This window comes from Paeniglutamicibacter kerguelensis (assembly GCF_017876535.1).
Classification (GTDB): domain Bacteria; phylum Actinomycetota; class Actinomycetes; order Actinomycetales; family Micrococcaceae; genus Paeniglutamicibacter; species Paeniglutamicibacter kerguelensis.
In genome coordinates this window covers 1-916,389 of record NZ_JAGIOF010000001.1, presented here as the reverse complement: position 1 = coordinate 916,389, position 916,389 = coordinate 1, and the positions used below count along the sequence as shown (strand labels likewise).

The window sequence follows — 916,389 nt, the reverse complement described above, 5'->3', positions numbered from 1 at the left end:
AAGCGCGCGACGAGCCCCTCCCGTTCCGAAAGGAAAGGGAGGGGCTCGTCGCGCGCTTGGGCCGCGGCTTCAGGAAGCAGTGCGACAAGGGTCACAAAACCATTTCGCCGGGCCCCAAAGCCTGTTGGCAGTCCATTGGCAATGAGTGCGGGCGGGGAATCGAGAAAGTACTTAAATCACAAAAGCCCGGGCAGAGAAAAACCCCGGCAGTTCAACGCTGATTCGTTGAACTGCCGGGGTTTCAACCGGTCGGGCTAGCGGGATTCGAACCCACGGCCTCCTGACCCCCAGTCAGGCGCGCTACCAAGCTGCGCCATAGCCCGGTTGCTTTCGCAGCCGTTCTCCCGATCACTTGCGTGCGGGTGCCGTCTGCGAAAAGCTCCGAGATAACCCTACCCTATTTTTCGGACTACTTTGTACGCTGACGCTTTTCGCGCACTCGCATGGCCACTTCAAGGGGGGTTCCTTCGAATCCGAAGGTCTCGCGCAGGCGGCGAGTAATGAATCGGCGGTAGCCCGGATCCAAGAAACCTGTGGTGAAGAGCACAAAGCGAGGTGGCCGCGAAGACACCTGGGTACCGAAGAGGATGCGTGGCTGCTTGCCGCCGCGCAGCGGGTGCGGGTGGGCCGCTACAAGCTCGCCCAGGAAGGCGTTGAGCTTGCCGGTGGAGATGCGCTTGTCCCAGGACTCCAGGGCCGTGTGCAGGGCAGGAACGAGCTTGTCCTTGTGCCAGCCGGTCTTCGCCGAGATGTTCACGCGCGGTGCCCACTCGACGTGCGCCAGGTCCATTTCGATCTCGCGCTCGAGGTAGCGGCGGCGATCGTCGTCCATCAGGTCCCACTTGTTGAAGGCGAGCACCAGGGAGCGGCCGGAGTCGATGGCCATCTGCAGGATGCGGACGTCCTGCTCCGAGAGCACCTCGTCGACGGCCAGCAGCACGACGGCGACCTCGGCCTTTTCCAGGGCGGCCTGGGTACGCAGCGAGGCGTAGTAGTCCGAGCCCTGCGCCATGTGCTGGCGGCGGCGGATGCCTGCGGTGTCAACGAAGCGCCAGACCTCGCCGCCGAGCTCCACGAGCTCATCGACCGGGTCGCGGGTGGTGCCGGCGGTGTTGTCGACGACAACGCGCTCGGAACCGGCCATCTTGTTCAGCAACGAGGACTTGCCGACGTTCGGGCGGCCGATCAGCGCGATGCGGCGGGGGCCGCCGCGCGGGATGATGCCGCCGAAGGCGGAGTACTCGGGAAGCTTTGCAACAACCGCATCCAGGAGGTCGGCTGCGCCGCGGCCGTGCAGGGCCGAGACGGGCCAGGGCTGGCCGAAGCCAAGGCCCCAGAGGAATGATGCGTCGGCTTCCTGGTTCGCATCGTCGACCTTGTTGGCGACCAGCAGGACCGGCTTCTTCTTCCGGCGCAGCATCTTTACGACGGCCTCGTCGGTGGCGGTGGCGCCAACGCGCGAGTCCACGACAAAGAGGATGACGTCGGCGATGTCTGCGGCGATTTCCGCCTGCTCGGCCACGCGGGCGTGGATGCCCTTGGCGTCGTGCTCCCAGCCGCCGGTGTCGACGACGGTGAAGTTGCGGCCGTTCCAGTCGGCCTGGTAGGACACGCGGTCGCGGGTCACGCCCGGCACGTCCTCCACGACGGCCTCGCGGCGGCCCAGGATGCGGTTGACCAGCGTGGACTTGCCCACGTTGGGTCGGCCGATGATGGCCAGCACCGGCGGAATGACCTCGTCGGCGTCGTCGTCGTAGTCCTCGCCCAGTCGCGCGAGAAGTTCCGCGTCCTCCGGGTCAAGCTCGTAGTCTTCGAGGCCGGAGAGCAGCACGCTGGCGCGCTGCTCCGCTTCTTCCTCGCTGATTTCAGCCAGGCGGTCGGCGATGTGGTCGTCGTTGACGGGGACGTATTCTTCGCCGTCGCCGGTAATCAGGCTCTCACTCATGGTGGTGTTCCTTTGCGTTGCGTGCCTCCACCAAACGCGGAAGCCAGTATCCATTTAAGCATGTGCCCCCGCATCGGCGTTTTGGCCGGTGCGGGGAAGCTGTCCGGGAAACCCCCGGACGGGGTGTGGTTCTACGAGCGGGCCTGCGCCGTGATGGCCGCAAGCACCGCGGTGACGGTTTCCTCGAAATCCAGGTCCGAGGAATCCACGGTTGCCACGCCGTCGGCCGCGACATGGAAGTTCACTACCGTCGAGTCCTTGGCGTCGCGCGCCAGGACCTGCGTCTCCAGCTCGGCAGCGGACTGCGTGCCACCCAGCTGGATGCCGCGGCGGCGCAGGCGCGCCTCTTCCGAGGCGGTGAGCAGGATGCGCGCGTCGGCGTCCGGGGCCACCACGGTGGTGATGTCCCGGCCCTCGGCGACGATGCGGTCGTGAGCGGCGATGATGGCGCGCTGGCGCGCCACAAGCTCCTTGCGGGCCTCCAGGTTGGTGGCCACGGCGGAGACCGCCTCCGAGACGAACGGTTCGCGGATCGCCACGGTCACGTCGGTGCCGTGGATCTTGACCAGCTCGAGGTCCGGGTCGGTGGAGATGAACAGGTCCGCGGCCTTGACTGCGGCGGCAACGGCCCGGGCGTCGGTCAGGTCGGTGCCCGCGTCGAGGGCGTGCCAGGTCACGGCGCGGTACATGGCACCGGTGTCCAGGTACGCCGCGTCCAGCCGGCGCGCGGCCTCCTTGGAGACCGAGGACTTGCCGCTGCCCGAGGGGCCGTCGACGGCCACCACGATTTTCTGCATTACTGCACAACCTTCCAGCCAAGTGCGCTGAGCACTGTGATCAATTCTTCGCGCCGGCCCGGGATCACCGAGACGTCGACAAGGCCCACCTGGTGCCCGGCCGAGTGCTCGACCCGGACGTCCTCCACGTTGATTCCCGCATCGCCGATGTCCACCAGCAGCTTGGCGACCTGGCCCGGCCTGTCCTGCACCACGATGGTGACCAGGGCAAAGGCCTGCGGGGGGGCGCCGTGCTTGCCCGGGATCCGGGCCTGTCCGGCGTTGCCCTCCCCCATCAGCTGGGCGAGGTCAAGCAGTGCGCCGGGGGCGCTCGGGTCCTCGAGCGTGCCGATCAGGCGTTCGAGGTCCTCGTGCATGCCGCGCAGGATGGGCACCAGCGCATTGGCGTTGTGGCTGAGGATCTGGATCCACAGCTTCGGGTCGCTGGCCGCGATCCGGGTGGTGTCGCGCAGGCCGTTGCCGGCCAGCGCGAGCGAATGCCCCGGCGCGTTCATCAGCCGAGAGGCGATCAACGAGGAGGCGACCTGCGGGAAGTGCGAGATCAACGCGACGGAGGAATCGTGGTCCTGCGCGTTCATCCGCGACACCGTCGCACCCAGGTCGATGGCCAGGGCCTCGGCGGTCTTCACGGATTCGCCGCGGGATCCGGTGTGCGCACACACCACCCACGGCATCGAGGTGAACAGCTCGCCGCGCGCCGCCGCCGGGCCCGACTTCTCGCGCCCGGACATCGGGTGGGTGCCCACGTAGCGGGCCAGGTGCGCATCGGTGATGCGCGTGTCCGCACGCACGGCCTCGAGGATCGACTCCTTGACGCTGGCGATGTCCACCACGGTGGCCATCGGGTAGTCAAGGAGTGCCTGGGCGACGACCTGCGCAGTGACGTCCGGCGGGGCGCCAACAACCACCAGCTCCGGGGCCAGGGGGCGCCCGGGGGTGTGGATGGTGCCCGCGCCGATGTCCTGCGCCACGGTTTGTGCGCTGGGCGAGGGGTCGGAAAGCCATACGTTCAGGCCGCGCTGACTAAGCCCCAGCCCAACGCTGGTGCCCAGCAGCCCGGTCCCGATGACCAATACAGGTCCGGCCAGGTGCGTGGTGGGCATCGTCTTGTTACATCCCCACCAGTGCGAGCAGGTGTCCGACTTCCTGGTTGCCCAGGGGGCGGATGGTGCCCTGCTTCTGGTCGCCCAGGCGGATCGGGCCCACCTGCACGCGCACCAGGCGGGTCACCGGGTGGCCGACCGCGTCAAAGAGGCGGCGCACGATGCGGTTGCGTCCCGAGTGCAGGACGACCTCGATGAGCAGGTAGCCGGGGGTCGAGTCGATCAGGCGGAAGGAGTCCACGGAGGCCCAGCCGTCTTCGAGCTTGATGCCCTTTTTCATCTGGGCGCCGACGCCGTTGGCCATCGGGCCGCGGACCTGCACCAGGTAGGTCTTGGGAACCTCGTAGGACGGGTGCGAAAGGCGGTTGGCCATCTCGCCGTCGTTGGTGAGGATCAGCAGGCCCTCGGTCTGGTAGTCAAGGCGACCGACGTGGAAGAGTCGTTCCTGGCCCTTCTTGCGGATGAAGTCGGAAATGCACTTGCGGCCTTCCGGGTCCTCCATGGTGGAGACGACGTTGCGCGGCTTGTTGAAGACGAAGTACTTCATCTCCTCGTTGAGCTGCAGGCGCATGCCGTCCACGTGCACGGTGTCGCGCTCCGGGTCGATGCGGACGCCCGGCTCGACGACCAGGGCACCGTTGACCTCAACGCGGCCACCGGCAATCATTTCCTCGCAGACGCGGCGGGATGCCACGCCGGCGTTGGCCATGACCTTCTGCAGGCGCACGCCCTCGAGATCCGAGTGTGCGGCCTGGGCGCGCTCGCGCTGGGTCGGCTTGTTGGGGCGGTCGGCCTTGACCGGACCGAGATTCTGGCCGAAGCGTTCCTTGCCGAAGGCCTTGGGGCCCGTGTACTTCTTGGCACCGGAGCCGGTTCCCGGCTTCTTGCCCTGCTTGGGGCCGCCGTGGGTCTTGGACCATGAACCCGAGGTGGATTCGCCGCCGCGTTCGGAGGCCGAGCGCGGGTTGGAGTTCGAGCGGCCTGCGCCGGCTGCTCCTCGGCCGCGGCCGTTGCCGTTACCGGAGCCGGAGCCTTGTGGGCGCTGGTTGCCGCGGCTTGAGCGCGATCCCTGGGTCATGTCTGTCCTTATGTTGTTTCGTGGTTCGCCGAGTTGCTAAGGCAAATCAACGTCAAATTCGTCAATGTCGCCCACTCCTGGGAGATGCGGGGAAAGCATGGGTAGCTCCGAAACGCTGCCCAGCCCCAATCTTTCCAGAAAATACGAGGTGGTCTGATACAACGTGGCACCACTTTCACCCTCATCGGGTGCCTCGTGGATCAGCCCGCGCGTGAGTAACGTGCGCACCACTGAATCGACATTAACCCCACGAATCGCCGCGACCCTCCCGCGTGAAACGGGTTGCCGGTAGGCGATTACTGCCAAAGTCTCCAGGGCAGCCTGGGTTAGTCTTGCCGTTTGGCCGTCGATGACGAAGCGTGAAACAAAGGGAGCAAAATCACGTCGGGAGAAGATGCGCCATCCTCCGGCCAATTCGCGCAGCTCAAAACCGCGCGGTGTATCCCCTCCATCATACTGTGCCCGAAGCCCGTGAAGGGCCGCTGTGACGCGTTCCTCACTGACCTCCAGCACCTCAGCCAGGCGCCCGGCACCGACCGGCTCGTCGATGACCATGAGAATGGATTCGATGCCCGCGTCAAGCCCGCCGGGCAAATCGTCGACGGCCGCGCCCGCCGTTTCGGCGGCCTGCGCCACCCCGGCCGGTGATGCGGGGGCCGGAACCCCGGTGTTTGTCTCGCTCATGCCTCGGATTCCCCCTGGCTGGTTGTTGGATCGGCATCTGCGGCACTCTCGGTCGCCGCGGCCTCGTATTCTTCGCGCAGGTTCACCGCGTTCCAGTCTTCCGCCGATTCCGACCAGGTCACCTGCAATGTGTCCAAGGGCGCATTTTGTGAGAACGAAACGACCCGTTCCCTGTACATTTCCAGCAGTGCCAGGAACCTTGCCACGAGCACCAGGTGGCTGTCGGCGTCCGCGGTGAGCTGGGTGAAGCTGAGCGTGTGGCTTTCCTGCAGCATGAGGGCCAGGATGCCCGCCTGTTCGCGCACGCTCACCGCTCCCCCGTGCAGGTGTGCCACGCCGACCTCTGCCGGCGGCGCTTCTTCCTTGGGGGCCAGGGCGGTCAGCGCCAAACGCGCAAGCATTTCCGGGGTCGTCTTGAAGACGAGCTCCGGCAGCAGCGCGGCGAAGTGCGCCTCGAGCCCGGCCTGACGGGGGAAGCTTTTGGCTTCGTCCTCGAGCCGTTCGGAGATCCACCCGGCCGCGTGCTTGAAGGCCTTGTACTGCAGCAGGCGGGCGAAGAGCAGGTCGCGGGCCTCGAGCAGCGCCATGTCTTCGTCGGTGTCGTTTTCGTTGCGGGGCAGCAGGCGCGCGGCCTTCAGGTCCAGCAGGGTCGAGGCGACGACGAGGAACTCGGTGGTCTCATCCAGCGCCTTGGATCCGGGCTTGTCCCGCAGGACCTTCAGGTAGCCGATGAACTCGTCGGTGACCTCGGCCATCGCGATCTGGGTGATGTCCAGTTCGCGTTTGGCGATCAGCGAGAGCAGCAGGTCGAAGGGGCCGGAAAAGTTTTCCAGCTGAACCCGAAAGCCACCGGCCGAGTCGTCGTTGACGGTCGGCACGGTGGCTGGAAGGACGGCGGTTGCCGTCATTACGGGGCGCCGCCACGGGATATGAGCTCCTTGGCCAGCTGGCGGTAGGCCTCGGCACCCGGGTGGTTTGTTGCATAGGTGGTGATGGGTTCGGCAGCGACGTTGGCGTCGGCGAACTTGATGGTGCGCCGGATGACCGTCTCGAAGACGGTGTCCCCGAAGGCTTCCACCAGGCGGCCGACGACTTCGCGTCCGTGCAAGGTGCGCGGGTCGTACATGGTTGCCAGCACGCCGTCGATCTGCAGGGCCGGGTTCAGCCGGTCCTGCACCTTCTCGATGGTCTCGACCAGCAGCGCCACGGCACGCAGGGCAAAGAACTCCGCGGTGAGCGGGATGATCACGCCGTGTGCGGCGGTCAGCGCGTTGACCGTGAGCAGGCCCAGCGAGGGCTGGCAGTCGATCAGCACGATGTCGTAGTCGTCGGTCACCGAACGCAGTGCGCGTTCAAGCACCTGCTCGCGGGCAACCTCGTTGACCAGCTGGACCTCGGCGGCCGACAGGTCGATGTTGGCCGGCAGCAGGTCGACGTTCGGGACGTCGGTGGTGATGATCGCGTCGCGGATGTCGGTCTTGCGGTCCATCAGCACGTTGTAGACGGTGACGTCGAGTTCGTGCGGGTTGGTGCCAAAACCTGCGGAGAGCGCGCCCTGCGGGTCGAAGTCGACCAGCAGCACCTTGCGACCGTACTCGGCCAGGGCCGCGGCAAGGTTGATGGTGGAGGTGGTCTTGCCAACCCCGCCCTTCTGGTTCACCATGGCGATGACGCGGGCCGGACCATGGGAATCCAAGGATCCCGGCTCGGGGAAATCAGTCTGCGGGCGGCCCGTGGGACCCAGGGGGGTCGGTTCCTTGAGCAGTCCTACGCCCCGGGGCTTGCTGCCCTGTTCCTCGCTCACGGTATTAACCACGCTTCCGTTCGTTGTGGGAATTGATGACTATCGTCTTAAGGGTATCGGTTGCGCCGGTATGCTCCGGACACCTTGGCCCGCGCACGGCGAGCCTTTACCTTAAAGCTGAAGTCCAAGGTTTAGGATGCCGGTCGGTTTCAAACCGGCTCCGGCGTTAAACCGTACAGTCATCGCGCCCACCGAGGTGAACGCGATGACTGACTATTGCGGCCCGGCGGTGTTCCGCCTTGAACGAGTCCTAGTGGCCGTTCTCGGTCAGCGAGAGCTCGTCGAAGGGACGGTCCCCCGCCAGCACGGCACGGGCCTGCTCCATGTCGATTTCCTTGGTCCATTTGCCGATCAGCAGGGTGGCCACGGCATTGCCGGTGAAGTTGGTCAGCGCGCGGGCCTCGGACATAAACTTGTCGATGCCCACGATCACGCCCATGCCGTCGAGCAGTTCCGGGCGGTGCGACTGCAGGCCCGCCGCCAGCGTTGCAAGGCCGGCGCCGGTGACGCCGGCGGCGCCCTTGGAGGCGACGATCATGAAGGCCAGCAGGGAGATCTGCTCGCCGAGGTTCATCGGCATGCCCATCGCGGTGGAGACGAACAGCGCACTCATGGTCAGGTAGATGGCGGTGCCGTCGAGGTTGAATGAGTAGCCGGTCGGCACGGTGATGCCGACAACCGGCTTGGAAACACCCGCGTGTTCCATCTTGGCGATCAGTCGCGGCAGCGCCGATTCGGACGACGACGTCGAGAAGATCAGCAGGTATTCGCGGCCCAGGTACTTCAGTAGCGAGAAGATGCTCAGGCCGGTGACGGCGCGCAGCAGCGAACCGAGGACCACCACGATGAACAGCGCGCAGGTGGCGTAGAAGGCGCCCATGAGGATCGCCATGGAGCCGATGGCGGCCCAGCCGGTGGCGCCGACCACGGCCGCGATGGCACCGAAGGCGCCGATCGGGGCTGACCACATAATCATCATCATGATGCGGAAGACGACGGCCTGGATGTGCCTGATGGCGCCCAGCACCGGCTCGCCGCTCTTGCCCATGGACTGCAGCGCAAAGCCCACAAAGAGGGCCAGCACGAGCGTCGGGAGAACCGGGATGTCGCCGGGGATCAGTTCCAGCAGGAACTTCACGGTGGAGTTTTCGGCGCCGCCGGCGGCACCCTCGTAGGGCTGGAGCTTCAGTCCGGAGCCCGGGTGGATCAGGTTGCCCACGAACAGGCCGATGGCCAGCGCGAAGGTGGACATGGTGACGAAGTACAGCAGAGCCAGGCCGCCGACCTTGCCCACCGTGGCGGCCTTGGCGATCGAGCCGATGCCCAAAACGATCGTGCAGAAAATAACAGGCGCAATGACCATTTTTATCAGCGCGACGAACCCGGTTCCCAGCGGTTTCAGGGCCTTGCCTACCTCCGGGGCAACCAGGCCGATCGTGGCGCCCGCAACCACGGCGACGATCACCATGATGTAGAGCCAGTGCGTGCGGTCCTTCTTGACCGGCGGCTGTTCCGGGGCGATTGGTTCCGGATCAAGAACGCCTGTCGATGCTGGCGACGTTGCCATGCGCTGACTCCTTTGGAAGTGTTTTGGGGCTGCGGGAATCCGGAGGGTCCCCGGACTACTTCCATGGTGCTGCCGCACGTGACGAGGATCTCGCTTGTGTTCATATTGTTCACGCTCGGGCAGCCGCCGATACCGCAGCCGTGCGTTAATGGAGCAGATCAAGGAGGTGGCCATGCCACGTGTTCAACGGGCGCCGCCGCACGCTGCCGGCAAGGCTCCCGGCTCGCTCTCCCTTGCCACCTGGATCCTCATGGCGCAAATCGGCCTGGTGACCCTCGTCGTGCTGTTGGTCAGCGCCGCCGGCTACCTCAACGCCCGCTCCCAGACCCACGACTTTTCCGCCAAACGCGTGCTCTCGGTGGCCGAGACCCTGGCCCACGACCCGTTTGTCGTCTCCGCGGTCCAACAGCCGGACCCCTCGGAACAGCTGCAGCCCTTCGCGGATTCGATCGTGGGCACGGCCGCCGTCGACTTCGTCACCGTCATGGGCACCGACCGGACGCGCTACACGCACCCGAATCCCGGCGAGCTGGGCAAGCCCTATGTGGGCAGCGTGGCCCAGGCATTGGCCGGGCAAAGCCACGTGGAGGACTACCGAGGCACCCTGGGTGAATCGGTGCGCGCCATCGTCCCGGTCCGCAATGAGGCAGGCGAGATCACGGCGTTGGTTGCCGTGGGCGTGACGCTGCAGAACCTCAGCATCACGCAGGCGGCGATGGTTCCGGCGATCATCGGTGCGGCCACCCTCGCGCTGGGGCTCGGGGCATTCTTTGCCTACATGCTCAGCCGCTACCTGCGCCGCGCCACGCTGGGCTACGGGCCCGAGGAGCTGCGCAGGCTGTACGCCTACTACTTCTCTGCCCTGCACTCGGTGCGAGAGGGACTGGTGCTTGTCGACGCCAGGGGCCGGCTGGTGCTGCACAACGACCAGGCGGCCAGGCTGTTGGGGCTGCCGCCGTCCGGCACGCTGCGCCCGGTGCCCGTCGAGAAGCTCGGGTTGCCGGAAACCGTTGCCGAGCTCTTTGCCTCGGGCCGCCGGGCCACGGACGAGATCCACCTGACCAACAACCGGGTGCTTGTCATCTCCCAGCAGCGGGCCAAACAGCCCGACGAGTCGGCCTCGGCCATGGGACGCTCGCCGTTGCGGCGCAAGGTCGTTGCGAGTTCGCTGGGAACCGTTGCCACGCTGCGGGACCGCACCGAGGTCCAGGCGCTGACCGGCGAGCTCGAGTCAATGACAACGCTCGCCGAGGCGCTGCGGGCCCAGACCCACGAGCACGCCAACCGCCTGCACACCATCGCCAGCCTCATCGAGCTGGGCAGGGAACGCGAGGCCCTGGATTTCGCAGTGGCGGACCGCCAGGAATCCCAGCGTTTGACCGACGAGTTTGTGCAGACCATCGACGAGCCCTATCTCACCTCGTTGTTGGTGGGAAAGGCGGCCCAGGCGCACGAACGCGGCATCACACTGACCCTGAGCGCCTCGGGGTCCCTCCCGTCCGGTGCGCTTGACGCCAGGGACCTGGTGACAATCACCGGCAACTTGCTCGACAATGCCTTCGACGCGGCGGCCGGCTCCGAGCTTCGGCGGGTGTGGGCGGATTTCGCGGCTGACGAGGAATCGGTGGTGATTTCGATTGCGGATTCCGGGCCCGGCCTGGACCCCGACCTGATCGAGGAATTCTTCCGGATGGGGGTTTCCTCCAAGGCGGTGACCTCGGGAAACGGTCCGCGCGGGCTCGGCCTGGCGCTGGTCCGCCAGGCCGTGGCGAGGCTCGGCGGCACCCTGGACGTGGACAATGACGCCGGCGCCATCTTCACCGTCACCATCCCCCTGTCGGTCCCGGGCGGCCATGGAAATCGGCACTAGAATGGTGCGCTGGGCGCCAACGCCCTTCGGCCCGGCAACCGGCCCCCCGAGCCAACTGGACGGAAAGGACCCGCACGCGGCAATGGATACCCCGAACAGACCGCTCCGCGTCCTGGTGGTGGACGACGAGCGCACCACCGCCTCGGCGCATGCCAGCTTTGTGTCCCGCGTTCCGGGCTTCGTCGTGCACGCGATCGCGCACACGGGCGCGGAGGCCTTCGCGGAGTTGAGCCGGGCCACCGCCGAGGGAACGCCCATCGACCTGGTGCTGCTGGACATGAACCTGCCGGACCTGCACGGGCTGGATGTCGCGCGGCGCGTGCGCGGCAAGGGGGACACCGTCGACATCATTGCCATCACCGCGATCCGCGACCTGAACGTCGTGCGCACGGCCATCGCCACCGGGGTGACACAGTACCTGATCAAGCCGTTCAGCTTTGCCGCCTTCCGCGAGAAGCTCACCAACTACCGCGAGTTCCGGCTGAACCTGGGCACCGGCGGAACCTCCGCGTCCCAGGCCTCCATCGACAACGCGTTTGCCGCGCTGCGTTCCGTGGGCCCCGCTCCGCTGCCCAAGGGCCTGATCGCCGAAACCCTGGCCTCCATCGAGGAAACGCTTCGGTCCGTGGGCACGGCACTGTCCGCCACGGAGGTCTCCGAGGCGCTGGATCTTTCCCGGGTCACGGCACGGCGCTACCTCGAGCACCTGGCCGAGGCCAACAAGGCAAGCAAGGCGCCGCGCCACGGAACCCGCGGGCGCCCGGAGTACGAGTACAAATGGCGGAGGGGTTCCTGAGCGCCGCGCCCGGCGAGCGCCGAACCTGAAGGAAGGACGACGGATCCCGGCCACGGCATGCGGGTTCGAATCCCGCTAGCCCCGCCCTTGCATTGGTGCCCCTGCTACGCTGTCGGGCGCAGCAGGGGGATCAGCGCGTCGATGACGCTCGGGTCCTCGATGGTCGACGGAACCGAGTATGCCTTGCCGTCGGCGATCTGCCGCATGGTCTTGCGCAGGATTTTCCCGGAGCGGGTCTTGGGCAGGGCCTCGACGATGCGCACCTCCCGGAAATCCGCCACGGGGCCGATGTGCTCGCGGACCATTGACGCCAGCTCGCGGCACAGGGCCTCCTCGGTGATCTCGGCACCGCTTTTGAGCACCACGTAGCCGCACGGTCGCTGGCCCTTGAGTTCGTCCGCCACGCCGATGACCGCGCATTCGGCCACGGCCTGGTGCGCGCCAAGCACCTGCTCCATGGCGCCGGTAGACAACCGGTGGCCGGCGACGTTGATGACGTCGTCGGTGCGTCCCATGACAAAGAGGTAGCCGTCGGCATCCAGATAGCCGGAGTCGCCGGTGGTGTAGTACCCGGGGAATTGGGACAGGTAGGTGTCGATGAAGCGTTCGTCGTTGCCCCACAGCGTCGCCAACGTGCCCGGCGGCAGCGGCAGCTTGATCACGATGTTGCCCTCCTCCCCCGCCGGAACGCCGGAACCGAAGCCGTCGACGATTTCCACCCGGTAGCCGGGGACCGGAACCGTCGGCGAACCGGCCTTGCGTTCCAGGAGCTCCAGGCCCACCGGGTTGGAGGCGATGGGCCACCCGGTCTCGGTTTGCCACCAGTTGTCCACCACCGGCACGCCGAGCTTCTCGCACGCCCACCCGTAGGTGTCGGGGTCCAGTCGCTCCCCGGCGACAAAGAGGGCCTTGAGGCTGCCGGTGTCATGGCCTCCCAGCAGCTTGGCGTCGGGGTCTGCCTTGCGGATGGCGCGCAGCGCCGTGGGGGCCGTGAAGAAGACGTCGACCTTGTGGTCATCGATGAGCCGCCAGAAAGCCCCGGCGTCGGGCGTGCCGACGGGCTTGCCCTCATAGAGCACCGTGGCGGCGCCGGCGATCAGCGGCCCGTACACGATGTAGGAATGGCCGACGACCCAGCCGACGTCCGACGCGGTGAGCATGGTGTCCCCCTGCCTGACGCCGTAGATGTTGCGCATCGACCAGTCCATGGCCACCGCGTAGCCGCCGCTGTCGCGGACCACGCCCTTGGGCGAGCCGGTGGTGCCAGATGTATAGAGGATGTACAGCGGGTGCGTCGAGGCGACGGGCACCGCGTCGACGGGTTGGGCCGCGGAGGCCAGTTCGTCCCAGTCGTGCCAGTCGGTGTCGCCGCCGGCATACTGGGAGCGCTCGTGGGCAAAGCCGTCGCGGTGGGCCACGATCACGGTGGGCACGTGGTGGGCGGACTGTTCCATGGCATCGGCGATGGCGGGCAGGTATTCCACGCGCCGGGTCGGCTCGATGCCTCCCGTCGCTGTCACGATCACCTTGGGGGTGGCGTCGTCGATACGCGCGGCCAGTTCCTTGGGGGCAAACCCGCCGAAGACCACCGAGTGCACGGCGCCGATGCGGGCACAGGCCAGCATCGCGATATGCGCCTGAGGGATCATCGGCAGGTAGATGAGCACGCGGTCCCCCTGCCCCACCCCCTGCGAACGCAAGACGCCGGCAAACGTTGCCACCCGATCGAGAAGTTCCGAGTAGCTGAAGCGGCGCTGGATGCCCAGGACCGCGGAATCGTAGACCAAGGCGGTGGTCTCCCCACGCCCGGCGAGCACGTGGCGGTCCAGCGCGTTGAAGGAAACGTTGAGCATGCCGTCGGGATACCACGCGTAAATCGGCGCCCGGGAGTCGTCGATGGCGCGCGTGGGCTCCTTGTCCCAAGCCAGGGATGCGGCCGCGTCGAGCCAAAAACGCTCCGGATCGAGACTGGATGCGGCATAGGTTTCGGCGTACGTCGATGACATGGGAACCCCTTCGTTCTTCATACGTGCGGTGGAGCCTTGCTGCGTTGAGCATATGACCCGTACCACGGGATTTCAACAGATATGTATACATTTCACATGAACGCTGGCAGCAAATTCCCAAAACAACGTGACAAAGATGCTTTTCTGTATACAATCAATCCATGAGGGCAAGCGATATGGCCTACGAGGCACTGCGAACGGACATCGTCGAATGGCGGTTGCGTCCGGGAGCCGTTCTCGGTGAGGTCGAACAGGCCGAACGGCTGGGAGTCTCCCGCACTCCGCTGCGTGAGGCCCTGGCGCGGCTGACCGCAGACGGGCTGGCCGTGCAACAACGCGGCCGCGGCGTGGTGGTCTCCGACGTCTCGGTCGAACACGTCGATGACCTGTTCGCGCTGCGCCGGGCCCTGGAGGTCGAATCCGCTCGCATTGCCGCGCGCAGGGCGGACCCCCAGGCCTTCCGGTCCCTGCGTGAGCGGTTCATCGAGGCCGGACGCTCAAAAGATTCAGGCTCCCGCGAGGCCTACTACCAGCTGGCCGGCGAGTTGGATCAAAGCATCGACGAAGCCGTCAACAACCCCTACATTGAGCAATCATTGCGCTCACTGCGCGTGCATCTTGCCCGAGTCCGCCGGCTTGCCCAGGACGACCCCGAACGCCTGGCGATGTCAGCCTTGGAACACGCGGCCATCGCCGAGGCCATCGCTGCCAGGAACCCGGACATAGCCGCGGCCGCAACCCAGCTGCACCTGCACCACAGTCTTGAACACATCAAATCCCATGCCGGACCCCGAGAGGACACCCCATGATCAACCACCCCGTACGCGTGTACCGCAGTGATGAAAACCTCGCCCGCGAGGACCAGCTCGCCCACAAGATCGCGACAGTCGCCGCCGACCCGGTGGAGGTCACCGCAGAGGTCACCGAGATGATCATCAACCGCATCATCGACAACGCATCGGTTGCCGTTGCCTCGCTGAACCGCGGCCCGATCGTCGCGGCCCGCGCGCAGGCGCTGACCCACGCGCCGTCCACCGGCGGCGCGGGCGCCTCGGTCTTCGGCATCACCGACAAGGTCTCCCCCGAGTGGGCGGCCTGGGCCAACGGGGTAGCCGTGCGCGAACTCGACTACCACGACACCTTCCTGTCCGCCGAGTACTCCCACCCGGCAGACAACATCCCGCCGATCCTGGCGGTTGCACAGCACACCGGCGCCAGCGGCAAGGACCTGATACGCGGCATCGCCACCGGCTACGAGATCCAGGTCGACCTGGTCAAGTCCATCTGCCTGCACGAGCACAAGATCGACCACGTGGCACACTTGGGCCCCTCGGCCGCGGCCGGCATCGGCACCCTGCTGGGCCTCGACGTCGAAACCATCTTCCAGGCCGTCGGCCAGGGCCTGCACACCACCACCGCCACCCGCCAGTCCCGCAAGGGCGAGATCTCCACTTGGAAGGCCCACGCACCGGCCTTCGCCGGCAAGATGGCCGTCGAGGCCGCCGACCGCGCCATGCGCGGCCAGACCTCACCGGTGCCGATCTACGAGGGCGAAGACGGCGTCATCGCCTGGATGCTCGACGGCAAGGACGCCGCATACACCGTGCCGCTCCCGGAGGCCGGCGAGGCCAAGCGCGCCATCCTGGACACCTACACCAAGGAGCACTCTGCCGAGTACCAGGCGCAGGCCTGGATCGACCTGGCCCGCAAGCTCAACCGCGAACACCCCGAAGCCACGGACCCCAAGAACGTCTCCTCCGTGCTGATCAAGACCAGCCACCACACCCACTACGTGATCGGCTCCGGCGCCAACGACCCGCAGAAGTACGATCCGACCGCCTCGCGCGAGACCCTGGACCACTCGATCCCGTACATCTTCACCGTGGCGCTGCAGGACGGCTCCTGGCACCACGTGGACTCCTACTCCCCCGAGCGCGCCGGCCGCCCCGACACCGTGGAGCTGTGGAACAAGGTCACCACCGAGGAAGACGCCGAGTGGACCCGCCGCTACCACTCGCTGGACATCAGCGAGAAGGCCTTCGGCGGCACCGTGGTCATCACCCTGAACGACGGCACCGTGATCACCGACGAGATCGCCGTGGCCGACGCACACCCGCTGGGCGCCCGGCCGTTCGCCCGCGAGCAGTACGTCAACAAGTTCCGCACCCTGGCCGCCGGCTTGGTCGAGGAGGATGAAATCGACCGCTTCATCGCCGCCGCGGAAAACCTGGAAAAGCTGGGCGCGGGCGAGCTGGATGCGCTGAACATCGTGGCGGCCCCGGGCGTCATCGACCTTGCGGCAGCCCCGAAGGGACTGTTCTAACCATGTTGTACTCGACCGTCACCCCCGAGCAGAAGCGCGTTGCCCTGCGCGAAATGCTCACACCGGGTGCCGCCCGCCAGTTCCCTGGGGCCTTCAACCCGCTCTCGGCGCGACTGATCGGCGAAAAGGGCTTCGACGGTGTCTACATTTCCGGCGCAGTGCTGGCCAACGACCTGGGCCTGCCGGACATCGGGCTGACCACTCTCACCGAGGTGGCAACCCGCGCCGGGCAGATCGCCCGGATGACCGACCTGCCGTCCCTCGTCGACGCGGACACCGGATTCGGCGAGCCGATGAACGTGGCGCGCACCATCCAGGAACTCGAGCACGCGGGCCTGGCAGGCTGCCACATCGAGGACCAGTTCAACCCGAAACGCTGCGGCCACCTGGACGGCAAGAACGTCGTGGACCTGGACACCATGGTCAAGCGCATCGCCGCGGCCGCCGATGCGCGCCGCGACCCGAACTTCCTGATCATGGCCCGCACCGACGTGCGCGCCGTGGAGGGACTGGATGCGGCGATCAACCGGGCCAAGGCACTTGTCGACGCCGGTGCGGATGCGATCTTCCCGGAGGCCATGAAGGACATCGGCGAGTTCGAGGCCGTCTGCAAGGCGGTCGACGTCCCGATTCTGGCCAACATGACCGAATTCGGAAAGTCGGAACTCTTCACCCGCCGGCAGTTGGCGGACGCGGGTGTTGCCATGGTGATTTACCCGGTGACACTATTACGTAGTGCCATGGGTGAAGCCGAGCGCACCCTCGACGCCATCGCGGCCGACGGCACACAGGAGTCCCGGGTCGATTCGATGCTGACCCGCGCACGACTGTACGAGCTGGTCGACTACGAGGCATACAACCGCTTCGACAACGGTATCTTCAACTTCCAGGTCCCTGACTTGGACATTGATTCAAACAACGCGAATCTGTAGGAATCAGGAGCGAAGTGATTACTGAAACTGAGATCAAAAAGGGCCTGGCCGGAGTCGTAGTCGACTACACGGCGGTGTCCAAGGTCAACCCCGACACCAACTCGTTGCTCTACCGCGGATACCCGGTCCAGGACCTGGCCGCCGGCAAGAGCTTCGAAGAGGTGGCGCTGCTTTTGTGGAACGGCGAACTGCCAAGCCAGATCGAGCTCACCGAATTCATCGCCACCGAGCGCGCAGGTCGCGCCCTGGACGCCGGCGTCAAGGCAGCCATCGACTTGCTGCCGCTGGATTGCCACCCGATGGACGTGGGACGCACCGCCGTCTCGGTCATCGGGGCAAGGCACGCACTGGCCAACGACTCCTCCCGGGAGGCGGAGTTGATCAAGGCCAAGGAACTGTTTGCGGCATTCCCTGCGGTGGTCGCCTACGACCAGCGCCGCCGCCGCGGCCTTGACATCGTTGAACCGCGCGAGGACCTGGACTATTCGCAGAACTTCCTGTGGATGACCTTCGGCGAGGAAGCGGTACCCGACGTCGTCGACGCGTTCCGCGTTTCGATGGTCTTGTACGCCGAGCACTCCTTCAACGCATCGACCTTCACCGCACGGGTGATCACCTCGACGCTCTCGGACCTGCATTCGGCAGTCACGGGTGCCATCGGCGCCCTCAAGGGCCCGCTGCACGGAGGCGCCAACGAGGCCGTCATGCACACCTTCCACGAGATCGGGATCGACAAGGACGAATCCCGCGAGGATGCCGCAGCCCGCGCCAAGGCATGGATGGAAGACGCGCTCGCGGCCAAGAAGAAGGTCATGGGCTTCGGGCACCGCGTCTACAAGCATGGTGATTCCCGCGTGCCGACCATGAAGGCCGCACTCGACCGGATGATCGAGCACTACGGCCGCCACGAAATGCTCGGCCTGTACGACGGCCTTGAGGCCGCCATGGACGAGGCCAAGGGCATCAAGCCGAACCTCGACTACCCGGCGGGTCCGACATACCACCTGATGGGCTTCGACACCGAGATGTTCACCCCGCTCTTCATTGCCTCGCGCATTGTTGGTTGGACGGCGCACATCATGGAACAGCGCGCCAGCAACGCGCTGATCCGCCCACTCTCGGCCTACAACGGCCCGGAGCAACGCTCCTTCTAGCCCGGGGCGAAACAACGACAGGAGGTGTGCCGCCAGTTGGAGGCACACCTCCTGTCCGTTTTCAAGGCGTCCGGCATTCGACTGGCCCTTGGCTTCAGCCTTCCAACAGCTTGGCCTTGATGGAGGCGAACTCCTCATCGGTGAGTTGCCCGCGCGAATGAAGAGCCGCCAGCAGGGCCAGGTCTTGGACCAATGAGCGTGAACCGGTGTTCCCCGCCACCGCCACAGCTTGCCCACGGTGTTTCCTGTCCGGGCGTTCTTGACGTTGCCGCGGCTTGCCCTTGCGCATGATCGCACGGGTTGCCCAGAGCATCAGGGCCAGAAGCGCCGTGACCAAACCGGCCGCATTCAAAAGCGGGGCATCGGCGACGCCCATCAGTGACAACGCGCCAAGTACCACCGCTGGAGGCACCACGGCTCGTGTCACCCGCAGCGCGCTCCTGCCAAGGTTTACCGGCAAGCGGAATGCCACCTCGCCGTCCGAAAGCACATGTTGGTTCATACCCCCGAGGATACGAGCCCGGCATGCCGAAGGCCAGTGTGGATTCACTGGGCCCGGAGCGGCGTGCCGACCGGCCTGTCCCGTTTCGGGTCGGCCGATCGGTCGGGCGATCGGGTGTTTCCGCCGAACCGTGCTATCCGACGTGGTCGAAAGTCAAGAGTGAGGCAACCTTCTTTGCGTCGGTGTACTCGGGCGATTTCAGGTAGGCGTCGCGTTCGGCCTGGTTCTTGAAGCCCATGGGGCCGATCCATTCGGTGGCGATCAGGGTGCGATCCTTCCGGTCAACGCCAAGTCGCACGTCGCAGGCCCTGCCGGTGGCGGGCATGTCGCCCGGGAACAATCCCACCCATGAATGTTCGTCGCCGTCGACTGTCTTCTTGGTAATCAGCGCCAATTTGAGTGCCTCCGAATCGGCCACGGCCCCACTCGGCGATTCACCGTCAAGCCTGTAGGTCGTTTCGGGATCGGAACAATCCGTTGGCTCGAAAAGCGAACCCTTCTTCACGCTCACGAGTTTGAGGACCTGCTTCCCGCGGATATCAAAGGCCAGCAGGTCGTACCTTTCCGCATCGGTCAGGTCGATCTTCATGTCGTCGGTAACGGGGTTTCCAACCTCATCGAACGTCGATTCCTTCAGCTCCCAGTACGGGTAGGTGATCGAAAGCAATGTGTTTGCGTATTCGTGGAATTCGCTGGAGGTAGTTTCGCCCATCCATGACGCGGTATCGGGACCCAGCAGTCGTTCGATGCCCTTGTCATCGAGACCCATTTTCCGGAGCTTTTCCAGCTGCTCGGGTTTGCTGGCCGAATCACGAGGATTTCCCATCGCCCGCATGGCCGGCCATCCCATGACAGGGAATCCAATTGAGTTGTTGATTCCGCGAATCTGTTGTTCGTAGATAGTCCACGCGCCGTCAACCCAGCGCGCAATGTAGATTCCCGAGCCGCCGTCCGCGTTGTAGCCGCTCTCAAAAGCCAGGTCCGTGCTTTGGAGTGCAGCATAGTCATCCACGCAGCCAACGACGGGGTAGGCATTTACGTTGTAGGGAAGCCCTGTATGGCTGCCATCCAACTTCGAGTTTGATGGTTTGCAAATCCAGGGCATTGCAGGCTTCGTTGTCCTGGAAATAGACGTCTTGGTGTGCCGGGACCAGGAAGTTGGGAAGCCCGTAGTCGATTTTCGACGCCTAGTAATCGTCGGTGGAAGCGCTTTGCGACGGATCTTCCGTCGGATCTTCCGTCGGATCTTCCGGAACCAAGGTCGTGTGTCCGGCAGGGTCCGTTGCGTTCGGCGCCTCCCACGGCGCCCATACAACAATTCCGGCCGTAGCGGCGACGACCGTCGTTGCGGCTGCGAAGATCCGCCATCCCCGTGAACGTTTGTTGGTGCCGATGGACCGCGACGTCTGGCTAAAAACCGGCCCCGGCTCCTGAAGCGGTCCAGCGCTGCCGATGTTGTGCCGCTTGGCTGGATCGGCGTCGGAGATAAGGTACTCGATGTTGTCCATTACTTGTTGCCGTCCTTCAACATGCTCGTTTGTGCCTTGAGTTCGAATGCCTTGCGGGCCCGGAAGAGCCTGGACTTGGCGGATTCGACTGAGCATTCCAGCACCGCCGCAATATCGCTGGTCGAGAGCCCGTCCCAGTAGGCGAGCATGAGGACTTCGCGGTCCTTCGCGCGAAGCGTTTCCAGCACTGTCTGGACCTGCTCGCCCAGCTGGGACTCGTTGCTTCTCAGCCCCGTGACATGCTGGGCCGCAACCTTCAGAGCCAGCTTTTGTTCCCTGCCCATGGATCGGATTTCGTTGCTGACGAGGTTCCTGGCCGTGACCAGAAGCCACGGCAGCGCATCGGGTCCCACGGGAATTGCGCGTTGCCAGGCAAGACGGAAGGTGTCATTGGTGATTTGTCGGGCCGACTCGATATCCAGGATCCGGCGATACGCATACCTGTAGACGTTTTGCGCATGCAGTCTGTGCAGTTCCTCCACATCCAAAGCGGTTTGCGCTTCCACTGACCCTCCCCCCGGGTCAAGGCCCGCGGTTTACCGGCCTTCTACTGTGTAATGTCCGGAAAGTCCGCATTGGTTGCAGGCTGACTTGGCATTTTACTATCGGGCCAATCTACCTTGGAAAAGCGGGCGACCGATTCATTGTCTTCTGCCAAGACGACTACCGCGTCGAAGCGTTCCCCGGAAAGCAACAGACCCAGCCAGAGTGCCGAATCGTCCCACATTCTTTCCAGCGGCAGATGCCCCAGCGGATACCAGGCAGGCTCGAGCTCGTCTGTTGCCTTGGCCGGACCAGTGAAGTCCCGCGCCAGGAAGACTGTGCAATCCATGTCGGTGGCGGGAGCATAGGGGAAACGGAAGTAGACCCGGGCGGCGGGTTCCAACGAATCCGAGTCGGTCATCACGGCGGTTTCTTCGCGGAGTTCGCGGGCGGCTGCCTCGGCAGGGGCCTCCCCCGGTTCGATCTTCCCGCCGGGTGCCACAACCCGCCCGGCACCAAATCCATGTCTCTTCAAGCCCAAAAGGACTTGTGCACCGTTGAGCCCTCGCAAGACGGGAAGGCAGAGCACGACCTGGGTCGGCATCGAAGGATCAGCGGCGGCCATGAGGAGGGGTCCTAGCTATGCGCTCGCGGGTGTGCCGCGGCGTAGACTTCACGCAGCGTGTCCGCTGTGACCAAGGTGTAGACCTGCGTGGTTGTCACCGAGGCGTGGCCGAGGAGTTCCTGCACAACGCGGACGTCCGCACCGCCCTCAAGCAGGTGGGTAGCGAAGGAATGCCGCATAGTGTGCGGGGAAACGTCTTGTTCGATACCTGCCCGTTCGGCTGCCTTGGTCAGCACCGTCCAGGCCGACTGGCGTGAAAGCCTGCCGCCGCGCTGGTTGAGGAACAACGCCGCCGTTCCTTTGCCCTTGCCGACCAACTCGGGGCGACCGCGCACCAGGTAGGCGTTGAGTGCATCAAGGGCGTAGGAGCCCAACGGAACGATCCGTTCCTTGGAACCCTTGCCGAAGAGCCGCACCACGGCGGGACCGTGGGCCGGACGCTCCAGATGCAGGTCATCCACGTCGAGCCCGACTGCCTCGGAAATACGTGCACCAGTGGAATAGAGGAATTCGAGGATCGCGCGGTCGCGAAGGCCCGCGGATGTATCAATCGAAACTGATTCGATGATTGCCGCGACCTGATCGACGCTGATGGCCTTGGGTAGCCGGCGCCCGGTCGTCGGCGGGTGCAGGTCCACCGCCGGGTTGGTGAGGGTCAGTCCCTCGAGTTCCCAGAATTTGTGGACGCCACGCACGGCAACGATGGTGCGTGCGGCGGAACGCGCGCTCAAGGGCGCGGCGCCGTCGGCGCCGTCACGCACGGCCTGTGCGAAGGATGTCAGGTGTTGCAACGTCACCTGGCCAGGGCCGGACACGCCCTGTGCATGTAAATAGAGCGCATATCGGAACAGGTCCCTGCGGTAGGCACTCACGGTGTTCTTGGCCATGCCGCGCTCGATGGCCAGATGCTGGAGGTAGGTCGCGAGGTGTTTGCCGATGGGCAGCGAGGCAGGGTCCGGGCCCGGTGTCGGAACCGGGTCGCGGACCACTTCCAGGCGTTGGGTGGCCTCGACGGCTTTTAGCCTGAGCGTTTCGTCCGGGGACGCACCGGGGACCCGAACCGGCTTGGAGATCGGTTCCAATCGCACGGTCGCGTCTTCGGTTCCAGTGGTCATTGGATTACGGCCTCAGAGCTTGGGATCGGCGGAACGCAGGCGCGGGTGGGCTTCAAACGGGGTGTCCACCGGACGCAACGAGGCAAAGCCGTCATTGCGGGCAGCCGCGGCCGCAAGAAGTCCGGCCACGGCCGAGGGATTGTGGATCTTGCCGGCGAGTACAGCAGCAATCGCCTCGTCCAGCGGAACCCAACGGATCTCCATGTCCGATTCCTCATCGGTACGTTCGTGGCGTTCGTCTTCCGGAACGGGAACCGGATGGCGCGCCAAGAAGATCCGGATGGCCTCGGAGGAGGAACCCGGGGAAAGGAAAAGATCAACCAGGACCGACCAGTCGGTGGCCACGAGGTCCGCTTCTTCGGCCAGTTCACGGGCCGCTGCAAGGTGCGGCGCCTCGCCCTCGATGTCCATAAGTCCCGCGGGGATTTCCCAGAGCTTCATGCGCACGGGGTGCCGGTACTGATTGATCATCAGCACCTCGTTGGCCTCGTTGAGAACCAGCACGGCCACGGCACCCGGGTGGTCGATGAAGTCACGGACCAGCGGAGTCATGTCGGGGGAATACTCGAATGTTTCCTGCACAACATCCCAGATTCGTCCGTCATAGACCATCTCGGAGTTAAGCAGGCGGCGAGGGCTGAACGAATCGCTCAGCACCTCGCCGTCTGTTGTTGCCATGGTGTTACTTGCCAGCGTTCTGGTGATCCAGAGCAGCCTTTACCAGCCCGGCGAAGAGCGGGTGCGGGCGGGTCGGGCGGCTGGAGAGTTCCGGGTGCGCCTGGGTGGAAACGTAGTACGGGTGTACTTCGCGTGGGAGTTCCACGAATTCCACGAGCTTGCCGTCCGGGGACGTACCGGAGAAGACCAAGCCGGCTTCGGCGATCTGCTCGCGGTAGGCGTTGTTGACCTCGTAGCGGTGGCGGTGACGCTCGGCCACTGCGGTTGCTCCGTAGGTTTCCGCCACAACGGAGCCCTCGGTGAGCTTGGCGTCGTAGAGGCCCAAGCGCATGGTGCCGCCGAGGTCGCCCTTGCCGTCAACGATGGCCAGCTGCTCTTCCATGGTCGCAATGACCGGGTGCTTGGTGTCCGGTTCGAATTCGGTCGATGACGCGTCAACCAGGCCGACAACGTTGCGGGCGTATTCGATGACCATCGACTGCAGGCCCAGGCACAGGCCCAGGGTAGGCATGCCGTGTTCGCGGGCGAACTTCAGTGCACCGAGCTTGCCTTCGAGACCGCGGATGCCGAAGCCACCGGGAACGCAGATGGCGTCAACGCCGGCAAGTGCCTTCTTGGCGCCCGCTTCGGTTGAGCAATCGTCGGAAGGTACCCAACGGATCTGGACCTTGGTCTTGTTGGCGAAGCCGCCTGCACGCAGGGCTTCGGTCACCGAGAGGTATGCGTCCGGCAGGTCGATGTACTTGCCGACCAGCGCAATTTCCACGTGGTGCTTCGGGTTGTGAACGGCGTCGAGAAGCTTGTTCCACTTCGACCAGTTCACATCCTTGAACTTCATGCCCAGGTGCTGAACGATGTACGCGTCCAGACCCTGCGAGTGGATGACAACCGGGATGTCGTAGATGCTCGGGGCATCGGCGCAGTTGATGACCGCTTCGGGATCAACGTCGCAGGTCTTGCCGAGCTTGACGCGCATTTCGGCCGGAATCTCGCGGTCCGAACGGATCACGAGGGCATCTGGCTGAATGCCGATGGAGCGCAACGCGGCAACGGAGTGCTGGGTTGGCTTGGTCTTCAGTTCCTGGCTTGGGCCGATGTACGGAACCAGCGAGACGTGCACGAAGAAGACGTTTCCGCGGCCGATGTCCTGACGGATCTGGCGTGCGGATTCGAGGAATGGCTGGGATTCGATATCGCCGACGGTTCCACCGATTTCGGTGATGATCACGTCGGGGGCCTTCTTGCCCTTGCCCGGCTCGATGGCGGGCAGGCGCATACGGCGCTTGATCTCATCGGTGATATGCGGGATGACCTGCACGGTATCGCCAAGGTAGTCGCCGCGGCGTTCCTTTTCGATGACCTCGGAGTAGACCTGACCGGTGGTCACGTTGGCCATTCCGGTGAGGTTTTCATCCAGGAAGCGCTCGTAGTGACCGATGTCGAGGTCGGTTTCGGCGCCATCATCGGTGACAAAGACTTCACCGTGCTGGAAGGGGTTCATTGTGCCCGGATCAACATTGAGATACGGGTCTAGTTTCTGCATCGTGACAGAAAGGCCACGTGCCCGAAGAAGGTGACCGAGGCTGGAAGCCGTCAGTCCCTTACCAAGGGACGAGGCCACACCGCCGGTGACGAAGATATGCTTTGTCGTTTCAGACGACCGGGAATCAGGGGAAAGATTACGCTGCACCACGGGGTTCTACCCTATCACCTTTTCGTTGTTGGCCTATTGGGAATGACTCTACATGCTCGCCGGTTGAGGCGGGCGGAAAATCGAATTTAGGAGAGCGAGCTAACCAATTCCTGCGCGTCGCTCAGCAACTCCTCGGCATGGGCTTGGGCGGTGCTGGAATCTTCCTGCCCCGCCAACATCCGCGCCAACTCGCGTACCCGCTCATTGTCACCGAGCAGAACGACATCGCTGGCGGTGAATCCCGCACCGTCGGCGGCGGCCGCGTTCGAGGACTTGATGACCCTGATATGCCGATCCGCGTACGCCGCAACCTGCGGCAGGTGGGTGACAACTATCACCTGCACATGCTTGGCAAGCATGGCAAGCCGCTTGCCAATCTCAACCGCGGCCTTTCCGCCGACGCCGGCGTCGACTTCATCGAAGACGAAGGTCGGCACGGGGTCGACCGCGGCCAGTACGACCTCGATGGCCAGCATGACGCGGGAGAGCTCGCCGCCCGAAGCGCCCTTGCCCAGCGGGCGGGGCGTGGAGCCCGCGTGGGGCTGCAACAGCATGGAAATGGCGTCCCGGCCAAAGCGGTTCGGCTCGTCGAGGGTTTCCATCTCCACGACGAACTTGGCGTCAGGCATGGCGAGGGCGGCAAGTTCGGCCGTCACGCGAGCGGACAGGTCCTTGGCGGCCTTGGCGCGCAGTTTGCTGAGCTTGGCAGCCAGCTGCCCGACCTCTGCCTTGAGCGCTTCGGTCTCCGCCTGCAGGGCCTCGATGCGGCCGTCGTCGCCCTGGATCTCGGCCAGTCGGATGCGTGCCGCGTCGGCCCAGGCAATGACCTCGTCAACGCTGGGGGCGTACTTCCGAATGAGCCTGTTGAGGTCCGCGCGGCGTTCCTCCAGGGCGGCCAAGCGCTCCGGTCCCTCGGAATCCAGGTCCGAAAGGTATGCTGCAAGATCGGTCGACGCCTCAGCGGCAAGGATGCCGATTTCGTTGAGGCGCTCGGCCAGCGACTTCATCTCCGGGTCGTCGGCCGCCACTTGGTCAAGCGCGTGTTTGGCCGCTTCCACGAGTGTAATGACGCTGACGGCGTCGTAGGCTTCGCTGTTCAGCGACTCGTGCGCCAGGTTTGCGGAGGTGCGCAGCGCCTCGACGTTGGAGAGCTTGAGCGATTCGTTCTTCAGGTTGGAGTCCTCGGCCGGCTGCGGATCAACAGCATCGATTTCCTCGAGGGCCACCTGCAGGGACTCTGCTTCCCGGATGCGTTCACGCGAGGCCGCGGTGAGCGTCTCCAGCTCGCTGTTGGCCTGGCCCCAGCGGTCAAAGACGTCTTGGTAGGAGGCAAGGAGCTTGCCCAGGGGCGCGCCGGCAAACTTGTCCAGCGAGGCCCGCTGGGTGGCGGCACCCTTGAGCCGCATCTGGTCGGTTTGCCCGTGGATCGCGATGAGGTCTTCGCCGAGTTCCACCAAGACACCCACCGGTGCGGCACGCCCGCCGATCGAGGCGCGGCTGCGCCCCTCCGCCGACAACGTCCGGGTGATGATGAGTTCGGCTTCGTTGTCGAAGCGTTCAACAATGGCGCCGGCCTCTTCGGCCCGGTCCAGCACCTTGCTCGTTGCGGGAAGCACCAACGTGGCATCCGCAACGGCCTGCTTGGACCCGTGGCGGACGGCGCCGGCGTCGGCACGGCGGCCCAGCAGCAGTCCCAGGGCCGTGATGACCATGGTCTTGCCCGCGCCGGTTTCACCCGTGACGACGCTGAAGCCGGGCCCCAGGGGCAATGTTGCCTGGGAAATTACGCCCAGATCGCTAATTCGGATTTCCTGGATCACAGCTGCCTCCGATGTTCCTTGCCTGTGAGTGGGTCCGGTTCCGGTTTCGGTTCATGATGGCGTGGTTCCACCACCAAGAGCGGCGGGGTGAGGATCGGCAGGGCCGTGGTTGCGGTTTCCCGGTCCTTCGGCTCCACCGGTCCGCGCCAGCCCTGGATGGGTAGCTCGAACTTGTTCACCAGCCGTTCCGAGAACGGCGTCTGGTTCAACCGTGCCAGCTTGACCGGCATCCCGGACCTGGTGACCTCCACGCGTGCCCCCGGCGGGAGCTCGATGGTGCGCCGCCCGTCGCACCAGAGTACCGCCTGGGCGTCGGTGCGGGTCAGTATCTCAATAGCCAGGCGAGAGGTGGGGGCGACAACCAGGGGCTTGGCGAAGAGTGCGTGCGCGCTGATCGGGACCATCACCAAGGCTTCGACCTCCGGCCACACGACGGGGCCGCCGGCCGAGAAGGCGTATGCGGTGGAGCCCGTGGGTGTGGCCATGACGACTCCGTCGCAGCCAAAGGTGCTCAGCGGGCGTCCGTCGACCTCCATGACCACCTCGATCATGCGTTCGCGGTTGGCCTTTTCGATGGCTGCCTCGTTCAGGGCCCAGGTATGGGCGATGCGGCGGTTGTCCAGCCACACCTGGACGTCGATAGCCATGCGTTCCTCGACGGTGTAGCTGCGGTCGGCAACGGCCTGCACGGTCTCCTGCAGGGCGGTGCGTTCGCTTTCGGCAAGGAACCCGACGTGGCCGAGGTTGACGCCCAGCAAGGGGACGCCAGCGTTGCGGACCAGTTCGGCCGCACGCAGCACGCTGCCGTCGCCGCCAAGGACCACTCCGAGGTCGATCGAGTCAAGGCTTGTGTCTTCGTCGAGGACCTCCACCTCGAGAAGCTCCCCCTCGACGGTGTTGCGTACTGCCTGCATTTCGAGTCGACGCATCACCGGAATCAAGCCGGATTCGCGCAGCCGTGAACAGGTATCCACGGCTGCCAAAAGTGCATCATTTCGGCCGGTATGTGTCAGGACTAAGATCCTACGCATGCGTTCCTTTCCTCGGATGACCGAAGGCCAGGGACATCAGGTCAGATGCCAACAGGTCTAAGAATAGTCAACGTCCGGCCAGGCGCCGGTGTCGACGCGGGATAGTGCGGAAGCTGTTACGTTGGGCTCGGCGTCCTTTTGCAGCCACAGGAAGAACTCGACATTCCCGTCTTGGCCGGGCAGTGGGCTTCTAGCGAGACCGTGGACCGTAAGTCCGGCCTCGTATCCGGAGGCCAGCACCGAGTCAACGGCCTTGCGCCGCTGGAGCGGGCTGTTCACCACGCCCGTGCGGGAAAGTTGTTCGCGGCCGATCTCGAATTGCGGCTTGACCATGAGCACCAGGTCGCCGCCGGGAACCGTGGCGCCGGCAAGCGCCTTCATGACCAGGGTGAGTGAAATGAACGAGAGGTCGGCGACGACCAGCTGCACAGTTCCCCCGATGTCTTCGGGATCGAGGTAGCGGACGTTCATGCCTTCATGGACGTGGACGCTGGGGTTTGCACGCAATTCGAGTACGAGTTGGTCGTGTCCGACATCCACGGCCTCGACGTGGTCGGCGCCTCGGCGCAGGAGCACGTCCGTGAATCCGCCGGTCGATGCACCGGCGTCAAGGCAGCGTTTTCCGGCGACGGATACCCGATCGAACACGGCAAGTGCGCCGGCGAGCTTGTGGCCGGCGCGGCTGACGAATTCCTCGCCCTCGGTTGCCTTGACCTTGATCGGCGTTGTCGCATCAACGGTCTTGGCGGCCTTCGACTCTGCCACTCCCCCGATCAATACACGTCCGTCGGCAATCAGGCGCGCGCCTTCGGTCCGGGACCTGGCTAGACCGCGGATGACTAGTTCTTGGTCGAGCCTGCTCACCATTGCTCCTGTGAGGTTGATCCGAGGTCGGCTGAAAGCTGGCCGTGGAGGTCTTCGTAGATGGCCAGGTGCTGCGCAACCGGCAGCCCCGCAAGGGATTCCAAGACGTCAAGACTGGTCGTAGTGCCAGCGTCGTCGCCCTTATACGACCCTTGTGGCGGGGCCGGGACCGGGCGCGCGAAATCGCCTGGGTTTGGAGAGTTGTTGGTGCTCATCATCGGTTTCGAGCTTACGCCCTGTTGCCGACGGTTTGCGTAAAGACGGTCAACGGGGAGGTCGCTTCGTCGACATGGGGATGGGCCAGCCACCAGGCGGCGCAGGCGGCACGCCAGGCGTTGAGATCGTTCTCGTCCCCGTCGATGGTGATGGTTTCGGCGTCGACGGATGCGAAGGCCTCGCCGCAGCGGATGCCGAATCCGGTGGCCCGGACGGTCGGATAGGGAACATAAAGTTCGCCCAGGTCCCGGATCAGGAAGTCCGGGCGTTCGGCCGTTCGCGCAGCCAACGCCGTGGCCGCGGTGTCAACGCCCGTAAGGACAAGAACTGTGCTGTAGCCGGCGTTGTTTCCGCCCAGGATGTCGGTGTCGAGCCTGTCGCCCACCACCAGGGGGCGTGTCGCCTCAAAGTTTTCCGCCGCGCGCTGGAAGAGCAGCGGTTCGGGCTTGCCTGCCACGAATGGCTTGACAGTGGTTGCGGCCTGCACGGCGGCAACGAGCATTCCGTTCCCGGGGGCGATGCCCTCGGCCCGTGGAATGGTTTGATCGGTGTTCGTGGCCACCCAGACGGCTCCGCGGTTGATCGCGAAGGCGGCCTCGGCCAGGTCCTTCCAACCGATCGAAGGGTCGAATCCTTGGATGACGCCATGCGGGCCGTCAAGGTGGCTGGTGACCAGTTCCATGCCGAACGCGGTGACGCAGTCACGGAGGTAGGAACTGCCGACCACGAGGATCTTGGATCCCCGCGGGAGCTTTTGTGCGAGGAGTTCGGCTCCCGCATCCGCCGAACCAAATACTTGTCCGGCGGATGCGGGGGCGCCCAGTTCACTCAGGTGCGCGGCAACGGCCTTTGGAGAGCGCGAGGCATTGTTGGTGACGTAAGCCAACGCAATCGAATGCTCGCTCAATCTGTTCAGGGCCTCGATGGCATTGGGTATTGCACCGTTGCCGGCATAGACGACGCCGTCAAGATCGGAGAGCAGCGCGTCAAAACCTGAGATCAACATGGGTGGATCGAATTCCTACTTTTCGTCGTTTTCGTCCTGGTCGATGACCGGGTCCGCGCCGTTGACGTTGATGATGGTTTCGTCTTCGTCATCGAGCTCCGGGTTGGACTCGTCGGTCGACGACTCCAGCGACTCGGCGTCGATTTCGGTGACTGCATCTTCGTCGGAAAGGGCCGTGGCCTCTTCCGATTCGTCGTCCTCGCGGGCTTCGGAGCCAACGATGTCGCGGGCACGCGGGCGGCGTACATCGGTTTCGTCGTCTTCACCGAAGTCGATGATTTCCGGCTCTTCGAACTGTCCGGTGCCCAGGGCTTCCTCGGCAACGGCAATCTGGTTTCGCCAGGTTGCCGCTTCCTCGGTGCGGCCCACGTTTTCCAGTGCGTCGGCGTATGCCGAGAACAGGCGCGGGCTGTAGCTGAAGGCGCGGTTGAGTTCCAGCTGCGGGATCTCAAGCTCTGTGACTGCTGCTTCGAGGTTGCCGAGATCGTTCTGGGCGCCCGAGGCAACCATGGCCATCTCGACCTTGCCGTTGGCGTCAAGGGTCTCGATGACGTCGCTGTGGGCGATTTCAAGGGCCTTCTCCGGACGGCCGATGCCGCGCTCCGAATCGGCGATCAACGGAAGGTGCAGGTTGTTGCCGCTGATGCGGCGGTGCGTGCGGAATTCACGCAGCGCCTCTGCGAATTCGCCGGCTGCGTACGCGGCCAAGCCAACTGCTTCACGAACGACTGCCACGCGGCCGCCACGACGGCTGGCTGCAATGGTGTGCTCGTAGGCAAGCTGCGGGTTGATGTCAATCAAGCGGCCGGCCATGACCAGGTGCTTGGAGACCCACTCGTTGTTGGTGTCGTCAAGGTAGCGCAGTTCCGCACGGGTGATGCGGTCAAGTTCCTTGCCCGTTACATCGGCGTCGATTTCCGGCGAACGGCCACGGTCCGGGTTGTTGGAGCTGCGCAGGTCGGCCGGATTGTGGTTACGGCGTGCGGCCTCTTCGTCGCGCAGCGATTCGAGATCAGCTGTGCTGGCATCGGTGCGCGGTTTGAAGCCACCGCGGTCTTCGCGGGGCTTGAAGCCACCTTCGCGGCGGTCGTTGCCGCCACGGAAGCCACCGCGGTCTTCGCGGGGCTTGAAGCCACCGCGGTCTTCGCGGGGCTTGAAGCCACCTTCGCGGCGGTCGCCACCCTGGTATCCACCACGGTCTTCGCGCGGCTTGAAGCCACCTTCACGGCGGTCGCCACCCTGGTATCCACCACGGTCTTCGCGCGGCTTGAAGCCACCTTCACGGCGGTCATCGCCGCCACGGAATCCACCACGGTCTTCACGGGGCTTGAAGCCGCCACGGTCTTCACGGGGCTTGAAGCCGCCACGGTCTTCACGGGGCTTGAAGCCGCCACGGTCTTCGCGCGGCTTGAAGCCACCCTCGCGGCGGTCGCCACCCTGGTATCCACCACGGTCGTTGCCGCCACGGAAGCCACCGCGGTCTTCGCGGGGCTTGAAGCCACCTTCACGGCGGTCGTTGCCGCCACGGAAGCCACCGCGGTCTTCGCGGGGCTTGAAGCCACTTTCACGGCGGTCATCGCCGCCACGGAATCCGCCACGGTCTTCGCGGGGCTTGAAGCCACCTTCACGGCGGTCATCGCCGCCACGGAATCCGCCACGGTCTTCGCGGGGCTTGAAGCCACCTTCACGGCGGTCATCGCCGCCACGGAATCCGCCACGGTCTTCGCGGGGCTTGAAGCCACCTTCACGGCGGTCGCCACCCTGGTATCCACCACGGTCGTTGCCGCCACGGAAGCCACCGCGGTCTTCGCGGGGCTTGAAGCCACCTTCGCGGCGGTCGCCACCCTGGTATCCACCGCGGTCTTCGCGGGGCTTGAAGCCACCTTCGCGGCGGTCATCGCCGCCACGGAAGCCACCGCGGTCTTCGCGGGGCTTGAAGCCACCTTCGCGGCGGTCGCCACCGGAGAATCCACCGCGGTCTTCGCGGGGCTTGAAGCCACCTTCGCGGCGGTCATCGCCGCCACGGAATCCGCCACGGTCTTCACGGGGCTTGAAGCCACCTTCGCGGCGGTCGCCACCGGAGAATCCACCGCGGTCTTCGCGGGGCTTGAAGCCACCTTCGCGGCGGTCATCGCCGCCACGGAATCCGCCACGGTCTTCACGGGGCTTGAAGCCACCTTCGCGGCGGTCGCCACCGGAGAATCCACCGCGGTCTTCGCGGGGCTTGAAGCCACCTTCGCGGCGGTCATCGCCGCCACGGAATCCGCCACGGTCTTCACGGGGCTTGAAGCCACCTTCGCGGCGGTCGCCACCGGAGAATCCACCGCGGTCTTCGCGGGGCTTGAAGCCACCTTCGCGGCGGTCATCGCCGCCACGGAATCCGCCACGGTCTTCGCGGGGCTTGAAGCCACCTTCGCGGCGGTCGCCACCCTGGTATCCACCACGGTCGTTGCCGCCACGGAAGCCACCGCGATCGTTGTTGTTGCGATTAAAACCGCCGCGGTCGCGGTTGTCCGAAGACCCGAAGCCCTTGTTATCGTTTGACACTAGATGTGTTCCTCTCAAAAGGGTCTTCAGTTTTGGACCCCACGCATGAATTAGTGGACCACCGCTTTCGATACGGAAGCCCACCTATAAAAACTTATTGCCCTCTGCAGGGCATTTAACGCCTTCATCTATCTTAGACGAGGCTACCGAATCGCTTCGGTGAATTGTGATAATAGTGCGCAACGCAACGACGCCGCTTCTGGAACTGCATGAGATTCAACACATCAAATCCCTGCATATGTTGTCCACCTGCTCATGCCGGCGCCTTATTTGCGATAGACCGAACCTACGCTTGCTGCGGCCTGGTGTGCCGGTTTAGTGGTTAAACATCGGAACCCCCCAGCCACAGGCTGGGGGGTTCCGGGACGAATGGTCCGGCGGTGTCCTACTCTCCCACACCCTCCCGAGTGCAGTACCATCGGCGCTGTGGGTCTTAGCTTCCGGGTTCGGTATGGGACCGGGCGTTTCCCCCACGCTATGACCGCCGTAACTCCTGTACCGCCGCCGCGGAGCATGCTCCGGCGGCGTGGTGAACCTGGGGTTACAGTGGTATCACTAGTGGTGATACATGTTTGGTTGTTCCGCGAAAAAACAATGGGTTGTTGTTTCGGGACCGTATAGTGGACGCAGCGTTTCTCGCCACACATCAATGTGTGTGGTGTTTGTGGTTTAAGTTGTCGGCCTATTAGTACGGGTCAGCTTCACGAGTCTTTGGTCCTCGCTTCCACATCCCGCCTATCAACCCAGTGGTCTGCTGGGGGCCTCTCGCACGACAAGCGTGCATGGAAATCTCATCTTGAAGTGGGCTTCCCGCTTAGATGCTTTCAGCGGTTATCCCTTCCGAACGTAGCCAATCAGCGGTGCACTTGGCAGTACAACTGACACACCAGAGGTTCGTCCGTCCCGGTCCTCTCGTACTAAGGACAGCTCTTCTCAAATTTCCTGCGCGCGCAGCGGATAGGGACCGAACTGTCTCACGACGTTCTAAACCCAGCTCGCGTACCGCTTTAATGGGCGAACAGCCCAACCCTTGGGACCTACTCCAGCCCCAGGATGCGACGAGCCGACATCGAGGTGCCAAACCATGCCGTCGATATGGACTCTTGGGCAAGATCAGCCTGTTATCCCCGAGGTACCTTTTATCCGTTGAGCGACGGCCGTTCCACAACGTGCCGCCGGATCACTAGTCCCGACTTTCGTCCCTGCTCGAGCTGTCGCTCTCACAGTCAAGCTCCCTTGTGCACTTACACTCGACACCTGATTGCCAACCAGGCTGAGGGAACCTTTGGGCGCCTCCGTTACTTTTTAGGAGGCAACCGCCCCAGTTAAACTACCCATCAGGCACTGTCCCTGACCCAGATTATGGGCCGAAGTTAGGTGACCGGTACAGCCAGAGTGGTATTTCAACGATGACTCCACCCGAACTAGCGTCCGGGCTTCACAGTCTCCCACCTATCCTACACAAGCTGCACCGAACACCAATACCAAACTATAGTAAAGGTCTCGGGGTCTTTCCGTCCTGCTGCGCGTAACGAGCATCTTTACTCGTAGTGCAATTTCGCCGAGTTCATGGTTGAGACAGCGGGGAAGTCGTTACTCCATTCGTGCAGGTCGGAACTTACCCGACAAGGAATTTCGCTACCTTAGGATGGTTATAGTTACCACCGCCGTTTACTGGGGCTTAAATTCTCAGCTTCGCCCACAAGGGGCTAACCGGTCCTCTTAACCTTCCAGCACCGGGCAGGAGTCAGTCCGTATACATCGTCTTGCGACTTCGCACGGACCTGTGTTTTTAGTAAACAGTCGCTTCCCCCTGGTCTCTGCGGCCCACACCCGCTCACGCCAGCAAGTGGCGGTCACGGGGCAGGCCCCCCTTCTCCCGAAGTTACGGGGGCATTTTGCCGAGTTCCTTAACCATGATTCTCTCGATCGCCTTAGTATTCTCTACCTGATCACCTGTGTCGGTTTGGGGTACGGGCGGCTAAAACCTCGCGTCGATGCTTTTCTTGGCAGCATAGGATCACCGAATCACCCCCCGAGGGGGGCGCCTATCGGGTCTCAGGCTTATGTGAGTCGCGGATTTGCCTACGACTCGCCCTACATCCTTGGACCAGGTCAATTCCATTGCCTGGCTCGGCTACCTTCCTGCGTCACACCTGTTAATACGCTTAACTCCCCGGTTCGGGTCCCGCGCCGCACACCCGGTGCAAAGCCCGAAGGCTCCACGGTGGGTGGTTGGGGCGGTTAGCATCACCGGTTCGCTATGGGCGGTTTTTTGCCGGTACGGGAATATCAACCCGTTGTCCATCGACTACGCCTGTCGGCCTCGCCTTAGGTCCCGACTTACCCAGGGCAGATTAGCTTGACCCTGGAACCCTTGATCATTCGGCGGACGGGTTTCTCACCCGTCATTCGCTACTCATGCCTGCATTCTCACTCGTGTGGGCTCCACCGCTGGTTTACACCGCGACTTCACTGCCCACACGACGCTCCCCTACCCATCCAAACGGCTGGACCACGAAGGCCTACCAATATTTGAATGACGCAACTTCGGCGGTGTGCTTGAGCCCCGCTACATTGTCGGCGCGGAATCACTTGACCAGTGAGCTATTACGCACTCTTTCAAGGATGGCTGCTTCTAAGCCAACCTCCTGGTTGTCTTCGCAACTCCACATCCTTTTCCACTTAGCACACGCTTAGGGGCCTTAGTTGGCGTTCTGGGCTGTTTCCCTCTCGACTATGAAGCTTATCCCCCACAGTCTCACTGCTGCGCTCTCACTTACCGGCATTCGGAGTTTGGCTGACGTCAGTAACCTTGTAGGGCCCATTAGCCATCCAGTAGCTCTACCTCCGGTAAGAAACACGCAACGCTGCACCTAAATGCATTTCGGGGAGAACCAGCTATCACGAAGTTTGATTGGCCTTTCACCCCTACCCACAGCTCATCCCCTCCATTTTCAACTGAAGTGGGTTCGGTCCTCCACGCGCTCTTACACGCGCTTCAACCTGGCCATGGGTAGATCACTTCGCTTCGGGTCTAGATCACGCCACTAACTCGCCCTATTCAGACTCGCTTTCGCTACGGCTTCCCCACACGGGTTAACCTCGCGACGTAACACTAACTCGCAGGCTCATTCTTCAAAAGGCACGCTGTCACCCCAACAAGGAGGCTCCAACGGATTGTAAGCGCACGGTTTCAGGTACTATTTCACTCCCCTCCCGGGGTACTTTTCACCATTCCCTCACGGTACTTATCCGCTATCGGTCATTGGGTAGTATTTAGGCTTACCAGGTGGTCCTGGCGGATTCAAACGGGATTTCTCGGGCCCCGTCCTACTTGGGATGCTCTCACAAAGCGGCAGACACGCATTGGCACTACGGGACTCTCACCCTCTATGGTCCGGCATTCAAACCGGTTCGCCTATACGCCCGCACCTCACTTCACTGGTCCGGCAGAACCAGAACGTAAAAGTCCCACAACCCCGGCCATGCAACGCCCGCCGGCTATCACACATGGACCGGTTTAGCCCCTTCCGCGTTCGCTCGCCACTACTAACGGAATCACTTTTGTTTTCTCTTCCTGCGGGTACTGAGATGTTTCACTTCCCCGCGTTCCCTCCACGCAGCCTATGTGTTCAGCTGCGGGTCGCACCACATGACATGGTGCGGGGTTTCCCCATTCGGAAATCCTGGTATCAACGTCCGGTTATCGACTCCTCCAGGCTTATCGCAGATTCCCACGTCCTTCTTCGGCTCCCAATGCCAAGGCATCCACCGTGCGCTCTTAAAAACTTGACCACAAACATGATCAAAAATTTACATGAGCTTAATTAATTACAATCGAAAGAACCAAGAAAGACACACACAAGGCATGTCCACCAGGTTCAATAATTCTTAAGAAATTGCTTATGCAAAACAAGACAAAAACACCGCCGACCTAAAAGGCCACCGGCTCTTGATCTTGCTTCACAAGATGCTCGCGTCCACTATACAGTTCCCAAACAACAACCCCGTCACACCCACCACCGACACACACACCCTTCCGGGTGCGGACTGTGCGGCTTAGGCCATGCGCGGGAAACCAGAAAAAACCGAACCGGAACACCCCCGAAGGGAATGCGCCGGGCCTGTTGATCCAGGACCCAACAGTGTGCCAAAAGACCGTTCCACCCCCGGACACCACCCACGTTCCAACCACACACAAGGTGCGGCGTACTGATCGATCGTGCCCGAAACCGGACGGCCGTTGCTTGTTGATATTCCACCCTTGAGCACTCGCCCACCAACACAAGTGGTGGATGCGAGCAGCACTGAACACCCACGGTTCCCCGCACTTTGGCGTGGTCGCTTGGTGTTAGTTGCTCCTTAGAAAGGAGGTGATCCAGCCGCACCTTCCGGTACGGCTACCTTGTTACGACTTAGTCCCAATCGCCGGTCCCACCTTCGACGGCTCCCTCCCACAAGGGGTTAGGCCACCGGCTTCGGGTGTTACCAACTTTCGTGACTTGACGGGCGGTGTGTACAAGGCCCGGGAACGTATTCACCGCAGCGTTGCTGATCTGCGATTACTAGCGACTCCGACTTCATGGGGTCGAGTTGCAGACCCCAATCCGAACTGAGACCGGCTTTTTGGGATTAGCTCCACCTCACAGTATCGCAACCCATTGTACCGGCCATTGTAGCATGCGTGAAGCCCAAGACATAAGGGGCATGATGATTTGACGTCGTCCCCACCTTCCTCCGAGTTGACCCCGGCAGTCTCCTATGAGTCCCCGCCTTGACGCGCTGGCAACATAGAACGAGGGTTGCGCTCGTTGCGGGACTTAACCCAACATCTCACGACACGAGCTGACGACAACCATGCACCACCTGTGAACCAGCCCCAAAGGGGAAACCGTGTTTCCACGGCGGTCTGGCACATGTCAAGCCTTGGTAAGGTTCTTCGCGTTGCATCGAATTAATCCGCATGCTCCGCCGCTTGTGCGGGCCCCCGTCAATTCCTTTGAGTTTTAGCCTTGCGGCCGTACTCCCCAGGCGGGGCACTTAATGCGTTAGCTACGGCGCGGAAAACGTGGAATGTCCCCCACACCTAGTGCCCAACGTTTACGGCATGGACTACCAGGGTATCTAATCCTGTTCGCTCCCCATGCTTTCGCTCCTCAGCGTCAGTTAATGCCCAGAGACCTGCCTTCGCCATCGGTGTTCCTCCTGATATCTGCGCATTTCACCGCTACACCAGGAATTCCAGTCTCCCCTACATCACTCTAGTCTGCCCGTACCCACCGCAGATCCGAGGTTGAGCCTCGGACTTTCACGGCAGACGCGACAAACCGCCTACGAGCTCTTTACGCCCAATAATTCCGGATAACGCTTGCGCCCTACGTATTACCGCGGCTGCTGGCACGTAGTTAGCCGGCGCTTCTTCTGCAGGTACCGTCACTTTCGCTTCTTCCCTACTGAAAGAGGTTTACAACCCGAAGGCCGTCATCCCTCACGCGGCGTCGCTGCATCAGGCTTTCGCCCATTGTGCAATATTCCCCACTGCTGCCTCCCGTAGGAGTCTGGGCCGTGTCTCAGTCCCAGTGTGGCCGGTCACCCTCTCAGGCCGGCTACCCGTCGTCGCCTTGGTGAGCCATTACCTCACCAACAAGCTGATAGGCCGCGAGTCCATCCCTGACCAAAAAATCTTTCCACCAAGGACCATGCGGTCCACGGTGCATATCCAGTATTAGACCCAGTTTCCCGGGCTTATCCCAGAGTCAGGGGCAGGTTACTCACGTGTTACTCACCCGTTCGCCACTAATCACCCCAGCAAGCTGGGGGTCATCGTTCGACTTGCATGTGTTAAGCACGCCGCCAGCGTTCATCCTGAGCCAGGATCAAACTCTCCGTAAAAAAATACAGACACAACCATCACGCCGACTGGAAAAAGTCGGCCGGGTTGCACCAAGTAAAAAAATCCCGGCAAATTGCCCCAGGTCCCCGCACGGGGGTGCGGACCCTGAAACCATTCACCAATAAAATAAATAAATTGGTATCAACAAACTTGGCACACTATTGAGTTCTCAAACAACAGACAGCTCCCGGTTCGGCGTCCGCTTGATTCAAAGGAATCGGTCGGCGTTTCTTCCGGGGTGATGTTTATAATTTATTGTTTCATTGTTGAAATGTCAAATCGAATTCTAGATCGATTTACTTGCAGCAATGAAACACTATTATTCCAACGATTCAACGTTGTAAAAAATCTGATTTGTCTTTGCGGCTGGTAGCTTTTCGCTTGCCTTGGCCGCGGCGACTTAGAAAACAATACACACGTTTCTTCCTCCCGGCAAATCCCCTGTAACCAACCAAGTCACCGGCGCGATTCCCGGATTCACGCGGAAAACAGGGCCGAGCCGGTACTGAAACAAGAAGGACCGGAGCGGGGAAGTGCCGTGAATCACAGCACTTCCCCGCTCCGGTCAGTCAGTCACATTCTATAAACGATGTGGTGAAGCATTAGTTAGGCAACTTCAACAACAGCCAGGTTCTTCTTGCCTCGGCGAACCAAAAGGTACCGGCCGTGGAGCAGTTCTTCACGGCTGACTACTGCATCCAGATCCGAGTACTTCACGTTGTTGATGTAGGCGCCGCCTTCGCCAACCGTGCGGCGTGCGGCCGACTTGGATTCGGACAGCCCCGAAGCCACCAATACCGAAATGATGTCCAGCTCTTCACCGTCGACGGTGGTACTTTTCAGTTCCCCGGTGGCCGCGCGCAGAGTCGCTTCGTCCATATCGCGCAATTCACCCTGGCCGAAGAGTGCGGCGGAAGCGGCAATGACCTTTTCGGTTGCTTCGACACCGTGAACCAGCGAGGTCACGAGGTAGGCAAGTTCCTTCTGGGCCTTGCGGGCAAACGGGCGCTCTGCGGTTTCCTCTTCCAGGGCTTCGATCTCTGCGCGGCTCAGGAAGGTGAAGACCTTCAAGCGCGAGGCGATGTCGGCATCAGAGGTGTTGAGCCAGAACTGGTAGAACGTGTACGGGCTGCACATCTCGGCGTCCAGCCAAATGGCGTTGCCTTCGGACTTGCCGAACTTGGTTCCGTCCGAGTTGGTGATCAGCGGAGTTCCGTATGCGTAGGCGCTCTTTCCCTCGACCTTGCGGATCAGGTCCGTGCCGCTGGTGAGGTTGCCCCACTGGTCCGAGCCACCGGTCTGCAGGGTGCAGCCGTAGAGCTTGTGCAGCTGCAGGTAGTCGTAACCCTGCAGTACCTGGTAGCTGAACTCGGTGTAGCTGATGCCCTCGTCCGAATTCAGGCGGGCGGCAACGGTTTCCTTCTTGATCATGGTGCCGACGCGGAAGTACTTGCCGACTTCGCGCAGGAAGTCGATCGCGCTCAGCGGCGCCGTCCAGTCAAGGTTGTTGACCATGCGCGCGGCATTGTCGCCCTCAAAGGAGAGAAAGCGTGCAACCTGGGCCTGCAACTTGCCTACCCACTCGGCCACGGTCTCCTTGGTATTAAGGACACGCTCCGCGGTCTGGCGCGGGTCACCGATCAGGCCGGTGGACCCGCCAACCAGGCCGAGGGGCTTGTGGCCGGCCAGCTGCAGGCGGCGCATGTTCAGCAGCTGGACCAGGTTGCCCAGATGCAGGGATGGAGCGGTGGGGTCGAAACCGCAGTAATAGGTAATGCTCTCCTCGGAGAGGACCTTCTCCAGCTCGGTTTCATCGGTGGAAACGTGGACCAGGCCACGCCACTTCAGCTCCTGCCAGACGTTTTCAAAGGACGGATCATTACTTTGTCCCGACAGTGCGGGATTCTGCTCAATTTCAGACACACTACTAAATTAGCAGTCTCCAGCGATCTTTTCCCTTAGGAGTCGATCCCGGCCGGGATCGTCCCCTCGGCAAGGATGCGCAGGCGCTGGGTCGTACGCGTCATGGCAACGTACAGGTCGCCAACGCTTCCTTCGACCTCGTCGATGAGTTCCTGGGGCTCCAGGACCACGACAACGTCGAATTCCAGGCCCTTGGATTCGCGCGCGCCAAGCACCACGATGTCCTGGCTCAACCCGCCCGAGCCTGTGCCCACGCGGCGTCCGAACAGCTCGACGACAGCCGCACGCACCGTGCGGAGCCTGGATTCCGGAACGATCACGGCCAGCAGGCCGCCGTCGGCGATTTCCACCTCGCCGGGCAGGATCTCGCGGAGCTTCTCCAGCAGGGTGCCCTGCGGCAGGCGGTCCACGATCGGCGGCCATTCGCCCTCGCGCACGGCCTTGGGCGTGGATATGGTCAGTCCGGCCGCGTGTGCCACGCGGGTCGCGGCTTCGGCGATCTGCATCGGCGTGCGGTAGTTGACGGTCAGTTCCTCGAGCGTGAAGCGCTCGGCCACGAACGGGCGCATGGCCTGCTCCCAGCTGGTCGCGCCGGAGGCCGATGACGTCTGGGCGATGTCGCCGACGACGGTGAAGGACTTCAGCGGGCAGCGGCGCATCAGCAGGCGCCACTGCATCGGGGAAAGTTCCTGCGCCTCGTCGACCACCACGTGCCCGTAGGCCCAGTTGCGGTCCGCGACCGCACGTTCGGCCGCGGTCTGGCGGACCTCGGTTTCCTGGTTCATGGCTGCCAGGTCCTCGGCTTCGACCAGCCCGTCGATGCCGGCGTTGAAAAGCATCTCGTTGACGTTGCGCAGCGTCGCCTCGGCGTTTTCGAGGTCGCGCTTCAGCTGCGCCTCGGCGCCGGCTTCCTTGTTGCCCACCGCGTGGAATTCGCCCAGCAGTTCGGCGGCCTCATCCAGCAGCGGCACGTCGGCCTCGGTCCACGGCGAACCCGGGGCGCGGTACAGGGCCTTGAGCTCCGCCTCGCGCAGCTGCGGTGCCGCGGCGGCCAGCAGGTGCGGCTTGGCGAAGAGTTCCTCGAGCAGCGACTGCGGGGTCAGCGGCATCCAGCACAGGTTCAGCGCGATGCGCACGTCGCGGGACTCGCGCACCTCTTGCACCAGGTAGCTGCGGTCCACGGCGTTGCCGTTGCCGGCCGACTCTTCAAGCTTTTGCTGCAGCTGTTCGGCGAGCTCGCGCACCAGCGTCTTCACGAAGATGTCGCGGGCCTCGTTGTGCGGCTTGTGGGCCGAGCGGGCCCTTTCGCGGGCGTGGCGCACCTGGCCGCGGGTCAGCGTTAGCCGGGTTCCCTCGACCACGACGCGGCGGTCCTCGGCGAGCAGGCGCTGGCGGTTGGACACGGCCTTGGCCACGACCTTGGCCATGAGCTGCTTGCCCTTGACGCGGGCCGTCTCGCGGTTGTGTTCCGGGATGGCGCGCAGGCCGGGATACAGCTCCCCCACCGAGGACATGACAACGCCGGTCTCACCCAGCGACGGCAACACGCGTTCGATGTAGCGCATGAAGGAGGTCGACGGGCCAACCAGCAGCACGCCGGCGCTCTTGAGGCGTTCGCGGTGTTCGTAGAGCAGGAAGGCGGCACGGTGCAGGGCCACGGCGGTCTTGCCGGTGCCGGGTCCGCCCTGGACCACCAGCACGCCGGCCAGCGGCGCGCGGATGATGCGGTCCTGCTCGGCCTGGATGGTGCCGACGATGTCGCCCATGCGGCCGGTGCGCTTCTGCGTGAGGGCGGCCATGAGCGCGCCCTCGCCCTGGTGGTCGTCGGCCTCGCCGAAGAGCTCGGTGTCCAGCACCTCGTCGTCGATGCCCAGCACGGTGCGGCCGCGCAGCATCAGGTGGCGGCGGCGGCGCACGCCCTGGCGGTGCAACGCGGTGGCCTGGTAGAAGGCCGCGGCCTCCGGGGCGCGCCAGTCGACCATCAGGCGGGTGAGCTCGTCGTCGGTCATGCCGATGCGGCCGATGTAGCGCGGCGCGCCCGGCTCTTCGCCGGCGCGGTTCACGTTGTCGTCAAGGTCCAGGCGTCCGAAGACCAGGCGGTCCTCCACGGCGTTCAGCTGGGCCAGGCGGTCCTCGTAAAGGGCCGCGAAGGAGTCGCGCTCGGATACGTTTTGCAAGGTGCCCTGCGCCCCGGCCGCCCGGGTGCGGGTCAGCTGTTCCTTCTTTTCGGCGCGCAACTCATCGAGGCGGCTGTAAAGCTTCGCAACGTAGTCGCGCTCCGCTTCAAGCTCCCGGTGAACGGTCGTGGACTCTGACATTCAGCACTCCTGATGGAACGAATTCGTGGACAGACAAGTTTACTCTCTTGCGCGCCCGCCAAATGACGGTCGCGCCGCGGCGCCTAGACCAGCTGGAGGGAATGCACCGTGTGGCCGTCGAGCTTCTCGCGACCGCCCAGGCCGTCAAGCTCCAGCACGACGCCCACGCCGATGACCTCGGCGCCTGCCAGCTCGAGCAGGCGCACGGCGGATCCGACGGTTCCGCCGGTGGCCAGCACGTCGTCGAGGATCAGCACCCGGGTGCCGGGGGCCACGTCGTCGCGGTGGATCTCAAGGGTGCCGGTGCCGTATTCGAGGGTGTATTCGTCGCGGAACACCTCGCGCGGCAGCTTGCCGGCCTTGCGGACGGTGATCATCCCGGTTCCGGTGGCGTAGGCCCCTGCGGCGGCCAGGACGAAGCCGCGGGCCTCGAGCCCGGCAATGACGTCGAACTGGCCCCGGAAGGGTTCGATGACCTCGTCGACGATGCGGCGCAGGCCCTGGCCGTCGGCGAAGACCGGGGTGAGGTCCTTGAAGGAGATGCCGGCGCTGGGGTAATCGGGGACGATCTCGCTCAGTCGGTCGAGCATTTCGGCTATGGTTTCAGGCTCTGGATTCACCCGTACAGTCTAGTGCCCATTATTTGCCCCGCCGACGCGGCGCGGCGCGGCGGTACGGCGAGACGCTCGGCTCCCCCGGCAGCCAATACCTGTATGGGTAGGCATCGCCGCCGCCCTCCCCGGAGATCCCGGTGCGCGGGCCGCGGCAGTGGGCCAACGGCATTGTGGCCAGGTTCTCCAACCCGAGCGAGGGGCCGGGCCCGCCGGCGGTGCCCTGCCGGTAGGCGGCGCCGTTCTCCCGCAGGCTGAGCCCCAGGCCCTGGGCCAGCCGTGCCGGGCCGCTGAGCAGCAGGTGGGCCGGTCCGGTGTTGTTGCCGCGCCGGGCGCGGACGACGTCCTCCCCCGCGATGACCTCACCGGCCCGCATCAGCACGGCCGAGGCGGTGCCCTCGGGTCCGCAGACCACGTTGGCGCAGTGGTGCATGCCGTAGGTGAAGTAGACGTAGGCGGTGCCGGGCGGCCCGAAGAGCGCGGCGTTGCGCTTGGTCTTCCCGCGGTAGGCGTGCGATCCGGGGTCGGAGGCCCCGTCGTAGGCCTCGACCTCGGTCAACCTGACTACGACAAGCCACCCGTCGATGAAGCTGGAGACCAGGGCGCCGAGCAGGTGCGGGGCCAGCCGGACCGAGTCCAGCCCCAGCAGCTGCTCCGGCGTCCCGCTCCCCACGCTCCCGCCTCTTCCCGGCTCGCCCGATGCGCTAGTTCTTGGCCTTCAGCTTCACGAACCAGGGCAGGAGCTCGGGCAGGGCGGCGCCGTCCGCACCGGCGGTGGCCTGGATGGGCCCCAGCGGCTCGCGGCCGGCCAGCCAGGCTGCCAGGTCGAAGGCGGTGCCGCTGAGTACCGTGGCGTCGTCCCCGGTGCCCAGCACGATGCGCTGGGCGCCGTGCGGCTGCAGGATGTAGCGGCGGGAATCGGGAACCCGGCCCTCGAGCGCATCGAAGAGGTGGGCGCAGAAATCCGGGTCCCAGTCGGCGACCGAATTGGCCAGGGCCAGGTCGGAGGTGTGGATGACCAGCTCGCGCCAGATCGCGTAGAAGAGGTCCTCCACGCTGCCGCCGTCGCGGAACCCGGTGGGCAGGGACCACTCCGCGGGGCTGATGCCGCGGATGCTGGCCTCCAGCGCATCGAGGGCATCGGCGGTCCGGGCCAGCAGCGCGTCGGGGCGCATCAGGGCGGTCAGCTCGATGGCTTCGTGACGCCTGTCCATTCCGCCGTCGTACATCTCGAACGGCCTCTCGGCGCCGGCGGTGTCCAGCTGGCGCGTGGCTGCACGGCTGAAGCCGTCGATGTGGGCCAGCAACTGTGTTCTTTTCCAGCCCGGCAGGGCGCTTGGCTCTGCGGCCGCGGCGGGATCCATGGTGCGGACCATCTGGCGAAGGGTCGATAGGGCGGAGAGGACCTTGTGGGTCAATTCCGTTTGCGTCAGCTCACTCATGGGAAACACCTTATATTGACTCGCCCCGGGAAAACGCAAAGGCAAGCACCCCGGGTCCGGTGGGTCGGGCGTGAAACGCCGTGGCCACCGTCCCCGGGACGCCTGCCTTCGATGGTGCGAAGCCGTTCGGGCCTAGTCGGCGAAGACGCGCACCGGCACGAGTGCCGCCTTGAGCGCCTCGAGCTGGGAGGCAACCGCCGACGGGGCGGTGCCGCCCTGCGCCGAGCGGGAGTTCAGCGAACCCTCGGTGGAGAGCACCGTGCGGACCTCGGGGGTGAGGTGTTCGGAGATGCCGGCGTAGTCCTCGTCGCTCAGGTCCCAGAGCTCGACGTCCCTGGATTCGGCGAGCTTGACCGCGGCGCCGGAGAGCTCGTGGGCCTCGCGGAACGGAACGCCCTGGCGGACCAGCCATTCGGCGATGTCCGTGGCCAGCGCGAAGCCCAGCGGAGCAAGTTCGGCCATGCGCGGGGTGTTGAACTTCAGGGTGGCGATCATGCCGGAGACGGCGGGCAGCAGCAGTTCCAGGGTGTCCGTTGCGTCGAAGACCGGTTCCTTGTCTTCCTGCAGGTCGCGGTTGTAGGCAAGCGGCAGCGCCTTGAGCGTGGCCAGCAGGCCGGTCAGGTTGCCGATCAGGCGCCCTGCCTTGCCGCGGGCCAGCTCGGCGACATCCGGGTTCTTCTTCTGCGGCATGATCGAGGAGCCTGTGGAGAAGGCGTCGTCGAGGGTCACGAAGGAGAATTCCTTGGTTGCCCACATGATGATTTCTTCCGACACGCGGGAGAGGTCGACGCCGATCATGGCGGCGATCCACGCGTACTCGGCGAACACGTCGCGCGCGGCGGTGCCGTCGATGGAGTTCCAGGCCGCGGAGTTGAAACCCAGGTCCGCGGCAACGGCGTTCGGGTCGAGGCCCAGCGAAGAACCGGCGAGCGCTCCGGAACCGTATGGGGAGACCGCGGCGCGGGCGTCCCAGTCGGCGAGGCGCTGGACATCGCGCAGCAGCGGCCAGGCGTGGGCCAGCAGGTGGTGGGAAAGCAGGATCGGCTGTGCGTGCTGCAGGTGGGTGCGTCCCGGCATCGCGGCGTTCGGGTGCGCCTCGGCCTGTTCGACCAGGGCATCGATGGTGGCAAGCACGCCGCGGGCGATGATGCGGGCGTGGTCGCGCAGGAACATGCGTCCAAGGGTGGCGATCTGGTCGTTGCGTGAGCGTCCCGCGCGAAGCTTGCCGCCAAGCGCCGTTCCGGCGCGTTCGATGAGGCCTCGTTCGAGGGAGCCGTGGACGTCCTCGTCGGAGTCGGAGGCCACGTATGCGCCCGAGACGACATCCGCCTCAAGGGCGTCGAGGGCCGAGATCATTCCGGCGAGCTCTTCGGCGTTGAGCAGTCCCGCAGTGTGGAGCACGCGTGCGTGGGCACGGGATCCGGCGATGTCGTAGCGGGCCAGGCGCCAGTCGAAGTGGGTGGACTTGCTCAGCGCGGCGAGGGCGTCAGCCGGCCCGCCGGCAAATCGTCCGCCCCAGAGTGCGCCTTCATTCGTTGACGATCCCATATCTTGTCCTTCCGAGCACCGCCAGGGGCGCCGGTTCGCTAGCTGTCCAAAACCACTGTCCATCCTAGTCCAGCGCATGTGAGCCAGATCTAGTTCTGCACAGTTTCCTAATACTTATGCACAAGTCTACATAACTATTCACAATGGTGTGTGCACGAGGGATTCCGGCAGCGCAAACCGGTACGATTTCCCCATGACTGAAACGAACGCCGACGGCGCATTGACCGATGAAGAACTTGCGTTCCTGCATTCCATCTTCGACTTGGCGCGCGAAGGCGCAGCCGAAAAGCTCATGGCCATCATCGACCAGGGCATCCCCGTGGACCTGACCGACTCCAAGGGCGACACCCTGATGATCCTGGCCGCCTACAACGGACACGATGCAACGGTTGCCGGCCTACTGGAGCGCGGCGCGGACATCAACCGCCTGAACGACAAGGGCCAAGGCGCCCTGACCTGTGCGGTGTTCCGCAAGAACGAACCGCTGACCCGCTTCCTCCTGCAAAACGGCGCGGACCCCAAGCTGGGCGCGCAAAACGCGCTGGCCGTCACCCAGATGTTCGGGTTGCCCGAGCTCAAGGCAGTGATCGAAGAGTACCTCCGGGCATGAGACGCCGGCTGCGCACCCTGGCGCGACTTGCCCTAGGCTGCGCGGCCGCGCTCTGCCTTGCCTCTTGCACGTACTTCGGGGCCGATGACGCACCACGCCTCCCATCCCCCGGCGCCAAGCCGCCCACGGCACCACCCGTGGTCACCTCCGCCGATGCAGAGCTGGATGCAAAGGGTCGAAGGATTCTCCGGGATTCGCTGGATGCCCTCCAGATGTCCGCCGAAGTCAAGGTGTCCGCCGAGGGAACCATGGACGGAGTGCCCTTCAGCTACGAAGTCGACGGCGACTACGACTTCATGCATTCGCAATCCTTCGAAATGCGAGAAGGCAAGGGCCGCGTTCAATGGCTCGCGGAGGGATCGACCTCTACCTATTTCGTCAAAGCCAACAAATGGCATGGTGACCTGATTGAACCCACTGATCATGTCGATTACCTCAACGCACTGCGAGAAGACCGCTGGCTGAGGCTGCCCGAATCCGAGGTCGCATCCATGATCCTGGTATCCGGTAAAATCGATGAACTCATCGATTTCATCGAAGGTTCCGTGGACTACAAGCACATGAAATACCAGGGCGTCCACGATCTGGACGGCGTCCCCGCCCACCACTTCAGCGCCCCCGAGTCAACCCTGTGGCTCAGCACCAACAATTCCCCGCTGCCCCTGCGACTGGAAACCGTTACATACGGCCCTTACACCCGCATGACGAGCGTCTACAGGGACTGGAACGAGGAGATCCACCACGAGCTTCCTGCCGAGGGCCAATTCGCGACCGTCTCGGAACACACCAACCGCAGTACCTAACCATCCTGGTCCGGGTGCCGTGGTACCGATCCATGGGGGTCGAACCAATCCCCGTGGCACTACCCGAGCCTCCGGCCGGAAGCCCCGCGCCCACGGGGAACAGCCGCATTGCCGGCAACCGGCGCCGTGGCGTTCCCTGGACACGGCCGTCCCGGGCGGCCCCGTCGTCATGAACTGTGAAAAGACTGAGGATCTATCCCCGGGCGCTGATCGCGGGCGTATGGTGTTGCTTATCAGGACATCTAGACCACTGACAGGAGCACTGAAATGCAAATCGACATCGTGCAGGGGGACATCACCAAGCTGAAGGTTGATGCGATCGTCAATGCTGCAAACACGTCCCTTTTCGGCGGCGGCGGCGTTGACGGTGCAATTCATGCGGCAGCGGGTCCCGAGCTCTTGGCCGAATGCCGCAAGCTCCGGGCAACAACCTATCCTGACGGGCTTGCCTCCGGATTGGCGGTGGCCACCGGCGCCGGCAATCTCCCCGCGCGTTGGGTGATCCACACCCCTGGCCCCAATCGCCATGTAGGACAGACGAGCACCCGCGTACTTTCCAATTGCTTCACCAACAGCCTGTACGTCGCATCCCGTCGGGGTGCCACCAGTATCGCGTTCCCGGCCATCGGGGCGGGGGCCTACGGTTGGGATCCGGAAGAGGTCGCACTGATCGCCGCCGAAGCAATCAGGAACTGGTTCGATACCTACCGGCACGTGACATCGCTCCACCGCGTTGTCCTGGTCGCCTACAACACCGATGTCGAGGCAGCCTTCCACAAGGCATTCGATACCCCGCGCACGGACAGTGAATTGATCCACGGCCACTGACCTGTCCCGGGCCCGATCGACGCAAGGCGTTGTTCCCCGCAGCTGGCGGGGAACAACGCCTTGCACTCTTTCACCGGCGGTCAGGGGCGGCGCGGACGAACACGGCAAGGATCCGTTGCGGCGGAAGCCCCGCGGACCGACAGGCTACTTTCCGCTCAGGTGGCGCTTGGCGGCTTGCATCTCTACCTTCCAGCCAAGGGTCCTGGAGGAAAGCACGCGGGCATGTTCCTCCGCATCGAACCCGGCGAAACCGCTTTCCATGACCCGCAGGCGCACACCTCCGGAGTTGATCCGCTCCACCCAGAACTCAATGAGCGTATTCGGCACGGGGTCGTCCCACTCGTCTCCCCCCAGAGAGCGAAATGCCGCGTACCGGGGCGGATCCAGGGTGAGCGCCTCGAAATCGAACCGCCCGTAGATTGCATCATGCACGACGGAGAACGCACCCTTGGTTTCTATCTGGTGTTTCCCGATTTCACCGCCGTTGATGAACCATCCCGGCTCCCTGATCAGTTCCCACACGGCTCCGGCGCTGGCATCGATATCAACTGAAGCCTCTATGCCATCCTGAAGTCCTACATCCACGAAATCTCCCTCAAAGAGCCATCCCCCCGTGCAACAAGATGTTTTCACAGGGGGATGGCTCTTCTCAAGGTTTGTTCGCGATCAACCGGCGGAGGAACCGCCCGGTTCCGGAAAACACCGGCGGCGGGCCGGCCGGCCGGAGCCGACTACTGCGGATCCGCGAGTGCCAGGAAACGCGCGGCGACCTCGGCTCCGCCGTCCACCTCGCGGGTCACCAGCATGACGGTGTCATCCCCCGCGATGCATCCCAGGATCTGCGGCATTGTCGAGTGGTCTATCGACAACGCCAGGAAATTCGCGGCTCCCGGCGGGGTCCGCAGGACCACGATGTTTCCCGAGGCCTCGGCCGTGATCAGGAGTTCCGCGCATTGCTTGGCCAGCTTGGCGTCATGGACCTCTTGGCTGACTCCCGCGCGCGGGCTGCGGTCCCCGCCTTCCTGGCGCATGGCATAGACCAGCCCGCCGTCCACGCCGCGGACGCGCACGGCACCCAGCTCGACCAGGTCGCGGGACAGGGTTGCCTGGGTGACAGCCATGCCCTCCTCGGCGAGCAGGGCCACCAGCTCGGCCTGGGAACGGACGGTGCGCGTCGAGAGGATGGAGCTCACCCGTGCCTGGCGGGCGATCTTGGTGGTGGGCTGGAAGGATGCGCTCGAGTTCATCGGTTCCCGGCCACCCCTGCAACGTCGGCCAGGTCGGACTTGGCCATCAGCCAGGCCATGATCGCCTTCTGTGCGTGGACGCGGTTTTCCGCCTCGTCAAAGACGACCGACTGCGGCCCGTCGATGACGTCGGCCGAAATCTCGTAGCCACGGTAGGCCGGCAGGCAGTGCAGGACGATTGCGTCGCCTGCGGCGTGCACCATGGCGGCAGCGTCCACCGCGTAGTCGCGGAAGAGCTCCATGCGCTGCGCCTTCTCGTCTTCCTGGCCCATGGAGACCCAGGTGTCGGTGGCCACGACGTCGGCGCCGGCAAGGGCCGCAGCGGCGTCGGTGGTCACGAGCACCGAACCGCCGGTTTCCGCGGCACGGGCCTCGGCGGCGGCGATGATCCCCGCGGCCGGCAGGTAGCCCTCCGGGCCCGCGATGCGCACGTGCATGCCCGCGGTGACGCCGGCCAGCAGGTAGGAGTTGGCCATGTTGTTGGCCGAATCCCCCAGGTAGGCCATGGACAGCCCGGCCAGCGTGCCCTTGTGCTCGCGCACGGTCAGCAGGTCGGCCAGCAGCTGGCACGGGTGGTAGTCGTCGGAGAGCGCGTTGATGACCGGGACGTTGGAGTTCTCGGCCATTTCCTCCAGCCCGGCCTGGGCGTAGGTGCGCCACACGATGGTGGAGACCATGCGCTCGAGCACCTTGGCGGAATCGGAGATCGACTCCTTGTGGCCCAGCTGGGATTCGGTGGAGTTGATGATCAGCGGGGACCCACCGAGCTCGGCGATGCCGGCGGCGAAGGACACGCGGGTGCGGGTGGAAGTCTTGTCGAAGAACACGGCCACGGTCTGCGGTCCGGCGTAGGGCTTGTAGCCGTACTTGTCCTTTTTCATGGCCACGGCCAGGTCAAGGACCTCGGTCTGCTCGGCCTGGGTCAGGTCGAGGTCGGTCAGGAAGTGGCGAACGTTGTTGGTCATGGGTATTACTCCTTGGTACTGGCAACGGCCGCGGCGTAGAGCGCCGGCAGGGCCGCAACGAAGGTGTCGAGCTGTTCGGTGGTGACGATCAGGGGCGGGGCAAGGCGCAGGGTGCGCGGACCCGGGGCGTTGATGATGAATCCGGCATCTAGCGCGGCCTTCACCACGCCCGGGGCGACTTCCTCCGCGAGGTCAAGGCCGATGAGCAGCCCGCGGCCGCGGACCTCGGTGACGAAATCCAGGGCAGCGAGCTTGCCACGTACAGCCTCGCCGACCGTGTTGACGTGTGCCAAGAGGTTCTGGGCCTCGATGACGTGCAGGGTGGCCAGGGCCGCGGCCGTGGCCACGGGGTTGCCGCCGAACGTCGTCCCGTGCTGCCCCGGGGTGAGCAGTGCGGTGTTTTCCTCGCCGAAGACGATCATGGCGCCGATCGGGAATCCGCCGCCCAGGCCCTTGGCCAGGGTCATCGCATCGGGGAGCACGCCGGCCGAGGCGAACCAGGAGCCGGTGCGCCCGATTCCCGTCTGCACCTCGTCGAAGACCAGCAGCGCTCCGGCCTCGGCGGTGATCTCACGTGCCGCCTTCAGGTATCCGGCGCCGAGTTCGATGACGCCGGCCTCGCCCTGGATGGGTTCGATGAAGACGGCCGCGGTGTTCTCGTCGACGGCCGCGCGCAGCGCCTCGATGTCGCCGGCCGGGACCCACTCGACGCCGCCGGGAAGCGGTTCGAAGGGCTCGCGGTAGGCGGCCTTCCAGGTCAGCGCGAGGGCGCCCATGGTCCGGCCGTGGAATCCCTGCTCCAGGGCAACGATCTTGGTCCGCGGAGCCTCGGCGCTGCCCGCATTGCGGCGCGCCAGCTTGAAGGCTGCCTCGTTGGCCTCGGTGCCCGAGTTGCTGAAGAAGACCTTGGACCCGGCCGGGGCTTTGCCCAGTTCCAGCAGCTTTTCGGCCAGCGCGATCTGCGTGGGGCTGGTGAAGAAGTTGGAGATGTGCCCCAGGGTGGCCAGCTGCGAGGAAATCACGGAGGTCACCAGCGGGTGGGCGTGGCCCAGCGCGTTCACCGCGATCCCGGCGAGCAGGTCCAGGTACTCCTTGCCGTCGGCGTCCCAGACGAGGCAGCCCGCGCCGCGGACCAGCACCTGCTGCGGGGTGCCGAAGACACCCAGAAGCGACTTGTTGTAGCGGGCCAGCAGCTCGCTGCCGGCCAGGGTGTTCAGTTCACCGATTTCTTCTGCCATGATCTCGTTCATGCTGCGTCCTTGGGGATGACTTGGGTTCCCACGCCGGCGGAGGTGAAGACCTCCAGCAGCATGGAATGCGGTTGGCGGCCGTCGACGATGTGGGCGCGTTCCACGCCCTCGTCCACGGCCTTGAGGCAGGCTGCCATCTTCGGGATCATTCCCGATTCCAGGCTCGGGAGCAGCGCACGCAGCTCCTCGGTGTCCAGCGAGGTGATCAGCGAGGACTTGTCCGGCCAGGCGGCGTAGAGGCCCTCGACGTCGGTGAGGATGACCAGCTTGGAGGCGCTGAGCGCACTGGCCAGGGCCGCAGCGGCGGTGTCGGCGTTGACGTTGAGCACCTGTCCGGTGGGCTCGTCGTGGTCGTCGACCTCCGGGGCCACCGTGGAGACCACGGGGATCTTGCCGGCGGCCAGCAGGTCGAGGATCTGGTCGGGCTTCACGCCCGTCACCTCGCCGACCAGGCCCAGGTCCACGTGCTGCCCGTCGATGTAGGTCCCGGTGCGTATGGCGCGCAACAGGGCGCCGTCCTCACCGGAGAGGCCCACGGCGTAGGGGCCGTGCGAGTTGATCAGGCCGATGAGCTCGCGCTGCACCTGCCCGGTGAGCACCATGCGGACCACGTCCATGGTTTCCGGGGTGGTCACCCGCAGCCCGCCCTTGAACTCGGATTCGATCCCGAGCCGGTTGAGCATCGAGCTGATCTGCGGTCCGCCGCCGTGCACCACCACGGGATTGATGCCCACGTGGCGCAGGAAGACGATGTCCTCGGCGAAGGCGCGGCGCAGGTCCTCGTTGATCATGGCGTTGCCGCCGTACTTGATGACCATGGTGGTTCCCGCGAAACGCTGGATCCACGGCAGGGCCTCGATCAGGGCCTCCGCCTTGCGCTGTGCGGCATCCATCTGGGTGCGCTGGGTGTCGGGCATAAAGGTGTTCCTCACTGAAACAAAGGGGCCGGGGGACGCGGACGCCCGTGGCGGGCTGCCGCATCGACCGGGTGCTGGCTAGCTGCTGTAGGCCGAGTTCTCGTGGACGTAGTCGTGGGTCAGGTCGTTGGTCCACAGGCTGGCCTCCGCGGTCCCCGCGTTCAGGTCGATCTCGACAAGCACCTGGCGGCCGGTGAGGTCGACGAGGTTGCGGTCATCGCCCACGCCGCCGTTGCGGCAGACCTGCACGCCGTTGATCGACACGTTCAATTCGTCGGCCTCGAAGGCGGCCTTGGTGGTGCCGACGGCGGAGAGCACGCGTCCCCAGTTGGGGTCCTGGCCGAAGATGGCGGTCTTGAAGAGGTTCGAACGCGAGACGGTGCGCGATACCTCGACGGCGTCGTCCTCGGTGGCCGCATTGAAGGTGCGGATGGTGATGTCGTGGGCTGCGCCCTCGGCGTCGCCGATGAGCTGCTTGGCGAGGTCCACGCAGATCCCGGTCAGCCCCGCGGAGAACTCGGCGATATCCGGGGTGGTGCCGCTGGCGCCGGAGGCCATGATGATGACGGTGTCGTTGGTGGACATGCAGCCGTCGGAGTCGGCGCGGTCGAAGCTGACCCGCGTTGCCTCGCGCAATGCGGCATCCAGCTGTGCGGATTCCAGCGCGGCGTCGGTGGTGATGACCACCAGCATCGTCGCGAGTCCCGGAGCGAGCATGCCCGCGCCCTTGGCCATGCCGCCGATGGTGTACCCGTTGCCGGCGAAGCCTACCTGCTTGCTGACGGTGTCGGTGGTCATGATGGCGGTGGCGGCGGCCGCTCCCCCGTCGAACTCGTTGCCCGTGCCCAGGGCCGCGACGGCGGCGTCGACGCCGGGAAGGATCTTGTCCATCGGGAGCTGTTCGCCGATCAGGCCGGTGGAGCACACCAGCACGTCGCCGCTGGAAACGCCCAGCACCTTGGCGGCGTGTTCGGCCGTGGCGTGGGTATTGGCGAAGCCCTCGGGGCCGGTGCAGGCGTTGGCGCCGCCGGAGTTCAGCACCACCGCGTCGGCGCGGCCGTCGCTGATCGCCTGGCGGGACCAGTGAACGGGTGCCGCCGCCACGCGGTTTGAGGTAAAGACTGCCGCAGCGTTGAACTTCGGGCCGAGGTTCCGCACCACGGCCAGGTCCGGGTTGCCAGAGGCCTTCAGGCCGGCGGTGATACCGGAGGCGTTGAAGCCCGCCGGTGCGGTGATTCCCAGGGGTGCGTTGCTCACGGTGCTACTCCTTCAAGACCCAGTCCTGCGGTTTCGTTCAGGCCAAGTGCGATGTTCATGGATTGGACGGCACCGCCGGCGGTGCCCTTGGTGAGGTTGTCGATGACCGCCGAGACGATCACGCGGTTGGCGTGGGCGTCGAAGGCAAGCTGGATTTGGGCGTGGTTCGATCCCAGGACCGACGAGGTCGCGGGCCACTGGCCCTCGGGAAGGACGTGTACAAACGGCTCGTCCCGGTAGGCGTTTTCCCAGGCGGCGCGCAGCGTGGCCTCGTCGACCCCCGGCTTCACCTTGGCGGTGGCCGTGGTGAGGATGCCGCGCGGCATCGGTGCGAGCATCGGGGTGAAAGAGACCGTAACCGGAACACCCGCGGCCTTCGAGAGTCCCTGTTCCATTTCTGGGGTGTGGCGGTGCCCGCCGCCGACACCGTAGGGGTTCATCGATCCCATGATCTCGGAACCAATGAGATTGACCTTGGCCGTCTTTCCGGCACCGGAGGTGCCGGTCGCCGAAACGATCACCACGTCGTCGGGTTCGAGCAGGTTGGCCGTGAAGCCCGGGACCAATGCCAGCTGGACGGAGGTCGGGTAGCAACCCGGAACCGCGATCCGTTTGGCGCCGACGAGCTTTTCGCGGGCCCCCGGAAGTTCGGGAAGGCCGTAGGGCCAGGTCCCGGCGTGCGTCGAGCCGTAGAATTTCTCCCAGGCCTCGGACGATTCCAGCCGGTGGTCGGCCCCGGCATCGATGACCAGGGTGTCGGCCGGCAGCTGCGCGGCAATTTCCGCGCTTGCTCCGTGCGGCAGCGCCAGGAAAACCACGTCGTGCCCGCTGAGCTGCTCAACGGTGGTTTCAACCAGCACCCGGTTCGCAAGGGTATGGAGGTGCGGCGCGAGCTCCCCCAGTCGCTGTCCGGCGTTGGAGTGCGCGGTGATCGCACCGATTGTCACGTCGGGGTGGTTGGAAAGCAGGCGCAGGACTTCGCCACCCGCATACCCGCTGGCTCCTGATACAGCTACTGAAATCGTCATGATGAAACCCTACTACGCATTTATACATGATGGCTAATAAATATTCATTGAGCTTCCGCCGAGCGTCATCCCGCTTCAAGTCTTGATGGCCGTTTGCGCAAAACCTATAGGGTGGCCATGAGTCACCTCGTCATCTAAGGAGTCCCCCATGAGTCCCCACGCAATTATCGCCCCCAAGGCCGGCGGACCCGAAGTTTTTGAGTATGTTTCGACCGAGCGGCCCGTCCCGGGCACCGGCCAACTGCTCGTGAAGGTCGCGGCCGCCGGAGTTAACTTCATCGAGACCTACCAGCGTTCGGGCGTCTACAGGGTCCGGTACCCGTTCACCCCGGGATCGGAATGCGCCGGAACCGTCGAGGCAGTCGGCCCCGGCGTCAGCGGCTTCGCCCCCGGAGACAAGGTGGCCACGGCCGAGGGATCGGCAACCTATGCCGACTACACACTCCTCGATGCGGACAAGGCGCTTCCGATTGCGGACGGCGTTTCCCTCGAGGAAGCGGGCGCACTGCCGCTGCAGGGCATGACCGCACACTACCTGATCAACGACAGCTACAGCGTCAAGCCCGGCGACACCGTGCTGACGTACGCCGGGGCCGGCGGGGTGGGTCTTCTGCTGATCCAGCTGCTCAAGCTTCGCGGCGCCACCGTCATCACCACCACCTCGACGGAGGAAAAGGCGGCGCTGGCGCGGGCCGCCGGGGCCGACCACGTACTGGCCTACGAGGAGGTTCCCGACCGCGTTCGCGAAATCACGCAGGGCCGCGGGGTCGAGGTCGTTTACGACGGCATCGGCAAGGACACCTTCGAAAACTCCCTCAAGTCATTGAAGACCCGCGGCACGCTCGTCCTCTTCGGCGGAGCATCGGGCCAGGTGCCACCCTTCGACCTGCAACGGCTGAACGCACACGGGTCACTGACCGTCACCCGGCCGAAGCTTGCCGATTTCCTGCTAGATCCGGAGGAACGGCGCTGGCGTTCGGCAGAGCTTTTCGACCTGGTTGCGCAGGGCAAGCTTCACGTCCGGATCGGCGCCAGCTTCCCGCTCTCCGAGGCCGGAGCGGCGCACACCGCCCTCGAATCCCGGGCAACCACCGGAAAGGTGATCCTGGTTCCCTGACGCCTCCCAACCACGGGCCACCCCGCGCGGCGGACGGCCCCAGCGATCCGAGGGTCGAGGAGGCCGGTCGCCGAGCAGGTGCTGGGGGCCTGGCCACGGCCTGCTGGTACTACAAACAAATTCCCACCTTCGAGTGTCCACTTTGCGTTCAAGAACATCATTCAAATAACAAATTTGCGTTAAGTTCTTGACGGCAAGAACGTTGATCGCACACGCTTCTATGCATGAGCGCAGATCAACAGGCCAGAGCCGGAATCCAGAACCCAGGGTCGCAGGCGGCCCTTCGCGGGCTCAACGAACAGCGCATTCTCGCAACGCTGCGGACCCACGGAACACTCACGCAGGCGGCCTTGGCGCGCTCCACCGGCCTCTCGACCGCAACGATCTCCAACATCGTCAAGTCCATGGTGTCCACCGGGCGCGTAACAACAACGCCGACCACCAGTTCGGGCCGCCGCGCGCTGGGCGTCACGGTCCTCGACGAGGCCGATGTGGCGGTGGGCATCGATTTTGGCCGCAGCCACGTCAGGGTCGTCCTGGCCAAGTCGGGGTTCCGGCTGCTCGACGAGGAATTCACGGCACTGGAAGTCGGCCACCACGTGGAGGCCAGCATCGACGTCGCCGCCCGGATGCTTGAAGCCCTCTGCGAGCGCACCAACACCAGTCGGAGCCAACTCATCGGGGCGGGCATCGGCATCCCTGGGCCAATCGACCACCGCACCAACATGGTGATCCGCGGCGCGATCCTGCCCGAATGGGTGGACCTCGACATCGACGCACTCCTGCGCCGGGCACTTGACCTGCCGGTATTCATCGACAACGACTCAAACCTGGGCGCCCTTGCCCAGATTACCTGGGGCGAACACCAGGAATGCGCCAACCTCTGCTTCCTTAAGATCGGAGGCGGTATCGGCTCGGGCCTGATCCTCAACAGCTCCCTGCACTATGGAAACCTCGGAGTCACCGGCGAAATTGGGCACTCGACCATCTTCGACCAGGGCCTTATCTGCCGCTGCGGCAATCGCGGCTGCCTGGAAACCGTGGCATCTACCGGCATCATGGTCGAATTGCTCAGCCGCACCGAAAACGCTCCCGTTAGCATCGAAAACATCATCGAACGGGCCGAGGCCGGGGACTCGGCGACCCTGAGGGTCATCGACGACGTGGGAGTGGCGGTGGGCCACGCCCTGGCGAACGTCGCAAACCTGATCAACCCGGAGGTCATCGTCCTTGGCGGGCCGCTGGCCCCGTTGGGCGAAGCACTGCTCGCCCCGATCCGCCGGGGCCTCCAACGGCACGCCATTCCCGTCATCGGGGAAAACACCACGCTGTGCATGTCCATGCTGGGTGACCGCGCCGAGGCCCTCGGCGCCGCGGCCCTGGTGCTTCGGCAGAGCGCGGCACTTCCGTAGCCTGACTAGGCGCCACGAGCATTGATAACAATTTGCGTTAAGTAGTTGACGGCAATGTGTGACGCAGGTAACCATTGACAAGGTTGCAAACACACAACTCGACAGAATCACACATTTTCAAACACTCGTGGAGGTAGATATGCGTCGTCGTCTTACGCTGGTTGCAGCGGCCGCAGCATTGGGGTTGGCCCTAGCCGGCTGTGGCGGTGCCGCGGACACGCCCGCCGAATCGGCCGCTCCGCCAAGCGAAGCCACCGGCAACGTCGGCGTGTTCACGTGGTGGGCCGACGGCTCCGAGAAGGTCGGCCTTGATGCGCTTGTCGGCGTCTTCAACACGGACTTCCCGAAACTTACCTTCGACAACCTCGCCGTGGCCGGCGGCGCCGGCTCCCAGGCCAAGAGCGTGCTTGCCGCCCAGCTCAAGGCCGGCAACCCGCCGGATTCGTTCCAGGCACACGCCGGAGCCGAGTTGCAGGACTACATCGACGCCGAGCAGCTCGAGGACCTGAGCAGCTTCTACGCCGACAACAAGCTGACCGAACAGTTCCCCAAGGACCTAGTGGATCGCCTCACCGTCGACGGCAAGATCTACTCGGTTCCCTCAAACATCCACCGTTCCAACGTCGTGTGGGCGAACGTCGACGTCCTGAAGAAGGCTGGCCTGGATCCGGCGAAGCCGGCCGAGAACCTCGATGCCTGGTTCGCCGACATGGACAAGATCAAGGCGGCGGGCAAGACCCCGTTGGCCGTTGCAGGTTCATGGACCCAGGTCCAGCTCTTTGAAAACGTGCTGCTTTCCAGCCTGGGCGTCGATGGCTACAACGGACTCTGGGACGGCAAGACGGACTGGAAGGGCGCCGACGTCACCAAGGCCATCGAGGCCTACAAGAAGGCCCTGAGCTACACCAACTCGGACCGAGACTCTCTCAGCGACTGGGCTCCGGCCACGCAGCTGGTCGAGGACGGTGCCGCGGCCTACAACCTCATGGGCGACTGGGCCGAGGCCAAGTTCGCGCAGGACGGCAAGAAGGCAGGAGTCGACTACTCCTACTTCCCGATGCCGGGAACCCAGGGTGTCTTCAACTTCCTTGCCGACTCCTTCACCCTGCCGGTCGGTGCCCCGAACCCGGATGGCGCCAAGGCCTGGCTGACGACCGTTGGTTCTGCCGAGGGCCAAAGCGCCTTCAACAAGGCCAAGGGTTCCATCCCGGCCAACATCACGGCCAAGACCGACGACTTCTCCGAGTACCAGAAGAGTGCCATCAAGGACTTCTCCCAGGACAAGATCGTTTCCTCGCTCGCCCACGGTGCCGCGGTTCCTGTGGCCTGGCTCAATGAATTGAGCACCGCGGTCAGCAAGTTCGGTGGCGACGGCAACGTGGCAACCCTGCAGGAATCGGCTGCGGCAACCGCGGCCAAGTTCGCCCAGTAATTCACCCACCTTGCGTTTGGGGGCGGTCGTAGCCAGGACGGTACGCATCCGCCCCCACATATTTGTGGCGCCAACTTCTTCCGGGAGGAAACCATGTTCAGGCGTGTAAAACACTGGGGTCCGGGGCTGTTGCTCCTGGCCCCCACCATCATCCTGGTCGGCGTATTCGTCTACTGGCTCATGTTCGAGAACTTCCGAGTCAGCCTGACCAACCAGCACACGGCCAAGCCCAGCAACAAGTACGTTGGCTTCGAGAACTACACCAACCTGATGGCCGACCCGAATTTCCAGCACTCGCTGTGGAACCTGCTGATCCTCACCGTCGTGTTCCTCGCCGGCACCCTGTTCTTCGGCTTCCTCTGGGCGTGGATCCTGGACAAGCCGGCCAAGGGCGAGGGCTTCTTCCGCGCCGTGTATCTCTTCCCGATGGCGGTCTCGTTCATCGCTTCCGGCGTCGTCTGGCGTTGGCTGCTCTCCAGCCTGCAGACTGACCAGTCCGGCGGCGAGCGCACCACCGGGCTGAACCGCCTGCTGGACTCGGTGGGCCTGGGCTTCGCGCAAAACGACTGGTGGTCCAACCCCACCTGGGGCATTGCCGCGATCGGGGTTCCCGCCGTCTGGCAGCTTTCCGGCTACGTCATGGCCCTGTTCCTGGCCGGCTTCCGCGGCATCCCCGAGGAACTGCGTGAGGCGGCACGCATCGACGGCTGCAGCGAATGGAAGCTGTACCGCCACGTGATCTTCCCGCAGCTGAACCCCGTCATGCTGTCGGCCGTCATCATCATCGGCCACATGTCGCTGAAGCTCTTCGACCTGATCCGCGCGATCGTCCCGGATGCCAACACGTACGACGTGCAGGTCCCGGCAACCATGATGTGGGTCAAATACATCGGCAGCGACTACGCGGACGCCGCGGCGATCGGCATGATCCTGTTGGTGCTCGTCGCCCTCGTGGTGATCCCCTACCTCATGTACACCTCGCGAGCGGAGAAGCGCTAAATGGCCACCTCGATCCTTGACCGCGCCATCCCGGACGGCACCGCCGAATCACCTGCCGGCGCCCCGAACAAGGGCAGGCGCCGGATCAACCGGACCCTGAAGTACGCCCTGCTGCTGTTCTTCGTGATCGTCATCCTGATCCCCGCCTACGTCCTGTTCATCACCAGCTTCAAGGGCCCCTCCGACGCCGACCCGTCGCGCGCCTGGCTCCTGCCGCAAAGCTGGGAAACCGCCGGCTGGGCCAAGGCCTGGACCACGCTGGCCCCGGCGCTGGGGCGCACCTTCTTGCTGGTGATCCCCGCGGCGCTCATTTCCGCCATGCTGGGTTCCATCAACGGCTACGTGCTTTCCAAATGGCGCTTCCCCGGCGCCAACGTCGTGTTCACGCTGATCCTCTTTGGCATGTTCATCCCCTACCAGGCGGTCATGATCCCGCTGACCCAGTTGATGAGCGACCTGGGGGTGCCGCAGGGCATCCCGTCGCTGTTGGTGCTGCACATCGTCTACGGCCTGCCGATCTGCACGCTGATCTTCAGGAACTACTACGAATCGGTCCCCAGCGAGTTGATCGAGGCGGCCCGCATGGACGGGGCGGGCATCCTGCGCACCTATGCCTCGGTGATCTTCCCGCTCTCCGCCCCGGGCTTCGTGGTCGTGCTGATCTGGCAATTCACCTCCGCCTGGAACGACTACCTGTTTGCCTCGTTCTTCTCCTCGGGCCGCAACGGGCCGGTGACCATCGCGCTGAGCTTCCTGGCCGGCGGCCAGCTCACCGACTACGCCGCGTCGATGGCCGGCGCGCTGATCGCCTCGGTCCCGACGCTGATCGTCTACATCCTGCTCGGCAAGTACTTTGTCGGCGGCCTGATGAGCGGCTCGGTCAAGGGCTGATCCGCCGTTGAACCGAAGGAGCGTGGTGGCGCCGGCCTGATCTGGCCGGCTCCACCACGCATTTAATCAGGTCGTTCGGTCAAGGTGACCAGACGATGCTGCCCACCAAGTTGTCCGGCAGCACGTTGCCCAGTGTGTCCGGGGTTCCCGGTTCCAGATCCATGGCACGGGTCCCGGGGCTGCGCAACAACAGGTGGCGGTTCGGTCCAACGACCACGGGGATTCCCCCCTCGCCGGCGATCCCCTCGCCGGCGGCCTTCGCAACGGCTTCCTTCAAGGCCCACCACTGGGCCCGGCGGAATTGCCGCTGGGCCTCGGGCAGCAAGTCCAGTTCCTTGCGTTCCCCCGGCGCGTAGGCATAGTCCTCAAACAGGCTGTCGCCATCCGTCGACGCAAACACCGGATCGTCCAGGTCGGCCAGGTCCACGCCGATCCGCCGGTTTGCGGGGGCCAGTCCCAGCAGCAGCCAGCCTGCGGTTCGCGCATACGACAGGGAGAAGAACAGGTCGTTCTTCGGCGCCCGGAGCCTCGGGGTCCCGTGGGCCACCGACGCGCACCGGGCACAAAACTGGGTCAGCTCGAGTTCGTCTGGACGTAAGTCGCGAGTCAGGGGCGTGGCACGATTCAACAGTTCCGCCGCCAATACCCTGGCCAGGACCCGTCCTGCCACAAAGTCGTCGCGCGGGTGCCCGGGAAGGTACCCGGCGGCGCGGGTGAGCTCGGTTGGCCTTAGCACAACCTCCGCGTGCGCCGCGGCATCCGCCAACGGGGCGGCAGCCCACCAGAGTGCGGGGAGTCCCGGTTCGAACCCGGGACCAGTTCCTTTTTCCATTCGAATGCTTCCTCCCCTGCAGTTTTCACTTTAGGCTGCATCGCCGGTATCGGCTGCAATGAGTATCTCGTATTTACGTTGGAAACCGGAACGGAGGCAGATGCAAATAGGGGCTGCTGCACCACGTACATTTCCCTTCCGTCCCGGCAAGCCTTCGTTTGTCCACATTCCGGCAAGGGACGCCGCCACGGGAGTTCCGTTGGCGCGACTCTGGGATTCTCGTATCGATTCCAGGAGGTCGCCGTGCCCACGAAAAACAAGTCCACGAAAAACAAGCAGCATCGCCGCAGGCACGCCAACCATTCCACCTCGGGCCGTCCCGGCAGGCCCGCCATCCACAGTGTCGGCGCGGCCCAAATCCGGGCGATTGAACCCCAGTACATCCTTTGGCGGGCGCGGACCATCCCGGCTGAACAAGCCGTGGACGAATGGCACCGGCTGGCCGCCCTGCTGGACCTTTACGCCGTGGAAAACCGCTTTGGCTCCCTCGATGCGCTGGAGACCGTCCCGCTGGCCTCGTTGATGGATTCGGTGGTCAACGAGTTCCCCGATTCCGCAAGATTTCTGCTCGGGTTGGTGGATCGGTACCTGCATTTCCTGGCAGAAACCGGCACTGGAAACGCAGCCAAAGGTCTCTTTCCGCATTGCACATCCTGTTCGCGTGTGGCGAGAGTCCCCTGTGCCATAGATCCCCGCTTCGCCAATCTGGCGTGGTGATCACCGACCCGCAGCAGCTCCCGCTCGTTCGCTGGGCCGCGGCCGTGATCCAAGGGCTTGGAGAACCCAAACCGGGATACCCGAGCATTTCGACGGATACAGGGGATCTCGTATCCGAGGTCGCTGCCCTCGAGTCGCTGGCTTCGGTCGCGAGGCCAAGAATACCCGAACTCGTCCGGGCCATGGTGCTGGCGAACCTCATCTCATTCGACGGGAGACGGGCACTTCCCACGCCCACCGGGAACCACTTGGTGAAAACCGGCGACAAGGACTTTGTCGATGCAGTTCGCCGACTGATGGAGGCCTATGTGGCGCTCCTGTTGCTGGAAGCGTCCGGTTTGATGCAGGACGACCGGCCCCCGGAACACGCGTTGATGCTGATGGCAGTCTTGGCCCATGTTTCCGAGACTGGCTCCATCCCGGTTTCGATCCTTGAAATCAACTGGTGGACCAACAGCGTCGACGGTGCCCGTGAAATAGCCGAATGGCTTGATCCTTTGGCACCGGGGATCCTGGCCTGCCTGGAAAGTGGTTTGCTCGGCAGCGCCGATGGCAATCTCGTCGCCCCGCCGCTTGCCCGCGAAGTCTTCGACACAATTCAGGCTAGATGCTTCGCCCAAGTGCCGCGGTCTATAGACAACACCGCCGCGTACTACTCCGTCGAGGCGCGCATCCGGACCCGGTGCTCCGTATTTCGGCACGGGGCCATGTCCAACACCCGTTGCCGCGGAGGAAAACTGCGGATTCCGTGCGGTTGTTCGGGCGGCCTCACATAGTCGGGCGCAGGACATGGACATGGACATGGCCGCGATTATGACGCATGATGTTCGAAAAACATGTGGTCCGAACCCCTTGGACACCTTCCGTTAACCTTCCATGGCTACGGTGATCCCGTATGTGCCGGCCGAGCGGTGGCGGACACCTGATCGGTGTGCCATCTGTTCAGGGTCGGGCTCCATCGTCCCGGGCCGCCCCGCAAGGGGAAGTCCGAGCACCACTTCAAGAAAGCCACAGTGGAATCGACCCCAAGCATTTCCCACCAGGAAACCACCGCCCCCGGGTTCCTGCCGCAATATCCGGGTAGCGACGTCGCTCCACCACCTCGCACCCTCATGGACATCCTTGGAGCAAGTGCGGCGGACCACCCGGACGCCCCTGCCTTGGATGACGGCGAGCGCTCGCTGACCTACGCGGAACTGCTTCTGGCGATCGGCGAGATGGCCGGGCGCTTGCGGGCCGCCGGGCTTGGCGCCGGTGACCGCATCGGCATCCGCATCCCCTCGGGCAGCCGCGAGCTTTACATCGGCATCCTGGCGACCATGAAGATCGGTGCCGCGTACGTGCCGGTCGATGCCGACGATCCCGAGGAACGTGCCCGGCTTGTCTTTTCCGAGGCTAAGGTCGCCGCCGTGCTGGGCGGCAAGGGAAAGATCACGTCCCTGCGCGGCGAGCCGAACCCGGCCCCGGCCCGGGAGGCCGCGCTTGGCGACGACGCCTGGATCATTTTCACCTCCGGATCCACAGGAACGCCCAAGGGCGTTGCCATCACCCAGCGCTCGGCCGCGGCCTTCGTCGACGCCGAGGCCAGGATCTTCCTGGCAAGCGAACCGCTGGGTCCCGAGGACCGCGTGCTGGCCGGCCTTTCGGTCGCCTTCGACGCCTCATGCGAGGAAATGTGGCTGGCCTGGCGCCATGCCGCCTGCCTGGTGCCGGCACCCAGGGCGCTGGTGCGTTCGGGCATGGACCTTGGTCCCTGGCTGGTGACCCGCGGCGTCACCGTGGTCTCCACCGTCCCCACTCTCGCCGCTCTCTGGCCCGCCGAGGCCCTGGAAAACGTGCGCCTGCTGATCTTCGGCGGCGAGGCCTGCCCGCAGGAACTTGCCGGCCGCCTGGCCGTGCCCGGGCGCGAGGTCTGGAATACCTACGGTCCCACCGAAGCCACCGTCGTGGCCTGCGCCGCCCGGATGAACGGCACCGACCCCGTGCGCATCGGGCTGCCGCTCGACGGGTGGGACCTGGCCGTCGTCGATGCCGCGGGGCTGCCCGTGGCCCCCGGGCACAGCGGGGAACTGATCATTGGCGGCGTCGGGCTCGGACGCTACCTGGACCCGGCCAAGGACGCCGAAAAATACGCCTCCTTCGAGACCCTGGGCTGGGAGCGCGCCTACCGCTCCGGAGACCTGGTGCTGGCGGATCCCGAAGGGCTGGTCTTCCTGGGCCGGATGGACGAGCAGGTCAAGCTCGGCGGCCGGCGCATCGAACTGGGCGAAATCGACGCAGCGTTGCAATCCCTGCCCGGGGTCTCGGGAGCCGCCGCGGCCGTGAAGACCACCGCCGCCGGAAACCAGATCCTCGTCGGCTACCTGGCCGCCGCCACCGCCTTCGACACGTCCGCGGCCCGCGAGCGGCTGGCCGACATGCTTCCGGCACCGCTGATCCCGCTGCTGGCCGTGGTGGACACGCTGCCCACCAAGACCAGCGGCAAGGTCGACCGCCACGCGCTGCCTTGGCCGCTTCCCGGCACCAAGGTCTCGTCCGCTGCCGGCGTCCTGCCCGAGCTGGATGAGAACGCGCAATGGGTCATCGAGCAATGGACCCGCGTGCTGGGAACAGAGGTCGATAGCCTGGACGCAGACTTCTTTGCCTCCGGCGGCGGCTCGCTCTCGGCCGCCCAGCTGGTCTCCGCCCTGCGGGTGCGCTACCGCACCGTCACGGTTGCCGAAATCTACTCCCACCCGCGCATCGGATCCCTGCTCGAGGCACTCGGCGCGGGATCCGACGCCCCGACCGAGGCACGCACCGTGGCGCGCACGACCCGCCGCGCCCAGGTCTTCCAGACCTTGATGGGCATCCCCACCTTCATCCTGGTGGGCATGCGCTGGCTCGTCTACCTGGGCGCCGGCAACAACGTGCTCCAGGCCCTCGGCGTGTTCACCGCCGCACCCGTGGTCCCCTGGTGGGCCGTGGTTGCCGGCTGGCTGGTCTTTGTCTCCCCGCCCGGGCGGATGGCCATTTCCGTTGTCTCGGCCCGGCTGCTGCTGCGCAACCTGGAGCCCGGGGACTACCCGCGTTCGGGCAAGGTGCACCTGCGGCTCTGGCTGGCCCAGCAGATCGCCGACCTTGCAGACCCCGTCTCCCTGGCGAGCGCCCACCTGACGCCGCTCTACGCCCGCGCCCTCGGGGCCAAGGTCGGACGCGACGTGCAGCTGCACTCCGTGCCGCCGGTCACCGGACTGCTCAGCCTGGGCCGCGGGGCCAGCATCGAACCCGAGGTCGACCTCACCGGCTATTGGATCGACGGGGACAGGGTGCACGTGGGCCGGATCCAGGTCGGCGCCGACGCCACGGTGGGCGCACGCAGCACCCTGCTGCCCGGGGCTGTGGTCTCAGACGGGGTCGAGGTTGCCGCCGGATCCGCGATCGCGGGGACCACCCGGGCGTTCTCCTCCTACTCGGGCTCCCCCGCCGGACGCACCGGCAAGGCCAAGCCCGCCTGGCCGCAGACCCCGGTCCGCCGCAGCCGCCTGCGCACCGTGTTGTTCGCCGCGGCCTCCGCCCTGCTGGGGTCCATCCCCCTGCTTTCCATCCTGGGGGCGCTGGCCGTTTCGGCCCTGCTGCTGCGCGGGCAGGCCTCCCTGCACGAGTCCGCCGGGTCCCTGGCCCTGGCCGTCCCCGCTGCCGCACTGACGTGGTTCGGACTAAATTTCCTGTTGGTCCTGGGCTCGGTCCGGCTGCTGGGGCTGGGGCTCACCGAGGGCTGGCACCGCGTGGACAGCCGGATCGGCTGGCAGGTCTGGGCCACCGAACGGCTCCTGGACATGGCACGCGACCTGCTCTTCCCCATCTACGCAAGCCTCTTCACGCCCGTCTGGCTGCGCCTGCTCGGGGCCAAGGTCGGACGCAACGTCGAGGCCTCCACTGTGCTGCTGATCCCCAAGATGACCACCATCGGCGAGGGCGCCTTCCTGGCCGACGACACCATGGTCGCCACCTACGAGCTCGGCGGCGGGTGGATGTACGTGGGCCGCGCCAAGATCGGCAAGCGCGCGTTCCTGGGCAACTCCGGCATCGCCGGGGCCGGACGCCGCGTCCCCAAGAACGGGCTGGTCGCGGTGCTCTCGGCGACCCCCGCCAAGGCCAAGGCCGGCTCCTCCTGGCTGGGCAGCCCGCCGGTGCGCCTGCGCCGCACCGAGGTGGCGGCCGACGAGTCACTCACCTTCGCCCCGCCGACGCACCTGAAGATTGCCCGGGCGCTCTGGGAACTGTGCAGGATCGTCCCGGTCATCACCACGGTGGCCATCGCCGCCCTGGTGCTGTCCATCCTCGATTACCTGGCCGCCGGATTCGGGTACCTGCCCGCGGCGCTGCTCAGCGGCGCCGTCATGCTTGCCGCAGGCGCCGTTGCGGCGGCCAGCGCGGTGATCGCCAAATGGGTGCTGGTCGGCCCCATCCGTCCCGGCCAGCACGCGCTGTGGAGCTCCTTCATCTGGCGCAACGAGGTGGTCGACGCCTTCATCGAGATGGTCTGTGCACCGTGGTTCGCGCACTCCGCGGCGGGCTCCCCCGCCCTGGTGTGGTGGCTGCGTGCGCTGGGCGCAAAGATCGGCCACGGCGTCTGGTGCGAAAGCTACTGGCTGCCGGAGGCCGACCTGGTGACCCTCGGCGATTCCTCCACCGTGAACCGCGGCTGCGTCATCCAGACCCACCTCTTCCACGACCGCGTCATGGCTATTGATACGGTGGAACTCTCCGCCGGATCGACCATGGGTCCGCACGGGGTCATCCTGCCGGCCGCCTCGCTTGCGGCCGGCGCCACGGTGGGCCCGGCGTCCCTGGTGATGCGCGGGGAAACCGTCCCGCCCTCCAGCTACTGGATGGGCAACCCCGTCCAGCCCTGGAGCGGTCCGAACACATGATACCCACGACGAACGCCACCCACGGCCGGCACGCGGCCTTCATCCCGGACCCCTACGTGCCCGAATCCGGAAACCCCGGATACCGGGTCCTGCACTACGACCTGGACTTGGACTGCAAGTTGGGCGGCAACCGGCTCGACGGGCGCGCGCTCATCACCGGGATCGCCGAAACCGACCTCAGCAGGCTGGGCTTGGACCTGGCCGGGCTGCGCGTCTCGAAGGCCAGCGTCAACGGGGCCAAGGTCGCCCGCCAGGCGCAAAGGGCCGGAAAGCTGGAGCTCCTGCTGCCCGCTCCCCTGCGGGCCGGGGAGGAATTCATACTCGAGATCCGCTACGGCGGGACCCCTAACGTGCGCCGCGGGGCGTGGGGGGAAGTTGGCTGGGAGGAACTGGCCGACGGCGTGCTGGTGGCCGGGCAGCCCAACGGGGCTGCCACCTGGTTCCCCTGCAACGACCACCCCAGCCAGAAGGCGACGTTCCGCATCGCCGTGGCCACCGATGCCGGATACCGCCCCGTGTGCAACGGGGAACTCGTCGGGCGCCAGCGGCGCTCAAGCCGGGAACAGTGGACCTACGAGGTCAACGAGCCCATGGCCACCTACCTGGCCACCCTCCAGATCGGCCGCTACGCGCTGGCGCCGTTGGCCGAGGCCGCTCCCCCGCCGGGCGGGGGCCGGCACGCCGGTGGCCGGGGAACCGTCCCGCAGTGGATAGCCTCGAATCCGGCCCGATTGGCACAAGCCCGTTCGGCCTTGGCGGAACAGCCGCGGATGATGGAGACCTTCATCGAGGCCTTCGGCCCGTACCCCTTCGACGCCTACACCGTGGTGGTCACCGACGACGAACTTGAAATCCCGCTGGAGGCGCACGGGATCTGCATCCTGGGCAGCAACCACCTGCGGCCCGGCTGGGAACAACAGCGGCTGATCGCCCACGAACTGTCCCACCAGTGGTTCGGCAACTCGCTGACCGTCGGCAGGTGGGAGGACATCTGGCTGCACGAGGGCTTCGCCTGCTATGCCGAGTGGATCTGGTCCGAGGCCTCCGGAAACGCCGACGCCGACGAGCGCGCACGGCTGGCCTGGGCGCAATTGCGGAACCTCCCGCAGGACATCGCCGTCGGGGACCCGGGGCCCGCAGATATGTTCGATGACCGTGTCTACAAGCGCGGGGCACTGGCACTGCATGCACTGCGGCTGCACCTCGGCGACTCCGCCTTCTTCGCGTTGTTGCGCGACTGGACGGCCGGACAGCGGCACGGCACCGTCACCTACGAGCTCTTCCGCGACCGGGTCGACACACACGCACCCGCGGGCTTCTCGGCCGGGGAAATGCTCAAGCCATGGCTCTTTGACAAGGAACTGCCGGCGTTGCCGCCCAGCCCCGCAAACCCCGTGACCACGGACGTTTCGGCGCACGCGGGCAGGCACTGAAGGCCGCCATCGAGCCGCCCGCTACCCGGCGGGCGGCGGCACCCATACGATGCTGCCGACCAAACGCGCTGGCAGTGCCGTGCCAAGGCTGTCCCGCTCCCCCGGCCCGATGCCGAGCATGCGGGTCTTCGGCATTGCCAGCAACGCGTGGCGTTTTCGGCCGATGACCACGGGGATTCCCCCGGCCCCCGCCAGCCCCTCTCCGTCGGCCTTGGCGACCGCTTCCTTGAGGGTCCACCATTCGGCCTGCCGCCGCAGCCGGGAGTCGGGGTCCAGCCGCGCCAGCACCTTGCGTTCGGCCGGCCCGTAAGCATAGTCCTCCAGCAGCCTTCCACCGCCGGTGGACGCGAAGGCTGGATCACTCAGATCTGCCAGGTCCGCGCCGATCCGGGTGTTTCCGGGGGCAAGGGCCAGCAGCAGCCAACCCGAGGCTCGCGCATAGGACAGCCGGAATGTCTGCCCGCGGCCCGGCACCCGCAGCAACGGAGTCCCGTGACCGTCGGCCCCGCAATGCGGACAGTGCTGCGCCAGGTCGAGCGCCCCGGGGCCGGTCGGTTCTCCGGGCCATGCCCGGTTCAACAGTTCGGCGGCCAGCACCCTGGCCAGCATCCGCCCGGCCACAAAATCGTCGCGCGGGCGTCCGTGGGCATAGGCCACGGCCCGTTCGGATTCGGCGGGATCCAACCGGATTCCGGGGTACCGCGCGGCGGACTCGAGCGCGGCCACGGCCCACCACGGCTGCGCAACCGCGGTATTCCCGGCACCGTCGCCGTTTCCGTGGTTGTCGCCAGAACCTCGATTGTCCATCGCTCGCCTTCAGCGCTCCTTCAACATCTTGCCGGGCACCGCCGATCACGACGATACACCAGCGGGAACCGGGCGAGGGCAGACGGTACAGGCCCTGCCTTCCAGTGGTCACCGGGTTCCCTGGCTGTCCGAAGACCATGGGCCACCACCGGCCAAGGGCCGGTGTACCGCTCGCCTCGGTCCCGACGCTGATCGCCTGCATCCTGCCGGGCAAGCGCTTCGCGGGCGGTTTGGCATGCGGTTCGGCCAGGGGCCACGGGGAAGGCCCGGGAGCCTTGCGCAACCGACTCTAAAGGCCGTTCATATGCATTGTTATTACTTTGTGAGCAATCATGTCCAGTCCCATGTCTGCTACGCAAACCCTTGTCAGGACGGAATCCAGGCGCAAAGAAAGCGGGGTTGTCCCCCGTGGCGCATCGTCGCGGGCCGCGCAGCGGTTTATTGGGTTCAAGCGAGCCCTTGCGATTGATTGGGCCGGTCATATACTGATTCCACTTGGGCCCAGAGAACTAGTGAATTTACTAATTCAACACCGTTGGGGGGACAGTGTCCGATGAGAAAAATGATGCTCAGGTTCGCCGCCGGAGCTTTGGCCATGCTGCTCATGACCTCGGACGCACCTGGGCTGGCTGCCAATTCCGTTGTAACGCGCAAGCTGAATTCCGACCGTATTTTTCGGTTTGATCCGCCCGTACAGGACCAGGCCATTCAGGCGTTCGACAATGGCGCAGGCAAGGACGTCTACATCGCGCAACAAGTCGGCCAGGACACCCGGTTGTCGAGGTGCACACGCACGGCAACGGGAACATGCACCCAGCGGGACAGCGTCATGCTGAAAGGATACGGGCACGGCGAATCACTCGAGGTGTACACGAAAAAGGGCCGGACCTACGTATGGATAGGGAGTACCTCGAACGGAATTCCGCCGTACTACTTCTCGCGGACGATCTCGCTGATCGAGTACAAAAAAGCCCCCGCGGGTTCGAAAAAAGCGGGCTACCACCGGGTGGGCATGCTGAAAAACCTCGCCGCGATCGTCCCGGGAAAGTCCGGCAACGCGACCCGCAGCAACGTCGCACTTGCCGACGGGGACGACAGGCTGGCCATCAGCATCACGGTCGGTTCATCCCACTACTACGCCGTCTACAAGACCGCGGCACTGACGGGACGCATGTTGAAGGCGCCAGGACAGAAACTGGCGATCTCCAAGGCCAAGGACCTGATGGTGTCCCGGTTCAAGGAACCGAAGCGCCCGCACGGTTCCTTCCAGGGGTTCGACATCAAGGGCGTGGGGACCAACAAGAAATTCCTCTATATTTTTGGCGGGCCGGCAGGATCCTCACCCACGATCTACCGCTATGCCTACACGAACGGCGGAAAGATCCGGCATGACCGGACCTACGTCGTCAAGGGAAACTACCTCGGATCCCTCGAATCGGAGGGCATCAAGGTGGAAGCCGATCCGACCAGTGGCGGAAAGGTGCGCGTGATACACAGCCTGAATCCGACCAACCGCGACAGCGCCGGGCGCAAGATCTTCCGCCTGTATCGATTCGCGGAATGACTGATCCAGCCGCTGGTCTCCCCGAGGTGCGTTGAATTCGTTCATTTCGTTTGCAGGTTCACTTCACGACGGAAGTCATGTGAAGGAACGTTTGGCCACGTTGAGACTCTGCTGCCCAGACAGTACCTTGGTTGGAATTCCGGACACGGCCCGGGGCCTCTGCAAGGTCGTTGATCCGAAACTGCGTTAGATAGAAGTCATGTTGGACGGAACGCCAGGAATCCCGCGTTCTCGGGGTTCCTGGCGTTTACGTGTTACGGCCGCCTGGCGACTTTCCGTGGTTGTTGGCATCGCTTCGTCCCGGGGACTTAAGGCCGAAGGGGGCCGGCACTCCCCCGCCACCAAATGGCGAAGTCGTGCCGACCCCCTGCGAGGATCAAGTCCTGTGGAGCCTAGCGCTGCACGGCCGCGAATCGCTCGGCAGCCAGGGCCACGGCGGCGGCACGCGCCTCCGAGGCCTCGTCAGCGGTCAACGTGCGGTCTGTGGCACGGAAACGCAGGCCGAAGGCCAGCGACTTCTTTCCGTCCTCGATGCCGGTGCCCGAGTACACGTCGAAGAGCGCGATGTCTTCCAGGAGTTCACCGGCGCCCTCGCGCAGGGTCTCCAACACGTCCGCGGCGACCACGGAGGAGTTGACCACCAGGGCGACGTCCTGGGTGGAGATCGGGAAGGCGGAGATTTCCTTGGCGACGATCACGTCGGCGGATGCCTCGAAGAGCGTATCCGCGTCGATTTCCATGGCGACGGTGCGCTCCGGCAGGTCCAGCTCGGCCAGCAGCTTCGGGTGCAACTCGCCGGCGTAGCCGACCGGGGTGCCGTTGCGCAGCGAGAGCGCCGCGGTGCGACCCGGGTGGAACGCCTGGTGGGCTCCCTGCGAGACGACAACCTCCACGCCCAGCACGTCGGAAACGAGCTTGGCGACATCCAGCGCGTCAGCCCAGTCGTAGGCGCGCGGGGTGTGCGCGGCCGCAACCGGCGAATCGTGCCCGGTCAGCACCGCGGCGATGTGCATCGGCTGGTGCGGCAGGCCGCCGTAGAGGGCATCCAGTTCCGCGTCGGAGGGCTTGACGCCCAGCGGCGGGATCGAGGAGGTGCCCAAGGTCTCTCCCGGCAGGAACACCAGCCCAGCCTCGTAGAGGGCCAGGTCGCGGAAGCCGCGTCCGTGGTTGCGGCGGGCGATGCCCAGCAGGCCCGGCAGGATCGAGGTCCGCATGAATCCGAACTCGCTGGAGAGCGGGTTGGACAGCTTCACGGCCGGAACCTCGCCGGCTTCCGGGGCGCCGAAAGTGTTGTTCTGCGCCGCGGAAAGGAACGGGTAGGACAGCACCTCGGTGAGGCCCGAATCGGCCAGTGCAGCCATGACGCGGCGGCGCTGGGATTGGACGCGGGTCAGGCCGCGGCCCGGAGGAGCCGTCGGAAGCGTCGCCGGGATCAGGTGGTAGCCCACCAGACGCGCGATTTCCTCGGTCAGGTCCTGCTTGGTGGCAAGGTCCGGGCGCCACGACGGGGCCGTCACCTTGTAGCCGCCGTCGACGGCCTCGACCTGCGCACCGATTTCGGTCAGCGCCCAGGTGATCTGCTCCGGGGTGTAGTCCACGCCGATCAGCTGCGAGGCGAAGTGCTCCGGCAGCTCGATGACAACGCCTTCCGGCGCGGTTCCCACGTCGGTGACAAGCGTGGTGGCGGTGCCGTCGGCCAGCTCGACCAGCAGGTCCACGGCGCGCTGGGCCGCCACGTCGGCGATCTCCCAGTCCACGCCGCGCTCGAAGCGCTTGGACGCCTCGGAGGGCAACTTGTGGCGGCGGCGCGAGCGGGCGATCGAGATCGGCTCGAAGTGCGCGGCCTCGATCAGCACGTTGGTCGTGGTGTCCGAGACCTCGGTGGCCCCGCCGCCCATGACTCCGGCGATGCCGATGGCGCCGGAGCCGTCGGTGATCAGCAGGTCCTCGAGGTGCAGCTTGCGCTCCTTGCCGTCCAGGGTCTTCAGGGTCTCCCCCGGGTTGGCGCGGCGCACCGTGATCTCGCCGGTGAGCTTGTCCGCGTCGTAGAAGTGCAGCGGCTGGCCGAGCTCAAGCATGACGTAGTTGGAGATGTCGACGACCAGCGAGATCGAACGCATGCCCGCAAGGCTCAGTCGGCTGGCCATCCACGGCGGGGTCGGCAGCGAGGGGTCCACGCCGGTGACGCTGCGGGTGACAAAGCGGTCGCAGCCGTCCTTGCCGTAGATGCCCGCGGTGTCCGCCAGGTTGACCGGGTATCCGGCGCCGGTTGCCGTGTCCACCGTGACCAGCGAGGCCGGGTCGGTGTATGCGGTGCCGGTGGCGTGTGCGAATTCGCGGGCCACGCCGCGGATCGAGAACGCGTAGGAGCGGTCCGGGGTGACGTTGATTTCCGCGGCCTGGTCGTAGAGACCCAGCAGCTCCATCGCGTCGGTGCCGATCTCCGGGTCAAGGCCCAGGCGGGAGAGCACGATGATGCCGTCGTGGTCGTCGCCGATGCCCAGCTCGCGGGAGGAGGCGATCATGCCGGCCGAGAGGTGGCCGTAGGTCTTGCGGGCGCTGATCTTGAAGTCGCCCGGCAGCACGGCGCCGGGAAGCGTGACGACGACCTTGTCACCCTCCACGAAGTTGTGCGCACCGCAGATGATGCCCTGCACGCCGGAGGGGTCGATGCCCTCGTTGGTCAGGGTCTGCTCGGTGCCCTCGGGCACCACGCGGACCTGGCACCAGTTGATGGTCTTGCCGTTGGTCTGCTCCTCCTTGACGACGGAGAGCACCTGGCCCACGACGATCGGGCCGGAGAGCTCGTCGGCGGGACGGTGCACGTCCTCTTCCTCGAGGCCCACCTTGACCAGTTCTGCCATGACGTCTTCGGCCGTTGCATCGGCCGGTACCTGCGCGAACTCGCGCAGCCATGAAAGTGGAATACGCATGTCTTAGATCTCCATCCCGAAGTGCTCGCTGAAGCGGATATCGCCCTCGATCATGTCGCGCATGTCGGGGACCTCGTTGCGGAACATCAGCGTGCGCTCGATGCCCATGCCGAAGGCAAAGCCGGAGTACTCCTCCGGGTCGATGCCCGCGGCACGCAGGACGTTGGGGTTGACCATGCCGCAGCCGCCCCATTCGATCCAGCGCGGGCCGCCCTTGGCTCCGGGGTGCCAGATATCCAGTTCGGCCGAAGGCTCGGTGAACGGGAAGTAGTTGGGGCGCAGGCGGATGGAGGCGTCCTCGCCGAACATCTGGCGGGCGAAGTGCTCAAGCGTGCCGCGCAGGTCGGCCATGGTCAGGCCCTTGTCGATGGCCAGGCCCTCGAACTGGTGGAAGACCGGGGTGTGCGTGGCGTCGAGCTCGTCGGTGCGGTATACGCGGCCCGGGCACAGCACGTAGATCGGCACCTCGCGCTCGAGCATGGAACGGACCTGCACCGGGGAGGTGTGGGTGCGCAGCACCAGGTGGGAATCCACCGGGTCGATGAAGAAGGTGTCCTGCATTTCGCGGGCCGGGTGGTCCGGCGCGAAGTTCAGTGCGTCGAAGTTGAACCACTCGGACTCGACCTCGGGGCCCTCGGCGATTTCCCAGCCCATGCCCACGAAGATGTCGGACACGCGGTCCTGCAGGGTGGAGAGCGGGTGGCGGGCACCGGCGCGGCGGCGGCGCGGGGCCGCGGTGACGTCGACAGTCTCCTCGACGAGGATGCGTGCGGCATCCTCTTCCTCGAGGACCGCGGTGCGTTCGGCAAGCGCCTTGTTGACGCGTCCGCGGGAGGCGCCCATGAGCTTGCCGGCGATGGCCTTCTCGCTCTTGTCCAGGCGGCCGATCTCGCGGTTGGCGAGCGAGAGCGGGGACTTTTCCCCGGTGTGGGCCAGGCGTGCGGTCTTCAGCTCGTCCAGGTTGGTCGCTGCGGCAAAGGCGGCCAGTGCCGCTTGCACCGCAATGTTGATGCCAGCCTCGTCGGTGGGGTGCGGGACGACCGGTGATTGGTCGTCGATGACGGCCGCTTCCGGACTCGTGGGTTCAGACATGGGGTTCTTTGGCCCTTTTCACTGTTGTTTGCGTCTCTGGTTTTCTCTGTCCATTCTAGGTGCTGATGCGTCCCCGGCCTTAATCAGTCTGACGTGGTGGCGAGCGGCTAGGCATGTGGACAGCGCGGACGGCCGTAGGCAATAGTGGAACCCATGTCTCGTGTTGCAAGAACCTACGCCCTGCCCGCCGCCGCCCTGCTGCTTCTGGGCTCCCTGAGCGCCTGTTCGGCCCCGCCCTCCCCCGACTCCACTGCCGCTCTCCTGGCCACCGGACTGGGCAACCTCGACTTCTCCCAGGTCCCGCTCACCGGCCCGGGGGCCGACACCGCCACCGCCGATCTCGGCCAGGCACTGGAACCCATGGGAAAGATTCCCCGCACGGTGTCCCTGGACTCCGTTGCGGTGGACGAGAACTCTGGCAACCCGAAGACCGCCACGGCGACCCTGAGCACCGTGTGGGACATCGACGCCACCGACACCGACTGGACGTACAAGACCGCCGCCAAGCTGGAACTCGACGAGAAGACCAAGACCTGGCTGGTTCGCTACGATCCGGCGATCGCGGTGCCGGGCCTGGCCATGGGCCAGTACGTGGCACGACAGACCGTGGCCGGCAAGCGCGGCGACATCCTGGGCGAGAAGGGGCAGGCCCTGGTCACCGAACGTGACGTCATCAACGTGGGCATCAACAAGGAAGGCCTCGAGGAGTCGCGGTGGCCCTCCTCCGCCACCGCCTTGGCCAAACTCGTGGACATCGATGCGGCGGCCTACGAGAAGCGGGTCGCGGCCGCGGGACCCCGGGCCTTCGTTCAGGCCATCACCCTGCGAAACGACAAGGACCAGACCATCACCGACGCGCAATTCGAGGCGATCCCCGGTGTCCTGGTCCAGCCGGGTTCGCTTCCGTTGGCCCCCACGCGTTCCTTTGCCCGCCCGATCCTCGGAAGCGTCGGCGAGGCAACCGCCGAAATGGTCCAGGAGTCCAACGGCCTGGTCAAGGCCGGTGACCTGGTCGGGCTCTCGGGCCTGCAGAAGGAATACCAGGAAACGCTGGCCGGAACCCCCGGCTACTCCGTTGGCATCTTCGACCAGCAGAGGAAGCAGGTCTCCACCCTGCTTGAGGCCGAGCCCGTTGACGGGGCCGACGTGGAGACCACGCTCGACAGGGACACCCAGACCCTTGCCGAGTCGCTGCTTGTGGATTCGGCCAGCGACAGCGCGCTGGTCGCGGTGCGTCCCTCCGACGGCGCCATCCTCGCCGCGGCCAGCGGCCCGGCAACAAACGCGCAGAACACCGCGCTGCTGGGCAAGTACGCCCCGGGGTCCACGTTCAAGGTGGCCACCGCGCTGGCCATGCTCCGTTCCGGTGACACCCCCAAGACCATCGTGGATTGCCCTGCGACCACGATTGTCGACGGCAAGAGCTTCAAGAACTACGACGGCTACCCCGCCGCGGCGCTGGGCAAGATCCCTCTGTCGGAGGCCGTGGCCCAGTCCTGCAACACCGTCTTCACCGCCGGGGCCCTGGACGTGAAGGCTCCGGCCCTCGCCGACGCGGCTGCGTCCCTCGGGCTCAACCTGGATGCCGCAACGGGCGCCGCGTCATTCCTCGGTTCGGTTCCCGACACCTCCACCGGCACCGAACAGGCCGCCAACGGCATCGGGCAGGGCGTGGACCAGGCATCGCCGCTGGGCATGGCGACCGTCGCTGCTTCGGTGGCCAACGGGGCCACGGTGAGCCCGCACCTGGTGAACCTACCCAAGCCGGCCGCGGCGGAGGGCCCGAAGACCCCGTTGAGTGTGGCGGAGGCCAAGGCCCTGTCCTCCATGATGGCCGAGGTAGTCGACCACGGGACGCTGAAGGACCTGAATAAGATCCCGGGCAAGCCGATCATCGGCAAGAGCGGCACCGCCGAATACGACGCCGAGCGCAATGCCCACGCGTGGACCATCGTGGCCCAGGGCGACCTGGCCGTCGCGGTCTTCGTGGCCGACGGCAGCGGCGGGGCGCAAACGGCGGGCCCGATCGTCGCCAAGTTCCTGGCCGGGCTCCGGTAGAACCCGGCCCGGTAGCTCCCGGTTCCGGCACCAACGCAAAGGGGACAAACGTTTGAAAACGTTTGTCCCCTTTGCGTTGCACGCATCCTGTCCGGCGTGGCCCCGTGGGGCCCTGCCGGACGGGCTGCCGCTTAGGCGTGGTCGGCGTGCGCCACTGTCTTTTCGGGCTTGCGCATCATGCCAACGGCAATGAATGCGCCCAGCATTGCCAGGCCAAGGAACAGGATCGACAGGTAGATCGCGCTGTTGTCGGCTTCCTTGGCGATGGCGGTCAGGGGGCCGGCTGCCGTGCGCATGTCGAAGGTCACGGTGTTGCCCTCAATCGTGCCGCCCGCGCTTGCCTCGGTGACTTCACCCGGGAAGGTGACCGTCATCTTGGCTTCGGTCACCGTGGCGGTGTCGTTGCCGCCCAGACCCTGGCCCGCGAAGTAGTACAAGCCGTCGCGGTACTCAATGACGATCTTCGGGCCGAACTGGCCGGACATGTCGCTGATTTCGGTCAGGGACTTGTCCGCTGCGGTGATGGTGAAGCCCTGGAAACCGTCCTTGTCATAGGGTGCATGTGCGACTCCCTCCGGGAAACCCTGGAAGAGCGTCTCCTCGGACGCGCCGATCTGTGCCAGGGCCTCGTCAAAGGTGCGCTCGCCCAAGGCATTCTTGTCCACTGCGACGACCATGTTCAGTGTTGCCTTTTCCGGGCTGGAAACGGTGAGATCCACATCCATCTTCACGCAACCGGTCAGGCTCAGCACCAACGCCACCATGACACCAATGACGGATACGATCTTCTTCATAAGTTCTCCTCGATGTGGGGGTCCGATCTGGAAAGTGTTTCCCCCGATTGAGTTTCAACTCTATCGGTTGGAGCTGTGGGCAAAATAATTCCGACCAGCCGCCCACCTGTGCTCTTGCTGTGCAGCGGCCTCTGGCTACACTGGTGCCCATGGGCAAGTGGGAGAGCCTCCGGGCGGGTCTGAACTGGTTGAATCTCAGTACGCTGAGCGGACTGGCACTGGCCCGTTGCACCGGGTGCCGGGTCAAACCCGGGCAACAAGGTCTCATCTATGCATTGAACTACCGGCCCAGGTTGCCCGTTGCCGGTGCATTCACCGTAGGCAACGTGGTCTTCTTTCGCAAGCACTTTTCCGAACCCGGCAATTACCCGCAGCTGCTGGAGCACGAGGCGACGCACTCCACCCAGTACGCCCTGTGTATGGGGCTGCCGTTCATACCGCTGTATTTCCTGGCCGCCGGCTATTCGTGGCTTCGCATTGGGGACCCGGCTTCCCGCAATGTGTTCGAGCGGCGGGCCAACCTGCAGGGCGGCGGCTATACGGAGCGTCCCGTCCGCAGGATCATGCCGCAGCTCGCGCACGGCCTGCGCCGCGCGGCTCACCGCGGCGTCACCCAAAGCCCGAATGAACAACCAATCCCCTCGAGGAGAACCCCCGTATGAGCAAGAAGAACAGCATCACCATGTTTGGTTCGGCATCGGTCGGCGCGGTGCCGGACTCCATGAGCGTTTCCCTCGGCGTCGAGGCCCGCCACGGCCAGGCCGAGGGCGCATACGCCCTGGCCTCTTCCCGGGCACGGGACCTGGTCGCGGCGTTGGGCCGGGCCGTGCCCGGGGCGAAGCTGTCGACCACCGGAATCGGACTGCGCGCCCGCATGGTGTGGCGCAACGACGAGAATGTCTTGGCCGGCTACGAAGCCGATTCGACGCTGCGGCTCACGCATGTCGGAATCGAGCAGGTTTCCGAGGTGCTCGGTGCCGCCGTGGCCGCCGGCGGCGATGCCCTGCGCATCCATTCGGTGCAGGCGGAAGTCTCCAACCCGGCGTTTGCCTACGCCACGGCACGCGAGCTGGCCTTTGCCGATGCAAGGACCAAGGCCGAGCAGCTTGCGGCCCTCGCCGGCTGCACCCTGGGCAAGGCCCTACGGGTGAAGGAAACGACGCAGGGTACCCCCTTGCCGATACTCCGGGTCAAGGCCGCGGACATGGCCTCCTCATCGATGCCGGTGGTCGCCGGGGAACAGGAACTTTCCGCCAACGTGGAGGTGTGCTGGGAGCTCCTCGACCAGATGGAGCTCAGGCCCTAGGACTCTCTGCCAGCGCTGAAGGCGGGTTCGGGTCCCGTGCCCAGCGCCAACACGGCGATGTCCGCCACGGCCCGCGCATGGATCTCGATCCGGGGGTCGTTGGCTTCCAGCCACGGCACGTGGATGAACCCGCCGCGCGTGCCGGGGTTCCCGTCGAGCCTGTGCATCAGGGTGTAGAACACCTGGTTGCAGACAAAGGTGCCTGCAGAATAGGAAATCTCCGCCCTCACTTGGCTGCCGGCCTGCTTGCCGGGGTCCGTTGCCGGCGTCAGGGCCAGCAACGCGCCCTTCAGCGGCAGGGTGGAGAAATAGGCGTTGGCGCCCCCGGGCAGCACCTGCCGATCGATGGGCTGGTCTCCCGCGTTGTCCGGGATCCGCGCATCCACATGGTTGATTGCCACTTTTTCCAGGCTCAGGGCGTCCCTGCCAGCGGCCAGCCCCAGGCTGATCACCACGTCCGGCTCGTGTTCGTCGACCAGCTCGTTGAGCCGCGCCGGCGCCAAGGCAAAGACGCACGGCAGCTCCGCTGCCCGCGCCCGGATTGCGCGTTCCGCGAGCATCTCTGCCGCACGGAAGGCTATGGCCCGGGACGGATTGAAGCCATCCCCGCCGAAGGGTTCGAATCCGGTCAGCAGGATCACCGGGTCGCGCCGGCCTCGACGTCGGCCAGCACCGCGTGCACGATCGGCAGGTCCGCCGGGATCCAGGCCAGGGACTCCAGCGCGGGGGCGTCCAGATCGACCCATTCAAGGAGGTCGTGGTCTTCGAGGGCTTGCGGGGTGCCGTCGGTGATCTCGGCGAACCACACCCGCATCGCCGCGTGTTCGTTCAGCGCCCAGCCCTGTTCGAGCGGCCCGAAGACCTCGCTGCCCAGACGCACCTTGACCCCGAGCTCCTCGAGGATCTCCCGGTGGACCGCCTCCCGGCAGCCTTCGCCGGGCTCCAGCTTTCCGCCGGGAAATTCCCACAGGCCGGCCATCGCCTCGGGGGCGGTGCGTCGTGCGGACAGCAACTTCGTCGGCTGCTCCAGCGAGTCAAGGATTGCGGCCGCAACGATTTGCTTCAATGCCATGGTTACTTTTCGACGCTCTCGTTCGGGCTCTGGGCTTCGGACGCGGACCGGGAGAAAATGTCCGGTTCAATGTAGATCACGCACTTGAGGCCGACCGCGGCGCGGATCCGCACCTCGATTTCGTCGATGGCCGCCGCGATCTGCTCACCGGTGGAGTTTTCCGCCACGGATACCTTCGCTGCGACCAGGACTTCCTCAGGCCCCAGATGCAGGGTCTTAAGGTGGATCAGCTTGGCCCCGTCGAGCGTGATGGCGTTGACGATGGCCTCCACGTGTTCGGCCGTGGCCGATTCACCGAGCAGCAGGGACTTGGTCTCCAGGGCCAGCACGATGGCGATGAGCACCAGCAGCACGCCGATGCATGCGGTGCCCATGGCATCGAAGACGCCGTTGCCGGTGATGAGCGTCAGGCCGACGCCGAAGAGCGCCAGGACCAGGCCAACGAGTGCACCGAAGTCCTCTAGCAGGATCACGGGAAGTTCGGGGGCCTTGGCAGTGCGGATGAACTTTGACCAGGACTGCTTGCCGCGTACACGGTTCGATTCGACGATCGCCGTGCGGAAGGACAGCGATTCGGCGATGAGTGCACCGAACAGCACCGCCAGCGGCACCCACCACCACTGGCCCTCGATGCCGTGCGGGTGCTGGAATTTCTGCCAAGCCTCGTAGAGGGCAAAGAGCCCGCCGACGCTGAAGAGCACGATGGAGACGATGAACGAGTAAACGTAGCGTTCGCGCCCGTAGCCGAAGGGGTGCTGTTCGTCGGCCGCGCGGCGAGCCTTCTTTCCGCCCACCAGGAGCAGGACCTGGTTTCCCGAGTCCGCAACCGAGTGGATGGCTTCGGCGAGCATCGATGACGACGCGGTGACCGCCCAGGCAATGAACTTGAACACCGCAATGGTGAGGTTTGCCGCCAATGCGGCAACGACTGCTTTTGTTCCTCCGGAGGCCGCCATGGACCCGCCCCTTTCCTCGTGCGCATGGCCCGGCAATGGCCGGGCCGTGGATTCGGTTCCAACGTTAGCGCGTGCAGAGGCACCGCGGTGCATCAAAAGGTGTTGTCGCGGTCTCTTTTTGGGGCGGACAAGGTCCGCCGGGGCCATGGCGCGGGCTGTTGCCGAGTCTCCCGGCGGGCGTGGGCTGCCGCCGCCCGCCGGGGAACTCCGGCTCCTAGCCGCGTCGCTGGGCGCGCGCGGAGGCGTACATGCAAACGGTTGCGGCGGTGCTGACGTTCAGCGATTCGGCGATTCCGTAGAGCGGCACTGCCACTCGGTGGTCGGCCCGGGACAGCTCGTCCTCGTTCAGGCCCTGGCCCTCATTGCCGAACAACCAGGCAGTCGGTTCCTCAAGGACCGGATCACCTTCGGCCGACTCGAACTTTCCGCCGGTGCGGCGCGCCGCGCTGGCGTCCTGCAGTGCGTCAAGATCAGCAGTGCCGTAACCGTCAGCGGCCAGGATGGTGCTGCCCTGGCCCTTGAGCGCCGCGATGGCTTCCGAGAGCGCGACGTTCGAGACGATCGGCAGGTGGAAGAGCGAACCGACGGTGGAACGAACGGCCTTGGGGTTGTAGATGTCCACGCTGCCGTTGGTGATGACCACGGCATCGGCACCCGCTGCGTCTGCGGCGCGCAGGATGGTTCCGGCATTGCCCGGATCCTGCACGCGGCACAGCACGGCCACCAGGCGCGGCTTGGCTGCCAGGACTTCCTCGAGCTTCACCTCGGGGATCACGCATACCGCGACGATGCCCTGGGGGGTGACGGTGTCGGCCATTGCCGCCAACACCTCGGGGCTCACCAACCGGGCCCGGACGCCTGGGGCCTTGGCCACCATCTCCTCGAATTCCGGGTATCGGTCCAGGCAGTCGTCGGTGGCGAAGATCGAACGCACCACGGCGTCCTTGCCTTCGGCTTCGCGCGCGATGTGCGCTTTCATTGCTTCTCGGACCGCTTGCGGGCCCTCGGCCAGGAACTCTCCGCTGCGGGCACGACCGGTGCGGGTCGCCAACCGGGCGACCTCACGAACCTTCTCGGCACGGACGTTTGTCATGGTTTCTTCGTTGTCTGCGGGAAGATTCATGCCTATGACTTTACCGGGGATACGACAATGGGACGGAATCGCGAGGATTCCGTCCCATTGGCCTAGAGCATTAGCGGCTCAAAGACTAGGCGTCCTTGATCTGCTGGCGTGCTTCGCCACCTGCAGGCTCGAAGCCTGCAGCCTTGGCATCTTCGATGCCCTTGAACCAGAACTCAGCAACAGTCTGCTCGTACCAGGTCGAACCCGGTACGTGGTACTTGTTGGACTGAGCGTTGCCCTTGACGATGAAGTCGGCCGGAGCTGCTTCGCCATCGACAACCTTGTAAGCACCGGCTGCCACTGCCTTTTCGGCGGGGGTGGAGCCTTCAACGACAGTAGCCTTGGCAGCGGCCTTAGGGGCCTTTGCCTTAGGTGCGGCTGCTACTGTCTCAGATGCTTTTGGGGCGTTGACGTCAGCCGGAAGGGCGCCCTTTGCAATCTGAACCAGTGCGGCGAAAGCCTTGGAGTCGGACACTGCCAACTCGGCCAGCATGCGGCGGTCGACCTCGACCGAGGCAGCCTTCAGGCCCTGGATCATGCGGTTGTAGGTCATGCCGTTTGCGCGGGATGCAGCGTTGATACGCTGGATCCAGAGGCGACGGAAGTCACCCTTACGCTTGCGACGGTCGTTGAAGCTGTAGACGTACGAGTGGAGCAGCTGCTCCTTCGCCTTGCGGTACAGGCGCGAACGCTGACCGCGGTAGCCCTTGGCGCGTTCAAGAATAACGCGACGCTTCTTATGGGCGTTTACTGCCCGCTTCACACGTGCCACGTGTGTACTCCTTTGGTTCTGTTCCACCTGGCCTCAAATATTGGGCCAGGCAAAATACTTTAAGTGGTCGGGAATCGCAGAATGGATTCCCAAGACGGACTGGTGTTAGAGACCGAGCATCCGCTTGATGGTCTTGACGTCCGCCTTGGCGACCAGCTGGTCCGAGGCCAGGCGACGGGTGATGCGGGAGGACTTGTGCTCCAGGTAGTGGCGGCGGTTAGCCTGCTGGCGCTTGAGCTTGCCGCTACCGGTGAGCTTGAAGCGCTTCTTGGCGCCACTATGGGTCTTGAACTTCGGCATATCCGCCGTTCTCCTTACTTGCTCCCGGGGTCCTTTCGGGCCGGGGATCTTGCGCACTCCCGCGTTTGAGGGAATCCGTTGTTCTCGTGTTGCTCTTGCGAGCGTGCCCTGCTCGGAGCGACCTTACTTGGTCGTCCCGGGCTTGGCTGCGCGGGTTGCGGGCTTTGGACCCGGCTTGCCCGCAGGCTTGGGTGCGGCTACCGGCTTCGGCATGGCCACTGGCTTAGGTGCTGCAACAGGCTTTGCAACGACAGGCTTCGGGGCCGGAGCTGCTACTGCCGGCTTGGATGCGGCGGCCGGACGAACCGGGGCCTTTGCCGTTGCCGGACGAGCGGTGTCACGTGCCGGGGCTGCCTTGGCCGGAGCCTTGGCGGCGACCGGAGCGGTCTTTACCGGTGCGACCTTGGGGGCGAGCAAAGCTGCTGCCTCTTCGGCTGCGGCTTCGGCACGAACCTTGGCAAGCTTCTCCATGATGTCGGATTCGATGACATCTGCAACGGAGCCGCCCAGGTCGCCCTGTGGTTCCGAGGTGTCAATCCGGTTCTTGGAGTCGGCTGCCTTGGCCTTGTCGTTTTCACGCTGTTCCAAGCGGCGGGCTTCGGCCTTGGCTTCTGCCTTGTTCTTGAGCGGTCCAACAACCATGACCATGTTTCGGCCATCGATGCGGGGGCTTGACTCAATAACGCCGACCTCTGCAACTGCTGCTGCAAACTTCTCCAGCAGGCGGATGCCCATCTCTGGGCGCTGCTGCTCACGACCACGGAACTGGATCATGGCCTTGACCTTGTCGCCCGCTCCGAGGAAGCGCAGCGCGTGGCCGACCTTGGTTTCGTAGTCGTGGGTGTCGATCTTCAGGCGGAAACGAATTTCCTTGAGGACCGTGTTGGTCTGGTTCTTACGCGCTTCGCGCGCCTTGACCGCGGCCTCGTACTTGTACTTTCCGAAGTCCATCAGTTTGCACACGGGAGGCTTTGCGGTAGGCGCAACCTCAACGAGATCAAGATCGGACTCCACGGCAAGACGAAGAGCATCCTCAATACGGACAATGCCAACCTGTTCACCGGCTGGGCCGACGAGCCGCACCTCTGGGACGCGGATTCGATCATTAATGCGTGGATCGCTGATGTGTAGCTCCTGAGTAGTTCGTAGTTTCAGGCCACCACTGCAAAGGGAAAGGCCCTCGGCTGCGGGTGCAGGCGAAGGCCTCGAGATTCGATAGATGATTGCTCATCTTGACCCGCCACACGAAGTGGCAGGTACCGAATGTACCCGGCCGCCTGATTCGGCTGCTGCGGGTGGGAGTGGCCTCCACTTGCTTACTGGATCCAGGCTGTTTGGTCACATTCACCGCTTGGGTGACGCTACCAAATACACAGATTCAGTCGGTCTATGGAAAGCTTAGCATCATGAGTACTCCTGAAACCAATCCGGACGCCACCAACGAGATTCGCGACATCGCCGAAGTGGCAGCCGTTGAAATCATTACCACCGCAGCCGTCCACCTGATGAGCGCCGCCGCCGTCAAGTGCGGCCTTGCCGCAGGCGACGACGCCGAAGAACTGAAAGACCTCGACGAGGCCCGCAAGCTGATCACCGCACTGGCCGGCCTGGTCGTCTCCGCAGCGCCGGAGATCGGTTCCCAGCACGCAGGACCGTTGCGCGACGGACTGCGCTCGCTGCAGCTCGCATTCCGCGAAGCATCCTTCATCCAGGACGAACCGGGCAAGGGGCCGGGCGAAAAGCTCACCGGCCCGGTGAACTAACAGTTCAGCTCCGTCTTCAAGAAAAGGTGCGGGTCCCGTTTCAGGCGAAACGGGACCCGCACCTTTTCATTGGCCTTGTGCGCCTACGATTTCGCTGACGCGCGTGCGCACCCGGGCGCGGCGACGCCGGCGCACCTGCTGCGTGACCAACGCGGCAACGCTCACCGCCGCGCCGATGCAGCCCACCGCGATGAATGCGGCAGCGAACCCCAGTGAATCGACTGTTGCGCCGGTGATCGGGGAACCCAGGGCGGTGCCGCTGGTCAGCGCCGAACCGTACCAACCCATGGCCTCGCCGCGTCGCTTTTCGGCCACCAGGTCGGTGAGCCATTCCGAGGCCGCCGAGAGCACCGGTGCACAGAGCATTCCGGGCGGGATCGAGAGCAGCGCCAGCGACCAGGTGTCCGAGGCAAACGCCATCGGCAGGGTCAATACGGCCATGGCCAGGAGCAACACGATCGGCGAGATCCGCCGGCTGAGGCTTCCGTAGATCAACCCGCCCACCAGCGAGGCGCCGCACCAGAAGAAGAACACGATGCCCAACTGACTCGAGCTGTCCTTCTCGTCAAGCAGCGCGAGCATGCCCACCTCGGTTCCCGAGAGAACCAGCCCGGCGCCGGACGCGGCGATGAACACGGCGATGACCGAGGCGCTGACCCAGCCGAACTTGTTGCGGAAGGCCTTGCCGCGTGCCGCAACACGGGCCTTGGCCGACTTACTTCCGGCCAGGATCAGTTCGCCTTCGACGTTCGCCAGCCCGCCGGGGCCGGAGGCGATCAGCGACGCCTCGGCTGCCAGGCGCTCCTCGTGCGGATTCGCATTCTTGGCGACGGCACCCGGCTGGCCGCTGCGGGTGGGCGGGTTCAAGATCATCAGCGCCAGGCCGCTGAGCGAGGCCGCAACGGCGATGCCGATCATTCCGATGGTGGTGCTCAGGCTGGTGGCAACGATTCCAGCCGTGGCCGGCCCGACGATGAAGACCAGCTCGGTCGCCATGGCATCGAGCGCAAAGGCCGAACGGCGGGTCTCCCCCGTGGTCATCACGCCCAGGGCGGTGCGCACCACGGAGAAGACGGGCAACGAGAACAGCCCGCCAAGGAACACCAGCGGCAGCACCCACGCGAACGAAACCTGCGGAACGATGCTCCACACCACCGCCTCGACGAGGATCGAGGGCAGCAATGCGCGGCGCAGCCCGTACATGTCGACCACGCGGCCGCGCCAGGGTGCGCCCAGCGCGATACCGATGGTCATCAGCGCCACGACCAGGCCGGCCGACCCCCAGTCCCGGTCCAGCTCGTTGACCAGGTGCAGCAGCAACAGCATGCCAACGGCCGCATGCGGCAGCCTGGCGACCATGCCGACCAGGAGCAGCGGCGCTACCCCGGGTTGCCGGAGCAGTTCGCCGTAGCGCCCGAATTTCATGCGCTGGGCCCCTGCTGCGTCGGTGCGCCGGCCTTCAAGGAGACCTCCAGCGAATCAACGTTTTCGGCGAAGTCCGCGTTTGCGGCAAGGGCCGAGTGGATGCGCGAAACGCAGGCACGGGCGGTTGCCTCGTCCACTCCCGGCTGGAAGGTGAACTCCAGGCGCAATTCCGGCCCCGATCCCCCGCCGGGCACACTTGTCCCCTGCGCGGTGCGGCTTCCCACGCCCTGGCCCGGGGCGATGCGGACCGACGCCAGGGCCTCTTCGGCTCCCGCCTGTTGGGCGACGATGACCGCAAGATCCTCGTCGAGGTAGCTGGGCGTCCACTCCTTTTGCTGGGCCAGGGCCCACATGCCGGGGCGGCGCAACACGAAGGTGAAGTCGGCCCCGGGGTCGAGGACCAGCATCTGGGCTTCCTCGGCGACTGCGGAGAGGGCCGCGCGCGGCGCGTACACGGCAACCGGGCGGGCCTCGCCGTGCCAGGCCTGCAGGCGTTCGACGCTGCTGAACACCGGCAGCGCCTTGCGGCCGTCCGGCGCGTTGAGCGTCACCAGGGCCATGTCGGCTTCCTTCTCCTCGGTGAAGCCGTGTTCGCCGAGTCCGCCCTCGGCCAGCTGGGCCACCACGGCGATGTAGATCCGTGATTGTGCAAGCGCCGCGTGGACGCCTTGCTCGCTGCCGGTTCCGGCAATCAGTGCATCCATGGCGACCGCAAGCTTTACGTCGATGAGCCCGTTGTCGTTGTCGAAATTGTGCAGGGGGTTTCCCTCCCCGCTGAGGTCGCGGCCTTCCCAACTTTGCCCGGCGGAGTCGCTCGGTGATCCGGCCCGGGCCAGAGCCGCGGCAATGTGGCCGGGCAGGTGTCGGGGGCTTTCGGGTGCCCCGTGGGAAGAAGGTGAATTCGCGCTCATACGCAAATGCTATCGTGCGGCATGCACAAGGGCCGGTCGCCATTTGCATGGTGACCGGCCCTGATTCCCTACTGCCACGCAGAACTCGGCGCGGGCGGCGGGGTGCTTGGTGTGGTGCAACTCGCCCGCAGATGAGGGGCGTGCGGGTGGATGTCAGCGGCGGCCCGCGACATCCAGTGCCTCGGGCATGGTGAACTTGCCCGCGTAGAGCGCCTTGCCCACGATGGCCCCCTCAACGCCCAACGGGACCAGTTCGCGCAGCACGCGAAGGTCCTCGAGGCTGGAGATGCCGCCGGAGGCGATAACGGGCTTGGAGGTGCGTGCGCACATCTCGCGCAGCAGTTCCACGTTCGGGCCGCGCAGGGTTCCGTCCTTCGTCACGTCGGTGACGACGTAGCGGGCACATCCGGCGTCCTCAAGGCGGGCCAGGACCTCCCAGATGTCGCCGCCTTCCTTGGTCCAGCCTCGGCCGGCCAGGGTGGTTCCTCGCACGTCCAGGCCGACAGCGATCTTGTCGCCGTGGCGGGCGATGGCGCGGGCGGTCCACTCCGGGTTCTCGAGGGCAGCGGTGCCCAGGTTCACGCGGGTGGCGCCGAATTCCAGCGCCCGCTCCAGCGACTCGTCGTCGCGGATGCCGCCGGAAAGCTCGACCTTGATGCTCAGTTCCTCGGCAACGCGGCGCAGGATCTCGGTGTTGTGGCCGCGGCCGAAGGCTGCGTCAAGGTCCACCAGGTGGACCCATTCGGCGCCGGCGTTCTGCCAGGCAAGTGCGGCCTCCAAGGGGTCGCCGTAACCGGTTTCGGATCCGGCTTCACCCTGGACCAGGCGGACCGCCTGGCCGTCGGCCACGTCGACGGCGGGGAGCAGTTCGAGGATGGGGTTTTGCGTGTTGGTCATGATCAATCCTTAGGTTTTTCCGGGCCGTCGGCCCTGCCGAAACCGCTTGGGTGCCGGCTCAAGGTTCTCAGAAGGTCAGTAGGTATCCGGCGATCAGGGCCATGCCGGCGAGGATCCAGCAGGCAATGATCCAGGAGATGTGTGCCCGTTGCTGGCGCAGCGAAATTGCGCCGCCGGCCAGCAGCCCGGCCAACAGCATGAGCAAGATCGTCCACATGTTAGAGGGTCTCCAACCAGTTGCGCAGCAATTGCGCACCGGCTTCGCCGGACTTCTCGGGGTGGAACTGCAGGGCGCACAGCGGGCCGTTTTCCACGCCGGCCACGAAGGGGACCCCGTGTTCCGACCAGGTCACCTGCGGCGGGAGCATCTTAGGCTGGGCCACGTCGAAGTTCCATTCCTGCACCGCGTAGGAGTGCACAAAGTAGAAGCGTTCGTTTTCGATGCCCTTGAAGAGCTTGCTGCCTTCCGGGGGCGTGACGGTGTTCCATCCCATGTGCGGGACGACGGGTGCCTTGAGCAGCTCCACGGTGCCCGGCCATTCGCCCATGCCCGGGGTGCGCACCCCGTGTTCAACGCCTTCTTCAAAGAAGATCTGGTGTCCAACGCAGATGCCAAGGACCGGTCGGCCGCCGGCGATGCGGCGTCCGATCCAGCGGATGGCCCCGACATCGTTGAGCGCCTGCATGACCGCGGCGTAGGCGCCGACGCCCGGGACAAAGAGTCCGTCGCAGTTGAGGATGTCGTCGGGCTTTGCCGAGAGCGTTACCTCGGCCCCGGCCGCCTCAAGTGCACGCACCGCGGAGCGGACGTTGCCCGACCCGTAGTCAAGAACAGTGACTTTCTTGCGCTCGGCCATTTACAGCGCACCCTTGGTGGAAGGGATGGCGTTGCCGATGCGGGCATCGGGCTCCACGGCTTCGCGCAGTGCGCGGGCGAAGGCCTTGAACTGGGCCTCGACGATGTGGTGCGGGTCCCGGCCGCCGATCACGGTCATGTGCAGGCAGATCTGGGCGTGCAGGGTGAGCGCCTCGAAGACGTGGCGGGTCAGCGAACCGGTGAAGTGTCCGCCGATGAGGTGGTATTCCTGTCCCGCGGGCTCGCCGGTGTGCACCAGGTAGGGTCGACCGGAGATGTCGACGACGGCGTTTGCCAGTGCCTCGTCCAGCGGAACCGTGGCTTCACCGAAGCGGCGGATGCCCGCCTTGTTGCCTAGCGCGGTGCGCAGGACCTCACCGATGGTGATGGCAACGTCCTCGACGGTGTGGTGCACGTCGATGTGGGTGTCGCCGGTGGCGCGCACCGTGAGGTCGATCAGCGAATGCTTGGAAAGTGCGGTCAGCATGTGGTCGTAGAACGGAACACTGGTGCTGATTTCGGAACGGCCGGTGCCGTCCAAATCGAGTTCGACAAAGACGGAGGACTCGCTGGTGGTGCGTTCGAGGCGAGCGCGACGACCCGTGAGTTTTTCGGCAGACATGCACATTCCTTTTGATCAGGCGTTTAGACGAGGATGTGAGGCACGGGGATGGGGACACGGATATGTCCGGCGCAACCCCGCACCTATGAGTTTAGCGTTAGTGCCCGTGCGGACCCTGATTGAGCAGTTCTTCCAAGCGGACCAGGAACGCCGTGGTTTCGGCTTCGGTGCCGGCCGTGACGCGCAGGTGGCCGGGGATGCCGACATCGCGGATGATGACTCCGGCTTCCAGCAGGCCCTCCCAGATGTACCGGGGGTTCTCGAGGCCGCCGAAGAACACGAAGTTCGAGTCCGACGACGCAGGGTTCAAGCCCATGCGGGTCAGCTCGTTGACGATCCGGTCGCGCTGGGACTTGATGTCCTCGACGTTGGCCAGCAGCGCCTCGACGTGCTTGAGCGCGGCATTGGCCGTCGCCTGGGTCACCGCCGAAAGGTGGTACGGCAGACGGACCAAGCGGATGGCATCGGTGACCTCGGGAGCGGCGGCGAGGTAACCAACCCTGGCCCCGGCCAGGGCGAAGGCCTTGGACATGGTGCGTGAGACGATCAAGCGCTCGCGGCCCGGCAACAGGGACAGCGCCGACAGGGTTCCGTTGTGGGCAAATTCCGCGTAGGCCTCATCCACGATGATGATGGCATTGCTTGCGGCACCGGCCTCGTAGACGGCCTCGACGACATCCAGGCCCAGGGCCGTACCCGTCGGGTTGTTGGGTGAGCAAAGGAAAACGATGTTGGGTGCCGCGGCGCGCACCTGTTCCGCGGCATCGGCTGCGGACAGGGCATAGCCCTCGGAGCGAACACCGGCAATGTATGCGGTGTCGGTTCCGCTGGCCAGCAGCGGGTACATCGAATAGGTGGGAGGGAATCCCATGACCGTGCGGCCCGGTCCGCCGAATGCCTGCAGGATTTGTTGCAGCACTTCATTGGATCCGTTTGCCGCCCAGATATTCTCGGCATTCAGGTCGTGGCCGAGGTAGGCTGCCAGGCGCTCACGCAACTCGGTGAATTCACGGTCGGGGTAGCGATTAAGTCCCAGCGCCGCAGCGGACACTTCCTCGACGATCGCGCGATGAACGGCTTCGGGCAACGGATGGGTGTTTTCATTGACGTTCAGCTGGATCGGTACGTCAATTTGGGGTGCGCCGTAGGGTTCAAGACCTTGAAGATTCTCTCGCAGGGGCAATTTTGCCAGGCGATTTAGCCGTTCATTCACCCCATAAGTCTAGGGCGCGCGGTCCAAGGCATCAGAATCAGCAATGTGGAACGGGGTAACAATCGGTTCGCAATGACGCGGGGGTCACATCCGCCGTCTGCGGGGCGGCAGCTAGCGTGCCGTTGGAATGTAGAGTTCCGTTCCCGCGTACAGGACGTCTCCCTCAAGGTTGTTGATTTCGGCGATCTGGCGCACCGCTTCGCGGGGGTCAAGCTGGGGCGCGAACTGGCGAGCCAGCCCCCAGAGCGTGTCGCCTTCGATCACGGTGACACTGAGGGCGGCGACACCCACGGGCACGTCGGCAGAGGCCTTGGCCGGTGACAGGAACAAGCCGAGAAGCATGAGTACACCCATGCTGGCCATGAAGATCGGCATGGCGATCAAAACGAATTTCCCGCGGCGCGTCAACCGCAGCGGAGCCTCCTGCGGTGCGTGGTACGCGATGGGATCCGGAACGAGGTGGAGCGGGGCCGAGAGAGCAGAGTTTGCCATGTCTTTGCCTTTCCTTAGAGATACGACGGGCCGATGCGAGTGGGCCACAAATCGAACAAGCTTCTATCGTTCGAACACATTTTTCGAATATGTGTTCGTAGTTCGCAAGTTATTTCTAGCACTTTTCAACGACACGTGTCCAGATCGGTTCGAACAAATCTTTGAAAGGGTCGCCGCCGTCCACTAAGATAAGTGTTGTGGAACGGTGAATTCACTTCATCACTCCGCACCGACAAATTGCGGAACGCGCGGGCCAACCGCCGACGATCGGGATGAGGCACACAGAATGACGACCGAACAACGAACCCCTCGGCGAGACGCGAAGAGCCTGACCATTCGCCAGAAAAAGGTTCTCGAAACGATCCAGCGCTCGGTCAGTGCCAACGGCTACCCGCCTTCCATGCGAGAGATCGGTGACGCGGTGGGCCTGGCCAGCCTCTCGAGCGTGACGCATCAGCTGAGCCAGCTCGAAAAGCTTGGCTATATCCGTCGCGATCCCCGACGTCCGCGCGCCATGGAAATCCTGCTGCCTTTGCAACTCAAATCCGACACGAAACTTGAAGTGGTTTCCGGTCAGGCCGAGCTCAAGGCCGCGAACGGAATGAATGTCTCGGAACTGACCACTTCGGCGGATACCGCCATGGTTCCATTGGTGGGCCGAATTGCTGCGGGCAACCCGATCCTCGCTGACCAGGCAGTGGAAGACGTGTTTGCGTTGCCGCGCCAGCTCGTAGGTCATGGCGAACTTTTCATGCTCAAGGTCAGCGGCGATTCCATGATCGATGCCGCCATTTGCGATGGCGACTGGGTTGTCGTGCGACGTCAGCAAACAGCAGTCAACGGCGACATCGTTGCGGCGCTGCTCGACGACGAAGCCACGGTGAAAACCTTCCGCCAGCGAGATGGCCACACCTGGCTGCTGCCCCAGAACTCCCGCTACGAACCGATCCTCGGTGACGCGGCAACGGTCATGGGCAAAGTGGTTTCGGTCATGCGCTCCATCTAGGGACGTCACAGGCATATCAATGAGGAAGGGGCCGGTCGAATCGACCGGCCCCTTCCTCATTGGTTTATTGACGCCTGCGCTCCCAATGGACCGCAATGTCTCCTAGGTTTCGTTGAGCCGTTCCAGCGCGGCCAACACCGTCGGCTTGTCCGGGGTGGCCCACAATGGCGGCAAAGAGGCCCGCAGGAAGCTTCCATAGCGTTCCGTTGCCAGACGCGAGTCCAGGACGGCCACGACTCCGCGGTCGTTGACCGAACGAATCAAGCGTCCCGCACCCTGTGCCAACCTGACAGCGGCGTGGCTCGCCGCCACGGCCATGAACCCGTTGCCGCCGTGTTTGGCGACATCCCGGCTGCGAGCCGAGGAAAGCGGGTCGTCGGGCCGGGGGAACGGGATCTTGTCGATGATCACCAGGCGGCACGCGTTGCCCGGCACGTCGACGCCCTGCCACAGGGTCATGGTTCCGAAGAGGCAGGTGTCCGGTTCGGCGGAGAACTGGTCGACCAAGGCCTTCATGCTTGATTCGCCCTGGCACAAAATCGGAATGTCCAACCGAGAACGCAGGATCTCGGCTGCTTCCTCCGCTGCGCGGCGCGAGGTGAACAGCGCCAGGGCCCCTCCCCCGGAAGCCTTGATGAGGTCTTCGATCTCGCTGAGCATTTCCTGCGACATCTGGCGCCCCGGCTTGGGCAGGTGCTTTGCCACATACAGGATGCCCTGCTTGGGGTAGTCGAAGGGGCTTCCCACATCGACGCCGTTCCATGTTGGTGCGCCGTCGCCGACCAATCCCAAGGCGCCGGCGACGGGCTCGAAGGCCGCCCCGATGGCCAGGGTGGCGCTGGTCAGGATGACGGTGCGACCATCAAAGAGGCCCTCACGAAGCTTGCCGGCGACCGACAGGGGTGCGACATTGAGCGTCGGCTGGCTCGACTCGTCCGGCTGGACGTAGCCCTCCCCCGGGCTGAAATGCCCCGGGCGCGAAGCCCAGATGACTTCCCGCTCCTCGGTCATTTCAAGCATCTTGGTGCACTGCTCCACCAGGTACATGACCTGCGAACGAGCCATCTGCCGTCCGCCGTCCGCCGGCGCATTGGCCTCGGGCTTCGAATCCGAAAGGACCACGCGTGCGGCCTCGGCGATCTGGTTGATCGCTGCTTCTTGTTCCTCGTTGAGGCCGCGGGCCATCAAGCCCGTAGGGACGCCTTCGAGGCTGCGCTGCAGCGCCTTGGCCCCCTGGTTCAGCGCGTCGACGCTTACCGCGCAATGCTTGCGGGCCGCCGAGGCGGCGGTCTGGACCATGTTGACCGACAGCGGGCGGGTCACCGAACTTGTCACCCGGTCCTGCAGTTCGTGGGCCTCATCGATGATGACCGTGTCGAAGTCCGGCAGCACGGCCAGGCCCTCGAACGCCGACACCGCGAGCATTGCGTGGTTGGTGATCACCACGTCGGCATCGGCCGCGCGGGCGCGGGCCATCTCGCTGAAGCAATCGGAAGCCATCGGGCATTTCTGGGATCCCAGGCAGTCCATGGCACTGACCGAGACCTGGCGCCAAGCCTTGTCGCTGACGCCCGGTGTCAGGTCGTCGCGGTCACCGGTTTCGGTGCGCTCGGCCCATTGGCGCAGGCGCACGACTTCCTGCCCGAGTGCGGAGGACGGGCCGTCCGCGTAGCCGCCGGCCACCGGGGCGTCGGATTCGATCGAGAACAGCGTTCCCTCGTCGTCGTCCGGGTAGCCGCCGCCGAGCTTGTACTGGCACACGTAATTGGAGCGGCCCTTGACCAAGGCCACCTCCATCTCGCGGGGCAGCTCATCCTTCAGCGACTTCAAGAGCCGCGGAACGTCGCGTCCTACAATCTGGGCTTGGAGGGCCAGCGTTGCGGTCGAAATCACCACGGGCTTTTCCGAGTCCAGGGCGTGCGCAAGGGCCGGAACCAGGTAAGCCATCGACTTTCCGGTTCCGGTCCCGGCCTGCACCAAAAGGTGCTCGCCGGTTTCCATGGCGCGCACGACCTGTTTTGCCATCTCGTGCTGGCCCGGCCTGCTCTGCCCGCCCATCGAGGACACCGCAGCGTCCAACAGGGCTATGACTTGTGATTCCTCAGCCATGAATACTAAATTGCTCCACTTCCGCGGCCATGCCCTCGCGCACCTTGACCATCATGCGCGTCCCGTTTTCGGTGTGTTCGATGGCCAAGATTTCAGCCTCGGCGCCGTGGAGCTTATTGACCACGTCGCCTCGATCGTAGGGGATCATCAATTCTAGTTGGACATTGGGCCGCGGAATTGCCGCACTGATCTTCTGCAGCAGTTCTTCGATGCCGTCACCGGTGCGGGCCGAGACAATCACGTGGTTCGGCTCGCGTTGGCGCAGGCGCTCCACCACGAAGGGGTCGGCCACATCCGCCTTGTTCAACACAATGATTTCGGGGATGTTCCGGGCATCGATGTCGTTGAGCACCGTGCGCACCGCCTGGATTTGCCCTTCCGGGTCCGGGTGCGCCGCGTCGACCACGTGCAGGATCAGGTCCGCGTCCGCGATCTCCTCGAGCGTGGAACGGAACGCCTCCACGAGCTGGGTGGGAAGCGACTTGACGAAGCCCACCGTGTCGGTGAGCGTGTAGTTCAGTCCGTCGCCGGTTTCGGCCTGTCGCACCGTGGGATCCAGGGTCGCGAAGAGCGCGTTTTCCACCAGGACGCCGGCATGCGTGAGCCTGTTGAGCAGCGAGGACTTGCCCGCGTTGGTGTAACCGACGATTGCGACCGAGGGCACTTCGTTGCGCTTCCGGTTTGCCCGCTTGGCTTCCCGGGCCGGGAGCATACCCTTGATTTCCTTGCGAAGTTTGGCCATGCGGTCGCGGATGCGCCGGCGGTCCAGTTCGATCTTGGTTTCGCCAGGACCGCGGGAGCCGATGCCGCCACCTGCGGCACCCACGCGGCCACCGGCCTGGCGCGACATGGAATCGCCCCAGCCGCGCAGTCGCGGGAGAAGGTATTCAAGCTGAGCCAGTTCGACCTGGGCGCGCCCCTCATGGCTCTTGGCGTGCTGGGCGAAGATGTCCAGGATCAGCGCGGTCCGGTCGATGACCTTGACCTTCACGACGTCTTCGAGTGCACGGCGCTGCGACGGGGAGAGCTCGGAGTCGATGATGACGGTGTCGGCGCCCGTGGCGGACACGATCTCACGCAATTCCATTGCCTTGCCCGAGCCCAGGAAGGTTCCCGGGTCCGGTTTGGCACGGCGTTGCACAATGCCGTCAAGCACCTCGGAGCCGGCCGTCTCAGCCAGGGCGGCGAGTTCGCGCAGGGAGTTTTCGGCATCCTGTGCGGTGCCTTCATTCCAGATCCCGGCCAGCACCACGCGCTCGAGCCTCAGCTGGCGGTATTCGACCTCGGTGACGTCTTCGAGTTCGGTGGACAGCCCCGCGACACGGCGAAGTGCCCGGCGTTCGGCAAGATCTTCCTGTTCACCGTCGAATGACGAATGTTCACGGGTCAGGTTGCTAAGCGCCTGGGCTCGGCCCGAGAAGATTCCCTCGTGCTCGGGTGCCCCGAAATGCTTGCTCTTGTCGGCAACCGAATGGTCGCTGGCAAGGATCCTTTCAATGGCAGCCTGGATCTGTGCCTCGTCCATGTCGTTGTCGTGTGGACCGGAATGCTGTGAGTTGGTCATGTTCCCCTTTGCGTGCTGTATTCCAGAATAGTGCCCTGCGCCGACAGAAGCGCCGTATTCGTGTGCTTGATCATCATGAGATTGCATGTGTTGTCCTTGGATGGATCGTTTCGAAGGGGTCCACCGCATGCTGGGTCAATGAAGTTCGCGGGAGCCATGAAGCCGGAAACTACGGTCCGGGGTGTTTTCATTTGGTGAGACATGGCTTGGGAAGACTTTGAACTATGACTTTTCGGCGCGTGGCAGAGACCCAGATTCTTCGGCGTTGGAAGCCGTCTGGTGCGTTGAAAATGCGCAATGTGCGTCTTACAGAAAAGTCATAGGGAAAACTCTATCACTGCATGGCACGGCTCGCCTTAACGTAAATCACACCCCGAATGAGCCAATATGGGCCCACATCGCCGTGCGCGGTTTGGGATTGCGGCCTCCGGGCGGTTAACCTGCCAACATGAGCTCGGATCATTATTTCAGTGCGCAACCGGCAACTCCGGAAAAACGCCGCACCATCAGCGTCGAACTTGGCGGTGCATCCCGCAAGGTCGAAACCTCCGGCGGCATCTTCAGCCCGGACCGAATCGACAAGGGTACGGCTGTGCTCTTGGAGTCGGTTCCGGATCCTTCAACGACCGGAAACCTGCTTGACATCGGCTGTGGTTGGGGACCGATCGCCCTGAGCATGGCGCTGGCTTCCCCGGAGGCCACGGTTTACGCGGTGGACGTCAACGAGCGCAGCATCGGTTTGACGCGCGACAATGCCCGCTCGTTGGGTCTTGGGAATGTGAAGGCCTCGCTGCCCGAGGAGGTCGACCCGGCCACCACCTTCGACACCATCTGGTCGAATCCGCCCATCCGCATTGGAAAGGAAGCGCTCCACGAGCTGCTCCTGCTGTGGCTGCCGCGTCTGGCACCGGGCGGAACGGCCTGGCTCGTCGTCCAGAAGAACCTGGGCGCCGACTCGCTGCAAAAGTGGATTGGAACCGTGTTGCCCGCGTCTTGGACGGTTGAACGCACCGCGACGGACAAGGCTTTCCGCACGATCCGGATCCACCGCCCGCAGGAGTCCTAGCTTCAGACGCGCATACCCGTGCGCAAAACGTGAGGGCGTTGAACACCATGGTGTTCAACGCCCTCACGTTTTAAGTGTTTAAGCCTCGGAAATGCTGCCGCGGGCGACAAGCACCGCGGGTCCGCTGAGGAACACGTGCTCGGTACCCCCCGCACCGTGGGCAAACCGGACCCCCAACACGCCTCCGGGAACCGTGACTTCCCAGTTGGCAACGGCTTGGGCCTGGGCCCAGTGCCGCGTGGCAACGGCCGCCGCGCAGGCCCCGGTTCCGCAGGAGAGCGTTTCGCCCACGCCCCGTTCGTGCACCCGCATCCGGAGACTGCCGCGCCCGCCCTCGACGAGGGGTTCGCCGGGCAGCACGTACTCGACGTTGGTTCCGTGGGGCGGCAACGGGTCGACAACGGGGGTGGTGAAGAGATTGAGTTCCCCGAGCTCCGTCTGGCTGGCCACGGCCACAATGGTGTGCGGGTTTCCCATGCTCACGGAGACCGCTGCGCGGGGAACCGGCAGCCCCTCGGTCTGCACGACGGAGTCGAGCCCGCCCTTGCCGGCCGCGTCCGGGTAAATGAATTCCCAGGCTCCCATGTCCACCGAGTATCCATCGACAAGCCGGGTCACGGTCTTGAGACCGGCCCTGGTGCCGATGAACAGCTCGGCTCCCACCGGCAAGTCGACAAGCTTCTCGCTCACGAGGAAGTGGACAAAAACACGGACTCCGTTTCCGCACATTTCTGAGATCGAGCCGTCGGCATTGCGGTAATCCATGAACCAGCGGGCCTCCGGCTGGGTCGCGAGGATCTCACGGCCCTCCGCCAGGTTTTCGGAGGGCACTGCACGGATGAGTCCGTCGCCGCCGATCCCGCGGTGCCGGTCGCAGATCGCCGCGACCTGTACCGGGCTCAGGTCGTGTTCATTGGCGGGGTCGGAGATGAGCACGAAATCGTTTCCGGTGCCGTGCCCCTTCGCGTAGCTCAGTGGCCCCGCGACGGCCAGAAGTGACTCGCCTTGGGCGGACAGGGGTTCGGTGATGCTCATGGCTTTAAGGATACGGGCAGCGCAACTTGCTTGCGCATTTTGCTACGCCGCCCGGCGGCTTTCAGGCCGCACGGATTCGTTCGAGCACGTCACCGACCAATGAGGCGCTGAGCGGATCGAACCATTGCACGCGTTCATCGGCGTTGAACCAAGTGACCTGCCGGCGGGCGAACTGCCGGGTGGCGATCACGGTCCTCTCTGCGGCCTCGGCTTCCTCCATGGTCCCGTCGAGCACGGCAAGGAACTGTGCGTAGCCGATGGCCCGCGAGGCCGTTTTGCCCTCGCGCAGGCCTGCTGCGTCCAGGCGGCGGACTTCGTCCAGCAAGCCCAGCTCCTGCATTTTCGCCACACGCAGCTCCAGTCGCTGGTGCAACAGCGCACGATCCAAGTTCAGCCCGATCTGTACGGCCGGGGCGTGGTACTCGCGTTCCGGCATGAAGGAGCTGAACGGCTTTCCGCTGATTTCGTAAACCTCGAGAGCACGGATCATGCGCCTTTCATCGAGGTTGCGTGCGGCGGAGGCGGGATCGACCGCGGCCAGGCGCCGTGCCAGCGGTCCCGGGCCGTGCTCATGGGCCTCCAGCTCGAGGCGTTGGCGCACTTCCGGGTCGGTGGGTGGGAAATCGATTTCATCCAGTGCGGCACGCACGTAGAGGCCCGAACCGCCCACCAGGATGGGCACCGCTCCCCTGGAGCGGATTTCATCGAATGTCCGGCGCGCATCGGCCTGGAAACGGGCCACGCTGGCATCCTCCCGGACATCCATGATGTCCAGCAGGTGGTGTGGGATCCCGGCGCGTTCGGCAACGGACAGCTTGGCCGTGCCGATGTCCATGCCGCGGTAGAACTGCAGGGCGTCGGCATTGACGATTTCCCCGCCAAGTTCCCGGGCAAGCGCAATCGAGAGGTCCGATTTACCCGTCCCGGTTGGTCCAATCACGGCGATTACCGGGAGAGTCATGTGCAACGACTACTTTCTGGTGGGCAGCAGTGGCATGCCTAGGGATACGCCCTTGGTGCCGGAGGGACCCGTGGCGGGTGCGCCACAGGAGTCAGCTTGTGCGCGGTCCCATGCGTCGCCGGCTCGCGAGCGGCGAACCGAGTACTCAGCCAGGCTCGCCGGGTCGGAGACCAGGTGGAAGGCCGCCGCCTCGGTGATCGGGATGGTCACCAGGTCGCCCGGGCGAGGGGTTTCCCCGCTCGCCGGAATCGAGAAGTGCACAAGCCGCTGGTCGGTGGAGCGTCCGCTGAGCCGCTGGGTTTCCGCGGCTTTCTTGCCCGACTGGGCGGTGACCATGACCTCGACGGTCCGGCCGACCTGCTTGGCGTTTTCCTCGGCACAGATCCGGTCCTGGAGCGCGGTCAGGCGTTCGTAGCGTTCCTGCACCACGGCCTTGGGCAGCTGGTGTTCCAGCTCGGCGGCGGGGGTACCGGGGCGCTTGGAATACTGGAAAGTGAAGGCGCTGGCAAAGCGCGATGCGGCAACAACGTCAAGGGTCGCCTGGAAATCCTCCTCGGTTTCCCCGGGGAAGCCGACGATGATGTCGGTCGTGATCGCGGCATGCGGGATATTCTCGCGCACCTTCTCGAGGATGCCCAGGAACTTCTTGGACCGGTACGAGCGGCGCATTTCCTTGAGCACCTTGTCGGAGCCGGACTGCAGGGGCATGTGAAGTTGCGGCATGACGTTCGGCGTCTCGGCCATCGCTTCGATGACATCGTCGGTGAACGCGGCGGGATGCGGGCTGGTGAAACGGACGCGTTCCAGCCCCTCGATCCCGCCGCAGGCACGCAACAGCTTGCCGAAAGCCAGCCGGTCCCCGAACTCGACGCCGTAGGAGTTCACGTTCTGTCCCAGCAGGGTCACTTCGATGACGCCGTCGGCGACAAGGGCCTCGATTTCGGCCAGGATTTCCCCCGGGCGGCGGTCGCGTTCCTTGCCGCGCAGCGACGGCACGATGCAGAACGTGCAGGTGTTGTTGCAGCCCACGGAAATCGAGACCCAGCCCGAATGCACCGAGTCCCGCTTGGTCGGCAGCGTGGAGGGGAATACCTCCAGGGACTCAAGGATTTCCAGTTGGGCCTTGTTGTTGTGGCGGGCCCGGTCCAGCAGCGCCGGCAGCGAGCCGACGTTGTGGGTGCCGAAGACGACATCCACCCAGGGTGCCTTGCGAAGAATCGTTTCGCGGTCTTTCTGCGCCAAACAGCCGCCGACGGCAATCTGCATGTCCGGGTGCTTTTCCTTGACCTGTGCCAGCAGGCCAAGGTTTCCGTACAGCTTGTTGTCGGCGTTTTCACGCACCGCACAGGTATTGAAGACCACGACGTCTGCGGTGCCGTCACCGGGCTGTTGCGGGACAAGCCCCGTGGATTCCAGCAGGCCCGAGAGCCGCTCCGAATCGTGTACGTTCATCTGGCAGCCGTATGTTCGCACCTCGTATGTGCGCAATGGACCAGCTGGTTTTCTTTCGGTGGAAGTAGAAATGCTCACAGTCACCTTCCTAGGGTACCCAATCTTCATCAGCCCAAGCCGGAGCGGCTTGCCCTAGTAAGGTTCTTGGCCGTAGTGCTCTTCCCACGCCTCGTTGGCGATGCGGAATGCCATCGACGGGGAATACCCTTTGCGGGCCAGCATGCCCACGAGCCTGCGGACGCTCTTGTCCTTGTCCACGCCCATGGACGGGGCCCGCAGCTTTCGATCCACCAGGTCTTTGGCCGTGGCTTCCTCGGACTCTTCGTCTAGTTGCTCCAGGGCGTTCTCCGCCATGTCACCCTCGATGCCTTTGCCGCGCAGTTCGCGCCTGATGGCGGAACGGGCGAGTCCGCGGCTGCGGGCGCGCGCCCGCACCCAGCTTTCGGCAAACGAATTGTCGTCCACCAGCTGGATCTCTTCGAAGCGGTCGAGCAGCTCTTCGGCGATACGAACCGGGATTTCCTTTTCCAGCAGCTTTTTCAGCAGCTGCGCCCGGCTCTTTGATGACGCGGTGAGCTGGCGCAGGAGGATCGCACGTCCCTTGGTTGCGTACTGCTCGTCGCTCAGCTCGACGGGTTCGGCCGCGGGCCTTTCCCTTTTGGTGCCGGTCGAACGCGCGGTGCCGTTGCGGGAGCCACGGGTGCCACGGGATGCCGAATCGCCTCGCGGGCCGGTGCGCTTGCTGCGTCCGGCATAGGCTTGGCGTTCACCGAATTTCTTCTCCGGTTCCGGCGGCCCTGGGGCGAGGTCGGCCGGCGGGGCCTCAAACGCAACGGGCGTTTGCGCCCATTGCGGCATTTCGTCAGGCGTTCCCCATTCGGAATTGCCGTCGGCTGGAAACGACCAAAGCGGTCGTTCGGAACCCTGTGGGGTACCGGACGAACCGCCCTGGTGCTGTTTGGAACTCACGAAACTAGGAATCCTTGACGATGCGCAACGTATCTTCCCCGTCGTCGCTGGCGACCTGGCCAATCCCCAGCTTTTCGAGGATCTGACGTTCAAGTTCGTTGGCTAGGTCGGGATTGTCACGCAGGAACTTCCGCGCGTTTTCCTTGCCCTGGCCGAGCTGGTCGCCGTCGTAGGTGAACCATGCGCCCGACTTCTTGACGAAGCCCTGCTCCACACCGATATCGATGAGGCTTCCCTCTCGGGAAATACCCAGACCGTAGATGATGTCGAATTCGGCTTGCTTGAAGGGCGGAGCCATCTTGTTCTTGACGATCTTGGCACGTGTGCGGTTACCAACCGGGTTGGTGCCTTCCTTCAAGGTTTCGATGCGGCGAACGTCGATTCGGACCGAGGCGTAGAACTTCAGTGCCTTACCGCCGGTCGTGGTTTCCGGGCTACCGAACATCACACCGATTTTTTCGCGCAGCTGGTTGATGAAGATCGCAGTGGTGCGCGTTTGGCTCAGCCGACCCGTGATCTTTCGCAGTGCCTGGCTCATCAAACGGGCCTGCAAGCCGACATGGCTGTCGCCCATCTCGCCTTCGATTTCGGCGCGTGGAACCAATGCAGCCACGGAGTCGATCACGATGATGTCGATGGAGCCGGAGCCCACGAGCATGTCCATGATTTCCAGGGCCTGCTCACCGGTGTCCGGCTGGGACACCAGAAGGGCATCGGTGTCCACACCAAGCTTCTTGGCGTACTCGGGGTCCAAGGCGTGTTCGGCGTCGATGAATGCGGCAATGCCGCCGAGCTTCTGGGCACTGGCAACGGCGTGCAGCGCAACAGTGGTCTTACCCGAGGATTCAGGGCCGTAGATCTCCACGACTCGTCCACGGGGAAGCCCGCCGATACCCAGCGCAATATCCAATGCGACCGATCCGGTGGGAATGGTGGCAATAGGCGCACGAGTGTCGTCGCCCAAGCGCATGACGGATCCCTTGCCGAATTGCTTATCAATCTGTGCAAGTGCAGCTTCGAGGGCCTTCTCGCGATTGTTACCTGCGGCCATCATTCACCTCGGTTGTTAGGGCCATATTGGCCAATACTCTTTGTCTGTCCACGAGCGTACGACTACTGGCCGACACTTTGGTATTCGGGTGTTCAAGCTGTGGAAAACCGGCGACGGCAGCCCAACTAACTTTCACCATGAACAATACACTCTTCCGAACAGATATTCGAACATTGAGAGCGGGTGTCCCCGAACATCTACTGCTCCTTGGGCGGAAGGTCCTTGCCGAGGCGCCGCTCAGGCGGCACATCCTGTATGTTGCAGATGGCCAGCCACACCGCCCTGGGCGGGGTGCCGCGGTTCAGCGCGTCCACGGCCGTTACCCCGCCAACCTCGGCCAGCACTAGGCTGGAAGCCAGCGTGCGGGAATAGCCCGCACCAAATTCGTCATCCATCAGACGCCAGAAATCACTCAATCGCACTGGGCAATTGTGCCATGTGCTGCCCCGCGCCCGCTGTGCGCCGGATTGCGGCCGGGATTAAAAGACTTGGCCTCCGGGTCCCCGCTCGAAAGCCGGGACCCGGAGGCCAAATGTCATCCCCTGGGGCACACATCCACCCGAGGTCTAAAAACGTTGGTTAGTGGCTCGGTGCAAGGCGCTTGCCGAGGTCCCCTGCGAATTCGCTGGTGAGATCCACGGGAACGGTGTCCGGGATGGTGATGCCTTCGGCGATGGCCACGCGGTCGCTGACTTCGCGAAGCATCAGCGAAAGCGGAACCTCCAAGGCGCTGCAGATCGAGGAGAGCAGTTCGGACGAAGCTTCCTTCTGTCCGCGTTCGACCTCGGAAAGGTATCCAAGGGAAACACGAGCGCTGTGGGAAACTTCACGCAGGGTACGGCCCTGACGTTGACGAACGTCGCGGAGGACGTCACCGATTTCGTGTCGTAGGACTACCATCTTGCGCTCCTCTTTTTCGCGGCGGACCTCGCTCTGTAGGCCCACATCACGCCAACGGACCACACCGTTTACCGATACTGGTTGCTTGACCATGTGCATTGCCTTTGTTCTCCGGTCCTATTGCCTTTGTGGGGCGATCGGTGCGGACACTTGATGTGCCCGTCATGGGGTACAACTACGAATAATCGTAGTTTGTTCCCACGACCCCCACCCTATCCAGAGCCGGGGTCGATTTTCCACAACATTCTTGATTGGGTCAACAACTATGTCACAAACCGCATCGATAGCTACATTGCCCCATCAACCTGAGTGGCAACTGAGCGAATCGTGGAAATGAGCAGTGTTAAGGCTGCGCTGGTGGCTTCACCTCTGATCCGTGCCCGATCTCCCTGAAAATGATACTCGGCATATCCGCTTCCGTCGGGATGGGCAAAGCCCAGGAAAACCGTACCCACCGTCTTTCCGTCGTGGGAATCCGGGCCGGCAACCCCGGTGGCCGAAACCGCGACGTCGCTGAGGCAGCATGCCCTGACGCCCACCGCCATCTGGCGGGCCACCTCGCCGTCGACCGATCCCACGGACTTCAGCAGGTCCCGGTCGACCGACAGCACGCTCGCCTTGACCTCGCTGCTGTAGCTCACGACCCCGCCCTGCAGCACCGCCGAGGCGCCGGGCACCTCTGCCAGCGTCGCGGCAATCAGGCCGGCGGTCAGGGACTCGGCCGTGGCCAGGGTCAAACCCGCCTCAAGCGCACCCGCGATGACTTCGCGGGCCAACTCGTTGCCCGTTGCCTGTTGGGGTTGTGTATCCATGGACGTTGCTCCGGCTTCCGCTTAGGCCTTGGACCCGGGGTTTGCCAGGTGCTGCGCGCGCAACTGCCATGCCTTGACGAGGTAGTCGACGCCGGTGACCAGGGTGACGATCAGGGCCAGCCACATCACGGCTACCGCCACGACGCCCAGCCAGGCCACGGTGTGGGTCCACGGCAACAGGTAGAGCAGGATTGCCACGGCCTGCAGCACCGTCTTGAGCTTGCCGCCCTTCGAGGCCGCCATCACGCCGTAGCGGATGACAACAAAGCGCATGAGCGTGATGCCCCATTCGCGCACCAGGATGACCACCGTGATCCACCACGGCAGCTCCCCTAGTATGGAGAGCAGCACCAGGGCCGAGCCCGTGAGCAGCTTGTCCGCGATGGGGTCGGCGATCTTGCCGAAGTTGGTGACCAACCCGCGGCTGCGCGCCAGGTCCCCGTCGAGCTTGTCGGTGTAGATGGCCAGCGCGAAGAGCCCGAAGGCCACCCAGCGCTGCCAGCCGTACTGCTGATCGTCGGCCAGCAACGCCCAGATGAAAAACGGGACCATGACAATGCGCAACGTGGTGAGCACGTTGGCGATGTTCAGGTTCGGAACGGGCTTCTGGGCTGGGATTTCCGGGGAATCACTCACGTCTCTAGGTTACCTTCCGGTGAGGTTCCAGGCGTCTTCAGAGCCATCGTCGTCCGCGCCGTCGTGGTAGTCGACTGCCTGGACGTACCCGTCGAGGTCCTCCGCCACCAGGTCCGTTCCGTAGTGGTTGGCGTTGGCATTCTCCGCCAGCGCAGCTTCCTGGGCGGTCGGGACGACGTCGTCAACCGGGCTGTCGTCCCCGCGCATCGCGGCAAGCACCGCGGGCAGGTCGTCGGGCTTGACCAGCACGTCGCGGGCCTTGGAGCCCTCGGACGGGCCGACGACGCCGCGGGATTCGAGCAGGTCCATGAGGCGGCCGGCCTTCGCGAAGCCGACGCGCAGCTTGCGCTGCAGCATCGAGGTGGATCCGAACTGTGTGGTGACAACCAGTTCGGTGGCCTGCAGCAGCAGCTCCAGGTCGTCTCCGATGTCGTCGTCGATCTGCTTCTTGGGCGCCTCGGCGGCGACGTCGCTGCGGTACTCGGCCTTCAGCTGGCCCTTGACGTGCTCGACGACCGAGTGGATCTCCGACTCGGTGACCCAGGCACCCTGCACGCGCATGGGCTTGGAGGTGCCCATGGGCAGGAAGAGCGCGTCGCCCTGGCCCAGCAGCTTTTCCGCGCCGGGCTGGTCGAGCACCACGCGGGAGTCGGTGACCGAGGAGGTCGCGAACGCCATGCGGGAAGGCACGTTGGCCTTGATCAGGCCGGTGACCACGTCGACGGACGGGCGCTGGGTGGCGAGCACCAGGTGGATGCCGGCGGCACGCGCCAGCTGGGTGATGCGCACGATCGAGTCCTCGACGTCGCGCGGGGCGACCATCATCAGGTCGGCGAGCTCGTCGACGATGACCAGCAGGTACGGGTAGGGCTTCAGGATGCGCTTGGAACCCTCGGGCACCACGACCTTGCCGTTTTTCACCGCCTTGTTGAAGTCGTCCACGTGCTTGAAGCCGAAGTTGGCGAGGTCGTCGTAGCGGGTGTCCATCTCCTTGACCACCCACTGCAGCGCCTCGGCGGCCTTCTTGGGGTTGGTGATGATCGGGGTGATCAGGTGCGGCACGCCCTCGTAGGCGGTGAGTTCCACGCGCTTGGGGTCGACCATGACCATGCGGACCTCGTCGGGGGTGGCGCGCATCAGGATCGAGGTGATCATCGAGTTCACGAACGAGGACTTGCCCGCGCCGGTGGCACCGGCCACCAGCAGGTGCGGCATCTTGGCAAGGTTGGCGACCACGAAGCCGCCCTCCACGTCCTTGCCCACGCCCATGACCATCGGGTGGTCGGTCTTGCGGGCGTTGTGGCTGCGCAGCACGTCTCCCAGCACCACGATTTCCTTGTCCGCGTTGGGGATCTCGATGCCGATCGCGGACTTGCCCGGGATCGGGGACAGGATGCGCACGTCGGAGGAGGCCACTGCGTAGGAGATGTTCTTGGACAGCGCGGTGACGCGCTCAACCTTGGTGCCCGGGGCGAGTTCGATCTCGTAGCGGGTGACCGTAGGGCCGCGGGAGAACCCGGTGACCTTGGCGTCGACCTTGAACTGGGTGAGGGTGTCGGTGAGCGCGGCGACCACCGCGTCGTTGGCCTCCGAGCGTTCCTTGGACGGCGGGCCCGCCGGCAGGAAGTCGGAGGAGGGCAGCGTGTAGGTGACGTCCCCGGAGAGCTGGAGCTGTTCGGTGCGCGCCGGGATCGGCGGCAGCGGGGCCGCGGGCGGGCGCGAGGGCACCAGCGGCACGGCGGTGGTTGCCACGTCGTCGGCATCGAAATTCGTCAGGTCGATCGCGCTCATCGCCTGGGTGTCTGCCTCGGGCTCCTGGCCCAGGCCGACCTGTTCCATGATGGCGGCCATGTCGCGTTCGGCCTTGGTGGGCCGGCGCACGCCGGGGCGGATGGACGGTTCCGGGTACTCGGGCTCGACCGATTCGTCGTAGAGGTCCACCGACGGGTCCTGGGCCAGCGGCAGGCCGTGGTCGTCGGTGATGACGGCCTTGTCGTAGGCGACGTCCCCGGTGTACCCGGCGAGGTCCTCCGTTGAATCCAGCGCGTCCGCGTCGCGGTCCTTGCCGAAGAGCCGCGTCTTCTTCCGCGGTTTCTTGGGCGCCGGCAGTTCGTCGTAGAGGTAGGACTGGTCGTGTTCCTCGGCGTCGAGCTTCACGCCGCGGCGGGTGGGGGCCGGGGCCTCGTCCGGGGCCTGGCCCATGAGCTTGTCGTAGCCCTCGCGGATGCGGGCGGGGACCTGCTTGAGCGGGGTGGCGGTGAGGATCATCAGGCTCAACAGCGCGAGCGCTATCATGGCCACCATGGTGCCGGGGGCCTTGATGAGCCCGGCCAGCGGGACCGTGGCCAGGGCCCCGAGCACGCCGCCGGCGGCCCAGAGTTCGTCGAAGGGGGCGTTCAGCGCCGGGATGCCGCCGACCACGTGGGCGATGCCGGCCCCGGCCACGGTGAGCAGCGCCAGGCCGATGCCCACCCGGTTGTTGGCGCGGTGTTCCTCCGGCCAGCGGAAGAGCCTGACGGCGCCGACCAGCAGGATCGGCGGCATGAAGGCCGCCATGAAGCCGAAGGTACCCCCGGCCACCGAGTGCACGAACGTGCCGTACCAGCCCACCCCGCGCAGCCCCCACCATTCGACCGAGGCAATGACCATGGCCAGGATGACAAGGAACAGCCCGGTGCCGTCGCGGCGCACCTCGTAGGGAGGGTGCACGTCGCGGCCGATCTTGCGGAACGCGCCTGCCACCACCCGGGCGATGCCCATCCAGGCCGAACGGATCATGCGCACGGGCAGCGGGAAATCGTGCACGGGCGAAGCGGGTGCGCTCTTTGCTGTCTTGGTGCTCTTGGATCGTGACCCGGTGCCGCTCGAGGAGCGGGCAGGGGCCTTCGAGTTGCCGGAGGGAGTGCGGGTGGCCATGATTGCAAGGCTACCGTGGATCGGGCGGGGCGGCCCGGATTTACACGCACAAAAGCCCCCGGAACCCGCGCGTTCGGCGCGGGTTCCGGGGGCTTTTGAGAGCCAATGTGAGGTATTGAACTACCCCGCGTTCGTCTCCTAGGCCTCCAGGACCACGGGCACGATCATCGGCTTGCGGCGCAGCTTGCGCGAAACCCATGAACCGATGACGCGGCGGACGATCTGCTGCAGCTGGTGGGTGGTGTGCGTCGGGTTGTTGCGCACTGCATCCTCGATGGCTTCGGCGATCTTCGGCTTGATCTCGTCAAAGACGTTGTCGTCCTCGGCCACGCCGCGGGCGTGGATCTCGGGGCCGGAAATCAGCTTGCCGGACTGGCGGTTGATCACGGAGATCACCGAGATGAAGCCCTCCTCGGCCAGCGTGACGCGGTCCTTGAGGTCCTCGTCGGTGATGGTGCCGACCTTGGAGCCGTCCACATACACGAAGCCGCAATCGACCTGGCCGACGAGCTTCGCCACGCCGTCCTTGAGGTCGACGACGGAGCCGTCCTCGGTGAGCAGCACGTTCTGGGCCGGGACACCGGACTGCGCCGCAAGGCGCGCGTTGGCGATCAGGTGGCGGGTCTCACCGTGCACCGGCATGACGTTCAGCGGCTGCAGGATGTTGTAGCAGTACAGCAGCTCGCCGGCAGATGCGTGGCCGGAGACGTGCACCTTGGCCATGCCCTTGTGGATGACGTCGGCGCCCAGGCGCATCAGGCCGTTGATCACGCGGAACACCGAGTTCTCGTTGCCCGGGATCAGCGAGGAGGCCAAGATGACGGTGTCGCCCGGGCCCACCTGGATGCGGTGGTCGCCGGTGGCCATGCGGGAGAGCGCGGCCATCGGCTCGCCCTGCGAACCGGTGGACATCAACACGACCTTGTTGTCAGGCAGTTTGTCCACGTTCTTCATGTCCACCAGGATTCCCGGCGGTATGTGCAGGTAGCCGAGCTTCTCGGCGATGGTCATGTTGCGGACCATCGAGCGGCCGATGAAGGCCACCTTGCGCCCGTGGACCTGTGCGGCGTCGATGACCTGCTGCACGCGGTGCATGTGTGAGGAGAACGATGCGACGATGATGCGCTTGCGCGCGCGGCCGAACAGGCCCTCGAGCACCGGACCGATTTCCTTTTCCGCGGTGGTGAAGCCGGGGACGTCCGCGTTGGTCGAGTCGGGCATGAACAAGTCGACGCCCTCGTCAGCCAGGCGCGCGAAGTGGCGCAGGTCGGTGATGCGGCCATCAAGCGGCAGCTGGTCCATCTTGAAGTCGCCGGTGTGCAGCACGTTGCCGGCATCCGTGCGGATGAACACGGCAAGTGCGTCCGGGATCGAGTGGTTGACGGCAACGAATTCGGTCTCGAACGGGCCGAAGGTCTCCACGTCGCCCTCGACAACCTGGCGCAGCACCGGCTTGATGCGGTGCTCCTCCAGCTTGGCCGAGATCAGCGCGAGGGTCAGCCGCGAGCCGATCAGCGGGATGTCCCCGCGCAGGCGCAACAGGTACGGAACGGCACCGATGTGGTCCTCGTGGCCGTGCGTGAGCACGAGCCCGACGACGTCATCGAGGCGGTCCTTGATGTAGCTGAAATCGGGCAGGATGACATCGACGCCCGGCTGGTGCTCCTCGGGGAAGAGCAGTCCACAGTCGACGATCAGCAGCTTGCCGTCGATTTCGAAGACGGCCATGTTCCGCCCGATCTCACCCAGGCCACCGAGCGGCACGATGCGCAAGGTGCCCTGTTGGAGCTTGGGCGGCAAGGAGTGGAGCACCGGTTCGGTGACCCCAACGGAAGATTCGGTCATGAATTGCTTACCTTTCTAGAGCTCCCATCCGCCCTCGCGCAAATCGGTGCGGATGGAATCGAGTTCCGCTTCCGACGGAGCCACAAGTGGCAGCCGGACAACGGTGTTCGGCAGGACACCCTGCCAGTGAAGAATGTGTTTTGCCGAGACGGCGCCCTGGATGTGGCTCATCACGGCGCGCTGGATCGGGTCCAGGGCAAAGTGGGTGGCGCGGGCCGTGGCCAGGTCGCCCGCGAGCATGGCGTCGACCAGGATGCGGTACTGGGCCGCGGCGATGTGCGCGGTCACCGAGACGACGCCCACGGCGCCGGCTGCCATCAGTGGCAGGGTCAGTCCGTCGTCGCCCGAGTAGACGTCGAGGTCGGTGGCGCCCAGCACCGTGGTGGTCGACTGGTAGTCGGCCTTCGCGTCCTTCAGCGCCACGATGTTCTGGTGCTTGGACAGCTCGATGATGGTTTCGGGTTCGATCGGGATGCCCGCGCGGCCGGGGATGTCATAGAGCATGACGGGCAGGTCGGTGGCGGAGGCGACGGCCTCGAAGTGGGCCTTGACGCCGGCCTGCGACGGCTTGTTGTAGTACGGGGTGACGAGCAGCAGTCCGTCGATGCCTCCCAGTGCGGCGGCGCGCTGGGAGAGGCTGATGGAGTGGCGGGTGTCGTTGGTGCCGGTTCCGGCGATGATCTTGGCGCGGTCGCCCACGGCGTCGCGCACGGCCGCGAACATGGCGAGGTTTTCCTCGTCGGTCAGCGTCGAGGTTTCGCCGGTGGTGCCGGTGACCACCAGGCCGTCGCAGCCGTCGTCGACAAGCTTGTTCGCCAGCTTGGCGGTTGCTTCGTAGTCGACCTCCCCGTTGTCCTTGAAGGGGGTCACCATGGCGGTGAGCACCGTTCCCAGGGTGTAATTCGGACGTGGGGTATTCAACGCAGATTCAGCCATGACATCAACGTTACACTTTGCGCGCCCCAAGGGTTCATTCGGCGCCAGGCAATAGGCTGTAACAATGACCGAAACTTCGTCCCGGGGAGCCAAGGCCGGAAGCCGCGGTTCACGCCCCGCAGGTGGATCACCACGCATCCTCGGCGTGGACCTGGCCAGGGCCCTCGCGCTCATTGGCATGATGGCCGTGCATATCCTGCCGCTGCGGGTGGCCCTCGCCGGCGACGGGTTTGCCCCGTCCTGGGCCGCCACCCTCTTTTCTGGACGGGCCTCCGCCCTGTTCGTGCTGCTTGCCGGCGTTGGCCTGGCGCTGCTCACCGGCGGCGCCGCGGGCCCGGCCGCGAGCAGGCTCGGCGCCCTGCGGCGCAGCGTGCTCATCCGGGCCTGGCTGATCGCCCTGATCGGCTTTGGCCTCGCTGCCCTGGACACGAACGTCGCGGTCATCCTGGTGCACTACGCGCTGCTTTTCATTGCCGCTGTCCCGTTCCTGAACATGCGCCGGCGGACGCTGGCCTGGTGGGCCGCCGGCTGGCTGCTGCTCTCCCCCTTGCTTTATTACGTGCTGCGCCCGTGGGTCGAGGGGGTCATGGATCCGTTCAGGTTGGGCAACTCCCCCGGTTTCACGGACCTTGCGACCCCGCTGGTGTTCGCGGCGGACGTTTTTCTCACCGGCTACTACCCGTTGCTGGTGTGGTTCGGTTTCCTGCTCACCGGCCTGTTTGTCGGCCGTCTGGCCCTCTCCCGGCCACCGGTGGCGCTGGGCCTGCTGGTTGCGGGCTCGGCGATGGCCGTGGGATCAAAGCTTGCCTCCGAGCGGCTGCTGGAGCTCCCCGGGGCCCTCAAGTCGCTTCGGTCGGCAACGGAGCTCAATGCCAATGGCCTAGAGGTTGCCCTGGCGACCGGCCAACGGCTGGACGGTGCCATGGACACACCCTGGTTCCTGGCCATCTCCACACCGCACAGCGGCGCACCGCTGGACGTCCTGCATGTGACGGGCTGCGCGTTGGTGGTCCTCGGTGCGGCCCAACTCCTGTGCATGGCGTTCACCGCGCTGCTGGGCGGCGTGGGCGAGATGCTGCTGTGGCCGTTGACCGGAGCCGGTGCCGCAACCCTCACCATTTACGCAGGGCATTTGGTGGCGCTGGATCTTTTCAGCGATGTTTCGGCTCCCCTGCCGAGGAACGTGTTGTTCGTCATCTACGTCGTGGCCGCCCTGTTGCTGGGGCTGCTGCTGAAGTTCATGGGGCGCCGCGGCCCGCTAGAGGCGTTGGTTCACGGCGTTTCAACGACGCTTTCCCGCAGCAAATAAGCCCTGCTACGGTCCGCCGACCAGTGTGACGATGAAGATGAGCGCTGGAATCAATGCGATGCCCCAGACACCGGAGGCCACCATCCACCCCGGGCTGTCTTGCCGCGCGGCAAGGAACGCCCCGGCCAGCCCCAGTACGGCGGGCGAGGCAAGGAGCCACGGGGAGCGCGGGCTTCCGGAACCTGCCCAATCCGGCAGGAGCAGCGTGATGGCAAGTGCCGCGGCCATGAGTGTCCACGTGGCGACGGGTTGTTTGGACTTGCCTGCCGTCTGTTCCATCGATCCCATGTGTCGATTCTTCCACGGCTTCCCGCCGTGCCCGGCTAACCGTCGATGAGCATCGACCGCAATGATTCGCTCACCGCCGCCGGCACCTTGAGCATGTCAAGGACGTCCCGCGCATTCACCGCCACGTCGCGAACGATGGCGGTCTTGCCGCCGAGCCAGACCTCGACCTCTTCCGGCGACCACTCTGCCTGGCGATCCACTGTCGGCGAGTGGTGCGCAGCCCCTGCCATGGCGCGGACCGATGCGGCATAGTCGCCGGCAACTGCGTCGGGATCGACCCCGGCATTGCCCAGCAGCAACGCGCAGATCATTCCGGTGCGGTCGCGTCCGGCGCTGCAGTGGACCAGCACGCCCGGCTCGGCGGACGCAATGGCCTCGAACGTTGCCCGCACCAGGTGGGGTTGCAGGCGCCAGTTGTGGCTCCAGTATTCCGGTGAATCGAGGATCGGGAAGCAGGCCTCCCGGAATGCCGGATCCGTCTGGTCCTCCGTCGGCGCATTCACGATCGCAAGGTCCCCGAACGCCTGCGCGGCAACCACGGGATCCGAGTCCCGCACGCCGACCTCATAGGGGCAGCGCAGGTCCACGACCGAGGAAATCCCCCACGCACGCGCCTCGGCCCAGCCCGCACTCGTCAGGCGCTCACGACGGGGCCCGCGCGCAATCCGGCCGTACACTGTGACCCCGTCCCGGGCGAGCGGAGCCGGCATCCCGCCCAGGTCCCGGGCGTTGACGTAACCGTCCCAGGCAAGCCCTGTCATCCAACCACCAACGCACCATTGACCATCCGCGCCGGATGGGCCGCCTTCACCCACTCGCGTTTCAGTGGGCCGTAGACGTGCGGGTACAGCTCGCCGTCGCCGCCGTCCTCGTGCCTGATCTCGATTCCGGCGGCCTCGATGGCGGGACCGTCGAGTTCCAGCACCACCAGCTGCCCGGGATAGTCCGCGTAGATGAACCCGGCAACCACGGGAAGCTGCTCCTGCGAGGAACAGTGGATGAACCCGACGTCCTCGAGGCTCGCGCCGCGGGTCGATCGGCTGTACACGCCGGATTTCTTCGCTTGGAGCCAGTGTTCGGTCTCGGCCAGGTGCAGGATCCTTGTCATGCCCCCAGCATATGAGGGAGCGGCAACGGGAAAGCACCTTGCCACGCCGCGGTTGTTGATCCTTCGCCAACGGTCCGGCGGCCAATCCCGCCGCAGGTTGTCCCGCACTCCTTGGCAACCGTCCTCAGGCGCGGCCGGTGTCAGCGCAGCGGGAAGCTGGAGGGGAAGAGTTCGTTCGTCGGGCGCTTCCTGAAGTCGCTGAGGCTGAAGGAGGCCATGTACTTTTCCAGGAAGCGCTGGGCGCGCCCGGCGTAGGAGCCGGTCTCGACGGTCACGATCCGTTTGTCTTCCACGACGGTCCGCCCGGCGACCACCACCCGGGTCACGTCACGGCCGTCGCAGTTCATGACCAGCGTGCGGACCGGGTCCCCGTGCGGCCCGATGTGGGTCCCGCCCAGGTCCAGCACGAAGTAGTCGGCCTGGGCGCCGGCGGCCAGCCGTCCCAGGTCGTCGCGGCCCAGCGCGGCCGCGGGGTCCAGGGTCGCGGCCCGGTAGAGGTCCTCGGACTGGGCACTGGTCCGGTCCCCGGTGCTCGCCTTGGTCATTCCCATGGCCAGGTCCATGGCGCGGATCATGTTCGGCGGGGCCGAATCGGTGCCCAGCACCACGCGGACGCCCTTGGCCCGGTACGCATCGAAGTCCTCCAGGCAGACCCCGTAGTGGGCGGTGGGGATCGGGCAGAAGATCACGGTGGTCCCGTGCTCGGCCAGGATCTTGACGTCGTCGCCCTGCCCGAAGTGCCCGGGCATGTGGCGGTGCCCGGGCACCGTCCAGGCGTGCGGGACGAAGGTCTTCTCCTTCAGGAACCCGATCGACTCGAGGTACGGGATGGGGCGCAGCCCGGTGCGGGCGAGAATTTCCCCGACCTCGAACAGGCCCTGGGCCGCGTGCAGGCGGACCGGGACCCCGAGCTCGTCGGCGGCGGCACGCGTCATTTTCAGCGTCCGCTCGGTCTGCGTCTCGATGCGCGCCGGCAGCAGCGCGGTGCGGATCAGCCCGCCGGCGGTGTCCTCGTGGTCCCGGCAGAATTGGATCGCCTGCGCCAGGCCGTCCAGCCCCTTCGCCTCGTCCTCGTGGAGCAGCGTGGCGGTGCCGTCGGTGTAGGGGACGTGGGTGCGGTAGCTGGGGCCCAGGTAGGCGCGCAGCCCGATCCCGGTCACGGCCGCGGCCAACTGCGCCGCGTCGGCATAGTCCTCGCACCAGGGCTTGTAGGTCTCCGCGGCGATCGGCATGATCGTGGTGATGCCGTTGCGCACCAGCTGGCTGAGCGCAAACTGCCGCCGGAAGAGTTCTTCCTCTTCGGTGAACACCGGTCCGTGGCCGGCCAGGTACTCCTGGGACCAGGCCAGGCCCAGCCGGCTATCGCCCGTGGGCCACGAGTCGAAGATCGCGTGGTCGATGTCCGCCAGGGCGTTCAGGTCGATGAACCCGGGCGAGACGATGGCGTGGCCCGCGTCGATTTCCACATCAACGCGCCCCTCGTAGCCGCGGCCCACAAAGACGACGACGTCGTCCTCGTGCACCAACTCCCCCCTGGGCCAGATGCAGTGGTCCCCGTCCGCGTAGCCGATGACGAATGCCGCCCTGACCCGGGTGATACGACCCAATTTCTGCTCCCTCATGTTGGTACGTGTTGGTACGTGCGGCAATGCCGCGATCGCCCGTTTGCCCTGCTTCTTGTTCTTGTTCTTGTTCTTGTTCTTGCAGTTGCAGTTGCAGTTGCTACATGGAAGGCCCAACGGCCGGCGGGCCCCGCCGGCCAATGGATCGTGCGGCGGCCGGTGCTTAGCGGCTGCGTTCCACGGAAAGGACCTTCAGCCCGTCGGCAACAACGCGCCCGTCGTGGATGACGGTGCGGTCGGTGCCCCGGTCCATCACCGTGGAGGCGATGGTCTCGCCGTCGACCAGCACCAGGTCGGCGCGGTCGCCCACGGCAACGCCCGGGCGGTCGGCCACGGAGGCCAGGCGCGGCACGTCGTGGTCCATGATCGAGGCGCCGCCGATGGTCGCCACGGCCAGGGAGTGTTCGATCAGCTCGTCCTTGCGGAAACCGTTGACGAAGGCCAGTTGCCAGGTCCGGTCCAGCAGGTCGCAGTTGCCGTACGGGCTCCAGTAGTCCCGCTGCCCGTCCTCGCCCAGCCCGAAGCGCACCCCGGCCTCGGCCAGGTCCACCATCGGCAAGTGGTTGGAGGTGCTCGGCGCCACCGACGTCAGCGAGATGTCCAGTTCGGCGAACGTGTCGATCAGCCGGCGGCTGGTTGCGGCATTGACGCTGCCCAGCTCGTAGGCGTGCGAGAGGTTGACCTTGCCCTGCATGCCCAGGGCCCGGGTGCGCTCGGCGATCAGGTCGGCCGAAAAGACCCCCTGGGTGCCGGCTTCGTGCAGGTGGATGTCCACCTCGACCTGGTACTTCTCGGCCAGCCCGAACACCACGTCCAGGTGGCGCACCGGGTCCCGTTCCAACTCGCAGGGGTCGATGCCGCCCATGACGTCGGCGCCCGCCCGCAGCGCGTCCTCCAGGTACCTCTCGGTGCCCGGTTCCAGCAGGATCCCTGCCTGTGGGAACACCATGATCTGCACGTCGGCCTGGTCGGCGAATTTTTCCTTCGCCGCCACGACGGCCTCGTACTTCTCGAGCTTGCAGTCGACATCCACCTGGGCGAACGAGCGCACCCGGGTGGTGCCGCGGGCGATCATGCGCTCCAGCGTTTCGGCCACGCGTTCTTCCAACCCGGTTTCGGCGTCCCGCCAGTGCTCGCGGTCATTGCTCATCATGCCCCACACCCCGGGGCGGCCCGTGTGCTTGCGGAACGGCAGGCCGATGCGGGTCGAGTCCAGGTGCACGTGCACGTCGGAGAACGAGGGAATCAGGATCCGGCTACGTCCCTCGACGTCCTCCGCGCCAAGCTCGCGGGTCGGGTCGTGCTCGGTGATCGCGGCGATCTTGCCGTCCTCGATCAGGATGTCGCTGGCTTTTCCGGCCCAGGGACGGGCGTTGCTGATCAGCATGTGGGTGTTCCTTCCAGGTGGTTCATCGGGGGTCGTGCTATCTCTGGGCGATGGCTGCCATGGCCATCGGTGCCTGCGGGAAGTGGCAGGCCAATTCGCCGGCGGGCACCTGGCTGGTGCAGCGGGCCTGGCCTGCCTCGTCCAGCAGCTGGTAGGCGGGGCAGCGCGTACGGAACACGCAGCCCGAGGGCGGGTCGCTGGGCGAAGGCAGGTCCCCGCCCAGCCGGATGCGCTCGGTCAGCGCGGCGTCCAGGTCGACGCTGGGCACGGCCGAGAGCAGCGCGCGGGTGTAGGGGTGGCGCGGGTCGGCGAACATCTGGTGCTTGGGCGCCTTTTCCATCATCTTGCCCAGGTACATCACCGCCACCTCGTCGGCCATGTGCTTGACCACCGCCAGGTCGTGGGCGATGAAGATGTAGGCGACCCCGGTGTCACGCTGGATGTCCTTGAGCAGGTTCACCACCTGGGCCTGCACCGAGACATCCAGCGCGGAGACCGGCTCGTCGCAAATCACCACGTCGGGTTCCAGGGCCAGCGCCCGGGCTATGCCGATGCGCTGGCGCTGGCCGCCGGAGAACTCGTGCGGGAAACGGTTGACGTGCTCGGGGCGCAGGCCCACCCTGTCCATCAGGTCCATCACCGTGGCCTTGATGCCGCCCGGGGGCTTGATGCGCTGTTCGACCAGGGGCGCCGCAATGGTTGCGCCGATCGACTGGCGCGGGTTCAGCGACGAGGCGGGGTTCTGGAAGACCATCTGCACGCGCCGGCGGAATCCGTCCAGCTGCCCGCCGCGCAGGCCGGTGACCTCCTCGCCGTCCAGCTTGATGCTGCCGCTGGTGGGATCCAGCAGCCGCATGAGCACCTTGCCGGTGGTGGATTTTCCGCAGCCGGACTCGCCAACCAGGCCGAGCGTCGTTCCGCGTTGGAGCGTGAAGCTCACGCCGTCCACTGCCTTGACCACCCCGGTGGTCCGGCCCATGGTCCCCTTGGTCGGGAAGTGCTTTGTCAGGTCGGTGACCTCGAGTAGTGGCGTGTTCACGATCCCGCTCCGATCAGGTGGTGTTCGCCCAGCAGGTCCAGCTCGTGGGCGTGGCAACGCACTGCATGCCCGCCCTCGACCAGCAGGCCGGGTCGCATCGTGGTGCACAGGCTGTCGGGAACCAGCTGGGCGAACTGGCAGCGGTCGGCGAAGATGCAGCCCTGCGGCAGGGACAGGAGCGCCGGCGGGGAGCCGGGGATCGGTGTCAGCCGGTCGCCCTCGCCCGACAGGTGCGGCATCGAGGCCATCAGTCCTCGGGTGTAGGGATGGGACGGGTGCTTGAATATCTGGCGCACGGTGGCCTGCTCGACGCATTGGCCGCCATACATGACGACCACGCGCTGGCACAGCTGGGCCACCACGCCCAGATCGTGGGTCACGAAAATGACAGCGGAGTTCGTCTCGGCCTGCAGCTCGGAGATGAGGTCCAGGATCTGGGCCTGGACGGTGACGTCCAGTGCAGTGGTCGGTTCGTCGGCGATCAGCAGCTCCGGTTCGCAGACCAGGGCCATGGCGATCATGGCGCGCTGGCGCATGCCGCCGGAGAACTCATGGGGGTAGCTGTCCACCCGCCTTTTGGGGTCGGGAATGCCCACCCTGCCCAGCATCTCGATGGCCACCGCGCGGGCCGCCTTTTTCGACACCTTGTTGTGGACCCGGTAGGCCTCGGCGATCTGTGACCCGACCGTGTAGAAGGGGTGCATGGCCGAGAGCGGGTCCTGGAAGATCATGCCGATCTTTTTCCCCCGGTAGGCGCGCATGGCGTCCTCCCCCAGGGCCAGCAGGTCCGTGCCCTCGAAGGTGATCTCCCCTTCGACCTGCGCACGGGTCTCCTTGAACAGGCCCATGATGGCCTGGCTGGTCACGGATTTCCCGGAACCTGACTCGCCCACCAGGCCCACGGTCTCCCCGCGATGCAAGGTCAGGTCCATGCCGTTCAGGGCCGCCACGTGTCCGTCGTCGGTCGGGAATCTTACGCTCAGGTTCTTGACCGTCAGCATCGGTTCCATGGTTAGCCCACCTTGACTCTCGGATCGATGAACGCGTAGGACACGTCCACGATCACGTTGAAAAGAATTATGAAGAAGGCGGCAAGCATGGTGATGGCCATGGTCACCGGCAAATCCCCGCTGGTGGCCGCGCGCACCGCGGTGAAGCCCAGTCCCGGCACGGAGAAGATCTGCTCGGTGAGCACCGCACCGCCCAGCAGCGCGCCGAGGTCCAGGCCCAGCATCGTGATGATCGGAGTGATGCCGGCCCGCACGCCGTGCTTGAACACGATGGTTTGGCGCGCCAGCCCCTTGGCCCGTGCCGTTCGCATGAAGTCCTCTGAGAAGGTCTCGATCATGTTGCTTCGGGTGATGCGCACGTACTGTGCCGAGAAAAGCACCGCCAGGGCGACCCAGGCCAGGAAGTAGTTGGCGGTCCAGCCGCCGAACCCCGCCTCGCCGAACGGGGACCGGATCTGGTTGGTGGTGAACGGAAACCATCCCAGCGTTCCGACGAAGACCAGCAACAGCACCAGTCCGGTGACGGGGATCGGCAGCGAAACACCGATCGACGAGGCACCGACAATGATGCGATCGGCTAGTTTCCCCTTCCGCAGTGCGGCGTACAACCCGAGGCCCACGCCCGAGATCGTCCACAACAGCACGGCGCCCACGGCCAGCGACAACGTGTACGGCAGGGCATTGGCAACCATGTCCGTGACGTTCTCGTTGGTCTGGAAGCTCTTCCCGAGGCAAGGCCAGGCACAGTACTGCTCGGCGCCCGGGGCCCCGAGCATGCGCGGACCGACCAGCCCCGAAAGGAAGGCCAGGTACTGGACAAAGAAGGGCTTGTCCAGGCCCAGCGCCACCCTGGCCTGCTCGACGCGATCGGGAGTGCACTCCTGGCCGCACGCGGCGGAAGCGGGGTCCGCGGGACCGAATTGGAACAGCGTGAAGGTAATGAAGCTGACGACGAGAAGCAGCAGGAGCATCGCGCCGATTCTGCGGAAGAGGAAACTAGCCATGATCCGTTGCCTTACTCTGCGACGCCGACCGAATTCAGGTCAATGGCGCCAAAGAAGTAGCCGACCTGGGCATTTCGGATGTTGGAACCGACGACGGAGTTGGTGTAGCTGTGCATGGTAGGAACCAGCGGGTAGGTGGCCATGACCTCGTTGTAGACCTCGGACCACTTGGCGCCCAGTTCCTCGGCCGTACCGGTGGCGGAACGCAGCTCGTACATCTTCTTGGAGAGCGCTTCGCCGTGGAAGCGCGGAATGTTGCTGAACCCGTAGGTCTTGCCATCCAGCGACGGGCCGAGGTTCGGGTCCACGGTCATGCGCACCGATGAAGAGTCGGCACCGCCGCACCAGCCGGAGCGTGCGATGTCCGGCATGCCTTCGCCGGCGAGGGTCGAGTAGTAGTTCGCGGCAGGGATCGGACGCAACTCCAGACTGATCCCGATTTCCTTCATATTCTGTTGCAGGACGGTACCGACGTTCTTGAAGCGCTCGGTGGCGTTGGAGTAGCCGTAAACCAACTTCTTCGGGTAGTCCTTGCCCTCGAGCAGCTTCTTGGCTTCTTCGATCTTGGGCTTGCCTGCCGGATCCAGGTCGCTGATCTGTTCGGTGACACCGGCCATGTTTTCGGTCAGCTGGGTGTTCACCAGTTCGCCGAAGCGTGCTCCGCCGTATTGCACCTGGATGGACTCCCGGTCCATGGCCAGGGCGATGGCCTTGCGCACCGTCGGGTCCGTGATGGTCTCGGTGTTCAGGTCGAGCACGTCGATGCAGCCCAGGAAGCCGCCGGCGGTTCGTTCCTTGATCTTTGGGTCGTTCAGGCTTGCCGCGTCCGAGACCTGCAGGGCGCCGTTGCTGTCTAGAGTGATGGCGTTCGCGTCGGCGTCCGAGATCAGTTTCTGGGCGATGGTCGACTGCGAGGTCGACAGGCTGAAGGTGTAGGTGTCCGGCAATGCCGGGCGGTTCGGGTCGGTGGCCGGGTCCCAGTTTTCGTTGCGTTCCAGAACCATTTCGCGCCCCCGGTCATAGCTCTTGACCTTGTACGGGCCGGAGGAGACCGGGTGGTTGGTATAGTCCTGCTTCGTGTCTTTCGCCTTCGGCACCGGTGCGGTGTTCGAACGGGAGACAAGTGCCGGGAATTCGGCAAAGGCCTGCTTGAGATGGAAGACGATGGTCTTGTCGTCGGGCGTTTCGATGGCCTCGAGATCGTCGTCGGAGTACGGGCCCTTGTAGGCGTCATCGGTCAGCGCCGAATTCAGTTCCTGGGGCGCCTGGGTGTAGACGTCGCGGGCGTAGGTGCGCTCCACCCCGTACTTGATGTCCTGGGAAGTGATCGGAGAACCGTCTTCGAACTTCAGCCCGTCACGCAGCGTGTAGGTCCAGGTCTTTCCGTCATCGGAAACCTTGCCCAAATCCGTGGCCAAGTCCGGGACGATTTCCGGCGGCTGGCCCGCGGTTTCCTTGGCCATGGTCAATGTCCGGTAGTACAGCTGTCCGACGTTGGCCGTCTGCACGTAGTTGGAATTTCCCGGATCCAGGGTCGCGAAGTCTGCGGACATCAAGACGTTGATGTTGCCGCCTTTTTCAGCGAAACCGGACTGCACGACCACGGGTGCATACCGGTCGGCCGACTGGTCCACCCCTCCTTGGGGTTCCTTGGTAACACCCGGGCCTCCGGCACAGGCGGTCAGCCCGAGGGCCATCGCCGCCGTGAACGACAGCATCATGACTGCTTGCTTTTTCATGGATCCTCCTATGGAAATGAAGCGAATTGAAACTGGAAAGGTGGAAATCTATCTAGCGTGAGGACTTGGGATCCAGCGCATCGCGCAGCGCATCGCCCAGCAGGTTGAAGGCCAGCACCGTGATGATCAGCGCGATGCTCGGAACGGCCAGGAACCACGGATCACTGAGGTACCAGTTGCCCGCTTGGGCGGCGTTGAGCATCTGGCCCCACGAAGGGGTCGGGTCCTTGACGCCCACGCCCAAGAAGGACAGTGCTGCCTCCGCCGTGATGTTGGCGGGGATCATCATCGTGGCGTAGACCAAAACGACCCCGGAAACATTGGGGATGACCTGCTTGAGGATCATCGAACGATGCGAAGTGCCGTAGGACTTCGCCGCGTCCATGAATTCTTGTTCGCGAATCATCAGTACCTGTCCGCGAACCACACGGGCGAGGTATGCCCAGCCGAAGAAACCCAGCACGATGACCAGAGAAGCGATGGGAACGAAAGACCCACTGGCGAGGTTCGTGCCGGCCAACCTGGATTGGAGGATGGGCGCGATCGAAAGCACCAGCAGAAGGTGCGGGAAGGCCAGGAACAGGTCCATGATGCGGCTGATGACCATGTCGATCTTGCCGCCGAAGTATCCGGCAGCGGCTCCCAAAACAGTGCCCAGCACCACCGAAACCAAGGTGGAGAGAAGGGCAATGCTCAGCGAGACCTGGGCCCCGTAGGCCAGACGTGCAAACAGGTCCCGGCCCAGACCCGGTTCCACCCCGAGCCAGTGCTCTGCGCTGGGGTACATGTAGTACGGCAGCGGCAAACCCGGTGTGTAGAAGTTGTCCAGCACGTCCGGAGAAGTGTTGGTTGTGTTCGGGTCTTGGCCCGAGATCGCCACAAGCACCGGAGCAAAGATGGCGAACAGGATCGTCAGGATCACCACCACCAGGCTGATCATGGCGACGCGGTTCTTACGGATGCGCAACCACGCGGTGGCCAGCAGTGAACGACCGGTAGCCACCGGCTTGGTGGTCACCGGCTTTTGAGCCTTCGAAGCTGTGTTGGTCATGACGACGAGCCCTTCGCGAGAGTGATTCATGCAACACAAAAAACTGTATACCAAACTCACCAGCGATGGAATACCAAAATATCCATGAAGCGCAAATTGCTGACAGACTCGCCAAAGAACCTTGCAATAATGGGAAAAATTGATCAAATTTTGGATACCAGATGCGCATCTGTATAAAAATTTGGTTACTGAAACGGTCAACCAATTTCTTCGATGGCGCTCAAGGGCTCGGAACCTACAGGCCCTGTCAGAACTCCCTTCAGGGCTGCGGTCTACCGCATTGGAGCGTCCCGCGCCCCACGCAGGGCGATCGAATGGCAAGACCCAGCGGCAGTCGAAGACCAAGGCGTCTGCAAAGTCGTTTCATACGGTAGCTGTACCGGCGACTTATAGTGCGCGGTGCGGGCGGCACAAATCTGGAGACTCTGCCATGCTCGGGGTCGCCCCGCCGAGGGCCCCAACGGGAACTCCGTTTCCGAAGGGAGGAACTGGATGCCTGGCCGTCCCGGCTAGAGGCCGTCGTCGTGATTCCAGTGCTCCTGCCAGCGCCAGTCGATCGGCTCGCCGGCCCGCTGGTAGCGGATATCGGTGGACAGGCGCATGGTGCCGCCGGCGTCGGCGTTGTCCAAGGCGGCATGCACGATGTGCGCCGAGTGGACCACCACGTCGCCTGCCTCGTAATCCGCCAGCAGCCACCGTGCGTCGTGCTGGTTGGCCAGTCCCGGCAGGTCCGCGGTGATGGAGGCGGCCGGCAGCTTGAGGGTCCCGGCGCGTTCCCCTGCTATGACCCAGTGGTGGCTGCCCTCCAGGTAGGCGAGGCCGCCGCGTTCCCGGGGGCAATCGCCCACCGGAATCCACATGGACAGGACCCTGTCGCTGCCCTCGCGCAGGTACACGAGGTCGTAGTGGGCCTGGGTGGCAGTTCCGATCCCCGTCTCCCCCGGTTTGGTGTGCCGGATGATCTTGCGCCGGTGCAGGTGGACACGGTCGGCCAGGAGCCAGGCGAACCAGTCCGCGATGGCCGGCATGGTGCACAGTGCCGCGTACTCCGGGCCCGGGACGATGACGTCGAAGAGGCTGCGGCGCATGGCGGCGCGGTCCACGTTCCCGGCCGCGGCAAGGCCGAGGAGCGGGTCGGTTCCCGCTGCGTACACATTGGCCCCGTCGAGCGATTCGAAGTAGTAGCGCCGGAACTCCAGCAGCTGGGTTGGGTCCAGCTGGCCCTTCAGATAAAGGTAGCCGTCGCGGCGGAGCCGGGTCCAGAGGGCGTCACGGTCAAAGCGTTCCGACGCCGGGACGGGTTCGAGCGTGCCCATGCGGGTCTCCGATTCGTCCAGGACGTAGCCATTCGAGGTCAACATTCCCCCAGCCTGTCAGCCCCGACTGCCGGAGTGAATGGACTTCCGCGGTGCCCACTTGGACTTTTCTTCGGCTTGATTCCCCTGCCGGACAGGAGCAGGATGGGGTCAATGGACGAGTGGTCGCACTACAGGCAGCCCGCCCCACCGCTGCGGGACCTTGGTTTGGCGTGCCTCGGAGCGGGGGAGCAAAGCGGGCGGCTTCCCTCCTTCTCCGGCCGGACGCTGAGCAGCTACGCCCTCGTGATCGTTTCCGAAGGGACCGGCCAGTTCAATTGCGGGGGCAAGGCGGCGCAGCTCAGGGCGCCGGCCCTCCTGTGGCTATTCCCCGGCATCAGGCACGGCTACGGCCCGGGCCCCGGCGGCTGGAGCGAGCACTGGGTCCTCTTCACAGGCCCAATGGCACGGGCGTTCGAAGAACTCGGGCATCTCCCCCACGAGCGTCCCTTGATGCAGCTTGTCGAGGGCCAAGACCCGGACATTGACGCGACACTTGGACTTTTCGCAGGACTGCGGACAGCCCTGCGCCTCGAAGGGCCCCGTGGCGATCTGGAGGCCTCCGTCCTCACCCAGCGCGTCCTGCTGGACGCCGGAAGGCATACTCCCGCCGTACCGGCCGGGCCCCATGAACGCATGCTGTCCGGGCTGCGCGAAACCGCCCACCTTCAGCTGGGCCTGACAGAGCAGGCGGCACTCCAGGGAGTGTCACCGTCGGAACTGCGGAGAGCCGTGCAGGACGCAATGGGGGTCGGACCCAAAGAGTTCGTGCTGCAGTTGCGCATGTCGCGGGCACAGTCCCTCCTGGCGGGCACGGCCCTTCCTGCCCAGCGGATCTCCCGGCTGGTGGGCTACGAGGATCCGGCCTACTTCAGCCGCTTGTTCTCGGAGCGGACCGGCCAGTCCCCTTCGCATTTCCGGATGGAACACCGTAGGGAGTCGTGAACCGCGTCGCAGTCCATGGCGGCGGCGTCTTCGACGTCGGTTCATGTGACCATGGGAACCCCCAACGAGGCCGGTATGGCGCAGCCAGGATTCGATGTCCGGTCCGCTGCCCTGAACTACCTCGCCCCTCACCGCCAGTCCCTCGTCGATGGCCGCACCGGGGCAGGAGCGGGCGTAGTCCCGTTCGGTGGTGACGGGATGGATGGGCTTGCCGGTGAAGTCGTAGCCCTCAGCGAATGTTGCCATGGTCATGAGCGCTCGGACGTTCCAGATGCCGCCCGCCTGCGGAGAGCAGCACAGATCCACAAGTCGCGATGGGCCGGAGCACCGAAGGCTCAGTGGCGGGCATCGTTCATGAGCGGGCGATCATCAATGAACCGATGCCAAGCCCGTTCGGGATACGCAGACGTGCACAGGCCTTGGGAAGTACGGTGAGGTCTTTCGCCGCCGCCATGAGGCCCGGAATTGGCTGTTTGGGCAGGAAGAGATATTCCCCCTCCTGCCCATTCAGGGCGGGAGCCGCCAGACCGCCACTACGCTTGCCGGTGAGGTCCACGGCAATGCTGCAGGAACTCAATCCAGTGGTCCGTTCCTGAGGTGGCGCTTCGTTCTTCTGCTACGTCTGCGCACGTTCGGGTTTCGCGTCCGTTCATTTCCAACCCGCATTCAAGGCCCGGGCTGAGCTCACCTCGGAACGGAGAAATCCTCCAAGTTACAAGCCTTGGCGGCTCAAAAAATGCTCCGTTCGTGTGAAAAAATGCCTCGACACCGATCATCGACCGGACTATGCCCGAGCAATCACAGGGCGAAGAAGCCACTTCACCCTGCCCCGTGCGCCAGGAATCTCCGGAATCCCTGAGGCAGCGGGGCACGTTGCCACTAGGCAGATTCTGCGGCAACTCCCCCGGTACGGGTCATAACGCTTGAATGACTCGTCTCAAGATGGGCACTCACCAGAGCATCCATCTTGGAAACATCGCGCGCGGCGATGGCTTGGTAGAGCTCCTCGTGTTCTTCAGCCATGGCGGTCAAGTCGTCGTGCTGTGAAAGCAGCCAGCGCATTCGCGAAGACAAGATCCCGTTCAATTCAATCAGCAGATCGTTTCCGGCCAGCCTGGTCACGACTTCATGGAATTGGGCACCCTTCCGACGCGAGGTGACAGCATCGCCGTTTCGAGCGCTCAACAGCTCCTGGTCAAGCACTTCCCGCAGTTCGGCAAGCCCCTGACGGGTATGGCGCTGGGCCGCCAGCTTGAACGACATGAGCTCGAGCCCACCGCGAACCTCATTGAAATCTGCAATGTCCGACGGCGTAAACTCTCTCACCACGGCCCAGGTACGCGGCCGGGGTGTCACGATCCCTTCGGCAACCAACGTCTTGAGGGCCTCTCGAACCGGTAGGCGACTGACTCCCAGTTCATTGGCCAGATCGCGTTCGACAAGCTTGCTCCCCGGGGCACGGACACCGTCAATGATCTCGTTGCGGATATGGTCGGTCACACGGACCGACTCCGGTTCAAACCCTGGCGTTACAGGCAATGTTCCTGCCTTTCCGTTGCATTGTCCGATTCAGCTACTTTCCTCAAGTCTATGTGTCCAACAGGAATCGTGGCGTGACTATACCGTTCGCCTAAAGTGACAGGTTCACGTGCTGCCCAAGCCCGCGGCCAAGGGCACGGTCGTAGGCCAATCGCCCAATTGCAAGGTCAAGTAGTCCCACCCCCACGGAATTGAACAATGTGATGTCCTCGGCATTGCGCCGGCCCACGATTTGGCCGGTGATCAATTGGCCCAGCTCCCCCACAATGTCTTCGGCCGCGATCGCCCCCTCCGACAACGCCACGAGGTACTCACCCGATTTAGTTTTCGCTGTGCCCCAGTGGTCAAACACGACGCGGGCACGAGCCATCCCCACGGTGTCGATTTCTCGCTCACCCGGTCGCGGGCGAGCCCCAACCGCGTTGATATGAACCCCCGGGCGAAACCACTCCCCCTTAACAATGGGTTCGACCGCGGGCGTCAGTGTGCAAATGACGTCGCTGGCGGCGAAAACCGCCTCAACACTGTCAACTGATTCGACGTGTAAGTCGTGATGGGCAATTGCGGCACGGAACTCCTGCATTCGTTCGGCCGAGCGCGTCCAAACAACAATCCGCTTGATAGGCCGTACGCACAGCAGAGCCTCGACATGTGCCACCGCCAGGGCCCCCGCACCAACCAAGCCCAGGGTCGAGGCCTCGGGCCGAGCTAAATGGCGGGTAGCCACCGCCGTGGCGGCCGCAGTCCGAATACGGGTGGGAACGCGCCCGTCCAGGATTGCCAACGATTCACCAGTCACGTGGTCGGCCAGCATGATCATGGACCGCTGCGTCGGCAATCCGCGACCCGAATTGGAGGGAATGTCTGCAAGCAGTTTGACCGATGCCAGCCCGGGGCCTGCGGCTACGCCGGGCATCACGATGAAGCTGGAATCGGCCGGAGATACGTTCATGGCGACGGGCGAAGGCTGCATGGCGGTGCCGTTGGCAATATCGGCAAAGACTTGCTCCACAGCTTCTACGGTTGAAGGCATGTCGAGGACCGTCTGCAGTGCAGAGGCATTGAGTAAAAGTGTCATGAGCAGTCGTTTCTATCCGAAGTGAAGTATCTTGCTTCGAAGTGTAGCCAATTTGGTATTCCAAAGAAAGACCCGGAGATCAAGCTACGAGAGTCTGCGCATACGGCACTTTCATTCGCACCGCCTTTCCGCGCCAAGAAAGTTTTCCGGAACATCAATGCAGACTCTGCCACTTCAGCCAAGCGAAAGGCCCCGAGCCTCAGTCACCCGGGCGTCCCCAGAGATCCAGCATTCATAGACTTCGAACAATTCGGTATACCAACCGTCCTCGGGCTGAAACGTAAAGCAAGTAGCGGCACTGGATTCACAGCCTCGGAATACCGACCGGATATCACCTTGGAGAGATTTTGTGCCGCAACGGTGTTCGGCAACCCTCAAAGTCGTTGCGAGTATCCCGCAAATTCGATTCCCATGCGGTGGCGTATCCCTACGCAGATGGTTCGGTGTGCCAACGGCCCTATTCGCACGGACGCAAGCTACATGTCATCGCCTCGCCACGAGTGTTGCGCCTTAAACAATATTCCGAGACCAACCAAAGCAGCTCGATCGCGATCTCTTGGGCGGCGGCAAATACCCGGGGGCTTCCTCTATCCATAGGGTCCACAGCAACAAGCAACCGCGGCGGTTCCCGCCCGTCAACGATCCGCAAAAAGACACGGTTCCATCCGGACCAGGTCAACATACGGCAGCATAGCTTCGCAGTTGCTCGACCTTAAACGGCACTGATCCCTCGACACGGACATTGTCAACGGATTTCGGTGCCGTTCGTGTATCTTCCGAAGGCAACCGTCGTTGAGTGCGCTCTTGGTCGCGGCCGGTGTCAGCGCAGCGGGAAGCTGGAGGGGAAGAGTTCGTTCGTCGGGCGCTTCCTGAAGTCGCTGAGGCTGAAGGAGGCCATGTACTTTTCCAGGAAGCGCTGGGCGCGCCCGGCGTAGGAGCCGGTCTCGACGGTCACGATCCGTTTGTCTTCCACGACGGTCCGCCCGGCGACCACCACCCGGGTCACGTCACGGCCGTCGCAGTTCATGACCAGCGTGCGGACCGGGTCCCCGTGCGGCCCGATGTGGGTCCCGCCCAGGTCCAGCACGAAGTAGTCGGCCTGGGCGCCGGCGGCCAGCCGTCCCAGGTCGTCGCGGCCCAGCGCGGCCGCGGGGTCCAGGGTCGCGGCCCGGTAGAGGTCCTCGGACTGGGCACTGGTCCGGTCCCCGGTGCTCGCCTTGGTCATTCCCATGGCCAGGTCCATGGCGCGGATCATGTTCGGCGGGGCCGAATCGGTGCCCAGCACCACGCGGACGCCCTTGGCCCGGTACGCATCGAAGTCCTCCAGGCAGACCCCGTAGTGGGCGGTGGGGATCGGGCAGAAGATCACGGTGGTCCCGTGCTCGGCCAGGATCTTGACGTCGTCGCCCTGCCCGAAGTGCCCGGGCATGTGGCGGTGCCCGGGCACCGTCCAGGCGTGCGGGACGAAGGTCTTCTCCTTCAGGAACCCGATCGACTCGAGGTACGGGATGGGGCGCAGCCCGGTGCGGGCGAGAATTTCCCCGACCTCGAACAGGCCCTGGGCCGCGTGCAGGCGGACCGGGACCCCGAGCTCGTCGGCGGCGGCACGCGTCATTTTCAGCGTCCGCTCGGTCTGCGTCTCGATGCGCGCCGGCAGCAGCGCGGTGCGGATCAGCCCGCCGGCGGTGTCCTCGTGGTCCCGGCAGAATTGGATCGCCTGCGCCAGGCCGTCCAGCCCCTTCGCCTCGTCCTCGTGGAGCAGCGTGGCGGTGCCGTCGGTGTAGGGGACGTGGGTGCGGTAGCTGGGGCCCAGGTAGGCGCGCAGCCCGATCCCGGTCACGGCCGCGGCCAACTGCGCCGCGTCGGCATAGTCCTCGCACCAGGGCTTGTAGGTCTCCGCGGCGATCGGCATGATCGTGGTGATGCCGTTGCGCACCAGCTGGCTGAGCGCAAACTGCCGCCGGAAGAGTTCTTCCTCTTCGGTGAACACCGGTCCGTGGCCGGCCAGGTACTCCTGGGACCAGGCCAGGCCCAGCCGGCTATCGCCCGTGGGCCACGAGTCGAAGATCGCGTGGTCGATGTCCGCCAGGGCGTTCAGGTCGATGAACCCGGGCGAGACGATGGCGTGGCCCGCGTCGATTTCCACATCAACGCGCCCCTCGTAGCCGCGGCCCACAAAGACGACGACGTCGTCCTCGTGCACCAACTCCCCCCTGGGCCAGATGCAGTGGTCCCCGTCCGCGTAGCCGATGACGAATGCCGCCCTGACCCGGGTGATACGACCCATTAGTTCTGCTTCTCGCGGGATTGCGGCGGTACGACCGCTGGGGAGCCAACCGCGGCCTGAAGGTCCGTCACATGTCGGTCGAGAATGGAGGCCACCGCGGCGACGGCCTCCTGGTGGTCGCCGCGACGGATCGCCTCGTAAATCTCGTCATGGTTGTCATGTTCTGCCAACGCGGCCCGCTCAACGCCAACCCCGGTGATCCAATCGACTTCGATGACCTCGGTGAGGGTGGCATAGATGTCCTTCAGCAGCTCGTTGTGCGTCGCGGCGAACACCGCGCGGTGGAAGTCCACGTCGGCGGTGCGAAAAGCCACGATGTCGTTGGCCACGGCCGCGATGCGGCGGCGTTCGAGCGCATCGGCCAGCTGTTGCAGGTCCTCCTGGGTCCGCCGCTGAGCGGCCAGCCCCGCGGCGGTGATGTCCAGCGCCTGCCTGGTCTCGATGATGTCCTGCTCGCGCGCGGCCGAAAGGCCGCGGTGCAGAGCCAGAGCCCGCTCGTTGGTCGCCGAGACGAATGTGCCATCCCCTTGGCGGGTGATTAACAACCCTGCATGGACCAAGGCCCGAACCGCCTCGCGCAACGGCGCACGGGAAAGCCCGAGCTCGGCCACAAGCAACGATTCCGGGGGGATGCGGGAACCCAGGGGCCACTCTCCGCTGGTGATGCGTTGGCGCATGTCGTCGATGGCTTCATCAACCACGCTGCGCCGTGCAATGGGGGGCATGATCGCTCCTTACGGCTGTCGTCAAGTCTCTTTCCAAGCGATAGTGCCACAAAACTTTTTCGAAAACTACTCTTTCGTAAGACGTCTTACCTCTGATAAGACTAGCCCCATGACCCAGATCACACATCATGGAGTCGACGCCTCCAGCATCCAGCCCCACCGCGCACCCACAACCAGCTACCGCATTGGAGCGCAGTTTACCCGTTTCCCGGGCACCGAAACCACACCGCTGCGCCAGGGCATCGCCACCGCCCTTGAGCAGGGCTACACGTCCATCACGCTGAACAACTTCGCCCTCGAGTCCCGCGACACCGACGTCGTGGAGTTGCGCGGCGCAGCCCGGGACATCGCCTCCTCCGGTTCCGAGCTGCTGCTCGGGCTCGGCTCGGCCGGTCCAGTCCAGGAAGCCCGAACGGCCCGTGCCGAACTGGCCGCCACCCTGGCCGCCGGCCTGGACTTGGGCTGCACCGAGTACTTCCTGCACACCCGCACTGAGCGCACGACAGTGCGCCACGGCGAGCGCACCCTTGACCACCCGGCTCAGCTCTCCCAGATCCTGCACACGCTCGGTTCGCTGCATCCTGTGGCCGCGGCCGCCGGGGCCCGGCTGAACCTGAAGACCCACGAGGATCTCTCCTCGGCCGAGGTCAAACAGGTCATCGACCGCTTGGACCCCGAGGTCTTCGGCATCGGGTTGGACGTGGCGAACCTGGTTGTGCGCGGCGAAGACCCGGTCAAGGTGACCCGGGCGCTGGCACCGCAGGTGCGCAGTACCCATTTGGAAGACCTGGTCTTGTTCCCCATCGATACCGGATACCGCCGTCGCCTATGCCCCATCGGCCAGGGCGTGCTGCCCTGGGATGAGATCCTCGGCTCGCTGTGGGCCCAGGGGGTGCGCACCTTCACGATCGAGCAGCATCGCGGGCGCTTCGATACCCCGGTGCACAACCGCGCCTGGTTCGAGAACGAACCGCACCTGCACCCGGACGACCTGGGCCAACTGGCACGCATGGCGCGGGCGACCACAGCCCTGGTCGAGGGCGGGCAGATCCCGGAGCTGGAACGGTGGAACGACGATCCCTCTGCCACCGAGCGCGCAGAGCAGTTCGCGGCCAGCGCCGCATACCTGCGTCGGGCGCTTCAGAACTTGTCCAGCACCACGGTGGATGACTCCACCCAGTCAGGAAGGTAGCAGTGCCATGACCCTCAGCGTAGCCTCGGCCCGGGCGGCCGAGCAGCGAAGCAATCCGCTTCTCGTCTTTCTAAAGCGCGACGTGGCACTGGCCACTTTCCTCGGGCTGTTTGCAGCTCTGGTGTTCGCGCTGGCCATCGGCCCGTGGCTGTGGCCGCTGCACCCCGACGCGATCGACTTGTCCAATTCCCTCCAGGGCCCGAGCGCCGCACACCCGATGGGCACCGACGACACCGGACGCGACATGCTCGCCCGTTTCCTTTCCGGCGGGCGCACCTCGGTCTTCGCGGGCCTGCTGATCGCGGTGATCGGCGCCGTCGTCGGCTGCGTGTTGGCGCTGCTGGCCGGGTCGATGCGTGGATGGCTGGACACCGTGCTCACCTGGTTGACCAACTCGATCCTCTGCTTCCCGGCGATCCTGTTGGCCATGGCGATTGCCATGGCCATCGGACCCGGCGTAACAGCGGTGGTCATCGGCCTGTCCATCCATTCATTCCCCTGGTACATGCGCACACTGCGCAGCGAGGTGATGCGGCTGTACGGCCAGGACTTCATCCGCTCCACCGACGCCATCGGCGCCCACCCTGCAAGAATCCTGTTCCGCCACGTCTTCCCGCACCTGGTGCCAACAATAATCCTGCAAATGGCCGCCGTGTTCGGCGCTTCGATCCTGTCGCTGGCCGCGCTGGGGTTCCTGGGCTTGGGTGCCCAGCCGCCCACGGCCGAGTGGGGCGCATTGATCACCGAAGGGCAGCAGTTCTTCTTGACCGGGCAGTGGTGGATCGCAGGATTCCCGGGCATGGGGCTTCTCATTGCGGTCACCCTCACCACGCTCATCGCCGACCGCGCCCGTGAGGTACTCGACCCCCGCTCCGATGCGGTCTAGGAAAGGATTTATCGATGCTCTCCACCGCTTTCCGTCGCATCTGCGTCGCCGCCACAACGATTTTCGGCGCTTCCATCTTCGCCTTCATCCTGCTGCGCGTGGTCCCCGGAGATCCCGCCCGCGCGATCGCCGGGGACATGGCCACCGACGAGTCCGTCGCAGCACTGCGCTCGGAGATGGGTCTCGACCAAAACCTGCTGGTGCAGTACTGGCGCTACGTGCGCAACATTTTCACCGGCGATCTTGGCTTCTCATACTCCACCGGCGACACCGTCACCAACCTGCTGGCCGACCGGCTGCCGGCGACGATCGAACTCGGATTGCTCGCCGTGCTCTTCGCGATCGGCGCTTCGGTGCTCTTCGCATCGCTGGCCGTGTACTCGAACCGGCCATGGGCCGACCGGCTGCTGCGCGGGGCCTCCTCGCTGGCCATGGGCTCCCCGCCCTTCTGGATCGCGCTGCTGGCGCTGATGGTCTTTTCGGTGCAGTTTGGACTGTTCCCCGGCCCAGAGGGGCGATTGAGCCCGGGGCTGGTGCCACCGGAGCCGGTCACCGGGCTGTACTCCGTGGACGCACTGCTCTCCGGCGACGCATCGCTGGCGCTAAACGCGCTGTGGCACCTGGTGCTGCCGGCGGCGATCATCGCCATCGGACCGTTCGCTTTCCTATCCCGGCTGTACCGTTCGCAGCTGCGCACGACCCGCCGCGAGACCTTTGTCATGGTCGCCCGCAGCCACGGGCTGACCAAGTTTCCGGTCTTCCACCGGCACATCGCACCGCATGGCCTGCTTTCCATTCTTCCGGCCGGATCGCTGCTGCTCGCCGACCTGCTCACGGGCAGCCTTCTGGTCGAGAAGGTCTTTGGCTGGCCTGGCATCGGATCAATGACCGCCGACGCGATCATCCAAAAAGACTTTGCGGTTGTCCAGGCCGTGCTTCTGTTGGCCGCCATCTTGTACGTGGTTGTCAGCCTGCTGGCCGACCTCACCCTGACTACTGTCGACCCACGAACCCGAGTAGGAGCACGCTAATGTCAGTGAATACCGAAGCGCAGGTGCATCCGGTGCGAGCGCAGCAGCTTGAATCGATACTCGAAATCGGCAACCTGTGCACGAACTTCGACCTTCCCGGCTCCACGGTCCGCGCCGTGCGCGACGTCAGCTTTCAGCTTCGCCCGGGTCAGCGCCTGGCGGTCGTGGGAGAATCCGGCTCCGGAAAGTCGGCCTTGGCCATGTCCCTTGTTGGATTGGTTCCACCCCCGGGCCGCGTGGCTTCCGGCAGCGTCAAATTGCGCGGCCGCGAGTTGGTCGGGCTGGGCGACAGGGAGATCTCCAAGATCCGCGGCAACGACATCGGCTTGGTCTTCCAGGACCCGATGGCCGGACTGGATCCGTTGAAGACCATCGGCAGCCAGTTCGTGGATGCCATCCGGGTGCACCAGGATGTTTCGGTGCGCGAGGCGAAGGAACTGGCCTGCCAATTGCTGTCCGAGGTGGGAGTGGAGGACCCACGCCGACGCATCAACGACTACCCGCACCAGTACTCAGGCGGCATGCGCCAGCGCGTGCTGATTGCCATGGCCATCGCCAACGACCCTGTCGTCTTGGTAGCCGACGAGCCAACCACGGCCCTGGACGTCACCACTCAGCGTCAGGTGCTTGAGCTTCTGGAAAAGATCTGCGACGAGCGCGGCAACGCCCTGGTGATGATCACCCACAACCTTGGCATCGTGCGGCAGCTGTGCGACAGCGTCAACGTCATGTACGCCGGGCGCATTGTGGAGCAGACCAGCACCGACGCCCTGTTCGCGGAGCCGGCCCACCCTTACACGCGGGCACTGCTGAACTGCATGATCGACCCGCGCACCACCCTCCGCGGGCGGCTGCCGGCCATCCCCGGTTCCCCGCCGGACTTGTCGCTGGACGAGGTGGGCTGCGCCTTTGCCGAGCGTTGCCTGCTGGGTTCCAGCCAGTCGCTGTGCCACGAGCAGCGCCCCGAACCGGTGCTGCTGGCCAGCGGCGCGATCTCCCGCTGCCACTTCGCACAGACCCCCGAAGGAGCGACGCCATGAACAACGCCGAAACCGGTGACCTGCTGGTCATCGAGAACTTGAACAAGTCCTACTCCAGCGGCGTCGGAGGGCGCAAGCGCGTGCAAATCCTGCATGACGTCACCCTCGGCGTCAAGCGCGGCCAAACCTTGGGCCTGGTCGGCGAATCAGGCTCGGGCAAGTCCACCACGGCGTCCTGCGTCATGGGGCTGACGGACGTGGATTCCGGGTCCATCCGCTTCGACGGACGGGAACTCACCAACCTTTCGCGTCCCGAGCGCCGGTCGCTGCGCAAGAGCATGCAGATGGTCTTCCAGGATCCCAACGGTTCGCTGGATCCGCGTTACACCGTGCGCGACTTGGTCGAAGAACCACTGATAGTCCACGGATGCAAGGACCCGGCCGAGCGGCGCCGCCGCGTAGCACAGACGCTGGCCCGAGTGGGACTGACCGAGAAGCAAGCCGAACGCTACCCGCACGCATTTTCCGGTGGCCAACGCCAACGAATCGCGATTGCCCGCGCCCTTGTGCTCAACCCGGAGCTGGTGGTGCTGGACGAGCCGGTCAGCGCACTTGACGTATCGATCCAGGCCCAGGTTCTCAATCTGCTCGCCGAGCTGCAGGACGAACTGCAGCTTACTTATCTGTTTATCGTGCATGACCTGGCCGTGGCGCGGCTGATGAGCCACCGGATTGCGGTCATGCACCACGGCCGGGTGGTCGAATACGGCAGCGCCGCCGAGGTTTTCGAGCACACGTCCCATCCCTATACCCGTTCGTTGCTGGACGCAGTGCCCGGAGCATCGCAACCCGCTGGCGAAGAACTGCAAGGAGCGAATCATGCGTAGTACCTTGACCCGCGCCGTGGCTGCACTGGGTGCAGCGCTGTTGGCGCTGACTGGCTGCGGCACCGTGCCGAACGCGGCCTCCGGGGAGGACCGTCCGTTCACGATCAACTGGTCCACCCAGCTGACCAACATCGACCCTGCCTTCGTCTGCGCGGGCGACGACAATTCCTTTGCAAGCAACTTCTACGCCCGGCTGGTGGCCTTGGATACGGACACCCAGGAAGACGGCACGGTCGTGGCCAGCACCAGCCCGGATCGGATCCAGCCTGACCTGGCCGAGTCCTGGACCGTCTCCGAGGACGGCACGAACTACACCTTCAAGCTGCGGGAAGGCGCCAAGTTCGCCAACGGCAACCCACTGGATGCCGAGGCGGTGCGCTATTCCATCATGCGCAACCTGACCATCGGCGCATGCGGCGCGCTGGCCCTGCAGATCGGCCTGACCGACCCGCCGCTGATCAAGGACGTGGTTGTTGTGGACCCGGCCACCGTGCGTTTGGAGCTCTCCCGCGCGTATCCCTCGATCCTGGTCACACTGGCCCAGTCCCGCGGCTCGATCTACGACCCGGTGGAAATCAAGGCCCACGGCGAGGACAGGAAGGGCGTCCCGAACCAGTGGCTCGCCTCGCACACCGCCAGCAGCTCCGGGCCCTACGAGCTGGACACCTACGTGCCGAACAACCACGCCATCCTCAAGCGCAACCCGAATTACCACGGGAAGCCGGCGCTGGAGGAAACCGTGCGCATCAACTTCATCACCTCGGTGCCGACCCTGATGTTGCAGGCCCGTCGCGGCCAGGCGGACGTCACCCTGGGCCTGCCGCCCTACGTGGTGGACCAGCTGCGCAGCGAAGACTGCTGCAAGGTGGCCAGCGCCCCGTCGCTGTCGCCGGTGACGGTGTCAATGAACAACCAGGAGGGCAACAGCGCGAACGCCAAGCTGCGCGAGGCGCTGACCCATTCGGTGCCCTACGACCAGATCATCGAGGAGGTGGCCCACGGGTTCGCCGACAGCTACTACGGGCCCTTCCCGCCGGATGTCCCGGGCTTCAACAAGGAACTCAGCGTCCCGCGCACGATGGACAAGGAACTGGCCCGCCGGCTCGTGGCCGAGTCGGGAATCGAGAACCCCACCATCGATTTGATGATCAACCCCGCGGCCCCCAGCGTCTCCACACTGGCAACCATCCTGAAGGCCGGATGGGAGGAGATCGGCGTCAAGGTCAACATCGACTCGCAAACCCCCACTTCCTTCGCCACCCGGTTCAACACCGGCAAGTACGGGTCCGCGCTGCTCTTCGAGGGCGCCGGTTCGGTGGCCGCCTACGAGCTGCGCAAGAAGATGACCTGCGGCAGCAACTTCAACAACCAGCACATCTGCATCGACGGAACCACCGAGCTGCTCGACGAACTGGGTCGGATCCCCGACCTGAAGGACCAGCAGCCGGTCATCGACGCCCTGACCGAGAAGTGGCTCGAGAATTCCTCGACCATCGTCCTCTACCGGGCCCGCTTCACCGCGGTGCTTGCCCGGGACGTCAACCACTTCAAGTACTCCTCCTCACTCCGCTTTTCGGAGTGGGGACGCTAAGACCACTGAACACGAATCCAAGGAGAGAATCACATGCGCATCGGAGTTGACGGCAGCAAGATCCCACACGAGGCCACCGACACCCCCTTCCAGATCCTGGACAAGGCCAAGAACTACGGGCTAGAGGGCGTGTACTTCCGCACCATACTGGACGTCTCGCCAACCCTTGACCACGGGCTGCTTGCCGAGGTTCGGGCCCATGCCGACGACCTGGGACTCTACCTGCAAATGGGACTGGCCAAGGTGAACCCCTACGCGGCGGCAGAGGCCCCCGCGGTGCGCCGGCTCGGCGACGGGGACTACACCCGCGGCATGGTCAAAATGATCGAGGCCGCCAGCCAGGGCGCCGGGGTCACCGACCTGTGGGTGGCCTGCGCGAACTACCAAAAGGGCCTGCCCGGCTACCATGTCTTCGACCGCTTCCGCACGGACGCCCCGTGGGCCGACCAGCTGGTGGCGATCGAGAAATTCCTCAAGCTGCTGGCCCCGACGGCCCGCGAACACGGAATCCACATGAATATCGAGACCCACGAGGAGATCACCAGCTACGAGGTGGTGCGTCTGGTGGAGGCCGTCGGCCCGGACACCGTGGGCGTGACCTTCGACTGCGCCAACGTGGTGGTGCGCGGCGAAGACCCGGTGGCCGCGGCCCGCCGCGTCGCCCCATACACCCGCGCAACCCACCTGCGCGACTTCGTCCTGGGTGAGCAGGATGGCACCTTCGGGCGTGTCTTCGCCACCATCGGCCAGGGCGTGATCGACTGGGATGCGGTCATCTCGATCCTTCACGCGGCCAACCCGGAGCTGCCGCTGTCCATCGAGAACGCCGGGCCGACGCTGCACCTGCCGATCGGGTTGGACGATCCGGTATGGACCGCACTGCACCCGGACCTGGACCCGGCCGAGGTCACCGAGATCCGCCGACTTGCCACGGCCTACGCCCGGCAGACGGCGGCCGGCGAACGCCCCTCGATCGACACCGTGCGTGCCACCGAGTACAACGGGGAGAAGATGGTCCTCGAATCCGCCGACTTCCTGCGCAGCACACTCAACCGGCTGGGGCTGCGCAGCTTCGAGACCGCGCACTAGCTCCACCTGCTTCCACCGCCCAGGGCGCGGACCGCAGCGGTTCGCGTCCCGGGCACACCCCCGCCTGTTCCCGATTGGGGTCCCGGACGGACGCCGTTGCTACTTCTTGGTGTCGGCCAGGTAGAAGCCGATAGCGGTACGCATCGATTCGCGGGCGCGCTTGCGGTCCCCCGCCGCGTCGTAGGCCAGCGCCAGCCGGTGCCAGGACTTCCACGACTCGGGGTTGGCCTCGACCTCTTCCTTGTACTGCACGAAGTCCTCGTCCGCGGCGGCCTTGACGATGCGCCCGGACGGGGTGCGAGGCAGGTTGTCCTCCGGCAGCAGGCCCTCGGATTCAAGGATGCCGGCCATGGTTTGGGTGCGGGAGCCGAAGAGCACCTCGCGGATCAGGATCCACACGCCCACCAGCGGGATCACCAGCGCGGCGACGCCGATGACCTTGGCCAGCGGTTCGGCGGCGGTGATGAAGCGCGCGGCGGAGCCGAAGGCGGCAACCAGGTAGAACACGAAAAGCAGCAGGATGGCGCCGACCCAGATCTTGGTTTTCATGCGCGCCTAGCGTCCCAACTCGAGGTAGCCGTCAAGGCCGTAGGTCAGCCCCGGGCGGGAGGCAACGGTGCGCAGGCCCAGCAGGACACCGGGCATGAAGGAGGCGCGGTCGTAGGAGTCGTGGCGCAGCGTGAGTTGTTCGCCCTCGCCGCCGAGCAGCACTTCCTGGTGGGCGACGAGTCCGCGCAGGCGCACCGAGTGCACGTGGATGCCGTCGACGACGGCGCCGCGGGCACCTTCAAGCTGGGTTTCGGTGGCATCCGGGCTCGGCGCCACGCCGGCCGCGGCGCGTTCGGCGGCGATCAGTTCGGCGGTGCGCACCGCGGTGCCCGACGGTGCATCGACCTTGTTGGGGTGGTGCAACTCGATGATTTCCACCGATTCGAAGTAGCGTGCGGCGGTGGCGGCGAAGGCGCTGGCCAGCACGGAGCCCAGGGCGAAGTTCGGGGCGATGAGCACGCCGGTTCCCGGGTTCTTGGCCAGCAGTTCCTGCAGGGAGGCCCTCTTGGCATCGTCCCAGCCGGTGGTGCCGACCACGGCGTGCAGGCCGTGCTCGACAGCGAAGCGGACGTTTTCCTCGGTGCTCGCTGGCACGCTCAGGTCCACCACGTGGGTGGCACCGGCATCCACGATGGCCTGGAGTTCGTCTCCGCGGCCCAGCGCCGCAACAAGTTTCATGTCGGTGGCGGAGTCGACGGCCTTGACGGCCTCGGCTCCCATTCGTCCTGATGCGCCGATGACGGCGACTTTTAGTGGTGCACTCATGGGTTCTAGCGTATCGGGAATTCCACCGAGGGAAGGAGTCGATGACCCCGGGTGCCCCGCAGCCGTGGTGGCCTGCGGTACCGCCCGCCGTAGGCAGCACCAACACAGGCAATGCCAAGGCATCAGCGGCCATGGGCAGTCAAAGAGCGGTGGTCGGTCACACGGACGCACGGATACGGATCGCCGCTTCCAGGGCATTTCGGTTCTCACGCGCGGATACTTCTCCGCACAATTCCAGGGCCTTTGTCACGTCGAGGTCGGTCAACTCGGCTTGGGCTTCTCCCGTCCGCTTGAATTGCGCAGCTGCTCGAGCGAACACCCGCTGAAGCCCACAAAGTCACGGTGGAAGCTTCCCCAACTGTGCCAAGTCTCAGAGGTGGGCACCCATCACCTGAAAGGCCCTCCGCTCATGTGAAGCTGTCACTTTGCGAGCGCTTTGAGCTTGATGCTGGCAAACTCGGCCTGGCTAATCGTGCCGCAGTCCAGAAGAATCTTCGCCTTCGCGATCTCATCGCTGCTGCTGTAACCTGCGACGTCGCGATTGTATGGCTCATAGCTTTCCAGCCTCGTGCGACTTGCTTTCTGGCTGCGCTCTGCCATCCCGTCTCCACGAGCGATCAGGTACACGACCGCCGTGAGAAAAGGCACGAAAATCAGGAAGACGAACCACAAGGCCTTCCACCAGCCGCTGAGTTTGTGATCGTGGAACAGGTCAATGATGATCGCGAGCACGGCCCACAAATACGCCATAAACGCAAAGACGACGAAGAACCACCAGATGATGTCCCAGAAGGACGCCCAGAAATCCATGACAATGCCCGCTTTTCTCTTGTTGTCTGCTATCGCGGAAGTGCGGTGGCACTTCATTCACGCTAACAAGGGACCCTTGATCATCTGCTCCCCCTAATCGGGTGAAAACAGGCACGTCAGTCATGTCAGACAGAAGATGGATATGGTTCAGGAACGCACGGTTCTGTCCGGAACCGTGCTGCAAAGTAGATATGGATGGTTGTCGCGGACAGGGCCCAACATCTCACCCGAGCTGCAGGGTTCCCCGCCGGCACGACCTTCATCAACGTCTAAGGCGCAATGGTGCGAAAAACAGGTTCTTTGTCTATAAATCATCGAAGCAGGAAGATTCCGTCTTTTACTCTGCCTGCCACATAGACGTAGGCGAAGCTGTCCTGCTAGCGACAATTTCGTCTCGTTCGTCTGCTTGCCCTGGTCCGAAGACCGGGATCCCGCCGGCCCGAAAACCCGAGGCCCGCCGAGCCAACGAGCAACGGATCGACTCAGCGGACCACACATCACCCACGGATATGGCTGTTTTCGGGTCCATCATGAAAAACCGTGTCCGTTCCATGTTGCGGATGGGAAGCAGCACGTGCACAGCCAACGGGAACGGGAACGGGAACGGGAACGGGAACGCGTCGGGCCCGCCAAACGGCGTGCCCGACGCGTCGGCAGTTTCGTGCCTATTTAGCAGGACAGATCCAGCAGGCGCGCTATCCCGCTGCGGGTCGGGTCAGGCACTGCTTTCAGCAACACTCCGTCGACTTTGAGTTCGATGGCATGTGTCTTTGCCGGATCGTGTTCAAGGATTCCGTCGGGCGGTCTGCGATCTTTCCGTCATCGCTGTTCGGCATCGCTCAACTGCTGATCCCGGGGAACTGCCATCGTCCTTCAAGCACCTCGGCGCGCGGGCGGTACAAGCGGATCAGGTAATTCCACCCTTCCATGACAGGCAAGGAATTTGGCTCATCCGGGGAACCGCCGAAATTTATGGTGATCGTTCCGTCGGCGTTTGGCACGCCGGTGATGTTGTTGACGCTGTAGGAGCCCTGCCCGTTCTCCTGGAAATAGCCCTCGGCGTTGTAGAGCGAAAGCGACCAGAACCCGTCGACAGGCACCTCGCCCACCGTCAGCGAGTACTTCCCCGCCGGAAGTCCCGGGGAAACGTTGATGTAGGAGGCCTCGTGTTCCGGCAGTCCGCCCCATCCTGCCGCCGACCCGATCAGGTGGCGCACCGGGTCCACGTCTTGCTGGCTGCCGAAGCAATATTCCAGGCCGGAGAGCCCCTTGGCCAGGTCAAGCAGTGCCGTACGGGTGGAAGCGGCCGACGCATCGTTGTAGTCGGGCAACTCGAAGGCCCTGCTGCTGGTCGATGAGATCACCAACCGGTCCTGCAAGGCGTTGACTTCCGCCACGTCTGCTGCATCTTCCGGATCCACCAGGATGCGGGCTGCGACCAACACGAAGTCGGTACCGAAATCGGCAAGGGAAAGCTCATGGTTTCCCGGTTCGTGCAACACCGTGTTGATGTAGTGGTCCTGGTTCAAAATCATCACCGACACGTAGCGATCCCCCACATCCGGGATGCCTAGGGTCGCACCCTTGCTGACATCAACGACCGCCGCGCTATACAGGGTGTCGCGGTTCATGCGGATGACGGGTTGGGAATCGATTGCCGTTGGCACCTTGCCATGGCTCCACTGACCGGTGCCACCTGCACGGTGCGAGATGGCCGCGAACATTCGGTCGGATTCGGCGCGGGCAAAGTTGTCGACGTTTACGGGTAGTGGACTCATTCGGAGACCTGCCTTCCTTGGGAAATGCTTACCCGATCGATCGTCGTCCGGTTCCCCGGGTGTCGCATCACCCACCTTTGATGACCCGAATGGTTCATGCCTGCCGGATCCATGGCCGCATGCGAACCGCCACGAAGTGCGTAGACGAGCATCGGAATGATACAGATACAGGCCCGACCTGCACCCGCGGGTTCTCGATGGCGGCAAGGCCATCGACTGTGCGATGACGACGGCGCCCGCCGGCAGACAGGCGTCGGTGTCGGTGTCGGTGCGCAACCATGCGCCCCGATAGCCACGAAATGACGGAGAGGGCCAGGCCGACCGTGCGGGGACAGCGTCCGGCCTGGCCCGCTCCTTGGGGGCGGTCCTTTGATTTAGTGTTCCGACGTGCCTACTTGACCTCGCTGAGATCGTGGACCAGTGTCTTCTCGTCGGCCTCCGAGAGCGAGGTCTGGATGACGGTGCCCTTGTAGGGAGCCAGCGCTGCGGCAAACTTGTCCTCGGTGATCTTGGTTGCATAGAGGACTACGGCCGACTTGCCCTCCGTGACCGCGCTCTTGACCCGCTCACGGAACTCCGCGTTCAGGCCGGTCTTGTCGATGCCTGCGAACAACGCCCCGAACAGGCCTCCGAAGATCAACCCGGCGAAGGGTATGAAGAACAGTATGCCAATCAGCATCCCGAACAGCGCTCCCCCGGCAGCGCCCATGCCGACGCTGCCAAAACCTCCCGGGTGCTCGACATGCGTCTTTCCTTTGTCGTCGACTTTCACGAGCGCCAGGCCGGCGAGCTCGACCACAAGGTTGTCCTGCAGGACTTGAATCTCTTTGTAGGCGCCTTCAGCCTGGAGTTCGGAATCGAAGGAGATCACAATCAGTTCTGACATGGAGCTGTTTCCTTTCGAACGTCTCGACGTTGTTCGTCGAGTTGGGCCATGCCGCCGAATGGTAGGCATGGACAATTGGGGGGGCTTTGTCGGAAATCGGGTTTCGGTCGGCGCAGACGTTCCTCGTCGGCGGGGCCATGCATCCCAGCATTGTTTGAAGGCCATCACCCCCGCACCACCTCATGCGGGTGATGTTGCCCGATGCGGTGCGGGGGAATCTGGAGTCACCATGTTGTGTCGGGCAGCGAACGGAAAGATCAGCCACATGTCGGATGGATGCGGCCAGGGAACCCCGGACGAACCATGCCTTGCCGTGTCCGGGACATTGGAGACACACACCCGTGCCACCATGGAATGCCGCGGGATCGACGGAACCGCTTCGGCAGTGACGGGCATGGGGACCCCCGGTACCCGGCGACGGACCGCGCCGACACGAGCCGCTGGTCCGCAATGACCATCGAACGAGGTCCCGGCACAGGCTTCTCTCCCGCGGGCCGCACGGTCATCATGTTGGCGGCCACTGCAGTTGCCGTTATTGGCCTTCATCTGGGGCGCGACCTCGTGACGCCGGCCCTCTTCGCGATGGTTGTTGTGGTCACGGTGCACCCGGTTCGCGGGAAATTGTTGAAGCGGGGCTTTCCGGACTGGGCGGCAGCCACAGCGGTGGTGGTCGTTTCCTGGCTCGTGCTGCTGGCCATCCTCACACTGGTGCTCCTCGGAATCGCGCAATTTAATCAAATGATCCGCGACTACGGCAGCGAGCTTTCGGACGCGACGGCGGCGGCGGCCGGGCTGCTGCACGGCATGGGCATCTCCGTGGCCGAACCCTCCGGGATCGACCCCAAGGTGCTCCTCGCTGCCGTTGCGTGGCTGACCGGCGCAGTTGCCACTCTTGTCATCGCGTTGGCATTCGTCTTCACGTACATCCTGTTCATGGCCTTCGATGCCAGGCTCATCGAGGGCATGACCGCGCGGTTCGCCAAGAGCCACAAGCGCACCATCACCGCCTTCGCGCGGTACGGGTCATCCGTGCGCCGCTACTACGTGATCAACACCATCTTCGGAACAGTCGTGGCGATCCTTGACGGGCTCATCCTGTGGGCGCTGGGAGTGCCCGGGGCCGCGGCGTGGATGGTGCTTGCGTTCGTGACCAACTACATCCCCAGCATCGGATTCGTCATCGGACTGATCCCGCCGTTGGTGCTTGCCCTGGTCACCGGCGGATGGGGAACGGCCCTTGTGGTGCTGGCGGCCTATTGCGCCATCAACCTCGTGCTCCAGGCACTCGTCCAACCCAAGTTCGTCAGCGATGCCGTGCAGCTGAACCTGACCCTCACGTTCTTTTCGGTGGTGTTCTGGAGCACCGTGCTGGGCCCGGCGGGTGCGATCCTGTCGATTCCGATGACGCTACTGGTGAGGGTGGTGGTGCTGGAGACCGACGCCCGCACGACGTTCGCACGCTGGCTGACGGGCGACAAGAGTCCGGGATGAACCAGCTCGGATGTCTCCGTGGACGGCGGCCATGCTGAGCGCGATCGGCGCCGTGGTCCCCCTTGCCGTCGCCGCGGCGCTGAGCAGCGTACCCATCCTGGCGATGATCGCGTTGCTCCTGTCGGAAAAGGGGCGGAGCTCTGCCCCTTTCTACCTGGTCGGCTGGATCGTCGGCCTCTTCGGGGTTGCCGGCCTCTTCGCCCTGGGGCTCTCCACGGTGTCCCGCCCGTCGTCGCCGACGGACTTCCCCGTGTTCGGTGCGCTGGAGATCATCATTGGCATCGCCTTGTTGGTGTTCGGAGTCGTGTTGATCGTCCGCCAGGCGGATACCCGATCCGGGAGCTCCTGGGCTGCGCGGCTCGCCGGCATCAGCCCGGTCTCGGCAGCCGGTTTGGGTGTGGCGCTGAACCTGCGACCCAAGGCCGTGCTGCTTGCAGCGGCCGCAGGTCTTGCCATCGGGACCAAGAGCCTCAGCGTCTCCGAAGGCATGATGGCTTTGGCGGTGTACACGGCGATCGGCGGCTCAAGCGTCGCCATACCCGTCCTGGCATCCCTGGTGCGTCCCGATGCCATGGAGCCGCGGTTGCGCCAGGTCCTTGGTTGGTTGGAACGGAACCAACACATCGTTGCCGGTGTCGTCGTCCTCTTGGTGGGTGCGCTGATCACAGGCAACGGCTTCACCCACCTCGCCGGCTGAACGGGGCATGCGATTCCACGGGTGCTCGGCAAGCCGGTTTCGGCTAGGCGCTGCCTACCCATTCGACGTGCCCGTCGGCGAAGAACTGTTCCTTCCACACCGGCACGTGCGTCTTGACGGTCTCGACCAGATCGCGGCATGCCTCGAAGGCCTCGCCGCGGTGCGCCGCGGCCGCCGCCGCAACCAGTGCGGCATCCCCGATCTGCAGCTCCCCCACCCGGTGGGCGGCCCAGAGCCGTGTCCCGGGGTGGCGGGAGGCCACCTCGGCAACCAGCTCAAGCATGCGGGCGTTGGCGCTCGGGTGTGCGCTGTAGGCCAGCTTCACGACTTCCTTGCCGCCGTCGTGGTTGCGCACGATGCCGCCGAAGGTGACGACGGCTCCGGTGCGCTCCGACTCCACCGCGTCCCATGCGGTGTTCACGTCAAGGGGCGTGTCGCTGACCGCTGCGTAAACTACCTCGCCCGGTGCGGCGGGATCCTTAGTGGCCATGCCGGCCCTCGATCTGGTCGCAGATGTGCTCGATCAGCGGAGCCAGCACGGTCAGCCCGTCCATCACGCCGGAGGGAGAACCGGGCAGGTTCACGATGAAGGTTTCGCCTGCAATGCCGGCGTGCCCGCGGCTGAGCGCGGCCAGCGGTGTGTTGGCCCGGCCCGTGGCACGCAGCGCCTCCATGATGCCGGGGATCGTGCGGTTCAGCAGCGGCTCGGTTTCCTCCGGGGTGGTGTCGTCCGGGTTCAGCCCGGTGCCGCCGCTGGTGATGATGACCCTCGGGCCCGCCAGCAGCAGGCCCTGCAGGGCGGCGCCGACGCTCGGCCCGTCCGGCACGATGACCGCCGGTATGACGTCGAAGTTGTGTTCCTGGAGCCAGTCGCCGATCACCGGGGCACTGGCGTCCTCGTAGATGCCGAGTGCCGCACGGGTGGAACTGATCAGGATGGCCGCCTTACGCGGGCAGGGCAGTGGTTCGCAGGCGCTCATGCGCGGAGTTCTCCTTGGGGGTTTTCTTGTTGTTGCGGCGCAATGTTCCAGGAACCGGACTTTCCGCCGGACTTGGCCAGCACGCGCATGCCGTCGATGATTGCATGCTTGTCGACGGCCTTGATCATGTCATACAGTGCCAAGGCCGCGGTGCTTACCGCGGTCAGCGCCTCCATTTCCACGCCCGTGACGCCGCGGGTCTTGACGGTGGCCAGGATGCGCACGGACCCGGCCGCCTCGAGCTCGAAGTCGATGACCACCTTGGAAATCGGCAGCGGATGGCACAGCGGAATCAGTTCGGAGGTTTTCTTGGCTCCCATGATGCCGGCGATACGGGCCACGGCCAGGGCGTCTCCCTTGGGCATCCCGGCGGCGGAAACCAAGGCAAGCACCTCGGCTGTAGTGTGCAGCGTTGCCTCTGCCGTTGCCTCACGGCTGGTTTCGACCTTGGCGCTGACATCGACCATGTGGGCGCTACCGTCGGCGCGCACATGCGAAAGCGCGGAAGGGAGTGGTTCCTGGCTCATGAGCCGTCTCCAATGACTAGGGTTTGCACGGTCTGGCCCGCGGCGAGTTCGGTGGTGTCCTCGTCGATGAGGATGAATGCGTTACTGGCTGCAAGCGCCGCCAGAAGGTGGGAGGAAGCACCGCCCAAGGGGGTGAATATCCCGTCCCGGTAGGTGCCGCGGCGCACCTGTAGTTTACCGGGCATCGATCCCATGTCCTCGGTGAGCCGGGCCTCGAGCAGCGGCCTGGCGGGAAGTCTCAGGTGTTCGGCGAGCGCGGGGCGCAGGAAGATTTCGAAGCTGACAAAGGCACTGACCGGGTTGCCGGGGAAGGCGATGAATGCGACGGGATCGCAGCCCGGCAGGGCCAGCGTTCCGCAACCCTGGGGCCCTCCCGGCTGCATGGCCACGGAGCCGAACTCGATGCCGTTTGTTGCCAGCACCTCCTTGACCACGTCGAAGGCCCCCTTGGAGATGCCGCCGCTGCTGATCACCAGGTGGTAGCCGCGCTCGCCGGACGCCAGTGCCGTCCGCAGGGAGTCGGTGAAGAGACTTGGCGAGTCATCGAGCACGCCGACCGTGGTGACGGTGCAGCCTGCCGAGTCGAGGGCCGCGGCCAGCAGGGTGGTGTTGGCGTCGTGGATCTGTCCGGGCCCCAGCTCGCCCCCCGGGGCGACGAGCTCATCGCCGGTGGAAAGGAGCAGCACCGACGGGCGCCGGGTGACTGCGACTTCGCCGATGCCCAGGCCCGCGAGGATTCCCAGCGTGGTGGGCCCCAACCGCGTACCCGCTTCGAGGACCGTGTCCCCCGCGGCGATGTCGCTGCCCTCCACGCGAATGTACGCGCCGTCCTCGGCCGTGGCGGGGAGACTCACGTGGAACCCGGCGGCAAGCTGCGCGGCGTCGGGGAAACGGTCCGGAACCGCCGCTTCGATGGGGATCACCGTGTTGGCGCCGGCCGGGATGGGTGCCCCGGTCATGATGGGAGCGGCATTCCCCCGCTCCAGCGCCGGTGCAGCCTCTCCCGCCGCAATGGGTGCCACAACGCGCAGCCGGCCATTGCCCAGGTCGCCGGTGTGCACCGCGTACCCGTCCATCTGGGAGTTGTCCCACGGCGGCAGCGAGCGCGGGGCACCCAGGGTGGCTGCAAGCCTGCGTCCCCGGGCCTCGCGCAGCCGGACCGTTTCGCTGCCCAGGCCCAGAAGCGCCGCATCGACAAGTTCCCTGATGCTGTCCCGGTGCCCTGCGACGCTGCGGCGGAATGGTGAGTTCATGGCAACCATCCTAGGGTCAACGAAGTGGTTGGTGCGCGGGCGCTCCAATTTTCCCATGGGCGATGAACCGGCCGGACACCATGTCGAGGTGCCATGAAACCGTTGCGGGACCGTCGGCCAGCGAAGGGCAGTCACCGACTGGAACCCTCGCCGTCTTCATCCCGCTTGTCTGGTGTGCGCTCACGCTGTAATGCTCAGCCGAATCCAGAAATGCTGCATCGCCACAGCCACCCGGCATTGCGAACCAGTACAACCCGGATCTTTCGGGCCTTCCACGGGGGACGTAGTGTAGCGATATGCACAGCAGGGGACGCGACCGTTCGATGGGCTGCGCGCCGAACTGGTAACCGCGCGCATGGGCAGCCCCCTATCGCCGCAGCCAAACGTCGTGCACCACGGTTACCGGCGGCCGGCAACGGCAGCGTGGAAATTTCGGAAAGCACCGCGGCAGAGCCGCCGATCACCGAAGGAGCACCATCCATGTCACTCGTCCGCGTACACAACTTCTCCATCTCGCTCGATGGCTTCGGCACAGGTGAGGGACAGAGCAAGGACGCACATTTCGGCCATGCCGGCGACAGGCTGCACGAATGGATGTTCGCCACCCGGTTTTGGCAGCCCGACGGCAGCGGGGGCGTCGACTATGTCTTCGCACGGGAGCACGAGCCGGGGATCGGCGCCGAGATCATGGGTGCCGGCAAGTTCGGACATCCCGGATGGCACGAGGACCCCGAGTGGAAGGGTGCGTGGGGTCCCAACCCGCCGTTCCACACACCGGTCTTCGTCCTCACCCACCACACGCGCCCGTCGATCGAGATGGAGGGCGGCACGACGTTCCACTTCATCGACGCGTCGCCCGCCGAGGCGCTCGAGACGGCCCGGGCGGCCGCGAACGGCAAGGACGTACGCATCGGCGGCGGCCCCACGGTGATCCGCGACTTTCTTGCCGCCGGGCTCATCGACCACATGCACACAGTGGTGGTCCCCATCCTGCTGGGCCGGGGTGTGCGTCTCTGGGACGGGTTGGAGGGCCTCGAGAAGAACTACGTAATCGAGGCCACCTCCTCGCCCAGCGGGGTCACGCACGTGACGTTCACCCGTACGGGTGCCGGAACCGCCTCGACCTGAACCCCGGGGCGCTACCGCATGGCCGGATTCTCCCGGCTGCCTTCAACGCGGCGCCCTCAATGCCCTGCCCCGGCAGCAATCAGCCCGCGGCGTTGGTGGCTTCGTCAATGCTCCCCGTCTCCGGGGGTCCTTCGAGGCGCCGGTAGCGCATCAACAACACACCGGACCGGTACAGCCTTGGCTGCTCGACCAACTCGAACCGGGTGGCGGCCGTGCCATCCGGGAACAACTTCTTTCCCTTGCCGAGCACGACCGGACACACCCAGAGGTTCAACCTGTCGACCAGGCCTTCACGGAACAGGGTCTGCAGCAGGTTCCCGCTGCCCCAGACGTGGATCTGCCGATGCCGCTCGCGCAGCTCGGGCACCTGCCCGGCAGCGTCGGATACCTGCGTGCTGATCTCCCAAGACAGCTCCGGTCTGCCGCGTGAAGCGACGTACTTGGGCACCCGGTTGAAGGTCTGCCCAATCGTGTCCGACTGGCCCTGCCAGTAGGAACGGAAGATGTCGTACGTCGTTCGGCCCAGCAGCAGCGCGTCGGCACCCTGGACATCCGATTCCATCTGTTCGCCGGATTCCGCATCCCAATAGGGACGCTCCCATCCGGCGTATTCGAAGTCCCCGTCCTGCACGTTGGGACCGCCGTTTGCCTGGATCACGCCGTCCATCGTGATGTTCATGTTGACGTGCAGCTCACCCATCGCACCCTTCTCCTCAGCAGGCAGAACAATCCGGTCGTCGCATTACCGGGATTGTTGGTGCAGCAATCTTAAGCGTTCGTCGCGCGTATTGACGCGGGCCAAGCGCACGCATCGGAGTCCCCGCATTCCTCTTGGCAGCGGATGGCCGCCTTCGATCCGGTCGAGGCCTGCACCTGCGCATCAGACCGCCATGACAGCGCCCCAACCCAGGCGCGGCCGGCCGCTGCTACAGCGGAGCGCTCGCAGGTATTTTTCGTGGTTCCCCGCTTCAATGACCACGGCCAGGAAGACGCCTAAACATACGCAAAATCTCCTGTCAGCGCATGGAATACCCTGCATATGCGATGTTTCGCCAAATTCAACTCCGCAAATCAGAAAGGCCATCCGGGGCCTTCCACTGCTGCCCGGCCCACCGCACGGAACAAAGCCGCAGCCAGTGGTCTACCCTCGATATATGGCGACGCAAATAGATACACCCCGCTCCACGACCGTCAGCCTCCCCATGCCCACGATCCTGACCCCGGCCCCTGCCGGCGCCCCCGGGCTAAGCGACAAATTCGGCCGGCAGGCCACCGACCTGCGCATCTCGCTGATCGACAAGTGCAACCTGCGCTGCACCTACTGCATGCCCGCCGACGGTCTGGCTTGGCTCCCCAAGTCCAAGCTGCTCACCCTCGAGGAAATAACCAGGATCGTGCGCATCGGCGTGCGCGACCTCGGCATCCGCGAGCTGCGCCTCACCGGCGGCGAACCGTTGGTCCGCGTGGACCTGGCCCAAATCATTGCAGCAGTCCGTGCCGAGTTCCCGGAGCTGCCCATCTCGCTGACCACCAACGGGGTGGGACTTGCCAAGAAAGCCGCGGCGCTCGCCGAAGCCGGGCTCAGTCGCATCAATGTCTCGCTCGATACCCTGCATGCCGAAACCTTCGCCATGCTCACCCGCCGCGACCACATCGACTCGGTGTTCGAGGGCATCGATGCGGCCCTTGCCGTGGGCCTGGCCCCGGTGAAAATCAACGCGGTGCTGATGCGCGGCATCAACGACGAGCAGGCGCCGGAGCTGCTGGCCTGGGCGCTGGAGCGCGGGCTTGAGCTGCGCTTCATCGAACAGATGCCGCTGGATGCCGACCACACATGGCGCAAGGACAACATGGTCACCGCAGCCCAGTTGCGTGCATACCTGGAACCGCACTTCATCTTGAACCCCGACACCCGGCCGCGCGACGGTGCGCCTGCCGAACGCTTCCTGGTTTCCACGCATGAAGATCCGCAAACGATTCTTGGCGCAGTGGGAATCATTGCCTCGGTGTCCGAACCGTTCTGTTCCGATTGCCGCCGCACCCGCATCACGGCCGAGGGCAAGGTCATGAGCTGCCTGTTCTCGCGCGAGGAAACGGATTTGAGCGCACTGTTGCGCGACGGATCCGGTGACATCGACATTGCCGAACGCTGGCGTGCCGCGATGTGGGGAAAGCCCCGGGCACACGGCATGGACCACGTAGGGCTGGGCTCCAAGGATTTTGTACAATCGGACCGCTCCATGAGCGCCATCGGAGGATAATGCGCATTCGCTATTTTGCGGCAGCCGCCCAGGCTGCCGGCACCCACGAGGAACACCTCGACCTTGATGAATTGCCGGCTGGAACCCCGGACAACGACGGGGAGGCAACCCTGGGGCAAGTACTGGACTTACTCTCGGCACGCGAACCGTTGTCCGCCCCGGTGAGCGGCGACCTGCTGGTACGCCGCACCACGGCGCTGGGCACGGTGTTGCTCCGCTGCAGTTTCCTCATCAACGGAGTCAACGAACAAGATCGTTCCCGGACCCTCAAGCCAACCGACGAACTCGATGTCCTGCCGCCCTTTGCCGGGGGCTAAGAATCACCGCAGATTGAACACCTGAAGAACCACACAGGAAGGCGCCCATGGACCGGAAAGTCCGTGGGCGCCTTCCTGCGTGGCCATACGTGTTTGGCGGTCGGAACCCCGTTTCTTCGGGGCGAAACCGGTGCGGCATGCCCTCGTCAAAACGAGCCGGCGCCGGCACCGTCCGGCCAAAGATTTCGAGATTCCGTGATGTCCTGCGGATTCGTTGCGAAATCCTTGCGAAAACGCGTGATCCCGGCGATCCATCTCGGAATTGCAGGCTCCATTTCCCCTGAACAAAGCCCGAAATCGGGCGTATGGTTTTGAAAGACAGGTAGTTTCCATCACCTTTCATTCTTCTAGACCAAGGATCAGAATAATGAGTGAAAATTCCACCGAAACCGAGTGGGAGGATATCGTTCCTCAAGCCAGTCCACCACTCCAGCGGGCTCTGTCAAACCGCCATATTCAACTCATGGCCATTGGTGGCGCCATTGGCACGGGCTTGTTCATGGGATCCGGAAAGACCATCTCGGTCGCCGGCCCTTCCGTCATTTTCGTGTACATGATCATTGGCTTCATGCTCTTTTTCGTCATGCGCGCCATGGGCGAATTGCTGCTGAGCAACCTCCAGTACAAGAACTTCGGCGACTTCGCCGGCGACATCCTCGGACCGTGGGCCTCGTTCTTCACGGGATGGACCTACTGGTTCTGCTGGATCGTCACGGGCATTGCCGACGTGGTCGCGATCGCGCACTACGTGGCTTTCTGGTGGCCGGACCTCGCCCTTTGGATTCCTGCGCTGACCTGTATCTTGCTCTTGCTCGCCTTGAACCTGCCAACGGTCCGGGCCTTCGGTGAGACCGAGTTCTGGTTTGCGCTGATCAAGATCATTGCCATTATGGGCCTAATCGTCACCGGTCTGGTCATGATCATCACCGGGTTCGAGACCGAGGGCGCCACGGCCTCCTTCGCCAACCTTTGGGAGCACGGCGGGATGTTCCCGACCGGCTTCATGGGCTTCGTGGCCGGATTCCAGATTGCGGTGTTCGCCTTCGTCGGCATCGAGCTGGTAGGTACAGCCGCAGCCGAGACAAAGGATCCGGAAAAGAATCTGCCGCGCGCGGTGAACTCCATCCCCATTCGTGTCCTGCTGTTCTACGTGGGTTCGCTGATCATCTTGATGTCCGTGCGGCCCTGGACCAGCTACAGCGCCGACGAATCGCCGTTCGTGGCCATGTTCGCCCTGGCCGGATTGGTCGGCGCCGCCGGAGTCGTCAACTTCGTTGTTCTGACCTCGGCTACCTCGAGCGCAAACTCGGGCATCTACTCCACGTCCCGCATGGTCTACGGACTGGCCCGCGAGGGGGACGCACCCAAGGGGTTCGGCAAGCTGTCCAGCCGCAAAGTTCCGAAAAACGCGCTGCTCTTCTCCTGCTTCTTCCTGCTGGCCGGCGTTGTGTTGCTGTACGCAGAGGGGTCGGTTGCAGAGGCGTTCACCCTGGTCACCACGATTTCCGCCCTGTGCTTCATGTTCGTATGGACGATGATCATGATTAGCTACATCGTCTACCGCCGTCGCCGCCCGCACCTGCACGAGACCAGCAAATTCAAGATGCCCGGCGGATCGTTCATGCCGTACGTCGTGCTCGCGTTCTTCGGTTTCATCATCTGGGCCTTGACCACTCAGCCAGACACCCTGATGGCGCTGTTCTTCACGCCGATCTGGTTTGTGCTTCTGACCTGTGGTTACCTGATGTTGCGCCGCAACCCGGAGCACGCGAAGATCCGTGCCTTGCACGACGTGAAGGTCGCCCGGGAGCACGAGGAGCGCAAGGCGCGCCTCCAGCCATAAACGCTGCCCGGATGTTCCCGGCAGCAGCCAGGACTGCTGGCTCCTTTCCTTCAAGGAGTCGATTCTTCCGGCCGAAGCGGAATCCCCCGGCGCAAACAAGCGATCCCTGCCCCTCGATTTCTCGAGGTGCAGGGATCGCTTGTTATACGCGCCTTACGCCCGTGTAGGGCTAGACGGTGTTTGGCTAGACAGAGTCGAGTTCACGATCCTGGGTGGTCTTGTGGGAGTGGCTCGAACCGATGACGTCGCCGGCCTTCCATTCGTCCCAGCCCTTCTGGTTCTTCATGAACTCCTCGATCTCGTCCTTGCTGGCTTCGAGCTTCGGGTCGTTCTTGAGGTACCAACGGGTTTCGCGGACGATCAAGCCGGACATGATCAGCAGGCCGATGAGGTTCGGCAACGCCATGAGGCCGTTCATCATGTCGGAGAAGTTCCAGACCGCGGTCAGTTCGGTGGTGCAGCCTACGTAAACAATCAACGAGAAGACCACGCGGAACGGCATGACCGCACGGCGGCCGACGAGGCGCTCGATGTTGCGCTCACCGTAGTAGCACCAGCCCAGGATCGTGGAGAAGGCGAACATGACCAGGCCAATGGTCACGATCCAGTGTCCCCATTCGCCCGGCAGGCCGAAGGTGAAGGCGTAGCCGGTCATCAGCGAGGCCTTGATCTGCTCGCCGGTTTCCGGGTCGACGTAGTTCCAGGCGCCGGTGGTGATGATGACCAGGCCGGTGCAGGTGACAACGATGATGGTGTCGATGAAGGTCTGAGTCATGGAGACCAAGCCCTGGCGCACCGGGTGGGTGGTCTGTGCCGCGGCCGCCGCGATGGCCGCCGAGCCCATGCCCGATTCATTGGAGAAGATGCCGCGTGCCACACCGAACTGCACGGCGATGATGATGGCCGAACCGGCGAAGCCGCCGATTGCCGAGGTGCCGGTGAAGGCGTCAGCAAAGATCTGGCCGATAGCGGCCGGAACCTGGCCAATGTTGGCGATCAGGATGTACAGGGCCGCACCGACGTAGAAGATGATCATGACCGGCACGAAGCCTGCGGTGACCTTGCCGATGGACTTGATGCCGCCGACCAGGACAACCAACGAGAGAACGGTCAGCACGATGCCTGTGGTCCAGGTCGGAACGCTGAAGGAGTTCTCCAGGTTCGCCGCGATCGAGTTGCCCTGGGTCATGTTGCCGATGCCGAAGCAGGCGAGCGTTGCGAAGACGGCGAAGGAAAGCGCCAGCACCTTGCCCAGAGGTCCCCTGATGCCGCGTTCCAGGTAGTACTGCGGTCCGCCGGACTTTTCGCCGGCGGAGTCGGTGGCGCGGTAGCGCACACCCAGGAATGCCTCGGAATACTTTGCAGCCATGCCGACCAGGCCGGTGACCCACATCCAGAACAGCGCGCCGGGGCCGCCGATGCCGATGGCGGTTGCCACGCCGACGATGTTGCCGGTGCCGACGGTTGCGGCCAGCGCCGTGGTCAGTGCCTGGAACTGCGAGATGTCACCTTCGGCGCCGTCGTCCTTGCGCTTGAGCAGGCCCAAGCGAAGGGCCACTCCCAGCTTGAAGAACTGCAGGCCACCCAGGCGGATGGTCAGGTAAAGCCCGGTGCCCAAGAGCAGCGGAATCAACATGAATGGGCCCCAGATGACACTGCTGATGTCACCTAACACCGTTGCGAGATTGTCCATAGTAATGGTTCCAACACTTTCTCGTGCGAGCGAATGAAATATGACGGTGATCGACGTCACAAGTCATTCAGCCTAGTCGAGAACGCAAAAACCTGTGAACAGGGGCACTTTTCCATCCGTCGGTCACGCTGAGCCGGTCACAATTAGCGATAAGCGGTAGAAAGAATCCGCTATGTTACGCAAATGGGCCGTTCGCTCCGGACAAATCCGGTGCGAACGGCCCACGTGGGAACCACAATTGACTTACATTCCGAAGTCGGAGGCCTTGTCGAAGGGACCCACCACGGTGATGGTGCGCGGGCGTGCCGCCAAAAGGGCTGCCAGCTCCTGCACCTGTGCCGGGGTGACGGCCTTGACGCGATCGAGCGACTCGTCGATGTCATGGAAGACGCCGGTGACAAGCTCGGCGCGGCCCAGGCGTGACATGCGCGATCCCGGATCCTCGAGTGCCAGCACCATACCGCCGGACAGCTGTCCTACGGCCTTGCGCAGTTCTTCTTCGGTGATGCCGTCGGCCGCAAGCTTCTCGAGCTCGGCGGCCAGCAGTTTGATCACGCGTTCGGTCTTGGCCGGGGCGCATCCGGCATACATGCCGAAGTAGCCCGCATCGGAGTACGCTGCGGAGAACGAGTAGGTGGAGTACACCAGCCCGCGCTTCTCGCGGATCTCCTGGAACAGGCGCGAGGACATGCCGCCGCCGAGCACGGCGTTGAGCACGCTCATCACGTGGCGTCGCTCATCGGTTGCCACGATGCCGGGGCAACCCATGATGATGTTGACCTGTTCGACAGGTCGGCGAATGACCTCGATGCGCTCCGAACCGGTGATTTCCACGGGCTCGGTGGAACGGCGCGGAACCGGGGTTGCGTCCTCGGGCAGTTCCCAGCCGGCCTCGCGAAGGGCGCTGAGCACCAGGTCGCAGACCACGTCGTGGTCGAGCGAACCGGCGGCGGTGATCACGAGCTCGTCGGGGGTGTAGAAACGGCGGTAGTGTTCCCAGACCGACTCGCGGCTGATGCCGGTGATGGCCTCGGGGGTGCCGCCGATCGGGCGACCCAGGGAGTGCTCCCCCAGTACGGCTTCAACGAAGCGTTCGTGGGCGACGTCCCCCGGATCGTCGGCGTCCATCGCGATTTCCTCGAGGATCACGTCGCGTTCCTGTTCCAATTCATTTGGATCAATAACGGCGGAGGTGATCATGTCGGCGATGACGTCGATTGCCATGGGCAGGTCGGTGTCGAGCACGCGGGCGAAGTAGCAGGTGCTTTCCTTCGCGGTTGCTGCGTTGGATTCGCCGCCTACCTCGTCAAAGGCGGAAGCAATTTCCATCGCGGTGCGTCGCTTGGTGCCCTTGAACAAGAGGTGTTCAAGGAAGTGCGTGGAGCCGTGTTGGCCGTCCTGCTCATCGCGAGAACCCACGCCCACCCAGAAACCGATGGTTGCCGAACGCTGGCCGGGCATAGCCTCGGTCAGCACACGAACACCACCAGGCAAAACGGAGCGGCGCACCAGTGCGCCCCCGGCCTGCCCGTGGATGATTGTGGGGTCTCCCGCCTCGATGGGGGCCGCGGTGTCAGAGACGCCGCGCTCCCCTGCTTTCGCAGGGGATACGCCAACTCCGTCGAGCGGCAGGGGAATCATGACCACTGAGAATGTCCTTTACTGTCCACAAAAAATTGGGTGAGTCGCACTTGGTAGAGCGCGAAACGCATTTATCCATTCTTCCACAGTGCCACCGCTTCGCAGTCTGGCTATGAGGGGCCTCTCATTTCCGGACGGGCTGCCGCCAAAAATTCATGCATGCCCTGACGCTTAAAGAATAATCCCGGCCCACCAAAAGGCGGACCGGGATTTTTCTAGCCTAGGAAACTAAGTTTTCCTACTCGGCTGATTCGGCGGAGGCTTCGTCCTCTGCCACAACCGGGGCCAACGAAAGCTTTCCGCGATCATCGACCTTGGTGATTTCGACCTGGAGCTTCTGGCCCACGGAGACAACGTCTTCGACGTCATCCACGCGCTTGCCACCGGCGAGCTTGCGCAGCTCGGAGATGTGCAGCAGGCCGTCCTTGCCCGGGGTCAGGGAAACGAACGCACCGAAGGTGGTCAGCTTCACGACGGTGCCAAGGTAGCGTTCGCCGATTTCCGGAACCTGTGGGTTTGCAATGGCGTTCACTGCGGAACGAGCGGCTTCTGCCGACTCGCCGTTGGTGGCGCCAATGAGGACGGTTCCGTCGTCCTCGATGGAGATATCCGCTCCGGTATCTTCCTGGATCTGGTTGATCATCTTGCCCTTCGGGCCGATGACCTCGCCAATCTTGTCAACCGGGATCTTCACGGAGATGATGCGCGGTGCGTAGGTCGACAGCTCATCCGGGGTGTCAATGGCCTGGTTCAGGACGTTGAGGATGTGCAGACGTGCCTCGCGTGCCTGGGTCAGCGCAGCTGCCAGGACCGATGCCGGGATGCCGTCAAGCTTGGTGTCAAGCTGGATGGCGGTGATGAACTCGGCGGTACCTGCAACCTTGAAGTCCATGTCACCCATGGCGTCTTCGGCGCCGAGGATGTCGGTCAGGGCCGCGTAGCGGGTCTGACCGTCAACTTCGTCGGAAACCAAGCCCATGGCGATGCCGGCAACGGCAGCGCGCAGCGGGACGCCGGCGTTGAGCAGCGACAGGGTCGATGCGCAAACCGAGCCCATCGAGGTCGAGCCGTTGGAGCTCAATGCCTCGGAGACCTGGCGGATGGCGTACGGGAATTCCTCGCGGGACGGCAGCACCGGCATGATGGCGCGTTCTGCCAGGGCACCGTGGCCGATTTCGCGGCGCTTCGGGGAACCCACGCGGCCGGTTTCACCGGTCGAGTACGGCGGGAAGTTGTAGTTGTGCATGTAGCGCTTGCGCGTTACAGGCGACAGCGAGTCGATCTGCTGTTCCATCTTGAGCATGTTCAAGGTGGTGACGCCCATGATCTGGGTTTCGCCACGCTCGAAGATCGCCGAACCGTGGACGCGGGGAAGAACCTCGACCTCGGCGGTGAGCTTGCGGATGTCGGACAGGCCGCGGCCGTCCATGCGGACCTGGTCGGTCAGGATGCGCTGGCGCACAACGTGCTTGGTCAGCGAACCGAAGGCCTTGGAGATCTCGCCTGCGCGGGTCTCGAAGGCGGTGCCCTCGGCTGCGAGCTCGGCAACTACCTCGTCCTTGTAAGCGGAAGCGGCGTTGTCGCGCTCCTGCTTGCCGGCGATCTGGTAGATCTCGGTCAGCTTGGCGGTGGCCTTGGCCTCGACAGCTGCGTAGGCGTCTTCTTCGTAATCGCGGAAGACAGGGAACTCAACGGTTGGCTTGGCGGCGCGTGCTGCCAGGTCTGCCTGTGCGTCGCACAGTGCCTTGATGAACGGCTTTGCAGCCTCAAGGCCCTGGGCAACAACCTCTTCGGTCGGGGCGGTGGCGCCCTGTTCCTTGATGAGGTTCCAAGAGTTGTCGGTTGCTTCGGCTTCAACCATCATGATGGCAACGTCGTCGCCAGCGATGCGGCCGGCTACGACCATGTTGAAGACGGCGTTTTCCAGCTGGCTGTGCTTCGGGAAGGCAACCCACTGGGCACCGTTTCCGTCGTCAACCAAGGCAACGCGAACGCCACCGATCGGGCCGGAGAACGGCAGACCGGAAAGCTGGGTCGACATCGAGGATGCGTTGATGGCAACCACGTCGTAGAGCTCGTCCGGGTTGATTGCCAGGACGGTGACAACGATCTGTACTTCGTTGCGCAGGCCCTTGACGAATGCCGGGCGCAGCGGGCGGTCCATCAGACGGCAAGCCAAGATGGCTTCGGTCGACGGACGGCCTTCGCGGCGGAAGAAGCTGCCCGGGATGCGGCCGGCAGCGTACATGCGCTCCTCGACGTCCACGGTCAGCGGGAAGAAGTCGAAGCCTTCGCGCGGGTGCTTGCCGGCGGTGGTTGCCGAGAGCAGTGCGGTGTCTTCGTCGATGTAAACCATGGCTGCACCTGCAGCCTGCTGGGCCAAACGACCGGTTTCGAAGCGGATAACTCGCTTGCCGTATCGACCGTTGTCGATCACGGCCTCTGCGAATTGAATTTCTGGACCCTCCATGTGGGGGCATTCCTTTCGATCGCTCCCCGGGGAATGCAGCGAACCGATGTGCCCTGCCCGGATCTGGTCTTCGATCGAGACTCGCGCTACATGATGAATCAGAGCGAAAGCCACTACCGAGGACCGCGATCTGTGCGGCGGGGACCTGCGGTGGCATGGTCCGGGGAGTAATTGTTTGTATTGGTTTTCCGCAATACACGGACAACCACGTATAAGACTACCGGGAATCGAGGCAAGTTGCAGTTCTCCACACCACACCGTGTTGGCGTTGCTCGGTACAGAAACGAATCTGGCGTCTCAGTACCTCAGGCGCCGCAATACACGCCCATTGGCGATCGCACGGCCTACTGGTAGGAGACGAACCACGGCTTCGGGTCGATGTCGAAGGTCTGCTCCGGGGTGAACGTTGGGGAGTCCTCGTCAATGAAGTTCTTCCACGCCATCCTGATGCCGTCGGGCAGGTCGCGGCGCAGGTTCTCCCACGTCCCCATTTTCATCCCCGGTGAGCCGTGGCCGTCGGCGTGCACGACCATCGCCAGTTCGGGGTGCGAAGTGTCCAGCGTGGAGCGATTGCGGATCATGCTCTGCGTGAACTGGTGCAGGATGACGACCTTCTGCGGCAGTTGGTGCTCGCGCGTCAGCTCAGCCAACCAATCGTTGGCTCGGTTGAGCTCGGCGGCATCAACGGAGCCGATCTGGACCATGTGCCGCTGGTTGGGCTTGAGCCTCCACTCGGGGTCGTAGGCGATGCCGACGTTGGGGTAGGACAGCAGCTTTTCGTAGCGCTTAGCCTGGGTCAGGAAGTCGTTGCGACCCGGTTGCAGGTCAAGCACCACGTACACCCCTGCCGCCTCGGCTGCCTTCACCCAGGGTTCGAGTCGCTCCACGGGAACGTAGCTGGAGTACTTCCCGTCATCGCCGGCGGACGCCGAAGCGACGGTCGCAATGATCTCGAAGGCCGGCTGGACCTTTTCCTTGCTATGGGGCTGGTATTCCGCGGCGTACTTCTTGGCGAGTTTGATGGCCGCATCGACGTCCTGTTCACCGAGCAAACCCAGTGAAGAGGTCCCGGGCGTCCCGTACAGCGCGACCATGCGCCGGTCCGGGAACACGAGCTGCCCGCCGCCGGGAAGTTGCTTTCCTCCGGCAGCCGTTGCCGCCAGGGCCGAGAAATCCTCGGCATTACCGAACCCGTTGCCGATCGCGTACAGTTCCGATTCCGCGTGCTTCTGGAAGAATTCCTGGTTCTTCGCTGCCCTCGGGTCAGGCGATTCCATGGTGAAATGGTCGGCCCCTGCGGCTTGGGCCGTGGCCAGGGCGGGACCTGCCGCTTCCGCGTCCTTGTCCCCCGAGCGCACGACGACGGCGAAGCCGGACTCCGTGGTGCCTCCGGCCGGATCGATATCAGGCAAGTCGGCGTCTGGCACTGACCCGTCAACGACTTCCCGGCCCCCTACCAGTGAATCGGAAAGGGCTCCGTGGGCAATGAGGGTGCGCGCGCCCAAACGCTCCAGCTCGGTGGCGAAAGCCTTCTGATCCGAAGTGTCCTCCAGCGCGTCCTCGGGTGCTACGAGCAGCGGAACGCCGAGTTCACGGGCCTGCCCGGCGGCGGCGTCCTCCGCGCCGTCGTTGCCCAACACAACAACGGCGGGTGTCTTTTCGAAGAACGCTTGGCTTGCTTTCAGTGCCATTTCCTCGGAATTGCCCTCGATCCGGCTGACTTCGGAGACAGGATCGGCCAACACCACGCTGTCTTGGTTTCCCTGAGACCGGGCGCCGGCGTCGTCGCCCGGATCCGCTGCGGTGCACCCGGCCGCGACCAGAACCAGGGCTAGCCCGGAAGCGGCCGCAGCGAGACGGCCCTTTGCCCGAATCGTCATGTCTTTTCTCCCTTGTCGACCATCAGCCAAAGATTTTCACCGGCATCGTCTTGTGGTTTCTTCATAAACGGATATCGCCTCGGAACCGTTGGAGCGGACCCAAGCACGGCAACCACTAAAAGAGAGCGATCCCAATTACCGACCCTAGCAACAACTTCCCATTGGTAGCCGGATTTCCCACACCCGCGCCGTCAGCGCGACGGCCACCGATGATCCGTTCTGCCGGGCGGCTGACTCTCCTGGCGCTCGGATCCGGGACCGTGGGCCTGCCCTGGGCCTATCCTGAACCATGGGCGTTTATGTTCTCGTTGCCTTTGTCGTACCCGTGCAAGCCGGCTTGGTCTTCCCCCGGTCCAACTGGCCGCTGCACATCACTTTGGTGCGCTTCGATACCCGGGAAACCGCCGACGACATACGCGCCCGGCTCGATGGCGTGTTGCCGGCACAACTGGGCTTTGACGTGCTCATCGGCTCGGACGCGCAGTTCGGCCGCAACGCGTCCGTGCCGGTCTCGCTGGTGGAACCGGAGCCGGCCCTGCAGCGGCTCCATACCGCCGCGCTGGAGTCGCTGGGACCGCAGGTCCACCTGCCCGGCGCGCAGCACAACCGCTCGAACTATCGCCCGCACGTCACCCATGCCGGCACACGCCTGCTGCCCGGGGACCAGGTCCGGATCCGGCAGGCAGCGCTGGTGGATTTGCGTCCGGATAACGACCCGCTGCTGCGCCGGGTCGTGGCCATCTGGGAACCCGATTCTGACACCGAGTAGGACACATTCCCCCGCCGATTATTGCCCGCCCGGTGCAGCGAAGATCGCACGTGCCAACGGCTTCGTCGTGACGTACCAGTGGCGGGCCAGCACCAATTCGGACGCTTCGAAAGCAGCCCGTTCCAAGAAGGCAACGAGTACCATGCAAACCTCAGGTTGGCGGCGGTCTTCAATGATGAATTCGGACGGGTCACAGCAGTATTTGCGGCTCGTCGGAGAACAGGTTCCAGGCCGGTCCAAGCAACATCGACGTCGAAGATTCCGCGAAATCACGGCATTGCCGGCGAAACTCCCACCCGACATGCGGCGCTAACACATCCACAAAATGTCGAAATAGGGTGGAATGCATGGCTACAGAATTCGCAGTGAAAAACATCGAAGACCAAACCAGAAAACTCCTCGACGGACGAGTCCAGTCCATCCGCCACCTGGTGACCGCACGACTCAAGATCACCGAGATCCAAACACAACTTGAAAATGCCCAACGCGAAGACGCACGCCTCTATGCGGCGGCCCAGCGCACCGGATGGTCCCCCGACGAATTGCGCAAGCTAGGCATCGCCGAACCCGTCCAAAGCACCCGTCCCGGGATGCACGCCGCAGCAAAAAACGAGTACATTGTCCCCGGCAACCCGGTGCCGACATCCCCTGAGGAAAACTAGGAACCCATCCGCGGGGAAGGGCATAACACAGATGTTCTGCGCTTCCCTGCGGCCCTGCACACGCACTGCCCACCACAGCCCTCAACATCCTCACAGGGCGCCGGGTGATGCCCGCAGCTGTCAGAGTTCGATAGTTCGGGCATGAATTTTCCCCCGGGAGGCAACCGCGTCTGCGGCGCACCACGTTGATCACGCTCCGCAGCAACGAACGCATCAGGTCCGGGGACGATCCGGAGAGAGCCTCCGTGGGCAGTCCGGAAGGGCCGACAATAAGGGGCGCGGTCACCGCGATGATTCCATTCGAGTGGGTTGCAAGAGCTTCCTCGACGGATCACACGGTGGCCGCGTCTTTGTCATCAGCGACGACCGCGGCAACCACGCGCCATGCCGGACCCAGCCGGACGCAGCGAAACCGGGCGGCCGGATCGCCGCGCAAATGGACTGTCCCTTCTGCGCCCGAACCTCTTCCCCACTTGGGCGCGGGGCGGCTAGGCTGGGCGCAAGCTGCCCCCAGCCGGCCCCGAACCCGGTACGCGCACCCTAGGAGAGTTCAATGAAGAAGCTCATCAACGACCCCAAGAACGTCGTCACCGAGGCGGTCGAGGGATTCGCGGCCGCGCACGCCGACATCGTGCGTGCCTCAACCGACCCGATCTACCTCGTGAGGTCCGACGCCCCCTCAAACAAGGTCGGCATCGTCTCGGGCGGCGGAAGCGGCCATGAGCCGATGCACGGCGGATTCGTCGGATACGGGATGCTCGACGCGGCCGTCCCCGGCGCCGTCTTCACCTCGCCCACCCCGGATCCCATCGTGGCCGCGACGGCGGCGGTGAACGGCGGCCGCGGGGTGCTGCACATCGTCAAGAACTACACCGGTGACGTGCTCAACTTCGAGACAGCGGCCGACCTCGCCGGCGCGGACGGCATCGAGGTGCGCAGCGTGATCGTCAATGACGACGTCGCGGTCAAGGACTCGCTGTACACCGCCGGCCGCCGCGGCGTGGCGGGCACGGTGCTCGTCGAGAAGATCGCCGGGGCGGCTGCCCAGCGCGGAGACTCCCTCGAGGAGGTGACCGCTGTCGCCGAGAAGGTGATCGGCCAGGTGCGTTCGATGGGCGTGGCGCTGACCCCCTGCGTCGTTCCGCACGCGGGGGAACCGAGCTTCACGCTGGCAGACGACGAGATCGAGATCGGCATCGGCATCCACGGCGAACCGGGGCGGGAGCGGGTCAAGCTGCAGCCGGCCGACGCGATCGTCGACCGGCTGCTCGGCCCGATCCTCGACGACATCCCGTTCGCGTCCGGTGACAAGGTGCTCCTGATGGTGAACGGGATGGGCGGGACCCCGCAGGTCGAGCTGTACATCGTCTACCGCCACGCGGCGAAGGTGCTTGCCGAGCGCGGGATCGAGGTCGCCCGGTCACTCGTGGGCAACTTCACGACGTCGCTCGAGATGCAGGGGATGTCGATCTCGGTCCTCAAACTCGACGATGCCCTGACCGAGCTGTGGGACGCCCCCGTCCAGACGGCCGCCCTACGCTGGGGCCGCTGACCTGTGGCCACTACCCGTGACGACAACCAGGGACCATGACCAGTGACCGCGACCCGACCCGACCCGACGAAAGGAAACCCGATGAGCTTGGGTGTCGACTGGATGATCGACTGGGTGAGGACGAGCGCCGTCGTCATCGCCGCCCACCGGGTGGAGCTGATCACCCTGGACCGGGACATCGGCGACGGCGACCACGGAGAGAACATGGACCGCGGCTTCTCCGCCGTCATCGCCAAGCTCGATACCCTGCCGGCGGATGCCATCCCCGCCGACGTGCTCAAGCTCGTGGCGACGACACTCATCTCCACGGTCGGCGGGGCGGCGGGACCGCTGTACGGAACCGCGTACCTGAAGGCGGCCGGCGCCGTGGCCGGGTTGGTCGAACTCGATGGCGGCGCGCTCGCCGCGCTGCTCCGGGCGGCGAGGGACGGCATCGTGCTCCGCGGGAAGGCCGAGAGCGGCGACAAGACCATGGTTGACGTCTGGACCCCCGCGGTCGACGCCGCCGATGCCGCCGTCGGGCGGGGCGTCGATGTCGCCGCGGTGCTCGCGGCCGCCGCGGACGCGGCGGAGCAGGGTGCGGTGGCGACCGAGCCGCTCGTCGCGCGCAAGGGGCGCGCCAGCTATCTGGGCGAACGTGCGATCGGGCATCGCGACCCCGGTGCCCAGTCGACGGCTCTGCTGCTGCGGGCGGCGGCCGACACCGCCAGCGGAACGGCGTCGCCATGACCGTCGGTCTCGTCTTCGTCTCCCACAGCGCCAAGATCGCCGACGGATTGGTCGACCTGGCCCGGCAGATGGCACCGGATGTTTCCCTGGTGGCCGCAGGTGGAATGGACGACGGCGGCATCGGCACGAGTTTCGATCTCGTGACCGCCGCCATCGCGCGGGCCCAGTCCGGGGACGGCGTGGTCATCCTCTGCGACCTCGGCTCCGCCATCCTCACCGCCGAGACAGCGCTCGACTTCCTCGATGACGACGAACGGTCCCGAGTGGGCATCGTCGACGCCCCACTCGTCGAAGGCGGGGTCGTCGCCGCCGTCGCGGCTCAGACCGGCGCTGACCTCGACGGCGTCGCGGCTGCCGCCCGGACCGCTGTTCCGACGGCCGTGGCCCCTTCGCCGGCCGCTGGGGCCACGGAATCCCCCGCGTACTCACGAGTGGTGACCCTCGTCAACCGCGACGGCCTCCATGCGCGTCCGGCAGCCGACTTCGTGACTCTCGCCGGCACCTTCCCATCGGAGGTCACGGTGAACGGCCAGGATGCGACGAGCCTGCTCGCGATCATGGCTCTTGGTCTCGTCCGCGGTAGCGACGTGGAGATCGCCACCGCGGACCCCGAGGGCAGGAACGCCGTCGATGCCCTCGCCGCTCTCTTGGCATCCGGTTTCGGAGAAGGCTGAGCGGACCGGCGTTGTCGAGTCTCTTTCGTGTATTGATACCTATACAACTTGTGTCGTTCATGGCGCGGACGTGGCTGTCCCGTGACAGTTAAGTACAAGCGGAATTTCGGGTTTCCCGCGTCAAATTGCCCCGAATGGTCGCATCGCCAATCCGACACAGCATAAGGCGACCTATTTGCCGATCCCCGACCGCGACACCTGATCGATAAATTTCCGACAGTTAAATATGTGAATCGCAACGGTAAATGGCGTGGTTTTCACAGTGCTTAATGGCCGATCATCGGGGCCTGCCGTGCGGTATCGACAGTCTCGAGCGCGAGAACGGTGAGGTCGGTGACCGTTTGGAAACGTTCGATCTGGGCGAGCAACCGGTCGACGAAACGGAAGTTCCCACCGGTGATCCGAACGAAGCTCGCGACGACCCATTGAAGATGCTCGAGAGGGGGGGTACCCTGCCCGCATGGTTCCGCCTAACATGAAAGAAGACTGCAGGGGCACGGCGGAACGCATCCAGTGAGGAATGCGGGGCCGCTGAAGCGGAGCTTGGGAAAGCAAGAAGATGGTTCGGCGGCGGAAGGGCAGACGGGACGATCAGAGCCAGAGCGTCCGGATTCGGCAAAAGCATCCCCCCGTTTACGTACGCAGCGAATTTCCCACAGCATGGACGCCGTCATTTTGGGCATGGCACCTCCCGCCCGAACCGGCAACCGTCTGCCGCCAGCACGCTGACGCCTCCGTTGCGAGGCGACAACGATTCAGTGAGGGATTGATGGCAGTGGCGCTGCTATCGGGGGGCACCAGATAGCAACTGAGATGAATCCCGAGGTCCCTGATGAGTGCCAGAAGGCAGAAAGCGGAATCGGCTACGGAACCCACGGCGCCCCACACGGCGGAGACACCCGCGGCTCCGGCCGGGAACGGCTCTCCAGCAACGCCGGCCACGGGTGCGACGGCTCAGGTGCAGGTGCAGGGCCGGTTGGCGGAGGTGCTGGCCGGCGTGCTGGGCATTGACCATGTCCCGGTGGACAGCGACTTTTTCCAGGACCTGGGTGCGGACTCGCTGGTGATGGCGCAGTTCTGCGCCCGGGTGCGCAAGCAGCCGGACCTGCCGGCGGTGTCCATCAAGGACATCTACCAGCACCCGTCGATCGCGGCCCTGGCCGCGGCCCTGGCGCCGGCGGAACCGGCGATGTCGCCCGTGCAGGGCCGGTTGGCCGAGGTGCTGGCCGGCGTGCTGGGCATTGACCATGTCCCGGTGGACAGCGACTTTTTCCAGGACCTGGGTGCGGACTCGCTGGTGATGGCGCAGTTCTGCGCCCGGGTGCGCAAGCAGCCGGACCTGCCGGCGGTGTCCATCAAGGACATCTACCAGCACCCGACGATCGCGGCCCTGGCGCCGGCGGAACCGGCGATGTCGCCCGTGCAGGGCCGGTTGGCGGAGGTGCTGGCCGGCGTGCTGGGCATTGACCATGTCCCGGTGGACAGCGACTTTTTCCAGGACCTGGGCGCGGACTCGCTGGTGATGGCGCAGTTCTGCGCCCGGGTGCGCAAGCAGCCGGACCTGCCCAAGGTGTCCATGAAGGACATCTACGGAAGCCCGACGATCGCGGCCCTGGCCGCGGCCCTGCAAGACCCCTTGCAGCAAGACCAGCCGCAGGTGCTCCCACCAGTCCTGGCGTCAATGCCGGAGACGCCGCGGCCCATGGACGCACGGACGTGGGAGTACGTCACCTGTGGCGCCCTGCAGGTGCTCGTCTACCTCGGCTACTGCATCCTCGCCGGCGCGCTCGCGGTCGTGGGGTATTACTGGCTGTTCCCCGAGGCGAAACCGGGGAACCACTACTGGCTGGCCCACGGGACGAGCTTCTGGGCGATCTACCTGCGGTCGATCGTCTACGCCGTGGTGGTGTTCGTGCTCATGTGCATCCTGCCGGTGGCCGCGAAGTGGATCTTTGTCGGGCGCTTCCGGCCCCGGGAGATCCGCATCTGGAGCCTGGCCTACTTCCGGTTCTGGCTGGTCAAGGCCCTGATGCGAACCTCGCCCCTCTCGATGATGCCCGGTTCCCCGCTGACGACCTTCTACCTTCGCGCCATGGGCGCCAAGGTGGGCCGCAACGTGACGATCCTGACCAACCGGCTGCCGATCTGCACCGACCTGCTCACGATCGGGGAGGGGACGGTGATCCGCAAGGACGTGGTCGCCAACGGCTACCGCGCCCACGGCGGCGTCATCCAGTTGGGTGGGGTCACGCTGGGCCGGGACGTGACCGTCGGCGAGGGCAGCGTCCTGGACATCGACACGGCGATGGGAGACGGCTCGCAACTGGGCCACCGGTCCACTCTGTACACCGGCCAAGCCGTGCCCGCTGGTGAGCGGTGGCACGGTTCGCCGGGCAGGCGCACGGATGTGGACTTCAGCACGGTCGAGGCCACGCCCTACCGGCCGTGGCGGCGGGGATGGTTCGCCGTGTCCCAGCTCCTGGGCACGGTGGGGCTGGGCCGCACCATGGTGGGACTGGTGGTCACGCTTTTCGTCCTGGCGTATCCACCCGTGGCGGCGCTTCTGGAGGCGCACCCGTACGCGTTCGCGGACTGGACGTTCTACGCCGACGCTGTCGCACTCGCTGGCCTGGGTGTCTTCGGTGCAACGGTCCTGGCGATGGTCGTCGCAACGACCGTGCCGCGGCTGCTCCAGCTCGCGGTGAAGCCCGACACGGTGTATCCGCTGTTCGGGCTGCGGGACGCTGCGGCGCGGGCGGTGGCGAGGTTGACCAACAGTCCCATGCTTGGGCAGGTGTTCGGTGACAGCTCGTACGTCGTGAACTACGTGCGGGCCATCGGGTACCACCAGCCGCAGGTCCAGCAGACCGGCTCGAATCTCGGCTTGGCGTTCAAGCACGACACCCCGTTCCTGTCGACGATAGGCACCGGCACGATGATCGCCGACGGGCTGTCGTTCATGAATGCCGACTACTCGGCGACGTCGTTCAAGGTCAGCCGGGCGGCGATCGGCGCGCACAACTTCCTTGGCAACCGCGTTTCCTTCCCGGCCGGGGCCAGGACCGGGGACAACTGCCTGCTCGCGACCATGGTGGAGGTCCCCATCGACGGACCGGTGCGCCACGACGTGGGCCTGCTCGGCTCGCCGGCGTTCGAGATCCCCCGTTCGGTCCTGCGGGACGCGCTTCCCGAGGAGCATGCGGGCCGTGCCCGCTTTCGCCGGGACCTCTCGGCCAAGAACCGGCACAACCTGCGCACCATCGCGCTCTTGATGCTGGCGCGGTGGTTCAACGCCTCGCTGGCCCTGCTGGCGATGTTCGCCGCCCTCGAGCTGTCCGACCAATTCGGTTTCCTCATCCTCAGCGCGTCGTTTGCCGTGGCGCTCTTGGTCGGCTTGCTGGTCGGCATCGGCATCGAGCACGTCGTGACGGGGTTCCGGAGGCTTCAGCCCCAGCTCTGCTCCATCTACAACCCATATTTCTGGTGGCACGAGCGGTACTGGAAGCTGCATATCCAGGGCCGATACATCGCCATCCTCGACGGGACGCCGTTCAAGCCGCTGGTTTGGCGTCTGATGGGCGTGCAGATGGGCTCCCGGGTCTTTGACGACGGCTGTTCGTTCCCCGAGCGGAGCCTGGTGACGATCGGCTCCCGCTGCACCCTGAACGCCGGCAGCACGGTTCAATCCCACTCCCAGGAGGACGGGATGTTCAAGTCCGACCACAACGTCATGGGGGACGACGTCACGCTCGGCGTCGGCGCCCTTGTCCACTACGGCGTGACCATAGAAGACGGTGCCGTCGTCGCCGCCGACTCCTTCGTGATGAAGGGGACGACCCTCTCCCGGGGATCCGTGTGGGGTGGCAACCCGGCCGACGAGGCCCGTGCCGCCGCCACGTCCCCCGTCGCCTTGGAAAGGACCGTATCAGGTGTGGGATCCAAGTACGCCTGAAATCTGCCACGCTCGATGGTGGGGAATGCATGGTTCTAGATTCGGGGGTCTGAGAGGTCTGAGAGGTCTGAGGAGGATCGGTACGGGTTTTCACGATTATGGGTTGTTCGTGAATGCGCGAAGGGTCCGACGCCAGTGCCCAGGCCACGCACGCCGATCGAACGCGTGAGAACGAGAAGGCCGAATGTAGCAGGCCGGTGCGGCCAGGCAGCAGGGATTCTGGTCGAAGCTGCTGTTACGCCGGGTCAGGGGCGCCGCCAGTGGCTCGCCGTCCGATGCTTGTTTTGTCGAGATGGCCGTAGATCGTGGAGCGCGGGACCTGAAACAGATCGGCGATGCGCTGGACGGTGTGGTTCCCTGCGTCGTAGAGCTGTTGGGCATGGCGGGCCCGGGCGAAGGTGAGTTTCGGGCGTCGTCCTCCGGTTCGTCCCCGGGCGCGGGCGGCCGCAAGTCCATCGCGGGTGTTGGCGATGATTAGTTCGCGTTGAAATTCGGATCCCACACCACGTTCCCGGAGGTCTGCGTCGAGAGTGACGAGGTGCAGTACCGACCGGCCGAGCCTGTCGAGGCGGGTGTTGACGAGCTGGTCGCCGTCCCGGTTGGCGGAGGCGAGGGCCTTGTCGGCCCGGCGATGCTTTGGTTGATGTGTTCCCAGCCCAAGGGTGAGAGGTTGTGGGTCACAACGGTAAATGGCGTGTTTTCACGGTGCTTAATGGCCGATCAGCAGGGCCTGCCGCGCGGTGTCGACAATCTCGGGCGTGAGCCCGGTGAGGCCGTTGACCGTTTGCACGCGGTCGATCTGGGTCAGTAACCGGTCCACGAGACGGAAGTTGCCACCGATGATCCTGACGATGGTCGCGATGGCTGTCGCATGGTCCACGCCGTCATCCAATGCCTCGCGTTCCGGGTCGAAGCGCCTGGTCAGGACGGCGGTGAGTTCCTCGGGGGTGAGCTGGCGGTATTCGTGGGCGAAGCCGATGCGGCTGTAGAGCTGCGGGTAGCGGGCCAGGCGTTTCTCGATCCTTGGCATCCCGATGAGGATGACGCCCATGTTGTGCCGGTCGAAATAGTCGCGAACCTGTTCAAGGCCCACGGTCTTCAGGCGGTCGGCCTCGTCGATGATGAGCAGTTCGGTGCGCCCGCTGGAGCGTGACACGCGGTGCACGTAGGGGTCCACGACTCCGTGTTCGGCGTAGTCGAGGGCGTAGGAAATCTGTTGGCAGGCGCGCGGCAGCCCGCGGTCGATTTCCCTGACGGTCGCCGAGACGGTGGGGGTGAAGAATGCGGTGCGGGCCTCGATCACGCGTTCGGGTACGGGGCCGAGGTCCTCGGGGAAATGGGATTGCCATTGTTCCCAGTCGTCGGAGCCGGCGTAGTGCCGGGCAGAGAGCGTTTTGCCGACACCGGGCGGTCCCCAGCAGAGGCCGATGTAGCGGTGGGTGCGGACGGCGTCCGCGAACTCGGTGAATCGGCGGTGCTCGCGCGTGGTTTGGAAGGGCGGCCGCTTGGGTGGCGGTGGCGCACCGCTATTGACCTCGCCGAACTCGCCGGGGATGCACGGCTGGCCGCCCCTGCCAAGGGACCCAAGCAAAGGTCCATCTGGCACTGTCCGCCATGGACCAGCCGGCACCAAGGCCAACGACCTGTGTGCGGAGCTCGGCATCTCCCGGCAAACCCTCCAGCGACATCTCTCTCCTCGGGACGAGCTGCGACCGGACGGGAAGAACCTCCTTGACGGGAAGTCGTTGTTCCTCGCGATCGGCGGGCAAGTCCACCCCTGTTATCATCGAGGTGCAACTTGGGCCCCGAGAATCGCCGGTCTTCTTACGGGCATAGAGAAGGCCTGTGCAGAATGGCACTGAAATCTACGCAGGCGAATACGCGGCTCAAGCTCCGCCAAGGGACGGCGGCCGGTACTCAAGGTTGCCGGGTTCCGTGTCCTGCGCTGATGTTGCGTTCGATCCGCCGGTCGGGGACCAGCCAGAGGATTGCACCGGCGACGAAGAACGCGACGCCGATGTAGGCCCAGGTCTTGTTCTGCTCGCCTCCCAGAAGTGCACTGCCTACACCGGCCAGATAGAGCAGCATGGAGATCTTGCCCTTGCGGTCCTTGCCGACTGCTTGCTTGAGCGACGAGTCGGGGCCTTGGTCGCGAATGATCGTGGCCTGCACGATGATGTATGCGATCGCCGCGGCTAGGAGGTTGATGCCGTAGGTTACGACGGGGATCCGCGCGAGTCCGCTCTCGTCCATCCAGGCGGTGGTGAACGGCAGGAGGGAAAGCCAGAACAACAGGTGGAGGTTGGCCCAGAGGACTCCACCGGTGACGTGCTCGGTGGCCTGGAACATGTGGTGGTGGTTGTTCCAGTAGATGCCGATATATACGAAGCTCAGCAGGTAGGTCAGCAGGCCGGAGCCGGCAGTCGAGATGAGTGCGCCGAGGTCGTGTCCCTCGGGGATCTGCAGTTCGAGGACCATGATCGTGATGATGATGGCCAAGACGCCGTCGCTGAACGCTTCCAAGCGGCTGGTAGGCATGCGTGCTCCCTTTCCGTCCCGTATTGCTTGTTTTGATTGGTGGTGCTGCACACGTTACTTCCGTGCCGGTTGGTGTATAGCATGATTGCACTTGCACCGAACTTCAACGGCCGGGCTGCGCCTGGACACTGGAGGAACGCTAAGGAGCACCCGATGGAAAAGAAGACCCAACCGGAACCCGTCCGCGACCAGAAGCAGGATCGCCTGCTGACACCGCAGAACTGCGTGCTGGCGCTGATCGACTTCCAGCCCGAGCAATACGGGACGGTCACCTCCACGACCAGGGAGCGCATCGACCTCAACGTGGGCGCCCTCTGCCGGATCGCGATGAAATACGACATCCCGGTGGTCCTCTCAACCGTCGGCGTGGACCTTGGGGTCAACCAGGGCACGGCCCAGGAGATCAGGGATCAGCTGCCCGGCGTCCAGGAAATCGACCGCACCGGCGTGAACGCCTGGGAGGATGCCGACTTCAGGTCGGCAATCGAAACGACCGGACGACGCAAGGTGGTCATCGCGGGGCTGTGGACCGAGGTCTGCCTGGCATTCCCCACACTGGACATGCTGGCTGAGGGATACGAGGTGTTTCCCGTCGCCGATGCCGTCGGCGGAATCTCCCAGACATCCCACGACCGTGCCTTCGACCGGATGATCGCAGCCGGCGCCCAGCCGGTGACGGCGATTTCCTTCGGCGGGGAGATCATGCGCAACTGGGCGCGCGGTGACTCCGATAACCTGCGGGAAGTCATGAACTGGTATTTTCCGCGCAAACACGAACTCGACCAAGCGGGCAAGTGATATCCCGCTGCCGGCAGTGACCTCCACCGTTGCCACTACCCCCACTCCCGGGATGCCGGTAGTGGGGGCGTCTTAGCCGTCATGGCATGAACGCCAACAATGGCACATACGACAACCTGGCGGGAAGTTGCATGGGTCCGCTTGGAAGCGAGCGTTGTCGCGTCTCAACCTGGCCGTCGATTTCTCGATGAATCAGTCAGCAGACAGATTTCGATGTCGGATCTCAGCCAACTCGACGGCTTGATTGCTGGCCAAGCGGAGCGCCAGATGCCGACGAAGAGCCGGTTTCCCACATTCCACTACAACCGCGGATCCAGCGGCTCGGATTCCAAAGCAAGGACTCCGAATACCATCTGGTGGACCTTCCACAGCGGCGCTCCCGCAGACGTCAGCCGCAGGGCCTGAAGTCCCAGGATGTACTCGTGCAGGGCACGGTTGCGCTTCCTGTCCGTGGCACGCTGGCGCAGGCGTTCGAGGTTCGATTCCTCCAGGTAGTCTGGCCCATAGATCAACCGCAGGTACTCCCTGCCGCGGACCTTGATGCCCGGCTGCACCCAGCCGCGCTTCGACCGGGTGAGGTTCTCCCAGGGCTTGACCACCATGCCTTCCGACCCGGCTGCTGTCAGCTCCTCCCACCAGCGCACCGCGGTCTCCACGTCCGCGTCCAGACTCAGGTCCACTCGCAGGTTCCGGGTGCTGGCGAACAGCTCGGGCCCCGCCGCGGCGAGCCGGTCGCTGATCCCCAGGTGCCACCCGTGGTCCCGGGTCTCAAAGCTTTGTCCCTCGGCGGCGAGCACCTGGAAGGCCGCAAATCGCATGTCGTCGGCCGAGCCGACATATCGCCGGTAGGATTCCCGGAAGGCCCGCGCGTTCGTCTGGCGGGTCCGGGTGCGCGAAAGCACCTCCTCGACGTCGATGCCGTTGCCCGCCGCCCTTTCGAGCACCGCCACGGAAGCATCCGTCGCGGCAATGGCGGAAGCGGCCACCGAGGCATAGGTGTCCTTGATCAGCGACTCGGCCTTCAGCGACCACGGCATCAGCTCGCCATCGAGCATCAACCAGTCGCTGCCCAACTCGTCCCACAGTCCGGCACGTTCCACGGCCTCGTGGGCCTGTTTCAGCACCAGTCCCTCGTGCTCGGCTTCGAGGAACTGGCGACTGGTACGGGTGTGCAGCGCACCCAGCCAACCGTCGGGCGCATCGAATTGAATGGGATCGCGGGACAGCAGCATGACCGCGCGCGAACCCATGTGCTTCTCCTCGCAGACCAGCTGCGTGACACCCTGGCGCCTGAAGTACTCGAACGCCTCCTGCGGGTGTTCCAGGTAGCCGGGTCGCGACGAGGATTCGGCCGGGGACATGGTTGGCGGAAGGTAGCGCAACCACCGCGGGTCGATGGCAAACCGGCTCATCGTTTCCAGCGCGCCCGCGGCCTGGGCCTCGTTGATCTTCACGGTGCCCAGACCCTCGGCCTTCAAGAACTGCACACCGGAGACGTCCCCCATGGACAGCACCCTTGGTTCGCGTTCCGGGCCGCGCGGCGACTCCAGCGGCCTTCCCGGCTCGCAGTACTGCGCCAACGCCTGGACCTGGACGACCTCGCGTTCGGGATAGCGCATGGCACTGAGCGCTCCCCCGAACACGCAGCCGGTATCAAGGCAGGCGGTGTTGTTGATCCACGCCACCTCGGTGACCGGCGTGTGGCCGTAGAGCACCGCCGCATACCCGCGGTACTCGTTGGCCCACGGGTAGCGCACCGGCATGCCGTACTCGTCGACCTCGCCGGTCACCTGCCCATAGAGGGCAAAGGCCCGCACCCGTCTGGAGGCACGGCCGTGGTACTTCTCGATCAGCCCGGCATGGGCGATCACCAGCTTGCCCTCGTCCAGGACCAGGTGGGAAACCAGCGAGTCGCAGAAGTCCGCGACCTTGCGGCCAAAGCCCTCCTCTTGGCCGGTCAGCTGTTCCAGCGTCTTGTCCAGCCCGTGGGCCAGCGTGATCTTGCGCCCGCGCAGCGCTCGCACCAGCTTTTCCTCGTGGTTGCCGGGCACGGCCAGGGCGTGGCCGTTGCCGACCATTCCCATGGCTAGCCGCAGCACACCCGGCGAGTCGGGTCCGCGGTCGACCAGGTCGCCCACGAAGACGACCCGTCTCCCCTCGGGGTGTTCGGCGTCCACGGCACGGCCGGAAGCGTCACGCGTCACTTCATATCCCAGGGACCCGAGCAGCATCAGCAACTCATCCAGGCAGCCGTGGATGTCCCCGATCACGTCGAACGGCCCGTGCTGGTCGCGGAAGTCGTTGAGCAGCTTGTGGCGGTGAATCACCGCATGCTCAATCTCATCCTGCGTGGAAAGCACGTGCACCCGGGCAAAGCCCTCCCGGCGCATTGAGCGCAGCGACTTCTTCAGCTGCCGGTGTTGGCGGTCGATCACCGCCGGCGCTACGGCTCCCCCGCCACGCACCGCGTTGCGGTCCAGGCAGACCCTGACAGGGAGATCCAGGACGATGGCCGAAACCAGCGAGTCCTGTGCCCTGGCCACCTCCACCAGTTTCTCCCGGGCGGATTGCTGGACGTTCGTGGCATCCACGACGGTTAGCAGGCCTGCCTCAAGGCGCTTGGCGGCAACGAAGTTCAGCGCCTCGAAGGCCGCAGGGGTCACCGACTGATCGCTCGGGTCGTTGCCGACCAGCCCGCGGAACATGTCGCTGGAGAGCACCTCGAACCCACCGAAGTGCTTCGCCGCGAAGCTTGACTTGCCCGACCCGGAAACGCCGACCAGCAACACCAGGCCGGCCTCGGGAATCCTTATTTCGTTCATGCTCCGACCTTTCGGAAGATCGCCATCTGGGTGGCCGGACCGGCGCTCGCTGATTCTTCGCCCACCGGGCGGTACTCCACACCGTAGCCATGTCGCGCGGCCACCGCATCCGCCCACCCAGCGAACTCGGCCCGGGTCCATTCGAAGCGGTGGTCTTCATGCCGCATGGTTCCGGCGGCCAGCGCGGGGTACAGCCGGTTGAACTCGGAATTCGGGGTCGTCACGATCACGCTGCGTGGTGCCGCCCCGGCGAAGATGGAGTCTTCCAACGCCGGCAGCCGGCTCGGCTCGATGTGTTCGACGACCTCCATCAGCACCACGGCGTCGAAGCCCGCGATCCGCTCGTCGCGGTAGACTGCCGAGCTGTGCAGCAGCTTGATCCGGTCCTTGTCCGCGTCGGCGAGCTCGTCCAGGTTCAGCATTTTGGCGGCCTGTTCCAGCGAGTGGGCGGACACATCTGTGCCGAGGATCCTGGTGAAGAAGCTGTCCTTCTGCAGCCGGCGCAGCAGGGCGCCGGGTCCCGAACCCACGTCGACGACATGGTGCGCGCCGCAGTCCTTAAGTGCGGCGATGACCGCCTCCGCGCGTTGCACCCGCAGCGGTGGCGCCGTACTCCCCCGGGCTTCGGCAGGCTCAGCAGGATCCACTGTGGGGACTGGCGCTGCCGCGGCGATCCTGGCCTCGGCAGCTTCCACCAGGTCCTTTTGGTGTGCAAGGTACCGGTGTGAGATCAGGGCGCGCTCCGGGTGATCCGGCAGCCAGCCCTCACCGTGACGCACCAGCTTCTCGGCCTCGTCGTCGTTGACCCAGTAATGCTTGCTGTCATCGAGCACCGGCAGCAAAACATAGAGCTGGCGCAGGGCCAGATTCAAGGGCACCGTGCCGGTGAGCACCAGGCTGCTGTAGCGGGAATCCTCCCACAACGGATAGGCATCATCCAGTGCGATGGGCGTCTGCTCGATTGCCCATCCCAGCGGGGCGAACAGTCGCCGCACCAGGTCCTTGCCGTCGTTGCCGCGGGTGGAAATCACCGGCACCTCGAGGCGGAGCGGCAACGGTGTTCCGACGAGTTCCGGGTGGGCTTCGCTGGTTTCGGTCATGGCGCTTCGTAGCACCTTGCCCATGGCCACGGCCAGCAGGCTGGACGCCGTGAACGGCCGGTCATTGATGTAGTAGTCCAATGCCCCGTTGTCGCCTCGGAATCGCTTGTTGCGGACCAGGCCAACGGCGTCCACCTCCAGCAAGAGCGCCGCAGTGGTGCGTTCCGGCGAGTACTCCGGATAGAACACATGGGCATTGCCGACCGAAAGCTCGAAGGTTTGCAGGCGTCCGGGATGTTTTCGCAGAAGGTGGGAGAGCGCGGTGGCGTCGAGTTGGGAGTCATTCTCCGGCTCGAGAGTGATGGTGATCAGCAACGTCTCCCCTTCCACAGCTTGCGACAATCGTTCGCTTACTAGGCCATTTAGACAAACCCTACTCTAGAGATCGCGCTACTACGTGAGATGAATCGATTTGCCGCCGCAAGGTTCAAGTTCCATTACTTGCTTTGATCAGACCGCGCCGAGCGACTTCTTTTTCGATTGCACACCGGGCAGAGTCTGAGCGAAAATCTCGTCGAACAGGACACGTTGCAACGTTTGCCTGCAACGTTGCACACTCCGTCTGGGCTTATAGGCTTAGGGATATCCGCCTTTCGGCTGGCTCTAGATGGGAATGAAGATGACCACGTTTCTTGAACTTCACCACGCTGATGCACCGTTGGTGCTGCCCAACGCGTGGGATGTCGGTTCGGCCCTGGCATTTGCGGCGGCCGGATTCCCTGCCATCGGCAGCACCAGCTTTGGCATAGCTGCCAGCGCCGGCCTGCCTGACGGTGACAGATCCAGCAAGGCGGCAACCACCGCCCTCGTGGCGCAGCTGGTCCGCTTGCCTGTGCACATTACGGCGGACATCGAGGACGGCTACTCGGACGACCCGGCGGAGGTTGCTGAATTTGTGGCCGAATTGGCCGCTCTCGGCGTGGCCGGAGTCAACATCGAAGACAGCAGATCCGGGCGTCTGGTGGATCCAGCAGCTGTTGCTTCAAAGGTCGCCTCGATCAAGCTGCGGACTCCGGGCATGTTCGTTAATGCCCGGGTAGACAATTTTTGGTTTGCCGAACAGCCCACGGTGGACGCCGTCCTGCGTCGCGCCCAGGCCTATGCCTATGCCGGGGCCGACGGGATCTTTGTTCCCGGGGTTACGTCCGAGGAGGACATCCGGGACATCACCGCAGGAATCGGGCTGCCGGTCAACATGTTGGCTCATCCTTCATTGACCGTTGTCGAGCTAGGGAATCTGGGGGCCGGCGTGTAAGCTCCGGCTCCCTGCCGTACCGCGCGTCGGTGGATGCGGCCGTAGACATTGCAAACAACCTACGGGACGGCAAACCGATCCTTCCCGCGACGCCTTACTGGGAGATGCAAGCTCGACTCGTGGCGTTCCACCAAGGCCCAGGGCAACGTGCCTGACAAGTACCGCTACGCGAAGTGCAACGCAGCCAATGCCACGTTCGAGGTGAGATCCGGCAGCAGATGGAAGATCGCGAATTCGGTGAAATTGAAGAGCGACAAGGCAAGCATCATGGGCGACTTCGAGCACCTCCTAGGCCGTCGCCAAGTAGCACGTACCCACCGCAGCCTGGTGGCGGATTCGTCTTGCCGCCTCCGCCTGCGATTCTGCTGTGCTTAGTTTTGAGTCACGTCCAAGGAAAACTCGATAAAACCGGAGTCCTCCACGGAGACGAACCCAAGATCCGGCGCCGCGACTCCAAATTCGGCCCAAGTCACGGGAATCTGGCCAACCAGCTGCGCCGCACCATCGCTGAACGCGCTCTGCACATTGGCGGTAATGGTCCGAGTCTGGCCATTGATGGTTAGGTCTCCGGTGATCGAAAAGGTCTGCGTGGTGCCGTCGGCTGACCCGATCAGCTCCACCGGATCGGTCAGCGTGAAGGTCGCTTCGGGGTGCTGCGAGGTATCAATCGCAGAGGTGCGGAAATACGAATCGCGTCTATCTGAGTCCGTGGTGATGGTGTCCACCTTCAATGCCAGCTTGGCGTCCGTAAGCGTATTGTCCTGGACGGTCAACGATCCGCTGACGTCCTCGGTGCGACCCGTCACTGTCACGTCGGAACCATTGAGGACCTCATCAAGGCGGTAGCCGGCATAAGAGCCAGTGCCAATGGTCCAGGTTCCTGCGAAGTCCGCTGGAGTTGACGCCGAACCCGTGGATCCTGCATTGCTCGACGCTCCACCGCTCGGTGTAGCGGTAAGTTTCGGCACATCTTCGGCCTGAGCGGAGATGGTATCCGCATAGATGCGGCTGCCGATGAATACGCCGGCGATGATCAAGGCGACTACCACGGGGATGATCCAGATCAGGCGCGTCTTCTTGCGGCGGGCGGGTGCTGGCTGGTCCGTCATGCAGTCTCCTGATTGCTTGCGCCATCTTCCGACGGCCCTTTACTTGACCATTGGAGTATTTCATCATCCCCGCTGCCAAGTCGCGAATCTTGGCCACATCCGGAGATCTTGGCCGGTACTGCACAGGCTCTATAGAGGGAAGCTCTTGACGCCACGGTCCTGACACAAAAAAATTCCCCGGTTCCCATCAATGGGAACCGGGGAATCTCAATCAAACCTTGTGCTAAAGACTAGCGACGCAGGCCGAGGCGCTCGATCAGTGCACGGTAGCGTGCAATGTCGGTGCCCTTGAGGTATGCAAGCATACGGCGACGACGACCAACCAAGGCCATCAGGCCGCGGCGGGTGTGGTGATCGTGCTTGTGCATCTTCAGGTGCTCGGTCAGGTCGGAAATACGACGTGACATAACAGCAACCTGGACCTCCGGTGAACCGGTGTCGCCTTCGCTGGTGGCGTAGGCCTTCATGATTTCCTGCTTGATAGCGGCGTCTAATGCCACAATAACTCCTAGAGTTGTACCGCGTTTCAAAAAACACCGTTTCCGGCAGGTCCCTCGCAACCGCGGACTGCAGCGGGCACCGTAGATCATTCTAGCAAAGACCGCGCGCAGTGTGGCACCGCAGGAGATCAACGGCACAACGGAGTCTTCCTTGGCCGCGCCTCAGCGCAGGCGGGCCCGCCAGGCATGCGTCAGGTACGGCACCGTGATCGGTGTGTCTTCCTCGTGGCCCAGGTGGTCGTAGAGGTACCAGGACAGGTTCGATTCGACCCGCGACCGGGTGGCAGCACTTGCGCGCAGATAGTAACTGCGGGACTTGGCCAGCTCGATGATCTGCTCGCCCGTCAGTTCCTGGTTCCAGGTCCACTGCCCCGGTTCGGGGGCAAAGAACTCCTGGCCAAGCGGTGGCTGGAAGTCTGGCCTGTGCACGTCGCCCGCATGCATGATGCGTGCCAGACGGTGGACCCAGGACACCGAGACATCCAACTGGTTCCAGACCAGCGACAACAGCCCTCCGCTGCGCAGGATCCGTGCAGCCTCGATGCTTGCCTGCTTCGGGTCGACCCAGTGCCAGGCCTGGGCGTAGGTGATGACGTCGGCGCTGTCGGCCTCCAGCCCGGTGTGTTCGCCCGTGCCCTCGGCTGCAATGACCTCCGGAAGCCGGGTGCGCAGCACGGTTAGCATGTCGGTGGAGGGCTCGACGGCGCGCACGCGCAGGCCGCGGCCCAGCAGCATCGCGGTGAAGATGCCGGTGCCGGCACCGACGTCCACGGCGTCGCGGGCGCGCGGCGGCACCATGAAGTCAAGTGCCGCGGCCGGGTAGGAGGGGCGCACCGCGTCGTAGTGCTTTCCACCGGCGCGGAATGCAGTTGCCAGTTCGTTGCGCCGAGCCGCGCTCATCGTAAAGGCCCGTGCGGGAAGCGACGGGATGGGGCGCGGGGTCTCGGTGGGGTGCGGTTTGAAAATCTCAGGCATGAATCAGGACCGTACGGGTGCGCTGGACATCCTCACGCATCTGTTCGATCAGTGCTTCAATCCCGCGGTAGGCAACCATGGGACGCAGGTGTTCAACGAATTCAACGACGACCTGCTGGCCGTACAGGTCAAAGTCCTCCACGCCCTCTTCGGGGCGGTCGATCACGTGCGCCTCCACCTGGCGGCTCACGCCCTCGAAGGTCGGGTTGGAGCCGACGGAGATAGCGGCGGGCCAGCGGACCTGTGCCTCGTCGACAAGCCATCCGGCGTACACGCCATCGGCGGGAATGATACCGGTCGCTGCGGAGTCCAGGTTTGCGGTCGGGAAGCCCAAGTCGCGGCCGCGGGCGGCGCCGTGCACCACTTCTCCGCGCATGCGGTGCGGGCGTCCCAGGATCTGGGCGGCGACGGCAACCTCGCCGCGGTTCAGTGCCTCGCGCACCCAGGTCGACGACCAGCGGCGGTGTTCGCCGATGTCGTCGATGCCGATGACCTCAAAGCCGTACTGATCGCCGAGCTCGCACATCTTGGCGAAGTCGCCCCCGTTGTCGCGGCCGAAGCGCACATCGTGGCCGACGACCACCGTGCAGGCACCGAGCGCGCCGACAATCACCTTGGCAACGAATTCCTCGGCCGTGGCCTGCGCGAACTCGAGGGTGTAGCGGATCATCAGCAGGCCGTCGATGCCCTCGTCGGCAAGGGTCTCGATGCGGTCGGCGATGCCCATGATCAGTTCGGGCGCCTCGTCCGGGCGGTGCACCTGTGCCGGGTGCGGGTCAAAGCTGATGGCCATGGCCTTGGCGTTGCGTTTGCGGGCTTCGGCAACCACGGCCGCAAGCACCTCGCGGTGTCCGCGGTGCACGCCGTCGAAGTTGCCGATTGTCACTACCGACGGGCCGATGCCGGGTGGTACGGCTTCAAGGCCTTTCCAATAGTGCACGCTCGCTCCTCCGTTGGGATGTTTGGCCGTAGGTTTCACGGCCCTATCCATTATGGACGACGATTGCCCGAACTGCCGATTCTTGCCCCACGGGGTCAAAAACCGATCGTTGAACCCTAGGATGAAAACGAATCACTAGAATCACCGATCCCAAGGAGCTGAAATGGTTAACCTCAACGACCTGCTGGACCTTTTGCCAATGGATCAGATCGCCGGAAAGCTAGGCGTCGATACCGACACCGCCCGCGCCACCGTCGCCACCGCTCTTCCCTCGCTGGTGGCCGGCATGCAGAACAATGCGGCCTCGCCGGAGGGTGCCGAAGCCCTGCAGTCCGCCATTGCCCAGCACGACGCCGCGCTGGTCGAGGGCGGCGTCGACCTCGAGGCGGTGGACACCGACGATGGCCAGAAGATCGTGGACCACGTGCTCGGGGACAACCAGGCGGTCCTTGCAGCGCAGCTCAACGGCGCCACCCCGGAAGGATTCGATCTTGGCGGCCTGGTACAGAAGGCGCTGCCGATGCTCGCACCGGTGGTCATGAGCTTCCTGGCGAAGAACGCTTCTTCGTCCGGCAACGGCGGCGAATTCGATATCGGCGGCGTGCTCGGCGGGCTGTTGGGCGGCAACCAACAGCAGGCACAGGGTGATGGCGGGATCGACATCGGCGGCATGCTCGGAGGCCTCCTCGGTGGTGGTGACCAGCAGCAGGGCCAACAGGGCGGCGGAACCGACATCGGCGGCATGCTCGGCGGGCTCTTCGGCAAGAAGTAGCCCCGTCCCGAGTAAATACGGGGCCGCACTTGAGACGCAAATAACAGGGCCGCGCTCCTGCCGATCTTCATCGGCAGGAGCGCGGCCCTGTTTGCATCACTTCGGATCCCGACACCCTTGGTGGCCGGTGATCCCTGTTGCCGTTAGTGTCCGGCGGCCGAGGCTTCCGGGCGGTGCTTGCGCAGCCACCACAGGCCGATCAGCGGCAGCGCCAGGGGAACGTAGCCGTAGCCCGATCCGAAGTGCGACCAGACCGCCGGGTGGGCAAAGAGCGCCGGCAGCACGTAGCTGAGCGTGCCGACAACCAGCACACCAACCAGCTCGAAGATCACCGCGTACCAGGACAATCGCCAGCTGCCCGGACGCTTGGACGCCAGCGCGAAGGTGGCCACGATGTAGACAATTCCGGCGAGCAGGCTCAGCAGGTAGGCCAGCGGCGCTCCCCCGAAGTCCATGAGGATCTGGTAAACGGCACGCACCGTGGCCGACAGCGCCAGCACGCCGTAGACGGCGATGATGATGCGTCCCAAGCCGGAGCTGCGGCCGCCGTTGGACCTCTTGGGCTTTGACGCCGTGCCGCGGGATTGCGCGGCATCGACAATGCGCGAACGCTTGGTGCCAGACCGGCCTGTTTCACTCATGCTGCTATTGCCCCGTCCCAAATCTGTTCCATCCTGAAGAGCATCACAAAGACGATGACGCCCGATACCGCCAGCACCGTGTTCGACCAACGGGACTTGTCGGTGACCGCCCAAATGAAGGCCAGCACCGGGATCAGCAGTGCGGTCAGCAGGTAACCCCAGAACTCCCAGGGTTCCCCCGCGATCGGATGGCCTCCTGACTGCCTGATGGCCGCCGATACACCGTAGAACACCAGGAAAACCTCCAGCAGCGCCACGGAGATGAGCGCAAAGTCATCGGGGTAGTCCCGGATGATCGTGGCGACAACGCCCAGTATCAACGCCACGGCGCACAATATCGCGCCGGCGATGAAGAAACCGTCAACTATCACGGCAAAAACCTACCCCTTAGAAGGAAAGCGAAATCAAGGTCGAACCTGCACCGCGCGGCATCGGGCCGCAAGGTGAAGGCTTATGAAGCCGTGGCGAAGACCAATTCGGGCTTGGCTTCCTTGCCCTTGTTTTTCAGCAGCGCAACCAGCGTCCCGTCGGGGGCGAACGCTGCGGTCACCTCGTCGGTTTCGTTGCTGCTGATGCGGCGTCCGTAGGACAGCTCGGCGCGTTCGTGCTCGGTCAGGTCGCGGCGCGTGAACAACGCATCGGCGGCGTCCTCCAGCGGCAGGTACTCGAAGTTCTCAGCCAGCTGCTCCAGCGTGCGGGCACGGCCCAGCGTGTACGGGCCGACTTCGGTGCGGCGCAGCGCGGTCAGGTGGCCGCCCACGGCCAGGTCCTCGCCCAGATCGCGGGCCAGCGCACGGATGTAGGTTCCCGAGGAGCATTCGACGGTCACGTCGATGTCCAGGACCTTGCCCGCGCGTTCGCGGCGGATGTCGTGGATCTCGAAGCGGTGGATGGTCACCGGACGTGCGGCAAGCTTCACGTCCTCGCCGGCGCGCACGCGGGCGTAGGCACGTTCGCCGTTGACCTTGATGGCGCTGACGGAGGAAGGGACCTGCTCGATCGGACCGGTGAGCTTGGCAACGGCCGCGTGGATCTGTTCCTCGGTGAGCGCCGCGGCGATGCGGCTCTGCACGATCTCGCCCTCGGCGTCGTCGGTGATCGTAGATTCACCCAGGCGGATGGTGGCGGTGTAGGTCTTGTTCGCGCCCACGATGTAGGTCAACAGGCGGGTAGCCTTGTTGATGCCCAGCACCAGCACGCCGGTGGCCATCGGGTCCAAGGTACCGGCGTGGCCCACCTTGCGGGTTCCGGCCAGGCGGCGGGTGCGGCCAACCACGTCATGGCTCGTCCAACCCTGCGGTTTGTCGATGATGACCAGGCCTGAGCCGATGGGTTCCGTGGGGTTCTGCGGGGCTGTTTTCACGCCCTCAAGTATAGGCAGGTTCGCCGCTTCTTTTCGCCCACCGTCCGTGGGCGGGCTCCCCCGGGGGCCGAACGGGACGGGGATCAAAGTGTGCTTCCGTCGCCTCGCCGTTAGGTGACGCTGGGCGCTTCCGTGGCATCTTGAGCAGTCTTCGCGCCCGCACCAGGCGCCCTTCTCCGGTCCCCGGGCGGCAGGCGGGGAGATTGCGAACTCGCCGCGTCCGGGAACCGGCGAGTTCGGGTTTCGTGTCGAATGCCTCATCCCGCATACCGGTTGCGGGCCGTCGCAGGAGGCCACGGCCAGTGTTTCCGCAGTGGACACGGGACCACGGAAAACGGCTGCGAGACAACCTGCCGGCGCCGGATCCGGCCCTTCAAGCATGTGCTTCCCGTCGAATCATCGCCTAGTCGAAACTTTTTGCTGGGCGTTTACTGAACGCTTCGTCCCAAATGGAGCCATGATTTCGGGGCGGCCAACCCACGTAGCCGTGGAGAACTGGTGGATAATGCCATTGACTCGCTCCGAAAGTGGCAATAATCTTCAGAATATCTGGCCAAGTCCGGATCGGCCTTCGCGGTTCAGCACCGTTGTGAGGCCGGTCCTCACGCCGTTCAAACGGTATCCACTCGCACTCGTCATAGGCACCAATACACTTCAAGGATCCACCACCGGCTGCACTGGTCATCGACTGGTACAGCGCATATGCAGGGTGATTTTGCGAGTACTCGCAAACATCCATGCATGGCAAGGTCCGGGTTCAAGATTTTTCGGGGGAGGTTTCATCATGCAGTTTTGTTCGATCCCTGCGCCCGGCGCGGCATCAGCCCGCCCGGCTACTCCCCCGTTGGCACATGCCGGTGACACACGGCAGAGCTCCGACCGCTGTCCGGCCACAGCGCCCGCCGAAGATTCAGGCCTCAACGGACGTTTGCCGGCAACAAGTCAATTCCAGGCTTCCGGACGGGGCGAAATCGCCCCTAGCCGGCAACAGGTTCCCCTTAGATCCGCACCCTCGCCGAACGCGCGTCGCCGCACGGCGGCGCGCGTTCAGTTTGGGGGGCGAGGGTTCGGGTAGGTCCGGGGATCGACGCGACGTAGTTCGCGTATGTGGCGCTTCGGCTTGACCGGGCACGCAAAAGAGGCCTGCGACGGGCCGGCCATCCAATGGATGGGCGGCCCGGAGCAGGCCTCTTCATGTGCGTTCGGCACGGCTTCCCTTGCGGGGGCCGCCGGCTTCACGAAGAAGGAATCAGCGCTTAGGCTTCTTCGTCTTCTTCTTCGTCACGTTTGTACGGGTCGGCTTCGCCGGCGAAGGTCTTGCCTTCGGCCAGGGCGGCAACTTCTGCGTCCTTAGCCTTGGCGACGCGCAGCAACGCTTCGAGGTTCGAGGCGTTGACCGGGATTTCGTCGGCGACGAATTCCAGGGTCGGGGTCAGGCGAACCGTGACGTTCTTGCCAACCTCCTTGCGCAGGACGCCCTTGGACTTCGCCAAGGCCGCCGCTGCATCGGCCTTGGCTTCATCGTCGCCAAAGACCGTGTAGTAGATGGTGGCGTGTTGCAGGTCGTTGGTCACGCGTGCATCGGTGACCGTGATGGCCTCCACGCGGGGATCCTTCACTGCCTTGCCCAGGGCCTGGGCGACAACCACCTTGATGCGTTGGGCCAGTTTTGCGGCACGAGCCGAGTCAGCCATGGTCGCTCCTTCTTTTCAAGACTATGGAAGTGCTGGTCAATGCGCTTGGACGGCGCGGCGGCCGCAACCGGATGGTTGCAGCCGCCGCACCGTGCGTCAAACGCGTTTGGTCAAGACTAAGCGCGCGGCTTTTCGCGCATCTCGTAGGTCTCGATCGTATCGCCGTCCTTGACATCGTTGAACGAGCCCAGGCCGATACCACATTCGAAGCCCTCGCGGACCTCGGTGGCGTCGTCCTTGAAACGCTTGAGCGAGTCCACGGTGAGGCCTTCGCCGATGATCTTGCCATCGCGGAGGACGCGTGCCTTGGAGTTGCGTCGGATGGTGCCCGAGCGGACGATCGAGCCGGCGATGTTGCCGAACTTCGAGGAACGGAAGACCTCGCGGACCTCCGCGGTGCCCAGCTGGGCCTCCTCGTATTCCGGCTTGAGCATGCCCTTGAGAGCCAGCTCGATGTCATCGATGGCGCCGTAGATGACCGAGTAGAAGCGCATGTCAACGCCTTCCTTGTCGGCCAGTTCGGCAACGCGCTCGGCAGGCTTGACGTTGAAGCCAATGATGATCGCGTTGTCCACGGTCGCCAGGTTGACGTCGTTCTGGGTGATCGCACCCACGCCGCGGTGGATGACGCGCAGCTGCACGCCTTCTCCCACGTCGATCTTGAGCAGCGAGTCTTCCAGGGCTTCCACGGCACCGGAAACGTCACCCTTGAGGATGAGGTTGAGGGTGTCGATCTTGCCGTCGGCAACAGCCTGGTCGAAGTCTTCCAGGGTGATGCGCTTGCGACGCTTGGCCAGGGCCGCGTTGCGGTCCGCAGCTTCACGCTTCTCGGCGATCTGGCGGGCGGTGCGCTCGTCGTCGGTCACCAGGAAGGTGTCACCTGCACGCGGAACCGAGGACAGGCCGAGGACCTGGACCGGGCGCGACGGCAGTGCAACGTCGAGGTTCTCGCCGTTCTCGTCGAACATGGCACGCACACGACCGTGTGCGGTACCGGCAACGATGGTGTCGCCGACGGCCAGGGTACCGGACTGGACCAGCACGGTTGCCACGGCGCCGCGACCCTTGTCGAGGTTCGCTTCGATGGCGATACCGCGGGCGTCCTTGTCCGGGTTGGCACGCATGTCCAACGCGGCATCGGCCGTCAGCAGCACTGCATCGAGCAGTTCATCGATACCCATCTTCTGCAGGGCGGAAACGTGGATGAACATGGTGTCGCCACCGTATTCTTCCGGAACCAGGCCGTACTCGGCCAGCTGGCCCTTGACCTTGTCAGGGTTTGCCGATTCCTTGTCAACCTTGTTCACTGCGACGACGATCGGGACGCCGGCCGCCTTGGCGTGGTTCAAGGCTTCAACGGTCTGCGGCATGACGCCGTCGTCCGCTGCAACCACGAGAACCGCGATGTCGGTGACCTTGGCACCACGTGCACGCATGGCGGTGAACGCCTCGTGGCCCGGGGTGTCAATGAAGGTGATCGCGCGATCGATGTCTTCGTGGACGTGGTGGATCTGGTACGCACCGATGTGCTGGGTGATGCCGCCGGCTTCGCCCTCGATGACGTTGGACTTGCGGATCGCATCCAGCAAACGGGTCTTACCGTGGTCAACGTGACCCATGATGGTGACAACCGGCGGACGTGCTTCAAGCATGTCGTCGGTCTCGGCTTCGATTTCGGCGTCAAAGTCGATCGAGAACGAGGCGAGCAATTCGCGCTCTTCGTCCTCGGGGGATACGACGGTGACGACGTAGCCGAGCTCGGCACCCAAGACGTCAAAGGTTGCCTCATCCAGGGACTGCGTGGCGGTAGCCATTTCGCCCAAGTGGAAGAGCACGGTGACCAGTGCTGCCGGGTTGGCGTTGATCTTGTCGGCGAAGTCGGTGATCGAGGCGCCACGGCGCAAACGGACCTCGGTGGATCCGTTGCCGCGGGGCACGCTCACGCCGCCCAGCGACGGAGCACTCATCTGCTCCAATTCCTGGCGCTTCGCGCGCTTCGACTTGCGCTGCTTGCCGCGACCTGCGCCGCCCTTGCCGAAGGCACCCTGGGTTCCACCGCGACCGCGGTTTGGACCGCCGCCGCCCTTGTAACCTCCGCCGCCGCCTGCTGCACCCGGTGCTCCACCCGGAGCTCCGCCTGGTGCGCCGCCCGGACGGGCTGCGCCGCCACGGCCGCCTGCACCCGGACGCGCGCCGGCCGGAGCCGGACGTTCGGTGCGGTTAGGCATCATGCCGGGAGTAGCGCGTGCGCCTCCCGGGGTACGCGGGCCTGCACCCGGGGCGCCGGCTGGACGTGGTCCACCTGCACCTGTCGGACGGCCTCCGCCTGCACCGGCCGGACGCGGTCCACCTGCACCCGCACCTGCGGGACGTGGTCCACCTGCACCTGCCGGAGGACGCGGGCCACCCGGACGTGGGCCGCCCGGACGTGGGCCGCCGGAACCGGCGGGACGCTCGGTGCGCATGCCCTGCTGGGATGCGAACGGGTTGTTGCCCGGACGTGGTCCGCCCGGCTTTGCACCCGGACGTGCACCGGCGGGACGCTCGGTGCGCTCGGTGCGCTCACCTTCACCGGCAGCGCGCATGCCCTGCTGGGAAGAGAACGGGTTGTTGCCCGGACGAGGACCGCCCGGCTTGGCACCGGCGCGCGGGGCTTCGGTGCGTGCCACTGCTGGCTTCGGCGCTGCCGGAGCGGCAGGGGCTGGAGCCGCGGGAGCTGCAGGTTCAGCTGCGGCCGGAGCCGGCGCTGCCTCTACTGGTGCTGCGGGGGCAGCTGGTGCTGCCGGACCCGGCTTGAAGCCGGCAGGCTTCGGGGCGCCGGCTGTGGCAGGGGCTGCCGGGGCTGCTGCAGCTGCAGGGGCCTTGGCGGCCGGCGCTGCATCTGCCTTGGGTGCTGCCGGGGCAGCGTCGGGGAACGCGGCGCGCAACTTGCGCACTACCGGTGCCTCGATGGTTGAGGATGCGGAACGGACGAATTCGCCCATTTCCTGCAGTTTTGCAACTGCATCCTTTGAAGTGATTCCGAGCTCTTTGGCGAGCTCGTGTACGCGGACCTTGGCCACATTTCTCCTGTCTGAAGGCCCGCGCTCACTTTTAGAAAGTCAAAGCACGAACCGTCTTTTGCTGTCTTGCCCAGCATCCAAGTGGATGCCACAGGCGCTGCGACGCATAACTGATGTATTCATCGTTAGGCGCTCATCGCTTGGAACTCATCGGGTTTCCATCAGATTTCTGACCCGCTTTCAGGTTGGACGATCGTGAAGGTGTTTTCCCGGGTTTGGGTCCGCACCTTGGCTTCCGGCGCCACCGCCAGCGAGGAAACATCCACCTTGGTCCTGAAGGACCGTGCGAATGCCCCGCGTTTGATAGCGCGTTCGGCACACTCCGGAACCGGGTGCAACCAAGCACCGCGTCCGGAGAGACGCCGGGTGGAATCAAGAACGGGGACGGCATGGCCATCCGCGTGTTCAAGCACCCAGCGCTGCAACTCTATTTGGTCCACCACCTTGCGGCATCCGATGCACGTGCGCTGCGGCTGTTGCTGCACTGACACGTAAATCTTCTCCCGCAATAGAATTACCACTTGCAAAGTGGACCACAGATAAGTCTAGCGCGTTTCCGCATCCCGTGTAGCGTGCTCTGGAACACGTACGGATCGATGCGGCCCGGCTGCCGACCGCCCAACAAAAACCGCCGTTGCCTTGGTGCGCGGGCCGCGAACGGCCGGCGCCCCAAGGCAACGACGGAATCTGGAACTGCTATGAAGCGACGGCGTCCGAGACGATGTCGATGCGCCAGCCGGTGAGCTTGGCCGCCAGGCGGGCGTTCTGCCCCTCCTTGCCGATGGCCAGCGAGAGCTGGTAATCGGGCACCACAACGCGGGCCGAACGGGTGGCCGGATCCGTGATGGTCACCGAAACGACCTTCGACGGGGACAGCGCCGAGGCGATGAACTTCGCCGGGTCCTCATTGAAATCGACGATGTCGATCTTCTCGTCGTTCAGCTCGGTCATCACGGCGCGCACGCGCGAACCCATTTCACCGATGCAGGCACCCTTGGCGTTGACGCCCGGGATGTTGGCCTGCACGGCGATCTTGGAACGGTGGCCGGCTTCGCGGGCCAGTGCCACGATCTCCACGGCGCCGTCGGCGATTTCCGGGACTTCGAGCTCGAAGAGCCGGCGAACCAGGTTCGGGTGCGAACGCGACAGGGTGACCGAGGGGCCCTTGGGGCCGCGGTTCACGTCCACCACGTAGCAGCGGATGCGGCTGCCGTGCGGGTACTTCTCCCCCGGCACCTGCTCCGGCGGCGGCAGCAAGGCCTCGACGGTGCCCAGGTTGACCTGGACCATGATCGGGTTGTTGCCCTGCTGGATCTGTCCGGAGACGATCTCACCGATCTTGTTCTTGAACTCGCCGACCACGTTGTCGTCCTCGGCGTCACGCAGGCGCTGCAGGATGATCTGGCGTGCGGTGGAGGCTGCAATGCGGCCAAAACCGGTCGGGGTGTCGTCGAACTCGCCGACGACGGTGCCGTCTTCCTCGGTTTCGGTGGCGAAGATCGTCACGTGGCCGTTGCGGCGGTCCACCTGGGCGCGTGCCTGCGGCATGGCCCCCGGGGACTTCTGGTAGGCAATGAGCAGGGCCTGCTCAATGGTGGGGATCAGAACGTCGATCGGGATTTCGCGTTCTTTTTCGAGCATGCGCAGCGCGCTCATATCAATGTCCAACTCAGGCCTCCACGTTTTCGTCGTCTTCGTCGTCAAGTTCTAGTTCCTGCAGGTCCGCTGCCTCGGCGCGGGCAAATTCGACCTCGACGTTGCCGCGGCGGATCGAGGAAAATTCAATGGTGCGGGGTTCACCGACCTTGGGCTTCATGCCCTTCTTGACCGCGATCTCGGGAACCACGGTGATGCCTGCGTCGTCCGCTTCCGTGAGGCGGCCGAAGATGTTTTCCTCGCCGATCAGGTTGACCTTCACCATGCGGCCGACGTTCCGGTGCCAGTGGCGGGGCAGGGTCAGCGGGCGGGAAACGCCAGGCGAGGAAACCTCGAGGTCGTAGGGCTCGGCCGTGTCGTACGGGTCGGAGTCCATGGCCTCGGAAATGGAGCGTGCAACCTCTGCGACCGCGTCGAGTTCAACGCCGCCGGTGCCTTCAAGAAGGTCGACGATGACGTGAACGATGCGCTGGTCACCGGCCATGCGAACCTGAACTTCTTCAAGGATCAGCTGGTGGGAGGCGACGGTGGGCTCCAGTAGTTCGGTGAGGCGGGCTGCCTCTTGCTGGATGTCTGCCGGCTTGCCGGTCATGAAAGTCCTCCCACTATTCGATGTTGTGCATACTAGAGTATCGACATTTGGGCCGCCGCGTCTGCCGTTGGCGACCCGAAATGGCCAATCGACCGGCGCGTGGCATGATCAAGGGGATGGATCAGCACCCTTTACCCCCTGCCGAACAGCCCCCCGAACCCGCCCCGCCGCGCTCCCGCGGGACCCTGGCCCTATGCGTGGTTTCGGCCTTGGCCATCGCCGCCGGAACCCTCGGTGCAGGCGTGTACATGAACAAGGATTCCCTAGTGTGGCAACGAATCCTCGGCACCGAACCGGTCCAGGAAACGGTCCGTACGCCGGCCGACGAACTGCTCCCGCTGCTTGGTTCCGCGCGGTTGGCCGCCTCCGGCAAGGCCGCGGGCGTGAGCCCGAAATTGCGCGCTGAGTGGGCAGCCACGCGAGAGATGCTAAACGGGCATGTCGGTTTACTCACACCAGAGGCTTTGCTCCCCGCCGGGGATAACGAAGCACAGCCCAGCGGTGCCTCCGCGTCCCCGTCCGGCACGCAACCCGCCGCAGAGGCCAAGTCCTTTGCCACGCGCCTGGCAAGCGCCGGGGTCGGGCTGGTCGATGCCGCGCTGGACGCCCCGGACCAACGCTCGCGTTCGCTGGCCGGCGCCGGATTCGAATTGACCATGCAGGCGCGCAACCTCCTGCGCGCCGCAGGCGGCACGCAGGAACAGCTTGACCGGCTTCCCGCACCCAAACCGGTATCGGCAGCCACGGGTGTTTCAGGGTCCTCCGTTGGGCCCGCAGCGCTGCCCCGGTTCATGCTTTCCGGTTGCCCGGGGAACACGGATTCGCCGGCACCCGGATCCGCCGCACCGGAGTCGTGGATCGACGGGACCGGCGCGCAGGGACTGGGCCCGGAATCCGGGCATGCCCTGGGTCAGCTGGCCGACGCCGCCTATCGCCTGGGATACGCCTACAACGTCGCCGGGGCACGCACCGCCGGCGCCACCCGCGAGGGAGCCTGGGCCCGCTCGCGCTCCCTGGTCGAATTCGCCGCCGCCCTGGAGCGGCAGTTCGCCGGCGTCGGCGCATGCGATCCCCTGCGGCAACCGGCCTACCAGCTGCCGGCCGATGCAGCGGTCAACCCCCTTGACGCCGCACGCGGCGGCGAGGAACAGCTCGCGTTACTGCTGCGCGATGCGGCGGCAACCCAGGAAGGCGACGCCCGCGCCTACTTGCTGCAACGTGCCTGGGAGCAGGGACTGTACACGCGACAGGTCACCGGGAAGATCCCTGACTTCACCCAGATCGTGGGAGCGACTACGGCCTCCAGCGGAAAATCCGCCAGCGAGACCGCGGGCAAACCCGCGCCGTAGGGCGGCATTCCTTCCGCCCCTATTTACATGAGCGAGCCCCTGTTGCCAACGAAAAGTTTCTTTGGCAACAGGGGCTCGCTGGGTGGTTAACCATCCGCCCCCGCACCCATGGGACAGAAGCCGGCCCGGCGACCGGACGTGGGGATCAGTTGGTGGGGTTGGTTTGATTGATGTTCAGCTGGCCTATGTGCGGGGAAACGATGCACTTGGCCACGTAGACGGGTGTGCCGTTGAAGTGCGCCATTTGGGTCAGGATCAAGACCGGGTCCTGGGCCCTGAGTTGCAGCTGGCGGGCCCGGGGTGCTCCAGCCACTCCGGCACTGATGCTGCAGTCTTCCGCGGTGAAGACAGGTCCACACAGGCGAATGAATGCCGCAAGCAGCGTCTCCTCGGAAGCCACCGCCTTCTCGAGGTTCTCGGCCAGCGCTGGGCTGATGGCCTTGAGATCCTTGCCCGACGGGATTCCTTCCTGGACGATGGCAAGCGGATCACCGTCGCGATACAGCGTGCTTTCCAGGAACCAGATCTTCGCTTCCGCTTCCAGGGACAAGAGGTTGATGACGTAGTCGAGCGCCGGTTGTAGCTCCGTTTTCCCCGGAACGACCTTCAGCGGATGTTCCCCGTCCGACAAGGCATATTCGAAGGGCCTGAATTCCTCCAGGCCAACACTTGGCACCGCTTCGGCGACAAAGCGGCCCACCCCGCGACGAGTTACGATCATCCCGTCTTCCTCAAGCAGCATGAGCGCTTCGCGGACCACGGTTCGACTCAATCCGATGGCCGCGCAGAGTTCGGTTTCCCGCGGCAGCATTGAACCAAGGGGGAAGACATTCGACCGGATTCCGTCCCTCAGGCGCGAATACACGGCCACTCGCAGTGGCAAGCCCAGCGACGGAACCAGCGTCTGGGACAGAAACGCCTGGGCGTCCGGATTCACGGCTCACTCCTTTGGATTATGTAAACGATTGTCTAATTCAATCATGGAAATATCCGGCGATTCGATGTCATACTTTAGAGGTATAACCTCATACCGCTCCCCGCCGTCCGGTGTTTACCGGCGGTTTAGACGAGATTTTGCCCGCTTCATTCGAGCCATCACGACCCGGCACCCGTGTGCCAAGCAACCCTCCGGCACATAGAAAGCTCAACAACATGACTACGGAAACCGCTGCGTCCTCCCACGAGCTGGCCTCAGCCGCCGCCGCCAAAATCGCCGAAATTACCGGCGTACCCGCCCACGACATCGCCCTGGTGCTTGGCTCCGGATGGGGCGAGGCCGCGAACCTGATCGGCGAAACCACCCACCGCATCCCCGCCACCGAGCTGCCCGGCTTCCACGCCGCCGCCGTGCCCGGCCACGTCGGCACCATCTCCTCGGTGCTGACCGGCGACAACAAGCGCGTGCTGGTGCTCGGCGCACGCACCCACTTCTACGAGGGCAAGGGCGTGCGCGCCGTCGTCCACGGCGTGCGCACCGCCGCCGCCGCCGGCGCCAAGACCCTGGTGCTCACCAACGGCTGCGGCGGGTTGAACCCGGCCTGGGCCCCCGGCACCCCGGTGCTGATCTCCGACCACCTCAACCTCACCGCGGCCTCCCCGCTGGAGGGCGCCACGTTCGTGGACCTGACCGACCTGTACTCCCCGCGCATCCGCGGCCTCGCCCGACTGGTCGACCCGACCCTGGACGAGGGCGTGTACGCGCAGTTCACCGGCCCGCACTACGAGACCCCCGCCGAGGTCCGGTACGCCAGGGTGGTCGGCGCCGACCTGGTCGGCATGTCCACCGCACTGGAGGCCATCGCCGCACGCCACGCCGGCATGGAGGTCTTCGGCATCTCGCTGGTCACCAACCTGGCCGCGGGCATCTCCGACACCGCCCTGAACCACGAGGAAGTCATCGAGGCCGGCGCCGCCGCCGGCCCGCGCATCTCCGCACTGCTGGCCGACATCGTCGCCAAGCTCTAAACCCGTGCGGCAGCAAGAAGCGGATCAATCCCGCAGCGCCGCCCCTCTGAGCCGGAAACTCCCCATACGGCAGTCCAACCGTGCCACACCAGCAAACCCACTCGCCCATAGAACAGCAGTATCGACAAAGGAGTCTTTCAGAATGGCAAGCAACGAAGTCCGGGAGGCGGAGGCCGCAGGGCCGACCCTTCCCCAGCTCAAGGGCAAGAAGGCAACGGCGCTGGTAACGGCAATGACCCTCCTTGTTCTGGTCCCCCAGCTCAGCTCCACCATGTTCGCCCCGGCAATCCCGAGCATCGCCGAGTCCCTCGACATCACGACGGCGCTCGCGTCGCAGGTCTTGTCCCTGTTCCTGCTCACCGGCGCCATTGCCGGCGTTGTCCTCACACGCTGGAGCGACTACCTGGGGCAGCGTCGCACCATCTTCATCCTGCTTGCCGCCTTCGGGGTCGGCAGCCTCCTGTGCATCTGGTCGCCCAACCTCACGCTGCTCCTGATCGGCCGCGCCCTGCAGGGCGCTGCCAGTGCCGCCTTCCCGTTGTCCTTCATTGTTCTCAAGAAGCTGCTCGCCCCGAAGACGTTCGGGCTCGCAGTTGGCACCCTGACCGCCATCAACGGCGGAGTCGCGGGTGTTGACGCGTACTTCAGCGGTCTGCTTGTGGAGTCCTTCGGCTTCCGCTCGATTTTCGTCGTCATCTTCCTGGTTGCCATCGCCGCCACCATCGCCGTACGCGTATGCGTTCCGGAGGACAACCACGCCACGGCCACGGGAAAGATGGACTGGTGGGGTGCCTCGACGTTGTCCCTGGGACTCCTCCTGCTCATCGCATACCTGGGCCAGGCGCCCACCGCCGGCTGGGTGTCGGCGGTCTCGCTCGGATGCCTGTTTGCCGCCGTTGCTGCGTTCGTTGCCTTCTGGAACATCGAAAAGCGACGCAGCTTCCCGCTGATCGAAACGGCGCACCTTCGCTCACGCCATGTGTGGCCGGTCATTGCCACCACGATCTTCTCCCTCGCCGGATTCGTGGGCGCCGGGGGCTACACGATCGTGTTGCTCAGCCAAGACGCCAACATCGGCTACGGCATGGACGCCGCACAATCCGCACTGATGTACATCGTGCCCGGCGCGCTTGCCGGTGTGCTCGTCTCACCCCTTGTTGGCTCCGTTGCCCACAAGTTCGGCTGGCTGCGCCTGTTGCGTTCGGGGCTGGCTCTGACCATCCTGTTGCTGGTTTCCGTCACGCTGCTGCGCCACAACCCCACCGCCATCTTCTTCCTGATGCTGCTGCTGGGAGCCGTCTTCACCGGCATCGTGCTGACCAACCTCAACGGCCTGGGCGTCCTGCTCTCGCCGGATGATGCACCCTCCGCCCTGCCCGGGCTCAACAGCGCTTCCTTCGGAATCGGTGCAGGCCTCGGCATCGGGGTTGTCGCATCCTTCGTCAACGGCACGGAATCCGGCTATGTGACCGCGATGTGGCTTTCGGCGGGCTTCGCCGTATTGGGCCTCGTCGCCAGCCTCTGCATCACTCCGAAGGCCGGCCAGAAACTCTAGTCATCCGGCAACGGCCCACGCTGTTCAGCGTGGGCCGTTGTGGACAAGCATCTTCCCGGCCTTCACGCCGCGCCCTGGGGTGGGGCGTGAAGGCCGCATCCCCCCATTAATCCAGAAATGAGCAGACATGGCACTGCCTGAACAAGCCTTTTGGTCCGATTCAACGACCATCATGCACCAGACATCAGTAGGACAAATGCGCGGGCTGGAGTCCAACGGCGTCGCGGTGTTCCGTGGCATCCCGTACGCGAAGGCACCGCTCGGCGACCTGCGGTTCGCCGCACCCGAACGCAGAACCCCGTTCACCGAGACCTTCGATGCGACCCAATGGGGAGCCACTCCCCAGCGCCACTCGCCCGGATTCGACATACCCGAGCCCGTGGTTCCGGGCGAAGACATCCTGAACCTCAATGTGTTTGCCCCCTCCGATGCCTTGGATGGCGGAGCATCGCTGCCCGTGCTGGTGTGGATCCACGGCGGCGGATACGTGGCCGGATGCGCTGTCGGCGCCTGGTACGACGGCCGGGAGTTTGCCGCCGACGGCGTCGTGGTCGTCTCCATCTCCTACCGGCTCGGTTTCGACGGCTTCGGCCACCTTGACGGCGCCCCGGACAACCGCGGGATCCTTGACTGGATCTGCGCACTTGGCTGGGTCCGGGACACGATTTCGTCCTTCGGCGGCGATCCTGGCAACGTGACCATCGCCGGCCAATCGGCGGGCGGCGGAGCCATCCTGTCGCTCCTGGCCACCGAGGCCGCCCGCGGCCTGTTCAAGCGTGCATGGGTCATGTCCGGCGTGCTCGAAAGCACGACCACCGCCCAGGCCGCGCTGGCCACCGCGGAGTTTGCACAAACCGTGGGCGTCACCCCGGACATCGACGGGTTCGCTTCCATCGCGGACACGGACCTGCAGAAGGCCGTCATGGGGATGCCGTCCATGCTGGCGTTCCCGCCCATTACGGGCGGGAAGCTGTTTCCGCACGGCATCGCCGAAGGCATCGCGGCAGTTAGCCACGACATCGACGTCGTCATCGGCGCCACGGCAGACGAAACCCTGTGGAACCCTGCGGAAACCGCTTTGGCCCACGATGATGCGCTCGCAATGCTCCAGTCCCAGGGCGTCTCCGCGGAGGCAGCGGCATTGGCCCTGCAACACATCTCTGAACGCTACGAGCTCCTCCCCGGACGCATCCTCACCGAGAAGCTTTTCCGTTCCGTCATTCCCGCCGTGTTGGAACTCCGATCCGACGCGACCGCCCGCACCTGGACCTACGACTACCGTTGGTCCCCGGTCAAGAGCGGCATGGCGCTGCACTGCAACGAGATCCCCGCATTCTTCGGCTTGGCCGAAGACCCGACGGTGACTCCCGTCCTGGGAAGCGTCCCCGCAGAGGTATCCGACATGTTCCACGGTTCGGCGCTGAGGTTTGCCAAGGGTGAAGCACTCGATTGGCAGCCGGCCACCGGCGGGGTGCTGGAACCGGCGACCGGAACCTGCACCATCGACGCAGAGGGCTCGGCCCCCGGCGACGGCTTCGCCGCGGCCGCGCACCTCTCGGCCTTGCGGCGCGAACCGGCTTCGCCGAGCTCCTGAGCCCCGGGCCACGCCCGAACACACAACTGAATCGAACTCCCGCGTTGCGGGCCCGAACACAAAGCCGGGCGGTCCACCAGGACTTGCCCGGCTTTGTGTTGTCTTCCGCCCCGCTGCCGGCACCGGGCGTTTCAGGAGACCTCGGGACACTGGAGCGGGGGCCTCAGCGAAGCAGCGCTGTGGCGCTGGCTTCCAGGCACAACCAAGATTTTGGCCCCGGCGAATCACTCCGGACCTCATGGACCAGACCTCGCTGGCCGGCCGTCAAGAACCGTCTTCTCCACCCCACTGAACGCTCGAATTACGCGTGATGCCGATGTTGCGGGGGCAACATCGGCATCACGTGTACTTTCGGCGGGTGCGGGTTACTCGGCCAGGTGGTGCGACTCGGCCTCGCTGCCCGCTGCGACCTCCAGCGCCTCGTCCGCGGGATCCTGGATCTGCGTGCCGAGGTGGCCGCGGGTGAGCTTGTTCATGATCATGGCGATGGCGCCGTCGCCGGTCACGTTTGTTGCCGTGCCGAAGCTGTCCAGTGCGATGTACGCGGCGAACATGAGGCCCACCTCAACCGCGCCAAAGCCGAGCATCTGTGCGAGCAGGCCCGCGGCCGCGGCGATCGCGCCGCCGGGAACGCCCGGGGCGGCGATCATCATGACGCCAAGCATCAGGATGAACGGCAGGTATGCCGCGAAGGAGACATCCCCGCCGGTGAGCAGCAGCACCGCGATCGAGAAGCAGGTGATCTTGACCATGGAACCTGAGAGGTGGATCGTTGCGCACAGCGGCACCACGAAGCCTGCAACCGAGTCGGAAACACCGTTCTTCTTGGTCGAGGCAAGCGTGACCGGAATCGTCGCGGCCGACGATGACGTGCCCAGTGCCGTGAAGTAGGCATCGCGCATGTTCCACAGCGCCTTGAGCGGGTTCCGCCCCGCCATCGAGCCCGCAACGGTGTACTGCAGCAGCAACACGACGAGCGTCAGGGCGAAGGACACGAGGGCCACGAGCGCGAACTTCGAGACGATCGTCACGGCCGCACCGCTCGCCGAGAGGTCCATGAAGATTCCGTAGATGAACAGCGGCAGCGCGGGCACGAGGATGTGCCGGATCACGGACTCGATGACCGTGCGGAACTCGACGGCTCCGCGGAAAAGCACCTTGCTGTGGAACCCGGTGATACCGACGCCGATCACGAATGCGAGCACGAGCGCACTCATGACGTCGATGACCGGCGGAAGCACGATCTCGGTTGCCGAGTCGCCCGCGCTGGCCACCACCGTCAGGTACGGGGTGAAGCCCGAGCCGCCTTCTTCGCCGAGCGACTCAAGTCCGCCGCCCGCAAGTGTCGGGGTGAACAGCCACCGGCTCACGAAGTATGCGAGCAGCCCCGCGAGGATCGTGGAGCCGTACGCGATCGCGGCAGTGATCCCGAGCCACTTTCCGGCACCCTTGCCGAGCTCGGCGATTGCGGGCGTGACAAGGCCCAGGATGATCAATGGCACGATAAAGCCGAGGAACCCCGAGAAGATCGAGTTGTACGTCAGGAACACCCCGCCGAGCCACGCGGGCATCACCGGGCCGGTCAGGATGCCCAAAACGATGGCTATGAGAATCCAGCCAAGCAGGGGAATCGATTTCAGCAGCTTCATGGGGGGTCCTCAAGTCGACGGGATCGGTGCGAACGGGAATGGGCACGCTGGTTGTGGCGCAGCCCACGCCCCAGCCATATTATGTGGTGCGGACCATTACCCGAAATCCGGAGGTTGGGCCCGTCCCGTCTCGCATGACCGGGCCCAGGCGACCCGGGGGCTCCTCCGCCGCCTCTTACTGCTGTTCCTGCGCAGGCAAGCTGCCCGCGGAACGGCTCGAAGTCCTTGCCTTCGCCGTGCAGGCAGCCAGCACGGATCCGGCGGGGCCACCGGACGCTATGGCGCCGGGAAGAGCACGTCGTAGCCGAGCTTGAGGATCAGCGCCCCGACCACGCTGAGGAACACGATGCGGATGAATCTGCTGCCCTTGGACACGGCCATGCGCGCGCCCAGGTAGCCGCCGCACATGTTCGCCACGCCCAGCACCAGCCCGATCCCCCACAGCAGGTGGCCGGAGGGCAGGAAGAACGCCAGCGCTCCGAGGTTGGTGGCCATGTTCACGATCTTTGCCTTGGCGCTGGCCGCCAGGAAGTTGTAGCCCAGCAGCGCAACCATGGCGATGATCAGGAACGACCCGGTGCCCGGGCCGATCAGCCCGTCGTAGCCGCCGATGACAAACCCGATGGCCAGCGCCACCGCATAGTGTTGCCGCCCGGTGTAGCGCAGCTTCGTCAGCTCCCCGGCGGTCGGCCTGAAGACGGTGAACAGCCCCACCGCGATCAGCGCGGCGATGATGACAGGCTTGATGACCTCCGCGGGCAGCATCGTGGCAAGGATCGCCCCGCAGAAGGAGCCGACCAGCGCCACCAGCGCCATGGGGATCGCCGTCTTCAAATCCGGGTGGGCGCGCCTGTAGTAGGTGACCGCGCTGGTGGTCGTGCCGAAGATGGATCCCATCTTGTTGGTGGCAAGCGCCTGCACAGGGCTCATGCCTGGAACCAGTAGCAGCGCGGGAAGCTGCAGCAGTCCCCCTCCTCCCACCACCGCATCGACCCAGCCGGCGGCGAAGCCTGCCAGCACGATCAGCACCAGGGTTCCAGCCTGCATTCCCTGCAGACCGGAACCCTCAAGCAGGCCGGCGGCCTCCAGCATGGTTAGCCCTTGACGGTGCTGATCAGCTGTGCGACCACGTCGTCGACCGCGACGTCGGCTCGTTCGCCGGTGGCGCGGTCCTTGACCTCGACCAGGCCGTCGGCCAGGCCGCGGCCGATGACCACGATCGTCGGCACGCCGATGAGCTCCGCGTCGGAGAACTTCACGCCGGCGGAGACCTTCGGGCGGTCGTCGTAGATGACCTCGACGCCGGCTGCGTGCAGCTCGTCGGCGATCTTCTGGGCGGCTTCGAAGAGCTCCGCCTGCTTGCCGGTGACCACCAGGTGGACGTCGGCCGGGGCGACGTTGCGCGGCCAGACCAGGCCGTTGTCGTCGTGGTTGGATTCGGCCAGGGCGGCAACCGCGCGGGTCACGCCCACGCCGTAGGAGCCCATGGTGACGACCTTGAGCTTGCCGTTCTGGTCAAGCACCTTCAGGTCCAGGGCCTCGGCGTACTTGCGGCCGAGCTGGAAGATGTGGCCCATTTCGATGCCGCGGGCGGTTTCCAGCGGGCCGGATCCGTCCGGTGCCGGGTCCCCGGCGCGCACCTCGACGCACTCGATAGTGCCGTCCCAGGTGAAGTCGCGGCCGGCGACGAGGCCGAAGACGTGCTTGCCTGCTTCGTTGGCGCCGGTGACCCAGGAAGTGCCCGGAACGACGCGCGGGTCGACCAGGAACAGGATCTTGGATGCGGACTCGAGGCCCAGCACGGCGTTGTCCAGGCCCAGGGCCGGGCCGATGTAGCCCTTGATGAGCGTCGGGTGCTTCTTCAGGTCGTCCTCGGTCGCGGCCTCGATCTCGACCTCGCCACCGATCTCCAGGTGGGCCGCGATGTTGGCCTCGACGCGCTTGAGGTCGACGTTGCGGTCCCCGGGCAGGCCAATGGCCACGATCTGGCGTTCGCCGGTGGGCAGCTTCGCGGCGATCACGACGTTCTTCAGCGTGTCTGCGGCGGTCCATTCGCCCTGCTCACGCGGGGCAATCTCGTTCGCGCAGGTGACCAGCGTTTCGATCGTCGGGGTGTCCGGGGTGTCCTTGACGTCGAACGCCGGGGCGTCCGTGAAGTCGATGTCTTCCGGAACGACGGTGGTCACTGCCTCCACGTTGGCGGCGTAGCCGCCGGCCGAACGCACGAAGGTGTCCTCGCCGATCGCGGTCGGGTGCAGGAATTCCTCGGACTTGGAGCCGCCCATGGCGCCCGCGGTCGCGAACACCGGCAGGATCTCCAGGCCCAGGCGGGAGAAGATCTTCAGGTAGGCGCCGCGGTGCGCCTGGTAGGCCTCTTCCAGGCCCTCGTCATCGATGTTGAAGGAGTAGGAGTCCTTCATGATGAATTCGCGGCCACGCAGCAGGCCCGCGCGCGGACGCGCCTCGTCGCGGTACTTGTTCTGGATCTGGTACAGGTAGGCCGGCAGGTCCTTGTAGGAGCTGTACAGGTCCTTGACCAGGAGGGTGAACATTTCCTCGTGGGTGGGGGCCAGCAGGTAGTCGGCACCCTTGCGGTCCTTGAGGCGGAAAAGGCCCTCGCCGTATTCGGTCCAGCGGTTGGTGGCCTCGTAGGGTTCGCGCGGCAGCAGTGCCGGGAACTGGACTTCCTGGGCGCCGATGGCGTTCATTTCCTCGCGGACAATGTTTTCCACCTTCTTCAGCACGCGCAGGCCCAGCGGCAGCCAGGTGTAGATGCCGGGGGCCGCACGGCGAATGTATCCGGCGCGAACGAGTAGCCTGTGGCTGGCAACCTCGGCGTCGACCGGATCTTCGCGCAGCGTGCGCAGGAACAGTGTGGAGAGTTTCAGGACCACGCTAACTTTCCATTTCCGCGGCCTGTTTCCAGACCACAACATAGTTGGGGGTGCGCGATTCGTAGAAAGGCACAAGACTTTTGCCCTCCGGATTCCACCGACAGGCCGCCCGCACCTCGAACCGGTTCCCGGCAGTCGGGAACAAGTTCTGGTGATGCGGGCGGGGCTGAACACGGTGGCGCCTTGGGCACTGCTTCCATCTTACGTTGGCGGAAGCAGCCGGGGCGGCACCGTGAAGCAGTGCGCGGCAGGGCGGGACCGCACCCGCGGATCCGGCGGCTCGGAGGCTGGATCGTTTAGGGCGGACTTCCGTTGTCGCTGGCCTACTGGTCGGCGATGTGTTTCAGTGCGGCGTTGATGGTTTCCTCGGCCTTCTTCGCCGCCGCGTCCACGTCCTTGGGCGCGGTGAGCGTGACGGCAACCGTGTTGTTCCCGTCGAACCCGTAGACGCTCAGTGTTTGCATGGTTTGCCCGTCGACCTTGACAGTGCCGAGGCTGGCCAGGGTTGTGGCGGCATCGGTGGCGGCCTTGGTGTCCTTCAGCGTTGCGGAGGCTTCGCGTCCCTGGATTTCAAGGCTGAAGGTGGCGCACTCTTCGAAGGACTTTTTCTGCTTGTCTGCCATGGCTTGGACGTCCGCTGGGGATCCGTAGGAGGCTATGCTCACGCTTGTTGACGCGGCGCTTGCATTTGCGGGCATCACCAACGAAGCCATGTTCACTGCATCGAGCGTCTCCGCCATGCCGCTGGCGGCAAAGGCACCGCAGGCTTCCGGCTTCACATTCATCTCGGCAACGAATTGCTCAATCTGTGCAGCCCCCGATTTCAGTTCCGCATCCTTCAGTATTTGGGCGCCCGGAGCTGCTTCAGCGTCTTTGAGTGCACTGACAACCGCATAGACCTGGTCGGCTGTCAGCTGGTTGCCCTCTGCCGCCGGCGTGGCAGCTGCATCGGTTGCCGCGGAGGTTTGCGTGGCCGGCGGGGATTGTTCCACGGCGGGCGAGGTCGTCGCGGCCGGGTCTTGCGGGGAAGCGCATCCGGTCAGCGCGAGTGCCGCGGCCAGTGGTACAGCCCAAAGTGCAGTTTTCTTCATGGTTGCCGCCCTGCGGATAGGGGGTCCGCCGTGGCGAACCCAAAGTTCAAGTTCTTGGATCACCCTACACAAACCGGCGCCCGGACAAACGGACCCGGTTCCAAGGTTTCCCGCTGCGCCACAGCCTGGTTCGATTCCTCATGGGCCGGAATGCAAAAGTGCAGCGGATCGGTTCCCTGTGGCATTGCCACGTGGAACCAATCCGCTGCACTCCGAGGGCGAAGCGTTGGCGCTTGCAGGTGGCTAGGAAGCCTTTTCCTCGATCATCGTCAGAACCGAGTTGACGAGGTCCTGGGCCTGGTTAATGTCATCGGCCTCGTTGCTGCCGCCCATGACCGATACCGAAATCAGGTTGCGGCCGTCCTGTGCGCTCACCGCAATTGTCGGGATTTCCCCGCCCGGAACCGAAACGACGCTGCGGTTCGCCTCGGTCACTGCGGCCTTTGTCTTGGCCGTGATCTCGGAAACCTTCATCTCGACCTTCTGGCCCTGCATGGTCATGGAGAAGGTTGAGCAGTCCTCGAGCATTTTCTGGCTCTGTTCAATGTTCGCCGTTGCATCCGCAGGGTCGGTGTAGGAGGCGATGGCGACCTGTACGCCCTCGACCGCAGTGTCGCCCGGCAGCGCCAGGGTGATCATGTTCATCTTGTCGAATTCGGCCTTGAGGTCCGCCGACACGATCGATGCGCACTTGGCCGGTTCGATCTTCATGGATTTCATGTTCTGCTCGGCCATCGGAAGCTGTGCCCGCATGGCGTCTTCGTCAATGATCTGTGCGTCGCTGTTTTCCCCGGCGATTTCCTGGGCGATGTCTGCCAGCGTCTGGGCATCAAGCTGTGCGCCGTTTGCCGGCTTGGCGCTGTTGCCGGCGGTGGCGCTCGCGGTTGCCTCTGGCTTGGCTTCGGCCGGGGCCGAAGGGTCCCCTGTTTCGGCTCCGCCCGAGGCGCAACCGGCCAGGGCGAACATCGCGGCAATCGTCAGTGGCAGCAAAACGTTCTTGCTCATGGTGGAGTTCCTCCAGGTGGTGGGTACGGGTCTTGGATTCTGGGCAATGTCTTGGACTGCGTCAGGGCGTGGCACCGGCTGTGGCTTCGCGATCGCGCAGGACCTTCAGGATGCCTTCCACGTCGGCCGTCGCCGACTTGGCGGCGTCGGCGGGGTTGGCCGAGACCTTACGGGTCGCTGTGACCATCACGTGGCCGTCGATGGCACGCACCGAAACCTGCTTGCTTTCGGTTCCCCCGTTGACCGTCACGATGAGGGTTCCTGCACTGTAGGGCGCGCTGGTCTCAACCTTGAGCTCCGACTGCTTGGCCGTGATTTCCTGCTGCAGGCTACTGATCTTGTATTTCGCGCACGACTGGTCCAGGTGCTGTTGGGCCGCCACATCGGCTACGAGCGCATTGAGGTCGGCATAGGATGCGACGGTGATGTCCGCGCCAAGGTTTTCAGGGAGCGTCACGGCTGCCATGACCGCCTCGTTGAGCTGGTCCTTCAGGCTTCCAATGCCGTAAAGCCCGCATTCGCTTGGCACGACATTGATGTCCTCGAGCCATTTTTCGGCCGCGGGGATTTGGGCGCGCAGTGCGGCGTCCGCGGTGAAGACCGCCCCTTCCTGCGTTTTGGCCCATCCGCTCGTGGCGGCCTCGAGTTCCGGGCCCGGCACAAAGCCCAGTTCGCCCGTGACCGTCGGGCTCGGTGACTGCGAGCCGGCCTCGGTTCCGGAAGTCGATCCGGGTGCGCTGCCCGGAGTAGGGTTCCCCGGCTTGCCGGCAGCGGTGGTGCATCCGCACAAGGCCAGCGCCAGGCCCATGCTCGACGCCACCAGGAGAAGTGACCTGGCTGGTTTCTTGGCTCGGGGCGGCTTCGGCTTCACGTGTATCTTGTTCATTCGGCGGCTCCTGCGGCGTGTCGGGCCGGGTTGGTTCTCCGTGGTTCTCCGGCAGGAGCTGGTCGGCTGCCACGGACATGGTTCCTGGCGCTTGTGACGCCATGCCTTAGAACAGGATAGTGGCGAACTCCCCGACTTCCTCGAACCCCGCCCGGCGGTATGTCGCAATGGCCGCGGTGTTGTAGTCGTTGACGTAGAGGCTGGTCACGGGGGCAAGTCGCAGAGCGTACTGTGCCACGGCCGCCATGTACCCGGCAGCCAGCCCGCCACCGCGGTAGGCCGGGTTCATCCAGACGCCCTGGATCTGCGTGGCCCGATCGGTGACGGTCCCGAGTTCGGCCTTGAAGCGGATCTCGCCCGACGAATCGGTGTCGATCATCGAATGCTCGGAAAGGATCAGCGCCCTGATCCGCGAACGGTAGAACGCTCCCCCGTGCACCAGCGGCGAGTATCCCAGTTCCTCTTCAAACATGGTGGCGCACGCCGGGAGCACCTTGTCGTACTCGTCGTCCCGGCTGGCCCGCAGCCCCGGGGTGGGGGCGATTGCAGGTTCCCCTGAGAGGGTCATCAGCGGCTGGTGCGGGCGGACGTTGAAGGCCTCGTGGGATCCGGTCGAAAGGACCTTCCAGATGCCCATGACGGCCTCGGACGGGCCGAAGCAGGATGCGAAATTGCGGTTCAGCCGCAGCAGCACCCGGCCATACTCCTCAGCCTCGTCCGCACCGATGTTGATGGGTACGACGTTGGCGCCCACCCAGCACGCCGATCGCAGGGTTCCGTTTTCAAAGCGGCCCAAGATCAGCGACCCGCCCAGACCGGGTCGTGCGGACCCAGTCAGGGTGAGCTGCGCGTCGATGAAGATGTTGCTGACGGGATCCGTCGAACAGAGGGCGCGAAGAGCCGCGGTATCCGTATCGTCGAGCACGCGGATACCCTCGGAGAGCTGGTCTCCGCCCCCGGGGTTTCGTCTAGCTGACGGTAACCACGGGGCCACCTTGGACAGGATTTTCGCCATCAAGGTCCCCCATTTCCTCTGCCAAGCGCATGGCTTCTTCGATCAGTGTCTCAACGATCTGGTCTTCAGGCACCGTCTTGATGACTTCGCCCTTCACAAAGATCTGGCCCTTGCCGTTTCCGGAGGCCACGCCGAGGTCGGCTTCGCGTGCCTCGCCCGGTCCGTTGACGACGCAGCCCATGACGGCGACGCGCAGCGGAACTTCCATTCCTTCGAGTCCGGCGGTGACCTGGTCGGCCAGCGTGTAGACGTCGACCTGGGCGCGGCCGCAGGACGGGCAGGACACAATTTCCAGCTTACGCGGGCGCAGGTTCAGCGACTGCAGAATCTGTGCACCGACCTTGACCTCTTCGACCGGTGGGGCCGAGAGGGACACGCGGATGGTGTCGCCGATGCCTTTGGAGAGCAATGCGCCGAAGGCGGTTGCCGACTTGATGGTGCCCTGGAAGGCCGGTCCGGCCTCCGTGACGCCCAGGTGCAACGGCCAGTCGCCGCGTTCGGCCAACAGCTCGTAAGCGCGAACCATGACGACCGGGTCGTTGTGCTTGACCGAGATCTTGAAGTCGTGGAAGTCGTGCTCTTCGAAGAGCGACGCTTCCCAGACCGCGGATTCCACGAGGGCCTCCGGGGTGGCCTTGCCGTACTTCTCCATCAGGCGCGGATCCAGCGAACCGGCGTTGACGCCGATGCGGATGGAGGTGCCGGCGGCCTTGGCGGCCTCGGCGATCTGCTTGACCTGGTCGTCGAACTTGCGGATGTTTCCGGGGTTCACGCGAACCGCTGCGCAACCGGCATCGATGGCGGCGAAGACGTACTTCGGCTGGAAGTGGATATCGGCGATGACCGGGATCTGCGACTTCTTGGCGATGATCGGCAGGGCCAGGGCATCGTCGGCCGAAGGGCAGGCAACGCGCACGATGTCGCAGCCGGTGGCCGTGAGCTCGGCGATCTGCTGCAGGGTGGCGTTGATGTCCGTGGTCGGGGTCGTCGTCATCGACTGGATGCTGACGGGGCTGTCCGAACCTACGCCAACCGAACCGACCTTGATCTGTCGGGTCTTGCGGCGCGGGGTGAGGACCGGTGGGGGTGCCGATGGCATTCCGAGGCTGACCGGGGTCAAGATTTCCTCCGTGAAGTTGAGTGTGGAAGTTCTTCCATTATCCCCCGCAAACTCGGGGGCGTGCCGCACCGGCTACGCGGTCGAAGGGCTCGACGCGGGCTTTGCAGCCAAGTGCCAACGGTGTGGGCGCGGTCCGGGCCTAGGCGTGGTGACTGAGCTCACCGGTGACGGGAACCCATCCAGTGATGCGCAGGGCTGCGATGGTGTTGTGGATGTTGAACGGGTCGTTCTTCAACGCCTCGCCAAGGGTTGCTTCATCGGGGGCCGAGATCAGCAGCAGTGCGCCGCTTCCGTCGGTGTAGGGGCCGGAGGCAACCAAGGTGATGGGGCCGTTTTCCGGCTTGAGGCTGGCCAGGAACTCGCGGTGCGCCGGACGGTGCTCGTCGCGGGTTGCATCGGTATTGGCGGCGTATACATACTCAACAGCAAAAACACTCATGGGCTACAGCCTAATGCTTTTAGCTGGGAATTCGGTGCCCAGCCTCCCGGTCCGCAGGCTGACGGCCCTTCTGCCGGCAGTCGGGGAATGGTTCCCGGCTCCCGAACATTCGCGGATTCACCTGAAACGGGACTGCACCAGCCAAGCAGTCCCGTGTCCTCACCGTCTGGCATGCCGTGGAGGGAAACCCGGCGCGGCATGTGAAATGCGGGGAATGTCAGGCCATTGCGGCATCGACCGGCGTCATGCTCTCTTCGATTCCGGCCCGCAGCTCAGGTCCGTCTTCGTGCCCATGACTGGTCACGGCGTGCAAGACCGCCAGCTCCAAGACTTCGTCGTGCGTACCAGCGATAGTCATTTGGCAGTTGGACACACTGGGCGTCTTGCGGCAGTCAACCATCATCCTGTCCATCATTCACCTCCTTGTTTCACCTGGGAGATTCACCTTTGCGCGGAAACCGTTCCTCGCTGTTCCATCGTCACTCCGACGTCTTGGCATAGTTCGATGCCCCGTACCAGTCCACGGTGACAACAGGCTCGTCGCCGACGACCCATGCGTCATGGCCCTGCGGCAGGCTGGTCACATCCCCTGGTCCCGCCAGGATCTCCTGCCCGTCATCCATCCGGATCGCAAGCTTCCCGCTGACGTGGTACTGGAAATGCGGGGCTTCGCAACTGTCCGTCCCGGCGATCGGCTTGACGTCGTTGGACCAACGCCAGCCGGGTTCGAGTGTCAGACGGCCAATGGTGCCGCCCGCCATCTCCAGGATCTCGGCCTTGCCGTTCGGGAAAACCCTGGTCTCGGTCGGAGTCCCGAAATGCTCGTGCTCTACCTTGCTCATATTCTCTATTCACCTCTTTTCATCACGTTCCGCTTACAGTTTGTTCCTGCCTATGGGCAGGGGCAATGGAAACTCCCGCCCATCTGAAGATCTGGCCAAGAGAGACGGGGCGAGGCCGGAATCCGCACTTGTGAAGGGCCTTCCGAGCACACGAAAAAGCGGTGCCGCGCCCCGGGAATCCGGGACGCGGCACCGCCTTCTGCCTGTGGAGTTCTTGCCTAGCCGAAGATGTTGACCGGCTTGACGATGTCCGCATAGATCAGCACGGCGCCCATGACCAGCATGCCCGTCGCGACAACGTAGGTCAGCGGCAGCATCCTGGCTATGTCCACCGGTCCCGGATCTGGGCGGCGGAAGAGCTTGGCGAAGGCGCGTCGCACGGCCTCGAAGAGCGCGCCGAGGATGTGCCCGCCGTCCAGAGGCAGCAGCGGGATCAGGTTGAAGACGAACAGGGCGATGTTCAGCCCGCCGATCAGCGAGATCAGCGAGGCGGCCTTGTCCGAGACGCCGATCTGGTCCATGGCGCTGATTTCGCCGGCGATGCGTCCCACGCCGACCACGGAGATCGGGCCGTTCGGGTCGCGCGGCGCATCGGAGAAGGCCGCCTGGCCGACGGCAACCACGCGTGCCGGGAGGTCCAGCACCACGCCGGCGACGCCCTGGATCTGTTTGCCGACGGCCGGAAGGACGTCGGAGACGGGCTGCGGGATGTTGCTGATCTGCGAACCCATGCCAATGAATCCGACGGCCACCGTGGCGGGGGTGCCGTCGGCGTTCATCACTGCGCGTCCTTCCGCGTCAAGCACCGGGCGTTCGGTCTTGAAGGGGGTGATGGTCGTGGAATGCGCGACCCCGTCGCGTTCGTAGGTCAGCGGGACAGATTCACCGGCACGTTCGCGGATGGCCTGGGTCAACCCCAGCCATTCGGTGGTGCCCACCGGCTTACCGTCGAAGGACGTGATGGTGTCGCCCGGGCGCAGTCCGGCGGCGTAGGCCGGGCCGGGTGCGTCGCTTGTCTTGCAGCCGTTGTTCACCGCCGGGTCGCGCTGGGCCTCCTGGCCCAGCGGAACCACGCACTGGTAGACCTCCGCCACGGTGCTGGTCTGCGCGGGGGCGCCGAACCCGACGGTGACGAGGCCGATCATGAACACGCCGATCAGCAGGTTCATGAATGGGCCGCCGAACATGATGATGATGCGCTTGTACACCGGCAGCTTGTAGAACAGGCGGTTCTCGTCGCCCGGCTGCAGCTGCTCGGCCGCGGCACTGCGGGCCTCGTCGGCCAGCTGCTGGAACATGCCTGTGGAGGACCTGCGTAGCGCCGGTGCGTCGGTGGCCCCGACGTTGCCCTTGTTCCTGGCCGGCGGGTACATGCCGATCATGGAGATGTAGCCGCCCAGCGGGATGGCCTTGAATCCGTATTCGGTGTCCCCGCGTTTGAAGGACCACAGCGTCTTGCCGAAGCCGATCATGTACTGAGGGACGCGCACGCCGAATAGCTTGGCCGGAACCAAGTGCCCGACCTCGTGCAACCCGATGGACACACCGACGGCGACCACCATGATGGCCACGCCGAGGATGAAAAGAAGAATACTCACAGTGCTTCCAAACGTTTGGCGGCGGCATTTCGTGCCCACGCTTCGGCGGCAAGTACCGAGTCGAGGTCCAGCGTGCCGGGTTCGGGGGTGTAGGTCTGCAGGATCGCGTCAACGGTCTCGACGATGTCGGTGAAGCGGATGGCCCCGGCGTGGAACGCCTCGACGGCTTCCTCGTTGACGGCGTTGTAAACGGCCATGTGCGTGGGCGAGGCGGAGGCGGCGGCCTTGGCCAGCTCGATCGCGGGGAACGCGGTGGCATCCAGCGGCTCGAAGGTCCAGGACGCGGCGGTGGACCAGTCGCACGGGGTTGCTGAGCCCGGGACGCGGTGCGGCCAGCCGATGCCCAGGGCGATGGGCAGGGCCATGTCCGGCGGGGACGCCTGGGCGATGGTGGACCCGTCGATGAACTCCACCATGGAGTGCACGATCGACTGCGGGTGCACCACGGCCTCGATGCGCTCCAGCGGCACGTCGAAGAGCAGGTGTGCCTCGATGACCTCCAGGGCCTTGTTGACCATGGTCGCGGAGTTGGTGGTGATGACCTTGCCCATGTCCCAGGTGGGGTGCGCCAGGGCCTGGGCCGGGGTGACATCACGCAGGGCCTCGCGGCTCCAGCCGCGGAAGGGCCCGCCGGAGGCGGTGACGATGAGCTTGTGGACCTCGTCGGGGGTGCCCGAGCGCAGCGCCTGGGCCAGTGCGGAGTGCTCGGAATCCACGGGGACCAGCTGCCCGGGGGCCGCGGCCTGCTTGACCAGCTGGCCGCCGACGATCAGGGACTCCTTGTTGGCAAGGGCCAGCAGGTGGCCGGCGTTTAGCGCCGCGAGCGTGGGGGCCAGACCGATGGAGCCGGTGATGCCGTTGAGGACCACGTCCGCGTCCGGGAACCCGGCGATCCTGGCCGCGGCGTCCGGCCCGGCGAAAAGTTCGGGTGAATAGACGTCGGCGCCGGCCTCGCGGGCGGCCTTCTGGATGGCCGCGGCCAGCGCGTCGAGGTCCGGGTTGGCCGAACCGACGGCCGGGGCACGGGTGGCGACGGCCTGTTGCGCCAGCAGTTCCAGGTTGTAGCCTCCGGAAAGCGCAGCAACGGCAAAACGGTCTGGCGCCGCGGCAATGACCTCGAGGCCCTGGGTGCCGATGGATCCTGTGGAACCGATCAGCGTGATGCGCCGGATGGTTCCGGGCACCGGTTGGGCAAAGACGGCGGAAGGCTGCAGGTTGTTCACTTGTCCATTATGGTCGTTGTTCCTGTGCCAACCCAATGAGCCACGGCTTGGGGGTGGGCGGGATGCAAGTGATGCCCGCCGTTTGCCCGGTCTTCGAAAAGGGGGCAGACTGCGGGCATCCTCGTGGTCCCGGGTGTCAAACGCCAAGGGTTCCCATGCCTTGACCGCCAGCACATTGCATTCGGCCTGCAGCAGGATCCGTTGGGCGTCGGATCCCATGAGCATCTTGCCCACCGGCGAGCGCCCCTTGGGATTCCATTGGGGAACGCGGTAATGCTGAGACAGCTCAGGATCCCAGGGGCTTTCCAGAACATCATTTGACGGGGAGGCGGAACTTCTGCGCGTTCCCGGGACTGACCGTTTGGCGGCGGAGCTGGGTTTGGCACCGGTCAGCGCACAGCGCTACCTGGAATCCCCTCCAGTCACCGGGAGCCCGTCGGGTCGAACCGGTCCTAGGTCCAGTCGGAGTCTTCCCAGGTGCCGCTTTGCTGTTTCTGGTGTGCCTCGCGGGTGAACATCAGGCACACGCGCGTCGCTTCGCCGACGATGATGCCGTCCTGGTTGCGGCCCACATGGCTGAAGGTGGCTACGCCGAGCCCCGGACGGGATTTGGAGGGCCGCAGGTCAACCACGGACGTTTGGGTGTAGAGCGTGTCCCCGGGGTAGAGCGGGTGCGGGAACCTGATGTCGGTGAGTCCGAGCTGGCCCACCAGGGTGCCCTGGGTCAGTTGGGACACGGACTGGCCCACCATGGTCGCAAGCGTGAACATGGAATTCATGAGGCGGCGGCCAAAGGGCTGGGTCGCGGCGAACGCCGCATCGAGATGCAGCGCCTGGGTGTTCATGCTCAGCGTGGTGAACAGGACGTTGTCGGCCTCGGTCATGGTTCGGCCCGGGGAATGCACGTACAGGGCGTCGGCATCGAGTTCGTCGAAGTAAAGTCCGCGTTGCTCGACCCTCTTGCCGAGATCATCGTTCGTCATGTTTCTACCCCTCCAGTTCTTCCATCCCCTGAGAGCCAGGCACCCCGGCCGCCTACGGCGAACGAGGGCCTTGTTCCGTCGAAGCATCCACGGAACAGCCCGTATGCGTATCCTACAAACCCGGGCACCCGATAGCGCAAGGGGTGATTCTCAAAGCCCCAGTGAGCGGGCAATCAGCATCAATTGCACCTGGGTGGTGCCCTCGCCGATTTCCAGGATCTTCGAGTCCCGGTAGTGCCTGGCAACCAGGGACTCGTTGATGAACCCGTAGCCGCCGAAGATCTGGGTGGCGTCCCGGGCGTTGTCCATGGCGGCCTCGCCCGCGACCATCTTGGCGATTGCCGCCTCGGTCTTGAAATCCTTGCCTGCCAGCATCCGTGCCGCGGCCGCATAGTAGGCAAGCCGCGAGGTGTGCACGCGCGCCGCCATCCTGGCGATCATGAAGGAAATGCCCTGGTTCGACCCGATGGTGTCCCCGAAGGCTGTGCGGGTCTTGGCATAGGCGACCGCCTCGTCGAGGCAACCCTGTGCGGCCCCGGTGCCAAGGGCAGCGATGGCGATGCGCCCCTCATCAAGGATCGACAGGAAGTTTGCGTAGCCGCGGCCGCGTTCACCGAGCAGGTTTTCCTCAGGCACCCGTACATCCTTCAGGCTCAGCGGGTGCGTGTCCGAGGCATTCCAACCGACCTTGTTGTAGGCCGGTTCGACGGTGAAGCCCGGGGTCGGCCGGGGCACCAGGATCGTGGAAATTTCCTTGGCCGGCGTTCCGTCGGGCCGCGTCTTGGTGCCGGTGACCGCCGTGACGGTCACCAGCGTGGTGATGTCGGTGCCGGAGTTGGTGATGAATTCCTTGCTTCCGTTGATCACCCAATGCCCCTGGTCGAGGGCGGCCTTGGTCTGGGTGCCGCCGGCATCGGAGCCCGCCCCGGGTTCGGTGAGCCCGAAGCCCGCCAACTCCTCCCCTGCGCACAGTGCCGGCAACCAGCGTTCCTTTTGCGCCGCGGTGCCGAAACGGTACACGGGCATGGCACCCAGGCTGACTCCGGCTTCGAGGGTGATGGCCACGGACTGGTCGACCCGGCCCAGTTCTTCGATGGCCAAGGCCAGGGCGAAGTAGTCGCCTCCCATGCCCCCGTACTCCTCGCTGAAGGGAAGCCCGAACAGCCCAAGCTGTCCCATCTGCGCTATGACGTCGTAGGGGAAGGAATGCGCTGCGTCGTGTTTTGCCGAAACCGGTGCAACGACTTCGTTGGCGAATTCGCGCACGGTGTCCACGAGCTGCTGGTATTCCTCGTCGAGCTCCAGATCGATCACGTTCCCGCCCCTTCCAGTGGCGCGCCGGCCTCAGAAACGACTGGGTTCATCGATTCTTCGACGCTGGCTTGTAAAGCTCTTGGGCTTTGCCAAGTGACCACGTATTGTTAGTGATCATTAACTGAATTCGAGGCTAGTGTTGCAGGGCACACTTGTCCAGCATTCACAGCGAATTGATTCGGCGACCCCGGCCCGGCCAGCATTCGGCCCACAGGGGCACAAAGGAGCATCGAACACCCCATGAATGCCACGTCAATCACCCCGGCTTCGACCGACAGGGACAGGGCCAAGGCGCAACGACGCCGGGACCTCCTGGTCGAAGCCACCCGGCTGTTCGCCATCCGCGGCTATGCGGGCGTTTCGCTCGAGGACCTGGGGGCGGCCTGCGGCATCAGCGGACCGGCCGTGTACCGGCACTTTTCCGGAAAATCCGCTGTGCTGATCGCATTGCTCGTGGGGGTCAGCCAGGACCTTCTCAAGGGAGGCAAGGAGGTCAGGGCCGAGGGCGGAACACCTTCGGAAATCCTGGGACGGCTCATTTCCTTCCACACCGATTTTGCCCTCGCGCGCCCGGACATGATCCAGGTCCAGGACCGCAACCTGGAGGCCCTCCCCGAAGCCGAGCTGCACCTGGTGCGCAAATTGCAGCGCGACTACATCTCCCTGTGGACCGAGCAATTGCACCTGATCCACCCGGAAGAATCGGCAACAGTCATCCGCTTCCGGGCACACGCGGCATTCGGCCTGCTCAATTCGACGGCGCACTCCGCGCACTCGCCCCGCACGTCCAAGAAGGGCCTGCGTAAACTACTGAACCAGATGGCGACCGCTGCCCTGTCCACCCCGGTAGGCTAGGGGCAAGTCGATCAACACATATAGAGAGGCAGTGACCGTGCAGCTACGGCCCATACAGCCAGAAGACCTTGACCAGTTCTTCGAACACCAGCAGGATCCCGAGGCCAACCTCATGGCGGCGTTCACGGCGCGCAACCCGGCCGACCGTGGCGTTTTCGACCACCACTGGAACCTGATCCTGAAGGACCCCTCGGTCATCGTGCGCACCATTGAGCATGAAGGCGAGGTGGCGGGTTCGATTCTGCTCTTTGAAAACGAAGAAGTTCCGGAGATCAGTTTCTGGACCGCCCGCCGCTTCTGGGGCAAGGGAATCACCACGTCGGCAGTCGACACCTTCCTGGCCGAATACACCGCACGCCCGCTGCGTGCCCGGGTCCCGCAAGACAACATCGGGTCCATCAAGGTCCTGGAACGACGTGGTTTCAAGGTCATCGATGAGGACTCCGATTTCTCCAACGCCCGCGCAGCGGTCGTCAAGGAATTCATCATGGAGCTGGTCTAGCCGCTCCCCCGCATTCTTGCCTTCGGGCACGAGGAATGGCCGGCTATCCAATGGGATATCCGGCCATTCCTTTGTTCTGTTACGTAAGGGCCGATCCGGAAGGGATCAGTTCCCGTTTTCCAAATCCATGAGCAAGCGGCGGGCCTCGCGGCGAACTGCCTGCTCACCGGGCTCCGGAACCGGGGCCGCCGCAAGCAGCTTGCGCGTGTACTCTTCCTTGGGCGCGTGCAGGACGTCGCTGACGCGACCCTGCTCGATCGCCTTGCCGGACTTCATGACAACCACCGAGTGTGCCAACAGGTCCACGACGGCCAGGTCGTGGCTGACAAACAGGCAGGCGAACTCGTAGCGTTCCTGCAGTTCCTGGATCATCTCCAGCACCGCGGCCTGAACCGAAACGTCCAACGCGCTGGTCGGCTCGTCGGCGATCAGCAACTCGGGATCCAGGGTCAGGGCGCGTGCGATGCACACGCGCTGGCGCTGGCCGCCGGAGAGCTCGTGCGGGTAGCGGTTGATGACCGAGGCCGGCAGGTGCACCGCCTCAAGCAACTCCTTGGCGCGCTTGACGCGTTCTGCGCGGCTTCCGACCTTGTGCACCACCATGGGTTCGGTGATGCAGTCGCCGATCGGGAACCGCGGGTTCAGCGAGGCCGCCGGGTCCTGGAAGATCACGCCCATCTTGGCGCGCACCGCGCGTGCGGCCTTGGGCCGCAACTTGGTCAGGTCGCTGCCCTGCACCGCCAGGCGTCCCGAGGCCACGGGAAGCAGGCCCAGCACGGCCTTGGCCACGGTGGACTTGCCGGAACCCGATTCACCGACGATGCCCAGGATCTCCCCTCGGGCAATCTCGAACGAAACATCGTCAACGGCGCGGAACTTGCTTCCGCGCATGTCGTATTCCAGCACCAGGTTCTTGGCTTCAAGCACGAGCTTGCGCTCCGGCTCGACGGCCACAACGGGCTCGGCGACCCAGCTGCCGTCAACGGCCACCGCCTCGAGGCGCGGAACCGAGGCGAGCAGCTTCTGCGTGTACGGGTGCTGCGGCGCATTGAGCACCTGTTCCACCGTGCCGGTTTCGACCAGGGAACCGCGGAACATCACTGCCACGCGGTCGGCCAGGTCGGCCACCACGCCCATGTTGTGGGTGATCAGCAGGATGCCGGTGTTCAGCTTGTCCTTGAGCTCGCGCAGCAGGTCCAGGATCTCGGCCTGCACCGTCACGTCGAGCGCGGTGGTCGGCTCATCAGCGATGATGACCTTCGGGTCGCAGGAGATCGCCATGGCGATCACGATGCGCTGGCGCTGGCCGCCGGAGAACTGGTGCGGGTACTGCTTGATGCGCTTGGCCGGTTCCGGGATGCCGACCATCTCAAGCAATTCGATGGCGCGAGCGGTTGCTTCCCTGCCGTAGGCAAGGCCGTGCAGCTCGAGGGACTCGGTGAGTTGGCGCTCGACCGTCAGCACCGGGTTCAACGCGGTCATGGGCTCCTGGAAGACCATGGCGATTTCGGTGGCGCGCATCTTGCGCATCTTGGCCTCGGGCATACCGACGACGTTGACGCCGCCGACAAGCGCCTTGCCGGTGATGTTCGCGTTCGAGGGCAGCAGGCCCATGGCGGCGGTGGAGGTCACGGACTTGCCGGAACCCGATTCGCCGACCAGTGCCACGACTTCGCCGGGGAACACCTCAAGGGTGAGTCCCTTGACCGCGTGGACCTCGGAAAATTCCGTATCGAATACGACATTGAGATTCTCGAAGCTCAGTGCCGTGCCGGTTGTGCCTTTCACCGGTACTTGGATGCTCATGAGAGTTCCTTCTTCTTGCGGCGCTTTGCCTTGCGGGTCTGGCGGGGGTCGAACGCATCGCGCAATCCGTCGCCCAGGAAGTTCACGCTCAGGGCGATGGCGACGATGATCATGCCCGGCCACCAGAACAGCCACGGGCGGGAGGTGAATGCGTTCTGGTACTGGCTGATGAGCAGGCCCAGGGATGATTCCGGCGCTTTCACGCCGAAGCCGAGGTAACTCAGCGAGGTTTCAAGCAGAATGGCGCCGGCGATGGCGAAGGTCGCGTTCACGACGATCACGCCAACGGTGTTCGGCAGCAGGTGCTTGAAGATCACCCGGCTGGTTGTCGAGCCCATGGCCTGTGCCGCTGCGACGTATTCGCGTTCGCGCAGGGTCAGGACTTCGCCGCGCACCAGGCGGGCCAATCCCGTCCAGGTCACCAGTCCCAGCACAAATGCGAGCGCCAAGATGGAGTTGGTGGACTTTCCGGCCATCTGGCCCAGGACCGCGGCCAAGACCAACAGCGGGATCACGATGAACAGGTCGGTGATGCGCATCAGCACCTCGTCGACCCAGCCGCGGAAGTAGCCGGCCAGGGCGCCGATGATAGCACCGATGAAGGTGGAGATGGCGCCTACAACCACGGCGATGATGATGGACTTTTGGGTGCCGCGCATGACCAAGGCAAAGTAGTCCTTGCCCGTGTCGTCCTGCCCGAACGGGTGTTCACCTAAGGTGATGCCGCTGCCGCCCAGCCAGGTCGGCAGCAGGCTCAGGGTCGGGGCGCCGCCGTTGACGAGGGGGCCGGATTTCAGGTAGCTATGGTGCCACCAGCCCGGGATGCCCGCAAACCCGATGGAGCTGAAGGCAACCACCGTGATGAAGACCAGGATGATCGATGAGATGATCGCCGGCTTGTGATTCAGGAAGCGGCGGCGGATCAGTTGGCCTTGGCTCTTGGACTCGGTGGCCTTTTGGGCCAGCTCCGCGTCTTCTACCTCGACCAGGGAAACGAGCTGCTGCTCGTTTGGCTCCATTTCGGAAATCATGCTCGATGAACCTCGTAGCTCTTCGTTGTTCTGGTGCGCGCTCATATCCGGATCCTCGGGTCTAGGAGCGCATAGAAGATGTCCGCAAGCATGTTGAAGAGAACAGCTGCGGTTCCGGTGACCAAGAAGAAGGCCATGACCGGCGCCGGGTCCACGGCGGTCAGGCCGGTGCGGAACATTTCGCCCATGCCCTTCCAGCCGAAGACTGCCTCGGTGATGACAGCTCCGCCGATCAGGCCCGCGAAGTCGAAGGCCGCGATGGTGGCGATCGGGATCAAAGCGTTGCGGAAGGCATGGCGGAAGATCACGGTGCGTTCACCCAGGCCCTTGGAGCGGGCCGTGCGAATGTAGTCCTGCTGCCCGACTTCAAGCATCGAGGTTCGGGTGTAGCGGGAGTAGCTGGCCAGCGAGATCACTGCGAGCAGGATCGTCGGGAGCAGCAGCTGGGCCCCCCTGTCCAGGAAGACTTCCCAGAAGCTGCCCATGAAGTCCGGGGTCTGCGAACCGATGGTGCCCACCGGGCGCGGCTTGAGCTGCAGGAAACCGGGCCAGGCGCGGAAGATGTGGTCGATGACCGTCAGGCCGGCAAAGGCAAGGCCGGTGAAGGCGCTAACCCACATGGCGACCTTTCGGACCCGGCCGCCCATGTAGTAGCCGATGGCGCCGGGGATGGCCATCGATAGCACGCCGCCAATGATCAGCACCGGGGTGCTGGGCGCCTCGAGGATGGAGAAGGTTGCGTAGTAGAAGATGATGCCCAGGCCCACGGTGATCAATGCCGGGTAGAGCACCGCCTTGTTTCGCACGCCCACGGTCATGGCGGTGCCGCTGAGGGCAACGGCCAGGGAGAGGACGACGATGCCGACCAATCCCAGTTGCGGGTAGCGGAAGAAGTTCAGCCACAGCAAGTACGGGATTGCCACTCCGACGAAGGCCGCCGACACTGCGAAGGTGGCGATACGGCGCTTGACGCTGCCGCCCAGGAACACCTGCATGAGGAGACCGAAGAGCACCGCCACGACAATCGTTTGAAGCGGCGTGATCGAGGGTTCCTTGATCCAGTTGTTGTAGCCGATGGCCATGTATTCCTTGAGCATGACCGCGGCCCAGAAGACCGGCAGGGAGAAGAACAAGAAGGTCAGGAAGGTGACGCCGTAGTCCAGGCCCGAGTACTGTCGAACGGCGGTGAGCACGCCGATGGCAATGCCGAAGATGGCTGCCAGCACCGTGGCCAGGATGACCAGGCGCAACGTGGAGGATGCTGCGGCGCCGAGCAATCCGGAAACCTCAACTCCCTGGACATTGGTCCCGAGGTCGCATTGCAGTGCAAAGCACTTGCCAACGCCCATGAGCCAATCCCAGTACCTCAGGTACCAGGGCTGGTCCAGATTCATGTACGCACTGCGTTGCGCCATGAGGTAGTCCCGGTTTTCGGCGGAACTCTCACGCAGGTTACCGAGTGGATCCCCGGAGTTGATCACCAATACGTAGAGAAGGAATGAGGCGGCGAGCAAAATGCCCAACGAGGCCCCGAGCCTTTTGATGATAAATTTCAGCACTGCAACTACTTACCTTTCCGTCTTGATCCGCCCTCGTAAGTGGTATTAACGAGGGCGTGTGGGGCCCGGCGAAAACGCCAAGCCCCACACTAAGACGCTGATATTGCCGGTTGGCAATTACTCAGCGCGGACCCACTGATCCGCGTTCCAGACGATCTGCGACTGGGTGGCGGTGTGGCGCACGTTCTTGACGTCAGCCGAGGAGGCGGACAGTCCGGGGTGGGCGAATACCGGGATGCCGAAGAGGTTGTCCCACAGCAGCTTCTCGATGTTCTTGGTTTCGGTCAGGTGAACGGCCGGATCCATGGAGGTTGCAAGACGGGTCCATGCCTCGTCAACTTCCTTGTTGGAGAACTTGCCGTAGTTCTGTGGCTTGCCGGTGGCATAGATGTTCTGGCCGGAAGTGATCTGGCCGGAGCCGGCCCAAGCGAACAGGGCAACGTCGTAGTCGCCGCGCTCCTGGGTGCCGCCCGGTGCGAAGAACTTCGGATCGCCTGCATCAACGACGTCGAAGCCTGCGGCGTCACAGGATGACTTGATCATTGCGACCTGGTTGGCACGGCGCGGGTTCGGAGCGGAGTAGCCGATACGAACCTTTGTGCCGACGGCGTTCTGCTCCTCGAGGATCTTCTTGGCACCCTCGACGTCAACCGTGTCGTAGCGGCCGTCGTAAGCGGCTCCGACAACGTCCTTGTAGCTTTCCTGGAACGGGAAGACTTCGCGGGCGTTGAGGACCTGAGCTTCCGGGTTCAGCGGCTTGATCAGGTTGTCAACGATTTCCTGGCGCGGAACGCACTTGGCGAATGCCTCACGCAGTTCCAGGCTGTCCTTGAAGGCCGCCTTTTCACCGAAGTTGAAGTCCAAGTGTTCCCAGGTCATGGTGTCACCCTGCTGAATGTTTACCTTTTCGCCGAGCTTCTTCAGCTGCGCCAGGGTATCAATGGTCGGCTGCGGGGCAATGGCGTTCAGTTCGCCGTTGTCCAACGCCTGGACCATTGCATCATCCGCGAGGAAGCGGAAGGTCAGGGTCTTGGTGGCGGCCGGGGTGCCGTAGTAGGCATCGTTGGCTTCCAGCGTGACCGATTCGCCGGCATTCCAGCTCTTGAGCTTGTATGGGCCGGAGGACGGGATCAGCTCGGCTGCGGGAAGCGCGCCAGGCTTGGTGGTCCAACCGGTGTTCCAGAATTCAGCGGCCTTGGTGATCTTGGCCGCGTCGCCCGAACGGATGCCTTCAACCAGATCGGCCGTGGACAGGCCGCCCTGCTTGGCAACGACGTGCGCCGGAGTGGTCATCCAGGTCTGGATCTGCCAGTCCGGATCCGGGTTCTTGAAGGTGACGGTGAATTCCTTGGAATCAGGCGCGCCCTCAGGACCCTTGGGAACGGTGTCACCCAGGTCTGCTGAGACAGAGTCGAAGAGCGGGGTCTTCTTTGCATTCTTCAGGTTTGCATTCTGGGTGCCCCAGGCCAGAACGGCGTCGGCCGTGGTGATCGGGGTGCCGTCGGACCACTTCGCGTTTTCGGCAATGGTGTACTTGATTGTCAGCGGATCGTCGCTGACCTTTTCGTAGGAACCAAGGTCCTTGTTCTGGTAGATCTTGCCATCGGTGCCGAAGTACGAGAAGGATGACAGTACACGGTCAGTAATGGCCGAGTTGTAAGTGCTGTAGGTCTGTGGTGTCAGCGAGTTGTAGCCGATGAAATCGGGGGCACCCACAGTGACCTTGATGGTGTCATCCTTGGTCGTAACGTCGCCAAGATCGGCGAGGCCACTGTTTGCCGGCTCTACGGTATTTGTGCCAACGGCATTTGCCGATGGTGCTGCCGAACCGGTTGGCTCAGCCGGGCCGCCAGGTGCACAAGCGGTGAGTGCCAGTGCGAGCGCAGCACCTACTGCGACAGCCTTCGAAATACGCTGAACACGCATTTCTCCTCCTTATAAGCTTGATCTTCGTGTTGCCGAGCTTTCGCTCGGGCGCGGTCCACGCGGCGTGCGCTACCCCACATAAAAAAACGATAGCGCTGATCAGCCCGGATGGATATAAAAATGTCGCTTCACATTTATCGAGACCCCGGTCACCCAAGACGCCCGACCGACACGCGCAACCACCACGTCAGTACGTGACGAGCGCTACAGCCGCCAAAAATCAAGGGTTTACTTCACATTGAGCTTTGCCAATAACTACTGTCCGGTAGGAAAACCGGAGGCGTCGCAAAACATAACAGTTTGGCAACAACGGGAAAAGTTACGTTGATAAGGTGCCCACAAGGGACTGGGCACCCAGAGGTCAGCTGAAACGGGCCGCCAAATGACAGTGGATGGGCGGACCATTTCGGTCCGCCCATCCACTGTCATTGGCCTTGCCAGCCACGTCGGTCCGGCGAAACCGAACCAGGCGAGGCTAAAGCAGCAGCGTGGCCCCGGGGATGGCACCAAGCAGGTTGCGCGTGTAGTCGCTTTGCGGGTTGTTGAAGACCTCGTCGGTCGTTGCCCGTTCCACGATGCGCCCGTTCTTCATCACGCACACGTTATCGGCGATCTCGCGCACGACCGCCAGGTCGTGGGTGATGAACAGGTACGTCAGGCCGAGCTCTTCTTGCAGCGTGTTGAGCAGGTTCAGGATTTGCGCCTGCACCAGCACGTCCAACGCCGAGACGGCCTCGTCGCAGATGATCATCTCCGGTTGCAACGCCAAGGCCCTGGCAATGGCGATGCGCTGGCGCTGTCCGCCGGAGAGCTCATTGGGGAACCGGTGCATGGTTGAAGCGGGCATCGACACCTGCCCGAGCAGTTCCTTGACCCGGCTCTGCCGCGACTTGCTGTCGCCGATCCCGTGGATGCGGAGCGGCTCCTCAATGGTGCGGTAGATGCTGTACATCGGATCCAGGGAACCATAGGGGTCCTGGAAGATCGGCTGCACGCGGCGCCTGAACTTGAAGAGCTGCGATTCGGGCTGGTCGGTCATCAGCTGCCCGTCGAAGGTGATGGAACCCGACGTGGGCGTCAGCAGGTTCAACACCATCTGCGCCACCGTCGACTTGCCGGAACCCGACTCCCCCACGATTGCCGTGGTGGTGCCGCGCTTGACCTCAAGGGAAACGTTGTCCACCGCGGTGAACTCTTCGTGGCGGCCCATGCCCTTGCGGATCTTGAAGACCTTCGTCAGGTCCTTGATCTCAAGCACGTCATCGGTCTTCAGCGAGTGCTCGGGCTTGGCGACCGCATTCACTTGCTCGGCGACTTCAACCGGCTGCGATTGCAGGCGCTTGGACGCCAGCGACGGCGCCGAGGCAACAAGGCGTTGCGTGTAGGGGTGCTTCGGGTTGCGCAGGAGTTCCAGTGCGGGCCCCGATTCGACCACCTGCCCCTTGTACATGACCACGACTTTTTCCGCGCGTTCCGCGGCCAGGCCGAGGTCGTGGGTGATCAGCAGGACCGCCGTGCCCAGCTCGCTGGTCATGGTGTCCAGGTGGTCCAGGATCTGCTGCTGGACGGTCACGTCCAAGGCGCTGGTGGGTTCGTCGGCGATCAGCAGGCGCGGGCGGCAGGCCAGGCCGATGGCGATCAACGCGCGCTGGCGCATGCCGCCGGAGAACTCGTGCGGGTACTGGTTTGCGCGGGATGCGGCATTTGGCAGGCCTGCCTCCGACAGCACCTGCGCGACGCGTTCCTTCGCGTTGCCCCCGGCCAGCCCGTTGGCCCTCAACGTTTCCTCCACCTGGAAACCGATTTTCCACACGGGATTCAAGTTGGACATCGGATCCTGCGGAACCATGCCGATGGAGCTGCCACGCAGCTCGACGATGCGCTTTTCGCTGGCGTGGGTGATGTCCTCGCCGTCAAAGATGATCTGGCCGCCGGACACCCGGCCGTTGCTCGGCAGCAATCCGATGGCGGAGAGCGCCGTGGTGGATTTGCCCGAGCCGGACTCGCCCACGATGGCAACCGTTTCCCCGGGCATGATCGTCAGGTTCGCGTTGCGCACCGCCTCGATCGGCCCCTCCGGAGTTGAGAAGGTGATGGCCAGGTTTTTGATTTCGAGAAGCGGCCGGTCCTCGGCTATTGCATTCACGGATGAATCCTTTAATAGTTCAGTCATGGCGCTATCCCTTACGTGCCCTTGGATCCAGCGCATCGCGCACCGCGTCGCCGAGCATGATGAAGCTCAAGACGGTCATGCACAATGCAAGGGCCGGCCACATGAGGATCTGAGGATTGTTGCGAAGGGAAATCTGGGCATCGGAAATGTCACTTCCCCAGCTCATGATGCTATCTGGCAGTCCAACGCCCAGGAAGGACAACGTGGCCTCGGCCACGATATAGGTACCCAGGGAAATCGTGGCCACCACGATGATCGGCGCAAGGGAATTTGGCACCACGTGCTTCAGCAGCGTTTTGAACTTTGAGAGCCCAAGCGACCGAGAGGCCATGACATAGTCCGCATTCTTTGCCTCGATGACGGCACCTCGGGTGATGCGGGCCAACTGCGGCCATCCGAATATCGTCAATGTGATGATGACCGTCCAAATGCTCTTGCTGTCTCGGAATGCCGGAAGCTGCATGATGACGATGGCACCAAGGATCAACGGCAGTGCGAAGAAGATGTCTCCGAGGCGGGCCAGGACGGAGTCCAGCCAACCACCGTAGTAACCGGCCAACGCGCCGAACGTGCCGCCGATGATGACCACCGCGATCGTCGTGAACAGGCCGACAAGCACCGAGGCACGCGTACCGATGATGATGCGCGCGTAAATGTCGCAGCCTTGGAACGTGAAACCCAGGGGATGTCCGGGCTCCGGGCCCTTTCGCGCATTCGACAGCGAGCAAGCCGTCGGATCGGTTTGGGTGAACAGGCCGGGGAACGCCGCGACAGTGATAACGAGGATGATCATCAGGGCGGAGATGATGAACAGTGGCCGGGTCCGCAGCGACCGCCAGGCCTGCGCCCACATGCTCAGGGGTGCGACCGTCTCGTCGATCTTGTCGACGGACTGCAATGGGGTTTCCTCAAGCGGGGCAACAAAATGATCGATCTTGCGCGTGGACACTTTTCCGACACGCACACGCTTGACGGTGTCGGTCGGTTCAATCAATTCGGGAAGTGGATTCTCAGACATACCGGATCCTTGGGTCGAGCCACGCGTACAGTAAATCGACGACGAGGTTTGCTAAAACGAAGACGAGCACCAAAACGCTGACTACGGCCACGATCGTGGGAGTTTCGCCCTTGTTGATGGCCGAGTAGAGCAGGTTTCCGATGCCCGGGACATTGAAAATGCCCTCGGTGACGATTGCGCCGCCCATGAGCGTGCCGAGGTCGGCGCCAAGGAAGGTCACCACAGGAATGAGCGAGTTTCGAAGCACATGTACAACGATTACCCGGCGACGGCTGAGGCCCTTGGCCGTTGCCGTGCGCACATAGTCGGCATTCTTGTTTTCGATGACAGAGGTGCGCGTCAGGCGCAAGACGTAGGCCAGGGACACCAGGCCCAAGACGATTGCGGGGAGGATCAAATCGCTCCATGGGGCACCAACCCCCACTGTGGGTTTCGCCCACCCAAGTTTGACGCCAACAACGAATTGCAGGACGAAACCCAGGACGAACGTCGGCACTGCAATGACGATCAAGGATGCAACAAGCACTGTCGAGTCAAAGAGCTTGCCCTTCTTGAGTCCGGCAATGACGCCGAAGAGGATTCCGAAAACCGCTTCGAAGGCGAGTGCCATGATGGCCAGCTTTGCGGTTACCGGGAACGCGCGGGCGATCACGTCGGACACCGCCTGTCCGGAGAATGTTTGGCCCAGGTCGAATGTCACGAGGTTTTTCAAGTACAGCAGGTACTGAACCCAAAATGGCTGGTCCAGGTTGTATTGAGCCCTGAGAGTTTCCTCAACGGCCGGGTTCATCGGCTTGCCGCCCGACAGGGCTGCGATGGGATCGCCAGGTGCGGCGAAAACCAGGAAATAGACAAGCAGGGTTGCACCGATGAAAACCGGTAACAGTTGTAAGAATCTCTTGAGCGTAAAGGTAATCACTGGGCGACCACCGCGGGGTTAGTAGATGGGAACGAATCTTGCACGGAACTGCTCCTTGTAAGGAAACATGAGTTGGGGCCGCGAACTTGATGGATTAATCATTGACGTGCGTAAGGGGGACCTTTTGGGCCCCCCTTACGCACGATCCATGTCAGCGGTGGGGCTGTTATTTGCCGGTGATTGCGTAGTACATCGGCACGCCATTCCAGCCGAACTTGACGTCGGCTACCTTGGTGCTCCAGCCACCCTGCACGGCCTGGTACCACAGCGGCACCACCGGAAGGTCCTTGAGCAGGATTTCCTGTGACTTGTTGAAGATCTTGTTGCCTTCTTCAACGCTGGTGGCCGACAGGCCCTCAGTGAGCATCTTGTCGAATTCCGGGTTCGAGTAGTCGCCGTCGTTGGAGCCCGCGCCGGTGGCGTACAGCGGGCCGAGGAAGTTGTAGAGAGACGGGTAGTCGGCCTGCCAGCCGGCACGCGATGCGCCGGTGAGCTTCTTCTCGCCAACCAGCGTGCGCATTTCCTTGAACGTCGGAATCGGGTTCAGCTCGGCCTTGATCGGCAGGGTGTTGCTGATCTGGTTGGCCATGGCCTCGATGTATTCCTTGTTGCCCGCACCGTCGATGTTCGACGTGATGGTGAAGACCTTGCCGGCCGGCCACGGGGAGATCTTCTCGGCGTCGGCCCAGAGCTGCTGGGCCTTTTCCGCATTGAAGGCCAGGACTTCGTTGCCCGGAAGCGAATCCGAGTATCCGTCGATAACCGGCGACGTGAAGTCCTTGGCGATCTGCTTGCCGCCGAAGAAGATGTTGTCGATGATCTCCTGGCGGTTGATGGCCATCGAGATGGCTGCGCGGCGCATCTGGCCGGCTTCACCCTGGAATTCCGGCAGGTAGCTCGGAATCGTCATGGTGGCGTTGCCGGCGTAGGCCTGGTTGACCCAGCGGTCACCCAGGTCGTCCTTGAAGTTCTGCAGCTGGCTCGGCGGGATCTGGTCCAGGACGTCGAGGTTGTCGCCGAGCAGGTCCTGGTAGGCGGCATCGAAGGTGCTGTAAATCTTGAACGTCACGCCTCCGTTGACGGGCTTGCGCGGTCCGCTGTAGTCGGCGTTGGGAACCAACTGGATCTGGACGTTGTGCTGCCATCCATCGTCGGCCAGCTTGTAGGGGCCGTTGCCTGCCGGGTTTTCGCCGAAGGCCTTCGGGTCTTCGAATGCCGCAGCCGGAAGCGGGTAGAAGGCCGTGTAGCCCAGGCGCAGCGGGAAGTCGGATTCGGCGCGAGAGAGCTCGACGGTGAAGGTGTTCTCATCGACGACCTTCAGGCCTTCCATGGTGTCCACGGTGGCGTCCTTGGCGCTGACCTTGTCGTAGCCCTTGATGGACTCAAAGAAGTAGGAGTTCAGCTGTGCGTTCTTGGCAGCGGCACCGAAATTCCAGGCGTCAACGAAGGACTTCGCGGTCACGGGCTCGCCATTGCTGAACTTCTGGCCGGACTTGATCTTAATCGTGTAGTTCGTGGCGTCCTTTGTTTCAATGGACTCAGCCAATTCGTTCACCGGCGCACCGGCGGCGTCGTAGCTCACCAGACCGGTGAAGAGCAGGTCCATGACGCGGCCGCCACCAACTTCGTTGGTGTTGGCCGGAAGCAGGCCGTTCTGCGGTTCGGTCGAGTTCGCAGTAATCACCGCCGTTGAGCTTCCCTCGGCACCACCCGTGGCACCCGCGCTGCCGTTGCTGGCACCGGTGCTGCCAGCACCACCACCGCATGCCGAAAGTGTTAGTGCAAGAGCTGCCGAAAGCACGAGTGCCTTCGAAGTGCGGGTGTATCGCATACTGTCTCCTCAAGGTTTCTGTTGGATGGATTCTGGCACCGCCTTCATGGCAGCACGCGAACCCCGGTGATCTTCACCACTCCCATGTGAGCGTACTCACTCATGTGTGAAACATTCAATGAATTCATCTTTTTGGAGACAATCTTTATGAACCTGCAACATATGCTTCGCGTGACGTCCGGAATTAGTTTCCGAAACGTACGCAGGGGTCCAAACACGGGCACTGTCAAAAACGTGTAGCGCTTAACGCGGATACGTTGCCAGACGGTGTCCAGCCCGTTCTACACTTTCTTGCCATGCCTGCATTCGAGCCCTGTCCGGCCAGTCCCGACGCCATGGTTGGGAAATGCGCGGCGCATTCGGTCGGCCTGCTTCCGGCAAAGATGCTTTCGGATGCAGGCCGACCGATGCCCACTGGAACCTCTTGTTACATATCAAGCCACCCCAAAGAGCATGCCCGGGTCATTGAGGAGCATGCCCAGCTCGACCAGGAACTTGGCTCCTTGCTCGCCATCCACGACCCGATGGTCGAACGACAGCGACAACGTCATGACCTGGCGCAGCGCCACCTCGTCGCGGAACTCCCACGGCATCTTCCGCACCTGTCCCAGGGCGAGGATGCCGGTCTGCCCCGGGGGAAGGATCGGTGTCCCCGCGTCGATCCCGAAAACCCCGATATTGCTGATGCTGAAGGTCCCCCCCGAAAGCTGTGCCGGGCTGATGGTGCCCTCGCGTGCCGCACGGGTGAGCTCCGAGATCTCCCGCGCCATGGCCTCCAGGTTCAGGTTTTGGGCCTCGTGCACCACCGGAACCATCAGCCCCCGATCGGTGGCGGCGGCGATGCCGAGATTGACGTAGTGGAACTCGATGATCTCGCCGCTTTGCGCGTCCCAGCGGGAATTCATCCCCTGATGCCGGGCCAGGATCATGCTGACCGCCTTTGCCACAAGCGTGGTGATGGTGAGCTTGACCCCCTTCAGGTGCGGCGTCTGGCGCAACCGTTCCAGCAATTCCATGCTTTCGGTGACATCCACGCTGAGGAACTCGGAAACGTGCGGGGCGCTGAATGCGCTTGCCACTATGGCTTTCGCAGTCGTCTTGCGCACCCCGTGCACCTGGACCCTGCGCTCGCGAGACTCCCTGGGCGTCTGGGCAGCGATTGCTTCAACGACCGGCGCGCCGTACGGATGGCCGATTGCCGACGCAGGCACCTGTGTTTCCGCAGAGATCTCCGTGGCGGGCGGCTTGGCCTGCAGCACATCTTCCCGGGTGATCAGTCCGCCGGCGCCGCTGGGGTGCACCCCTCGCAGGTCCACGTGCAGGTCGCGGGCCAGCTTACGCACCGGGGGCCGGGCACGCAGGTACCCGATCCCCTGCTGCTGTGGCTGCACAACCTGTTCGTCGATTTCGGCGAGCGCCTGCGTTGCGGCCACGGGAACAGCTTCTTGCTGCCTTGCCGCGGGCTGTTTTGCCGCGGGTTCCGCGAGGATCGCGCGTCCGCGGCGTGCCGGACGGCCGGTGGATTCCACCGCGGCACCGTAGCCGACCAGGGTCGGCTGCCTGTCGGTTGGTGCGCCGGCGGGGGCCGGCACCTCGAAGGAGATGATCGGGTTGCCGACGTTGACCACCGCACCGACGGGTTCAAAGACCTTGGTGACAACGCCGCTGAAGGGCGAGGGCAGTTCCACCACGGCCTTGGCGGTCTCCACTTCGGCGATGATCTGGTTCAATTGCACGGTGTCGCCCACGGCGACCCGCCAAGACAGGATCTCCGACTCCGTGAGCCCTTCGCCAAGGTCCGGCAGGTTGAAAAGTTTCTCCATGGTGGCGCTCATCCGTCCTCTCCCAGCTGTGTTCCGGTTCGGCGCATGGCCCTGTCGACCCCGTCGAGGATGCGGTCCAGGTCCGGCAAATGGTGGTTCTCAAGCTTTGCCGGCGGGTAGGGGATGTCGAATCCGGTCACCCGCACCGGGGCGTGGTCAAGGTGGTCGAAGCAGCGTTCGGTCAGGCTCGCCGCAAGCTCGGCGCCGATCCCCGCGAACTTGCCGGCCTCGTGCGTGATGACAACCCTGCCGGTCTTGCGCACCGAGGCGCCGAGTGTTTCGAAGTCCACCGGCTCGATGCTGCGCAGGTCGATGACCTCGATGTCGATCCCCTCGTCCTCGGCGGCGGTTGCCGCATCCAGTGCAGTCTTCACCAGCGGGCCGTAGGCGATGAGCGTCAGGTCGCTGCCCGGGCGCACGATCTTGGCCTTGTAGAGCGATCCTTCCTCCGGGACCTGGTCCAGGTCGACGTCCCCGCGCTGGTGGTAGCGGCGCTTGGGCTCGAGGAAGATCACCGGGTCGTCGTCGGCGATTGCCTGTTGCAGCATCCAATAGGCGTCCTCCGGGTTGGACGGGGACACCACGCGCAGGCCGGCGGTGTGCGCAAAGTAGGCCTCGGGCGATTCGGAGTGGTGCTCCGGGGAACCGATGCCCCCGCCGAAGGGGATCCTGATGGTCACCGGCAGCTTCACGTTGCCGCGGGAGCGGAAATGCATCTTGGCCAGCTGCGAGACGATCTGGTCGAAGGCCGGGTAGACGAATCCGTCGAACTGGATTTCCACCACGGGACGGTAGCCGCGGAAGGCCAAACCGATCGCGGTGCCCACGATGCCGGACTCCGCCAGCGGGGTGTCGATGACCCGGTGGGCCCCGAAGTCCTTCTGCAGCCCGTCGGTGATGCGGAAGACGCCGCCGAGCTTGCCGATGTCCTCCCCCATCAACACGACTTTGTCGTCGTGTTCCATGGCCGCGCGCAGCCCGGAGTTCAGGGCCTGGGAAAAGGTGAGCGTTTTCATCGGGAGACCTCCGCGTCCGCCGCAAAGCTGTCCAGGTAGAGCCTGTACTCCTCGCGCTGCCCCTCAAGCCAGGAATGCCCGTGGCTGTAGACATGGGCGAAGAGGTCGTCGACCGAGGGATCGGGCATGGTGGTGATGGCCTCGCGCAGGCCCGCGGCCAATGCATCGGCCGCCGCCGAGGCGCGCAGTTTCAGGGCTTCGAGGTCGGCGCCGAGCGAATCAAGGTGCGCGGCGATGCGGTCCAGCGGGTCCTTGGCCGCCCATTCCTCGAGCTCGAGCGCATCGCGGTAGCGGGTGGGGTCGTCCGCGGTGGTGTGGGCGCCCATGCGGTAGGTGACTGCCTCGATGAAGGCCGGGCCGGTGCCGCTGCGCACGTGCGCGAGCGCGGCGCGGGTGGCAGCCAGGACCGCCACGACGTCGTTGCCGTCGACCCGCCAGGTGGCCAGGCCGAAACCCTTGGCGCGGTCGGCGATGTATCCGGTGGTTTGCCGGGTGACGGGTTCGGAAATGGCCCAGTGGTTGTTTTGGCAGAAGAAGAGCACCGGCGCCTGGTAGCTGGCGGCGAAGACCATTGCCTCGTTGACGTCGCCCTGGCTGGTGGCGCCGTCGCCGAAGTAGGTGATCACGGCCGAGGTCGAGCCGTCGAGCTTCAGGCCCATGCCGTACCCGGCTGCGTGCAGGGTTTGGGCGCCGATGACGATTTGCTGGTTGGCCATGTTGACCTCGTAGGGGTTCCACCCGCTCGGGGCCGCACCGCGCCACATGCGCAGCAGGTCGTGCGGGTTCACGCCGCGGCAGTAGGCAACCCCGTGCTCGCGGTAGGAGGGGAAGATGAAGTCGTTGCGATCAAGCGCCCGGCCGGAACCGATCTGGGCAGCTTCCTGCCCCAGTAGCGGCGCCCAGAGTCCCAGCTCGCCCTGGCGTTGCAGCGCCGTGCCTTCCTGGTCGAGGCGCCGGATGCAGGCCATGTCTACATAGAGGTCCCCCAGGACCCGGGTGTCGACATCCTGGACCCAGTCGTCGAGTTCGGGGCACGGGGTCCGGGAGCCGTCGGGGCCGATGACTTGGAGGTAGCGTTCGGGCCCGTCAGGGGCCTGCGCGTCAAACGTATTGGACACGGTCGGCATCCTTCTGCGTTGCGAGGGCCCGGAAACCCGACTCCTGTGGGATGCGTGTTTCCGGGGTGGCGGCCTCGTCGCCGCCACATACCTGTGATGCTACTCACAGAAGGCAGTGCGCACAATCCATCAATGCCGAATTGAACATCCTGCACTATCCGGACCGGTGCGACGGTGCTAGTCTTTCGCACTATGCAGCAACTAGACGCCACGGACATGCGCATCCTCTCCGCGCTGTGCCGCCAGCCCAAGGCCAGCGCGGTCGCCCTGGCCGCCGAGCTGGGACTCGGCCGCAACACCGTGCAGACGCGCATGGTGCGCCTCGAGACCTCCGGCGCCCTGCTGCCATTCGAACAGCGCATCAACCCCGCGGCCTTGGGCTTCCCGCTGGTGAGCTTCGTACACATCCACATCCAGCAGCGCCGCCTGCAGTCCATCGTGGAGCAGCTGACCCGGATCCCGGAGATCGTCGAGGCCCACGGGGTGACCGGATCCGCGGACATCCTGGCCCGCGTGGTGGCCAGCGGCGCCGAGGAGCTTTTCCGGGTCAACGGCCAGATCCTCGCCATCGACGGGGTCGAGCGCGCCGACACCTCGCTGTCCATGGCCGAGCTCATCCCCCACCGCACCACCTCGCTGATGGACCAGTACCTGGCCGACCGCGCCGCCCGGCACGACCACGAATCGGCCGGCTGACCGGCGCCGCCCACCGAGCAACGCGGCCAGACACCCGGCGCACAAAGGCGATGGCGTCCCACCCCCGGCCGGGGTGGGACGCCACTGTTTTTGATGCGGGAAGTACCGGGGTTAGTGGTCGACCGCCTTTTCGGCGCCGACGCCTGTCAGTGAACGCACCTCCATTTCAGCGGACTTGATCGGGTCCTCGACGTTCTTGTCCAGCACCGAACCGAGCCAGCCCAGGAAGAACGCCAGCGGGATCGAGACGATGCCCGGGTTCGCCAGCGGGAAGATGGAGAAGTCGGCGCCGGGGATCATGGAGGTCGGCAGCCCGGACACGACCGGGGAGAAGACGATCAGCAGGATCGCCGAGCCGAGCCCGCCGACCATGGACCAGACGGCACCCTGGGTGGTGAACTTCTTCCAGAACAGCGAGTACAGGATGGTCGGCAGGTTTGCCGAGGCAGCCACGGCGAAGGCCAGCGCCACCAGGAAGGCGACGTTCTGGCCCTGGGCGCCGATGCCGCCGAGGATCGCGAACACTCCGATGACGATGACGGTGCGGCGGGCGACCTTCATCTCTTTCTCCGGGGTGCTTTTGCCCTTGGCGATGACCGAGGCGTAGACGTCGTGGGCGAACGATGCCGCAGCGGTGATGGTCAGTCCCGCGACCACGGCCAGGATGGTGGCGAAGGCGACCGCGGAGATCAGGCCCAGCAGCAGCGGGCCGCCGAGCTCGAAGGCCAGCAGCGGGGCCGCGGAATTCACGCCGCCCGGGGCCGCCTTGATCTTGTCCGCACCGATCAGGGCGCCGGCGCCGTAGCCGAGGACCAGGGTGAAGAGGTAGAAGGCTCCGATGAGCCAGATGGCCCAGACGACCGACTTGCGTGCCTCCTTGGCGGTGGGGACCGTGTAGAAGCGCATCAGCACGTGCGGCAGGCCGGCGGTGCCCAGCACCAGGGCCAGGCCCAGGGAGATGAAGTCAAGCTTTGAGGTTTCAGTCTTGCCGTACTGCATACCCGGGTTCAGGATGTCGGCGGTTCCGGCACTGTCGACTGCGGCGCCGAGCAGGGCGGAGAAGTTGAAGCCGAACTGGGCCAGGACCATGATGGTCATGACAAACGCGCCGGCGATCAGCAGGCAGGCCTTGATGATCTGCACCCAGGTGGTGCCCTTCATGCCGCCGATCAGCACGTAGGTGATCATCAGCGCGCCGACCACGACGATCACCAGGGACTGGCCCAGCCGGTCGTCGATGCCCAGCAGCAGGGAAACCAGCGCGCCGGCGCCGGCCATCTGGGCCAGCAGGTAGAAGACGCAGACGGCGAGGGTGGAGACCGCCGCGGCGATGCGCACCGGGCGCTGCTTCAGCCGGAAGGAAAGCACGTCCGCCATGGTGAACTTGCCGGTGTTGCGCAGCAGTTCGGCGACCAGCAGCAGGGCCACCAGCCAGGCGACCAGGAAGCCGATGGAATACAGGAAGCCGTCGTAGCCGTTGATCGCGATGGCGCCGACGATGCCCAGGAACGAGGCCGCCGAGAGGTAGTCGCCGGCGATGGCGGTGCCGTTTTGCGTTCCGGTGAAGGACCGGCCGCCGGCGTAGTAGTCGGCCGCGGTCTTGTTGTTGCTCGAGGCCTTGAGGACCACGATCAGGGTGACGGCGACAAAGAGGCCGAAGATGCCGATGTTGACCCACGGGTTGCCCACCTTGGTGGTCTCCGGCGCCGCGGCGGCCCCCGCGTCAAGAATCGATAGGACGTTCATGGTTACTCCCCTGCCTGCTGTGCTTCGAGGCGCTTGCGGATGGCGGTGGCCTTGGGGTCAAGCTTCCGGTTGGAGAAGGAGACGTAGGCCGCGGTGATGGCAAAGGTGGAGACGAACTGCAGCAGGCCCAGCAGCAGGCCGACGTTGAAGTTCCCCCACACCTTGATGGACATGAACTCGTGCGCGTAGTCGGCCAACAGCACGTAGGCGAAGTACCACAAGAGGAAAATGACGGCCATCGGGAACACGAAGCTGCGGTGCGTCTTGCGCAGCTCGGTGAACTCCTCCGAGTTCTGCTCCTTCACAAAATCAATGTCGGCGGCGACGCCCGACTCCGGGGTAGTGCTCATGATTCCTCCTTCGAAGGTTCCAGGTGCCGTGCCGCTGCCCACCGGATTTCCCATGACATCCGAAACGTGGAGTGCGCCACCCACCTAAGTGACTGGGATCACTCTGCGCTACGCGGACCCGGGGCAGTAGTGGCCCGCGGCCGGCAACCGGCAAACGGTCACCCGCATGCGCCAAGCGGCGGCCGACGGCGACGAACGGCACGCCCATTTCCATGCCCAGTAGGCTTGTCCCATGCTCTCCACCGCGCTGCAAATGACCCTGATCGTTGCCACAGTCATTGTCGGGGCCGCCCTGGTGGGATACCTCGGATTCAAGATCGCCAGGTCCAACCGCGACCTGGGCACCGACGCCGACAAGGCGACGTTCGAGACACTGCACCAGGTCTCCGTTGCGGCGCCCCACCTGGCCCAGGGCCTGACCCCGGAGGGCGCGGCCAAGGCGGGAAAGCACCTGCGCGCACTGCTGGCCTGCCAGGCCTTGGTCATCACCGACAACGCCGCGGTGCTGGCTGTCGACGGCACAATCCCGGACATCGAGGGCCGCGGCACGGCCCCGGCCCTCGGTCTTGCCGCCGCCGCAATGGCCGCCCGGCGCACCCAGGTCAAGCGCTCGGAGGGGGCGGACCTGGTCTGCTCCCCCATCATGGTCGGCGACACCCCGGTGGGCACCGTGTGCGCGTACATCCCCCGGGCCGGCGCGGGATTCGTCCGGGCGGTGACGGAGGTCGCCGCGTGGGTCGCGGCCCAGGTGGGCCTGGCCGAGCTCGACGCCTCCCGCGCGCTGCTCATGGAGGCGGAGGTCCGCGCACTGCGCGCCCAGATCAGCCCGCACTTCATCTACAACTCGCTGAACGCCATCGCATCGTTTATCAACACCGACCCGGCCCGCGCACGCGAATTGGTCGTCGAATTCGCCGACTTCACCCGCTACTCCTTCAGGAGGCACGGGGACTTCACCACGCTGGCCGAGGAACTGCAGGCCATCGACCGCTACCTGCTGCTGGAAAAGGCCCGCTTCGGGGAAAGGATCCGGGTCTCCCTGGCCATCGCCCCGGAGGTGCTCTCCACCGCCATCCCGTTCCTGAGCCTGCAACCGCTGGTGGAGAATGCCGTGCGCCACGGGCTTGAATCCAAGCCCGGCGGCGGCAAGATCACCCTCACCGCCTCGGACAGCGGCGAATTCGCGCTGATCACCGTCGAGGACGACGGTGTCGGCATAGATCCCGGGTCGCTCGCCGCGGTGCTGGCCGGCACCACCGAATCCGTCCACGTGGGGCTGCGCAACGTGGACGTCCGCCTGCGCCAGGTGTACGGCGACGCGCACGGACTGGTCATCGACACCGCCCCGGGGGCCGGCACGCTGATCACCATGCGCATCCCCAAGTTCCGTCCCGGGGTGGTGCCCGATGCGCCGAACAATGCGCCGGACGGGGCATGGAACACGCCCAATGGGCCCCGCGGACCGTTGGCCGGGTAAAATTACCCGCATGATTAATGTAGTCGTCGCGGACGATGAATTGCCGGCCGTCGAAGAGCTGGCGTATCTCCTGTCGCTCGATTCACGCGTGGGACAGATCCACCGGGCCAACTCGGGCGCCGAGGCGTTGAAGGCACTCGAGGAATTCAGCATCGACGCCCTGTTCCTCGACATCCACATGCCCGCGCTGTCCGGGCTGGACATCGCCCGGGTCATTTCCCGCTTCGCCCGTCCCCCCGCGGTCGTTTTTGTCACGGCCGACGAGGACCAGGCCCTTGAGGCCTTCGAGCTTGCCGCCCTCGACTACGTGCTCAAGCCGGTGCGCCCCGAGCGGCTGGCCGAATCCATCCGCCGGGTGTGCGAGCTGGCCGAAGAGGAAACCTCGAAGCCCGAGGTCGTCACCGTCGACCAAGGCGGCATCACCAAGATGATCCGCCGCGATGAGATCCGATACGTGCAGGCGCAGGGCGACTACGCCCGGCTGCACACCAAGGACGCCAGTTACCTGATCCGGGTGCCGCTGAACGACCTCGAGCAGCAGTGGGCATCCGCCGGATACGTCCGCATCCACCGCTCCTACCTGGTGTCCATGGACAGGATCGACACCGTCAAGCTGCAGACGGGCAAGGCCGCCGTGGTGATCGGCGGAATCGAGCTGCCCGTCTCCCGCCGGGCCCTGCCCTACCTGCGTGAGCGCCTGGCGGCCAACCGCGTCCGGCCCCTGTGAGCTCCCCTGGTACCGGTTCCCCGGGACCGGCCAAGGTCGCCGGCATCCCGCGGCCGGCCGGCGCCGGACTCGACGGCCTGCCGCCGCCGACCGGCAACCGGGTGCGGGTCAGTGCGCCGGCCGGTTCGATGCCCGGCATTCCGCACCGTCCGGAGCCCGATGCGGCCGACGCCTTCTACGTCCGTTCGCTCATCCGCTCCCAGCTGCGCCTGGCCGTCTCCGTGGCGCTGGGATTCCTGCTGCTTTTGGTCGGCCTGGCGGTCATGGTCACGGCCTGGCCGCAAATCCACGACATCCGCCTGGCCACCATCCCGCTGCCCTGGTGGCTGCTGGGGGTTGCCGTGTACCCGTTGATCCTGCTCTCGGCCTTCCTGTTCAACAAGGCCGCGGCCCGCAACGAGGCCCGGTACCGGAGCATCGTCGAAAAATGAATTCCACGGTTTCACTCATTGCCGTGGCGCTGGTATCCGTCGTCACCGTGACCATCGCAATCAACGGGCTGCGCCTCTCGCGCACCACCGGGGACTTCTACGTTGCCTCGCGCACCGTGCGGCCCTGGTGGAACGCCAGCGCGATCGGCGGGGAATACCTTTCCGCCGCATCCTTCTTGGGCATTGCCGGGCTCATCGTGGTCTCCGGGCAGGACGCGCTGTGGTTCCCGATCGGCTACACGGCCGGGTACCTGATGCTGCTGCTTTTCGTCGCGGCTCCGCTGCGCCGCTCCAGGGCCTACACCATCCCGGATTTCGCCCAGATCCGCTTCGGGTCCAGGGGCCTGCGCCGGCTCACCAGTTTCCTGGTGGTGGTGATCTGTTGGCTCTACATCGTCCCGCAACTCCACGGGGCGGCACTGACCCTGGGCATCAGCACCGGGTTGCCGGGCTGGCTTGGCTCACTGCTGGTCATGGGCATCGTGTGCGTGACGGTGCTGGCCGGCGGCATGCGATCGATCACCTTCGTGCAGGCCTTCCAGTACTGGCTCAAGCTCGCCGCACTGGCGATTCCCGTGGTGTTCATGCTCCTGCACCTGGACTTGGCCGGGGAATCCGCGACCCTCAACGGAGCGATCTTCGACCAAGCCGCCCAGAACGGCGCGGCCAAGGGGCTCTACTACAACATCTCCCTGCTGGTGGCCCTGCTCTTTGGCACCCTGGGCCTGCCGCACGTGCTTGTCCGCTTCTACACCAACCCAGACGGCCCCTCGGCGCGCAAGACCACCGCGATCGTCCTTGGCCTGCTCTCGCTGTTCTACCTGTTCCCCACGGTCCTGGGCATCCTGGGCCGCGCCTACACCCCGGAGCTGGCGAACTCGGGCAACGCCGATGCCACGGTGCTTCTGCTGCCCGGGCGGATCATCGGCGGCGCGGCCGGGGACGCCCTGACGGCCATCATCATCGGCGGCGCCTTCGCGGCATTCCTCTCCACGTCCTCGGGGCTCGTGGTTTCGTTGGCCGGCACCATCTCACAGGACCTGTTCCGCGGGACCGTGCGCGGTTTCAGGATCTCCACCGTGATTGCAACGGCGGTTCCGCTGCTTCTGGCGCTGGGCACCAGCAGCTTTGCGCTGGCCGGGGCGGTCGGCTCGGTGTTCGCCTTCACCGCATCCACCGTCTGCCCGCTTTTGCTGCTGGGAATCTGGTGGCGGGGGCTGACGGTCGTGGGCGCGGTTTCCGGGCTTTTCGCCGGGGCGTTCAGCTGCGGGTTGGCCCTGTTGCTGGCGACCCTCATGCCCAATGAACCGGGTTCCCTGCATGACCTGGTTTCCCAGCCCGCCGCCTGGACGGTCCCGCTGGCGTTCATCGTCATGGTCGGGGTTTCCATCGGCACCAAGGACCGCATCCCGGCCAGGGTCGACGCGGTGTTGGCGCGTCTGCACGTCCCCGAGCAGCTGCACAACCCAGCACCCTGAAACCGGGTTTCAGGGCCGGTCAAGCCGCGCAAGACCTCTTGGCATCTGCACGTCAAACCCGTCGAAGACCAATACGTCTGCCTGCTGAATGACACGCTCGCCGGGGCCAGGAAGGGTGTATGGCGAACCGACCTGCACCTTTTCATTTCCGACGACTGCAACACCTGGAAGCGCAGCGCGAAGACCCTCATCCCGCGCAGGGGCCCGCACCACAACAATCCTTATGCTTCAACGCTCATCCGGACCGCCCAAAGGGTTCGATTTTTGGTACTCAGCGGCTCCCCGGCCTGTTCGGCAATCGTCCGACCGTCACAGCAACGTCGGACAATGACCGAGTCAATCCGGGCACCTCAGGCGTTTCCAGGGCATGCTGCACCCTTCTCGGTTGCGCTCGACGGACATTAGCCCGGTCGTTTGCATCACCGAAATCTGCCCAGGGAGATTATGTTGTTCGCAATACGTATTCCGGCTGCCCACCGATCCCGATACTGTGATGGAACAATGACGGGCGATCGTTTTTGGGAATTGATCAGGACCAAAGTCCGGGGAGCTTTCCCGGGCAAAAGCTAGGGGGGCCAATGAACAGGAATCGACGCAACGAATCGTGTTCAGGCATTCAGGATGCGCAGGTCCCTGCGCCGCCCAAGACAGCGCGTCGCGCCGTTCTGGCCATTCCGCTCCTCGCGGCCTTTGGCGCCGCTGTTGCATCCCCGGTGACCGGAAGCACCGTGGAACAAACCATGGATGCCAGAACCGTCGCTTCCCTTGGGGCCGAGAGCATCCCTGACCCAACGACGCCCACCGAGACGTTCACCGAACAGGTGGAGCCGACGAAGAACCCTGCTCTGGGTGTCCTGCTTGCCGCGTACACCAGGGCCCCCACCGAATCGGTCGTGGTCGTGTCGCTGGGGTCATCGACAACCGCGGGCGTGGACCAGGTTCCCGCGGACAGGTGGGTCAACAAGCTCTGCGCGGCAATGCAGTCACGGTACGCATCGGGGCCGGGGCGAGACTCCACACCCGGGAATCTGGCCAGCCCACGCAACACGTTGCCGGGGATCCACTTCTACAACGGCGGTTTGCCGGGTACAAGGTCCAACACGTACCTGGACTCCGCAATGGTCGGCCAGATCAAGGCATTGGCACCGAGCGTCATCACATACATGATCGGGTCCAACGATGCGAGAGACGGTGCCCCGGCTACCAGATACCGGGTGGACATGCTCCGGTCGCTCGACGCGATCGACGCGGTCCTGCCGCAGCCACACACGCACGTCCTGATCCATGCACATGAGCGCAGCGACCACAACGTCACTGCGCTCTGGGACGAGTACCGCGCAGTGTTGCAAGGCATCGCACAGGATCGCCCCCGCAGCGTGGCGTTTCTTGATGTCTCGCGCGACTTTGAGGCAATCGGATTCCCGAAAAGCGACCCGCTGGATTTCCTCAAAGAGGACCGTATCCACCTGACACCGGCGGGGCACGACTTTGTCGCCCGGATTCTCGCCCAAGAGCTCATGGCGACACCGCGCAATGTCCGAACTGCCATCTCGGATTCATTCGCTCGCGCCAACGGCCCGTTGGGAGCAGCCGATTCCGGGCAACGATGGATCGGTTCGCCCGGGTCGCAGTTCACGATTTCCGGCGGAAAGGCCAGCATCACCACGGATGGCAGTGCCATCGCCGATTCGTCACTGTCCAATGTCGATGCGTCCATGAGCATCACGCATACCGGGGCGGACAACCATCCCGCCGGCATCCTGGTGAGGGCCGACCCGTCGACAGGTGCGGGCATCGGCCTATTCATCACGGCCGGGACCGGGCAGCAGGTTTCCCTCAACGTCAGTGACGGGGCGACCAATCCGGAGATCTGGCATGAAGCCAGAGCCATCGCGCCGGGCGACCACGAGGTCCGCTTGGTTGTCGTCGGAAATACCTGCGTCGCGTATCTGGACGGGGCCCTGGTGAAAGCGATTTCCCTGCCGGCCAGGGCGGCCTCGTTGGCCGGCAATACCGGCGCAGGCTTCGGCTGCGGCGCGCCCACGCGCTCGGTGGCCTTCGGGCGGATCATCGTGCGCGAGTCCTAGCGGCCACGTCCGGTGGCACGGGTTGCTGCCCGACCCAAGCAAGAACGTGCGAACCACGCCGGGCCGGCGCAGGACAATTCGCCGATGTCTTGGGCAGACCCTCCGGAATGCCCGTGTCCGTCGAAGGCTGTCGAACACCCGAAACCAGAAAACACCAGGACACTGAAGGGTGTCCTGGTGTTTTCAGTCAAGCAAGTGCTGGCTAGTCGATCGAGGCCATGAGTTCCACGACCCGGTCCAGGAACGCATCCACCTGCGATTCCTCGTAACCCTGATCGCCCTCGGCACGGCGGAATTCCGCACGGCGCACCGCATCTACGCTCATGGGGACGTCCTTCTCAAAGTAATCAATGAGCTGGGAGCATAGCTTGTCCACATCCTGGACGTTGTAGCTGGAGGCATTCGCCCGCGAGGGGTGGCGGAACCGCTCCCCCGGGCTGCGGTGCAGGCGTCCCCGGAGGATGGCAGAAAGGCGGCCGACCTGCTGCAGCCAGGCGTCCTCTCCATTGGTCTGGATGAGGGCGTCGCGCTCACGCTGGGCGAACACGTCCTCCAGGCGATCGAGTGCCGCATCGACCTCGCGGGCGCTGTAGCCACCGCGCTGAGCCGGGAAAACCGTCCGCCGCACCATGTGGCTGGTGACGATCGAATCATCGTCCCCGTCCCCGTTGAAGGTGGCGCGGGCGCGGGCGAGGAACACATCCACCTGTTTGGTGTTGTAACCGAATTCCTTCTCCGCCACATGCTCAAATGGGGTGGAGGCCGGCTGTGCCTTGTCCTGACTCACAATGCTTTCCTTGATCTTGGTAATGCGTGCCGGAATCGACCGGCACTTCGTTGCTGGGGGGGGGCGAGTGTGCCGGCAATAAGGTTCGAAGGCCTCTTGCCGGCACCGCTCATTACATTCTAGGGACTCTTTGGCGCCGGCACTTACAGCACGCCGGGCATGAGGAAGATGGTCAGGACGTATGCGACCGGGATGGCGAAGACCACGGAATCGAGCCTATCCATCACACCGCCGTGCCCCGGCAGGATGTTGCTCATGTCCTTGATGCCGAGTTCGCGTTTGACCATGGATTCCGAAAGGTCGCCTGCCGTTGATGCGGCCACCGTGGCAACCGCCAGCGGAATGCCTACCCACCACGGCAGGTCAAGCAGGAAGACCGATGCGAGTATCCCGACGATGGTCGCTCCACCCACTGACCCGGCAAATCCCTCCCAGGATTTCTTGGGGCTGATCTTCGGGGCCATCGGGTGCTTTCCGAAGATCACTCCAACCAGGTACCCAAAGGTGTCATTGGAGACCACCAGCAACAGGACGGTGGTGACTTTCAGGTAGCCCTTGTCTTCGTTGAAGACCAGGACCGCGAAGCTCAACAACAACGGCACCCAGACCAGCACCAGGATTCCGGCCATGATCGAGGCCACCGATTTCGCGGGGCCCTCGATGATCCGCCAAAGGAAGACCAGGAGCGCGCTGGCGGCGAAGGCCAGGCTCAGCGCCTCGAGGCCGCCATAGTAGGCAGCGAACGGCAGCGAAAGGCTGGCCACCGCCAAAGGCACCAATGGCGTGTGGACCCCGGCGTGGTCCAGGGCACGGGATACTTCCCAGCATCCGATGCCCGCGAAGGCGGCGACGGTGGCAACAAAGGCCACCGGCAACCAGAACAGGCCGGTGAGGACCAAAGCCAGAAGAATCAGGCCCACGGCAATTGCCGCGGGTAGATCGCGTCCGGCTTTGGACCCCTTGGCTCTTTTGGCGCTCACGGAGCGTCGAGTCACAGGTTCAAGCCCGCCGGTTTCCGGCGATGGCTCCGGAAGGGCCCCGGAGGTTCCTTCGCTCGGCTCGGTGGGATTGGACATTAGACTTCCAGCAGCTCGGTTTCCTTGCGCTTAAGCAAATCGTCGATGCTGTCGGTGTGCGACTTGGTCAGCGCGTCGAGTTCCTTTTCGGCACGGGCACCGTCGTCCTCGCCGACTTCGCCGTCCTTGACCAGCTTGTCGATGCCGTCCTTGGCCTTGCGGCGCAGGTTGCGCAGTGCAACCTTGGCGTCCTCGCCCTTGCCGCGAACGACCTTGACGTATTCCTTGCGGCGTTCCTCGGTCAGCACCGGCATGATCACGCGGATGGTCTTGCCGTCGTTGGACGGGTTGGCTCCAACCTCGGAATCGCCCAGGGCCTTTTCGATTTCACGCAGGGCGGTCACATCGTAGGGGGTGATCAGGATGGTGCGGGCGTCAGGGGTGGCGAAGGAAGCCAGCTGCTGCAGCGGGGTCGGGGAACCGTAGTAGTCGACCATGACCTTGGCGTACATGCCTGGGTGCGCGCGGCCGGTACGGATCGCGGAGAAGTCTTCCTTCGCGTTTTCGATGGTGCTGTCCATCTTGTCGGCTGCCTCGACGAGGATATCCTCAATCACGTTCTACTCCTTTGAGTTCGGCCAGCTCGTGTACGGTGGCCGGTAGTTTCTGGGCTTGTGAACAATCCTATGCCACACCGGGTGTTCCCGGCTGGCACTAGATGGTGACGCGGGTGCCGATCTTTTCGCCGAGGATGGCACGAGTCACGTTTCCGTCGCCCTCCATGCCGAAGACCATCATTTCCAGCTTGTTGTCCTTGCACATGGTCATCGCGGTCTGGTCCATCACGCGAATGTCCTTGATGAGGGCCTCTTCGTAGGTGAGGTGCTCAAGCTTGGTCGCCGTCGGATCCTTCTTCGGGTCGGCGGTGTAAACGCCGTCGACACCGCTCTTGGCCATCAGCACCACGTCGGCGTCGACCTCAAGCGCACGCTGGGCCGCGACGGTGTCGGTCGAGAAGTATGGAAGTCCTGCACCGGCGCCGAAGATGACCACGCGGTTCTTCTCCATGTGGCGAATGGCACGGCGCGGGATGTAGGTCTCGGCGACCTGGGCCATGGAAATGGCCGACTGCACGCGGGTGTCGACCCCTGCCTGTTCCAGGAAGTCCTGCAAGGCAAGGCAGTTCATGACGGTGCCGAGCATGCCCATGTAGTCTGCGCGGGAGCGGTCCATGCCGGATGCCGAAAGTTCGGCGCCGCGGAAGAAGTTGCCGCCGCCGACGACGATCGCGACCTCAACCTTGCCAACGGTTGCAGCGATCTGCTCGGCGATGCCGCGTACGGTGACAGGGTCAACACCGAGCTTGCCTCCGCCGAAAACTTCGCCGGAAAGCTTCAGCAATACGCGCCGGCGCCGGGCCGGAATGCTGTTTTCGTTCTGCTCGAGTGTTGCGTCCATGGGGGTTCCTCCTGCTTGCGGGTCAGCGTCGCCCGCATTGATGCGTTTACTTGGGACACACCTGCGGGCGTGTCCCTTGGCTGGCAGGGAAAAGGGGCGGCCACCAGATGGTGGCCACCCCCTTTACCTTGGTTGGCAAGGTCTAACGTACGTCGACCCTGCCGGTGTACTTAGTTAGGAGCCTACGCGGAAACGTGCGAAGGCGGTAGCGGCTACGCCGGCTTCCTCGAGTACCTTGCCTACGGACTTCTTGGCATCCTTGGCGAATGCCTGGTCAACCAGAACCAGTTCCTTGAAGAAGCCGGTCAGGCGGCCTTCAACGATCTTGGCCATGGCGGCTTCCGGCTTGCCTTCGGCGACAGCGGTCTCCTGGGCGATGCGGCGCTCGTTCTCGACGGTCTCTGCAGCGATCTCGTCGCGGGAGAGGAAGCTCGGAGCCATTGCAGCGGTGTGCACTGCAACGTCGTGTGCAACGGCGGCTGCGGCTTCGCCGGAGCCGTCCACTGCAACGAGAACGCCGACCTGTGCCGGAAGGTCCTTGGAGGTCTTGTGCAGGTACGCATCAACCGATGCACCCTCAACACGGGACAGACGACGGACGATAACCTTCTCGCCCAATACTGCGCCCTCTTCGGTGACGACGTCGGCAAGGGTCTTGCCATCCACGTCGACGGCCAGCAGGGTCTCCAGGTCGGTTGCTGCCGAGGAAACGGCAACCTCCAGGACCTTGTTTGCCAGGGCGATGAACTTCTCGTTCTTGGCAACGAAGTCGGTCTCGCAGCTCAGCTCGATCATGACACCAACGGTGCCATCGATGACCTTGGCGGCAATGAGGCCTTCCGAGGTCGAGCGGCCTTCGCGCTTGGTAGCGCCCTTCAGGCCCTTGATGCGGATGAGCTCCATGGCCTTGTCGGCGTCGCCGTTGGCCTCGTCGAGAGCCTTCTTGACGTCCATCATGCCAGCGCCGGTGCGCTCGCGCAGAGCCTTAATGTCAGCAGCGGTGTAGTTTGCCACGTGCAACCCCATTCATAAGTGGTTTTGAGCTTTTTCGCCGAAGGACGGGCCGCTTCAGGCCCGTCCTACGGTTTTTCCGGGTGTGGATCACCGATCAGGAGATCCACACCCGGATTTTGTTTTTGGTGACTACTCGGCGGAAGCGGCAGGAGCTTCTTCGGCTGCCGGAGCAGCTTCAGCAGCCGGAGCTTCTTCAGCAGCCGGAGCTTCTTCAGCAGCCGGAGCCTCGGCCTTGCCGGCCTCGAGCAGTTCGCGCTCCCACTCGGCCAGCGGTTCGGCCGGAGCTTCGGTGTTGCCGGCGGCCTTGTTGTTGCGGGCGATCAGGCCAGCAGCAACGGCGTCAGCAACAACGCGGGTGAGCAGGTTGACGGAGCGGATGGCGTCGTCGTTGCCCGGGATCGGGAACTGAATTTCATCCGGGTCGCAGTTGGTGTCGAGGATGGCGACAACCGGGATACCCAGCTTGCGTGCCTCATCGATGGCCAGGTGCTCCTTCTTGGTGTCAACAACCCAGAGGACCGAAGGGGTCTTCGTCAGGTTGCGGATACCGCCAAGGTTGGTCTGAAGCTTGGTCAGCTCGCGCTTGAGAAGCAGCAGTTCCTTCTTGGTGTGGCCCGAACCGGCAACATCCTCGAAGTTGATCTCTTCCAGTTCCTTCATGCGCGAGATGCGCTTGGAAACGGTCTGGAAGTTGGTGAGCATGCCACCGAGCCAGCGCTGGTTGACGAAAGGCTGGCCAACGCGGGTAGCCTGCTCCGAAATTGCTTCCTGAGCCTGCTTCTTGGTGCCAACGAACAGAACGGTGCCGCCGTGGGCAACGGTCTGCTTGACGAACTCGTAGGCGCGGTCGATGTACGACAGCGACTGCTGCAAGTCGATGATGTAGATGCCGTTGCGCTCGGTGAAGATGAATCGCTTCATCTTCGGGTTCCAGCGACGGGTCTGGTGTCCAAAGTGAACGCCGCTGTCGAGCAGCTGGCGCATGGTTACGACTGGCATGTCGCAACTCCTTCCGGCAGTAGCTGGCCGATCCATCACTGGACCGCGGTAACTGCCTTAGATATCGGTTGATGGTGCGCATCCGGATTTGGATGTGACCCCTGGCACGGACAGGCCGAAGATTCAGCCCGCACTGGCTCCTACCGACGAAAGTCGGACCGTGGAGCCGAGCGCCCAGCACGATGCGCCACCTACAAGGCGGTTCATCTGTGGATGTCTCATGCGCGAAGTCGGCTTCGTGAACCCCGTGGGACCAAATGGTCTTGAGGGCACACAGAACCGCGTGTTCCAGTGTACTACAGCCATGGGCGCCCGTCGGGACTGCTCCGCACAGCTTGCAGGTAAATGCATCACACCTGCAAAACTCCCCCGCCCGGGCATTTTCCCGCGCATTTATTCGTTTCCGGCTCATGCTCGATGCCATGAAAGTTACTTCGGCAGTGGCAGGCACCCTGCTCGGGGCCTCGCTTCTTCTCGGCATCTCCGGCACTCCGCCGCGGCAGGTCCCGGCGGCCCCTCAACCAGGAAACGGAACAGGCGGATGGTCATGGCCGCTGGCCCCGGTCCCTCCCGTGGTGCGGACCTTCGACCCTCCGGCCCAGCGGTGGCTCAGCGGTCATCGCGGCGCTGATTTGGGCGCGGAGCCGGGAACCGCGGTGCGGGCGCCGGCGGGCGGCATCGTTTCATTCGTGGGGGTCATCGTTGACAGGCCGGTGCTCGTGATCGACCACGGGGCCGGACTTCGCTCCAGCTTTGAGCCGGTGCGCAGCAGCCTCGGCGTCGGGGCGATCGTTGCAACGGGAGACGAAATCGGGATGGTCGGCACGGGGGCCCACTGCGACAGGCTATGCCTGCATTGGGGGTTGCGTTTGTTCGAGGAATACGTTGATCCGCTGCTGACCATTCGCGACATGCGTCCATCCATCCTGCTGCCCAAGCAGGGACCCTGATAGCGCTGCGCCTCGGTCGGGACTCCCGTCGGGAACCAAAGAAGCCCCGGACAATCCCGCCTGATGCACGGACTGTCCGGGGCTTTCCCTGTAGGGCGGGTGGGGCTTGAACCCACGACAAAAGGATTATGAGTCCTCTGCTCTAACCAACTGAGCTACCGCCCCATGACTGGGATGAATCCGATCGTTTTCTCCCGGAAGGGCCAAACGAATACATCCAAAATCATACTAATGGATTTTCGCCAATGTTTTCACATCGCAAACACCCGTGCCGGGAACCAGGCATCAGGGCAAATAGTCTTCTGCCGTGGCACCGCGGTAAAGCGCCTCAAAGGTGTCCATGGTCTTGACGTGGCTGTGCTTCGCCGCCTTGGCGTGTCCCGCCTCGCCCATGGCTGCCCGGTCATCTTGGCCCATGGCCAGGATTACATCCAACTTGTTTGCCAGGTCTTCGCGGTTGCCGGGTTCGAAAAGGTATCCGTTGACACCGTTGTCCACCAGGTGTGGCAGCGCCATGGCGTTGGCCAGCACCACCGGCCTGGATGCGGACAGGGCCTCAAGCGTTACCAGCGACTGCAATTCAGCGGTTCCGGGCTGGCAGAACACGTCCGCACGCAGGTAGGCATTGCGCAGTTCCGCATCATCCACATGCCCCAGCAAACGGACCCTGGACTCCACGCCCTTTTCCTTGGCAAGCTTCGCCAGGAAGGTTCGTTGCTCGCCGTCGCCCACGACCTCAAGGTGCGCATCGGGCACCGTCTTCATGAGGGTCAGGGCCTCGATGATTTCATTCACGTTCTTTTCCACCGCAAGGCGTCCGGCGAACAGGATGGTCGGGTAGGTATTGCGCTCGATAATCTCGCCATCGGCCAGCTCATAGTTGCTCGAATCGATGCCGTTGGAGAGCGGCAGCACCTTCTCAAGCCGGGCGTAGTCACGCATGGCCCGTGCAGCAAGCGGAGTCGGGGTGGTGACAACGTTGGCCTTGCCCATGATTTTGCCCATGTCACGCCATGAATTTGTGGCGATGATCCGCTTGAACCACTGCGGGAAGGGCAGGAAAGGGTCAAGGTTTTCAGGCATGAAGTGGTTTGTGGCAACCGTGCGGATTCCGCGCTTGCCGGCGACCGCCAAAACGCCCTGGCCAATCATGTAGTGGCACTGGGCATGCACGACATCGGGCTGGATCTGGTCGATCAGCTTCTTGATTTCCGGGTTGATTTCCCAAGGGAAGCAGATGCGGAAGTACTCGTGCGTTGGAACCGAGTGTGACCGCAGCCTATGCACTGTCGCTTCGGGCCGCTTCTCCGTGATCGTGGGGCCCTTTTCGGGCCGAGTAGCCAAGATGTGGACTTCGTGTCCGCGTTCCGTCATGGCCGTGGCCAGACGGTAACAAAAGACCGCTGCGCCGTTTACATCCGGTGGATAGGTGTCCGCCGCAATCACAATTTTCAAAGGTTTCTCGCCCGTCACAGGGGTGTTTCACTCCTCGACGCGGCCGGTTCGCGGCCACGGTTGTCGTTGCAATGTCTGATCTCGCGTGTTGCAGGATCGTTTAAAGGACTAGTTTCCTTCCGAAATCTTCATTCGGCGTTTGGACTCTGCCTTGCGTTCGAGCACGTCAGGGTGGTGCCGCGACAAGAGAATCACCCCTACGATAGCAACGCATCCAGCCCCGACCATGCCTAGCGCCACCGCTGGCTGGACATTAGGATCTAACTCACCAAAAATGCCGATGCCGATGCCGATGCCGACCATCGGATCGATTACCGTCAAACCGGCAACCACTAGGTCCGGGGGCCCCTTTGAATACGCATTTTGCACAAAGTAGGAGCCCAGCAAGCCGGCCACGAGCACGCCAGCCACGGCATACCAGGAAACGTTTGCCAGGAAGAGTCCGTTGGGGTTCAGCAGCGACACGGAAATGGTGCGCACCAGCACCGCCACGAAGCCAAAGAGCACGCCGGCCCCTACGATGTAGAAGAACGCGTTCACGCGGTGCGGCATGAAGAGGACAACGCCGCCGAAGAACGCCACGACCACGGCCAGCAGCAGGAGCGTAATCATTTCCTGCTGCTTGGAGATTTCATGGCCTTCAGCGGTGACCTGGATGGCCAGTAGGACAAAGCCGATGCTGCCGGCCACGCATGCAATGATGGCCAGGATGGTCGGCCTGTTCATCTTGATGTCGTGCTCGCGGGCGTTCACCACTGTGGTGATCACCAACGCAATCGCCCCGATGGGCTGGACCACGGTGAGCGGTGCACTTGCCAGTGCGAAGACGTTCAGGCCCAGGCCGATGCCTAGCAGCACCAAGCCGAAGACCCATCGCGGGGTCTTGAACAAGCGCACCAGGCCAAGGCCGTTGACACTAAGCCCCCCGGCGCTTGCGCGAACCGCGCTGGACTGGTGTTGGGTGCCAAATGCCAGGAAGAACGCCCCGGCAATGGCGGCCAGGACCGCTAGCCAGACCATTCGGTTCCCATCTTGAGAGCCTTGGCCTTCTGCCGGGCTTGGATGAAGTAGCCCACCGCCGCGATCACGTGAAGTACACAAGCCAAGGCCAGGATCCACGTCGAGATGTGCCCGATGATGGTGCTGCTTCCCCAGTTGGTGTTGCCCAGCAACAGCAACGGTGCACCTGCCAGCAAGAGTGCCGTGCGGATTTTCCCCAGATTGCTCACCGGCAAGTTGGGGCTGCCCTTGAAGAGCACCAGCGCGTTGATGATCAGTACTATGTCCGGAATCACGATGGAGAAAACAAGCCATGCCGGGGCGATCTTCGTCGCCACAAAGGTGCTGGCAATGACGATGAGCGCAACCCTGTCGGCTACCGGATCAAGCCATTTGCCCACCGTCGAAATCTGGTCCAGCTTCCGGGCAGCGTACCCGTCGATCCAGTCGCTGCTTCCCAAGATCACCAGGGTCAGCGTGGCCCACCCGTAGTGAAGCGTTACGGTTTGCCAGACAAAAAGCGGGACAAGCAGGAAGCGCAGCACGGTAATGATGTTGGGCACCGTCCAGAAGGTGGCGAGTTCCCGATACTCGAAGTTGTCTCGTGTACCTGCACCGATGATGCGCATGTCCTCCCCCTTTTCCGTATCCGGTAGCGCCTCCGTTGTCCTCACAACGGACGCTGAAATCCTGGTGGCCTCATTGAATCCCAGTCCGTCGCTAACCGGTGGACTGGGCCGGCGTGGGAGGCCGTGCCGTCTGCCTATTTGCGCATGAGCTTACGCAGGAAAACGAAGAACATGGCGATCGAGCCGGCCATGAGCGCCAAGGGCTGCCAACGTTCGCGCAAGGCTTCCTTGGCGTTTTCCCCTTCAAGGCCGCTGAACTCGACAAGTTTTTCGGTCGCGGCCTCAACGCCGTCGTTCAGTTTTTCCGTGGCGGTGTTGGCAAGGTGACGTGCCTGGGCCGCGGCCTTGGTGATGCCCTCGCCCGCCGCGTGGGTGGCATCCGAAATCTTTTCGCCGACCTGGATCGGTACCTCGAGCTTTTGCCCCAGCCCATCGCGGTGTATGGCTATCTGTTCGCGGCGCTCACGGGTGCGGATGATCAATTCATCGTGCGTGAGCTTTTCGACCTTCGGCTTCTTCTCGCCGGTCTTCGGCTCGGCCTCGGCGGTTTCCGGCTCGGTCTTCTTTTCGAAGAACGGTTCGTCCAGGGTCGAAACGTCAAAGCTGCTGCCGTCCTTGATGACCCCGAGGTCATGGCGGAAACCGCGGATCGCTTCTTCAGGAACCAGCGGCATGGTGCTCTTGACTCGCCACGTGGCAAAGCCTGCGAGGATCAGTGCCAGGACCAGGAAGCCGGCCGCAACCACCAGCGCTGCAAGCCATGGGGCCATTACCGTGCTAAGGCCCAGGATGAGGGCCACCACCAGGGCTATGACCATGAAGGCCAGAAGCGCCACCGCAGCGATGCCGACACCTGCCCCAACGCCGACATTGATGCCCTTTGACTTGAGGATATTCGCGGCAATGCGCGCCTCGTCAGCCAACTGGCTTGGAATCAGGTGGCGCAGGCCGCCGACCTGCCCCTTTATGGTTCGTGGCGCAGACAAGTACGGCTGTTGCGTACCAGTCGATTCCGTTCCAGACATGGTGTCTCCATTTCGTGTGGCCATCGCCTGGCCAACTCAAATCAAACTATCACTCGGACGTGCTCAAACCACTCACCCGGAAGAGGTACACCTAGGGTATTAGATCGGCCAGAGACAAGAAATCCCCGTCCTCGTGAATGAGGACGGGGATTCTTATTTGCGCTCCTCCGACTGGACTTGAACCAGTAACCCTTCGATTAACAGTCGAATGCTCTGCCAATTGAGCTACGGAGGAAGGAAGCAGATAAAACAATATCAGAGTTCCCGCGGGATGCATAAACGAGGGCTTGTGGCACTCCCCACACCTGCCGACCCGGCCAAAAAGGCTCTTGGCCAGCAACGATTCAGACATTGCCGACACGACCAAGCTCGCCTCGTCCGCCGGCACGGAGTCGCGTTTTCGGCTACGTCCGCTTTTCCATGACCGATTCGGCCAGGTCCAGCAACTGCCGAGCCGAGGATTGCCATGAATAGCTTTCGGCACGCTTCAGCGCGGCAGCGGACGCGGCATGCCAGGCCCCTGGTGCAGCCAGGTCCTTGACGGCATCCGCGAAAGCCCTAGGACTCTGTGGATCCACATATGAGATCGCCCCGGCGCCGACCTCGCGGAAAATCGGCATGTCGGTGGCAACCACGGGCGTTCCGACGCTCATCGCCTCAACGAGCGGCAATCCGTACCCCTCGGCCCGCGACAACGAGACCAGTGCCGTCGTGCGCTTGAGCAGATCCTGGTATTCCTCGTCCGTGACACCGTGGTGGAACACCACGGTGCTCCCCGTGGGGACCTGCGCCAGGAGTTCAGCCTCGCGTTGCGGGGCGATGTTGCTCAACAGGTGCAGGGAGAAGTCGGGCAGGTACTCCATGGCCAGGATCAGGGTTTCAACGTTCTTGTACGGCATGAAGGAACCCATGTACAGGAGCGTTGGCTCCGGGGCCACCGACGCATCGCGAGGCACCGCGCCGGGCGCCGGGGCGTTGGAAACGATTTCCACCGGCTTGCGGGAAAGCCTGTGCTTCTTGATCAGGTCCTTGGTCGTCTGGCTGACCGTTGCCACGGCGTCGGTACGGTTGAGCAGCATACGCTGGGGCCAGTACATCTGGTGGAACAGGTACCAGCCGATCCGCACCGGCAAGGGCAGGAACCCCGGGGCCTTGGGGTGCTCGTAGTAGATCAGGTCGTGCAGGGTGAGGATGAGCCCATACTTCCGGCCCGCGCTGCCCATCGTCTGCATCGGGGAGAACACCACGTCGGGCCCCAGCTTGTTGACCTTGCGGGCAACAAAGGGTTCCAGCGGGGAAAGCGGGGAATTGATCAACACGTGCGGCACATCCGGCAGCAGCCTCAGCTGCGCCGGGTCGTTGATGAGCATCGTGACGTCCGCGATCTTTGCGGTTTCTTCGATCAGGCACGAGGTGAAACGGCTGATGCCGTCGTGGTGCGTGGTTCGGGTGAACCGCGCGTCGATAATCAGTTTCACTGTGGTCTTGCTTTCGGTCGTGGAGCCGTCGGGGCGGGGTGCTGTGCGGGTGCGGGTGTTACCGCGCCCGCTCCACACGCTTTTCGTCCCACACGGGTTCCGCAGACTCGTAGACCTTGCCGTCGGAGCCGAAAACCAGGAAGCGGTCGAAGGACCTGGCGAACCAGCGGTCGTGCGTCACGGCAAGCACCGTTCCCTCGAAGGCGTCGATGGCGCGTTCCAAGGCCTCCCCCGAGTGCAGGTCGAGGTTGTCGGTTGGTTCGTCGAGCAACAGCAGCGTGGCGCCGGAAAGCTGCAGCAGCAGGATCTGGAAACGCGCCTGCTGGCCTCCGGAGAGCGAGTCGTACTTTTGCTCGGCCTGGCCGGCCAGCCCGTAGTTGTCCAGCGCGCCGGAGGCGGCTTCGCGGGCCAAACCCGAGCGGTGCTCGTCGCCGCGGTGCAGGATGTCCAGAAGCGTGCGCCCGAAAAGGTCGGGGCGGCTGTGTGTCTGGGCGAAGAACCCCGGGCGGATGCGCGCGCCGAGCTTCACGGTGCCCGTGTGCGGCACCGGGGCGATCTCGAAATCGGAAACGGGCAGGTGCTCGCGCTCCGGATCGGTTCCGCCCGCAGCCAGGAGCCGCAGGAAGTGCGACTTTCCCGAGCCGTTCGACCCGAGGATCGCCACACGGTCGCCGAACCAGATTTCGTTGCTGAACGGCTTCATCAGGCCGGTCAGCTCAAGCTTCTCGGCAACGACCGCACGCTTTGCCGTGCGGCCGCCCTTCAGGCGCATGTTCACGTTTTGTTCCAGCGGAATGGCCTGGGGCGGCCCGACCTCCAGGAACTTGGCCAGGCGCGTTTGCGCGGCCTGGTAGCGGTTAGCCATGTCCGAGCGGAAGGCGGCCTTGTTCTTGTACATGTTCACAAGCTCCTTGAGCTTGGCATGTTCTTCATCCCAGCGCTTGCGCAGTTCCTCGAAGCGTTCGTTGCGTTCGCGGCGCGCATCGACGTAGGACCCGAATGCACCGCCGTGGATCCATGCGGTGGCGCCGGAGAGGCCCGGCTCCAGGGTGACGATGCGCGTGGCCGCGTTGTTCAGTAGTTCACGGTCGTGGCTGATGAAGAACACCGTCTTGGAGGACTCGTTCAGCGTGGCCTCGAGCCAGCGCTTGCCCGGGACGTCAAGGTAGTTGTCCGGCTCATCGAGCAGCAGGAGTTCATCCGGGCCCTCAAAGAGCGCCTCGAGCACCAGGCGTTTCTGTTCGCCGCCCGAAAGCGTTGAGGCCAGCCGGTATTGGGCACGGTCGAAGGGAATGCCGAGGGCCGCCATGCAGACCTTGTCCCAGGCGGTCTCCAGTTCGTAACCGCCCGCGTCTCCCCAGTCGATGATGGCCTGGGCGTATCGCATCTGGACTTTTTCATCGTCCGACTCGAGCATGAGCGCTTCGGTCTCGTCCACGGCTTTGGCTGCGGCGGCGAGGTCGGCCGATGCGGTGGAAACCAGGAGGTCGCGGACCGTTGACTCGTCGCGGACCTGCCCGACGAACTGGCGCATGATGCCCATGCCCCCGGAACGGCTGACCGCACCTTCGTCGGCTTTCAGGTCACCGGCGATGATCTTGAAGAGCGTCGTCTTGCCGGCGCCGTTGGGTCCGATGAGCGCGGTCTTGGATCCCGCGGTGACCTTGAAGGTGACACCGCCAAGCAGCTGCGTGCCGTCGGAGAGGAAGTAATGGATGTCGGATACGTCAATATGAGCCACCGCCCAATCATACGATTTTTAGGACCCTCATTGGCCCTCGCTGGCCTTGGGGCGATGCTTCTGTAGAACTTTCCAGTGTCCCTCGGTGAGCAAACTTGCCGGGGTCACGCTCAGCTGAGGGATGTCTTTACATTTTTGAAGTGTTTCATCGAGTTCCTGGTTACTCAGTGTGCCGTTCTCGGCCCAGAGCCCGACGCTCAGGACCAGTTGGTGTGTCTTGAACTTTTTCAGTGAGCCACGATACTCTTCAGAAAATCCCCGCGAATGCTCGTCGATACCCACGTAGTGCCAAACGGCCAATCGATCCGCGACATCAAGCAACATCGCGTAATCATGCCCGCTATCAGGACGTCCTCGCATCTGGCTCGGATCCGGCGAGCGCACGTCCACTTCCAGTTCAACTCCATGTTGGCGGACAGCCGACTTCAACCGTGAAATGAGTTTTGCCATTTCGAGGGACCGCCACATCCCCAAGGAAGGGTGCGCCTGATCGAGATCCCCTTCCTTGGTCACGGGCCATCGCGCGCTCCCCGTGGCTTGCGTGTAGAGCGCCAAATCCCGGTTGCCATAGCTATGTTCGGCAATCATGAGTTCGGTCAGCCCGATCATCGTGGGCTTGTATCGCTGGGCCACTTCGGAAACAAAGTCCAGCAAGCCATCACCTACCGGGCCTCTGGTGAGGGCCCAGGCGCTGGCGAAAACGGCTGAAGGGTACCCCTTGGCATCCATTCCTGCCAGCTCGGGTTGCGCCTTGAGTATCAAGGGTGTGAGCGCATCGACACTAAGTACGATTTCACCAGTGAATCCGGAGTTTTTCAGCGTTTCAATGGCACTCTTCACAAGGTCGGAACCCTCTTGGACTATGGAGTCCGGATAGGCTCCGGGGATGCTTCGCTGAACAAAGGCACTCCACTCAACCCTCCCCACGGAAAGCGCCACACCGGTGATTCCCGCGGAAGCAAGCAGCGATGATTGCAGTGCCCAGTCCGTGGCGGGGTTACTGACATCTTCAAACCCATAATTGATCATTCGGTTGACGCACATTGTTAGTGCGCGCCCATCGAATGTTTATCGGGCAATTGAAACTACTCCGGTCCGTTTGAGCTTGTTCCACTTTGCCGGGTGTCCACCAATTTCCTGTATGAGTGCCACCAGCATGGTGAGTCCGACAAACACCGAATATAGGGGCCACAGCGGTATGGTCCACAAATGTCGGGTGTCCTTCATCGAACTGTTGAGCGCCATGGAGAACAAACACAGTGCAACCGCCAACGCCAACCCCAGCCATGCGATCAAGGCAATAGCATCTTGTGGCAGTGTATTTACGTTGTGCAGGAGCAGGAACGGAATTGCAAGCAACACAAACATTTGCAGCAAGGGGATCAATACCATGTTGATCGCATTGAACGCCAGGTAAATCCCGAAAATGCCGTAAGTCGGATTGCCGACCATGCGTCGATGAATCTTCAGGGTTTGCAGCAAACCTCGGGCCCAGCGAACCCGTTGCTTCCATAGTCCCTTCAGCGTTGATGGCGACTCGGCATAGACCAGCGCCCGTGGTGCGAAGTTCACACGGAATCCAGCTTTGTGGATGCGCCAAGTTAGCTCCAGGTCCTCACCAATGGTTACTTCATTCAACGGACCTGCAAGTTCCAATACCTCGCGCCGAAACGCGCCGGCGTTGCCAGAAACAATGGGTAGGCAATGAAGCATCGTCAATGCGCGACGGACAAGTCCGGTTCCCACATGCGAAATAACTGTGAGTAGCCGGGTCTGAACGGTATTGAGGTTCACGGGGCGGTCATCTCCACAGACGGCACCGACTTTTGGACCATTGAAACCTCGGAGCATTTGTTCAATGGTGTCCAAACCAAAAATGCCGTCCGCATCGACAAAGAGCAGTACTTCCCCGGAGCTTTCCCGCAACCCGTGGTTCAAGGCAGCCCCCTTGCCAGCGTTCTTTTGGAGAATGCATCGTACGCGGGAATCCGAGGCTGCAAGTTCGGCCATGAGCCTCGGCGTGGCGTCTGTGGATCCATCATCGACCAGAATCACCTCGACATGAGGATATTTGCTGGCCAGAATCGAGCTGACACAGTTTTCGATGACGGCTTCCTCGTTATACCCGGGCACAATCACACTCACCGTCGGCAATTCATCCAAATACGTGGCCATACGAGCACGTTTACGCCTATATCCCAGCGTTGAGAAGGATAGTGCCAGCGGCACGTAAGCGAGCTTGGCCAGACCGAAGATCAAAATAGTCATGCCAATGAAAACCATCGAGCCTGTCACGACGTCCACTGCAAGGTTCGATGGAATCATTTGGCGACCTGCAGACAACGTGCGGCGGCATCTTGCAGTACTTCCACGAGGATTTCTGGAGCCTGGCACGAGTTCGCGCCAAAGCGTGCATTGATTTCAAGTACTACCGGGTCCCCATTGGCCAGACGGCGAATATCGAGATCGACGGCACCAACCAGGCCCAAGGCTTGGACCGCACCTGCGGCAACTGAAACGACTTCCGGAACACCCCTGTTTTCTACGCGTTTGGTACTAACCGCGTTTCCGACACGCCCCTGTTTCAGCTCGGTCTTCTCAACGACAACCACCAAAGGTGCATGGGTATCGCCCGCCCGGAAGACCATGGGTGCATATTCAATCCCCGAAGCGTATTGCTGCAAAATTAGTTTGTCGGTGAGGTCCTCCCAGGCGATGCTCTCATTGCGTTCAAGTACACGCACTCCGCGGCCGCCGCGGCCTACCCGCGGCTTGATGATCAATGGAGCTCCCATGGCTTCAAATGCGGCCTCAACACTTTCATAGTCGCTGGGCAGCCCAAAGAGCGGGGTATTGATCCCAGCCGTGGCAAGCGCCCGCATGGTGACGTACTTGTCGTGGGCCTTGGTTACGCCATCTGCTGGAGCGATCGCTGCCAGGGCGTGCCCAAAAAGTCCGCCCTCTGCAGCCATCGCGACGGCCGGGAGTTCGTCGCTGACGGTGGGAATCAATACGTCAATGTTGTGTTTGGCCACCAATGCCGCCAATTGATCAAGCATCCGCGGATCGGCTGCGGCACAGATTGGTTCGATGACCCCGAAAAACGAGCTCGGTGTGGTGTCCATGTCCACACCAACAACGGTGTGTTCGAGATTTTGGAGTTGCTCGCCCAGGGCTTGGCCTGCGGGGCCGTTGGCCCCGGTGATTAGGATTCTCATTACAGACCCGCAATCGACGAGCCGAGCATACGTACCGGTTCAAAACCTTCCGCGAAACGCTGCTTTGCCTGCGCCCCTCGGAATGCAGCGACACCGCGGACGCTGTCCGCTCCCATATAGGGCTTGCCTGCTTGGTTCTTGTGCTGGGCAACCGCATGGACCTTGACATCCAAATAATCCTCGATGTCCACGAACACTGCGGGGTTGAAGCGACGTGTGGCCGATGGACTTTCAAAGCACAGGATCGAGGAGTGTCGGCGGGCGGCCCGCAACGTTGCCAAATGAACCGCGTGATGGTCCTGGTGGTGATCATTCTCCGAGTGCGTAAAGACCATGTCAGGCTTTACCTCGTTGATCCTGGCTTCAATGACAGCAACCAGTTCATTCGTGTGTGCCGCTAGGTTCGTATCGGGAAGGTTGCAGACCTGCACCCCGGTGACCCCCATGAATGATGCACCGTTTCGTGCTTCGCCGGGACGCAGTTGAACGTCTCCCCCCACTGCACCATGGCTCATCACCAAGGTGTGTACTTCATGTCCTGCATCAACGAGCTTGGCCAGCGTTCCGCCACATGCAATTTCCAAGTCGTCCGGGTGAGCGCCTATGGCCAGAATGACCCGGCGGTCTTTTACCGCCATCGGACGAATCCGGAAGCGTTCCACCGTGGCGGCAGCGATGACCACGAACAGCAGCGTCGTGGCGATGCAGAGATCGGACGCCCATGGCGGGTGCGGCAAGAAGGCGCAAAGCGCGTTCCAGGCCACCAAACCAGTGCCGGCGATCATGACGGCCTTGGTCATTTTTATCCCGTGGCGATAGTTGCGTTCAAACCAACGTCGGCCCTTTGCAGTTCCGGCCGCCAGTACGACAGCAAGAACCAAAATGGTCGCAAAAATTGACAGTCCCATGCTCAGAATTCCCCCATGCGAATAATTCCACCAGCAGCTTGTTTTACCCTAACAAGCGCCTGTTCCCCAAGAACTGACGTTTGCCTCTAACCGACGATGCCTCGGTGTTTCGTGGTGGATCTCGAAGCTCAACACCGCCACAAGCAACAATGCAGGATGATTCCAAGAAAAGGGGTATTTTCAACGATTCATGTGGGAAATAGGGGCGGCGCCACAGTGACGCGCATCGCCGTGTGGTTAACCTCGTCCCGTCTATGTGGTTGCCCGACGCATTTTTGCCACGCCTCCCAAGGCCGGAACATCTGGGGACGATTTTGCTCTGAACTGGACTTGCACGTGTTGTCAGCAAATACATTCTCACTACGTCTTGTGGTTAACCATGGGATTAGTGTGAACTGTGGGCAAGTCACGGTCGCGCGAGACCACAGAGCCAGTAGGCACTTGGGACTGCGGGTTGCAATGCAACCTTCAGAATTTTCCTTCTGGATGTGAAGCACCTTGGGAGGTTCTCCACGCAACTCTGTACACGGTCTTGTAACGCAATCGGTCTATTGGGGATCTACTTGAAATCGGCATCATGCCTGGTCTCGGGTAGAACTGCGTCAGGAGACACATTGGGGTTTATTGGCAGGTCTTACGAGCTTGGGGTTGTGGCCGAAATGTTCGATGGCCATGAACAAGCACTTGTGGTGACCGGAGAACTTGGGATGGGCAAAAGCGCGCTGCTTTCTGCCATTCAGTCGCTATACGAACGAGCATTTCTGGTCAAAGCCAACGCACACGAATCGCAATGGCCGTATTCCGGATTACACATGGTTCTTGATGCCTTGGACTTGCCGGAGTTGTGCGAAAAAGTCCAGAAACGAACCGAGTCCTTGGACGCCCCCAGCGCTTTTGAAGTCGCCATTGAGGTTCTAGGCCATGTGCGCGAAGCCAGGTACGAGCCCACCTTCATCCTCATCGACAACGCGGACCAATTTGATGATGAAAGCAAACAAGTAATTGGGATCCTAGTTAGACGCCTCCGGGGTTCCAACGTACGAGTTGTTCTCACCAAAGAATCAAAAGACGATTTCGGCCCATTCGATGGACTTCCAGAGCTTGCGTTGGAGCCCTTGAACCTCAAGGATTCGATGGCGCTAGCCATGCAATCCGCTGTATCCACCCCAAATTTGGGGGTCTCCATGTCTGTTGCCCAGTATTCCCATGGTGTGCCCCTGGCCATTGTTGAAATCATGCGGAGCCTGGGAAAAGGTCCATCGGCGGGGTCAGACCCGCTAATGCTGCCATTGCGGTCGGGTCCGCTCGCCGACAACCTCGTGCAGCAGCAGTTGCAGCTACTCAGCAAGACTGCAATTTCTCAGCTGCAACTACTGTCTTGTGCCTACGTGACACCGCTGGAGACGTTTCAATGGCTCATTCCCGATGAGACGACAACCTTGGATGAACTCATTGCCTCAGGCATTGTGCGCTCACGCGGCGGGTTGTTAAGCATTCAGTCACAGTTGATTCGAACCAGCCTTTATTGGTCCATGGAAGCCCACGAGCGCGCAGATGCCCATCGGCAGTTGGCAGAGGTTCTCCGCATGGCCAATGCCCCAGTGCAGCTGTGGCATGAAAGTTTTGTGAACCCTTCGGTTGAGTTGGCACCACCGTTGGTTCAAGCTGCGCTGCAGTATCTTGACCGTGGAGCCCTTGAATGCGCCATTGAAATGCTTGAACGCGGACGAACGCTGGCCGGGGACGACAGCACTCTCGCCAATGCACTTGAAATTGCCGCCCAAACGCTGCTGGAGCTCGGCCAAGTCTCCCATGCCCTGCGCTACGAGCAAGGGCTTCGAAAGACGCAACCGACTCCGCCCACACCTGAGCAAGCGCTCCTAGCTCTCCGGTTGAACTTCCTCCGGTTCCACAGCGTCGACATTCAGCAGTGCCACGATCTAGTCCAGAACCACGGATCGACACAGCCAGGCAACGTTGGGCATGTCCTCGCCGTGGCATCGTTTTACCTCGTGGAACGCGGCGATTTGGACACCGCTAAATTCCTTCGTGAACACGCATTGTTGGCAAAACCGGTTCACCATGACAAAGCCCGGGCCATGTGCTTAGTGCTTGATCTTCTGCTTACTCCGCCACCCAGCAACAAACGCTGGAGCACAGCTGAAGTAGCCGAACTACTCAACGAGATTGAGCCTCTGGGAATACACCACTCACGCATTCTCTTGGCGCGTGTGCTTTCGTTGTCTGACGACTACGCGGCTGCCCGCGCGTTGTTGAATTCGGTGCTCAGTGCCGGGCAGGACAGGCTCTCCCTGGCCATCGAAGTTGCCAGGCTTTACCAGGCCGAAAACGAGTATCGTGCGGGCCATCTACAAGCAGCCATGGAAACAGTCGCGGTATCTCTTCGAGCCGGCACCGATCCGAATTTGCTCCCATACGCTTCCTCCGTGATTAGAATCTGGTACTGGGGTTTCACAGGCAATCAAGCGCAACAGCGTCAAGCCATTGAAGAACTCAATTCGCCCATTGAGCCGACCCAGCGCAAGTACTTCAGCGCCCGTATGCATGCGATCTTGGGCCGCACCTACCTGGACCAGGGAAATTATGGCCAAGCCCTTCAGCACCTGACGTGGTGCCGAAATCTGGGCAGTTCATTGAGCAAACCCAATCTTTTGCGTCTCGAACCCGACCTGGTGGAAGTCCATGTCCACCTCAAGAATCAAGAAGAAGCCCGAAAAATTTATGAACTTTTCAAGGAACACACCGCTACCTCGCCAAACCGCTGGGCTCAGATTGTTTTGCCCCGTTGCGAAGCTCTCCTGCTCGACGGCGACGCATCCCTCGCGGCATTTCAGGCAGCCGAGAATGTTTGGGATTCCAGCGATTCCGATTATGAGCGCATGCGAACATTTCGGGCCCATGCCCAGCGACTCAGCATGCTCGGAGCGTCCAGTGCCGCAACGCAGAAGCACGACTCGTATTCATCGATCTTTGGCAACAATGCGTTCTTGGGCTCCGCCCCGCGAACGCAACCGCTGCCGCTCCCGGTAATTGATCAACGGCCGGCATTCCTTGCCAGGCTCTCGGGGCCCGAGCAAGAAGTGGTGGAACTGGCCATTGAAGGCCTTACCAACAAGGAAATTGCCAAAAAGGTACAGCTCAGCGTGCGCGGGGTCGAGGCACGTCTTCGGACCTCGTACGAAAAGCTGGGCGTCAAGCGCAAATCCCAGCTCTTCATGTTGTTCGGTGCGGCTTCTCCCACAAATTAGTACTCAACCGGGAGCCGTCGTCCGATACCAGCTGTGGCGCTCACCAGGGTAAGGAGATCGGGGGGCGAATTCTAGGGGACGTTGCAACGTCCTTGGTCAGCTAGCTATCAGTAAGTCACGAAACCACTCGGCAAGCGTATCCCCGACCAGGGTCATGCGGGGGCATTGAGTTCCCGGGCGACACGTTCAAGTTTCTCGGGGCCGTGGATCGATGCGTCGGCGTCTTTGGAGAAATGTTGGCGCAGCAGGCCGTTGGTGTTCGTTGGAGCCGCGCTGCCCGGGGGCTGTGCCGGTCGCAGAAAGTGACGTCCATGTCGGTGGCGAGGTTGAAGGCCTTGTGCTTGGCCATTTCCATGTCTCGGTCCCACGTGAGGTAATCGCGCGGGTGCGCCGGCAGGGACCCTATGGTGTCGATCGACCCGTCGCGCACGATTTCGGCGATGTGGTCCTTTTCCAGATGCCAGGCATTACGCACCGATCGGATGTGGTCCATGAAGCTTGGTTGCCCGGTGAACGAGCGAATCGGTGGTGGACGCTCATCGCAGGGCGAGCGGGCCGAACACCAGCACTCGTTCGTCACGCACCCAATAGGCTCCGGTCTCCCGGCGCTGGGCCGCCGTTGCGAAACGGTAGCGGTAGGCCAACACCCTAATGAAACGCGGACGCCTCCCGGCGAACGGGTCGTGGCCCAACAGTGCCAGGGTCCCGGCATCGGCATCCAGCAGCCTGGCCAGCAGCGCATGGAACCAAAGCTGGTGCAACCCATTCAGAGGCAGGAACCACATCATCCAATCCAAGCGCAGGTGGTAGGGGGCGAATTGCCGCGGCCGCTTGGACACATCCCCCGGTTTTCCCTTGAACCCGTACTCCAGCCAGGTCGCATCGTCCTGCGACTCATCTTCGGTTCCCTCGATGACGACCTCAATCCGCTCCCGGGTGACCGAGCCAAAAGCGCCGTAGGCGTTGCCCAATTGCCAGCGGTTGAAGGACGCATTCATCATCTGGCGGGAGGAGAACAGGTTGCGCAACGCCGGGATGGAGAGCACTGCCAGCAGCAGCGTTCCAGCCAACGTGACCACGATCCACCAGATCGGCGCGTCGGCGCGCGTGCCCGTTTCGGCTGGCAGCCATGGGATGAGCTGTCGCAACACAGGGTCGCTGATCCGGCAGAAAGCCAGCACGATGGTGATCCAATTCAGCCACGCGAAGTTTCCGGTGGCCACCAACCACAGCTGCGTGGCAATGATCACGCCGGCCGCGATCGAGGCGAACGGCTGGGGTGCAAAGAGCAGGAACGGGATCGCCAGCTGGGCGGTGTGGTTGCCCACCGCCTCACAGCGGTGCCACCATTTCGGAGCCAGGTGGGCCCGGCGGCTGAACGGGCCAGGCATCGGCTGGGTCTGGTGGTGGTAGTACATGGCCGTGAGGTTTCTCCAGGCCGGGTCCCCGCGCCACTTGATCATGCCGGCACCGAATTCCAGCCGGAACACCAGCCAGGCAACCAGCAGCAGGATGGTTTGCGGTGGCGGGACCTGCCGGGAACCAAGCAGGCCCACGGTGAATCCTGCCTCCAGCAACAGCATTTCCCAGCCGAACCCGTAGAAGACCTGCCCCACGTTCACGATCGACATGTAAAGGCCCCACAGGGCCAGGAACGCGGCCAGCGGAAGCCACGGAGGCCCGGCCTGGGGAAGCCCTGCCACCAACACCGCGGAGATGACGATCCCGGATGTACACACGGCCGCCAGTTTCCTGTCCGAGTACCCGATCCGGCTGAACAACGAAGGACCACGGGCCCCCGGGCCCCTCAGCAGCCGCGGCGCGGGAAGCAACCCGTGCTCGCCGAGCAGGGCCTGGAACTGGTTCAGGGTCGAGATGAAGGCAACGAGGTAGATCACCGCGACCCCGCGTTGCAGGATTTCGCGGGCCATGTCGTAGTCGTACGCAGCCAGCCACTCCATGAAACCAGCGTAGATTCACCGGGGCGCGGCGGCCATGCCTGGCTTCCGCAGGATTTGCCACCCAGAATTGTGGCCTGAATCACAGACATCTGACAACGTCGAGCTAATGCAAAAGAATCCGCATTCTCATTGCTGAGAATGCGGATTCTTTATTTGAGCTCCTCCGACTGGACTTGAACCAGTAACCCTTCGATTAACAGTCGAATGCTCTGCCAATTGAGCTACGGAGGAATGCAACGAGAAATAGTCTACACATGATTTCGTGAAAACAAAAATCGGGGCCTTCCCCCGCCCGGATCACTCCTGGCGCAGGGCGCGGCGGCGAAGTTCGAGCTCCAGCAGCTCGCGATTGATCTGCTGGAATCCCTCGGGATCGCCAGCCGGGTCCATGCGCTGGAGCTGGCCCATCTTCTCGGCCTTCAGGTGCGTGATCTGGAGTTCGAAGAGCCTGTTGATGATGTCGTTGCAGTAGCGAAGCAGTGCCTCGTTGCTGCTGGCGGGCAACGGCGTGACCGCAAGTTCCGAGACGAAGGAACGCAGCGGCTCCGGCACTTCCTGGCGGATCGCCTCGACCCACTGGGCCGGGGTCGCCCCGGCAAGGCCCGCCGCACGCACGCCGTCATGAACCGCGGCGTGGGCAGGTGCCAGGAACCGTGCATCGTAGAAGGCCTGCCACTGCTCGGGGGTCAGCTGCGCCGGCTGCTGTAGCACGACCTCCAGCGCCTCGCGTTCCATGCGGGACACCGGGTCGCGCGGATCCGGCCGGCTGAATACCGGGGCGGACGGCTGGTCCGGTGCCGCCTCGACGTGTCGTTCTTGTGCCGTTTCCGCCTTCGGCATCCGGTTCCGGCGCGTCGCGGCGCCCACTGAGCGGTTGACGTCCTCGACGTCCATTCCGAGCCAGCCGGCGAGTTCGCGGGCATACGCGGGGCGGATGGCAGCGTCCCTGATGCCGGCGACGATCGGCGCGCTGACGCGCAGCGCCTGGACACGTCCCTCGACGGTGTTGAGGTTGAATTTCTTCAGCCCCGCCTTGATCGCGAACTCGAAGAGCGGCCGCTTGGAATCGATCAGTTCGCGCACGGCCTCCGGGCCGCGGGTCTGGCGCAGGTCGCACGGGTCGGCACCCGTGGGTTCCACGGCGACGTAGGTCTGGGCAATGAACTTCTGGTCTTCCTCGAAGGCGCGCAGGGCCGCCTTCTGGCCGGCAGCGTCGCCGTCGAAGGTGAAGACCACTTCGCCGCCGGATCCGTCGTCGCGCAGCAGTCGCCGGGCGATCTTGATGTGGTCGGCACCGAAGGCGGTGCCGCAGGTAGCCACGGCCGTGCCGATGCCCGAGAGGTGGCAGGCCATCACGTCGGTGTAACCCTCGACCACCACGATCTGGCGTTCCTTGGTGATCTCGCGCTTGGCAAGGTCCACCCCGTAGAGCACCTGGGACTTCTTGTAGAGCTGGGTTTCGGGAGTGTTCAGGTACTTCGGGCCTTGGTCGTCCTCGTAGAGCTTGCGCGCGCCGAAGCCGATGGTGGCCCCCGACAGGTCACGGATGGGCCAGATCAGCCGGCCGCGGAAGCGGTCGTAGATGCCGCGGTTGCCCTCGGAGAACATGCCGGTGAGCTTGAGCTCCTCGTCCTGGAAGCCGCGTCCGCGCAGGTGCTTGAGCAGCGCGTCCCAGCCCTGCGGCGCGTAGCCGACTCCGAACTGGGCGGCGGCGTCCTGGTCGAAGCCGCGTCCGGTGAGGAACTCCTGGCCGGCCGCGGCGCCCGGGGTGGCGAGCTGTTCGCGGAAGAATTCCTCGCCGACCTTGTGCGCATCGAGCAGGCGCTGGCGACGACCGACTTCCTCGCGGCGCGGGCCGGTGCCGCCGTCCTCGTAGTGCAATTCGATGCCGGCGCGTGCGGCAAGGGTTTCAACGGTTTCGGAAAAGGTGCTGTGGTCCATTTTCTGGACGAAGGCAATCACGTCGCCGGATTCGCCACAGCCAAAGCAATGGAATGTGCCGACCTGCGGGCGCACGTGGAATGACGGCGAGCGCTCGTCGTGGAACGGGCACAGGCCCTTCCACGAGCCGACGCCGGCAGACTTCAGCGTCACATACCCGTCAATGACATCCTTGATGTCAGTACGGTTGCGAACTTCTTCGATGTCTTCACGTTTAATCAGGCCGGCCATACCCCTAGTCTAGTGACCGCGGCAAGATCCGGTCGCCAGCCGGCGCCCTGGTGTGGATGGGCACGGGGACGGCGGGCCGCCCGCGCCGTTGCCCGCGTGGATCCACCGGGAAACCGCCGAAGCCCGCGGGGACCTGAGTGGTTAGAAGAGCCGTTCGTTGAAGCTCTTGCCCTCCACCAGGGTGGCGTGCCATTCGATGGCCGAGGCGTCGGTGAGCGATGCCACCTGGTCGATGACGGTGCGCAGTCGGTCTGCGTCGTCCCGCGCGTCACGCCAGTCCGCGGCGAAGAGCGGATCCAGGTACCTGTCCCCTGTTTCCTGCAGCAGCGTGACAAGTTCGGTGAGGATCTCGCTCTGCCGCGCGTAGATGGGCTGTCGCTCGTCGCTGGTCATCACGTACGCGGTGGCCAGGCCCTTCATGGCCGCGATCTCGTGCTCGGTGGATTCGGGCACGATCAGCCGGGCGTTGAAGCGGGTCAGCACGCCGTCGCCGTATTGTTCGCGGGTGGCGTCGATCGCCGACTGGCAGAAGCGCCCGATGAACTGGCTTGTCATGTCCTTGAGCGCGGCCATGGAACGGCGCGAGCCGTCGGTGTGCGGTACCCATTCGCTGGTTGCCTCCAGCCGCCTGATGGCGGCGTCGATGACGTCGTCCTCCACCTGCGGCAGGTACCACTGGCGGGTGAACTTGATGACGCGGGCACGCTGTTCGGCGTCCTTGATCCAACGCAGCTGGAAACGGCCGGCGTTGATCGCGTCCTCAACGTCGTGCACCGAGTAGGAAATGTCGTCGGCCAGATCCATGACCTGCGCCTCGATGCACGTCTGCCGTGGCTCGGCGTCGGAACCCGCCCGCAGCCAGTCGAAGACCGGCGCGTCGTCCGTGTACACCCCGAACTTCGACGTCGTCTTGCCGTCCTTTTCCGGGGCGTCGGAGCGCAGCCACGGGTACTTGCAGGCGGCGTCGAGCGCTGCCCGGGTCAGGTTCAGACCCGCGGAGGCGCCGTTGTGCCTGAAGGTCTTCGTCTCGATCCGGGTGAGCAGGCGCAGCGTCTGGGCGTTGCCCTCGAACCCGCCGATGTCCTTGGCCATTTCGTTGAGCGCGGTTTCGCCGTTGTGGCCGAAGGGCGGGTGGCCCAGGTCGTGGGACAGGCAGGCCGTGTCAACGACGTCCGGGTCGCAGCCCAGGGTCGCACCGAGCTCGCGGCCCACCTGGGCCACCTCCAGGGAGTGGGTGAGCCGGGTGCGCACGAAGTCGTCGGAGGACGGGGCCACCACCTGGGTCTTGGCGCCCAGCCGGCGCAGCGCCGAGGAATGCAGGACCCGCGCGCGGTCGCGCTCAAAAGCGGTGCGGTAGGCCTTCTTTGGCGGTTCGGGAACCCAACGTTCCTCGTCCGCCGCCGTGTATCCGGGGATCTGCGACATGGACTGGTTTAGCCTCCGGAGACGTCGAGTTCGGCGGCCGAGATCATGGCCTTGTGGCTTTCGTTCAGGTCGCGCGTGGAGAGCCAGCCGTCGGGCAGATGGGTCTTCTTGGGCGAGCCGGCACGGCCGCGCTGGCCCTCGGCGTCCTTGCCCGGGTAGGGCATGTCCAGGTCCAGCTGGTCCAGCAGCCCGCGCAGCACCTCGAGGGTGGGCACCTGGGCCAGGGCCGAGCGGATGTCCCCGCCAACCGGGTAGCCCTTGAAGTACCAGGCCATGTGCTTGCGGATGTCGCGCAGGCCCTTGAACTCGTCCTCGAAGTACTCGGTGAGCAGCTCGGCGTGGCGGTACACGGTCTCGGCGACCTTCGCCAGGCCGGGGGTGTAGCGCTTGTCGGTGCCGTCGAAGGCGGCCTGCAGGTCCCCGAAGAGCCACGGGCGGCCCATGCAGCCGCGGCCCACGACGATGCCGTCGACGCCGGTCTGCTGGACCATGGCCACGGCATCCTCGGCGCTCCAGATGTCGCCGTTGCCCAGCACCGGGATGTCCGGCAGGGATTCGCGTAGCTTGGCGATCGAGTCCCAGTCGGCCTTGCCCGAGTAGTACTGGCTTGCCGTGCGGCCATGCAGGGCGACGGCCGCGACGCCGTGGTCGCGGGCGATCTTGCCCGATTCGATGTAGGTGAGGTGGTCCTCGTTGATGCCCTTGCGCATCTTGATGGTCAGCGGCACGTCGCCGCGGGCCGCCTCCGTGGTGGCCGCCTTGATGATGGCAGTGAACAGGTCGGTCTTCCACGGCAGGGCCGCTCCGCCGCCCTTGCGGGTGACCTTGGGCACCGGGCAACCGAAGTTCAGGTCGATGTGGTCCGCGCGGTCTTCCTCCACGATCAGGCGCACCGCGGCACCGACCGTCTTGGGGTCGACGCCGTAGAGCTGGACCGAGCGCAGTTCCTCGTCCGGGTCGTGGGAGATGATGCGCATCGATTCGGGGTTACGTTCCACCAGTGCGCGCGAGGTGACCATTTCGGTCACGTAGACGCCGCCGCCGTATTCACGGCACAGGCGGCGGAAAGCCTTGTTGGTGATGCCCGCCATGGGCGCAAGGATCACCGGGGTTTGCACGGTGTGCTTGCCCAGCTGCAGCGGGGGCAGCTCGAGCTTGGCGCCCGACGGCGCAGGGCTTACTGGGGAATCGGCAGTTACAGTCACTAACCCATTCTCTCAAACATGTGCAAATCGGGTACCGGTGCGGGCTAAGTTGTGCATCACAGCCGCGCCCGGCACCCTCGGCACCCAACTGACCGGCCGGGGCGCGTCCGGCTTGCACCCGCGAACTTGCCGGACGCGCGCCGCGGCAGGCCAACACCCGTGGATCCCGCCGGCACGATGGCCGCAGGGATCCACGGGAATCCGTGTTTAGGCCGTCCCGGCCGTGGCATCCTTGACGGCTGAAATCTCGAACTCGAGCAGCACGCGCTCGGAGACCAGTACGCCCCCGGAATCAAGCAGCTGGTTCCAATTCACGCCGTACTCGCGCCGGTCGATGCGGCGGCTTCCCTCGAAACCTGCACGCAGGTTCCCGTAGGGATCGGTTTCGACGCCGGTGAACTCGATCGGGACGGCAACCTCTTTTGTTGTGTCCTTGATTGTCAGGTCCCCGTTGACGATGAAGCTGTTCTCCTCCACCTGGTCAATGCGGGTCGAGCGGAAAACTATGTCTGGATAATTCGGCACATCAAAGAAGTCGTTGGTCCGCAGGTGCTTGTCGCGGTCGGCGTTGCGTGTGTCGACGCTGGCCACCTTGATCGTGATCTCGACGCTGGACTTGGAGATGTCCTCCACGTCGACGTTGATCACGCCCTCCACTTCGTTGAAGGCGCCCCTTACTTTTGTCACCATGGCATGGCGCGCGCTGAATCCAATACGCGTGTGCGTCGGATCAAGTCGCCACGTTCCGGCGTATGACGGTTCGAGCTTGGTCATTGTTCCCCCTCTGGTTGTCATGCGGGTAGACGGATCCCCTATTAATGATCAGACTACCAACGCAATCGGCGCCCGTCCCCAAGCTTCCGCATTCTTTTAAGCAAGCTTTGAGGTACCCCGTGCCGGGGCGGCGCCCGACCGTTGACGGCCGGTCCGATCGGGGTCCGCGGTCGCCAGGGCGAAAACCCTGCCGCCGGTGCGGCATGCCAATTGCAGCACCGCAAGCGGCGTGCTTCACGTGCGGGAATAGTATTGCCACGGAATGAGCTGTACCCAATGTACATACTTTTGCATGCATAGAAGGTGGAACGTGAAGAAAATTGGGTTTCTGACCTTTGGCCATTCGGGGGGCTCCAGCAACTCCCCGGTGCCAACGGGTGCCGATGCCGTGCGCCAGATGGTTGACCTGGCCGTTGCCGCAGAAGAATCGGGATTCGACGGGGCCTGGATGCGGGTGCACCACTTCGGCAACTCGATCTCCACGCCGTTCCCGCTGATGGCCGCCATGGCGGCGAAGACCACGACGCTCGAGGTCGGTACCGGGGTGATCGACATGCGCTACGAAAACCCGCTCTACATGGCCGAGCAGGCCGGCGCCGTCGACGCGATCAGCAGCGGGCGGTTGCAGCTGGGCGTCAGCCGTGGTTCACCCGAGCCGGCCCGCGACGGCCAGCAACAATTCGGCTACGACCTGGAAGCGGGCAACAGCTGGGCCAACGAGACGCGTGAGCGCACTGCGCTCTTCCGCAAGGCCATCTCCGGTGCGGGCATCGCCCACCCGGTGCCCGGCGGACACCACCACCATGGCCAGGACGAGCTGCTGCCGATCAACCCGATCTCCCCGGGCCTGGAAAACCGGATCTGGTGGGGCGCGGCAACGATCGGCTCGGGCTTGTGGACGGCCTCGGTGGGCATGAATCTGCTCTCGTCCACGCTGTTGCTGGAAGACGACGGCCGGCCGTTCCACGTCCTGCAGGCCGACCAGCTGCGCCAGTACAGGGAGGCGTACGCCGCAAGCGGCCACACCACCGGCGGCATGACTGCCGTGACCCGCAGCGCGTTCCCGATCACCACCGACAAGGACGAGCTGTACTTCGGGCGCCGTGAACGCGGCGACTCGGTGGGCTATCTCGACGGCTCGGTGGCCCGCTCCGGCCCCACCTATTCCGGTTCCCCGGAGGAAGTGGCGCAGCAGTTCATGGACGACGAGGCCATCACCGAGGCGGACTACGTGCTCTTCGCCCTGCCGAACCAGCTCGGCGTGGACTACAACGCCCATGTCATGACTGAGATCGCGAACATCGCGCGCGAGCTCGGCTGGAAGTCCCACCAAGGCAGTCGCACCGCGGATTCCGCTGCATAATTGATGCATGAAAAGCCTGCCCAAGGCCGGGAATCGCACGCCGCTGATCCTGCTTGGCATCACGGTGCTCCTGGTTGTCCTGGCGCTCGTGGTGGTGCTCACCCGCGGGGCCGGCGCCCCGGTGGATCCGCACTCCCCCGAGGGCGTCGTGCAAAGCTACGTCGCTTCGCTGCTGGCGGGCGACCAGGAACAAGCCGCGGCGCTGCTGACGGCCCAAGCGCTCAAGGACTGCCCGACCGGGGCAAACCCCGACCGGGCGGACCTGCGCGTTGCGCTGCTGTCCACTAAGCGGAACGGCGCCGGTGCCACGGTCCTGGTCTCGATCACCGAAACCTCGGTCCGCGGCCCCCTCGGACTGGGCGAGTCGGGGTACGAGGATTCCTTTACCCTGGTTCCGCGGCAGGACAGCTGGGCCATCAGTTCCGCCCCTTGGCCGTTGCTGGCCTGCAGCGACACGGCGGTGAAGTGAGATGGCCGCCTCCGCACAAACCACGGGCGAACGGACCACCGGCGCACTGCCCACGGTGCGACGCCTGGTGCTCTACATCCTCTTCTTCATCCTGGTGTCCGTTGCGGCCTCGGGCGCCTCTGGGCTGCTGGCCATTGCCCTGGAGCCCGGGGCGCTGACCGGGACCGACCGCACCTCGGCCCTAGCCAGGTCTATCGCCTTCCTGGTCATTGCGGGCCCGTTGGCGCTGCTGCTCTGGCGTTCGCTGGCCAAGCGGCTGCTGCAACCGGCCGAATCCGGGGCGCCTGCCTGGGGCCTCTACCTTGCGGCAATGTATGCCACGGCCCTGGTCGCGGGAAGCACCGCGTTGTTCTCTCTGCTGGGCAACCTGGCCTCGGGACGCACCGAGGGCTGGGGGCGTGACCTCGCCGGGGCCCTGGTCTGGGGCGGGGTCTGGTGGTGGCACCAGTGGATCTGGCGCGATGCCCGGCGTGCGCCACGGGTCCTGCCGAATCTTCCGGGGATCCTGGGCAGCTGGTACGGCTTGCTCATTGGCGCCGCCGCCACGGCCACGGCACTGTCCGTCGTCTTTTCCGCCGTGCTTGACGTCTACTTCCCCGCACCCTTGATCGGCAACCCCTGGTGGCAGGGCGTGCTGGCGCAGCTGCCGTGGATCGCCGGCGGCCTGGCCCTGTGGTGGTGGCATTGGACGCACCTGGGCATGGGGACAGTCCGCGGCGGGTTCGCCGATGTCGCGCTGGTGCTCGTGGGGGTCTTGGCCGCGGGCGCGGCGACCATGGGCGGCACCGGACTCCTGCTCTACACGCTGGGGAATGCGGCATTGCGCGGACCGTCGCTGCAGCTGCTGGCACCCGCTCCACTGGCACTGGGCATGGCCCTTGCCGGCGCCATGGTCTGCAGCCTCGCGCCGCCATGGTTCGCCGGGCGCTCGCCCGGCACCGTGGAGGCCGCGCGCCAGGTGGTCTCCGGGCTTGGCCTGGCCGCGGGCGCCTCGGGGCTCGGAGTCTGCGTCAATGCATTGCTGGCCTCACTGACTCCCCCGCTGGCCGGGAACAACACCCGGAGCTTGCTGCTGGCCGGGGTCATCTGGCTGGTGCTGGGCGCACTGACATGGTGGCGGGCGTGGCGCCCGGGGCAGCAGGCGGATCCACGCGGGCGCAGGGTCTACCTGGTGGCGGTCTTCGGCGTCAGCGCCGTGGTCGCCCTGGTTGCGTTGCTGGTGGCCGGGTTCCGGCTCATCGAGTTCCTGCTGGAACCGGACCGCCTGGCCTCCGGCCTGCTCGAGTCGGTCCGCGCACCGGTCGGGCTGCTCACCGCCACCGCGCTGGTCTCGGTTTACCACTTTGCCATCTGGCGCGCCGACCGCGCGGTGCTGGAATCCGCTGATGCCCAAGGGACCGGAAGCCTGGATTCGATTGTCCTGGTGGCCGGCGGCGGCACAGGGTCTCTCCGTGCCGCGTTGGCGAAGTCCACGGGTGCCCGGGTCCAGCTGCTGGCCAGGGCCGGGGACGGCTATCTGGCCACCGAGGAAGAGCTGGCCGCGGCGATCGGCACGGTGGAAGGAACGGCCACGCGGATCATGTTGCTCGTCGAGGGTCCGGGCGAGGTGCGGGCCATCGAGCTGGAATAGCACCCGCCCTCGGCGGAACCACGGAAAACGCCAACGGCGACGCCCGGATCCCCTTGCGGGGAAGTCCGGGCAGCGCCGTTTTGCGTGATCGGCGGCTTTTCCCGCCCCCCGTTGCTACGCCGTGGCCACGATCGTGGTTGTCGAAATGGCCGTGATTTGATTCGCGCCCGATTCGTCACCGAACCGCGGACCGAGTTGGCCCCCGATACAACTCAACGCAGAGCATCGCACATGCTCCCTCCCCGCAGCGGTCGTTGTCGTGGAGATTGCCTTCGCCTTCGTCGCTTGTTGCTGCCGGCATGGGCTGCAGGTCAAGAACTGCCCAGGGAAGTTGCAACCCGCAGCACCGCCGAGCCACGACTGCGATCAACTCGTTGATATGGATCACAATATTGTCAATGTGTACAAAAGTACTGAAACTAAGCATTCTTTGCGATTTGCTTTACCCGCAAGCATGACCCGTGCCACACTTTGGTTGTTATCCATAACATGGCCGTACGGTTTGGCACCGCGTTGGTTGGGGACGTCGTGTGGGCCTGGACCGCTCGCAATCAACAAGGAGCACGATGCGAAGTTCACCAAGAAAGACTCGAAGGGCCGTCGCCCTGACAGCAATCGGAGCCATCGCGGCATCCGCGCTTGTCCCCCTCGGCATGACCGGCGCAATGGCCCTGCCGCAGACCCCCGAGGGATCAACGGGCACCATTTCGTCGAAGGAACTCAAGGTCACGGTCTCGCGCGACTTCCCGCAGGTTCTCAAGTACACCGAGGCGGCCACATTGGCATCCGTCGACGGAAGCACCACACCGATCAAGGCCATCAAGGTCAACGGCGAGACGCACAAGGTCGACGTGACCTCGACGCCCGCGGGCCACTCGACGATGGACTATCGGATCACCATTCCAGGCATTCCCGGCGCGGTCATCGACGCGCGAATCAGCGTCGAGGACTCCGTCATGACGTTCCGCGTCACGGGCATCACCGACGGCACCGCCACCAAGATCCGTACCTTGGGCATCCCCGGGAACAACCTGGTGAGCGTGTCCTCGACCAGCTCCGGTGCACAGGTCGCCACGGCCAATCTCTCCGTGGACCGTGCGAAAACCGGGGACACCTTCACGAACGTCACGGATTCCACCCCCGTCGACGCCGCTCCGAAGGAGTCGGCATTCGCGCTGGCCACCACCGGAGAGCTTGCGGCCGCGCTGGAATCAAACTCCTTGTATGACACGTCCGCCGGCTCCGGATACCGCAGCCAGGGCCGATTCCAGCGCCAGGCCGTGAAAGACGGCGAGCACGTGCGCGTCGGCATCTCCAGCGGCGACTGGCTCTACCGCGCCAACGAGTCGAACGAGACCGAGGAGCTGCCGTGGTCCAAGGTGAAGATCACCGCGGACGCCAACGGCGACGACTCGGTCAACTGGCAGGACGCGGCCATCGCCCTGCGCGACATCGCGGTGCTCCCGAACAGGAGCGGCGACGTCAAGGACAAGGTAGTCCAGCGCATCCCGTTCAACTTTGCGTCCCAGGCCACGCACCCGTTCCTGCGCACCCTGGATGACACCAAGCGCATCGCGCTGGCCACCGACGGACTCGGCCAGTCGGCCATCCTGAAGGGGTTCGGCAACGAGGGACATGATTCGGCCAACACTGATTTCGCAGACAACTACAACACCCGCGCCGGCGGCCTGAAGGACCTGAACCAGCTCCTGGAGGCCAGCAAGAAGTGGAACGCCTCCTATGGCGTCCACATCAACCAGACCGAGGCCTACCCGGAATCAAAGTTCTTCTCCGATGACCTCGTGGACCCGAAGGCCAAGGGCTGGAGCTGGCTGGACCAGTCCTACTACATCAACCAGCGCAAGGACATCCTCACCGGAAACCTCGCCGACCGCATCAAGAAGTTCCGCGAGCAGACCGACGAGAACCTGGACATGGTCTACGTCGATGTCTATTACCAGTACGGCTGGCTGGCCGAGCGCCTGCAGAAGGAACTCGTCAAGAACGGCTTCAGGGTCAGCTCAGAGTGGGCCCACTCGCTGGACCGGAACAACACGTGGTCCCACTGGGCCACCGACGAAAAGTACGGCGGATCCAACAACAAGGGCGTCAACTCGGAGATCATCCGCTTTGCGCTCAACTCGCAGAAGGACACCTGGAACCCGCACCCGCTGCTCGGCAACGCCAACATCGTCGAGTGGGAAGGCTGGACCGGGCAGACCGACTACAACGCCTTCTACCAAAACATCTGGAGAAAGAACCTCCCGGCCAAGTACCTGCAGCAGCAGGAAATCATGAAGTGGGAGAAGGACCGGATCGACCTCACCGGCGGCATTTCCGTCACCGGGACCTCGGCGGCGGACCGGGTCATCACCGACGGAGGTGCCGAGGTGCTGCGCGGGGACACCTACCTACTGCCATGGGCCGCGGATGGCACCTTCGACGCCAGCGGCAAGGAACCGGGCAAGCTCTACCACTACAGCGCCAAGGGCGGCACCTCCACCTGGACGCTGCCTGAGCGCTTCCGCCAGAACGGCGGCTACAAGCTGTACAAGCTCAACGACACCGGCCGTGAACTGGTCGGCCAGCCGCGGGCCAGCAAGGGCAAGGTCACGCTGAGCGCCGAAGCCGGCCAGCCCTACGTGCTGGTGGGCGACGCCCGCAAGGTCCTGCCGCAGAAGGCCGAATTCGGCGAGGGAACCCCTGTCGCGGATCCCGGCTTCAATGCCGGCTCCCTCAAGGCCTGGGATCCCTCCGGCTCGGCAACCACCGAGCGCAACGCCAAGGGCCACACCTATGCGGTGCTGGGCAAGGGCCGCTCGGCCATCACCCAGCGGCTGGGAAAGCTGGAACCGGGGACCTACTCGGTCAGCGCGTGGGTCGAGGTGGAACCGGGAGCGACCCGGGAGACGACCCTGTCCGTCGAGGGCAAGGGCGTCGAATCCGCAGCCAACACCGTCCGCAGCTCACGGGCCACCAACTACGTCGCCGCCGACGAGAAGCACGGCACCAATTTCCAGCGCCTGCGCGTGCTCGTCGACGTGGAAAAATCGGCCACCCCCACGCTGCGCATCGCTGCCGGCGAGGGTGCGGCCAAGGTCCGCATCGACGACGTGCGGGTCGCGTCCACCTCAAAGGTGGCCACCACCGGCGTCATCTCCGAGGATTTCGAGGACATCGACCAGGGCTGGGGCCCCTTTGAAAAGGGCGATGCCGGCGGGTCCACCGACCCCCGCACCCACCTGGCGGAACTCAATGCGCCCTACACGCAGTCCGGCTGGAACTCGAAGGCAACCGACGACGTCATCGACGGCACATGGTCACTGAAGTCCCACGCCGAGAACAAGGGCCCCAACGGCGGCCCGGGTCTGGTGTACCGGACCTCCAACTACACGGTCCCCATGACGCCGGGCCACGAGTACCGGGTCAGCTTCGACTACCAGAACGCCCTCGCGGGCGAATACAACTGGGTCGGTGGCTACGCTTCTGCCAACGGCACGGTCAAGACCCAAGGCAAGGCGTTGCCGCGCCAGTTGGACACCGCCCGGTTCAAGGACACCATCGTGGCCGGCGGTTGCGGCGACACCTGGGTGGGACTCGAACGCGTCGGCGGCAACTCTGAGGCCGACTTCTCCCTGGACAACCTGCTGATCGAGGACCTTGGCAAGGCGGAAAGCATTCCCGCCTGCGGCCAGGTCGCCGTTGAGCTGGAAGGCGACGTGATCAAGCAGGACCAGGACAACACGTTCACCACGACGTTCACCAGCGACGAGCCGGCGGACATCAAGGACCTCAAGGTCGCCCTCAAGCTTCCCGAGGGCTGGAGCGCCACGGCAAAGACCGCGAACACCGCCTCCACGCTGGCGCCGGGCCAGAAGCTGGAAACCACCTGGACCGTGGTGCCCCCGGCGTCCGCGGACGGCGACTACACCGTCGGCACCACCGCGAGCTACACCACCACGGCCGATCCGGTGGGGACGCGCACGGTGTCCGACGACGTGGCCGTCTACACGCTTCCGGCACCGCCCGCGGGCACCGTCTATGCCAGCGACCACCAGTGGGTCAGCGCGGACAACGGCTGGGGCCCGGTGGAGAAAGACAAGGCCAACGGCGAAAACGGGCAGGGCGACGGTCCGCCCATCACCCTGAACGGGGTCGTCTACCCCAAGGGCCTGGGCGCGCACGCACCCAGCACCGTGCGCTACTACACGGGCGGCAAGTGCAGCTCCTTCACGGCGCAGGTCGGGATCGACGATGCGCAGAAGACCCTGGGCTCGGTCGGCTTCACCGTGCGGGCCGACGGCAAGTCCGTCGCCGGCTCCCCGGTGATGCGGGCAACCAGTGAGACCTTCGGGCTGAGCGCCGACATCACCGGCGCCGAGTACGTGGATCTGGTGGCCGACGTCGCCGGGGATGGCAACGGCAACGACCACGCGGACTGGGCCGACGCCAAGTTCACCTGCAAGTAGGCGATTGCGACCACGCGGTTGGGGCCCTTGCACCCGGGATGAGTTCCCGGGTGCAAGGGCCCCTTCCCCATGTTGGGGACCGGCTCCCGCAAACAACAACGGCGTCGTTGCACTCTGGCTACGCGGTGGCCACGATCGTCGTGGTCGAAATGACAGTGGCGTGGTCCGCCCCGATCAGCACGTCGACCAGCGAGGAAAGCACGACCATCGATTCGTCGACCTCCAGCTTCACCGGGTACTGGTGCACCAGCATGGCCAGCATGCCGCGGATCGGCTCGGCCGATTCCTCCTCGCTGAGCTCCGGGTTCCAGCCCAGCAACACGTCGGCGGGCGCATCCACGCGCGCCGGGGTGTAGCTGATGGCGAAGGACAGGATCTTCCCGCCCTGCGCCTTGGGCTTGTCGCGCAGCACGATGGCGCCCTGCGCGCCGGTGGCATCGTCGAGCAGCATCTTCTGGGCGCCGCCAAGCGTCATCTCCGCCTCGTCCCACTGGTGGGTCGCGTTGTAGAACTCGACGACCAGCTTGGTCAGCTCCACCGAACCGGTGGCGATGTCCTCCAGGGTCAGCCCGTCGTCGTCGAAGACCGGGAGCGCCAGGCCCCCGGGTTCGATGATGACATCGCGCGCCACCTGGATCTGACTCATGCCCAGGGACTCGCAGAACCCCGCCGCCGCGGCGGCGTCGGTCCCGGCGGTCCGCGTGTAGCGGGACTTCAGCTCCGTGGTCTGCCCGGCCGGGATCAGCGCGCGCAGGCGCTGAACCAGCTCGGTGCCGACCCCGGTGCGGCGGTGTTCGCGGGCGACTTCCACATACAGCCACAGGCGCTGCGGGTGCAGCGTCGAGGCAAAGACGACGCCCGCGGCAACAGCGATGCCCTGGTCCATGGCCACCAGGCAACGCCCGAACGGCGCGTCCGAGTCGGCACGGAACATGGTGCGGTCCTGGTGCGCGTGCGGGGACGCCGGGTCGCCGAAGATTTCCAGCAACGCCAAATCGTCCCCGTCCCGCCAGGGCCGGAATTCAAGCTCGGCCATGTGACTAGGCTCCGTTGAGGCGCTCGGCCAGGTAGCTGCGCACCTGGTCCAGTGCCACGCGTTCCTGCGTCATGGTGTCGCGCTCGCGGATGGTCACGGCCTGGTCCTCGAGGGTGTCGAAGTCGACGGTGATGCAGAACGGGGTGCCGATCTCATCCTGTCGGCGGTAGCGGCGGCCGATGGCTCCGGCGTCGTCGAAGTCGATGTTCCAGCTCTTGCGCAGCTCGGCGGCAAGGGCCTTGGCCTTCGGGGACAGGTCCTCGTTGCGCGAGAGCGGCAGCACCGCGGCCTTGACCGGGGCCAGGCGCGGATCGAGCTTCAGCACGGTGCGCTTGTCTACCCCGCCCTTGGCGTTCGGGGCCTCGTCCTCGACGTAGGCGTCAACCAGGAAGGCCATCATCGAACGGGTCAGGCCGAAGGACGGCTCGATCACGTACGGGGTGAAGCGTTCGCCCGTGGCCTGGTTGAAGTAGGACAGTTCCGTGCCCGAGCCCTTGGAGTGGCTGGTCAGGTCGTAGTCGGTGCGGTTGGCGACGCCCATGAGCTCGCCCCACTCGGAGCCCTGGAAGCCGAAGCGGTACTCGAAGTCGATGGTGCCGGCCGAGTAGTGCGCACGCTCGTCCTCCGGAACGTCGAAGCGGCGCAGGTTCTCTTCGCTGATGCCCAGGTCCAGGAACCATGCCCAGCAGTCCTCGACCCACTTGTCGAAGAACGCCGGGGCGTCCTCGGGTGCGGTGAAGAACTCAATTTCCATCTGCTCGAACTCGCGGGTGCGGAAGATGAAGTTGCCCGGGGTGATCTCGTTGCGGAAGGCCTTGCCGATCTGGCCGATGCCGAACGGCGGCTTCTTGCGCGAGGCGGTGAGCACGTTGTTGAAGTTCACGAAGATGCCCTGCGCGGTTTCCGGGCGCATGAAGTGCATGCCAGCGGCGGAATCGACCGGGCCGAGGAACGTCTTGACCAGACCGGAGAAGAGCTGCGGTTCGGTGAACTGGCCCTTGGTGCCGCAGTCGGGGCAAGCGATTTCGCTCATGCCGTCGACGGGCTGGCGCTTCTTCTTGGCGACGAAGGCCTCAATGAGGTGGTCCTCGCGGTGGCGCTTGTGGCAGGAGGTGCACTCGACCAGCGGGTCGGTGAACGTCGCGACGTGGCCCGAGGCTTCCCAGACGGCCTTGGGCAGGATGATGGAGGAATCGAGGCCCACCATGTCCTCGCGCCCGCGCACGAAGGTCTGCCACCATTCGCGCTTGATGTTTTCCTTCAGCTCGGTACCCAGGGGTCCGTAGTCCCATGCCGAACGGGAGCCACCGTAGATCTCACCGGCCTGGAAAACGAAGCCGCGCCGCTTGGCGAGGGAGATGACTTGATCGAGCTTGGACTGAGGCGCCATAACAACTCCAATGATTCACGAGGCCGCTGGTTGCGGTCCGTAGGGCGAAAAACATACTCACTAAGCCTAACGTGAATACGTCCCCGCGCCAGAGTGTTTCCGCCGGGGCCAAATCATGACGTTGGGCACTGGCCGGGCGCCTTGCATGCCTTCGGGATTTCGCCTTGCGGGGCGAGAAATTGATGTCAGCGCGTGGCCCGGGGTTTCGGACTCTTGCTTCCGGCCAGCGAAGCCAATCCGACGGCGGCCAGGGTCAGCAGCGTGCCGCCAATGGTCGCGGCATTGACCAAGGCGCCGGGAGCGGGAAGAACCAGGTCAATGAGCAACGAACCGACGAGTTGCCCGCCGATCATGCCCAACCCGGTGAGCAAGACGCCCAGGTGCTTGACCAGGTAGGCCGAAAGACCAATGAACACGCAGCCCAGCGGGCCGCCCAGGTAGTACCACCACTGCGTGGGCAGCGAGTCGGGAGCCCCGGCGAACGGCAACCGGATGAGCAGGGCGATTCCCAGCAGGAACGCACCCACGGTGAAATTCACCAGCGTTGCTGCCACGGGTGTCCCGTAGACCTGCGATTGCACGCCATTCATTGCGGCCTGGAATCCCATGAGGAACCCGACCACCAGCGGAATCAGAAGCGGCAGCAGCAGGGCCGTCACCGAGCCGGAGGTTTCCAACCGGGGGCTCACTGCCCACACCACGCCCACGATCGTGAAAGCCGCAGCAATGGCCCGCAGCGCGTTGATTTTCCTGCGCCCGCCGGGGCCGAATCCGATGAGGTCAACAAACATGGAACCCATGGTCTGCCCGGTCACGATCGATACCGTGAACAGCGCGACGCCAACCAGCGGCACCGTCAAGGTCTGCGAAAAAACCACGAGGGCACCAACTCCGCCGGCTGCCAGGTACCAGCGCGGGAACCGGCGTTCGCGCAGCGCCACGGGGATCATTTTGGCACCCGCGCGCGCGCCGGGCACCACGAGCGAAATCACGATCAACAAAAGCAACCCGGTGGTGAAGCTGACCAAAGACGCAGCAACGGGGTCACCCAGGTGTATGCCCAAGGCTCCGTTGACTCGGCTTTGAATGGGCATGACCAAGCCGGCCAGAACTGCTGCCAAGAGGTAGACAAGCCCGAAGCGACCCGGGTTCTTGGGGCCGGAATGGGGTTGGGATTTACTCACGATAACTTGCTTGCTTTCCATTGCGGTCGCCCGTTGGGGCGCCATGAAGTGATGAATACGGCCACGAGGGTCAGCAGGGTTCCAACGATTTCACTGGTGCCGACCCGTTCCGGTTCAAGCAGCAGGTCCATCAACAGCGAACCCACGAGTTGCCCGGTCACCAACCCAATGCCCAGCACCAGTGATCCAAGCTTGGGAACCAGGCTGACGCCCGTGACGACAAAAAGGATGCCGAGTGGACCGGCGAAATACATCCACCATTGCGGCGCTTCGGCAAAGCCGAAGGATTCGACGCCCAGCAGGGCAACGACGGCCATCGCCAGGAGCAGCCCGCCGACGGAGGCCACATAGTTGATGGTTGTTGCCGTCGCCGTCGACCCGTAGGCCTGCCCGGCCCTCCCGTTCATCGACTGCTGGAAACTGACCAGCAACCCGGCGACGATCGCCACCACCAGCGCTACCGGCGCCATCGGGTCTTCGGCTGCCCGCGCACCTGTCCCCCACGCGGCCACCGAGGCCCCGACAACCAAGAGGCAGGCGCCGGCCAGCCGCTGTCTGGTGATGGGTTGGCGACCCGCGGGGCTGAACCCGATCACGTCGATGAGGATGCTCGACAGCGTCCTTGCCCCGACAACAGCCACGGCAAAGAGGGCCAGCCCGATGCTGCCCACGCTCATCGCCTGCGCGACGATGTAGTAGGCGCCGATCAAGCCCGCCAGAACGAAGTAGCGGGGAACGCTGCGTTCGCGCCACACCGTGCCGACTTGCCTCCAGCCCCGGCGGGCGGCCGGGATCGAGACACTCGCGACTAGCATGCAGGCCAGCGCGGTCGATGCGCTGAGGATCGCTGCCGGCAGGAATCCTCCGAGGGGCGCCGCAGCGCTGGAGGTGATCAGCGCCTGAAGCGGCATCAGCATGCCCGCCGAGCCGGCGAGCACCAATGCACCTGCGACTGCGCTGGGTTCTGGACGTGCCACACTTCTCCTTGGAACGGGATGCCTACCTAGAGAAACGTACTCCCACCCTTCGCGGGGCTCGACATTCTGTCGGCTACGCCACAAACTTCAGCGTCATCATCACTTCATGCACATCGCGTCCGGATGATGCGCGATGATTGATGCATGGCAAATTCCGAGGTATTCCACATTCAGATCCGCGACGAATCAATCCGGCTGGGACAGCTGCTCAAGCTGGCGTCCCTGGCCGAGGACGGCTTGCACGCCAAGCAGATGATCGAAGACGGACTGGTGAAGGTCAACGGCGAGATCGAGACCCGCCGCGGTGCCCAGATCCGCAACGGTGACACCGTCACGGTGAACGGCGAATCGGTCCAGATCGAAACCGCTTAGTTTCCCCATTCTGAACACGCCTTGTGGCGGCCGCTAGGATTTCCAGGCGGCCGCCACAAGTCTTTGAAGCTCGTCAAGGTTCAAACCGGCGGATCTCGCCTCCCCCTTCAGCGCCGATGCTTCCGCCAGCAGGGCACCTCCAGCACCTGCCACCGGGTTTTCGCGAGTGCCGTTGGCGCTGCCGGGGAGGCGCAAAAAACCTCCCGCTTGTATCAAGCGGGAGGTTCGTTCTTGCTTCAAGCAAACGGCACAAGAGGGTTAGACGGTGGCACCCTTCAACACCACGTGAGTCAGGAATTCGTGCACGTGCGCCATTTCCTGAGCATTGACCGAGTGCAACATGTTTGCGTACAGCACCTTGGTGACATGCACGTTTTCGGTGGCCCAGGCGTGGGTGTACTCGACCTTGTCCGTCGTGATGACGGGATCAGCCTGGTCGCGACCCCAGAACATCGGGGTCTTGACGGCCGCAAGTTCATCGTCCTTGAAGAATCCGGACTCGTCCCCCGGTACAGCGAAGCCCGAGAGTCCAATGACGGTGGAGATCGCCTGCGGCTGGTGGCGCAGCAGCGACGTGGCCACCGCCATGCCCATGGAGAACCCCAGCAGGCTTACGGAAGAGTGCTGTTTGGCGATCGGCTCGAGCCAGGCCCACAAATCCGCGACCGACTCCTTGACCGCATCAAACGAATAGTCAAGGTCCTGCATGAGCGGGAACCAGGTGAAGCCCGGGCCAAGGGCCTTCGGGGCCCGCACCGAAACAACGGTGAATTCGTCGGGAAGCATAGGGGCCAATCCCATGAGGTCTTCTTCGTTGGACAGGTATCCGTGCAAGAGCACCAGCAATGGCGTGCCGGCCCGCTCGGCTTCGGGGCGCGACCAGAGGACAGTGGGGTTCCAGGTATTTTCACTCACCCATCCAGTCAACCAGAATCCGCGCTCCGTTGGTGTCGCCATTTAACCTACGCTTAGGTAACTTACGTATTCTTTGGTAAGAATGCCTCTGTGAACAACATGGCCAATCCCCTCAAAGAAGATTCCGCGACCGACAGCACGCTGATCCACCCATGGCGGCGCTACGTGGCCCTGGGCGATTCCTTCACCGAAGGAATCGGCGATGTTGATCCAAGCAGCCCCGGTGGCTACCGCGGGTGGGCAGATCGAGTGGCCGAACAACTCAGCCGCGGGGTCGAGGACTTCGCCTACGCGAACCTCGCAATCCGCGGCCGTCTCATTGCCCAGGTTTTCGACGAGCAGGCGGGCCCGGCACTTGAGCTCAAGCCGGACTTAATCAGCCTGTGCGCCGGCGGCAACGACGTCATTCGCCCCGGCGGGGATCCGGACGCCATCGCCGACAAACTCGATGCACTCATGCGGATTCTTGCGACCTCCGGCTCAACCATCCTGCTTTTCACCGGCCCGGACATCCGCGACACCCCGGTATTGGCCGGCATCCGAGGCAAGGTAGCGATCTACAACGAAAACGTTCGCACGATCGCCGCCCGATACGACGCAGTCGTGGCAGACATGTGGTCCCTGCGCGAATTACACCAGCCGCACATGTGGTCCGAGGACCGCCTGCATTTCTCGCCCCTCGGACACCACACGATCGCGGCCATGGCCCTTGACGCGCTGAACGTTTCGCATGACCTCCAGCAAGCCCGACCCGGTGAGGCCGAAACCAAGAACTGGCGCGAGGCCCGCCGAGAAGACCTGATTTGGGCCCGCACCCACTTGGCCCCCTGGGTGCTGCGTCGGATCCGCCATCAATCTTCGGGCGACGGCATCACGCCCAAGCGCCCCTTGGCCGTTCCGTTCAGCGACCACACGCCCGGTTCATCGCTTGGAACCGGTTTGATGGACTAAACATCTCGCCGAGAAACCGATCCATTCGTCACAAATGAAAAACGGTTGGCGAAAATCGTCAGTTTCACGACCGATCGATGCTTGACTAGCACCTACGGGCCAGCGCGATGGCCGAGGATACTGCGGTGGACACCGCGACAGGACGGCAACGATGATTTTTGCAGGCACGACAACCACCGACGACATTCCGCCGGAAGTCCTGGAACAAATGGGGATCGAGGACGCTGTCGACTTTGGATACGTGGACCCAGAACTGGCCGGCTATCCCGGCGGGTTGGGTTTCATTTTTGAATCATTCGACGTCATCTTCGGAATCGTCGCGTTGCTCGTCCTCGTGGGCTTCATATTCACGGCTTTCATTTGGGTCCGAAATTACAAGGCCGGCAAGAACGCTGGGCTGGATCCGTTCACACTGCAAACCGAATTGGCGGTCCGTGCTGCCAACTCGGAGATGCTGGCACCTAAGAAGACTGTTGAACAGAAATTGATTGAACTGGACGGTCTTTTGGCTCGCGGTCTCATCACGCGTGATGAGCACACGCAGGCCCGGCTCAAGGCTCTGGGCGACTAGTTTTGGACCAACAAAGACGCATGGCCCGGGTTGAAGAATGGATCTTCAACCCGGGCCATATGTCTTTAGGCCCTCAAAGGCCTTCTGCGAGTCAGATCCCTAGGAGAAAATCTGTTCCGCAAGTGCATCGCCGAGCTGCTCGATATCGGTCAGGAACCCGTCGTGCCCGATCGGCGAGGTGATGTAGCGGACCTCCACCGGGTTCGGCAGGGCCTTCGCCAGGCGTTCCGATTGTTCGGGCCAGTACAGGCGATCGGAATCAACCGCTGAAACGAAGAAATTCACCGAACTGAGTCGTGCCAGTGCCGTCTGGACGGAACCATGCCCCCGACCCACGTCGTGGCTCATCAAGGCCTCGGTCAGCACCAGGTAGCTGTTGGCGTCGAAGCGGCCCACCAGCTTGCCGGCTTGGTGGTCCAGGTAGCTTTCCACCTGGTAGCGCCCGCGGTTCAGGTTCGCGGAGCCAACCGGCGCCTCACCTTCCTGTGCGGCGCGGCCGAAGCGCACCTCGAGCTCGGGTTCGGCACGGTAGGTGATGTGAGCGATCCTGCGGGCCAGGCCGAGCCCCGCCGAGGGGAGATTGTCGTTGGCGTAGTAGTCGCCGCCGGCAAAGTCCGGGTCAAGGCGGATGGCCGCACTCTGTGCCTGGGCAAACGCAATCTGTTCCGCCGAGGATTCCGCGGTAGCCGCAACCACGACGCAGTTCTTCACGCGCTCCGGGAACTCCACGGCCCATTCCAGCACCCGGGCCCCGCCCATGGAACCGCCGAGCACCGTGTGCCAGACCTTGATGCCCAGGGCATCGGCCAGGCGCGCCTCGAGGCGCACGGAGTCCTTGATGGTGGTGAAGGGGAAACGCGAGCCCCACGGCTTGCCGTCCGGGTCCAGGCTGGCCGGTCCGGTGGATCCCGAGCAGCCGCCGACCATGTTTGCCGAGACCACAAAGTAGCGGTCGGTGTCCACGGTCTTTCCCGGGCCCACAAAGCCGTCCCACCAGCCGGGCTCCGTTGAGAGGCCGCGTGCAACGTGCGAGTCCCCGGTCAGCGCGTGGGCGATATAAACCGCGTTGGACGCGTCTTCGTTGAGCGTCCCCCAGGTTTCAAAGCCCAGCACCACGTCCGGAAGCACGCCGCCGGTTTCAAAGGTGTATTCACCCGTGCGGAGGTGCCGAAGGATCCCGTCCGGGGCATAGTCCAACGTCTGGGCGGTTTCGGCGTCGTAAAGCACCACGTCAGTCTCCACGCTCAACGAGTTACACCCTGCAGTTCAACCTCGGCCAGCGAGGCGACTGCCTCAAAGCCGGCCCGGAGGTCGGCAATGATGTCGGCAACGTTTTCAATGCCCACGCTCAGGCGCACCAGCCCCGGGGAAACACCGGCCGCGACCCGCTCGGCCTCGGTGAGCTGCGCGTGGGTGGTGGAGGCCGGGTGGACCACCAGCGAGCGGACGTCGCCAAGGTTTGCCACGTGGGAGTGCAGCTTCAGCGCGTCAACGAAACCTTGGCCGGCCTCGAGGCCGCCGGAGATTTCGAAAGCAACAATCGCCCCGATGCCCTTCGGGCCGTACTTGCGGCCGCGCTCGAACCACGGGCTCGACTCGATGCCGGCGTAGTTGACCGACTCGACCTGCGGCTGCGCCTCAAGCCAGTTGGCGACCTCCACGGCGTTGGAGACGTGGCGTTCGATGCGCAGCGACAGCGTTTCCAGGCCCTGGGCGATCAGGAACGCATTGAACGGGGAAACGGCCGAGCCCAGGTCGCGCAGCAGCTGGACGCGGGCCTTGAGGATGTAGGCAAGGTTGGCGCCGAGGATGCCGTCGACACCCAGGTCGCGGCCGAAGACCAGGCCGTTGTAGGACTCGTCCGGGGTGTTGAAGCCCGGGAACTTTTCCGGGTCGGCGGCGAAGTCGAAGTTGCCCGAGTCCACGATGACGCCGGCGATGGCCGTGCCGTGGCCGCCGAGGTACTTGGTGGCCGAGTGGATCACGATGTCCGCACCCCATTCGATGGGACGCACCAGGTACGGGGTGGCAAGTGTGTTGTCGACGATCAGCGGGACGCCGGCCTCGTGGGCGATGGCCGAGATCGATTCGATGTCCAGGACGTCCTGGCGGGGGTTGGATACGACCTCGCCGAAGAGTGCCTTGGTGTTCGGCTTGATCGCGGCGCGCCAACCCTCGAGGTCGTCGGGATCGGCAACAAAAGTGACCTCGATGCCCAGCTTGCGCAGCGTGTGCTTGAACAGGTTCTGCGTTCCGCCATACAGGCTGGGGCTTGCCACGATGTGGTCCCCGGCCTCGGCGAGGTTGAGGACCGCGAAGGTCGTGGCGGCCTGGCCCGAGGCCAGCAGCAGTGCACCGACGCCTCCCTCGAGGCTGGCGATGCGCTGCTCCACTGCGTCTTGGGTGGGGTTACCGATGCGCGTGTAGATCGGTTCCAGTTCCTGGAGCGCGAAGCGTGCGGCCGCGCTTTCCGCGGTCGGGAACACAAAGGCAGTGGTTTGGTAGATCGGCAGGGCCCGCGCGCCGGTGGTGGCGTCGGGCTCCTGGCCCACGTGGATCTGACGAGTTTCGAATGACCAGTCGTTTGACATCGTTCTCCCCTTCAAAGGAATCAAGGGGTATGCCCGTAACAGACACCTGTGGCGTCGTATGTTACGTAGGGGGCATGCCCGCGCTTGTCCTGCATCCTTGTGACGCAGGGCCTGGTCTTCACCCGGGGCACCCCACCGCGGTGGAGGGTTGCCGTCCAGCAAGCCGGGGCTTGTTGCTGGAACTCATGACCTTGTAAATCAGTCTGGCGCACGGAATTGCGGGCGCGCAAGATCATCTCAAAATATGACAATGCCGAAAAAGCGGAGCGGCGCCCCGATCTCGACCATGAAACCACCAGCCAAACTCAAGTTAGGCAATCCTAAGTCGAGAGCTAGATCACATCGTGCCATGATGGGGGCATGATGAGGTTGGACCATGTAACTTACGCTTGTGGACCCGACGGCCTCGCGGCAACTGCCGCTCGGATCGGCGCGGCCCTTGGACTCGAATCTGTAAAGGGCGGTATACACCCACGATTTGGCACCCGCAATGTCATCTTCCCGTTGCTGAATGACCAGTACCTCGAAGTTGTCGAGGTACTGAACCACCCGTCATCGGACAAGGCACCGTTCGGCCAGGCCGTTCGCGCCCGTTCCGAACTTGGTGGCGGCTGGATGGGCTGGTGCGTTGCGGTTGATGACCTGGCACCGGTCGAGGCACGCCTGGGCCGTGGCTCGGTGCCGGGAAACCGGAAGTTCCCCGATGGACAGGAACTGACCTGGCGCCAGATCGGCATCAACGGTTTGATCGCCGATCCGCAGGTCCCCTACATGCTGCGTTGGGATGACGGGACAGAAAACCTGCACCCGTCGAAGGCCCTGACGCCCGTCGGCAAGATTTCGTCGATCAGCATCGCCGGATCGAGCGAACGCGTCGCAGACTGGCTCGGACAGCCCGAGCAGTTGCCCGTCGGCGAAGTCAAGGTCGACTGGCAGGCACCCAACGGGACGCCGGGAATCCTTTCGGTGACCTTCGAAACCCCCAAGGGTTCCATCACGCTCTAGATGATTGATTCCAAGGGGTGACAGCGCAGGCAAGGGTGTCCAGACTCGAATTACTACCCGTATCGACCTTGGACGGTTCCGATGGACAACGACCTGGACACCCTTGCAACAGCACTGTACGCCTCGACGGACGACTTTTTGAAGGCCAATCCGCAGTTGCTTCCGTGGCGTCCGGCGGTCGGTTTGCAGCCGAGGATCACCGACGCGGAACTGGTCACCGTGTCCGTGCTCCAGGCCTTGCTGGGCTTCACCTCGGAACGCCGCTGGCTTCGCCATGCGAGGGCTGACCTCTGCGAATGGTTCCCACACCTGCCCGAGCAATCCGGCTACAACAAGCGCCTGCGGCACTTGGGAGAAACCCTCCAAGCCGTGATTGCCTACCTGGGCCGGGACACCGGCCTGTGGGCCGATGGCATCTGGGTGGCCGACTCCACCCCCGTCGAATGCGGGCGCTCCCGCGAGACGGCGCACCGCTCCGAGCTGGCGGGGTTCGCCGAATACGGGTACTGCGCCTCGCATTCACGCTGGTTCTGGGGCCTGCGCCTGCACCTGTTGTGCACGCTGTCCGGGCTGCCGGTGGGTTTCGCGTTGACCGGCGCGAAGGCCGACGAACGCGAAACCCTGCTGGGGATCCTGGACTCCATGCCCGCCGGGATCGGGGCCGGGCAAGTGATCCTGGCGGACAAGAACTACTACGGCAGGATCTTTGAACAGGACCTGGCCGAGGCCGGCATCGTCCTGGTGCGGCCCACCCGGCAGGGCGAGCGGCGACGACCGGGCAAGGAATTCCTGAAGCCATTGAGACAGGTCATCGAGTCAATCAACGACACACTCAAGGGCCAGCTGGACCTCGAATCACAAGGCGGGAGAACCATTGCCGGGGTCACCGTGCGGGTCCTGCAGCGGATCCTTGCCCTGACCGTGGTGATCTGGAACAACCAAAACACCGGCAGGCATCCGCTGCGCTCGTTGACCGCGTACGACCACTGATCCCTTGGAATCAATCATCTAGGCAATCACCCATTCAAACCAACAACCGCGGGGTTGTGGCGAACCGGACCTTCCGGATTCACCACAACCCCGCGGTTTTTGGTATCTCGTTGCTATCTCAAGCGGAGGCCTCAGGTTCAACGGATTGCCGCACTTCGTCTTTCAATACTTCAAGGTGCCGCACCATCATCGATGCGATGACCATGAACAGCCCTCCGATATACAGGACCTCTTGAAGGGCTTCGGCGACGTACCTGAACACTCCGGGGTAAGCGGGCCCGATGTCCTGGAGGTGAAGAACCCCCCGAGGTTCCGGTTAGAGCAAAGACCGCACCGACCAGGACCATGCTCAAGCCCAGCCGGAACAGGACCCTTGAGTTCATGTTGATTGGCATCGCACTTTCCCTATTTCCCCCGTCGTCGCGACAGGAGGCCTGAACTCCACTGAAGTTTTCGGTATACGAATCGGCCGACCGCATCGTCATTCCTGTTCCGAGACCGGATGCGGTCGCTGTTCCCTGCGGATTCCCGCCACGGCTTCCTCGGCCGATTTCACCACGAAGGATCCCGCCAGCAGGAACAAGCCCCCGTAGAACGAGCCTTGTTGAAGTACGTACACGGCATCTCCGATCATCCCGAGCGGCAGTGGGTAGCCAATGACATTGAAGGCCCAGTTCATCAGCGGGGACACCACGATGTTGAATACCAGCCCGATGATTCCCAGGATCAGCCCCACCCCGAACATTCTTTGAGAACTCATTGCGGTGGGCACGTTTGGCTCCTGCCGGTCGGCTTCCTTCCGCCACCGTCCGGCATATGTGGACAAGGGCAGGAAGGAGGTGGCTTTGCGCTCAGCCTAACAAAGACCTCATTTTCCGCAAGCCACTCAAACAGTCTGATCAAACAGTTATTTACGATCCAACACCAATGGCCGAACCCAAGAGTGCATAACCGACGAAACCGGCGATATCCAGGAATGCATGCGCGATGACCAGCGGCATGACCCGGCCCCGCCGGGAATACACGTAGCCGAAGACGACGCCCATGGCGACGTTGCCGATAAACGGCCCGAACCCCTGGTAGAGGTGGTAGCTGCCGCGCAGCACCGCGCTGGTGAAAATGATCTGCCACTTGCCCCAGCCAAGGCGCCCCAACCGCTCGAAGAGGTACCCCACGACGATGACCTCTTCCAGGATCCCGTGGCGGATCGCCGAAAGGACCAGGACGGGAAGAGTCCACCAATAGTCGTCCAATGCGGCAGGGACGATGATCGTGGTCAGCCCCAGCGCGCGGCCGACCGCATACACGCCGAGCGTTCCGAGGCCCATGGCCAGGAACAGGCCGGCACCCCAGCCAAGGTCCTTGAACGGCTTCGTGAGGTCAAAACCCAACCTTGCAAAGGGGTTGCCTCCGGGCAAGCGCCACAGCAGGTAGAACACCAGCATGACCGGCACCAGGGCAAAGAAGATGTCCAGGAGTTGGTAGGTGAGGTCGAAGTACTCGCGCTTGTTCAGGGAATTGTTCAGCGTCGTCGTCTGCGAACCCAGGGGTGCGCGGGTCATCTTGTCGATGAGGTTCACGATCGAGTACACGCCCGATTGCCCCAGGGAAAGACCTAGCACTATCAGCAGCTCGATCTTCAGCGCCTTGCGCGTGGTGCCGTCCGGGTTGCCGGCCGGTGGCATCGCGGGTTCGATGGGTTGGTTTTGCTCCACTGACCTTTGATTCATGTTCCCGATCCTACTGTGCCGCGCCGCATCAACACCCCTACGTTGACCTGCAAGGATAGTACCGTGATCCGAGTACCGCTGCCCCGTGAAATCGCCCTCGCCCAATCTCTCCATCCGGGTCCCGCGTGGGAATCCGGCCACGTCAACGTGGGCGGCCAATTCCATGTGGTGCTCGTCGCCGAAAACGAGGCGGTGCTGCGGATAAGCCGCACGCGTGCCGCCGCGCTGGAGATGCAGCGGAGGGTGGACCTCGTCGAGGCATTGGCACCCAGGCTCGGATTCGAGCTGCCGACGGCGCTCACCCCCGTGTGGCACGGAAACGACTGCTCCGCGGTGGTCCAGCGCTATGTCCCCGGCAGCGCACACGCCCCGCACCGGGGCGATGCCGCGGCGCTGCGGAGGCTGGTGGAGGAACTTGCGGGCATCGACGTGGCTCCGCTGGCCGGCCTGTTGGCACGGCCCTTTGCGTTCAACGGCCCATGGACGGCCGTGAAAACCGCCGCAACGCTGCGGGCGCTGCCCACGGAACTGGTCGCGGATGCAGAACTGGTGCTGGCAACCATCGCCGGCTTCGCCTCGATCCCGCCGGCGCTTGTCCACGGCGACCTGGCCGGACACAATGTGCACTGGCTCGACGGCAGGCTCGTTGGCGTGCTGGATTGGGACCTGGCTGCGGCCTGGGACCCGGCGCTCAACAGCGCCTACCTGGGTCTCTGGCATGGCGAGTCGATGCTGGACCTGATGGCGCCCACCGCGCAGGAAGCCTGGCGGGCACGCGTATGGCTCGGCGCCATGAGCCTGGAAAGCATCTACAACGTCGGCCTGGCCAACGACCCTGCACAGCTCGAGGCGATGGTTGCCAGGGTTGCCGGCCGCATCCGGCGCGCCGCGGCCGCGGCGCGGTCCTAGCGCCCGGGCAACGCCGCGGGGGCGATGATCACCGGGATGCCCGCCGATTCGAGCTCGTGCTTTTGTTCGGCGGTGATGCCCTCGTCGGTGATCAGCGCGTTGAACGTGGCACGGGTCAGCGCCGCGAAGGCGCTGTGGCCGATCTTGGAGGAATCGCACACCAGGTAGCTGCGCCGGGCCCGGCGGATCATGAGGTCGTTGATCGAGGCCTCGAACTCGTCGGACACGGTGGGGCCGATGTGGGCCTCGAGGCCGTTGATGCCCACGAAGGCGATGTCCAGGGTGACCTTTTCCAGCGCCTGTTCGGCAAAGGGGCCGACCAGTTCGTAGGACCGGGGGTTCAGCACTCCCCCGGTCACCATGACCTTGACGTGTGTCCGCACCGCCAGCGACGAGGCGATGTTCACGGCGTTGGTGACAACCGTGAACGTGGTCCGGCCGGAGTCGTTGACCAGGTCGCGCCGCATTCCCAGCTGGGTGGCGATGGCGCTGGAGGTGGTTCCGCCGGAGAGGCCGACGACCATGTCCTGCTTCACCAGGCCCGCGGCGAGGACCGCGATCGCGTGCTTCTGGACCGCCGCACCTTCCTTTTGGTAGCGCACCGGAAGGTCGTAGGCCACGGAGTTGCTGACGGCCCCGCCGTGGGTGCGCGAGAGCAGGGAGGCCGCGGCCAGCGAGTCGAGGTCCCGCCGCGCGGTGGCGGGCGAGACCTCCAGGCGCCGCACGATTTCGTCGACCTCGATCTGTCCGAATTCGGAGAGGAGCTCCAGAATCGTGCCCTGTCGTTCTTCGCGTTTCATCGTGGATACCTTCCCGTCGTCCGGCGCTTAGCCGTGGTTGGAGTCAATGCGGGCATCCGGCGTGGAGCGCAACGGCCTTGCGGTGCCCGGACCGGCGACCCCTGCGGTGGCGGTTGCCGCGGCACCCTCCGGGGAGGTCACCGTGAATTCTGGCAAGGCAGAGGTGGACATGGGATTTTACTTTACCGCTCCGGCGGTCAAACCGCCGATTAGTCGCTTCTCAATGAGCATGAACAGCGCAATCACCGGGATGATCGCGACGATGGAGACGCCGAAGACGTACTGCCAGGCCGTGGAGTACTGGCCAACGAACTTGGTCAGCGCCACGGACAGCGGCTGGTTCTCCGCGGTGGAGAGAATGACAAGCGAGGCGGCGAACTCATTCCAGCAGGCCACGAACGTGAAGATCACGGCCGTCACGATGCCTGGCCACACCAGCGGCAGGTTGATCTTGAACAGCACCCGCAGCTTGCCGGCGCCGTCGATCTGGGCTGCCTCGTCGATTTCCTTGGGCACCGAGGCGAAGAACGAATGCATGATCCAGACAGCGAAGGCCAGGTTGAAGGCGGCGTTGATCAGGATCATCGCCAGCCACGTGTCGTACAGGTCCATGGCCAGCATCTGCTTGAACAAACCGGCGGTCAGCACCGCGGGCTGCAGCATCTGGGTGACGATCACCAGGAACATGAACGCCAACTTGCCGGGGAACTTGAAGCGGGCGGTGTAGTAAGCGGCGGGGGTGGCCACAAGCAGCACCAGCACGGTGGCGCACAGCGAAATCACGATCGTGGAAATGAGGTTGTAGGCCACCGGCGTCTCGGGGGTGTCCCACATGGTCATGTAGTTTGACCATTGGGCGCCCTCGCGCGGGAAGTAGCTGGGCGGGACGGCGAGGATCTCGGCGCGGGTCTTCAGCGAACCGACGAACATGACCGCATACGGAATCATGAAAATCGCGGCAACGGCCAGCCCGGCGATCATGCGCCAGATGACGGTCTTGCGGGAGGCGCGGTCTTCGGTAGTCAGGATCGACATGGCTTTCCTAGACCTCCTTCATGGGCTTGACGGTCTTGACGTAGATCGCGACGATCACCAGGACGATCGCGAAGTTCACCACGGACAGGGCCGAGGAGATGTCCAGGCGCCTGTCGAATTGCAGGACCTTGAAGATGTAGGTCATCAAGGTGTCGGCGCTGTAGCCGGGGATCGACCCGGTGATGATCTTCAGGATCGGCAGGTTGTTGAACACGTTGATGATGTTGATCAGCACGGCGACGGCAACGGCGCCGCGCAGCTGGGGCAGGATCACCGAGATGTAGGTGCGCCAGCGTCCGGCGCCGTCCATGCGGGCGGCTTCCAGCGTTTCGTTCGGAACGGCTTGGAGCCCGGCCAGGATCGTGTAGGTGGTGAACGGGACCGAAACGAAGATGGCGATCACGATGGCAACGGCCATCGCGGGGACGGCGTTCTTGGTGAAGCCGAAGCCCTCGTCAAGCACCCCGATGTCCACGAGGAACTTGTTGAAGATGCCGTAGTTCGGGTCCATCGAGTAGTAGAAAACCGTGGTGGTCATGACGACCGAGGCAGCCCAGGGGACGATGACGGCCATCCGCACCAGGGTGCGTCCGGGGAACGGCTTGTTCAGGAACTGGGCCAGTGCCAGCGAGATGACAACGGTGAGCGTTACCACGACGACCACCCAGACCACGGTGTTCAGCAGGATGCGTGGCAGGTTGGGGTCGGCGAAGACCTTGGCGAAGTTGTCGAACCCGACGCCCTTCAGGTCGGTGCCGACCTGGGAGATTTTCCGTGTGGAGTTGTAGATCATGTACCCGGCAGGGAACACCACGATGGCAAAGATCAGCAGTAGCGCCGGCCCGATCCAGGGCAGCGCAGCAAGGAATGAACCGCCTTCCTGGGCAGATATGCGCTTTGCCACGCGCTTCTGTGCTGTTGTGACGCTCATGGGGGTGTGCTCCTGCGTTACTGGGATTTGCGGGTCTGTGGTCCAAGCGAAACGGGGCTCACCCTCGAGGTGGCGGTGAGCCCCGTTTTGCTTGTGTGGTTGATCGCTGCCGCAAGGGACCCGTAGTTGAACCCGGGCGACATGGATCGGTGGTGCTACTTGGCTGCGTCGGCCTTGGCCTGGATTTCCTTCAGGACATCCGCTGCCGACTTGCCCGTGGCAATCTGGCCCATCAGTGACTTGAACGCACCGTCGGTGGCGTTCCAGGCAGGGTTGGTGGTCGGGTAGAACACCGCGTCGGGCAGCATGGCCAGGAACGGCTTGAGGGTTTCATCGCCGGCCATCTTCTCCGAGCCCGACGTGGTGGTCGGCAGGAAGCCTTCGGTAGAGACCCAGTTGGAGTAAACGTCGGCGGAGAAGAAGTAGTCCATGAACTTCTTGACCGCAGCGGCCTTGGATCCGTCGTTCTTGAAGGACATCAGGCGATCGGCAACACCGAGGGTTGCCGGGGCGCCGGTCTTGGTGGCAACAGGTGCGATGCCGTACTCAAGGGAAGGGTTTTCCTTCTTGATCTGGCCAATGGTCTGCGGCAACCCGTATGCGAAGCCGATCTTGCCCTGGATGAAGGTGTTCAGCATCGGGGTGCGCTGGGTGGCGCCCGGATCCTTCTGGGTGACCCCGTCCTTGATCATCTTCTGCATGAAGTCGGTGGCCTCGAGATTCACCGGGGTGTTGACCTCGATTGCCGTGGCGTTGCCGAAGTTGCCGCCGTTGCCGGCGAACCAGATCATCGATTCGCCCTGGGCTTCCTCGTTGCCCAAAGGCATTCCGTAGCCTGCGGACTTGGTCTTTTCGCCCACGGCCTTGGCGGCGTTGTAGAGCTCGTCCCAGGTCTTGGGAACGTCCGCGACGCCGGCTTCCTTCATGAGCGCCTTGTTGTAGAACAGCGCGCGGGCCGAGGCGATCAGTGGCAGGCCGTACTGGGTGCCGTCGACCTTCTCGTTCTCGGCGAAGGAAGGATGGAAGTCGGCGATGGTTGCCTCGGAGGCAATGTCGGTGGCCGGCGCCAGCAGGCCTTCGGCCGCAAACTCGGCGAATGCGCCGCCGTTGTAGATGTCCGGAGCCTTGTTGCCCTGGATCTTGGTCTTCAGCACGCCTTCAATGTTTTCCCAGGACTGCATTTCAAGGTTGACCTTGACGTCCTGGTTGGCTGCCTCGAAGTCCTTGATGACTTTTTCCCACAGCGCCTTGGTGTTGTCGCCGTAGCTCGGAACCATCATGTCCAGGGTGGTGACGGCGCCGGCTGCTGCGCCGGAGGAGCCGCTGGCCGCGCTGCCAGTGGTTGATCCCCCGCCAAAACCGCAAGAGGTCAGCAACAGTGCTGCGGCGGCCGCGCCTGCGACTACCGCTCCTCGGAGATTGTGCTTCTTCATTGATCCTCGTTCCGTGAGGTCGACATCCGCGCATTGCACTTACTGTCAACTCGGCCTGATGTTATGTGCTTTATTTGCATCCAGAACGAGCAATAAAGAACATGTAACCTGATTATGCTGTGACGATCGCCACTCGGTCAAGCAGTGTTGGTCACAAATCGGCCACTTTCTCCGCTGCGCCAAAAAATGCCCCGCCTCCAGGCCTCGAATGCACGGTTCGTCGATTACGCCCCATATCAGAGTCGCATTTACCCGTGATTTGCGCGTTGCCCGGCAAATGCGTGTCCCCGCCTTGATCGCCAAGCGGGACATATGCCGGGTGCAATCAGGCCTTAACGCGCGTTCCCGCGAAAAGCGTCAAAAGCCTGTCGGTTTCCTGCGCCATTGCGTCACGGCCGCGTGCAAGGTATTTGCGCGAATCCACCACCGTCGGGTTCTCCTCGAGGTATTGGCGAATGGCGCGGGTGAAGAAGCCGTTCAGGTGTGTGGATACGTTGATCTTGGTCATGCCCGCGTCAATGGCGGCAACGATGTTTTCATCGCTCACGCCCGAGGAACCGTGAAGCACCAACGGCACGTCAAGGGCCGCGCGAATGCTGGCGATCAATTCGATGTCCAGCGCCGCCGAGCGATCAAGCATGGCGTGGGACGAACCCACTGCCACGGCCAAGGCATCGACGCCCGTGGCACCCACGAAGGAAAGTGCTTCCTGCGGATCCGTCCGCACGCCCGGTGCGTGGGCACCGTCCTTGCCGCCGATCTTGCCGAGTTCGGCCTCGACGTAGACGCCCGCGGCGTGGGCGTATTCAGCCACGCGCCTGGTGGCCGCAACGTTTTGGCCGTAGTCCAGGTGGGCGCCGTCGAACATGATCGAGCCGAAGCCCAGGTCAACCGCCGCGCGGGCCAGGTCTTCGGATTCGGCGTGGTCGAGGTGGACGGCAACCGGAACGCCGGCATTGCGTGCCGCGGCAAGCGTGGCCAACGCGATGGGTTCAAGCCCCCCGTGGTAGCTCACGCAATTTTCGGAAATCTGCAGGATCACCGGGGTTTGTGCCAGCTCGGCGCCGCGGATCAACGCCTCGGCGCTTTCCAAGTGGATGACGTTGAAGGCGCCTTGGCCGATGTTCGAGGCGCGGGCTGCATTCATGATTTCTGCGGTGTTGACCAGAGGCACTGTGGGTGTGTCCTTTCAAGGAGAGAAGGCGCGCTGCCTGTACGGCTAGCGCGCGGTTGAGGAGGTAAGAATGAGCGCCTGGGCCAATTCCGCGTGCGAGTCATGCAGCTCCCCGGCCGTCGGCATGAGCACGGCGGAGGCGGACCAGGCAGCCGCGCGGGAGAGAATCACCGAATCGTGGTCCTCGCGCCGGTGCAGCCCCACGGCGATGGCGGCAACCACCGAATCCCCGGCGCCGGTGGGGTTGCCCACCAGGGGTTCGGGCAGTCGGGCGGAAGCCCATTGCCCCGGGGTTTGGGCGGCAAAATGGAGCAGCCCTTCCTCGCCGGCACTTGCATAGACGTGCCTGGCACCCGCTTCCAGCAGGATCGCGGCGCCGGCATCCAACGAATCGGTGCCGGTGATCTCCCGCAGCTCGTGGTGGTTGGGTTTGAGCACGGTGGCGCCGGCGCGGGCCGCGGCCAGCAGCGCCGGTCCGGAGGTATCGATGATGCTGGGGATGCCGCGGCGTTCGGCTTCGCGCACGCACCACGGGTAGAAATCGCCGTCGGCACCCTCGGGCAGCGACCCGGAAGCGGCAAGAACGGTGACGCCATGGTCCAGCAGCTCGATAATCCGCGCGCGAACGGCTTCCCACTCTGCCGCGTCCAGCGCGCCGCCGCGTTCGTTGACCACGGTGGTGCGTCCGGTGGCGTGTTCGACCAGGGTGAAGCTGCGCCTGGTTTCCACGGCCACGGGAACCAGCGAATGCCGGACACCGGAGGCTTCAAGTTCCCTGGTGAACACCCGCCCGTTGGGCCCGCCCACGGGCGCCAATGCAATAACGGGGACGCCCTGGGCATGGGCGACACGGGCAACGTTCAGGCCCTTGCCGCCGGCCCTGCGCAACGGGGCATCGACCCTGTTGGTTCCGCCGACATCCAGGACTTCGAGGCCGTAGGTTTCATCGACCGCGGGGTTCGGGGTAATCGTCAGGATCACGCCCCGGCCCCCCGGGCTTCCTTGGCCTTGAGGAACGCGCCGCGCAGGCCAGCATCCTCGCCCAATTGCGCCGGAACGATGAGCGGTTCGCGGTGGTAGGAGAGCTTGCCGCGAACCGAGCGGCGCAGCGGTTCCAGCAATGCCTCGCCGGCCTGGGCCAGTCCGCCGCCGATAATGACGACCTCAGGCGCGATCGAGGCACACAGCTGCGCAATTGAGAAGGAAACCGCCTCGATCGCTTCGTTCCAGATCCTTGCCGCAATCGGATCTCCGGCGTTCATGGCCTCCAGCACCTCGCGGGCCCCGCGCACCGGCGTGCCGCTGGCCAGCGAATACCTTTTGGCGATGGCGCCGGCCGAACCAATGGTTTCTAGGCAACCATGTGCTCCGCAGGGGCACTCGAACCCGCCGGGCACGGCCGAGTGGCCCAGCTCCCCCGCATACCCTCCGGCCGAGAGCGGACGCCCGTCGACAAAGAGCGCAGCGGCAATGCCCGTGCCGATGACCAGCATGACCGCGTTGCGGACCTTGGTTCCCAACGCGGCCCCGGCACCGAACTGGAGTTCGGCTGCACCGGCGGTGGACACGTCGTGGCCGAAGCCCACGGGCAGGGCAAAGGCGTTTGACGTCATCTCCCGCAGCGGGGCGTCGCGCCAGCCGAGGTTCGCGGAGAACACGCCGAGCCCCTGTGCCTCGTCGACGATGCCGCAGACCAACAAGCCCACGGCTTCGGGCCGAACCGATGGCGTTTCCGCAAGGAGTTCGGCACCCAGTCCGTGGAGCTGGTCGACCAGCGATTCGGCCGGGTTGGCGGTGCCCCGGCGGGTGGGGACCCGGCGGATGCCCATCAGGTTTCCCGCATCATCGGACAACGCCGACTTGATGTCGGTGCCACCCACGTCAAAGAGCAGGTACGGAGGAGTCATGGTGTGTGGCACCCCGGTCTTTTCTTAGGCGTCTTCGGTGAGGATGACGGAGCGCGTCAGGTTGCGCGGGGCGTCGGGGTTCATGCCGCGGGCGCGGGCACGGTCCAGGGTGACGCGGTGGATGCGGGCCAGCTCCGCCAGCGGGTGCACCTCGTTGTTGAGGTACAGGGCGCCGGTGCGAACCATGTCCCCGGCCAATCCTTCCGGCTCCTCACCCAGCATCCAGGTCACGCGGTTGGGCGCGGCGATGGAAATGGGTCCGTGGCGGTAGTCCATGGCCGGGTAGGACTCGGTCCAGCCCTGGACCGCCTCGCGCATCTTCAGTGCTGCCTCGTGGGCCAGCCCGACGGTCCAGCCGCGTCCCAGGAAGGTGAACTGCTCCGCGTCGATCAGCTCCGCCGGGGTCTCGGCGGCGACCGCGGCGCGGGCATCTGCCACGGCGTCGGTCAGGTCGACGCCGACGCTGGTGAGCAGGTAGGCCAGCGCGGTGGTGGCAAAGCGGGTCTGCACCACCGATTCCTCGTCGGCGTAGGGCAGCTCAACAACGGCATCGACCTTGGAAACGATCGGGGAGCTCGTATCGCCGATGATGGCGACGGTCGGGATGGAGCCATCCAACTCGGCCAGCAGGGCCAGCACCTCGGAGGTGGTGCCCGAGCGGGTGATTGCAACCAGAACGTCGTAGTCTCGGGTGGCAATGAAGGCCTCCGAGGCGGCGAAGGCATCCGTGACGCCCTTGCCTGCTGCCTCGCGGGCGGTGGCGTAGGACTGCGCCATGAACCAGGAGGTGCCGCAACCGACGACTGCCACGCGGGCGCCATCGGAGGGCAGCAGGTTCTCCGCCTTGGCCTGGGCGATCGCTCGCTCCCACATTTCCGGCTGCGAGGTGAGTTCGATATCCATGTGGTAACCGAGCTGGTTGTTGTCGCTCAAGACAGTCTCCTTCTGTGGCCCCGGTCGCCCACGGCGGCCGGGAATGGCAAGATCTTCACATCTATGATTGCTTATGATCGTTTAACTTGTCTAGCGATCATAAAAACTCTCATTGCTTCGTGTCTTGGATCCGCCGGAGTTCGTCCCCTTTGCTGCCGCGGACATGCGCCACCCGCGCAGACTTCCCCGAATCGTTAAATGAGAAAGCGCCAGTCGGCAACAGCCGCACCGGTTACGGTGGTGGCTGCGCCGGCTGGCGCTTTCCGCGGTTACTACCGGGAATTAGACGAGTGCGGCAAGTGCTGCATCGTAGTTCGGCTCGATGGTGATTTCCTCAACGACCTCGTTGTGGATCACCTCGCCGTCTTCGTTCAGGACGATGACGGCGCGGGCCAGCAGGCCGCGCAGCGGGCCCTCGATCTGGGTCAGGCCGAAGTCAGCGCCGAAGTCGGAGCGGAAGACGGAGGTCGGAACGACGTTCTCGATGCCTTCGGCACCGCAGAAACGGCCCAGGGCGAACGGGAGGTCAGCGGAAACACACACGACGGTGGTGTTGTCCAGGCCGGCTGCAAGTTCGTTGAAGCGGCGAACCGAGGCGGCGCAGGTGCCGGTGTCCACGGACGGGAAGATGTTCAGCACTACGCGCTTGCCACGCAGGTTTTCGCTGGTCACATCGCTGAGGTCGGTGCCGGTGAGGGCGAATTCGGGAGCCAGGGCGCCAACGGCCGGCAGCTCGCCGATGGTCTGGACGGGGGTTCCTTTGAATGCAGTAATAGCCATGCTCCCTGTTTATCACGAAGGCGCTTGCCGACACGAAGCAGGGCCTAAAGTTTCCCTGCCGCCAGAACCCCTGCCCGGAAGACGGGCCCCGTGAGATTCATGCCCGGTCGGTAAGCAAGGTGCGCGACGCTTGGCGCATTGAGCAACTGGATGTCCGCACGCTTTCCCACCTCCAGCGACCCCACCCGGTCCTGCACGCCCAGGGCCAGCGCTCCCCCGTAGGTGGCCGCGGTGATGGCTTCCTCGATGCTCAGTCGCATCTGCAATACGGCTGTGGCCACACAAAATGCCATCGACGAGGTGTACGACGTGCCCGGGTTGCAGTTGGAGGCGAGCGCGATCTGGACGCCGGCGTCGATCAGTTCGCGGCCCGGAGCCAGGGGCTGGCGGGTGGACAGGTCGCAGGCCGGAAGGCAGGTGGCAACCGTCCCCGCGGTGCCGGTGCGGGTTGCCGCGTCCCAGCCCTTCCAGGAACCTGCGAGCGCCGTCACATCCGCGTCATCGAGGTAGTTCACGTGGTCGACACTCTTGGCGCCGAATTCGACGGCAAGCAGGGTTCCCGGGCCCGGGCCCAGCTGGTTGCCGTGGACGCGAAGCCCCAGCCCGGCCTTGGCGCAGGCCTCGAGCACCTGGCGGGATTGGGCCTCGTTGAAGGCGCCGCGCTCACAGAAGACGTCGGCGAACTGCACGTAGGGGGCCACGCGCTCCAGCATTTCCCCGCAGACCATGTCCGTGTACTCCTGTGCGTCCATCCCGGCGGGAACCAGGTGCGCCCCCAGGAACGTCACCTGGTCCGCCACTGTCGAGGCGATGCGGGCGTGCCGAGCTTCCTCCTCCACGCTGAGCCCGTAGCCGGTCTTGGTTTCCAGGTAGGTGGTGCCGCCGGCAAGGGCCTCTGCGGCCCGGCCCATGACCAATCGGGTGAGGTCATAGTCGCTGGCGGCAGTGGTGGCGGCCGTGGTGACGGCAATGCCGCCGGCCGCGTAGTCCTGTCCCGCCATGCGGGCCACGAACTCCTGGCTGCGGTCCCCGGCAAAGACCAGATGCGTGTGCGAGTCCACCCAGCCCGGCAGCGCCGCCCGGTGGCCCGCGTCGATCACGATGTCCGCTTCCGGGGCGTCGGCGAGCGGGCCGATCCAGGCGATGTTTTCACCCTCGACGAGGATTGCCGCGTCGCGGATTACCGATTGCGTGGCGTCGGCGGTGAAGACCTCCGCAATGTTTGTAATCAGTGTGCTGTTCGGTGCGGTGCTCATGAAAACTCCGGATGGGTGTCGAAGAAGGCTGCGTACAGTGCGGCGGGATCGCCCAGCCGGGTGTGGATGCCGTTGACGGCAACCAGTTCCCCGTTGATGTGGACCTCCGCAATGTCCGCGGCGGTGGCGGTGAGCGGGAGCTGTGCGGGACGGGATCCGGCGGTGCGGACCGAGTCGGTGGCCACGACGATGTGGTCACCGTTGTCCGGCAGGCCCAGCGAGCGCAGACCGGCCTCGCGGGCAGCCGCCGAAATTTCCGTGGGCGAGAAGCGTCCGCGCTGTCCGCTGCGCAGCCGCTCCCCGTGTTCCAGCGCGCGCTGCTCCAGGTAGGGGTCGAGCACCGCGTGCTGGTCGCTTCCCAGGCAGATGCTTGCACCGGCGTCGGCAAGCTCGCGGGCCGGGCCGATCCCGTCGCCCAGGTCCGCCTCCGTGGTGGGGCACATGACGATGCCGGCGTTGCCGCGACCCAGCGCCGCGATGTCGGCATCGCTCAGGTGCGTGGCGTGCACCGCCGAGAGCCGCGCGCCCACCAATCCGGCATGTTCCAGCAACCCGGTGGGTGTCATCCCGTACGCGTTTTGGCAGGCGTGGTTTTCCGCGGGCTGCTCGGAGAGGTGCACGTGCAGCGGCAGCGCGAGGTCCAGCATGGAGGCGATCGTTTCCAGGTCGGCGGGGGCCAGCGCGCGCACCGAATGGATGGCGGCGCCCAAGGTGAGCAAGCCGGCCCCGGCATCGAGTTCCTTCAACGCGATTGCCAGGCGGCCGTGGCGTTCGAGCCACGCGGCGGCGGTTCCGTCGCTGAAGCGTTGCTGGGTCTGATCGAGCGGCAGCACCGATCCATCGGCAGCCAACCCGCCCTGCAGGTAGCAGGTGTCAAGCAGCACCAGGCGGATGCCGGCGGCCAGGGCTGCCCGGCCCAGTGCCAGTTCCATGGCGTGCGGCTCGGTGTCCGAGCCCTCCGCCCCGTAGGGCGTCCCGTCGTATTGGTGGTGCAGGTAGTGGAATTCCCCCACGGCGCTGTACCCGGTGGCCACCATCTCCGCGAAGACGGCGGTGGCAAGCTGCTGGTACCCGGCGGGGGTCAGCGCATGGGCGTAGCGGTACATGTGCTCGCGCCAGGTCCAGAAGGTCCCGGCTCCCCCGTCGGCGCCCTCGTGGGTTCGGCCGCGAAGGATCCGGTGGAATGCGTGGGAGTGCGCGTTGACCGGCGCGGGAACCCGCACGGTTTTGGCGCCGGAGTTGGCTGAGTGGCTCACAGCAGGTCCTCCAGGACGTCGGCGAGCGCCGCAACGCCGGCATCGGCATCGTCGTGCTCCACGTATTCCTCCGGCGAGTGGCTGATGCCCGAGGGGTTGCGCACGTAGATCATGCCGGAGGGAACCTCAGCGGCCAGCACCCCGGCGTCGTGCCCGGCACCGGTGGGCAGCAACGGGGCCCCGGGGACGAGCCGGTGCACGGACTTCTCCAGCGCACGGGTCAGCGCCGGGTCGAAGTTCACGGTCCCGGACAGGGACTCCTCGGTGAGCGCCACCGAGCAGCCCTCGAACGCGGCGATCTTCTGCGCCTGCCCGTGGATCTTTTCCACCAGCATGGCCGTCACCGCGTCGTCCGGGTGGCGCACGTCCAGCCAGAGATCGACGCGAGAGGCGATCACGTTGGTGCCGCCGGGGACCGGTTCCAGCCTTCCGACGGTGGCCCGGGCGTCGGCCTGCAAACGTGCGACCTCGCGGACTTTGACCACCAGCTGGGCTGCGGCAACCATGGGGTCCGCCCGGTCGATCATCAGCGTGGTGCCCGCGTGGTTGCCCTGGCCGGAAAAGCTCAGCCGCCAGCGCCCGTGCCCCAGGATGGAGCTGCCGATTGCCACGGCCGGCCCGCGGCCCGCGGCGTCGGTGAATTCCTCGGTGTTCAGCCCGCGTCCCTGCTCCACGTGCAGTTCGATGAAGTCGCCGATCAGGGCGAGCGTCGCCTCGTCCCTGCCCATGAGCGCCGGGTCCAGTCCATTGGCCGCGGCAACGTCGGCGAAGGTGTTGCCCTGTGCATCGCGCAGGCTCAGCGCCTTGGCCGGGTCGATCGCGCCGGTGAGCAGCCGCGAGCCCAGGCAGGCGACCCCGAAGCGCGACCCCTCCTCCTCCGGGAAGACCGTGAGGGCCAGCGCCCTGTTGCGCTGCAGGTCGCCGCTGGCCTCGCGTGCTGCAAGCACGTCGAAGGCCGCCAGCGCGCTTGCCACACCCAACGGCCCGTCGAAGGCGCCGCCTCCGGGCACGGAGTCCAGGTGCGAGCCGGTGACCAGGGCGCCGCGGCGGGAGTCGGAGTCCCTGGCGGAGCCGGGAAGGTCCCACCAGGCCCAGATGATGCCGTTGGCATCGGTGGAGACCTCAAGGCCGCGGGCCGCGGCTTCGGCGACAAACCATTCGCGCAGCGTGATCTCGGCGGACGAGTACACCGGGCGCGAGTATCCGCCGCGTTTGGCGTCCCGCCCCTCGTCGCTGATTGCTGCCAACAGGGAATTTACTGTGCTCACTGGGTTTGTCGTCTCTTTCATCTCGCACGCGTTCGTCTTCAACGGGTTCGGGGGGTCTTCTTCGGCGGGCCGGAGGTTGCAACGACATGCGGGCGCGGCCGTTGCTGCGCCCGCATGTCGTTGCCGCCGGTTGGTTGTGCCCTGTTTATTCTGCCGGGTCCGGTGTTACTCGGACATCGGGATGCGCACGCCGCGCTCGTGCGCGACCTCGATGGCGCGCTCGTAGCCGGCATCCACGTGGCGGATCACGCCCATGCCCGGGTCGTTGGTCAGCAGCGCCTCGAGCTTGGCCGCGGCCAGCTCGGTGCCGTCCGCCAGCGATACCTGTCCTGCGTGGATGGACCGGCCGATGCCGACCCCTCCCCCGTGGTGGATCGAGACCCAGGTGGCGCCGGAGCTGGTGGCGGTCAGGGCATTGAGCAGCGGCCAGTCTGCGATGGCGTCCGAGCCGTCCTTCATGGATTCGGTCTCGCGGTACGGGGAGGCCACCGAACCCGAGTCGAGGTGGTCGCGGCCGATCACGATCGGCGCGGAGACCTTGCCCTCGGCAACCAGCTTGTTGAATAGCACACCGGCCTTGGCGCGGTCACCGTAGCCCAGCCAGCAGATGCGGGCCGGCAGGCCCTCGAACTCGACGTGCTTCTGGGCGGCGTCGAGCCAGCGGTGCAGGTGCTCGTTCTCCGGGAAGAGTTCCTTCAGCGCCTCGTCGGTGACGCGGATATCCTCCGGGTCCCCGGAGAGTGCAACCCAGCGGAACGGGCCCAGGCCCTCGCAGAAGAGCGGACGGATGTAGGCCGGGACGAAGCCCGGGAATTCGAACGCGCGGTCGTAGCCGCCCTGGCGGGCCTCGTCGCGGATGGAGTTGCCGTAGTCGAAGACCTCGGCGCCGATGTCCTGGAAGCCGACCATCGCCTCCACGTGGCGGGCCATGGAAACCTGTGCTTTCTTGGTGAAGCCCACCGGATCGGCCTGTGCTTCGGCGTCCCACTGCTCCAGCGTGTACTCGACCGGCAGGTAGCTCAGCGGGTCGTGCGCGCTGGTCTGGTCGGTGACGATGTCGATGGCGATTTCGCCGGCCTCCTGGCGGCGCAGCAGTTCCGGGAAGACCTCGGCGGCGTTGCCCACGTAGCCGACGGAGAGCGCACGGCCCTCGGTCTTCGCGGCGGTGACCTTGGCCAGGGCGGTGTCCAGGTCCAGCTCGACCTCGTCCAGGTAGCGCTTGCCGGCGCGGCGGCGCAGGCGCTCCTCGGAAACGTCGACGATCAGGCAGGCGCCGCCGTTCAGGGTGACGGCCAGCGGCTGGGCACCGCCCATGCCGCCGCAGCCGCCGGTCAGCGTCAGGGTGCCGGCCAGCGTGCCGTTGAAGCGCTTCACGCCGATCGCGGCGAAGGTCTCATAGGTGCCCTGCAGGATGCCCTGGGTGCCGATGTAGATCCACGATCCGGCGGTCATCTGGCCGTACATCATCAGGCCCTCGGCCTCGAGCTTGCGGAACTCGGGCCAGGTGGCCCAGTCCCCCACCAGGTTGGAGTTGGCGATCAGCACGCGCGGGGCCCACTTGTTGGTGCGGAAGACACCGACCGGCTTGCCCGACTGGATCAGTAGCGTCTCGTCCTCTTCCAGGTCCGTCAGCGTCTTGATGATCGCATCGTAGGCCTCCCAGGATCGTGCCGCACGGCCGGTGCCGCCGTAAACGACCAGGTCTTCGGGGCGCTCGGCGACCTCCGGGTCGAGGTTGTTCATCAGCATGCGCAGCGGGGCCTCGGTGGCCCATGACTTTGCTGTAAGTGTGGTGCCACGCGGGGCTCGGATGACGCGTGTGGGATCGTGCTGGGTGAAGCTCATGGATCTGTTCTCCTGGTCCTGGTGTTGCTGGATGGGTACTTTTCTTGCTGCTTACTGATGGTTGGTGAGTGCAGGTTGCTGCTCGATGGTTGTTGCGGGTTGGTCCACTGAAGGGTTTGCCGCGCCGGCCCCAAAGAGTGCGCGAGCCTCGGCGGCAACCAATCCTCCGATGCGCGCGATCCCCTCGGGGGTCATGCGGTAGCTCGGAGCCACCACCGAGATGGCTGCCACCGGGCCGGTATGGTCGATGGCCCCGGGCGCGCCCAACTGCCGGAGCGGGGCAGCGATCGCCGTGACATCTTCTTCGACGCCGCGATCGGAAACCGCGTAACCGCATTCGGGGGTCTGCCCGGCAAAAACCACACCAAGGCTTGACCCCGCCAACGGCACGCTGCGACCCACCCACGAGGCGTGGCGCACCGAGTGGGTGCCCTCCGCGATGGCCAGGTAGACCGCATGGTCGTTGCCCGTGCCGTGGTGTCCGCGCACCGAAAGATAGGCCGACTCCCCCGTGGCATCCACGAGCCGCTGCAAGGCGGGCGCCGCCAAGTGGATCAAGGACTCGTGGCTCAACGCCTGCGCACCGAGCTGGACCAGCCTCAGGCCGGGACGGTATTCGCCGTCCTCGTCCTTGCGGACAAACCCGCTGTTTTCCAATGTGCGCAGAAGGCGCAATGCCGTTGAAGCGGAAAGTTCCGTCTCGCGGGCCACCCCTGCCAGAGACACGGCCCCGGCGTCGCATACTGCCCCCAAAAGTTGCAGGGCACGTTCCACGGTCCTGGTCGCTGCTTCAGCCACGGGGATATCCTCCAATAAAGATGGTTCTGGGTGTACTGGGTCGCGAGTATTTTTTACACTTTTGAACCAATCCGCACCGGCCGGGGGCTTGCCCCGAACCTGCTTATGCGTTTCACTTATTGAAACGCTAATTTCACCCATTGGCAAGAGCGAGAAAATTTTTGGCTCGCACAAGACCACTGACAGCTGATCTTCAGAAGGAAAAGCACATGAACGCCAGCATCACCCTCTCAACCGGTGCAGTCACCGTCTCGACCGGCGCATTGCTTCCGCGCGAAGTCGTCAACGTCGCCCGCCACCTCGCCCCGGTCGAGCTCTCCGCACAGTCGCTGGCAGCCATGGAGGAATCCCGCGCAGTCATCGACGCCTTGGTCACCGACACCGTCCCGCATTACGGCGTCTCCACCGGGTTCGGCGCGCTGGCCACCAAGCAGATCCCGATCGAGCTGCGCGCCCAGCTGCAGCGTTCGCTGATCCGCTCGCATGCAGCATCCTCCGGCGCCGAGGTGTCTCGCGAAGTCATCCGCGGCCTGATGCTCAACCGCCTCTCCACCATGGCCACCGGTCGCACGGGCGTCCGCCCGGTCGTCGCCCGGACCTACGCCGCGCTGTTGAACGCACAGATCACCCCGGTTGTCGGCGAATACGGCTCGCTGGGCTGCTCCGGCGACCTGGCCCCGCTCTCGCACTGCGCCCTGGCCGTCATGGGCGAAGGCAAGGTCCGCAACGCCGCCGGCGAACTCGTGGATGCCTCCGCGGCCCTTGCCGCGGCCGGCATCGAGCCCGTGGTGCTGGCCGAAAAGGAAGGCCTGGCGCTGATCAACGGCACCGACGGCATGCTTGGCATGCTGCTGATGGCAGCCTCCGACCTGCACGACCTGGTCAGCGTCGCCGACCTCTCCGCCGCCATGAGCGTCGAGGGCCTGCTGGGCACCGATGATGTCTTCGCCCCCGACCTGCACACGCTGCGCCCGCACCCGGGCCAGATCGACTCGGCAGCCAACATGCGCACCGTACTCGCCGGCTCCGCACTGCTGGCCGAACAGAAGGCCGGGGCACACAAGTTCACCCGCGTGCAGGACGCATACTCGCTGCGTTGTGCCCCGCAGGTCCACGGCGCTGTGCGCGCCACGCTGGCCCACGCCGAAAACGTCGCGTCCATCGAACTGGCCTCGGCCATCGACAACCCCGTCGTCACCCCCGACGGCCGCGTCGAATCCAACGGCAACTTCCACGGCGCCCCGATGGGCTATGTGTTGGACTTCCTGGCCATCGCCGTCGCCGACCTGGCCTCCATCTCCGAGCGCCGCACCGACCGCTTCCTGGACACCGCCCGCAGCCACGGCCTGAACGCCTTCCTGGCCGATGACCCGGGAGTCGACTCCGGCCACATGATCGCCCAGTACACGGCTGCAGGCATCGTCTCCGAACTCAAGCGCCTTGCCGTTCCGGCCTCCGTGGATTCCATCCCGTCCTCCGCCATGCAGGAGGACCATGTCTCCATGGGCTGGCATGCAGGCCTCAAGCTGCGCAAGGCCATCGACGGTCTGGCCCGCGTGCTGGCCATCGAGCTGCTCACCAGCGCCCGGGCGCTGGACATGCGTGACGGCGGCCTGGCAACCAGCAAGTCCTCTCCGGTCATCACCGCGGTGCGCGAGGCAATCCGCACCAAGGTCGAGGGGCCTGGCACCGACCGCTTCATCTCCCCCGAAATCGAGTCGGTGTTCCAGCTGGTCACCGATGGTACGCTGCTCGCGGCCGCCAACGCCGCGGCCCCGAGCCCGCTGGCCTAGCCGCCTCCGCCAATCGACGAAGGACCATTCCCATGGATGCCCCACAACCCCTGTCTCTGTCCCCCGGCACCGTCATCGCCTACTCCGGGATCAGTCCCGCACCCTGGCGCAACGGCGGCGGGGTGACCCGGCAGATCGTCTCGGGGAAGTTGGGCGTCTTGGGAACCTTGGAAGCCGTTCCCGGCGACGGTTGGGACTGGCGGCTGAGCATTGCCGACGTGGAAAGCGAGGGGCCGTTCTCGGCATTTGCCGGGATGACCCGGATCCTGACTGTCATTGAAGGCGAAGGTCTGGCGATCAACATCGACGGGGTCGAGCAGCGGCTGGGCAGGTACGAGCCGCTGCAGTTCGACGGCGGTGCCGCCACCAGTTCGACGCTGCCTGCCGGGCCGATCAGGGACTTCAACCTGATTACCCGCAGCGGAACAGTAAACGGACAGATAGACATCGAGGAGCTGTCCCCGGAGCACCCGCGGAAGCTTTTCGCGGGCCAGCTCGGCGTGCTGCTTCAGGGCCGGGCACGGTTGTTGGCCGGCGAGTCCAAGCATCGGCCTCTGGAGCGCTACGACACCGTCGTCGGCGGCGGTGAAGATGCTCCCGCCATCACCGGCAGCGGCCTCCTGGCCGTGGTTTCGTTGCAAGAGGGCAGGCCGTAGAGGCACCGGGTCTTACACGTGGGTCCCGTCGCCAGACCGGGACCCGCCTTTTTCCCCGAAGTGCCACGGACGCCAATAATGGGTAGCATGCCGCTTTCCGCACTTCTTGGTTTCGCCGGGCTCTCGCTGGTGATTGTTCTTGCACCCGGTCCCGACACGTTTCTGTTGCTTCGCTACGCCCTGAACCGTCCCCGCAACGGCGTTGCAGCCGCACTGGGCATGATGGTTTCGATCATGGCCTGGGCAGCTCTGGCCGGTCTTGGCGTCGCCGCGTTGCTGCAGACCTACCCGGCCATCCACCAGGGAATCGCCGTAGTCGGCGGCCTGTACCTGCTCTATCTGGGGCTCGGTTCCTTCGTCAAGGCGCGGTTCTTGGCCGGAGCCACCGCTGCGACGGCCCGAACCACCACCAGATCCATCACCGCCGCGGGCACCACGGAATTCACGTTCATGCAGTCGGTCCGCGCGGGGGCGCTCTCCTCGGCGTTGAACCCGAAGCTCGGCCTGTTGTTCCTGGCCCTGATGCCGCCATTCATCCCTGCCGGTTCCAACATGTTGGTCTCCGCGTTGACGCTCGGCGCCGTGTTCGCGGTGATCGGCTTCGCTTATCTCATGCTGCTGACCTTCATCGCGGCCCGGGCCATGGCCTGGTTCAAGAGTCCGGCCGTCAGCATTTGGTTGGAACGTGTTTCCTCCGCGGCACTTGCCATCATGGGTGCCGTGGTGCTTGTCGGGGCATTCTCCTCGCACTAAGAACCGGTGGACTCCCCCTGCGGAAGTCAGCCGGCCGCCCGGTGGCATTTCGCGAATGGCTGCCGGACAGTGCCTACCCTGATAGTGGTTGGCATGCCGTTCTCCGCTCTTTTGGGATTTGCAGGGGTTGCTCTGGTGGTGGCGCTTTCCCCGGGGCCAGATACCTTCCTGCTGCTTCGATACGCCCTGAACCGCCCGCGCAACGGAGTGGCCTCCGCCATGGGCATGATGGTTTCGATCATGGGCTGGGCTGCCCTGGCCGGACTTGGCGTCGCGGCACTGTTGAAGACCTACCCGGCAATCCACCAGGGCATCGCCGTAGCCGGCGGCCTGTACCTGCTCTATCTCGGGCTGGGTCCCCTCATCACGGCCCGGTTCCTGGCCGGTGATACCTCAGCCACCGCCCGGATCGCCACCCGGTCGCTCGCCTCGAACGCCGGGGAATTCACTTTCCTGCAGTCGTTCCGGGCCGGCATGTTGTCCTCGGCGTTGAACCCCAAGCTCGGGCTGCTTTTTCTGGCCCTGATGCCGCCCTTTATCCCGGCCGGTTCCAACCTGTTGGGTTCTGCGTTGTTACTCGGCCTGGTGTACACCGTGATTGGATTCGCGTATCTCATGGCGCTCACCTTCGTCGCAGCCCGGGCCGTGGCCTGGTTCAAGACCCCCGCGGTCGGCGTCAGGTTGTAGCGCATTTCCTCTGCAGCGCTCGCCATCATGGGTGTTGTGGTGCTCGTCGGGGCCTTCCCTTCCCACTAAGCTCGATGCATGAGCCCGACAAATACTTCGCTGGTAACCGGCGCGATCATTTCCCTGGCAACCGCACCCAAGAAGCCGTGGGGCCAAGGACAAGGCCAAGTCCGCGATATCGCCACGGGCAGACTCGATGCCGACGGCACCTTGGTTCCCTATACCTCCAACGACTGGGACTGGCGCCTGAGCGTGGCTTCCATCGAAAAAGCCGGCGACTTCACGCCCTATGACGGTTTTGACCGCACTTTGACGGTGATCGCCGGAGAATTGCTCGAGCTCAGCATCGACGGGACCAAGCAGGCCGTCGAACTCTACCGGCCGCTGAAGTTCCACGGAGGCAGCGCCACCAGTGCCGCACTGCCCACCGGCGAGGTACTGGCCTTGAACCTCATCACCCGAACCGGCGCCGTGCGCGGCAATGTCAGAATCGTCGAGCTTTCCAAGAAGCGCGAGCAGCACCTCTTCGGCTCGCAGTTCGGCGTCTTGCTCCAGGGCAAGGCCGCTGCCCTCCAGGCCGGCAGCGAACGCGCGCTTGAACTGCGCGACACTGTCATCGGCGGCGAGGAAGACTCGCCGCGCATCAGCGGCCGCGGGTTCATGGCCGTGGTTTCCCTCGACCTACCCTGAGAATTACGGCAGGAAACCGGCCGCAGACTTGGCCGGGAAACCCGCCGAACCGGCCGGGAAATAGTCGATCATCCACAGAGATGCGACGAAGGCCAGCGTCTATGTCGGAGGGGTGCTCGGCACACAGTCCCTGCTTCTGCCGGCATCCCGGTGCCAGCTCAGCGACTGCCCCGGCGATTGACGGAGCAGCCTCACTGGCGTTCCTTGGACGCCATATAACGCCCGGGTAACGCCCTGAATGGATACTGCAAACACCTGGTTGTCATGGATCCTTCACCCCGGGCGGCATTCTTCGGAGACATGAATTGTAGGAGGAAGCAATGCCCATCGACGCCGCACTGTTTTCCGGCACGAAATGCTTCCGGCAACCGCTACGTCCGCGTCACCCGTGGCGACACCGGACCCGGCACCGTGGACCCCGGCTACCCGGCGCACATCTCCAACTGGGGCTGGCCCGGCAGCTTCGGTCAATAGGACCTGCCCATAGGCGGCCGGCGGGCAGACAGTCAACCAGCCAGGCGACACCGGCCACGACGTTGCGGTGGGTCCGGTTCCTCACCGTGGCGTTCGCCGTCCACCCCGTGGACACACCCGTGATCAAATACAGGAAATCGCCCTCGGCCATGGCCGCAGTGCGCGGCGGTGTCGACTTCGATGAGCCCGGGCCTCGCTCCATGGGCGTCCCGGACCAGCGGAACTCGATAGGGGCGCGCACCATCCACCCGGGCCGGGTCGATGGCAACGACGCCGACGGGTACCTTGCGGCCCGCAGCGCCTCGAGGTGCTGGTCGACCGTGGCCGCGGACGTGGCCACCAGCTCATCCCAGACCGGACCGGTGAGCAGCCCGGCCACGGGGCCGAGCTCGCTCAAGTGGACGAACCGCTCCAGCAGGTCCCCATCACCGCCACGAGGTATTTCCCGCACGGCTCGCCACACAGCCCGCAGGCGAGTTCGAACGTTTCTGCCGTCGTGTTTTCGGGGTTGTAAAAAGTGCAACCCTTTGAACAACACCTCTGAAGCAATGGAACGTCGCCACGCTGCCCACTACCCCGGGCTCTTGACCACGCGCCTCAACCGATACCTTCCGTTGGAGGAAAGGTCGACGCGCAGTGCTCGGACAACACTTTGGACGGTCGCTCTCGGAGACATGGGGCAATGCCTGGAAGAACCGGCGCCGCGGCCCGAGGTCCCCGTTCTGGATAACGTCGCCGAGCCGCCATCCCAGCCCTGAATGCCCAAATGAGACACTGGTTTGACGAACTCGCATTCGGGCGCCGCTGCCGACCATTTGATCGGGCAGGCATTCCCTACCCTCACCCTGTCGGCAACCACCGGGGAAACAATCTCACCGGCCGAATTCTCGATCGGTTCATTCGTGCTGTTCATCTACCCGCGGACAGGGCGGCCCGATCGCGTCGAACCACCCGAGTGGTCACTTGTCCCATGGGCAAAAGGATGCGCGCCGGAATCCTGCGAATTCCGCGATCTTTCGGCGGACTACGCGGCCATCGGGTTCCGCATCTACGAACTCTCAAACCAGGACACCGGATACCAGTGCGAGGCCGTGAGCCGTTGGCACCTGTCCTACCCGTTGCTCTCGGACCCAGGGTTCTCATTGTCTGCGGCGTTGGGCCTGCCGACGTTCGAGTTCGAAGGCGACCGGATCCATGTGCGCAGCACCCTTGTCGTCCAGAACGGCACGATTACTCACGCGCACATCGGCGTCACCGAGGCAGCATCACACCCACGGTCGCTCCTTGCCCAACTCCAAGTCGGCCGATGACGCCTCGAAGCCGCCGCGGCATCGAAGGAAGCGTCGCGTCAACCCGTTGCCATGGCGACGCCTTTGCAGGAGGCGGTTCCCCGGCAGGGATTACCCTGGCACGGATCCCGTGATTCATTCAACAGTTGCCGCCCCGTTGCCCAGAAATGGCGCCGGTGGATTATCTCTCTGCTGCGGGCGCTTCGCCTCCCGGGCTTAGGTCCGCTTTTTGGCGCGATCCGGCTACTATGCGTTTTTCAAAACGTCTGTCATACTCCGCAATTCGCGGTCAACTACCGACATGTCGAATGTAACAAACAAAAATTTTCTCGAATACCTGCAACCGGTCAGGGATCTGCGGGCGCGACTCGTGAGCGAGCGGCCAAAAAATGGGCACAGACCCCTTGTTGAACCGCATCGTTACTAGTCGGAATGGAGTTAATAAAAACAGTGCACTTTATGGCTTCGTTCGGTTCAGCTCTTCAGTATCACACTCAGATGGGAACGAAAATCCGGCTGGCGTGAAAGTCAACCGCTTTACGTCAGAATGAGACGCACGACACGGTCATCTGGGGTACACGCGTTGTTCACTGAATCACACTATGTTGGCTGGACTTGAAGATGGAAACGTCGAACCCGAACCGGTCGATCTGCGGCACCCGCCACAGATGACATTCGGGGGAGGTTGGATTTCACCTGATTGCCGGGATTCCGGTGCAATCCGCTTAGACGCGGAAAGCGCCACTCCCCGGCAGTCCGGAGTTGCCCGCCTCCGCAAGATTCGGTGTTCTCCCAATGGAAGGAGTATGACATTGACCGCACGTGCGAACAAGGCCACTAAGAAGATCGGCCAGCCGAGTCAGATCACCAAGATTGTGGCTAAATCCACGGCTTCCAAGAACACAGTTGCGGGAGGCTCTACCTCGGCAAAAACCGCAGCGGCCTCCCAGCCGGTGTCCGCGACCTCCCGTGATGTTTCCGAAGTAGCGGCCAAAGAAGTAGCGGCCAAACCAACCATGGCTGCGCCTACGGCAACAAAGCCTGTAGCTGCGGCAGCCGCACCTACAGCCGCTCCATCGACCCAAGCCACCGCCACGAAGCCCGTGACGAAGGCAACCTCTACAGCGACCAAGACGGGCCCCGTAGCGACTACGGCTGCGACGACCGCAACAGAGAAGCCGGCCGCGGCATCCGCGGCCACAACCGCTCCCTCGGCCCAAGCCACCGCCACGAAGCCTGCAGCGAAGGCAACCGACACCGCGACCAAGACGAGCCCCGTAACGCCTACGGCTTCGACGACCGCAACAGAGAAGCCGGCCGCGGCATCCGCGGCCACAACCGCTCCCTCGGCCCAAGCCACCGCCACGAAGCCTGCAGCGAAGGCAACCGACACCGCGACCAAGACGAGCCCCGTAACGCCTACGGCTGCGACGACCGCAACGGGAAAGCCGGCCGCAACAACCACGGCCACAACCACTCCCACGGCCCAAGCCACCGCCGCAAAGCCCGCAGCGAAGGCAACCGACACCGCGACCAAAACGGGCACGACAACGACGGGAAAGCCGGCCGCAGCAACCACTCCCTCCGTCCAAGCCACCGCCGCGAAGCCCGCAGCGAAGGCAACCGACACCGCGACCAAGACGGGCACGGCAACGACTGCGGCCGCGACGACGGCCGCGACCGTGAAAACGGCCAACGCTGCGACCAAGCCGGCCGCTGCAGCCACCACGTCTTCCCTGTCCACCCCGGCTGCGGCCGAGAAGCCGGCCGAGAAAACCCCCGGTACCGCCACCAAGCCGGCTACCGGACAGAAGCCGGCCGCGATTGCGGAAAAGCCAGTGGCAGTTTCCGCCCAGACACCCGGCACGAAGCCGGCAGCCAAGACCGCGGCCAAGACCGGCGTCGCGGACGTTGCCGCACCGGCCGAAAAGCGTGTGGCCTCGGAGCCCATGCCGCGCGCGACCCCGACCGGTCCCGAGGCACCCGAGGCAACCATCGGCACCGATGCAGCCTTCGCCTCCACGGCACCGGCGGTCACCCACCCGCAGAAGCTGCGCAACATCTCCGAGGTCCGCCACTTCTTCCGCACCAACGACGTGCCCGTCTTCTTCATCGGCGCAACCCCGTTCAACCTGCTGGGCCTGGATCGCTGGGTGCGGAACTTCACCTACGTCAGCTACTACAACGCCTGGGACGGGGCCCACCCGCGGGTCTTCACCCCCGCGCACAAGCCGTACCGTGAATTCGAATCGGGCGAGGAGATCAACAACTGGTTGCTGCTCAACGCCGAGGTCCGGGCCCGCATGGCCAGGGACCTGCGTCCGGGCGTGCGCCCGAAGGTCGCCATGGTCTTCTTCAACGAGGAAACCGAGCAGATCTGCAACGAGCTTGGGTACGACCTGATCCTGCCGTCGGCAGAGCTCCGCCGACGGCTGGATTCCAAGATCATCACCACCCAGCTCGGCAACGAGGCCGGTGTGCCGTCCGTGCCCAACGTCCTGACCAAGGGAAGCGACTGGACGACCCTGCGCCAGGAGGCCGACAAGGCCGGGCTCGGGAACGAACTGGTCGTCCAGACCCCCTACGGGGATTCGGGCAAGACCACGTTCTTCATTGCCAACGAGGCCGAATGGGACAAGCACGCCGAGGAGATCGTCGGCGAGGAAATCAAGGTCATGCGCCGGATCAACAACCTGGCGGTTGCTGTCGAGGCAGTGCTCACGCGTTCGGGCACCGTGGTGGGCCCGTTCCTCGCCGAGCTGGCGGGTCACAGCGACCTCACCCCGTACCCGGGCGGCTGGTGCGGCAATGAAATGCACCCCGATGTCCTCACCGCCTCGCAGCGCGCCCGTGCCATGGAGCTTGTCCAGCGCATGGGCGACCGGCTGGTCGTGGAGGGCTACCGCGGCTTCTTCGAGGTCGACGTGCTGGTGGACCTCGACACCGACGAGGTCTACCTGGGCGAGCTGAACCCGCGCATTTCCGGGGCCAGCGCCATCACCAACGTGACCGCCGGAGCCTACGCCGACGTCCCGCTGTTCCTCTTCCACCTGCTCGAATACATGGACGTGGACTTCGACCTGGACGTCAACGAGATCAACGAGCGCTGGGAGGCCCTCTCGGGGGCCGACGTGTGGAGCCACATGATCATCAAGGAAACCTCGGACAGGGTCGAACTGCTCACCGCGACCCCGGCCACCGGCCTGTACTACCTGGATGCCACGGGCGCCCTGGTCTTCAACGGGGCGGCCCTTGACTGGCACCTGCTGCAAAACGAGTCCGAGGCGTTCTTCCTGCGCGTCTACGGGCCCGGCGACTACCGCTGGAAGGGCGCCGACCTGGGAATCCTGGTCACCAAGGGCCGGCTGCAGATCGACAGGAACGGGACCTCGCAGCTGAGCATCAGGGCCAAGCACTTCATCGACTGCATCAGGTCCGGATTTGTCGGGCTGCCTTTGGATGGGGCGGTGACGGCCGACTATGCCGTGGGTGCCGGGGTTAAAACCCCGGGGTAGGGCCCGGATCAGGCAACGCCGCAACACTGCGGCAATGGAAAGGCTGCGAAGTAGCAGCATCGAAAGCGCCATGGCGGTGCAGCAGCGCAATGCTGCACCGCTGTGGCCACGGAACGGAGCATTAGTGGACGGCACGAACCTGGATCACCTCCCACCGGGGGTGGACATGAAAAACTGGCAGATGCCCGAGAACCTGCGTTGGTCCTTTCAGCACATCGCCGATTTCCTGCCCACCTCGGTGATCTCGCGGGGGCAGGGGCTGGCCGTGGCGCTGCCCGCCGCATACCGCGATCTGGATTCGATCACGGTGCCGGGCACCGAGCCGGACGGGGAGGACTCGAGCGTGGGGTCGGTCATGGGCGCCACGGACACCGACGGGTGGATGGTGCTGCACCGCGGAAGGGTGCTCAACGAGGCGTACTTCGGCGAGATGGGGGCCAATACGTCGCACCTGCTGATGTCGGTGAGCAAGTCGCTCATCGGCGCGGTCGCCGGTGCGCTGGCCGATTCCGGGGTGTTGGACCCCGCAAAGCCGCTGACCGCGTACGTACCGGAGCTGGCCGACACCGGTTATGCCGAGGCCACGGTGCGCGACCTGCTGGACATGCGCTCGGGCATCGGGTTTTCCGAGAACTACCTGGATCCGTTCGCCGAGGTGCGGATGCTGGAGGAGGCGATCGGCTGGGCACCGCCGGCCGCCCCCGGGCCCGTCGGCCTCTACCCGTACCTGATGACGCTGCGGCAAAAGACCGCCCATGGCGGGGCCTTCGAGTACCGTTCCTGCGAGGCGGACATGCTCGGGTGGATCTGCGAGGCTGCTTCCGGGGAGTCCATGCCCGAGCTGATGTCCCGCGTGTTGTGGGGCAGGATCGGCGCCGAATCCGATGCCACGATCGGCATCGACCAGTTCGGCACCGGGATGTTCGACGGCGGGATCAACGCCACGCTGCGCGACCTGGCCCGTTTCGGGTCGCTGTTCCTGGACGGCGGGCGAGCGCTTAACGGCGAGCGGGTGCTCTCCGAGGCATGGGTCGGGCAGACGCTCGAGGGGGCGCCGGATTCCCGCGAGGCCTTCTCCAACAGCCCGGGCGACAACCGGATGCCCGGCGGGATGTACCGCAACCAGATGTGGTTCCCGTACGCGGGCAACGACGTGGTGCTCTGCCTGGGTATCCACGGGCAGATGATCTACATCAACCGGCCCGCAAAGATGGTGGGGGTGAAGCTGTCCAGCTGGCCGCTGCCGCAGGACGCCGCCAAGCTCTTTGCCACCCTGCGGGCCTTCGACTCGATCGCCGCAACCCTGGAATGAGCGGTTCCGTTTTTACCCCACGGGCGGTTGGCCGTCTCCTCCCGACCCGCCCGTGGGTGGTCGCTGTCTGTTCCCGGCGATCCCGAATCTCTTACTGGCCAACTGACGTCCGGCTCGGACGCACCCTAGAATCGGAGCAGCCGTGAAGGCCCCCGCAGTGAAACTTGATGACGAATACCCAACCCCCAGCAACGTCTGGAGGCTGCGCACCGACGCTTGGGAATACCTCGGCTATGCGGCCAAGCAGCTGCACGGCATCACCGACCCCACCCAGGCCGAAAACGGCTTGATCTCCGAGGTCCGGCGCCAGCTGCGCGTCCTGGAGGCCGTCGAAACCTATTGGGCGGTTCCGGGCAGCGCGTACGTGGCGGCGCTTCGTGCGCGGATCGAGGAAAACGACCACGCCGCGGCCCTGGCCCTGGTCGAGGCCGTGACCCGCGGTTTTGCGCGCTTCGACCCCGAGCCCGAGGACCACGCGGCGGATCAGGATTCCCCCGCCCGTGTCCTGGAACCGGCCAGGCCGGGGGCGCCGGACCCGCGGCCGCGCTTCGAGGTACTGGTCATCGACGACATGTCCGAGACGCTGCGCGAGGATGTCGTCGCCGAGATGCTCCGCCAGCGCCGGAACACCGACGCCTTCGCCTACGACGTGAACGTGGTGCCGAGCCTCGAGGACGCACTCATCGCGGTGCTCTTGAACCCCACCATCCAGGCCTGCATCCTGCGCCCCGGCTTTTCCGTGCCGACCCGGCACCGGCCGAGTGACGACCTGCGCAAATACCTCGATGCCCTGATCGACCCCGGCGTTGCGGTTTTCCCGCCCAGGGAACGGATCCTGAGGCTGGCCGACCTGCTCAAGGAGCTGCGCCCGGAGCTGGACCTGTACCTGGTGGCCGACGTGTCCATCGAAGAGCTTGCCGGGTCCTCGAGCCGGAGATTCAACAGGCTCTTCCGCCGCGCGGAGTCCATGGAGCTTCACCTCTCGCTGCTGCGGGGCGTGGCCGAACGCTTCAAGACCCCGTTCTTCGACGCCGTGCAGCACCACAGCCGCAAGCCCGCTGCGGTCTTCCACGCGCTGCCGATCTCCCGCGGCGGCTCCGTGGTCAATTCCAGGTGGATCAAGGACATGGGCGAATTCTACGGCCTGAACCTGCTCCACGCGGAAACCTCCGCCACCTCCGGCGGGCTCGACTCGCTGCTGGACCCGCGCAGCTCCATCAAGGGCGCCCAAGAGCTGGCGGCGCGCGCCTTCGGGGCCCGGCGGACGTACTTTGTCACCAACGGCACCTCCACCGCCAACAAGATCGTGCACCAGTCCATCGTTGCCCCGGGCGACGTGGTCATCGCGGACCGCAATTGCCACAAGTCCCACCACTACGCGCTCATGCTCGCCGGCGCGCAGGTCGCCTACGTGGACGCCTACCCGCTGGACGAGTACTCCTTCTACGGCGCCGTGCCGCTGAAGACCCTCAAGGGCATGCTGCTTGACTACCGCCGTGCGGGCCGCCTCGACGAGGTCAAGATGGTCACGCTGACCAACTGCACCTTCGACGGCATCGTCTACGACGTCCAGCGCGTGATGGAAGAATGCCTGGCCATCAAGCCGGACCTGGTCTTCCTCTGGGACGAGGCCTGGTTCGCGTTCGCCGGGTTCCACCCCATCTACCGGCGGCGCACCGCCATGGCCGCGGCCGGGGCCCTCGAGGCCAACTTCAAGGATCCCGAATACATTGCACGCGCCAAGGCCCAGCGGGAGGCACTCTTCGACCCCGAGACCGGCCAACCGGTCGACGACCAGGCGTGGCTCTCCACCAGGCTGCTGCCCGACCCGGAGACGGCCAGGTTGCGCGTCTACGCCACGCAGTCGACGCACAAGACGCTGACCTCGCTGCGCCAGGGGTCGATGATCCACGTCTTCGACCAGGACTTCAGCCACCTCAACGAGGTGACCTTCCGCGAGGCCTACATGACCCACACCTCCACCTCGCCGAACTACCAGATCCTGGCCTCGCTGGACATCGGCCGGCGCCAGGCCGAGCTGGAGGGCTACGAGCTGGTCCAGCGCCAGGCCTACCTGGCCCAGTCCGTGGCCCGGATGGTGGCGCGCCATCCGCTGCTGAAGAAGTACTTCCGGGTGCTCAACACCCACGACCTGATCCCGGAGGAGTTCCGCACCACCCGCAGGCCCATGCCGCTGCAGGACGGGATCGCCGCCATGGACGAGGCCTGGCGCACCGACGAGTTCGTGGTGGACCCCAGCCGGCTCACCCTGCACATTGGGCGGACCGGGGTGGACGGCGACACCTTCAAGCACAAGTACCTGATGGACCTGCACGGGATCCAGGTCAACAAGACCTCGCGGAACACCGTGCTGTTCATGACCAACATCGGCACTTCGCGCAGTTCGGTGGCCTACCTCATTGACGTGCTGGTCAAGCTCGCCGAGCGCTTTGAGCGCGAACGGGCCGACTTGAGCCCGCTGGCCCTGGAAGCGCGCACGGAGAAGATCGCGGCATTGATCGGCACTCCGCCGCCGCTGCCGGACTTCAGCCGCTTTGCCGATCGGTTCCGCAGCGACGGCCAAACGATCGACGGGGACATCCGCGCGGCGTATTTCACCACCTACAAGACCGGCAGTTGCGGCTACCTGATGCCGCACCAGTTGGCCGATCGTGTCCTCGCCGGGGACGAGGTGGTTTCCGCCGGGTTCGTGACACCCTACCCGCCGGGGTTCCCGATCCTCGTGCCGGGGCAGGTCGTCACCAAGGAGATCCTCTCCTACATGGAGGCCCTCGATACCCGCGAGATCCACGGGTTTGACCCGAACCTGGGGTACCGGATCATCAACGAGCTCCCGGTCCGCACGGCCGGGGCCTGAGGCTTCCGGCCTGAGGCGATCCGCATGGGGCATCGATTTGGGGGCGGATGCCCCATGCGGACGTGTTCTCAAGCCCGAGGCCGGACCACCAGGACGGGGCAGGCTGCGTGGCGCACACATTGCTCGCTCACGGAGCCCAGCAACATTCCCGTGAAACCGCCGTGCCCGCGGGTTCCAACCACCAGCATTCGGGCATTCCGCGAGTGCTCGATGAGGCTCTTGGCGGGAGGTGCGTGGACGGGCTCGTAGGCCACCTGGACCTTGTCGAACTTTTCGACGGTGCCCTTGAGGGTGAGAATCATTTCCTCGCGCACCGCGGTGGTGTACTCGTCAAACGAGGACACGTAGCCGTATTCCCATTTGGCCGGCTTTGGTGCAGTCAGGATCGACCAGGATCGGACCACGACGACGGGTGCGGAGAGTTCCGCTGCGAGCTCCATGGCCATGGTGAATGCATGGCTTGCGCCCTTGGATCCGTCATGGCCGACAACGATGCTGTTGCTCGATGCCGGTTCCGGCAGCGGATTTGTACTATTAAACGTGTTTTCGTTGTTCATTGCGTTTCTCCTTGGTGGTTGTGCTGGCGGGCGTTCGGGTTGGTCGGAGGCTCCACGCACCTGGGGCGACGCTATCGATCCAAGAACTCCTTGTGTTGCCGGTGGGCCTCTGTGATCTGTCCGCGGATCCGGTCGATGTCCTTGGCCTTGTTGCGGTATTTCAGGTCCATTTCCAGGATCTGCGCCTCTTCCCGGGTCAGTAGCCGGTAGATCCGCTCTCGCTCGGCGGGATCGGCCGTGTAGTCAAGGTCCAGGTAGTCAATCGCATGCCGGCGGGCGTTGTTGATGGCATTCTGGGCCTTGCCCGCCTTGCTCAGCAACGAGGCCACGACGGTAACGCTGAGCACCCCGATGATCACGCCCAGGGACAGGTCGGTGCTGATTTCGACGACCGGGACAGGCTCGCCGCCGTTGATGAACGGCAAGTTGTTCTCGTGAAGGGCATGCAGCACGAGCTTGACACCGATGAACGCCAAGATCGCCGCCAGGCCGTATGAGAGGTAGATGAGCCGGTCCAGCAGCCCGTCGATCAGGAAATACAGCTGGCGCAGCCCCATCAAGGAGAAAGCCGTTGCGGTGAAGACAATGTAGACATTCTGGGTCAGCCCGAAGATCGCGGGAATGGAATCCAGGGCGAACAGGATGTCGGTGCCACCGATCGCCAGCATCACCAGCAGCATGGGCGTGAGCGCCTTCTTGCCGTTATGCATGGTGAACAGCTTGTCACCGTCGAAGTGGCTCGTGGTGTGGAAGTACCGCATGGCCAAGCCGACCATGACGTTGTCCGTTTGTTCCTGGTTGTGGGCACCGGGCCTGATCAGATTGCCTGCGGTCACCAGCAGGATCAGCCCAAAGATGTAGAACACCCAGGCGAAGGAGTTGATCAGTGCCGCGCCCAGGAAGATGAACCCTGTCCGCGCAATCAACGAAAACACTATGCCGAACAACAGCACCTTCTGCTGGTCCTCGCGGGGAACCCTGAAGCTCGCAATGATAATCAGGAAGACAAAGAGGTTGTCCACGGAGAGCGCTTTCTCCGTGATGTACCCGGCAAAGTACTCCGACCCCATGGTGCCGCCGCCGATGAGCATGACCAGGACCCCGAAGAGCACAGCGATGCCCACGTAGATGGAGGACCACACCGCAGCTTCCTTCAGCGTGGGAACGTGCGCCTTGCGGATGTGGAAGAGGTAGTCGAATGCGAGCAGCGCCAGAATGACGACGATGGTGATGCCCCAGATGAGGGGCGATACGGTCATGTGACCCTGCTTTCATCAGGCCGCGGCAACTAACCCAAGGCGTTTTGTCGCGTGACCACGGCCCGGAGCGGCAGTTTTGGCTTCAGAAGCTCCATTTCCTGTTTGGGCGGCTTCCGGGGCCTTGCGGTTCTCGGCCTCACCAATGACAAGCAGCGAAATGTAGCCGATGTGCTCAAGCTATCGTCACTATGTAGGTACATGGTAGCCCCTTGGTCCGTGGTACGTCTTCGGCTTTGTTGCGCCAGCCGCGGTCCGAGATCGCCGGGCAGCGAATCCTGCCGAACCCCGCCGGTCCAGAGTTTGGGGTAGCCCAAGAGCGATTCCCGGGATTAATGCCCCGGTGCTGTCCGCCTGGCCTCAGGCTTGGACGCCCGATCCCAGACAGGCCGACACAGAACCGGGACCCCTGATCGTCGAGTCGGTGCCGCCGTCCCATCCCTGTAGGGAATCGGGGCCAAGGCCCCGCCGAACGGCAAACCACCAGGATCGATTTCGGGAGTCCCGGCCCACATGAATGTTTCTAGCCTGGCGTTTTCATGAGCTGCGGATGTCATTAAGCGTCTTCAACGACGAAAAGGTGAGCTGAACTGGGAAAATAGAGGTAACCACACCTTTTATCCACCCAAATCAGGACTCACCTTTTCGATGATCAATACTACCCGCGTTTTCCCGTCCGTTCCGGCGGCTTTGACCGGCCAGTCACTGGTTTCCCACGCCGGGTTGAACGTGCTGACGTCCTTCCTGGATGCGACCGGTTTCGGCGCCTTGTGTGAGGACCGCTTCTCCCAGTTCGTCCCCGAACGAGCCATCCACCGCCCGGGCCGGATCCTTGGTTCCCTGGCGGTGATGCTCGCCGGCGGCGGGGAACACGTCTCGGACCTGGACGTGCTGCGCAACAGCCCCGGACTCTTCGGCCAAGTGCCGTCGAACGCGACCGTGTCCCGCTTCGTGGAGCGTGCCGCCGACCAACCCGAGGCGTTCGCCCACGGCTTTTCCACCCTCGGCCGGCGGTTGCGTTCCCGGATCTGGGCGGCGGCCGGATAACGGAACCCCGCCGCGTTGGCCACCCGGCTGGACCCACTGGTGATCAACATCGATATGCCCCTGGTGACCGCACATACCGAGAAGGAAAATAGCGCAGGCACCTACAAGGGCGGGTACGGGTTCGCGCCCATGATTGCCTCGGTGGATTACGGCAAGGAGAACGGGACCGGGGAGATCCTGGCCGCGATGCTGCGCCCGGGCAACAAGGGTGCGAATTCGGCGAAGGACCACATCACCGTCCTGGCCGAGGCCTTGGCGCAGCTGCCCGATCAGATGCACGACGGGCAGGGCAACCTGGCCGCCGAGAGGATCCTGGTGCGCACCGACAGCGCCCGGGGCCTCCCGCGAATTCCCGCACCACCTGCACTTCTTGGGACTGCAGTTCTCCACCTCGTTCGCGCTGCCGGTGCCCAACGAGCGTTTCATCGGCTGGATCAATGACAAGGAACACGGGGAGCAGGCACTGGACCAGCACGGGAACCAGCGACACAACGCGTGGGTCATCGACGCGACCAAGGTCATCGAGCTCAAGGACTACCCCGAAGGAACGTGCCTGTATTTGCGGGCCGAACCCTTGCATCCCGGGGCGAAGGTCTCGCTCTTCGACGTCGACGGGCACCGCGTCACGGCGTTTCTCACCAATGCCCCGCGCTACAACGTCGCATTCCTCGATGCCCGCCACCGCGCCCGGGCCAGGTGCGAAAACCGCATCAAGACCCTCAAGAACGCAGGCCTGGGAAAGCTGCCATTCAAGGCGTTCGCGGCCAACCAGCTCTGGGCCAACCTGGCCGTGCTTGCGGTGAACCTCGTGTCATGATGCAACTCGCCGTCCTTCCGGCAGGCCACGTTGCCGGGGTCTGGGACATGAAGCGGTGGCGGTACAAGCTGTTTTCGATCGCCGGGAAACTCATCAGCAGTGCCCGGCGGCAAAGGCTACTGGTCCCCGAATCCGTGCCCGAATCACACCTCTACAGCACACTCATCGAAGGAACCACAAGGTTGCGAAACCGCTGGCGCAACGGCCACCTCGCGACATGAACACCTGCCCCGCCGCACGCCCCTCGAAAAGAAAGAAACCCCTTTTCGGGAGATGGAACCCGGCGCCCATGCCAGCGACATGGCCATCTTTGCGTGCTCGGAAAGCAGGCAGGCCGCGGATCCCGGGAAAATCACGGAATCGGCGGCCTGCAGGCATTCGATGAAAAATTGAGGCTAGAGCGCTCCTCCGGCGGCCTCCGGAGTCCCCCCATCCCCTGCGGGTGCGCCATGGCCGCCTCCGTGATGGTGATGATGGTGTCCCCCTTGTTGGCCGGCGTCGCCCACCCGCTCGCGGGCAAGGAACGTCTCGACATCGAAGAGGTTGTCCGCCCGGCGGGCGACGTTGAGCAGCGTGGACATCGAGGCGACCTCCTCGATCTGCTCCTTGAGGAACCACAGCATGAATTGTTCACCCAAGGGGTCGTTTTCCGCCCGCGCCGCAGCAAAGAGTTCCTTGATGCGGTCCGTGACCTCAAGCTCCTGTGCAAGGGCAAGGACCAGTGGTTCCTCAGCGGATTCGAAGTCGTTCCGGACGGGTTCGATTCCGGGAATGGTGATCTTGATGCCGCGGTCCAAGATGTAGCGGACCATCATCATCGCGTGGTTGCGTTCCTCGAGCGACTGGCGGTAAAAGTGCTTGGCAAGCCGGGGAAGGTCTTGCCCGTCATACCAGGCTGCGATGGCAATGTACTGCTGGGAGGCCGCGAACTCGTTGCCAACCTGGCGGGTCAGCAGCTCGTTGAACTGCGTGCTCATGGTGCTCTCCTCTGGTGGATGTTCATGGGAGTGGACCTGGGGCGCCAAGGTCTTGCTGGGTCCGGGGCAGCCGGAGGACCTATTATGAGCGTCCTCTCCTTCGACTCTCCGCGTCAAGATCCCCGCCTCGGCCGGCTCCGGACAAAGCGCCGAGCGGCCCTCCGTGCGGGCTCGGGAACCCTTAAAAGAGGGACGCTCGACGGGGAGCTGCACGATGCGCGGGCTCGACTTGGTCCGGATACCTTGCGCGGTCGGGAGGGTTGACTATAGACATTCATCGCTTAAGCCTTGGGTTTGCTCCGCGACGGTCATGCGCAACGGCGACGTCGAAGCCAGCGCAACCGGGCAAACGCAGGCAGTAAGTGCATTTGGCCCTGTTTCTTCGGCGAGCAGTTCGGCGTGTCCAGGGGGCTTCCCGTGGCGAACCCGATGGCCGCCGGCTGCGGTCCGCAGCAAGCCTCGGATTTCAGCTCCGGTTCCCCACAGCCGGAGGCGGATGGACGGCAAATTCTCTCCACGCTCGATACATCGACGAAGATCGATGTATCGAGTATTGTTGCGCATATCGACGATTTCCAATCGCCCGTATGGGGCCGAATGAAGGCTAGGGAAGGCGCATGCCCACACCGAGTGCCACAGAAACCAGCGAGGAAACTCCCATGGCTTCCAGCAGTGAAACGGAATCCCTGTGCTGCGTTCCGTCGATTGGTCAGGAATCCCTGCTTGGAACGGAAGCTGAAGCCTTGGCCGCACGATTCAAGGCGTTGGCCGATCCGAACCGCCTGCGCATCCTCTCCATCGTCTCGACCAGTCCCGAAGCGGAGACCTGCGTCTGCGACCTGTCCGAACCGTTGGACTTGGGCCAACCCACGGTTTCCCACCACCTGAAAATCCTGGTTGAGGCGGGGTTGCTCAACCGTGAAAAGCGTGGGGTCTGGGCCTACTATTCGTTGGTGCCCGGCGCACTGGAATCCCTGGCCGCAATCCTGACCCCGAAGCCACAACCATGAGCGCCAGTTCGCCGGCGGCACCTCAGCCTGCCGTCTTGTTTGTCTGCGTCAAGAATGGCGGCAAATCCCAAATGGCCGCCGGCCTCATGAAGTTCGAAGCCGGCAATGACATCACCGTCACGTCGGCCGGCACCAAGCCCGGAACTGCCATCAACCCACTGTCGGCCGAGGTCCTGAAAGATTTGGGCATCGATATCAGCGCGGAAAAGCCGAAGGCGCTGACGGAAGAGAACATGCGGAGCGCCGGGCTCGTGATTGTCCTCGGAACCGAGGCCGAAGTTCCCGCCGTCGAAGGCGTCGAGATTGAAATCTGGGATACCGACGAACCAAGCCTGCGCGGCATCGAGGGACGCGCCCGCATGGAGTTGGTCCGCGATGACATCCACGCGCGCGTCAAAGACCTCAAGCACCGCATGCTCGCTTAGCACCAACTCCGCATGCGGCGTTTCCCACCTGTTTTGAATTGCTCCCCCATGCGCCCAGGCACGTCCGGCGCCATGGCGGAGTTCGTCGGTTTTCTCGCCATCCGGATATTGGCACCAACGATCACCATCCCCTGCTTACGGGGGCGGGTGCCGGATTGCGTTCCACAGCCAACGGAACAGTGCCACCGGCGCACTTGGGACAAGAGCAGTGTGCCCGGACCATGGGCCACCTTGCCCCGCCTTCCTTTCTCGCCCAGGCAGTAGCGCCCATGATCAGTTCGGGGCTCTTCCGCAACGCGGGGCTCGGAAACACCTTGGCGGCTCTGGGACTTTTTATGTTTCCGGCCTTCGCATTGGCCATCTGGCTGATGCTTCTTCATCACGGCATACGAAGGGCCGCGGACACAGCGGCGGAACCCGCGGAATCCAGCCTCAGTGCTTCCCCTTCTTAGGGGCGGCCGGAACCACCAAAACCGGCAGGTGCTGGTGCACGGTGAGGTGAGATGCCGTGGCCCCGTTGAGCATCTGGGAAACGTGCGCCCCGAACGTGGGCTCCCTGGTCCCGACGATAATCATTGAAGCCTGCGTCTCAGACGCCAGGCGCGCCAGCGCCTTCCAGATCTCGCCCGCGAGGATTCGCAAGCTCCACGTGGCGGCGCTGTCCGACATCTGGGTTTCTATATTGGAGAGGATCTCCATTGCATCTGCGGTCATGTCCTCGTCGACATCGCGTGGATGCAACGATTGGTCCCTGATGTCTTCCTTGAGGTTCCATTCCGTCAGATAGCTGTTGGGTTCCACATAGGCGTAGATGATGGCACGATCAAGCTGCCGGGCAAGCACCGACGCCTGGGCGATGACCTCTGGATGTTGTTTGGGAATGACCCCCACAATCAGTGGCCCCCACGCGTCCGCACCATTCGAGGACATGTCTACCCCTAACTCCTCCGGAAGGCCCTATGCCGTTCCGGTTTCAGGATGACCGAGAAAGGCCGCGGGCGGAAGTACCCGAGGTTCCCTTGGCTGTAGGCCGGAGACCACATGGTGCCGGCTCCCGGAACTGCGAGTGTGCGCACTTTCCAACGCCTCCAACTCCCGAAGCGGACACCGGCGAACGTCAGGCCTGAAGCCGACGCACGAAGTCCCCGGCCCCGGGTCCGTCCAGCTCCCGCGGATCCACAGCCCTTCCGGACACGGCCAGAAGCAACGCGATAGCCCGGCCCGTGACCTCGGGCCCCGAACCATGCACGAAGTCCGCATCGGCGGCAACCAACCGCCAGCCAGCTGCCATTTCCTTGCCGCCGCCCATCTTCACGGTGGTGTTCACTTGGTAGGCCAGGGCCTTGGCGACTTCGCCTGCCGGATATTCCCGGTCAATGCCCAAGGGGCGCCTGATATCTTCGCCGTGTACGAACGACTCGACGAGGCGGGTGGCCAGCGCAGCGGGCGGCGTGGACGTCAGCGGCAGGACGGCACCGAATTCGGCCAACGTCCGGCTGGGATCTCCCCTCTTCTCCCGTGCCACCCCGACGGCATTGTCACGATCGAAATCGAACCCGGCGGCGACCATGCGGCGCACAAAACCAAGGCGAGTGGTCCGCGCCGAATCGATGAGGTGCGCCAAGACATCGTGGACGTCCCAGCCGGGACACAGTGACGGCGTCTGCCACTGCTGCGGCTCCAGCACCTGCAGGTCCTCGAACAGTGCGCGACGTTCGCCGTGCACCACTGGCCAAACGGAAGTTGGAGGCAATCGAGTCATGCTGCCACTCAACCAGCTGGAGGCGACGGTTTACAAGAACCGATGGCGCGGTCCTGCAGCCGACCCGTCAAGCATGATGGGCGCCGTGCCCGCCCGCCGGCGCGTGGAGAACGCCTGAAAACGCTGAGAATCTTCCCTCTTGCGCGATCGCTATTCAGTGTTACTATTTAGTGGTAGTTAGCAATACTGAGTAGCAATAGGGAGAGTTCCATGGGCAAGCAGTCGACAGAGATGCTCAAGGGCACGCTCGAGGGCATTGTCCTCGCGATCCTGGCCGTGCGGCCGGCATACGGCTATGAAATCACGGCCCGGCTCCGCGACCAAGGGTTCTCCGACATCGTCGAGGGCACCGTCTACGCCCTGCTGGTCAGGGTCGAGCAGCGCGGCCTCGTCGACGTCGAGAAGGTCCCCTCGGAGAAGGGGCCGCCACGCAAGGTCTACTCGCTGAACGCACTGGGCGGCGAGTACCTCGAAGAGTTCTGGAGGAATTGGAGCTTCCTCGCGGAACGGATCGAACAGCTCCGCCACCACATTGAAAACCCGCAGGAAGAAGGAAAATAGCCATGGCAGCAAAATGGATCGAGCTGGTCACCGGGTCGTTCGAGGACAAGAAGCGCTGGCGCCAATACAAGGCCCGCAAGGAAGCGCTCCCCACGAGCTACCGGACCGCGATCGACGGGATCGAGCGCTACTTCATGTACGCCGGATCGATCGTCAAGGGCGATGTCATGATGCAGATGCTCGAGGACCTCGGCGACCTGATCGAGGGCGCCGCGGCCGACGGCACCCCGATCCGCGACATCGTCGGGGACGACCCGGTGGAGTTCGCGGACACCTTCATCCAGAACTACTCGGACGGCCAGTGGATCAACAAGGAGCGCAAGCGCCTGAACGACGCCATCGACCAGTCCGCCAACGAGTCCGCCGACCAACCCGCCGACGAGGCGTGAACGCGCCCGGAACGGAGAACCTGACATGAGAACCGACCAGGCCCTGGAACCCGCGATCCGGGTGAGGGGCATCGAGAAGTCGTTCAAGGACCTGCAGGTGCTGCGGGGCGTCGACTTCGATGTGAAGGCGGGCAGCATCTTCGCGCTGCTCGGCTCGAACGGCGCCGGCAAGACCACGTTGGTGAGGATCCTCTCGACGCTGCTGAAGGCCGACGCGGGCACCGCAACGGTCAACGGCTTCGAGGTCGCCGCGAATCCGGGCGACGTGCGCGAGTCGATCAGCCTGACCGGCCAGTTCGCCGCGGTCGACGAGGTGCTCAGCGGCCGGGAGAACCTGGTGCTGATCGCCAGGCTGCGCCACCTGAAGAACCCGGGCGGGATCGCCGACGACCTGCTGGCCCGCTTCTCGCTCACCGATGCGGGCAAGCGCAAGGCAGCGACGTACTCGGGCGGCATGCGCCGCCGGCTGGACATCGCCATGAGCCTGATCGGCAACCCTCCGGTCATTGTCCTGGACGAGCCGACGACCGGGCTCGACCCCCAGGCGCGCCTGGAGGTGTGGCAGACCGTCAGGCAGCTCGCCGAGCGCGGCACGACCGTGCTGCTCACGACCCAGTACCTCGACGAGGCCGAACAGCTCGCCGACCGGATCGCGATCCTGCACCAGGGAACCATCATCCAGAACGGCACGCTCTCCGAACTCAAGGCCCTCCTGCCGCCGGCCACGGTCGAGTACGTCGAGAAACAACCCTCGCTGGAAGACGTGTTCCTCAGCCTCGTCGGAGACACCGGCGCGGCCGACACCGACATCGCCCGCACCGACGAGACGGTGCCTGCTGGAAAGGAACCACGATGAGCACCCACGTCCTGGCCGACACCGGCGTCCTGACCGGCCGCTCGCTGCGCCACATCCTGCGCAGCCCCGACACCATCGTCACCACCGCGGTCACCCCGATCGCACTGATGCTGCTGTTCGTGTACGTGTTCGGCGGCGCCATCAACACCGGGTCCGACGAGTCGTACGTCAACTACATGCTCCCGGGCATCCTGCTGATCACGATCGCCTCCGGCGTCGCGTACACCGCATACCGGCTGTTCCTGGACCTGCAGGGCGGCATCTTCGAGCGCTTTGCGTCCATGCCGATCGCGCGCCCCAGCCTGCTCTGGGCGCACGTGCTCACCTCGCTGGCGGCGAACCTGGTCTCCGTCGCTGTGGTCATCGGCGTCGCACTGGTCATGGGGTTCCGCACCGGGGCGTCCGTGGCCGCCTGGCTGGCGGTCGCCGGCATCCTGGTCCTGTTCACCCTCGCGCTGACCTGGATCGCCGTGATCGCCGGGCTTTCGGCGAAGACCGTCGACGGGGCGAGCGCATTCAGCTACCCGCTGATCTTCCTGCCGTTCATCAGCTCGGCGTTCGTGCCCACCAGCACGATGCCCGGCCCGGTCGCCTGGTTCGCCGAGAACCAGCCCGTGACGGCGGTCGTTGACACCATCCGGTCCCTGTTCGCCCAGGAACCGGTCGGCGGGGACATCTGGATAGCCCTCGCCTGGCTCGTCGGCATCCTCGTCGTCGCCTACGCCTTCGCGGTCTCCATCTACCGCCGCAAGATCAGCTGAGGCCACACAACTCCACAAAACATCGCCCGCATTCCCCCTCCTTGGAACCCCGGGATGGGAGTGCGGGCGATGCCGGTTATTGCCTGGCGCTGTCTCGGGTGCGGCGACCACGGCCGCCTCGACCGCGTCGCCGGACCCGACCGAAATGATCGCGTGCCCCGGGGGTGCCACCGCCGTGTGGCAAACTGTTGCGATGGATACCCCAACCGACACCTCCGCCGAGTACCTTGTCGGGCAACAGTTCCCGCTGCTCTCCTTGCCGTCCACCACAGGGGAAACGATGGGCCCGATGAACTTCGCCGCGGGTTCCTTCGTCCTGTTCGTTTATCCGCGGACCGGCCGCCCGGACGAGGTTGAGCCTGGCGGGTGGGCGCAGGTTCCCGGCGCCAAGGGTTGCACCCCGGAGGCCTGCGAATTCCGCGACCTCGCCGCCGACTTCGCCGCCATAGGCTACCGCGTCCTGGGACTCTCCAGCCAGGGCACCGAGTACCAGCTCGAGGCCGTCGAGCGCCTGCACCTGCCGTATCCGCTGCTTTCGGACCCCGGGTTCGCCCGGGCCACCGCCTGCGGCCTGCCGACCTTCGGTTTCGAGGGCGAACTGCTTCATGTCCGCAGCACCCTGGTGGTCAGCGACCGCACGATCACGCACGCGTATTTCGGCGTCACCGACGCTGCCGCCCATCCGCGTCGTCTGCTCGCGCAGCTCCAACAAGACCGGTAACCGGAGCCGCAACGGTCGCATTGCCGTCCTCGCGCCGGGACGGCCGTCGACACCTGCTTAAACGGGCATCGCCCGCACTCCCCCCGTTCCTTGGACCCAAGGATGCGGGCGTGCGGGCGATGCCCGTTGCTGTCCGGTGCTGCCTAGCGGCTGGCGACGAAGGCCTGCACGCAGGCCTCGATGTCCTCGGCCGAGTGCGCCGCGGAGAGCTGCACTCGGATGCGCGCGGCGCCCTTGGGGACCACCGGGAAGCTGAAGGCCGTCACGAAGACGCCGTGCTCCAGCATCTTGCCGGCGACCTCTGCGGCCTTGACGGCGTCGCCGAACATGACCGGGACGATCGCGTGTTCGCCGTCGAGCAGGTCGAAGCCTTCTTCGGCCATGCGGGTGCGGAAGTGCGTGGCGTTGGCGAAGAGCTTCTCGCGCAGCTCGCCCGAGCCCTCCACCAGTTCCAGCGCCTTGAGCGTCGCGGCGACGATGGCCGGGGCCATCGAGTTGGAGAACAGGTACGGACGGGCCTTTTGGCGAAGCATCGCGACGATCTCGCCGCGGCCGGAGACGTAGCCGCCCGACGCGCCGCCGAGGGCCTTGCCGAAGGTGCCGGTGTAGATGTCGATGCGTTCGGAGACGCCCGCGTGCTCGGGGGTGCCGGCGCCGGTGGCGCCCATGAAGCCCACGGCGTGGGAGTCATCGACCATGACCAGCGCGCCGTACTTGTCCGCCAAGTCGCAGATGGCTTCCAGCGGGGCCAGGTAGCCGTCCATGGAGAAGATGCCGTCGGTGACGATGATGGTGCGGCGGGCACCCTTGCCGTCGTTCAGTGCGGCGGCGGCCTGCAGCTGGGTCTCCAGGTCCGCCATGTCCTGGTTGGCATAGCGGAAGCGCGCGGCCTTGGACAGGCGGATGCCGTCGATGATCGAGGCGTGGTTCAGCGCATCGGAAATGATGGCGTCCTGCGCGCCGAAGAGCGACTCGAAGACGCCGCCGTTGGCGTCGAAGCAGCTGGAGAACAGGATGGTGTCCTCGGTGCCCAGGAACTTGGAGACGGCGGTCTCCAGCTCCAGGTGCAGGTCCTGGGTGCCGCAGATGAAGCGGACCGAGGCCATGCCGAAGCCGCGCTCGTCCATGGCGTTCTTGGCGGCCTCGATGATGCGGACGTCGTCGGCCAAGCCCAGGTAGTTGTTGGCGCAGAAGTTCAGGACCTTCTTGGCCTCGGAGCCGAGCTCGCCGGCGGAAATGCGGGCGGACTGCGGCGAATCGATGTGGCGCTCGGACTTGAACAGGCCGTCGGTGCGAAGCTGCGCCAGCTCGGCGGCGAGTTCGTCTTTCATGGTGGTGTACATGTGCTTCTCCTGGAAGTCGCGGAAATGTGGAAGAGGCTGGGGGGAAGTTTAGAAGACGGTCCAGTCGAGCACGACCTTGCCGCCGTGGCCCGAGCGTGCTGCCTCGAAGCCGGCTTCCCACTCGGTGGCCGGCAGGTAGTCGGTGACCACGGAGGCAACGCGTTCGCGCAGCTGCGGGTTGGAGGTCAGCATGGCGCTCATGGCGTACCAGGTCTCGAACATTTCGCGCCCGTAGATGCCCTTGAGGGTCAGCATGTGGGTGACGACCTTGCCCCAGTCGATGTCGATCGAGCTGGAGGGCAGGCCCAACATGGAGATGTGGCCGCCGTGGTTCATGTTCTCGATCATTTCCGGCAGCGCGGTGGGGTGGCCGGACATTTCCATGCCGAAGTCGAAGCCTTCGAGCATGCCGAGCTCGTGCTGGGCTTCCTTGATGCGCATCTTGGACACGTCGATCGCCAGGTCTGCACCCATGCCGCGGGCCAGCTCCAGGCGGTTCGGCGACACGTCTGTGATGGCGATCTTGCGCGCACCGGCGTGGCGGGCGACGGCCACTGCCATCAGGCCGATCGGCCCGGCGCCGGTGATCAGCACGTCCTCGCCGACCAGCGGGAAGGACAGCGCGGTGTGCACGGCGTTGCCGAACGGGTCGAAGATCGCGCCGAGTTCCGGGGTGATCGAGGCGTCGCGGTGGACCCAGACGTTGGTCTCCGGGATGACGACGTATTCGGCAAAGGCACCGTCGCGCTGCACGCCCACGGAAACGGTGTTGATGCACATCTGGCGGCGGCCGGCACGGCAGTTGCGGCACATGCCGCAGACCACGTGGCCCTCGCCGGAAACGCGGTCGCCGACCTTTACGTCGGACACCTCATTGCCGACCTCGATGACCTCGCCGTAGAACTCGTGGCCCGGGATCATCGGGGCCTTGATCATGGCTTTCGCCGCGTCGTCGTAGGCCTGAATGTGCAGGTCGGTGCCGCAGATGCCTGCGGTCATCACGCGGATCTTGACGTCGCGGTCGCCGGTGACGGGCTCGGGGCGGTCAACGAGTTCGAATCCGGCGTGCGGTCCGGACTTGTACAGTGCCTTCATCGTGTTTTCCTTACTTGCGCCCGAGCGGGCGCCCTGACGAACGGGAATCGGTTCCAAGTCTGTCACCTGCATCACCCCGATGACACCTTAGAAGATGCACATGTTTCTCAATCAACGATTTAGAATTTGCTACATGGAAGTTCACCAGCTGCAGATCCTGCGCGAGCTCGGAGACCTCGGATCCGTAAAGGCCGTGGCCAGCGCGCTCTATGTCACGCCCTCCGCGGTCTCCCAACAACTGGCGCTGCTGCAGCGCAACATCGACGTGCCGCTCACCCGCAAGGAGGGTCGAAACCTGGTCCTCACCGAGGCGGGCCAGGTCCTAGCCGCCGCCGGGGCCGCGGTGGTCTCTTCGCTGGCCGCCGCACGGTCCGCCATAGGCGCATTCCAAGAGAGCTCCACGGCGCCGGTCAGCGTTGCGGGGTTCCACTCGGTGGGCCAGTCGCTCTTTGCTCCGCTGCTGAGCAAGCTGTCCTTCGAGGGCGCACCCCTGCCGCAGTTCTTTGACGAGGACGTCGCCCAACAGGACTTTCCCGCACTGAGCGCGCGCTACGACCTGGTGCTGGCGCACCGCATGGACCACACCCCGCATTGGCCGACGGACAGGGTTGTTGTCACGCCGCTGGCGCACGAACCGCTGGACATTGCACTGCCGGCGGGACACCCGCTGGCCTCCCGGCAAACCCTGCGCCCGGCGGACCTGGTCAACGAACGCTGGGTAGTCAGCCGCGAGGGATTCTCCCCCGCCGACGTGCTCGGTGCGATCAGTGCCGTCTCGGGCGCCGCCCCGAACATCATCCACCGCATCAACGACTACGCCACGGTTGCGGCACTTGTCGCGTCCGGCGATGTCATCGGCATCATTCCGCGGTACACCGCCGGTGCAACGGTGGGCGAAAAGGTGGTGCTGCGCGGGCTGGAAGGCATCGCCAACCGGCGCCGGATCGACCTGCTGGCACGGCCCGAATCCATGCACCGGCGCAGCGTGCAATTGGTTGTCCAGGCCATGCGCGAGGCCATGGCCGAACTCACGATCCACTGACGCATCGCGTCCGCCTGTTCCGTTCCACACACGAAAAATCGGGGGCTGTCCCACCACAAACAACTGGTGGGACAGCCCCCGATTCAGTACGTCAGGACCAAGTCCTGCGACGCGGACCTAGGCGTTGATGCGCTCCTGGTTGGCCGCGAAGTAGGCCAACAGTTCCCCGCCGAGCGCGGGAACGACCTTGGCCGATCCGTCGGTGCGCAGCGACTCGGTGGCCAGCACGCCCGCGGCAACCGCGGCGCGGGCCGCGACCGGTGAGGTCTCGGTCGGTCCGCCCTCGGCCGCGAAGCGCAGGAACTCGGCGATCAGGCGCGGGTCCGCCCCGCCGTGGCCGCCGCCGGCGGCCTCGATTTCCACCTCGAGGTCGGCCTCCACGTAGCCGTCCTGGCTGCGGGTGTTCCACACCTTGATCAGGTTGCCCGCGTCGTCGCCGAAGTTCTCCAGGCGGCCCGCGGTGCCGATGACCGTGTAGTTCCTCCAGTAGTCGGGGGTGAAGTGGCACTGCTGGTAGGAGGCCAGCACGCCGTTGTCCAGCGTCATCTGCATCATGGAAATGTCTTCCACGTCGATGACCGGGTTCAGGTCCGTCTGCTCGGCCGGCGGCCAGTTCTCCAGCGAGAACCAGTCCCCCATGCGGCGGTCGGTGTTGTCGCGGCGCGATTCGACGTCCCCGTACACTGCCAGGTCGCCGACGGCGGAGACGCGCTGCGTGTATCCGCCGGCAAGCCAGTGGATCACGTCGATGTCGTGCGCGCCCTTTTGCAGCAGCAGGCTGGTGGTGTTCTTGCGCTCGGCGTGCCAGTCCTTGAAGTAGTAGTCGCCGCCGTTGCCCACGAAGTGGCGGCACCAGACGGCCTTGACCGCACCGATGGCACCGGATTCGATGATCTCGCGCATCTGGCGGACCACCGGCATGTGGCGCATGTTGTGCCCGACGTACAGCTTGGTGCCGGTGCGGAAGGCCGTTTCCAGCACCTCGTCCACGGCGTCCAGGGTGACGTCCAGCGGCTTTTCGCAGAACGTCGGGATGCCGGCTTCCAGGGTGCGCTTGGCAACCACGGCGTGCTGGTTGTCCGGGGTCAGCACCAGCACGGCGTCCAGGCCCGCATCGAGCAGCTCGCCCAGGTCGGCGGTGATTCTTGCCTCGGGCAGCTTCTTCGCCGCGTCGGCGCGGCCGCGTTCGGAGGTGTCGCACACCATGGTCACGACCGACCCCGCACCGGGGCGGTGGGCGTGCTCGTACAGCCCGGAACGCAGTCCGAACCCGACGACGCCTACTTTGAGATCCACGAAAATTGCTCCTTTAATGAAAAACTTGAATTCGGTAGGGGTGCCCGGCCTCGGGCGCACCCATGGCTTTAGTTGGTTGGGGTGTTGGTGGCGAAGTGGCAGCGGGCCACGTGCGTGTCGCTGATCTGGACCAGCTCGGGTTCCTTGGTTGCGCAGATGGCCTGGGCCATCGGGCAGCGGGTGTGGAAGCGGCAGCCGGCGGGCGGGTCGATCGGCGAGGGCGGGTCGCCCTGCAGCACGATGCGTTCCCGGTCGGTCCCGTCGTTGCGGCGCAGTTCCGGGGCCGCGGACATCAACGCCCGCGTGTACGGCTGCCCGGTCCGGTCGTACACGTCGGCGTACGTTCCCAGTTCCACGACGCGGCCCAGGTACATGGTCGCGACCCGGTCGGAGATGTGCCTGACGATCTGCAGGTCGTGGGCGATGAACAGGTAGCTCAGGCCCAGTTCCTTTTGCAGGTCGTCGAGCAGGTTCACCACCTGGGCGCGCACCGAGACATCCAGCGCGGAGACGGGTTCGTCGCAGATGAGCATCTGCGGGTTCAGCGCGATGCCGCGGGCGATGCCGATGCGTTGCTGCTGGCCGCCGGAGAAGTTGTGCGGGTAGCGGTCGGCGTGGTTGGGGTTCAGCCCGACCAGTTCCAGCAATTCCTTGATCTTGGCCTTGCGCCCGGCCTTCGGGGCGACCTCCGGGTGGATCGCGAACGGCTCGCCGACAAGTTCCTCCACGCTCATGCGCGGGTTCAGCGAGGAGTACGGGTCCTGGAAGATCAGCTGGATGTTCCGGCGCATCTCGCGGCGTTCATCGCCCTTGAGCCCGTTGATGTCCTGGCCGCGGAAGAGCACCTGGCCGGCCGTGGGCTTCTCCAGCCCGGCCATGACGCGGGCCAGCGTGGACTTGCCGCAACCTGATTCGCCGATGACGCCCAGGGTCTCCCCCTCGGCGAGGGACAGGTCGACACCGTCCAGGGCCTTGACGAACTTGCGCGGGCCGACCGGCAGGTGGCGGGCCACCGGGTAGTGCTGCTTGACCGAGCGCAACTCCATCAGCGGCGTTGCGGTGGCTTCGTCCGCGCGGACGGGGAGGGTGAGTGTTTCAGACGTTGACATGGGCCAAGACCTTCGGGGTGTGGAAGCAGGCACTGTGCCGTGCTGTATCGATGTGCCGTGATGCTTCGATCGTTTCGAGCGCCGGGATGCTCTCCAGGCAGTTGTCCGTGACAAAGGAGCAGCGGTTGGCGAAGGAGCAGCCCGCCGGCAGGTTCAACAGGTCCGGGGGCGTGCCGGGGATCGCCGGCAGGCGCTGGCCCTTGAGCTCCTCCCCCGCGATCGAGGCAGCCAGACCTCGCGAGTAGGGGTGTCCGGGGCGGTTCAGCACCTCGGCGGTCGGCCCGTGTTCCACGACCCGGCCGGCATACATGACGGCAACCTGGTCGGTGACCTCCTTGACCACGGAAATGTCGTGGGTGATCAGGATCAGCCCCATGTTCCGCTCTTCCTGCTGCTCCTTGAGCAGTTCCAGGATCTGCGCCTGCACGGTGACATCCAGCGCGGTGGTCGGCTCGTCGGCGATCAGCAGCACCGGGTCCAGGGCCAGCGCCATGGCGATCACGATGCGCTGGCGCATGCCGCCGGAGAACTGGTGCGGGTAGTCGTTCACCCGTTTTACGGCGGCGGGGATCTTGACCCTGTCCATCATCTTGATGGCCGCTGCCTTGGCGTCCCTGCGGGAGTACCCGCGGTGCACGCGGTAGAGCTCGCCGATCTGGCGTCCCACCGGGTGGACGGGGTTCAGTGCGGTCAGCGCGTCCTGGAAGACCATCGACACCCGGGAGCCGACCAGCTGGCGGTGGCGCTTGGGGGTCACGGTGAGCAGGTCCTCGCCCTCCAGGAGGATTTCCCCGCGCGGGATGTGCGCCGGGGGCATGTCCAGGATGCCCATGATGGCCCGTGCCGTCACTGACTTGCCGGAGCCGGATTCGCCCAGGATGCCCAGCGCCTGCCCGCGCTTGACCTCGAAGTTCATGCCGTTCACGGCCGTGGCGATGCCGCGGGTGGTGTTGAATTCGACCTCGAGGTCCTTCACGCGCAGCAGCACGTCGTCGGCGGGGTCCGTTGCGGCATTGGCTGCGGGGGTCGCAAGTTGGTGGGTGCCCACGTTATTTGCCTTTCGGGTCGAACTCATCGCGCAGCGCCTCGCCAAAGAGCACGAAGCCAAGCACGGTGATGGTCAGGAAAATCGCGGGGAAGACCAGCAGGTGCGGGGCCGCGGAAATGTATTCGCGGGCCGCGGCCAGCTGCAGGCCCCAGGACACCGACGGCGGGGTCAGCCCGATGCCGATGAACGTGAGTCCCGCCTCGGCGGAGATCACCCCGCCGATGCCCAGGGTCTGGAGCACCAGCAGCGGGGTCAGCGAGTTGGGGATGATGTGGGTCTTGATGATCCGCCCGTGGCCCGCACCCAGGAGCTTGGAGGCCTGGACGTATTCGCGGTTGCGGACCTCCAGGACCGAGGAGCGCATGAAGCGGACGCCGCCGGCCCAGCTGAAGAGGGCCAGGGCGAAGATGACGGTCCACACGGTCCGCTCGCTGAACAGCTGCAGGACCACGATCGCGGCCAGGATGAACGGCAGGCCGAACGCCATGTCGCAAGCGCGGGAAATGATGGTGTCGACCCAGCCGCCGAAGTATCCGGCCAGCGAGCCGAGCAGTGCGGAGATCACGAAGGAGATCGCGGTGACCACGATGCCGACCAGGATCGAGGCGCGGGCGCCGAAGATGACGTTGGTGTAGTAGTCGCAGCCCTGGATGTCGACGCCGAAGATGTGCTCGGCGCTCGGGGCCTGGTTGGTGTTCATGATGTCGCAGTTCGCGTTCGGGTCCGCGCCGAAGCCGGCGAACAACTGCGGGAACGCGGCCATGAGCAGCATGAGCGCCACGATGGACCCGGAGATCAGGAAGCGGGGCTTGAGCCAGATCGGTCCGCGGTTGATTTTCTTGGCAACCCGGCGCGGGCCGACCGGCACCGGGGCAACCGGGGCCTTCAGGCCGGCCGGGGCCGTGATCGGGTTGGTCGGTGCCAGCGGGTCCGCAGCGGTGTCCGCGCCGGGATTGGTCTGTGTACTTTGGCTCATATCCGTACCCTCGGGTCAATGATGCCGTAGAGCAGGTCCACGAGCAGGTTGAAGACTAGGTACACCAGCACGAGCATCGTGGCGATGCCCACCACAACGGTGCCCTCCTTGTTGTTGATGGCCGTGACCATCAGTCCCCCGATGCCGGGGATGTTGAAGATCGCCTCGATCAGCACGGCGCCGCCGAGCATGCCGGCCAGGCTCAGGCCCAGGTAGGTGACCACCGGGATCATCGCGTTGCGCAACGCGTGTCCCCAGATGACCCGGTTCGGGGAGAGGCCCTTGGCGCGGGCGGTGCGCAGGTATTCGGCACGCAGCACGTCCACCAGGGAGGTGCGGGTCAGCCGGGCCAGCCCGGCCGAGGCCTCGACGGCCATGACCAGTGCCGGGAGGATGAACGCCATCGGCCATCCCGCACGGATGCCGGCGGGGTCGACCCAGCCCAGCTGCACACCGAAGACGGTCTGTGCACCCAGGGCGATCACGAAGCCGGGGATGCCCAGGAAGATCACGGTGAAGACCAGGGCGAAGTGGTCCCCGGCGCGGCCGTGGCGCAGGCCGCCGTAGACGCCGATGGCCAGGCCGATGGCCAGCTTCAGCACCCAGGCGGTCATCGCCAGCGCGAAGGTGGTGGGGAGGCGTTCGAGGATGAGCCCCAGGATGGGGCGCCCGAAGAAGTCGATGCCGAAGTTCCCCTGGATCAGGCCGAGCATGTAGTTGCCGTACTGGACCAGGAAGGGGTCATCGAGGTGGTAGGCCAGGCGGATCTGGGCGACCGTGGATTCGGGCAGCGGCCGGGCCCCGGTCAGTGCCGCGACGGGGTCCCCGGGCATCAAGAATGTGAGTGCAAAGATGATGAACGTGGCGCCGATGACGACCGGTATCATCTGCAGGATTCGGCGTACTGTGTAGCCAAGCATGCGACTGCTTCCTTTCGCGGCCATCCGGCCGCATCTGTTCTGAATCGGGGGTGCACCGTCGAGTCATCGTCGGCGCACCCCAGTCAGCGCAAGTGTTGTGCTTGTTTAGCAGCCGTATCCGGCGCGGTAGAACTGCAGGTCGCCCTGCGAATCGTTCATCGCGGCGCACTTGGAGCGAAGTCCGAAGTCGGTCGGAATGAACAGCGGGATCGAAGGCATGTCCTTCATGATCAGGGCCTCGGCGTCGGCGTACAGTCCAGCCGACTTGGCCTCGTCCTGCTCGCCACGGGCTGCGACCATCAGCTTGTCAACGGCCGGGTTCGAGTAGCCGGTGGTGACGTTGCCGTCGCCGCCGGTTTCGTACTGGCTCAGGTACTGGTCCGGGCTCTTGTAGGACCAACCCCACAGGCCGAAGACCGCGCCTTCAAGCTTCTTGCCGTTGCGTCGCGCTTCCAGCTCGGTGCCCATCATCGGCTTGAGCTGGACCTTGATGCCCAGGTTGTCCTGGATCTGCTTGGAGATGACCTGGACCAACTGCTGATCGGAGGTCGAGTTGTGCTCGATGATCAGCGTGCCGTCGAAGCCGCCGGCCTTCTCCAGGAGCGCCTTGGCACCGGCAGCGTCAAAGGTGCAGGAGTCACAGGAACCCTTCTTGTAGGAATCCAGCGACGGCGGAACCAGCGAGTCGGAGGACGTTGCGTAGCCCTGCAGCAGCGAGGTCGCGATGGCCTCGCGGTCGATCGACATCGAGATCGCCTTGCGCAGGTCCGGGTTCTCAAGTCCCTTGACGTAGCCCGGGATCTGCAGCGTGTACTGCTTGGAGCCGGTCTTGACCTCGTAGAGGGATTCCTCGCCCAGCTGGCTCTTCGCCTTGGAGACCATGGTGGCCGGGACGTTGCGGATCATGTCCAGGTTGCCGGCGGTCATGTCGGTGTATGCGGCGTCGACAGCGGTGTAGATCTGGCCGACGAGCTTGTCGGCGCCACCGGAGAACCCTGCCGCACCCTTGAAGCCGTCCCACTTTTCCAGGACAACTTCAACGTTGTGGTTCCAGGAAGCGAACTGGTACGGGCCGTTGGAGATCGGGTTGGCTTCGTACCCCTTGGGATCGCTGAAGGCCTGTTCGGGAAGCGGGCAGAGGGCCGAGGTGCTCAAAAGTTTCGGGAAGTCGGCGTTTGCCGCGGTGAGGGTGACCTCAAGGTTGTTCTCGTCGATGACCTTCACGCCGGACAGCTTGTCGGCCTTCGGCGTGGAACCGTCGGTGGGGTTCAGGTCCTTGTAGCCGACGAAGGTTGCGAAGTAGCCGTTGCCCTGCCAGGCGTTGGAGCCGGTGGCGGTCTTGTTCCACGCATCGGCGAAGGAGTTTGCGGTGACCGGGGCGCCGTCCTGGAACGTCCAGTCGTCCTGCAACTGGATCTTCCAGGTCTTGGCGTCCGTGCTGGTGACGGACTTGGCGGCCAGCGGTTCCAGCGTCTGGGTCTCCGTGTTGACTTCCATCAGGTTTGCGCAGGTGGCCATGGCGACCTGGCTTCCCGGATCCTCGTGCGGGACCAGCGACTTCGGCTCGGTGAGCTGGAATGAAAGCTTCTTTTCACCCTCGGCACCGGCGTTGTTTCCAGTTCCTGCAGCGCAACCACTGGCTGCCAACATGAACGCCGCCGAAGCTGCTGCTACTGCCAACATCTTCTTCTTTGACATGATGCTCCTCCCGTACAAATGATCCGTGTATCCCGCCGAACGGTCGGCGGTGTAAGCGAGGTAACCACAGCCTGTGATTGCCCTCACTACTTTTTTTACGCTCTAAAATAAACCAGATGCGGCTGGGCCTGTCAAAATTTTTCGAAAGATTCACGCGTTGCTCATTCGCATTGCAGTGGCTTCAGGTGGCCGACTAGGCCCTTTCCTGCAGCGGCAGATCGGCTCCTCCCCCTAGGAGAGGGAGCCTTCACCCTCGCCAAAACCGAGCACGCCCAGCGGATCGGCTAGCAGGGCATCGACCAATGTTGCCCCGGCAAAGAGCGACAGGGAAAATACGTGATCCGAGGACAGCACCACGCGTCCCGCGGCGCCATGTCCGGCATGCGCATACTTGCCGACCTCGGCGATCAGCGAACCGAAGAATGCAGGTGTTTCTGCGGGAGTGCCTGCCACCACGAGCAGCTCCGGATCGTGGATGTCCAACAGCGAACTCGCGGCGCGACCTACGTACCGGTTTCGCTGTTCAAGGATCTCGATGGCCGCGGCGCCACCCGCCGAGGCCAACGCCAGGACCTCATCGATGTTCCTGGCGGGCAGTCCGTGTTCGATGGCAGTTCGAGTCACCGCGTCATCCGAGGCCATGACCGCCAGGCAACCCGTGCGGCCGCACGGGCATTCCCGCGGCTCATCACTGACGCGCAGGTGGGCAATTTGACCTGCAGTCTGGCTAAACCCGGAACGAATACGTCCACTGTCGACCATTACCGATCCGATGTCGGCGGTGATGACCATCAAAACGAAGTCATCGGTGCGTCGCCCGTTCCCGTAAAGCAGCTCGGATTGCGCGGCCGCACGCGCATTGTTGTCGAGGATCACCGGCGAGGGCAGCCTGCCGCGCAATAAGTCCATAACCCGCACATTTTGCCATCCGGCACTCGGGTTGTCCACGATAATGCCGGCTTCGCGGTCCACGATGCCACCCGTGGCAATGCCCGTACCCAGGATGGTGCAGGTGCCGGCATAGGTGTCGACCAAATTCTCGGCGGCAGCCACCACCAAGTCGATGGACTCCCCCGGTCCCATCCCGGCATGGGGCACCAGGACCGCCGCGCGCTCCTTGCCGTCCAGGCCCATGAGAACCACGCCCGTGGTGCGCGGACCCAGGTGGATTCCCAGGACCGCACTCGAGCGGTGATCCACTTGCAGTGGCACCCGCGGACGGCCTTGCCCTCCCACGGGCGAGGGCAGCGCCTCCAGGAGGTTGTCATTGATCAACACGGAGGTGATGTTCGTGACCGACGCAGCACTCAGGCCGAGTTGGGCGGCGATCTCGGATCTGAAGGTCCCCGGATGATGGAAGACGTGCTTCATGACGGCGGCGGTGTTCAGCCGCCGCAGGTCGTCTCCCCGATGGCCGCGTCCATTGCGCAGGCCGACCGCTTGATCGCGTTCAAGCATGTCCACCCCTCGTTCATTCCCTGTCCTCCGAGCCGGGGCTCGGTGCCGTACTCGACGTAATTTTCATGTCCGGCAATCGGCCGCAGCCGGTAATGCGCAAAGGATACCCGCGCCCGGCCAACAGATTTTTTCTGCCCGAAGTTTCGATGGCGAAACTTCGCCGCCGTGCACCACCAGAGACGGCGATTCCCGGAAACAACGTGTCCACGGTACAACGCTTGACGCCACCTGGCGCAAAGGCCACGAATCCCGCGGGCCGGTCGGCCTACGGTCCGCCCCGGAAGACCGCGGGAACCGTCTACGTCAAGCCATGATTTGCCGATCGAAAGCTAGACACTACCCAGTCGAGGCGCATTAGGTGAAATCACCGCGGTTTGTGACCCCGCACCAACCATCCCGTCATTCACCATGAGCCGCACCGGACCCGGCTTCCCCGGCGGCTTCTCATTCGTCTCGAAGCAGTTGCCCGATTCCGTGCACCCCGACGGCATGCAGCGGATCAGCCTCGGGCAACGCCGCCATCAACGACGCGTAGTTCACCGCCCAGGCCCTGGCCCGCACCCAGGTTCCCGGCGAGTACAGGGCATGGTCGGCCAGCGCGCCCCGGAAGGCCTCCCGGCCGGCATCGGTGAAGTGCAACCAGCAAACAGCAAGGTCGCTGGCGGGATCCCCGGCCGTCAGGTCGCCGAAGTCGATCACGGCCCGCAGCCCGATCGGGGCATGCCCGGCGCCGTCCTGGTCCCCGGGGCCGACGACCACGTTGTGCGGGTGCGGGTCCCCGTGGACCCACAGGCGCGGGCCGCGATGCTCGGCCGCGGCGATCCCTTCATCCCACAGCGCAAGCAACCCGTCGCGAGCCTCAAGGACCGAGGCCTCCAGCCTCCCGCGCACTGTTGCATCCCGGCCCTTGAGCGGCACGCCGCGCACCGGGTTCTTCGGGGCGTCGGCCGGGGCCGGGACGTGCAGCGCCCGGAAAAACGCGGCAAGCCGGACCGCGTAGCCATCGCGCTCCTGCGGGGAAACCGTTGCCGCGCTCCTGCCCTCGAACCACGGCATGATTGCCCAGTGGTACGGGTAGCCCTCCCCCGGCTTGCCGCCGCGGACAGGCACCGGGATCGGGACGGGCAGCCGCGGCGCCAGGAACGGCAGCCAGCGCAACTCGTTGAGCAACAGCGAGTTCGCGCCGGCACGCCTCGGCAACCGCACGGCCAAATCCGGGCCCAGCCGGTAGACGGCGTTGTCCCATCCATCGTCGACGAACCCCAACCCGCGCCCGGCGAGATCCGGGTGCCGGGCGGACAGCAGGGCGCGGACCAGCTCCTCATCGATACCCACATCCGCATCGGGCTTGGGTCCGGCAGGGTGCGTCGCGTTCATTCGCCCGGGGTCTGCGCCATCGCGGCGATCTGGATCAGGTTCCCGCAGGTGTCATCGAACACCGCGGTTGTCACGGGCCCCATGGCCGTCGGCGGCTGGGTGAAGACCACGCCAAGGCCCGTCAGCCGCTCGTATTCCGCGTTCACGTCGGATACGGCGAAGGAGGTATAGGGGATGCCGTCCGCCACCAGTGCGTCACGGAACGGCCCCACCGCGGGGTGGTTTGCCGGTTCCAGCACCAGCTCCACCCCGTCCGGGGCCTCCGGGGAGACGACCGTCAGCCAAGAGAACTCGCCCATCGGAATGTCGGTCTTCTTCTCGAAGCCCAGCTTGTTGGTGTAGAACTCAAGCCCCTTGGCCTGGTCATCAACGAAAATGCTGGCGAGGTGGATTTTCATGGTTTCGTCCTTTCCGACGAGGATGCAATCTGTTTGTCCGGCCCTCCGGCACGGCCCGAACCGCCGTCGGGTGAAGCCGGCTGGCCCGCCGGCGACCGCTGCGGCCACCTGCGGGAAATTTCCTGTAGTGGGGATGTGTCAAGGTAGTGCAGCTTGTAGCGGCCCGAGCGTTCGCTGTGCAGCAGCCCCGCGCCCTCAAGCACCGCAAGATGTTGGGAAATCGCCTGGCGGGTCGGCGTGATTCCGTGCTTCGCGGCCAACCTGGCGCAAATCTCGAACAGCGTTTGCCCGTCCCTGTCCACCAGCTCGTCAAGGATGCGGGCCCGTGTCGGGTCGGCGAGCGCCTTCAGCAGCAATTCCACACCCCCATTAAGGCAAGTCTCCACTTGCCTGTCAATACCAAAGCCCATGGGCCTTCCGGTTGTCCACATTCCCGCACCCGTCGAATTCACTGCGCATCAATCCGTCGCACCCTTGTTCCATGCAAACGAACGCATTCATCTCGGCGGTTGCCGGCAACGACAACACCCCGGGGCACAAGGTAACCCCGGAGGATGAACTGCGCGCCTACGCGGCGGCACTGCGGATCGCCGCTTCCTTGGGCCCGCGGATCGCCAAGGGCACGTCGTCGCCCACCCGTGCAGGCTACTTCGCGCTGCTGGCGGAGCAGGCCCAGCGGACAGCGGCCTACGCGCAGATCCTTGCTGCCGATCTTGCCCAACGCACGCTCGTCCATGAGCTGCCCGCGGCGCAGCTGAACGAATTGCGCACCCTGGCCACGGACCCGGACGACTACATCAGCGGCGCCAGGCAATTGCCCGACGATCCCCGCACCGTTCCCTCCGGACGCCCGACGTTCAAGAACACCGTCGACTTCATGCAAAACGCGTTCCACCTTCCGTTCTTCGAGGCGCGCGACCGAATGCAATCGGCCGCCAACCTGCTGCCGCACACGGACGTCAACGGCGTCGCGCAGCAGCCAAGATTCCCCAAGCTTGCCGGCGAACTCGCCTCGGGCAACATCTCCCCCAAGGAAATCAGCTCCGCAGCGAAGAAACTTGATGCGCTTGGCCCTCACATCAACCAGCAGCCGGATCCGGTCACCCTGTCCACCGAATTGGAGGAACAGGTTCTCGAATCTGTCCGCACCCACGATCCCCGAACGACCCAGCGACTCCTCAGCACCATCCAGAGCACTCTGGAACAGGACATCACCGAGCCCTCCGAGGAAGTCCTCCGCTCAAGGCTCGGGTTGTTCTATCGCGGGATGAACTCCGGCACCGTGGAATTCCTCCTGCGGACCCTGCCCGGCGATGCCGAATTCATTCTCTCGCTCTGCGCCCAAACCGATAACCCCCGCACAAAGGCCGGAGACCGCGACGCCCTGCTCCGACAATCCCCGTTTGGCGGTTCACCTCGGAGCTCGTCGGTTCCCGACATTGATTCAGGTGCATCCTCCGCCCATGGCACCAACTGCGGTTCCGAATCCACACCGGCAACCGCAACCCGCACCACTTTTCCGGATTTCCTGCTGGCCACGTCGGCTTCCCACGACAAACCCCTGGCCACTCCCGAGGAACTTGCCGCGATCACGCTCGGAAACGAGTCAGGGCAGCCCACGCCGCAACCGGCAACGTCGACGCCCATGTCGGACCCGTTCGAGGTCCTCAACCAAAGTGCACCGGGGGCCGACGGACTCACTCCCCCACAGCGCCACCTGCAGGGTCTGCTCAACCTCCTGAAATCCAACGGCCGGGCCAGCAACCCGAAGAAGCCGACGGGCCTTCCGTCACCGGACATGGTCATCATCGCCACCTTGGCCGAGCTCGAGGCACGTGCCAGCACCAGCGGCATCACCAGGCACGGCCAGCAGCTGAGCCCCGCGGAATTGAGGCAAAACCTCTGCAATTGCCGTGCCATTCCCATCGTCATGAACGGCAAGAGCCAGATCCTGGACCTGGGGCGCTCGGAAAGGTACTTCCCCGACTACATGCGCCAGGCGATCCTCGCCCGGGACGGCGGGTGCGTTGTTCCGGGGTGCACGGTGCCGCCCGAACACTGCGAAATCCACCATCTCAAACCCTGGGAGCTCGGCGGACTGACCCGCGTTGAGGACGGAACACCCACGTGCAGCGGGCACCACCATGGGGTCCACACAGGCCTGATCGAAATTGTCCACAACGACGACGGCCTGCCGGCGGCCATCCTGCCCACGTTCATGGACCCGGAACACAAGCCGCGGCGCAACACCTACTGGAACCCCCCAGCCTGCCTTCACCGCGCCAACGCTCTTCTGAGTCACGGCCGCACCCTGCAAATACGATGTGCACCGGCACCGCAACGCCACAAAACCGCAAAGCAAGAGGCCCCGGTTCCTCCCACTGGGAAAGGAACCGGGGCCTCACGGCGTCGGAAGGTGTTAGCCCTCGATGCCGAGTTTCTCAAGCACGAGCTCGCGCACGCGGCCGGCGTCGGCCTGCCCGCGGGTGGCCTTCATGACCGGGCCCATCAGCGCGCCAATGGCCTGCAGCTTGCCGGCTTGCACCTTGGCAACCACGTCCGGCATGGCTTCCATGGCGGCGTCGATCGCGGCACCCAGTGCCGAATCGTCGTTGACGACGGCCAGCGAACGCGCCGCGACAACCTCGGAGGGCGTGCCCTCGCCGGCAACCACGAACTCGAGCACCTGGCGGGCGATCTTGTCGTTGATCTTCTTGCCCTCGATCAGCGAGTTCAGCTCGACGATCGTGGCAGGGGTGACGCCCAGGTCCAGGATCTCGACGTCGGCGTTCTTGGCCAGGCGTGCGATCTCGCCCATCCACCACTTGCGGGCCACGGCCGCGGTGGTGCCCGCGGCGATGGTCTCCTCGATGGCTTCGGTGACGCCGGCGTTGACGACGTCGCGGAACTCGGCATCCGAGTAGCCCCAGTCGGCCTTCAGGCGCTTGCGGCGCTCGGCCGGCGGCTCCGGCAGGCGGGCTCGCAGCTCTTCGACCCATTCGACCGTGGTGATGATCGGCACTAGGTCCGGCTCCGGGAAGTAGCGGTAGTCGTCGGCGTCGGACTTCGGGCGGCCCGAGGTCGTCGTGCGGGTGTCCTCGTGCCAGTGACGGGTCTCCTGCACGATCGCGGCACCCGAATTCAGCACCGCCGCGTGGCGCTCGATCTCGAAACGCACCGCGTGCTCGACGGCACGCAGCGAGTTCACGTTCTTGGTCTCGGTACGGGTGCCGAACTTATCCGCGCCCTTGAGCATCAGCGAGACGTTGGCGTCGCAACGCACGTTGCCGCGCTCCATCTTCGCGTCGGACACGTCGAGGGACTTCACGATTTCGCGGATCGCCGCGACGTAGGCCTTGGCCAACTCGGGAGCGCGCTTGCCGGCACCCTCGATGGTCTTGGTGACGATCTCGACCAGCGGCACGCCGGAGCGGTTGTAGTCGACCAGCGAGAAGTCTGCACCCTGGATGCGGCCGGTGGCCCCGCCCATGTGGGTGAGCTTGCCGGCGTCCTCCTCCATGTGCGCGCGCTCGATCTCGACGCGGAAGACCTCGCCGTCCTCCAGCTCGATGTCCAGCCAGCCGTCGTAGGCGATCGGGTCGTCGTACTGGGAGGTCTGGAAGTTCTTCGGGGTGTCCGGGTAGAAGTAGTTCTTCCGGGCGAAGCCGCAGCGCTCGGCGATCTTGCAGTTCAGCGCCAGGCCGATCAGGATCGCGTATTCCACGGCGGTCTTGTTGACCACCGGCAGTACGCCGGGCAGGCCCAGGCAGACCGGTGTCACGTTGGTGTTCGGCGTATCGCCGAACACGTTCGGTGCCGCGGAGAACATCTTGGTCTTGGTGTTCAGCTCGACGTGGACCTCGAAGCCCAGCACCGGATCGTACTTTTCCAGCGCGACGTCGAAGTCGACGAGTTCATCGGTGTGCATGGCCATCTTAGGCAATCCCTCCAGTGGTGGCGGCGGACAGTTCGGGGGCCTGGTCGATCAACCGGCCGCCCCACTTGTCTTCCAGCAGCTTCTCAAGTGCCGCACCGGCACGGTACAGGCGGGCATCCTCGCGGGCCGGGGCCAGGAACTGGATGCCTACCGGAAGGCCCTCGGACAGGCCGCCCGGGACGGTGATGCCCGGGACGCCGGCCATGTTCGCCGGGATGGTGGCAACGTCGTTGAGGTACATCGCCAGCGGATCGCCGGTCTTCGAGCCCAGCTCGAAGGCGACGGTCGGGCTGGTCGGGGAGATCAGCACGTCGGCGAGCTCGAACGCGGCGTCGAAGTCGCGCTGGATCAGCGTGCGGACCTTCTGGGCCGAGCCGTAGTAGGCGTCGTAGTAGCCGGCGCTCAGCGCGTAGGTGCCCAGGATGATGCGGCGCTTGACCTCTTCGCCGAAGCCCGCGGCACGGGTTGCACCCATGACGCGTTCGATCGTGAGCGGGCCCTCCGTGGGAAGCACGCGGGTGCCGAAGCGCACGCCGTCGAACTTGGCCAGATTGGAGGAGACCTCCGAGGGCATGATCAGGTAGTAGGCGCCCAGCGCGTACTTGAAGTTCGGGCAGGAAACCTCGACGATTTCCGCTCCGGCGGCGCGCAGCGCCTCCAGCGACTCGTCGAAGCGTGCCTGCACGCCCGGCTCGTAGCCTTCGCCCTGCAGTTCCTTGATGACGCCGACGCGCACGCCGGTCATGTCGCCGGAGGCGCCCAGCTCGGCGGAGGCAACCAGCGCCGGAACCGGTTCGTTCAGCGACGTCGAGTCGGCCGGGTCGTGCCCGCCGATCAGCTCGTGCAGGTACGCGGAGTCCAGCACGGTCCGGGTGACCGGGCCGATCTGGTCCAGCGAAGAGGCCATGGCGATCGCGCCGTAGCGCGAGACCCCGCCGTAGGTCGGCTTCACGCCGACGGTGCCGGTGACGGCTCCCGGCTGGCGGATCGAGCCGCCGGTGTCGGTGCCAAGGGCCAGCGGTGCCTCGAACGCGGCGACGGCCGCTGCGGAGCCGCCGCCGGAGCCGCCGGGGATCCGGTTCAGGTCCCACGGGTTGCGGGTCGGGCCGTAGGCGGAGTGCTCGGTGGAGGAACCCATCGCGAACTCGTCAAGGTTGGTCTTGCCCAGCATCGGCAGCTTGGCTTCGCGGATCTTGGTGATCACGGTGGCGTCGTACGGGCTCATCCAGCCTTCGAGCATCTTCGATGCCGCGGTGGTGGGCTGGCCCTTGGTGACGATCAGGTCCTTGACGGCGATCGGCACGCCGGCGAACGGGTGCAGCGCTTCCGCCGCGGCACCGCCTGCGGCACGGATTGCGTCGACCTCTGCGGCAACCGCCAGTGCTTCTTCGCCGTTGACGTGCAGGAAGGCGTGAACGCCCTGTTCTCCCCCGTCAACCTCGGCGATGCGGTCCAGGTGGGCCTGCACGGCCTGCACGCTGGTGATTTCCCCGGCGCGCAGCTTGGCGGCAAGCTCGGTTGCGGAGTAACGAATAATCTCGTTCATGAATTACTCTCCATCCAAAATGGCCGGCACCTTGAAGCGCGTGTCGGTGGAATCCGGCGCGTTCAGCAGCGCTTCCTCGGCGGTGAGCGTCGGACCGACGACGTCCTCGCGGAAGACGTTGAACAGCGCAATCGGGTGGGTGGTGGCCGGAACATCGGCGGACGCGGCTTCGGACACCGACGCGATTGCTTCGACAATGACACCGAGCTCGCCGGTCATCTTGTCCAGCTCGGCATCGCTCATCTCAATGTGGGCCAGGTGCGCCAAGTGCGCAACGTCCTCACGGCTGATGGCAGACATGTATCTCCCTAAGTGGGCGGATGGGGTTTCCCCACTAGTCTAGTACGCCCCGAGGCTCCGAACAGCGCCGGATTTCCGGGTCGATGCGTGATCCCGCCTGCGCATTCACCCGCCGCGCCGCCGGCACGCCCACGGCCGCCCCAACCCGGAAAGCAAACCCCGCCTGCCGCCGCGTCTAGGAAAGTTCGACGACGGCACCTGCAACGATGTTGCCCTCGGCATCGGCCCACGACGCGTTGACCCATGCACACGCTCCCCCGGAGCCCGATCCGCCCGCTTCCGGGCGGCGGATGACCGCAAGCGCCGGTTGCGGCACCTCGCCCCGCACGTCGGTTTGCACGTCGCCCGGTCCGTCGGCCTGCGGCGCAAGCACCACGGCGACCGTGGCATCGAGCGCATTCGAATCGTTTTGGTGCTGCGCCGGCACCTCGCCGGAAATCAAGGCACGCATCTGCCGCTGCCACACAGGGTCGCCTGCGGCGTCGTAGATCCAGCGGGTGCCCAGCACCCCGTGCTCACTGGTGCCCAGCAGGTACTCCTCCGCGCCGGCAAGTTCGGCCCCGCGGTAGCTCAGCGAGACGTGGTAAAGCACCGGATTCCCCTGCCCGGAATCGCGCACCAGGATCATTTCCAGGCCGACCTCGCCGGCCGGATCGTCAAGCCGGAACCCGCCGGCCACGCTGAGCACGGGAGTCCCTCCGCCCTCGAACCAGTCCTGCTTCGGCAGCCAACCGGCCATCAGCTCGCGCTTTGTCGGAACCATTGTCGTTTCGTGGATGACGCTCATGGGGGGCTTCCTTCACTCGGTGGCTGGAACGCAGGGTGCGCACGCCTTCGAGCCTATCCAAATCCAACGTCCGATCCCCCTGGAGCGCACGCGTGTTGCGCAACCGCGGCCCCATTTCCGGTGGTTAAACGACGAGGCTTCCGTGTTCCACCCGCCGAATGGGATGGAACGCGGAAGCCTCGGTTTCAAGTGCAGTGCCGGGCCGGCTCCGGCCTAGAGCGCCAGCGTGTAAACGACCAGGACGATCTCGGTGTTCGGCACGTACCAGTCGCGCTCGGAGGCATGGTGGAATCCGTCGGCCTCGTAGAGGGCGCGGGCCGCAACCCAGTGGCCGCCGGTGGTCAGCGAGACGGTGTGGACGTCCTCGATCTCGCGGGCACGGTCGATCACCGCGTTCAGCAGTGCGCGGCCGGCCCCGGTGCGCTGCACCGCCGGGTCGATGACCAGCATGCGGAACTCGAGTTCGCCTTCCAGCGCGATGTCGGCGTACTCGCTGCCCGGGCGCACCAGGGTGACCGAGCCGATGACAACGCCGTCGCGCTCGGCGACGAGGATCTCGGAGGCCGCGTGACGCGCGGCAACCTGCTGCACGAACTGCAGGTACTCGTGGTCCGGGTCATCGAAGTGGCCCGCGTCCAGGTAGGAGTCGACGGTGATCCGCGCAATGTGCGGGTAGTCGGCCTCCACGGCGGGACGGATCGTCAGGGTGCTGGCATCGGTGAGGGTTGCTGTAGTCATCACCTTCAAGTGTGACAGCCGGACACTCGCCGGGCCGAAAATTCGCGGCGCTTGTAGCCAAGCTCACGCGCAACGATCCACCCGCCGGCTCCCCCGAAGCTGCGTCGACCCGAAGACGTCCACGTCGAATTTCGCGCAACTTGTCCCACGTCACAATGCGATCGCGGCGGGAAATGGTGGTCCGAACCCTTGCGCATTGTTTGTTAGTACAGTTTACTAACAACCATGAACACCTCACGGGACCCTCTGCGCAGCATGGCATCAGGCGCAGCAGCGCTGCCTTCACACGGCCGCGCACACAACTTGTCCCTTGCATTGCAGACGCTTCATTCAACGGGCCCGATGAGCCGCGCGGACCTTTCGCGCACCCTCGGCCTGACCCGCGTCACGGTATCGGACCTGATCTCCGAACTGCTCGAACGCGGACATGTCATCGAACTCGGCCAGTCCGAGGAAATCCGACCCGGGAAACCCGCTATCATGGTCGATCTAAACCGCCGGGGGCTGCAGATCATCGGTCTGGACCTCGCAGAAAACTCGGTGCTCCGCGCCGCCGTCCTGGACCTGGATGGAAACATCCTGCACCGCGTGGAAACCACCACCGGGGACGAAAAGGGACAGGAAGTCACGCAGCTTGTGCTCGACCTGGCAACCCGGGCCATCGGCCTCGCCACGGCGCCGCTGCTTGGCATCGGCGTCGGCACCCCGGGCATCGTCGACCACGACGGCGTGGTGCTCACCGCGCCCAACCTGGACTGGAAAGACCTTCCGCTGCGTGAACTGCTCGAACAGAGGACCGGGTTGCCCACGCTCGTGGCCAACGACGCGGATGCAGCGGTTCTCGCCGAATTCACCTTCGGGGGCGGCGCAAACGACATGATCCTGGTCAAGGTCGGCCGCGGCGTGGGCTCCGGGCTCATGGTCAACGGCCAGCGCGCCCGCGGGGTTCACTCGGCAGCCGGGGAAATCGGCCACGTCGTGGTCGGCACCGACGGCGGCCTCGAGTGCAAGTGCGGCAAGCGCGGCTGCCTGGAAACCTGGCTGTCGGTCCCCTTCCTCGAACGCGGACTCGCCGCAGCCGCGGCCTTGGAAGACCCCGGCTCCGCCGCCGAAAACGTCCTGCAGATCGCCGGCGAGCGCCTCGCCGTGGCACTGGCGCCCATCGTCGGGGCCCTTGACTTGGCCGAAGTCGTCCTCAGCGGACCGGCACACCTCTTGGAAGGGACCTTGCGCCAAAGCGTTGAAAAAACGCTGGTGGAACGGATGCTTCCGCACAGACCACCCTTGGTGGAAGTCCGCCTCGCCAAGGAACCGCAGGACGTGGTCCTGCGCGGCACCGCGGTCATGGTTCTTTGGAATCAGTTGGGAGTGGCCTGATCCGTTGTAACAAGCACGACCCTTCGCATGGGATTACTCGCAGTAAACCCGTTTCCCCCTTCCGAAAGGATCTCCAATGAAGAAGTACCTTGGGCTTGCGGCCCTCACGACCGCCGCGGCACTCTCCCTGACCGCTTGCGGCGGCAGCGGGGCACCCGCTGCATCCTCCGCGCCGGTTTCCGCCGGTTCCGCGGCGGCCAGTGATCCGGCAGGCAACGCGGACAAGACCATCACCCTGTGGCTGGCGGGCGCCGACACCCCGGAAGAGCTTCGCACATACCTGAAGGACACCTTCAAGACCAAGACAGGCGCCACCCTCAAGATCGAGGAGCAGGGCTGGGGCGATCTGGTCACCAAGATGACCACCGCGCTGCCCGATGCCAACAACACCCCGGACGTCGTGGAAATGGGCAACACCCAGTCCCCGACCTTCACCAACATCGGCGCCTTCCTGGACGTCTCCGACATGTTCGAAGAGCTCGGCGGCGCCAAGCTGATCCCGTCCTTCGTCGAGGCCGGCGCCGTGGACGGCAAGAACTTCACACTCCCCTACTACGCGGGCTCGCGCTACATGTTCCAGCGCGGCGACGTGTGGAAGGAAGCAGGCGTCGAGACCCCCACGACCCTGGACGAGTACAACACCGCGGTGAAGACCATCACCGAGAAGAACCCGCGCGACATCAAGAACTTCTCCGGCTTCTTCCTCGGCGGCCAGGACTGGCGCAACGGCATCTCCTGGATCTTCGCCAACGGCGGCGAACTGGCCAAGAAGGAAGGTGATGCGTGGGCCTCGACCCTCTCGGACCCGAACACCCTCAAGGGCCTGGCGCAGCTGCAGGACCTGTACAAGAGCGCTTCCAAGGCCCCGGCCGACGCCAAGGACGCCACCCCGTGGCTCTACATCAACGATGCCGACCAGATCCTAGACGAAGCGGGCAAGCCGACCGGCAAGACCTCGCTAGCGGCGGCCACCATCATGGCCCCGGGATGGGCCCACTGGTCGATCGGCGACATGGAGAAGGACGCCAAGACCGGCAAGGACGTCCGCACCTGGAACGACAAGAAGTTCTCCGCCTTCGTACTCCCGGGCAACGACGGCAATCCGGCACCGGTTCTGGCCGGCGGATCCAACATCGGCATTTCCGCCAAGTCCCAGAACCCGGAGCTGGCCAAGGAACTGATGCGCATCATCTTCTCCTCGGACTACCAGGACATGCTCGGCAAGAACGGACTGGGCCCGGCAAACTCGGACAACAACGACTCGATGGGTGAGGACCAGTTCGCCAAGGCGGCCATCGCCTCGGCATCGAACTCCAAGCTGACCCCGGCCGCACCGGGTTGGGCAGCGGTCGAATCCTCGCTGAAGCTGGAGGAGTTCTTCGGCAAGATCCGCGACACCGCGGATCTGGAGGCCCTGGCGAAGGAATACGACGCCCAGATCACCCCGATGCTGAACCTGAAGTAGCACTTGTTGATGGCCGGGGCGTGGACTCGCCCCGGCCATCCCTTTTGTGCAGCACCCCCGTACGTCGGCTTCCGCCGAGACGAAAGGCCGTAAGAAGCTCATGCCCACCCACGCCCCGGCGCCGCCGGCGCAGCAACAGCAACCGCAACCGGTTGAACCCGCCAGCGCCAAGATCCCCGTTCCCCTCGTCAAAAAGCGCAGATCCAAGACGCCGCTCTTGTTGATCGCCCCGACGCTGATCATCCTGGTCGCGGCCCTGGGATACCCCGTGGGTTGGCAGGTCTACACCAGCTTTCAGAAATTCGGGCTGAAGCAGCAATTCGGCGCACCTCCCGAATTCGTCGGACTCGAAAACTACACGGCACTGCTGTCCGACCCGAATTTCTGGGTCATCCTGGGCCGTTCCCTGCTCTTCTGCCTGCTCGCCGCCGGCACGACGGTGGTCATCGGCTTCCTCCTGGCGATCCTCATGAAGCGCGTGGGCACCGTGGCCAGGCTGGCCCTGCAGATCTCCATGCTGCTGGCCTGGGCCATGCCCGTGGTCGCGGCCATGACCGTCTGGGTCTGGTTGGTCGACTGGCGCCGCGGCGTGCTGAACTGGCTGCTGACCCGCTTCGGGTTCGACGCCGAGGGCCACAACTGGCTCGCCGAACCGCTCACCTTCTTTGCCATCGCGCTGGTCATCGTCGTGTGGATGTCCGTGCCGTTCGTGGCGCTGAGCATCTACGCGGGCCTGACCCAGATCTCCGAGGAGGTGCTGGAGGCCGCGGCCATGGACGGTGCCACCGGCATGCAGCGCATCCGGTACATCATCATGCCGCTGATCACCCCGGTGCTCTCGATCGTGTTGCTGCTGCAGCTGATCTGGGACCTGCGCGTGTTCACCCAGATCAAGCTGCTGCAGGACGCCGGAGGCGTGGCCAACGAGACCCACCTGCTGGGCACCTACATCTACCAAATGGGCGTCGGCTCCGGCGACTTCGGCGCGGCAAGCGCCGTGTCCATCCTGATGCTCATCATCACCATTGCCATCAGCTGGTACTACGTGCGCTCGCTGATGAAGGAGGAAGACTAGAATGCGGATTAAATCGATCTCGTCCGGCATCTGGACGGCCGTTGCGCTCGCCGTCGCCGTGGCCTGGGCCTTCCCCGTCTACTGGATGTTCAACTCGTCCTTCCTGCCCAACGCGGTGCTGCAGTCGGCCACCCCGACGTTCCTGCCCTTCGGCGGATCGTTCGACAACTTCAAGGCGGTCTTCGCCGACGGCAAGTTCGTCGCCGCGCTGGGCATCTCGCTGAGCGTCACGCTGACCACCGTGGCCGTGGCGCTGTTCGTCGCATTCCTGGGCGCACTGGCGATCAGCCGGTTCAAGTTCAAGGGCCGCAAGTCCTTCATCCTGGCGATGCTGCTGATTCAGATGCTGCCGGCCGAGGGCATGTTCATCGCCCAGTACAAGATGATGAGCTCCGTGGGCCTGCTGAACAACGTGCTGGGCCTGACCCTGCTCTACACCGCCGCGGTCATCCCGTTCACCATCTGGATGCTGCGCGGCTTTGTCGCCGGCGTCCCGGCCGAGCTCGAGGAGGCGGGCATGGTCGACGGCCTCTCCCGCACCCAGGCGTTCATGCGCATCACCTTCCCGCTGCTGGCCCCGGGGCTGGTGGCCTCCGGCGTCTACGCGTTCTTGCAGGCGTGGAACGAATTCACCGTCGCCCTGGTGGTGATGACCGAGGACCAGATGAAGACGCTGCCGCTGTGGCTGCGCGGATTCGTGCAGGCCTCCGCGACCCGCGAAACCGACTGGGGCCTGGTCATGGCCGCCTCCATGATGGTTGCCGTGCCGGTGATCATCTTCTTCATGATCGTGCAGTCCAAGATGTCCTCGGGCCTGGTCGGCGGGGCGGTGAAGGGCTGATGAACCGTTCGATCCCCGCCATCGGATCCGCGGCCGACGCGCTGTCGTCGTCCGTGTCCGTGTCCGTGTCCGCGCCGATGTCCGACGCCGGGCTTCGCGCCCTCGCCGCCGGCACCCTGATGCCCGGCTTCACCGGCACGACGATGCCTGCCTGGATCGGGTCCGCGCTTGGTGCCGGGCTGGGTTCGGTGTGCATCTACGGCACCAACCTCAGCTCCCCGGGACAGCTGGCCGCGCTCATGGGCCGGCTGCGCGCCGCGTCGCCCACCGTCCTGTTGACCCTGGACGAGGAGGGCGGGGACGTCACCCGCCTGCACTACCTCACCGGTTCCAACCAGCCGGGCAACGCGGTGCTCGGGCGCATCAACGACCCCGCGACCACGGCGGCCTCGGCCGCGGCGATCGCCGACGAGCTGGCGGCGCTGGGCTTCAACCTGAACCTCGCCCCCGATGCCGACGTGAACTCCACCCCGGAGAACCCCGTGATCGGGGTGCGCAGCTTCGGCGCCGACGCCGCACTGGTCGCCGAACACACCGCGGCCTGGGTGAGGGGCCTGCAGGAAGCCGGCGTCGCAGCCTGCGCCAAGCACTTCCCCGGCCACGGGGACACCGCCACCGATTCGCACCTTGCGTTGCCGACGATCGACGTGGACCTTGAAACGCTGCGCGACCGCGAGCTCGTGCCCTTCGCCGCGGCCATCGCCGCCGGCGTCGCCAGCATCATGACCAGCCACATCATGGTCCCGGCGCTGGATGCGGAAAACCCCGCGACTTTCTCGCGTATTATCCTGGGCGACCTGCTGCGCGTCCGCCTGGGCTTCGAGGGCGCGATCATCACCGACGCGCTGGACATGGCCGGCGCCTGCGCGATCACCGGGATCGAGGTCGCCGCCGTGCGGGCACTTGCCGCCGGCGCCGACCTGCTCTGCCTGGGCTCGGAAACCTCCGCCGAGCGCTACGAGGGCATACTCGACACGATTGTCGCTGCGGTCCGCGCGGGCGACCTGCCGCTGGAGAGGCTGCGCGATGCCGCACGCCGCACCGCGGAACTGGCCGCCGCCTACCCGCCGGCGACCCCTGCCGGCACCGGGAAGGCACCGGACTCCGCGACCATCACCGCGGCCTTCGGGGTCTCCGATGCCGCCCGCACCTGGCTGGCCGACCCGGCCCTCCCGGCGCTGGTGCAGGTCGACTCCGAGGCGAACATGGCGGTGGGCCACGTTCCGTGGGGCGCCGCCGCGGTCGGCGCCAACACGGACCTCGACGCCGTGGACCGGCATGCGAAGATCTCCCTGGTCGGCCGCGCGCTGGATGCCGGGCACCCGATCTGGCAGCTCGCCGATTCCCTGCGGGCCGGCGGCCGACGGGTCATCGTCGTCGAATGCGGCTGGCCGCGCGGAGGGGCGGACGTTGTCACCTTCGGCGCCTCGCTGACCGTCTCCGCCGCGCTGGCAGGGCTGCTCGCCCCGCAGCGCGCAACCCGCGAATCAACCGCCGGCATGAGTGCATGAGGCTCGGACTGGACATCGGCGGCACCAAGACGGCCGCCGCAATCCTGCACGACGACGGATCGGTGGCCGCCCTGCACACGGCCCCCTCCGGGCACGGCCCGGGCGAGGTCGTCGCGGTGGCTTCGATGCTGGCCAAGGCCGCGATCGCCGAGGTCTCGGCCGCAAGGTTTGCGGTTGCGGGGTTCGCGGCCGCCGGCACCGCCCGCAGCATCGGCCCCGACACCGCCACCGCCACCGCAAGGCCCACACTCACTCGCGGCGACCTGCCGGTCCGTGCCGGGGCGTGCATGCCGGGGCTCGTGGATCCGGCCAGCGGCATGGTCCGCCACGCGGTGAACCTGGGTGTCGACTCCATGGACCTGCGCCGCGGACTTTCCGAGGCGCTGGAGATGGACGTGAGCGTCGAGAACGATGTGAAGGCGGCCGCGCTCGGCGCAGATGCGCTGCTGCGCGCCAGGTCCGGCGCAGCGGATGCGCCCGCCGCCGCGTCTTCGTCTTTCGCGGAGGGCCGCACCCTGGCGTACCTGAACCTCGGCACCGGCCTGGCCGCGGCGGTGGTTCGCGACGGCCAAGTGTTACGCGGCCGTGACGGAATCGTCGGGGAAATCGGCCACCTTCCGGTGGCCGGCGGGACGCGGTGCAAGTGCGGCCAATTCGGCTGTCTGGAGACGCTGGCCTCCGGCTCGGCGCTGGACAGGCTGTGGCGGGTGCCGGGGGGCCGCGGCCTCGATCCCTTTGCCGCCGCGGCGTCCGGGGACCCCGTGGCCGCGCACGCCGCGCAGGTGCTCTGCCACGGGATCGCGATTTCCCTCCAGTTGCTGGTTCTCACCACGGGCGCCGAGCGGATCGTGATCGGAGGCGGACTGTGTGCGTTGGGAAACGCACTGGAGAACGGGATACGCTCGGAGTTGACCCGTGATGCGGCGGCCTCCGACTTCGTCGCATCGTTGGAGCTGGCCGACCGCTTTGAACTGCTGCCCTCCGATGTACCGGTCGCCGCCCTTGGTGCGGCGCTGCTGCCGGCACGAGATCAGCTTTAGCACTAAGGAACACGTTTACATGGAAGTTTTGATCGTCGATACCCCCGAGGAAGCTGCGGCGTTTGCCGCATCGGCAGTGCTCGATGGTTTGCGGGCCTACGGCACGGGGAACCCGGTGCTGGGCCTGGCCACCGGGTCGTCGCCGCTGGGGCTCTATGCCGAACTGGCCGCCGCTGCGCAGCGCGGGGAGGTCGATTTCTCCGCCGCCCGGGGCTTCGCGCTCGATGAGTACGTGGGCCTGGATGACACGCACGAGCAGTCCTACCGCCAGACGCTGATCCGCGAGGTCTGCAACGTGATCGGCCTGCCCGAGTCCGGGCTGAACGTGCCCAACGGCAACGGGGAAACCGTTGCGCAGATCGCCGAGCAGGCAGCCGCCTACGACGAGGCGATCAAGGCCGCCGGCGGGGTCGACGTGCAGATCCTGGGCATCGGCGCCAACGGGCACCTGGGCTTCAACGAGCCGGCCTCCTCGCTGCGCAGCCGCACCCGCATCAAGCGCCTGGCCTCGCAGACCCGCGAGGACAACGCGCGCTTCTTCGACGGCCTGGACCAGGTCCCGACCCACTGCGTGACCCAGGGCCTGGGCACCGTGCAGGAAGCCGGCCGTCTGGTACTCATCGCCACCGGCAGCCACAAGGCCGAGGCGATTGCCGCGGCCGTCGAGGGTCCGCTGTCCGCCTCGTGCCCGGGCTCGGTGCTCCAGCTCCACCCGGATGCCGTGGTGGTGCTCGACGAGGCTGCCGCCTCGCGCCTGAAGAACCGTGCCTACTATGACGATGCCGCCGCGGGACTCCAGTTCGGCATCTAGCACCGCCGGCTCCGGCCCTGGCCGGGACCGGGTGACGGCAAGGAGCCTCTTGCCCACGCTGGATTTCCACCGTGGGCAAGAGGCTCCTTGCATGTCAACGGTTATTCGGCCGCGGGCAGCGCCGTGAAGTCAAAATGCCCGGCGGCCTGCCAACCCGGTTCTCTGGCAGGCCGCAGCACCGGAATTCCGGCCTCCTCGGCGATCAGTGCGCCCGCCGCCCAGTCGAATTCCTGCGTGCCGTACTCCGCATAGGCGTCCAGCGTGCCATCGGCCACCAAACACAGGTCCAGCGCCGCCGATCCCAACCGCCGTACATTCGCGAATCCCGGCATGAGCCCCAACAGCGCGCCCACCTGGAACTGCCGGCGGTCCTCGTCGTAGCCGAAACCTGTGGCCAGCAACCGGCCGGCTTCCTCCTTGTCGCCGCCGTGCAACCGCATCACCGGCCGCGGTTCAGCAGTCGGCTGCCCACCGGCACGGACGCCATGGTTCGATTCGGCCAGCCAGGCCCCGGAGCCTGCCGCGGCATAGTATTCGGTGCCCAGGGCCGGGGCGTTGATGGCCGCAGCCAGCCAGCGCCCGGTCCCCGGAGCTCCATGGTCCGGGCCGTAGACAGCCACCGAGGTGCAGTAATACACAATGCCGCGGACAAAGTTCGCGGTTCCGTCCAGGGGGTCGATTGACCAGCGGTAGCCCGATGGCAACTGCGGGACGGTACGGCCATATTCTTCCCCGGTGATCGAGTCGTTGGGTCGGGCAGCGGCGATGACATCGCGTACAGCAGTTTCCGCCCGCCGGTCAAAGTCGGTCACCCAGTCCCCCGCGGCACTCTTGGTGTCGGCGGCGACCCTGGACCGACCGCGCTCGGCCAGCACCGCAGCACCCGCAGCGGCTGCCTCACGGGCGATTCCGAGCAAGTGGGTCGGCAGGTCCGCGTCTTCGAGCGGCGCCGCCGCCTCCCCGGCATTTGCCGGGTGCAGGTGCTTTGGGTGCTGGTTCATGTGATGCTCCTGGGATCGAAATATTACTTATGCGGATCTGTTTCCTGTTGTGCGGGGGCTGGCCGGCAAGAACAGTGTGTGGAACCCATCGCGCACAGACATGTCGAGCGTACCCATACCGCACTCGATATCGGTGATTCGCGGTAATGGTTCCGGCGCCATGAGTCGCCGGAACCATTCCCCGCGGTCTCTCGCGGTTGGTATCGAGGCCACTTGGAACGACATTTGTTGGCGGCATTGCCGGCCGAAACGCCTATAAATAGGCTCCGGCCTACTGAATTCTTCTGCAAATGAATCCTCGCGCCAGGATGCAGCACCCTGCATACCCGTTTGACCGGGAATGGATAACTTCATCGTTACATTTCGTGCGGCTAAGGCTGATTTCAGTGCCAAGATTCTTAATAGGATTGATGTTCCCGTGAGCCTTTGCCGTTGAGGAGTAACGGTCCGATGGTCGGAGAATCGGGTCTCTCCAACTCGAAGTGCGGCCGCTTACCCGGATTTCAAATTGGCCAAACAGCGGAAACCTTCTTGCTGCGTCCACTTCAAGGTCGGGTTTCAATGCAGAAACATTTCCAATGGCTGATTCCGACCACCCATCGCAGTGCATCGGATCCTAGCACACCCAAGGAACCCGGCGTCGTCGGGTCTGGCCGGCTAAGGTCAAGATTTCGCATACATTTTTGCTGTGGCACGCGGAAGTCTTGAATCCCCGCATGTCCGGTGTCAGACTGGTGGGCGAAATGGTTGCCGTGCCACTTGAGGGGCTGGACAACCATCGGCGACTTTATCTAAATAATCGAACCGAAAATGTCGATTAGTCGAGCCCACTCAGTCGAAGTGGAGATGCCGAGACCTCGATCTGCCGGTTACTTTGCAAATCGGGGATCTCGGGGATGAAACATATCTTATTGCTGTGACGGATCGTTCCAAATGCAATTAAATACTCGCGTAAGTTGGAGAGTCGGGAATCAGGGGTTCCCACCATCTCTCGTCGGCGATAGCCTGATCGTTCAAAAATACGGCGGCTCATCGATCGAGAACATTGAAGGAATTCAGCGGGTTGCCCGAAGAATCGTGGACACCCATCTAGCAGGACATCCTGTGGCCGTGGTTCTTTCGGCCATGGGCGATACCACCGACGAATTATTGGATCTCGCCGCTGGGCTCGCACCATTGCGGGCATCCCGCGAACTCGACCTGTTGCTGAGCACGGGCGAACGGATCTCGGTTGCATTGCTTGCCATCGCCATTTCAAGCCTGGGGGCTTCCCCCCATGTCTTTACTGGCAACGAGGCCGGTCTGATCACGGACGAAACCCATGGCAAGGCACGCATCGTCGGTGTATATCCGCAGCGGGTGCGCGACGCCCTTGACCGTGGCGAGATTCCCATCGTGACTGGGTTCCAGGGAACAAGCCGCAGAACCAACGAGGTCACAACGTTGGGACGGGGTGGCTCGGATCTATCCGCGGTTGCCCTGACCGCCGCGCTGAACGCCGGCGTCTGCGAGATCTATTCAGACGTTGACGGCGTCTATACCGCGGATCCGCGCATCGTTCCCCTGGCACGAAAGATCGACATGATCTCGAATGACCAGATGTTGGAACTGGCCGCGGGCGGAGCGAAGGTGCTGCAATTACGGTGTGTCGAATACGCTCGCCGCTTCGGCGTCTCGATCCATGTGCGTTCATCGTTCGACCAGGGTGAAGGGACGCTGGTGGTCGCCAAGCCCACCGACGAACTCATGTACCCCGATTCCGAATCCTTGGAACAGCCGTTTATCCGCAATGTCACTGATGATCGATCGGCGGTTCAGGTCACCGTCACCGGAGTTCCTGACCTTCCTGGCAAGGCAGCGCAGATATTCCGCGTGACGAAGGCGGTGAAGGCCTGCCCCGACATGATTACGCAAAATCATGCCGCTGAAGGTCACCGCCCCGACATCGCCTTTACCGTACCCCGTTCCCTGGGAGCGCCGATCATCAAGGCCCTCTCCCAGGCGCAGAACGCCATCGGCTTCCATTCCTTGCAATGCGATGAGGTTGGCAGGCTGTCGTTGATCGGTTCCGGGATGCTCAACGACCCTGGCGTTTTCTGCCGGTTCATGAGTGCGCTTTCAGAAGCCGGGATCGGCCTCCGGCTAATTTCGAATTCAGATACCCGCATTTCCGCAGTAACGGAAATCAGAATGCTGGATCAGGCAGTTCGTGCAGTTCACAAAGAGTTCCGTTTATCCGGTGACTTGCTCATCGGGTAAACGGACGCCACCTGGAACTTGGCCTTGAGACACCCAATCGTTTCAAGGCCAAGACCGCATCCAAGTATTGCTCTAGCGAAGGTTCATTCCATGGTTCAACTCATCGGCTACTCAATTGGTTGCCCGATGGTGGGGCTCACGGTCACAAAACGGACCGCCACCTCAGTCCACCTGGCATCGGATCGCCTGAACCCACAGTTCGTCGTACCAGCCCCACTCATGAGGAATCCATGTAGGTACCGGGAAACATACTTTCGCAGCATGGTGAACCTGTCTGGCTCAATACAAGCGCAGCCCAAGCAACATGATCCGCTAGTGACTCCGAATTCACGTGAAAAGACCACAAGGTTCGCTCCTTGGACGTCACCCGAGATTTGCCGGCCGATCCCTTCGGTCACCCGGGAAATTGGAGATGTAGTGGGAATTCGCAAGCAACATGCGGAACACCCCGCACCGACTGCAACCGCATTTTGCGCGGCTAAAGGCGCCCGAAAACCACCTCGTCCTTTTACCCAAGCAACAGCCGTTGTGATCGGAGATTTCCATGAGCTTCCAAACTGAGCTAGCCGATTTGACCGGTCCGATCGTGTCGGGACCCGTGCCCGGACCTCGATCCACCGAGCTGCTTGAACGCCAAGCAACCAGGGAATCCAATGCCCGTACTTACCCTCGTCATCTGCCAATCGCCATCGCTGAAGCTGCAGGTAGCTTTGTCCGAGATGTCGATGGCAATGTTTTCATCGATTTTCTTGCTGGGGCCGGAGTACTCTCGCTCGGACACAACCATCCGGAGCTAGTCGGTGCAGCCACGGAGCAACTTTCCGTGCTGACCCATGGGTTGGACTTCCCAACGCCGGCAAAGGACGCCTTCATCGAAGCCCAGCTTTCAATGCTTCCTGCCACCATGCGTGACCGGATGAAGATCCATTTTTGCGGCCCCACTGGGACCAACGCCGTCGATGCAGCAATCAAGCTGTGCAAGACGGCAACCGGTCGTGGCGACATCATCAGCTTCCAAGGCGGCTTCCATGGCAGTGGCGCCGTAGGCATGGCACTCACCGGATTGGTTGTCCAAAAGGAGCCCGTGCGCAACGGCCTTCCGGGGGTTCATTTCTTCCCCTATTCGTACTGTTCCAGGTGCCCCCTGGGGCTGACCCGCGAGACCTGCAGCACAAATTGCGCAACCTACCTTGAGCATTCGCTCAAGGACGATCTCGGTGGAATTCCATTGCCGGCCGCAGTGATTATCGAACTTGTCCAAGGCGAAGGCGGAGCAATTCCTGCCACGATTGAATTCGCCCAGCGAGTGCGTGAAGTGACCCGTGAACTAGGGATCCCCCTGATTGTCGACGAAGTACAAACCGGTTGCGGGCGCAGCGGAACCTGGTTCTCCTTCGAGCAGTACGGCATCGAGCCCGATGTTATCGTCGCTTCGAAGGCACTCAGCGGGATGGGCTTACCGATTGCGCTGATCTTCTACGACAAGGAGTTGGACGTCTGGGCTCCAGGCGCACATACCGGAACCTTCCGCGGCAACCAGTTGGCCTTCGTCACCGGCGTTGAGGCTGTAAAGATCTTCAAGCGCGACGATGTCCTGGGCAACGTCGTCCGGCGAAGCGAACAATGTCTGGGTCTCCTTGCACCGTTACAGCGGCATCCGTGGGTTCGGGAAATCCGCGGCAAGGGGTTGCTACTGGGCATTGAGCTGGTGCATCCTTCCAGCGGGCTCCCGGCGGGAGAATTGGCCGCCGAGGTGCAGACCCAAGCGCTCAGCCGCGGGTTGATCCTGGAATTGGGAGGCCGTGGCGGTTGCGTCGTCAGGTTGCTTCCCCCGCTGAACGTTACGGAGGAGATCATGGAGGCCGCCTGCCGCATCCTGGTCGACTGCATTGACCAGCTTGAGTCGAAGGTCGGATAAGCCCAAACGACGGCCGCCTGGACTTGTTCGGCGGTTGCACATGCGGAAAGGAGATCCTTGTGCGAAAAAACAAGCATGTTCGTATGACGACGGAGAGCGCCCCCGCTGCCGAATCCAAGGCCCACAGTTTGATGCGGGGGCAGGTTTTGGTTGCCGACGGTGAAAACCAGGGAGCCCGGTGGTTGCCAGGTGAGCGGTTGGACCAGCTCTTTGAGGAACGCTGCGACCGGTTGCGGGAAGCGGGCTTGGGCTCGCATCTGGCCGTTGATTCCACTGCGCTGTCACTCACCTACGATGAGTTGGACGGGCGGGCCAACCAGCTAGCCCGACACCTGATCGCACGCGGGTGCCGTGCCGGCGACAAGATCGCGCTGCTGTTCGATGAGTCGGTGCGGTCCTTTGTGGGGATGCTCGCGGTGCTGAAGATCCACGCCGCATATGTGCCGCTGGATGCCGGATATCCGGCGGACCGGCTTTCCTACATCATTGCCGATGCCGATGTCTCGATGGTGCTGACGCTTTCTCACTTGAGGGACAAGCTCGTGGACGTCATTGCACCCATTTGTTCGGTGGATGAGGAAGACGCGTCAACTGATTCGATGGACACTTCTCGCTTGAACGCGGAGGAAAAAGGGTCTACAACCGAGCAGCTTGCCTACATCATCTACACCTCGGGAACCACGGGGCGCCCCAAGGGTGTGGCGATCGAGCATGCCAGCATCTGCAATTTCGTGCGCGTTGCCTCCGAGTCCTACGGGTTCCAGATCCAAGACCGGGTCTACCAGGGCATGACCATCGCCTTCGACTTTTCCGTCGAGGAAATCTGGGTCCCCTGGATGTCCGGGTCCACACTGGTTCCCAAGCCCAGCGGCACCACGCTGCTGGGCGCCGAACTTGCCGAGTTCATGGTGGACCGCAGGGTCTCGGCCATTTGCTGCGTGCCGACCCTGCTGGCAACCATTGACGAGGACATCCCCTCGCTCCGATTCCTCTTGGTGTCGGGTGAAGCCTGCCCGCGTGACTTGATCGTGCGTTGGTACCGGCCCGGGCGACGTTTCCTGAACGTCTATGGTCCGACCGAGGCCACCGTTACGGCCACCTACGCGGTGGTCGATCCGGACCGTCCGGTCACATTGGGAATTCCGCTGCCCAGTTACGCGGTCGTCATCCTCGACCCCAGCGAGCCTGTGGCAGTCCCCCCCGGCACGCTGGGTGAAATAGGATTGGCCGGCATCGGGCTGGCGAGGGGATACGTCAAGCGGGACGACCTGACCGACAAGGCCTTCATCTCCGACTTCCTGGACATCGACAACAACCCCTCGAGCCGGATCTACCGCACCGGGGACCTCGGCCGGATCAATGATTCCGGAGAGATCGAATACTTCGGACGGATCGACACCCAAGTGAAAATCCGCGGCTACCGGATCGAGCTCACCGAGATCGAGTCGGTCTTGCTCCAGGTTCCGGGGGTGGCCCAAGCGGTCGTTGACACACACGAGTCGGCACCCGGCGTGGTCGAATTGGTGGCATACTACAGCCTGCGAAAAGACACCTCAGAGATTGACAAGGCTGATCTGAGGGATCGGCTACAGAACCGGTTGCCCGGCTACATGGTTCCCGCATATTTGGAGGAACTGGACATCATTCCGATGCTGCCCAGCGACAAGGCGGACAGGAAGAACTTGCCTGCGCCGACATCGCAACGCTCCAGCGCCGGCACCCAGGAATACACGGCCCCTTCCAATGAGACCGAGGAGCTTTTGGCCTCCGCCATGGCCGAGGTGCTGGGTGTGGAGCGGGTGTCGGCCATAGCCAATTTCTTCACCGACCTTGGGGCGAATTCCCTGCTACTTGCACATTTTTGCTCACGCACGAGGAAGAACGAAGCCCTTCCCTCGCTTGCCATGAGGGATGTCTACCAAAACCCGACAATTCAACAACTAGCCGGGGCACTGGCAACCACCAGTTCCTCCGAGGCCCTGCCGGTCAAGTATCACGAACCAGCGGAGGCCACCTTGGCCAGCACCCGCCAGTTCGTAACCACGGGGGTCCTGCAAGCGTTGATCTTCCTCGCCTATACTTACGCCTCCATGTCCCTTGCTGTCATCGGGTATCACTGGTCAGCGGCGGCACCGAACGCTCTACAGGTCTGGGAACGGTCGGTTATTTTCACCGTGGCGATGTTTGTCGCACTATCTGTGGTGCCCATCGCCCTGAAGTGGGCCATCGTCGGTCGGTGGAAGGAAACGGAGATTCCGGTCTGGTCCTTGACCTATGTCCGCTTCTGGTTCGTGAAAGCTCTCATCAACACCAATCCTCTTCGAATGTTCGCGGGCACCCCGTTGTTCAATGTCTACTTGCGGGCCCTGGGCGCCAAGATCGGACACGACGTTGCGCTCTTCTCCACTTCCGTGCCGGTGTGCACCGATCTGCTGACCATTGGCGATGGCACGGTGATCCGGAAGGACTGCCTTTTCAAGGGCTACCGTGCCGAGCGTGGAGTCATTCAGGTGGGTCCCGTGACACTGGGCAAGAACGTCTTGGTTGGTGAGCAAACAGTACTGGACATATACACAGTGATGGGGAACGACTCCCAGCTCGGACACTCGTCGGCCCTGCATCGTGGTCAGACGGTGCCAAACAATGAGGTTTGGTACGGTTCTCCCGGGCGGCGCTCCGATTCCAATTACGGGTCGGTTGCACCCGCACGTGTCACGATGAGAAGGAAGATTACCTATAGTTTCTGGGTCGTGTTCACCAGGATAGTCGGGTTCGCCTCCATCGGGTTCTCGGCGATCTCGTTGTTCCTGCCGAACTACCTGAAGTCAGGTTTGCTTTGGGACGAAACCACGGGGTTCGTCTCCGATTTGGTGGTCGTTTCCTTTGCTCTACTCTTCGGCGGCATTGCCACCGGTCTGGTCGCGGTGGCGGTACTACCGAGGCTGCTGAACCTTTTCCTGCCCCCTGGCAAGGTCTACCCCCTGTATGGCTTCCACTACGCCACCCAGCGGACCATTTCACGGCTCACGAACCTCCACTTCTTCAAGAATCTAACGGGCGACAGCTCACTGATCCTCTACTACCTGAGCTTCATCGGGTACCACCAGCCAAACCCGGTGCAGACAGGATCCAACTTCGGACCCGCTGTAAAGCACGACACGCCCTACTTGGTCACCGTTGGTTCCGGGACCATGGTTTCGGATGGTCTGTCGATCATTACCTCAGAAGTGTCGAACACCTCGTTCCGGATCGTCCCCACCACCATCGGCGAAAAGAACTTTTTCGGCAATGCCGTTGTTTACCCATCGGCAGGGAAGACCGGCGAGAACTGTTTGTTCGGGACGATGACCATGGTCCCGATCGACGGTCCCATCCGCGAAGGAGTCGGGCTTCTGGGTTCGCCTCCCTTTGAGATCCCCCGATCGGTCCAGCGGGACAGTGCCTTTGATGAAATGAAAACAGCTGAAGAACTGAAGACTCGTCTTCCTGCCAAGAACCGGCACAACGGCCTCACGCTGGCAATGTTCCTCCTCTTGCGATGGTTCGAGCTCTTCCTCTCCTTGTGGATCGGTTCGATAGCCCTGACACATTTTGAAAATGTCGGTGCACCGGTGGTCGTGGCCGGCTTGATGGCCATCGGCGTGGCTTTGGAGGCCATGACCATCGCCATCGAACGACTCGTTCAGATCCGCCACAGGCTCGTTCCGCGCTTCTGCTCCATCTACGACGTCTACTTCTGGGAGCACGAGCGTTTTTGGAAGTTCATCGCCGGAGGAGCCCTCGGCCTGTTCAATGGCACGCCGTTCAAGCCGATCATCTGGCGCATGTTGGGCGTGCGGATGGGCAAGAGGGTTTTCGATGATGGTTGCGGAATCCCGGAAAAGACAATTATCACCGTTGGGGATGACGTGACCCTGAACTCCGGAAGCGTTCTCCAATGCCATTCGATGGAAGACGGCGCCTTTAAACTCGATTCCATTTCCATCGGCTCCAGGACCACGATCGGCGTTGGCGGGTTTGTGCACTACGGCGTAACGATGCAGGACGGTTCAACGCTGGAAGCGGATTCATTCCTGATGAAGGGTTCGGAGGTGCCGAAGGACGGGTTCTTCGGCGGCAACCCCGCGCAGGACCTGTCCGCCTACGTGGTGCGCGATGCGCAGCCGGTCAGGGGCCGGCACCTGGCAGGGCGCGCATGACCCGCACGACCCGCACGACAGCGGCCCCCGCCTCCGTTTTCTGGAGACGGGGGCCGCTGTTTGGCGTCAGTCGCCTGTTGCCAACCATATGACGGACCGGGTGACGGGATTCCGGATCGGCCGATCGAACAAGCCGATCCAACAATCCGATCGATCAGGCCTCGGGGTTCGGGCGCCCCTCGACGGCCTCGGGCCCGCCATTGAGCAACAGCACGAAGCCCTCCTCATCGAGCACCTGCACGCCCAGGGAAACCGCCTTGTCCAGCTTGGATCCGGCGGCCTCCCCGGCCACCAGGTAGGCGGTGTTCTTGGAGACGGAGCCCGCGGCCTTGCCGCCACGGATGATGATCGCTTCCTTCGCGGCGTCGCGGCTGTAGGTCGGCAGCGTGCCGGTGACCACGATGCTCAGGCCCTCGAGGTGCTTGGTGATCGACTCGTCCTGCGCGTCCTTCATGAGCACGCCGGCAATGGCCCATTCATCGACGATCCGGTTGTGCCAGTCCACGGAGAACCACTCGATCAGCGCGTCGGCGATGATCGCACCGACGCCGGCGACCTCGGCCAGCGCCTCGCGGGCGTCCGGGGCGGCGAGCTGCTCGCGGATGGCCTCCATCGACCCGTACTTGGTGGCCATCGCGCGCGAGGCGGTGGGGCCCACGTGCCTGATGGACAGCGCGACCAGCACCCGCCACAGCGGCTGTGACTTGGCTTTGTCCAGCTCCGTGAACAGCTTCTCAGTGGTCTTGGACGGGACGGATTCCTTCTTGGCGGTGGCCTTCGTGTAGAAGTACGGGGCCAGCTGGAACTTGCCGGTGCCCGCGCCCTTGGACCGGATTTCGCGCCACACGTTCACGCCGGCCAACGCCTCGCGCAGGGCCGGGTCCGGGTAGCTTTGGGCCAGCGCGAAGACCTGCGACTCGCTGGTGATCGGGCCGGGACCCGCAGGGGCGATCACGCCACCGTTCTCGGCTGGGTCCGGGCCGGGGCCGACGGTCAACGCCTGGGCGGCCTCGTAGCCCAGCGCCTCGATGTCGAAGGCGCCGCGCCCTCCCAGGTGGGCGACGCGTTCGGTCAGCTGCACCGGGCAGGACTCGGCGTTCATGCAGCGGATGTCAACGTCGCCTTCCTTGGCCGGGGCCAGCGGCTCGCCGCAGGAGGGGCAGGCGGTGGGCATGACGAACTCGCGTTCGCTTCCGTCGCGCAGCGCCAGGACGGGGCCGACGATCTCCGGGATCACATCGCCGGCCTTGCGCAGGATCACGGTGTCCCCGATCAGCACGCCCTTGGCCTTGACGACGTCCTGGTTGTGCAGCGTGGCGCGCTCCACGGTGGATCCGGCGACCTTGACGGGCGCCATGATGCCGAACGGAGTGACCCGCCCGGTGCGGCCCACCTGCACCTGGATGTCCAGCAGCTTGGTGTTGACCTCCTCCGGCGGGTACTTGTAGGCCACGGCCCAGCGCGGCACGCGGGAGGTGAAGCCGAGGTTGCGCTGGATCTCGAACGCGTCGGTCTTCACCACGATGCCGTCGATCTCATGCAGCAGGTCATGGCGGTGTTCGCCGTTGGCGGCGATGAACCCCAGCACCTCATCGAGCGTGTCGACGACCTTGGAGTACGGGGAGACCGGCAGCCCCCAGGAGGCCATCAGCGCGTAGGTTTCGGATTGGGTGGCGGCGGAAAGCCCGGAGCGCACGCCCAGTCCGTGCACGAACATCTTCAGCGGGCGCTTGGCGGTCTCCGCCGGGTCCTTCTGGCGGATGGATCCGGCCGCCGCGTTGCGCGGGTTGGCCAGAGGGGCCTTGCCGGCCTCGATCAGCGCCTCGTTGTAGGCGGCGAATTCGGCCGAGGGGATGAAGATCTCCCCGCGCACCTCGACCTCCTCAGGCCAGTTCTCCCCCGCCAGCTGCGTCGGGATCTCCTTGATGGTCAGCACGTTGTGCGTGACGTCCTCGCCGGTGGTGCCGTCCCCGCGGGTGGCCGCGCGCACCAGTTTGCCGTTGCGGTAGAGCAGGTTCACGGCCAGGCCGTCGATCTTGACCTCGCAGAGCCACTTCAGGTGGTGCCCGGCGGCACGCAGCGCCGCGTTGGCCATGGTCTTTTCGCCCCAGGCCACTACCTCCTCCAGCGAGAACACGTCCTCCAGCGAGTACATGCGCGAGAGGTGCTCGACCGGGGTGAACGCGGCGGAGACCTCGCCGCCGACCTCCTGGGTCGGCGAGTCGTTGGCGACGATCGCGGGGTGCTGCGCCTCGATGAGTTCCAGCCGCGAGTACAGCTGGTCGAACTCGGCGTCGGAAATCAGCGGCGCGTCATCGTTGTAGTACGCGGCGCGGTGCTTGCGGACCTGGTCGACCAGGTCCTGGTACTCGGCGCGCAGCGCCTCGCTGGGCAGGCCGTCGTCGGTCGGGGCAGCACCCGGGAACGGCTCTGGCTGCTGGTTCATGGTTGCGGGCTGGGTCGCTTCTTGGTGGCTCACCCTCCCATTTTGCCCCACGATGGCGTCTCGCGGGATGAGGGGGGCGTGCTGCCGTGGCGTGGCGTGGTGGCATCCGGCTGACGTCGTGTGTGCGCCCGGTCGGCGGGTCAGGCGGGCCGGAGCGGTCCCGAAACGTCGACGATGACCACCGAAATGTTGTCCCGGCCGCCGCTGGCTAGGGCCGCGTCGACAAGCCTGGCCATCGCCTCGGAGCGGTCCGGCGTCTGGTTGAGGATGCGTTCGATGCCAGCGGGATCGACCTCGCCGGTGAGCCCGTCGCTGCAGAGGAGGTAGCGGTCCCCGGCCACCAGCTCGTGGAACTGGGAGTCGGGAACCGAATTGCCCCCGGCGCCCAGCGCGCGCGTGATCAGGTTGCGTTGCGGGTGGATGCGGGCCTCCGCCTCGGTGATGCTTCCCGCATCGATGAGCTCCTGCACCGCCGAATGGTCGAGCGTCAACTGGGTCAGCCGCCCCTCGCGCAGGCGGTAGCCCCTGGAATCGCCAACATTCAGCAGCATCAGCCGCACCTCGGGCTCGTGGCCCGGGGCGGGGTCCTGGGCTGTGTTGTCATGGGTTGCGTGGTCCTGCTCCCCGCCGTCCAGCCGCGTCACGGCGGGAGCGCCGGCGCCCGGGACTGGCACGTAGGGCAGCACGTCGGTGGTCGGTGCGGGCTCCTCCGCATCCGGGGCTCCACGGTGGAACACCGCTTCCCCGGGGTGCACATGCGCCTCATGGATCGTCTCCAGGTAGCGCGCCGGGGTGATCTTCCCGTCCGGAGCCGCAACGGCATGCGCCTGGACGGGCAGCTCAATCGTGGTGGCGGCCGCGGGCTTCTCCTGCGGCCAGGTGCCGCCGCCGGGTTCGGCGCTGACCAAGGCCAGCGCACAGAGCGTGGTCCCGCCGCGGGAACCGATGGCGTTGCGGATCATCGAATCGGCCCGCTCGACCTGGGCCAGCACCGCCTGTGCGTGCGGAAGCCCGGACGGCCCGACGCCCGCCGGGTCCACGGCGATCTTCTCCAGGGTTTCGATGCACAGCCGCGAGGCGAGGTCCCCCGCCTCGTGCCCGCCCATGCCGTCGGCCACGGCAAAGATGCTCCGGGCACTGAGGACCGCGTCCTCGTTCACGGCGCGCCGCAACCCGATGTCGGTCAATGCTGCGCCGTGGATTCCGCCCATGTGCGTGTGCATGTCAGTCCAGCACCAGTCCCGTTCCGGTTCCCGGTGCCAGGCGCACCGGATTGATGTCGCCAAAGCCGCGCACGGCCGTTGTCTCCTGCGGGTGCAGGACAAACCTGTCGTCGCCGGCCAGCGTCGAGGCGGTGAGCTCGTCGGTGAGCACGGTGCCCGGCTCGGCCAGCGAGGTGAGCCGCGCCGCGAGGTTCACGGTGGGCCCGTAGATGTCGCCCAGCCGGGAAAGGATGCGGCCCCAGACCAGCGAGACCCGGGTGTTGGGCAGCAATTCGTCGGCCGCGAACTCCCTGGACATGGCCAGCGAAATCAGCGCGCCGGCCTGCGGCGTTTCGGCAACGAAGAGCACCTCGTCGCCGATGGTCTTGACCAGCCGGCCGCCGCCGACGGAGATGATTTCCGCACACTTGGATTCAAAGCGCTGCACCAGCTGGGCGAGCGTGCGCTCGTTCATACGGCGGGACAGCGAGGTGTAGGAGACCAGGTCGGCGAAGCCCACGGCGCGGGCCAGCGGCAGCGACACGTCGTCCTCGGACCCGTCGCGGCCCTCCTCCGAGGCGGCCAAACCGGTTTCGGCGCGCAGCACCAGCCGGTGCACCGCCGCATTGAGCTGCCGGCGCCACGAATACACCAGCATCTTCTCGATGGGGTCGATCAATTCCGGAAGCAGGCTCACCAGGTTGCGCCGGGCCTCCGGGTCGCTCATCTTCTGGTTCTGCACCATGTCCTCGACCAGTGCCTCGACCTGCCAGACCACCATGCGGTCGGTCATCTGGCCGATCGACCGGGTCAGCGAGATCGCGGTTTCCTCGGTCAGCGTGCCGTTTCGGACCATGCCGAGCATGAGCTCCAGGGCGCCTTCGTCCACCGTGGTGAAGAAGACCTCTTCGTCGCCCAGGTTCGGGAAACCCAGGGCACGCCAGATCTTGCGGGCCGAGAGCAGCGAAACGCCCGCGGCGCTTGCGACCTCGCGGCGTTTCATGGTGCGCTCGGCACCGAGCAGGCGCTTCTCAAGTTCACGCACGGCCTCGCGCGAGGAGGCCGGGGTTGTCTGGTCTACCTGTTCCGGGCGCCGCATGGCGGCGGCAAGATCGGCAATGGGGTCGGCGAGCGCAGGAACGTCCCCCGCGGCCTCCGGCTCCCGGGCCTCGGCGCCGCCGATGTCCTCGCCCTCGCTCGGCTGGCGCATGGCCTGGGCACGTGCCGCATCACGGGCAGCGGTGGGTGCGACGGGTTGTGAACCCGTCGCCTGCGACCGCTCACTCATGCTCAGTCCAATCTCTTTGCTGTGGGTGCGTTGGTTGATCCTGCTCAACGCGCTCTTCCATGTTTACACCATCCACCCGGGGGAAGCGTGGCAGTGCGGTTATCGCGCCGATGCCAAGCTCCCGCATTTTCTGCACGGCGGGCATGTGCGGGATGTTGATTCGCTGTCCGGCCAGCACGATCTGCAGCGTGCCCGGCGCCTCGTACGGGGCACGCCGGCCGGTCAGCGCCACGATGTCCTGGATCGCGTAGAGTCCGATAGATCGCTGCCCGGCGGCGGATCGCCCGCGCTTTGTCACGATGCGTTCGGTGGTCAGGTAGGTGTAGGTTCCGGCCCAGCGGGCCAGCGGGCGCAGGCACCAGACCACCAGCAGCACGCAGAAAACCACCCCCAGCAGGGCCAACAGCAGCGGGCTGGCCTCGGCGGCCCAGTCCGGCAGGTCGGTGCGGATCAGCAGTCCGGCCAGGAAGCTGGTTGCCGCCAGCAGGAGGAAAAAACGCAACAACGGACCGCGCAGGGCGCGGGGGTGCGCCCGCGTCTTCACGATCACGCGTTCGCGCATTTCCAGTATCAGCTTCACGTCCGGCTCCCTCGGCCCCACACCGGTTGTGCGTGCCGGTCTATTCCCTACCCATCCATCGTAGGGCCAGTGCACCGACACTTGGTCCAGAAACCCCCGGATCTCCTAGTGTTTTGCCGCTCCCTAGGCGTAGTTCCCGTCGCTGCGGCGCAGGTGGAACACGTCGGCGGCCAGCACGTGGTGCAGCTTTCCGGCCGAGTCGCGCAGGATCAGTGCGCCCTCGGCACCCAGGTCCTCGGCCGTGCCGCGCAGCACCGTGCCGTCGGGAAGGTGCGCGTCCACCTGGTGCCCGATGCTCACCATGTGCCGGGCGATGGCCTGCCGCAGCGAAAGGGCGTCCCCGGGCCCGGGTTCACCCGCCCGGCCGTGCACCGCGGCGAATGCGCCGTAGAGGTCGGCAACCTTGTCCAGGTAGCCGGCCATCAGTTCGCTCCTGTCGGTGGTGCGCCCCCCGAGCAGGGCGATGCTGCCGGCGGTGGGAACGGGCAGTTCCGCCCGTTCCTGGCTGACGTTGAGCCCCGCGCCGACCACCACGGCCGGGCCCTCGGGCGTGAGCACCAGTTGCGCCAACACGCCGCAGAGCTTGAAGCCCCCGGCGACAACGTCGTTTGGCCATTTGAGTCCGGCGGCCAGCCCGGTGCGTTCGTTCAGCGCCTGCACCATCGCCGTGGCGCAGAGCATCGAGAGCCAGGGCAGCCCCGCGGGGTCGAAACCCGCGTCCGGGCGGAAGTAGATGCTGATGGCCAGGGAGCTGCGGTCGGGGGTTTCCCAGCCGCGCCCGAGCCGGCCGTGCCCCGCCACCTGGTGCTCTGTGGTCTCAACGCTCAGGTGGGCCAGCGGCCCGGCCTTGGACCGTGCCACCAGGTCGTCGTTTGTCGACCCGGTGGCCTGGCTGACCCACAGGTCCCCCATGCCGCGGTTTTTCATGACCTCCCGCACGCGGGTTGCATCAAGGGGCGGTCGCGGAACGGGTGCTGGTTCGGGGCTCATGGGCACAAGCCTAGCCACCTTCGCACCTTCCGGCGCCCTGCCTGGCCGCTGTCAGAGGAAGATGTCCGGGACCAGCCGGCCCTCGGGGGCGCCCATGGAGTAGCCTCCCAGATCGGCCACTCCCGCCGCCGCCAGCACCGCCTCGTCGGTGAAGAAGTTTCCGCTGCAGGTCCCGGCCGGGCTGGTGAGGATGGCGTGGGCGGCATCGGCAACGATGTCCGCGGACCGCGCGGCCTTCACCAGCTGCTCGCCGCCCGGCATGTTGCGGATGGCCGCGGTGTCGATCAGCGTGGCGGGCCACAGCGAGTTCACCCCGATGCCCGATTCGCGCAGCTCCTCGGCCAGGCCCAGCGTGGTCAGGGACATGCCGTACTTGGCCATGGTGTACGCCAGGTGTGCACCGGCCCATTTGGGGTCCAGGTTCAGCGGAGGAGACAGGGTGAGGATGTGCCCGTTCCCGCTCTTGCGCAGGTGCGGCAGCGCGGACTTGGAGAGCAGGAAGGTTCCGCGCACGTTGATGTCCATCATCAGGTCGTATTTCTTCATCGACACGTCGTCGGTATTGGAAAGGTCGATGGCGGAGGCGTTGTTGACCACCACGTCGATCCCGCCGAAGCGCTCGACGGTCTGCGCCACGGCACCGAGCACGTCTTCGTCGTTGCGCACGTCCCCCACGATGGCCAGCGCCCGGCCCCCGGCCGCTTCGATCTGCGCGGCGGCGGTGTGGACCGTTCCCTCCAGGGAGGCGTGGGCGGTGCCGGTCTTGGCCATGATCGCCACGTTGGCGCCATCGGCCGCGGCGCGCAGCGCGATGGCCAGGCCGATGCCGCGGCTGCCCCCGCTCATCAGGATGGTTTGGCCCCTCAGGGATTGCGCATTGGCGGCGATGATGTCGCGTCGTGGTTCACTCATGTGACACAGGTTACGGCAACCGGAGCCACTAAGCTACCCGTCAGTAACTTGTTTTATGGACAACTTGGCCCCCAACACGAAGCGATTTTGTAGGGTTCCTACACACAAATCGACCCAAACCCTCACTAGACTGGCCGAGGTGGCATAGTTATTGTGCCTTTCCTACTACGCAACTACCCCAAGGGAGCCCCGGGATGACCCAGAGCCGCATCGACGACCTCACGGAATCGATCGACCTGTCGACCACGGCCGGCAAGATCGCCGAGTTCCGCCGCCGCGAGGCCCTCGCGCAGGCCCCCTCCGGGCAGGACGCCATCGAGAAGCAGCACGCACGGGGCAAGCACACCGCCCGCGAGCGCATCGACATGCTGCTCGACAAGGGCTCCTTCATCGAGTTCGACGCCCTGGCCGTGCACCGCAGCAACGCCTTCGGCATGGAGAAGAAGCGCCCGCTGGGCGACGGCGTGGTCTCCGGCTACGGCACCGTCGACGGCCGCCAGGTCGCCGTTTACTCGCAGGACTTCACCGTCTACGGCGGCTCGCTGAGCCAGGTCAACGGCGAGAAGATCGTCAAGGTCCAGGAATTCGCGCTGCGCAACGGCTGCCCGGTGGTTGGCATCAACGACGGCGGCGGCGCCCGCATCCAGGAGGGCGTTGCCTCGCTGGCCATGTTCGCCGACATCTTCCGCAACAACGTCCACGCCTCGGGCGTGGTCCCGCAGATCTCGCTGATCATGGGCCCGTGCGCCGGCGGAGCCGCGTACTCCCCCGCGCTGACCGACTACGTGATCATGGTCGACAAGACCAGCCACATGTTCATCACCGGCCCCGACGTCATCAAGACCGTCACCGGCGAGGAAGTGGACATGGAGACCCTGGGCGGCGCGCGCCAGCACAACGCCACCACCGGCACCGCCACCTACCTGGCCACCGACGAGCAGGACGCGATCGAGTTCTGCAAGGAACTGCTTGAGTTCCTGCCCTCGAACAACATCTCCGAGGCCCCGTCCGTGGAGTTCGACGAGGAACTCGAGCTCACCGCCGAGGACCTGGAGCTGGACGCGCTGATCCCGGATTCGGCCAACCAGCCGTACGACATGCGCAAGGTCATCGAGCACATCGTCGACGACGGAATCTTCCTGGAGATGCAGTCGCTCTACGCGCCGAACGTGATGATCGGCTACGCCCGCGTCGAGGGCTCGACCATCGGCATCGTCGCCAACCAGCCGATGCAGTTCGCCGGCACGCTGGACATCGCGGCATCCGAGAAGGCAGCCCGCTTCGTGCGCAACTGCGACGCCTTCAACATCCCGATCCTCACCCTGGTGGATGTCCCGGGCTTCCTGCCTGGCAAGGACCAGGAGTTCCAGGGCATCATCCGCCGCGGCGCCAAGCTGCTCTATGCCTACGCCGAGGCCACCGTGCCCAAGCTGACCGTGATCACCCGCAAGGCCTACGGCGGAGCGTACATCGTGATGGGCTCCAAGAAGCTCGGCGCGGACATCAACCTCGCTTGGCCGACGGCGCAGATCGGCGTCATGGGCGCCCAGGGCGCGGTCAACATCCTCTACCGCCGCGACCTGGCCGCCGTGGCCGCCGAGGGCGGCGACGTGGAGGCACGCCGCACCGCCATCATCGAGGGCTACGAGGCCGAGCTGCTCAACCCGTACCAGGCCGCCGAGCTCGGCTACGTCGATGCGGTCATCGCCCCGAGCGACACCCGCCTGCAGATCGTGCGCGGCCTGCGCGCCACCCGCGACAAGCACGCGGCACTGCCGGCCAAGAAGCACGGGAACATCCCGCTGTGATCGGCAACCAGCACCAGGCGCCGGAAGGCGATTCGGCGGGGACCGCCCTGCGCTTCACGAGTGGTGCCCCGACGGCCGAAGAAATCGCCGCGGTCACAGCGGTTGTCGCGGCCATGCAAAGCGCGGCTTCGTCGGCAGACTCCGACAGCCGTTCCGACGCCGTGCGCCGCAGCCGCATGCAGCGCCGGCGGTTGCTCGCAGCCGCCCCGCAGCCGTGGCGCTCGGGCCGTCGCTGACGGAGACACACATCGCAGGCAAGGACACTTGGCGGCGGGACGAATGGAATCGCATTTCACGATTTCCTTCGGCCCGCCGCCGCTGTTTTCCCCGGCAGATCACTGCCACCGGAAAATTCTCCGGAAATAATCTTCAATAACAGCTTCAGAAGCACTTAGGCTGGTGGCATGACGAACACCACAGCCACGCGCACATCCAGCGCCATCGACACCGTAGCCACCGACTACTTCAAGAAGCTCCTCGAGCTCTCCCCGGAATTCGCCACGTCGCTGGGTCTGCCGGGCAGCGAAGCCGCATACTCCGACTACTCCCCCGCCGGAACCGCCGCCCAGGTCCAGGCCGCACGCGCGGCCCTGGACGCGCTCGAATCGCTGAACCCGGCGGACACCGTCGATGAGATCACCCTCGATGCCATGCACGAGCGTCTTGGCCTGGAAATCGAGATCGCCAACACCCGCCGCACCGAGCTGAACAACATCGCTTCCCCCGCCCAAGACATCCGCTCCATCTTCGACTTGATGCCGCAGGAAAGCGCCAAGGACTTCGCGTTCATCGCCGAACGCATGCACAACCTGCCGGCGGCCATGGAGGGCTACATCGCCTCGCTGCGCGATTCGGCCGCCCGCGGGCTTGTTTCCGCGGTACGCCAGGTCAAGATCGTCACCACCCAGGCCCTCGACTACGCGAAGCCCGGCGGCTTCTTCGACACGCTGGCCGCGGCCGGCAGCAAAATCGCCCCGGAGCTCGGCGAGCGTCTGGCTTCGGGAGCGCAGCGGGCCAACGCCGCCTACCTCAACCTGGCAGACGTGCTGGAAAACGAGCTGCTGCCGCTGGCACCCGAAAAGGACGCGGTCGGCCGGGAGTACTACTCGCTGATGTCCCGCCGCTTCCTGGGCGCCGCGGTGGACCTGGAGGAAACCTACGCATGGGGCGTGCAGGAACTGGCCAACATCATCGCCGAGCAGGAACGCGTGGCCAAGTTGGTCTCCCCCGGGGCATCCGTCGAGGAGGCAAAGGCGATCCTCAACGGGGATCCGGCGCGCCAGCTCAACGGAACCGATGCGTTGCAGGCCTGGATGCAGGAGAAGTCGGATGCCGCCATCCAGGCCCTTGCCGGCACGCACTTTGACATCCCCGCACCGATGGACCAGATCCAGTGCATGATCGCCCCCACCCAGGAAGGCGGCATCTACTACACCGGCCCGTCCGAGGACTTCTCGCGCCCCGGCCGCATGTGGTGGTCGGTCCCCGTCGGCGAGGACAAGTTCACGACGTGGGCCGAGCTGACCACCGTCTACCACGAGGGCGTGCCGGGCCACCACCTGCAGGTCGCCACCGCGGTGCTGGCCCGCGAGACGCTCAACGACTGGCGCCGCCACGCCTGCTGGGTCTCCGGACACGGCGAAGGCTGGGCCCTGTACGCCGAACGCCTCATGTTCGATCTCGGCTTCCTCTCAGACCCGGGAGACTACATGGGCATGCTCGACGCCCAGCGCATGCGTGCGGCCCGCGTCGTCTTCGACATCGGCGTGCACCTGGAGCTGGAGATCCCCGAGGCCTGGGGCAACGGCACCTGGGATTCGGAAAACGGCTTTGCATTCCTGGAAAAGAACCTGGACATCTCGGCGGGCCAGCTTCAGTTCGAGTTCACCCGCTACCTTGGCTGGCCGGGACAGGCGCCCGCCTACAAGGTTGGCCAGCGCCTGTGGGAGCAGATCCGCGACGAGCGTTCCGCACGCGCGAGTGGCGACTTCGACCTGAAGGAGTTCCACTCCCAGGCGCTGAACGTCGGCTCGGTGGGCCTGGACACATTGCGCCGCGCGCTGTTGGGCTAAGCTGCCTCCCCCACGGATTGGGCTCGTTTTCTCCCTTCGATCGAGAAGGAGGAAAGCGGGCCTTTCCCGTGTCCGGCCCGGCCCGGTGAGACCTCGACGGCTGACCCACACGGGAGTCGCACACAGTAGAGACCACCGCGCGGCGCTGCCGAAATGTGCATATGACACAACAAAAAACGCCACCGAGAAACTGGAACTCGAGTCTCGCGGCGGATTCACTCCCCAACAGCCACCGGCGTGACTCGCACCACCTTTTCTCAATTTGTAGGACATTTGGGGTGGCAAATGTGGAGAATTCTCAGTGAAAACCTGTCAGTGATTCGAAATGAGTGCATTTGAGGGTGAACGGCAGGGTGAATAGTCCCCCAAGCGCTTATGGGGCAACGGATCTCTTGAGATAGTTGTTTCTATCACTGCGAAATATCCTGAAGTGACCACGGCTCGGAAATCCGAGAAACTCCACTTCAGGTAGTAAAGCGAAAGCCGTTTGGGGAAACGATCGCGGAGATGCGCTAGTGCAAGCTTGGGGGCTGCACCGGTATTTGGGGAAAGATTCCGGGTTGGAACATGGTGGAATCGACTCCCCGCATAGGACTCAGTGTCCAGGACAAGCCACAATTAGTTGGCACTAGTCCCCGTCATGTGGAACCTGAGAAACGAGAAGTCCTTGAACCCGCGCTGCATCAATGGCGGCCGCGCGTTCCGAGACACCGAGTTTGCGATACACGCTCCGCAACTGGCTCTTGACGGTATTGACCGAAACAAACTGGCGCTCCGCGATTTCGGCGACGCTTGCCGTGGAGACCAGCTCGCCCAGCACCGCCCGTTCCCGCTCACTCAGGACCACACGGCCCAGCCCGCCGGGGATGTTCGAGATTGCGTTGTCATCGACGACAAGGCGCACTTTCATGCTTCGTGCATGGCTGAGCACCCGTTCAAGATCCGGTGCCGGCAACAGATTCAACGCGATCCCCAGCCCAAACTCGTCACTCAATGCAGCGACAAGACGCATGGCTCCGCCGATGGCTGGACGGTTGTTTTGCTGCAGCGTTGCCGCCAAGACCAAGACCGCCTGCTCAAAGCGCGGACGCGGCGAGACCGGAACGCCAACGGTCGCACACAGTCGCAACACCTCGGCCGCATCCCCTTCAGCCAAACGGACGCGCGCCTGCAGCAACCGCTTCGCCACCGGATTGGTGGATTTCAATGTCACCCGATGCGCCCCACTGGCGTCGCCGGTCGCCAGGTTCAAGAGGCTGGAAGCATCAATGAGCATCTGCCGTCCAACTTTCTGGGCGACAGGCTGTTCACGTTCTCGAACCAAGTAGTTCTGCATCCGAACGAGGGAGGCAGTCGTTTCACCGTTGACGATCGCGAGCACTGATTCCGCCAATCGGATTGCCGGCCAGAATTCGTTGCCCTCCTGATCGATTTGTAGAAGTTCCAGCCATCGTTCGGCCTCGTCAAAACGCTGCTCTTCCAGGGCACAGAGGAACGAGGTGAGCCTAAAGGGCGCTGCAAAGTAGGCGCTGGTCGCCGGGTTGGACCAGTGCTCCGGGCGCGATTCCAGCAGCTGTGCCTTGGCCATGTGGATGTCACCCCTCAGCGCATGCAGATAGGCGCGCAACGTGCCGGCGTACATGTCGCTTTCGCTGCGATCGTGCCGGTGGTCCGCGGCTACCCCGAGTTCCACGACTTCCAAAGCCTCCTGGTGCAGCAGACTGCTGTGGAATGCCAGCACAAATTGAACCAAAATCGCTCCCTCGAAGGGCCCGATGTCGTCCCGCTCGCTCGGTGCCATTTCCCGATACAGCGCGACTCCCGCCCGGGCCGCGCGAGCTGCCCGTTCACCGAATCCGCTCAGCCGCATGGCCACCGATTCGATCATGACCATGACCAGCCTGTCCGCAGCGGGTCCCTTCCTGGCGACGGTGTGGGCACCGGTCGCGGCCAAGGCCAACAGCTCAAGTGTCTTGAACTTGAACTTTCCCGTCGCGCTGTAGGCAACGGCCAAGCAAACCGAGAGCATCGGGTACTTGGCCAATACCGTCATGGGCAGCTTGTCGAGCAGCAAGGATCCGCGACGGCCCAGATCCCCTTCAAAGAATTCATCGGCGTGCAGGCGGAGGATATCCGAAGCCAGCTTGTAGTCGGCGGCTTCCAGTGCATGGCGCAGAGCCCGGAAGGACGATCCGTTGGCCATTTCGAGTCGTGCACAGCGTTCGTGCAGTTCCCGGAACCGCTCGGGTGCCGGAGCAAGGTACTTGTCTTGCAGAACCCGGCGGAAAACGGGATTGATTCGATGTTCCCGCTCGGGGTCTCGCGATGAACGATAGACAATTCCCCGCGATTCCAGGTCCTTCAGCCAATGTGGTTGCGCGGCAGGGAAAATCTGGGGTGCGATGGTTTCGTCCACGAATGACGGCACCGATAATGCAGCAAAGAACTCCAGCTGCTCCGGTTCCAGGTTCTCGTTTTCGATCAACAACAACACGTCGCGGCGGACCGCGGCCTGGACGGCGTCCACAATGGCACGTGCCTCCGGATCGAACCTGCCGCGATCGGAACCCAACGACGGTTCAAGACTGCTGCGCCGGGCCGGCGGGAATGTGCCACCGAACGACCGGGGCATGTCGATGGTCTCTGCCCGAAGTTTTGCCAGCCGAAGCAGCGCGGCGGAGCCGCAGGATTCCTCCGTCAATTCCACAGCGAAGTCGGCCAACAACGTCCCTGCGAGGTATAGCTTGGTTTCCTCGGCGGTGAATGCGAATTCGTGCGGGGGAATCACCGAGACGTCTATGGGCGCCAAGGTCCTGCGGCGTTCGATCACCAGGAACTCGTGCGTGATGATGATCAGGCGCCGACCCGGATGCTGCTCGGCGTTTTCCTCCAGCATTGCCGACAGCTCTGCATCGTGCTGCGCGGCAAACGCATCAAGCACCAACAAATGGGAGCCTGGATTGGCGGCCTGTTCGAATTGCCGGCGGATATGCGCGAGACGTAGTCCGGCCACGCTGTCATCTTCGAGAGGTTTCGATGCGGCAAGGCCTGTTTCCCCGCCAAAGGCATCGAGGGCAAGCTGTTCATCTAGCTTGGGAAGGTTGATCCAGCTCCAGCTCTCCGCATTCGGGTCCTGGCGCATCAACCAGTCGCGAACCGCAGTGCTCTTGCCCGCGCCCCGAGGCCCCCGGGCGATCACGATCGATGACCCCACCGCTCGTTCGAGCAGGATATCGAGTCGACTGCGCGTGACCGTGCTGTCTATGCGGCCCCAACCCATATACATCCCACCCCGCCCTTGAATACGTCGGACGAGCCGCGCTTCCCCCAAACCACTTGATCACAAGGCAAAATAAGTGGTTCACCAACCAAGCGGTTGGAAAATACAGCTTAACACTGCGACTTGCGCCTGTGTAACAAATCACAGAAACAACGCAACGTTCGGGAATAGTTTCCCGATTCGTAACATTTCTCAATGCTGGCTTTCTTTGGTAACTTGCTCCACCTACCTTCTAAAGGTGACTACATCAACTTCCACGCCGAAGCGCCGTTTGCCCTCCTGGGCCACCGCGTTCGGCCCGCAAATCATCATCGCCCTGGTGTTGGGCCTTGGCCTCGGACTGCTGGCCAAGTACACCGGCCACACCGAGGAGACCCCGACCGGCTTGGGCGTGACGCTCGCAACCATCGGCTCCAGCTACGTATCGCTGCTGAAGACTGCGGTTATCCCGCTGGTCTTCTTCGCCGTCGTCGCCTCGATCGCCAACCTCTCCAAGGTCACGAATGCCGCCCGCCTGGCGTGGCAGACCATCCTGTGGTTCGGCATCACCTCACTGGTGTCGGTCATCATCGGCATCGTGCTGGGCCTGGTCATGCGACCGGGTGCCGGCACCGGCCAAGGCGCACCGCCCGAATACACCGGACGCACCGGTGACTGGTGGTCGTTCCTGATCGGCCTGATACCTTCCAACTTCCTGGGCCTGGGTGCCACCTCGAAGATTTCCGAAGCGGGCGCGGTCAGCACCGCACTGAACTTCAACGTTCTCCAGGTGCTGGTCATCGCGATCGCCGTGGGCGTCGCAGCCCTCAAGGTCGGCGATGCGGCCCGCCCGTTCCTCGAATTCTCCACCGCAACCCTCGCGGTCATCCAGAAGATCCTCTGGTGGATCATCCGGCTCGCGCCGCTGGGCACCATCGGCCTGATCGGCAACGCCGTTGCCACCTACGGCTGGGACACCATCGGCGCCCTGGGCAAGTTCTCCGTGGCCATCTACATCGGTCTGGCCATGGTGCTCTTCGCGTTCTACCCGGCATTGGTCCGCGCACACGGCCTGAGCGTCAAGCAGTACTTCTCCGGCGTCTGGCCGGCCGTGCAGCTGGCCTTCGTCTCGCGCTCCTCGATCGGCACCCTGCCGCTGACCCAGCGCGTGACCGAACGCAACCTCGGCGTGCCCTCCGGCTACGCATCCTTCGCCGTCCCGCTGGGCGCGACCACCAAGATGGACGGTTGCGCGGCGATCTACCCGGCGATCTCCGCAATCTTCGTCGCCCAGTTCTTCGGCATCGATCTGGGCCTGACCGACTACCTGCTGATCGCACTGGTTTCGGTGCTGGGCTCGGCCGCAACCGCCGGCACCACCGGCGCCGTGGTCATGCTGACCCTGACGCTGTCCACCATCGGTCTGCCGCTGGCAGGCGTCGGCCTGATCCTCGCCGTCGACCCGATCCTGGACATGGGCCGCACCGCGGTGAACGTCGCCGGCCAGGCACTGGTTCCGACCATCGTCGCCAAGCGCGAGGGAATCCTGGACGAGGAGATGTACAACGCGCCGCGCCACGGCGATCCGTTCAACGACGAGTTCGCCGCCGATTCCAAGGTCGAGTCGGAATCCGGGCATGACATCTCGCCCGAAAAGGTTCCCGTCGGCTAACAAACCCCTGGATGTAGTCGCTTCACCGCGGGCCGCATTCGAACGCTTCGCTCCCCCTCGGGGAACGTACGGCGTTCGGGTGCGGCCTTTCCTTTTGTCCCCTCCACCGGCTCCCCGTCGGCCGCGTGCCGGCTCCCGGAAAAGTGGCCCTGCCAATCGGCCCCCACAAATTGCACAGCATGCAAGTTTGCACGTAGTGTAGAAAGGTGAGCTCCCCAGAGACTTCCACGCCCTCGAGGCGTGAGCAAAACAAGACAGCCACCCGAGATGCGATCGTCCACGCAGCATTCGAACGGTTGAACGCCGGCGGGTTTGCTTCGCTGACCGCCGAATCGGTCGCGGAGGCCGCGGGGGTTTCCCGCCGCACCCTCTTCAACTACTTCCCCTCCATCGAGGCCGCGCTCAACGAGCCGACCAAACAGCTGCTGGACCGGGCCGTCGCGGCGCTCGACGGCATGGACGAGGACGTGGAACTGCTCGACGCCGCGGTGGAGTCCATCGAATCCCTGGTGGAACCGGCGTATCTGGAACCCGTTGCAACGCTCTACCTGCATGCCGCGGCGCACCCGCAGATGGCTCGCATGCAGCTCGAGGCATGGAACACCTGCGCCGAGCAGCTCACCCAGATCATCACCGCCCGTGCCCCGCAGGGCACGGAGCTGGCCGCCATGGTCCTTGCGCACTCGATTGTCGGGGCCGGCAAGGCCGCCTTCGCCCAGTGGTCGCAAAACCTCACGGGACCGCTCGACGCGCAAAGCACGCAGTTGCTGCGCACCACCCTGGCCGAAGCCATCGCCCAATTGCGTGACGGCTTCCCCTCCCTGCAGCAACGCGCCGCCCAACCCCGAAAGGCCTAAGCACATGGCTTCCTTCCTCTACCGACTCGGCGCCCTGGCCTACCGCCGGCGCTGGGCCGTGCTCGGCATCTGGGCGGTCATCCTGCTGCTCATCGGCGTAGGCGCCGGGGCCTTCATGGGCAAGCTCTCCAACACGTTCTCCATTCCCGGGACCGAAACCCAGCGCACGCTGGACCGCCTCAAGGTCGAGATGCCGGAGCTAGCCGGCGGCACCGGGTCGATCGTCTTCCGTTCGAAGGACGGCAGCGAGTTGGACCAGGCGCAGCACCGCGCCATCACCGATTCCCTCGACGATTTGGCTTCCCAGTCCGAGGTCACCGAGGTCCGCCAGCCCTTCGAACTGCAAAAACAGCTCGACGACGCCCAGCCCCAGCTCGACGAGGGCCGGGCCAAGCTCGATGACGCGGCCCGGCAGCTGGCCGACGGAAAAAAGCAGCTGGCCGACGGCAAGGTGGCCCTGGAGGAGGGCCAGGACGAGCTGGACTCCGGGCGCATCAAACTCGGCGAGGCCAAGACCCAGCTGGCGGAGGGCCGCCGGCAGCTGGCCGCCGGGCAGGCCGAGATCGATGCCGCGCGCCCCGATCTGGCCAAGGGTGCCGCCGCACTGAAGGACGGGCAGGCCAAGTTCAACGCCGGGCAGAAGCAATGGGATTCCGGCAACCGCAAGTACAAGGCCGGAGCCGCAAAGATCGCCGAGGGACGCAAGTCCATCGCCGCGGGCCAGAAAACGCTCGATGCCAGTGCAAAGAAGCTCGCCGCGGGTCGTGCGGAGCACGATGCCGGGTTGGAGCACATCCTGGAGGGCAAGTCCCGTGCGGCCTTCGAGAAGGAGCTGGCCCAGGGCAAGGCGCAGGCGGAGGCCGGACTGGCCAGCGCCGAGGCCGGCATCGCCCAGCTCGCCACGCTCATCGAACAGGCCAAGGCCGGCATCACCCAGGCCCAGCAGGTGCTCGACGACGACGCCGCCACGCCCGAGGAAAAGGCGGCAGCCCAGCAGCAGCAGGACCTGCTCACCGGCCAGCTGACGGCCCTCGAAGCCGAAAAGGCAAAGGCCGAGAACGGCAAAACGGAGGCCAACGGCGCCCTGGACGGCGTGGCCGCCGCCACTACCGGCCTCAAGCAGCTCGACGCCGCCAAGAAGCAGCTGGATGCCGGTGACAAGGAACTTGCCGCGGGGCAGAAGACGCTCAATTCCAAGAAGAAGGAACTCGAAGCGGGTGCCGCCAAGCTGCCCGCCGCCAAGGCCAAGCTGGATGCCGGCGCCAAGGACCTTGCCGCCAACCGGACCAAGCTGAACGCGGCCGCGGAAAAGGTCTCCGCCGGGCAGGCGCAGCTGCGCTCCGGCCAGGCCGAGATCGACGCCAACGCCGCCAAGCTGGCGGCCGGGCAGAAGACCATCGATGAGAACCAGGCGAAACTCGTCGCCGGGCAGAAGACCCTCGACGAGGAGGCCGCGGCCATCCCGGAGGCCGAGGCCAAGCTAGAGCAGGGCGCCAAGGACCTCGCCACCGGCGAGGCCGAACTCGCCTTTGCCGCACGCCAGGCCGGCGCCTCCGAGGGCATGCGCTTCATCTCCCTCGACGGGTCCACCGCGGTGGCGCACGTGGGCTTCAAGGGGCAGACCGACTCGCTGACCACCGCCCAGCGTGCCGACATCAAGTCGATCGCCGCGGGCCCGGAGGCCGCCGGTGTCGAGGTGCTCTTCTCCAAGGAGATCCTGCAGGACCTCTCCTCGCTCTTCGGCGCCGCTGAGGTCATCGGCCTGGCCGTTGCCGCAACCGTGCTGCTGATCATGCTGGGCACCCTGGTTGCCGCCGGGCTTCCGCTGCTGATGGCCGTGCTCGGCGTCGGGGCGGGCGTCGGCGGAACCCTGGCGCTCTCCTCCGTGATCGAGATGGCATCGATCACCCCGGCCCTGGCGTTGATGCTGGGCCTGGCCGTGGGCATCGACTACTCGCTGTTCATCGTGCACCGGCACCGCCGGCAGCTGCTCGAGGGCGTGCCGGTGGGTGAATCGATCGCACGGGCCACGGGCACCAGCGGCAACGCCGTGGTGTTCGCCGGCCTCACCGTGGTCATCGCGCTCTCCGCACTCGCCGTGCCGGGCCTGCCGTTCCTGGGCATCCTGGGCTTCTCCGCCGCGTTCACCGTGGCCATGGCGGTGCTGATCGCCATCACGTTGACCCCGGCTCTGCTCGGCTTCATTGGCACCAGGCTGGTCTCCAAGCGCGCCTGGGCGCGCAGCGAGGCCGCGGGCCGGGTAGACGCCACACCGGGGAACGACGCCGGCAACCGTGGCTGGGGGGCGCTTGTCACCCGTCGCCCGTGGATCGCGACGATCGCCAGCATCGCCGTCCTGGCTGCGGTGGCGCTGCCGGCGCTGCAGCTGCGCACGGCCCTGCCGGACGGCAGCGCCGAACCCGTGGATTCGGCCGCCTACAAGGCGTACGAGCAGATGAGCGACGCCTTCGGCGCGGGCTACAACGGTCCGCTGCTGGTCCTCGCGGACCTGCCGGCCGGGCTGGACGAGCGCGGGGCCGCAACCGCCAACCTCGACGTCGCTGACCAGCTGCGCAGTATCCCCGGCGTCGTCGCCGCGATCCCCGTGCAGACCAACGAGGCCCAGACCCTCGGCGCCATCCAGATCATCCCGGTCGCCGGCCCCTCCAGCGCCGAAACCGAGGCGCTGGTGCACACGCTGCGCGACTCCGCCGGTGCCGTCAAGGAGGCCACTGGCGCCTCGATCGCGGTGACCGGGCAGGTCGCCGCGCAGGTCGATGTCTCGGAGAAGCTCGCCGAGGCGCTGCCGCTGTACATCGGCATCGTCGTGGGGCTCTCGCTGATCCTGCTGCTGCTGGTCTTCCGCTCGATCGTGGTGCCGCTGCTGGCCACCGCAGGCTTCCTGCTCTCGCTGGTCGCGGCGTTCGGCGCGACGGTCGCCGTCTACCAGTTCGGCTGGCTGGGCAACGTGTTCGACGTGAACGTGCCGGGCCCGATCATGAGCTTCCTGCCGATCCTGCTCACCGGCATCCTCTTCGGGCTGGCGATGGACTACCAGGTGTTCCTGGTGGCGGGCATGCGCGAGTCCTTCGCGCACGGGCAGCCGGCCCGCGCGGCCGTGCGCTCCGGCTTCGCCCACTCGGCACCGGTGGTCACCGCCGCGGCGCTGATCATGACCTCGGTCTTCGCCGGGTTCGTGTTCTCGCACCTGACGATGATCCGGGCGATCGGCTTCTCGCTGGCCATCGGCGTGCTCTTCGACGCGTTCATCGTCCGCATGACGCTGACCCCGGCAATCATGCACCTGCTGGGCCGGCACGCCTGGTACATCCCTCGCTGGCTTGACCGCATCCTGCCCGACGTCGACGTGGAGGGTTCGAAGATCGCCGCGCTGGTGGAGGCCGAGGGCGCGCAGTTGCCGGATGAGGCCGGCGGCGACGGCTACCCCCAGGATCCCCAGGATCCCCAGGGACCCGCGACCCGGGATACGGTGGATGCATGAGCGAGATGACGAGCAACACCACGGACCTGCCGGAAGAAGCGCCGGTGCAAGAAGTACCGATGGAAGACGTAACGATGGAAGAGGACCCGCGCGGGGAAATCGAGAACCCCGAGGAGCTCCCCCTGCTGGTGCTGGCCTCGGCCTCCCCCGGGCGCGCGAAGATCCTGAAGGATGCGGGAATCGACTTCGACGTACAGGTTTCCACCGTTGACGAGGACGCCGCGCTGGCCGCGGCCGCCGAGCGCTTCGGTACCCTGGGTCCGGCCGACACCGCCCTGCTGCTGGCCAAGGCCAAGGCCGAGGACGTGGCCGCGTTGGAGGAAACCGACGGGGCCGTGGTGCTCGGCTGCGACTCGGTCTTCGAGTTCGACGGCGTCGCCTACGGCAAGCCGTACACCGCGCAGGTCGCCACCGAACGCTGGGAGGCGATGAGCGGGAAGTCGGGCATCCTGCACACCGGCCACTGGCTCATCGACAACCGTTCGGAGGACGAAGAGGACGGCGGCAGCGGCGCGACCATCGGCGCCGTCTCCTCGACGGTCGTGAACTTCGAGAAAGTCACCGCGGAGGAAATCGCCGCCTACGTCGCCACCGGCGAGCCGTTGCCGTGCGCCGGCGCGTTCACCATCGACGGCCGCGGGGCCGCGTTCATCCGCGGCATCGAGGGCAACCCGCACACCGTCATCGGCCTGAACGTCTCCACGCTGCGCGAACTGCTGCACGAGGCGGGCCTGTCCATCACGGACGTCTGGGCCTAGCCGAAACGGGCCGAAACGGGCCGAAACCGAAGGCGGCGTGTGCCGCGACTTTCGTCGCGGCACACGCCGCCTTCGTAGTTAAGCAACCGGCAGGGCTCCGACCAGGTCTCATGGGCGCCGGGCTACCGGGAGCTGAACGCCGGCTGCTGGTCGTCCTCGTCGAGGACCTCGACCTCCGCATAGGGATCGAGTTCCGGCGGGCGGCGCTTGAACCCGCCGGTGACGTAGGCCAGCTGGATGGCGCCAAGCGCCAGCCAGGACATGCCGATCGCGAAGGTCAACCCGGAGAGCGAGGTCCACAGCCACAGCGTCAGGCAGAACCCGATCGCCGGAACCAGCCCGAAGCGCAGCAGGTCCGGTCCGCTGCGGCGCCGGCCGTCGACCACGTAGTGCTTGATCGTCGAGAGGTTGACCATCGAGAACGCGAAGAGCGCGCCGAAGCTGATCATCGAGGACAGCGTTTCCAGTTCCAGCCAGATGCCCAGCAGGCCGATCGCGCCGACCAGGACGATGCCGATCAGCGGGGTCCTGAACCGTTCGCTGAGCACCCCGAAGAGGGACCGCGGAAGCACGCCGTCGCGGCCCATGGAATAGAGGATGCGCGACACGCTGGCCTGCGAGGTCATCGCGGAGGCGAACGATCCCGCCACGTAGGCCGCCACAAAGAAGGCGCCCAGCATGATCCCGCCCACGTGCTGCATGACTTCAAGCGCCGCCGCGTCGACATCCGTGAAGTCCTGCCAGTTCGGAAAGGAAATGGAGGCGACGTAGGCGGTGGCCGTGAAGATCACGCCTCCACACAGGGTGACCAGCATGATGGCCCTGGGCACCTGGCGCTGCGGGTCCTTGGCCTCCTCGGAAAGGGTGGAGACTGCGTCGAAGCCCAGGAACGCGAGGCACAGGATCGCGGCCCCGCCGAAGATCTCGCTGCCCTTCATCCCGGGTTCCAGCAGCGGCGCCAGCAAGTTTGGCGCCTCGCCGGTCGAAACCGACCTCAGGGCTAGCACGAAGAAGACCAGCAGGAAGACCACCTGGATGGCGATGAGGATGAAGTTGGCCCGCAGCAGCAGGCGGATGCCGATCACGTTCAGCGTCGTGGAGAGCAGCAGGACCGCCACGATGAACACCCCGGCAGGGACCTGCGGGAAGCTTGCGTGCAGGTAGATGGAGATGACCATCGCATCGAGCATGGGCAGCAGCACGTAGTCCAGCATCAGCCCCCAGCCGGCCAGGAAGCCGACTTCGCCGCCGAAGGCGCTGCGCGAGTAGGCGTAGGCCGAACCCGCCTTGGGAATCGCGCGCGACATCTGGCCGTAGCTGTATGCGGTGAAGAGCATCGCGACCGTTGTCAGGACGTAGGCCGCCGGCAGGTGTCCGGAGGTCGCGCTCGTGACGATGCCGAAGGTGTCGAACACCGCCAACGGGACCATGTAGGCCAGGCCGAAAAGCACCAGGCCCGTCATTCCGAGTACGCGGCGAAGCTGTGGCGCGTCTTTTGCCAAGGCTGCACTCCTTTGGTGGGGGTCAAGGAGACCGGAAAATGTAACCCGCGTCACTCTTCCAGAGATGCCCGGGCTCGGCAAGGCTTTTCGTTGAGCTGATCGAAATTCACAGACGATATGGCTTGCCACTCCGAATATCTGCAACTTATTTCGCAAGCAACGGACGGTTTCACGGAAGCGCTCCGGATATCGCCCGACGCCGCGCCGCCACCCATGATGCGATTCGGAAAGTACTTGCCAAATGGAAAGTACTTTCTAGGCTGGTGATCATCACCCACTCCGGAGGCAAATATGAACAACAGCAAGCAGACCCAAACCGGTGCCCGCTACGCATGGATCGGCTTTGCGATGGGCATCGCCTGCATGGCCGGAATGTTCAACCGTGGCTTGGCCATCGGCCAGCCCGGCTTGGTGGTCATGAGCTCTTCCCTCGCGGCCGTCCTGGGCGCCACGTGGAGCACAACCCATGTCGCGCTGAAGATGCGGACAGCCAAATGAGCTCGGATCCCACGGGGCCTTCGGCGCAGGCCGCCCGCGAGATGCTGCAGGAGGCGGGCAGGCTCGGCGCGGCATCCCGGGCGGGCGCCAGCTGGCCGCACATCAACATGCTGCTGGGCCTCGGCGCCATCAGCTCCCTGAGCCTGCTGCCCTTCTGGCTGGTGGGGCAGTTCAACGAGTCCCTCATCGCGCTCCCGATGATCGCAATGCTGGTTTGGCTGGCAATCTTCATGGGCTTCATGCTTGCGAACGGGCGCTCAACCAAACTCGGCTTCACCCGCCGTTGGATGACCTTCATGGGAATCTGGGCCGGGCTCTGGATCCTGGGAACCATCGTCGGCCTGGTCTTCTTTCCGGGTTCACTGTGGTTCTTCATTGCCGTCTCGAGCGCCATCACCGCAAACTCGGTCATCGGCGCCTGGCGCGAGGTGCGCGCATGAACCAGTCGGAGCACCCCCGGCACCAGCTCTGCGACGAGCTGGCCCATCCGGTCCGCTTCTCGCTGGTTGCAGCCATCGCGGGAACCGAGGAGAGCGAATTCGCCGCGGTGCGAGAGCACCTTCAGGTTTCCGATTCGGTGCTCAGCCGCCAGGCATCTGCCCTGGAGGCGGCCGGAATCGTTGGGATCCGTAAGGGTTTTGTCGGAAAGCGTCCACGCACCTGGCTTTCCCTCACGGCCGAGGGCCGGGAAAAATGGGCCAAGCACTTGGCAGCGCTGAATGCCATCGCAGGCAACGGCATGTAGCCCGACCCCGAAGCGCGCCCCACCGGACCCCTGCAAACAGCAGTGCGCAGACTCGGCGCCATCTTGTAGGGTTCCTACAACAAAATCGCGACTTACGTCCGACACTGGGCGATTTGTGGGTGCATATCCCACAACGGCGGGTAGGCTCCACAAGAGCACATTTAAGGAGAAAACCCTGCCATGAGTCAGTTGACCAAGGTTCTCATCGCTAACCGCGGAGAAATCGCAGTACGCATCATTCGTGCAGCCCGCGACGAGGGCATCGGTTCGGTTGCCGTATACGCCGAACCCGATCGCGACGCACTGCATTCACGCCTGGCCGATGAAGCCTACTCGCTGGGTGGCTCCACCGCGGCAGAGTCCTACCTGAGCATCGAGAAGATCATCGAGGTGGCCAAGCGCTCCGGTGCCGACGCCGTGCATCCCGGCTACGGCTTCCTGGCCGAAAACGCCGTCTTCGCCCAGGCCGTCATCGACGCCGGGCTGACCTGGATCGGCCCGCCGCCCGCGGCCATCGACCAGCTGGGCGACAAGGTCCAGGCCCGCCACCTGGCCGAAAAGGTCGGCGCACCGCTGGTGCCCGGCACCAAGGACCCCGTGGAATCCACGGACGAGGTCCTGGCCTTTGCCGACGAGCACGGCCTGCCGCTGGCCATCAAGGCCGCCTACGGCGGCGGCGGACGCGGCATCAAGGTGGTGCGCAACCGCGAGGAGATCCCGGAGCTTTACGAATCCGCCGTGCGCGAGGCCATTGCCGCCTTCGGCCGCGGCGAGTGCTTCGTCGAACGATTCCTCGATGCCCCGCGCCACGTCGAAACCCAGTGCCTGGCCGACGCGCACGGCAACGTCGTGGTGGTTTCCACCCGCGACTGCTCGCTGCAGCGCCGCAACCAGAAGCTCGTTGAAGAGGCACCGGCCCCGTTCCTGACCGACGAGCAGAACGCACGCCTCTACGAGGCGTCCAAGGCGATCATGCTCGAGGCCGGCTACGTCGGCGCGGGCACCTGCGAATTCTTGGTGGGCCAGGACGGCGTGATTTCCTTCCTTGAGGTCAACACCCGCCTGCAGGTGGAGCACACGATCTCCGAGGAGGTCACCGGCATCGACCTGGTGCGCGAGCAGTTCCGTTTGGCCCGCGGCGAGGAACTCGGCTACACCGACCCGGAAATCCGCGGCCACTCCTTCGAGTTCCGCATCAACGGCGAGGACGCGGGACGCGGCTTCATGCCGGCCCCCGGCACCATCACCACCATGAAGCTGCCCTCCGGTCCCGGTGTCCGCCTGGACTCCGGAGTCGAGTCGGGGGAAACCGTCTCCGGCAACTTCGACTCGATGATCGCCAAGCTCATCGTCACCGGTTCCACCCGCCAGCAGGCGGCCCAGCGCGCCCGCCGCGCGCTGGAAGAATTCCAGATCGAGGGCATGCCGACCGTCCTTCCGTTCCACCGCGCGGTCATGGCCGACCCGGCTTTCACCCCGGCAGAAGGCCCGTTCACGGTCCACACCCGCTGGATCGAAACCGAGTTCGCCAACGAGATCCCCGCGTGGGATCCGGCCACCGCGGGAACCGCCGAGGAAGATTCGGCCCGCAACGCCATCACCGTCGAGGTGGGTGGCAAGCGCCTCGAGGTGGTGCTTCCGGCATCGCTGGGTTCGATCTCCGCCAGCAACGGCTCGAAGTCCAAGAAGAAGAAGCGCGAGGCCCGCGGCGGCGCCACCGCCGGCGCCTCGGGCGCTGACCTGGTCTCCCCCATGCAGGGCACCATCGTCAAGGTTGCCGTCATCGACGGGGACACCGTGGCCGAGGGCGACCTGATCATGGTCCTCGAGGCCATGAAGATGGAGCAGCCGTTGACCGCACACTGCGCCGGCGTCGTTTCCGGACTCAGCGCCGTGGCCGGGGACACCGTCTCCGCCGGCACCGTGTTGGCCTCGATCGGCGAATAGCAACAGCCTCCGCTCTTCCGTCTTCCGGAGGCAAAGGAATGGCAGGGTTTCCCGTGTTTGAACTGCTCCCCGGAAGTTGGACTGAATAATTCAGTTCCATACTTCCGGGGAGTTTTTCATGTATCCACATAGTTCATTGACCGCCGAGCAACGGCTGGCCGCCGTCGATCTCTTCGAGGAAGGATTCGGGCATGTCGCGGTATCCTCAAGACTTGGAGTCAGCGCCGGTGCCGTTGAGAAGCTCGGGGAACGTTTCAGGATTTGGGGTAGGGCAGCGTTGGAAGGCAAACCGACCAAGCAGGTGTATTCCTTCGAGTTCAAGCTCGAGCTCGTCCGCCGGTACCTCTCCGGCGAGGCGACCGCGATGGACCTTGCCCTCAAGCACCAGCTGAATTCCCCGGCCCAGGTCCGCAACTGGGCGAAAATATACCGGGAACAGGGCGAGGACGGACTGCGCCCCAAGCCCAAGGGCCGACCGAGGGCGGCATCCAGTCCCGAGCCGACCGAACTCACAGAGCTCGAGAAGCTGCGCCGCGAGAACCAGCGCCTGCAGGCCGAGAACGCCTACCTAAAAAAAGTGCGGGCCTTGAGGAACCACCCACCGCGCTGAATATCAGCGCGGTGATCGCCCTCAAGGCATCCCACCCCCTGCCCCTGCTCCTGGCCGCGGCAGGGCTGCCCCGTTCCACGTTCTTCCACCGCCAGGCAGCACTCAAGACCCATGACCGGCACGCGGAACTCCGCACCCGGATCCACGGGATCTTCACCGAGGCCAAGGGCCGCTACGGGCACCGGCGCATCCACGCCACCCTGGCCCGCGACGGACGGCAGGTGGCCCGCAAGACCGTGCTGAAACTGATGCGCCAGGAAAACCTGGCCTGCACGGTCCGCAGCCGCCGCCGCTACTCCTCCGACAAGGGCCAGGTCGGCAAGATCGCCGAGAACAAGCTCAAGCGCGAGTTCGACACCGCGGCGCCGAACCTGAAGTGGGTGACCGACGTGACCGAGTTCAAGGTCGCGGACCGCAAGGTCTACCTCTCGCCCGTCATGGACCTCTTTGACCGTTCGATCGTTTCCTACTCGGTTTCGGAGTCGCCGACCGTCGCCTTCACCAACCAATCACTCATCGGGGCCATCGAGACCCTGGCCGCCGGCGAGGCCCCGATGGTGCACTCGGACCAGGGATTCCAGTACCAGCACTCCAGCTGGCAGAAGCTCCTCAGCGACGCCGGGATGGCCCAGTCCATGTCGCGCAAGGGCAACTGCCTGGACAACGCGGTGATGGAGAACTTCTTCGGGCACCTGAAGGAAGAAATGTTCCACCACCACGAGCACGCCGGCATCGAGGCGTTCACCACCGACCTGAAGGACTACATCCGCTGGTACAACACCGAGCGCATCTCGTTAACGCTCGAGTGCCTGAGCCCGATGGAATATCGGGCCCAGGCACTCGCTGCGTAGACTCTTGCTTACCGAGTCCAACTTTCGGGGGCCAGTTCAGTTCGGGAAACCCTGCCATTCCTTTTTGCGTTGCTCCACAACAGCCGGTCAAACCCGTTGCACCGCCAGCGGGTCGTGTGCCTAAGCTGTAGCCCATGAGCACACCGATGTTTGCCTCGATCGAGCAGGACCCGCGCGTGAATCCTCCGGCCTGCGGCAGCGAGCGCGATACGCTCCTGGGGTTCCTGGCCTACCAGCGGCAAACACTCGAGGCCAAGTGTGCGGGCCTTGACCACATCGCGCTGTCTTCGCGCCCGGTGTCCCCCTCGACCATGTCGCTCCTGGGGCTGGTGCGGCACCTGACGGACCTCGAGCGGTTCTGGGTCAGGTCGCACCTGCTGGGGCAACCCGATCCGCCGCTGTATTGGCATGAGGATGGCCACGACACCGACTTCAAGCACCCGGCGGCCACCGAAGCCCTGGTGCAACGCTCATGGAAGTCCTGGCGCAGGGAAACTGCGTTCAGCGACGCCGCGCTGATCCAGCAGCCGCTCGAGAAGTGCGTGAGGGTTGCGCGCCACGGGGAGGTTTCGGTGCGCTGGATCATCACCCACCTCATCGAGGAATACTCCCGCCACAACGGGCACGCCGACTTGCTGCGCGAAAGCATAGACGGGGTTGTCGGCGAATAGCCCCCTGCTGGGCCTCGGTTAAAGCACCGCGGCGCCCGCAACCCCTTGTGGGGGTTGCGGGCGCCGCGACCTTGCCTCGGAAGCCGCTTGTCGGCGGCCTGGGCGTGTTCGAGCTACGAGACGTTGTTCTCGAAGTCGACGTTTGTGGTGTCCTTGGTCAGGAACAGCGCGACGAGCGTCAGCACCGCGCCCAGGGCCAGGTAGGCGCCGACCCAGACGGTGTTTCCGCCGCCGACCTGCCACAGGGCGATGGCAATGAACGACGCGGGAGCCGCACCGATGACCGAGGACATGTTGTAGGCGATCGCCGATCCCGTGTAGCGCACGTTCGAAGGGAACAGCTCGGGCAGGTAGGCGGCCATCGGGCCGAAGGTCAGGCCCATCAGGGTGAAGCCGATGATCAGGCCGGCCATGGCCGCGCCCTTGCCCGGGCCGAACATCAGGGTCCATGCAAGGGCGAACACCAGGATGCCCGCGGTCACCCAGATGAGGAACTTGCGGCGGCCGAACTTCTCGGCCAGCGGGCCCGAGACCACGGTGAAGATGCCGAAGAAGACGACGCCGATGATGAGCATGGTGAGGAACTCGGGACGGGCGATGCCCAGTCCCGGGGCGAATGCGGCCTCGGCGGCCGCGTCGAAGACCTTGCCCTTGGCCTCGGCTGCGGCGCGTGCGGCCTCGAGGGTGGCCGGGGCGGTGCCGTAGGTCAGCGTGAACGAGGTCATCAGGTAGAAGAGCACGTAGGTGGCAAGCATGATGAACGTGCCGGCAACCACCGGGCGCCAGTGGTACTTCATGGTGACCTTGAACGGCGACTTGGCGACCTTCTTCTGGTCGACGACCTTCTGGAAGGAGACGGATTCGACAAGCTTCAGGCGGACCCAGAGGCCCACGGCGACCATGACGGCCGAGAGCACGAACGGCACGCGCCAGCCCCAGGCCATGAACTGCTCGTCGGTCAGCGTGGTCTGCAGGACAACGAAAATGACGTTGGCGATGATGAAGCCGATCGGCGCGCCCAGCTGCGGGAAGGTGCCGTAGATGGCGCGCTTGTTGGCCGGCGCGTTTTCGGTGGCCAGCAACGCTGCCCCCGACCATTCGCCGCCCAGGGCCAGGCCCTGCGCGAAGCGCAAAAGCACCAGCATCAACGGTGCAAGCACCACGAAGTTGCCCTGCGCCGGAGGCAGGAAGCCGATCAGGAACGTGGCGATGCCCATCAGCAGCAGCGAGGCGACAAGGGTGCCCTTGCGGCCGATCCGGTCACCGAAGTGGCCAAAGAGAACCGATCCAACTGGTCGTGCCACGAAGGCGACACCGAAGATGGCAAACGACGAAAGGATCGCGTTCACGTTGGACGCGTTCGGGAAGAACAGCGTCGGGAAGACCAGCACCGACGCGGTGGCGTAGGCGTAGAAATCGAAGAACTCGATGGTGGTGCCGATGAGGCTGGCGAACAGCACGCGCCCGCGCGTGTTCTCCTTCGGTGCGTTGACCGCTGACTTGGTAGGCATGGCTTGTGACTCTCTTGGTGGAATAAAGCAGATTACAACTTTATGCCTTTTGTTCACCAGATGGACGACTGTGTCCAATATGTGGACACTTCGGATCGCCCGGACGATGCTTCTTGCCCAACATTGAGGGGCAGGTCACAGCCTCAATGCGAGGACGTCCCCGAACTCCCGGGAATGACAAAGGCGGGCCCGCGGCAAACGCGATGGTTTGCTGCGGGCCCGCCTTCGGGGTCCGACATTTGCCCGTCGCCGGCCTCACGGCCGCAGACGGGTTTCTCCGGCTACAGGTGGACGTGAAGTCGGCGCGAGGCCTCGGAAATCGATCCGGAAAGCGACGGGTACACGGTGAACGTCTCGGCCACGTCGTCGACGTGCAGCTTGTTGTGAACGGCCAGCGCGATCGAGAAGATCAGCTCGGAGGCGCGCGGGGCGACCACGACGCCGCCGATGACGGTTCCCGAGCCGCGGCGCGAAATGATCTTCACGAAGCCCTGGTTGATGTTCATCATCTTGGCCCGCGCATTGGTGGCAAGGTCGAGCTTGATGATGTCGGCCTGGTACTTGCCCTCGGCGACCATCCGCTCGCTCACGCCGACGGTGGCGATCTCCGGGGAGGTGAAGATGTTGGAAGAGACCTCGTTGAGCTTCAACGGCTTGACGGAGTCGCCCAACAGGTGGGCCATGGCAATGCGGCCCTGCATCGCGGCAACCGAGGCCAGCGCGAACACGCCGGTGCAGTCGCCCGCGGCGTAGACGTTGGTGGCGGTGGTGCGCGAGACGCCATCGACCTTGATGTGGCCGGATTCGGTGAGCTTCACTCCCGCCTCCTCCAGGCCGATGCCCTCGGTGTTCGGGATCGAGCCGACCGCCACCAGGCAGTGGCTTCCCTCGATGACCCGGCCGTCGGCCAGGGTCACGCGGACCACGTCGCCGTCGCGGACCACGGCCTCGGCGCGGGCCTGGGCCACCACGTTGACGCCGTTGCGCTTGAAGGCTTCCTCCAGCACCTCGGCGGCGTCGGCATCCTCGCCGGGGAGCACGCGGTCGCGCGAGGAGACCAGGGTGACCTTGGTGCCCAGCAGGTTGTAGGCGGAGGCGAACTCGGCACCCGTGACACCGGAACCGATGACGATCAGGTGCTCGGGAACTTCCTTCAGGTTGTAGACCTGGGTCCAGTTGAAGATGCGCTCGCCATCCGGCTTGGCGGTGGGCAGCTCGCGCGGGTGGGCGCCCACGGAGATCAGCAGCGCGTCGGCCTCGATGGTCTCGACGCTACCGTCCACGCGGGTGACCGCGACGCTCTTGGCGTCAAGCAGCCTGCCCTCGCCGATGACGACGCGCACGCCGACCCGCTCGAGGCCCACGTGGATGTCCGCGGACTGGTCCCGCGCCAGCTCCAGAAGCCGGGCGTTGACCACCGACAGGTCGGCCACGGCCGCGGTGGAAGCATCTCCGATCTTGATGCCGAACTCGCGTCCGCCGATCACGCGGCGCATGGCGTCGGCCGTGGCGATCAGCGTCTTGGACGGGACGACGTCGGTCAGGACGGCCGAGCCGCCCATGCCGGCGCGTTCGATGATGGTGACTTGCGCGCCAAGCTGAGCGCCAACCATGGCCGCCTCATAGCCGCCGGGGCCGCCACCTAGAATTACAAGCCTATGGGAACTGAAATCGTGTTGTGCACTCACGATCACTTATTCTCCCCTACCGCGGCACCAAGTGCACAACCGCCGGCGCATTGGCCGTCGGGGGAACCGGAGATCCCAGTGAAGCCGCCGTTAGGCGCTTGCCGCAGCTCACACCCGCAGCGCGGCTTTGGCGGCTGACAAGTACGGTATCCGCCGGTAAGTTTAACCTCGTGATCGATAACGCCACTGACCCCTTTGCCCTGGCCTCAGCCGCCGCCGCCAAAATCGCCGAAATTACCGGCGTACCCGCCCACGACATCGCCCTGGTGCTTGGCTCCGGATGGGGCGAGGCCGCGAACCTGATCGGCGAAACCACCCACCGCATCCCCGCCACCGAGCTGCCCGGCTTCCACGCCGCCGCCGTGCCCGGCCACGTCGGCACCATCTCCTCCGTGTTGACCGGCGACAACAAGCGCGTGCTGGTGCTCGGCGCACGCACCCACTTCTACGAGGGCAAGGGCGTGCGCGCCGTCGTCCACGGCGTGCGCACCGCCGCCGCCGCCGGCGCCAAGACCCTGGTGCTCACCAACGGCTGCGGCGGGTTGAACCCGGCCTGGGCCCCCGGCACCCCGGTGCTGATCTCCGACCACCTCAACCTCACCGCGGCCTCCCCGCTGGAGGGCGCCACGTTCGTGGACCTGACCGACCTGTACTCCCCGCGCATCCGCGGCCTCGCCCGCCTGGTCGACCCGACCCTGGACGAGGGCGTGTACGCGCAGTTCACCGGCCCGCACTACGAGACCCCCGCCGAGGTCCGGTACGCCAGGGTGATCGGCGCCGACCTGGTCGGCATGTCCACCGCACTGGAGGCCATCGCCGCACGCCACGCCGGCATGGAGGTCTTCGGCATCTCGCTGGTCACCAACCTGGCCGCGGGCATCTCCGACACCGCCCTGAGCCACGAGGAAGTCATCGAGGCCGGCGCCGCCGCCGGCCCGCGCATCTCCGCACTGCTGGCCGACATCGTCGCCAAGCTCTAGCAAAATCCGGCCCCGGGTGGTCGCGGCGCCCAACGGCGCGCCCCGACCACCCGGACCGCATTGCCTTCGTTCCTTTCTCCCCCAACCGACCTAAGGACCCGCCCCATGAGCCAAAACCTCCACCACACCGAGTTGCTGGATCGCGCAGCGGCCTGGGCGGACCAGGATCCCGACGCGCAGACGCAGGCACAACTGCGCGGCCTGTGCTGGCGCGTGCGCGCCGGGGAAGCCGAGGCGCTGGAGGAACTGGAAGACAGGTTCGCGGGGAACCTCGCCTTCGGCACGGCGGGCCTGCGCGCCGAGCTGGGCGCCGGCCCCAACCGGATGAACTCCATGGTGGTGCGCCGCACCGCCGCGGGCATCGGGCGCTTCCTGGTCGAACGCGCAGCGGGAAGCTACGTCCCCAGCGCGGTGGTCGGGTTCGACGCCAGGCACAACTCGGACAAGTTCGCCCGCGAATCCGCCGCGATCCTCACCGCGGCCGGCGTGCGGGTGTCGCTGATGCCGCTGCCGCTGCCCACCCCGGTGCTGGCCTGGGCCGTGCGCGCACTGGACGCCGAGGCCGGCATCATGGTCACCGCCAGCCACAACCCGCCCGCCGACAACGGATACAAAGTGTACCTGGGCGGGCGCGTCGAGTCCGGCTGGGGCCGCGGCGCGCAGATCGTCACGCCCACCGACGCGCAGATCGCCGCGCTGATCGACCACGACGAGCCGATCGACGCCATCACCCTGGCCGAATCCGGCTGGGACGTGTTGCCCGGCGGCGGCGAGGCCGGAGACATCGAGGCCGCCTACCTGTCCAAGGTCACCGCGCTGCTCACCGCCCCCGGCGGCGAGGCGACCGCTGACCTGGACGCCGCGCGCGCCGGCCTGAAGATCGTGCTGACCCCGATGCACGGGGTCGGTGGGCACACCATGTCCCAGGGCTTCGCGGCCTCGGGTTTCACCCGGGTTGCCATCGTGCCCGAGCAGGAACACCCCGACCCGGAATTCCCCACCGTCGCGTTCCCCAACCCGGAGGAACCCGGCGCCATCGACCTTGCCGTGGAGCTCGCCAAGGAAACCGGTGCCGACCTGGTCATCGCCAACGACCCGGATGCCGACCGCTGCGCCGGTGCCGTGGAATTCCCCGGCACCGGCTGGCGCATGCTGCGCGGGGACGAGGTCGGCTGGCTGCTCGGCGCCCGACTGGCACCGGCTGCCGACCCTACTTCCGTCTTCGCCAACTCGATCGTCTCCTCGCGCATGCTGGCCTCCATCGCGGCGGCCAGCGGGCTGAAGCACGAACAGACGCTGACCGGCTTCAAGTGGATTTCCCGCGCCCCGCACCTGGCCTTCGGCTACGAGGAGGCCCTCGGCTACTGCGTCGCCCCGGATCTGGTGCGCGACAAGGACGGCATTTCCGCGGCCCTGCTGCTGGCCGAATACGCGGCCGAACTCAAGGCCGCGGGCTCCGGCTTCCCGCAGGTGCTCGACCAGCTGGCGCTGGCCCACGGCTTGCACCAGACCGACCAGCTCTCGGTCCGGGTCAAGGACCTTGGCCTGCTGGGCACCATGATGGATGCGCTGCGCGGCACCCCGCCGCAGTCGCTTGCCGGGGAAGCCATCGTCGAATTCGAGGACCTGGGCCTCGGTGCGCACCTGCCGCCGACCGACGGGCTGCTGTTCCTCACCGACGCCGGGACCCGGGTCATCGTGCGCCCCTCGGGCACCGAGCCCAAGCTCAAGTGCTACCTGGAGGTCATCGCGCCGGTCGCCGACGCCGCCGACCTCCCGGTCCTGCGCACGGCCGGCCGGGTCCGGCTTGAGTCCATCAAGCACGAACTTTTGCTAATGTTGCGCGCCTAGCGCATCCCGCGGATGCCTCCGGCGCCCGCACCCCCGCCCTTCCCATCCGTTCCCCCACACCAGAACCACAGGAGTAGTCCCAAGCATGAGCACCGAGCCGAACATCGAAAACATCGCCTCCTACATCGACCACACCATCCTGAATGCCGACGCCTCCCGCGCCGACATCGAGCGCATCTGCGCCGAGGCCGCCAAGTACAACTTCAAGTCGGTCTGCGTGAACCCGCTCTGGGTTTCCACGGTGACCGCCGCGCTGGCCGGCTCCGGCGTGCTGACCTGCTCGGTGATCGGCTTCCCGTTCGGTGCCACCACCACCGCATCGAAGGTCTTTGAGGCCCGCGGCGCCATCGCCGACGGCGCCAACGAGATCGACATGGTCATCAACATCGCCGCGGCGAAGGCCGGTGACGAGGCGGCACTGGTCGCCGACATTTCGGCGATCGCCGACGCCGTGCACGAGGACGGGGCCATCCTGAAGGTCATCATCGAGACGGCGCTGCTCACCGACGACGAAAAGGTGCTGGCCTGCCGAGCCTCGGTGGCTGCCGGAGCCGATTTCGTGAAGACCTCCACCGGGTTTGCCGGCGGCGGGGCAACTCTCGAGGACGTGGCCCTGATGCGCGCCACCGTGGGACCCGATCTCGGCGTCAAGGCCTCCGGCGGGGTCCGCTCGCTGGAAACCGCCCGCGCCATGATCGCCGCCGGCGCCACGAGGCTCGGATCCAGCTCCGGAGTTGCTATTGTAGAGGGTGAACAAGGCACCGAGGGGTACTAAGACGTACGCTCCCGGGCACTGAAAACAGACTCAAGGAGAATCGCTGTGTACTCGAACGGCAAGAATGTGGCTCACTCGGGCCAGGGACGCTTCGTCGGCAACTTCATTGCAACCCTGGTGTTCCTGGCAATCTTCTGCGCCGCGATCTACGCGCTGTCCTTCTGGACGCTGGAAAACGCCTGGATCCCGGGCCTCTCATGCCTCGCGCTGACCGTTCTGGCCTGGGCCGTCCCGCAGCACATCCTGGGCATGTCCGACCGCTCCCCGGCCAAGACCGCCTCGGAGCGCTAAAGCCCGGTCTTCAACCAGGGCGCGCAGTCCCCGAACCCCGCCGTCGCGGCGGATTCGGGAACCGTGCGCCCTGGTTTTTTGTGCCCTCCCGCACCCGGGGACGCCACAAACTCCACCGCCGCGGGACACGGCACAACTTTTCTACGGCTTGTAGAAAAGACCATGTGGGAACGGGTACGATGGTGCACAAGACGGATCGCCGGAGATCCGAAGAAGAGCCCCGCTTGCAGAAATGAGAGCCGTACATGGAAAACGCCCCACGCACTAAGGTCATCGTCGGAGTCGACGGATCCCCGCAGTCGATCGCAGCGCTTCGCTACGCGGCGCCGCTGTCCAAGGCACTAGGCCATGAGCTGCAGGCATTCGCATCCTGGCTGCCCCGCATTGCGCTCGAGGACTACACCCCCGAGTGGAACCCCGAGGCCGACGCGCGGGCCGCCCTCGACGAGGCCATCACCGAGGCCTTCGGCGACGACGTTCCGGAGCACCTGGAGCGCTTGGTGACCATGGGCCCCGCGGCCCCCACGCTCATCGAGGCATCCAAGGACGCGGCGATGCTGGTCATAGGAACCCGCGGCCGCGGCGGCTTCAAGGGCCTGCTGCTCGGCTCGGTCTCCAGCTCGCTGGCGGCCCACGCGCACTGCCCGGTGCTGATCCACCACGGCGACAAGTAACCATCCATCACGCAATACGCCCTTCCCGGCCACGGCCGGGAAGGGCGTATTTACGTTTCGGGCACCTACTCGGGAACCCTGCGGACGCTAGCTCTTCGCTTTCAGCGGCTCGGATTCGAAGATGTTGGACAGCACCCCGGAGACCCAGTCCAGGATCTCCTCGTCCACCAGGTCGCGCCCGCCGACCGCGGAGGTCTTGGGCTTCGGGACGAAGATCGCATCCAGCGCCGGCTTGTCGGCGGCACCCTTGTACATGCGCGCCAGGCGCAGCTGCCGAGAATCGGGCAGGTTCTCGATGGCCGCGGGGGCGAACTTGATGAAGTTGCCGACCATGCCCACGTCGGTCAGCCCCAGGGCGCGGGCGCGAATCCTGATGCGCGCGACCTCAAGCAGGTTCACCACCGGAGCCGGCGGCTGGCCGTAGCGGTCCACCAACTCGGCGTGCACCTCCGCCAGCCCCTCGAAGTCGGTCGCCGCGGCGATCTTGCGGTAGGCCTCCAGTCGCAACCGCTCCCCCGGCACGTAGTCGTGCGGCAGGTGGGCGTTGACCGGAAGCTCGATCTTCATCTCCGCCGTCTTCTCGTCGGCGTCGCCCTTGTATTCGGCCACGGCCTCGCCGACCAGGCGCAGGTACAAATCGAACCCGACCCCGGCGATGTGGCCGGACTGCTCCCCGCCCAGCAGGTTGCCGGCGCCGCGGATCTCCAGGTCCTTCATGGCCAGCTGGTAGCCGGAGCCCAGCTCGTTGTGCGCGGCCACGGCCTTGAGCCGTTCCAGCGCCACCTCGCCCAGCGGCTTCTCCGCGTTCCACAGGAAGTAGGCGTACGCGCGCTCGCGCCCGCGGCCCACGCGCCCGCGCAGCTGGTGCAGCTGCGACAGGCCGTAGTTGTCCGCCCGGTCCACGATCAGCGTGTTCGCATTCGAGATGTCCAGGCCGGTCTCGATGATCGTGGTGGAGACCAGCACGTCGAACTTCTTCTCCCAGAAGTCCTGGATGATCTTCTCCAGCCGGGACTCGCTCATCTTGCCGTGCGCCACCTCCACGCGCGCCTCGGGCACCAGTTCGCGCAACTCGGCGGCGATCGCATCGATCGAGGAAACCCGGTTGTGCACAAAGAACACCTGGCCGTCGCGCATCAGCTCGCGGCGGATCGCCGCCGAGATCTGCTTGTCGGTGCGTGGGCCCACGTAGGTGAGCACCGGGTGGCGCTCCTCCGGCGGGGTCGCCAGCGTGGAGGTCTCGCGGATGCCGGTCAGGCTCATCTCCAGGGTGCGCGGGATCGGCGTCGCGGACATGGAAAGCACGTCCACGTTGGTGCGCATCTTCTTGAGCTGCTCCTTGTGCTCGACGCCGAAGCGCTGCTCCTCGTCGACGATCACCAGCCCCAGGTCCTTGAACTGGACGGTGTCCGAGAGCAGCCGGTGGGTGCCGATGACCACGTCGACGCTCCCGTTCTTCAACCCCTCGACGATGTCCTTGGATTCCTTCGCGCTCTGGAAGCGCGAGAGCGTGCGCACGCGCACCGGGAAGCCCGAGTAGCGGTCGGTGAAGGTCTGGTGGTGCTGGGAGGCCAGCAGCGTGGTGGGCACCAGCACGGCGACCTGCTTGGAATCCTGCACGGCCTTGAACGCGGCGCGCACCGCGATCTCGGTCTTGCCGAAGCCCACGTCGCCGGAGATGAGCCGGTCCATCGGAATCTCCCGCTCCATGTCCGCCTTGACCTCGTTGATGGTGGTCAGCTGGTCCGGGGTCTCCACATAGGCGAAGGCCTCCTCCAGCTCCGACTGCCACGGGGTGTCCTTGGCGAACGAGTGCCCGCGGGAAGCCATGCGGGCGGAGTAGAGCCGGATCAGGTCCCCGGCGATCTCCTTGACGGCCTTGCGCGCCTTGGACTTGGTGCTGGCCCAGTCCGAGCCGCCCATCTTGGACAGGCTCGGCGCCTCGCCGCCGACGTAGCGGGTGACCTGGTCCAGCTGGTCGGTGGGGACAAAGAGCTTGTCCCCCGGCGCCCCGCGCTTGGACGGCGCGTATTCGAGCACCAGGTACTCGCGCTTGGCGTCGGTGCCGCCGGCAACCTTGCGGGCGATGAGTTCGACGAACTTGGCGATGCCGTGCTGTTCGTGGACCACGTAGTCGCCCTCGACCAGGGACAACGGGTCAACCGCGTTGCGCCGCTTGACCGCCATGCGCTTGGCGCCGCGCGGCGCGTACGCGCTGGAGCGGCCCAGCAGGTCGGCCTCGGTGAGCAGGCCGAGCTTCAGCGAATCGAGCACAAAGCCGCGGCCCGCCTGCGCCGTCGTGATCTCGATGAGCCCCTCGGTCGGCTCGCCCTCAAGCGAATCGATCCGGTGCGTGGGGATGTCCGCGTCGTGGAAGAGCTCGGCAAGTCGCTGCGCCGGGCCCGGCCCGTCGGTGGCGACGACCAGGCGCCAATTGTCCTTGATGCGCGAGGAAATGAACTGCATCATCTCCGCCACGTCGCCCTGGTAGCCGCGCGGCTCGCGAGCGTCGAGACGGATGGCGTCGACCTCCGGCAGAAGCTCCGTGTCACTGCCCAGGGAGGTCAGCGTCCACCAGGACACCTTCGCCTCCTGCGCGTCGAGCAGGGTCTTGGCCAGCGAGGTGAAGTTGCCGGCCTCCAGTTCATCGGCGGCGGCCTGCGCCTGCGCCTGGCTGAGGTCCAGCGGCGCGGCCCCGCCGTCGGAGGCCGTGGCCCAGGCCGCGGCGAGGAATTCGGCGTTTGTCGCTTCCAGGTCGTGGGCGCGGGCACGCACACGTTCGGGCTCCATGACCAGGGCGATGGATTCGGCGGGCAGCTGGCTCAGCAGCGGCACCATGGAATCGACCAGCAGCGGGGCCAGAGACTCCATGCCCTCCACCGCAATGCCGCCGGCGATCTTGGCCAGCATGTCGCGGGCCGCGGGCATGTGCTCCTGCAGCCTGGCGGCCTTGGACATGACGGCTGGCGTAATCAGCAGCTCGCGGCAGGGCGGGGCCTGGATCTGCACCGGCGCCTCGGAATCGAGCGAGCGCTGGTCGGCGATCGAGAAGAAGCGCATGGCCTCAATCTCGTCGCCAAAGAAGTCGATGCGCACCGGGTGCGCGTAGGTCGGCGGGAAGACGTCGAGGATGCCGCCGCGCACGGCGAACTCGCCGCGGTGGGTGACCATGTCGACCCGCGCATACGCGGCATCCGCCAGGGCCCTGACCACCGCGGAGAAAGGGTATTCGTCCCCCACCTTCAGGTCGACGGTCTCGAGTTTGCCAAGCCCCGCCACCAGGGGTTGGATGACGGCCCGGACCGGGGCAACGATGACCTTCAGGCCAGGGTCCTTCAGCTCCAGGCGGCGCAGCACGGCCAGGCGGCGTCCGACGGTGTCCGAACGCGGCGAGAGCCGTTCGTGCGGGAGCGTCTCCCAGGACGGGAACTCGGCGATTGCTTCATCGGGCAGGTAGCTGCGCAGCCCGGCGCTGAGGTCCTCGGCCTCGCGCCCGGTGGCCGTCACCGCGAGCACCACGGCTCCCGGCACCTTTGACTGCAGGGCCTCAAGCGTTTCCGCGGTGATGACCGGCCGCATGCCGGTCGGGGCGGCGATCTCCAGCTGGTTGGCCCGCGTCGCGTAGCCGGTCGCCGCGTTGGAATGCACCCTTGAAAAAGACGTGTCGGCTCGCAGTGCACTGCGCAGACCATGAAGCGCCATCGACTAGCTACCTTTCGAAAAACCGGTTCCCGCGCACAACACAACTACCCGGAATTCCATTCGAATCCCGGGGTGCGCATATCCAAGCGTACAGCTCCGACCTGTCGGCACGGGTACTCTTGGAGGCGCAAGAACGTTTGCTTTGGCCGATCTATCTATACGGAGTTTGCCTTATGGCACTTAATGCCACCACTGATCTGATGCACGCCCCCGCGGCCGTCATCGCCACATTGACCGATCGCGCATTCGCTGAACACCTGACCACCATGGTCGGTGGCGAACTGAAGAGTTTTGAGGTGGCCGGCGACGTCGCAGCAGCCTTCACCCTGACCACCGTCAGGTCCCTGCCGACCGATCGCGCGCCGGAGATTGCCCGGAAGTTCGTCGGGCAGACCGTTGAGGTCACCCAGGTCGAGTCTTGGACAGCCCCGGCCGCCGATGGTTCCCGCGATGCCACCTTGAAGGTCACCGTCGGCTCCCTGCCGGTTTCGGTCGCCGGTTCCGAATCGCTGCGCGCTAGCGCCGAGGGCTCCGCCCTGGGCATCGAAGCAACGGTTTCCTCCTCGATCCCGTTCGTTGGCGGAAAAATCGCTTCTGCGGCCGAGCCGTTCATCTCCAAGGCGCTTGCCTTGCAGGGCAACACCGTCTCCTCATGGATTGAACGCGGCTAGCCAGCGCCCACTCGGCCCGGTTTGACCACCGGAGACCGATTCCCCGGACCGGCATCTTCCAACCTCTCACTCGCGGCTGGACGGTGTCGGTCCGCCGTTTTGGGCACCCGGTTTCTTGGACCAACGGGGCCGAAAACCGGCGGCCGAAGCCGGCCCCCATGCCAAAAAATGTGCACACATCTGATTTTTTCCGATACTGTGGTCTCTGGTGTGCCGGGAAGTCTGGTCGGCGATAATTCAACGTACCCGAGAAGAATCGATGAACATCCATGAGCCAGCCTCAACCGCCCACCCCAAAACCCCGAACGGTCCTTGGCCTCGGCAGCTACTCCGAAAGCCTTCGCATTGGTGAAATCCTTCGCAAGGAAACCGTCGGCGGCATGGTGCTCATCTTCGGCGCAGTCGTCGCCCTCATCTGGGCCAATTCCCCCGCAGCGGACAGCTACTTCGCGCTTCGGGACTTCCACATCGGCTTCGAGATCGCCGGCATCGACTTGAACCTTTCGCTCGGCCACTGGGCCGCGGACGGCCTGCTGGCCGTGTTCTTCTTCCTGGTCGGGCTCGAACTGAAGAAGGAATTCGTTGCCGGCGACCTGCGCGATTTCAAACGCGCCGTCGTTCCCGTCGCCGCGGCCTTCGGCGGCGTGCTGGTCCCGGCGCTGATCTTCGTTGCCATGAATGCCTCCACCGGCGGGGAAACCCTGCGCGGCTGGGCGATTCCCACCGCCACCGACATCGCGTTTGCCGTGGCCGTCCTGGCCGTCATCGGCTCGAACTTGCCTTCACCGTTGCGCATCTTCCTGCTGACCCTGGCCGTGGTCGACGACCTCATCGCCATCGTGATCATCGCCTTCGTCTTCACCGACGACCTGCGTCCCCCATACCTGTTGATGGCCATCGTGCCGATCGCCCTCTACGCGTTCCTGACCCACCGGTGGCCCAAGTTCTTCGCTTCCAAGCGGTGGGCACCGTGGCTCATCCTGTTGCCGCTGGGTGCCGTCAGCTGGGCCTTGGTCTTCGGGTCCGGCGTGCACGCGACGATCGCCGGCGTTGTCCTTGGATTCTGCGTTCCGGTCCTGCGCAAGGACGAGCCGGAGAAGCCGGGCCTGGCCGAGAAGTTCGAGCACCGTTTCCGCCCGCTTTCTAGCGGCTTCTGCGTTCCGGTCTTCGCCTTCTTCGCGGCCGGCGTTGCCATCGGGGGCGCCAGCGGCATCGCCTCCGCGTTCGGCGACACGGTGCTCTGGGGCATCGTTTTCGGCCTGCTCTTCGGCAAGCCAATAGGCATCATGAGCGCCACCTGGCTTGTGACCCGCAGCGTCCATGCGAACCTCGACCCCGACGTCAGGTGGGGCGACCTGCTCGGCGTCACCTTCCTGGCCGGCATCGGCTTCACCGTCTCGCTGCTGGTCTCGGAATTATCGTTCGGACTCGAGTCCCCGCACTACGACCACGCCAAGGTCGCGGTCCTTCTTGCCTCACTGCTGGCCGCAATACTCGGATCCCTGTGGCTGCGTCCACGCGACCGCCGCTACCGCCTGATTGCCGAGCGCAACGCCGTGGACAAGAACCACGACGGCATCCCGGACGTCTTCCAGTAACAGCCGGGAGACAAGCCCGCTGCACTGGAAAGGGCCTTGGTCCTGCAACCGATTCTTCATCGGGGGCAGGACCAAGGCCCTTTTTCTGCAACCGGAGTACGGCCTCGCCTGGGCGTTGTCCGCCCAACAGGCTACAACGGGCGGGGTCAGGCTTGGGAATTCGCCGCCAGCAACGCTGCCTCTGCTGCAACCCAGGAAAGCATCGCGCATTTGACGCGTGCAGGGAACTTTGAGACCCCGGCGAACGCCGCGGCGTCGCCCAGGATTTCCTCGTTCGCCTCGCGTGCACCGCGGGAGCGCATCAGTTCGCGGAACTCCTCGAGGATGCCAATGAATTCGTCCCGTTCAAGGCCACTGGCCATTTCCGAGAGCACGGATGCCGAGGCCATCGAGATGGAGCAGCCGTCGCCCTCCCAGGAGATGTCCTTCAGCGTGGTGCCCTCAAGCTGGACACGCAAACGGATTTGATCCCCGCACACGGGGTTGTGCTGCATCGATTCTCCGTGCGAACAACCCTCCGGGGCCTCGTTGAGCCCGTCGCCATGCCGGGCCTTGGCATGTTCCAGAATGATCTGCTGGTACAGCTGGTCTAGTTCGCTCACTTGCTGACTCCGAAGTATCCGCACACATCGGCCACCGCATTGAGCAGCGCGTCGATGTCGCTAGTGGTGTTGTAGAGGTAGGTGCTGGCCCTTGTGCTGGCGTTGACGCCAAGCGCACGGTGCAGCGGCTGCGCGCAATGGTGCCCCACGCGCACGGCGATGCCGCGGGCATCGAGGAATTGGCCTACGTCATGCGGGTGCACGCCGTCAACGGTAAACGGCGCAGTGCCGATGCGGGCAGCCCCGGCTTCTGGCCCGAGTACCCGAATTCCGGGGATTTGCCGCAAGCCGGTGAGCATTCGCTCGCCCAGGTGTTCCTCCCAGGCTGCAACCCTGTCCATGCCCACCTCTTCCAGGTAGGACACTGCGGTGGCCAGCCCGTGGGCCTGCGAAATACGCTGCGTGCCCGCCTCGAAACGCATGGGTGCCGGGAGGAATTCGGCCTTCTCCATGGTGACGGAGGTGATCATCGACCCGCCGGTCAGGAACGGTGGCATGGCATCGAGCAACTCACTCCGCCCGTACAGTCCGCCGATGCCGGTGGGACCAAGCATCTTGTGGCCGGAGAATGCCATGAAGTCGACGTCGAGCTTCTTGACGTCGACTGGCAGGTGCGGAACCGACTGGCAGCCGTCGAGGACGGTGAGCGCCCCGACGTTGCGAGCCAACGCCACCAGTGCCGACACGTCGGTGATCGAGCCCAGGACATTGGAAACATGGGTGAAGGCGAGCACGCGCGTACGCGCAGAAATGATCTGTTCGGCCAGATCCATGCGCAGCGCGCCGTGTTCGTCAACGGGAATGTACTTCAACGTGGCGCCGGTGCGGGCGGCAAGTTCCTGCCAAGGAATCAGGTTGGCGTGGTGTTCGAGTTCCGTCACTACGATTTCGTCGCCTTCCCCCAACGCAAAGCGTTTGGCGGCTTCCCCGCCAAGGCCGGCACTGGCGTTGGCGAAGGAATAGGTGATGAGGTTCAGTGCCTCGGTGGCGTTTGAGGTCCAAACAAGTTCGTTTTCGTTGGCACCGATGAAGTTGGAGACCGTTGAACGTGCTTGCTCGAAAATGTCGGTGGCTTCAACTGCCAGCGAGTGCGCCCCACGGTGGACCGCGGCGTTGAAGCTCTCGTAGTAGTGCTGTTCCGCTTCGTACACGCAACTGGGTTTTTGCGACGTGGCACCGGAGTCCAGGTAAATCAGGGCCGAGCCGTTGATGCTGCGCTCAAGGATCGGAAAATCTGCTCGAAGACGCGATATCTCAAGGTCATCGAGTCGTTCGATGTGGGCATCTTGCGGCTGGGGCGATGCACTGGACACTGTGGAATCCTCCGAAGTCTGATTTCATGCCGAAGCGTCCCCGCGGGCGCCGCCATTATGATGGTTGCCTCGCCAGAAATCGCATCTTGATTACGGCATCAATTTCTTCGCTAATTGTCCCACGCCGTGGCGGCGTGGGCACCTAAGCCAAACCTTACCCACGCTCCGCGGGCACAAAAAAGAGGCCGGTAGCAGGATGGGGGTGGCCCAGTCTCGGAGGCCGCCCACTACCGGCCCCTAGTCTTTGGGGCCAAAAAGGCACTAGATCATTCTAGGAGCTACACGATGGTTGAACAAATTGATGAATCAGCATTCGGAGTACTACTATTTCCGTCTACCGCTGTCAGAGCGGGGTGGAGGCCTGTCCGGCCCGCCCTTGTTACGAAGTGTGAACCTTCAGTTGAGCAGCTTCAAGCCCCAGGCGCACCAGATACTCCACTGCATCCGCTGAGTTATCGACTAGGAAAGGAAGATCTTTCTTCTCATCCTTGGAAAAGTCCTTCAGCACGTAGTCGGCGGTTTCCATGCGTCCGGGAGGACGCCCCACACCGACTCTCACCCTCAGATAGTCCTTGGTTCCCAGAGCCTTGGAAATATCCCGCAGCCCGTTGTGCCCGCCTTCGCCGCCACCAAGCTTGAGCTTGACGGTGTCAAAGGGGATGTCAATCTCGTCGTGCACGGCGATGACGTGGGTTGCATCGATGCCGAAGAACTTGGCCAGGTTGCCCACCGGTCCCCCGGAAAGATTCATGTACGTCATGGGCTTGGCCAAGATCAATCTCGGCCCGCCGATCCCCAGCCGTCCCTCAAGGATTTGGGAGCGCGAACTGTGGGTCTTGAATTTGCCGCCCATTCGGGAAGCCAATTCATCAACAACCATCTGCCCGACATTGTGCCTATTATGCGCGTAGCCGGGCCCGGGGTTCCCGAGCCCGGCTACAAGCCAGGTATCGCTAGTCATGCGATGAAAAATACCCGAAGATTACTCGGCAGATGCTGCTGAGTCGGCTTCAGAAGCTACTGCGTCGACGGTTGCAATAACAACGTCGCCCGGGATGGCCAGTGCGGTGCCTTCCGGAAGAACCAGGTCCGAGGCCAGGATGTGCGAGCCCGCGGCAATGCCAGCGACGTTGGCAACAACGAACTCCGGAAGTGCAACAGCTTCGGCTTCAACGGCGATGACGGCGTGGTCCAGCGACAGGGAAGCGCCAGCAACGAGGTCGCCCTGGACGTGAACGGAAACCTCAACGGTAACCTTTTCGCCCTTCTTGACGATCAGGAGGTCAAGGTGGTCAACGGTCTGGCGCAGGGCGTGGCGCTGGATGTCCTTCACCAGGGTGACGGTGTCTTCGCCGTCAACGGAGATGTTCAGCAGGGCGTTGGCGCCACGAACAGCAAGGGTGGTTGCAGCGGCCGGAAGCAGAACGCGTACTGCTTCGGTGCCGTGACCGTAGATGACTGCAGGGATCTTCCCGGCGCGGCGGGCCTGGCGTGCGGCACCCTTACCGAAGTCGGTGCGCAGTTCGCCGTCAAGCGTGATGATCTTGCTCATGATTTCTCCTAATGGAAGATGATGAATTGGTTCTTGCCCCGCTCGGGCCTAGAAGCAACATCATCCATTTCCTCTTCAGGAGAAGGACGCTACATGCGTTTCTAGCCTCGTCGATAACGGACCCGCATTTGCATGCAGTTCCCTCGCCTGGGCACAAGCATTGATTTTAGCAGGAGTTGCGTTGGACAAGGTAATCGTGGCATTCCCCGGCAGCGAAGCACCAACGAAAACGAGGACCTCCCGACGCCGGGCGGGCGTCGGGAGGTCCTCGTAAAACCTATGAGGCGTTGGCCTTAGGCGTTGCCGTCGAACAAGCTGGTGACCGAGCCGTCTTCGAAAACTTCCTTGATGGCGCGGGCCAGCAACGGAGCAATCGAAAGCACCTTGAGGGTGTCGAAGCGCTTGGATTCCGGAATCGGAAGCGTATTGGTGACAACAACTTCGCGCGCACCACATTCGGCAAGGCGCTGGGCTGCCGGGTCGGAGAAGACCGCGTGGGTGGCGGCGATGATGACATCCTTGGCGCCTGCATCCTTCAGCACCTTCACAGCGCCGGCGATGGTTCCGCCGGTGTCGATCATGTCATCGATCAGCACGCAGGTGCGACCCTCGATCTGGCCGACAACGGTCTTGGACACTGCCTGGTTCGGGACGGTGAGGTCGCGGGACTTGTGCACGAAGGCCAGCGGGGCGCCGCCCAAGCGTTCGGCCCACTGCTCGGCAACGCGGACTCGCCCGGTGTCCGGGGAAACAACGGTCACCTGGTCGTCGCCGACCAGGTCGCGAATGTAATCCGCCAGCAGCGGGATGGCAAAGAGGTGGTCGACCGGGCCGTCGAAGAAGCCCTGGATCTGCGCAGTGTGCAGGTCGACGCTCATGATGCGGTCCGCGCCGGCGGCCTTGAACAGGTCGGCGACCAAACGGGCCGAGATCGGCTCGCGGCCGCGTCCCTTCTTGTCCTGGCGGGCGTACGGGTAGAACGGTGCCACAACGGTGATGCGACGGGCGGAGGCGCGCTTCATGGAGTCAACCATGATCAGCTGCTCCATAAGCCAGTTGTTCAGCGGTGCAGGGTGGGCCTGGATGACAAAGACATCCTTGCCGCGTACAGACTCGCCCGAACGAACGTAGATCTCGCCGTTGGCGAAGTCATATGCGCTGATCGGAAGCAATTCGGTGCCAAGCGCCGCTGCCACCTCCTCGGCTAGTTCCGGGTGGGCACGCCCTGAAGCTAGAACCAGCTTCTTATCGACGTTATGGCTCAATTCGCTCATGGGATCGCTTTCTCGCTCGAACGGGGATCGAAGGTGATTGGTTTTACTTTGCCGAATCCGCTGATTCGGTGGCTACACCGGAATCAAGGGCCGACTTGAAAGCAGCTTCTGCAGCGGGGGAACCCGGGCGCTTGGCAAGCGTCCAGCCCTCGGCATTATGTTGCGGTGCCACGGAGAGGGCAAGCGCCCCCGCCGGAACGTTCTTGCGTACGATGGCACCGGCTCCGGTGTATGCGCCGTCGCCAATGGTCACGGGGGCGACAAAGACGGTGTTGGAGGCGGTGCGCACGTGCGAGCCAATGACGGTGCGGTGTTTGTTGACCCCGTCGTAGTTGGCGGTGATGTTGCCACAGCCGATGTTGGTGAATTCACCGATTTCGGCATCCCCGGCGTAGCCAAGGTGCGAGAGCTTCGATCCACGGCCAACAACGACGTTCTTGGTTTCGTAGAAGGCGCCGATCTTGGCGTCGGGGCCAAGATTGGTCTTGGGGCGCACATAGGCAAACGGACCCACCGTTGCGCCCTCGGAAATAATTGAGCCCGTGACATCCGAACGAACGATCGTGGCGCCGCGGCCCACGGAGGTGTCGGTCAAGGTGGTGTCCGGGCCGATGACCGCATCGGTGCCGATCGCGGTGGTGCCATGGAGCTGGGTGCCCGGCTTGATGGTGACATCGTTGGAAAGTGCGACCTCGACATCGATCCAGGTGGTGGCCGGGTCAATGATGCTGACCCCGGCGCGCATCCAGGCTTCGAGGGTGCGTCGGTTCATTTCCTTGCCCAAAGCCGCAAGCTGGACACGATCGTTCGCGCCTTCGACCTGCCAGCGGTCCTCGGTGACAACCGCTGCCACGCGGCCGCCGTTTGCCCGGGCGATGCCCAAAACGTCGGTGAGGTACATCTCGCCCTGGGCGTTTTCCGTGGTGACTTCGTTCAGTGCCGTGCGCAGGATTTCGGCGTCGAATGCATAGATACCGGAATTGACTTCGCGAATGGCGCGTTCTTCGTCGCTGGCGTCCTTGTGTTCGCGGATGCCGGTGACGGTGCCGTCCGCGGCGCGAAGGATGCGGCCGTATCCGGTGGCGTCGTCAAGCAGCGCGGTAAGAACCGTCACGGCGTTGCCTTCGCTGTCGTGTACTTCCACGAGTTCCGACAACAGTTCGGTCGTCAGCAATGGGACGTCGCCGTAGGTCACCACGACGGTGCCTTCAAGGCTCTCATCCAGCTTTTCCAGGCCCAGCTGTACCGCACGTCCGGTGCCAGGGATCTCGTCCTGATCGGCGATGATCGCATCCGGGAGGATCTGCAGGAGGTGCTCGACAACGCGTTCACGTTCGTGGCGTACCACTGCAACGAGCTTTGAGGGTTCCAGGCCACGCGCGGCAGCAATCGCATGCCCGAGCATGGAGCGACCACTGATTTCGTGAAGGATCTTGGGCTTAGCCGATTTCATTCTGGTTCCCGCGCCTGCGGCTAGGACAATGACGGCAGCTGGTGCGTTGGCTTGAACGCTCAAGATTTGTACTCCCTGTACTTTGGCTAGCCGGACCGGCCCAGCCTGGCTTCACCATTCTATCTTGTGAATTTCACCAAGAATTTCATTGGGTGATGCGTTCCGCCCATAGGACTCGAACCTATACTCCACAGCTCCAAAGGCTGGGGTGCTGCCAATTACACCAGGGCGGATTGTGCTTCGAGGCCTGCTCTAGGACACAGTCAACTATTCTGCCACGACTGGGACCTTTGATGCGACTTGGTGCCCATGCGTGTCCCGACCGTCTGTAGCCCGACAATCGGCTTTTCCTGCGTACGATGAAGTACATGAGTGCCATTCAACGCCCCCGCACCCGAATGACCGGGGTCCAGCGACGACTACAACTGCTCGATATCGCTCGTCAGTTGTTCTCCCTGCGCGGGGTTGACGGAACCACCATCGAGGAAATCGCCACCGCCGCCGGGGTATCGAAGCCCGTTGTCTATGAACACTTCAGCTCCAAGGAAGCCCTCTATATGGAGGTGGTGACCAACGAGTACAGGGAGTTGCTGACGCGCATCACTGATTCTCTTTCCGGCGATGATTCTTCGCGCGTGTTGCTCGAGAAGGCTGCGCTCGCTCTCTTGACCTACATAGAGGACTGCACCGAAGGCTTTCGCATTCTCGTGCGAGATGCTCCCCCGTCGCAGCCCGAAGGCACATACTCAACACTGTTGACCAAGGTCACTGAACAGGTTGAGCACATTCTGGCCGACGAGTTCTCACGCCGCGGCTTCAGCGCCGAAGACGGCTCGATTTATGCGCAGATGCTGGTGGGCATGGTCGCCATGACCGCCCAGTGGTGGCTTGATGCACGGCATCCCGACAAGCGCACGGTAGCGGCCCATGTGGTCAACCTCGCTTGGTATGGACTCACGGGTCTTCGCAAGGAACCCGGACTACGCGACCAGATGGCGGCACCCGCCACCGAGCAGTAGCCCCAAAGGATTCCCTGGGCTGGGCCCTTGTGCAGAGGCGGCTTCTTCCTCCAAGGTTAGGGAGAATAGGAATCTCGCTGACTGATGATTTGGGGAATCAGTAATGACGCATGTTGAGGAATCTGCAGATGTCGCCTTCAGTGCCTTTTTGGGAGCTGAAACCAATATCTGGCATTTGGCGCAGGTACGCGAAGACGCCGTTCTCGGCGAGCAGCGCAATGTGGGCTGGGGTGCCTATATCGGGCCCGGCGTTCGACTCGGCAATCGATGCAAAATACAAAACTATGCGCTGGTCTACGAACCTGCAGTACTGGGCGACGGCGTATTCATTGGCCCGCAGTGGTGCTGACCAACGACCTCTTTCCGCGTGCGATCAACCCCGATGGCACACGGAAGTCAGGCGATGACTGGGAAATGGTCGGCGTGACCGTTGGCCAGGGAGATGCCGTTGGCGTCAGGGCAGTTTGCATTGCCCCGGCTTTGTGAAAGTAATCCGATGGTTTTTTCGCGGGAAACCTCGCGACCGCTGGAACGCGTACACCAGGGGTGCCCGGATCGGCGGCGAGTCGTAGGACTGTGCCGTTTGCGAGAACCCGGAAGGAGCCGACGGCTGCTGGGGGGGTCGATCACTCGTTGGAGAGGATCGCCAACCGCCGGCTCCAGTCCTTTGTTTACAAGTGGACCCATCTATTGGATCCGCTTGCCACCAGATGATCCCGGTCTGGGAATCATGAATCATGTGAACCGGATTCACGCCATCGACCAAACGGGACCTTCTGGGGTATCTCAAACACTAGACAATGCAAGGCCCCTGCTCACGCGTAGCAGCTACCTAATTCTTCGCAATCCACTACGTGAAATCGGAGCCACGCCACTCGAAGAAAAAGGTTCATGATTGAAGCTCCCGCCTACAGCCGACCGTCGAGGTCCTCACGTCCGGTGATCCCACGTTTGGCGAAGACCCGTATTAGGGGGCCTTCGCCAGGTTGCCCCAGGCTTTTCCGCCCAGCTCCTTGATCCAGGAATCCAGCTTGCGCAGCACGACACCGCGCAGGCGTTCGCTCTTCGTCCCTTCGAGGTTCTGCAGGGAAACGGCAAGGAGCTCGGTGCCCAGTCCGGTTTCACCGCTGGAGAAGAGCTCTTCTGCGGCATTCACCAATGTCGTTATGTCCGTAGAGGCCGTCGTCGAGACCGCAGCGGCCAAGGCGCCGTTTCGGCGACCAACACCGGGAGCGCAAAGTTCCTGGAGCCTGGCCGTTCCCTCGTTGTTTTTCGATGGCCCGGACGCCGATTTCCAACACAGGATCAGTAGCTGCTGTTCCGTATGGAAACGCTTAGGCAGTGCAAATCCACCCTTGCTCACGCGTAGCAGCTACCTAATTCTTTGCAATCCACTACGTGAAATCGGAGCCACGCCATTCGAAGAAAAAGCTGCATGGTTGAAGCCCCCGCCTACAGCTGGCCGTCGAGTTCCTCACGTCCGCTGATCCCAAGCTTGGCGAAGACCCTGTATAGGTGGCCTTCAACAGTTCGTTGAGAAACCACCAGCTCCCGTGCGATTTCCTTGTTGCTTAGGCCTTGGCCAACCAGGGAAATTATCTCTTTCTCCCGGTTCGTCAAAACCCTTTCATTCAGGACCTCGGCCAGGTTGCCCCAGGCTTTTCCGCCCAGCTCCTTGATCCAGGAATCCAGCTTGCGCAGCACGACACCGCGCAGGCGTTCGCTCTTCGTCCCTTCGAGGTTCTGCAGGGAAACGGCAAGGAGCTCGGTGCCCAGTCCGGTTTCACCGCTGGAGAAGAGCTCTTCTGCGGCATTCACCAATGTCGTTGTGTCCGTAGAGGCCGTCGTCGAGACCGCAGCGGCCAAGGCGCCGTTTCGGCGACCAACACCGGGAGCGCAAAGTTCCTGGAGCCTGGCCGTTCCCTCGTTGTTTTTCGATGGCCCGGACGCCGATTTCCAAAGCAGGATCAGTAGCTGCTGTTCCGTATGGAAACGATTTTCGACGTGGGCTTTTTCGATGAGGTTCTGCAGATAGCCGGTATTCTCCAGGCCTCGCGAAAGGCTCCGATACGCTGCAGCAAGCAACGTCGCGTCGGAGTTCTCCAACCCCATGTACCCGCGATTCGTCGGGTTGTCGCGGAAACCTCGATCATCGCATGCAGGGTCACGGCTGGACTCGGATAATTCGTAGTCGTGCAGGGCCTCTGCCAGTACGAAGAACCGATCAGGGTCGTGTACCGCGAGCTCCGCCCGGGCCTCTTCCAAGAGTTTGCCGGCGAGTTTCCAGCGGCCTTCCTGGACCGCGGAAAACGCGGCCCAAAAGTGCAGGGTGCCACTCCAAATCAGATGTAGTTCAGGTGACTCCGGTTCATGTGAAACAGCCAAAGCCCGTATCTTCGCATAGTCTCCTACGGCGAAAAGTGCGCGCAATGCGGTGGAAATGACCTGATATCCGGCAATGTACTCATTTACGGAACCTGACGGTATGGACTTGAGCGATTCCAGCGCCGTATCGGCGGCTTCCACGAAACGCCCGAGGGTCATCATTATTCCGCTGCTGATATCTCGACAAATGAGATACTCAAGGCTTCCGTATTCGCTACTCGCCGCAAACCGTTGAGCCTTGGCCAAAATGGCCCGCGGGTCTTGCCGGGCTGCCAGATCGACCCAAAGTTCCAATACCTCGATCGCCCGCCTGTTGAGCGCGACTTCAGCGATGTCGGCCGATGCATCCTTGGATTGAATGAGCTCGGTGCGGACCTTCCAGTCTTGTAGCAACGCCCCAATCTCATCATCGGTGTCTCCGCCATGCCATAGGGCGGTTGCCCTCAGCGATTTGAATTCTCGCAGGAGCCTGAGATCGTCGCACTGGTGCAGGGCCCGATCCACGATTCCAGCGACTGATTGAAAGCGCTTCAGCCCCAACATTGCCTTGGCACCGTGCATGGCGATGTCCGAATTGGTTTCAAGCGCCCCGGTGAGCTGGCACAGCCTCCAGGCATTGAGAAAGTCCAGGCCGTCATTTGCCTTGGAAATGGCATCAATGAAACGTTCGGTTGAGACGCTGTCTCCGCTTTCACAGGCCCATAGCAAGGAATGGGGCAGACTTCCGTAGGCCGGTGTCAGCTTCGATACGTGTCCCCACAACTGTGCGCTTCGCCCAGGAGGTACGAGGTCACGAAGAATCTGCGCGTACAACGGCGCCGCGATTTCTACCCTGGATTCGGCCACGTATTTCACTAGTCCTGTGCCCAGCAGCCGTCCAATGTCCGCACCAGAGACTTCTTCCAGGACTGAAACTTCTTCGGCCCCTCCCAGCGCCAGGACCTCAAGTGCCTTTGCATCTGCAACATTCAAACGTTTTTGGATTTCCGATACCGCAGTGGACAAATGCAAGTCATTGTCCACGTGCGATTGAGTAAGGATGTACCAGCCCTTTGATTCAATGAGGATTTCTTGCTCGCATGCAGAGCGCAGGAAGGCGCTAACAAGCAAGGGGTTGCCGGCACAGGCCGCAGCGATCGAATGTGTGGTTGCGCTTGTGGGAGGTCCACCAAGGAGCTGCCGCGCAAAGTCCGCCACCTCGTGCAATGACAATGCAGCGAGCGATATTCGCCCCAGGCGCGCACCGAGTTCCGTGCTGGCAACCACGGGTTCGGTATGCCCCTGCCCGACGGCCAGCAGGACCAACCTTATGCTTCCGGCCAACGCCAGTTGCGACAGGACAAAGGCGCTTGCTACGTCCAAGAAATGTGCTTCTTCGACCACGACAAGTGGCTTGGATCCGCCGCTCGTGGGCGCGAAACGATGCGTGAGATAACGTAGAACACTAATTTCGGACAGCTGTGCCTCAAAGTCGATTAGCAATGGCGAAAGGGCTCCGAACACGTTTTCGCCCAAAATCGGCGAACAGAGCAGATGCACCGCTCCCTCGAATTCCCCACCGAGCACGTCGGCCAGCAACGCAGTCTTCGCGCTGCCGATCGGTCCGGATATCACCGCCCCGTTCGATGTTTGTTCACGCATCAATTTGATGAGCTCGGAACGTGCATCGTGAGCGGCTCGGTCGGCTACTACGTGGCCAAGGGTTCTCATACTTTGACGCCACTGCCGATTTCCAGCGAAGCAACCATTGTGCTCAATTCCCTTCGTCCACCAATCGCCAATTTGGAGTAGATCTGGTAGAGATGCCCCTCCACCGTACGAATCGAAACGCCGGCATCCTTGGCGATTTGTTGGTTGTTCAGTCCTTGCGCAGCTGCCGTGGCAACAAATTTCTCGCGTCTGGTCAGTACTTCGAGAAGCGGGCTTTCGCCTTCCAGGAATTCTTCGCGCGCGGCCTTCGAATGCGAGGTGTTGCTCTTGCGTCGACGATTGACCCAACTTGCAACCAACGATTGGCCGGATGGCGAGAGCTTTTCCAGCGCGCCATTGGCACGTGGAAGGGCAAAAACCACCAGCCCAGCGTCAATCATTGCTTCCAGCCCTGCCAGCAGCTTGGATTCAAGGTCGCGTTCTGAAACGGAAGCCATGAGTGTCAACGCGGTTCCTGACCTAGATGATGCACAATCGACCTTATGATCCGAAAGCCGATTGTGGAATTGATATCCATGCCGCAGCCCGACAATCAACTCGAGAAGTTCTCGCTGGCTGACATTCTCGTGGAGCTCATCGGTGATTTGCAGGTCACGCCCCGCAGTAGTCTCCGGCGAGGCCAGCAATTCGGTAAACCACCATCGAGCCGAATCCCAGTGTTCGGTGAAAGGCAACGAGGTATGCCGCGACGGATCGCCGATATCTTGAATAAAGTTCCGCATGGATCGTATGAGCCACAAATCGTATGTTGCCTCGGAGTCTTCCAACTGGGCATACATCGAGTCGAGAACTGGCTCTGCCTGGTGAAATCGGTCGGCGATGACATGCAAGATAGCCTGCGCCACGGCGATGACCTCGAAAAGTTCCGCTGGAAGTTCTTCAAGATACTCGGGGAGTATCCGATGGATGGCCTGCTCGGCGTCCTCCAGCTCTCCGTCCAGTAGACTGCTCCGCAAACCATCGAGCAACCGGCACAAGTCGAACGCCCGGGTGTTCTCACTGCCAGCCAATTCCCGATACCCATTGGGGTGACCGGAGATGAAATCGAAGAAGTTTCCTTCATCGGATCCGGTACTCGAGTTTTGGTTCGACGGTTCTACATGCATTTCGCTCCTGAGCACGTCTTCGAGAAGTCTTGAACTGAGCCTGATGGCCTCCCGATTATTGCCGATGCGCTCCACGAAGCCCCACCCAATCAGGTGGTCGACGTCGGCAAGCTCGCTTTCCTTCAGCGGCGATATAGTCATCGATCCTGCAGCGGCAAGACGTTGAACCAGCCGGCGCTCGGCGTCACTCAAGATGGATAATTGGGAGAGTGCCATGGACTCGACCCTGGCTCCGTGCGGCCACGGCCCATGTTCCAGGATCAGATGTCCATCACGAACCGCAAGTTTTCCGCTGGCAACGGCGTCGTGTGCAAGAGCTTCCAACCACCCGGGGCAGCCTTGGCTGCGGCGCCACATTTCTGCGGTGGCCACCGGTGTGGGCACAACTCCAAATTCATCGATGAGCGCTTGGTGCGCCTCACCAACGGTAAACGGATCAACGTTTACTTCGTGGTACCCCGGGCCGCCGCAGAGTGGAACGAACTCGGCGGGCAGGAATTCTGCATGGGCGGCCAAGATGACCAGCAGAATGCTGCGGCTGTAGGCCATTTGCGACAGTACGGCGCGTGATTGCGCATCCAGTAGCTGCGGAAACTGCACCACGACCACGGGCCGGCAGCCGGCAGGACGTGCCATCTTCGAAATGGAACGAATGACGTCGGCGGGCCCAATTGAATCATTTGGTCCGATATCGGTCAGCAGGAATGCAAGTGCCCCGTAGTTCAGCCTTTGGGCATAAGCCGTTCCGACGACGTAGATGAGCTCGTTGTCCTCGGCCACCTGTCCCTGTGCGAGAGCCAGGAGCGCAACCCGATCGTCGCCATGGCCACCGAGCATGACCAGCGCCGTTGCAGAGTCCTCTCGGAGCAGGGTTTTCAGTTCATCAAGGTATATTTCACGTGGATTTCCCCCCAAGGATTTTTCAACGTACTTTTCCCCATTCGCATTGGCTTTACCCCCAAAATTAGGACGCCAAGCATAGTCTTCAGTCATCGTCACCCGTTCCCCAAAGCCGGATAGATCAGCGAAAGACCGCCCCCAAGGAGGTCTTTTGCCACTTCGTCCTCATCCTACGGCGGTTCCGTAGCCTAATCATCAGTAGTGGAAATACTTGATTCACTCGTTTGTCCTTTTGCGGTACTTAAGTATGTTCGGATCGGTTGTCAGTGCGACCGGCGGAATCAGCCATTGCGTCTAGATACAGTTTCCCCAGGTCGAGGCGCGAACCGACGTCAAGGCGCTGATAGATCTGATACAGGTGCCCTTCAACGGTCCGTACCTTGACTTGCAACCGTTCTGAGATTTCCTTGTTGCTGGCACCGGTGGCAACTTCGGCAACAATCATTCTTTGCCGGTTTGTCAGTGACGAAACACGTACAGACGCAGATCCGTTTGCGGCTCCGATTTCGCCGGTATCCGACTCAGGCAGGACATAAAGTGGTCCCGCCGTCCGCAGGTCGGCGATTTGGCGTGGATTCGCCGCTTCTTGGGATTCGACGGCCGTTGCGAAGGACTTGTGGCCCATCGCCCATGCCTCCGTCACTGCCTGTGCGCGCTCGGAGCTTTCCGTTTCGCCGAAATGCCTAACCAGCGATTCCACTGTGGCCGCCAGCGAGCCATCAATTCTTGCCGAGCAGGAAAGCAGCTTCTCGAGCCCCTCACGATGTCCAAAGCGCAGCAACATCATGCGGTTGGTCAACTCCAAGGTAAACGCCCCCCTCGCGAGATTCTCTTCCGCCTGATCGTGCAGCATCCGAAGGGCTTTTTCACGAGCACCCAGATGGAAATGGACTATCGCGGTGAGGACTGCCACGGCTTGGGCGGTCTCCCACTGGGCCGGGGTCGGCATAAGGTCCAATTCCGCAAGGTGTCCCGCGGCTTGAACCTCATCGACACTCGATGCCGCCAAAGCAGCGGCAGCTATGGCCAGCGGCAACTGGCCGTCTGGATCCAAGGTTCGCAGTTGTTCGATTTCCACCTGAAGCTGCTGCAATGCATCTTCTGTATGACCCATGAAAACGTATACGAGCGAGGCGTACAAACCCTTGATTTCGACGATCCTGGGAGATTCTTCTCCCCCGGTCCAGGCAGCCTCAATCGAGGTGAGGGCCTTGCTCCATTCTCCTGAAATCAGGTACAAATCGGCCAGGTGCTGGCGAATCCTCTGGTTCGTCGAAACTGGCAATAGATCTTGCTGAAGCAGGAGAACCAATTCTTCCCCCCTTCTAAGGGCGGACCTGACGTGCCCGGCGCGCACGGAATGCAAGTTGTGGAAGAACTGCCAACGTAGCAGGTCATCGGCCCTCAAATTCGGATGCGTATACGGTGGATTGCTGATCCAGAGCCGTTCACCAACACGATAGAGAACCTCGGATTCTATGAGGTCGAGTTTTCCGGCTAGCTCCTGCAGTCGTTGTGAGTCTGTACGCCCAGCATTGATCCACGCGGCGATGGCGTCTCGTGTCGCGGCAAAGATCTCGCGCAGACGACCTCCGTGAGAATGCGACCGTATGGCTGCGATTTGCGTCGCCGCGATTTCCAGACGAATCATGTGCGCCAGGTTTTCCGGCATCGGGTTGAAATCCGGCGCCGGTATTCCCGAACCGAACAGTGCGCGCAAGCGCTCCAGGATCTCACCGGCATGTTCTAGGTATCCCCCGCCTATGAGGGCTTCCAACCGAACCAGGTCGGTTTCCGGGGACGCATCGTGCCCCTCATTGAGGATTTCCAGACAGAGATCGGCATGCCCTTCGGAAAGTGCCTCCAGTGCAGCGTCGTGAACCAGCCCAGGGCTGGTTGGCAGGCCGGCTATTTGTTGCCATTTGAGCCTTACCGAAGGCTTCAGCAATGCTTCGTTGCCCGGAACACCCAGAAAAATCTCGAGTAGCTCACGGGCCTTCCCCGGCGCTGTGGCATCTGCAACAACTTGATGACTGAGTGTTCCCTGTAGGCTCACTTTTCGCGAGTATCTTCCACGAATTTCCAGCAGCCCTTGGGCATGCACGGAATCGACGACATCGGCATCACCGACACTCATCAAGGCGCTCAATGGAATTTCCTCGGATAACGCCAACAGCTGGAGCGTCTCAAGCTCCTTGCCCTTGGCCCGCTGTGCCGTTGTCGTATGGATTGCTCGGCTCCGCGGCCCAATCGGACCCTTGGCGCCGTTGACAACCCAAACGTTTCCCGAGCGGACCAGATAGCACTGTTCGTACCAATCCTGCACAAGCGCGGCTATGAGGTGCAGTTGCCCTGAAGAGGACCTCCACAGTTGATATGACGTGGCCCGGCTGACCTCACCCCCCAACGCCATTCCCATTCGACGATGCGTTTCGCTCAGGGTCAAGGGCATTAGCCGTATTCGCTGCAAGCGCACAGAGCCGATGAGGTCATCACGTTCCTGGTGGTTGGCCGAGGGCAGAGTTGTCGTCAAGCACAACAGGGCAACGGCATTGGCAAGCGCCAAGGCAGACAGGAATGAAATGGCATGGGAGCCAAGCCGCAAGGCTTCGGGAACAAAGACAACGACTGGTCGTCCCCCGGATTCCCTTTCCAGCATTTCGTGCGCGCCGCTCAGCTCCTGGAACTTTGTTTCCTCGTCCTGGTGTTCCACGCGATCCAAGACCCGGCTGAAGGCCAATGTTGCACGTTGCTGCTCCGGAAACCCCAAATCCAAGATGAGGGCCTTGCCATGCAATCTGCGCATGACAGCGGCAGCCATGGTTCGCTTGCCCGAGCCCGCAGGCCCCTCAAGCAAAGTGCCCGGTCCGTTGAGCAATGCGTCGACGGCTTGATTGACCAGACCGTCCCTTTCAAAGACGTCCCAGTTGAAATCGATACTGCGTTGCGAAGCGAAAAACCGATCCGCTGAAGGTGCCTGTGAGTCGGCGACCGCCCCAAACCAATCCACTTATACCTACCCTTCCCCGTGGGGCAATCTTGCCACTGAAAAAGAAGATTGGATAGACCACCTGTGGATATGCAGTTTGGAGGTGGGTTGGCCGGGCGGCCGGGGAAGCCGCCCGGCGCTTACTCGCCGAGAATTTCCGCGGCCTCCAGCCACGCCATTTCCAGCTCTTCCTTTTCCGCTTCGACGCTCTGCAAGGTGGCGTTGAACTTGTTCACCTCGTCGAACTTCATGGCTTCCGAGGCGGCCGCCATTTGGGCATGAAGCTTGTCGATCTGAGAGTCCAGCTTGCCCATCTGTCGTTCGACCCGGTTCAGTTCCTTTCGGGCCTCGCGCTTCTCGGCCTCGCTTGGACCGGCGGCCTCGACGGGCACGGCGGATCCGGATTTGTCGGTCGGGGCCCCCGTGCTTCCGCCGCCCTGAACGCCCGATCGAAGTTCCAGGTACTGGTCCACGCCTCCTGGCAAGCCGCGGATCTTGCCGTCGCCAAGCAGGGCCACCTGGTGGTCGGTGACGCGTTCAAGCAGGTAGCGGTCGTGGCTGACGACCACGAGGGTGCCCGGCCAGCCGTCGAGCATGTCCTCGATCGCCGCGAGGGTGTCCGTGTCCAGGTCGTTGGTGGGCTCATCGAGCATCAACACGTTGGGCTCGCCGATGAGCAGGCGAAGCAACTGCAGTCGACGACGCTCGCCGCCGGAGAGTTCCTTGACCGGGGTCCACTGCTTGTCCGTTCCGAAGCCCAGTTGTTCGGCGAGCTGGCCGGCGGAAACTTCCTTGCCGCCGACCTCGAAGGACATGCGTTCGGACTTGATGACCTCGATCAGGCGCATGTCCGCGACCTCGTCGAGTTCCTTGACCTCCTGGGTGAGGATGGCGGTCTTCACGGTCTTGCCTCGCTTGATCTTGCCCGCAGTGGGCTCGATCTCGCCGTTGAGCAATCGCATCAACGTCGATTTTCCGGCGCCGTTGACACCGACAATGCCGATACGTTCACCCGGGGCCAGACGCAGGGTGATGTTGTTGAACAGTGGCTTGCCGGTGCCGAAGTCGAGGGTGACGTGCTCGAGGTCAAGCACGTCCTTGCCCAAGCGGGCGGTGGCCATCTTGTTCAGGGCGACGGTGTCGCGAGCCACCGGGACATCAGCGATGAGGGTGTTTGCGGCCTCGATGCGGAACTTCGGCTTGGCGGTGCGGGCCGGGGCGCCGCGGCGGAGCCATGCCAGTTCCTTCTTGACCAGTTGCTGGCGCTTGCTTTCGACAACCGACGCGGTGCGGTCGCGTTCGGCCCGGGCCAGCACGTAGGCCGCGTAGCCGCCGTCGAACGGGTCAACGATGCCGTCGTGGACTTCCCAGGTGCTGGTGCAGATTTCGTCGAGGAACCAGCGGTCGTGGGTGACCACGAGCAGGCTGTTGGCGTTGGCGCGCCAGCGGTTTTTCAGGTGCTTGGCCAGCCAGGCCACGCCCTCCACGTCGAGGTGGTTGGTCGGCTCGTCGAGCATGATCACCTCGTGCTCGCCGATGAGCAGCTTGGCCAGGGCCACGCGGCGCTTCTGGCCGCCGGAGAGCGATGAAACCTCCGCGTGCCAGTCAACCTCGCCGACCAGACCGCCCATGACCTCGCGCACCAGCGGGTTCGAGGCCCACTCGTGGTCCGCGGCCTCGCCGACGATGGCCTCGCCCACCGAAAGGTGCCCTTCGAGCACGTCGGACTGGTCAAGGTAGGCAACGCGCACGTCGCCGCGCTTGGTGACACGCCCCGAGTCCGGGGTGATGCGCCCGGCCAGCAGTCGCATGAGCGTGGACTTGCCGTCGCCGTTGCGACCGACCATGCCGATGCGGTCGCCGTCCTCGAGGCCCAGCGACAGGGAATCGAGAACGGTACGGGTGCCGAAGGCCATGGAAATGTTTTCGGCGCCGAGCAAATGTGCCACGGGTGGGGTGCTCCTAGCTAGAGGGTTGGTTCGGTGGTGGGCAGGATGCTGGCTCCGGGAACCGGGCCGTGCACGGCGGTCGTCGCCACGCCCGCCTCGTCCGAGAGCTGGTTCATGATTTCTTCCCCGTGCGCCGGATCCCGCGCCAGCAGGGCCAAGGTGGGGCCGGATCCGGAGACCAGCGCGTGCAGGGCGCCCGCGGCCTCGCCGAGGTCACGCACCACGCCGAGTTCCGGGGCCAGCGCCAGGGCGGCACGTGTCATGTCGTTGACGAGCAGGCCCGAAAGGGCATCGAGGTCCGCATCCATCAGGGCACCGATCATGTCCGGGTCCACCTCGGTGGGGGTCGATACGTCCTCGGTGGCGCGCAGCCGGTCCAGCATGCCGTAGACGCGCGGCGTGGACAGGCCGTAGGAGGCGGGAACCAGCACCCAGTCGGTGCGTTCGCGCAAGAGCAGCGGGGCCAGCATGTCCCCGACGCCCAGGCCGACGGCGGCTCCGCCGTGCAGGGCGAAGGGCACGTCGGCTCCCAGACGGCCACCGAGCAGGGAGAGTTCCTCACGGTTCAGCCCGGTTCCCCAGAGCGCGTTGCAGGCCACCAGGGTCGCTGCGGCGTCGGCCGACCCCCCGCCCATGCCGCCGGCGATAGGCACGCGCTTGGTGATGCAGAGGTCCACCCCGGCGTAGTGACCGGTGTGCTCGCGCAGCATCATCGCGGCCTTGACCACTAGGTTGTCCGGTCCCAGCGGGAACGAATCGGGGTCCGAGACCGCGGTTGAATCCGGGTGCAGCGAGACGTGGATTTCCTCGTCGTCGCGGCCGGTTGCCGAGACGTCCTCGTAGAGCGACACCGCCAGATAAAGGCTGGCCACCGAGTGGTAGCCGTCTTCACGGGGTGGACCAACCTTGAAGTAGCAGTTGATTTTTCCCGGCGCCCGGGCGGTGATGGTGCGGCTCATTCGGTACCGGATTCCAACTTTTGCTTGGCCTCGGCGATGGCCGTGAACTCGAGGATGCCGAGCTTCTCGCCGCGGGCCTGCGGGTCGATGCCGGCTGCCACCAAGGCCGCCTCGGCCTGGGCCGGGGATCCGGCCCACCCGGCCAGTGCCGCGCGCAGCGTCTTGCGGCGCTGGGCGAAGGCGGCGTCGATGACGGCAAAAACCTCTTGGCGGCTGGCGGTTGTGACCGGCGGCTCGCTGCGTTCGAACCCGACAAGGCCCGAGTTGATCTTCGGTGCGGGCCAGAAAACGTTCATGCCGATGACGCCGGCCTTTCGCATGGTGCCGTACCAGGCACCCTTGACGCTGGGGACCCCGTAGGTCTTGTTGCCGGGTCCGGCCGCCATGCGGTCGGCAACCTCGTCCTGCACCATGACCAGGCCATGCTGCAACGAGGGGAAGTGCTCGAGCAGGTGCAGCACCACCGGCACCGCAACGTTGTACGGCAGGTTGGCCACAAGCGCCGTGGGCGGATGCGGAAGCTCCGTGATCTTCATGGCGTCGGAGAGGATGACCGTCAGGTTGTCCGCTTTCTCCGGGCGGAATTCGGCAACGGTCTGCGGCAGGCGCGCGGCCAGCTTCGGGTCGATCTCGACGGCAACCACGCGGGCCGCGGCGTCGAGCAGGCCAAGGGTCAGCGAACCCAAGCCGGGTCCGACCTCAAGCACGGTTTCGCTTGGATCCAGGCGCGCCGTCGAAACGATGCGGCGGATGGTGTTTCCGTCAATGACGAAGTTTTGCCCCAACGTCTTGGTCGGGCGTACGTCGAGCTCACCGGCAAGGCGGCGAATGTCGGTGGCGCCGAGCAGCGGCGGCGGGGTCGATTCTACGGAAGTCACGTTTCAATCTTAGTTCAGGCACCGGCCCGGGCGGACCGGCGGTCCGGGGGAAGCACGGGGCGATGCGCTCGGGGAAGCCCGATGGGCCCCGCAATAGCGCGGGGCCCATCGGTCAATATGGTTTGTGCTGTTGCCGGCGTTCGCCAGGAGGCGTGCCGTGCGTTGGTTCCTAGCGCAGGCCCAGCTTGCTCGAGCAGGCCGGCCAGTGGCCCCAGCCGCCGCTCTTGCGCAGCTTCTCGGCAGTTGCCACCTGTTCGGCGGCGGTTGCCTGGTGCGGAAGCGCGGCGTACTTGGTGCCGCCCGCGCCGGCCCAGCTGCTGGCGGAGAACTGCAGGCCGCCGTAGTAGCCGTTGCCGGAGTTGATCGACCAGTTGCCGCCGGATTCGCACTTGGCCAGGGCCTTCCAGGTGGCCGAAACGCTTCCGGGGGCCTTGGTGGCCGCCTTGGGCTTGGGCTTGGCCTTGGTTCCGATGGAGATTTCTTCTTCCACCGGCTTGGTGGTGACCTTCTCGCTGACCAGTTCCTTGTCGGCTTCCTTGCCGTTGCGCAGGGTGACCGCGTAGGTGAGGGTTCGCTCGCCGTCGACGCCCTTGGTCACGGTCTTTTTGGTGCCTTCAAGTGCCTTGGCGTCCTTGACGGTCTTGGTGCCATGGGCTATCGGCTCGGTTTCCTTGACCTTCTTGTTCTCCACGCGAGTGACCTTGATCTTCTGGTTCTCGGTGACCTCGGCAGCAGGCTTGACGCTGAGCTCGTCGTCCTTCCCGAGCTTCACCTTGGCCTCGGCCAATACATCGGCAACCGTGGCGGCCGTGGTGTCAAGATTCTTGGTGTCGCCGTCGACCTTGATCGTCACTACCTTGGGAGTGGAAATGTCGATCGCGGTGCTCAGGTCCGCAAGCTCAAGTGCCGGACGCTGTGCGATCGCCGCGTCGGATTCCACATCAAGCTGCTCGAGGACGTCGGCAACGGTCAGGCCGGTGGTGTGAACCACGCGGTCGACACCATCGATGCTGACCTGCACCGTCTTGTTTCGCTTGATGTCGATGGATGCCCCATCGGCAACGGCCGTCTCAAGGGCCGGCGAAACCGCATCGAGGCTGGAGACCTCGATCTGCGAGTCCTTCAGGACATCGGCCACTGTCGCGGCTCGGGTGGATACGCTTTGGCTCTGACCGTCAATTGCCACGGCGACGGTCTTGTTGCCACCGACAAACGTGACAAGACCGAGGATCAACGCGGTTAGGACGGCTGCTTGCGCGCCGATTTTCACCCAACGATTCTTGAAGGCATTCTGCACAGGATTCCAAACTTAGTTCTGATCCAGGCACGGGGATCCCAGCCTTGCGCGGCTTCAACCACGGGTTCGATCATGAACCGCGCGTGGAACCGTTGTTGCGCAAGGTTTGGCGTTTTGAGGCACCGTCCGATGCCGCAGAAGTGCCGGCACCAAACGGATTCCGACCGACACTCTGCAGCAACAAACGCACCCGGGAACCTTCCCCGATCCCGGCTACTTTTGATCAACCGTAATCGAATCGTAATAAGGCTGCAAGTGAAGCGTGCTTGAGTTGTGGGAAAAATGCACTAAAAGGCGCCGTAGGCGCGCTGCGTGTTTTCGGCGAGCGTCCGGCAGTATTCCTCCAGCTCGACATCCACATGGTCGGCCATGAAACGCACGGTTTGCGGGATCAGGTAGCTGGCGTTTGGCCGCCCCCGGTACGGGTGCGGGGTGAGGTACGGGGCGTCGGTTTCCACCAGCACCAATTCCGGCCTGGCCACCGACAATGCTTCACGAAGGTCAAGGGAGTTCTTGAACGTCACGGTTCCGGAGAACGAGAGGAACCAACCATTGGCGTTGCAAATTTCTGCCAACGCAGCGTCCCCCGAGAAGCAGTGGAAGACCACGTGTTCCGGCAGCTCTTCACTTTCAAGGACACGCACCACATCGAGATGTGCGTCACGATCGTGGATTTGGAGTGCCTTTCCATTTTCCCTGGCAATGCGGATGTGCTCGCGGAAGGAGGCCTCCTGCGCCGGACGCCCCTCGGGGCCCGTGCGGAAATAGTCCAGTCCCGTTTCCCCGACGGCACGGACTCGCTCATGGCCGGCGAGCGCCTCAATCCTGGCGATCGCGGCATCAAGCCCTCCGCTTGCGGCAAGATCCGCCGCGTCATTGGGGTGGATTGCCACGGCGGCCAGGACCCTGCGGTCCTCGCTGGCGGCGCGCACCGCGAATTCAGACGACTCGACATCGCAACCGACCTGGATCACCCCGGGGACCCCGACGGCATTTGCCGCGTCCAGCGCCTGCGCAACGCTGACGTTGACCAGGCCGTCACGGAAATCCAAGTGGGTGTGATTGTCGGGAACGCCGAATGGCAGGGGTTCCGGTGCGGGCGGGTAGTGGAGGTTTCGCTTCTTGCCCTGCTCGTTTTCGCTGCTGCGGGCAAGTTCCCCGTCCGCGCCTTCCTGATTCGCCGCGGGCAGGTATGCCTCGGGAACCCCGTGGGCGCCCCCGCCCTTAGCGCCGCCACTGCCCTTGGCCATCAATCCAGCTCCCTCAATCCACGGTTTTTCGTCCCGGAGCGTTTGCCCACAACGTATCTAGGGTACGCGGCTCACCCAATCGGGTCCCGCCGAACGTGACATCCAGCACAGCAATGCCGGTATCGTTGAAGTAAGGACTTCACATTTACTTACTGCCGCACTTCAGGAGGACATTGCATGTCGCTATCCACCGAGCCCCAGATCTTGTCGGCCGATGAATTTGGCCGCGTCTGTGAACAGGTCTTGTCCAGCATCGCCACGGTGATCGACGGCAAGGCCGAGGTGGCACGCACTGCCCTGATTGTCCTGCTCGCCCAGGGTCACCTGCTTCTGGAGGATGTTCCCGGCGTTGGGAAAACCATGCTTGCCAAGACCCTGGCCAAGACCGTCGACTGCACGGTCCACCGCATCCAGTTCACCCCGGACCTGTTGCCCTCGGATGTCACGGGTGTTTCGATTTTCAACCAGGACACCCACGAGTTCCAGTTCCGCCCCGGGCCGGTTTTCGCGCACATTGTCATCGGCGACGAGATCAACCGCGCCAATGCCAAGACGCAGTCCGCGCTGCTCGAGTGCATGGAAGAAGGGCAGGTGACCGTCGACGGCATCACCCATCCCCTGGGCAACCCCTTCATGGTGATCGCGACGCAAAACCCCATCGAGCTGGAGGGCACGTTCCCGCTGCCCGAAGCGCAGCGGGACCGTTTCATGGCCAAGATCTCCATGGGATACCCCGACGCCGCGGCGGAAATGTCGATGCTCGAGTCCCACCAATCCACCTCTCCCTTGGACAAGGTCCGCCCCGTGCTGGACCTGGCGACCTTGCACACGCTGATCAACACCGTGGCGGCGGTGTTCGTTTCGGAGCCGGTCAAGGAGTACATCGTTGCCCTGGGCCGGGCCACCCGCGAACACGGCGAGATCCGGTTGGGAGCCTCCCCGCGTTCCCTGTTGCAGCTGCTGCGCGCCGCAAAGGCCGAGGCCGCATTGAATGCCAGGGATTACGTCCTGCCCGAAGACGTACGGACCATCGCCACCGACGTCTTGGGGCACCGCCTGATATTGCACCGCCGAGCCGAAGCCGCCGGCACCAACGCCGAATCGTTGCTTGCCGCCATCCTCAACTCCATCCCGGTTCGTGCCGGTGCCCGCGGATAACCCTCGGAAGCCGCCAGGGAACATGAGCCTGCCGGATCCAGGACCCACCGAATTCCGCGAGTCCCCGCACAATGGCCGGTGGACTCGTGACGAGCCGCCGGCAACACTGCGGGAGCGCGTCCACCTGGGATTCCTCACGGCACGCGGCTGGGGTTTGTTTGCCACCGGCGTCGTAGCCCTGGCGGGTGCTTGGCTGCTGGGTCGCCGCGAGCTGATGACCATCGCCCTGTTCCTGATCCTCACACCCCTGCTGGCAGCTTTCCTGCTGCGCTACGGGCGGTCGCCGATCACGGTGACCCGAACGTTCAATCCGAGCGTGGCCGTCACGGACTCCGGCCTCCGGGTCAGGCTCCGCATCACCCACCGCGGCCGCTCCCCCGGCATCCTGCCCTTGAGCGACACCCTGCCGCAGGACTTCGGACACGGGCCGGAGTTCACCTACCCGTCGCGGACCGCCGTGGTCCAGGGCGGGGTATCCAGCAGCCACTACGAATACCGCCTCCGTCTGGCCTCCCGCGGCATCTACCCCATCGGTCCCATCAAGGCACAGGTCACCGATCCATTTGGCTTGGCCACGCGCCCGGCTGCCCTGGACAAGCCCAGCGCCCTGGTGGCGATGCCGCAGATCGAGTCCCTGGAGCCAGGCGGGCTGCCCGGAGAGCGCGGGGCCCACGGCCAGGCGAGCTCCAACCGCCAGCTGACCCCCGATTCCTTCGACGTCATGACCCGGGACTACCGGGACGGGGATTCGGTGCGCCGCATCCACTGGCCGGCCACAGCCAGGCGCGGTTCCGTCATGGTGCGCCAGGAGGACTACCGGGCAACCCCGCGTGCGGTCATCGTGCTTGACCGTTCGCGTGCGGCATTCCTCCCCCACGGCGTCGGTTCCGAAACGGGCCTGGAGATCCCGCAATACACCTCGGCGCCCAAGCATTCCACCCAAAGGTTCGAGTGGGCGCTGCAGGGGGCACTGGGCATTGGCGCATATCTGTCGCACTCCGGATTTGGCATCGAAATGATCGACCACCAGGCCCGGCCCGTCAACCAGGTCTCGGCTTCCGGATCCGACGACGGCGCCGAGGTCTTCGGCGGTTCCCATGCCGTCGAGGACATGCAGGGCGCGCTTGCGGCGCTGGGACTTGAGGATCCGCCCTCCCGGCACGTCTCCGAGTCGGCGCTGACCACCGCGTTGAAAACCCGTTTGCGGACGCACGGCGACAGGCTCGTGCTGTTGCTCGGCGATGTGTCCCCGGCGACCGCCGACGCCTGGATCGATTCGGTGGGTGGGCGCCGCAAGGTCGCGGTCATGTGCGTTGTGCACCGGCCGGAGCAGGCCCAGCCAGTCATCACACGATTCAGGCAGGCAGGCTGGTCCGCCGTGGCAGTCTCCCCCCGGACCTCGCTGGCCGAGGCCTGGAACGACCTAAGCAGGCAGTCATGAGCACCCCCACCCTCGACCAACCGCGAGCCACGGACAACCTCCACGTCCCTCCCCCGGCCCGCCGGGATCTCCGGGCGGCGGCTCCGCTGTTTTTTGCGGCGTTTGCCACGGTGCTGGCCACGCTCGGTGCGGCGGCCGGACTCCACGGGGTCATCAGCGACTGGGGATGGCTGACCCAGGTGACGGCGGTGGTGCTGGCGATTGTGCTGGCCACGAACCTGGCCCGCTATCTGGCAGCCCCCCGGATGCTCGTTCCCGGGGTCGGACTGCTTGCAGGTGCCTTCACCCTGACCTTCCTGTTCTTTTCGAACACCGCTTGGCTTGGTTTCATCCCCACGTCCTCAACCTATCGGGCGCTGCTGCATGTCTGGTCCATGGCCAACGAGCAAATGGGGTCCCAGGTGCCCCCGGTGCAAACCACGGGCGTCATCGTTTTTTCCGTGACGCTGTGGGCGGCCGTTGTTGCCCTGGCCGTGGACACGCTCGCCTTTACGCTTCGGGCCGCGGCCACGGCCGGCATCCCCCTGTCGCTGTTGTTGCTCGTTGCCTCGCTGTTCGAACCGCGTGGTGCCGGCATCGGTTCCGTCACCGTGACCGCGATCGGGTACCTGCTGCTCTTGGCCGCAGCCCGGTGGCTTGAGTCCGGACCGTCCACACGCAAAGGCCGGCGCCTGGCCGTCGAGCTGGTCGGCGAAGGCGGGAACGGCCATGCAATGGCCGCCCGCAAGCCGGGGAGTTCGTGGATCCAGGGTTCGGTGATCATCGCCGGCGCGGTGGCGAGCCTGCTGGTGTTGCCCCTGGCCGTCCCCGGGTTCACCAAGGGCATGATGGTGGAGGGCACCAGGCCTTCCTGGGGCGGAGTCGCAACCAACATCGATCCGATGATCGCCCTGGGGAACGACCTGCGCAACAACACCCCCGGAACGGTTCTGCGGTACTACACCAACGACACGGAGCCCCTGTACCTGCGCACCTCGGTGATCGGGAACCTTCAAGGCAGCAAATGGGAGCCGGATGACGCCCTGCTCCGCGTGCCCGTCACGGAGCCGCTGACAATGCCCACGATTCCCACGATGTATGGCGTCGTGAGGGACTCCGTGACCCGCGTCGTGACCGACAAGTACCGCGGCGTGTGGCTGCCGATGCCCGGCAATCCTGTGCTCGTCAGCGGGCTGCCCGGCAATTGGCGTTGGAGCCCGGATACCGGAACCATTCTTGCGGGCACGAACGAGCCGATGGCGGCCCAGGACTACACGACGTTGAGCCAGATGCCGGAGATCACGGCCGAAGAGCTCACCGACTGGACCGACGCGAACCAAGAGGGATTCTTCGGCTCGGTCGACCAGGTGTACTCGCGAATGCCGGACGACTCGCCGGAATCCCTGTTTACGGCAACGGCGAAGGCCATTGCCGGATCCGAAGACGCGTCCCCCTTTGAACAGGCCGCCGCCATCCAGAAGCACCTGCGTTCGGGTGCCTTCACGTACTCGGAGAAGACCCCTGTCGAGGACGGCTACGACGGCAGCGGCATGCAGGTGATCGAGGCCTTCCTTGAGGAAAAGGCCGGCTATTGTGTGCATTTTGCGTCGACCATGGCCATGATGGCCCGCACGCTGGGCATTCCCAGCCGCATTGTCACCGGGTACGCCCCCGGAAGCGCCACAGGCAACAGCGTTCCTGGCAGCAACGGGACCACGCTGAACGAATTCACCGTCAGTTCCCGCAACGCCCACGCATGGCCGGAACTGTACTTCCCCGGCGCGGGTTGGGTTCCCTTCGAGCCCACCCCGGGACGCGGCGTACCGCCGGCCTACGCACCGGCGGCTACCGCCCAGAATCCATCCCTGGGAGCCGATCCGCGACAGACGAACCCGACCTCGAAAAAACCGGCAGCAACCTCGTCCAGCGCCGTTTCCAGCGCACCGGCAGTCGCTGTCGGCAGCGAAACCGTGAAGGGAACCCCTTCTCCGTGGCCGTTGCTCACGGTGTTGGTGGTTCTTCTGGTTGCCGCGATTCCGTTGGCTGTCAGGAGCGCCCACCGCAGAAAGCGATTGCGCGGAATCGACGTTTCCGGCACCGACGCGGCGGCCGCTTGGGACGAACTTGTGGCGTTGGGGCTGGACTATTCCAAGCCCATGCGGCAGGACGATTCCGCCGGGGACTACGCCCGGCGGCTGGCCACGTTGCTTCCGGAGGCCAAGACGCAGTTGTTGTTGCTCGCCCGAACCTATGAGAGGCAGCGCTACGCTTCCTCCCAGGGGTCCGCCGTTCAGGGGCCGGCCCTGCGCGAGGCCCTGGACTCGGTGGAAAAGGCTTTCGCCGCCCGGCTGTCCCCCGGCGCCCGGTTCGCCGTTCGGCTGTGGCCGCGTTCGATCTTTGCTCCGCGACCGCTGGATTCCGGCAGCTACACGGTATCCAGATAGGCCGCCGCGCACGGGATTCCGCGGGCCTGGCAGCATAAACGCAAAAGCGGTGTTCGGTGTTGCGCCCGGGAATTGGACGCAACACCGAACACCGCTCAAGTCACCGCGGCGCTACGGCCGCTGGCACTCCTGCTTAGACGGCGTACGGATCGGCGATGCCGATGTACTGGGTGGTGGTGTACTCGGCCAGGCCCTCGGCTCCGCCTTCACGGCCCAGGCCGGACTGCTTCACGCCGCCGAAGGGTGCCGCCGCGTTGGAGATGACGCCGGCGTTGAAGCCGACCAGGCCGAATTCGATCTTCTCGGCCACGCGGAACAGGCGGTTGTGGTCCTTGGTGAAGACGTAGGAAGCCAAACCGTACTCGCTGGCGTTGGCCAGTTCGATGGCGTGTGCCTCGTCGCGGAAGGTGGTGATCGGGGCAACCGGGCCGAAGATTTCCTGGCGCAGGATCTCGGCGTCGTTGGCGACGTTGGTCAGCACCGTCGGCTGGTAGAAGTAGCCCGGGCCGTCCACCGGTGCGCCGCCGGTGACTGCCACTGCGCCTGCCTCGATGGCCTTGACGACCAGTGCGTGCACGTCGTCGCGGGCGTTGCCGTCGATCAGCGGGCCGACGTTGGTGGTCGGCTCGGTGCCGCGGCCGGTCTTCAGCGCGCCCATGGCTGCCGCGAACTTGGCGGTGAATTCCTCGGCCACGGATTCGTGGACCAGGAAGCGGTTGGCTGCGGTGCAGGCCTCGCCCATGTTGCGCATCTTGGCCGCCATGGCGCCTTCGACCGCTGCGTCAAGGTCGGCGTCCTCGAAGACGAGGAACGGTGCGTTGCCGCCCAGTTCCATGGAGGTGCGCAGCACGTTTTCGGTGGCGTCCTTCATAAGCATCTTGCCCACGGCGGTGGAACCGGTGAAGGAAACCTTGCGCAGGCGGGAGTCGGCCATCAGCGGGCCGGAGATCTTCGAGGCGCTGGCCGAGGAAACGACGTTCAGCACGCCTGCCGGCAGGCCGGCTTCCATCATGACCTGGGCGAAGAGCTGGGAGGTCAGCGGGGTGAGCTTGGCGGGCTTGAGCACCATGGTGCAACCGGCGGCGATCGCCGGGGCAACCTTGCGGGTGGCCATGGCCAGCGGGAAGTTCCACGGGGTGATCAAGAGGCACGGGCCGACCGGCTTGGTCTGCACGATCATCTTGTTCTTGCCCTCGGGGGTGGTGAGGTAGCGGCCGTAGTCGCGCACCGTCTCCTCGGAGAACCAACGCAGGAATTCGGCGCCGTAGGTGACCTCGCCGCGGGCTTCCGCCACCGGCTTGCCCATTTCCAGGCTCATCAGCAGCGCGAAGTCGTCGGCGCGCGCGGTGACCATGTCGAAGGCGCGGCGCAGGATCTCGGCGCGTTCGCGCGGTGCGGTCAGGGCCCAGGAAGCCTGGACGGCGTCCGCGGCGTCGAGTGCGGCCATGGCGTCTTCGCTGGTGGCGCTCGCCAGGGTGGCAAGCTTTTCACCGGTGGCCGGATCGAACACGTCGAAGGTGCCGCCGTCGGAGGCATCGCGCCATTCGCCGTTGATCAGCAGGCCGGTGGGAACGGAGGCGATCAGCGCGGCTTCACGCTCTGGGGTAATGGTCATCGGGGCGTTCTCCCTTGAACGAAAGGTATCGGGCGGTGGAACATTTCCCTGCCCACGCTAGTGCTGCGGAGTGTGGCTGTAAATTTCTATCTGCACTATGACGCACCCCGCGCGTTGTGCAGGTATCCCAAAGGACCGGGTGCCGGCGCCGGGCCAGGCTCCGGCACCAAGCCCAGGACTAGGCGCGGGCTTCGAGGACCGCGGTATACAACTCGCGCTTGGAGACGCGCTCCTTTTCGGCGACGGCCGCCACCGCTTCCTTCAGGCGCAGGCCCTCCGTGACGAGTTGTTGCACCTGCGCCACGTGGTCGACGGCGCGGGCGGGTTCCCCGGCCGGGGCACCGCCGATGACCACGGCGATCTCGCCGCGGACCTCGCCCTCGGCCCAGAGCAGCAGCTCGCCGAGGTTTCCGCGGATGACTTCCTCATACATCTTGGTCAGTTCGCGGGCGATCGCACCGGGGCGCTCGGCCCCGAAGGCGTCGCGCAGCGCGCGGATCATTGCATCCAGGCGGTGCGGTGCCTCGAAGAACACCATGGTGCGCTGCTCGGTGGCCAGGTCCTCCAGGCGCTTGGCACGCTCCCCGGCCTTGCGCGGCAGGAAACCCTCGAAGGTGAACCGGTCGGTGGGCAGGCCCGAAAGTGCCAGCGCCGTCAGCACGGCCGAGGGGCCGGGAACGGCGGTGACGGTGACGCCCGCGGCCACGGCGGCCTCCACCAGCTTGAAACCCGGGTCGGAGACGGCGGGCATTCCCGCATCCGAGACCACCAGGATCGTCGCGCCGCCGGCAACCAGCTCAAGCAGTTCGGCCAGGCGATGGGTCTCGTTGTGTTCGTGGTAGCTGATCAAGCGTCCCGGAACACGCACGCCCAGGCCCTGGGCCAGATGCAGGAAGCGCCGGGTGTCCTCGGCCGCGACGACGTCGGCGCTCTTCATGAGTTCGATCAGCCGCGGGGAGGCGTCGGACAGGTTTCCAATGGGGGTTGCCGCCAGCACAATCTGGCCCGACTTTTCTTGAGTTTCCACACGCCAAGCCTACTCGCAGCGCCGCCCTCCCCGCGCACGCATGGGCCCGCCGGTAGAGTAAGGACGGTGAACACAGCATCCCCGCAGACCACGCGCCGCTGGTCCATCGACCCCGATCGGGCCTTTGGCGTCCAAGCGCTGCGTGATCGGCTCATCGGGCCGGTCTTCAGCCCCGGGATGTGGGGCTGGATTGTTCCGCTGGCCGTGACGGTGCTTGCGGGCCTGTTGCGCTTCACCAACCTCAACCACCCGCATCTGCTGATCTTCGACGAAACCTATTACGTCAAGGACGCGTACACCATGATGCACGCGGGCTATGAACTGGATTGGGGCGAGAATCCCAACGACGCGTTCATCAACGGGCATCCCGAGCCGAAGGACACAGCTTCCTTTGTGGTGCACCCGCCGCTGGGCAAATGGCTGATCGCGGGCGGCATGTGGATCTTCGGCACGGACAACGGCCTGGGCTGGCGCTTCAGCGCCGCGCTCTTCGGCACCATGTCGGTGCTGCTTGTCGCGTTGGTCGCCCAGAAACTCTTTTCCTCGGTGCTCCTGGGCGGGCTGGCCGGCGGGCTGGCCGCCATCGACGGGCACCAGATCGTCATGTCCCGCACCGGGCTGCTGGACATCTTCCTGATGTTTTTCATCCTCGCCGGATTCTGGGCGCTGCTCAACGACCGCTTCGACGGCCGCGAGAAACTCGCCAGGGCCCTGGCCGCCGTCGACGGGAAAATGCCCGATCCGCGGCTGCTGGCCTACGGCCCCTGGATCCTGTGGCGGCCCTGGCGCCTGCTGGCCGGCGTGATGCTCGGCTGCGCCGCCGGGGTGAAATGGTCGGCACTGTCCTTCATCGCGGTCTTCGGCCTGATGACGGTGCTGTGGGACCTGTCGGCCCGTCGCCGCGCGGGCATCAGGCACTGGATCGTCGGCGGGTTGGTGCGCGAGGGAATCCCCGCGTTCTTCACCATCATCCCCACGGCATGCGCCGTGTACCTGGCGACCTGGAGCGGGTGGCTTGCCACGGAGGGCGGCCGCTACAGGCAGTGGGCGGTGGAGAACCCGTCGGACACCTTGGCCTGGATCCCGGCACCGCTGCGTTCCCTGGCCGAGTACCACCGCGCCGCATACGCCTTCCACGAGGGCCTGAGTTCCCCGCACGGCTGGGAGTCCTCCCCGTGGAGCTGGCTCTTCGCCGGCCGCCCCGTCCTCTTCTTCTATGAGTCGCGCGGCAACGGCGAGTACGGATGCCTGGATGCCAGTTGCGTCCAGGGCATCACCGACCTGCCCAACCCGATCATGTGGTGGGCCGCAACGCTGAGCCTGCTGCTGCTGCTCTTCTACTGGATCGGCGCCCGGGATTGGCGCGCCGGGGCGATCCTTGCGGCCATCGCCGCCGGGTTCCTGCCGTGGTTCGCCTACCCCGAACGAACCATGTTCTTCTTCTACACGCTGCCCTTTGCACCGTTCATGGTGCTGGCGCTGACCTATGTGGTGGGCAAGTTGCTGCCCCCGGACTCGCAATCCCCGTGGCACAAGCGCCGCCTGCTCCTGCTGGGTCTGTTCCTGGCCTTGGTCGTTGCCGTGTCCGCTTTCTTCTGGCCGATCTGGTCCGGACAGATGGTCACCTACGAGAACTGGCGCATCCACATCTGGATGCCAAGCTGGTCCTAGACCCGCCGGATCCAACCCACCGGATCCAACCCGCAGGGCGCGGACCGCCACATCCCTTCACTTAGAACACCCCGACAAGCAGGAACATTCATGCGCGAAGCAAGCACCGAAAAACTCATTGACCTTCCCCCGGGGTTCAACACCACGCAGCTGCTGGTGGACAGGCTCGAATCCGGCGGCGGGGCCCCGCTGTTCAGCGTCAAGCGTGGCACCGGCTGGCACGACGTGTCGACGGCCGACTTCGTCGCCGATGTGCGCTCGCTGGCCAAGCTGCTCGTTTCCGACGGGGTGAGGCCCGGGGACCGCGTGGCCATCATGTCCCGCACCCGCTACGAGTGGGCCCTGGCCGAGCAGGCGATCTGGTTTGCCGGCGCCATCTCCGTGCCGATCTATGAGACAAGCTCGCCCTTCCAGGTCGAATGGATCCTGCGCGATTCGGGTGCCCGGCACGTGTTTGCCGAGGATTCCCAGCGTGTGGGGGTGGTCCGGGCTGCGGTGGCTTCGTTGGGCGAACCGGTCACGATCTGGCCCTTCGAATCCGGGCCGGACGACACGGCCGATTCCCCCATTCCGGCCCGTGGCTTGCAGGTCCTGCTGGAACGGGGCGCCGCGTCGGTGGTTTCGGAAGTCGAGGTGGAGGCCGCCCGGAGAATCGCCGGGCTCGCGGACACCGCAACGCTCGTGTACACCTCGGGCACCACGGGTCGCCCGAAGGGCTGCGTGATGACGCATGCGAACTTTTCCGAGGTCGCCGTGAACCTGGCCCCGCACATGGCCAAGGTCCTGGGCGACGGGGAACGCACCCTGATGTTCCTGCCGCTTGCCCACGTCTTCGCCCGCGCCGTGCAACAGGTTTGCCTTCACGCGGGGTCGACGATCGCCCACAGCCCGTCCGCGGCAACGCTGGTCGAGGACATGAAGGCCGTGAAGCCGGGCTTCCTGCTGGCCGTCCCGCGCATCTTCGAAAAGATCCGCGCCACGGCGTTCGCAACGGCGGAGGCCGCGGGCAAGGGCGCGCTCTTTGCCCAGGCCGAGGCCGTTGCCATCCAATACTCGAAGGCCGCCGATGCGCGCGGACGCGGCGAGCGCGTTTTCCGCTCCCCCGTCCTGCTGGCCAAGCACGCGCTGTTCAACAAGGTGCTCTACCCCAAGCTGCGCGCGGTGCTCGGCGGGAACGCCCGCTACACGATTTCCGGGGCCAGCGAACTGAATCCGGACCTGGCGCACTTCTTCCGCGGCGCCGGGCTGGGCCTGCTGGAGGGCTACGGGCTGACCGAAACCACGGCTCCGGCCACGGTGAACCTCGCCGACGACGTGCGGGTCGGCACGGTGGGCATCCCCATCCCGGGCACCACGATCCGCATCGCCCCGGACGGCGAGGTGCTGGTCAAGGGCATCGGCGTCTTCGCCGGGTACCACAACAACCCCGAGGCGTCGGCCGGGGCCTTCGACGCCGACGGCTTCTTCAAGACCGGCGACACCGGGGCCCTGGACGAATCCGGGTTCCTGAGCATCACCGGGCGCAAGAAGGACATCATTGTCACCGCCGGCGGCAAGAACGTTGCGCCGGGGCCGCTGGAGGAGTACGTCCGTTCCGCCCGGCTGGTCTCCCAAGTGGTCGTCGTGGGCGAGAACCGCCCGTTCGTCGCGGCCCTTGTCACCCTCGACGCGGACGAGCTGGGCCCGTGGTGCAAGGCCAACGGGTTGCCCCCGCTGTCGCCGGCCCGGGCCGCGGCGCACCCGTTGGTGCTCGCCACGGTGCAGCACGCCGTGGACGCGGCAAACACCACGGTGTCACAGGCGGAAACCATCAGGAGGTTCGTGGTGCTCGAGAACGATTTCACCGAGGAATCGGGGCACCTGACCCCGTCGATGAAGCTCAAGCGCCGCAGCGTGATCGATTCGTTCGCCGCGGAAATCGACAAGCTTTACCAGCGCTAGCTCCGGCACAGGCGCGCGAAAAGAGGCACACAAAAAGAGGGGCCGTGCCTGGTCCGGGGATCAAAACCCCGGACCCGGCACGGCCCCTCGCTGTTTGGCCAAATCGTTGTTTGGCCTGCTTGCTACTTCAGCCCGAAGACCCGGGCTTCCTGGCGCAGCCGAGAGGCCTCCCGGCGCTTGGCCGTCGGCCAGGTGGCAAGGAGCGTGGCGGCCGAGGTGAGCACCACCAGGACCGCGATGGCGATCGCGGCGTCAACCCAGAACTGCGGCGGGTAGAGGCGGATCAGCGTGTCCGAGTAGTTGAACGTCCAGGTGCCGTTGGCGAAGAAGACCTGGTGGAAGCCGGTGAAGAAGGCTTCCCAGCCCAGCGCCGCCAGCGTGCACAGCACGGCGAACAGCGCCAGGGTGGCGACGGCTCCGGCGAAGAGCCCGCGGCGGATGCCGCCGGCGTAGCGCTTGCCCAGGTAGACGAGGGCCACCACCACGAGTACCGCAAGCAGCAGGCCCGCCAGGTAGGTGGTGGAGATGACGTTCTTGACGTCCAGCATGTGCTGGACCTCGGTGTTCAGGAACAGCGGGTTGCCCAGCGGGTCACGCAGCTCGCCGAGGTAGCGGGGGCCCGCAAAGTTGTTCAGGTAGTCGACGCCGTAGGAACCGTAGGTCATCCTGTCCGCGGTGCTGAAGCCGAAGCCGTCAGCCGGGAAACCGGGGCGCTGGTAGGCGATCCAGAGGAAGACGGGGCTGGCGATCAACCGGATGGCCAGGATCAGCAACACAAACGGGTAGGCGACGGCCAGCAGGACCTGCAGGGTCCGGGCCAACGGCGGCTTTGCCCCGAGGGCCGCCTCGCGTGCGGCACGGCGCTCACGGGCGGCACGGGTCGGTTCCGGAACCGGCGTGTACGCGCCAAAGACCCGGTTGCGGGCCTCGGCGACCGCGGAGGCCGTCAGCGCAGCACTTGCCGCGGCCGAGCCGTCGGCTGCGGATCCTGCAGCGACAGGTCCGGCAGCGCCAGCACTCGGCATCGCACGGGTTTCCGGGGCCTTCAGGGTCGGCTCGGCAGGTGTCGGGGCAGTCGGGGCCGGGGTTTGCTGCCGGGCCGGCACGGGCAGTGGTTCGACGGGGATCTGGGCGATGACGTCCTCGATCTCCAGCGGGTCGTGGGCCGGGGCCGCTGAGGCCGCCTTGGGTGCGGGGCCGGCGGTGGCCGCGATGTTGGACGCCGCGGCGGCCGCGGCGCTGATGGCGGGGTTCGGCGCCGCCGGGAGGGTTGCGGGCAGCTGGTGCTCGACCGGCTCGTCCACGGGTTCCACCGGGGACTCGACCTCCGGAAGCAGCATCGGGGTGGCCGCGGATCCCTTGGCCGTCGCTGCTGCACGGGAGGCGGCGATTGTCGCTTCGATCTTCGCCGCTGCGGCCGCGGCCGCAGCACTCAGTGGCATGGGCTCGGCCTTGGCCGGAACCCTGGCGGTCTCGGCGGCCAGAACCGCTGCTCCTGCGCCCGATTCCGCCGGTTGCGCCGTCCGGGGCTCCGGATTACCTGCCTGGGGTTCGTCCTGCTCGGCCATGTTCTCCCTCACAACTTATGACAATTGGCGACGTGCCTGTGCGAGGGGCTGAAGCATACTTGCCGGGCCCGGAACACACCACAGTGCAAGCCTATCGAGACAAGTGCCCAACCCCCGGTTCACGGCGGCGTTCGCGACCCAGCGTGTCGGATGGACGGCACCGGTTCGCCCTCCCTTGCGGCGGGCCGGGACGGGCTGGCCGTTGCTCAGTAGCGGTACGTTTCCGGCTTGTACGGGCCCGCGGCATCGAGCCCCAGGTACGCGGCCTGGGCCGGGCTCAACACCGTCAGTTCCACGCCCAGGGCGGCGAGGTGCAGCCGGGCGACCTTCTCGTCCAGGATCTTCGGCAGCACATGGACCCCGTTGGCGTAGGCGCCCGTTCCGGCCTTGGTGAACAGCTCGATCTGGGCGATGACCTGGTTGGTGAAGGAGTTGGACATCACAAACGACGGGTGGCCGGTGGCGTTGCCCAGATTCAGCAGGCGCCCCTCGGAAAGCACGATGATGGAGCGTTCCGCCCCGGTGCCGGCGTCGAGGACCCATTCGTGGACCTGCGGCTTGATCTCCACCTTGCGGACGCCGGGAACCCTGGCGAGCCCCGCCATGTCGATCTCGTCGTCGAAGTGGCCCACGTTTCCCACGATCGCTTTGTTCTTCATGCCCTGCATGTGGGCCGCGGTGATGATGTCCTTGCCGCCGGTGGTGGTCACGAAGATGTCGCCCCGGGCGAGCACCGACTCCAGCCGCGCCACCTGGTGGCCGTCCATCGCGGCCTGCAGCGCGCAGATCGGGTCGATCTCGGTGACGATGACACGGGCCCCCTGCCCGCGCATGGCCTCCGCGGCGCCCTTGCCCACGTCCCCGTAGCCGCAGATGACAACGACCTTGCCGCCGATCAGCACGTCGGTGGCGCGCATGATGCCGTCGGGCAGCGAGTGGCGGATGCCGTACTTGTTGTCGAACTTGGACTTGGTGACCGAGTCGTTCACGTTGATCGCCGGGAAGCGCAGCGTGCCGGCGGCGGCCATCTGGTTCAGGCGCAGGACCCCGGTGGTGGTTTCCTCGCTGACACCCAGGATGCGCCCGGCGATGCGCGTGAACTTGGCCGGGTCCTTGGCCAGGGTGGCCCGCAGGGTCCCAAGCACGATGCCGTGCTCGTGGCTTTCGGCGGCCCCGGGGCCGGGCACCGCGCCGGCGGCCTCGTATTGTGCGCCCAGGTGCACCAGCATGGTGGCGTCCCCGCCGTCGTCCAAGATCAGGTTGGGGCCCAGCTCCGGGTCCTCGGCGGCCCCGGGCCAGGTGAGGATCTGTTCGGCGGTCCACCAGTAGTCTTCGATGGATTCGTTCTTCCAGGCGAACACCGGGACGCCGGCTGGGTTTTCCGGGGTTCCGGAGCCCACCACCACGGCGGCTGCGGCCTCGTCCTGAGTGGAGAAGATGTTGCAGGAGGCCCAGCGCACCTGCGCGCCGAGGGCCACCAGGGTTTCGATGAGCACCGCTGTCTGCACCGTCATGTGCAGGGACCCGGCAATGCGGGCACCGGCCAACGGTTGGGATTCGGCGAATTCGGTGCGCAGGGACATCAGTCCCGGCATTTCATGCTCGGCCAGGCGGATCTGGTGGCGTCCGGCAGAGTGCAGCGAAAGGTCGGCGACCCGGAAATCGATGCCCATCGCCGGTTCACTCCCCCGTGGACGCGGGGCCGGCCCCGGTATCGGCGGGGATCTCCGTGGCTTCCTGGGCCAACAGCATCGGGATGCCCTCGACGATCGGGTAGCTGTAGCGTTCGCTGTTTTCGCCGGTCCCGGTGGAAACCAGCGCGGCGCCGGACTGCTCCAGCGGCGAGCCCGTCAGGGGGCAGCGGAGCAGGGAGGAAAGTTCAGTGGAAAGATTCGACATGCAACCCAGTTTAGGGCTCCATGTTCCCCTCACGCAGTACGCGCAGGTGCCTGCGCGTCAAATGCGCGCCGGAGCCCGGTTCGATCGCCGGGGGCGAGGTGCGCGGGGCGGGGATTTCCCCGGCCGGTTCGACGGGGGCATGGGCTTCCTTTTCCCGCACGGCACGTGCCAGCGCGTACAGGTCGTCGCTGCTCAACGGCGCCTCGCTCGGCAATGCCAAACGCAGCACTTCCCAACCCAGGGGCACGGTCAAGCGTGCGGCATGGGTGGCGCACAAGTCATAGCAATGCGGCTCCGCATAGGTGGCCAGCGGGCCCAACACTGCGGTTGAGTCGGCATACACATACGTCAAAGTCGCAATGGCCGGTTGACGGCACGCCGAACGTGAACAAAGTCTGGAAGATCCCACGGTTAGACAGACTACCCGGTTCCGCGGCGTTTGCCTCGACGCACCGCCGGGCCGGGTCAATGCAGTGTCAATGCGGTGTCGAGGCGCTGCCAAGGAGCGCGGGCTGGCCTAGTCTTGGGGCATGGACAAAAACCTGTCGATCGACCTAGATTCCCTCGATCCGGAGGAACCCGGGCAGGGCTCCGAGCAGGGTGCGTGGCGCGGTTTCAGCGCACGCAAACGCAACCGCCACGGGCGCGGGCGGCGCGGGCCGATGCTCGATGCGCGGCTGCCCGGTTCGCGCACCCGCGAGGAGCACTTCGAGGACCTGCTGGTCGAATCCGCCGAACGCCTGGCCGACCGGTGGAGCGAGCGGGTGACAGCCATCGACTTCCGCCTGATGCTGGTGCCCAACGCCAAGGTCCTGGCCAAGGCGCAGGCCACCGGCACGCGCGTGCCGTGGGCCACCAGCCGTCCGGGGCGCCCGGACCGGCCCGAGCGCATCACCGTGTACCGGCGCCCCATCGAGCAGGCCTGCCCGGCCCCCGCCGAGTTGGCCGAGTTTGTGCACACGGCGGTCGTCGAACAACTGGCCGAGCTGTGGGCCATGGACCCGCAGGACATCGACCCCGGCTACCGGGGATGGGGCAACGGGTTCGGCGACTAGGTTCGCCCGCCTAGTGGCGCAGCTGCACCTGGACGCCCTCGCGTCCCACCGGGGCGTCGCCCAGCGGAACCACGGCAATGCCGACGGGGCCTTCCTCGATGACCGTTGCCGCGTAGCTCGGGGCGCCGCCGGCCGAGAGCACCAGGGCCGCCACGTTCGAGCCCAGGTCGCCGGGCGACAACGTCACCGTCTTGGAACCCGAGAGTTCGATCTTCTTTTCCGCGCCCAGTGAGCCGTCCTTGCCCAGCGGCCGGACGGTGACCGTGGCGCTGTCCGCCGGCGCGTTGAGCACCAGCTTCGCATTGCCGAACTCCGGCAGGACCACCAGGTGTTCGCTGCCGATCCGTGCCGCGCCGGGGACCCAGGCCTGGTCCATCGGTTCCCCGGCCTTGGTTCCGCGCACCATTTTCACCGCCGCGCTCACCGCCGAATCCCCCTCGACCACGACCGTGTAGGCCCCGGACGGGAGACCTGTCAGCGGCAGCCGTGCCGTCGCGTTGGAGGCGACGACCAGTTCCCCGCCGCCGGGGACTGCCACCTCGCCCGAAGCGCCCAAGACCCGGACCTTGACGGTGGCCCCCTCCGCAGAGGTTGCCGCCACGTGGAGCTCGGCAACGGCATCCTCGGCGGACCCCGCCAGCTCGCCGGCCTGCTTCGGGTCAAGCAGGAATACACCGGGGATGACCTGGCTGTTGGCGGCCGGGGTGCCGGCGACCAGGTAGTCGACGCCGCCCGGGACCAGCCCGCGCAGGGTGCTTTGCTGGATGGTTGCGTTCACCCGGCCGCCGGATGACACGACCTTGAGCGAGAGCGATTTCTCGTTCGGCGCGTAGGCGGCAAGGACCAGCGACTTCGATTCGCCCGGAGCGATCGCCACCGACTCCAGGTTCGGTGCCGGGATCATTCCCTCGGCACCGCGCAGGTCGATGTGCACCTGGCTCACCGACGCCGAGGAATTCACCAGATGCAGGATCGAGGTGGTTCCGCCGGTGGTCGAGGCCCCGGCGATCCACGATTCGGAGCCGGGGGCCGCGCACGGCGCGGCTGCAAGGCCCGCCAGGTCCCCATCCGTGGCCGTGTAGTAGCGGGCGGCCGCGCCCAGGGACTGCACCCCGCCCAACGGCTGGGTGTGCAGGCTCAGCGGCTCGTCGTGGGAAACGCCGCCCAGGACCACGCCCTTGCGCCCCGAGGATCCGTCCTGGGCCGCGCCGGTGAGTGTGGCGGCCTCGGCCTCGTCGAGCCGGGGGGCCAATTGCTGCCCGTCCGATCCGTCGGTTTCCAGCAGCTGCGCGCCCGGGATGCGGCCCGCGGAGTCGGAGAGCGCCGCGGCGCCAACCATCGACTTGGCCTCGTGCGATGCCGGGGCGAACTCGGGATCCGTCCCGTTTCCTGCGCCCTTGAGCAGGCGCACCGAGGCGGGGCAGGTCGCCAGCGAGTCGCCGGCCGGCAGTGTGGTCAGTTCCGTTGTTGCGCCCTGGGCCGGAACCTCGGGTGGAAACAGGGACCCGGCGGCGATGGCCGCGGCCCCCAGGCAGAGCACCGCAACGGATCCGGCAACGCCCATGGCCTTGCGGCCGGCGGTGTGTTCCTTCTTGGGGCGGCCCCCGGCGGCGGCTTTTGCCGCGCGCCCGGCGTTCCGCGCCTTCGGCTTCGAGGGAAGCGCCTTGGCGGGTTCGTCCTTCTCGGATCCGCCATTGCCTGATTCAACCTTGCCGGGTTCGCGCTTGGCGGCATCGTCGTTGCCGGCCGGCGCCTGGTCGACAGCGTTCCCCGCGCCCGGCGCGCCAACGGCCTTTTCCTCGGCCACCGGGGCGGCAGGATCCGAAGCCCGGACCGCGGGAACCGGGGTCTCCGGGCCCTGCCCGGCCACGGTCTGTCCCGCGGGTTCCTGGCGGGCAGGTTCCTGTTCGGCGGCCTCGGGCCTGCCCAGTGAGATGCGGCGGCGTTTGGATCCGCGTTCGGCCTCACGTCGTTCGCGACGGGATTCGCTCATGACTTGTTCTCCTTGGCTCGCGCTTCGTGGAGTCCGCGATCGAGCTCGTTGATGCTTTCGGCGTTTCCGCGGGTGCGGTATTCATCCAGTCGGCGTGTGGCGAACCGGCGGCTGCGCGGAATCGGGATGGCCAGCAGCAGCGCCAGCAACAGCACCGTCCATTGGGCGATGGCCACCGGAACCTTGAACGGGCTGTGGTAGCCGACGTTCAGGGAGCCGCCCTGGGTGCCCAGTTCAAATCCCTGGGCCCATGCCATCGACTGCGGAGCCCCGGTGCCGGCCAGCCCGGCACTGTCGGGCCCGACGGTCGTCCGCTTCAGCGGAACCCCGTCAAGGGTGGCCCACCAACCCGCATCGGCGCGTTCGGAAAGCACGACCATCCGGCTCCCCTCCCCCGGTGCCACGGTGGCGTTGCGCACCTCGGCCCGGTGCGATGGCAGCAGCGCAGCGGTTTGCCCGTTGACTGTCACCCGGACCCGGGAGGTGAAGTCCGTTGCGTTGTCGGCGCCGGCCACCTCGTTCTGCTGTTCGACCCGCCAGAGCCAGCCGGCATCGGTCTTGCCCACGGGCACCAGGCCCGGCACCGAATCCAGCTGCGCCACCAGCGCGGAGGCCGTGGCGTCGTTTTCCTGGAGCACCACGAATCCGGTGCCCAGCGAGGCCAGGGACGGGCGCGGGTCAAGGGCCGAGTCGGAGACCAGCATGGCCACGGTCGACTCGATGAGCTTTTCCGCCGCGTCGTCCGCGCGTACCTGCGGGTTCAGCAGGCCGCCCTGGAGCCGTTCGGCCGTGGCAACCTGGGACAGCGCGTCGGCGGTGGTTCCCGCGCCGTTCATCAGCGCCGCCGAGACCGCGCCGTCCGTGCCCTGGGCGAGCACCAGCGTGCGGTCCTCGTAGCGGCCAAGTCCCCTGTCGGCGGCCGTGGCCGGCAGGGTGCGCGGGGCAACAGCGCGCAGCGCGCTGGTGGTTCCCCACGAGGTCTGGTCGGCATCGCGCCGGGTGTCCTGGGACAACACCCAGTTGGCGCCGCCGGCAACAATAGCCAGCGCCATCAAGGATGAAGCCACCACCAGTGCACCGGCCGGGGCCTTGCGTGCCGGGTCCTCGGTCGGTCCTTCGCGGTCCGCCGTTGCGGCGGGTGCCGGCTCTTCCCGTTCCCGGCGCAGTGCCGCGAGGCCCAGCGCCGCGGCGAAGAGCATCGCCAGGAGGAAACCAGAGACAAACGGGGCGTTGAACGGGCTCACCAAGGAGTTGCCGGAAACCGCGGTCGGGACCAGGCTCGCGGCGTATCCGCCGGCCAGCAGCAGCAGGCCGAGCAGCCACAGCACCCGGGGCAGTGCCGACTTACGGCCGCCCTTGAAGAGTGAAAGCACAGCAAAAACGATCAGGGGGGCACCGATGGCCAGCGCCAGGACCAGCGCCCACGGCCCGGAGGACAGGAAACCAAAACCGGCAGGGACCGCCCACGGGTCGAAGTCAACGGGGAAGCCGAGGGCCTGGGCCCACAGGGGGGCCGGGGCAAAGGCCAGCGGCAGGCCGGGGTCCGCCAACACCGCCCGCGGGTTGCCCAGCGCGGAGATGACCAGCGGGAGCTGGAAGACAAACGCCGGAAGCGGCACCCACCACAGGGTCTTGGCCCGCGAACCCAACGGGATCGCGCACAGGACAATAAGCAGCACCATGGCCAGGCCGAGCGCCGGGGAGGCCGCCGCGACGGCGGCCAGCAGCAGCGAAGCCGAGGCCGCGGCCGTCCACGAGGGGACGCCGCCGAATCCCGGGCGGGAAATGTTCTGGGCTTCGTCCCACGGGGCACGCGACTTGGTGTCCGCAGCGGCGCCGACGGTGCGCAGGAGCGCCATCAGCAGCAGCGGCGCCGCAACGTGCACCAGCACCGCGCCGGCGCGGCCGGAGGCCAGCGACACCTGCAACACCGGGGACAGGCCCCAGAGCAGTCCGCCGACCATGCGTGCCGCCCGTGAACGGGTCACGGCCCCCAACCCAAGCCAGGCGCTGAGCGCCGCAAGGGGCATGGCCAGCAGGGTCAGCACCACCGCCGATCCGTTCGCGTTGCCGCCGCCGAGCAGGGCGCCCAGCCAGAGCAGGAAGTCGAACGGGTCGGCGCCGCCGGGGATCCCGGCGCCGAGGTTTTGCCACCAGGCGGTGGCGTTGGTGAAGATCTCGCCCGCGGTGGTCGACAGCGGGAGCAGCGCCCCGCCGGCGACGGCGGGGGCGCCGATCAATGCGCGCAGCCCCACCAGGGAAACGGCCAGGGTGCCAAGGACCGCCAGGATCGCACTGACGAATGCGGAAGTGCGGGCGGGAGCGGCGAGGGCCGCGAAGTCGTTGCGTGAGTCGCCGCTCGGGGCCTGCGAGGTCAGCGCGCCGGTGCCGTCGCCGTAGACCTGCGCGTGGTCGATGCTCTCGAGCATGTGCTTGCGGTGTTCGCGCACCTTGGACTGGTCGGTGAGCAGTCGCGCGATCGAGTTTCTTGGCACGCGGCGGGTCGCCGCGGCCGCGGCCCGCGAGCGGGAAAGTTTCAGGGGCGAGCCGACCGCGCGCAGCGTCGCGCCCAGCTGCCCGAAGGCGTAGGCGGGATCCTTGGCCAAGACCGAATCAAGGAACCTGTAAAGCCCCCCGAACACGGCGCCGAGCATCAGGAACGGAATCTTCCAGGCGGCTGCGTGCTTCAGGCGCATAAAGACCTCGGCACGGCGGGTCTCGTGCGGTCCGGCCAGCGCCCTGACCACTTCGGCCCTGTGGTACATGCGGGCCTGCGGCACCACCACCACGCGGTGTCCCATCAGGCGGTTGCGCCAGCAGAGGTCCATGTCGTCGCCCAGGCCGGGCAATGCGGGGTCGAAGCCGCCGAGCTCCTCGAAGACGTCGCGGCGGACCAGCATGCCGGCGCTTGTCACGGCGAAGGAGTCGGTGCGCGCGTCGTATTGCCCCTGGTCAACCTCGTCGATTTCGATGAGGGTGACCCGTTCGGCGTATTCGTTCACGCCGAGTCCCACGTCCAGCAGGCGGCGAGGGGAATCAAGGTCGAGTTGCTTGCAGCCGGCGATGGTCACCGATTCGGTGGCCTCGACGACGGTGAGCAGCTTCTCCAGCGCATCGAGTTCGGGAACCGAATCGTCGTGGATCAGCCACAGCCATTCGGTGCGCCCGGCCTTCGGCTGGCCCAGCGAGTCGACGGCGGCCTTCACGGAACGGCCGAAGCTGTGCGGCGCGACGGAGAGGATGCTCGCATCCGAGGGAAGGTGCTTGCGCAGCAGTGCCTCGGAATCGTCGCTGGATGAAGCGTCGACTCCCACGAACCTGTCGATCAGGCGTGTTTGATCCCGCAGTGCGGTGAGGGTTCGTGGGAGAAAAGCTGAGCCGTTGTGGGATACCACAACGGCGGTAACGTGGATCGTAGGGAGAATTAGACTGCTCGTTTCCGTAAACGTCGACGTTCACGCTCTGACAATCCGCCCCAAATACCGAATCGTTCATCATTGGTCAATGCGTACTCTAGGCATTCGGAGCGCACGCTGCATGAGCCACACACGCGCTTCGCGTCCCTTGTCGATCCGCCCTTTTCGGGGAAGAACGCTTCCGGGTCGGTTTGTGCGCAAAGCGCCTGGGACTGCCAGCCCAGTTCGCCATCTTCGGATTCGGCCCCCAAGCCGATCCAGATGGCCTTCGAAGGATTTCCGCCGTCCAACTCCGCGTCGAGGCTTGGCGCCCACGACGGGGTCGGTGCTCCCGAAAGTTCGTTGACCGCATCGTGGGCCAACAAGAATGCAGCGACCTGCTCCTGGCTGCTCAGAACCTGGGAGTCACCATCATCCAGGTTGGACTCTGCCGGATCGACAAACCAGTCCGATGGCACATTTCGCGACCCGAACTGGGTCGGCGCGACGCCCCGTACTGCCGCTTCTTCGAAGCCGCGATCCACGTTCCCCATGGTTCATTAACCTTCCGCTGTAACGAATTCGACACAAAAATAGACCTTAGGAAAAACAGCAGCGGCTCCAACAAAAAGCCGCCGCGAGACAATTTCGCTCTCCCGGACGGTTCACTATCTAATTACACTGGTGTAACTCCGGAGCGTCAAGTGGGGAGGACGATTTTAGCGAAAGTTATCGTAGATTTAGAGTCACGCCACGCCCGCGTCTTCAGCGGGACACGCCAGCAAAACCGCAACCCCGTGAATTCCCCGTGAATTTCCGGCACGACAAGGAGCTTCCCCATGACATTTGATACCGATTCGTTATCTCCGGTCGAGGCCCTGTTGTCCCCGGTCCGGCACTCCACCCATCCGTGGCTCACCTGGTACTCGCAAAACGGCGAGCGCGTCGAGCTCAGCGGCCGGGTCTTTGACAACTGGGTGGCCAAGAGCGCGAACCTTTTGAGCGAAGCGTTTGATTTAGCCCCCGGGGACACCGTTGCCACGGACATGCCGGGGCATTGGAAGTCCGCAGCACTGGCCCTGGCATGCTGGCACCTGGGCGCCGAATTGCGCTGCGTTGCGCCGGGAACCGACCCCGGAACCGTGGACCTCTTTGTCACGGCTTACCCCCAAACGCTCAACGTGGGCGGTTCGGTCGAGGTGTTGGTTGTCCCGCTTCCCTCGCTGGCCATGTCCTACGACGGAGAGCTTCCCGTGGGCTCCACCGACTACGCCGCCGAGGTCCGCGCCTACGCAGACTCCTACTTTGCCTCGCCCATCGACACCAGCGCGGTCGCGCTTGTCCCCGGAGGCGGCAGCGACGGCGGGCAAAGCTTCAGCGAGCTATTCACACCCGCCGGCGCGGAGGGAACCACGCTTGCCACCACCGCCTGGCCGCTTGAACGTCTCTTGCCGGCGCTCGTCGGCCTGTGGGCCAACGGAACCCCGGTGGTGCTCGTCGAGGAGGGCGTCACGATCACCGACCGCCTGCTTTCCGGGGAACGCGTGGTGAACCGGCTGGACCAGGGCGCCTAGGGGCTGCCTGCCGGCGCACGCTTATCCCGGGCATGCACAAAGGTTCCCGTCGTTTCCGCCCGAAGGGTGGAAACGACGGGAACCTTTTGCCCTGCGGCCGGGCGTTGCCGACCCCGGGAAATGCTATTTGGCTGCTTCGCTCTCGGTTTGCGCTTCCTGCGGTGCCGCGGGAGCGGAAAGCTTCGCGTTGCTGCCGGTCTCGACACCGACGCCGATCAGTTCGCGATCGTGCGCGAATGCCTCTTCCTCGTCCAATTCGGCGCCGAAGACCCAGAAGCGGTAGGCGAAGAAGCGGAAGATGGTTCCCAGCACCAGGCCCACGACCGACCCTGCAATGAACAGGCTGGTGGTGTCGGTCAACCCGATCCAGTACTTGGTGATCCACACGCAGGCCGCGGCGATTCCCAGGCCGATGGCGTTCATGATGAGGAACATCACCAGTTCTCGCACGACGTTGGCCTGTCGGCGGTGGCGGAACGTCCAGAATCGGTTTGCCACCCAGGAGAACATGGTGGCAACGATGCCCGCGACAATCTTCGCCTTGACTTCCGAGTCGTGCATCGGGCCTTCGAGCATCCACAGGTAGATGCCGGAGTCGATGATGAAGGCGACGCCGCCCACAACACCGAATTTTGCGACTTCTCGCCACATCATCGACACGAGGCCGGTGAGCCTGCCCCAGATCTTCGCCTGCATGGTCCTCCACGGTTTGGTTTGAAAGCACCGCCCCGCAATACTCTCGAATCGGGGTGCATGGGTGCGGTCGAACCGCGACTTCATGACCCGGTTCAACCTAAGCATTCTAATGCGGTTCACTGAAAGTTACCCAAGAATGGTGTCCAAAGTCGCTTCGGCTCCGCACCGCGCGACCGGCGTTGGGTAGGCTATGTAGGTGACGTTTCCAGTAATTGGCGTTGTTGGCGGAGGCCAACTCGCACGAATGATGGCCCCCGAGGCATTGAACCTCGGATTCGAACTACGCATCTTGGCCGAAGGCCCGGATGTCTCAGCTGCGCGCTCCGTTGCCGACGCACCGGTGGGTGACTACAAAGATTTGGCAACCCTGCGGGAATTCGCACGCGGTGTCGACGTGCTCACGTTCGACCACGAACACGTGCCGAACGAGCACCTGCAGGCGCTGATTGCCGAAGGCGTCAACGTTCAGCCGCGCCCCGCCGCGCTGATCCACGCCCAGGACAAGCTCGTCATGCGTGCCGCCATCGAGGAGCTCGGCCTGCCCAACCCGGCGTGGGCAGCTGTCGAAACCGTCGAGGAGCTTGTCGCCTTCGGCGAGAAGACCGGCTGGCCCATCGTGCTCAAGACCCCGCGCGGCGGATACGACGGCAAGGGCGTGCGCATGATCGACGACGAGTCGGAGGCCCGCGAAGCTGCCGACTGGTTCGGCAACGGCGCCCTGCTGGCCGAGGACAAGGTGGCGTTCACCCGCGAGCTTTCCGCGCTGGTGGCCCGCACCCCGTCCGGCGATTCCAAGGCCTGGGACGTGGTGCACACCATCCAGGTCGACGGCGTCTGCGACGAGGTCATCGCCCCGGCCCAGGACATCTCCCCCGAGGTCGCCCACGCGGCCGAGGCAGCGGCCCTGAAGATCGCCAACGCCTTCGGCGTCACCGGCGTCATGGCCGCCGAGCTCTTCGAGACCCCCGGCGTCGGTGCCGGCTTTGTCATCAACGAGCTCGCCATGCGCCCGCACAACACCGGGCACTGGACCATGAACGGTTCGATCACCAGCCAGTTCGAGCAGCACCTGCGCGCGGTCCTGGACCTGCCGCTGGGCGCCACCGACGCGCTGGCCGAGATCACCGTCATGAAGAACTACCTCGGCGGCGACAACCAGGACCTGTTCTCCGCGTTCCGCGCCGCCCTCGCGGCCGAACCGCGCGTGAAGGTCCACGCCTACGGCAAGTCGGTGCGTCCCGGACGCAAGATCGGGCACGTCAACGTCATTTCCGAACCGGGTGAAAGCGCCGAGTCGCTGCGCGCCCGCGCCAACGCCGTCGCCACAATGATCCGCGACGGCGTCCCGGCGACGACCGCCGCCAGCACCGAAGGACAAAAGTAATGTCGAATGAAACCCCGCTCGTCGGACTGGTCATGGGCTCGGATTCGGACTGGCCGGTCATGCGTCTGGCCGCCGAGGCCCTGGCCGAATTTGGCATCCCCTTCGAGGCGGACGTCGTCTCCGCGCACCGCATGCCCGAGGACATGATCGTCTACGGCAAGGAAGCCCACACCCGCGGCATCCGCGTCATCATCGCCGGAGCCGGCGGCGCCGCGCACCTGCCGGGCATGATTGCCTCGGTCACCCCGCTGCCGGTCATCGGCGTCCCGGTGCCGCTGAAGACGCTCGACGGCATGGATTCGCTGCTGTCCATCGTGCAGATGCCCGCCGGCGTCCCCGTTGCCACAGTGTCGATCGGCGGCGCGCGCAACGCGGGCCTGCTGGCGGCACGCATGCTGGCCACCGGGACCGACGAGCTCGCCGCCTCGCTGCGCACCCAGCTCATCGAATTCGCTGCGGGACTGCGCCAGGTCGCCTCCGACAAGGGTGCGGCATTGCGCGCCGCATCGGCCGCCGAGTTCGGCGAGTAAGGACCCATATGACGTCGACCCGCCCCTCCTCACGCTCAACCGACCTGCTGCCGGATCCGGAGTCGGCCACGGCACCGGTGCGCACCAAGCGCGCCGTGGTGCTGTTGCTGCTGACCATCGTCTTCCCCGGCAGCGCCCAATGGGTGTCGGGCAAGCGTGAGCTGGGCGGGATCGCCATGCGCGTCACCATGGCCTGCTGGGCCGTGGTCGTGGTGCTGGTCCTGCTGGCACTGCTCAAGCGGGATTGGCTGCTTGCCGTCTTCGCGCAGTCCTGGGTGCAACTGCTGGCCAGCATCGTGATGTTCGCGCTGGCGGCCGGGTGGCTGCTCATGTTCCTGAACACGCTGGCCATCATCCGCCCCAAGTTGCTGGCCCCCGGAGCCCGGATGATCGTGACCGGCGGCCTGGTGGTCGCGATCCTGGCCACCAGCGGCTCCCTGGGATACGGCGCGTTTGTGCTCAACAAGGGCCGCCAAACCATCTCCAACGTCTTCAGCGCGGGACCCGCGTTCAAGCCGGTCGAAGGCCGCTACAACATTGCCGTCTTCGGCTCGGACTCCGCGGGAAACCGCGAGGGCGTGCGCACCGACAGCATGTCGCTGCTCAGCGTCGACGCCAAGACCGGCAAGACCCTGCTGATTTCCATCCCGCGAAACTTCCAGAACGCAAAGTTCTCCGCGGATTCGCCGATGCGCAAGGTGTACCCGGACGGATACAACTGCGGCGACGAATGCCTGTTCAACGCCATCTACCGCAACGCCACCGACCGCCACGCGGACCTCTACCCCGGAGTGGCGAACCCCGGGGCCCAGGCCACCATGGAGGCCATCGAGGGCACCACCGGGCTGAAGGTCCAGGGCTACGTCATGATCAACATGGCCGGGTTCGCCGGGTTCATCGACGCGATGGGCGGTGTCACCGTCGATTCCGGCGGCTGGGTTCCCTACAACGCCAAGAAGTGGCCGAATTCCACGGTGAACACGCACTGGTTCGCCCCCGGCGAGCACAAGTTCACCGGCAAGCAGGCGCTCTGGTTTGCCCGCTCCCGCGAGTTCACCACCGACTACCACCGCATCGCCCGCCAGCAATGCCTGCAGCAGGCGATGATTTCCCAGTTCAGCCCGCAGACCATGCTCACCCGTTTCACCTCGATCATGGATGCCGGCGAGCACCTGGTGGAAACCGACATCCCTCAGCAGCAGCTGGGCTCGTTCCTGAACCTTGCGGACAAGGCCCGCTCCACCCCGTTCAAGCACCTCACGCTCGGCGCACCGGACTTCGGGTCGGCCTCCGACAAGTTCTCCACCTACCCTGACTTCGACAAGATCCACGCGCGCATCACCTCGATGGTCGCCGCGACCGGTGAATCCGCCAAGCCAAAGAAGGCTGCGACGGATGAGAAGCCCGCAACCGCGGGCAGCGCCTCGAAGAGCTCCTCCCCGAGCCCGACCAGCGGCAAGACCAGCTCCGGCGGACGCAACAGCGAGCCGGGCAAGGTCAACGAGGGCGCGGCCGAGGTACCCACCACCAAGGCGGACGGCTCCCCGATCACCGAAGAGTACCTGGTCACCCTGGAACAGATCGGCCGCACCGACATCCTGTCGAAAATCGCAGCCAACAACAACGAATGCTCCGTTCCGTAGAGAGACGTGCCGCCTTGTATCGATTGGAAAATCCCCTACGCAACTACCCCTGGGGCTCCCGCACGCTGATCGCCGGGCTGCTGGGCCGTGAGCCCGGCGCCGAACCGGAAGCCGAGATGTGGATCGGCGCCCACCCCAGCGCCCCGTCCAGGGTCGTCTCCGGCGTCCCCGGCGAGACGCCGGGACTCGACGAACTCATTTCCGCCAACGCCGAGGCCCTGCTCGGCAGCGAGGTGGCCGGCGACGGCCGGTCGTTGCCGTTCCTGCTCAAGCTCCTGGCCGCGGAGAAGCCGCTGTCCATCCAGGTCCACCCCGACGCTGCCCAGGCCGCCGAGGGGTTTGCCGCGGAGAACGCGGCCGGCATCGCGTTGGACGCCCCGCACCGCAACTACCGGGATGCCGCGCACAAGCCCGAGATGATCTATGCGCTCACCGATTTCGCGGCGCTCAGCGGCTTCCGCGAACCGGAGCAGATCGCCAGGCATTTCTCCCTGCTGCTCCCGCTGCTCTCCGGCGTTGCCGCCGATGCGTGCGCCGGCATCATCGAGCTGCTGGGCGGCGAGGATGCGCTGCGCAACACCTTTGGGCGGCTGCTCTGCGGCGCACCGGAACTCACCAAGTTGACGGCCCGGGTCCTGCACGCGGTGCGCACCGAGGAATCGCTGCGCACCCACCCCGCGCTGGCGGAATTGCCGTCGTTGAACGCGCACTACCCGAACGACCCGGGCATCCTGGTTTCGCTTATGCTCAATCTGGTCCAGCTGGCGCCGGGCCAGGCCATCTACCTGGCCGCGGGCAACGTCCACGCCTACCTGCGCGGGCTCGGCGTGGAAGTCATGGCAAACTCGGACAACGTGCTGCGCGGCGGTTTGACCGCCAAGCACATCGACCTGCCGGAGCTGCTGCGGATCACCGTCTTCGAGCCGCAGGACGTCCCCCTGCTGCACCCCCGGACCACGGACTTTGGCCAGCAGGTCTTTGCGCCTCCGTTCGACGAGTTCCAGTTGCAGCACATCGAACTCCCCGCCGCGGAGGACGCCGCTGACATGGCCGATGCCGATGTGCCGATCGCCGCCAACGGCCCCGTGCTGATGATTTGCGTCGACGGGCAGCTTGTCGTTGACACCCCGCGCGGGGACCAGGTACTGCACCGCGGCGAATCCCTGTTCATCGGTGCCGCCGAGGCCCCGGCCATGGCCCGGCGCTCCGTGGGCTCGGGCGCACGCGCCTTCGCGGTCACGGTCCAGGCAGTGCGCTAGCCTGCGGCGCCGACCGCATTCCCGGCATTAACGACGTGAGTGTCCCGTCTGGTTCATTGAACCGAACGGGACCCTCACGTGTTTACAGCGGAGCGGATCAGCGGGTGTAGGCGTCCCACTTGTCGGCCTGGTGCTCGCCGTCGACAAAGCGGATGGTGCCCGACTTGGAGCGCATCACGATCGACTGGGTGTGGATGCGGTTGTTCTTGTAACGCACCCCGCGCAGCAGGTCGCCGTCGGTGATGCCGGTGGCGGCGAAGTAGCAGTTGTCGCTGGTGACCAGGTCATTGGTGGTCAACACGCGGTCCAGGTCGTGGCCCGCGTCGATGGCGCGCTGCTTCTCGTCGTCGTCCGTCGGCCACAGGCGGCCCTGGATGATGCCGCCCAGGGACTTGATGGCGCAGGCGGTGACGATGCCCTCGGGGGTGCCGCCGATACCCATCAGCGCGTCGACGCCGGTGCCCTCGCGGGTCGCTGCGATCGCTCCGGCAACGTCGCCGTCCATGATGAACTTGGTGCGCGCACCTGCGGCACGGATCTCATCGACCAGTCCGGCGTGGCGCGGGCGGTCAAGGATGCAGACGGTGATCTGGGAGATCTTCTTGCCCTTGGCCTTGGCGATCAGGTGCAGGTTCTGCTTGACCGGCAGGCGCAGGTCAACAAGCTCGGCGGCCTCGGGTCCCGTGACAAGCTTTTCCATGTAGAAGACCGCGGACGGGTCGAACATGGATCCGCGGTCTGCAACGGCCAGCACGGACAGGGCGTTGCCGATGCCCAGCGCGGTCAGGCGGGTGCCGTCGATCGGGTCGACAGCGACGTCGCACTCGGCGCCGGTTCCGTCGCCGACGTGCTCACCGTTGAACAGCATCGGGGCTTCGTCTTTTTCGCCCTCGCCGATGACGACGACGCCGTTGAAGGACACGGTGGCAAGCAGCGAGCGCATGGCGTCGACGGCCGCGCCGTCGGCCGCGTTCTTGTCGCCGAAGCCAACCCAGGGGCTGGAGGCGATTGCCGCGGCTTCGGTGGCGCGCACCAGCTCAAGGGCCAGGTTGCGGTCCGGTTCGGCGTCGCCGACCGAAAGTCGTGGGGACAGGTGGGCAAAATTCGTGGCTTCAGTCACGGTCTTCCTCGTCGTTGAGATCTGTTCGTTTGCCGGGGGCCAACAACTTCCATCATATCGCTCGTGGTCAACTCATTCCCATGCAGGGGTGCCGGTCCTTCGGATTCCGCGTTTAGATTCTGCGGCGCGGATGCGCGAGAATGGTGTGGTGACCCAGCACCCCAAAGACCGTTCCGCGCCCGCATCCGCCCCCGCCGCAGCAACCGAGCCGCCGGCGACACCGGAAAGCCCCGCGGCCGGCGAGTCCCAGTTGCCGTTCAAGCCGGTATTGACCGCATCGCAGGCCAAGCGCGCCAACCAGACGCTCAAGGGCATGATCATTTCCGTGGTGCTCACCGTCGCCGTGGCCATCCCGGTGGTCCTGATGAACCCGGGCAACAAGGCCGACACCTACCGCCAGCCGGTTGACGTTACGGCCGTTGCCTCACAGGCCGCCGCCGACGCCGTATTCACCCCCTGGGCACCGGCGATTCCGGAGGGCGACTACGTAAACTTCGCGCGCTGGATCACCGGAAACATCGACGGCATCAAGTACTGGGAGCTCGGCGTCGTCACCCACGACGAGAAGTTCGTTTGGGTCCGCCAGAGCGCCGACGCAAACCCGTCGTGGCTGGCAACCGTCACGGACAACGCGGCTCCGGCCGGCGAGCACCTGGTCGACGGAACCGCCTGGGAACTGCGCAAGAAGGACAAGGCGCAGGTCCTGATCTCCAAGCGCGGGGACTCGACGGTGGTGCTCACCAGCGACAGCGGCATCGAAACCCTCGACGCGCTGGCCCGCCTGGCGCAGCAGCAAATCCCGGCCTCCTGACTCCCGCGGCCCCTCCACGGCGGGGCGGACGCACACAGGGTTTTCCGGTGAGACTTTTCCCACATCGCCGGTGCACTTCATGCTTCGACCAATGTGCGCACGGGCGGCACTCGTGGGCTTAAGCTAAAAAACATGAACGAACCCGGCACATCAGTCGACCCCAACGACCTCACCCCTGCCCAGGCCTGGCGGAAATTGCGTGAGGGAAACTCCCGGTTTGTCGCAGGCAGCACCGACCACCCCAACCAGGATGCAATGCGCCGGCATTCCCTGGTGGACAAGCAACACCCCTTCGCCGTGATCTTCGGCTGCTCCGACTCGCGGCTGGCCGCCGAGATCATCTTCGACCTGGGCCTGGGCGACGTGTTCGTGGTGCGCACCGCCGGGCACGTCATCGACGCCGCGGCCCTGGGCTCCCTCGAGTACTCCGTCGCCATGCTCAACGTCCCGCTGATCGTGGTCCTGGGCCACGACTCCTGCGGTGCGGTGACGGCGACCATCGATTCAGTCAAGACCGGTCAGATGCCCCCCGGCTTCATCCGCGACCTCGTCGAACACATCGCCCCCTCGGTCATCGCCGCCCGCCGCAACGGCATCCACGACGTGAACACCACGGTGGTGGAGCACGTGCAGCAGACAACCCACCGGCTGGTCGAGCAGTCCCGCATCATTTCCGATGCCGTGGAGAATGGCAACACGGCCGTCATCGGCGTGACCTACCGTTTGGCCGAGGGCAAGGCGGAGATGGTCTCGGGCTTCGGCGTCCTCTAGCCAGGACGGCGCGTGCGGGCACCGCCCGCACGCACGGCACTCGATGCGTGTGCGGGATTCGTCTCCCGCACACGCATTTTGCGTTGGGGGCGGTATCGGATTGCCGGAAACGCCGGTTCTATTCCCGTTTTCGCCGATTGCATGATGACCTGCCGTTGGGCCACCTGCGGGCGTACCGTGGGAGCCATGGACAATTCTGCTGACTTCCGCATCGAACACGACACCATGGGAGAGGTCCGGGTTCCGGCCGCCGCCCTCTACCGCGCCCAGACCCAGCGTGCCGTGGAGAACTTCCCGATCTCCGGCAAGAAACTTGAACCCGCGCACATCCGCGCGCTGGCCCAGGTGAAGAAGGCTGCCGCGCTGGCCAACCAGGAGCTCGGGGTGCTGGACGCCGAACGCGCGCACGCGATCGTCGCGGCCGCCAACGAGGTGGCGGAGAACAAGTACGACGAACATTTCCCGATCGACGTGTTCCAGACAGGGTCCGGCACCTCCTCGAACATGAACATGAACGAGGTGCTCGCCGAACTGGCCACCCGCGCACTCGCGGCGGCCGGTTCCGAGACGATCGTGCACCCGAACGACCACGTCAACGCGTCGCAGTCCTCCAACGACGTGTTCCCCACCTCGGTGCACGTCGCGGCGACCGCGGGCCTGCTGGGCGACTTGGTCCCCGGGCTCGAGACCCTGGCCGGGGCGCTGGAAGCCAAGGCCGCCGAGTTCGCGGACGTGGTGAAGTCCGGGCGCACCCACCTGATGGACGCCACCCCGGTGACCCTGGGCCAGGAATTCGGGGGTTATGCGGCGCAGATGCGCTACGGCGTCGAACGCATCATGGCCACGCTGCCGCGCGTGGCCGAGGTCCCGCTGGGCGGCACCGCGGTGGGCACCGGCATCAACACCCCGGCCGGCTTCCCGGAGCGCGTCATCGAGTTGTTGGCCCGGGACACCGGGTTGCCGATCACCGAGGCCCGCAACCACTTCGAGGCCCAGGCCAACCGCGACGGGCTGATCGAGGCCTCCTCGCAGCTGCGCAACATCGCGATCTCGCTGATGAAGATCAACAACGACCTGCGCTGGATGGGGTCCGGTCCCAACACCGGGCTTGGCGAAATCGCGATCCCGGACCTGCAGCCGGGATCCTCGATCATGCCGGGCAAGGTCAACCCGGTGATTTCCGAGGCCGCGATCATGGTTGCGGCCCAGGTGATCGGCAACGACACCGCGATCGCGTGGTCCGGCACCAACGGGGCCTTCGAGCTGAACGTCGGCATCCCGGTGATGGCCTCCAACTTGCTCGAATCGATCCGCCTGCTGGGCAACACCACCCGCGTCATGGCCGAGAAGATGGTCGGCGGCATCACCGCGAACGTCGAGCGCGCGCGCTTCCTCGCCGAGGCCTCCCCCTCGATCGTCACCCCGCTGAACAAGCTGATCGGCTACGAAAACGCCGCGAAGATCGCCAAGAAGGCCGTGGCCGAGCAGTTGACGGTGCGCCAGGCGACGATTGCGCTTGGCTTCGTGGAACGCGGGGAACTCACCGAGGCCCAGCTCGATGAGCTGCTCGATGTCACCACCATGACCGGAAACCACCAGGTGGCTGGTCCCAGGGACTGACATCGCGGGCGAGGGCGTTGGCCATTGGGTCCCCACGTGGCGGATCCGGTGGCCGGCGCCCTCGCTATTGCGGCAGCCGCTGCTGCGGGCGCCTTGCGAAGTCGGGGGCGCGTTCGGCCCGTGGGCCGAAGCCGATCAGCCGGGGCATGATGGTCCGCGCCACCGGAATGTGCCGGGCCCAAAACAACATCGCCGGTGGGCCTCCGGACCTTTTCCCGGTGAAAAGCGGGGCAAAAACCTCGTGGTGCATGATCCGTTGGACTCGCTGGATGACATGGGTGGGGAATCGCCGTCGCCGTTGGACCGCCGCCAGGTCCTTCACCGTGACGCCGCCGCGACGCAGGGCCGGCGCCAGCTTCGCCGCCGCGGCGACGGCGTCCTGGATGGCAAGGTTGATGCCCACCCCGCCCACGGGCGACATCGCATGGGCCGCGTCCCCGATGCACAGCAGCCCGTCCACGTACCAGCGCCGCAGCCGGTCCAACCGCACGTCAAGCAGGTGCAGGTCATCCATGGAACGAATGGAGTCCAGGCGGTCCGCGAGGTCCGGCCGGGCGGAGGCGATCCGCTGCCGGAAGCGCTCCACTCCCTCGCTGCGCAGGCGCGCGTCCGAGCCCTTGGAAGCGAAGTAGCCCATCTGGTAGTAGTCGTCCCGGAACAGCGCAATCACGCCCTCGCCGTTCCCGAAGGAGGGAACGATCCCGGCCACCTCCCCCGGCTCGGACGGATGGCGGGGCAGCCGGAACCACCAGGTGTCGAACGGCACCGGATAGTCCCTCTGCAGCAATCCCGCGGCACGGCGCAACACGGAATGCCTCCCGTCCGTGGCGACGACGAGGTCCGCGCGAAGCGTGTCCTCGCTCCCGTCGGATCTCCGGTAGCGGACGCCGGAGATGCGGCGGCCGTCGGACACCAGCGAGGTCGCCGTGTGCTCCATCAGCAGGGTGAACGTGGGCTCCAGTGCGGCGGCGCGGGCCAGGAAATCCAGGAAGTCCCACTGGGGCATCATGGCTACGTAGTTGTGCGGCGGCCGCAGCATCGAGAAATCGCCCAGCGTCACAAAACGGCCCCCGCGAACCGGGAAGGCGACGTTTTGCAGGCGGCTTTGCGGAAGCCTGCGGAACTCGTCGCCCAGGCCGAGCTCGTCCAGCAGCCGGATGGTCGACGGATGCACCGTGTCGCCACGGAAGTCCCGCAGGAAGTCGCCGTGTTTCTCCAGCACCGTCACCTGCACCCCGGCCCTGGCCAGCAGCAGACCCAGCATCATGCCGGCCGGACCGCCGCCGACCACCGCGCATCCGGTCGTCTCCATGCCCCCATGCTACGCCTGCACAGGTCAGGGAGGCAGTGGATCGAGCTGCTCGCGCCGCCCCCGTTGCAGCCGGATTGCCGCCACCGGGGCGGCGGTGCGTTCGGCCCCGTGAGCCGAACCACTAAAGTTGCACTTTGCAACCAATAGTGCAAAACTGCACTATGTGAATGAAAGTGCAATAACACCGATCGGCGAGGCAGCGACTCCGCCCACCCGCAGTGCGCGCATGCAGAGAACGCGCCTTGCCATCACCGTGTGCTCCCGCGAGCTGACCGCGGAGCATGGGTTTTCCGGGTTCACCATCGAAGAGCTGTGCTCCCGGGTTGGCATTTCACGTCGCACCTTCTTCAACTACTTCGCCACAAAACTCGATGCCGTCTTCGGGCACGTCGAGGACGGCCTTTCCGCAGAGACCCTTGCACGCTTCATGGACGCCCGGCCCGCCGGGACCGTCGGGATATCCCCGACGCTGTTCGCCGACCTCGTGGAACTTGTCCTGACGCAGTTGCGCCGCGACGAAGCCGAGATCCTCAGCGCACATGGTTTTTTCGAAGCCGTCCACCGCGAACCGGAGCTTCTGGCCAAGATGGTCGAGGTCGGCCCCGAACGGATGAAGGAGTTCATGGCGCTGGTGGCCCGGCGGGAGGGCGTTGCGCTCGACCACCCGGGGCTGGTCATGCTCGTGCACAACATCCAATTCGCGACCCACCAGGCAGTCCAACGCTATGTGGTCTCCTCTCGGGAAACCTCGCTCGAGGAAGAGTTCCTGAGCCTGATGCGCCATGCCCAGGAGCTCTTCGCCCAGCCGATGCGGCGCTAGCAACCCGGCCCCGGCCACCGCACGAGCCAGACACTCCCCGATTGGCTACTTCCACACCGATTCCCCCGTCACGATCCCAAGGAAACCCTTATGTCCACAGCCACCGCTTCCCGGCCCGCGCCGGGCGCCGCGCCCTTGCTGCTGACCCAGCGGCGCATCTGGATCATCTTCTCGGCGCTGATCGCCGGCATGATGCTCTCCTCACTGGACCAGACCATCGTCTCCACCGCGATGCCCACCATCGTGGGCCAGCTCGGCGGCGTCGAGCACCAGGCCTGGATCACCACCGCCTACCTGCTGGCCACCACCATCGTGATGCCGATCTACGGCAAGTTCGGTGACGTTTTGGGCCGCCGCAACCTGTTCCTGATCGCCATTGCGCTGTTCACCCTGGCCTCCATCGGCGCGGCCTTCGCCGGCACCTTCTGGATGTTCGTTGTCTTCCGCGCCATGCAGGGCCTGGGCGGCGGCGGCTTGATGATCCTCTCGCAGGCCATCATCGCCGACATCGTCCCGGCTTCCGAGCGCGGCAAGTACATGGGCCCGCTGGGCGCCATCTTCGGCCTGTCGGCGGTTGCCGGACCGTTGCTCGGCGGGTTCTTCGTCGACCACATGACCTGGCAGTGGGCGTTCTACATCAACATCCCGATCGGCATCGCGGCGTTCACCATCGCCTGGTTCGCACTGACCATCCCGAACAAGAAGTCGACCAAGAAGATCGACATGCTGGGCGTGCTGCTGCTCTCAATCGCCACCACCTGCCTGATCTTCTTCACCGACTTCGGCGGATCCAAGAACCACGGCTGGGGCGCCATCGAGACCTGGGGCTGGGGCCTTGGCCTGCTGACGGCCGTCGTGCTGTTCGTGATCGCCGAGGCACGCGCCGAGGACCCGATCATCCCGCTGACGCTGTTCAAGAACCGCGTCTTCGTCAACGCCACGGCCATCGGCTTCACGCTGGGCCTTGGCATGTTCGCCGCCATCGCGTTCGTCCCCACGTTCCTGCAGATGTCCTCCGGCACCTCCGCGGCCGTTTCCGGCCTGCTGATGCTGCCGATGATGGTCGGCCTGATGGGCACGAGCATCTATTCGGGCATCGCGATCACCAAGTCCGGCAAGTACAAGGGCTACCCGATCGCCGGCGCGCTGGTCACGGCCGTCGCCATGCTGGCCTTCACCACGCTCAGTGCCACCACTCCCCTGTGGCTGATCTGCGTATACCTGTTCATCTTCGGCGCCGGTTTGGGCCTGATCATGCAGGTGGTGGTGCTGGTCGTGCAGAATGCAGTCGATCCGTCCATGGTGGGCACCGCGACTTCCACGAACAACTACTTCCGCGAGGTCGGCGCATCCCTCGGCGTGGCAATCTTCGGTGCGATGTTCACCAACCGCCTTTCCGAGCAGCTCACCGAGGTCTTCACCGGCGCCGGGGCCACCGCGGCGGACGCGGGGAATGCCACGGCAACCCTGGATCCGCAGACCATGGCTCAGCTGCCCGACGCCGTGCGTGAGGGAATCGTGAACGCCTACGCCGATTCGTTGGCACCGGTGTTCTGGTACCTGATCCCGTTCATCCTCATCGCCTTCGTGCTGGCGCTGTTCCTGAAGCAGGTCAAGCTTTCGGACACCGCCGGCATGGTCGCCCGCGGCGAGGCCATCGGCGGCGCCGAGGCCGAGGCGTTGGAGGCAGAGGCCCGCACCGGCGGTTCCGCCGACTCGGGCACTGCCGGGCCTGACGCTGCCGGGTCAAATGCTCTCCGGTCGAACGCCGACGCGACGCCGGGAAACGACGCCCGCTAGCCAAGCAACCAAAAACACCCCCTTGTTTTGCAGCCATCCCCGTTTCCGGGACCGCAAGGCAAGGGTGCGCCTTGGTTAATCCGCGATGAAGTGGCCCTCGGCCCTCGGCTCGCGGGCCCATTCGATCGCCCGTGCGTGCTTCGGCGGAACGTCCGGCAGCCCGTCGACCCCGAACCAGCCGACCTCGAGGTTTTCGTCGTCGTTCACGTGGGCTTCGCCGCCCAGGTAGCCCGCGGCCATGATGACATCAAGGTACTGGGCACGGTCGCCGTTGGGGTAGACGGCCGGGTCGGTGGTGGCAACGCCGACCAGCCGGGTGACCTTGCAGCGCACGCCCGTTTCCTCGAACACCTCGCGCACCGCGGCGATCGCGGGTTCCTCCCCCGGCTCGAGGATTCCCGCCGGGAGCGTCCACCGCCCGTTGTCGGCGCGCCGGACCAGCAGGACGCTGCCCTCGTGGAGCAACACGACCTTGACCCCTGGGAGCCAGAGCGGGCCGGTGCCGATCTTGGTGCGGAGGTCGAGAATGAAGTCAGGTGTGGCCATGGTTTTCATCCTGCCATGCACGGCACGGCACAACGAATGCTGGCCGGCCACGAACCCTACCCGGCCACGGCCAGCGAAATCGCCGCACCCAACAACATGAACGGGCCGAATGCCACCGAGGAACGCATTGTCACCTTGCGGGTCAGCAGCAGAGCACCGGACCACATCGCCCCCAGGATGAAGGCCAGCGCGGTGGCCATGAGCAGGTGTGTGTAGGACACGAACCCCAGATAGAGGCCCAGCACCGCCGCGAGCTTCACGTCGCCCAGGCCCATTCCGGCCGGGGCAATCAGGTGCAGCACCAGATAGCCGATGAAAAGGATGACTCCTCCCAAAAGCGTCCGCAACAGCATTGCCGCATCGCCCGCCAGCAGGGAGGCCGCCCCGAGCAAGACCGCCGCGGCCAGGAACCACGGCCAGAGAATCCGGTTGGGCAGCAGGTGTGAACGAAAATCGATGGCGGTGAGCCTGACTGCGTTGACGACGAACAGCAGGACCGCGCACCCGGCCAGGATTCCTGCCGCCACCATCACCGGGCTCTGCATGGTGAGCCAACCCCAAATTTGTACTGGCATAGGCCACACCCTATGCGGAAAGCCGTCCCCGGGGCCGTTAGGCGCGCCCCGGTTGTTGATAAAACCGCCACCCCACCTGCATCGGAATGCCCCGGCACCGACCGGCTGCAGGCAGCCCGATCCTCGCTAGACTGATCACATGGACCAGCTCAATGGCGCGGCAATGTTCCCGGACCCGGACCAGGCTCCCAGCAAGGAGTTGATGGGGCATTTCCGGCGGCTCGCCCGCTCCTCCCCGTGGCTTTGGAACACCATACAGATCGAGATCAGCGCCCACGACCCCGAGCACCGGGCCGTGGGATTCGCCGCGGAGAACCAGCCGGAAAGCCTCACGGTGCTGATCCGGCGCCCCAATGCGGTGCGCGTGGAGGACCCCGCGGGCAAGGTGCTTTTCCGCACCGACACCATCAACGATTCCAAGTCCGCGTCGTTTGTCGCCGCGACCCGGAAGTCATGGTTGTTGCCGCCGCAATTGCTTGCCCCCGTCTACGGGGACGACGGGCTCGTCTCGCGCCGCCCGGAGGCCGCATACGTTAACGAACTCATGCCCGTGACCATGTGGAATGCGTTCCTGGACCCGGTGGAAATCGCCGGCTTTGCCCCCGCGCCCGCGGACCTGCCGTTCCCGCATCCCAGCATCATCCATGCACTGCGTGAAGTGCGCGACGCTGCGGGCCGCCCCTGCCTCGAGGCCGACCTGTCGCGCGGCCATTCATACTCCCCCGTGGTTCCCGATGCCCCGCTGCTTGGCACGGGCGTCACCCGGCTGCGCATCGACAGGGCCACCGGCCTGTGCGTCGAGCGCACCATCCTCAGCGGCGAGGACGCCGGTGCCGAGCACCACGTGAAGATCCTGGCCGTTGACCAGTACATGATCGACGGTCTGTTCACCCAGCCGAAGGCCTCGCTGTCCGATGTGCGCGAGGCGCCGCTGTGGCCGATCCCGTTGCCGGGTTCCCCGGAACCGGGACGCCACCAACGCTAGCCGTGCGGCCGGCACGCAGCCCGCGTGCCGGCCGCAGGCCCTAGCTGAACTTCTCTTCCAGCAGCTCCGTCACCAGTGCGGCGATCTCCGAACGCTCGGAGCGCGTGAGCGTGATGTGCCCGAAGAGGTGGTGCCCCTTGAGCAGTTCAACCACCGCCGCGACACCGTCGTGGCGGCCGACCCGCAGGTTGTCACGCTGGGCCACGTCGTGGGTGAGCACGACCTTGGAGTTCTGTCCGATGCGTGAGAGCACGGTCAGCAACACGTTGCGTTCCAGGGATTGGGCCTCATCGACGATCACGTAGGCGTCGTGCAACGAGCGCCCGCGGATGTGCGTCAACGGCAGGATCTCCAGCATTCCACGGCTGAGCACCTCGTCGACCACGTTCTTGGAGACCACCGAGCCCAGCGTGTCGAAGACGGCCTGCGCCCAGGGATTCATCTTCTCGTTCTCGGCGCCCGGCAGGTACCCGAGTTCCTGGCCGCCAACGGCGTACAGCGGACGGAACACCATGATCTTGCGGTGCTCGCGGCGTTCCATGACCGACTCCAGCCCGGCGCACAACGCCAGCGCCGACTTTCCGGTTCCTGCGCGCCCGCCGAGCGAAACGATACCGACCTCCTTGTCCAGCAGCAGGTCAAGGGCCAGACGTTGTTCGGCCGAGCGTCCGCGCAGCCCGAATGCCTCGCGGTCCCCGCGCACCAGGCGAACCAGGTGGTTCCGGTCGACCCTGCCCAACGCGGAACCGCGAGGGGAATGGATGACCAGCCCGGTGTTGGAGGGCTGCTCGGCAACCTCCGGAATTTCAAGGGATTCGGAGGCATAGAGGGCGCTCATGTCCTCTTCGCTGATGTTCAGCTCGGCGACACCGGTCCATCCGGAGGATGCGACGAGTTCGTTGCGGTATTCCTCGGCGTTCAGCCCCATCGCCGAGGCCTTGATGCGCATGGGCAGGTCCTTGGACACGAGCGTGACGTCGACCCCCTCGTCGAGCAGGGACTTGGCAACTGCAAGGATCTTGGAGTCGTTTTCCGAGTTGCGGAACCCTACGGGCAGCACCTCGGGGGAAATGTGGTTCACCTCGACGCGCAGTGTTCCCCCGGCTTTTCCCACCGACATGGAGTTGGCCATGCCACCGGCTTTCCGGCCCATCTCATCGAGGGTTCGCAGGGCCTCGCGGGCGAAATAGCCCAACGTGGGGTCGTTTCGCTTGTGTTCCAGTTCCATGATCACGGTCAGCGGAAGCACCACGTGGTGCTCGGCAAAATGCAACATGGCATGGGGGTCTGCGATCAACACCGAGGTGTCGAGTACAAAGGTGCGCTCAGCTTCCGAAGCGCTGTCTGCCAGTTGTTCCAGTTTTTCTGCCACTTTGACTCCCAACGGGGCGCGATCCCCCGCAACTGTTGTGGATGGGGGTTAGGGGCACCACCGGTGGCAGGCAGGATCCGGCATGCGGGTGTTTGAGCGTGATAAGCATCCATGCCGTCCCCCGTCCTGCCTGCGGAGTTGCCCCAACGGCGATGAACTCTACAAAGCCGTTGCCCCAAACCTACGCCCAATTAGTTCGCTAGTCACTCGGCATTTTTCGAACTTTTGCCGTCCGGCGCGTAAACGTTTGGAGCGCACGGGAACAGGATATAATCCGCTCTTCAAATCGGGGCTTGGCAAAGCCGGCGGTGGCGGAGGAAGAGGGTGAAGCAGAGGAACCCGGTGCCGAAGCCGGGGTCAGGACCCGAAGCGGCGCTGGCGGTCGGAAAAATCGCGCAGGGCCCGCAGGAAGTCCACGCGCCTGAAATCGGGCCAGAGCGCCTCACAGAAGTAGAACTCCGAGTAGGCGCTCTGCCAGGTGAGGAAGCCGGAGAGCCGCTGTTCACCGGAGGTCCGGATGACCAGCTCGGGGTCGGGCTGGCCGCTGGTGTACAGGTATTTCGCCAGCTGGTCCGGATCCAGGTCCGCGGCGATTTGCGCTGCATCAAGCCCTTTGGACTGCCCCTCGAGCAGCAACGCCTTGACGGCGTCGACAATTTCCCGGCGCCCGCCATAGCCAACCGCCACGTTCACGTGAATGCCGGTAATGGCAACCGTGGAGGCCTCCAGCTCGCGGAGCTTGTCGGCTAGGTAGTCCGGAAGCAGCTCCAGGGCGCCAACCGGGTGCACCCGCACGGTCTTGGTTTCCCCGAGCCGGTCAAGGGTGTTGGCGATGATGCCCATGAGGTCGTCAAGCTCTTGGCTGGAACGGTTCATGTTGTCGGTGGAGAGCATGTAAAGGGTGACCATGTTGATGCCGAGCTCTTGGCACCAACCAAGGAACTCGAGGATCTTGTCGGCGCCGGCCTGGTGTCCGGTGGCGGTGGGGGCGCCGGCGAGCTTGGCCCAGCGACGGTTGCCGTCCACCAGTACGCCGATGTGCGTCGGCAGCTTTTCCGGGCTCAGCGAACGGCGGATCTTCCGCTCATAGAGTCGATAGACGAAACCCGGTAATTCCACCGCAATACTCCCGCATTGGATCTGTCCGGTGCGACGATTGACGCACCCTATATCCAACGCTACCTTTTGCAAGCACCGCGTGGTGACAGGACGCGGTGCGGGCAGGTGTGAAATTGCTGCGAAGATATCACTACCTTCCAGTAACCTACCAATCCGTAGATATAGGATAAGGCCATGACCAAGGCACCACGCCCCCAGTCCACAAGAACGCCAGCAACCGTTGACCATTTGGCGGCACCGGCCACGGCCGTCCCCGAACCCAAACCGCTTCTTCGCGGCTGGATCCACGCAGTGATGGCACCCATTGCGTTGACCGCGGGAGTGGTGCTGGTGGTGCTGGCCCCGCCCGGGGGCGCGAAAATCACAAGCGCCATATACGCCTTCACCGGAGTCCTGCTGTTCACCATCAGCGCCACCTATCATTTGGGCAACTGGTCCCCCACGGTCAAACGCGTGCTCAAGCGCCTGGACCACACCAACATCATGCTGGTCATCGCTGGCTCCTACACCCCACTCGCATGGGCGCTGCTCCCGCCCCAAAAGGCGACGGTCTTGTTGATTGCCATATGGGCCGGCGCACTTGCCGGGGTCGGGTTCAGGGTTTTTTACACCGATGCCCCGCGTTGGCTCTACACCCCGGTCTACGTCCTTCTGGGTCTTGCCGCGTTGCTGTTCATCGGTGATTTCTACGCCGCGAATCCGGCCGCGGCAATACTGATCTGTGTCGGCGGAGCCTTCTACATTGCGGGAGCCGTGTTTTACGCGTTGAAGCGGCCAAACATCAGCGAACGCTGGTTCGGATTCCATGAACTTTTTCACGCATTCACGATCGCCGGGTTCACCTGCCACTTCATCGCCATCACCATGGCGGTGTTGGGCACCGCCTAGCCGTCTAGGCCCGCCCGGCCCAGACCCGGCACGAGCAACTCGGCAAGGGACTGCAGGTCGCTGACCGGGGTGTGGCATACACCGGCGCGGCACACGTAGAGCCGGAGCGCGCCGCCGGGCCCGGGCGGATATGCGGTTGAAGCGATGCCGGGCCGGGGCATTTCACCCCATTGGGAGACGCCGGCCAGGATGCCCACTCGCATCGCGGCACGGCGTTCCTCCGGGGTGCCGCCGATGACCGCCAGCTCGGCGCTTGAGGAGTGCACGAAGCGCACTGCGAGCCCCAGTGCACTGCCCGCGGCATGCGGGGCCCTGTCGGCAATGGACGGCACAAAGCCTATGAGCCTGCGCACCAGGAACAGATCCGCTTCTGCCCTGCTGCCGTCTCCGTCGCCTGGCGCATCACTGCCGCCCGCTCCGGGGTCCTCTCCGGCCAATTGGACCAGTCCCGCCCTGTTCAGCAGCGCCGAAGCCAGCAGGGAGGTCGCGGCGGGCACCGCATCGTCAAGCGCCTCGGCGGTGCGTGCCCCTGCCCGGCTGGCCAATACCCGCGGATCGTCATCGGGCGCGTCGAAGGGTTGCCCTCCGGGCATGAACTTCTCGAGGGCGGCCTGCAGGACCGCATTCGCCCGCTCGATCCATGCCGGTTCCCCGCCGCAAACGGCCACGGCCTGGAATCCCAGCGCCACCCCCGCATAGTCTTCAAGCACACCTGCGATTGCCGTGTTTGCCTCGCCCCGGTAACTCACCCGGCGCAGCGACGCTCCGGCGGCATCCCAGTGCGTGTTCCACAGGTAGTCGGCCGCGCCTCCGGCCAGCCGCAGCAGGGCCGGGTCATCCAGCAGCACCGATGCCTCGGCAAGCGCCTGCACCATGAGACCGTTCCACCCGGCGACGACCTTTTCATCCCGCGCGGGTTGGATCCGCCGCGCGCGGGCCTCCCCCAATACGGCGAAGGCCGCATCCAGGGCCGTCCACTCCCCCGGCTCCGGCGTGCGTGAGAGGGCAATGGTGAGTTGTGGTTCCCCGTGCCCGGGCTCCTCCGCCGCATGCCCGTCCCACAGGGTCCAGAAGATGTTCCCGCGATCGGGAAGCAGGGCCTCGGCCTCGGTACGGCTGAAGGTATAGGTGGCCCCCTCGCGGTGGGTGCCGTCCGGCATCACGGTATCCGCGTCAAGGGAGGAAGCGAACGCGCCCCCGGGAAGCAGCATTTCGCGCTCCAGCCAGGCCACGATGCCCGCCGCGGCCCGGCGCGAGAGTTCTCGGTCTTGCGCCTCCGGCAGCTGCACCGAGGCGCGCGCATACAGCCCCAGCAGCTGGGCGTTGTCGTAGAGCATCTTCTCGAAGTGCGGGATTTTCCAGCCTGGGTCAACGCAGTAGCGGGCGAATCCGCCACCGACGTGGTCGGCCAGTGCACCGCGCGCCATCGTGCCAAGGGTCCGCGCGGCAAGCGCCGTAGCTTGGCCGGCCGTCGGTCCCGAACCGAGCCCGGCACGCAACAGGAAATCAAGCACCGCCGAGGGAGGGAATTTCGGCGCCGGGGCAAAGCCCCCGGTGGGGTCTTCCAGCGCGGCGAGCCTGCCGACGGCCGCCACAACCACCGAGGCCAGCAGCGGTTCGTCGGAGGACCCGGGAAGCGGCAGCAAACGGGAAAACATCTTGGCCTGCCTGGCGGCCACCGAGCCCAGGTGGTCGGCCAGGGCGGTGGCCTGCTGGACAAGCTGGGGCCGCCGGTTAACCCAGGCGTCGTTCACCGCCTCCAGCACCTGGGCGAAGGACGGTGTGCCGGGCCGTGGAACCGGCGGGAAATAAGTGCCCGCGTGCATTGCCCTCCCGTCGGGCAGCGTGAAAACGCTCATGGGCCAGCCGCCGGCACCGCTGAGTGTCTGCGTTGCGGCCATGTAGGCCTGGTCGACGGAGGGGTGTTCTTCCCGGTCGATCTTGACCGGCACAAAGTGCTCGTTCAGGTATGCGGCGATCTCCGGGTCGTCGAACGACTCGCGGGCCATCACGTGGCACCAGTGGCAGGCCGCATAGCCGATCGACAGGAAAACCGGGACATCCCGCGCAGCAGCCTCGGCGAATGCCGCATCCGAGTACGGCCACCAGTCGACAGGTTGGTGCGCGTGCTGGCGCAAGTAGGCCGAGGCGCTGCCGGCGATTCGTTGACCCATGTTGGTGAGCCTACTCCAGGAGTGTGTGCGTTGGCACCGGAAGATCCAGCACCAACACGCGGTTTTTAGCGGGCGGGCTTGTCCCCCGGCTCGTCCGGCTGGATCTTCTTGCCGCGCTCAACGAGGTCCTGCTGGCGGGCCTCGGCCTCGCCCTGGTAGCGGACGCGGCGGATGCGGCGTGTCATGTCGCGGATGATGAAGATGGTGACGATGACAAGGGCGGCCGTTGCCACAAAGCCGGCAAAGCCCGGACCGATGGACTGGGCCGCGTCACCTGGGGGAGCAACAGGGACCGGGGAAGGCGATACGGAGGCTGCATACAGCAGGAACGAATACACGAGCGGGGCTCTTTCTAAAAGTTGGCAGCCGGGAGAACCGGCACACTATCTATCTTAGACCGGCGAACAGATCGTTCTCCGGCAGCTCCGTGGGAACCGAGGACTTGATCAGTGTGAAGTCTTCCCACGGCCATGAATTTGCGTAGATCTCTTCGGGCACGGCAAAGAAGAACCCCGTGGGGTCGATCTGAGTCCGGTGCGCCAACAATGCCGCGTCGCGGTGCTTGAAGAAATCCGCGCTGTGGATTTGCGTGGTGGTCTCGTGCGGAGAAACCCACCCGAACATCTGCTGGTCGGGGTGCTTTTCCCACTCGGCGATGCGCTCTGCATACGGGGATTCCATACCGGCTTCGAGCATTGCATAGTGCAGCGTCTTGAAGCGCTCGGGGGCAAAGGCGCGATCGTAGTAGAGCTTGGAGGTCTCCCAGGCCTCGCCGAGCTCCGGGGAGCTATCGGCCTTGGCAGCCTCCTCGAACGCGTACACGGCGACCTTGTGCGCCTGGATGTGGTCAGGGTGCGGGTATCCGCCGTTTTCGTCGTAGGCAATGATCACGTGCGGCTTGAACTCGCGGATCAGCTTGATGAGCGGTGCCGCGGCAGTCTCCAACGGCTGCAGCGCAAAGGCACCGAACGGGAGCTCGGGCAGCGGGTCGCCCTCGGGCAGCCCCGAGTCGACAAATCCGATCCAGCGTTGCTCGATGCCCAGCACCTCCGCGGCCTCGGCCATTTCCCTGCGGCGCACACCCGCCAGGTCGCGGTGCGCGTGCGCCAGCTCACCGAATGCGGCATTGAGGATGTCACCTCGCTCGCCTCCGGTGCAGGTGGCCACCATGACGCTCGCGCCGGCGGCGATATAGGCCGCCATCGTTGCCGAGCCCTTTGAGGATTCGTCGTCCGGGTGGGCATGGATTGCCAACAAACGTAGGCCTTGGGAGGGAGCAATCCGCCCCGCGTTGTGATCTTCCACCTGTGTAACTCCAACTCCATATGCTCGGTAAGGGGATCCCCCTGGCCAAGGCTTAGACTGGTAGGGATGACTTCTCCCCGGCCGCGACGCCCATGAATCTGAAAGAGGCGCCATTGTCCAGCTTAACTAATAGGTACGGTTCGCCCAAGCGGCGCCTTGCCAAAAAGACACGCCGGAACCTGATCATCGGCGGCCTGTCCGTCGGAGTCATTGGTGCGCTCTACCTGGCTTGGGCCACCAACAGCCAAGTGGAGTTCAAGGACAATTCCTTCATGGTCAACTCCCCGACCCAGGCGAGAGCCTTGGTGGACATCACCAAGGATGCCAAGGACACCGCCCAATGCGAGGTCAGGGCCATGAACGAGTCCTATGCGATCGTCGGCTGGAAGACGCTGACCATAGGTCCGAGCGAAGGCACGGGCAGGCAAACCATGCGTTTCGACGTCAATCTCCGCACCGAGTCCCTGGCCACCACGGTTGGCGTCGAGGAATGCAAGATCGTCAAGCCTTCCTGATCCCGGGGAAACGGATCCCGCGGCGACTCGCCCAGTACGCCAAAAGCTCAACCTCTTGGGTAAAAGCCCATCGACGGCTAATATCTTTCTAATACGTTATGCCCCGCTACAGAACGTGACGGACGAAGTTCATCACCCATCTGTGCGGGGTCTTTGCTTGCAAGATGTTCGTCGCATCATCGGCAGGGACCGTCTCGGCATGCTGCTCCCTTGCGGGGGCAGCCGCCCTGATTACACAAGGAGTACCACCGTGACTACCACCAACCACGAACCAGTCGTCTGGCTGACCAAAGAGGCCTTCGATCGCCTGAGCGTCGAACTGGACCACCTTTCCGGTCCGGGCCGCGCGGAGATCGTCGACCGCATCGAGCAGGCTCGTTCCGAGGGTGACCTCAAGGAAAACGGTGGCTACCACGCAGCCAAGGAAGAACAGGGCAAGGCAGAAGCACGCATCTCCTACCTGAAGGACCTGCTGCGCCGCGCCCACGTTGGCGAAGCCCCGGCCGACGACGGAATCGTCGAACCAGGCATGCTCGTCGAGGCGATCATCGCCGGCGACAAGACCACCTTCCTCTTTGGCAGCCGCGAAGTTGCAGGCGACACGGATCTCGAGGTCTACTCGGAGAAGTCCCCGATCGGTGCGGCAGTTCACGGTGCCAAGTCCGGCGACAAGCTCAGCTACTCGGCCCCGAACGGCAAGGAAATCGCCGTCGAGATCGTTTCCTGCAAGCCTTACAGCTCCTAGTTAGACGCCGGGTCGCCCGCAAGGGCGACCGCACGCAGCCGATGGCCGCCTGCAGCTCCCCCGCCGATGCGGGGCATGCGCAGGCGGCCATCGCTCGTTAAGCGGCATACCGGTCCGCGATTCCCCAGACGCATGGCGCATGCAAGAGGGCTCGGGTTCCATCGCCTTGGCGACGAGACCCGAGCCCTCGTGCATGCCCCTCCCGGCACCGTCGGCGCCGAAAGGGAACATGTTTGTTGCCTGGCTAGCCCATGACCATGGGCTGGAAGCCCTCTGCCCGCAGGTTGTTGAGCACCAATTCCGAGTGCGCATGGCCCTTGGTTTCCATGTCGATGGTGATTGCCACGTCCCCCATCGACAGCGAGCCGCCCACGCGCGTGTGGTCGAGCCGGGTGACGTTTGCGTCGGATTCGGCGATGACCCGTGAGATGGTGGCCAGCTCGCCCGGGCGGTCATCGAGCATCATGCGAACCGTCAGGTAGCGGCCTGCGGCCGAGAGGCCGCGCTGGATGACCTTGAGCATGAGCAGCGGGTCGATGTTTCCGCCGGAGAGGATCACCGCGGTCTTGCTGGGGTTGAGGCCAAGTTCCTCGAGCTTGCCCTCCAGCAGCGCTGCGACGCCCACGGCGCCGGCGGGTTCGACTACCAGCTTGGAGCGTTCCAGCAGGAACACCAGGGCACGTGCCAGCCCGTCCTCGGAGACCGTCACGACGTCGTCGACGAGTTCGCGGATGATCTGGAACGGAAGCTGCCCAGGGCGGCCCACTGCGATGCCGTCGGCGATGGTGCGCACGGTGTCCAGCGGAACCAGCGCATCGGCGGCAAGCGATGGAGGGTAGGCCGCGGCGTTCTCGGCCTGCACGCCGATGACCTTGATGTCACGGCCCAGTTCCGCGGCCTTGGCCTTGATGGCCACCGCGACACCGGCCAGCAGGCCGCCGCCGCCAACGCCCATGAGCACGGTGTCGACGTCGGGGAGCTGTTCGAGGATCTCCAGCCCGATGGTGCCCTGCCCGGCGATGATGTCGGGGTTGTCGAAGGGGTGGACAAAGACTGCGCCGGAGGCCGTGGCGTAGCGCTCGGCCTCGGCAAGTGCCTCATCGACGTTGTGCCCGTGCAGGATGACTTCCGCGCCGTGGTCGCGGGTTGCCGAGAGCTTGGGCAGCGCCACGCCCAACGGCATGTAGATCCTGGCCTTGATGCCCAGCCGGCGCGCGGCCTGGGCCACGCCCTGCGCGTGGTTGCCTGCCGAGGCCGCCACCACGCCGCGGGCGCGTTCCTCCTCCGATAGCTTGGACATGCGCACGTAGGCGCCGCGCACCTTGAAGGAACCGGCTCGCTGAAGGTTTTCGCACTTGAGGAACACCTCCGACCCGATGGCCAGGGACAGTGCACGGGAATGCTCCACCGGGGTCCGTGCAATTACGCCGTCAAGGATTGTCCTGGCATGTTCGATGTCGGCGAGGCTTACCGGGAGCTTGGTCTGCTGGATCATTGAACGACTTTCTGCTGGGCGTCACGACGCGGGGTCAGGCTGTATGGAGGGGGTTTTGGCCGATCGGCGGGGACTCAGGACCCGCGGGCGGGTTCTTCGCCGTCAAGATCGGCGGGCGCCGGTTCCGGGTTGCGGACCGGCTCGATAATTCGTGCATGGGTGTCCAGCGCCGGATCGTTTTCCCAGCCGCGATGGGAAATGTACTTCACCACGGTGTTGGCAACGGCCAGCGTTGGAACGGCGAAGAGCGCCCCGGGGATTCCCGCGACCATCGAGCCGCCGGCCACGGCCATGACCACGGCCAGCGGGTGCAGGCTTACGGCCTTGCCCATGATCAACGGCTGGAGGATGTGGGATTCGGCCTGCTGGACAAAGAGTACGACCAGCAACATGATCAGCGCATTGACGGGTCCGTTGGCCACCAATGCCAGCAACACCGCCACGGCACCGGTCACCATGGCACCGATCACCGGGATGAACGACCCGATAAAGACCAACACGGCCAGCGGCAGGGCCAGCGGCACACCGAGGATCAGCGCACCGACGCCGATGCCAACCGCGTCGATGAAGGCCACAAAGAGTTGCACGCGGACGTAGATCACCATGGAGGCCCAGCCGCGCTTGCCCGCACCCTCGGCGGCCAGTCGCGCACGCCGGGGCAGCACGTTGATGAAGAACTTGCCGATGCGCGGGCCGTCGAGCAGCAGGAAGATCAGCGAGAAAAGCACCAGCAGCATGCCAGTGATCAGATGCCCCAGCGTGCTGCCCCAGGACAGTGCGCCGGAGAGGATGCTCGAGGAATTGCTCTTGAGCTGGTTCAGCGCATCCGTGAGCAGCGCATCCAGATCTTCATTGCTCACGGCCAGCGGCCCCACCGAGAGCCAGTGCTGGATTTGGGTCACGCCGGTCAGCGCCTGGGCCCAGAGGCTGGAGAAGCCCGTGGCCAACCGCTGGCCGACCACGGAGAGGCCTCCGATGACCAGCACCAGAAAGCCGATCATGGTGATTCCGACGGCCAACCCCTTGGGCATGCGGGACTTGTCGTGCAGGAAATGGACAACGGGGCTCAGCAGCCCGGCGAGCAGTGCCGCGATCATCAGCGGGATGACCAGAAGGGAAACCTGCGAGAGCAGCCAAACGGCAATGCCGACGGCCACCACAATGACAATCAGGCGCCAGCTCCAGGACGCCGCGATGCGCACGCCATACGGCATGTCTTCGGCATGCCGGTGGTCCACGGACGACCCCTCGGACGGGAGGACCTGCTCGGCGTCGGCGCCCCGCATGTTGTGCTGGAACAACCCGGCGCCAGCCCCGCCCGTCGCCAACCCCGGGCCGTTCTGCGGGTCGCGGTTGAAGAGGTGCGAGAATTTCATGCCGCCGCCCTGGTTCCGGTGGGCTGCGCGCAATACCGTGCGGCGGCTTTTTCGGTTGGCAGGCAGCCTGCCGCCGACGGCAGCACCTGGGGAGCTGAGCACATGCCAGAAGGCATGATGCGGCTCCCTGCGGTGGCACTGCCATTGAATCTCATGAACATACGGTATCCCTTGAAAGTTCAGTGCGCGTCATAGATGACGCCCATATTGCAGAAAAACCGCGGGGCAGCACCCAAATAGTGGGTGCTGCCCCGCGGTTACACGGCAGATTGACTAGTCGTTGCCACGCAAGATAGCCAGAATGCGCAGAATCTCGACGTAAAGCCAGATAAGCGTCACGGTCAAACCGAAGGCCGCAGTCCAGGCCATTTTCGCCGGGGCTCCCTGGCGGACACCCTCGGAGACCGAGGTGAAGTCCAGAACCAGGGCGTAGGTTGCAAGCAAGACAGCAAAAGCGCCAATGGCCAGGCCGAGCCCGCCCGAACGCATGCCGAACTCGCCGCCGACAACACCGGTGAGCATCAGGACGAAGTTCAGCAGCGAGAACAGGCCGTAGCCAATCAACGCAATCATGAACATCTTGGTCATCTTCGGGGTTGCACGGTACTTGCCCGAGCGGTACAGCACCAGGGTCACCGCGAACACGGAGAAGGTTGCCAGCACCGCCTGGAACACGATGCCCGAGTACCGGGCCTCAAAGAAGGCGGAGATGCCGCCCAGGAAGAGTCCCTCGAAGCCCGCGTAGAGCATGATCAGGATCGGCGACGGCTCGCGCTTGAACGAGTTCACCAGACCCAGGACCAGGCCGACCAATGCGCCGACCAGCATCAGGGCCGGCAGCTGCCAGCCAATGGCGGCACCGATGACAACCAGACCCAGGCACAGCGCGGTCTTGTTGATGACATCGTTGTATGTCAGCCGTCCCATCTGCAGTCCCGATGCGGACGGCTTCGAGTACAGGTCCTGCAGGGCCTGCGGACTCATGTTCTGCTCGGCATACGTCGTGGACGCGGCACCCGTGGGGCCGGCCGCACGGGTCTGCTCGCGGTAATTCTTGGAATTGAAGACCGGGTTTCCGCCCAGGGCCATGATGATTCTCCTTGGTAGGTTGTGAGTTAATAGCCTACGTTGATACAACGACCGAGCACGACCGATAAATCCCGATCCGACCACCTTTCTTCAAGAAATCTGAACGGGTCATGGTTTCCGGTTGCCGGACGTCCTTCGACCACTGGGCATCGCTTGCGGCCACGCCTGCTTTTCCACCTCCAGGACCGCACTGAAACGTGTTTAGAGCCACCAAAACCCAGCCGGGACGATTCCGGCGCGCAAAACGCGCAGCCCGCCGATGCCCGGTCCCCGAGCCGCTGTCGCCGGCGGACACCCTCGGGCACCGAGAACCGCACGACGGATCGAGAAACCCCGCATTTACCAGACCGTTGTGGGATTAGGGCATTTCCCGATCCGAAGCTTGCGGTTTTTGTCCTTGTTGGCACTACGATAATCAAACATATAGTGACCCATGCCACATCAGTCACCGAATTACTTGGAATTCGGGCTGAAAGCGACGAGAGGGCTCGCACCGTGCTTCGTCAAGCCAAATCAGCAACTGGCCATTTATTCGTGATCTTGGGGTTGTTCATGGGCGTGCTGTTCGCCTCGCTACTCCCCCCTTCGGCCGCCGTCGCAATGGGCCCGCCGACCACGGCACAGGTCCAGGTCCAGACACCAACGAAATCGCAGGAATTCACCATCCGTGGAACCTTGCGCGACGGAAAGGAGCCGGTTGCAGGGGTACGCATCACTGCAACCTCCAGCAACGGGTTCAGCGCCGAGGCCGTTACCGACAAGGACGGTCGTTGGGTCATCGTCGTTCCCGAAAAGGGAACCTATGAGGTCTTGCTGGATGTTTCGACCCTGCCGCCGGACAAGCCACTGGCCAGCGGGGAACCCAATCCCCGGATTGTCGAATTTGGCACATCCTCGAACATGGGCGTCATTTTCAAGGTGGGTGAAAACGTTGCCCCGCCCGTCGCTTCATTTGGAACCATCTTGGCCGAACGCATCGTTGCGGGACTCAGCTTCGGTTTGTTGCTGGCATTGACCGCCGTCGGGCTCTCGTTGGTTTTCGGAACCACCGGCCTGACCAACTTCGCCCACGGCGAGATGGTGACGTTCGGCGCGGTGGCCGCGTTTGGGCTTTCCGCATGGGGGTTCCCGTTGTGGGCCGCACTCACCGTTGCGGTGCTGCTGGGCGGCGCAGCGGGGTGGATCCAGGACTGGGGACTTTGGAAGCCCTTGCGCCGCCGCGGGTCGGCACTTGTGCCCATGATGATTGTTTCCATCGGTCTGGCGCTGGCCATGCGCTACACCATCCTGTTCTTCTTTGGTGGAACCACCGAACAATTGCCGGGGGCCCAAAGTCCGCTGTTGAAGTTCGCGGGGATAGCGATCTCGCGCAACACCCTTATCTCTTTGGTGGTTTCACTGGTGGTGATCGTCGCTGTGGCGCTGCTGCTGCTCAAGACCCGGTTCGGCAAGGCAACCCGTGCCGTGGCCGACAATCCGGCGCTGGCCGCGGCCTCGGGCATCGATGTGGACCGGGTCATCCGGATGGTTTGGGTTGTCGGGAGCATGCTCGCAGCCTTGGGCGGAATCCTGTGGGCGTACTACCGCCCCGGCGTCACCTTCAACATGGGCCAACAAATCCTGCTCCTGATCTTCGCCGGCGTCACCCTTGGCGGGCTGGGAACCGTGTTCGGAGCCCTCATCGGTTCCGTACTCGTCGGCCTGATGGTCGAGATTTCCACGATCTGGCTCGAGGCTGACCTGAAGTACGTGGGAGCCCTGGCCATCATGATCTTGGTACTGCTAATCAGACCCCAGGGCATCCTGGGCCGTCGCGAGCGTGTGGGTTAAGGGAGAGCAGGACATGGACTTTGCAACGATCTTTACCAATGCGCTGACCCAGGCTGTCAGCCCGATCACGGCTTCCTACGCACTGGCCGCCCTCGGGCTGGCGGTGCATTTCGGATATACCGGGCTGCTGAACTTCGGCCAGGCAGGCTTCATGGCGGTCGGCGCCTATGGGTTTGCCATTTCAACGCTGACATTCGGTGCCTCGCTGCCCATGGCCATCTTGACGGCAATCGCCGCCTCGGTGCTCTTTGCGATCTTGCTGGGCGTCCCGACGCTGCGTTTGCGCGCCGATTACCTGGCGATCGTGACCATCGCGGCGGCCGAGATCATTAGGTATGTCGTGACAACCAATTCGCTCACCAAGATCACGGGTTCGGCCAACGGCCTGGCGACCTTTGAACGCGGCTTCTACGGCTTGAACCCGTTCCAGCCCGGAGACTACCAGGTCGGCCCGCTGGAGTTCAACGACAGGACCCTCTGGATAACCATTGTGGCTTGGGCCTTGGTGCTGCTGTGCGCGAGCATTGTCTGGGGTTTGATGCGCAGCCCCTGGGGCCGGGTCATCAAGGGCATCCGCGAGGATGAACACGCCGTGCGTTCACTAGGCAAGAACGTCTTTGTCTACAAGATGGAAGCGCTGATCATCGGCGGAATCTTCGGCTCGCTTGCCGGCATCATCTTCACGCTGCCCACCGGAGCCGTCCAACCGGCAAACTACGGAACCGAACTCACGTTCTTCCTGTGGACTGCGTTGTTGCTCGGCGGCATGGCCACGGTGTTCGGTCCCATTCTCGGCTCAATGATCTTCTGGGTTGTGCTCTCGCTGACCCAGGGCATCCTTCTGGGACTCATCGAATCGGGGACAATCACATTCCTGACCGCCATCCAGGCAGGCCAGATCCGCTACATACTTGTCGGAGTCGCCCTGATGCTGCTCATGATTTTCCGTCCCCAAGGAATTTTGGGCAATAAGAAAGAACTGGCATTCTCATGACCGATGCACAACAGTTCGCGGATTCACCTTCCACAGGCATATCCCCCGAACCAGAAAACCCCTACGTCCACGACGCCCGGCCGATTGCGCTTGGCCCGGCCGAGCCCGGCTGCGCAAAACGGGATCCGATTATCATCGCCGACGGGGTGCGGCGTACCTTTGGTGCGCTGCACGCCGTCGACGTGGACCACGTGGAGATCCCCAGGCACAAGATTACTGCCCTGATCGGACCCAACGGAGCCGGGAAGACCACGCTCTTCAACCTGCTCACGGGCTTCGACACGCCCAATGCCGGTTCATGGACCTTCGACGGGCACGGCCTCTCCGGGGTCCCTCCCCACCGAGTTGCCCGCATGGGAATGGTGCGCACCTTCCAACTGACCAAGGTCATGGGCAAGCTCACCGTCATCGAGAACATGCGCTTGGGCGGCAAGGACCAGCCCGGGGAATCCTTATGGAAAGCAATGTTCCCCTGGCTTTGGAAGGCTCGCGAAGCCGAACTGACCACCACGGCGGATGAACTGCTGAAGAAATTCAAGCTCCACGAAAAACGTGAAGACTATGCAGCGTCCCTTTCCGGTGGACAACGCAAGCTCCTGGAAATGGCCCGCGCTCTCATGGCCGCACCTCGTCTGGTGATGCTGGATGAACCGATGGCCGGCGTGAACCCCGCACTAACACAATCGCTTCTGGACCACATCAAGAACCTGAAAGCCACCGGAACCACCGTGCTTTTCGTAGAGCACGACATGCACATGGTCCGGCATATCGCCGACTGGGTCATAGTCATGGCCGAGGGCCGGGTGGTGGCCGAAGGCCCTCCGCAGGCGGTCATGCAGGACCCGGCCGTGATCGATGCCTACCTTGGCGCACACCACGACGTCGACCTCGGCACCGCAGAAGGGGCAGCGAAGCTCGAAGATGCCCTCAGCGAAGATGAGGAATCCGTGGTGGGTACGGAGGACGCCGGCGAATTGCTGACGCCCAACGAACCAATCGATCCAATCGATCCAACCGACCCAACCAGCTCAACCGACGAGACCCAGGGGAAGCCATGAATGAAACAGCCGGCCAGGCCGTCGTGACCGTCACCGATCTGGTGGCCGGATACATCCCCGGGGTCAACATCCTCAACGGCTGCAACATTGAGGCGCGCAAAGGCGAACTTATCGGCATTATCGGACCCAACGGCGCCGGCAAATCCACCCTGCTCAAGGCAATGTTCGGGCTGGTCAAGGTCCATTCGGGAACTGTGGTGGTGCATGGCGAAGACCTCACCGGGCTGAAGGCCAACAAATTGGTGGCCCGCGGCCTGGGCTTCGTGCCGCAAACCAACAACGTCTTCCAGACGCTGACCATCGAGGAAAACATGCAAATGGGGCTCTTCCAACGCCCCAAGGACTTTTCCGAACGCTTTGACTTCGTCGCGTCCCTGTTCCCGGAGCTCGGCAAGCGCAGAAGCCAGCGCGCGGGCTCCCTTTCGGGCGGCGAAAGACAGATGGTGGCCATGGGCCGGGCGCTGATGATGGACCCGGCGGTGTTGCTGCTCGACGAGCCCTCGGCCGGGCTTTCCCCGGTCAAGCAGGACGAGACGTTCCTGCGGGTCCATGAGATCAACCGCGCCGGGGTCTGCGTGATCATGGTCGAGCAAAACGCACGGCGATGCCTCCAGATCTGCGACCGTGCCTACGTCCTGGACCAGGGTCGCGACGCGCACACAGGCAGCGGCAGGGAATTGCTCAACGATCCCAAGGTCATCCAGCTCTACCTCGGCAATCTTGCCGAGACCGTGGAGCGGGAGGAAGCCGACCAGCGCAGGAACCCGGAAGCCGAAGCCTAGGCACAAACGCCCACGGGAGACCCGAACGCATGCAAAGAAGGGGTTGGGTTCATTGAACCCAACCCCTTCTTCCGGTCGGCACTAGCGGACGATGCCGGCGCTAGACTGCGCCGGCCTCTTCGCGCAGCGGCTGTGGAACGTTGTTGTCGTCGTACTTGTAGATGCCCATGATGCCCTCGGAGATATCGCCGTTCTTGTCGAAGCTGATCGGGCCCGAGATGCCGTCGTAGTCGATGTCCTTGCCCTCATCGAGCAGCTTTTTGCATGAGGCGAAATCGGTGCACTTTTCTCCGTCACGCGAAACCGCCTCGAGCTGCGCGGCAATCGATTTCCCGTCGGCAGCCTTGGCTGCGGTGGCGGCCAAGGCAATCACGGTGGCGGCGTCGTAGGACTCAGCGGCGTAGTTCCAGTCCTTGAGCTTGTCGTTGACCGTCGCCAGGCGCGCCTTGAAGTCGTCCTTGGCGAAGGAACCCGGCTGGGTACCCTGCGCGCCCTCCAAGGTGCCCTTGTCGAAGTCCTTTGAGTAATCAGTGAGGTTGCCGTCAACAAAGTACATCTTGCTTGCCGGGACGCCCTTTTGGACCAACAACGGAATGATGGAGCGTGCCTGGTCGAAGCTCAAGATGGCAATGGCATCGGGATTAGCCGCCACGATCTCGTCAACCTGGGACGAGAATTGCGAGTCGCCCTCATTGAACATTGATTCGGCCACGATCTCGCCACCCGCGCCTTCGACGGCGGACCGGATGTTCTTGGCCAGGCCGGTGCCGTAGGCGTCGTTGAGCACGATCATGCCGACACTCGAAGCACCATCTGCAACCATGACGTTGCCCAGGATGCGGCCCTGCATGACGTCGGAGGGCGCGGTCCGCCAGTACAGCCCCTTGTCGTCCCAGGTGCTGAAGTCCGGCGAGGTGTTGGCCGGCGACATCATCAGCGTGCTCTCGCCGGTGATCTGGTTGATCACGGTCTTGGTCACGCCGGAGGAGGCTGCGCCGATGATTGCTGAAACTCCTTGGCCCAACATTTCGGTGGTCGATTGGGTGGCAATGTTCGTCGTCGTGTCGCCCGAATCGCGGCTAATGGTGGTCACGTCTTTCCCGTTCACCCCGCCGGCCGCGTTGATCTCCTTGACTGCCAGATCCACGCCCGCCGTCATCGGCGGCCCGAAGAAGCTCAGTGCGCCGGTGTTGGGCAGCAGTGTGCCGAGCTTCAGCTGACCGTCCCCCGATGCCGCCGGTGCTCCGGACCCGCCGGGAGATTCACTGGTTGTGCTTCCGCCTCCACCTCCGCATGCGGTGGCGGTCAAGGCCACTGCGGCTCCAACCGCGAGTAGACGGCCTCCTCGAGTAAAACGCGATCGTGCACGTGCGACCATGTTGGCTCTCCTCAAAAGTATGCCCCCGAAGCAATCGCCCAGAAGGCAGCCGAGGCTCCCCGGCTAATAAGGAACGTAACGTAAATCACACAACAATATAAGGCGTAGTTGATCACAGCAACGTAACGGGCGATTGGTGGCCCCGGTCTCACTTGCATCTCTATGGAACCCGTCGGAGTGGGTCCCGTGGCTAACGACAGGAGCCGAACTACTTGGACGAAGCGAAACGCACCCATGGACGGAATGAATGGAAATATCCAAAGCCGTCCGAAAAATGCAAAATGCGGTTGCCGAAGTTCTCTTTCAAGAACTTCAACAACCGCATTTTGCTATCATGTACCCCCAGTGGGACTCGAACCCACAAGCCTTTCGGCAACTGATTTTAAGTCAGTCGTGTATGCCAATTCCACCATGGGGGCCTACCAGATCAAGCGTACGCGATCGGGAGCTTTGGTGTGAAACGTGGCCGCCGGCGAATCAATTGTTCGCACGGCGGCCACGGTTCGGCCCTTCCTGCTCCGAGCCCTGCCCTATCACTTGGGCCGTTGCCGGAAGAGCGGCGACCCCTTAGACGCGCGGCTTCGGGGTTGCTGCCTCCACGAAAGCGGCGCGCGGGTTTTCCAGGTTGTTCAGCTGCAGCGTGTCGCGCTGGAAGAGCAGCGAGGTGAACCAGCCGCCCACCACGCGGAACTTGCGCTCGAACGTCGGCATGGCCATGCCGTGGTAGCCGCGGTGCGCAAGCCAGGCCGGGAAGCCCTTGAGCTTGATGCCCATGACCTTGGCGACACCCTTGTGCGCACCGAAGCCGGCAACGGCGCCGAGGTTCTTGTGCTTGTAGTTCTTGACCTGGCCGACGCCGTAGCGGGCGGCGTACAGGTTCTTTGCAAGCAACTTGGCCTGGCGCACGGCGTGCTGTGCGTTGGGCACGCAGGTGCCGTCCGGCAGGCCTCCGGTCACATCGGGCACCGCCGAAACGTCGCCGGCTGCCCAGGCGCCCTCGATGGCAACGCCGTCTTCGCCGGTGATGCGCAGGTCGGTGCCGGTCATGACACGTCCGCGGGCTTCGATCGGGAAATCGGTGGAGCGGACCATCGGGTTGGCCATGACGCCTGCGGTCCAGATCAGGGTGTCGGTTTCGAAGGTCTCGGCCGGGGACTTGTCGGCCATGTTGATCAGCTGCATGACACCGCCCTCGGCGTTGGCCAGCGAGGTGTTGAGCATGACCTCGATGCCGCGGCTGCGCAGGTGGTCGACGACCCACACTGCCTGCTCTTCGGTGACCTCGGGCATGATGCGGCCCATGGCCTCGACGACGACAAAGCGCAGTTCGCCCTTTTCGATGCGGCCGTTGAGCTTGGCCGCGTGGCGGGCCATGTCCTCGATCTCGGCGATGGTTTCGATACCGGCAAAGCCGCCACCGATGACAACGAAGGTCAGCGCGCGCTTGCGCTCGGCGGCGTCGGTCATCAGCGAGGCGGATTCGATGCGCTCAAGGATCTTGTTGCGCAGGGCAACGGCTTCTTCGATCGTCTTCAGGCCGATGCCGGTGTCGGCCAGGCCCGGGATCGGGAAGGTGCGGGTGATGGCACCGGCGGCCATGACGACGTCGCGGTATTCGATCTCGAACGGCTCGCCAGCAACCGGCACGATGACGGCCTTGTTGTTCTTGTGGTCGATGGCCGAGACGCGGCCATTGATCAGTTCGGCGTGCTTGAGGTGTTGGCGGTGCGAAACCACGGCGTGGCGCGGTTCGATCTGGCCGCCGGCAACCTCGGGAAGGAAGGGCTGGTAGGTCATGTACGGAAGCGGGTCGACGACGGTGACGATGCCGCCGTGGTCCTTGACCTTCTTCTGCAGTTTCATCGCGACGTAGAGTCCGACATAGCCGCCGCCGACTACAAGAATGCGCGGGCGATCGGAAAGTTGTTCAGTGATAGGCATGTGCCCATAGTATCGCGAAAAAGACCGTTTGTGAAAATGTTCACTAATGCTCGGCGGGCGCCAAATCAGTGCCTGGGACCGGACTCCGGCAGGTCGTCGAAGATGTCCCGTTCCCCTCCGGGCTCTTCCAGTTTCAGCGAGGCGACGGAGCCGACGGTTGCCGCTTCCGCACGCCGCTTGGTCCGCGCGGAACGCACGTAGTGGGTGGAGCCGCCAACGATGGTGAAGAGCAACAGCGCGCCGAACCCGAGCACCAACACCGGCTGCAGGACCTTGCCCTCCTCCAGGGGGGCCTGCGGCTGGGGGGCCGCGATCGGGGCGATGTCTGAGGTTTCCGTGGACACCCCGGGGTCGAGGCTTGGCGAGGTGCTCGGCTTCGCGCTGCGGCGGTGCACCCTGATCCATTCGGTGATGGTGTTCATGGGGTTCTGCGCCACCATCGGCACATCGGCCGTCAGCGCCGAGTAGGCATCGAGGATGCCGTGCCCGTAGAGGTTGTCCACCCCCGGCTTTCCCGCGTCCCGCGCCGTGTACAGGATGCGGTTGATGACTTGGGGGGCCTTCATCTCCGGGTACTTCGCACGGATCATCGCCGCAACGCCGGAGACCAGCGGGGCTGCGCCCGAGGTGCCCGACCAGTCGGCGTAGCCGCCGTCGGGCAGTCCGCCGACCAGCGGCTCGGCCGGGGCCGCAACGCCGATGCTGATGCCCTCGGTGGAGGAATCCACGCTGGCCTTGCCCTCGCGGTCGATGCCCGCAACCGTCAGGACCCCGGGAATCGTCGCCGGCGCGCCGACCTGGTTCATGCCGCCGGCTCGGTTGCCAGCCGCCGCCACGACGACCACGTCGTGGTCCTCGGCGTACTTGAATGCCCTGTCCCAGCTCACCGGCCACTCGGGCCGGGTGGAGCCCAGGGACATGTTGATGACCCGGGCGCCGTTGTCGACGGCCCAGATGACGGCGGCCGGGACCTGGTCCTCGACGCTGGTGCCGGCGGGGTTTTCGGTTCCCATCCAGAGGGAGACCGAGAGCAGCTCGGCTTCCGGGGCCACGCCAACGACTCCGTCGGGTCCGGGCCCGGGGGCGGGGACCTCGATGGGCTCGGGCTTCTCCGGCGGCGTCTCCCCCGCCGCTTCGGCGCTCTGGACGGCCCGGTCGTAGGCGATCTGCTGCGCCTCGGCCTCGGCCCGCGCACCGTCGATCTCCACCGAGTTGTTTCCCCGTCCGGCCAACAGCGTCGCCACCAGAGTGCCGTGCTCGGGCAGGTTTCCCAGCGGCTTGGAGCCGTCGGCGGCGCCTGCGCCGGAGACGTCCTTGCCGCCGGCCACGACGTCGACAAGGTCCGGGTGCGAGGTGTCGATTCCCGTGTCGATGACGGCGACCTTCACGCCCTGGCCCTTGGAAACCTCCCAGGCCTTGGTGATGCCCGATGACTCAAGCCACCACTCGCTGTCACGTACGCCATCCGCGTTGGCGCTCGAGGCCCCAAACAGCGCCATGGCCGCGCAGAGGCCTAGGCTGAGAATCATGGCACCGGTGCGGTGCAGTCGTCGCTTCAAGGGCTCACCTACCAATTTCTGTTACGGGTACAGCTACATTCTTTATCCGCTGAGGCCCAAGGCAATTCCATCAAGAATATCGTGCTCGGACGCGGTGGCCGTCTCGATGGCCCCGTTCGTGGCCACGCGCACCCGCTCAAGGATGCATCCATAGACCAGTGCCCCCGCCGCAATGACATCGACCCGTCCCGGGTGCATGTAGCCAAGCGAGGCACGGGTTCCACGGTCTGCGGACAGCATGGACTCGACGCTTTCGAGCAGCTTTTCGATGCCGAGTTCGGTGCCGTGGATGGCTGCCGAATCATAGGCCCGCAGTCCCAGGGCCGAGGCGGTGAGCGTGGTGATGGTCCCCGCCACGCCGATGATCCGGTCCACCGCGGAGAAGTCGATGCTGCGGGACGCCTCGTCGAGCACCCCGTTGACCTCGGCCCTGGCCGCGGCGATCTGCGCGGCAGTGGGCTGTTCCTGGCCCCAGAAGCGTTCGGTGAGCCGCACGCACCCCATGTCCATGCTCAGTGCGGACTGCGGGCCGTCCGCTCCCCCGAGCACGAATTCGGTGGATCCCCCGCCGAGGTCCACCACCAGGACGTTGGTTCCCGGGGCCGGGGGCGCCACCGAGATGGCGCCGGTGAAGGACAGCGCGGCTTCCTCGTCCCCGGCCACGACCTCGGGTTCCACGCCGAGGCGCTCCTTCACCGCGTCGATGAATTCGCCGCGGTTCTTGGCATCGCGCGTGGCGGAGGTCGCGACAAAGCGGACCTTGGAGGCGCCGTGCTCCTTGATCATTGCCGCATACTCGTCGATCGCCAGGAAGGTGCGTTCCAGGGCCTCGGGCGCAAACACACCTGTGGCGTCAACGCCCTGGCCCAGGCGCACCACACGCATCTGGCGCAGCACATCGGCCAGCACCGGACCCGTGGGGCCCTGCTCGATGTCTGCGATGAGCAGTCGGATGGAATTGGTTCCGCAGTCGATTGCTGCAACGCGTGCCATGGAGGGGTGTTGCCTACTTCCCGGTTTCGGATTCGGTGGCAGCCGCGGCCTCGCGGGCCGCGCGGGCCGCTGCGCGCTCGGCCTGCTTGATGGCCGGGTCCACGGACTGGGTCTTCACGTGGCGCGAACGGTCCTGGCTGGGGGCCGGGCCCTCGGTGTCCCAGGCGCCGGTGCAGTAGCACTTGTCCTTTGTCCACCACTCGCCGATGCCTTCCAGCGCTCGGTCGCCGAGCGGGTTGATGCCGGGGCCGGCCGCCAGCGAGTGGCCGACCAACACGTGAAGGCACTTCACGCGGGTGGGCATGCCGCCGGCGGAGATGCCTGCGATTTCCGGAACCGGGCCGGTGCCGGAGCGTTCGCCGATGGCGTCGCGCACGGCCAGGTAGTGCTGGTGGGCCAGCTCGTAGGCCCGTGCCAGGTCCGCGTCTTCGCCGAGCTCGGCGTTCATCTCGATCATCAGGCCGGCCGCCTCGAGGCGGGACACTGCCGAGGTGATCACCGGGTGCGTGAGGTAGTAGGTGGTGGGGAACGGGATGCCCGAGGACAGCCGCGGCGCGGTGGTTGCCACCAGCGGGTTGCCGCACACGCAGCGGGCGCCGATTTCCACCACGTCGCGCACCGGGCGGTTCAGCTGGCGCGAGAGCGTGTCCAGGTCTTGCTCGCTGGGAACGCGTGCAGCGGCATCAAGTGCTTCGTGATTTGGGTTTTCGGCGTCCACGGTTGGGGACTTCTCCTCGTGTCGGGGGGGGGATCAATCCGTGGCGGCGCGCTGGACCGAGTCGAATAGCGCGTCGACCCACGGCAGATCCGTACGAATCTCGTTGGGGCTGTGGTTTTCTTCCACCGGCGGGGCATCTGTTGGTTTGCGGCCAACAACCATGTAGTTTCTCTCGCCGGGCATGACCAAGTTTATCCGGTCTCTTGCCTGCTGTTTGATATACAGCGGATCATCCCACCGGGCGATCTGGTCCTTGAGGCCCTCCTGCTCGACCTGCTTGGCCGCAATCACGGACTCCAGGGCCGTGATTTCATCGCGCTGACGAGCATAGGTGCCGATGCTGGGGACCAAAAGCATGGCGAAGACGGAGAGCGAAATGCTCAACGCCAGGATGCGTCCGGAGAAGCTGCGCGCCGGGATCGGCTTGACCGGGCCCTCGGGAGCCTTCTTGGGCTGTTTTTTTGCGGCCTTTTCGTCCTTGCGCACCGCACCGGAGAGCAGGTTGCGGTCTTCGATCCTCCGCTGGGAGTCGATCGATTTGCGTCGCTCGCTCTTGTTCGTCTTGTCCGCGGGAGGCTTCTCGCCCCTGGCGGCCCTGGCCGGCCTTGCCGCTGCGTGGTCGCCCTTGGGCTTGGCCTTGGTTTTCGGGGCCGGCGGGGCAACGGGTGCCGCGTCGTTGATGCGGCCCAGCGGGATCACCTTGGCGGTTGGAGGTTGCGGGGCAGCGCGCCGTTGCACCGGCGGCCTGTCGGGCTCACGCGTGGTTCGCGGGCGCACGGGCGCGGCCTTGGATGAAGGGGTTCCCGTCGCAGCCCGGCGGCCCGGGGTCCCGGCCGCCTGCGATGCCGGGCTTGGGGCAGCCCCCGGGTCGGGTGTCGCACGGCGAGGGTCCTCGGACGAGGATCCGGCCCGTGGCATGGGAGGACGTCGCGTGGCCATCTGACTCCTTGCCCTGTTGGCTTGGGGCCGTGCCTCACGACCCCAAGTGATGGTTCTTGGGTCCACGGATCCCTGGTTAAACGCAAGAAACCCGTGGGGGAACCAAAAAATTGTTCCCCCACGAGCCTACGTGCTTTTGGCGCTAGTTACGCACCGAAACGCGGGAATGCGCCGACGCCGGCGTAAACGGCCGCATCGCCGAGTTCTTCTTCGATGCGCAGCAGCTGGTTGTACTTGGCAACGCGCTCGGAGCGGGCCGGGGCACCGGTCTTGATCTGACCTGCGTTGGTGGCAACGCAGATGTCGGCGATCGTGGTGTCTTCGGTCTCGCCCGAGCGGTGCGAGGTGATGGTGGTGTAACCGGCACGCTGGGCCATCGAGATGGCGTCCAGGGTTTCGGTCAGCGAACCGATCTGGTTCACCTTGACCAGCAGCGAGTTGGCGGTGCGGGTTTCGATGCCGCGGGCCAGGCGCTCCGGGTTGGTGACGAACAGGTCGTCACCCACGAGCTGGACTTTGTCGCCGATGGCGTCGGTCAGGGTCTTCCAGCCTTCCCAGTCGTCCTCGTCCAGCGGGTCCTCGATGGAAACCATCGGGAAGTCTGCAACCAGCTGAGCGTAGTAATCGCTCATTTCCTGGGCGGTGACCGACTTGCCCTCGAACTGGTAGGTGCCGTTCTCGAAGAATTCCGAGGAAGCAACATCCAGGGCCAAGGCAATGTCCTCGCCCGGGGTGTAGCCGGCGCGGGTGATGGCCTCGATGATCAGCTCAAGGGCCGCACGGTTGGACGGCAGGTTCGGGGCGAAGCCGCCCTCGTCGCCCAGGCCGGTGGACAGGCCCTTTTCCTTCAGCACGGACTTGAGGTTGTGGTAGACCTCGACACCCCAGCGAAGGCCCTCGGAGAAGGTCGACGCGCCGAGCGGTGCGATCATGAATTCCTGGATGTCGACATCCGAGTCGGCGTGCGAACCGCCGTTGAGGATGTTCATCAGCGGAACCGGCAGCACGTGGGCGTTCGGGCCGCCCAGGTACTTGTACAGCGGCAGGTTCGAGGACTCTGCCGCGGCGTTTGCCACTGCCAGCGATACGCCAAGGATGGCGTTGGCGCCAAGCTTGGACTTGTTGGACGTGCCGTCCAGGTCCATCATGACGGTGTCGATGGCGCGCTGGTCGGCGGCATCCATGCCCTCGACGACCTCTGCGATGTCCTCGATGACTGCTGCAACGGCGCCCAGGACGCCCTTGCCCTGGTAGCGATTCGGGTCTTCGTCGCGGCGCTCGGCGGCTTCGAAGGCACCGGTGGAGGCGCCGGACGGAACCGCGGCGCGACCCATCGAACCATCGGAGAGGAGAACCTCAACCTCGACGGTGGGGTTTCCTCGTGAGTCGAGGATTTCGCGGGCGTGAATGGCATCGATCAAGGCCATGGGAAGGTGCTCCTTCAAGGTGTGGATGTTAGTCAAACGTGTACTGCATGACGCAGGCGCCGTTGCCTGTCTCTAGCCTAGCTTGGCTGAGGCCCAGTTCACGAAGTTGTGTCGCGCGTTCCGGGTTCCGTGCGGGCAACGCGTTGTTGCACCACGGTGCGCAGGGCTCGTTCGGCATCGAGCCCGCGCGCTTGGGCCAGTTCGCAGAGGGAAAGCAGGTGCTCCCCCAATTTCTGTTCATCATCCAGGTCCCCGTTTTCCAACGGGTTCCCGGGGTGGACAGAAGGCTGTGGTTGCTCCCCCGCGACGGTGTCCAACGCGGCATGGCGTTGGGTGCGGGAGGTGAATTTCTGGGCGTAGAGCAGGGCCGGGAGATTCGTGGGAAGGCCCGCGACCGCCGACTCGTTCTGCGGCTTCTCCGCGCGCTTGGCCCGGTCCCAGGATTCGATGATCTCCTCGATGGACTCCGGGAACGCGTCTTTCAGGCTGCCGTCGGCGTTGAAGATGTGGGTGTTGCGGCGGACCATCTTGGCGCTGAGCCCCGCAGCGATCGAGTCGAGGTCGAAAGATCCGCGTTCGGCGCCGATGGCCGCATGCAGGGCGACCTGGAGCAGGATGTCGCCGAGTTCCTCGGCCAGGGCTGCATCGTCGGCACCCGATTCTATGGCGTGGGTGAGCTCGTAGGATTCCTCGAGCAGGAAGTGCACCAGGGATTCGTGGGTGAGTTCCGCTGTCCAGGCGCAGTGGGCGCGCAGCAGCGACATGATTTCGACGAGCCGGTCGACCTGCTCACTCACGCGCGTTCCCTTCCGGGTTGCCGGGATCCTCTGGGGCATCGTTGCCCTGGTACAAGTATATGAGAGTGACAAGTGCGTTCCCGACGGAGCGCGGCTTTGGTGTTGCTCACAGTACAGGTGCTGTAAACACCGATGCCGGTGTGCTGCTCCATCCCGCAGGAAGGAGCAGCACACCGGCATCATCCGCACCGGGTGCGGAACCGAAGGGAGAGACGGGTGCTAGTCCTCGTCGTCTTCGTCGTATTCCTCGTCGTCTTCGTCGTCGTACTCTTCGTCATCGTCCTCGTCGGCCATGGCCTCGTAGGTTTCGTTGATGAATTCGACGAGGACCTCGCGCTCTTCGAGCGGCAGGAAGGAGGCCTCGGCCGCGTTGAGCGTGAGGTCCAGCAGGTCCTCGAGGTCGTAGTCGAAGGCCTCGACCAGCAGTTCGAACTCGTCCGAAAGCGTGGTTCCGCTCATCAGCCGGTTGTCCGGGGAGATGGTGACGTTGAAGCCCGTCTGCACCAGCAGGTCCACCGGGTGGGATTCGATGCCCTCGCCGAATTCGGCGGTAGCACCGGTCTGCAGGTTGGAGGACGGGCAGATTTCCAGAGCGATGCCGCGGTCGCGGACCCAGTTGGCCACGGGGCCCAGGGCCACCAGGCCGGTGTCCTCGCCGACCTCTTCGCCGTCGTCATCGACGCCGCCGAACTGGATCTCGATGTCCTCGGCGATGCGCACGCCGTGTCCCAGTCGCTGCGCACGGCCGGTGATCAACGCGTCCTTGATGGAATCCAGGCCCGCGGCTTCGCCGGCGTGCACGGTGGTCGGGAAGAAGTTCTCGGCCAGCAGGTCGAAGGCCTCCTTCATGCGCGAGGGCGGGAAACCGTCCTCTGCGCCGGCGATGTCGAAGCCGACGACGCCGCGCGAACGGTGGCGCAGGGCAAGCTCGGCGATTTCCACGCCGCGGTCAGCGTGGCGCATGGCGGTGATGATCTGGCCGACCTGGATCGGGGTCCCGGCTTCGGTCAGTTCCTCGCTGGCGTCCTGAAGCCCGCGCTGGACCGCCTCGACGACATCGTCAAGGCTGAGGCCCTCGCGCTGGTGCTGCTCAGGCGCCCAGCGCACCTCGCCGTAGACCACGCCGTCCTCGACGAGGTCCTCGACGAATTCGCGGGCCACGCGGGTGAGCGCGGCCTTGGTCTGCATCACGGCGATGGTGTGGTCGAACGTTTCGAGGTAGCGCTCAAGCGAACCGGAGTCCGCGGAGGCGCGGAACCAGGCGCCAAGTTCCTCGGCATTGGTGGAAGGAAGTTCGTGTCCCACCTCCGCGGCCAACTCGATGATGGTCTGCGGGCGCAATCCCCCATCGAGGTGGTCGTGGAGCGAAACCTTGGGCAGTGCCCGGAAGTCGAAGGATGGGTCGTATGCAATGTGGATCATCTCGTCAGTCACCTGCCCAGCCTATCGGGGCTGCCCGGGTTCCGACAGTGGGCCGTGCTGAAGTCGGGGCAATTGTTCACCGCCCCGTCGCCACGGGTTCAGGCGGGGGTCTCCCCTGGCCCGGAATCCCCCGGGACGCGCAGCGGGGCTTGGTCCTGCGTTGGTGCATCCACGGCGGCAAGGGTCTCGTCGGGGAAATCGTGTTCGTTGCCCAACCGTCCCAGGCGCTTGAGCACCGCGTGGATCACCTTGTCGATGAGATAGCCCAGGACGATGGCCAGTGCCACCGACAGCACGATGCCCAGGATCTTGTTGTCGTGGAACCAGCCGCCCGCAACGACCCCGATCGCCACGGAGTAGCTTGCCCACGTCAGGCAACCCATGACATCAAGCAGTGTGAAGCGCTTGAGGGAATAGCCGGTGGCCCCGGCACTCAGGTTCACCACCACGCGCCCGATCGGGATGTAGCGGGCCGTGAAGATCAGCATGGCACCGCGCACCGAGAGTTCCTTGCGGGCAAAGGCGAAGAGCTTGGTGGTCCGCTTGCGGCGCATCCACGCGAAGCGGTCGGTGCCGATGCGGCGCCCGATCCGGTAGGCGATCTGGTCCCCGCTGATGGCTCCGGCGGCCCCAACCAGGATCAGCAGGAACACGTTGGGTTCGCCGGTGCTTGCAGCGACGGCACCGAGGGCGACCAGCAAGGTCTCGCTGGGCAGGATTGGCAGGAATCCGTCAATGAGGCAGAAGACGTAGACGGTCGGCAGGATCCACCAGGCGTTTGCCGCGTGGACTATGGCCTCGTTGATGAGATCCACTTTTCTACCGACTTTCCTTGGAAATTACCGAGCTGGCTCCTGGTGGAGGCGCGGCGGGGAGAAACCTCCTGCAACCATTCAATACCAATTTTCGCTGATCGGTGACTCCACGTGAATCCAACCAAGGGATGAATCGGGGCAGGACCCGGGGATGAGTCAGGGACAACCCCCGGGTCCCGCCCGCCGCGGGCATCAGGAAGCGGCGATCCGCTCCAGGATCAGTTCCATGTTCGGGCGGCTTCCGGCGGGGGCAATGACCGCCGCGCCCTCCAACAGCGGGCGGGCCCGCTCGAAGCGCTCGGGGGTGTCGGTGAGCATGGTCGCCAGCGGCTGGCCTCGGCGCACCACGTCCCCCGGCTTGGCGTGCAGCCGCACGCCGGCGCCGGCCTGCACCGGGTCCTCCCGGCGGGCGCGCCCGGCACCCAGGCGCCAGGCCGCGACGCCGACGTCCATCGCGTCGAGGGAGGCGAGCACGCCGTCGGCCTGCGCGTAGACGACCTCCGATTCCTTGGCCACCGGCAGCGGGGCGTCGTTGTCCCCGCCCTGCGCCGCGATCATGGCGCGCCACTTGTCCATGGCACGGCCGTCCTTCAGTGCGGCGGCCACGTCGGCGTCGCGGATTCCGGCGCCCGCCAGCATCTCGGTGGCCAGTGCGAGCGTCAGTTCCACGACGTCGGCCGGTCCGCCGCCGGCGAGCACCTCGATCGATTCCTCGACCTCGATGGCGTTGCCTGCGGTCAGACCCAGCGGGGTGTCCATGTTGGTCAGCAGCGCCACGGTGTGGACCCCGGCGTCGGTGCCCAGGTTCACCATGGTGCGGGCCAGTTCGCGGGCGTCTTCCAATGACTTCATGAACGCGCCGGAGCCGACCTTCACGTCCAGCACCAGGGCCCCGGTGCCCTCGGCGATCTTCTTGCTCATGATGGAGGATGCGATCAGCGGGATGGCCTCCACGGTTCCGGTGACATCGCGCAGCGCGTAGAGCTTCTTGTCCGCCGGGGCCAGTCCGGCCCCGGCGGCGCAGATGACCGCGCCGACTTCGGAGAGCTGGCGCATCATGGCCTCGTTGGTCAGCTCGGCCCGCCAGCCGGCGATGGATTCGAGCTTGTCCAGCGTGCCGCCGGTGTGCCCGAGCCCGCGGCCCGAGAGCTGCGGGACGGCCACACCGAAGACGGCGACCAGCGGGGCCAGCGGCAGGGTGATCTTGTCCCCCACCCCGCCGGTCGAGTGCTTGTCGGTCGTCCGCTTCACGGTGCCGTCCGCGTTGCGCAGCGAGGAGAAGTCCATGCGCTCCCCCGAATTGATCATGGCGGTGGTCCAGCGGGAGATCTCCGCCCGGTCCATGCCGTTGAGCAGGATCGCCATGTTCAGCGCGGCCATCTGCTCCTCGGCAATGGCGCCGCGGGTGTAGGCGTCGATGGTCCAGTCGATCTGCTCGGCACTGAGCGTGCCGCGGTCGCGCTTGATGCGGATGATGTCGACCGCGTCAAAGTTTTCAGTGCTCATCGTTCACTCCTGGGGGTCCGGCCGGTGGGCCATCGGGGCTAGAGATCGGTGCTAGAGGTTGTGCGGCCCGAACGCGTCGGGCAGCACCTGGTCCATGGTCTGGATTCCGCGCGGGGTCATCAATTCCAGGTTTTCCCCGCGGTGCTCGGAGAGCAATTGCCGGCAGCGGCCGCACGGCATCAGCGGCCCGCCGGACGCGTCGACGCAGTAGAAGGCCCGCAACTTGCCGCCGCCGGTGGCAAAGAGCTCGCCGACCATCGAGCATTCGGCGCACAGGGTGACCCCGTAGGCGGCGTTCTCCACGTTGCAGCCGGAGACGATCCGGCCGCCCTCTGTCAGTGCCGCGGCACCGACCTTGAACTTCGAGTACGGCGCGTAGGCCCGTTCCATGGCCGCGACCGCGGCCACCCGGAGTCTTTCCCAGGTGGCCGGGTCGATGGTTTCCGGTTCCATGGGCCCGTTATTCCTTCACGTACGGTTCGCCGACGGCGGCGGGCGCCTTGGACTTTCCGACCAGGCCTGCCACCGCGAAGATCGTCACCGCGTACGGCAGCATCTGCATGAACTGGCTCGGGACCGGGGTGCCGAGGATCGTCAGCACGTAGGAGAGGTTCAGCGTGAAACCGAAGAGCAGCGCCGCGAAGAACGCCCCGATCGGGTTCCAGCGGCCGAAGATCAGCGCGGCCAGGGCGATGAAGCCCTGCCCCGCCGTCATTTCCTTGTTGAAGCTCGAGGAGGTCACCAGCGTGAAGAACGCGCCGCCGATGCCGGCAACCACGCCGGCGAGCACCACGTTCCAGAAGCGCAGCGAGTTGACCTTGATGCCCACGGTGTCCGCGGCCTTCGGGTGTTCGCCGACGGCACGCACGCGCAGGCCCCAGCGGGTCTTGAACAGCGCGTACCAGACAACAAACACGGCAAGGTACATGGCATAGCCCAGGATCGTCTGGTTGAAGAAGATCGGGCCGAAGATCGGGATGTCCGCCAGGAACGGGATGTGGATCACCGAGAACGCGGGGGGCGAGTTGTACTTCTCCGGGTCCTCAACCATCACGGTGGAGAAGAAGAAGCTGGTCAGGCCGGCCACCAGAACGTTGAGCACCACGCCGACGATAACCTGGTTGACCAGGTACTTGATGGCGAAGACCGCCAGCACCATGGACACCAGCACCGAGCCGACGACCGCCGCGAGCACGCCGGCAAACAGCGACCCGGTCATGGAACCGACGAGGGCGGCGCAGAAGGCGCCGGCCAGCAGCTGGCCCTCGATGGCGATGTTCACGACGCCCGCCCGCTCGCACAGCACGCCGGAGAGCGAGCCGAAGATCAGCGGGGTGGCCAGCGTGAAGGAACCGGCGATCAGGCCGGAGAGGTACACGTTGGGGGTGTCGGCGCTGCCGATCGCCCAGACCAGGAAGGAGATGACAAAGGCGGCCGCGAAGACCGGCATCATCCAGCGGGCCGGCTTGCGTCCGGCGCGCGCCAGAACAAAAGCGTAGGCGGCGATGCCGAGCATCACCACGGTGCCGGCCCATCCCACGAACGTGGTGCCGAGCACCAGGTCGGGCACGGAGATCCTCTGCGAACCGTCGGTGATGCGGAAGCGCGCGTCGGCGTGCGGGCTGCCGAGGGCAAACCCGACCAGGGCCACCAGCCCGAGCACCAGGTAGGTGATCGGGGCGGCCCAGGAACGGATCACCGCGGTGTTCGCCGGGGCGGCCTCGGGTGTCCTGGCGATGGTTGCGTGGCTCATGCTGCACCTCCGGTGGCTGCCGGGGCGGCTGCCTTCTTGTTCTTGGGTTTGGACGTGCCGATCCGGAAGATCGAACGCACCAGCGGCGGTGCTGCGATGAACAGCACGATGAAGGACTGGACCACCAGCACGATGTCGATCGGGATGCCGGTGTTGGCCTGCATGCCCACGCCGCCCGCGCGCAGGGCGCCGAAGAGCAGTCCGGCGAAGAGCGTGCCGATCGGGTTGGAGCGACCCAGCAGGGCCACGGTGATCGCGTCGAAGCCGAAGCTTGCCGCGATGCCGCCGGAGAGCGAACGCTCGGTGCCCAGGATCTGAGCAGTGCCGGCCAGGCCCGCAAGGCCACCGGCGATCAGCATGGCCAGCAGGTAGGCGCGGCCCACGTTGATGCCGGCGGTCTTTGCCGCGACCGGGTTGGCGCCCACTGCGCGCATCTCAAAGCCGGTGGTGGAGCGGTTCAGCAGCCACCAAGTGAAGGCCACCGCGGCCAGCGCCACCAGGAAGCCGTAGTGCAGGCGGAAGGCCGGACCGAAAATCAGCGGGTAGGCGGCGAATTCGGCCACGGGATCGCTGAGCGGGTTGTTTGACCCCTCGCGCTGGAAGGTCGGGGTGGAAAGCAGGTAGAGCAACAGGTACACGGCGATGTAGTTGAGCATGATCGTCACGATGACCTCGTGCGCGCCGCGGCGTGCCTTGAGGAACCCGGCAATGCCGCCCCAGAGCGCACCGCCGACGATGCCGGCCACCACCGCGACCACCAGGTGGATGCCCACCGGCAGGTCAAGGTTGAAGCCGACCCAGCCGGCAAAGGTCGCACCGAGAATGATCTGCCCCTGGGCGCCGATGTTGAACAGGCCAACACGGAACGCCAGGGCCACGCCGAGGCCGGCAAGGACCAGCGGGGTGGCGATGGTGAGGGTTTCGGTCAGCGGGTAGATCGCGTCGGAAATGCTCTCGGCCGAGGTGTTGATGATGCTGGACTGGAACAGCGCGATGTAGGCCTCGGAGACCGAGATCCACACGGCGTTGAGCATGTCGCTCGGACGGCTGAAGAAGTAGCTGGCCGTGGAGGTGACTCGCTCGTCGGTGAAGGCAATCAGGATCGCGCCGACCAGCAGCGAGAGCAGGATGGCCAGCACCGAGACCATGCCGTTGCTGTTGATGATGCGCTTGAGCAGCGGTTCCCCGGGTTCCGGGTGGCGGTGCAACTCGGGCACCAGGGGCGGTGTCACCAGGATGTCGGTGTGTTCTGCCGGAGGCAGGTCTGGAGTGGTACTCATGCTCGTTCCTTGCCTTCGGTGCCGCTCTGCGATTCGGCTTCTTCATTGCTTGCCCCGGCCATCATCAGGCCGAGGATGTCCCGGGGCGTGTCCCCGGGGACGATTCCCACCAGTTTGCCCTTGTAGAGCACGGCGATCCGGTCTGCGAGTTCGACGACCTCGTCAAGTTCGGTGGAAACGATCAGCACCGGGGTGCCCGAATCCCGTTCGGCGACGATGCGCCGGTGCAGGAATTCGATGGATCCCACGTCCACGCCGCGGGTCGGCTGGGAGGCGATGAACAGCTTCAGCGGGCGGGAAAGTTCCCGGGCCATGACGACCTTTTGCTGGTTGCCGCCCGAAAGCGTCCCGGCCTCGGCGTCGGGGCCCTGCGTGCGCACGTCGAACTCGGTGATTTTCTTCAGCGCGTTCTTCAACATCACCGCGGGCTTCATGTTCATGCCGCGGGCGTAGGGTGCCTTGTCGTACTGGTTCAGGACCAGGTTCTCGGCAACGGTGAAGGTGCCGATGACGCCGTCGGTGCTGCGGTCCTCGGGAACGAAGCCGACGCCGGAGTTGATGATCTGCTTGACGGTGCGCCCGATGAGTTCCTTGCCACCAAGCTTGATGGACCCGCTCACGTGGTCCATCAGGCCCATGATCGACTCGGTCAGCTCGGTCTGCCCGTTGCCCTGGACGCCTGCCACGGCAAGGATTTCACCCTCGGAAATACCGAAGCTCACCGAGTCCAGCAGCAGCTGGCCGGAGGACGCGAGCACCGAAAGGTCGGTGATCTTGAAGGTTTCCTCGCCAAGCTTCGGCTTGTCCTTGTTCAGGCTCAGCGAGACCGAACGACCGACCATGAGGGCGGCGAGTTCGGAGGCCGAGGCGGCCGGATCGGCCTTGCCGACGACCTTGCCGCGGCGGATCACCGTGATGGTGTCGGAGATGGCCTTGACCTCGCGCAGCTTGTGCGAGATGAAGACGACCGCGGTGCCGGAGTCGCGCAGCTGCCTCATGATGTTCAGCAGTTCGTCGGTTTCCTGCGGGGTCAGCACGGCGGTCGGCTCGTCAAGGATCAACACCTTGGCGTTGCGGACCAGGGCCTTGATGATTTCCACGCGCTGCTGTACGCCAACTGGGAGGTCTTCGATGATCGCATCGGGATCAACGCCGAACCCGTAGCGATCGGAGATCTCGCGGATGCGGGCTCGGGTCTTCTCGAGGTCCAGGATCCCTGCCGCGCCGGCGTCCTCGTTGCCCAGGGCGACGTTCTCGGCGACCGTGAAGACGGGGACGAGCATGAAGTGCTGGTGCACCATTCCGATCCCGGCGGCCATGGCATCGCCGGGGCCGTTGAACTTCACTGGCTTGTCGTCAATGAGGATTTGGCCCTCGGTGGCCTCGTAGAGGCCAAAAAGAACGTTCATGAGGGTCGATTTACCGGCCCCGTTTTCACCGAGCAGGGAATGGACCTGGCCGGACTCGACGATGACGTCGATGTGGTCGTTGGCAGTGAAGTTGCCGAATCTTTTGGTGATGCCCCGAAGCTCGAGTTTCACGTCTGCTACCCGTTTTTCTTCTCATCCGACCCAATAAGGGCCGGGGGGGTGTCGTGTTGAAGTGGGTCCCGCGGACTCTACCCTAGTCAAAAGGGGCCTGAGGCGGAATGCCGTAGAAGGGCACAACCAAACGCGCCGTCCTGACTTCTCCCACGGGCGGGAAAAGGGCCGGAACGACGCGTTTGGCTGGCTACCTTATTGCTGTGTTAGTTGCTCTTCGGGCTGGAAGGCGATTCGACCTTCACGGCGCCCGAAACGATGTCGGCCTTCAGCTGGTCCAGCTCGCCCTTGAGCTCTGCGGAGACCTTGGAGTCGAAATCGTGGAACGGTGCGAGGGAGACTCCGCCGTTTTCCAAGGTGCCGACGTACGGGGTGGAGTCGAACTTGCCCTCAACGTCCGAGGTGACAACGTCCTCAACGGACTTGCCCATTTCCTTGATGACCGAGGACAGGATGAACTCGTTGCCCGAGGCCAGGGACTCGAAGCCGTCGGCGTCAACCCAGATGACCTTGACGTCCTTGCCGCCGGCGTTGAGTTCCTTGACGGCATCCATGGTTCCCAGGCCAACCGGGCCCGCAACCGGCATGATCACGTCGGCGCCTTCGTTGGCGAAGGTCAGCGTGGTGTTCTTGCCGGCGCCCTGGTTCTCGAAGTCACCGGTGAAGGTGCCGTTCTGCTCGGCGACGTCCCAGCCCAGAACCTCTACGTTCTTGGACTTCTTCTCGTTGTAGTAGGCAACGCCATCGGCGTAGCCGTCCATGAAGATGGAGACGGTCGGGATGTTCATGCCGCCGTAGGTGGCAACCTTGCCGGTCTCGGACATGCCTGCGGCGAGGTAGCCGGCGAGGAAAGCGGCCTGGGCCGTGTCGTAGATGATCGGCTTGACGTTCTTGGCGTCAATGGCATTGTCGTCAACGATCGCGAAGTGCTTCTCCGGGTTGGCGGCAGCGACCTTCTTGGTCTCGTCCGAGAGCAGGAAGCCGACCGTGATGGTGAGGTCGCAGCCGCCCTTGACCATGGAGTTCAGGTTGGGGGCGAAGTCGGTTGCAGCCTTCGACTCGGCCTTCTTCACCTCGATGCCCAGGTCCTTCTGTGCCTGGAGCAGGCCCTCGTAGGAGGACTGGTTGAAGGAACGGTCGTCGAATCCGCCGGAGTCGGAGACGATGCAGCCGGTGAAGTCCGCGGCACCTGCCGCGGTCGAGCCGCCGGCGCTCGGTGCTGCCGAACCTGACGGGGACGCTTCCGGCGCCGCGCCGCAGGCAGTCAAAACGAGTGCAGAAATGCCGAGGATGGCCGCGGCCATTCCGGACTTGCGCTTGATGTTGCGCATGTAGGTTCCCTCCATTGGGTTACGAGCTACGTGTCACGATCCAGGGAAGCAAAAATTCTTGTTTTCCGCACCAGATCGTGTCTGTTGCATTGCCGCTAGGCACCGGGTGGTGAATCGGATCCGTCCCGCAACCCGGAAGCGGGGTTTCGGAAACGACGATTTCACATCCACCTAGCCTAACGCCCAATGTGCCCCGTTCGAGGCCCCAAATGTTACAAGCGCATAACACTCTAAGCGCTTGACGTTGCTCCTTCGACCGCCCCGTTCAGCTGGGCGATGGCCCTCACCGCGGCTGCAGCCATGACCGTCACGCCGACCTCAATTGCGGATTCATCAGGGATGTAGTCACCCCGGTGGAGGTCGTAGGTTTCCCCTCCGGGTGTGCGTGTGCCCAGCCGCATCATGGATCCTGGGACCTTGTTTGTCATCCACGCAAAATCTTCCCCGCCCATCGACTGCGGCGTCAGCACGATGGCGGCGGACCCGATCTCGGCGCGGGCCGAATCCTCGATGAGATCCGTCTCTTCCTCGGCGTTGATCACCGGAGGCACGCCACGGGTGTGCTCCAGCTTCAACTCGACGCCGTACGGGGTCGCCACCTGGCGGACGACCTCGTCCAGCAGGTCGCCGGCCCCCTTCCACGCCTCGCCGTCAAGGCAGCGCATGGTTCCGGCAAGGTAGCCGGTCGCGGGGATGGCGTTGGGGGCGCTTCCGGCATGGATCTGTCCCCAGACCACCGAAACGGCGGAACGGACGTCGATGCGTCGGCTCAGCACGGCCGGGACGTTGATGGCGATCTGGCTCATTGCAAAGACCAGGTCCTCGGTCAGGTGCGGGCGCGAGGTGTGTCCACCGCGGCCGGTGAGCTCGATCTTGATGGTGTCGCTCGCGCTGGTGATCGCGCCGATGCGCGTGCCGATCTTGCCCGCGTCGATGCGCGGTTCGCAGTGCAGCGCCAGGATGCGCGGCACGTCGTCGAGCACGCCCGCCTCGATGACGGTGAGTGCGCCGCCGGGCATTTTTTCCTCGGCGGGCTGGAAGATCACGCGGATGCGTCCGCTGAGCTTGCCCTCGGTGTCAATGGCCTTGAGCACCTTGGCGACGCCCAGCATCACCGTGGTGTGGATGTCGTGGCCGCAGGAGTGCGCCACGCCGTCGATGACCGAGGCGTATTCGAGCCCCGTCTCCTCGAGGATCGGCAGGGCGTCGATGTCGGCGCGCAGGGCCAGCGCGATCGGGCCGGTTCCGATGTCGACGAAGGCACCGGTTTCCTCCAACGCGACGGGGTCCAGGCCTGCGGCCCGCAACTGGGCGAGGATGCGCTCGGTGGTCTTGTATTCCACGAACGAAAGTTCGGGGTTGGCGTGAAGTTCGCGGCGGAAGTCCACCAGCTCGCCAAGAAGCGGGGTCACCCAGGGTTTCACCGAGGGGATCTGCTGGTTTTGATCGATACTCATACGCACAAGAACGACAATACTGGGTGGGGTCTGCGGCGGCGTGCTTTTGAGTGCAAATGTTGCATTGTTGCGTGTTGATCTGTTGCGTTGCCGTGCTTGGGGCAAGAAGGTTCAGCCCCGGAAAACGGATTGGACCCCGGCATGGCCGGGATCCAAGTTCCATTGCGTTTGCGCCCGGTGTTTGCCCGGTGTTTAAAGGACGTCCATGACGCCGTTCTTCTTCAGGGTGTCAACGGTGTTCTTGACGGACTGCGCATGCTCCTTGGTTGTCACCAACAGCGCGTCGGGGGTGTCCACGACAACCACGTCATGGATGCCGATAAGCGCGATCACGCGCTTGGAATCGGTGACCACCACGCCCGTGGCGTTGTCCGAGTAGACGCGCTTGACGTCCCCGATGACCGTCACGCCGGTTTCTTCGCTTGCCGGGTTCAGGCGGCCGATGGCCGCGAAGTCCCCCACGTCGTCCCAGTTGAAGACACCGGGGATCACCGCGACGTCGCCGGCCGCGGCGGCGGGCTCGGCCACCGCGTAGTCGATGGCGGTCTTGGGCAGCGTGGGCCAGATGCGGTCCATCGTCTCGTCGCGGGCAGGGGTTTCCCAGGCTGCGGCGATTTCCATCAGGCCCGCGTACAGTTCCGGTTCGCTACGCTCGAGGTGTTCAAGCATCAATGCCACCGGCGCCACGAACATGCCCGCGTTCCAGAGGTATCCCCCGTCGGCAAGGTAGCGGCGAGCGGTGTCCTCGTCAGGCTTTTCCACAAACTCGACAACGTCGCGGGCGGTGGGCGCACCGGAAATCTCCAGGCGGTCGCCGGCACGGATATAGCCGAAGGCCGTCGAGGGAAGCGTCGGACGGATGCCGATGGTGACGATCTTGCCCGTGGCGGCCGTGTGGATGGCCTCGCGCACCGCGTCCTGGAAGACCTCGACCGGGCCGATGACCTGGTCCGCGGCAAAGGAACCCATGATGGTTTCAGGGTTCCGCCGGTACAGGATCGCCGCAGCCAGGCCGATAGCGGCGGCCGAGTCCTTGGGCTCCGGTTCAAGGACAAGGTCGAGATCACTCACCTCGGGGAGCTGGGCGAGCACCGCGGTGCGGTGGGCGCGGCCGGTGACGACCATGATGTTCCCGCCGGCAAGCGGGATCAGGCGTTCATAGGTGGCACGAATCAGCGTGGATCCGGACCCGGTGAGGTCGTGGAGAAATTTGGGGGCTGCGGCACGCGAGAGCGGCCACAGTCGGGTTCCGACTCCACCTGCCGGAATCACACCGTGGAATCGAGCCAAGAGTTCAGCGTTCATCCGACTAACGGTAGTTGATTAAGGCTGGGAATGCGCTGATAGGCCCGCCGGGAATACGGCACTAAAATCTATTCTAATTCGCGCAATTTCTTGGGTTTTTGTCAATGTATCACCGTGATCGGTGAGCCTACTCACACAACACTGGGAAACAATGGGCACCCCAGCCCTAGTTGGTCTAAGATCGGGCAAGGAACGCTCGCACTCCGGCGTCAATTTATTGTGTGGAAGATACACATGCGCCCTTGTGAGTCATGGAGGTTAATTCAGTGTCGAAGACTTCGTCAGGCACCCTCTACCGCGGCCGCGAAGGCATGTGGTCTTGGGTGGGGCATCGCATTACGGGTGTCGTTATTTTCTTATTCCTGTTGGTACACGTGCTCGACACGTCGCTGGTCCGGGTTTCCCCGGGCGCATACGACGCCGTCATGGCGACCTACAAGAACCCGCTGATGGCACTTGGCGAAACCGCTCTGGTCGCCGCCATCGTCTTCCACGCGTTCAACGGCTTGCGCCTGATCCTGGTGGACTTCTGGAAGCAGGGAACCAAGTACCAGCGCCAGATGCTCTGGGGCGTTTTGGCCCTCTGGGTCATCACCATGCTGGCATTCTCCATTCGCCACCTGTCACTCGCCTTTGGAGGTCACTAACCCATGTCGGCTCAAATCGCTGCACCCCGCAGCCAACGCCTTGACCCGAAGTACTCCCGCGCCAACAAGTCGCGCGGCAGCTTCGAAATGGTTGCCTGGCTCTTCATGCGCCTTTCCGGCGTGGCCCTCGTCGTTCTGATCTTCGGCCACCTCTTTACCAACCTGATGGTCGGCGACGGCATCAACGCCATCGACTTCGGCTTCGTCGCCGGCAAGTGGGCCGACCCGGTATGGCAGTTCTGGGATCTTGCCATGCTCTGGCTCGCCATGCTGCACGGCACCAACGGCGTGCGCACCATCATCAACGACTACGCCGAGAAGCCGGCCACCCGCGTGTGGCTCAAAGGCATTCTCTACGTTGCCACCATCATCATCGTCATCCTTGGCACCCTGGTGATCTTCACCTTCGATCCTTGCATCGCTGGTAGCGACCTTCCAGTTTGCAAGTAATCTTCGGCACTCGTTCGCCGAAGTAAAGAATTCAAGAAAAGAGAGCATCAGGTATGCAGGTACATAAGTACGACGTCGTGATCGTCGGAGCTGGCGGCGCAGGCATGCGCGCGGCCATCGAATCCGGCCAGCGCGCACGTACGGCCGTTCTCACCAAGCTTTACCCAACTCGTTCGCACACAGGTGCGGCACAGGGTGGCATGTGTGCAGCACTGGCCAACGTAGAAGAAGACAACTGGGAATGGCACACCTTTGACACCATCAAGGGTGGCGACTACCTGGTGGACCAGGACGCTGCGGAGATCATGGCGAAGGAAGCCATTGACGCAGTGCTCGACCTGGAAAAGATGGGCCTGCCCTTCAACCGCACCCCAGAGGGCAAGATCGACCAGCGTCGCTTCGGTGGCCACACCCGCGACCACGGCAAGGCCGCCGTTCGCCGCGCCTGCTATGCAGCAGACCGCACCGGTCACATGATCCTGCAGACCCTCTACCAAAACTGCGTCAAGCACAACGTTGAGTTCTACAACGAGTACTACGTGCTGGACCTGCTGCTGGTTGAAGAAGATGCGTTCCGCGAAGACGGAACCGCCTACAAGCAGAAGCGCGTTGCCGGCGTCGTGTCCTACGACCTGGCCACCGGCGAACTTCACGTTTTCCAGGCCAAGTCCGTGATCTTCGCCTCCGGTGGAGCCGGCAAGGTCTTCAAGACCACCTCCAACGCCCACACCCTCACCGGTGACGGCATGGGTATTGCCTTCCGCAATGGCATCCCGCTGGAAGACATGGAGTTCTTCCAGTTCCACCCGACCGGCCTGGCCGGCCTGGGCATCCTGCTCACCGAGGGCGCACGTGGCGAAGGCGCCATCCTGCGCAACTCGGAGGGCGAACGCTTCATGGAGCGCTACGCACCGACCATCAAGGACTTGGCACCGCGTGACATCGTCGCCCGGGCCATGGCCAACGAGGTTCGCGAAGGCCGCGGTTGCGGTCCAAACAAGGACTACGTCCTCCTGGACCTCACCCACCTGGAGCCGGCGCACATCGAAGCCAAGCTTCCGGACATCACCGAGTTCGCCCGCACCTACCTGGGTGTCGAGCCGTTCACCGATCCGGTTCCGGTTTACCCGACGGCCCACTACGCCATGGGTGGCATCCCGACGAACATCGACACCGAGGTTCTCCAGGACAACGACACCGTCATCCCGGGTCTCTTCGCCGCCGGCGAAGTTGCCTGTGTTTCGGTTCACGGTTCCAACCGCCTGGGCACCAACTCGCTGCTGGACATCAACGTCTTCGGCAAGCGCGCAGGCGTCTCGGCCGCCAAGTACGCACTGGGCGCCGAATTCGTGGACCTTCCGGAAGACCCGGAAAAGTTCACCACCACGCAGATCGAATCCATGCTCTCCTCCACCGGAACCGAGCGCGTGGCCCCGATCCGCAAGCAGCTGCAGGACATCATGGACGCCAACGTCCAGGTGTTCCGTGACAAGAAGTCGCTCACCGAGGCGCTTGTGGTCATCGAAGAGCTGCGCGAACGCTACAAGAGCGTTTCGGTCCAGGACAAGGGCAAGCGCTTCAACCTCGACCTGCTCGAGGCCATTGAGCTTGGCTTCCTGCTGGACATGGCAGAGGTCATGACCGCTGCGGCCCTGTACCGCAAGGAATCCCGCGGCGGACACTACCGCGAGGACTACCCGGATCGCGACGACGAGAACTTCATGAAGCACTCCATGTGCTACAAGGATGAGGCTGCCGCCACCGAGGGCATTGAAGGTATCCGCATGGAAACCAAGCCCGTTGTCTTTACCCGTTACCAGCCGATGGAGCGTAAGTACTAATGAGCACGGAACTTCCGGAACCAGCATCGAAGATTGAGCTGAAGCCCGGTGTTGGCGGCGGCGGAGAAATTCCGCAGTTCAACATCACCTTGCGCGTTCGCCGGTACCTGCCGGAGACCACCGCAGACGCCTACTGGGAAGACTTCGAGCTGACCATGTACGGCACCGACCGCGTGCTGGATGCCCTGCACAAGGTCAAGTGGGACATCGACGGATCGCTCTCGTTCCGCCGCTCCTGCGCCCACGGCATTTGCGGCTCCGATGCCATGCGCATCAACGGCCGCAACCGTCTGGCCTGCAAGACCCTGCTCAAGGACCTGGACCACTCCAAGCCGATCACCGTTGAAGCCATCAAGGGCCTGCCCCTTGAAAAGGACCTCATCGTCGACATGGAGCCGTTCTTCCAGTCCTACCGCGAAATCATGCCGTTCCTGGTCAACAAGGGCCACGAGCCTTCGGCCGAGCGCTACCAGTCCGCCGAGGAGCACGCGAAGTTCGAGGACACCACCAAGTGCATCCTCTGCGCCGCCTGCACCTCCTCCTGCCCGGTCTTCTGGACCGACGGCCAGTACTTCGGCCCGGCAGCAATCGTGAACGCACACCGCTTCATCTTCGACTCGCGCGATGATGCTGGCGACATGCGTTTGGAGATCCTCAACGACAAGGAAGGCGTGTGGCGCTGCCGCACCACCTTCAACTGCTCCGAAGCATGCCCGCGTGGCATCCAGGTGACCAAGGCCATCGCCGAGGTCAAGCAGGCAATCCTGTCGCGCTCCATCTAGTTTCAGCTAGGTTTGGCCGCAGTGGTCCGGTTCCCTTCGGGGAACCGGACCATTGTTCGTTAACCCCCGAAGCGTTGCGCCGACCTCCGGGGCCCGGTGCCGTGGCTACAGTTGCGGAACGCATGCGCCGGTGCCCAGCACCGCCAACCCGGCAAGGTCGCCCGCGGCCAAGCTCGTCCGGTAGCTGGGCCCCTCGTACATGAGCTGGTTCGGATCCCCTACGTGGTCAAGCCCCAGCACGTGCCCGAATTCGTGCATGACAACGGCCCGCACATGATCCGCTCCCTGCGGTTGGCGCATCATCGCGGCCACGTCGGGTCCGTCGAGATTGACCTGGCCGGCGACGAAGACGAGGGGCGTGCCCCGTGCCGAGTTATAGGAACTGCCGCCCAGCCCGGCGACGTCACCCGCCAAGGCCGGGATCTCGGCCTGCGACGACCAGGTAACCAGCACGGGCACCCAACGTTTGCCGTAGCGGTCGGGCTGGTACTTCGTGCGCTGCTCGGAAGGGGCCTCGTTGGTGGTGCCGTCGTAGATGAAGCGGAGGCCGCTGGCCTCGGACACGGCCTCGACCGCCTCATGGACGAGCCTTTCGGCGTCGGGTGGAGCGCCGTCCGGCCGGATGACGTAGTGGATCGGCCGGCAGGGGTCGTAGGCAACGAATTTTTGCATCTTGTCCGGCGAGGGATGCAACTTGTACGCCGTGGAGTCGTGCGTCGCCGACGGGGTGCCCAATGGGTTTGCGGCCGCCTCCACACCGCGGGGCGGAACATCGGACCACGGCAGGTAGGACTGGACCACCGGCATGACGTGGTTGTCCAGGACAACCGTGGATGCGTAGAGCGCCACCACGATCCCCACGCCCACCACGACGTTGCGCCGCGCGCCCGGACGGCGCCATGCCCCGGCCGGCCGCCGGCGCCGAGGTTTCTTGCCCGGCGTGGCGGGCCCGGTGATCACGGGGTCCTGCCGCCGCAGGGTTTCTTCGCGGGCCCATTGCGGAATCCGGCCCGATGCCGATCGCGGGGCCGGCCCGTGCCCGTAGTGGCCCTCGGCTCCCGGTCCTCGTGCGCTCGCATGGTTCGATTGATTGCTGGTCTTGTCTGGCATGCAACCCCCAAGGTGCAGACAGCCGGTCCCCCAGGACCGGTTTTTTGCAGTCTAGCCGAGTTCCGGGTGCTTGGGCAGTGGGATCCCGGCAGCTTGCCGACCCCGGCACGGGGCACCGGCAAGCTGCCGTGTCCTCCCCCGGAGCCGGCGGCTAGACGACGGTTTTTGCGCGCTCGCGCCTGAGGTCCGCAGCACGCACCCCAACCAGGGCCGCCGATATCAAATACGCCTGGCTGAGCAGGTTGAACCAGACAAAGAGCCCCAGGATCACCGCAAAGGGCGCCAACAGGACGTTGTTGGTCAGTGAGGACAGGAGCATGGCGGAGAAGAACCGCAGCGTGGTGGCACCGGCGCCCGCCAGGATCACTGCTGGCCAGAGCGCGCCCTTGATCATGACAACCCGCGAGGCGACACGCAGCAGGACCCAGGCCGTGGCACAGTCCAGCGCAAACATTGCCACCACAAATCCGGCCCTGGTCAGCGCGCTGGTCCACAGGCTGCCGAGGTGAAGCAGGTCGGCCAGCGTATCAATCATGGACGAGCTGGCGATGGCCATCACGCTGGAAGCCACCAGGGCCACGGCCAGCAGCATCAGCAACGCCGCATCACGCACCTTAGAGACCACGGGGTTTGACCTGTCCCGGTTCAGCCCCAAGATGATGCGGATGCCCTCGCGGAGCCCCGCCAGCCACCCCAGGGAGGTGAAGACCAAGGCAATGAGCGAAATGGCAAGGGCCAGCCCGAAGTCGCCCACCCCCAGAAGGTCCTCCGGCTTGGCCAACCCGCCGTTGCCGGTGTCGATCAGGCCCGGCGTGCTGGCCGCCACCATTTCGATGATGCCGTCGCGCAAGATCGGGTTGTCGCTTGCCACCATGCCGAGCACGGCGAATCCGGCAACCAGCATTGCGGCGATCGAGAAGAACATGAGGTAGGCCCCGCCCGCAGCGAGCAACGGGCCGCGGCGGCGTGCATACAGGTTCCAGACGCGCATGGGGTACAGCGAGTTGAACCAGGCCATGGCCAGCTTGAAGTATGCCGCAATGCGCTGGAACAAGGATCCGCCGGCACGCGCAGCATAGAGCTCTTGGGTCTTGAGCCGGACAAAGGACGCCAGCGCATGCGGGTCCAGCGGACTCGGGGGCGGAACCGGCGGTGCGCCGACATACGGCCGGGCCGCGATGCCGGGGGCCTTGGTCCCCTTTTCGGGAATGTCGGGGTCGGCCTCCAGCGGATCGGGCACGGAATCCTGCATGCGGGGATCATCGGCGTCGGGCGCCGTGACCAGCTTCAGTAGCTTGTCCCTGCTATTTTTCCGCGCCGCCAAGTTCCAGCTCCTCCCGCAACGACCACTGCCCTGCTTCGTCGATGCCGAAGAGGCCGATGGAGGAAACGGTGAATCCCATCGACTCATCGCGCAGGTCTTCCTGCGCCGAATCCATGAGTGCGTCGGCGACCTCGTGGGCGATCGTCAAATGAGGGTGGTAGGCATGGGAAAGGTCGTGTCCCAGAGGGCCCCTGAGCAGGGAATCGTGCAGGGCGGTGCAGGCTTCCGTCCCCTCGCGCACGTTCAGGAAGACGACGGGGGCCACGGGCCGGAAGGTTCCGGTGCCCTGCAGGCAAACACGGAATGGCCCGGCCAGTGCGGCCACGGCGCGCACATGAGCGGCTGCGGCGTCCCAGTCCGTCGTGGAACCCGAGACCAGGGTGATGTGCGGTTCAACGCGGGCGGCGGCCTCGCCACCGTAGGTGCACCGCCAGGCACGCAGGGATTCGCGAAGCGGGGAAGGAACTTCGATCACGACACCAAGCGCCGTGGATTCCACGCCGCCGGTGCCCGTCTCCTCCCCCGCTCCGCTGGCCATGGCTAGGAGATCCCGCCCACGGGCGCCATGAAGCCAACGCGGTCGTACACGTCGGCCAGTGTCTTGGAGGCGACCTCGCGCGCCTTGAGCGCGCCGGCGGCCAGGATCGCGTCAAGTTCCGCCGGGTCCTCGAGCAGCTCGAGGGTCCGTGCCCGGACCGGAGCCAGGGCCTCGACCACGGCATCGGCGACCGCGACCTTCAGGTGGCCGTACATCTTGCCGTCGAACTCGTTGACCAGCGCCGGGATCGCGGTCCCGGTGACGGTGGAAAGGATTTCCAGCAGGTTGCTGACGCCGGGCTTGTTGGCCCTGTCGTGCGCGATGACGGTGTCCGCGTCCGTGACCGCCGACTTGATGCGCTTGGCGACGGTCTTGGCATCGTCCAGCACGTTGATCAGGCCGTTGGGGCTGGAAGCCGACTTGGACATCTTGGAGGTCGGGTTCTGCAGGTCGTAAATGCGTGCGCCCTCCTTCTTGATGATGGCCTGCGGCACCACGAACGTCTCGCCGAAGCGGTGGTTGAAGCGGGTGGCCAGGTCGCGGGCCAGCTCCACGTGCTGGCGCTGGTCGTCGCCCACCGGGACGCCCTGCGGCTGGTACAGCAGGATGTCCGCGGCCATCAGCACGGGGTAGGTGAACAGGCCAACCGAGGAGGCGTCCGCGCCGCCCTTGGAGCTCTTGTCCTTGAACTGGGTCATCCGGCTGGCCTCGCCGAACCCCGTGATGCAGTTCAGCACCCAGGCGAGCTGCGCGTGTTCGGGAACCTGCGACTGGACAAAGAGCGTGGACTTGTCCAGGTCGATGCCGCCGGCGATGAACTGGGCCGCGGTCTTGCGGGTGCGGTCGCGCAGGCCGGCCGCATCCTGCGGGACGGTGATCGCGTGCATGTCCGGGATGAAGAAGAACGCGTCGTATTCATCCTGCGTCTGGACCCAGTTGACCAGTGCGCCCAGGTAGTTGCCCAGGTGCAGGGAGTCGCCCGAGGGCTGCATGCCCGAAAGCACGCGCGGACGGGCGGGGGTGGCGAAGGTTTCGCTCATGAGTTGCAGAGTCCTTTAGAACTGGTAGTCGACGACCAACGGTGCGTGGTCGGAGAAGCGCACGTCGTAGCTGGATGCGCGGTCAACGACTGATTTGGTCGCGAGGGAGGCAAGTTCCGGGGTGGCCATGTGGTAATCGATGCGCCATCCGGTGTCGTTGACGAAGGCCTGCCCCCGCCACGACCACCAGGTGAAGGGGCCGTCGACCTCGCCGGCCAGCTCGCGTGCGACGTCCTTGTAGCCGATCTCCTCGCCGAAGAAGCGGTCGAAGTAGGCACGTTCCTCGGGCAGGAAGCCCGAACGCTTTACGTTGCCCTTCCAGTTCTTGATGTCCAGCGTGGTGTGGCCGACGTTGAGGTCGCCGACGACCAGCACGTGGTCCTTCTCGGCCTTCAGCGCCGGAAGGTGGTCGATCATCCGGTCCAGGAAGCGGAACTTGTCCACCTGCTTGGGGGTGTCGACCTCGCCCGAGTGCACGTAGGCGCTGACGATCGTCAGCACCTTGCCGTCCGCGAGCTCGAAGTCCGCCTCGACCCAGCGGCCGGTGGTCTCGAAGTACTCGTCGCCGATGTGGTTGCGCGTGGCGATCGGCGCGGTGCGCGAAAGCACGGCTACACCCGCGCGTCCCTTGTCCTGGGCCTCGGCATGCAGGATGTGCCAGCCGTCGCCGATGAGTTCGCGCAGGATCGCGTCGGGTGCGCGGACCTCCTGGAGGCACAACACATCAAGGTCACGGGCTGCGATCCAGTCGGCCATGTTGCGCTTGTATGCTGCGCGGATGCCGTTGACGTTCACCGAGGCAACACGCAAGGCGCCGTCGGACTTGGTCAGGATCTCTTCTGCGGTAGGTATCACGCAATCCACCTTACAGATAATTGGTCTGGGGTTGTCGGGGGCAGGGCCGGGGTGTCGCCCCGGAACGGGTGTTAGTCGATGACCTCGCCGGTCATCGGCTCGCCGTTGTTGGCCGGCTTCATCATGTCGCGGGCGTTGGCCGCGGTGATCTCGATGGTTTCAAGGGCGCGGTCCACCATGCCCGCGGCTTCCTCGCCGGTCTGGCCACGGTAGTCGTTCACGACCTTGGTCTGGACCTGGATGATCTTGAACGAGTGGTCCAGCTTCAGGTCGCGGTTGCGGGTGCCCTCGTCAATGACCACGGGTGCCTGCTGGGAACCGTTCCCGCGCGCGGCCGCCGCGGCAGTTGCCGCCTTGAGCTGGTCGGTCATCTTCGCCGCGCCACGCTTGAGGCCGAAGACCAGGAACGCGGAAAGCAGAAGCCAGCCGAGGGAGATCACCACGACAAACCAGCCGATGACATCGTTCTGGTTCGCGGCAAAGACGACCGCCACCAGGAAGACGGTGACCATGACGGCCAGGGAGAGGGTGGAGGCGTTGATGGTGATTTTCTTGCCCTGCGCTGGGGCCGAGCTGCTACCGAGGGGTTCCATGCATCCATTCTCTCAAACCCGCAGCGGCCGGATCTAATCCGAGTATGAATTACGCTTGTTAGCTTAATTGCTTCGACCCTAGATTGAACCCGATTACGTGTTGTTGGGGCCGTATGTGCGGGTGACCGCACCATCATGATTTTGGGGAAACGCATGAAATACTCGTCGGGTTTATCACGCAACTTAAGTAGCGGTTTTTCGCGGCAGGGGCAAAGGCTTGGAGATGGTCCAGCCGCCCACTCTTATTCCCGACGATGGTGGGCGCTGGCGTCTGCCCTTGCGATGGTGGCGGTGACGCTTACCGCCCCAAGTTCGGTTGCGGCCGATCCCAGCGCGCCCGGGGGCAAACAAGATCGTCTGCGAAAACAGCAAGCCCGGAACCGATGCCTCCGAATGGGACATCCAGGGTGCAGGCGACGACAGCATCCAGGGGTTTGCCACGGACATCAGCGTCAACGTGGGCCAGAAGGTCGATTTCAAGATCGATACCAGCGCCCGCGCCTACACCATCGACATCTACCGCACAGGCTGGTACCAGGGACTGGGTGCCCGCAAGATTGCATCGGTGTCGCCAAGCGCAACGCTCCCCCAAACCCAACCGGCCTGCCGCAATGACGTGGCCACCGAACTGGTCGACTGCGGAAACTGGGGTGTTTCGGCAAGTTGGAACGTACCTGCGGACGCCGTCTCCGGCATCTACGTGGCCAAGCTCCACCGGGCCGACAGGGACGATACAAGCCACATCACGTTCATCGTCCGCGACGATTCCAGCCATTCGGACATCTTGTTCCAGACTTCGGATCCCACGTGGCATGCGTACAACACGTATGGAGGATCGGATTTTTACCAGGGTGCAGCCAACGGACGCGCGTACAAACTCAGCTACAACCGCCCCTTCAACACCCGCGGCGGCATCGAGGCCCGTGATTTCTACTTCGGCAACGAATACCCTCTGGTGCGATTCATGGAGCGCAACGGCTACGACGTGAGCTACTTCAGCGGAGTCGATTCCGATCGCCGCGGCAACCTGATGACCAACCACAAGGTGGTCTTGTCGGTTGGGCATGACGAGTATTGGTCGGGAAACCAATGGAAGAACTTTGAAAAGGCCCGCGATGCAGGCGTGAACCTGCAGTTCCTTTCAGGCAACGAGGCCTACTGGCGGACCCGGTATGAGGCTTCGACCACGGACGGAACTGCCTACCGCACCATGGTCAGCTACAAGGAAACCTGGGCCAACGCCAAGATCGATCCCAGCAGCGAATGGACAGGAACGACCCGTGATCCGCGGTTTGCTTCCGTCAGCGCAGGTGCAGGGCGCCCCGAAAACTCGCTCACCGGAACGCATTACATGGTCAACAACGGCGACCTGCCCGTGACCGTTAGCTCCCAAGAGGGGAAAAACCGGCTGTGGCGCAGCACCCCGTTGACCAGCTTGGCTGCCGGCACCACCAAGGCACTGGCCCCACACACCGTGGGTTACGAATCCGATGAGCCGCTGGACAACGGCTTCCGTCCTGCTGGCCAGATCTTCCTCTCCACGACAACGGGAGCGTTCCCCGAGTACCTGCAGGACTTCGGCAACACCGTTGGCCCCGGCAACACCAAACACCACTTGAGTTTGTACAAGGCATCCAGTGGGGCATTGGTGTTTTCCGCGGGAACGATCCAGTGAACCTGGGGCCTTGACCAAACCCACGACGGTGACGGTGCAGCGGCCGACCCCATCATGCAGCAAGCCCAAGTGAACCTGTTCGCGGACATGGGTGCCCAACCGACAACGCTCATGAACGGGCTCGTCCCGGCCGCCAAGTCTGCCGACGCCACCGCACCAAGCGTCAACATTTCGTCTCCGCCACCGGCTGCACCGAAGAACGGCAAGAAATATACCGTTTCCGGAACCGCGGTCGATGCAGGTGGCGGAGTCGTCGCGGGCGTGGAATACTCCACCGATGCCGGCGCCCACTGGCGTCCCGCCCAAGGCACCACGAGTTGGACCTTCAGCTACGTGCAGCAGGGCATGGGTACCGAATCGCTCCTGGTGCGGGCCATCGATGACAGCGCCAACTACCCATCCACTGCGACAGTTGTCCCGCTGACCGTCGCCGGGTCATACAGCGTATTCGGCGAAAACGCACCGGCCACCGCGGATTCGGGCGACGGGTCCGCCGTGGAATTGGGGCTCAGGTTCACCCCTCGACCAACGGCTTCATTACCGGTGTTCGTTTCTACAAGAGCACTGCAAACACTGGAACCCATACCGGGTCGCTATGGTCAAAGACCGGCCAGAAACTGGCAACCGTGACGTTTGCCGGTGAGACGGCAAACGGTTGGCAGGAGGCAAAATTCAGCGCTCCAGTGGAGGTGGATTCCGGCACCGAATACGTGGTTTCCTATTCCACCGCCAAGGGACACTACGCCGCGCAAAGCTACGCTTGGGCCTACTCGGGCATTGCCGCTGACCCGCTGCATGTCGCCGGCGGATTCGGGTCCGACCCGGCCGGCGTTTACGACACCAACGGGAACATGCCAACCAGCAGTTTTGAACAGGGCAACTACTATGTGGATGCGCTCTTTGAGAGCCAAGACGCTTCGGCACTCAACGCTTACGGACAGGCACCCCTCAACACGGCAACCAGCGTTCCCTTGAACACGGCGATTTCTGCCACGCTGTCCAAGCCGGTGACGGACACCAGCGTTCAGATCACGCTCAAGACCCAGGCCGGAACTTCGGTCCAGGGTACAACCAACTATGTGGCAAGCACCCGCCGAGCCACGTTCACCCCGTCAGCGTCGCTCGTGAGCGGAACAAGCTACACCGCAAAGATCGACGCGACCGATGCACTCGGCAACCCCGTCGCATCGGGTTCCGCTTGGTCATTCACCACCGTGAAACCCGACGTTGTGCCGGATGCCTGTCCATGCAGCCTGTATCAGGATTCGACATTGCCGACCATCGATCTGATTGACGATGCCACGGATCTGATCTTGGGAATGCGTTTTTCCGTCAAAACAGCAGGCGCGGTCGATGGCGTGAAGTTCTACAAGGCCGCCGGCAACAACGGGCCACACACCGGGAAGCTCTTCTCCTCCACCGGCGCGCTGCTGGCATCAGTCACGTTTGCCAATGAAAGCGCCTCGGGATGGCAATACGCAAAGTTCAGTTCGCCAGTGAACATCTCCGCAAACACCGAGTACACGGTTGCCTACACGACCCCCGGAACCTACTCGAACACACCCGGCGGACTTGGCGATGGGCTGAGCATGGGACCCATCAGCACCTACTTCAGCTCGGGTTCCTTTACGTATTCCCTGGGGTTCCCGAACAACAACACAAGCAGCAGCTACCTGGTGGATATTTCATTCACGCCAAGTGCGGCCCAAGCCATCATCCTCACCTCCCGCACGCCCGTATCCGGCGCAGCGGATGTGAGCACGTCAACGACTGTCAGCGCATCGTTCAACCAGCCGCTGGCGTCCGGAACCACCTTCACGCTGAAGGACGGATCGACACCCGTTGCCGGCACGGTCAGCACTTCATCTGACGCGAAGATGTTGACGTTTACGCCGACAGATGCGTTGCCGGCGGGAAAGACGCTCACGGCAGAGGTGAAGGGCATTCGTTCGGCGCAGGGAGCGGCGCTGGCCGACCAGTCTTGGACGTTCGGCACTGCGCGACTCGACGGGGCCCCTTCAACATTCCTCGGGTTCGGCGTTCCCGGTTCCCTGGACCCATCCGACAATGCCTCGGTTGAGCTTGGGTTGCGTTTGAAAACCACCAAGGACATTGATGTTTCGGTCATCCGCTTCTACAAGGGAAGCCTCAACACCGGTACGCACACGGGATCGCTCTGGAGTGATACCGGAACGTTGCTGGGCACCGTCACCTTCACCAGCGAAACCGACACCGGTTGGCAGACGGCTACCCTGGCTACCCCGGTTCGAATCAGTGCAGATACGACCTTCATCGTTTCGTACCTGGCGCCAAAGGGTGGCTACGGCTTCACCTCCGGTGATTTCGCCAGTCCACGCACTGTCGGTCCTCTCCGTACCGTCGGCAGCAACTGCTTGTATGTCTACGGATCGGGAAACGTGGTTCCATCCAATTCCTGGGGAAACACCAACTACTTCGTGGACCTGGTCTTCAGCGAAGCAGGCACGGATCCTGTGACTCCAACGCCGACGCCCACTCCGACCCCGACCCCGACACCCACGCCAACCCCTACACCCACGCCAACCCCGACTCCGACACCTCCAGCGACTCAAGTGAACCTCTTCGGTTCAACGCTTCCGCAGCGCTCGGATTCATTGGACACCAGATCGGTTGAAGTGGGACTCCGGTTCAGCACCACTGTGCCGATCAAGGCTGTGGGCGTGAGGTTCTTCAAGGAAAGCACCAACACCGGAACCCACACGGGAACCATCTGGAATTCCTCCGGGACGTCTTTGGGGACGGTGACATTCACCGGCGAAACGACCCGCGGGTGGCAAAGCGCGAACTTCACAACCTCCTTGGACCTGGCACCCGGGACGTACACGGTTTCCTACCTGGCACCCAAGGGGCACACGTCCTCCACAGCTTTGTACTTCCTCAAGTCATTTTCGGACGGGGTGGTCACCGCCTCCACGAGCAATGGTCGCTACAGATACGGTTCGGGGGGCACCATGCCCACCTCGACGTTGCTGAACACCAACTACTTTGTGGACCTGATCTACACGAAATAGCCGGCAGCCAACAACGTAAGTCGCCGCACGCGGTTCAACGGCACTTGACGTTGAACCGCCCATGAAGATTCATGAGTTCCAGCGGTCGTTGCAACACCCAGGTTTACGGTGGTTGCAACGACCGCTGGATTTCTTTTGCCCCAGTGCAGTGCTCCGCAACCGGCCCCGATGCCCGATTCGAACGATCCAGTGGCGACATTGACGCATTGCCCGTCCTCGTGGTCCGGCGCCGCAGTCCCACTGCCGGTCGGCTTGAAGCACCGCCATGGCCCCATGACGGTGCTTCAAGACGGGGGTCTGGGCGTCGATGAACGCAAACCATTCGCGGCCACAAGTATCCGTGCCATCAGTCGCTGGCGCCGGTATCCCCCGGGGGCCGTTGGACCTTCATGGCACCGGCCTAAGCCATCCGATACTTCAAGGCCTGCATGCATTCGGGCGCGACCGGACTGGTCGAAATCGCATAGGCAATGGACAGGCAGCGCCACCGGCAATTCGATGCCGTTAGGGTGCGCCTCCAGACCTGAAAGGGTCAGCGTTGAATCGAGGGCGACCACGCGTGTTCGATGAACAGCTGCGGGGATGCACCCGTTTCGAGCTTCAGGGAGACGATGTTGGCATCGCCCGGGTTGTCGGTGCGAGGCTGGCCAAAGAGCAAGGTCGATGAATCCAACCATTCCAGCTGGTCATCGAAGCCCGATTCCAACGGGTAGATCTGCTCGGTTCCCTTGGCAATGTCGAGAACGGCAATATCCCAGTGCGCAGGCTGCGAATCGGCCCGACGCTTCTTGTAGGCGATCAGCTTGCCGTTGGGCGAAACGGACGGGCATTCGGCGTTTTCAACTACGGCAACCATCGTCCGCTCCGTCAGTGATCCACGCATGAGCCAGGTTTGTTTTCCGGAAGCAGCGGTCGCATAGAACGTGTTGCCGTCCTTGGCGAAGGTGACCCCCAGACGTTTCTGTCTTCGGCGGTGAGCACCTGGTCGCCGATCTTGATCGTAAAGTCCTGCAGGTTTCCGTAGTCCTTGCCGCCGGGCGTCGCAATGGTCGTTCGGGTGGAGAAGCCGACTTGTTCGTATGATTCCCCGGTGATGAATGATGTCACGCCGACCATCCCGGTGGCCGAGACCCGGGTTCTGCTCGGTTCTCCCGGGAGGGCATCGACGGCAAGACGGTGGCCGCCGATGCCATAGGCGGTGGAACCGTAGCTGGTGTTCATGCCGCGGTTCACGCTCAGGCACGAAAGCATGCCGCCTGTTCGGTAGACACGATCGCAGGACAGGCCCGTGGTCGTTCGTTGGCCCCGAGGGCCATCCAACGGCACCCATGCCACCTTGCCGTAATCCCCGGTGTCCCGGGTATCCCTGAACACCACCGCATCGACCAGGGGAACTTGCGCGATCCCGGCGGGGTTCTCCTGCGCGGCGACGGCGGGTTCCTGGCTGCGTTGCGCGAACCCCACCAGGGAGGTCAGTGCCAAGCCCACAGCCGCGAGAACCGCGGTCAGCACCAAGACGGAGAGGACGAGGGACTGTTTGCGCTTCACCATGTCATTTTCCAACGACGAAGCGGCCGAAGGCCGCCACGAACGTCGCACCCGTTGCCGCAGTGCGCACCGTGGCAACGACGGTGTCCTTGCCGTAGCCGATGGTGATGTTCTTTGCCCCGTCCGCCGCGGTGCCGCAGGTGGCAAGCCATCCCTGTTTGGCGGCAGCGGACTCGTAGAACGCCAAGACCTTTTCGGTGCTCATCCCCGTCCGGAAATTCGAGGCGGCCTGGACGTTGCGTTTCTGGGTGACCACGGAGGAACCAACAATGTACGCGCCATCGGGGATCGGCAATGCGTGGGTGGGGAATCCCGGCGTGAGTTTGCCCTTGGCAGTGCCTTCCTTGGGTCCCTTCCCCGAGATGGCCGGAGCACGCTCGACGGATTTGGGCAGGGTGGTGACGCTTGCCTTCGGGCTGGCGGGCACCTCGAGTCGTGGCTTGTCAATGGCCGTGGCCGTAGCCGAGGGGCCGCCTGCCGATGGTTTGCCCGCCTTGGTTGGCGATGCGGCAGACGCGCCGGTGGAGGTCGAAGACTCGGGCAACGCGCCCGGGTCGGGCGAAACGCCATCGGCGGCATTCGGCTCGCCGACCGCGGGGCCTTGGCTGGCCGCGGCTGCACCGTTTGCCGCCGATGCCGGTGCCGGCGAGCGCGCGGCGAGGTTGAAGGCGACGGTCGCGCCCACCATGAAAACGATGACGCCAAGCGCCCACAGCAACAACTTCTTGTTCAGCCCTTTTCCCCCAGATCAGCCGCAGATGTTCTGCCACGGCCCCCATGCCTGACGATCCCAGGGCTTCAGCGTACAACGTGGCTTTGGTGCAGGCCATGCTTTCGGGAAAATCGGGGCGCACCGGTGGGATTGTCCGCAGGCAGCCGTTTCAAACCGGCGTCGTGCGATTGGTTGTGCGATTACTTGAAGGGATTCCAGCCGGCATCGGGGAAGAGAAAGACCAACGAAGAGCGCACCATGAGGAATCCGACGATCCCGATGGCCCAGGCCAACGACTCCGCGGAGACTCTTGCCAGCCAGCGGGACGTGGCATCGAAGACGTGCTGCATTCGTCCCCCGGCGATTGCGCGCAGCCCGATGATCGCCAGTCCGGGGACGATCATGACCAGGCAGTAGGCAACCAGCAGGCCGACCTGGGCGGGAACCGGGTGGCCTCCTTGGGCCAGCAGCCCGATGGCACCCAGGTACGGCAGCATGGTCGGAAGTTCCATCAGCCCGGCACTGAGCCCGAGCACGATGACGCCCCACCGGTTTGATAGCGCTCGATCGATGCGACGGCTCCAGCGGCCCTCGGATGGTTCCTGGCGCCCCGGGGGCAATGGAGCCGTCGCGACACCGGCGCTTCGCTCCCCCTCCGTGCGGGTGCCTCGGGCCGGGGCCGGAGCATGGACCGCGCCCTTGGTCTTGGTCTTGTCCGGATGGGAGATGATGGCCCAGGCAAGCATGCCCAGCCCCGCAATGAGTGCCAGCCATCGAATGGCCGGTGCATTGAACAGGTCGCCGGAGAGCACCTCGTTGAACCGGGAGACGCCACAGATGATCAACAAGCCCACCAGCAAGTAGAACGTCGCCACAACGCCGAGGTAGAGCATCGCGGCGGAAAGGTTTTTGCGCCCCGTGGTGCGCAGCACCAACCACAGCGGGATCACCAACGTGCCAATGCTTGTCGCATCGATGAGGGCAAGCAGGCCGAGCGTGAGGAGCAGTCCAGTGGTTCCAAGCATCATGAAGCCAGAATCCCGCACAATCCGTGACAACGCGTCGGGCATCGGTCGCATGCGGTGTCATACCTTTGGAGGACACCGGTGCCCGCTCTTGGCTTATGCGTTGCGAGGCAGCACGATAAAGGGGTGCTAGCCACTACTTTCTTGCGTTCGGCCGACAAATCGACGCCTTGGGGAAGAATCCGACTGGAGGACCTGACCCCGGCACTGAGCTATGCGGGGCTCACCTGGCTGCTGCATGCACTGGCCTTGGCCGGGTCCAACACCTGGGGGTTTCGCGACTACGCCCAGTGGTGGCCCGTGCCGTTGGCCATCGGGTGCCTGGCGATTTTCCTTCGGCGGCTGAACGTTCCGGTCTTTGCGGCGCTCATTGCGGTGTCGGGCATTGCGCTGTTGCTGTTGGGGAGCACCGGCGGGTTCTTCCTGCTCTTCGAGGCGGTTTTCACCCTGGTGTTGCTGGGCGGTCCCCGGCTCTCGCGCATTGCCGAACATGGCGCGCTGGTGCTGACCGGCCTGCTGGTGGTGCTGATGTACTTTGTCACGGGGTCCGCAGCCATCAGCGTGACGATCGGCCTGGTGGTGGCCGTGACGCTGCTGATGCCTGCGGAATGGGCGGGCAATGTCCGCAAAGCACGCGACCTGGCGGCAAGCGAGGCACAAACCGCCGCGGCGGTTGCCGAGGCCGCGGCCGCGCGCGCCAAGGTCCAGGCCGCCGAACACGACATGGCGCTGGCCTCAGAGCGCACCCTGATGGCGAGGGAGGTTCACGATGTGCTCTCGGCGAGGCTTGCGGCCATCGCCCTTCAAAGCGGCGCGTCACTGAATGCGCCACACGACGCGGTGCTCAATGCCCGGGCCATGGCCGAAATCAGGGTGCAAAGCGTGAAGGGAATCGAGGAGCTGAACACGATGATCCGGATGCTGCATCGCGGGACGCCGCTAGCCCCGGCGGGAACGCTGGCCGATGTGCCGGCACTCATCGAGACCTTTACCGGAACCGGGCTGCGCGTGAGGTACAGCAACGAACTCGCGGATGCCGGTGCGGGGCTGGCGTCCGCGCTGCAGACCGCGCTTTACCGGGCGGTCAACGAGTCGCTGATCAACTTCTCCAAGCATGCGCCGCACGGGGAACTGGAACTGGACTTGGCGGTTTCCGACAGATCGGTGCGGTTCACCGCCGCAAACCCACTGGGCGGCGGCACCGGGAATGATCCCCTTGCACAACCATCCACCGGCACCGGCACCGGGTTGCGCAGCATGCACGCACGCAGCAGCGAGCTGGGCGGCATCTTCACTGCGGAAGCCAGCGATGATCGCTTTACCCTGAACATGCTTCTGCCGCTCGCCGAGCGATAAACGCGCTTCACCAAACCTCGCGCCAACTTCGCGCAGCCGATCCCCCGCAAGCGGGCGCCAGACAACCACGGCATCGTGGCAACAAGATCCATTCCCACAGCAACAAGGAGCAACGGCCCATGACCGAGGGACCACCGAAGACCGATAAACCGGCAAGCGTCAGCGTATTGCTGGTGGACGACCACGCGGCAATCAGGTTGGGCATGCGCATGGTCGTCGAATCCGCACCCGGTTTCGACGTCGTGGGCGAGGCGGAGAACGGGGCTGTTGCCGTCGCCATGGCCTTCGCGTTGCGTCCCGACATCGTGCTGATGGATCTGCGCATGCCCGTGCTGGACGGGGTGGTCGCGACCAGGCAAATCACCGAGAGCCGGTTGTCCAAGGTGCTGGTGCTGACCACGTTCGACCACGATGAGTACCTTTTCGGCGCCCTCAAGGCAGGTGCCCAGGGGTTCCTGCTCAAGACGGCCGCCCCGCAAAGAATTATTGCCGCACTGGAGTCGGTGATGAACGGGGACCAAGTGATTTCCCCGGAGGTCACGGCAAAGCTGGTGAGCGCGGCCCTGGAATCGCGCACCGCCTATCCAGCCCCTCCCCCGCGCGTTGACCCCCGGGAGGTGTTGACCGAGCGCGAACTGCAGGTGCTGCGCGAGTTGGGCACGGGGCTGAGCAACCACGGCATCGGCAGGAGTCTGGGGATCAGCGAAACTACGGTGAAGACCCATGTCTCCCGGGTGATCGGAAAACTGGAAGTCACTTCCAGGCTGCAGGCGGCGCTGGTGGCCCACGCAACGTTCACGGCCGGCGACGGCTAGGGCACAGCACGGCCTCCAAGCTTGCCGAGTGACTCAACCAACCCTGACAGCCATCCAATAACGCCTTGCCTGTAGGTGAGAGGCCGCGTGCTGGTGCACCTATACCGGAACGCCTACCAGCTGACCAAGCAGAACGGGTGGCGCTGCGGATCCAGATAAACCCGGTAGGTCTTGGAGCCGGCCGCCATCGACGTCGCTCCCAGCGCCAGAACCTCTGTTTCGGCCAAGTCCAGGTCCTTGACCTTCACATCGATGTGGGCCTGTTGCGGGTGCAGGTGACCGGGCCATTCGGGCGCCACGTATGGATCGACACGCTGGAAAGCAATCGCCGGGCGATCCGGCGCGTCACCGATGCTCACCCAGTCGTCGTCGTTTGTCACCCGAACCATGCCCAGCAGCTGCTCGTAAAAGCTGGCCAGCGCATCGGGATTTTCGCAGTCTATGACCAGTGCCTGCCAAGAGCCAATCATTTTCATGCGCCCCTTCGGATCGGCGCGGGCACCCGGTTGAGCCCGTCCCCCACCCAGTATGCGCCGGCACTGATGCCACTTCTAGAGCAGTACCGTTTCCAAATTCGGAGCTCAGCCCGATCGATCCTCGGACGCTGCCGAATCCAATAGCTTTTGTGCCGAGACACGATGTTCCGGTTCTCCCGTAGTCAACGCATAGCACGCATAGGTCACAGGCCCTGCGGCAATCAATGCCTCACATTGGCCAATGAGATTGGGGCGATGCGGTCCCCCTGCCGCTTCGTAGGCGCGCACTGTCATGGCAAAGGCCTCTGGGCTCGCCAACATGTAGTGATACATGAATTCCACGGCGGGATCAGTGACACGTGCCGTAGTCCAGTCGAGCACAGAGCAGATCTTGACCCCGGATTGGAGCAAGAGGTGTGCGGGATACAGTTCGCCGTGAGTAAACACGGTGAATGTAGGCCAGTAGCTGTCTTCCCGAATCCATGCGGTCCAACGCTCCAGCAACACGTTGGGGATACTGAAGGCCCCGCGTACTTTCGCGAGGTCATTGAGCCAGGAGCTGCGAACATCCGATGCGTGATGTACCGGGATCCCGGCGGCACGCGCAGTTTCCGGGTCAATGGCATGCAGCTGGGCAATCAGCTGCCCCAGTTCGACGCAGTAGGCCGGGTTTTCCCGGTCAAAATTCCAGATTGGTTCGCCAGTTTCCGTGTCCAGCGTCAGACCTGGTTCACCAGGCAGCAACGGATATGCAATCAATGCATCACTGTGGATCCGCCAATCGGGCACGTTGAACATCACCCGCGGTTTCACAAAATCGAGGATAGTGGCTTCTTCCTTGATCTTCACTGAAACATCGGGGCGCCGCGGGATACGAAGTACCCATCGTTGGTCAGCAGTGCTTGTTGCGAAGACAACCTGATAATCCAAACCGGCTTCGTTGATCCTCAGAGAAGCTGGTTCCAACGCCAGGCCGTGGTCCGAAGCGAGGGCAAGTATCTGAGTCGTGTCCATTCCAATGACTTTACTGGGATTCAGAAGGGCTTTCGAGAGCAAAACGAAATTCCACGCTGAGGATCCGGAGGAGCTCCGACAATCACGATTGTTCAGCTCAGACGTCCCCGTGGCATGCGCTCGTGCACGATGCGAATCTACTGATCTCATTTCGGGGCCGGGCCTGATTAGCGCGGTCAATCGCGAGGGGAGACAAGTCGTAGGCGCCGCCAGAAACGTATAAAAGACGCTCAATCCGAAAACGCTTCAGAGCAACAAATAATCAGTGGCAGCCAAGAAGAGCCTGAAGAATTCATCGGCATCATAGGAGTCCGCATACTTCAGGGTCCTGCGATCGCTTGCAAGTATCTGGAAAATGGTTGAACACGAGTCGAAAACGATCCATCCGCTATAACACCCGACCGCAATAGGTTCCATAAGATTCATTGCGAGGCCGGGCATCCCAGGCAACGCATGAATACTTGCCATCGTCCGGTATGTCAAAGCCTGATTTGAGAAATGAAATATCCACAAAGAGAAAGATTCGAGAAGTCCCTTTACAGGCCCACAATTCTCTCCTAGACTCCAAGTCAGATGCCAGTGGCTGGGGAACCGCTTGGGGGGCTGCTAAATGCAGCAGGCATCGAATGGGGTCAAGATTCTGGGGGCCACTTCATTCCTTCATAACTTCTCGTCAAGATTGATTCGCTGGGGGGCGACAATTGTTGCGCCTTCTTGATTCGCAGAAAATGGAGTTAAAAATGAACACTTTGTTCGCAAACATCTACCTTGCACTTCAGACCGTCGGCAACAAGCTGCGCGGCGAAGAACAAGGGGCAACGGCCGTGGAATACGGCATCATGGTAGCTGGTATTGCCGTCGTCGTTGTTGGTGCCGTGTTCCTGCTTGGCGGCTCGATCGAAGGCCTGTTCACCGATGTAAAGGGTTGTGTTGACGGGGCAACAACGGGCGTTACCACTGCATGCTAGTAAAGATGGGGGCTGAATCGAGCAACTAGTCGGGTGGGCGGACCAGCATTCCAGCTGTAGGCCCACCCCACCCCACCCACTATCCATTCGCTTCCAACCCCAGCCGGGAAGGTCGGAGCATGCGCGATAAAAATCAGCAAGGAGCGTCTGCAGTTGAATTTGCTCTAATTTTGCCACTTTTGCTGACATTAATGCTTGGTGTAATCGAATTTGGTTTTTTCTTCAATCAGCAATTATCGATTACACAGGCTGCGCGTGAAGGTGCCCGCGACTACGCTATTCACCATTCGGACCCTGGATATTCCCAGGCAGAACTAGAAGCCATAGTTGCGAAAGCAGCGCCAGCGCTTGGAGAAGTAACAACTAAAGTCAGCTCAACGAATAATTGCTCTGGATCAAGCAAGACGGCGATCGTGACAGTAAGTCGTTCATACACGACACTTACTGGATGGTTTGAATTTCTGACTGACACGGAGTTGAACGGCGAAGGAGCAATGAGATGCGGGGGGTAAGCCAAGGGTTTCAACTCACTCTCAAATCGAACGAGAGAGGATCTTCAAGCATCGTCGTGGCTCTCCTGATGGTTGCGTTGCTGGGCTTTGCCGCCATCTCCATTGACGTCGGGAAACTATATTGGGAAAAAGCTCAACTCCAAAACGGCGCCGATGCCGGCGCATTAGCTCTGGCCTCGATCTGCGGCAGGGACTCCAATGACCCGCTGTGTAGTCCCAGTTCGGAGATCGTACGGGACCTTGCAAATGACAATTCCAATGACAATGAATCCAACGTTTACTCCGTTGACATCAAAAGCAATGAAGTAACGGTTAACACCACGGCTTCTGAAGTTGGAGCACCAGCAAATTCAGTTTCGGTCTGGTTCGCGCAAATCCTTGACCCCTCTTTTGCCAGTGCTGAGGTAGGGGCCAGTGCAACTGCCGGATGGGGTGCTCCCACGGCCCTCAGTGCCAAGTTCCCAGTCACTTTTTCAAAGTGTGAGATTGCCACAGCACCAGTGGGGCCCACTGGGCTGCAGTTCTTCCTGGCACACAAGAAGAATGACAAATGTGATGGACCACAATCAGGGCTCAACATTCCAGGTGGATTCGGCTGGTTAGAGCAAAATGGTAAGACATGTTCTGCGGCGACCCGGGTCGGCCAATGGATTGGCTCAAGCACAGGCAATTCCTACAACAAGACCGGATGCAATGATCAATTGCTTAAATGGAAAGAAAAGCTTGTAAAGGGTGAAAAGGTAATCATTCTTTTGCCGGTGTTTGACGGGCATGGCACGTCCGGCGGCGGAAGCGGTGGATCGTATTTCATATCAGGCTACGCTGCCGTTGAAATCCAAGGCTGGATGTTCAAGAACAACGACTCGCTCCTTGACTTCCAGGCGAATTCTGACGCGAAATCGATTCGAGGTAAGGGCGGCAGCGAAGTGGGTTTTATCGGTCAGTTTCTCCGTTTCGTTTTCGATGACGAAGACGTTGAGTTCGGAAGTGGAGGTCCTAATTACGGGGCTGACGTCATCAGACTGACCAAATAAGCAAACAAGAATTCAAGGCGATGAATTTTTCGCCGCACATAGCAAGATCATGACTGGGGGCATTTCATGAAAACACGGCTGCTGGCGGGCACTGCCGCACTCGTGCTGGCAATTGTCGGTGCCATACTCCTCTATACATATGTCAGTGCCGCAGACGCGCGAGCGCAAGCTTCATTAAATCCGGTCCAGGTACTTGTGGCAACGAAGAACATAGCGGCCGGGACTCCCATCAATGAATTGGGGCAGTCCTTGACCACCAAACAGCTGCCAGCTGCAGCCGTAACTGGCGATGCCGTTGCCTCGCTCAAGGACCTGGACGGAAAGGTGTTGGCACAAGACATGGTCCTTGGCGAACAGTTGCTGTCCGCCAAACTAGTCACGGAAGACTCAATGCTTATTCCCGGAACGATTGCCGTACCGAAGGGCAAGCAAGAAGTGACGGTATTGCTCGAGCCGGCACGCGTCGTGGGATCCATGCTGAGGGCCGGCGACACCGTGGGCGTTTTCGGCAATTACACGGTCAAGGACAAGAACAATAAGGACGCCGAAGAGGAAAAGGTCACGAAGCTTCTTTACGACAAGGTACTAGTCACGGCCATCCAGGTGGCCCCTCAGGAACAGACCTCATCCAGCAAGGACGTGGCGGCGTTGCCGTCGGGTTCGGCATATGTGACGTTTGGCGTTGATTCACTGCAGGCAGCAAAAATCATTCACAGCCAAGAATTCGGAAGCCTGTGGCTGACCAAGCAGAACAAAAAAACACCCGCCGGCAACAAGACTCCAATCACCATTAATGAGGTACTCAAATGAGCCGCTTTCTGTTACTCACCGATCTTCCTGACTTTGAAAAGGTTGCCCAGCTGGCGATCGACGGTTCACTGCCCGGAAATCTGCAGCGAGTGCCGGCGGCCGCAGCGCAACTCACTCCCGAGGAACTACTCTTGCGAAGCCTGGGCGAGCCAACTGACGTGTTGTTGCTTGGACCTGACGTCAACAGAAACACGGCAATGGATCTGGCCACGGCCATGGACCTATTGCACCCGGATATCTCGGTGGTGCTGACCGCCCCTGCAGACTCCGACCTGGTCATGACAGCCATGAGGGCTGGCATCCGCGATATTGCCGACCCGGGTTCCGAGCCCGGGCAACTTCGTATTCTCTTGGAACGAAACTGCCTGACTGCTGACAGCCGGCGCCGCCAATCCGGTGACGGCAAGTCGGACCGCCAACGTGGACGCGTCATAGCCGTCTTGTCACCCAAGGGCGGTGTGGGAAAAACCACCGTCGCCACCAACTTGGCAGTCGGGCTGACCAAGTTTGCGCCCATGGGGGTCGTGATCCTGGATCTTGACCTGCAGTTCGGAGACGTGGCAACAGCCCTTAACCTGGAGCCCGAGCACACGATCACCGATGCGGTCTTTGGTGCGGCAGCTCAGGATTCCATGGTTCTCAAGGCATATCTCAGCGTAGGAGGATCCGGCGTCTATGCGCTGTGCGGACCAAAGAACCCTGCGGACGCCGACCTCATCACCCCCGATCAGGTGGCCATCCTCGTGAGCCAGCTGGCTGCCGAGTTCCAGTACGTCGTGCTGGATACGGCCCCCGGGCTCGGGGAACACCTGCTGGCTGCGCTTGAAATGGCTACGGACGCAGTATGGGTCTGTGGAATGGACGTACCAAGCGTCAGGGGCATGAACAACGGGCTTGCCGTCTTGCGTGAGTTGCAGCTGGTTCCCGAAGGACGTCACGTGGTATTGAACTTTGCCGACAAGCGCAATGGCTTGACCGTTCAAGACATTGAACTCTCCATAGGTTTGCCAATTGATGCCGTCGTTCCGGTATCCCGCGCCGTATCGCTGAGCACCAACAAGGGTGTTCCTCTGCTCGCCGAAAAAACCAAAGGGCCTGCATGGCGCAATCTGGACAAATTTGCCCAACGCTTCGACCCGGGTTCGAAGGACGCGCTGCGTAAGAGCGCGCACCGAAGAGAGGTGCTGCAATGAACCTCGCGGAGAGGCTCAATGCCGTACGAAACGAAGCCCGGCAGCCGGCACCCCCCGTGGTTCCGGCAATGTACGAAGAATCCCTCCCAGCCAATGATTTTCTACCTGCTGAAGCCACGTGGAGCGAAGCAGACTCCTTCACTGGTCCGGTAACCGAACCCGAACAATCCGATTCGATCAAACCGAACAGCATGTTGGCTCGGATGGGTGGCACCACGACTGCCCAGACCCAGCAACGGAACAACGTAGACGGCTTGGCTGCTTTGAAGTCGCGTGCGGGCGAAGAACTGTTCAAACGGCTAGGTTCACGCATCACGGATTCGTCCATGACCGAAGAGTCGCTTCGCAAGATGGCGCGCGAGGAACTCAGCCAGGTAATCGATGCGGAAAACGTTCCGCTCTCCCCCGAAGAACGGCGCCGCCTGATTCGGGACATCGGCGACGAAGTCCTGGGCATGGGTCCCCTGCAGCGGCTGTTGGACGATCCCGAAGTCACCGAGATCATGGTGAACCACTTCCAACAGATCTACGTTGAGCGCAAGGGCCAGCTGGAACTGGTGGATGCCAGATTCAGTTCCGAAGACCAACTACGCCGGGTCATTGAGCGCATAGTTTCCCGGGTGGGACGTCGCATCGACGAGTCTTCACCGCTCGTTGATGCGCGGCTGGAGGACGGTAGCCGCGTCAATGCCATCATTCCGCCACTTGCAGTCAACGGCCCCAGCCTGACCATTCGAAAATTCGGACAGGTCCCGCTGACGGTCCGCAACCTCATTGATCTGGGAACCCTCAGCACAGATATGGCGCACCTGCTCGATGCGTGCGTCAAGGCTCGGCTGAATATCATCGTTTCCGGCGGCACCGGCACTGGCAAGACAACGCTGCTCAATGTGCTTTCCGGGTTCATTCCTGACAACGAACGCATTGTCACCATCGAGGATGCAGTGGAGCTCCAACTCCAGCAGGAACACGTGGTTCGTCTGGAGAGCCGTCCACCGAACATCGAGGGGAAGGGCGCCGTGACGATTCGTGATCTTGTGCGAAACTCCCTCCGCATGCGTCCGGACAGGATTGTGGTTGGCGAGGTCCGTGGTGGCGAGGCGTTGGACATGCTTCAGGCGATGAATACGGGCCACGATGGTTCGGTCTCCACAGTCCACGCAAACACACCCCGGGATGCCGTGGCGCGTCTGGAAACATTGGTGCTCATGGCGGGGCTGAATTTGCCGCTTCGCGCCATTCGCGAGCAGGTGAGCTCGGCCGTTGACCTGATTGTGCAGCTAACTCGTTTACGGGACGGAACGCGCCGTGTCACGCACCTTACCGAGGTCCAGGGCATGGAGGGCGATGTAGTCACACTCCAGGATGCATTTGTCTTCGACTACAGTGCCGGCGTCGATGCCCACGGCAGGTTCCTCGGCAAGCCCATCCCCACCGGGGTCCGGCCGCGGTTCATTGAACATTTCCAAAACGTTGGAATATCGCTCCCTCCAGGTATTTTCGGGAGCATGTCTACCGGTGGCATCGATGCCGGCAAAGGGAGGCGGTAGCGTTGCACCCACTTTTGGCCGTTGCAGGTCTAGTCTGTTCGCTGGGCGCAATTTTGCTGGTGGTGTTGGTCGTGTTTCGACCCGCAAGCGCCGATGTACCGTTGAAGCGTCGTCGGCAAGGCAACGTGAGCGACACCGAATATTCACTGATCACGCGGTTTAGCGGTGCAGCTGTGGGCGCAGTGGAGCGTGGGATCGGCCACAAGGGGGGGCGTCTCTTCAACAGGACGGCACTTCAAGGGGCCGGTCTTAATATGACACCCGCCGAATTCCTGGTTCTATTGTTTTCCGGTGCCGTCGTGGCCGGTTTGCTTGGCTTCGTGGCCATGGGCCCGTTGGGAGCCATCCTGCTCGCAATGTTGGTGCCAGTCGTAGGGTGGATGGTGTTGAGTTTGCGCACATCCAAACGACGCAGCTCCTTTGAAGCACAATTGCCCGACCTTTTGATGACCCTTTCGGGGAGCCTGCGTGCCGGGCACTCCGTCATGCGGGCCTTCGATTCAGCGGCGCAGGAATTCGAAGCGCCGATGTCCGAGGAACTCAGCCGGATCGTGAACGAGGCCCGTGTGGGACGGAACCCGGAATCGACCATGATGGAAATCGCCCAGCGCATGGGCTCGGAGGACTTTTCCTGGATTGCTGAAGCCATCCTGATCAATCGCGAGGTTGGGGGTGATCTGGCCCAGGTCCTGGACCAAGTCGGAGAGACAATTCGCGAGCGGGCTGAGATCAAGGGTCAAGTCAGTGCGTTGGCCGCCGAAGGCAAGATCTCCGCTTACATTTTGGTTGCTTTGCCCATCGGAGTGACGCTGATGCTCGGCCTGATCAATCCCACCTACATCGGAACACTTTTTACGCACCCTCTCGGTATTTTCATGCTCGTCCTCGCCGTGATCATGCTGTGCATCGGGTCTTTTTGGATGAGCCGCACTGTTCAAATCAAGTTCTAGGAGGAGGCCGACGTGGATATCGAAACAATAGGTTGGGCTGCCATAGCTCTGGTGGTGTTGCCGCTGGCGTTCCTTACGTGGAGCTTTGTGTCTGTCGACCGGAACCAGCTGGTACTCATCCGGCAAAACCTGAACCGAGCGCAGGTTAACCTTGGCGAAGAAGCACCACGGCAATCGGAATTCACGACTTTGGCCCGCCATTTGGTTTCCGGAACCTACGCGGCAAAGCTGGATCGTCTGCTGGCCATGGCAGGGCGCCCAGCTACATGGCCACTGGATCGAGTGATTGTTTCCAAGCCAATCGCGGCGTTGCTCTTGGGCGGCTTCGGATTCCTCGTGTTCCTGACGAGCCCGTCTTCACAGCTCTTTATCATGGCAACTGCGTTGTTGGTTCTCGGTTTCTTCCTACCGGACCTACTGGTCTACAACTCGGGGCTCAAGCGCCAGGAAGCCATCCAGCTTGAACTGCCAAACGTCCTGGACCAGTTGCTGATTTCCGTCGAGGCAGGGCTGGGCTTCGAGGGGGCAATGGCTCGGGTAGCTTCAACCAGTCCGGGTCCCATGGCCCAGGAAATGAACCGTGCGCTCCAAGAAATGCAGCTGGGCCGTTCCAGGGCAGACGCCTATGCAGCCTTGGCCGAACGCTCCTCCGTGACGGAGCTGAAATCCTTTGTACGCGCGGTGGTTCAAGCGGATCGCTATGGAATAGGAATCGTCAAGGTACTGAAGACACAGGCCGCGCAAATGCGTGTGAAGCGCCGTCAGCGGGCCGAGGAAAAAGCCATGAAACTGCCGGTAAAAGTCCTCTTCCCACTCTTGACGTTCATCTTCCCGGTGTTGTTCATTGTCATTCTGGGTCCGGCCGTCATCAACATTCTGCAAAGTGGCCTCTTCAAGTAGTTGACCGCCAACGCACCCGGTCGTCCGGCTACCCGCGATTGCGGGTAGCCGGACGGTGTAATTCAAGGGCCAGCTCCAGCATGGCCTCGGCACTGCGTGAAAAGCGGACGCGGCCGTTCCACACCATGGAAATGGGCACGTTGCGCGTGGCCGGATGGATCGGGCGTACCGCCAGATGCTTCCCCTCATAGGAGACGTCCGCGACCGGACGCTGCACCAATATCGCGTAGCCCATCCCCCGGGCCACCATCGAACGAGTCACCTCGAAGTCGGTGGTGCGGAAGCGGATCCAGGGACTCAACCCCGCCGCCGAGAACATCATCTCGGTGTTTTCACGGCTCGGATTGACGTCCAGCAAGATCATGGGCTCGTTGACGAGTTCGGCGAGCGCCACCTTGGGTTTTTCCGCCAAGGGGTGATCCGCCGGCAACACCACCGCTGGCACCGCGTCCAGCAGCCGCTTGCGCGTGAGTCCGGGCGGAACCGTCAACTCATAGGCGATGGCCAGATCCAGCTCGCCCGAAAGCAGCATCTCGTGGATTTCCTGCTGCGTCCCAGCATAGAAGTCCAGCTCCACTGCGGGGTATCGGAGCGCATACTCAGCCATGAGTCTGGTCAGGAGCGTTGGGGCCAAGGATGAATAGCAGCCGATGGCCACCTTGCCACGCAGGGTCGTTCCCGCTTCGGCGGCCATCTCCTGCAGGTCCGTGGCTTCGTGCAGCAGTCCGCGGGCCTTGGCCATCACGTAGTCCCCCGACGGAGTCAGGCTCACACCGTGCGCCTTGCGCCGGATCGTCAATTGCGAGTTGAAGATCCGTTCAAGCTCGTTCAGGGCCCCGGTGATGGCCGAGGGCGAGAGCCGTAATGCCTCTGCCGCCGCGGCGATCGACCCGTGTTCCGCGACGGCCACAAAGCACTCGAGCTGCCGCAACGTGTACTTGGGCATCAATAACCTCTCAAAAACCGTGGATACAGCACTGGAATTCGTACTTTACCCATGGTTATGCCGCGGGTCACACTTGGTGTCAAGCAGTCGTCACTTTCCAGGAGATCCAGCCAGATGAGCCACTCAGCCGTTCCCGCCGCCACCTGTCCGTTCACCGGGGCAAGCACGCCCACCGAAACCGCCGCGGCCGCGGGCGAAGCCGCCGCGGCGGCAGCAACGACGTTCGATGCGGGAATCGAAGCCCCGGTCGCCGACTGGGTCACCATCCCGGATCTGCACGAGAACCCGTTCCCGATCTACCAGCGGATGCGCGAGGAATCCCCCGTGCATTGGGTCCCGGCCGTCAATCGCTATATGGTCACATCCTATGCCGCATGCCACGAGATCGAGCAGGACGAGGCGCGCTTCTCCGCCAACGAACACAACTCGCTGATGAAGCGCTCGATGGGACATTCCATGCTCCGCAAGGACAACCCCGAGCACCAGGTCGACCGCGATGCCTACGGATCCACCCTGCGCCCGGGCACCATCAAGAAGCACTGGAACGCCATTTTCGAGGCCAACAACGAGAAGTACCTCTCCGAACTTTTGGCCAAGGGCCCAGGCGCCGACTTCGTCTGGGACTATGCGGCCCCCTACACCGGTGAAAACCTCCGGCTGATCATGGGCTTCCACAACGCCACCCAGCAGGACATGCAGCGCTGGAGCCAAACGCTGATCGATGGGACCGGCAACTACGCCGACGACCCCGAGGTCTGGGCCAAGGCGAAGGCATCCTCCGACGAGGTCGACGCCGCCATCGACGAGATGCTGCCCCACCTGGCCAAGAACCCCGATCAGTCGCTGCTTTCGGGCTTGGCTTCCATGCCGATCCCGCTGGAGGCCATCCGTGCCAACCTCAAGATGACCATCGGCGGCGGGTTGAACGAGCCGCGCGACGTGCTTGCCACCACCGTGTGGGCGCTGCTGAACAACCCGGAACAGCTGGCCGCGGTGAAGGCGGACCCGAAGCTGCACGCCGTCGCCTTCGAGGAGTCGGTGCGCTGGGTCGCCCCGATCGGCATGTACCCGCGCGAAACCACCACCGACCTGGTCCTGGGCGGGGTCAGGCTGCCCAAGGGCGCTCGCTTGGGTGTGGTGCTCGGCGCCGCAAACCGCGACCCGGAGGTCTTCGAGGACCCGGAAACCTTCAACATCTTCCGCCCCAAGAAGCCGCACCTGGGCTTCGGCGGCGGCGTGCACTTCTGCGCCGGCACCTGGATCGCCAGGGCACAGGTCGCCCAGATTGCCATGCCGTCGGTGTTCGAGAAGCTGCCGAACCTGCGCCTCGATCCAAGCGCCGAGACCGTCGACGCGGGCTGGGTCTTCCGCGGCATGACCAAGATGCCGGTGCTCTGGGGCTAAACAGCCACCGTTTTCGTTCCCCCGATTTCACGTATTTTCCCAAAGGATTCCCCCAGCATGCCTACCATCACCTTTACCCAGCCCACTGGCGAAGCCACCGAAGTCACCGTCGAGGAGGGCACCTCGCTGATGCGCGCCGCCGTCACCAACGGCATCGAGGGCATCGTCGGCGAATGCGGCGGCCAGGCCATGTGCGCCACCTGCCACGTGTTCGTCCGCCCCGAATTCGCCGGTCAACTGCCGGAGGTCAGCGACGACGAGGACGAAATGCTCGACTGCACCACCGCCGAGCGCACCGACTCCTCGCGCCTGGGCTGCCAGATCAAGATGTCCGGCGAGCTCGGCAACATCGTGGTCGATGTCCCCTCGGACCAGGTCTAGGCCCATGGAGAACTTTTCCAGCGAGTCGGTCCTCATCATCGGGGCCGGGCAGGCGGGCATCCAGGTGGCGGATTCCCTGCGCGCCGAGGGCTTCACCGGGGCCATCACCATACTCAACGACGAGGCCCACTCCCCCTACCAGCGCCCGCCGCTGTCCAAGGACTACCTCGGGCCCGAATCCACGGCCGAACCGTTGCCGTTGCGCGGCCCCGGCTTCTTCGCGGCCAAGGACATCACGCTGTTGGCGGCAACAGCGGTTTCCGTCGACACCGAGGCACGCTCCGTGAGGCTTTCCGGTGGCACGTCATTGGACTACACCCACCTGGTGTTTGCCACGGGTGCCGCCAACCGGGCACTGCCCTGCCCGGGCTCCGACCTGGACGGCGTGCACGAGCTTCGCACGCTCACCAACGCCCGGCGGCTGCATGATTCACTATCCACCGCCCGGAAGGTTGTTGTGGTCGGGGCCGGGTTCATCGGCCTGGAGTTCGCCGCCGGGGCCAGGGCCCGCGGGCTGGAGGTCACGGTGCTGGAATTCGCCCCGCGCCCCATGGGACGCGCGCTCTCGGCCACGGCCTCGGACTGGTTCACCCAGCGTCACACCGGGGACGGGATCGACCTGCGCCTGAACGAGGGCGTGGCGGCAATCCACCGCGACGGGGATGGCCTGTCCGTGGAATCCACCACCGGCACACGCTACCCGGCCGACCTGGTGCTCTACGGTGTGGGAGTGAACCCTCGCACCGAACTGGCGCAGGCCGCGGGACTGGAGGTGGAGAACGGGATCGTGGTTGATTCCGCGCTGCGGGCCTCGGTTCCCGGGGTGTGGGCCGTCGGCGACTGCGCGTCCTTCCCCCATCGGGACTCCGGGGCGCGCATGCGCCTGGAATCGGTGCAGAACGCCACGGACCAGGGCCGCCATGCGGCCCGCAGCATCATGGGCGACGAATCGTCCTACGCCCAGACCCCGTGGTTCTGGAGCACCCAGGGTGCCATCAGGCTGCAGATCGCCGGCGTGTCGGAACCCGGCGACGAACCGGTGCTGCTTGGGGATCCCGCCGCCGGGAAGTTCTCCATCGCGCTGCTGCGCAACGGGGCGCTTGCCGCCGTGGAGTCGGTGAACTCGCCGGCCGACCACATCGCCGCACGCAAGCTCGTGGACCTCGGCCTGGCCCTGACCACGGACGAAATCTCCGCACCGGGATTCAGCTTCAAGGCCCTTGCCAAGTCGTTGACAGGGATTCCGCAGCCGGCGCCCGCATAGGCGGATGGCGCTCAGTCCCGGTTCCAGGCCCCGCGCATGACATCGATGGAGTGGCCCAGGAAAGCCTCGGCCCGGGGGCTGAGCGTGGAGGCCTGCGGCCAGATCGCCACGACGGCGCTGGGGCTGTTCGGAGGCTCGAGGTCCCTGATGGCCACGGGCAATCCTTCCAGCGTCATCGACGGGTTGTTGGGCCTGGCCATAAGCAGTCCGTAGCCCAGCCCACGGCCCACCATGGCGTTGACCAGCACCACCTGGGGAAGGGAATAGGCGAGTTTGGGGTGCAATCCGGCATCAGCAAAGAGCCGACGGGTGTTTTCGGTGCTGGGGCTGGAGTCGTAGTTGATCAGCGGTTCGTCTTCCAGGTCGCGTATCGACAGGGATTTCCGCGCGGCCAGAGGGTGGTCCGGGTGCAAGACGACTTCCAGTCGGGTTTCATAGATGTGCCGTTTCGCAAGCCCCGTGGGCAACAAGAGGTCATAGACGATCGCCAGGTCGAGTTCCCCGTTTTCCAGGGCCGGAAGCAGGTCGTCATGGGTACCAACACGCACCGAAACATCGATTTCCGGGTGAAGCGCCGGGAATCCTTCAAGAACGGAGGGCACAACATGGCTGGCGAATGATGCAAAGCACCCGATCGCCACGGGTCCGCGCAGGCGTCCCTCCGTACGGGGGAACGTGCTTCCCAGCTCCAGGGCGTCCGCGACGATGCGGCGCGCCTTGTCGGCGAAGTACTGGCCTGCCGGCGTCATGTGTATGCCGTGGGACTTTCGGCGTACGCACAGTTGCTCGCCCGCGATCCTCTCCACGGCGGTAATGGCCTGAGACAGTGCGGATTCGGAAATCCTGAGTTCGGCCGAGGCCGAGCCAAGGGTTGGATGGCGGGGCAGTTCCGCCATCAGCTCGAGCTGGCGCAGCGAGAAACGAAGCATTCTTAAGTCCAATCAAAAAAGTTGTACATCAAATTGAAGTTTACTCAAACTATGTGGGCTGAAACACTGGTGGGTGACGCATCGCATTGTCGCGGATCACATCCCCGGAATCCGACACTGCACAGAGCCGCATTCTCCCGCCATGAACAGCCCGCTCACCGAGGAGCACCCGCACCATGAGTTCCACACGCACCCAAACGCCGGCCCAGCGCGCCAATTCGCGCCGCGTCGCCTTTGCCACCATCATCGGCACCACCATCGAGTGGTACGACTTCTTCATCTACGCCACGGCCGCAGGCCTGATCTTCGCCGAGCTCTTCTTCAAGCCGGCCGGCGCCCAGATCGGCCTCTTGCTCTCCTTCGCCTCCGTTGGCATCTCGTTCCTCTTCCGCCCGCTCGGCGCCTTCCTGGCCGGGCACTACGGCGACAAGATCGGCCGCCGCGCCATGCTGGTGATCACCCTGATCATGATGGGCGCCGCAACCACCCTCATCGGCGTGCTGCCGACGTATGAAACCGCGGGCGTCGCGGCCCCGATCATGCTGCTGAGCCTGCGCATCCTGCAGGGCATTTCCGCGGGTGGCGAATGGGGCGGCGCGGTGTTGATGGCCGTCGAGCACGCACCCAAGGACGGCCGCGGCCGCGCCGGCGCGTTCCCGCAGCTGGGTGTCCCGTTGGGCATGCTGCTGGCTTCGGGCGTCACGGCACTGATGACCGGCGTCATCTCCCCCGGCGAACAGTTCCTCCAGTGGGGCTGGCGCATTCCGTTCCTGCTGAGCATCGTGCTGATCATCGTCGGCTTCCTGGTCCGCCGCGCCGTGGACGAATCCCCGATCTTCGAGGAAATCGCTGCCAAGAAGCAGCAGACCAAGGTTCCGGTCATCGAGCTCTTCCGCAAGCACTGGCTGCTTGTGATCCTGGCCGCGCTGGTCTTCGCCGGCAACAACGCGGCGGGTTACATGACCACCGGCGGCTTCCTGCAGGCCTACACCACCAACCCGAACGGCCCGATCGGGTTCGAGCGGACGGATGTTCTGGTGGCTGTCGCCTTCGCCGCGGCCATGTGGTTCCTCTTCACGCTGCTCTCGGGCTACCTCTCGGACAAGATCGGCCGCAAGCGCACCTACCAGATCGGCTTCACCTGCCAGGCGTTGGCCATCTTCCCGGTCTTCATGCTGGTGAACACGGCCTCGCTGCCGATGCTGTACCTGGCCTTCGCGATCTTCGCCATCGGACTGGGCCTCGGCTACGGCCCGCAGGCCGCGCTGTACTCGGAGCTGTTCCCGGCCTCGGTCCGCTTCTCCGGCGTCTCGATCTCCTACGCCCTCGGTGCGATCCTGGGTGGCGCCTTCGCCCCGATGATCGCCACCGCGCTGGTCCAGGCAACCGGCGGCACCAACGCCGTGGGCCTCTACCTGCTGATCATGACGCTGGTGTCGCTGACCGCCGTTTCGCTGCTGCGCGACCGCAGCGGCATCGACCTGTCGATCAACAACCAGGCCGAGCAGGAAGTAGGTGCGACCATCTTTGACAAGCGCACCGCTCCGGCGGAACCCGTTGCAACCGCCTCGCGCTAAGGGCGATTCGGCCGATCCGGCCATGCACTGAACGCCAGGGGCGTGGTTGGTGTAGTTCCCTCCCAAGGAACACACCAACCACGCCCTTCGTCTTGCCCAAGGCTTCCCGAACCCCGGCGTGGCAGGCCGGCCCAGGCCTGCGTCAGTCGGCTCCGGCCGGGAAGGCAACGCCTTCGCCAATGACGCTCAGGTTCAATTCCATGCCGGGGCGCGCCATCGCCGCGTTCCAGTGCCGGATCGTGATGACCTCGCCGCCGCCGGTGGGCCCGCCCATCGGGGAAAGCTTGATGCGGACCGTGGTTTCCGGACCGAAGAACACGGTGTCCACCACGGTGCCCCTGATGGGTCCGTCTGCGGTGATGCGGATCTGCTCGGGGCGCAGCATCAGCCGCACCTTCCCCTGGGTGGTGGCGTGGCGCACCGGGATCCAGCCCAGCGAACACGTGGCCAGCGACCCCTGCAACAGGGCGTCCAGGATCACCGCATCGCCAAGGAACTCCGCGGTGTCGCGGTCCGCGGGCCTGGTGTACACGGAGAACGGGCTGCCCGTCTGTGCCAGCGTCCCGCCGCGCATGACGGCCACCTGGTCGGCGAAGGAGAGCGCCTCGCCCTGGTCGTGGGTCACCAGGATGGTGGTGACAGCGGCCTCATGCAACACGTCGGCCACGGCCTTGCGGGTGGCAACCCGCAATCCCGCGTCCAGCGCGGAGAACGGTTCATCGAGCAGCATCAATTTCGGCTTGCGGGCCAAGGCACGGGCCAAGGCCACGCGTTGCTGCTGGCCCCCGGAGATCTCGTGCGGGCGGCGGGCGCCCATGGACGCCTCGAGCGAGACCATGTCCAGCAGCTCGGCAACTCGCTTGGCCGTGGCGACCCGGCCCCTGGTGCCCCACTCGCGGTCCAGGCCGAAGGCGATGTTCTGTGCCACGCTCAGGTGCGGGAAGAGCGCCCCGTCCTGGGCCACATATCCGATCTCGCGCTTGTGCGCCGGAACCCAGGCGGCCCCGGCCACCGCCTGTCCGTTGAGTTCAACGGATCCGCTGTCCGGGTTTTCGAATCCGGCAATCAGCCGCAGCAGCGTGGTCTTCCCGGACCCCGACGGGCCCACGATCGCGGTGGTGCCGCATTCGGCGATCGCAAGATTGACTCCGTTGAGCACTTTCTTGCTGCCAAAGCTCTTGACGAGGTTGGTGGTGCGCAGAAAAGTAACGGCAGGCACCAGCCCGGAGAGCTTGTGCGGTCTTGGCAATGCTTCGGTCATTGTCCGGCAGCTTTCTTCGATTGCTGGAATAGCAGGTAGGTCATGGGTGCGGAGATCAGGATCATCAGCAGCGCGTAGGGAGCCGCGCCCGAGTAGTCGATCTCGCTGCTCTTGGCCCAGAACGCCGTGGCCAGGGTGCGGGTTCCGTTCGGCGCCAGCAACAGGGTGGCCGTCAGTTCGTTCACGATCGCCAGGAACACCAGCGCGGCCCCGCCCGCGGCCGCCGGCGCCGTCAGCCGAAGCGTGACCCGGAAGAACGCCACCGAGGGTGAGCGTCCCAGGGAGCGGGCCGCCTCCTCAAGCTCGCGCGGCGCCTGCGCCAATCCGGAGCGCAGGTTGACCAGGGCCCGGGGCAGGAACAGCAAGACGTAGGCGGCCAGCAGGACATAGGCGCTTTGGTAAATGCCCGGCACCAGCCTGATGCTCACCGTGACGAAGGCCAGCCCGACCACGATGCCGGGCATCGAGCTAGTCACGTAGTTCGAGAGTTCCAGGAGCTTGCTGAACCAGCTGGGATGACGCACGGCGAGGAAGGCCATGGGGAAGGCCACCACGCAGGTCAGCAGCGCGCCGGCCAGGCCGTAGCCCATGGTCTGGGCCAGGGCGGGGAGCAACCTTTCAGGCTCCCAGACCCCCGCACCCCCGGCGACGAGCCAGCGAACCACTGAGTAGAGCGGCACCCCCACCGAGAGCACAAAGAGCGCCAGCAGTGCCAGTTGGGCGGGCAGTTCGTAGCGTCCCAGCTTAAACCGGATGGCCAGCCCCTGGGCCCCGAAGCCAACCCGCGCGTAGCGGGCGTTGCCACGCACTTTGGCCTCGCCCAGCAGCAACAGCATGCACAACAGGACCAGCACGCTTGCGAGCATGTTTCCGGCCGCGCCATTGAACGTGGACTGGAACTGAACCATGATCGCCGTGGTGAAGGTATCGAAACGGATCATGGCAAAGGCCCCGTATTCGGAGAGCAAATGCAGTGCCACCAGCAAGGAACCGCCGGCCATGGCGATGCGCAACTGCGGCAGCACCACACGGAAGAACACCGCCCAAGGCCCCAGACCCAGGGACGCGGCCGATTGTTCGATGGCAGGATCGAGCCTTCCAAGTGTTGCCGCCACCGGGATGTACACCAGCGGGAAGTATGAAAGCGTTGCAATGAGCACGCCCGCACCCAGCCCGGCCAGCGAAGGGATCGTCGAGGCCCAGGCATAGCTGTTCACGAACGCGGGGATGGCCAACGGGGCGGCCAGGGCCAGCGCCCACCACCGGTAACCGCGCAGGTTGGTGCGTTCCACCAGCCAGGCTCCTCCCACGCCCAGGACCAGGCACAGCGGCACCGTGACCACCACCAGCATGATGGTGTTGAGCAGGAGTTCGCCCACCCTCGGCCGGATGACGAGTTCAACCACGGTGGACCATTCGGTGGTTGCCGTCATGTAAATGACATAGCCCAGCGGGATGAGCGAAAACAGGGAGATGAGTATCGCCAAAAGGGAAAGGCCCGAAACGCCCAATGGCGGGCGGGGGCTTTTGCCCCCTCCCGCCACGTTCGGTTCCCGTTGGATGTCGGGAACCGTTTGAGTCTTGCTCATATGAGTTACAGCAATCCTGCGTTGGTCATCAGCTCGGTGACCTTAGCCGAGTTCAGCTTCGCCGGGTCAACGGTCGGAGCCTGCAGGTCCTTCAGCGGAACGAGCTTGTCGTTGGAAGCGACGCCCGAACCGACGGCGTATTCAAACGAGGTGCCGTTCTTCAAGATTTCCTGGCCGGCCTTGCCGGTGATGAAGGTCAGGAACTTCTGTGCGGCTTCCGCGTTCTTTGAGGAGGCGAGCACGCCGCCGCCGGATACGGAAACGAATGCTCCCGGGTCCTGGTTCTTGAAGTAGTACGGCTGGACGTTCTTGGAGTTCTCGCCGGTCGCGGCCTGGTCACCGTAGTAGTAGTAGTGGTAGATCAATGCCGCGTCGACTTCGCCGGCATTGACGGCCTTCATCGCGGTGGAGTTGCCCTTGTAGGCGGTGAAGTTTTCCTTCATGCCTGCCAGCCATTCGGTGGTGACTTCCTCGCCCTTAAGCTCGAGCAGGGCGGCGACGATGGCCTGGAAGTCGGCGCCGGTCGGCGAGGCAGCCCACTTACCCTTCCATTCCGGCTCGGCCAGATCCAGCATGGACTTGGGAAGCTGGTCCGCCGTGATCTTGGCCGGGTCGTAGACGAACACGGTCGAGCGTGCGGCAATGCCGGTCCACTTGTTGGTCGACGGGCGGAACTCGGCGGGCACTTGGTCGATGGTGGCCTCGTCGACATCGGCAAACAGTCCGGCATTCTCAACCTGCGCCATTGCGGGAGAATTTTCGGTCAGGAATACGTCGGCCGGTGAGGCCTTGCCTTCCTGGATGATCTGGTTGGACATCTCAGTGTCGGAGCCGTTGCGCACCGTGACCTTGATTCCGGTTTCCTTGGTGAACGCATCGACCCATTCCTGGGCGAGGCTCTCATGCTGGGCGTTGTAAACGGTAATCTCGCCCGCTCCGGATGCCGCTGGGGTCGAGGCTGGGGCTGGAGCACCGCTGGAGCATGCAGTCAGGCCCATCGCTGCGGTGGCCGCCAGTGCGATGCCGGCCAGCATGTTTTTGCGAATCTTCATGGAGGAAAACCTTCCGAGGTGAGGAAAATCGAGGCGCCAGTCACAAGCCAATCGACCTGAACCCGCTCGATTAGCTTAGGTACGTCTAACCTAAATATCCATCCGAGTGGCCCAAAAACGTAAATCTTTCGCTCATTAGGTCATGTTCCAGTAACCAAAATGCGAAAACAGGACATTGAACCGCATCCGCGCAATGATTTCGCCTTTAAATCGCGTCTAGTCAGAACCACCTTCTTGCACATCCCGCGGGCCCGAAACCCCTTACCTTTTAGTAAGTTCAGCCTTGCGTGTCTCTCATCACAATCGTCTCGAGTTGTCCCGATTCCCGGCCCCGCCGTGAAACCCGGTTAAGCACATTGCCTCCGGAGCCACGGAAGTGGCGCCGGAGGCAACTGAAAGGATTCGAAAGGCCGCAGCTGTTCAATGCACGGCCCCGAGGGACTGCAAACCTTAGTGGGGGCGGTACTCGCTGACCATCGGGCAGTCGAACGGATCCCGTGCGGAGAGCCCGACCTTGTTCAGGTAGGTGATGACCTGGGCATAGGACTGGGTGACCGAGGTGACCGTGTATGGCACCTTGAGCTCGTGGCAGTAGTCGCGCACGATCTTGGAGACACCGGCAAGGTTGGCTCGCGGCATCGACGGGAAGAGGTGGTGCTCGACCTGGTAGTTCAGGCCGCCGAAGACATGCGACAGGATCCGGTTTCCGAAGGCGCTGCGGGCCATGACATTGCGGCTGGTGAGCACCTGGCGGGAGAAGAAGTCGATGCGGGATTCCTTGGGAATCATCGGCATGCCCTTGTGGTTCGGGGCAAAAGAGGCACCCATGTAAACACCAAAGACCGCCAGCTGGACACCGAGGAAAGCGGCGGCAATGCCGGCCGGCAGGAAGATGAAGAGGACCGCCACGTAAACACTGAGGCGGATCGCGATCGAGGTGATTTCCTTGCCGCGACCCTTCACCTTGTCACCCGTGAACAGGTACGCCATCGAGCGGAAATGCAGGTTGATGCCTTCAAGCGTGAGCAGCGGGAAGAACAGGTAGCCCTGTCGCTCGGTGATCCACTTAAGGAATCCCTTTTGCCTCTGGGCGTCCTCGGTCTGGAACGAGATCGTGTCCCACTCGATGTCCGGGTCCTTGCCGATGGTGTTCGGCATGGCATGGTGCTTGCTGTGCTTGTTCATCCACCACTGGTAGCTGATGCCGACCACGATGTTGGCCAGGAAACGGCCAATCCTGTCGTTCGCGGGACCCGAGGTCAGGATCTGGCGGTGCGAGGCTTCGTGGGTCAGGAACGCAAACTGCGTCAGCAAGATGCCGACCGCCGCGGCGATAAGCAACTGGAACCAGCTATCCCCCAAAAGGACGAAGCCCGTAACCGCGCCACCGAACAGGAGCGCCAAAACAATGGTCGTTCCCAGGTAATGTCCCTTGCGACGACCCAACAGTCCCGCATCGCGCACACGAATTTTCAGGTGACGGTAGTTGTTGGATCCAGCGTTTCCACGCGTGCTGCGTTGCTCTGGAACCGAAGGGGAAAGTGTGGAACTCATACTGCTCAAGGGTCACTCCCGGGAGCGAGGAGGGCGACAATTCAGTCGAAAGAACTGAAAGTCTCGGTTCCTATAACTCTGAGCATACGGGCATCGCATGTGTAGCACCTGATCGTTGCACAATGACACTAGTTTCCCGAATTCTGCTTTCGGCATGGGTCCCGCACGGTTCCGCAATAAAACGAACTTCCACCACGGGTTTTCGGGATTTTTTCCGGCCGGTCATCGGCTCGACATATACCTCTAGCTGCATACGTGTGCCGGAATCTTGTTTTTCGGAGCGTGTGGTTTCCGGGTTGCAGCAAGCCAGAAAACAACCCGGAACCCACCCCCAATCAGGCCTGCTACTTGTTGCCCGAACGCAGCACCTCCAGCCGCTGCCGGTATTCGGTTTCATCGATTTCACCGCGGGCATAGCGCTCGCGAAGCACCCCTTCGGCGCTCATGGGGTCGCCCTGGAGCCGGTGGCGCCAGTACATGCGGCGGCTGAAGAAGATGAAGAATCCGATGAGCAGGATCCAGAAGATCGGGATCAGGATGAACCACCCGGGGCCGTAGCCCGGTCCCCACATATGGGATGGAACGGTTGCAGCCAGGGTAGGCAACATGGCTGTTGTCATGGCGTCTCACTCCTCAGAGAGATTGGTCGGAACAGAGGCTTGAACCTCCTAAACCAACTCTGCGTGTTGCCGTCCGATGGGCCATCTGCCGCAGGGAGACACTTCAGTGGGCGGACATACTTCCCGTGGCGCAGGAGCCCCTGCGCCCGTCAGCTGCGCTCGGGTTTCCGCGTCGCCGCGAGGGCGGATCCCGGGGTGATCAGCCCGCTTTCGTAGGCAACCACCACCAGCGCCGCTCGGTCGCGGACACCCATTTTTCCGATCACGCGGGAGACATGCGTCTTGGCCGTCAGCGGGGTGATGACGAGCCGCTCGGCGATTTCCGCGTTGCTCATCCCGCTGCCCACCAGGACCAGGACCTCGCGCTCGCGTTCGGTCAGCACATCGAGTGCCCCGTGGCTTCCTGGAACCACCGGCGCGCGCGTGGCAGCCACCTGGGCCAGGAGTTTCCTGGTGACCGAGGGCGACAGCAAGGAATCGCCCGACGCCACGGTGCGCACGGCGTGGATCAACTCCTCCGGCTCGGTGTCCTTGACCAGGAACCCCGAGGCCCCTGCCCGGATGGAAGCCAGGATGTAGTCATCGAGCTCAAAGGTCGTGAGCATGATGATGCGCGTGTGCTTGAGGTTTTCATCGTCCGAGATGGCCTCGGACGCGGTGATTCCGTCCCCTTGCGGCATGCGGATGTCCATGAGCACGATGTCGGGTTTCAAGGCCCGCGCCTGGGCAACGGCCTGGATGCCGTTCGAGGCCTGCCCCAGCACGCGCATGTCGTCCTCGGCGTCCAGGAGCGCGGAGAATCCGGCCCTGATGAGGGATTGGTCATCGACGATGAGAATGCCGATCATTGGTTTCCCCGTTCCTTGGTTTCAAGTTCGTGCGGTGGTGCAGGAATCCACACATTGATTTTGGTTCCGGGCGTCCCCGACGGCCCGGTCGGGGCATGCGGAGTCGTGATCTCCAGGGTGCCGCCCCGGGAAGCGACCCTCTCGCGCATGCCGCCGAGGCCGTTGCCCTCGTCGCTTGCGCCGAAACCTATCCCGTCGTCCTGGACGGTGACGCGCGCTTCGTGCTCGGTGAGGTCGACAAGCACAGTCACCCGGCGGGCCTTGGCATGGCGCACCGCATTCGTCAGGGACTCCTGGACCACCCGGTAGATGGTGTTCTCGACGCGCTCGTCGACCCAGCCGGGCGGCGGAAGTCGGGGTGGATGGAAGCTGATGTCCAGATTCGCGCCACGCACCCGCTGAACCAGCTCGGCGAGCTGTTCAAGGCGCTGGCTGGGCACGCGCGGGGCATCCTGCCGCAGCACCGCCAGCACCTCGCGCACCTCGTCGAGCGCTTCCTTGGATCCTGCCTTGATGTTTTCCATGGCATCCTGGAGCGCCCGGGTGTCGTCGTCCTTGCGGGACAGGTGCAGGGCAACCGAGGCCTGGACGTTGATCATCGACAGTGAATGGGCCACCACATCGTGGATGTCGCGGGCCAGGACCAACCGTTCCTCGTCGCGAAGGTGCTTGGCGCGTTCGGCGGCGGCCCTGCGGAATTCAATGCGGCGGTCCTTGGCCGTGCGTGCAAGCTCGCCGATCAACAGGATGACAAACAACCAGACGAGCACGAATGAGGCCCGGGTCAAAAGTTCCTGCCGGGTCGCCAGCACGAAGAAAAGCAACCCGACCGCGGCACCAGTTCCCCACGCCCACCAGCGTTTTCCCGCGGCGACCGCCAGGACCAAACCCACCGCCAAGGAAAACGGGAACGGCCCCCAGGGGAAACCGGCAAACGCATACAGCGCAGTGACGCCCCCGATGCCCGCCACCATGGGGCCGGGGGCCCTGCGGCGCAACAGCAGCAGGGCGGGGCCGGCCAGCAACAGGGCGACGGCTTGCCATGTCAGAGCGGTCCCGAAGCGGTGTGAAGCAAAGAACGTGCCAACCACCTGCACCGTTGCCACGAATACACTCAGGACAGCGAGTGGCGGGTGGCGGCGGTTGGTCATGCTTCGAGAATACGCCCGAGTGCCCCTGCCCATCATCGGGCACTGGTTGTAGTCCCGCCTACTCCACCCGGAGTACTCGGCGGCACACCCCGCGACCCGTTAGCGCCAGGTGCGGCAGGTTGGCGGAGACAAAAGCTCCGGAAAACGCAACGGGCGGCCACGGCTTCCGGGAGCCCTTGGGCAAGGATTCCCGGAGCGTGGCCGCCCGCGGGCGTGAAACGGGGGCTACAGGCCTGCTGCCCGTTCGGCGGACTCGACAACGTTGGCCAGCAGCATGGCGCGGGTCATCGGGCCGACGCCGCCGGGGTTCGGGGATATCCACGAGGCGACCTCGTAGGCCGCGGGCTCCACGTCGCCGGTGACAACGGCCTTGCCGTTTTCGTCGTTGACGCGCGAGACCCCGACGTCGAGCACGATGGCTCCGGGCTTCAGGTCCTTGGCCTTGATCATGTGCGCGGAACCGGCGGCGGCGATGACCACGTCGGCGGTCGCCAGCTCGGCAGCCAGGTCCTTGGTGCCGGTGTGGGCCAGGACGACGGTGGCGTTGATGTCGCGGCGGGTGAGCAGCAGGCCGATCGGGCGGCCGATGGTCACGCCGCGGCCCACGACGAGCACGCGCTTGCCGTTCAGGTCGATGCCGTGGCGTTCCAGGAGCACCACGCAGCCCTTGGGGGTGCAGGGCAACGGGGAGGTCATCGGGCGGTTCACGTTGGCGACCAGGCGGCCCAGGTTCATCGGGTGCAGGCCGTCGGCGTCCTTGGCCGGGTCCATGGCCTCGAGGATGACGTCCTGGTCGATGTGCTTGGGCAGCGGCAGCTGGACGATGTAGCCGGTGCATTCCGGGTTCTCGTTCAGTTCGCGGACCTTGGCCAGCAGGTCTTCCTGCGTGGTGTCCTCCGGCAGGTCGACGCGGATCGACTGGATGCCGACCTCGGCGCAGTCCTTGTGCTTGCCCCCGACGTACCAGGTGGATCCGGGGTCGGATCCGACAAGGATGGTGCCAAGGCCGGGGGTGATGCCCTTGGTCTTCAGCACCGCGACGCGTTCGGTGAGTTCGGCTTTGATGGCCGCGGCGGTGGCCTTGCCGTCGAGAATCTGTGCGGTCATAAGGAGATGCTCCGTTTCAAAAAATGTTGCGTGTACATGGGACGCGGCGGCGGCCCGGATCGCGGGCCGATCACCGCATCCCATGCACCTTGATGCGGTCAATGCCCCGTGGGGGGCATCTGTCTTGGGGTTAGGCGTGCCACTCTTCGAGGCCCGGGTACAGCGGGAAGGCAGCGGCCAACGCGTCGACGCGTGCCGCGAGGGCAGCCTTGTCTGCGTTCTGGCCGTCGCGCAGGGCGATGCCGATGATGTCGGCGACCTCGGTGAAGGCCGCGGCGTCGAAGCCGCGGGTTGCCAGCGCCGGGGTGCCGATGCGCAAGCCGGAGGTGACCATCGGCGGGCGCGGATCGAACGGCACGGAGTTTCGGTTCACGGTGATGCCGATTTCATGCAGCAGGTCTTCGGCCTGCTTGCCGTCGAGTTCCGAGTTGCGCAGGTCGACCAGGACCAGGTGCACGTCGGTGCCGCCGGTCAGCACGGAGACACCCGCCGCCGTGACGTCCTCGGCGGTGAGGCGCTCGGCCAGCAGCTTGGCGCCTTCCAGGGTGCGGGTCTGGCGCTGCGCAAATTCCTCGCCGGCGGCGATCTTGAAGGCGACGGCCTTGCCGGCGATGGCGTGCATCAGCGGTCCGCCCTGGTGGCCGGGGAAGACGTTGGAGTTGATCTTCTTGGCCAGGTCGGCGTCGTTGGTCAGGATCAGTCCCGAGCGCGGGCCGGCTAGGGTCTTGTGCACGGTGGAGGTGACGACGTCGGCGTACGGCACCGGGTTCGGGTGCAGGCCTGCTGCGACCAGCCCGGCGAAGTGGGCCATGTCGACCCAGAGCAGCGCGCCGACCTCGTCGGCGATGGCGCGGAACGCCGCGAAGTCCAGCTGGCGCGGGTAGGCGGACCAGCCGGCGATGATGACCTGCGGCTTCTCGGCGATGGCCTGGGCGCGCAGCTTGTCCATGTCCACGCGGAAGGTGTCCGGCTCGACCTCGTAGGCGGCAACGGCGTAGAGCTTGCCGGAGAAGTTCAGCTTCATGCCGTGGGTGAGGTGTCCGCCGTGGGCCAGGGACAGGCCCAGGATCTTGTCGCCCGGGTTGATCATTGCCGAAAGTGCGGCGGCGTTTGCCGAGGCGCCGGAGTGCGGCTGCACGTTGGCGAACTTGGCGCCGAAGAGGGACTTGACGCGCTCGATGGCCAGGTTCTCCGCCACGTCGACGTGCTCGCAGCCGCCGTAGTAGCGGCGGCCCGGGTAGCCCTCGGCGTACTTGTTGGTGAGCACGGAGCCCTGGGCCTCGAGCACCGCGCGGGGCGCGAAGTTCTCGGAGGCGATCATTTCCAGGGTGTCGCGCTGGCGACCCAGTTCGAGCCTCAGGACCTCGGCGATTTCCGGGTCGAGCTCGGCCAGCGATTGGTTGGTCACGGTGGTGTTGCTCATGATGAACTCCATCGGGGTGAGGGTTGGTTTCGGGCAGACTTCTACTTGCGAATTGTTCAACCCCCGGGCCCAGGCGCGCGGTCCGTGGTCAGCTCATGTGCCGCTCCCCGGTGGTTCATCCCACCTAACGCCAGTTGCGACGGTTCCAATCCTAGTCGGAATAGCGCGATGGCGGAGACTGTTACACCTCATGACAGTTGAAACTTCAACAGACATGGGCGGGAGCGCGGCAAACGTGGAGGATTCGAACTCGGGGTTCGGCACCATCATCATCGGGGCCGGGCAGGCCGGACTCTCGGCAGCCCACCATCTGCTCCGCAAGGGGTTGAAGCCCTTCGAGGACTTCGTGGTGCTCGATGCCAATGACGGCCCCGGCGGTGCCTGGCGCCACCGCTGGGACACGCTGACCTTCGACCGGGCCCACGGCCTGCACCCCCTGCCCGGCATGGCGCTGGGCACACCAGACCCGAAGGAGCCCGCCTCCGCGGTGGTCGCCCGCTACTACGGAAGCTACGAGGACCACTTCGGTATCCCCGTCGTCCGGCCCTTCAAGATCAGGCGCGTGGAGGGCTCCCTGGTGGACGGGTTCACCGTCACCGCGGTCGACGGGAGGAGCCTCTCGGCGAAAACCGTGATCAATGCCACGGGCACCTGGGACAAGCCCTACTGGCCCGCATACCCCGGGCAGCGAGAATTCACCGGCCGCCAATTGCACACCCATGACTTCGTCTCCCCCGAGGAATTCCTCGGCAAGCGCGTCTTGGTGGTCGGCGGCGGCACCAGCGCCGCCCAGTTCCTGCTGCAATTCTCCGCCCTGGGTATCGACACCCTGTGGTCCACCCGGCGGCCACCGGAATGGCGCACCGCCCCGCTGGACAAGGCCTGGGGAATCGGGGTCGAGGCCGAGGTCAACGAACGAACGCACTCGGGGCTTCCGCCGCGCAGCGTGGTCTCGGTGACCGGGCTGCCACTGACCGATTTCTACACCGCGGGCATCGAATCCGGTGTCCTGGTTTCCCGCGGCGGCATCGATTCGATCGGCGAGCGCTCGGTGCACTTCGCCGACGGCAGCGAAGAGGAGATCGATGTGATCCTGTGGGCCACGGGTTTCCGGGCCTCGCTGGACCATCTGGCGCCGCTGGGATTGCGCGAGCACGGCGGCGGAATCGTGATGGATACCGATTCGGTTTCCGTGCTCAAGGTGCCGGGCCTCTTCCTGGTCGGCTACGGCGCCTCGGCCTCCACCGTCGGGGCCACGCGCGCCGGCCGAGCCGCCGCCGCGGGTGCCGCCGGGCTGCTGAATGAACGGGAAGCCGTGGCGGTGCCCGCCTAACCCGCGCGGGGGCGCGCAACACAGGCTTCACAAGCTGCGTCAGGCCCGGACGCGCGGGTAATCTCGTCGAGGTGAGCACCAACGAATTCATTGTGTCCCTGTCCTGCCCCGACCGCCCGGGCATCGTCCATGCCGTGTCCGGTGCCCTGCTGCAGGCCGGTTGCAACATCACCGAGTCACAGCAATTCGAAAGCCCCGAAACACACAACTTCTTCATGCGCATCGCGGTGGCCACCGAGCAGCCCATTGCAAGCCTGCGCGCGGCACTGGAACCCATCGAGGCCGCGTTCTCCATGACCCTGGACATCAGTGCCGAGGGCGCGCCGCTGCGCACCCTGATCATGTGCTCCACCGAGGGCCACGCGCTGAACGACCTGCTCTTCGCCCAGCGCGCCGGAACGCTGCCGATCGAGGTCCCGGTGATCGTCTCCAACCACCTGGACCTCAAGCCCATGGCCGACTTCTACGGCATCGAGTTCGTGCACATCCCGGTCACCGCGGCCACCAAGGCCGACGCCGAAGCGCAGTTGCTGGAACTCGTGGCCAAGCACGACATCGACCTGGTGGTGCTGGCCCGCTACATGCAGATCCTCTCCGACGACCTGTGCCGCGCGCTGAACGGCAAGGCCATCAACATCCACCACTCGTTCCTGCCCTCCTTCAAGGGCGCCAAGCCGTACCACCAGGCCCACGCCCGCGGCGTGAAGCTCATCGGCGCCACCGCCCACTACGTGACGGCGGACCTGGACGAGGGTCCGATCATCGAGCAGGAGGTCATCCGCGTGGACCACGCGCGCACCGCCAACCAGTTCGTGGCCATGGGACGGAACGTCGAGGGCCGCACGCTCACCCGCGCCGTGGGCTGGCATGCCGAGCGCCGCGTGATGCTCGACGGCCACCGCACCGTGGTGTTCTCCTAGTACTACCGTCGCGCTTGCAGGGTGCGGCCCCGGGCCACCAAGGGTGCGCCGGGATTTCGACCGGCGGCCACGTCAGCCCTCGGTGTTGCCGAGCGCTACGTGGACCTCGTTCGAGACGGGTGTGCCGCGCTCCACTGTCCGTGACACCGTGCAGTACTTCTCATGCGAGAGGTCTACCAGGCGTTCCACCATGCCGGCGGCCTTGCGCCCGTCAACCGTGTCGGGAAAGGCCACGTTGAAGGACATGTGCAGCCCGTCCACGCGGCTGGCACCGTCCTCAACCACCTTGTGGCCGGTTGCCGCTACCCGGAAGGACGTGGGCTCGGCGCTGCGTGCCGTCACCGTGTCGACGTCGATCGCCGAACAGCCGGCGATCGCCGCCAACAGCAGCTCCACCGGGCTCAGCAACCCTTCGCCGTGGCCAAATTCAATTTCTGCACCCGCGTCATTGCGCACCGTGTAACGGGCCGTTGCCGTGCGGGTCAGCTCGACGGAACGCAGCGTGGGGTCTTCGTTTTCGCTCATGGGACCATCATGCCACCAGCTAACCGGAGCACTGCCAGGTGCGGCCATACCCCCGGCACCGGGCGCAACGCCACCACTGCAAAGCCCGGGGCCAAGCCCTGCAAACGCGACTGCAGTAGGCCAATTCTCCCGATATTCCGGCTAGCGTTCGGTGGCCCACTGCTCGTGCTCGTCCAGATGGTGGCGCTCGCTGGCCCCGGGCTGGGTTCCCGAATCGGCAAGCTGCTCCATGCGCCCCATGAGTTCCGCCGCAACCGTCCAAGTCTCCAGCGTGGACGGCGGGTTGACGCCGGCCGCCCGGGCAATCTTGTTGCGCCACTTGTTGGTGAACCCCAGGACCTGCTCGCCGCCGATGTTCCGGTCCCAGAGCCAGCGGGCCAGCTCCTTTGCCTTTTGCTGCCTGTTCGCCTCGGCCTTGGTGCCGTGGCGGAACGGATCGATGGCGGGTTTCACGGGCGCCGGCTCGGCGACGGGTTCGGCGACCACGGGAACGGGTTCGACGACTGCAGAGCCGCCCACCGCTTCCGCGGCCACATTGGGCCCAGACTCGGGTTCGAGCTCCGGAAGCCCGATCGCCACGATCTCGGCGCCGTTTTCGATGGTGTGCACGGCCGCCTGGATGATGCCCTCCAACTCGGCCAGGACCCGGGGCGGAATGTTCGGGGCCTGCTCCCCCAGCGTGGACCGCAGTTCCGCGACCATTTGCTCGTAAACCTCAACCTTGTGCTGCGGCCACATCGTCCCAGCTGCTCCCGTTCTTCGGCGTCAGAACGCCGACTCAATTCCTGCCCGCTCCAAGGCGCGGAGTCGATCCCCAACACTATCCGGTGGCCTAAGACCCTGGCCACCCGGCGCCCGGAAGACGTGCGGCCGGGCCACCGCCCGGGGAGCGTGCCGGGCCCTTCGGCCAGGCGTGCGCGGAGGGCGGAAAACACGTCGGGCCACGTCGTGTCGCGCTGCCGAAGCGGGCGCGGGGCACAGGCTAGAGTGGTGCCATGGCTCACATCATCACCATTGACTCCAAGACCCCCTCCGTCGACCAGACCTGCTTCGTGGCACCGACCGCGACCCTGTCCGGCGACGTCACCCTGGGGGCGCAGGCCAGTGCCTTCTACGGCGTTTCGGTACGCGGCGATTCGGCCGCGATCAAGGTCGGGACTGGAACCAACCTGCAGGACAACGTGGTGCTGCACGCCGACACGGGTGTTCCCTGCACCATCGGGGACCGCGTTTCGGTGGGCCATTCGGCCGTCGTCCACGGGGCCACCGTGGGAAACGACTGCCTGATCGGCATGAGCGCAACCATCATGAACGGGTCGGTCATCGGGGGAAACTCCTTGGTGGCGGCGGGCGCCCTGGTGCTCGAGGGAACCATTGTTCCCCCGCGTTCACTGGTTGCAGGGGTACCGGCAAAGGTCAGGCGCGAACTGACCGATGAAGAAGTCGAGGGCCTCAAGGAAAACGCTGCCCACTATTTGGTGCTGGCAGCCAAGCACCGTGACGCCAACGCGGCACGGTAGACACCCACAGGGGAGTTCAAAGCGATGGCCAGTTACATTCAGGCACCACCCACTGCACACCCCGGAGCACCCTCACCGGTGCAAGCCACGGGCCGCACCATCAACTGGGGTGTGGTTTCCACCGGCAAGATCGTCGCCCACGTGATTGCAGACCTGCAGTCCCTCGGTGATGCCAACGTCATCGCCGTGTCCTCGCGCAGCGAGGAACGCGCCCGCATCTTCGCCGAGGAACACGACATCGACTGGGCATTCGGGTCCTACCAGGCGATGTTCGACGAGCCGGAGATCGAGGCCGTCTACATCGCGACCCCGCACGGCCAGCACTTCGAGATCGCCATGGCCGCACTGAAGGCCGGCAAGCACGTGGTCTGCGAAAAGTCGCTGACCATCAACGCGCACGAGGCCCGCGCACTGGTCGCCGAGGCCCGCGAACGCGACCTCTTCCTGATGGAAGCGGTCTGGTCGCGCTTCACCCCGGTGTTCGCGCGCGCCCTGGAAATTCTCGAAACCGGCGAGCTCGGCGAGGTCTCCTGGGTCCAGGCGGACCTCGGCTTCAAGGCCGAGTACGACCCGGAATGGCGCCTCTTCAACCCTGCGGACGGCGGCGGGGCACTGCTGGACATGTCCATCTACCCGCTCACCTGGGCCATCGGCGCCATGGGGTTCCCCACGTCGGTGCAGGCAAGTGCCGACCTCAACGAGGACGGCGTGGACATCCAGAACGCCATCACGCTGGGTTACACGGGTGTGCGCCACGCGCAGCTGATGACAACCCTGACCGCCACTCCCCCGCGCGAGGCACGGGTGGCCTGCAGCAACGGCTGGCTCAGCACCAACGCACCGCTGCACAACCCCACCAAGTTGTTCATCCGCCCGGCCAAGGGGCTCAGCCGGACCGAGGTCTTTGAACCGGTGGGCAACAACTACACCTACCAGTTCCGCGAAGCCACGCGGTGCATCCAGCAGGGGCTGAACGAGTCCCCCACCATGCCGTGGGACCACTCGGTCAACACCATGGCCATCTTCGATGGCATCCGCCATCAGCTGGGGATCCGCTACCCCAACGACATGGCGCGCACCAGCTAGGGGCAAAACAACCCCTGCTGCACAAACGAAGGTGGCGCTTGCCGACGACGGTTCGTCGGCAAGCGCCACCTTCGTTGATTTTCGGACGGGGCTACGTGGCCACCAGTTCGGCTTCTCCGGCGTTGCGCAGCGCCGCACGCAAGTCCTCAAGTGGCGGCAGCCCCGCCACCCCCTCCGGCGTGGGGTAGACCCTGCAGCTGAGGGCCGGCTCGGCCCCGGAGGCGAACAGGTCCCTGCCGGAGGCGACGAACGTCGGGGAACCGTGGAATGCCAGCTCCCGGGCAACGTCCTCGCTGGCGATTTCCCGGATGCGCAGCTCCCCTGCAGCCATCCCCTCGGCCTCCAGGGCGCGAAGATACAGCTCGCTGGCCGGGTCGCTGTTCGGGCAGCCGGCAATGATGCGCAATTCGAAGTCCATGTCCCAATCGTCCACACCGGGCCACCGGAATGCAAAGTGCCGCCGGGCTGCTGCCCGGCGGCACTTTGACGTTGAATGCGTTGGCCGGCTTTCGGCCCCCTCAGACCCCATGCACGGCCAACGCAAACTTGATGGCCCGGCCGTCAGGCCGGGGATCCCTGTCAGGCCGTGGCCGCAACCAGGGAGGCGCGGCGCGCGGCGGCCAGGCCGAGTTCAAGGTCGGCAATAAGGTCCTCGACCTGCTCGACGCCGACGCTGAGCCGCACCAGGTTCTTGGGCACAGCCAGCGGGGTGCCGATGACCGAGGCGTGGGTCATTTCCGAGGAGTAGCAAACCAGCGACTCGACGCCGCCGAGGGACACCGAGAGCGCAAACAGCTTCGTCGATTCCGCGAAGGCGCGCGCGGTGGCCTCGCCGCCGGCGAATTGCAGCGAGACGATGCCGCCGAAACCGCGGGACTGGGTCTTGGCCAGCTCGTGCCCCGGGTGGGATTCGAGCCCCGGGTACAGCACCGTGGAAACCTCCTCGCGGGTGGTCAGCCATTCGGCGATGCGGGCGGCATTCGAGCAGTGGCGCTCCATGCGCAGCCCCAGGGTCTTGAGCCCGCGGGCGGCAAGGAAACAGTCCTGCGGGCCGGCCACGGCTCCCCCGGCGAACTGCTGGAACCCCACGGCCTCGGCCAGCGACTGGCCGCGGAAGATCCGCTCCGCCACGATCACGGCGCCGCCGAGCACGTCGGAGTGCCCGCCGATGTACTTGGTGGTCGAATGCACCACGACGTCCGCGCCGAGGGTGATCGGCTGCTGCAGGAACGGTGTGGCAAAGGTGTTGTCCACGACCAGCAGCGCCCCGGCATCGCGGGCGATCCGCGCCCAGCCAGCAAGGTCGGCGATGCCCAGCAGCGGGTTGGACGGGGTTTCCACCCAGAGCAGGGCGGTGACGCCGGGTTGCACCGCGCCGGCCACGGCCGCGAGGTCGGTGATGTCGACGGGCGTGTTGGTGATGCCCCACTTGCCGTGCAGCCGGTTGATGAGCCGGTTGGTGCCGCCGTAGCCGTCGGCGCCGAGCACGATGTGGTCCCCCGGCTCCAGCACCGCACGCAGCAGCGCGTCCTCGGCGGCGATGCCCGAGGCGAAGGCGAAGCCCGCGTGGCCCGCTTCCAGGGCGGTGAGCTGGGTCTCGAAGCCGCCGCGGGTCGGGTTGGAGCCGCGGGAGTATTCGTGGCCGTTGCGCAGGACGTTGATGCCGTCCTGCACAAAGGTGCTGGTCTGGTAGATCGGCGGGATGACCGCGCCGGTCAACGGATCCGGCGCCTGGCCGGCGTGGATGGCCAGGGTGTTGAAGGAGTGCGTGTTGGAGGAATGGCTGGTGCCTACTGGGTTGCTCATGGTCGTTCCTTCCTAGACGCCGACGGATTCGCGGGTCGGTGATGTGGTTTCTTGGGTCAGCGCATCAAGCGCACCGGTCAGGTCCGCGATCAGGTCCGCCGAGTCCTCCAGGCCAACCGAAACGCGCAGAGTCCCGGCGGAGATCCCGGCGGCGGCAAGCTGCGCGTCGGAAAGCCGGCAGTGGGTCATGGCGGCGGGGTGCACGATCAGCGACCGTGCGTCGCCGATGTTGGCGGCCAGGGCGAAGAGTTCGACCGAGTCGACGACCTGCGGGACGGCGGAGGCGTCGTGGAGGTCGAAGGAGAACACGCAGCCGGTGCCGGCCGGGAAGTCCCGGTGCGCCAGCTCGTGGTCCTGGTGGCCGGGCAGCGACGGGTGGTGGACCCTGGCCACGGCCGGGTGCGCATCCAGGGCCGCCACCAGGTCCAGCACGTTGGCCTGCGCCTTGGCCACACGCAGCGAGAGCGTCTCGATGCCCGTGAGGATCGCCGAGGCCGAGGCCGCGGTGAGCGTGGGGCCCAGATCGTGCAGGAACTTGGAGCGGGCCAGCATCAAGTAGGCGTTGGGGCCGTAGCGTTCCAGCAGCGAATCCCCGTAGTACCGGGCCTTGGGGGCCGCGATCTGCGGCCAGCGGGCCGGATCGGAAAAATCGAAGGTGCCCGCATCGACGATCAGTCCCCCGAGCACCGAGCCGTGGCCGGCCAGCGCCTTGGTGGCCGAATGGACAACGATGTCGGCACCGAAATCGATGGGGCGGTAGGCGGCCGGGGTGGCCAGGGTGTTGTCGACGACCACCGGGATGCCGGCCGCGCGGGCGACGTCCGTGATGGCGCGCAGGTCCACCAGGGTGACCAGCGGGTTGGACACCGATTCGAGCAGGAAGCCGCGGGTCTTCGCCGTGATGGCCGCAGCCCAGTTGGCGGGGTCCTCCGGGTCGACAAACGTGACGGTCACGCCGAAGTCGGCGAAGGTGTCGGTGAGCAGGTCGACGGTGCCGCCGTAGAGCTTGTTGGAGGCCACCAGGTGGTTCGGCCCCTGCAGCAGGGCCAGCAGGGAAACGGCGACGGCAGCCTGGCCCGTGGCGGTGGCCAGCGCCCCGATGCCGCCCTCCAGAGCCGCGGCGCGTGCCTCCAGCACGGAGACCGTGGGGTTGCCGGTGCGCGAGTAGGTGAAGCCCGCCTTTTTCAGCGAGAAGAGCTCGGCCGCGGTGGCGTAGTCGGGGAACTCGAACGCTGCGGAGTTGTAGATCGGCACGGTCATGGGTCGGTGCGGGCCCGCGGGGCTGTACCCGGAGTGGATTTCGGTGGTGGCGTTCTGCCAGGTGCTGGTGGCCATGATCGTGCCTTTCGGGGCCTGGTGCTAAGGAAAAGTTCGGGGAAGGACGTGCGGGGCTGCATCGAGTTGCGGGTCGATGCGGCCCCGCCCGTCCGTCCCCTGTGCCGCCGCGGGGCCCGGTCGAGATAGGGACTCGGGTGCGGGCCCGGCGGCGGGCTTGCGGGGACTAAAACGTGGTTAGACGTTTGCGCCGGTGTTTGCGCCAATGGTGGCGCGGGCAGCGATGGCCGCCTCCACCAGGTTGGCCAGCGAGGCCTCGGTCTCCGCGTAGCCGCGGGTCTTCAGGCCGCAGTCCGGGTTGATCCACAGCTGCTTGGCCGGCAGCGAGGCCAGGGCGATCTCGATGAGCTCGGCGACCTCTTCGGTGGACGGCACGCGCGGGGAGTGGATGTCGTAGACGCCCGGGCCGATGCCGCGGCTGTAGCCGAACTCGGTCAGGTCCGCGGTGACCTCCATGCGGGAGCGGGCGGCCTCGATCGAGGTGACGTCGGCATCCAGCGCGTCGATGGCGTCGATGATCTCCCCGAACTCCGAGTAGCACAGGTGGGTGTGGATCTGGGTGGCGTCCACGGCGCCGGCGGTTGACAGGCGGAAGGAGTCGACCGACCACTTCAGGTAGGCGGCCTGGTCGGCCTTGCGCAGCGGGAGCAGTTCGCGCAGTGCCGGCTCGTCGACCTGGATGATGCCGATGCCGGCGTCCTGCAGGTCCGCGATCTCGTCGCGCAGCGCCAGGGCCACCTGGTTTGCGGAGACGGACAGCGGCTCGTCGTCGCGGATGAAGCTCCAAGCCAGGATGGTGACCGGGCCGGTGAGCATGCCCTTGAACGGCTTGTTGGTCAGCGACGCGGCGTAGGAGATCCACGGCACGGTGAAGGCCACCGGGCGGGAGACATCCCCCCAGAGGATCGACGGGCGGGTGGCGCGCGATCCGTAGGACTGCACCCAGCCGTTGGCGGTCTCGGAGAAACCGTCGAAGTTCTCGGCGAAGTACTGGACCATGTCGTTGCGCTCGGCCTCGCCGTGCACCAGCACGTCCAGGCCCAGGCGTTCCTGCAGCTCCACCACGCGGGCGATCTCCGCCTTGAGGAAGCCCTCGTAGGCGGCGTCGTCGATGCTGCCGTTGCGGTGCGCTGCGCGGGCGGTGCGGACCTCGCCGGTCTGCGGGAAGGAGCCGATGGTGGTGGTCGGCAGCACCGGCAGGTTCAGCGCGGCTTCCTGGGCCGCCTCGCGGGTGGCGGCATCGGAGCGGGAGAAGTCGGCGTCGGTGAGTGCCGCCAGGCGTTCGCGGACCGCGGCAACGGTGGTGCCGGCGAATGCCGCCCGGTGGTTGATCGCCGATTCGGCGGCGGACAGCTCGGCGGCGATCGCGGATTCGCCCTGCGCCAGGCCCTTGGCCAGGGTGATGACCTCGGCGACCTTCTGGTTGGCGAAGGCCAGCCATGCCGGCAGGTGCGCCGGCAGGTTGTTTTCCAGGGCGACGTCGTGCGGGACGTGCTGCAGCGAGGTGGCGGTGCCCACGGCGAGGATGCCGTTGGACGTCTGGACCTCGGTGCGCAGGGACTTCAGGACGTTTAGCGAGGCGGCGAGGTTGTTGCGCCAGATGTTGCGGGAGTCGACGATGCCGGCCACCAGGGTGGAGCCGGCGAGGTCGTCGAGGAATTCGGCCTTCGGGGCCAGTCCGCGGACCAGGTCCGCGTGCACGGCCTCGACGCCGGCGCGGGCCAGCAGGCCCTGGGCGGCACCCGGGCGGGTCACGTCCCCGGCGGTTCCGTAGCCGAAGGTGACAAAGAGGGCCGGGCGTTCGGTGGCGGCGGCGAGCCTGGTATAGACGGACTCTGCCAGCGCGCCGGGAACTGCGAGCTCGGCGCCGCGGTCGGTGACAAGTGCCGGCTCATCGATCTGCACCCACGGGGCACCGGCGGCGGCAAGCTCGGTAAGGATCCGTGCGTAGGCGGCGACGACCTCGTCGATGCGGGTCAGCGGGTCGAAGCCCGCTGCGGCGCCGTCCTCGGCCTTGGCCAGCAGCAGGTAGGTGATGGGACCGACCAGCGTGGGGCGGATGGTGTTTCCGTTGGCCGCGTGGGCCTTGAAGCTTTCAACCAGCGGCTTGGCGTTGGCCGCGATCGGGGTGTTCTCACCGATCTCCGGGACCAGGTAGTGGTAGTTGGTGTCGAACCACTTGGTCATTTCCAGCGGGGCGCGGGACTCGTCGCCGCGGGCCAGCACAAACGAGGCGGCCGTGTTGATGGTGCCGTCGGCATCTGCAAGGTCCGCGAAGCGGGTGGGCAGGGAGGAAAGCGCCACGGTGGCGTCCAGGACCTGGTCGTAGTAGGCGAAGTCGCCGGGCAGCGAGGCGTCGGTGGCGCCCAGGCCCAGGGTGGTCAGCTTGGCCAGGTTGGCCTGCTGCAGCTCGCGGGCCGCGGCGTGCAGGGTGGCCTCGTCGGTGCGGTTGGCCCAGTGCGCTTCGAGGGCCTTCTTGAGCTCGCGGTTCGGTCCGATGCGCGGGTAGCCGAGGATGGATGCTGCCGGGAAGGTTGGCTTCGTCATGGTGTTTCTCCTTGGGTGTTGAAAGTGTTGTAAGTGTTGGAAAAGTGTTGAAGGTCCGGGGCGCCTAGACGGCTGCGCGGGCGGCCCAGGAGTTGCTGACTTGGGCCCGGGTGCGGGGCAGCTCGAGCCGTTCGATGACGTCGAGGGAACCGCGGTGGTCGTTGAAGGTGTAGAGGTGGACGCCCGGGGCTCCGTCGTCGAAGGCGCGCCGGGCCAGCGTGACGGCGGCGTTGACCCCGATGTAGTGGCGTTCGGCATCGCTGCTTGCCGTTTCCAGCGCATGCGCAAGGATTGGGTCCGGTTCAACCCCCGTCATCGAGGCCAGCCTGTTGAGCCGTTTGAGCGAATTCAGCGGGATGACCCCCGGAATAATCGGGATGCCAACCCCTGCGCGGCGTGCTGCGTCAACCAGGTTGGTGTATTCCTCGGGCCGGAAGTACACCTGGGTGATCGCATAATTTGCCCCCGAGCGTTCCTTGGCGAGCAAGACCTCCACGTCGTGCTCGAACGACGGGGATTCGGGGTGCTGGATCGGGTAGGCCGCCACGCCGACCCCCAGCCGCCCGCCGGCCAGCGCCGCCGAGTGCTCGGTTTCGACCTCGCGGATCAGTTCGATCAGGTAGCGGGCGAAGGGGAACTCCCCGCGCCAGCCGTCCGGATCGGTGGGCAGGTCGCCGCGAAGCGCCAGGACCCCGCGGACCCCGAGCGAGATGAAGTGGCGGATCAGGTTCTCGAGGGACTGGCGGCTCTCCCCCACACAGGTCAGGTGTGCCAGCGGGCGCAGCCTGGTGTTCTGGATGAGGTGTTCGATCAGTTCCAGCGAGGCCCGGCGGCGTGCGTGGGTCCCCGAGTAGGTGACCGACACGTAGTCGGGGTTCGTGGCCTGAAGCGCCTCGATGCTGTTGAAAACGCCCTCGGTCGCGTCGCGGTTCACCGGCGGGTACAGCTCATAGGACAGTGACGGCGGGGCCGCGGACGGTGTAATGCTCATGTGTGACTCCTCGTCTAAACGAGGGAGGCCCCAAGGTACGCCACAAAAGCCCCAGTCATCCGGAACGGAAAACTGCGGCGATGGTGAGCAGGTTTTGAAGCGGCTCCATCGCTTCTGGCCTTAGCACCCTCACCGACATGAACTCCCAGAAGGGATTTCCATCGGATGATGGTTGCTGCGGCGTCAACGAGCCAGATCTCTCAGCCGCTCTTGATGGTTGATGCATTCATCATGTTCCACGTTTCAAGGACGGTGCAAGGCGCCGGCCGGGACCCGCGTCACGCGGGGCAAAAACACTTCACATGACGAATTTTTGTCATCCTGCACTTGGCCACCGGTCAGATTGTTACGCGGGCCGGAAATCCAAAATCACCGTCAGTTCAGGGATTTTCGCTGGTTTTCAAGTCTTTCCGGCGGTTTCATGAAGTGATTGTGAAGCCTAGGCCCGGCAGCTTGCGGGCTCCCGACCTGCAGCACCGGAAACCCTCCGGTCGGCGGCCCGTTGCGGCACGCAAACAGGGACAACGCGCCCTGCCCGATCGCCGCGAACCAATCCTCTAGGCTGGATCCACCATGGATACCAGGCAGAAAACCCACCAGTCCGGCGGACGCGACCGCTCGATCCTCGAGGAGACCCGGGCCGGCGAAGACGAATTCCGCGTCGACATCGAGCGCATCAGGTTCTCTCCCTACTTCTCGCGGCTCTCCGCGGTGACCCAAGTGATCCCGCAGGCGGGCGCCGGGACCGTGGTGCACAACCGGCTGACGCACTCGCTCAAGGTCTCCGCCGTGGCCCGCTCCATCGCCATCGGGCTGATCAACGCGGACGAGCCCACCCGGAAGCTCGTGGCCGGGCTGGGCGGTTGCGACCCCGTGGTGGTTCAGGCCGCCGCGGCGGCACACGACATGGGGCACCCTCCCTTCGGACACTTGGGCGAGCAGGAACTCGATCGCGTGGCCCGCCAGACGCTCGGGCTGCCGGACGGCTTCGAGGGCAACGCCCAGAGCTTCCGCATCCTCACCGCGCTGGACAGCTGCGACGCGACGCCGCGGGGGCTGAACCTCACCAAGGCCGTGCGCGCGGCGGTGCTCAAGTACCCGTGGACCCGCAACGAATGGCGGTCGCGGCCCGCAGGCGCCCCGGAGATGCTGCCCCGCGGCGTGGGCTCCGTCGGCAGCATCGGGGCCCACAAATTCTCGGCCTATGACATCGAAGCCGAAGAGATGCACGATGTGCTCTCCGTGTTCCCCGGCATTTCGAAGTACCAACAGACCCTGGAGTGTTCGGTGATGGACATCGCCGACGACATCGCCTACGCAGTGCACGACCTGGACGACTTCTACCGGGCCGGGGTGCTGCAATACACCACGGTGTCCGCCGAGCTGCGGGCATGGCTCGATTCGGGCACGCAGCTGGCCCGAATCGAAGACACCGACTTGGATACACGCAGGCCCGGTCATGCACTGGAGCGCACCTGGCGTCACGTCGCGGCAAAGGATCCTTGGATCGCCAACGCCGAGGCCTTCCGCGCCTCGGTGAGGCGCGTCGGCCACGACCTGGTCGAGGGGCTGCTTGCGGTTCCCTACAACGGCGGGATCGAGGCGGACCGCGCCGTCACGGGATTCACGCGGCGGTGGATCAACCGGCTCCAGGCCTCCATTGCGGTGGAGAAGGACCCCACGGTCCGCAGCGGGCACGTCCGCCTGGCCGACGAAGCCTGGCACGACGTGGTCGTGCTCAAGTTCGTGCACTCGCGCTTTGTGCTGGAGCGTTCCGACCTGGCCGTGTACCAGCGCGGGCAAACCCGCATCATCGCTTCCCTGGCCGAGGGCCTGCACGCGTGGCTCGAGGATCGCGACGACGCGGCCCGGGCGCCGCGCAGGCTGCTGGATTCGGTCGAGGCCGCAACCGGCGAGTACCGCCTGCTCCGGGCCCAGTCGCCCGGGCAGTTTGCGCAAGCCGGTAACGGCGAGATCGAAAGGCTCGGGCGGGCCCGGGCGATCGTCGACTACATCGCCTCGTTCACCGACGCGCAGGCCGTCTCGGTGAACGCCTTGCTGACCGGGACCTCCGAGGGGCTGTGGGAGGTCGGACGGGGGCTCTAGCCCCCCGTCCCGGCTCAGGCCCCGCCATGCTGCGGACGCCGCTGCGCATACGCCAACGGCGGGCCGCCAGTCCCCCTCAGGGGAAGGCGACCCGCCGTGGTGCGGTGCGACCGGAAGGCTACTTCTTGAGCAGTTCCAGCGCGGTGTTCAGCGTGACGCTCGGGCGCATGATGGCTGCGACCTTTTCCTCGACCGGGCGGTAGTAGCCGCCCATGTCGACGGGGGCACCCTGCACGGCTGCGAGCTCGGCCACGATGGCTTCCTCGTTGCCGCCCAGCGCCTCGGAAACGGCATTGAAGGCCGCTGCCAGCTCGGCGTCCTTGGTCTGTGCGGCCAGTTCCTCTGCCCAGTACTTGGCCAGGTAGAAGTGGCTGCCGCGGTTGTCCAGCTCGCCGGCCTTGCGCTTGGGAGACTTGTTCTCCAGCAGGAAGGTGCCGGTTGCGGCGTCCAGGGTGTCCGCCAGGATCTGCGCACGCGCGTTGTCCGAGGTGTTGGCCAGGTGCTCGAAGGAAACGGCCAGGGCCAAGAACTCGCCGAGGGAATCCCAGCGCAGGTGGTTTTCGGCCACCAGCTGCTGGACGTGCTTCGGGGCCGAGCCACCGGCGCCGGTTTCGAACAGTCCGCCACCGGCGATCAGCGGCACGATGGAAAGCATCTTGGCGCTGGTGCCCAATTCGAGGATCGGGAACAGGTCGGTGAGGTAGTCGCGCAGCACGTTGCCGGACACCGAGATGGTGTCCTCGCCGCGGCGGATGCGATCGATGGTGTACTGGGTGGCCTCGACCGGCGACAGGATCTCGATGACCAGGCCCTCGGTGTCGTGGTCCTTGAGGTACTCGTTGACCTTGCCGATCAGCACGGAGTCGTGCGCGCGGGTCGCATCCAGCCAGAAGACGGCCGGGGTCTGCGAGGCCCGGGCACGGTTGACGGCCAGCTTGACCCAGTCGCGCACCGGCACGTCCTTGGTCTGGCAGGCGCGCCAGATGTCGCCCGGGAAGACCTGGTGTTCGATCAGCACGGCATCGCTGGCGTCCAGGATCTGGACGTGGCCGGCGGCCTTGATCTCGAAGGTCTTGTCGTGGGATCCGTATTCCTCGGCCGCCTGGGCCATCAGGCCCACGTTCGGGACGGTGCCCATGGTGGTCGGATCGTAAGCGCCGTTGGCACGGCAGTCATCGATGACGACCTGGTAGATGCCCGAGTAGGAGGAATCCGGCAGGACGGCCAGGGTGTCGGCTTCCTTGCCGTCGGCGCCCCACATGTGGCCCGAGGAGCGGATCATTGCCGGCATCGACGCATCGACGATGACGTCCGACGGGACGTGCAGGTTGGTGATGCCCTTGTCCGAGTCGACCATGGCCAGGGCCGGGCCTTCTTCGAAGCCCTTGGCGATCAGTGCCTCGACGCCGGTGCGGACATCGTCGGCCAGCTCGTCGAGCCCGCCGAGGATTGCTGCCAGGCCGTTGTTCGGATTCAGCCCTGCTGCTGCAAGCTGCTCGCCGTAGACCTCGAAGAGCTCGGAGAAGTACGCCTTGACGACGTGGCCGAAGATGATCGGGTCGGAGACCTTCATCATGGTGGCCTTCAGGTGTGCCGAGAAGAGCACGTCATCGGCCTTGGCGCGGGCAACGGCGTCCTTCAGGAACTTGCCCAGCGAGGCGGCGTGCATGACGGTGCCGTCGATGATTTCGTCTTTGAGGACCGGGAAGCCCTTCTTCAGGACCTTGACTTCGCCGTCTTCGCCGACAAAGCGGATGGAGATGTTCTGGTCCTTGTTGATGACAACGGACTTCTCGTTGGAACGGAAGTCGTCTTCGCTCATGGTGACGACGTTGGTCTTCGAGTCCGCGGTCCAGGCACCCATGGAGTGCGGGTTCTTGCGGGCGTAGTTCTTCACGCTCAACGGTGCGCGGCGATCGGAGTTGCCTTCGCGCAGCACCGGGTTCACTGCGGAACCCTTGATCTTGTCGTAGCGGGCGCGGATGTCGGTTTCCTCGTCCGAAGACGGGTTGTCCGGGTAATCCGGCAGTGCATAGCCGGCGGCCTGCAGTTCGGCAATGGCTGCCTTGAGCTGCGGGATGGAGGCCGAAATGTTCGGCAGCTTGATGATGTTTGCATCCGGGCTCTTGGCCAGGGCACCGAGCTCGGCCAGAGCGTCGGGAATCTGCTGCTCCGCGGTGAGATAGTCACCGAAGGTGGAAATAATGCGGCCTGCCAACGAGATGTCGCGCGTCTCAATCTCTACACCCGCGGTCGAAGCGTACGCTTCGACAATCGGCAGGAATGAGTGGGTTGCCAACATCGGAGCTTCGTCGGTGTGGGTATAGATAATCTTGGCCATAGGTGAGGCGTCTCCCTGAACGGTCTTACGGATACGGGTGGTCCGAACTGATCTCAACATCCCCAACCTACCCGAATTCGACCCCAAAACCACCTTTTAGGACCAGATGAAATGGTTGAACGACACCGAATATGCGCCCAATGTGAGCAAGCATACATTTCGCCGCACCGCCGAACTTCAGTTACTTCCAAGTAACTGAAATCCGGCTTGGGTACTGGTTTTTCGCAGCAAACGAGGCGGGGCGCCTGCCACGGATCAGATGATCCGCGGCAGGCGCCCCGCGCCGGTTTCCGGTCGAGCACTCCCCTAGTGGAAGAAGTGACGCGCCCCGGTGAAGTACATGGTGATGCCGGCTGCGTTGGCCGCGGCAATGACCTCTTCATCGCGAACCGAGCCACCCGGCTGCACGACGGCGCGCACGCCGGCGTCGATGAGAATCTGCAGGCCGTCGGCGAACGGGAAGAACGCATCCGATGCCGCAACGGCACCGTGGGAGCGCTGCGCGGAGACTGCATCGCCGGTTCCGGCGGCACCGCCTGCGGCGTCGACCTTGGATTCGATCTTCACGCCAAGGGTGTTGGCACGCTCGACGGCGAGCTTACAGGAGTCCACGCGGTTGACCTGGCCCATGCCGATGCCAACTGCAGCACCGTTGTTGGCCAGCAGGATGGCATTGGACTTCGCGGCACGCACGGCGGTCCAGGCGAAGACCAAGTCGGCAAGGGTCGCCTCGTCGGCGGCCTCGCCGGCGGCAAGGGTCCAGTTCGCCGGGTTGTCACCCTCGGCATCGACCTTGTCGCTGAGCTGTACCAGCACGCCGCCGGAAACCTGGCGGATTTCCGCCGGGTAGCGGCCATAGCCCTCCGGCAGGGCCAGCAGGCGGATGTTCTTCTTCTTGGAGAGGATCTCAACCGCTTCGGCGTCGAAGGCCGGTGCGATGACAACCTCGGTGAAGATGTCCTTGACCGTGTTGGCCATGGCCGCCGTCACCGGGCGGTTTGCCGCGATGACGCCGCCGAAGGCGGAGAGCGGATCGGTGGCGTGGGCCTTGGCGTGCGCGTCGGCGATCGGGTCGACGGCGTCTGCCGAGGCCACTGCCACGCCGCACGGGTTGGCGTGCTTGATGACGGCAACGGCAGGCTGCTCGAAGTCGAAGGCCGCGCGCAGTGCGGCGTCGGCGTCGACGTAGTTGTTGTAGCTCATGGCCTTGCCGTGCAGCTGGTCGGCCTGCGCGATGCCGGCCGGGGCGGCCTTGTCAACGTACAGGGCTGCCTGCTGGTGCGGGTTTTCGCCGTAGCGCAGGACCTCGGAACGCTCCAGGGCCAGGCCGGTGTATGCGGGCCAGTCGATGAAGCCGTCGCCGTCTTCGTCGAGGAACTGTGCCGCGGTCCAGGAGGCGACGGCCGTGTCGTAGGCGGCGGTGTGTGCGAAGGCCTTGGCGGCCAGGCGCTGGCGGGTCTTCAGGTCGAAGCCGCCCTCGGCCGCTGCCTTGACAACCGCACCGTAGGCTGCCGGGTCGACCACGATGGAAACCGCTGCGTGGTTCTTGGCCGCCGAGCGCACCATGGCCGGCCCACCGATGTCGATCTGTTCCACAACGGCGTCGCCTTCGGCGCCGGAGCGGACGGTCTCCACGAACGGGTAGAGGTTCACAACGACCAGGTCGAAGGTCTCGATCTCCATGTCGGCCAGGGTCTGCATGTGCGCCGGGACGCGGCGGTCTGCAAGGATGCCGCCATGCACGCGCGGGTGCAGGGTCTTGACGCGGCCGTCAAGCATTTCCGGGGAGCCGGTGACTTCTTCGACCTCGGACACAGGGATTCCGGCTGCTGCAATGCGCTTGGCGGTGGAGCCAGTGGACACCAGCTTTACGCCGGCAGCGTGCAGGCCCGCAGCCAGTTCCTCCAGCCCGGTCTTGTCGTAAACAGAAATCAGGGCGCGACGAATCGGGACGCGATCAAGGACGGTCTGGCTCACAGAAGTCTCCCAGGGTGCGGTTTGAGGGGTGTCCCCCCATTCTAGCGGGTGGGGGTGTGCGCCAGACCTCTCACTTGATCTACCTCACACGCTCTACTCGATCATCGATCCGTCAGGAGCAGCCAGGTACCAAACTTCCTTGACGTCCTGTCCCAGGATGTCACCGGGCTTGGTGTCCTGCGCGAAGTAGTACAGCGGCATGCCGTTAAGGGTGAGCTGCAGCTTTCCATCGGGGCTGGTGATGGTGCCGACCTTGCCGGTGACTCCCTCGATCACAGGGGTTTCGCTGCTTGCCACGGCGATGGGCCACGCGGCCAGGCATTCGCCGGTGCAGGCGCTGACCTTGGTGTCCTTGGTGTCCTTTGTGAAGAAGTACAGGCTCATACCCTTGCCGTCCACGACAATGGTTCCCTTTGCGGACTCCGCCGTCTTCAAATCCGGGGTTCCGGCGACGGGCGAGGAAGGTGCCATGCTGGACGGTGCCATGCTGGACGGCGCGGTGGTGGCCGAAGGGCTGGTAGTGGTCGGGGTACTGGAGGAACATCCCGACAAAAGTACGGCCGCTCCGATCAACAGCGCGGCGGATCCGGCAAAGGTCTTGCTGTGGTGCAGTTTCATGGTGGCACTTCCTATACAGGGGTCACGAAAGCCCGTTTCTTCCCACGGCGGGTGCCACGGGAGCGCTTGGGGGCGGGCTTCCTGAACAGTAAGACGCACCGGTGGACCATTCGGTTCAGAGGAAATCACAATTTTTTCGCACATACTCGATAAGTGGGTTGAACCATTCGTCATTAACATGCGTCTAAGTGGGTGAAGAATGTCCTCGAATCAAAATGATGGAGCCGATGTGCCGTTCGATGCACAAGTGGTATCTGAGATATACCGTGAGCATGGCCCGGCACTGCGGCGCTATGTGATGCGGGTGTCCAATGACCGGGACACCGCCGAGGATATCTTGCAGGAAACAGTGCTCAAGGTCTGGCAGGCCGCGCCGCGCATCACCGGGTCGCTCCGCAGTTACTTGTTTGCCACGGCACGCAATGTGCTCATCGACCGGAACCGGCGGGCCGCCGTCCGCATTTCCACCACGTCGCTGACCGATGCGACGCCGCTTCCGCCCAGCGGTTCCGGGCGCATCGATGACCTTTTGGACCGCGTCCTGATGGAGGAGGCCCTTTTGCATTTGTCAGATGAACACCGGCAGGTGGTCCTGCAATTGCACTACGCCGGATCGACAGTCACCCAGGCCGCCGCTCATTTGGGCATCCCCGAGGGAACGGTGAAATCACGTGCATACTATGCAGTGCGTGCCCTACGAAGCATTCTTGAAGAGATGGGAGTGGAGCGTTGAACGCATCCAATGAACCGGTGGACGAACACATCCTGCTTGGCGCCTACATCCTCGGTGGCTTGACTCCCAGCGAACGCGGGGATTTTGAATTGCACCTTCGCGGATGTGCCTCCTGCCAAGAGGAAATGCAAGGGGCTTCCAGGCTTTCGGCACTGCTCGGTACCCTGCAGCTCTCCGATGCCAGCGCGCTCTTGGGGACGGAACCGCCCCAAGCCGATATGGCCCGGGGATCGGAGGCTCCCTCCACGCCGACGTCGGAACCTCAGGAGGCGTGCATCGACTTGCTGGCGCGTCTGGCCACCAAGCGCCGCAACAAACGCTTGAAGATCGGCGCTTTCGGGCTTGCCGCGGTGGCGGCCTCGGTGGCCACCGGCGTGTTCCTTGCCCCGGTGATTCATCCCGGCCCGGGACCCGACGCCAGTTTTGCGGTCGCTTCCGCGCTCGGCCCGCGTGTGGAACTGGGAATGAATGCCAAGGCATGGGGAACCGAGCTGGAATTCAGCGGCGCCGAACTTCCCACCAGCGGCGTCCTGTCGCTGTGGGTGGTCGACCATGGAGGCATTGCAGACCGGGCGGGGTCGTGGCAGGCCACTACGACGGGCAAGACCAAGCTCACCGGAGCCGTCCCCACGCAATTGGGAAACATCGCGACAGTGCAATTGCGCGACTACGATTCCAAGGTCTTGGCGGTGGTGACTCTGCCGCAAGGCACCGGTCAGCAAAGCTAGTGCGCCAGCTCCGGGAAATGCTTGGCCAGCTGGTCCTGCGTGAGGCAACGGCGCAGGATCCTGTCGGCATGCTCCTCATCGGAAAGATAGACGACCATGTCCGCGTTGCGCCCCACGGCAAGTGCCTGCCGCAATGAATCGGTGACGCGGATGAGCATCTCGTAGTACAAGCGGTTGGTCTCATCCCAGCCGTGGTGCTTGGCGACGCTGGTGAGTGCCTGGCTCCACAGCTCGGTGGCCGATTCATCGAAGAGCTCGATCGAGCACCAGAACCAATCCGGCGGATTCCACTTGGAGGAGTAGAACCCTTGCTCGTCCACGGAATTCATGGATTCGAGTTCCTTCAGGACATCGTCGAGGTCTTCTTCATCCTCTTCGTCGTCCTCATCTTCGTCGTCTTCGTCCTCATCTTCGTCGCCGCCGCCGTACTCGCGGCCTGAACCGTCGGCTTCGGCGTCCGGGCGTTCCTCGAACCCTTCGTCCTCGTCGTCGTCAAAGTCGTCCTCCACGACGACCTCTTCGTCCTCTTCTTCCTTCTGTTTCCGGGCCAAGGCCTGGAGGGAATTGAGGGCAAGCACCGGTAGATCCAGATGGTCTGTTTCATCCGCACTGACCCCATCAAGGGCCACGGCATAGAAAACCTCGTTCGGGTGACGGTCAATAATTTCTTCCGCCTGGCGAAGAGCCGACACCCGTATCGCCTCTTCGAGAGCGGTCCAATCTACTCCCATATCCAGACTCTACCCCGGAGGGGCCAACTCGGGAACAGTCTGTAGGCCCACGGGCCCTTCCACGGAGAAAGCGCTCAATTTCGCGAAAACAGGGCCCAGTTTCCTACAAAAAGTCAATAGCTATTCTGTGCTTTCTGCCCCGTCAGCGTAGCCTTGTGTGCAGTGCGGCTCGATCAAAACCGGCCGCACATTTTTGCGTCGCTGGATTCAAGATGCGCGATGTCCCACCGAAGCACCCGACCACACCTGTCTAAAGGCCCCGCATGAACAATTTCCGGAAGCTACCCAGCGGCGAATCAGTCGTCCAAAACCTGCCGTGGAGGTGGGGCGTACAGGGGAAGATCTTCATCATTGGCGGGCTCGGCTTCATGTTCGACGCCTGGGACGTCACGCTCAACGGGGCCCTGATCCCCTTGGTCTCCGCCGAATGGGGCCTTGACCGGCCCACCGCCGCATGGCTGGGCACGGCAAACCTGATCGGCATGGCGCTCGGCGCATTCATGTGGGGAACCATTGCGGACAAGATCGGGCGCAAAAAGGCCTTCACCTGGACGCTGCTGATCTTCTCGCTCTTCACCGTCGCCGGGGCGCTTGCCCCGAACTTCGCCTGGTTCGTCGCCTGCAGGTTCCTCGCCGGCGTGGGCCTGGGCGGCTGCATCCCCGTGGACTACGCGCTGGTCGGCGAGTTCACCCCGGCCAAGCAGCGCGGCCGGGTGCTCACCGCCATGGACGGCTGGTGGCCGGTGGGCGCCGCACTGTCCTTCTTCATCTCCGGATGGGTGCAGGCAACCACCGGCAACTGGCGCCTCATCCTGGCCGTCATGGTGCTGCCCGCGCTGCTGGTCTTCTGGATCCGCCGCGGCGTGCCCGAGTCCCCGCTGTACCTGGTGCGCCAGGGGCAGCGCGACGAGGCCGCGAAGGTGATCGACGACTTGGTGAAACGCACCGGAGCCCCGGAGCAGCAATACACCCTGCCGGACCCCGAGGAAGCGCCCCGGCTTTCGGCCGGATCGTGGCTGGAACAACTGGTGAAAATCTGGAAGTTCAGCCCCCGGATCACCATGACGGCTTGGGCGCTGTTCCTGACCATTCTGCTGGTTTACTATCTCGCCCTCACCTGGATGCCCTCGATCCTCGCAGATACCGGCATGGCGCAATCCACCGCGTTCTTCATGACCGCCGTGATGGCATTGATGGGCCTGGTCGGCGTGGTGATTGCGGCTCTGCTGGTCGAACGCGTGGGACGCAAATGGCTGCTGGGCATTACCGGGCCGCTCTCCGCAATCATTCTGGTCCTGGTTGCCATGTCGTTGAACGCGCCGAGCATGGCCCTGGCCTGGTTGCTGGTCTTCGGAGTGGTGGTGCAGATCGCCATCCCGGTGCTCTATGCCTATGTGTCCGAGCTTTACCCCACGGAGCTGCGCGGTTCCGGGTTTGGCTGGGCATCTTCATTCAGCCGGTTGGGTGCCGGATTTGGGCCGTTGCTCTTCGCTTCACTCTGGCCGATCGTCGGGCTGGCCAACCTCTTCTTGGCGGCCGGTGCCCTGGTGCTGGTGGCCGTCATCATGATGGCGTTCTTTGCCCCCGAAACCAAGGGTCGTGCGCTGCAGTAGTGAACCACCGGCCATGACAAGGGCGCCGCGGCCTCACATGCACACATTTGAGGCCGCGGCGCCCTTCGCATCGATGCTCTAGAACAATGGTGTCCGGGGTCCGCGCCAGTAGGTGTTCCGGACGGGTTTTTGTTCGGGATCGAGATACTTGGGCAGGATCACGTGGGGCAGCCCGTCGTGGATGACGAGCTTGGCTTCGCCGGCATCGAACATGTGGTGGTGCTTGGTGCAGCCAGGGGTCAGGCCTTCGACGCTCGTTGTCCCGCCGGCGGCCCAGGCATCTATATGACAGAATTCGCAGTGTTCGGGCGGGACGGTGCAGCCGGGGTAGATGCAGCCGCCGTCTCGGGCGAGAACTGCGCGTTTCATGTAGTCCGGGGCGAATCTCATGTTGCGTCCGACGTCGAGGATTTCGCTTCGTCCGCCCAGCACGATGGGGATGACTCCGTCGGTGCTGAGCCGGCGTCGGATCTCCCCGATGGGAATTTCCAGCCCGTGGGCGCTCCAGCTTGTTCCTTGGGCCAGGCCGAGCAGTGTTTCAGGATGTACGTAGACCACCAGTTGGGCGGTGGGCAGACCGGCGGCGCCCTTCGCGGCTCCGGTCTTTGGGGTGCTCATGAGATTCAACAGGGTTTGCAGGTGGCGTTGCGGGGGCGTGAGGCCGTCGGTGCCGGGGGGCCGTGGTGTTGAACATGCCCATGGAATCATCGCCGAAGTCGTATCCTTCGGCGGGGGTCGGCGTTCCGAAGGTGGCCGCGTCGGCTGGTTTGGTGAACCAGTCCGGGCCATCCTGCGCTTCTGTCGTGCCGTTGGCCTCGTTGGTTTCAGTGGCGGCGGCCGGGCCGGGTCGGGTTGCCGCCGCGGCCATGGCCTCACGGTTCCCGGCCAAGGTCCGGGGGTTGTCGGTTTGGGCGAAGTGGGAGAGGAACACCTCGGCGTCCAGATTCAACATGCACAAGTTCATGTAGGTGAAGTTCCTGGTGCGCTTCGTGATGAATACGCCAGTTTTGGCACGGATTTCCTCCGCCGTGGGGGTCGTGGCGGCACCGTCGAGTTCCTCTCCCAGGGCCTCAAGGAGCCGCTTGGTGTTCCGGGAAGTGTCTTCCTTCACCGACCGGGCTACCTGGTCCTCGATGCGGAAGCCCAGGTTGCCGGGGGCCGATTGCCTCTGGATGCCGGGGCGCAGCTTGTCGAGCTTGCGGGCCGCGGCGGCAGTGGGTTTCACCCGGGCCGCACCGGAGCGCAGTTGTTCGGCCAAGATCGGGTATCGCGGTGGTTGAGGGTTCCCGAAGACGTCGGTCCCGGGCAGCAAGGCGAACGCGGCGTGGATGCGCGCTTTGGCATCGAAGTGTGTGATGGCCAGGGTGCGTTGCAGGAATTCGGTGGTGTCCCTGAACGCCAGCAGTCCGCTGGGCACTGTCCGGGGATCTGCAGGCAGGGCGGTTTCTCCCTGGAGGTAGGGCCCGGGTGCATCACTGATCGCACGCAACTCGGTGAGGGTATCGGCAGGCATCTCGTGGACCAGGTTCCCCTGGGCCGTCTTCGCCGCCTGCAGTTGCGCGTAATCCAGGATCTTGTGGACGTTTTCCACCGTGTAGGCGAACAGGGCGGCACGGGTGGGCGAGTTGGTGGTGTGTGCGGCCAGTGCAGTGCAGAGGTCCCCAAGGAATTTTCCGGCGGCGATCAGCAGGCGCAGTTCATCGTCCGGTAACACGGGGTGTTCCGGATCGTCACGGGGGTCCGTGAGCGCTTGGATGAGGGTGCCGGTTTCCATGAACCCAGTCTGGGTCCCGGGGAAATCCGCACGGGACCAGCCTGCGGGATTGTGGGAACCCGGCCAAGCCGAACCAGGCTGTGCGGGAAAGCTCCACGAGACCACTGATTGCCGCGGCAGGGAGCGGCAGGTTCGTGGTTTTCGCCGATCCGGCGCCGGGTTCATGCGGAACCCGACGTGGGCAGCGGGGCCGGGAGACCTGCGCGGATGGACAAGACGCGTCATGGCAAGGTTCGCCCGTGCCGCGCAGCCTGCCGCGATACTTGGCGGCCAGGCTACTTGGCTGCCACGTTACTTGGCTGCCAAGTCCGCCAGGGTCTGGATCAGCAGGCGGCGCTCGACGACCTTGATGCGTTCGTGCAGGGTTTCCTCGGTGTCGTCGTCGAGAATGGCAACCGCTTCCTGGCGCAGGATGGGCCCGGTGTCCACCCCCGCGTCGGCGATGTGCACGGTGCAGCCGGTGACCTTGACCCCGTAGGCCATGGCGTCGCGGACGCCGTGGGCACCCGGGAAGGACGGCAGCAGAGCCGGGTGCGTGTTGATGTAGGTGCCGTCGAAGGCGTTGATGAATTCCTCGCCGACGATGCGCATGAAGCCCGAGGACACCACGTAGTCGGGCTCGTAGGAGAGGCATTTCTCGGTCAACGCGTGGTTCCAGTCGGCGCGATCGTCATAGTCTTTGAAATTCACCACGAACGTCTCGATGCCGGCGGCCGCGGAGCGTTCCACCCCGAATGTGCCGTGCTTGTCGGCGCCGACGGCCGCAATCTCCACGTTTTGCAGCGACCCCTCGGCGACGGCGTCGATGACGGATTGGAGGTTGGACCCGGTGCCGGAGACAAGAACTACGATGCGCATGGGTTCAAGTTTAGTGTCCGGCGGCACCGGTCCACGAAACCAGATCCGCGAACCCGGGCCACGGGGCCCTGCGCCAGCCGCAGGCTCAGCCCTCTTGCCGCTTGACCAGGCCGATCACTTCGGCCCCCGGCAGCGATGCTAGGAACGCACCGGAGGTCAGGATCTTGGAGTCCCGCACGCCGCTGCCGATGATCAGCATCGGTGCCGCGGCTACCGATTCGTCGATGAGCAGCGTCCACGATTCGGGCAGGCCGATGGGCGTGATTCCGCCGTATTCCATGCCGGTGAGCTGGACCGCGGCCTCCATGGGCGCGAAGGAAACTTTCTTGGCGCCGAGGTGCTTGCGCACCAGGGAGTTGACGTCGATCCTCTCGTGACCCAGCACCAGGCAGGCGGCGTACCAGGACGAGTCGCCCCGCTTCGCCTCGACGATGACGCAATTTGCTCCGTCCGCGAGTCCGATGCCGTAGTGCTCGCAGAACGCTGCGGTGTCGGCGAGCGCCGGGTCGATCGCCGCGGCGTAGACGTCCGTTGCTGCCGAGCCATCGAGCGCGGCGCGCACCGGGGCGGCAACGAGTTCGGGAGCGTCCAGGGCCGGGGCAAAGCTGAGTGTTCCAAAATCCAGTGTTCCAAAGTCCATGGGACCAAACCTAGGTTCCGGCAGGCGCCCAGCCCAATTTCCTTCCCGCCGTGTGACGCGGGCCCTGCCGGCAGGCACCGACCGGTGACGGTTACTTGCGGGGGCCCTTCACGAGTCCGTAGATGCCCGCCGCTCCAAAGAACGCGGTTCCGATGAATCCGAAGACGATGCCCAGTCCGCGCGGGTACCGTGCGCTGAAATCCGCGTCGGCTCCGTTGATCGCGCCCCAGGCAACCAGCAGGCACGCCATGCTGAACAGCAACGCCATCCCGGCCAGTGCCTTGTGGTGGGGTTTGGTTCCCCGCCGCGCCGCACGCATCTGCATGATGCCAGTGCCCGCGAGAACAGCACCGGTTGTTGCACCGCCCGCCAAAAAGAACGGGTTGGCCGCGGACGGCCCTAGGAGCATTGCGCTGCAAGCAACAAGGAACACCGACCCGATGATCGTGACCCCCAGCCATTTTCCCGGTCCGGCCTTCGCCCGCCGATCGCCCCGCCTCATGACTCGGCGACCTGCTCGCGCAGGTTCAGCGAGCTGGCAATGAGTTCACGCGTGTAGGGGTGCCGGGGGTTGTTGTAGACGTCCTCGGTCTGCCCCGCCTCCACGATTTCCCCGTCCTTCATCACGATCACCCGGTCGCACAGGTGCCGCACGACGGCCAGGTCGTGGGAGACGAAGAGCAGCGTGAGCGCGTACTCGTCCACGAGGTCGGCCAGCAGGTTCAGCACCTGCGCCCGGACCGAGACATCCAGCGCCGAGACCGGTTCGTCGGCCACCAGCACGCGCGGGCGGCAGATCAGTGCCCGGGCAATGGAGATGCGTTGGCGCTGGCCTCCGGAGAACTGGTGCGGGAAGCGTTCGGCCGACTCCGGGTCCAACCCGACGGCCAGCAGCATTTCGGCGACCTTGGCGGCCCGCTGGGCGGCGTTGAGCGGCTGACCCGGAACCAGCAGGGGTTCGCCGACGATGTCCTTGACCCGCATCCGCGGGTCAAGCGACCCCATGGGGTCCTGGAAGACGATCTGCAGCTGCCGGCGCAATCCCGCCAGCCGGTTTTCCTTGGCTCCGGCGACTTCCGTGCCGGCAACCACGGCCGAGCCGCTGGTCGGCTGGTCGAGGCCCGCCAGGATGCGCAGCAACGTGGACTTGCCGGAACCCGACTCTCCCACGATGCCCAGCCGCTCCCCCGCGCCCAGGGTGAAGTCCACGTCCCGCAGGGCACGGACCTCCGGGCGCGGGCCGCGCAGCGTGGTGCGGGCCCGGTGGTAGGTGCGGTTCAGCCCGGAGACGCTGATCAGCGGTGCCGTCGCCGACACTCTCTCCGGCGTCGGCTGCGCGCTGACGGCCAGCTGCTCCGGCGCCGCTGCCTGGTCCAGGGTCGGAGTCCGAGCCGGTTCCTCCCCGGGAACCGGCGGGACGTACGTGCCGGCGGTAGAGACGGTGAACAGCCGCCCCCGGTCGTCGGTGGCTGCCAGATCGCTGGCCGCAAGCAGGGCACGGGTGTAGGGATGGGCCGGGGCGGAGAAGACCCGCTCCATCTGGCCGGACTCCACGATCCGTCCCCGGTTCAGGACCAGCACGCGGGTGCACATGCTGGCCACGACGGCCAGGTCGTGGGTGATGAACAGCAGCCCGGTGCCGCGCTCGCGCACCTGGGCGGAGACAAGGTCCAGCACCTGGCGCTGCACCGTCACGTCAAGTGCCGTGGTCGGCTCGTCGCAGAGCAGCAGTTGCGGGTCGTTGGCCAGGGCCATCGCCACCATCACGCGCTGGCGCTGCCCGCCGGAGAGCTGGTGCGGGTAGGCGCGCGCCGCCACCGCCGGATCGGGGATCCTCACCGATGCCAGCAGCTCCACGGCGCGCCTGGCCGCGGCCGAACGGTTGGGCACCGTGCGGTGCTGCGTCATCACCTCGGCCACCTGAGCACCCACCTGCATCAACGGGTTCAGTGCGGTCAGCGGCTCCTGGAACACCATGGAGATCTCGTCCCCGCGCAGGGACCGCATGACCTTGTCCGGTGCGGTGAGCAGGTTGTGACCGACGCCGCGCAGCCGTGCATCCCCGCCGACCCGCAGTTCGTCGGGCAGCAGGCCCAGCAGGGCGGTGGCCGTGAGCGACTTGCCGGAACCGGACTCGCCGATCAGCCCGATGCGCTCGCCGGCCTGCATCGCGAAATCCAGGTCCTGCACCAGGGCCGTGGCACCGGCGTGGATGCTGAGCCCCTTGACCTCAAGCAGCGTCTCATTCGTGGGCAGCGTCTCGCTCATGCCTTGCCCCTGCCCAGCTTCGGGTCGAACCGATCGCGCAACCCGTCGCCCAGCAGGTTGAATCCCATCACCGCAACCGCGATCGCGACGCCCGGCCAGATGGCCATGGCGGGGAAGGTGCCCCAGTATTGCTGGGACTCCTGGAGCATGCGTCCCCACGAGGGGACCGGCGGCGGGGTGCCGAGTCCCAGGAAGGACAGCGCGGCCTCGGCCAGCACGGCCAGCGCGAAGGTCACCGAGCACTGGATGATCAGCATTCCGGCGATGTTGGGCAGCACGTGGCGTCGGGCGATGCGCAACGGCCGCTGCGAGGCGGCGCGGGCCGCCAGCACGTATTCGGCGTTCATCACCTGCAGCGTTCCTGCCCTGGCCACGCGGGCGAACCCGGGGACGGAGGCCAGCCCGATGGCGGCCATGGCGCTGACCGTGGAGGCCCCGTAGATCGCGGCGAACATGATGGCCAGCAGCAGGGCGGGGAACGCCAGCAGGATGTCGGCCCCCCGCATAGTGACTTCCTCCACGGCCCCGCGTTTCATGCCGGCCCAGATTCCCAGCGGCGTTCCGATCAGCACGGCGATCCCTACGGAGACGACTCCCACCAGCAGCGTGATGCGCGCCCCCACCAGGATGCGGGAGAACAGGTCGCGGCCCAGGTTGTCAGTTCCCAGCCAGTGCGCGGCGCTGGGCAGCTGCAGCCTGGCCGGCGGATCGATCCGCACCGGGTCGTAGGGCGTCCAGAAGAAGGAAAGCAGCGCAATGCACACCACCAGCCCCACCAGGAGGCTTCCGGCCAGCAGGTTGATGTTCAGCCTGCGGCCCGGACGGCTTCCGGCCGCGGGTGCGGCCGCGGGTGCGGGTGCCGCTTGTTGCGGCACGGGGATTTCGCCCATCGTCTTCTTCCCCTTCTACTGGTTGGCGGCGCGGATGCGCGGGTCAAGGACGGTGTAGAGCACGTCCACGACCAGGTTGATGATCAGAGTTATGGCAACGAGCACCATGACCACGGACTGGACGGTCAGCAGGTCGCGGTTGCCCACCGCGGTGAGCAGCATGGAGCCCAACCCGGGGACCACAAAGACGCGTTCGATGACCACGGCGCCGATGATCAGTGCCGCAAACTGGACGGACGTCACGGTCAGCACCGGGATTGCAGCGTTGCGCAGGCCGTGCCTGAGCAGCGCCCGCGTGGGCGAGAGCCCCTTGGCTCGGGCCGTGCGCAGGTAGTCCTCGTGCATGACCTCCAGGACCGCCGAGCGCACGTAGCGCGTGAGGATCGCGGACTGCACCCCGGCAAGGGCCGTCACCGGCAGGATGATGCGCCGGATGAAATCGCCGAAGTCCTCACCGGGCGGTGTCCAGCCGTTGGCGGGCAGCCAGCCCAGGCGCAGCGAAAGGAATGACACCAGCAGGATGCCCAGCAGGAAACCCGGGATCGCGATGCCCAGCTGGCTGAGACCGGATATCAGGGCCCCGCTGGGTTTGTTGTGGCGGATCGCGGCGAGGATGCCCAACGGGATGGCGATCACCAGCGCTAGCAGCATGGCCAGGGTGACAAGGATCAGCGACACCTGCACCTTGTCCAGCACCAGGGGCGAGATGTCGGTTCGCGTCACGTAGGAAACGCCGAAGTCCCCGCGCAGCAGCCCGGAAAACCAGTCCCAGTACTGTTCGGGAAGCGGCCGGTCGGTGCCGAACTCCTGGGCCAGCCGCGCAATGAGCTCGGGGGTCGCGTTTTCCCCCGCCGCGATCGCCGCAGGATCGCCGGGCAGCACGCGCATGATGCCGAACACGGCCAGGGTGGCGACCAGGAACGTCACGACGAATCGCGCCAGGTTCTTGGCGATGCGGATCAGCACAAACTCGGCCTATTCAGGTTCATGGGACGACACGTCCCCTTAGGACCAGGCAATGGTTGCCAGCGAAAGCGCCTCGGTGACCGAGTTGGCCCCGATGCCGCTCAGCCCGGCCTTGGCCACGGAGATGTTGGGGAAGATGAACAGGGTGTCGGAGGCTGCGTCCTCGACGATGGTGCGAACCACGTTTTTCATGCCGGCGACGTAGTTGGCAGTGTCGGACTCGTCGGCGAGGGCCGCCTCGTCCTTGATCTTCGAGTTGTCGTACCCGATGTAGTAGTCCGGGTTGTCGAACATGGTCAGCACGTCGCGGGCTTCCACGGCCAGCACCACCGACATTTGGTAGTCGTGGCGGTTGAAGACCTGGTCCAGCCAGACCGCCGGGAATTCGGCGCTTTGGATCTTCACGTTGATTCCCACGTCCTTGAGCTGCGAGAACACGACCTCGGCCACCGCGTTGGCATAGGGCCGGGTCGGGACGGTGAAGGTGACGTCGAGGTTTTCCGCCCCGGCTTCCTTGAGCAGTTCCCTGGCCTTGGCCGGGTCGTGCGGGTAGAGGTCGTTGAGGTCCTCGTAGTACGGGTCGGTGGGCGGCACGGGTCCGCCCACGAGGGTCCCCAGGCCGTTCCACGCGGTGTCGCGCACTTCCTGGCGGTCGATCGCGTACATGACGGCCTGGCGCACCCGCTTGTCGTTGAACGGGGCGACATTGTTGTTCATGGAGAGCATGATCTCGCCGTTGCTGGTGCCCTCGATGACCTGGTATTCGGGTTTGGACTGGAACCCGGCGAGCAGCTCCGGGGCCTGCATGTTGTACACCAGGTCGACGTCCCCGCTGGTCAGGGCGTTGGTGGTCGCAATGGCATCGGCGAAGTAGCGCAGCGTCACGTTCTTGATGCCGGGCATGATGCCCCAGTAGTCGTCGCGGCCGGCGAGCTTGATGGATTCGCCGCGCGCCCAGGATTCCAGTGCGTAGGGGCCGGTGCCGACGGGCTGGTTTGCCAGGTCGTCCACGCCGGAGGGGTCGAACATGGCGCCGACCAGGGTGGTCATGGAGTACAGCCATGCCTGGGAGGGGCGCTTGAGGTTGACGGTGACGGTTTCCGGGGAAACCACCTGCACGTTGTCCACCACGTCCATCTTGGTCTTGAGCCCGTTGAGCCAGGCATCGGACTTGACGCGTTCGATGGAGAACTTGACGTCCTCGGCGTCGAAATCGGCGCCGTTGGAGAACTTCACGCCCTCCTGGAGGGTGAAGGTGTAGGACTTGTTGTCGGCGCTGGTTTCCCAGCCGGTGGCCAGCAACGGCTTGATGGCGCCGGTCTGGTCGAGCGTCACCAGGCCTTCATAGACGTTTGACATCATGGCCTGAGGGATCGCGGCACCTGCCGTGGTGGTGAAGTCGAGGTTCACGGGTTCACCGGTGAGTGCCACGGTGAGTGTGTTCTTGTCCGTGGCGGAGCCCGGTGTCCCTGTGGATCCCGCCGTGCAACCGGTCAGGGCAAGTATCGTGCTCACCATGAGTGCTCCGAGCACCCCGGCGCGACGGCTTGTGGTCGAACGTTGCATGGAAGAGTTTCCTTCACTTTTATTTCTTTATCCCGCACGGGGATGCTTCCCCACTGGCGGAATCGTGAAACCAGGGTGCGAATCCGCTGCCCCGACTGGCGTTTCGATCCAACACCACAACAAACCATTATCGTATGGCCGGGAGGCAAGTGCTGCCACATCCAACCTAGGAGTTCGGATTCGGGACTAGTCTGTATCCATGGCCGTCAAACCGCTTTCACCGGGTGCCGATCCCGCGCGCCCGTTGTTCGCATGGGTGCGGGCGACAATCCTGATCATGGCCGTGGCCTATGCGGCGTCCTTCGCCCCCCTGCCGTGGCGGCTTGTCGGTTTGCCGTTCGCCGCCGCCGGGCTTGTCATCGGCTTCATCACCTGCCTCAAGGCCTTACGGAACCCGGGTGCCGGTTTCCTCCGGCTGGCGGCCCCCATAGCGACCCTGGCCTGCGGGTTGGTCGCCGTGACGCTGGGTGCCCAGGCCCTGTTCTACAAGCCAAGCATCGAGTACCAGCAGTGCATGGCGGATGCGTTGACCTTGAGCTCGCAGCAGCAATGCACCACCAACCTGCAAAACGAACTGGTACCCGATTAGCCAAGGAAGTCGACATGAGCGATCAACCGAATCCCGATTCCAAGGACTGGACCTGGGTCCTGGATTCCGTCTGCGACGAATGCGGGCAGGACGTGCGCGACCTGGACCCCGGAACCATTGCCGGGCTGGTGCGCGATTCCGTTCCACGCTTTGCCGCGGCCCTGCGACAGCCGGATGCCGGAACCCGGCCGGCCCCGCAGGTGTGGAGCCCGCTGGAATATTGCGCCCACGTCGGTGACATGTACGAGGTGATGAACCGGCGCCTGGAACTTATCCTCGGGCAGGATGAACCCACGTTCCCCAACTGGGACCAGGACGAGGCCGCGGTCCGCAACAACTATGCAGCGTTTTCACCCAGACTCGTTGCCGAGCGGCTGCTGGCCACGGCGGAGGCGTTCGCCGTCACGCTGGATTCTATGGGCGGTGCACAGCTTGAACGCACGGGTTTCCGCTCCAACGGGTCGGTTTTCACCGCCGCCACGCTGGCCAGCTATGCCTGGCATGACGCCGCGCACCACCTGCACGATATCGGGGCATAACTGCAGGGCCCCGGGCGGCGGTTGCTAGCCGTCGAGGACCGGGTCGTGCTCCAGCAACGGCGAGACCAGATATCCGATGGCTGTGCCGATCGCCACCTCGGCCGCCAGGAACGAGGCGGTCAGCAGGACGTTCGGGCCGATCTCCGTGTACCGGCCGATGCCCGCCGACCCGCTGGACAGCCAGCTTCCGGCCAGCGAAAGGATCCCCGCGGTCACCCCGACGACGATGCCCAGGACCACCGTGGACAGTCCGAGCGACACCCACCGCGAGCGGATTCTAAGCGAGATCCAATCGTCGAAGTGGTTCTCCCCCACGCGCAGGAAGTACCATCCGGCCATGAAGCCCGCGAAAACCGGGAGCAGCATGAAGGCCCAGGCGTAGGTCAGGTCCCCGGAAGGCAGTGCCGCCAGGATGGGGACCGCGGGCAGCGGTCCCACGGTGGTTTCCAACGGCGAAATCGTGCTGCCGACGCCAATGGTGAACCCGCCGCCGGTGATCCAGGCCAGGGTCCACAGCACCAGGTTGGGCATGACCCCGAGCTGGCCCATTGTCAGCACCGCGGAGCCGATGGGCCCGGGCCGCAGCTGCTGGTACACATTCGAGATGTCGACCCAGTGCAGGCCCAGGTTGATTGTCAGCAGCAGCGCGGAGAGCCCGAAGGTCATCATGTAGGCGAGGGTTCCGCCGCAGATGACGGCCCACAGGTAGGAGCCGGCCCAGCGCGAGTGCTGGGAGGTCTTGGAGATCCACGCCGCGGCGTCGAACCCGATGAGCCTGCCCCATGATCCCGCCTCGCGGCGGGCGCCGATGATGACGCCGGCGCCGGCGGAGATCAGCGGGATGGTGGCGGCCATCAACAACGTGGTCTCGGCCTCGTCGTTGTTGACCAGGAAGCCGGTGAAGAGCCCGCAGAGCAGGTAGACGCTCAGGGCGCCAAGGATGCCCTGCCACAGCTGGTCGGTGTAGGAGGCCCGCGCGATGCGACGCCCCGCACGCCAGCACAGGAAAAACGGGATCAGCGTCAGCCCCAGCGGGACGAAATTCAGCACACCGGCGAGGTCGGAGGGGTCGGTTCCGGTTCCCACCTGCAGCAAATACAGGGGAACACCGTGGATGAGCAGCCACGTCTGGCCGCTCATCTTCAGCACCGATTCGATGCTTCGATCCGCGAAACCGCCACTGAACCAGACTGCCATCCACGGGATGACCACAAGGAACGCGGAGAAGAGAGCCGCCTGCAGGAGCTCGAAGGCGCCCTGGAGGAACAACGGCATGGGCCAGCCGGTATGCAGCCGTTCACGCGCCGCGTTCAACGCCGCTGCGGCCGGCGGTTTTTTCTTCTTCTCACTCATTGATTCAATCGTGCCACCGATGCGCCCATGCACCGTTGATCGACGCGCACCAAGCCGGGCCCGGAGCCGGGCCCCGCGCCCGCGTCAGAGCGCACGCAGCCCGCTCACCAGGGCGGTCACCGCTCCGACGAATGCGCAGCACAGGACGAAGAACCGGGCGTGCTTGTCGCTGACCACCCGTTGGACCCGTTCGCCGATGAGCACCCCGCCCCAGATGAAGACCGCGACGGCAATCCAGGCCCAGGCGGGAAGCGCCGGCAATTGGTCCGGTACGGTCAGGAACTTCATCGCGATGCTGGCCAGGCCCGTCACCACGAAGAAGGGTTGCAGGGTCGCCGCGAAGGGACGCTGCGGCCACCGGGCCAGCACCGCATAGGCGCTGACGGCCGGTCCGCCGACGCCGGCCAGGGAGTTGGTTGCACCCGAAAGGAACCCCGCGGCGGCCTTGGGGACCTGGCCCGAGACCGTCACGTCGGCGCGAACCAGGATCAGGGAAAGCAGCAGCGCCAGGAGCACGACCGAGCCAACGATGATCGACAGCGGCGCCTGCGGCAGGCTGCCGGCCAGCAGCGCCCCGACCACGGAGCCGACAATGCTGAAGGGGGTGAGCCAGCGGAACATCGACCAGTCGATGTCTTTCCAGACCCGCGGAACGATGATGGCCGAGGAAACCACGCCGCAAATGTTGACGAGGAAAACGCCTTGGTGGGCACCGAGCGCAAGCACCAGGAACGGCGAAACCAGCATCGCGAACCCCAGTCCCGCAACGCGCTGGGCAATGGCACCGATGACAACCATGCCAAGCACCAGAAAAATAAGGGAGAGTTCCATTCAAGCGAGCCTAATCTGTTTTGTCCGGCCGCCTCGGGTCGGGTGAGGCACAACACACCGTGCGATCCGCGGGCCTGCCGGCCCCTCGGCGCATGGCAACAACGCAACGCGGACAATGCACGGGAACAAATGGCTGGCGGGCACCGCACCGGTCTCCCGGTGCGGTGCCCGCCCCCTTTCCTCCGGACAATCAGTAGCTGGCCGGGGTTCCGTTCTTGGTGGCTTCCGCGGAGACGAACTTCGCGGCAAGCGCCTCGGAACCGCGGGCCAGCAGGGCCACGTCGGCGCCGACTCCCACGAAGTCCGCACCGAGTTCGATGTACCGCTTGGCCGTGCCCTCGGCGAAGGCGTTGACGCCCACGAACTTTCCGGCGGCCTTGCCTGCGACAATGCTCTTCTCCACGGCCGCAACGACCTCGGGGTGGTCCTGCTGCCCGATCACACCCATGGAAGCAGCCAGGTCCGAGGGGCCGATGAAGATGCCGTCTACACCCTCGGTCGCCACGATCTCCTCCACGTTGGCCACGGCCTGTGCAGCTTCAATCTGCACGATCAACGTCAGGGATTCAGAGGCGCGGTCCAGGTAGTTCGGGATGCGGTTCCAGCGGGCAGAGCGGGCCAGCGCCGAGCCGACCCCGCGCACGCCCATCGGCGGGTAGTGGCAGGCCGCCACTGCGGCGAGCGCTTCCTCGGCGGTGTTCACCATGGGAACGATGAGCGACTGCACGCCCAGGTCCAGGTACTGCTTGATGAGAACCGTGTCGTTCACCGGGGGGCGGACCACCGGCACCACCGGGTAGCCGCGCACCGCCTGCAGCTGCGCCAGGATGGATTCAAGCCCGTTGGGCGAGTGCTCGGCGTCGATGAAAACCCAGTCGAAGCCGGCCCCGGCGCAGATTTCCGCGACCAGCGGCGAACCGGAGCACACCCAGATGCCGGCCAGCGAACGGTCGGCGGCGGACAGCGCGTCCTTGAAGGACGGGTCGGGGTCTATGCGAAATGACATGTCACGGTTCCCATGCGTCCGTAGTCGGCGAAGACGGTGTCGCCCTTGTCAACCCACATGGGGCGGGTGAAGGAACCGGCGAGGATGAGCTCCCCGGCGTTGAGCTTGTCCCCGTGCGCGGCGATCTTGTTTGCCAGCCAGTACACGCCGGCGGCCGGGTGGTTCAGGACGCCGGCGGCGACGCCGGTTTCCTCCACGACCTGGTTCTTGAAGAGGATGCCGGAGACCCAGCGCAGGTCGATGTCCGACGGCTTCATCGGGTTGCCGCCGATGACCATGGCGCCCATGGCGGCGTTGTCGGAGATGGTGTCGACGATGGTGCGGCCCTCCATCTCGATGCGGGAGTCGAGGATTTCCAGGGCCGGGATGACGTATTCGGTGGCGTTGAGCACGTCGAAGATGTTGGCGGTGGGGCCTTCGATGTCCTTGTTGAGCTTGAAGGCCAGTTCCATTTCCACGCGGGGGTGGGTGTACTTGTCCCATTCGAAGGTGCAGCCGGAGTCCAGGACCATGTCGTCGAAGATGATGCCGTAGTCGGGCTCGGTGATGCCGGTGGCCATCTGCATGGCGCGTGAGGTCAGCCCGATCTTGCGGCCTGCAAGCTTGCGGCCGTTGGCCTCGGAGCGCTGGCGCCACAGGTTCTGCACCTTGTAGGAGTCTTCCACGGTCATTTCCGGGAAGCGTGCGGTCAGTCGTTTGACGGGAACGCGGTCCTGTCCCGCCTGAACGAGTTCATCGGCAATCTGGGTGATGGTCTCATCATTGAGCATGCTGGCCTGGGCCCTTCCGGAGATGGAGATTTGTTGCTGGGCCCTCATCGGTAGTCCGGGCCACACTTGAACATGTTAGCCAATGGGTAGCGCAACTCACATTCCGCACAGCTACATGTCAATGAGTGGTTCACGCCCGGTTCATCTTCGGCTTCTAGCGTGGATCCCATGATCTGGAAACGACACAGCACGCCCGGCACGCAACACATGAGACCATTCCACGTTCCGGACACCACCGCGCAAGACTTGGCCGCCGCGCAAGAGCTGTACGGGTTGCTAATCGACAATCGCATCGAAGCAGCCGCCGACCTGTTTATTGCGGCGTTTTCCACCGGAGGCCCGGAGCAGGTCCGCATCGAGGAACTTGCCATGTTGCTGCTGCGACACGTCGGCGCCGAACCGAAGGCGGCGCACCGCACCTTCACGCTGTGCCTGGAGCCCAACGGAACAGCGGCCCGGGTGGCCCTGGAAATCCTGTGGCTCTGGGAACGGGCGGGGATCGCCAAGCTGTACCCCACCGATGCGAACATCATTTTCCCGCTGTTGCGGGGCAACCGGGCGCTTTCCAGCCGCTATCCCCTGACGGCGCTCTGCGAGGCCCTGGCCGCCCACGACCTGCCTGTCCCGGAGGTCCTGACCAGCCACTAAGAGCGGGCCAGATCGGCGCGTGACGGCCCCGGACGCAGACTGCACTGGATACAGACGGCGCTGCGGGCGCCCCGTCATGACGGGAACGCCCGCAGTTGAAAATGGTTCGTTGCTACTTGGCCTTTGCCAGCGCGCTTGCCGCGGCCGCGACCAGCTCAGGGCTTGTCACGTCGAAGGCCGCGTCCCCGCCGCCGGGACCCGAGGCTCCCCAGGTCGCTTGGGTGCGCGCGGAAAGGTGGACGCCGTCCAATCCGGCAAGGGCGGGGATGTCCTCGATCTTCACGCCGCCGCCGGCCTGGACCTGCGGGTTTCCCTGCGCCTCGGCACGCAATCGGTGCAACACGTCCGCACCGGCACCGGACGCCGGGGCGCCGCCCGAGGTCAGGATCCGGTGCGCCCCCAGGGTCCGAAGCTGGCCGATCAAATCGGCCATGGGCATCCCGTTTTCCAGCAGCACGTCCACGCAGCGGTGGACGGTGATCTCGATGGACGGATCCACGGAGTGCGCCGCGTCGATCAGTGCGGAGAGCACCGGCAGGTCCAGCGCGGCATCGCCCTCGGTCAACGCGCCGATCACGATGCCGGCCACTCCCGCGCGTGCCGCGTGGTTAATGTCCGCAACCATCAGTCCGACCTCGGCCGGGGTGTAGGCGTAGCCGCCGCCGCGCGGGCGGATCAGCACGTGGACGCCGATTCCCACGGCAACCACCTGCTCGATGGTGGCCAATGAGGGGGTCAGTCCGCCGGTGACCAGCGCGGTGCACAGCTCGATGCGGTCGGCACCGTTTTCCAGGGCGATCTGTGCGCCGGCCGCATCCTGGACGGCAATCTCGAGTTTCGCCATGGCCTAGGTTCCTGCGGGAATTGCCGGGAAGAGGGTCGCGCTGAGGTCCGGCGCGACCATGTCGGTGTCGAACGGGTACATCGGGCGTTCGATGTTCTTGTGTCCCAGGCGGATCAGGTCCTGGTCCACGCCGCCGGGGGTGAGCATCAGCATCCAGTCGGCCGCCAGCTCGAAAAGCTCGGGCTCCAGGTAGCCGATCTTGACGACGACGATGTCCGCGTCGGTGACGGTGAGTCCCGCCGCGGCGAAGTCGGAGATCTGGTGGTACGGCTTGCGGCGTTCGGTGATGATCGCCTCGATCGAGCCGACCTTGACCACCGCGACGCGGCCGGAGGTGGCATCGCCCTCGGTCAGCTGCAGCACGGTGCCCATGAGCATGGCCGGGCCCGAATGCACGTGGTCGACCAGCGCGCCGGCAGGCACGTCGATGGCCGAACCCGGGCCCGCGGCGAAGCATGCAGCGACGGCGTCCTTGTCGAAGACCGAGGCAACCACGGTGCGCGGGCCGCCCTCGGCGAAGCGCGGGTCGTTGATGAGCTGGGTCAGCGTCCAGGTGACGTCCCCGGAGCCGCCGGCGGTCGGGTTGTCGCCCGAGTCCGAGAGCACGTAGGGGCGCTTGGCCTCGGGCGCCAGGGCGGCGGCCAGGCAGGTGTCCAGGTCTGCGGCGGGGGCGACGAATTCGAAGTCGTCGCGGGCGTCCCAGTAGCTGGTGGCCAGCTCGGTGGCCTTGGCGGAGGCGAGTTCGGCGTCGTCGCCGGTGACGACCACGGTGGCGTAGCAGCGCGGCTCGTCGGCCCAGGCGTAGCCGACCCAGATCGAGGCGTCGACGATGCCCTCGGAGGCCTCGATCGGCAGGATCGCCTCGTAGATTCCCTTGGCCGGTTCCAGCCGGGTGGAGGTCTTTTCGCCCGGAAGCAGGACCGGGATGCGCACGAACGCCTTCGCCGGTGCGCCGGTGCCGTCGACCAGCCTGGTGATCAGGTTGGCCATCGCACGGGTCTTGGTTTCCTGCTCGTCCTCGTGCGGGGCCATGCGGTAGCAGGTGATCAGGTCGCAGTTTTCGACCAGGTCGGCGGAGACGTTGCCGTGCAGGTCCATGGTGGCGGAGATCAGCGTGCGCGGGGCACCGGCCTTGGCGCTTGTCTCATCCAGCGCCGCGCGCACGGCGCGGGTCAGGTCCGCCTCGGCGTCCTGGCGTCCCACCACGGTCATGGCTCCGTGGATGTCCAAGAAGAAGCCGTCGAACGGGCCCTGGGCGTGGATCATCTCGATCAGCTCGGCCTTCAGCGTCTCGTACACCACCGGTTCGACCATGCCGCCGGGCAGCGAGCGGGCGTGCACCAGCGGAACCCAGGTGGCGCCGTCGGCGACGGAGGCATCGTGGTTTTCGTGTTCCGGAGCCAGCACCGTGTAGCGCGAGAGCAGCACGCCGTCCTTGGTGAAGTTGAACGCCTCGAAGCCCGAGCGGTGCGGGGAGAAGTTGGACGCTTCAATGGACATGCCGCCGGTGCCGATGCGTGGACGGGTTGCTGCTGCGCTCATGAGAGTGGGGCTCCTTGTGCAAACGAGGGGTACATATTTTGGGGTGTTGAAACTACGGGGCGGGCAAAAGCCTTGGCCGCCGGGACGTTCAGGCGCCGGTGGATTCGGAGAACCTGGCCGGAAGGGTCGGCTGGTTCAGCAGGTGGATGATGGCCAGTTCCGCGGCGCCGACGAGTCCGGCCTCGCTTCCCGCGTGCGCCGCCTCGACGCGCAATCCGGCCGTGGCCAGCGGAAGGCAGCGTTCGTAGAGCTGGGAGCGGACGGCCGCCACGTAGACGCTGGCGCCGGACAGTGCTCCGGCGAGGTAGACGTCTCCGGGGTTGAAGAAGTTCACGACGGTGCTCAGCGCCAGGCCGAGCTGGCGGCCGGCCTCTCGCACCACGCCGTTTGCGGTCGGGTCACCGTCGCGGACCATGTCAAGGACCTCGAAGATGTCGCTGGTCTCGATGCCGACCTTGGCCAGGTCGCGCACTATTGCGGCACCGGAGGCGATGGTTTCCAGGCAGCCGCGGTTTCCGCAGGAACACATGCGGTCTGCCGCGGCCTCGACCTTGGTGTGGGTGATGTCACCGGAGGCGTAGGTGGAGCCCCGGTACAGCTGGCCACCGACCATGATGCCGGTGCCCACTCCGGTGCCGGCCAGCACGGTGATGGAGTTCGCGGCCGCGTCCGGACGCGAGAGGTACTCCCCCAGCGCCGCGAGGTTTGCATCGTTGTCTGTGATGGCCGGGACGCCGAGCGCCGCCTCGAGCAGCGCGCCGACATCCTGGTTGTGCCAGCCCGGCATGCGCGAGGGTGCCACCACGACGCGGCGCACGGCATCGACGGGGCCGGGCAGGCAGATGCCGACCGAAAGCAGGTCGCCGCCGTCGGCCTCCAGCATGGAACGGATTCCCGCGGCCAGCAGCTCGACCGTCGCCTCGGGACCCTGGGTCACGTCGATGGCTATCGACGTGGTGGACAGGATGGCACGGGAAAGATCGGAGAGCCCCAGGTGCGCGTGCTTGGCGCCCATGGAGATCACGGCCACCCGGCCGGTTTGGTAGGAAATCGAGAGCAGTCGCCCGGGCCGTCCGCCGCGGGAGGGGGCGGAGCCGCCCTCCTGGACAAGGCCGGCCTCCATCAGGTCGTTGATCTTTGCCGAGATGGTGGAGGGGGCCAGGCCCATTTCCTTGGCCAGGGACGAGCGGGTGACCGGTTCCACGGCAATTCTGCGCAGTACGTCAACTGCAAGGTCTCCGGTGCTCATGGGCAACTTCTTTCGATTCGCATAACTTCTGACTTTGGCGTCTCAGCAGGGGTTTTTCGCCTATTCGATTCGAATCGTTATCTTTCCGAGATGCGCAGGACCCTACTTGTGCTCTATATTACACATAGTTCATCCATTTCAGATCATACTTTGTTCGATGGCGAATTAATCGAGTTATGGCAGCACCCCCACATCTACTTCAGGAGAGATCGCTCAATGTCTAACGATCGCAAACGTTTGAAAGTTGGTCTTGCCGCGGGCATCACCGCTTTCGCATTGCTGCTCACCGGCTGCGCCGGTGGCGGTGCTGGTGAAACATCCGGCGCTTCGGGCAGCGCAGCCAAGGTAGCGGCAGGCGTCGATACCGACACGATCAACTACGCACTTCCCCCGAATGCAACCCCCAACTGGATCCTTCCGATCGGCACCGCCGGCAAGATGGCGACCCACAACTACTCCATCTCCCAGTCCATCTGGTCCCCGCTGATGACCTTCGACGGCTCCAAGGGCGAGATGAAGCTGGACCTGGAAACGGGCATCGCCGACAATATGGATTACGCAGCCAACGGCAAGTCGGTCACCTTCCACCTGCGCGACATGCACTGGTCCGATGGCACCGCCATCACCACGCGCGACGTCGAGTTCTGGTTCAACCTCATCAAGGCGAACAAGGAAACCTGGGGCGGCTACAAGGAAGGCCGTCTTCCGGACAACATCACCAAGATCGACTACACCGATGACAAGACCTTCACCCTGAACTTTGACAAGGTCTACAACCAGGACTGGATGTCTTCCACGCAGCTGATCTCGATCCGCCCGCTGCCGCACCACGCCTGGGCCAAGACCAGCGACGAGGGCAAGGTCGGCGATGCCGACCGCACCGAGGCCGGTGCCAAGGAGATCTTCTCCTACCTGGTCAAGAACTCCGAAGACATGGCCTCCTACGCCACCAACCCGCTGTGGAAGACGGTCTCCGGTCCGTTCGCCCTTGGCGCCTTTGACAACGCCGGCAAGACCACGCTGAGCAAGAACGAGAAGTACGACGGCAAGGACGCCGCCCAGGTCACCACCGTGAACCTGCTTCCGTTCACCTCGGCCGACGCCGAAGTCAACCTGTTGCGCTCCAAGGGCGTCGACTACGGTTACATCCCCACCTCGCTGATGGACCAGAAGACCCAGTTCGAGTCCAACGGTTACCAGATCGATCCGTGGGAAGGCTGGGCAGTCACCTACATGCCCTACAACTTCAACAACCCGAAGATGGGCACCACCTACAAGCAGCTCTATGTGCGCCAGGCGCTGCAGTCCGCCATCGACCAGCCCACCATCTCCAAGGTGGTCTGGAAGGACGGGGCAAACCCGGTCTACGGCCCGGTTCCGCAGGACATCCCGTCGCCGTACCTCTCGGACGCCCAGAAGAACAACCCGTACCCGTTCGACATCGAGAAGTCCAAGAAGCTCTTCGCCGACCACGGTTGGAAGCCGGGAGCCGACGGCGTCCTGGTGTGCGAGGAAGCCGGCACCGCCGAGAACCAGTGCGGCGAAGGCGTCGAAAAGGGCACCAAGATGGAAATGACCATGATGGTCCAATCCGGCTCGGACGAGGCAGACAAGCAGTTCGCCGCCATGCAGTCCTCCTTCCGCGACATCGGCGTTGCAGTCACCTTCGACCGCGCCCCGCTGAACACCGTGCTGAACCGCACCGCCCCGTGCGAGGCCGACTCGGCCGACTGCGACTGGGAATTCTCCTACTTCGGTGCCGCCGGCTCCTGGTACTTCCCGGCCTACCCGACCGGCGAGCGCATCTTTGCCACCGACGCCTCGGTGAACTTCGGCAACTACTCGAACACCGGGGCCGACAAGCTCATGGACGATGCCCTGGTCACCAACGACCCGGCCACCATGCAGAAGTACTCGGCCCTGTTGGCCGAACAGCTGCCGGTGATGTGGCTGCCGAACCCGGTCTACCAGGTTTCGGTCATCCGCGACGGCATGGTCGGCACCACGCAGGACCCGACCGCCAACTTCTTCCCGCAGCGTTGGGGTTGGAACAAGTAATTCGGGCTAACTAGTCCAACAACCGGGCTTCGGCCCACCAAGAAGGGAGAATCGTCGATGTCGACCACAACCACCGCCATTCGCGATAGCTCAGGGATTCGGCTGTTCAGTTGGTTTTTAGCCAAAAGACTTGTGCAGGCGGCGGTCGTCATCGCGATCGTCTCGGTTATTGTGTTCCTGCTGCTCCAGGCCCTGCCCGGCGGTCCCGCCCGCGGCATCCTGGGCCAGCAGGCCACCGAAGCCCAAATCGCGGCTTTCAACCACGAGCAGGGTTTCGACCTGCCGCTCATCCAGCAGTACTTCAACTACGTGGGCCAGTGGCTGCAGGGTGACCTGGGCCGTTCGTTCGTCATGAACACCGATGTCTCCGCGCTCATCGCCCAGCGCCTGCCCAAGACCATGGTCCTGGCCGTCGCCGCGATCATCGGCGCCCTGCTGGTCGCCATCCCGCTGGGCATGGCCCAGGCGTTGCGCCGCAACAAGGCCTTCGACTACGTGATGACCGGGCTGAACTTCGTGGTCTACTCCACCCCGAGCTTCTTCCTGGGCCTGCTGCTGATCATGTTCTTCTCGCAGTACCTCGGCTGGCTTCCGGCCAGCGCGCCGCAGGGAGACACCGTGGCCGAGGTCCTGTCCCAGCCCAGGGAAATGATCCTTCCGATCCTCACCAGCGGCCTGGCCGGCGTGGCGACGTTCTCGCGCTACATGCGTTCGGCGACGATCGACAACCTGCATGAGGACTACGTCCGCACCGCCCGCGCCAAGGGCACCCCGATGGCCAAGGTCGTCTCCCGCCACGTGCTGCGCAACTCGCTGACCCCCGTGGTCACGATGCTCGGCTACTACCTGCCCGTCATGTTCGGCGGCGCACTGGTCGTCGAACAGCTCTTCAACTACCCGGGCATGGGCCTGCTCTTCTGGAACGCGGCGCAGACCACCGACTTCCCGGTCCTGCTGGGTTGCGTGCTGGTCATCTCCGTGGCCACGGTCATCGGCTCGCTGCTCGCAGACATCACCCAGTTCATTCTCGATCCCCGCGCCCGTGGAGGTGTCAAGTGAGTACAGCAACCCTGAGCCGTTCGGCTTCCCCGAAGTCCCCCGCCGCCCGCGCGGTGCGCCAGTTCTTCTCCAACAAGCTCGCGGTCATCGGCGTTGTCATCGTCGTCGCCCTGATGATCTTCAGCTTCATCGGGCCGCTGGTCTACCAAACGGAGCAGGTCTCCACCAACCTCATGCAGGCGGACCTCAAGCCGGGCGAAAACGGCCACCCGCTGGGCACCGACGGCCTGGGCTACGACGTGCTGGGCCGCCTGATGATCGCCGGCCGCACCTCCATCCTGGTCGGCCTGGCCGCGGGCGTGCTCGCCACCATCCTGGGAACCCTCTGGGGTTCGGTCGCCGGCTACATGGGCGGCCGGGTCGATGCCACCATGATGCGCATCGTCGACGCCGGCATCGCCATCCCGGGCATCTTCCTGCTGCTTGTCATCTCCGCGATCGTCCGCCCGAGCGAATGGATGATGGTGCTGATCATCGGCGCCGTGTCCTGGCTGGTCCCGGCCCGCCTGACCCGGGCCGAGGCGCTGTCGCTGAAAAGCCGCGACTACGTGCTGGCCATCAAGGCCACCGGCGGCAGTAACGCCCGCGCGATCCTGCGCCACATCATCCCCAACACCATCGGTACCGTGGTGGTCAACGCGACCTTCCAGGTTGCCGACGCGATCCTGCTGATCGCCTACGTGAGCTTCCTGGGCATGGGCCTGCAGCCGCCGGCGACCGACTGGGGAGCCATGCTCACCGACGGCATCTCCTCGGTGTACTCCGGCGCCTGGTGGCTGATCTTCCCCGCAGGTATTGCCATTGTTTTGATCGTCAGCGCCTTCAACTTCATTGGTGACGGCCTGCGCGACATGTTTGATGTACGAGGCCAGTCATGACCAGCATTCTCCTAGATACTCCCAACGTCCCGGCGCTGAAGGTCGAAAACCTCGTCGTGGACTTCAAGACCAAGAACGGCGTCGTCAACGCGGTGCGCGGGGTTTCCTTCTCCGTGGACCGCGGCGAGGTGCTGGCCGTCGTCGGCGAATCCGGCAGCGGCAAGACCATCACCTCGCTCACCACCATGGCGCTGCTGCCCTCCACCGCCCGCACCGCCGGTGTGGTCGAGGTCGACGGCCACGACGTCCTGAACGCCTCCGAGGCGGACATGGACTCCAAGCGCGGCAACGTGGTTTCCATGGTGTTCCAGGAGCCGATGACCGCGCTGAACCCCTCCATGAAGGTCGGCAAGCAGGTCGCCGAGGCCATCCTGAACCACCGCGGCCTCTCCAAGGCCGAGGCCATGGCCCGCGCCGTGGAACTGCTGGACCGGGTGGGCATCCCGGACCCGGCCGTCAAGGCGCGGAACTTCCCGCACCAGCTCTCCGGCGGCCAGCGCCAGCGCGTGGTCATCGCCATCGCGCTGGCCTGCGACCCGACGCTGATCATCGCCGACGAGCCCACCACGGCGCTCGACGTGACGGTCCAGGCGGAGATCCTCGAGCTGCTGCGCAACCTGGTGAAGGAAACCAACACCGCGTTGCTGCTGATCACCCACAACATGGGCGTCGTCGCCGACTTGTCGGACCGCGTGGTTGTCATGAACGCCGGCAAGGTCATCGAAACCGGCACCACCGTCCAGGTGCTCACCGAACCGGCGGAGCCCTACACCCAGGCGTTGCTGGCGGCGGTTCCGACGCTTCCCGAGGCCCAGTGGGATGCCATCTTCGCCGAGGAACGCACCGGCGAACCGCGCCACGCGGAGCCTGCAGGGAACTCCCCGCTGGTCGATCCGGTGCTGGACATGCGCGAGGTCTGCGTCGACTACACCAGCGGCGGACGCAAGCTGCGCGCCGTCAACCAGGCCGGCCTGGTCATCAACCGCGGCGAAATCGTCGGCCTGGTGGGCGAGTCCGGCTCCGGCAAGTCCACGCTGGGCCGCGCCCCGCTGGGCCTGGTCCCGGTGACCGGCGGCGAAATCACCCTCTTCGGTGGGAACGTGCTGAAGGCCTCGACCCGCGAGATCCGCAAGCTGCGCTCGCGCATCGGCATCATCTTCCAGGATCCGGGCGGATCCCTTGACCCGCGCATGACGGTGGGCGACTCGATCGCCGAGCCACTGGTCATGCACGGGGTCAACGGCAAGCGCCCGGGCCGTGCCGAACGCGACGCCCGCGTGCGCGAACTGCTCGAGGCGGTCCGCCTCCCGGCAGCCAACGCCAACCGCTACCCGCACGAGCTCTCCGGGGGCCAGCGCCAGCGCATCGGCCTGGCCCGCGCCCTGGCCCTGGCCCCGGAACTGCTCATCGCCGACGAGCCGACCAGCGCCTTGGACGTCTCGGTGCAGGACGAGGTGCTAACCCTGTTGCTCGACCTGCAGAAGGAACACGGCTTCGGCTGCCTGTTCATCAGCCACGACCTCGCGGTGGTGCACTCGGTGTCCCAGCGCGTCACCGTCATGCAGCACGGAAACGTGATCGAGTCAGGCCTTTCCTCCAAGGTGCTCCAGCGCCCGGAGGCGCCGTACACCCGCCACCTGCTGGCATCGGTTCCATCGCCCAACCCCATCGTGCAAAGGCAGCGCCGCGAGGCGCGCACCGCATTGTTGTTGTCCTCCGGCACCCGGGGTTCCTAGCGGTGTATCCAAGACTGGGAATTGATATCGGCGGCACCGGCATTTCCGCCGTCGTGCTGGATGTCGATGGAAGCGTCAAGGGCCGGGCCTGCACCGACACGCCCGCCGAGCACGGCGGGGATGCCATGGTGGCGGCCTGCCGCCGGGTGGCAACCCTGGCCACGGAGCGTTCAGGCCTGGTCCCGCGCGTTGCCGGGGTGGGCGCCGCCGGTGTCATCGACGCCGACGGGGTGGTGCTGGCCGCCAGTGATTCGTTCACGGGCTGGGAGGGCTACCCACTGGGCGAGAGGCTCAATGCGAGCCTGTCCATGCCGGTCAGCGTCGGCAACGACGTGGCCGCCTTCGTGCTCGGCGAGCAGCGCTTCGGCGCCGGCCGGGGGCTGGAGAACTTCTTCGGCATCGCCCTGGGAACGGGCGTGGGCGGCGGGCTGGTCCTGAACTCCGACCTGCATACCGGGGAAAACGGGGCCGCGGCGGAAATCGGCCACATCCCCGGCTTCGGCGACCGGTTGTGCACCTGCGGCCGCAAGGGCCACCTGGAGACGATCGCCGCTGGCCGCTCCATCGCCTCGCTTTATGCCCTGGCGACGGGTGACTCCATCAGCACCAAGGACGTGGCCCGGCTGGCCCGGGAGGGCGACGACATCGCCGCGGGGCTGTTTGCCGACGCGGGTGCGGGGCTGGCGAAGGCAGCGCTGATGATATCGGGGATCCTGGATGTCTCGGCGCTCATCATCGGCGGCGGCGTGGCCCATGCGTGGGATCTTTTGCAGCCGGCCATGGACGCCTCCCTGCGCAGGACCCCTCCCATTTCCGGAAACCCCGTCCAGGTTCTCCGGAGCGAACTGGGAACCGACGCTGTGGCCATCGGCGCCTCGCAGTTCGCCGACTCGTTGCTCTAAAACTCAACCAGGCCAGGCATGCCCGGCGGGCGGTGCGACCCTCGAAAAACGAGGATCGCACCGCCCGCCGGTGTTTAACCGGTGCCCGGCACGTCGGTGCCCGGCACGTCGGCGCCCGGCTCGTCGGCGCCCGGTTCGTCGGCGGGATCCGACAGCGAAAGACTGGGTTTGATGATGCGCGGAAGCGCAAACAAAAGGATGAAGACCGCCAGCATGGTGGCACCTCCCACAATCACCCCGCTGACCCACCCGTCAAGCACCTGCACCACAAACCAGACGCAGCCCGCAACCAGAATGCCGACCGAGGGAATGACGATCTTGGAAATTGCATGGCCCATTCGCACGGTGGTGACCTTGACCCGGTGGCCGAACAAGTGCCGGTGGACCGCCACCGGGGTGACGATCAGGACAATCAACAGGGCCGAGAAAACCAGCAAGACCATGTAAAAGACTCGATCGGCGGCATTGAGAATCGTGAATCTTGACTGGAAGGGCAGCACCACCAGAAACGCCGCAAGTATCTGGACTCCGGTCTGCATGACCCGGAGTTCCTGCAGCAGTTCGTTCCAATTCCTGTCCAGCCGCTCTTCAACTGTCTCATTGCGGCCTTGCGTCATGGGATCATCCTCCCGGCGTCCACGAGTTGCACGGTCCAAAATTTCCCGTGTTTGGGTGCTGAGTATCAACCTATCGAAAGCAGCGGACTTATGGGGTCAGAAAAGGGGAAGGATTTGTACCGCTCGGGGTCGAACGAGTCTAAGCTGGCTAAATGACCGCCCACCCATTTGACCTCCTCACCGTTGATCAGCTCCGCCACAACGGGTCATTGAAGTGGACCGAGTACCCGGGAACTTTGGGGGCCTGGGTAGCGGAAATGGATTTTGGAACGGCCCCGGGCATCATCGAGGCAGCGCAGCAAACACTGGCCAGCGGGCTGACCGGATACGCGCCGACTTCCCTGATCCGCGACATGCAGCAGTCCACCTCGCAATGGCTCGATGCCCGCTTCGGCTGGAAGGTCGAAAGCGAACACATTCGACCCATCAACAGCGTTGCGGCAGCCCTTGACGCGGCAATCATGCATTTTTCACCCAAGCGCCGCCCGGACGCCCCGCTGGTGCTGCTCACTCCCGCCTACATGCCGTTCATTTCAGCGGCTTCGCGATTTGGCAGAATTTCCAAGCAGGTCGCCATGCTCCAAACCGAGACCGGGTGGGAGCTGGATTGGACGGCCCTTGAACAAGCCCTGGGCGGCGGGGCGTTGCTTGTCCTGGTGAATCCCCACAATCCCATCGGGAAGGTCTATTCCCGGGAGGAACTGCAACGAATCTCGTTGCTGGTTGAGGCCACCGGATCGCGGGTTTTCTCTGACGAAATCCATGCCCCCTTGGTCTATTCGGGATCCACGCATGTCCCGTACGCATCCATAAGCGCGATCGCCGCCGGCCACTCGATTACTGCTGTCGCCGCGTCAAAGGCCTTCAACCTGCCGGGGCTCAAATGTGCGCAATTGGTCTTGACCAATGATGTTGACCGGACGGTTTGGTCCCGCGTAGGCGACGTCCCCGAACATGCAGCGGCGAATGTGGGGCTGGCTGCCACGACTGCAGCCTATCGAACGGGTTCGGGGTGGCTTGACGGAGTCATCGATTACCTTGATGCCTCGCGAATCTTGCTCGGACGCCTGATCGCCGAACACCTGCCGCAAGTCAAGTACCAGGCGCCGCAAGGAACTTACCTCGCCTGGCTGGATTTTTCGCGCTTGGCGCTGGAACCCAATCCTGCACAATTCTTCCTCACCGAAGCGCAGGTCGCCCTGACCAGCGGGAACGCTTGCGGCAAGGGAGGCAGTGGGTTTGTCAGGCTCAATTTCGCCACACCCGGGCCCGTTTTGGCCGGCATGATCCACCGAATGGGTGCGGCCGTGGATGGGTGCGACAAGTTTGATGCCACCGACCCGGAGTTCGCCAGCTAAAGGCACGTTAGTCAGTAACCCACGGTGTCAGGCTTGGGGCTTTGCCGTTGTGGGCGAAGTTCGGGGCATAGTTGCCAGAGTTTGGGCGCGGTCGCTGGGCCGTGGCGGGATCGAGGCCGTGGCCCTGAGTCCGGCATTGCCACCCCCACGGCGTGCACAACATCGCGACCCAACAAGGGCTTGGCCGTGGTCGTCACTGATTACGAAACCGCCGCGTTCCCGCGGAGACCATCGTCCGCTGGCTTCCCCGGTTCGGCAAAACCGCTTACCAAGGGCGCAGAGGCTGCTGATCTGTGCGGACGGGGGCCATCGGTACCGGATATGCGCCTGGAAATTCGAACTCGACGCAACGTCTTCCCCACCGATACAAGGATCGCCGGCCCCAAAATGGCAGCTCTGCCCATCCCCGCCACGATTTTCATGGCGAATCGAACTAAGTCCGCAAACCCACCAAACCGTCATGACGGCTGTTGTAAATCTGCAGGCCTATACGGAAGCGGTTCTTGAACCGAGGATATGCCTGCCTTCGCAATGATGGCTGAGGTTTCAGTCATCGCATCCGAGTCATCGTTGATGTGCAATCAACTAATTGTGAGGCGTCCAGTATCGGCGCCGCGCGCCGGACGGGACGCCGATATGGAAAGCTAAAGCCATGATGCCGCAGACCCCGGACAATGCCCGACGACGGTTTGCCACCGCAGCCATGGCCGGTGTCGCCATCTACGTCCTTGTCGACGTCGTGCTCCAATTCCTGCCACCACATTACAGCGTGGTCAGCGACGCTGAAAGCAACCTGGCAGTAGGCCCGTTCGGGTGGATCATGAACCTGAACTTTCTCGGCCGGGCCGTCACCACCCTGTGTGCCATCGCCGCCATCAACCGGGTCGGTCCGGTCACCGGGCTCCGGCGGACCGGAGCGGTCCTGATGGCCGCCGGGGGCCTGTGCTCGGCGATCCTGGCATTTTTCCCGACCGATGTTGCTGAAGGTCCCGGCATACCGGCAGCGACGATGGTGGGCATCGTGCATCTCTACGTGGCCGGCTTGGGATTCCTGGCCGCGCTGGCCGGCATTCTCACGCTGACCCGATGGATGCGTTCCAGCACGGAGCTGGCAACGGCCTACCCGGCGGCATTCACTCTCGCGGCCATTACTGCCGTCGGGCTCGCGTCGCTGGGATTAACCGCCGCGATTGGGCCGGATCTGCTGGGGCTCGCCGAGCGGGTCTGCCTCGCCGGGGTGCTCGGCTGGGTGCTGTTGGTGTGCGCGGCCATCAGGAAGTTGCCACTGCAGCCCGGGCCATGGCCTCGATACCGCCGTGGTCCAACGGCCGAGCCTCCCCGTCCAGCGTAAGCCGGCTCTGGTGCTCGTCCAGATGCGACGCGGTGATCGGTTAGGTGGCTTGGATGTTTGCCAGCAGCTGTTCAAACGGCAACGAGCTCATGGCGTCTCGGGGGTTCGCCGTGTCGCTGACGTTTGGGGCAATCGAGCGGGTGTCGCCCAAATCCTGAACCACGGGCAACCCACCTCCATGGGTCATTGCCAACGCCAGTTCGCGCCCGGCAAGCCGTTCACGATCGGCCAAGGCACCAGGCCCCTGGTCCGCGCCCCAGTCTTCCGGCGAGGCAAAAACGCTGGTGGGCATGATTTTGGCGCGCAGGTAGCTGAAGATGGGCCGCATGGCATAGTCGATGACCAAATTGTGGCGGGGGCTTCCGCCTGTGGCAGCCAGGATGACAGGCTTTTCCTCCAGCGACTTCGGGTCGAGCACGTCAATGAAGGACTTGAACAGTCCCGAGACCGAGGCCGTGAAAACGGGAGAAACCATGACAAGTGCACCGGCCGTAACGACAGAATCAATCGCTTCTTGGAGTCGCGGCGGGGCGTAGCCCGTGAGTAGGTTGTTGGTGATGTCGGTGGCGTAGTCGCGGAGCTCGAGGACGGTGACTTCGGCCTGGAAACCCATGGATGCCAGCTCACTGGCAGCCGATTCGGCAAGTTGCCGCCCGAGCAAGCCCGAGGTTGACGGGGTACCGAGGCCGCCGGAAACGACAACAATTGACTGGTTCATGATCTGGGAAATTCCTCTCGAGGATTGAATGCGTTTGCATATAAAACGCAAGGGGGGCGCCATTCATTCCCGCCCATCGCATACAGCTCCAAGCCCTAATCCTCCGCCGGACAATCGCCACCCTCCGCGAACCCCGCGGGCATCGCACAGACGCCTCCGAGGCAGCGCCCGCGGATCGCAGCAACCAGCGCATAGAGCGAGAGAATCCCGGCGCCAAGCGCGGCGACCATCGCCTGCTCCCAAAGGGAAGCTGCCATCGACGCCAGCACCAAGGCAACCGATACCCAGATCACACGCTCACGAACCAAAGCTTCGCCATCCCATCCCCCAGGCCCATTGCCTGAATACCCCTAAGGGTATCCGAATATGGACGGTAGCACGCAACTAGGCCCGGCGCTTCACCCGGGTCAGGCGCAAGATGCCCGCCCCCACCACGCCAATGAGCACACCGATAAGAACTACGTAGAAGGCAACCGACCAGTACCCGTTTGGGCTCGTATGAGGGTTCAAGAAGGGGTAGGGGTACCAAGGATCCCCGGTCCGGGGGTCAAGCACCAACGCCCCCCGGACCAAGGTGTAGCCTGCCCAGAGAATCGGAAAGGTCACAATGCCCCACAGCGTCTTGGAATTCAGCGGACGCTTGCCCGGGGCAATGAGCCAATCAAGCACCATGATGACCGGCGCAACGACATGCAGAATTTCATTGGACCAACCCACCGTGGTGCCCTGCGGCAGTTCGACTCCGCGCAAGAGCAAGTTGTACACGATGCCGGTGGTGGCCATATAGGTGGTGGCCGCGGCACGGAACATCGTCAGTCCGCGGGCTTCCGCGCCGCGGGAAGAAAGCGTAAAGATACCCACAAAAAGGGCCGCGGCGGCTAAGACATTGGCTTCAATCGTGAAGAACGAAAAGAAGTTCTGTACGACGAAACTCACCTCGCCCTTGCCGGACATTTCGTTTCGGATTGTATGCTGCAGCTGCGCCACTATGGCGGCAACGATCGCAATGCTTCCACCAACGCGCAGAAGGTAGGCCAAAGTGCGTCTCATGTGGGGGTTTCCTTTTCTCGATACTCCCCACAGCCTATTCTGCGCACTTCCTGCACCATCGCTGTGACACTTTGGAACAAGCACTTTTCACAGCTTGAACGACCTCGGGGCCGCCTCCTCGTTTTGAGGAAGCGACCCCGATCTTTTCCTGCCGCCAGCTATGGCTCTGGGTGCTTGTGCTCGACATCCCCGAGCCCGAAGGCCGAGGGTCCGCGTATGATGCGGAAAACACCGAGTCCGGCAACCAGGATTCCGACAATGAAGCCGATCCACAGCGGATTGATCGCCCCGTCCATTGTGGAGTTGCTGGTGATGATAAAGATCAGGAAGAGGGCAGCCACGAAGGATCCTCCAATGAGCAATCCATTGGAGCGATGCTTGGGCGGCACCCGCAGCTCAGGCGTTGGTTCTTCCCGGGGTTCCGGGATTTGAGGATTTTGTGTCATGACAGATCATTCCTTTCTGTCCACTAGTCTGAATTCTCCGGCCTGCCGCGCACACGATGCGCAACAGAATTGGCCCGCGGCCGACTGGGTCCCATGGCCAATGATGGCGCATCCGCAACGTGCGCACCGTGGCGCCATGAGGTGAATTGCGCATTCGAATGAATCGAACACATGCTGTTGTGTTCCACGGGTGATGATGAACGTCTTGTCGTATTCATTTCCGCAAACGTCGCAAATTCCCATGAGTTGCCTCCGATAACCACAATAATCCGCGCCACGACGCTGAGTCGGAGTCGATTGCGATTCCCCGATGCGTAGCGGAAATGTCACGAGAATTCGTGGGTTCAATCAGCCGCTGCTCGGTGAAGCCGCCGCTCGGTTGCTTCCGCACCAGCGCTCACCCGGAAGTTGTTCGTTGACACCAGATTTCATATTTGAGGTTCGCTGGCCCGGCATTTTGCTGGCCAACCATCTCCGACGCTACGCCTATCCCCCGGGGCTTGCTAGGGGTATTTTATTGCAGCGGCGCACGCTACGAGCTGGCCAGGTTTCGCAGCAGTTACAACTCGCGAAGTCCATCCGGTTGGCACATGGTGCGTCGACAGAACCACGGAACTGCGGCCCGTCCCTCAGAGTCACATGACAGTCCGTTGATCACCCGGCATCGTACCGGTCCTCTTCCGAGTCCCCGTGGCGATGTTTGATTGAATCGTTGCCCGATCCATCCGGCAAGTCATCCACGTTGCGCGCTGCGGACTTGGGTTTTCCTGCCGATTCACTTGCGACGTCCGCTTCGGCTTCATTGGACCGAGGACCCTTGGTCTCGTTCATGGTGTGCTCCTTGGTTTCACCCGTTGGTGCAACAGGTGCCCCGAAATTTTGGGCTCAAGATTTTTGGGATGCGATGTCGTGCCCCGTACTTTTTGGCTGGAAAAATACTTGGGGCCGATTTCGTCGGAGTTGTACTGCCGAATCCGAGGTTGCGCTCATGGATTCGGCGCGGACAACGGGATCGGGGGCTCCCGCCCTGCGTTCATGGGGATGGGAGCCTACTCGAGATGCTGTCACTTCAATATGACCAACGAGAAGATTCGTTGCCGTTTCGTGCCATGTTGACTTCAATTTCTTGGGTATCCGCCGGATTCTCCGGAGGCGTATTTTAAGCTTAGACCTGTTGCGCCCAAAGCAGTATGAACTACTCGGGCACCGCAACGGCTATCGTCAGTTCGCCACCACGGCCCACATGTACCTTGGCGAATCCGAGGTCGACACGGGTCACGGGCACGGCGGATCCTGCAGCATCTTTCCAACGCCGAATCGCCAACGGCACGTAGCCAGGTGCGGGTGCCAATCTACCGTTGTTCCGCTCTTGTGGCACGGCGTTCACCCCAAAGGATTGCTGGCGCTGGCAGTGATAGCGGCATGCACCGCATGGGGGCCGCATCAAGTACCGCCGCGAACCCGGTTGCCGCCCACGCTTTCATCGAATCCACAGGCCGAATGCGTTCTTGGTAAGACGACGAAACCTCCCGTTCGCAAAGAATTGTTGCCCAATTTGGGCGTATGGGCACAATCCGGGTTTAGCCTTTGGAGATGGAAAAAATCTATGAGTACTACATCAAGACCACGCCCGAGAAGCTCTGGGCGGCCATGACCGATCCGGAGCAAACCTCCATCTACTACTTCGGAAATTCCTACATCACCGACTGGGTGCCGGGTTCCGCATTCACCACGACCAACCCCAACGCGGCGGGACCGCTGGGCGAGGGCACCGTTGTTGAAGCCGAGCCAAACCAAAAGTTGGTCGTGACGATGACTGCGCTGTGGAGCGAGGCCGTGCAGGCCGAGGGCGAAAGCCGCATCTCCTACGAAATCACCCAGTTCGAGGACACGTGCCTGCTGACTGTGACCCACGATCGGTTGAAGGCAGGCGCACACGGTGAGCTATACGGCGGCTGGCCGATGATCCTCTCCGGCATGAAAACCTGGCTGGAAACGGGTGAACGGCTGACCACGCCCGGCTCGTTGATGTACACCTGAGCGACCCCGCCCCGGGCTGGTTGCTACTGCACGGAGAATTGGATCCGTTGCCACCCGCTGGCGCCGTTGGGTGCCGGATTGGCCTTCTCACTGCTTTGCACCACGCCATGGCCGTCGATCGCCCGAACGCTGACAGTGTGGTTTCCCGAGGTCCCGCCGTCCCAGACGTAGCGCCACTGCCGCCAGGTATCAAGGGATGCCTCGGCACCCAGCTCGGCGTCAACCCACGCGCCGTCGTCGATCTGGACCTGCACCCCGGAAATCCCGCGGGTCTGGGCCCAGGCTGTTCCGCCCATGACCACATTGCCCGCCGGGACCTTGGCAAAGGAACGCGGAACGTCCACCCGCGAAGACAACTTGATGGGGCCATGATCCGACCATCCGCGAGTGGTCCAGTAGGCGACCTTGTCTTGGAACCGTGTCACTTCGAGATCGACGACCCATTTGGTGGCCGAAACGTATCCGTAGAGGCCCGGGACGACCATGCGGACAGGGAACCCGTGCTCCAGGGGTAGTGGCTCGTCATTCATGCCGATCGCCAGCAGGGCCATCCGGGCGTCGGTGAGCACCTCCAGCGGCGTGGACGCGCTGAACCCGTCGATTGAGGTTGAAAGCACCATGTCGGCACCGGCCTTGGGGACGGCCCGCTCCAAAATCAACCGAAGCGGATACCCCAACCACTTGGCGTTGCCGATCAGCGGTCCGCCCACCGGGTTCGATACGCAGGTCAGTGTGAGGTAGCTTTCGACCAGGTCTTCCTTGAGCAGTTCCTCAAAGCTGAGCGTGAATTCGTGCTCGACCATCCCGTGGACACGCAGGGACCAGTCGGCCGGGTTGAGGCGGGGAACCGACAGCGCCGTATCGATGCGGTAGAAATCCTTGTTCGGCGTCACGAATGGCGGCATGCCGGCCAGATCGATCTGCACACCTCCCGGCAGGGGCTTCGCCAGCACCTTGGCAGGGGGCAAGCCCAGCGCCGCGCGCGCGGCATCGGCCACGTTTCTGGCCGTGGCCAAGGACTTTCCGATCCCCGCGGCAACCGCCGAACCGACCAAGGCAAGTGCGGTTCCGAGCAGGAAGTTCCTGCGCGAGGCGCCGGACACGGCTCCCGAGTCGCCGTCCGGGCGGTGGGCCCAGGCCGCGGCTGCCAATCGCGTCAACCAGCGCAGCACGATCAGCGAAGCCACGGTTCCCAGGATGATCGGAGTCAGGTCGGCCAGACCGGTGTCCGGGCGGGAAAGCACTGCGCCGCCGATGGCCATCGCCAGAACCACGATGCATCCCGATGCGATGGCGAAACTGCGCTTGGCAATCAACCCAACGATCACGGACGCGACAGCGGCGATCACGCCCATCGAAACGAAAAGCGCCAATTTGTCGTTGGTGCCAAAGGTGGCGATGGCGAAGTCCTTGAGCCACGGCGGAGTCAGGTCAATGAAGACCGCCCCCATCGCCACCAGCGGTGCCGAAGAGGTGGCGAAGAAGGCCGAAGCCAACTGAGCCACCGAAAAAAGCACCGCCGCCGACGCGAAACCCGCGAGCCCGAAGGCTCCCAGGTCACGCAGTCTGCTTGCCGTTCTCTCATTCATGAGTGCACCTGCCCCGTACGTTGTGTTTTGTCTCCACCGGCATATCCAGGGAGCACCAATCACTTCGTATTCGGAACGCTACCACCACCGGATTGGTAGGCGGCCACAAATTCTGTGCCGGAACTCAGAGAGCTTGGACCATGATCGGTTCGGTCGTTGGAGCCGGTGAGCCGGTGGCAGGTTCCACGGTGATGCCGAAGTGCGTGACACCCTCCATCGGGCCGGAAACCATGACCATTCCGTCGGTATTCGTTCCATCGACCATGCCCGCGGATACCGCTCCGGTATCCGAGATCAGCCACAGTTCATATCCCTTGTCGCTGGGCAACGTCGGCAGGCCCTCCGTGGTCACCGCCATCATCCCTTCGGCGGCCGAGTACGCCAGGGTAACCCGGGCTCCGTCATCCATCCGCTGGGTCTTGGACTTCACGTCAGTGGCCGTCAGGATCTTGGTCAATTCGGCCTGCTTGTCGTTCAAGGCGGAAAGCTGCTGCTCGAGCCGTTCCTGCTGCGCATTTTGGTTCACCACCACCCCTGTCAGGACACCGGAGGCGATCAACAGGACACCGGCCGCCAACGCGAACATTCGCTGGCTCGTTTTGCCCGCTGCGGGTGCCGTTGCCGTTGGCTCGTGGCTTTGGGATGGGGGGTTCCCCGGTGCACCTTCGGCAGCCGGTTCGGCGGGCGGCGTTTCCGCGACAGGCTCGGCCGGCTCTCCCGCTTCCGTTTGAACGGGCGGAAGCTGAGGGGTGTTGCGGATGGCGGCCATGATGTTTGCCTTGACCCTGGCCGGAGGTTCCACGGGTTCAGCAGAGAGCCCAAGGAGTGCAGCGGTTTCCTGCAGGGCATCGATTTCGTCGCGGACGGCTTCGGATGCCTCTGCCTGCTGAAGTACTTCGTCGCGCTCCGAATCGCCAAGTGCGTTTAGGGCAAAGCTGCCGGTCAGCTCGTTCTTGTGCTCTTCCATCACGCCACCCCCATCAGGTCTCGAAGTCTGTTCATGCCATCGCGTATTCGCGTTTTTGCGGTCCCCACCGGGATCTTGAGTAATTCGGCCACTTCTATATGTGTGTAGCCGCCGAAATACGCCAGCTGGATGGCGTCGCGCTGTGTTTCACTGAGCCGTTCAAGGGCTTGGAGGACGCGACGACTTTCGTCGTGTTGGATGGCCGTTTCTTCAACGTCATCATAGCTTTCCTGGAATTCCTTGATGCCTTCGCGAAGGTCACGATCCTTGCTGGCCTGGCTTGCCCTAACCCTGTCAACGGCTCTGCGGTGCGCCAAGGTCAACAGCCATGTAATCGCTTTCCCTCTGGCCGCGTCGAAACGGGTTGCTTGCTGCCAGGCCTCCACGAATACCTCTTGCGTCACTTCTTCGCTTTGCGCCTCATCCTTCAAAATGCGTCGAATGAGACCAAAGACCTGGGAAGACAAGCGGTCATAGAGCTCTTCGAAAGCGTTCTCATTGCCCGTGGCGATCTGGAGCATCAAGTCTTCGGGTGTGGGAACTGAAACCTGTTCCGCTTCACCAAGTCGATGTGAGCTCATGTGTTCAAGCGTCTCACGCATTCCGAACCCCACCCACTTTCGGCAGTGGTGCTGCGACTAGAAAAGTCATATCTGTACATCCCCAAGAGATTGGCGGAGATCCGATTCAGGGGGCCGGCGTTTGGCGAGCCTGGCTCGTCGAACGCCAACCCCCTGGATGGCCAATGCGTCGCGATGGCGACCGAGGCAGTTACTTCTTTGCCGGCGGCATCAGCACCGTGTCGATGAGGTAGACGGTTGCATTGGCGGTCTGAACGCCACCGCAAATCACCTTGGCTTCATTGACCATGATGTCGTCACCGCTGCCGGTGACCTTCACGTCCTGGCCTTCGACGGTCTTGTGAGTCCCGTCGATGTCGCTCGGTGCGATCTGGCCGGCGACCACGTGGTAGGTCAGGATGCTGCTGAGGGTTGCGGCATCGGCAACCACCGCGCTGAGGTCCTTTTCCGGGATGGCGGCAAAGGCTTCATCAACCGGGGCAAAAACGGTGAACTCTCCACCATTGAGCGTGTCGACAAGGTCGACCTTGGGATTCAGCTTGCCCGAGACTGCGGCCGTCAGGGTCTTGAGCAGCGGGTTGTTGGAGGCCGCCACGGCCACCGGATCCTTGGCCATTCCAGCCACCGATCCATCGCCGCTGGGAACTGCCTTGGCATATGCTGCGCAGGCGGAACCAACCAAGTTGGCTGCCGGATCCATTGCCGATTCAGTGGCCATCGCGGAGCCGCTAGGCATTGCCGGTGCGCTGGAGGTGGCCATCGGGGCCGAAGGTGCCATGGACTCGGTGGTGGTGCTCCCCGTGCCCGACGAGCAAGCGGTCAGCCCTACCGTGGCAACTGCGATCAATCCGAGTGCTGCAGCAAACTTGCTGTTCATGCGCTTCATGTCATTCTCCTTGCCATGCGGCAGTTCTAGGCCGCCGCGCCTTCCCGACCATGCGGTGCGGGCTGTCATGAAGCATTCGGCGCGGTGCGCAACACGGATTGGAAGAATTCAAAAAATCTTTTCGTAGCGCCAGGTTTTACCGAAAGCATCCAGCGGCACCGGGATCGCACTGCCAGTACACACAGAAAAGTGGAGAAGAGTATTCTCTTCTCCACTTTCTTTTTGCAGTTTCTCCCCTCAACGGGTTCAATGCTTCTTGTTGATGTGGGTTACCTGTTCGGTGTCGGCCTCGGGAGCGTTCTTCGAGCGCTTTTCGGCCCGCCGCTCCTTGATGGTTTTGCCGTGTGGTTTCTTGTGTTCGTGTTTATGTGGTGACTTGTCCGGCATGACATGCCTGCTCTCCATCTGGCTGGGATAGCTGTTGACCGCTGTTGGTCTCCCAAAACGAACGATACGCTTGCCCCTTTGACGGCGCTAGACCTTCCCGGACAGCAAGCTTGCCATGCGTGTTCTTCGTCCGGTGTTCAGGCAATGGCTCTTTACCTCCGACCTGAGCAGACATAGGCTCTGGGACATGTCGGTGATGATGAGAACCATCCAAACAGCAGTACCCCCCACGATCCTGTATCAGGACAAGGCACGCGACGTCTTTGCCTCCCAGCCCGGCTTGACCCGGCTGGGACAGCGGTTGATCGCCACGTCCTTCGATTCGGCCCAGATTTCCACAAGGCACACGGCGGTCAAGGAATTCACCACCGAATCCGTGGCCAAAAACCCGGACTTCTTCGACGCCGATTCGGGGCTTTTGCTCAGTCCCAGCACCAAGGTTCGCAACGAGCTTTTTGCCTCGATCGCGCCGGGGCTCTACATCGAAGCGGCACAGAAGGCGCTTGGTGCATGCCCGGATCTCACTTCCGCCGACGTATCGCATGTCATCACCGTTTCCTGCACTGGTTTCTACAATCCGGGGCCCGACTACCAACTGGTCAGGGCCCTGGGCCTGAGCCCTTCCACCCAGCGATACCACCTTGGTTTCATGGGCTGCTATGCGGCGTTCCCCGCATTGCGTGCTGCCAAGAGCTTCTGCGACGCAGACCCGAACGCCGTGGTGCTGGTGGTGTGCGCCGAGCTCTGTTCCCTGCATGTACGTAGTTCGAATGATCCTGACACCATCATGGGTTCCGCGCTCTTTGCCGACGGGGCCGCAGCCGCCATCGTCACGGCACGCGACCACCATGGGCCGGGAATGCAACTGGACCACTTTGAAACCGTCCTCACCCCCGTCGGCGAAGAGGCAATGGCCTGGAACATCGGGGATGAGGGATTCGAAATGGTCCTGGGCACCTACGTTCCCCACATCATCGACGATCATATTGTCGGAGCGCTGGCCCCGTTGCTTGCCCGGGATGGATCCTTGGATACGACCTATGCCAACATTCCGCACTGGGGAATCCATCCCGGCGGCCGGGCGATCCTGGACCGGGTGCAAAAACGCCTGGAGCTCAGCGAGGAGCAGCTGATGCCGGCGCGCAGGGTGCTCAACGACTATGGCAACATGTCCAGTTCCACCGTGATGTTCGTGCTCAAGGACATCATGGAGGAAAACCTGCCACGTGTGGCCCCGGCCGGCGAGCGCGTGTGTTCCATGGCTTTCGGGCCGGGGCTGACGGTGGAGACTTCGTTGATGACCCTGCTGCCGGGAAGAGCGGGCTGAGCCGCTGCCGTGCAAAGGGCCATCAATGCGGTTGAGGAGATGGACAGGCCGGATTGCGACCCGCTGCTGTTGGAACGGACCTATGCCCAATTCCCCCTGGTGAACAGGTTCGTCTCCGGGTGGCGGCAGGTGTATGTGGCGCTGATCCGGCCGGCGCTTCCGCGCAACCGCACCGGCACCATCCTGGACATCGGCTGCGGCGGCGGGGACATTACCCGGAACTTGTTTCGCTGGGCCACGGCCGACGGGTTTGACGTGAGGGTCGTGGGCATCGACCCGGATGCACGCGCCCACGACTATGCCGTTCGCTCCGCAGCCAAGGCGGGAATCGACCCGACCCTCCTGGAATTCCGTAGGGCCGCCAGCTCCGAGTTGGTGAGCAGGGGGGAACGATTCGACGTAGTGGTCTCCAACCACGTGCTCCATCATCTGGGCCCGGTGGAGTTGGCGGGGGTGTTCGCCGACACCGAACGACTCGCGCGCACCCTGGCCATACACAGCGATATCCGCCGCAGGCGCTCCGCCCTGGTTTTCTTCGGCCTGGCCACCTTGCCGTTGGACCGGTCCTCGTACATTCGCCGCGACGGCCTCACCTCGATCCGCCGCAGCTTCACCGCGGACGAGCTTTCGCGCGTGGTGCGCCCGGAATGGCACGTGTATTCACCCGGCTTGTACCGGAATCTGGCCGTCTGGCATGCACCGGCGGCGCTGCCTTGATCGACGTGCTCATTGTCGGGGGCGGGCCGAGCGGGCTCGCACTTGCGTTGATGCTGCTGAGGTCGGGCTTCGCTGTCCGGGTGCTTGAGGCCCGCAACCAGGTCGGCGGGCATTCGCGTGCCATCGGCATCCATCCACCGGGCCTCGCGGTACTTGACCGGCTCGGCGTCGGCCAGGACCTGGTGGAGCAGGGCATCCGGATATCCCGTGGCGTGGGGATGTCCCGGCGGCGGGTGATTGCGGAACTTGATTTTTCGTCTCTGCCGGTTCTCCATCCATTTGTGCTGTCCCTGCCCCAGGACCGGACGGTTCAGAGGCTAAGGGACCGGTTGTGCGAAGTTGACGGCGAGGCCCTCATGGGCGGCGTGGAGTTTCAGCGCTTCACTTCCCGTCCCGATCACCATCGAGTTTGGGCTTGCAGCGCGGACGGAGAATCGCGGGAACTTGAATGCCGAATTCTCATCGGCGCCGACGGAAGCCACTCACCGCTCAGGGAAGCCGCGGGGATCCGGCGTACCGGACAAACCCATCCCGACCACTACGTCATGGGCGACTATTTCGACTCCACGGGATTTGGTCCGGTCGCCGCGCTTTTCCTGCACCCCGAGGGAATCGTTGAGTCGTTTCCGCTGCCCGGCGGTGTACGCAGATGGGTGGCCCGGGTGGGGAAAGAGGATCGCGGCGATCTCGCCGTCCTCGTGGCTCGGCGCACCGGCCATCGACTGGATCCCGCGAGCAACTCAATGCATAGCCGCTTCCGCACGTCCAGTTACCTGGTGGACCGGATGAACCATGGTCGGATCGTACTCATCGGCGATGCCGCCCATGAGATCAGCCCCATCGGAGGTCAAGGCATGACGCTTGGATTGCTTGATGCCGAAGAACTGGCGCCCTTGCTTGCGTTGGCCGTCAACGGCCGGCTGCCCGGCGAACAATTCAACGGGATCCTTGACCGGTTCTCGTCGCGCCGCATGGCTGCCGCACGAACGGCCGCCCGTCAGGCCCGGATCAACATGGTCCTGGGACGGCCGCTCGGCCCGTCCTTCATTCCCTTGCGCGATGCCCTGGCATCGCGGGCGTTTGCCTCCGAGCGGTTCTCCGCCTCCGTTGCACGGACCTTCACCATGAGCAACACCGCTCGATAGCAATCCCTCCGATTGAACCGGGCTTGTCGGGTACGCGCGCTTTCGGAAACATCTTGTGGCCGGCCGGCGACTTGGCCTTGCGGCGACGCTCGTCTTCAAGCACGACCCAAACCATATGCAGTGAAATTTACGATCGCAATTCCTATTGCAGGCCCGGCGGGTCTTCTGGCAGGCTGGGGCCATCAATGGAACCCACAGCAAGGAGACATGATGGAAATCCAGCAGGGACAGGAAATTATCCTCGGTGATTTGCCCAAGGGCATCACCCTGGCCAGCGAAGCCATGGGAAACAAGACGTGGAACGTGCTCGGGCACACCTACCTCTCCAAGGTGGAAAGCTCTTCAAGCTTTGCGTGGCTGTCCCTGGATCCAGCGGGCACCGGCGTTCCACCGCACGTGCACCCCGCCCAGGACGAACACATCTACATCATGGAAGGCATCTACACGCTCTACCTCGATGGCGAGTGGACAACCGCGGGGCCGGGCGACACCGTGCGCCTGCCCATGGGGCTTCCCCACGCGTACTACAACAAGCATGAAACACCGGCAAAGTCGCTCTTCTGGGTCAGCCCCGCAGGACAGCTCTCCACCCTCTTTGACGAGTTGCATGACCTGACCGATCCCGAGGAAGTTGTCCGCCTCTCGGCACTCCGGGATGTCAATTTCCTGCCGCCGGGTTCCGTCCCCGGAGCCTAGCAGCCCCTACGCCCGGTGGGGAGTTCCGGCCGCAGCTGCGGTTGGCACTCCCCACCGAACATTTCAGCCCAGGAGTCGAAGTTGAACGGCCACACCCTGAACCCGGAGTCCCTGTTCTACGGAACCGATGAAGCGCAGCATCTGTCGCTGTCGTGGCCCGCAAATGTCGCATCCCCGCGCGGCGTCGTGGCGCTGATCCATGGCGGCTACTGGCGCTCGAGCCTGTACGCGTCGCTCATGGAGCCGCTGGCGGCCTCGCTGCTGGAGAACGGATGGGCAGTTGCCAACATCGAGTACCGCCGCGGCGCCTCCGGCCCATGGCCCGCACCCCTGGAAGACTGCCGCCAGGCGCTCAGCCTGGTTGAGGCAGTTGTGCGGGAACGCCGACTTCAGGGCCCGGCCATCAGCATCGGCCATTCGGTCGGCGGCCAGTTGGCCCTTCTCACCGCCGGCCTGGCCGATGCCGTGGTGGCGCTGGCACCCGTCACTGATGCAGAGCGGACCTACAACGAGGCCTTGGGAGAGAACGCCGCCCGGGAGTATTTCGGGACCTCCCCCGCCGAGACACCCGGGATCTACCGGCAGGCATCGGCCGTGCGGCAACTGCCGATCCACACCCCGACACTTCTCATCCACGGGGCCAACGACTCACGCGTACCCATTGGGCATTCGCGGGACTACGTGCATGCGGCGCAGGCGGCCGGCTCGCCGGTATTCCTGCGCGAATACAAGGAACTCAGCCACCTGGAAGACATCGATCCGCTGGCCGCCCACTGGCCGGATGTGCTCGCCTGGATTGCCGGGGTTTCCGCATCCGACGGGGCCAAGAGCGAACAGGCATAGGGTTTGGCGGCGGCCCGTAAAGAATGCTTGGCCGCCGGGGCCTTCCAGCCCTCCGGAAGGAATGCAAGGGGCAGCTTCGGGTGCGTGCCTGCGAATGCGCACCTGCCGGACATATGAACGATCGTCCGGCGGGAAGCTTCCCGACGGACGATCGTTTGGTCTTGCCATGCCCCCGTGAGCAAATTGGGGGTTACCAATTTAGCGCCAGCGCAGGCGTGCTTCCGTGCTGCTTGCCTTGCACGTGTAGGTTTTGCCGTTCTTCTTGCCAATGCCCTTTGCGCCGACATCCGCCTTGGCACAGTACGCGCCGGGAGACACCTGCTTGGCCTGTGACGCATTCGCCGATGGCGCCTTGGCCGGAGCGTTCTTGGTAGTCGATGGCGTCACTGCGGGGGTCTTGCCCGACGGCTTGATCGGCGTGACGGCAGCGGTTTTTTGCGTTGGGCAAGCCTGCAGGACGCGCTTCATGGCGTCCTTCTCCGCCGCGGTGACGGACAGCGCGTACTTCTTCTTTACACCGACCTGCGTGGCTACGTACTGGCAGCGGAAGGCCTTGTTCGTGGGCAGCCATTCGGCAGCATTGTCGTCGCCCTTTGAGCGGTTGGCCGAGGCCTGTGAAGCCATGAGGTTCAAGGGGTCGTTCGCCACAGCAACACGCTGCGCCTGAGTCAATTTTTGCCCGCCGGAGATCCAAACGTTCTTCAGGGCAACCACATGGTCGATATCGACGGAACCGCTGTTGACCTTCCAGTTGATGGTGGTCCCGGTGTAGGAATCCTTCAGGACGCCCGACGCAAGCTGGCAATTCTTGCTGTCCTTGTACTTCACCTTGTACATGTCGCGCGTGAGCGTGTCTTGGCGTTCATCGCACTTGTTGCCGTCGGAGTCTTTCCACCCGTTGCCGAATTTTGCGTTGCGGTCATATCCGGTGGATGCGGCCTTGCCCTTGACGGGTAGCGAGTTCAGGGTGGAGAGTGCGCTCGGCCCGTTGAGCTTCGCGCCGGGCACGACCGTCTTGCTTGCAGCGGAAGCCACGGATCCGGAAACCGCTGGCGTTTTTATGGTGTTTAGGGTGCCTGGATCCGCAACCAGCGAACCGGTCGTGATGAGAACGGACAGCATGAGGTAAGTCAGGAATTTCAAAATGCTCTTTCAGGATGAATCAACAAGGCGCGGTGCCGAAGATCCATCAAAACACGGATGACCCACCACTTGGTCATCGGCCACCCGGATGCCCTGACTTTGAACCCTGTTATTCCATTGAGGCCCGGTAGCCGGCCTTGATGGCATCGGCAGCCGACTTGAAGCACTCTTCCGGGTTCGTGATGTTGTAGTACCGGCCTCCGGGAACATGGTATTTCCACACCAAGTTGCTGCCGGTCCGGTTTCCCTTGATCGGGTATGCGGTCGGGCAACTGTTGCCGTTCGACATGGGCCAGGCACCCTTGCTGGAGGCCCTCTTGACGACCAACGTCTGGGTCTTGGCAGCGGTGAAGGACTTGCTGCCCGCCTTGAATCTCACAGTAGTTGTCACCGCGTAGGTGCCGGCCCTCAACGTGGCAGACGTCCTCTTGTTGACGAGCGTTTTCCTGCCCTGCTTCACGGTCAAGACCTTCGATGTGACCTTGACCCCCTTGGCTGCGCCCACCAATGGCTTGATGGTTGCCAGAGCTGGGCCCTTGACGACTTTGGTCGGAATTCTCTTGATGGAAACGGGAGGAGCCTTCGTGGCCGCAACAACATTGACCGCCGATGGCGGGGCCACTGGTGCGGCCGAAGCCACCGCGACTCCCGACAACGCAATCGACAGCGAAGCAGTGACTGCCATGACCGAACGAGCAAAAGTCTTCATTTTCCCCAATTTCCTGTGCAGTTTCCTAGCACCCAATAAATAGGCTCACAAGGCCTTATCAAACCATATCCACCCGGTCGACGAACAGATGGCCTTGGTGCTCGGTCTGGCCACCGCCAAGGCGAAATCGGCATTCGAAGACTCGACGCAAAGTCCGAACGTTGTCTTTCTATTGCGCCGGCCGGGTTCAGTCACGCGTCTGGCCCGTCATCGCTATGGGCGCCATGCGGCTCATCCCCACTGGGTGTCGGCTGGTCCGTCGGCATGCCGACGCAGGGGTTCGACCCGATCTGCTTCACCAAAAGCGCCCGACACATCGACGTCACACTCATCGCGTAGGCGATTTTCACAGTTGCCGCACACCTGGCAAATGCCTGCGAGCGTTTCGGCGCGGGCAAGCCCGCCAACCTCAGCGAGCACTTCCACGAGCTCCGGCACCAGGAACACGGCTTCAACACCTCGGGTCATCTAAAAGGGAACCGACTAGTCGCCCTTCGACAAAGCGCGGCATCGCCGTGGGAGCACTTGCGCACCGCTGATCGGGCGCTATAGGCCAGGCCGCTGAACTCCGAGCCGCCATGCGAACCGCGGAACCGTCGGCACCGGGCCCACAGCCTCCACGGCATGGAATCCTCAGCTGCAAAGGATGAATGAAAAGATCCAGGGGTAGGTAGGGAATCCCCTGCCCACAAGGGGTTCTTGGACCCGTTCGGTTTGGCTGAATTCCATTCACGAAGGCGAACGACCGGAAAACCAGGACGCTGTCAGCATTCAGCCATCGTGACCGGCCTTCCCCAAGGGCGGGAATGAGACCTCTTATTTCTCCATCCGTCTGGTTCCCCATCAGTCAAGACGTGGACAATGGTTACGTCACGCAGGTGCAAACCGAGCTTTGTTGATGAACCAATGAACGGATCCACGGCAGAAACCGCACGTCCCCTTCGCCGCCGATTCCTTCAGTGATTCAGGGACAAACACCTGCCGGCCACGATGAGAACCGGGTCTGGGAAGGTCCTTTCCAGACCCTCGGGCACCCGCCCGAGGGGCCTATAACCAGCCCCCGGAGACAGGTGGGTAAGCGATCCAGTTGTCCATTCGATTTCAATGATCAGTCCGATAGCCACTTCGCCGTTGATCGGGAAAAGGACCCCGGTTCTACTTGTAGGGAGGAAAACGGTGTGCCGCAAGTCACACCCCCTTCATATTCATCCGATCTCAACCGCGAGGAGACCGTCGTGGCAACTACCACGGCCATCGGCTGCAGCCTCACCAAGGCCAGCACGCCAAGCAGCCGACGCAACTGGGGCATTGTTGTCATGCTCTTGATTTTCTCCATGCTCAACTTTGCCGACAAGGCAGCGATCGGGTTGGCCAGCAAGCCGATCCGAGAGACCATGGATCTCAGCGCCAGCCAGTACGGGTTGCTCTCCAGCGCATTCTTCTGGCTCTTTGCCATTGGAGCTGTGGCGTTGACCGCGGTTTTCCGGAAAATCTCCTACAACTGGGCCGTTGGCATCCTCATGATCACCTGGATCCTGACGATGCTGCCGCTGACCACGCAAACCACGTTTGGCGTCCTGCTGGCCAGTCGCATCGCCCTCGGATTCTTCGAAGGCCCCGCACATGCCTTGTGCCAATCAATCGTCCATAGCCTTTTCCCCGCCGAGAAGCGGGCCGCCGCCGGCGCCGTGGTCACGGCCGGAACATCGCTTGGCCCGCTGATCGCTGCCCCGATACTGACATGGATCATCCTGACGTGGGACTGGCACGCTTCGTTCATCTTCCTGATCGGCGTCAGCCTGGCATGGACCGCCGCGTGGTTCCTCTTCTCCGACCGCCTTCCTTTCCGAAAGCGCATTGAAACGGCCGAAGAGAAGCAAGCCACGGTCGATCCCAACGGCGACATCGTTGTTCCCTTCTACCGATTGTTGCTGCTCCCAAGCTTCTGGGGACTGGCACTGCTTTCCTTTGCCGGGTACCTGATCACCTCGCTCAAGGTCACGTGGCTGCCCGCCTTCATGAACGAAGGCCTGGGCTACTCGATGGAAACCGTCGGCATGCTGGTCGCCGTGCCGTACGTTGCCGCCATGGCGATCCTGCTCGGTGCGGGAGCACTCTCCGGCTGGCTGCTCAAGCGCGGATTCTCCTCCCGGGTGGCGCGCTCCTTCCTCACCGCAGCATGCCTTCTGTTCGCCGGCGTCTGCATGATCGCTTTCACCCAGGTCCCGGCGGGTCCGCTGCAATTGGCGCTGGTGGTCGCAGCCTTCTCCATCAATTCGGTCGCCTTCGCGATTGGTTTTGCTGGCGCCTCGGACTTCCTGCCCGCCCACCAGCGCGCTGCATTCTTTGGCTGCATCATCGCCGCATACTCGGTGGCAGGAATGATCGCACCCTACGCACTGGGGCTCATTGTTGAGAATGCAGCAACCCCCGCCGAGGGATACTCCAACGGGTTCTTCATCGTCGGCATCATCATCTGTGTCTTCGCCGTTATCGGCGGCCTCATGTTGAACCCCGCCCGCGCCCGGGTCCGCCTCCTGGAGCTCACTTCTATCTATGCGGTGCGCAAGCAGGCAGCCGAGGATGCCAACACGGCTCGCTGAACCGCTTCAAGTACATGAGGCCCAAATCAATACATTGACCGCCACTGTGCCCAGGTCCGAGAGGATCTGGGCACAGTGGCGGTCCCTGCCGAAACCTCCGAAGCTTCGGCAGGGACCGGCAGCCACCTTCACCACGACGAATCCACTTGGAGACTTTCCCCCGGAACCTCAAGGGCTCTCCACTGCATTGCCAGCGCCTCTTTTGACCTTTCGTTTTGCCGCTCCAAAACCATACATTTCACTCTCTTGACGCTAGTCGAGATAGTGATACGCTATCTTCATGGCTTGCCCGCACGCACAGACGCCCGAAGGCGCCCGCGAAATTGAAGACTCCGTCCGCACCGACTTCCGCAACACCATGTCGTATGGAAGCTACCTGGACCTGGAGCGCATCCTTTCGGCGCAGCATCCGGTCAGCGTCCCGGAACACCACGATGAAATGCTCTTTATCATCCAGCACCAAACCAGCGAACTGTGGCTCAAGTTGATGCTGCATGAATTGGTGGAGTCCCGCCGACTGATGGACAACGACGAAATGGGCAAGGCATTGAAGTGTCTGGCGCGCGTCAAGCACATCCAAAAGACACTCACCGAGCAGTGGTCGGTCCTGGCTACGCTGACCCCCCGCGAGTACGCGCAGTTCCGCGATTCCCTCGGCTCTTCCTCCGGCTTCCAGTCCTTCCAGTACCGCGCCGTTGAATTCATCCTGGGCAACAAGCACGAAGGCATGCTCAAGGTCTTCGAATCCGATCCGGCCGCCCACGAATTGCTGTCCAAGTTGCTGCGCGAACCCACCGTCTACGATGCGTTCCTTCATGCGCTTTCCCGTGCCGGCTACGCCATTCCCGAAGCGATCCTCAACCGCGACGTCACCAAGCCGTGGGTGTTCCACGAGGCGCTGGTTCCCGTTTTCAAGGACATCTATGAATCCGACGACACCGCCTGGAGCCTTTACCAGGCGTGTGAAGACCTGGTGGACCTCGAGGACAATTTCCAGGCCTGGCGCTTCCGCCACATGCGCGTGGTGCAGCGGACCATCGGCTTCAAGAAGGGCACCGGAGGCTCCTCGGGAGTCGACTTCCTCAAACGCGCACTGGACCTCACGTTCTTCCCGGAACTCTTTGCTGTCCGCACGGAAATCGGCAAGTAGTCCCCGCACCTCATGAACCCGGCACTCGATGACCTGGACGCCCGCCCCGGCAGCACCACCTCGCTGGTTCGCACCATCGTGGGTTTGTACATCCGCGAGCTCGGTGGCTGGATTTCCTCCACGCACCTCATTGCACTCATGGATGCGCTGGGCACCAGCGCCCAGGTCACCCGGACTGCCATTACGCGGCTCAAGAAGAAGGGAATCCTTGAGCCGCGTACCATGGACGGTGCGGTCGGGTTCGCACTCACCGACGCCGGCGAACGCATCCTTGCCCGAGGCGACCGCCGGATCTTCGAGCCGCGCTCCATGGAACCCGGGGATCCCTGGTGCCTGCTCTCATATTCGGTCCCCGAGGCGGAACGCGAAAGACGCCACCAGCTCCGCCGGCACCTCCATGGAATCGGCGGAGGCCTGGTCGCCCCCGGACTGTGGATCTTCCCCGAATACTTGCGGACCGAACTCTGGGAGATCCTGCAAGCACTGGAACTGGAGGACCACGCCACGGTCTTTGTTTCACAGAGCCCGGAGATGACCGGAAACATGCGAGGCGCAGCCTCGACCTGGTGGGATCTCGAGTCATTGGCGGCCTTGCACCACGCATTTATCGCGCTGAACCATGCAGTCCCCGAAGCCGAGGACTCCGAGGCATCGGAAAGTTTCGCAACGTATGTGCGTGCCATCGATTCCTGGCGGACCATCCCCTACCTTGACCCCGGCCTGCCTCCGCGTTGCCTGCCGGAGCAATGGCCCGGCCGCGACAGCGCCGGACTATTCCTGCGCATTCAGGCCAGCCATGCAGGCCCGGCACGCGGCTTTGTCCAGGCACTCCGGTAGGAGCTGGAAGGCCGCGGGAAATATCCCTGCACCTCTTGACTGTGGCACGCGGTCGGCGCATTCTGTTATCAACCGATTGGTTGATAAAGAAAGAAGTTGAATACGTGTCGTTCGATGAGCACGCTCTTGACCGGGCCTTCATGGCCCTTGCCGATCCCACCAGACGGCAAATCATAGCCCGGCTTTCCCGTGGCCCGGCCACCCTCAACGAGCTTGCCGAACCGTTCGAAATGACCAAACAGGCTATTTCGAAGCACATTCAGGTGTTGGAAAGGGCGCAGCTGGTCACTCGCACCCGCGAGGCACAGCGCCGCCCGGTCCACCTGAATCCAGCCCTCCTGGCCGAGCTAACCGGATGGATAGACCAATATCGACTGGTTACGGAACGCAAGTTCAGCCGTCTCGACGCCATTTTGAAGAATCGATCCGCATCCGACGGATAACCAAACGAAAGCCGCATCATGAGCAACGCATTGAAACTCAGCGTCCCGGACGGGCAACCGTTCATCGACTTCACCCGTGAATTCGATTTTCCCGTTGCCGCAGTGTTCGAAGCACACCGCGACCCCGCGCTGGTCGCCCAGTGGCTGGGACCGAACGGCATGAAAATGGAAATCGACCACTACGATTTCCGCACCGGCGGTTCCTACAAGTACACCCACTCCGACGGCTCGGGAAAATACGGATTCACCGGCGTGTTCCACACTGTGCGAGAGAATGAATTCGCCCTGCAGACCTTCGAGTTTGACGGTTACCCGGATATTGTCGCCATGGACTACATGCGCTTCGAGCCACTGGAGGGCAACAGGTGCAGGCTTGTTGGCCATTCGGTGTATCCGACCCAAGAGGCACGCGACGGAATGGCCGCCTCAGGCATGGAACAGGGAATGTCGGAGGGTTATGTCCGGCTGGAAACCCTGCTCGGCGACCGCTAGGAACCCAAACGGTCGGGGCGCAACGGATTGCGCCCCGACCGTTTGGCAGCGGGTGCCCACCGAACCCCGAAGAGCGCACCCGGCCCGGCACGACCCCGTCAGGACATGCCTTCGATCGACAACCCGGCAGTTCCGAAAAGCCGGTTCAAATCCACCCACGGGGACCGGTTGCCGTCCCTCCCTCAAGTAGTTGCCATCCAAAGCGAACCGGCCAGCCCTTGCCGGCGGGGTTTCTCGGCCCACAGCGTCTTGCGCCAATTCGGATCCCTAGTGGTGCCCATCCTGACCGGGTAGTTGGCATCGGCTCCCAAACGATTCCAAGCCGGTTAGGCCATGCTCACCCAAGCTCGCAATTGAGCGCCCGGCCACGCATCCTGCGGTTCCCGTCTCCGCCTGGACGAGGGAACCAAAAACGAAATTTGCGGATAAATATTCGGGTATCAGCAAATTTCCGCAAGTCAATTTCACTGTTGCGTCCCCTGCCGGCGGTGTACGTATTCACTGATTTCAGGGCACATTCACTCCCTTGATTTCGCGATATTTGATGAAATATAACAATTTGAATCGAGCGCATTTCCTCCGGTAACATGCATTGAATTGATCCAGCCAATTTGACTTGGCCATCCACTCCTGTTGCCATGGAAGGGAGCCAGTTGCCATTGTCGAACCGATGCCTGGCTCACTCGGAACCGCACAGACCGCTACATTCCGGTCATTTCTATCATTGCGGCGCCTCTCCCCTTGCCGGGATTGAGGCCATGGAGCATATTGCCATTGCGGCGCGAAGTACGCCGCACCTGATGCAGGGGAACTCGAAAGGGTTCCTCCACTAGGTCGCATCTCCAACCGCGATTTCCCTATGGCGCGGTTCCGATATACCCGAATCCATGGGTAACTAATCGGTTTGAGAAATGAGGAGAAAGCATGAGCATTCGAGTCGGAATCATTGGTGCCGGACCGAGCGGAATGGCGCAGTTGCGAGCATTTGAGGCAGCACGCAAGCAAGGCGCCGCCATGCCCGAAATCACTTGCTTCGAAAAGCAGTCGGACTGGGGCGGACAGTGGAACTACTCATGGCACACGGGCATCGACGGGGCCGGCGAATCAGCTCATTCCTCGATGTACCGCCACCTATGGTCGAACGGCCCCAAGGAGTGCCTCGAGTTTGCCGACTACACCTTTGACGAACACTTCGGTCGCCCCATTTCCTCATTCCCGCCACGCGCCGTCCTGTTCGACTACATCAGCGGTCGCGTCGAAAAATCAGACGTGCGCAAGTACGTCCGCTTCAACACCGCGGTGCGCTGGGTCAACTACGACGAAGCGACCGAGGTGTTCACGGTTGAGAGCCAGAATGTGAAAACCGGGGCAAGTGAAACCCACGTCTTCGACAAGCTGGTGGTTTCGACCGGACACTTCTCCGTACCCAACATCCCGGAATTCGAGGGGATCAACACCTTTCCCGGCGAGATCATGCACGCACATGACTTCCGTGGCGCCGAGCGGTTCGCTGGCAAGGACCTGTTGATGATTGGCTCGTCGTATTCGGCGGAAGACATCGGCATGCAGGCCCACAAGATGGGTGCCGCCTCGGTGACCCTGAGCTACAGGTCCTCCCCCATGGGCTACGACTGGCCGTCGAGCACCGTGGAACGCCCTTTGGTCACCCTCTTCGAAGGGCGTACCGCCCAATTCTCCGACGGCACCAGCGGCGAGTTCGATGCAGTGATCCTGTGCACCGGCTACCTTCACAAGTACCCGTTCCTGCCGTCCACCATGACCATCAGCTCTTCCAACGTGCTGTACCCGGGCAACCTGTACAAGGGTGTTGTGTGGCAGCAAAACACCAACCTGTTCTATCTGGGCGCCCAAGACCAGTACTACACCTTCAACATGTTTGATGCCCAAGCCTGGTTTGCCAGGGATGTCATGGTTGGCAAGATCGAGATTCCGACCGCGGAAGATCGGTCTGCCGACATCAGTCGCTGGCTCGAACGCCAAAACGCCCTGAAGGGCCACGACGAGGAGTCCGATTTCCAGACAGACTACGTGCGGGAGCTCATTAACGCCACCGACTACCCGGAATTCGATCTTGACTCCGTCAACGCGCTTTTCAAGGACTGGATGCGCCACAAGAGCGAAGACATCTTGGGGTACCGCGACCAGACACATCGCTCGGCGATCACCGGCACGATGTCGGAACCGCACCATACGCGTTGGATCAACGCCATGGACGATTCCCTGGAACGGTATCTAAACGGCCCCTCGGAGAACGTGAACACCAATGCCATGGCAACGCTTGATGTCGAGGGTCGACTCGCCGGCCACAAGTAACACAGACATTCGCCCAGGCACTCGCATCGGGCCCGCCCCATTCAGCATGGAGGCGGGCCCTGCCCCTTTTGCCGTTGCCGATTGCTTCCCCAAACGCAAAAGGGCCGCCCGCCGGCCCGCGATGCGGGAGCCGTTGGACAGCCCTTCTTGATCCGTTCCCCGAAAGGTTGGCGGATTACTTGGTCGGCAGGTCCAAGGACTGGCCGACGAAGATAAGGTTTGCGCTCGGAAGAACATCCTGGTTCAGCGAGAATAGGTCCTGCCAGTTGTTCAGACCCTGCGATTTGGCAATCTTGAACAGGGTGTCACCGGACTTGACGGTGTAGTTCTTGCCCGAATCCTTGACGTTCACGTTCACCGCGGGGGCCTTGGCGACAGGCGCGGCCACACGCTTGCCACTGGATGCGAAGCTCTTGGCCGGAACCGACTTGGTCTTGTATGCGGTCCGCTCATACGAAGCCCCGGCCGATTTGCTTGAAGTCGAGGCGTAGTAGCTCTTGGAGGACTTCTTCTGCGTGGTGGCCTTCTTGGCGGGGCTCGCGTAGCTCTTCGAGACGGAACCCTTCCCGCCGGAAAGACCCAATTTGGCAGAGCATGCGGGCCATGCGCCCCAGCCCTGGCCGGCCTTGACCTTTTCGGCCACGCGGATCTGCTCTGACTTCGAGGCGTTGTGCGCGCTTCCGGTGCCGCCGTAGGCCTTCCACGTCGAGTTGGTGAACTGCAGGCCGCCCTTGAAGCCGTTGCCGGTGTTGATGCCCCAGTTTCCGCCGGATTCACACTGTGCCAGTGAGTCCCAGGTGCTGGTCCCGGCCGCGGAGGCCGGCGCAACGGACATTGCCATCGCACCACCGGCCAGAGCCACTGCGGCGAGCGTTGCGGCGCCGCGGCGAATGTTTTTCTTCTTGGTGTTTTGCTGGATCATGGTTCTCCAGTGCCATCCCCGCATAGGTCGTCCCCGACCATTGTGGCGTCGTTGTCCGGCGTCGCATTCGACGTCTGGGTGGCTACTGCCGCGTTGGACAACGGAGGATATCCGGCAGTAGTTGTATCGTGTTCCGCAACCTGCTGTTATAGAAACGTTACTAAACGACCGTACGATACACCCCCCGCCCCGAGTCAAGCCCGCCCATCGCAAATGCTGCGTTTGCACTAGTCAGCGTCCATAAAAAAGTTTTTTCACAGAAAACGGTGCTCCGGTGGCCCTATTGGCCACCGGAGCACCGTTACCGAGTCGAGATTTTTTACTTGCTGACTAGTGCTGTTGCAACGACATTCGGAAGGTGCCGGACGCCCTCAAGCACCCATTCGTGGGGGTGCGCTTCAAGCTGCTCACGATTCAATGCACCGGTAAGCACACCCAGCGGCCGGACGCCGGCGTTGTGGGCCGCATAGAGGTCAACAACAGTGTCGCCACCGGCAATCACATTTCGAACGTTGTGCACTCCGGTGGCTTCCATGACATGGTGGATCAAGTATGGTGCAGGTCGTCCCGCAGCCACCTCGTCGCTGGTCACCACGGCATCCAGCAATTCACCCTCACCGATGCCCCATCCAAGCGTTTCCAGAATTGGCGCGGCCACATCGCGGGAGAAACCAGTGGTCAGCCCCACCTTAATGCCACGTGCTTTCAACTCGCGCAGGGCATCTTCGACACCAGGCAATGCCACCGGCGGGTTCGCAGCATAGAACTGCGCCAGCAATGCACGGAACTCACCAAATTGGCGGGCAACGACGGCAGGGTCTGCGGCAACCCCGCCCAGCTCCATCAGGGCCGCGATGGCCTCGGTCTTGTCGGCGCCCATCCACGTCTGCAGGTCATCCGCGCTTACCGTGGCACCAGTTGCCGTGACAGATTCCTCCAACGCGCGGTAAACATCCCCGTGCTCATCCACGGTGGTGCCGGCCATGTCCAAAACTACAAGTTCAATCATTTTTCTTTCCTTATTTTTATCGTTTTAGGCAACCAAGGGAATGCGCACCAACGCAGCCCTTGTTTGCCTCGTATTTTCAATGACGAAGTTCGCCAAATGAGGCAAATACCTGTCGTCGGAACATTCCAAAACACTTCCGTCCTGTCCGAAGGTCAGCCGGCGCTCACGCAACAATGCGGCACCCGGCGGTACGTTCAACAGGGAAGCATCCACCTCGTCGGCACTCACCGCATCTATCAAGTGCTTGCCCCGGGAAAGATCAATCCCCTGCGAGGTCAGGTATCCAAAAATCGATCCGCTATCGGTATCGAAATCGAAAAGCGCGTTGCCGGCTTCCGGAACAAAGTTGCCGCGCTCCACCATGGTCGGAACCCCGTCAAGCAATCTCAAGCGCAGTATCTGCACCACCGGATCTCCGGGCTCAAGGTTCATTTGACCCGCCAGGTACTCATCGGCCCCGCGGCGGGCGATCTCCAAGGTTTTTTGCCCTGGCACCCTGCCCATGGAATGCGCCCACTCGGTAAAGGACATAAACGTGGCAAATGGCTGAGAAGGCACGGCATGTGCCACCACCGGCGGTTTGCCTCGCCCCCCGGTGATCAGGCCCTCGCTGCGCAAGGTGGCCAAGGCCTGTCTGATGGTTCCGCGAGAGACCTCGTGGGCACCGCAGAGCTCGGCCTCGCTGGGAAGTCCCTGGCCCTCTTTCCAGGCCCCGGATGAAATCCGTTGGCGGAAAAGTTCGCTGAGACGCTGGTGCATGGGTTCATCTGCTATCGGCAACACAATCTTGAGCATACAAGTGAAAATGGCGCGATTTCGGGGTATTTGGCAAACGACAAGTGAACAGATCGTGGCCGCTTGACGACCAAAATGAACCGTTGGTGAACTTGTCTGAACAAGTGCCATTTCAGCTTGAAACGGGCCAGTTCGATCAGCAAATATCAATGCCGTGAACATCTCCAATATGAATTCCACGGCCATCCAAGAACCGGTGGCGAGCAGCGACGTACTGATCATCGGGGCAGGCATTATCGGTCTCGCCCATGCTGGCCTGGCCCACCAAGCGGGCCTGAGCGTCACCGTCATCGACCGCGACCACCGCGCCGTCGGCGCCTCGATCCGCAACTTTGGCCATGCCTGCATCACCGCGCAGCACGGCGAACTCTACGACCTCGCCCAAGCAGGACGACGACACTGGCTTGGCTTTGCCGACAAGGCCGGATTCTGGGCTGCCGAAGCCGGCGCCCTGGTAGTTGCCGCGACCGAAACCGAGCTGCAGCTGCTGCGCGAATTCTCGGATTCCCGGCCGCCCGGCCAGGTCACCGTGTTGAATGCGGAAGAGGTCCGGGCCAAGCTCGGCCGGGAGAACACCAACGGCATCCGCGGCGGCGCATTCCTGGCGGACGACCTGCGCGTGGACCCCCGGACCACCGTTGGCACCTTGGCATCGTGGCTGAACAAGCAAGAGAACGCCGCAGTACATTTCAACACCGCGGCGTTGGGCTTTGGCGAGGGAACCGAACGCCGGGCCCGCGTTGCCACCAGCAGGGGTGCCTACGAGGCCGATCAGGTCTTCATCTGCGTCGGCCACGATGTCGACTACCTGTTCCCGGAGATCGCGGCCGAACACCAAATCAAGCGTTGCGCACTTCAGATGACTGCGGCTCCCGCCCCGGAGAGCACCTCCATCATTCCGGCGGTGCTGACGGCAACCTCGATGCTGCGCTACGACGCCTTCACGCAGATGCCCTCGGCGAGCGCACTGCGCGAACAGGTCAAGGCGGCCCGCCCCGACTTGTTGGACATCGGCGCCAACGTGATGTTCACCCAGCGACCCGACGGCACGCTGCTCCTCGGGGACTCCCATTCATACGCACTGACCCAGCCACCGTTCCTCACCGAGTCCACCTCCGACCTCTTGCTGCAGGCCGCCGCCCAGGTGCTGGACGTGGAAGCGATCCACCCCACCGAACGCTGGCAGGGCGTCTACGCCTCATCCGACGTGGCACCGGTGTTGGTACGCAACATCTCCGACTCCATCACCCTGGTCTCCGTCACCAGCGGGATCGGCATGACCCTCTCCTTCGGCCTGGCCGAGGCAAACCTCAACGCATTTCTTTCCTCCCCACTCGCACGCACCACTGCACGCTAAGGACCCAGACCACCATGAGACTCTCCCGCACACTCGCACTGTCCCTGGCCACCCTCGCGGCCTTCACCATGGTTGGTTGCTCCTCCGCCGAGACCCCGGCCAAGGCAGACGCCCAGGCCAGCAGCTTCTGCCCTAACGGCGAGCTGAAGTTCGGCATCGAGCCCTTCGAGGATCCCTCCAAGCTCGAACCCGCCTACAACGTCCTTGCCGCGGCGCTGGGCAAGGAATTGAACTGCAAGGTCGAGGTCCAGGTCGTTGAGGACTACGCCGCCGAGGTGCTTTCGATGCGCAACGGCAAGCTGGACATCGGCCAATTCGGTCCCATGGGCTACGTCTTCGCCTCCACCAAGGCAAACGCCGAACCGCTGGTTTCCTTCGGCACCGCCGACGGCAAGCTTTCCTCCTACACCGCAGGCATCTGGGTCCCCAAGGACTCCCCGATCAAGAGCATCGACGACCTGCGCGGCAAGGACCTGGCCCTTGGCTCGGTCGGTTCAACCAGCGGCGACGTGCTTCCCCGCTTCGGCTTGAAGAAGGCCGGCATTGCCGAGGACGAGCTGAACATGAACTACGCCGGCGGCCACCCGGAGGCCCTGATCGCCCTGACCAAGGGCACCGTGGATGCCGCACAAATCAACTCGCAGACCTTGGCCAGCGCCCAGGAAGCCGGAAACTTCGATCCGGCGAACTTCCGCCAGGTCTGGGAGAGCGAAGCGATCCCGAACGACCCGATCACCGTTTCCGCAGACGCCAATCCGGCCTTCAAGTCAGCGGTGAAGGACGCCCTGCTCAACCTGGCACCGGCCGACATCGAGGCAGTGGGCAAGTTCCTGGACGTCTCCCCCGCCGGCGGCATGGTCGAGGTCTCCAAGGAAACGTACTCCCCGCTCTTCGACCTTGCATCCACCATGGGCCTGACCGAGGACGACATCTAATGACAACGCTGAACCTGCCCACGCCGCTGGCATTGCCCGCTCCCCCCGCCGACGAGCCGATCTTGCGGGTATCGAACCTGACCAAGTCATTCGGCGGCCGCACGGTCCTGGACGGCGTGGACTTCACGCTGCACCGCGGATCCGTCGTCGCATTCCTGGGCGCCAACGGGTCGGGGAAATCCACCACCCTCAAGTGCGTCATGGGCTTGGAAACCCCCGAAGCCGGTTCCATCCAATTGGACGGCACCGAGCTGTCCAACCTGCGCGGCGGCGAACTGACCCGCGCCCGGGCATCGGTTGCCATGGTCTTCCAGAAGATCCATCTGGTGCCCCGGCGCACCGCCCTGGAAAACGTATGTGCCGGGGCCCTTGGACGGATCAGCGGCCCGGCGTCGGTCAGCCCCATGTTCTTCCCCCGTGAACTCAAGGAAGAAGCGATGGCCGCCCTGGCCCGGGTGGGTCTTGCGGACCGCGCCCACGAAAAGGCAGGCCGGCTCTCCGGCGGCCAGGCACAGCGCGTGGCCGTGGCCCGGGCCCTGTGCCAGCGTGCCAGCGTCCTGCTCGCCGACGAACCCGTATCCGCATTGGACCCCCGTGCGGCCGAGGAAGTCATGGCCCTGCTTGCCGAACTGGCGCACGAGGAAAACCTCGCCGTCGCGGCCGTGCTGCACCAACCGGACCTGGCCATGCGCCATGCCGACCACGTCATTGGACTGATCAACGGCCGCATCGAGTACTCCGGCGAGATTTCCGGCCTTGATGCCTCCATGCTGTCCCGCCTTTACACCCCGAATCGAGTCGCGGCATGAGCACGCCGGTAGCAACCCTCTCAGTACCAAAGGTCCCCAATGCCGGTTGGCGGATGACCTCCATACTCACTGCCATTGCGGTGTTCATCGTGTTTCACGTCTTTGCGTTGCGCGGCACAGACTTCCAGCTCTCGGCACTAGTCAGCGGGGCCGAAGGAATGGCTTCCTTCCTGGCCGACGCATTCCCGCCCGACCTTGACTGGGACAAGGTGGTGGCACCCGCGTTGAAGGCAACGACCGTAACGCTGTGGATCGGGTTGCTCGGCACCACCCTCTCCATCCCCAGCGCATTGCTGCTGGCGGTTTTCGCTTCCCGCACCACCACGCCCCACCCGTGGGTGTACCAGCTCTCCCGGGCGATCCTGTCCTTCTTCCGCGCGGTGCCAGACATCGTCTTCGCCCTCATCTTCGTGACGGCGGTCGGCCTCGGCCCCTTCGCCGGCGTGCTCGCCTTGATCTGCCACAACACCGGCGTGATGGGCAAGCTCTGGGCCGAGTCCATGGAGGAAACCGATTCCGGTCCGCAGCAGGCGCTCTCCACCGCCGGAGCCTCCCGGTTCCAGCAGGTCACCCACGCCGCGCTGCCCATGGTGCTCGGCCAGTTCGTCGGCCTGCTGCTCTACCGCTTCGACGTGAATGTCCGCTCCTCCCTGGTGCTTGGGCTCGTCGGCGCGGGCGGCATCGGCCTGCTGATCAACCAGTCCATCAAGTCCTTCCGCTTCGATGCGATGCTCACCCAGATCCTCGTGGTCCTGGTCCTGATCATCCTCGTCGACCAGCTTTCCTCCTTCATCAGGCGCAAATTGGAGGTCTGATCAAGGCCTTCGGCAAACGGTCAATTAGACTGAAGGTCCCAGTACAAACCCATAGAGACGGAGCGTCTTCGGTGAATCGCGGCGTTCTTGCCTCCATCATTGCCTCGGCACTATTCGCAACCATTTTCCTCATATCAGGTTCCCTGAGCGGCATCGGGCCGAATGAGGTCTACGGCTGGCGGATAGTGCTGACATTGTTAATCCTGGTTCCGGTGTACGGACTGGTCCCGGGGAGACGGGCAGAGATGCTGGCCCTGCTCGGGCGCATCAAGGCGCGCCCCGGACTGCTTTTCTACGGTGCGATCGCCAGTTCCCTGGTGGGAGTCCAGCTGTGGCTGTTCATGTACGCACCAATGAACGGGTTCGCGCTGGCCACCTCGCTCGGCTACTTCCTGCTGCCCCTGGTCATGGTCGTCGTCGGACGCGTGTTTTTTGCCGAAAAGCTCTCCCGGTGGCAAAAGATCGCCGTAGTGCTGGCTGCCGTGGGCGTCGGCCACCAGTTGGTCTTTGCGGGCGGGCTGGCCTGGCCAACCCTCCTGATCTGCCTGGGATACCCTGTCTACTTTGCGGCCAGGCGCAGGGCACGCTTTGAATCCAACGCCGCGTTCACCCTGGAGATACTTTTCCTGACCCCGCTGGCCGTGTACTTCATCTTCGCCGGTGTCCGCGAACCGGGTTCATCCCTGGTTCCGGTGTTTGCCATCGGCATTTTGGGGGCGGTGGCCATGTTCCTGTACCTGGGTGCCGCGTCGTTGCTGTCCCTCTCGATCTTCGGCCTTTTGAGCTATGTGGAGCCGGTACTGCTCCTGCTTGCGGCGGTGGCCATGGGTGAGCAGCTCTTCCTCCGGGATGCGTTCACCTACGCACCCATCATTTTGGCCCTGTCCGTCCTGGCCCTTGACGGGTTCCGCTCGACCCGGTCATTGCGCTAGGCGGCCGGCTCGCGGTTTCCTTCCGGTCAGCGGCAGCGGAAACTACGAGTGGCCGAGGTTGTGCCGAAGTACAGATTCAAGGTCCGCGTGCCTGAATTCATAGCCGCTGGCGACGAGCTTTTCGCTCGAAACCCGCTGGTCGGCAAACGCCAGTTCGGATGCACCTTCCTCACCCAGCAGGAGCCTGGGGCCGAACTTCGGAACCGGAAGCCTTGCCGGCCGGCGCAGGACCTTGCCCAGTATCTGCGCATACTGTTTGGCTTGGACCGGGTTCGGCGCCACGGCATTGACCGGGCCCGTGATCTCCGGCGTGAAAAGGGCGTGGGCGTAGATTCCGGCCATGTCGTCGATGCCCACCCAGGACTGCCAAGCCTCCGCTCCCAGCGGGCCGCCGATCCCCAGCGCATAGAGCGGCAGCAGTTGCTGCAACGCCCCCCCGGACGGCGACTGCACCAGGCCGGTCCGAATGTTCACCACACGGACGCCGGCTTCCAGCGCCGGGGCGCACGCTTCCTCCCATGCAAGGCAGACCCTGGCAAGAAAGTCGTTTCCCGGGTGGGATTCCTCGGTTAACGGCAGTGCCGCGGACCCTCCATGCGGCGAGGCACCATAGATGCCGATCGCGGAGGCACAAACAAGACTGCGCTGTTTCCCGTCTGCGGCAAGCGTCGCGAGGGTCTTTGCCAGGAGCTTGGTTCCGTCCACCCGGGACGACATGATCTTGTCCTTGGTCCCTTCCGTAAAGCGTCCGCCAATGGTGTGGCCGGCCAGGTTGACCACTGCGTCGACGTCGGCAAGCTCTTCCGGGTCCAGAATGCCCAGTTCTGGATTCCAAAAGATGCGATCAACCCCGTTGGCGGCATCCCGGTTCCGGACCAGCCGCTTGACACGGTGTCCCCCGCCGCCGAGCAGGCCGCAAAGCTGGGTGCCGATCGTTCCCGAAGCGCCGCTCACCGCGATCGTCAGAGGCTTTGAGGCGTAGTGGGCATGGAACTTGAGGTCGGCGCGCAACGTACGTTCGCGATAGCGGAAGACCTGGGTGAGTTCGCGTGCAAATGCCTTCTCGCTGAGCACCCGGGGCTGGTGCCACGGCAGCTTTCCCACGACCGGCAGCTCGAATTCGACGACGTCGCGCATGAGCGTGCCGGGTTTCCCGTCCACCATGAAGTCCGAAAAGAAATGTTGGTGTTCCCACCGGGACAGCGGGCCGGATTCCATGATGTCCGTGAAGCGGTGTCCCCGGTCCAAGGAAATGTGCTTGGCCTTCCAGGGGATTTCGGCACGCACCCGGCCGGGCAATCCCAGTGTCCGTGCACCTGTCGCAACGGCTGCAGTCAATCCCATGCCCATCGTTCCGGGTGCGGCCACGTCCAAGATTGCGCGCGAACCGACGTTGAGGCCACGGTCGGGTTCCTGCCGGATCGTGCCCATGAAGGGCGCAGAGAGCCGGGGCAATGCGCCCGGGCGTTCGAACCAGGCGAAGACCTCGTCACGGTCAAACGGCAGACTTGTGTTGTACTCAAAGATCGCCATTGTTCGCACCCTTCAATCCACGTATCACCAAGCCTAGGCGAATCGCCTTCATGTGCACCGGGACGGGTCGCAAATACTTTTCCGGTTCCCGAGTCCAAAACGTCGGAGCGTCGGGGTGTAATTGTCATATCGGCGCAAGCTGAAGGGAGCCGAAGATGACAACCGGGATGCCCGCGTACGCCACCTTGATGGAGCTGCGCACCGCGGGGTGGACACTGCAACAAATTTCGGAAACCTATGGGGTCAGTGAAGCCAGCATTCGCAGTGCCCTTGCACTCCATTTCATGTGGCGAAAGTCCGCCGCCTAGCATCATTGCGGGAGCCCTGGAATCCCAGGATTCGCGGGATCTTTCGTTCCATCTCAACCCGGAATCCGGGACGGTGGGAATGGCCGGCCATGAAGCCTGGGCTGGCACGCATGCGGAATTCCTCATGCCCGTTCCCGCGTCGAGGCGTCGTCCAGTGGCTGACGCGCGGGAGATCTTCTAGAGCACGAAGGTGTCGTGAGCCACCAGTTCGTGGAGTTCGATACGTCCGTCCGGCAACTTCCAGTAATGAACTCGGCGTGCCGCGGCGACACCGCTTTCAACGCTCATCCTCCAACAGGTTGCCCCGTCTTCATCGCGGACCATCTGCGGATCGTCCCCGCCCATGCCGATGCGCTTCGGGTGCACTTCACGCGCCTTCATCCGATCCGCGCGGCCCGTCAGCAGTTGGGTCAATGCCTTCAGCGTCTTGGCCCGCAAGGCAGCGTCGTGGGTGTAGAAGGAAGCCGCGAACTTGGGTCCGACCTTGTAGTTTTCGTTCCAGGGGTATTCCGACTTTTCATTCGCCGGCACCCGTTCCACCCATTCCATGTACAGCTCGTGCCGCAAGGCCAATTCATCATCGAGGAACTTCTCACGCGCATTGGAGACAACGACGACGTCATGGGAGCGGGCCTTCTTCCGTGCCGCTTTATGCGCCTCGTTCAACGCCTCCGATTTGCTCTTCAAAAGAGTGCGGAGCTTGTTTGCCTCGTCCCGATAGTGCGCGACCTGTTCCAAGGCCAATGCAAGTTCATCGATTGAACCGCTGGCCTCCTGGCGACGCAAAACAGCCAATTGGGATTTGAGGGCATCGATTTTCAGCAACGCCTGCCGCAAGGCATCGCCCTGTTTCTCCGCCGTCGGAATTGCCGGAATGCCCAGCGTCACGGCGGCTTGCTCGGACTCGGAAAGTTCCGGAACATAATCCCGGTCCAGGGCCAACCATGGAATCCCGCCGCGAATCAACGAGGGGGCAGTGGCCACCGGTTCGTCATCATCCACGTCAACCAGAACCAGTTTCCGAACCCCGGCGGCGTTCACCAGGCGGGCCACGACGACTTGCCCCGGGGCCAACAAGGAATCGACATCGTCAAGTTCGTTGGAGGAGACATCTTCGCGCCAGACCGTGATCTTTTCCCCGGGCATCGGAGTCAGCACGGCAAACTCCGCGCTTGCCTCCAAAACCAGGCAGAGGACCACTTGGTTCCAGGAATAGTGTTGCAACAGGCGCGGATGGGTCAACGAGTCGCGAAGGGACAACTGTTTTTTCTTCGGATCGTAGATACCGCTAAGCCTGCTCCCTTCGCTGAAAACCCAAGTAAGCGGCGCATCGGCATAGACGTCTTCGCTCTTGAGCTCAGCAGTCTTCCCGGTGTCCAATGCGACGTCGGCAGTGAACCCGTTGTCCCGAAAACCTGTGACGATTCCCGACACCAGGGCCGTGTGGCTACCTGTCGCAGTCGAGATCGAACCGGGGGAAGCGATGGTGCGGACGGGCTCGGCAGCACGGCGGCCAGGCCCAGGCGTTGGCGCAGTGGGCACCACCAACGTTCTTGGGTTGGGCAGGAACAGAACTTCGTCAATGACTTCATTCGTGATCTGTTCAACGGAATCCCCTGGACGGACGATATGTGGCTTGCCAGGCGGAATGCCGTCCTCGCTGATGCCGATCGGGTACACGCGTGCTGCCGTCCCGAACACGTCCCAGCCCCGTGGGAGATTGTCGCGTAGTTCATAGGTGATCCTGCCCGAAGGCACTTCAATGACTTCTGCCCAATCCTTGACCTCGTCATAGATTGTTTCGGTGTCGAAGTCGGCGCAGTCACGCCGCAGGCTGCGTGTAACGATGATGGAGTGCAACCGACGGGGCTGCATGAGATGGAGCGCCAGTTCTTGTCCGGAGAACTTCCAACTTTGTACGCCCATGGTCTGCTCCCTCCGTCGCTGCACTGGAACCGGAATCGTGTGACTGTGGCTCTAACTTACCCGAGCCAGTCTCCAATTCATCGGCTAATTGGCCAACGCTTGACGGGAAACCGCATTCTTGCTGACTACTGTGTAATCCATTGCCCTTTTGACCTAGCCCTTTTCGTTGGGGCTTCTAATCGAACCCGTCAAACATGACCAGGAGTGTCACAACTTGATCCTGCGACGAGTCGGTTCAGGCTTGGGCGCCTCACGGTCGGCTAACCCCGGAGCATCAGGGCCAGCATCATTGTTGAAACCACGACGCACGCACTCACAGCCACGATGAACCCCAGCAGCCAAACCCATGCCGGCAGCCAGCTTCGGGTTGCCAGCAAATAGGCATCGGAGGACGCGAGGAGTTCCCTTCGACTGACGTGGACACCCAGGATTTTGAACAAATCACGGACCCCTCCGATCAGGAGCATGAGTCCCAGCGACAGGACTACCCATGCGATCGCGTACTTTGGAGTGAACACCACCAGCAATTGCGCGATCGCCGCCGAGGCCAGTGCCACCAATATCCCCACCCAGTTGCGCAAGAAAATCAGGGATACAAGTAAGATCAGGGCCCCAACCGACAATGCCGCGGATCCGTAGCCGTAATACGTTGAACCAATCAAGACCGTTCCCACGAGCGCCGGCACCGGGTATCCCCAGAACCCGCTCCACGCCGCGGAGAAGCCCGGCTTTCCGCTACTGACCAGCTCGCCGGAGTGGTCGAGCCCGATCTTGAGCCCATGGACAAAGCGCCCGGTCATGAGAGCCGCAAAAGCGTGCCCGAGTTCGTGGACAAAGGTCACGTAGAGGCCGAAATATCTCCAGGTGGCCCTGGGAACCGTAAGCAGAATGCAGATGGCAATGATTGCCAAGATGGGGAACAACGTGAAGCTCAGCGGTTCGGTTCGAACGAATCCTTGAAGGACCGCCTGCCACCACGTGTCTAGTATCTGCATTTGCCAACCCTACTGGTGCACTCTGTGGACAAGTTGAGACTCGGATCGACATGAGTGCGGACTGATTTTCGCGCTTCCGAAGACGTTCCTTGTTTCCGGAGAACTAAAGATCTAATGAATGTATGTTCGAAGATTTTACAGGTAAGAATTTGGGGTTCGAAAATCGAGGGATTTGCGGAAAAGCCAAGGCCGGCCAACTCCGGCACTCGGATATCCAGTCCGCGACCGGACGCAATATCGACGGGAAATGCGCCCCCCATGCCGGACATTTTCACAGCATCCACACAACTTTCATTCGTAAAGTTGACTGCTCAACTAACTTTTGTCGAAGGAGGCCCTTGTATTGAAGCGACTATCCGGCTTGCTACTTGCCCTGGCCCTCCTGTTGCCACTGTGTCTGTCCCACGGAGCGATGTCGGGCGCAAACAGCCAAGACGTAGTGGTTGCCGGCGAAACGCATTGCCCGGTGGACATGCCAGATCATCATTCCTGCGCGCCTGCTGCGGACCCGGTCCCAAACATCTCGCAGATTGCACCAAGGCCGGACTCGAACGAACTGTTCGGGGCTTCTCCCGCTGTCGCTGCCGACATCGCGAGGCTTCCCCGGGCGCAGGATTCCCCCGCCCCTGATCTGTATCAGCTTTCAATCACACGCAGATAGACAGCCCGCTCCTGCTGTTTCCGCGCACGGTTATTCCTGCGCACATTCACTACGTGTACCCAAGGACCAACTTAATGTCCGATTCAAAAACGTCGCGTTCCCTGATCATTGCCTTGGCGGCACTTGTCATTGCCGTGGGTTTCGGCGGCTGGATGCTGGGAACAACAAACCCACACAGCACCTTCCCCTCAGACGCATCACCGGAGGCCGGATTCGCCCGGGACATGCAGACGCATCATCAACAGGCCGTCCAGCTCTCCATGATTATCAGGGACAACTCAACCAACGCCGCGGTACGCTCGTTCGCCTATGACATTGCCCTGACCCAACAGCAGCAATCAGGCCAAATGTACGCATGGATTGAACTTTGGGGACTGCCTCAAACTGGTGAATCCATGACCTGGATGAACGACCTGCTCTCCGAGGACCCCTCCCATGCCAGCCACGGGACCCCGACTTCGGACAAGGCCCACACCATGGCATCAATGGGCATGGCCACCCAGGAGCAAATTAAGGCACTCACCGATGTCCGTGGCGCCGAAGCCGACCGGCAATTCCTCACCCTGATGATCGCGCACCACATGGGCGGTGTGGAAATGGCCCAGGCATACCTGGACCGTGGACACAACGCCATGGTGCGCACGTTCGCCCAAAAAATCGTTATGACCCAAGAAGCCGAAATTACGGCCCTGACCCAGCTGTTGAATCAACTGGACTAAAGGATTCCAATCATGAACAAACGTGAAGAAGCCCAAGCCGTCATCGCCAAGACAAAGGCCAAGGAAAAACGGACAAAGATCCTCACCATCTCCATTGCAGCCGCCGCAGTGCTGGCCATTGCCGTGCCCACAGCCGTAGTGCTTAGTGGCGCAGCACAAGACAAGGCCGCAATCGCTTCCGCCGCAGCTGCCCCCATCGAGGGCGTGCAAACCTTCAAGATCGGAACGGCAAACCACACCCAGGCGCCGGTGAAATACGAGCAGAAACCCGGCGTGGGCGGGGACCATTTCCCGGTCTGGGCCAATTGCGGCATTTACACGAAGCCCGTCCAAGAAACCGCCGGCGTCCATTCGATGGAGCACGGCGCAGTCTGGATCACCTATGACGGCATCAGTGACGCCGACGTCAAGGCTCTCGACGCTGTTGTCGGCGACCGCACCTACCTTCTGCTCAGCCCGTTCCCGGGCCAGGAAGCCAAGATCAAGCTCAGCGCCTGGGGTGAGCAGCTGAGCGTGGATTCCCCGACGGATCCGCGCATAGAGGCCTTCATCAAGAAGTACCGCCAGGGCCCGCAGACCCCCGAACCGGGTGCGGCATGCACCGGCGGCATCTAGGCTAAAAGAAAAAGGAGAAGGAACATGTCACTATTGCCCTCCGCTTTGGCGGGAACAGGATTGATCGGCGGCTTCGCCACGGCCCGATCCACCAAGAACCGCCCGCTGGGCGGCGCGGTCCTGGCCGCCGCCGGGACTGGTGCCTTCCTGCTGTGGAAGTCCAATGCGGGAACGCCCCGGGCCGCCGCGCTGAGCGCGCTTTACCTGGCCGCGTTTGGTGCCTCGCACCCGCTGGCCAAGAAGATCGGGGCATGGCCTGCCGTCAACACGGTGACCGCGGTCGTGGTCCTGGCCTCGCTGGTTGTCGGCCGACGCCGATAGCTTAACCCTCTCCGGCAAACGGCTGCCGGGCTGGTAGCTTGACTCCAGAAAAGCAATTTCAAGCGATCTCCCAAGGTGGTCATCCGGGTCATGCAAGCGTTTAACATCCAAGTTGCATCAAGGATGCCTGCCGCAGTCAAACCAGCAGTGTTGCTGTGCGACAGGCATCCGGCGCAGGACATCGCGTTCACGGTGATCGATTCGAACCTTGACTCGGTGGACCTGAGCTATGCGCAGCTGAGGGACCGGTCGGAGCGGGCGGCCGCGCTCTTCGCTTCCATGGGCATTAAGCCCGGGGACCGCGTGGCAACACTGATGTCCAAGAGCGCCGAACTGGTTTATGCCCTCTTGGGCCTGTGGCGTCTGGGCGCCGTCCACGTGCCGCTCTTCACGGCCTTCGCCACCCCGGCCATCGAGGTCCGCGTGGCGGGAGCCAACGCGAAGCTGATCGTGGCCGACGAATCCCAGCTGCACAAACTCGACGTCCTGGACTACCCTGTGCTTCCCACCGCGGAACTCGAGGCCATGCTCGAGGAGCAGCCGACCGGCTTCGTGGCGTGCACCCGTTCACTGAACGACCCGCTGGTCGAGATCTTCACCTCCGGAACCACCGGCACACCCAAGGGTGTGCCGGTGCCGGTGCGTGCGCTTGAGGCGTTCCACGTCTACTTCAGCTACGGCCTTGACGTGCGCCAGGACGATGTTTTCTGGAATATGGCGGATCCCGGGTGGGCCTACGGCCTGTACTACGGCATTCTGGCGCCCCTGTATGCCGGACGCCGCAACCTCTTGTTGACCACGGGGTTCAACGCCGATACCTGCTGGGAGGTGCTGGCCAAGTTCTCGGTCACGAACATTGCCGCGGCCCCGACGATCGTGCGCTCGATGCGGGCGGCCAAACCCGAGGGCGTACCGGGCCTGAAGATCCTCAGGGCTTCCTCGGCGGGCGAACCGCTCGATGCCACGACGATCGCCTGGTCCGAATCCGTTCTGGGCGTGCCCGTCCGCGACCACTACGGGCAGACCGAGATGGGCATGTGCATCGTCAACGGTTGGGCGCCCGAAATCATCGATGACATCAAGCCCGGATCCATGGGCCGCCCCATGCCTGGCTACTCGGCCTGCGTGTTGCAAGAGGACAACGACGACTACGCGCCGACGGGAACCCGCGGACGCGTGGCAATCAACATCCCCACGTCGCCGATGATGTGGTTCAACGGCTATTCCGGGGATCCGCAACGCACGGCGGCGCGCTACTCGGCCGACGGCCGGTGGTACTACACCGGGGACGCGGGCAGCATGGACGAGGACGGCTATATCTTCTTCTCCTCGCGCGACGACGACGTGATCATCATGGCCGGATACCGGATCGGCCCGTTCGAGGTCGAATCGGTGCTGGCCGCACACCCGGACGTCCTTGAATCGGCGGTCATCGGTGTGCCGGACGAGCTTCGCGGCGAGGTCCTCATCGCCTATGTGGTGCTGCGCAAGGGGCTCGAGGGCAGCGACGAAATGACCGCCGAACTGCAAAACCTGGTCAAGACGCAGTACGCGGCCCACGCCTACCCGCGCCGCATCACCTATGTCGCCGAACTGCCCAAGACCCCCTCGGGCAAGCTGCAGCGCTACGTGTTGCGGGAAGCCGAATCGTTGCGGGATTGAGTCCCAATCCCCCGCCCCGGAGTCCTATGCTGGGGCAAAGGGGGGATGGCCATGAAATCCCATCGGCCGTTGCATTCGCTGGCACTTGTTGCAGTCCTTGGGGCACTGCTCGGCCTGGAAGGTTCACCAGGCACGTTTTTGCCCTCACCCACGGCCTTCGATGCCCAGCTCAACCCGAACGCCACGACATTCGTCGTCGCCGGCGATTCAATCACCGCGGCCGGAAGCGAGGCTGTGTGGGCAGGCAAGCTCGGGGAAGCCTCGTGGATCAACTTCGTCGATCCCACGGGATCCGGCGGCACCCGGGTCGGCTGGCGTGGTGGCTGGGCCCTCGGCGGGGCGCAAACCGGCGACATGGCCCGGGCCCTGCGCTACCGAAACGCCAATGCGCTGGTTGTCCTGGCCGGCACCAACGACGTGGCCCACCGGATCCCCCATGAAATCACCGGGCGGAACATCGAGCGGATCGTGCTGATCGTCTCATCCGACACAGTCATCATTTCCAGTGTTCCCCCGCGCGACAACGCAACCGATGCCACCCGGGAGTACAACGGCTTCCTGCAGGCCCTGGCCGCCAGGCACGGCTGGGTCTTTGTGGATGCCGCGGCAGGTCTGCGCACCGCCGAGGGCAAGTTCAGGCCGGGCCTCAGCGACGACGGGGTGCACCCCAACGTCGCGGGCGCGGCGGTCCTGGGCCACGCCATCGGCCAAGCCCTGGCCGGCATTCGGTTGCTCGCCGGCGGTCCGATCCAGCCTGCGACCCCCTAGGCTGGGAGCATGCGTTCCCCGATTGCCGACTACCTCAGCCAATTGCATGGCGACCTGCTCAAACTCACCGCGGGCAGGCCATACCAAGGCATCCCGGCGATGGCGGGGGCGGACACCTCCAAGTTTGCCATCGCGCTGGCCACGGTCGACGGCCACGTCTACAAGGTGGGCGACGCCGGCCTTGAGTTCTCGATCCAGTCCATCTCCAAGCCGTTTTCCTACGGGCTGGCGCTGGATGACCAGGGGCTGGCAGCCGTCGATGCAAAGATCGACGTCGAGCCCAGCGGCGATGCGTTCAACGAGATCTCGCTGGCCCGCGAAACCGGGCGTCCGGCCAATGCCATGATCAATGCCGGGGCCATCGCCACGGTGTCGCTGGTCAAGGACGCCGAAACACCGCGCTTCGCGCGGATCCTGGAGCAGTTTTCGCTCTGCGCGGGCCGCGAGCTGCACCTGAGCGAAACCATTTACGCCTCCGAGGCACTCACCGGCCACCGCAACCGGGCGCTCGCCTACCTGTTGCGTTCGTTCGGCATCATCGAAACCGACCCGACACCGGTGCTCGAGGACTACTTCAAGGCGTGTTCGGTCATGGTCAACACCGAGGACCTGGCGATGATGGCGGCGACGCTTGCCAACGGCGGCACGCAACCGTCCACGGGTGTCCAGGTCATGAGTCCCGAGGCCGTCCAGCGGGTGCTCTCGGTCATGACAACCTGCGGCATGTACGACGATGCAGGTGCCTGGATCAGCGCCGTCGGGCTTCCCGCGAAGTCGGGGGTGGGCGGCGGACTGATAGCTGTGCTCCCCGGGCAGCTGGGCCTGGCCGTGTATTCCCCGGCGTTGGACGCCCACGGTTCCTCGGTCCGCGGCCTTGCCGCCAGCGAGCGCATCAGCCGGGACATGGGCCTGCACTTTGTCCGCGCCGCACGCATCGGCCGCTCGGTGATCCGCGACCACTACGACATCACCCAGGTACCCTCGGCCACCCGGCACACCGAGGACGCGGAAAAGCTGCTGGCCGACTACGGACACCGCGCGCACATCCTGGAGCTCGCCGGCGACCTGCTCTTCGCCGGAACCGAATCGGTTGTGCGCGAGGTCAGCGAACTGCCGTCGACCGTGGAACTGGTGATCCTTGACCTGCGCCGCGTTGACGAGATCGACAAGATTGCCATACGGATGATCGGGGACCTGAACCGGGGCCTGGCCACGGAGGGCCGCACCCTCGCTCTGGTCCAGAACCAGCTGTTCGCGCCGCTGGAGGAGGTCAAGTTCTTCTCCAACCGCAATGACGCCGTCGAATGGGCGGAGACCACCATACTGCTGCGCCACGGCAGCCCGGAACTGATGCCGCAAAGGGTTGCCATTGCCGATTTCGCGGCACTCGCGCCGTTGTCCCCGGAAGACGTCGCGCTGCTGGAATCCCGCATGGTGGAGAGCGAGATCGCCGACGCCCAGGTCATCCGCCGCGTCGGACAGGAATTCGGGGGCGTGTATTTCATCCTCGACGGCAAGGTCGTCACCTCCACGCACCGGGGCGGAAGCCCCACCCGGCACGCCACGCTGTCCGCCGGCATGACCTTCGGCGAGATCGCGCTCGGCGGCGAGGGAGACCAGACCACCCGGGTGACGGCGCTCGGCCGGGTCCACCTGAAGGTGCTGAGCGCCGAGGCCATCACGGCGCTGGAGGCCGAGCACCCGGAGTTGGCCTTGCGTTTTTGGAAGGCCATCGCGCGCGACGCCTACACCCGGGTGGAGGCCTACCTCAAGGATTCCGGTCATCCCCTGCGCTGACCGGTTCGGCCTCGGCTTCGACCTCGAACCCGGCCACGGGCTCAGGACGGTGTTCGTTGGCGTGTGCCAGCAGGCGCGAGCAGGATGCCAGGAGCACCGCGGCAACGGCGACGGACGCGGCCCCCATCAGGTACGGCGTGGCCATGGTGAACGCCGAGGCAAGGGCTGCCGCAAGGGGCGGGGAGATCGCGCCGCCCAGGAAACGGATGCCGGAGTAGCTGCTTGAGGCCACCGATCGCGGCAGGTCCGTGGCGTCCATGACCACCTCGGTGAGCACCGTGTTCATGATGCCCAGCTCGAGCCCGGCAAGAACCATCATGGCCACCAATGCGCCCGGCGAATTGATGAGCAGGGCAAACCCGACAAGCGTGAGGCTCAGCAGTGTCAGGGCGCCGACGAGCACGTGCGTGCGCTTGAAACGGCGGGTGAGCATCGGCGCACCAAAAACCGAGGTGATCGCCAGGCCCAGTCCCCAACCGGTGAAGACCAGGCCGATTCCCATGGCCGTGAAGTGCAGCGGGTAGGCGGTGAAGGACATGATCACAAAGAAGCCGATGTTGTAGAACAGCGCGACCATGGCCACGGCCAGCAGCGTCGGATTGGCCAGGGCCTTGAAGGGTGCAGGCAGCGAGGTGGCCGCGTTCCGCGCTTCGGGCCCGCGCATCATCACCGCCAACAGGATGAAGGCAAGAGCCATGAGCGTCGAGGCGCCATAGAACGGCGCTTGCCAGGCGATCGAACCGAGCAGCCCGCCGACCAGCGGCCCGACCGCAATCCCGAGGCCCAGGGCCGCCTCATAGAGAATGACCGCCGCACCGGTGCTCCCCCGGGATTCGGAAATGATGGTCGACAGGGCCGTGGAAATGAACATTGCATTGCCCAGACCCCACACGGCGCGGAATGCGATGATGCCTTCAATGGTCCCCGATGCCCCGGCCCCGAAGGATGCGACGACGATGATGGCCAGTCCGGTCATCAGGGTCCTGCGTGCGCCGATGCGCGATGAAATGAAGGACGTGAAAAACATCGCCACGCCCGTGATCACCAGGTAGGAGGTGAACAGGAGTGAGGTTTGCGTGGCGGTTGCACCGAGCTGCTCGGTGATGGCGGGCAGGATCGGCGAGACAAGCCCGATGCCCATGAAGGCAATCATCGAGGAAAAGGCCACTGCCCAGACGGCCTTTGGTTGCTTGGTCATGGGTTCCCCCCGGGGGCCGGCGTGCTGCGGGATTCGAGGATCTCCGCGGCTTCGGCGAGCACGGCGATTTCCCGGGCAGAGAGGGAGACGAAGTCTTGCTCCAAGACCATCGCCAGCTCGAGGCGCCGCTGGACGAGCGCCTCGCGCCCGGTTGCGGTGATGTCGATCAGCCATGCCCGTGAATCGGTGGGGTCCTGGATTCGCTGCACAAGGTCCCGGCTTTCTAGGGACGCCAGCATCTTGGTCATGCCGGGCTGTGAGATCTTGTTGTATTCCGCCAGCTGGCCAATGCGCAGGGGCGTTCCGTCGGCCAGGATTCCAAGGGTTCGATAGTACGAGGCCGAGTATCCGTGCTCAAGTCGAATCGTGGCGCTGCGCGAGAGCCGATGCGTCGCTGCCAAAAGCCTGGTGAGAGTGGTTCCTAGATCGGTGGTCATACGCGGAGCATAACTTAGTTATATAACCAAGTTAAGTGCTTTGTGCACCCGGGCCCGACAGCCGCCCCGACGCCACCAGCTAGAGTTACAGCCATGACACAGCATGCACCCCCTGGCAGAGGGCCGCGCAGCGCCGTGTTCGCACCCCTGGGCGGAGCGGCACGCTCCATGCAGGTGGCGCAGCGGCTCACCGACGCCATACTCCTGGGTGTCATAAAGCCCGGCGAGCGCCTGCCCACCGAGGCCGAGCTCGCCAAGCGGTTCGGGGTTGCGCTTGTTACCGCCCGTGAGGCACTGAGCGAAATCCGCGAGGCCGGGCTTGTCGAAACCAGGCGCGGCCGCGACGGAGGGTCCTTTGTGCTGGCTTCGGAGGACACCCCGGAGCAGGTCCTCATGGCGCGCCTGCGCTCAATATCCCGCATCGAACTGGCCGACGTCGGCACCTACGAGGCGACGCTGTGCGCCGGCGCGGCAGAACGCGCGGCCGAGTTGGCTTCGCCCGAGGAGGCCGCAAGGCTGGCGACCTGGTGGGAGGGGGCCGACTTCTCTTCGGCGCAAAGCGCGGCCCGAAACCAGGGCGGCCTGCTGCTGGAAATTTCCGTTGCCTCGCAATCACCGCGCCTGGTGCGTGAACAAATCCGCTTCCAGGCGGAATTCGGCCAGCTACTCTGGCTGGGCCTGGGTGAGTGCGGGGTCCGGGAAAAGGTTTCGGCGCTGAACTCGGAAATCGTCCAGGCCATTGGTGCCGGCGACGCCGGGCGTGCCCGGGCGGTCGTCCGAGCCGAACTGAAGATCCTGACCACATGGCTGTTGATGACCAAGGAACGGCTGGAGGCCGCGGCATGAGCCGATTGCAAGAGGTGGCTGACCAGCTCGGCGAGGTTTTTGACGGGTACTTTTCCACGCTGAACGAGCTCCGCATGGTTGTCGAAGCGGGGCTGGCGCGCGGGGCTGGGATCGACCAGCTGATTTTCGACTTTGTGGGGCCCCGCCTGTTGGATCCCGCCGCCACGGTCGTTGGCGCGGGGTTCATCGGCGGCCCCGGCAGCACCGCCGGGGAATCGCTCCATTTCGCTTGGTGGCTTGGCCCACTGGAAGACAACCCGCTCCTTGGCACCACCACGGAGGTGACCCGGCTGGATCTTGCCGCGCGCGAGTACGCCGATTACCTCAGGGACTTTACGACCATGGAATGGTACTCGGTGCCCGAATCCACCGGGGATCGGCACATCACGGGCCCCTATGTCGACCACCTGTGCACCTGCGATTACATGCTCACGCTCACCTCGCCCGTCGGCTCCCCCGCGGTCGGCGTGGTGGGCCTGGACGTCCTGGTCCGGCAAATCGAGCCGGGCATCCTGCGCCTGCTGCGTTCACTCCAAGGCGCCGCCGCGTTGCTGAGTTCCACCGGGCGGATCATCGCCTCGACCTCGGCGAACTGGGAATTGGGGGCCGGCCTCCAGGACCACGAAGGAGTCCCCGTTCCAGGCACCAGCCTGCTGGTGGCCACGATTCCGAACTAATCATTCTATTTAGAATGATAAAGGTGTAGCCTGTCCATGTGACGACGGTCACGAGCGGGTCAAGGTGTTGCGCACACGATGGCCCGGACCCAATTTTCGCTCGCACCGAAAAGGCCCACACATCATGAGCAACCAAAGCATCGAAGACGGCAACCACCTCGCCGTCCTGGGATACGAGCAGTCCTTCGACCGCTCGATGTCACTCTGGGCAAACTTTGCCCTCGGCTTCACCTACCTTTCGCCCCTGGTGGGCGTGTACTCGCTCTTTGCCATCGCCATGGCAACCGGCGGACCGCCATCCATCTTCTGGATCTTCATCGTTGCCGGCGGCCAGTTCCTGGTCTCACTGGTCTTCGGCGAGGTCGTCTCCCAGTACCCCATCCACGGCGGCATCTACCCGTGGACCCGGCGGCTCTGGGGCAAGCGCTACGCCTGGATGGCGGCCTGGATCTACATCTGGGCGATGATCGTCACGATCACCGCCGTGGCCCAGTTCGGTTCGGGCTTCGTGGCCAGCACCTTCGGCGTCGAACTCACCCGGGGCAGTACGCTGCTGTTCTCCGTGGCACTGCTGCTGGTTGCCTTGGTCCTGAACTTCACGGGAACCAAGACTCTGGCGCGCGTGGCCCGCATCGGCCTGGCCGCGGAACTCATCGGCGTGATCGCCGTCGGCCTGTACTTGTTGATCTTCGACCGCAAGCAGCCCTTCAGCATCTTCCTTGATTCCATGGGCGTTGAGGGCGAGGGAAGCTACTCGGCCGCCTTCATGGGCGCAGCGCTGGCCGGCCTGTTCCTCTTCTACGGCTTCGAGGCCTGCGGGGACGTCGCCGAAGAGGTCAGCAATCCGGCTCGCCGCATCCCCACCGCCATGATGATGACCATCCTGGTCGGCGGGGTCTCGGCGCTACTCTCCTTCGGCGGTTACGTCCTGGCCGCCCCGGACCTGCAGTCGATCGTCAACGGCGAGGACACCGACCCGATCCCCGCGATCCTCGAGTCCGCGCTAGGGCCGGTCGGCGCAAAGATCTTCCTGGTCATCGCACTGACAGCGTTCCTGTCCTGCGTGCTTTCGCTGCAGGCCGCGGCCTCGCGGTTGATGTACTCGTTCGCCCGCGACGGCATGATCCCGGGCCACCGCTGGCTGTCTAAGGTTTCGCCGACCACCAAGGTGCCGACCAACGCACTGATCGTTGCCTGCTCGATCCCGCTGCTGATCTGCATCTTGATCTACTTCGGCTCCGAACAGCTGCTGACCCAGGTGACAAGCTTCGCCATCCTGGGCATCTATGTTTCGTTCCAGGCCGTGGTGCTCGCGTCCTTGCGCCAGCGCCTGAAGGGCTGGAAGCCGGCGGGTCCGTTCTCCCTGGGCTCGGCAGGCTTCATCATCAACGTGCTGGCCTTGGCCTACGGCTTGTTTGCCATGTACCTGCTGGCGAAGCCCGGCACCTCGGGCGACTTCTTCGCCGACTGGGTGGTGCTCATCGGCCTGGCGATCGTCGCCGGTTCCGGCGCCCTCTATCTCTTCATCGCCCAGCCCGACAAGAAGTCGGACGCCCCCACCGGGGATGCCATCGAGGTGGCCGAACGGCTGCGCGGGGTGCACGCCAAGTCCTCGTAGTAGGGACATGAAAGCGAAATTCTCCGGGCGGCGCAGCGACCACCAGCCGCCGCCGGCGAATCCGGACAGTTGCTGCGGCAACAACATATGGCATTGCCGAACGCCAAAGGGTCGGGGCGACATTCCAAATGTCGCTCCGACCCTTTGGCCGTTGGCATGCGTACGTCCATCACACGCATTGACCGCAACCGTTGCCTGAAAAATTCCAGTCCGCTGCCCGGCACGGCCGCAACCAGGGACCGGGAATTGGTTGCCACCCCGAACCTGGCACCGAGACTTCGGCCGGCATCCGACCGGCCCTACCCGTGGGAGCGCAGGCGTTCGGCCACTTCGCTCAAAGCCGCCAGGGAAGCAAAGAGGGACTCCCGATGCTCGGGCGACAGCCCCTCCAAGACCTCTTCAAGAGAACCGGTCACCGCCCGATCGATGCTTTTTCGGTTTCTCCGGGTCAACTCCGTAATGAAGAGCAGCGCTTTTCGCTTGTCATGCTGATCGGCAACCTTTTCCAGCAGACCCCGCTCGACCAGCGCCCGCACGGCCGCGGAAACATTTGGCGCCTTCATGTTCAACGCGATCCCGACTTCCGTCACGCCGACCCCCTCGTGGTCTTCGACGTACCCAAGGATCGCAACCTCGGTGGCGGGGAGCGGCTCCAGGCCTGCACGTAGCGGACCCTTCCTCTGAAGCCACCAAGTCAATTGAAAGAGGGCCTTGGCTGCTTCATGAACTTTTTCCATACCTTCATTTTGCGATGCCAACATTATCATGTCAACATACTTATGTTTCCATAAGAATGTTGTCCAGGATGAAAGCGAAGCGGTCCACCCCATGACTCAGTCTTCAAAAACCTCAGCGTCTCTGATTGCCATGTTGGCGTTGTTGAGCGCCATTGGCCCCTTTGCCATCGACATGTACCTGCCGGCTTTTCCGCAGATGATGTCGAACCTAGGTACAAGCGCCGCAACCGTTCAGCTGACGCTCACCGCCTTCATGCTTGGCATGGCACTTGGCCAACTCGTTATCGGTCCGCTTTCGGACCAGTTCGGCCGTCGCAAGCCGCTGCTCATGGGTGCGATTGCCTGCATGGCCGCCAGCGTTCTTTGTGCCGTTGCGCCCAACGTTGAAATCCTGATCGGCATGCGTTTCCTGCAGGGCTTCGCGGGCGCGGCAGGGGTCGTATTGGCCCGTGCCATCGTCTCGGATTCGGCCCGTGGCCCACAGTCAGCCAAGATGTTCTCCATCATGATGACCGTCGGCGGCATTGCACCGATTCTTTCGCCACTGGCCGGAAGCTCGGTAATTGCCTTCACTGGTTGGCGCGGCGTGTTCTGGGCCCTGGCGATCCTGAACGTCATCATGGTCATTGGTTCCGTATACCTGGTGAAGGAAACGCTGCCCAAGGAAGGCCGCAGCAAGGGCGGCATCAAGGCACTCGCCTCGAACGCAGGCGGCGTACTGCGCAACAAGGCCTTCCTCGGGTTCACCTTCGCGTTCGCCTTCTCGATGGCCGCGATGTTCGGCTACATCGCAGCCTCGCCCTTCGTCTTCCAGAACATTCTGGGGCTTGGGACCACCGCATTCTCGTTGGTCTTTGCACTCAATGCCTTGGGATTGACCATCACCAGCATCATTGCCATGAAGCTGGTCGACCGCGTGGGCCCCCTGCGCATGACGTACATCGGCGTCACTGGCCTCACTGTCTTCAGCGCCGGACTGTTGGCCGTCATAGCGCTTGGTGAGACCCCACTCATTCCGACCTTGGCGCTGGTCTTCCTTGCACTGGCTTCCTTGGGCTTCGTCTTTGGAAACGCCACAGCCCTGGCCACCGACCAGGTCAAGGAGCATGCCGGCAGCGGATCGGCAATCATTGGCGCATTGCAGTTCACCTTGGCAGCCGTCGCTTCTCCGTTGGTTGGCCTGGCCGGCGAAGACAATGCAGTACCCATGGCTCTTGTCATGCTTGCAGGCGGAATCATCGCCCTGCTGAGCATGATTGCCCTGACTCGAGGCGCGGCAACAACCACTGGTACCGAACTTCAGGAAGTGCACCCCGAGGCCGTACCAACCCCCTAGCAATGACCCCTCCGGGGCCGCATTGGCAGGGGCGGATCCCAGACGCGGAAAAACCTGGAACCGGACGATCCCTTGGGCTTTCAGGTCACGGCACGTTTGATAGGACCGCAATCTTCCGATGTCTTCTTGCCTGTCCGTCGTTGGGTCTGTCAGCCTGCCTTGCCGATTTCCGGACGGGTGACCACGGCGCCGGACGCCGGGCTTGGGCTTGGGCTCCGTTGCTTCGCATGGTTCCGGCCATGAATCAAGCCTTATTTGGTCTTCGATCGCATTGGCCCGGGGTTCGGTCGGCATTGGCCCGATGGCCAAAACGAGGCGGGCGGATGCTAGTTTCGAAGCTAAGCCAAGCCTTGAAGGAGCGCCCGCCTCGTGTTTTTCCTCGAACAAGACCTGATCTATTCCGCCAGCGACCTTGTAACCGCAGCAAGCTGCGAATTCACCTCGCTGAGCAAACTCGATGAAAAGCTGGGCCGCAGCAAGGCAGCGAAATCCGAAGCCGACGAAATGCTCGAACGCACGGCGAAGCTCGGGGACACCCACGAACACAAGGTGCTGGGCGACCTGCTGGAAAAATTCGGCGAATACGATTCTTCGTCTGGCCGCGGCGTCAAGATGCTGCAGGCGGGTGTCCGCGGGGACCGCACCTCGTTGGAACAGGCACACCAAGAAACACTGGATGCCTTGCGCATGGGCGCGGACGTTGTCTTCCAGGCAACGTTCTTTGACGGGGAATTCGTTGGCTTCGCCGATTTCCTGATTCGCGAGGACAACGGCGCCTACGCGGTGTGGGACACCAAATTGGCGCGCCACCCGCGCGTCACGGCACTGTTGCAGCTTGCCGCCTACGGCGACCAGCTTCTGGCCGCGGGCGTCGAGGTTGCGCCACACACCACCCTGGTGCTGGGCGACAACTCGCATTCGGTGCACCGGATGCATGAGCTACTGCCGGTCTTCAGGGACCGTCGGAACCGCTTCAAGTCGCTGGTTGAAGCCCACCAAGACCAAGAGCAGACCGTGGCCTGGGGCCAGCCCGGCATCAGCGCGTGCGGGCGCTGCGACTACTGCTCCGAGCAGGTCGCCAACCACCGCGACCTCCTTCTGGTCGCGGGAATGAGCACCTCCAAGCGCAAGAAGCTCATGGAATCGGGCATCGCCACCATCGACGAGCTGGCGCAAAGCAACACCGGGTCCCGGGACACCCACTTCAAGCTGGCGGAACAGGCCCGCATGCAAGTCGGTCTGGGCGGCAGCGACGGCATCGTCGGAGGCGTCGCCTACAAGGTCTCAGGCAACCAGACGATTTCCCGGCTGCCCGAGCCCAACCCCGGGGACATCTTCTTCGATTTCGAGGGCGACCCGCTCTGGCAGGACCCCTTCGACGAATCATGGGGTCTGGAATACCTCTTCGGCGTCATCGAAATCGACACCGAAGCACCCGTCTTCAAGCCGTTCTGGGCCCATTCGAGGGCACAGGAACGCAAGGCCTTCACCGACTTCGTCGCCTATCTCGAGAACCGCCGGGAAACCTACCCGGACATGAAGGTCTACCACTATGCCCCGTATGAGAAGAGCGCCCTGCGGAACCTGTCGCTGCGCCACGTGGTTGCAGAGGACGCCATCGATCAGTGGCTGCGCGACGGCCTGCTGGTCGACCTCTACGACACCGTCCGGCACTCGCTGTTGATCTCCGAACGCTCCTACTCCATCAAGAAACTCGAACCCCTCTACATGGGCGAGAACCTGCGCGGCGGGGACGTGAAGGACGCGGGGGCCTCGGTGGTCGCCTACGCCAAGTACTGCGACGCGCTGGAGAACGACACCGCTGCCGCCGCAAGGATCCTGGAATCCATCAGCGACTACAACGAGTACGACTGCCTCTCCACGCTGCGGCTTCGCGACTGGCTGCTGGGCCTGGTCCCGCACGAACCGCGCACGGAATGGGTCGAGGAAACCCCGCTGCCCGACATCGACGAGGTCGAACCCAGCGCCGAGGAACTGGCGCTGCGCGCCTACCTCGAATCGCTGCCACAAAACCGGGCGTTGACCGACGACGAGCGCGCCATCGCCATGGTTGCCGCGGCCACCGGCTATCACCGCCGCGAGGCCAAGCAGTTCTGGTGGGAGCACTTCGACAGGCTCGACCAGCCCTTCGATTCATGGGCCGAAACCCGCAACGTGTTCATCGTCGACGATGCCGAGGTCGTTGAGGACTGGCACAAGGCAAGCGCGCGGGCCAGGGTCGAATCCAGGGTCACCGAGCTGCGCGGCACCATGGCCGAGGGCTCGGACTTCAAGGTCGGCAGCGGCTGGTTCGCCATGTATGGGCAGCCGTTGCCTCCGGAACTGGAACCCAGCAACGCCGACCGGGCCGGGCTGTTCAATGCCACGGTGAGCGAAAACGACGAGCGTTTTGTCATCACCGAAAAATCCAACACCAAGGTCCCGCCCTTCGGGGCCCTGCCCGTCGCGCTGACCCCCGACCAGCCGATCAACACCACGTCCCTGCGTGATTCGCTGGCCGAGCTCGCCCGCACCGTGGGCGGTTCCCTGCCGTCGCTGCCCAAGCACCCCGGCATCGACATCCTGCGCAAGGCCGCCCCGCGTTTCTCCACGCTCTCCGGGCCGCCGGTGCCGCAGGAGGTCAACGGGCTGAAGAACTTCGTGCCCGCGATTGTCGAGGCCCTGAACGACCTCGACAATTCCTACCTTGCGGTGCAGGGGCCTCCGGGCACGGGCAAGACCTTCGTGGCTTCCCACGTCATTGCGGCCCTGGTGAAGCAGGGCTGGAAGGTCGGGGTCGTCGCGCAGTCCCACGCCGTGGTCGACAACGTCCTGGCCAAGGCCATCACCGGGGCCGGAGTGCACCCCGAACAGGTGGCCAAGAAGCAGAAGGCCGGCGACAAGACCCAGGTTCCATGGGACGGGACCACCGATGATGCGATCGAAAGGCTGCTCAACGGCGACGAGGGTGCGCTGATCGGCGGTACGGCCTGGACCATGACCGGCAAGCGGGTGCCCGAGGGATCGCTGGACCTGCTGGTCATCGACGAGGCTGGGCAGTATTCGCTGGCCAACACGCTGGCGGTGTCCCGCGCCGCCAAGCGCCTGTTGCTGCTCGGCGACCCCCAGCAATTGCCGCAGGTCACTCAGGGGTCCCACCCGCAACCCGTCGACGAGTCGGCGCTGGGGTGGCTCAGCGCCGGGCACCCGACGTTGCCGGACGAACTTGGTTACTTCCTTGCCGACTCCTGGCGCATGCACCCGGAACTCTGCGAAAAGGTCTCGGCGCTGAGCTACGAATCCAAGCTGCATTCGGCGGCCGCGGCCGCCACCCGCTCACTCTCCGGCGTGCCCGCCGGCGTTGCCACGGTCCTGGTCGAGCACCACGGCAACACCACGCAATCCGTCGAAGAAGCGCACGAGATCATCAACCAGGTGCGGGCCCACACGGGCCTGAGCTGGGTCGGCGGCACCGATTCGGCCCCGCGGGAATTGCTGGCCGGGGACATCCTGGTGGTTGCCGCCTACAACGCGCAGGTGAACCTGTTGCGCGCGGAGCTGGACGATGCGGGCCTTGAGGACGTCAAGGTCGGGACCGTCGACAAGTTCCAGGGCCAGGAGGCGCCGGTGGTCATCGTGTCCATGGCGTGTTCCTCTGCCGAGGACGCGGCGCGCGGCATCGAGTTCCTGCTCAACCGGAACCGGATCAACGTCGCAGTCTCGCGCGGGCAGTGGCGCGCGGTGATCGTGCGCTCCCCCAGGCTCACCCATTTCTTGCCGCCCAACCCCGCCTCGTTTGCGGAGCTCGGGGCCTTCCTGGCGCTCGGGGCATGTTATGAATAAAGCTATGACTTCACGTGTGCTAGCCGGCCAAAAAGTAAACGCCCTCGGATACGGGGCCATGAACATCGTTCACGGCTACTCCAACTTCCCGACTCCGGAGGCAACCGGGCGCCTGCTTAACGAGGTCCTCGACGCGGGCGTCAACCACATCGACACGGCAACCCTCTACGGCGGCCGGCGCAGCGAAGAACTCATCGGTGAACACCTGAAGCACCGCCGCGACGAATACTTCCTGGCCTCCAAGGGCGGGTTGTCCCTGATCGACGGGCGCAGCGCCATTGACGGCCGCCCCGAGCTGCTGCTCGCCCAGGTCGATGCGTCGTTGCAGCAACTACAGACCGACCGCATCGACCTGTACTACCTGCACCGGCTCGATCCGAAGGTCCCGGTGGAGGAATCGGTTGGCGCCTTGGCGCAGGCGGTGGCCGCCGGAAAGATCGGCGGCATCGGCCTGTCGGAAATCTCGGCCGCAACGCTGCGCAAGGCCCACGCGGTGTACCCGATCGACGCCGTGCAGAACGAATACTCGCTGGCGACCCGCAACCCGGAAATCGCCATGCTGGATGCCTGCGCCGAACTGGGAACCGCATTCGTGGCCTTCAGCCCGCTGTATCGCGGCTACCTGTCGGGCAATCTGCGGGACATCGAGTCCCTGCCGGAGAAGGACATCCGCCACTTCATGCCGCGATTCCGCGCCGAAAACTACCCGCAGAACCTGGTGCTGGTCGACCGACTGAAGCAGCTGGCCGCGCAGTGGGGAACCACCGCGGCGGCCCTGTCGCTGGCCTGGGTGCTGGCGCAGGGAGAGCATGTCCACGCCATTCCCGGGACAACCAAGTCCGAGCATCTTGCCGAAAACATGGGCGCACTGGACGTCGAGCTGGACCGGGACAAGCTGGCCCAACTCAACGCCCTCATCAACAACGAGACGATCCACGGCAGCAGGTACAACTCCCACCAGCAGACGACCGTGGAGAGCGAAGAGTTCTAGCCGGCCGCCTTGGCAGGGGCGGAGCACCAGAACAAACTTTGTGTGCTTTGTCCCTGCATGGCCGGAATCGCACCGGGCCCACATGCTTCGGTGAATCAATCACATCATTGGGTGCCGGGCATCAAGTGCGGAGCAACTATTTACGAGTTGGCATTACACCCCTGTAAACGGGACTCCCTGCTAATTCCAATTTGAAATCAATTCAGTGAAGGCCTGGCTGGCTGCGTTCCGATAGGCTCCCTTCCTCCGGAGCAAGGAAGCCGTGCGCGAGGGAATCTCTGGCACTATTGCAATCGACTCAAGCCCCTCGTATTCACGGGCAATTGCCTCGGGCAAAATGGTTGCGAGCCGCCCGCGGCGAACGGTTTCAACGATTGCACTGATCGAGTTGGCCTCGATAGCAATGCGTGGCCCAATGCCGTGATCCTGGCAGTAGTTATCGATATGGATCCTCGTCGCAAAATCACGGCTCAGAAGCACCAAGTCCTCTTGCCCCAGCTCCTTCGATGTCACCGCTCCTTTCCGGCCCGCCCGTGGATGGGCCTCGCCGCGGACCATGCTGAGCGTTTCCACAAACAGCGATTGGGATTCAATCTCCAACGACCGAACCCCGGAAAATGCGATGCCGAGATCAAGTCGATCCTCCGCCAAGGCCGCCTCAATCCGGTCCTGCGTCATTTCCTGCACACTGATTGCTATGCCCGGATGCAATGAGTTGAATCGCTCAAGCAGCGGACCGATCAAATACGCGGTGAATGTGGGCGTCATTGCCAACCGAAGCGAGCCACGGCTCAGATCCTTGACGTCGTGAATGGCACGTTCACCGGCATCCAAATCCCGCACGGCGAGCTTCGCATAGTGCAGGTAGGCCTCGCCCGCGTCGGTCAGCCGCACCGTCCGTCCCGTTCTGTCCAGCAGCTGGACCTGCAGCGACTTCTCCAGCTGTTTGATCTGCTGCGAAAGGGTCGGCTGCGAAATGAACAACGCTTCCGCAGCGCGGGTGAAATTCCCGTGTTCGGCGACGGCGGACAGGTAACGGACATGGCGCAGCATCATGCCATTCAGACTATAGGAAAGTTCTATTGATTTGATCGAAAACAGGTCTTGGACACTATAGCTAAAGGCGGTCATCCTTGAAATACAACCCACGGCAAGGAGACCCGCCCATGCAAGACATCATCGATGGCTTTCTGAAGTTCCAACGAGAAGCCTTCCCTGAACGCTCAGGACTATTCAGTCGCCTTGCCACCAGCCAAAACCCGGGAGCATTGTTTATCACTTGCTCGGACAGCCGGGTGGTGCCAGAGCTCCTTACTCAAAGGGAGCCAGGCGATCTATTCGTCTTGCGCAATGCCGGCAATATCGTTCCGGCCTACGGCCCTGAACCTGGCGGAGTCACCGCCACCGTCGAGTACGCCGTTGCGGTCCTGGGCGTTAAGGACATCGTCATCTGCGGCCATTCCGACTGCGGTGCAATGACTGCCATTTCGACAGGAATGGACCTTGGGCACTTGCCGGCCGTCGCTAGCTGGCTTGCCCATGCCAATGCGGCCAAGGCCGTGAACGCCGCTCATGCCCACGCGTCAGACCCGGAACGACTGGCATCGATGGTTCGCGGGAATGTCGTCGCACAGCTGAACAACATCAAGACTCATCCGTCGGTGGCGCTCGCACTGGATCAGAAGGCCTTGAACCTTCATGGCTGGGTATATGACATCGAATCCGGCTCGATTGACACGCTGGACGATTCCTCCGGTCTTTTCGTCAGCCTGGCCGACCACCCGCACGCAGGAAACACGCCTGCCGGATGCGCTCCGGCCGCCTGACCTCTCCCACTTCCCAAAAACCCAAGCCCCGAAAGGAAACACCATGATTCATTCCCAGTTCTCACAGACACCCCGCGAGGAACTCACCGCTGTCATCATCGATACAAAGACCCGCAAGGACCTCTCATGGCAGGAACTTGCGGACGGCACCGGACTCAGCCTCGCCTATGTGACGGCAGCCCTGCTCGGCCAGCATCCACTCCCGGCCGACGCCGCGGAAGCGGTCGGCAACCGGCTTGAGCTGGACCAAGAAGCAGTTCGACTCCTGCAGACCATTCCCCTGCGCGGGAGCATCCCCGGCGGTATTCCAACGGACCCCACCATCTACCGCTTCTACGAAATGCTGCAGGTTTATGGCTCCACGTTGAAGGCGTTGGTGCACGAGCAATTCGGCGACGGAATCATCAGCGCCATCAATTTCAAACTGGATATCAAGAAGGTTGACGACCCGGAGGGAGGCTCCCGGGCAGTCATCACCCTGGACGGAAAGTACCTTCCGACCAAACCGTTCTAAGCAGTCCTCCTGCGGGGACAGTCCCACTGGACGTCACTGACGGCGATCCGGGTAGCGGTCCCAGCGAATGAGGATCCCTACCCGGATCAAACTCACCGGTGATGATCGGGCCCCTGCGCGCCGGCGCTGAAAGGACCCGGACCGCTCACCCCTCCAGCGTCCACCGCGTCGGGACCCTACTCGGGCCTGGCCGGGTCCACGACCTTCTTCACGTCGAAGAAGGTCTTCAGCACCGGCCGGTCCCCGCGCCTTTCCTTGGCGAATTGCAGTCCGTCGAGGTTGATGCGGGCCTGGCGCAGGTAGGAATCGCCCTTCTGCTCCCAGGCGGCCGTGGTTCCGTCGACCCCGTAGAAGAAGTCGAATCCGTCCTTCCTGAGCGCGTCGTACCTGGCGCTCCGTACCTCTCCACACGGGCAATGTCGGCGCCGAAGGGGTAGATGAGCTGGTCGGTGTCCCCGATGATCGGACGGACCTCCGCATCCCACAGCTTCATGTCCCTCGCGAACCTCGGCATGGGGGTCTTGCCCATGTCGATGTGCCCCCAGGAGTGCGAGGCAAAGACCCAGCCGTTGGCCTTCATGGCATCGGCCACCTGCGTGGCGGTCTCGGTGTCCTTGGCCATGGTCTTGCTCTTGGGGTATTCGCTCTTGGAGGTCCTGTACCCCCGCACCCCGTTGTAGCCGGTCATTGCGACGGGGCCCTTGGACCCGCGGGAGGAGAAGTCCGGGTGCTTCCGGACGTACTCGTCGATGAGCGGGACCACGTCGTAGGCGCCGATGCTCGTCTTGCCGTGGGCATCGGGGTATTCGCTCTTGACCTGTCCGTGGTCATCGATCAGGACCTTGGAAGGGAAGCCGTCGCCGTCCATGTATTCGTAGTAGCTCACGTCGTCCTCGGACAGGACGATCGGCGTCTTGCCCTTGGGCAGGAGGACCTCCGGTAGGCCATCTTGCCGTTCTTGTCCAAGCCCGCAATGTCGGAGGGGTTCACCAACACAAAACCGCGATTGTGGAGCTCGTCATTGATCTTGCCGAATTCCTTCATGGTCACCATGTAGTCCGGGTATCCCCGCTGGCGGCTATCCCCGTCGAAGGCACGCTTCGGATCGACGATGAGCGGGTGGAAGAACAGGTGCGAGATCTTCGAATTGTCTTTCCACTCCATGGCGCCGGCCTTGGCGATCCCGGTTCGCGCAGCCTCGGCTTCCTCGCCTGTGAGCCCCGCCAGCGCCTTGGCCGCGGCATCGTAGTCGTAGCCGGCGGCCAAGGTCCGGGCCCTGCCGAGGAGCTCGGCTTCAGTGGGTGCGGCCGGTTCCCCTGTTGCGTGTGTCACGGGGGTTTGGGTTGCGGGGGTTTGGGTTGTGGGGGGGGTCGGTTGCCGGAGCCGGTGCCGGTGCCGGGATGGATACTGTTGCAGCCTGCTTGCTTGGTGCGGCCGCGCCCGGGGACCCAGGCGTACAGCTTGCAAGTACCAGTGCCGCGGCAGCCACCACGGCTGCGGCCAGGCGAGTGCGTTGAAGCACCTTCTCCCTTTTCCTCTCCGCGGCCAATGCCGTGTATTGGTCGTTGGATCGGCGCAACCGACCTTACCCTCCTGCACGCGAACCTTAAATCGGCGCGCCGATGGACTAGGATTGTTGGGTTCAATCCCCCGCAAAAGGACCGTGATGCGACCTACCCACCCAGCGAGCCCGCTGTGGAGTCAGACGCAACAATTCAGGTCCTCGGCGGCCTGGAAGTTGCTCTCCACCGCCCCGTGGGCAGTTGCCTTCCTGCGTGCAGAATTCACCAGCGCTAAGCCCCGGATCGGGCTGGAGGTCTTCCAGGCCTCCCTCGAGGCGTTCCTCAAGGTGGTGCGCGCCGAGGACCCCGGTTTCAACGACTCCATGACGGCCGCGCAGTATGCTGATGCCTGGGTGAAAAACCAGTTTCTGGCCAGGCCCCTGGTCGACGGGCACTTTGTCTACGAACCCACCGCGCAGACGGCCCGCGTGCTCAAGTTCCTTGCGGACTTCTCAGGTGACCGCACCAACCTGAACTCCTCGCGGCTGAACACCCTGCTGGTTTCCCTCGAGTCCCTGGCCCATGAAACCGACCCCGACCCGGCCGCCCGTATCCGCGCTCTGGAAGCGGAAATCGCCCAACGTCAGGAAAAGATCACCGCGCTGCGCGACGGCACCTCCCCCGCAGTGCTGCCCAAGGAGGGCGCGCTTGCGGCAACCCGATCCGTGCTGGACATGGCTTCGGGCCTGCCCGCGGACTTCAAGCGCATGCGCGACGGCGTGCAGGAAATGCTCCACGCGCTGCGCGGGGAAATCATGGAATCCTCGACCGTCAAGGGCGTCGCCATCGGCGCGGTGCTCGAGGGCGACAAGCAGCTGCGCAGCACCCCGCAGGGCGAGACCTTCCGCGGCTTCACCGAGTTCCTGAACTCACCGGAGGCGCAGGTGCGCTTCCGCGAGGCTGTCAACGAGGTGCTCGAACGCGACTTCGTCGATTCCCTTGACGCGCAGGAACGCCACACGCTGGCGAACCTGCTGCGCGAGCTGCGCCGCCAAGCCTCCGAGGTCCACCAGTCCTACGGCAGGCTTTCGGAATCCCTGCACGCCTACGTGCAATCCGAGGAATTCAAGGAAGCCGCCGTGCTGCGCGAGGCCGTGCGTGCAGCCGAACTCGCCGTCGCGTCCTCGCGTGCCCTGCATTCGCGCACGCTGGTCGCCCCGATCAAGCTCTACAGCCCGCGCTTCACCTCGATCGCCGGGCTGGGCATCTACGACCCGGACGAACACGTGGCCCCGCCGAAGCTTGCCGCGCCTCCGGAACTCTCGGTCGCGGACATACGCCGCACCCCGAGCACCCCGAGCCCCGATGTCCCGGCCCTGAACAGGGCGCTGTCGGCCGCGCGATCGGCATCCGGCGGCGCGGTGTCGCTGACCGAGGCCTACAAGACGCTCGAGGACCGGCACAAGCACCTGAACACCATCCGCTACCTCATCGAGGCCGCCCGCCTCGGCGGCGAGGACCCGGATGAAACAAGCTTCGAAGAAATCACTTTCACCCAGGTCGACGGCACCACCCGCACCGCCCTGGTGCCAGCCATCAGCTTCACGAAGGATCCAGCATGAGTACGCAACTGCCCTCCGGCGCCGCAGCCGAACGCCGCCTCTTCGAGGGCGACACGGGTTCCTTCGAACTGCCGCTGCGCCAGCTCCTGGTCCGCCTGCTGCGCGGCCCCTACCTTGACGGGGTCGCCGAACCCCGGCTCTGGCAGCTGGTGCTGGACCGCCGGGCGGAGATCTCCGCGTACGTCGCCGAGATCTTCCTGGTCCTCGAGGTCGATGCCTCGCGCAAGATCGCGCTGCTGAGCCCCGTCGCCCTTGAGGCCGCGCACACCACCGCCATCGCCCCGCGTCGCGCGCTCAAGCGCGAGGAAACGCTGCTGGCGCTGCGCCTGCGCCTGCTGCTCGAACGCCACGCCGGCTCCGGCACCGACGCGGTCGTCACCCGCGAGGCCGCCCGCGAAATCCTGCTCGAACACCGTGCCCCCGGGGACACTGATGACAAGAAGCTCGAGGAAACCACCGACGCGGCGCTGGCCCGCCTGCTGAGCCTGAAGCTGATCCTGCCCACCGAGCTGGCCGACGAATACAAGGTCTCCGGCGCCCTGGCACTGGCCCTGCCCTTCGCGACCATCGAGGAAATCCCCGACTACATCGCCGCGATCGAGCGCGTGGGCGCGGACGACACCGAAGAACTTGAACTGGAGACCGAAGACGCATGAGCATCGAAATGACCCTGCCGCTCTCCGACGCAGTGAACCCCGGCCAGCACCGGCTGACCCAGATCCAGGTGATCAACTGGGGCACCTTCCACGGCCGCCACACCCTGTACGTCGACCGCGCCGGAACCCTGCTCACCGGCCACCCCGGCGTGGGCAAGTCGACGCTTTTCGACGGCATCGGGCACATCTTCTACGCGGCCCCGCGGCTGAACGAATCCGCGCACGAGGCCTCCACCCGCAAGGACCGGCGCACCACCTACTCCTACATGCGCGGCCGCCGCTTCAAGACCGAGGCCGGCACGCTCTACCAGCGCCCCGGCGCCAGCTGGAGCGCCATCGCCCTGGTCTATGAGGACGGGCTGGGATCAAACGTCTGCATCGGCGCGATCTTCGACCTGCCCGCCAACGGGCTCGAGGGCCAGGTCGGCAAGCACTACGTCATGGGCGACCGGGTGCTGGACACCGCGGCACTGGAGAACCACGGCGCCCGCCGCTTCACCCCGTCCTCGCTGCAGAAGTCACTTCCCGGCTTCGAGGCCTTCGACGTGCACCGCGCGTTCGCGGAGAAGTTCCGCCGCCGCCTGGGCATCGACAACGACAAGGCGTTCTCGCTGCTGCGCACGCTGCAGAACGGCAAGGGCCTGGACAAGGGCGTCAACCAGTTCTTCCGCTACGAGGTGCTGGAAATCCCGACGACCATGAAGGCCGCGACCGGGGCCATCGAGGACTTCTCCCACCTGCGCGGCATCCACCGCCAGCTGGAGGAGGCCCGCGCCCAGCGCGACGCCCTGGCCAACGTGCCCGAGCAGAAGCTGCGCCACGAGGAACTCAGCAAGGAACTGACAAAGCTCAACAGCCTTGTCACCACCCAGTTGCCGGCATTCGGTGCGCAGCTGGCAACCCGGGCGCTGCAGAGCGAAACCGAGCACCTGAGCTCGGCGGTGGAAAAGAACGCGGCGCTCATCGAGGAAACCACGGCCCGCAAGGCCGTGCTCGACACCAAGGTGACCTCGCTGAACGAACAGCTCGAGGCCGGAGGCGGCGCCGGGCTCGCCGCCCTTGAACGCGAGGCCGAGGCCGCCCGCAAGTCGCTGGCCGAGCGCGAGGCCGTGCTGCGCACGCTGCGCTCCGACTTCGAGGCCGCGGGCCTGAACTTCACCTTCACGGCCTCCGGCCTGCAGGCCATGCGCCGGCAGGCGGCCGTGAGCGCGGAGAACCTTTCCTCCATCGCCAAGGACGCGCGCACCATGGAGTACGAGGCCATGGCGAACGTGATGAACCTGAAGGACCGGATCTCCAAGCTCAAGCTGCAGATCGATTCCTACGCCAAGCGCGGCTCCAACATCGACGACCGTTCGATCGCCGCCCGCCGCGCCATCGCCGCCGCCACCAAGCTGGGCATCGAGGACCTGCCGTTTGCCGGCGAGCTGATCGACTTGTCCCCAGCCCACGGGCAGTGGCGCCCCGCCGCGGAAAAGGCGCTGCGGTCCCTGGCCACCACCATCCTGGTGCGCGGCGAGGACCTGAAGTCGGTCACCCACGCCATCGACTCGCTCAGCGGGCTGGGACGCATCCGCTGGAACGACATCTCCAGGACCCCGCGCGAGGTCACCCCCGGGCCCGGCGACCTGGTCGGCAAGCTCGACTTCAAGCACTCGGACGCGGGCACCTGGCTGCGCGCGAAGATCTCCGCCGACTACCCGCTGGTCTGCGTCGAATCGGACGCCGGGCTGCACATCCACGACAAGGCCATCTCCATGGCCGGCACCATCAAGACCGGCGCCGGCAGCTTCGAGCGCGACACCCGCTCGGTCGCCGCCTCGGACTACCTGCTGGGCTTCACTAACGCGGAGAAGATCTCCGAACTGGAGGCCAAGCTTGCCTCGCTGGTGCAGGAGCTGGCCCGCATCGAGGACGTCGCCAACGACCGCTCGGCCGCCAAGGAACAGCTTGCCGCCAAGCTTGCCCTGCTGGGCACGCTGGCCTCGGATGAACGCAGCTTTGCGTCGCTTGACGCCTCCGGCGCGCTGGCCACGCTGCAGGACCTCGAGGCCCGCATGGCCGAGGCCCTGTCCACCTCCGGGGACCTGTCCCCGGTGCGCCGTGCCCTCGACGCCGCACGCGCGGAACTCGAGGAATGCGTGGGCACGCTGGCCGTGGCACGCGCCGAGGCCGCCACATTGGCCCGCAACCTGGAGAAAGCCTCGGCGGCGCTGCGCGCGGCCAAGGTCCGGGATTCGGCCACCGAGGAATGGGCCAGCGACATGCTTGCCGCCAGCGAACAACTGGCCCCGCTGATCACCCGCCTGGAACAGCGCCAGCCGGTCGGCACCGCCGAACTGGAGGCGGCGCTGAACGGGCTCGCGCTCGCGCTGTCGGAATCCGGGGCCGAGCTCAAGCGCGAAACCTACACGCTTGAGGCTGCCCTGAAGGACACCTTCAAGGCCTTCGCCCGCGAGTTCGGCAATTCGGCGGCCGTCAGCTTCGGCACCGGCGTCGAGGCCGCGGACCACTACGTGGCGCTGCACCAGGGCATCATCGAGGAAGGGCTGCCGCAGCACGAGGAAGAGTTCCGCGAGTACTTCTCCAACCGCTCCTACGAACGCTTCTCCGACCTTCTGCAGCTGCTGGAGGAGGAACGCCGGCAGATCGCCGAGCGCATCTCCCCGCTGAACCAGATCCTTGCGGACGTGCCGTTCGAGCACGGCTCCAAGCTGGCGCTCGAGGTCAAGACCACGGTCCCCGACGAGGCCCGGGCCTTCCGCCAGGCGCTCAAGGACGCGCTGGCGGGGGCGTATTCCTCGCGCGGCTCGGCGACCCTGAGCGAAAGCTACAAGGCGCTCGAGTACCTGGTTGATTCGCTGGACGACCCGTCGCGGGCCGCCTGGCGCGACACCGTGTTGGACGTGCGCCAGCACGTGACCATCAGCTGCAACGAGCACAAGCCCAACGGCGAGCTGGAGACGGGCTTGGAACCGGGCACGCTCTCCGGCGGCGAGGGCCAGCGTTTCACCTCCTTCATCATGGGCGCGGCCCTGGCCTACCAGCTGGGCTTCGCGACCGCGGGCTTCACCGCCTACGGCACGGTGATGATCGACGAGGCGTTCATCCAGGCGAACTCCGAGTACGCCGCGGCGGGCATCAACGCGCTGCAGGAATTCGGTTTCCAGCTGCTGCTTGCTGCGCCGGAGGACAAGATCGACCTGTCCAAGCACCTGGGGTCGGTCACCGACATCATCAAGCACCCGGGCTCCAACGTCTCGGGCTTCGTGGAGTCGGGCCGCTCCCCCGCCGTGGCCACGTCGATCATCCTGCGCTAATAAATATTGGGCCAGCACCTCACATAACGGGGACCGGGTGCGTTTACATGGTGTGGAGATGAAAACGAACCCGCCCTTCGAGCTGGTGGTGCGCGAGCACGGGCCGGCGGTGCTGCGCATGTGCACGGCGCTGCTGCGCCCGGGACCGGACGCGCAGGACGCGTGGAGCGAAACGTTCCTCGCGGCCCTGCGTGCCTACCCCGGGCTCGAGCCGGGCGCCAACGTGCAGGCCTGGCTGATCACCATTGCCAGGCGCAAGGCGATCGACGCCCTGCGCTCGCGGCACCCGGTCCCGGTGGATTCCGTGCCGGAGCAGGCCGTGCCGTCCGGGGGCTTCGGGCAGGACGGGTTGTTCGACCATGCCGGGCTGTGGGATGCGATGGGTTCGCTCACCGAGCTGCAGCGCCGGGTGATCGGCTACCACTACCTGCTCGGCTTCCCGTACGCGGAGATCCCGGAGTTCCTGGGCGGCAGTGCCGCCTCGTTGCGCCGGGCCGCGGCCGACGGCATCAAATCTCTGCGCAAACTACTGGATGTTTCGGAGGAACCGTGATGAGTGAACTTGCCATGCATGAAATCGACATGTTGAAGGAAAACCTGGCCGAGCGCGCCGCCGCCGAGGGCCTGATCGACGTCTCCTACCGGCTGGTGGATTCGCCGCTGGGGCAGCTGATGCTGGCGGCAACCGAGCGCGGAATCGTGCGGGTCGCCTTCGGCTCGGAGGACTTCGACGCGGTGCTTGGATCCCTGGCGGAGAAGGTCGGGGTGCGCGTGTTGCACCGCCGGGCCCCGCTGGATGCGGCGGCAACCCAGCTCGACGAGTACTTCACGCACGCCCGCACCGGGTTCGAGCTTTCCCTGGACCACCGGCTCAGCAGCGGATACCGGCTGGAAGTCCAGCTGGCGCTGCCGCGCATCGGCTACGGCCACACCGCCAGCTACAAGGAGATGGCCGCGCTGACCGGCCGCCCGGCCGCGGTGCGTGCCGTCGGCACCGCGTGCGCCACCAACCCGTTGCCGATCCTGGTGCCCTGCCACAGGGTGCTGCGCAGCGATGGTTCGCTGGGCGGATACCTCGGCGGGCTGGACGCCAAAAGGGTCCTGCTCGCACTCGAGCAGGATCCCGCGGCCTAGGCCTTTATTCGCCGCATGCCGAATCCTTGGTTTGCCACGACATGCCATTCTTCTCTACGAATTTCTTTCCGTTTGCCTTGTACTCAATTGCCATCTGGGAGACCGATGTATGCGATTCCGGATCGTCGATCGATGCTCTCACCGACAAGAGAACCGTCGCATTTGCCGGTATGGAGAATCCCTCTGCCAGCTGCATCTGGCCAATCAGTGCCATAGCTCCTGAATTTCCCTCATCCGCCGGGTCCTCGAAATGAATGTAGAACACCGGTTCTTCCGTTTCCGGGAGCACTACTGCCAAATCCGACTTTTGTGTCACGTTATGAGTCTTCAAAAGGGAAAGACCAACAATCTCAAGTTCTTTATCGGTGGGGTTGGTTGCGGTCTGCGCATAGAAGATCTCATGTGATTTGCGCGCGTTCGGACCACACAAGCGGGAATCGACGGTTCCTTCGTCGTTGCCAAACTGGAGTGGCCCGCTCTGGCCGCCCGACGTGCAACCAGTCAAGCCCAAGATTGCTGCTGCTGAAGCCAAGATGAAACCAGCCTGGTGATGAATCTTCATTTGACGAGAACCTTAATGCTTCGCGGTGGGCAAGCCTCTGTGTTGCCGAAATGACCAAAACTGGCATTAATGTCATTTTAGAAATTAGCATTGATGCCGGTCTTTTTCATGAAACAGTTTTGGATAGTGCTGTCGACATCGATTATTCCACCATCCTGAAAACTGTTGATATTCCTGAACCATCGCGGAATGACATAGAGCATCAATACTACGCTGCCGGCCCGACGAGAAGGAAGCAGTCCCCCCTGACACCGAATTCATGAATGCACGTGACTATCAATTCTTTTCTGAACTATATAAAGGGTCGGCGTTGACGGTTCCAGCCAGGGCCGACCAAGATACCGCGGAAATTCGATTGGACGCCTGAAGGGTCCTGCTCGCACTCGAGCAGGACCCTTCAGGGAACTAGTTGTCCTTGGCAGTTACTCGCTGGCGAGCCCCTGTACCGGGGCCAGCCTGGCGGCACGGCGTGCCGGGACAATCGAGGCGGCCAGGGCCGCCACGACGCTGATCGCAATGACGCCGGCCAGCTGGAACCACGGGATGGAAACCACCATGGATCCGAAGGACGCCATCACCGACTGTGCACCGAGCAGGCCGTAGGCGGTGCCGATCAGCACGCCGAGCAGCGCCGCGACGCCGCCGATCAGCACGGCCTCGGTGGCCAGCATGCCGCGCAACTGCCCGCGGGTCAGGCCAAGGGCCCGCAGCAGGGAGTTCTCGCGGGTTCGTTCGAGCACCGAGAGGCTCAGCGTGTTGGCCACACCGATCAGCGCGATGAACACCGCCACGGCCAGCAGGCCGGAGACGATCAGCAGCAGCATGTCGATGACCTGGTTGAACATCTGCTTTTCCATGACGCCGCCACCCACCGCGTATTCGTCGACGTTCAGCGTGGAAGCCAGGTCCGTGGCCAGCGTGCGCAGGTCCGCGCCGCTGAGCGATTCGTCGACCTTGAGCCAGAGCTTGGCCTGGGTGTCGGCGGCGGTCTTGCCCTGCGAAACGCCAAGCACGCTGGAGGCGGTTTCCCAGGTCATGACCGAGTCGATCATGTTGGCGTCGCTGATGAGCAGCTTCAGTTCGCCCTTTTTGCCGTCGTCGCCGACGGCCTTCGTGGTCTTGCCGTCCCAGTAGCTGGCCACCAGTACCTCGCCGGCCTTGGGCAGCTGCCGGTCGGTGTTCAGCACAGCCGCCATCTCCGTGGCGTCCATGGCATAGAGCGGCTGTTCGTCGTCGGTCTCGCCCACCTGGGTCAGCAGCGCGGCGGACTTCACTCCGTCCATTTCCCGGACCTTGCCCAGGTTCCCCGGGGTCAGGGTGGACAGGTCGCCGTTCTGGACCTCCATGTCCACAAGGAATTCTCCACCCAGTGCATCGCCCAGGGAGGACTTTGCCGTCTGGGCGCCGACCATCATCATGGACACCAGCGTCACGCCGATGAGCAATGCCGTGGCGGTGGCGGTGGTGCGTCCCGGGTTGCGGACCGCGTTGACGCTGGCCAGCTTGCCCGGGACGGATCCTCCGGCGGTCAGCTTGCCGATGAGTGAGACGCTCTTGGGCAGGAAGAGCGAACCGAGCATGAGGATGCCCGGGAAGGAAAGCAGTCCGCCGCCGAAGGCGATCAGCAGGTCGCCCTTGGCCGCGCCGTAGACAAGCGCCGCGGTGCCCGCGGCCAGCAGCAGCAGGCCGAGGATGATCCGGATCTTGCCGGAGGTGTTGGCCAGCGACACGTCGTCGGCCGGGCGCAACGCGGCAAGCGGTGCAACGGCCATGGCCTTGCGGGCCGGAACCCACGCGGCGACAAGGGTGATGAGCGTTCCCGCGGCAATGGTCCCCAGGACGGCCAGCGGCGGAACCGCGAGGGTCGCGAAGGACATCTCGGACACGTTCGCGGCCAGGATCTTGATCAGCAGCGACATGATGCCGGTGGCCAGCAGGACGCCGGCGGCCGAGGCCAGTAGCCCCACGATCAGTGCCTCGACGAGCACCGAGGCCCGGATCTGGGAGCGCACGGCACCGAGGGTGCGCATGAGCGCCAGTTCCCGGGTGCGCTGGGCAACCAGCACCGAGAAGGTGTTCATGACAACCAGCCCGGTGACCACCAGGGCGATCAGTGCGAAGACCAACAGCACGATGGTGAGCTGGTCGTTTCCGTCGGAGAACATGGCGATGTCGGCGACGATGCGCTCGTCGGGGGTCATCACCGTGAAGTACTTGACGCCCGTGCCCTCAATGGAAGTGCCAAGCGCGGTCTTCAGCGAAGCGAGGGCCGCAGGGTCCTCGGCGCGGACAATGATCTGCTCGTAGTCGGAGGTTGCGTCGGCCATGAGCGTTTTCAGCAGGTCGGGGGTCACCGACAGGCTCATGACAGAGCCGCTCATGGGGTCGTTGGAGGTTGCCGTGATGCCGGTGACCATGACGTGCCGGCCCTTGGCGCTGTCGGATCCGTCGGAGACCTCGAGGGTGTCGCCGACCGAGATGTTGTATTCCTTGGCGTACACGGCATCCACCGCGATCTGGTCGCTGCGGACTGGCATGGCGCCGCTTTCCAGGGCGGTGGTGTTCAGTTGCGTGTCGGCAGCGGGGGTGCTGACCTTGGCGAAGTAGCGCTTGCTGCCTGCCTGGACGCTGGCCCCGGTGTTGCTGATCCCATGGACGGCTGCCACCCCGGGGGTCTTGCCGATTGCTTCCAGGGCCTTGGCGCCGAGCGAGAACGACTCGCTCTTGGGTTCTTCTTCCTTGTCATAGGCGGCGGTCATGTCGCCGTTGATGACCAGGTCGGCGCTGGCGTAGGCCGAGCCGATGCTGTTTTTCAGGGATTCGGTGGCCGAGGCGTTGACCATGAGGGTCGCGGCGAGGAAGGCCGTGCCGATCATGACCGCGAGGATCACCGCGATGAACCGGCGAGAATACGCCTTGAGGTTTGCGAGGGCTAGCTGGATCAATTTAGGCTCCCAAACCGGAGAGTGCCTGGGTCACCGATTCAACGGTGGGATCCTCGAGCTGCCCGACGAGCTGGCCGTCCTTCATCAGCAGCACGGTGTCCGCGTAGGAGGCCGCGACCGCATCGTGGGTGACCATGATGATGGTCTGGCCCATTTCGCGGGTAGAGGAACGCAGCAGCGAGAGCACCTCGGCGCCGGTGCGGGAGTCCAGGTTGCCGGTCGGTTCGTCGCCGAAGACGACCTCGGGGCGGGTGAGCAGGGCGCGGGCCACCGCCACGCGCTGCTGCTGGCCGCCGGAGAGTTCGTGCGGCTTGTGGTTCAGGCGGTCCTTGAGGCCCAGCGTCGTCACGATGGTTTCCAGCCAGGCCGCCTCGTGCTTCTTGCCGGCCAGGGCCAGCGGGAGCAGGATGTTCGCCTCGGCGGTCAGCGTCGGGACGAGGTTGAAGGACTGGAAGACGAAGCCGACCTTTTCGCGGCGCATCTTGGTCAGTGCATCGTCATTCAGCTTGGAGATATCGGTGCCGCCGATGAAGATCTGGCCGCCGTTGGCCTCATCGAGGCCGGCGAGGCAGTGCATCAGGGTGGACTTGCCGGAGCCCGACGGGCCCATGATGGCCGTGAAGCGTCCGCGGGTGAAGGAAACATCGACGCCGCGCAGGGCCTCGACGCGGGTCGAGCCCTCGCCGTAGATCTTGCTTAGGCCCGTGGCGTAGACAGCGATATCGGTGCTGGTATGAGGTGCAGTAATGGTCATGCCTCCACGATATGTCGCGGCTGTATGGTTTTGGATCATCCGCAGGGCCCTACTTGGGGGCCTCCCGGCTCATACCCGGGTATGAGACAGCACGTTCCCAGGGTGGTGGGCTAGGCTCGTGGCTCTATGCTTTATTTCCCCGCTTCCACCGTTTCCGTGCTGGTCACGCTCGGTTTGTTGGCGTGCGCCCTGTTGCTGGCCCGTCTGTTGCTGTTGCGCCGGAGCGGCGACCGGACGCGCATTCGCAGGATCGTCGGGGTGGCTCTTCCGTTGTGGTCGATCGGGTTGGTGGTCGCGGTCTTTCCCGCAGCGCCGCAGCCGGATCCGTCGATTCCGGGCGGCACGTTCAACTGGGTTCCGTTCCTGGCCCACGGGGAACGCGACCTCGGCTTCGAGCTTGCGGCCAACCTCGGGCTTTTTGCCCCGATGGCATTGCTGCTTGCTTTTTGCTGGCGCAGCCACTCGGTCGCCAAGACGACGTTGCTGGTGCTGGGACTCTCGGTCTGCATCGAGGTGAACCAGCTGCTGTTGGACAACAACCGGGCCGCGGACATCACCGACGTCATCACCAACACCGCGGGCGGCTTTGTCGCAGCCCTCGGAGGTTGGACGCTGTCCCGATGTTTTGCGCCTCCGGATTTTGGCGGCGATCCGGTCCAGGAAATTTCCGACCCGCACAGGCTTTGAGTCGCCTTGTCATACAGGGGTCCTTTCAAGCGCATCCGGGACACGGCGAGCTGTTCTTTCCCTGATTGAGCTTGGTTGATCGGTGATCACATGAGATGTGGCGCCTCGGGGATTTCCGGCGTTGTTGCCGATAGACTGGGCGGAATTCCCGATTGTTTGGCTTGGAGTACCCGGTTTGGCTTTGAACATGTCTTTCCAGTCGCAGATCTATCGATCGTTGCCCGATCTGGAGCGTTCGGATGCCATCGTCAACCGAATTTCCAAGGCGATCACCTTGGGCATGCTGCGTGTCGGGGAACGCCTGCCCAATGAGATCGATATGTCCGAAATGTTCGGTGTGGCCGCGGCGACGCTCCGGGACGCCTTGGCAGTCTTGCGTGACCAAGGAATCGTGGAAACCAGGCGCGGACGCAATGGCGGAACGTTCATCCTTAAGCAACCACAATTCCAGCTGGATGCCATGCGCACTTGGCTCAGGGACATGTCAATTGCCGAGATCAGGGACCTGGGCGACGAGCAGTCAGCCATTGCCGCGGCCACCGTCCGATTGGCGTGCGACCGGGCCGAGCCGCATGAACTGGAGCGACTGCAGGATTTGGCCCGCTCATTGGTTCTGGCCGACAACGCCCAGGCCAGGGCGCGAGCCGACAGCCGTTTTCATATTGAATTGGCCGTGACGGCCCAATCCACCCGCCTGGCAAATGCAGAGATCCGGCTGCAGGCGGAAACGGTGGAGGTCCTGTGGTCGCCGCTGGCCGGAGAGGTCGATCCCGAACGGGCCACCGCCGAGCATCTGGCGCTGGTGCGGGCCGTGGCCGATAACCGAAGCCAGCAAGGCCAGCAATTGGTACTGGAACACATTCGGCGCAATATCCACCATCTCATCGACACCAAGCTGGCACTGAGCTATTCAACCGACCCCGAGGATGGCGAATGAGTACGTTCCAACCCGCAGAAGCCGCCTTGAGGACCATCGCAGATTGGTTCAACGACGCGTCATCGGCCGCCTATGGATTGGCCGCATCGGTCACTGATTTGTTCGCCGGCCACGTTTCCCGGGGCGCACACGTCTCCAAGGACGACTTGGCCGGGCTCAAGGACCTTGCTGCCGACTTCTTGGAAGGCCATCCATTCGCCATTGGCTCGGGTGCAACGTTTTCCTCGACCCGGGTCAGCGAGGGCCAAGGCATCCTTGAATGGTGGACGCCCGGACCGCATGGAGTCGAAAAGCTCGTCGTGGACCTCGACCCGGCCGGCGAGCGGTTCTACGACTACGAGCGGCTGCCCTTTTTCACGGCGGCCGAACGAACCGGCGAAGAAACCATGTGGGGGCCCTACGTAGATTACCTGGGCTCGGACGAGTACATCCTCACGCACACCGCGCCGTTCTATATCAATGGGGAATTTGCGGGCGTCGCCGGCTACGACGTCACGGTGCGGGCCCTGGAGGACATCTTGTTGCCGACGCTACGTTCCATCCCCGGCGACGCAGCGCTGCTGAATGCAAGCGATCGCGTCATTATTGGCAATTCCGGTGCCTATCTCGTGGGGGAACGGATCAAGGCGGCTCCCTCCGGAAGCCGAATCGTTGCCTTGGATGTCCCGCACCTGGGCCTTTCCGTGCTTGTTCCCGCATAGTGGCTTGTGGCGGGCCGCAAATGTTTCGACCCGCCACAAGCACCGGTACGTTTACGCGTGTTGCGCCATGCGCACCCGCCGCAACGCGGCCTGTTCCACCAAGGCGCCAAAGATCGCCCGGCGGTCTTCAGCGGATCCGTCACGGTCTTCCGGATGCCATTGCACGGCCACGGCCCAGGTGCGGCCGGGGTGCTCCGTGCCCTCGACAATGCCGTCGTCGGCCACGGCGCTGACCACCAGGCCCGGTGCCACGCGGTCCACCGCTTGGTGGTGTCCGGAGCGCACAATGACGCGTTCACGGCCCAGGATCCGGCGAATCTTGCTGCCTTCCCCCAGGGTGATCCCTTCATCAAGAAACATCGGCTGTCCACTTTGCCCCTGGTGAAGGGTGGAGGGAACGATGTCCGGGATCAGGGTCCCGCCGAGCGCCACGTTGAACAGTTGTGAACCCCGGCAGATCGCCAGCAGCGGCTGGTCCAGTTCGAGGGTCCGGTGGATCATGTCGATGCAGAATTCGTCGGCTGTTCGATCCACTCCATATGCATGCGGAATGGCGCCCTCGAGCCCATAGAGTCCTCCATCCACGTCCCCGCCGCCCAGGAAGAGCACCCCATCCGCGGCCTCGGCCGCCAGCGCGCTTTGCGGGTCAGCCGCGGCGCTGTCGATCAAGACTGCTCGGGCACCACTCTCGAGCAGCTGGTCAAAGACGCTCCGGGTGAAATCGCGCATGATGCCATAGCTTTCACCGACCATCCCCGGGAAGGTCAGCGAGACGACCACGGCCACCACGGGCGCATCCGGAGGCAACCGGTCGAATCCCTCGGGAATGACGTCCTCCAGCGCAAGCACCAGGTCTTCGCATGGTTTGGCACTCATACGGCCATTGCCTCCAATGTGCCTGTCTCCTTGGGCGCTGGCACCCCTGTCCGTCGGTTCCGCGCAGCCTCGACGACCCACTCAAAGATTGCGTGGTCGCTCGCCGATTCCCCTGCCAGGTCCTCTGGGTGCCACTGGACGGCGAGCAGCCGTGCCCCCTGAACCTCCAGGGCCTCGATGACCCCGTCCGTGGCCCGGGCGGCAACCCGCAGTCCCTCGCCCACGCGGTCTACCGCTTGGTGGTGGTACGACGAGGTGCGCACCGGGGCATCCCCCAGCACCGTGGCCAGCAGCGTTCCCGGTTCGCAGGTCACCGGGTGTTCGGCACCGCGGTGTTCAACGGCTCCGGGCGCCAAATGCCCCAAGAGTGTTCCGCCGTGGATGACATTGAGCAATTGCATGCCCCGGCAGATGGCCAGCATGGGGATCTCCGAATCCAGGCAGGCCCGCAAGAGCGCCGCTTCGTAGTCGTCCTGCCCAGGATGGTCGGCCGGCCAATAGTGTTCGTCCGGTTCACTCCCGTAGCGCCGCGGGTCGATGTCGGCCCCGCCGGGGATGACCACGCCGTCCAGCCTGGAAAGCTGTTCGGCCGCCGACTCGCTGCTGCCGGGGAACAGGACCACGGGCTCCCCGCCGGCCCTGTCAATGGAGCGCAGCACCGCCGCGGCCACGGCTGCCCCGGCGAAGCGCATGCCCTGAACCTTGGCCGACCACATGCCGGGAACACCTATCAGTGGACGGTGGCCAGTGGTTCCCACACCGCCTTTTAACGGGCCCGTCATGCCATGCTGCCCGTCGTCGTGCCAACGGGTTGTTCCAGCGGGAAGTCCAGCGTGGGCATCCACGTGTTCCACACCTCGCGCAGGCTGCCATCGGCTATGACGGACGTGAGCGCGGAGTTGAGCTGCCCACGCAGGTCAGGGTTGTCCTTGGCGACCCCGATCCCCCACGGGTTGCGGGTGGGCACGGTGAAGGCCACGTCATAGCGAGGGTCGTCGCCGAGGGGCACCAGCACCACGTCGTCGTCGACCATGGCGTCGACACTGAAGTCGGCCACCGCCGCCAGCATGTCCGCATAAACGTTCTCCCCGCTGAAGGGAACCACGATCGCCCCGTCGAAGGTCCGGGCCAGGGCCATGTTGGCGCTGCCTTCGATCGCGGCAACCCGGTAGCCGGCCAGGTCCTTGGGCGTGCGGGCGGGGTCGCCCTTGCGCACCAGGACCGTCTCGTCAAAGACGGCATACGGACGGGTGAAGTCCACGACAGCCTGGCGCTCCGGAATGATGCCCTGTCCGCACCACACGGCGTCCACCCGGTGGTCGCGCACGGCCGGCAGCATCTCGTCCCATCCCATGACGACCCATTCGATTTCCAGGCCCATGCGTGCGGCAATCAGCTCGGCGGCTGCCGGCTCGTATCCGGTCCGCCGGCCGTTCCCGTCGACGGGGTCGAAGAGCGGCGGCGCATCTGCATCGATGCAGGCAAGTCTCAGCGTTGTCATTACGGCATCGTCTCCCAGTACATTTCGCGGTCCCATTCGGTGATGGAGCCGCAGTAGCGGGCCCATTCCTCTTCCTTGAGCTTGGTGTAGATGGACACCAGATCCGCCGGCAGCTGCGAGGTCAGGTAGGTGTCGGAGACGAACGCGTCCACGGCGTCTCCCAGGGTCAACGGAAGCTGGGTGCCGACGGCGGGCACGTTGTCGCTGGCCTCGTCGGGGGCCCCGGGCTCCAGCTTGCGGTTGATCCCGTCCTCCATCGAAGCGATGAGCAGGGTGTGGGAGAGATACGGGTTCACCGCGGCGTCCGGCACCCGGTATTCCATCCGGCCGTTGGCAGAAATACGGATGAGGCAGCCTCGCGAGTCAAGGCCCCAGTTGGCGGTGGACGGCGCGAATTGCCCGGCATCCCAGAATCGCTTGTAGGAGTTCACCGTGGAGGCCATCACCGCCATGGATCCCTGGGCGTGGGCCAGCATGCCGCCAATGGCGTGGCGGGCAGTTTCCGAGACATGCAGTTCGAGCCGGCCCGCGTCCTCGATGACGTTGGTGTCCCCGGACCAGAGGCTGAGGTTGTGGTGGCAGCCGTTGCCCATCTGGCCGTTGTACGGCTTGGGCATGAAGGAGGCTGTGACCCCGAATTCGCGGGCGACCTGCTTGCAGATCTGCCGGTACGTCACCAGGCGGTCGGCGGTGTTTTCGACGCGGTCGTACATCCAGTTCAGTTCGAGCTGCCCGTCGTCCTCGTAGTCGCCCTCGATCATGTCCAGGCCCATGGCCTTGGCGTAGCTGACGAGCTTCTTGTAGATCGGGCGCATGCGCTCAAGGTTCTCGACCTGGTAGGCGGGGCTGGAACCGGGACGCTTGACGACCTCGAGTCCAGGGCCTTCCCAGGTCATTTCGGGTTCGGTGCCCGATCGAACCTCGAACCCGGTGCGTTCGGTGAAGGCCGCGTGGGTGCGTGCCAGCAGCGCACGGGTGTCGATGGCCAGCGGACGGCCGCCGACCTCCGGCAGGTGCGGGGGCTCGTAGGCGGTGCAGAAGATCCGGGCGACCGAGGTGTCCCAGGGCAGCACCACGAAGGATTCCGGCTCCGGCAGCGCCCAGAATTCGCGGGCCTCGATGCCGCCGCCGATCAGCTTTCCGTGGCGGTCGTTTTGCAGGTCGGAGAGCGCGGTGCGGTGGAAGGCGATGCCCTTTTCCAGGTTGCGGCGGAAGTGGTTGGCCGGGACCATCTTGGCGACCACGCGAGAGCCGATGGTGGGCAGTGCGTAGTAGATGTACTCGACCCCGGCGGCCTCGATCTTCGCCGCCAGGTCCTTGACGATCCGGGGTTCAAGGTTGCGGGCTTGGTGCCGGGCAAAGGCGTCCCGGTCCTTCATGGTGTCTGTTTCGGTTCGGAAGGCTTGCAAGGTCATGGAACTCAACTCATTTCTGCTGGAAGTCTTAGGTGGTGACAAGCACGCCGGCGTCGAGCACCAGCTGGCGGTAATGCAGGTTCCTGGAGGCCGGCAGACCGGCGTTGACGACACCGATGAGGGTGTTGTCGCGGTAGTAGCCCATGGCAACGCCTGCCTGCGGATGGGCCGGGTTTCCCTCCAGGACCCGGGTTTCCCGGGCATGGGCCGGGGAGCCGATGCCGTTGATCCGGGTGCCGAAGATATCGGTCCAGAACGTCGGAAGCGGGGCGGCAGCCTCCGCGGGCGGCAAACCATTGATGGCCGCCACCAGTGCGGGGGCCGCGATCTTGGCGGTGTCGCTCGGTGTCGCCCAATGCTCCACCCGTCTGGCCGGCAGGGCATTGCGCACGTCGGGGTAGCGGGCGATGTCCCCGACAGCGACGACGCCGGGCACCGGTTGCCCGGCTGCGGTCAGGACCCGCAGGTGCCTGTCGCATTCCACGCCGTCGCCCAGGTCCAGGTCATTGCCCTCGAGCCACTCGGTGTTGGCCATGGAACCGACGGCCTCTACGACGACGTCGGCGTGGAGCAGCGTTCCGTCGGAAAGCTCCAAGCCGGTGCAGGATTCGGTCCCCCGGTACCGGATGACCGAAACACCGCGGCGGCAGTCGATGCCGCGCCCTGTCAGAAGGGCCCGCACACCACGGGACAGTGCGGATCCCAGCGGGCGCTCCATGGGGCCCGTGCGTCCCTCCACGAGGGTCACCTCGCAGCCAAGCGATGCGGCCGTGGCTGCGGTTTCGCAACCAATGAAACCCGACCCGATGACGCTCACCCGGGCGCCGGGCACCAGTGCCGCGTGTAGCGCCAAGGCGTCGTCGAGGGTCCGCAGGATAAAGCGCCCGGCCAACGGCCCCGGTGCCTGGACCCTGCGGGGCCTCAGCCCCGTGGCAACCACCAGGCCGTTGAACCCGAGCTCTTCCCCGTCCTCGAGCGTGAGGGTTCCGGCGGCGAGGTTGGAGCCTGTGATGCGGGTTCCCAGCCGCCATTGGATGCCGGTGGCGTTGCGTTTGGGCCGGAAGGTCAGACTTGCCAGCGCTTCTTCCGGGGTGCCTGGCGCGGCCAGGACTTCCTTGGACAGCGGCGGACGGTTGTAGGGCGGATGCGCTTCCTCCCCGACCACTGTGATCTCCCCGTCCCACCCGGCCGAGCGCAATTGTTCGGCCGCCCGCAGCCCGCCTAGGGAGGCGCCTGCAACGATGATCCGTTCGCCCATGGCTAGTCCTTCACGAAGATCGCTTGGACCGGACACACATCGATGGCTTCCTCGACTTCGTCGAGGAGTGCGTCGTCGAAGGTTTCCTCGTATTTAAGGATTCCTTCGTCGTTCATCGAGAAGACTTTCGGTGAGGCAATGGCGCATTGGCCATGGTTGTCGCAGAGTTTACGGTCGACGGTGATCTGTGCCATGGTGAAGCTCGTTTCCTTGATGCTGGTGGTGATGGGTAGCGGTGTGCTGGGCAGGGCCTAGCCGCGTTTGGCGAAGCCGATGGGCAGCCGGATGGGTCCGGTGTTGCCCGAATCGGGCAGCCATTCGTCCCCGCCGGTCAGATGAGGGTTGCCCAGCCGGCTGGCCAGCAGCGGCAGCGCCTCGCTCATGTCGGCGCGGGCCACGAAGTGCCCGAGACAGTGGTGCACGCCGCCGCCGAATCCGTAGTGGGCCGGGTGCTCGCCCAGCAGGTCCAGTTCCGGATTGGGGAACGCGAGTGGATCCGTGCCGGAGACCTGCGTGAACAGGTGCACGGTGGTGCCGGCTGCAATGTCCAGGCCCTGGTAGGTGAAGTCCTCGACGGCCTCCCGGGTCACCCAGGTGACCGTCGGGTTGGTCCGCATGACTTCTTCCACAGCTTTGGTCCCGAGCTCCGGCCGTTCGGCGAGCAGATCCCACTGCCCCGGGTTGCGCATGAAGGATTGCATGGCCAGACCCAGCTGGTTTCGGGTGGTGTCCATGCCGCCGAAGATCAGCAGCACCAGAGCGTTGCGGAGTTCTTCGTCGCTGAGCTTGTCGCCGTCCCTGCTGGCCAGCACCAACCGGGAGACAAAGTCTTCCCCGGGATTGGCTTGCCGATCCTTGATGAGGTCCTCTGCATATGCGTAGAGCTCGGCGACGGCCGCGTCCACCTTTTCCAGGTCCTGTTTAAAGGTCACGCCCAGGGCGAGTCCGATGGTGGAGGCCAGCCGTGCGATGGTCGGCCATTCGCTTTCGTCGATGCCGAGCAGGATGGTCAACACGCGGGTGGCATAGGGTTCGGCGAAGTCGGAAATGAACTCGCATTCGCCCTTGTCTATAAAGTCGTCGATCAGTTCGTTCGCCAGTGCCTGAAAGCGCGGAACCAGGTCCTTGATCAGCCGTGGGGAGAAGGCCGGGTTGAGCAGGCGCCGGATACGGTGGTGGTCCTCCCCCTCGAGCACGAGCAGGTTCTTTGTCCACCAGTCGAAGAACAGCCCTCCATGAACGCCGTTGTGTGCCGGCCATTTGGCACTGCCCTGGATCAGCTTGGGGCTCTTGAGCAGTTTGCTGACTTCGTCGTAGCGCAATACGGCAATGCCGTAGTTGGTTTTCGCGTACCAGCTGGCTTCACGGGCGTTTCGAAGCTCTTCGGACTGCATGGCGAAGCTCGGATCCGAGATGTCGAGGTAGGGAATGTTGAGCTGGTTCGGGACGGTTTCGACACTCATGGTGCGATCCTCTCGTTGTGGTGTTGGATTTGGCTGACCGGCCGCACGGCCAAGTCGGCCGGCGGCAATGGACTAACGGCTTTGGACAGCAACCCGGGGGTTGATGGCGTCGGCCGCGGGCGCATCGCCCTTGAGGTGTGGTTTGCGAATAGCCAGGTACAGACCACCGATTCCCAGTACGGCAATCGAGGAAATCAAGACGATGTAGTTAGCGAACCACCCGGCTTCCGGGGTGCGTGGCCAAGCCATGTTGACCATCCCCAGGACACCCCAGAGCAAGGCCAGCACGTTGACCGGCACGCCCCATCGACCAAGCTGGTACTTGCCGGCCGGCTTCCAGCCCTTGAGTCGGGCGCGCAAGGAAGCCAAGACGACCATTTGGAAGCCCAGGTACATGCCCATCGCCGCGAAGGAGATGATGGCGACCAGCGCATCTTCGGAGATCTTGGAGCCGATCACGACCAATGCGGGGAACACACCGGCGATCAGCAGGGCGTATGGCGGCACGTGGCGGCGATCGCTGAAGCGGCTGAGCAAACCGCTGAACGGCAGGATGCCGTCACGGGCCATGGAGTAGGTCAGCCGACTCGCGGCAGCCTGCAGGCTCAGGACGCAGGAAACGAAGGAAATCAGGACCACGCCGAGCACGACCTTGTATCCAACCGGGCCGAATGCTGCCATCAGCACGCCAACAAGCGGATCTGAGTCGGCACCGGAAATCACTGCACCGAAATCGGGGACGGCCAGGATCAGCGAGAGGCAGACAAACATCGCGGCGGCCCCCCCGATGTAAATGGTCATGCGCATGGCCTTGGGAATGGTGCGGCCGGGGTTCGGGACTTCCTCGGCGACGTCGCCGCAGGCCTCGAAGCCGTAGTACTGGAAGATTCCGATCAGTCCGGCGGCCGCGAAGGCCACGAAGTAGTCGGAGCCTTCACCCGCCCCGAAGGAGTCGAAGAGGACGGACAGGTCGTGGTTGCGGTGGCCGATAACCAGCCAGAGTCCAACCACTACGGCACCGCCGAGTTCGGCGATCAGGCCGAGCATTGCAACCTTGTTCAACACGCCGGTCCCAAGGAGGTTGAGACAGGTCGCCAGCGCGATAACGACCAGCGCGGCCAAGATGGTTGCATCAACGCTGCTTTCCATTCCGAGGAATGCCGCGAGATATGGGCCCGCACCGTATGCCACCGAGGCAATCGTTGTCAGGAGCGCCGCCAGGTAGACCCAGCCGTTCATCCAACCCCATTTGCGGCCCCATAGCCGTCGCGACCACGGGTAGACGCCGCCGGCCACGGGGTAGTTCGACACGATTTCACCAAAGATCATGGCCACCAGAAGCTGTCCGGCTCCCACAATGAGCAATGACCAGAACATCGGCGGCCCTGCTGTGCCCAACGCAATGGCGAAGAGTGAGTAGATTCCCACCACGGGTGAGAGATAGGTGAATCCGAGCGAGACGTTGCCCCAGAACGTCATTTCCCGTTTGAACTGTGCTTCGTAGGTATAGCCGAGCGACGCCAGATGCGCGGCATCCTCGTCATGGTCGTGGGGTGAGGACCTTGGTGCTTTACGTGACTCTATGGACACGACGACTCCTTGCTGGAATGCGATGAGGGGATCAAGCATTCGGAGTTTCACGTCCTAGTGATTCTCGTCACGTGGCCTCCGATTGAGAAAAACTGTAACGATGAATGATTTAGAACACAAGGCTTTGAAGAGATTCCCCTCTGAAGCGAGCCGCCCCTTCCGCACTCTTGATCGCTGGCAGGAAAGCGGCTATTTAACGCGCGCACGCGGTGGAGAAAGTGAAATCCGCGACCCAGGGATGCCTGGATGCAACATTTCGTTAAGCCAAAACTGGGATTATTACATTTAGTTTTGAAGGTTAAAACGGCTGTTTGGTGGCCATGCCTTGCAAAGCGATGGTCAGGTTCCGATGCAGGGGGGTCAGGAGCGGGCACGGCAAGGCGGCCGACGTTGACGAACGGGCAACAAGAAACGCCCGCGGCTTAGCTTTGGAAAGCTAAGCCGCGGGCGTCTCAATCAGCGGTCGATGCGCAGCGTGCGGCGGAAATCTCCAACCCAAGGGCATTCGGCACCGTTCGGGCGGGGTCCGTCGCTAGTCGTGGCGTTCGTGTTCCGGGGTCTGGTGGCTGGAAGCCTCGATCTGGAACGTGGAATGCTCGATGCTGACCTCGAAGTGCTGGGCCACGCAGGATTGCAGTTCGCCCAGCAGGGTCGCCGCGGCCCCGTTGCGGAAGGCCTCATCCGCCACCACCACGTGGGCCGAAAGGATCGGCAGGTTCGAGGCGATCTGGCTGGCGTGCAGGTCGTGGACGGCCAGCACCAGCGGGTGGGCCGTCAGGTGCGCCCGCACGTCTTCTAGGTCAAGGCCCTTGGGTGTCGATTCGAGCAGGATGTGGGTGGTCTCTCCCAGCAGCTTCAGCGCCCGGGGAATGATCATCGCCGAGATGAGCATCGCGGCGATGGAGTCGGCCTGCATCCACCCGGTCGTCGAAATGATGATTGCCGAGATGATGACGGCCACGGAACCGAGCGCGTCGTTGAGCACCTCGAGGAAGGCGGCGCGCATGTTCAGGTTGTCATCCTTGCCCGAGGCCAGGATGAGCATCGAGGCGACGTTGCCCACCAGGCCGATGATGCCGAAGATGAGCAAACCCCCGGCAGCGACCTCCGCGGGTTCAAAGAGCCGGCGGGTGCCGTCGATGAAGGCGTAGATGCCGACGCCGAGCAACAGTGCCGACTGCAGGGTTGCCGAAAGGACCTCGGCCCGGCGGAACCCCCAGGTGCGCTTGGCCGTTGGCTTGCGCATGACCAGCGTGGCCGCGGTGAGTGCCAGCAGCAGGCCCGTGGAATCGGTAAGCATGTGGGCGGCGTCGACGAGCAGTGCCAACGAGTTGGTCACGATCGCGCCGACGACCTCGGAAATCAGGATGACAAAGGTGATCCCGAAGGCCCAGGCCAGCTTGGTGCGGTTGGCGGTTGCGGCACCGTGGTCATGGTCGTGACTCATTGCGGTCCTGCCCCCTCGGCCCGCTGCAGCCCGTGGACCTCGCTGAAGTCGTGGGCGTCCAGCCCTTGCGCGGCGTTGTGGCCGATGTACTTCTCAGCCTCCCCCAGCAGGGAAAACAGCAACCCGGGATTGGCCAGCGAGAACATGCTGGAACGTCCCACCGCACGGGAGGTGACAAGCCCGCAGTCACGCAGGCAAGAGAGGTGCGCACTGACGGTGCTCTGGGCAAGGCCCAAATGCTCGGTGAGGTCCTTGACCTTATGTTCCCCGGTGCGCAGGTGGGCCAGGATCATCAGGCGCGTGGGATCTGCCAGGCCGTGGAAAAGGGCGGCCGCAGAGGCGTGGGTTTCCACAGCTTCGTGACCCGCATGGCTTTCCCGAATTATCATCGTCATATTACGATGATAGCGGCACCTGACGATAAGTACAGTCACGCAGAACCCGTGGCAGGATTGGAACATGGATACGGGGATTGTCATCGGAGAAGACCAACTTGCTCGTCCGGCCTGGGCCGCGACCGACCCGATGATGCGCGAATACTATGACCTCGAGTGGGGCATGCCGGTGCGCGACGAGCACGGGGTCTTTGAGCGCCTCAGCCTCGAGGCGTTCCAGTCGGGGTTGTCGTGGGCCACGATCCTGCGCAAGCGCGAGAACTTCCGCGAGGCTTTCGCCAACTTCGACCCGGACACCGTCCAGGGCTTTGGCGAGGACAAGGTCGAGGAACTGCTCGGCAACGCCGGAATCATCCGGAACCGGGCAAAGATCCTTGCAACCATCAAGAACGCGAGGGCAACCATCGAATTGCGAAAAGACGGCGGTCTGGCCGATTTCGTATGGTCCTTCAAGCCCGTTCAGACACCGACTCCGCTCACCATGGCCGACATCCCGACCACCAGCCCGGAATCGCTTGCCCTGTCCAATGCACTGAAGAAGCGCGGATTCTCCTTCGTGGGACCCACGACGATGTATGCACTCATGGAAGCGCTGGGGATCGTCGACACCCACCTGGTGCAGAGCCACCGCCGGGGCACCTCGGGGGTTTGGCCCGTATGATCCGGCGGTTCCTTGAAGCCAACGGGAAGCTGGACCCGGGGCACATGATGCACGTGCTGGGCATCCACTCCATCCCCGGCTTGGACATCCACGATCCGGCAAACAACCGGCACACGCGCATTGTTTCGCTTGTCTCCGGGCCTCGCGCCGCCACCCTGGAATTCTCAGAAGACGGCGTTCACCTCGGGTGCACGGAATCGCCCACCGAAGACGCGGCGGAACTCATCCGAGTCATCCGCACGTGGCTTGATCTGGATACGGACCTCGCGCCAATCCAGGCGGCCTTTGCCGACGACACGCTGCTGGCCCCGCTGGTGGGCGCCAGGCCCTGGCTCCGTTCGGTCGGCTACCTCAACGGCTTCGAGGCCGCAGCAACCACCATCCTGGGGCAGCAGGTCTCGCTGGCTGCCGGCCGCACGTTCGGCGGGCGTTTTGTCGCAGCCTACGGTCGCGAGGACGCGGAAGGGCTTCGGATTTTTCCGCGTCCGGAGGACGTCCTCGACAATGGCGTCGATGCCCTGCGCGAGGCGATCGGGCTGACCCGGGCACGCGCAACCACCCTATTTGCCATGGCGGAGAGCTTTGCAGCCAAGGGCTTTGCCGCCCCGAGCGAATTCCCCCTGAATCGCGAAGAGCTGCTTGCCCTGCGCGGCGTGGGGCCGTGGACCGCCGATTACCTGCAGATGCGCGGCAGGAGCGATCCCGATGCCTTTGTGCCCGGGGACTTGGTGGTCCGCCGGGCATTGAATCGCGTGACCGAGCGCGAAGCGGCGCGCCTGTCTGCGGCGTGGACCCCGTACAGGTCCTATGCCATGGTGCACCTGTGGGCTTCCGACGCCGCTAGCTAGACATGCAAAAGGGCGGTCCCCCGAAGTGTTACCAAGCTTCGCGGATCCGCCCTTTTCACCGGCTGAACTGGAATTCGCCGATTTTTGCTAAGCCGACATCGAAGTCGACTGCTGTGATTGGGTGAGCAATTCCCTAAACAGCGCCTTGTTAAGCGTGAATCCCTTCGCCGCCTCTTCGAGCAGGGATGAAACCCGCTCGGGTGTAACCGCGTAAACGTTTAGCTTCGCGCGGTATTCGTCCTTGTATGGCTTGTGCTTGTCGATCCCCTCGAAGCGCCACATGCTGAGGTCGTCTGGGGCGATCCCATAGTGGCGCTCCACGAGTCGGCCAATGATCTGGCCGCCGGACAAATCGCCCAGGTAGCGCAGGTAGTGGTGGGCAACAATCCTGGCAGGATCGTCGGCCGCTGCACGAATATGCCGCACATAATCCTGGGTCGCCGGGAGCGGCTCGGGGAGATCGGTGAGCCCGTGCGCAGGCAGGAGGCTGTCGAGATCCGCCTGGATCTTGGACATGCGTTCCAGGCGGAGATCAAAAATGGGTGCCAAGTCGGGGTCCTTGACCAGGGCCCGAACCTCAACCTCCAGTGCCGAATAGATGTAGGTGTACTGCGAGAGCAAAAGGACGTAGTCACGCGAGTTGCGCGTCCCGTTCATCAGCGTGGTGATGAATTCGCTGCCTTCCGCCTCATCATGGTCGGCCTTAGTTACTTCCTTGAGCCTGGTAGAAAACAGCACCTCGTCGCCCTGCGACATCAGCATCCCCCTGAGATTGTTCATTGAGTTAAAGCTATCCTAACCACAATGGCACCAATAACGATAGCTTGAGCTGACGTAATAGGCCATCAAACACCACGCAATGACACATTTTCAGCACGCCTTGCCAGCCAATGCCGATTCGGTAATCATTCAACACCCTAGTCATCATCAAATTTCACCGACACGTCGCCGGGGACTCAAACAAAGCCTTTCAATTTACGGCATCTAGGAAAAGATACTTCCTCGCAGGGGCCCGCACAATGCCATAAGATGAGCGGCTTTCAGTTTGAACCGACATTTGTCCAGTTTGCTCACATCAACCTACGTTAAATTGGGCTCCTGAAATTGGGCCTTCTTTACTTGGGTGCCACTTGGGGATTCATCACGAAAGTCATTTGAGCGGACCCCAAAAAACGCATGCATCATGTTTCGATGACACATTCCGAACGAAAAAAATTGCGCACCACGCCGTTCAGTCGCCGGCCGCCCAAAGCTGTTGCGTTCATGGCCGTTCTGGCAATTTTATTTGCCGGAGGCCCTGCAACGCCGATTTCACAAGCCGACGCCTGAGGAACAGCACTCAGCAGTGCAAAAGTGCTCGGTGACCACAAGAACCATGAGATGCCGTCCACCGCCAGGCTGTCCCGGCCCGCCTTGGATCTTGTCACCAAGGGCCACCGGCGACTCAACCAGCATCTGGTTGGCCCGGGCCCAAAAAGACCCCCGGTGGGCGTGGAGCGTCGGGGCTCCACGCCCACCGGGGGTCCTCATCCTTGCGGTCAAGCGCTAACGATCCCGCGGGGAATCCTTGTGCCGTTGCCGGCCATGACTCAGGCGTTCAGTGGCTCCGGGAAGATCTGCCCAATCGGGCTTTTCTTTTCCGCCTGGAATTCGTCTTCGGCCCGGCCAAAGGCCCAGTATGCCGAAAGGGACATGGCCCTGCGGTCAACCTCGCGTTCACCGTGCAGGTAGGCCCGCAGGGATTTCATGGTTTCCCGCTCGCCGTGGGCGAAGACCTGGACGGTTCCCTCGGGCCAGTGCGCGGCGCGCACCACGGATTCGATCCGCGTGTTTTCAGGGGTGAAAGGTCCGCCGCGGTGCAGCCAGTGGACCTCGACACCCTTTGGCACGGCGAGTTCGACGTGGTCCTCGGGGCCGCCGACCTCAAGATAAATGTCGCCGACCATTTCCGGAGTCATGTCCAGAATCGCGGCCGAGATGGCCGGCAGTGCCGTCTCGTCACCGATCAGCAGGTGTCGGTCGAATGCCGGATCCGGCGTGTAGAGACCTCCGGGGCTGCTGAAGCAGATCAGGTCACCGAGTTTGGCGTTCTGGGCCCAAGGACCAGCCAGTCCCTCGTCACCATGAACTACAAAGTCGATCTGCACGGTCTCGGCTTCCAGGTCCACATGGTGCAGCGTGTAGGTGCGGCGCACCGGGAAATCCTCCGGTGCAAGTTCATCACGCAGGGCGTCCAGGTCATAGGGCGGCACGAGCCCCAGCTCTGGCTTGGTGAAGAGGATCTTCACGTAACGATCGGAAACCAGCTTGTCTTGGTAGTTTGCAAATCCCTGCCCACCAAAGGTCAACCGAACCATGTGCTCGGAAAGCATCTCGGTAGCCACCACTTCGAGGACCACCTGTGGACGAACCTGACGTGCCAAACTCTGTGTACTCACCAAAGACCACTTTCTTGGATTAGGGAAGGTATTCCTATCCTAATCCATGGATCCGTGGGCCAGCGAATACAGGCTTCATCCACCGGGCCTGCTTCTTGCTGCCTGCCCGACGGCCGAATTTACAAGCCGAACTCGAATGCGGCTATTACCCGCGGGCCGCACGGCGATTTGCTCCACCCGAACCGCTCGATAGAGGTTGGCCCTGCCAGCTGTGCACCGTCCAGCGATCCACCGGTCCTGATTCGAGAACCGCAACGCCCGTATTCTGCAACGGGGCATGCCGCAAGAGGGAAAGGTCAAAGTTTGATTTTCGGCTGGCAAGCCAGGTCATCAGCATGGCCCCGTGGCTGACCACGGCCAGCGATTCGGTGCCGTCGGCGCTCGCCCGTTCGATGACGGCACTGAACCGCTCAAGTGCGGTGCGTCCGTCCTCACCGCCGGGGATCTTCGCCAAGAGGTCTCCCTGAAGCCACCTAAAGAAAACGTCACGGTATGCCAGCTGCGCATCCATATCGGTGCGCATTTCCAATTCGCCCGCGGAGATTTCGCGCAGGCCCGCGTATTCGGCCAAGAGCAGCCCACGAGTCGTTGCCAGCGGCGTTGCCGTCATCTTGGCGCGGATCAAGGGGGATGAATAGACCGCGTCCAGTTCTTCCATGGCGAGTTGCTCGGCAAGCTTTTCGGCCTGGGCCACGCCCACCTCGTTCAGCGGCGCGCCGGGCGCCGCCGTGTCCAGAGCCTGCACCACGTTGGAGGCGGTTTCGCCGTGGCGAATCAGTAGTAGTCTCACACTTTTACTCTAAAGTGTCGGAGCCCGATTGGCAGGCACATTCACGACTTCACGAGATGCGCGCCAGTTTTTGGGCTCCGACCCGGCGCACACACCAAACCCATGCTTTGCGGGTGGTTCGGATGACGAAGCGGCCATGCCGGGCAGCTGCCGGAACAGGACAGGAGCACACGAAATCGCCCTGGTTCGGATGCCTACGCGGGTGAACGCAGCCCTGCTGCAGTGACTAGCGGAACAGCGGTTCTGCCTCGTAGGCGCCCAACGCGGCCTTGTGTTCGGCGCTCAGGCGCAACAGCCGCTGGGTTTCCACGGCGAAAAATGCCAGGGTGGTAGTGGCACGCACGCAAATTCCGCCATCCACTGGGTCGTGGAATTCGTAGCAAATGTCAAAGCTTGCGGCCTTGATGTTGCTGATCCACAGGTCCACGTGCGCCGGCACGTTGCGGTAGTCAAGCGGCTTCACGTAGCGCACGCGGTGCTCAACCACCAGGATCTGGGTGTTCTCCGGGACGTTGGAGAACAGGTCGACCTGTGGCAGGATGCCGGGTTTTCCGGTGCCCCCGGGCACCCCGAACCCGGCAATGCGGGCCTCCTCCATCATGCGAACAAGGTTGACGTTGTTGATGTGCCCGTAGGCGTCCATGTCGCCCCAGCGCATGGGCACCTCGACACGGATCTTGTGGCCGCTCACTTGTCGTTCCCGGGGAAGGGATCAGCCTCGAGGTAGCCGAGTTCGGTCAGCTGCGCGGCGATGCGGGCGCCGTCCGGTTCATACACCCAGGGCACACCGGGGGTGGAATTCAGGATCCCCTGGCTGCGCCCGCCGGCAAGCACCGCCTCGGAGGGCGTGAGCTGGCGGATGACGATGGCCGCGACGTGCCCGGGGTAGCGGCGGGCGAACTCGGCGTAGAGGTAAGGGTCGTGCTGGCCGTCGTCGCCGATCAGCAACCACTTGATGTTCGGGAACTCGGAGGCGACGCGGCGAAGCTGGTCGGCCTTGTGCTGCATGCCGGAGCGGAACCAGCGGCGCTCGGTGGGCCCCCAGTCCGTCAGCAGCAACGGGCCCTGCGGGTACATGTTGCGCGACAGGAAGCGAGTGAGGGTTTGGGCGACGTTCCAGGCACCGGTGGACAGGTAGAAGGTGGGGGCTCCCGGCTTGTTGCGCAGCAGCCGCTCCATCATCACGGCCATGCCGGGGGTGGCAAGCCTGGCGTGTTCGGAAAGGACAAAGGAATTCCACGCGGCCAGCAGCGGGCGCGGCAGCGCGGTGACCACCACCGTGTCGTCGACGTCGGAAAGCACCCCGAATTCCTGGGCGGCATCGACCATTAGCACCGGGGCGATGACGGGCGCACTTTCTTCGATGGTCATCGAGATTTCGTGCCAGCCGGGTTCGAGCACGGCAGCCACCCTCACGTCGAGGACTCCCCCGCGGTCGGCCTGCACGTCAAAGTCCTGGCCGTTGATGCTGATGCGGATCTGCCCGTGGGGAACGATGGGCGACATGAAGTTGCGCCAGCCGCGCACCCCGTCGGCGATCACCTTGGCAACGTGGCGTCCGTCTTCGAAGGCACCGGGCTTGGCCAGGACGGCCCGGGCGAAGATGCGCACCCAACCCTTTTCAGGGTCGGCCAGCCCGTATCCGGTGTACGAAAGGACGGTGGGCGCCAGTCCGCGCTCGCGGGCGCGCTCCGCGCGCAGCTCGTACACGCGATCTTCGAAACGTGCGGCGATGTGCCTGGCATGTTCCACACTCAAATCCTTGACCATGGCACAAGTCTTTCATGTGTGGTGGGACGCCGATGGATCGGAAGGATGATTCCCAACGCATGAGGGGAACGAATCGCCGCAAATCTGGAATTTTTCTACAATACGTAGAATACTTATGCCATGATGTTTGAACACGACGATGACCAGCCGATACTCATTCTCGACGACGACCAGTCATGGCGTTTGCTCGAACACACAAACCACGGACGCCTCGCCACGGCAGTGGGCGGAATCGTTGACATCTTCCCGCTGAATTACGCGGCGAAGGACCGTGTCATATACATTCGCACGGCGCCGGGCGAAAAGCTTGCGGCGTTGACCGTCAACGGACAGGTGGCATTCGAGGCAGACGGCATCCTGTCCGATCAGGCCTGGTCGGTGGTTGTCCACGGCACGGCCCATCGACTCGAGACCCAGGCCGAGATCGCCGCCGCCCGCGAATCGGGCGTCAGCCCATGGATCCCCACCCAGAAGGAATCCTGGGTGAAGATCCAGGTCGAAAAGATCTCGGGACGCCACTTCCACCTCGGGGCGCAGCCCGAGGCGGGAGACGCCGTCTAGTTACCGGTAGTCGTAGAATCCTGCTCCGGACTTGCGGCCCAGCTTGCCCTCGGAGACCATCGAGGCAATCCGCGGGTTCGGGGCGTCCTCCGCCGCGCCGGTTTCGGCGTGGGTGGCCTGGGCGATGAAATCGATGACGTCCAGGCCCACCAGGTCCATGAGCGCAAACGGGCCCATGGGGTGGCCCAGCGCGGTGCGCGCGGTGGTGTCGATGTCCTCGATGCTCGCGATGCCCGAATCCGCCAGGAACAATGCCTCCCGCTGGACCGCGCCCATCAGCCGGTTCGCGATGAAGCCGGGGATCTCGCGGTTGATCAGCACCGGTTCCTTGCCCAGCCGGCGCGCCAGCTCCATGGTCGTTTCAACGGTTGCGTCGCTGGTTGATTCGTGGCGCACCACCTCGACGCACTTCATGACCAGCGCGGGGTTGAAGAAGTGCATGTTGCAGACCTGGGCCGCGCGCCCCGTGGCCTCGGCGACCTTGGAGGAACCCAGGGTCGAGGAGTTGGTGGCCAGGATGGCGTGGGCCGGGGCCAGCTTGCCGAGGCGCTCGAAGATCTGCGTCTTGATGTCCAGGCGCTCGGTGGCGGCTTCGATAACGAAGTCCGCGTTTGCCGCGGAGGAGTCGAGGTCGGTGCTGTAGGCCAGTGCGCCCAACGCAGCGGCCGCGGTTTCCCCGTTCAGCTTTCCCTTGGCCACGCGGCCCGCCGCCCATGCTTCGAGCTCGGCACGCGCGGCGGCCAGCCCGTCTTCGGAAATGTCCTGGATGGTCGTTGCATAGCCGGCAAGTGCCGCTGTCATCGCTATCTGGCGCCCCATGGTCCCGGCGCCGATGACCAGGATGGTGGAAATGTTCTCGATACTGGTTGGTGTGCTCATCGTTGAATCCACTGCTTTCTAAGAGTCTTGTTCGCCGGCTCGTGCTCGGCCCGGGTTTGCTGTTCATCCTAGGCACGCCTCGGGGCGCCGGCCGCATCCTGGAACATGGATGGCACCCGGCGCCCCGGGGCGCTGCCGGTCGGGCGTTGTTATGCGCCGCGCAGGTACACGGTGGTGGTGTGCGTGAAGAACTCCCGCGCAGCCCCACCCTGTTCCTTGGGTCCGTAACCGCTTTTCTTCGCCCCGCCGAACGGCACGTGCGGATCCGCGCCCGCCGATTCGGAGTTCACGTGGAGGATGCCCACGTCGATGGATTCCATGGCATCCAGGGCCTTGGTCAGGTCCTGGGTGAAAACCGCGCAGCTGAGCCCGAACTCGGAATCGTTGGCCAGCGCGAAGGCCTCCGCGGTGGTTGCCGCGCGGCGGACCGCGAGGACCGGCCCGAAGAATTCGTCCCGCCAGGCAATGTTCTGCCCGCCTTCGGGGATTTCCAGCACCGTCGGAGCCACGAAGGCGGGACCGAGTCCGGACACGTCGCCCGCAAAGCGCGGGATGGCACCCTGGGCAACGGCGGCCGCGATTCCGGCGCGGATATCCGCCGCGGCCGAATCGGAGACGACCGGGCCCATGTGGACCGAGGAATCGGTCGGGTCGCCGGTCTGCCATTCGGCAAGGCGCTCGGCCAGGCGCTCGAGGAACGCGTCGGCGATGGAATCCTGCAGCACCAGGCGCGAGGTTGCCGTGCACTTCTGGCCGGTGGAGCGGAATGCCCCGAAAAGCACCTGCTCGGTGGCGAGTTCCAGGTCCGCGTCATCGAGCACGACCGAGGCGTTCTTGCCGCCCATTTCCGCCTGGATCGGCACGCCGGCACCCGCGGCCGCAGCCGCGAGCATGCGGCCCACCCCGGTGGATCCGGTGAACGTGAGTCCGTCCAGGTCCGGGTGGTTGACGATCTCGTTGCCGAGCGAGCCCGGGCCGATGACCAGGTTCAGCACGCCCGCCGGCAGTCCGGCCTCGACCAGGGCCTGGGCCAGGCGCAGTGCCAGCAACGGCACGCTGCTGGCCGGCTTCCACACCACGGTGTTGCCGAACACCAGCGCCGGGGCGATCTTCCACGCCGGAATGGCGATCGGGAAGTTGAACGGGGTGATGACGGCAACGACGCCCAACGGCTTGCGGGTGACAAGGATCTTTTCGCCGCGGCGCGGGGAGGAGAAGACCTCCCCGGCCATGCGGTCGGACTCGGCCGAGTAGTAGGTGAGGATCTGCGCGGCGCGCAACACCTCGCCGCGGCCCTCGGCGAAGGTCTTGCCCTCCTCGCGGGCCAGCTCGGTGCCCCAGACATCGGCGTTGGCGGTGATGATGGCCGCGGCACGGGAGAGGTATCCCCCGCGTTCGGCCATCGGGGTTGCGGCCCACTCGGCGGCCGCGGTCCGCGCGGCGGCCATGGCCGCCTGCACGTCCCGCCCCGTGGCGGTGCCGCCGGCGGCGATCACATTCTCCGGGTTGGCCGGCGAGGTGGATTCCAGCCGGCGTCCGGTTCCCTCGACCCACCGGCCGTCGATCAGCAGGCGCAGCGGCACGATCTCGGTGCGCGTGATGGTTTCAGTCACGAAGGTTCCCTCTTTCGGGTTGTTGGGGGGGGAAGCGGATCTTTAGCGGAAGGCCGGGACGCCGGTGAGCTTGTTGCCCAGAATCAGCGTGTGGACCTCGTCGGTGCCCTCGTAGGTGCGCACCGATTCGAGGTTGTTGGCGTGGCGCAGCGGCGAGTAGTCAAGGGTGATGCCGTTGCCGCCCAGGATGGTGCGGGCCTCGCGGGCGATCTTGATGGCCTCGCGGCAGTTGTTCAGCTTGCCGACGGAGATCTGGTGCAGGTCAAGGGTGCCGGCGTCCTTCTGGCGGCCGATGTGCAGGGCCAGCAGGTAGCCCTTGTTGATTTCCAGGGCCATGTCCACCAGCTTCTGCTGGGTCATCTGGTACCCGGCCAGCGGCTTGTCGAACTGCAGGCGCTGCTGCGAGTAGGCAAGCGCGTCCTCGAAGGCGTCGCGGGCGGCGCCCATGGCGCCCCAGATGATGCCGTAGCGTGCCTCGTTCAGGCAGGAGAACGGGCCCTTGAGACCGACGACGTTCGGCAGCACCGCGTCGTGCGGCAGGCGCACGTCGGTCAGTTCGATCTCGCACTGGATGGAGGCGCGCATCGAGAGCTTGGGTTCGATCGGGGTGGCCTTGTAGCCGGCGGTTTCGGTGGGGACCACAAAGCCGCGGATGCCCTCGTCGGTCTGCGCCCAGATGACGGCGACCTGTGCCACGTTGGCCAGGCCGATCCAGCGCTTGGTGCCGTTGATGACCCAGTCGTCGCCGTCGCGGCGGGCGAAGGTCTTCATGGCGGAGGGGTCCGAGCCGGCGGTCGGTTCGGTCAGGCCGAAGCAGCCGATGGCCTCGCCCTTGGCCATCCTCGGCAGCCATTCGGACTTCTGCTCCTCGGAGCCGTGCTTGTAGATCGCGCTCATGGCCAGCGATCCCTGCACCGAGACGAAGGTGCGCAGGCCGGAGTCGCCGGCCTCCAGCTCGGAACCGGCGAGGCCGTACTCGACGGCGGTGGCGCCGGCGCAGCCGTAGCCCTTCAGGTGCATGCCCAGCAGGCCGAGCCTGCCCATTTCCGGGACGATTTCCAGCGGGAAGACGGCGTCCGCGTACCAGGAGGCGATGTTCGGCTTGATGGCCTCGTCGACGAAGGTGCGGACCTTGGCCCGCAGCGCGAGTTCCTCGGCGCTGAGCAGCGAATCGAAGTTGATCAGGTCTGCCGGGTCCAAAAGGTGCGTTTCGTGGGTGGTGATGGTCATGGTGTGCTCCTCGTGATGGTGGGTCTAAGAGGTCTGGGGGGGCTTAGTTTGCGGCGTCGGCGATGGCGCCGGCCAGCACCGTCAGGCCGTCGCGCAGTAGTTCTTCGCCGATGACCAGGGGTGGCAGCAGGCGCACGACGTTGCCGTGGGTTCCGCAGGTGAGGGTCAGCACGCCGGCCGCGTGGCAGGCGGAGGAGATCTCCTTGGCCAGGTCCGCACGCGGTTCCAGGGTGGCTGCGTCGGCAAGCTCGATGGCCAGCATGGCGCCGCGGCCGCGGATTTCGGCGACGACGTTGGTGGAGGTGAGCAGCGGCTCGAGGATCTCGCGGGCCACGGCCTCGATGCGGCGGGCGTTTTCCAGCAGCTTGCCGTCCTCGAACTGCTCGAAGACCGCGAGGGCCGCCTCGCAGGCCAGCGGGTTGCCGGCGTAGGTGCCGCCCAGGCCGCCGGCGTGCGGTGCGTTCATGACCTCGGCGCGGCCGGTGACGGCGGAGAGCGGGACGCCGTTGGCCAAGGCCTTGGCGGTGAGGATCAGGTCCCCGGCGACGCCCTCGTGCTCGGAGGCGAAGAGGGTTCCGGTGCGGCCCATGCCCGCCTGGATCTCGTCGATGACCAGCAGGATGCCGTACTTGTCGGCAAGCTTGCGCAGGCCCGGGATGAAGCCGGCGGCCGGGACGATGAAGCCGCCCTCGCCCTGGATCGGCTCGATGACCATGGCGGCGAAGGTGCCCGCACCGTGCTCGAGGATGGTGGCTTCGACCGATTCCAGTGCCGCTTCGGCGCCGGCGGCCAGTCCCTCGGCCGGGCGCAGCGGGTTGGCGGAGGCGGCGCGGATGATCTCGGTCGGCAATGGGCCGAAGTTCAGCTTGTACGGGTTGACCTTGGCGGTCATGGCCATGGTGAGCAGCGAGCGGCCGTGGTAGGCCTCGTCGAAGACCAGGACGTTGGGTCGGCCGGTGGCGGCGCGGGCGATCTTGATGGCGTTTTCGACGGCCTCGGCGCCGGTGGAGAACAGGCCGGTGCGCTTTTCGAAGTCGCCCGGGGTGTTCCGGTTCAGCCAGGCGCAGACCTTGGTGAAGGATTCGTATTCGGTGACCATGAAGCAGGTGTGGGTGAAGGCAGCGAGCTGGGCGGCGACGCGTTCGGCGACGAGCTTGTTGCTGGCACCCAGGGAGGTCACCGCGATGCCGGAGGCGAAGTCGATCAGGCGGTTGCCGTCGACGTCCTCGATGATGCCGCCCTCGGCGCGGGTCACGAAGACCGGCAGCGTGATGCCGAAGCCGTTGGTCACCTGTGCGGTGCGCTCGGCGTGCAGTTCGGTGGAACGCGGACCGGGAACGGCGGTGGCAAGGTGGCGGGTCTGCGGCAGGGTGGCGGCCTCGGCGGCCAGGAGAGTTTCGGTCATGGGCTCCACGCTATGTGAATGAGTGACACGCGTCATTGGACGTTCTGCCCAATGCGGGCGTTGTTGTTGGATAATTTAGCCCATGATCTCCCTTTTGCAATTGGGTGCGGAGCTGGGCAGCGAACTCGCACCCTGCGATGGTGCCGACTTCAGCGCCAAGCCGGTCACCGGCGTCCACGTTTCCGAGTTGGAGGATCCGACCCCCTATCTGGAGGGCGGGGAGCTGCTCCTGACCACCGGAATGCCGTTTGCCGCCTCGGCGGCGCTCTCCCGCGCCTACATGGCCCGGCTCGGGGCCAAGAACGTGCACGCGGTCGGGCTGGGCCTGGGCCCGTGGCTGAGATCCGTCCCCGGGTATGTGGTGGCGGCAAGCGTCGCCGCGGGCATCGAGCTGGCGATCGTGCCCGACGGCGTTCCGTTCCAGAACGTCACCCGCGCCTACTGGCGGCTTTCCACCCGGGACGACACGAGCAACCTGATGGATTCCCTCGGCACCCAGACGGCACTGGCCCGCGCCGCGATGCGCCCCGATGCCACCAGCGCGGTGGTGCGCGGGTTGGCCCAGGCACTGGGCGGGTGGGCGGCCTACCTGCCGGCCGATGCCGGGCATGAGACCGTGTGGCCCGCCTCGGCCGGATCGTTGGTCCCCGACCTGCGCGCCGAGTCCATCCGCTTCAACAAGGCCGGGGTCCCCTCCGCCGCGACCTTCGAGATCCACGGGCAACCGGTGGTGCTCTACCCGATCCTGCTGGGCACGCGCATCCACGGGTTCCTGTGCATCGGGTCGGGGCGCACGCTGACCAAGGCCGACCGGCAGGTCATCATGACGGTTTCCACGCTGCTGGCCCTGCGCGCACGCCAGCGCGAGGTCATCGTCGGGACCACCAACGCACTGGGAGCCGCTACCACCAAACTGCTGCTGCACGGCCAGAGCGAGGCCGCGCACATGGTGGCCGCGGACGTGGGGCTGGGCGAACTGCCCAGCCGGGTGCGGCTGCTGGGCATCAGGCTTTCGCCGGGCGACGACCCGGGGCTTGCGGCCCGCGCGGCGGTGCGGCTGGCGGCCGACCCCGGGCTGCCGGACCTGGCCGCGGCCGTGGACAAATGCTTGCTGCGCCACGTCCAGGATTCGATCCTGTATCTGGTGCTTCCCGCCGCCGGCCTGGGAACTTCGCCCACGGACGGCGAGCGCGACTCGCTGGAAGAGAATGCGCTGCTGGGCGTTTCGGCGCTCGTCGAACCCGAGCTGTCCGGCTCGCTGGCCGCTGCGCTGGGCGATCCGGTGAGCCTCGGCGAGATCCCCGGCAACCTTGCGGTGCTTCGCCAGGCCGTGTTGCAGGCCCCGCCGGGGCGCCTGGTTGCCGTGAGCGCGAGCGAGGATGCGCGGGCCACCGGATGGGTGCGGATCCTGGCCGGCTACCCGCGCGCCGACCTGCTGGAAACCGTCAGGGCATACCTCAGGGCACGCGGCACTTGGGAGGATGCGGCACGTGCACTGGGCATCCACAGGAATTCGCTGCGCCACCGGATCTCGGTGGCCAGCGGCCTGCTGGGCGTGGACCTTGACGACCCGGACGTCGCGGCGCACCTGTGGTTGGCGTTGCGCCGCGACGAAAGCGGCCTAGGACCGCGCTAGCACCGGATCCTGTTCGGCGGGCGTGCCGAGCCAGGCGCGGACCGCGTCGGTGTGTTCACCGAGCTGCGGCGGGGCCATTGACGGTGCGTCGAGCCGTGGCGTCCAGCTGATCGGATGGCGGATCTGTTTGCCGACCACCACACCGTCGGCGTTCTGCACCTCGATCACCGGGTCCAGCCCGAGCGATTGCGCATAGCCGATTCCCTCGTCGATCCCCGCGACCTTGCCGGCGGGAACCTGGACGCCCGTGAAGCGCGCCTGCCAGTTCGCGCCGGAGTCGGCCCGCAGGGCTTCTTCCAGCAGCGGGATGAGCAGCTCGCGGTTGGCCACGCGGGCCGAGTTGGTGGCAAAGCGGGCATCGGAGGAAAGCTGCGGTTCGCCGACCTCGGCGCAGAGTCTGGCGAACTGTCCGTCGTTGCCGCAGGCCACGGCGACGGATCCGTCGGAGCAGGCCAGCAACTGGTAGGGCACGATCGAGGGGTGCGCGTTGCCCATGCGGGTGGCGACCTTGCCCGCGCCCAGGTAGGCCTGGGCCTGGTTGGCCAGCGCCCCCTGCAGGCTGGAGAGCAGGTTGACCTCGATGTGGGCGCCGGCCCCGGAGGTGTTGCGGGCGGCCAGCGCGGCCAGCACACCGATGGTTGCGTCCTTGGCGGTGAGCACGTCCACCAGCGCGACGCCGGCCTTCATCGGGTCGGCCCCGGCCTCCCCGGTGATCGACATCAGCCCGCCGAGGGCTTGGACGATGAAGTCGTAGCCGGGCAGGTGGGCCCCGCCGGTGGATCCGAACCCGGAGATGGAGGCGTAGACGAGGCCCGGGTTTTCCGCGGTCAGCTCCGCATAGCCGAGCCCGAGCTTGGCCATGCCGCCTGGCTTGAAGTTCTCGACCAGCACGTCGGCGCGCAGCGCCAGCTCCCGGGCAAGCACCAGGTCCTCCGGGTTTCCAAGGTCCAGCGCCACCGACTGCTTGTTGCGGTTCACCGATTCGAAGTAGGTGGAGCCGGTGGCGGAAAACGGAGGCCCCCAGCTGCGGGTGTCGTCCCCGGCGCCGGGGCGTTCGACCTTGATGACCGTGGCACCGAGGTCGGCCAGGGTCATGGTGCACAGCGGCCCGGCCAGCACCCGGGAAAAGTCTGCAACGATGATGCCATCCAGCGGGCGGATCGAATTCATGCGGGGATTCCTTCCATGGCCGTCATGCTCCGCACCGTCTGCGAACAGCGTCCCGTCGGGTTTTCGATCCCCGCATGGGTGCAGTCTGGTGGAAAGCCGGCCGGCGGTGTTCCTTCCACATGAGCTACATGGAACACCCTACGAACAAACGTGACAGGAGTCTCGGATAATTCATCCAACGCCTTGGCCACTTCATCCATTCGCTCGGGGCCGGGGCAACACCGCAGCGCGCCTTAAGCAGGTGTGTCCCGCACCCGATGGCTCGGGTACGGGACACACCTGCCTGCGCCGAAACTAGACGGTCCTGCGCAGCGGCGCTTCCTTGATGAGCAGGACGCAAACCAGCGAAACCACGGCAACGGCGGCCGAGGCCATGAAGATCACGCCCGTGGCGTCGCCGAAGGCCGTCTCGTACATGACCCGCACGGCCGCGGGCATGGTCGACAGGTCCAGCGACGTACTTCCGGAGGCAACGCCGCCGGAACCGTCCGGGGAGATCAGGTGTGCGGCCGTGAGCGCATCGATGACCAGCGCACTGACCTTGTCGGACAGCATCGCGCCGAGCACCGCGACGCCGGCGGCCCCGCCCACCGAGCGGAAGAACGCCACGGACGAGCTGGCGGTGCCGATGTCGGTGACCTTGACGGTGTTCTGCACGGCGAGCACCAGGTTCTGCACCATGAAGCCCATGCCGACGCCGTTGAAGAACATGCCGGCGGCCAGGATCCAGTAGTTGGTGTCGTGGGACATGGTGCCCAGCAGCGCCAGCGCAGCGATGTTGACGCTGGCTCCGACGACCAGGAAGATCTTCCACCGGCCATGCCGGGAAATCATCTGCCCGGAGAACACCGAGCCGAAGAGGTTGCCCAGGATCATGGGCAGGGTCATGACCCCGGCCATGGTGGGGCTGGCCTCCCGGGCCACCTGGAAGTACTGGCCCAGGAAGGCGCCGGAGCCGAACATCGCCACGCCGATGGAGACCGAGGCGATGATGGAGAGCGCGGTGGTGCGCATGGCGATGATGCGCAGCGGGATGACCGGCTCCGGGACGCGTCCCTCAACCCAGATCAGCAGCGCGATCAGCGCCAGCGAGCCGCCCACCATGGCGTAGGTCTGCCAGGAGTTGAACTCGAAGTAGCCGGCCTTGCCGACGTAGGAAACCCAGATCAGCAGCACCGACACGGAGACCGTCACCAGCACGGCGCCGGCCCAGTCGATGTAGACCTTGCGGGCAACGTGCTTGATGTGCAGCGTCTTGTGGATCATCCACATGGAAATCAGTGCGATCGGGACGCCGATGAAGAACGTCCAGCGCCAACCCAGCGGCGAGTCGACGATCAGCCCGCCCAGCAGCGGGCCGCCGGCCGTGGCCAGCGCCATGACGCCGCCGAAGTAGCCCGAGTAGCGTCCGCGCTCGCGCGGCGGGATGACGGTGCCGATCACAGCCATGCCCATGGCGGTGAGCCCGCCCATGCCGATGCCCTGGATGACGCGGGCGCTCATGAGCATGGGGATGTTGATCGCGAACCCCGCCAGCAGGGAACCCGCAACGAAGGTGAGGATACCAAGCTGCAGCAGCTTCTTCTTGTCGAAAAGGTCTGCCAGCTTGCCCCAGATCGGGGTGGTGGCCGCGTTGGCCAGCAGCGCCGCGGTGAGGACCCAGTTGAAGTCTGTCTGCGTGCCGTTGAGGGCGTCCATGATGGTCGGCAGGGCAATTGAAACGATGGTGGTGGCCAGCATCGCCGCGAAAAATGCTGCCAAAACGCCGACGATGGAGCGCATTACCTCCTTCGGCTCCATCTGCGGTTGGTCGCCTTGGCGCTCGCGCGTCAGGGCAACGGACTGCTGTTCGCTCATGCGTTTCCTTCCTGTGCAGCCTCTGCCGCTGGTAAGTTCCTGCCTTGCATCTGGTCGATGCCGGCACGAAGCGCTTGCTGGATCCGGTTCACGGTGGCCGCGGCTTCGGCGATCTCCGTCGCGTCCCAGTCCTTGAGCAGGTCTGACAGGAGGTCGGTCCTGCGCTTGTAGGCCCGGTCCACCTCGTCCTTGCCCTCCTGGGTCAGCGAAATGAGTTGCGCCCTGGCATCGTTGCGGCACGGGGTGCGCTCCAGGAGCCCCATGGACTCCAGGTCCGCAACCTGCCGGCTCAGCGCGGCGGGACCGATTCCGATCCACTGCGCGACATCGGTGGCCCTCGTGGGCTGGTTTCGATAGACGTACAGAAGGACCCCCATGGCGGCGAAGCCGACCTTCTGGTCGCCCTCGCCCAAGTGAGCGAGTTGCCGCAGGGTGCGGTTCAGCGAGCTGACGCTCTCCACGAGTTCCAGTGTTTGCGAATCATCCTGAGGCAAGGGGCTGCGCTCCTCAAATCGAAATTAGTTGACCAAGGCAAATGTTGCCTCGGTCAACTATATGAGCAATTTAGTTGCCCCGTCAAACTAATTTGGTGAGATGTTTGGGACTACGCTTGATCCCGTGAGCACCGAAAACTTCAGCCCGGCCGACATTGCACTTGCTTCCCGACTGCGTTTGATAGCACTGGAAGCGGCAAGACTCGCCGCACCGGTATTGCGTGAAGCCTTCCGCAACGACGTACAGCGCGAGAACAAGACCAACGCCCACGACCTGGTCACGGCCTTTGACCGGCACAGCGAAGAAATCATCCGCACCCACCTCACCGGGGCGGAACCCGACTCGCGGGTCCTGGGCGAGGAGGGCGGGAGCACAGGCGATGGAAACATCCAATGGATCGTGGATCCCATTGACGGAACCAGCAATTTCACGCATGGAATTGCATTTTTCTGCATTTCGATAGCCGCGGCGCACGACGGGCAGCTGCTCGCCGGCGTCGTGCTCGATCCGATTGCAGGCTTGGAATTCACGGCGGATGCGGAGCACGCATATCTCAACGGGGAGATCCTGGCTCCCGCTTTCCGGCCCGACCAGGCCCATGCCAACCTCATGACCGACTACCCCTCGGCGGAGGCCCTGGCAGTCGACGGTTCCCTGGGCCTGGCCGAATTCGGATCGTGGATCACGGCCTTCGCCACGGTGCGCCGAAAGGTCTCGGCGGCCCTGGCACTGGCACACGTTGCCGCCGGATGGTGCGACGTCACCCTGGGCCTGGATACCAAGCCCTGGGACATCGCCGCGGGCGCACTATTGGTGCGGCGAGCGGGTGGACGCTACCTGGCATACCGCTATGACGACGAACAGCTGCCCGACTATGCAGCACCCTGCTTCATCGCGCTGGGGCCAGGTGCGCAGTATCCGGCTGCCACGGCGTCGGTCGAACGAATCATTTCCGCGCGGCGGGCGCAAGGCTTCGGCGGCTAGTTGCCCGCCATGGCCTTGAGCTCGTCGCTGACCGAGTAGTCCTCGGTGTTTTCGAGCCAGGAAGCACCGATCATGCATTGGGCCTGGGCGCCGAGGCCTTCGTCTTCATCTTCAATGACAAGGTAGCCTTCGGAATCAAAAACCTCGCAGCTGACCTTTCCGGCGTTGTCACCGACGTTCGTGGCGATCACGCCGCCAAAGAGCGTCGAGGCGGTGTGGCTTTCGGTGAAGGTGCCACGCTGGTTGCTGGTCACCGCAGCCGTGGCTTCAGTGGTGGTGAGGGAAATCTGGTACTCGCCGGCGGAAGACGCAACGAATTCGTAGGTGGCGCTGCGATCCATGAAGGACATGAACGTCGTGAACAGGAGCGCATAAAGAATCGAAACCAGCAGCCCGAACGCGCCCGTCACCAACGCTGTCACCGAAAAACCTCGGCGGTTCAGCCGCTTGGCGATGCCGACAATGCCGAGCACCATGGCAAGCGGGCCCAGCAGGAAGGCCACGAATCCAAAGACCGGGACGATCGAAATCGCCGCCGCTGCTATGCCCGTCACCATCGCAAACGTGGTCATGCCGTGGGTGCGCGGGGGGGCGTTCCAACCGCCGGGGCCATAGCCGTAGGCTCCATACGCCGGGTAATCCCCCGGATATTGCCCGGGGTACTGTCCCGGATACTGCCCCTGGTATTGGCCCGGGTGCTGGGTCTGCACCGGGGCTCCGCCCTGGTACTGGCCGGGGTATTGCCCGCCGCCGAATCCTTGCTGGTTCCACGACTCGTGGTTAGAGCCACCACCTGGCGAGGCATTCGGGTCGGACATTTGGCTCCTTGAACGAAAGGGAATGGCGCGCTGGATGCTTTGCGGCTCTAGAACGAAATTACCCGTTTCTTGGAGCTTGGCACAATCCGGCTAGTCGGAGCCATCACCCAAGCGGTACTCGGAACCATCCGGGCGACGAAGGAGCACGCCGTAATCAACCAGGTACCGGCGCAGCAACACCGCATCATCGGCGATGTCTTCGAGCCGCAAGGTCAAATCGAGCTCGTCAAGTTCCTCGCCGTGTTTCAGCACCCGCGCCCCGATTGATCGCAGCAGGGAAAGGCGTTCCGAGGGGTTCTTGGGGTACCGCTGGATGCGGCCGTCGGCATCCAGGAATCGATCGACCCCCTCCTTGGGCATGCGGGAGGCGCCCACCGCCAAGGTCCGTGCATAAACGCCATCGTCGACGAGCCCCTCGGCGGTCAGCAGGCCGGCGGCCTGCAGGTTTTTCTCGGCCTTGGCCTGCCGCACCGGAGGCAAGTCTCCGGGGATTCCCAGTACCGCTTGGGCGTATGCCTTGCGTGTTTCTTCATTGGCCAAGGCGCCGAACACCTGCCGCCAGTCGGCCGTCGATTCGCTCATTGCTTCCTTCACTATTTTTCCCTCGTAATTCCAACTTCTCGGGCATACCCTGAGGGCATGGCTACTCTATTCCATCGAAATGCACAGGCTGCCGTGCACCACCACGGTGGCGGATCCCTCATCCTCGGCGGCATACTCGCAGCAATGCTGTTCGGGGTGTTCGCCATTTTCCTGGCCAGCACCAACGGAACCTGGGCACCCATGCTGATTGGTATGTCCTTCGGCATCTCGGCCGCTCTCTTTGGGACGGTTTACCACTTCACGCACTGACCCCGTTCCAAAACCGCCACGCCGACCAGGAAAACTCCCGATCGGCGTGGTTTTCCTATGTCCAGCCGGCGGGGGCCCGATCTTGCGACGCGGCCGACTGTCCGGCCGACCGGCCGCTGAACAGGCAGCCGCCCAGGAACGTTCCCTCGAGCGCGCGATAGCCGTGGCAACCGCCTCCGCCGAACCCGGCGGCCTCCCCCGCCGCATACAGGCCCGGCACCGGCTCGCCCTCCGCATTCAATACGCGGGAATCCAAGTCCGTATTGAGGCCGCCCAGGGACTTGCGGGTCAGGATGTTCAACCGGACGGCGACCAGCGGCCCTGCCTTGGGATCGGTCAACGGATGGGGCTTGACGCTGCGAACGAGCCTGTCCCCCACGTAGTTCCGGGCACTGGTGACAGCGGAAATCTGCCCGTCCTTGCCGAAGGCGTTTTGGACGGCCGAATCCCGCGCGCCTACCACTGCCGCAACCTCGGCGGGGTCGAGCAAGTCCTCGCCGCTGAGCTCGTTCATCTTCTTCACCAGTTCGTCGAGGTTCGGCGCCTGCACGAAGTCCTCGCCGTTATCGAGGAAGGCCTGCACGGGGTCAGGCACGTCCGTCTTGGCCCTCGCCACCACCGCGCGCACGTCCTTTCCCGTCAGGTCCGGGTTCTGTTCGCTTCCCGAGAGCGCGAATTCCTTGCCGATGATGCGCCGGTTGAGGATGAACCAGCTGTAATCATGCCCCGTGCCACGCAGGTATTCCAGGGTGCCGAGGGTATCGAACCCCGGCCACAGCGGATCGGGCAGGCGTTTGCCCGTGGCATCGAGCCACAGGGAACTCGGCCCGGGCAGGATGCGGATCCCGTGGTTCCGCCACACGGGGTTCCAGTTCGCGATGCCCTCGGTGTAGTGCCACATCCTGTCGCCGTTGATCAGCCGACCGCCGGCGCGCTCGGCGATGTCAAGCCCGCGCCCGTCGACGTGCGCGGGGACGCCGGCGACCATGTTTTTTGGCGCCTCGCCCAGGCGTGCGGGCCAGGCGTCCCTGACCTTGGCGATGTTGCCGCCGATGCCGCCGGTGGCGACAATGACGGCCGGGGCAAAGTACTCGAACGTGCCGATCGCGTTCCGGTTGGTGGCCACTCCCCGTTCGGCGTCATCGGGTTCGAGCAGGCTGCCACGCACACCGCCCACGGCGCCTTCGGCCATGACCAGCTCGTCGAGTTGGTGGCGCCACAGCATTGTCAGCTGCCCCTTGGCGACGGCCGTCCTCGCGGCCACGGCGAACGGCTCGACAATCCCGGGCCCGGTACCCCAGGTGATGTGGAAACGCGGGACCGAGTTTCCGGGACCTTGCGCCCCGGCGCCGCCGCGCTCCGCCCATCCCACGACGGGGAAGAACCTTACGCCGCGCTCGCGCAGCCACGCGCGTTTTCCGCCCGCCGCCCAATGCACATAGGCCTTGGCCCATTCCCGGGGCCAATAATCTTCCTCGCGGTCGAAGCCCGCCGTCCCGAACCAGTCCCTCAGTGCCAGCTCTTCGGAGTCCTTGACGCCCAGCCTGCGCTGCTCGGGCGAGTCGACGAGGAAGATCCCGCCAAAGCTCCAATGGGCCTGGGCCCCGAGGTTCGCCTCGGATTCCTGGTCGATCAGCAGCACCCGGCTGCCGGCGTTGACCGCTTCGGTGGCAGCGACCAGCCCGGAGAGGCCCGCGCCAACGACAATGACATCAAAGTTCTTCGAATGTGGTGTGTGCGCCATGACCCCACCCTACCGAAAGGTAACCCGAATCACACAAGGTTTCGGCCCGGGCTTCGGGTCCGCCGCCACTTTCCCCAACAGACATTGGCCGGCGCGGGAAGCCTCACCAGTGCTCAGCTATCCGTTGTGTAGTTGCGGTCGAGCCCCGGCGGCATCCTCCCTGAAAAGTCGCGGGCGCTGAACAAGCACCCCAACGCTCGCAGAAGACGTCGCGCCAACGAGCACCGATGGCGGACTTGCCGAGGCACGCCGTGATGACAACGATCGGCGGGTCCACCATGGGTACACTGCTGGAAATCAGCCAGCGACCGGGCTCCCGAGGCCGGGATCTTCCGTGAGGCCAAGTTGCTTCACCAGGCTGTTGATGTCGTAATACATCGCGCCTCCCGTCCCCTGCCACGGCGGGGCAAGGCTGTCGGAGGCCGGTGGGTTCTGGCGCCAGCAGATGTATTCGGTGAGCTCCAAGGCGAACGACTTGTTGGTGGGGGGCTGCCCGTTCGGAAGTTCACCGGTCTGGACACCCGTCAGGGTGAGCCGGGCGATGGTCCACAGGTCGGATTTCAGCGACGGGTCCAGGGATGCGGGGTACTCCCCCAATTGGTCGGCGATGATGCCGGCGTAGTAATAGACGCCCGAGAGCTTGGCATCGGGGGCGGCCTTGAACCACTTGGAGGCAAATTCCACCATCGCGGTGGCGTTGGTGACCTCATGGCCGGTTGGCACGTCCGCGTAGTGGATGGTGGGCGCGAACGTCGGGATGAACGATTCCAGGTCCCGATCGTTCCAGAGCTCGTGGGCCTTTTTGTGAACCCCGATCAGAGTCGCCTTGTCCTTTTCTTCGTCGGCGCCGGGGGTGGTGCTTGCGGCGCCGGTGGTGCTGGCAGCGCCGGGTGTGGTGCTGCAGGCGGCAAGCGCCGCAATTGCCCATACGCTGACCCCTGCCGTGCCTGCCCGCAGCGCACTGCGCCGGCTTACTCCTTGGCTCGCCGAACCAGCCTCGGTCCCCGGTGGGAATCCAGTGTGGCCTTCAACGGTATTGCGTTTGTATTCCATATCCTTGCCTCCTACTGCTACAACGCTGCCCCACGTGCAGAGACCCCAGTTTCCAGTTCAAAGGTTTCACGGGGGCCCGGTGGTGTCGCCATCCTCCTCGGATGATTTCCCCGGCGGGGGTGTGTCGGTCCGGCCTGAAACCGGGCCCGGGTGCCGTGCCCCATCGGAACCGGGGGCGTGTTTCCCGATTGCCCGGGCCTCGCGGCGGTGGCGGGCAGGCCCATGAGCGCGGTCCGGCCGCGCCGCTGCGTAGCGTTGCCCATTGGCGCTTTGCGATCCCCCTGCCTTTGACGGAGGGACTATGCGGGTTGGGCGCCCATTCGCAGGCTGATCTGCTGTGCCGCACGAATGCATGCCATGCCCAGATCGTGGAGCTGTTCCTTGGAGACTCGGTAGAAGGGCGCCGCGATCATTGCACAGGCAACGACCCTGCCCCTGTGGTCATAGATCGGGGCCGCAACGCCGACTTCATCGCTGGAGGTTTCCCCGTGGTTCGCCGCATAGCCTTGGGCACGAACCCCCGCGAGGCGCTGCATGTACGAGGCCCGTGCATCGGAGCTGTTTTCGGGCAGGACCACGCCGCCGGATTCCAACAGGTCAAGTGTCGCTTGCGCACCTTCATGGGCCAGGAACACCTGCACCGATGCGCTCAACGCCGTGTTGTAGCGGCTGCCCATGACGGAGGTGTGCTTGACCTGGTGCACGCTGGGAATTTGCTCGACCGACACGGATTCGGCCCCGTCCCAGATGTTGAGCACCGCCGTTTCGCCGGTGGCCTGGGCCAGTTCCTCGAGGATCGGGAAGGAAATGCGTCGCACGTCGAGGTTGGCCAGCAAGGGACCGGCCACGGCGATGAGCCCCAGGCCGAGGCTGTATTTGCGCGTGTTCTCGTCGCGGGCCACGATGCGTTCCTGCTCAAGCGTCGCGAGGATGCGCGAAATGCTGGACTTGTGGAGTCCGACCTTGGCCGCGATTTCGGTGACGCCCAGCACGGGATGCTCAACGGTGAAACAACGCAGGACATCGATCACGTTGACGATGACCGAGGCGCCACGGGACTCCGTGGCATTGGTTTCGGTCGGCTGGGCAACCATCTGTTCTCCTAGCTGGATTCCTGCGGATATTGGCAACGCTGCCGAACGGGGTTCGGTTCGTTCACGATGACGTTACCGTGATTTGCGGGTGGACATGGACAACCTGATTGCGATGCCGGCATCTTGTCGCATTTACGCCAAGGTTCAGTCGCCTTCGTCCACTCCGATGTCTTCGTTCCAGAGGCTCGGGTTCTCGGCGATGAATTGCCCCATGATGGCTGTGGCCTCGGCGTCGTCGATCAGCACCACCTCGACCCCGCGGTCCCGGAGAAGGTCGAGCTCGCCGTCGAAGTTCCGGTTTTCGCCCACGACCACCCTTGGAATGCCGAAGAGGATGATGGCTCCGGAGCACAGCGCGCAGGGTGCCAATGTTGAATACAGGGTGGTTCCCGCATACGAGGCGCGGCGCCCGACGTTGCGCAGGCAGTCGATTTCGCCGTGCGACGTGGGATCCCCGTTTTGGACCCGGCGGTTGTGCCCGCTTCCGAGTCGAGTTCCGCCCTCGAAGAGACTGGAGCCGATGGGCACTCCACCCTCCGCGGCACCAAGCAGGGCTTCCTCAAGGGCCAGTGCATAGCCCGCGCGGTCGTGCTCGTCTAGTTCCGGCTGATTCATGCTCTGCACTCCCTGTTTCGTATGGTCATGGTCCACGGTACGCGGTGTGGCCAACCGTTGGTGGGCCACACCGCGCATTCCGCTTAAAACCCAAGGTGGGTGGCATCCCTTGGAACGCCACCCACCGGGTGCTGCCTAGCGGTCGATGATGTTGTTTTCCGGACCGAAGCCGAACTTGGTGATGTTCTCGACGCTGTTGTCCTCGCCAATGACCAGGATGTCGTGCTCGCGGTAGCCGCCGGCACCCGGCTCTCCGTCAAGCACCGTGATCATCGGTTCCATGGAGACGACCATGCCCGGCTCAAGGACCGTGTCGATGTCCTCGCGCAGCTCCAGGCCCGCCTCACGGCCGTAGTAGTGCGACAGGACGCCGAAGGAGTGGCCGTAGCCGAAGGTGCGGTTCGGCAGCAGGCCGTGGCCGATGTAGATCTCGTTGAGCTCCGCGGCGATGTCCTTGCAGACAGCGCCGGGCTTGATCAATTCCAGGCCGCGCTTGTGCACCTCGACGTTGACGTTCCAGAGTTCCAGGCTGCGCTCGTCCGGCTCGCCGAGGAACAGGGTGCGCTCCAGGGCGGTGTAGTAGCCCGAGGTCATCGGGAAGCAGTTCAGCGAGAGGATGTCCCCGCGCTGCAGCTTGCGGGTGGTGGCCCAGTTGTGGGCGCCGTCGGTGTTGATGCCGGACTGGAACCAGACCCAGGTGTCGCGCACTTCGCGGTCCGGGAAGGTCTTGGCGATCTCGTGGACCATGGCCTCGGTGCCGATGAGTGCGACCTCGTACTCGGTGATGCCCTCTCGGATGGCGGCCTTGATGGCCTCGCCACCCATGTCGCCGATGCGTGCACCGTGCTTGATGACCTCGATCTCCTCGGCGGACTTGATCATGCGCTGGCGCATGGCGGCCTGCGAGACGTCCACCAAGGTGGCGCCGCCGAAGGCATCCTGGATGCGCTGGCGGGTCATCACCGGCAGGGCGTCGTCCTCGACGCCGAGTCGGGAAGCCTTGACACCGGCGCGGCGCAGGGCCTCCTGCAGGCCGAAGTAGAAGTTGTCTCGCTGCCAGTCGGTGTAGACAATGTTGTCGCCGTAGCTGGTGCGCCATGGCATGCCGGCGTCGATGTTGGCGGTGATGGTGACCGACTCGTTGGCGGTGACGACCAGGGCGTAGTTGCGGCCGAAGGTTGTGTACAGGAAGTCGGAATAGTACTTGATGCCGTGGTAGCTGGTGAGGATGACGGCGTCGAGGTCCTTGGCCGCCATGATCTGGCGCAGTCCGGACAGGCGTCGCTCGAACTCGGCGTCGGAGAAGGTCAGCTTCTGCTTGGTGCCGTTGTGCAGGGTCTTCAGTCGCTCAAGCTCGGAAACGTTGGTTGCGGTTGCCGGTGTAATGGTCATGATGTTCTCCTGTGGTGTTGATGTTTGGTGTTGGTGTGCGGGAAGAAAGGCTGTGGCGGCCCTAGGCCAGCGGTTTCTTGCTGGTTTCCACCGAGCAGGCGACGGCGACCAGGGAAATGACAGCGGCGCCCATGAGGTACCAGGCGGGGGCCAGCACGCTGCCGGAGGTTGCGATCAGCAGGGTTGCCACGAAGGGCGCGGTTCCGCCGAACAGTGCGTTGGAGAGGTTGAAGCTGACGGCGAACCCGGTGTAGCGGACCCGGGTGGGGAACATTTCGGCCAGGTAGCTGGGCAGGGTTCCGTCGTTCAGGGTGAGCATTCCGCCGAGCAGGATCTGCACGAGGATGATCACCAGGAAGTTGCCGGTGTCCAGCAGCATGAACGCGGGAACCGTCAGGAAGATGAAGAGGATCGAGGCGCTGATGAGAACCCTCTTGCGTCCCAACCGGTCCGAAAGCATGCCGGTGAGGAAGATGAAGCCGATGTAGGTCACCAGGGCAACGGTGGTTGCCACGTAGGACGCGGTTTCATCGAGGCCCAGTTCCTGGGACAGGTACGTGGGCATGTAGCTGAGGATGACGTAGAAGCCAACCGCGTTGAGCAGGACCGCGCCCACGGCCTGGATCAGCTGACGCCAATGCTCCTTGAACAGCATGCTGACCGGCGCCTTTATGACATTGTCTTCGTTGGCAAGCTCCTTGAAGACCGGGGAGTCCTCGAGCTTGGTGCGGATATAGCGGCCGATCAAGCCCATCGGTGCGGCCAGGAGGAATGGCAAGCGCCAGCCCCAATCCTGCATCTGTCCTGGTTCAAGCAAGCCCGTCAGCAGTGCCGCCAAGAGCGACCCGAGCAGCAGGCCGGTGGCGGTACTCGCCGGCACGACGGCCGCATAGAGCCCGCGGCGGTTGGCCGGCGCGTACTCGACGAGGAATGCCGAGGCCCCGGCGTATTCGCCCGAGGCGGAGAAGCCCTGGACCACGCGGATGATGAGCAGGAGGATCGGCGCCCAGATTCCGATGGTTGCGTAGGAAGGGATCAGGGCGATGCAGAAGGTCGCGGCGGACATGATCAGGATCGACCAGGACAGCGCCGTGCGCCGGCCGATCTTGTCGCCCAGGTGGCCCCAGACGAATCCGCCCAGCGGCCGGACGAGGAATGAAATGGCGAAGAGTGCGAAGGTGAGCATGAGCCCGGTCTGCGGATCTGATTCCGGGAAGAACACCGCGGTGATGGTGACGGCCAGGTATCCGTAGACGGCATAGTCGAACCATTCAACAAAGTTGCCGATAAAGCTTGCCGCAACGACCTTGTTGCGGGTCTTGCGTCCGACGCCGGATGGATCGGGTCGCTCCTGGCCGCTGAGCGTAGGGCCGAGATCGCGGGCTGGATCTGTGGTGAGAGAGGTCGTTGCAGAACGCTCGGTGGCGTGCTTGCCAGCCGGGGTGTTGTTGCTCTGAGTCATTGGGGTTACCACCAGAAGGAATTGGAGTTGCATTCATTGCAACGCTGTTGCACTCACTGTATTTGTGTCGCGCATCACTGTCAAGGGTCGAATTTGACCCGCGTCACACTCGACGTTCCGGGTGCCAAAAAGATTTGGGCACCCGGTTGTCCGGGCGCCCAATCTTGTGTGTCATTGATGGCCCGCAGGCCTTTCTTCAACCCCGTTTTCGCCGGCCGAGGCCACCGTGGAGCTACAACGCGAGCATGACGTGCCGCGATGGCCGCTATCTGGCCCCAAGGGCTTCCACGGGCAATGAGTACTCGGCTTCGATCGCCCGGGCCACACCGTTTGTCACGGCATCCAGGAGCAGCTGTCCTCGTTCGGCGCTGGCACCGATCGGCGAGGACAGGCATCCGCTGGCCGGGGTGCGCGCGGGGTCCTCGGGGAAGACGTCGTAGGGCTTAAGCTGCGCCGGCGGGTGGTCGACGGCACGGGACATGTCGACCTTTTCCGGATGCAGCAGCAGCATGAGGGAGGTTTCCAGCACCCCGCCATGCTCGATGTCCCAACCCAGGAAGCCGTCGGGGAAGACTTTGTCCAGGGTTTCCTCGTCCACGAAGTCCCAGTAGGAAAGCAGCATGGCACGTGCATCCAGCCCGGCTTCCCGGGCGTGGCCCACGGCGATCTCAAGGCCCTCATAGATGAATTGGTAGTTTTCAAAGTGGCCGTTGAGGATGACCACCTTGGTGAACGCCTGCCCGATGAAGGATCGGGCAATATCCTCGACCTGACCGCTGAGCGTTGCCCCGCTCAGGCTTGTGGTTCCGATGCGGTGGTTTCCGCCCCCGGATCGCGGCTGCGACTTGTATCCATAGGAAAGCGTCGGAGCCACCAGGGCTCCGAGCTTTCGGGCCACCCCTGCGGCAATGGCGCGCGACAGCATCGCGTCGACTCCCAGCGGCATATGCGGGCCGTGTTGTTCGGTGGCACCGGCGGGGATGATCACCGTTGCATGGGCCTGGGCCACGTATGCGGCATAGGTATCAGCATCGATATCTTCCAAAAAGACCGACTGCATCGGGGGCTCCTTTGTGGTTTTGGCGCGAGGCGACTCACCATTGGTTAGCCTCGCGCCATGCGTTATGTGTGGAAATGGATTTGGGAGAAAATGGCTGCAATGGCAGTGGGCCCGGCGGCAGCTCTTCCCTCCGTCGAGCCCACTACGCTTTGCCTGTTGCTACGAGCCGATCTTGTGCTTTCCGGAATCCGTCTCGCCGGCCGGCTCCGTTCCCGAAACCACGTCATCGATCCGCTGCTCGGCGAGCAGGAACTCGGCGCTGCCGTGTTCCGTGATGAATTCCGCGTCGGAGCAGTCGATCTTCAGGCCCAGCGGCACGCCCTGGTCGATGCGGGACTTGAAGCGGCGGAGGCCCAGCAGATAGTACAGCCCCGCGCTGGTGCCGGTTCCCGCCAGCCAGGAGAAGTCGATGCCGCCCACGGCGGTGGCGATCGGGCCCTGGAGCGCCGGGATCGAACCGTACATGCACATCCAGGTCATGAGGATGCCGCCGGCGAAGGCAATGAATGCCGCGGGGTTGAAGGACTTGAGCTTGGACGACTTGGGATCCACGAACAGGTAGGAGAAGTCCTTGTGTCGGCGTTCGAAGACGAAGTAGTGGACGGCCATGATGCCGCCCCAGGTCGCAACCCAGGCCGCGATGGCGATGATCCAGTTGTGCAGGACCTCGGCGAAGTCGTGGGCGAAGAGGAACGCAATGACCGCAGCCATGGACAGGAAGCCAACCAAGATGGAGAGTTTCTTGCGGGAAACGTTGATGTCCAGCGCCTGGGTGGCCACACCGAAGGTGTACATGTTGATGATGTTTGTGGCGATCGGCCCGTGGATGACCAGGAGGATCACCGGGATCGACAGCGTGCCGAAGCTTTCGACGATCAGCTGGCCGGGGTCCGCGGTTCCGTTCTTGGTCGCGAGGCTTGCCCCCAAGATCCCAAGCCACACGACGGGAAGGAACTGGCCCAGGACACTGACAATGTAGAGCTTGTGCGGCTTGATGCGCTTGGACACAAACCGGGAATAGTCCGGTGCGTAGGTGAACCAGCCGATGCCCCAGCCGATGCCGATGGCGGTCATGATCGAGGACATGGCTGCGATTCGAGGCATGCCGGTGAGCACTTCGCCGACGGGGCCCTGGTAGCTCCAGTCGATGTCCAGCTGCGTCCAGGCGAGGATCGACATGGCAATAAGCACCAGGATCGTCGGCGGCATGGTGATGCGCTCGAAGCGCGCGATGGCCTTGTAGCCGCGGTAGCAGATGGCCACCTGGATGGACATGATGACCGCTGCGGTCGCAATGCGCCAGCCCAAGTTGCTCGCACTCGGGTCCACCCAGCCGATCATGCCGAACAGCGCCATGATCAGGTCCAGGATGACCCAGGTGTTGACGGCGGACCAGCCGATGGCAATGACCGCCTGGATGGCTGCCGGCAGGTATGCACCGCGGCGCCCGAAGGCTCCGCGGGCCAGCAGCATTCCCGTGGCACCCGTTTTTTGCCCGAGGATCACGAAGAACCCGAAACCGAGCATGCCGATGACGTTTCCGGCGATCAGGACCGTCAGGGTATCGGCCAAGCCGAGGCCAAGGTGGATGCCGAGGGCCCCCAGGATCCAGTTGATGGGGGCAACGTTGGCACCCGCCCAGATCCAGAACTGCCCGGATAGTTTGGTGGTTCGGGCCGATTCTGGGATCGGCTGCAGGGTGTCTTCGACGTGATGGGTCACGCTTTCGGACGAACTGGGAACTTCAGCTTTCATGGGATGACTCTTTTCCGGCAACGGTGGCTATCTAAGAACTCATCCACAATCCTAGGAGTGATCTACGCCACTCGGTACACTCGAAATGTATATAACTTCGCCCTGCGGGGTGACAGACTGTCACCACCGTGAATCGCGAAAAACCGGACATTAAATAGTTTCCCCGAGGAGTGACGCATGCTTTTGCCGCTGCAGGACGTTCTGGACAGCCCACTTTTCCTCAAGTCACGACCGCAAATCCTGGCGGGTGCCACACGCATCGAACAGACGGGTGTCCGGTGGGTGCACTCGAGCGAAGTCTTGCAGATTGCACCCCTCCTGCGGGGCGAGGAGCTGCTGCTCAGCGGGGGCCAGGCACTGCTTAAGTTACGCCATGAGGCGCAGGTCCAGTACGTCCAGAGCCTGGCGGACAGGAACGTTTCGGCACTTGCCATCGAGACGGCCGGGTTGGCCAAGGGCATCGGGCAGCGACTCATCGAGGCCGCCGAGGACGCCGGCCTTCCGTTGATCGAGCTTCGGGTAACCGTCCCATTCGTGGAAATGGCCGAGGCCATCAACCGCATCATCGTCTCGCAGCAGGCACTGGCGTTGCAGCGCGCGGATGCAATCTCCCAACGTCTGGCACAGCACATTGCCACCGCCGGGCCGAACCTCACGCCATTGGTCACACTGATCGCGGATGCGTTGTCGGTCAACGCCGACCTGGTGGACCTGGCCGGCGTCCCGCTGGCCACGAGCCGAAGCATTCCGGAAGAAGACGAAGCCCTGGAAATCGTCTCGGACATTTTCGTCAGCGACGTGGTCGCCGCCAGGCTTCACCTGCAAAGCCCGCGCGAGTCGGACCGCGAACTTCTCACTACCATCGCCGAGCGGCTGGGCAGCATCCTTGCCCTGGCACTGGCCCAGCACCACAGGCCAACCCGTTCGCAAATTGCCGACTCGGCGCTCATCCAGGCGATCATCCGCAATTCGAGCGCACCGGAGATTCGCGAGCTGAGCGCACAGGTCGGCCTGCCGGTGACGGCACCCGTGGCGATCGTCATTTTCCGCAGCGTCGAACTGGGGCGTATCCGCGGCGCGCTTGAAAGGATCCTGCGGAGGCACAGCCCGGAAATCAAGACATACATGGATTCGGAGTACCTTTACGGCATCATTCCGCTGAACCCCAGCTCCCCGCGCTTTGATCGCAGGCGCCTTCTCGAGCTGATGCGTGCCGACATCCACCCGCTGGCCGTCCAAGGTGTCATGGGGCCGGGCGTTCACGACGCCACGCACGGTTCTTGGTCGCTGCGCGAGGCACTGCTCGCCGAACACCTGGTGGGCGCAATGCCGCATGCCGGCGGGCTAAGGGACTGCGACGACGTTGTCCTGGAACGGTTCTGCGCCCGGGAACTCGACGGCGACGGCGTTTACCGATTTACCCAGGAATTGCTCTCCGAGCTTCTGGAACACGATGCCCAGCGCGGGAGCAACCTGGTCAAGACCCTTGAAACATGGCTGACCTCGGGCTGCAATTCAACGGCGACCGCATCCGAGCTTTTTCTCGAGCGCCAGACCCTGCACAAGAGGCTTAACAAGATCTTCGACATCTTGGGTGGAGACCCCCGGGGCACCTCACGCATGGCGGCGTTGCATCTGGCCACCCGACTGGCCGCCATGAACCCGGCAGTCGACAGGTAGCCGCAACGCCACCATCGCGACGCTCTCCATGTCGCCGGGCAACCGGTCGATCATGTCGACAACTAACATTGGCCGACTCGTCGGCCTCGACGACAAGCCACGGGTTGCGGCCGGCGACCGGAGGGAGCAGCACGCGTGCCTTCATACAGTAGGTCGGCTCCCATGATGTTTCCCGACTCGTGACAGTATGTCTAGGATCTTCATTTTCCCTAGACAGAAGGAAAATTCTTCGGTGAAAAAATCGCTGTTCATCGCCGGCGCGGTTCTCCTCGCCATCCTGGCGATCCCGCTCCTCGACCCCCTGACGAGGGCGCGGGTGTTCACGGGAGTCATTTTCGGTGGCGGCTTGGCCCTCACATTGCTCGTTACAGGAATTCTCACGGCCTTGTTTGGCTTGTTCTCCAAGAAGCGGGGAGTTGCGGTTCTCGGGGTTGTGGCGGCCGTTGTTGCCGTGCCTCTGGCATTTGCCGCCAGCTGGAATGCCAACGTGCACCTGCGCGACACCGTCGCGGTGGTGTCCGCCGAGGATGAGCTCCTGCCGGAGACCGGCCTGCGCGCGCCTTATCTGGTTGCCGAGCGGCAGGCATCATCCAACAGCTCAGGCACCGTCGGCGACATCACCGGGACAACGTACCTGGCCGGCAAGAACGTGTACTCGACCCTGGTGGAACGCCGAGGCTGGCTGGGACCGGGTTACGAGACCATGATCGTCCAGCAGCTCGCCCTGACAGGCCAGGCAACAGGCGAGCGTTGCGATTTTGCCACGCAGGCCAACCGGCGCATGAATGGGATTTTCGGCAATAGCCTGACGCGGGCCATTGCCGGCATCGACACCGGCTTGATCGCCAAGGACGTGGATACTTGGGGATACTGCGACAACGGCACGCCGAAAATCGTCGTCCCGGTGACGAAGCTCGAGAACTGGCTGGCGCCACGGGATGTTCCGGCCGGCGTTGTCGTCTATAACGGCAGCACCGACGAGCTGGAGTACAGGCCCGAGATTGCCTCGGGAGAGCTTCCCGGCCCGGCGGTGTCGATTTCCCAGTCGCGCCGCGTGAACGCATCACTGGCCACGCTGAACGGCGACTGGTGGAGCACCAACATCCTGAAGTCCACCGGCATCACCGATGAACCCAAGGACGAAGACGACACCAACCTTGGGAGCCATTCCAATTTCAGCATGAACTACGGCGAGGACCGGTTCGGGTTCTTCTCTCCGTTCACTTCGCGGGCTTCCTCGCGCACCATCGACCATGTTGCGGTACTCGACAGTTCGCAGGCGCGGGCGGGAGAACACGCCTCCGCGAAGCTGTACACCCTGCGCACTCCCCGCCAGTCGAATGCCGCCACCGCGGACAAGATCAAGGCAGACTACTCGAGCCTGAGCGACTGGGCCACCGGCATGGCCGTTATGGAGATCGTGCCGGGCGGCGAAGGCATCTGGCACGCCAGCATCGGCCAGAAGCAGAACGTGAACTACCGCGTCCAATTGAACGCCGACGGCTCATCCTGCTTGCTGACCGCCACGGGCAATAAGCTGCGCTGCTCCACCGACGCCGAACCCGCGCCCGGGTCCTCGCCGGAAGGAAACGCCGGAACCGGAATGGTCGATCCGTCCGGGCTCAGCAACGAGGAGCTCAAGTCACTGCACGAGGCCATCGTCAAGGAGCTTCACGAGCGTCTCGGCAACCAGTAGCCGTCCGCCGAAGAGGTGGCCCTTCGACGGGGAGAGCCCCGCACCCCCAAGCGCGGGTGTTGTGTTGACGAGCATGGAATGCCCCGGGACACCTTGGTGCCCGGGGCATGGCCGTAAAAGACCGAGCTAGAGGACCGCCCGAATGGTCTGCTCAAAACTGGAGATGTGCCCCAGCGCCAGGTCCGCGGCTTCATCGGCCCGGCCTTCGACAATGGCATCAAGCAGGGCCACGTGCTCATCGACGTGCCCCGCCACCGACGGAACCTTGTCCAGCACCAGGCACCAAATGCGGGTGGCCAGGTTGTCGAGGCGGATCAGCGTGTCCTCGAGGTGCGGGTTGCCGGCCGCCTTGTAGATCAACCGGTGCACGTTGAGGTCGAAGGCCATGAGCCCGCGTTTGTCCACGTTGCGCTCCCCCAGCCCCTCAATGTCCCGCGCCAGCTCGGCCAGCTCCCGGCGGTTCTGGTCCGACGCGCTTTGCGCCGCCTTGCGCGCGGCCAGCGGTTCGAGGATCCGACGGATTTCCGAGACGTCGGCCAGTTCGGTGATATCCACGATGGTGGCAAACGTGCCCCTTCGCGGATAGGAAACCACGAGGTGGTCCGTCTCCAGGCGCTTGAGCGCCTCGCGCACCGGGGTGCGCCCGATGCCCAGCTCGAGGGCCAGCTGGCCGTCGTTGATCGGCTCGCCGGGTCGGATATCGAGCATGATGAGGCGGTCGCGGATATCGCGATAGGCCTGTTCCGCCAGGGAAATCGGCGCATCCGCAAGCTCCACTGGCACTGCGATGTTGCTCATCTGACGACTCCTTAGCTGGGAAATTACGGGAAATATCTTAGTCGGCTCAATGTTCGGCCTTATTCAGACCTGACCATTGACAGTATGTGATCCCCATCATAGCATTGCAACCAGTTCTGATATATCAATCATCAACAACTTGTACTTCAAGGAGTGAAGACTGGATGGCACCCACGAAAACCGCGCTCGTCGAGTCGGCGTTGACCGAGAGCATTGCGACCCTTGATCCGGAGATCGCCCAGCGCATCGACGCGGAGCTGGCCCGCCAGCAGCGCGGCCTGGAGATGATCGCCTCGGAGAACCACACGGCCCTGGCCGTGATGCAGGCGCAGGGCTCGGTGCTGACCAACAAGTACGCCGAGGGCTACCCGGGCCGCCGCTACTACGGCGGCTGCGAGGAGGTCGACGTCATCGAGACGCTCGCCCTGGAGCGCGTGAAGGCGCTCTTCGGCGCCGCGTACGCGAACGTGCAGCCGCACTCCGGCGCGCAGGCCAACGCCTCGGTGATGCACGCGCTGATCCGCCCGGGCGACACCGTCATGGGCCTGAACCTGGCCCACGGCGGGCACCTGACCCACGGCATGAAGATCAACTTCTCCGGCCGCCTCTACAACATCGTCCCCTACGGGGTCGAGGAGGACACCCTGGTCATCGACATGGACAAGGTCGAGGCCCTGGCCCTGGAGCACTCCCCGAAGATGATCGTCGCCGGCTGGTCCGCCTACCCGCGCGAACTGGACTTCAAGCGGTTCCGCGAGATCGCCGACAAGGTCGGCGCGTACCTGTTCGTGGACATGGCGCACATCGCCGGGCTGGTCGCCGCCGGGCTGCACCCCTCCCCGGTGCCGCACGCCCACGTGGTCTCCTCCACCACGCACAAGACCCTGGCCGGCCCGCGCGGCGGCATCATCCTCACCAACGACGCGGACATCGCCAAGAAAATCAACTCCGCGGTGTTCCCGGGCCAACAGGGCGGCCCGCTGGAGCACGTGATCGCCGGCAAGGCCGTGGCGTTCAAGATCGCGGCCACCGACGAGTTCAAGGCCCGCCAGGCCCGCACCATCGCCGGGGCAAGGATCCTGGCCGAGCGGCTGAACGCCCCGGACGTCGCCGCCAAGGGCATCAGCGTGCTCACCGGCGGCACCGACGTGCACCTGGTGCTGGTGGACCTGCGCCACTCGGAGCTGGACGGCCAGCAGGGCGAGGACCTGCTGGCGAAGGTCGAGATCACGGTGAACCGCAACGCGGTCCCGTTCGACCCGCGCCCGCCGATGGTCACCTCCGGGCTGCGCATCGGCACCCCGGCGCTGGCCACCCGCGGCTTCTCCGAGGCCGCCTTCGTGGAGGTCGCGGACGTCATCGCCGAGACCCTCATCGCCGGCACCGAGGAAAACAACGGGGCAACCCTCGCGGCCCTGAGGGACCGCGTGCACGCCCTGGCCGACGCCCACCCGCTCTACCCGAACCTCGCCCCGATTGGAGCCTAAGACCATGGTTGATATTCTCCCCGAGCACCCCGACTTCCTCTGGCACAACCCTGATCCCAAGCCCTCCTACGACGCCATCATCGTCGGCGGCGGCGGGCACGGCCTGGCCACCGCCTACTACCTGGCCAAGAACCACGGCATGACCAACATCGCGGTCCTGGAACGCGGTTGGCTGGCCGGCGGCAACATGGCCCGCAACACCACGATCATCCGTTCCAACTACCTCTGGGACGAGTCGGCCGGCATCTACGAGCACTCCCTGAAGCTCTGGGAGCAGCTGCCCGAGGAACTCGAATACGACTTCCTCTTTTCCCAGCGCGGCGTCATGAACCTTGCCCACACCCTGGGCGACGTGCGCGAATCCATGCGCAGGGTCGGGGCCAACCAGCTCAACGGCGTCGACGCCGAATGGATCACCCCCGAGCAGGTCAAGGAACTGTGCCCGATCATCAACATCGGGGACGACATCCGCTACCCGGTCATGGGCGCGACCTACCAGCCGCGTGCCGGCATCGCCAAGCACGACCACGTCGCCTGGGCCTTCGCCCGAAAGTGCGACGAGATGGGCGTGGACATCATCCAGAACTGCGAAGTCACCGGCTTCATCAAGGACGGCAACCGCGTGGTCGGCGTCGAAACCAACCGCGGGCGCATCAATGCCGGAAAGGTCGCCCTCTGCGGCGCCGGGCACTCCTCGGTGCTCGCCGAACAGGCCGGCTTCGACCTGCCGATCCAGTCCCACCCGCTGCAGGCGCTGGTCTCCGAACTGCACGAACCGGTCCACCCGACGGTCGTCATGTCCAACCACGTGCACGTCTACGTCTCCCAGGCCCACAAGGGAGAACTGGTCATGGGAGCGGGCATCGACACCTACAACGGCTACGGCCAGCGCGGCGCCTTCCACGTGATCGAGGAGCAGATGGCGGCGGCCGTCGAGCTCTTCCCGATCTTCGGCCGGGCGCATGTTTTGCGCACCTGGGGCGGCATCGTGGACACCACCATGGACGCCTCCCCCATCATCTCCAAGACCCCGATCGACCAGCTGTACGTGAACTGCGGCTGGGGAACCGGCGGATTCAAGGGCACCCCGGGCGCCGGCTACACCTTCGCCCACACCATCGCCACCGACGAGCCGCACCCGCTCAACGCCGGCTTCGCGCTCGAACGCTTCGAGACCGGCCACCTCATCGACGAACACGGCGCCGCAGCCGTGGCCCACTAGAAAGGGATCCACACAACCATGATGCTCATCGAATGCCCCTGGTGTGGGCCCCGCAACGAGACCGAATACCACTACGGCGGACAGGCCCACGTGGCCTACCCGGAGGACCCCTCGGCACTGACCGATGCTGAGTGGGCCAGGTACCTGTTCTACCGGCAGAACCCCAAGGGGCTCTTCGCCGAACGCTGGTCCCACGCCGCCGGCTGCCGCCGCTGGTTCAACGCCATCCGCGACACCGTGACCTATGAATTCAAGGCCGTCTACAAGCCAGGCGAACCGCAGCCCACCGCCAACGCCAACGCCCCGGCCGCCACCACAGCCACACAGGGAGGAACCAAATGAGCACCACCTCTTCGCACCGACTCGGCGCGCAAGCATCGGCTTCCGCCCGCATCGACCGGAACCGTCCGCTGAGCTTCACGGTCGACGGCAAGGCCTTCACCGGGTTCGCCGGCGACACCGTGGCCTCGGCCATGCTGGGCGCAGGGGTCAAGACCTGCGGCCCGTCCCTCTACCTGAACCGCCCGCGCGGCATCATGTCCTCCGGCGTCGAGGAAGCCAACGCCCTGATCAAGGTCGGCGCCCGCTACGCCGGCCACGTGAACGAATCGATGCTCCCGGCCACCGCCGTGGAACTGACCGACGGCATGGACGTGACCCTGCTTTCGGGCCTGGGCCAGCTGGACCCGCGCGCCGACGAGGCCGTGTACGACCGCAAGTACGTGCACACCGACGTGCTGATCGTCGGCGCCGGACCCGCCGGCCTGGTGGCAGCCCGCGAGGCGGCCAAGTCCGGCGCCCGCGTGATCCTCGTCGACGAACAGCCGGAGGCCGGCGGATCGCTGCTTTCGGCCTCCACCGAAACCATCGACGGCAAGCCCGCCGCAACGTGGATCGCCGAGACCCGGGAGGCATTGAAGGGCGCGGAGGAATTCACCTACCTGGCCCGCACCACCGCCTTCGGCAGCTACGACGCGAACTTCTTCGTCGCCGTCCAGCGCCGCACCGACCACCTGGCCGGAGAGCTGGGCGCGGGGGTTTCCCGCGAACGCATCTGGCACATCCGCGCGGCCCAGGTGGTTCTGTCCACCGGCGCCCACGAACGCCCCCTCGTGTTCGAGAACAACGACCGCCCGGGCATCATGCTCGCCGGTGCCGCCCGGTCCTACCTGAACCGCTACGGCGTCCAGGTGGGCAGCGACATCGTCGTGGCAACCACCAACGACTCCGCCTACGCGCTGGTCGAGGACCTGCTCGCCGCCGGCACCACCGTTGCCGCGGTCATCGACGCCCGCGAGGAACCGTCGATCCGCGCCACCGAGGTCTCCGCCCTGGGCATCCGGGTCCTCACCCGTTCGGTGGTCGCGGACACCGCGGCGCACGCCGACGGTTCCCTGGCCTCCGTCACCGTTAGCGGCATCGACGCCGACGGCGCGCTGACCGGCACCGTCGAAACCATCAACGCGGATACGCTGGCGGTCTCCGGCGGCTGGAACCCTGTGGTGCACCTGCACTCGCAGCGCGAACGCCGGCTGGGCTGGAGCGAATCGCTCTCGGCCTTCGTCCCCGCCAACCCGGTGCCCAACCAGCAGACTGCCGGCGCCATGAACGGCCGGCTCGAGCTGGCCTCGGTCCTGGCGGAGGGCGCCCGCGCCGGCGCCTCGGCCGCAACGGCGGCGGGTTTCGCCGCCACCGCATCCGTGCCCAGCGCGGCGGTCGAGCAGCCGGGCGAGACCCGCGCGCTCTGGCTGGTTCCCTCGCTGGACGGGGAGACAGGCACCTACAAGCACCACTTCGTGGACTTCCAGCGCGACCAGACCGTTGCGGACGTGCTGCGCTCCACCGGTGCGGGCATGCGCTCGGTCGAGCACGTGAAGCGCTACACCTCCATCTCCACCGCAAACGACCAGGGCAAGACCAGCGGCGTGAATGCCATCGGCGTGATCGCCGCGGCGCTGGACACCACGGACGTGGCGGGAATCGGCACCACCGCGTTCCGCGCCCCGTACACCCCGGTGGCCTTCGCCGCCCTGGCCGGACGCCAGCGCGGGGAACTCTTCGACCCGGCCCGGCTGACCTCCATCCACCCCTGGCACGTGGCCAACGGCGCCCTCTTCGAAGACGTCGGCCAGTGGAAGCGCCCCTGGTACTACCCGCAGGACGGCGAGGACATGGACAGCGCGGTACTGCGCGAATGCAAGGCCGTGCGCGACTCGGTCGGCTTCATGGACGCCACCACGCTGGGCAAGATCGAGATCCGCGGCAAGGACGCCGGCGAGTTCCTGAACCGCATGTACACCAACGCGTTCAAGAAGCTCGCCCCGGGCCTGGCCCGCTACGGCCTGATGTGCGGCGCCGACGGCATGGTCTTCGACGACGGGGTGACCCTTCGCCTGGACGAGGACCGCTTCTTCATGACCACCACCACCGGCGGCGCCGCCAAGGTGCTGGACTGGCTGGAGGAATGGCTGCAGACCGAATGGCCGGAGCTTGACGTCAAGTGCACCTCGGTGACGGAGCAGTACTCGACCGTCGCCGTCGTCGGGCCCAAGTCCCGCGCCGTGATCGCCAAGCTGGCCCCGGAGTTGGACCTGGACAACGAATCCTTCCCGTTCATGGCCTTCCGCGAGACTGTGCTGGCCTCCGGCATCCAGGCGCGCATCTGCCGCATCTCCTTCTCCGGCGAACTCGCCTTCGAGATCAACGTGCCGTCCTGGTACGGGCTCAAGGTCTGGGAAGACGTCGCCGCGGCCGGCGAGGAATTCAACATCACCCCGTACGGCACCGAAACCATGCACGTGCTGCGCGCCGAAAAGGGCTTCATCATCGTCGGCCAGGACACCGACGGCACCGTGACCCCGCACGACGCATCCATGGGCTGGGTGGTCTCCAAGGTCAAGGACTTCGTGGGCAAGCGTTCCTTCGACCGAGTCGACAACCAGCGCGCGGACCGCAAGCAGCTGGTCACCGTGCTGCCGGCGGACAAGTCGTTCCGCCTGCCGGAGGGCACCCAGCTGGTGAACGCCGGCACCCCCATCACCCCGGCCGATGCGCCGGTGCCGATGGAGGGCTACGTGACCTCCAGCTACCACTCGGCCGCGCTGGGCCGCAGCTTTGCGATGGCGCTGATCAAGAACGGCCGCGCCCGCATCGGCGAAGAACTCCAGGCCTACGTCGACGGCCGGCTGGTCGACGTCGTCGTTTCCGAAACCGTACTTTTTGATCCCGAAGGGAGCCGTCGAGATGGCTGAGCAGGTATTGACCGACATTTCCACACTGCGCCGCAGCCCGCTGTCCCACCTTGGGGAGGCCTTGGTCCGGGGATCCGTCCAGGGCGCACGGGGGGTCCAATTGCGCGAAATCGCCTTCACCACCCAGGTGGGGCTGCGCGCCGAACCGGGCTCCGCGGCCCACTCCGCCCTGGCCAAGGCCACCGGCGTCGGCCTGCCGGAATCCGTGGGCAAGGTGGCCGGCGACGCGGCCGGAACCGCTGTGCTCTGGCAGGGACCTGACGAGTTCCTGGTGGTGTCACCCGAGGCCGGCAACCTTGCCGCCGAGCTGGTGGAGGCACTGGGGAACGAGGCCGGGCAGGTCGTTGACCTCTCCGCGAACCGCACCATCCTAGAACTCTCCGGGCCCAGCGCCCGCGCGGTGCTGGAGAAGGGGTGCCCGGCGGACCTGCACCCGCGCAGCTTTGCCGCCGGCACCGCGATCTCCGCGGCGCTGGGACTGGTGCCGGTGCTGCTGTGGAAGACCGACGAGAGCACCTACCGGCTGCTGCCGAGGGCTTCCTTCGCCGACTACACGGCACGTTGGTTGCTCGACGCCATGACGGAGTTCGCTTCCCCGCAGATCGACTAGCTGCACTGGGCCGGCCGAACGAGCTTTTCCGGCAATTCGCCGCCCGGCGGGCGACCCCACCCGGGTCGCCCGCCGCAATGCTTTTGCCGCAGCGGGAGCGGCCAGCGCGGCGAGCCTTTGTTCGCAGGGCAACGGCGGACATAAGGTGTCACTGCATGAGCCCATGGAAACCATGCGGCCAACAAGGCCTGCATGAGAACCAAGTACAAGGAAACTTGCGCGGCGCAACCCGCCGTGAACGTAAGAAAGTGTTGAGATGGATACGAATTCCGAAGTTGAACATGTCCTGACCATTGCCTGCCCCGAACGCCCGGGCATCGTGCACGCGGTCACCGGATTCCTGCTGGAGCAGGGCCGCGACATCGTGGAACTCAAGCAATTCGGCGATCGCCGGGCCGGCCAGTTCTTCATGCGCATCGACGTGGCGGGTGCCGATACCCCGGGACTCACGGAGACCATGCGCACGGAATTCGAGCCGATCGCCAAGCAACTGAACGCGGAGTGGACGCTGGATCCGAAGGGCACCAAGCGCCGGGTGCTGATCATGGTTTCCAAGTTCGACCACTGCCTCAACGACCTTCTGCACCGGGCCCGGCTGGGCGAACTGCCCATCGACATCGTCGCCGTGGTCTCCAACCACCGGGACCACGAGGCGCTGGTGGAGTGGCACAACATCCCGTTTTACCACGTGCCGGTCACCCCGGACACCAAGCCGGCCGCCGAGGCCAGGCTGCTGGAACTGATCGACGAGTACGACGTGGAACTCGTGGTCCTGGCCCGCTACATGCAGGTGCTCAGCGACGAGCTCAGTCGCAAGCTCTCGGGGATGACCATCAACATCCACCACTCGTTCCTGCCCAGCTTCAAGGGTGCCAAGCCCTACCACCAGGCCTGGGACCGCGGGGTCAAGACCGTGGGCGCCACGGCGCACTACGTCAACGCCGAGCTCGACGAGGGGCCGATCATCTCCCAGCAGGTCCAGGACGTCGACCACACCTACTCCCCCGAGGACCTGGTGGCCGCCGGCCGCGACACCGAATGCAAGGCGTTGTCCAACGCGGTCAAGTGGCACTGCGAGGGTCGCGTCTTCCTCTACGGCAACCGCACCGTGGTGCTCCGCTAGAAGCGTCATTCTTTAAGAGAGATCGGTCCCGTACTCCCCTAAAGGGAAATGCGGGACCGATCCCGTTTAGCCGTGCCAGCCACGCGGAAAACGACGCTGGCGAGCAACCGGAGAACACCGAGCCCGGCAAACACCTGGATCGCCACCAGTCCATGGCCAGTGCCGTCGTGGGCACGATTTCGCCGGACCCAACCGTGGAGAACCTGATCCACGCGGCAATGCCATCGACTCGCTTGAGCCTGGCGGTGCCGTGTCAGCACCGGTGGGGTCTTGATCTACGAAGGCCTTATCCAACGTCCTTCCAAGGGCAACCACCATTTTTTTGGGCGGTGAAGTCGAGGACGTTGGCGGATTCACGTGTGTATCCGTAGAGCATTCCGATGAGGGTTTTATGTGTACCGTATAGGGCTCGCGAGATTCTGCCGATCGAAGCAACACCTATTCCAAGGTGATTCGATCATGTACCTGAGTTCTTCCTCCTCAACAGGGATCCGGTTTCTGGCCTCGATCAAGCAGGGAAACGGTCTCAAACCCTCCGCCCGCGCGGCCGGAATCAACAAGGAAGTCGGCTACCGCTGGTTGCGCGAGAGCTACCTCCGCTTCCGCGGCGAGGGCCTGAGCCCGGCCGAGGCCACCGAAGCGCTCGGGTTCACGACCTCCCGGCTCCCGGCCTGGGAGGCCGCTGCCGTCGTGGCCACGGGCCGCCACCACCGGCAGGCGAGCGTCGAGGACGAAGCCAAATTCTGGGCAGCCTTTGGCCGCGGAACCAGGGTGGACCAGGCCGCCGAAGCCGCCGGGATGAGCCGTTCAACGGCGTATCGCTGGCTCCACGCCCGGTTCGATAAGCTCCGGGAATCTAAGGTGACCCTGAAGCGGTGCCAAGAACTGCTGCGGCTGACCGACCGGCGATGCCAAGGTCTTGAACGCGAACGGCTCGCCCGGCTGGCCAAGGAAAGGAATGCTGCCGCCGCGGCCCAACACGCCGCCGTCCAGTCCTCGAACCGCCATGCGGATGCGGTGCTGGACTCGACGGCTTCCGACGCGCAAGCCCGACGAGCCGAACGGGACACGGCCTACTGGCAGCTGATGCGCGAGGGCAAAAGCAACGCCGAGGCATGCAGACTTCTGGGTATGCATAGACGAACAGGCACGTCACTCCGGCGCGCCAACAACTATCAGATCCCCTCCCTGAAGCCCCGACCCGCACCAACGGGCCGCTACCTCGATATCCGGGAGCGGGTGCAGATCGCCGACCTGCTGGATCTGGGGTGCTCAATGCGCGAGGTCGCCTATGAGCTGGGACGGCAGCCATCCACCATCAAACGCGAGCTGGACCGCCACCGGGACGCAGATGGACGCTACCTGCCCCACACCGCCGACCACGACGCCCGCCTGCAACGATCCCGTCCGAAGGTCCACAAGCTCGTTGCCGACCCCCGGCTGCGCGGGCTCGTGCAACGCAAACTCAACCGTTGCTGGTCCCCCGACGAGATCAGCGGCTGGATGAAAAAGGCCTACCCCGATGACCACGACCTGCGGATCTGCCCCGAAACGATCTACCGGTCGCTGCTGCTTCCTCAAGGCCAGGGCCTGCACAAGCGCTACGCCGCCAAGCTGCGCACCGGCCGGAGGATCCGCAAGACCCGTTGGCGCACCCGCACGGGACGAGGCTCGCGGATCCGCAACATGAAAATGATCGACCAGCGGCCGGCCGAGGTTGAAACCCGCCTGGAGGCAGGCCACTGGGAAGGGGATCTCATCGTCGGGGTCGGGTCCGTTTCGGCCATGGTGACCCTGCGAGAACGCAAGACCCAGTACGGGATCATCGTCAACCTGCCCAGGGACCATACCGCCGCCAGCGTCAACGCCGCGATCACCAGCGCGTTCGCTGTGCTGCCATCAACCCTGAAGCGCACCCTGACCTGGGACCAGGGGGTGGAAATGGCCAGCCACGAGGCACTCACCGAGGCCACCGGCGTCCCAGTGTTCTTTGCCGACCGATCCAGCCCCTGGCAACGCGGCGCCAACGAGAACTTCAACGGACTGGTCCGCCAGTATTTTCCCAAGGGCACCAACCTGGCCGTCCACAGCACCCGACACGTCAACCACGTGATGCGGGAGCTCAACACCCGGCCCAGAAAGAACCTCGACTACGACACCCCGGCCGCACGCTTCAGGGCCGAACACAATGCCCCGGCAAGGCCCGTGGGGTAGTCTCCATAACACAGGGAAAAACGCCCCTGTTTAGTCATTTTGTTGCGTCGACCGATAAAATCCGCCGCTCCTTCACCAGGCATTTTTGCGGGCTGGGTATACGGGAATCCGGCCGTCGCGAAAACGGGCCGATTCCTGAATCGTAGGTTTTTAGTGGCGCACACACCGCCGGAGGACCGTCTTGCGGGACACTTTCCCAACATCAAAATGGCACACCCCTTTCGGGGCGATCAGTCAGGTTTGTCGCCGGAAGCACGGCGTGTCGATTTGCCGCTCGTTCCTTGACTTTCCGTTATGGAAAAGGCAAACTTTCCATAATGGAAAGTGAGAATGGCGTGACTGAAGAAAAACCGCGGTCCGAGGATTTCGACCCCCGGGCAATGCTCGCAGAGGTCGACGGCGTTTCCAGCGCCATGGTGGACTCCACGGAGGCGCCCCGCGGGTTCATGCTCGTACTGGTGGCACTCGTTGCGACCGCCATGGCACTGAGCACCGTGGTTCCCTGGCCAGCGATCCTCGGCCTGTTCACCTTGGGCATCCCCCTGGGCATCTGGTATTACCTCGTGATGCGGAAGCGGCCCAAGCCGCGCCCCGTCACGAGGCACTCGGGGCCGTACTTCCTGTATTTCCTCTTGCTGCTGCTGGTCACGCAATGCAGCCGTTTTTGGGAGCCGGGGACCTGGTGGGAAGTCGTGGCCAAATGGCTCGTCGTGTTTGGGATCCTCTGGTTCTCCATGTCCCGCATGCGCACCGCCACCGTGAACCACCGCGTGAAGGACGCCAATGAGCGCCCCGTCTAACCCGGCGAAGTTCGACGAGCTGATCCACGCCCCGGTTCGCCTGCGCATCTGCGCCAGCCTGGCCCCGCTGCAATGGGCGGAGTTTGCCCAGTTGCGCGATTCGCTTGGAGTCGCGGATTCGGTGCTGAGCAAGCACCTCAAGCAGTTGACCGACGCCGGGTACGCCTACGTCGAACGGTTCACCAGGGCAGGCCGAAGCCACGTCAGGGTCGCGCTGACCGTCGAAGGCCGGAAGGCGTATGTCGGCCATGTCGCAGCCCTGCGCGCCATGACCGAGACGGCGAACTAGCCGGCCCCACAGAATTTGATACGTATGCCGTTGGCATACGCACTGGTAGAAAAGGGAGTTTGAAGACGACGGAATCTGAGAAGAAATTCTTGTTCGAACGGCTCGAATCGGTTCAATCAATGATGTTTCCCCCGACCCTATTCGACGGAAAAATTGAACGCGAGCTGAATCTATCTGATGAATTTGTCGATGCGTGTGTCAGCGCTTATTCGCTTATCGACGAATTACTCGCCATGCTTGCCGGTCATGGGTCCAATAGCGCCGACGTGATTTTCTGGTGGAAGGCAAATGCGCCTGGAACAGTTGTGAGTGAATACAGTGAACTGACAAATTCGGAATTCGGTCGAGTAGTGATCTATTTGATCGAATCAGCCATGCACCTGAAGTAGCAATCGAAAGGAGCCACGCCTACGGCGGATGACCGAGACTTCGTTCTGTCGCCACGTGCGTGCCTTGCTGCTTCAGCAGTGCGGTCATGGGCTATGCGGTTAACGTCATCGAGGTTGATGGGTGCTCGACGAAGCTAGCCCAGTTCTTTCATGGCGGTCCAAATGCCCACCAAGCCCCGGGGCCAGACGGGTGCCTGGTGGGTTTGCCAGGATCGCAAACCCTGTCCCGTACAAGGTTCCTCTTGCGGGTGGGAATGCGGGAGGCCAAGTTGAACCGGTATACGGTGTGAACGTGCCGTAGGCTCAGGCCACGCGGGATTTAGTTCGAGAGCAAGGATGGGGTTCAGGATGACCGACAAGTACTATTACGAGCTTATTGAGTCGGAGGACCTGCCCACGCTCGAAGCAGGTCGCTACGCGATTCTGCACCGCCTCTGGGACGCAGTGGAGAACCCGGCTGGCGTCGCCGGACCCGGAATGATTGACCAGGCGGAGAGACGCACTAGTGAGTTGAAGATGGAATCCGTGGACGTGGGCGTTCCTGGGTGGGAAGGCGAACTCGCATTGCCGGCCGTAGATCTCGTGTGGTTTGCCGAGAAAGGCTTCTACATCTTCGACGTGCTCGACGGCAAAGGCGACCCCGGCCCCTCTTGGTGGCTGTCGGTTAAGGACCGCTTCTCTAACGGACATAAGTAAATCGGCCGCTTTGAACCAGATCTGCCACCCCCCATTCCGAACTCAAAATTGAGGTTGCGCCGAAGAGCGGAGCAATTTGTACCCGCGGGGCGCTGTCCCCGTGAGGGTTCCCCATCTGGAACGGTGGGCATCGTGAGTGCTGGTGTTTCGGGCTTACAACTCCTCGCAATACAACGCCGCGGCTAGAGCCTCCACCGGGGCCTTGAGCAGGAAAATGCCCCTTGTACCCTCGACGTAGTCAACGATCTTCCTTCTGATTTCTCCATCATTGAAGTTATCGTTTTCCACCCGCCACTTACCCTTGAACCGGTCATCGGAATCCACAAAACCAGGGGAACAAACCCGGACATAGAAGATGTTCCCCATCTCCTCAGAGAATCCTCCGAGGTTTGTCTCCCTGACGGTGAGATCGTAAACAGTGGCCCATTCGGTTCCCGAAGTACCAAACGTACCCCCCGAATAAATCCTCTCGCGGAGGTAATCCTCGTCCTCAGGATCCTCGCTCCATGATTCGTACAGAATCACTGGAGAAAGTCTTTTGCACATTGAAATCATTCCCTCTGCTGTCCATGCCAGGCATAAGTCTTGCCAGCTCCGAGCGTAGCGTGTCCGGTTCCTTCTGGAGGGGCAAGCCTGGCGAACGCAGTTCAGGAGTGGACGGGACTCCCAATCGAGCTCCACTGGAAATGCGGCCGCGATCGTTGCCAGCGAATCCCGATGCCGATGTCCCACTGACCATTCCTCCTGCGGACGCGCAATCGCTGTGCCGAGGACTTCGGACTGTGCAGTCGACTTAGGGGAAAACGACAACAGGCCAATGGGGTTAGGGGTTATCCTTCCGTTCCAACATAAGCAGCACCGGAAGGAATTCACGCCCCTCGAACGTAAAATTACCCAATGGCACATACACATCGAGCGAAAAATGTTTGTTGAGCGCAATCATGGCCTTGGCAACGGAGAACGCCATGTTGTCTGGAAGTCACGTGGAGCCGGATCATAATGAAAAACAATGAAAAAGCTTCACGGTATCTTGCGCGTCTGAAGGACAGTGTCGAGAGGATCATCCCGGAATTACCTGTAGGGGTAGAGGGGCACGTGTATATGCACGGCCATAGCGTGTGCGTTGACCTTGAAGGCGCGAATCTGGGTGTCTTTACGTTGGTATTGGGAAGCGAGGCGCCTGAGCTTCTATACGACAACCGGTATTACGACATTCGGACTGTCCCTGAAGGCTTGGATGCGACCATCGAATTTGCGCAGGAAACCTTCCGCGAGATTTCGAGGTTCATTATCCAGAGGGGTCCTGTAACGGAACAAAAAAGCCGCATTCTTCGGCGACCGTATATCCCGATACCACGGTTATATGGCCCGGACTGGAGGCTCACCAAGATCAGGAGGTAGGCCATTCATCATCCGGTCTCCTTTGTAGCGAGCCGGGGCAAGTTCTCTCGAGCATGTGGCTTGCCGAAGGATCCTGGTGTGGAGCGCAAAGACATCTGGAAAGATTGCAGGTCAAAGCCCCGTGAGAGGACTTAACCAGCGGCTAGTTATGCTCATCGTGTGGCAGACCCCTTGATATGCGTCCCGCAGAGCGTTCCCGATCCGGGCGTAACTCTGAATCCATATCCGAGCCAAAACTCTAGGTTTAGCATTGCTGATACAAACACCGTAGAAGCACCACTTCGCCGCCGACGTCTATAGCTGGCCCCGATTTCCCAGTTCCTGTTCTGCAGCAACTCTCATCATCCTGAAATGCCTTCTGGCTTTTGGATTTCGACCTGCTCCCGGCAAGTCGGCTTCGTCTTCTTTGTCGCTGGCCCACTGGCGCATGTTTTCGACACGCGAATCATTTGCAGACTTAAGGTCCCGTTCAAAACTTTCCAAGGTCTTCCACCACATCGTTGCCATGGCACCCAGCGTAGCAATCAGGTTCTGGGCAACATTCTCGCTAAGTTCACAAATGGGATGGATTCTGACAATCAGACGAGTAAATGACGACCGCAGTAGACCCAATCTGGCGCTACCAAACGGCAGTGTCCCACTCAAGGTTCCGCTTATGGACACTTCCAGGCAGTGCAGAGGACTTCGGACACCAGTGACGTCGTCTTCGGAAAACGACAGTATGGTGAATAGAAAAGGAAATGATGTTGTCTTCCAGGGAAGAGAACGCTCCCTTCCGCGACGGACCAGAAGGAAACAAGGGTGCCGGGGCAAACCAAAGAAAAAATGGACAGCGCTTCGATACGGGACATGATGGTAACCATCATTTGGGGCCCCAACGTGCTGATCCAGGTTGCGGGTTGGGTAACGGCACCAGTTGTATCCGCCGTAATCAGCTTCATATTTTTGTTGTTGGCTGCTGGAGTTGCAAAGTTCAGCATCGAGTTCCCACGCAACAAGCCAAACGAGATCAAAGGATTAGCCACACTTGGCTTATCGTGGTTTGCCCTTGCTTGCTGTGTTGCCTTGGTCCTGGGGTCCCTAGATCAGTTTTTTGCCAACCCCACACTCTTGGGAATCATTACCCCCATATCGGGAATCGTCCTCGGTTCCGCCCCGGTGGCAGTTTTGTGGTTCAGTGCAAGAAGCCGGGTCCTCAAAAAGGCCAAGACCGGCAACGCCGAGCGCGGGGAACGCCGAGCGCGGGGAACGCGAGGACCCCCACCAGTAGGCGGATCACTGCCCGCTTGAGGTTCCCCATGCGGCGCCGGCCTTCTTAGGGAGAAGTGCCCGTCGAAGCTGACGGTGATGCCGCATCCTCGGGAACCTCCGGATACACCTCTTGCGGCAGGAAAATCGTGTACCCGTCGCCACGGACAGAAATGCCATCCACCCTGATCGCATGGGCTTTGTTGTTGCTGCCGTCTGTCAGGTCGACGAAAACGCCGCTTCCCATCTGTTCGCCCACCACCACCGTGACGTTCTGCGGGGTAATGCCCCGAGCGGCCAGCAGCTCCCGCGCCTTGGCCACCATGGCCTCATCCAGAACCACATCGTGGAATGCATGCGTGACCCGGCATACCCCGTCCCGGCCGGCGGCGTAGGCCGCGGCCACCAGACCCTTGCCGGCTTGCTCCAAGGACTCGACAGGTTTGCGCCCGTCACAGGTGTCGCCCGAGTAATCCCGGAATACCGAGTACCCCGTCAAGAGCCCCGCGGACAGCACCAAACCCAGGGTGCCCAGTCCGGCTGCCTGGCGCTTGTGCGGGAACCGCACGCGCCACCCTTGAATTCCGCTCATGCACACCACTATCGCCGAGCCACTTCCAGGTGCCGCCCAAGGTCCCTCCGCGTCGCCAAGCGTCGCGGGTGCCATGGCAAAGCATCCAGGGCAATGCCGGGGAACAACGCACTCATCGGTGCCCGGAGCGCCGTTCCCACTAGGGGGGCACGGCGCTGCCGTGCCAACGGCTTCTGACTGTGCAGTCACCTTCAGAAAACGTCAATGCCGAACCGCTCTGTCGATGCCCGCGGCGCTATTCAAGTAATATTCCAAAGATCACTTTCATTGAGGAACAAGCACCATGTCACACCCAACGAACCCAGACGAATCCCCTTCGGCTTCACCCGCAGTGGATAGCCTGGACCTGCCGCGTTACGGTGCCACATTTGGCGAAGCCTTCAAGCTGTTTTTCCTGAAATACGGAACCTTCGACGGCCGTGCCAGCCGCAGCGAGTACTGGTGGGTCATGTTGCTCAACGTCCTGGTCACGAGCGCCTGCGCTGCCCTCATGGTCGTGGGCGGCGCGAACCTCCTTGATCCGGGTGGCACCGAGTTGCCGGATGCCGCCGCACCCGGGCTGTTGATATGGCTCACCTATTGGCTCGTCACGTTCCTCCCAAATTTGGCCCTGGGCATGCGCCGCTTCCACGACGCCAACTTCGAAGGTGAGACCTACTTTGTCTGTTGGTTGCCTTACGTCGGGCTGCCGATCGCCTTGGTCCTTGCCATGATGCCGTCCAAACCGGAAGGCGCACGCTTTGACCCAGACAGGTCATGGCCACCGGCCAAGCGGACACCCTAGCAGCGATACAGGTTTATTGGTTGCCGAGCAGCTTCCTCGTCAATATGTAGGTTATCGTCGCGCAAAGCGATGCTGAGCATTAGTAGCCCCTTGGGAGACTGTCCCACAGGGCGTTCCTGCTACGAGATGATGATCGCCTGATGTTGAGTTCGCCCGACCAACGAAAAGGACATAAATAATGGACGTGATCATGACGTGGGTCGTTTTTATTGGACTTGCGGCGGTTATTTTCTACTCCAGCAGGGAGGAACAGTCAGCCCACGCTGAAGCTGCCCACCGTGACGGGAAGGCGCTGCCTAGCAACCGTGTCGCGAGAATGTTTGCGACCTACACAGCTCTGGACTGGGGCCTGTTTATAGCCGCCATGGGGTTCCTCATCTCGGCCATCCTAGGAACCGCCCGCGTATTGCTCTGAACAGTATCCGCGAGCAAGCAAACTGAAGCAAAGGTGCCAAGGGAGAACAAGTGCCCGTTGATTCGGGATGACAAGGTGCCAAAGACTAAAAGCATCAAGCCGTTCAAGCGCCTGAATTACACGCTTTTGCGTGATCGTCGGCACTCGGCAGCCTTCTGGCGGTGGTGCCATGTCCGGGCGTCCGCGTTCGGTAGTCGAGCACACTTCAGGCAGTGCCCGGTAGACGTTCCCCTTGCGGACGCACAGCACAGTGCCGACGACTTCGAAAAATGACAGGGCCCACGGAACGCGCTGCCCAGACTGCGCCACTCGCCCGGATGCCGCTCGACATTGGCGGTTTGGAATCATACCCCAGAGAGCGGCTAGGCCAGTGCCCCAATTTCGGCGATGACGGTGTTTTCGGATGGGCAAGCCCACACCGCGCTTCCACCGAGCGCTACCGCGTCAAGAGGGTGGTTTTTCGGATGCAAAGGACATGGGGGCCAGTTGGTGAGCCCGCTCCCCTGCAGCTCATCGAACCCCCATTCCTGGGCACCTTCGGCTGCGGCCGCGACGACGTATGCGCGTGGCAAAGAGAGATCAATGAAGATGCCGTGGCTCGATCCGTCAGAAGCGGTCAAGGTTGCAAGCCATGAGTTGGTCGTACCTTGGCTGTTGAACTGGACCCTTGGGATGGGGGGCTCCGGTCGTTCTCATGTCTCTTATGACGGGGTCGAGAGCATCCTCCACGTTCATATGCACAGAATCCTTCTCCGGATTGACCGGCGTAGCAGCAACTGCCCCGGGCTGGCTCCCATTTTTCATTAGTGGCAGGTCGTTTTCAGCCTACTGGAGACCATATCTAGCAGACTGCCTTTCCATCATTCAGAAGTCCCGGTCAAAACCAGAAGGACAACCGCAAGCGGAAGGGAAAGTCCGGCGGCCGGCCGGTGACCTACGACCGGGAAGCGTACATGCGCCGCAACGTCGTGGAATGCAGCTTCAACACCCTCAAGCAGTGGAGGGCCCTGGCCACCCGCTACGACAAGTTCGCCCTGACCTACCGATCCGCAATCCTCCTCCACGCCGAGCTCGGTCGGAGCGCGGCAATTGCCGCGTTGGGAGACACGGCATAGCCCCCGGCCACGAGTACGCAGCTCACGCGGCTTCTCAACGATTTATGGATCAGTACTGGTGACATCTGGAAGCGAAAGGAGCAGTATAACTATACGAGTAGATGGACGTCATTGATGCCGGACGTTAAAATCGTTGAGCAGCAAGGAGGATCAACGCAGGCTGCCCGTAGAGCCTACTCGCGAACGTATTCGTCTCATCACCCCGAATACGGCCAAGAGCAGTGCTGGATCTGAGGAGATTCATGGACGAGCTTTCTTTGGTTCATCTTCCCGCCCTCATGTCCTTGAGCACGGGAGGAGCAGATGTGATTGTTGGAATAGTAGACGGGCCCGTAGCTCTCGATCATCCAGACCTGGCCCAGGCCACCATCAAATCTTTTCCGGGCTGGGGAGTAGGGTGCCGAGACCCACGAAGTGTTTCCTGCCAGCACGGAACCTCGGTAGTGGGTATCTTGGCCGCTAGCCGTCAATCGCAACCGCCCGGTATCGCTCCAGAATGTACGTATGTTCTGCGACCTGTCTTCACGGAGAACACCCCTGCGGGCGAAATGCCGACTGCGGCTGTTCGCGAAGTAGCAGAGGCAATTGTCGATTGTGTGCACGCTGGGGCCCGCATCATCAATCTCAGCCTCGCTGTGTCAGGTGGCGGCTTCACCTCTGACCAAATGTTGCGAGCAGCAATGGACTTCGCGAGCCAGAGAAGCGTGCTCGTTATCGCTGCGGTTGGGAATCACCGTGTGATTGGAGGGAATATGGACGTTCTTCGCCACGCATGTACGATCCCCGTAATTGCATACTCCCTTTTGGGGCAGCCCCTACCTCAGGCCCACATCGCTGCATCGATCGGGCGCTCCGGTTTGGGCGCTCCTGGGAAAGATGTCTTTGGCTTAGCAAGTTCGGGCGGTACCGCCGTGTTCACAGGAACCAGTATTGCTGCACCGTTCGTGACAGGGGCAGCTGTGCTATTGCGTTCGATATACCCCGCCGTTGCTGCCTCCGAGGTTAAGCATGCGCTTATCTCAACTAGGGCCGGTCAGCAGCGTTCGATAGTGCCGGGGTTGCTGAACGCTTGGGCCGCCTATCAGCTGCTTTCGACCCATACTTACAGAAAGGTGTTGGCATGATCCACGAGGAAGAACATTCAGACGAGCCTTTGCCGGACACAACACCCCGTCATAAAGTACGACTGCCCGGATTCACAGCGGATACGACAGAGGTGGGGCTGGGAGACGCCATAAAACGCGCTACAGCGCTAGTGGGCATTCAGCCCTGTGCATCATGCCTTGACCGAGCAGCAAGATTGAACCAGTGGATGGTATTTTCTGGCCGTCGATGATGGCCAGAAAATACGGAGCCGTAGTGAGGAGCTCAGCATGGATCCTATGATGGGTGCGAGACAGGCCGATGAAGAGGGAGGGAGCGCCGACCTGCAGCCCGGAGAGTACACGGCGCACACTCAAGTCACGCAACAGGCATTCGTTTACGCCATCGGGCAAGTTCAGCCGCGATTTCCCAGCCTTGGCGTAGAGAAAGAGTTCGCTCAAGTCGCCGGTCAGCGCGCTACTGCAACCTCGGCGACTGACCGCCAGATTTTTAGGGAGACGCTGTCAGATCCAGGGAACCGTTACTTGGCTCGTCAACTGTGCTGGGTATTCATGATTGGAGGCTTGGAGTCCTACCTCTTAATGCCGCGCGATCGTGCAGATTTCGACCTGTTAGTTGAAGCCGTTCGTTCGAGCCCGGAGCCAACGGACCTCGACGTGGTCGTTGGGAAAGCGGGTCCACTGAGCCAGCCGGAGGCCTGCGGACTTATCGTGCCAATTGTCGCCTTCGATCAATTGTATTCGTTCGACCGATCATCACTTCTGGGAGCAATACCGAAACCCGAGAATGCCACCGGGAAGAAGCTATCGCTATTTCGGGCAACAAGCGCTGAGCTTTTCGACCGCATCATGCAGCTAGCTGATAACGCTGGCAATACTGATGAACACAGAGCCCTCAACTATCTGGCCGTACGGTACCCAGACATCTATACACAGACTGCCATTGCACACGAGGAGAACGCTTCCTTGGACGCTGTGGACGTGCGACTCTCGCGACTTAGCGGCGTCCGGAAAGTATTGGACGTCATCTTCTCCTACCGAAACCGACGCACCGACGTGGTGCACAAATACTTCGTGCGCGTCGACGTGACCGAGGAATTTCCGTTTCTTGTTACCAAACTCTCACCGTTTTATGACAGATGAGTACCTAATGAGGCAGATGTCGTTTACAAAAACATCGATCCAATTAAATCAAGTCCAGAATTAGCCTAGGAAGGTGCCATCGTGGCTCTACCAAAATTCGTTGGAGCGGCCTCCATCTACATCTCGGGCGCGAGCTATCGGACGGCTGATGTTCGCAGCGAAACTGTGAACGGTTCGGTGGCTATTGCCCAGCATGATCCATGTGCGAGGAGCGGTGGGGGCGGAGTCATACTTCCGCCAACCCCATGCCCCCGTGGCCGCAAATGCTGTGGAAATGTTGTTAACAACAAGTGCATCGGACAATGCGTACCGAATGACGCAGCCTGCCCCTAGAAACCAGCCGCAATCACAACCACCGAAAGAGGTGTATGACTATGCCAATTCCAGGATATACAGCCACGTCGTCTCTGCGAGAACGGTCGAAAACGACAGGAAGCCTCAACCGACGTCGGGAGCTTCCGCCTGAAGGACTTGCCGTGCCACAAATAGATTTACGGCTTTACGGCAATTGGTGCGGGCCGGGGCACTCTGGACCGGGCGAACCCATCGATGCAGTAGACGAAGCCTGCTGCCGACATGACACCTGCTTCCGCGAGCAAGGATACGACGACTGCGACTGCAACAGGACAGCCATCCTGGATCTCACAAAGGCCGCGGTGAGCCCTGATACGGATCCGGGCGGCCGCACGATGGGACTCATAATTGCTGGTTTGCTGTCAGCGGCGCCGTGCACCTGCTCCGAAATTTGCGGCCCAAGCTCGAAGTGGCCCTTCTGGGATTGCTGGGATAGTCCTGTGACCGGATTCGGCATAGGGGGTATATGCCCTTTTCCCTTTAGCTAAACGGGGAACTGCCCCTGTTTTGTTGACTCCTTGACTGGGCTACATTTAGCTCTGCAAGAAATGCGGCAAACGAAGGGTTAACAGTCACACGACCATGTGGTCCCATTTTTAGTTGGGTGAAATGGCCCTATTCTCGGTTGGCGCTAGCACAAGCCAATCACCGTGTTCCGACTCGTGCCTGCCCCCGGGCAAGCGCTTCCTGAGTCGGCCCGCGCGGCAGCCGGTCCGGTTCGGGGGCGTTCGGTGGCGAGGGCGTCCGCACAGGAGGAACTCGTGCCGGTCACTTGGATTTCCCGGTCGGTGCGGCGGCTCGGCCATAGCGGCTGGCTAGGGGGGCCGCGCTGAGGCCGTGGACCACGATGCTCAGGAGCACGGTAAATGCGATCACCGCCACGACTTCGTCTGCCCCGTCGCCCAGCTCTTCGAGCGCGATGAGGGCGAAGACCAGTGATGCCAGGCCGCGGGGGCCGAACCAGCCCACGAACAGCACGGTGTTGCGGTCGAATCCTGTGCCGACCAGCGCCAGGGCCACCGGCACCATGCGCACGGCAGTGAGGCTGAGGACCGCGTAGGCAACCATGGCCAGATCGATGCGGTCGACCATGATCGGGACGGCGATGGCGCCGAACGCGAGCCACACCAGCAGGGACACCAGACCGCTGGTCTGTTCGAGAAACTCGAGTTCGGCGGGTCCGTGCCGTCCGGCCGCGGCCCCGAAGGCCAGGCCACCGCAGAAGGCCGCGACGAAGCCATTGCCGTGAGCCATCACGGCAGCGGCATAGGCGAGGAGGGCCAGGGCGAGAACCGCACTGCCGGCGAAGTCCTCGGCGGCCCACCCACCCCGCCTGGCACGGCGCAGCAGCGCCCCGCCGGTGACCCCGATGATGCCGCCGACGACCGCGCCGATGGAGAGTTCGAGCAGGGCGCCTCCGACTCCTATAGTGCCTTCATGGCCGGCTGCCACGGCGGCGCCGGCGATGGCGAGCATGACCACGGGAGTGACGATGCCGTCATTGAGGCCGCTCTCGACCGTGATGAGGCGACGGATCCGTTCCGGCACCGCCGGGTTCGTGACGACGGGGAGGCCCAGCGCGGCGTCCGTGGGCGCCAGCGCGGCCCCCACCAGCAAGGCAAGCCACACCCCGAGAGCGGGAAAGAGCCAGCCGGCCAGGCCCCAGCCGGCGAGCACGGTCAGCGGCAGCCCCACAGCGAGCAGCCGCACGTAGAGTCCCAGCCCCCTGCGGAAGTCCTGGATGCGGATGTGGGCGGCGTCGGAGAACAGCACCCACACAAGGGTGGTCTCCACCAAGGGCTTGAGCAGGTCCGGGGCGGTGGGGCCGTCAACCAGGCCGGAGAAGGCCACCAATGCCCCGATCAGGGTGAAGACGATGGGCGCGGTCAGGCCCGCCCGTTCCAGCCGGACCGACACCAGCCCCCAGAGGAAGATGGCGCTGGTGACGACTGTCAGCACAATGAGCCCGGCGTGCTCTTCCATACCTTCGGCTCCTTCCCGTCAGACGCCCGAGGCGTTCTGGTCCGGCGTCGGTTGGATGGTCCCGAGCCCGGAGGTTCGATCGCCGCTGGCAACAGCGACCCTGAGCACTGCTCGCTCATCGGTGGTCAGGGGCGCCACCACGAGATCGGCTCCGAGCCGGTGAAGCCGCTTCAGCTCCTCGGACCCGGCCGAGGCCACGGTGGTGGCGGCGACGTGCCACAGGCCTTCGCTCCAGGCCGCGTGGCTGCCCCGCCAGGCGAACACGTCCGAGATCCACACGGCGTGCCCCCGTACCCAACGGGTCTTGCCGGGCTTGAGCACCCGCACCGGGATGCTGCCGCGACGCTTGCGCAACGCACGGTTGCGGTAGATGAGGGTGAAGAGGCCGAGGGCACAGAACCACAGCGGCACCCCCACGAACACCAAGATCGCCCAGATCATATCGCTACCTCCATGTTCCGCATGCTGGTGTGGCCGATTTCTCCGGGTGGTACCGGGGAAGCAGCTAGATGCAGGGAGGCGCCGCCGCGAAGTGCGCGCACAACCAGGTCTTTCTCGAGCGTGGGAGCCCGGTACTCCCACCCCTCGGGCTGGTTCAACCGTTCACCAAGCGTGGCGATCCTGTCCGGGGTGTTGTCCGGGTCGACCTTCAGGGAAGCACTGTACATGCAGCAGACGTCCCCGGAGGGGGAGACCAATTGGTACACCTGCTGGCCGGCGCTGAAGAACTCCTCAGTGCTTCGCCCCACCGTCATTTCGGTGTAGGGAGGCTTCTCGCTGGCGAGGAACCCGTTCAGGTCGGGCAAGCGCATGGTGCCGATCGTCTGCATGGGGATGGGGCCCACCATGGTGGTCTTCCCGTTGTCCGGAACCGTTATCTTGAGGCGGTCCAGCACGCAGCGGCGAGGGCCGTTCATCCAGACCACATCGGCGTCGAACTCTTCGTCCGGGACCTCGTCGGTCAAGCTAATGGTGTTGTACAGCATGCCAGAACCGCCGGGCCCTTCCTCGTCCTTGGTGAACACGACGATCTCGGCGTGGTGCTTTCTGCGAAGATCCTTCGCGTCAACGGCGAGTGTGCGTTCCTCCTGCGCGGGAGCCATGGTGGGCCTCTCTTACTTGGGGTTCCTTCAGCGTTCTCCGTGGACCAGGGACGGCACGAGCCGTCCGGAGGATCCGCGGACTCATGGCCTTGTGTGGTCGGCCTTGTATGGTGAGTCCAGTCTCCGTCCTTGAGGCCCGCGGCCGCATCATCCGCTGGGAGTGATGTCGTGGCGCCTGGTCCGTGGTTGCGGTTGACTACAGGCGAGCGGAGCGGGTCAGGGCCGAGGCATGAGGCCCCTTGGGCGAGGCGGGGCTGCGCCGCCGGGGTCGCCAACTCCGACCCCGGAAGCTGGACGCTGGACCACATTCGAGATCAGCAGAGCAGACCGCCCATCGCGGTCCTGGGCTTCGCCCACCTCGCCGCCACCACCCCGCCGGAACGGATCGGGCGCACCATGGGATCGGCGGAACTCGGCCGGGAGGCCGGCGACGCGGGCGGACCGCTGATCGTCGGCGCCGTCGCCACGACCGTTGGCCTCGCCGCTGGGCTGGGGACGCTCGCCTTCCTCATCGCTGTCATCGCCGTGGTGTGCACGGTCTTCCTGCGCCAGAATGCCCGCCCGCGAACCTAGCGCCGCTGCAACGATAGGGATCCCGGTGGAACGGTGTCCGGCGGACATCCACCAAGGGGCAGGGTCCGGGGCGGACGGCCGACTGGCCATACCGGACACACGAACAACTGCAGACGACGGTGTCCAGCCTTGCGGCACCTGGCGCTGGAAACCAGGCTCCTGGAGCTTCAAAGCTTTTTGCAGGGTTTGGCCGGGACAATCGTTCCACGGCTGAACCTGGGATTCCATGTCGGCGTGGGGTTTGCGAAGGCGGTACCCCGGGCCCACGGGGAAAGCCGAATGACCTGATTTTCGGGTTCCCCCGCCCGCGGATTTCGGGTTCAGCGCCGCACCACCATGGCGGCGCCGGCGAGGGTCCCGGGTCCCCCAAGCCCGGGCCCTCGCTGGCGTTCCCGGACCGTTCCATAGGTGGCGACGAGGCATGCGCGATTGAACGGACTCGGCTCGGACCGAGGGCCGAATCTTCCCTGGGTGCCACCCCGTGCCGGACCGCGGGGCGCTGATCCGTGCACCTGGTGCCGCGAACTCCGGCCGCACGGCTTCCTGCACCCCGATAGGCAATGCATGGTGGCCGACAGGAGGCACTGTGGGCCGGCCCGATCACCCCGTGCCCTCGTAGTGGCGCATGGTGCTGGCCGGCACTCCGGTGCGTTGACCGACTTCGAAGACCAGCAGGATTTCCATGCCTTCAACGGTGAACCTTCGACCCGGCTTGAAGGCCACACCAGGTGGCCGCACCCGTGGTCTGGCGAATTCGTAGGAACAGGCCGGTTGGCGTCTGTGTTCGTTGCGGATGATCACTAGGAGGAACCGGACGTAGAGGATCATGCCGATGAGTTCGACCAGGGTCTGGGTGACCACGACCAGGGCGGCGCAAAGGGCTTTGGACAACAGTCAGTGCAGTCGCCTTCGGAAAACGACAGCCAGCGCTACACTCGTGCCATGGGTGAAAAAGCGACAAGCGTCGAAGAGTATCTCAATGCGCTCGACCCCGCATGCCGGGCAGAACTCGAACGGATCCGCGCGCTCGTCACACGACTCGTGCCGGGCACCGAAGAGACCATCAGTTACGGGATGCCGACGCTCAAGTACAGGAACCGGGCACTGGTGTACTTCACCGCCTCCAAGAAGCACATGAGCTTCTACCCCTCCTCATGGGCGATCGAGGAGCTGAGGGACAAGCTCACGGACTACAAGACCACCGAACACGCGATCCAATTCACGCTGGAGAAGACCCTGCCCAGCGCCCTGGTCGAGGACCTTGTTCGCGTACATGTGCGCGAAATCGACGCCGACAGGCAATAGGCCGCCGGCGTCCCGCGACCCGGCATCGTGGTCGCGGCAACGACCCATCCAATCTGCGCAGCCACACGGACCGCGTATTTCAGGCCCACCCCTTGAGTGCAGGCTGACCACCTCGGCCGCCGGCGCCGCGGGCAGGCATGCGACGAGCGGTTCATGCATGCGACACGTTTGCCCAAGGTACCGCAACGGTGGCACGGCTCCTCCCGTGCGCCCGCAGGCATACAACTATTGGCAAAATAGCTGCATCTCGCGCAGTGCTGTTACCGTCACCGGCCGGGGTCCAACAATCTGCTCGAGCGGCATCCAAAACGGGATCTAGGTCGGGTAGTTGTCCCGCAAGAGGTTCCTCTCCAGGGCGGTTTCAGGCGCTCCCTCTTTATCCCTGTCGCTCGGCATCACTGCGCAGAATGCAGAATTCGTTGCCCTCGGGATCGGCAAGGACCACCCATCCCGACCCGTCCGCCCGGCGTCGGTCGGCGACTTCGCGGGCTCCCAACCCCAGCAGTCGATCGAGTTCCTGGTCACGGGTGCCTTCGGCCGGTTTCAGGTCCAAGTGCACGCGGTTCTTGACCTGTTTGGCGTCCGGAACCTCGATGAACAACAGTCGCCGGGTACCGTCTTCCGAGAAGATCATGCACTCTCCGTCACCGGCTTCGTTGGGGTCCTCAGGGTCTTCGAGGAAACCGAGGACAGCGCCCCAAAACACCGACTGGGCGAAGGCATCAAGGCTGTCGAAGGACGTGTGAGAGATTAAGGCCGTCATGGTGACCAGCGTAGTTCGATCCCCAGAAGTCGGTCTAGCATCTCAGAGCCGTTTCGCTCCCCTCGTAATTGGCCGTAGGCCGTTCCTCCTGCGAACGCATAATCGCAATGCATAGGAGTTTGGACAGTCAGCGCAGTCGCCTTCGGAAAACGACACTTCCCATGAACTAGCAATCTGGACTATATGCGGCAATCGGCGTCGGAGGCGAGGTCCATGAAACCCCGTGCTTCGCGATCTTCAAGATCCTTGCGGGTTACCGTCTCTTTCCACTTTCCGTCGTCGGTGGCGGCCACGACCTTGGAAAGTTCCGGCTTGTCGCGGTACAGCTCACAGATGAAGTCGAATGCGACCCTATTAAGATTGCCGGACTCTCCGCTGAATTCAATCTTGTTGATGGCGCTGTCAACGATGAGGGTCAACTCTCCCGGCGCTCCGGGCTCCCACGAATCAACATAGTAATCCGGAAACGTGATTGCATCCGGGCAACCGGCATCGAGTGAGTCGAGCCATGCCACACCCATTTCGTTCGCCCACGCTTGCCCCTTCGTGTCAGCTTCCGGCATTTCCCATGCGACACAGTTTTTGTCCCACGCGGCTTCGGGGCGACCTGATTCGATGGCCGCGGCTTTTGCGGCTGGGATATCAACAACCGGGGCGCCGGTCTCCGCTGGCACATTCTTTACCTCGACGGCATTCGGGGATGCTTCTCCCGTTTCCGGGGCCGCCACCGGGACACCGGTGCACCCGGCCAGTCCAAGCACACCAAACAGCAAGGCTGCGGAAACGGCGATCTTCTTCATGGGTTCCTATCGCTGATGGGTTTAATCCCGAGCCTATGCCGACAGGCGGACAAATGGCCAGGTGCGACATCGGCGGCGACTACCCGGAATATCCGGCATCGCCTGCACGTCGCACCAACTCAGGCGGTCAGGTCCGGTGAGCGTTCCCCATGTGGACAGGCAGCGGTCAGCGCAGTCTTGCTGCTTCTGATCCGTCGTTGGGTCCACCGCATGCCGCTAAACATGCGCGTATAAGAAATACGCTAGCCAGCACCTGCGACAACCTATTCATGGCTTCCCGCCGCTTCGGAGACATGGCGCAGAATGGCGAAGTCCAATCCTTCCATGCCCATGCCTGGTTAGCGGCTCATGGTTGTTGGTTTCCGATGCGACCCATTCTCTTAGGCAGAGGCCCCTGGTCATGCGATCCTACTTCCGCCAGTAGGGGGTATTGGTGGAAATTCTGAGTAGACCGGATTGCTCCAGAATCGGGCGAGAAAACTCGGTTGATTCACTGTGGGCAAGGGTCTTTCCGTGGGCGATAGCCGAGCGGGCACGGGCAGCAGTCAGCGCCCGGTAGATTCCGTGCCCGCGATAGGCACTCAGGGTGGCGCCACCCCAGATGCCGGCAAATTCGCTCTCAGGCACGGGTTCAAGCCGCCCACTGCTGACAATCCTGCCATCAGCTTCGGCCACCCAGAGCTCCATGCCGTCCTTCCGCGCCAAGCGATCCAGCATGGCGTCGGCGGTGCGCGAGTCAGTGGGCTCACCAAAGGCTTCGTCAGTCATGGCGCACGCGGCTCTGACATCGGCCTCAGAAGTGACCCGCCTCAGAGACACCCCCTCGGGCTCCGGGACACTGGCGCACAGCCCTTCTAGCGGCCCCACCATGATGGACTCTTCATCCCCGGGGGAGAAGCCCTGCTGCATGAGAGCTTTGGCCAGCCCTGGGTTCCTGTCGTGGTGGCGCACCTTCCACAAAATCTTGTCAATCTCGGGATCGGTAAGGAAATGCTCGATTGCGCCAGTCACCAAGCCGGGCAAACCGTGTGCCGCCGTGTCACCCAAATCTCTGTAGGTGACAAAACCGAGACCACCGGCAAATGTGGCCAAACGCAATGGGCCCAAGCGTGCCACACTCAGTGCCCCTGGTGTTTCCGCATCGGTTCGTAGTTGTTCATCATAGGCCTGGAGGTATCTCTCCCGGGTCGTCATTTCCGAAGCATGTCAGGGCTGCGTGCCAGGTGCAACTGCGTGACTGCCTGGCGCTGCTTCAAGCCAGTGTCTGGCCAAGCCCAAAGCACTCGTCCTGGACCTCAAATGCGGCCCGCAAGTAACCCGTCATCAAAGAGATCTACCGTAAAGCGTTCATCGCCACAGGTCTACTCAAGGCCCAGGAACTACCAGAAGGGGCGCGCCGTCCCGCTCAGGCTTCCCCAAACGGACAGATAGGCTTCGGGATTCCCGATATTTGAGGCAGGAGTCCACAGACCACTCAGGTCGTCCCCAAGTTTCTTTCGTACGTGGGTCGTCCTACCCAGCTCCGCACTTGGGCAAGCGGGAAAGTAATCTGCCGGATGTCAGCTGGTAACGAACTTCGTCTCGTTGTCGCGGCCGAGTCGGGCCACGACGATCCCGGGTCCGCGGGCCTGACGTTGTGATGTCGCAGCCCATCAAGCCAGCGGCGCTCGTCACAGAATCAGGAGCAGTCCCCGGATCCCCACGGCCAGCGAGCCCAGTGCGGCAACCCAGACGGTGAATCGCAAGGCGATTGCCTGCGGAATCCGCCGGTGCAGGAGAAACCCGGTACCCACGCCAACTGCAAGGCTGGCGAGGACCGTGACCACTGTGGCCCAGTGCAACGCCGGCATGCCCTTCGTGGCGAGCGCCATGGCGTTGAGCACGATGAAGTAGGCCTGCAAGGAGGCCACGAAGGACATCTGAGGCCACCTCACGGCTTTCCCGAACACCACGACAGGCGGGCCTCCGATCCCGGCTGCTGCGTTCATGAAGCCCGATATCGTGCCGGCGAGCACGCGGGACTTCCACTGCCATCCGGTCGCCGACGCCTCCAAGGCCTGAGTGACCCGGGTCGAAGCACCACTCACCAGTGACAACGAAACGAGCACCATGGCGGAGGTCGCGATCATCAGGTACGGAGCAGGAATGGCCAGCGACGTCCATGCGCCGAGCTGTATGCCGACTGCCGCACCAAGTATCAGTGTGAGGGTTCTGCGCCAGCAGATGTTCTGCCACGTCGTCACGGCGACAACAATGCAGGTGCACAGTCCCAGGAGGTTGGCGAGCAATACGCCCTCCCGTGGTCCGAGCGAGAGCATCAGGAACGGGACGCTGACGAGCGCAAACCCCAAGCCGGTCACGCGTTGCATGGCGGCGCCGAAAAAGGTTCCCAGCGCCGCGAGTCCCAGGCTGAGTTCGGGCGTCACGCTTGCGCCCCTGAGCGCAGCGCACCCCGGCAGGGGCCAACGAGCTTCGACAAGCGGCATAGCGGAAAGGCCTGTGTCGACGATGTCCCCGGGGCCTTCATCAACTGGCGGGCAATGCACGGAGCGCCGTTGCCCGCCAGTTGATGACGGTCAGGCATGGGACATCGATGATTCGTCGAGCCGATGCTGTGGAAGGGAACTGAGCAGCTCATCCAGTGAGACGCCCTGGTTCATCTGCCGGCGTACCGACAATGCCAGCCGCTGCCACCCGAGGACAGCTGCACCGCATACGGCACCGTCGGGCGTCGCGGCGAGCACCGCGAGTTGTTTGTCGTCAGCGATATTCCGGACCAGCACGAGCCGGTCTGCCGCCAACGTCCCCAGAACCTGGATCCGCGTCCCGAGGACGTCCGTCCAGACGTAGGAGAGAGCCGAGAATTCAGGCCCGTCCTCGCCCAGGAGAATCGACCGCGCGATGTAGGCCCCGTGTTCACCTGCTCGGGTCCAGTGCTCGGAGCGCTCGGAACCTGCGCCCCCGTCCCGAACCCGCGCGAGGTCCCCGGCGGCCCACACCCCGGGCGCGCCGGTCCTCAGCCAACCGTCGCAAACCACCCCGTCCTCGATCGTCAGGCCGGAGCCTGCGAGCCATCCCGTCGCGGGCCGGTTGCCCAAGGCAACGACCACCACATCGGCTGTCACGAGGCGGCCGTCGCTGAGCGTCAGCCGACTTGCACCGGCTGTGAGGTCCATGGACTCAACAGAAACTCCGCAGGTCAGAGTCACGCCATGGCTTGCCGCGCGATCGCGCAGCAACCGTCCCAATTCGGCCGGAAGCACCCGGCCGAGGGGAAGACCCGCAGCTTCAATCACCTCGACCCGGCTGCAGAGTTCGACGAGACTTGTTGCGATCTCCATGCCCAGGACACCACCGCCGACGACAGCCACGCGGGAATCCGGGCCGACCGCTTCCCTCAGTGCTTGCGCGTCGTCGAGGCTGCGCACGGTGAACATGCCCTCCATGTCCCGCCAGGCGTCCGGCAGGAATGCCACGCCGCCCGTCGCGAGGACGAGCTCGGTGTAGGACAGGTCGCCGGCGTTCGTGCGGACGGTTCGGTTCGCCGTGTCCAATTGGTGCGCCCGGATACCACGCAACAGCTCGACACCGTCGGGTACGTCGAGAACGGCATCCTCTACTTTTTTGGCACCGGTCAAGACACCGGTCGAGAGCACGGTCCGGTCGTACGGCGCGAGCGGATCCGCGTCAACCACCGTCACGCTGCCGTCGTAGCCGCCGGCAACCAGGTCAGCCGCTGCGCGCATCCCGGCCGCCGACCCTCCAACGATCAGGCACCTTCTCATGAGCCGAGGCCAATCGCGCGGGCCGGGCAGTTGCCGATGACGAGTTCCAGCAGGCGCTTTCGATCTTCCTTGGGCTGGCCCACCACCTTGGTCGGGCCTACGTCCTGGACCTCGAAGACGTCGTGCATGTCCGCTTCACAGTTGCCGGCGCCGACGCATTTGGAACCATCGATCGTTACTTTCATCGTGCATCCCTCTCCACGAAAGCGCCGGCGCCGGCAACGAGGGGTTCCGGTCCCAGCTCGACCGGCAATGAATTCGGGCCGCGGTGGAACGCGTTGACGCGGTAGTCGGGAACGTAGCCCTCTCGCAGCTCGAGTTGCGGATACCGGGCGACCAGCCGCCGGAAGAACGTGTTGAGCTCAAGCTTGGCCAGCGATTGCCCCAAGCAGTAGTGGGCGCCCGCGCTGAATGTCAGGTACTGGCGACCGTCGGTGCGTTCGATGTCGAACAGCTCTCCGTCGGACACCACCGATTCGTCCCGGTTGCCCGACCCAAGCAGCAGGAACATCTTTGATCCCGCGGGAATATGGTGGCCTTCGATCTCAAGGTCAACAAGCGCCCTGCGCCGCCACGCAGGAACACTGGTTTCCCATCGCAGCATCTCCTCAATGGCCTCGGGGACAAGATCCGGGTCAGCGCACAACTTGTCCCACTGTTCACGGTGGGTCAGCAACGCCCACAGACCGTTGCCGAACAGGTCCGACGTTGTTGCGTGGCCGGCGTTCATCAATGACATCAGGATGTTGAGGACGTCATCCCAGACAACGTTGTCCGGCTGTTCTTCCTTCCACAGCTGGATGACCTCGCTCATGTAGTCATCGCCCGGATTGGCTTCAAGCTCTTCGATACGCTGACGTGCGTATGCGTAATAGTCCTTCAACGGCTGTACGCCGGCGCGCAGCTCTTCCTCGGTGAGGTTGCCCTGCAACATGTCCTCGCGGTTGTGCGACCACGCCCGAATCTGCTCACCCATGTCATCGGGAATACCCAAGAACTTCATCAGCACACGAATGGGTGCGATGTCTGTGAATCTCCGGACAATGTCACCGGAACCGTCACCGTCGGCGAACAATGAATCCAGGCAATCGTCGGCGATGCGTTCGACGTCTTCGCGGATCCATTCGAGCCGTCTGGGTGTAAAGGCGAAACGAAGGAAACGCCTGGCCTTCTCGTGCGGCTCGCCATCAAGATCTTTGAGCATTGGACGATCTGGGATCACGGCGGCCAATTCCCGCGCAACGTCCTCGGGCCACTTCGTCATGGTGCTGAGCATGAGGTTCGCGGAGAATCGCTCCTCGTCCATCAGGATTTCCTTGATCGCGTCGCGGCTATTGACCACCCAATAGTCCATCGCTTCGGAATAGGCGACAGGGCCAAGCGAGCGAAGCCATTTGAAGGTGGGATACGGGTTCTGGACGAACTCAGGTGCCCAAGGGATGAAGTCCTTGGGCTTGGAGAACGGGCACCCTGACGGCTGGCCGTTGTCTAACTGTGTAGTATTCATGCTGCCTCCATCCGCCGAGAAAATGAAAATCATCTCGACTGCTTGTCATACCATCATATTGTCGTAAACTATCACGGCCCTCCGAGCATGGGAAGCTCTTCGGTCAGGAGAAGAACCGCCGCGGACGGCCGATCCTTTCCGTCAATTCACCGTCCGAGCGGGAGTTATCTCAGCATGGCTTCCCAGATGTCCTCGTGGCCCATCACCGTTTCGCCGCCGCCATCGATGAAGATGAGTTGTCCCGCGATCTTCGAGTTTCTGGCGTCCGCCAGGAAGGCAATCAGCTCCGCCACTTCCTCGGCGGTTGCCATGCCGCCCAACGGCATGGGACGTTCGACCGCCAGCCGCGCCTGCTCGGCCGGATCCCGCTCGGCGATCATCGGCGTCAGGACAGCTCCGGGACCGACGCCGTTCAGCGCGATGCCGGCTCCTGCCCAGACAGGCAGCCCGGCGTTGCGCCGGATCCACCGGGCGATCGCTCGCTTGCTGGTCGCATAGAGCAGGTGCCGGGATTCGGACTGCCGCGCCAACGAGACGGCCAGCGCCTCATCGCCTTCCAGGCATGCCTCAACGATGGCGTCATCGACCGGCTTCAAGACGGAGCGGGACGCGACCACGACCACGCGCGGTGCGTCGGCACGCAACATCGGGCGCAGGCGCTCGAGCGTCTCGACGGCACCGAAGTAGTTGACCTGGATACTCAGCTCGTCATCGGTGAGCACTCCAGCGTTCGCCACGATGACGTCGATGCCGGACGGACATAGCTCGAGAACGCCGGCTTCGAGAGCCGCGCGCCCTTCCGGCGTCGAAAGGTCGGCGTTGATGTCGGCACCGGCGAGGTCGACTCCGACCACGCGCACGCCTTGCGCCTCGAGAACCTCGACGGTCGCCTTCCCGATCCCCCGGCCTGCGCCAGTGACGACCGCGGTACGCTGGGCGCCGATCACTTGAACTTCCTAAAGACGTCCTTGCGGAAGCTGAACAGGATCTCCGGGTCGATGCGAACGTCGATCACCGTCGGCCGCTGGTCGGCAAACGCCTCCTTGATGGCCAGCTCGAGGCTCTGCGCGCTGTCCGCGCGCAGACCCCGGATCCCGAAGGATTCCGCAATCGACGCAAAGTCGTGGGACGGCAGGTCCGTCCCGATGTAGCGCTTTTCGTAGAAGTCGTGCTGGTACGCCTTCTCCGCACCCCAAGCCGAGTTGTTCATGACAATCATCGTGACGGGGATGTCGTGCTCGATCACCGTGCTGAGTTCGGCGATCGCATAGAGCGCTCCGCCGTCTCCAAGCAGTGCCACCGACGGACGCTCCGGGCAAGCCAACTGTGCACCGATGGCGGCCGGGAACGCGAACCCGAGAGAGGCAAAGTCCAGGGGCGTAAACAGGGACGGCGTCAGCGCGTGGTCAAGGGCTTCCGAAGCCTTCAGGCACCAGGTGCCGGCATCGAGGCTAATGATCGATTCCCGCGGCAGCGACTGGCGTAAGGTGTGGAAGAGGGTGGCATCGTCCAACGGGCTCTTGTGGCTGGTATCAGGAAGGCTCGCGCGTTCTTCCCGGTACTGTGCGGCTCGCTCCTTGACGGATTCGAACCACACCGCGTCGGTGCCGGACACGGCGCCCTCGTCAACGCGCGACAGCAACTCCGCCAAGAAGGATCCTGCCTCGGCCATGACGGCGAGTTCGACGGGCCAGTACCGGTTCAGGCTTGCGGAGTCGACGTCGACCTGAACGAGTCGAGCGTCCTTGCGGAACGTCTCCGGCTCGAAGAACGTGGAGTTGAATCCGAAGCGTGTACCGACCCCGATGACCAGGTCGGCCTCGGCCACGACGGCTGCGGCCAGCGCTCCGCCTCGTGGTCCCATTTGGCCCAGCATCAACGGGTGTTCGTTGTTCACCGCGTCCCGGTGACCCGCCGAGGTGACGACCGGTATCCGAAGGATGTCACTCAGCCGTTCAACCAACTCCCCCGAACGGCTGCTCTTGACCCCGCCGCCGGCCACGATCACGGGTCGTTCGGCGGAACCGATCAGGCGCAGGACATGTTCGATGGCCTCTGGGTGGCTCGGGTTGGACGGCTTCAGGGAGCCACCCAGTTGGACCTCCGGGGCCTGTCCCATGAGGACGTCACGAGGAAGGTTGACATGCACCGGTCCCATCGGATGGCTCATCGCCAGCCGTGCAGCGTACTCGATCATGGGGATCACCCGCTCGGGCTTCAGAACGGTGAGCACCGCCTTGGCCACGGGCCGGATGAGAGCTTCCTGGTCCACCTCTTGGAATGCATCGTTGTGCCACTGGTCGGTCGAGACCGATCCGCCAAGCGAGAGAATGGGAGTGTGCGCCGCTTTGGCCGCAGCCAGTCCGGAGACAAGGTTCGTGACTCCCGGGCCGCTCTGGCCGGCCAACACCACCCCGAGCGATCCGCTGGCGCGGGCGTATCCGTCTGCCATGCCGGTTGCCGCACGCTCGTCGCGAGCGCCGATGTACCTGACGCGTGGGTGCGTATGGAGACCGTCGTAGATCTCCATGGCAGAAGAGCCCACCACGCCGAAGACGTAATCCACGCCCAACTCTGCCAACAAATCGCTGACGCGTTCACCTGCTGTAGCCACTTTGAACATCCTTTCCAACCCTGCACGAATGACACGTTTTCAACCTACCGTCCGATCGTACTACGGTATGGCGATACGTCAATACCCGGAGGGGATACCAAAAGGCTCCTACCCTCACAGTGAACTGCTCCACGGGAGTCTGGGGCGAGAAATTCATTCCAGACTCCCGGGGCGCAGCTTAATGCGAGCAATCAGTTCGCCGCCAGGAGAACAGCGTGAGCAGCTCTAGCGTGGCCGCGAAAGGCCTTACAGGCAAGGTGCCGCCTTGCAGCGCGCGACCCGCTGGCCAGTCAACCTCCCCCCATCGTCGGCGGAGGATCCGTGGCCTATGAGCCCCTGTGGTCAATGCGGCCAAGCGGGTCAACTCGTTTAAATTCGCGCTCGCCTTGGTCGAAGGGTTTCTCACTGGCAAGGCTGCCCGCGGATTTCGCGGTGCAGGGAGGGCGGTCGGTTTTCACCGGCACTTACCGAAAAGCGGGCAAGGGTCTTGTCGTGGCGAGGGCGCGGACGTCCGAGACCCCATACCCGGCGGAAGCGTTGAACCGGAGCGGTTGCGTGCCGTGAAGGCATAAGTCGGCCGCGAGGAATCGGGCCTTCGACGCCCTCAGGGCCAGCTTCCCGCTCCCGGCGCCGCGGCAGGTCGCCGGTCATGCCCGATCGACATTCTTCTATCGCGAACCCGTTTTCAAGCCCTCGAACTGCAGGAGACACCCGCGACGGCGGTCACGAAGCCCGCAGGGAAGTGCCAGCGCAGGAAACGCTGCAACTCATCCCTGGATGAACGGCGCACGGTGGCCCCGAATCGGAAGCGGGTGGTCACCGCAGCCGACGCCGACCCGTCTGCAGCCCGGCAGGCAGCCGCAAGCGCATTCGAACCTGGGCCTCCGGTACCGGAATGTTTCCCGGTGATGGATCTTCGAGGGAGCCGGCATATCCAATCGATGTCCGGCACATCAGCGCCGATGCGCTGTCCGCACTTGGACGAACACATCCGCCGGTACAACACCGAACGGATCCCGCCAAAACAGCGAGGGCCCGGATCCGGTGGAATACCGGATCCAGGCCCTCGCTTCATAGGCAATCTAAACGTCAGTTGAACCGCTTGACAGCCTCGACAGCTGCTTCGCGCGCGTTCCGCATGTGTACAGCGTAAGCATCCTGGGCTTCCCGTGCAGAGCCGGCCGCCATGAACTCATGAACGATCCGCAGCTCTCCGATTCCTGCTTGGATCCGTTCGGCCGACAAGGACGCCAGCCGCACCCGAGCAACCTGGTAGTAGATCCTCTGGGACAATGCTGAGATGGAGTTGTTGTGGGCACCCTCGAAAAGAACGTCATAGAAGGCCTGCTTGGCTTCGAGAACCCGAGTGGCCTCGCCGCTCGCGTGAGCCTTCTCGAGGTCGCCGAAAGCAGACGCGAGTCGTGCCTTCTCGTCCGCGGTGGCACGCTCCGTGAAGAGCATGATCGCGAACGATTCCAAGACCTCGCGGATCTCATACAGATCGCGGACATCGCTTTCGCTCACCCTGGCAACCGTGGGACCCTTGCCAGGAACGATCTCAATAAGCCCCTCGGTCTCAAGCTGCCTCAAGGCCTCTCGAACGGTGGTCCGACTGGTGCCTAGGAGTTCGCACACGGTCGCCTCGGTAACCCGCTCCCCCGGCTGGAATCTTCCAGCCAGAAGGCTACGCAGCTGGATCACCGCCTGCTCACGAACGGGCGCCGCGCTACGGGCAACTCGATAGGCACCTGCGAGTTCTGTCATGGTGATCCCCTTTCCTTGACCTTCATCATACCGTAGTACACCAATTCGGAGCTTAATTCTATCCCGTCGGATCCCTATATCACTGGTTCAGCGGCTCGAAGACATGGCGTGCCGAAGCACGATGCCAGGCGTTCTGGGACAGCCTCTCTCGCCAAGCGGTCGCGCGGGCACGCTCTCGAGCAGGGCTCTGCATGGCGTCCTCGCTGCGCAGCGAGTGGAAGGCAACGTGCGTCCAGGAATCTGGCGCTTCCTTTCCGGGCGCACCGCCGCTCCGGTCGTTGTCGAGACAGCGGTAGATCTGGCAGCCGGCCCAGAGCGGTTCGGCAAGCATGATCGGCAAGTGCTCGGTCGCGTACCACGCCTCGAATTCGTTCCAGTAGTCCTCGGGAACGCTGAACGTCACGACATACATCAAGGTGGGGTCGATCGCATGCCAGTTGTTGCCCTGCGAGATGATCTCCTCGCCCACGAAGCGATCGAAATCGACGGTGTTCTCGATGACCTTGCGGGTCTCCGCAGACGGATCCGTGCGCAGCTGCTTGAATTCAGGGGAGTCGAACACCTCGACGTTCGACACGTCGTATCGAACGGCAAACTGCGCAGTCGATCCGGGCTTGACGTTGACGTACCGCTTGGCAGCCTCGATGCCGGGCAGGTTCACCCGCGAAGGGATGTGCTCGTCGTCGTACCAGGTGTGGAACGCCTCCTCATGACCCTCGACCGGGGTTGACCACGCAAAAATGACTCCATTTGTCACGACACGACCTGCCTTTCTGAGCTAACGCTCTCTACGAAATTCACAATAACTTCAAGTACACCTTCGGGACGATCGATATTCGGGCAGTGCGCACCGGGAACGGTTATCGCCCTCCCGTTCGGCACCATCGCGGCCAGATCTTCCGTCCACCCGCGGACGAGGAGCTGGTCATCTTCACCTTCGACGAAGAGGACCGGCGCCTGGCAGCTGGCCAGTCGTTCGGAAAGCGGTGGCGGTCCGGCAGCCCCGTTACGCTGCGGCGCCTTGACCCTAGCCGCCGACAAGGCCTCCCAGTGACCGGGCAGCAAGCCGTTGGCATGGCGCTCCTTCACGTGGGTCTCCCACCGGTCGACGTCCTCGACCAGCAAGCCAGTGATCCGACGGGCGTCCTCCAGGGACTGGTCGTAGCGCTGCAGCTCGTCGAAGGCATCACCGTTCCGGCCATAACCCAGGGATCCGCCGATCGAGACGGCTGAGGTCCACGGTCGCCCGAACTGCATCCGGGCGGCGGTGACAGCCACGCTCCCCCCAAACGACGAGCCGACGGCATGAACCCGCGGCGCTTCAATCCCCACTTTGGCGAGGAACGCCGCGATCACGTCTCCGTGGGCAGCCTGCGGGGGGCGGTCAAAGAACGTGACCTTGCTGGAGGACCCGTAGCCAACCAGGTCCGGCGCAATCACGCGGAAGCTCCCGGCCAGCTCGGGCATCATCCGCTCCCACGCGAGCTTGGCAGAGCTGCCGTACGCGCCGTCGTGCAGGAGGACGATGACATCCTCCGCGTCGCGCGGTCCAACGTCGTAGTAGGCGATCTCGATGGCACCCAACGATATGTTCAACATGTTCATGTTCACGGCTCCTATCACCACTCAACAACGAAATTGGTCCAGCCGGCATCGCCCCCGGCCAGGGCGACGGGCACGGCAACTGCCCGCACCCGGCGTTCCTCGATGTGCGGGAAGATCAGGTTCTCCGCAATCAGCACATCGGCACCCAACAGACCTCGGTGCAGTTGGAAGGCGAACGATGCGTCACGGTCCTGCGCCGGCAGCTCGGGCGTCAACAGATCCATGCCGATCAGGCCAAGCCCGAGCTCGGCGGCCCAGACAGCCACCGACTCGTCCAGACTCGGATGATTGAAGTAGCTTGGGTCCCCGAACTTCTCGCCCCACCCGGTGTGGATCAAGAGCATGTCACCGCGCTTCGGCTCCGGCCCGCCCGCGAGGATGTCGTCGACCGTAATGGCGGTGCCGTACGAGCATGTCGGAGACGAAATCACCGCAGAGCCGATGAACCGCTCCAGCGGGTACTCGTCGATGGTGCGCCCGTCGGCGAAGGTGTGGCTCGGCGCGTCGATGTGGGTCCCCATGTGCGACGGTGCCGAAACATTCTGGACCCGGATCGCGTCACCACGATCGATGTTCAGCACATGCTCGGCTTCAACCGTGGGAAGAATGGGGACGCCCTGCATGCCCGGGATCCAGTAGTGGGACAGGGACATCGCGCTCATCGTGCGACCTCCAAATCACGGACGGCCGGTCGAAGGACCTGGAACTTCTCCAGCGGGAACTCACGGGTCCCGCTCCAGTAGTCGAGCACGCGCAGCGGCCAGTTCTGCGACACCCGACCCGAGGCGCCCTTGTACCAGGTCGATTCGTTCGAGGCTCCCCACGAAGTGAGCTCGCTGGCCTCGTCGATCTCGGCGACGAACTGGTCCAGGGCTTCCCTGGTGCATTCGACGGCGCCCGCGCCGGTCTTGTCGAGGTGTTCGAGGGCCGACACCACGAGGTTGGCCGCGCTCTCTGCGAAGAAGAAGAGGCTGCTACTCACCACCACGTTGGTGTTGGGCCCGTACAGGCAGAACATGTTGGGGAACCCCGGTACCGCGACACCCATGTAGGCCTTCGGGTCACCGGCCCACTCGTCGCGCAATTTCCGGCCGTTGGTGCCGGTGACGTCGACCGGACCCAGGATCTCGGAGGCCCTGAACCCGGTTGCGAAAATGATGACGTCGACGTCGACGTGCTCCGCGGAAGTCCGGATGCCCTGTTCGTCGATGGCCTCGATGTGGTCCGAGACGAGTCGGACGTTCGGCTGATGCAGCGTCTTCGCCCACTGCCCATTGTCGCGAAGCAGTCGCTTTGAGTACGGAGCATATGAGGGAATTACCTGCTCGAGCAGGTCCGGGCGGTCCTGGTACTGCCGTTCCAGCCCGCTGACCAGGTGCTGCCGCAGTTCCTCGTTCTCCGCGGAGACCGATCCCGGCTGGTCCCAGTTGGGATCGACGGTGTAGTACGGGCGGCGGGCGTCGGCCGTGATCCAGAACTGGTAGGCGCGGTACCACTGGGAGTAGGTGGGAACGTTCTCGAAGAGCCAGCGCAAGCCCGGCTTGACCTCGTCGGTGTAGGCCGGGGTCCACTCCATCCAGGGCGCGCTGCGCTGGAAGATCGTCAGGCTCTCCACCCGATCGGCGATCGCGGGGATCACCTGGTAGGCACTGGCTCCGGTGCCGATGACGGCAACACGCTTGCCGGCGAGATCCACGTCCTGCTCCCAGCGCGCCGTGTGGAAGGCGGGGCCGGCGAAGGAGCCAAGCCCCGGGACATCGGGGATCTTCGGCTGGTTCAGCTGGCCGACGGCGGAGACCATTGCGGAAAACTCGGCGTCGTACGGCCCGTCCGGGCCGTTTAGCTTCAGTTGCCAGGTGCAGGAGGCTTCGTTGTACGTCGCGGCCAGCAGTTCCGTCCCGAAGCGGACGTTCCTATCGACACCGTATTCGGTGGCCACCTCATGCAGGTAGCCGCGGACCGCCTGTTGCAGCGAGAAGTCGTGCGTCCAGTTCTCACGAGTGGCGAAGCTGTAGCTGTAAATGTAGTTGGTGGTGTCGACGCGGCAGCCCGGATAGGTGTTCTCGTACCAGACACCGCCGAAGTCCGCATTGCGCTCGAACACCGTATAGGGGATGCCGGCCTGGTCCAGGCGCCGGGCCATCAAGATTCCAGACATGCCGGCGCCGATGATGGCGACGGAGAGTCCGGCGTCCGATGACGTCGAGGCCTGCCAGCGCGGCGCGCCTTGATCATGGGGCATGCCCAACTGGTAGCGCAGCATGTCCTCGGTGCCGTCATCGATCGGTTCACCAACGAGGTATTCGATAAGTTCGCGATCCACGGTCGAGCCCACGAAGTCCGGATCCGATCCAGAGATCGCCTTCAGCCCGCTGATCGCCAGTTCCAGTGCCGCGTCATCGCTCGCCCCTGCGATGGGCCTGCCCAGGACCGTCACGGACCGGGGCCGACATTCCAAGTCGAGGTAGCGACGGTCGCCCGTGAGGTGGGCCAGTGCCGCCAGCAGCGGGACGAGCTCGCCGTGACCGATGAATTCGGCCAGTTCGGACTCCATCAGTGGTTCGTTATCAAGAACGCTCACATCAACTCCTTATAACAACGTTGTCAACGACGGATCGACCGCCATGGGCAGGGGTGGATAGCCCGCAACTTCAAAATTACCGTATTACGATACTACGGTTGTGTCAATGGTCACCCGCAGGTGCTAGGCGGGGGCCTCCAGGTCGAGAACCTCGCCGCATTGGACGCGTGCGCCAACCGGGCCGGCCGCGCACCGAGGCCACGAACCATCACCGACCGACACTTCGGCAATCGCGGAGCAAGGGCCGCAGGATGGCGCGCGTTCCGAATTCAACGAAACCGCCCACGACCGAGCCCGCTCCGCTTTGGCCCACCGACCCAACCCAATGATCCGAGTCGACTCGTGGAACTTCTTTCGGCAAACACTTGCATTCGAACTTATTGTCATACGATACTACAAGCAGTCGAGATGTAGATCACATTTTTATGGAAGAGTGACCCTGACAACAATATTGGTTCGCTCCTTCGAGCTCGATCTTGACGTGAGGGCGGTGGGCACTGGCGCCTGCCGGAGCCATCGCGGATTAGCAGATTTTTCCTGCCCCGGTCGCGGCGACTAACGCCGAGACTTGCCGGCAGAGCCTCCCCGGAGCCGGTGAGATCGTGGCTGCAACGACGATCCGCTCGCCTCAGAGGCTACTAGCGGTGCTGCCTTACCGGACCCGCAATCCATCCGAACGTTCAACCGCACTTAGGGAGCAGCCCAAGACATGGACAACAACATGAAATTCAGTAGTACGCCGCCAAAAACAATCCGCAAAGCCGTGCTGGGATTGGCGTTTTTCGCGGTTTTCATCGACGGTTTCGACACCGCCATCCTCGCGCTTCTTGTTCCACACCTTGCAGAAGAATGGGGCTTGAAGGCCGCTGCGTTCACCTATCCCCTAGTTCTGACCAGCGTCGGCGTCGTCATCGGATACCTCACGTGCGGGGCACTGTCGCAACGCCTGGGACTGAAACGGACTTTGGTGCTTGGTACCGCGCTATTTGGGATCGCCACTTTGATGAGTGCCGCGACTCTCCCCCTTGAGTCCATGGCCCTCCTCAGCGTGACCCGCGCAATCACTGGTATCGGATTGGGGATTGTGGCGCCTACCGCCATCGTCATCGGCACACAGAACGGCCCCGCGGAAAAGCGGCAGCCAATCGCGGTGTTCATCACCACTGGCCTCATCACCGGCACAACGATCGCAGGCTTCTCCGGCGGGCTTCTCATCAATGCTCTCGGCACTGCCGGGGTGCTCTGGCTTGCCGGTGCGCTTCCGATCGGTCTTGCGGTCCTGCTGTCCTACTTCATCCCGAATTCTTCAGAGCACACCGGGCAAAAGAACACGAGCGACAATTCCACTGCCGCCGCCATCCTTGGGCCGGAACTACGTGCGTCGACGCTGCTGCTGTGGACAGCCACTTTCCTCGTCTTCGTAGTCAGCTACACCCTGAAGTCCTGGCTGCCGACGCTGTTCGAAGACTTCGGCATATCTCGATCCACCGCGGGCCTGGGGCTGGCGTTCTTCGGCCTCGGAGGAATGGGTGGCGGCTTCATCCTCATGGCGGTCTCGGCGAAGTTCGGTGCTGCACGATCGCTGGTTGTGATGTCCGTGATCGGGGCACTCGCGACGGCCGCCGTCGCACTGCTTCCGGTGAACACTGTCGTTCTGATGATCCTGATCTGCATCGCTGGCGTGGGAATCACTGCGTGCACGGTCGGACAGTCCGGAATCGCGGTGTCGATCTACGAGATGTCCGTCCGCGCCAAGGGCGTCGGGTGGTCGGCCGCAGCCGGGCGAATCGGATCAATCGTGGGACCCGCGATTGCCGGTATCCTTCTCGGGTTCGCCTGGCCGGCACAGAACATCGTGTTGCTGCTCGCCGGCCCGATCCTCCTCACCACCGTGTGTTGGTTCATCCTTTCCAAGCGCTTGGCACGCACCAAAACCGTTGAGCAGGCGGACGCGAGCGAGTACAGCAAATCCTGATCAACACCTTGAACATGCGGGTCGCTCCGCATTTCGAAACGGCGTACCCGATGAGTTACGGACACGTACCCGAGATCGCAAACGAGATGATCGCCCTGGTTATGGAGTGCCTGGCCGCAGTCCGCAAAGGAGTCATCATCGATGAGCAATTTCTGCTCCGAAATCAAAAAACCAGCAACATCGCTCGAGGTTCCAAGCAACCTGAAGCAGATTGTTAAAGCAGCGAAAGAGATGAGCCCATGATCACCACCCTCGAACGTCTGACCCTGCGTGTCACCCATGTGGCAGCTGCCGCCGACGACGTCGTCGAAGTATCGTTCGAACATCCGGAAGGACATCCTCTACCGGATTGGGAGCCCGGAGCCCACATCGAGGTGACGCTTCCTTCGGGGCTGTCACGCCAGTACTCGCTCTGCGGGGACCGAGACGATCGATCGAAGTACACGATCGCCGTTCTGCGCGACGAGAACGGCCGCGGCGGATCCAAGGAACTTCACGAGGCAGTGAAGGCCGGCATCGAGCTGAGCATCGGCCTTCCTCGAAACAACTTCCATCTTGTGGAAGCGGACTCGTACCTGTTCATCGGTGGCGGGATCGGAATCACGCCGATGATCCCGATGATCATGCAAGCCCGGAACACCGGCGCGCAGTGGTCGCTTGTGTACGGCGGCCGACGCGCCAGCTCGATGGCCTATCGGGAAATGCTGAGTTCACTCGGCGACCAGGTGGACCTGTGGATCGAAGCAGAGCGCGGGTACCCCAATCTCCCTGCCATCCTGGCGGATGCACCGGCGGGCACAATGATCTACGCCTGTGGCCCCGGCGTAATGCTCGACGCCGTCGCTAAGGCGTTCTCCGCGCACAGCCACCTCGGCGGCCTGCACTTCGAACGGTTCTCGGCAAGTGGACCGGTGGACACCAGCGGCGATTCGTTCGAGGTGGAGTTGCGGCGAACGGGTGTCACCTTGACCGTCGCCGAGGGCGTGAATGTTCTGGATGAAGTTCTCAAGGTTGTTCCGAAACAACCCTTCTCGTGCAAAGAAGGCTACTGCGGCGACTGTGAGACAAAGGTGCTCGAAGGCGAGCCCGATCACCGAGACGAATACCTGACTCCCGCCGATCAAGACGCCGGCAAAGTGATGATGCTTTGCGTGAGTCGCTGCAAGGGAAAAAGGCTCGTACTCGACTTGTGAGCACGCAGTGGCGTACCGCCCCCGACAGGTACCCCATCGGGGCATGAGCGGTTCTGCCGCGGGTGAGCGATGCCCCGGATCCATTCGGATCCGGGGCATCGCTCTATCAACAAAGAACGGTGGTCTCAGCTGTTTTCCGCCAGCACGGTCTCGGTGACCCCGCTGATTCTCGAGGGGCAGCAGTTACGGGCGCCAGCACTGCCGCCCGTGGACTCCCCCGCGACGGCGATGTTGCCCACCGCGGCTCTCGTGGCGTGCCTCGCCACCGTCGTCGGACTCTTGAGGTCCGTGCTTTTCAGCCGCTCCACGGTCTTTTCGGACGCCTGAAAAGCCCTGATCTGCACCACGCTCGGTGGGCGGATGCTGGAATCGCTGGGTACGTTCGGCGTTCCACTGCCCCTCTTCAAGGGCAGTACCCAGATGGTGGAGTTCGTGGGTCGGGCCGGGGAATTCACGGCCTGGCGATCACCTTCGGCGCCCTGGGAGCCGTCCCGGCGGTGTCCCGCGACAAGTGGATTGCCATGTTCATCGCAGTGGTGGTTGCCGGCGACATCAAGCTCCTGCCGCTGCTTTGCTTCGTGGTGCTGCCAGTGTATTGATTCTGGTCGCGCGAGCCCGGCAATGATTGCACATGTGCCGGAAAAGCATCATTCCGGCGGACGCCACGCCCGCCAGCTGGTTGGTACCGCCTGTTGGACCAGCGGGCAAGTATGGCCGGATCCGCGATGTAATGCCATCCTTTGAACACGACCGTCCAGTGCTCCAAGGCATGACCAAAACTTCGACAGCTTGACCCCGCGGGAGGTTGGAAGCGATGACAGGTGATGAACGTCGGCGACAGCTGGGTGACAACGACGCCCCGGTGGAGGAGGAAATCGAGGAGCACTTCGACCGAATCGTCGAGGAGGGGGCCCAACGCCTGGCCCGCTCGTGGACCACCGTCCTGGTCACCGGAACCTTCGGCGGGCTGGAGGTCGGCGTCGGCGTGATGGCGTACCTGGCGGTCATGCACCAAACGCACAACCACCTGCTGGCGGGGCTGGCGTTCGGCATCGGCATGGTTGCCCTGCTGCTGGCCAAAAGCGAGTTGTTCACCGAGGGGTTTCTGGTGCCGATCGCCGCGGTGGCCGCCAAGGAGGCCAGCCTGAGACAGCTGTTCAAGCTGTGGGGCGGAACCCTGGTGATGAACCTCGTCGGCGGGTGGATATACATGTGGATTGTGGTGCAGGCATTTCCGGAATGGAAGCCCGAGCTGGAAGAGGCGGCCCTGCACTTCGTGGATGCGGGGTTCCACTGGCAGTCGGTTTGCTTGGCCATACTGGCCGGCAGCACCATCACGCTGATGACACGCATGCAGCAAGGCACCGACTCCGACGTGGCGAAGATGGCAGTGGCAGTGGCCGACGGGTTCATGCTCGTCGGGCTGCAGCTGTTCCATTCCGTGCTCGACTCGCTGTTCATCTTCGGGGCCATCCATGCCGGGGTCCCCATCGATTACATGGATTGGCTGGGTTGGTTCGGCTACACGCTGCTATTCAACATGGTCGGCGGCCTGCTTCTCGTCACGGCGCTGCGCTTGGTGCGCAACAAGGAACTGATTCGTGAGCGCCGGGAGAATGCACCGGAAGATCCGGAGGCCGCGCGGTGAACGTGACACGGGGCGGCCAAAATGCTGGATCGGCGCAATGGGCCTCCCGTGTGGACAGCTGACCGAACGCCCGCAGACGGTGATGGGGGCCCGGTTTCATGAACCGGGCCCCCATCGCTGCACAACCGACCGAAAATTGGCCGTCTACAGGTGCGTGGGCGCGAACATCTTGAGCAGCGTCTGCACCACCACCACGTTGGGTCCGTCGGCGGCGAAGGATTCCTCCAGCGCCTCGCGGATGTTGGTGTGATCCACCAGTCGGGCCGGGACGCCGAATGACTCGGCCAGCGCCACGAAGTCGGGGCGGGCCAGTTCGGTGGCGGTTGCCTTGCCGAAGGCGCCGACCATGTATTCGCGCAGGATGCCGTATCCTCCGTCGTCGACGATCAGCCAGGTGACCGGCGCGTTGTGCTGCTTGGCCGTGGCAAGCTCCGCGATCGAGTACATCGAGGAACCGTCGCCGGAAACGGCAAGGACGCGTGCCTCGGCGGCCGAGGCGCCCGCGACCTGCAGGCCGAGCGCGCCGCCGATGGCCGAGGGGTACCCGTAGCCGAGTCCGCCGGCGCCCTGCGCCGAATGGAATTGCCCGTCCTTGGAATCCCAGCAGCTCCAGCCCCAGTAAGCCGAGATGGTCATGTCCCAGAACGTCTGCATCCCGGCCGGAACCGCGGCACGGATGTCGGCCATGAACTTGCGTTCCTTGGCCAGGTCCTGCGAGTCGAGGCGTTCGGCGACTTTTGCCAGCGTTTCGGAGACCACCTGTTGCGGGGTGTTTCCGTGCCAGTCGGCGTTCACGCCGCCCTCGACCTTGACCAGTGCATCGCGCAGGTACTCCAACGCGGCCTTGGCGTCGGCCCGGATGCCCAAGGCGGGGCGGTTGGATTCGAGCACGCGGGGTTCCGCGTCAATCTGGATCAGGTGCCCGCGCGGTTCGAGGGTGAAGTAGTTGCTTGTCACTTCGCCCAAGGCGGAGCCGACGACGATGAGCACGTCGGCGTCCTCAAGGACCTCCGTGGCGTGCCGGTCCTCGACCCACGACTGCAGCGAGAGCTCGTGGTTCCAAGGGAAGGCGCCGTTGCCGCCCGGAGAACAAATGACCGGGGCGCCCAAGAGCTCGGCGACCGCCAGCAACTCGGCCTCGGCGCGGGCGCGGCGGACGCCGCCGCCGGCAACGATGACCGGACGCCGGGCCTCGGAGAGCCAGCGCACTGCCTCGTTGACGAGTTCCACGCGCGGCGGGTGCTCGTAGGCCTCGGCCAGCGCGTCGACGACGGGCGGGACCAGCACCGGAGCGAGCAGCACGTCCTGGGGCACCTCGACCCAGACCGGGCCCTGCGGCACGGTGATGGCATCCGCCCAGGCATCCTGGATGGCCGAGGGGATCCCCGAGGCGTGGTGCACGGTGCGCTGGGACTTGGTGACGTTCGCGGCCGAGGCCTTCTGGTCATCGAGCTGGTGCAGCATGCCCTTGCGCCGGGCGCCCAGTCCGTCCAGCGGAATCTGGCTTGCCACGACCACGATCGGCACGCCCGTTGCATAGGCTTCCTGCAGGCCGGCCAGGGAAGTCAGCGCGCCGGGTCCCGTGGACAGGAAGAGCACGCCCACTTCGCCGGTCGCCCGCGAGTAGCCGTCGGCGGCGAAGGCCGAGTTGTTTTCCACGCGGGAGGAAACGAAGTGCAGGTCCGATCGGGACAAGGCGTCAAAGAGCCCCAGTGCGTGCTGCCCCGGGATGCCGAAGACGGTCTTGGCACCGAGTGCCTCGAGCGTCTCGATGACAAGGTCCCCGCCGTTGCGCTGGGCCAGGTTGCCGGACATCTCCGAGGTCATTCGCTTTCCTTCTTGTCGTTTGCGCGCTTGTCGGAGATCAGCGAGATCAGGTCGTAGGCAACGTGGGAGGCCGCGACGCCCGTCATTTCGGCGTGGTCGTAGGCCGGTGCGACCTCGACGATGTCGGCGCCGACGATGTTCATGCCGCGCAGGCCGCGGATGATTTCGAGCAGCTCGCGGCTGGTGATGCCGCCGGCCTCGGGGGTGCCGGTGCCCGGTGCGTGCGCCGGGTCAAGCACGTCGATGTCCACCGAAATGTAGAGGGGACGGTTGCCGATGCGGTCGCGGAGCTTGTCCACGATTTCGCGCACGCCCTGGTAGTAGACATCGGAGCTGGTGACGATGCCGAAGCCGAAGCGCTTGTCGTCCTCGAGGTCCTTCTTGCCGTAAAGCGGGCCGCGGGTTCCCACGTGGGAGATGGCTTCGGTGTCGAGAATGCCCTCTTCCACGGCTCGGCGGAAGGGTGTGCCGTGGGTGTATTCGGCACCGAAGTAGGTGTCCCAGGTATCCAGGTGGGCGTCGAAGTGGAGCATGGCCACCGGCGCCCCGGCGCGTTCGGATGCGGCCCGCAACAGGGGCAACGCAATGGTGTGGTCCCCGCCCAAGGTCACCAACGAGGAGCCGTCGGCGGTCAGGTCCAGGGCGTTTTGCTGGATCGTTTCGATGGCCTCGTTGATGTTGAACGGGTTCACCGCCATGTCCCCGGCGTCGACAACCTGACTCAGGGCGAAGGGGGAAACATTCAGGGCCGGGTTGTAGGGGCGGAGAAGGCGCGAAGATTCGCGGATGTGCGTCGATCCGAAGCGGGCGCCCGGTCGGTAGGACACGCCTGCGTCAAAAGGAACGCCGATGACCTTGATGTCGGCGTTGGGGACCTGGTCGATGCGAGGCAGGCGCGCATACGTGCCGAGTCCGGCGAATCGCGGGATCCTTGAGGCGTCGATGGGCCCCACGTTTCCGTTTTCTTCAATGCGGATTTCTTCCATGACTTTCCTCCACGACATTGCGTCCTCGACGGGTACGCCAACAACCATAAGTTGTCCAATATGAAACAACAGTTGCCTTACATGCTATTTGTGGCGCGGCTTACAGTCAAGGGTGCAGTGTCGCAAAATGGCAGTTTTCCTAGCCGAGCATCTCCCGCAAGGCGGAAACATGCCCAACATAGGCAACGCGACCTTCGCGGGTCAACGAAACACGGGTATGGCCGCGGCCAAGCTTGGCAAACTTGTCGATTGAGACGTAGCCGGCGTCGGCGAGCTGCTTGAGATGCTTACTGAGCAGCGAGTCCGCAACATCCAGCGCGTCGCGCCGGTGCGAAAATTCCACCCATCGCACCGGCGCGAGGCTCGCGCAGATGCGCAGCCTGAGTGGCGCATGGATCAGCTCGTTGAATTGACCGGGGCTAGAAGGGTCGCTCATTGGCATCCTTGATCCGGTTGGTCATTTCGGCGCGCCGAATTCGATTCCACAGGAAGGCGAACGCACAGAACAACACGATCCACTTGAGCGCAATCTGCCACCACTCGCGGAGGGGCCAGAGGCGGGCCGTTTGCAAAACAAGGGAAACCAGGAACACCCCGGCCATGTAGGTTCCGGAACGCGACAGGGGCACACGAAGCCTTGGGCGGCGGCTCACAACGAGGAAATAGCCTCCCGGCAAAAGAACCAGCGGGGCATGCAGCCACAAAGTCACCCGTATGGCACGACACTGACAGTGGATTAGATTGCCGCCATGATCGCCATCAGGATCAACACAATCCAGGCGGGCATTTCCGCAGACCTCGGCAGGCGGACCGAGGTCTCCTCGACTTCTGCCAGCGCCGCCCCAGGGCCATGCCCCTCGGGATTGTTACCAGTCACCCGGCACCCCACTTTCCGTTACGGAAAGCTTTGCCTTTCCATAACGGAAAGGCAACCATCAACGCGCCAGGGGCCTGGCAAACTTCGCAAAGAGTGAGCGGTCGGCTCCGTAGACGGCGACCGAAAGACCCACCGATAAGACAACGGCCTTGAGGATGACCTCTTGCGGATTCGATGGCAGGAAGAAGACCTGCACCGGTCCGGCCAAGAAAATGAGAACCGCCATCCATGCCACATAGCCGGCGGATACCGGCGGGTCCAGCGCTTCGACGTGCTTTTGCCGACGGGCAATGGTGGCGATCCCGACAATCAGGATCAGCCCGGCGAGCGCAATGGCACCGGGTATAACAAAGGACTTGTGGGCCCGCAGGAATGTCAGTGCGGTGCCGCAAACGACACCCAACACCAAGGCCAACCACCACGGCGCCCAAAGTCGTTTGGTTTCGGAAATGGCCGGCGCGGCATCTTCGGGCAGGGAACTCACAAGCATTGTCCTTCACGGGTGGCGGTCAAGAGAGCGAATTCTCCGGTACTCCGCTACAAAAATGGTTGCTTTTCCGGCAGGGAATGTCAAAGTGGACAGTGTCACGCAAATCACCAAAATTGTTCCGGCATCGCTAGATCAATTTGATTCGATCAGGAGTAGCGTTCTCACTCGTGAATAAAAACGTGAGTTCGTCCGAGTTGGTGCGGACTACCCCCATAAGGGATCGAACCGCCGGGATTGCCCGGTGGCTCAGCGACACCGAAGTCGGACACGAGGAAGGCCAGGCAGCAGAGGCGAAGCCAACCGGCCACCGCTGGTGGCAGGTTATGTGCCTTTCGGGGTTGGACTACTTCTCGACTCTTGGCTACCAACCGGCCATCGCCGCACTTGCCGCGGGAGCGCTGGCACCACTTGCAACATTGATGCTGGTGGCAGTGACCCTTGGCGCCGCACTTCCCGTCTACCGCAGGGTGGCCCATGAGTCCCCTCACGGACAGGGCTCCATCTCCATGCTCGAGCGCTTGCTCCCCCATTGGAAGGGCAAGCTGTTCGTCCTGATATTGCTGGGGTTCGCCGCAACGGACTTCATGATCACCATCACGCTGTCCTCGGCGGATGCCACGGCACACATCATCGAAAACCCCCTCACCCCGGAATGGTTCCACGGGCAGCAGGTGGCCATCACCCTGGTGTTGATCCTGCTGCTCGGAGGCCTTTTCCTCCGCGGGTTCCATGAGGTCATCTGGCTGGCCGTGGCTCTTGTTGCAATCTACCTGGCGCTGAACGTCGTGGTGATTGCCACGGCATTCGTCTCCCTGATCCAAAACCCCGCACCGGTTGACCACTGGTGGCTTAACCTCACCGCGGAACACAGTAATCCGTGGATGATGATCGCCATTGCGCTCCTGGTCTTCCCCAAATTGGCCTTGGGCCTTTCGGGATTCGAAACAGGCGTTGCCGTCATGCCGCAGATCCGGTCCAACCCGGGCGACACCGAGAAGCGACCCACAGGGCGCATTGCCGGAGCCAAGAAATTGCTGCTCACAGCCGCCCTCACCATGAGCGTCTTCCTGGTCTGTTCATCGATCGTGACCACCCTGCTGATTCCGGCGCCGGAATTCCAGCCAGGCGGCGCAGCCAACGGCCGCGCCTTGTCGTTCCTGGCCCACGGCATGTTGGGTGAAGGCTTCGGCAGCATCTATGACATCTCGACGATCCTGATCCTGTGGTTCGCCGGCGCCTCGGCATTGGCAGGCATGCTGAACCTGATCCCGCGCTACCTGCCGCGTTTCGGCATGGCCCCGGAATGGGCACGTGCCATCCGGCCCCTGGTCCTGGTGCTTATTGGCGTTGCAGTGCTCATCACCCTGGTGTTCGAAGCCAGCGTCGATGCGCAGGGCGCCGCCTACGCCACCGGAGTGTTGGTCCTCATGGCGTCGGCGGCCGTCGCCGTCACCATTTCCGCCAAGCGCAAGGGTCAACGCTGGCGCTCCATCGGCTTCGGCATCATTTCCGTCATCTTCCTCTACACCACGGGCGCCAACGTTGTTGAACGCCCCGACGGCATCCGCATCGCCGCGCTCTTCATTCTTGGCATCATCGCGGTGTCCCTCTTCTCGCGCTTCCGGCGCTCCACGGAGTTGCGCACCACCTCGGTCACCCTGGATGAGGACGCCCTGGCAATCGTGAAGGCGGCCGCCGAAGACAACATGGTGCGCATCATCGCCCATGAGCCGGTGCGGCTGTCCGCGGCGCGCTACCGCCACAAGCTGGCCCACGCGCAAATGGCAAGCCACCTGCCCGAAGGTGCACCCGTGATCTTCATCGAGATCAAGATCGCCGATTTTTCCGACTTCTCCCAGGACCTCATGGTGGAGGGCGTCACCCGGCATGGTTACAAGATCCTTCAGGCCTCGGCGCCGTCTGTCCCGACGGCCATTGCCGCGACCTGCATCGCCATCAGGGACCAGACCGGAATCATGCCGCACATCTACTTCCGATGGACGGAAGGGGATCCCGTGCGCAACCTGCTGCGCTTCATCTTCCTCGGCCAGGGCGAGATCGCGCCGCTGACCCGCGAAGTCCTGCGCGAAGCGGAGCCTTACGTCAGTAAACGTCCCTGGGTGCACGTGGGCTAGCCGTGCCGCGGGTAAATGCGAGAAGGGGGTGGTAAGTCCAACGGATCAACGCGAGGCCGCGGGCACCAGTGTCCAGGTCACCACGGTTTGCTCGTCGGAGGGATTGATCCAGCTGTGGGGTTCGCGGCCGGGGAAGGTCACGGTGTCCCCCGCATCCAGCTCGAACCGTTCGTTGGCGAAGATCAGGATGAACTTTCCGGAAATGACATTCAGCACCTCGACCTCGCAGTCGACCGCGTAGAGCTCCTTTTCGCCCTCGCCCCGCGGCTCGATGACCGCCCGGATCATTTGCAGGCGCCGCTCCGAGCGTGCGGTGACAAGCTGTTCAACGATTCCCTCGCCGCCCAACGAAATGCGAGGAGCCTCGGACAGCCTCACCACGTGGGTGTCGGGCTGGGAAAACAGCTCCCCCACATCGAGGGACAGGACCTGACACAGGGTCACCAACGACGCAACCGATGGACTGGTCAAGTCGCGCTCCACACGGGAGAGGAAACCCTTGGTCAGCCCCGTGGATTCGGCAACCTGGTCGATGGTCAGCCGCTGCGCCTGGCGAACGCTTCGAATGCGCGAACCAATGGCCAACGCCGCATTGCTGGGCTCAACGGGCAAGGCTTTCATGGGCTCGATACTCCAAGGTGCTCAGAAATGGGTCGGGTTTATATAGCTTAGGGCAATTGACGTGTAAGTCAGCTCACATTAGCCTAGGAGACAACAAATGTTTACCAACAGGCATCGATCGCCTTGCCTGTCCCGAAGCCTCACCTAAGGTCAAACCCTCATGGAATTCATCAATGGCACTATCGTGGCCGTGTACCTGGCGGCCATGCTCGCCTTCGGCTGGTGGGGCAAGTCCCGCACCAAGAACAGCAGCGACTACCTGGTCGCAGGCCGACGCCTCGGCCCCTTCCTCTACACCGGAACCATGGCGGCGGTCGTCCTGGGCGGGGCGTCCACCGTCGGCGGCGTGGGCCTCGGCTACAAGTTCGGCATCTCCGGCATGTGGCTCGTGGTCGCCATCGGCGTCGGCGTCATCCTGCTCTCGCTGGTGTTCGCACCGACCCTGCAGCGACTCAAGGTCTTCACTGTCTCCCAGATGCTGACCCTTCGCTACGGCAGCAAGTCGGCGACCAACACCTCGGGCATCGTGATGCTCGCCTACACGCTGATGCTCTGTGCAACCTCCACCAGCGCCTACGCGACCATCTTCGTGGTGCTCTTCGGCTGGGAAAAGTGGATGGCAATCGCCATCGGCGGCATCATCGTTGTCATCTACTCCACCATCGGCGGCATGTGGTCCATCACCCTGGCCGACCAGGTGCAGTTTGTCATCAAGACCGTCGGCATCTTCTTCCTGATGCTCCCGTTCGCCCTGAACGCCGCGGGCGGCATGGGCGGCATCCGTGAACGCGTCGGCGCCGAGTTCTTCACCTGGGACGGCATCGGCGTCCAGACCATCATCACCTACTTCGTGGTCTACACCCTGGGCCTGCTGATCGGCCAGGACATCTGGCAGCGCGTGTTCACCGCGAAGACCCCGAAGGTTGCCCGCTGGGGCGGCACCACCGCTGGCATCTACTGCGTGCTCTACGGCGCTGCAGGCGCCATCATCGGCCTGGCCGCACGCGTTGCGCTGCCGGAAATCGACGTCGCCAACCTCGGCAAGGACGTCGTCTACGCCGAGGTTGCAACCCAGCTTCTCCCGGTGGCCGTCGGCGGCCTGGTGCTGGCAGCGGCAGTAGCCGCCATGATGTCCACCGCATCGGGCGCACTGATCGCCGCGGCAACCGTCGCACGCACCGACGTCACCCCGTTTGTCGCCGGCTGGTTCGGCAAGGAAATCCGGGTCAACTCGAACGAGAACCCCGAGCACGACGTGCGCGCCAACCGCATCTGGGTACTGATCCTGGGCATCGTGGCCATCGCCCTGGCCATCATGGTCTCCGACGTGGTCGCCGCCCTCACCATCGCCTACGACATCCTCGTCGGCGGCCTGCTGGTGGCAATCATCGGCGGGCTGATGTGGAAGCGCGGCAACGGCATCGGCGCGGCAGCGTCGATGGCGGCCGGAACCGTCGTCACTCTGGGCACCATGATCGTCCTGGAAATCCAGGCGACCGAGCGCTTTGCCGGAATCTACGCCAACGAACCGATCTACTACGGCCTGATCGCCTCGGTCATCGTTTACGTTGCGGTTTCGCTCTCCACTCGGCCCACCGAGCCCGCCATCATCACAAACTGGAACTCCCGCGTCGCCGGCGAGGTCGACGTCGAGGGCATCGAAGCAGAGCCGATCACCAAGTAGCCCAACCGGGCACACGAAAGGGTCCCGTCGGACATGCATCCAAGGATGCTTGTCCGACGGGACCCTTTCGTGTGCAGAGGGCTTGCATCCCTAGCCAGCAGGGCATTCCCACTCCTAGGCTGTAGCCCATGGACGATCAGAAAAATCATTTGCTCACATACCTCAACGCTTCCCGCGAGGCGGTGCTGTGGAAGGCCGAGGGGCTGGACGACTACGACCTGACACGCCCCCTGGTGCCCAGCGGAACCAACATCCTGGGCCTCATCCAGCACCTGGCCAGCGTGGAACTCGGGTACTTTGTGGAATGCCTTGGACAAACCGTCGAGCAGCCGCGCTTCATTGCATTGAACCAGAGCGACGATCCCGAGTACGACATGTGGGTCCCCGCGGACATCCCCAGCGCCGACATCCTCGACTATTACCGCAGCGCCATCGCCTCGGCCAACCGGAACATCGAGGCGTTGCCGCTCGATGCCCCGGCAACGGTCGCATGGTGGGCGCCGGAGAAACGGGACACCACCATCGGACGGCTGCTCATCCACATGAACGTGGAGACCGCCCGCCACGCCGGGCACATCGACATCGTGCGCGAGCTCATTGACGGAAGCGCCGGGGACCGTCGCATTTCCCCCAACTTGCCCGATTATGACGCGAGGGCATGGTCTGATTTGCACCAAAAGATCCAGCTGGCGGCCGACTCGCGATAGTGTGGTGACCAGCTTCACGAGATGCGGCGCCAAGCTCCGACTGGCCGCGCACCAACCCCAGGTTCATGGGTGGTTCGGATGAAGAAGCGGCCGGCGCCACAAGGCGGCGGCAAGAGCTAGTGAAAGGCCGGCCGCTGCCGCCATGGAACAATCCGTCCCCGTTCTGCCCCTCTTTGACCTGCACCGCGCCGTCATCGAATTGAACCTGCACGGTTCCTGGCGCAGTTTCCAAGTCAACGACGCACCCTCCGTCGCCCGGGCCCTGGCCGACTCGGTTGAGGTCCCGCGTTGGGACCCGGCGTCGTCGAGTTTGCTGGTCCGCACCCCGGTCACGGGAAACACCGCAGGCCGGACGCGCATTTTTAGCCTCGTCGAATTCTCCGAAGCGCGTCCGACGGCTAAAGTGGTTCGCTGAAGGGGAGTAGTTCCGAGTTCACCATTCGTGGTGGCGGCGGTGCGTCGACATACTGGCCGCAAAGTTGCGGCCCGGCAAACCACCTTGCGGAAATCCGATGGATTTGCGCCAAGGCGAACGAGACCTTCGGCCCACCTACGGTGGCCCGAGGTTCAACGCACCCAAAAACATTGCTTGTTCCTCCCCATCGCATGGCCCCACCGCCATGGAAACCAACCGAGGACGAGACATGACGCCACAAGCGCCAACCCCCACTCCCGCCCAAATCAAACGCTGGCGCCACTACCTGGCCGATGAAATCGCCGAGGGCGCCGTCTACCGCGAACTGGCCAACAAGCGCACGGGCGAGGAACGCGCCATCCTGCTGGGCCTGGCCGACGCAGAAACCCGCCACGAGGAACACTGGCGCAACCTGCTGGGCGACCATGCGGCGAAGGCCGCCCGCCCCTCGCTGCGCCGCACGGTGTTGCGTTTCCTGGCCCGCCACTTCGGTTCCGTGTTTGTGCTGGCGCTGGCCCAGCGCGCCGAGGGCGACTCCCCCTACGCGGCCGACACCGATGCCACCCGCCAAATGGCCGCCGACGAGCTTGTCCACGAGGAGGTCGTGCGCGGCCTGGCAACCCGCGGGCGCAACAGGCTCTCGGGCAACTTCCGCGCCGCGGTGTTCGGGGCCAACGACGGCCTGGTCTCAAACCTCGCCCTGGTCATGGGCATCGGCGCCACCGGCGTGGCCAGCTCCTTTGTGCTCTTCTCCGGCATTGCCGGCCTGCTGGCGGGCGCCCTGTCCATGGCCGCCGGCGAGTTCGTCTCCGTGCGTTCCCAGCGCGAGCTGCTCTCCGCTTCCAAGCCCACGCAGATCACCCTTTCCGCAGCCCCGGACCTCGATCTCGACGCCAACGAGCTGGTGCTGGTCTACAAGGCCCGCGGCATGAGCGACGAGGACGCCGCGCACCGCGCTGCCGAACGCATGGGCCTGTATTCCTGCGATTGCAACCCCACGCTGTCCCTGTGGCCCGAACGCGACGAAGAAGCCCAGGAGATCGAACACGAGGAAATCGGTTCGGCCGTGGGAGCCGCGTCGTCGTCCTTCTGCTTCTTCGCCTCCGGCGCCGTCATCCCGATCCTGCCGTTCATCTTCGGCATGAGCGGCACCCCCGCCATCCTGCTCTCCGCCCTGCTGGTCGGCATCGCGCTGCTCGCCACCGGCGGGGTCGTCGGGTTGCTCTCCGGCGCCTCCCCGACCAAGCGCGGCCTGCGCCAGCTGGCCATCGGCCTGAGCGCGGCGGGCATCACCTACGCGCTCGGCCTGCTCTTCGGCGGCACGGTCGCCTGACCCCCGTCGCTCCGGGCGTCGGCCCAACCATGGAGTGGCCGGCGGCTCCCGTTCACACGAGGCTGCCGGCCACCTTCTTGTTTGGCCGTTCGATCGTTCGCTTGTTGCATCGTTCGGCTATCCCAGCGCGTTCCGGGCCAGGTCCGCCGCGCCGATCAAGCCGGCGTCCGGGCCCAGCTCCGCGCCGACCACCCGGGCAAAGGGCCTGTAGCCGCGGCCGCTGAGCGAGCTGCGGTAGGTCTGTTCGGCCGTTTCAAGCAGCAACGGAGAGGCCGCTCCCAGACCCCCGCCGATGACCATGAGGCCCGGGTCCAGCACCGCGGCCAGGTTGGCCAGGCCCAGTCCCAGCCACTGCCCCGCCTCAACCACAAGCTCGATGCATGCCTCGTCCCCGGCCACGGCCAGGGAATTCACCAGCTCACCGGTGACGGCATGCGGGTTGTTTCCCGCGGCCTCGCGCATTCCCTTGGCCACCGGCCCGTGCACGGCCAGCAAGCTGCGACCCTCGCGGGCCAGGGCGTTGCCGGAGGCATATTGTTCCCAGCAGCCCCGGTTGCCGCACGCGCAGCGGTGGCCGCCGGGCACCATGACCTGGTGCCCGAACTCTCCGGCCATGCCAAAGCGGCCGCGCCGAAGCTCCCCGTCCAGCACGATCGAGCCGCCGATCCCGGTGCCCAGGGTCAGGCACACCACGTTGTCCTCGCCGCGCGCCGCGCCAAAGCGGTACTCGGCCCAGCCCGCCGCATCTGCGTCGTTGCTCAACAGCACGTCCCGGCCCAACGCCCGTTCAAGGTCCCTGCGCAGGGGCTCGTCGCGCCAGGACAGGTGCGGGGAAAAGACCACGGTGCTGCCTTCGGGGTCCATCCACCCGGCGGCACCCACCCCCACCACGGCGCCCGCGCCGCCGGGGCCGAGCTCCCGGACCAGCTCGCACACCGTGGCCAGGACTGCCGCCGGGTCGAATCCCGGGGTGGGGCGCCGGCCCCTGACCAGGACCGTTCCGTTCCCGTCCACCAGCCCCGCGGCGATCTTCGTGCCGCCGATGTCTATGCCGATCGCGTAGGCGCTCATGCCAGTCCGCGCACCCCGGAAATGCCGCCGTCGTTCAGGCCCACTAGGATGCTGGCGGCCTCGGCGGGGTGGTCGACCAGGTGGATCAGACCGCCCATGTGCCGGCCGCGCGCCAGTTCCAGCAGCAGCGGGTAGGCGGGCAACGTCCGTGTCCAGTGATCGACCCCTACCAACACCATGGGGCTGATGCTGCCGGCGGCACCGTAGTAGTTCTCGCAGGCGTCCTGGAAGATTTCCTGCACCGTCCCGGCGGCGCCGGGAAGGAAAACGATGCCGCCCGAGCACTTCTCCAGCAGCACCGCCTCGCGGGTGGCATTGGCAAAGTACTTGGCAATGTGGGTGGCAAACATGTTCGGCGGTTCATGCCCGTAGAACCAGGTGGGGATCCCCAGGTTCGCCGTTCCCGACGGCCACCTGTTGCGCACCCTTTCTGCGGCGCGGGCCCACCCCGTGATGGAGATGCCGAAGCTCGGTTCGGCGGCCAGCATCCCCAGCGCCTCGTCCAGCGTGGACAGCGGCAGGGATGAAAGATAGGCACCCAGGTTTGCAGCTTCCATGGCCCCGGGTCCCCCGCCCGTGGCCACGATGAACCCGGCCTCGGCGAGCGCGTGCCCCAGCCGGGCCGCGGTCCTGAACTCGTCCCCGCCGCGCTGTTGCGCGTGCCCGCCCATCACGCCCACCAGCGGCGCGAAGGAGAGCTCGCCGTCCCGGATTTGGGAATCAAGCCTTTTCCCGATGGCGTGGTCGTGCAGGGTGCTGGCCAGTGCCGCGTTCAGCGCGTCGTGGGCGCCGGCGCCCAACCGGTGGGAACTCCAGGCGTAGACCCTGGCGTCCGGCACCGATTCGTAGGATCCCTCGCCGATTCCCGCATACAGCTCATCCCAGCTGTAGAGCTCGCCTCGATATGCGTCGAAGGGCAGGCCGGGGATTTCCGGGAAGACCAGTGCCCCGCCGCCACGCAGCCGCCGCTCGATTTTTCCCTCGATGTCGCACCCCATGAAGACGGATCCGGACGGGCGCAGTTTCTCCAGCACGGTGCTGCGTCCTCGCAGGTCGACTGACTGGACGTGCCACCCGTGCATCGACGCGGCCAGGCGCCCGCCTTCGATGGCGAGTGCCGCCGTGGCATGCCTGTCAAAGTCACGCAGCGAGGCAATCTCGATCACTCTCGGCAGCGGGGTCAAGGCGGGTGTGCTGTTCATGGAACCAACCTCGTTTCATTCTTTGTCCCGGATGGCGATTCTAGGCGGAATTGACGTGCGAAGTCCCCGACGCGCCCTGAGCCAATTCCCGGCGGGAATGGCCAATCAAGGAGCACGAGCACTTGGGGGCGAATTCCAAGGCAATTGAATGTCGTTGTCCCGCGAGCGCTAAATCAATCATTTCAATTGGTCTTATCGCGAGTCGTTTTGATGCCATGGACGGAAACGTGCTCGGCCCAAATGTTCAACTGTCGCTGGTTGCACATGGGATTGCTGCAGGATAGTGCCATTTCGCAGCGTTATCCGGCATCCTCACGATGGTCTTTGACGACTTTGGCATCATCGGCGAATTTGTCCCGTTTGCTGTTGTCATGCTCATCATCACCGTTGGCCTGGCTGCTTCCGGTTCCGGAACTCCCGGCTTTCAGCCCGCTTGTCCTGGAATCTAGCCGTGGCGGCCTCATGGGGATTGAGTGCGCCGGTGGACACCTGGCTCTGGAATGCCGCGGAAAGAACCGACACCAGCATTTCCCGCACCGGCCCGCAGGAATTCATTCCCCAGCTATGGCTATGGGCGCTGATTCCCGCAGGCATATACCTGACGGTCGGGCTGTTCCGTTTCAGGAAAACGTCTGTCCAGTCGGCATAGGCCGGGAGTCGCATTCGAGAGGCCGCCCGACGTGCCGTTAAGGAGCCTGCGCCGACGGCCATCGGGGACGAAGAAACACACACCGGGCCAGGGGCGGGCGGCACCGTGATTAACACGCACCACGAATAATGCGCACAACACTGCCATCGGTTCGTCCTCTGGCCCCGGAACGTGAAACGATAGGAGGATGACCGATTCTGCTTTCCCCATGGTCGATGCGCGTGAAATCCTGCGCGTCGTTGGTGGTGCCGCCTTTACCCGTGGCAAGGTACTTGCCACCGATGCCTCACTGGGCGATATCACCTGGGACCCCGACTCAGCGGTGCTCGCCGGACGGGTCAGCGAGGATGAGAACCCGACCTATTCGGTGGAGATCACCCTGGTCTTCAAAAAGGAAGCCTGGCTCATCGACGAGGGCGAGTGCCCCTGCGGGGATGCGCCCAAGTGCAAGCACGTTGCGGCACTGCTGATCTATTCCAACACCCTGCACTTGCGCGCCAAGGACGTGGTGTTCCGCAGCGCCACCGTCAGCGTTCCGGCTTGGCAGCAGTCGCTTCAGCAATTGCTCACGCCCGTCGCCGCACCCAAGAGCCTCTCCTCGGCGAGCGCCAAGAATCCCGTGGCCCACATGGGACTGCAATTCGAATTGCAGGACACCACGCTCAGCGCCCACCAGCAGTGGGCCCCGGGTTCCGGCGTCGGGCAGCAGAAGGTCGCAAGCCGCAGGTGGCGCCTGGGCGTGCGACCCATGGTCCGCACCGGCGCGGAACGCTGGGTTCGCGGAAACCTGCGCTGGAACACCATCAGTTTCAAGACCTACGGGTTGAACCTGGATGCCGAACAGCACCGGTGGTTCTGCCAGTTTGTGCCGCTCTACCGCGCCAACGGGCAGCTCTACTTCGGCGAGGACAACGACTGGCTATACCTCGACGAGTTCTCTTCCTCGCTGCTCTGGCCGCTGCTGGCCGAGGCGAAGAAGCTCGGTGTGGCACTGATCGGAACCAAGACCAACACCCGGATCACGCTCCTGGAACCGGCCCATGCGTCCCTGGGTGCCACCACCGTCGCGGAGGGCATCGAGCTGGCCCCCAGCCTGCTGATCGGGGACGTGCGCATCGACCTTGATGCCGACTCCGCCGCCGGCGCCATCGGCAACCACGGCGTGTACGCCGCCAGCGACGACCACAACCAGATCTTCCTGGGACAGGTCCCCGGAGGGCTCTCGGCCAGCGAACTTATTATGTTGCACCACCCGGAACCCGTCACGGTGCCGGAAAAGGAATCGGAAGAGTTCTTCTCCCGGGTATACCCGAGGCTGGCCCGCAAGCTGCGCGTCACCAGCCCCGATGCCAGCGTCGAGCTGCCTGCGGTGCTGCCCCCGAAGCTTGTCACCAAGATCCGCTACGGCTCGCGCGACAACGTGGAACTGGACTGGGTCTTCGACTACAACGGTCTGGTCGTCGAGGCCGAGGACCGCGACACCGTGGTGGAAAGCGCCCTGGAGTCCGCGGCCCTGGAAATCCTCAACGACTTCCCCGCCCTGGAATCGGCGGTCCTTGGCCCCAAGCACCTGCAGGGCCTCGACGTCATCGACTTCGTACGCCGCACGCTGCCGGAACTGGAAAACCTCGACGGTCTGGTGATCGAGGAAAAGGGCGTCCGCCCCGTCTTCCACGAGCTCACCGAGGCGCCCGAGCTGACCATCACCACCGTCGAATCGGACCGGCGCGACTGGTTCGACCTGGGTCTGCTGATCTCCATCGGCGACCGCCAGATCCCCTTCGCCGACGTGTTGCGCGCCCTCTCCAACGGCCAGACCAAGCTGCTGATGCCGGACCGGAGCTACTTCTCGCTGGACAACCCGCTCTTTGAGAAGCTGCGCAACCTCGTCGCGGAGGCCGGGGCGCTGCGCGACATGAAGGACAAGGACGCGGACCTTTCCATCACCCAGTACCAGCTCTCCCTCTGGGAAGAACTCGATGCCCTGGCTGTCCACATCGAGGGGCCCGACGCGTGGGCGAGTTCGCTCGGCGCGCTGCTGAACCTCAAGGACTCCGCCCCGGCGCAACTGCCGGACACGCTCAACGCCACGCTGCGCCCCTACCAGGTGGAGGGCTTCGGCTGGCTGAGCACCCTGTGGAGCAACGGCCTGGGCGGCGTGCTGGCCGATGACATGGGCCTGGGCAAGACGCTGCAGACCCTGGCGCTGATCCTGCACGCCCACCAGATCTGGGCGAACCCGCAGGACCACCCGGACCTGCCCCAGGACGCCACCCGGCGCGCGCCGTTCCTGGTGGTCGCACCGACCTCCGTGGTGTCCAACTGGAAGGACGAGGCGGCACGCTTTGCGCCGAGCCTGAAGGTCGCGGCGATCACCGACACCGAGACCCGCGCCACTGCGACGCTGGCCCAGCTCGCCAAGGACTACGACATCGTGGTGACGTCCTATACGTTGCTGCGCCTCGATGCGGATGCATATGCGGACGTCGCCTGGGCGGGGTTGATCCTCGACGAAGCCCAGTTCGTGAAGAACAAGGCAACCAAGGCCCACCACGTGGCCAGGGACATGCCCGCCCGCTTCAAGCTGGCCATCACCGGCACCCCGATGGAAAACAACCTGATGGAACTGTGGTCGATCTTCGCCATCGTTTCCCCGGGGCTGTTCCCCTCCGCCGTGCGTTTCGCGGAAAACTACCAGCGCCCGATCGAGCGCCAGGGGCTCGACGAACCGCTGTCGCGGCTGCGCCGGCGGATCCGCCCGTTCATGCTGCGCCGCACTAAGGATGCCGTTGTCACGGACCTGCCGCCGAAGCAGGAGCAGGTGCTGCACGTGGAGCTTTCCCCGCAGCACCGCAAGATCTACGACACGCACCTGCAGCGCGAACGCCAGAAGGTGCTGCGCCTGGTCGACGACATGGACAAGAACCGCTTTACGATCTTCCAGTCGCTGACGCTGTTGCGCATGCTCTCGCTGGATGCCTCGCTGGTGGACGAGGAGTATGCGGACATTTCCAGCGCGAAACTGGACATGCTCTTCGAACAGCTCGAGGATGTCATCGCGGAGGGCCACCGCGCACTGATCTTCTCCCAGTTCACGTCCTTCCTGAAGAAGGCCGCGGACCGGTTGGAGGCGGCGGGCACGCCCTACGCGTACCTTGACGGTTCCACGCGCAAGCGCGCCGAGGTCATCGACTCGTTCAAGTCCGGTGCGGCTCCGGTGTTCCTGATTTCGCTGAAGGCCGGCGGATTCGGGCTGAACCTGACAGAGGCCGACTACTGCTTCCTGCTGGACCCGTGGTGGAACCCCGCCGCGGAGTCGCAGGCGGTTGACCGCGCCCACCGCATCGGTCAGACGCGCAACGTGATGGTCTACCGGATGGTTGCCAAGAACACCATCGAGGAAAAGGTTGTGGCGCTGCAGGATTCCAAGCGCCAGCTGATTTCCTCGGTCATGGACGAGGGCGCCGGTTTCGGCAAGGTGCTCAACGCGGACGACATCCGCGAATTGCTGCGCTAACCGACGCTGACAACCGAGGCGGCCTGGAGGGAGAATCCCGCCAACAGGATCTCCAGGCCGTACTCGAATGTCGTTTGTGCCCTGTCGCTGACCGCCAGTCCCGCCTCGAGCGCTGTGCGCCAGGCCTCCGAGGAGTCCTCGTTTGATTCCCACACCTGGGACGGCGCGGCGGCGTCCAACGCCGAACCGAGCACAAACGAATCCAGCACCGTGATCGCGGCCAGGGAGTCGCTTGCGCTGAACCTGCCACGGGCAAAGGCCTCGGCGAGCAGGTCGTAGACCCTCAGCGTCAGCTCGTCACGGACGGTGTGTGCCGTCAGCAGCGGGATGAGCCGCGGGTGCTTGGAGTAGGAACGCATGTATCCCTTGGCGATCTGCCGCAGGGCCTGCACCCAATCCGTATCCGGGTCGGGCAGCTCGATTTCCCCCATGGCCTGCCCGCGCATCATCTCAATGATGTCGTCCTTCGACGAAACGTGGTTGTAGAGCGACGACGGACTCACCCCCATGACCTTGGCCAGGTGCGGAATCGTGAATTCTCCGTGGGCGTCCACGAGCTCGAGGGCCGCCGCGGCAATTGCCGGTGCCGATAGTTTCGGGCTGCTGGGTCGTGCCATCGAAGAAGACTCCCTGGGTTGTTGTGTTCTGACCTTGAGTCTAACGAATGAAATTCGTTTTACCCCTTGCGCAACGTGATCCAAGGCACCATACTAAAACGAACGACATTCATTTACTGTGACAGGAGTCTCCCGCCCCGGTGCATCCAGGCGGGAAGCGGCACGGCCAAACACTCCCGTTCAGGCAGCAAACCCCCGCAGGAGCAACACCATGAACTGGACCATGCCCGCAGAAACCTCGGCGCAGAAACGCGTCTGGATGGCATTCCCCCACGAAGGCTACACCCTCGGAGAGACCGACGCCGAGGCCCACGCGGCCCGCTCCACCTGGGCCAATGTTGCCCATGCCGTGGCCGAGTTCGCGCCAGTGGTCATGGTCGTGGATCCCTCCGACACCGCGATTGCTTCGGACTACCTCGACGGGCGCATCGAAATCCGCACTGCGGAACTCAACGACGCCTGGATGCGCGACATCGGCCCCACCTTCGTCACCAACGACGCCGGGGAACTTGCCGCCGTCGACTGGGTCTTCAACGGCTGGGGCGCCCAGGACTGGGCATCGTGGGACAAGGACTCGAAGATCGGCGCGGCGGTCGCCGAATGGGCGGGCGTTCAGCGGATCGCCTCGACGCTGGTCAACGAGGGCGGCGGCATCCACGTCGACGGCGAAGGTACGGTGCTGGCCACCGAAACCGTCCAGCTGGACGCCGGACGCAACCCCGGGATCACCAAGGAAGAGGTCGAGGCCGAGTTCGCCCGCACCCTCGGGGCCACCAAGGTCCATTGGCTGCCCCGCGGCCTGAGCCGCGACTCCGAGGAATTCGGCACCCGCGGCCACGTGGACATCGTTGCCACCATCCCCTCCCCCGGAAACGTCCTGGTCCACACCCAGCACAACCCGGAACACCCCGACCACGCAATCAGCCGCGAAATCATCACTTCCTTCCACGGGGCCACCGACGCAGCCGGCCGCCCGTTCAACGTCATCGAGGTCCCTGCCCCTGCCACGCTGCGCGACGAGGAAGGGTTCGTGGACTACAGCTACATCAACCACCTGGTCATCAACGGCGGCGTCGTAGCCTGCACGTTCAACGACCCCAACGACGAAAAGGCCCTTGCCGTGCTGGCCGACGCCTACCCGGGACGCAAGGTCGTCGGTGTCGACGCCCGCGAGTTATTTGCCCGCGGCGGCGGAATCCACTGCATCACCCAGCAGGAACCAGCGACAAAGGACGACGAGTCATGAGCCAGTCCACGCTGAAGAATTCGGCCGCAACAACCCCGGCGCCCTCCGCGGCCTCGGGCCTGGTGCGCGGCAAGGGCCTGGCATCCGGCCAGCTGGGACTCTTCGCCGCGGTGATGATCGGCATCTCCACCATCGCCCCGGCCTACGTGCTGACCTCCTCGCTGGGCCCCACGGTACAAGCCATCGGCACCCAGTTGCCGGCCATCTTCATCATCGGCTTCATCCCGATGTTCCTGGTCGCACTGGCCTACCGGGAACTGAACGCAGACACCCCCGATTCGGGCACCACCTTCACTTGGGTGAGCCAGGCCTTCGGCCCTGCCCTGGGCTGGCTGGGCGGATGGGGCCTGCTGGCGGCCAACATCATCGTGCTGTCCAACCTTGCCGGCGTCGCGGTGGACTTCTTCTACCTCTTCCTGGCCCAAGCCACGGGAAACCCGGCACTGGCCGACTTGTCCGGCAACAACGCAATCAACATCCTCACCTGCCTGGCCTTCGTCGGAGCGGCAGTCTTCATCGCCTGCCGCGGGCTGACCACCACGCGTTTGGTCCAATACGTCCTGGTGGGATTCCAGCTGGCGGTGCTCGCCTGGTTTGCCATCAGCGCGTTCTCCAAAGCCGCCGACCAGCCGGGGCATCTGGCCTTTGACGCCTCCTGGTTCAACCCGATGCACATTGATTCCTTCTCGGCCTTCGCAGTGGGCCTGAGCCTGTCGATCTTTGCCTTCTGGGGCTGGGACGTATGTCTGACCATGACCGAGGAAACCAAGAACGGCGAGAAGACTTCCGGCATGGCCGCGGCGCTGACCGCCGTCGGCGTGCTGGCCATCTACCTGCTCGGTTCCATCGCCACGGTGATGTTTGCCGGCGTCGGCGACACCGGGCTGGGCTTGCGCAACCCGGAGAACTCCGCAAACGTCTTCACCGCCATCGCCACCCCGGTCATGGGCCCGTTCGCGATCCTGCTTTCGCTGGCGGTACTCTCCTCCTGCGCGGCCTCGCTGCAGTCCACCATGATCTCTCCGGCTCGCTCGCTGCTCGCGATCTCGCACCACGGCGCGCTGCCCAAGCGATTCAGCTCGCTCAACAAGTTCAAGTCCCCCGCCTTTGCCACCATCGTCGCCGGCGGCGTCTCGGCCGGCTTCTACGCGTTGATGCGGGTGTTGAGCAACAACGTCCTGAACGACACCATCCTGGCGCTGGGCATGATGATCTGCTTCTACTACGGCATCACGGCACTGGCCTGCGTCTGGTATTTCAGGCACACCGCGCTGGACTCGCTGCGCAATTTCCTGCTGCGCCTGCTTGCCCCGCTGCTGGGCGGCATCGCACTGGTTGCAGTCTTCATCCAGACGGCCGTCGACTCCTGGGACCCGGCCTACGGGTCGGGCTCGGAGGTCTTCGGGATCGGGTTGGTGTTTGTCATCGGCGTGGGCATCATCGCCCTGGGCGCCCTGTTCCTGGTGGGCGCGGCAGTGCGGCGGCCCGAGTTCTTCGGCGGACGCAGCCTTCCCAAGCGCGCCCCCGATTCGGAACGCGAACGCGTCTAAGGACCTAGTCGTATTTCCACCAAAAGGCGTGCAATTTGCTCCGGCAAATTGCACGCCTTTTTCACGATGCAAAAACAAATTTCCAAACAAGCCTTGCCGAGATGCGCATCACATTGCTAGTCTCCTAAGCACGCCATGGCGTCCTGGATCAGCAGACAGGCATAACTGAGCTGACATTTATCTTTTCTCAACGAAAGGAATGTCGGCCATGCCGAACATGACTGCCCTGTGGATCAAGAACCCGCAAGGAATCCTAAGTACCACCGACGCTGCCAGCGGCATCGTTGTCCGGGACAACCTGATTGTCGAGCTGGTCCCGGCCGGCAAGGTCCCGACGACCCCTTACGCCGAGGTCTTCGACGCAAGCAACCACGTCATCACGCCGGGACTAATCAACACGCACCACCACTTTTACCAGACACTGACCCGCGCCTGGGGCCCGGCCGCAAATGCCCCGCTCTTCCCGTGGCTGCAGAATCTCTACAAGGTTTGGGCGCGATTGACCCCCGATGCCCTCGACGCCGCCGTGCGCGTCGCCCTGGCTGAATTGCTTCTCTCGGGATGCACCACGGCGGCCGACCACCACTACCTCTTCCCCGACGGCATGGATGAATCGATCGACATCGAGGTCGCAGCGGTCAGGGACTTTGGCATGCGGGCAACGCTGACCCGAGGGTCGATGACGCTGGGCGAAGACGACGGCGGGCTTCCGCCGCAGTCGACGGTGCAGGATTTGGACGTTGTCCTGGCCGACAGCCAGCGGTTGATCGAGACCTATCATGAGCGCGGGGCAGGAGCCTCGATTCAGATCGCGTTGGCCCCCTGCTCCCCGTTCTCGGTCACGACCCAGGCCATGAGCGAAAGCGCAAAACTCGCCGGGCAATTCGATGTCCGCCTGCACACCCACCTGGCCGAGACCCTGGACGAGGAAGAATTCTGCCTCTCCAAGTTTGGCCTGCGGCTCCTCGATTACCTGGAAAGCGTGGGCTGGCTCGGACCACAAACGTGGCTCGGTCACGGCATTCATTTCAATGACGCGGAGATCCGCCAGCTTGGGGCAGCGGGGACGGCCGTGGCCCACTGCGCAACCTCGAACATGAGGCTTTCGTCGGGCATAGCACGCGTGTTGGAACTCGAAGCGGCGGGGGTCCCCGTCGGACTGGGTGTCGACGGTTCGGCCTCCAACGACGGTTCCAACATGATCCTCGAAGCGCGCCAGGCCCTCTACCTTCAGCGGCTGCGCTACGGCGCCGATGTTCCCGTGGAAAGGGCCCTTGGATGGGCCACCGAGGGTTCGGCCAAGGTGCTCGGGCGGACCGACATCGGCACCATCGCTGTCGGCAAGCAAGCGGATCTTGCGTTCTTCAAGACCGATGAATTGCGTTTCTCGGGCAGCCACGATCCCTTGGCATCATTGCTGCTCTGCGGTGCCGACAAGGCGGACCGCGTCATGGTCGGAGGGAAATGGCGAGTCATCGACGGAGCGATCCCCGGACTGGATCTGCCGGAACTCATCCAGCGGCACCGCAAACACGCACGGGCGCTGGTGGACCTCTCAGCACCCATCCACCAGTTCAGCTAGCGGATCCTGGAGATACCCTCATGTCTATTTTTCGAAAATCAGCCTCAGCGGCGCGCGTGGGCAATACATCACGACCCGAGGACGAACGACTGCCCTTCGCACAGAACGTGGGATACGGATTTCAGCACGTTCTCACCATGTACGGGGGAATCATTGCCCCGCCGCTGATCATCGGAACCGCCGCGGGGCTCTCCGAAGCCGAGATCGGGGTGCTGATCGCATCATGTCTCTTTGTCGGCGGGCTCGCCACCGTGCTCCAAACGGTTGGCATTCCGTTCTTTGGTTCCCAGCTTCCCTTGGTTCAGGGAGTTTCCTTCGCCGGGGTGGCGACCATGATCTCGATCCTCGAGGGCGGCGGCTCGATCGCGACCGTCTTCGGTGCCGTGATAGCGGCCTCGGTGATCGGCCTGCTGATCACCCCGATCTTTTCGAGGATCATCAGGTTCTTCCCTCCGGTGGTGGCCGGAACGGTGATCACCACCATCGGCCTGACGCTGATGCCCGTTGCGGCGGGATGGACCATGGGCGGAAACCCCACGGCCGACGACTTCGGTTCCATGCAGAACCTCGGATTGGCCGGAGTCACGCTGCTCTTCGTCGTGATCTTCAGCAAGATCGGTGTCGCCGCAATTTCCAGGCTCTCCATCCTCCTGGCAATGATTGCGGGAACCATCGTCGCTACGGCGACGGGAATGGCCGATTTCAGCAAGGTCATGGAAGGTCCCGCATTCGCTTTCCCCATGCCCTTCGCCTTCGGTCCCCCGGAGTTCCAACTCGCCGCGATTCTCTCCATGGTCATCGTCATCTTGGTGACACTGACCGAAACCTCGGCTGACATCATTGCGGTCGGCGAAATCGTTGGAACCAAGACGGACTCGCGGCGCATCGGTGATGGCTTGCGTGCAGACATGATCTCGAGCGCGATCTCGCCAATTTTCAATTCCTTCACCCAGAGCGCCTTCGCCCAGAACGTCGGGCTTGTCGCCATCACGGGGGTCAAGAGCAGGTTTGTTGTCACCGCGGGCGACGGCATTCTAGCGATCCTGGGGCTTTTGCCGATCCTCGGCCGCTTCGTGGCCGCCATCCCCACGCCGGTACTTGGCGGAGCCGGGATCGTGCTGTTCGGAACCGTCGCGGCCTCGGGCATTCGGACCCTGTCCACGGTGAAGTACGAAGGCAACATGAACCTGATCGTTGTGGCCACCGCCCTGGGCTTCGGCATGTTCCCGATCGTCGCACCAAACATCTACGCGTCGTTCCCGGATTGGTTTGTCACGATCTTCCACTCGGGAATCAGTTCCTCGGCCATCATGGCGATCCTGCTGAACCTGCTGTTCAACCACTTCAAGATCCGGGGCAACAAGCCGACATCCGTCATGGCCGAAGCCAGCAACCGGAGGATCTCCTCGGCCTTGCTCACCGACCTGCACGATGGAGACTACGTTTCCGACGGAAAGCTTTACGACGCCAAGGCCCGGGAAATACCCTGCACCGGCTAGTCTCGCTTTTCATCGCATGACGGCAGGCCGCCGATCCCTTGGTTCCATGGGATCGGCGGCCTTCGGGGATTCCCGTTGGATCCCGGCCCGCCGGTGCATCAGGGCGCCGAGGTCCGGGCCGGGGAATCCATCGGGGCGCGCAGGGAACCGTAGCGCTCCATCCGGTGCCAGCGCAGGCGCACCCCGGCCAGTGCGGTGACCACCGACTGGATCACCACCAGGTACATCAGCTGCCGGTACACGAATTGCTGCAGCGGCAACGTCCACAGGGCGCGCAGCGGTTCGCGGTCGAGCCGGAACGCGTAAGCGGCCATGATGAACTGGATCAGCAGGAAGATTCCCCAGACCACGGCAATCCGGACGGGATCCAGGAACACCAGTCCGTAGATGGCGAAGACGTCGACAACGGGCGCGAAGAGCGGAAGCAGCACCTGGAAGACCAGCAGGTAGCCAAGCCCCCGGCGCCCCAGCTTCCCGGCCGCACCCGACTGCACGACGGCCCCGCGGTGCTTCCACATGGCCTGCAGCGTGCCGTAGCACCAGCGGTAGCGCTGCTTCCAGAGGGCCCCGAGGGTCGCCGGGGCCTCGGTCCAGGCCCGGGCGTCGTCCTCGTAGACGACCCGCCAGCCGCCGCGGCACAGCGCCATGGTCAGGTCGGTGTCCTCGGCGAGGGTGTCGTTGCTGACACCGCCCACCCGGGCCAGGGCCTCGCGGCGGAACGCGCCGATCGCCCCGGGGACGGTGGGCATGCATTCGGCGACGTCGAACAGGCGCCTGTCCAGGTTGAATCCGACGACGTACTCAATGTGCTGCCACGCGCCGAGGATGCCGCCGCGGTTGGCGATCTTGGTGTTGCCCGAGATGGCGCCCACCCGCGGCTCGGCGAAGCGCTGGATGAGCACGTGGACGGTGTCGGGCTCGAAGACCGTGTCTCCGTCGACCATCACCACCAGGTCGTGGCGGGCCGCGGCGATCCCGGCGTTCAGCGCCGAGGGCTTTCCGCCGTTCTCCTTGCGGATGATTTCGACGTTGGGCAATCCGAGCGCCTCGACGATGTCAGCGGTGCCGTCGCTCGACCCGTCGTCGACGACGATGATCTGGACCGGATGGGTCGAGGCGGCGATGGACCGCACAGCCGCCTCGATGCCCGCCGATTCGTTGTAGGCGGGGACGATCACGCTGACCGGTTCGGCGATCTCGGTGCGCAGCGGCAGTTCGAACCAACCGCGGTTCCGATCCGCCTCGCGGCCCCTCCGAACGGCCCGGTTGTGCCGGGCGGCGACCACCATCACGAGCACCGCCCTGGCCAGCGTCACGGCCCCGGCCGCGACGAGCGCCCAGGATATGGCCGTGACGAACACATCGGTGAACCGGACACCCCAGACAAACACGGTTCCGATGACGAAGTCCGCGAAGGATGCCTGCCGGGTGCTGTCCACGCCTATCGAGTCGCCGACCGTGGTGAAGCGGTGCCCGGACTCCGCCTGCTGTCCAAGCACCGCGGACAGCGCCTCGACGGTCTGGGACCGAGTTCCCCCGCCGTCGTGCATCACGACCACCTGCCCCCGGGCCTCCGGCCGCAGCAGGCGATCGGCAATCACCTCGGACCCCGGAGCCTGCTCGTCTCCGCTGTCGAGCGTGCCCAGCACGGCGAGGAAACCTTCGTCCGCCGCCGCGTCCATGGCAGACCACTGTCCGTCGGTGACGGCCGTATTGTCCGTGCTGTGCGGAGGGCGCAACAGCGACGGCGATTGGCCGGTGATCCCCGCAACCACCTTCTGGGCACCCCGGATCTCGAGCTGGCGCCGCCAGGAGGGTGCCGCGGAAAGGTCGGCGTTCGTGAGTGTCTGGGTGCCGATCTCGTGCCCCTCGGCTGCCATGCGCCGGAGCAACTCGGGGTGCTTGATCGCCGAGCTGCCGGTCACGAAGAAGGTGGCGTGGACCCCGTGCTCCCGCAGGACATCGAGGATCCGGGGCGTCCAGGCCGGGTCGGGTCCGTCGTCGAAGGTCAGGGCCACGGTGTGGCCGGAGGGGCCGGCCGTGCGGACGCCCTCCCCGCGGGCATCAATGACCGGGCGACCTTCGGTGACCGCCGCGGGGACGTTCCCGGTGGCGTTGCTTGCCGGGGCGGGGCGATCGCCGATGCCGGCCAGGTGGTTCATGTATCCCTGGACGGCCAGCGACAGCCCGAGGGTCAGCACGACGACGACCATGAGAAACCAGTGTGCTCCGATGCCGCCGCTGCGGGCGGCCCGGCGTCCGGTGCTCACGGGCGGAGCCCCCCGGTGGGCTTGGCCTGGCCGGTGTCGCCGTGTCCGGGGGCGGTTGCGCTGCGGCCAGGTGCGCTCTGGCTCTTTCCGCGGGTTGCCTGCTCGCTGCCGGGGCTCGGGGTGGCGCTCACGGGATCCGGGCTCGGCTCGGCCGGCGCGTCCGTGGTTTCACCGGGATCGGCTGCGCCGGAGGGTGCGGTGGAGGGTGCGGTGGAGGGTGCGGTGGCTTCGGCTGTGGAGGAGGGCGCAGCGGGGCCAGTGGCCTTCTCCGCGGTGTTCTCGGCCGCCGCGGTATTGTCGGCGGTGCCGGGTGCCGCCGCCGGCGATTCCTCGGCACGCGCCGGCGCGGATCCGGGCGTCGGACCCGGTTTCGTGGCGGTTTCCGGCCCTGCCTCCGCCGGCTTTGCGGGCATAGGCAGGTTCGGGGCCGCAATCGTAGAGCCGCCGAGGAAGGCGACCAGGAACAGCAACACATACACCGACATCAGCCCCAGTGCCACCACTCCGGTTTTCTTGAGCCGCAGCAGGCGTCTGCCGGATGGGTCGACGAAGACGGGTTCGCTTGTTGCGGCGGACGGTACTCGGTCAGGGGTTTCGCTAAGAGCTGGCATCGGTGACCAACGATAATGCATGCCGACAAAGGTCACAAAATGGTCACGGCAGCGGGGACGGCCGTGCGAAGCCAGCTATTCCGGTCCCGACATGGCCCGCTACGGCACGAGCATGACCTTGATGGATTTTCGCTCGTCCATGGCTTTGTAGGCCTCAGGGGCCTGCTCCAGGCCCATCACCGTGTCAAAGACCAGCCCGGGATTGATGGCCCCGGACAGCACGTCCTCCAGCAATTCGGGCAGGTAGGCCCGGGTGCTGGCGGCCCCGCCAGCCACCGAGATGTTCTTGGAGAACAGCACCGAGATCGGCAGCGGGTCATGCCCATGCGGCACACCGACGAAGCCCAGCGCACCACCGGGCCGGGTGCAGGCCAGCGCCTGTTCCATCGATTCGGCGGTGCCCACGCATTCGAGCACCGAGTCGGCCAGCACTCCCCCGAGCAGCTCGCGCACCTTGGCTGCGGCTTCCTCCCCGCGTTCGGCGACCACCTCGGTGGCCCCGAATTCGCGGGCCAGCGCCGCCCGGTCGGCAGGCCTGGACATGGCAATGATCCGGGTGGCGCCCAGCCGCTTGGCCGCCAGCACCCCGCTCAGGCCCACCGCGCCGTCGCCGACCACCACGACGCTGCGGCCCGGTGCCACCTTGGCCCCGAGCGCCGCATGGTGTCCAGTGCCCATCACGTCCGAGAGAGCAAGCAGCGACTTGGCCAGTGCCTCGTCCGGGTTGCCCACGCCCGGGACCGGCACCAGGGTGCCATCGGCGTTGGGAACGCGCACCGCCTCGCCCTGGCCGCCGTCCACCGGCAGCCCGTGCTCGTCGGTCCCGCCCCAGACGGCCCGGTGCTCGCAGGCCACTTGGACGCCGTTGCGGCATGGCGGGCAGTTCCCGCAGCTATTGGCCCAGGGGGCAACCACGAAGTCCCCAACCTTCAGCGTCTCCACCTTGTCCCCGATTTCGGTGACGACGCCGATGAATTCGTGGCCGATGCGCCGTGGCTTCGGGATCTGGTTGACCCCGCGGTACGGCCACAGGTCCGATCCGCAGACGCAGGCGGCAGTGACCTTGACCAGCGCGTCTGTGTCGGCGAGCAGTTCCGGGTCCGGGCAGTCTTCGACGCGGATGTCCCGCGGTCCATGGATCAGGGTGGCTCGCATGGTGTACCTCCGGAAGCTGGGGTTGGGTGTCTGTTCTTCTCAGCCTATGCCTCCGGCCGGGTACACGTCCTCCTGCCAAGCGATGACGGATTGTTGCGGTTCCTGACTCAGCGGTGGCGAAGTGTCCGTTCACCAACGTATGGTTGGAACAGCTTCACGAATTCTGGTTGCTTATGGCAAAGCTCCGACTGACCAGGTACCAACCCCATTGTTGTACGGCGGGTGGTTCGGATGACGAAGCGGCCTTCGCACGCATTCCTGCGGCGGGGGCAAGGACAACCAGCTTCAAGGATCGTGCCCCATCATGACTAGCCACCTTCACACAGCACCCGCAACCTCCGCCAATCCCCTGCCGCGCTTTGCCGGCGATTGGATCACCGCCTGGCTCGACCACGACCCCGGCACCGGGCTCCTGCAGCTCGGCGCCGGACCGTCCGAATGGCTGTTGCAGGCCGTCGCGCCGGAGAAACTCGCAGCCGCATTGGAGGGGCGCGGCCCCGTCGAGGTGCAGTTCAACCCGGAGCTTCTGGTGCTGCTGTTGCCCGGAGCCTTCTCCTCGGCCGGAACCTCGTTCTTCAGGTTGCGCGGCTGACGTTCCAGTACCCCCATCCGTACTGGACCGCCGGCCGCCGTTCTGGACCTCCGCTCCCTTAAATGTCCAGCACCAGGCGCCGGCCCTTGCACCGTGAAACACATATCATCATGGTCTCCCCGGCCTTGCGCTCCTCGTCGCTGAGCAGCGAGTCGCGGTGGTCTACCTCCCCGGAAACCACCGGGGTTTCGCAGGTGCCGCAGATGCCCTCGCGGCAGGAATTCAGGACCATGATGCCCGCTTCCTCCAGCGCGCCGAGGATGCTGGTGCCCACCGGCACGTTCACCTCCAGGCCGCCGGTGGTCTCCACCGTGAACTCGTGGTCCCCGGCCGCCGGCGCGCTCGCGGCAGGGTCAGCAACAAATCGCTCGAACCGGTAGCGACCGGAATCCTGCCAGCCGGCGGCGAAGCCGGATATGAAATCCAGCAGCGGGCCGGGACCGCACACATAGGTGTGGAAGCCGGCCGTGGGGTCCCCGAGCAGCTCCGGGAGCGGGTAGAACCCGGATTCGTCGTCGGCGTGCAGGTGCACCTTGCTCCCGTAGGCGGCCAACTCGTTGGTGAACGCCATGGAGCTGCGGCTGCGCCCCAGGTAGACCAACCGCCACGGCACGCCGGAGTCCTCGGCGGCGCGCAGCATGGGCAGGATGGGCGTGATGCCGATGCCGCCGGCGATGAACAGGTACTCGGGCGCCGGTGCCAGCTCGAAGTTGTTGCGCGGGTGCCGCACCTTGATCCGTGCCCCGGGGCGCAGGTCCTCGTGGATGTAGGCCGATCCGCCGCGCCCCGCCGGTTCTCGCAGCACGCCCAGGCGCCAACGCTTGTCGCCCGGCGCCGAACACAGCGAATACTGGCGCAACAGCCCGTTGGGGAGCAGGACGTCAATGTGCGAGCCCGGGCTCCAGTCCGGCAGGGCCAGGCCCGCCGGGTGGGCCAGCTCCAGGGAGACCACCGAACCGGATTCGCGGTTGATCCCCGCCACCTCCACGTCGAAGAAACCGTCCTCGGAAACGAGGATTCCCCCTTGCGGGTCTTCAACGACGGGCTGTTCGCTTGTGCTGATCACGATGCACCTCCAGTGCTGTGTATTTCAAGGCTGTGGTTATGCGGGGTGGTTGTGGTGGTTTCCGAGGGGACGGGCGGCGGGCCGAATACGTCCAGGGCCGCCAGCACCGCCAGCGAGGCCTCGCGCGGGGCGATGCTCACGCGCACCCCGGACCCGGCGAAGGCGCGCACCGACAACCCGTGTGCCGCGCACATCCGTTCGATGCCCGAGGCCGGCACGTCGGTCTCCGGGATCCAGAGGAAGTTTCCTCCGCTGGGCGGGATGCGGTAGCCGCGGGCGGTGAGTTCCCGGTGCAGGAACCCGCGTTCGGCCAGGACCGCTTCCACGGTGTCGCGCAGGTGGCCGGCATCCTCCAGGGCCGCCACGGCCCCGGCCTCCGCCACGGCGCTGAGCCCGAAGGGAGGCGCCACGGCACGGATAGCCTGGATGACCCCTTCCTGTGCCAGCAGGTAGCCCGCCCGCACCCCCGCTAGCCCGTAGGCCTTGGAAAAGGTCCGCAGGATGGCCAGGTTCGGGTGCTCCTGCAGCAATTGCAGCGTGTCCCCTGGGTTGCCGGAAAACTCGAGGTAGGCCTCGTCGAGCACCACCAGCACGTGCCCGGGCACCGTGTCGAGGAAGGAGCGGATCTCCCCGAGGTCCAGCTCCGTCCCGGTGGGGTTGTTCGGGCTACACAGCAGCACCACCGTCGTGCGTTCGGTGACGGCGGCGGCCATGGCCCCGAGGTCATGGCGGTGCGCCGCATCAAGCGGCACCTCGACGCGTTCGGCTCCGGCCAGGGTGACAAGGATCGGATAGGCCTCGTAGCTGCGCCATGCGTAGAGCACCTCGTCCCCCGGGCCGGCGAATGCGTTGAAGATTTGCCCCAGCAGCGCCAGCGACCCGGCGCCCACCGCCACCCGGGTGTCGGACACCCCGAGTCGTTCGGCCAGGGCCGCCACCAGCCGGTCCCCGGCCAGGCTCGGATACCTGTTGGCGCCTTGCACGCTGGCGACCATGGCCTCGACGGCCGCCGGCGAGGGCGGCATCCACGATTCGTTGGAGGATGCCACCCACCGGACCGTTCCGGCGGACGCCGACCGCGAGTAGCCGGGCAGCCGGCCCACCAGGGGCCGCGGTTCGGGAGTCGATATTGCGGTCAGTGATACTGCGGTGTTCAGTCTGTGGCCGTTCATCTGATCTTTCCCTGCGCTGGTGGGTCTGGATGCGTGGTGCGGGGGCTAGGCCAGCACCTTGGAGAGGAACGCCTGGGTGCGGGGTTCCCTCGGGTTTTCCAGGACCTGCCGGGGGTCCCCGGATTCCACGAGCTGCCCGTCGGCCATGAAGTGGACGACGTCGGCAACCTCCTTGGCGAAGCCCATCTCGTGGGTCACCACGATCATGGTCATGCCGGAGGCAGCCAGCGAGGTCATCACGTCCAGCACCTCGCCGACCAGTTCCGGGTCCAGGGCCGAGGTCGGCTCGTCGAAGAGCATGAGCTTCGGCTTCAGGGCCAGTGCCCGGGCGATGGCCACGCGTTGCTGCTGGCCGCCGGAGAGCTGCGCGGGATAGTGCTGGTACTTGTCGGCCAGCCCCACCCGGTCCAGCATCTCCATGCCCTCGGCGAGGGCCTGGGCGCGCGGCATCTTCTGCACGATCAGCGGGCCCTCGATCACGTTTTCCAGCGCCGTGCGGTGCGGGAAGAGGTTGAACTGCTGGAACACCATGCCCACGGAGGCGCGCTGCCTGGCGGTCTCGTTTTCCTTCAGCTCGTGCAGCTTGTTGCCGGCGCGGCGGTAGCCGATCCGTTCGCCGTGGACCCAGAGCTCGCCGTCGCTGATCTTTTCCAGGTGGTTGATGCAGCGCAGGAAGGTGGACTTGCCGGAGCCCGAGGGGCCCAGCAGGCAGGCCACCTGCCCGGCCTGCACCTCCAGGGAAATGCCCTTCAGGATTTCCAGGTGCCCGAATGACTTGCGCACGCCGTGGGCGCGCAGGACTGGTTCGCTCATTTGCTCGGCTCCAATTCAGGTTCGATGCTTGGCGAGGCCCCGGCGACGGCCCCCGGGACAGATGCCGCGCCGGCGGGCGCCGCGGGCTTCCTGCCCTTGACGGGGGTGAAGCCGCGTTCAAAGTGGCGCTCGATGAAGAACTGGCACACCGAAAGCACCGCGGTGACGGCCAGGTACCAGATGGCCGCCACGATCAGCAGCGGGATGGTCTGGAAGTTGCGCGAGTAGATGATCGAGACGCTGGTCAGCAGCTCCGAGTAGCCGATGACGATGACCAGCGAGGTGTACTTGAGCATGCCGATGGTCTCGTTGCCGGTCGGCGGGATGATCACCCGCATGGCCTGCGGCAGGATCACCCGGCGCATGGTCTGCAGGCGGGACATGCCGATCGCCTTCGCGGCCTCGGTCTGCCCGGGCGGGATCGCCCGGATCCCGGATCGCACGATCTCGCCCATGTAGGCGCCCTCGTTCAGGCTCAGCCCCAGCAGGGCCGCGGTGAACGGGGAGATCACCGAGTTGGTGTCGATGCTCAGCAGCTCCGGGCCGAACGGGATCCCGATCCCGATGTTGGGGATCAGCGCCGCCAGGAAGAACCAGAACAGCAGCTGCACCATCAGCGGGGTGCCGCGGAAGAACCACGAGTACGCCCAGGCCGCCGTGGAGAGGATCGGGTTTGCCGAGAGCCGGCAGACCGCCACCACGATGCCCAGCCCGATGCCGATGAGCATGGAGATCGCCGTCAGCATCAGCGTGCGGCCCAGGCCCGCCAGCACCGGCTTGGCGAAGAGGTACTCCCCGACCACGTCCCAGTGGAAGCGTTCGTTGGCGAACATGCCGTAGACAAGCATCAGCAGGATGCCGATGACCACCACCGCTGCGATCCAGCGACCCACGTAGCGGGCCGGCACGACGACCAATTCGGTCTCTTCCACCCGGCGTGCGTGCGACGTCGTTGAACGCGATGTCATTGCTTCACGCCGTTGACCGGGAACGATTCCATGGTGTGGTCGGCCATGTTGTACTTGGCCAGGATCGCGTCGTAGCTGCCGTCGGCCTTGATGGCCTCGAGCCCCTTCTGGATGGCAGTCATGAGCTGTTCCTGGTCCTTGGGGAAGACGATGCCGAAGGCGAGGTCCTGGTAGCGCGGGCCCATGGCCAGGGCGCCCTTTGACTCGGCGGCAACGACCGAACCGGAGGTCGAGTCGACCAGGAAGGCGTCCACGCGGTTGGACTGCAGCGCCAGCACCGCCTGGTTCTGACCCGCGAAGATCGTCACCTCGACCTTCGGCTTGCCCGCCGCCTCGCACTTCTTGGAGGCCTCCGCCGCATCGGCGTCCTCGGTGGTGCCCTTCACGATGCCCACGTGGCTGCCGCACAGGTCATCAAGCGTCTTGAGCTTCTCGGCGTTTGCGGCCGAGGTCATGACGCCTCCGCCGGCGGAGAAGTAGTCGAGGAAGTTGACCTGCTTCTGGCGTTCCACGGTGTCCGACATGGCAGACATGGCCATGTCGTAGCGGGCCGAGGCGAGGCCCGGGATGATCGCGTCGAAGGCGATGTTGTCGAAGTCCATGGTGACGCCCAGCTGCTTCTCCAGCGCGTCGGCAATTTCCCGGTCGATGCCGATGATGGTGGTGCCGTCGGTGTCAAAGGACTCGAACGGCGGGTATTCGACGTTGCTGGCCACGTTGATGGTTCCGGCGCTCTGGATCTTTTCCGGCAGCTGCGCAAAGAGCGGCGCGCTGGCCGCCGCTGCCGGGGCCTTCTTTTCCGCTTCTGCGTTCCCCCCGCAGGCGGTCAGGGCAAGCAATGCGGCCAGGGCGAGTGCGCCCAACGCTGCGGGACGAGCGGTGCGAGTCGAGTTTTTCATGGTTTTTTCTCCCTGTGAGTGATCTCGGAACTGCTGGAGTGGGTGGGTTGCATCGGTGCCGATGCGGGTGCTGCGACCCTGGAAACGGGCAGGGTTGACAGGGCCACGGGGGCCGTGGCCGGTGGACTGGATGGGTGGTGGATGGCTGGCGGGTTGGGGGCGGCCGGGCGGCCCGGGGGCCGGTGCCGTGCGGCTAGCCGGCGAGCACCTTGTTGACCGTCTCGACGACGGCGCCGCTGTGCACCAGGTCCAGGGCCTTGCGGACCCGGGGATAGAGCACGACATCTTTGCGGATGTGGTCCACGGGCCGGCCGTCGGCGGACTTGGAGGACCGCACCAGGGCCAGGGCCGCGGCGCTGGCGGGCCCCGGGCGCGCGTCGCCGGTTTCCTCGCGCATGGCCCGCAGTTCAAGGGCCTGGGCGGCCATGAGCAATTCGATGCCGACCACCGATTCGATGTTGGCCACGATCTGCCGCGCATGGCGGCCGGCATTGTTGGCCATCGACACGTGGTCTTCCTGGTTGGCGCAGGTCGGGATCGAATCGACCGAGTCCGGGTGGGCCAGGGTCTTGCAGTCGGAGACCAGGGCCGCGGCCAGGTACTGCGGCAGCATGTAGCCGCAGTCCATGCCGGTCTGCTCGCTGTCGATGAGCATGTCCGGCAGCCCCCGGTTCAGGGTGCCGTCGTCGAGTCGGAAGAGCCGGCGTTCGGTGATGTTGCCGATCTCGGTGACCACGATCGAGATGAAGTCGGCGGCGAAGGCAACGTATTCGGCGTGGAAGTTTCCGCCGGACACCGCCTTGAGCTTGCGGGTGTCGGGCAGCGCCGGGAAGATCAGCGGGTTGTCGGTGGCCGCGTTGATCTCGTTGTCGATGATTCCCGCGGCGAAGCCCAGGGTGTCCTTGATGGCGCCGAAGACCTGCGGGACGCAGCGCAGCGAGTAGGCGTCCTGCGGCGGCTGGCGCACGGGGTCGGTCGAGGCGTTTCCGTCGATCAGGGTCGATCCGGCCAGCAGTTCGCGGATGCGTGCGGCGACCTCGATCTGCCCACGTTGGCCGCGGGCCTGGTGCAGTTCGTCGATGAACGCATCCCCGAAGCCCATCAAGGCTTCGATGCTCATCGCGGCGGTGATCTGGGCGGTTTCCAGGAGGTTCTGGGCGTCGAAGAGCGCCAGCGCCGCCTGGGCGCAGGAGAACGAGGTGCCGTTAAGCAGGGCCAGCCCGTCCTTGGCGCCCAGCGGCAGTCGCTCGATGCCGGCATGCCGCATCGCGGCGATGCCGCTGACCACGTTGCCGTCCACCAGGGCCTCCCCCGAGTCCAGCTCCAGGTCCTCGCCCGTGTGCGAACGGGACATGACGATGGCGACGTGGGCCAGCGGGATGAGGTCGCCGGAGGCCCCGAGCGAACCGTATTCCGGGATCGCCGGGCAGACGCCCGCGTTGAGCATCTTGGCCAGGGTGGTGATGATTTCCGGGCGGACCCCGGAGTAGCCCTGGGTCAGGCTGACGATGCGGATGAACATCGTGGCCCTGACCACTTCCTCGTCCACGTGGCGCCCCACGCCCGCGGCGTTGGAGAGCACCAGCCGGCGTGAGAGCTCGGCGGCGTCCGAGGGTTCAGCGAAGGCTTGGCGCCCGGCCAACGAGCCGAATCCGGTGTTGATGGAGTAGATCGGCGGCGTCTGCTTGCCGGGACCCATCTGGTCGACCACTCCCTGCAGCCATTCCTGGCTCGGGCGCATGGTCTCGAAGACGGCCTCGTCGATGACCACCGGGCGTCGGTGCCTGGCAACCTGGATGAGGTCGTCGAGGGTGGCCCGGTGAACGCCGATGGTCACCGGTGCCGCCTCAGCCAATACTGTTGTAGTCATCAAGGGTCTCCCTGGTTGATTTGTTCGGAGTGCATTCTTGCAATGCGTGGGTAAGTTTGTTGGCGGACTCGCGAATGACCCGCAGCGTGGAGGAAATCCAGAGCTTCGAACCGCATTGGCCCTCGGGGCCTGCCACGTTGATGGAGCAGACGACTTCACCGCGGCTCACCACGGGGACGGCGATGGACACGGACCCGGGATCGAGTTCGCCGCGTGAAAGCACGTATCCGGAGGACCTGATCTGTGGAATGGAGGCCAGGATCTGCTCGCGTCCCAGGGTGTTCGGGGTGAACCGGGCCATCGACCCGGAGAGCACCTGATGCAACACCTCGGGCGGTGCCCAGGCCAGCAACAGGCGCTGTCCGGCACCCGCATGGAGGGGCAGCAATTCGTTGACGGCGAACGAGTACTTCAGGGACTTGTCGGGTTCGACCCGGCGAAGGCACATGGCCTGGGAGCCGATGCGCACGATCATGACGGCGGTTTCCCCGACCTGGTCCACGATTTCACGCAAGACGGCGTTTCCGACCTCGGCCAGATAGGACTGGGCCTGGTGCTGGCCCGAGACCCTGAGCAAGACCTGCCCGGGCCGGTAGTGCCCTTCTTCCTCGACGACAAAGTTTTGTTCACGCAGCGCCCTGAAGTACCGGTAGGCAGTGCTGGAGGGAATGCCGAGCTTGCTGGCCACCGCGTCGACCGTGACATCGCCGTCGGCGGCGACCTCGGCCAGGATGCTCAGACCCCGTTCAAATGACGTTGCCATCCCTCCCCCTCTCCTTCGAGCCTTCGTGTGATGCAAGACATATGTTCAGGCATTGCAACGATGTTCCATGCTGCGTAACCGAAGGACAATTCGGGTTCTCACATGATGAGAATCGCGCTAACCCCAACTTTCACATCGCGTTAGGTTAATGGCATTCACCACTACTTTGGGGAGGCACCCATGGACTCGAAACTGGCCGACGCGACGGCGCCCATATTCACGGAAGACCCCTACTCAAACGAACATCTCGTGGATCCCTACGCGCTCTTTGAACGAATGCGCGAGGTCGGGCCGGTGCTCAAGATCCAGGAACACGGCGTCCTGGCCGTGACCCGCTTTGATGAATGCAAAGAAGTCCTAGATGACTACCGCACATTCATCTCCGGCGCGGGGGCCGGACCCAAGAATTTGCACCACGAACCCAGCTGGCGGGCCCAGGGCATCATGGAATCCGATCCCCCGATACACACCCAGATGCGCCAGGCCATGGCCGGGGTCATCTCCCCGCGCGGGGTCCGTTCGCTGCGCGCCGGGTTCGAGGAGTACGCGTCCAAGCTCGTTGACGAACTCCTGGCACGCGGCGAATTCGACTTGATCAAGGACATGGCCGAGGTCTTCCCCCTGCGGGCGTTCGGCGACGCGGTGGGCATCCCGCGGGACGGCCGGGCCGAAAACCTCCTGGCACTCGGAGCCGCCAACTTCTCCACCTTCGGGCCCGACACCCCCCTGGCCCGTGAGCACTTTGCCGCCGGCGCCGGCACGAACGACTGGGCCATGGCCAACACGGCCCGCGAGCGGTTGAGCCCGGGCAGCCTCGGTGCTCAGATCTGGGACTATGCGGACCGCGGCGAAATAACGACCTCACAGGCGGCCCTGCTGGTTCGCGCCATGCTCTCTGCGGGTCTTGACACCACCATTTTTTCCCTCGGATCCACGTTGCTGACCCTGGTGCGCCACCCCGCGCAATACGCCAAGGTCCACGAGAATCCCAAACTCGTGAAGTTCGCCATCGACGAGGCCTTCCGGTTCGAGTCCCCGTTCCAGTCCTTCTACCGCACGACGAGCCAGGCCACGGAGATCGGCGGCGTCGCCGTCCCGGAGGACACCAAGGTGGCAATCTTCGTGGGCGCGGCGAATCGCGACGAGCGCCGCTGGGGCCCCACGGCCCACGAATACGACATCACCCGGCCCGCCGGCGGGCACCTGGCCTTCGGCATGGGCATCCACCAGTGCGTGGGCCAGCCGCTGTCCCGCCTTGAAATGGATGTGCTCATCACCGAGCTGGCGAACCAGGTAAAGTCCATCGAGCTCACCGCCGAGCCCGAGCAGTTCATGCACACCACGCTGCGCGGCTGGAAGTCCATTCCGGTGAAGGTCACTGCGGCCTGAACCGTACCTATGCCCCGGGCACGCAGCTCGTGCGTTGTTCCCCCTGACGTCGGGGGGAACAACGCACGTTTTTCGTGCGGAAGGGCGTGCGACCTCCGCTATGCGTCCACAGAGCCGAGGCGCACGTGCCGGGGGCCAAGTTCGTCCAGGGTGCGCACGCCCAGCAGTGCCATGGTCTGCCGGATCTCCCGCTCGAGGATCTCCAGGGTGCGCTCAACCCCGGCCTGCCCCCCCTGCCATCAACCCGTAGAGGTACGCCCTGCCGATGAGCGTGAAGTTTGCGCCGGCCGCCAGCGCCGCCACCACGTCGCCGCCGCTCATGATTCCCGAGTCGGCGATGACAAGCTTCTCCGGCCCGACGGCGGCGCGAATCGCCGGCAACTCCAGCAGCGGCACCGGGGCCCTGTCCAGCTGGCGTCCGCCGTGGTTGGAGACCACCACGCCGTCCGCTCCGTGCACGAAGCACTCGACCGCGTCCTCCGGTCCCTGCACGCCCTTGACGATCAGGGTCCCGGGCCAGGCCTCCCTGACCCAGCCGAGGTCCGCGTAGCTCAGCGAGGCGTCGAACATGGTGTTGAACTGAGCGCTGACGTTTCCCGCCTCCTCGGCAAAGTTGGCAAAGCCCAGCGGCGGCGTGGTGAGGAAGTCAAGGCACCACCCCGGGCGCCTGACCGCATCAAGCAAGGTCCGCACGCCGAGCGTCGGCGGCAGGGTCATGCCGTTTCGCTGGTCGCGCACGCGCGTCGAGGTGACGGCGGTGTCCACCGTCAGGATCAAGGCTTCGTAGCCGGCGGCCCGCGCCCTGCGCATCATCTCCAGGGACAGTGCGCGGTCCTGGCGCAGGTACAGCTGGAACCAGCGGGCGCCCAACGGCGCCACGGCGGCGGTTTCCTCGATGGACACCGTGCCCATGGTGGCCAGGGTGAAGGGAACGTTGTACTTGGCGGCGGCAGTGGCCCCCGCACGTTCGCCGGCCGCGTGCATGAGGCGGGTCAGTCCCGTGGGCGCGATGCCCACGGGCAGCGAGAAGTCCGTTCCCGCGATGCTCACACCCGGATCCACCGAGCTCACGTCGCGCAAGATCCCCGGGACAAGTTCCACGTTCCGGTACGCGCGGTAGTTCCGGTCAAGGGTTTCCTCTGAATAGGAACCGCCGTCGGCATAGTCGAAGGCCGCGGTGGGAGCCCGGCGCCTGGCCAGCAGCCGCAGGTCATCCACGGTGAGTGCCCCGGTTGCGGGGTTCCTCCCCGGTTTCGGGAACGGCTTGAAGTTCAATTGCGCGAGCGCTGCAGGGATCCGCGTGAGGGAACGTTTCATGATGCGAAGCGGCCTGCCTTTCGATGCCGGGGACACTTTCCTCCCCGCATCCTAGGCATCGCCGCGGCACGGCCGACAAGCGGCATTCCCGCACCGCGGGAATCGGCCACCCCTGGCGCTACTTAAAGACCGACGGCGGCCGGCCTCCCGGGATACCGGGTGGCCGACCGCCGACGGCGGATGCTACATGTGCCTTAGAGGGCGGCGAAAACTTCGCGCAGCAACGTTGCGGTTTCCGACGGGGTCTTGCCGACCTTCACGCCGGCAGCCTCAAGTGCTTCCTTCTTGGCCTGTGCGGTACCGGCCGAGCCGGAGACGATGGCGCCAGCGTGGCCCATGGTCTTGCCCTCGGGGGCGGTGAAGCCTGCCACGTAGCCGACAACCGGCTTGGTGACGTTGGCCTTGATGAAGTCGGCTGCACGCTCTTCGGCGTCGCCGCCGATTTCACCGATCATGACGATGGCCTTGGTCTCCGGGTCCGCCTCGAACGCAGCCAGGGCGTCGATGTGGGTGGTGCCGATGACCGGGTCGCCGCCGATGCCGATGGCGGTGGAGAAGCCCAGGTCGCGCAGTTCGTACATCATCTGGTAGGTCAGGGTGCCGGACTTGGAGACCAAGCCGATCGGGCCCTTGCCGGTGATGTTGGCCGGGGTGATGCCGACCAGTGCTTCGCCGGGGGTGATGATGCCGGGGCAGTTCGGGCCGATGATGCGGGTGATCTGCTTGCCGTCGGCGTCGACCTTGGACTGGGCCAGTGCCCAGAACTCGGCCGAATCCTGTACCGGAACGCCCTCGGTGATGACAACGACCAGGCCGATGCCTGCCTCGATGGCTTCAACGACTGCATCCTTGGTGAATGCCGGCGGAACGAAGACGATGGAAACATCGGCACCGGTTTCGGCCATGGCTTCGGCAACTGCGCCGTAGACCTTGATGTCCTTGTCACCGTGCACGACGATGGAGCCGGCCTTGCGGGCGTTGACGCCACCGACGACGTTGGTGCCGGCCTTCAGCATCAGTGCGGTGTGCTTGGTACCCTCGCCACCGGTGATGCCCTGAACGATGACCTTGGAGTCCTTGTTAAGGTAAATGCTCATGTTCGCGTATCCCTACTTACTTCGCTGCGTTGGCGAGTTCGGCTGCCTTGTCGGCGCCCTCGTCCATGGTTGCTGCCAGGGTGACCAGCGGGTGGTTGGCCTCGGCAAGGATGCGGCGGCCTTCCTCCACGTTGTTGCCGTCAAGGCGAACAACAAGCGGCTTGTTGGCTGAGGAACCCAGTTCGGCCAGCGCGCCGACGATGCCCTTGGCAACGGCGTCACACGCGGTGATGCCACCGAAGACGTTCACGAACACGGCCTTGACCTGCTTGTCATTCAGAATGACGTCCAGACCGGCAGCCATGACCTCTGCGGAGGCTCCACCACCGATGTCCAGGAAGTTGGCGGGCTTCACGTTGCCGTGGTTCTCGCCGGCGTATGCAACAACGTCCAGGGTGGACATGACCAGGCCAGCACCGTTGCCGATGATGCCCACTTCGCCGTCCAGCTTGACGTAATTGAGGTCCTGCGCCTTGGCCTTGGCCTCGAGCGGATCCGCTGCGTCCTTGTCTTCAAGGTCGGCGTGGTGCGGGTGGCGGAAGTCGGCGTTCTCGTCGATGGAGACCTTGCCGTCCAGTGCCACGATGTCGCCGGCGCCGGTGCGAACCAGCGGGTTGACCTCAACCAGGGTTGCGTCTTCCTTCTTGAAGACGTCCCACAGCTTCAGGATTGCCGAGGCAACCTTTTCGGTCAGTTCCGGGGCGAAGCCTGCTGCTGCAACGATCTCGTCGGCCTTGGCCTGGTCGATGCCAACGGCCGGGTCAACGGCGATGCGTGCCAGTGCCTCGGGGCGCTCAACGGCGAGTTCCTCGATTTCCATGCCGCCTTCAACCGAGCACATGGCCAGGTAGTTGCGGTTGGCGCGGTCCAGCAGTACGGAGAAGTAGAACTCCTCGGCAATGTCTGCGCCCTGGGCGATCATGACCTTGTTCACGGTGTGGCCCTTGATGTCCATGCCGAGAATGTTGGTTGCGTGCTCGAATGCCTCGTCGGCGGTCTTTGCGACCTTGACGCCGCCGGCCTTGCCGCGGCCTCCGACCTTTACCTGGGCTTTAACAACCACGACGCCGCCGATTTTCTCGGCTGCGGCCTTGGCTTCTTCAGGAGTGTAGGCAACGATGCCGGCCAGCACGGGTACGCCGTGCGACTCGAACATATCGCGCGCCTGGTATTCATACAGGTCCACGGGCTTGTGTCCTTCTTGTCGAAGTCTATGCTGACTCGAAGACGCGGCAAGGCATAACCATGTCGCGCCTCAGAGGGGAGCACCGGGCCCTAAATCAGGCCTGATGCACCTTCAGACTAACGCGTTCCAACGCAATGGCACAGTTCTACAAAATGTAGAGACGGACCCGGCGCAATGACCGCGGTCCCCGGAGAGTAAAATACTCCGCAAAAACGCTAGTCAAGCCTAGTCAAGGGTGCGTATCTAAGCAGCAAGCGCTTTTCGGCATCCGCAAACTTCACCTTCGCGACCGTCTTGTCCCCGGCGCCCTCCAGCGCCAAGACAACGCCCTGCCCGAAGGTGCCGTGCGAGACCTTGTCGCCGATGTTCAGCGCGATGATTTCCTTGTTGGGTTGGACACGCGCGCTGCGCACCGCTGCCCGCGCGGTGGGTGCGGTGCGCAGCGTGTGCTCTTCGCTGGCACCGCTCAGGCGCGTGGCTCCCCCACCCGTGTTGCCGCGTCCCGCGCCCCAATACGAGCCGGATTCGTAGCGGCTGGTGGCAAAGTTTCCGCTGCCTCCGAATGAATCAAAGGACGAACGCTTGGTGCCTTCGCGCTTCCAATCCAGCAAGTCAACCGGTATTTCCTCAAGGAACTGGCTTGCGGGGTTGTACTGGGACTGGCCCCACAGGCTGCGGTACTCGGCACGGGTGAGGTAGAGGCGCTCCCGGGCACGGGTCAGCCCCACATAGGCCAGCCGGCGTTCCTCGGCGAGTTCCTTCTCGTCGGTCAGCGAACGCTGGTGCGGGAAGATCCCGTGCTCCATGCCGGTGAGGAACACCACGGGGAACTCGAGCCCCTTGGCCGTGTGAAGCGTCATCAGGGTGACGAATCCCTCGCGGCGGGCCATGTTGGCACCCTCGTCGTCGCTCGGGGCCTCCGGGATCTGGTCCGCGTCGGCGACCAGTGCCACGCGTTCGAGGAAGTCGGTGAGCGTGCCCTCGGGGTTTTCCTTCATGAAGTCGCGCACCACGGCCACCAGTTCGGCGAGGTTTTCCACGCGCGACTCATCCTGCGGGTCGTTGGAGGAACGCAGCATTTCCAGGTATCCGGTTTGCTCGAGCACCGCTTCGAGGGCTTCGGCCGGACCGGACCCGTCCGCCACCACCGCCAGGTCGTCGATGATTTTGACGAACGCGGCAATCATGTTCTGGCCCCGCGTACCCAGGCCAGGCGCTTCGTCCGCCCGGCGCAGGGCCTCCATGAAGGAAATGCGTTCGCGTTCGGCAAGCGCGGCGACCGAATACTCTGCCCGGTCGCCGATGCCGCGCTTGGGTTCGTTGAGGATGCGGCGGACATTGATGTCGTCCTCGGGATTCATCAGGACCCGGAGGTACGCCAAGGCGTCCTTGACTTCCTTGCGGTCGTAGAAGCGGGTCCCGCCAATGACCTTGTACTTCAGGTCCACGCGCATCAGCTGCTCTTCGAGCGAACGCGACTGGGCGTTGGTTCGGTAGAAGATCGCGACGTCCCCGGGGCGGATGTCTTCCTCGTCGTTCAGGCGGAGGATCTCGTCGGCGATCCAGCGCGCTTCATCGGATTCGGATTCACCCACATAGCCGATGATTTTTTCGCCGTCACCCTCGGCCGTCCACAGACGCTTCTCGGGGCGGTTCGGGTTGCGCTTGATGACTTCATTGGCCGCGGAAAGAATCGTTTGCGTGGAGCGGTAGTTTTGCTCCAGCTTGATGGTTTCGGCGTCCGGGTAATCCTTGGAAAATTCCACGATGTTGCGGATGTCCGCACCGCGGAATGCGTAAATCGACTGGTCGGAATCGCCGACCACGGTCAGCTCCCCGCCCGGGGTGGGGCCGTCGGGCCCGGTCAGCTCGCGCACCAACGCGTACTGGGCGTGGTTGGTGTCCTGGTACTCGTCGACCATGACGTGGCGGAAGCGCCTGCGGTAGTTGTCCGCCACCGCGGGGAATGCGCGGAAGATGTTGACCACGTGCGCAATCAGGTCGTCAAAGTCCAGGGCGTTTGCCGCGCGCAGGCGCTCGGCGTATCCGCGGTAGACCTGTGAGACCGCGCGCGCGAAGGGGTCGTTGGAATCGACGGTCGCGGCATATTGCTCGTCGTCGATCAGCTCGTTCTTGAGCGCGGAAATCTTGTGGGCCATGGACTTCGGCGTGAACCGTTTAGGGTCCAGCTCCAGGCCCTTGGAAACCATAGTGATCAGGCGCAGCGAATCGGCCGAATCGTAAATCGAGAAGCTCGACTTCAGCCCCACCGCGGCGGCTTCGCGGCGCAGGATGCGCACGCACGAAGAGTGGAAGGTCGATATCCACATCTTCTTGGCCACGTCGTCGCCCACCAATGCCGCAATGCGTTCACGCATTTCAGCCGCGGCCTTGTTGGTGAAGGTAATGGCCAGGATTTCATGCGGGCGTGCGCGCCCCGTGGCCAGCAGGTAGGCAATCCGGTGCGAGAGCACACGGGTCTTGCCCGAGCCCGCCCCGGCAACGATGAGCAGTGGTGAACCGGCATGCTTGACTGCCTGTTCCTGCTGCGGGTTCAGGCCCCTGAGGAGCTCGAGGGCGTCCGGCAGTGGCTGGGCTGGAGCGGGTGCGACGAAGTCATCGAAAAGGAAATCCATGATGGGCCCTAGTCTACGTGGAGCCTGCCCCGCCTTGGCCGGCAGGCGGGCAAACGAAGGCATAATTGGTTCATGGCCAAGTCACGCAAGTCGAAACAGTACAACCGCTCTGCCCCCGCGGCACCGGTCGTCAATCCATCAACGGAACGCACGCCTGAGCAGGCACAGGGCAACGGAAACCTGATCCTGGTGGCAGGCGTCGGCGCAGTGATTCTCCTCTTCTGGTACTACCACCTGCTGACGTTGAACCAGATGGCCGACCTGTCCAACGGCCTGATGATGCCGGACCAGATGATCGGCGGCTATTCCGTCGAACACATCGAGGCCTTGCGGGCCGCCATGGATCCGAATGCCGTCGGCCAGCTGAACTACCTCCACAAGACCGCGGGCCTGCTCTTCCCGCTTTTCCTGGCCCTTGTCACGATGCTTGCGGTGAACCTCAATACCTCGCGCGGTCCCGTGCGGTGGGTGCTGTGGGCGGTGCCAATGCTGTTCGCCGTGGTTGACCTGTGGGAGAACATCGCCATCGACGCGCTCTTCAACGGTCCTGTCGATCCGGCCGCGGTTGCGCTGGCCTCGACGCTGACCACCATACGCTGGATCCTACTCTTCGCCACCGTTGCGATCCTGGTCGGGGTGTTGGTGGCTTCGTTCATTCGCACATTCCGCGAGAAGTGGGAAGCCTCGAAGCAGGGGTTGCTCTAACTTTCGGTTGGCGGCACTCCGTGCGACGTGCGGGGTGCCGCTTCCAAAATTTTTGTCGAAAAACCGCTACGATTAGTAGGGCTCGTTTCGACGAAGCAAGCCTCTGTAGCTCAGTTGGATAGAGCGACCCTCTCCTAAAGGGTAGGCCGTCGGTTCAATTCCGGCCAGGGGCACCAAAACGGTATGACCTGCACTCGTGCAGGTCATACCGCGTTTAAGGCTCTGCCGAAGAATCCGGCCGCCATTGATGTTGGCCGCGGAGCGCGTGCAGCGCACCGGACGTGTCCGCATCCAACCGCAGGTGCCCATGGATGGGCACCAGCCGGGTTTGGAAATGGAGTGTTTAAAAATGCCGCCCCTGCGAATCCGGGCGTCGTTTCCAGCTGCCTGCGCTTGCTGCACGGAAGGTCTGCCACGTGCCTGCGGCGGCGGAGTCCCGCCGCCTCGGGGCAGCCGAGATCGGCCGAAATGGCCGTTAAGAAAAAGGTGCCGTCGACCGGTGAAATGTGGGATAACTCCCATTACATCCCACATCACCGGTCGACGGCGTCGGAGTGGCTCCCCAGCAGCCGACCTGCCGTTCCCCCACACATCAAAATTGCGGACAATCGAGACTTTCACGCAAACAACGGTGGGCAGTTCGGTTGCTACCAACTCCTACCGGACATCTAAATCCATTTGAAAAGGTTTGTCAACCGGGTCACCTAATTCACGCGAAAGGGCCGTCCGTGTGCGTAACCGAACGACCCTTCAACGTATTTTTACGACCTTTTAGCGCAGCAGGAGTGCAGCGGCCTTCGGAGACAAGGCTGCGTCCATTACGGCACAGGCCCCGCCGATTGCCCCGGCTTCCGGCCCAAGCGTCGAGGAACGAACCTCAATGCCGTGCACGTTCTTGGAGGTGAACCGCTCATTGATGATCTCGCGGACACCGTCAAGGCAATAGTCCCCGACCTCGGACCACAGGGGTCCGCCAAAGATGACCTGGGAAACGTCAAGTGCGTTGCAGAGCTGTCCGGCGACCTGCCCGACCTTGCCCATGCATTCACGCATGAGTGACGCGGCATTTTCGTTACCCTCATCGGCCATCTTCACGATCTGGCTCATGCCTTCGGCGCGTTCTTCGGGGTTTCCGTCATCCGGAACGGTCAACGTCAAACCGACTGCCCGGGCCTTCTGCGCCACATGGTTGAACGCCAGCGAGGCGTGCAGGCAATCGTTGCGGCCGCAGGTGCAAGGCTGGGCGACAACGCCGGTGGAGTAGTGGCCGATCTCGCCGGCGTTGTTGCTGACGCCGCGGTGGATTTCCCCGTTGAGAACCATGCCCGCGCCGATGCCGGCACCGACATACATGAGGATGAAATTGTCCCGCGCCGCGTCGTTGCCCTTCCACAATTCCGCGATGGATGCGGCAATCGTGTCTTTTTCGAGGATGACGTCCAGGTTCAGCATGCGTCGCAGCGGTTCGACGACCTCCACGTCTTTCCAACCGTCTAGCAACGGCGGATCGATCATGAGACCGCGTTCGCGGTCCAGCGGACCCGGTGCCGCCACGCCGACACCGACGATATTGGCGCGCGGCATTCCGGATTCGATGATGATCTCTTCCACGGTCTTGGCCATGGTTTCAACGGTCTTCTCGGGCACCTCGACCGGTGGGATGTCCAGCCGGCGGGAATGCAATACTTCGCCACGCAGGTTCAGCATGACGACGGAGATAACACCGGGATCCAGGTGGATTCCGATGGCAACCATGCGGTTGGCTTCCAGCTCCAAGACGGTTCGGGGCTTGCCCGGACCGGAAACGATGGTGCGGTCCTCGCGGACCAAGCCTTCATCGAGCAATCGGCGTACGACATTTGAGATGGTCTGTGGAGAAAGTCCCGTGGAACCGGCAAGCTCAACACGGCTTACCCCGTCGACGGCGCGACGAATCGACTCAAAAATTACCGCCTGATTAAAATCCCCGAGTCGACCTAAGTTGGTGCCCCGCTGCATCAATTCTCCATTTGTAGATCCATAAATGATCCCCCGTTGGCCGTACCCTTGTCCGGATTGTCCCAGTATCCGGTCGGCACACGATGAGTCATTGTGCCGAGCGCAGTACCGCTATTCGTTACACGCCAATAGCCGAGCCCACAATCCGCCCACAGAGCACGTTATCATCCTCGCATGTGGATTTGGCTGTTGTTAAGCTCAAGGTGTGCCAAAGATTCTTACCATCGCCGCCATGCGGCTTCTTGACCCCGCGGGACGCATCCTCTTGGTGCGAAAACGCGAGACCACCATGTTCATGCAGCCGGGCGGAAAGCTCGAACCCGACGAAAGTCCAGAGGCCGCGGTGCTGCGGGAAGTGCGGGAGGAAATCGGCCTGGTTTTTGCCCCGGAACAGGTGGAATTCCTGGGACGCTGGGACGGTCCTGCGGCAAACGAGGCCGATACCGAGATCCACGCCTACCTATACGGGGCAACGACAACGGATGCACCGTGCATCCAGGCCGAGATCGAGCAGATGATGTGGCTAAGCCCCGCGGTTGCCATGGAGCGCGACGATATCGCGCCGTTGCTGCGCGACCACGTCCTTCCTTCGTTGCTGGGCGGCTAACCCCGCCCCGGGCCGGAGGCCCTGTTTACTGGGCAAACTGGGTTTCGTGCAGCTCGGCATAGCGACCTCCGGCCGCCAGGAGCTCGGTGTGGGTCCCGCGCTCAACGATCCGGCCGCCTTCAACCACCAGGATCTGGTCGGCCGAGCGAATGGTCGAGAGCCGGTGCGCGATGACCAGGGCAGTGCGGTTTTCCAGTGCCTCGGCGAGGGCCGCCTGGACGGCCGCCTCGTTGGACGAATCCAGCGCGGCCGTCGCCTCGTCGAGGATGACGACCTGCGGTGCCGCAAGAAGCAGTCGCGCGATGGTCATGCGTTGGCGTTCGCCGCCGGACAGCCTGTAGCCGCGCTCCCCTACCACCGTGTCCAGCCCGTCGGGCAACGCCTCGATGGTCGGCTGCAGCCGGGCCCGGGTCAGCGCCTGCCAAATCTCCTCGTCGCTGGCCCCGGGCTTCGCCAGGCGCAGGTTCGCGCCGATGGTCTCGTGGAAAAGGTGCCCGTCCTGGGTCACCATCGACACGGTGGACCGCAGCGAATCCAGTTTCAGTTCGCGGATGTCGACCCCGGCCAGTTCGACCGCACCGGAATCGACGTCGTAGAGCCGCGCAAGCAGCGAGGCGATGGTCGACTTGCCCGCACCCGAGGAGCCCACCAACGCGACGGTGGAACCCGCGGGGATCTCGAAGTCGATGCCGTGCAGCACCGTTTCCCCGCCCCGGGTGTCGAGCACCGCAACGTCTTCCAGCGAGGCCAGCGAAACCTTCTCGGCGCTCGGGTAGGCGAAGGACACGGCCTTGAACTTCACGTCCACCGGCCCCGGGTCCAGGACGACGGCGGTCGGCGAATCGGTGATCAGGGGCTTGAGGTCCAGGATCTCAAAAACCCTGTCGAAGCTCACCAGGGCGCTGGTGATTTCCACCCGGGCGTTGGCCAGCGCGGTCAGCGGCGAATACAGCTGGACCAGCAACATGCCCAGGACCACCACATCGCCGGCGGCGAGCTGGCCGCGGATCGCATACACGCCGCCCAGGCCGTAGACGAGCGCCAGTGCAAGGGCCGCCACCAGGGTGAGCATCGTGACGAAGAAGAACTGGCGCATCGTCATCTTCACGCCGATGTCCCGGACCCGTCCGGCGCGCATGGCAAACTGCCCGGATTCATCGGCGGGACGGCCGAAGAGCTTGATCAGGGTGGCGCCGGGGGCGGAGAACCGTTCGGTCATCTGCGTGGCCATGGAGGCGTTGAGGTCCGCCGATTCCCTGCGCAGCAGGGCCAAGGTGCGGCCGAACCGGCGCGCCGGGAACAGGAAGATCGGCAGCAGCACCAGGGCCGCGAGCGTGACCTGCCACGAGGTGGAGAACATGACGCCGGCCGTCAGCACCAGGGCAACGACGTTCGAGACAAGCCCGGACAGGGTGCCGGCGAAGGCCGCCTGGGCCCCGATGACGTCGTTGTTCAGCCTGCTCACCAGCGCGCCGGTGCGGGTCCTGGTGAAGAAGGCAACCGGCATCTTCTGCACGTGGTCAAAGACGGCGGTGCGCAGGTCGAAGATGATGCCTTCGCCGAGCCTTGAGGAAAACCAGCGCACGATCAGCGAAAAGATCGCGCTGAAGACGGCGACCACGGCGATCATCCCGGCAAGCCCGAGCACCGTCGCGGCATCGCTCTGGGCGACGATCGCGTCGACGACCCGGCCGGCCAGGACCGGGGTCACGACGGTCAGGACCGCCGCGCATACCGAGAAGAAGACGAACACCAACAGCTGCTTCTTGTAGACCCCGGCGAAAGCCAGGACCCGTCGCGGCGTGGTCGGCGCATACGCCTTGCCCTTTTCCTGGCCCGACATCCGCCACAGCGAATTCCAGGCAACACTTTCCATGCTCATGAGGGTTCCGCCAAATCTAGGGTGTGGCCCTGATGCGTGCCACGAGATTTCCTGCACCAAACAACCGGGCCGCGAACGGTCCGAGGTGCAGACCCACTATACCGGCGGGCGCGGCGCGGCGGGCTCGGCGCTAGCTGTCCAGCGTGGGGCCCGGCTGCAGGGAGTGCGGCACAAAACGCACGGTCATGGCCTTGAACCCGGGCGTGTTGGATTCACGGGCCACCAGGTCGCGGTGCACCAGTGCGTTGGCCTCCGGGAAGTACGCGGCGGCGCACCCCTTGGCCGTCGGGTAGGAAACCAGGCGGAACCTGTTGGCGCGGCGTTCGGTGCCGCGGAACGTCGAAATGACGTCGACCAGCGCCTTGTCCTCAAGGCCCAGTTCCACCAGGTCCTCCGGGTTGATCAGGATGACGCGGCGCCCGTCCTTGATGCCGCGGTAGCGGTCGTCCAGCCCGTAGAACGTGGTGTTGTACTGGTCGTGGCTGCGCATCGTCTGCAGGATCAGGTGCCCCTCCGGCGCGTGCAGCGCCTCGAACGGCGAGACCGTGAACCTGCCCTTGCCGATGTCCGTGGCGAAGGAGCGGGTGTCGCGCGGCGGGTTGGGCAGCACAAATCCGTTGCGGCCGCGCACCCGGCGGTTGAAGTCCTCGAAGCCCGGCAGCACCCGGGAGATGTGGTCGCGGATGACGTCGTAGTCCTCGGCCATCCCCTTCCAGGGGACCACGTGGTCCTCGCCCAGGATGGCGGTGGCCATGCGCGCGACGATGACCGGCTCGGCGAGCAGGTGCTCAGAGACCGGCTTCAGCCGGCCCTGGGTCGAGTGGATGACCGACATCGAGTCCTCCACCGAGAGGAACTGCGGCCCGCCGGAGTGCTTGTCGTCCCGGTCGGTGCGGCCCAGGGTGGGCAGGATGATGGAGGTCTGCCCGTGCACCACGTGGGAGCGGTTGGGCTTGGTGGAGATGTGGACGGTGAGCTTGGCGCGCTGCATGCCGGCCTCCAGCGCCTCGGTCTCCGCGTTGGCCAGGGCGAAGTTGCCGCCCATCGACACGAACACGTCGACCTCGTCCTTCTCGAAGGCGTCGAGCGCCTCGGTGGAGTCGTAGCCGTGGGCGCGCGGGGAGTCGATCTTGAATTCCGCGTCGAGGGCCGCCAGCAGCTTCTCCCCCGGCTTCTCCCAGATGCCCATGGTCCGATCGCCCTGGACGTTCGAGTGTCCGCGCACCGGGCAGGCGCCGGCGCCCGGCTTGCCGAAGTTGCCCTGCATCAGCAGCAGGTTGATGATTTCCTTCAGCGTCGGCACCGAGTGCGGCTGCTGGGTCAGGCCCAGCGCCCAGCAGAAGATCGTCGCCTTGGATTCGATCAGCAGCCCGGCGATCGCCGTGATGTCCGTGCGGGTCAGCCCGGTGGCCTCCTCGGTGGCCTCCCAGTCGAGTTCGGCGCGGGCCGCCTTGTAGGCATCGAAGCCGTCGGTGGCCGAATCGACGAACGCCCGGTCCACCACGGTGCCGGGGTTCTTCTCCTCCGCGGCCAGCAGCAGGTGCCCGAACGCCTGGAAGAGCGCCAGGTCCCCGCCGACCTTGATCTGCAGGAAGTGGCTGCTCACGTCGGTGGACTTGCCGAGCATGCCGCCGACGCTCTGCGGGTCCTTGAAGCCGAAGAACCCGGCCTCCGGCAGCGGGTTCACCGCGACGATGCGGGCCCCGCGCTTGCGGGCCTCGGAGAGCGCCGAAAGCATGCGCGGGTGGTTGGTGCCCGGGTTCTGGCCGACGACAAAGATCAGCTCGGCGTGTTCGAAGTCCTCGAGGGAGACGGTGCCCTTGCCGATGCCGATCGTGGGGTTCAGCGCCGATCCGGAGGATTCGTGGCACATGTTGGAGCAGTCCGGAAGGTTGTTGGTGCCCAGTGAGCGTGCCAGCAGCTGGTACATGAACGCCGTTTCGTTGGCGGTCCGGCCCGAGGTGTAGAAGACGCACTTGTCCGGGGTGGTGGCGTTGACGTGTTCGCCGATGGTGCGGAAGGCCTCGGCCCAGGTGATCGGCGTGTAGTGGGTCTCGCCGGCACGGATGGCCATGGGCTCGGTGATGCGGCCCTGGGAACCAAGCCAGTACTCGGTCTTCTCGCGCAGCACGCCGATGGGGTGTTTGGCCCACCAGGCGGGGGTGACGGTGCGCGCGGTCGCTTCCTCCGCAATCGCCTTGGCCCCGTTTTCGCAGAACTCCGCGGGCTTGCGGGCGCCGGTGATGGACTCGGGCCAGGCGCAACCGGGGCAGTCGAAGCCGCCGCGCTGGTTGATGCGCAGCATCGAACGAATCGTGCGAGTCACGCCGGCCTCGGCGAAGCCACGCTCAAGGGACACCTTGACCGCTTCGACCCCGGCGGCACTGCGCTTCGGCTTGCCGACCAGCAGGTCGTCTTCGTTGATGTCTTGCGTTGGGGCCGGGCGATTCATCTTGTTCCTCCACGTCACTGTGCGGTGTTGTTGCGTTGCTCGCCACCGGGGGCGTGCTGGCACTGGCGTTGCGGCGCCCCGGGGCGGTCCGGGCCGTTGAACCGGTGAACCGACTAGGCGCCTAGTACGCGTTGAGCATGAGTGTATAGGTTCACGCTGCTGGTGCGGGAAAACGCCGCGAGGGTGAGCCCCGATTGTTGCGCCAGCTCAACGGCCAGCGACGACGGCGCGCTGACCGCGGAGAGCACCGGGATCCCCGCCATCGCGGCCTTCTGGACCAACTCGAAGGACGCCCTGCCGGAGACCTGCAAGACGGTCTCGCCCAGCGGAAGCATGCCCTCGCGCAGGGCCGCACCAATGACTTTGTCCACCGCGTTGTGCCTGCCCACGTCCTCACGCAGAACCAGCAATTCGCCGTCCGCGCTGAAAAGGCCCGCCGCATGCACACCGCCGGTGGCGCTGAAAAGCTCCTGTGCCTGACGCAGGGTGTCTGGCATGCCCAGCAGCGTTTCGAGTTCCACCGACCCCGTTTCCGGATCCAGGGAGAAGCTGGATTTCTTGCGCACCTCGTCGATCGAGTTGGTCCCGCAGATCCCGCAGGCGGAGCTTGTCACCACGTGGCGGGCCGCCGACAGGTCCGGGGCCTGGGCGCCGAAGCCCAGCTGCACCTCGATGACGTTGAAGGTCTGGTTGCCCTCCTCGTCGGTGCCGGCGCAGTAGCGCATGGCCACCAGGTGCTCGGCGCGGGAAATGATGCCCTCGGCGAGCAGGAATCCGGCGACCATGTCGAAGTCGTCGCCCGGGGTGCGCATGGAGGTGGTGAACGGGGTGGATCCGAAGCGGATTTCCAGGGGTTCCTCGACGGCGAGTTTTTCCTCGCGGGCGCTCCGCGCGCCGTCAAGGGTGGCGCGGACGACGCGCCTGCGCACTATTTTGCGTCCCATTCTCACGTTCCTTTTTCTTGCTTCCGGCTGTCGCCGGCCAAAGCGGTGGGGGTTCCCCTGCTACCACGGTAGCCGAAGGTAGCCGACTGGGGTTCCGGCCCGTGCTCCGGCCGGTGGGATGACCAGGATCGCCTCGGCCCCGGAGAGCCCGCGCAGCATTGCCGAGCCGACGTGCTCGGCCGGAGCCAGGGCGTCGGGGACGAGCGGGTCGCCGGAGCGCACCCAACGGGCCGGGATGAGCCGGTGCCGGCCCGGAAGCGGTGCGAAGTCTGCGGTGCCGAGCGCCCTGCCGGGTTCCTCCGGTTCCGTGCCGCAGGCGCCGCGCAGCAGCGGGTCCACCAGTGTCGCGACCGCCATCAGCGCCGCCAGCGGGTTGCCCGGCAGCGCCACGAGGATGCGTCCGTCGGGCAGCGCCGCGAGCATCGAGGGGTGCCCCGGACGCATGGCAATGGAGGAAATGATTTCCTTGCCGCCAAGTTCGGCGGCGGCGCTGCGCACGAAGTCGCGGTCGGAGAATCCGGTGCCGCCCGTGGTGATCACGATGTCGGCGGCCAGGGCCTGCACGTCGGTGAGCGCGGCAAGGCTCTGGGCCTGGGAATCGCCGATGCGCGCCGCGCTCGCGGCGCGCCCGCCCAGCGCCGCGATGATCTGCGGCAGGACCGGGGAGAAGCCGTCGCGCACCTGCCCTGGGGCCGGGGTCCCGGAGGTGGTGACCTCGTCCCCGGTGTAGACCAGGTGGACCCTGGGACGGGCGGCAACCAGGAGTTCGTCGTACCCCGCCACCGCCGCGGTGGCCACGACCCCGGCACACAGCACAGTGCCCGCGGCCTGCAGCACGTCGTTCGGGGTGGCCTCGGTGCCGGCCGGGCGGATGTCCGCTCCCGGGGACACAGTCCGGTCGGAGGTGAGCAGCCCGTCGCGCTCGATGGTGTGCTCCAGGCGGATGATGGACTCGGCACCTTCGGGGATCAATGACCCGGTCACCACCGACACCGCTTCGCCCGGGGCCAGAGAGACCCCCGCGGACTCGGCGGGGTTGGGGGCAACCGCGTTGAGCAGCCGCCAGGGCCCCTGCCCGGACACGGCGAATCCGTCCATGGCGGAGGTTGCACAGTGCGGTATGGGGTAGCGGGCCACAAGGTCCCGGGCCAGCACGCGCCCACCGGCCTGGTGCAAGGGAACGAGTTCCGGGGTCAGCCGCAGAGCCCGCCCCAACCGGTGCGCGTCCTGCCGCGCCTGTTCCCAGCCGTGGTCGTGGTCGTGCATGCTCTAGTCGTCGTTGCCGGCGGGGACGCGGGCCTTCAAGACCGCACGGGCCAAGGCATCGGCGGAATCCATGGCGAGCTGCTCGCTTGCCCGTCCCCTGCCCACGGCGAGGCCAGCCGCGTAGCCGGCCAGGTAGGTGGTCAGCGGGGCCGCGGGGCGTACGATGCCGTGGGCCGCAACCCCGGCCAGGGAAAGCACCTGGTCTATGTCGACCTGCGTGTCGGGGAGTTCAAAGGCGGCCAGTAGTTCCCTGACCCAGTCGTCGAGTTCCGCAGCAGGCATTTCGTGTTCTCCTCGTCAGTGGCCGTTTGCCACCGTTATCCCATGACGCCCGGCGTCCCCCGGGGTGTCGACGTCGCTGAAATCCACCTCTGGCAGCTTCAACCGTTCCATCTGCACTGTAGCAAGCAGACGCATCATCGACGCATTCTCCAGGCTGCCGTGGGGTTCGGCCGCCTGCTGGATTGCCGCCTTCAGCGCCTCGGTGGTGATGGCGCAGGCGAGCGTCTGCAGGACCCCGCCGGCGTCCTGTGGGACCCACGCCTCGATTCCTGGGGCCCTGCGGCGCGCCAGCTCGAGCAGCGCCTTCACCACGGGTGCCGGTTCCAGCAGGTCGGCGGCCAACACCACTGTGATTTCCGCGGCGCCGCTTGGCCACTCGGCGCTTTCGTCATCGGGGCCGTCGTCAAGCGCCGCACGGCCCGCGGCCACGGCAGCGGCCGGACCGGCATAGTTGGGGTATTCCCGGGTGATGACCACGCGCTGGCTGTCGGGGGCGTTCTCCATGTACCGGGTCACGGCGTCCGCCAGTGCGTGTGCGCCGACCACTGCAATGCCTTCGGCGTCTTTCACTGCGTTGAGCGCGTGCTCAAGCAGGGTTTCTCCATGGTGTTCCAGCAGAGGCTTGCTCACCCCGCCCAGCCGTGAGCCACGGCCGCCTGCCACGATGATGGCATCAAATTTCATGCTGCGCTCCGAAGGAATGGGCTCCAGGCTTCCGCGGGGCGGTCCAGTTCGGTGATGAACCAGTGGGTGCCGCGTGGAGTGCCGGGTGCAAAACGTAGTTTCCATCCCAACTGTGCCAGCGTCCTGTCGCCTTTGGCGCTATTGCAGCCGTGACATGCCGCCACGAGGTTTTCCCAACTGTCGGCCCCTCCCCTGCTACGCGGAATGATGTGGTCCACCGTGCTGGCGCTGCGGCCGCAGTAGGCACACCGGTGGGCGTCCCTGCGCAGGACTCCGCGGCGTGAGACCTGGAGGTTGCGGCGGTGCGGCATGCGGACGTAGCGGTTCAGCAGGATCACCGTGGGCCGGGGCATGATCTGGTTGGGGCCGACCACCGGGTGCTCTTCATCGGCAGCGAGCACCGTGGCCTTGTCCGTGAAGACAAGCAAAAGTGCCCGGCGAAATGTGACTACCGCCAGCGGTTCAAATCCTGCATTCAGCACTAGGGTTCGCATCGGCGCATCCTTAGATCCCGACCCTGCGCAACAGAGGGACCCGTCCGGAACGGAATCCCTCACGTGACGCGCATGGCTCTGAGCATTGACTCTGGGGCTAGCCTAGGACAAGTGCCGGTGAATCCGCGCGGGTTTAAGTGAAATTGGTTCGAATTCCCTCCGAAGTTTGCGTGTCCACAAATCCGGAAATGGTGTTGCGAAACCCCTAAAAACAGGGTTTCACAACACCATTCGCGTTTACTTGGGCGAAGCGAAGCGCAATTCGAAGCTGGCGGCGCCGTCGGCCGAATGTTCAACGCCCAGCGAGCTCGACACCCAGATCCGGGATCCGTCCGGGCTCATGGCCACCGCGCTGACGGTTCCCTGCAGCACTGCGCCCTGCTTCCAGCTCACGCCGCCGTCTTGGCTGGTCCAGGCGACCCCGTCCGGGGTTACGCCGACGGCCTTGGTGCCGGCCACTGCCAGGTATTGCAGCAGCGGGGTGTTCGCTGCGGGCTCGGTGAATGTCGCGCCGTCGTCCGCAGAGCGCCAGACCCCATGTTCGGTGGCCGCAAGCACGAGGCTTCCGCGTGGATCCGCGGCCAGTGTCGCGGGGAGGATCCTTGAGTCGAGGCCCTTCCACTGGATGCCGTCGGAGGTGGAACGCAACGTCGTGTCGAACCCGATGATGGCGTTTTTGCTTGCCGTCAGGGCGTGGAAGTCAGAAACCCCCGAGCGCGAGAGGCTCTCCCAGGTTTTTCCCTTGTCGGTGGAGCGCATCAGGCCCACGGGGTTTTCCAGGGCGACGCCGGGACCGGGGTGGCCCGAGGCATAGAAACCGCCTTTCCCGAGGGTGAAGCCCATCCAGTCGACGACGGGGCCGATGCGTTGGGCCGGGTTCACCGAGACGTTGTAGAGGCCGTCGTGCGTGGCAAGCAGCACCTGCCCCTTGCCCGGGGCGGCGATGGCATGAACGTGCGCGGTCGGGTATCCAAGGACAGTTTCCGGAGCCTGCGCCGCAGACCTTGCACTTGGTTCCTGCGGCGCGGCGGTTGCCGACGCACCGCCTGCTGCGGCCGGGGTGTCCGTGATTGGCAAGGTCTCACCGGGGCCCTGGGCACAGCTGGCAAGGCCCAAGATGCCGGCCAGCGCCATGGACATGAAGAGTGCCGGCTTCGTTGTCATGATTTTCATCTGTCGGTTCGTCCGCTACTTCTTGAGCATGTCTCGCATGTGGGCGATTTCGGCGTTTTGGTCGGCAATGATTTTCCGGCCCAGTTCCAGCACCCTTGGATCCTTGCCGTTTTTCAGTGCGTCTTTGGCCATTTTCGTGGCTCCGAGGTGGTGCCCGATCATTTGGTTCAGGAAGAGTTCTTCGGCCGCACGGCCTTGGGCGTTGGTCAATGCCTGCAGGTCTTCTTCACCGAGCATGCTTTCCATTGCCATGGGGTGGCCCATTTCCCGGGGTTCACCCCATCCTTCCAGCCATGATTCCATGAGTTTGATTTCCGGGGCCTGTGCGTTCTTGATGTCGGTGACAAGTTTCACCGTTTCCGTATGCAGGTTGTTCTTTTTCAGCATGGTCTCGCTCATGAGAACGGCTTGTTCGTGGTGCGGGATCATCATCTGGGCGAACGTGGTGTCGGCGCCGTTGTGCTCATGGCCGGCCGCGTGCTGGCTGGTCGTGGTGTTTCCGCCGGGGACCGGGGCCGGTGCAGAGCAACCGGCCAGGATTAGGGCGCCCGCCACAAGGGGAGCCGAAAGCATCAGGGTTGTCGTGTTCTTTTTCAACGTCTTTTCCTTGCGTGAGATGTGTTTGTGTTCCGGTTTTGCTCCGGAAGGCTCATCTACGGCAAATACTCAGTTGTTGTGGTGACGGTGACTGGAATACGTCGTCGCTGAAGGTGACCAGGCGCGGACGATATGGTGTCGGCCCCGCACGGGGTGCAGTTCCCCCGCTCCCAGGCAAGCCGAGCTTGCGGGCAAACGCCACGAGACCGAGAACGCAGGCGACGAGCAGTGCGCATTCGCCCGGTCCCAGCCCATGCTCTCCGCCGGGTACGGCGGCCGGCAGCTGTTGATCGCTGTGTTTGTGTGCGGAGGCCGAAAAGGAAGCCACGGTAACGCTGGCGGTCCGGGTTTCCCCGTGGCGCATTGGATCGAAGGCGGCCCCGGCGACTACATGCATGGAGAGCAGGCCCAGGAAGAAAGCACAGAGTACCAAAACCCGCATTGCGGGCGGCAACGCCCGGCGAATGACTGGTCTGGACGGCTTCTTCACACGATCCACAGTATACCCTCTGGGGGTATCATTCAATTTTGTCCGGGCAACGCAAAAGCCCCGCTGCATCCTTGTGGATTCAGCGGGGCTTTTGAAAGAATGCTGCTTACTTGGCCAGGGTGTAGTAGCCGTAAAGCGGGTTGCGGCTCACGTCGTGAACGATCGTGTCGACGGTCGGGTTCTGTGCGCCAACCATCTTTCCGCCGCCGAGGTAGATACCTACGTGGCCGCCACCGTTCTGGAAGACCAGATCGCCGGCTTTCGGGCTGCTGGTGCGCACGAACTGGCCGGAGGCGCGGATCGCGGAGGTGCCGCGGGCGATGTCGATGCCGTGCTTGGCGTATACGTACTTCACGAAGCCGGAGCAGTCCCAGCCCGATGGGGTGTTGCCGCCCCAGACGTAGGGAACGCCGGTGTACTGGGCTGCCGTTGCAGCAATGCCGGAGAGGCTTGAGGTCTTGATCGAGGCGCTCTTGGGAGCCACTGCGGTGCTCACGGCCCCGCCGCGGTTGGAGCGGGTCGTCGGCGCAAAGGCGTCAGCCGAGGCGCGGTTTGCCGTTGCGCGGGTCACCGGAGCCGCGTTGTTGTCGCGAGTCGTAACCGTGTTGGCCACTGCCACGACGACCGGAGCCGGCTTGGAAGTGAATGCCGCACGCTCGATGTCCAGGTCCTTGACCTTGGATGCGGAGACCGAAACGGCCTTGACCGCTACACGCTCTGCCGAGAGACCTTCGACGGGGGTAGAGGATACATCGCGGGTTGCCGCGCCCTGACCCGGGACACCCAGGGTCAGAACCAGGCCGGATGCTGCTGCGATTACTGCTGCTTGACGACCGACCGACCCAGCGTTCGAGGCAACTGCCTTCGAGATGGATTCAAGTGGGTTCGTCCGAACCGGAGTCGCGCGGTGGCGACCAAGTGCTTGACGTGTAGTCACGTTGTTATTGCCTCTCCTGATGCCTACGAGGTGAGCTGTCGGGTTCGAGTGGGAGTCACTCGGCAATCCGGCACCTTGCGGTTCCGGGTTGCTTAACCCCAAGGCTTCCTAAGTTCAGAAGCCAAAAATTGGGTCCCCCGCCACTGCCATGCGTTTTTTGAACGGACACCATGCGGCGGCAGTGCTCGGCACTCCTCATGGCGGTAGTCGGGCTTGAGCGCCGACTACATTTCTACAATATATGAAACAAGTGTGAATGTCACATTCTGGTCACGGAATGGTGACATTGTTCGTTATAACCAACCCGCTGGGTTGACCCACTTGCCGTTAACGATGACCTCGAGGTGCAGGTGGCAGCCCGTGGAATTGCCGGTCGTGCCTACGAGCGAAACAACATCGCCCCGCTCGACCTTCTGGCCCACGGTGACCTTGCGGGCCGAGTTGTGGTTGTAACTGGTGTGCAAGCCGTTGCCGTGGTCGATCTCCACGCGCTGGCCCGAGTGGCCCGCCCATTCGGACTGCACGACAGTGCCTGCCGCAACAGCCTTCACGGGAGTGCCGCACGTGGCGCCGAAATCAAGTCCGTTGTGGCTCATGTAGCCGGGGCCCGTCGGGTTCTTGCGGTGCCCGAAGCCGGAAGTCAGTCGGACGGTATCCAGCGGTTTGGCCAAGGCCCCGCTGGTCTGGATCTTCGAGACGTCGCCGCCGGCGGCGGTCATCACGGTGGCCAGCTTGTCTTCCTTGGTGAACTTGCTCGTCACCGAGGCACGCTCGATCTTGACGTCCTCAGAGGCAGGGGCCTGAACGTCCACGACGACCGACTGTGCCACGCGGGCTTCGCCCGAGGGGAGCTCGTCGGCTTCCTGCGACGGGCTAGCCGCGGCCAGCGCCAGTCCGGAAACGGCTGCAACTGCGGCGATCTTGTGCGTGAAGCCAAGGCGCGAGCGGTTGGGACGCGGTGCGAACCGCAGTACGTTGTTGAGTTCTTCGGACTCGACCTGGGCGTAGAGCTCTGGCGCCAAGGGAGTCGACTCTTCGACGCGCTCGGTGGCGGCAATGGCCGCGGCGTCGGGGGCTGCGCCGTAGCGCAGGCTGGCTTCAAATCGACGGCCGACGTAGCTTGCCGGAGTCGCCTCGGAAAGCTCGGGAACCACCTGCAGGGAGCGTCGACCGCTGCGGCGGGATGGTGCTTCGTCGGTCAATTCGGAGTCGACAATACGTTCCAATGTGCCTTCGGCAGGCGAAGCATCAACCGGCCCGGACGCACGGCGACGGCCGGAATTGTGCTGCTGTGTCAAATGACAACCTCTCATGTATCGCCTGCGAAGTTAGCTGTCGGATTCGAGTCATGAGATCAACTCGGCCGAGCCCACCGTGGCGGACTCAACTTCACCCCAAGATCCATGGTTCAAAACCATGAAACGGTTGAAATGGGTCCTCCGCCCCTACCGGTAAGTCTTAGTCCAGAATCCGCCGGTAAGGTTATGCGAATCGGATCTGGATTGAGTCACGAAAATATGACACAACTAGAAACCCTACCGGGCTTTAGTCCAAAGTTACAATTCCGTTATCTGTCCAAGCGCCTGACAAACACATGGGCGCTGACCTCGGTCGGAAGCTCCAGCGCTCCTTCTATGCCCTGGACGCGAACCAGCACATAGTCGTCCGCGCGTTCCAGCGTGACTAGGGCACCCGGGCGAATTCCGCCCTCATCGAGCTGCACCAGGAGCTCGGGTTCCACCTGGATGGACTCGGCCAACCGCTCCACGCGCACTGGACCCGTGTTTCCGTCGGAAAGGGCCGAATCGAGATTTTGGACACCTACCGAGATTTCGGCCAGTTCGGGGCCGCCCAGGGCTTCGAGTCCGGGGATGGGGTTTCCGTAGGGAGAGGACGCGGGCTGGCCCAGCAACTTGTATAGCCGCTGCTCGACGCGCTCGCTCATGACGTGCTCCCAGCGGCAGGCTTCGTCGTGGACGTATTCCCATTCCAAACCGATCACATCGGCCAGCAGCCGCTCTGCCAAACGGTGCTTGCGCATCACGCCCGTGGCCAGTTCGCGGCCCCGTGCCGTGAGTTCGAGGTGGCGGTCGGTTGTCACGACAACCAGGCCGTCGCGTTCCATGCGGGCGATGGTCTGCGAAACGGTGGGACCCGAATGCCCCAGTCGCTCGGCGATGCGCGCACGGAGCGCCGTGATTTCTTCCTCTTCGAGCTCCAAAATGGTGCGCAAATACATTTCGGTGGTATCGATCAGGTCTGACACGTCTGCCGCTCCTGCACGGGTTGGTTATACACGGAATTACTACGCCCACCACTCTACCCGCCGCTTCCCCTGCGATTTGTCACCCAAGCACCCCCGCCGCTTCACACGCGGTTCGCCCCGGGGACTCATTGGCCCGGTACGGACGGCTTCAAGGCCTGCGGCCGTTAATAATGACGACTCGCTTTTACGTGTTTGGGTGCGCAATGCGGGATTATTGAAACACCGACCCCATGGCTTTTGCCATCGCGTGGCGTGTCGGAAGAGCGAACCCAGCCTTTTATCGAGGAGCAACATGAGCATCGGCCTGACCATTCCCGAAAATCTTTTGCCAGTGGACGGGCGTTTCGGTGCCGGTCCTTCCAAGGTGCGCCCGGAGCAGGTCCAGGCCCTCGTGGAAGCCCGCAGCGACCTGCTGGGCACCTCCCACCGCCAGGCCCCGGTCAAGAACCTGGTTCGCGACATCCAGGAAGGCCTGAAGACCTTCTTCAACGCCCCGGCGGACTACGAAGTGGTTCTGGGCGTCGGCGGATCCACCGCTTTCTGGGACATCGCAACCTTCGGCCTGGTCCGCAACAAGGCACAGCACCTGTCCTTCGGCGAGTTCGGTTCCAAGTTCGCCTCGGCCACCAACAATGCACCCTTCCTTGCGGAGTCCTCCATCATCAAGTCCGAGCCGGGCACCCGCCCGGTTCCGGTTGCCGAGGCCGGCGTCGACGTGTACGCCTGGCCGCAGAACGAAACCTCCACCGGCGTTGCGGCACCGGTGCACCGCGTGGAAGGCGCAGACGAGGACTCGCTGATTGTCATCGACGCCACCTCCGCGGCAGGCGGCCTGGACGTCGATGTCTCCCAGGCCGACGTCTACTACTTCGCCCCGCAGAAGAACTTCGCCTCCGACGGCGGCCTGTGGATCGCGCTCTTCTCCCCTGCCGCCATTGCCCGCGCCGAGGAAATCGCAGCCTCGGACCGCTGGATCCCGGACTTCCTGAACCTGAAGACCGCCATCGACAACTCGCGCCTGAACCAGACCTACAACACCCCGTCGCTCTCGACGCTGGTTTCGCTCAACGCACAGGTGCAGTGGCTCAACACCAACGGCGGCCTGGAATTCGCGACCGCCCGCACCAACGATTCGGCTTCCCGCCTCTACGAGTGGGCCGAGGCCTCCTCGTTTGCGAGCCCGTACGTATCGGCCCCGGAAGACCGCTCCAACGTCATCGCCACCATCGACTTCGATGATTCGATCGACGCAGCTGCGGTTGCAAAGACCCTGCGCGCCAACGGCGTCGTGGATGTCGAGCCGTACCGCAAGCTCGGCCGCAACCAGCTGCGCGTTGCAACCTTTGTTGCTATCGAGCCCGAGGACATCTCGGCCTTGATCAAGTGCATCGAATACGTGCTTGCCAACAGCTAAGCCCACGGCGCTCGGATAGCCGATCCGGGGCGCGTCGTCCGCCTGCCGTGACGCAGGTGGACGACGCGCCCCGTTTTCGTGCGCGGACAAGACGACCCTTCCGCATCGCGATGGTGGCCGCCCATCCGGCAAAAAGCCAAGGCAACGATAATGGGCAGGGCGGAGATGCCGATGCATCTCCGCCTTGCCCATTGGTCGACCAGTCTCCCTGTCGATTATTCAACTACTTTGCGGGGCTTAGCCCTCTTCGGGAAGTTCCCCGTCGGCATCTTCCTCGTCTTCGAATGGCTCGGGGGAATCTTCCGCGCCATTCTCGGACACGCCGGCGGCTTCCTGATCGGTGTCTTCCTCGGCGTTCGCGGATTCATCCGTGCCCCCGGCGGCAATCCCGGCCGCCTCCTCGGCGGCCAGACGCTCGGCTTCCAGGTCCTCCGGGCGCACGCGCTCGGCCCACGGAACCCATGCGGGAGCCAGCAACGCGTCTTCGCCCGGCAGGATGCCGACTTCGCACACGGTGATGTCCTTGGCCTGGGCGCGCGGTATCCGGGTCAGCGTCGCAAACCAGCACCAACCCTCGTATCCGGGCTGCAGCGTGACAAAACGGTGGGTCACCAAGCGGTCACCGTCGCACACGGCATCAATGTGTTCGCCGATCATGGACGCCGGAGCGATCTCCAGCAGGGCCGTGCGTGCGCGATCCCGCGCTGCGGCCAGTGTCTCGTCGAGCTTTGGTTTGCGGGCCATGGGCTTAGGCGTCGAGATCGTCGGCAACGGCGCGCAGCACTGAGGCTACCTTTGCACCTTGGGATTTCTCCGGGTAGCGCCCGTGGCGCAACCCGTTGGATACCGAATCCAGCACCTTGATGAGGTCCTCGATCAGCACCGCGGTGTCAACTGCGTCCTTGCGCTTGGCGCGGGCCACCGATGGGGCCGCTTCCAAGACGCGTACGCTCAGCGCCTGCGCACCCTTGCGGCCTTCGGCGATGCCAAACTCCATGCGAGTACCGGCCCGCAACTCGGTCACGCCTGCCGGCAGTGCCGAGGCGTTCAAATACACTTCCTGGCCCTCATCGGTCACCAGGAATCCGAACCCCTTGGCGGGTTCGTACCACTTCACTTTGCCGGTTGGCACGTCTTGCTACCTCGTTCTTGCGTCACAATGGGCCACGGGAAAATACAGTTCCCCGATCCCATATCTGGCGATTCCCGCCGCGGGCCCCAGATCCGTGGACGGATCGGTGGGCTCTTCACGCCGGGCAAGTCTATTCTTCTAGGGTACGACATTCGCGGCAATTGACGACCCACCTGCGATGCGGACCCGCATTGTGGTTCCGCGACCGGCGCGCTGTAACTTTAAGGGGTGAATACCACCGTGAAAACTCCGGCCGTCCAGCGGTTCCTGACCCTGTTCGCCGGGGGCCTTGCCATCATTTCGTTTATCGCATTGGCCGTCATCCTGATCCAGTACATGCTGGGCTACGTCCTGTCCCCGCTGCTGCTGGCCGTTGGTCTCTACGGGCTGCCGCTGGCCTTCATCTTGCTGATGGTTGTCTTGGCCCTCAATTTCCGCGAACGCCGCAGGGGCTAAGAGCCTTCTCGGGGCAACTTGGCCGCGGACAAGGTGCCGGCATGCGGGCAAGGTCAAAGACCCACTCAAGGAACACACAGGATTCTTACAGTTACCGGTTGCAGACTATAGACATGAATGCCAAGACCCCCGAAGCCAGGCTGCTGGTTGTTGACGATGAACCCAATATCCGCGAGTTGCTTTCCACCTCATTGCGCTTCGCAGGTTTCGAAGTCGTGGCAGCGGCCAACGGACGCGAAGCCCTCGCCGCAGTGGAAAAGGAAGCGCCGGACCTGGCCGTCTTGGATGTCATGCTTCCGGACATGGACGGCTTCACCATTACCCGCCGGCTGCGCGCCGCGGGCAAACACTTCCCGGTGCTCTTCCTGACGGCCCGCGACGACACCGAGGACAAGGTCACCGGCCTGACCGTTGGCGGGGACGACTACGTCACCAAGCCCTTCAGCCTCGATGAGGTGGTAGCCCGCATCCGCGCGGTGTTGCGCCGCACCCAACCCGCGGAGGAAGACACTGCGGTGATCCGGGTGGACGACCTGGAACTCGACGACGACGCCCACGAGGTCCGCCGGGCCGGCGAGGTCATCGACCTCTCCCCCACCGAATTCAAGTTGCTGCGCTACCTGATGATGAACCCCAACCGGGTGCTCTCAAAGGCGCAGATCCTGGACCACGTATGGGAATACGACTTCAACGGGGACGCCTCCATCGTCGAGTCCTACATTTCCTACCTTCGCCGCAAGATCGACTCGCGTCCCGAGTGGCCCTCGCTGATCCAGACCAAACGCGGGGTCGGCTACTTGATGCGCACCTCGGATCGCCGCTAAAGGGGTTTAGGGAGTGCAAGGTTTGCGTCGCTTCTGGCGGCAGGTTTCGCTGCGTACCAAACTAGTGGCGCTGATGAGCATGTTGATGATCTTGGGCATCGTTGTCACGGCCGTCGGTTCGGCGCAGTCGCTGCGTCTCATGCTCACCGCCCAGGTCGATTCGGAGCTGAAGAGCAATTCGGTGGCGATCACCTCGTTGATGCTCAACGACTATGCGGAGATCGCCCCCATCAACCCCAAGAGCCCCGGGTTCGACCGTTTCTACGGGGACCTGCGCGATGAGTCCGGCAAGATCCTCTACACCATGCCGCGCAAGGAAACCTCAAACAATGTGAAAGCGGATATCCCTGACCTGGATCTCACGACCCTGAACAAGCTCCGGGACGATCCGTCGATTTCGGTGACGGTTCCGGGGACATCCCTGAGCTCCAGCGGCTGGCGCGTACGCATAGTCACGTTGAACCGCAGCGACTACGACCTCATTTACGCCCTGCCGATGGATTCGGTCCAGGACACGGTGACCAAGGCCGCCATGCTTGTCATGTCGACAGGCATGCTTGCGACGCTGCTGATGTCCATGATTGCCTACGGCATCACCACCCGGGCCCTGCTGCCGCTGCTTCGGGTGGAACGCACGGCCGCGGCGATTGCTGCCGGCGACCTTTCCCGCCGAGTCGAGGAATATCCCCCGGAAACCGAGGTCGGCAGGCTCTCGCGCTCGCTGAACGCCATGTTGGCGCACATCGAGCATGCGTTCCGTGGCCGGGCCGCTTCCGAACGCAAGATGCGGCGCTTCATCCAGGATGCCTCGCACGAGCTGCGCACGCCGCTGGTCACCATCCAGGGGTACTCGGAGTTCTACAGGCAGGGCGGGTTGTCGGATCCGGAAATGCTGCGCACCGCCATGGGGCGCATCGAAGCGGAATCCAAGCGCATGGCCCAGTTGGTGGAGGACTTGCTGACCCTGGCACGGCTGGACGAGCAGCGTCCGCTTGACCGGAAGCCGGTGGATCTCCTGCTCTTGGCCGGAGACGCTGCGGAGGATGCGCGGGTCAATGCCCCAGACCGCAAGGTGCGTCTGGTCGGGCTCGAGGGCGGCGGACCGAAACCCGCACCCACCAGCGGGGACGAGGCACGGCTGCGCCAGATCGTGGCAAACCTGATGACAAACGCACTGCGTTACACCCCCGAGGGCAGCGACATTGAAATAGCCGTCGGCGTGAAGCCCGTGATCAATGGCCGGTCGGATGCCGTCCTGGAGATCCGCGACCATGGACCGGGCATCTCCGAGGAGGAGGCGGGACGCGTCTTCGAACGCTTCTACCGCGCCGATTCCTCGCGGCAACGCGAAACCGGCGGAACCGGTTTGGGACTTGCCATCGTGGCTGCCATCGCGGCCCAACACGACGGTTCGATCAGGCTCAGCGAGACCCCGGGGGGCGGGGCCACCATGTCCATCCACCTGCCCTATGTCGAGCCGGAGTGCGACCCCGAGGACGCCTCCGCCGAGGCGTAGCCTTCGCATTCCGAAAGCACCAACCGTGGGACCTGAACGGCTCCTCCACCTTATGCACAGTCCGTCGCGGGTCCGACCCGCGGCGGACTTGCTGTTTCTAGCCTAGGGACGGGAGCGCATCCCCAGTCGCTGCCGCTCCAGCCCGTTGGAAGGGCCAGCGCCCTTCCGCCTCGCCCTGGAGCACCGTCCACAAGGAGAGAACCAGTGAGCACATTCGCCGCGAACACCAGTGAAATGCAATTGCGGTCCATGGCCGTGCAGGCGACCATCGAAAGGGTGCGGGCGGAGGTTAATTCCATGACCTCCTCGCTGCAGGACCTGCAGGGGACCTGGCAGGGCGCGGCATCCGCGAACTTCCAGTCCGTCGTCGCAGATTGGCGCGCCACCCAGATCCGCGTCGAGGAATCCCTCAACGCCATCGGCACTGCCTTGAACAGGGCCTCGGTGCACTACGAAGAGGCCGAGGCGGCAAACACCAACCTGTTCACATACTGACCGCGTGCCGCCCGGGGCAATCGACCAGGCATTAGTGTTGCCTTGTGGCAATACTCATCGATCCCCCGCTGTGGCCGGCCCACGGCACCCTGTTTTCCCACCTTGTATCCGACGCGTCGTTGGACGAGCTGCGCAACTTCGCACTGGAACAGGGGCTGCCGGAAAGGGCGTTCGACAGGGACCACTACGATGTCCCGCAGAAACGCTACGAGACACTGGTGGCGGCCGGCGCGCTGCCTGTCTCCGCAACCGAACTGGTGCGCCGCCTGGTGCGCTCCGGGTTGCGGGTACCTGCACGGGAACGCCCCGAGCGCCTGGATGCGGTCCTGCTGGCCCGCTGGGACGGGTTGTTGCCCGGTGAACCGGCACTTGGCCGGGACCTGCTGGCGCGCTGGTCCGAGCCCCACCGCGCCTACCACGACCGGGCCCACCTGCTGGCGATGCTTAGCGCCCTCGACACCCTGACCGGTTCCAACGAGCAAGACCCTGCACACCGCTCCCTGTACTTGGCGGCCTGGTACCATGACGCCGTCTACAACGGCTCCCCCGCCGACGAAAAGGATTCAGCGGCACTGGCCGCCGCGCAACTTCCGGGAGTCGGGCTCGAACCCTCTGAGGTCGGCGAGGTGGTGCGGCTGGTTGAGCTGACCATCGAGCACCGCCCGGCCACCGACGATGCCGCGGGACAGCTGCTCTGCGACGCGGATCTGGAGGTCCTGGGCCGCGAGGCCGGCGCCTACCGCCGTTACGCACTCGCCGTGCGCCGGGAGTATGCCCACGTGCCGGAACCTGCGTTTGCCGCGGGCCGGGCCGCGATCCTGCGCAAGCTGCTGGAAGCTGACTCCCTGTATTCGAGACCGCTGGCCCGTTCCCTGTGGGAAACCCGGGCCCGGGCGAACCTGGCCGCGGAACTCGATCTTCTGGAGCGCCCCGAACCCGCCTGACGGCGAAGGTTCCCGGTTTGTTAAATGCGGCGGGCCGCGGAACACCATTCCCCCAAAGGGGAACGTGTTCCGCGGCCCGCGCGGTATTGCCAGAGGTACAGCAGGGGGGATTAGAAACCGCCCATGCCGCCCATGTCGTCGCCGCCACCTACTGCTGCGCCGGCCGGAACCGGCTTGTCAGCAACAACTGCTTCGGTGGTGAGGAACAGACCTGCGATCGAGGCGGCGTTCTGCAGTGCGGAACGCGTAACCTTTACCGGGTCGTTCACGCCGGCAGCCAACAGGTCCTCGTAGACGCCGGTGGCGGCGTTCAGGCCGTGGCCGGCCGGCAGGCCCTTGACCTTGTCGGCGACAACGCCCGGCTCCATGCCGGCGTTGAAGGCGATCTGCTTCAGCGGTGCTTCGATGGCAACGCGGACGATGTTCGCACCGGTTGCCTCGTCGCCCGTCAGTTCCAGCTTGGCGAATGCAGCTGCGCCGGCCTGGATGAGGGCCACGCCGCCACCGGCAACGATGCCTTCTTCAACGGCGGCCTTGGCGTTGCGCACTGCATCTTCGATGCGGTGCTTGCGTTCCTTGAGCTCGACCTCGGTTGCGGCACCGGCCTTGATGACTGCAACGCCGCCGGCCAGCTTGGCCAGGCGTTCCTGCAGCTTCTCGCGGTCGTAGTCCGAATCGGTGTTCTCGATCTCGGCGCGGATCTGGTTCACGCGACCAGCGATCTCCTCGGCGTCGCCTGCACCCTCGACGATGGTGGTCTCGTCCTTGGTGACAACTACCTTCCGGGCGGAGCCCAGCAGGTCGATGGTGGCGTTTTCGAGCTTCAGGCCGATTTCCTCGGAGATGACCTGGCCACCGGTGAGGATGGCGATGTCGGCCAGCATGGCCTTGCGGCGGTCGCCGAAGCCCGGTGCCTTGACGGCGACGGACTTGAACAGGCCACGGATCTTGTTCACGATCAGGGTGGCAAGAGCTTCGCCTTCGATGTCCTCGGCGATGATCAGCAGCGGCTTGTTCGACTGCATGACCTTCTCCAGGATGGAGACCATGTCCTTGACGTTGGTGATCTTCGAGTTGACGATCAGGATGTACGGATCCTCAAGGACCGTTTCCTGGCGCTCGTTGTCGGTCACGAAGTAGGCGGAGATGTAACCCTTGTCGAAGCGCATGCCCTCGGTGAGCTCAAGCTCGAGGCCGAAGGTGTTCGACTCCTCGACGGTGATGACGCCTTCCTTGCCGACCTTGTCCAGGGCCTCGGCGATCAGTGCGCCGATTTCTTCGTCACCGGCGGAGATCGATGCGGTGGCGGCGATCTCTTCCTTGGTTTCGATTTCCTTGGCGGAAGCCAGCAGCTCGACGGTGACGGCCTCGACGGCCTTCTCGATGCCGCGCTTCAGGGACAGCGGGTCGGCGCCGGCTGCAACGTTGCGCAGGCCTTCCTTGACCAGTGCCTGAGCCAAAACGGTGGCGGTGGTGGTGCCGTCGCCAGCAACATCGTCGGTCTTCTTGGCAACTTCCTTGACGAGCTCGGCACCGATCTTTTCGAACGGATCCTCGAGCTCGATCTCCTTGGCGATGGAGACACCGTCGTTGGTGATCGTGGGGGCGCCCCACTTCTTTTCCAGAACGACGTTGCGTCCACGCGGGCCGAGCGTTACCTTGACGGCGTCTGCCAGAATGTTCAGGCCGCGCTCAAGGCCGCGGCGTGCTTCCTCATCAAATGCAATGATCTTGGCCATAGCGGCTTATGTCCTTTCGGGACGTTCATGCGTATCTACGACCGGAGGCAACGCCCGCGACGGACGAATATTCCCCGATGTCATGGGACGATCGTGAAACATTCTCGCTGCTCTGGTCCAGGACTCACTCAAACACAGACTCCGGACCGCATGGATTCGCCTCGAATAATCGATCGAATTAGCAGTCGGAACTCGTGAGTGCTAATACAAATCTTGGCACTCAAGCATGGAGAGTGCAAGCTGTACGCGTTAGCCCAGAGCATAGCCCGCGGCGCGATCCTTAGCGGAAGCTGTTTCCCAGGACCACTGCAATGCTGCCCGGGATGTTGGCGCTCTTGACGACCGAGCTGATTCCAAGGTCCTCGGCTGCCTGTTCGGCGGTGGCGCGGCTGGCCTCATCACGGTAGTAAACCGTGGAATAAGTGACCTGCTTGCTCCAGTTGGCGGCCGAGACGTTGGTGAATCCCGCGTTCAGCAGCGTGGTGCGAACGGTGCCGGCCAGTCCGGATTTCTTGGCGCCGTTGTAGACGCCCACCTTCATCGAGAGGTCCGCTACGCCACCGAGCTCCGATTCGCCAGCGCTCGGGACCGCATCCGTTTGGCTGGGTTCCGCCGATTTGGAGGGCTTGCCCGAAGCCTTCGGGCTCCCGGATTCCTTCGCCGAAGGCTTCTTGGACGCCGACTTGTCGGCCGAGGGCTCGGTGCTGCTTGCCGCCACGTTTGCCGGGGCCTTGCCACCCCCGTCATTCAGGAGCTTGGGCAATGCGGTGAAGGAAAACACTCCGACCAACAACGCAACGGCACCGAAGACCATCAGCCAACGGAGGCCCGGGCGCACGCCACCGGCAGATGCGGCAGCCGCCCAGCCATTGGCGCGGTGTGACCCACTGCGGTTGCTGAACTCTGGGACGCGATCAAATTCATCGCGCGGATAGTTGGTCATGCCCGTCCTCGGTGATGTGTCTAGCTTTGGGGGCACACGCGGATACATGAATGCAGACGCGGTTGAAGAACAAAACCTTCAACCTGCGTTGTACTCAAGCCTCTGATTCGACCTTTTTGGCCGAACGAGCGCGGTGCCTCGTCGTTCGTAGTCTACGCAATCGTTTGACCAGCGTGGGGTCATAAGCCAACGCGGCGTCCGTGTCGATCAGGGTGTTCAACAGCTGGTAGTAGTTGGTTGCGGATATGGAAAAGAGCTGCGAGATGGCCTGTTCCTTGGCTCCGGCGTACTTCCACCACTGCCGCTCCAGCGCAAGGATCCGCTGGGAACGCTCGTCCAATTCACTCGACTCATCAAGCTCGAACTCAAGCCCAAGTGCCTCGGTTGGCATCGCACACCCTCAACAATCCAGTTCTCCGCATGGTGAACCTCTACAAATTAGTTCAATGTAATTATTCTAACGCGGATCCGGTGCATGTCATTTGCTTCAAGGTGGCCCGATCCGGCCACAATGGCTGCTATGGACACCGGAGAACCAACACTCTTTGAGCTACCAGGCGAGCAACCCGACACCACCAGGTTCCCCTTCGACAGGGGTCTTGGCGATGCGGTTGCGGCTGGTCTCGTGGCCCCAGACTGGGCCGAGGCGTTGGCTCCGGTCGAAGGCAACCTCGTCGACATTGCCAAGGTCCTGGAGAAACGCCGGGGAGCCGGGGAGCACGTGCTTCCGGCGCCCTCGAACATCTTGCGCGCCTTCCAGCTGCCCCTCGCCGAGGCCCGCGTGCTGGTCATGGGGCAAGATCCATACCCCACGCCGGGGCATTCGGTGGGCTTGAGTTTCTCGACCCGGGCATCGGTGAACCCGCTCCCCCGGAGCCTCAAGAACATCTACACCGAGCTGCACACGGACATGGGAATTATCACGCCGACCCACGGAGACCTCTCGGCGTGGGCCGCCCAGGGAGTGGTGTTGCTGAACCGCGTGCTTTCGGTCGGGGCCGGCGCCGCAGGCTCCCATCGCGGCATCGGCTGGGAAGCCGTTACCGACACGGCCATCGCCGCACTTGCCGACCGCGGCGCCCCGCTGGTTGCGATCCTCTGGGGCAAGGACGCCCAGGCGCTGGGACCCCGGCTGGGCGAGACCCCGATCATTGCCTCGGCGCACCCGTCGCCGCTGTCGGCACGACGCGGGTTCTTTGGCTCACGGCCCTTCAGCCGAACCAACCAGCTGCTGGAAGCACAAGGGGCAACGCCCATTGACTGGTCGCTGCCCCCGGTAGTCCGCACGCGCTAACGGCGGCGGATGCCGCTGCGTTCCCCGCTGACGGCGCTGCCGGTGAACGGCCGCGCCAGGGTGTCCCCGAAGACCACGCCGCCGGCGATGGCCATCATGATGGTGAACGCCGTGAACATATCGACCACGGCCCCCGTCATGTCCTCGACGTCGAACACCAGGCCGTACATGGACCGGAAAATCATCAGGCCCGGCAGCAGGAACACGATGGCGGGGGCCGCAAGTACCAGCTGGGGCGCCCGCATCCGGTGTGCAACGATCCGGCCCGCCAAGCCGATGAACGTGGCGGCCACGGCCGGGGCCGTCCGGTCCCCCACGCCCAGTGCCTGGATGCCCAGCAGCACCAGATAGCCAAGCAGCGCTATGGCTCCGGTGGGAAGCAGGAGGGCGCGGCTGGTCTGTTCGGTCACGGCGCCCATCACGACGGCCGCCGCGACCAGGACAACAAGCAGCCACCCCGGGTAGGCGATCTTGTCGATGGTCCGCACGTCGAGCTCCGGCGCCCCGGCCAATTCGCCAATCACCAGGGCCGCCATGATGCCCGTCAGGATTGCCGCGTAACTGAGCCCCGCGGAGAAAAACCTGCCCGCGGCCGTCACGGGGAACCCGTTGATGGCATCCTGCAGCGCCGAAACGAACCGGGACGAGGGCAGCAGCAGCAAGATTCCGCCAGAAACCACCAGCGCCGGGTCGATCGGTGCATTCAAGGCATGGAACAGCACGGCAACGGCCGTGACCACAAAGGTGGATGCGGCGATGGAAAAGAAATCGGGGATGCGCCAACGCGAGGCGTACTTCGCGATCTGCCCGACCAAAAGCGATGAGGCGAATGCAATCGCGGCGCCCGCCAGGGATCCGCCGATGAAGACAACAAACGCTGCGGCGAATCCGCCGGCAGCGGCGGACACCATCCAGCGCGGGAAGGGCTTGGGCTGCCGGGAGATTTCGCGAAGCCGGTCCACCGACTGCTGGCGGGTGACACCGCCTGCGACAATGTCGGACACCAGCTGGTGCACGTAGGCCAGGCCGGCGAAGTTGTTGGTCCACGAGCGCACCACGCGCAGCATGGAATATGAATCTCCCTCCGGCGGGGAGAAGTTCAGGTGGATCGACTGGTTGGTGATGTCCACGTCGATGTGCCGCAAACCCAGGGCGGCAGTCACCGCAATGACGCTCGTCTCGACCTCCAGGGCGCCGGCCCCGTAGCGGAACATCGTTTCGGCCAGATCCAGCGCAAATTCCAGGGTCTTGCGTGCCGAAGCGTCCTGCGCCGAATTGACCTTCGGATTGGCATAGGGCGTGCCCCTGAGCCTGTCCACGATGCTGAACGCCTGGGTCGGCGGGGCGTCGGAGGCCAGCCAGCGGGAAATCATGCGCCTGGCCGTGGGGTTGGCCCGCGGAGGGAGGGCCGGGGCCCCGCTGGGAGTCACGCCGACCTGCCCCGTCTGGGCGTTCAGCTTGTCCTGCACCTCGGGAGGCAATTTTGCCGGCGGCTGGGATGCACTGGGCGTCGGACGCGGAGGTGTCGAGTGCTTCCCTCGCTCCGCCGCGCGCCTTCCGGGCGCTGCCGGGTTTCCCGGGGCCGGCGGCTGTTGCCGCGCCGCGGGCACGCTTGAATCAGCCGGTGCCAGCAGATTCATTTCCCGCGTCTGGACCCGCCTGATGCTCGCGACTTGGGGATTTGGGTCTTCACCGGAGGGCACTGTTTTGGCACCGTCCGGATCCTTGCCTGAAGACACGCTCACTCCTGTCGGTTGCGCCTTTTCACCCCCACCTTACAGCCGTATCTTGGGTATTTATTGAACACGTTTCCTGACTCACATTTTGCCCCGCGCACCAGGCTTCGCAGAGAGTCCCGGGAATATCCCCCGACCCACCCGCGTTGGGCAAAAATAGATGCAAATGTATTCAAATCACTGGAAGGCGAGCACTGCAACCATGAGTGAAAACCACACCCCGCGCCGGCAACTTGAAATCGGCGTTGAGACATTCGGAGACATCACCGAGGATTCCGGCGGCCACCTGCTGCACCCGGCCGAGGTCATTCGAAACGTTGTCGAGGAAGCCAAGGCCGCGGAAGCCGCGGGGCTGGACTTCTTCGGAGTCGGGGAACACCATCGCGACGACTACTCGGTGTCGGCACCCGAGGTCGTCCTGGGCGCCATCGCCGGCGTGACCAAGAACATCCGGCTGGGCTCCGCGGTCACGGTCCTGAGTTCCGACGATCCCGTGCGCGTCTACGAGCGCTTCGCTACGCTCGATGCGCTCTCCAACGGCCGTGCCGAGGTAATCCTGGGCCGCGGATCCTTCATCGAGTCGTTCCCTCTTTTCGGCTACGAACTTTCCGACTACGAGATCCTCTTTGAGGAGAAGCTCGCCCTCTTTGCCAAGCTCCGCAAGTCCGAGCCGGTGACATGGCAGGGGCAGACCAGGTCGGCCTTGCGCAACCAGAGCGTTTACCCGCCCATCGAATCCGGCCTGCTGGACACCTGGGTGGGCGTGGGCGGGAGCCCAGAGTCCGTGGTACGGGCGGGCCGCCACGGGCTGCCGCTCTTCTTGGCCATCATCGGCGGTGCACCCATGGCATTCGAACCACTGACGCGCCTCTACAAACGTTCGCTCGAGGAATTCGGCCACCCGGAGCAGAAGATCGGCGCACACTTCCACGGCCTGGTCGCCGACACCGACGACGAGGCTCTGAAGCTGCTATGGCCGCACTACAAGCGCACCATGGACCGCTTGGGTGCCGAGCGCGGATGGCCGCCGGCAAGCCGCATGCGTTTCCAGGCTTCGGCGGGCCCGGACGGTTCCCTCCTGGCTGGCAGTCCCGAGACCGTAGCCAAGAAGATCGCCGCCTTCGCCAAGGGTCTCGGCCTCTCACGCGTCGACATCAAGTACTCGAACGGGACCCTGCCGCACGAAACCATGGTGCGCAGCATCGAATTGCTGGGCACCAAGGTCAAGCCATTGGTCCTGGACATGCTCAACGACTAGCGATCACCGGGGCACGATCTGCCCATTGACAAACAGAAAACCCCCGGCAAATGCCGGGGGTTTTCTGTGTTGGTGGTTCTTAGCAGACTCGAACTGCTGACCTCTCGCGTGTGAGGCGAGCGCTCTAACCAACTGAGCTAAAGAACCGATCGTTCCACCCCGCAGGGGCGTACCTCACAAGGTTAGCCGAGGTGTGAGGTGCACACCAAATCGACGGAGAAGGTAGGCCCTCGGGCTTCGACGCGCAGGCCGCGCTCCCCGGCCTTGAGTAGCACCCGCCAAAACCGGCCCCGGCAGTCCCGGAAACGACGGGAAACCGGCGCATGAATTTTCCGTAGAACGCCTCCCGGCCACCGCCGTCATCAGTGGCCGCAAAAACCCCGGAAATCCGGTGATTTTCGGCGCTTTAACGCAGCGGTCGAGTCCACTTGAATTTGTCCACCGGCTTGGCTCTTTCGAGCCGTGTTTACAAGATGGCTACGCTCGGGTAATAATTTCTTTTGTCGTTTCCACGACGCCCAAAAACTGGGCCCTACAAGGAAGCTGCCGGGAGCCGCCGGCATCGGTCCCCTACCGGCCAAAGAACCGGCCCGGCGTAATCCCGGGAACCCCTTCTTTCGTTCGCTCTTTTTCACTTAGAGGACCGCTCCCAGTGCTTCCAACCATTGAGTACTCCCTGTCTTATGCTCCGCCCCTGGGCGCCGAGCGCGATGCCCTGTCCGCACTCTGCCACACGCCCGATGCCCGCTGGCACGAGCGCATGGACCATGCCGAATTCGTTGTCACCGCCCTGCATGAGGGGACCCGCGTGGGTCTGGGAATCGTGCACACCTCGGTGACGGCACCCACCCAGGTGGAACGTCCGTTGGAACTCGGTGGAATGTTCGTGCACCCCGCCTACCGCCGCCTGGGCATCCGCCAGCACATGGCCGATGCCCGGCTCACCTACGCCCTGTCCATGGGCGGGACCCCCATTACGGTGATCGACAACCGCAACGAGGCCTCCTGGAGCTACTACGAGCGTTCCAGCAAGTGGACCCCGGAGCAGGAGTACACCGGTTGGTTCACCGGCCTGCCGATGACCATCTGGGTTGCCACCGAATCCTCCTGGTACCGCACGCGCATGGGCATGGATCCGCTGGTTCCCGCGCAGCCGAACGTCGTGCTGCCGCCGGCACAGCCGCTGGTCCTTGGCCCGGACCAGGGCAACGCCGTTTCCGCCTGAGCCCGCACCCGGCCGTCAGGCCGCCAGGCCTGGTTGCCGGATCCTTGGAACGGCCGGTTTCCTGCCGCCAACACCTCTTGCCCGGCGGTTTGGGCCGGGCATAGGGTTGACGACTACGACCGTCCCGACCCGAGGTGCCGTCATGAGCCAACGAAACTCCTATCCCGCCGGCGTGCCCTGCTGGGTGGAAACGTATCAGCCAGACGTGGACGCCGCGCTGGCCTTCTACGACGCCCTGTTCGACTGGCAACCGACCGGTCCCGGACCGCTCGGCGGTGCAGGCTCCGAGGGACGCTACTACGTCGCCCGCATGCGGGGGCTCGACGTGGCGGGCATCGCCTCGCAGCCCGCCGCGGAGGTCCCCACCGCGTGGCTGACCTCGATCGCAGTCGGCAACGTCGATGCGGCGGCCGAGGCCGCCACCCGTGCGGGCGGCACCGTGCTCACCGGGCCCTATGACGCGGCGCCGGCCGGCCGCGGAGCAGTAGTCGCGGATCCCTCCGGGGCCGTCCACGGACTGTGGGAGGCCGGCGATCGGGCAGGGGCCCGGCTGGTCAACGAACCGAGCGCCTGGGCGATGAGCCAGCTGTCCACGCCCGACCCCGACCGCGCGGCGGCGTTCTACGCGGCCGCCTACGGCTGGACCACCCAGGGCTTTGGCGCGGGGTCCGGGGCCGCCATGCTCTTCCGGCTCCCCGGCTACGTCGGCGGCGAACCGGAACAGCCGGTGTCGCGCGAGGTCGTGGCCGTCATGGTCGCCGGCGACGGCCCTGCGCGGTGGACCCCGAACTTCTGGGTCGCCGACGCCGAAGCCACCGGGAACCACGCGGCCGGGCTCGGCGGACGCGCGCTGGCCCCGGCGTTCAAGACCCCGCCCGGGATGACCCTGGTCCTGGAAGACCCGCAGGGCGCGGTGTTCTCGGTGACGGGCGTGGGCGCGCGGCCCTAGGCCAGCCGGCTAGGCCGTTGGGATCCCGGGGCGCATGTCCCCGGTCTCGATGTAGCGCTGGTGCCAGCCCAGGGCCTCGCCCAGCAGGTGCGGGGTGTGCTTACCGTAGCTGCCGACGCGGGCGCGGTCGAAGTAGTCCTGCAGCATCGGGCGGTACTCCGGGTGGGAGCACTTGTCGATGACCACCTGGGCGCGCATCTTCGGGGAGAGCCCGCGAAGGTCCGCAAGACCCTGCTCGGTAATCAGGATCATGGTGTCGTGCTCGGTGTGGTCCACGTGGCTGGCCATCGGGACGATGCCCGAGATCTTCCCGCCCTTGGCCGTCGACGGGGACATGAAGACCGAGAGGTAGCCGTTGCGGGCGAAGTCGCCCGAGCCGCCGATGCCGTTCATGACGTGCGAGCCGACCACGTTGGTGGAGTTCACGTTGCCGTAGATGTCGGCCTCGATCATGCCGTTCAGGGCGATGCAGCCCAGCCGGCGCACGAGCTCCGGGTGGTTGGAGATTTCCTGGGTGCGCAGCAGGATGTGCTCGCGGTAGAAGTCGACGTGCGCATTGAATTCGTCGATGCCGTCGGCGGACAGCGAGAAGGAGGTGGCCGAGGCGAACTCGAGGGTGCCGTCCTTGAGCAGGGCCAGCATGCCGTCCTGGATGACCTCGGTGTAGGCCTGCAGGCCTTTGTAGCCGCCGCGGGCCAGGCCGGCGAGCACCGCGTTGGCGATGTTGCCGACGCCCGACTGCAGCGGCAGCAGCTTGTCGGTCAGGCGCCCGGCGCGGATCTCGTGGTCCAGGAAGTCCAGCAGGTGGTCGGCGATCTGCGTGCTGGTCTCGTCGACCGGGGCGAACGGGCTCAGCCGGTCCGGGGCGCCGGTTTCCACGACGCCGACGATCTTGTCCGGGTCCACGCGCAGGTAGGGCTCGCCGATGCGCTGGTCGGCGGCGGTCAGCTCGATCGGCTTGCGGTGCGGGGGCAGCGCGGTGCCGTAGTAGATGTCGTGCATGCCCTCCATGGCGGCGGACTGCTCCGAGTTGACCTCGATGATGACCTTGTCGGCCATGTCCAGCCAGGTCTTGTTGTTGCCCACGGAGGAGGACGGGATCAGCCGGCCGTCCTCGGTCACGCCCACGACCTCGATGATGGCCAAATCGATCTTGCCGTAGAAGCCGAACCAGGCGTGCTGGGCAACATGGGACAGGTGGATGTCCATGTATTCCATCTCGCCGTCGTTGATGCGGCGGCGCAGCTCGGGGTCGGACATGTAGGGCAGGCGCAGTTCCATGCCGCCGGCGCGGGCCAGCACCCCGTCGAGCTCCGGGGCCGTGGAGGCGCCGGTGAGCACGTTGATCTTGAAGTCGCGTCCCGCGGCGTGCTCGTCTTCCATCAGCCCGGCGAGCGCACCGGGGACTGCCTTGGGGTAGCCGGCGCCGGTGAAGCCGCTCATGGCCACCGTCATCCCCGGCTTCACCAAGGCGGCGGCCTGCTCGGCCGACATCAAGAGGTCTAAGAACTTGGAGTGATGGATCCGATCGTGCACGGCTGCCCTTCCTAAGACGTTTGACACATGGTGCGCAAGTGTCATCTGCGCCACCCTATCGGGAGATCGCGTCACACCCGGACCAAAAGTGCCCGCGGACCGCCCCCGGGCGGGGTTGTTCGGTGAGGCGGCCCGATTTTGCGGTGACTGGTCTGCATTCGCGGCTCACCGCGTATCACGCGCCGTGAGCCGTGAGCCGGGGCGGGGCAAGAGTACCGCCATCCGCGGTCCAAGGCACAGGTCTCCGGCGCCGTCCCTTGGCCGAAAGCCTCGGGTGCTGTTCGGTCAGCGCTGTTGACGTGGTGAAATCCGGTTTGTAGCTAGCATTGGACGCATGGATGAAGCGAGGAAACTCAGGATCACGGTGCTGTGCATCAGTGTGCTCGTCGCCCTGGGCTTCGCGTTTTTTCTTTCGGGCGGTCTGGGCTACCTGCTGGATCCCTGACGGGTCCACGTTCAGGGGGCCTCGTCCGCCGCGGGTTGCAGCTCCCGCCGGAGAACTAGCCGAGAACGGGGTTCTCGATCTTGAGCCCGTCGTTTTGGGTGACGCGTCCGCGAATGAAAATGATGGCGATCAGCCCGAAGACGATGACCGGCAGGTTTCCCAAGCTTGCGATCGCGGTCAGGGACCCGTCGGCAGGGAAGGCCGTTTGAAGGAAAATGCTGGGATCAGTGCTGGCGTGCAGGAGGATCGGCCAGATCAGGTTGCCCGTCACGCGGAGCGTCAGGTACATGCAGATTCCGAACCCGAAGGTGTACAGAAGCTGCATGAGTGTGGTGAAGAGGGCTTGGCCACCGAGCAGGTTCCCTGCGTGTAGCGCCGAGAACACGGCGGCGGACACCACCGCCACGGCGATCTCGGGGTGCCCCGCCTTGCGCATCAAGTTGACCACGAAGCCGCGGGTCAGCGTCTCCTCGGCGAAGCCGATGAACAGACCGGCCAGCAGCCAGACAGCGACCTTGCCGAATCCTGCCTCAGCGTAGTCGATGGTGGCGAACCGCAGGATGTTGAAGCCCAGGACGAGGACGACGGCTATCCACATCCATTTCCCGCCGCCGATGGGCTGGCGCGCGAAGAGCTCTTTCAACCACCCCAGCGAGAGCGCAAAGAGCACCAGGAGCAGCCCGCCGAACGCAATCGGCAGTACGTAGGCGAAGACGATGAATGCGGGGCTCGTCGGATCGGTCAGCATCGGGGCCGCGAGCCAGGTGATCGCGAGCCCGCCGAGCATGTACAGCCCGTAATAGGCGGCCGCAAGAATGACGCCCTTCCACCAGCCGCCCCGCTCCCAGAACTGCTTCCATGCTGTTGACGCTCCGCGGTCGGGCATAATCATTCCTTCGGTCGGGCAAAAAGTCGTCTCAAGCCGGGTCACCCAGCTATTTGGCCAAGTCAATCGTATCTAATACTTCAGAGGGGCCGCAGGTACTGCCTGCAGAGATAGACCCGACCGTGCTTTTCCCGCATCGCGGCCTCGTGCTCGATGTCGGCGTGCATGAAGGCCATGACGGGTGCCGAGAGGCCCTCCGGGCTGGCATACCCGTCATTCGGTTCGTCCCAATTCTTGTAGACGTGCAGGTAGCGGTGGTTCTCGACGAAGCCGCTGCGCCGGTACCAGGCGTTGGCCTCGGTGTTTTCCCGCGTCCATGCATCGAGGGTGAGCACGCCCGCCGGCAGCCGTTGGATGGCGTGGCCCAGCAGAGCTCCCGCGATCCCCCGGCGTTGGGCGTCCGGGCGCACCGCGATCGAGTCGATGGTCGCGCACTGCCCGTCGACCTCGACATCGATGAGCCCCAGCACCCGGCCGTCCTCTTCGGCGACGAAGCACAATTGCGGGTCGGGCAGGACGGTCTTGGCCGTCTTGACGTCGTCAAAGTAGTCGGTCCCGAAGAAGCTCAGCAGCCTGCATTCGAGCCATTGCGGCTCGTCGTCCGGGCGATATTCGCGGATTGTGTACATCGATTCCCTTGTTCGTTGTTTTGTCCGTGGTTTGGCCCGTGCGCTTCCATGGCAGGTGCGCCGCACCCGCGTCTTGCGGGAACGGCGCACCTGCCGGTGTTTGAAGCGTGGAAGTAGGCTTCCCCTTCGGTCAGCGGCGCGAGAAGTTTTGCGCCAGGTCGATCAACGTCCTGGTGCCGAAGCCGGTGGCCCCCTTGGAGCGCCACACGTCGTCGGTGTCCGACTGCATGGTGCCGGCAATGTCCAGGTGGGCCCACGGGGTATCCCCCACGAACTCCGCAAGGAACAGGGCCGCAGTGGTGGCCCCCGCGTACTTGCCGCCGAGGTTGGAAATGTCCGCGATGTCCGAGTCCAGCTGCTTGCGGTACTTGCGCTCCAAGGGCAATTGCCACACCTGCTCGTCGGCGCTCGAGGCGCTGTGGCGCACGGCATCGACGAGGGCCTGGTGGTTGCCCAGCAGGGCCGCGGTGAGCTGGCCCAACGCCATCAGTGCGGCCCCGGTGAGCGTGGCGATGTCCACCACCGCGTCCACGTCGTCCTCGAGTGCCAGGGTCAGCGCGTCGCACATGACCAGGCGACCCTCGGCGTCGGTGTTCTTGACCTCGATGGTCAGCCCGCTGCGGGTGGTGAGCACGTCCCCGAGCTTGTAGGCCGAGCCGTCGGGCATGTTGTCGGTGCACATCAGGAAGCCGGTGACCTCCGCGCCGGCGCCGAGGTCGCGCAGCGCGGTGAACGCGGCAAGCACGGAGGCCGCCCCGCCCATGTCCATTTTCATGAGCAGGTGCATCGGGTCGCTGGGCTTCAGGCTCACGCCGCCCGAGTCGTACATGATGCCCTTGCCGACCAGTCCCAGGTGCCCCGTGGCCTTTCCCCGCGGCGCGTAGTGGAGCTTGATCATGCGCGGTTCCTGGGCGCTGCCCGCGTTGACCCCCAGGAGGCCGCCGCAGCGCATGGCGACAAGTTCCTCGCGGTTGAACTCCTGCACCTCGAACCCGAAGAGCTCCCCAAGCTCCTTGGCCACCTCGGCCAGTGCCACGGCGGTCAGGTGGCTGGGCGGGGCGTTGCACAGGTCCCGGGCGATGTTTGCGGCGCGGGCGTTGATTCGCCCGATCCCGGTGCCGTCCGCGGCCTGGACGGGGTCGGTTCCGTCCGCGCAAACCTGAACGAGTTCCAGCGCGGTGAAGGCCCCGCCGTTCTTCAACGGGGTGAAGGCGTAGCGGGCCAGCAGGACGCCTTCGGTGACGACGCGGCCCAGGGTTTCGGCATCCAGCTCCGTGTCCGGAAGCCGCAGCCCGAACCGGGCCCTGCCCTTGGTCGCACGGGTTGCAGTGGCCGCGGCATCGCGCATTGCGTGCTGGTCCAGTTCGGCGAGCGCTCCCACGCCCACGGCAACCAGCAGGGGCCCGTCATTGGTCGGGACAAGCAACGTGCCGCCCGCTGCGCCGGTGAACCCGGCCCTGGCGAGGGCTTCGCGGTCCAGGCCCAGTTCGTCGGGGACTTCCCCGTCGCTGCCCACCAGCACGGCCACCGCTTCGACTCCGGCAAATGCGTCCACCCAATCGATGACGGGGTCGCCCGCGTGCAGCGAGGGCATCGGTGAAAAGTCGCCGGGGATCAGTTTGTATGCGTCGAATTTCACGGGTTCTCCTTTGTAGCTTCCGGGCTGTCGAGGTCCAGTGCGTCGGGATCGTCGGGTTCCATCTGTTCGGGCAAGCCGTCCTGCAGTCGCTTGGGCATGCGCCCTGCCGGGACGATGGCCAGCAGGGCCAACCCGGCGAGCCCCAGCAGCGAGAGCTGCAGGGAACGCAGTCGCGCTTCGGCGTTGACCGCAACCGCTGCCACTAGTTCCTCGGGGCTTCCGGCCCGCTCCCCGATGGCTATTACGAGCTGCTCGTTTGTCATAAAGTCCGCGTCGCTGATGTTGACCTTGTAGATCAGCTCGTCTGAGATCCCGGGGTGCGCGGCAGCCCCGGAGGCGATCAGCGAGGCGAGCATTCCCACGGCGAAGGCGCTGGCCACCGCGATGCCCACGGATCCCGAGAGGTTGTGAACCAATCCGCGCCAGGCACCGACGTCGCCGGCCAGCGGCTTCGGCACGGAGCTGAGCAACGTGTTGAAGACCAGCGCGACGATTGCGCCCTGCCCCAATCCCAGGAGGACCAGTCCAAGGACGACGAAGAGCTGGCCCCAGTCGTTGCGGATGGTGTAGGCGATCAGGCACAGGGCCCCGGAGACCACCACGAACCCCGTCCGGGCGATGATGCTCGGGGAGAACTTGTCGTAGAGGAACGCCACGAACGTGCTGGCCAGGAAGATGCTCAGCGTGTAGGGAATCAGCGAGAACGAGGTTTCAATGCCGCTTCGCCCTTGCACCATCTGCATGTACAGCGGGATCAGGAAGTTCGCCGCGGTTCCCACGAACAGCATGATGGCCATGCAGGCGGTGATAGCAAGCTCTGAGCTGGATGCCAGAACGCGCAGATCGAAGATGCGCGGCAGCTTGGCGTCCTGGCGCTTGCGGATCCAGGAGAAGAATACCTGGCCGCCGATCAGGCCAAGCAGGATGAGCAGCGGGGCCGGCGAGATGCCCATGATGTTGAACGGCGCCTGCTCGGTGGCGAACCAGATGCCCCAGCTGGACAGGCCGCTGAACCCGAAGCTGAGGAGGATGATGGAAACGGCGGCGATGATGGCGCCGGTCCAGTCGATCTTCAGTGCAGGCTGCGCCGGGATCGTCTTGAGCTTGAAGCTCAGCAGCAGGTTGATCGCACCGAGGACAACCATGAGACCGAACGAGTAGCGCCAGCCGATGGTGGTGGCAAACCATCCGGCGAGCAGCAACGCCAGCACGCCGGCCGCCGGGATCGCCGCGGCCAACAACCCGATGGCCTTGGCTTGTTGGGCGTCCTTGTAATTCGTGGCGATGAAGACAGTCAGTGCCGGGGCGACCAAGGCGATGACCGCGCCGGAGGACGCCTGGGCGATGAACAGCATGGCGGGGCTGACGCTCAGCGCCACACAGGCCATGGCCGCGGCGTGGATCGCCACAGCGATCTGGAAGACCTTTCGGGTTCCGAAGCGGGCGCCGATCTTCGCCCCGAGCAGGATGAAGGCTGCCATGGAGAAGGTACCGGCGGTGATCGCCGTTCCGACTGAGGTTGCCGGAGTGTCCAGGTCGGTGGTGATGCCGGCCATGGAGACGGTCAACGCGTTCACCGCGAACGAGGCTTGGATCTGGGTGAGCACCACAACTACCAGCGGCAGCCAAGAGGCTCTCTCTGCAATGCTGTGGTGCTGTGGAGACGTGGGACTGGCTGTCATTGACCTAACTCCTAGCTCAAGGGAAAGCGCGAGTTACGAAGATATTGCACAACATCTCTACCCGTCCGCCACGCATCACCTCGCAGTGAATACCTAGTCGTCGCGGGTTTTCATGGTGATCGGAGCATAACCCTTAAGGGGTGCCGACTTCCAGAGTTCCACGGCGGCTCAGAATCTTTTGGGGCATTCCGGTGTGTCGGGTTTTTCTTTGCACCGACCGGGTACAGGGACCACCGGTGCTTTCGGCGGAGGCTGGGATCAATCGGCAACAAACCGATCCGGTCCGGGTCTTGCCCGACAACCTCTGGCGTCCGGCAGCGGCGAGGACCCTATCCCGGAGACGCAGTGAGGGGCGGCCCCTTCGGACCGCCCCTCACTGTCTTGTCGTAAAACTACGAGTTGTTATGCCTGCTCGGACGTGCCGGCGTCTTCGCCCAGCGAGTGGGCCTTGCGATAGCGGGCAACCTTTGCAAACGTCACGACGCTTAGCATCGCGATCATCGAGAAGGCGGTAATAACCAATGTTTCGTGGCCTGGAGTCATTTGTGAATCATCCTCTCTCTAATGTGCGGCGAAGCCTGCGGGGTCGGGTTCCCGAAGACCTGCTGCTTGGGTGCGTCCATAAAATTTCTTGGACATCTGCTCCCGTGTGTTGCGGTGCGAACCAGCCTGTAAGGGCGGTTCGCTTGGTGTTTAAAGCGAGCCGTACCCGGAGCCATGACAGCTCCGGCAAACGGCGAAAATGCCGCCTCGAACATCCGGAACCTTGCACCAGACATCTCCGCAGACCCCTCGGTCCGGCTTGATGCCGCGCAGTTCCGTTCAGCCGGCAACGGAGCCGTAGGATTTCTTGTCATCTATATCGACACAAGCGAAGGCATCCCGGGCCAGCTGATCACGCCAAGCGGTTTGTACTAGGTATCTGGTGTCACTTGGACACAATCCAAGGCACTTGTTTTCTTCTAGAAACCAACTCGTCGATCTTCAATTATCGCAGATTTGTACTATTTCGCAACTCGATGCAGATTCAACCCTGTCCGGAGATCCCCAATTTTCGGTCTGACTCGGCAGTTTTCTTGCATCCGGATGACGATCGCAATGCCGAATCAACATCCAGGGAGGTTCGCCGTTGCCGGGTGTCAGCCGAGCGGGAATTGAAGATTTCGGACCCGCGGGCGGGCCACGCAGCATGTGGCAAGCGGGCAGTGTCCCGGAAAACGAAAACGGCCGCCGCAACACCGCGAATGCGGATGTTGCGACGACCGTTAGAGGTCGGGGCCACGGCCCCGGGAAAGCTATTGCTTGTTGCCGAGCACTTCGTTCACGCCGGTCTCATCGGGGTATGCGGCCTGCGTACCCTTCTTCGTTGCGGCCAATGCGGCGCTTACCGAAGCGAAGGCTGCCGAGGTGTACAGCGAATCCCCCGCCGCAAGGCGTGCCGCCAGTGCGCCGGTGAAGGCGTCTCCGGCGCCGGTTGTATCGATCGCATCGACCTTCGTCGGAGCGATGCGGACAACCCGGCCCTCGGAGCCGGCCAGGCCGTCGAGGACCACCGAGCCGTTGGCACCGAGGGTCACCACGGCGCGGTCTAGGCCGCGGTCGGCGAAGTGCTCAAGCACCGGCTCCCAGTCGGAGGTCGGCGCATCCGGCGCGGGGATTTCTTCCCCGCCCAGGAACTGCGAGGCCTCGTGCGCGTTGACGAGCAACACGTCCGCGAGGGATGCGAGTTCGGGCGCCACCGGTGCGTACGGGGAAAGGTTCAGCAGCACGGTTGCACCGGCATCGTGCCCGGCCTGCGCGGCGGCCTGGACGGTGTCCAGCCCAACCTCGAGGCACAGGCAGACCACCGAGGATCCGTCGAAGGCGGCCTGTGCGGCGGCAACGTCGGCGGGCCGCAGCGTTCCGTTGGCACCGGCGGAGATGACGATGCTGTTTTCACCTGCGGCATCGACGGTCACCACGGCAACGCCGGTCTCGACACCGGCAACCCGGTTCACCTGCGTGACATCCACGCCTGCCGCCGAACAGGAGGCCAACAGCATGTCGCCATTGGAATCCTGGCCCACGGCACCCACCAGCGAAACAGCACCGCCAAGCAGGCCCGCGGCAACCGCCTGGTTGGCGCTCTTGCCTCCGGGGTTCACCGTGAAGCCCTCGCCGTGCAGGGTCTCCCCCGGTTGCGGGAGCCGCTCGGTGTAGATGGTCAGGTCCGCGTTGAGCGAGCCGACCACCACGATCCGGCCTGTTTCATTGCTGGGGGTTTGCTGGTTCAATTACTGCACCTCTGCGTCGACTGGTTTGGGGATCAACAATGAAGCGGCGAATGCCGCGACGGTAATGACCAGGCCGACCATGACCACCGTGAAGTAGGAAGCGTGGTCGCCCAGGTTAGAGGTTCCCACAAGCACGGCCGGCAGGACAAGGAAGCTCAGCCCGGCGCCCAGGTTGAAGGCTCCGGCGTTCATACCCGGCAGGAAGCCGGGGTTCCCCTGGGGCGAAAGGACCACGCCCAGGCCGTTGAGCATGATGTTCGCCGTTCCGGCGTACATGATGCCCAGCAGGGCGGTGCCGGCGATCATCATCGGCAGGGAATTAAGCCCGAAGAACACGATGATGAGCAGGGCCGCGATGCTGCCGAGCATGCCGATGCGCAGCACCTTGTTGTAGCCGAACACCGGGGCCAGACGGCCGCTGATCGGGCCGAAGATCCAACCGAGCAGCGCGTAGGGGGTGAGGATCAGCAGTGCGGTCTGAGTGGGGCCGACGCCGAACCCGGGTGCCGCGGCCTGAACGTAGGCCGGGACGATTCCGTTGATGACCGCGAAGATGCCGGTCATGGTCAGCGTGGTGGTCAGCAGCGGCGCCCAGGTGGCGCGCTGGCGCAGGTGTTCGATCTGCACCATCGGCTCGGCCACGCGCTTCTCCGTGGTCCAGAATCCGTAAAACGCGGCGGCAGCAACAGCCAGCAGCACAAGTGAAAGCAGCAATGTTTGGGAGGACATGCCACCGACAAGCTTGGAGGCTTCATTGAGCGCGGTCAGCAGGGCGCCGACGGCGATGACGATGAAGAAGACACCGCGCCAGTCCATCGAGGTTCCGGCCTGGGGCTTGGACTCAGGGGTCAGCAGTGCGACGGCCAAGGCCGCAAGAACGGCCAGGACCACCATGAACCAGAAGATGGAACGGAATCCGTGGTTTTCGGCAAGGTAGCCGCCCAGGAAGGAGTCGACGCCGGCGACGCCGCCGTTGACGGCCAGGATCAGGCCCATGAGCGCGCCGTAGCGCTTCGGGTTCGGGACCGCGCTGCGCAGCATCAACAGGCACAACGGGACCGTGGGACCGGAAATGCCCTGGATGATGCGTCCGGCGAACAGCCAGCCGATGTTCGGGGCCATCGCCGCGACAACGGAGCCGACGGCGGTCATCAGCATCATGATCACCAGGATGCGCTTGCGGCCCACGACGTCGGAAAGTCGCGGCAGGAACAGGGAGAAGAGTGCGGCGGTGGTGAAGAACCAGGTCTGCGACAGGCCGATCGCGGCCTGGTTGGTGTTCAGTTCCTCGCCCATGGTGACCAGCGCGGGGCTGAGCATGGAGGCGTTGAGCTGGAAGGCCACGCAGGCGGTCAGCAGGGCCGCAGTGAGGGCGGCGGTGCCGCCGCGGGTCATGGTTCCCTTGTCGATCACGGTGCTCATGCGACCGCGACCTCGACCTTGACCTCACCGATGCGCACGAGTGCGTCGGTGACCAGGTCCCAGAAGCGCTTGTGGTCAAGGTCCACTGCCACCGAGGTGTTGCAGTCGGCCGGGGCCGGCGCGCGGAAGTCCGCGACGGTCATGCCCAGGGTCAGCTTGCCCTGCAACTCGATGTCGACGGGCACCTTGCGGGTGGTCACGATGCTCGGGTCGATCACGTAGGCGACTGCACACGGGTCGTGCACCGGCGGGAAGTCGAAGCCCTGCGCGTCCTTGTAGGTTGCCTTGAAGAAGTCCATGAGTTCGCGGACGAACTTGGCCGGGCCGGTGCCCACTGCCTCGATCTGCGCGACGACCTCGTCGGTGGCGAGCGCCTGGTGGGTCAGGTCGAGCCCGACCATGACAACCGGCCACTTCTCGTTGAAGACGATGTGTGCGGCTTCTGGGTCGATGATGATGTTGAATTCGGCCACGGCGCTCCAGTTGCCCACGTGGTAGCCGCCGCCCATGAGGACGACTTCCTTCACGCGTTCAACGATGCGCGGTTCCTTGCGGGCCGCCAGCGCAATGTTGGTCAAGCCGCCGGTCGGCACCAAGGTGACGGTGCCCGGCTCGTGTGCCATGACCGTCTCGATGATCAGGTCCACTGCGTGGCGCGGGTCCAACTCGATGCTCGACTCGGGCTGTGCCGGTCCGTCCATGCCGGACTCGCCGTGGATGTCCGGGGCGTTCTCAATGGTGCGCACCAAGGGGCGGGCACAACCGGCGGCGAACGGGACGCCGGTGATGCCCGCGATGGTGCCCACGGCAAGGGCGTTCTTGGTGACCTTTTCCAAGGTCTGGTTGCCGACAACCGTGGTCACGGCAAGCAGCTCGATGGCCGGGCTGCCGTGTGCCAACAGGATGGCAACTGCATCGTCATGGCCGGGATCGCAGTCAAGGATGATCTTGCGCGGTGCGGCTTCCACTGAGGGTTCGCCCATGGTTTTCTCCACATCTTTGGGGGAACTGCTGTGCCCTGGGACACGAAACAGGAACGGGGGTTTCAAAGTGAAGTCTGGCACCTTTTCCACACTCACGTCAAACGCTTAACGTGCCTCGCGAATATCATCAGGTCAAACGCTTAACGCGTTACAACACAAAGATGCACCACCTCGACTAGGATTAAGGCCATGGATTCCACGGATTTGCAGCGCACCACTGCGCCCATGAGACGGCGCGTCACTGCCGCGATGGTGGCCGAACATGCGGGGGTTTCCACCGCAACGGTGTCCCTGGTTGCCAACGGCAAGACCCATGGCCGAGTCTCCGCGGCCAACGAGGCCAAGGTGCTGGACTCGATCCGCAAACTCGGGTATGTCATCGACGAAATCGGCAGCTCGCTCTCCCGCGGCGTCAGCTCCACCGTGATCATGGTGGCACCGGATATTTCCAACCCGTTCTTCGCCAAGGTCATCGCCGGGGTGCGCAGCGCGCTTGGCTCGAACTACCAGCTGCTGCTTTCGGTCACCGACGCGGGCCAGCTGCCCAGTGCGGCGGACACCCGCCGACTGCTGGGCCTGCGGCCCGCGGGCCTGCTGGTCGACGCCCCGGACCCGTCGTTCCTTGAAGCGCTCTCGGCCACCGGCCCCTTGGTTTTGCTCGATGCCCCCGGTTTCGGGGAAGACGTCCCTGCGGTGAACCTCGATGTCGCCCAGGGCGCCCGTGACCTGGCAGCCCACCTTGCCGCGGCGGGCCACACCAAGGTTGCGTACCTGGACGGCATCACCGGCACAACGACGTTCGAACTGCGCCGCACCGCCTTCCTGAAGGCAGCCACCGCACTAGGCATGAGCGTTCCCGACGGCGCCGAGGCCGCCACCACCATCGACGTGGGACTGGCTGCGGACGCGTTCGCGGAGGCCTGGCCGGAATGGAAGAAGGCGGGAATCACCGCGGTGGTCTGCGCAACCGACACCCACGCTTACGGCGTGCTGCAGGAGGCCCGCGTGGCAGGGATCTCGATCCCCGGCGAGCTTGCCGTTACCGGCTTCGACGACCTGCCGTATTCCGCCAACAGCAACCCGGGGCTCACCAGCGTGAACCTGCCGGCGGAGCTGCTGGGCCGGCGCGCCGCCGAGCAATTGCTCAAGCTCATCAACGGGGAAGACCTCGAAACGCCGCTACTGACGCTGGACAGCTCGCTCATGGTCCGCGGTTCAACGGCTCAGGCGTAGCCCGGGCCCATTCGACGGTTCGGGGTGGGATGCCCGTTGGGCGTTTCAGGGAGCTGCCGTCCCGCCCCCGCGGCAGGCGCCGCCGGTCGGACGGAGCCAAGAACCGCCAATTCCCCGTGCATTGGTTGTCGCACCGTTGTCACACCGGATCAGAAATCGGTGTGTCCCAGGTCGGGTGCCGAAACGAAGGAAACCACCGGGGTGACGGCCGCCTGGAGTTCAAGCACGACGACCTCGTTGGAGCCGGAACGCAGCATGGGTCCGGGGACGTAGAGGGTGCGCTGGGGCCCGCGCGACCAGTACCGCCCGAGGCAGAATCCGTTGACCCACACCACACCCTTGCCCCAACCGCTGGTGTCCAGAAAGAGGTCGGCGACCACGGGCAGGTCGAAGACGGCGTGCGCGAAGGCCGGCCCGGCCAACAGGGTGACGGGACGCGGTGAGGACCCTGGGAAGTGCTCGGCAACCGGGCCCACGTCCTTGAGTTCCAGCGGGAGCAAATCCCACTCGAGGACAGGCTCCCCGTTGATCCTCGCCTCGCCGATCAGCCCCTTGGGTTCGCCCAGCCGGGGGCCGTAGTCCACGCGCCCCTGGTCCTCGACGAGGATCTCCAGTGTCCCGCTGGCGCCGTAGGGCAACACCAGCGTGCGGTCGTGGTTGTCGCGCGAAAGCGTGCCGATGCCCCGCCGGTTGAGGAACACCTGCGCCCTGTCCCGCACCTCGTTCAGGAGCAGGACCGCGGGGCCGGAGACGTCGATCCGGGTCCGGTAGACGCTGAACCCCGAGTAGTGGCCGATGTCGTCGGTGGCCTGCGGCCCGTTTTCGGAAGCCGTCCAGCGGTCCGAAGCGTCGACGACGTCCCACAGGGGAAGCACGCCGGTCAACGGAACCACCAGCTCGGGGGCAGCTGCCGCCCGGGCGGGGACGTCGTGCTCGGCAAGGTCCGCGTATTTCGCAAGCACCTTGCGGAAGGCCCAGTACTTCGGCGTCGGGTTCCCGGCCTCGTCCAGGGGTGCGTCATAGTCGTAGCTGGTCACGATGGGCTGGTAGACGCCCTTGTCGTTGGCGCCGTTGCCGAATCCGAAGTTGGTGCCGCCATGGAACATGTAGATGTTCACCGACGCACCGCGGGAAAGCATGGCTTCGAGTTCCCCCGCGGATTGTTCCACGCTGGTGGTGTGGTGGTGGGCGCCCCAGTGGTCGAACCATCCCACCCAGAATTCCGAACACATGAGCGGTCCGGTGGGCTGGTGGCGGCGCAGCGTGTCGAGGCGCTCGGCGGAGCGGGATCCAAAGGACCCGGTCTTGTGCAGCCCCGGCAGGCTGCCGTTGGCGAGCATGTCACCCTGGGGCTGGTCGACGGTGGTGAATGGCACCGTGAGCCCGATTTCACGGTTGATCTTCACGAGCTTCTCCAGGTAGGAGGGGTCGGCCCCGTAGGCACCGTACTCGTTCTCGATCTGGACCAGGACGATCGGTCCCCCGAGGTGCGCCTGGCGCGGGACCAGGATGGGCGCGAGCTGTTCGAAGTATTCAGTCACCGCTGCCATGTAGACCGGGTCGTCGGAACGGATCGCATCGGCACCGGTGCTAAACAGCCATGCGGGCAGCCCCCCGTTGTCCCATTCGGCGCAGATGTACGGACCGGGGCGCACGATCGCGTGCATGCCTTCGGCGGCGACCAGGTCAAGGAAGCGCCCCAGGTCCAGGATTCCCGCGGTGTCGAAGGTGTCCTTGGCCGGCGCGTGGGCGTTCCAGGCGACGTAGGTTTCGATGGTGTTCAGGCCCATCTGCCGTGCCTTGCGGATCCGGTCCGTCCACAAGTCGGGGTGGACCCGGAAATAGTGCAGTGCGCCGGAGAGGATTCGGTGGGGCCGGCCGTCGAGCAGAAAGTCGTGCTCGCCGATGGTCAAAGTGGGCATGGCAAAGAGATCCTTTTCTCACGGGGTGGGCGGTCCGCAAGCCGCGCGTCGCGCGGCTTGCGGACCGCCCGGTGTCCTACTTGGCGGAAACGGTGAATCCTTGCTGGTTTCCATACTTGATGCTCGCGTCCTGCCAGGCGGTGAGCCCGGGGTTCAGGTCGCTGTTCGAGCCGTAGGCCTGGCCCACGGTGTCGCTGAAGATGCTGTTGGCGTAGGTCTGGAACGGCAGGTAGGACCAGCCCGGGACCACGTCCTTCGCCGACTGGACGAGGACCTCGTTGATCTTCTGGCCGCCGAAGTACTTGTTCTCGGCGTTCAGGAATGCGGGGTCGTTCAAATCCGCGACAGTGGAGGGGAAGCCTCCGTTTGCGGCGTGGATCTTGGAGCCCTCGGGGCCGTTGCTGAACTGGAGGAAGCCGTAGGCCGCGGCCTTGTTCTTGCTCTGCTTGAGCACCGCGTCGCCGCCGCCGCCGTTTTCCGCGGAGACCGGCTTGCCCTTTTCATAGGTCGGCATGGGGGCCACGCGCCATTTGCCGCTGCCGTCGGCGGCACCCGATTCCAGGTTGGCCGGCATCCAGGCACCGATGATGAGGGTGGCGATGTTCCCGTCGGACAGGCCTTTGTACCATTCATCGCTCCATGAAGCGACGGGTGCCACCAGCTTTCCTTCGACCAGCTGGTTCCAGTTCTGCGTCCAGGCCTTGGAGCCTTCGTCCTGAAGATTGATTTGCACGTTCGTGGAGCCTTCAACCTTGTACGGCTGGCCGCCGGCCTGCCAGATCATGCTTGTGGTGAATCCGGCATCTCCCATGTCGTTGGTGATGTAGGCCTTGGGATCGGCCGCGTGAAGCTTCTTTCCCGCCTCAATGTATTCTTCCCAAGTGCTCGGCACCTCGATGCCGTGCTTTTCAAAGACATCCGCCCGGTAGAACATGGCCATGGGCCCCGAGTCCTGCGGGAGCGCGTAGATGCCGCCGTTGAGGTTCACCGAACCCCACGTCGAGGGGGTGTAGTTTGCCTGCAGATCCCCCGCGCCGTATCCCTTCAGGTCGACCAGCGAATCGGAAAGTGCGAACTGCGGCAGCGCCGCGTATTCGATCTGGGCCACGTCCGGGGCGCCGCTTCCGGCCTTGACCGCGTTCTGGATCTTTGTGTAGTGGTCGTTACCGGTGCCGACGTTTTCCAGGTTGACCTTGACCTTCGGATACTTCGCCTCGAAGGCCTCCACGATCGGCTTGAGCTGCGGGGCCCAACCCCAGACGGTCAGGGTCGTCTCGGTCTGCAGGGCGGTTGCGATTTCTTCGGCGCTGACCCCATCGGTGCTGGCGCTGCCCTCCGCGGTGGAACCGCCGCAGGCTGCAAGGGTGCTGACCAGAAGGCCCGCCGTGACGACGGTGGCCGCACGGCGTAAACGATGACTGATTTTCATGAGTTTGATGCCTTTCACTTCATTGCTTATGAGACGAGTTGATCGGATTGAAGGTGGTTCAGGTTCCCCTTGCGAGGCCGTGGCTATTTGACGCTTCCCGCCGCCAGTCCCGACTGCCAGTAGCGCTGCAGGAAGAGGAACGCAACGATGATGGGCACGATGGTGAGCAGGGATCCGGTGATGACAAGGTTGTAGATGGCGTCCCCGCCGGCGGTGGTCGCCTGGGCGTTCCAGTTGTTGAGCCCCACCGTCAGTGGATACCAGGTGGATTCACTGAGCATGATCAAGGGCAGGAAGTAGTTGTTCCACGTCGCCACGACGGTGAACAACAGGACGGTGACAAAACCGGGTGCAAGCATTCGCAGGGAAATGGTGAAGAAAGTCCGGAACTCCCCCGCACCGTCCATGCGGGCCGCCTCGAGCACTTCGGTCGGAACCGATTCGAGGGCATAGATCCATACAAGATAGAGGCCGAAAGGACTGATCAAGGACGGGATGATGACAGACCACGGCGTATTGGTCAGACCCAGCTCACTGAACATCAGGAAGGTCGGCACGGCCAGGGCCGTACCGGGAATGGCGACCGCGCCCAGGACCACTGCGAAGACAGCGCGCTTCCCGGGGAAATCGAACTTGGCCAGCCCGTAGCCGGCCAACGTTGCCAGGAACGTGGCACCGCCCGCGCCCACCACCACGTAGAGCACCGTGTTCACCAGCCAGCGCACGAATTCCCCGTCGTTGTAGGTCAGGGTTTGGCTGATGTTGTCCCACAGCGCGAAGTCCCCGGAGAACCACAGGCCGAAAGAGCTAAAGAGCGCCGGCTGGGTCTTGGTGGAGTTGACGAACAGCCAAAAGAGCGGGAGCAGTGCGTAGACGGCCATCAGCCCCATAACGATGGTCAAGAGGATCGACTTGCGCTTGTGCGTCACTCCGCGGTGCGGGCCGGAGCTGAACCTGGGCGCCGTGCGACTCTTTGCGGGCGGAACCGTCGGGGACTCGGGGGAACTCAGTTGCAGCGACATGGGCTAGGCATCCTTTCGAGAACCGGAGAGCTGGACGATGTAGGCCACGATCATCGTCAACAGGCCCATGATCATGGCGATCGCCGCAGCGTAATTGAACTGCTGGCCGGCGAAGGACAGGTTGTATGCGTACATGTTGGGGGTGAAATAGGAGCTGATGGAGTTCGGTGCCAGCGACTTGAGGATGTTCGGTTCGTTGAACAGCTGGAAGCTGCCGATGACAGAGAAGATGGTGGCAATGCCGATGGCTCCGCGGATGGAGGGAATCTTGATGTTCCGGATGACGCTCAGCGCGCCGGCCCCGTCCAGGCTGGCCGCCTCGTACAGGTCCGAGGGAATGGTCTTGAGCGCCGCGTAGAAGATCAGCATGTTGTAGCCGGTGAACTCCCACGTCGTGATGTTGCCGATCGCAACGAGGATCCAGCTGCTGGACAGCGGATCCGGAATCGCCCAACCGAAGAATTCGTTGATGTTTCCCACCAAGCCGAAGCGCGGACCGTAGATGAAACCCCACATCAGGGTCGCCACGACCGCGGGGACCGCGTACGGCAGGAAGATCGAGATGCGGAAGAACGACGAGAATCGCAGTCGCGAACTGTCGATGGCCAGCGCCGCGGCCAGCGCAACAACCAGCATGATGGGCACCTGCACCACCAGGAACAGCCCCACCCGGCGCACCGCGTCCCAGAACTGCGGGTCGGTCAGGGCCTGGACGTAGTTGGCTCCGCCAACGAACTTGTTGCCTCCCACCATCTGGTTCTGGAACAGGCTCAGGTAGACGGCGTAGAGGACCGGAGCAAGGAACACGAGTGCAAAGACAAGCATGAAGGGGCCAACAAACGCCCACCCCATCCATCTGCCGCTGCGCCGCCGTGGCCGAAGGGACCGGGTGGCAACCGTCGCGCTCGACGTCGTTGTCATAAGTATCCTTAGTCTCATCCTGGTATGTTTACGCAAACATTGTGGAAACAAAAGTAGCATGTTTAGGTAAACATGCAAGAGGAAAAGGGAAAAATGACACTTTCACATTCCAGCTTCCCCGATCTCGGGGATGGAAACGCAGCTTCGCACCACGCCCGCACCACGCGCGGCCCCTCCATGGCGGACGTCGCGAGGGAGGCCGGCGTGTCATCCCAGACGGTGTCCCGCGTTGCAAACGGGCTCAGCAATGTCGAGGAAACGACGAAGAAGCGGGTCCTGGATGCGATGCAGAAACTGGGCTACCGGCCGAACCGGGCCGCCCGGGCCCTGAAGAGCGGCCGCTTCAAGTCCATCGGCGTCATCATGTTCACGCTTTCGACCTTCGGCAACATGCGAACCCTCGACGCGATCGCCACGGCCGCGTCGCGTGCCGGCTACTCGGTCACGCTCATCCCGCTGACCGACCCCACCACGGGCAAGGTCTCCGGCGCCTACCACCAGTTGCGCGAACAGCAGGTGGACGGGGTGGTCATCATTTTCGAGGCCCACCTGCTCGACCATGCGGACATCGCCCTCCCCGAGGACCTGCCTGCGGTCGTGATCGACTCGAATGCCGGATCGGGTTATTCGGTGGTGGACACCGACCAGCACCAGGGCGCCAGGCTGGCCACCGAGCACCTGCTGGAGCTCGGCCACCGCCAGGTCTGGCACATCGGCGGCCCCGACTCATCCTTTTCCGCGTTGCACCGGGCGGAGTCGTGGAAGCAGACGCTCGAGGAGGCCGGAATCAAGGCACCCGAGGTGCTCCACGGCGACTGGTCCGCGGAATCGGGCTACCGGATCGGGCTCGAACTGGGCAAGAACCCTGCTGTGAGCGCCATCTTTGCCGCGAACGACCAGATGGCGCTCGGAGCCATGCGGGCCATGCATGAGCTGGGTCGCGCCATCCCGGAGGACGTCAGCATCGTGGGGTTCGACGACCTTGAGGAGGCGGCCTCCTTCTGGCCACCCCTGACCACGATCCGCCAGGACTTCCACGCGGTGGGACGCCTGAGCATCGAAAACCTGCTCCACCAGATCGCGGGCGACACCCCGGCACGCGATGTCAGCGTGCCGACGCGCCTCATGGTGCGCAAGAGCACCGCGCCACCGGCGCCGGGGCGTTCCGTCTAAAGACCGGCGGGGTGCAACTCCTCCGTCTCAGGGCGGATTGCGCCCAGGGCATCCCCACGGGCCACGTCCGGTTCCAGCATTCGGGCAAGCACCTGGGCCGTGGCACTGCGGAGATAGAGCGCCGCGTTGGCCATGGCATCCTCGGGATCGGGCGTGCCGGAAGTCCCCCGCGCGAAGTCCAGCAGCTGGGCCGCGCCGGTGATGCCGTAGCGTTCCAGCTCCTCCGGTGTCGCCGCAATGCGGCCGGCGACCACCAGGACCGGCAGGTTCCTTACCCTTGCCACCTCGGCCAACGCGATGGGCGCCTTCCCCTCGAAGGACTGGGCGTCAAGGGAGCCCTCGCCGGTGATGACCAGATCTGTGACATCGAGCTGCGCTGCCAAACCACTCAGCTCCGCGACCCGCCGGAACCCCGGCTCCAAAACCGCCCCGGTGAAGGCCAGGAACGCCGCGGGGAAGCCGCCCGCTGCCCCGGCGCCGGGAACGTTGACGTCCCGGCCCGTGGTCTGGCGCAGCACCTTGGACCAATTGCGCAGGCCAGCCTCGAGCGCGGCCACCGATGGCAAGTCCGCGCCCTTCTGCGGGGCGAATACGGCTGCGCTTCCATCGGGCCCCAACAGCGGGTTCGTGACGTCGACGGCCAACCGGATCCGCACCTTGCCCAAGCGGGGGTCCAGCCCCGATGCGTCCACCGACGCGACGCCGGCAAGGTGCCCGCCGCCCAGGCCAACCGCGTCGCCGTGGGCGTCGAGAATCCGGAGACCCAAGGCCAGCAGGGCGCCGCTGCCGCCATCGCTCATGGCGGACCCGCCGAGGCCGATGATGATCTCGGTGGCGCCGGCGTCGAGCGCCCGGAGGATCAGTTCCCCGCACCCGTAGCTGTGGGCGGACAACGCGCCCTCCGGGGTCCGGGCCGAGGCCGCAAGGCCGGAGGCCTGGGCCGTTTCGATGACCGCACGCGCCGTCCCGTCCACTTCCCGGTGAAAGGCCCAGTGCGCGAGGATCTCCTGGTCGAGCGGACCCGTGACCACGGCGGAGCGCAGCTCGTAGCCGGCGTTCACCGCTGCATCGAGGGTCCCCTCGCCGCCGTCGGCAATCGGAAACCGCGTCACCAGGGCCTCCGGATACACGCGCAGCACGCCCTCGGCCATCGCCGCGGCGGCCTCGGTGGCGGTGAGCGATCCCTTGAACTTGTCCGGCGCAACCAGGACCCGCAGCGGCCGGCCGGCCTCAGGCATGCGGAACCACCAGCCGGGCATAGCGTTCCTTCATGGTGGCCAGGACGGCGTCAGCGTCGGAATCCCAAATGTCCTGGTTGAAGATTTCCACCTCGATGTCGCCGGTGTAGCCGGCGTCGCGCACCCAGCCGCCGATGGTCGCGAAGTCGATGACCCCGTCGCCCATCATGCCCCGCGACAGCAGGGCGTCCGCGGCGATGGGCAGGTTGAAGTCGCACACCTGGTAGGAGGCGATCCGGTTCTCCCGGCCGGCGCGCTCGATCTGGGACTTCAAATCCGGATCCCACCAGACGTGGAAGGTGTCGACCGCGACGCCGACCGCCGAGGCGTCGTAGGGGGCCGCAAGGTCCAGGGCCTGGCCGAGGGTGGAGATCAGTGCGCGGTCCGCCGCGTACATCGGGTGCAGCGGCTCGAGCACCAGGCGGATGCCGTGTTCCACGGCGAAGGGCACCAGGTCCGCGAGGCGTTCGGCCACCCGGTTGCGGGCGGCGATGACGTCCTTCTCCCCCGGGGCCAGGCCGCCCACCACCAGGAAGAGCTCGGTGGTTTCCAGTGCCACGGCCTCCAGGATGGCGGCGCGGTTGTCCGCCAGCGCCGCGGCCTGACCTTCGGCGTCGGGTGCGGTCAGGAAGCCGCCGCGGCACAGCGAGGACACGCGCAACCCGGCGTCCTTGATGAGCCTGGCCGCGTTCTCCACGCCGACCTCGGCCACGCGGTCGCGCCACGGGCCGATGGCCGGGATCCCGGCCGCCACGCAGGCGTCAATGACCTGCGGCAGGGTCAGCTTCTTGGTGGTCGCGCTGTTCAGCGAGAGCCTCGAGTAATCGCCCAGGTAGTCGCTCATGCGTCCACCCCGTTGATGCGCAGGAAGCCCGACATCCGGAATGCGGCCAGGTCCGGGTCCCTGAGCAGCCCGGCCCGGTCGGCCAGCTCGAAGGTGCGGGCCAGGTGCGGCACGGAGCGGCCGGAATGCAGGCCGCCGACCATCTGGAAGCCCGCCTGCTGCCCGTTGAGCCAGGACATGAACGCGATGCCCGTCTTGTAGTAGAACGTGGGGGCGCTGAAGATGTGTTTGCCCAGCTCGCGGGTGGAGTCCAGGATGGCGCGGGCCTTGGCGTTCTCGCCCGCGTCGTAGCTCTGCAGCGCCGCGGAGGCCGCCGGGTAGATGGCCGCGAAGATGCCCAGCAGGGCGTCGGAGTGGCGGGTGCCGTCGCCGTCGATGAGTTCCGGGTAGTTGAAGTCGTCCCCGGTGTACAGGCGCACCCCCTCCGGAAGCGCCGCCCGGAGTTCGGTCTCATGGGTCGCATCCAGCAGCGAGACCTTGACGCCGTCCACCTTGTCCGCGTTTTCGCGGACCAGGGAGAGGAAGGTCTCCGTGGCCGTGGCCACGTCCTCCGAGCCCCAGTACCCGGCGAGCGCAGGGTCGAACATGGTGCCCAGCCAGTGCAGGATCACCGGCTGGTCGATTTCCCGCAGCAGCGTGGAGTAGACGTGCAGGTAGTCCTCCGCTGATTCGGCGACCTTCGCCAGCGCGCGCGAGGCCATCAGGATGATCTTGGGCCCGGATTCGGAGACGACCGCGATCTGTTCCCGGTAGGCCTCAAGGACAGCCTGGATGCCCCGTCCCCCCAAGGGCAGGGCCTCCAGGTCCAGCTGGTCGGTGCCGGCGCCGCAGGACACCAGGTCCCGGACGGTTTTGCCGGCGGTGGCGGGGTTGTTAGAGGCGACTACCGAGGCGGCCTCGGTTCCGGTGTGCTTGATGAGCTGTTGGGTCGCGGCCCAGTCAAGGCCCATGCCGCGCTGGGCGGTGTCCATGGCATCGGCCACGCCCAGGCCGTGGGACCACAGTTCGTGCCGGTAGGCCAGGGTGGCCTCCCAGTCCAGGCGGGCCGGGGCCCCGGGCACGTTCTCCGCGGTGGTCTCGGGGATGACGTGTGCCGCGGCGTACGCGCGGCGGGCGGTCAGCGGAGCGGCGGGCTTGGCCCACTCGGTGGCCGGCTGCAGGGTGTACTCGCGGGTTCCGCCGTCGGGGGCGGGCAGGATCAGGGAAGCCATCAGAGTGCGATCTCCGGGATGTCGATGGTGCGGCGTTCGTTGTTGGACTGCAGGCCCAGCTCGGCGAGCTGGACGCCGCGGGCGGCGGAGAGCAGGCCGAAGCGGTGTTCGCGTCCGGCGACGACGTCGCGCAGGAATTCCTCCCACTGCAGCTTGAACCCGTTGTCCAGCTCCGCGTTGGCCGGAACTTCCTGCCACTGGCTGCGGAACGATTCGGTGACCGGCAGGTCCGGGTTCCAGACGGGCTTGGGCGTGTGCGCGCGCTGCTGGGCGACGCACTTGTTCAGGCCCGCGACGGCGGAGCCGTGGGTGCCGTCGACCTGGAACTCCACGAGCTCGTCACGGTAGACGCGCACGGCCCAAGAGGAATTTACCTGGCCGACGACCTGGTCGCCGCCCGGGGTCTCGAGTTCGAAGATGCCGTAGGAGGCGTCGTCGGCAGTGGCCTTGTACTCCGTGCCTGACTCGTCCCAGCGGGCCGGGATGTGCGTGGCGGTCTTGGCGTTGACGGACTTGACCTTGCCGACGATGCCTTCGAGCACGTAGTTCCAGTGGCAGAACATGTCGGTGGTCATGCCGCCGCCGTCTTCCTTGCGGTAATTCCAGGACGGGCGCTGGGCCGCCTGGTTCTCCCCCTCGAAGACCCAGTAGCCGAATTCGCCGCGGATGGACAGGACCCGGCCGAAGAAGCCGTCGTCCACCAGGCGGCGCAGCTTGACCAGGCCCGGCAGGTACAGCTTGTCGTGCACCACGCCGGCGGTGACTCCCGTGCTCTGGCCGATGCGGGCCAGCTCGATAGCTTCCTCGAGGGTTTCGGCGGTGGGCTTCTCGGTGAATACGTGCTTGCCGGCCAGCATCGCCTTTTTCAGCGTGGCGGCACGGAGGCTGGTCATGGAGGCGTCGAAGACGACGTCGATGCTCGGGTCGTTGATCACCGCGTCGAGGTCGGTGGACCATTCGGCGACGTTGTGCTTCTCGGCCAGCTCGCGGACCTTGGCCTCGTTGCGGCCCACCAGGATCGGCTCGACCTGGATCCTGGTGCCGTCCTCCAGCGTGAAGCCCCCGGCGTCCCGGATGGGAAGGATGGAGCGCAGCAGGTGCTGGCGGTAGCCCATGCGGCCGGTGATGCCGTTCATGGCGATTCGGATCGTCTTGGTTTCGATGCCCATGTGGGTCCTCCGGAGGGTTGGTGTTGCGCGTGTCGGAAAGCGGGAAAGCGCATTCCCGTTGCCTCCAGTGTGCACGGTCGACGGCATTTGGGCAAGCGCTTTCCCAAATTCGTCGCGGACTCGCGTAATGTGGTTCCAGCACTCCCCTCGAAAGGAAAACCCGTGGCAGCAAGCACATTGGCCGAAGTGGCCAAGTTGGCCGGAGTCTCGCAAGCAACCGCCTCCCGGGTCCTCAACGGCTCCGCGAGGAAGCCCGCCGAAGGCATCGCCGAGCGCGTCCGCGCCGCCGCCGCGTCCCTGGGCTATGTGGCCAACGCCCAGGCCCAGGCCCTGGCCAAGTCCAGCACTGGCCTCATCGGGCTGATCGTCCACGACATCGCCGACCCCTACTTCTCCGCCATCGCCCAGGGCGTCCAGGCCGCCGCCCGGCAGGAACACCGCATGGTGCTGCTGGCCACCACCGACGGCACCCCGGCGTCCGAAAAGGATGCTGTCATGGCGTTTGCCGGGCGCAGGGCGGAGTCGATCATCCTGGCCGGCTCGCGCTCCACGCGCCGTGAAGATGCCGGCGCCAATGCCGAGCTGGCGGTCGAGCTGGACCGCTATTGCCGCAACGGGGGGCGCGTCGGCACCCTGGGCCAGCCGGTCGCGGGGCTTACCGAAACCGGCAGTGTCCACACCGTCGAGATCCCGAATGAAGCCCTCGCGCGCGAGCTCGCATTGGCCCTGGCCCGGGACCACGAGGGTCCCTTCGTGATCGTGGGCGGGCCGGAGGGCCTGGCCACGTCGGACGATCGGATCGGGGGTTTCCAGCAAGGGTTGGCCGCCGCGGGACGTCCGGCGGCGGAAGTGGTGCACACCGGATTCAACAGGAACGGCGGCTTCGACGCCGGCGACGGGATCGCCGGGAAAATCACCGCCGCGGGGGCGCCGCGCCCCTGCATTTTCGCCTGCAACGACGTCATGGCCATCGGCGTGGCCGCCGCGCTGCGCGAACACGGGCTGAAGGCCCCACGGGATGCGGCACTGGCCGGTTTCGACGACATCGAATGGTTGCGCGACTTCCGGCCCTCGCTATCCACGGTGGGTCTGCCACTGGAGGACCTCGGCCGGCTTGTCACCTTGGGCGCCATCTCCGGCGAGGCAGGACCTTCCGCCGTCGAGGGCGCCGTGGTATTGCGCCACAGCACCTCAACCCTTGTCTAAGCCGGCAGCGTCCAGGCCGGAGCCGACTAGGCCGAAGCCGACTAGGCCGAAGCCGATCCCTCGGTGAGCTTGCGCAGGAAGATTGCATCGTTGATCAGTTGATCCGGGCTGTCTCCCGCGACGAATTCAAGCATCAGGTCCATCTCGCGCCCGTGTTCCAGCACCGCTGCGGCAACGTCGCGCCAGAGCCCGCCGCGCTCCTCCAGCGCAAGCCGCTCGGTTGCCGGCCACCAGGAGAAGCAGTGGATTCCCGTGACGTGCCCGATCACCCGGCGCAGCGATTCCAGGGCCTCGCGGTCGCCGATGCCCACGGCAGGCTGCCAATAGGTGCCAACGTTGGGCCGGTCCACCTGGGCCAGCAGCTCAAGGGTTGATTCAACGCTGCTCGTCAGCGAGCCGTCATGGAACTCAAAGGCCAGCTCGAGGCCGTGGGCCGCGGCGATCTCCGCGATGCGCCGGGTGTCGCCCACCACCGCCTCCCAGGTGCCCTCATCGGCGTCCGCGGGGTCGGCCTCCCCGGCCCAAATGCGTATGCGTGGTGCCCCCAAGCGGGCTGCCAGGGCAGCCACCACGTCAAAGTCGCCGAAGCTTCCGGCCCTGTAGTAGGACCCGAGCGAGAAGACCCGCAGCCCGGCCGCGGCGCAGGCCTCCCGCGCAAGGTCGGCGGATGCGGCGTCGACAACGTGGACATCGCTCCCCCATTCGATGCCGGACAGTCCGGCCGCGGCCGCGGTGGCAACGACCTGTTCAATGCCCAGCGAGCGCAGCGTCACCGAACAGAGCCCCGCGCTCAACAGGGCCAACGGCCGCACCGCCGCGGGACGGCCGGGCAGGATGTACGGAACGGAAATCATCGGGACGCTCGCATTCGGGACGGGGGATCCGGTGGATCCCGGTTCTGCTTCTTGGTACTTGGTTCTTGGTTCCATCGGGCGGTTCAACCTCGTTCGGTGCTCCGGCCGTGCAAACGGCGCCAGGCGGCGGCACCCACCCGGGTGCCGCCGCCTGGCGCCGTTTTCCGGACCCGCGGCGCTAGCGCCTCGGGTGGTCGTTGATCCGCACCAGGTTGCGGCCGCGCATGGTGTACAGGTAGCCGGACTCGTCGTTGGTGATGTGCGATCCGCTGTACCAACCGCCGTCGGTGCCCGCCATGACGGTGGAGACCGCAAAGGTCTTGGGGTCGATACGGAAGACCGTGGTGTCCGAAACACCGTAGATGCGGCCCCGGTTGGCCACCAGCGCGCCAAAGCCCCTGGACAACGCGCTGATGTCCGCGCGGTGCACGATGCGGCGCTTGGGCACGTCGATGACGAAGAGCCCACCCTTGCGGGTCAGCCCGTAAAGGTGCCGGCCCTGCACGGCGAGGGCAGCGAGCCCGGCACCCATCTGCGGCTCGATCCGCCACAGCTCGCGGCCGGCAACGGGGTCGAAGGCGACGACGGTGCCCGCGCCCTCCAGTGAGGACAGCCCGCCGCCGAGGAACGCGACCCCGTCGCGGGTGGCCACTGCGCGCACCAGCTGCACGTCGTCGATGGGGTTGACGAAGCATTGCTTGGCGCCGGTGCGGGGCTTGTAGGTCCAGAACGACCCGCCACCCTCGGTGTCCGACTGCGCGACGACCAGCACCAGCCGGTTCTCCGCATCCCAGCAGACATCCAAGGGCCTGTTCTGCGCCGCCGGGAAGTCCGCGGCCTGGTGGATGGGCTTGCCGCTGCGCGGGTCATACGCCCAGATGCCCTGCGAACTGTATTGGCCCGTGTACAGGACGCCATCGACCACCACGGCATCCTTGGCCTCGCCCGGGGCCTGCAGGTTTGTCACCTCACCCGTTTTCGCGCGGCGGCGGGCTATCACGCCGTTGCCCCCGACGTAGATGAAGCCGCCGCCGGCCGCGATGCCCATGACCGTCTGCGCGGTGGAGGCTGCACCCGCCTCGCCGAGGTCGGTGACCATCGAGTCCCCCGTTTCGGGATCGATCTCGGCGATGAAACCGTAGGCGGAGGTCACCAGGACCTTGCCGTCGCGGGCGTCCACGCCCCAGATTTCGCCCAGCGCCGGCCCCCCGGCGTCCACCTGCGAGATCGAGTTCGACGCGACGGAGTAGTCACACAGGCCGGATTCGTTGGCGAAGTACACGTGCCCGCCGATGGCCGCGAAGTTCTTGGCGGTCTTGCCGATCGAGGTTGCCAGCGCATAGGTACCCGGATCCTTCGGGTCCATCAGCGCGACCTTCGACTGTTCGGTCGAGCCCGCGGAGCTGACCAGGAGCTTGTCCCCGAGGACGGCCAGGTCCCTGATGCTGGGATCCGCCAGCATCTCGGTGGGGGTCACCGGCGCGAAGGTACGGCTTGCCCTGTCGTAGGCGTGCAGGCAGGCGCGCCCCGCGCTGCCGCCGCCTCCCAGGGTGCTTCCGGCCCCGAAGAAGACGGTCTCGTCCGTGGCGGCGACGGCCCGCGCCAGGGTGGCCCCGGCGTCCGGGATGCCGAGGTTTGCGATCACGCCGGTGGCGGGGTCGTACTCCCACAGGGCCGGTGCCGTCGCGCTGCCGCCGCCCACCGCGTAGAGCCGTCCGTCCGGGGCAACACTGAGGTCGCGGACGTCCCGGTCACCGATTCGCCCGATGGGCGTCGCCGGCGCGGACAGCGAACGCAGGTCCCAGCGGTAGAGGTTCGGCTGCGGGCCCGTCGACTTCTGCAGGATTCCCGCATAGAGGTACCGGCCCGCGGAGTCCGCGGTCAGGGTCTGGATGCTGTGCCCCGTCGCCAGCTCGGTCTGGCCCACGATCTTGCCCGTCGGCACATGGAAGGCGACGATCCGAACGGGTTCGACATTGCGGGATCCGATGTAGACCACGTCCCCGACCAGGATCGAACTCATCAACCCGAACTGGACCACGGCAGGACCCAGGTCGAGGATCTCGGGGCCGCTTCCCGGGCGGCCCGCGGGCAGCCCGGACGCGTTTGCCGCACCGGTTCCCGACAGGCCCAAGGCCGCCGCCAACCCGACGGTGCCGCCGGCCTGCAGGATGGTTCGTCTGCTCAGATGTGTATTCGTCATGGATCTTCCTTGCCTTGGGTTCGATGGCTGGCTGGTCGTGCAACGAGTGTGTTTCTTGGGCCCGCGTGGCGCGGTTTCCCAGAGGTCAGGCCGTGAAGGCCAGGTCGGCGGCGCGCAGCGGGAAACGCAGTGCTTCCCCGCGGGAGAGCCGGAGGGCCTCCTCGACGGTGCTTGCGGCCATGCGTTCAAGTTCGCTCCCCAGGGAACCTGCCACGTGCGGGGTCAGCAGCACGTTCGGGTTCACATAGAAGCCCGAGTCCGTCGGCAACGACCATGGCGTGGTCACGTCCAGCACCGCATACAGGTCGCCCTGCTCGATCCGGCGCAGCAACGCATCTTGGTCAACCAGTTCGCCGCGGGCCGTGTTGATGAAGGTGGCCCCGGGACGGAGCCGGGCGATCTGCCGGGCATCGATCATGTGGCGCGTGGAAGGAAGGGAGGGCGCGTGCAGGGACACGACATCGCTGCTGGCCACCAGTTCGTCGAGACCCACGAGCTCGGCCCCGAGTTCGATTGCTTCTTCCGGATCCAAGTACGGATCGGCAACCACGACCTCAAGATCGTAGGAACGCAGCAATCTGATCACGTGCCGGCCGATCTTCGAGGCCCCGATGATGCCGACCCGCTTGCGGAAGTTCCCAAGCTGCGGATAGTAGTCCTCGGGTTCCACGGCCGAATGCAACGTGTGCACGATCCGCGCCAGCTGCAGGACATTCTTGTTCGCCAGGAGGATCATGGCCACCGTGTACTCGGCGACGGGAACCGCATTCGCCTCGGCGGCGGTGCTCACCTGCAGGCCCCGGTCCCAGCAGGCTTGGCCGACGTGGTGCTTGGCGCTTCCGGCCGCATGCAGGATGTAGCGCAGGTTCGGTGCGGCATTGAGCACGGTTTCATCCAGCTGCGGGCACCCCCACCCGGTGATGAGGATGTCTGCGCGGGCCAGCAACGAGCGGGAACGCGGCGAGTCGAATTCCTGGAGCGGCTCGGTGCTCAGCAGGTTCAGCCCGGGTTCGAGTCTTTCCAGGAGCCGGGCCGGGAACACCCTCCGGGCCACGTCCTGGGGCATCGCGAGGGCGATGTTGAGTCGGGACGACGGATCGCTCACTTGATGCTCCCCGCGTTCATTCCGGACTTCCAGAAGCGCTGCAGGAAGATGAAGGCCAGCAGCAGCGGAACCAGCGAGAGCAGCGAGCCGGTGATCACCATGGGCACGAAGTCCGGCTGCGGAACCGCGAAGCCCTGCCAGATCGAGATGCCCACGCTGACCGGCAGCAGCTTCTGGTCCTGGAGCATGACCAGCGGAAGCATGAAGTTGTTCCACACCCCGACGAACTGGAACAGGGCGATGGTGACGAAGCCGGGCATCATCATGGGCAGTGCCAGCGAGAAGAACGAGCGGATGGGTCCGGCACCGTCCATGCGTGCGGCCTCGAGCGTTTCCGCCGGGACGTATGACGCCGAATAGACGCGGGCCAGGTAGACGCCGAAGGGATTGCACATCACCGGGATGAGCACGGCCCAGATGGTGTTGGTCGCTCCCACCAACGAGGCCAGCAGGTACATGGGCAACACCGTTGCGGTGTTGGGGATCAGCACACCGACCAGCACGAAGCCGAACAGGGAGTTCTTGCCTCGGAACTCGAACTTGTCGAACGCGTAGCCGGCCATGACGGAGATGAGTCCGCCGAGCACGGCCCCGACGCCTGCATAAAGCATCGAGTTGCCCATCCAGCGCAGGAACACGCCATTGTCCTGGGCAAGGACGTTGGAGATGTTCTCGAACAGCGAGAAATCGCCGAAGGAGTACGCGCCGGTTCCGTAGAGGTCGGTGGTGTTCTTGGTGGAGGCGAAGAGCAGCCACAGCACGGGGACGACCATGTAGGCCGAGCCGATGATCAGCAAGCCGTTGACGGTGAAGGTGCTGATGAACCCGTTGCGGTGGGCTTGTGCCCTGGGCGCCTTGGGTGCTGGCTTTACGGGGGCGGGGGCAGGTCTGGTCCTGGTATCTGTGCTCATGATTTGTTCATCCTGGAGCTCAAGCGGGTGACGAGTAGCGACAGCAAGGCTGCCAACCCGGCAATGATGATCGATGCGGCCGCGGCCTGGTTCAGGTCGTGCCTGATGAAGGCGGCGTCATAGGCCCACATGTTGGGGACCCAGCTGCTGGTGATGGAAGGTGTGGCCTTGGCCAGGATGGTTGGTTCGGTGAACAGCTGCAGGGTGCCGATGATGGTGAAGAGCATGATCACGCTCAGTGCCGGCAGGATCATGGGCATCTTGATGCCCATGGCAATGCGGATGTCCCCGGCGCCGTCCACCCGGGCGGCCTCCAGCACCTCGCGCGGAACCGCCTGCAGGGCGGTGAAGATGATGATGACGTTGTAGCCGGTCCATTCCCATACCCCGATGTTCACGATCGCGGGAAGCACCATATTCGCATCCAGGAAGTTGATCTGGATGCCACCGCTTTCCAGAGCCTGGACCAGCGGGCTGATGCCCGGGGTGTAAAGGTAGGCCCAGATCAGCGCGGCGATGACTCCGGGCACCGCGTGCGGCAGGAACACCAGCAGCTGGAAGAGCTTGCGGGCCTTTGCCACCGTCGCGTCAAGCAGCAGCGCAAAGACGATGGCCCCGCCCACCATGAGCGGGATATAGATCAGGCAGTAGAGACCCAGCCGGAGAATGCCCCCGACGAATGACTCCGAGGCGAAAACCTGTGCGTAGTTTTCCAACCCGACGAAGACCGTCTTGGCCTCGCCGAAGCCCAGGCCCGACTTCTGCTGCGTGTAGAAGCTGAGCACTATCGAATAGACGACCGGCGCGATGATGGCGACCGCGAACAAGGTGAAGAACGGGACCAGGAACAGCGAAGCGGTCCTGCCGCCTGTGCCTGTGACCGTGGAGCGCGTCGTGCGCCGAACGAACGTGGGGGCCTCGGGGGCCATGGGGATCTCCTAACTGGGCCGGGTTGCCGCCGTGCGGCGGCAACCCGGAGAGGGGGGGGTGGTGCTACTCTGCGATGGACAGGCCGCTTTGCTTCAGCCCGTCAACCGTCGCGGTTTGCGCGGTGTCGACTGCTTCGCCGATGGTTCCCCCGGTGCTGAGCTTCCCGTAGGCGTCCTTCAGTGCGGTGTTGGTGACATCCCAGTTCGGGCCCCACTGCCAGTCCGGCAAGACCGTCTTGTAAGCGGACTCGAAGACCCCGTAAATGTCGTTGCCGAAGTAGCTGGCGTCGAACGCCTCCTGCGCCACCGGGGTCAGGCCGGGGAATGCCAGGAATGCAGATCCGGTGTTGCCGCGGGCCTTAATGGCTTCCGGGTTGGTGGTCAGGTACTTGATGAACTCGGCCGCGGCGGCAGGGTTCTTGCTGCTTTTGGTGATATTGAAGCTGGATCCGCCGTAGAAGGCACCGGCCGGTGCATCCCAGTTGGGCAGCTGCGCGGCAATCCACTTGCCCTTTTGGCCGCTGGCCTCGGTGCGCTTCTGGAGGCCGGTGGCGCTCCAGTTGGCGCCAACGACGCCGGCCACGGTTCCGTTGGAAAGGTCGAGGCTCCATTCATCGCTGTAGGCCTGCGAAACCTTGACGAGGTCGTCGTCGATCAGCTTCTGCCAGAAGTCTGCAACCTTCTTGGTGGCGGCATCGTTGATGCCAATCTTCCAGCTGTCGTCTGCGACATCGAACCAGCTGCCGCCTGCCTGCCAAGCAAGGCCCGCGGTCGCTGCAACTTCGTTCGGGTTGAAGCTTGCCAGGTAGGAATCGGGGGCGACCTTCTTGAGTTTCTTGCCGGCCTCCTCGAATTCCGCCCAGGTCTTGGGAACCTCGACGCCGGCCTTTTTGAGCATGTCCTGGCGGTAGTACATGACCATGGGGGCCGCATCGTAGGGCAGGCCGTAGATCTTGTCGCCGAATTCGATCTGGCCGCGAATTTCGGTGGCCAGCTTGTCGACGGTTTCGGCCTCGTCGATCAGGCCGTTCAACGGTTGGACTTGGCCGTTGCTGACGAACAGCGGCAGCTGCGGGTACTCGATGGTCGCGACATCGGGGCCGTTGCCGGCCGTGATTGCGGTGGACAGCTTGGCGTATCCGCCGCTGGCACCTTGGGGGATGGTCTCGAAGTTGACGGTGATCTTGTCTTGGCTCTTGTTGAAGGCCTCGGCCACCAGGTCCATGCCGACCAGCGACGACCAGAAGGTAATGGATCCCGCGGGATCCCCTGTTGGAACGGGTGCAGTGGACGGACCGGAAGCCGATCCACAGGCTGCAAGCAACATGACGCTGCTGGCCAGACCGGCTACCCCGATGAGCAGTTTGCGACGCTTCATTGTTCTCCCTTGAAATCCATGATGCGGTGGTGACGGTGATCACCGTTGGATGCGATAGATCAATAAAACACGCAGTTCTGAACGAAGTAAACAAAGTGAACAAAGGTGAACATTTCAAGTCGAGTGCCGCGCTCGGCCCGCGGGTCACACAGTGCGCCAAGCCCATTCGGCATGCACCGGCCAGCATCGATGCGGGCACCCTGAAGGGGCCCGCATCTGGCGTCAGGCCCAACCGAATCCGTTCAGGGGAGGCGCACGAGCGCCGGGGGCATCCCTGCCCAACAGGCTAATTGGCCGTTGATTCCCTGACGACCAGCGTCGGCGACAGGCTGACCCGCTGCACGGCCAGGTCCCACCGACGCTTGGGTCCCAAACGGTTCAAACACATTTGCAGGGCGTGGTATCCGACATCGAACTTTGGCGGCGCCACTGCACTCAGGGGCACCGCACCCAAGGACGCAACCTCGTCGTCGTAGGCCACCACCGCGAGATCGTCGGGAATGAGGAGCCCTCGCGCTTCACACAAGTCGGCAAACGTGAGCGCGTCCTCGTCGTTGTGGATGATGGCCGCGGTGGCACCGGCCTTCACGAACCGCTCGACAATGCCGCTCATCTGCTGACGGAGCTTCTCGGGGTCATTGGTGTCGTACGTGATGGCCGTCAGGTTGGCATCGTCCGGCAGCCCTGCATGGCGCGTGGACAGGCGGTAGCCCTCCTCGATATGCGATGCCGTGGGGCTGTCCTTGCGGGTGCACAGCGCAATTTTTCGATGCCCCAGCGACAGCAGGTGTGCCACGGCGATCTCCGCCCCGCGCACATGGTCGCTCTGGACGGATTCGAGCCTGCCGGCGTCCAGGACATCGCCAATCGATCGTTCAACGACGACAATCGGAACTTCCGCCGAGGCCAGCAGGTCCAGCGTGGGTGTTCCGGCCAGGCGTTCTCCGCTGGGGGTCACCAACAACCCATCGACGCCGCTCTTGAGTAGGCGTTGTATTTGCCGTTGCTCTTCGGCCGGCGAGTAGTTTGAGACGCCGAGCACCAGCCTGACGCCGAGCTCTGACGCCGCGGCCTCGGCCCCCCGGATAACTCCTGGGAAGTAGTACTTCGACGTAGGAACGACCATTCCGATGGTGGCAAGCGGTCGCTGCCCCGGGACATGCGGGTTGGCCTTCACGCCCTGGGAAACCGCCCCCGAGTTGTTGCCGTTCCTGCCAACATTCCGCTGGGCGCGGCCTCCGGAATCCCCGAAACGTTCCGCAATGGCAATCGCCCCGCCGTGAACGCGCTGCAGCGCCCCCTGTTCTTCAAGGAGGGCGAGATCGCGTCGGACCGTCATGCCTGAAATCCCCAGACTGCGCGCGAAATCCGCGGCATTCAGCGATCCCCGCAGGGCCAGCTCGCGAAGGATCCGATTCTGTCGTTCCTCACTCATCATCGACACGCCCTCCAATTTGTTTAGTATTGTGCATTACGTTCAGTATGAACCATTTCGGAGTCAATGTGTTCAGTCAAGACATTTAAATGCAACTATTACTCGAAAGGCCAAGTCGAGAAGCAGTTTCCACGCAAATACGGGCCCGGCAAATCGCAATATGACGCACTGCCAGAGCGAGCGGTCAAGCCGATCCCATGCGCAACCAGCCATTGGTTTTCCACCGCATGCGAGGAATATGTTCAACTCGCGTCTGAAGATTCATGCCATTCCGATGGAAATCCACGGATCGATGTCCGGCTGGCATGGATACGTCCGTGACGAAACCCTGTCAGGCCGAAGCGAGTCGATGCGGGGACGATTGGGTTCGCGCGCGTCATCAAGGCCGCTGGAGGGTGGAAAGCCCTCGGCGCCTGACCCACAGTCACCCTGCCCTGGCCAGACGTGGGCCACTGACAACCATTGCTGCCGCATCCGGCTCACGATTGCCTAACTCGAGCCGTTCACGGCTTGGGCCTCTTTGGATCTTCGGTCCAGGGAAAGGGGCACGCCGACAAGCGACCTCCAACGGCCTCGCGCCTCGATCCATTCCCTCCGGGAGGCGCCGCGCGACTCAGGGACAGAGGCCCGGGCAATGCCGTCCCCAAAGGGTCAGATTCCCACCAGAGGAACCGTGGTTACCAGGATCGGGGCTTCAAACAGCCTCTCCCCCTTGAGCCAGTCCGGCAGCATTCGATCGGCGAGTAGCGCCAACTCCGAGGCCGTCGCTGCGGGCTCTTGCAGCCAGTCGAGGAGCAGGGAAAGGATTCCCCCGACGAGGAAGGTCGCCGCACGGCCCGCATCAAGATCGGCAGGCTTGGAACCCACCTTGGCTATGGCCTCCGTGAGGTGCGAAACCAATATCGCATGGAGTTCGGCCAGCGCGGGGGTTTGGGTATCTGGCGTCAGCACGGCCGAGCACAGCACCCGGTGTTGCTCGAGGTGCCCAAAGAGGTCCTCGAAGCTGACGCGGGAAGTCCCGGCCGACGAATCCTTGTCCTGGTTTTCATTGCCCGAGGGCTTGATCGTGTCGAGCAGCTCCCTGAACGCCGCGACCCCCACAATTTCCGCACCGGAGAAGTGGTTGTAGAACGAACTGCGACTCACTCCGGCCTCTTGCGCAAGCGATGACACCGTCGGTGCAACCCGGCCGTTTTCGAGTTGCCGTTCGAAGGCGGCCAGTATGAGTTGCCGGGTTCGGACCGATCTTGGATCCGCCGCGTTCCCTTCGCGCATGAATACGGCCGGGGCCATGCCAGTCAAGCCCATGGGTCGCCTCCTCTGTTCCTCGGATGACTCAATCGTACAGTTGCCCAAGAAATCCACTTATCGTACAGTTGTCCATTAGAGCCTCGATGACAGGTTTGGGGCCTCGTCGCATTTGAAAGGAAACAACAAATGTCAGCAATGGATAGGTTCGATCCGGAAATACTGACGCTCTTCACGGCGGCAACAGCGACCCAAGCACCCGAAGCCAAGCTCCCCGAACGGGGCGACGCGTTGGGGCTGCGAGAGGTAATCGACTCCGGCCTGGCCAACATTCCCCGCCCATCCGCGCCCGGGATTGAATCCAGTTCCCACTTGGTGGGGACTTCCGATGGCTCCCTGATCGAGTTGCGTTGGTACTCCGCCACCGAGGATAAAAGAACCGACCGACCTGCGGTGGTGTACTTCCACGGAGGAGGACGGATCGGCGGCAAGATCGATCACTACGATGGCGTTGTCCGGCACTACGTCCAGGAAACCAACGTTCCGATGCTGTTGGTCGACTATCGTCTGGCGCCGGAACACACCGGCACAACGGCCCCGGAAGACGGGATCTGCGCCGTCGAATGGCTCATCGAGCATGCCGACGAGCTTCGGATAGACACAGATCGAATCGCGGTCATGGGCGATAGCGGCGGAGGTGGAGTGGCGGCGGGAACGGCGATTCTGGCGAGGGATCGAGGCATCGCCATCGCACGACAAATCCTCATCTATCCGATGCTCGATGACCGCAACACCAAGGCCGACCCGACCTTGGAGGGCTTGGTCGCCTGGAACCACGACACGAACTGGACAGGCTGGAACGCCGTCCTAGGCGACGCCATTGGAAGTGGTGGGGTTTCCCCCGTCACGGCACCGGGACGCCTGAACGACTTCTCCGGCATTCCCCGCGCATACATCGAAGTCGGGGACCTCGACATCTTCAGGGACGAGTCGATTGCATATGCGAGGGGACTCTACGACGCCGGCATTCCATGCGACTTGAACGTGAATGCCGGGGTGATGCACGGGCATGACCTCATGAGCTTCGACATGGAGCTGACACGGCGCACTCTCGCCGGTCGGTTCAGGGCCATCGAGGCCCTGTAGCCGGACGGCTTGCCGTTTGCAGTCCGGCACCCAGTCGGGGGATGCGATGCCACAGGCGTTGCGTCCCGCGGCTGGGTGCCGCAGCTTCTTCGTCAGCAGGCATGCCACGAATGAATTCAGTGGCGGCAAAAGGTTCCTTTCGCCCAACACAGCGCTTGAAACTCCAGCAAGGGTGCCGAATCTATCCCCACGACATCATCGGAGCGGGAAGAACCACCACGCTTCGTAGAAAAACGAAAAATTCCCCGTGGTTCCGGGTAAATCTGCCTCGGAACCACGGGGAATTTGGCTGGAGCTCCTCCTAGGTCCTGAGACTCTTTGGTAAATGAGGCCAGCTCCCGACCATGATTCCCAGGGCCAAGGTCAGGACACGCGCACTCTTGCGGCTACGCAGGAATACGCGTGTCCGATGGACAGGGACCCAAGCATCCAGGTTCGGTGTTACCTGACGCGAGAGTTGACGGATTTCGAGGCATAGCCCTTTTTGTGCGCCGTGACCTTCACGTAGATCACCTTGCCATGGTCCCTCGCGCTGAACCTGTAGCTGGACTTGCTCGCCTTGCTGATCGCCGCACCGTTGCGATACCACTGGTAGCGATACTTGTCCGGCTTGGCCGACCAGGTCCCCGACTTCGCGTTGAGGGTCTTGCCGGTTTTATGGCTACCGGAGATGGCCGGGTATTTCTTGATTTTCAAGGAACCCTTGCCAATCTTGGCAGTCTTGCTGCTCGTTTTCGACAAGGAAACGAACCCGGACTTTGAGGCCGAAACTTTAACGCTCAGGCGCCGGTTCAGGTCGGTCGCTGTGGGGGTGTACGTGCTGTGAGTTGCACCCTTGATGGATTTTCCGTCGCGCATCCACCTGTAGGACTTCTTGGTGCCAGACGGCGTCTTGCCGGTTTCCGCCTTGAGCTTTGACCCGACCTTGGTCGTGCCGGTGACCTTGACCTTGTGATTGAAGAGGTCAAGCACCGTGTACTTGACCCGGTGCTTGGTGGCAACCGGGGTCAGGAATGAGCTTGCAATTTGAGTAGCAGTTACGGTGACCAGGACATCCAAGTTCTTGTTCGAGTCAGCCGTCGTGAGCTTGTAAGTGCATGACTTCACCCCAGTAGCTTTGCCATCGCGGAACCACTCGCAAGAGTAACCCTTCTTATATTCCGGGTAGTTATAAGATTCGGGGCGGGCCAAGAGGTAAGTGCCTTTGGTGGCAGTCTCATCTTCAGGCGATACCTTTACCTTTGTCGCTTTCAGCACGTCAGTGGCTGTAAAGCGTGCTCCTTCCGCCACATAAACCGACATGCCAATTGATCGATCGCCCGCTTGTACCGGCGTCTCGTAGTAGTCCCACTCCATGTAGGACGACCGGGCGGGATGGATAGCCGTAAAAGTGTTCATTCCGGCAGGGCGCGCGGCTTCGTCATATTCACTTTGGCTGAACTTGAACGACTTACCGTCAAGTCCTTTAAACGTGGGTACTGTAAATGTTTCGCCGACTTTCACAACCGGCTCTTTGAACCTGAATATGAATGCTACGCTCTTCAGACTTTGCGATTGTGCAAGGTCGGATAGGTCGGTGTTTGGGCCGCCTCCGATGTGAAGAGTCTCCAAGGTGGCTGAATCTTTCAAGGACTGGCCAGCCCTTGAATAATCAGTGCCTGATGCATCAAGGAACCGTAGCTTCGGCATGGATGCAAGAACGGAGAGGTCTTGGGCAGGGGCCCGCAACTTGAGATCCTCGATACCGAGTGAAGCAAGTTGCTTGAGCGCGTCGCTCGGGACGGGGACGGTATCGCCGTCGTTGCCAAGCTTCAAACCCCCTAACGCCGGAAGATCCTGCAGTACATGAAGGTCGCTGGGAACAACCCGCAAGTCGAGAGAAGTTATTTCAGGGTACTTGGCCAACCCCGAAATGTTCGGCCCGGTGCAGACGGTCTCTTTTTCCCCGACGATGCAATCCCCCACCGCGATCACCCATTCGGCACGGGCAGGCGAAGCAAGCATCGTTAACAGCATTGTTGCCGATGCAACAGCGGTCAGCAATCGTTTCAATAGTCCCCCTGATTAGTGCGTTTCAAAAAGCCTAACCGGGAATACCGCATTTCAGTAGCCTTAAGGGCATTTCAACACCGATCGAGTTCGCTCAGGCAGCATTCATCATTTCCCGTTCATCGGCGCACCGGCACCGAACGGTACTCGACCTCAGCCTCGGCCTTGTTCACCCGGCGGGATGTGTTTTTGGCTACGTGCATCGCCAGTTGATTCCACATCATGCGCATTGCATATATTTATCGAAGTCGGTTTGGAGGACTTTTCACTAATATTTTAGTGGCTACAATTTTCGACCCAAAAAGAGGATTTGCCCCCGGAACCATGCGGTTCCTAGGCAAACCCCAAACGTAACTTCAGATTGATGCATTCGCCGTCGCGCAGGCAGCACAGGGGATCTCGACGATTGTCCACAACGAGGGCTCGTGTCCGCACTCCTCTCGACGAAACGCGAGCACCTACGGGCGCGATCGCTTACTTGAGCCCGAAGCCGGATCCACCTTGTTGGCGATGCCCGAACCGCTCTCTCAGGAAATTTCCCGTGATGGTCAAATCCGCCGAAGTTTGGCTGTGGCGGGTGGCATGCAGCGTCTCGGCCTGTCCGAGGAGGAGCCCAAGCTGCTCGACCAGTTCCTCGTTGGGCGTTTTTCCGTTTGGTTGCCGGTTTTCCACCATGCTCGGCGGTATGGCCAGATATCCCTGAAGGACCCACGGTAGGTAATCGCTCACCACGGCTTCTAGTTCATATTCAAACCCCGCATCGGCGGAAGGCTGCCGGCTTTCCGTGTCGATGACCGAGTCCAGCATCTGGCAGGTTTCCAGGATGGTTACGTACGTATCAGCGGGAAGGCGGTGCTTGTTCTGCTTGGCGAGCGAGCTCACCCATGTCAGAGAGGTCGACAGATCGTCCGCCGGCCGGGCTAACGAAGTTGCTGCCGGGGGCTGCTGGAAGGGAGGATACGCAGGTGAGTCCGTCTGGACCGGGGGAAACGCAGGTGAGTTCGCCTGGGCCGGAGCGCCAAGCTGCGGTTTCCGACCCCTCCTGGGAATCCAGAGATCGCGAAGCATGTAGGACCGCACGGCTGACAAGCCCATTGCCGCGAGGGCGGCAACAACACCACTGCTTCCAGGAAGGGAAAAGGCAAGAACGAAGACGGCGCCGTAGATCACACCCTCAAAAATCACTTTCTTGTTCTTAGCACCCATCCCGATGATGAGTACCAGAAAAGCGATGAAAGGAAAAAATACGGCGACAAGCGCAACCTTGAAGACGTTCCGTATAGTGAAGCGAGACATCATTACCCCCTTTGTGTGTGCATCGTGGCTGCGTCAGAGGCGTGATTTCGCTCAAGCTGACGTCGCTCGCGACTTACTTGCCCCTCAAGAACCTGCACGGTCAGTTTCATCGGCTGTGTTGCTTCCGTCTTAATCCTGTCGATCTCATCGATGGACTGGAATACGTTGTCGAATGCTTGCTGCAACTTGGTGTGGTCGATCGTGGTTCGGGCAGCATTCTTGTGAATGGCAGCGCCTTGGGAGCGGAGGCGCACCGAGGTCGAGCGAGTTCAACATGATGTATTCCTTGGAGGCTCTGGTACCAGTTGCAGTCTACTAGGGTTTGTTTGAAAGCTACCGCAAATGACCGGCAACAACCGGGGCAGTGGAATCCGGCACCATCTCAGCCGCTGGACCACAATCCTCGTGACCAAACTTGGTTCAAATCTTCGCCTCTGCTGACGGATTGCGACTCGAGTAAAACTCAATGGCACGATGAAGGCGCCCAGAATTGGGACAGATTGGATCCGCACCTGACGATACGTGGCAATCAAGGTTGTCGCGGGTGAGCCGATGCTGCTCGGCCTCCACGCGGGATCGGAAATACTTTGGAGGCTAGTGCTCTCGAAGCATCAGGGGCTCAACATCGAGCAGGCCGGTGAACACAATCCTTTGGATACCGAGAGCCGTGACCGCACCCTGTGAACCGGGTTGATGTTGTGCTTAGGCGCCAGGAACGGTTCAATTTTGTTTTCGCCAAAGTCTCCATGTGGATCCAATGCGGAAGATCCGCTGATTCGGACTACTTTTAGGTAAATTAAATCCCCGTGTTCGCGGGCATTTCTGCCGCGAAATCACGGGGATTTCGGTGGAACCTCCTACCGGATTCGAACCGGTGACCCCCTTTCCCTCGGAGAGATCGGTTTCCTCAAGCACGGAGTGCACGCTCAGGGCTGTAGGCGCGTTCATCTGCTGAACATCCTTGGGGTTTCGTTCGGATGCTTCTGCGACGTTCGGTCGAGCTTCGTCGCAACCCCGTGCTATGGCTCTCTTTCATTTCGCCCCGAGTGGGTGCCGAAAGTGTAGTCAGCATCGTCCTTGCCAGCAAACTGGAGTGCGAAGACTCGTAGAGGTCGACGGATGAGCGCGCGCCGACTCCCTAAACCGGATCGCGCTCTGGGGGGCGGACTTGAGAATCCTCGCCGGGACTCTCGCTCCCCGAACCAGACGCCAAGGGTCGCGGCATAGGCACAATGGTTACGGCAAGAGAACCATTGTGCCTATGCCCGTTCCGCGCGTCGGCTAGCGCTTGGCGATCTTCCTGGAGGTGCTTCCCTTCACGATCGTCTTGTACCCGGGGTATGAAACGGTTGCCCTGATGGAGACCCGCTTGCCGGCATCAGCCTTGGTGAGCTTGTACGAAGTCTTGGTCGCACTCTTGATGGCCTTTCCCTCACGCAGCCACTGGTACTTGAACGTGGCGCCCGCCTTCCAGCTGAGAGCCTTTGCCTTCAGTGTCTTGCCAGGTTTGGCCGTTCCTGTTGCGGAAAGCGCACCGGCCCTCATCACCATGCGTTCGACCGGACCGGTCGGCTTCGATGTTGATGCCACTGCCACCCGGTCGAACGGCTTGTAGCTGGTTCTGACAGAGATCTTCTTGTCGGCGTCCGCTGCGGTCAGCTTGTAGGTGGTTCCGGTGGCGCCGGTGATAGGTTTGCCATCGCGCAGCCACTGTCTGCTCGTCTTCACGGTCTGCGGGACGACCCCGTAGCCGCGCTCAGCCGTCAGCTTTTGCCCGACGGTTGCGTTGCCGGTGATGATCGTTGCCGGGGCTTTGAACGTCGGAGTGGCTAGGACGATCTTGTTTGACGCCGCGGGTGCAGTGACGGTTCCATCTGGGTAAATTGAGCGTGCGTTGGCCTGGAGTGTGTCGCCGGCGACGGTTCCGTTCGGGTTGAACTGGAAGCCGAAATCAGAGGTGAAGTCCTGGACGATTTTGCCGTTGTGGATCCACTGCATCTGCACTTCGGTGTCAGGCGCGACATGGGTGACCTTGGCGTCAAAAAATGTGTTTGGGCCCGCGGCAAGCGGTGGGAGGAACACCTTCACCGGTGCCGGTGCAACGTCTTGGATCGGGATATGGACCTTCGATCGCTCCGGAACCCAGCCCTGGGGCGTCGAGGCACGCACCTCCAGGATCAGCTCCCTGCCCTTCCAGGATGGCTGGACGACAAGAGGCTTCATGCCGGTGGCGACAGGCAGCGTTGAGATGCGGCCGTCCTTGGACGGATACTGCACGTACCAGTTGTATCGCGTCTCGCCGATGTTGCCGGCAGCTTCGGTCATGGCGCTGAGCTTGGCGATGTTCGCGGAGATGCTTTCGCCCGGGCGGATGGAAGCCGGAGCGGTGAAGGTGGCTGAGGTTCCTCGGGCCCAGTCGGCAATGAATGGCGTTTCGCTGATGCGCACCCCACCGTCCGGCCAGGTAGCGCGAACCCACATGACGTGGTTCGTGTAGTGATGAATCTTGATGCCGTCGAAGGTCCAGGTCGGGCCGTTGTCGGTCCAGTCGTCTTGTGGCGTGACGTAGTCGACGCCGACCCAGAAGTACTCGATCTTTTCGGCGCCTTCGGCGGTGGCGTGTGCTGTGACTGTTCCGCCGGCGTACGCGATGTCGTTCGTGAACCCCAGGGCAAGCAACCGCGGGTCGTTGTGGATTTCGACCGACGCGTTGGTGATTTGGTGCTCGGGGCTGACCTGCTCGTTCGAGGTGGCGCTCGTTGCCTGCGCTGGGGTGACTGCGTGGGTGAAGGTTCCCGTTGCGAGCAGGCTGGACAGAGCGATGGTAGCGAGTATTTTTCTCAATGTTCCCCCATTGCGAATGACGATCTTGACTCTTGACTCTACCGGATTCTGAACCACGTCAGATGCCGGTTAACGGTTGCCATGCGTGCTTTCACATTTCGGCCGTCGGCGGGGACGTAATGCGCCGATCAAAGGAACGAAGAACGCATGGCAATGCTTGAGGTCGTGGCGCCATGCGCTGGGTTTCCGCAATGCTCATGGATTGCCGATAACCGTGATTACATCGAGTAAATCAACCAAAATCGGTGTCTTACTGTTCGACTGGTTGCGGTCCCGCATCTTGAATCCGGCCGCACCGCACCTGTGGCATCGGCAATGCCTGAAGCCCCAAACGGACTGCACCAACGCGCCAAATGAGGCAGTGGAGAGAGAAGTCAGACAGCCGCACTCTAGTAGGTGAGGGGTCATCCGATTTGGTGGGCCCCGCCTTCTACCGAAAGGGGTTCCCGTGAAACGGATCCTGAAACTCTGGACGATCATCGTCCTGGCCCTTGGCCTCACCGCGGTCGCCACACCCGCCCAGACGGCAAGTTATGACAGCGAGCCCTCGTGTGTAAAAATCGGATTCCTCTGGCTCAAGGATGACTGCAAGGCGCGTAACCTGTATCGGTCGGTTGCCAAGAAGACGGTCGCAGGCGATGCTGCAAGCGTGCAAAAAGCTGTGATGATGGTCGGCGCCGGGCTCGGTGAGAAATCGCTGCTTCAAATGGAATGGGTGGCTTACGAAACCAACCGGCACACCGCCCGGTGCGCCCGAACCCAGCTGCTGCGCTTCATCTCCAGCAATGCCAGCTCGATGCGAATGGTAGGGAACGTCGACCGGGCCTTCAAGGCGGCCGGCGCTGGGCTGAGGTTCGTCAACAAAACGCCAAACGGGGCGATCTCGCGTCAGGTGTTGAACACCGGCAGTGGGCTAGTGAAGGTAACAGGCAAGGCTGTCACCGCTGGGCACATGAACAAACTAGTCAACAACGTCTCGCTCTGCGGCACCAGGTTCTAACGCAGGCTGCCCGTCCCCGATTGGTGGCGGGCAGTTTGCTTGCACGGTGTCTATCCGCGGCGAGAAGCTCTCTGCCGGCCCAGGAGGTGTGCTCGGGCTCGGCCAAGGTCAGTGCTCCACGGGTCGGTCGCCCTGAGGATGTCGTCGCTGATTCCCAGAACCTTTGCAACGACCAGAAAGTGGTCCATCCTGCCGCCCTTGCCGTCTTCAAACCGGTTCAAGGTTGCGCGTGAGACGTTGGCTCGCGCGGCTTCCAGTGCCAGGGATCTTCATCCGGCACCGGTTCGATCGACACCACCCCGATGGAGGCACTTAGCATGAAGTCCGGGTCTTCACCCCTGAAGCGCTTAAGCAGCTCCAGGCACTTGCCAACCTCAGCCACTAGGATCTTGCAGGGCACCGCGTACCCGTCTTCAGGCCACCGATCACCACCTGGTGAAGGGGGCCTCACCATCTGCTGCGTCTCGCGATCAAGCAGGTAGACAGCGCCCGAGCCCGTGGTCACGCGGATGGAGGAGGAGCTTGGCTGGGTCATACCCACTAGCATAAAACTTGTGCGGGGCCGGCCAAGTGGCAGCAGGCCCGCACCCGTGCCACATCCCCGCATGGGCCAGACACCAGTTGGCCTAGCAGCGAGCTTCATAGACGGCGGGGCGGTAACCGGGGGCGGAGCCTTCCTCTCAGGAGGCGGTCGAGATCCTTATTTCAGTCCACAATGCCCCGCACACTATGGTGAGATGCTGGAAAACAGCAGACGATCAAGCCATCAGCAGCATACTATCCAGAATGCGGAGCCCTGCTGACCTATCATCACGACCAAATTACAGCAGGTACATATTCGCGGACAGGGGGCCGCACTCTCAGATCACCCCTTGGTCGCAAATTTTTGAAACTATTCAGTATCCATCTGGAGGCTATCTGGAGGATCCGATTTCTTCAGCCGGATTCACGGCTGATAGCCGAAAAGCAAAACACCCTATTATCCCCGTATTCTTGGGGATAATAGGGTGTTCAGAAGAGCTAAAGTGGAGCCTCCTACCGGATTCGAACCGGTGACCCCCTGTTTACAAGACAGGTGCTCTGGCCAACTGAGCTAAGGAGGCGTGCAACTAATTGCGTCATTGCAACGCAAGTGCAGGATCAAGCGTAGCCGACAAATACCCGCAGCAAAAAACCGACAGGAGCTGGCCGTAACCGCGGGGAAACGGATGGCCGGGTTCATGACCGCCTGAAGCGGTCCTGAACCCGGCCATCGTGAAGATGCGGTGCCTTGGATTACTTGTTGGCAGCGATCTGTTCGTTGACGAAGGCAACGAAGTCAGGGTTTGCGGTCTGGTTCCATTCCTTGCCCTGGACGAAGATGCTCGGGGTGCCTGCAATGGCATCCACACGGGCCGCCTCGTCGGTGAACTTCACGAACGGGCGGAAGTCTCCCTTCTCGATGCAGCTGGCGACATCCGCGCCGTTGTCCTTGGCCAACTGGGCCAGGGCCTTGTTGTTCATCTCTCCCTGCGGGTAGTGGGCAAACAAAGCCTTGGAGAACGGCAGGTAGGAAGCCGGTGCGGCATCCGCAACACAGGCCAGTGCGTTGGCACCGCGCGAGGAGTAGTTTGTCGGTGAACCCCGATCGAGGAAGGCAACGTTTCGGTATTCCACATTGACGTCGCCTGCGGCAAGCCAGGTGGCGATCTGGTCGGCGTACTTGTCCTCGAAATCTGCGCAGTGCACGCAGTTCACGTCCACGTAGATCAACAGGTTGACCGGATCGCCCTTGGCCGCGGCCTTGGCGTCGCGTGGTGCAGGTGGTGGCGGAGTCGAGCCTTGCGGAGGAGTCCCGGCCTTGGTGACGTCGACCGTGATGCCGGAGGTATCAGCCAGCGTCTTGTCCGAGGTCAGCGTGATGCCGCCGGCGGCGTTTCCGCCCTTGGGGGCATTGCCCGCGTCGGCGACCTTGCCCGAGTTGTTCTGCAAGATGATCCCCGCGACAAGGGCAACCACCGCCAGGACTGCAACGAGAACGCCGAGCTTGATGAACAGTGATTTGCGCTTGTCCGCGGCTTCCTGGGCAACACGCATTTTCTGCGCCTGCTCGCGTGCGCTCGCGGTGCGCTCGGCCTTGTTCGGCCGCTGGCTATCGGATGCCATAGGTCAATCGTCCCTTACGTAGGTTTGGTACTCCCCCAACCTCACCAGTTTAGGGCACTGACGCGGTGTTCCTTGGCGTCATAGTGTCGCTTCCGTGTTGAGGCTAACCTAGGCTCAAGAACAATTAGGCGTTCGCGAACTGGAGGATCACTATGATGGCCGATCAAGATCACGAGCCCTCACCTGCCCCTGCGCATCGGGGCTATGACTTTATTGTGGTTGCCAATCGGCTGCCGGTGGACCGGGTTGAGGGCGAAGACGGAGAACTACTATGGCGTCGTTCACCGGGTGGATTGGTCACGGCCATCGCACCGGTCATGCAGGAATCCGATGGCGCTTGGGTCGGCTGGCACGGAGCCACTGGCGAAGAACTCCCACCGTTCGAGAACGAGAATATTCACTTGATTCCGGTCCCCTTGGATGATGAGGACTTTGAGCTGTACTACGAAGGCTTCTCCAATTCGACTCTCTGGCCGCTGTACCACGACGTCATTGTTCCCCCGGAGTTCCACCGCACATGGTGGGACAACTACAAGAAGGTCAATAAGCGATTCGCCGATGCCACGGCCAAGGTGGCCAACAAAGGCGCCACAGTGTGGGTGCAGGACTACCAATTGCAGTTGGTGCCCAAGCTGCTGCGTGAGCTTCGCCCCGACCTGCGCATCGGCTTCTTCAACCACATTCCCTTCCCTTCCCCCGAGATTTTTTCCCAGCTTCCCTGGCGGCGGCAGATCCTTGAGGGGCTTGCCGGGGCGGACCTGGTGGGCTTCCAGCGCACGGCGGATGCCAGCAATTTCCTGCGCAGCATGCGCCGCTACACGGATCGCACGGTCAAGGGCTCGTGGGCGATTCCGCCTGCGCACCTGGATGGCAGCGCCTCGACCAGGAATATCTGCAGGGCCGAGGCCCATCCGATCTCCATCGACACGGCGCAGGTTGCCGAGCTGGCCCATGACCCGGAGATCATTGCCCGGGCCAAGCAAATCCGCAAGGAACTGGGGAACCCCAAGACCGTGCTCCTGGGTGTTGACAGGCTCGATTACACCAAGGGACTGAGGCACCGGCTCAAGGCGTACGGCGAATTGCTGGCCGACGGCGAACTCGTGGTTGGCCAGACCTGCTTGGTCCAGGTAGCCAGCCCCAGCCGTGAAAACGTTGAACGCTACGCCCAGTTGCGGGACCAGGTGGAGCTCATGGTCGGTTCGCTCAACGGCGAACACGACACCATGGGACACACGGCCGTGCGCTACCTGCACCATTCCTATCCGCTGCGGGAAATGATTGCGCTGTACCTGGCCGCCGACATCATGCTTGTCACCGCCCTGCGCGATGGCATGAACCTGGTTGCCAAGGAATTCGTGGCCGCCCACACCGACAACAGCGGCATGCTGGTGCTCTCCGAATTCGCCGGCGCCGCGGACCAACTCACGCAATCGGTGCTGGTGAACCCGCACGACATCGACGGCATGAAGTCAGGGATCCTGCGCGCAGTGCATATGGATCCGCTCGAATCATCCAGGCGCATGCGCAGGATGCGCCGACACCTCAAGGAACACGACGTGGCCCGATGGTCCGACACGTTCCTGACTGCGTTGTCCCAGCCCCTGCCTGTCGACACCCTCGTCTAGCAGCGGCCTGGACAACGCCGCCTGGCTGGTCTTCCCAGCACGCACTCCCCCGCTCCAACCCTGAAAGGACCCAGGTACAAACCCATGGGACCCCTGTCGCCAGAATTGGCCGACGCCATCGAAACCCTAGTCGATGCCCAGATCCTTCTGGTTGCCCTGGACTTTGACGGAACCCTTGCACCGCTGGTCGACCACCCGGGCGACGCCCGCCCGTTGCCCGCCTCCGCGGAGCTGCTGGGCAGGCTGGCTGCACTGGAGAACACCGTCACGGCCTTGATATCGGGGCGCGATCTGGCTTCCCTTCGCGCCGTGGCCAACCCGCCGACTGAAACGCTGCTGGTGGGCAGCCACGGCACCGAACGCTGGGCTCCGGAAAGCTTCGGCACCGATGCCACGCACATCGATCTCAACGTGAAACAGTCGACTGCCCTGGACAAGGCCATCAAGGTGCTCGAGTCGGTCGTCTCCGACCACCCCGGCACCAGCGTCGAATACAAGCCCGCCTCGGTGGTCCTGCATGTGCGCCGGGCGGCACAGGACATGGCGTCAAAGGCCATACGTTCGGCCCATGACAGGCTGGAAAACATCGAAAACCTCTGGACCCTGGACGGCAAGGCCGTCCTTGAAGCCACGGTGCTGTCGGGAACCAAGGGCGAGGGGCTGGACTGGCTGCGCGAGGTCGCCGACGCTTCCACCGTGCTGTTCGCCGGGGACGATGTCACCGACGAAGATGCCTTTGCCGTGCTGCGCCCCGGGGATATCGGCGTCAAAATAGGTTCAGGTAATACAAGGGCGCAATTCCGACTTAATGGGCCCGGAGAATTGTCAGCCCTTTTGGAATTGGTACTTGATATGAGAAGCTTGTGATTCCATTCACAACGGACCGTCGGGCACGTACCTGCCCGTGAAAGGATTACTGCCCCATGGCATCTGTAACTTTTGACCAGGCTTCACGCATCTACCCCGGATCCACCAAGCCCAGCGTTGACAAGCTCTCCCTGGAAATCGCCGACGGGGAATTCCTCGTTTTGGTCGGCCCTTCCGGCTGTGGCAAGTCCACCTCCCTGCGCATGCTCGCAGGCCTGGAAGACGTCAACTCCGGCCGAATCCTCATCGGCGACCGTGATGTAACAAACGTTCCTCCCAAGGACCGCGACATAGCCATGGTTTTCCAGAACTACGCGCTGTACCCGCACATGACCGTGGGCGACAACATGGGCTTCGCGCTGAAGATCGCCGGCGTCGACAAGGAAGAGCGTGCACGCCGCGTGCAGGAAGCGGCAAAGCTGCTTGACCTCGAGGACTACCTGGACCGCAAGCCGAAGGCACTCTCCGGCGGCCAGCGCCAGCGCGTTGCCATGGGTCGCGCGATCGTGCGTAGCCCGCAGGTCTTCCTCATGGATGAGCCGCTGTCCAACCTCGACGCCAAGCTTCGCGTGCAGACCCGTACGCAGATCGCCTCGCTGACCCGCCGCCTCGGTGTCACCACCGTGTACGTGACCCACGACCAGGTCGAGGCACTGACCATGGGCGACCGCGTCGCAGTGCTCAAGGACGGCCTGCTGCAGCAGGTCGGCACCCCGCGCGAGCTCTACGACCGCCCTCAGAACGTCTTCGTTGCCGGTTTCATCGGCTCCCCCGCCATGAACTTGCTGGAACTGCCGGCGGTCAACGGCGGCGTCGCCTTCGGCGGCACCATCTACCCGGTGTCTTCCGCAACCCTCGAGGCAGCAACCGGCAACTCGGTGACCCTGGGTGTCCGCCCGGAGGACCTCGACCTGGTTTCCGCCGGCGAGGGCCTGGCAGTGAACGTCGACGTCGTCGAGGAACTCGGCGCCGATGCCTACGTCTACGGACACACCAATGTCGGCGGCACCGAATACCAGATGGTTGTCCGCGTCGACGGCCGCAAGCCCCCGTTCAAGGGCGAAACCGTGCACGTGTTGCCGAAGGTTGGCCACGTCCACCTCTTCGATACCGCCTCCGGCGAGCGCCTGGCGGACGTCAACAATACCCGGGGCGCCCACGCAGAGCAGGTTCCCAGCGAGGTCTAAGCCCGGTCACCACGGGCGGTAAGCTCGGACCAAGTGCCAACGGCGGCCGCATTCAATACACCTGAATGCGGCCGCTTTTGCACATCCGGCATACTTTTTGCCATCGCCACCGCGTTTGAACCAGCGCACCTGAGCCTTTCGACAAGGGACGGTTTCCACCCCCATGATCCGCCACACCGCCCAATGGCACGACGAACCCACCAACTACGTCCAGCCCGGAAAGCTTCCGCGCGGCATTCAGGCCGCGGCCAGCCCCGTCGTGGCCGGCTCGCTGTCCATCACCTCCGCCACCGCCGACCCTGCGCTGCTGGACCTGCCGTGGCAGATCCAGCTCGAGGACTGGCCGGCGGACACCCTTGCCCCGTTGCCGCGCGGCATCTCGCGGCACGTGGTGCGCTTTGCCATGATGGGCGGGTCGGTGATCGCCATCAAGGAAACCGGCGAACACGTGGCCCGGCACGAATACCACATGCTACGCAAGCTGCGCCGGCTGGCGGCCCCCTGTGTGGAACCCGTCGCGGTGATCACGGGGCGCAAGGACACCGACGGCAACGACCTCGAGCCGGTGCTTGTCACCCGGCACCTGAAGTACTCGCTGCCCTACCGCGCGTTGTTCTCCCAGAAGCTGCGCCGCGACACCCTCACCCGGCTCATCGATGCCCAGGCGCTGCTGCTGGTACGCCTGCACCTGATCGGCTTCTACTGGGGCGACGTGTCCCTGTCCAACACCCTGTTCAGACGCGACGCCGGTTCCTTCGCCGCGTACCTGGTGGATGCGGAAACCGGAGAGCTCTATCCCGAGCTTTCCTCCGGGCAGCGCGAATACGACCTCGAGATCGCGCGGGTGAACATCGCCGGGGAACTCATGGACCTCATGGAGGCGGGGCTCATCGAGGAGAAGGTGGACCCGGTTGCCACCAGCGAACAGATCCTGCACGCCTACCGCGGGCTGTGGGCCGAGCTGAACGAGAAGGAATCCTTCGACCTGTCCGAGCGCTGGCGGGTCGATGAGCGGATCCGCCGGCTCAACGACCTGGGTTTCGACGTGGAGGAAATCAGCCTCAAGACCTCCCCCGATGGCGGCCAGCTGGTCATCCAGCCCAAGGTCGTCGACGCCGGGCACCACACCCGCCGCCTGCTGCGGCTCACCGGCCTGGACGTGGAGGAGGGACAGGCCCGGCGCCTGCTCAACGATATGGACGCCTACCGGGCCAAGAAGCACCCCGACCTGGACGAGGAATTGGTGGCTGCGCACTGGGTGGCCAACGTCTTTGACAGGATCACCGGCGCCATCCCGCGCGAGTTCCACGGCAAGCTGGAACCGGCGCAGATCGTGCACGAGGTGCTGGAGCACCGCTGGTACATTTCCGAGGCGCGCGGCTCCAACGTCCCCATGGAGGAGGCTGTGGCCTCCTATGTCGACGCGGTGCTGCGCCACCGCCGGGACGAGGCCCGGCTGATGCTGGATCCCGAGGCCGCTGACAGCGAGTGACCCCTAAGACTCGCCCGTGGCCACGTTTTCGGCGCCATCTTCGGCCACGCCGAGGCCCGGCACATGCCGGGCGGCATCGCGGCTTAGGCTTGAATTGCCTAGTCAAACCGGACTTGGCCATTGTGCTCGGCAACGGAACGCAGCCTGGTCCGGGTCGGCGATTCCGCCCGCAGGTCCTAGCTCCAGGGCCCGGGTGTCGGCGCCAGGTGGAAGACGGCACCCGCACCGCGCGCACCAACCAGCAGTTCGCCCGCCGCGTTCACGCTCAGTTGCGGGGCCATACCCACCTGCATGAGCGGCTCCGCAAGGTCCCGCTCCAGCCGGATTCCGGTCCCGAGCGGGGTTTCCGGCACGGGCCCGCGGCTGATCACGCACAGCACGGATCCGCGCGCGTGTTCGCGCACATAGACCAACAGGTCACCCGCGGCATGGATGAAGCGCAGCGACCCGTCCACCAGCGCGCGGTGTTCGGTGCGCAGGGCGGCCAGGTCCGCGTAAAGCCCCCGCAGGTCGGCACCCCACTTTTCCGGGGCATCCCACGGCATGGGGGTGCGCGAGTCCTCGCCGCTGAACCCCTCGAGCCCGAATTCGTCCCCGGCAAACACCAGCGGGATGCCGGGGAAGCTGAACTGTGCGCACGCGGCGATCAGCTGGCCTCCCTCGATCATGTGGCTGGCGGCCCGCGCCGTGTCATGGGTGTCCAGTGCGTTGGCGTTGGCCAGCCGAACCTCCCAGCTGTATCCGGCGGAGAACTCGCGGTGGGTTGCTATGAAGTCCGCCGCGTCGATGCGCGCGGGCCCGTCCTGCGGCAGCCCAAAGAACCAGCCGATGGCCTCCGGATCGGGTTCCTTGGCCAGGAACTGCCAGAGCGGCCTGGTGAAGTTAGTGTAGCTGACCGCTCCCTGCCACCCGTCCCCTGGCACGTCGGGGGCCGCATCGGAGGTCGACTCGGCCAGCAGCATGGCACCGGGCTTCACTTCTTCCAGGCGGGCCCGCAGCATGCGGGCCACCTCGTGGTTCAGGTCGTCGGCGCCCAGGCGGCCGGTCATGTTTCCCACGTCGATGCGCCAGCCGTCGAGGTTGTAGGGCTCCTGCAGCCAACGCACGGCCACCGAGTCGTCGTCCAGGATGAAGCGTGAGCGCAAGGCGTCCGAGTTCCAGTTGAGTTTCGGCAGCGAGGGCACGCCCAGCCAGGACTCGTACTCGCTGTGGTCCTCGTTGAAGTAGTAGTACTCCCCCTCGGGCGCTCCGGGGTTCTGGTGGGACCCGAGGAACCACTCGTGCCCGGCGCCCGTGTGGTTGGTGGTCAGGTCCCCCACCACGCGCAGGCCCAGGCCGTGCGCCGCGGACACCAGCGAGATGAACGCCGCGTCCCCGCCGAGCAGCGGATCAACCGTGTCGAAGCTCGAGGCGTCGTAGCGGTGGTTGGATTCGGCTGGGAAGATCGGGGTCAGGTACAGGACGGTGGCGCCAAGCTCCGCGAGGTGGCCGAGGCGCGCCTCGATGCCGGGAAGGTCCCCGCCGTAGAACTGGCGGCTGGTGTTTTCGCTGCTGCCCTCCACCGGGGTGTCCCAGTCGCAGGCGACCATCCATGCGGCCGCGGGCTTCTCGGCGCCCGAGTTGGCGAACCTGTCGGGGAACACCTGGTACATGATCGATTCCTTGACCCAGTCCGGCGTGCCGCGGCCGGAGTGGATCCTGAAGTCGTTCGCGTCCGGCACGTCCCGGCGGTGCAGCCCGGTGGCGTTGAACCAGCGGTATTCGGTCCTCCCGGCCTCGTCCGTGTACGCAAGGTACCACCTGTAGCGCTGCACTGGATTGACCATCGCCAGCGGCGCCTCGAACCACGCGAAGGCGCCCTCGTCCCCGGACCGGACGGCCGGCTCGATGTGCGGTTCGCCGTCGCGCAGGCTGCGCAGCCAGACCCTGGCGGCGCAGCCGGGGACGGCCGGGACACGCAGCCGCACCCGCAGTTCGTTCCCCACCCGCGGGGTGCCCGGACCCCGGACGTAGAGTCCGGAGCCGTCGTGGTGCGGGGCGTGGATCAACGCCGAGTCTGCTGCCAACATGGTGTGCTGCTCCTGGGTGTGCTCTTTGGGGGTGCTTTTTGGGGAGGGTGCTTCGCGGGTGTTGCGGGCGCGCCCCCTAGCCCTTGACGCCGCCGGCCGTCAGGCCGGAGGTGATGTAGCGCTGCAGGAAGAGGAAGAGCGTCATGACGGGGACCGCGGCAAGCACCGCGCCGGCGGCAAAGACGCCCCAGTTCTCGCTGCGCTGCTGGGCCACGTAGGAGTACAGGCCCACGGCCAGGGTCTGGGATTCGGGGTCGGTGAGCACCACGGAGGCGATCACGAACTCGGAGGAGATGCCGATGAAGGCCAGCAGGCCGACGACCGCGAGGATCGGGGTGACCAGCGGCAGGATGATCTTGAAGAACACCTGCACGTGGCTGGCGCCGTCGATGCGCGCGGATTCGTCAAGCGAGATCGGCACGGTGTTGAAGAACCCGTACATCAGGTAGGTGTTCACTCCCAGTGCCCCGCCGAGGTACACCATGATCAGGCCCAGCTGCGAGCCGAGCCCGAGCGCGGGAATGATGTCCCCGATGTAGTTCAGCAGCAGGAAGATCGCCACGACGGTGAGCAGCTGCGGGAACATCTGCAGCAGCAGGAGCGTCAGCAGCCCCGCCCGGCGGCCGGTGAAGCGCATGCGGGAGAAGGCGTACGCGGCCAGCGCTCCCAGGAAGACGGTGGCCACCGAGGTCACCGTGCCGATCACCAGGGTGTTGACGAACCAGCGTCCGAAGGGCCGTTCCTGGTTGGCGAAGAGCGCCTCGAAGTTGCCGAAGCCGATCTCCGTGAACAGCGTGCTGGCTCCCGCCATGGTGCCGGCGGGATTCAGCGCCGCGGAGAGCACGTAGAGCAGCGGGAAGATCGAGAAGGCGGAGGCGACGACGGCGACCAGGTGGCGCCAGCCCTTGGTCTTGAACCAGTGCCCGAACGTGGGCCTGTTTTCCTTCGCCGGCTCGGGCCGGTGCTCGAGCACCGGGGTCTGGGATGCGGGTGCGGTCATGGTGCTCATTGGTTGATTTCCTCCAGGGCCTTGGTCTTCTTGAAGCTCAGGGCCGAGACGGCCGCCACGATGATGAAGATCAGGATGGCCAGGGCGCTGGCCAGGCCGTAGTCGCGCCCCGTGCCGGTGCCGAAGGCGATCTTGTAGACCATGGTGATCAGGATGTCGGTGGAGCCGATGTCGAAGGTGGTGTCGGCGAAGCGCGGCCCGCCTCCGGTGAGCATGTAGATGACGTTGAAGTTGTTGAAGTTGAAGGCGAACGACGAAATCAGCAGCGGGGCCAGCGAGACCAGCAGCAGCGGCAGCTTGATGGCCGTGAAGATGCGCCAGGGGCTTGCCCCGTCCATGCGGGCGGCCTCGTCGACCTCCTCGGGCAGCGACTGCAGTGCGCCGGTGCAGACGAGGAACATGTAGGGGTAGCCCAGCCAGAGGTTCACCACGAGCACCGAGACCTTGGCCAGCACCGGGTCGGTCAGCCAGGGGATGTCGGCCCCGCCCAGGATCGCGTTGTTGATGAAACCGAATTCGGGGTTCAGCAACCCGGACCACACCAGGCCGGAGAGGAACGCGGGGAACGCGTAGGGCAGGATCATCAGGATCCGGTAGAGCTTCTTCCCCTTGAGGTCCGCCTTGTTGAAGGTGATCGCCAGGAAGAGCCCGAGGGCGAAGGTGGTGGCCACCGACAGGATCGCGAAGGCGAAGGTCCAGAGGACGACCTGGACCAGGGGCCCCTGCAGGTTGGGATCGGTGAAGGCACGCTGGAAGTTCTCCAGTCCCACGTTCACCTTCCAGCCGGTATTCAGGCTGGTTCCGTCCGGCGCCACGAAGGAGCCGCGCCCGTTGTCCGAGTACACCACGCCGGTTTGGGTGTCGGTGAAGGTGTCCGCCGCCGCGTCGTACTTCAGCTTGGGGGTGTACACGTAGGTGGTGGACCCGTCGGCGGTCTTCAGCGACCCGTCTTCGGGGTTCGCGCTGATCGGGACGGCCAGGGCGGTGATTTCGGCCTGGTGCTGGAGCAGCGTTGCGAAGTCCATGGTCGCATACCCGTCGACCCCGGTCGCGGCCCCCATCGGGGAACTGGTGCTGGGGGTGACGGTTGCCAGCGGCCGGTCGGTGCCGCCGAGCTTCGCCTCGCCCTCCGGGGTCGTGACCAGCAGGAAGTAGGAGCCGTCCTTTTCCAGCACCGAGGTGGGGAACTGCGGCGAGTCGGGGACGCGTTCCGAGGCCGACAGCTGGATGGAGGCGATCGCATCCTCCTTGGTGGAGTTGTGCCCGTCGCCGTAGTTGGTGAACGCGATGTAGGTGGAGAAGATCATCACGAAGACCTGGAAGACCATCAGGAAGATCACGCCCGGTGCCAGGTACTTTGCGGGCAGTCCGCCGCGGCGCAGGTAGATCCAGTTGATGGCTAGCGTGGTGAGCAGCGAGATCCCGAAGACCAGCCACTCCCCGCTGAGCGCCAATTGGAAAAGCACAAAGGCGGCCACTGCGTCGGTGATGCCCAGCAGGATGATCTTGGCCAGGGTCCCGCCCAGGGAATCGGGCCCGTGGGATCTTTTCCTCGGCGGTGGTGCCTGGCGCCGCGGCTTTGCCACGTTCACCTGTTCATCGATTTCGACCATGGATCCGACAACTTTCCTTTGATGCTTTCCCGCCGGTGCGCGACGGATGGGGGTGCACGTCGGGGGTGACGGCGGGTTTCACGCCATCACCCCCGACGGTGGTGGATTTGCGCAGCGGGACTACTTGCCGCCGGCGATCTTCTTCTCGATGTTTGCAGTCATCTTGGACCAGGCCGCGGCCGGGTCGGATTCCTTGCCCTTGACCAGGTTCAGCTGGGTTGCTCCCCAGTCGGCCCAGACCGCGTCCATGGCCGGGACCGCCGGCATCGGCACGCCGTCTGCGCCGATCTCACCGAAGGCCTTGACCACCGGGTCGCTGGCTGCCTTGTCGAAGGAGGCGGTCAGTGCCGGGGGGCGTCCGCCGACGCTGAACAGCGCGTCCTGGGCTGCTTCCTGCGACAGGTAGTTGACGACGAACTCGTTGGCCGCAAGCGCGTTGGTGGACTTGGCGGAGATGAAGAAGCCGTTGACGCCGATGAACGGCTGCGCCGGATCCGCACCCGCGGTGGGAAGCGCGTCGATGGAGAACTTGATGCCCTTCTTTTCGATGTCGGGCACGTTCCACGGACCGGTCACGAAGTACGGGGATTCACCCGCAATGAACTTCTCCTTGGCGATGTCGCCGGTGATGTTGGAGTTCAGGACCTTCTCGCCCTTGTCGCCCAGGTCGTTCAGGAGCTGCGCGAACTTCTGGCCGCCCTCGTTGCCCATGGTGAGCTTGCCGGCGTCATAGCTGCCATCGGCGTTCTGCGCGAAAACCGGGGAACCCATCGAGGTCTGGAACGGGTAAAGGTGGTACGGGTCCGCCTGCTTCGGGTCCAGGCCCACCAGGAACGGGAATTTGGCCTTGCCGGCGCTGACCGCCTTCTTGCCTTCGGCGAGCACTTCGTCGAGGGTCGTCTTGGCATCGGGTGCGAGTTCGGTGTTGCGGATCAGTGCAACATTTTCGATCGAGTACGGCACCGCGTAGGTCTGGCCGTCGTATGTCACTGCCTTGATGGAGCTTTCGGCGAAGTCCTTGGCCTTGTCGCCCAGCTGCACGGGGGCAACGACGCCGTTCTGGACCAGCTTGCCCAGCCAGTCATGCGGGCCGACCAATACATCAGGCCCCTTGCCGGTAGGGGCCTGGGTGATGAAGTCGTCGCGGACCGCGGCGAAGTCCTTGACGACCAGCTTGACGTCGATGCCCTTCTCCGCCTTGAACTTCGCGGCAATGTCCTTCAACGCCGGGGCCCGTTCGGCATCGACCCACATGGTGAGGCTGGTGGTCGTTGCGGGTGCACTGCTGGCGGCGCTCGTTGCGGCGGCGCTTGAACCGGCTGCCGGGGCTCCGCCGCCGCCACAGGCGGTCAGTGCCAGCGCGGAAATCGCGCCAACTGCTCCGAGGGTGAAGGTGCGGCGCGTGAAGTGTGCACCGGGTTTGGTGGTTCCCGTCATAAATCTTCCTCTTTCAAGTCTCGCGCGCCCCGCCCCGTGGGGGTCGTTGTGGCCGTCGGCGCTTGTATCGTGAATTTAGTGTAAACGTTTCCACTCATGTCGTCTACATCACGTTAAAAGTAGGTTTCGCAGCGCGCCCAACACACCCCTCCACTCACCAGACACGGCGGTCGATTATGCCGTCAAGTCTGGGAACTCGAAGCAACGGCAAGGTCTGCACGACTACTTTTCGATCACGTTGCAGGAAAGTAAACGCTTCCACTTTTACTGTTTTCCTCGCTATGATAGAGCGCATGCCACAGACTCCTGAGCTTGCCGAGAGCGCCCCGCCCGCACAGCACCATCGGCTCGAATCGCCCGTTCACCACGCCTCGACGCATGATGACTGGTGGCGCCGATCGGTGATTTACCAGGTCTACCCCCGCTCGTTCCGGGACACCACCGGCAACGGCGTCGGTGACCTGCCGGGCATTACCCTCGAGCTGCCGAAGATCGCCTCGCTGGGCGTCGACGCCCTGTGGCTTTCGCCATTCTTCGCGTCCCCGCAACGCGACGCCGGCTACGACGTTTCCGACTACTGCGCGGTGGACCCGCTCTTCGGGACGCTTGGCGACTTCGACGACCTCGTCGCCGAAGCAAACCGCCTGGGCGTCAAGATCCTCGTGGACATCGTACCCAACCACTGCTCCAACGAGCACCTGCTCTTTGCCCGAGCCCTTGCCCAGGGCCCCGGATCGGCCGCCCGGGAGATGTTCATCTTCCGCGACGGACGCGGGGAGCGCGGCGACCTGCCGCCAAACAACTGGCAATCGCACTTCGGCGGCTCGGCCTGGACGCGCGTCACCGAGGCCGACGGAAGCCCCGGCCAGTACTACCTGCACCTCTTTGACTCCAGCCAGCCCGACTTCAACTGGGACAACCCGGCCGTGGGCGACGAGTTCGAGCACATCCTGCGGTTCTGGCTGGACCGCGGCGCGGGCGGCTTCCGGGTCGACGTGGCCCACGCCCTGGTCAAGGATGCGGCACTGCCGGATTGGGGCGGAACCCCCGACGGCTCCCCCTCCCCCGGCTTCCCCTTCTCCGACGCCCCCATGTTCGGCCGCCCCGGGGTCCACGACGTGTTCCGCCGCTGGCGGGGAATCTGCGAGGAATACGACGGCGAGCGCGTGCTGTGCGCCGAGGCAAACGTCCATCCGATCGAGGCCATGGCCGACTGGGTGCGCAGCGACGAGATGCACCAGTCCTTCAACTTCCCGTTCCTCCACACAGGCTGGGACGCGCAGGCGTTGAAGGGAATCATCACCCGCTCGCTGAACGCGTTCGACGCCGTGGGTGCACCGAGCACCTGGGTGCTTTCAAACCACGACGTGGCCCGCCACGCCACCCGGTTCGGCACCGTCGCCCCGGCAACGCGTCCGGGCGACGGGCTGGGGCCCGAAGATCCGCAACCGGACTTGGAACTGGGCCTTGCCCGTGCCCGCGCCGCCACGCTGTTCATGCTGGGCCTGCCCGGGGGCGCCTACCTGTACCAGGGCGAAGAACTGGGCCTGGGCGACCACACCGAGCTCCCCCACCCGCTTCGGCAGGATCCCACCTACGCGCGGACCAACGGCGAGCGCCTGGGCCGCGACGGCTGCCGCGTCCCCCTGCCGTGGACCCCCGGAAACCCGACGCTGGGGTTCAGCGATGCCGGTGAGGCATGGATCCCGCAGCCGGCAACCTGGCAGCACCTGACCCGCGAGGCCCAGGAACTGGACCCCGATTCGACCCTGTGGATGTACCGCAATGCCCTGGGCCTGCGTCGGGCCCGCAATCTGGGGCTCGGGGATCTAAGCTGGCTAGTGGACACCGGAACCCCGGAGGTGCTTGGGTTCGCCAACGGCGGCCTCCTGGTCATCATGAACCTGGGGAACGCACAGTTCACGCTGCCGGAAGGCACCGTGCTGCAGGCCAGTTCCGCCACCGCCGTCGATGCCACGGGCCGGCTGTTGAATCCCGATTCAACGGTGTGGCTTCTGCCCGCATGACGCACCGGCAGGGCGTCACGGGCAAGACAGACGGCAAGACCACAAACATGCGAGCAACAAGGGAGACGAGCGAAGATGTCCAGCATTAAGGATGTGGCCCAACGCGCCGGGGTTTCGGTGGCAACCGTCTCCCGTGCGCTCTCGGGCAACGGCAAGGTGTCGTCGGCCTCGCGGGACGCCGTGCACCAAGCCGCCAAGGAACTGGGCTACGTCCTGTCCTACAACGCCTCGTCGCTGGCCTCCGGGCGCAGCCGCAACATCGGCATGGTCATGCCCACCGTCTCCCGCTGGTACTACGCCAACGTGCTCCAGGGGGCCACCCAGGAACTCAACGAACGCGGCTACGACCTGACCCTGTACAACACCAGCGGCGAGCAGCGACACCGCGACGCGGTCTTCCAGGACCTGCTGATGCGCCAACGCCTCGATGCCGTCATCACCGTCACGCTCAAGCTCACGGCACCGGAGCTGCACCAGCTCCAGGCCGTGAAGAAACCGCTGGTGGCCCTGGGCGGCCTGCTGCCGCAGGTGCAGACGATCCGGGTGGACGACTTCAACATCTCGGCCTTGGGCACCGAGCACCTGATCTCGCTGGGACACCGGGACATCGCCTTCCTGGGCGGAACCGACGAATTCAACATCGACTTCTGCCTGCCCTCGGCCCGCCTTGACGGGTTCGAGTACGCGCTGGACCAGGCGGAGATCCGGGTGAACCCCCAGTGGCTGCTCAACGCCGATTTCACCACCGCCGGCGCCTACCAAAAGGTCCGCAGCCTGCTGTCCAACCCGCGCGGGCGGCCCACCGCGCTGCTCTGCGCCTCCGACGAGATGGCCTTCGGCGCCATCATGGCCGCCCGCGACCTCGGCCTGAACGTGCCCAACGACTTCTCGGTGGTCGGCATCGACGGGCACGAGCTCGGCGACCTCTTCGGGCTGACCACCATTGCCCAGCACCCGCACGCCCAGGGCGAGGCGGCCGTGCGACGCATCATGGAATTGCTGGGCGAGGAAGACCCGACTCCGGACGGCGCTGCCCCGGAGTTCTTCCCCACCGAATTCGTGCTGCGCACCTCCACCGCACCGCCCGCGGGGGCATGACTTTCGACGCCTCCCGGCCGAGGGCATCAACCATGCCCCGGGGCGGCCGGAGCCATCGTCCCGCTGGCTCGCCGTAGCGGATCAACGGGACGATCACCACGGCTAGCGCGCCAACGGGTTGGTGATGACTTCGTACGGGCCGGAGGCCACCTGTTCGTCGAACTTCGAGTCCACAAACAGGGTCTGCCCGCGCAACCGGGCAACGGTGGTCAGCACCCGGTCCGGATCGGTGGCCCGCTGGCCGAGCAGGCGAATGCTGCTGCCGTCGGCGCTGAGACGCAACGTGGTCAGTTTCTTGCTGAAGTTCTGCACCACCGAGAGCGTATTGCCGCGCAGCAACAACCCGTCGGCATTGACCAGGTCAATACCTCTGGTATCGATGGCCGTGGCCTTGCGGGTCTTGATGTCAAAGCGCCACAGCTTTCCGCTGTTGCCCTGTGCCACCACGAAGGCCGACCTGTCGGCGGACAGCTCGATCCCGCCGAGGTTGAATCCGTCCCTGCGCTCGATGGTGCCGGTTGCATCGGCCCACAACACGGCCGTGTATTTGCCGCCGGACTTGGCCACGCGGAAGATCTGCGCATCGTTCGAGTTGGTGAAGTATGCGGCGCCGTCGGCACCAATGACCACGTCGTTGAGGAACACGTCCGTGCCCGGGGCCTTCAGTGCAGCTTGCAGCTCGCCACGGGCGTTGTACACCCAGAGGTCGGGCCGGTCGTTGCCGATGCCGTTGGGTCCGCCGGCAATGTAGATGTTGCCCGCACGGTCCACGGTGATGCCACGGGCCGTGTAGCGGCCATCGGTGCCGTTGCCGCCCAGCCATTCGCGCATCGCAGAGGTGCCCGAAGCCCCGTGGTGGATCTCGCCGCCGGTGACTTCGCTGACGTAGAAGGTGCCACGCCGTGGGTCCGTCCCGATGCCCTCGAACTTCGAGCCGCCTGCGTCGCCGGTCATCGTGTAGGTTTCTGTCCGGTGGTCCGGGGCGGCGTTGGCCGGGGTCGCCAGTGCGGCCGAGCCGATGCCCCCGGCAAGAATGGTGCCGGCCAGGATCGTGGAAGCCAGCAGCCCGGTGGATTTTTTCGACATGTTCTCTCCTTGAGAATCGTGGTTTCGGATTCTTCGTCGTCCACCCATCAGTTTTCCCGCGGGAACACCGCTGCGGCATCCGGCATATGGGCACCGTGAACTAGCCAAATGGACGATGCCGAAGCCGCCGTTTCCCCTCTAGGCTGGACGGAATCATGAGTACACACGCAGAACAAGGAATGCGCGGCATCCTTGCCCCCGCGACGCTATTGGCACCCTGGCTGCATCTGGTGTTGGTTGCACTCGTGGCGACCAGCACCTGGCGCTACCTGGAACGGCACGGTCTTGCGGACAACGCGATCTCGATCGTGCTCGGGGCGGCGGCCCTCATCGCCCTCTACGCCGTACGGCCGCTGGCGCGCGGGCGCACCGGGTGGCTCGTTGCGTGGACCTGCTCCACGGTGCTGCTCTGGGCTGCGCTGACGATCGCCGCGCCCTCCTTCGCATGGTGCGCGGTACCGGTGGCCTTCGCCGTGCTCAGCGTGCTGCCCGAAGGCTGGGCCGTTGGCACGCTGTCGGCCATGATGCTCGTCATCGCCCTGTCATGGGCACGCATCGGCACCGACTTCGACCCGACACTCGTCGTTGGCCCGATGGGTGTTGCGGTGGTGACCCTCATGTCATTTCGCGCGCTCACGAGGCAAACCCGCGAGCGCGAGGCGCTTCTGGAGAAACTGACCGAGGCGCAGGACGAACTCGCCCGGGCAGAACGGCGTACCGGGGCTCTCACCGAGCGCACCAGACTCTCCCGCGACCTCCATGATTCCGTCGGCCAGGACCTTTCCAGCATCAACTTGCTGCTCCAAGCGGCACGGCAATCGTGGGATGCCCGCCCCCTGGAGGCCCGCGAAAACGTGTCGGTGGCGGCCTCGACCGCCCGCGATGGCTTGGATTCGATCCGTCGCATGGTGCGCGACTTCGCCGGCCCGAATGCCGACGACCCCACGTCCGCGGAGTCGCTAAACACCCGGCTCAGGCACGCGATCGCCGCAACCGCCACGGGATCGCCGATCGAGTTCCACTCGTTTGGAACCGTCCCGGTCCTGCCGCCCGAGGTCACCGAGGCCCTGGTCTTCACCACACGCGGTGCCTTGGCCAATGTGCGCGAGCATGCGCGGGCCACCCGCGTGGCCGTGACCATCACGTACAACAGCGACGAGGTCCTCCTGGACATTCGCGACGACGGCATCGGCTTTGACCCCGGGTCCGTGGCAACCTCAACCTTGCGCGGGCACGGGTTGCGGGGAATCCGTGAACGTGCCCAGTCACTCGGCGGTGCCTTTGCAGTGGACTCCGCACCCGCGGAAGGCGCCACCGTCTCGGTTCGCTTTTCCCTGGAGGAATCATGATCAGGCTGATGATTGTCGACGACCACCCCGTGGTCCGCGCCGGACTGCGTGCGCTGATCGACTCGCAGGAGGACCTTGAGGTTGTGGCGGAGGCCGGCAACCTCACCGATGCGGTTGCCGCTGCGCTGGAGTTCCAACCGCATGTCACGCTGATGGACCTGCACCTGGGCGCGGAAAACCCGGGCGGCATCGAGATCACCGCCGCGTTGCGCGGGCTCAAGCACGCACCCGAGGTACTTGTGCTCACCACCTATGACACGGAGGCCGACATCGTGCGCGCGCTGCAGGCCGGGGCGCGTGGCTATTTGCTCAAGGACGCCCCTCCGAACGACCTGTTTGCCGGCATCCGCGCCACCGCACGCGGGGAAACCGCGCTTGCACCGTCCGTCGCTGCCGCCTTGGTTCGGCGCACCTCCAACCACGGGGCCGGCGTCACTGAACGAGAGGTGCAGGTCCTGGACCTGCTGGCCAAGGGCCTGGGGAACAAGGACATCGCCAGGGAACTCTTCGTCTCCGAAGGCACGGTGAAGTCCCACCTGGCCCACGTCTACACCAAGCTCGGCGTGGATTCACGCGCGGGAGCGGTGGCCGTGGCGATCGAAAGGCGCATCATTCGCGCCTGAGCCGGGTTCGACGGGGCGTTTCCTGCCGGGTCTACCGTGCGGTGCGCCGGCCCTCGCGGGCCAGCAGCCAGATCAGGTAGATCCCGCCGATGCTCACCGTCACCACGCCCACGGGCAGCTGCACGGGGGCAAAGAGCCGCTGCGCCACCAGGTCGCTGAGCACCAGCAGCAGCGCGCCCATGCAGGCGGCCGGCACCAGCCGCATGCCGGCGCCCCGGTTCAGCCGCTTGGCCAGCTGGGGCGCCACCAGGGCGACGAAGGCGATCGGCCCGGCGATCGCCGTGGTGGCCGCGGTGAGCAGCACCGCCAGCACGATCATGCCCAGCCGGGTCCGCTCCACCCGCACGCCCAGGGCGGTTGCCGTGTCGTCGCCCATTTCCAGCATGTGCAGCCGGTTACCGCCGGCCAGGGTGAGGGCCAGCACCGGGAGGATGACGAGTGTTGCGGGCACGATCGTGGACCAGCTGACCCCGTTGAGGGTTCCGGCTCCCCAGACGGCCGCCGCCATGGCAACCTCGATCTCGGCGCGCAGCACCAGCCACTGGTTCAGCGCGGCGAGCATGGCCGAGATGCCGATGCCCACCAGGATCAGCCGGAAGCCGTGCGAACCGCGCCGCCAGGCCAGCAGGTAGACGGCCAGCGCCGTCAGCAGCCCGCCGGCGAGCGCCCCGATCGAGGTGGCGACGAAGCTTCCCCCCACCAGGGTCAGGGCCAGCAGCGCGCCGGTGTAGGCGCCGGTGGAAAAGCCGATGACATCCGGGGATCCCAGCGGGTTCCGGGTCAGCGATTGGAAGACCGCTCCGGCAACGCCCAGCGCGGCGCCGAAGACCAGCGCCGCCACTGCGCGCGGGGCGCGCCACTGGAAGACGATGGTGTTTTCCAGGCCCTGCCCGCCGCCGAACAGGACGTTCAGGATCTGCCCGGGGCCCATCGGGTAGTCGCCGCTGCCGATGACCAGCAGGGCCGTCAGCACGGCAAGCCCCGCCAGCACCAGGCAGAGCAGGGCCTCGCGGCCGCCGCGGCGCACGCGCCTCGGTGCGCGCACGGCCGGCGTGGTTCCCGGCGTGGTCCTGGCTTTGGGTTCGGCTGTGGTCTTGGTTTCGAGTCCGGCGCTCATACGGCCACCGGCTTCCGGCGGCGTGCCAGCATGACCAGCACGGGGGCGCCGACAAACGCGCAGACGACCCCGGCCTCGAGCTCGCCGGGAATGAGAACACGGCCCAGCACGTCCGCCAGCAGTAGGATGATCGGGGCCAGCACTGCGGTGAAGGCCAGCATCCAGCGGGCGTCGGGCCCGGAGAACCGCCTGGCCAGGTGCGGGGCCATGAGCCCCAGGAAGCTGATGGCGCCCACGGCCGCGGTGGCGGCACCGGCCAGCACCGTGACGGCCAGCAGGATCAGCACGCGCGCCCTGCCCACCTTGTAGCCCAGGGCCAGGGCGGTGTCGTCCCCCAGCGCCAGGGCGTTCAGGGACCGGCCGGTGAAGGCGGCCAGCACGACGCCCGCCAGCACCGCGAGCGCCAGCGGGGCCAGCACGTCCGCGGAGCGTCCCTCGAGCGAGCCGATGGTCCAGGCCCGCAACTGGTCGAATGCCGCCGGATGGACCAGTGCCAGGGCAGTGCCGATCCCGGAGAGCACGGCGCCCAACGCCACGCCCGCAAGCACCAGCCGCACGGGATCGCTGGACCGCGCCCCGGCCATGCCCACCAGGTACACGGCGCCCGTCGCCAGCACCGCGCCGCCGAAGGCGAACCACACATAGCCGCCGAAGCCGTTGACGCCGAAGGTTCCCACGGCGATCACGATCGCAAGCGAAGCACCCGCGTTGACGCCCAGGATGCCCGGTTCCGCCAGCGCGTTGCGGGTCATCGACTGGACCAGCGCCCCGGCGATTCCCAGGGCGGTTCCGGCCAGCACGCCCAGGATCGCTCGCGGCACGCGGGAATCGCGGATGATCGCGTGGTCGGCCGAACCGTCCGGGTGCAGCAGCGCGTCGAGCACGGTCGACAGATCGATGTGCTTGGACCCCACGGCCAGGGATGCCAGAGCCAGCAGGACCAGCACGATCACGAACCCTGCCAGCAGCGACGCGCGTCGCACCTTGGTGCGCGGCGCCTCCGAAGCAGGGGGGCAGCCCGGGGTCTTCGCATCCGGCGCGGCAGCGCCTGGCACAACCGCGTATTCAAGCACGCCTTGGGGGTTTTTGGGGTTCGCCGCAGCGGAGGTGGGGCTTGCCACGAATCATCCTCCTTAGCTTCGAACCGTTCAACATTACCGCGCCGACGCGGCGTCGAAGGACGCTGCGCCCGCCCGACTTAGGCCAACACAAAAACAATAGGATACATTTGTGTCGTGAAATTGACTTCTTCCCTACGCCAGCCTCGCTTCGGCGCGGCCAAGGCCACAGCCGCACTACTCTTGATCGCCCTCACCGCGGGATGCGGTGCCAGCGGCACCACCGACACCGCCGCAGGCAACACCGATGTCGCAATCGGCGGCGAACGCTTCTCCACCGCCGACGAGGAAACCGCAAAGTTCGGTGCCAACGTCGCCCCGGGAGTCTTCCCGCGCACGCTGACCCACGCCAACGGCCAGACCGAAATCGCGAAGAAGCCCGAGCGCGTCGTCGTGCTCGACACCGGCGAGCTCGACGCCGTGCTGTCCCTGGGCATCACCCCGGTCGGCATCCCCTCCACCGAGGGCGCCAACTCGATCCCCAGCTACCTTGCCGATGCCGTCAAGGACGCCAAGAGCGTCGGCACCATCCAGGAACTGAATCTGGAAGCGGTCGCCGCACTGAAGCCGGATTTGATCATCGGCTCCCAGCTGCGCGCGGACAAGCTCTACCCGCAGCTTTCGCAGATCGCGCCGACCGTCTTCTCGATCCGCCCGGGTTTCCCGTGGAAGGAAAACTTCCGCCTGGCAGCCTCCGCGCTCGGTGAGGAAACCAAGGCCGTCGAGGTGCTCAACGCCTACCAGGACAAAGCCACTGCGCTGGGCAAGGACGTCCCCGGCGACCCGAAGATCTCCCTGCTGCGCTTCCTGCCGGAAAAGATCCGCCTCTACGGCAACGCCTCGCTGATCGGCGTCATCCTCAAGGACGCGGGCCTCTCCCGTCCGGAGAACCAGAACATCGAGGACCTGGCAGCCGAAATCTCCTCGGAGAACCTGGCCGAGGCCGACTCGGACTGGATCTTCTACACCTCGTACGGCACCCCGGAGGCCACCGGCGAGAAGGCCGCGCTCGAGGGCCCGATCTGGAGCAAGCTGGAGGCCGTCAAGGCCGGCAACGTGCAGCGCGTGAACGACGACGTCTGGTTCCTGGGCCTCGGCCCGACCGGCGCCTCGATCGTCCTCGACGACCTGCGCACCTACCTGGTGAAGTAGCCGCTTCGCTGCAACAAGTTTTCAAACAGCCGTGGGCCCGGATTCTTGCCGGGCCCACGGCCATTTAACCGCCATTCTCCGGCCGCTTCGTCGGCGCCAGCAACTCCGGGTGCCGGGAACACCCCGCCAAGGCCGCACGCCACCGCCCAAGCTCCCCGCCGCGGGCACGGTCCGCCACATTGAACGCGCCATTGCACTCGACACCTGCTTCACGCTTGCAACCGTGGGCTGGACATCGCGGTCGGCGGCATCGCGGAACCGTACCCGTCCGGGACCGCGCTTACTGTTCCCGGACCTGAAGAGAGCAGCGGGCCTTGGCCCGGTATCGGCTGGGCAGGCGATGTAGATCTCTTTGGCGCTAAACAGTCGGTCCCGGCGGATACGGGAAATTGGTCCAGGCACCACGCGATTGCCGCCACCACATTCGGGGCCCTGCCGCACGGGATCGAACGGGGCCGTTAAATGGGACGAGCCCCGCAGGAAACCTAGGTTTCCTGCGGGGCTCACATTGGTCGGGATAACAGGATTTGAACCTGCGACCTCGTCGTCCCGAACGACGCGCGCTACCAAGCTGCGCCATATCCCGGTGTTGTACCAACGAGAAAAAAGTTTACCTACTTTTCTCCCCAACACCTAATCGAGATCGATCCGGCCGTTTTAGACGATGGCCTTGCCCGGGTTCAGGATGCCCTTCGGGTCGAAGACCGCCTTGATTTTGCGCTGTAATTCCACGACTTCCGCCGACTGTTCCCAACCCAGCCATTCGCGCTTCACGGTTCCAACGCCGTGCTCGCCGGTGATGGTCCCGCCGACGGCCAGGGCCGCCCGCACCGATTCCTCCAGCGCCGCATCAAGCCGGCCCACGCCGGCGGGCCCGTCCTCCGGATCCACCCAGAAGGTCGGGTGCAGGTTTCCGTCGCCCGCGTGGGCGACAATGCGCACCATCACCCGGTTGCGTGAGGCGATCTGGTCAAGGGTTCGCATGAACTCGACCATGGCCGAGCGCGGAACCGCGACGTCCTCCCCCACACGGTACCGATCGTCCTGTCCGTCACCACGGCTGGCCCGTCGCATTTCAATGAGCTTGACAGCCTGCTCGTCGCCCGCGACGGTGACCTGGGCACCCAGGTTCTCCAAGGCGGACCGAATGATTGCATCCTCAATCTCGGCCCCGTGCCCGTCGGTGCGCACCAGCAGCAACGCCCCGCCACGTGCGCTCAGGTCCGATCCGTACGTCGCATCGAGCACGCGCAGCGTCCCGACATCCAGAAGCTCCAAGATGGCGGGTTGCACCCGCACGCGGGCGATTGCAACGACGCCGGCGGCGGCCTGGGCCACGTCGGTGAACACCGCCGCGATCGAGCAGGTCTTCTCGCTGAGGTAGCGCAGGCGAACGGTCACGGAGACCACGATGCCCAGAGTGCCCTCGGAACCAACCAGCAACGAGGTCAGGTCATAGCCGGCAACGCCCTTGAAGGTGTTGCGCCCGGTGGAGATCAGCGTGCCGTCGGCAAGCACCACCTCCAGCCCGAGGACCGAGTCGGTGGTAACGCCGTATTTGGCGCAGCGCAGTCCGCCGGCATTGGTCGCAACGTTTCCGCCGATGGTCGACTGCTGATAGCTGGCGGGATCGGGTGCGTACATGAGCCCGTGCTTGGCAACGGCATTGTTCAGATCCGCGTTCACGACGCCGGGTTCCACGACCGCGACTTCGTCGTCCACCCGGATCTCCAGGATCCGGTTCATGCGCTCGAGGGAGAGCACGATGCAGCGTGCGCTCGTGTTCGCGCCGCCTGAGACGCCTGTACCGGCCCCGCGCGGCACGACGCTGACTCCTGCTGCCGAAGCCAGGCGCAGGGCCGTCTGAACGTCCTCCACGCGCTCGGCAAAGACCACGGCAATTGGCAGCTGGTAGTCGGAAGCGAGCTTGCCGAAGTCATGGCTGCATGTGGCAAGCACTTCGGTGTCTATGGAAACGGATCCCGAACCGATTTCTTGGATCAGGTCTTCAATCAATGCGTCATCGGTGCATGCCAGGCTCATGTCAGCCCTTCAGTAGTGGTCAGTGAATCTCGCTTTGCCTCGAGCGCGAGCCTGACCGATCATGATGAGGTCAGCCTTGAGCGCCCATGAAACGAGCATAGTATGCAATAACTTCGGGCCATCGCACATAACGCTCATATTGCGCCTCGCCTGCAGGGCCACGGGCCCAGCCACCGTGTCGCACCGTCACTTCCGTGCCTGTGCCCGCATCGGCGAATTCAAATGCAAGTCGGGTCGGAGCCGCATTCTCCATCCCCAGGCTGAAATCTAGAACGATACGTACCGGCACCTCCAAGTCAACGATTGATCCCCAAAGATGCTGCTGGCCTTCTTCGGATTCTTCCAGGAGCTGCCCCTGGGCGAACGATACATGGCTGCCCGGACCAAAGTGGGAATAGACGTTTACCGGCCACCAGAGGTGGATATAGTCGGTGAATCCTTCAAACGCCTGGTCGACCGGCACCGGGACCGAAACGGAATTGATGAGCTCCGGAAGCGGTACCGATTCTTCAGAGTGGTCACCGGATGATGCAGCATGAGAAAAAAGTCCGTCCATGACTCAACAGTAGCGGTTGCACCGAATTGAGTGCAGGGTTGGCAATCAATCTGCGGCCTGGCATCGGCAACTCATGTTAAACATCAGAACCCCCAAGCCTATGGCTTGGGGGTTCTGGGACAATTATGTCCGGCGGTGTCCTACTCTCCCACACCCTCCCGAGTGCAGTACCATCGGCGCTGTGGGTCTTAGCTTCCGGGTTCGGTATGGGACCGGGCGTTTCCCCCACGCTATGACCGCCGTAACTCTATTACCTAACATTCCTTATTCAGGATGTCGGTAGCTTTAGTGAGTCACAACAAGTGCTGTGGTTCTTCGTTTACAACTATAGTCGAGATGTCGAGCTAGGGCGAATCCCAGGGGCAATATGGGCCGTGATGCTCATCACCGCCACCGGTGCCGCCACTGACCTGAGCTTCAGAGTGCTTTTGCCATACGGATGGACGTCGGCTCGTAGCCCAGTGATTCATAAAGCGCGCGGGCCGACGTGTTGTATCCAAAGACGTTGAGGCCAAGTTCGCTTGCACCGAGTTGTTTTGCGGTCTGCTCGGCCAGAATCATGGCCTGTCGGCCATATCCATGACGTTGGTACTGCTCGTATATTTCGATGTCCCACACCCACCATTTGTCCGGGCCGGAGTCGAGCTGAGGGCCGATCCAGAGGTACCCTACGTTTTCGCCTTCTCGGTAAACATTGAATACCAAGTGCCCCTCGATGGGCACACCCCCAGGAAATAACCTATTGAAACTGGCATCCGCATTGGCTTGAGATTCCTCTCGGGATTCGCCGGATCGCATGCGGCTTTCGATGTACTCGGCCTTGATTGAGGTCAGCCATGCCGGCATGTTCGAAACAGCCATGGGTGTGAGTCCTATTGCCATATCTAAAGAATGGCAGCAAAGCGCCGCTACGAGAAACTCGCCTCGCGGATTCCGTCATGGTCCCCCGCACCCCGGGCGGCGGAC

799 protein-coding genes, 10 tRNA genes, 4 rRNA genes, 5 pseudogenes and 7 riboswitches are annotated in these 916,389 nt (G+C 64.4%); of the genes and pseudogenes, 307 read left to right on the top strand and 511 right to left on the bottom strand.

The window, feature by feature from the left end:
* Positions 1–249 precede the first annotated feature (249 nt).
* The 9 genes from JOF47_RS04060 to JOF47_RS04020 all read right to left on the bottom strand — a co-directional run bounded on the left by JOF47_RS04060 (position 250) and on the right by JOF47_RS04020 (position 8,978).
* Positions 250–323: transfer RNA gene (locus JOF47_RS04060), tRNA-Pro, on the bottom strand.
* Positions 324–409: 86 nt separating this feature from the next.
* A complete protein-coding gene (gene der / locus JOF47_RS04055; RefSeq protein ID WP_209996122.1) occupies positions 410–1,945 on the bottom strand; it encodes a ribosome biogenesis GTPase Der in 1,536 nt (511 codons plus the stop codon).
* Between the two features lie 131 nt (positions 1,946–2,076).
* On the bottom strand, positions 2,077–2,742 hold the full coding sequence (gene cmk, locus JOF47_RS04050) for a (d)CMP kinase (protein WP_209996121.1): 666 nt from the start codon (positions 2,740–2,742) through the stop codon (positions 2,077–2,079).
* Positions 2,742–3,845, bottom strand: coding sequence for a prephenate dehydrogenase (locus JOF47_RS04045; protein WP_209996120.1), 1,104 nt, complete (start codon positions 3,843–3,845; stop codon positions 2,742–2,744). Before JOF47_RS04045 ends, cmk begins: the two co-directional genes overlap by 1 nt.
* Before the next feature lie 7 nt (positions 3,846–3,852).
* A complete protein-coding gene (locus JOF47_RS04040) occupies positions 3,853–4,923 on the bottom strand; it encodes a pseudouridine synthase (protein ID WP_209996119.1) in 1,071 nt (356 codons plus the stop codon).
* A 36-nt stretch (positions 4,924–4,959) separates the two neighbouring features.
* The gene (scpB, locus tag JOF47_RS04035) at positions 4,960–5,607 is read right to left on the bottom strand and encodes an SMC-Scp complex subunit ScpB (protein ID WP_209996118.1); all 648 of its coding nucleotides are present in this window, start codon (positions 5,605–5,607) and stop codon (positions 4,960–4,962) included.
* A complete protein-coding gene (locus JOF47_RS04030) occupies positions 5,604–6,515 on the bottom strand; it encodes a segregation and condensation protein A (RefSeq protein ID WP_209996117.1) in 912 nt (303 codons plus the stop codon). The genes scpB and JOF47_RS04030 overlap by 4 nt, the downstream gene beginning before the upstream one ends.
* Complete coding sequence (locus JOF47_RS04025) at positions 6,515–7,411, bottom strand: ParA family protein (RefSeq protein WP_209996116.1); 897 nt, start codon at positions 7,409–7,411, stop codon at positions 6,515–6,517. Before JOF47_RS04025 ends, JOF47_RS04030 begins: the two co-directional genes overlap by 1 nt.
* A gap of 250 nt (positions 7,412–7,661) precedes the next feature.
* On the bottom strand, positions 7,662–8,978 hold the full coding sequence (locus JOF47_RS04020) for a cation:dicarboxylate symporter family transporter (protein WP_209996115.1): 1,317 nt from the start codon (positions 8,976–8,978) through the stop codon (positions 7,662–7,664).
* Positions 8,979–9,150: 172 nt separating this feature from the next.
* Between JOF47_RS04020 and JOF47_RS04015 the strand changes: the two genes are divergently transcribed.
* Both JOF47_RS04015 and JOF47_RS04010 read left to right on the top strand, forming a co-directional pair.
* On the top strand, positions 9,151–10,848 hold the full coding sequence (locus JOF47_RS04015) for a sensor histidine kinase (RefSeq protein ID WP_209996114.1): 1,698 nt from the start codon (positions 9,151–9,153) through the stop codon (positions 10,846–10,848).
* 82 nt (positions 10,849–10,930) lie between these two features.
* The gene (locus JOF47_RS04010; protein ID WP_209996112.1) at positions 10,931–11,644 is read left to right on the top strand and encodes a response regulator; all 714 of its coding nucleotides are present in this window, start codon (positions 10,931–10,933) and stop codon (positions 11,642–11,644) included.
* Positions 11,645–11,748: 104 nt separating this feature from the next.
* On the opposite strand, the gene JOF47_RS04005 is transcribed toward JOF47_RS04010, so the two are convergent.
* Positions 11,749–13,671: an acetate--CoA ligase gene (locus tag JOF47_RS04005; protein WP_209996111.1), complete on the bottom strand. Its 1,923-nt coding sequence runs from the start codon at positions 13,669–13,671 to the stop codon at positions 11,749–11,751.
* A gap of 140 nt (positions 13,672–13,811) precedes the next feature.
* Here JOF47_RS04005 and JOF47_RS04000 point away from each other — a divergent pair, with 140 nt between their 5' ends.
* Genes JOF47_RS04000 through JOF47_RS03985 form a run of 4 tightly spaced genes read left to right on the top strand, consistent with a single transcriptional unit; the run spans position 13,812 to position 18,059 of the window.
* Positions 13,812–14,459 (top strand): GntR family transcriptional regulator, encoded by a 648-nt coding sequence (locus tag JOF47_RS04000; RefSeq protein WP_209996110.1) that lies wholly within the window; start codon positions 13,812–13,814, stop codon positions 14,457–14,459.
* Positions 14,456–15,973, top strand: a complete 1,518-nt coding sequence (locus tag JOF47_RS03995; RefSeq protein ID WP_209996109.1) for an MmgE/PrpD family protein — start codon at positions 14,456–14,458, stop codon at positions 15,971–15,973. The genes JOF47_RS04000 and JOF47_RS03995 overlap by 4 nt, the downstream gene beginning before the upstream one ends.
* Before the next feature lie 2 nt (positions 15,974–15,975).
* On the top strand, positions 15,976–16,905 hold the full coding sequence (prpB, locus tag JOF47_RS03990) for a methylisocitrate lyase (RefSeq protein ID WP_209996108.1): 930 nt from the start codon (positions 15,976–15,978) through the stop codon (positions 16,903–16,905).
* A 17-nt stretch (positions 16,906–16,922) separates the two neighbouring features.
* Entirely contained in the window at positions 16,923–18,059 is a 1,137-nt protein-coding gene (locus JOF47_RS03985; protein WP_210001386.1) for a bifunctional 2-methylcitrate synthase/citrate synthase, read from the top strand.
* A 94-nt stretch (positions 18,060–18,153) separates the two neighbouring features.
* Here the strand turns inward: JOF47_RS03985 and JOF47_RS03980 are convergent, their stop codons facing one another.
* The 13 genes from JOF47_RS03980 to JOF47_RS03920 form a co-directional block, all read right to left on the bottom strand.
* Complete coding sequence (locus JOF47_RS03980; protein ID WP_209996107.1) at positions 18,154–18,561, bottom strand: SHOCT domain-containing protein; 408 nt, start codon at positions 18,559–18,561, stop codon at positions 18,154–18,156.
* A 133-nt stretch (positions 18,562–18,694) separates the two neighbouring features.
* Entirely contained in the window at positions 18,695–19,573 is an 879-nt protein-coding gene (locus tag JOF47_RS03975) for a hypothetical protein (protein ID WP_209996106.1), read from the bottom strand.
* A 175-nt stretch (positions 19,574–19,748) separates the two neighbouring features.
* Positions 19,749–20,069, bottom strand: coding sequence for a hypothetical protein (locus tag JOF47_RS03970; RefSeq protein ID WP_209996105.1), 321 nt, complete (start codon positions 20,067–20,069; stop codon positions 19,749–19,751).
* Complete coding sequence (locus JOF47_RS03965; protein WP_209996104.1) at positions 20,069–20,575, bottom strand: RNA polymerase sigma factor; 507 nt, start codon at positions 20,573–20,575, stop codon at positions 20,069–20,071. The genes JOF47_RS03970 and JOF47_RS03965 overlap by 1 nt, the downstream gene beginning before the upstream one ends.
* A 41-nt stretch (positions 20,576–20,616) precedes the next feature.
* A complete protein-coding gene (locus tag JOF47_RS03960; RefSeq protein ID WP_209996102.1) occupies positions 20,617–21,177 on the bottom strand; it encodes an 8-oxo-dGTP diphosphatase in 561 nt (186 codons plus the stop codon).
* A gap of 11 nt (positions 21,178–21,188) precedes the next feature.
* Positions 21,189–22,292 (bottom strand): site-specific tyrosine recombinase XerD, encoded by a 1,104-nt coding sequence (gene xerD / locus JOF47_RS03955; protein WP_209996100.1) that lies wholly within the window; start codon positions 22,290–22,292, stop codon positions 21,189–21,191.
* Positions 22,293–22,304: 12 nt separating this feature from the next.
* A complete protein-coding gene (locus JOF47_RS03950) occupies positions 22,305–22,970 on the bottom strand; it encodes an NUDIX domain-containing protein (protein ID WP_209996099.1) in 666 nt (221 codons plus the stop codon).
* 4 nt (positions 22,971–22,974) lie between these two features.
* The gene (locus tag JOF47_RS03945; RefSeq protein ID WP_209996097.1) at positions 22,975–24,663 is read right to left on the bottom strand and encodes a CTP synthase; all 1,689 of its coding nucleotides are present in this window, start codon (positions 24,661–24,663) and stop codon (positions 22,975–22,977) included.
* Positions 24,664–24,749: 86 nt separating this feature from the next.
* Positions 24,750–26,483 (bottom strand): DNA repair protein RecN, encoded by a 1,734-nt coding sequence (gene recN, locus JOF47_RS03940; RefSeq protein WP_209996096.1) that lies wholly within the window; start codon positions 26,481–26,483, stop codon positions 24,750–24,752.
* Positions 26,480–27,514 (bottom strand): NAD kinase, encoded by a 1,035-nt coding sequence (locus JOF47_RS03935; protein ID WP_209996094.1) that lies wholly within the window; start codon positions 27,512–27,514, stop codon positions 26,480–26,482. Before JOF47_RS03935 ends, recN begins: the two co-directional genes overlap by 4 nt.
* Positions 27,515–27,571: 57 nt before the next feature.
* A complete protein-coding gene (locus JOF47_RS03930) occupies positions 27,572–28,381 on the bottom strand; it encodes a TlyA family RNA methyltransferase (protein ID WP_209996093.1) in 810 nt (269 codons plus the stop codon).
* Positions 28,382–28,607: 226 nt separating this feature from the next.
* A complete protein-coding gene (locus JOF47_RS03925; protein ID WP_209996091.1) occupies positions 28,608–29,600 on the bottom strand; it encodes an HAD-IIA family hydrolase in 993 nt (330 codons plus the stop codon).
* Positions 29,601–29,615: 15 nt separating this feature from the next.
* Positions 29,616–30,413, bottom strand: coding sequence for a hypothetical protein (locus JOF47_RS03920; RefSeq protein WP_209996089.1), 798 nt, complete (start codon positions 30,411–30,413; stop codon positions 29,616–29,618).
* Between the two features lie 6 nt (positions 30,414–30,419).
* Here JOF47_RS03920 and JOF47_RS03915 point away from each other — a divergent pair, with 6 nt between their 5' ends.
* On the top strand, positions 30,420–32,144 hold the full coding sequence (locus JOF47_RS03915) for a ribonuclease E domain-containing protein (RefSeq protein ID WP_209996087.1): 1,725 nt from the start codon (positions 30,420–30,422) through the stop codon (positions 32,142–32,144).
* 375 nt (positions 32,145–32,519) lie between these two features.
* Here the strand turns inward: JOF47_RS03915 and rrf (JOF47_RS03910) are convergent.
* The 9 genes from rrf (JOF47_RS03910) to argH all read right to left on the bottom strand — a co-directional run bounded on the left by rrf (JOF47_RS03910) (position 32,520) and on the right by argH (position 45,885).
* Positions 32,520–32,636, bottom strand: a 5S ribosomal RNA gene (gene rrf, locus JOF47_RS03910).
* A gap of 176 nt (positions 32,637–32,812) precedes the next feature.
* A 23S ribosomal RNA gene (locus tag JOF47_RS03905) occupies positions 32,813–35,945 on the bottom strand.
* A 571-nt stretch (positions 35,946–36,516) separates the two neighbouring features.
* Positions 36,517–38,042, bottom strand: a 16S ribosomal RNA gene (locus JOF47_RS03900).
* Together the 16S, 23S and 5S rRNA genes form the textbook arrangement of a ribosomal RNA operon.
* Before the next feature lie 607 nt (positions 38,043–38,649).
* Positions 38,650–39,966 carry a tyrosine--tRNA ligase gene (gene tyrS, locus JOF47_RS03895; protein ID WP_342592705.1) on the bottom strand — a complete coding sequence of 439 codons (1,317 nt, stop codon included), beginning with the start codon at positions 39,964–39,966 and terminating at the stop codon, positions 38,650–38,652.
* A 35-nt stretch (positions 39,967–40,001) separates the two neighbouring features.
* A complete protein-coding gene (locus tag JOF47_RS03890) occupies positions 40,002–42,284 on the bottom strand; it encodes a HelD family protein (RefSeq protein ID WP_209996085.1) in 2,283 nt (760 codons plus the stop codon).
* Positions 42,285–42,367: 83 nt separating this feature from the next.
* Entirely contained in the window at positions 42,368–42,874 is a 507-nt protein-coding gene (locus JOF47_RS03885) for an adenine phosphoribosyltransferase (RefSeq protein WP_210001382.1), read from the bottom strand.
* Between the two features lie 49 nt (positions 42,875–42,923).
* The gene (locus JOF47_RS03880) at positions 42,924–43,568 is read right to left on the bottom strand and encodes a DNA-3-methyladenine glycosylase (protein WP_209996083.1); all 645 of its coding nucleotides are present in this window, start codon (positions 43,566–43,568) and stop codon (positions 42,924–42,926) included.
* Between the two features lie 31 nt (positions 43,569–43,599).
* The gene (locus JOF47_RS03875; RefSeq protein WP_209996081.1) at positions 43,600–44,337 is read right to left on the bottom strand and encodes a maleylpyruvate isomerase family mycothiol-dependent enzyme; all 738 of its coding nucleotides are present in this window, start codon (positions 44,335–44,337) and stop codon (positions 43,600–43,602) included.
* Positions 44,338–44,469: 132 nt separating this feature from the next.
* Positions 44,470–45,885: an argininosuccinate lyase gene (gene argH, locus JOF47_RS03870; protein WP_209996080.1), complete on the bottom strand. Its 1,416-nt coding sequence runs from the start codon at positions 45,883–45,885 to the stop codon at positions 44,470–44,472.
* A 193-nt stretch (positions 45,886–46,078) separates the two neighbouring features.
* Between argH and JOF47_RS03865 the strand changes: the two genes are divergently transcribed.
* From JOF47_RS03865 to JOF47_RS03855, 3 genes are all read left to right on the top strand, one after another.
* Positions 46,079–46,495 (top strand): ankyrin repeat domain-containing protein, encoded by a 417-nt coding sequence (locus tag JOF47_RS03865; RefSeq protein ID WP_209996079.1) that lies wholly within the window; start codon positions 46,079–46,081, stop codon positions 46,493–46,495.
* Positions 46,492–47,298 carry a LolA-like protein gene (locus JOF47_RS03860; RefSeq protein WP_209996078.1) on the top strand — a complete coding sequence of 269 codons (807 nt, stop codon included), beginning with the start codon at positions 46,492–46,494 and terminating at the stop codon, positions 47,296–47,298. The genes JOF47_RS03865 and JOF47_RS03860 overlap by 4 nt, the downstream gene beginning before the upstream one ends.
* Before the next feature lie 267 nt (positions 47,299–47,565).
* Positions 47,566–48,126, top strand: coding sequence for an O-acetyl-ADP-ribose deacetylase (locus JOF47_RS03855; RefSeq protein ID WP_209996077.1), 561 nt, complete (start codon positions 47,566–47,568; stop codon positions 48,124–48,126).
* 144 nt (positions 48,127–48,270) lie between these two features.
* Here JOF47_RS03855 and JOF47_RS03850 read toward each other — a convergent pair whose 3' ends face one another.
* The 7 genes from JOF47_RS03850 to argC all read right to left on the bottom strand — a co-directional run bounded on the left by JOF47_RS03850 (position 48,271) and on the right by argC (position 54,790).
* Positions 48,271–48,711, bottom strand: a complete 441-nt coding sequence (locus JOF47_RS03850) for an SRPBCC family protein (protein WP_209996076.1) — start codon at positions 48,709–48,711, stop codon at positions 48,271–48,273.
* Positions 48,712–48,857: 146 nt separating this feature from the next.
* A complete protein-coding gene (locus JOF47_RS03845; protein WP_209996075.1) occupies positions 48,858–49,373 on the bottom strand; it encodes an arginine repressor in 516 nt (171 codons plus the stop codon).
* Complete coding sequence (gene argF / locus JOF47_RS03840; RefSeq protein WP_209996073.1) at positions 49,370–50,338, bottom strand: ornithine carbamoyltransferase; 969 nt, start codon at positions 50,336–50,338, stop codon at positions 49,370–49,372. The genes JOF47_RS03845 and argF overlap by 4 nt, the downstream gene beginning before the upstream one ends.
* 5 nt (positions 50,339–50,343) lie before the next feature.
* Positions 50,344–51,588 carry an acetylornithine transaminase gene (locus tag JOF47_RS03835; protein WP_209996071.1) on the bottom strand — a complete coding sequence of 415 codons (1,245 nt, stop codon included), beginning with the start codon at positions 51,586–51,588 and terminating at the stop codon, positions 50,344–50,346.
* Entirely contained in the window at positions 51,585–52,505 is a 921-nt protein-coding gene (argB, locus tag JOF47_RS03830; RefSeq protein WP_209996070.1) for an acetylglutamate kinase, read from the bottom strand. The genes JOF47_RS03835 and argB overlap by 4 nt, the downstream gene beginning before the upstream one ends.
* Before the next feature lie 78 nt (positions 52,506–52,583).
* Entirely contained in the window at positions 52,584–53,747 is a 1,164-nt protein-coding gene (argJ, locus tag JOF47_RS03825; protein ID WP_210001379.1) for a bifunctional glutamate N-acetyltransferase/amino-acid acetyltransferase ArgJ, read from the bottom strand.
* Positions 53,748–53,758: 11 nt separating this feature from the next.
* The gene (gene argC, locus JOF47_RS03820) at positions 53,759–54,790 is read right to left on the bottom strand and encodes an N-acetyl-gamma-glutamyl-phosphate reductase (RefSeq protein WP_209996069.1); all 1,032 of its coding nucleotides are present in this window, start codon (positions 54,788–54,790) and stop codon (positions 53,759–53,761) included.
* Positions 54,791–54,938: 148 nt separating this feature from the next.
* On the opposite strand from argC, the gene JOF47_RS03815 reads away from it, so the two are divergent.
* From JOF47_RS03815 to JOF47_RS03795, 5 genes are all read left to right on the top strand, one after another.
* The gene (locus JOF47_RS03815) at positions 54,939–55,907 is read left to right on the top strand and encodes a quinone oxidoreductase family protein (RefSeq protein WP_209996068.1); all 969 of its coding nucleotides are present in this window, start codon (positions 54,939–54,941) and stop codon (positions 55,905–55,907) included.
* Positions 55,908–56,131: 224 nt separating this feature from the next.
* Entirely contained in the window at positions 56,132–57,319 is a 1,188-nt protein-coding gene (locus JOF47_RS03810; RefSeq protein ID WP_209996067.1) for an ROK family transcriptional regulator, read from the top strand.
* Positions 57,320–57,458: 139 nt separating this feature from the next.
* On the top strand, positions 57,459–58,751 hold the full coding sequence (locus JOF47_RS03805; protein ID WP_209996066.1) for an ABC transporter substrate-binding protein: 1,293 nt from the start codon (positions 57,459–57,461) through the stop codon (positions 58,749–58,751).
* A 93-nt stretch (positions 58,752–58,844) separates the two neighbouring features.
* Positions 58,845–59,750: a carbohydrate ABC transporter permease gene (locus JOF47_RS03800; RefSeq protein ID WP_209996065.1), complete on the top strand. Its 906-nt coding sequence runs from the start codon at positions 58,845–58,847 to the stop codon at positions 59,748–59,750.
* A complete protein-coding gene (locus tag JOF47_RS03795; protein ID WP_209996064.1) occupies positions 59,751–60,641 on the top strand; it encodes a carbohydrate ABC transporter permease in 891 nt (296 codons plus the stop codon).
* Between the two features lie 79 nt (positions 60,642–60,720).
* On the opposite strand, the gene JOF47_RS03790 is transcribed toward JOF47_RS03795, so the two are convergent.
* The gene (locus tag JOF47_RS03790) at positions 60,721–61,473 is read right to left on the bottom strand and encodes a 4'-phosphopantetheinyl transferase family protein (protein WP_209996062.1); all 753 of its coding nucleotides are present in this window, start codon (positions 61,471–61,473) and stop codon (positions 60,721–60,723) included.
* Between the two features lie 243 nt (positions 61,474–61,716).
* Between JOF47_RS03790 and JOF47_RS03785 the strand changes: the two genes are divergently transcribed.
* The 4 genes from JOF47_RS03785 (at position 61,717) to JOF47_RS03770 (ending at position 68,539) form a co-directional block, all read left to right on the top strand.
* Positions 61,717–62,190 carry a hypothetical protein gene (locus JOF47_RS03785; RefSeq protein WP_209996060.1) on the top strand — a complete coding sequence of 158 codons (474 nt, stop codon included), beginning with the start codon at positions 61,717–61,719 and terminating at the stop codon, positions 62,188–62,190.
* The gene (locus tag JOF47_RS03780) at positions 62,187–62,966 is read left to right on the top strand and encodes a hypothetical protein (RefSeq protein ID WP_209996058.1); all 780 of its coding nucleotides are present in this window, start codon (positions 62,187–62,189) and stop codon (positions 62,964–62,966) included. The genes JOF47_RS03785 and JOF47_RS03780 overlap by 4 nt, the downstream gene beginning before the upstream one ends.
* A 336-nt stretch (positions 62,967–63,302) precedes the next feature.
* Positions 63,303–67,106, top strand: a complete 3,804-nt coding sequence (locus JOF47_RS03775) for a Pls/PosA family non-ribosomal peptide synthetase (RefSeq protein ID WP_210001377.1) — start codon at positions 63,303–63,305, stop codon at positions 67,104–67,106.
* Positions 67,103–68,539 carry a M1 family metallopeptidase gene (locus JOF47_RS03770; protein ID WP_209996057.1) on the top strand — a complete coding sequence of 479 codons (1,437 nt, stop codon included), beginning with the start codon at positions 67,103–67,105 and terminating at the stop codon, positions 68,537–68,539. Before JOF47_RS03775 ends, JOF47_RS03770 begins: the two co-directional genes overlap by 4 nt.
* A gap of 21 nt (positions 68,540–68,560) precedes the next feature.
* On the opposite strand, the gene JOF47_RS03765 is transcribed toward JOF47_RS03770, so the two are convergent.
* Positions 68,561–69,346, bottom strand: a complete 786-nt coding sequence (locus JOF47_RS03765) for a 4'-phosphopantetheinyl transferase family protein (protein ID WP_209996056.1) — start codon at positions 69,344–69,346, stop codon at positions 68,561–68,563.
* A 562-nt stretch (positions 69,347–69,908) separates the two neighbouring features.
* On the opposite strand from JOF47_RS03765, the gene JOF47_RS03760 reads away from it, so the two are divergent.
* Entirely contained in the window at positions 69,909–70,910 is a 1,002-nt protein-coding gene (locus JOF47_RS03760) for a hypothetical protein (protein WP_209996055.1), read from the top strand.
* A 392-nt stretch (positions 70,911–71,302) separates the two neighbouring features.
* On the opposite strand, the gene pheT is transcribed toward JOF47_RS03760, so the two are convergent.
* Complete coding sequence (gene pheT, locus JOF47_RS03755; protein WP_209996054.1) at positions 71,303–73,843, bottom strand: phenylalanine--tRNA ligase subunit beta; 2,541 nt, start codon at positions 73,841–73,843, stop codon at positions 71,303–71,305.
* Positions 73,844–73,846: 3 nt separating this feature from the next.
* Positions 73,847–74,935 (bottom strand): phenylalanine--tRNA ligase subunit alpha, encoded by a 1,089-nt coding sequence (gene pheS / locus JOF47_RS03750; protein ID WP_209996053.1) that lies wholly within the window; start codon positions 74,933–74,935, stop codon positions 73,847–73,849.
* Positions 74,936–75,088: 153 nt separating this feature from the next.
* On the opposite strand from pheS, the gene JOF47_RS03745 reads away from it, so the two are divergent.
* On the top strand, positions 75,089–76,993 hold the full coding sequence (locus JOF47_RS03745; protein WP_209996052.1) for a penicillin-binding transpeptidase domain-containing protein: 1,905 nt from the start codon (positions 75,089–75,091) through the stop codon (positions 76,991–76,993).
* A 131-nt stretch (positions 76,994–77,124) separates the two neighbouring features.
* Here the strand turns inward: JOF47_RS03745 and JOF47_RS03740 are convergent, their stop codons facing one another.
* Positions 77,125–77,787, bottom strand: a complete 663-nt coding sequence (locus JOF47_RS03740) for an LppM family (lipo)protein (protein ID WP_209996051.1) — start codon at positions 77,785–77,787, stop codon at positions 77,125–77,127.
* A 149-nt stretch (positions 77,788–77,936) separates the two neighbouring features.
* Between JOF47_RS03740 and JOF47_RS03735 the strand changes: the two genes are divergently transcribed.
* Both JOF47_RS03735 and JOF47_RS03730 read left to right on the top strand, forming a co-directional pair.
* Positions 77,937–78,449, top strand: a complete 513-nt coding sequence (locus JOF47_RS03735; protein WP_245356239.1) for a DUF4157 domain-containing protein — start codon at positions 77,937–77,939, stop codon at positions 78,447–78,449.
* A complete protein-coding gene (locus tag JOF47_RS03730) occupies positions 78,446–79,093 on the top strand; it encodes an SIMPL domain-containing protein (protein ID WP_209996049.1) in 648 nt (215 codons plus the stop codon). Before JOF47_RS03735 ends, JOF47_RS03730 begins: the two co-directional genes overlap by 4 nt.
* On the opposite strand, the gene JOF47_RS03725 is transcribed toward JOF47_RS03730, so the two are convergent.
* The 7 genes from JOF47_RS03725 to infC all read right to left on the bottom strand — a co-directional run bounded on the left by JOF47_RS03725 (position 79,090) and on the right by infC (position 84,399).
* On the bottom strand, positions 79,090–79,734 hold the full coding sequence (locus tag JOF47_RS03725; protein ID WP_342592704.1) for a pyroglutamyl-peptidase I: 645 nt from the start codon (positions 79,732–79,734) through the stop codon (positions 79,090–79,092). The genes JOF47_RS03730 and JOF47_RS03725 overlap by 4 nt on opposite strands.
* A complete protein-coding gene (locus tag JOF47_RS03720; protein WP_209996046.1) occupies positions 79,731–80,165 on the bottom strand; it encodes a (deoxy)nucleoside triphosphate pyrophosphohydrolase in 435 nt (144 codons plus the stop codon). The genes JOF47_RS03725 and JOF47_RS03720 overlap by 4 nt, the downstream gene beginning before the upstream one ends.
* Positions 80,166–80,167: 2 nt before the next feature.
* Entirely contained in the window at positions 80,168–81,121 is a 954-nt protein-coding gene (locus tag JOF47_RS03715; RefSeq protein ID WP_209996044.1) for a cation diffusion facilitator family transporter, read from the bottom strand.
* Between the two features lie 214 nt (positions 81,122–81,335).
* A complete protein-coding gene (locus tag JOF47_RS03710) occupies positions 81,336–82,244 on the bottom strand; it encodes a TrmH family RNA methyltransferase (RefSeq protein ID WP_209996042.1) in 909 nt (302 codons plus the stop codon).
* A gap of 85 nt (positions 82,245–82,329) precedes the next feature.
* On the bottom strand, positions 82,330–83,016 hold the full coding sequence (gene rplT / locus JOF47_RS03705) for a 50S ribosomal protein L20, sunset domain variant (protein WP_209996040.1): 687 nt from the start codon (positions 83,014–83,016) through the stop codon (positions 82,330–82,332).
* 105 nt (positions 83,017–83,121) lie between these two features.
* Positions 83,122–83,316 (bottom strand): 50S ribosomal protein L35, encoded by a 195-nt coding sequence (gene rpmI / locus JOF47_RS03700; protein WP_209996038.1) that lies wholly within the window; start codon positions 83,314–83,316, stop codon positions 83,122–83,124.
* 123 nt (positions 83,317–83,439) lie between these two features.
* Positions 83,440–84,399 carry a translation initiation factor IF-3 gene (gene infC, locus JOF47_RS03695; RefSeq protein ID WP_377738262.1) on the bottom strand — a complete coding sequence of 320 codons (960 nt, stop codon included), beginning with the start codon at positions 84,397–84,399 and terminating at the stop codon, positions 83,440–83,442.
* A 323-nt stretch (positions 84,400–84,722) separates the two neighbouring features.
* On the opposite strand from infC, the gene JOF47_RS03690 reads away from it, so the two are divergent.
* Positions 84,723–85,079 carry a DUF1844 domain-containing protein gene (locus tag JOF47_RS03690; protein ID WP_209996036.1) on the top strand — a complete coding sequence of 119 codons (357 nt, stop codon included), beginning with the start codon at positions 84,723–84,725 and terminating at the stop codon, positions 85,077–85,079.
* A gap of 66 nt (positions 85,080–85,145) precedes the next feature.
* Here JOF47_RS03690 and JOF47_RS03685 read toward each other — a convergent pair whose 3' ends face one another.
* The 8 genes from JOF47_RS03685 to JOF47_RS03650 form a co-directional block, all read right to left on the bottom strand.
* On the bottom strand, positions 85,146–86,504 hold the full coding sequence (locus JOF47_RS03685; RefSeq protein WP_209996034.1) for an MFS transporter: 1,359 nt from the start codon (positions 86,502–86,504) through the stop codon (positions 85,146–85,148).
* A complete protein-coding gene (locus JOF47_RS03680; protein ID WP_209996033.1) occupies positions 86,501–87,415 on the bottom strand; it encodes an SseB family protein in 915 nt (304 codons plus the stop codon). The genes JOF47_RS03685 and JOF47_RS03680 overlap by 4 nt, the downstream gene beginning before the upstream one ends.
* A 153-nt stretch (positions 87,416–87,568) precedes the next feature.
* Positions 87,569–88,312, bottom strand: a complete 744-nt coding sequence (gene priA / locus JOF47_RS03675) for a bifunctional 1-(5-phosphoribosyl)-5-((5-phosphoribosylamino)methylideneamino)imidazole-4-carboxamide isomerase/phosphoribosylanthranilate isomerase PriA (protein WP_209996031.1) — start codon at positions 88,310–88,312, stop codon at positions 87,569–87,571.
* A gap of 67 nt (positions 88,313–88,379) precedes the next feature.
* Complete coding sequence (locus JOF47_RS03670) at positions 88,380–88,529, bottom strand: hypothetical protein (RefSeq protein WP_209996029.1); 150 nt, start codon at positions 88,527–88,529, stop codon at positions 88,380–88,382.
* Position 88,530: 1 nt separating this feature from the next.
* Entirely contained in the window at positions 88,531–89,169 is a 639-nt protein-coding gene (gene hisH, locus JOF47_RS03665) for an imidazole glycerol phosphate synthase subunit HisH (protein WP_209996028.1), read from the bottom strand.
* On the bottom strand, positions 89,170–89,790 hold the full coding sequence (hisB, locus tag JOF47_RS03660) for an imidazoleglycerol-phosphate dehydratase HisB (RefSeq protein WP_209996026.1): 621 nt from the start codon (positions 89,788–89,790) through the stop codon (positions 89,170–89,172).
* Between the two features lie 97 nt (positions 89,791–89,887).
* The gene (locus JOF47_RS03655) at positions 89,888–91,003 is read right to left on the bottom strand and encodes a histidinol-phosphate transaminase (protein WP_209996025.1); all 1,116 of its coding nucleotides are present in this window, start codon (positions 91,001–91,003) and stop codon (positions 89,888–89,890) included.
* A gap of 111 nt (positions 91,004–91,114) precedes the next feature.
* Positions 91,115–91,495: a LysM peptidoglycan-binding domain-containing protein gene (locus JOF47_RS03650; protein ID WP_209996024.1), complete on the bottom strand. Its 381-nt coding sequence runs from the start codon at positions 91,493–91,495 to the stop codon at positions 91,115–91,117.
* Positions 91,496–91,781: 286 nt separating this feature from the next.
* Between JOF47_RS03650 and lexA the strand changes: the two genes are divergently transcribed.
* Positions 91,782–92,501, top strand: a complete 720-nt coding sequence (gene lexA / locus JOF47_RS03645; RefSeq protein ID WP_209996023.1) for a transcriptional repressor LexA — start codon at positions 91,782–91,784, stop codon at positions 92,499–92,501.
* Between the two features lie 102 nt (positions 92,502–92,603).
* On the opposite strand, the gene JOF47_RS03640 is transcribed toward lexA, so the two are convergent.
* Positions 92,604–94,610, bottom strand: coding sequence for an ATP-dependent DNA helicase (locus JOF47_RS03640; RefSeq protein WP_209996022.1), 2,007 nt, complete (start codon positions 94,608–94,610; stop codon positions 92,604–92,606).
* Positions 94,603–96,174 carry a GTPase HflX gene (gene hflX / locus JOF47_RS03635; RefSeq protein ID WP_209996021.1) on the bottom strand — a complete coding sequence of 524 codons (1,572 nt, stop codon included), beginning with the start codon at positions 96,172–96,174 and terminating at the stop codon, positions 94,603–94,605. Before hflX ends, JOF47_RS03640 begins: the two co-directional genes overlap by 8 nt.
* Before the next feature lie 448 nt (positions 96,175–96,622).
* Between hflX and JOF47_RS03630 the strand changes: the two genes are divergently transcribed.
* Positions 96,623–97,240, top strand: coding sequence for a class I SAM-dependent methyltransferase (locus tag JOF47_RS03630; RefSeq protein ID WP_209996019.1), 618 nt, complete (start codon positions 96,623–96,625; stop codon positions 97,238–97,240).
* A 78-nt stretch (positions 97,241–97,318) separates the two neighbouring features.
* Here JOF47_RS03630 and dapF read toward each other — a convergent pair whose 3' ends face one another.
* From dapF to dapA, 12 genes are all read right to left on the bottom strand, one after another.
* Positions 97,319–98,275 carry a diaminopimelate epimerase gene (gene dapF, locus JOF47_RS03625; RefSeq protein ID WP_209996017.1) on the bottom strand — a complete coding sequence of 319 codons (957 nt, stop codon included), beginning with the start codon at positions 98,273–98,275 and terminating at the stop codon, positions 97,319–97,321.
* Positions 98,276–98,336: 61 nt separating this feature from the next.
* Positions 98,337–99,236, bottom strand: a complete 900-nt coding sequence (gene miaA / locus JOF47_RS03620) for a tRNA (adenosine(37)-N6)-dimethylallyltransferase MiaA (protein ID WP_209996016.1) — start codon at positions 99,234–99,236, stop codon at positions 98,337–98,339.
* Between the two features lie 9 nt (positions 99,237–99,245).
* Positions 99,246–100,796, bottom strand: coding sequence for a tRNA (N6-isopentenyl adenosine(37)-C2)-methylthiotransferase MiaB (gene miaB, locus JOF47_RS03615; RefSeq protein ID WP_209996014.1), 1,551 nt, complete (start codon positions 100,794–100,796; stop codon positions 99,246–99,248).
* Between the two features lie 24 nt (positions 100,797–100,820).
* The gene (locus JOF47_RS03610) at positions 100,821–101,657 is read right to left on the bottom strand and encodes a regulatory protein RecX (RefSeq protein WP_342592703.1); all 837 of its coding nucleotides are present in this window, start codon (positions 101,655–101,657) and stop codon (positions 100,821–100,823) included.
* A 4-nt stretch (positions 101,658–101,661) separates the two neighbouring features.
* A complete protein-coding gene (gene recA / locus JOF47_RS03605; protein WP_210001373.1) occupies positions 101,662–102,708 on the bottom strand; it encodes a recombinase RecA in 1,047 nt (348 codons plus the stop codon).
* A 197-nt stretch (positions 102,709–102,905) separates the two neighbouring features.
* Positions 102,906–103,130 (bottom strand): DUF3046 domain-containing protein, encoded by a 225-nt coding sequence (locus JOF47_RS03600; RefSeq protein ID WP_209996012.1) that lies wholly within the window; start codon positions 103,128–103,130, stop codon positions 102,906–102,908.
* Between the two features lie 157 nt (positions 103,131–103,287).
* Entirely contained in the window at positions 103,288–103,701 is a 414-nt protein-coding gene (locus JOF47_RS03595) for a helix-turn-helix domain-containing protein (protein WP_209996009.1), read from the bottom strand.
* A 194-nt stretch (positions 103,702–103,895) separates the two neighbouring features.
* Entirely contained in the window at positions 103,896–104,420 is a 525-nt protein-coding gene (locus JOF47_RS03590; protein ID WP_209996007.1) for a CinA family protein, read from the bottom strand.
* Between the two features lie 21 nt (positions 104,421–104,441).
* Complete coding sequence (pgsA, locus tag JOF47_RS03585) at positions 104,442–105,056, bottom strand: CDP-diacylglycerol--glycerol-3-phosphate 3-phosphatidyltransferase (RefSeq protein WP_209996006.1); 615 nt, start codon at positions 105,054–105,056, stop codon at positions 104,442–104,444.
* 9 nt (positions 105,057–105,065) lie between these two features.
* Positions 105,066–107,972 (bottom strand): FtsK/SpoIIIE family DNA translocase, encoded by a 2,907-nt coding sequence (locus JOF47_RS03580; protein WP_209996003.1) that lies wholly within the window; start codon positions 107,970–107,972, stop codon positions 105,066–105,068.
* 138 nt (positions 107,973–108,110) lie between these two features.
* Positions 108,111–109,817 (bottom strand): ribonuclease J, encoded by a 1,707-nt coding sequence (locus JOF47_RS03575; protein ID WP_209996002.1) that lies wholly within the window; start codon positions 109,815–109,817, stop codon positions 108,111–108,113.
* 15 nt (positions 109,818–109,832) lie between these two features.
* Positions 109,833–110,753 (bottom strand): 4-hydroxy-tetrahydrodipicolinate synthase, encoded by a 921-nt coding sequence (gene dapA, locus JOF47_RS03570; protein WP_209996001.1) that lies wholly within the window; start codon positions 110,751–110,753, stop codon positions 109,833–109,835.
* Positions 110,754–110,817: 64 nt separating this feature from the next.
* Between dapA and JOF47_RS03565 the strand changes: the two genes are divergently transcribed.
* Complete coding sequence (locus tag JOF47_RS03565; protein ID WP_209996000.1) at positions 110,818–112,062, top strand: heparan-alpha-glucosaminide N-acetyltransferase domain-containing protein; 1,245 nt, start codon at positions 110,818–110,820, stop codon at positions 112,060–112,062.
* Positions 112,063–112,068: 6 nt separating this feature from the next.
* Here the strand turns inward: JOF47_RS03565 and JOF47_RS03560 are convergent, their stop codons facing one another.
* From JOF47_RS03560 to JOF47_RS03510, 11 genes are all read right to left on the bottom strand, one after another.
* Entirely contained in the window at positions 112,069–112,350 is a 282-nt protein-coding gene (locus JOF47_RS03560) for a hypothetical protein (protein ID WP_209995999.1), read from the bottom strand.
* Between the two features lie 35 nt (positions 112,351–112,385).
* Positions 112,386–113,111, bottom strand: coding sequence for a tyrosine-protein phosphatase (locus tag JOF47_RS03555; protein ID WP_209995998.1), 726 nt, complete (start codon positions 113,109–113,111; stop codon positions 112,386–112,388).
* Entirely contained in the window at positions 113,108–113,458 is a 351-nt protein-coding gene (locus JOF47_RS03550; protein WP_209995997.1) for a DUF952 domain-containing protein, read from the bottom strand. The genes JOF47_RS03555 and JOF47_RS03550 overlap by 4 nt, the downstream gene beginning before the upstream one ends.
* Before the next feature lie 140 nt (positions 113,459–113,598).
* Complete coding sequence (locus JOF47_RS03545) at positions 113,599–115,080, bottom strand: chlorohydrolase family protein (protein ID WP_209995996.1); 1,482 nt, start codon at positions 115,078–115,080, stop codon at positions 113,599–113,601.
* A 163-nt stretch (positions 115,081–115,243) separates the two neighbouring features.
* Positions 115,244–116,467, bottom strand: a complete 1,224-nt coding sequence (locus JOF47_RS03540) for an amidohydrolase family protein (protein ID WP_209995995.1) — start codon at positions 116,465–116,467, stop codon at positions 115,244–115,246.
* Between the two features lie 37 nt (positions 116,468–116,504).
* Positions 116,505–117,506 carry an ABC transporter ATP-binding protein gene (locus JOF47_RS03535; protein ID WP_342592702.1) on the bottom strand — a complete coding sequence of 334 codons (1,002 nt, stop codon included), beginning with the start codon at positions 117,504–117,506 and terminating at the stop codon, positions 116,505–116,507.
* Positions 117,503–118,516: an ABC transporter ATP-binding protein gene (locus tag JOF47_RS03530; protein ID WP_209995994.1), complete on the bottom strand. Its 1,014-nt coding sequence runs from the start codon at positions 118,514–118,516 to the stop codon at positions 117,503–117,505. Before JOF47_RS03530 ends, JOF47_RS03535 begins: the two co-directional genes overlap by 4 nt.
* 2 nt (positions 118,517–118,518) lie before the next feature.
* On the bottom strand, positions 118,519–119,520 hold the full coding sequence (locus JOF47_RS03525) for an ABC transporter permease (RefSeq protein WP_209995992.1): 1,002 nt from the start codon (positions 119,518–119,520) through the stop codon (positions 118,519–118,521).
* An 11-nt stretch (positions 119,521–119,531) separates the two neighbouring features.
* Entirely contained in the window at positions 119,532–121,259 is a 1,728-nt protein-coding gene (locus tag JOF47_RS03520; protein ID WP_245356237.1) for an ABC transporter substrate-binding protein, read from the bottom strand.
* Positions 121,260–121,311: 52 nt separating this feature from the next.
* Entirely contained in the window at positions 121,312–122,310 is a 999-nt protein-coding gene (locus JOF47_RS03515) for an ABC transporter permease (RefSeq protein WP_209995990.1), read from the bottom strand.
* A gap of 509 nt (positions 122,311–122,819) precedes the next feature.
* Positions 122,820–123,671 (bottom strand): phytanoyl-CoA dioxygenase family protein, encoded by an 852-nt coding sequence (locus JOF47_RS03510; protein WP_209995989.1) that lies wholly within the window; start codon positions 123,669–123,671, stop codon positions 122,820–122,822.
* Between the two features lie 108 nt (positions 123,672–123,779).
* Here JOF47_RS03510 and JOF47_RS03505 point away from each other — a divergent pair, with 108 nt between their 5' ends.
* Entirely contained in the window at positions 123,780–124,610 is an 831-nt protein-coding gene (locus JOF47_RS03505; protein ID WP_209995988.1) for a helix-turn-helix domain-containing protein, read from the top strand.
* A 352-nt stretch (positions 124,611–124,962) separates the two neighbouring features.
* On the opposite strand, the gene JOF47_RS03500 is transcribed toward JOF47_RS03505, so the two are convergent.
* The 5 genes from JOF47_RS03500 to JOF47_RS03480 form a co-directional block, all read right to left on the bottom strand.
* Positions 124,963–125,166, bottom strand: coding sequence for a hypothetical protein (locus JOF47_RS03500; protein ID WP_209995987.1), 204 nt, complete (start codon positions 125,164–125,166; stop codon positions 124,963–124,965).
* A gap of 323 nt (positions 125,167–125,489) precedes the next feature.
* Entirely contained in the window at positions 125,490–126,110 is a 621-nt protein-coding gene (locus tag JOF47_RS03495) for a GntR family transcriptional regulator (protein ID WP_342592701.1), read from the bottom strand.
* A gap of 130 nt (positions 126,111–126,240) precedes the next feature.
* Positions 126,241–127,227: an ornithine cyclodeaminase family protein gene (locus JOF47_RS03490; protein ID WP_209995985.1), complete on the bottom strand. Its 987-nt coding sequence runs from the start codon at positions 127,225–127,227 to the stop codon at positions 126,241–126,243.
* A gap of 820 nt (positions 127,228–128,047) precedes the next feature.
* On the bottom strand, positions 128,048–129,514 hold the full coding sequence (locus JOF47_RS03485) for a chlorohydrolase family protein (RefSeq protein WP_209995984.1): 1,467 nt from the start codon (positions 129,512–129,514) through the stop codon (positions 128,048–128,050).
* Entirely contained in the window at positions 129,514–130,239 is a 726-nt protein-coding gene (locus JOF47_RS03480) for a FadR/GntR family transcriptional regulator (protein WP_209995983.1), read from the bottom strand. Before JOF47_RS03480 ends, JOF47_RS03485 begins: the two co-directional genes overlap by 1 nt.
* Before the next feature lie 109 nt (positions 130,240–130,348).
* On the opposite strand from JOF47_RS03480, the gene JOF47_RS03475 reads away from it, so the two are divergent.
* From JOF47_RS03475 to JOF47_RS03445, 7 genes are read left to right on the top strand one after another with little or no spacing between them, the layout of a single operon-like run.
* Positions 130,349–131,431 (top strand): sugar phosphate isomerase/epimerase family protein, encoded by a 1,083-nt coding sequence (locus tag JOF47_RS03475; RefSeq protein WP_209995980.1) that lies wholly within the window; start codon positions 130,349–130,351, stop codon positions 131,429–131,431.
* A 7-nt stretch (positions 131,432–131,438) separates the two neighbouring features.
* On the top strand, positions 131,439–132,317 hold the full coding sequence (locus tag JOF47_RS03470) for an ABC transporter permease (protein WP_209995978.1): 879 nt from the start codon (positions 131,439–131,441) through the stop codon (positions 132,315–132,317).
* A gap of 14 nt (positions 132,318–132,331) precedes the next feature.
* Complete coding sequence (locus JOF47_RS03465) at positions 132,332–133,348, top strand: ABC transporter permease (protein ID WP_209995976.1); 1,017 nt, start codon at positions 132,332–132,334, stop codon at positions 133,346–133,348.
* Positions 133,348–134,388, top strand: coding sequence for an ABC transporter ATP-binding protein (locus tag JOF47_RS03460; protein WP_209995974.1), 1,041 nt, complete (start codon positions 133,348–133,350; stop codon positions 134,386–134,388). Before JOF47_RS03465 ends, JOF47_RS03460 begins: the two co-directional genes overlap by 1 nt.
* Positions 134,385–135,215, top strand: coding sequence for an ATP-binding cassette domain-containing protein (locus JOF47_RS03455; RefSeq protein ID WP_209995973.1), 831 nt, complete (start codon positions 134,385–134,387; stop codon positions 135,213–135,215). The genes JOF47_RS03460 and JOF47_RS03455 overlap by 4 nt, the downstream gene beginning before the upstream one ends.
* Positions 135,208–136,806 (top strand): ABC transporter substrate-binding protein, encoded by a 1,599-nt coding sequence (locus JOF47_RS03450; RefSeq protein ID WP_209995972.1) that lies wholly within the window; start codon positions 135,208–135,210, stop codon positions 136,804–136,806. Before JOF47_RS03455 ends, JOF47_RS03450 begins: the two co-directional genes overlap by 8 nt.
* Positions 136,807–136,839: 33 nt before the next feature.
* Positions 136,840–137,895 carry a sugar phosphate isomerase/epimerase family protein gene (locus JOF47_RS03445; protein WP_209995971.1) on the top strand — a complete coding sequence of 352 codons (1,056 nt, stop codon included), beginning with the start codon at positions 136,840–136,842 and terminating at the stop codon, positions 137,893–137,895.
* A 99-nt stretch (positions 137,896–137,994) separates the two neighbouring features.
* Here the strand turns inward: JOF47_RS03445 and JOF47_RS03440 are convergent, their stop codons facing one another.
* The 5 genes from JOF47_RS03440 to JOF47_RS03420 all read right to left on the bottom strand — a co-directional run bounded on the left by JOF47_RS03440 (position 137,995) and on the right by JOF47_RS03420 (position 142,683).
* The gene (locus tag JOF47_RS03440; RefSeq protein ID WP_209995970.1) at positions 137,995–138,444 is read right to left on the bottom strand and encodes a tetratricopeptide repeat protein; all 450 of its coding nucleotides are present in this window, start codon (positions 138,442–138,444) and stop codon (positions 137,995–137,997) included.
* Between the two features lie 6 nt (positions 138,445–138,450).
* Positions 138,451–139,209: a 4-hydroxy-tetrahydrodipicolinate reductase gene (gene dapB / locus JOF47_RS03435; RefSeq protein ID WP_209995969.1), complete on the bottom strand. Its 759-nt coding sequence runs from the start codon at positions 139,207–139,209 to the stop codon at positions 138,451–138,453.
* Positions 139,210–139,629: 420 nt separating this feature from the next.
* Complete coding sequence (locus JOF47_RS03430; protein ID WP_209995968.1) at positions 139,630–140,019, bottom strand: PLDc N-terminal domain-containing protein; 390 nt, start codon at positions 140,017–140,019, stop codon at positions 139,630–139,632.
* Positions 140,020–140,858: 839 nt separating this feature from the next.
* The gene (locus tag JOF47_RS03425) at positions 140,859–141,797 is read right to left on the bottom strand and encodes a DUF1214 domain-containing protein (RefSeq protein ID WP_209995967.1); all 939 of its coding nucleotides are present in this window, start codon (positions 141,795–141,797) and stop codon (positions 140,859–140,861) included.
* A gap of 391 nt (positions 141,798–142,188) precedes the next feature.
* Entirely contained in the window at positions 142,189–142,683 is a 495-nt protein-coding gene (locus JOF47_RS03420; protein ID WP_209995965.1) for a DUF1269 domain-containing protein, read from the bottom strand.
* Positions 142,684–143,133: 450 nt separating this feature from the next.
* Here JOF47_RS03420 and JOF47_RS03415 point away from each other — a divergent pair, with 450 nt between their 5' ends.
* The gene (locus JOF47_RS03415) at positions 143,134–144,174 is read left to right on the top strand and encodes an AI-2E family transporter (protein ID WP_209995963.1); all 1,041 of its coding nucleotides are present in this window, start codon (positions 143,134–143,136) and stop codon (positions 144,172–144,174) included.
* A gap of 31 nt (positions 144,175–144,205) precedes the next feature.
* Entirely contained in the window at positions 144,206–144,871 is a 666-nt protein-coding gene (locus JOF47_RS03410; protein WP_209995961.1) for a GAP family protein, read from the top strand.
* Positions 144,872–144,914: 43 nt separating this feature from the next.
* Here the strand turns inward: JOF47_RS03410 and JOF47_RS03405 are convergent, their stop codons facing one another.
* The 4 genes from JOF47_RS03405 to JOF47_RS03390 are packed head-to-tail and all read right to left on the bottom strand — an operon-like array spanning position 144,915 to position 147,631.
* Entirely contained in the window at positions 144,915–145,361 is a 447-nt protein-coding gene (locus JOF47_RS03405; RefSeq protein ID WP_209995959.1) for a molybdenum cofactor biosynthesis protein MoaE, read from the bottom strand.
* A complete protein-coding gene (locus tag JOF47_RS03400) occupies positions 145,351–145,851 on the bottom strand; it encodes a MogA/MoaB family molybdenum cofactor biosynthesis protein (protein ID WP_209995957.1) in 501 nt (166 codons plus the stop codon). The genes JOF47_RS03405 and JOF47_RS03400 overlap by 11 nt, the downstream gene beginning before the upstream one ends.
* Complete coding sequence (gene moaC, locus JOF47_RS03395; RefSeq protein WP_209995955.1) at positions 145,848–146,378, bottom strand: cyclic pyranopterin monophosphate synthase MoaC; 531 nt, start codon at positions 146,376–146,378, stop codon at positions 145,848–145,850. The genes JOF47_RS03400 and moaC overlap by 4 nt, the downstream gene beginning before the upstream one ends.
* On the bottom strand, positions 146,375–147,631 hold the full coding sequence (locus tag JOF47_RS03390; protein ID WP_209995954.1) for a molybdopterin molybdotransferase MoeA: 1,257 nt from the start codon (positions 147,629–147,631) through the stop codon (positions 146,375–146,377). Before JOF47_RS03390 ends, moaC begins: the two co-directional genes overlap by 4 nt.
* Positions 147,632–148,111: 480 nt before the next feature.
* Here JOF47_RS03390 and JOF47_RS03385 point away from each other — a divergent pair, with 480 nt between their 5' ends.
* Positions 148,112–148,759 carry a dihydrofolate reductase family protein gene (locus tag JOF47_RS03385; protein ID WP_209995953.1) on the top strand — a complete coding sequence of 216 codons (648 nt, stop codon included), beginning with the start codon at positions 148,112–148,114 and terminating at the stop codon, positions 148,757–148,759.
* A 79-nt stretch (positions 148,760–148,838) separates the two neighbouring features.
* Here the strand turns inward: JOF47_RS03385 and JOF47_RS03380 are convergent, their stop codons facing one another.
* A complete protein-coding gene (locus JOF47_RS03380; protein ID WP_209995952.1) occupies positions 148,839–149,459 on the bottom strand; it encodes a dihydrofolate reductase family protein in 621 nt (206 codons plus the stop codon).
* Between the two features lie 454 nt (positions 149,460–149,913).
* Between JOF47_RS03380 and moaA the strand changes: the two genes are divergently transcribed.
* The 3 genes from moaA to cycA all read left to right on the top strand — a co-directional run bounded on the left by moaA (position 149,914) and on the right by cycA (position 153,180).
* Positions 149,914–151,020, top strand: a complete 1,107-nt coding sequence (gene moaA, locus JOF47_RS03375; protein WP_425354912.1) for a GTP 3',8-cyclase MoaA — start codon at positions 149,914–149,916, stop codon at positions 151,018–151,020.
* Positions 151,020–151,337 carry a MoaD/ThiS family protein gene (locus JOF47_RS03370; RefSeq protein WP_209995951.1) on the top strand — a complete coding sequence of 106 codons (318 nt, stop codon included), beginning with the start codon at positions 151,020–151,022 and terminating at the stop codon, positions 151,335–151,337. The genes moaA and JOF47_RS03370 overlap by 1 nt, the downstream gene beginning before the upstream one ends.
* Positions 151,338–151,704: 367 nt before the next feature.
* Positions 151,705–153,180, top strand: coding sequence for a D-serine/D-alanine/glycine transporter (cycA, locus tag JOF47_RS03365; protein WP_209995950.1), 1,476 nt, complete (start codon positions 151,705–151,707; stop codon positions 153,178–153,180).
* A 184-nt stretch (positions 153,181–153,364) separates the two neighbouring features.
* Here cycA and JOF47_RS03360 read toward each other — a convergent pair whose 3' ends face one another.
* From JOF47_RS03360 to JOF47_RS03345, 4 genes are all read right to left on the bottom strand, one after another.
* Positions 153,365–154,873, bottom strand: a complete 1,509-nt coding sequence (locus JOF47_RS03360; protein ID WP_209995949.1) for an alanine/glycine:cation symporter family protein — start codon at positions 154,871–154,873, stop codon at positions 153,365–153,367.
* A gap of 243 nt (positions 154,874–155,116) precedes the next feature.
* Positions 155,117–156,520 carry a M16 family metallopeptidase gene (locus tag JOF47_RS03355; protein WP_342592700.1) on the bottom strand — a complete coding sequence of 468 codons (1,404 nt, stop codon included), beginning with the start codon at positions 156,518–156,520 and terminating at the stop codon, positions 155,117–155,119.
* Between the two features lie 232 nt (positions 156,521–156,752).
* Positions 156,753–158,984, bottom strand: coding sequence for a polyribonucleotide nucleotidyltransferase (locus JOF47_RS03350; RefSeq protein ID WP_209995947.1), 2,232 nt, complete (start codon positions 158,982–158,984; stop codon positions 156,753–156,755).
* Positions 158,985–159,328: 344 nt separating this feature from the next.
* On the bottom strand, positions 159,329–160,864 hold the full coding sequence (locus tag JOF47_RS03345) for a hypothetical protein (RefSeq protein ID WP_209995946.1): 1,536 nt from the start codon (positions 160,862–160,864) through the stop codon (positions 159,329–159,331).
* A 289-nt stretch (positions 160,865–161,153) separates the two neighbouring features.
* Here JOF47_RS03345 and JOF47_RS03340 point away from each other — a divergent pair, with 289 nt between their 5' ends.
* The 7 genes from JOF47_RS03340 (at position 161,154) to JOF47_RS03310 (ending at position 169,202) form a co-directional block, all read left to right on the top strand.
* Positions 161,154–161,633, top strand: coding sequence for a 2'-5' RNA ligase family protein (locus JOF47_RS03340; RefSeq protein WP_209995945.1), 480 nt, complete (start codon positions 161,154–161,156; stop codon positions 161,631–161,633).
* Positions 161,634–161,980: 347 nt separating this feature from the next.
* The gene (locus JOF47_RS03335) at positions 161,981–162,295 is read left to right on the top strand and encodes a hypothetical protein (protein WP_210001873.1); all 315 of its coding nucleotides are present in this window, start codon (positions 161,981–161,983) and stop codon (positions 162,293–162,295) included.
* A 553-nt stretch (positions 162,296–162,848) separates the two neighbouring features.
* Positions 162,849–163,847 (top strand): dihydroxyacetone kinase subunit DhaK, encoded by a 999-nt coding sequence (gene dhaK / locus JOF47_RS03330; protein ID WP_209995944.1) that lies wholly within the window; start codon positions 162,849–162,851, stop codon positions 163,845–163,847.
* An 81-nt stretch (positions 163,848–163,928) separates the two neighbouring features.
* The gene (gene dhaL, locus JOF47_RS03325; protein WP_209995943.1) at positions 163,929–164,576 is read left to right on the top strand and encodes a dihydroxyacetone kinase subunit DhaL; all 648 of its coding nucleotides are present in this window, start codon (positions 163,929–163,931) and stop codon (positions 164,574–164,576) included.
* Positions 164,573–165,250, top strand: coding sequence for a dihydroxyacetone kinase phosphoryl donor subunit DhaM (dhaM, locus tag JOF47_RS03320; RefSeq protein WP_209995942.1), 678 nt, complete (start codon positions 164,573–164,575; stop codon positions 165,248–165,250). The genes dhaL and dhaM overlap by 4 nt, the downstream gene beginning before the upstream one ends.
* Positions 165,251–165,519: 269 nt before the next feature.
* Positions 165,520–165,729: a hypothetical protein gene (locus tag JOF47_RS03315; RefSeq protein WP_209995941.1), complete on the top strand. Its 210-nt coding sequence runs from the start codon at positions 165,520–165,522 to the stop codon at positions 165,727–165,729.
* A 353-nt stretch (positions 165,730–166,082) separates the two neighbouring features.
* Positions 166,083–169,202 carry a Pls/PosA family non-ribosomal peptide synthetase gene (locus tag JOF47_RS03310; RefSeq protein WP_209995940.1) on the top strand — a complete coding sequence of 1,040 codons (3,120 nt, stop codon included), beginning with the start codon at positions 166,083–166,085 and terminating at the stop codon, positions 169,200–169,202.
* Between the two features lie 235 nt (positions 169,203–169,437).
* Here the strand turns inward: JOF47_RS03310 and JOF47_RS22275 are convergent, their stop codons facing one another.
* The 4 genes and pseudogenes from JOF47_RS22275 to JOF47_RS03295 form a co-directional block, all read right to left on the bottom strand.
* A complete protein-coding gene (locus JOF47_RS22275) occupies positions 169,438–169,704 on the bottom strand; it encodes a helix-turn-helix domain-containing protein (protein ID WP_342592699.1) in 267 nt (88 codons plus the stop codon).
* 9 nt (positions 169,705–169,713) lie between these two features.
* A pseudogene (locus JOF47_RS22270) lies at positions 169,714–169,857 on the bottom strand (recombinase family protein); the annotation flags it as partial.
* 54 nt (positions 169,858–169,911) lie between these two features.
* Positions 169,912–170,808, bottom strand: a complete 897-nt coding sequence (locus JOF47_RS03300; RefSeq protein ID WP_342592698.1) for an AAA family ATPase — start codon at positions 170,806–170,808, stop codon at positions 169,912–169,914.
* Positions 170,809–171,119: 311 nt separating this feature from the next.
* Complete coding sequence (locus JOF47_RS03295) at positions 171,120–171,740, bottom strand: TMEM175 family protein (protein ID WP_209995937.1); 621 nt, start codon at positions 171,738–171,740, stop codon at positions 171,120–171,122.
* A gap of 153 nt (positions 171,741–171,893) precedes the next feature.
* On the opposite strand from JOF47_RS03295, the gene JOF47_RS03290 reads away from it, so the two are divergent.
* Positions 171,894–172,538 (top strand): isochorismatase family protein, encoded by a 645-nt coding sequence (locus JOF47_RS03290; RefSeq protein ID WP_209995935.1) that lies wholly within the window; start codon positions 171,894–171,896, stop codon positions 172,536–172,538.
* A 299-nt stretch (positions 172,539–172,837) separates the two neighbouring features.
* Here JOF47_RS03290 and JOF47_RS03285 read toward each other — a convergent pair whose 3' ends face one another.
* Entirely contained in the window at positions 172,838–175,360 is a 2,523-nt protein-coding gene (locus JOF47_RS03285) for a polynucleotide kinase-phosphatase (RefSeq protein WP_209995934.1), read from the bottom strand.
* Positions 175,357–176,775 (bottom strand): 3' terminal RNA ribose 2'-O-methyltransferase Hen1, encoded by a 1,419-nt coding sequence (locus tag JOF47_RS03280; RefSeq protein WP_209995933.1) that lies wholly within the window; start codon positions 176,773–176,775, stop codon positions 175,357–175,359. The genes JOF47_RS03285 and JOF47_RS03280 overlap by 4 nt, the downstream gene beginning before the upstream one ends.
* Before the next feature lie 304 nt (positions 176,776–177,079).
* Between JOF47_RS03280 and JOF47_RS03275 the strand changes: the two genes are divergently transcribed.
* Positions 177,080–177,715 carry an isocitrate lyase/PEP mutase family protein gene (locus JOF47_RS03275; RefSeq protein WP_245356236.1) on the top strand — a complete coding sequence of 212 codons (636 nt, stop codon included), beginning with the start codon at positions 177,080–177,082 and terminating at the stop codon, positions 177,713–177,715.
* A gap of 371 nt (positions 177,716–178,086) precedes the next feature.
* Here JOF47_RS03275 and JOF47_RS03270 read toward each other — a convergent pair whose 3' ends face one another.
* From JOF47_RS03270 to JOF47_RS03255, 4 genes are all read right to left on the bottom strand, one after another.
* Positions 178,087–178,824: a YceI family protein gene (locus tag JOF47_RS03270; RefSeq protein WP_209995932.1), complete on the bottom strand. Its 738-nt coding sequence runs from the start codon at positions 178,822–178,824 to the stop codon at positions 178,087–178,089.
* 230 nt (positions 178,825–179,054) lie between these two features.
* Complete coding sequence (rpsO, locus tag JOF47_RS03265; protein ID WP_068738397.1) at positions 179,055–179,324, bottom strand: 30S ribosomal protein S15; 270 nt, start codon at positions 179,322–179,324, stop codon at positions 179,055–179,057.
* A 162-nt stretch (positions 179,325–179,486) separates the two neighbouring features.
* Entirely contained in the window at positions 179,487–180,299 is an 813-nt protein-coding gene (locus JOF47_RS03260) for a class I SAM-dependent methyltransferase (protein ID WP_209995931.1), read from the bottom strand.
* Positions 180,292–181,239: a bifunctional riboflavin kinase/FAD synthetase gene (locus tag JOF47_RS03255; RefSeq protein WP_209995930.1), complete on the bottom strand. Its 948-nt coding sequence runs from the start codon at positions 181,237–181,239 to the stop codon at positions 180,292–180,294. The genes JOF47_RS03260 and JOF47_RS03255 overlap by 8 nt, the downstream gene beginning before the upstream one ends.
* Before the next feature lie 163 nt (positions 181,240–181,402).
* On the opposite strand from JOF47_RS03255, the gene JOF47_RS03250 reads away from it, so the two are divergent.
* The gene (locus tag JOF47_RS03250) at positions 181,403–182,011 is read left to right on the top strand and encodes a DUF937 domain-containing protein (protein WP_209995929.1); all 609 of its coding nucleotides are present in this window, start codon (positions 181,403–181,405) and stop codon (positions 182,009–182,011) included.
* A gap of 143 nt (positions 182,012–182,154) precedes the next feature.
* Here JOF47_RS03250 and JOF47_RS03245 read toward each other — a convergent pair whose 3' ends face one another.
* From JOF47_RS03245 to JOF47_RS03210, 8 genes are all read right to left on the bottom strand, one after another.
* Complete coding sequence (locus tag JOF47_RS03245) at positions 182,155–182,652, bottom strand: hypothetical protein (protein WP_209995928.1); 498 nt, start codon at positions 182,650–182,652, stop codon at positions 182,155–182,157.
* On the bottom strand, positions 182,649–183,023 hold the full coding sequence (locus tag JOF47_RS03240) for a hypothetical protein (RefSeq protein ID WP_209995927.1): 375 nt from the start codon (positions 183,021–183,023) through the stop codon (positions 182,649–182,651). The genes JOF47_RS03245 and JOF47_RS03240 overlap by 4 nt, the downstream gene beginning before the upstream one ends.
* A gap of 80 nt (positions 183,024–183,103) precedes the next feature.
* Entirely contained in the window at positions 183,104–183,982 is an 879-nt protein-coding gene (gene truB / locus JOF47_RS03235) for a tRNA pseudouridine(55) synthase TruB (protein ID WP_210001367.1), read from the bottom strand.
* A 1,289-nt stretch (positions 183,983–185,271) separates the two neighbouring features.
* Complete coding sequence (rbfA, locus tag JOF47_RS03230; protein WP_209995926.1) at positions 185,272–185,709, bottom strand: 30S ribosome-binding factor RbfA; 438 nt, start codon at positions 185,707–185,709, stop codon at positions 185,272–185,274.
* 116 nt (positions 185,710–185,825) lie between these two features.
* Positions 185,826–188,771, bottom strand: coding sequence for a translation initiation factor IF-2 (gene infB, locus JOF47_RS03225; protein WP_209995925.1), 2,946 nt, complete (start codon positions 188,769–188,771; stop codon positions 185,826–185,828).
* Positions 188,772–188,932: 161 nt separating this feature from the next.
* Complete coding sequence (locus JOF47_RS03220; protein ID WP_342592848.1) at positions 188,933–189,184, bottom strand: YlxR family protein; 252 nt, start codon at positions 189,182–189,184, stop codon at positions 188,933–188,935.
* Positions 189,185–189,467: 283 nt separating this feature from the next.
* Positions 189,468–190,439, bottom strand: coding sequence for a transcription termination factor NusA (nusA, locus tag JOF47_RS03215; RefSeq protein WP_209995923.1), 972 nt, complete (start codon positions 190,437–190,439; stop codon positions 189,468–189,470).
* Between the two features lies 1 nt (position 190,440).
* Positions 190,441–191,019: a ribosome maturation factor RimP gene (locus JOF47_RS03210; protein ID WP_209995922.1), complete on the bottom strand. Its 579-nt coding sequence runs from the start codon at positions 191,017–191,019 to the stop codon at positions 190,441–190,443.
* A 116-nt stretch (positions 191,020–191,135) separates the two neighbouring features.
* On the opposite strand from JOF47_RS03210, the gene JOF47_RS03205 reads away from it, so the two are divergent.
* A complete protein-coding gene (locus JOF47_RS03205; protein ID WP_209995921.1) occupies positions 191,136–192,368 on the top strand; it encodes a hypothetical protein in 1,233 nt (410 codons plus the stop codon).
* Between the two features lie 145 nt (positions 192,369–192,513).
* Here the strand turns inward: JOF47_RS03205 and JOF47_RS03200 are convergent, their stop codons facing one another.
* Entirely contained in the window at positions 192,514–193,305 is a 792-nt protein-coding gene (locus tag JOF47_RS03200; protein ID WP_209995920.1) for a GntR family transcriptional regulator, read from the bottom strand.
* A gap of 215 nt (positions 193,306–193,520) precedes the next feature.
* Here JOF47_RS03200 and JOF47_RS03195 point away from each other — a divergent pair, with 215 nt between their 5' ends.
* The 3 genes from JOF47_RS03195 (at position 193,521) to JOF47_RS03185 (ending at position 197,482) form a co-directional block, all read left to right on the top strand.
* Positions 193,521–194,333: a purine-nucleoside phosphorylase gene (locus JOF47_RS03195; protein ID WP_209995919.1), complete on the top strand. Its 813-nt coding sequence runs from the start codon at positions 193,521–193,523 to the stop codon at positions 194,331–194,333.
* Between the two features lie 142 nt (positions 194,334–194,475).
* The gene (locus tag JOF47_RS03190) at positions 194,476–195,888 is read left to right on the top strand and encodes an MFS transporter (protein ID WP_209995918.1); all 1,413 of its coding nucleotides are present in this window, start codon (positions 194,476–194,478) and stop codon (positions 195,886–195,888) included.
* A gap of 127 nt (positions 195,889–196,015) precedes the next feature.
* On the top strand, positions 196,016–197,482 hold the full coding sequence (locus JOF47_RS03185) for a carboxylesterase family protein (RefSeq protein WP_209995917.1): 1,467 nt from the start codon (positions 196,016–196,018) through the stop codon (positions 197,480–197,482).
* Between the two features lie 365 nt (positions 197,483–197,847).
* Here the strand turns inward: JOF47_RS03185 and JOF47_RS03180 are convergent, their stop codons facing one another.
* From JOF47_RS03180 to JOF47_RS03110, 15 genes are all read right to left on the bottom strand, one after another.
* On the bottom strand, positions 197,848–199,131 hold the full coding sequence (locus JOF47_RS03180) for a dicarboxylate/amino acid:cation symporter (protein WP_209995916.1): 1,284 nt from the start codon (positions 199,129–199,131) through the stop codon (positions 197,848–197,850).
* 276 nt (positions 199,132–199,407) lie between these two features.
* Positions 199,408–200,223: a sulfite exporter TauE/SafE family protein gene (locus JOF47_RS03175; protein WP_209995915.1), complete on the bottom strand. Its 816-nt coding sequence runs from the start codon at positions 200,221–200,223 to the stop codon at positions 199,408–199,410.
* Positions 200,224–200,225: 2 nt separating this feature from the next.
* Positions 200,226–202,025: a proline--tRNA ligase gene (locus JOF47_RS03170; RefSeq protein ID WP_209995914.1), complete on the bottom strand. Its 1,800-nt coding sequence runs from the start codon at positions 202,023–202,025 to the stop codon at positions 200,226–200,228.
* Between the two features lie 323 nt (positions 202,026–202,348).
* Positions 202,349–203,116, bottom strand: coding sequence for a hypothetical protein (locus tag JOF47_RS03165; RefSeq protein WP_209995913.1), 768 nt, complete (start codon positions 203,114–203,116; stop codon positions 202,349–202,351).
* A gap of 243 nt (positions 203,117–203,359) precedes the next feature.
* Positions 203,360–204,121 (bottom strand): sensor domain-containing protein, encoded by a 762-nt coding sequence (locus tag JOF47_RS03160; RefSeq protein ID WP_209995912.1) that lies wholly within the window; start codon positions 204,119–204,121, stop codon positions 203,360–203,362.
* A gap of 61 nt (positions 204,122–204,182) precedes the next feature.
* Positions 204,183–205,007, bottom strand: a complete 825-nt coding sequence (locus tag JOF47_RS03155) for a hypothetical protein (protein WP_209995910.1) — start codon at positions 205,005–205,007, stop codon at positions 204,183–204,185.
* 106 nt (positions 205,008–205,113) lie between these two features.
* Complete coding sequence (locus JOF47_RS03150; RefSeq protein WP_342592697.1) at positions 205,114–205,932, bottom strand: GNAT family N-acetyltransferase; 819 nt, start codon at positions 205,930–205,932, stop codon at positions 205,114–205,116.
* Between the two features lie 43 nt (positions 205,933–205,975).
* On the bottom strand, positions 205,976–207,142 hold the full coding sequence (gene ispG / locus JOF47_RS03145) for a flavodoxin-dependent (E)-4-hydroxy-3-methylbut-2-enyl-diphosphate synthase (RefSeq protein ID WP_209995906.1): 1,167 nt from the start codon (positions 207,140–207,142) through the stop codon (positions 205,976–205,978).
* 139 nt (positions 207,143–207,281) lie between these two features.
* The gene (locus tag JOF47_RS03140; RefSeq protein ID WP_209995904.1) at positions 207,282–207,581 is read right to left on the bottom strand and encodes a YciI family protein; all 300 of its coding nucleotides are present in this window, start codon (positions 207,579–207,581) and stop codon (positions 207,282–207,284) included.
* A gap of 217 nt (positions 207,582–207,798) precedes the next feature.
* Positions 207,799–207,981 (bottom strand): DUF1059 domain-containing protein, encoded by a 183-nt coding sequence (locus JOF47_RS03135; protein WP_281070264.1) that lies wholly within the window; start codon positions 207,979–207,981, stop codon positions 207,799–207,801.
* 79 nt (positions 207,982–208,060) lie between these two features.
* Positions 208,061–208,423, bottom strand: a complete 363-nt coding sequence (locus JOF47_RS03130) for a cupin domain-containing protein (RefSeq protein WP_209995902.1) — start codon at positions 208,421–208,423, stop codon at positions 208,061–208,063.
* Between the two features lie 218 nt (positions 208,424–208,641).
* Positions 208,642–210,021 (bottom strand): M50 family metallopeptidase, encoded by a 1,380-nt coding sequence (locus JOF47_RS03125; RefSeq protein ID WP_342592696.1) that lies wholly within the window; start codon positions 210,019–210,021, stop codon positions 208,642–208,644.
* Positions 210,018–211,193 carry a 1-deoxy-D-xylulose-5-phosphate reductoisomerase gene (gene dxr, locus JOF47_RS03120; RefSeq protein WP_210001362.1) on the bottom strand — a complete coding sequence of 392 codons (1,176 nt, stop codon included), beginning with the start codon at positions 211,191–211,193 and terminating at the stop codon, positions 210,018–210,020. The genes JOF47_RS03125 and dxr overlap by 4 nt, the downstream gene beginning before the upstream one ends.
* A 503-nt stretch (positions 211,194–211,696) precedes the next feature.
* Positions 211,697–212,227, bottom strand: coding sequence for a MaoC family dehydratase (locus JOF47_RS03115; RefSeq protein WP_209995900.1), 531 nt, complete (start codon positions 212,225–212,227; stop codon positions 211,697–211,699).
* 150 nt (positions 212,228–212,377) lie between these two features.
* Complete coding sequence (locus tag JOF47_RS03110; RefSeq protein WP_209995898.1) at positions 212,378–213,541, bottom strand: acyl-CoA dehydrogenase family protein; 1,164 nt, start codon at positions 213,539–213,541, stop codon at positions 212,378–212,380.
* Between the two features lie 240 nt (positions 213,542–213,781).
* Here JOF47_RS03110 and JOF47_RS03105 point away from each other — a divergent pair, with 240 nt between their 5' ends.
* Together JOF47_RS03105 and JOF47_RS03100 are read left to right on the top strand one after the other, a co-directional pair.
* Positions 213,782–214,396: a TetR/AcrR family transcriptional regulator gene (locus tag JOF47_RS03105; RefSeq protein ID WP_209995896.1), complete on the top strand. Its 615-nt coding sequence runs from the start codon at positions 213,782–213,784 to the stop codon at positions 214,394–214,396.
* Positions 214,397–214,433: 37 nt separating this feature from the next.
* Positions 214,434–214,898, top strand: a complete 465-nt coding sequence (locus JOF47_RS03100) for a GNAT family N-acetyltransferase (RefSeq protein ID WP_210001360.1) — start codon at positions 214,434–214,436, stop codon at positions 214,896–214,898.
* A gap of 105 nt (positions 214,899–215,003) precedes the next feature.
* Here the strand turns inward: JOF47_RS03100 and JOF47_RS03095 are convergent, their stop codons facing one another.
* The 11 genes from JOF47_RS03095 to JOF47_RS03045 form a co-directional block, all read right to left on the bottom strand.
* Complete coding sequence (locus JOF47_RS03095) at positions 215,004–216,704, bottom strand: ABC transporter ATP-binding protein (RefSeq protein WP_209995894.1); 1,701 nt, start codon at positions 216,702–216,704, stop codon at positions 215,004–215,006.
* Positions 216,701–217,780, bottom strand: a complete 1,080-nt coding sequence (locus tag JOF47_RS03090; protein WP_209995893.1) for an ABC transporter permease — start codon at positions 217,778–217,780, stop codon at positions 216,701–216,703. The genes JOF47_RS03095 and JOF47_RS03090 overlap by 4 nt, the downstream gene beginning before the upstream one ends.
* A complete protein-coding gene (locus JOF47_RS03085; protein WP_209995892.1) occupies positions 217,777–219,294 on the bottom strand; it encodes an ABC transporter permease in 1,518 nt (505 codons plus the stop codon). The genes JOF47_RS03090 and JOF47_RS03085 overlap by 4 nt, the downstream gene beginning before the upstream one ends.
* Before the next feature lie 117 nt (positions 219,295–219,411).
* A complete protein-coding gene (locus JOF47_RS03080; RefSeq protein ID WP_209995891.1) occupies positions 219,412–221,220 on the bottom strand; it encodes an ABC transporter family substrate-binding protein in 1,809 nt (602 codons plus the stop codon).
* A gap of 475 nt (positions 221,221–221,695) precedes the next feature.
* Positions 221,696–223,393 carry an ABC transporter ATP-binding protein gene (locus JOF47_RS03075; protein WP_209995890.1) on the bottom strand — a complete coding sequence of 566 codons (1,698 nt, stop codon included), beginning with the start codon at positions 223,391–223,393 and terminating at the stop codon, positions 221,696–221,698.
* A gap of 4 nt (positions 223,394–223,397) precedes the next feature.
* Complete coding sequence (locus tag JOF47_RS03070; protein WP_209995889.1) at positions 223,398–224,411, bottom strand: ABC transporter permease; 1,014 nt, start codon at positions 224,409–224,411, stop codon at positions 223,398–223,400.
* Positions 224,404–225,330, bottom strand: coding sequence for an ABC transporter permease (locus JOF47_RS03065; protein ID WP_209995888.1), 927 nt, complete (start codon positions 225,328–225,330; stop codon positions 224,404–224,406). The genes JOF47_RS03070 and JOF47_RS03065 overlap by 8 nt, the downstream gene beginning before the upstream one ends.
* Before the next feature lie 166 nt (positions 225,331–225,496).
* Positions 225,497–227,161 carry a peptide ABC transporter substrate-binding protein gene (locus JOF47_RS03060; protein WP_209995887.1) on the bottom strand — a complete coding sequence of 555 codons (1,665 nt, stop codon included), beginning with the start codon at positions 227,159–227,161 and terminating at the stop codon, positions 225,497–225,499.
* 434 nt (positions 227,162–227,595) lie between these two features.
* Positions 227,596–228,996 carry a dihydrolipoamide acetyltransferase family protein gene (locus tag JOF47_RS03055; protein WP_245356233.1) on the bottom strand — a complete coding sequence of 467 codons (1,401 nt, stop codon included), beginning with the start codon at positions 228,994–228,996 and terminating at the stop codon, positions 227,596–227,598.
* Positions 228,993–230,000: an alpha-ketoacid dehydrogenase subunit beta gene (locus JOF47_RS03050; RefSeq protein WP_209995885.1), complete on the bottom strand. Its 1,008-nt coding sequence runs from the start codon at positions 229,998–230,000 to the stop codon at positions 228,993–228,995. The genes JOF47_RS03055 and JOF47_RS03050 overlap by 4 nt, the downstream gene beginning before the upstream one ends.
* A complete protein-coding gene (locus JOF47_RS03045; RefSeq protein WP_209995884.1) occupies positions 229,997–231,127 on the bottom strand; it encodes a thiamine pyrophosphate-dependent dehydrogenase E1 component subunit alpha in 1,131 nt (376 codons plus the stop codon). The genes JOF47_RS03050 and JOF47_RS03045 overlap by 4 nt, the downstream gene beginning before the upstream one ends.
* A gap of 183 nt (positions 231,128–231,310) precedes the next feature.
* Here JOF47_RS03045 and JOF47_RS03040 point away from each other — a divergent pair, with 183 nt between their 5' ends.
* On the top strand, positions 231,311–231,814 hold the full coding sequence (locus JOF47_RS03040; protein ID WP_209995882.1) for an Lrp/AsnC family transcriptional regulator: 504 nt from the start codon (positions 231,311–231,313) through the stop codon (positions 231,812–231,814).
* A gap of 111 nt (positions 231,815–231,925) precedes the next feature.
* Here the strand turns inward: JOF47_RS03040 and JOF47_RS03035 are convergent, their stop codons facing one another.
* On the bottom strand, positions 231,926–233,560 hold the full coding sequence (locus JOF47_RS03035) for a solute symporter family protein (protein ID WP_209995880.1): 1,635 nt from the start codon (positions 233,558–233,560) through the stop codon (positions 231,926–231,928).
* A gap of 2 nt (positions 233,561–233,562) precedes the next feature.
* Entirely contained in the window at positions 233,563–233,910 is a 348-nt protein-coding gene (locus JOF47_RS03030) for a DUF485 domain-containing protein (protein ID WP_209995878.1), read from the bottom strand.
* A gap of 232 nt (positions 233,911–234,142) precedes the next feature.
* Here JOF47_RS03030 and JOF47_RS03025 point away from each other — a divergent pair, with 232 nt between their 5' ends.
* The 5 genes from JOF47_RS03025 to JOF47_RS03005 all read left to right on the top strand — a co-directional run bounded on the left by JOF47_RS03025 (position 234,143) and on the right by JOF47_RS03005 (position 240,110).
* Positions 234,143–235,387, top strand: a complete 1,245-nt coding sequence (locus tag JOF47_RS03025; RefSeq protein WP_245356232.1) for a sensor histidine kinase — start codon at positions 234,143–234,145, stop codon at positions 235,385–235,387.
* Positions 235,388–235,397: 10 nt separating this feature from the next.
* Positions 235,398–236,114 carry a LytR/AlgR family response regulator transcription factor gene (locus JOF47_RS03020; protein WP_209995876.1) on the top strand — a complete coding sequence of 239 codons (717 nt, stop codon included), beginning with the start codon at positions 235,398–235,400 and terminating at the stop codon, positions 236,112–236,114.
* A complete protein-coding gene (locus JOF47_RS03015) occupies positions 236,111–236,545 on the top strand; it encodes a hypothetical protein (protein WP_342592695.1) in 435 nt (144 codons plus the stop codon). The genes JOF47_RS03020 and JOF47_RS03015 overlap by 4 nt, the downstream gene beginning before the upstream one ends.
* On the top strand, positions 236,542–238,023 hold the full coding sequence (locus JOF47_RS03010) for a sodium/solute symporter (RefSeq protein ID WP_209995874.1): 1,482 nt from the start codon (positions 236,542–236,544) through the stop codon (positions 238,021–238,023). The genes JOF47_RS03015 and JOF47_RS03010 overlap by 4 nt, the downstream gene beginning before the upstream one ends.
* Before the next feature lie 740 nt (positions 238,024–238,763).
* On the top strand, positions 238,764–240,110 hold the full coding sequence (locus JOF47_RS03005; RefSeq protein WP_209995872.1) for an SGNH/GDSL hydrolase family protein: 1,347 nt from the start codon (positions 238,764–238,766) through the stop codon (positions 240,108–240,110).
* Positions 240,111–240,312: 202 nt separating this feature from the next.
* Here the strand turns inward: JOF47_RS03005 and JOF47_RS03000 are convergent, their stop codons facing one another.
* From JOF47_RS03000 to rpsB, 6 genes are all read right to left on the bottom strand, one after another.
* Positions 240,313–240,897 (bottom strand): DivIVA domain-containing protein, encoded by a 585-nt coding sequence (locus JOF47_RS03000; protein ID WP_209995870.1) that lies wholly within the window; start codon positions 240,895–240,897, stop codon positions 240,313–240,315.
* Between the two features lie 143 nt (positions 240,898–241,040).
* Positions 241,041–241,973, bottom strand: a complete 933-nt coding sequence (locus JOF47_RS02995; protein ID WP_209995868.1) for a phosphatidate cytidylyltransferase — start codon at positions 241,971–241,973, stop codon at positions 241,041–241,043.
* Positions 241,973–242,530: a ribosome recycling factor gene (gene frr, locus JOF47_RS02990; protein WP_209995866.1), complete on the bottom strand. Its 558-nt coding sequence runs from the start codon at positions 242,528–242,530 to the stop codon at positions 241,973–241,975. Before frr ends, JOF47_RS02995 begins: the two co-directional genes overlap by 1 nt.
* A 97-nt stretch (positions 242,531–242,627) precedes the next feature.
* Positions 242,628–243,371 (bottom strand): UMP kinase, encoded by a 744-nt coding sequence (gene pyrH, locus JOF47_RS02985; RefSeq protein ID WP_209995864.1) that lies wholly within the window; start codon positions 243,369–243,371, stop codon positions 242,628–242,630.
* Between the two features lie 174 nt (positions 243,372–243,545).
* A complete protein-coding gene (gene tsf / locus JOF47_RS02980) occupies positions 243,546–244,385 on the bottom strand; it encodes a translation elongation factor Ts (protein WP_209995863.1) in 840 nt (279 codons plus the stop codon).
* 129 nt (positions 244,386–244,514) lie between these two features.
* A complete protein-coding gene (rpsB, locus tag JOF47_RS02975; RefSeq protein WP_209995862.1) occupies positions 244,515–245,384 on the bottom strand; it encodes a 30S ribosomal protein S2 in 870 nt (289 codons plus the stop codon).
* A gap of 422 nt (positions 245,385–245,806) precedes the next feature.
* Here rpsB and JOF47_RS02970 point away from each other — a divergent pair, with 422 nt between their 5' ends.
* Positions 245,807–246,334 carry a M23 family metallopeptidase gene (locus JOF47_RS02970; RefSeq protein ID WP_209995861.1) on the top strand — a complete coding sequence of 176 codons (528 nt, stop codon included), beginning with the start codon at positions 245,807–245,809 and terminating at the stop codon, positions 246,332–246,334.
* A 91-nt stretch (positions 246,335–246,425) separates the two neighbouring features.
* Here JOF47_RS02970 and JOF47_RS02965 read toward each other — a convergent pair.
* The 12 genes from JOF47_RS02965 to JOF47_RS02910 form a co-directional block, all read right to left on the bottom strand.
* Positions 246,426–246,499: transfer RNA gene (locus JOF47_RS02965), tRNA-Ile, on the bottom strand.
* A 120-nt stretch (positions 246,500–246,619) separates the two neighbouring features.
* A complete protein-coding gene (locus JOF47_RS02960) occupies positions 246,620–247,789 on the bottom strand; it encodes a glycosyltransferase (RefSeq protein WP_245356230.1) in 1,170 nt (389 codons plus the stop codon).
* A 108-nt stretch (positions 247,790–247,897) separates the two neighbouring features.
* Positions 247,898–248,809, bottom strand: coding sequence for a DMT family transporter (locus tag JOF47_RS02955; RefSeq protein ID WP_209995859.1), 912 nt, complete (start codon positions 248,807–248,809; stop codon positions 247,898–247,900).
* Positions 248,797–249,417, bottom strand: coding sequence for a CDP-alcohol phosphatidyltransferase family protein (locus JOF47_RS02950; RefSeq protein ID WP_209995858.1), 621 nt, complete (start codon positions 249,415–249,417; stop codon positions 248,797–248,799). The genes JOF47_RS02955 and JOF47_RS02950 overlap by 13 nt, the downstream gene beginning before the upstream one ends.
* A 134-nt stretch (positions 249,418–249,551) precedes the next feature.
* Complete coding sequence (locus JOF47_RS02945; protein ID WP_209995857.1) at positions 249,552–250,442, bottom strand: phage holin family protein; 891 nt, start codon at positions 250,440–250,442, stop codon at positions 249,552–249,554.
* A 162-nt stretch (positions 250,443–250,604) separates the two neighbouring features.
* Positions 250,605–250,677, bottom strand: a tRNA-Asn gene (locus tag JOF47_RS02940).
* Positions 250,678–250,846: 169 nt separating this feature from the next.
* Positions 250,847–251,920: a glycosyltransferase family 4 protein gene (locus JOF47_RS02935; RefSeq protein WP_209995856.1), complete on the bottom strand. Its 1,074-nt coding sequence runs from the start codon at positions 251,918–251,920 to the stop codon at positions 250,847–250,849.
* Between the two features lie 58 nt (positions 251,921–251,978).
* The gene (locus tag JOF47_RS02930; RefSeq protein ID WP_209995855.1) at positions 251,979–253,661 is read right to left on the bottom strand and encodes an ABC-F family ATP-binding cassette domain-containing protein; all 1,683 of its coding nucleotides are present in this window, start codon (positions 253,659–253,661) and stop codon (positions 251,979–251,981) included.
* Between the two features lie 27 nt (positions 253,662–253,688).
* The gene (locus JOF47_RS02925) at positions 253,689–254,690 is read right to left on the bottom strand and encodes a hypothetical protein (protein WP_209995852.1); all 1,002 of its coding nucleotides are present in this window, start codon (positions 254,688–254,690) and stop codon (positions 253,689–253,691) included.
* 39 nt (positions 254,691–254,729) lie between these two features.
* On the bottom strand, positions 254,730–255,986 hold the full coding sequence (locus tag JOF47_RS02920) for a glycosyltransferase family 2 protein (protein ID WP_245356229.1): 1,257 nt from the start codon (positions 255,984–255,986) through the stop codon (positions 254,730–254,732).
* Positions 255,983–256,879, bottom strand: coding sequence for an ATP-grasp domain-containing protein (locus tag JOF47_RS02915; RefSeq protein WP_209995851.1), 897 nt, complete (start codon positions 256,877–256,879; stop codon positions 255,983–255,985). The genes JOF47_RS02920 and JOF47_RS02915 overlap by 4 nt, the downstream gene beginning before the upstream one ends.
* Positions 256,879–257,787 carry a PIG-L deacetylase family protein gene (locus JOF47_RS02910; protein WP_209995850.1) on the bottom strand — a complete coding sequence of 303 codons (909 nt, stop codon included), beginning with the start codon at positions 257,785–257,787 and terminating at the stop codon, positions 256,879–256,881. The genes JOF47_RS02915 and JOF47_RS02910 overlap by 1 nt, the downstream gene beginning before the upstream one ends.
* 488 nt (positions 257,788–258,275) lie before the next feature.
* Here JOF47_RS02910 and JOF47_RS02905 point away from each other — a divergent pair, with 488 nt between their 5' ends.
* A complete protein-coding gene (locus JOF47_RS02905; RefSeq protein WP_342592694.1) occupies positions 258,276–261,056 on the top strand; it encodes a helix-turn-helix transcriptional regulator in 2,781 nt (926 codons plus the stop codon).
* 536 nt (positions 261,057–261,592) lie between these two features.
* Here the strand turns inward: JOF47_RS02905 and JOF47_RS02900 are convergent.
* The 6 genes from JOF47_RS02900 to JOF47_RS02875 all read right to left on the bottom strand — a co-directional run bounded on the left by JOF47_RS02900 (position 261,593) and on the right by JOF47_RS02875 (position 268,593).
* Positions 261,593–263,017, bottom strand: coding sequence for a lipase maturation factor family protein (locus JOF47_RS02900; RefSeq protein ID WP_209995848.1), 1,425 nt, complete (start codon positions 263,015–263,017; stop codon positions 261,593–261,595).
* Positions 263,018–263,175: 158 nt separating this feature from the next.
* A tRNA-Asn gene (locus JOF47_RS02895) sits at positions 263,176–263,248 on the bottom strand.
* Between the two features lie 66 nt (positions 263,249–263,314).
* Positions 263,315–265,189, bottom strand: a complete 1,875-nt coding sequence (dnaG, locus tag JOF47_RS02890) for a DNA primase (protein WP_209995847.1) — start codon at positions 265,187–265,189, stop codon at positions 263,315–263,317.
* Positions 265,190–265,330: 141 nt separating this feature from the next.
* The gene (locus tag JOF47_RS02885; RefSeq protein WP_209995846.1) at positions 265,331–266,614 is read right to left on the bottom strand and encodes a deoxyguanosinetriphosphate triphosphohydrolase; all 1,284 of its coding nucleotides are present in this window, start codon (positions 266,612–266,614) and stop codon (positions 265,331–265,333) included.
* An 8-nt stretch (positions 266,615–266,622) separates the two neighbouring features.
* Positions 266,623–267,819, bottom strand: coding sequence for a tRNA dihydrouridine synthase DusB (dusB, locus tag JOF47_RS02880; protein WP_209995845.1), 1,197 nt, complete (start codon positions 267,817–267,819; stop codon positions 266,623–266,625).
* 207 nt (positions 267,820–268,026) lie between these two features.
* Positions 268,027–268,593, bottom strand: a complete 567-nt coding sequence (locus tag JOF47_RS02875; protein WP_209995843.1) for a YceI family protein — start codon at positions 268,591–268,593, stop codon at positions 268,027–268,029.
* Between the two features lie 310 nt (positions 268,594–268,903).
* Here JOF47_RS02875 and JOF47_RS02870 point away from each other — a divergent pair, with 310 nt between their 5' ends.
* The 4 genes from JOF47_RS02870 (at position 268,904) to JOF47_RS02855 (ending at position 276,524) form a co-directional block, all read left to right on the top strand.
* Positions 268,904–269,956: an LLM class flavin-dependent oxidoreductase gene (locus tag JOF47_RS02870; RefSeq protein ID WP_342592693.1), complete on the top strand. Its 1,053-nt coding sequence runs from the start codon at positions 268,904–268,906 to the stop codon at positions 269,954–269,956.
* A gap of 7 nt (positions 269,957–269,963) precedes the next feature.
* Positions 269,964–270,425, top strand: coding sequence for a hypothetical protein (locus JOF47_RS02865; protein WP_209995839.1), 462 nt, complete (start codon positions 269,964–269,966; stop codon positions 270,423–270,425).
* Between the two features lies 1 nt (position 270,426).
* Positions 270,427–272,055: a DUF5671 domain-containing protein gene (locus tag JOF47_RS02860; RefSeq protein WP_209995838.1), complete on the top strand. Its 1,629-nt coding sequence runs from the start codon at positions 270,427–270,429 to the stop codon at positions 272,053–272,055.
* Positions 272,056–272,621: 566 nt separating this feature from the next.
* Positions 272,622–276,524, top strand: a complete 3,903-nt coding sequence (locus JOF47_RS02855; protein WP_209995836.1) for an endo-alpha-N-acetylgalactosaminidase family protein — start codon at positions 272,622–272,624, stop codon at positions 276,522–276,524.
* Positions 276,525–276,642: 118 nt separating this feature from the next.
* On the opposite strand, the gene JOF47_RS02850 is transcribed toward JOF47_RS02855, so the two are convergent.
* The 4 genes from JOF47_RS02850 to JOF47_RS02835 all read right to left on the bottom strand — a co-directional run bounded on the left by JOF47_RS02850 (position 276,643) and on the right by JOF47_RS02835 (position 281,111).
* Positions 276,643–277,560 (bottom strand): GNAT family N-acetyltransferase, encoded by a 918-nt coding sequence (locus JOF47_RS02850; protein WP_209995834.1) that lies wholly within the window; start codon positions 277,558–277,560, stop codon positions 276,643–276,645.
* Between the two features lie 4 nt (positions 277,561–277,564).
* On the bottom strand, positions 277,565–278,950 hold the full coding sequence (locus JOF47_RS02845; protein ID WP_209995831.1) for a glycine--tRNA ligase: 1,386 nt from the start codon (positions 278,948–278,950) through the stop codon (positions 277,565–277,567).
* Between the two features lie 185 nt (positions 278,951–279,135).
* Entirely contained in the window at positions 279,136–280,137 is a 1,002-nt protein-coding gene (locus tag JOF47_RS02840) for a DMT family transporter (protein WP_377738804.1), read from the bottom strand.
* The gene (locus tag JOF47_RS02835) at positions 280,131–281,111 is read right to left on the bottom strand and encodes a DMT family transporter (protein WP_209995827.1); all 981 of its coding nucleotides are present in this window, start codon (positions 281,109–281,111) and stop codon (positions 280,131–280,133) included. The genes JOF47_RS02840 and JOF47_RS02835 overlap by 7 nt, the downstream gene beginning before the upstream one ends.
* A gap of 144 nt (positions 281,112–281,255) precedes the next feature.
* Here JOF47_RS02835 and JOF47_RS02830 point away from each other — a divergent pair, with 144 nt between their 5' ends.
* Positions 281,256–281,483, top strand: a complete 228-nt coding sequence (locus JOF47_RS02830; RefSeq protein ID WP_209995825.1) for an RNA-binding S4 domain-containing protein — start codon at positions 281,256–281,258, stop codon at positions 281,481–281,483.
* Positions 281,484–281,741: 258 nt separating this feature from the next.
* On the opposite strand, the gene JOF47_RS02825 is transcribed toward JOF47_RS02830, so the two are convergent.
* The gene (locus tag JOF47_RS02825) at positions 281,742–282,398 is read right to left on the bottom strand and encodes an alpha/beta hydrolase (protein WP_342592691.1); all 657 of its coding nucleotides are present in this window, start codon (positions 282,396–282,398) and stop codon (positions 281,742–281,744) included.
* Between the two features lie 99 nt (positions 282,399–282,497).
* Here JOF47_RS02825 and JOF47_RS02820 point away from each other — a divergent pair, with 99 nt between their 5' ends.
* Positions 282,498–283,349: an SGNH/GDSL hydrolase family protein gene (locus JOF47_RS02820; protein WP_210001352.1), complete on the top strand. Its 852-nt coding sequence runs from the start codon at positions 282,498–282,500 to the stop codon at positions 283,347–283,349.
* A 151-nt stretch (positions 283,350–283,500) separates the two neighbouring features.
* On the top strand, positions 283,501–283,920 hold the full coding sequence (locus JOF47_RS02815; protein WP_245356228.1) for an SHOCT domain-containing protein: 420 nt from the start codon (positions 283,501–283,503) through the stop codon (positions 283,918–283,920).
* A gap of 99 nt (positions 283,921–284,019) precedes the next feature.
* On the opposite strand, the gene metX is transcribed toward JOF47_RS02815, so the two are convergent.
* The gene (metX, locus tag JOF47_RS02810; protein WP_342592847.1) at positions 284,020–285,162 is read right to left on the bottom strand and encodes a homoserine O-acetyltransferase MetX; all 1,143 of its coding nucleotides are present in this window, start codon (positions 285,160–285,162) and stop codon (positions 284,020–284,022) included.
* A 2-nt stretch (positions 285,163–285,164) separates the two neighbouring features.
* On the bottom strand, positions 285,165–286,511 hold the full coding sequence (locus JOF47_RS02805) for a bifunctional o-acetylhomoserine/o-acetylserine sulfhydrylase (RefSeq protein ID WP_209995819.1): 1,347 nt from the start codon (positions 286,509–286,511) through the stop codon (positions 285,165–285,167).
* A gap of 75 nt (positions 286,512–286,586) precedes the next feature.
* Positions 286,587–286,702, bottom strand: a riboswitch (SAM riboswitch).
* Positions 286,703–286,871: 169 nt separating this feature from the next.
* On the opposite strand from JOF47_RS02805, the gene JOF47_RS02800 reads away from it, so the two are divergent.
* Together JOF47_RS02800 and JOF47_RS02795 are read left to right on the top strand one after the other, a co-directional pair.
* Positions 286,872–287,516, top strand: a complete 645-nt coding sequence (locus tag JOF47_RS02800; RefSeq protein WP_209995816.1) for a VOC family protein — start codon at positions 286,872–286,874, stop codon at positions 287,514–287,516.
* An 81-nt stretch (positions 287,517–287,597) separates the two neighbouring features.
* Complete coding sequence (locus JOF47_RS02795) at positions 287,598–288,506, top strand: IS982 family transposase (RefSeq protein WP_209995814.1); 909 nt, start codon at positions 287,598–287,600, stop codon at positions 288,504–288,506.
* Positions 288,507–288,987: 481 nt separating this feature from the next.
* Here the strand turns inward: JOF47_RS02795 and JOF47_RS02790 are convergent, their stop codons facing one another.
* Together JOF47_RS02790 and JOF47_RS02785 are read right to left on the bottom strand one after the other, a co-directional pair.
* On the bottom strand, positions 288,988–289,266 hold the full coding sequence (locus JOF47_RS02790; RefSeq protein WP_209995812.1) for a hypothetical protein: 279 nt from the start codon (positions 289,264–289,266) through the stop codon (positions 288,988–288,990).
* Positions 289,267–289,417: 151 nt separating this feature from the next.
* Positions 289,418–290,191 (bottom strand): CPBP family intramembrane glutamic endopeptidase, encoded by a 774-nt coding sequence (locus JOF47_RS02785; protein ID WP_210001348.1) that lies wholly within the window; start codon positions 290,189–290,191, stop codon positions 289,418–289,420.
* Positions 290,192–290,299: 108 nt separating this feature from the next.
* Here JOF47_RS02785 and JOF47_RS02780 point away from each other — a divergent pair, with 108 nt between their 5' ends.
* Positions 290,300–291,145 carry a phosphotransferase family protein gene (locus JOF47_RS02780; protein ID WP_209995810.1) on the top strand — a complete coding sequence of 282 codons (846 nt, stop codon included), beginning with the start codon at positions 290,300–290,302 and terminating at the stop codon, positions 291,143–291,145.
* Here JOF47_RS02780 and JOF47_RS02775 read toward each other — a convergent pair.
* The 15 genes from JOF47_RS02775 to JOF47_RS02705 form a co-directional block, all read right to left on the bottom strand.
* Positions 291,142–291,945 carry a DeoR/GlpR family DNA-binding transcription regulator gene (locus JOF47_RS02775; protein ID WP_209995809.1) on the bottom strand — a complete coding sequence of 268 codons (804 nt, stop codon included), beginning with the start codon at positions 291,943–291,945 and terminating at the stop codon, positions 291,142–291,144. The two genes, JOF47_RS02780 and JOF47_RS02775, sit on opposite strands and share 4 nt — an antisense overlap.
* 27 nt (positions 291,946–291,972) lie before the next feature.
* On the bottom strand, positions 291,973–292,116 hold the full coding sequence (locus JOF47_RS02770; RefSeq protein WP_209995808.1) for a hypothetical protein: 144 nt from the start codon (positions 292,114–292,116) through the stop codon (positions 291,973–291,975).
* 6 nt (positions 292,117–292,122) lie between these two features.
* The gene (locus JOF47_RS02765) at positions 292,123–292,980 is read right to left on the bottom strand and encodes a carbohydrate ABC transporter permease (protein WP_209995807.1); all 858 of its coding nucleotides are present in this window, start codon (positions 292,978–292,980) and stop codon (positions 292,123–292,125) included.
* A gap of 7 nt (positions 292,981–292,987) precedes the next feature.
* A complete protein-coding gene (locus JOF47_RS02760; RefSeq protein ID WP_209995806.1) occupies positions 292,988–293,911 on the bottom strand; it encodes a carbohydrate ABC transporter permease in 924 nt (307 codons plus the stop codon).
* 155 nt (positions 293,912–294,066) lie between these two features.
* Positions 294,067–295,344 (bottom strand): extracellular solute-binding protein, encoded by a 1,278-nt coding sequence (locus JOF47_RS02755; RefSeq protein WP_209995805.1) that lies wholly within the window; start codon positions 295,342–295,344, stop codon positions 294,067–294,069.
* 325 nt (positions 295,345–295,669) lie between these two features.
* A complete protein-coding gene (locus JOF47_RS02750; protein WP_209995804.1) occupies positions 295,670–296,518 on the bottom strand; it encodes a class II fructose-bisphosphate aldolase in 849 nt (282 codons plus the stop codon).
* Between the two features lie 45 nt (positions 296,519–296,563).
* The gene (locus JOF47_RS02745) at positions 296,564–297,499 is read right to left on the bottom strand and encodes a 1-phosphofructokinase family hexose kinase (RefSeq protein ID WP_209995803.1); all 936 of its coding nucleotides are present in this window, start codon (positions 297,497–297,499) and stop codon (positions 296,564–296,566) included.
* Positions 297,496–298,425: an ROK family protein gene (locus JOF47_RS02740; RefSeq protein ID WP_209995802.1), complete on the bottom strand. Its 930-nt coding sequence runs from the start codon at positions 298,423–298,425 to the stop codon at positions 297,496–297,498. Before JOF47_RS02740 ends, JOF47_RS02745 begins: the two co-directional genes overlap by 4 nt.
* Before the next feature lie 24 nt (positions 298,426–298,449).
* Positions 298,450–299,328, bottom strand: coding sequence for an SIS domain-containing protein (locus JOF47_RS02735; RefSeq protein ID WP_210001346.1), 879 nt, complete (start codon positions 299,326–299,328; stop codon positions 298,450–298,452).
* A 312-nt stretch (positions 299,329–299,640) separates the two neighbouring features.
* Positions 299,641–300,138 carry a thiol peroxidase gene (tpx, locus tag JOF47_RS02730; RefSeq protein WP_209995800.1) on the bottom strand — a complete coding sequence of 166 codons (498 nt, stop codon included), beginning with the start codon at positions 300,136–300,138 and terminating at the stop codon, positions 299,641–299,643.
* 44 nt (positions 300,139–300,182) lie between these two features.
* A complete protein-coding gene (gene hutI / locus JOF47_RS02725; protein WP_209995798.1) occupies positions 300,183–301,394 on the bottom strand; it encodes an imidazolonepropionase in 1,212 nt (403 codons plus the stop codon).
* Positions 301,391–302,650, bottom strand: a complete 1,260-nt coding sequence (locus tag JOF47_RS02720; protein ID WP_209995796.1) for a formimidoylglutamate deiminase — start codon at positions 302,648–302,650, stop codon at positions 301,391–301,393. The genes hutI and JOF47_RS02720 overlap by 4 nt, the downstream gene beginning before the upstream one ends.
* Positions 302,647–303,918 (bottom strand): allantoate amidohydrolase, encoded by a 1,272-nt coding sequence (locus JOF47_RS02715; protein WP_342592690.1) that lies wholly within the window; start codon positions 303,916–303,918, stop codon positions 302,647–302,649. Before JOF47_RS02715 ends, JOF47_RS02720 begins: the two co-directional genes overlap by 4 nt.
* A gap of 165 nt (positions 303,919–304,083) precedes the next feature.
* Positions 304,084–305,763 carry a urocanate hydratase gene (gene hutU, locus JOF47_RS02710; RefSeq protein ID WP_209995794.1) on the bottom strand — a complete coding sequence of 560 codons (1,680 nt, stop codon included), beginning with the start codon at positions 305,761–305,763 and terminating at the stop codon, positions 304,084–304,086.
* 51 nt (positions 305,764–305,814) lie between these two features.
* Positions 305,815–306,561 (bottom strand): IclR family transcriptional regulator, encoded by a 747-nt coding sequence (locus JOF47_RS02705; RefSeq protein ID WP_209995793.1) that lies wholly within the window; start codon positions 306,559–306,561, stop codon positions 305,815–305,817.
* A 209-nt stretch (positions 306,562–306,770) separates the two neighbouring features.
* Between JOF47_RS02705 and hutH the strand changes: the two genes are divergently transcribed.
* The 6 genes from hutH to JOF47_RS02675 all read left to right on the top strand — a co-directional run bounded on the left by hutH (position 306,771) and on the right by JOF47_RS02675 (position 312,924).
* The gene (gene hutH / locus JOF47_RS02700) at positions 306,771–308,354 is read left to right on the top strand and encodes a histidine ammonia-lyase (protein WP_209995792.1); all 1,584 of its coding nucleotides are present in this window, start codon (positions 306,771–306,773) and stop codon (positions 308,352–308,354) included.
* Between the two features lie 32 nt (positions 308,355–308,386).
* The gene (locus tag JOF47_RS02695) at positions 308,387–309,010 is read left to right on the top strand and encodes a HutD/Ves family protein (RefSeq protein ID WP_209995791.1); all 624 of its coding nucleotides are present in this window, start codon (positions 308,387–308,389) and stop codon (positions 309,008–309,010) included.
* An 87-nt stretch (positions 309,011–309,097) separates the two neighbouring features.
* Positions 309,098–309,763 (top strand): LysE family translocator, encoded by a 666-nt coding sequence (locus JOF47_RS02690; RefSeq protein ID WP_209995790.1) that lies wholly within the window; start codon positions 309,098–309,100, stop codon positions 309,761–309,763.
* Positions 309,764–309,832: 69 nt separating this feature from the next.
* Positions 309,833–310,450, top strand: a complete 618-nt coding sequence (locus tag JOF47_RS02685; RefSeq protein WP_209995787.1) for a LysE family translocator — start codon at positions 309,833–309,835, stop codon at positions 310,448–310,450.
* 78 nt (positions 310,451–310,528) lie between these two features.
* Positions 310,529–311,140, top strand: a complete 612-nt coding sequence (locus tag JOF47_RS02680; RefSeq protein ID WP_209995786.1) for a HutD/Ves family protein — start codon at positions 310,529–310,531, stop codon at positions 311,138–311,140.
* A gap of 1,253 nt (positions 311,141–312,393) precedes the next feature.
* Positions 312,394–312,924: a peroxiredoxin gene (locus JOF47_RS02675; RefSeq protein WP_209995785.1), complete on the top strand. Its 531-nt coding sequence runs from the start codon at positions 312,394–312,396 to the stop codon at positions 312,922–312,924.
* Between the two features lie 838 nt (positions 312,925–313,762).
* Here the strand turns inward: JOF47_RS02675 and JOF47_RS02670 are convergent.
* Positions 313,763–314,629, bottom strand: coding sequence for a hypothetical protein (locus JOF47_RS02670; RefSeq protein ID WP_209995784.1), 867 nt, complete (start codon positions 314,627–314,629; stop codon positions 313,763–313,765).
* On the opposite strand from JOF47_RS02670, the gene JOF47_RS02665 reads away from it, so the two are divergent.
* The 3 genes from JOF47_RS02665 (at position 314,586) to JOF47_RS02655 (ending at position 320,608) form a co-directional block, all read left to right on the top strand.
* Positions 314,586–316,418 carry a biotin carboxylase gene (locus tag JOF47_RS02665; protein WP_342592689.1) on the top strand — a complete coding sequence of 611 codons (1,833 nt, stop codon included), beginning with the start codon at positions 314,586–314,588 and terminating at the stop codon, positions 316,416–316,418. The genes JOF47_RS02670 and JOF47_RS02665 overlap by 44 nt on opposite strands.
* A gap of 166 nt (positions 316,419–316,584) precedes the next feature.
* On the top strand, positions 316,585–317,730 hold the full coding sequence (locus JOF47_RS02660; protein ID WP_245356226.1) for a serine hydrolase domain-containing protein: 1,146 nt from the start codon (positions 316,585–316,587) through the stop codon (positions 317,728–317,730).
* Positions 317,731–317,872: 142 nt separating this feature from the next.
* On the top strand, positions 317,873–320,608 hold the full coding sequence (locus JOF47_RS02655) for an aminotransferase class I/II-fold pyridoxal phosphate-dependent enzyme (protein WP_209995783.1): 2,736 nt from the start codon (positions 317,873–317,875) through the stop codon (positions 320,606–320,608).
* A 68-nt stretch (positions 320,609–320,676) separates the two neighbouring features.
* On the opposite strand, the gene JOF47_RS02650 is transcribed toward JOF47_RS02655, so the two are convergent.
* Together JOF47_RS02650 and JOF47_RS02645 are read right to left on the bottom strand one after the other, a co-directional pair.
* Complete coding sequence (locus JOF47_RS02650) at positions 320,677–321,165, bottom strand: universal stress protein (RefSeq protein WP_209995782.1); 489 nt, start codon at positions 321,163–321,165, stop codon at positions 320,677–320,679.
* Between the two features lie 71 nt (positions 321,166–321,236).
* Positions 321,237–322,424, bottom strand: a complete 1,188-nt coding sequence (locus JOF47_RS02645; protein WP_209995781.1) for a TerC family protein — start codon at positions 322,422–322,424, stop codon at positions 321,237–321,239.
* A gap of 645 nt (positions 322,425–323,069) precedes the next feature.
* Here JOF47_RS02645 and JOF47_RS22140 point away from each other — a divergent pair.
* From JOF47_RS22140 to JOF47_RS22130, 3 genes and pseudogenes are all read left to right on the top strand, one after another.
* Positions 323,070–323,909, top strand: a pseudogene (locus JOF47_RS22140) (transposase).
* Positions 323,839–324,285, top strand: coding sequence for a transposase (locus JOF47_RS22135; protein WP_281070231.1), 447 nt, complete (start codon positions 323,839–323,841; stop codon positions 324,283–324,285). The pseudogene JOF47_RS22140 and the gene JOF47_RS22135 overlap by 71 nt, the downstream one beginning before the upstream one ends.
* On the top strand, positions 324,282–324,506 hold the full coding sequence (locus tag JOF47_RS22130) for a hypothetical protein (RefSeq protein ID WP_281070230.1): 225 nt from the start codon (positions 324,282–324,284) through the stop codon (positions 324,504–324,506). The genes JOF47_RS22135 and JOF47_RS22130 overlap by 4 nt, the downstream gene beginning before the upstream one ends.
* 174 nt (positions 324,507–324,680) lie before the next feature.
* Here the strand turns inward: JOF47_RS22130 and JOF47_RS02635 are convergent, their stop codons facing one another.
* Complete coding sequence (locus JOF47_RS02635; protein WP_209995780.1) at positions 324,681–325,262, bottom strand: ferritin; 582 nt, start codon at positions 325,260–325,262, stop codon at positions 324,681–324,683.
* A 659-nt stretch (positions 325,263–325,921) separates the two neighbouring features.
* Here JOF47_RS02635 and JOF47_RS02630 point away from each other — a divergent pair.
* Positions 325,922–326,272, top strand: a complete 351-nt coding sequence (locus JOF47_RS02630) for an ArsR/SmtB family transcription factor (protein WP_245356225.1) — start codon at positions 325,922–325,924, stop codon at positions 326,270–326,272.
* Positions 326,269–326,697: an arsenate-mycothiol transferase ArsC gene (locus tag JOF47_RS02625; RefSeq protein WP_209995778.1), complete on the top strand. Its 429-nt coding sequence runs from the start codon at positions 326,269–326,271 to the stop codon at positions 326,695–326,697. Before JOF47_RS02630 ends, JOF47_RS02625 begins: the two co-directional genes overlap by 4 nt.
* A 432-nt stretch (positions 326,698–327,129) precedes the next feature.
* Here JOF47_RS02625 and JOF47_RS02620 read toward each other — a convergent pair whose 3' ends face one another.
* Together JOF47_RS02620 and JOF47_RS02615 are read right to left on the bottom strand one after the other, a co-directional pair.
* The gene (locus tag JOF47_RS02620; RefSeq protein WP_209995777.1) at positions 327,130–327,627 is read right to left on the bottom strand and encodes a universal stress protein; all 498 of its coding nucleotides are present in this window, start codon (positions 327,625–327,627) and stop codon (positions 327,130–327,132) included.
* A gap of 187 nt (positions 327,628–327,814) precedes the next feature.
* Positions 327,815–328,459, bottom strand: coding sequence for a maleylpyruvate isomerase family mycothiol-dependent enzyme (locus JOF47_RS02615; RefSeq protein ID WP_209995776.1), 645 nt, complete (start codon positions 328,457–328,459; stop codon positions 327,815–327,817).
* Between the two features lie 210 nt (positions 328,460–328,669).
* Here JOF47_RS02615 and JOF47_RS02610 point away from each other — a divergent pair, with 210 nt between their 5' ends.
* From JOF47_RS02610 to JOF47_RS02590, 5 genes are all read left to right on the top strand, one after another.
* A complete protein-coding gene (locus tag JOF47_RS02610; RefSeq protein ID WP_209995775.1) occupies positions 328,670–329,020 on the top strand; it encodes a PadR family transcriptional regulator in 351 nt (116 codons plus the stop codon).
* A gap of 2 nt (positions 329,021–329,022) precedes the next feature.
* Positions 329,023–329,409, top strand: a complete 387-nt coding sequence (locus JOF47_RS02605) for a DUF1048 domain-containing protein (RefSeq protein WP_209995774.1) — start codon at positions 329,023–329,025, stop codon at positions 329,407–329,409.
* A 25-nt stretch (positions 329,410–329,434) separates the two neighbouring features.
* Positions 329,435–330,265 (top strand): ABC transporter ATP-binding protein, encoded by an 831-nt coding sequence (locus JOF47_RS02600; protein ID WP_209995773.1) that lies wholly within the window; start codon positions 329,435–329,437, stop codon positions 330,263–330,265.
* Positions 330,262–331,026, top strand: coding sequence for an ABC transporter permease (locus JOF47_RS02595; RefSeq protein WP_209995772.1), 765 nt, complete (start codon positions 330,262–330,264; stop codon positions 331,024–331,026). Before JOF47_RS02600 ends, JOF47_RS02595 begins: the two co-directional genes overlap by 4 nt.
* Positions 331,027–331,219: 193 nt before the next feature.
* Positions 331,220–331,747, top strand: coding sequence for a peroxiredoxin (locus JOF47_RS02590; RefSeq protein WP_209995770.1), 528 nt, complete (start codon positions 331,220–331,222; stop codon positions 331,745–331,747).
* Between the two features lie 143 nt (positions 331,748–331,890).
* Here JOF47_RS02590 and JOF47_RS02585 read toward each other — a convergent pair whose 3' ends face one another.
* The gene (locus tag JOF47_RS02585) at positions 331,891–333,090 is read right to left on the bottom strand and encodes a glycine C-acetyltransferase (RefSeq protein WP_209995768.1); all 1,200 of its coding nucleotides are present in this window, start codon (positions 333,088–333,090) and stop codon (positions 331,891–331,893) included.
* A gap of 48 nt (positions 333,091–333,138) precedes the next feature.
* Positions 333,139–334,185, bottom strand: coding sequence for an L-threonine 3-dehydrogenase (tdh, locus tag JOF47_RS02580; protein ID WP_209995766.1), 1,047 nt, complete (start codon positions 334,183–334,185; stop codon positions 333,139–333,141).
* Between the two features lie 133 nt (positions 334,186–334,318).
* Here tdh and JOF47_RS02575 point away from each other — a divergent pair, with 133 nt between their 5' ends.
* Complete coding sequence (locus JOF47_RS02575) at positions 334,319–335,227, top strand: LysR family transcriptional regulator (RefSeq protein WP_209995764.1); 909 nt, start codon at positions 334,319–334,321, stop codon at positions 335,225–335,227.
* A gap of 117 nt (positions 335,228–335,344) precedes the next feature.
* Here the strand turns inward: JOF47_RS02575 and JOF47_RS02570 are convergent, their stop codons facing one another.
* The 11 genes from JOF47_RS02570 to JOF47_RS21750 form a co-directional block, all read right to left on the bottom strand.
* Entirely contained in the window at positions 335,345–336,523 is a 1,179-nt protein-coding gene (locus JOF47_RS02570) for a Gfo/Idh/MocA family protein (RefSeq protein WP_209995761.1), read from the bottom strand.
* A gap of 68 nt (positions 336,524–336,591) precedes the next feature.
* Positions 336,592–337,632 (bottom strand): ABC transporter ATP-binding protein, encoded by a 1,041-nt coding sequence (locus JOF47_RS02565; protein WP_209995759.1) that lies wholly within the window; start codon positions 337,630–337,632, stop codon positions 336,592–336,594.
* Positions 337,619–338,680 (bottom strand): ABC transporter ATP-binding protein, encoded by a 1,062-nt coding sequence (locus JOF47_RS02560; RefSeq protein ID WP_342592688.1) that lies wholly within the window; start codon positions 338,678–338,680, stop codon positions 337,619–337,621. The genes JOF47_RS02565 and JOF47_RS02560 overlap by 14 nt, the downstream gene beginning before the upstream one ends.
* 1 nt (position 338,681) lies before the next feature.
* A complete protein-coding gene (locus tag JOF47_RS02555) occupies positions 338,682–339,656 on the bottom strand; it encodes an ABC transporter permease (RefSeq protein WP_209995756.1) in 975 nt (324 codons plus the stop codon).
* On the bottom strand, positions 339,653–340,576 hold the full coding sequence (locus tag JOF47_RS02550) for an ABC transporter permease (RefSeq protein ID WP_209995755.1): 924 nt from the start codon (positions 340,574–340,576) through the stop codon (positions 339,653–339,655). Before JOF47_RS02550 ends, JOF47_RS02555 begins: the two co-directional genes overlap by 4 nt.
* 105 nt (positions 340,577–340,681) lie before the next feature.
* A complete protein-coding gene (locus JOF47_RS02545) occupies positions 340,682–342,274 on the bottom strand; it encodes a peptide ABC transporter substrate-binding protein (protein ID WP_209995754.1) in 1,593 nt (530 codons plus the stop codon).
* Positions 342,275–342,505: 231 nt separating this feature from the next.
* Entirely contained in the window at positions 342,506–343,732 is a 1,227-nt protein-coding gene (locus tag JOF47_RS02540; RefSeq protein ID WP_209995753.1) for an ROK family protein, read from the bottom strand.
* A gap of 444 nt (positions 343,733–344,176) precedes the next feature.
* Complete coding sequence (locus JOF47_RS02535) at positions 344,177–345,109, bottom strand: aminoglycoside phosphotransferase family protein (RefSeq protein WP_209995752.1); 933 nt, start codon at positions 345,107–345,109, stop codon at positions 344,177–344,179.
* Positions 345,106–345,507 (bottom strand): VOC family protein, encoded by a 402-nt coding sequence (locus JOF47_RS02530; RefSeq protein WP_209995751.1) that lies wholly within the window; start codon positions 345,505–345,507, stop codon positions 345,106–345,108. Before JOF47_RS02530 ends, JOF47_RS02535 begins: the two co-directional genes overlap by 4 nt.
* Positions 345,504–345,869, bottom strand: coding sequence for an ArsR/SmtB family transcription factor (locus JOF47_RS02525; protein ID WP_209995750.1), 366 nt, complete (start codon positions 345,867–345,869; stop codon positions 345,504–345,506). The genes JOF47_RS02530 and JOF47_RS02525 overlap by 4 nt, the downstream gene beginning before the upstream one ends.
* 86 nt (positions 345,870–345,955) lie before the next feature.
* Entirely contained in the window at positions 345,956–346,660 is a 705-nt protein-coding gene (locus JOF47_RS21750; protein WP_245357012.1) for a hypothetical protein, read from the bottom strand.
* 114 nt (positions 346,661–346,774) lie between these two features.
* On the opposite strand from JOF47_RS21750, the pseudogene JOF47_RS22265 reads away from it, so the two are divergent.
* Positions 346,775–347,512 (top strand): annotated as a pseudogene (locus tag JOF47_RS22265) (DUF222 domain-containing protein); the annotation flags it as partial.
* Between the two features lie 414 nt (positions 347,513–347,926).
* On the opposite strand, the gene gatB reads toward JOF47_RS22265, so the two are convergent.
* From gatB to JOF47_RS02495, 5 genes are all read right to left on the bottom strand, one after another.
* Entirely contained in the window at positions 347,927–349,441 is a 1,515-nt protein-coding gene (gatB, locus tag JOF47_RS02515) for an Asp-tRNA(Asn)/Glu-tRNA(Gln) amidotransferase subunit GatB (RefSeq protein WP_377738348.1), read from the bottom strand.
* Position 349,442: 1 nt separating this feature from the next.
* On the bottom strand, positions 349,443–350,990 hold the full coding sequence (gene gatA / locus JOF47_RS02510) for an Asp-tRNA(Asn)/Glu-tRNA(Gln) amidotransferase subunit GatA (protein WP_209995749.1): 1,548 nt from the start codon (positions 350,988–350,990) through the stop codon (positions 349,443–349,445).
* Between the two features lie 3 nt (positions 350,991–350,993).
* Positions 350,994–351,290 carry an Asp-tRNA(Asn)/Glu-tRNA(Gln) amidotransferase subunit GatC gene (gene gatC, locus JOF47_RS02505; protein ID WP_209995748.1) on the bottom strand — a complete coding sequence of 99 codons (297 nt, stop codon included), beginning with the start codon at positions 351,288–351,290 and terminating at the stop codon, positions 350,994–350,996.
* A 175-nt stretch (positions 351,291–351,465) separates the two neighbouring features.
* On the bottom strand, positions 351,466–352,077 hold the full coding sequence (locus tag JOF47_RS02500) for a maltokinase N-terminal cap-like domain-containing protein (protein WP_209995747.1): 612 nt from the start codon (positions 352,075–352,077) through the stop codon (positions 351,466–351,468).
* A 213-nt stretch (positions 352,078–352,290) separates the two neighbouring features.
* Positions 352,291–352,815: a GNAT family N-acetyltransferase gene (locus JOF47_RS02495; RefSeq protein WP_209995746.1), complete on the bottom strand. Its 525-nt coding sequence runs from the start codon at positions 352,813–352,815 to the stop codon at positions 352,291–352,293.
* Between the two features lie 225 nt (positions 352,816–353,040).
* Here JOF47_RS02495 and JOF47_RS02490 point away from each other — a divergent pair, with 225 nt between their 5' ends.
* The 7 genes from JOF47_RS02490 (at position 353,041) to JOF47_RS02460 (ending at position 360,935) form a co-directional block, all read left to right on the top strand.
* Complete coding sequence (locus tag JOF47_RS02490) at positions 353,041–354,192, top strand: ROK family transcriptional regulator (RefSeq protein ID WP_245356224.1); 1,152 nt, start codon at positions 353,041–353,043, stop codon at positions 354,190–354,192.
* A gap of 76 nt (positions 354,193–354,268) precedes the next feature.
* Positions 354,269–355,657 carry an extracellular solute-binding protein gene (locus JOF47_RS02485; protein ID WP_209995745.1) on the top strand — a complete coding sequence of 463 codons (1,389 nt, stop codon included), beginning with the start codon at positions 354,269–354,271 and terminating at the stop codon, positions 355,655–355,657.
* Between the two features lie 100 nt (positions 355,658–355,757).
* A complete protein-coding gene (locus tag JOF47_RS02480) occupies positions 355,758–356,732 on the top strand; it encodes a carbohydrate ABC transporter permease (protein ID WP_209995744.1) in 975 nt (324 codons plus the stop codon).
* A 1-nt stretch (position 356,733) separates the two neighbouring features.
* The gene (locus JOF47_RS02475; RefSeq protein WP_209995743.1) at positions 356,734–357,573 is read left to right on the top strand and encodes a carbohydrate ABC transporter permease; all 840 of its coding nucleotides are present in this window, start codon (positions 356,734–356,736) and stop codon (positions 357,571–357,573) included.
* The gene (locus JOF47_RS02470) at positions 357,573–359,084 is read left to right on the top strand and encodes a glycoside hydrolase family 3 N-terminal domain-containing protein (RefSeq protein ID WP_209995742.1); all 1,512 of its coding nucleotides are present in this window, start codon (positions 357,573–357,575) and stop codon (positions 359,082–359,084) included. Before JOF47_RS02475 ends, JOF47_RS02470 begins: the two co-directional genes overlap by 1 nt.
* On the top strand, positions 359,081–360,124 hold the full coding sequence (locus tag JOF47_RS02465) for an ROK family protein (protein WP_209995740.1): 1,044 nt from the start codon (positions 359,081–359,083) through the stop codon (positions 360,122–360,124). The genes JOF47_RS02470 and JOF47_RS02465 overlap by 4 nt, the downstream gene beginning before the upstream one ends.
* 19 nt (positions 360,125–360,143) lie before the next feature.
* Positions 360,144–360,935 (top strand): glucosamine-6-phosphate deaminase, encoded by a 792-nt coding sequence (locus JOF47_RS02460; protein WP_209995738.1) that lies wholly within the window; start codon positions 360,144–360,146, stop codon positions 360,933–360,935.
* Positions 360,936–361,036: 101 nt separating this feature from the next.
* On the opposite strand, the gene JOF47_RS02455 is transcribed toward JOF47_RS02460, so the two are convergent.
* Positions 361,037–361,936, bottom strand: coding sequence for an inositol monophosphatase family protein (locus JOF47_RS02455; protein ID WP_209995737.1), 900 nt, complete (start codon positions 361,934–361,936; stop codon positions 361,037–361,039).
* Positions 361,937–362,869: 933 nt separating this feature from the next.
* On the opposite strand from JOF47_RS02455, the gene JOF47_RS02450 reads away from it, so the two are divergent.
* The 3 genes from JOF47_RS02450 to JOF47_RS02440 all read left to right on the top strand — a co-directional run bounded on the left by JOF47_RS02450 (position 362,870) and on the right by JOF47_RS02440 (position 370,312).
* Entirely contained in the window at positions 362,870–364,195 is a 1,326-nt protein-coding gene (locus JOF47_RS02450; RefSeq protein WP_209995735.1) for an aspartate kinase, read from the top strand.
* 544 nt (positions 364,196–364,739) lie between these two features.
* The gene (locus JOF47_RS02445; RefSeq protein ID WP_209995734.1) at positions 364,740–366,113 is read left to right on the top strand and encodes a diaminobutyrate--2-oxoglutarate transaminase family protein; all 1,374 of its coding nucleotides are present in this window, start codon (positions 364,740–364,742) and stop codon (positions 366,111–366,113) included.
* Between the two features lie 83 nt (positions 366,114–366,196).
* Positions 366,197–370,312 carry a Pls/PosA family non-ribosomal peptide synthetase gene (locus tag JOF47_RS02440; protein ID WP_245356223.1) on the top strand — a complete coding sequence of 1,372 codons (4,116 nt, stop codon included), beginning with the start codon at positions 366,197–366,199 and terminating at the stop codon, positions 370,310–370,312.
* Positions 370,313–370,466: 154 nt separating this feature from the next.
* Here JOF47_RS02440 and ligA read toward each other — a convergent pair whose 3' ends face one another.
* The 6 genes from ligA to JOF47_RS02410 form a co-directional block, all read right to left on the bottom strand.
* On the bottom strand, positions 370,467–372,758 hold the full coding sequence (ligA, locus tag JOF47_RS02435) for an NAD-dependent DNA ligase LigA (RefSeq protein ID WP_210001333.1): 2,292 nt from the start codon (positions 372,756–372,758) through the stop codon (positions 370,467–370,469).
* 140 nt (positions 372,759–372,898) lie between these two features.
* Entirely contained in the window at positions 372,899–373,981 is a 1,083-nt protein-coding gene (locus tag JOF47_RS02430) for a PP2C family protein-serine/threonine phosphatase (RefSeq protein WP_209995733.1), read from the bottom strand.
* 1 nt (position 373,982) lies between these two features.
* On the bottom strand, positions 373,983–375,248 hold the full coding sequence (locus JOF47_RS02425) for an adenylate/guanylate cyclase domain-containing protein (RefSeq protein WP_377738357.1): 1,266 nt from the start codon (positions 375,246–375,248) through the stop codon (positions 373,983–373,985).
* Positions 375,241–375,828 (bottom strand): hypothetical protein, encoded by a 588-nt coding sequence (locus JOF47_RS02420; protein ID WP_209995732.1) that lies wholly within the window; start codon positions 375,826–375,828, stop codon positions 375,241–375,243. Before JOF47_RS02420 ends, JOF47_RS02425 begins: the two co-directional genes overlap by 8 nt.
* A gap of 123 nt (positions 375,829–375,951) precedes the next feature.
* Positions 375,952–376,818, bottom strand: a complete 867-nt coding sequence (locus JOF47_RS02415; RefSeq protein WP_209995731.1) for a biotin--[acetyl-CoA-carboxylase] ligase — start codon at positions 376,816–376,818, stop codon at positions 375,952–375,954.
* A 51-nt stretch (positions 376,819–376,869) separates the two neighbouring features.
* Positions 376,870–377,730, bottom strand: a complete 861-nt coding sequence (locus JOF47_RS02410; protein WP_209995730.1) for an SDR family oxidoreductase — start codon at positions 377,728–377,730, stop codon at positions 376,870–376,872.
* Positions 377,731–377,924: 194 nt separating this feature from the next.
* Here JOF47_RS02410 and JOF47_RS02405 point away from each other — a divergent pair, with 194 nt between their 5' ends.
* The 3 genes from JOF47_RS02405 (at position 377,925) to JOF47_RS02395 (ending at position 381,610) form a co-directional block, all read left to right on the top strand.
* On the top strand, positions 377,925–379,538 hold the full coding sequence (locus JOF47_RS02405; RefSeq protein ID WP_209995729.1) for an acyl-CoA carboxylase subunit beta: 1,614 nt from the start codon (positions 377,925–377,927) through the stop codon (positions 379,536–379,538).
* Positions 379,535–379,774 (top strand): acyl-CoA carboxylase epsilon subunit, encoded by a 240-nt coding sequence (locus JOF47_RS02400; RefSeq protein WP_342592687.1) that lies wholly within the window; start codon positions 379,535–379,537, stop codon positions 379,772–379,774. The genes JOF47_RS02405 and JOF47_RS02400 overlap by 4 nt, the downstream gene beginning before the upstream one ends.
* 168 nt (positions 379,775–379,942) lie before the next feature.
* Positions 379,943–381,610, top strand: coding sequence for a DUF885 domain-containing protein (locus tag JOF47_RS02395; RefSeq protein ID WP_209995727.1), 1,668 nt, complete (start codon positions 379,943–379,945; stop codon positions 381,608–381,610).
* 628 nt (positions 381,611–382,238) lie between these two features.
* Here JOF47_RS02395 and JOF47_RS21740 read toward each other — a convergent pair.
* Positions 382,239–384,896, bottom strand: a complete 2,658-nt coding sequence (locus tag JOF47_RS21740) for a helix-turn-helix transcriptional regulator (RefSeq protein WP_245356222.1) — start codon at positions 384,894–384,896, stop codon at positions 382,239–382,241.
* 232 nt (positions 384,897–385,128) lie between these two features.
* Here JOF47_RS21740 and JOF47_RS02385 point away from each other — a divergent pair, with 232 nt between their 5' ends.
* From JOF47_RS02385 to JOF47_RS02370, 4 genes are all read left to right on the top strand, one after another.
* The gene (locus JOF47_RS02385; protein ID WP_209995726.1) at positions 385,129–386,541 is read left to right on the top strand and encodes a dicarboxylate/amino acid:cation symporter; all 1,413 of its coding nucleotides are present in this window, start codon (positions 385,129–385,131) and stop codon (positions 386,539–386,541) included.
* A gap of 206 nt (positions 386,542–386,747) precedes the next feature.
* Complete coding sequence (locus tag JOF47_RS02380; protein ID WP_209995725.1) at positions 386,748–387,398, top strand: TetR/AcrR family transcriptional regulator; 651 nt, start codon at positions 386,748–386,750, stop codon at positions 387,396–387,398.
* A 4-nt stretch (positions 387,399–387,402) separates the two neighbouring features.
* Positions 387,403–390,900 carry an MMPL family transporter gene (locus JOF47_RS02375; protein WP_209995723.1) on the top strand — a complete coding sequence of 1,166 codons (3,498 nt, stop codon included), beginning with the start codon at positions 387,403–387,405 and terminating at the stop codon, positions 390,898–390,900.
* A 74-nt stretch (positions 390,901–390,974) separates the two neighbouring features.
* Positions 390,975–391,658 carry a Maf family protein gene (locus JOF47_RS02370; protein ID WP_210001326.1) on the top strand — a complete coding sequence of 228 codons (684 nt, stop codon included), beginning with the start codon at positions 390,975–390,977 and terminating at the stop codon, positions 391,656–391,658.
* A 122-nt stretch (positions 391,659–391,780) separates the two neighbouring features.
* Here JOF47_RS02370 and JOF47_RS02365 read toward each other — a convergent pair whose 3' ends face one another.
* Positions 391,781–393,160, bottom strand: a complete 1,380-nt coding sequence (locus tag JOF47_RS02365) for an APC family permease (protein WP_245356221.1) — start codon at positions 393,158–393,160, stop codon at positions 391,781–391,783.
* A gap of 291 nt (positions 393,161–393,451) precedes the next feature.
* Here JOF47_RS02365 and JOF47_RS02360 point away from each other — a divergent pair, with 291 nt between their 5' ends.
* The 7 genes from JOF47_RS02360 to JOF47_RS02335 all read left to right on the top strand — a co-directional run bounded on the left by JOF47_RS02360 (position 393,452) and on the right by JOF47_RS02335 (position 398,482).
* Positions 393,452–393,658 carry a hypothetical protein gene (locus JOF47_RS02360; protein ID WP_209995722.1) on the top strand — a complete coding sequence of 69 codons (207 nt, stop codon included), beginning with the start codon at positions 393,452–393,454 and terminating at the stop codon, positions 393,656–393,658.
* A complete protein-coding gene (locus JOF47_RS02355) occupies positions 393,655–394,098 on the top strand; it encodes a hypothetical protein (RefSeq protein WP_209995720.1) in 444 nt (147 codons plus the stop codon). Before JOF47_RS02360 ends, JOF47_RS02355 begins: the two co-directional genes overlap by 4 nt.
* The gene (locus JOF47_RS02350) at positions 394,095–394,403 is read left to right on the top strand and encodes a winged helix-turn-helix domain-containing protein (protein WP_209995718.1); all 309 of its coding nucleotides are present in this window, start codon (positions 394,095–394,097) and stop codon (positions 394,401–394,403) included. The genes JOF47_RS02355 and JOF47_RS02350 overlap by 4 nt, the downstream gene beginning before the upstream one ends.
* 180 nt (positions 394,404–394,583) lie before the next feature.
* On the top strand, positions 394,584–396,350 hold the full coding sequence (locus tag JOF47_RS02345; protein WP_209995715.1) for an acetyl/propionyl/methylcrotonyl-CoA carboxylase subunit alpha: 1,767 nt from the start codon (positions 394,584–394,586) through the stop codon (positions 396,348–396,350).
* A gap of 118 nt (positions 396,351–396,468) precedes the next feature.
* The gene (locus JOF47_RS21735) at positions 396,469–396,960 is read left to right on the top strand and encodes a helix-turn-helix domain-containing protein (protein ID WP_245356220.1); all 492 of its coding nucleotides are present in this window, start codon (positions 396,469–396,471) and stop codon (positions 396,958–396,960) included.
* A gap of 11 nt (positions 396,961–396,971) precedes the next feature.
* Positions 396,972–397,811 carry an IS3 family transposase gene (locus tag JOF47_RS02340; RefSeq protein ID WP_342592686.1) on the top strand — a complete coding sequence of 280 codons (840 nt, stop codon included), beginning with the start codon at positions 396,972–396,974 and terminating at the stop codon, positions 397,809–397,811.
* Between the two features lie 134 nt (positions 397,812–397,945).
* Positions 397,946–398,482, top strand: coding sequence for a DinB family protein (locus JOF47_RS02335; RefSeq protein WP_209995713.1), 537 nt, complete (start codon positions 397,946–397,948; stop codon positions 398,480–398,482).
* Positions 398,483–398,595: 113 nt separating this feature from the next.
* Here the strand turns inward: JOF47_RS02335 and JOF47_RS02330 are convergent, their stop codons facing one another.
* On the bottom strand, positions 398,596–399,993 hold the full coding sequence (locus tag JOF47_RS02330) for an MFS transporter (RefSeq protein ID WP_209995711.1): 1,398 nt from the start codon (positions 399,991–399,993) through the stop codon (positions 398,596–398,598).
* A 281-nt stretch (positions 399,994–400,274) separates the two neighbouring features.
* Positions 400,275–401,681 (bottom strand): NAD(P)H-quinone dehydrogenase, encoded by a 1,407-nt coding sequence (locus tag JOF47_RS02325; protein ID WP_209995709.1) that lies wholly within the window; start codon positions 401,679–401,681, stop codon positions 400,275–400,277.
* Between the two features lie 170 nt (positions 401,682–401,851).
* Between JOF47_RS02325 and JOF47_RS02320 the strand changes: the two genes are divergently transcribed.
* The 5 genes from JOF47_RS02320 (at position 401,852) to JOF47_RS02300 (ending at position 406,252) form a co-directional block, all read left to right on the top strand.
* Positions 401,852–402,661, top strand: a complete 810-nt coding sequence (locus JOF47_RS02320) for a purine-nucleoside phosphorylase (protein WP_209995707.1) — start codon at positions 401,852–401,854, stop codon at positions 402,659–402,661.
* Positions 402,662–402,766: 105 nt separating this feature from the next.
* A complete protein-coding gene (locus JOF47_RS02315; protein ID WP_209995705.1) occupies positions 402,767–404,512 on the top strand; it encodes a phospho-sugar mutase in 1,746 nt (581 codons plus the stop codon).
* Positions 404,513–404,597: 85 nt separating this feature from the next.
* On the top strand, positions 404,598–405,287 hold the full coding sequence (gene deoC / locus JOF47_RS02310; RefSeq protein ID WP_209995703.1) for a deoxyribose-phosphate aldolase: 690 nt from the start codon (positions 404,598–404,600) through the stop codon (positions 405,285–405,287).
* A gap of 45 nt (positions 405,288–405,332) precedes the next feature.
* Positions 405,333–405,578 carry a hypothetical protein gene (locus JOF47_RS02305; RefSeq protein WP_209995702.1) on the top strand — a complete coding sequence of 82 codons (246 nt, stop codon included), beginning with the start codon at positions 405,333–405,335 and terminating at the stop codon, positions 405,576–405,578.
* Between the two features lie 245 nt (positions 405,579–405,823).
* On the top strand, positions 405,824–406,252 hold the full coding sequence (locus tag JOF47_RS02300; RefSeq protein ID WP_209995701.1) for a universal stress protein: 429 nt from the start codon (positions 405,824–405,826) through the stop codon (positions 406,250–406,252).
* 87 nt (positions 406,253–406,339) lie between these two features.
* Here the strand turns inward: JOF47_RS02300 and mfd are convergent, their stop codons facing one another.
* On the bottom strand, positions 406,340–409,954 hold the full coding sequence (gene mfd, locus JOF47_RS02295; protein ID WP_209995700.1) for a transcription-repair coupling factor: 3,615 nt from the start codon (positions 409,952–409,954) through the stop codon (positions 406,340–406,342).
* A gap of 173 nt (positions 409,955–410,127) precedes the next feature.
* Between mfd and JOF47_RS02290 the strand changes: the two genes are divergently transcribed.
* Complete coding sequence (locus JOF47_RS02290) at positions 410,128–410,625, top strand: DUF2505 domain-containing protein (RefSeq protein ID WP_209995699.1); 498 nt, start codon at positions 410,128–410,130, stop codon at positions 410,623–410,625.
* 269 nt (positions 410,626–410,894) lie between these two features.
* The gene (nhaA, locus tag JOF47_RS02285; protein ID WP_209995698.1) at positions 410,895–412,223 is read left to right on the top strand and encodes a Na+/H+ antiporter NhaA; all 1,329 of its coding nucleotides are present in this window, start codon (positions 410,895–410,897) and stop codon (positions 412,221–412,223) included.
* Between the two features lie 146 nt (positions 412,224–412,369).
* On the opposite strand, the gene sufU is transcribed toward nhaA, so the two are convergent.
* From sufU to JOF47_RS02250, 7 genes are all read right to left on the bottom strand, one after another.
* The gene (gene sufU / locus JOF47_RS02280; RefSeq protein WP_209995697.1) at positions 412,370–412,825 is read right to left on the bottom strand and encodes a Fe-S cluster assembly sulfur transfer protein SufU; all 456 of its coding nucleotides are present in this window, start codon (positions 412,823–412,825) and stop codon (positions 412,370–412,372) included.
* Positions 412,822–414,138, bottom strand: coding sequence for a SufS family cysteine desulfurase (locus tag JOF47_RS02275; protein ID WP_342592685.1), 1,317 nt, complete (start codon positions 414,136–414,138; stop codon positions 412,822–412,824). The genes sufU and JOF47_RS02275 overlap by 4 nt, the downstream gene beginning before the upstream one ends.
* A 379-nt stretch (positions 414,139–414,517) precedes the next feature.
* Entirely contained in the window at positions 414,518–415,099 is a 582-nt protein-coding gene (gene pth, locus JOF47_RS02270; protein ID WP_209995696.1) for an aminoacyl-tRNA hydrolase, read from the bottom strand.
* Between the two features lie 21 nt (positions 415,100–415,120).
* On the bottom strand, positions 415,121–415,690 hold the full coding sequence (locus tag JOF47_RS02265) for a 50S ribosomal protein L25/general stress protein Ctc (protein WP_209995694.1): 570 nt from the start codon (positions 415,688–415,690) through the stop codon (positions 415,121–415,123).
* Between the two features lie 293 nt (positions 415,691–415,983).
* Positions 415,984–416,964, bottom strand: coding sequence for a ribose-phosphate diphosphokinase (locus JOF47_RS02260; protein ID WP_209995692.1), 981 nt, complete (start codon positions 416,962–416,964; stop codon positions 415,984–415,986).
* A 43-nt stretch (positions 416,965–417,007) separates the two neighbouring features.
* A complete protein-coding gene (gene glmU / locus JOF47_RS02255; protein WP_209995691.1) occupies positions 417,008–418,480 on the bottom strand; it encodes a bifunctional UDP-N-acetylglucosamine diphosphorylase/glucosamine-1-phosphate N-acetyltransferase GlmU in 1,473 nt (490 codons plus the stop codon).
* 97 nt (positions 418,481–418,577) lie between these two features.
* Positions 418,578–418,650, bottom strand: a tRNA-Gln gene (locus JOF47_RS02250).
* A 135-nt stretch (positions 418,651–418,785) separates the two neighbouring features.
* Here JOF47_RS02250 and JOF47_RS02245 point away from each other — a divergent pair.
* Positions 418,786–419,436, top strand: coding sequence for a TetR/AcrR family transcriptional regulator (locus JOF47_RS02245; protein WP_245356218.1), 651 nt, complete (start codon positions 418,786–418,788; stop codon positions 419,434–419,436).
* A gap of 103 nt (positions 419,437–419,539) precedes the next feature.
* Positions 419,540–419,913 (top strand): annotated as a pseudogene (locus JOF47_RS02240) (LbetaH domain-containing protein); the annotation flags it as partial.
* A 490-nt stretch (positions 419,914–420,403) separates the two neighbouring features.
* On the opposite strand, the gene JOF47_RS02235 reads toward JOF47_RS02240, so the two are convergent.
* From JOF47_RS02235 to JOF47_RS02195, 9 genes are all read right to left on the bottom strand, one after another.
* The gene (locus JOF47_RS02235) at positions 420,404–420,592 is read right to left on the bottom strand and encodes a hypothetical protein (RefSeq protein WP_209995690.1); all 189 of its coding nucleotides are present in this window, start codon (positions 420,590–420,592) and stop codon (positions 420,404–420,406) included.
* Between the two features lie 296 nt (positions 420,593–420,888).
* A complete protein-coding gene (locus JOF47_RS02230; protein ID WP_209995689.1) occupies positions 420,889–423,462 on the bottom strand; it encodes a response regulator transcription factor in 2,574 nt (857 codons plus the stop codon).
* A gap of 65 nt (positions 423,463–423,527) precedes the next feature.
* A complete protein-coding gene (locus JOF47_RS02225; protein ID WP_209995688.1) occupies positions 423,528–425,630 on the bottom strand; it encodes a helix-turn-helix transcriptional regulator in 2,103 nt (700 codons plus the stop codon).
* 148 nt (positions 425,631–425,778) lie between these two features.
* Positions 425,779–428,547 carry a LuxR C-terminal-related transcriptional regulator gene (locus tag JOF47_RS22260; protein WP_209995686.1) on the bottom strand — a complete coding sequence of 923 codons (2,769 nt, stop codon included), beginning with the start codon at positions 428,545–428,547 and terminating at the stop codon, positions 425,779–425,781.
* Positions 428,548–428,666: 119 nt separating this feature from the next.
* Positions 428,667–430,475 (bottom strand): ABC-F family ATP-binding cassette domain-containing protein, encoded by a 1,809-nt coding sequence (locus JOF47_RS02215; protein WP_209995684.1) that lies wholly within the window; start codon positions 430,473–430,475, stop codon positions 428,667–428,669.
* Between the two features lie 17 nt (positions 430,476–430,492).
* Positions 430,493–431,434: a 4-(cytidine 5'-diphospho)-2-C-methyl-D-erythritol kinase gene (locus JOF47_RS02210; protein ID WP_209995683.1), complete on the bottom strand. Its 942-nt coding sequence runs from the start codon at positions 431,432–431,434 to the stop codon at positions 430,493–430,495.
* The gene (gene rsmA, locus JOF47_RS02205; protein ID WP_209995681.1) at positions 431,431–432,312 is read right to left on the bottom strand and encodes a 16S rRNA (adenine(1518)-N(6)/adenine(1519)-N(6))-dimethyltransferase RsmA; all 882 of its coding nucleotides are present in this window, start codon (positions 432,310–432,312) and stop codon (positions 431,431–431,433) included. Before rsmA ends, JOF47_RS02210 begins: the two co-directional genes overlap by 4 nt.
* Positions 432,313–432,481: 169 nt before the next feature.
* Positions 432,482–433,582 (bottom strand): resuscitation-promoting factor, encoded by a 1,101-nt coding sequence (locus JOF47_RS21720; protein WP_342592684.1) that lies wholly within the window; start codon positions 433,580–433,582, stop codon positions 432,482–432,484.
* Positions 433,583–433,896: 314 nt separating this feature from the next.
* Positions 433,897–434,859: a TatD family hydrolase gene (locus tag JOF47_RS02195; RefSeq protein ID WP_209995679.1), complete on the bottom strand. Its 963-nt coding sequence runs from the start codon at positions 434,857–434,859 to the stop codon at positions 433,897–433,899.
* Positions 434,860–435,036: 177 nt separating this feature from the next.
* Here JOF47_RS02195 and JOF47_RS02190 point away from each other — a divergent pair, with 177 nt between their 5' ends.
* From JOF47_RS02190 to JOF47_RS02180, 3 genes are read left to right on the top strand one after another with little or no spacing between them, the layout of a single operon-like run.
* Entirely contained in the window at positions 435,037–436,017 is a 981-nt protein-coding gene (locus JOF47_RS02190; protein WP_209995678.1) for an AAA family ATPase, read from the top strand.
* 22 nt (positions 436,018–436,039) lie between these two features.
* A complete protein-coding gene (locus tag JOF47_RS02185) occupies positions 436,040–437,458 on the top strand; it encodes a DUF58 domain-containing protein (protein WP_209995677.1) in 1,419 nt (472 codons plus the stop codon).
* Entirely contained in the window at positions 437,455–439,881 is a 2,427-nt protein-coding gene (locus JOF47_RS02180) for a transglutaminase TgpA family protein (RefSeq protein WP_209995676.1), read from the top strand. The genes JOF47_RS02185 and JOF47_RS02180 overlap by 4 nt, the downstream gene beginning before the upstream one ends.
* A 133-nt stretch (positions 439,882–440,014) precedes the next feature.
* On the opposite strand, the gene JOF47_RS02175 is transcribed toward JOF47_RS02180, so the two are convergent.
* Both JOF47_RS02175 and rsmI read right to left on the bottom strand, forming a co-directional pair.
* Positions 440,015–441,496 (bottom strand): NAD-dependent succinate-semialdehyde dehydrogenase, encoded by a 1,482-nt coding sequence (locus tag JOF47_RS02175; RefSeq protein ID WP_209995675.1) that lies wholly within the window; start codon positions 441,494–441,496, stop codon positions 440,015–440,017.
* Between the two features lie 178 nt (positions 441,497–441,674).
* Complete coding sequence (rsmI, locus tag JOF47_RS02170) at positions 441,675–442,523, bottom strand: 16S rRNA (cytidine(1402)-2'-O)-methyltransferase (RefSeq protein ID WP_209995674.1); 849 nt, start codon at positions 442,521–442,523, stop codon at positions 441,675–441,677.
* A 66-nt stretch (positions 442,524–442,589) separates the two neighbouring features.
* Between rsmI and JOF47_RS02165 the strand changes: the two genes are divergently transcribed.
* Positions 442,590–444,194: a dolichyl-phosphate-mannose--protein mannosyltransferase gene (locus JOF47_RS02165; RefSeq protein WP_209995672.1), complete on the top strand. Its 1,605-nt coding sequence runs from the start codon at positions 442,590–442,592 to the stop codon at positions 444,192–444,194.
* Positions 444,195–444,284: 90 nt separating this feature from the next.
* Entirely contained in the window at positions 444,285–446,135 is a 1,851-nt protein-coding gene (locus JOF47_RS02160) for an AMP-dependent synthetase/ligase (protein ID WP_209995671.1), read from the top strand.
* A gap of 122 nt (positions 446,136–446,257) precedes the next feature.
* Here JOF47_RS02160 and JOF47_RS02155 read toward each other — a convergent pair whose 3' ends face one another.
* The 4 genes from JOF47_RS02155 to JOF47_RS02140 all read right to left on the bottom strand — a co-directional run bounded on the left by JOF47_RS02155 (position 446,258) and on the right by JOF47_RS02140 (position 450,011).
* Positions 446,258–447,703 carry a TIGR01906 family membrane protein gene (locus JOF47_RS02155; RefSeq protein WP_245356217.1) on the bottom strand — a complete coding sequence of 482 codons (1,446 nt, stop codon included), beginning with the start codon at positions 447,701–447,703 and terminating at the stop codon, positions 446,258–446,260.
* A 206-nt stretch (positions 447,704–447,909) separates the two neighbouring features.
* Positions 447,910–449,376, bottom strand: a complete 1,467-nt coding sequence (gene ahcY / locus JOF47_RS02150; RefSeq protein WP_209995670.1) for an adenosylhomocysteinase — start codon at positions 449,374–449,376, stop codon at positions 447,910–447,912.
* 7 nt (positions 449,377–449,383) lie between these two features.
* Positions 449,384–449,602, bottom strand: coding sequence for a Trm112 family protein (locus JOF47_RS02145; RefSeq protein ID WP_209995669.1), 219 nt, complete (start codon positions 449,600–449,602; stop codon positions 449,384–449,386).
* A gap of 10 nt (positions 449,603–449,612) precedes the next feature.
* On the bottom strand, positions 449,613–450,011 hold the full coding sequence (locus JOF47_RS02140; RefSeq protein ID WP_209995668.1) for a DUF3499 domain-containing protein: 399 nt from the start codon (positions 450,009–450,011) through the stop codon (positions 449,613–449,615).
* 121 nt (positions 450,012–450,132) lie between these two features.
* Here JOF47_RS02140 and JOF47_RS02135 point away from each other — a divergent pair, with 121 nt between their 5' ends.
* Positions 450,133–450,657 carry a metallopeptidase family protein gene (locus JOF47_RS02135; RefSeq protein WP_209995667.1) on the top strand — a complete coding sequence of 175 codons (525 nt, stop codon included), beginning with the start codon at positions 450,133–450,135 and terminating at the stop codon, positions 450,655–450,657.
* 10 nt (positions 450,658–450,667) lie between these two features.
* On the opposite strand, the gene JOF47_RS02130 is transcribed toward JOF47_RS02135, so the two are convergent.
* From JOF47_RS02130 to JOF47_RS22120, 3 genes are read right to left on the bottom strand one after another with little or no spacing between them, the layout of a single operon-like run.
* Positions 450,668–452,650, bottom strand: a complete 1,983-nt coding sequence (locus JOF47_RS02130) for a DUF5719 family protein (protein WP_209995665.1) — start codon at positions 452,648–452,650, stop codon at positions 450,668–450,670.
* Positions 452,647–456,045 (bottom strand): glycosyltransferase, encoded by a 3,399-nt coding sequence (locus JOF47_RS02125; protein ID WP_209995664.1) that lies wholly within the window; start codon positions 456,043–456,045, stop codon positions 452,647–452,649. The genes JOF47_RS02130 and JOF47_RS02125 overlap by 4 nt, the downstream gene beginning before the upstream one ends.
* 29 nt (positions 456,046–456,074) lie before the next feature.
* Positions 456,075–456,599, bottom strand: coding sequence for a WhiB family transcriptional regulator (locus JOF47_RS22120; protein WP_209995663.1), 525 nt, complete (start codon positions 456,597–456,599; stop codon positions 456,075–456,077).
* 285 nt (positions 456,600–456,884) lie between these two features.
* Between JOF47_RS22120 and JOF47_RS02115 the strand changes: the two genes are divergently transcribed.
* Positions 456,885–457,619 carry a TIGR03089 family protein gene (locus JOF47_RS02115; protein WP_209995662.1) on the top strand — a complete coding sequence of 245 codons (735 nt, stop codon included), beginning with the start codon at positions 456,885–456,887 and terminating at the stop codon, positions 457,617–457,619.
* 123 nt (positions 457,620–457,742) lie between these two features.
* Here the strand turns inward: JOF47_RS02115 and JOF47_RS02110 are convergent, their stop codons facing one another.
* Positions 457,743–458,315 carry a GtrA family protein gene (locus JOF47_RS02110; RefSeq protein ID WP_209995661.1) on the bottom strand — a complete coding sequence of 191 codons (573 nt, stop codon included), beginning with the start codon at positions 458,313–458,315 and terminating at the stop codon, positions 457,743–457,745.
* A gap of 196 nt (positions 458,316–458,511) precedes the next feature.
* Here JOF47_RS02110 and JOF47_RS02105 point away from each other — a divergent pair, with 196 nt between their 5' ends.
* The 4 genes from JOF47_RS02105 to manA are packed head-to-tail and all read left to right on the top strand — an operon-like array spanning position 458,512 to position 463,131.
* Positions 458,512–459,699, top strand: a complete 1,188-nt coding sequence (locus JOF47_RS02105) for a 5-(carboxyamino)imidazole ribonucleotide synthase (RefSeq protein ID WP_209995660.1) — start codon at positions 458,512–458,514, stop codon at positions 459,697–459,699.
* Positions 459,699–460,229, top strand: coding sequence for a 5-(carboxyamino)imidazole ribonucleotide mutase (purE, locus tag JOF47_RS02100; RefSeq protein WP_209995659.1), 531 nt, complete (start codon positions 459,699–459,701; stop codon positions 460,227–460,229). The genes JOF47_RS02105 and purE overlap by 1 nt, the downstream gene beginning before the upstream one ends.
* Positions 460,230–460,237: 8 nt before the next feature.
* The gene (locus JOF47_RS02095) at positions 460,238–461,872 is read left to right on the top strand and encodes an LCP family protein (RefSeq protein ID WP_245356215.1); all 1,635 of its coding nucleotides are present in this window, start codon (positions 460,238–460,240) and stop codon (positions 461,870–461,872) included.
* Between the two features lie 23 nt (positions 461,873–461,895).
* Positions 461,896–463,131: a mannose-6-phosphate isomerase, class I gene (manA, locus tag JOF47_RS02090; protein WP_245356214.1), complete on the top strand. Its 1,236-nt coding sequence runs from the start codon at positions 461,896–461,898 to the stop codon at positions 463,129–463,131.
* Positions 463,132–463,228: 97 nt separating this feature from the next.
* On the opposite strand, the gene glpX is transcribed toward manA, so the two are convergent.
* Positions 463,229–464,251, bottom strand: a complete 1,023-nt coding sequence (gene glpX, locus JOF47_RS02085; protein ID WP_209995656.1) for a class II fructose-bisphosphatase — start codon at positions 464,249–464,251, stop codon at positions 463,229–463,231.
* Between the two features lie 148 nt (positions 464,252–464,399).
* Here glpX and JOF47_RS02080 point away from each other — a divergent pair, with 148 nt between their 5' ends.
* The 3 genes from JOF47_RS02080 (at position 464,400) to JOF47_RS02070 (ending at position 467,453) form a co-directional block, all read left to right on the top strand.
* Positions 464,400–465,062 carry a DUF4245 domain-containing protein gene (locus tag JOF47_RS02080; RefSeq protein ID WP_209995655.1) on the top strand — a complete coding sequence of 221 codons (663 nt, stop codon included), beginning with the start codon at positions 464,400–464,402 and terminating at the stop codon, positions 465,060–465,062.
* Positions 465,063–465,194: 132 nt separating this feature from the next.
* Positions 465,195–465,833, top strand: coding sequence for a carbonic anhydrase (locus JOF47_RS02075; protein ID WP_209995654.1), 639 nt, complete (start codon positions 465,195–465,197; stop codon positions 465,831–465,833).
* Between the two features lie 186 nt (positions 465,834–466,019).
* Positions 466,020–467,453 (top strand): class II fumarate hydratase, encoded by a 1,434-nt coding sequence (locus tag JOF47_RS02070; RefSeq protein ID WP_209995653.1) that lies wholly within the window; start codon positions 466,020–466,022, stop codon positions 467,451–467,453.
* Between the two features lie 64 nt (positions 467,454–467,517).
* On the opposite strand, the gene JOF47_RS02065 is transcribed toward JOF47_RS02070, so the two are convergent.
* Positions 467,518–468,765, bottom strand: coding sequence for an FAD-dependent oxidoreductase (locus tag JOF47_RS02065; protein ID WP_209995652.1), 1,248 nt, complete (start codon positions 468,763–468,765; stop codon positions 467,518–467,520).
* 226 nt (positions 468,766–468,991) lie between these two features.
* On the opposite strand from JOF47_RS02065, the gene JOF47_RS02060 reads away from it, so the two are divergent.
* Positions 468,992–469,585 carry a TetR/AcrR family transcriptional regulator gene (locus tag JOF47_RS02060; protein WP_209995650.1) on the top strand — a complete coding sequence of 198 codons (594 nt, stop codon included), beginning with the start codon at positions 468,992–468,994 and terminating at the stop codon, positions 469,583–469,585.
* Positions 469,586–469,675: 90 nt separating this feature from the next.
* On the top strand, positions 469,676–471,385 hold the full coding sequence (locus tag JOF47_RS02055; protein WP_209995648.1) for an MDR family MFS transporter: 1,710 nt from the start codon (positions 469,676–469,678) through the stop codon (positions 471,383–471,385).
* Between the two features lie 75 nt (positions 471,386–471,460).
* Here the strand turns inward: JOF47_RS02055 and JOF47_RS02050 are convergent, their stop codons facing one another.
* Complete coding sequence (locus JOF47_RS02050; RefSeq protein ID WP_209995646.1) at positions 471,461–471,931, bottom strand: NUDIX hydrolase; 471 nt, start codon at positions 471,929–471,931, stop codon at positions 471,461–471,463.
* Between the two features lie 56 nt (positions 471,932–471,987).
* Positions 471,988–472,506, bottom strand: a complete 519-nt coding sequence (locus JOF47_RS02045; RefSeq protein ID WP_245356213.1) for a prepilin peptidase — start codon at positions 472,504–472,506, stop codon at positions 471,988–471,990.
* A gap of 139 nt (positions 472,507–472,645) precedes the next feature.
* Between JOF47_RS02045 and JOF47_RS02040 the strand changes: the two genes are divergently transcribed.
* Entirely contained in the window at positions 472,646–473,491 is an 846-nt protein-coding gene (locus JOF47_RS02040; protein WP_209995644.1) for a hypothetical protein, read from the top strand.
* A gap of 40 nt (positions 473,492–473,531) precedes the next feature.
* Here JOF47_RS02040 and phoH2 read toward each other — a convergent pair whose 3' ends face one another.
* Positions 473,532–474,863: an RNA 5'-3' helicase PhoH2 gene (phoH2, locus tag JOF47_RS02035; RefSeq protein ID WP_342592683.1), complete on the bottom strand. Its 1,332-nt coding sequence runs from the start codon at positions 474,861–474,863 to the stop codon at positions 473,532–473,534.
* A 357-nt stretch (positions 474,864–475,220) separates the two neighbouring features.
* A complete protein-coding gene (locus JOF47_RS02030) occupies positions 475,221–475,982 on the bottom strand; it encodes an isoprenyl transferase (protein WP_209995640.1) in 762 nt (253 codons plus the stop codon).
* Between the two features lie 174 nt (positions 475,983–476,156).
* Between JOF47_RS02030 and trhA the strand changes: the two genes are divergently transcribed.
* Positions 476,157–476,870, top strand: coding sequence for a PAQR family membrane homeostasis protein TrhA (gene trhA / locus JOF47_RS02025; protein WP_209995639.1), 714 nt, complete (start codon positions 476,157–476,159; stop codon positions 476,868–476,870).
* On the opposite strand, the gene JOF47_RS02020 is transcribed toward trhA, so the two are convergent.
* From JOF47_RS02020 to mca, 3 genes are all read right to left on the bottom strand, one after another.
* Positions 476,867–479,044, bottom strand: a complete 2,178-nt coding sequence (locus JOF47_RS02020) for a thioredoxin domain-containing protein (RefSeq protein ID WP_209995638.1) — start codon at positions 479,042–479,044, stop codon at positions 476,867–476,869. The two genes, trhA and JOF47_RS02020, sit on opposite strands and share 4 nt — an antisense overlap.
* 65 nt (positions 479,045–479,109) lie before the next feature.
* The gene (locus JOF47_RS02015; protein ID WP_209995637.1) at positions 479,110–479,382 is read right to left on the bottom strand and encodes a hypothetical protein; all 273 of its coding nucleotides are present in this window, start codon (positions 479,380–479,382) and stop codon (positions 479,110–479,112) included.
* A 49-nt stretch (positions 479,383–479,431) separates the two neighbouring features.
* Positions 479,432–480,349, bottom strand: a complete 918-nt coding sequence (gene mca, locus JOF47_RS02010; RefSeq protein ID WP_342592682.1) for a mycothiol conjugate amidase Mca — start codon at positions 480,347–480,349, stop codon at positions 479,432–479,434.
* 113 nt (positions 480,350–480,462) lie between these two features.
* Here mca and JOF47_RS02005 point away from each other — a divergent pair, with 113 nt between their 5' ends.
* Positions 480,463–480,864 carry a DUF4307 domain-containing protein gene (locus JOF47_RS02005; protein WP_209995634.1) on the top strand — a complete coding sequence of 134 codons (402 nt, stop codon included), beginning with the start codon at positions 480,463–480,465 and terminating at the stop codon, positions 480,862–480,864.
* 250 nt (positions 480,865–481,114) lie between these two features.
* Positions 481,115–481,609 (top strand): transcription elongation factor GreA, encoded by a 495-nt coding sequence (gene greA / locus JOF47_RS02000; RefSeq protein ID WP_209995633.1) that lies wholly within the window; start codon positions 481,115–481,117, stop codon positions 481,607–481,609.
* A 244-nt stretch (positions 481,610–481,853) separates the two neighbouring features.
* Here the strand turns inward: greA and ilvA are convergent, their stop codons facing one another.
* The 3 genes from ilvA to JOF47_RS01985 form a co-directional block, all read right to left on the bottom strand.
* Entirely contained in the window at positions 481,854–483,104 is a 1,251-nt protein-coding gene (gene ilvA / locus JOF47_RS01995) for a threonine ammonia-lyase (RefSeq protein ID WP_209995631.1), read from the bottom strand.
* A 74-nt stretch (positions 483,105–483,178) separates the two neighbouring features.
* Complete coding sequence (locus JOF47_RS01990; protein ID WP_210001313.1) at positions 483,179–484,390, bottom strand: AI-2E family transporter; 1,212 nt, start codon at positions 484,388–484,390, stop codon at positions 483,179–483,181.
* Between the two features lie 363 nt (positions 484,391–484,753).
* Positions 484,754–485,569 carry a Bax inhibitor-1/YccA family protein gene (locus tag JOF47_RS01985; RefSeq protein WP_209995629.1) on the bottom strand — a complete coding sequence of 272 codons (816 nt, stop codon included), beginning with the start codon at positions 485,567–485,569 and terminating at the stop codon, positions 484,754–484,756.
* A gap of 552 nt (positions 485,570–486,121) precedes the next feature.
* Between JOF47_RS01985 and JOF47_RS01980 the strand changes: the two genes are divergently transcribed.
* Genes JOF47_RS01980 through JOF47_RS01965 form a run of 4 tightly spaced genes read left to right on the top strand, consistent with a single transcriptional unit; the run spans position 486,122 to position 490,233 of the window.
* Positions 486,122–487,399, top strand: a complete 1,278-nt coding sequence (locus JOF47_RS01980) for a branched-chain amino acid ABC transporter permease (protein WP_210001312.1) — start codon at positions 486,122–486,124, stop codon at positions 487,397–487,399.
* A gap of 13 nt (positions 487,400–487,412) precedes the next feature.
* Positions 487,413–488,393: a branched-chain amino acid ABC transporter permease gene (locus JOF47_RS01975; RefSeq protein WP_209995627.1), complete on the top strand. Its 981-nt coding sequence runs from the start codon at positions 487,413–487,415 to the stop codon at positions 488,391–488,393.
* Positions 488,390–489,451 (top strand): ABC transporter ATP-binding protein, encoded by a 1,062-nt coding sequence (locus tag JOF47_RS01970; protein WP_209995625.1) that lies wholly within the window; start codon positions 488,390–488,392, stop codon positions 489,449–489,451. Before JOF47_RS01975 ends, JOF47_RS01970 begins: the two co-directional genes overlap by 4 nt.
* Entirely contained in the window at positions 489,448–490,233 is a 786-nt protein-coding gene (locus tag JOF47_RS01965) for an ABC transporter ATP-binding protein (protein ID WP_209995623.1), read from the top strand. Before JOF47_RS01970 ends, JOF47_RS01965 begins: the two co-directional genes overlap by 4 nt.
* 100 nt (positions 490,234–490,333) lie before the next feature.
* Here the strand turns inward: JOF47_RS01965 and JOF47_RS01960 are convergent, their stop codons facing one another.
* From JOF47_RS01960 to JOF47_RS01870, 19 genes are all read right to left on the bottom strand, one after another.
* Entirely contained in the window at positions 490,334–491,611 is a 1,278-nt protein-coding gene (locus JOF47_RS01960) for an ABC transporter substrate-binding protein (protein WP_209995621.1), read from the bottom strand.
* Between the two features lie 337 nt (positions 491,612–491,948).
* Positions 491,949–492,030 (bottom strand) — tRNA-Leu (locus tag JOF47_RS01955).
* A gap of 148 nt (positions 492,031–492,178) precedes the next feature.
* Complete coding sequence (locus JOF47_RS01950) at positions 492,179–493,552, bottom strand: NAD(P)/FAD-dependent oxidoreductase (RefSeq protein WP_209995620.1); 1,374 nt, start codon at positions 493,550–493,552, stop codon at positions 492,179–492,181.
* A gap of 65 nt (positions 493,553–493,617) precedes the next feature.
* Positions 493,618–495,081 carry a S8 family serine peptidase gene (locus JOF47_RS01945; protein ID WP_210001309.1) on the bottom strand — a complete coding sequence of 488 codons (1,464 nt, stop codon included), beginning with the start codon at positions 495,079–495,081 and terminating at the stop codon, positions 493,618–493,620.
* Positions 495,082–495,153: 72 nt separating this feature from the next.
* Positions 495,154–496,104, bottom strand: coding sequence for a Ppx/GppA phosphatase family protein (locus JOF47_RS01940; RefSeq protein ID WP_209995618.1), 951 nt, complete (start codon positions 496,102–496,104; stop codon positions 495,154–495,156).
* A gap of 13 nt (positions 496,105–496,117) precedes the next feature.
* A complete protein-coding gene (locus tag JOF47_RS01935) occupies positions 496,118–496,822 on the bottom strand; it encodes a DUF501 domain-containing protein (RefSeq protein WP_209995615.1) in 705 nt (234 codons plus the stop codon).
* A gap of 33 nt (positions 496,823–496,855) precedes the next feature.
* On the bottom strand, positions 496,856–497,761 hold the full coding sequence (locus JOF47_RS21710; RefSeq protein ID WP_245356212.1) for an FtsB family cell division protein: 906 nt from the start codon (positions 497,759–497,761) through the stop codon (positions 496,856–496,858).
* A gap of 146 nt (positions 497,762–497,907) precedes the next feature.
* Positions 497,908–499,188: a phosphopyruvate hydratase gene (gene eno / locus JOF47_RS01925; RefSeq protein ID WP_209995613.1), complete on the bottom strand. Its 1,281-nt coding sequence runs from the start codon at positions 499,186–499,188 to the stop codon at positions 497,908–497,910.
* Positions 499,189–499,286: 98 nt separating this feature from the next.
* Positions 499,287–499,985 (bottom strand): MazG nucleotide pyrophosphohydrolase domain-containing protein, encoded by a 699-nt coding sequence (locus tag JOF47_RS01920; RefSeq protein WP_342592681.1) that lies wholly within the window; start codon positions 499,983–499,985, stop codon positions 499,287–499,289.
* Positions 499,986–500,204: 219 nt separating this feature from the next.
* On the bottom strand, positions 500,205–501,407 hold the full coding sequence (locus tag JOF47_RS01915) for an adenosine deaminase (protein ID WP_210001306.1): 1,203 nt from the start codon (positions 501,405–501,407) through the stop codon (positions 500,205–500,207).
* Between the two features lie 98 nt (positions 501,408–501,505).
* Complete coding sequence (locus JOF47_RS01910) at positions 501,506–502,222, bottom strand: DedA family protein (protein WP_209995610.1); 717 nt, start codon at positions 502,220–502,222, stop codon at positions 501,506–501,508.
* 192 nt (positions 502,223–502,414) lie between these two features.
* Positions 502,415–503,728 carry a thymidine phosphorylase gene (locus JOF47_RS01905; RefSeq protein ID WP_209995608.1) on the bottom strand — a complete coding sequence of 438 codons (1,314 nt, stop codon included), beginning with the start codon at positions 503,726–503,728 and terminating at the stop codon, positions 502,415–502,417.
* Between the two features lie 51 nt (positions 503,729–503,779).
* The gene (locus tag JOF47_RS01900) at positions 503,780–504,181 is read right to left on the bottom strand and encodes a cytidine deaminase (protein WP_209995606.1); all 402 of its coding nucleotides are present in this window, start codon (positions 504,179–504,181) and stop codon (positions 503,780–503,782) included.
* A gap of 7 nt (positions 504,182–504,188) precedes the next feature.
* Positions 504,189–505,481, bottom strand: a complete 1,293-nt coding sequence (locus JOF47_RS01895) for an ABC transporter permease (RefSeq protein WP_209995604.1) — start codon at positions 505,479–505,481, stop codon at positions 504,189–504,191.
* Positions 505,478–506,761: an ABC transporter permease gene (locus JOF47_RS01890; RefSeq protein WP_209995602.1), complete on the bottom strand. Its 1,284-nt coding sequence runs from the start codon at positions 506,759–506,761 to the stop codon at positions 505,478–505,480. Before JOF47_RS01890 ends, JOF47_RS01895 begins: the two co-directional genes overlap by 4 nt.
* Positions 506,758–508,302, bottom strand: coding sequence for an ABC transporter ATP-binding protein (locus JOF47_RS01885; RefSeq protein WP_209995600.1), 1,545 nt, complete (start codon positions 508,300–508,302; stop codon positions 506,758–506,760). The genes JOF47_RS01890 and JOF47_RS01885 overlap by 4 nt, the downstream gene beginning before the upstream one ends.
* Before the next feature lie 206 nt (positions 508,303–508,508).
* Positions 508,509–509,633, bottom strand: coding sequence for a BMP family lipoprotein (locus JOF47_RS01880; RefSeq protein WP_209995598.1), 1,125 nt, complete (start codon positions 509,631–509,633; stop codon positions 508,509–508,511).
* A gap of 230 nt (positions 509,634–509,863) precedes the next feature.
* Entirely contained in the window at positions 509,864–511,090 is a 1,227-nt protein-coding gene (locus JOF47_RS01875; protein WP_209995596.1) for an amidohydrolase, read from the bottom strand.
* Between the two features lie 192 nt (positions 511,091–511,282).
* On the bottom strand, positions 511,283–512,395 hold the full coding sequence (locus tag JOF47_RS01870; protein WP_209995594.1) for a mannose-1-phosphate guanylyltransferase: 1,113 nt from the start codon (positions 512,393–512,395) through the stop codon (positions 511,283–511,285).
* Between the two features lie 266 nt (positions 512,396–512,661).
* Between JOF47_RS01870 and sdhC the strand changes: the two genes are divergently transcribed.
* Genes sdhC through JOF47_RS01850 form a run of 4 tightly spaced genes read left to right on the top strand, consistent with a single transcriptional unit; the run spans position 512,662 to position 516,115 of the window.
* Positions 512,662–513,042 carry a succinate dehydrogenase, cytochrome b556 subunit gene (gene sdhC, locus JOF47_RS01865; protein WP_232317856.1) on the top strand — a complete coding sequence of 127 codons (381 nt, stop codon included), beginning with the start codon at positions 512,662–512,664 and terminating at the stop codon, positions 513,040–513,042.
* 3 nt (positions 513,043–513,045) lie between these two features.
* Entirely contained in the window at positions 513,046–513,492 is a 447-nt protein-coding gene (locus JOF47_RS01860; protein ID WP_209995592.1) for a succinate dehydrogenase hydrophobic membrane anchor subunit, read from the top strand.
* A 53-nt stretch (positions 513,493–513,545) separates the two neighbouring features.
* A complete protein-coding gene (gene sdhA / locus JOF47_RS01855) occupies positions 513,546–515,333 on the top strand; it encodes a succinate dehydrogenase flavoprotein subunit (protein ID WP_209995590.1) in 1,788 nt (595 codons plus the stop codon).
* Positions 515,333–516,115, top strand: coding sequence for a succinate dehydrogenase iron-sulfur subunit (locus JOF47_RS01850; RefSeq protein WP_209995589.1), 783 nt, complete (start codon positions 515,333–515,335; stop codon positions 516,113–516,115). Before sdhA ends, JOF47_RS01850 begins: the two co-directional genes overlap by 1 nt.
* A gap of 105 nt (positions 516,116–516,220) precedes the next feature.
* On the opposite strand, the gene JOF47_RS01845 is transcribed toward JOF47_RS01850, so the two are convergent.
* The 6 genes from JOF47_RS01845 to JOF47_RS01820 all read right to left on the bottom strand — a co-directional run bounded on the left by JOF47_RS01845 (position 516,221) and on the right by JOF47_RS01820 (position 521,575).
* A complete protein-coding gene (locus tag JOF47_RS01845) occupies positions 516,221–517,225 on the bottom strand; it encodes a matrixin family metalloprotease (RefSeq protein ID WP_209995587.1) in 1,005 nt (334 codons plus the stop codon).
* A gap of 151 nt (positions 517,226–517,376) precedes the next feature.
* Entirely contained in the window at positions 517,377–518,477 is a 1,101-nt protein-coding gene (locus JOF47_RS01840; RefSeq protein ID WP_209995585.1) for a YihY/virulence factor BrkB family protein, read from the bottom strand.
* Between the two features lie 52 nt (positions 518,478–518,529).
* Entirely contained in the window at positions 518,530–519,087 is a 558-nt protein-coding gene (locus tag JOF47_RS01835; protein ID WP_209995583.1) for a 2'-5' RNA ligase family protein, read from the bottom strand.
* 2 nt (positions 519,088–519,089) lie between these two features.
* On the bottom strand, positions 519,090–520,127 hold the full coding sequence (gene trpS, locus JOF47_RS01830; protein WP_209995581.1) for a tryptophan--tRNA ligase: 1,038 nt from the start codon (positions 520,125–520,127) through the stop codon (positions 519,090–519,092).
* A 15-nt stretch (positions 520,128–520,142) separates the two neighbouring features.
* On the bottom strand, positions 520,143–520,982 hold the full coding sequence (locus JOF47_RS01825) for an exodeoxyribonuclease III (RefSeq protein WP_209995580.1): 840 nt from the start codon (positions 520,980–520,982) through the stop codon (positions 520,143–520,145).
* A 71-nt stretch (positions 520,983–521,053) separates the two neighbouring features.
* Positions 521,054–521,575: a hypothetical protein gene (locus JOF47_RS01820; protein ID WP_209995579.1), complete on the bottom strand. Its 522-nt coding sequence runs from the start codon at positions 521,573–521,575 to the stop codon at positions 521,054–521,056.
* A gap of 316 nt (positions 521,576–521,891) precedes the next feature.
* Between JOF47_RS01820 and JOF47_RS01815 the strand changes: the two genes are divergently transcribed.
* Genes JOF47_RS01815 through JOF47_RS01805 form a run of 3 tightly spaced genes read left to right on the top strand, consistent with a single transcriptional unit; the run spans position 521,892 to position 526,300 of the window.
* Positions 521,892–523,250, top strand: a complete 1,359-nt coding sequence (locus JOF47_RS01815) for a N,N-dimethylformamidase beta subunit family domain-containing protein (protein WP_209995578.1) — start codon at positions 521,892–521,894, stop codon at positions 523,248–523,250.
* A gap of 54 nt (positions 523,251–523,304) precedes the next feature.
* On the top strand, positions 523,305–523,880 hold the full coding sequence (locus tag JOF47_RS01810; RefSeq protein ID WP_209995577.1) for a molybdopterin-binding protein: 576 nt from the start codon (positions 523,305–523,307) through the stop codon (positions 523,878–523,880).
* The gene (locus tag JOF47_RS01805) at positions 523,787–526,300 is read left to right on the top strand and encodes a DUF4082 domain-containing protein (RefSeq protein ID WP_342592844.1); all 2,514 of its coding nucleotides are present in this window, start codon (positions 523,787–523,789) and stop codon (positions 526,298–526,300) included. Before JOF47_RS01810 ends, JOF47_RS01805 begins: the two co-directional genes overlap by 94 nt.
* A gap of 532 nt (positions 526,301–526,832) precedes the next feature.
* On the opposite strand, the gene JOF47_RS01800 is transcribed toward JOF47_RS01805, so the two are convergent.
* The 4 genes from JOF47_RS01800 to JOF47_RS01785 form a co-directional block, all read right to left on the bottom strand.
* Positions 526,833–527,156: a TolB-like translocation protein gene (locus JOF47_RS01800; RefSeq protein ID WP_209995574.1), complete on the bottom strand. Its 324-nt coding sequence runs from the start codon at positions 527,154–527,156 to the stop codon at positions 526,833–526,835.
* Between the two features lie 11 nt (positions 527,157–527,167).
* Complete coding sequence (locus tag JOF47_RS01795) at positions 527,168–527,851, bottom strand: hypothetical protein (protein WP_209995572.1); 684 nt, start codon at positions 527,849–527,851, stop codon at positions 527,168–527,170.
* Between the two features lies 1 nt (position 527,852).
* Positions 527,853–528,566 carry a hypothetical protein gene (locus tag JOF47_RS01790; protein ID WP_209995570.1) on the bottom strand — a complete coding sequence of 238 codons (714 nt, stop codon included), beginning with the start codon at positions 528,564–528,566 and terminating at the stop codon, positions 527,853–527,855.
* Positions 528,567–528,760: 194 nt separating this feature from the next.
* A complete protein-coding gene (locus tag JOF47_RS01785; protein ID WP_209995568.1) occupies positions 528,761–529,588 on the bottom strand; it encodes a GAP family protein in 828 nt (275 codons plus the stop codon).
* A gap of 123 nt (positions 529,589–529,711) precedes the next feature.
* Between JOF47_RS01785 and JOF47_RS22255 the strand changes: the two genes are divergently transcribed.
* Positions 529,712–530,941 (top strand): sensor histidine kinase, encoded by a 1,230-nt coding sequence (locus tag JOF47_RS22255; RefSeq protein ID WP_209995566.1) that lies wholly within the window; start codon positions 529,712–529,714, stop codon positions 530,939–530,941.
* 119 nt (positions 530,942–531,060) lie between these two features.
* Positions 531,061–531,756 carry a response regulator gene (locus JOF47_RS01775; protein WP_209995564.1) on the top strand — a complete coding sequence of 232 codons (696 nt, stop codon included), beginning with the start codon at positions 531,061–531,063 and terminating at the stop codon, positions 531,754–531,756.
* Positions 531,757–531,869: 113 nt separating this feature from the next.
* On the opposite strand, the gene JOF47_RS01770 is transcribed toward JOF47_RS01775, so the two are convergent.
* Complete coding sequence (locus JOF47_RS01770; RefSeq protein ID WP_342592680.1) at positions 531,870–532,232, bottom strand: VOC family protein; 363 nt, start codon at positions 532,230–532,232, stop codon at positions 531,870–531,872.
* 105 nt (positions 532,233–532,337) lie between these two features.
* Entirely contained in the window at positions 532,338–533,246 is a 909-nt protein-coding gene (locus tag JOF47_RS01765; protein WP_209995562.1) for a macrolide 2'-phosphotransferase, read from the bottom strand.
* A gap of 740 nt (positions 533,247–533,986) precedes the next feature.
* On the opposite strand from JOF47_RS01765, the gene JOF47_RS01760 reads away from it, so the two are divergent.
* The 8 genes from JOF47_RS01760 to JOF47_RS01725 all read left to right on the top strand — a co-directional run bounded on the left by JOF47_RS01760 (position 533,987) and on the right by JOF47_RS01725 (position 541,163).
* Complete coding sequence (locus JOF47_RS01760; RefSeq protein WP_209995561.1) at positions 533,987–534,214, top strand: Flp family type IVb pilin; 228 nt, start codon at positions 533,987–533,989, stop codon at positions 534,212–534,214.
* A gap of 119 nt (positions 534,215–534,333) precedes the next feature.
* Positions 534,334–534,726: a TadE/TadG family type IV pilus assembly protein gene (locus tag JOF47_RS01755; RefSeq protein ID WP_209995560.1), complete on the top strand. Its 393-nt coding sequence runs from the start codon at positions 534,334–534,336 to the stop codon at positions 534,724–534,726.
* On the top strand, positions 534,714–535,760 hold the full coding sequence (locus JOF47_RS01750; RefSeq protein WP_281070227.1) for a pilus assembly protein TadG-related protein: 1,047 nt from the start codon (positions 534,714–534,716) through the stop codon (positions 535,758–535,760). Before JOF47_RS01755 ends, JOF47_RS01750 begins: the two co-directional genes overlap by 13 nt.
* 66 nt (positions 535,761–535,826) lie before the next feature.
* The gene (gene cpaB, locus JOF47_RS01745; protein ID WP_209995558.1) at positions 535,827–536,570 is read left to right on the top strand and encodes a Flp pilus assembly protein CpaB; all 744 of its coding nucleotides are present in this window, start codon (positions 535,827–535,829) and stop codon (positions 536,568–536,570) included.
* Positions 536,567–537,763, top strand: a complete 1,197-nt coding sequence (locus JOF47_RS01740) for a CpaE/TadZ family protein (RefSeq protein WP_209995557.1) — start codon at positions 536,567–536,569, stop codon at positions 537,761–537,763. Before cpaB ends, JOF47_RS01740 begins: the two co-directional genes overlap by 4 nt.
* Before the next feature lie 191 nt (positions 537,764–537,954).
* A complete protein-coding gene (locus JOF47_RS01735; protein WP_209995556.1) occupies positions 537,955–539,313 on the top strand; it encodes a TadA family conjugal transfer-associated ATPase in 1,359 nt (452 codons plus the stop codon).
* Between the two features lie 125 nt (positions 539,314–539,438).
* Complete coding sequence (locus JOF47_RS01730; protein ID WP_342592679.1) at positions 539,439–540,263, top strand: type II secretion system F family protein; 825 nt, start codon at positions 539,439–539,441, stop codon at positions 540,261–540,263.
* 12 nt (positions 540,264–540,275) lie between these two features.
* Positions 540,276–541,163, top strand: a complete 888-nt coding sequence (locus JOF47_RS01725; RefSeq protein WP_342592678.1) for a type II secretion system F family protein — start codon at positions 540,276–540,278, stop codon at positions 541,161–541,163.
* 28 nt (positions 541,164–541,191) lie between these two features.
* On the opposite strand, the gene JOF47_RS01720 is transcribed toward JOF47_RS01725, so the two are convergent.
* Complete coding sequence (locus JOF47_RS01720) at positions 541,192–542,109, bottom strand: LysR substrate-binding domain-containing protein (RefSeq protein ID WP_209995554.1); 918 nt, start codon at positions 542,107–542,109, stop codon at positions 541,192–541,194.
* 114 nt (positions 542,110–542,223) lie between these two features.
* Between JOF47_RS01720 and JOF47_RS01715 the strand changes: the two genes are divergently transcribed.
* From JOF47_RS01715 to JOF47_RS01705, 3 genes are read left to right on the top strand one after another with little or no spacing between them, the layout of a single operon-like run.
* Positions 542,224–543,513, top strand: a complete 1,290-nt coding sequence (locus JOF47_RS01715; RefSeq protein ID WP_209995552.1) for a cytochrome P450 — start codon at positions 542,224–542,226, stop codon at positions 543,511–543,513.
* A gap of 57 nt (positions 543,514–543,570) precedes the next feature.
* On the top strand, positions 543,571–543,894 hold the full coding sequence (locus JOF47_RS01710; protein ID WP_209995551.1) for a 2Fe-2S iron-sulfur cluster-binding protein: 324 nt from the start codon (positions 543,571–543,573) through the stop codon (positions 543,892–543,894).
* 4 nt (positions 543,895–543,898) lie between these two features.
* A complete protein-coding gene (locus JOF47_RS01705) occupies positions 543,899–545,158 on the top strand; it encodes an NAD(P)/FAD-dependent oxidoreductase (protein WP_209995549.1) in 1,260 nt (419 codons plus the stop codon).
* An 11-nt stretch (positions 545,159–545,169) separates the two neighbouring features.
* Here JOF47_RS01705 and JOF47_RS01700 read toward each other — a convergent pair whose 3' ends face one another.
* Positions 545,170–546,087 carry a LysR substrate-binding domain-containing protein gene (locus tag JOF47_RS01700; protein WP_209995548.1) on the bottom strand — a complete coding sequence of 306 codons (918 nt, stop codon included), beginning with the start codon at positions 546,085–546,087 and terminating at the stop codon, positions 545,170–545,172.
* A 176-nt stretch (positions 546,088–546,263) separates the two neighbouring features.
* On the opposite strand from JOF47_RS01700, the gene JOF47_RS01695 reads away from it, so the two are divergent.
* A complete protein-coding gene (locus JOF47_RS01695) occupies positions 546,264–547,664 on the top strand; it encodes an MFS transporter (protein ID WP_209995547.1) in 1,401 nt (466 codons plus the stop codon).
* A gap of 142 nt (positions 547,665–547,806) precedes the next feature.
* Here JOF47_RS01695 and JOF47_RS01690 read toward each other — a convergent pair whose 3' ends face one another.
* From JOF47_RS01690 to glyA (JOF47_RS01650), 9 genes are all read right to left on the bottom strand, one after another.
* Positions 547,807–548,925 (bottom strand): ABC transporter ATP-binding protein, encoded by a 1,119-nt coding sequence (locus JOF47_RS01690; RefSeq protein ID WP_209995546.1) that lies wholly within the window; start codon positions 548,923–548,925, stop codon positions 547,807–547,809.
* The gene (locus tag JOF47_RS01685) at positions 548,922–550,514 is read right to left on the bottom strand and encodes an ABC transporter permease (protein WP_209995545.1); all 1,593 of its coding nucleotides are present in this window, start codon (positions 550,512–550,514) and stop codon (positions 548,922–548,924) included. Before JOF47_RS01685 ends, JOF47_RS01690 begins: the two co-directional genes overlap by 4 nt.
* A gap of 5 nt (positions 550,515–550,519) precedes the next feature.
* Positions 550,520–551,566 carry an iron ABC transporter substrate-binding protein gene (locus JOF47_RS01680; protein WP_209995544.1) on the bottom strand — a complete coding sequence of 349 codons (1,047 nt, stop codon included), beginning with the start codon at positions 551,564–551,566 and terminating at the stop codon, positions 550,520–550,522.
* Between the two features lie 450 nt (positions 551,567–552,016).
* Positions 552,017–553,120: a fatty acid desaturase family protein gene (locus tag JOF47_RS01675; RefSeq protein WP_209995543.1), complete on the bottom strand. Its 1,104-nt coding sequence runs from the start codon at positions 553,118–553,120 to the stop codon at positions 552,017–552,019.
* A 344-nt stretch (positions 553,121–553,464) separates the two neighbouring features.
* Entirely contained in the window at positions 553,465–553,740 is a 276-nt protein-coding gene (locus tag JOF47_RS01670; protein ID WP_245356209.1) for an SHOCT domain-containing protein, read from the bottom strand.
* 149 nt (positions 553,741–553,889) lie between these two features.
* The gene (locus tag JOF47_RS01665) at positions 553,890–554,588 is read right to left on the bottom strand and encodes a response regulator (protein ID WP_209995542.1); all 699 of its coding nucleotides are present in this window, start codon (positions 554,586–554,588) and stop codon (positions 553,890–553,892) included.
* Positions 554,585–555,739 carry a sensor histidine kinase gene (locus tag JOF47_RS01660; RefSeq protein WP_209995540.1) on the bottom strand — a complete coding sequence of 385 codons (1,155 nt, stop codon included), beginning with the start codon at positions 555,737–555,739 and terminating at the stop codon, positions 554,585–554,587. The genes JOF47_RS01665 and JOF47_RS01660 overlap by 4 nt, the downstream gene beginning before the upstream one ends.
* Before the next feature lie 225 nt (positions 555,740–555,964).
* A complete protein-coding gene (locus JOF47_RS01655; protein ID WP_209995538.1) occupies positions 555,965–556,846 on the bottom strand; it encodes a bifunctional methylenetetrahydrofolate dehydrogenase/methenyltetrahydrofolate cyclohydrolase in 882 nt (293 codons plus the stop codon).
* A gap of 130 nt (positions 556,847–556,976) precedes the next feature.
* Positions 556,977–558,269 carry a serine hydroxymethyltransferase gene (gene glyA / locus JOF47_RS01650; RefSeq protein WP_209995537.1) on the bottom strand — a complete coding sequence of 431 codons (1,293 nt, stop codon included), beginning with the start codon at positions 558,267–558,269 and terminating at the stop codon, positions 556,977–556,979.
* Positions 558,270–558,329: 60 nt separating this feature from the next.
* Positions 558,330–558,417: riboswitch (ZMP/ZTP riboswitch) on the bottom strand.
* 42 nt (positions 558,418–558,459) lie between these two features.
* Between glyA (JOF47_RS01650) and JOF47_RS01645 the strand changes: the two genes are divergently transcribed.
* Both JOF47_RS01645 and purU (JOF47_RS01640) read left to right on the top strand, forming a co-directional pair.
* Positions 558,460–559,602, top strand: coding sequence for a flavin-containing monooxygenase (locus JOF47_RS01645; protein ID WP_377738408.1), 1,143 nt, complete (start codon positions 558,460–558,462; stop codon positions 559,600–559,602).
* Positions 559,603–559,673: 71 nt separating this feature from the next.
* Positions 559,674–560,522 (top strand): formyltetrahydrofolate deformylase, encoded by an 849-nt coding sequence (purU, locus tag JOF47_RS01640; protein ID WP_209995535.1) that lies wholly within the window; start codon positions 559,674–559,676, stop codon positions 560,520–560,522.
* 72 nt (positions 560,523–560,594) lie between these two features.
* Here purU (JOF47_RS01640) and JOF47_RS01635 read toward each other — a convergent pair whose 3' ends face one another.
* Together JOF47_RS01635 and JOF47_RS01630 are read right to left on the bottom strand one after the other, a co-directional pair.
* A complete protein-coding gene (locus JOF47_RS01635) occupies positions 560,595–561,047 on the bottom strand; it encodes an OsmC family protein (protein WP_209995534.1) in 453 nt (150 codons plus the stop codon).
* Positions 561,048–561,188: 141 nt separating this feature from the next.
* Positions 561,189–561,785, bottom strand: a complete 597-nt coding sequence (locus tag JOF47_RS01630) for a hypothetical protein (RefSeq protein WP_209995531.1) — start codon at positions 561,783–561,785, stop codon at positions 561,189–561,191.
* A gap of 257 nt (positions 561,786–562,042) precedes the next feature.
* On the opposite strand from JOF47_RS01630, the gene JOF47_RS01625 reads away from it, so the two are divergent.
* Positions 562,043–562,567, top strand: a complete 525-nt coding sequence (locus JOF47_RS01625; protein ID WP_209995529.1) for a gamma carbonic anhydrase family protein — start codon at positions 562,043–562,045, stop codon at positions 562,565–562,567.
* Positions 562,568–562,591: 24 nt separating this feature from the next.
* Positions 562,592–563,653, top strand: coding sequence for a Gfo/Idh/MocA family protein (locus JOF47_RS01620; protein ID WP_209995528.1), 1,062 nt, complete (start codon positions 562,592–562,594; stop codon positions 563,651–563,653).
* A gap of 91 nt (positions 563,654–563,744) precedes the next feature.
* Here the strand turns inward: JOF47_RS01620 and JOF47_RS01615 are convergent, their stop codons facing one another.
* From JOF47_RS01615 to JOF47_RS01595, 5 genes are all read right to left on the bottom strand, one after another.
* On the bottom strand, positions 563,745–564,071 hold the full coding sequence (locus JOF47_RS01615; RefSeq protein ID WP_209995527.1) for a hypothetical protein: 327 nt from the start codon (positions 564,069–564,071) through the stop codon (positions 563,745–563,747).
* 161 nt (positions 564,072–564,232) lie between these two features.
* Positions 564,233–565,459 carry a cystathionine gamma-synthase gene (locus tag JOF47_RS01610; protein ID WP_209995526.1) on the bottom strand — a complete coding sequence of 409 codons (1,227 nt, stop codon included), beginning with the start codon at positions 565,457–565,459 and terminating at the stop codon, positions 564,233–564,235.
* 12 nt (positions 565,460–565,471) lie between these two features.
* On the bottom strand, positions 565,472–566,794 hold the full coding sequence (locus JOF47_RS01605) for an O-acetylhomoserine aminocarboxypropyltransferase/cysteine synthase family protein (protein ID WP_209995525.1): 1,323 nt from the start codon (positions 566,792–566,794) through the stop codon (positions 565,472–565,474).
* Positions 566,795–566,971: 177 nt separating this feature from the next.
* Positions 566,972–569,341, bottom strand: coding sequence for a 5-methyltetrahydropteroyltriglutamate--homocysteine S-methyltransferase (gene metE / locus JOF47_RS01600; protein WP_209995524.1), 2,370 nt, complete (start codon positions 569,339–569,341; stop codon positions 566,972–566,974).
* A gap of 64 nt (positions 569,342–569,405) precedes the next feature.
* Positions 569,406–570,332 (bottom strand): methylenetetrahydrofolate reductase, encoded by a 927-nt coding sequence (locus JOF47_RS01595; protein WP_209995523.1) that lies wholly within the window; start codon positions 570,330–570,332, stop codon positions 569,406–569,408.
* 102 nt (positions 570,333–570,434) lie between these two features.
* Positions 570,435–570,552: riboswitch (SAM riboswitch) on the bottom strand.
* 353 nt (positions 570,553–570,905) lie between these two features.
* Between JOF47_RS01595 and JOF47_RS01590 the strand changes: the two genes are divergently transcribed.
* The gene (locus JOF47_RS01590; protein WP_209995522.1) at positions 570,906–572,438 is read left to right on the top strand and encodes a deoxyguanosinetriphosphate triphosphohydrolase family protein; all 1,533 of its coding nucleotides are present in this window, start codon (positions 570,906–570,908) and stop codon (positions 572,436–572,438) included.
* Between the two features lie 118 nt (positions 572,439–572,556).
* Here the strand turns inward: JOF47_RS01590 and JOF47_RS01585 are convergent, their stop codons facing one another.
* The 3 genes from JOF47_RS01585 to JOF47_RS01575 form a co-directional block, all read right to left on the bottom strand.
* On the bottom strand, positions 572,557–574,779 hold the full coding sequence (locus tag JOF47_RS01585; RefSeq protein ID WP_209995521.1) for an NADP-dependent isocitrate dehydrogenase: 2,223 nt from the start codon (positions 574,777–574,779) through the stop codon (positions 572,557–572,559).
* 306 nt (positions 574,780–575,085) lie between these two features.
* A complete protein-coding gene (gene purH / locus JOF47_RS01580) occupies positions 575,086–576,756 on the bottom strand; it encodes a bifunctional phosphoribosylaminoimidazolecarboxamide formyltransferase/IMP cyclohydrolase (RefSeq protein WP_209995519.1) in 1,671 nt (556 codons plus the stop codon).
* Between the two features lie 93 nt (positions 576,757–576,849).
* On the bottom strand, positions 576,850–577,374 hold the full coding sequence (locus JOF47_RS01575; protein WP_209995518.1) for a COG4315 family predicted lipoprotein: 525 nt from the start codon (positions 577,372–577,374) through the stop codon (positions 576,850–576,852).
* Between the two features lie 229 nt (positions 577,375–577,603).
* Here JOF47_RS01575 and JOF47_RS01570 point away from each other — a divergent pair, with 229 nt between their 5' ends.
* Together JOF47_RS01570 and JOF47_RS01565 are read left to right on the top strand one after the other, a co-directional pair.
* A complete protein-coding gene (locus tag JOF47_RS01570) occupies positions 577,604–578,107 on the top strand; it encodes a sigma-70 family RNA polymerase sigma factor (protein WP_210001301.1) in 504 nt (167 codons plus the stop codon).
* A 17-nt stretch (positions 578,108–578,124) separates the two neighbouring features.
* The gene (locus tag JOF47_RS01565; RefSeq protein ID WP_209995517.1) at positions 578,125–578,835 is read left to right on the top strand and encodes an anti-sigma factor family protein; all 711 of its coding nucleotides are present in this window, start codon (positions 578,125–578,127) and stop codon (positions 578,833–578,835) included.
* Here JOF47_RS01565 and JOF47_RS01560 read toward each other — a convergent pair.
* On the bottom strand, positions 578,832–579,566 hold the full coding sequence (locus tag JOF47_RS01560) for a DUF4303 domain-containing protein (RefSeq protein ID WP_209995516.1): 735 nt from the start codon (positions 579,564–579,566) through the stop codon (positions 578,832–578,834). The two genes, JOF47_RS01565 and JOF47_RS01560, sit on opposite strands and share 4 nt — an antisense overlap.
* A 263-nt stretch (positions 579,567–579,829) precedes the next feature.
* On the opposite strand from JOF47_RS01560, the gene JOF47_RS01555 reads away from it, so the two are divergent.
* A complete protein-coding gene (locus tag JOF47_RS01555; protein WP_209995515.1) occupies positions 579,830–581,179 on the top strand; it encodes an MFS transporter in 1,350 nt (449 codons plus the stop codon).
* A 78-nt stretch (positions 581,180–581,257) separates the two neighbouring features.
* On the opposite strand, the gene JOF47_RS01550 is transcribed toward JOF47_RS01555, so the two are convergent.
* From JOF47_RS01550 to JOF47_RS01510, 9 genes are all read right to left on the bottom strand, one after another.
* Positions 581,258–581,797 carry an HNH endonuclease signature motif containing protein gene (locus JOF47_RS01550; protein ID WP_209995514.1) on the bottom strand — a complete coding sequence of 180 codons (540 nt, stop codon included), beginning with the start codon at positions 581,795–581,797 and terminating at the stop codon, positions 581,258–581,260.
* A complete protein-coding gene (locus tag JOF47_RS01545; RefSeq protein ID WP_209995513.1) occupies positions 581,718–582,953 on the bottom strand; it encodes a hypothetical protein in 1,236 nt (411 codons plus the stop codon). Before JOF47_RS01545 ends, JOF47_RS01550 begins: the two co-directional genes overlap by 80 nt.
* A 291-nt stretch (positions 582,954–583,244) precedes the next feature.
* Positions 583,245–583,811: a phosphoribosylglycinamide formyltransferase gene (gene purN, locus JOF47_RS01540; protein ID WP_209995512.1), complete on the bottom strand. Its 567-nt coding sequence runs from the start codon at positions 583,809–583,811 to the stop codon at positions 583,245–583,247.
* An 85-nt stretch (positions 583,812–583,896) separates the two neighbouring features.
* Positions 583,897–584,451: a YbaK/EbsC family protein gene (locus tag JOF47_RS01535; RefSeq protein ID WP_209995511.1), complete on the bottom strand. Its 555-nt coding sequence runs from the start codon at positions 584,449–584,451 to the stop codon at positions 583,897–583,899.
* A 91-nt stretch (positions 584,452–584,542) separates the two neighbouring features.
* The gene (locus tag JOF47_RS01530) at positions 584,543–584,953 is read right to left on the bottom strand and encodes a hypothetical protein (protein WP_209995510.1); all 411 of its coding nucleotides are present in this window, start codon (positions 584,951–584,953) and stop codon (positions 584,543–584,545) included.
* Positions 584,950–586,719: a dipeptide ABC transporter ATP-binding protein gene (locus JOF47_RS01525; RefSeq protein WP_209995509.1), complete on the bottom strand. Its 1,770-nt coding sequence runs from the start codon at positions 586,717–586,719 to the stop codon at positions 584,950–584,952. Before JOF47_RS01525 ends, JOF47_RS01530 begins: the two co-directional genes overlap by 4 nt.
* Positions 586,716–587,609, bottom strand: a complete 894-nt coding sequence (locus JOF47_RS01520) for an ABC transporter permease (RefSeq protein WP_209995508.1) — start codon at positions 587,607–587,609, stop codon at positions 586,716–586,718. Before JOF47_RS01520 ends, JOF47_RS01525 begins: the two co-directional genes overlap by 4 nt.
* Before the next feature lie 15 nt (positions 587,610–587,624).
* The gene (locus JOF47_RS01515) at positions 587,625–588,575 is read right to left on the bottom strand and encodes an ABC transporter permease (RefSeq protein ID WP_209995507.1); all 951 of its coding nucleotides are present in this window, start codon (positions 588,573–588,575) and stop codon (positions 587,625–587,627) included.
* A gap of 39 nt (positions 588,576–588,614) precedes the next feature.
* Positions 588,615–590,141, bottom strand: a complete 1,527-nt coding sequence (locus JOF47_RS01510; RefSeq protein ID WP_209995506.1) for an ABC transporter substrate-binding protein — start codon at positions 590,139–590,141, stop codon at positions 588,615–588,617.
* Positions 590,142–590,340: 199 nt separating this feature from the next.
* On the opposite strand from JOF47_RS01510, the gene JOF47_RS01505 reads away from it, so the two are divergent.
* Positions 590,341–590,730, top strand: coding sequence for a hypothetical protein (locus JOF47_RS01505; protein WP_209995505.1), 390 nt, complete (start codon positions 590,341–590,343; stop codon positions 590,728–590,730).
* Between the two features lie 14 nt (positions 590,731–590,744).
* Positions 590,745–591,269, top strand: coding sequence for a DinB family protein (locus tag JOF47_RS01500; protein ID WP_209995504.1), 525 nt, complete (start codon positions 590,745–590,747; stop codon positions 591,267–591,269).
* Between the two features lie 24 nt (positions 591,270–591,293).
* Here JOF47_RS01500 and JOF47_RS01495 read toward each other — a convergent pair whose 3' ends face one another.
* The 4 genes from JOF47_RS01495 to hpaH form a co-directional block, all read right to left on the bottom strand.
* Complete coding sequence (locus JOF47_RS01495) at positions 591,294–592,622, bottom strand: cell division protein PerM (protein ID WP_209995503.1); 1,329 nt, start codon at positions 592,620–592,622, stop codon at positions 591,294–591,296.
* 84 nt (positions 592,623–592,706) lie between these two features.
* The gene (locus tag JOF47_RS01490; protein ID WP_209995502.1) at positions 592,707–593,453 is read right to left on the bottom strand and encodes a sulfite exporter TauE/SafE family protein; all 747 of its coding nucleotides are present in this window, start codon (positions 593,451–593,453) and stop codon (positions 592,707–592,709) included.
* Positions 593,454–593,643: 190 nt separating this feature from the next.
* The gene (locus JOF47_RS01485) at positions 593,644–594,459 is read right to left on the bottom strand and encodes an aldolase/citrate lyase family protein (protein ID WP_209995500.1); all 816 of its coding nucleotides are present in this window, start codon (positions 594,457–594,459) and stop codon (positions 593,644–593,646) included.
* Positions 594,444–595,229 (bottom strand): 2-oxo-hept-4-ene-1,7-dioate hydratase, encoded by a 786-nt coding sequence (gene hpaH / locus JOF47_RS01480; RefSeq protein WP_210001300.1) that lies wholly within the window; start codon positions 595,227–595,229, stop codon positions 594,444–594,446. The genes JOF47_RS01485 and hpaH overlap by 16 nt, the downstream gene beginning before the upstream one ends.
* A 168-nt stretch (positions 595,230–595,397) precedes the next feature.
* Between hpaH and JOF47_RS01475 the strand changes: the two genes are divergently transcribed.
* Positions 595,398–595,877, top strand: coding sequence for a hypothetical protein (locus JOF47_RS01475; protein WP_209995498.1), 480 nt, complete (start codon positions 595,398–595,400; stop codon positions 595,875–595,877).
* 112 nt (positions 595,878–595,989) lie between these two features.
* Here JOF47_RS01475 and JOF47_RS01470 read toward each other — a convergent pair whose 3' ends face one another.
* The 3 genes from JOF47_RS01470 to JOF47_RS01460 all read right to left on the bottom strand — a co-directional run bounded on the left by JOF47_RS01470 (position 595,990) and on the right by JOF47_RS01460 (position 599,512).
* Positions 595,990–596,721 (bottom strand): copper homeostasis protein CutC, encoded by a 732-nt coding sequence (locus JOF47_RS01470; RefSeq protein ID WP_209995497.1) that lies wholly within the window; start codon positions 596,719–596,721, stop codon positions 595,990–595,992.
* A gap of 3 nt (positions 596,722–596,724) precedes the next feature.
* Entirely contained in the window at positions 596,725–598,263 is a 1,539-nt protein-coding gene (locus JOF47_RS01465) for a M81 family metallopeptidase (protein WP_209995496.1), read from the bottom strand.
* Positions 598,264–598,351: 88 nt separating this feature from the next.
* A complete protein-coding gene (locus JOF47_RS01460; protein WP_209995495.1) occupies positions 598,352–599,512 on the bottom strand; it encodes an ROK family transcriptional regulator in 1,161 nt (386 codons plus the stop codon).
* A 216-nt stretch (positions 599,513–599,728) separates the two neighbouring features.
* Here JOF47_RS01460 and JOF47_RS01455 point away from each other — a divergent pair, with 216 nt between their 5' ends.
* Genes JOF47_RS01455 through JOF47_RS01435 form a run of 5 tightly spaced genes read left to right on the top strand, consistent with a single transcriptional unit; the run spans position 599,729 to position 606,145 of the window.
* Positions 599,729–601,570 carry a peptide ABC transporter substrate-binding protein gene (locus JOF47_RS01455; RefSeq protein ID WP_209995494.1) on the top strand — a complete coding sequence of 614 codons (1,842 nt, stop codon included), beginning with the start codon at positions 599,729–599,731 and terminating at the stop codon, positions 601,568–601,570.
* A gap of 57 nt (positions 601,571–601,627) precedes the next feature.
* A complete protein-coding gene (locus JOF47_RS01450; protein ID WP_209995493.1) occupies positions 601,628–602,629 on the top strand; it encodes an ABC transporter permease in 1,002 nt (333 codons plus the stop codon).
* Entirely contained in the window at positions 602,626–603,507 is an 882-nt protein-coding gene (locus JOF47_RS01445) for an ABC transporter permease (protein ID WP_209995492.1), read from the top strand. Before JOF47_RS01450 ends, JOF47_RS01445 begins: the two co-directional genes overlap by 4 nt.
* On the top strand, positions 603,504–605,243 hold the full coding sequence (locus JOF47_RS01440) for an ABC transporter ATP-binding protein (RefSeq protein ID WP_209995491.1): 1,740 nt from the start codon (positions 603,504–603,506) through the stop codon (positions 605,241–605,243). Before JOF47_RS01445 ends, JOF47_RS01440 begins: the two co-directional genes overlap by 4 nt.
* Before the next feature lie 2 nt (positions 605,244–605,245).
* A complete protein-coding gene (locus tag JOF47_RS01435; RefSeq protein ID WP_209995490.1) occupies positions 605,246–606,145 on the top strand; it encodes an ROK family protein in 900 nt (299 codons plus the stop codon).
* Between the two features lie 74 nt (positions 606,146–606,219).
* On the opposite strand, the gene JOF47_RS01430 is transcribed toward JOF47_RS01435, so the two are convergent.
* Positions 606,220–606,762 (bottom strand): DUF6328 family protein, encoded by a 543-nt coding sequence (locus JOF47_RS01430; protein WP_245356207.1) that lies wholly within the window; start codon positions 606,760–606,762, stop codon positions 606,220–606,222.
* A gap of 152 nt (positions 606,763–606,914) precedes the next feature.
* On the opposite strand from JOF47_RS01430, the gene JOF47_RS01425 reads away from it, so the two are divergent.
* Together JOF47_RS01425 and JOF47_RS01420 are read left to right on the top strand one after the other, a co-directional pair.
* On the top strand, positions 606,915–608,120 hold the full coding sequence (locus tag JOF47_RS01425) for a MalY/PatB family protein (RefSeq protein WP_209995488.1): 1,206 nt from the start codon (positions 606,915–606,917) through the stop codon (positions 608,118–608,120).
* Between the two features lie 652 nt (positions 608,121–608,772).
* The gene (locus tag JOF47_RS01420) at positions 608,773–609,471 is read left to right on the top strand and encodes a DUF998 domain-containing protein (RefSeq protein WP_209995486.1); all 699 of its coding nucleotides are present in this window, start codon (positions 608,773–608,775) and stop codon (positions 609,469–609,471) included.
* Positions 609,472–609,511: 40 nt separating this feature from the next.
* On the opposite strand, the gene JOF47_RS01415 is transcribed toward JOF47_RS01420, so the two are convergent.
* The 5 genes from JOF47_RS01415 to JOF47_RS01395 all read right to left on the bottom strand — a co-directional run bounded on the left by JOF47_RS01415 (position 609,512) and on the right by JOF47_RS01395 (position 612,516).
* On the bottom strand, positions 609,512–610,189 hold the full coding sequence (locus JOF47_RS01415; protein WP_209995485.1) for a CE1759 family FMN reductase: 678 nt from the start codon (positions 610,187–610,189) through the stop codon (positions 609,512–609,514).
* A gap of 95 nt (positions 610,190–610,284) precedes the next feature.
* Entirely contained in the window at positions 610,285–610,446 is a 162-nt protein-coding gene (locus JOF47_RS01410) for a hypothetical protein (RefSeq protein WP_209995484.1), read from the bottom strand.
* A 127-nt stretch (positions 610,447–610,573) separates the two neighbouring features.
* Complete coding sequence (locus JOF47_RS01405) at positions 610,574–611,227, bottom strand: Pr6Pr family membrane protein (protein ID WP_245356206.1); 654 nt, start codon at positions 611,225–611,227, stop codon at positions 610,574–610,576.
* Positions 611,228–611,397: 170 nt separating this feature from the next.
* Positions 611,398–611,685 carry a hypothetical protein gene (locus tag JOF47_RS01400; RefSeq protein ID WP_209995482.1) on the bottom strand — a complete coding sequence of 96 codons (288 nt, stop codon included), beginning with the start codon at positions 611,683–611,685 and terminating at the stop codon, positions 611,398–611,400.
* A gap of 654 nt (positions 611,686–612,339) precedes the next feature.
* Entirely contained in the window at positions 612,340–612,516 is a 177-nt protein-coding gene (locus JOF47_RS01395) for a hypothetical protein (RefSeq protein ID WP_209995481.1), read from the bottom strand.
* Positions 612,517–613,278: 762 nt separating this feature from the next.
* Here JOF47_RS01395 and JOF47_RS01390 point away from each other — a divergent pair.
* On the top strand, positions 613,279–613,725 hold the full coding sequence (locus JOF47_RS01390; protein ID WP_209995480.1) for an SRPBCC family protein: 447 nt from the start codon (positions 613,279–613,281) through the stop codon (positions 613,723–613,725).
* A gap of 23 nt (positions 613,726–613,748) precedes the next feature.
* Here the strand turns inward: JOF47_RS01390 and JOF47_RS01385 are convergent, their stop codons facing one another.
* The 4 genes from JOF47_RS01385 to JOF47_RS01370 form a co-directional block, all read right to left on the bottom strand.
* Positions 613,749–615,314 carry a molybdopterin-dependent oxidoreductase gene (locus tag JOF47_RS01385; RefSeq protein ID WP_209995479.1) on the bottom strand — a complete coding sequence of 522 codons (1,566 nt, stop codon included), beginning with the start codon at positions 615,312–615,314 and terminating at the stop codon, positions 613,749–613,751.
* 124 nt (positions 615,315–615,438) lie between these two features.
* Entirely contained in the window at positions 615,439–616,281 is an 843-nt protein-coding gene (locus JOF47_RS01380) for an anti-sigma factor (RefSeq protein ID WP_210001298.1), read from the bottom strand.
* Positions 616,281–616,862 (bottom strand): ECF RNA polymerase sigma factor SigK, encoded by a 582-nt coding sequence (gene sigK / locus JOF47_RS01375; protein WP_209995476.1) that lies wholly within the window; start codon positions 616,860–616,862, stop codon positions 616,281–616,283. The genes JOF47_RS01380 and sigK overlap by 1 nt, the downstream gene beginning before the upstream one ends.
* Before the next feature lie 190 nt (positions 616,863–617,052).
* Positions 617,053–617,748, bottom strand: a complete 696-nt coding sequence (locus JOF47_RS01370) for a fasciclin domain-containing protein (protein ID WP_209995475.1) — start codon at positions 617,746–617,748, stop codon at positions 617,053–617,055.
* 84 nt (positions 617,749–617,832) lie between these two features.
* On the opposite strand from JOF47_RS01370, the gene JOF47_RS01365 reads away from it, so the two are divergent.
* The 6 genes from JOF47_RS01365 (at position 617,833) to JOF47_RS01340 (ending at position 622,863) form a co-directional block, all read left to right on the top strand.
* Positions 617,833–618,123 (top strand): hypothetical protein, encoded by a 291-nt coding sequence (locus JOF47_RS01365; protein WP_209995474.1) that lies wholly within the window; start codon positions 617,833–617,835, stop codon positions 618,121–618,123.
* Between the two features lie 199 nt (positions 618,124–618,322).
* Positions 618,323–619,462, top strand: a complete 1,140-nt coding sequence (locus tag JOF47_RS01360; RefSeq protein WP_209995473.1) for a type III polyketide synthase — start codon at positions 618,323–618,325, stop codon at positions 619,460–619,462.
* A 39-nt stretch (positions 619,463–619,501) separates the two neighbouring features.
* Positions 619,502–620,179 carry a methyltransferase domain-containing protein gene (locus tag JOF47_RS01355; RefSeq protein WP_245356205.1) on the top strand — a complete coding sequence of 226 codons (678 nt, stop codon included), beginning with the start codon at positions 619,502–619,504 and terminating at the stop codon, positions 620,177–620,179.
* Entirely contained in the window at positions 620,110–621,324 is a 1,215-nt protein-coding gene (locus JOF47_RS01350; protein WP_209995471.1) for an FAD-dependent oxidoreductase, read from the top strand. The genes JOF47_RS01355 and JOF47_RS01350 overlap by 70 nt, the downstream gene beginning before the upstream one ends.
* A 207-nt stretch (positions 621,325–621,531) precedes the next feature.
* Complete coding sequence (locus tag JOF47_RS01345) at positions 621,532–622,020, top strand: cupin domain-containing protein (protein WP_245356204.1); 489 nt, start codon at positions 621,532–621,534, stop codon at positions 622,018–622,020.
* A gap of 81 nt (positions 622,021–622,101) precedes the next feature.
* Positions 622,102–622,863, top strand: a complete 762-nt coding sequence (locus JOF47_RS01340; RefSeq protein WP_209995470.1) for an alpha/beta hydrolase — start codon at positions 622,102–622,104, stop codon at positions 622,861–622,863.
* Positions 622,864–623,061: 198 nt separating this feature from the next.
* Here JOF47_RS01340 and JOF47_RS01335 read toward each other — a convergent pair whose 3' ends face one another.
* Together JOF47_RS01335 and JOF47_RS01330 are read right to left on the bottom strand one after the other, a co-directional pair.
* The gene (locus JOF47_RS01335; RefSeq protein WP_209995469.1) at positions 623,062–623,985 is read right to left on the bottom strand and encodes an HNH endonuclease family protein; all 924 of its coding nucleotides are present in this window, start codon (positions 623,983–623,985) and stop codon (positions 623,062–623,064) included.
* 130 nt (positions 623,986–624,115) lie between these two features.
* The gene (locus tag JOF47_RS01330) at positions 624,116–624,715 is read right to left on the bottom strand and encodes a sunset domain-containing protein (RefSeq protein ID WP_209995467.1); all 600 of its coding nucleotides are present in this window, start codon (positions 624,713–624,715) and stop codon (positions 624,116–624,118) included.
* 1,235 nt (positions 624,716–625,950) lie between these two features.
* Between JOF47_RS01330 and JOF47_RS01325 the strand changes: the two genes are divergently transcribed.
* The 6 genes from JOF47_RS01325 to JOF47_RS01300 all read left to right on the top strand — a co-directional run bounded on the left by JOF47_RS01325 (position 625,951) and on the right by JOF47_RS01300 (position 632,574).
* On the top strand, positions 625,951–627,318 hold the full coding sequence (locus JOF47_RS01325) for an MFS transporter (protein ID WP_209995466.1): 1,368 nt from the start codon (positions 625,951–625,953) through the stop codon (positions 627,316–627,318).
* A gap of 280 nt (positions 627,319–627,598) precedes the next feature.
* Complete coding sequence (kynA, locus tag JOF47_RS01320) at positions 627,599–628,468, top strand: tryptophan 2,3-dioxygenase (RefSeq protein WP_209995465.1); 870 nt, start codon at positions 627,599–627,601, stop codon at positions 628,466–628,468.
* A gap of 12 nt (positions 628,469–628,480) precedes the next feature.
* Complete coding sequence (locus JOF47_RS01315; protein ID WP_209995464.1) at positions 628,481–629,305, top strand: PaaX family transcriptional regulator; 825 nt, start codon at positions 628,481–628,483, stop codon at positions 629,303–629,305.
* 104 nt (positions 629,306–629,409) lie between these two features.
* Positions 629,410–629,748, top strand: a complete 339-nt coding sequence (locus JOF47_RS01310; RefSeq protein ID WP_342592677.1) for an ArsR/SmtB family transcription factor — start codon at positions 629,410–629,412, stop codon at positions 629,746–629,748.
* Between the two features lie 18 nt (positions 629,749–629,766).
* The gene (locus JOF47_RS01305) at positions 629,767–630,240 is read left to right on the top strand and encodes an SRPBCC family protein (protein WP_209995463.1); all 474 of its coding nucleotides are present in this window, start codon (positions 629,767–629,769) and stop codon (positions 630,238–630,240) included.
* Between the two features lie 924 nt (positions 630,241–631,164).
* Entirely contained in the window at positions 631,165–632,574 is a 1,410-nt protein-coding gene (locus JOF47_RS01300) for an NAD(P)-binding domain-containing protein (RefSeq protein ID WP_209995462.1), read from the top strand.
* 175 nt (positions 632,575–632,749) lie between these two features.
* On the opposite strand, the gene JOF47_RS01295 is transcribed toward JOF47_RS01300, so the two are convergent.
* From JOF47_RS01295 to JOF47_RS01285, 3 genes are all read right to left on the bottom strand, one after another.
* Positions 632,750–633,496 (bottom strand): transglycosylase family protein, encoded by a 747-nt coding sequence (locus JOF47_RS01295; protein ID WP_209995460.1) that lies wholly within the window; start codon positions 633,494–633,496, stop codon positions 632,750–632,752.
* A gap of 319 nt (positions 633,497–633,815) precedes the next feature.
* Positions 633,816–634,505, bottom strand: a complete 690-nt coding sequence (locus JOF47_RS01290) for a phosphonatase-like hydrolase (RefSeq protein ID WP_209995458.1) — start codon at positions 634,503–634,505, stop codon at positions 633,816–633,818.
* A gap of 24 nt (positions 634,506–634,529) precedes the next feature.
* A complete protein-coding gene (locus JOF47_RS01285; protein WP_342592676.1) occupies positions 634,530–635,480 on the bottom strand; it encodes a GntR family transcriptional regulator in 951 nt (316 codons plus the stop codon).
* On the opposite strand from JOF47_RS01285, the gene JOF47_RS01280 reads away from it, so the two are divergent.
* The 5 genes from JOF47_RS01280 to rarD all read left to right on the top strand — a co-directional run bounded on the left by JOF47_RS01280 (position 635,455) and on the right by rarD (position 640,148).
* Entirely contained in the window at positions 635,455–636,657 is a 1,203-nt protein-coding gene (locus JOF47_RS01280) for a TIGR03364 family FAD-dependent oxidoreductase (protein WP_342592675.1), read from the top strand. The two genes, JOF47_RS01285 and JOF47_RS01280, sit on opposite strands and share 26 nt — an antisense overlap.
* Before the next feature lie 14 nt (positions 636,658–636,671).
* The gene (locus JOF47_RS01275) at positions 636,672–637,592 is read left to right on the top strand and encodes a phosphate/phosphite/phosphonate ABC transporter substrate-binding protein (protein WP_209995456.1); all 921 of its coding nucleotides are present in this window, start codon (positions 636,672–636,674) and stop codon (positions 637,590–637,592) included.
* Complete coding sequence (locus JOF47_RS01270) at positions 637,592–638,401, top strand: phosphonate ABC transporter ATP-binding protein (RefSeq protein WP_209995454.1); 810 nt, start codon at positions 637,592–637,594, stop codon at positions 638,399–638,401. The genes JOF47_RS01275 and JOF47_RS01270 overlap by 1 nt, the downstream gene beginning before the upstream one ends.
* Complete coding sequence (phnE, locus tag JOF47_RS01265) at positions 638,398–639,216, top strand: phosphonate ABC transporter, permease protein PhnE (RefSeq protein WP_209995452.1); 819 nt, start codon at positions 638,398–638,400, stop codon at positions 639,214–639,216. The genes JOF47_RS01270 and phnE overlap by 4 nt, the downstream gene beginning before the upstream one ends.
* Before the next feature lie 71 nt (positions 639,217–639,287).
* Positions 639,288–640,148: an EamA family transporter RarD gene (gene rarD, locus JOF47_RS01260; RefSeq protein ID WP_209995450.1), complete on the top strand. Its 861-nt coding sequence runs from the start codon at positions 639,288–639,290 to the stop codon at positions 640,146–640,148.
* Between the two features lie 42 nt (positions 640,149–640,190).
* Here rarD and JOF47_RS01255 read toward each other — a convergent pair whose 3' ends face one another.
* The 3 genes from JOF47_RS01255 to JOF47_RS01245 form a co-directional block, all read right to left on the bottom strand.
* Entirely contained in the window at positions 640,191–641,681 is a 1,491-nt protein-coding gene (locus tag JOF47_RS01255; protein ID WP_209995448.1) for a TIGR01777 family oxidoreductase, read from the bottom strand.
* Positions 641,682–642,166: 485 nt separating this feature from the next.
* Positions 642,167–643,849, bottom strand: coding sequence for a hypothetical protein (locus JOF47_RS01250; RefSeq protein ID WP_209995446.1), 1,683 nt, complete (start codon positions 643,847–643,849; stop codon positions 642,167–642,169).
* 326 nt (positions 643,850–644,175) lie between these two features.
* Entirely contained in the window at positions 644,176–644,910 is a 735-nt protein-coding gene (locus tag JOF47_RS01245) for a M50 family metallopeptidase (protein ID WP_209995445.1), read from the bottom strand.
* A 735-nt stretch (positions 644,911–645,645) separates the two neighbouring features.
* Here JOF47_RS01245 and JOF47_RS01240 point away from each other — a divergent pair.
* The 6 genes from JOF47_RS01240 to glsA all read left to right on the top strand — a co-directional run bounded on the left by JOF47_RS01240 (position 645,646) and on the right by glsA (position 651,453).
* A complete protein-coding gene (locus tag JOF47_RS01240) occupies positions 645,646–646,290 on the top strand; it encodes a DUF305 domain-containing protein (RefSeq protein ID WP_209995444.1) in 645 nt (214 codons plus the stop codon).
* 12 nt (positions 646,291–646,302) lie between these two features.
* Complete coding sequence (locus JOF47_RS01235; protein ID WP_209995443.1) at positions 646,303–646,905, top strand: thioredoxin-like domain-containing protein; 603 nt, start codon at positions 646,303–646,305, stop codon at positions 646,903–646,905.
* 24 nt (positions 646,906–646,929) lie between these two features.
* Entirely contained in the window at positions 646,930–647,226 is a 297-nt protein-coding gene (locus tag JOF47_RS01230) for a hypothetical protein (RefSeq protein WP_209995442.1), read from the top strand.
* A 123-nt stretch (positions 647,227–647,349) separates the two neighbouring features.
* Positions 647,350–648,888, top strand: coding sequence for an AMP-binding protein (locus JOF47_RS01225; protein ID WP_245356203.1), 1,539 nt, complete (start codon positions 647,350–647,352; stop codon positions 648,886–648,888).
* A 51-nt stretch (positions 648,889–648,939) separates the two neighbouring features.
* On the top strand, positions 648,940–649,656 hold the full coding sequence (locus tag JOF47_RS01220) for an SGNH/GDSL hydrolase family protein (RefSeq protein ID WP_209995440.1): 717 nt from the start codon (positions 648,940–648,942) through the stop codon (positions 649,654–649,656).
* 9 nt (positions 649,657–649,665) lie between these two features.
* Positions 649,666–651,453, top strand: a complete 1,788-nt coding sequence (gene glsA, locus JOF47_RS01215) for a glutaminase A (RefSeq protein ID WP_209995438.1) — start codon at positions 649,666–649,668, stop codon at positions 651,451–651,453.
* On the opposite strand, the gene JOF47_RS01210 is transcribed toward glsA, so the two are convergent.
* On the bottom strand, positions 651,425–652,651 hold the full coding sequence (locus JOF47_RS01210) for an MFS transporter (protein ID WP_209995435.1): 1,227 nt from the start codon (positions 652,649–652,651) through the stop codon (positions 651,425–651,427). The two genes, glsA and JOF47_RS01210, sit on opposite strands and share 29 nt — an antisense overlap.
* Positions 652,648–653,088 carry a MarR family winged helix-turn-helix transcriptional regulator gene (locus tag JOF47_RS01205; RefSeq protein WP_209995433.1) on the bottom strand — a complete coding sequence of 147 codons (441 nt, stop codon included), beginning with the start codon at positions 653,086–653,088 and terminating at the stop codon, positions 652,648–652,650. The genes JOF47_RS01210 and JOF47_RS01205 overlap by 4 nt, the downstream gene beginning before the upstream one ends.
* Before the next feature lie 93 nt (positions 653,089–653,181).
* On the opposite strand from JOF47_RS01205, the gene JOF47_RS01200 reads away from it, so the two are divergent.
* The 3 genes from JOF47_RS01200 to JOF47_RS01190 all read left to right on the top strand — a co-directional run bounded on the left by JOF47_RS01200 (position 653,182) and on the right by JOF47_RS01190 (position 656,229).
* The gene (locus tag JOF47_RS01200) at positions 653,182–653,934 is read left to right on the top strand and encodes a FadR/GntR family transcriptional regulator (RefSeq protein WP_209995431.1); all 753 of its coding nucleotides are present in this window, start codon (positions 653,182–653,184) and stop codon (positions 653,932–653,934) included.
* Positions 653,931–654,611, top strand: coding sequence for a PDC sensor domain-containing protein (locus JOF47_RS01195; RefSeq protein WP_209995429.1), 681 nt, complete (start codon positions 653,931–653,933; stop codon positions 654,609–654,611). The genes JOF47_RS01200 and JOF47_RS01195 overlap by 4 nt, the downstream gene beginning before the upstream one ends.
* 124 nt (positions 654,612–654,735) lie before the next feature.
* Positions 654,736–656,229: an APC family permease gene (locus JOF47_RS01190; protein WP_209995427.1), complete on the top strand. Its 1,494-nt coding sequence runs from the start codon at positions 654,736–654,738 to the stop codon at positions 656,227–656,229.
* Positions 656,230–656,528: 299 nt separating this feature from the next.
* On the opposite strand, the gene JOF47_RS01185 is transcribed toward JOF47_RS01190, so the two are convergent.
* Positions 656,529–656,966, bottom strand: a complete 438-nt coding sequence (locus JOF47_RS01185) for a MarR family winged helix-turn-helix transcriptional regulator (protein WP_209995425.1) — start codon at positions 656,964–656,966, stop codon at positions 656,529–656,531.
* A 91-nt stretch (positions 656,967–657,057) separates the two neighbouring features.
* Here JOF47_RS01185 and JOF47_RS01180 point away from each other — a divergent pair, with 91 nt between their 5' ends.
* The 3 genes from JOF47_RS01180 to JOF47_RS01170 all read left to right on the top strand — a co-directional run bounded on the left by JOF47_RS01180 (position 657,058) and on the right by JOF47_RS01170 (position 663,136).
* Positions 657,058–658,302 (top strand): multidrug effflux MFS transporter, encoded by a 1,245-nt coding sequence (locus JOF47_RS01180; RefSeq protein WP_209995423.1) that lies wholly within the window; start codon positions 657,058–657,060, stop codon positions 658,300–658,302.
* Between the two features lie 369 nt (positions 658,303–658,671).
* A complete protein-coding gene (locus JOF47_RS01175; protein ID WP_209995421.1) occupies positions 658,672–662,145 on the top strand; it encodes a TM0106 family RecB-like putative nuclease in 3,474 nt (1,157 codons plus the stop codon).
* Positions 662,146–662,149: 4 nt separating this feature from the next.
* Positions 662,150–663,136: an aldo/keto reductase gene (locus JOF47_RS01170; protein ID WP_209995420.1), complete on the top strand. Its 987-nt coding sequence runs from the start codon at positions 662,150–662,152 to the stop codon at positions 663,134–663,136.
* A 180-nt stretch (positions 663,137–663,316) separates the two neighbouring features.
* Here JOF47_RS01170 and cynR read toward each other — a convergent pair whose 3' ends face one another.
* A complete protein-coding gene (cynR, locus tag JOF47_RS01165) occupies positions 663,317–664,267 on the bottom strand; it encodes a transcriptional regulator CynR (RefSeq protein ID WP_209995418.1) in 951 nt (316 codons plus the stop codon).
* 35 nt (positions 664,268–664,302) lie between these two features.
* Between cynR and JOF47_RS01160 the strand changes: the two genes are divergently transcribed.
* Entirely contained in the window at positions 664,303–664,962 is a 660-nt protein-coding gene (locus JOF47_RS01160) for a carbonic anhydrase (RefSeq protein WP_209995416.1), read from the top strand.
* Between the two features lie 43 nt (positions 664,963–665,005).
* Positions 665,006–665,476, top strand: coding sequence for a cyanase (cynS, locus tag JOF47_RS01155; RefSeq protein WP_245356202.1), 471 nt, complete (start codon positions 665,006–665,008; stop codon positions 665,474–665,476).
* A 226-nt stretch (positions 665,477–665,702) separates the two neighbouring features.
* On the opposite strand, the gene JOF47_RS01150 is transcribed toward cynS, so the two are convergent.
* Positions 665,703–666,362: a polysaccharide deacetylase family protein gene (locus tag JOF47_RS01150; protein ID WP_209995414.1), complete on the bottom strand. Its 660-nt coding sequence runs from the start codon at positions 666,360–666,362 to the stop codon at positions 665,703–665,705.
* Positions 666,359–666,808 carry a hypothetical protein gene (locus JOF47_RS01145; protein WP_209995412.1) on the bottom strand — a complete coding sequence of 150 codons (450 nt, stop codon included), beginning with the start codon at positions 666,806–666,808 and terminating at the stop codon, positions 666,359–666,361. The genes JOF47_RS01150 and JOF47_RS01145 overlap by 4 nt, the downstream gene beginning before the upstream one ends.
* A 334-nt stretch (positions 666,809–667,142) precedes the next feature.
* Here JOF47_RS01145 and JOF47_RS01140 point away from each other — a divergent pair, with 334 nt between their 5' ends.
* The 5 genes from JOF47_RS01140 to JOF47_RS01120 are packed head-to-tail and all read left to right on the top strand — an operon-like array spanning position 667,143 to position 673,710.
* Positions 667,143–668,600, top strand: coding sequence for a DUF3375 domain-containing protein (locus JOF47_RS01140; RefSeq protein ID WP_210001284.1), 1,458 nt, complete (start codon positions 667,143–667,145; stop codon positions 668,598–668,600).
* Entirely contained in the window at positions 668,597–669,256 is a 660-nt protein-coding gene (locus JOF47_RS01135) for a DUF4194 domain-containing protein (RefSeq protein ID WP_209995409.1), read from the top strand. The genes JOF47_RS01140 and JOF47_RS01135 overlap by 4 nt, the downstream gene beginning before the upstream one ends.
* Positions 669,253–672,576: an ATP-binding protein gene (locus JOF47_RS01130; RefSeq protein ID WP_209995407.1), complete on the top strand. Its 3,324-nt coding sequence runs from the start codon at positions 669,253–669,255 to the stop codon at positions 672,574–672,576. Before JOF47_RS01135 ends, JOF47_RS01130 begins: the two co-directional genes overlap by 4 nt.
* Positions 672,577–672,634: 58 nt before the next feature.
* Positions 672,635–673,129 (top strand): RNA polymerase sigma factor, encoded by a 495-nt coding sequence (locus tag JOF47_RS01125; protein WP_209995405.1) that lies wholly within the window; start codon positions 672,635–672,637, stop codon positions 673,127–673,129.
* The gene (locus tag JOF47_RS01120) at positions 673,129–673,710 is read left to right on the top strand and encodes a methylated-DNA--[protein]-cysteine S-methyltransferase (RefSeq protein ID WP_209995403.1); all 582 of its coding nucleotides are present in this window, start codon (positions 673,129–673,131) and stop codon (positions 673,708–673,710) included. The genes JOF47_RS01125 and JOF47_RS01120 overlap by 1 nt, the downstream gene beginning before the upstream one ends.
* Before the next feature lie 4 nt (positions 673,711–673,714).
* On the opposite strand, the gene JOF47_RS01115 is transcribed toward JOF47_RS01120, so the two are convergent.
* The gene (locus JOF47_RS01115) at positions 673,715–674,272 is read right to left on the bottom strand and encodes a hypothetical protein (protein WP_209995401.1); all 558 of its coding nucleotides are present in this window, start codon (positions 674,270–674,272) and stop codon (positions 673,715–673,717) included.
* Positions 674,273–674,322: 50 nt separating this feature from the next.
* Between JOF47_RS01115 and JOF47_RS01110 the strand changes: the two genes are divergently transcribed.
* Entirely contained in the window at positions 674,323–674,535 is a 213-nt protein-coding gene (locus JOF47_RS01110) for a hypothetical protein (protein WP_209995399.1), read from the top strand.
* A 159-nt stretch (positions 674,536–674,694) separates the two neighbouring features.
* Here the strand turns inward: JOF47_RS01110 and JOF47_RS01105 are convergent, their stop codons facing one another.
* Positions 674,695–677,217, bottom strand: a complete 2,523-nt coding sequence (locus JOF47_RS01105; RefSeq protein ID WP_209995397.1) for an ABC transporter permease — start codon at positions 677,215–677,217, stop codon at positions 674,695–674,697.
* 1 nt (position 677,218) lies between these two features.
* On the bottom strand, positions 677,219–677,971 hold the full coding sequence (locus JOF47_RS01100) for an ABC transporter ATP-binding protein (RefSeq protein WP_209995396.1): 753 nt from the start codon (positions 677,969–677,971) through the stop codon (positions 677,219–677,221).
* A gap of 126 nt (positions 677,972–678,097) precedes the next feature.
* On the opposite strand from JOF47_RS01100, the gene JOF47_RS01095 reads away from it, so the two are divergent.
* The 3 genes from JOF47_RS01095 (at position 678,098) to JOF47_RS01085 (ending at position 680,296) form a co-directional block, all read left to right on the top strand.
* Positions 678,098–678,658, top strand: a complete 561-nt coding sequence (locus tag JOF47_RS01095; protein WP_209995395.1) for a VanZ family protein — start codon at positions 678,098–678,100, stop codon at positions 678,656–678,658.
* Positions 678,659–678,845: 187 nt separating this feature from the next.
* Positions 678,846–679,595 (top strand): FadR/GntR family transcriptional regulator, encoded by a 750-nt coding sequence (locus tag JOF47_RS01090; RefSeq protein WP_209995394.1) that lies wholly within the window; start codon positions 678,846–678,848, stop codon positions 679,593–679,595.
* On the top strand, positions 679,592–680,296 hold the full coding sequence (locus JOF47_RS01085; RefSeq protein ID WP_209995393.1) for a cache domain-containing protein: 705 nt from the start codon (positions 679,592–679,594) through the stop codon (positions 680,294–680,296). Before JOF47_RS01090 ends, JOF47_RS01085 begins: the two co-directional genes overlap by 4 nt.
* A 51-nt stretch (positions 680,297–680,347) precedes the next feature.
* Here the strand turns inward: JOF47_RS01085 and JOF47_RS01080 are convergent, their stop codons facing one another.
* The 8 genes from JOF47_RS01080 to JOF47_RS01045 form a co-directional block, all read right to left on the bottom strand.
* Positions 680,348–681,172 carry a gamma-glutamyl-gamma-aminobutyrate hydrolase family protein gene (locus JOF47_RS01080; RefSeq protein ID WP_209995392.1) on the bottom strand — a complete coding sequence of 275 codons (825 nt, stop codon included), beginning with the start codon at positions 681,170–681,172 and terminating at the stop codon, positions 680,348–680,350.
* Positions 681,169–681,930 carry a gamma-glutamyl-gamma-aminobutyrate hydrolase family protein gene (locus JOF47_RS01075; RefSeq protein ID WP_342592674.1) on the bottom strand — a complete coding sequence of 254 codons (762 nt, stop codon included), beginning with the start codon at positions 681,928–681,930 and terminating at the stop codon, positions 681,169–681,171. Before JOF47_RS01075 ends, JOF47_RS01080 begins: the two co-directional genes overlap by 4 nt.
* Positions 681,931–681,950: 20 nt before the next feature.
* Positions 681,951–682,673 carry an ABC transporter substrate-binding protein gene (locus JOF47_RS01070; RefSeq protein ID WP_209995388.1) on the bottom strand — a complete coding sequence of 241 codons (723 nt, stop codon included), beginning with the start codon at positions 682,671–682,673 and terminating at the stop codon, positions 681,951–681,953.
* Positions 682,673–684,088 (bottom strand): glutamine synthetase family protein, encoded by a 1,416-nt coding sequence (locus JOF47_RS01065; RefSeq protein WP_209995386.1) that lies wholly within the window; start codon positions 684,086–684,088, stop codon positions 682,673–682,675. The genes JOF47_RS01070 and JOF47_RS01065 overlap by 1 nt, the downstream gene beginning before the upstream one ends.
* 28 nt (positions 684,089–684,116) lie before the next feature.
* A complete protein-coding gene (locus tag JOF47_RS01060) occupies positions 684,117–685,346 on the bottom strand; it encodes an NAD(P)/FAD-dependent oxidoreductase (RefSeq protein WP_209995384.1) in 1,230 nt (409 codons plus the stop codon).
* A gap of 2 nt (positions 685,347–685,348) precedes the next feature.
* On the bottom strand, positions 685,349–685,540 hold the full coding sequence (locus tag JOF47_RS01055) for a ferredoxin (RefSeq protein ID WP_209995382.1): 192 nt from the start codon (positions 685,538–685,540) through the stop codon (positions 685,349–685,351).
* A 57-nt stretch (positions 685,541–685,597) separates the two neighbouring features.
* Complete coding sequence (locus JOF47_RS01050; protein WP_209995381.1) at positions 685,598–686,809, bottom strand: cytochrome P450; 1,212 nt, start codon at positions 686,807–686,809, stop codon at positions 685,598–685,600.
* A gap of 72 nt (positions 686,810–686,881) precedes the next feature.
* Positions 686,882–688,399, bottom strand: coding sequence for an APC family permease (locus JOF47_RS01045; RefSeq protein WP_209995380.1), 1,518 nt, complete (start codon positions 688,397–688,399; stop codon positions 686,882–686,884).
* Between the two features lie 100 nt (positions 688,400–688,499).
* Between JOF47_RS01045 and JOF47_RS01040 the strand changes: the two genes are divergently transcribed.
* Positions 688,500–688,688 (top strand): hypothetical protein, encoded by a 189-nt coding sequence (locus JOF47_RS01040; protein WP_209995379.1) that lies wholly within the window; start codon positions 688,500–688,502, stop codon positions 688,686–688,688.
* A 243-nt stretch (positions 688,689–688,931) separates the two neighbouring features.
* Here the strand turns inward: JOF47_RS01040 and JOF47_RS01035 are convergent, their stop codons facing one another.
* Both JOF47_RS01035 and JOF47_RS01030 read right to left on the bottom strand, forming a co-directional pair.
* Positions 688,932–689,846 carry a cation diffusion facilitator family transporter gene (locus JOF47_RS01035; RefSeq protein WP_209995378.1) on the bottom strand — a complete coding sequence of 305 codons (915 nt, stop codon included), beginning with the start codon at positions 689,844–689,846 and terminating at the stop codon, positions 688,932–688,934.
* Complete coding sequence (locus JOF47_RS01030) at positions 689,843–690,241, bottom strand: ArsR/SmtB family transcription factor (RefSeq protein WP_209995377.1); 399 nt, start codon at positions 690,239–690,241, stop codon at positions 689,843–689,845. Before JOF47_RS01030 ends, JOF47_RS01035 begins: the two co-directional genes overlap by 4 nt.
* Before the next feature lie 64 nt (positions 690,242–690,305).
* Here JOF47_RS01030 and JOF47_RS01025 point away from each other — a divergent pair, with 64 nt between their 5' ends.
* Positions 690,306–690,902, top strand: a complete 597-nt coding sequence (locus JOF47_RS01025) for a DNA-3-methyladenine glycosylase I (protein WP_209995376.1) — start codon at positions 690,306–690,308, stop codon at positions 690,900–690,902.
* Positions 690,899–691,750 (top strand): DNA-3-methyladenine glycosylase 2, encoded by an 852-nt coding sequence (locus tag JOF47_RS01020; RefSeq protein ID WP_209995375.1) that lies wholly within the window; start codon positions 690,899–690,901, stop codon positions 691,748–691,750. The genes JOF47_RS01025 and JOF47_RS01020 overlap by 4 nt, the downstream gene beginning before the upstream one ends.
* Positions 691,751–691,837: 87 nt before the next feature.
* Here JOF47_RS01020 and JOF47_RS01015 read toward each other — a convergent pair whose 3' ends face one another.
* A complete protein-coding gene (locus JOF47_RS01015; protein WP_209995373.1) occupies positions 691,838–692,530 on the bottom strand; it encodes a biliverdin-producing heme oxygenase in 693 nt (230 codons plus the stop codon).
* Between the two features lie 411 nt (positions 692,531–692,941).
* Between JOF47_RS01015 and JOF47_RS01010 the strand changes: the two genes are divergently transcribed.
* Positions 692,942–693,079, top strand: coding sequence for a hypothetical protein (locus JOF47_RS01010; RefSeq protein WP_209995372.1), 138 nt, complete (start codon positions 692,942–692,944; stop codon positions 693,077–693,079).
* A gap of 260 nt (positions 693,080–693,339) precedes the next feature.
* On the opposite strand, the gene JOF47_RS01005 is transcribed toward JOF47_RS01010, so the two are convergent.
* From JOF47_RS01005 to JOF47_RS00990, 4 genes are all read right to left on the bottom strand, one after another.
* Entirely contained in the window at positions 693,340–694,188 is an 849-nt protein-coding gene (locus tag JOF47_RS01005; RefSeq protein ID WP_342592673.1) for a siderophore-interacting protein, read from the bottom strand.
* Positions 694,189–694,333: 145 nt separating this feature from the next.
* A complete protein-coding gene (locus JOF47_RS01000) occupies positions 694,334–694,978 on the bottom strand; it encodes a histidine phosphatase family protein (RefSeq protein WP_209995370.1) in 645 nt (214 codons plus the stop codon).
* Positions 694,979–695,204: 226 nt separating this feature from the next.
* Positions 695,205–695,669: an acyl-CoA thioesterase gene (locus JOF47_RS00995; RefSeq protein ID WP_209995368.1), complete on the bottom strand. Its 465-nt coding sequence runs from the start codon at positions 695,667–695,669 to the stop codon at positions 695,205–695,207.
* On the bottom strand, positions 695,666–696,748 hold the full coding sequence (locus JOF47_RS00990; protein ID WP_209995366.1) for an App1 family protein phosphatidate phosphatase: 1,083 nt from the start codon (positions 696,746–696,748) through the stop codon (positions 695,666–695,668). Before JOF47_RS00990 ends, JOF47_RS00995 begins: the two co-directional genes overlap by 4 nt.
* A 120-nt stretch (positions 696,749–696,868) precedes the next feature.
* On the opposite strand from JOF47_RS00990, the gene JOF47_RS00985 reads away from it, so the two are divergent.
* Entirely contained in the window at positions 696,869–697,309 is a 441-nt protein-coding gene (locus tag JOF47_RS00985; protein ID WP_209995364.1) for a pyridoxamine 5'-phosphate oxidase family protein, read from the top strand.
* Here the strand turns inward: JOF47_RS00985 and JOF47_RS00980 are convergent, their stop codons facing one another.
* From JOF47_RS00980 to JOF47_RS00965, 4 genes are all read right to left on the bottom strand, one after another.
* Entirely contained in the window at positions 697,310–698,188 is an 879-nt protein-coding gene (locus JOF47_RS00980) for a 3-hydroxyacyl-CoA dehydrogenase family protein (protein WP_209995362.1), read from the bottom strand.
* A 149-nt stretch (positions 698,189–698,337) separates the two neighbouring features.
* Complete coding sequence (locus JOF47_RS00975) at positions 698,338–699,801, bottom strand: aldehyde dehydrogenase family protein (protein ID WP_209995360.1); 1,464 nt, start codon at positions 699,799–699,801, stop codon at positions 698,338–698,340.
* 42 nt (positions 699,802–699,843) lie between these two features.
* Positions 699,844–701,031, bottom strand: a complete 1,188-nt coding sequence (locus JOF47_RS00970; protein ID WP_209995359.1) for an acyl-CoA dehydrogenase family protein — start codon at positions 701,029–701,031, stop codon at positions 699,844–699,846.
* Between the two features lie 43 nt (positions 701,032–701,074).
* Complete coding sequence (locus JOF47_RS00965; RefSeq protein WP_209995357.1) at positions 701,075–702,436, bottom strand: aminotransferase class III-fold pyridoxal phosphate-dependent enzyme; 1,362 nt, start codon at positions 702,434–702,436, stop codon at positions 701,075–701,077.
* 82 nt (positions 702,437–702,518) lie between these two features.
* On the opposite strand from JOF47_RS00965, the gene JOF47_RS00960 reads away from it, so the two are divergent.
* Positions 702,519–704,072, top strand: a complete 1,554-nt coding sequence (locus JOF47_RS00960) for a PucR family transcriptional regulator (protein ID WP_209995355.1) — start codon at positions 702,519–702,521, stop codon at positions 704,070–704,072.
* Here JOF47_RS00960 and JOF47_RS00955 read toward each other — a convergent pair.
* The 3 genes from JOF47_RS00955 to JOF47_RS00945 all read right to left on the bottom strand — a co-directional run bounded on the left by JOF47_RS00955 (position 704,058) and on the right by JOF47_RS00945 (position 707,593).
* Entirely contained in the window at positions 704,058–705,242 is a 1,185-nt protein-coding gene (locus JOF47_RS00955) for a CaiB/BaiF CoA transferase family protein (protein ID WP_209995353.1), read from the bottom strand. The two genes, JOF47_RS00960 and JOF47_RS00955, sit on opposite strands and share 15 nt — an antisense overlap.
* A 294-nt stretch (positions 705,243–705,536) precedes the next feature.
* Complete coding sequence (locus JOF47_RS00950; RefSeq protein ID WP_209995351.1) at positions 705,537–707,099, bottom strand: MFS transporter; 1,563 nt, start codon at positions 707,097–707,099, stop codon at positions 705,537–705,539.
* Complete coding sequence (locus JOF47_RS00945) at positions 707,096–707,593, bottom strand: MarR family winged helix-turn-helix transcriptional regulator (RefSeq protein ID WP_209995349.1); 498 nt, start codon at positions 707,591–707,593, stop codon at positions 707,096–707,098. The genes JOF47_RS00950 and JOF47_RS00945 overlap by 4 nt, the downstream gene beginning before the upstream one ends.
* A gap of 124 nt (positions 707,594–707,717) precedes the next feature.
* On the opposite strand from JOF47_RS00945, the gene JOF47_RS00940 reads away from it, so the two are divergent.
* On the top strand, positions 707,718–708,578 hold the full coding sequence (locus JOF47_RS00940) for an inositol monophosphatase family protein (RefSeq protein ID WP_342592672.1): 861 nt from the start codon (positions 707,718–707,720) through the stop codon (positions 708,576–708,578).
* Here JOF47_RS00940 and JOF47_RS00935 read toward each other — a convergent pair.
* Together JOF47_RS00935 and JOF47_RS00930 are read right to left on the bottom strand one after the other, a co-directional pair.
* Entirely contained in the window at positions 708,575–709,396 is an 822-nt protein-coding gene (locus tag JOF47_RS00935) for a DUF4190 domain-containing protein (RefSeq protein WP_209995344.1), read from the bottom strand. The two genes, JOF47_RS00940 and JOF47_RS00935, sit on opposite strands and share 4 nt — an antisense overlap.
* A 90-nt stretch (positions 709,397–709,486) precedes the next feature.
* Positions 709,487–709,978 (bottom strand): DUF2087 domain-containing protein, encoded by a 492-nt coding sequence (locus JOF47_RS00930; protein ID WP_209995343.1) that lies wholly within the window; start codon positions 709,976–709,978, stop codon positions 709,487–709,489.
* A 57-nt stretch (positions 709,979–710,035) separates the two neighbouring features.
* Here JOF47_RS00930 and JOF47_RS00925 point away from each other — a divergent pair, with 57 nt between their 5' ends.
* Positions 710,036–710,248: a hypothetical protein gene (locus tag JOF47_RS00925; protein WP_209995342.1), complete on the top strand. Its 213-nt coding sequence runs from the start codon at positions 710,036–710,038 to the stop codon at positions 710,246–710,248.
* A gap of 55 nt (positions 710,249–710,303) precedes the next feature.
* On the opposite strand, the gene JOF47_RS00920 is transcribed toward JOF47_RS00925, so the two are convergent.
* From JOF47_RS00920 to JOF47_RS00885, 8 genes are all read right to left on the bottom strand, one after another.
* Positions 710,304–711,992, bottom strand: a complete 1,689-nt coding sequence (locus tag JOF47_RS00920) for an FAD-binding dehydrogenase (protein ID WP_209995341.1) — start codon at positions 711,990–711,992, stop codon at positions 710,304–710,306.
* A 297-nt stretch (positions 711,993–712,289) separates the two neighbouring features.
* The gene (locus tag JOF47_RS00915; protein ID WP_209995340.1) at positions 712,290–713,045 is read right to left on the bottom strand and encodes a nuclear transport factor 2 family protein; all 756 of its coding nucleotides are present in this window, start codon (positions 713,043–713,045) and stop codon (positions 712,290–712,292) included.
* 299 nt (positions 713,046–713,344) lie between these two features.
* Positions 713,345–714,139 (bottom strand): IclR family transcriptional regulator, encoded by a 795-nt coding sequence (locus JOF47_RS00910; RefSeq protein WP_209995339.1) that lies wholly within the window; start codon positions 714,137–714,139, stop codon positions 713,345–713,347.
* 144 nt (positions 714,140–714,283) lie between these two features.
* Positions 714,284–714,754, bottom strand: a complete 471-nt coding sequence (locus tag JOF47_RS00905) for a nucleoside deaminase (RefSeq protein ID WP_209995338.1) — start codon at positions 714,752–714,754, stop codon at positions 714,284–714,286.
* Positions 714,755–714,889: 135 nt separating this feature from the next.
* The gene (locus JOF47_RS00900) at positions 714,890–716,146 is read right to left on the bottom strand and encodes an aminopeptidase P family protein (protein WP_209995337.1); all 1,257 of its coding nucleotides are present in this window, start codon (positions 716,144–716,146) and stop codon (positions 714,890–714,892) included.
* A gap of 61 nt (positions 716,147–716,207) precedes the next feature.
* The gene (locus tag JOF47_RS00895; RefSeq protein ID WP_245356200.1) at positions 716,208–717,608 is read right to left on the bottom strand and encodes an MFS transporter; all 1,401 of its coding nucleotides are present in this window, start codon (positions 717,606–717,608) and stop codon (positions 716,208–716,210) included.
* 265 nt (positions 717,609–717,873) lie between these two features.
* Complete coding sequence (locus JOF47_RS00890) at positions 717,874–718,668, bottom strand: creatininase (RefSeq protein WP_209995336.1); 795 nt, start codon at positions 718,666–718,668, stop codon at positions 717,874–717,876.
* 159 nt (positions 718,669–718,827) lie between these two features.
* Positions 718,828–720,423 (bottom strand): purine-cytosine permease family protein, encoded by a 1,596-nt coding sequence (locus tag JOF47_RS00885; RefSeq protein ID WP_209995335.1) that lies wholly within the window; start codon positions 720,421–720,423, stop codon positions 718,828–718,830.
* A 177-nt stretch (positions 720,424–720,600) separates the two neighbouring features.
* Here JOF47_RS00885 and JOF47_RS00880 point away from each other — a divergent pair, with 177 nt between their 5' ends.
* On the top strand, positions 720,601–722,103 hold the full coding sequence (locus JOF47_RS00880) for a PucR family transcriptional regulator (protein ID WP_209995334.1): 1,503 nt from the start codon (positions 720,601–720,603) through the stop codon (positions 722,101–722,103).
* Positions 722,104–722,335: 232 nt separating this feature from the next.
* Complete coding sequence (locus JOF47_RS00875) at positions 722,336–723,799, top strand: hypothetical protein (RefSeq protein WP_342592671.1); 1,464 nt, start codon at positions 722,336–722,338, stop codon at positions 723,797–723,799.
* A 126-nt stretch (positions 723,800–723,925) separates the two neighbouring features.
* Here the strand turns inward: JOF47_RS00875 and JOF47_RS00870 are convergent, their stop codons facing one another.
* Positions 723,926–724,597 carry a GntR family transcriptional regulator gene (locus tag JOF47_RS00870; RefSeq protein WP_209995331.1) on the bottom strand — a complete coding sequence of 224 codons (672 nt, stop codon included), beginning with the start codon at positions 724,595–724,597 and terminating at the stop codon, positions 723,926–723,928.
* Positions 724,598–724,761: 164 nt separating this feature from the next.
* Here JOF47_RS00870 and glyA (JOF47_RS00865) point away from each other — a divergent pair, with 164 nt between their 5' ends.
* The 11 genes from glyA (JOF47_RS00865) to JOF47_RS00815 all read left to right on the top strand — a co-directional run bounded on the left by glyA (JOF47_RS00865) (position 724,762) and on the right by JOF47_RS00815 (position 736,678).
* The gene (gene glyA / locus JOF47_RS00865; protein ID WP_209995330.1) at positions 724,762–726,084 is read left to right on the top strand and encodes a serine hydroxymethyltransferase; all 1,323 of its coding nucleotides are present in this window, start codon (positions 724,762–724,764) and stop codon (positions 726,082–726,084) included.
* A 4-nt stretch (positions 726,085–726,088) separates the two neighbouring features.
* A complete protein-coding gene (locus JOF47_RS00860; protein ID WP_209995328.1) occupies positions 726,089–727,306 on the top strand; it encodes a sarcosine oxidase subunit beta family protein in 1,218 nt (405 codons plus the stop codon).
* 18 nt (positions 727,307–727,324) lie between these two features.
* On the top strand, positions 727,325–727,648 hold the full coding sequence (locus tag JOF47_RS00855) for a sarcosine oxidase subunit delta (RefSeq protein ID WP_209995326.1): 324 nt from the start codon (positions 727,325–727,327) through the stop codon (positions 727,646–727,648).
* A complete protein-coding gene (locus JOF47_RS00850; protein WP_209995324.1) occupies positions 727,645–730,557 on the top strand; it encodes a sarcosine oxidase subunit alpha family protein in 2,913 nt (970 codons plus the stop codon). Before JOF47_RS00855 ends, JOF47_RS00850 begins: the two co-directional genes overlap by 4 nt.
* Positions 730,550–731,167, top strand: coding sequence for a sarcosine oxidase subunit gamma (locus JOF47_RS00845; RefSeq protein ID WP_209995323.1), 618 nt, complete (start codon positions 730,550–730,552; stop codon positions 731,165–731,167). The genes JOF47_RS00850 and JOF47_RS00845 overlap by 8 nt, the downstream gene beginning before the upstream one ends.
* A gap of 256 nt (positions 731,168–731,423) precedes the next feature.
* Positions 731,424–732,290 (top strand): formyltetrahydrofolate deformylase, encoded by an 867-nt coding sequence (gene purU / locus JOF47_RS00840; RefSeq protein WP_209995320.1) that lies wholly within the window; start codon positions 731,424–731,426, stop codon positions 732,288–732,290.
* Between the two features lie 459 nt (positions 732,291–732,749).
* A complete protein-coding gene (locus JOF47_RS00835; RefSeq protein WP_209995319.1) occupies positions 732,750–734,504 on the top strand; it encodes an IS30 family transposase in 1,755 nt (584 codons plus the stop codon).
* Between the two features lie 335 nt (positions 734,505–734,839).
* Entirely contained in the window at positions 734,840–735,304 is a 465-nt protein-coding gene (locus tag JOF47_RS00830; RefSeq protein ID WP_209995317.1) for a hypothetical protein, read from the top strand.
* A complete protein-coding gene (locus tag JOF47_RS00825) occupies positions 735,288–735,593 on the top strand; it encodes a transcriptional regulator (RefSeq protein WP_209995316.1) in 306 nt (101 codons plus the stop codon). Before JOF47_RS00830 ends, JOF47_RS00825 begins: the two co-directional genes overlap by 17 nt.
* A 59-nt stretch (positions 735,594–735,652) precedes the next feature.
* Positions 735,653–735,982, top strand: a complete 330-nt coding sequence (locus tag JOF47_RS00820; protein ID WP_209995314.1) for a hypothetical protein — start codon at positions 735,653–735,655, stop codon at positions 735,980–735,982.
* 348 nt (positions 735,983–736,330) lie between these two features.
* On the top strand, positions 736,331–736,678 hold the full coding sequence (locus JOF47_RS00815; protein WP_209995313.1) for a hypothetical protein: 348 nt from the start codon (positions 736,331–736,333) through the stop codon (positions 736,676–736,678).
* Between the two features lie 153 nt (positions 736,679–736,831).
* Here the strand turns inward: JOF47_RS00815 and JOF47_RS00810 are convergent, their stop codons facing one another.
* A complete protein-coding gene (locus JOF47_RS00810; protein WP_209995312.1) occupies positions 736,832–737,203 on the bottom strand; it encodes a hypothetical protein in 372 nt (123 codons plus the stop codon).
* 474 nt (positions 737,204–737,677) lie between these two features.
* On the opposite strand from JOF47_RS00810, the gene JOF47_RS00805 reads away from it, so the two are divergent.
* Complete coding sequence (locus JOF47_RS00805) at positions 737,678–738,079, top strand: hypothetical protein (RefSeq protein ID WP_209995311.1); 402 nt, start codon at positions 737,678–737,680, stop codon at positions 738,077–738,079.
* A gap of 294 nt (positions 738,080–738,373) precedes the next feature.
* Here JOF47_RS00805 and JOF47_RS00800 read toward each other — a convergent pair whose 3' ends face one another.
* Together JOF47_RS00800 and JOF47_RS00795 are read right to left on the bottom strand one after the other, a co-directional pair.
* Positions 738,374–738,586, bottom strand: coding sequence for a hypothetical protein (locus JOF47_RS00800; protein ID WP_209995310.1), 213 nt, complete (start codon positions 738,584–738,586; stop codon positions 738,374–738,376).
* Positions 738,587–739,394: 808 nt separating this feature from the next.
* Positions 739,395–739,919, bottom strand: coding sequence for a hypothetical protein (locus JOF47_RS00795; RefSeq protein ID WP_209995309.1), 525 nt, complete (start codon positions 739,917–739,919; stop codon positions 739,395–739,397).
* Between the two features lie 283 nt (positions 739,920–740,202).
* On the opposite strand from JOF47_RS00795, the gene JOF47_RS00790 reads away from it, so the two are divergent.
* Positions 740,203–740,703, top strand: coding sequence for a DUF805 domain-containing protein (locus JOF47_RS00790; RefSeq protein WP_209995308.1), 501 nt, complete (start codon positions 740,203–740,205; stop codon positions 740,701–740,703).
* Between the two features lie 178 nt (positions 740,704–740,881).
* Positions 740,882–741,118, top strand: coding sequence for a hypothetical protein (locus JOF47_RS00785; RefSeq protein ID WP_209995307.1), 237 nt, complete (start codon positions 740,882–740,884; stop codon positions 741,116–741,118).
* Between the two features lie 362 nt (positions 741,119–741,480).
* Here JOF47_RS00785 and JOF47_RS00780 read toward each other — a convergent pair whose 3' ends face one another.
* Positions 741,481–741,738, bottom strand: coding sequence for a hypothetical protein (locus tag JOF47_RS00780; RefSeq protein ID WP_209995306.1), 258 nt, complete (start codon positions 741,736–741,738; stop codon positions 741,481–741,483).
* 333 nt (positions 741,739–742,071) lie between these two features.
* Between JOF47_RS00780 and JOF47_RS00775 the strand changes: the two genes are divergently transcribed.
* The 4 genes from JOF47_RS00775 to JOF47_RS22430 all read left to right on the top strand — a co-directional run bounded on the left by JOF47_RS00775 (position 742,072) and on the right by JOF47_RS22430 (position 745,321).
* Complete coding sequence (locus JOF47_RS00775; protein WP_377738474.1) at positions 742,072–742,233, top strand: hypothetical protein; 162 nt, start codon at positions 742,072–742,074, stop codon at positions 742,231–742,233.
* A 242-nt stretch (positions 742,234–742,475) separates the two neighbouring features.
* Positions 742,476–743,357, top strand: coding sequence for a S8 family peptidase (locus JOF47_RS22435; protein ID WP_209995302.1), 882 nt, complete (start codon positions 742,476–742,478; stop codon positions 743,355–743,357).
* Between the two features lie 249 nt (positions 743,358–743,606).
* On the top strand, positions 743,607–744,479 hold the full coding sequence (locus JOF47_RS00765; RefSeq protein WP_209995301.1) for a cyanobactin maturation protease PatG family protein: 873 nt from the start codon (positions 743,607–743,609) through the stop codon (positions 744,477–744,479).
* Between the two features lie 368 nt (positions 744,480–744,847).
* Positions 744,848–745,321 (top strand): phospholipase A2 family protein, encoded by a 474-nt coding sequence (locus tag JOF47_RS22430; RefSeq protein WP_425354911.1) that lies wholly within the window; start codon positions 744,848–744,850, stop codon positions 745,319–745,321.
* 280 nt (positions 745,322–745,601) lie between these two features.
* Here JOF47_RS22430 and JOF47_RS00755 read toward each other — a convergent pair whose 3' ends face one another.
* The 3 genes from JOF47_RS00755 to JOF47_RS00745 are packed head-to-tail and all read right to left on the bottom strand — an operon-like array spanning position 745,602 to position 747,919.
* Positions 745,602–746,816 (bottom strand): cation:proton antiporter domain-containing protein, encoded by a 1,215-nt coding sequence (locus JOF47_RS00755; RefSeq protein WP_209995297.1) that lies wholly within the window; start codon positions 746,814–746,816, stop codon positions 745,602–745,604.
* An 18-nt stretch (positions 746,817–746,834) separates the two neighbouring features.
* Complete coding sequence (locus JOF47_RS00750; protein WP_209995295.1) at positions 746,835–747,257, bottom strand: hypothetical protein; 423 nt, start codon at positions 747,255–747,257, stop codon at positions 746,835–746,837.
* On the bottom strand, positions 747,254–747,919 hold the full coding sequence (locus JOF47_RS00745; RefSeq protein WP_209995293.1) for a hypothetical protein: 666 nt from the start codon (positions 747,917–747,919) through the stop codon (positions 747,254–747,256). Before JOF47_RS00745 ends, JOF47_RS00750 begins: the two co-directional genes overlap by 4 nt.
* A gap of 342 nt (positions 747,920–748,261) precedes the next feature.
* Here JOF47_RS00745 and JOF47_RS00740 point away from each other — a divergent pair.
* Positions 748,262–748,492: pseudogene (locus JOF47_RS00740) on the top strand (hypothetical protein); the annotation flags it as partial.
* A gap of 600 nt (positions 748,493–749,092) precedes the next feature.
* Here JOF47_RS00740 and JOF47_RS21695 read toward each other — a convergent pair.
* Positions 749,093–749,383 carry a hypothetical protein gene (locus JOF47_RS21695; protein ID WP_245356199.1) on the bottom strand — a complete coding sequence of 97 codons (291 nt, stop codon included), beginning with the start codon at positions 749,381–749,383 and terminating at the stop codon, positions 749,093–749,095.
* A gap of 51 nt (positions 749,384–749,434) precedes the next feature.
* Here JOF47_RS21695 and JOF47_RS00730 point away from each other — a divergent pair, with 51 nt between their 5' ends.
* Complete coding sequence (locus JOF47_RS00730) at positions 749,435–749,797, top strand: iron chaperone (protein ID WP_209995291.1); 363 nt, start codon at positions 749,435–749,437, stop codon at positions 749,795–749,797.
* 376 nt (positions 749,798–750,173) lie between these two features.
* Here the strand turns inward: JOF47_RS00730 and JOF47_RS00725 are convergent, their stop codons facing one another.
* From JOF47_RS00725 to JOF47_RS00660, 14 genes are all read right to left on the bottom strand, one after another.
* Positions 750,174–750,560: a VOC family protein gene (locus JOF47_RS00725; protein WP_209995289.1), complete on the bottom strand. Its 387-nt coding sequence runs from the start codon at positions 750,558–750,560 to the stop codon at positions 750,174–750,176.
* Between the two features lie 179 nt (positions 750,561–750,739).
* Positions 750,740–751,360 (bottom strand): hypothetical protein, encoded by a 621-nt coding sequence (locus JOF47_RS00720; protein ID WP_209995288.1) that lies wholly within the window; start codon positions 751,358–751,360, stop codon positions 750,740–750,742.
* Between the two features lie 408 nt (positions 751,361–751,768).
* Entirely contained in the window at positions 751,769–752,554 is a 786-nt protein-coding gene (locus JOF47_RS00715) for a GNAT family N-acetyltransferase (protein WP_209995285.1), read from the bottom strand.
* A gap of 476 nt (positions 752,555–753,030) precedes the next feature.
* Positions 753,031–753,786, bottom strand: a complete 756-nt coding sequence (locus JOF47_RS00710) for a TSUP family transporter (protein WP_209995283.1) — start codon at positions 753,784–753,786, stop codon at positions 753,031–753,033.
* A gap of 150 nt (positions 753,787–753,936) precedes the next feature.
* On the bottom strand, positions 753,937–755,145 hold the full coding sequence (locus tag JOF47_RS00705) for an NAD(P)/FAD-dependent oxidoreductase (protein WP_281070224.1): 1,209 nt from the start codon (positions 755,143–755,145) through the stop codon (positions 753,937–753,939).
* Positions 755,142–755,330: a ferredoxin gene (locus JOF47_RS00700; RefSeq protein ID WP_209995279.1), complete on the bottom strand. Its 189-nt coding sequence runs from the start codon at positions 755,328–755,330 to the stop codon at positions 755,142–755,144. Before JOF47_RS00700 ends, JOF47_RS00705 begins: the two co-directional genes overlap by 4 nt.
* The gene (locus tag JOF47_RS00695; RefSeq protein ID WP_209995277.1) at positions 755,327–756,652 is read right to left on the bottom strand and encodes a cytochrome P450; all 1,326 of its coding nucleotides are present in this window, start codon (positions 756,650–756,652) and stop codon (positions 755,327–755,329) included. The genes JOF47_RS00700 and JOF47_RS00695 overlap by 4 nt, the downstream gene beginning before the upstream one ends.
* A 164-nt stretch (positions 756,653–756,816) precedes the next feature.
* Positions 756,817–757,599, bottom strand: a complete 783-nt coding sequence (locus JOF47_RS00690) for an SDR family oxidoreductase (RefSeq protein WP_209995276.1) — start codon at positions 757,597–757,599, stop codon at positions 756,817–756,819.
* Positions 757,596–759,266 carry a thiamine pyrophosphate-binding protein gene (locus tag JOF47_RS00685; protein ID WP_209995275.1) on the bottom strand — a complete coding sequence of 557 codons (1,671 nt, stop codon included), beginning with the start codon at positions 759,264–759,266 and terminating at the stop codon, positions 757,596–757,598. Before JOF47_RS00685 ends, JOF47_RS00690 begins: the two co-directional genes overlap by 4 nt.
* Positions 759,267–760,355: 1,089 nt before the next feature.
* Complete coding sequence (locus JOF47_RS00680) at positions 760,356–761,030, bottom strand: GntR family transcriptional regulator (protein ID WP_209995274.1); 675 nt, start codon at positions 761,028–761,030, stop codon at positions 760,356–760,358.
* Between the two features lie 79 nt (positions 761,031–761,109).
* Entirely contained in the window at positions 761,110–761,787 is a 678-nt protein-coding gene (locus JOF47_RS00675; protein ID WP_209995273.1) for a DUF4286 family protein, read from the bottom strand.
* Complete coding sequence (locus JOF47_RS00670; RefSeq protein ID WP_209995272.1) at positions 761,784–762,635, bottom strand: alpha/beta fold hydrolase; 852 nt, start codon at positions 762,633–762,635, stop codon at positions 761,784–761,786. The genes JOF47_RS00675 and JOF47_RS00670 overlap by 4 nt, the downstream gene beginning before the upstream one ends.
* A 14-nt stretch (positions 762,636–762,649) precedes the next feature.
* Positions 762,650–763,297, bottom strand: coding sequence for a cyclase family protein (locus tag JOF47_RS00665; protein ID WP_209995271.1), 648 nt, complete (start codon positions 763,295–763,297; stop codon positions 762,650–762,652).
* Positions 763,294–765,216, bottom strand: a complete 1,923-nt coding sequence (locus JOF47_RS00660) for a flavin-containing monooxygenase (RefSeq protein WP_209995270.1) — start codon at positions 765,214–765,216, stop codon at positions 763,294–763,296. The genes JOF47_RS00665 and JOF47_RS00660 overlap by 4 nt, the downstream gene beginning before the upstream one ends.
* 709 nt (positions 765,217–765,925) lie before the next feature.
* Here JOF47_RS00660 and JOF47_RS00655 point away from each other — a divergent pair.
* Positions 765,926–767,191 carry an MFS transporter gene (locus JOF47_RS00655; RefSeq protein WP_209995269.1) on the top strand — a complete coding sequence of 422 codons (1,266 nt, stop codon included), beginning with the start codon at positions 765,926–765,928 and terminating at the stop codon, positions 767,189–767,191.
* A gap of 239 nt (positions 767,192–767,430) precedes the next feature.
* Positions 767,431–768,384: a PDR/VanB family oxidoreductase gene (locus tag JOF47_RS00650; protein ID WP_209995267.1), complete on the top strand. Its 954-nt coding sequence runs from the start codon at positions 767,431–767,433 to the stop codon at positions 768,382–768,384.
* 125 nt (positions 768,385–768,509) lie between these two features.
* On the opposite strand, the gene JOF47_RS00645 is transcribed toward JOF47_RS00650, so the two are convergent.
* Positions 768,510–768,839: a hypothetical protein gene (locus JOF47_RS00645; RefSeq protein ID WP_209995265.1), complete on the bottom strand. Its 330-nt coding sequence runs from the start codon at positions 768,837–768,839 to the stop codon at positions 768,510–768,512.
* A 359-nt stretch (positions 768,840–769,198) separates the two neighbouring features.
* Between JOF47_RS00645 and JOF47_RS00640 the strand changes: the two genes are divergently transcribed.
* Positions 769,199–770,032, top strand: coding sequence for a formate/nitrite transporter family protein (locus JOF47_RS00640; protein ID WP_209995263.1), 834 nt, complete (start codon positions 769,199–769,201; stop codon positions 770,030–770,032).
* A 144-nt stretch (positions 770,033–770,176) separates the two neighbouring features.
* On the opposite strand, the gene JOF47_RS00635 is transcribed toward JOF47_RS00640, so the two are convergent.
* The 4 genes from JOF47_RS00635 to JOF47_RS00620 all read right to left on the bottom strand — a co-directional run bounded on the left by JOF47_RS00635 (position 770,177) and on the right by JOF47_RS00620 (position 774,206).
* Entirely contained in the window at positions 770,177–771,859 is a 1,683-nt protein-coding gene (locus JOF47_RS00635) for a thiamine pyrophosphate-binding protein (protein WP_245356197.1), read from the bottom strand.
* On the bottom strand, positions 771,856–772,845 hold the full coding sequence (speB, locus tag JOF47_RS00630) for an agmatinase (RefSeq protein WP_209995261.1): 990 nt from the start codon (positions 772,843–772,845) through the stop codon (positions 771,856–771,858). Before speB ends, JOF47_RS00635 begins: the two co-directional genes overlap by 4 nt.
* A gap of 139 nt (positions 772,846–772,984) precedes the next feature.
* The gene (locus tag JOF47_RS00625) at positions 772,985–773,281 is read right to left on the bottom strand and encodes a transcriptional regulator (RefSeq protein WP_209995259.1); all 297 of its coding nucleotides are present in this window, start codon (positions 773,279–773,281) and stop codon (positions 772,985–772,987) included.
* Positions 773,282–773,780: 499 nt separating this feature from the next.
* Entirely contained in the window at positions 773,781–774,206 is a 426-nt protein-coding gene (locus tag JOF47_RS00620; protein WP_209995257.1) for a hypothetical protein, read from the bottom strand.
* Positions 774,207–774,535: 329 nt separating this feature from the next.
* Here JOF47_RS00620 and JOF47_RS00615 point away from each other — a divergent pair, with 329 nt between their 5' ends.
* Complete coding sequence (locus tag JOF47_RS00615) at positions 774,536–776,347, top strand: APC family permease (protein WP_210001275.1); 1,812 nt, start codon at positions 774,536–774,538, stop codon at positions 776,345–776,347.
* 45 nt (positions 776,348–776,392) lie between these two features.
* On the opposite strand, the gene JOF47_RS00610 is transcribed toward JOF47_RS00615, so the two are convergent.
* Entirely contained in the window at positions 776,393–776,968 is a 576-nt protein-coding gene (locus tag JOF47_RS00610) for a cupin domain-containing protein (protein WP_209995256.1), read from the bottom strand.
* A 160-nt stretch (positions 776,969–777,128) separates the two neighbouring features.
* On the opposite strand from JOF47_RS00610, the gene JOF47_RS00605 reads away from it, so the two are divergent.
* The 4 genes from JOF47_RS00605 to JOF47_RS00590 all read left to right on the top strand — a co-directional run bounded on the left by JOF47_RS00605 (position 777,129) and on the right by JOF47_RS00590 (position 781,107).
* Positions 777,129–778,652: a sodium:solute symporter family protein gene (locus JOF47_RS00605; protein ID WP_209995255.1), complete on the top strand. Its 1,524-nt coding sequence runs from the start codon at positions 777,129–777,131 to the stop codon at positions 778,650–778,652.
* 128 nt (positions 778,653–778,780) lie between these two features.
* Positions 778,781–779,359, top strand: coding sequence for a DinB family protein (locus JOF47_RS00600; RefSeq protein ID WP_209995254.1), 579 nt, complete (start codon positions 778,781–778,783; stop codon positions 779,357–779,359).
* A gap of 12 nt (positions 779,360–779,371) precedes the next feature.
* A riboswitch (SAM riboswitch) is annotated at positions 779,372–779,481 on the top strand.
* 20 nt (positions 779,482–779,501) lie between these two features.
* On the top strand, positions 779,502–779,774 hold the full coding sequence (locus tag JOF47_RS00595) for a hypothetical protein (RefSeq protein ID WP_209995253.1): 273 nt from the start codon (positions 779,502–779,504) through the stop codon (positions 779,772–779,774).
* Positions 779,775–780,003: 229 nt separating this feature from the next.
* Positions 780,004–781,107 carry a VIT1/CCC1 transporter family protein gene (locus tag JOF47_RS00590; RefSeq protein WP_209995252.1) on the top strand — a complete coding sequence of 368 codons (1,104 nt, stop codon included), beginning with the start codon at positions 780,004–780,006 and terminating at the stop codon, positions 781,105–781,107.
* A gap of 117 nt (positions 781,108–781,224) precedes the next feature.
* Here the strand turns inward: JOF47_RS00590 and JOF47_RS00585 are convergent, their stop codons facing one another.
* Both JOF47_RS00585 and JOF47_RS00580 read right to left on the bottom strand, forming a co-directional pair.
* Complete coding sequence (locus tag JOF47_RS00585; RefSeq protein ID WP_209995251.1) at positions 781,225–782,178, bottom strand: ROK family protein; 954 nt, start codon at positions 782,176–782,178, stop codon at positions 781,225–781,227.
* On the bottom strand, positions 782,175–783,380 hold the full coding sequence (locus tag JOF47_RS00580; protein ID WP_209995250.1) for an LOG family protein: 1,206 nt from the start codon (positions 783,378–783,380) through the stop codon (positions 782,175–782,177). The genes JOF47_RS00585 and JOF47_RS00580 overlap by 4 nt, the downstream gene beginning before the upstream one ends.
* 451 nt (positions 783,381–783,831) lie before the next feature.
* Here JOF47_RS00580 and JOF47_RS00575 point away from each other — a divergent pair, with 451 nt between their 5' ends.
* Together JOF47_RS00575 and JOF47_RS00570 are read left to right on the top strand one after the other, a co-directional pair.
* Positions 783,832–784,029 carry a hypothetical protein gene (locus JOF47_RS00575; RefSeq protein ID WP_209995249.1) on the top strand — a complete coding sequence of 66 codons (198 nt, stop codon included), beginning with the start codon at positions 783,832–783,834 and terminating at the stop codon, positions 784,027–784,029.
* Positions 784,030–784,216: 187 nt separating this feature from the next.
* Positions 784,217–787,546 carry a DEAD/DEAH box helicase gene (locus tag JOF47_RS00570; RefSeq protein ID WP_209995248.1) on the top strand — a complete coding sequence of 1,110 codons (3,330 nt, stop codon included), beginning with the start codon at positions 784,217–784,219 and terminating at the stop codon, positions 787,544–787,546.
* Here the strand turns inward: JOF47_RS00570 and JOF47_RS00565 are convergent.
* Positions 787,543–788,163, bottom strand: coding sequence for a TetR/AcrR family transcriptional regulator (locus JOF47_RS00565; protein ID WP_209995247.1), 621 nt, complete (start codon positions 788,161–788,163; stop codon positions 787,543–787,545). The genes JOF47_RS00570 and JOF47_RS00565 overlap by 4 nt on opposite strands.
* Before the next feature lie 211 nt (positions 788,164–788,374).
* Here JOF47_RS00565 and JOF47_RS00560 point away from each other — a divergent pair, with 211 nt between their 5' ends.
* From JOF47_RS00560 to JOF47_RS00545, 4 genes are all read left to right on the top strand, one after another.
* A complete protein-coding gene (locus JOF47_RS00560; RefSeq protein WP_209995246.1) occupies positions 788,375–789,409 on the top strand; it encodes an agmatine deiminase family protein in 1,035 nt (344 codons plus the stop codon).
* Positions 789,406–790,959 (top strand): APC family permease, encoded by a 1,554-nt coding sequence (locus JOF47_RS00555; protein WP_209995245.1) that lies wholly within the window; start codon positions 789,406–789,408, stop codon positions 790,957–790,959. Before JOF47_RS00560 ends, JOF47_RS00555 begins: the two co-directional genes overlap by 4 nt.
* A 217-nt stretch (positions 790,960–791,176) precedes the next feature.
* Positions 791,177–792,541: an 8-oxoguanine deaminase gene (locus JOF47_RS00550; protein ID WP_210001274.1), complete on the top strand. Its 1,365-nt coding sequence runs from the start codon at positions 791,177–791,179 to the stop codon at positions 792,539–792,541.
* 20 nt (positions 792,542–792,561) lie between these two features.
* Positions 792,562–794,040 (top strand): nucleobase:cation symporter-2 family protein, encoded by a 1,479-nt coding sequence (locus JOF47_RS00545; protein ID WP_209995244.1) that lies wholly within the window; start codon positions 792,562–792,564, stop codon positions 794,038–794,040.
* Between the two features lie 98 nt (positions 794,041–794,138).
* Here JOF47_RS00545 and JOF47_RS00540 read toward each other — a convergent pair whose 3' ends face one another.
* From JOF47_RS00540 to JOF47_RS00530, 3 genes are all read right to left on the bottom strand, one after another.
* Entirely contained in the window at positions 794,139–796,310 is a 2,172-nt protein-coding gene (locus JOF47_RS00540; protein WP_342592670.1) for a bifunctional polysaccharide deacetylase/glycosyltransferase family 2 protein, read from the bottom strand.
* Entirely contained in the window at positions 796,307–796,921 is a 615-nt protein-coding gene (locus tag JOF47_RS00535) for a hypothetical protein (RefSeq protein ID WP_209995243.1), read from the bottom strand. The genes JOF47_RS00540 and JOF47_RS00535 overlap by 4 nt, the downstream gene beginning before the upstream one ends.
* Positions 796,922–797,020: 99 nt before the next feature.
* The gene (locus JOF47_RS00530; RefSeq protein WP_209995242.1) at positions 797,021–798,076 is read right to left on the bottom strand and encodes a zinc-dependent alcohol dehydrogenase family protein; all 1,056 of its coding nucleotides are present in this window, start codon (positions 798,074–798,076) and stop codon (positions 797,021–797,023) included.
* Positions 798,077–798,228: 152 nt separating this feature from the next.
* Positions 798,229–798,358, top strand: a riboswitch (SAM riboswitch).
* A 22-nt stretch (positions 798,359–798,380) separates the two neighbouring features.
* Here JOF47_RS00530 and JOF47_RS00525 point away from each other — a divergent pair.
* Positions 798,381–798,668 carry a hypothetical protein gene (locus tag JOF47_RS00525; RefSeq protein ID WP_209995241.1) on the top strand — a complete coding sequence of 96 codons (288 nt, stop codon included), beginning with the start codon at positions 798,381–798,383 and terminating at the stop codon, positions 798,666–798,668.
* Positions 798,669–798,726: 58 nt separating this feature from the next.
* Here JOF47_RS00525 and JOF47_RS00520 read toward each other — a convergent pair whose 3' ends face one another.
* The 7 genes from JOF47_RS00520 to JOF47_RS00490 form a co-directional block, all read right to left on the bottom strand.
* Positions 798,727–799,734 carry a PDR/VanB family oxidoreductase gene (locus tag JOF47_RS00520; protein WP_342592669.1) on the bottom strand — a complete coding sequence of 336 codons (1,008 nt, stop codon included), beginning with the start codon at positions 799,732–799,734 and terminating at the stop codon, positions 798,727–798,729.
* Positions 799,731–800,906: a histidinol-phosphate transaminase gene (locus JOF47_RS00515; RefSeq protein ID WP_209995239.1), complete on the bottom strand. Its 1,176-nt coding sequence runs from the start codon at positions 800,904–800,906 to the stop codon at positions 799,731–799,733. The genes JOF47_RS00520 and JOF47_RS00515 overlap by 4 nt, the downstream gene beginning before the upstream one ends.
* Positions 800,907–800,951: 45 nt before the next feature.
* Entirely contained in the window at positions 800,952–801,719 is a 768-nt protein-coding gene (locus JOF47_RS00510) for an amino acid ABC transporter ATP-binding protein (RefSeq protein ID WP_209995237.1), read from the bottom strand.
* Entirely contained in the window at positions 801,716–802,687 is a 972-nt protein-coding gene (locus tag JOF47_RS00505) for an amino acid ABC transporter permease (RefSeq protein ID WP_209995236.1), read from the bottom strand. Before JOF47_RS00505 ends, JOF47_RS00510 begins: the two co-directional genes overlap by 4 nt.
* Positions 802,684–803,586 (bottom strand): ABC transporter substrate-binding protein, encoded by a 903-nt coding sequence (locus JOF47_RS00500; RefSeq protein WP_209995235.1) that lies wholly within the window; start codon positions 803,584–803,586, stop codon positions 802,684–802,686. The genes JOF47_RS00505 and JOF47_RS00500 overlap by 4 nt, the downstream gene beginning before the upstream one ends.
* A gap of 193 nt (positions 803,587–803,779) precedes the next feature.
* On the bottom strand, positions 803,780–805,456 hold the full coding sequence (locus tag JOF47_RS00495) for an HAL/PAL/TAL family ammonia-lyase (RefSeq protein ID WP_209995234.1): 1,677 nt from the start codon (positions 805,454–805,456) through the stop codon (positions 803,780–803,782).
* Positions 805,434–806,219, bottom strand: coding sequence for an IclR family transcriptional regulator (locus tag JOF47_RS00490; protein WP_209995233.1), 786 nt, complete (start codon positions 806,217–806,219; stop codon positions 805,434–805,436). Before JOF47_RS00490 ends, JOF47_RS00495 begins: the two co-directional genes overlap by 23 nt.
* A gap of 180 nt (positions 806,220–806,399) precedes the next feature.
* Between JOF47_RS00490 and JOF47_RS00485 the strand changes: the two genes are divergently transcribed.
* Complete coding sequence (locus tag JOF47_RS00485) at positions 806,400–807,608, top strand: cytochrome P450 (protein WP_209995232.1); 1,209 nt, start codon at positions 806,400–806,402, stop codon at positions 807,606–807,608.
* Between the two features lie 98 nt (positions 807,609–807,706).
* Here JOF47_RS00485 and JOF47_RS22425 read toward each other — a convergent pair whose 3' ends face one another.
* From JOF47_RS22425 to pcrA, 5 genes are all read right to left on the bottom strand, one after another.
* Positions 807,707–807,793 (bottom strand): hypothetical protein, encoded by an 87-nt coding sequence (locus tag JOF47_RS22425; protein ID WP_425354917.1) that lies wholly within the window; start codon positions 807,791–807,793, stop codon positions 807,707–807,709.
* Positions 807,794–807,821: 28 nt separating this feature from the next.
* Positions 807,822–808,925: an alpha-hydroxy acid oxidase gene (locus JOF47_RS00480; protein WP_245356196.1), complete on the bottom strand. Its 1,104-nt coding sequence runs from the start codon at positions 808,923–808,925 to the stop codon at positions 807,822–807,824.
* A 194-nt stretch (positions 808,926–809,119) separates the two neighbouring features.
* Entirely contained in the window at positions 809,120–810,022 is a 903-nt protein-coding gene (gene sucD, locus JOF47_RS00475) for a succinate--CoA ligase subunit alpha (protein WP_209995231.1), read from the bottom strand.
* Positions 810,023–810,038: 16 nt separating this feature from the next.
* Positions 810,039–811,208 carry an ADP-forming succinate--CoA ligase subunit beta gene (sucC, locus tag JOF47_RS00470; protein ID WP_209995230.1) on the bottom strand — a complete coding sequence of 390 codons (1,170 nt, stop codon included), beginning with the start codon at positions 811,206–811,208 and terminating at the stop codon, positions 810,039–810,041.
* 215 nt (positions 811,209–811,423) lie between these two features.
* Entirely contained in the window at positions 811,424–813,844 is a 2,421-nt protein-coding gene (gene pcrA / locus JOF47_RS00465) for a DNA helicase PcrA (protein WP_209995228.1), read from the bottom strand.
* A gap of 72 nt (positions 813,845–813,916) precedes the next feature.
* On the opposite strand from pcrA, the gene JOF47_RS00460 reads away from it, so the two are divergent.
* Positions 813,917–814,549, top strand: a complete 633-nt coding sequence (locus JOF47_RS00460; protein ID WP_209995226.1) for a hypothetical protein — start codon at positions 813,917–813,919, stop codon at positions 814,547–814,549.
* A 99-nt stretch (positions 814,550–814,648) separates the two neighbouring features.
* Positions 814,649–814,725 (top strand) — tRNA-Arg (locus JOF47_RS00455).
* A gap of 595 nt (positions 814,726–815,320) precedes the next feature.
* Here JOF47_RS00455 and JOF47_RS00450 read toward each other — a convergent pair.
* Positions 815,321–816,547 carry an ROK family transcriptional regulator gene (locus tag JOF47_RS00450; protein WP_209995225.1) on the bottom strand — a complete coding sequence of 409 codons (1,227 nt, stop codon included), beginning with the start codon at positions 816,545–816,547 and terminating at the stop codon, positions 815,321–815,323.
* Between the two features lie 205 nt (positions 816,548–816,752).
* On the opposite strand from JOF47_RS00450, the gene JOF47_RS00445 reads away from it, so the two are divergent.
* The gene (locus tag JOF47_RS00445) at positions 816,753–817,154 is read left to right on the top strand and encodes an NUDIX hydrolase (protein ID WP_342592668.1); all 402 of its coding nucleotides are present in this window, start codon (positions 816,753–816,755) and stop codon (positions 817,152–817,154) included.
* Positions 817,155–817,179: 25 nt separating this feature from the next.
* Here JOF47_RS00445 and JOF47_RS00440 read toward each other — a convergent pair whose 3' ends face one another.
* The 12 genes from JOF47_RS00440 to JOF47_RS00385 all read right to left on the bottom strand — a co-directional run bounded on the left by JOF47_RS00440 (position 817,180) and on the right by JOF47_RS00385 (position 830,621).
* Positions 817,180–819,036 carry an ABC transporter ATP-binding protein gene (locus JOF47_RS00440; RefSeq protein WP_209995224.1) on the bottom strand — a complete coding sequence of 619 codons (1,857 nt, stop codon included), beginning with the start codon at positions 819,034–819,036 and terminating at the stop codon, positions 817,180–817,182.
* 130 nt (positions 819,037–819,166) lie between these two features.
* The gene (locus tag JOF47_RS00435; protein WP_209995223.1) at positions 819,167–821,488 is read right to left on the bottom strand and encodes an FdhF/YdeP family oxidoreductase; all 2,322 of its coding nucleotides are present in this window, start codon (positions 821,486–821,488) and stop codon (positions 819,167–819,169) included.
* A gap of 113 nt (positions 821,489–821,601) precedes the next feature.
* Positions 821,602–822,432 (bottom strand): formate dehydrogenase accessory sulfurtransferase FdhD, encoded by an 831-nt coding sequence (gene fdhD, locus JOF47_RS00430; protein WP_209995222.1) that lies wholly within the window; start codon positions 822,430–822,432, stop codon positions 821,602–821,604.
* Positions 822,433–822,492: 60 nt separating this feature from the next.
* Positions 822,493–823,698, bottom strand: a complete 1,206-nt coding sequence (locus tag JOF47_RS00425; protein WP_209995221.1) for a molybdopterin molybdotransferase MoeA — start codon at positions 823,696–823,698, stop codon at positions 822,493–822,495.
* 3 nt (positions 823,699–823,701) lie between these two features.
* Positions 823,702–823,980, bottom strand: coding sequence for a DUF6457 domain-containing protein (locus JOF47_RS00420; protein ID WP_209995220.1), 279 nt, complete (start codon positions 823,978–823,980; stop codon positions 823,702–823,704).
* Between the two features lie 15 nt (positions 823,981–823,995).
* Positions 823,996–824,664 carry a molybdenum cofactor guanylyltransferase gene (gene mobA, locus JOF47_RS00415; RefSeq protein ID WP_209995219.1) on the bottom strand — a complete coding sequence of 223 codons (669 nt, stop codon included), beginning with the start codon at positions 824,662–824,664 and terminating at the stop codon, positions 823,996–823,998.
* Complete coding sequence (locus JOF47_RS00410) at positions 824,661–825,158, bottom strand: HNH endonuclease (protein ID WP_209995218.1); 498 nt, start codon at positions 825,156–825,158, stop codon at positions 824,661–824,663. Before JOF47_RS00410 ends, mobA begins: the two co-directional genes overlap by 4 nt.
* Before the next feature lie 237 nt (positions 825,159–825,395).
* Entirely contained in the window at positions 825,396–826,322 is a 927-nt protein-coding gene (locus JOF47_RS00405; protein ID WP_245356195.1) for a F510_1955 family glycosylhydrolase, read from the bottom strand.
* A gap of 24 nt (positions 826,323–826,346) precedes the next feature.
* The gene (locus tag JOF47_RS00400) at positions 826,347–826,928 is read right to left on the bottom strand and encodes a DUF305 domain-containing protein (RefSeq protein WP_245356194.1); all 582 of its coding nucleotides are present in this window, start codon (positions 826,926–826,928) and stop codon (positions 826,347–826,349) included.
* Positions 826,929–827,524: 596 nt separating this feature from the next.
* Positions 827,525–828,355 (bottom strand): C40 family peptidase, encoded by an 831-nt coding sequence (locus JOF47_RS00395; protein ID WP_209995216.1) that lies wholly within the window; start codon positions 828,353–828,355, stop codon positions 827,525–827,527.
* Positions 828,356–828,361: 6 nt separating this feature from the next.
* A riboswitch (cyclic di-AMP (ydaO/yuaA leader) is annotated at positions 828,362–828,521 on the bottom strand.
* A gap of 127 nt (positions 828,522–828,648) precedes the next feature.
* Positions 828,649–829,581 (bottom strand): M23 family metallopeptidase, encoded by a 933-nt coding sequence (locus JOF47_RS00390; protein ID WP_245356193.1) that lies wholly within the window; start codon positions 829,579–829,581, stop codon positions 828,649–828,651.
* A 75-nt stretch (positions 829,582–829,656) separates the two neighbouring features.
* A riboswitch (cyclic di-AMP (ydaO/yuaA leader) is annotated at positions 829,657–829,841 on the bottom strand.
* Positions 829,842–829,922: 81 nt separating this feature from the next.
* Positions 829,923–830,621: an iron-dependent transcriptional repressor DtxR gene (locus JOF47_RS00385; RefSeq protein ID WP_209995214.1), complete on the bottom strand. Its 699-nt coding sequence runs from the start codon at positions 830,619–830,621 to the stop codon at positions 829,923–829,925.
* 292 nt (positions 830,622–830,913) lie between these two features.
* Between JOF47_RS00385 and serC the strand changes: the two genes are divergently transcribed.
* Positions 830,914–832,035, top strand: a complete 1,122-nt coding sequence (gene serC, locus JOF47_RS00380) for a phosphoserine transaminase (RefSeq protein WP_209995213.1) — start codon at positions 830,914–830,916, stop codon at positions 832,033–832,035.
* Positions 832,036–832,272: 237 nt separating this feature from the next.
* Here serC and JOF47_RS00375 read toward each other — a convergent pair whose 3' ends face one another.
* Both JOF47_RS00375 and JOF47_RS00370 read right to left on the bottom strand, forming a co-directional pair.
* Entirely contained in the window at positions 832,273–832,779 is a 507-nt protein-coding gene (locus JOF47_RS00375; protein WP_209995212.1) for a DUF3027 domain-containing protein, read from the bottom strand.
* Positions 832,780–832,783: 4 nt separating this feature from the next.
* On the bottom strand, positions 832,784–833,167 hold the full coding sequence (locus JOF47_RS00370) for a cold-shock protein (protein WP_209995211.1): 384 nt from the start codon (positions 833,165–833,167) through the stop codon (positions 832,784–832,786).
* Between the two features lie 240 nt (positions 833,168–833,407).
* Between JOF47_RS00370 and JOF47_RS00365 the strand changes: the two genes are divergently transcribed.
* The 5 genes from JOF47_RS00365 to JOF47_RS00345 all read left to right on the top strand — a co-directional run bounded on the left by JOF47_RS00365 (position 833,408) and on the right by JOF47_RS00345 (position 837,402).
* Positions 833,408–833,623: a hypothetical protein gene (locus JOF47_RS00365; RefSeq protein ID WP_209995210.1), complete on the top strand. Its 216-nt coding sequence runs from the start codon at positions 833,408–833,410 to the stop codon at positions 833,621–833,623.
* A gap of 113 nt (positions 833,624–833,736) precedes the next feature.
* Entirely contained in the window at positions 833,737–834,447 is a 711-nt protein-coding gene (locus JOF47_RS00360) for a response regulator transcription factor (RefSeq protein WP_209995209.1), read from the top strand.
* A gap of 73 nt (positions 834,448–834,520) precedes the next feature.
* The gene (locus tag JOF47_RS00355) at positions 834,521–835,963 is read left to right on the top strand and encodes a sensor histidine kinase (RefSeq protein ID WP_245356192.1); all 1,443 of its coding nucleotides are present in this window, start codon (positions 834,521–834,523) and stop codon (positions 835,961–835,963) included.
* 204 nt (positions 835,964–836,167) lie between these two features.
* Positions 836,168–836,458, top strand: coding sequence for a WXG100 family type VII secretion target (locus JOF47_RS00350; RefSeq protein ID WP_209995207.1), 291 nt, complete (start codon positions 836,168–836,170; stop codon positions 836,456–836,458).
* A gap of 44 nt (positions 836,459–836,502) precedes the next feature.
* Positions 836,503–837,402 carry a DUF4031 domain-containing protein gene (locus JOF47_RS00345; RefSeq protein WP_209995205.1) on the top strand — a complete coding sequence of 300 codons (900 nt, stop codon included), beginning with the start codon at positions 836,503–836,505 and terminating at the stop codon, positions 837,400–837,402.
* Between the two features lie 110 nt (positions 837,403–837,512).
* Here JOF47_RS00345 and groL read toward each other — a convergent pair whose 3' ends face one another.
* From groL to JOF47_RS00330, 3 genes are all read right to left on the bottom strand, one after another.
* Complete coding sequence (gene groL, locus JOF47_RS00340) at positions 837,513–839,141, bottom strand: chaperonin GroEL (protein ID WP_209995203.1); 1,629 nt, start codon at positions 839,139–839,141, stop codon at positions 837,513–837,515.
* Between the two features lie 280 nt (positions 839,142–839,421).
* On the bottom strand, positions 839,422–840,084 hold the full coding sequence (locus JOF47_RS00335; protein ID WP_209995201.1) for a LytR C-terminal domain-containing protein: 663 nt from the start codon (positions 840,082–840,084) through the stop codon (positions 839,422–839,424).
* 94 nt (positions 840,085–840,178) lie between these two features.
* Positions 840,179–840,475: a DUF3263 domain-containing protein gene (locus tag JOF47_RS00330; RefSeq protein ID WP_209995200.1), complete on the bottom strand. Its 297-nt coding sequence runs from the start codon at positions 840,473–840,475 to the stop codon at positions 840,179–840,181.
* Between the two features lie 129 nt (positions 840,476–840,604).
* Between JOF47_RS00330 and JOF47_RS00325 the strand changes: the two genes are divergently transcribed.
* Entirely contained in the window at positions 840,605–841,378 is a 774-nt protein-coding gene (locus tag JOF47_RS00325; RefSeq protein ID WP_209995199.1) for a uracil-DNA glycosylase, read from the top strand.
* Here JOF47_RS00325 and JOF47_RS00320 read toward each other — a convergent pair.
* Entirely contained in the window at positions 841,375–843,117 is a 1,743-nt protein-coding gene (locus tag JOF47_RS00320) for a threonine/serine exporter family protein (RefSeq protein WP_209995198.1), read from the bottom strand. The two genes, JOF47_RS00325 and JOF47_RS00320, sit on opposite strands and share 4 nt — an antisense overlap.
* 199 nt (positions 843,118–843,316) lie before the next feature.
* On the opposite strand from JOF47_RS00320, the gene JOF47_RS00315 reads away from it, so the two are divergent.
* Positions 843,317–844,372, top strand: a complete 1,056-nt coding sequence (locus JOF47_RS00315; RefSeq protein ID WP_209995197.1) for an LLM class flavin-dependent oxidoreductase — start codon at positions 843,317–843,319, stop codon at positions 844,370–844,372.
* Between the two features lie 70 nt (positions 844,373–844,442).
* Here JOF47_RS00315 and JOF47_RS00310 read toward each other — a convergent pair.
* Positions 844,443–844,519 (bottom strand) — tRNA-Val (locus tag JOF47_RS00310).
* 505 nt (positions 844,520–845,024) lie between these two features.
* Between JOF47_RS00310 and JOF47_RS00305 the strand changes: the two genes are divergently transcribed.
* Positions 845,025–845,597, top strand: coding sequence for a GNAT family N-acetyltransferase (locus tag JOF47_RS00305; protein WP_209995196.1), 573 nt, complete (start codon positions 845,025–845,027; stop codon positions 845,595–845,597).
* Positions 845,598–845,739: 142 nt separating this feature from the next.
* Entirely contained in the window at positions 845,740–846,546 is an 807-nt protein-coding gene (locus JOF47_RS00300; protein ID WP_209995195.1) for a VOC family protein, read from the top strand.
* Positions 846,547–846,555: 9 nt separating this feature from the next.
* On the opposite strand, the gene scpC is transcribed toward JOF47_RS00300, so the two are convergent.
* The 6 genes from scpC to JOF47_RS00270 all read right to left on the bottom strand — a co-directional run bounded on the left by scpC (position 846,556) and on the right by JOF47_RS00270 (position 853,906).
* The gene (scpC, locus tag JOF47_RS00295) at positions 846,556–848,082 is read right to left on the bottom strand and encodes a succinyl-CoA:acetate CoA-transferase ScpC (RefSeq protein ID WP_209995194.1); all 1,527 of its coding nucleotides are present in this window, start codon (positions 848,080–848,082) and stop codon (positions 846,556–846,558) included.
* A 500-nt stretch (positions 848,083–848,582) separates the two neighbouring features.
* Entirely contained in the window at positions 848,583–849,413 is an 831-nt protein-coding gene (locus tag JOF47_RS00290; RefSeq protein WP_209995193.1) for a CPBP family glutamic-type intramembrane protease, read from the bottom strand.
* A gap of 80 nt (positions 849,414–849,493) precedes the next feature.
* Positions 849,494–850,042, bottom strand: a complete 549-nt coding sequence (locus JOF47_RS00285) for a GNAT family N-acetyltransferase (RefSeq protein ID WP_209995191.1) — start codon at positions 850,040–850,042, stop codon at positions 849,494–849,496.
* A gap of 130 nt (positions 850,043–850,172) precedes the next feature.
* Positions 850,173–851,681, bottom strand: a complete 1,509-nt coding sequence (locus JOF47_RS00280; protein WP_342592666.1) for a leucyl aminopeptidase family protein — start codon at positions 851,679–851,681, stop codon at positions 850,173–850,175.
* A complete protein-coding gene (locus JOF47_RS00275) occupies positions 851,678–853,363 on the bottom strand; it encodes an MFS transporter (RefSeq protein ID WP_209995189.1) in 1,686 nt (561 codons plus the stop codon). The genes JOF47_RS00280 and JOF47_RS00275 overlap by 4 nt, the downstream gene beginning before the upstream one ends.
* A 402-nt stretch (positions 853,364–853,765) precedes the next feature.
* Positions 853,766–853,906 (bottom strand): hypothetical protein, encoded by a 141-nt coding sequence (locus tag JOF47_RS00270; protein WP_209995187.1) that lies wholly within the window; start codon positions 853,904–853,906, stop codon positions 853,766–853,768.
* Positions 853,907–854,080: 174 nt separating this feature from the next.
* On the opposite strand from JOF47_RS00270, the gene JOF47_RS00265 reads away from it, so the two are divergent.
* A complete protein-coding gene (locus JOF47_RS00265; RefSeq protein WP_209995186.1) occupies positions 854,081–854,281 on the top strand; it encodes a hypothetical protein in 201 nt (66 codons plus the stop codon).
* 377 nt (positions 854,282–854,658) lie between these two features.
* Here the strand turns inward: JOF47_RS00265 and JOF47_RS00260 are convergent, their stop codons facing one another.
* Genes JOF47_RS00260 through uriH form a run of 3 tightly spaced genes read right to left on the bottom strand, consistent with a single transcriptional unit; the run spans position 854,659 to position 858,041 of the window.
* Positions 854,659–855,636: a ribokinase gene (locus tag JOF47_RS00260; protein ID WP_209995185.1), complete on the bottom strand. Its 978-nt coding sequence runs from the start codon at positions 855,634–855,636 to the stop codon at positions 854,659–854,661.
* Positions 855,637–857,058, bottom strand: coding sequence for a uridine transporter UriT (uriT, locus tag JOF47_RS00255; protein ID WP_209995184.1), 1,422 nt, complete (start codon positions 857,056–857,058; stop codon positions 855,637–855,639).
* On the bottom strand, positions 857,055–858,041 hold the full coding sequence (uriH, locus tag JOF47_RS00250) for a uridine-preferring nucleoside hydrolase UriH (protein ID WP_209995183.1): 987 nt from the start codon (positions 858,039–858,041) through the stop codon (positions 857,055–857,057). The genes uriT and uriH overlap by 4 nt, the downstream gene beginning before the upstream one ends.
* Before the next feature lie 189 nt (positions 858,042–858,230).
* On the opposite strand from uriH, the gene JOF47_RS00245 reads away from it, so the two are divergent.
* A complete protein-coding gene (locus tag JOF47_RS00245) occupies positions 858,231–859,274 on the top strand; it encodes a LacI family DNA-binding transcriptional regulator (protein WP_209995182.1) in 1,044 nt (347 codons plus the stop codon).
* 149 nt (positions 859,275–859,423) lie between these two features.
* Here the strand turns inward: JOF47_RS00245 and JOF47_RS00240 are convergent, their stop codons facing one another.
* The 4 genes from JOF47_RS00240 to JOF47_RS00225 form a co-directional block, all read right to left on the bottom strand.
* The gene (locus tag JOF47_RS00240; protein ID WP_209995181.1) at positions 859,424–861,196 is read right to left on the bottom strand and encodes a glycoside hydrolase family 35 protein; all 1,773 of its coding nucleotides are present in this window, start codon (positions 861,194–861,196) and stop codon (positions 859,424–859,426) included.
* Between the two features lie 76 nt (positions 861,197–861,272).
* Positions 861,273–862,625 (bottom strand): ABC transporter substrate-binding protein, encoded by a 1,353-nt coding sequence (locus JOF47_RS00235; RefSeq protein WP_209995180.1) that lies wholly within the window; start codon positions 862,623–862,625, stop codon positions 861,273–861,275.
* Between the two features lie 83 nt (positions 862,626–862,708).
* The gene (locus tag JOF47_RS00230; RefSeq protein WP_209995178.1) at positions 862,709–863,647 is read right to left on the bottom strand and encodes a carbohydrate ABC transporter permease; all 939 of its coding nucleotides are present in this window, start codon (positions 863,645–863,647) and stop codon (positions 862,709–862,711) included.
* A 3-nt stretch (positions 863,648–863,650) separates the two neighbouring features.
* Positions 863,651–864,568 (bottom strand): carbohydrate ABC transporter permease, encoded by a 918-nt coding sequence (locus JOF47_RS00225; RefSeq protein WP_209995177.1) that lies wholly within the window; start codon positions 864,566–864,568, stop codon positions 863,651–863,653.
* A 93-nt stretch (positions 864,569–864,661) separates the two neighbouring features.
* Between JOF47_RS00225 and JOF47_RS00220 the strand changes: the two genes are divergently transcribed.
* On the top strand, positions 864,662–865,741 hold the full coding sequence (locus JOF47_RS00220; protein WP_342592665.1) for a LacI family DNA-binding transcriptional regulator: 1,080 nt from the start codon (positions 864,662–864,664) through the stop codon (positions 865,739–865,741).
* Here the strand turns inward: JOF47_RS00220 and JOF47_RS00215 are convergent.
* From JOF47_RS00215 to JOF47_RS00200, 4 genes are read right to left on the bottom strand one after another with little or no spacing between them, the layout of a single operon-like run.
* Positions 865,738–867,000 carry a glycerate kinase gene (locus tag JOF47_RS00215; protein WP_245356190.1) on the bottom strand — a complete coding sequence of 421 codons (1,263 nt, stop codon included), beginning with the start codon at positions 866,998–867,000 and terminating at the stop codon, positions 865,738–865,740. The genes JOF47_RS00220 and JOF47_RS00215 overlap by 4 nt on opposite strands.
* Entirely contained in the window at positions 866,972–867,811 is an 840-nt protein-coding gene (locus JOF47_RS00210) for a sugar phosphate isomerase/epimerase family protein (protein ID WP_210001265.1), read from the bottom strand. The genes JOF47_RS00215 and JOF47_RS00210 overlap by 29 nt, the downstream gene beginning before the upstream one ends.
* Before the next feature lie 8 nt (positions 867,812–867,819).
* Positions 867,820–869,034: a dihydrodipicolinate synthase family protein gene (locus tag JOF47_RS00205; RefSeq protein WP_209995174.1), complete on the bottom strand. Its 1,215-nt coding sequence runs from the start codon at positions 869,032–869,034 to the stop codon at positions 867,820–867,822.
* Positions 869,034–870,203 carry a Gfo/Idh/MocA family protein gene (locus JOF47_RS00200; RefSeq protein ID WP_209995173.1) on the bottom strand — a complete coding sequence of 390 codons (1,170 nt, stop codon included), beginning with the start codon at positions 870,201–870,203 and terminating at the stop codon, positions 869,034–869,036. Before JOF47_RS00200 ends, JOF47_RS00205 begins: the two co-directional genes overlap by 1 nt.
* 162 nt (positions 870,204–870,365) lie before the next feature.
* Between JOF47_RS00200 and JOF47_RS00195 the strand changes: the two genes are divergently transcribed.
* On the top strand, positions 870,366–871,409 hold the full coding sequence (locus JOF47_RS00195) for a LacI family DNA-binding transcriptional regulator (RefSeq protein WP_209995172.1): 1,044 nt from the start codon (positions 870,366–870,368) through the stop codon (positions 871,407–871,409).
* A 41-nt stretch (positions 871,410–871,450) separates the two neighbouring features.
* Here the strand turns inward: JOF47_RS00195 and JOF47_RS00190 are convergent, their stop codons facing one another.
* The 8 genes from JOF47_RS00190 to JOF47_RS00155 all read right to left on the bottom strand — a co-directional run bounded on the left by JOF47_RS00190 (position 871,451) and on the right by JOF47_RS00155 (position 881,532).
* The gene (locus JOF47_RS00190; RefSeq protein ID WP_245356189.1) at positions 871,451–872,338 is read right to left on the bottom strand and encodes a sugar phosphate isomerase/epimerase family protein; all 888 of its coding nucleotides are present in this window, start codon (positions 872,336–872,338) and stop codon (positions 871,451–871,453) included.
* Between the two features lie 103 nt (positions 872,339–872,441).
* Entirely contained in the window at positions 872,442–874,466 is a 2,025-nt protein-coding gene (locus tag JOF47_RS00185; RefSeq protein WP_209995171.1) for an outer membrane protein assembly factor BamB family protein, read from the bottom strand.
* Positions 874,467–874,551: 85 nt separating this feature from the next.
* Positions 874,552–875,571, bottom strand: coding sequence for a hydroxyacid dehydrogenase (locus JOF47_RS00180; RefSeq protein WP_342592664.1), 1,020 nt, complete (start codon positions 875,569–875,571; stop codon positions 874,552–874,554).
* Positions 875,568–876,482 (bottom strand): carbohydrate ABC transporter permease, encoded by a 915-nt coding sequence (locus JOF47_RS00175; protein WP_209995170.1) that lies wholly within the window; start codon positions 876,480–876,482, stop codon positions 875,568–875,570. The genes JOF47_RS00180 and JOF47_RS00175 overlap by 4 nt, the downstream gene beginning before the upstream one ends.
* A complete protein-coding gene (locus JOF47_RS00170; protein ID WP_209995169.1) occupies positions 876,479–877,411 on the bottom strand; it encodes a carbohydrate ABC transporter permease in 933 nt (310 codons plus the stop codon). The genes JOF47_RS00175 and JOF47_RS00170 overlap by 4 nt, the downstream gene beginning before the upstream one ends.
* A gap of 64 nt (positions 877,412–877,475) precedes the next feature.
* Positions 877,476–878,789 (bottom strand): ABC transporter substrate-binding protein, encoded by a 1,314-nt coding sequence (locus JOF47_RS00165; protein ID WP_209995168.1) that lies wholly within the window; start codon positions 878,787–878,789, stop codon positions 877,476–877,478.
* Between the two features lie 286 nt (positions 878,790–879,075).
* Positions 879,076–880,227, bottom strand: coding sequence for a substrate-binding domain-containing protein (locus JOF47_RS00160; protein WP_210001262.1), 1,152 nt, complete (start codon positions 880,225–880,227; stop codon positions 879,076–879,078).
* A gap of 648 nt (positions 880,228–880,875) precedes the next feature.
* The gene (locus tag JOF47_RS00155; protein ID WP_209995167.1) at positions 880,876–881,532 is read right to left on the bottom strand and encodes a TetR/AcrR family transcriptional regulator; all 657 of its coding nucleotides are present in this window, start codon (positions 881,530–881,532) and stop codon (positions 880,876–880,878) included.
* Between the two features lie 129 nt (positions 881,533–881,661).
* On the opposite strand from JOF47_RS00155, the gene JOF47_RS00150 reads away from it, so the two are divergent.
* A complete protein-coding gene (locus JOF47_RS00150) occupies positions 881,662–882,618 on the top strand; it encodes an alpha/beta hydrolase fold domain-containing protein (protein WP_209995165.1) in 957 nt (318 codons plus the stop codon).
* Between the two features lie 441 nt (positions 882,619–883,059).
* On the opposite strand, the gene JOF47_RS00145 is transcribed toward JOF47_RS00150, so the two are convergent.
* The 4 genes from JOF47_RS00145 to JOF47_RS00130 form a co-directional block, all read right to left on the bottom strand.
* A complete protein-coding gene (locus JOF47_RS00145; RefSeq protein WP_209995163.1) occupies positions 883,060–884,670 on the bottom strand; it encodes a hypothetical protein in 1,611 nt (536 codons plus the stop codon).
* A 471-nt stretch (positions 884,671–885,141) separates the two neighbouring features.
* Positions 885,142–885,966, bottom strand: a complete 825-nt coding sequence (locus JOF47_RS00140) for a hypothetical protein (RefSeq protein WP_209995161.1) — start codon at positions 885,964–885,966, stop codon at positions 885,142–885,144.
* Entirely contained in the window at positions 885,966–886,217 is a 252-nt protein-coding gene (locus JOF47_RS22420) for a toxic anion resistance protein (protein ID WP_209995160.1), read from the bottom strand. The genes JOF47_RS00140 and JOF47_RS22420 overlap by 1 nt, the downstream gene beginning before the upstream one ends.
* 1,027 nt (positions 886,218–887,244) lie before the next feature.
* On the bottom strand, positions 887,245–888,807 hold the full coding sequence (locus JOF47_RS00130; RefSeq protein ID WP_209995158.1) for a hypothetical protein: 1,563 nt from the start codon (positions 888,805–888,807) through the stop codon (positions 887,245–887,247).
* Positions 888,808–889,255: 448 nt separating this feature from the next.
* Here JOF47_RS00130 and JOF47_RS00125 point away from each other — a divergent pair, with 448 nt between their 5' ends.
* Positions 889,256–889,807, top strand: a complete 552-nt coding sequence (locus JOF47_RS00125; protein WP_209995156.1) for a hypothetical protein — start codon at positions 889,256–889,258, stop codon at positions 889,805–889,807.
* A 217-nt stretch (positions 889,808–890,024) separates the two neighbouring features.
* On the opposite strand, the gene JOF47_RS00120 is transcribed toward JOF47_RS00125, so the two are convergent.
* The 3 genes from JOF47_RS00120 to JOF47_RS00110 all read right to left on the bottom strand — a co-directional run bounded on the left by JOF47_RS00120 (position 890,025) and on the right by JOF47_RS00110 (position 891,952).
* Positions 890,025–890,342 (bottom strand): hypothetical protein, encoded by a 318-nt coding sequence (locus JOF47_RS00120; RefSeq protein WP_209995154.1) that lies wholly within the window; start codon positions 890,340–890,342, stop codon positions 890,025–890,027.
* Positions 890,343–890,833: 491 nt separating this feature from the next.
* Positions 890,834–890,910: transfer RNA gene (locus JOF47_RS00115), tRNA-Thr, on the bottom strand.
* A 172-nt stretch (positions 890,911–891,082) separates the two neighbouring features.
* A complete protein-coding gene (locus JOF47_RS00110; RefSeq protein ID WP_209995152.1) occupies positions 891,083–891,952 on the bottom strand; it encodes a DsbA family protein in 870 nt (289 codons plus the stop codon).
* 152 nt (positions 891,953–892,104) lie between these two features.
* Between JOF47_RS00110 and JOF47_RS00105 the strand changes: the two genes are divergently transcribed.
* From JOF47_RS00105 to JOF47_RS00090, 4 genes are all read left to right on the top strand, one after another.
* The gene (locus JOF47_RS00105) at positions 892,105–893,580 is read left to right on the top strand and encodes an alpha,alpha-trehalose-phosphate synthase (UDP-forming) (protein ID WP_209995151.1); all 1,476 of its coding nucleotides are present in this window, start codon (positions 892,105–892,107) and stop codon (positions 893,578–893,580) included.
* 84 nt (positions 893,581–893,664) lie between these two features.
* Positions 893,665–894,447 (top strand): trehalose-phosphatase, encoded by a 783-nt coding sequence (gene otsB / locus JOF47_RS00100; RefSeq protein ID WP_209995149.1) that lies wholly within the window; start codon positions 893,665–893,667, stop codon positions 894,445–894,447.
* A gap of 56 nt (positions 894,448–894,503) precedes the next feature.
* Complete coding sequence (locus JOF47_RS00095) at positions 894,504–895,634, top strand: ABC transporter ATP-binding protein (protein ID WP_209995147.1); 1,131 nt, start codon at positions 894,504–894,506, stop codon at positions 895,632–895,634.
* A gap of 163 nt (positions 895,635–895,797) precedes the next feature.
* Positions 895,798–897,126, top strand: coding sequence for a DUF4032 domain-containing protein (locus JOF47_RS00090; protein ID WP_209995145.1), 1,329 nt, complete (start codon positions 895,798–895,800; stop codon positions 897,124–897,126).
* A 176-nt stretch (positions 897,127–897,302) separates the two neighbouring features.
* On the opposite strand, the gene JOF47_RS00085 is transcribed toward JOF47_RS00090, so the two are convergent.
* From JOF47_RS00085 to JOF47_RS00070, 4 genes are all read right to left on the bottom strand, one after another.
* Complete coding sequence (locus tag JOF47_RS00085; protein ID WP_209995142.1) at positions 897,303–899,195, bottom strand: glycoside hydrolase family 13 protein; 1,893 nt, start codon at positions 899,193–899,195, stop codon at positions 897,303–897,305.
* Positions 899,196–899,271: 76 nt separating this feature from the next.
* Positions 899,272–900,204 (bottom strand): sugar ABC transporter permease, encoded by a 933-nt coding sequence (locus tag JOF47_RS00080; protein WP_209995141.1) that lies wholly within the window; start codon positions 900,202–900,204, stop codon positions 899,272–899,274.
* The gene (locus JOF47_RS00075; RefSeq protein ID WP_209995139.1) at positions 900,201–901,817 is read right to left on the bottom strand and encodes an ABC transporter permease subunit; all 1,617 of its coding nucleotides are present in this window, start codon (positions 901,815–901,817) and stop codon (positions 900,201–900,203) included. Before JOF47_RS00075 ends, JOF47_RS00080 begins: the two co-directional genes overlap by 4 nt.
* A 120-nt stretch (positions 901,818–901,937) precedes the next feature.
* On the bottom strand, positions 901,938–903,254 hold the full coding sequence (locus JOF47_RS00070; RefSeq protein WP_209995138.1) for a sugar ABC transporter substrate-binding protein: 1,317 nt from the start codon (positions 903,252–903,254) through the stop codon (positions 901,938–901,940).
* Between the two features lie 293 nt (positions 903,255–903,547).
* Here JOF47_RS00070 and JOF47_RS00065 point away from each other — a divergent pair, with 293 nt between their 5' ends.
* Together JOF47_RS00065 and JOF47_RS00060 are read left to right on the top strand one after the other, a co-directional pair.
* Positions 903,548–905,281 (top strand): glycoside hydrolase family 13 protein, encoded by a 1,734-nt coding sequence (locus JOF47_RS00065; protein ID WP_209995137.1) that lies wholly within the window; start codon positions 903,548–903,550, stop codon positions 905,279–905,281.
* A gap of 75 nt (positions 905,282–905,356) precedes the next feature.
* Positions 905,357–906,379 carry a LacI family DNA-binding transcriptional regulator gene (locus JOF47_RS00060; RefSeq protein WP_209995136.1) on the top strand — a complete coding sequence of 341 codons (1,023 nt, stop codon included), beginning with the start codon at positions 905,357–905,359 and terminating at the stop codon, positions 906,377–906,379.
* Between the two features lie 102 nt (positions 906,380–906,481).
* On the opposite strand, the gene JOF47_RS00055 is transcribed toward JOF47_RS00060, so the two are convergent.
* A complete protein-coding gene (locus tag JOF47_RS00055) occupies positions 906,482–907,465 on the bottom strand; it encodes an SMP-30/gluconolactonase/LRE family protein (RefSeq protein WP_209995135.1) in 984 nt (327 codons plus the stop codon).
* 155 nt (positions 907,466–907,620) lie between these two features.
* Between JOF47_RS00055 and JOF47_RS00050 the strand changes: the two genes are divergently transcribed.
* Complete coding sequence (locus JOF47_RS00050) at positions 907,621–908,814, top strand: sensor histidine kinase (RefSeq protein WP_245356187.1); 1,194 nt, start codon at positions 907,621–907,623, stop codon at positions 908,812–908,814.
* Positions 908,811–909,437: a response regulator gene (locus tag JOF47_RS00045; protein ID WP_209995134.1), complete on the top strand. Its 627-nt coding sequence runs from the start codon at positions 908,811–908,813 to the stop codon at positions 909,435–909,437. Before JOF47_RS00050 ends, JOF47_RS00045 begins: the two co-directional genes overlap by 4 nt.
* A 31-nt stretch (positions 909,438–909,468) precedes the next feature.
* Here the strand turns inward: JOF47_RS00045 and JOF47_RS00040 are convergent, their stop codons facing one another.
* Positions 909,469–910,554 carry a FecCD family ABC transporter permease gene (locus tag JOF47_RS00040; protein WP_209995133.1) on the bottom strand — a complete coding sequence of 362 codons (1,086 nt, stop codon included), beginning with the start codon at positions 910,552–910,554 and terminating at the stop codon, positions 909,469–909,471.
* Positions 910,551–911,675, bottom strand: a complete 1,125-nt coding sequence (locus tag JOF47_RS00035; RefSeq protein WP_209995132.1) for an iron chelate uptake ABC transporter family permease subunit — start codon at positions 911,673–911,675, stop codon at positions 910,551–910,553. Before JOF47_RS00035 ends, JOF47_RS00040 begins: the two co-directional genes overlap by 4 nt.
* A gap of 114 nt (positions 911,676–911,789) precedes the next feature.
* On the opposite strand from JOF47_RS00035, the gene JOF47_RS00030 reads away from it, so the two are divergent.
* Positions 911,790–912,824, top strand: coding sequence for an ABC transporter substrate-binding protein (locus JOF47_RS00030; RefSeq protein ID WP_465263070.1), 1,035 nt, complete (start codon positions 911,790–911,792; stop codon positions 912,822–912,824).
* A 509-nt stretch (positions 912,825–913,333) separates the two neighbouring features.
* Here JOF47_RS00030 and JOF47_RS00025 read toward each other — a convergent pair.
* The 5 genes from JOF47_RS00025 to JOF47_RS00005 all read right to left on the bottom strand — a co-directional run bounded on the left by JOF47_RS00025 (position 913,334) and on the right by JOF47_RS00005 (position 916,284).
* Positions 913,334–913,410, bottom strand: a tRNA-Pro gene (locus JOF47_RS00025).
* 71 nt (positions 913,411–913,481) lie between these two features.
* A complete protein-coding gene (locus JOF47_RS00020) occupies positions 913,482–914,867 on the bottom strand; it encodes an FAD-binding oxidoreductase (RefSeq protein ID WP_209995131.1) in 1,386 nt (461 codons plus the stop codon).
* Between the two features lie 70 nt (positions 914,868–914,937).
* Positions 914,938–915,423: an SRPBCC domain-containing protein gene (locus JOF47_RS00015; protein ID WP_209995130.1), complete on the bottom strand. Its 486-nt coding sequence runs from the start codon at positions 915,421–915,423 to the stop codon at positions 914,938–914,940.
* Positions 915,424–915,550: 127 nt separating this feature from the next.
* Positions 915,551–915,667 (bottom strand): 5S ribosomal RNA (rrf, locus tag JOF47_RS00010).
* Between the two features lie 173 nt (positions 915,668–915,840).
* Complete coding sequence (locus JOF47_RS00005) at positions 915,841–916,284, bottom strand: GNAT family N-acetyltransferase (protein WP_209995129.1); 444 nt, start codon at positions 916,282–916,284, stop codon at positions 915,841–915,843.
* Positions 916,285–916,389 lie beyond the last annotated feature (105 nt).

What these genes read in the sequence shown, in the direction of transcription:
- der (WP_209996122.1), bottom strand. Translation starts at nt 1,945, where the DNA reads ATGAGTGAGAGCCTGATTACCGGCGACGGCGAAGAATACGTCCCCGTC.
- cmk (WP_209996121.1), bottom strand. Translation starts at nt 2,742, where the DNA reads ATGCAGAAAATCGTGGTGGCCGTCGACGGCCCCTCGGGCAGCGGCAAG.
- JOF47_RS04045 (WP_209996120.1), bottom strand. Translation starts at nt 3,845, where the DNA reads ATGCCCACCACGCACCTGGCCGGACCTGTATTGGTCATCGGGACCGGG.
- JOF47_RS04040 (WP_209996119.1), bottom strand. Translation starts at nt 4,923, where the DNA reads ATGACCCAGGGATCGCGCTCAAGCCGCGGCAACCAGCGCCCACAAGGC.
- scpB (WP_209996118.1), bottom strand. Translation starts at nt 5,607, where the DNA reads ATGAGCGAGACAAACACCGGGGTTCCGGCCCCCGCATCACCGGCCGGG.
- JOF47_RS04030 (WP_209996117.1), bottom strand. Translation starts at nt 6,515, where the DNA reads ATGACGGCAACCGCCGTCCTTCCAGCCACCGTGCCGACCGTCAACGAC.
- JOF47_RS04020 (WP_209996115.1), bottom strand. Translation starts at nt 8,978, where the DNA reads ATGGCAACGTCGCCAGCATCGACAGGCGTTCTTGATCCGGAACCAATC.
- JOF47_RS04015 (WP_209996114.1), top strand. Translation starts at nt 9,151, where the DNA reads ATGCCACGTGTTCAACGGGCGCCGCCGCACGCTGCCGGCAAGGCTCCC.
- JOF47_RS04010 (WP_209996112.1), top strand. Translation starts at nt 10,931, where the DNA reads ATGGATACCCCGAACAGACCGCTCCGCGTCCTGGTGGTGGACGACGAG.
- JOF47_RS04005 (WP_209996111.1), bottom strand. Translation starts at nt 13,671, where the DNA reads ATGAAGAACGAAGGGGTTCCCATGTCATCGACGTACGCCGAAACCTAT.
- JOF47_RS04000 (WP_209996110.1), top strand. Translation starts at nt 13,812, where the DNA reads ATGAGGGCAAGCGATATGGCCTACGAGGCACTGCGAACGGACATCGTC.
- JOF47_RS03995 (WP_209996109.1), top strand. Translation starts at nt 14,456, where the DNA reads ATGATCAACCACCCCGTACGCGTGTACCGCAGTGATGAAAACCTCGCC.
- prpB (WP_209996108.1), top strand. Translation starts at nt 15,976, where the DNA reads ATGTTGTACTCGACCGTCACCCCCGAGCAGAAGCGCGTTGCCCTGCGC.
- JOF47_RS03980 (WP_209996107.1), bottom strand. Translation starts at nt 18,561, where the DNA reads ATGAACCAACATGTGCTTTCGGACGGCGAGGTGGCATTCCGCTTGCCG.
- JOF47_RS03970 (WP_209996105.1), bottom strand. Translation starts at nt 20,069, where the DNA reads ATGGACAACATCGAGTACCTTATCTCCGACGCCGATCCAGCCAAGCGG.
- JOF47_RS03960 (WP_209996102.1), bottom strand. Translation starts at nt 21,177, where the DNA reads ATGGCCGCCGCTGATCCTTCGATGCCGACCCAGGTCGTGCTCTGCCTT.
- xerD (WP_209996100.1), bottom strand. Translation starts at nt 22,292, where the DNA reads ATGACCACTGGAACCGAAGACGCGACCGTGCGATTGGAACCGATCTCC.
- JOF47_RS03950 (WP_209996099.1), bottom strand. Translation starts at nt 22,970, where the DNA reads ATGGCAACAACAGACGGCGAGGTGCTGAGCGATTCGTTCAGCCCTCGC.
- JOF47_RS03935 (WP_209996094.1), bottom strand. Translation starts at nt 27,514, where the DNA reads ATGCGTAGGATCTTAGTCCTGACACATACCGGCCGAAATGATGCACTT.
- JOF47_RS03930 (WP_209996093.1), bottom strand. Translation starts at nt 28,381, where the DNA reads ATGGTGAGCAGGCTCGACCAAGAACTAGTCATCCGCGGTCTAGCCAGG.
- JOF47_RS03925 (WP_209996091.1), bottom strand. Translation starts at nt 29,600, where the DNA reads ATGTTGATCTCAGGTTTTGACGCGCTGCTCTCCGATCTTGACGGCGTC.
- JOF47_RS03920 (WP_209996089.1), bottom strand. Translation starts at nt 30,413, where the DNA reads ATGGCCGGCCGCTTGATTGACATCAACCCGCAGCTTGCCTACGAGCAC.
- JOF47_RS03890 (WP_209996085.1), bottom strand. Translation starts at nt 42,284, where the DNA reads ATGTCAGAGTCCACGACCGTTCACCGGGAGCTTGAAGCGGAGCGCGAC.
- JOF47_RS03885 (WP_210001382.1), bottom strand. Translation starts at nt 42,874, where the DNA reads ATGCTCGACCGACTGAGCGAGATCGTCCCCGATTACCCCAGCGCCGGC.
- JOF47_RS03875 (WP_209996081.1), bottom strand. Translation starts at nt 44,337, where the DNA reads ATGAGTGAGCTGACGCAAACGGAATTGACCCACAAGGTCCTCTCCGCC.
- argH (WP_209996080.1), bottom strand. Translation starts at nt 45,885, where the DNA reads ATGGGATCGTCAACGAATGAAGGCGCACTCTGGGGCGGACGATTTGCC.
- JOF47_RS03865 (WP_209996079.1), top strand. Translation starts at nt 46,079, where the DNA reads ATGACTGAAACGAACGCCGACGGCGCATTGACCGATGAAGAACTTGCG.
- JOF47_RS03860 (WP_209996078.1), top strand. Translation starts at nt 46,492, where the DNA reads ATGAGACGCCGGCTGCGCACCCTGGCGCGACTTGCCCTAGGCTGCGCG.
- JOF47_RS03855 (WP_209996077.1), top strand. Translation starts at nt 47,566, where the DNA reads ATGCAAATCGACATCGTGCAGGGGGACATCACCAAGCTGAAGGTTGAT.
- JOF47_RS03845 (WP_209996075.1), bottom strand. Translation starts at nt 49,373, where the DNA reads ATGAACTCGAGCGCATCCTTCCAGCCCACCACCAAGATCGCCCGCCAG.
- argF (WP_209996073.1), bottom strand. Translation starts at nt 50,338, where the DNA reads ATGACCAACAACGTTCGCCACTTCCTGACCGACCTCGACCTGACCCAG.
- JOF47_RS03835 (WP_209996071.1), bottom strand. Translation starts at nt 51,588, where the DNA reads ATGAACGAGATCATGGCAGAAGAAATCGGTGAACTGAACACCCTGGCC.
- argB (WP_209996070.1), bottom strand. Translation starts at nt 52,505, where the DNA reads ATGCCCGACACCCAGCGCACCCAGATGGATGCCGCACAGCGCAAGGCG.
- argC (WP_209996069.1), bottom strand. Translation starts at nt 54,790, where the DNA reads ATGACGATTTCAGTAGCTGTATCAGGAGCCAGCGGGTATGCGGGTGGC.
- JOF47_RS03815 (WP_209996068.1), top strand. Translation starts at nt 54,939, where the DNA reads ATGAGTCCCCACGCAATTATCGCCCCCAAGGCCGGCGGACCCGAAGTT.
- JOF47_RS03810 (WP_209996067.1), top strand. Translation starts at nt 56,132, where the DNA reads ATGAGCGCAGATCAACAGGCCAGAGCCGGAATCCAGAACCCAGGGTCG.
- JOF47_RS03805 (WP_209996066.1), top strand. Translation starts at nt 57,459, where the DNA reads ATGCGTCGTCGTCTTACGCTGGTTGCAGCGGCCGCAGCATTGGGGTTG.
- JOF47_RS03800 (WP_209996065.1), top strand. Translation starts at nt 58,845, where the DNA reads ATGTTCAGGCGTGTAAAACACTGGGGTCCGGGGCTGTTGCTCCTGGCC.
- JOF47_RS03795 (WP_209996064.1), top strand. Translation starts at nt 59,751, where the DNA reads ATGGCCACCTCGATCCTTGACCGCGCCATCCCGGACGGCACCGCCGAA.
- JOF47_RS03790 (WP_209996062.1), bottom strand. Translation starts at nt 61,473, where the DNA reads ATGGAAAAAGGAACTGGTCCCGGGTTCGAACCGGGACTCCCCGCACTC.
- JOF47_RS03775 (WP_210001377.1), top strand. Translation starts at nt 63,303, where the DNA reads ATGGACATCCTTGGAGCAAGTGCGGCGGACCACCCGGACGCCCCTGCC.
- JOF47_RS03770 (WP_209996057.1), top strand. Translation starts at nt 67,103, where the DNA reads ATGATACCCACGACGAACGCCACCCACGGCCGGCACGCGGCCTTCATC.
- JOF47_RS03765 (WP_209996056.1), bottom strand. Translation starts at nt 69,346, where the DNA reads ATGGACAATCGAGGTTCTGGCGACAACCACGGAAACGGCGACGGTGCC.
- JOF47_RS03760 (WP_209996055.1), top strand. Translation starts at nt 69,909, where the DNA reads ATGATGCTCAGGTTCGCCGCCGGAGCTTTGGCCATGCTGCTCATGACC.
- pheT (WP_209996054.1), bottom strand. Translation starts at nt 73,843, where the DNA reads ATGCGTATTCCACTTTCATGGCTGCGCGAGTTCGCGCAGGTACCGGCC.
- pheS (WP_209996053.1), bottom strand. Translation starts at nt 74,935, where the DNA reads ATGTCTGAACCCACGAGTCCGGAAGCGGCCGTCATCGACGACCAATCA.
- JOF47_RS03745 (WP_209996052.1), top strand. Translation starts at nt 75,089, where the DNA reads ATGTCTCGTGTTGCAAGAACCTACGCCCTGCCCGCCGCCGCCCTGCTG.
- JOF47_RS03740 (WP_209996051.1), bottom strand. Translation starts at nt 77,787, where the DNA reads ATGAAGAAGATCGTATCCGTCATTGGTGTCATGGTGGCGTTGGTGCTG.
- JOF47_RS03735 (WP_245356239.1), top strand. Translation starts at nt 77,937, where the DNA reads ATGGGCAAGTGGGAGAGCCTCCGGGCGGGTCTGAACTGGTTGAATCTC.
- JOF47_RS03730 (WP_209996049.1), top strand. Translation starts at nt 78,446, where the DNA reads ATGAGCAAGAAGAACAGCATCACCATGTTTGGTTCGGCATCGGTCGGC.
- JOF47_RS03720 (WP_209996046.1), bottom strand. Translation starts at nt 80,165, where the DNA reads ATGGCATTGAAGCAAATCGTTGCGGCCGCAATCCTTGACTCGCTGGAG.
- JOF47_RS03715 (WP_209996044.1), bottom strand. Translation starts at nt 81,121, where the DNA reads ATGGCGGCCTCCGGAGGAACAAAAGCAGTCGTTGCCGCATTGGCGGCA.
- JOF47_RS03710 (WP_209996042.1), bottom strand. Translation starts at nt 82,244, where the DNA reads ATGAATCTTCCCGCAGACAACGAAGAAACCATGACAAACGTCCGTGCC.
- rpmI (WP_209996038.1), bottom strand. Translation starts at nt 83,316, where the DNA reads ATGCCGAAGTTCAAGACCCATAGTGGCGCCAAGAAGCGCTTCAAGCTC.
- JOF47_RS03690 (WP_209996036.1), top strand. Translation starts at nt 84,723, where the DNA reads ATGAGTACTCCTGAAACCAATCCGGACGCCACCAACGAGATTCGCGAC.
- JOF47_RS03685 (WP_209996034.1), bottom strand. Translation starts at nt 86,504, where the DNA reads ATGAAATTCGGGCGCTACGGCGAACTGCTCCGGCAACCCGGGGTAGCG.
- JOF47_RS03680 (WP_209996033.1), bottom strand. Translation starts at nt 87,415, where the DNA reads ATGAGCGCGAATTCACCTTCTTCCCACGGGGCACCCGAAAGCCCCCGA.
- priA (WP_209996031.1), bottom strand. Translation starts at nt 88,312, where the DNA reads ATGACCAACACGCAAAACCCCATCCTCGAACTGCTCCCCGCCGTCGAC.
- JOF47_RS03670 (WP_209996029.1), bottom strand. Translation starts at nt 88,529, where the DNA reads ATGTGGACGATCTTGCTCATGCTGTTGGCCGGGCTGCTGGCCGGCGGC.
- hisH (WP_209996028.1), bottom strand. Translation starts at nt 89,169, where the DNA reads ATGGCCGAGCGCAAGAAAGTCACTGTTCTTGACTACGGGTCGGGCAAC.
- hisB (WP_209996026.1), bottom strand. Translation starts at nt 89,790, where the DNA reads ATGTCTGCCGAAAAACTCACGGGTCGTCGCGCTCGCCTCGAACGCACC.
- JOF47_RS03650 (WP_209996024.1), bottom strand. Translation starts at nt 91,495, where the DNA reads ATGGCAAACTCTGCTCTCTCGGCCCCGCTCCACCTCGTTCCGGATCCC.
- lexA (WP_209996023.1), top strand. Translation starts at nt 91,782, where the DNA reads ATGACGACCGAACAACGAACCCCTCGGCGAGACGCGAAGAGCCTGACC.
- JOF47_RS03640 (WP_209996022.1), bottom strand. Translation starts at nt 94,610, where the DNA reads ATGGCTGAGGAATCACAAGTCATAGCCCTGTTGGACGCTGCGGTGTCC.
- hflX (WP_209996021.1), bottom strand. Translation starts at nt 96,174, where the DNA reads ATGACCAACTCACAGCATTCCGGTCCACACGACAACGACATGGACGAG.
- JOF47_RS03630 (WP_209996019.1), top strand. Translation starts at nt 96,623, where the DNA reads ATGAGCTCGGATCATTATTTCAGTGCGCAACCGGCAACTCCGGAAAAA.
- dapF (WP_209996017.1), bottom strand. Translation starts at nt 98,275, where the DNA reads ATGAGCATCACCGAACCCCTGTCCGCCCAAGGCGAGTCACTTCTGGCC.
- miaA (WP_209996016.1), bottom strand. Translation starts at nt 99,236, where the DNA reads ATGACTCTCCCGGTAATCGCCGTGATTGGACCAACCGGGACGGGTAAA.
- miaB (WP_209996014.1), bottom strand. Translation starts at nt 100,796, where the DNA reads ATGAAGATTGGGTACCCTAGGAAGGTGACTGTGAGCATTTCTACTTCC.
- recA (WP_210001373.1), bottom strand. Translation starts at nt 102,708, where the DNA reads ATGGCCGCAGGTAACAATCGCGAGAAGGCCCTCGAAGCTGCACTTGCA.
- JOF47_RS03595 (WP_209996009.1), bottom strand. Translation starts at nt 103,701, where the DNA reads ATGGTCAAGCAACCAGTATCGGTAAACGGTGTGGTCCGTTGGCGTGAT.
- JOF47_RS03590 (WP_209996007.1), bottom strand. Translation starts at nt 104,420, where the DNA reads ATGGATACACAACCCCAACAGGCAACGGGCAACGAGTTGGCCCGCGAA.
- JOF47_RS03580 (WP_209996003.1), bottom strand. Translation starts at nt 107,972, where the DNA reads ATGGCCACCCGCACTCCCTCCGGCAACTCGAAGGCCCCTGCCCGCTCC.
- JOF47_RS03575 (WP_209996002.1), bottom strand. Translation starts at nt 109,817, where the DNA reads ATGACCGAATCTTCCGTTGGGGTCACCGAACCGGTGCTCCACTCCTTG.
- dapA (WP_209996001.1), bottom strand. Translation starts at nt 110,753, where the DNA reads ATGGCTGAATCTGCGTTGAATACCCCACGTCCGAATTACACCCTGGGA.
- JOF47_RS03565 (WP_209996000.1), top strand. Translation starts at nt 110,818, where the DNA reads ATGACCGAAACTTCGTCCCGGGGAGCCAAGGCCGGAAGCCGCGGTTCA.
- JOF47_RS03560 (WP_209995999.1), bottom strand. Translation starts at nt 112,350, where the DNA reads ATGGGATCGATGGAACAGACGGCAGGCAAGTCCAAACAACCCGTCGCC.
- JOF47_RS03555 (WP_209995998.1), bottom strand. Translation starts at nt 113,111, where the DNA reads ATGACAGGGCTTGCCTGGGACGGTTACGTCAACGCCCGGGACCTGGGC.
- JOF47_RS03550 (WP_209995997.1), bottom strand. Translation starts at nt 113,458, where the DNA reads ATGACAAGGATCCTGCACCTGGCCGAGACCGAACACTGGCTCCAAGCG.
- JOF47_RS03545 (WP_209995996.1), bottom strand. Translation starts at nt 115,080, where the DNA reads ATGAGGGAGCAGAAATTGGGTCGTATCACCCGGGTCAGGGCGGCATTC.
- JOF47_RS03540 (WP_209995995.1), bottom strand. Translation starts at nt 116,467, where the DNA reads ATGCTGATCAGCAACGCCCGTCCCTGGGCCGGAAAAGCCAGCGACATC.
- JOF47_RS03530 (WP_209995994.1), bottom strand. Translation starts at nt 118,516, where the DNA reads ATGGAACCGATGCTGACGGTCAAGAACCTGAGCGTAAGATTCCCGACC.
- JOF47_RS03525 (WP_209995992.1), bottom strand. Translation starts at nt 119,520, where the DNA reads ATGGCTAGTTTCCTCTTCCGCAGAATCGGCGCGATGCTCCTGCTGCTT.
- JOF47_RS03520 (WP_245356237.1), bottom strand. Translation starts at nt 121,259, where the DNA reads ATGAAAAAGCAAGCAGTCATGATGCTGTCGTTCACGGCGGCGATGGCC.
- JOF47_RS03515 (WP_209995990.1), bottom strand. Translation starts at nt 122,310, where the DNA reads ATGACCAACACAGCTTCGAAGGCTCAAAAGCCGGTGACCACCAAGCCG.
- JOF47_RS03510 (WP_209995989.1), bottom strand. Translation starts at nt 123,671, where the DNA reads ATGTTGACCTCGAATGGCTACGTCCTGGACGAATCGGAGACCCGCATG.
- JOF47_RS03505 (WP_209995988.1), top strand. Translation starts at nt 123,780, where the DNA reads ATGGACGAGTGGTCGCACTACAGGCAGCCCGCCCCACCGCTGCGGGAC.
- JOF47_RS03490 (WP_209995985.1), bottom strand. Translation starts at nt 127,227, where the DNA reads ATGACACTTTTACTCAATGCCTCTGCACTGCAGACGGTCCTCGACATG.
- JOF47_RS03485 (WP_209995984.1), bottom strand. Translation starts at nt 129,514, where the DNA reads ATGGGTCGTATCACCCGGGTCAGGGCGGCATTCGTCATCGGCTACGCG.
- JOF47_RS03480 (WP_209995983.1), bottom strand. Translation starts at nt 130,239, where the DNA reads ATGCCCCCCATTGCACGGCGCAGCGTGGTTGATGAAGCCATCGACGAC.
- JOF47_RS03475 (WP_209995980.1), top strand. Translation starts at nt 130,349, where the DNA reads ATGACCCAGATCACACATCATGGAGTCGACGCCTCCAGCATCCAGCCC.
- JOF47_RS03470 (WP_209995978.1), top strand. Translation starts at nt 131,439, where the DNA reads ATGACCCTCAGCGTAGCCTCGGCCCGGGCGGCCGAGCAGCGAAGCAAT.
- JOF47_RS03465 (WP_209995976.1), top strand. Translation starts at nt 132,332, where the DNA reads ATGCTCTCCACCGCTTTCCGTCGCATCTGCGTCGCCGCCACAACGATT.
- JOF47_RS03460 (WP_209995974.1), top strand. Translation starts at nt 133,348, where the DNA reads ATGTCAGTGAATACCGAAGCGCAGGTGCATCCGGTGCGAGCGCAGCAG.
- JOF47_RS03455 (WP_209995973.1), top strand. Translation starts at nt 134,385, where the DNA reads ATGAACAACGCCGAAACCGGTGACCTGCTGGTCATCGAGAACTTGAAC.
- JOF47_RS03450 (WP_209995972.1), top strand. Translation starts at nt 135,208, where the DNA reads ATGCGTAGTACCTTGACCCGCGCCGTGGCTGCACTGGGTGCAGCGCTG.
- JOF47_RS03445 (WP_209995971.1), top strand. Translation starts at nt 136,840, where the DNA reads ATGCGCATCGGAGTTGACGGCAGCAAGATCCCACACGAGGCCACCGAC.
- JOF47_RS03440 (WP_209995970.1), bottom strand. Translation starts at nt 138,444, where the DNA reads ATGAAAACCAAGATCTGGGTCGGCGCCATCCTGCTGCTTTTCGTGTTC.
- dapB (WP_209995969.1), bottom strand. Translation starts at nt 139,209, where the DNA reads ATGAGTGCACCACTAAAAGTCGCCGTCATCGGCGCATCAGGACGAATG.
- JOF47_RS03430 (WP_209995968.1), bottom strand. Translation starts at nt 140,019, where the DNA reads ATGGATTTCTGGGCGTCCTTCTGGGACATCATCTGGTGGTTCTTCGTC.
- JOF47_RS03425 (WP_209995967.1), bottom strand. Translation starts at nt 141,797, where the DNA reads ATGAGTCCACTACCCGTAAACGTCGACAACTTTGCCCGCGCCGAATCC.
- JOF47_RS03420 (WP_209995965.1), bottom strand. Translation starts at nt 142,683, where the DNA reads ATGTCAGAACTGATTGTGATCTCCTTCGATTCCGAACTCCAGGCTGAA.
- JOF47_RS03415 (WP_209995963.1), top strand. Translation starts at nt 143,134, where the DNA reads ATGACCATCGAACGAGGTCCCGGCACAGGCTTCTCTCCCGCGGGCCGC.
- JOF47_RS03410 (WP_209995961.1), top strand. Translation starts at nt 144,206, where the DNA reads ATGCTGAGCGCGATCGGCGCCGTGGTCCCCCTTGCCGTCGCCGCGGCG.
- JOF47_RS03405 (WP_209995959.1), bottom strand. Translation starts at nt 145,361, where the DNA reads ATGGCCACTAAGGATCCCGCCGCACCGGGCGAGGTAGTTTACGCAGCG.
- JOF47_RS03400 (WP_209995957.1), bottom strand. Translation starts at nt 145,851, where the DNA reads ATGAGCGCCTGCGAACCACTGCCCTGCCCGCGTAAGGCGGCCATCCTG.
- moaC (WP_209995955.1), bottom strand. Translation starts at nt 146,378, where the DNA reads ATGAGCCAGGAACCACTCCCTTCCGCGCTTTCGCATGTGCGCGCCGAC.
- JOF47_RS03390 (WP_209995954.1), bottom strand. Translation starts at nt 147,631, where the DNA reads ATGAACTCACCATTCCGCCGCAGCGTCGCAGGGCACCGGGACAGCATC.
- JOF47_RS03385 (WP_209995953.1), top strand. Translation starts at nt 148,112, where the DNA reads ATGTCACTCGTCCGCGTACACAACTTCTCCATCTCGCTCGATGGCTTC.
- JOF47_RS03380 (WP_209995952.1), bottom strand. Translation starts at nt 149,459, where the DNA reads ATGGGTGAGCTGCACGTCAACATGAACATCACGATGGACGGCGTGATC.
- moaA (WP_425354912.1), top strand. Translation starts at nt 149,914, where the DNA reads ATGGCGACGCAAATAGATACACCCCGCTCCACGACCGTCAGCCTCCCC.
- JOF47_RS03370 (WP_209995951.1), top strand. Translation starts at nt 151,020, where the DNA reads ATGCGCATTCGCTATTTTGCGGCAGCCGCCCAGGCTGCCGGCACCCAC.
- cycA (WP_209995950.1), top strand. Translation starts at nt 151,705, where the DNA reads ATGAGTGAAAATTCCACCGAAACCGAGTGGGAGGATATCGTTCCTCAA.
- JOF47_RS03360 (WP_209995949.1), bottom strand. Translation starts at nt 154,873, where the DNA reads ATGGACAATCTCGCAACGGTGTTAGGTGACATCAGCAGTGTCATCTGG.
- JOF47_RS03350 (WP_209995947.1), bottom strand. Translation starts at nt 158,984, where the DNA reads ATGGAGGGTCCAGAAATTCAATTCGCAGAGGCCGTGATCGACAACGGT.
- JOF47_RS03345 (WP_209995946.1), bottom strand. Translation starts at nt 160,864, where the DNA reads ATGACGATTCGGGCAAAGGGCCGTCTCGCTGCGGCCGCTTCCGGGCTA.
- JOF47_RS03340 (WP_209995945.1), top strand. Translation starts at nt 161,154, where the DNA reads ATGGGCGTTTATGTTCTCGTTGCCTTTGTCGTACCCGTGCAAGCCGGC.
- JOF47_RS03335 (WP_210001873.1), top strand. Translation starts at nt 161,981, where the DNA reads ATGGCTACAGAATTCGCAGTGAAAAACATCGAAGACCAAACCAGAAAA.
- dhaK (WP_209995944.1), top strand. Translation starts at nt 162,849, where the DNA reads ATGAAGAAGCTCATCAACGACCCCAAGAACGTCGTCACCGAGGCGGTC.
- dhaL (WP_209995943.1), top strand. Translation starts at nt 163,929, where the DNA reads ATGAGCTTGGGTGTCGACTGGATGATCGACTGGGTGAGGACGAGCGCC.
- dhaM (WP_209995942.1), top strand. Translation starts at nt 164,573, where the DNA reads ATGACCGTCGGTCTCGTCTTCGTCTCCCACAGCGCCAAGATCGCCGAC.
- JOF47_RS03315 (WP_209995941.1), top strand. Translation starts at nt 165,520, where the DNA reads ATGGCCGATCATCGGGGCCTGCCGTGCGGTATCGACAGTCTCGAGCGC.
- JOF47_RS03310 (WP_209995940.1), top strand. Translation starts at nt 166,083, where the DNA reads ATGAGTGCCAGAAGGCAGAAAGCGGAATCGGCTACGGAACCCACGGCG.
- JOF47_RS03295 (WP_209995937.1), bottom strand. Translation starts at nt 171,740, where the DNA reads ATGCCTACCAGCCGCTTGGAAGCGTTCAGCGACGGCGTCTTGGCCATC.
- JOF47_RS03290 (WP_209995935.1), top strand. Translation starts at nt 171,894, where the DNA reads ATGGAAAAGAAGACCCAACCGGAACCCGTCCGCGACCAGAAGCAGGAT.
- JOF47_RS03285 (WP_209995934.1), bottom strand. Translation starts at nt 175,360, where the DNA reads ATGAACGAAATAAGGATTCCCGAGGCCGGCCTGGTGTTGCTGGTCGGC.
- JOF47_RS03275 (WP_245356236.1), top strand. Translation starts at nt 177,080, where the DNA reads ATGACCACGTTTCTTGAACTTCACCACGCTGATGCACCGTTGGTGCTG.
- JOF47_RS03270 (WP_209995932.1), bottom strand. Translation starts at nt 178,824, where the DNA reads ATGACGGACCAGCCAGCACCCGCCCGCCGCAAGAAGACGCGCCTGATC.
- JOF47_RS03260 (WP_209995931.1), bottom strand. Translation starts at nt 180,299, where the DNA reads ATGCCTGAGATTTTCAAACCGCACCCCACCGAGACCCCGCGCCCCATC.
- JOF47_RS03250 (WP_209995929.1), top strand. Translation starts at nt 181,403, where the DNA reads ATGGTTAACCTCAACGACCTGCTGGACCTTTTGCCAATGGATCAGATC.
- JOF47_RS03245 (WP_209995928.1), bottom strand. Translation starts at nt 182,652, where the DNA reads ATGAGTGAAACAGGCCGGTCTGGCACCAAGCGTTCGCGCATTGTCGAT.
- rbfA (WP_209995926.1), bottom strand. Translation starts at nt 185,709, where the DNA reads ATGGCTGACTCGGCTCGTGCCGCAAAACTGGCCCAACGCATCAAGGTG.
- JOF47_RS03210 (WP_209995922.1), bottom strand. Translation starts at nt 191,019, where the DNA reads ATGACCGGCAAGCCGGCAGACATCCAGCAAGAGGCAGCCCGCCTCACC.
- JOF47_RS03205 (WP_209995921.1), top strand. Translation starts at nt 191,136, where the DNA reads ATGGATCAGCACCCTTTACCCCCTGCCGAACAGCCCCCCGAACCCGCC.
- JOF47_RS03195 (WP_209995919.1), top strand. Translation starts at nt 193,521, where the DNA reads ATGACTACGGAAACCGCTGCGTCCTCCCACGAGCTGGCCTCAGCCGCC.
- JOF47_RS03190 (WP_209995918.1), top strand. Translation starts at nt 194,476, where the DNA reads ATGGCAAGCAACGAAGTCCGGGAGGCGGAGGCCGCAGGGCCGACCCTT.
- JOF47_RS03185 (WP_209995917.1), top strand. Translation starts at nt 196,016, where the DNA reads ATGGCACTGCCTGAACAAGCCTTTTGGTCCGATTCAACGACCATCATG.
- JOF47_RS03180 (WP_209995916.1), bottom strand. Translation starts at nt 199,131, where the DNA reads ATGAAGCTGCTGAAATCGATTCCCCTGCTTGGCTGGATTCTCATAGCC.
- JOF47_RS03175 (WP_209995915.1), bottom strand. Translation starts at nt 200,223, where the DNA reads ATGCTGGAGGCCGCCGGCCTGCTTGAGGGTTCCGGTCTGCAGGGAATG.
- JOF47_RS03165 (WP_209995913.1), bottom strand. Translation starts at nt 203,116, where the DNA reads ATGAAGAAAACTGCACTTTGGGCTGTACCACTGGCCGCGGCACTCGCG.
- JOF47_RS03160 (WP_209995912.1), bottom strand. Translation starts at nt 204,121, where the DNA reads ATGAGCAAGAACGTTTTGCTGCCACTGACGATTGCCGCGATGTTCGCC.
- JOF47_RS03155 (WP_209995910.1), bottom strand. Translation starts at nt 205,007, where the DNA reads ATGAACAAGATACACGTGAAGCCGAAGCCGCCCCGAGCCAAGAAACCA.
- JOF47_RS03140 (WP_209995904.1), bottom strand. Translation starts at nt 207,581, where the DNA reads ATGAGTGTTTTTGCTGTTGAGTATGTATACGCCGCCAATACCGATGCA.
- JOF47_RS03135 (WP_281070264.1), bottom strand. Translation starts at nt 207,981, where the DNA reads ATGGTTGACTGCCGCAAGACGCCCAGTGTGTCCAACTGCCAAATGACT.
- JOF47_RS03130 (WP_209995902.1), bottom strand. Translation starts at nt 208,423, where the DNA reads ATGAGCAAGGTAGAGCACGAGCATTTCGGGACTCCGACCGAGACCAGG.
- JOF47_RS03115 (WP_209995900.1), bottom strand. Translation starts at nt 212,227, where the DNA reads ATGACGAACGATGATCTCGGCAAGAGGGTCGAGCAACGCGGACTTTAC.
- JOF47_RS03105 (WP_209995896.1), top strand. Translation starts at nt 213,782, where the DNA reads ATGAATGCCACGTCAATCACCCCGGCTTCGACCGACAGGGACAGGGCC.
- JOF47_RS03095 (WP_209995894.1), bottom strand. Translation starts at nt 216,704, where the DNA reads ATGAGCATCCAAGTACCGGTGAAAGGCACAACCGGCACGGCACTGAGC.
- JOF47_RS03090 (WP_209995893.1), bottom strand. Translation starts at nt 217,780, where the DNA reads ATGAGCGCGCACCAGAACAACGAAGAGCTACGAGGTTCATCGAGCATG.
- JOF47_RS03080 (WP_209995891.1), bottom strand. Translation starts at nt 221,220, where the DNA reads ATGCGTGTTCAGCGTATTTCGAAGGCTGTCGCAGTAGGTGCTGCGCTC.
- JOF47_RS03075 (WP_209995890.1), bottom strand. Translation starts at nt 223,393, where the DNA reads ATGACTGAACTATTAAAGGATTCATCCGTGAATGCAATAGCCGAGGAC.
- JOF47_RS03070 (WP_209995889.1), bottom strand. Translation starts at nt 224,411, where the DNA reads ATGTCTGAGAATCCACTTCCCGAATTGATTGAACCGACCGACACCGTC.
- JOF47_RS03060 (WP_209995887.1), bottom strand. Translation starts at nt 227,161, where the DNA reads ATGCGATACACCCGCACTTCGAAGGCACTCGTGCTTTCGGCAGCTCTT.
- JOF47_RS03055 (WP_245356233.1), bottom strand. Translation starts at nt 228,996, where the DNA reads ATGAGCGCCACCATGGAGAAACTTTTCAACCTGCCGGACCTTGGCGAA.
- JOF47_RS03050 (WP_209995885.1), bottom strand. Translation starts at nt 230,000, where the DNA reads ATGAAAACGCTCACCTTTTCCCAGGCCCTGAACTCCGGGCTGCGCGCG.
- JOF47_RS03045 (WP_209995884.1), bottom strand. Translation starts at nt 231,127, where the DNA reads ATGCCGACCGTGTCCAATACGTTTGACGCGCAGGCCCCTGACGGGCCC.
- JOF47_RS03040 (WP_209995882.1), top strand. Translation starts at nt 231,311, where the DNA reads ATGCAGCAACTAGACGCCACGGACATGCGCATCCTCTCCGCGCTGTGC.
- JOF47_RS03035 (WP_209995880.1), bottom strand. Translation starts at nt 233,560, where the DNA reads ATGAACGTCCTATCGATTCTTGACGCGGGGGCCGCCGCGGCGCCGGAG.
- JOF47_RS03030 (WP_209995878.1), bottom strand. Translation starts at nt 233,910, where the DNA reads ATGAGCACTACCCCGGAGTCGGGCGTCGCCGCCGACATTGATTTTGTG.
- JOF47_RS03025 (WP_245356232.1), top strand. Translation starts at nt 234,143, where the DNA reads ATGCTCTCCACCGCGCTGCAAATGACCCTGATCGTTGCCACAGTCATT.
- JOF47_RS03020 (WP_209995876.1), top strand. Translation starts at nt 235,398, where the DNA reads ATGATTAATGTAGTCGTCGCGGACGATGAATTGCCGGCCGTCGAAGAG.
- JOF47_RS03010 (WP_209995874.1), top strand. Translation starts at nt 236,542, where the DNA reads ATGAATTCCACGGTTTCACTCATTGCCGTGGCGCTGGTATCCGTCGTC.
- JOF47_RS03005 (WP_209995872.1), top strand. Translation starts at nt 238,764, where the DNA reads ATGGATGCCAGAACCGTCGCTTCCCTTGGGGCCGAGAGCATCCCTGAC.
- JOF47_RS02995 (WP_209995868.1), bottom strand. Translation starts at nt 241,973, where the DNA reads ATGTCCAATCCCACCGAGCCGAGCGAAGGAACCTCCGGGGCCCTTCCG.
- pyrH (WP_209995864.1), bottom strand. Translation starts at nt 243,371, where the DNA reads ATGGACGCAACACTCGAGCAGAACGAAAACAGCATTCCGGCCCGGCGC.
- rpsB (WP_209995862.1), bottom strand. Translation starts at nt 245,384, where the DNA reads ATGCCAGTCGTAACCATGCGCCAGCTGCTCGACAGCGGCGTTCACTTT.
- JOF47_RS02970 (WP_209995861.1), top strand. Translation starts at nt 245,807, where the DNA reads ATGAAAGTTACTTCGGCAGTGGCAGGCACCCTGCTCGGGGCCTCGCTT.
- JOF47_RS02955 (WP_209995859.1), bottom strand. Translation starts at nt 248,809, where the DNA reads ATGGTCTGGCTAGCGGTCCTGGCCGCCATTGCCGGGGCGTTCTTCCTG.
- JOF47_RS02950 (WP_209995858.1), bottom strand. Translation starts at nt 249,417, where the DNA reads ATGCGCATCATCGGTGCAGGTACACGAGACAACTTCGAGTATCGGGAA.
- JOF47_RS02945 (WP_209995857.1), bottom strand. Translation starts at nt 250,442, where the DNA reads ATGTCTGGAACGGAATCGACTGGTACGCAACAGCCGTACTTGTCTGCG.
- JOF47_RS02925 (WP_209995852.1), bottom strand. Translation starts at nt 254,690, where the DNA reads ATGATCAATTATGGGTTTGAAGATGTCAGTAACCCCGCCACGGACTGG.
- JOF47_RS02920 (WP_245356229.1), bottom strand. Translation starts at nt 255,986, where the DNA reads ATGATTCCATCGAACCTTGCAGTGGACGTCGTGACAGGCTCGATGGTT.
- JOF47_RS02915 (WP_209995851.1), bottom strand. Translation starts at nt 256,879, where the DNA reads ATGAGAATCCTAATCACCGGGGCCAACGGCCCCGCAGGCCAAGCCCTG.
- JOF47_RS02910 (WP_209995850.1), bottom strand. Translation starts at nt 257,787, where the DNA reads ATGGGACTGTCAATTTTTGCGACCATTTTGGTTCTTGCTGTCGTACTG.
- JOF47_RS02900 (WP_209995848.1), bottom strand. Translation starts at nt 263,017, where the DNA reads ATGGAGTGGCTGGCTGCGTACGACTACGACATGGCCCGCGAAATCCTG.
- dnaG (WP_209995847.1), bottom strand. Translation starts at nt 265,189, where the DNA reads ATGGCCGGCCTGATTAAACGTGAAGACATCGAAGAAGTTCGCAACCGT.
- JOF47_RS02885 (WP_209995846.1), bottom strand. Translation starts at nt 266,614, where the DNA reads ATGTCGCAGATCCCCGGATACACGGCGGCGGACGAGGAACGTTGGGTT.
- JOF47_RS02875 (WP_209995843.1), bottom strand. Translation starts at nt 268,593, where the DNA reads ATGACCAAGCTCGAACCGTCATACGCCGGAACGTGGCGACTTGATCCG.
- JOF47_RS02865 (WP_209995839.1), top strand. Translation starts at nt 269,964, where the DNA reads ATGAAAAGCCTGCCCAAGGCCGGGAATCGCACGCCGCTGATCCTGCTT.
- JOF47_RS02860 (WP_209995838.1), top strand. Translation starts at nt 270,427, where the DNA reads ATGGCCGCCTCCGCACAAACCACGGGCGAACGGACCACCGGCGCACTG.
- JOF47_RS02855 (WP_209995836.1), top strand. Translation starts at nt 272,622, where the DNA reads ATGCGAAGTTCACCAAGAAAGACTCGAAGGGCCGTCGCCCTGACAGCA.
- JOF47_RS02850 (WP_209995834.1), bottom strand. Translation starts at nt 277,560, where the DNA reads ATGGCCGAGCTTGAATTCCGGCCCTGGCGGGACGGGGACGATTTGGCG.
- JOF47_RS02845 (WP_209995831.1), bottom strand. Translation starts at nt 278,950, where the DNA reads ATGGCGCCTCAGTCCAAGCTCGATCAAGTCATCTCCCTCGCCAAGCGG.
- JOF47_RS02830 (WP_209995825.1), top strand. Translation starts at nt 281,256, where the DNA reads ATGGCAAATTCCGAGGTATTCCACATTCAGATCCGCGACGAATCAATC.
- JOF47_RS02820 (WP_210001352.1), top strand. Translation starts at nt 282,498, where the DNA reads ATGGCCAATCCCCTCAAAGAAGATTCCGCGACCGACAGCACGCTGATC.
- JOF47_RS02815 (WP_245356228.1), top strand. Translation starts at nt 283,501, where the DNA reads ATGATTTTTGCAGGCACGACAACCACCGACGACATTCCGCCGGAAGTC.
- JOF47_RS02805 (WP_209995819.1), bottom strand. Translation starts at nt 286,511, where the DNA reads ATGTCAAACGACTGGTCATTCGAAACTCGTCAGATCCACGTGGGCCAG.
- JOF47_RS02800 (WP_209995816.1), top strand. Translation starts at nt 286,872, where the DNA reads ATGATGAGGTTGGACCATGTAACTTACGCTTGTGGACCCGACGGCCTC.
- JOF47_RS02795 (WP_209995814.1), top strand. Translation starts at nt 287,598, where the DNA reads ATGGACAACGACCTGGACACCCTTGCAACAGCACTGTACGCCTCGACG.
- JOF47_RS02790 (WP_209995812.1), bottom strand. Translation starts at nt 289,266, where the DNA reads ATGAGTTCTCAAAGAATGTTCGGGGTGGGGCTGATCCTGGGAATCATC.
- JOF47_RS02785 (WP_210001348.1), bottom strand. Translation starts at nt 290,191, where the DNA reads ATGCCACCGGCCGGCAACCCGGACGGCACCACGCGCAAGGCGCTGAAG.
- JOF47_RS02775 (WP_209995809.1), bottom strand. Translation starts at nt 291,945, where the DNA reads ATGAAACGCGAAGAACGACAGGGCACGATTCTGGAGCTCCTCTCCGAA.
- JOF47_RS02770 (WP_209995808.1), bottom strand. Translation starts at nt 292,116, where the DNA reads ATGTCCACCTCTGCCTTGCCAGAATTCACGGTGACCTCCCCGGAGGGT.
- JOF47_RS02765 (WP_209995807.1), bottom strand. Translation starts at nt 292,980, where the DNA reads ATGTCGATCCTGACTACCGAAGACCGCGCCTCCCGCAAGACCGTCATC.
- JOF47_RS02760 (WP_209995806.1), bottom strand. Translation starts at nt 293,911, where the DNA reads ATGAGCGTCACAACAGCACAGAAGCGCGTGGCAAAGCGCATATCTGCC.
- JOF47_RS02755 (WP_209995805.1), bottom strand. Translation starts at nt 295,344, where the DNA reads ATGAAGAAGCACAATCTCCGAGGAGCGGTAGTCGCAGGCGCGGCCGCC.
- JOF47_RS02740 (WP_209995802.1), bottom strand. Translation starts at nt 298,425, where the DNA reads ATGACTCCTCCGTACCTGCTCTTTGACGTGGGTGGCACCGACATCAAG.
- JOF47_RS02735 (WP_210001346.1), bottom strand. Translation starts at nt 299,328, where the DNA reads ATGGATATCGAACTCACCTCGCAGCCGGAAATGTGGGAGCGAGCGATC.
- tpx (WP_209995800.1), bottom strand. Translation starts at nt 300,138, where the DNA reads ATGGCTATTACTGCATTCAAAGGAACCCCCGTCCAGACCATCGGCGAG.
- hutI (WP_209995798.1), bottom strand. Translation starts at nt 301,394, where the DNA reads ATGAGCACCGCACCGAACAGCACACTGATTACAAACATTGCGGAGGTC.
- hutU (WP_209995794.1), bottom strand. Translation starts at nt 305,763, where the DNA reads ATGAGCTTCACCCAGCACGATCCCACACGCGTCATCCGAGCCCCGCGT.
- hutH (WP_209995792.1), top strand. Translation starts at nt 306,771, where the DNA reads ATGAACGCCAGCATCACCCTCTCAACCGGTGCAGTCACCGTCTCGACC.
- JOF47_RS02695 (WP_209995791.1), top strand. Translation starts at nt 308,387, where the DNA reads ATGGATGCCCCACAACCCCTGTCTCTGTCCCCCGGCACCGTCATCGCC.
- JOF47_RS02690 (WP_209995790.1), top strand. Translation starts at nt 309,098, where the DNA reads ATGCCGCTTTCCGCACTTCTTGGTTTCGCCGGGCTCTCGCTGGTGATT.
- JOF47_RS02680 (WP_209995786.1), top strand. Translation starts at nt 310,529, where the DNA reads ATGAGCCCGACAAATACTTCGCTGGTAACCGGCGCGATCATTTCCCTG.
- JOF47_RS02660 (WP_245356226.1), top strand. Translation starts at nt 316,585, where the DNA reads ATGAAAAACTGGCAGATGCCCGAGAACCTGCGTTGGTCCTTTCAGCAC.
- JOF47_RS02650 (WP_209995782.1), bottom strand. Translation starts at nt 321,165, where the DNA reads ATGAACAACGAAAACACGTTTAATAGTACAAATCCGCTGCCGGAACCG.
- JOF47_RS02645 (WP_209995781.1), bottom strand. Translation starts at nt 322,424, where the DNA reads ATGACCGTATCGCCCCTCATCTGGGGCATCACCATCGTCGTCATTCTG.
- JOF47_RS22130 (WP_281070230.1), top strand. Translation starts at nt 324,282, where the DNA reads ATGATGCAACTCGCCGTCCTTCCGGCAGGCCACGTTGCCGGGGTCTGG.
- JOF47_RS02635 (WP_209995780.1), bottom strand. Translation starts at nt 325,262, where the DNA reads ATGAGCACGCAGTTCAACGAGCTGCTGACCCGCCAGGTTGGCAACGAG.
- JOF47_RS02630 (WP_245356225.1), top strand. Translation starts at nt 325,922, where the DNA reads ATGGCTTCCAGCAGTGAAACGGAATCCCTGTGCTGCGTTCCGTCGATT.
- JOF47_RS02625 (WP_209995778.1), top strand. Translation starts at nt 326,269, where the DNA reads ATGAGCGCCAGTTCGCCGGCGGCACCTCAGCCTGCCGTCTTGTTTGTC.
- JOF47_RS02620 (WP_209995777.1), bottom strand. Translation starts at nt 327,627, where the DNA reads ATGTCCTCGAATGGTGCGGACGCGTGGGGGCCACTGATTGTGGGGGTC.
- JOF47_RS02615 (WP_209995776.1), bottom strand. Translation starts at nt 328,459, where the DNA reads ATGACTCGATTGCCTCCAACTTCCGTTTGGCCAGTGGTGCACGGCGAA.
- JOF47_RS02610 (WP_209995775.1), top strand. Translation starts at nt 328,670, where the DNA reads ATGGGCAAGCAGTCGACAGAGATGCTCAAGGGCACGCTCGAGGGCATT.
- JOF47_RS02605 (WP_209995774.1), top strand. Translation starts at nt 329,023, where the DNA reads ATGGCAGCAAAATGGATCGAGCTGGTCACCGGGTCGTTCGAGGACAAG.
- JOF47_RS02600 (WP_209995773.1), top strand. Translation starts at nt 329,435, where the DNA reads ATGAGAACCGACCAGGCCCTGGAACCCGCGATCCGGGTGAGGGGCATC.
- JOF47_RS02595 (WP_209995772.1), top strand. Translation starts at nt 330,262, where the DNA reads ATGAGCACCCACGTCCTGGCCGACACCGGCGTCCTGACCGGCCGCTCG.
- JOF47_RS02590 (WP_209995770.1), top strand. Translation starts at nt 331,220, where the DNA reads ATGGATACCCCAACCGACACCTCCGCCGAGTACCTTGTCGGGCAACAG.
- JOF47_RS02585 (WP_209995768.1), bottom strand. Translation starts at nt 333,090, where the DNA reads ATGTACACCACCATGAAAGACGAACTCGCCGCCGAGCTGGCGCAGCTT.
- tdh (WP_209995766.1), bottom strand. Translation starts at nt 334,185, where the DNA reads ATGAAGGCACTGTACAAGTCCGGACCGCACGCCGGATTCGAACTCGTT.
- JOF47_RS02575 (WP_209995764.1), top strand. Translation starts at nt 334,319, where the DNA reads ATGGAAGTTCACCAGCTGCAGATCCTGCGCGAGCTCGGAGACCTCGGA.
- JOF47_RS02565 (WP_209995759.1), bottom strand. Translation starts at nt 337,632, where the DNA reads ATGTCAACGTCTGAAACACTCACCCTCCCCGTCCGCGCGGACGAAGCC.
- JOF47_RS02555 (WP_209995756.1), bottom strand. Translation starts at nt 339,656, where the DNA reads ATGAGCCAAAGTACACAGACCAATCCCGGCGCGGACACCGCTGCGGAC.
- JOF47_RS02550 (WP_209995755.1), bottom strand. Translation starts at nt 340,576, where the DNA reads ATGCTTGGCTACACAGTACGCCGAATCCTGCAGATGATACCGGTCGTC.
- JOF47_RS02545 (WP_209995754.1), bottom strand. Translation starts at nt 342,274, where the DNA reads ATGTCAAAGAAGAAGATGTTGGCAGTAGCAGCAGCTTCGGCGGCGTTC.
- JOF47_RS02540 (WP_209995753.1), bottom strand. Translation starts at nt 343,732, where the DNA reads ATGCTTGAACGCGATCAAGCGGTCGGCCTGCGCAATGGACGCGGCCAT.
- JOF47_RS02535 (WP_209995752.1), bottom strand. Translation starts at nt 345,109, where the DNA reads ATGAACGCGACGCACCCTGCCGGACCCAAGCCCGATGCGGATGTGGGT.
- JOF47_RS02530 (WP_209995751.1), bottom strand. Translation starts at nt 345,507, where the DNA reads ATGAAAATCCACCTCGCCAGCATTTTCGTTGATGACCAGGCCAAGGGG.
- gatB (WP_377738348.1), bottom strand. Translation starts at nt 349,441, where the DNA reads ATGGCCATGCACACCGATGAACTCGTCGACTTCGACGTCGCGCTGGAA.
- gatA (WP_209995749.1), bottom strand. Translation starts at nt 350,990, where the DNA reads ATGAACGAGATTATTCGTTACTCCGCAACCGAGCTTGCCGCCAAGCTG.
- gatC (WP_209995748.1), bottom strand. Translation starts at nt 351,290, where the DNA reads ATGTCTGCCATCAGCCGTGAGGACGTTGCGCACTTGGCGCACCTGGCC.
- JOF47_RS02500 (WP_209995747.1), bottom strand. Translation starts at nt 352,077, where the DNA reads ATGAGCGTCATCCACGAAACGACAATGGTTCCGACAAAGCGCGAGCTG.
- JOF47_RS02495 (WP_209995746.1), bottom strand. Translation starts at nt 352,815, where the DNA reads ATGACTACAGCAACCCTCACCGATGCCAGCACCCTGACGATCCGTCCC.
- JOF47_RS02490 (WP_245356224.1), top strand. Translation starts at nt 353,041, where the DNA reads ATGAACACCTCACGGGACCCTCTGCGCAGCATGGCATCAGGCGCAGCA.
- JOF47_RS02485 (WP_209995745.1), top strand. Translation starts at nt 354,269, where the DNA reads ATGAAGAAGTACCTTGGGCTTGCGGCCCTCACGACCGCCGCGGCACTC.
- JOF47_RS02480 (WP_209995744.1), top strand. Translation starts at nt 355,758, where the DNA reads ATGCCCACCCACGCCCCGGCGCCGCCGGCGCAGCAACAGCAACCGCAA.
- JOF47_RS02475 (WP_209995743.1), top strand. Translation starts at nt 356,734, where the DNA reads ATGCGGATTAAATCGATCTCGTCCGGCATCTGGACGGCCGTTGCGCTC.
- JOF47_RS02470 (WP_209995742.1), top strand. Translation starts at nt 357,573, where the DNA reads ATGAACCGTTCGATCCCCGCCATCGGATCCGCGGCCGACGCGCTGTCG.
- JOF47_RS02465 (WP_209995740.1), top strand. Translation starts at nt 359,081, where the DNA reads ATGAGGCTCGGACTGGACATCGGCGGCACCAAGACGGCCGCCGCAATC.
- JOF47_RS02460 (WP_209995738.1), top strand. Translation starts at nt 360,144, where the DNA reads ATGGAAGTTTTGATCGTCGATACCCCCGAGGAAGCTGCGGCGTTTGCC.
- JOF47_RS02455 (WP_209995737.1), bottom strand. Translation starts at nt 361,936, where the DNA reads ATGAACCAGCACCCAAAGCACCTGCACCCGGCAAATGCCGGGGAGGCG.
- JOF47_RS02450 (WP_209995735.1), top strand. Translation starts at nt 362,870, where the DNA reads ATGCAATTAAATACTCGCGTAAGTTGGAGAGTCGGGAATCAGGGGTTC.
- JOF47_RS02445 (WP_209995734.1), top strand. Translation starts at nt 364,740, where the DNA reads ATGAGCTTCCAAACTGAGCTAGCCGATTTGACCGGTCCGATCGTGTCG.
- JOF47_RS02440 (WP_245356223.1), top strand. Translation starts at nt 366,197, where the DNA reads ATGACGACGGAGAGCGCCCCCGCTGCCGAATCCAAGGCCCACAGTTTG.
- ligA (WP_210001333.1), bottom strand. Translation starts at nt 372,758, where the DNA reads ATGAACCAGCAGCCAGAGCCGTTCCCGGGTGCTGCCCCGACCGACGAC.
- JOF47_RS02430 (WP_209995733.1), bottom strand. Translation starts at nt 373,981, where the DNA reads ATGCACACGCACATGGGCGGAATCCACGGCGCAGCATTGACCGACATC.
- JOF47_RS02425 (WP_377738357.1), bottom strand. Translation starts at nt 375,248, where the DNA reads ATGAGTGAGCGGTCGCAGGCGACGGGTTCACAACCCGTCGCACCCACC.
- JOF47_RS02415 (WP_209995731.1), bottom strand. Translation starts at nt 376,818, where the DNA reads ATGAGCCCCGAACCAGCACCCGTTCCGCGACCGCCCCTTGATGCAACC.
- JOF47_RS02410 (WP_209995730.1), bottom strand. Translation starts at nt 377,730, where the DNA reads ATGAGTGAACCACGACGCGACATCATCGCCGCCAATGCGCAATCCCTG.
- JOF47_RS02405 (WP_209995729.1), top strand. Translation starts at nt 377,925, where the DNA reads ATGACCCAGAGCCGCATCGACGACCTCACGGAATCGATCGACCTGTCG.
- JOF47_RS02395 (WP_209995727.1), top strand. Translation starts at nt 379,943, where the DNA reads ATGACGAACACCACAGCCACGCGCACATCCAGCGCCATCGACACCGTA.
- JOF47_RS21740 (WP_245356222.1), bottom strand. Translation starts at nt 384,896, where the DNA reads ATGTATATGGGTTGGGGCCGCATAGACAGCACGGTCACGCGCAGTCGA.
- JOF47_RS02375 (WP_209995723.1), top strand. Translation starts at nt 387,403, where the DNA reads ATGGCTTCCTTCCTCTACCGACTCGGCGCCCTGGCCTACCGCCGGCGC.
- JOF47_RS02370 (WP_210001326.1), top strand. Translation starts at nt 390,975, where the DNA reads ATGGAAGAGGACCCGCGCGGGGAAATCGAGAACCCCGAGGAGCTCCCC.
- JOF47_RS02360 (WP_209995722.1), top strand. Translation starts at nt 393,452, where the DNA reads ATGAACAACAGCAAGCAGACCCAAACCGGTGCCCGCTACGCATGGATC.
- JOF47_RS02355 (WP_209995720.1), top strand. Translation starts at nt 393,655, where the DNA reads ATGAGCTCGGATCCCACGGGGCCTTCGGCGCAGGCCGCCCGCGAGATG.
- JOF47_RS02350 (WP_209995718.1), top strand. Translation starts at nt 394,095, where the DNA reads ATGAACCAGTCGGAGCACCCCCGGCACCAGCTCTGCGACGAGCTGGCC.
- JOF47_RS02345 (WP_209995715.1), top strand. Translation starts at nt 394,584, where the DNA reads ATGAGTCAGTTGACCAAGGTTCTCATCGCTAACCGCGGAGAAATCGCA.
- JOF47_RS21735 (WP_245356220.1), top strand. Translation starts at nt 396,469, where the DNA reads ATGTATCCACATAGTTCATTGACCGCCGAGCAACGGCTGGCCGCCGTC.
- JOF47_RS02335 (WP_209995713.1), top strand. Translation starts at nt 397,946, where the DNA reads ATGAGCACACCGATGTTTGCCTCGATCGAGCAGGACCCGCGCGTGAAT.
- JOF47_RS02330 (WP_209995711.1), bottom strand. Translation starts at nt 399,993, where the DNA reads ATGCCTACCAAGTCAGCGGTCAACGCACCGAAGGAGAACACGCGCGGG.
- JOF47_RS02315 (WP_209995705.1), top strand. Translation starts at nt 402,767, where the DNA reads ATGAGCCAAAACCTCCACCACACCGAGTTGCTGGATCGCGCAGCGGCC.
- deoC (WP_209995703.1), top strand. Translation starts at nt 404,598, where the DNA reads ATGAGCACCGAGCCGAACATCGAAAACATCGCCTCCTACATCGACCAC.
- JOF47_RS02300 (WP_209995701.1), top strand. Translation starts at nt 405,824, where the DNA reads ATGGAAAACGCCCCACGCACTAAGGTCATCGTCGGAGTCGACGGATCC.
- mfd (WP_209995700.1), bottom strand. Translation starts at nt 409,954, where the DNA reads ATGGCGCTTCATGGTCTGCGCAGTGCACTGCGAGCCGACACGTCTTTT.
- JOF47_RS02290 (WP_209995699.1), top strand. Translation starts at nt 410,128, where the DNA reads ATGGCACTTAATGCCACCACTGATCTGATGCACGCCCCCGCGGCCGTC.
- nhaA (WP_209995698.1), top strand. Translation starts at nt 410,895, where the DNA reads ATGAGCCAGCCTCAACCGCCCACCCCAAAACCCCGAACGGTCCTTGGC.
- pth (WP_209995696.1), bottom strand. Translation starts at nt 415,099, where the DNA reads ATGACTAGCGATACCTGGCTTGTAGCCGGGCTCGGGAACCCCGGGCCC.
- JOF47_RS02265 (WP_209995694.1), bottom strand. Translation starts at nt 415,690, where the DNA reads ATGAGCAAGATCATCACGCTTGACGGCGAACTGCGCACCGACTTCGGT.
- JOF47_RS02260 (WP_209995692.1), bottom strand. Translation starts at nt 416,964, where the DNA reads ATGAGCGAATTGAGCCATAACGTCGATAAGAAGCTGGTTCTAGCTTCA.
- JOF47_RS02245 (WP_245356218.1), top strand. Translation starts at nt 418,786, where the DNA reads ATGAGTGCCATTCAACGCCCCCGCACCCGAATGACCGGGGTCCAGCGA.
- JOF47_RS02230 (WP_209995689.1), bottom strand. Translation starts at nt 423,462, where the DNA reads ATGCGTGAACAAACATCGAACGGGGCGGTGATATCCGGACCGATCGGC.
- JOF47_RS02225 (WP_209995688.1), bottom strand. Translation starts at nt 425,630, where the DNA reads ATGACTGAAGACTATGCTTGGCGTCCTAATTTTGGGGGTAAAGCCAAT.
- JOF47_RS02210 (WP_209995683.1), bottom strand. Translation starts at nt 431,434, where the DNA reads ATGAGCCGCACCATCACCGCCCGGGCGCCGGGAAAAATCAACTGCTAC.
- JOF47_RS02195 (WP_209995679.1), bottom strand. Translation starts at nt 434,859, where the DNA reads ATGGCCAAGGGCAGTGGCGGCGCTAAGGGCGGGGGCGCCCACGGGGTT.
- JOF47_RS02190 (WP_209995678.1), top strand. Translation starts at nt 435,037, where the DNA reads ATGTCGCTATCCACCGAGCCCCAGATCTTGTCGGCCGATGAATTTGGC.
- JOF47_RS02185 (WP_209995677.1), top strand. Translation starts at nt 436,040, where the DNA reads ATGAGCCTGCCGGATCCAGGACCCACCGAATTCCGCGAGTCCCCGCAC.
- JOF47_RS02180 (WP_209995676.1), top strand. Translation starts at nt 437,455, where the DNA reads ATGAGCACCCCCACCCTCGACCAACCGCGAGCCACGGACAACCTCCAC.
- JOF47_RS02175 (WP_209995675.1), bottom strand. Translation starts at nt 441,496, where the DNA reads ATGACCATTACCCCAGAGCGTGAAGCCGCGCTGATCGCCTCCGTTCCC.
- JOF47_RS02160 (WP_209995671.1), top strand. Translation starts at nt 444,285, where the DNA reads ATGCGCGAAGCAAGCACCGAAAAACTCATTGACCTTCCCCCGGGGTTC.
- JOF47_RS02155 (WP_245356217.1), bottom strand. Translation starts at nt 447,703, where the DNA reads ATGGCCGAGCAGGACGAACCCCAGGCAGGTAATCCGGAGCCCCGGACG.
- ahcY (WP_209995670.1), bottom strand. Translation starts at nt 449,376, where the DNA reads ATGGGCATCGATTTCCGGGTCGCCGACCTTTCGCTGCACTCTGCCGGA.
- JOF47_RS02145 (WP_209995669.1), bottom strand. Translation starts at nt 449,602, where the DNA reads ATGTCGAATCTTTCCACTGAACTTTCCTCCCTGCTCCGCTGCCCCCTG.
- JOF47_RS02135 (WP_209995667.1), top strand. Translation starts at nt 450,133, where the DNA reads ATGGACAAAAACCTGTCGATCGACCTAGATTCCCTCGATCCGGAGGAA.
- JOF47_RS02130 (WP_209995665.1), bottom strand. Translation starts at nt 452,650, where the DNA reads ATGAGCGAATCCCGTCGCGAACGACGTGAGGCCGAACGCGGATCCAAA.
- JOF47_RS22120 (WP_209995663.1), bottom strand. Translation starts at nt 456,599, where the DNA reads ATGGGGAACGTGGATCGCGGCTTCGAAGAAGCGGCAGTACGGGGCGTC.
- JOF47_RS02115 (WP_209995662.1), top strand. Translation starts at nt 456,885, where the DNA reads ATGACATTTGATACCGATTCGTTATCTCCGGTCGAGGCCCTGTTGTCC.
- JOF47_RS02110 (WP_209995661.1), bottom strand. Translation starts at nt 458,315, where the DNA reads ATGCAGGCGAAGATCTGGGGCAGGCTCACCGGCCTCGTGTCGATGATG.
- purE (WP_209995659.1), top strand. Translation starts at nt 459,699, where the DNA reads ATGTCGAATGAAACCCCGCTCGTCGGACTGGTCATGGGCTCGGATTCG.
- JOF47_RS02095 (WP_245356215.1), top strand. Translation starts at nt 460,238, where the DNA reads ATGACGTCGACCCGCCCCTCCTCACGCTCAACCGACCTGCTGCCGGAT.
- JOF47_RS02075 (WP_209995654.1), top strand. Translation starts at nt 465,195, where the DNA reads ATGAACGAACCCGGCACATCAGTCGACCCCAACGACCTCACCCCTGCC.
- JOF47_RS02070 (WP_209995653.1), top strand. Translation starts at nt 466,020, where the DNA reads ATGGACAATTCTGCTGACTTCCGCATCGAACACGACACCATGGGAGAG.
- JOF47_RS02065 (WP_209995652.1), bottom strand. Translation starts at nt 468,765, where the DNA reads ATGGAGACGACCGGATGCGCGGTGGTCGGCGGCGGTCCGGCCGGCATG.
- JOF47_RS02060 (WP_209995650.1), top strand. Translation starts at nt 468,992, where the DNA reads ATGCAGAGAACGCGCCTTGCCATCACCGTGTGCTCCCGCGAGCTGACC.
- JOF47_RS02055 (WP_209995648.1), top strand. Translation starts at nt 469,676, where the DNA reads ATGTCCACAGCCACCGCTTCCCGGCCCGCGCCGGGCGCCGCGCCCTTG.
- JOF47_RS02050 (WP_209995646.1), bottom strand. Translation starts at nt 471,931, where the DNA reads ATGGCCACACCTGACTTCATTCTCGACCTCCGCACCAAGATCGGCACC.
- JOF47_RS02045 (WP_245356213.1), bottom strand. Translation starts at nt 472,506, where the DNA reads ATGCCAGTACAAATTTGGGGTTGGCTCACCATGCAGAGCCCGGTGATG.
- JOF47_RS02040 (WP_209995644.1), top strand. Translation starts at nt 472,646, where the DNA reads ATGGACCAGCTCAATGGCGCGGCAATGTTCCCGGACCCGGACCAGGCT.
- trhA (WP_209995639.1), top strand. Translation starts at nt 476,157, where the DNA reads ATGACCAAGGCACCACGCCCCCAGTCCACAAGAACGCCAGCAACCGTT.
- JOF47_RS02020 (WP_209995638.1), bottom strand. Translation starts at nt 479,044, where the DNA reads ATGGGTCAACGAATCGCCGGCAGCGCCTCGGCCTACTTGCGCCAGCAC.
- ilvA (WP_209995631.1), bottom strand. Translation starts at nt 483,104, where the DNA reads ATGATCCAGCAGACCAAGCTCCCGGTAAGCCTCGCCGACATCGAACAT.
- JOF47_RS01990 (WP_210001313.1), bottom strand. Translation starts at nt 484,390, where the DNA reads ATGCGGGGCGCCGACGCCGAGCAGGTCCTCCCGTCCGAGGGGTCGTCC.
- JOF47_RS01985 (WP_209995629.1), bottom strand. Translation starts at nt 485,569, where the DNA reads ATGGCCCTGGGCGGAAACCCGGTCTTCAATTCCAAGAATTACCGCGAG.
- JOF47_RS01980 (WP_210001312.1), top strand. Translation starts at nt 486,122, where the DNA reads ATGGGCGTGCTGTTCGCCTCGCTACTCCCCCCTTCGGCCGCCGTCGCA.
- JOF47_RS01975 (WP_209995627.1), top strand. Translation starts at nt 487,413, where the DNA reads ATGGACTTTGCAACGATCTTTACCAATGCGCTGACCCAGGCTGTCAGC.
- JOF47_RS01970 (WP_209995625.1), top strand. Translation starts at nt 488,390, where the DNA reads ATGACCGATGCACAACAGTTCGCGGATTCACCTTCCACAGGCATATCC.
- JOF47_RS01965 (WP_209995623.1), top strand. Translation starts at nt 489,448, where the DNA reads ATGAATGAAACAGCCGGCCAGGCCGTCGTGACCGTCACCGATCTGGTG.
- JOF47_RS01960 (WP_209995621.1), bottom strand. Translation starts at nt 491,611, where the DNA reads ATGGTCGCACGTGCACGATCGCGTTTTACTCGAGGAGGCCGTCTACTC.
- JOF47_RS01950 (WP_209995620.1), bottom strand. Translation starts at nt 493,552, where the DNA reads ATGCCTATCACTGAACAACTTTCCGATCGCCCGCGCATTCTTGTAGTC.
- JOF47_RS01945 (WP_210001309.1), bottom strand. Translation starts at nt 495,081, where the DNA reads ATGATTCTCAGCCTAGGCCTCTGCGCGGCCATGGCGCTGTTTGGGGCC.
- JOF47_RS01940 (WP_209995618.1), bottom strand. Translation starts at nt 496,104, where the DNA reads ATGGCACGCGTTGCAGCAATCGACTGCGGAACCAATTCCATCCGACTG.
- JOF47_RS21710 (WP_245356212.1), bottom strand. Translation starts at nt 497,761, where the DNA reads ATGGCCACGCGACGTCCTCCCATGCCACGGGCCGGATCCTCGTCCGAG.
- eno (WP_209995613.1), bottom strand. Translation starts at nt 499,188, where the DNA reads ATGGCCTTGATCGATGCCATTCACGCCCGCGAAATCCTCGACTCACGA.
- JOF47_RS01915 (WP_210001306.1), bottom strand. Translation starts at nt 501,407, where the DNA reads ATGATCCACATTGCATACGACCCATCCTTCGACTTCCGGGCACTGCCC.
- JOF47_RS01905 (WP_209995608.1), bottom strand. Translation starts at nt 503,728, where the DNA reads ATGAGCACTGAAAACTTTGACGCGGTCGACATCATCCGCATCAAGCGC.
- JOF47_RS01900 (WP_209995606.1), bottom strand. Translation starts at nt 504,181, where the DNA reads ATGGAACCGGAAACCATCGACCCGGCCACCTGGGAAAGACTCCGGGTG.
- JOF47_RS01895 (WP_209995604.1), bottom strand. Translation starts at nt 505,481, where the DNA reads ATGAGCCACGCAACCATCGCCAGGACACCCGAGGCCGCCCCGGCGAAC.
- JOF47_RS01890 (WP_209995602.1), bottom strand. Translation starts at nt 506,761, where the DNA reads ATGAGTACCACTCCAGACCTGCCTCCGGCAGAACACACCGACATCCTG.
- JOF47_RS01880 (WP_209995598.1), bottom strand. Translation starts at nt 509,633, where the DNA reads ATGCGCAACATCAAGCGCAAGTCCGGAATGGCCGCGGCCATCCTCGGC.
- JOF47_RS01875 (WP_209995596.1), bottom strand. Translation starts at nt 511,090, where the DNA reads ATGAGTATCGATCAAAACCAGCAGATCCCCTCGGTGAAACCCTGGGTG.
- JOF47_RS01870 (WP_209995594.1), bottom strand. Translation starts at nt 512,395, where the DNA reads ATGAACGCTGAACTCTTGGCTCGATTCCACGGTGTGATTCCGGCAGGT.
- JOF47_RS01860 (WP_209995592.1), top strand. Translation starts at nt 513,046, where the DNA reads ATGTCGGCTCAAATCGCTGCACCCCGCAGCCAACGCCTTGACCCGAAG.
- sdhA (WP_209995590.1), top strand. Translation starts at nt 513,546, where the DNA reads ATGCAGGTACATAAGTACGACGTCGTGATCGTCGGAGCTGGCGGCGCA.
- JOF47_RS01850 (WP_209995589.1), top strand. Translation starts at nt 515,333, where the DNA reads ATGAGCACGGAACTTCCGGAACCAGCATCGAAGATTGAGCTGAAGCCC.
- JOF47_RS01845 (WP_209995587.1), bottom strand. Translation starts at nt 517,225, where the DNA reads ATGCCAGACAAGACCAGCAATCAATCGAACCATGCGAGCGCACGAGGA.
- JOF47_RS01840 (WP_209995585.1), bottom strand. Translation starts at nt 518,477, where the DNA reads ATGCAGGATTCCGTGCCCGATCCGCTGGAGGCCGACCCCGACATTCCC.
- JOF47_RS01835 (WP_209995583.1), bottom strand. Translation starts at nt 519,087, where the DNA reads ATGGCCAGCGGAGCGGGGGAGGAGACGGGCACCGGCGGCGTGGAATCC.
- trpS (WP_209995581.1), bottom strand. Translation starts at nt 520,127, where the DNA reads ATGAGCGAAACCTTCGCCACCCCCGCCCGTCCGCGCGTGCTTTCGGGC.
- JOF47_RS01820 (WP_209995579.1), bottom strand. Translation starts at nt 521,575, where the DNA reads ATGGAACCCCTCGGTAGCAGCTCGGCCCCAGCGCAGGGCAAGAAAATC.
- JOF47_RS01810 (WP_209995577.1), top strand. Translation starts at nt 523,305, where the DNA reads ATGCAGCAAGCCCAAGTGAACCTGTTCGCGGACATGGGTGCCCAACCG.
- JOF47_RS01800 (WP_209995574.1), bottom strand. Translation starts at nt 527,156, where the DNA reads ATGGTTGCCGTAGTTGAAAACGCCGAATGCCCGTCCGTTTCGCCCAAC.
- JOF47_RS01795 (WP_209995572.1), bottom strand. Translation starts at nt 527,851, where the DNA reads ATGGTGAAGCGCAAACAGTCCCTCGTCCTCTCCGTCTTGGTGCTGACC.
- JOF47_RS01785 (WP_209995568.1), bottom strand. Translation starts at nt 529,588, where the DNA reads ATGATGCTTGGAACCACTGGACTGCTCCTCACGCTCGGCCTGCTTGCC.
- JOF47_RS01775 (WP_209995564.1), top strand. Translation starts at nt 531,061, where the DNA reads ATGACCGAGGGACCACCGAAGACCGATAAACCGGCAAGCGTCAGCGTA.
- JOF47_RS01770 (WP_342592680.1), bottom strand. Translation starts at nt 532,232, where the DNA reads ATGAAAATGATTGGCTCTTGGCAGGCACTGGTCATAGACTGCGAAAAT.
- JOF47_RS01765 (WP_209995562.1), bottom strand. Translation starts at nt 533,246, where the DNA reads ATGGACACGACTCAGATACTTGCCCTCGCTTCGGACCACGGCCTGGCG.
- JOF47_RS01760 (WP_209995561.1), top strand. Translation starts at nt 533,987, where the DNA reads ATGAACACTTTGTTCGCAAACATCTACCTTGCACTTCAGACCGTCGGC.
- JOF47_RS01755 (WP_209995560.1), top strand. Translation starts at nt 534,334, where the DNA reads ATGCGCGATAAAAATCAGCAAGGAGCGTCTGCAGTTGAATTTGCTCTA.
- JOF47_RS01750 (WP_281070227.1), top strand. Translation starts at nt 534,714, where the DNA reads ATGCGGGGGGTAAGCCAAGGGTTTCAACTCACTCTCAAATCGAACGAG.
- cpaB (WP_209995558.1), top strand. Translation starts at nt 535,827, where the DNA reads ATGAAAACACGGCTGCTGGCGGGCACTGCCGCACTCGTGCTGGCAATT.
- JOF47_RS01740 (WP_209995557.1), top strand. Translation starts at nt 536,567, where the DNA reads ATGAGCCGCTTTCTGTTACTCACCGATCTTCCTGACTTTGAAAAGGTT.
- JOF47_RS01735 (WP_209995556.1), top strand. Translation starts at nt 537,955, where the DNA reads ATGTTGGCTCGGATGGGTGGCACCACGACTGCCCAGACCCAGCAACGG.
- JOF47_RS01720 (WP_209995554.1), bottom strand. Translation starts at nt 542,109, where the DNA reads ATGCCCAAGTACACGTTGCGGCAGCTCGAGTGCTTTGTGGCCGTCGCG.
- JOF47_RS01715 (WP_209995552.1), top strand. Translation starts at nt 542,224, where the DNA reads ATGAGCCACTCAGCCGTTCCCGCCGCCACCTGTCCGTTCACCGGGGCA.
- JOF47_RS01710 (WP_209995551.1), top strand. Translation starts at nt 543,571, where the DNA reads ATGCCTACCATCACCTTTACCCAGCCCACTGGCGAAGCCACCGAAGTC.
- JOF47_RS01705 (WP_209995549.1), top strand. Translation starts at nt 543,899, where the DNA reads ATGGAGAACTTTTCCAGCGAGTCGGTCCTCATCATCGGGGCCGGGCAG.
- JOF47_RS01700 (WP_209995548.1), bottom strand. Translation starts at nt 546,087, where the DNA reads ATGCTTCGTTTCTCGCTGCGCCAGCTCGAGCTGATGGCGGAACTGCCC.
- JOF47_RS01695 (WP_209995547.1), top strand. Translation starts at nt 546,264, where the DNA reads ATGAGTTCCACACGCACCCAAACGCCGGCCCAGCGCGCCAATTCGCGC.
- JOF47_RS01690 (WP_209995546.1), bottom strand. Translation starts at nt 548,925, where the DNA reads ATGACCGAAGCATTGCCAAGACCGCACAAGCTCTCCGGGCTGGTGCCT.
- JOF47_RS01685 (WP_209995545.1), bottom strand. Translation starts at nt 550,514, where the DNA reads ATGAGCAAGACTCAAACGGTTCCCGACATCCAACGGGAACCGAACGTG.
- JOF47_RS01680 (WP_209995544.1), bottom strand. Translation starts at nt 551,566, where the DNA reads ATGAAGATTCGCAAAAACATGCTGGCCGGCATCGCACTGGCGGCCACC.
- JOF47_RS01675 (WP_209995543.1), bottom strand. Translation starts at nt 553,120, where the DNA reads ATGAGTTCCACACTTTCCCCTTCGGTTCCAGAGCAACGCAGCACGCGT.
- JOF47_RS01670 (WP_245356209.1), bottom strand. Translation starts at nt 553,740, where the DNA reads ATGACAACAGCCATGTTGCCTACCCTGGCTGCAACCGTTCCATCCCAT.
- JOF47_RS01665 (WP_209995542.1), bottom strand. Translation starts at nt 554,588, where the DNA reads ATGATCGGCATTCTCATCGTCGATGACCAATCCCTCATCAGGGCCGGA.
- JOF47_RS01660 (WP_209995540.1), bottom strand. Translation starts at nt 555,739, where the DNA reads ATGACCAACCGCCGCCACCCGCCACTCGCTGTCCTGAGTGTATTCGTG.
- JOF47_RS01655 (WP_209995538.1), bottom strand. Translation starts at nt 556,846, where the DNA reads ATGACCGCACAGATTCTCGACGGCAAGGCCACCGCCGCGGCCATCAAA.
- glyA (WP_209995537.1), bottom strand. Translation starts at nt 558,269, where the DNA reads ATGAGCAACACCACCGTGACCAACCAATCGCTGGCCGAGCTCGACCCG.
- JOF47_RS01645 (WP_377738408.1), top strand. Translation starts at nt 558,460, where the DNA reads ATGACAGTTGAAACTTCAACAGACATGGGCGGGAGCGCGGCAAACGTG.
- JOF47_RS01635 (WP_209995534.1), bottom strand. Translation starts at nt 561,047, where the DNA reads ATGAGCGAAAACGAAGACCCCACGCTGCGTTCCGTCGAGCTGACCCGC.
- JOF47_RS01630 (WP_209995531.1), bottom strand. Translation starts at nt 561,785, where the DNA reads ATGTGGCCGCAGCACAAGGTTGAGGTTTACGAGCAAATGGTCGCGGAA.
- JOF47_RS01625 (WP_209995529.1), top strand. Translation starts at nt 562,043, where the DNA reads ATGGCTCACATCATCACCATTGACTCCAAGACCCCCTCCGTCGACCAG.
- JOF47_RS01620 (WP_209995528.1), top strand. Translation starts at nt 562,592, where the DNA reads ATGGCCAGTTACATTCAGGCACCACCCACTGCACACCCCGGAGCACCC.
- JOF47_RS01615 (WP_209995527.1), bottom strand. Translation starts at nt 564,071, where the DNA reads ATGGACTTCGAATTGCGCATCATTGCCGGCTGCCCGAACAGCGACCCG.
- JOF47_RS01610 (WP_209995526.1), bottom strand. Translation starts at nt 565,459, where the DNA reads ATGAGCAACCCAGTAGGCACCAGCCATTCCTCCAACACGCACTCCTTC.
- JOF47_RS01605 (WP_209995525.1), bottom strand. Translation starts at nt 566,794, where the DNA reads ATGGCCACCAGCACCTGGCAGAACGCCACCACCGAAATCCACTCCGGG.
- metE (WP_209995524.1), bottom strand. Translation starts at nt 569,341, where the DNA reads ATGACGAAGCCAACCTTCCCGGCAGCATCCATCCTCGGCTACCCGCGC.
- JOF47_RS01595 (WP_209995523.1), bottom strand. Translation starts at nt 570,332, where the DNA reads ATGAGCATTACACCGTCCGCGGCCCCGCCGTCACTGTCCTATGAGCTG.
- JOF47_RS01590 (WP_209995522.1), top strand. Translation starts at nt 570,906, where the DNA reads ATGGATACCAGGCAGAAAACCCACCAGTCCGGCGGACGCGACCGCTCG.
- JOF47_RS01585 (WP_209995521.1), bottom strand. Translation starts at nt 574,779, where the DNA reads ATGGCCAAGATTATCTATACCCACACCGACGAAGCTCCGATGTTGGCA.
- JOF47_RS01575 (WP_209995518.1), bottom strand. Translation starts at nt 577,374, where the DNA reads ATGAAACTGCACCACAGCAAGACCTTTGCCGGATCCGCCGCGCTGTTG.
- JOF47_RS01560 (WP_209995516.1), bottom strand. Translation starts at nt 579,566, where the DNA reads ATGGGAGTAGATTGGACCGCTCTCGAAGAGGCGATACGGGTGTCGGCT.
- JOF47_RS01555 (WP_209995515.1), top strand. Translation starts at nt 579,830, where the DNA reads ATGAACAATTTCCGGAAGCTACCCAGCGGCGAATCAGTCGTCCAAAAC.
- JOF47_RS01550 (WP_209995514.1), bottom strand. Translation starts at nt 581,797, where the DNA reads ATGAGCACCCCAAAGACCGGAGCCGCGAAGGGCGCCGCCGGTCTGCCC.
- JOF47_RS01545 (WP_209995513.1), bottom strand. Translation starts at nt 582,953, where the DNA reads ATGGAAACCGGCACCCTCATCCAAGCGCTCACGGACCCCCGTGACGAT.
- purN (WP_209995512.1), bottom strand. Translation starts at nt 583,811, where the DNA reads ATGCGCATCGTAGTTCTTGTCTCCGGCACCGGGTCCAACCTCCAATCC.
- JOF47_RS01535 (WP_209995511.1), bottom strand. Translation starts at nt 584,451, where the DNA reads ATGGACTTTGGAACACTGGATTTTGGAACACTCAGCTTTGCCCCGGCC.
- JOF47_RS01530 (WP_209995510.1), bottom strand. Translation starts at nt 584,953, where the DNA reads ATGAGGCGGGGCGATCGGCGGGCGAAGGCCGGACCGGGAAAATGGCTG.
- JOF47_RS01525 (WP_209995509.1), bottom strand. Translation starts at nt 586,719, where the DNA reads ATGAGCGAGACGCTGCCCACGAATGAGACGCTGCTTGAGGTCAAGGGG.
- JOF47_RS01520 (WP_209995508.1), bottom strand. Translation starts at nt 587,609, where the DNA reads ATGGGCGAAATCCCCGTGCCGCAACAAGCGGCACCCGCACCCGCGGCC.
- JOF47_RS01510 (WP_209995506.1), bottom strand. Translation starts at nt 590,141, where the DNA reads ATGCAACGTTCGACCACAAGCCGTCGCGCCGGGGTGCTCGGAGCACTC.
- JOF47_RS01505 (WP_209995505.1), top strand. Translation starts at nt 590,341, where the DNA reads ATGGCCGTCAAACCGCTTTCACCGGGTGCCGATCCCGCGCGCCCGTTG.
- JOF47_RS01500 (WP_209995504.1), top strand. Translation starts at nt 590,745, where the DNA reads ATGAGCGATCAACCGAATCCCGATTCCAAGGACTGGACCTGGGTCCTG.
- JOF47_RS01495 (WP_209995503.1), bottom strand. Translation starts at nt 592,622, where the DNA reads ATGAGTGAGAAGAAGAAAAAACCGCCGGCCGCAGCGGCGTTGAACGCG.
- JOF47_RS01490 (WP_209995502.1), bottom strand. Translation starts at nt 593,453, where the DNA reads ATGGAACTCTCCCTTATTTTTCTGGTGCTTGGCATGGTTGTCATCGGT.
- JOF47_RS01485 (WP_209995500.1), bottom strand. Translation starts at nt 594,459, where the DNA reads ATGTCATTTCGCATAGACCCCGACCCGTCCTTCAAGGACGCGCTGTCC.
- hpaH (WP_210001300.1), bottom strand. Translation starts at nt 595,229, where the DNA reads ATGCTCAATGATGAGACCATCACCCAGATTGCCGATGAACTCGTTCAG.
- JOF47_RS01475 (WP_209995498.1), top strand. Translation starts at nt 595,398, where the DNA reads ATGATCTGGAAACGACACAGCACGCCCGGCACGCAACACATGAGACCA.
- JOF47_RS01470 (WP_209995497.1), bottom strand. Translation starts at nt 596,721, where the DNA reads ATGGCGAAACTCGAGATTGCCGTCCAGGATGCGGCCGGCGCACAGATC.
- JOF47_RS01465 (WP_209995496.1), bottom strand. Translation starts at nt 598,263, where the DNA reads ATGAGCGCAGCAGCAACCCGTCCACGCATCGGCACCGGCGGCATGTCC.
- JOF47_RS01460 (WP_209995495.1), bottom strand. Translation starts at nt 599,512, where the DNA reads ATGAGCACCGGAGACCTTGCAGTTGACGTACTGCGCAGAATTGCCGTG.
- JOF47_RS01455 (WP_209995494.1), top strand. Translation starts at nt 599,729, where the DNA reads ATGTCTAACGATCGCAAACGTTTGAAAGTTGGTCTTGCCGCGGGCATC.
- JOF47_RS01450 (WP_209995493.1), top strand. Translation starts at nt 601,628, where the DNA reads ATGTCGACCACAACCACCGCCATTCGCGATAGCTCAGGGATTCGGCTG.
- JOF47_RS01440 (WP_209995491.1), top strand. Translation starts at nt 603,504, where the DNA reads ATGACCAGCATTCTCCTAGATACTCCCAACGTCCCGGCGCTGAAGGTC.
- JOF47_RS01430 (WP_245356207.1), bottom strand. Translation starts at nt 606,762, where the DNA reads ATGACGCAAGGCCGCAATGAGACAGTTGAAGAGCGGCTGGACAGGAAT.
- JOF47_RS01425 (WP_209995488.1), top strand. Translation starts at nt 606,915, where the DNA reads ATGACCGCCCACCCATTTGACCTCCTCACCGTTGATCAGCTCCGCCAC.
- JOF47_RS01420 (WP_209995486.1), top strand. Translation starts at nt 608,773, where the DNA reads ATGATGCCGCAGACCCCGGACAATGCCCGACGACGGTTTGCCACCGCA.
- JOF47_RS01415 (WP_209995485.1), bottom strand. Translation starts at nt 610,189, where the DNA reads ATGAACCAGTCAATTGTTGTCGTTTCCGGCGGCCTCGGTACCCCGTCA.
- JOF47_RS01410 (WP_209995484.1), bottom strand. Translation starts at nt 610,446, where the DNA reads ATGGCAGCTTCCCTTTGGGAGCAGGCGATGGTCGCCGCGCTTGGCGCC.
- JOF47_RS01400 (WP_209995482.1), bottom strand. Translation starts at nt 611,685, where the DNA reads ATGACACAAAATCCTCAAATCCCGGAACCCCGGGAAGAACCAACGCCT.
- JOF47_RS01395 (WP_209995481.1), bottom strand. Translation starts at nt 612,516, where the DNA reads ATGAACGAGACCAAGGGTCCTCGGTCCAATGAAGCCGAAGCGGACGTC.
- JOF47_RS01390 (WP_209995480.1), top strand. Translation starts at nt 613,279, where the DNA reads ATGGAAAAAATCTATGAGTACTACATCAAGACCACGCCCGAGAAGCTC.
- JOF47_RS01385 (WP_209995479.1), bottom strand. Translation starts at nt 615,314, where the DNA reads ATGAATGAGAGAACGGCAAGCAGACTGCGTGACCTGGGAGCCTTCGGG.
- JOF47_RS01380 (WP_210001298.1), bottom strand. Translation starts at nt 616,281, where the DNA reads ATGGAAGAGCACAAGAACGAGCTGACCGGCAGCTTTGCCCTAAACGCA.
- sigK (WP_209995476.1), bottom strand. Translation starts at nt 616,862, where the DNA reads ATGAGCTCACATCGACTTGGTGAAGCGGAACAGGTTTCAGTTCCCACA.
- JOF47_RS01370 (WP_209995475.1), bottom strand. Translation starts at nt 617,748, where the DNA reads ATGAAGCGCATGAACAGCAAGTTTGCTGCAGCACTCGGATTGATCGCA.
- JOF47_RS01360 (WP_209995473.1), top strand. Translation starts at nt 618,323, where the DNA reads ATGTCGGTGATGATGAGAACCATCCAAACAGCAGTACCCCCCACGATC.
- JOF47_RS01355 (WP_245356205.1), top strand. Translation starts at nt 619,502, where the DNA reads ATGGACAGGCCGGATTGCGACCCGCTGCTGTTGGAACGGACCTATGCC.
- JOF47_RS01350 (WP_209995471.1), top strand. Translation starts at nt 620,110, where the DNA reads ATGGCACGTGTATTCACCCGGCTTGTACCGGAATCTGGCCGTCTGGCA.
- JOF47_RS01345 (WP_245356204.1), top strand. Translation starts at nt 621,532, where the DNA reads ATGATGGAAATCCAGCAGGGACAGGAAATTATCCTCGGTGATTTGCCC.
- JOF47_RS01335 (WP_209995469.1), bottom strand. Translation starts at nt 623,985, where the DNA reads ATGCTGTCCGTTCTCATCACGACCGGTTCGCTGGTTGCGGATCCAGGC.
- JOF47_RS01330 (WP_209995467.1), bottom strand. Translation starts at nt 624,715, where the DNA reads ATGAAGACTTTTGCTCGTTCGGTCATGGCAGTCACTGCTTCGCTGTCG.
- kynA (WP_209995465.1), top strand. Translation starts at nt 627,599, where the DNA reads ATGGCTTGCCCGCACGCACAGACGCCCGAAGGCGCCCGCGAAATTGAA.
- JOF47_RS01315 (WP_209995464.1), top strand. Translation starts at nt 628,481, where the DNA reads ATGAACCCGGCACTCGATGACCTGGACGCCCGCCCCGGCAGCACCACC.
- JOF47_RS01305 (WP_209995463.1), top strand. Translation starts at nt 629,767, where the DNA reads ATGAGCAACGCATTGAAACTCAGCGTCCCGGACGGGCAACCGTTCATC.
- JOF47_RS01300 (WP_209995462.1), top strand. Translation starts at nt 631,165, where the DNA reads ATGAGCATTCGAGTCGGAATCATTGGTGCCGGACCGAGCGGAATGGCG.
- JOF47_RS01295 (WP_209995460.1), bottom strand. Translation starts at nt 633,496, where the DNA reads ATGATCCAGCAAAACACCAAGAAGAAAAACATTCGCCGCGGCGCCGCA.
- JOF47_RS01290 (WP_209995458.1), bottom strand. Translation starts at nt 634,505, where the DNA reads ATGATTGAACTTGTAGTTTTGGACATGGCCGGCACCACCGTGGATGAG.
- JOF47_RS01275 (WP_209995456.1), top strand. Translation starts at nt 636,672, where the DNA reads ATGAGACTCTCCCGCACACTCGCACTGTCCCTGGCCACCCTCGCGGCC.
- JOF47_RS01270 (WP_209995454.1), top strand. Translation starts at nt 637,592, where the DNA reads ATGACAACGCTGAACCTGCCCACGCCGCTGGCATTGCCCGCTCCCCCC.
- phnE (WP_209995452.1), top strand. Translation starts at nt 638,398, where the DNA reads ATGAGCACGCCGGTAGCAACCCTCTCAGTACCAAAGGTCCCCAATGCC.
- JOF47_RS01255 (WP_209995448.1), bottom strand. Translation starts at nt 641,681, where the DNA reads ATGGCGATCTTTGAGTACAACACAAGTCTGCCGTTTGACCGTGACGAG.
- JOF47_RS01245 (WP_209995445.1), bottom strand. Translation starts at nt 644,910, where the DNA reads ATGCAGATACTAGACACGTGGTGGCAGGCGGTCCTTCAAGGATTCGTT.
- JOF47_RS01240 (WP_209995444.1), top strand. Translation starts at nt 645,646, where the DNA reads ATGTCCGATTCAAAAACGTCGCGTTCCCTGATCATTGCCTTGGCGGCA.
- JOF47_RS01235 (WP_209995443.1), top strand. Translation starts at nt 646,303, where the DNA reads ATGAACAAACGTGAAGAAGCCCAAGCCGTCATCGCCAAGACAAAGGCC.
- JOF47_RS01230 (WP_209995442.1), top strand. Translation starts at nt 646,930, where the DNA reads ATGTCACTATTGCCCTCCGCTTTGGCGGGAACAGGATTGATCGGCGGC.
- JOF47_RS01225 (WP_245356203.1), top strand. Translation starts at nt 647,350, where the DNA reads ATGCCTGCCGCAGTCAAACCAGCAGTGTTGCTGTGCGACAGGCATCCG.
- JOF47_RS01220 (WP_209995440.1), top strand. Translation starts at nt 648,940, where the DNA reads ATGAAATCCCATCGGCCGTTGCATTCGCTGGCACTTGTTGCAGTCCTT.
- glsA (WP_209995438.1), top strand. Translation starts at nt 649,666, where the DNA reads ATGCGTTCCCCGATTGCCGACTACCTCAGCCAATTGCATGGCGACCTG.
- JOF47_RS01210 (WP_209995435.1), bottom strand. Translation starts at nt 652,651, where the DNA reads ATGACCAAGCAACCAAAGGCCGTCTGGGCAGTGGCCTTTTCCTCGATG.
- JOF47_RS01205 (WP_209995433.1), bottom strand. Translation starts at nt 653,088, where the DNA reads ATGACCACCGATCTAGGAACCACTCTCACCAGGCTTTTGGCAGCGACG.
- JOF47_RS01200 (WP_209995431.1), top strand. Translation starts at nt 653,182, where the DNA reads ATGACACAGCATGCACCCCCTGGCAGAGGGCCGCGCAGCGCCGTGTTC.
- JOF47_RS01195 (WP_209995429.1), top strand. Translation starts at nt 653,931, where the DNA reads ATGAGCCGATTGCAAGAGGTGGCTGACCAGCTCGGCGAGGTTTTTGAC.
- JOF47_RS01190 (WP_209995427.1), top strand. Translation starts at nt 654,736, where the DNA reads ATGAGCAACCAAAGCATCGAAGACGGCAACCACCTCGCCGTCCTGGGA.
- JOF47_RS01185 (WP_209995425.1), bottom strand. Translation starts at nt 656,966, where the DNA reads ATGGAAAAAGTTCATGAAGCAGCCAAGGCCCTCTTTCAATTGACTTGG.
- JOF47_RS01180 (WP_209995423.1), top strand. Translation starts at nt 657,058, where the DNA reads ATGACTCAGTCTTCAAAAACCTCAGCGTCTCTGATTGCCATGTTGGCG.
- JOF47_RS01170 (WP_209995420.1), top strand. Translation starts at nt 662,150, where the DNA reads ATGACTTCACGTGTGCTAGCCGGCCAAAAAGTAAACGCCCTCGGATAC.
- cynR (WP_209995418.1), bottom strand. Translation starts at nt 664,267, where the DNA reads ATGACCGCCTTTAGCTATAGTGTCCAAGACCTGTTTTCGATCAAATCA.
- JOF47_RS01160 (WP_209995416.1), top strand. Translation starts at nt 664,303, where the DNA reads ATGCAAGACATCATCGATGGCTTTCTGAAGTTCCAACGAGAAGCCTTC.
- cynS (WP_245356202.1), top strand. Translation starts at nt 665,006, where the DNA reads ATGATTCATTCCCAGTTCTCACAGACACCCCGCGAGGAACTCACCGCT.
- JOF47_RS01140 (WP_210001284.1), top strand. Translation starts at nt 667,143, where the DNA reads ATGCGACCTACCCACCCAGCGAGCCCGCTGTGGAGTCAGACGCAACAA.
- JOF47_RS01135 (WP_209995409.1), top strand. Translation starts at nt 668,597, where the DNA reads ATGAGTACGCAACTGCCCTCCGGCGCCGCAGCCGAACGCCGCCTCTTC.
- JOF47_RS01130 (WP_209995407.1), top strand. Translation starts at nt 669,253, where the DNA reads ATGAGCATCGAAATGACCCTGCCGCTCTCCGACGCAGTGAACCCCGGC.
- JOF47_RS01125 (WP_209995405.1), top strand. Translation starts at nt 672,635, where the DNA reads ATGAAAACGAACCCGCCCTTCGAGCTGGTGGTGCGCGAGCACGGGCCG.
- JOF47_RS01120 (WP_209995403.1), top strand. Translation starts at nt 673,129, where the DNA reads ATGAGTGAACTTGCCATGCATGAAATCGACATGTTGAAGGAAAACCTG.
- JOF47_RS01115 (WP_209995401.1), bottom strand. Translation starts at nt 674,272, where the DNA reads ATGAAGATTCATCACCAGGCTGGTTTCATCTTGGCTTCAGCAGCAGCA.
- JOF47_RS01110 (WP_209995399.1), top strand. Translation starts at nt 674,323, where the DNA reads ATGACCAAAACTGGCATTAATGTCATTTTAGAAATTAGCATTGATGCC.
- JOF47_RS01100 (WP_209995396.1), bottom strand. Translation starts at nt 677,971, where the DNA reads ATGACCATTACTGCACCTCATACCAGCACCGATATCGCTGTCTACGCC.
- JOF47_RS01095 (WP_209995395.1), top strand. Translation starts at nt 678,098, where the DNA reads ATGCTTTATTTCCCCGCTTCCACCGTTTCCGTGCTGGTCACGCTCGGT.
- JOF47_RS01090 (WP_209995394.1), top strand. Translation starts at nt 678,846, where the DNA reads ATGTCTTTCCAGTCGCAGATCTATCGATCGTTGCCCGATCTGGAGCGT.
- JOF47_RS01085 (WP_209995393.1), top strand. Translation starts at nt 679,592, where the DNA reads ATGAGTACGTTCCAACCCGCAGAAGCCGCCTTGAGGACCATCGCAGAT.
- JOF47_RS01080 (WP_209995392.1), bottom strand. Translation starts at nt 681,172, where the DNA reads ATGAGTGCCAAACCATGCGAAGACCTGGTGCTTGCGCTGGAGGACGTC.
- JOF47_RS01070 (WP_209995388.1), bottom strand. Translation starts at nt 682,673, where the DNA reads ATGACAACGCTGAGACTTGCCTGCATCGATGCAGATGCGCCGCCGCTC.
- JOF47_RS01065 (WP_209995386.1), bottom strand. Translation starts at nt 684,088, where the DNA reads ATGACCTTGCAAGCCTTCCGAACCGAAACAGACACCATGAAGGACCGG.
- JOF47_RS01060 (WP_209995384.1), bottom strand. Translation starts at nt 685,346, where the DNA reads ATGGGCGAACGGATCATCGTTGCAGGCGCCTCCCTAGGCGGGCTGCGG.
- JOF47_RS01055 (WP_209995382.1), bottom strand. Translation starts at nt 685,540, where the DNA reads ATGGCACAGATCACCGTCGACCGTAAACTCTGCGACAACCATGGCCAA.
- JOF47_RS01050 (WP_209995381.1), bottom strand. Translation starts at nt 686,809, where the DNA reads ATGAGTGTCGAAACCGTCCCGAACCAGCTCAACATTCCCTACCTCGAC.
- JOF47_RS01040 (WP_209995379.1), top strand. Translation starts at nt 688,500, where the DNA reads ATGAATGATTTAGAACACAAGGCTTTGAAGAGATTCCCCTCTGAAGCG.
- JOF47_RS01035 (WP_209995378.1), bottom strand. Translation starts at nt 689,846, where the DNA reads ATGAGTCACGACCATGACCACGGTGCCGCAACCGCCAACCGCACCAAG.
- JOF47_RS01030 (WP_209995377.1), bottom strand. Translation starts at nt 690,241, where the DNA reads ATGACGATGATAATTCGGGAAAGCCATGCGGGTCACGAAGCTGTGGAA.
- JOF47_RS01025 (WP_209995376.1), top strand. Translation starts at nt 690,306, where the DNA reads ATGGATACGGGGATTGTCATCGGAGAAGACCAACTTGCTCGTCCGGCC.
- JOF47_RS01020 (WP_209995375.1), top strand. Translation starts at nt 690,899, where the DNA reads ATGATCCGGCGGTTCCTTGAAGCCAACGGGAAGCTGGACCCGGGGCAC.
- JOF47_RS01015 (WP_209995373.1), bottom strand. Translation starts at nt 692,530, where the DNA reads ATGAACAATCTCAGGGGGATGCTGATGTCGCAGGGCGACGAGGTGCTG.
- JOF47_RS01010 (WP_209995372.1), top strand. Translation starts at nt 692,942, where the DNA reads ATGACACATTCCGAACGAAAAAAATTGCGCACCACGCCGTTCAGTCGC.
- JOF47_RS00990 (WP_209995366.1), bottom strand. Translation starts at nt 696,748, where the DNA reads ATGGTCAAGGATTTGAGTGTGGAACATGCCAGGCACATCGCCGCACGT.
- JOF47_RS00985 (WP_209995364.1), top strand. Translation starts at nt 696,869, where the DNA reads ATGATGTTTGAACACGACGATGACCAGCCGATACTCATTCTCGACGAC.
- JOF47_RS00980 (WP_209995362.1), bottom strand. Translation starts at nt 698,188, where the DNA reads ATGAGCACACCAACCAGTATCGAGAACATTTCCACCATCCTGGTCATC.
- JOF47_RS00970 (WP_209995359.1), bottom strand. Translation starts at nt 701,031, where the DNA reads ATGACCATCACCACCCACGAAACGCACCTTTTGGACCCGGCAGACCTG.
- JOF47_RS00965 (WP_209995357.1), bottom strand. Translation starts at nt 702,436, where the DNA reads ATGACCGAAACTCTCCTGGCCGCCGAGGCCGCCACCCTGCCGCAGACC.
- JOF47_RS00960 (WP_209995355.1), top strand. Translation starts at nt 702,519, where the DNA reads ATGATCTCCCTTTTGCAATTGGGTGCGGAGCTGGGCAGCGAACTCGCA.
- JOF47_RS00955 (WP_209995353.1), bottom strand. Translation starts at nt 705,242, where the DNA reads ATGAATTCGATCCGCCCGCTGGATGGCATCATCGTTGCAGACTTTTCC.
- JOF47_RS00950 (WP_209995351.1), bottom strand. Translation starts at nt 707,099, where the DNA reads ATGAGCGAACAGCAGTCCGTTGCCCTGACGCGCGAGCGCCAAGGCGAC.
- JOF47_RS00935 (WP_209995344.1), bottom strand. Translation starts at nt 709,396, where the DNA reads ATGTCCGACCCGAATGCCTCGCCAGGTGGTGGCTCTAACCACGAGTCG.
- JOF47_RS00930 (WP_209995343.1), bottom strand. Translation starts at nt 709,978, where the DNA reads ATGAGCGAATCGACGGCCGACTGGCGGCAGGTGTTCGGCGCCTTGGCC.
- JOF47_RS00925 (WP_209995342.1), top strand. Translation starts at nt 710,036, where the DNA reads ATGGCTACTCTATTCCATCGAAATGCACAGGCTGCCGTGCACCACCAC.
- JOF47_RS00920 (WP_209995341.1), bottom strand. Translation starts at nt 711,992, where the DNA reads ATGGCGCACACACCACATTCGAAGAACTTTGATGTCATTGTCGTTGGC.
- JOF47_RS00915 (WP_209995340.1), bottom strand. Translation starts at nt 713,045, where the DNA reads ATGGAATACAAACGCAATACCGTTGAAGGCCACACTGGATTCCCACCG.
- JOF47_RS00910 (WP_209995339.1), bottom strand. Translation starts at nt 714,139, where the DNA reads ATGGTTGCCCAGCCGACCGAAACCAATGCCACGGAGTCCCGTGGCGCC.
- JOF47_RS00905 (WP_209995338.1), bottom strand. Translation starts at nt 714,754, where the DNA reads ATGAATCAGCCGGAACTAGACGAGCACGACCGCGCGGGCTATGCACTG.
- JOF47_RS00900 (WP_209995337.1), bottom strand. Translation starts at nt 716,146, where the DNA reads ATGACCATTACACCGGCAACCGCAACCAACGTTTCCGAGCTTGAGCGA.
- JOF47_RS00895 (WP_245356200.1), bottom strand. Translation starts at nt 717,608, where the DNA reads ATGACTCAGAGCAACAACACCCCGGCTGGCAAGCACGCCACCGAGCGT.
- JOF47_RS00890 (WP_209995336.1), bottom strand. Translation starts at nt 718,668, where the DNA reads ATGCAGTCGGTCTTTTTGGAAGATATCGATGCTGATACCTATGCCGCA.
- JOF47_RS00885 (WP_209995335.1), bottom strand. Translation starts at nt 720,423, where the DNA reads ATGAAAGCTGAAGTTCCCAGTTCGTCCGAAAGCGTGACCCATCACGTC.
- JOF47_RS00880 (WP_209995334.1), top strand. Translation starts at nt 720,601, where the DNA reads ATGCTTTTGCCGCTGCAGGACGTTCTGGACAGCCCACTTTTCCTCAAG.
- JOF47_RS00870 (WP_209995331.1), bottom strand. Translation starts at nt 724,597, where the DNA reads ATGAGCAACATCGCAGTGCCAGTGGAGCTTGCGGATGCGCCGATTTCC.
- glyA (WP_209995330.1), top strand. Translation starts at nt 724,762, where the DNA reads ATGGCACCCACGAAAACCGCGCTCGTCGAGTCGGCGTTGACCGAGAGC.
- JOF47_RS00860 (WP_209995328.1), top strand. Translation starts at nt 726,089, where the DNA reads ATGGTTGATATTCTCCCCGAGCACCCCGACTTCCTCTGGCACAACCCT.
- JOF47_RS00855 (WP_209995326.1), top strand. Translation starts at nt 727,325, where the DNA reads ATGATGCTCATCGAATGCCCCTGGTGTGGGCCCCGCAACGAGACCGAA.
- JOF47_RS00850 (WP_209995324.1), top strand. Translation starts at nt 727,645, where the DNA reads ATGAGCACCACCTCTTCGCACCGACTCGGCGCGCAAGCATCGGCTTCC.
- JOF47_RS00845 (WP_209995323.1), top strand. Translation starts at nt 730,550, where the DNA reads ATGGCTGAGCAGGTATTGACCGACATTTCCACACTGCGCCGCAGCCCG.
- purU (WP_209995320.1), top strand. Translation starts at nt 731,424, where the DNA reads ATGGATACGAATTCCGAAGTTGAACATGTCCTGACCATTGCCTGCCCC.
- JOF47_RS00835 (WP_209995319.1), top strand. Translation starts at nt 732,750, where the DNA reads ATGTACCTGAGTTCTTCCTCCTCAACAGGGATCCGGTTTCTGGCCTCG.
- JOF47_RS00825 (WP_209995316.1), top strand. Translation starts at nt 735,288, where the DNA reads ATGAGCGCCCCGTCTAACCCGGCGAAGTTCGACGAGCTGATCCACGCC.
- JOF47_RS00815 (WP_209995313.1), top strand. Translation starts at nt 736,331, where the DNA reads ATGACCGACAAGTACTATTACGAGCTTATTGAGTCGGAGGACCTGCCC.
- JOF47_RS00805 (WP_209995311.1), top strand. Translation starts at nt 737,678, where the DNA reads ATGAAAAACAATGAAAAAGCTTCACGGTATCTTGCGCGTCTGAAGGAC.
- JOF47_RS00800 (WP_209995310.1), bottom strand. Translation starts at nt 738,586, where the DNA reads ATGGCAACGATGTGGTGGAAGACCTTGGAAAGTTTTGAACGGGACCTT.
- JOF47_RS00795 (WP_209995309.1), bottom strand. Translation starts at nt 739,919, where the DNA reads ATGAGCGGAATTCAAGGGTGGCGCGTGCGGTTCCCGCACAAGCGCCAG.
- JOF47_RS00790 (WP_209995308.1), top strand. Translation starts at nt 740,203, where the DNA reads ATGTCACACCCAACGAACCCAGACGAATCCCCTTCGGCTTCACCCGCA.
- JOF47_RS00785 (WP_209995307.1), top strand. Translation starts at nt 740,882, where the DNA reads ATGGACGTGATCATGACGTGGGTCGTTTTTATTGGACTTGCGGCGGTT.
- JOF47_RS00775 (WP_377738474.1), top strand. Translation starts at nt 742,072, where the DNA reads ATGCGCCGCAACGTCGTGGAATGCAGCTTCAACACCCTCAAGCAGTGG.
- JOF47_RS22435 (WP_209995302.1), top strand. Translation starts at nt 742,476, where the DNA reads ATGGACGAGCTTTCTTTGGTTCATCTTCCCGCCCTCATGTCCTTGAGC.
- JOF47_RS00765 (WP_209995301.1), top strand. Translation starts at nt 743,607, where the DNA reads ATGGATCCTATGATGGGTGCGAGACAGGCCGATGAAGAGGGAGGGAGC.
- JOF47_RS22430 (WP_425354911.1), top strand. Translation starts at nt 744,848, where the DNA reads ATGACTATGCCAATTCCAGGATATACAGCCACGTCGTCTCTGCGAGAA.
- JOF47_RS00755 (WP_209995297.1), bottom strand. Translation starts at nt 746,816, where the DNA reads ATGGAAGAGCACGCCGGGCTCATTGTGCTGACAGTCGTCACCAGCGCC.
- JOF47_RS00750 (WP_209995295.1), bottom strand. Translation starts at nt 747,257, where the DNA reads ATGATCTGGGCGATCTTGGTGTTCGTGGGGGTGCCGCTGTGGTTCTGT.
- JOF47_RS00745 (WP_209995293.1), bottom strand. Translation starts at nt 747,919, where the DNA reads ATGGCTCCCGCGCAGGAGGAACGCACACTCGCCGTTGACGCGAAGGAT.
- JOF47_RS00730 (WP_209995291.1), top strand. Translation starts at nt 749,435, where the DNA reads ATGGGTGAAAAAGCGACAAGCGTCGAAGAGTATCTCAATGCGCTCGAC.
- JOF47_RS00725 (WP_209995289.1), bottom strand. Translation starts at nt 750,560, where the DNA reads ATGACGGCCTTAATCTCTCACACGTCCTTCGACAGCCTTGATGCCTTC.
- JOF47_RS00720 (WP_209995288.1), bottom strand. Translation starts at nt 751,360, where the DNA reads ATGAAGAAGATCGCCGTTTCCGCAGCCTTGCTGTTTGGTGTGCTTGGA.
- JOF47_RS00715 (WP_209995285.1), bottom strand. Translation starts at nt 752,554, where the DNA reads ATGACGACCCGGGAGAGATACCTCCAGGCCTATGATGAACAACTACGA.
- JOF47_RS00705 (WP_281070224.1), bottom strand. Translation starts at nt 755,145, where the DNA reads ATGAGAAGGTGCCTGATCGTTGGAGGGTCGGCGGCCGGGATGCGCGCA.
- JOF47_RS00700 (WP_209995279.1), bottom strand. Translation starts at nt 755,330, where the DNA reads ATGAAAGTAACGATCGATGGTTCCAAATGCGTCGGCGCCGGCAACTGT.
- JOF47_RS00695 (WP_209995277.1), bottom strand. Translation starts at nt 756,652, where the DNA reads ATGAATACTACACAGTTAGACAACGGCCAGCCGTCAGGGTGCCCGTTC.
- JOF47_RS00680 (WP_209995274.1), bottom strand. Translation starts at nt 761,030, where the DNA reads ATGACAGAACTCGCAGGTGCCTATCGAGTTGCCCGTAGCGCGGCGCCC.
- JOF47_RS00670 (WP_209995272.1), bottom strand. Translation starts at nt 762,635, where the DNA reads ATGAACATGTTGAACATATCGTTGGGTGCCATCGAGATCGCCTACTAC.
- JOF47_RS00665 (WP_209995271.1), bottom strand. Translation starts at nt 763,297, where the DNA reads ATGAGCGCGATGTCCCTGTCCCACTACTGGATCCCGGGCATGCAGGGC.
- JOF47_RS00655 (WP_209995269.1), top strand. Translation starts at nt 765,926, where the DNA reads ATGGACAACAACATGAAATTCAGTAGTACGCCGCCAAAAACAATCCGC.
- JOF47_RS00650 (WP_209995267.1), top strand. Translation starts at nt 767,431, where the DNA reads ATGATCACCACCCTCGAACGTCTGACCCTGCGTGTCACCCATGTGGCA.
- JOF47_RS00640 (WP_209995263.1), top strand. Translation starts at nt 769,199, where the DNA reads ATGACAGGTGATGAACGTCGGCGACAGCTGGGTGACAACGACGCCCCG.
- JOF47_RS00635 (WP_245356197.1), bottom strand. Translation starts at nt 771,859, where the DNA reads ATGACCTCGGAGATGTCCGGCAACCTGGCCCAGCGCAACGGCGGGGAC.
- speB (WP_209995261.1), bottom strand. Translation starts at nt 772,845, where the DNA reads ATGGAAGAAATCCGCATTGAAGAAAACGGAAACGTGGGGCCCATCGAC.
- JOF47_RS00625 (WP_209995259.1), bottom strand. Translation starts at nt 773,281, where the DNA reads ATGAGCGACCCTTCTAGCCCCGGTCAATTCAACGAGCTGATCCATGCG.
- JOF47_RS00615 (WP_210001275.1), top strand. Translation starts at nt 774,536, where the DNA reads ATGTGCCTTTCGGGGTTGGACTACTTCTCGACTCTTGGCTACCAACCG.
- JOF47_RS00610 (WP_209995256.1), bottom strand. Translation starts at nt 776,968, where the DNA reads ATGAAAGCCTTGCCCGTTGAGCCCAGCAATGCGGCGTTGGCCATTGGT.
- JOF47_RS00605 (WP_209995255.1), top strand. Translation starts at nt 777,129, where the DNA reads ATGGAATTCATCAATGGCACTATCGTGGCCGTGTACCTGGCGGCCATG.
- JOF47_RS00600 (WP_209995254.1), top strand. Translation starts at nt 778,781, where the DNA reads ATGGACGATCAGAAAAATCATTTGCTCACATACCTCAACGCTTCCCGC.
- JOF47_RS00595 (WP_209995253.1), top strand. Translation starts at nt 779,502, where the DNA reads ATGGAACAATCCGTCCCCGTTCTGCCCCTCTTTGACCTGCACCGCGCC.
- JOF47_RS00590 (WP_209995252.1), top strand. Translation starts at nt 780,004, where the DNA reads ATGACGCCACAAGCGCCAACCCCCACTCCCGCCCAAATCAAACGCTGG.
- JOF47_RS00585 (WP_209995251.1), bottom strand. Translation starts at nt 782,178, where the DNA reads ATGAGCGCCTACGCGATCGGCATAGACATCGGCGGCACGAAGATCGCC.
- JOF47_RS00580 (WP_209995250.1), bottom strand. Translation starts at nt 783,380, where the DNA reads ATGAACAGCACACCCGCCTTGACCCCGCTGCCGAGAGTGATCGAGATT.
- JOF47_RS00570 (WP_209995248.1), top strand. Translation starts at nt 784,217, where the DNA reads ATGACCGATTCTGCTTTCCCCATGGTCGATGCGCGTGAAATCCTGCGC.
- JOF47_RS00565 (WP_209995247.1), bottom strand. Translation starts at nt 788,163, where the DNA reads ATGGCACGACCCAGCAGCCCGAAACTATCGGCACCGGCAATTGCCGCG.
- JOF47_RS00560 (WP_209995246.1), top strand. Translation starts at nt 788,375, where the DNA reads ATGAACTGGACCATGCCCGCAGAAACCTCGGCGCAGAAACGCGTCTGG.
- JOF47_RS00555 (WP_209995245.1), top strand. Translation starts at nt 789,406, where the DNA reads ATGAGCCAGTCCACGCTGAAGAATTCGGCCGCAACAACCCCGGCGCCC.
- JOF47_RS00550 (WP_210001274.1), top strand. Translation starts at nt 791,177, where the DNA reads ATGACTGCCCTGTGGATCAAGAACCCGCAAGGAATCCTAAGTACCACC.
- JOF47_RS00545 (WP_209995244.1), top strand. Translation starts at nt 792,562, where the DNA reads ATGTCTATTTTTCGAAAATCAGCCTCAGCGGCGCGCGTGGGCAATACA.
- JOF47_RS00535 (WP_209995243.1), bottom strand. Translation starts at nt 796,921, where the DNA reads ATGCCAGCTCTTAGCGAAACCCCTGACCGAGTACCGTCCGCCGCAACA.
- JOF47_RS00530 (WP_209995242.1), bottom strand. Translation starts at nt 798,076, where the DNA reads ATGCGAGCCACCCTGATCCATGGACCGCGGGACATCCGCGTCGAAGAC.
- JOF47_RS00525 (WP_209995241.1), top strand. Translation starts at nt 798,381, where the DNA reads ATGACTAGCCACCTTCACACAGCACCCGCAACCTCCGCCAATCCCCTG.
- JOF47_RS00515 (WP_209995239.1), bottom strand. Translation starts at nt 800,906, where the DNA reads ATGAACGGCCACAGACTGAACACCGCAGTATCACTGACCGCAATATCG.
- JOF47_RS00510 (WP_209995237.1), bottom strand. Translation starts at nt 801,719, where the DNA reads ATGAGCGAACCAGTCCTGCGCGCCCACGGCGTGCGCAAGTCATTCGGG.
- JOF47_RS00505 (WP_209995236.1), bottom strand. Translation starts at nt 802,687, where the DNA reads ATGACATCGCGTTCAACGACGTCGCACGCACGCCGGGTGGAAGAGACC.
- JOF47_RS00500 (WP_209995235.1), bottom strand. Translation starts at nt 803,586, where the DNA reads ATGAAAAACTCGACTCGCACCGCTCGTCCCGCAGCGTTGGGCGCACTC.
- JOF47_RS00495 (WP_209995234.1), bottom strand. Translation starts at nt 805,456, where the DNA reads ATGACTACAACAGTATTGGCTGAGGCGGCACCGGTGACCATCGGCGTT.
- JOF47_RS00490 (WP_209995233.1), bottom strand. Translation starts at nt 806,219, where the DNA reads ATGGCAACGTCATTTGAACGGGGTCTGAGCATCCTGGCCGAGGTCGCC.
- JOF47_RS00485 (WP_209995232.1), top strand. Translation starts at nt 806,400, where the DNA reads ATGGACTCGAAACTGGCCGACGCGACGGCGCCCATATTCACGGAAGAC.
- JOF47_RS00480 (WP_245356196.1), bottom strand. Translation starts at nt 808,925, where the DNA reads ATGAAACGTTCCCTCACGCGGATCCCTGCAGCGCTCGCGCAATTGAAC.
- sucD (WP_209995231.1), bottom strand. Translation starts at nt 810,022, where the DNA reads ATGAGCATTTACCTTAACAAGGACTCCAAGGTCATCGTTCAGGGCATC.
- pcrA (WP_209995228.1), bottom strand. Translation starts at nt 813,844, where the DNA reads ATGGATTTCCTTTTCGATGACTTCGTCGCACCCGCTCCAGCCCAGCCA.
- JOF47_RS00460 (WP_209995226.1), top strand. Translation starts at nt 813,917, where the DNA reads ATGGCCAAGTCACGCAAGTCGAAACAGTACAACCGCTCTGCCCCCGCG.
- JOF47_RS00450 (WP_209995225.1), bottom strand. Translation starts at nt 816,547, where the DNA reads ATGCAGCGGGGCACCAACTTAGGTCGACTCGGGGATTTTAATCAGGCG.
- JOF47_RS00440 (WP_209995224.1), bottom strand. Translation starts at nt 819,036, where the DNA reads ATGAGCATGGAAAGTGTTGCCTGGAATTCGCTGTGGCGGATGTCGGGC.
- JOF47_RS00435 (WP_209995223.1), bottom strand. Translation starts at nt 821,488, where the DNA reads ATGAATCGCCCGGCCCCAACGCAAGACATCAACGAAGACGACCTGCTG.
- fdhD (WP_209995222.1), bottom strand. Translation starts at nt 822,432, where the DNA reads ATGGGACGCAAAATAGTGCGCAGGCGCGTCGTCCGCGCCACCCTTGAC.
- JOF47_RS00425 (WP_209995221.1), bottom strand. Translation starts at nt 823,698, where the DNA reads ATGCACGACCACGACCACGGCTGGGAACAGGCGCGGCAGGACGCGCAC.
- JOF47_RS00420 (WP_209995220.1), bottom strand. Translation starts at nt 823,980, where the DNA reads ATGCCTGCTGCGGAACTCGACGACTGGGTCAGGGAACTACTGGCCGCC.
- mobA (WP_209995219.1), bottom strand. Translation starts at nt 824,664, where the DNA reads ATGAAATTTGATGCCATCATCGTGGCAGGCGGCCGTGGCTCACGGCTG.
- JOF47_RS00410 (WP_209995218.1), bottom strand. Translation starts at nt 825,158, where the DNA reads ATGCGAACCCTAGTGCTGAATGCAGGATTTGAACCGCTGGCGGTAGTC.
- JOF47_RS00405 (WP_245356195.1), bottom strand. Translation starts at nt 826,322, where the DNA reads ATGACAACGAAGCCGGCACTCTTCATGTCCATGGCGCTGGCCGGCATC.
- serC (WP_209995213.1), top strand. Translation starts at nt 830,914, where the DNA reads ATGAGCATCGGCCTGACCATTCCCGAAAATCTTTTGCCAGTGGACGGG.
- JOF47_RS00375 (WP_209995212.1), bottom strand. Translation starts at nt 832,779, where the DNA reads ATGGCCCGCAAACCAAAGCTCGACGAGACACTGGCCGCAGCGCGGGAT.
- JOF47_RS00360 (WP_209995209.1), top strand. Translation starts at nt 833,737, where the DNA reads ATGAATGCCAAGACCCCCGAAGCCAGGCTGCTGGTTGTTGACGATGAA.
- JOF47_RS00355 (WP_245356192.1), top strand. Translation starts at nt 834,521, where the DNA reads ATGAGCATGTTGATGATCTTGGGCATCGTTGTCACGGCCGTCGGTTCG.
- groL (WP_209995203.1), bottom strand. Translation starts at nt 839,141, where the DNA reads ATGGCCAAGATCATTGCATTTGATGAGGAAGCACGCCGCGGCCTTGAG.
- JOF47_RS00335 (WP_209995201.1), bottom strand. Translation starts at nt 840,084, where the DNA reads ATGACCAACTATCCGCGCGATGAATTTGATCGCGTCCCAGAGTTCAGC.
- JOF47_RS00330 (WP_209995200.1), bottom strand. Translation starts at nt 840,475, where the DNA reads ATGCCAACCGAGGCACTTGGGCTTGAGTTCGAGCTTGATGAGTCGAGT.
- JOF47_RS00325 (WP_209995199.1), top strand. Translation starts at nt 840,605, where the DNA reads ATGGACACCGGAGAACCAACACTCTTTGAGCTACCAGGCGAGCAACCC.
- JOF47_RS00315 (WP_209995197.1), top strand. Translation starts at nt 843,317, where the DNA reads ATGAGTGAAAACCACACCCCGCGCCGGCAACTTGAAATCGGCGTTGAG.
- JOF47_RS00300 (WP_209995195.1), top strand. Translation starts at nt 845,740, where the DNA reads ATGAGCCAACGAAACTCCTATCCCGCCGGCGTGCCCTGCTGGGTGGAA.
- JOF47_RS00290 (WP_209995193.1), bottom strand. Translation starts at nt 849,413, where the DNA reads ATGCCCGACCGCGGAGCGTCAACAGCATGGAAGCAGTTCTGGGAGCGG.
- JOF47_RS00285 (WP_209995191.1), bottom strand. Translation starts at nt 850,042, where the DNA reads ATGTACACAATCCGCGAATATCGCCCGGACGACGAGCCGCAATGGCTC.
- JOF47_RS00275 (WP_209995189.1), bottom strand. Translation starts at nt 853,363, where the DNA reads ATGACAGCCAGTCCCACGTCTCCACAGCACCACAGCATTGCAGAGAGA.
- JOF47_RS00270 (WP_209995187.1), bottom strand. Translation starts at nt 853,906, where the DNA reads ATGACTCCAGGCCACGAAACATTGGTTATTACCGCCTTCTCGATGATC.
- JOF47_RS00265 (WP_209995186.1), top strand. Translation starts at nt 854,081, where the DNA reads ATGACAGCTCCGGCAAACGGCGAAAATGCCGCCTCGAACATCCGGAAC.
- uriT (WP_209995184.1), bottom strand. Translation starts at nt 857,058, where the DNA reads ATGAGCACCGTGATCGACAAGGGAACCATGACCCGCGGCGGCACCGCC.
- uriH (WP_209995183.1), bottom strand. Translation starts at nt 858,041, where the DNA reads ATGGGCGAACCCTCAGTGGAAGCCGCACCGCGCAAGATCATCCTTGAC.
- JOF47_RS00245 (WP_209995182.1), top strand. Translation starts at nt 858,231, where the DNA reads ATGGATTCCACGGATTTGCAGCGCACCACTGCGCCCATGAGACGGCGC.
- JOF47_RS00240 (WP_209995181.1), bottom strand. Translation starts at nt 861,196, where the DNA reads ATGCCCACTTTGACCATCGGCGAGCACGACTTTCTGCTCGACGGCCGG.
- JOF47_RS00235 (WP_209995180.1), bottom strand. Translation starts at nt 862,625, where the DNA reads ATGAAAATCAGTCATCGTTTACGCCGTGCGGCCACCGTCGTCACGGCG.
- JOF47_RS00230 (WP_209995178.1), bottom strand. Translation starts at nt 863,647, where the DNA reads ATGTCGCTGCAACTGAGTTCCCCCGAGTCCCCGACGGTTCCGCCCGCA.
- JOF47_RS00225 (WP_209995177.1), bottom strand. Translation starts at nt 864,568, where the DNA reads ATGACAACGACGTCGAGCGCGACGGTTGCCACCCGGTCCCTTCGGCCA.
- JOF47_RS00220 (WP_342592665.1), top strand. Translation starts at nt 864,662, where the DNA reads ATGACACTTTCACATTCCAGCTTCCCCGATCTCGGGGATGGAAACGCA.
- JOF47_RS00215 (WP_245356190.1), bottom strand. Translation starts at nt 867,000, where the DNA reads ATGCCCGGCTGGTGGTTCCGCATGCCTGAGGCCGGCCGGCCGCTGCGG.
- JOF47_RS00205 (WP_209995174.1), bottom strand. Translation starts at nt 869,034, where the DNA reads ATGGCTTCCCTGATCCTGCCCGCCCCCGACGGCGGAACCCGCGAGTAC.
- JOF47_RS00200 (WP_209995173.1), bottom strand. Translation starts at nt 870,203, where the DNA reads ATGGGCATCGAAACCAAGACGATCCGAATCGCCATGAACGGCATCACC.
- JOF47_RS00190 (WP_245356189.1), bottom strand. Translation starts at nt 872,338, where the DNA reads ATGGAACCAAGAACCAAGTACCAAGAAGCAGAACCGGGATCCACCGGA.
- JOF47_RS00185 (WP_209995171.1), bottom strand. Translation starts at nt 874,466, where the DNA reads ATGACGAATACACATCTGAGCAGACGAACCATCCTGCAGGCCGGCGGC.
- JOF47_RS00175 (WP_209995170.1), bottom strand. Translation starts at nt 876,482, where the DNA reads ATGAGCACAGATACCAGGACCAGACCTGCCCCCGCCCCCGTAAAGCCA.
- JOF47_RS00170 (WP_209995169.1), bottom strand. Translation starts at nt 877,411, where the DNA reads ATGGCCCCCGAGGCCCCCACGTTCGTTCGGCGCACGACGCGCTCCACG.
- JOF47_RS00165 (WP_209995168.1), bottom strand. Translation starts at nt 878,789, where the DNA reads ATGAAGCGTCGCAAACTGCTCATCGGGGTAGCCGGTCTGGCCAGCAGC.
- JOF47_RS00160 (WP_210001262.1), bottom strand. Translation starts at nt 880,227, where the DNA reads ATGATGAGTGAGGAACGACAGAATCGGATCCTTCGCGAGCTGGCCCTG.
- JOF47_RS00155 (WP_209995167.1), bottom strand. Translation starts at nt 881,532, where the DNA reads ATGGGCTTGACTGGCATGGCCCCGGCCGTATTCATGCGCGAAGGGAAC.
- JOF47_RS00150 (WP_209995165.1), top strand. Translation starts at nt 881,662, where the DNA reads ATGTCAGCAATGGATAGGTTCGATCCGGAAATACTGACGCTCTTCACG.
- JOF47_RS00140 (WP_209995161.1), bottom strand. Translation starts at nt 885,966, where the DNA reads ATGATGTCTCGCTTCACTATACGGAACGTCTTCAAGGTTGCGCTTGTC.
- JOF47_RS00120 (WP_209995154.1), bottom strand. Translation starts at nt 890,342, where the DNA reads ATGACCCAGCCAAGCTCCTCCTCCATCCGCGTGACCACGGGCTCGGGC.
- JOF47_RS00110 (WP_209995152.1), bottom strand. Translation starts at nt 891,952, where the DNA reads ATGGCATCCGATAGCCAGCGGCCGAACAAGGCCGAGCGCACCGCGAGC.
- JOF47_RS00105 (WP_209995151.1), top strand. Translation starts at nt 892,105, where the DNA reads ATGATGGCCGATCAAGATCACGAGCCCTCACCTGCCCCTGCGCATCGG.
- otsB (WP_209995149.1), top strand. Translation starts at nt 893,665, where the DNA reads ATGGGACCCCTGTCGCCAGAATTGGCCGACGCCATCGAAACCCTAGTC.
- JOF47_RS00095 (WP_209995147.1), top strand. Translation starts at nt 894,504, where the DNA reads ATGGCATCTGTAACTTTTGACCAGGCTTCACGCATCTACCCCGGATCC.
- JOF47_RS00090 (WP_209995145.1), top strand. Translation starts at nt 895,798, where the DNA reads ATGATCCGCCACACCGCCCAATGGCACGACGAACCCACCAACTACGTC.
- JOF47_RS00085 (WP_209995142.1), bottom strand. Translation starts at nt 899,195, where the DNA reads ATGTTGGCAGCAGACTCGGCGTTGATCCACGCCCCGCACCACGACGGC.
- JOF47_RS00080 (WP_209995141.1), bottom strand. Translation starts at nt 900,204, where the DNA reads ATGAGCACCATGACCGCACCCGCATCCCAGACCCCGGTGCTCGAGCAC.
- JOF47_RS00075 (WP_209995139.1), bottom strand. Translation starts at nt 901,817, where the DNA reads ATGGTCGAAATCGATGAACAGGTGAACGTGGCAAAGCCGCGGCGCCAG.
- JOF47_RS00070 (WP_209995138.1), bottom strand. Translation starts at nt 903,254, where the DNA reads ATGACGGGAACCACCAAACCCGGTGCACACTTCACGCGCCGCACCTTC.
- JOF47_RS00065 (WP_209995137.1), top strand. Translation starts at nt 903,548, where the DNA reads ATGCCACAGACTCCTGAGCTTGCCGAGAGCGCCCCGCCCGCACAGCAC.
- JOF47_RS00060 (WP_209995136.1), top strand. Translation starts at nt 905,357, where the DNA reads ATGTCCAGCATTAAGGATGTGGCCCAACGCGCCGGGGTTTCGGTGGCA.
- JOF47_RS00055 (WP_209995135.1), bottom strand. Translation starts at nt 907,465, where the DNA reads ATGTCGAAAAAATCCACCGGGCTGCTGGCTTCCACGATCCTGGCCGGC.
- JOF47_RS00050 (WP_245356187.1), top strand. Translation starts at nt 907,621, where the DNA reads ATGAGTACACACGCAGAACAAGGAATGCGCGGCATCCTTGCCCCCGCG.
- JOF47_RS00045 (WP_209995134.1), top strand. Translation starts at nt 908,811, where the DNA reads ATGATCAGGCTGATGATTGTCGACGACCACCCCGTGGTCCGCGCCGGA.
- JOF47_RS00040 (WP_209995133.1), bottom strand. Translation starts at nt 910,554, where the DNA reads ATGAGCGCCGGACTCGAAACCAAGACCACAGCCGAACCCAAAGCCAGG.
- JOF47_RS00020 (WP_209995131.1), bottom strand. Translation starts at nt 914,867, where the DNA reads ATGAGCCTGGCATGCACCGATGACGCATTGATTGAAGACCTGATCCAA.
- JOF47_RS00015 (WP_209995130.1), bottom strand. Translation starts at nt 915,423, where the DNA reads ATGGACGGACTTTTTTCTCATGCTGCATCATCCGGTGACCACTCTGAA.
- JOF47_RS00005 (WP_209995129.1), bottom strand. Translation starts at nt 916,284, where the DNA reads ATGGCTGTTTCGAACATGCCGGCATGGCTGACCTCAATCAAGGCCGAG.